Source organism: Shewanella woodyi ATCC 51908, assembly GCF_000019525.1.
Taxonomy (GTDB): Bacteria; Pseudomonadota; Gammaproteobacteria; order Enterobacterales; family Shewanellaceae; genus Shewanella; species Shewanella woodyi.
The window spans coordinates 2768234-3690979 of sequence record NC_010506.1; the positions used below are offsets into that span (position 1 = coordinate 2768234).

Annotated in this window: 744 protein-coding genes, 46 tRNA genes, 3 rRNA genes, 8 pseudogenes, 1 riboswitch and 1 other annotated feature (2 of these 803 only partly in view); of the genes and pseudogenes, 354 read left to right on the forward strand and 447 right to left on the reverse strand. The window is 43.1% G+C overall.

The window, feature by feature from the left end; genetic code table 11:
• From exaC to pedF, 4 genes are all read right to left on the reverse strand, one after another.
• A protein-coding gene (gene exaC, locus SWOO_RS11550) for an acetaldehyde dehydrogenase ExaC (protein WP_012324878.1) crosses the window boundary here: on the reverse strand, positions 1 to 510 show its start. It extends 1011 nt beyond the left edge of the window; the window shows 510 of its 1521 coding nt (coding positions 1-510); its start codon is at positions 508 to 510; its stop codon lies off the left edge, out of view.
• A 303-nt stretch (positions 511 to 813) separates the two neighbouring features.
• A complete protein-coding gene (locus tag SWOO_RS11555) occupies positions 814 to 2580 on the reverse strand; it encodes a PQQ-dependent methanol/ethanol family dehydrogenase (protein WP_012324879.1) in 1767 nt (588 codons plus the stop codon).
• A 227-nt stretch (positions 2581 to 2807) separates the two neighbouring features.
• The gene (locus tag SWOO_RS11560; protein ID WP_012324880.1) at positions 2808 to 3707 is read right to left on the reverse strand and encodes a substrate-binding periplasmic protein; all 900 of its coding nucleotides are present in this window, start codon (positions 3705 to 3707) and stop codon (positions 2808 to 2810) included.
• A complete protein-coding gene (gene pedF / locus SWOO_RS11565) occupies positions 3694 to 4137 on the reverse strand; it encodes a cytochrome c-550 PedF (protein ID WP_041418123.1) in 444 nt (147 codons plus the stop codon). The genes SWOO_RS11560 and pedF overlap by 14 nt, the downstream gene beginning before the upstream one ends.
• A 269-nt stretch (positions 4138 to 4406) precedes the next feature.
• Between pedF and SWOO_RS11570 the strand changes: the two genes are divergently transcribed.
• From SWOO_RS11570 to pip, 5 genes are read left to right on the forward strand one after another with little or no spacing between them, the layout of a single operon-like run.
• Positions 4407 to 5609 carry an ABC transporter substrate-binding protein gene (locus SWOO_RS11570; protein WP_012324882.1) on the forward strand — a complete coding sequence of 401 codons (1203 nt, stop codon included), beginning with the start codon at positions 4407 to 4409 and terminating at the stop codon, positions 5607 to 5609.
• The gene (locus SWOO_RS11575) at positions 5606 to 6586 is read left to right on the forward strand and encodes a PQQ-dependent catabolism-associated beta-propeller protein (protein ID WP_012324883.1); all 981 of its coding nucleotides are present in this window, start codon (positions 5606 to 5608) and stop codon (positions 6584 to 6586) included. The genes SWOO_RS11570 and SWOO_RS11575 overlap by 4 nt, the downstream gene beginning before the upstream one ends.
• Positions 6583 to 7311 (forward strand): ATP-binding cassette domain-containing protein, encoded by a 729-nt coding sequence (locus SWOO_RS11580; protein WP_041417613.1) that lies wholly within the window; start codon positions 6583 to 6585, stop codon positions 7309 to 7311. Before SWOO_RS11575 ends, SWOO_RS11580 begins: the two co-directional genes overlap by 4 nt.
• 2 nt (positions 7312 to 7313) lie before the next feature.
• Complete coding sequence (locus tag SWOO_RS11585) at positions 7314 to 8096, forward strand: ABC transporter permease (RefSeq protein WP_012324885.1); 783 nt, start codon at positions 7314 to 7316, stop codon at positions 8094 to 8096.
• A 1-nt stretch (position 8097) separates the two neighbouring features.
• Positions 8098 to 9105, forward strand: coding sequence for a prolyl aminopeptidase (pip, locus tag SWOO_RS11590; RefSeq protein ID WP_012324886.1), 1008 nt, complete (start codon positions 8098 to 8100; stop codon positions 9103 to 9105).
• Positions 9106 to 9218: 113 nt separating this feature from the next.
• Here the strand turns inward: pip and SWOO_RS11595 are convergent, their stop codons facing one another.
• From SWOO_RS11595 to yfbR, 3 genes are all read right to left on the reverse strand, one after another.
• Positions 9219 to 12266, reverse strand: coding sequence for a TonB-dependent receptor domain-containing protein (locus SWOO_RS11595; protein WP_012324887.1), 3048 nt, complete (start codon positions 12264 to 12266; stop codon positions 9219 to 9221).
• Positions 12267 to 12766: 500 nt separating this feature from the next.
• Complete coding sequence (locus SWOO_RS11600; RefSeq protein WP_012324888.1) at positions 12767 to 14101, reverse strand: anti-phage deoxyguanosine triphosphatase; 1335 nt, start codon at positions 14099 to 14101, stop codon at positions 12767 to 12769.
• A gap of 79 nt (positions 14102 to 14180) precedes the next feature.
• Positions 14181 to 14768, reverse strand: a complete 588-nt coding sequence (gene yfbR, locus SWOO_RS11605; RefSeq protein ID WP_012324889.1) for a 5'-deoxynucleotidase — start codon at positions 14766 to 14768, stop codon at positions 14181 to 14183.
• A gap of 273 nt (positions 14769 to 15041) precedes the next feature.
• Between yfbR and SWOO_RS11610 the strand changes: the two genes are divergently transcribed.
• Complete coding sequence (locus tag SWOO_RS11610; protein ID WP_012324890.1) at positions 15042 to 15752, forward strand: flagellar brake domain-containing protein; 711 nt, start codon at positions 15042 to 15044, stop codon at positions 15750 to 15752.
• A 75-nt stretch (positions 15753 to 15827) separates the two neighbouring features.
• Here SWOO_RS11610 and SWOO_RS11615 read toward each other — a convergent pair whose 3' ends face one another.
• From SWOO_RS11615 to SWOO_RS11645, 7 genes are all read right to left on the reverse strand, one after another.
• The gene (locus SWOO_RS11615; protein ID WP_012324891.1) at positions 15828 to 17039 is read right to left on the reverse strand and encodes a pyridoxal phosphate-dependent aminotransferase; all 1212 of its coding nucleotides are present in this window, start codon (positions 17037 to 17039) and stop codon (positions 15828 to 15830) included.
• Positions 17040 to 17342: 303 nt separating this feature from the next.
• Positions 17343 to 17903 (reverse strand): elongation factor P, encoded by a 561-nt coding sequence (gene efp / locus SWOO_RS11620; RefSeq protein WP_012324892.1) that lies wholly within the window; start codon positions 17901 to 17903, stop codon positions 17343 to 17345.
• A gap of 44 nt (positions 17904 to 17947) precedes the next feature.
• Positions 17948 to 19126, reverse strand: a complete 1179-nt coding sequence (gene earP / locus SWOO_RS11625; RefSeq protein ID WP_012324893.1) for an elongation factor P maturation arginine rhamnosyltransferase EarP — start codon at positions 19124 to 19126, stop codon at positions 17948 to 17950.
• Between the two features lie 265 nt (positions 19127 to 19391).
• Positions 19392 to 19919: a flavodoxin FldA gene (fldA, locus tag SWOO_RS11630; protein WP_012324894.1), complete on the reverse strand. Its 528-nt coding sequence runs from the start codon at positions 19917 to 19919 to the stop codon at positions 19392 to 19394.
• Between the two features lie 49 nt (positions 19920 to 19968).
• Positions 19969 to 20241, reverse strand: a complete 273-nt coding sequence (gene ybfE / locus SWOO_RS11635; RefSeq protein WP_012324895.1) for a LexA regulated protein — start codon at positions 20239 to 20241, stop codon at positions 19969 to 19971.
• Positions 20242 to 20252: 11 nt separating this feature from the next.
• The gene (locus tag SWOO_RS11640; protein ID WP_012324896.1) at positions 20253 to 20474 is read right to left on the reverse strand and encodes a DUF2788 domain-containing protein; all 222 of its coding nucleotides are present in this window, start codon (positions 20472 to 20474) and stop codon (positions 20253 to 20255) included.
• Between the two features lie 253 nt (positions 20475 to 20727).
• Positions 20728 to 21507, reverse strand: a complete 780-nt coding sequence (locus SWOO_RS11645) for an alpha/beta fold hydrolase (RefSeq protein WP_012324897.1) — start codon at positions 21505 to 21507, stop codon at positions 20728 to 20730.
• 294 nt (positions 21508 to 21801) lie between these two features.
• Between SWOO_RS11645 and seqA the strand changes: the two genes are divergently transcribed.
• Positions 21802 to 22341 (forward strand): replication initiation negative regulator SeqA, encoded by a 540-nt coding sequence (gene seqA / locus SWOO_RS11650; RefSeq protein ID WP_012324898.1) that lies wholly within the window; start codon positions 21802 to 21804, stop codon positions 22339 to 22341.
• A gap of 62 nt (positions 22342 to 22403) precedes the next feature.
• Positions 22404 to 24056, forward strand: a complete 1653-nt coding sequence (gene pgm, locus SWOO_RS11655) for a phosphoglucomutase (alpha-D-glucose-1,6-bisphosphate-dependent) (RefSeq protein ID WP_012324899.1) — start codon at positions 22404 to 22406, stop codon at positions 24054 to 24056.
• Positions 24057 to 24132: 76 nt separating this feature from the next.
• Here pgm and msrA read toward each other — a convergent pair whose 3' ends face one another.
• Positions 24133 to 24612: a peptide-methionine (S)-S-oxide reductase MsrA gene (gene msrA / locus SWOO_RS11660; protein ID WP_012324900.1), complete on the reverse strand. Its 480-nt coding sequence runs from the start codon at positions 24610 to 24612 to the stop codon at positions 24133 to 24135.
• A 279-nt stretch (positions 24613 to 24891) separates the two neighbouring features.
• Here msrA and astE point away from each other — a divergent pair, with 279 nt between their 5' ends.
• The 8 genes from astE to SWOO_RS11700 all read left to right on the forward strand — a co-directional run bounded on the left by astE (position 24892) and on the right by SWOO_RS11700 (position 34905).
• Positions 24892 to 25929: a succinylglutamate desuccinylase gene (astE, locus tag SWOO_RS11665; RefSeq protein WP_012324901.1), complete on the forward strand. Its 1038-nt coding sequence runs from the start codon at positions 24892 to 24894 to the stop codon at positions 25927 to 25929.
• Between the two features lie 224 nt (positions 25930 to 26153).
• Positions 26154 to 27332, forward strand: a complete 1179-nt coding sequence (locus SWOO_RS11670; RefSeq protein WP_012324902.1) for a thiamine pyrophosphate-dependent dehydrogenase E1 component subunit alpha — start codon at positions 26154 to 26156, stop codon at positions 27330 to 27332.
• A gap of 3 nt (positions 27333 to 27335) precedes the next feature.
• Entirely contained in the window at positions 27336 to 28313 is a 978-nt protein-coding gene (locus SWOO_RS11675; protein WP_012324903.1) for an alpha-ketoacid dehydrogenase subunit beta, read from the forward strand.
• Between the two features lie 10 nt (positions 28314 to 28323).
• The gene (locus SWOO_RS11680; protein ID WP_012324904.1) at positions 28324 to 29904 is read left to right on the forward strand and encodes a dihydrolipoyllysine-residue acetyltransferase; all 1581 of its coding nucleotides are present in this window, start codon (positions 28324 to 28326) and stop codon (positions 29902 to 29904) included.
• Between the two features lie 146 nt (positions 29905 to 30050).
• Positions 30051 to 31118: a quinolinate synthase NadA gene (nadA, locus tag SWOO_RS11685; RefSeq protein WP_012324905.1), complete on the forward strand. Its 1068-nt coding sequence runs from the start codon at positions 30051 to 30053 to the stop codon at positions 31116 to 31118.
• A 158-nt stretch (positions 31119 to 31276) separates the two neighbouring features.
• Entirely contained in the window at positions 31277 to 33271 is a 1995-nt protein-coding gene (locus tag SWOO_RS11690) for a methyl-accepting chemotaxis protein (RefSeq protein ID WP_012324906.1), read from the forward strand.
• A gap of 253 nt (positions 33272 to 33524) precedes the next feature.
• Positions 33525 to 34046, forward strand: coding sequence for a hypothetical protein (locus SWOO_RS11695; protein ID WP_012324907.1), 522 nt, complete (start codon positions 33525 to 33527; stop codon positions 34044 to 34046).
• Between the two features lie 13 nt (positions 34047 to 34059).
• The gene (locus SWOO_RS11700; protein ID WP_012324908.1) at positions 34060 to 34905 is read left to right on the forward strand and encodes a tetratricopeptide repeat protein; all 846 of its coding nucleotides are present in this window, start codon (positions 34060 to 34062) and stop codon (positions 34903 to 34905) included.
• A 350-nt stretch (positions 34906 to 35255) separates the two neighbouring features.
• Here SWOO_RS11700 and SWOO_RS11705 read toward each other — a convergent pair whose 3' ends face one another.
• The 4 genes from SWOO_RS11705 to SWOO_RS11720 form a co-directional block, all read right to left on the reverse strand.
• The gene (locus SWOO_RS11705) at positions 35256 to 36158 is read right to left on the reverse strand and encodes an alpha/beta fold hydrolase (protein ID WP_012324909.1); all 903 of its coding nucleotides are present in this window, start codon (positions 36156 to 36158) and stop codon (positions 35256 to 35258) included.
• A gap of 176 nt (positions 36159 to 36334) precedes the next feature.
• A complete protein-coding gene (locus tag SWOO_RS11710; protein WP_012324910.1) occupies positions 36335 to 37819 on the reverse strand; it encodes a PhoPQ-activated protein PqaA family protein in 1485 nt (494 codons plus the stop codon).
• Positions 37820 to 37992: 173 nt separating this feature from the next.
• Positions 37993 to 39195: a TonB-dependent receptor gene (locus SWOO_RS11715; protein ID WP_041417615.1), complete on the reverse strand. Its 1203-nt coding sequence runs from the start codon at positions 39193 to 39195 to the stop codon at positions 37993 to 37995.
• A 15-nt stretch (positions 39196 to 39210) separates the two neighbouring features.
• On the reverse strand, positions 39211 to 40335 hold the full coding sequence (locus tag SWOO_RS11720; RefSeq protein ID WP_041417616.1) for a TonB-dependent receptor: 1125 nt from the start codon (positions 40333 to 40335) through the stop codon (positions 39211 to 39213).
• Positions 40336 to 40454: 119 nt separating this feature from the next.
• On the opposite strand from SWOO_RS11720, the gene SWOO_RS25955 reads away from it, so the two are divergent.
• Positions 40455 to 40580 (forward strand): helix-turn-helix domain-containing protein, encoded by a 126-nt coding sequence (locus SWOO_RS25955; protein WP_195742887.1) that lies wholly within the window; start codon positions 40455 to 40457, stop codon positions 40578 to 40580.
• Here the strand turns inward: SWOO_RS25955 and SWOO_RS11725 are convergent.
• Positions 40577 to 41533, reverse strand: coding sequence for an IS110-like element ISShwo3 family transposase (locus SWOO_RS11725; RefSeq protein WP_012323036.1), 957 nt, complete (start codon positions 41531 to 41533; stop codon positions 40577 to 40579). The two genes, SWOO_RS25955 and SWOO_RS11725, sit on opposite strands and share 4 nt — an antisense overlap.
• A 237-nt stretch (positions 41534 to 41770) precedes the next feature.
• On the opposite strand from SWOO_RS11725, the gene SWOO_RS11730 reads away from it, so the two are divergent.
• Positions 41771 to 42583 carry a LysR family transcriptional regulator gene (locus tag SWOO_RS11730; RefSeq protein ID WP_041417617.1) on the forward strand — a complete coding sequence of 271 codons (813 nt, stop codon included), beginning with the start codon at positions 41771 to 41773 and terminating at the stop codon, positions 42581 to 42583.
• Between the two features lie 176 nt (positions 42584 to 42759).
• Here SWOO_RS11730 and SWOO_RS11735 read toward each other — a convergent pair.
• Both SWOO_RS11735 and cls read right to left on the reverse strand, forming a co-directional pair.
• Positions 42760 to 42850: transfer RNA gene (locus SWOO_RS11735), tRNA-Ser, on the reverse strand.
• Between the two features lie 240 nt (positions 42851 to 43090).
• Positions 43091 to 44548: a cardiolipin synthase gene (gene cls / locus SWOO_RS11740; RefSeq protein WP_012324911.1), complete on the reverse strand. Its 1458-nt coding sequence runs from the start codon at positions 44546 to 44548 to the stop codon at positions 43091 to 43093.
• A 181-nt stretch (positions 44549 to 44729) separates the two neighbouring features.
• Here cls and SWOO_RS11745 point away from each other — a divergent pair, with 181 nt between their 5' ends.
• From SWOO_RS11745 to SWOO_RS11775, 7 genes are all read left to right on the forward strand, one after another.
• Complete coding sequence (locus tag SWOO_RS11745) at positions 44730 to 45587, forward strand: endonuclease/exonuclease/phosphatase family protein (RefSeq protein ID WP_012324912.1); 858 nt, start codon at positions 44730 to 44732, stop codon at positions 45585 to 45587.
• 59 nt (positions 45588 to 45646) lie between these two features.
• The gene (locus tag SWOO_RS11750; protein WP_012324913.1) at positions 45647 to 47584 is read left to right on the forward strand and encodes a RecQ family ATP-dependent DNA helicase; all 1938 of its coding nucleotides are present in this window, start codon (positions 45647 to 45649) and stop codon (positions 47582 to 47584) included.
• A gap of 120 nt (positions 47585 to 47704) precedes the next feature.
• Positions 47705 to 49480, forward strand: coding sequence for a DUF885 domain-containing protein (locus SWOO_RS11755; protein ID WP_012324914.1), 1776 nt, complete (start codon positions 47705 to 47707; stop codon positions 49478 to 49480).
• 209 nt (positions 49481 to 49689) lie between these two features.
• Positions 49690 to 50370 (forward strand): response regulator transcription factor, encoded by a 681-nt coding sequence (locus SWOO_RS11760; RefSeq protein ID WP_012324915.1) that lies wholly within the window; start codon positions 49690 to 49692, stop codon positions 50368 to 50370.
• Positions 50371 to 50513: 143 nt separating this feature from the next.
• Positions 50514 to 51641 carry a M14 family metallopeptidase gene (locus SWOO_RS11765; protein WP_012324916.1) on the forward strand — a complete coding sequence of 376 codons (1128 nt, stop codon included), beginning with the start codon at positions 50514 to 50516 and terminating at the stop codon, positions 51639 to 51641.
• Between the two features lie 72 nt (positions 51642 to 51713).
• Positions 51714 to 52031 (forward strand): hypothetical protein, encoded by a 318-nt coding sequence (locus SWOO_RS11770; protein WP_012324917.1) that lies wholly within the window; start codon positions 51714 to 51716, stop codon positions 52029 to 52031.
• On the forward strand, positions 52028 to 52312 hold the full coding sequence (locus SWOO_RS11775) for a YeaC family protein (RefSeq protein WP_012324918.1): 285 nt from the start codon (positions 52028 to 52030) through the stop codon (positions 52310 to 52312). The genes SWOO_RS11770 and SWOO_RS11775 overlap by 4 nt, the downstream gene beginning before the upstream one ends.
• A 68-nt stretch (positions 52313 to 52380) precedes the next feature.
• On the opposite strand, the gene ansA is transcribed toward SWOO_RS11775, so the two are convergent.
• On the reverse strand, positions 52381 to 53394 hold the full coding sequence (ansA, locus tag SWOO_RS11780; protein ID WP_012324919.1) for an asparaginase: 1014 nt from the start codon (positions 53392 to 53394) through the stop codon (positions 52381 to 52383).
• Positions 53395 to 53578: 184 nt separating this feature from the next.
• Positions 53579 to 55420, reverse strand: coding sequence for a signal peptide peptidase SppA (gene sppA / locus SWOO_RS11785; RefSeq protein WP_012324920.1), 1842 nt, complete (start codon positions 55418 to 55420; stop codon positions 53579 to 53581).
• A gap of 166 nt (positions 55421 to 55586) precedes the next feature.
• Here sppA and SWOO_RS11790 point away from each other — a divergent pair, with 166 nt between their 5' ends.
• Complete coding sequence (locus SWOO_RS11790; RefSeq protein ID WP_012324921.1) at positions 55587 to 57602, forward strand: NADPH-dependent 2,4-dienoyl-CoA reductase; 2016 nt, start codon at positions 55587 to 55589, stop codon at positions 57600 to 57602.
• Between the two features lie 132 nt (positions 57603 to 57734).
• On the opposite strand, the gene yfaE is transcribed toward SWOO_RS11790, so the two are convergent.
• The 5 genes from yfaE to ubiG form a co-directional block, all read right to left on the reverse strand.
• Positions 57735 to 58133: a class I ribonucleotide reductase maintenance protein YfaE gene (gene yfaE, locus SWOO_RS11795; protein WP_041417619.1), complete on the reverse strand. Its 399-nt coding sequence runs from the start codon at positions 58131 to 58133 to the stop codon at positions 57735 to 57737.
• Positions 58102 to 59232: a class Ia ribonucleoside-diphosphate reductase subunit beta gene (gene nrdB, locus SWOO_RS11800; protein ID WP_012324923.1), complete on the reverse strand. Its 1131-nt coding sequence runs from the start codon at positions 59230 to 59232 to the stop codon at positions 58102 to 58104. The genes yfaE and nrdB overlap by 32 nt, the downstream gene beginning before the upstream one ends.
• Positions 59233 to 59320: 88 nt before the next feature.
• Entirely contained in the window at positions 59321 to 61609 is a 2289-nt protein-coding gene (gene nrdA / locus SWOO_RS11805) for a class 1a ribonucleoside-diphosphate reductase subunit alpha (RefSeq protein WP_012324924.1), read from the reverse strand.
• Positions 61610 to 62033: 424 nt separating this feature from the next.
• On the reverse strand, positions 62034 to 62726 hold the full coding sequence (locus tag SWOO_RS11810) for an HAD family hydrolase (protein WP_012324925.1): 693 nt from the start codon (positions 62724 to 62726) through the stop codon (positions 62034 to 62036).
• Complete coding sequence (ubiG, locus tag SWOO_RS11815) at positions 62726 to 63439, reverse strand: bifunctional 2-polyprenyl-6-hydroxyphenol methylase/3-demethylubiquinol 3-O-methyltransferase UbiG (protein WP_041418124.1); 714 nt, start codon at positions 63437 to 63439, stop codon at positions 62726 to 62728. The genes SWOO_RS11810 and ubiG overlap by 1 nt, the downstream gene beginning before the upstream one ends.
• Before the next feature lie 309 nt (positions 63440 to 63748).
• Here ubiG and gyrA point away from each other — a divergent pair, with 309 nt between their 5' ends.
• Positions 63749 to 66466 (forward strand): DNA gyrase subunit A, encoded by a 2718-nt coding sequence (gyrA, locus tag SWOO_RS11820; RefSeq protein ID WP_012324927.1) that lies wholly within the window; start codon positions 63749 to 63751, stop codon positions 66464 to 66466.
• 229 nt (positions 66467 to 66695) lie between these two features.
• The gene (gene serC, locus SWOO_RS11825) at positions 66696 to 67790 is read left to right on the forward strand and encodes a 3-phosphoserine/phosphohydroxythreonine transaminase (protein ID WP_012324928.1); all 1095 of its coding nucleotides are present in this window, start codon (positions 66696 to 66698) and stop codon (positions 67788 to 67790) included.
• A 52-nt stretch (positions 67791 to 67842) separates the two neighbouring features.
• Here the strand turns inward: serC and SWOO_RS11830 are convergent, their stop codons facing one another.
• Positions 67843 to 69048, reverse strand: coding sequence for an amino acid aminotransferase (locus SWOO_RS11830; RefSeq protein ID WP_012324929.1), 1206 nt, complete (start codon positions 69046 to 69048; stop codon positions 67843 to 67845).
• Positions 69049 to 69504: 456 nt separating this feature from the next.
• Here SWOO_RS11830 and aroA point away from each other — a divergent pair, with 456 nt between their 5' ends.
• The 8 genes from aroA (at position 69505) to SWOO_RS11870 (ending at position 77028) form a co-directional block, all read left to right on the forward strand.
• Positions 69505 to 70785 (forward strand): 3-phosphoshikimate 1-carboxyvinyltransferase, encoded by a 1281-nt coding sequence (gene aroA, locus SWOO_RS11835; RefSeq protein ID WP_012324930.1) that lies wholly within the window; start codon positions 69505 to 69507, stop codon positions 70783 to 70785.
• A 502-nt stretch (positions 70786 to 71287) separates the two neighbouring features.
• Positions 71288 to 71980, forward strand: coding sequence for a (d)CMP kinase (cmk, locus tag SWOO_RS11840; RefSeq protein WP_012324931.1), 693 nt, complete (start codon positions 71288 to 71290; stop codon positions 71978 to 71980).
• A 102-nt stretch (positions 71981 to 72082) separates the two neighbouring features.
• Entirely contained in the window at positions 72083 to 73750 is a 1668-nt protein-coding gene (gene rpsA, locus SWOO_RS11845) for a 30S ribosomal protein S1 (RefSeq protein ID WP_012324932.1), read from the forward strand.
• 72 nt (positions 73751 to 73822) lie between these two features.
• Positions 73823 to 74110, forward strand: a complete 288-nt coding sequence (gene ihfB / locus SWOO_RS11850; RefSeq protein ID WP_012324933.1) for an integration host factor subunit beta — start codon at positions 73823 to 73825, stop codon at positions 74108 to 74110.
• Between the two features lie 122 nt (positions 74111 to 74232).
• On the forward strand, positions 74233 to 74523 hold the full coding sequence (locus tag SWOO_RS11855) for a LapA family protein (RefSeq protein WP_012324934.1): 291 nt from the start codon (positions 74233 to 74235) through the stop codon (positions 74521 to 74523).
• Between the two features lies 1 nt (position 74524).
• Entirely contained in the window at positions 74525 to 75685 is a 1161-nt protein-coding gene (gene lapB, locus SWOO_RS11860) for a lipopolysaccharide assembly protein LapB (protein ID WP_012324935.1), read from the forward strand.
• 96 nt (positions 75686 to 75781) lie between these two features.
• Complete coding sequence (gene pyrF, locus SWOO_RS11865; protein WP_012324936.1) at positions 75782 to 76483, forward strand: orotidine-5'-phosphate decarboxylase; 702 nt, start codon at positions 75782 to 75784, stop codon at positions 76481 to 76483.
• Positions 76484 to 76485: 2 nt separating this feature from the next.
• The gene (locus SWOO_RS11870) at positions 76486 to 77028 is read left to right on the forward strand and encodes a DUF2058 domain-containing protein (protein ID WP_012324937.1); all 543 of its coding nucleotides are present in this window, start codon (positions 76486 to 76488) and stop codon (positions 77026 to 77028) included.
• 71 nt (positions 77029 to 77099) lie between these two features.
• Here SWOO_RS11870 and SWOO_RS11875 read toward each other — a convergent pair whose 3' ends face one another.
• From SWOO_RS11875 to SWOO_RS11890, 4 genes are all read right to left on the reverse strand, one after another.
• Positions 77100 to 77438 (reverse strand): hypothetical protein, encoded by a 339-nt coding sequence (locus tag SWOO_RS11875; protein WP_012324938.1) that lies wholly within the window; start codon positions 77436 to 77438, stop codon positions 77100 to 77102.
• A gap of 16 nt (positions 77439 to 77454) precedes the next feature.
• Complete coding sequence (locus SWOO_RS11880; RefSeq protein ID WP_012324939.1) at positions 77455 to 79599, reverse strand: lipoxygenase family protein; 2145 nt, start codon at positions 79597 to 79599, stop codon at positions 77455 to 77457.
• 115 nt (positions 79600 to 79714) lie between these two features.
• Positions 79715 to 81070: a DUF1329 domain-containing protein gene (locus tag SWOO_RS11885; protein WP_012324940.1), complete on the reverse strand. Its 1356-nt coding sequence runs from the start codon at positions 81068 to 81070 to the stop codon at positions 79715 to 79717.
• Positions 81071 to 81093: 23 nt separating this feature from the next.
• A complete protein-coding gene (locus SWOO_RS11890; RefSeq protein ID WP_012324941.1) occupies positions 81094 to 82914 on the reverse strand; it encodes a DUF1302 domain-containing protein in 1821 nt (606 codons plus the stop codon).
• 437 nt (positions 82915 to 83351) lie between these two features.
• Between SWOO_RS11890 and SWOO_RS11895 the strand changes: the two genes are divergently transcribed.
• The 3 genes from SWOO_RS11895 to SWOO_RS11905 all read left to right on the forward strand — a co-directional run bounded on the left by SWOO_RS11895 (position 83352) and on the right by SWOO_RS11905 (position 88069).
• Positions 83352 to 84395, forward strand: coding sequence for an AraC family transcriptional regulator (locus tag SWOO_RS11895; protein ID WP_012324942.1), 1044 nt, complete (start codon positions 83352 to 83354; stop codon positions 84393 to 84395).
• Positions 84396 to 84623: 228 nt separating this feature from the next.
• On the forward strand, positions 84624 to 86195 hold the full coding sequence (locus SWOO_RS11900) for an AMP-binding protein (protein ID WP_012324943.1): 1572 nt from the start codon (positions 84624 to 84626) through the stop codon (positions 86193 to 86195).
• A 116-nt stretch (positions 86196 to 86311) separates the two neighbouring features.
• Positions 86312 to 88069, forward strand: coding sequence for an acyl-CoA dehydrogenase (locus SWOO_RS11905; RefSeq protein WP_012324944.1), 1758 nt, complete (start codon positions 86312 to 86314; stop codon positions 88067 to 88069).
• Between the two features lie 103 nt (positions 88070 to 88172).
• Here the strand turns inward: SWOO_RS11905 and dacB are convergent, their stop codons facing one another.
• Complete coding sequence (gene dacB / locus SWOO_RS11910) at positions 88173 to 89618, reverse strand: D-alanyl-D-alanine carboxypeptidase/D-alanyl-D-alanine endopeptidase (protein WP_012324945.1); 1446 nt, start codon at positions 89616 to 89618, stop codon at positions 88173 to 88175.
• Between the two features lie 112 nt (positions 89619 to 89730).
• Entirely contained in the window at positions 89731 to 89901 is a 171-nt protein-coding gene (locus SWOO_RS25960) for a hypothetical protein (protein WP_012324946.1), read from the reverse strand.
• A gap of 237 nt (positions 89902 to 90138) precedes the next feature.
• Between SWOO_RS25960 and SWOO_RS11915 the strand changes: the two genes are divergently transcribed.
• Complete coding sequence (locus tag SWOO_RS11915) at positions 90139 to 90471, forward strand: DUF1904 family protein (protein ID WP_012324947.1); 333 nt, start codon at positions 90139 to 90141, stop codon at positions 90469 to 90471.
• Positions 90472 to 90481: 10 nt separating this feature from the next.
• Positions 90482 to 91795: a CDP-diacylglycerol--serine O-phosphatidyltransferase gene (gene pssA, locus SWOO_RS11920; protein ID WP_012324948.1), complete on the forward strand. Its 1314-nt coding sequence runs from the start codon at positions 90482 to 90484 to the stop codon at positions 91793 to 91795.
• 502 nt (positions 91796 to 92297) lie between these two features.
• On the opposite strand, the gene emrD is transcribed toward pssA, so the two are convergent.
• Positions 92298 to 93524, reverse strand: coding sequence for a multidrug efflux MFS transporter EmrD (gene emrD, locus SWOO_RS11930; protein WP_012324950.1), 1227 nt, complete (start codon positions 93522 to 93524; stop codon positions 92298 to 92300).
• A gap of 407 nt (positions 93525 to 93931) precedes the next feature.
• Between emrD and SWOO_RS11935 the strand changes: the two genes are divergently transcribed.
• The 3 genes from SWOO_RS11935 (at position 93932) to SWOO_RS11950 (ending at position 97569) form a co-directional block, all read left to right on the forward strand.
• Positions 93932 to 94681 carry a tRNA-uridine aminocarboxypropyltransferase gene (locus SWOO_RS11935; RefSeq protein WP_012324951.1) on the forward strand — a complete coding sequence of 250 codons (750 nt, stop codon included), beginning with the start codon at positions 93932 to 93934 and terminating at the stop codon, positions 94679 to 94681.
• A gap of 518 nt (positions 94682 to 95199) precedes the next feature.
• Complete coding sequence (locus SWOO_RS11945; RefSeq protein WP_012324953.1) at positions 95200 to 97212, forward strand: hybrid sensor histidine kinase/response regulator; 2013 nt, start codon at positions 95200 to 95202, stop codon at positions 97210 to 97212.
• A gap of 114 nt (positions 97213 to 97326) precedes the next feature.
• Positions 97327 to 97569, forward strand: coding sequence for a hypothetical protein (locus SWOO_RS11950; protein ID WP_012324954.1), 243 nt, complete (start codon positions 97327 to 97329; stop codon positions 97567 to 97569).
• 445 nt (positions 97570 to 98014) lie between these two features.
• On the opposite strand, the gene SWOO_RS11955 is transcribed toward SWOO_RS11950, so the two are convergent.
• From SWOO_RS11955 to hmgA, 3 genes are all read right to left on the reverse strand, one after another.
• The gene (locus tag SWOO_RS11955) at positions 98015 to 99991 is read right to left on the reverse strand and encodes a 2Fe-2S iron-sulfur cluster-binding protein (RefSeq protein ID WP_012324955.1); all 1977 of its coding nucleotides are present in this window, start codon (positions 99989 to 99991) and stop codon (positions 98015 to 98017) included.
• Positions 99988 to 100728: a hypothetical protein gene (locus SWOO_RS11960; RefSeq protein ID WP_012324956.1), complete on the reverse strand. Its 741-nt coding sequence runs from the start codon at positions 100726 to 100728 to the stop codon at positions 99988 to 99990. Before SWOO_RS11960 ends, SWOO_RS11955 begins: the two co-directional genes overlap by 4 nt.
• Before the next feature lie 404 nt (positions 100729 to 101132).
• On the reverse strand, positions 101133 to 102425 hold the full coding sequence (gene hmgA, locus SWOO_RS11965; RefSeq protein ID WP_012324957.1) for a homogentisate 1,2-dioxygenase: 1293 nt from the start codon (positions 102423 to 102425) through the stop codon (positions 101133 to 101135).
• Between the two features lie 207 nt (positions 102426 to 102632).
• Here hmgA and SWOO_RS11970 point away from each other — a divergent pair, with 207 nt between their 5' ends.
• The 3 genes from SWOO_RS11970 to SWOO_RS11980 all read left to right on the forward strand — a co-directional run bounded on the left by SWOO_RS11970 (position 102633) and on the right by SWOO_RS11980 (position 106111).
• Positions 102633 to 103127, forward strand: coding sequence for a MarR family winged helix-turn-helix transcriptional regulator (locus SWOO_RS11970; RefSeq protein WP_012324958.1), 495 nt, complete (start codon positions 102633 to 102635; stop codon positions 103125 to 103127).
• Between the two features lie 360 nt (positions 103128 to 103487).
• Positions 103488 to 105431 (forward strand): polymorphic toxin type 15 domain-containing protein, encoded by a 1944-nt coding sequence (locus tag SWOO_RS26265; protein WP_229377348.1) that lies wholly within the window; start codon positions 103488 to 103490, stop codon positions 105429 to 105431.
• 14 nt (positions 105432 to 105445) lie between these two features.
• Entirely contained in the window at positions 105446 to 106111 is a 666-nt protein-coding gene (locus SWOO_RS11980; RefSeq protein WP_012324960.1) for a GAD-like domain-containing protein, read from the forward strand.
• 622 nt (positions 106112 to 106733) lie between these two features.
• Here the strand turns inward: SWOO_RS11980 and SWOO_RS11985 are convergent.
• Genes SWOO_RS11985 through SWOO_RS12000 form a run of 4 tightly spaced genes read right to left on the reverse strand, consistent with a single transcriptional unit; the run spans position 106734 to position 109184 of the window.
• A complete protein-coding gene (locus SWOO_RS11985) occupies positions 106734 to 107120 on the reverse strand; it encodes a DoxX-like family protein (protein ID WP_012324961.1) in 387 nt (128 codons plus the stop codon).
• Position 107121: 1 nt separating this feature from the next.
• The gene (locus tag SWOO_RS11990; protein WP_012324962.1) at positions 107122 to 107529 is read right to left on the reverse strand and encodes a DoxX-like family protein; all 408 of its coding nucleotides are present in this window, start codon (positions 107527 to 107529) and stop codon (positions 107122 to 107124) included.
• 18 nt (positions 107530 to 107547) lie between these two features.
• Positions 107548 to 108021, reverse strand: coding sequence for a DUF2269 family protein (locus SWOO_RS11995; RefSeq protein ID WP_012324963.1), 474 nt, complete (start codon positions 108019 to 108021; stop codon positions 107548 to 107550).
• A gap of 32 nt (positions 108022 to 108053) precedes the next feature.
• Positions 108054 to 109184, reverse strand: coding sequence for a saccharopine dehydrogenase family protein (locus SWOO_RS12000; RefSeq protein ID WP_012324964.1), 1131 nt, complete (start codon positions 109182 to 109184; stop codon positions 108054 to 108056).
• 1334 nt (positions 109185 to 110518) lie between these two features.
• On the opposite strand from SWOO_RS12000, the gene SWOO_RS12005 reads away from it, so the two are divergent.
• From SWOO_RS12005 to SWOO_RS12020, 4 genes are all read left to right on the forward strand, one after another.
• Positions 110519 to 111634, forward strand: coding sequence for a TauD/TfdA family dioxygenase (locus tag SWOO_RS12005; RefSeq protein WP_012324965.1), 1116 nt, complete (start codon positions 110519 to 110521; stop codon positions 111632 to 111634).
• The gene (gene ltaE, locus SWOO_RS12010) at positions 111622 to 112635 is read left to right on the forward strand and encodes a low-specificity L-threonine aldolase (protein WP_012324966.1); all 1014 of its coding nucleotides are present in this window, start codon (positions 111622 to 111624) and stop codon (positions 112633 to 112635) included. The genes SWOO_RS12005 and ltaE overlap by 13 nt, the downstream gene beginning before the upstream one ends.
• A 13-nt stretch (positions 112636 to 112648) precedes the next feature.
• Positions 112649 to 113992: an APC family permease gene (locus SWOO_RS12015; protein ID WP_012324967.1), complete on the forward strand. Its 1344-nt coding sequence runs from the start codon at positions 112649 to 112651 to the stop codon at positions 113990 to 113992.
• A gap of 277 nt (positions 113993 to 114269) precedes the next feature.
• Positions 114270 to 115175: a YeeE/YedE thiosulfate transporter family protein gene (locus tag SWOO_RS12020; RefSeq protein ID WP_012324968.1), complete on the forward strand. Its 906-nt coding sequence runs from the start codon at positions 114270 to 114272 to the stop codon at positions 115173 to 115175.
• A gap of 72 nt (positions 115176 to 115247) precedes the next feature.
• Here SWOO_RS12020 and SWOO_RS12025 read toward each other — a convergent pair whose 3' ends face one another.
• From SWOO_RS12025 to SWOO_RS12080, 12 genes are all read right to left on the reverse strand, one after another.
• The gene (locus SWOO_RS12025; protein WP_012324969.1) at positions 115248 to 116174 is read right to left on the reverse strand and encodes a glycosyl hydrolase family 18 protein; all 927 of its coding nucleotides are present in this window, start codon (positions 116172 to 116174) and stop codon (positions 115248 to 115250) included.
• A gap of 82 nt (positions 116175 to 116256) precedes the next feature.
• Positions 116257 to 116934 carry an EAL domain-containing protein gene (locus SWOO_RS12030; protein WP_012324970.1) on the reverse strand — a complete coding sequence of 226 codons (678 nt, stop codon included), beginning with the start codon at positions 116932 to 116934 and terminating at the stop codon, positions 116257 to 116259.
• Between the two features lie 140 nt (positions 116935 to 117074).
• Positions 117075 to 117428, reverse strand: a complete 354-nt coding sequence (locus SWOO_RS12035; protein ID WP_012324971.1) for a hypothetical protein — start codon at positions 117426 to 117428, stop codon at positions 117075 to 117077.
• 38 nt (positions 117429 to 117466) lie between these two features.
• The gene (locus SWOO_RS12040) at positions 117467 to 117814 is read right to left on the reverse strand and encodes a hypothetical protein (RefSeq protein WP_012324972.1); all 348 of its coding nucleotides are present in this window, start codon (positions 117812 to 117814) and stop codon (positions 117467 to 117469) included.
• Between the two features lie 104 nt (positions 117815 to 117918).
• Positions 117919 to 118539, reverse strand: a complete 621-nt coding sequence (locus tag SWOO_RS12045) for a hypothetical protein (protein WP_012324973.1) — start codon at positions 118537 to 118539, stop codon at positions 117919 to 117921.
• A 48-nt stretch (positions 118540 to 118587) separates the two neighbouring features.
• Positions 118588 to 119208 (reverse strand): hypothetical protein, encoded by a 621-nt coding sequence (locus SWOO_RS12050; protein ID WP_012324974.1) that lies wholly within the window; start codon positions 119206 to 119208, stop codon positions 118588 to 118590.
• Between the two features lie 54 nt (positions 119209 to 119262).
• Positions 119263 to 119772: a hypothetical protein gene (locus tag SWOO_RS12055; RefSeq protein WP_012324975.1), complete on the reverse strand. Its 510-nt coding sequence runs from the start codon at positions 119770 to 119772 to the stop codon at positions 119263 to 119265.
• 245 nt (positions 119773 to 120017) lie between these two features.
• Entirely contained in the window at positions 120018 to 120638 is a 621-nt protein-coding gene (locus tag SWOO_RS12060; RefSeq protein WP_012324976.1) for a hypothetical protein, read from the reverse strand.
• A 13-nt stretch (positions 120639 to 120651) separates the two neighbouring features.
• Complete coding sequence (locus tag SWOO_RS12065; RefSeq protein WP_012324977.1) at positions 120652 to 121272, reverse strand: hypothetical protein; 621 nt, start codon at positions 121270 to 121272, stop codon at positions 120652 to 120654.
• Positions 121273 to 121347: 75 nt separating this feature from the next.
• On the reverse strand, positions 121348 to 121923 hold the full coding sequence (locus SWOO_RS12070) for a sigma-70 family RNA polymerase sigma factor (RefSeq protein ID WP_195742888.1): 576 nt from the start codon (positions 121921 to 121923) through the stop codon (positions 121348 to 121350).
• Positions 121924 to 122022: 99 nt separating this feature from the next.
• Positions 122023 to 122607, reverse strand: coding sequence for a helix-turn-helix transcriptional regulator (locus SWOO_RS12075; RefSeq protein ID WP_195742889.1), 585 nt, complete (start codon positions 122605 to 122607; stop codon positions 122023 to 122025).
• A gap of 431 nt (positions 122608 to 123038) precedes the next feature.
• Positions 123039 to 124319 (reverse strand): S8 family serine peptidase, encoded by a 1281-nt coding sequence (locus SWOO_RS12080; RefSeq protein WP_012324980.1) that lies wholly within the window; start codon positions 124317 to 124319, stop codon positions 123039 to 123041.
• A gap of 617 nt (positions 124320 to 124936) precedes the next feature.
• Here SWOO_RS12080 and SWOO_RS12085 point away from each other — a divergent pair.
• Positions 124937 to 125998 carry a PepSY-associated TM helix domain-containing protein gene (locus SWOO_RS12085; RefSeq protein ID WP_012324981.1) on the forward strand — a complete coding sequence of 354 codons (1062 nt, stop codon included), beginning with the start codon at positions 124937 to 124939 and terminating at the stop codon, positions 125996 to 125998.
• Between the two features lie 234 nt (positions 125999 to 126232).
• Here SWOO_RS12085 and SWOO_RS12090 read toward each other — a convergent pair whose 3' ends face one another.
• Both SWOO_RS12090 and SWOO_RS12095 read right to left on the reverse strand, forming a co-directional pair.
• Entirely contained in the window at positions 126233 to 126976 is a 744-nt protein-coding gene (locus SWOO_RS12090; protein WP_012324982.1) for a nuclear transport factor 2 family protein, read from the reverse strand.
• Between the two features lie 356 nt (positions 126977 to 127332).
• A complete protein-coding gene (locus tag SWOO_RS12095) occupies positions 127333 to 128205 on the reverse strand; it encodes an AraC family transcriptional regulator (protein ID WP_012324983.1) in 873 nt (290 codons plus the stop codon).
• A 297-nt stretch (positions 128206 to 128502) separates the two neighbouring features.
• Here SWOO_RS12095 and SWOO_RS12100 point away from each other — a divergent pair, with 297 nt between their 5' ends.
• Both SWOO_RS12100 and SWOO_RS12105 read left to right on the forward strand, forming a co-directional pair.
• On the forward strand, positions 128503 to 131544 hold the full coding sequence (locus SWOO_RS12100) for a DUF3857 domain-containing transglutaminase family protein (RefSeq protein ID WP_041417625.1): 3042 nt from the start codon (positions 128503 to 128505) through the stop codon (positions 131542 to 131544).
• Between the two features lie 277 nt (positions 131545 to 131821).
• On the forward strand, positions 131822 to 133066 hold the full coding sequence (locus tag SWOO_RS12105; protein ID WP_012324985.1) for an HD domain-containing phosphohydrolase: 1245 nt from the start codon (positions 131822 to 131824) through the stop codon (positions 133064 to 133066).
• Positions 133067 to 133120: 54 nt separating this feature from the next.
• On the opposite strand, the gene SWOO_RS12110 is transcribed toward SWOO_RS12105, so the two are convergent.
• Entirely contained in the window at positions 133121 to 134209 is a 1089-nt protein-coding gene (locus SWOO_RS12110; protein WP_012324986.1) for a linear amide C-N hydrolase, read from the reverse strand.
• A gap of 387 nt (positions 134210 to 134596) precedes the next feature.
• On the opposite strand from SWOO_RS12110, the gene SWOO_RS12115 reads away from it, so the two are divergent.
• Entirely contained in the window at positions 134597 to 134944 is a 348-nt protein-coding gene (locus SWOO_RS12115) for a YciI family protein (protein ID WP_012324987.1), read from the forward strand.
• Entirely contained in the window at positions 134941 to 136200 is a 1260-nt protein-coding gene (locus SWOO_RS12120; RefSeq protein WP_041417626.1) for an RNA polymerase sigma factor, read from the forward strand. Before SWOO_RS12115 ends, SWOO_RS12120 begins: the two co-directional genes overlap by 4 nt.
• Positions 136201 to 136263: 63 nt before the next feature.
• Here SWOO_RS12120 and SWOO_RS12125 read toward each other — a convergent pair whose 3' ends face one another.
• The 4 genes from SWOO_RS12125 to SWOO_RS12140 all read right to left on the reverse strand — a co-directional run bounded on the left by SWOO_RS12125 (position 136264) and on the right by SWOO_RS12140 (position 141631).
• Complete coding sequence (locus SWOO_RS12125; RefSeq protein WP_049774316.1) at positions 136264 to 137577, reverse strand: Xaa-Pro dipeptidase; 1314 nt, start codon at positions 137575 to 137577, stop codon at positions 136264 to 136266.
• Positions 137578 to 137762: 185 nt separating this feature from the next.
• Entirely contained in the window at positions 137763 to 137984 is a 222-nt protein-coding gene (locus SWOO_RS12130; protein ID WP_012324990.1) for an EF-hand domain-containing protein, read from the reverse strand.
• Positions 137985 to 138174: 190 nt separating this feature from the next.
• Positions 138175 to 139785, reverse strand: a complete 1611-nt coding sequence (locus SWOO_RS12135; protein ID WP_012324991.1) for an ABC-F family ATPase — start codon at positions 139783 to 139785, stop codon at positions 138175 to 138177.
• Positions 139786 to 139978: 193 nt separating this feature from the next.
• Positions 139979 to 141631: a hypothetical protein gene (locus tag SWOO_RS12140; RefSeq protein WP_012324992.1), complete on the reverse strand. Its 1653-nt coding sequence runs from the start codon at positions 141629 to 141631 to the stop codon at positions 139979 to 139981.
• 191 nt (positions 141632 to 141822) lie between these two features.
• Between SWOO_RS12140 and SWOO_RS12145 the strand changes: the two genes are divergently transcribed.
• The 3 genes from SWOO_RS12145 to SWOO_RS12155 all read left to right on the forward strand — a co-directional run bounded on the left by SWOO_RS12145 (position 141823) and on the right by SWOO_RS12155 (position 145796).
• A complete protein-coding gene (locus SWOO_RS12145) occupies positions 141823 to 142305 on the forward strand; it encodes a VF530 family protein (RefSeq protein WP_012324993.1) in 483 nt (160 codons plus the stop codon).
• Positions 142306 to 143034: 729 nt separating this feature from the next.
• Positions 143035 to 144921 carry a S8 family peptidase gene (locus SWOO_RS12150; RefSeq protein WP_012324994.1) on the forward strand — a complete coding sequence of 629 codons (1887 nt, stop codon included), beginning with the start codon at positions 143035 to 143037 and terminating at the stop codon, positions 144919 to 144921.
• Between the two features lie 293 nt (positions 144922 to 145214).
• A complete protein-coding gene (locus SWOO_RS12155; protein ID WP_012324995.1) occupies positions 145215 to 145796 on the forward strand; it encodes a GNAT family N-acetyltransferase in 582 nt (193 codons plus the stop codon).
• Here the strand turns inward: SWOO_RS12155 and SWOO_RS25520 are convergent, their stop codons facing one another.
• The 5 genes from SWOO_RS25520 to SWOO_RS12180 all read right to left on the reverse strand — a co-directional run bounded on the left by SWOO_RS25520 (position 145797) and on the right by SWOO_RS12180 (position 150440).
• Positions 145797 to 147311, reverse strand: a complete 1515-nt coding sequence (locus tag SWOO_RS25520) for a sensor histidine kinase (RefSeq protein ID WP_012324996.1) — start codon at positions 147309 to 147311, stop codon at positions 145797 to 145799. It abuts the gene before it with no gap.
• Between the two features lie 5 nt (positions 147312 to 147316).
• Positions 147317 to 147991: a c-type cytochrome gene (locus tag SWOO_RS25525; protein ID WP_012324997.1), complete on the reverse strand. Its 675-nt coding sequence runs from the start codon at positions 147989 to 147991 to the stop codon at positions 147317 to 147319.
• Complete coding sequence (locus tag SWOO_RS12170) at positions 147978 to 148307, reverse strand: cupredoxin domain-containing protein (protein ID WP_012324998.1); 330 nt, start codon at positions 148305 to 148307, stop codon at positions 147978 to 147980. The genes SWOO_RS25525 and SWOO_RS12170 overlap by 14 nt, the downstream gene beginning before the upstream one ends.
• A 12-nt stretch (positions 148308 to 148319) precedes the next feature.
• Positions 148320 to 149360: a cytochrome-c peroxidase gene (locus SWOO_RS12175; RefSeq protein ID WP_012324999.1), complete on the reverse strand. Its 1041-nt coding sequence runs from the start codon at positions 149358 to 149360 to the stop codon at positions 148320 to 148322.
• 141 nt (positions 149361 to 149501) lie between these two features.
• Positions 149502 to 150440, reverse strand: coding sequence for a hypothetical protein (locus SWOO_RS12180; RefSeq protein WP_012325000.1), 939 nt, complete (start codon positions 150438 to 150440; stop codon positions 149502 to 149504).
• A gap of 241 nt (positions 150441 to 150681) precedes the next feature.
• Here SWOO_RS12180 and SWOO_RS12185 point away from each other — a divergent pair, with 241 nt between their 5' ends.
• Positions 150682 to 151398, forward strand: a complete 717-nt coding sequence (locus SWOO_RS12185) for an RluA family pseudouridine synthase (RefSeq protein ID WP_012325001.1) — start codon at positions 150682 to 150684, stop codon at positions 151396 to 151398.
• Between the two features lie 321 nt (positions 151399 to 151719).
• Complete coding sequence (locus SWOO_RS12190) at positions 151720 to 154299, forward strand: M1 family metallopeptidase (protein ID WP_012325002.1); 2580 nt, start codon at positions 151720 to 151722, stop codon at positions 154297 to 154299.
• A gap of 226 nt (positions 154300 to 154525) precedes the next feature.
• On the opposite strand, the gene SWOO_RS12195 is transcribed toward SWOO_RS12190, so the two are convergent.
• Positions 154526 to 155581, reverse strand: coding sequence for a tyrosine-type recombinase/integrase (locus SWOO_RS12195; RefSeq protein ID WP_229377394.1), 1056 nt, complete (start codon positions 155579 to 155581; stop codon positions 154526 to 154528).
• A gap of 639 nt (positions 155582 to 156220) precedes the next feature.
• Between SWOO_RS12195 and SWOO_RS12200 the strand changes: the two genes are divergently transcribed.
• Positions 156221 to 156724 (forward strand): hypothetical protein, encoded by a 504-nt coding sequence (locus tag SWOO_RS12200; RefSeq protein ID WP_012325004.1) that lies wholly within the window; start codon positions 156221 to 156223, stop codon positions 156722 to 156724.
• Between the two features lie 239 nt (positions 156725 to 156963).
• Here the strand turns inward: SWOO_RS12200 and SWOO_RS12205 are convergent, their stop codons facing one another.
• Positions 156964 to 157971, reverse strand: a complete 1008-nt coding sequence (locus SWOO_RS12205; protein WP_012325005.1) for an oxidoreductase family protein — start codon at positions 157969 to 157971, stop codon at positions 156964 to 156966.
• 116 nt (positions 157972 to 158087) lie between these two features.
• On the opposite strand from SWOO_RS12205, the gene SWOO_RS12210 reads away from it, so the two are divergent.
• Positions 158088 to 158438: a hypothetical protein gene (locus SWOO_RS12210; protein WP_012325006.1), complete on the forward strand. Its 351-nt coding sequence runs from the start codon at positions 158088 to 158090 to the stop codon at positions 158436 to 158438.
• Positions 158439 to 158482: 44 nt separating this feature from the next.
• Positions 158483 to 159178: an SDR family oxidoreductase gene (locus tag SWOO_RS12215; RefSeq protein WP_012325007.1), complete on the forward strand. Its 696-nt coding sequence runs from the start codon at positions 158483 to 158485 to the stop codon at positions 159176 to 159178.
• A 25-nt stretch (positions 159179 to 159203) separates the two neighbouring features.
• Here the strand turns inward: SWOO_RS12215 and SWOO_RS12220 are convergent, their stop codons facing one another.
• Positions 159204 to 160265, reverse strand: a complete 1062-nt coding sequence (locus SWOO_RS12220; protein ID WP_012325008.1) for a hypothetical protein — start codon at positions 160263 to 160265, stop codon at positions 159204 to 159206.
• Between the two features lie 153 nt (positions 160266 to 160418).
• Here SWOO_RS12220 and SWOO_RS12225 point away from each other — a divergent pair, with 153 nt between their 5' ends.
• Together SWOO_RS12225 and SWOO_RS12230 are read left to right on the forward strand one after the other, a co-directional pair.
• Positions 160419 to 160973 (forward strand): GNAT family N-acetyltransferase, encoded by a 555-nt coding sequence (locus SWOO_RS12225; RefSeq protein WP_012325009.1) that lies wholly within the window; start codon positions 160419 to 160421, stop codon positions 160971 to 160973.
• Between the two features lie 45 nt (positions 160974 to 161018).
• Positions 161019 to 162359 (forward strand): NAD(P)/FAD-dependent oxidoreductase, encoded by a 1341-nt coding sequence (locus tag SWOO_RS12230; RefSeq protein WP_012325010.1) that lies wholly within the window; start codon positions 161019 to 161021, stop codon positions 162357 to 162359.
• Here the strand turns inward: SWOO_RS12230 and SWOO_RS12235 are convergent.
• Positions 162356 to 163477: an ABC transporter substrate-binding protein gene (locus SWOO_RS12235; RefSeq protein WP_012325011.1), complete on the reverse strand. Its 1122-nt coding sequence runs from the start codon at positions 163475 to 163477 to the stop codon at positions 162356 to 162358. The two genes, SWOO_RS12230 and SWOO_RS12235, sit on opposite strands and share 4 nt — an antisense overlap.
• A 170-nt stretch (positions 163478 to 163647) precedes the next feature.
• On the opposite strand from SWOO_RS12235, the gene SWOO_RS12240 reads away from it, so the two are divergent.
• A complete protein-coding gene (locus SWOO_RS12240; protein ID WP_012325012.1) occupies positions 163648 to 163923 on the forward strand; it encodes a hypothetical protein in 276 nt (91 codons plus the stop codon).
• A 168-nt stretch (positions 163924 to 164091) separates the two neighbouring features.
• On the forward strand, positions 164092 to 164481 hold the full coding sequence (locus tag SWOO_RS12245; RefSeq protein ID WP_012325013.1) for a glycine zipper family protein: 390 nt from the start codon (positions 164092 to 164094) through the stop codon (positions 164479 to 164481).
• A gap of 75 nt (positions 164482 to 164556) precedes the next feature.
• Here the strand turns inward: SWOO_RS12245 and gap are convergent, their stop codons facing one another.
• Together gap and SWOO_RS12255 are read right to left on the reverse strand one after the other, a co-directional pair.
• Positions 164557 to 165567 (reverse strand): type I glyceraldehyde-3-phosphate dehydrogenase, encoded by a 1011-nt coding sequence (gene gap / locus SWOO_RS12250; RefSeq protein ID WP_012325014.1) that lies wholly within the window; start codon positions 165565 to 165567, stop codon positions 164557 to 164559.
• Positions 165568 to 165797: 230 nt separating this feature from the next.
• Complete coding sequence (locus SWOO_RS12255) at positions 165798 to 166634, reverse strand: DUF2989 domain-containing protein (protein WP_012325015.1); 837 nt, start codon at positions 166632 to 166634, stop codon at positions 165798 to 165800.
• A gap of 202 nt (positions 166635 to 166836) precedes the next feature.
• Between SWOO_RS12255 and SWOO_RS12260 the strand changes: the two genes are divergently transcribed.
• The 5 genes from SWOO_RS12260 to SWOO_RS12280 all read left to right on the forward strand — a co-directional run bounded on the left by SWOO_RS12260 (position 166837) and on the right by SWOO_RS12280 (position 170791).
• Positions 166837 to 168273 (forward strand): glyceraldehyde-3-phosphate dehydrogenase, encoded by a 1437-nt coding sequence (locus tag SWOO_RS12260; RefSeq protein ID WP_012325016.1) that lies wholly within the window; start codon positions 166837 to 166839, stop codon positions 168271 to 168273.
• A gap of 294 nt (positions 168274 to 168567) precedes the next feature.
• A tRNA-Gly gene (locus SWOO_RS12265) sits at positions 168568 to 168643 on the forward strand.
• 47 nt (positions 168644 to 168690) lie between these two features.
• Positions 168691 to 168764, forward strand: a tRNA-Cys gene (locus SWOO_RS12270).
• Between the two features lie 93 nt (positions 168765 to 168857).
• A tRNA-Leu gene (locus SWOO_RS12275) sits at positions 168858 to 168943 on the forward strand.
• A gap of 1263 nt (positions 168944 to 170206) precedes the next feature.
• Positions 170207 to 170791 carry a TetR/AcrR family transcriptional regulator gene (locus tag SWOO_RS12280; RefSeq protein WP_012325017.1) on the forward strand — a complete coding sequence of 195 codons (585 nt, stop codon included), beginning with the start codon at positions 170207 to 170209 and terminating at the stop codon, positions 170789 to 170791.
• A 69-nt stretch (positions 170792 to 170860) separates the two neighbouring features.
• Here SWOO_RS12280 and SWOO_RS12285 read toward each other — a convergent pair whose 3' ends face one another.
• The 3 genes from SWOO_RS12285 to SWOO_RS12295 are packed head-to-tail and all read right to left on the reverse strand — an operon-like array spanning position 170861 to position 174851.
• Complete coding sequence (locus SWOO_RS12285) at positions 170861 to 172087, reverse strand: glutathione S-transferase family protein (protein WP_012325018.1); 1227 nt, start codon at positions 172085 to 172087, stop codon at positions 170861 to 170863.
• Between the two features lie 27 nt (positions 172088 to 172114).
• The gene (locus SWOO_RS12290; RefSeq protein ID WP_012325019.1) at positions 172115 to 172948 is read right to left on the reverse strand and encodes a type 1 glutamine amidotransferase domain-containing protein; all 834 of its coding nucleotides are present in this window, start codon (positions 172946 to 172948) and stop codon (positions 172115 to 172117) included.
• A 52-nt stretch (positions 172949 to 173000) separates the two neighbouring features.
• Positions 173001 to 174851, reverse strand: a complete 1851-nt coding sequence (locus SWOO_RS12295; protein WP_229377351.1) for an arylsulfatase — start codon at positions 174849 to 174851, stop codon at positions 173001 to 173003.
• Positions 174852 to 175082: 231 nt separating this feature from the next.
• On the opposite strand from SWOO_RS12295, the gene SWOO_RS12300 reads away from it, so the two are divergent.
• The 8 genes and pseudogenes from SWOO_RS12300 (at position 175083) to SWOO_RS12330 (ending at position 183810) form a co-directional block, all read left to right on the forward strand.
• The gene (locus tag SWOO_RS12300) at positions 175083 to 176318 is read left to right on the forward strand and encodes an OmpP1/FadL family transporter (protein WP_041417629.1); all 1236 of its coding nucleotides are present in this window, start codon (positions 175083 to 175085) and stop codon (positions 176316 to 176318) included.
• 99 nt (positions 176319 to 176417) lie between these two features.
• Positions 176418 to 177254, forward strand: a complete 837-nt coding sequence (locus SWOO_RS12305; protein ID WP_012325022.1) for an SDR family NAD(P)-dependent oxidoreductase — start codon at positions 176418 to 176420, stop codon at positions 177252 to 177254.
• 91 nt (positions 177255 to 177345) lie between these two features.
• Positions 177346 to 177774: a DUF1330 domain-containing protein gene (locus SWOO_RS12310; protein WP_012325023.1), complete on the forward strand. Its 429-nt coding sequence runs from the start codon at positions 177346 to 177348 to the stop codon at positions 177772 to 177774.
• A 105-nt stretch (positions 177775 to 177879) separates the two neighbouring features.
• Positions 177880 to 178404 (forward strand): DUF1330 domain-containing protein, encoded by a 525-nt coding sequence (locus SWOO_RS12315; RefSeq protein WP_012325024.1) that lies wholly within the window; start codon positions 177880 to 177882, stop codon positions 178402 to 178404.
• Positions 178405 to 178433: 29 nt separating this feature from the next.
• Positions 178434 to 182333: a molybdopterin-dependent oxidoreductase gene (locus SWOO_RS25530; protein WP_012325025.1), complete on the forward strand. Its 3900-nt coding sequence runs from the start codon at positions 178434 to 178436 to the stop codon at positions 182331 to 182333.
• Positions 182334 to 182441: 108 nt separating this feature from the next.
• Positions 182442 to 182624 (forward strand): annotated as a pseudogene (locus SWOO_RS26365) (glutathione S-transferase N-terminal domain-containing protein); the annotation flags it as partial.
• Between the two features lie 246 nt (positions 182625 to 182870).
• A complete protein-coding gene (locus SWOO_RS26370; RefSeq protein ID WP_267864811.1) occupies positions 182871 to 183503 on the forward strand; it encodes a glutathione binding-like protein in 633 nt (210 codons plus the stop codon).
• A 28-nt stretch (positions 183504 to 183531) separates the two neighbouring features.
• Positions 183532 to 183810, forward strand: a complete 279-nt coding sequence (locus SWOO_RS12330) for a hypothetical protein (protein ID WP_012325027.1) — start codon at positions 183532 to 183534, stop codon at positions 183808 to 183810.
• 642 nt (positions 183811 to 184452) lie between these two features.
• Here SWOO_RS12330 and SWOO_RS12335 read toward each other — a convergent pair.
• Positions 184453 to 186099, reverse strand: coding sequence for a sulfatase (locus SWOO_RS12335; protein WP_012325028.1), 1647 nt, complete (start codon positions 186097 to 186099; stop codon positions 184453 to 184455).
• A 167-nt stretch (positions 186100 to 186266) separates the two neighbouring features.
• Between SWOO_RS12335 and SWOO_RS12340 the strand changes: the two genes are divergently transcribed.
• The 3 genes from SWOO_RS12340 to SWOO_RS12350 all read left to right on the forward strand — a co-directional run bounded on the left by SWOO_RS12340 (position 186267) and on the right by SWOO_RS12350 (position 190230).
• Positions 186267 to 187931, forward strand: a complete 1665-nt coding sequence (locus SWOO_RS12340) for an AMP-binding protein (RefSeq protein ID WP_012325029.1) — start codon at positions 186267 to 186269, stop codon at positions 187929 to 187931.
• Positions 187932 to 187981: 50 nt separating this feature from the next.
• Positions 187982 to 188410, forward strand: a complete 429-nt coding sequence (locus SWOO_RS12345; protein WP_012325030.1) for a DUF2147 domain-containing protein — start codon at positions 187982 to 187984, stop codon at positions 188408 to 188410.
• 626 nt (positions 188411 to 189036) lie between these two features.
• A complete protein-coding gene (locus SWOO_RS12350) occupies positions 189037 to 190230 on the forward strand; it encodes an amino acid aminotransferase (RefSeq protein WP_012325031.1) in 1194 nt (397 codons plus the stop codon).
• Between the two features lie 46 nt (positions 190231 to 190276).
• On the opposite strand, the gene yvcK is transcribed toward SWOO_RS12350, so the two are convergent.
• Positions 190277 to 191179, reverse strand: a complete 903-nt coding sequence (yvcK, locus tag SWOO_RS12355; protein ID WP_012325032.1) for a uridine diphosphate-N-acetylglucosamine-binding protein YvcK — start codon at positions 191177 to 191179, stop codon at positions 190277 to 190279.
• A 157-nt stretch (positions 191180 to 191336) separates the two neighbouring features.
• On the opposite strand from yvcK, the gene SWOO_RS12360 reads away from it, so the two are divergent.
• A complete protein-coding gene (locus tag SWOO_RS12360; RefSeq protein ID WP_012325033.1) occupies positions 191337 to 192164 on the forward strand; it encodes a glucosaminidase domain-containing protein in 828 nt (275 codons plus the stop codon).
• The gene (locus SWOO_RS12365; protein ID WP_012325034.1) at positions 192142 to 192765 is read left to right on the forward strand and encodes a DUF2987 domain-containing protein; all 624 of its coding nucleotides are present in this window, start codon (positions 192142 to 192144) and stop codon (positions 192763 to 192765) included. The genes SWOO_RS12360 and SWOO_RS12365 overlap by 23 nt, the downstream gene beginning before the upstream one ends.
• A gap of 55 nt (positions 192766 to 192820) precedes the next feature.
• On the opposite strand, the gene ttcA is transcribed toward SWOO_RS12365, so the two are convergent.
• The 11 genes from ttcA to ccoN all read right to left on the reverse strand — a co-directional run bounded on the left by ttcA (position 192821) and on the right by ccoN (position 203014).
• Positions 192821 to 193780, reverse strand: a complete 960-nt coding sequence (gene ttcA / locus SWOO_RS12370; protein WP_012325035.1) for a tRNA 2-thiocytidine(32) synthetase TtcA — start codon at positions 193778 to 193780, stop codon at positions 192821 to 192823.
• A gap of 71 nt (positions 193781 to 193851) precedes the next feature.
• A complete protein-coding gene (uspE, locus tag SWOO_RS12375) occupies positions 193852 to 194784 on the reverse strand; it encodes a universal stress protein UspE (protein WP_012325036.1) in 933 nt (310 codons plus the stop codon).
• Positions 194785 to 195064: 280 nt separating this feature from the next.
• A complete protein-coding gene (gene etrA, locus SWOO_RS12380; RefSeq protein ID WP_012325037.1) occupies positions 195065 to 195814 on the reverse strand; it encodes an electron transport transcriptional regulator EtrA in 750 nt (249 codons plus the stop codon).
• A 55-nt stretch (positions 195815 to 195869) separates the two neighbouring features.
• Complete coding sequence (locus SWOO_RS12385) at positions 195870 to 196562, reverse strand: sulfite exporter TauE/SafE family protein (RefSeq protein ID WP_012325038.1); 693 nt, start codon at positions 196560 to 196562, stop codon at positions 195870 to 195872.
• Positions 196559 to 196753 (reverse strand): cbb3-type cytochrome oxidase assembly protein CcoS, encoded by a 195-nt coding sequence (gene ccoS, locus SWOO_RS12390; protein WP_012325039.1) that lies wholly within the window; start codon positions 196751 to 196753, stop codon positions 196559 to 196561. Before ccoS ends, SWOO_RS12385 begins: the two co-directional genes overlap by 4 nt.
• Positions 196750 to 199128, reverse strand: coding sequence for a heavy metal translocating P-type ATPase (locus SWOO_RS12395; protein WP_012325040.1), 2379 nt, complete (start codon positions 199126 to 199128; stop codon positions 196750 to 196752). The genes ccoS and SWOO_RS12395 overlap by 4 nt, the downstream gene beginning before the upstream one ends.
• A 72-nt stretch (positions 199129 to 199200) precedes the next feature.
• Positions 199201 to 199680: a FixH family protein gene (locus SWOO_RS12400; RefSeq protein ID WP_012325041.1), complete on the reverse strand. Its 480-nt coding sequence runs from the start codon at positions 199678 to 199680 to the stop codon at positions 199201 to 199203.
• 110 nt (positions 199681 to 199790) lie between these two features.
• Positions 199791 to 200759, reverse strand: coding sequence for a cytochrome-c oxidase, cbb3-type subunit III (ccoP, locus tag SWOO_RS12405; RefSeq protein WP_041418139.1), 969 nt, complete (start codon positions 200757 to 200759; stop codon positions 199791 to 199793).
• A gap of 8 nt (positions 200760 to 200767) precedes the next feature.
• Positions 200768 to 200935 (reverse strand): CcoQ/FixQ family Cbb3-type cytochrome c oxidase assembly chaperone, encoded by a 168-nt coding sequence (locus tag SWOO_RS12410; protein ID WP_012325043.1) that lies wholly within the window; start codon positions 200933 to 200935, stop codon positions 200768 to 200770.
• A gap of 15 nt (positions 200936 to 200950) precedes the next feature.
• Positions 200951 to 201577: a cytochrome-c oxidase, cbb3-type subunit II gene (ccoO, locus tag SWOO_RS12415; RefSeq protein ID WP_012325044.1), complete on the reverse strand. Its 627-nt coding sequence runs from the start codon at positions 201575 to 201577 to the stop codon at positions 200951 to 200953.
• A gap of 12 nt (positions 201578 to 201589) precedes the next feature.
• Entirely contained in the window at positions 201590 to 203014 is a 1425-nt protein-coding gene (ccoN, locus tag SWOO_RS12420) for a cytochrome-c oxidase, cbb3-type subunit I (protein ID WP_012325045.1), read from the reverse strand.
• 262 nt (positions 203015 to 203276) lie between these two features.
• On the opposite strand from ccoN, the gene SWOO_RS12425 reads away from it, so the two are divergent.
• Positions 203277 to 203741: a hypothetical protein gene (locus SWOO_RS12425; protein ID WP_012325046.1), complete on the forward strand. Its 465-nt coding sequence runs from the start codon at positions 203277 to 203279 to the stop codon at positions 203739 to 203741.
• Positions 203742 to 203823: 82 nt separating this feature from the next.
• Here the strand turns inward: SWOO_RS12425 and SWOO_RS12430 are convergent, their stop codons facing one another.
• Entirely contained in the window at positions 203824 to 205389 is a 1566-nt protein-coding gene (locus tag SWOO_RS12430; RefSeq protein WP_012325047.1) for a response regulator, read from the reverse strand.
• 291 nt (positions 205390 to 205680) lie between these two features.
• Here SWOO_RS12430 and SWOO_RS26510 point away from each other — a divergent pair, with 291 nt between their 5' ends.
• The 4 genes from SWOO_RS26510 to gapS4b all read left to right on the forward strand — a co-directional run bounded on the left by SWOO_RS26510 (position 205681) and on the right by gapS4b (position 210140).
• Positions 205681 to 205833, forward strand: coding sequence for a hypothetical protein (locus SWOO_RS26510; protein ID WP_157581890.1), 153 nt, complete (start codon positions 205681 to 205683; stop codon positions 205831 to 205833).
• Between the two features lie 224 nt (positions 205834 to 206057).
• On the forward strand, positions 206058 to 207350 hold the full coding sequence (locus SWOO_RS12435; RefSeq protein ID WP_012325049.1) for a tyrosine-type recombinase/integrase: 1293 nt from the start codon (positions 206058 to 206060) through the stop codon (positions 207348 to 207350).
• A gap of 725 nt (positions 207351 to 208075) precedes the next feature.
• Positions 208076 to 209032 carry a GapS4a family protein gene (gapS4a, locus tag SWOO_RS12440; RefSeq protein WP_012325050.1) on the forward strand — a complete coding sequence of 319 codons (957 nt, stop codon included), beginning with the start codon at positions 208076 to 208078 and terminating at the stop codon, positions 209030 to 209032.
• Positions 209025 to 210140 (forward strand): GapS4b family protein, encoded by a 1116-nt coding sequence (gene gapS4b, locus SWOO_RS12445; RefSeq protein ID WP_041417630.1) that lies wholly within the window; start codon positions 209025 to 209027, stop codon positions 210138 to 210140. Before gapS4a ends, gapS4b begins: the two co-directional genes overlap by 8 nt.
• Before the next feature lie 1934 nt (positions 210141 to 212074).
• Here gapS4b and SWOO_RS12450 read toward each other — a convergent pair.
• The 3 genes from SWOO_RS12450 to SWOO_RS12460 all read right to left on the reverse strand — a co-directional run bounded on the left by SWOO_RS12450 (position 212075) and on the right by SWOO_RS12460 (position 214729).
• Entirely contained in the window at positions 212075 to 212899 is an 825-nt protein-coding gene (locus SWOO_RS12450; protein ID WP_012325052.1) for an SIR2 family NAD-dependent protein deacylase, read from the reverse strand.
• Positions 212886 to 213776 (reverse strand): protein-ADP-ribose hydrolase, encoded by an 891-nt coding sequence (locus SWOO_RS12455; protein WP_012325053.1) that lies wholly within the window; start codon positions 213774 to 213776, stop codon positions 212886 to 212888. Before SWOO_RS12455 ends, SWOO_RS12450 begins: the two co-directional genes overlap by 14 nt.
• A gap of 122 nt (positions 213777 to 213898) precedes the next feature.
• The gene (locus SWOO_RS12460; RefSeq protein WP_012325054.1) at positions 213899 to 214729 is read right to left on the reverse strand and encodes a nuclear transport factor 2 family protein; all 831 of its coding nucleotides are present in this window, start codon (positions 214727 to 214729) and stop codon (positions 213899 to 213901) included.
• Between the two features lie 232 nt (positions 214730 to 214961).
• Between SWOO_RS12460 and SWOO_RS12465 the strand changes: the two genes are divergently transcribed.
• Positions 214962 to 215840: a LysR family transcriptional regulator gene (locus SWOO_RS12465; protein ID WP_012325055.1), complete on the forward strand. Its 879-nt coding sequence runs from the start codon at positions 214962 to 214964 to the stop codon at positions 215838 to 215840.
• An 85-nt stretch (positions 215841 to 215925) separates the two neighbouring features.
• On the opposite strand, the gene SWOO_RS12470 is transcribed toward SWOO_RS12465, so the two are convergent.
• The 3 genes from SWOO_RS12470 to SWOO_RS12480 all read right to left on the reverse strand — a co-directional run bounded on the left by SWOO_RS12470 (position 215926) and on the right by SWOO_RS12480 (position 219588).
• On the reverse strand, positions 215926 to 217059 hold the full coding sequence (locus tag SWOO_RS12470; RefSeq protein WP_012325056.1) for a Kelch repeat-containing protein: 1134 nt from the start codon (positions 217057 to 217059) through the stop codon (positions 215926 to 215928).
• Between the two features lie 188 nt (positions 217060 to 217247).
• On the reverse strand, positions 217248 to 218069 hold the full coding sequence (locus SWOO_RS12475; RefSeq protein ID WP_012325057.1) for a LytR/AlgR family response regulator transcription factor: 822 nt from the start codon (positions 218067 to 218069) through the stop codon (positions 217248 to 217250).
• A gap of 40 nt (positions 218070 to 218109) precedes the next feature.
• Positions 218110 to 219588 carry an alkaline phosphatase D family protein gene (locus SWOO_RS12480; protein ID WP_012325058.1) on the reverse strand — a complete coding sequence of 493 codons (1479 nt, stop codon included), beginning with the start codon at positions 219586 to 219588 and terminating at the stop codon, positions 218110 to 218112.
• Between the two features lie 129 nt (positions 219589 to 219717).
• Here SWOO_RS12480 and SWOO_RS12485 point away from each other — a divergent pair, with 129 nt between their 5' ends.
• Positions 219718 to 220065: a TraR/DksA family transcriptional regulator gene (locus tag SWOO_RS12485; protein WP_012325059.1), complete on the forward strand. Its 348-nt coding sequence runs from the start codon at positions 219718 to 219720 to the stop codon at positions 220063 to 220065.
• A gap of 44 nt (positions 220066 to 220109) precedes the next feature.
• On the opposite strand, the gene SWOO_RS12490 is transcribed toward SWOO_RS12485, so the two are convergent.
• The 6 genes from SWOO_RS12490 to egtB form a co-directional block, all read right to left on the reverse strand.
• The gene (locus SWOO_RS12490) at positions 220110 to 220988 is read right to left on the reverse strand and encodes a PhzF family phenazine biosynthesis protein (protein ID WP_012325060.1); all 879 of its coding nucleotides are present in this window, start codon (positions 220986 to 220988) and stop codon (positions 220110 to 220112) included.
• Positions 220989 to 221047: 59 nt separating this feature from the next.
• Positions 221048 to 221494, reverse strand: coding sequence for a peptide-methionine (R)-S-oxide reductase MsrB (msrB, locus tag SWOO_RS12495; protein ID WP_012325061.1), 447 nt, complete (start codon positions 221492 to 221494; stop codon positions 221048 to 221050).
• A 59-nt stretch (positions 221495 to 221553) separates the two neighbouring features.
• Entirely contained in the window at positions 221554 to 221838 is a 285-nt protein-coding gene (locus SWOO_RS12500) for a DUF427 domain-containing protein (RefSeq protein WP_012325062.1), read from the reverse strand.
• 28 nt (positions 221839 to 221866) lie between these two features.
• Complete coding sequence (locus tag SWOO_RS12505) at positions 221867 to 223276, reverse strand: mercuric reductase (RefSeq protein ID WP_012325063.1); 1410 nt, start codon at positions 223274 to 223276, stop codon at positions 221867 to 221869.
• Between the two features lie 67 nt (positions 223277 to 223343).
• Positions 223344 to 224333, reverse strand: coding sequence for an L-histidine N(alpha)-methyltransferase (locus tag SWOO_RS12510; RefSeq protein ID WP_012325064.1), 990 nt, complete (start codon positions 224331 to 224333; stop codon positions 223344 to 223346).
• On the reverse strand, positions 224324 to 225607 hold the full coding sequence (gene egtB, locus SWOO_RS12515) for an ergothioneine biosynthesis protein EgtB (RefSeq protein WP_012325065.1): 1284 nt from the start codon (positions 225605 to 225607) through the stop codon (positions 224324 to 224326). Before egtB ends, SWOO_RS12510 begins: the two co-directional genes overlap by 10 nt.
• 1080 nt (positions 225608 to 226687) lie before the next feature.
• On the opposite strand from egtB, the gene SWOO_RS12525 reads away from it, so the two are divergent.
• Entirely contained in the window at positions 226688 to 226942 is a 255-nt protein-coding gene (locus SWOO_RS12525; RefSeq protein WP_012325066.1) for a hypothetical protein, read from the forward strand.
• A gap of 178 nt (positions 226943 to 227120) precedes the next feature.
• Here SWOO_RS12525 and SWOO_RS12530 read toward each other — a convergent pair whose 3' ends face one another.
• The 4 genes from SWOO_RS12530 to SWOO_RS12545 form a co-directional block, all read right to left on the reverse strand.
• On the reverse strand, positions 227121 to 227651 hold the full coding sequence (locus SWOO_RS12530; protein ID WP_012325067.1) for a peroxiredoxin-like family protein: 531 nt from the start codon (positions 227649 to 227651) through the stop codon (positions 227121 to 227123).
• An 82-nt stretch (positions 227652 to 227733) separates the two neighbouring features.
• On the reverse strand, positions 227734 to 228897 hold the full coding sequence (locus tag SWOO_RS12535) for a questin oxidase family protein (RefSeq protein ID WP_012325068.1): 1164 nt from the start codon (positions 228895 to 228897) through the stop codon (positions 227734 to 227736).
• 46 nt (positions 228898 to 228943) lie between these two features.
• Entirely contained in the window at positions 228944 to 229912 is a 969-nt protein-coding gene (locus SWOO_RS12540; protein ID WP_012325069.1) for a glutathione S-transferase family protein, read from the reverse strand.
• Positions 229913 to 229923: 11 nt separating this feature from the next.
• Positions 229924 to 230910: a glutathione S-transferase family protein gene (locus SWOO_RS12545; protein WP_012325070.1), complete on the reverse strand. Its 987-nt coding sequence runs from the start codon at positions 230908 to 230910 to the stop codon at positions 229924 to 229926.
• Between the two features lie 143 nt (positions 230911 to 231053).
• Here SWOO_RS12545 and SWOO_RS12550 point away from each other — a divergent pair, with 143 nt between their 5' ends.
• The 3 genes from SWOO_RS12550 to SWOO_RS12560 all read left to right on the forward strand — a co-directional run bounded on the left by SWOO_RS12550 (position 231054) and on the right by SWOO_RS12560 (position 233124).
• Positions 231054 to 231956, forward strand: a complete 903-nt coding sequence (locus SWOO_RS12550; RefSeq protein ID WP_012325071.1) for a LysR family transcriptional regulator — start codon at positions 231054 to 231056, stop codon at positions 231954 to 231956.
• A 132-nt stretch (positions 231957 to 232088) separates the two neighbouring features.
• The gene (locus SWOO_RS12555) at positions 232089 to 232379 is read left to right on the forward strand and encodes a putative quinol monooxygenase (RefSeq protein ID WP_012325072.1); all 291 of its coding nucleotides are present in this window, start codon (positions 232089 to 232091) and stop codon (positions 232377 to 232379) included.
• An 88-nt stretch (positions 232380 to 232467) separates the two neighbouring features.
• Positions 232468 to 233124, forward strand: coding sequence for an NAD(P)H-dependent oxidoreductase (locus tag SWOO_RS12560; protein WP_012325073.1), 657 nt, complete (start codon positions 232468 to 232470; stop codon positions 233122 to 233124).
• 87 nt (positions 233125 to 233211) lie between these two features.
• Here SWOO_RS12560 and SWOO_RS12565 read toward each other — a convergent pair whose 3' ends face one another.
• From SWOO_RS12565 to SWOO_RS12585, 5 genes are all read right to left on the reverse strand, one after another.
• Entirely contained in the window at positions 233212 to 233850 is a 639-nt protein-coding gene (locus SWOO_RS12565; RefSeq protein WP_012325074.1) for a hypothetical protein, read from the reverse strand.
• Positions 233851 to 233868: 18 nt separating this feature from the next.
• Entirely contained in the window at positions 233869 to 234468 is a 600-nt protein-coding gene (locus SWOO_RS12570; protein ID WP_012325075.1) for a DUF2971 domain-containing protein, read from the reverse strand.
• Between the two features lie 45 nt (positions 234469 to 234513).
• The gene (locus tag SWOO_RS12575; protein WP_012325076.1) at positions 234514 to 235398 is read right to left on the reverse strand and encodes a peptidoglycan-binding domain-containing protein; all 885 of its coding nucleotides are present in this window, start codon (positions 235396 to 235398) and stop codon (positions 234514 to 234516) included.
• A gap of 317 nt (positions 235399 to 235715) precedes the next feature.
• Positions 235716 to 236366: a protein disulfide-isomerase gene (locus tag SWOO_RS12580; protein WP_012325077.1), complete on the reverse strand. Its 651-nt coding sequence runs from the start codon at positions 236364 to 236366 to the stop codon at positions 235716 to 235718.
• 195 nt (positions 236367 to 236561) lie between these two features.
• A complete protein-coding gene (locus SWOO_RS12585) occupies positions 236562 to 237209 on the reverse strand; it encodes a LysE family translocator (protein WP_012325078.1) in 648 nt (215 codons plus the stop codon).
• A gap of 522 nt (positions 237210 to 237731) precedes the next feature.
• On the opposite strand from SWOO_RS12585, the gene SWOO_RS12590 reads away from it, so the two are divergent.
• The 4 genes from SWOO_RS12590 to SWOO_RS12605 all read left to right on the forward strand — a co-directional run bounded on the left by SWOO_RS12590 (position 237732) and on the right by SWOO_RS12605 (position 242933).
• Complete coding sequence (locus SWOO_RS12590; RefSeq protein ID WP_012325079.1) at positions 237732 to 238967, forward strand: DUF3103 family protein; 1236 nt, start codon at positions 237732 to 237734, stop codon at positions 238965 to 238967.
• A gap of 228 nt (positions 238968 to 239195) precedes the next feature.
• Positions 239196 to 239648, forward strand: a complete 453-nt coding sequence (parS, locus tag SWOO_RS12595) for a type II RES/Xre toxin-antitoxin system antitoxin (protein ID WP_012325080.1) — start codon at positions 239196 to 239198, stop codon at positions 239646 to 239648.
• Positions 239645 to 240115 (forward strand): RES family NAD+ phosphorylase, encoded by a 471-nt coding sequence (locus tag SWOO_RS12600; RefSeq protein ID WP_012325081.1) that lies wholly within the window; start codon positions 239645 to 239647, stop codon positions 240113 to 240115. Before parS ends, SWOO_RS12600 begins: the two co-directional genes overlap by 4 nt.
• 367 nt (positions 240116 to 240482) lie before the next feature.
• Positions 240483 to 242933, forward strand: coding sequence for a Lon protease family protein (locus SWOO_RS12605; RefSeq protein ID WP_012325082.1), 2451 nt, complete (start codon positions 240483 to 240485; stop codon positions 242931 to 242933).
• 86 nt (positions 242934 to 243019) lie between these two features.
• Here SWOO_RS12605 and SWOO_RS12610 read toward each other — a convergent pair whose 3' ends face one another.
• Complete coding sequence (locus SWOO_RS12610) at positions 243020 to 243940, reverse strand: manganese-dependent inorganic pyrophosphatase (protein WP_012325083.1); 921 nt, start codon at positions 243938 to 243940, stop codon at positions 243020 to 243022.
• Between the two features lie 191 nt (positions 243941 to 244131).
• On the opposite strand from SWOO_RS12610, the gene SWOO_RS12615 reads away from it, so the two are divergent.
• Positions 244132 to 244560, forward strand: a complete 429-nt coding sequence (locus SWOO_RS12615) for a LexA family protein (protein ID WP_012325084.1) — start codon at positions 244132 to 244134, stop codon at positions 244558 to 244560.
• A gap of 43 nt (positions 244561 to 244603) precedes the next feature.
• A complete protein-coding gene (locus SWOO_RS12620; protein ID WP_012325085.1) occupies positions 244604 to 245857 on the forward strand; it encodes a Y-family DNA polymerase in 1254 nt (417 codons plus the stop codon).
• A gap of 52 nt (positions 245858 to 245909) precedes the next feature.
• On the opposite strand, the gene SWOO_RS12625 is transcribed toward SWOO_RS12620, so the two are convergent.
• Positions 245910 to 246284 carry a hypothetical protein gene (locus SWOO_RS12625; protein ID WP_012325086.1) on the reverse strand — a complete coding sequence of 125 codons (375 nt, stop codon included), beginning with the start codon at positions 246282 to 246284 and terminating at the stop codon, positions 245910 to 245912.
• A 418-nt stretch (positions 246285 to 246702) separates the two neighbouring features.
• Here SWOO_RS12625 and SWOO_RS12630 point away from each other — a divergent pair, with 418 nt between their 5' ends.
• Positions 246703 to 247896, forward strand: coding sequence for an efflux RND transporter periplasmic adaptor subunit (locus tag SWOO_RS12630; RefSeq protein ID WP_012325087.1), 1194 nt, complete (start codon positions 246703 to 246705; stop codon positions 247894 to 247896).
• Positions 247897 to 247899: 3 nt separating this feature from the next.
• Positions 247900 to 251121 carry an efflux RND transporter permease subunit gene (locus SWOO_RS12635; protein ID WP_012325088.1) on the forward strand — a complete coding sequence of 1074 codons (3222 nt, stop codon included), beginning with the start codon at positions 247900 to 247902 and terminating at the stop codon, positions 251119 to 251121.
• Between the two features lie 142 nt (positions 251122 to 251263).
• On the opposite strand, the gene SWOO_RS12640 is transcribed toward SWOO_RS12635, so the two are convergent.
• The 3 genes from SWOO_RS12640 to punC all read right to left on the reverse strand — a co-directional run bounded on the left by SWOO_RS12640 (position 251264) and on the right by punC (position 253983).
• Positions 251264 to 252112: an META domain-containing protein gene (locus tag SWOO_RS12640; RefSeq protein WP_012325089.1), complete on the reverse strand. Its 849-nt coding sequence runs from the start codon at positions 252110 to 252112 to the stop codon at positions 251264 to 251266.
• Positions 252113 to 252495: 383 nt separating this feature from the next.
• Positions 252496 to 252586, reverse strand: a tRNA-Ser gene (locus SWOO_RS12645).
• A gap of 125 nt (positions 252587 to 252711) precedes the next feature.
• Positions 252712 to 253983, reverse strand: coding sequence for a purine nucleoside transporter PunC (gene punC, locus SWOO_RS12650; RefSeq protein WP_041417634.1), 1272 nt, complete (start codon positions 253981 to 253983; stop codon positions 252712 to 252714).
• Between the two features lie 115 nt (positions 253984 to 254098).
• Between punC and punR the strand changes: the two genes are divergently transcribed.
• The 6 genes from punR to SWOO_RS12680 all read left to right on the forward strand — a co-directional run bounded on the left by punR (position 254099) and on the right by SWOO_RS12680 (position 257609).
• The gene (gene punR, locus SWOO_RS12655; protein WP_012325091.1) at positions 254099 to 255001 is read left to right on the forward strand and encodes a DNA-binding transcriptional activator PunR; all 903 of its coding nucleotides are present in this window, start codon (positions 254099 to 254101) and stop codon (positions 254999 to 255001) included.
• 364 nt (positions 255002 to 255365) lie between these two features.
• Positions 255366 to 256025, forward strand: coding sequence for a Bax inhibitor-1/YccA family protein (locus SWOO_RS12660; protein ID WP_012325092.1), 660 nt, complete (start codon positions 255366 to 255368; stop codon positions 256023 to 256025).
• Between the two features lie 144 nt (positions 256026 to 256169).
• A complete protein-coding gene (gene tusD, locus SWOO_RS12665; RefSeq protein WP_012325093.1) occupies positions 256170 to 256559 on the forward strand; it encodes a sulfurtransferase complex subunit TusD in 390 nt (129 codons plus the stop codon).
• 68 nt (positions 256560 to 256627) lie between these two features.
• Positions 256628 to 256984 carry a sulfurtransferase complex subunit TusC gene (tusC, locus tag SWOO_RS12670; RefSeq protein WP_012325094.1) on the forward strand — a complete coding sequence of 119 codons (357 nt, stop codon included), beginning with the start codon at positions 256628 to 256630 and terminating at the stop codon, positions 256982 to 256984.
• Complete coding sequence (tusB, locus tag SWOO_RS12675; protein ID WP_012325095.1) at positions 256984 to 257265, forward strand: sulfurtransferase complex subunit TusB; 282 nt, start codon at positions 256984 to 256986, stop codon at positions 257263 to 257265. The genes tusC and tusB overlap by 1 nt, the downstream gene beginning before the upstream one ends.
• Positions 257262 to 257609, forward strand: a complete 348-nt coding sequence (locus SWOO_RS12680; protein ID WP_012325096.1) for a TusE/DsrC/DsvC family sulfur relay protein — start codon at positions 257262 to 257264, stop codon at positions 257607 to 257609. The genes tusB and SWOO_RS12680 overlap by 4 nt, the downstream gene beginning before the upstream one ends.
• Before the next feature lie 359 nt (positions 257610 to 257968).
• Here the strand turns inward: SWOO_RS12680 and serS are convergent, their stop codons facing one another.
• From serS to lrp, 6 genes are all read right to left on the reverse strand, one after another.
• A complete protein-coding gene (serS, locus tag SWOO_RS12690) occupies positions 257969 to 259255 on the reverse strand; it encodes a serine--tRNA ligase (RefSeq protein ID WP_012325098.1) in 1287 nt (428 codons plus the stop codon).
• Positions 259256 to 259273: 18 nt separating this feature from the next.
• The gene (gene crcB, locus SWOO_RS12695) at positions 259274 to 259648 is read right to left on the reverse strand and encodes a fluoride efflux transporter CrcB (protein ID WP_012325099.1); all 375 of its coding nucleotides are present in this window, start codon (positions 259646 to 259648) and stop codon (positions 259274 to 259276) included.
• A complete protein-coding gene (locus SWOO_RS12700; protein WP_012325100.1) occupies positions 259641 to 260972 on the reverse strand; it encodes a replication-associated recombination protein A in 1332 nt (443 codons plus the stop codon). The genes crcB and SWOO_RS12700 overlap by 8 nt, the downstream gene beginning before the upstream one ends.
• A 9-nt stretch (positions 260973 to 260981) precedes the next feature.
• The gene (gene lolA / locus SWOO_RS12705; protein ID WP_012325101.1) at positions 260982 to 261608 is read right to left on the reverse strand and encodes an outer membrane lipoprotein chaperone LolA; all 627 of its coding nucleotides are present in this window, start codon (positions 261606 to 261608) and stop codon (positions 260982 to 260984) included.
• 97 nt (positions 261609 to 261705) lie between these two features.
• The gene (locus SWOO_RS12710; RefSeq protein ID WP_041417636.1) at positions 261706 to 264246 is read right to left on the reverse strand and encodes a DNA translocase FtsK; all 2541 of its coding nucleotides are present in this window, start codon (positions 264244 to 264246) and stop codon (positions 261706 to 261708) included.
• Between the two features lie 202 nt (positions 264247 to 264448).
• A complete protein-coding gene (gene lrp, locus SWOO_RS12715) occupies positions 264449 to 264952 on the reverse strand; it encodes a leucine-responsive transcriptional regulator Lrp (protein ID WP_012325103.1) in 504 nt (167 codons plus the stop codon).
• Between the two features lie 180 nt (positions 264953 to 265132).
• Between lrp and ald the strand changes: the two genes are divergently transcribed.
• Both ald and trxB read left to right on the forward strand, forming a co-directional pair.
• Positions 265133 to 266248, forward strand: coding sequence for an alanine dehydrogenase (gene ald / locus SWOO_RS12720; RefSeq protein ID WP_012325104.1), 1116 nt, complete (start codon positions 265133 to 265135; stop codon positions 266246 to 266248).
• Positions 266249 to 266394: 146 nt separating this feature from the next.
• A complete protein-coding gene (trxB, locus tag SWOO_RS12725) occupies positions 266395 to 267351 on the forward strand; it encodes a thioredoxin-disulfide reductase (protein WP_012325105.1) in 957 nt (318 codons plus the stop codon).
• A 71-nt stretch (positions 267352 to 267422) separates the two neighbouring features.
• On the opposite strand, the gene SWOO_RS12730 is transcribed toward trxB, so the two are convergent.
• From SWOO_RS12730 to thrS, 5 genes are all read right to left on the reverse strand, one after another.
• A complete protein-coding gene (locus tag SWOO_RS12730) occupies positions 267423 to 267983 on the reverse strand; it encodes an NnrU family protein (protein WP_012325106.1) in 561 nt (186 codons plus the stop codon).
• Between the two features lie 156 nt (positions 267984 to 268139).
• Positions 268140 to 268499: a 50S ribosomal protein L20 gene (rplT, locus tag SWOO_RS12735; protein ID WP_012325107.1), complete on the reverse strand. Its 360-nt coding sequence runs from the start codon at positions 268497 to 268499 to the stop codon at positions 268140 to 268142.
• Between the two features lie 18 nt (positions 268500 to 268517).
• Positions 268518 to 268712 (reverse strand): 50S ribosomal protein L35, encoded by a 195-nt coding sequence (gene rpmI / locus SWOO_RS12740; protein WP_011496149.1) that lies wholly within the window; start codon positions 268710 to 268712, stop codon positions 268518 to 268520.
• An 85-nt stretch (positions 268713 to 268797) separates the two neighbouring features.
• Positions 268798 to 269340, reverse strand: a complete 543-nt coding sequence (infC, locus tag SWOO_RS12745) for a translation initiation factor IF-3 (protein ID WP_012325108.1) — start codon at positions 269338 to 269340, stop codon at positions 268798 to 268800.
• Positions 269341 to 269343: 3 nt separating this feature from the next.
• Positions 269344 to 271272, reverse strand: a complete 1929-nt coding sequence (thrS, locus tag SWOO_RS12750) for a threonine--tRNA ligase (protein WP_012325109.1) — start codon at positions 271270 to 271272, stop codon at positions 269344 to 269346.
• Positions 271273 to 271558: 286 nt separating this feature from the next.
• On the opposite strand from thrS, the gene SWOO_RS12755 reads away from it, so the two are divergent.
• Together SWOO_RS12755 and SWOO_RS25975 are read left to right on the forward strand one after the other, a co-directional pair.
• Positions 271559 to 271870, forward strand: a complete 312-nt coding sequence (locus SWOO_RS12755; protein WP_041417638.1) for a hypothetical protein — start codon at positions 271559 to 271561, stop codon at positions 271868 to 271870.
• A gap of 145 nt (positions 271871 to 272015) precedes the next feature.
• The gene (locus tag SWOO_RS25975; RefSeq protein WP_012325111.1) at positions 272016 to 272216 is read left to right on the forward strand and encodes a CPXCG motif-containing cysteine-rich protein; all 201 of its coding nucleotides are present in this window, start codon (positions 272016 to 272018) and stop codon (positions 272214 to 272216) included.
• A gap of 98 nt (positions 272217 to 272314) precedes the next feature.
• Here the strand turns inward: SWOO_RS25975 and SWOO_RS12760 are convergent.
• The 10 genes from SWOO_RS12760 to SWOO_RS12805 form a co-directional block, all read right to left on the reverse strand.
• Positions 272315 to 272391, reverse strand: a tRNA-Val gene (locus tag SWOO_RS12760).
• 152 nt (positions 272392 to 272543) lie between these two features.
• Positions 272544 to 272620 (reverse strand) — tRNA-Met (locus SWOO_RS12765).
• Positions 272621 to 272665: 45 nt separating this feature from the next.
• Positions 272666 to 272742, reverse strand: a tRNA-Met gene (locus SWOO_RS12770).
• A gap of 192 nt (positions 272743 to 272934) precedes the next feature.
• A tRNA-Met gene (locus tag SWOO_RS12775) sits at positions 272935 to 273011 on the reverse strand.
• Positions 273012 to 273205: 194 nt separating this feature from the next.
• Positions 273206 to 273282: transfer RNA gene (locus SWOO_RS12780), tRNA-Met, on the reverse strand.
• 194 nt (positions 273283 to 273476) lie between these two features.
• A tRNA-Met gene (locus tag SWOO_RS12785) sits at positions 273477 to 273553 on the reverse strand.
• A gap of 192 nt (positions 273554 to 273745) precedes the next feature.
• Positions 273746 to 273822 (reverse strand) — tRNA-Val (locus SWOO_RS12790).
• Between the two features lie 2 nt (positions 273823 to 273824).
• Positions 273825 to 273901: transfer RNA gene (locus SWOO_RS12795), tRNA-Met, on the reverse strand.
• 45 nt (positions 273902 to 273946) lie between these two features.
• Positions 273947 to 274023, reverse strand: a tRNA-Val gene (locus SWOO_RS12800).
• A 302-nt stretch (positions 274024 to 274325) separates the two neighbouring features.
• Entirely contained in the window at positions 274326 to 275702 is a 1377-nt protein-coding gene (locus SWOO_RS12805) for an MATE family efflux transporter (protein ID WP_012325112.1), read from the reverse strand.
• A 31-nt stretch (positions 275703 to 275733) separates the two neighbouring features.
• On the opposite strand from SWOO_RS12805, the gene SWOO_RS12810 reads away from it, so the two are divergent.
• Positions 275734 to 276348, forward strand: a complete 615-nt coding sequence (locus SWOO_RS12810; protein ID WP_012325113.1) for a riboflavin synthase — start codon at positions 275734 to 275736, stop codon at positions 276346 to 276348.
• A 70-nt stretch (positions 276349 to 276418) separates the two neighbouring features.
• Here the strand turns inward: SWOO_RS12810 and prpF are convergent, their stop codons facing one another.
• The 5 genes from prpF to SWOO_RS12835 all read right to left on the reverse strand — a co-directional run bounded on the left by prpF (position 276419) and on the right by SWOO_RS12835 (position 283330).
• Positions 276419 to 277636, reverse strand: coding sequence for a 2-methylaconitate cis-trans isomerase PrpF (prpF, locus tag SWOO_RS12815; protein WP_012325114.1), 1218 nt, complete (start codon positions 277634 to 277636; stop codon positions 276419 to 276421).
• Positions 277637 to 277727: 91 nt separating this feature from the next.
• On the reverse strand, positions 277728 to 280337 hold the full coding sequence (acnD, locus tag SWOO_RS12820) for a Fe/S-dependent 2-methylisocitrate dehydratase AcnD (RefSeq protein ID WP_012325115.1): 2610 nt from the start codon (positions 280335 to 280337) through the stop codon (positions 277728 to 277730).
• A gap of 173 nt (positions 280338 to 280510) precedes the next feature.
• A complete protein-coding gene (prpC, locus tag SWOO_RS12825) occupies positions 280511 to 281635 on the reverse strand; it encodes a bifunctional 2-methylcitrate synthase/citrate synthase (protein ID WP_012325116.1) in 1125 nt (374 codons plus the stop codon).
• A gap of 105 nt (positions 281636 to 281740) precedes the next feature.
• Positions 281741 to 282619 carry a methylisocitrate lyase gene (gene prpB, locus SWOO_RS12830; protein ID WP_012325117.1) on the reverse strand — a complete coding sequence of 293 codons (879 nt, stop codon included), beginning with the start codon at positions 282617 to 282619 and terminating at the stop codon, positions 281741 to 281743.
• A gap of 48 nt (positions 282620 to 282667) precedes the next feature.
• On the reverse strand, positions 282668 to 283330 hold the full coding sequence (locus SWOO_RS12835) for a GntR family transcriptional regulator (protein WP_012325118.1): 663 nt from the start codon (positions 283328 to 283330) through the stop codon (positions 282668 to 282670).
• Between the two features lie 179 nt (positions 283331 to 283509).
• Here SWOO_RS12835 and SWOO_RS12840 point away from each other — a divergent pair, with 179 nt between their 5' ends.
• On the forward strand, positions 283510 to 284361 hold the full coding sequence (locus SWOO_RS12840) for a hypothetical protein (protein ID WP_012325119.1): 852 nt from the start codon (positions 283510 to 283512) through the stop codon (positions 284359 to 284361).
• Between the two features lie 343 nt (positions 284362 to 284704).
• Here the strand turns inward: SWOO_RS12840 and SWOO_RS12845 are convergent, their stop codons facing one another.
• The 27 genes from SWOO_RS12845 to tssB form a co-directional block, all read right to left on the reverse strand.
• Complete coding sequence (locus SWOO_RS12845; protein ID WP_012325121.1) at positions 284705 to 285406, reverse strand: DUF1266 domain-containing protein; 702 nt, start codon at positions 285404 to 285406, stop codon at positions 284705 to 284707.
• Positions 285399 to 287435, reverse strand: coding sequence for a J domain-containing protein (locus tag SWOO_RS12850; protein WP_012325122.1), 2037 nt, complete (start codon positions 287433 to 287435; stop codon positions 285399 to 285401). Before SWOO_RS12850 ends, SWOO_RS12845 begins: the two co-directional genes overlap by 8 nt.
• A 2-nt stretch (positions 287436 to 287437) precedes the next feature.
• Positions 287438 to 289135 carry an Hsp70 family protein gene (locus SWOO_RS12855; RefSeq protein WP_012325123.1) on the reverse strand — a complete coding sequence of 566 codons (1698 nt, stop codon included), beginning with the start codon at positions 289133 to 289135 and terminating at the stop codon, positions 287438 to 287440.
• Positions 289136 to 289169: 34 nt separating this feature from the next.
• Positions 289170 to 289724, reverse strand: coding sequence for a DUF4274 domain-containing protein (locus SWOO_RS12860; protein WP_012325124.1), 555 nt, complete (start codon positions 289722 to 289724; stop codon positions 289170 to 289172).
• A 123-nt stretch (positions 289725 to 289847) separates the two neighbouring features.
• Positions 289848 to 290639, reverse strand: coding sequence for a hypothetical protein (locus SWOO_RS12865; protein ID WP_012325125.1), 792 nt, complete (start codon positions 290637 to 290639; stop codon positions 289848 to 289850).
• Between the two features lie 8 nt (positions 290640 to 290647).
• Positions 290648 to 295747, reverse strand: coding sequence for an RHS repeat-associated core domain-containing protein (locus SWOO_RS12870; RefSeq protein ID WP_012325126.1), 5100 nt, complete (start codon positions 295745 to 295747; stop codon positions 290648 to 290650).
• Positions 295744 to 296670, reverse strand: a complete 927-nt coding sequence (locus SWOO_RS12875; RefSeq protein WP_012325127.1) for a DUF4123 domain-containing protein — start codon at positions 296668 to 296670, stop codon at positions 295744 to 295746. Before SWOO_RS12875 ends, SWOO_RS12870 begins: the two co-directional genes overlap by 4 nt.
• Positions 296667 to 297686 carry a DUF4123 domain-containing protein gene (locus tag SWOO_RS12880; protein WP_012325128.1) on the reverse strand — a complete coding sequence of 340 codons (1020 nt, stop codon included), beginning with the start codon at positions 297684 to 297686 and terminating at the stop codon, positions 296667 to 296669. The genes SWOO_RS12875 and SWOO_RS12880 overlap by 4 nt, the downstream gene beginning before the upstream one ends.
• 77 nt (positions 297687 to 297763) lie before the next feature.
• Positions 297764 to 298474, reverse strand: coding sequence for an ankyrin repeat domain-containing protein (locus tag SWOO_RS12885; RefSeq protein ID WP_041418149.1), 711 nt, complete (start codon positions 298472 to 298474; stop codon positions 297764 to 297766).
• A 95-nt stretch (positions 298475 to 298569) separates the two neighbouring features.
• A complete protein-coding gene (locus SWOO_RS12890) occupies positions 298570 to 299955 on the reverse strand; it encodes a PAAR domain-containing protein (protein ID WP_012325130.1) in 1386 nt (461 codons plus the stop codon).
• Positions 299956 to 299964: 9 nt separating this feature from the next.
• Entirely contained in the window at positions 299965 to 302013 is a 2049-nt protein-coding gene (locus SWOO_RS12895; RefSeq protein ID WP_012325131.1) for a type VI secretion system Vgr family protein, read from the reverse strand.
• Positions 302014 to 302284: 271 nt separating this feature from the next.
• Complete coding sequence (locus SWOO_RS12900) at positions 302285 to 302803, reverse strand: Hcp family type VI secretion system effector (RefSeq protein ID WP_012325132.1); 519 nt, start codon at positions 302801 to 302803, stop codon at positions 302285 to 302287.
• Between the two features lie 219 nt (positions 302804 to 303022).
• A complete protein-coding gene (locus SWOO_RS12905; RefSeq protein ID WP_012325133.1) occupies positions 303023 to 304228 on the reverse strand; it encodes a type VI secretion system ImpA family N-terminal domain-containing protein in 1206 nt (401 codons plus the stop codon).
• Positions 304229 to 304299: 71 nt separating this feature from the next.
• Entirely contained in the window at positions 304300 to 307863 is a 3564-nt protein-coding gene (tssM, locus tag SWOO_RS12910) for a type VI secretion system membrane subunit TssM (protein ID WP_012325134.1), read from the reverse strand.
• Between the two features lie 17 nt (positions 307864 to 307880).
• A complete protein-coding gene (tssA, locus tag SWOO_RS12915; RefSeq protein ID WP_012325135.1) occupies positions 307881 to 309284 on the reverse strand; it encodes a type VI secretion system protein TssA in 1404 nt (467 codons plus the stop codon).
• A gap of 4 nt (positions 309285 to 309288) precedes the next feature.
• Positions 309289 to 309891, reverse strand: a complete 603-nt coding sequence (gene vasI, locus SWOO_RS12920) for a type VI secretion system-associated protein VasI (protein ID WP_195742796.1) — start codon at positions 309889 to 309891, stop codon at positions 309289 to 309291.
• 38 nt (positions 309892 to 309929) lie between these two features.
• Positions 309930 to 311483, reverse strand: a complete 1554-nt coding sequence (locus SWOO_RS12925) for a sigma-54 interaction domain-containing protein (RefSeq protein WP_012325137.1) — start codon at positions 311481 to 311483, stop codon at positions 309930 to 309932.
• Complete coding sequence (tssH, locus tag SWOO_RS12930) at positions 311483 to 314074, reverse strand: type VI secretion system ATPase TssH (protein ID WP_012325138.1); 2592 nt, start codon at positions 314072 to 314074, stop codon at positions 311483 to 311485. Before tssH ends, SWOO_RS12925 begins: the two co-directional genes overlap by 1 nt.
• Before the next feature lie 9 nt (positions 314075 to 314083).
• The gene (gene icmH / locus SWOO_RS12935; RefSeq protein WP_012325139.1) at positions 314084 to 314869 is read right to left on the reverse strand and encodes a type IVB secretion system protein IcmH/DotU; all 786 of its coding nucleotides are present in this window, start codon (positions 314867 to 314869) and stop codon (positions 314084 to 314086) included.
• Between the two features lie 2 nt (positions 314870 to 314871).
• Entirely contained in the window at positions 314872 to 316206 is a 1335-nt protein-coding gene (gene tssK / locus SWOO_RS12940; RefSeq protein ID WP_012325140.1) for a type VI secretion system baseplate subunit TssK, read from the reverse strand.
• Positions 316207 to 316208: 2 nt separating this feature from the next.
• Positions 316209 to 316739, reverse strand: coding sequence for a type VI secretion system lipoprotein TssJ (tssJ, locus tag SWOO_RS12945; RefSeq protein ID WP_012325141.1), 531 nt, complete (start codon positions 316737 to 316739; stop codon positions 316209 to 316211).
• Positions 316739 to 318070, reverse strand: a complete 1332-nt coding sequence (gene tagH / locus SWOO_RS12950; RefSeq protein WP_041417639.1) for a type VI secretion system-associated FHA domain protein TagH — start codon at positions 318068 to 318070, stop codon at positions 316739 to 316741. Before tagH ends, tssJ begins: the two co-directional genes overlap by 1 nt.
• An 11-nt stretch (positions 318071 to 318081) precedes the next feature.
• Positions 318082 to 319089, reverse strand: coding sequence for a type VI secretion system baseplate subunit TssG (gene tssG, locus SWOO_RS12955; protein ID WP_012325143.1), 1008 nt, complete (start codon positions 319087 to 319089; stop codon positions 318082 to 318084).
• The gene (gene tssF, locus SWOO_RS12960; RefSeq protein ID WP_012325144.1) at positions 319053 to 320819 is read right to left on the reverse strand and encodes a type VI secretion system baseplate subunit TssF; all 1767 of its coding nucleotides are present in this window, start codon (positions 320817 to 320819) and stop codon (positions 319053 to 319055) included. Before tssF ends, tssG begins: the two co-directional genes overlap by 37 nt.
• 2 nt (positions 320820 to 320821) lie before the next feature.
• Positions 320822 to 321247: a type VI secretion system baseplate subunit TssE gene (gene tssE, locus SWOO_RS12965; RefSeq protein WP_012325145.1), complete on the reverse strand. Its 426-nt coding sequence runs from the start codon at positions 321245 to 321247 to the stop codon at positions 320822 to 320824.
• Positions 321248 to 321253: 6 nt separating this feature from the next.
• The gene (gene tssC / locus SWOO_RS12970; protein ID WP_012325146.1) at positions 321254 to 322729 is read right to left on the reverse strand and encodes a type VI secretion system contractile sheath large subunit; all 1476 of its coding nucleotides are present in this window, start codon (positions 322727 to 322729) and stop codon (positions 321254 to 321256) included.
• A gap of 89 nt (positions 322730 to 322818) precedes the next feature.
• Positions 322819 to 323307: a type VI secretion system contractile sheath small subunit gene (gene tssB, locus SWOO_RS12975; RefSeq protein WP_012325147.1), complete on the reverse strand. Its 489-nt coding sequence runs from the start codon at positions 323305 to 323307 to the stop codon at positions 322819 to 322821.
• An 837-nt stretch (positions 323308 to 324144) separates the two neighbouring features.
• Between tssB and SWOO_RS12980 the strand changes: the two genes are divergently transcribed.
• A complete protein-coding gene (locus tag SWOO_RS12980) occupies positions 324145 to 326835 on the forward strand; it encodes a bifunctional acetate--CoA ligase family protein/GNAT family N-acetyltransferase (protein ID WP_012325148.1) in 2691 nt (896 codons plus the stop codon).
• A 69-nt stretch (positions 326836 to 326904) separates the two neighbouring features.
• On the opposite strand, the gene SWOO_RS12985 is transcribed toward SWOO_RS12980, so the two are convergent.
• From SWOO_RS12985 to dmeF, 4 genes are all read right to left on the reverse strand, one after another.
• Complete coding sequence (locus SWOO_RS12985; RefSeq protein ID WP_012325149.1) at positions 326905 to 327948, reverse strand: GGDEF domain-containing protein; 1044 nt, start codon at positions 327946 to 327948, stop codon at positions 326905 to 326907.
• Between the two features lie 179 nt (positions 327949 to 328127).
• Entirely contained in the window at positions 328128 to 329762 is a 1635-nt protein-coding gene (locus tag SWOO_RS12990; RefSeq protein ID WP_012325150.1) for a phosphoethanolamine transferase, read from the reverse strand.
• A 681-nt stretch (positions 329763 to 330443) separates the two neighbouring features.
• Positions 330444 to 330863 (reverse strand): MarR family winged helix-turn-helix transcriptional regulator, encoded by a 420-nt coding sequence (locus SWOO_RS12995; protein ID WP_012325151.1) that lies wholly within the window; start codon positions 330861 to 330863, stop codon positions 330444 to 330446.
• A gap of 12 nt (positions 330864 to 330875) precedes the next feature.
• Positions 330876 to 331868 (reverse strand): CDF family Co(II)/Ni(II) efflux transporter DmeF, encoded by a 993-nt coding sequence (gene dmeF, locus SWOO_RS13000; RefSeq protein ID WP_012325152.1) that lies wholly within the window; start codon positions 331866 to 331868, stop codon positions 330876 to 330878.
• A gap of 200 nt (positions 331869 to 332068) precedes the next feature.
• On the opposite strand from dmeF, the gene eco reads away from it, so the two are divergent.
• Positions 332069 to 332641 (forward strand): serine protease inhibitor ecotin, encoded by a 573-nt coding sequence (gene eco / locus SWOO_RS13005; RefSeq protein WP_012325153.1) that lies wholly within the window; start codon positions 332069 to 332071, stop codon positions 332639 to 332641.
• 72 nt (positions 332642 to 332713) lie between these two features.
• On the opposite strand, the gene SWOO_RS13010 is transcribed toward eco, so the two are convergent.
• From SWOO_RS13010 to zwf, 4 genes are read right to left on the reverse strand one after another with little or no spacing between them, the layout of a single operon-like run.
• Complete coding sequence (locus SWOO_RS13010) at positions 332714 to 333355, reverse strand: bifunctional 4-hydroxy-2-oxoglutarate aldolase/2-dehydro-3-deoxy-phosphogluconate aldolase (RefSeq protein ID WP_012325154.1); 642 nt, start codon at positions 333353 to 333355, stop codon at positions 332714 to 332716.
• Between the two features lie 17 nt (positions 333356 to 333372).
• Positions 333373 to 335199: a phosphogluconate dehydratase gene (gene edd / locus SWOO_RS13015; RefSeq protein WP_012325155.1), complete on the reverse strand. Its 1827-nt coding sequence runs from the start codon at positions 335197 to 335199 to the stop codon at positions 333373 to 333375.
• Between the two features lie 9 nt (positions 335200 to 335208).
• Positions 335209 to 335907, reverse strand: a complete 699-nt coding sequence (pgl, locus tag SWOO_RS13020) for a 6-phosphogluconolactonase (protein ID WP_041418152.1) — start codon at positions 335905 to 335907, stop codon at positions 335209 to 335211.
• A 12-nt stretch (positions 335908 to 335919) separates the two neighbouring features.
• Positions 335920 to 337392, reverse strand: coding sequence for a glucose-6-phosphate dehydrogenase (gene zwf, locus SWOO_RS13025; protein ID WP_012325157.1), 1473 nt, complete (start codon positions 337390 to 337392; stop codon positions 335920 to 335922).
• A 308-nt stretch (positions 337393 to 337700) separates the two neighbouring features.
• Here zwf and SWOO_RS13030 point away from each other — a divergent pair, with 308 nt between their 5' ends.
• Entirely contained in the window at positions 337701 to 338555 is an 855-nt protein-coding gene (locus tag SWOO_RS13030; protein WP_012325158.1) for a MurR/RpiR family transcriptional regulator, read from the forward strand.
• Between the two features lie 184 nt (positions 338556 to 338739).
• Positions 338740 to 340179, forward strand: a complete 1440-nt coding sequence (gene pyk / locus SWOO_RS13035) for a pyruvate kinase (RefSeq protein ID WP_012325159.1) — start codon at positions 338740 to 338742, stop codon at positions 340177 to 340179.
• A 122-nt stretch (positions 340180 to 340301) separates the two neighbouring features.
• On the opposite strand, the gene SWOO_RS13040 is transcribed toward pyk, so the two are convergent.
• Together SWOO_RS13040 and SWOO_RS13045 are read right to left on the reverse strand one after the other, a co-directional pair.
• On the reverse strand, positions 340302 to 342578 hold the full coding sequence (locus SWOO_RS13040; protein ID WP_012325160.1) for an acyl-CoA dehydrogenase: 2277 nt from the start codon (positions 342576 to 342578) through the stop codon (positions 340302 to 340304).
• Between the two features lie 23 nt (positions 342579 to 342601).
• Positions 342602 to 343237, reverse strand: a complete 636-nt coding sequence (locus SWOO_RS13045; RefSeq protein ID WP_012325161.1) for a TetR/AcrR family transcriptional regulator — start codon at positions 343235 to 343237, stop codon at positions 342602 to 342604.
• 195 nt (positions 343238 to 343432) lie between these two features.
• On the opposite strand from SWOO_RS13045, the gene SWOO_RS13050 reads away from it, so the two are divergent.
• The 3 genes from SWOO_RS13050 (at position 343433) to SWOO_RS25980 (ending at position 346616) form a co-directional block, all read left to right on the forward strand.
• Complete coding sequence (locus SWOO_RS13050) at positions 343433 to 345271, forward strand: M2 family metallopeptidase (RefSeq protein WP_012325162.1); 1839 nt, start codon at positions 343433 to 343435, stop codon at positions 345269 to 345271.
• 303 nt (positions 345272 to 345574) lie between these two features.
• Positions 345575 to 346144 carry a YybH family protein gene (locus SWOO_RS13055; protein WP_012325163.1) on the forward strand — a complete coding sequence of 190 codons (570 nt, stop codon included), beginning with the start codon at positions 345575 to 345577 and terminating at the stop codon, positions 346142 to 346144.
• Positions 346134 to 346616, forward strand: a complete 483-nt coding sequence (locus tag SWOO_RS25980) for a YchJ family protein (RefSeq protein ID WP_012325164.1) — start codon at positions 346134 to 346136, stop codon at positions 346614 to 346616. The genes SWOO_RS13055 and SWOO_RS25980 overlap by 11 nt, the downstream gene beginning before the upstream one ends.
• A gap of 24 nt (positions 346617 to 346640) precedes the next feature.
• Here SWOO_RS25980 and SWOO_RS13065 read toward each other — a convergent pair whose 3' ends face one another.
• The 3 genes from SWOO_RS13065 to SWOO_RS13075 form a co-directional block, all read right to left on the reverse strand.
• Positions 346641 to 348809: a sensor domain-containing phosphodiesterase gene (locus tag SWOO_RS13065; RefSeq protein WP_012325165.1), complete on the reverse strand. Its 2169-nt coding sequence runs from the start codon at positions 348807 to 348809 to the stop codon at positions 346641 to 346643.
• A gap of 155 nt (positions 348810 to 348964) precedes the next feature.
• Entirely contained in the window at positions 348965 to 349252 is a 288-nt protein-coding gene (locus SWOO_RS13070) for a DUF406 family protein (RefSeq protein WP_012325166.1), read from the reverse strand.
• Between the two features lie 108 nt (positions 349253 to 349360).
• A complete protein-coding gene (locus tag SWOO_RS13075; protein ID WP_012325167.1) occupies positions 349361 to 349852 on the reverse strand; it encodes a VC2046/SO_2500 family protein in 492 nt (163 codons plus the stop codon).
• Positions 349853 to 349977: 125 nt separating this feature from the next.
• On the opposite strand from SWOO_RS13075, the gene SWOO_RS13080 reads away from it, so the two are divergent.
• The 5 genes from SWOO_RS13080 (at position 349978) to SWOO_RS13100 (ending at position 351727) form a co-directional block, all read left to right on the forward strand.
• Positions 349978 to 350062, forward strand: a tRNA-Tyr gene (locus tag SWOO_RS13080).
• A gap of 39 nt (positions 350063 to 350101) precedes the next feature.
• A tRNA-Tyr gene (locus tag SWOO_RS13085) sits at positions 350102 to 350186 on the forward strand.
• 62 nt (positions 350187 to 350248) lie between these two features.
• A tRNA-Tyr gene (locus SWOO_RS13090) sits at positions 350249 to 350333 on the forward strand.
• A 61-nt stretch (positions 350334 to 350394) separates the two neighbouring features.
• Positions 350395 to 350479 (forward strand) — tRNA-Tyr (locus SWOO_RS13095).
• A 186-nt stretch (positions 350480 to 350665) separates the two neighbouring features.
• On the forward strand, positions 350666 to 351727 hold the full coding sequence (locus SWOO_RS13100; protein WP_012325168.1) for a PLP-dependent cysteine synthase family protein: 1062 nt from the start codon (positions 350666 to 350668) through the stop codon (positions 351725 to 351727).
• Between the two features lie 11 nt (positions 351728 to 351738).
• On the opposite strand, the gene queE is transcribed toward SWOO_RS13100, so the two are convergent.
• Positions 351739 to 352407, reverse strand: a complete 669-nt coding sequence (queE, locus tag SWOO_RS13105; protein WP_012325169.1) for a 7-carboxy-7-deazaguanine synthase QueE — start codon at positions 352405 to 352407, stop codon at positions 351739 to 351741.
• A gap of 221 nt (positions 352408 to 352628) precedes the next feature.
• Here queE and queC point away from each other — a divergent pair, with 221 nt between their 5' ends.
• Entirely contained in the window at positions 352629 to 353330 is a 702-nt protein-coding gene (gene queC, locus SWOO_RS13110) for a 7-cyano-7-deazaguanine synthase QueC (protein ID WP_012325170.1), read from the forward strand.
• On the forward strand, positions 353318 to 353926 hold the full coding sequence (rrtA, locus tag SWOO_RS13115; protein WP_012325171.1) for a rhombosortase: 609 nt from the start codon (positions 353318 to 353320) through the stop codon (positions 353924 to 353926). The genes queC and rrtA overlap by 13 nt, the downstream gene beginning before the upstream one ends.
• A gap of 20 nt (positions 353927 to 353946) precedes the next feature.
• Here rrtA and uvrB read toward each other — a convergent pair whose 3' ends face one another.
• Positions 353947 to 355962 carry an excinuclease ABC subunit UvrB gene (gene uvrB, locus SWOO_RS13120; protein ID WP_012325172.1) on the reverse strand — a complete coding sequence of 672 codons (2016 nt, stop codon included), beginning with the start codon at positions 355960 to 355962 and terminating at the stop codon, positions 353947 to 353949.
• A gap of 985 nt (positions 355963 to 356947) precedes the next feature.
• On the opposite strand from uvrB, the gene SWOO_RS13125 reads away from it, so the two are divergent.
• From SWOO_RS13125 to gloA, 18 genes are all read left to right on the forward strand, one after another.
• Positions 356948 to 357023: transfer RNA gene (locus SWOO_RS13125), tRNA-Asn, on the forward strand.
• Between the two features lie 53 nt (positions 357024 to 357076).
• Positions 357077 to 357152: transfer RNA gene (locus tag SWOO_RS13130), tRNA-Asn, on the forward strand.
• A gap of 32 nt (positions 357153 to 357184) precedes the next feature.
• Positions 357185 to 357260 (forward strand) — tRNA-Asn (locus SWOO_RS13135).
• 26 nt (positions 357261 to 357286) lie between these two features.
• A tRNA-Asn gene (locus tag SWOO_RS13140) sits at positions 357287 to 357362 on the forward strand.
• 27 nt (positions 357363 to 357389) lie between these two features.
• Positions 357390 to 357465, forward strand: a tRNA-Asn gene (locus tag SWOO_RS13145).
• Between the two features lie 27 nt (positions 357466 to 357492).
• A tRNA-Asn gene (locus tag SWOO_RS13150) sits at positions 357493 to 357568 on the forward strand.
• A 27-nt stretch (positions 357569 to 357595) separates the two neighbouring features.
• Positions 357596 to 357671, forward strand: a tRNA-Asn gene (locus SWOO_RS13155).
• Positions 357672 to 357698: 27 nt separating this feature from the next.
• A tRNA-Asn gene (locus tag SWOO_RS13160) sits at positions 357699 to 357774 on the forward strand.
• 26 nt (positions 357775 to 357800) lie between these two features.
• Positions 357801 to 357876 (forward strand) — tRNA-Asn (locus SWOO_RS13165).
• A gap of 175 nt (positions 357877 to 358051) precedes the next feature.
• The gene (locus SWOO_RS13170) at positions 358052 to 359956 is read left to right on the forward strand and encodes an EAL domain-containing protein (RefSeq protein WP_012325173.1); all 1905 of its coding nucleotides are present in this window, start codon (positions 358052 to 358054) and stop codon (positions 359954 to 359956) included.
• A gap of 110 nt (positions 359957 to 360066) precedes the next feature.
• Positions 360067 to 360645: an electron transport complex subunit RsxA gene (rsxA, locus tag SWOO_RS13175; protein WP_012325174.1), complete on the forward strand. Its 579-nt coding sequence runs from the start codon at positions 360067 to 360069 to the stop codon at positions 360643 to 360645.
• A gap of 2 nt (positions 360646 to 360647) precedes the next feature.
• Positions 360648 to 361217: an electron transport complex subunit RsxB gene (gene rsxB, locus SWOO_RS13180; protein WP_012325175.1), complete on the forward strand. Its 570-nt coding sequence runs from the start codon at positions 360648 to 360650 to the stop codon at positions 361215 to 361217.
• On the forward strand, positions 361211 to 363565 hold the full coding sequence (gene rsxC / locus SWOO_RS13185; protein WP_012325176.1) for an electron transport complex subunit RsxC: 2355 nt from the start codon (positions 361211 to 361213) through the stop codon (positions 363563 to 363565). The genes rsxB and rsxC overlap by 7 nt, the downstream gene beginning before the upstream one ends.
• Positions 363566 to 363568: 3 nt before the next feature.
• On the forward strand, positions 363569 to 364621 hold the full coding sequence (gene rsxD, locus SWOO_RS13190) for an electron transport complex subunit RsxD (RefSeq protein ID WP_012325177.1): 1053 nt from the start codon (positions 363569 to 363571) through the stop codon (positions 364619 to 364621).
• A gap of 29 nt (positions 364622 to 364650) precedes the next feature.
• Complete coding sequence (gene rsxG, locus SWOO_RS13195) at positions 364651 to 365277, forward strand: electron transport complex subunit RsxG (protein WP_012325178.1); 627 nt, start codon at positions 364651 to 364653, stop codon at positions 365275 to 365277.
• A complete protein-coding gene (locus tag SWOO_RS13200) occupies positions 365274 to 365972 on the forward strand; it encodes an electron transport complex subunit E (protein ID WP_012325179.1) in 699 nt (232 codons plus the stop codon). The genes rsxG and SWOO_RS13200 overlap by 4 nt, the downstream gene beginning before the upstream one ends.
• Positions 365973 to 366025: 53 nt before the next feature.
• Positions 366026 to 366664 (forward strand): endonuclease III, encoded by a 639-nt coding sequence (gene nth, locus SWOO_RS13205; protein WP_012325180.1) that lies wholly within the window; start codon positions 366026 to 366028, stop codon positions 366662 to 366664.
• Positions 366665 to 366963: 299 nt separating this feature from the next.
• Complete coding sequence (gloA, locus tag SWOO_RS13210; RefSeq protein ID WP_012325181.1) at positions 366964 to 367374, forward strand: lactoylglutathione lyase; 411 nt, start codon at positions 366964 to 366966, stop codon at positions 367372 to 367374.
• A 72-nt stretch (positions 367375 to 367446) separates the two neighbouring features.
• Here gloA and tnpA (SWOO_RS13215) read toward each other — a convergent pair whose 3' ends face one another.
• From tnpA (SWOO_RS13215) to SWOO_RS13240, 6 genes are all read right to left on the reverse strand, one after another.
• The gene (tnpA, locus tag SWOO_RS13215) at positions 367447 to 367881 is read right to left on the reverse strand and encodes an IS200/IS605-like element ISShwo2 family transposase (protein WP_012323117.1); all 435 of its coding nucleotides are present in this window, start codon (positions 367879 to 367881) and stop codon (positions 367447 to 367449) included.
• Positions 367882 to 368048: 167 nt separating this feature from the next.
• On the reverse strand, positions 368049 to 370580 hold the full coding sequence (locus SWOO_RS13220; RefSeq protein ID WP_012325182.1) for a TonB-dependent receptor: 2532 nt from the start codon (positions 370578 to 370580) through the stop codon (positions 368049 to 368051).
• Between the two features lie 669 nt (positions 370581 to 371249).
• Positions 371250 to 371669, reverse strand: a complete 420-nt coding sequence (locus SWOO_RS13225) for a DUF4402 domain-containing protein (RefSeq protein ID WP_012325183.1) — start codon at positions 371667 to 371669, stop codon at positions 371250 to 371252.
• Between the two features lie 60 nt (positions 371670 to 371729).
• Entirely contained in the window at positions 371730 to 374792 is a 3063-nt protein-coding gene (locus SWOO_RS13230; protein ID WP_012325184.1) for a hypothetical protein, read from the reverse strand.
• A gap of 65 nt (positions 374793 to 374857) precedes the next feature.
• Entirely contained in the window at positions 374858 to 375649 is a 792-nt protein-coding gene (locus SWOO_RS13235) for a fimbrial biogenesis chaperone (RefSeq protein WP_012325185.1), read from the reverse strand.
• 130 nt (positions 375650 to 375779) lie between these two features.
• Positions 375780 to 376250: a hypothetical protein gene (locus SWOO_RS13240; RefSeq protein WP_012325186.1), complete on the reverse strand. Its 471-nt coding sequence runs from the start codon at positions 376248 to 376250 to the stop codon at positions 375780 to 375782.
• 488 nt (positions 376251 to 376738) lie between these two features.
• Between SWOO_RS13240 and SWOO_RS13245 the strand changes: the two genes are divergently transcribed.
• A complete protein-coding gene (locus SWOO_RS13245) occupies positions 376739 to 377338 on the forward strand; it encodes a hypothetical protein (protein WP_012325187.1) in 600 nt (199 codons plus the stop codon).
• A gap of 44 nt (positions 377339 to 377382) precedes the next feature.
• Here SWOO_RS13245 and ruvB read toward each other — a convergent pair whose 3' ends face one another.
• From ruvB to SWOO_RS13275, 6 genes are all read right to left on the reverse strand, one after another.
• Positions 377383 to 378399: a Holliday junction branch migration DNA helicase RuvB gene (gene ruvB / locus SWOO_RS13250; RefSeq protein ID WP_012325188.1), complete on the reverse strand. Its 1017-nt coding sequence runs from the start codon at positions 378397 to 378399 to the stop codon at positions 377383 to 377385.
• An 18-nt stretch (positions 378400 to 378417) separates the two neighbouring features.
• Positions 378418 to 379035, reverse strand: a complete 618-nt coding sequence (ruvA, locus tag SWOO_RS13255; RefSeq protein ID WP_012325189.1) for a Holliday junction branch migration protein RuvA — start codon at positions 379033 to 379035, stop codon at positions 378418 to 378420.
• The gene (ruvC, locus tag SWOO_RS13260) at positions 379032 to 379553 is read right to left on the reverse strand and encodes a crossover junction endodeoxyribonuclease RuvC (protein ID WP_012325190.1); all 522 of its coding nucleotides are present in this window, start codon (positions 379551 to 379553) and stop codon (positions 379032 to 379034) included. The genes ruvA and ruvC overlap by 4 nt, the downstream gene beginning before the upstream one ends.
• Positions 379554 to 379556: 3 nt before the next feature.
• On the reverse strand, positions 379557 to 380303 hold the full coding sequence (locus SWOO_RS13265; protein ID WP_012325191.1) for a YebC/PmpR family DNA-binding transcriptional regulator: 747 nt from the start codon (positions 380301 to 380303) through the stop codon (positions 379557 to 379559).
• 82 nt (positions 380304 to 380385) lie between these two features.
• Complete coding sequence (gene aspS / locus SWOO_RS13270; protein WP_012325192.1) at positions 380386 to 382173, reverse strand: aspartate--tRNA ligase; 1788 nt, start codon at positions 382171 to 382173, stop codon at positions 380386 to 380388.
• A 171-nt stretch (positions 382174 to 382344) separates the two neighbouring features.
• Positions 382345 to 385140, reverse strand: coding sequence for a transporter substrate-binding domain-containing protein (locus SWOO_RS13275; protein WP_012325193.1), 2796 nt, complete (start codon positions 385138 to 385140; stop codon positions 382345 to 382347).
• A 149-nt stretch (positions 385141 to 385289) separates the two neighbouring features.
• Here SWOO_RS13275 and cmoA point away from each other — a divergent pair, with 149 nt between their 5' ends.
• From cmoA to SWOO_RS13315, 8 genes are all read left to right on the forward strand, one after another.
• Entirely contained in the window at positions 385290 to 386021 is a 732-nt protein-coding gene (gene cmoA, locus SWOO_RS13280) for a carboxy-S-adenosyl-L-methionine synthase CmoA (protein WP_012325194.1), read from the forward strand.
• 91 nt (positions 386022 to 386112) lie between these two features.
• Positions 386113 to 387105 (forward strand): tRNA 5-methoxyuridine(34)/uridine 5-oxyacetic acid(34) synthase CmoB, encoded by a 993-nt coding sequence (gene cmoB / locus SWOO_RS13285; protein WP_012325195.1) that lies wholly within the window; start codon positions 386113 to 386115, stop codon positions 387103 to 387105.
• Between the two features lie 96 nt (positions 387106 to 387201).
• Entirely contained in the window at positions 387202 to 387948 is a 747-nt protein-coding gene (locus SWOO_RS13290) for an ATP-dependent zinc protease family protein (protein WP_012325196.1), read from the forward strand.
• Between the two features lie 10 nt (positions 387949 to 387958).
• Positions 387959 to 389473 (forward strand): UUP1 family membrane protein, encoded by a 1515-nt coding sequence (locus SWOO_RS13295; RefSeq protein WP_012325197.1) that lies wholly within the window; start codon positions 387959 to 387961, stop codon positions 389471 to 389473.
• Positions 389473 to 390435, forward strand: a complete 963-nt coding sequence (locus SWOO_RS13300; protein WP_012325198.1) for an alpha-L-glutamate ligase-like protein — start codon at positions 389473 to 389475, stop codon at positions 390433 to 390435. Before SWOO_RS13295 ends, SWOO_RS13300 begins: the two co-directional genes overlap by 1 nt.
• Positions 390398 to 392131, forward strand: a complete 1734-nt coding sequence (locus SWOO_RS13305; RefSeq protein ID WP_012325199.1) for a transcriptional regulator — start codon at positions 390398 to 390400, stop codon at positions 392129 to 392131. Before SWOO_RS13300 ends, SWOO_RS13305 begins: the two co-directional genes overlap by 38 nt.
• Complete coding sequence (locus SWOO_RS13310; protein WP_012325200.1) at positions 392085 to 393185, forward strand: DUF3541 domain-containing protein; 1101 nt, start codon at positions 392085 to 392087, stop codon at positions 393183 to 393185. Before SWOO_RS13305 ends, SWOO_RS13310 begins: the two co-directional genes overlap by 47 nt.
• A 69-nt stretch (positions 393186 to 393254) precedes the next feature.
• Positions 393255 to 394154 (forward strand): LysR family transcriptional regulator, encoded by a 900-nt coding sequence (locus tag SWOO_RS13315; RefSeq protein WP_012325201.1) that lies wholly within the window; start codon positions 393255 to 393257, stop codon positions 394152 to 394154.
• Here the strand turns inward: SWOO_RS13315 and SWOO_RS25540 are convergent.
• From SWOO_RS25540 to SWOO_RS13360, 9 genes are all read right to left on the reverse strand, one after another.
• A complete protein-coding gene (locus tag SWOO_RS25540) occupies positions 394151 to 395458 on the reverse strand; it encodes a putative metalloprotease CJM1_0395 family protein (RefSeq protein WP_012325202.1) in 1308 nt (435 codons plus the stop codon). The genes SWOO_RS13315 and SWOO_RS25540 overlap by 4 nt on opposite strands.
• A gap of 5 nt (positions 395459 to 395463) precedes the next feature.
• The gene (locus SWOO_RS13325; protein WP_012325203.1) at positions 395464 to 395736 is read right to left on the reverse strand and encodes a flagellar basal body rod C-terminal domain-containing protein; all 273 of its coding nucleotides are present in this window, start codon (positions 395734 to 395736) and stop codon (positions 395464 to 395466) included.
• 154 nt (positions 395737 to 395890) lie between these two features.
• Positions 395891 to 397000: a 2-iminoacetate synthase ThiH gene (thiH, locus tag SWOO_RS13330; RefSeq protein WP_012325204.1), complete on the reverse strand. Its 1110-nt coding sequence runs from the start codon at positions 396998 to 397000 to the stop codon at positions 395891 to 395893.
• 36 nt (positions 397001 to 397036) lie between these two features.
• Positions 397037 to 397804, reverse strand: coding sequence for a thiazole synthase (locus tag SWOO_RS13335; protein ID WP_012325205.1), 768 nt, complete (start codon positions 397802 to 397804; stop codon positions 397037 to 397039).
• 1 nt (position 397805) lies between these two features.
• Positions 397806 to 398015, reverse strand: a complete 210-nt coding sequence (gene thiS, locus SWOO_RS13340) for a sulfur carrier protein ThiS (RefSeq protein ID WP_012325206.1) — start codon at positions 398013 to 398015, stop codon at positions 397806 to 397808.
• Positions 398015 to 398809 (reverse strand): HesA/MoeB/ThiF family protein, encoded by a 795-nt coding sequence (locus tag SWOO_RS13345; protein ID WP_012325207.1) that lies wholly within the window; start codon positions 398807 to 398809, stop codon positions 398015 to 398017. Before SWOO_RS13345 ends, thiS begins: the two co-directional genes overlap by 1 nt.
• The gene (thiE, locus tag SWOO_RS13350) at positions 398796 to 400403 is read right to left on the reverse strand and encodes a thiamine phosphate synthase (protein WP_012325208.1); all 1608 of its coding nucleotides are present in this window, start codon (positions 400401 to 400403) and stop codon (positions 398796 to 398798) included. The genes SWOO_RS13345 and thiE overlap by 14 nt, the downstream gene beginning before the upstream one ends.
• Positions 400404 to 400406: 3 nt before the next feature.
• Positions 400407 to 402365 carry a phosphomethylpyrimidine synthase ThiC gene (gene thiC / locus SWOO_RS13355; RefSeq protein WP_012325209.1) on the reverse strand — a complete coding sequence of 653 codons (1959 nt, stop codon included), beginning with the start codon at positions 402363 to 402365 and terminating at the stop codon, positions 400407 to 400409.
• Positions 402366 to 402508: 143 nt separating this feature from the next.
• A riboswitch (TPP riboswitch) is annotated at positions 402509 to 402607 on the reverse strand.
• Between the two features lie 174 nt (positions 402608 to 402781).
• A complete protein-coding gene (locus SWOO_RS13360; protein ID WP_012325210.1) occupies positions 402782 to 403843 on the reverse strand; it encodes a hypothetical protein in 1062 nt (353 codons plus the stop codon).
• A 310-nt stretch (positions 403844 to 404153) separates the two neighbouring features.
• Between SWOO_RS13360 and trhA the strand changes: the two genes are divergently transcribed.
• Positions 404154 to 404834, forward strand: a complete 681-nt coding sequence (gene trhA, locus SWOO_RS13370) for a PAQR family membrane homeostasis protein TrhA (RefSeq protein WP_012325211.1) — start codon at positions 404154 to 404156, stop codon at positions 404832 to 404834.
• A 7-nt stretch (positions 404835 to 404841) separates the two neighbouring features.
• On the opposite strand, the gene SWOO_RS13375 is transcribed toward trhA, so the two are convergent.
• Complete coding sequence (locus tag SWOO_RS13375; protein ID WP_012325212.1) at positions 404842 to 405348, reverse strand: DTW domain-containing protein; 507 nt, start codon at positions 405346 to 405348, stop codon at positions 404842 to 404844.
• A gap of 119 nt (positions 405349 to 405467) precedes the next feature.
• On the opposite strand from SWOO_RS13375, the gene SWOO_RS13380 reads away from it, so the two are divergent.
• A complete protein-coding gene (locus tag SWOO_RS13380) occupies positions 405468 to 406841 on the forward strand; it encodes a HAMP domain-containing sensor histidine kinase (RefSeq protein WP_012325213.1) in 1374 nt (457 codons plus the stop codon).
• A gap of 85 nt (positions 406842 to 406926) precedes the next feature.
• On the opposite strand, the gene def is transcribed toward SWOO_RS13380, so the two are convergent.
• Complete coding sequence (gene def / locus SWOO_RS13385) at positions 406927 to 407418, reverse strand: peptide deformylase (protein ID WP_012325214.1); 492 nt, start codon at positions 407416 to 407418, stop codon at positions 406927 to 406929.
• Between the two features lie 210 nt (positions 407419 to 407628).
• Between def and SWOO_RS13390 the strand changes: the two genes are divergently transcribed.
• Positions 407629 to 409356 carry an MFS transporter gene (locus SWOO_RS13390; RefSeq protein ID WP_012325215.1) on the forward strand — a complete coding sequence of 576 codons (1728 nt, stop codon included), beginning with the start codon at positions 407629 to 407631 and terminating at the stop codon, positions 409354 to 409356.
• 69 nt (positions 409357 to 409425) lie between these two features.
• Here SWOO_RS13390 and SWOO_RS13395 read toward each other — a convergent pair whose 3' ends face one another.
• Entirely contained in the window at positions 409426 to 410115 is a 690-nt protein-coding gene (locus SWOO_RS13395; protein WP_012325216.1) for a hypothetical protein, read from the reverse strand.
• Positions 410116 to 410384: 269 nt separating this feature from the next.
• Here SWOO_RS13395 and SWOO_RS13400 point away from each other — a divergent pair, with 269 nt between their 5' ends.
• On the forward strand, positions 410385 to 410738 hold the full coding sequence (locus tag SWOO_RS13400) for an MGMT family protein (protein WP_012325217.1): 354 nt from the start codon (positions 410385 to 410387) through the stop codon (positions 410736 to 410738).
• A gap of 158 nt (positions 410739 to 410896) precedes the next feature.
• On the forward strand, positions 410897 to 411664 hold the full coding sequence (locus SWOO_RS13405) for a DUF3108 domain-containing protein (RefSeq protein WP_012325218.1): 768 nt from the start codon (positions 410897 to 410899) through the stop codon (positions 411662 to 411664).
• A 75-nt stretch (positions 411665 to 411739) separates the two neighbouring features.
• On the opposite strand, the gene SWOO_RS13410 is transcribed toward SWOO_RS13405, so the two are convergent.
• Together SWOO_RS13410 and SWOO_RS13415 are read right to left on the reverse strand one after the other, a co-directional pair.
• Positions 411740 to 413107: a hypothetical protein gene (locus tag SWOO_RS13410; RefSeq protein WP_041417644.1), complete on the reverse strand. Its 1368-nt coding sequence runs from the start codon at positions 413105 to 413107 to the stop codon at positions 411740 to 411742.
• A 672-nt stretch (positions 413108 to 413779) separates the two neighbouring features.
• The gene (locus tag SWOO_RS13415) at positions 413780 to 414550 is read right to left on the reverse strand and encodes a class II glutamine amidotransferase (protein ID WP_012325220.1); all 771 of its coding nucleotides are present in this window, start codon (positions 414548 to 414550) and stop codon (positions 413780 to 413782) included.
• A 241-nt stretch (positions 414551 to 414791) separates the two neighbouring features.
• Between SWOO_RS13415 and fadE the strand changes: the two genes are divergently transcribed.
• Positions 414792 to 417239, forward strand: coding sequence for an acyl-CoA dehydrogenase FadE (gene fadE, locus SWOO_RS13420; protein ID WP_012325221.1), 2448 nt, complete (start codon positions 414792 to 414794; stop codon positions 417237 to 417239).
• Between the two features lie 58 nt (positions 417240 to 417297).
• On the opposite strand, the gene SWOO_RS13425 is transcribed toward fadE, so the two are convergent.
• The 5 genes from SWOO_RS13425 to dnaQ form a co-directional block, all read right to left on the reverse strand.
• Positions 417298 to 419211, reverse strand: coding sequence for a cation:proton antiporter (locus tag SWOO_RS13425; protein WP_012325222.1), 1914 nt, complete (start codon positions 419209 to 419211; stop codon positions 417298 to 417300).
• 376 nt (positions 419212 to 419587) lie between these two features.
• Positions 419588 to 419664 (reverse strand) — tRNA-Asp (locus tag SWOO_RS13430).
• A 174-nt stretch (positions 419665 to 419838) separates the two neighbouring features.
• Positions 419839 to 419915 (reverse strand) — tRNA-Asp (locus SWOO_RS13435).
• Positions 419916 to 420079: 164 nt separating this feature from the next.
• On the reverse strand, positions 420080 to 421396 hold the full coding sequence (locus SWOO_RS13440; RefSeq protein ID WP_012325223.1) for a TIGR03503 family protein: 1317 nt from the start codon (positions 421394 to 421396) through the stop codon (positions 420080 to 420082).
• Between the two features lie 10 nt (positions 421397 to 421406).
• Positions 421407 to 422135, reverse strand: coding sequence for a DNA polymerase III subunit epsilon (gene dnaQ, locus SWOO_RS13445; RefSeq protein WP_012325224.1), 729 nt, complete (start codon positions 422133 to 422135; stop codon positions 421407 to 421409).
• Between the two features lie 67 nt (positions 422136 to 422202).
• Here dnaQ and rnhA point away from each other — a divergent pair, with 67 nt between their 5' ends.
• Positions 422203 to 422688: a ribonuclease HI gene (rnhA, locus tag SWOO_RS13450; protein WP_012325225.1), complete on the forward strand. Its 486-nt coding sequence runs from the start codon at positions 422203 to 422205 to the stop codon at positions 422686 to 422688.
• On the opposite strand, the gene SWOO_RS13455 is transcribed toward rnhA, so the two are convergent.
• Both SWOO_RS13455 and SWOO_RS13460 read right to left on the reverse strand, forming a co-directional pair.
• Positions 422685 to 423584, reverse strand: a complete 900-nt coding sequence (locus SWOO_RS13455; RefSeq protein ID WP_012325226.1) for a LysR substrate-binding domain-containing protein — start codon at positions 423582 to 423584, stop codon at positions 422685 to 422687. The genes rnhA and SWOO_RS13455 overlap by 4 nt on opposite strands.
• A gap of 49 nt (positions 423585 to 423633) precedes the next feature.
• Positions 423634 to 424380 (reverse strand): class I SAM-dependent methyltransferase, encoded by a 747-nt coding sequence (locus tag SWOO_RS13460; RefSeq protein WP_012325227.1) that lies wholly within the window; start codon positions 424378 to 424380, stop codon positions 423634 to 423636.
• A 228-nt stretch (positions 424381 to 424608) separates the two neighbouring features.
• Here SWOO_RS13460 and gloB point away from each other — a divergent pair, with 228 nt between their 5' ends.
• Both gloB and SWOO_RS13470 read left to right on the forward strand, forming a co-directional pair.
• Positions 424609 to 425400 carry a hydroxyacylglutathione hydrolase gene (gene gloB, locus SWOO_RS13465; RefSeq protein ID WP_012325228.1) on the forward strand — a complete coding sequence of 264 codons (792 nt, stop codon included), beginning with the start codon at positions 424609 to 424611 and terminating at the stop codon, positions 425398 to 425400.
• An 89-nt stretch (positions 425401 to 425489) separates the two neighbouring features.
• Positions 425490 to 427043 carry a LysM peptidoglycan-binding domain-containing protein gene (locus SWOO_RS13470; RefSeq protein ID WP_012325229.1) on the forward strand — a complete coding sequence of 518 codons (1554 nt, stop codon included), beginning with the start codon at positions 425490 to 425492 and terminating at the stop codon, positions 427041 to 427043.
• 69 nt (positions 427044 to 427112) lie between these two features.
• Here the strand turns inward: SWOO_RS13470 and SWOO_RS13475 are convergent, their stop codons facing one another.
• The 3 genes from SWOO_RS13475 to SWOO_RS13485 are packed head-to-tail and all read right to left on the reverse strand — an operon-like array spanning position 427113 to position 430047.
• On the reverse strand, positions 427113 to 427703 hold the full coding sequence (locus SWOO_RS13475) for a BsuPI-related putative proteinase inhibitor (RefSeq protein WP_012325230.1): 591 nt from the start codon (positions 427701 to 427703) through the stop codon (positions 427113 to 427115).
• Entirely contained in the window at positions 427703 to 429523 is a 1821-nt protein-coding gene (locus SWOO_RS13480) for an AsmA family protein (RefSeq protein ID WP_012325231.1), read from the reverse strand. Before SWOO_RS13480 ends, SWOO_RS13475 begins: the two co-directional genes overlap by 1 nt.
• A gap of 29 nt (positions 429524 to 429552) precedes the next feature.
• The gene (locus SWOO_RS13485; RefSeq protein WP_012325232.1) at positions 429553 to 430047 is read right to left on the reverse strand and encodes a putative 4-hydroxy-4-methyl-2-oxoglutarate aldolase; all 495 of its coding nucleotides are present in this window, start codon (positions 430045 to 430047) and stop codon (positions 429553 to 429555) included.
• Between the two features lie 211 nt (positions 430048 to 430258).
• On the opposite strand from SWOO_RS13485, the gene SWOO_RS13490 reads away from it, so the two are divergent.
• Positions 430259 to 430582, forward strand: coding sequence for a hypothetical protein (locus tag SWOO_RS13490; RefSeq protein WP_012325233.1), 324 nt, complete (start codon positions 430259 to 430261; stop codon positions 430580 to 430582).
• 45 nt (positions 430583 to 430627) lie between these two features.
• Here SWOO_RS13490 and SWOO_RS13495 read toward each other — a convergent pair whose 3' ends face one another.
• The 3 genes from SWOO_RS13495 to msrP form a co-directional block, all read right to left on the reverse strand.
• Complete coding sequence (locus SWOO_RS13495) at positions 430628 to 432274, reverse strand: methyl-accepting chemotaxis protein (protein ID WP_012325234.1); 1647 nt, start codon at positions 432272 to 432274, stop codon at positions 430628 to 430630.
• A 212-nt stretch (positions 432275 to 432486) separates the two neighbouring features.
• Positions 432487 to 433128 carry a protein-methionine-sulfoxide reductase heme-binding subunit MsrQ gene (msrQ, locus tag SWOO_RS13500; protein WP_012325235.1) on the reverse strand — a complete coding sequence of 214 codons (642 nt, stop codon included), beginning with the start codon at positions 433126 to 433128 and terminating at the stop codon, positions 432487 to 432489.
• 58 nt (positions 433129 to 433186) lie between these two features.
• Positions 433187 to 434203, reverse strand: coding sequence for a protein-methionine-sulfoxide reductase catalytic subunit MsrP (msrP, locus tag SWOO_RS13505; RefSeq protein WP_012325236.1), 1017 nt, complete (start codon positions 434201 to 434203; stop codon positions 433187 to 433189).
• Positions 434204 to 434476: 273 nt separating this feature from the next.
• Between msrP and rmuC the strand changes: the two genes are divergently transcribed.
• The 10 genes from rmuC to SWOO_RS13555 all read left to right on the forward strand — a co-directional run bounded on the left by rmuC (position 434477) and on the right by SWOO_RS13555 (position 447710).
• Positions 434477 to 435973 carry a DNA recombination protein RmuC gene (rmuC, locus tag SWOO_RS13510; protein ID WP_012325237.1) on the forward strand — a complete coding sequence of 499 codons (1497 nt, stop codon included), beginning with the start codon at positions 434477 to 434479 and terminating at the stop codon, positions 435971 to 435973.
• Between the two features lie 49 nt (positions 435974 to 436022).
• Positions 436023 to 437975, forward strand: a complete 1953-nt coding sequence (locus SWOO_RS13515; protein WP_012325238.1) for a transglycosylase SLT domain-containing protein — start codon at positions 436023 to 436025, stop codon at positions 437973 to 437975.
• A 190-nt stretch (positions 437976 to 438165) separates the two neighbouring features.
• Positions 438166 to 438894: an EAL domain-containing protein gene (locus SWOO_RS13520; RefSeq protein WP_012325239.1), complete on the forward strand. Its 729-nt coding sequence runs from the start codon at positions 438166 to 438168 to the stop codon at positions 438892 to 438894.
• Positions 438895 to 438991: 97 nt separating this feature from the next.
• Entirely contained in the window at positions 438992 to 439903 is a 912-nt protein-coding gene (locus SWOO_RS13525) for an AAA family ATPase (RefSeq protein WP_012325240.1), read from the forward strand.
• Positions 439904 to 439921: 18 nt separating this feature from the next.
• On the forward strand, positions 439922 to 440911 hold the full coding sequence (locus SWOO_RS13530; RefSeq protein WP_012325241.1) for a DUF58 domain-containing protein: 990 nt from the start codon (positions 439922 to 439924) through the stop codon (positions 440909 to 440911).
• Positions 440908 to 442911: a transglutaminase TgpA family protein gene (locus SWOO_RS13535; protein WP_012325242.1), complete on the forward strand. Its 2004-nt coding sequence runs from the start codon at positions 440908 to 440910 to the stop codon at positions 442909 to 442911. The genes SWOO_RS13530 and SWOO_RS13535 overlap by 4 nt, the downstream gene beginning before the upstream one ends.
• A gap of 316 nt (positions 442912 to 443227) precedes the next feature.
• The gene (locus SWOO_RS13540) at positions 443228 to 444703 is read left to right on the forward strand and encodes a NarK family nitrate/nitrite MFS transporter (protein WP_012325243.1); all 1476 of its coding nucleotides are present in this window, start codon (positions 443228 to 443230) and stop codon (positions 444701 to 444703) included.
• Positions 444704 to 444778: 75 nt separating this feature from the next.
• Positions 444779 to 446509, forward strand: coding sequence for a bifunctional protein-serine/threonine kinase/phosphatase (locus SWOO_RS13545; protein WP_012325244.1), 1731 nt, complete (start codon positions 444779 to 444781; stop codon positions 446507 to 446509).
• Between the two features lie 199 nt (positions 446510 to 446708).
• Positions 446709 to 447104: a hypothetical protein gene (locus SWOO_RS13550; RefSeq protein WP_012325245.1), complete on the forward strand. Its 396-nt coding sequence runs from the start codon at positions 446709 to 446711 to the stop codon at positions 447102 to 447104.
• 126 nt (positions 447105 to 447230) lie between these two features.
• Positions 447231 to 447710, forward strand: a complete 480-nt coding sequence (locus tag SWOO_RS13555; protein WP_229377236.1) for an HPP family protein — start codon at positions 447231 to 447233, stop codon at positions 447708 to 447710.
• Between the two features lie 69 nt (positions 447711 to 447779).
• On the opposite strand, the gene SWOO_RS13560 is transcribed toward SWOO_RS13555, so the two are convergent.
• The 6 genes from SWOO_RS13560 to SWOO_RS13585 all read right to left on the reverse strand — a co-directional run bounded on the left by SWOO_RS13560 (position 447780) and on the right by SWOO_RS13585 (position 457347).
• Positions 447780 to 448592 (reverse strand): peptidylprolyl isomerase, encoded by an 813-nt coding sequence (locus SWOO_RS13560; RefSeq protein ID WP_012325247.1) that lies wholly within the window; start codon positions 448590 to 448592, stop codon positions 447780 to 447782.
• A 247-nt stretch (positions 448593 to 448839) separates the two neighbouring features.
• Entirely contained in the window at positions 448840 to 449517 is a 678-nt protein-coding gene (gene narI, locus SWOO_RS13565) for a respiratory nitrate reductase subunit gamma (protein WP_012325248.1), read from the reverse strand.
• Between the two features lie 9 nt (positions 449518 to 449526).
• Positions 449527 to 450258: a nitrate reductase molybdenum cofactor assembly chaperone gene (gene narJ / locus SWOO_RS13570; RefSeq protein WP_012325249.1), complete on the reverse strand. Its 732-nt coding sequence runs from the start codon at positions 450256 to 450258 to the stop codon at positions 449527 to 449529.
• 2 nt (positions 450259 to 450260) lie between these two features.
• Positions 450261 to 451799: a nitrate reductase subunit beta gene (gene narH, locus SWOO_RS13575; protein WP_012325250.1), complete on the reverse strand. Its 1539-nt coding sequence runs from the start codon at positions 451797 to 451799 to the stop codon at positions 450261 to 450263.
• A 12-nt stretch (positions 451800 to 451811) separates the two neighbouring features.
• Positions 451812 to 455576 (reverse strand): nitrate reductase subunit alpha, encoded by a 3765-nt coding sequence (locus SWOO_RS13580; protein WP_041417646.1) that lies wholly within the window; start codon positions 455574 to 455576, stop codon positions 451812 to 451814.
• Between the two features lie 166 nt (positions 455577 to 455742).
• The gene (locus SWOO_RS13585; protein WP_012325252.1) at positions 455743 to 457347 is read right to left on the reverse strand and encodes an MFS transporter; all 1605 of its coding nucleotides are present in this window, start codon (positions 457345 to 457347) and stop codon (positions 455743 to 455745) included.
• A gap of 375 nt (positions 457348 to 457722) precedes the next feature.
• On the opposite strand from SWOO_RS13585, the gene SWOO_RS13590 reads away from it, so the two are divergent.
• The 4 genes from SWOO_RS13590 to SWOO_RS13605 are packed head-to-tail and all read left to right on the forward strand — an operon-like array spanning position 457723 to position 461405.
• A complete protein-coding gene (locus SWOO_RS13590) occupies positions 457723 to 459474 on the forward strand; it encodes a histidine kinase (protein ID WP_012325253.1) in 1752 nt (583 codons plus the stop codon).
• A gap of 30 nt (positions 459475 to 459504) precedes the next feature.
• Positions 459505 to 460146 carry a two-component system response regulator NarL gene (narL, locus tag SWOO_RS13595; RefSeq protein WP_012325254.1) on the forward strand — a complete coding sequence of 214 codons (642 nt, stop codon included), beginning with the start codon at positions 459505 to 459507 and terminating at the stop codon, positions 460144 to 460146.
• A 56-nt stretch (positions 460147 to 460202) separates the two neighbouring features.
• Positions 460203 to 460808 carry a DUF998 domain-containing protein gene (locus SWOO_RS13600; RefSeq protein ID WP_012325255.1) on the forward strand — a complete coding sequence of 202 codons (606 nt, stop codon included), beginning with the start codon at positions 460203 to 460205 and terminating at the stop codon, positions 460806 to 460808.
• A gap of 12 nt (positions 460809 to 460820) precedes the next feature.
• The gene (locus SWOO_RS13605) at positions 460821 to 461405 is read left to right on the forward strand and encodes a hypothetical protein (RefSeq protein ID WP_012325256.1); all 585 of its coding nucleotides are present in this window, start codon (positions 460821 to 460823) and stop codon (positions 461403 to 461405) included.
• A gap of 27 nt (positions 461406 to 461432) precedes the next feature.
• On the opposite strand, the gene SWOO_RS13610 is transcribed toward SWOO_RS13605, so the two are convergent.
• The gene (locus SWOO_RS13610; RefSeq protein ID WP_012325257.1) at positions 461433 to 462707 is read right to left on the reverse strand and encodes an MFS transporter; all 1275 of its coding nucleotides are present in this window, start codon (positions 462705 to 462707) and stop codon (positions 461433 to 461435) included.
• A gap of 330 nt (positions 462708 to 463037) precedes the next feature.
• Between SWOO_RS13610 and recC the strand changes: the two genes are divergently transcribed.
• Genes recC through SWOO_RS13630 form a run of 4 tightly spaced genes read left to right on the forward strand, consistent with a single transcriptional unit; the run spans position 463038 to position 472992 of the window.
• Positions 463038 to 466610, forward strand: coding sequence for an exodeoxyribonuclease V subunit gamma (recC, locus tag SWOO_RS13615; RefSeq protein ID WP_012325258.1), 3573 nt, complete (start codon positions 463038 to 463040; stop codon positions 466608 to 466610).
• Positions 466610 to 470299 (forward strand): exodeoxyribonuclease V subunit beta, encoded by a 3690-nt coding sequence (recB, locus tag SWOO_RS13620; RefSeq protein ID WP_012325259.1) that lies wholly within the window; start codon positions 466610 to 466612, stop codon positions 470297 to 470299. The genes recC and recB overlap by 1 nt, the downstream gene beginning before the upstream one ends.
• Positions 470296 to 472344, forward strand: coding sequence for an exodeoxyribonuclease V subunit alpha (gene recD / locus SWOO_RS13625; RefSeq protein WP_012325260.1), 2049 nt, complete (start codon positions 470296 to 470298; stop codon positions 472342 to 472344). The genes recB and recD overlap by 4 nt, the downstream gene beginning before the upstream one ends.
• Before the next feature lie 18 nt (positions 472345 to 472362).
• Positions 472363 to 472992: a DsbA family protein gene (locus SWOO_RS13630; protein ID WP_012325261.1), complete on the forward strand. Its 630-nt coding sequence runs from the start codon at positions 472363 to 472365 to the stop codon at positions 472990 to 472992.
• A 79-nt stretch (positions 472993 to 473071) separates the two neighbouring features.
• On the opposite strand, the gene SWOO_RS13635 is transcribed toward SWOO_RS13630, so the two are convergent.
• Positions 473072 to 474031: an integron integrase gene (locus SWOO_RS13635; protein WP_012325262.1), complete on the reverse strand. Its 960-nt coding sequence runs from the start codon at positions 474029 to 474031 to the stop codon at positions 473072 to 473074.
• Between the two features lie 108 nt (positions 474032 to 474139).
• On the opposite strand from SWOO_RS13635, the gene SWOO_RS13640 reads away from it, so the two are divergent.
• The 7 genes and pseudogenes from SWOO_RS13640 to SWOO_RS26565 form a co-directional block, all read left to right on the forward strand.
• On the forward strand, positions 474140 to 475363 hold the full coding sequence (locus SWOO_RS13640) for an ISL3-like element ISShwo4 family transposase (protein WP_012325263.1): 1224 nt from the start codon (positions 474140 to 474142) through the stop codon (positions 475361 to 475363).
• Between the two features lie 336 nt (positions 475364 to 475699).
• Positions 475700 to 476032 (forward strand): immunity protein Imm33 domain-containing protein, encoded by a 333-nt coding sequence (locus SWOO_RS13645; protein WP_012325264.1) that lies wholly within the window; start codon positions 475700 to 475702, stop codon positions 476030 to 476032.
• Between the two features lie 97 nt (positions 476033 to 476129).
• Positions 476130 to 476633, forward strand: coding sequence for a hypothetical protein (locus SWOO_RS13650; protein ID WP_012325265.1), 504 nt, complete (start codon positions 476130 to 476132; stop codon positions 476631 to 476633).
• Between the two features lie 136 nt (positions 476634 to 476769).
• A complete protein-coding gene (locus tag SWOO_RS13655) occupies positions 476770 to 478053 on the forward strand; it encodes a hypothetical protein (RefSeq protein ID WP_012325266.1) in 1284 nt (427 codons plus the stop codon).
• A gap of 93 nt (positions 478054 to 478146) precedes the next feature.
• Entirely contained in the window at positions 478147 to 478755 is a 609-nt protein-coding gene (locus SWOO_RS25545) for an ion channel (RefSeq protein ID WP_012325267.1), read from the forward strand.
• A gap of 202 nt (positions 478756 to 478957) precedes the next feature.
• Positions 478958 to 479422: a GNAT family N-acetyltransferase gene (locus tag SWOO_RS13665; RefSeq protein WP_012325268.1), complete on the forward strand. Its 465-nt coding sequence runs from the start codon at positions 478958 to 478960 to the stop codon at positions 479420 to 479422.
• 262 nt (positions 479423 to 479684) lie between these two features.
• Positions 479685 to 479831, forward strand: a pseudogene (locus SWOO_RS26565) (transposase); the annotation flags it as partial.
• Positions 479832 to 480102: 271 nt separating this feature from the next.
• On the opposite strand, the gene SWOO_RS13675 reads toward SWOO_RS26565, so the two are convergent.
• Complete coding sequence (locus SWOO_RS13675; RefSeq protein WP_012325269.1) at positions 480103 to 481083, reverse strand: transposase; 981 nt, start codon at positions 481081 to 481083, stop codon at positions 480103 to 480105.
• A gap of 638 nt (positions 481084 to 481721) precedes the next feature.
• Here SWOO_RS13675 and SWOO_RS13680 point away from each other — a divergent pair.
• On the forward strand, positions 481722 to 482084 hold the full coding sequence (locus SWOO_RS13680) for a hypothetical protein (protein WP_012325270.1): 363 nt from the start codon (positions 481722 to 481724) through the stop codon (positions 482082 to 482084).
• A 494-nt stretch (positions 482085 to 482578) separates the two neighbouring features.
• On the forward strand, positions 482579 to 483016 hold the full coding sequence (locus SWOO_RS13685; protein WP_012325272.1) for an acyltransferase: 438 nt from the start codon (positions 482579 to 482581) through the stop codon (positions 483014 to 483016).
• Positions 483017 to 483100: 84 nt separating this feature from the next.
• Here the strand turns inward: SWOO_RS13685 and SWOO_RS13690 are convergent, their stop codons facing one another.
• Positions 483101 to 484267, reverse strand: coding sequence for an MFS transporter (locus SWOO_RS13690; RefSeq protein ID WP_012325273.1), 1167 nt, complete (start codon positions 484265 to 484267; stop codon positions 483101 to 483103).
• A 170-nt stretch (positions 484268 to 484437) separates the two neighbouring features.
• On the opposite strand from SWOO_RS13690, the gene SWOO_RS13695 reads away from it, so the two are divergent.
• Complete coding sequence (locus tag SWOO_RS13695; protein WP_012325274.1) at positions 484438 to 486156, forward strand: IucA/IucC family protein; 1719 nt, start codon at positions 484438 to 484440, stop codon at positions 486154 to 486156.
• Positions 486157 to 486325: 169 nt separating this feature from the next.
• Here the strand turns inward: SWOO_RS13695 and SWOO_RS13700 are convergent, their stop codons facing one another.
• A complete protein-coding gene (locus SWOO_RS13700) occupies positions 486326 to 486892 on the reverse strand; it encodes a hypothetical protein (protein ID WP_012325275.1) in 567 nt (188 codons plus the stop codon).
• 590 nt (positions 486893 to 487482) lie between these two features.
• On the opposite strand from SWOO_RS13700, the gene SWOO_RS13705 reads away from it, so the two are divergent.
• Complete coding sequence (locus SWOO_RS13705) at positions 487483 to 488436, forward strand: glycoside hydrolase family 16 protein (protein WP_012325276.1); 954 nt, start codon at positions 487483 to 487485, stop codon at positions 488434 to 488436.
• Between the two features lie 32 nt (positions 488437 to 488468).
• Here SWOO_RS13705 and SWOO_RS13710 read toward each other — a convergent pair whose 3' ends face one another.
• Entirely contained in the window at positions 488469 to 490094 is a 1626-nt protein-coding gene (locus tag SWOO_RS13710) for a winged helix-turn-helix domain-containing protein (RefSeq protein ID WP_012325277.1), read from the reverse strand.
• 191 nt (positions 490095 to 490285) lie between these two features.
• Here SWOO_RS13710 and SWOO_RS13715 point away from each other — a divergent pair, with 191 nt between their 5' ends.
• The 3 genes from SWOO_RS13715 to SWOO_RS13725 all read left to right on the forward strand — a co-directional run bounded on the left by SWOO_RS13715 (position 490286) and on the right by SWOO_RS13725 (position 495636).
• A complete protein-coding gene (locus tag SWOO_RS13715; protein ID WP_012325278.1) occupies positions 490286 to 492631 on the forward strand; it encodes a TonB-dependent receptor in 2346 nt (781 codons plus the stop codon).
• A gap of 218 nt (positions 492632 to 492849) precedes the next feature.
• Positions 492850 to 493401, forward strand: a complete 552-nt coding sequence (locus SWOO_RS13720) for a hypothetical protein (protein ID WP_012325279.1) — start codon at positions 492850 to 492852, stop codon at positions 493399 to 493401.
• A gap of 147 nt (positions 493402 to 493548) precedes the next feature.
• Entirely contained in the window at positions 493549 to 495636 is a 2088-nt protein-coding gene (locus tag SWOO_RS13725; protein ID WP_012325280.1) for a tetratricopeptide repeat protein, read from the forward strand.
• Positions 495637 to 495736: 100 nt separating this feature from the next.
• On the opposite strand, the gene SWOO_RS13730 is transcribed toward SWOO_RS13725, so the two are convergent.
• From SWOO_RS13730 to SWOO_RS13765, 7 genes and pseudogenes are all read right to left on the reverse strand, one after another.
• Positions 495737 to 496213, reverse strand: coding sequence for a hypothetical protein (locus SWOO_RS13730; protein WP_012325281.1), 477 nt, complete (start codon positions 496211 to 496213; stop codon positions 495737 to 495739).
• 199 nt (positions 496214 to 496412) lie between these two features.
• Positions 496413 to 498608, reverse strand: coding sequence for a S8 family peptidase (locus SWOO_RS25550; RefSeq protein ID WP_012325282.1), 2196 nt, complete (start codon positions 498606 to 498608; stop codon positions 496413 to 496415).
• Positions 498609 to 498916: 308 nt separating this feature from the next.
• A pseudogene (locus SWOO_RS13740) lies at positions 498917 to 499519 on the reverse strand (LysE/ArgO family amino acid transporter).
• A 108-nt stretch (positions 499520 to 499627) separates the two neighbouring features.
• Positions 499628 to 500272 (reverse strand): hypothetical protein, encoded by a 645-nt coding sequence (locus SWOO_RS13745; protein WP_012325285.1) that lies wholly within the window; start codon positions 500270 to 500272, stop codon positions 499628 to 499630.
• A gap of 37 nt (positions 500273 to 500309) precedes the next feature.
• Complete coding sequence (locus SWOO_RS13750; protein ID WP_012325286.1) at positions 500310 to 501017, reverse strand: HupE/UreJ family protein; 708 nt, start codon at positions 501015 to 501017, stop codon at positions 500310 to 500312.
• A 108-nt stretch (positions 501018 to 501125) separates the two neighbouring features.
• Complete coding sequence (locus SWOO_RS13755; protein WP_012325287.1) at positions 501126 to 501539, reverse strand: hypothetical protein; 414 nt, start codon at positions 501537 to 501539, stop codon at positions 501126 to 501128.
• 196 nt (positions 501540 to 501735) lie between these two features.
• On the reverse strand, positions 501736 to 502140 hold the full coding sequence (locus tag SWOO_RS13765; RefSeq protein ID WP_012325288.1) for a DUF1801 domain-containing protein: 405 nt from the start codon (positions 502138 to 502140) through the stop codon (positions 501736 to 501738).
• A gap of 264 nt (positions 502141 to 502404) precedes the next feature.
• Between SWOO_RS13765 and SWOO_RS13770 the strand changes: the two genes are divergently transcribed.
• Entirely contained in the window at positions 502405 to 504354 is a 1950-nt protein-coding gene (locus SWOO_RS13770) for a thiamine pyrophosphate-dependent enzyme (RefSeq protein WP_012325289.1), read from the forward strand.
• Between the two features lie 242 nt (positions 504355 to 504596).
• Entirely contained in the window at positions 504597 to 505604 is a 1008-nt protein-coding gene (locus SWOO_RS13775) for a D-alanine--D-alanine ligase (protein ID WP_041418165.1), read from the forward strand.
• 40 nt (positions 505605 to 505644) lie between these two features.
• On the opposite strand, the gene SWOO_RS13780 is transcribed toward SWOO_RS13775, so the two are convergent.
• A complete protein-coding gene (locus SWOO_RS13780; RefSeq protein ID WP_012325291.1) occupies positions 505645 to 506850 on the reverse strand; it encodes a NupC/NupG family nucleoside CNT transporter in 1206 nt (401 codons plus the stop codon).
• Between the two features lie 216 nt (positions 506851 to 507066).
• Positions 507067 to 508008, reverse strand: a complete 942-nt coding sequence (locus SWOO_RS13785) for a LysR family transcriptional regulator (protein ID WP_041418166.1) — start codon at positions 508006 to 508008, stop codon at positions 507067 to 507069.
• Positions 508009 to 508218: 210 nt separating this feature from the next.
• On the opposite strand from SWOO_RS13785, the gene SWOO_RS13790 reads away from it, so the two are divergent.
• The gene (locus SWOO_RS13790) at positions 508219 to 509163 is read left to right on the forward strand and encodes a LysR family transcriptional regulator (protein ID WP_012325293.1); all 945 of its coding nucleotides are present in this window, start codon (positions 508219 to 508221) and stop codon (positions 509161 to 509163) included.
• An 87-nt stretch (positions 509164 to 509250) separates the two neighbouring features.
• On the opposite strand, the gene SWOO_RS13795 is transcribed toward SWOO_RS13790, so the two are convergent.
• From SWOO_RS13795 to SWOO_RS13835, 9 genes are all read right to left on the reverse strand, one after another.
• Entirely contained in the window at positions 509251 to 509850 is a 600-nt protein-coding gene (locus SWOO_RS13795; RefSeq protein WP_012325294.1) for a cytochrome c3 family protein, read from the reverse strand.
• A gap of 8 nt (positions 509851 to 509858) precedes the next feature.
• On the reverse strand, positions 509859 to 510353 hold the full coding sequence (locus SWOO_RS13800) for a nitrate reductase cytochrome c-type subunit (protein ID WP_012325295.1): 495 nt from the start codon (positions 510351 to 510353) through the stop codon (positions 509859 to 509861).
• A gap of 11 nt (positions 510354 to 510364) precedes the next feature.
• A complete protein-coding gene (napA, locus tag SWOO_RS13805; protein WP_041418167.1) occupies positions 510365 to 512854 on the reverse strand; it encodes a nitrate reductase catalytic subunit NapA in 2490 nt (829 codons plus the stop codon).
• Positions 512855 to 512856: 2 nt separating this feature from the next.
• The gene (locus SWOO_RS13810; protein ID WP_012325297.1) at positions 512857 to 513114 is read right to left on the reverse strand and encodes a chaperone NapD; all 258 of its coding nucleotides are present in this window, start codon (positions 513112 to 513114) and stop codon (positions 512857 to 512859) included.
• A gap of 43 nt (positions 513115 to 513157) precedes the next feature.
• Positions 513158 to 513316 (reverse strand): periplasmic nitrate reductase, NapE protein, encoded by a 159-nt coding sequence (locus SWOO_RS13815; protein WP_012325298.1) that lies wholly within the window; start codon positions 513314 to 513316, stop codon positions 513158 to 513160.
• 527 nt (positions 513317 to 513843) lie between these two features.
• Positions 513844 to 517719, reverse strand: a complete 3876-nt coding sequence (hrpA, locus tag SWOO_RS13820) for an ATP-dependent RNA helicase HrpA (protein ID WP_012325299.1) — start codon at positions 517717 to 517719, stop codon at positions 513844 to 513846.
• 110 nt (positions 517720 to 517829) lie between these two features.
• Positions 517830 to 518945: a GGDEF domain-containing protein gene (locus tag SWOO_RS25555; RefSeq protein WP_012325300.1), complete on the reverse strand. Its 1116-nt coding sequence runs from the start codon at positions 518943 to 518945 to the stop codon at positions 517830 to 517832.
• A gap of 107 nt (positions 518946 to 519052) precedes the next feature.
• Entirely contained in the window at positions 519053 to 519469 is a 417-nt protein-coding gene (locus tag SWOO_RS13830; RefSeq protein ID WP_012325301.1) for a CBS domain-containing protein, read from the reverse strand.
• A 151-nt stretch (positions 519470 to 519620) separates the two neighbouring features.
• Entirely contained in the window at positions 519621 to 520667 is a 1047-nt protein-coding gene (locus SWOO_RS13835) for an isoaspartyl peptidase/L-asparaginase family protein (protein WP_041417655.1), read from the reverse strand.
• A 134-nt stretch (positions 520668 to 520801) separates the two neighbouring features.
• Between SWOO_RS13835 and SWOO_RS13840 the strand changes: the two genes are divergently transcribed.
• Both SWOO_RS13840 and tamB read left to right on the forward strand, forming a co-directional pair.
• Positions 520802 to 522655, forward strand: coding sequence for an autotransporter assembly complex protein TamA (locus SWOO_RS13840; RefSeq protein ID WP_012325303.1), 1854 nt, complete (start codon positions 520802 to 520804; stop codon positions 522653 to 522655).
• Entirely contained in the window at positions 522652 to 526524 is a 3873-nt protein-coding gene (gene tamB / locus SWOO_RS13845) for an autotransporter assembly complex protein TamB (protein WP_012325304.1), read from the forward strand. The genes SWOO_RS13840 and tamB overlap by 4 nt, the downstream gene beginning before the upstream one ends.
• Positions 526525 to 526685: 161 nt before the next feature.
• On the opposite strand, the gene fadR is transcribed toward tamB, so the two are convergent.
• Positions 526686 to 527435 (reverse strand): fatty acid metabolism transcriptional regulator FadR, encoded by a 750-nt coding sequence (fadR, locus tag SWOO_RS13850; RefSeq protein WP_012325305.1) that lies wholly within the window; start codon positions 527433 to 527435, stop codon positions 526686 to 526688.
• A gap of 311 nt (positions 527436 to 527746) precedes the next feature.
• Between fadR and nhaB the strand changes: the two genes are divergently transcribed.
• Both nhaB and dsbB read left to right on the forward strand, forming a co-directional pair.
• Positions 527747 to 529333, forward strand: coding sequence for a sodium/proton antiporter NhaB (gene nhaB, locus SWOO_RS13855; RefSeq protein ID WP_012325306.1), 1587 nt, complete (start codon positions 527747 to 527749; stop codon positions 529331 to 529333).
• Between the two features lie 104 nt (positions 529334 to 529437).
• Positions 529438 to 529947: a disulfide bond formation protein DsbB gene (gene dsbB, locus SWOO_RS13860; RefSeq protein ID WP_012325307.1), complete on the forward strand. Its 510-nt coding sequence runs from the start codon at positions 529438 to 529440 to the stop codon at positions 529945 to 529947.
• Between the two features lie 94 nt (positions 529948 to 530041).
• On the opposite strand, the gene tnpA (SWOO_RS13865) is transcribed toward dsbB, so the two are convergent.
• Positions 530042 to 530476, reverse strand: a complete 435-nt coding sequence (gene tnpA, locus SWOO_RS13865) for an IS200/IS605-like element ISShwo2 family transposase (RefSeq protein WP_012323117.1) — start codon at positions 530474 to 530476, stop codon at positions 530042 to 530044.
• Between the two features lie 177 nt (positions 530477 to 530653).
• Positions 530654 to 531406: a Nif3-like dinuclear metal center hexameric protein gene (locus tag SWOO_RS13870; RefSeq protein WP_012325308.1), complete on the reverse strand. Its 753-nt coding sequence runs from the start codon at positions 531404 to 531406 to the stop codon at positions 530654 to 530656.
• A gap of 236 nt (positions 531407 to 531642) precedes the next feature.
• Here SWOO_RS13870 and SWOO_RS13875 point away from each other — a divergent pair, with 236 nt between their 5' ends.
• Entirely contained in the window at positions 531643 to 531993 is a 351-nt protein-coding gene (locus SWOO_RS13875; protein ID WP_012325309.1) for a hypothetical protein, read from the forward strand.
• A gap of 48 nt (positions 531994 to 532041) precedes the next feature.
• On the opposite strand, the gene SWOO_RS13880 is transcribed toward SWOO_RS13875, so the two are convergent.
• The gene (locus SWOO_RS13880) at positions 532042 to 532518 is read right to left on the reverse strand and encodes an outer membrane lipoprotein (protein WP_041418170.1); all 477 of its coding nucleotides are present in this window, start codon (positions 532516 to 532518) and stop codon (positions 532042 to 532044) included.
• A 55-nt stretch (positions 532519 to 532573) separates the two neighbouring features.
• Between SWOO_RS13880 and aat the strand changes: the two genes are divergently transcribed.
• The 3 genes from aat to infA all read left to right on the forward strand — a co-directional run bounded on the left by aat (position 532574) and on the right by infA (position 534340).
• Entirely contained in the window at positions 532574 to 533284 is a 711-nt protein-coding gene (aat, locus tag SWOO_RS13885; protein ID WP_012325311.1) for a leucyl/phenylalanyl-tRNA--protein transferase, read from the forward strand.
• The gene (locus tag SWOO_RS13890; RefSeq protein ID WP_012325312.1) at positions 533274 to 533984 is read left to right on the forward strand and encodes an arginyltransferase; all 711 of its coding nucleotides are present in this window, start codon (positions 533274 to 533276) and stop codon (positions 533982 to 533984) included. Before aat ends, SWOO_RS13890 begins: the two co-directional genes overlap by 11 nt.
• 137 nt (positions 533985 to 534121) lie before the next feature.
• A complete protein-coding gene (gene infA, locus SWOO_RS13895) occupies positions 534122 to 534340 on the forward strand; it encodes a translation initiation factor IF-1 (protein WP_011865366.1) in 219 nt (72 codons plus the stop codon).
• A gap of 115 nt (positions 534341 to 534455) precedes the next feature.
• Here the strand turns inward: infA and clpA are convergent, their stop codons facing one another.
• On the reverse strand, positions 534456 to 536714 hold the full coding sequence (gene clpA, locus SWOO_RS13900) for an ATP-dependent Clp protease ATP-binding subunit ClpA (protein WP_012325313.1): 2259 nt from the start codon (positions 536712 to 536714) through the stop codon (positions 534456 to 534458).
• A gap of 36 nt (positions 536715 to 536750) precedes the next feature.
• The gene (gene clpS, locus SWOO_RS13905) at positions 536751 to 537059 is read right to left on the reverse strand and encodes an ATP-dependent Clp protease adapter ClpS (protein ID WP_012325314.1); all 309 of its coding nucleotides are present in this window, start codon (positions 537057 to 537059) and stop codon (positions 536751 to 536753) included.
• A gap of 249 nt (positions 537060 to 537308) precedes the next feature.
• Between clpS and cspD the strand changes: the two genes are divergently transcribed.
• Entirely contained in the window at positions 537309 to 537515 is a 207-nt protein-coding gene (gene cspD / locus SWOO_RS13910; RefSeq protein ID WP_012142231.1) for a cold shock domain-containing protein CspD, read from the forward strand.
• Between the two features lie 112 nt (positions 537516 to 537627).
• Here the strand turns inward: cspD and SWOO_RS13915 are convergent, their stop codons facing one another.
• Positions 537628 to 539850: an NADP-dependent isocitrate dehydrogenase gene (locus tag SWOO_RS13915; protein ID WP_012325315.1), complete on the reverse strand. Its 2223-nt coding sequence runs from the start codon at positions 539848 to 539850 to the stop codon at positions 537628 to 537630.
• Positions 539851 to 540262: 412 nt separating this feature from the next.
• Between SWOO_RS13915 and SWOO_RS13920 the strand changes: the two genes are divergently transcribed.
• The 6 genes from SWOO_RS13920 (at position 540263) to SWOO_RS13945 (ending at position 545978) form a co-directional block, all read left to right on the forward strand.
• A complete protein-coding gene (locus SWOO_RS13920; RefSeq protein ID WP_012325316.1) occupies positions 540263 to 540970 on the forward strand; it encodes an rRNA large subunit pseudouridine synthase E in 708 nt (235 codons plus the stop codon).
• 13 nt (positions 540971 to 540983) lie between these two features.
• Positions 540984 to 541460 carry an NUDIX hydrolase gene (locus SWOO_RS13925; RefSeq protein WP_012325317.1) on the forward strand — a complete coding sequence of 159 codons (477 nt, stop codon included), beginning with the start codon at positions 540984 to 540986 and terminating at the stop codon, positions 541458 to 541460.
• A 145-nt stretch (positions 541461 to 541605) separates the two neighbouring features.
• On the forward strand, positions 541606 to 542739 hold the full coding sequence (gene mnmA, locus SWOO_RS13930; RefSeq protein ID WP_012325318.1) for a tRNA 2-thiouridine(34) synthase MnmA: 1134 nt from the start codon (positions 541606 to 541608) through the stop codon (positions 542737 to 542739).
• A 3-nt stretch (positions 542740 to 542742) separates the two neighbouring features.
• Complete coding sequence (gene hflD / locus SWOO_RS13935; protein WP_012325319.1) at positions 542743 to 543357, forward strand: high frequency lysogenization protein HflD; 615 nt, start codon at positions 542743 to 542745, stop codon at positions 543355 to 543357.
• A 28-nt stretch (positions 543358 to 543385) separates the two neighbouring features.
• Positions 543386 to 544756 (forward strand): adenylosuccinate lyase, encoded by a 1371-nt coding sequence (purB, locus tag SWOO_RS13940; RefSeq protein WP_012325320.1) that lies wholly within the window; start codon positions 543386 to 543388, stop codon positions 544754 to 544756.
• A 97-nt stretch (positions 544757 to 544853) separates the two neighbouring features.
• Positions 544854 to 545978: a ribosomal protein uL16 3-hydroxylase gene (locus SWOO_RS13945; protein WP_012325321.1), complete on the forward strand. Its 1125-nt coding sequence runs from the start codon at positions 544854 to 544856 to the stop codon at positions 545976 to 545978.
• Positions 545979 to 546073: 95 nt separating this feature from the next.
• Here SWOO_RS13945 and SWOO_RS13950 read toward each other — a convergent pair whose 3' ends face one another.
• Positions 546074 to 546517 carry a DUF4826 family protein gene (locus SWOO_RS13950; RefSeq protein ID WP_012325322.1) on the reverse strand — a complete coding sequence of 148 codons (444 nt, stop codon included), beginning with the start codon at positions 546515 to 546517 and terminating at the stop codon, positions 546074 to 546076.
• A gap of 260 nt (positions 546518 to 546777) precedes the next feature.
• On the opposite strand from SWOO_RS13950, the gene SWOO_RS13955 reads away from it, so the two are divergent.
• Positions 546778 to 547809, forward strand: coding sequence for a Leu/Phe/Val dehydrogenase (locus SWOO_RS13955; protein ID WP_012325323.1), 1032 nt, complete (start codon positions 546778 to 546780; stop codon positions 547807 to 547809).
• 211 nt (positions 547810 to 548020) lie between these two features.
• Entirely contained in the window at positions 548021 to 548365 is a 345-nt protein-coding gene (locus tag SWOO_RS13960) for a hypothetical protein (RefSeq protein ID WP_012325324.1), read from the forward strand.
• A gap of 168 nt (positions 548366 to 548533) precedes the next feature.
• On the opposite strand, the gene SWOO_RS13965 is transcribed toward SWOO_RS13960, so the two are convergent.
• From SWOO_RS13965 to ppsA, 4 genes are all read right to left on the reverse strand, one after another.
• On the reverse strand, positions 548534 to 548962 hold the full coding sequence (locus SWOO_RS13965; RefSeq protein ID WP_041417658.1) for a MarR family winged helix-turn-helix transcriptional regulator: 429 nt from the start codon (positions 548960 to 548962) through the stop codon (positions 548534 to 548536).
• 115 nt (positions 548963 to 549077) lie between these two features.
• On the reverse strand, positions 549078 to 549521 hold the full coding sequence (locus tag SWOO_RS13970) for a DUF1285 domain-containing protein (protein WP_012325326.1): 444 nt from the start codon (positions 549519 to 549521) through the stop codon (positions 549078 to 549080).
• Between the two features lie 52 nt (positions 549522 to 549573).
• Positions 549574 to 552645, reverse strand: a complete 3072-nt coding sequence (gene ydiJ / locus SWOO_RS13975; RefSeq protein WP_012325327.1) for a D-2-hydroxyglutarate dehydrogenase YdiJ — start codon at positions 552643 to 552645, stop codon at positions 549574 to 549576.
• A gap of 106 nt (positions 552646 to 552751) precedes the next feature.
• Positions 552752 to 555121 carry a phosphoenolpyruvate synthase gene (gene ppsA, locus SWOO_RS13980; RefSeq protein ID WP_012325328.1) on the reverse strand — a complete coding sequence of 790 codons (2370 nt, stop codon included), beginning with the start codon at positions 555119 to 555121 and terminating at the stop codon, positions 552752 to 552754.
• Positions 555122 to 555247: 126 nt separating this feature from the next.
• On the opposite strand from ppsA, the gene ppsR reads away from it, so the two are divergent.
• Positions 555248 to 556060 carry a posphoenolpyruvate synthetase regulatory kinase/phosphorylase PpsR gene (gene ppsR / locus SWOO_RS13985; RefSeq protein WP_012325329.1) on the forward strand — a complete coding sequence of 271 codons (813 nt, stop codon included), beginning with the start codon at positions 555248 to 555250 and terminating at the stop codon, positions 556058 to 556060.
• Positions 556061 to 556574: 514 nt separating this feature from the next.
• Positions 556575 to 557639: a 3-deoxy-7-phosphoheptulonate synthase gene (locus tag SWOO_RS13995; protein ID WP_012325330.1), complete on the forward strand. Its 1065-nt coding sequence runs from the start codon at positions 556575 to 556577 to the stop codon at positions 557637 to 557639.
• An 87-nt stretch (positions 557640 to 557726) separates the two neighbouring features.
• Here the strand turns inward: SWOO_RS13995 and SWOO_RS14000 are convergent, their stop codons facing one another.
• Together SWOO_RS14000 and SWOO_RS14005 are read right to left on the reverse strand one after the other, a co-directional pair.
• A complete protein-coding gene (locus SWOO_RS14000; protein ID WP_229377237.1) occupies positions 557727 to 558908 on the reverse strand; it encodes a lytic polysaccharide monooxygenase in 1182 nt (393 codons plus the stop codon).
• 140 nt (positions 558909 to 559048) lie between these two features.
• On the reverse strand, positions 559049 to 562438 hold the full coding sequence (locus tag SWOO_RS14005; protein ID WP_012325332.1) for a chitinase C-terminal domain-containing protein: 3390 nt from the start codon (positions 562436 to 562438) through the stop codon (positions 559049 to 559051).
• Between the two features lie 409 nt (positions 562439 to 562847).
• Between SWOO_RS14005 and SWOO_RS14010 the strand changes: the two genes are divergently transcribed.
• The gene (locus tag SWOO_RS14010; protein WP_012325333.1) at positions 562848 to 563276 is read left to right on the forward strand and encodes an acyl-CoA thioesterase; all 429 of its coding nucleotides are present in this window, start codon (positions 562848 to 562850) and stop codon (positions 563274 to 563276) included.
• A gap of 220 nt (positions 563277 to 563496) precedes the next feature.
• Entirely contained in the window at positions 563497 to 564156 is a 660-nt protein-coding gene (locus tag SWOO_RS14015) for a response regulator transcription factor (RefSeq protein WP_012325334.1), read from the forward strand.
• Between the two features lie 58 nt (positions 564157 to 564214).
• On the opposite strand, the gene SWOO_RS14020 is transcribed toward SWOO_RS14015, so the two are convergent.
• From SWOO_RS14020 to SWOO_RS14030, 3 genes are all read right to left on the reverse strand, one after another.
• On the reverse strand, positions 564215 to 565504 hold the full coding sequence (locus SWOO_RS14020; protein ID WP_012325335.1) for an NAD(P)/FAD-dependent oxidoreductase: 1290 nt from the start codon (positions 565502 to 565504) through the stop codon (positions 564215 to 564217).
• Between the two features lie 237 nt (positions 565505 to 565741).
• Positions 565742 to 566353: a fumarylacetoacetate hydrolase family protein gene (locus tag SWOO_RS14025; protein ID WP_012325336.1), complete on the reverse strand. Its 612-nt coding sequence runs from the start codon at positions 566351 to 566353 to the stop codon at positions 565742 to 565744.
• Positions 566354 to 566385: 32 nt separating this feature from the next.
• A complete protein-coding gene (locus tag SWOO_RS14030) occupies positions 566386 to 569808 on the reverse strand; it encodes a hybrid sensor histidine kinase/response regulator (protein WP_012325337.1) in 3423 nt (1140 codons plus the stop codon).
• A gap of 176 nt (positions 569809 to 569984) precedes the next feature.
• On the opposite strand from SWOO_RS14030, the gene acs reads away from it, so the two are divergent.
• The 3 genes from acs (at position 569985) to SWOO_RS14045 (ending at position 574133) form a co-directional block, all read left to right on the forward strand.
• Positions 569985 to 571937 carry an acetate--CoA ligase gene (acs, locus tag SWOO_RS14035; RefSeq protein ID WP_012325338.1) on the forward strand — a complete coding sequence of 651 codons (1953 nt, stop codon included), beginning with the start codon at positions 569985 to 569987 and terminating at the stop codon, positions 571935 to 571937.
• A gap of 121 nt (positions 571938 to 572058) precedes the next feature.
• Complete coding sequence (locus SWOO_RS14040; RefSeq protein ID WP_012325339.1) at positions 572059 to 573801, forward strand: DEAD/DEAH box helicase; 1743 nt, start codon at positions 572059 to 572061, stop codon at positions 573799 to 573801.
• Positions 573802 to 573863: 62 nt separating this feature from the next.
• Positions 573864 to 574133: a GrxA family glutaredoxin gene (locus SWOO_RS14045; protein ID WP_012325340.1), complete on the forward strand. Its 270-nt coding sequence runs from the start codon at positions 573864 to 573866 to the stop codon at positions 574131 to 574133.
• A gap of 92 nt (positions 574134 to 574225) precedes the next feature.
• Here SWOO_RS14045 and SWOO_RS14050 read toward each other — a convergent pair whose 3' ends face one another.
• The 24 genes from SWOO_RS14050 to SWOO_RS14145 form a co-directional block, all read right to left on the reverse strand.
• Positions 574226 to 575365, reverse strand: coding sequence for a DcaP family trimeric outer membrane transporter (locus SWOO_RS14050; RefSeq protein ID WP_012325341.1), 1140 nt, complete (start codon positions 575363 to 575365; stop codon positions 574226 to 574228).
• Positions 575366 to 575787: 422 nt separating this feature from the next.
• Positions 575788 to 575863, reverse strand: a tRNA-Lys gene (locus SWOO_RS14055).
• Between the two features lie 42 nt (positions 575864 to 575905).
• A tRNA-Lys gene (locus SWOO_RS14060) sits at positions 575906 to 575981 on the reverse strand.
• Positions 575982 to 576024: 43 nt separating this feature from the next.
• A tRNA-Ile gene (locus SWOO_RS25990) sits at positions 576025 to 576114 on the reverse strand.
• A 42-nt stretch (positions 576115 to 576156) separates the two neighbouring features.
• Positions 576157 to 576232 (reverse strand) — tRNA-Lys (locus tag SWOO_RS14065).
• A gap of 43 nt (positions 576233 to 576275) precedes the next feature.
• A tRNA-Lys gene (locus tag SWOO_RS25995) sits at positions 576276 to 576365 on the reverse strand.
• Between the two features lie 43 nt (positions 576366 to 576408).
• Positions 576409 to 576484: transfer RNA gene (locus SWOO_RS14070), tRNA-Lys, on the reverse strand.
• Positions 576485 to 576527: 43 nt separating this feature from the next.
• Positions 576528 to 576617, reverse strand: a tRNA-Lys gene (locus SWOO_RS26000).
• 41 nt (positions 576618 to 576658) lie between these two features.
• Positions 576659 to 576734, reverse strand: a tRNA-Lys gene (locus SWOO_RS14075).
• Positions 576735 to 576777: 43 nt separating this feature from the next.
• Positions 576778 to 576867 (reverse strand) — tRNA-Lys (locus tag SWOO_RS26005).
• A 43-nt stretch (positions 576868 to 576910) separates the two neighbouring features.
• Positions 576911 to 576986: transfer RNA gene (locus SWOO_RS14080), tRNA-Lys, on the reverse strand.
• A gap of 43 nt (positions 576987 to 577029) precedes the next feature.
• Positions 577030 to 577105: transfer RNA gene (locus SWOO_RS14085), tRNA-Lys, on the reverse strand.
• A 42-nt stretch (positions 577106 to 577147) separates the two neighbouring features.
• Positions 577148 to 577223 (reverse strand) — tRNA-Lys (locus SWOO_RS14090).
• Positions 577224 to 577266: 43 nt separating this feature from the next.
• A tRNA-Lys gene (locus tag SWOO_RS14095) sits at positions 577267 to 577342 on the reverse strand.
• Between the two features lie 186 nt (positions 577343 to 577528).
• On the reverse strand, positions 577529 to 578257 hold the full coding sequence (gene ybgF / locus SWOO_RS14100; RefSeq protein WP_041417661.1) for a tol-pal system protein YbgF: 729 nt from the start codon (positions 578255 to 578257) through the stop codon (positions 577529 to 577531).
• 35 nt (positions 578258 to 578292) lie between these two features.
• The gene (gene pal, locus SWOO_RS14105) at positions 578293 to 578829 is read right to left on the reverse strand and encodes a peptidoglycan-associated lipoprotein Pal (protein ID WP_012325343.1); all 537 of its coding nucleotides are present in this window, start codon (positions 578827 to 578829) and stop codon (positions 578293 to 578295) included.
• 35 nt (positions 578830 to 578864) lie between these two features.
• Positions 578865 to 580193: a Tol-Pal system beta propeller repeat protein TolB gene (tolB, locus tag SWOO_RS14110; RefSeq protein ID WP_012325344.1), complete on the reverse strand. Its 1329-nt coding sequence runs from the start codon at positions 580191 to 580193 to the stop codon at positions 578865 to 578867.
• A gap of 11 nt (positions 580194 to 580204) precedes the next feature.
• The gene (gene tolA, locus SWOO_RS14115; RefSeq protein ID WP_041417663.1) at positions 580205 to 581140 is read right to left on the reverse strand and encodes a cell envelope integrity protein TolA; all 936 of its coding nucleotides are present in this window, start codon (positions 581138 to 581140) and stop codon (positions 580205 to 580207) included.
• A gap of 3 nt (positions 581141 to 581143) precedes the next feature.
• Positions 581144 to 581578, reverse strand: coding sequence for a protein TolR (gene tolR / locus SWOO_RS14120; protein WP_041418172.1), 435 nt, complete (start codon positions 581576 to 581578; stop codon positions 581144 to 581146).
• 2 nt (positions 581579 to 581580) lie between these two features.
• The gene (gene tolQ, locus SWOO_RS14125; RefSeq protein WP_012325347.1) at positions 581581 to 582270 is read right to left on the reverse strand and encodes a protein TolQ; all 690 of its coding nucleotides are present in this window, start codon (positions 582268 to 582270) and stop codon (positions 581581 to 581583) included.
• The gene (ybgC, locus tag SWOO_RS14130; RefSeq protein ID WP_012325348.1) at positions 582260 to 582658 is read right to left on the reverse strand and encodes a tol-pal system-associated acyl-CoA thioesterase; all 399 of its coding nucleotides are present in this window, start codon (positions 582656 to 582658) and stop codon (positions 582260 to 582262) included. The genes tolQ and ybgC overlap by 11 nt, the downstream gene beginning before the upstream one ends.
• Before the next feature lie 169 nt (positions 582659 to 582827).
• The gene (locus SWOO_RS14135) at positions 582828 to 584909 is read right to left on the reverse strand and encodes a prolyl oligopeptidase family serine peptidase (RefSeq protein ID WP_407636071.1); all 2082 of its coding nucleotides are present in this window, start codon (positions 584907 to 584909) and stop codon (positions 582828 to 582830) included.
• Between the two features lie 657 nt (positions 584910 to 585566).
• A complete protein-coding gene (gene tnpA / locus SWOO_RS14140; protein ID WP_012323117.1) occupies positions 585567 to 586001 on the reverse strand; it encodes an IS200/IS605-like element ISShwo2 family transposase in 435 nt (144 codons plus the stop codon).
• Between the two features lie 174 nt (positions 586002 to 586175).
• Positions 586176 to 587045 carry a flagellar protein MotY gene (locus SWOO_RS14145; RefSeq protein ID WP_012325350.1) on the reverse strand — a complete coding sequence of 290 codons (870 nt, stop codon included), beginning with the start codon at positions 587043 to 587045 and terminating at the stop codon, positions 586176 to 586178.
• 141 nt (positions 587046 to 587186) lie between these two features.
• On the opposite strand from SWOO_RS14145, the gene rnt reads away from it, so the two are divergent.
• A complete protein-coding gene (gene rnt, locus SWOO_RS14150; protein WP_041417664.1) occupies positions 587187 to 587849 on the forward strand; it encodes a ribonuclease T in 663 nt (220 codons plus the stop codon).
• An 84-nt stretch (positions 587850 to 587933) separates the two neighbouring features.
• Here the strand turns inward: rnt and SWOO_RS14155 are convergent, their stop codons facing one another.
• Entirely contained in the window at positions 587934 to 588947 is a 1014-nt protein-coding gene (locus tag SWOO_RS14155) for a DUF3137 domain-containing protein (RefSeq protein ID WP_012325352.1), read from the reverse strand.
• Between the two features lie 115 nt (positions 588948 to 589062).
• Complete coding sequence (locus SWOO_RS14160; protein ID WP_012325353.1) at positions 589063 to 589668, reverse strand: peroxiredoxin C; 606 nt, start codon at positions 589666 to 589668, stop codon at positions 589063 to 589065.
• A gap of 302 nt (positions 589669 to 589970) precedes the next feature.
• On the opposite strand from SWOO_RS14160, the gene SWOO_RS14165 reads away from it, so the two are divergent.
• Positions 589971 to 591290, forward strand: coding sequence for a Na+/H+ antiporter family protein (locus tag SWOO_RS14165; RefSeq protein WP_012325354.1), 1320 nt, complete (start codon positions 589971 to 589973; stop codon positions 591288 to 591290).
• Positions 591291 to 591359: 69 nt separating this feature from the next.
• Here SWOO_RS14165 and upp read toward each other — a convergent pair whose 3' ends face one another.
• The gene (gene upp, locus SWOO_RS14170) at positions 591360 to 591986 is read right to left on the reverse strand and encodes a uracil phosphoribosyltransferase (protein WP_012325355.1); all 627 of its coding nucleotides are present in this window, start codon (positions 591984 to 591986) and stop codon (positions 591360 to 591362) included.
• 213 nt (positions 591987 to 592199) lie between these two features.
• On the opposite strand from upp, the gene purM reads away from it, so the two are divergent.
• From purM to SWOO_RS14190, 4 genes are all read left to right on the forward strand, one after another.
• Positions 592200 to 593237: a phosphoribosylformylglycinamidine cyclo-ligase gene (gene purM, locus SWOO_RS14175; RefSeq protein ID WP_012325356.1), complete on the forward strand. Its 1038-nt coding sequence runs from the start codon at positions 592200 to 592202 to the stop codon at positions 593235 to 593237.
• On the forward strand, positions 593237 to 593881 hold the full coding sequence (gene purN / locus SWOO_RS14180) for a phosphoribosylglycinamide formyltransferase (protein ID WP_012325357.1): 645 nt from the start codon (positions 593237 to 593239) through the stop codon (positions 593879 to 593881). The genes purM and purN overlap by 1 nt, the downstream gene beginning before the upstream one ends.
• A gap of 218 nt (positions 593882 to 594099) precedes the next feature.
• Positions 594100 to 594846: an HAD-IIA family hydrolase gene (locus tag SWOO_RS14185; protein WP_012325358.1), complete on the forward strand. Its 747-nt coding sequence runs from the start codon at positions 594100 to 594102 to the stop codon at positions 594844 to 594846.
• A 175-nt stretch (positions 594847 to 595021) separates the two neighbouring features.
• The gene (locus SWOO_RS14190; RefSeq protein ID WP_012325359.1) at positions 595022 to 596692 is read left to right on the forward strand and encodes a M28 family metallopeptidase; all 1671 of its coding nucleotides are present in this window, start codon (positions 595022 to 595024) and stop codon (positions 596690 to 596692) included.
• A 117-nt stretch (positions 596693 to 596809) separates the two neighbouring features.
• Here the strand turns inward: SWOO_RS14190 and SWOO_RS14195 are convergent, their stop codons facing one another.
• Positions 596810 to 598714: a tetratricopeptide repeat-containing diguanylate cyclase gene (locus tag SWOO_RS14195; RefSeq protein WP_229377238.1), complete on the reverse strand. Its 1905-nt coding sequence runs from the start codon at positions 598712 to 598714 to the stop codon at positions 596810 to 596812.
• Positions 598715 to 599221: 507 nt separating this feature from the next.
• Between SWOO_RS14195 and asnB the strand changes: the two genes are divergently transcribed.
• Positions 599222 to 600895, forward strand: coding sequence for an asparagine synthase B (asnB, locus tag SWOO_RS14200; protein ID WP_012325361.1), 1674 nt, complete (start codon positions 599222 to 599224; stop codon positions 600893 to 600895).
• A gap of 90 nt (positions 600896 to 600985) precedes the next feature.
• Here asnB and SWOO_RS14205 read toward each other — a convergent pair whose 3' ends face one another.
• The 5 genes from SWOO_RS14205 to SWOO_RS14225 all read right to left on the reverse strand — a co-directional run bounded on the left by SWOO_RS14205 (position 600986) and on the right by SWOO_RS14225 (position 605692).
• A complete protein-coding gene (locus tag SWOO_RS14205) occupies positions 600986 to 602899 on the reverse strand; it encodes an EAL domain-containing protein (protein WP_012325362.1) in 1914 nt (637 codons plus the stop codon).
• Between the two features lie 2 nt (positions 602900 to 602901).
• Positions 602902 to 603450, reverse strand: coding sequence for a heme NO-binding domain-containing protein (locus SWOO_RS14210; protein ID WP_012325363.1), 549 nt, complete (start codon positions 603448 to 603450; stop codon positions 602902 to 602904).
• Between the two features lie 460 nt (positions 603451 to 603910).
• Complete coding sequence (gene tnpA / locus SWOO_RS14215; RefSeq protein WP_012325364.1) at positions 603911 to 604345, reverse strand: IS200/IS605-like element ISShwo2 family transposase; 435 nt, start codon at positions 604343 to 604345, stop codon at positions 603911 to 603913.
• A 155-nt stretch (positions 604346 to 604500) separates the two neighbouring features.
• The gene (locus SWOO_RS14220) at positions 604501 to 605205 is read right to left on the reverse strand and encodes a hypothetical protein (RefSeq protein ID WP_012325365.1); all 705 of its coding nucleotides are present in this window, start codon (positions 605203 to 605205) and stop codon (positions 604501 to 604503) included.
• A gap of 106 nt (positions 605206 to 605311) precedes the next feature.
• A complete protein-coding gene (locus SWOO_RS14225) occupies positions 605312 to 605692 on the reverse strand; it encodes a GNAT family N-acetyltransferase (RefSeq protein WP_012325366.1) in 381 nt (126 codons plus the stop codon).
• Between the two features lie 356 nt (positions 605693 to 606048).
• On the opposite strand from SWOO_RS14225, the gene SWOO_RS14230 reads away from it, so the two are divergent.
• On the forward strand, positions 606049 to 606435 hold the full coding sequence (locus tag SWOO_RS14230) for a VOC family protein (protein ID WP_012325367.1): 387 nt from the start codon (positions 606049 to 606051) through the stop codon (positions 606433 to 606435).
• Positions 606436 to 606444: 9 nt separating this feature from the next.
• On the opposite strand, the gene SWOO_RS14235 is transcribed toward SWOO_RS14230, so the two are convergent.
• The gene (locus SWOO_RS14235; RefSeq protein WP_012325368.1) at positions 606445 to 607464 is read right to left on the reverse strand and encodes a 2Fe-2S iron-sulfur cluster-binding protein; all 1020 of its coding nucleotides are present in this window, start codon (positions 607462 to 607464) and stop codon (positions 606445 to 606447) included.
• 149 nt (positions 607465 to 607613) lie between these two features.
• Between SWOO_RS14235 and SWOO_RS14240 the strand changes: the two genes are divergently transcribed.
• On the forward strand, positions 607614 to 610688 hold the full coding sequence (locus tag SWOO_RS14240) for a DUF748 domain-containing protein (RefSeq protein ID WP_012325369.1): 3075 nt from the start codon (positions 607614 to 607616) through the stop codon (positions 610686 to 610688).
• Positions 610689 to 610766: 78 nt separating this feature from the next.
• Positions 610767 to 611123 carry a glutathione S-transferase N-terminal domain-containing protein gene (locus SWOO_RS14245; protein ID WP_012325370.1) on the forward strand — a complete coding sequence of 119 codons (357 nt, stop codon included), beginning with the start codon at positions 610767 to 610769 and terminating at the stop codon, positions 611121 to 611123.
• Positions 611124 to 611179: 56 nt separating this feature from the next.
• Here the strand turns inward: SWOO_RS14245 and SWOO_RS14250 are convergent, their stop codons facing one another.
• From SWOO_RS14250 to SWOO_RS14265, 4 genes are all read right to left on the reverse strand, one after another.
• A complete protein-coding gene (locus SWOO_RS14250; RefSeq protein WP_012325371.1) occupies positions 611180 to 611584 on the reverse strand; it encodes a CBS domain-containing protein in 405 nt (134 codons plus the stop codon).
• Positions 611581 to 611931 carry a P-II family nitrogen regulator gene (locus SWOO_RS14255; RefSeq protein WP_012325372.1) on the reverse strand — a complete coding sequence of 117 codons (351 nt, stop codon included), beginning with the start codon at positions 611929 to 611931 and terminating at the stop codon, positions 611581 to 611583. The genes SWOO_RS14250 and SWOO_RS14255 overlap by 4 nt, the downstream gene beginning before the upstream one ends.
• An 80-nt stretch (positions 611932 to 612011) precedes the next feature.
• Positions 612012 to 612803 carry a DUF1538 domain-containing protein gene (locus SWOO_RS14260; RefSeq protein ID WP_012325373.1) on the reverse strand — a complete coding sequence of 264 codons (792 nt, stop codon included), beginning with the start codon at positions 612801 to 612803 and terminating at the stop codon, positions 612012 to 612014.
• A complete protein-coding gene (locus SWOO_RS14265) occupies positions 612803 to 613537 on the reverse strand; it encodes a DUF1538 domain-containing protein (RefSeq protein ID WP_012325374.1) in 735 nt (244 codons plus the stop codon). The genes SWOO_RS14260 and SWOO_RS14265 overlap by 1 nt, the downstream gene beginning before the upstream one ends.
• 403 nt (positions 613538 to 613940) lie before the next feature.
• Between SWOO_RS14265 and SWOO_RS14270 the strand changes: the two genes are divergently transcribed.
• Positions 613941 to 614384, forward strand: a complete 444-nt coding sequence (locus SWOO_RS14270) for a hypothetical protein (RefSeq protein WP_041417666.1) — start codon at positions 613941 to 613943, stop codon at positions 614382 to 614384.
• A 123-nt stretch (positions 614385 to 614507) separates the two neighbouring features.
• On the forward strand, positions 614508 to 614738 hold the full coding sequence (locus tag SWOO_RS14275; RefSeq protein WP_012325376.1) for a DUF2986 domain-containing protein: 231 nt from the start codon (positions 614508 to 614510) through the stop codon (positions 614736 to 614738).
• A gap of 65 nt (positions 614739 to 614803) precedes the next feature.
• On the opposite strand, the gene SWOO_RS14280 is transcribed toward SWOO_RS14275, so the two are convergent.
• Together SWOO_RS14280 and SWOO_RS14285 are read right to left on the reverse strand one after the other, a co-directional pair.
• Positions 614804 to 616315 carry an MATE family efflux transporter gene (locus tag SWOO_RS14280; protein ID WP_012325377.1) on the reverse strand — a complete coding sequence of 504 codons (1512 nt, stop codon included), beginning with the start codon at positions 616313 to 616315 and terminating at the stop codon, positions 614804 to 614806.
• Between the two features lie 35 nt (positions 616316 to 616350).
• Positions 616351 to 617190, reverse strand: coding sequence for an ion transporter (locus SWOO_RS14285; protein ID WP_012325378.1), 840 nt, complete (start codon positions 617188 to 617190; stop codon positions 616351 to 616353).
• 211 nt (positions 617191 to 617401) lie between these two features.
• On the opposite strand from SWOO_RS14285, the gene SWOO_RS14290 reads away from it, so the two are divergent.
• A complete protein-coding gene (locus SWOO_RS14290) occupies positions 617402 to 617881 on the forward strand; it encodes a L,D-transpeptidase family protein (RefSeq protein ID WP_049774471.1) in 480 nt (159 codons plus the stop codon).
• Positions 617882 to 617949: 68 nt separating this feature from the next.
• Positions 617950 to 618522 carry a VOC family protein gene (locus SWOO_RS14295; protein ID WP_012325380.1) on the forward strand — a complete coding sequence of 191 codons (573 nt, stop codon included), beginning with the start codon at positions 617950 to 617952 and terminating at the stop codon, positions 618520 to 618522.
• Between the two features lie 65 nt (positions 618523 to 618587).
• On the opposite strand, the gene SWOO_RS14300 is transcribed toward SWOO_RS14295, so the two are convergent.
• Genes SWOO_RS14300 through SWOO_RS14360 form a run of 13 tightly spaced genes read right to left on the reverse strand, consistent with a single transcriptional unit; the run spans position 618588 to position 628979 of the window.
• The gene (locus tag SWOO_RS14300) at positions 618588 to 619124 is read right to left on the reverse strand and encodes a DUF3833 domain-containing protein (protein WP_012325381.1); all 537 of its coding nucleotides are present in this window, start codon (positions 619122 to 619124) and stop codon (positions 618588 to 618590) included.
• Positions 619121 to 619633, reverse strand: a complete 513-nt coding sequence (locus SWOO_RS14305; protein WP_041417667.1) for a chalcone isomerase family protein — start codon at positions 619631 to 619633, stop codon at positions 619121 to 619123. Before SWOO_RS14305 ends, SWOO_RS14300 begins: the two co-directional genes overlap by 4 nt.
• Positions 619630 to 620142 carry a DUF2878 domain-containing protein gene (locus tag SWOO_RS14310; protein ID WP_012325383.1) on the reverse strand — a complete coding sequence of 171 codons (513 nt, stop codon included), beginning with the start codon at positions 620140 to 620142 and terminating at the stop codon, positions 619630 to 619632. Before SWOO_RS14310 ends, SWOO_RS14305 begins: the two co-directional genes overlap by 4 nt.
• Entirely contained in the window at positions 620120 to 621382 is a 1263-nt protein-coding gene (locus tag SWOO_RS14315; protein WP_012325384.1) for an SAM-dependent methyltransferase, read from the reverse strand. Before SWOO_RS14315 ends, SWOO_RS14310 begins: the two co-directional genes overlap by 23 nt.
• 40 nt (positions 621383 to 621422) lie before the next feature.
• The gene (locus SWOO_RS14320; RefSeq protein ID WP_012325385.1) at positions 621423 to 622142 is read right to left on the reverse strand and encodes a DUF1365 domain-containing protein; all 720 of its coding nucleotides are present in this window, start codon (positions 622140 to 622142) and stop codon (positions 621423 to 621425) included.
• Entirely contained in the window at positions 622139 to 623392 is a 1254-nt protein-coding gene (locus SWOO_RS14325; RefSeq protein WP_012325386.1) for an NAD(P)/FAD-dependent oxidoreductase, read from the reverse strand. Before SWOO_RS14325 ends, SWOO_RS14320 begins: the two co-directional genes overlap by 4 nt.
• Before the next feature lie 6 nt (positions 623393 to 623398).
• Entirely contained in the window at positions 623399 to 624115 is a 717-nt protein-coding gene (locus SWOO_RS14330; protein WP_012325387.1) for an SDR family NAD(P)-dependent oxidoreductase, read from the reverse strand.
• Positions 624112 to 624543 carry a nuclear transport factor 2 family protein gene (locus SWOO_RS14335; protein WP_012325388.1) on the reverse strand — a complete coding sequence of 144 codons (432 nt, stop codon included), beginning with the start codon at positions 624541 to 624543 and terminating at the stop codon, positions 624112 to 624114. Before SWOO_RS14335 ends, SWOO_RS14330 begins: the two co-directional genes overlap by 4 nt.
• Before the next feature lie 27 nt (positions 624544 to 624570).
• Entirely contained in the window at positions 624571 to 625980 is a 1410-nt protein-coding gene (gene phrB / locus SWOO_RS14340; protein WP_012325389.1) for a deoxyribodipyrimidine photo-lyase, read from the reverse strand.
• Positions 625980 to 626927, reverse strand: coding sequence for a YbgA family protein (locus SWOO_RS14345; protein WP_407636072.1), 948 nt, complete (start codon positions 626925 to 626927; stop codon positions 625980 to 625982). Before SWOO_RS14345 ends, phrB begins: the two co-directional genes overlap by 1 nt.
• Before the next feature lie 9 nt (positions 626928 to 626936).
• The gene (locus tag SWOO_RS14350; RefSeq protein ID WP_012325391.1) at positions 626937 to 627677 is read right to left on the reverse strand and encodes a ChrR family anti-sigma-E factor; all 741 of its coding nucleotides are present in this window, start codon (positions 627675 to 627677) and stop codon (positions 626937 to 626939) included.
• Positions 627670 to 628320, reverse strand: a complete 651-nt coding sequence (locus tag SWOO_RS14355; protein ID WP_012325392.1) for a sigma-70 family RNA polymerase sigma factor — start codon at positions 628318 to 628320, stop codon at positions 627670 to 627672. The genes SWOO_RS14350 and SWOO_RS14355 overlap by 8 nt, the downstream gene beginning before the upstream one ends.
• A 35-nt stretch (positions 628321 to 628355) precedes the next feature.
• Entirely contained in the window at positions 628356 to 628979 is a 624-nt protein-coding gene (locus SWOO_RS14360; protein ID WP_012325393.1) for an LON peptidase substrate-binding domain-containing protein, read from the reverse strand.
• A 663-nt stretch (positions 628980 to 629642) separates the two neighbouring features.
• Here SWOO_RS14360 and SWOO_RS14365 point away from each other — a divergent pair.
• Positions 629643 to 629954, forward strand: a complete 312-nt coding sequence (locus SWOO_RS14365; protein WP_012325394.1) for a hypothetical protein — start codon at positions 629643 to 629645, stop codon at positions 629952 to 629954.
• Between the two features lie 158 nt (positions 629955 to 630112).
• On the opposite strand, the gene SWOO_RS14370 is transcribed toward SWOO_RS14365, so the two are convergent.
• From SWOO_RS14370 to yejK, 3 genes are all read right to left on the reverse strand, one after another.
• A complete protein-coding gene (locus SWOO_RS14370) occupies positions 630113 to 630922 on the reverse strand; it encodes a M23 family metallopeptidase (protein ID WP_041418176.1) in 810 nt (269 codons plus the stop codon).
• A 79-nt stretch (positions 630923 to 631001) separates the two neighbouring features.
• Positions 631002 to 631883, reverse strand: coding sequence for a 6-carboxytetrahydropterin synthase (locus SWOO_RS14375; protein ID WP_012325396.1), 882 nt, complete (start codon positions 631881 to 631883; stop codon positions 631002 to 631004).
• Between the two features lie 247 nt (positions 631884 to 632130).
• Positions 632131 to 633162 carry a nucleoid-associated protein YejK gene (gene yejK / locus SWOO_RS14380; RefSeq protein WP_012325397.1) on the reverse strand — a complete coding sequence of 344 codons (1032 nt, stop codon included), beginning with the start codon at positions 633160 to 633162 and terminating at the stop codon, positions 632131 to 632133.
• A gap of 379 nt (positions 633163 to 633541) precedes the next feature.
• On the opposite strand from yejK, the gene SWOO_RS14385 reads away from it, so the two are divergent.
• The 4 genes from SWOO_RS14385 (at position 633542) to SWOO_RS14405 (ending at position 638742) form a co-directional block, all read left to right on the forward strand.
• Positions 633542 to 633757 carry a YejL family protein gene (locus SWOO_RS14385; protein WP_012325398.1) on the forward strand — a complete coding sequence of 72 codons (216 nt, stop codon included), beginning with the start codon at positions 633542 to 633544 and terminating at the stop codon, positions 633755 to 633757.
• Between the two features lie 84 nt (positions 633758 to 633841).
• Entirely contained in the window at positions 633842 to 635629 is a 1788-nt protein-coding gene (locus SWOO_RS14390) for a DUF3413 domain-containing protein (RefSeq protein ID WP_012325399.1), read from the forward strand.
• 446 nt (positions 635630 to 636075) lie between these two features.
• Positions 636076 to 636152: transfer RNA gene (locus tag SWOO_RS14395), tRNA-Pro, on the forward strand.
• Between the two features lie 409 nt (positions 636153 to 636561).
• Positions 636562 to 638742, forward strand: a complete 2181-nt coding sequence (locus tag SWOO_RS14405; RefSeq protein ID WP_012325400.1) for a sensor domain-containing diguanylate cyclase — start codon at positions 636562 to 636564, stop codon at positions 638740 to 638742.
• Here SWOO_RS14405 and SWOO_RS14410 read toward each other — a convergent pair.
• A complete protein-coding gene (locus tag SWOO_RS14410) occupies positions 638739 to 640205 on the reverse strand; it encodes an alpha/beta hydrolase (protein ID WP_012325401.1) in 1467 nt (488 codons plus the stop codon). The two genes, SWOO_RS14405 and SWOO_RS14410, sit on opposite strands and share 4 nt — an antisense overlap.
• 111 nt (positions 640206 to 640316) lie before the next feature.
• On the opposite strand from SWOO_RS14410, the gene SWOO_RS14415 reads away from it, so the two are divergent.
• Positions 640317 to 640823, forward strand: a complete 507-nt coding sequence (locus tag SWOO_RS14415; protein WP_012325402.1) for a DUF6942 family protein — start codon at positions 640317 to 640319, stop codon at positions 640821 to 640823.
• A gap of 115 nt (positions 640824 to 640938) precedes the next feature.
• Here the strand turns inward: SWOO_RS14415 and nadE are convergent, their stop codons facing one another.
• The 4 genes and pseudogenes from nadE to SWOO_RS14435 form a co-directional block, all read right to left on the reverse strand.
• On the reverse strand, positions 640939 to 641769 hold the full coding sequence (nadE, locus tag SWOO_RS14420) for an ammonia-dependent NAD(+) synthetase (RefSeq protein ID WP_012325403.1): 831 nt from the start codon (positions 641767 to 641769) through the stop codon (positions 640939 to 640941).
• Between the two features lie 220 nt (positions 641770 to 641989).
• A pseudogene (tnpA, locus tag SWOO_RS14425) lies at positions 641990 to 642424 on the reverse strand (IS200/IS605-like element ISShwo2 family transposase).
• 233 nt (positions 642425 to 642657) lie between these two features.
• Positions 642658 to 643710 carry a porin gene (locus tag SWOO_RS14430; RefSeq protein WP_012325404.1) on the reverse strand — a complete coding sequence of 351 codons (1053 nt, stop codon included), beginning with the start codon at positions 643708 to 643710 and terminating at the stop codon, positions 642658 to 642660.
• 32 nt (positions 643711 to 643742) lie between these two features.
• On the reverse strand, positions 643743 to 645896 hold the full coding sequence (locus SWOO_RS14435) for a CHASE3 domain-containing protein (protein ID WP_012325405.1): 2154 nt from the start codon (positions 645894 to 645896) through the stop codon (positions 643743 to 643745).
• 401 nt (positions 645897 to 646297) lie between these two features.
• On the opposite strand from SWOO_RS14435, the gene SWOO_RS14440 reads away from it, so the two are divergent.
• Positions 646298 to 647125, forward strand: a complete 828-nt coding sequence (locus SWOO_RS14440) for an AraC family transcriptional regulator (protein ID WP_012325406.1) — start codon at positions 646298 to 646300, stop codon at positions 647123 to 647125.
• Positions 647126 to 647266: 141 nt separating this feature from the next.
• Positions 647267 to 647911: a LysE family translocator gene (locus tag SWOO_RS14445; RefSeq protein WP_012325407.1), complete on the forward strand. Its 645-nt coding sequence runs from the start codon at positions 647267 to 647269 to the stop codon at positions 647909 to 647911.
• A 75-nt stretch (positions 647912 to 647986) separates the two neighbouring features.
• Here the strand turns inward: SWOO_RS14445 and SWOO_RS14450 are convergent, their stop codons facing one another.
• Positions 647987 to 649339: a sigma-54-dependent transcriptional regulator gene (locus SWOO_RS14450; protein ID WP_012325408.1), complete on the reverse strand. Its 1353-nt coding sequence runs from the start codon at positions 649337 to 649339 to the stop codon at positions 647987 to 647989.
• Positions 649339 to 650949, reverse strand: coding sequence for a sensor histidine kinase (locus SWOO_RS14455; RefSeq protein ID WP_012325409.1), 1611 nt, complete (start codon positions 650947 to 650949; stop codon positions 649339 to 649341). Before SWOO_RS14455 ends, SWOO_RS14450 begins: the two co-directional genes overlap by 1 nt.
• Positions 650950 to 651273: 324 nt before the next feature.
• On the opposite strand from SWOO_RS14455, the gene SWOO_RS14460 reads away from it, so the two are divergent.
• On the forward strand, positions 651274 to 651999 hold the full coding sequence (locus SWOO_RS14460; RefSeq protein ID WP_012325410.1) for a hypothetical protein: 726 nt from the start codon (positions 651274 to 651276) through the stop codon (positions 651997 to 651999).
• 115 nt (positions 652000 to 652114) lie between these two features.
• Positions 652115 to 652453 carry a hypothetical protein gene (locus SWOO_RS14465; protein WP_012325411.1) on the forward strand — a complete coding sequence of 113 codons (339 nt, stop codon included), beginning with the start codon at positions 652115 to 652117 and terminating at the stop codon, positions 652451 to 652453.
• A 55-nt stretch (positions 652454 to 652508) separates the two neighbouring features.
• Here SWOO_RS14465 and SWOO_RS14470 read toward each other — a convergent pair whose 3' ends face one another.
• The 3 genes from SWOO_RS14470 to SWOO_RS14480 are packed head-to-tail and all read right to left on the reverse strand — an operon-like array spanning position 652509 to position 655542.
• Positions 652509 to 654014, reverse strand: a complete 1506-nt coding sequence (locus SWOO_RS14470) for a PhnE/PtxC family ABC transporter permease (protein WP_012325412.1) — start codon at positions 654012 to 654014, stop codon at positions 652509 to 652511.
• Positions 654007 to 654684 (reverse strand): ATP-binding cassette domain-containing protein, encoded by a 678-nt coding sequence (locus SWOO_RS14475; RefSeq protein ID WP_012325413.1) that lies wholly within the window; start codon positions 654682 to 654684, stop codon positions 654007 to 654009. Before SWOO_RS14475 ends, SWOO_RS14470 begins: the two co-directional genes overlap by 8 nt.
• A 3-nt stretch (positions 654685 to 654687) precedes the next feature.
• The gene (locus SWOO_RS14480) at positions 654688 to 655542 is read right to left on the reverse strand and encodes a putative selenate ABC transporter substrate-binding protein (protein WP_012325414.1); all 855 of its coding nucleotides are present in this window, start codon (positions 655540 to 655542) and stop codon (positions 654688 to 654690) included.
• A gap of 237 nt (positions 655543 to 655779) precedes the next feature.
• Between SWOO_RS14480 and SWOO_RS14485 the strand changes: the two genes are divergently transcribed.
• Positions 655780 to 656454 (forward strand): response regulator, encoded by a 675-nt coding sequence (locus SWOO_RS14485; protein WP_012325415.1) that lies wholly within the window; start codon positions 655780 to 655782, stop codon positions 656452 to 656454.
• Entirely contained in the window at positions 656445 to 657794 is a 1350-nt protein-coding gene (locus SWOO_RS14490; RefSeq protein ID WP_012325416.1) for an ATP-binding protein, read from the forward strand. Before SWOO_RS14485 ends, SWOO_RS14490 begins: the two co-directional genes overlap by 10 nt.
• A 68-nt stretch (positions 657795 to 657862) precedes the next feature.
• On the opposite strand, the gene SWOO_RS14495 is transcribed toward SWOO_RS14490, so the two are convergent.
• Complete coding sequence (locus SWOO_RS14495; protein ID WP_012325417.1) at positions 657863 to 658555, reverse strand: 2OG-Fe(II) oxygenase; 693 nt, start codon at positions 658553 to 658555, stop codon at positions 657863 to 657865.
• A gap of 152 nt (positions 658556 to 658707) precedes the next feature.
• On the opposite strand from SWOO_RS14495, the gene SWOO_RS14500 reads away from it, so the two are divergent.
• Both SWOO_RS14500 and SWOO_RS14505 read left to right on the forward strand, forming a co-directional pair.
• Entirely contained in the window at positions 658708 to 659967 is a 1260-nt protein-coding gene (locus tag SWOO_RS14500; protein WP_012325418.1) for an HD-GYP domain-containing protein, read from the forward strand.
• Between the two features lie 107 nt (positions 659968 to 660074).
• A complete protein-coding gene (locus tag SWOO_RS14505; RefSeq protein ID WP_012325419.1) occupies positions 660075 to 660389 on the forward strand; it encodes a DUF3135 domain-containing protein in 315 nt (104 codons plus the stop codon).
• Between the two features lie 10 nt (positions 660390 to 660399).
• On the opposite strand, the gene corA is transcribed toward SWOO_RS14505, so the two are convergent.
• Together corA and SWOO_RS14515 are read right to left on the reverse strand one after the other, a co-directional pair.
• Positions 660400 to 661347, reverse strand: coding sequence for a magnesium/cobalt transporter CorA (gene corA / locus SWOO_RS14510; RefSeq protein WP_012325420.1), 948 nt, complete (start codon positions 661345 to 661347; stop codon positions 660400 to 660402).
• A gap of 119 nt (positions 661348 to 661466) precedes the next feature.
• Positions 661467 to 661832: a hypothetical protein gene (locus SWOO_RS14515; protein WP_012325421.1), complete on the reverse strand. Its 366-nt coding sequence runs from the start codon at positions 661830 to 661832 to the stop codon at positions 661467 to 661469.
• 238 nt (positions 661833 to 662070) lie between these two features.
• On the opposite strand from SWOO_RS14515, the gene SWOO_RS14520 reads away from it, so the two are divergent.
• From SWOO_RS14520 to SWOO_RS25560, 4 genes are all read left to right on the forward strand, one after another.
• A complete protein-coding gene (locus SWOO_RS14520) occupies positions 662071 to 662751 on the forward strand; it encodes a YccT family protein (RefSeq protein ID WP_012325422.1) in 681 nt (226 codons plus the stop codon).
• A gap of 223 nt (positions 662752 to 662974) precedes the next feature.
• Positions 662975 to 664006, forward strand: coding sequence for a patatin-like phospholipase family protein (locus tag SWOO_RS14525; RefSeq protein ID WP_012325423.1), 1032 nt, complete (start codon positions 662975 to 662977; stop codon positions 664004 to 664006).
• A gap of 222 nt (positions 664007 to 664228) precedes the next feature.
• Positions 664229 to 664990 (forward strand): hypothetical protein, encoded by a 762-nt coding sequence (locus SWOO_RS14530; RefSeq protein WP_012325424.1) that lies wholly within the window; start codon positions 664229 to 664231, stop codon positions 664988 to 664990.
• Between the two features lie 263 nt (positions 664991 to 665253).
• Complete coding sequence (locus tag SWOO_RS25560; RefSeq protein WP_012325425.1) at positions 665254 to 667362, forward strand: methyl-accepting chemotaxis protein; 2109 nt, start codon at positions 665254 to 665256, stop codon at positions 667360 to 667362.
• Positions 667363 to 667940: 578 nt separating this feature from the next.
• Here SWOO_RS25560 and SWOO_RS14540 read toward each other — a convergent pair.
• From SWOO_RS14540 to gmhB, 7 genes are all read right to left on the reverse strand, one after another.
• Positions 667941 to 668017: transfer RNA gene (locus SWOO_RS14540), tRNA-Asp, on the reverse strand.
• 95 nt (positions 668018 to 668112) lie between these two features.
• A 5S ribosomal RNA gene (rrf, locus tag SWOO_RS14545) occupies positions 668113 to 668228 on the reverse strand.
• A 300-nt stretch (positions 668229 to 668528) separates the two neighbouring features.
• Positions 668529 to 671423, reverse strand: a 23S ribosomal RNA gene (locus SWOO_RS14550).
• A 478-nt stretch (positions 671424 to 671901) separates the two neighbouring features.
• Positions 671902 to 671977, reverse strand: a tRNA-Ala gene (locus SWOO_RS14555).
• Between the two features lie 152 nt (positions 671978 to 672129).
• Positions 672130 to 672206, reverse strand: a tRNA-Ile gene (locus SWOO_RS14560).
• A gap of 202 nt (positions 672207 to 672408) precedes the next feature.
• Positions 672409 to 673951, reverse strand: a 16S ribosomal RNA gene (locus SWOO_RS14565).
• Together the 16S, 23S and 5S rRNA genes with 3 tRNA genes alongside form the textbook arrangement of a ribosomal RNA operon.
• A 690-nt stretch (positions 673952 to 674641) precedes the next feature.
• Complete coding sequence (gene gmhB, locus SWOO_RS14570; protein WP_012325426.1) at positions 674642 to 675193, reverse strand: D-glycero-beta-D-manno-heptose 1,7-bisphosphate 7-phosphatase; 552 nt, start codon at positions 675191 to 675193, stop codon at positions 674642 to 674644.
• A gap of 194 nt (positions 675194 to 675387) precedes the next feature.
• On the opposite strand from gmhB, the gene SWOO_RS14575 reads away from it, so the two are divergent.
• Entirely contained in the window at positions 675388 to 676713 is a 1326-nt protein-coding gene (locus SWOO_RS14575) for an aminopeptidase P N-terminal domain-containing protein (RefSeq protein ID WP_012325427.1), read from the forward strand.
• Between the two features lie 148 nt (positions 676714 to 676861).
• Here SWOO_RS14575 and SWOO_RS14580 read toward each other — a convergent pair whose 3' ends face one another.
• The 5 genes from SWOO_RS14580 to SWOO_RS14600 all read right to left on the reverse strand — a co-directional run bounded on the left by SWOO_RS14580 (position 676862) and on the right by SWOO_RS14600 (position 680958).
• The gene (locus SWOO_RS14580; RefSeq protein ID WP_012325428.1) at positions 676862 to 677215 is read right to left on the reverse strand and encodes a hypothetical protein; all 354 of its coding nucleotides are present in this window, start codon (positions 677213 to 677215) and stop codon (positions 676862 to 676864) included.
• Positions 677216 to 677292: 77 nt separating this feature from the next.
• Positions 677293 to 677751, reverse strand: a complete 459-nt coding sequence (locus SWOO_RS14585) for a nuclear transport factor 2 family protein (RefSeq protein WP_012325429.1) — start codon at positions 677749 to 677751, stop codon at positions 677293 to 677295.
• 83 nt (positions 677752 to 677834) lie between these two features.
• A complete protein-coding gene (locus tag SWOO_RS14590; protein ID WP_012325430.1) occupies positions 677835 to 678143 on the reverse strand; it encodes a GNAT family N-acetyltransferase in 309 nt (102 codons plus the stop codon).
• A gap of 423 nt (positions 678144 to 678566) precedes the next feature.
• Positions 678567 to 679865 carry an NAD(P)/FAD-dependent oxidoreductase gene (locus SWOO_RS14595; protein ID WP_012325431.1) on the reverse strand — a complete coding sequence of 433 codons (1299 nt, stop codon included), beginning with the start codon at positions 679863 to 679865 and terminating at the stop codon, positions 678567 to 678569.
• Between the two features lie 52 nt (positions 679866 to 679917).
• A complete protein-coding gene (locus SWOO_RS14600; protein WP_012325432.1) occupies positions 679918 to 680958 on the reverse strand; it encodes a proline racemase family protein in 1041 nt (346 codons plus the stop codon).
• Between the two features lie 189 nt (positions 680959 to 681147).
• Between SWOO_RS14600 and dapA the strand changes: the two genes are divergently transcribed.
• The 5 genes from dapA to SWOO_RS14625 all read left to right on the forward strand — a co-directional run bounded on the left by dapA (position 681148) and on the right by SWOO_RS14625 (position 686746).
• Positions 681148 to 682062, forward strand: coding sequence for a 4-hydroxy-tetrahydrodipicolinate synthase (gene dapA / locus SWOO_RS14605; protein WP_012325433.1), 915 nt, complete (start codon positions 681148 to 681150; stop codon positions 682060 to 682062).
• A gap of 121 nt (positions 682063 to 682183) precedes the next feature.
• Positions 682184 to 683185 carry a 4-hydroxyproline epimerase gene (locus tag SWOO_RS14610; protein WP_012325434.1) on the forward strand — a complete coding sequence of 334 codons (1002 nt, stop codon included), beginning with the start codon at positions 682184 to 682186 and terminating at the stop codon, positions 683183 to 683185.
• A gap of 50 nt (positions 683186 to 683235) precedes the next feature.
• The gene (locus tag SWOO_RS14615; RefSeq protein ID WP_012325435.1) at positions 683236 to 684801 is read left to right on the forward strand and encodes an aldehyde dehydrogenase (NADP(+)); all 1566 of its coding nucleotides are present in this window, start codon (positions 683236 to 683238) and stop codon (positions 684799 to 684801) included.
• Between the two features lie 115 nt (positions 684802 to 684916).
• Positions 684917 to 685588, forward strand: a complete 672-nt coding sequence (locus SWOO_RS14620; RefSeq protein WP_012325436.1) for a GntR family transcriptional regulator — start codon at positions 684917 to 684919, stop codon at positions 685586 to 685588.
• A gap of 93 nt (positions 685589 to 685681) precedes the next feature.
• Positions 685682 to 686746 (forward strand): ketoacyl-ACP synthase III, encoded by a 1065-nt coding sequence (locus SWOO_RS14625; RefSeq protein WP_012325437.1) that lies wholly within the window; start codon positions 685682 to 685684, stop codon positions 686744 to 686746.
• A 51-nt stretch (positions 686747 to 686797) separates the two neighbouring features.
• On the opposite strand, the gene SWOO_RS14630 is transcribed toward SWOO_RS14625, so the two are convergent.
• The 6 genes from SWOO_RS14630 to SWOO_RS14655 all read right to left on the reverse strand — a co-directional run bounded on the left by SWOO_RS14630 (position 686798) and on the right by SWOO_RS14655 (position 693510).
• Entirely contained in the window at positions 686798 to 687505 is a 708-nt protein-coding gene (locus tag SWOO_RS14630; RefSeq protein ID WP_195742798.1) for a ceramidase domain-containing protein, read from the reverse strand.
• 229 nt (positions 687506 to 687734) lie between these two features.
• Entirely contained in the window at positions 687735 to 688937 is a 1203-nt protein-coding gene (locus SWOO_RS25565) for a GGDEF domain-containing protein (RefSeq protein WP_012325439.1), read from the reverse strand.
• A gap of 124 nt (positions 688938 to 689061) precedes the next feature.
• Entirely contained in the window at positions 689062 to 689241 is a 180-nt protein-coding gene (locus SWOO_RS14640) for a hypothetical protein (RefSeq protein WP_012325440.1), read from the reverse strand.
• Between the two features lie 351 nt (positions 689242 to 689592).
• Positions 689593 to 690993, reverse strand: coding sequence for a Re/Si-specific NAD(P)(+) transhydrogenase subunit beta (pntB, locus tag SWOO_RS14645; RefSeq protein WP_012325441.1), 1401 nt, complete (start codon positions 690991 to 690993; stop codon positions 689593 to 689595).
• A gap of 14 nt (positions 690994 to 691007) precedes the next feature.
• The gene (locus SWOO_RS14650) at positions 691008 to 692552 is read right to left on the reverse strand and encodes a Re/Si-specific NAD(P)(+) transhydrogenase subunit alpha (protein ID WP_012325442.1); all 1545 of its coding nucleotides are present in this window, start codon (positions 692550 to 692552) and stop codon (positions 691008 to 691010) included.
• 373 nt (positions 692553 to 692925) lie between these two features.
• On the reverse strand, positions 692926 to 693510 hold the full coding sequence (locus SWOO_RS14655) for a hypothetical protein (RefSeq protein WP_012325443.1): 585 nt from the start codon (positions 693508 to 693510) through the stop codon (positions 692926 to 692928).
• A gap of 362 nt (positions 693511 to 693872) precedes the next feature.
• Between SWOO_RS14655 and SWOO_RS14660 the strand changes: the two genes are divergently transcribed.
• Positions 693873 to 695603 (forward strand): ATP-binding protein, encoded by a 1731-nt coding sequence (locus SWOO_RS14660; RefSeq protein WP_012325444.1) that lies wholly within the window; start codon positions 693873 to 693875, stop codon positions 695601 to 695603.
• Between the two features lie 28 nt (positions 695604 to 695631).
• Here SWOO_RS14660 and SWOO_RS14665 read toward each other — a convergent pair whose 3' ends face one another.
• The 6 genes from SWOO_RS14665 to SWOO_RS14690 form a co-directional block, all read right to left on the reverse strand.
• Positions 695632 to 696309 carry an exonuclease domain-containing protein gene (locus tag SWOO_RS14665; RefSeq protein WP_041418181.1) on the reverse strand — a complete coding sequence of 226 codons (678 nt, stop codon included), beginning with the start codon at positions 696307 to 696309 and terminating at the stop codon, positions 695632 to 695634.
• Positions 696310 to 696313: 4 nt separating this feature from the next.
• Positions 696314 to 698161: a DUF294 nucleotidyltransferase-like domain-containing protein gene (locus tag SWOO_RS14670; RefSeq protein ID WP_012325446.1), complete on the reverse strand. Its 1848-nt coding sequence runs from the start codon at positions 698159 to 698161 to the stop codon at positions 696314 to 696316.
• A 176-nt stretch (positions 698162 to 698337) separates the two neighbouring features.
• Positions 698338 to 700131 (reverse strand): amidohydrolase, encoded by a 1794-nt coding sequence (locus tag SWOO_RS14675; RefSeq protein WP_012325447.1) that lies wholly within the window; start codon positions 700129 to 700131, stop codon positions 698338 to 698340.
• Between the two features lie 77 nt (positions 700132 to 700208).
• Positions 700209 to 700568, reverse strand: coding sequence for a hypothetical protein (locus SWOO_RS14680; RefSeq protein ID WP_012325448.1), 360 nt, complete (start codon positions 700566 to 700568; stop codon positions 700209 to 700211).
• A gap of 166 nt (positions 700569 to 700734) precedes the next feature.
• On the reverse strand, positions 700735 to 702453 hold the full coding sequence (locus tag SWOO_RS14685; protein ID WP_012325449.1) for a sodium:solute symporter family protein: 1719 nt from the start codon (positions 702451 to 702453) through the stop codon (positions 700735 to 700737).
• A 27-nt stretch (positions 702454 to 702480) separates the two neighbouring features.
• Complete coding sequence (locus SWOO_RS14690) at positions 702481 to 702747, reverse strand: DUF4212 domain-containing protein (RefSeq protein WP_012325450.1); 267 nt, start codon at positions 702745 to 702747, stop codon at positions 702481 to 702483.
• 824 nt (positions 702748 to 703571) lie between these two features.
• On the opposite strand from SWOO_RS14690, the gene SWOO_RS14700 reads away from it, so the two are divergent.
• Positions 703572 to 705488, forward strand: coding sequence for a hypothetical protein (locus SWOO_RS14700; RefSeq protein WP_012325452.1), 1917 nt, complete (start codon positions 703572 to 703574; stop codon positions 705486 to 705488).
• A 68-nt stretch (positions 705489 to 705556) separates the two neighbouring features.
• Here SWOO_RS14700 and SWOO_RS14705 read toward each other — a convergent pair whose 3' ends face one another.
• The 8 genes from SWOO_RS14705 to SWOO_RS14740 all read right to left on the reverse strand — a co-directional run bounded on the left by SWOO_RS14705 (position 705557) and on the right by SWOO_RS14740 (position 716715).
• Positions 705557 to 706183: a thiol:disulfide interchange protein DsbA/DsbL gene (locus tag SWOO_RS14705; RefSeq protein WP_012325453.1), complete on the reverse strand. Its 627-nt coding sequence runs from the start codon at positions 706181 to 706183 to the stop codon at positions 705557 to 705559.
• Between the two features lie 34 nt (positions 706184 to 706217).
• Positions 706218 to 707033 (reverse strand): SDR family oxidoreductase, encoded by an 816-nt coding sequence (locus SWOO_RS14710; protein ID WP_012325454.1) that lies wholly within the window; start codon positions 707031 to 707033, stop codon positions 706218 to 706220.
• A gap of 88 nt (positions 707034 to 707121) precedes the next feature.
• Positions 707122 to 708336 carry an HD-GYP domain-containing protein gene (locus tag SWOO_RS14715; RefSeq protein WP_012325455.1) on the reverse strand — a complete coding sequence of 405 codons (1215 nt, stop codon included), beginning with the start codon at positions 708334 to 708336 and terminating at the stop codon, positions 707122 to 707124.
• 639 nt (positions 708337 to 708975) lie between these two features.
• Positions 708976 to 709443: a DUF2919 domain-containing protein gene (locus tag SWOO_RS14720; RefSeq protein ID WP_012325456.1), complete on the reverse strand. Its 468-nt coding sequence runs from the start codon at positions 709441 to 709443 to the stop codon at positions 708976 to 708978.
• Between the two features lie 123 nt (positions 709444 to 709566).
• The gene (locus SWOO_RS14725; protein WP_012325457.1) at positions 709567 to 710061 is read right to left on the reverse strand and encodes a DUF1842 domain-containing protein; all 495 of its coding nucleotides are present in this window, start codon (positions 710059 to 710061) and stop codon (positions 709567 to 709569) included.
• Between the two features lie 201 nt (positions 710062 to 710262).
• The gene (gene ligA / locus SWOO_RS14730; RefSeq protein WP_012325458.1) at positions 710263 to 712275 is read right to left on the reverse strand and encodes an NAD-dependent DNA ligase LigA; all 2013 of its coding nucleotides are present in this window, start codon (positions 712273 to 712275) and stop codon (positions 710263 to 710265) included.
• 75 nt (positions 712276 to 712350) lie between these two features.
• A complete protein-coding gene (gene zipA, locus SWOO_RS14735) occupies positions 712351 to 713286 on the reverse strand; it encodes a cell division protein ZipA (protein ID WP_012325459.1) in 936 nt (311 codons plus the stop codon).
• Positions 713287 to 713313: 27 nt separating this feature from the next.
• Positions 713314 to 716715, reverse strand: coding sequence for a chromosome segregation protein SMC (locus tag SWOO_RS14740; RefSeq protein ID WP_012325460.1), 3402 nt, complete (start codon positions 716713 to 716715; stop codon positions 713314 to 713316).
• A 216-nt stretch (positions 716716 to 716931) separates the two neighbouring features.
• On the opposite strand from SWOO_RS14740, the gene cysZ reads away from it, so the two are divergent.
• The 4 genes from cysZ (at position 716932) to SWOO_RS14760 (ending at position 720355) form a co-directional block, all read left to right on the forward strand.
• Positions 716932 to 717705: a sulfate transporter CysZ gene (cysZ, locus tag SWOO_RS14745; RefSeq protein WP_012325461.1), complete on the forward strand. Its 774-nt coding sequence runs from the start codon at positions 716932 to 716934 to the stop codon at positions 717703 to 717705.
• A 190-nt stretch (positions 717706 to 717895) separates the two neighbouring features.
• Complete coding sequence (locus tag SWOO_RS14750; RefSeq protein ID WP_012325462.1) at positions 717896 to 718528, forward strand: GyrI-like domain-containing protein; 633 nt, start codon at positions 717896 to 717898, stop codon at positions 718526 to 718528.
• Positions 718529 to 718637: 109 nt separating this feature from the next.
• Entirely contained in the window at positions 718638 to 719402 is a 765-nt protein-coding gene (locus SWOO_RS14755; RefSeq protein WP_012325463.1) for a nuclear transport factor 2 family protein, read from the forward strand.
• Positions 719403 to 719437: 35 nt separating this feature from the next.
• Positions 719438 to 720355 carry an MBL fold metallo-hydrolase gene (locus tag SWOO_RS14760; RefSeq protein WP_012325464.1) on the forward strand — a complete coding sequence of 306 codons (918 nt, stop codon included), beginning with the start codon at positions 719438 to 719440 and terminating at the stop codon, positions 720353 to 720355.
• A gap of 7 nt (positions 720356 to 720362) precedes the next feature.
• Here SWOO_RS14760 and SWOO_RS14765 read toward each other — a convergent pair whose 3' ends face one another.
• From SWOO_RS14765 to SWOO_RS14775, 3 genes are all read right to left on the reverse strand, one after another.
• Entirely contained in the window at positions 720363 to 722249 is a 1887-nt protein-coding gene (locus tag SWOO_RS14765; RefSeq protein ID WP_041417679.1) for a tetratricopeptide repeat protein, read from the reverse strand.
• Between the two features lie 232 nt (positions 722250 to 722481).
• Positions 722482 to 723729 (reverse strand): response regulator, encoded by a 1248-nt coding sequence (locus tag SWOO_RS14770; RefSeq protein WP_012325466.1) that lies wholly within the window; start codon positions 723727 to 723729, stop codon positions 722482 to 722484.
• Positions 723730 to 723828: 99 nt separating this feature from the next.
• On the reverse strand, positions 723829 to 724956 hold the full coding sequence (locus SWOO_RS14775; RefSeq protein ID WP_012325467.1) for an RDD family protein: 1128 nt from the start codon (positions 724954 to 724956) through the stop codon (positions 723829 to 723831).
• A gap of 287 nt (positions 724957 to 725243) precedes the next feature.
• Between SWOO_RS14775 and cysK the strand changes: the two genes are divergently transcribed.
• Positions 725244 to 726212, forward strand: coding sequence for a cysteine synthase A (gene cysK / locus SWOO_RS14780; RefSeq protein ID WP_012325468.1), 969 nt, complete (start codon positions 725244 to 725246; stop codon positions 726210 to 726212).
• Between the two features lie 87 nt (positions 726213 to 726299).
• Here the strand turns inward: cysK and SWOO_RS14785 are convergent, their stop codons facing one another.
• A complete protein-coding gene (locus SWOO_RS14785) occupies positions 726300 to 726977 on the reverse strand; it encodes a TetR/AcrR family transcriptional regulator (RefSeq protein ID WP_012325469.1) in 678 nt (225 codons plus the stop codon).
• Positions 726978 to 727501: 524 nt separating this feature from the next.
• Here SWOO_RS14785 and SWOO_RS14790 point away from each other — a divergent pair.
• The 17 genes from SWOO_RS14790 to SWOO_RS14870 all read left to right on the forward strand — a co-directional run bounded on the left by SWOO_RS14790 (position 727502) and on the right by SWOO_RS14870 (position 748591).
• Positions 727502 to 727933, forward strand: coding sequence for a CBS domain-containing protein (locus tag SWOO_RS14790; RefSeq protein WP_012325470.1), 432 nt, complete (start codon positions 727502 to 727504; stop codon positions 727931 to 727933).
• Between the two features lie 210 nt (positions 727934 to 728143).
• Positions 728144 to 728512 carry an NADH-quinone oxidoreductase subunit A gene (locus SWOO_RS14795; protein WP_012325471.1) on the forward strand — a complete coding sequence of 123 codons (369 nt, stop codon included), beginning with the start codon at positions 728144 to 728146 and terminating at the stop codon, positions 728510 to 728512.
• A gap of 53 nt (positions 728513 to 728565) precedes the next feature.
• Positions 728566 to 729156: an NADH-quinone oxidoreductase subunit B gene (locus SWOO_RS14800; RefSeq protein WP_220387991.1), complete on the forward strand. Its 591-nt coding sequence runs from the start codon at positions 728566 to 728568 to the stop codon at positions 729154 to 729156.
• A 2-nt stretch (positions 729157 to 729158) separates the two neighbouring features.
• Positions 729159 to 730955, forward strand: a complete 1797-nt coding sequence (gene nuoC / locus SWOO_RS14805) for an NADH-quinone oxidoreductase subunit C/D (protein ID WP_012325473.1) — start codon at positions 729159 to 729161, stop codon at positions 730953 to 730955.
• Between the two features lie 8 nt (positions 730956 to 730963).
• Positions 730964 to 731503 carry an NADH-quinone oxidoreductase subunit NuoE gene (gene nuoE, locus SWOO_RS14810; protein WP_012325474.1) on the forward strand — a complete coding sequence of 180 codons (540 nt, stop codon included), beginning with the start codon at positions 730964 to 730966 and terminating at the stop codon, positions 731501 to 731503.
• On the forward strand, positions 731503 to 732867 hold the full coding sequence (gene nuoF, locus SWOO_RS14815; protein ID WP_012325475.1) for an NADH-quinone oxidoreductase subunit NuoF: 1365 nt from the start codon (positions 731503 to 731505) through the stop codon (positions 732865 to 732867). Before nuoE ends, nuoF begins: the two co-directional genes overlap by 1 nt.
• Positions 732854 to 735697: an NADH-quinone oxidoreductase subunit NuoG gene (gene nuoG / locus SWOO_RS14820; RefSeq protein WP_012325476.1), complete on the forward strand. Its 2844-nt coding sequence runs from the start codon at positions 732854 to 732856 to the stop codon at positions 735695 to 735697. The genes nuoF and nuoG overlap by 14 nt, the downstream gene beginning before the upstream one ends.
• Positions 735694 to 736647 carry an NADH-quinone oxidoreductase subunit NuoH gene (gene nuoH / locus SWOO_RS14825; RefSeq protein ID WP_012325477.1) on the forward strand — a complete coding sequence of 318 codons (954 nt, stop codon included), beginning with the start codon at positions 735694 to 735696 and terminating at the stop codon, positions 736645 to 736647. Before nuoG ends, nuoH begins: the two co-directional genes overlap by 4 nt.
• A gap of 12 nt (positions 736648 to 736659) precedes the next feature.
• Positions 736660 to 737175, forward strand: a complete 516-nt coding sequence (nuoI, locus tag SWOO_RS14830; protein ID WP_012325478.1) for an NADH-quinone oxidoreductase subunit NuoI — start codon at positions 736660 to 736662, stop codon at positions 737173 to 737175.
• 45 nt (positions 737176 to 737220) lie between these two features.
• Entirely contained in the window at positions 737221 to 737838 is a 618-nt protein-coding gene (locus SWOO_RS14835) for an NADH-quinone oxidoreductase subunit J family protein (RefSeq protein ID WP_012325479.1), read from the forward strand.
• On the forward strand, positions 737835 to 738137 hold the full coding sequence (gene nuoK / locus SWOO_RS14840) for an NADH-quinone oxidoreductase subunit NuoK (RefSeq protein ID WP_012325480.1): 303 nt from the start codon (positions 737835 to 737837) through the stop codon (positions 738135 to 738137). Before SWOO_RS14835 ends, nuoK begins: the two co-directional genes overlap by 4 nt.
• Before the next feature lies 1 nt (position 738138).
• Entirely contained in the window at positions 738139 to 740007 is a 1869-nt protein-coding gene (gene nuoL, locus SWOO_RS14845; protein WP_012325481.1) for an NADH-quinone oxidoreductase subunit L, read from the forward strand.
• Positions 740004 to 741617 carry a complex I subunit 4 family protein gene (locus SWOO_RS14850; RefSeq protein ID WP_012325482.1) on the forward strand — a complete coding sequence of 538 codons (1614 nt, stop codon included), beginning with the start codon at positions 740004 to 740006 and terminating at the stop codon, positions 741615 to 741617. The genes nuoL and SWOO_RS14850 overlap by 4 nt, the downstream gene beginning before the upstream one ends.
• Positions 741614 to 743035 carry an NADH-quinone oxidoreductase subunit N gene (locus SWOO_RS14855; protein ID WP_012325483.1) on the forward strand — a complete coding sequence of 474 codons (1422 nt, stop codon included), beginning with the start codon at positions 741614 to 741616 and terminating at the stop codon, positions 743033 to 743035. Before SWOO_RS14850 ends, SWOO_RS14855 begins: the two co-directional genes overlap by 4 nt.
• Positions 743036 to 743177: 142 nt before the next feature.
• Complete coding sequence (locus SWOO_RS14860) at positions 743178 to 744260, forward strand: methyltransferase (protein ID WP_012325484.1); 1083 nt, start codon at positions 743178 to 743180, stop codon at positions 744258 to 744260.
• A 130-nt stretch (positions 744261 to 744390) separates the two neighbouring features.
• A complete protein-coding gene (locus tag SWOO_RS14865; protein WP_012325485.1) occupies positions 744391 to 745359 on the forward strand; it encodes a TDT family transporter in 969 nt (322 codons plus the stop codon).
• Positions 745360 to 745900: 541 nt separating this feature from the next.
• Complete coding sequence (locus SWOO_RS14870; RefSeq protein ID WP_012325486.1) at positions 745901 to 748591, forward strand: TonB-dependent receptor; 2691 nt, start codon at positions 745901 to 745903, stop codon at positions 748589 to 748591.
• Positions 748592 to 748664: 73 nt separating this feature from the next.
• Here SWOO_RS14870 and yfcC read toward each other — a convergent pair whose 3' ends face one another.
• From yfcC to SWOO_RS14885, 3 genes are all read right to left on the reverse strand, one after another.
• Positions 748665 to 750206, reverse strand: coding sequence for a putative basic amino acid antiporter YfcC (yfcC, locus tag SWOO_RS14875; protein ID WP_012325487.1), 1542 nt, complete (start codon positions 750204 to 750206; stop codon positions 748665 to 748667).
• Positions 750207 to 750384: 178 nt separating this feature from the next.
• Positions 750385 to 751830, reverse strand: a complete 1446-nt coding sequence (gene panF / locus SWOO_RS14880) for a sodium/pantothenate symporter (RefSeq protein WP_012325488.1) — start codon at positions 751828 to 751830, stop codon at positions 750385 to 750387.
• Positions 751823 to 752026: a DUF997 family protein gene (locus tag SWOO_RS14885; protein WP_012325489.1), complete on the reverse strand. Its 204-nt coding sequence runs from the start codon at positions 752024 to 752026 to the stop codon at positions 751823 to 751825. The genes panF and SWOO_RS14885 overlap by 8 nt, the downstream gene beginning before the upstream one ends.
• 474 nt (positions 752027 to 752500) lie before the next feature.
• Between SWOO_RS14885 and SWOO_RS14890 the strand changes: the two genes are divergently transcribed.
• Positions 752501 to 753406, forward strand: coding sequence for a LysR family transcriptional regulator (locus SWOO_RS14890; protein WP_012325490.1), 906 nt, complete (start codon positions 752501 to 752503; stop codon positions 753404 to 753406).
• A 107-nt stretch (positions 753407 to 753513) separates the two neighbouring features.
• On the opposite strand, the gene focA is transcribed toward SWOO_RS14890, so the two are convergent.
• Entirely contained in the window at positions 753514 to 754998 is a 1485-nt protein-coding gene (gene focA / locus SWOO_RS14895) for a formate transporter FocA (protein ID WP_012325491.1), read from the reverse strand.
• A gap of 924 nt (positions 754999 to 755922) precedes the next feature.
• Here focA and SWOO_RS14905 point away from each other — a divergent pair.
• The 3 genes from SWOO_RS14905 (at position 755923) to pflA (ending at position 761249) form a co-directional block, all read left to right on the forward strand.
• On the forward strand, positions 755923 to 757455 hold the full coding sequence (locus SWOO_RS14905) for a DUF3360 family protein (protein ID WP_012325493.1): 1533 nt from the start codon (positions 755923 to 755925) through the stop codon (positions 757453 to 757455).
• Positions 757456 to 758027: 572 nt separating this feature from the next.
• Complete coding sequence (pflB, locus tag SWOO_RS14910) at positions 758028 to 760310, forward strand: formate C-acetyltransferase (RefSeq protein WP_012325494.1); 2283 nt, start codon at positions 758028 to 758030, stop codon at positions 760308 to 760310.
• A gap of 198 nt (positions 760311 to 760508) precedes the next feature.
• The gene (gene pflA / locus SWOO_RS14915) at positions 760509 to 761249 is read left to right on the forward strand and encodes a pyruvate formate lyase 1-activating protein (protein ID WP_012325495.1); all 741 of its coding nucleotides are present in this window, start codon (positions 760509 to 760511) and stop codon (positions 761247 to 761249) included.
• Between the two features lie 34 nt (positions 761250 to 761283).
• Here pflA and yfbV read toward each other — a convergent pair whose 3' ends face one another.
• Positions 761284 to 761727, reverse strand: coding sequence for a terminus macrodomain insulation protein YfbV (gene yfbV / locus SWOO_RS14920; protein WP_041417684.1), 444 nt, complete (start codon positions 761725 to 761727; stop codon positions 761284 to 761286).
• A 194-nt stretch (positions 761728 to 761921) separates the two neighbouring features.
• Here yfbV and ackA point away from each other — a divergent pair, with 194 nt between their 5' ends.
• The 4 genes from ackA to SWOO_RS14940 all read left to right on the forward strand — a co-directional run bounded on the left by ackA (position 761922) and on the right by SWOO_RS14940 (position 767306).
• Entirely contained in the window at positions 761922 to 763118 is a 1197-nt protein-coding gene (gene ackA, locus SWOO_RS14925; RefSeq protein ID WP_012325497.1) for an acetate kinase, read from the forward strand.
• Between the two features lie 115 nt (positions 763119 to 763233).
• Positions 763234 to 765375: a phosphate acetyltransferase gene (gene pta, locus SWOO_RS14930; protein ID WP_012325498.1), complete on the forward strand. Its 2142-nt coding sequence runs from the start codon at positions 763234 to 763236 to the stop codon at positions 765373 to 765375.
• A 342-nt stretch (positions 765376 to 765717) separates the two neighbouring features.
• The gene (locus SWOO_RS14935) at positions 765718 to 766149 is read left to right on the forward strand and encodes a nuclear transport factor 2 family protein (protein WP_041417685.1); all 432 of its coding nucleotides are present in this window, start codon (positions 765718 to 765720) and stop codon (positions 766147 to 766149) included.
• A 905-nt stretch (positions 766150 to 767054) separates the two neighbouring features.
• Complete coding sequence (locus SWOO_RS14940) at positions 767055 to 767306, forward strand: hypothetical protein (protein ID WP_374700130.1); 252 nt, start codon at positions 767055 to 767057, stop codon at positions 767304 to 767306.
• A gap of 92 nt (positions 767307 to 767398) precedes the next feature.
• Here SWOO_RS14940 and SWOO_RS14945 read toward each other — a convergent pair whose 3' ends face one another.
• Both SWOO_RS14945 and SWOO_RS14950 read right to left on the reverse strand, forming a co-directional pair.
• Positions 767399 to 768307: a class I SAM-dependent methyltransferase gene (locus tag SWOO_RS14945; protein WP_012325501.1), complete on the reverse strand. Its 909-nt coding sequence runs from the start codon at positions 768305 to 768307 to the stop codon at positions 767399 to 767401.
• Between the two features lie 60 nt (positions 768308 to 768367).
• Positions 768368 to 769552: an AI-2E family transporter gene (locus SWOO_RS14950; RefSeq protein WP_012325502.1), complete on the reverse strand. Its 1185-nt coding sequence runs from the start codon at positions 769550 to 769552 to the stop codon at positions 768368 to 768370.
• Between the two features lie 76 nt (positions 769553 to 769628).
• Here SWOO_RS14950 and folX point away from each other — a divergent pair, with 76 nt between their 5' ends.
• The 4 genes and pseudogenes from folX (at position 769629) to SWOO_RS14960 (ending at position 771574) form a co-directional block, all read left to right on the forward strand.
• Positions 769629 to 770000, forward strand: a complete 372-nt coding sequence (folX, locus tag SWOO_RS14955) for a dihydroneopterin triphosphate 2'-epimerase (protein ID WP_012325503.1) — start codon at positions 769629 to 769631, stop codon at positions 769998 to 770000.
• A gap of 71 nt (positions 770001 to 770071) precedes the next feature.
• Positions 770072 to 770263 (forward strand): annotated as a pseudogene (locus SWOO_RS26010) (dihydroneopterin aldolase); the annotation flags it as partial.
• 73 nt (positions 770264 to 770336) lie between these two features.
• A pseudogene (locus tag SWOO_RS26015) lies at positions 770337 to 770528 on the forward strand (dihydroneopterin aldolase); the annotation flags it as partial.
• A 122-nt stretch (positions 770529 to 770650) separates the two neighbouring features.
• A complete protein-coding gene (locus SWOO_RS14960; RefSeq protein WP_012325504.1) occupies positions 770651 to 771574 on the forward strand; it encodes a TIGR01777 family oxidoreductase in 924 nt (307 codons plus the stop codon).
• 57 nt (positions 771575 to 771631) lie between these two features.
• Here the strand turns inward: SWOO_RS14960 and SWOO_RS14965 are convergent, their stop codons facing one another.
• Positions 771632 to 774097 (reverse strand): ABC transporter permease, encoded by a 2466-nt coding sequence (locus SWOO_RS14965; RefSeq protein ID WP_012325505.1) that lies wholly within the window; start codon positions 774095 to 774097, stop codon positions 771632 to 771634.
• Complete coding sequence (locus SWOO_RS14970) at positions 774097 to 774837, reverse strand: ABC transporter ATP-binding protein (protein WP_012325506.1); 741 nt, start codon at positions 774835 to 774837, stop codon at positions 774097 to 774099. The genes SWOO_RS14965 and SWOO_RS14970 overlap by 1 nt, the downstream gene beginning before the upstream one ends.
• Before the next feature lie 43 nt (positions 774838 to 774880).
• On the opposite strand from SWOO_RS14970, the gene SWOO_RS14975 reads away from it, so the two are divergent.
• From SWOO_RS14975 to SWOO_RS14990, 4 genes are all read left to right on the forward strand, one after another.
• Positions 774881 to 775453, forward strand: a complete 573-nt coding sequence (locus SWOO_RS14975) for an arylesterase (RefSeq protein ID WP_012325507.1) — start codon at positions 774881 to 774883, stop codon at positions 775451 to 775453.
• A gap of 100 nt (positions 775454 to 775553) precedes the next feature.
• Positions 775554 to 776672, forward strand: coding sequence for a DUF481 domain-containing protein (locus SWOO_RS14980; RefSeq protein WP_041417687.1), 1119 nt, complete (start codon positions 775554 to 775556; stop codon positions 776670 to 776672).
• 306 nt (positions 776673 to 776978) lie between these two features.
• Positions 776979 to 779621 carry a parallel beta-helix domain-containing protein gene (locus SWOO_RS14985; RefSeq protein WP_012325509.1) on the forward strand — a complete coding sequence of 881 codons (2643 nt, stop codon included), beginning with the start codon at positions 776979 to 776981 and terminating at the stop codon, positions 779619 to 779621.
• A gap of 78 nt (positions 779622 to 779699) precedes the next feature.
• Positions 779700 to 780881, forward strand: a complete 1182-nt coding sequence (locus tag SWOO_RS14990; protein WP_012325510.1) for an SO2930 family diheme c-type cytochrome — start codon at positions 779700 to 779702, stop codon at positions 780879 to 780881.
• Between the two features lie 49 nt (positions 780882 to 780930).
• Here the strand turns inward: SWOO_RS14990 and SWOO_RS14995 are convergent, their stop codons facing one another.
• The 3 genes from SWOO_RS14995 to SWOO_RS15005 all read right to left on the reverse strand — a co-directional run bounded on the left by SWOO_RS14995 (position 780931) and on the right by SWOO_RS15005 (position 785807).
• Positions 780931 to 781956, reverse strand: a complete 1026-nt coding sequence (locus tag SWOO_RS14995) for an AraC family transcriptional regulator (RefSeq protein ID WP_012325511.1) — start codon at positions 781954 to 781956, stop codon at positions 780931 to 780933.
• Positions 781957 to 782097: 141 nt separating this feature from the next.
• Positions 782098 to 783129 (reverse strand): protease SohB, encoded by a 1032-nt coding sequence (gene sohB / locus SWOO_RS15000; protein WP_012325512.1) that lies wholly within the window; start codon positions 783127 to 783129, stop codon positions 782098 to 782100.
• A gap of 206 nt (positions 783130 to 783335) precedes the next feature.
• Positions 783336 to 785807, reverse strand: coding sequence for a VolA/Pla-1 family phospholipase (locus tag SWOO_RS15005; RefSeq protein ID WP_012325513.1), 2472 nt, complete (start codon positions 785805 to 785807; stop codon positions 783336 to 783338).
• Positions 785808 to 786070: 263 nt separating this feature from the next.
• Here SWOO_RS15005 and SWOO_RS15010 point away from each other — a divergent pair, with 263 nt between their 5' ends.
• Positions 786071 to 786808, forward strand: a complete 738-nt coding sequence (locus SWOO_RS15010; RefSeq protein ID WP_012325514.1) for a YciK family oxidoreductase — start codon at positions 786071 to 786073, stop codon at positions 786806 to 786808.
• A 62-nt stretch (positions 786809 to 786870) separates the two neighbouring features.
• On the opposite strand, the gene SWOO_RS15015 is transcribed toward SWOO_RS15010, so the two are convergent.
• From SWOO_RS15015 to rnm, 6 genes are all read right to left on the reverse strand, one after another.
• On the reverse strand, positions 786871 to 787782 hold the full coding sequence (locus tag SWOO_RS15015) for a hypothetical protein (protein ID WP_012325515.1): 912 nt from the start codon (positions 787780 to 787782) through the stop codon (positions 786871 to 786873).
• A 138-nt stretch (positions 787783 to 787920) separates the two neighbouring features.
• Positions 787921 to 788784, reverse strand: a complete 864-nt coding sequence (rluB, locus tag SWOO_RS15020; protein ID WP_012325516.1) for a 23S rRNA pseudouridine(2605) synthase RluB — start codon at positions 788782 to 788784, stop codon at positions 787921 to 787923.
• Positions 788777 to 789385, reverse strand: a complete 609-nt coding sequence (gene scpB, locus SWOO_RS15025) for an SMC-Scp complex subunit ScpB (RefSeq protein ID WP_229377409.1) — start codon at positions 789383 to 789385, stop codon at positions 788777 to 788779. The genes rluB and scpB overlap by 8 nt, the downstream gene beginning before the upstream one ends.
• 72 nt (positions 789386 to 789457) lie before the next feature.
• Positions 789458 to 790246: a segregation and condensation protein A gene (locus SWOO_RS15030; protein ID WP_012325518.1), complete on the reverse strand. Its 789-nt coding sequence runs from the start codon at positions 790244 to 790246 to the stop codon at positions 789458 to 789460.
• Between the two features lie 115 nt (positions 790247 to 790361).
• Positions 790362 to 790982 (reverse strand): L-threonylcarbamoyladenylate synthase, encoded by a 621-nt coding sequence (locus tag SWOO_RS15035; RefSeq protein ID WP_041418191.1) that lies wholly within the window; start codon positions 790980 to 790982, stop codon positions 790362 to 790364.
• Positions 790983 to 791056: 74 nt separating this feature from the next.
• The gene (gene rnm, locus SWOO_RS15040) at positions 791057 to 791920 is read right to left on the reverse strand and encodes an RNase RNM (RefSeq protein WP_012325520.1); all 864 of its coding nucleotides are present in this window, start codon (positions 791918 to 791920) and stop codon (positions 791057 to 791059) included.
• A gap of 267 nt (positions 791921 to 792187) precedes the next feature.
• Positions 792188 to 792296 (forward strand) — a sequence feature (Trp leader region).
• Positions 792297 to 792367: 71 nt separating this feature from the next.
• On the opposite strand from rnm, the gene SWOO_RS15045 reads away from it, so the two are divergent.
• The 6 genes from SWOO_RS15045 (at position 792368) to trpA (ending at position 799161) form a co-directional block, all read left to right on the forward strand.
• A complete protein-coding gene (locus tag SWOO_RS15045) occupies positions 792368 to 793927 on the forward strand; it encodes an anthranilate synthase component 1 (RefSeq protein ID WP_012325521.1) in 1560 nt (519 codons plus the stop codon).
• Complete coding sequence (locus SWOO_RS15050) at positions 793924 to 794529, forward strand: aminodeoxychorismate/anthranilate synthase component II (protein WP_012325522.1); 606 nt, start codon at positions 793924 to 793926, stop codon at positions 794527 to 794529. The genes SWOO_RS15045 and SWOO_RS15050 overlap by 4 nt, the downstream gene beginning before the upstream one ends.
• On the forward strand, positions 794526 to 795581 hold the full coding sequence (gene trpD / locus SWOO_RS15055; protein WP_012325523.1) for an anthranilate phosphoribosyltransferase: 1056 nt from the start codon (positions 794526 to 794528) through the stop codon (positions 795579 to 795581). The genes SWOO_RS15050 and trpD overlap by 4 nt, the downstream gene beginning before the upstream one ends.
• Before the next feature lies 1 nt (position 795582).
• The gene (gene trpCF / locus SWOO_RS15060; protein ID WP_049774350.1) at positions 795583 to 797028 is read left to right on the forward strand and encodes a bifunctional indole-3-glycerol-phosphate synthase TrpC/phosphoribosylanthranilate isomerase TrpF; all 1446 of its coding nucleotides are present in this window, start codon (positions 795583 to 795585) and stop codon (positions 797026 to 797028) included.
• Positions 797029 to 797126: 98 nt separating this feature from the next.
• The gene (trpB, locus tag SWOO_RS15065; protein ID WP_012325525.1) at positions 797127 to 798350 is read left to right on the forward strand and encodes a tryptophan synthase subunit beta; all 1224 of its coding nucleotides are present in this window, start codon (positions 797127 to 797129) and stop codon (positions 798348 to 798350) included.
• Positions 798343 to 799161, forward strand: coding sequence for a tryptophan synthase subunit alpha (gene trpA, locus SWOO_RS15070; RefSeq protein WP_012325526.1), 819 nt, complete (start codon positions 798343 to 798345; stop codon positions 799159 to 799161). The genes trpB and trpA overlap by 8 nt, the downstream gene beginning before the upstream one ends.
• A 70-nt stretch (positions 799162 to 799231) precedes the next feature.
• Here the strand turns inward: trpA and SWOO_RS15075 are convergent, their stop codons facing one another.
• The gene (locus SWOO_RS15075) at positions 799232 to 800404 is read right to left on the reverse strand and encodes an HD-GYP domain-containing protein (protein WP_012325527.1); all 1173 of its coding nucleotides are present in this window, start codon (positions 800402 to 800404) and stop codon (positions 799232 to 799234) included.
• Positions 800405 to 801074: 670 nt separating this feature from the next.
• Between SWOO_RS15075 and SWOO_RS15080 the strand changes: the two genes are divergently transcribed.
• The 4 genes from SWOO_RS15080 to SWOO_RS15095 all read left to right on the forward strand — a co-directional run bounded on the left by SWOO_RS15080 (position 801075) and on the right by SWOO_RS15095 (position 810221).
• Positions 801075 to 803252 (forward strand): lipoxygenase family protein, encoded by a 2178-nt coding sequence (locus tag SWOO_RS15080; protein WP_012325528.1) that lies wholly within the window; start codon positions 801075 to 801077, stop codon positions 803250 to 803252.
• Positions 803253 to 803503: 251 nt separating this feature from the next.
• Positions 803504 to 805375, forward strand: a complete 1872-nt coding sequence (locus SWOO_RS15085) for a sensor domain-containing diguanylate cyclase (RefSeq protein WP_012325529.1) — start codon at positions 803504 to 803506, stop codon at positions 805373 to 805375.
• Between the two features lie 583 nt (positions 805376 to 805958).
• The gene (locus SWOO_RS15090) at positions 805959 to 808538 is read left to right on the forward strand and encodes a TonB-dependent receptor (RefSeq protein ID WP_012325530.1); all 2580 of its coding nucleotides are present in this window, start codon (positions 805959 to 805961) and stop codon (positions 808536 to 808538) included.
• 378 nt (positions 808539 to 808916) lie between these two features.
• The gene (locus SWOO_RS15095; RefSeq protein ID WP_229377239.1) at positions 808917 to 810221 is read left to right on the forward strand and encodes a TonB family protein; all 1305 of its coding nucleotides are present in this window, start codon (positions 808917 to 808919) and stop codon (positions 810219 to 810221) included.
• A gap of 36 nt (positions 810222 to 810257) precedes the next feature.
• Here the strand turns inward: SWOO_RS15095 and SWOO_RS15100 are convergent, their stop codons facing one another.
• Positions 810258 to 812393: a winged helix-turn-helix domain-containing protein gene (locus tag SWOO_RS15100; protein WP_012325532.1), complete on the reverse strand. Its 2136-nt coding sequence runs from the start codon at positions 812391 to 812393 to the stop codon at positions 810258 to 810260.
• A gap of 278 nt (positions 812394 to 812671) precedes the next feature.
• Here SWOO_RS15100 and SWOO_RS15105 point away from each other — a divergent pair, with 278 nt between their 5' ends.
• From SWOO_RS15105 to xthA, 4 genes are all read left to right on the forward strand, one after another.
• Complete coding sequence (locus SWOO_RS15105; protein WP_012325533.1) at positions 812672 to 815299, forward strand: TonB-dependent receptor; 2628 nt, start codon at positions 812672 to 812674, stop codon at positions 815297 to 815299.
• Positions 815300 to 815403: 104 nt separating this feature from the next.
• Entirely contained in the window at positions 815404 to 815952 is a 549-nt protein-coding gene (locus SWOO_RS15110; RefSeq protein ID WP_012325534.1) for a septation protein A, read from the forward strand.
• A gap of 97 nt (positions 815953 to 816049) precedes the next feature.
• The gene (locus SWOO_RS15115) at positions 816050 to 816349 is read left to right on the forward strand and encodes a YciI family protein (RefSeq protein WP_012325535.1); all 300 of its coding nucleotides are present in this window, start codon (positions 816050 to 816052) and stop codon (positions 816347 to 816349) included.
• A 9-nt stretch (positions 816350 to 816358) separates the two neighbouring features.
• Positions 816359 to 817165: an exodeoxyribonuclease III gene (xthA, locus tag SWOO_RS15120; RefSeq protein ID WP_012325536.1), complete on the forward strand. Its 807-nt coding sequence runs from the start codon at positions 816359 to 816361 to the stop codon at positions 817163 to 817165.
• Between the two features lie 134 nt (positions 817166 to 817299).
• Here xthA and SWOO_RS15125 read toward each other — a convergent pair whose 3' ends face one another.
• Positions 817300 to 818187 (reverse strand): Imm49 family immunity protein, encoded by an 888-nt coding sequence (locus SWOO_RS15125; protein WP_012325537.1) that lies wholly within the window; start codon positions 818185 to 818187, stop codon positions 817300 to 817302.
• Between the two features lie 243 nt (positions 818188 to 818430).
• Here SWOO_RS15125 and SWOO_RS15130 point away from each other — a divergent pair, with 243 nt between their 5' ends.
• The 8 genes from SWOO_RS15130 to SWOO_RS15165 all read left to right on the forward strand — a co-directional run bounded on the left by SWOO_RS15130 (position 818431) and on the right by SWOO_RS15165 (position 826384).
• Positions 818431 to 818958 carry a twin-arginine translocation signal domain-containing protein gene (locus SWOO_RS15130; RefSeq protein ID WP_012325538.1) on the forward strand — a complete coding sequence of 176 codons (528 nt, stop codon included), beginning with the start codon at positions 818431 to 818433 and terminating at the stop codon, positions 818956 to 818958.
• A 23-nt stretch (positions 818959 to 818981) separates the two neighbouring features.
• Positions 818982 to 820565: a GMC family oxidoreductase gene (locus SWOO_RS15135; RefSeq protein ID WP_012325539.1), complete on the forward strand. Its 1584-nt coding sequence runs from the start codon at positions 818982 to 818984 to the stop codon at positions 820563 to 820565.
• Positions 820566 to 820672: 107 nt separating this feature from the next.
• Entirely contained in the window at positions 820673 to 821662 is a 990-nt protein-coding gene (locus SWOO_RS15140) for a thiamine pyrophosphate-dependent dehydrogenase E1 component subunit alpha (RefSeq protein WP_012325540.1), read from the forward strand.
• A 25-nt stretch (positions 821663 to 821687) separates the two neighbouring features.
• A complete protein-coding gene (locus SWOO_RS15145; RefSeq protein WP_012325541.1) occupies positions 821688 to 822701 on the forward strand; it encodes an alpha-ketoacid dehydrogenase subunit beta in 1014 nt (337 codons plus the stop codon).
• A gap of 2 nt (positions 822702 to 822703) precedes the next feature.
• Entirely contained in the window at positions 822704 to 822940 is a 237-nt protein-coding gene (locus SWOO_RS15150; protein ID WP_012325542.1) for a biotin/lipoyl-containing protein, read from the forward strand.
• Positions 822941 to 823627: a 2-oxo acid dehydrogenase subunit E2 gene (locus SWOO_RS15155; RefSeq protein ID WP_012325543.1), complete on the forward strand. Its 687-nt coding sequence runs from the start codon at positions 822941 to 822943 to the stop codon at positions 823625 to 823627.
• The gene (locus SWOO_RS15160) at positions 823620 to 824330 is read left to right on the forward strand and encodes a lipoate--protein ligase family protein (RefSeq protein WP_195742799.1); all 711 of its coding nucleotides are present in this window, start codon (positions 823620 to 823622) and stop codon (positions 824328 to 824330) included. The genes SWOO_RS15155 and SWOO_RS15160 overlap by 8 nt, the downstream gene beginning before the upstream one ends.
• A gap of 101 nt (positions 824331 to 824431) precedes the next feature.
• Entirely contained in the window at positions 824432 to 826384 is a 1953-nt protein-coding gene (locus SWOO_RS15165; protein ID WP_012325545.1) for a sigma-54-dependent Fis family transcriptional regulator, read from the forward strand.
• A gap of 172 nt (positions 826385 to 826556) precedes the next feature.
• Here the strand turns inward: SWOO_RS15165 and SWOO_RS15170 are convergent, their stop codons facing one another.
• The 4 genes from SWOO_RS15170 to SWOO_RS15185 form a co-directional block, all read right to left on the reverse strand.
• Positions 826557 to 827756, reverse strand: coding sequence for a porin (locus SWOO_RS15170; RefSeq protein WP_012325546.1), 1200 nt, complete (start codon positions 827754 to 827756; stop codon positions 826557 to 826559).
• A 391-nt stretch (positions 827757 to 828147) separates the two neighbouring features.
• Complete coding sequence (locus SWOO_RS15175) at positions 828148 to 829392, reverse strand: HupE/UreJ family protein (protein ID WP_012325547.1); 1245 nt, start codon at positions 829390 to 829392, stop codon at positions 828148 to 828150.
• Positions 829393 to 829552: 160 nt separating this feature from the next.
• Positions 829553 to 830125 carry a VOC family protein gene (locus tag SWOO_RS15180; protein ID WP_012325548.1) on the reverse strand — a complete coding sequence of 191 codons (573 nt, stop codon included), beginning with the start codon at positions 830123 to 830125 and terminating at the stop codon, positions 829553 to 829555.
• Positions 830126 to 830376: 251 nt separating this feature from the next.
• Complete coding sequence (locus SWOO_RS15185; RefSeq protein WP_012325549.1) at positions 830377 to 832446, reverse strand: alpha/beta hydrolase family protein; 2070 nt, start codon at positions 832444 to 832446, stop codon at positions 830377 to 830379.
• Between the two features lie 323 nt (positions 832447 to 832769).
• Between SWOO_RS15185 and SWOO_RS15190 the strand changes: the two genes are divergently transcribed.
• A complete protein-coding gene (locus SWOO_RS15190) occupies positions 832770 to 834491 on the forward strand; it encodes an AMP-binding protein (protein WP_012325550.1) in 1722 nt (573 codons plus the stop codon).
• A 9-nt stretch (positions 834492 to 834500) separates the two neighbouring features.
• Here SWOO_RS15190 and SWOO_RS15195 read toward each other — a convergent pair whose 3' ends face one another.
• Positions 834501 to 835580: an AraC family transcriptional regulator gene (locus SWOO_RS15195; protein ID WP_012325551.1), complete on the reverse strand. Its 1080-nt coding sequence runs from the start codon at positions 835578 to 835580 to the stop codon at positions 834501 to 834503.
• Between the two features lie 117 nt (positions 835581 to 835697).
• On the opposite strand from SWOO_RS15195, the gene SWOO_RS15200 reads away from it, so the two are divergent.
• Positions 835698 to 837716, forward strand: a complete 2019-nt coding sequence (locus SWOO_RS15200; RefSeq protein WP_012325552.1) for an NADPH-dependent 2,4-dienoyl-CoA reductase — start codon at positions 835698 to 835700, stop codon at positions 837714 to 837716.
• 49 nt (positions 837717 to 837765) lie between these two features.
• Here the strand turns inward: SWOO_RS15200 and SWOO_RS15205 are convergent, their stop codons facing one another.
• The 9 genes from SWOO_RS15205 to SWOO_RS15245 form a co-directional block, all read right to left on the reverse strand.
• Entirely contained in the window at positions 837766 to 838992 is a 1227-nt protein-coding gene (locus SWOO_RS15205; RefSeq protein WP_012325553.1) for a hypothetical protein, read from the reverse strand.
• An 86-nt stretch (positions 838993 to 839078) separates the two neighbouring features.
• The gene (locus SWOO_RS15210) at positions 839079 to 841415 is read right to left on the reverse strand and encodes a bifunctional diguanylate cyclase/phosphodiesterase (RefSeq protein WP_012325554.1); all 2337 of its coding nucleotides are present in this window, start codon (positions 841413 to 841415) and stop codon (positions 839079 to 839081) included.
• Positions 841415 to 842086, reverse strand: coding sequence for a cupredoxin domain-containing protein (locus SWOO_RS15215; RefSeq protein ID WP_012325555.1), 672 nt, complete (start codon positions 842084 to 842086; stop codon positions 841415 to 841417). Before SWOO_RS15215 ends, SWOO_RS15210 begins: the two co-directional genes overlap by 1 nt.
• A 475-nt stretch (positions 842087 to 842561) precedes the next feature.
• Positions 842562 to 844010: a methyl-accepting chemotaxis protein gene (locus SWOO_RS15220; RefSeq protein ID WP_012325556.1), complete on the reverse strand. Its 1449-nt coding sequence runs from the start codon at positions 844008 to 844010 to the stop codon at positions 842562 to 842564.
• A 97-nt stretch (positions 844011 to 844107) separates the two neighbouring features.
• A complete protein-coding gene (locus SWOO_RS15225) occupies positions 844108 to 844620 on the reverse strand; it encodes a DUF1097 domain-containing protein (RefSeq protein WP_012325557.1) in 513 nt (170 codons plus the stop codon).
• A 330-nt stretch (positions 844621 to 844950) separates the two neighbouring features.
• Positions 844951 to 847200: a xanthine dehydrogenase family protein molybdopterin-binding subunit gene (locus tag SWOO_RS15230; RefSeq protein ID WP_012325558.1), complete on the reverse strand. Its 2250-nt coding sequence runs from the start codon at positions 847198 to 847200 to the stop codon at positions 844951 to 844953.
• Complete coding sequence (locus SWOO_RS15235; RefSeq protein WP_012325559.1) at positions 847197 to 847670, reverse strand: (2Fe-2S)-binding protein; 474 nt, start codon at positions 847668 to 847670, stop codon at positions 847197 to 847199. The genes SWOO_RS15230 and SWOO_RS15235 overlap by 4 nt, the downstream gene beginning before the upstream one ends.
• A 27-nt stretch (positions 847671 to 847697) precedes the next feature.
• Positions 847698 to 848318, reverse strand: a complete 621-nt coding sequence (locus SWOO_RS15240; protein ID WP_012325560.1) for a nucleotidyltransferase family protein — start codon at positions 848316 to 848318, stop codon at positions 847698 to 847700.
• Positions 848315 to 849340, reverse strand: coding sequence for an XdhC family protein (locus SWOO_RS15245; protein WP_012325561.1), 1026 nt, complete (start codon positions 849338 to 849340; stop codon positions 848315 to 848317). Before SWOO_RS15245 ends, SWOO_RS15240 begins: the two co-directional genes overlap by 4 nt.
• 302 nt (positions 849341 to 849642) lie before the next feature.
• Between SWOO_RS15245 and SWOO_RS25570 the strand changes: the two genes are divergently transcribed.
• Entirely contained in the window at positions 849643 to 851949 is a 2307-nt protein-coding gene (locus tag SWOO_RS25570; protein WP_049774353.1) for a M14 family zinc carboxypeptidase, read from the forward strand.
• A 67-nt stretch (positions 851950 to 852016) separates the two neighbouring features.
• On the opposite strand, the gene SWOO_RS15255 is transcribed toward SWOO_RS25570, so the two are convergent.
• Positions 852017 to 852661 carry an MBL fold metallo-hydrolase gene (locus SWOO_RS15255; protein WP_012325563.1) on the reverse strand — a complete coding sequence of 215 codons (645 nt, stop codon included), beginning with the start codon at positions 852659 to 852661 and terminating at the stop codon, positions 852017 to 852019.
• Positions 852662 to 852852: 191 nt separating this feature from the next.
• Between SWOO_RS15255 and SWOO_RS15260 the strand changes: the two genes are divergently transcribed.
• Positions 852853 to 854148 (forward strand): alpha/beta fold hydrolase, encoded by a 1296-nt coding sequence (locus tag SWOO_RS15260; protein WP_012325564.1) that lies wholly within the window; start codon positions 852853 to 852855, stop codon positions 854146 to 854148.
• 64 nt (positions 854149 to 854212) lie between these two features.
• Here SWOO_RS15260 and SWOO_RS26020 read toward each other — a convergent pair whose 3' ends face one another.
• Entirely contained in the window at positions 854213 to 854557 is a 345-nt protein-coding gene (locus SWOO_RS26020; RefSeq protein WP_012325565.1) for a hypothetical protein, read from the reverse strand.
• 122 nt (positions 854558 to 854679) lie between these two features.
• A complete protein-coding gene (locus SWOO_RS15265; RefSeq protein WP_157582050.1) occupies positions 854680 to 854964 on the reverse strand; it encodes a hypothetical protein in 285 nt (94 codons plus the stop codon).
• A gap of 1259 nt (positions 854965 to 856223) precedes the next feature.
• On the opposite strand from SWOO_RS15265, the pseudogene SWOO_RS15270 reads away from it, so the two are divergent.
• Positions 856224 to 856439: pseudogene (locus tag SWOO_RS15270) on the forward strand (IS110 family transposase); the annotation flags it as partial.
• A 224-nt stretch (positions 856440 to 856663) separates the two neighbouring features.
• On the opposite strand, the gene SWOO_RS15275 reads toward SWOO_RS15270, so the two are convergent.
• Positions 856664 to 857641, reverse strand: a complete 978-nt coding sequence (locus tag SWOO_RS15275) for a hypothetical protein (protein WP_012325567.1) — start codon at positions 857639 to 857641, stop codon at positions 856664 to 856666.
• 409 nt (positions 857642 to 858050) lie between these two features.
• Between SWOO_RS15275 and SWOO_RS15280 the strand changes: the two genes are divergently transcribed.
• Complete coding sequence (locus SWOO_RS15280) at positions 858051 to 860864, forward strand: DEAD/DEAH box helicase (protein ID WP_012325568.1); 2814 nt, start codon at positions 858051 to 858053, stop codon at positions 860862 to 860864.
• 8 nt (positions 860865 to 860872) lie between these two features.
• Here the strand turns inward: SWOO_RS15280 and SWOO_RS26375 are convergent, their stop codons facing one another.
• On the reverse strand, positions 860873 to 860998 hold the full coding sequence (locus SWOO_RS26375) for a hypothetical protein (protein ID WP_267864798.1): 126 nt from the start codon (positions 860996 to 860998) through the stop codon (positions 860873 to 860875).
• A gap of 160 nt (positions 860999 to 861158) precedes the next feature.
• Positions 861159 to 861896, reverse strand: coding sequence for a hypothetical protein (locus SWOO_RS15285; RefSeq protein ID WP_229377240.1), 738 nt, complete (start codon positions 861894 to 861896; stop codon positions 861159 to 861161).
• Positions 861897 to 862250: 354 nt separating this feature from the next.
• On the opposite strand from SWOO_RS15285, the pseudogene SWOO_RS26275 reads away from it, so the two are divergent.
• The 4 genes and pseudogenes from SWOO_RS26275 to SWOO_RS15300 all read left to right on the forward strand — a co-directional run.
• Positions 862251 to 862443, forward strand: a pseudogene (locus SWOO_RS26275) (integrase); the annotation flags it as partial.
• A gap of 183 nt (positions 862444 to 862626) precedes the next feature.
• The gene (locus SWOO_RS15290; protein ID WP_012325570.1) at positions 862627 to 863094 is read left to right on the forward strand and encodes a DUF1643 domain-containing protein; all 468 of its coding nucleotides are present in this window, start codon (positions 862627 to 862629) and stop codon (positions 863092 to 863094) included.
• Between the two features lie 94 nt (positions 863095 to 863188).
• A complete protein-coding gene (locus SWOO_RS15295) occupies positions 863189 to 863452 on the forward strand; it encodes a hypothetical protein (protein ID WP_012325571.1) in 264 nt (87 codons plus the stop codon).
• A 330-nt stretch (positions 863453 to 863782) separates the two neighbouring features.
• Complete coding sequence (locus tag SWOO_RS15300) at positions 863783 to 864055, forward strand: hypothetical protein (RefSeq protein ID WP_012325572.1); 273 nt, start codon at positions 863783 to 863785, stop codon at positions 864053 to 864055.
• Between the two features lie 703 nt (positions 864056 to 864758).
• Here the strand turns inward: SWOO_RS15300 and SWOO_RS15305 are convergent.
• Positions 864759 to 865679 (reverse strand): LysR family transcriptional regulator, encoded by a 921-nt coding sequence (locus SWOO_RS15305; RefSeq protein WP_012325573.1) that lies wholly within the window; start codon positions 865677 to 865679, stop codon positions 864759 to 864761.
• 120 nt (positions 865680 to 865799) lie between these two features.
• Here SWOO_RS15305 and SWOO_RS15310 point away from each other — a divergent pair, with 120 nt between their 5' ends.
• Together SWOO_RS15310 and hchA are read left to right on the forward strand one after the other, a co-directional pair.
• Positions 865800 to 866741: an NADP-dependent oxidoreductase gene (locus SWOO_RS15310; protein WP_012325574.1), complete on the forward strand. Its 942-nt coding sequence runs from the start codon at positions 865800 to 865802 to the stop codon at positions 866739 to 866741.
• 18 nt (positions 866742 to 866759) lie between these two features.
• Entirely contained in the window at positions 866760 to 867632 is an 873-nt protein-coding gene (gene hchA / locus SWOO_RS15315) for a glyoxalase III HchA (RefSeq protein WP_012325575.1), read from the forward strand.
• Between the two features lie 186 nt (positions 867633 to 867818).
• On the opposite strand, the gene SWOO_RS15320 is transcribed toward hchA, so the two are convergent.
• From SWOO_RS15320 to SWOO_RS15330, 3 genes are all read right to left on the reverse strand, one after another.
• On the reverse strand, positions 867819 to 868238 hold the full coding sequence (locus SWOO_RS15320) for a hypothetical protein (protein ID WP_041417691.1): 420 nt from the start codon (positions 868236 to 868238) through the stop codon (positions 867819 to 867821).
• A 59-nt stretch (positions 868239 to 868297) separates the two neighbouring features.
• Positions 868298 to 869107, reverse strand: a complete 810-nt coding sequence (locus SWOO_RS15325) for a RecX family transcriptional regulator (protein WP_012325577.1) — start codon at positions 869105 to 869107, stop codon at positions 868298 to 868300.
• Positions 869108 to 869174: 67 nt separating this feature from the next.
• Positions 869175 to 870167: an AraC family transcriptional regulator gene (locus SWOO_RS15330; RefSeq protein WP_012325578.1), complete on the reverse strand. Its 993-nt coding sequence runs from the start codon at positions 870165 to 870167 to the stop codon at positions 869175 to 869177.
• A gap of 337 nt (positions 870168 to 870504) precedes the next feature.
• Here SWOO_RS15330 and SWOO_RS15335 point away from each other — a divergent pair, with 337 nt between their 5' ends.
• Positions 870505 to 871581, forward strand: coding sequence for a DUF4331 family protein (locus SWOO_RS15335; protein ID WP_012325579.1), 1077 nt, complete (start codon positions 870505 to 870507; stop codon positions 871579 to 871581).
• Between the two features lie 60 nt (positions 871582 to 871641).
• Here SWOO_RS15335 and SWOO_RS15340 read toward each other — a convergent pair whose 3' ends face one another.
• Both SWOO_RS15340 and SWOO_RS15345 read right to left on the reverse strand, forming a co-directional pair.
• Positions 871642 to 871977, reverse strand: coding sequence for a hypothetical protein (locus tag SWOO_RS15340; protein ID WP_012325580.1), 336 nt, complete (start codon positions 871975 to 871977; stop codon positions 871642 to 871644).
• Positions 871978 to 872252: 275 nt separating this feature from the next.
• Positions 872253 to 872798 (reverse strand): lactoylglutathione lyase family protein, encoded by a 546-nt coding sequence (locus tag SWOO_RS15345; RefSeq protein WP_012325581.1) that lies wholly within the window; start codon positions 872796 to 872798, stop codon positions 872253 to 872255.
• A 134-nt stretch (positions 872799 to 872932) separates the two neighbouring features.
• Here SWOO_RS15345 and SWOO_RS15350 point away from each other — a divergent pair, with 134 nt between their 5' ends.
• Positions 872933 to 873829 (forward strand): LysR family transcriptional regulator, encoded by an 897-nt coding sequence (locus SWOO_RS15350; RefSeq protein ID WP_012325582.1) that lies wholly within the window; start codon positions 872933 to 872935, stop codon positions 873827 to 873829.
• Positions 873830 to 873878: 49 nt separating this feature from the next.
• Here the strand turns inward: SWOO_RS15350 and SWOO_RS15355 are convergent, their stop codons facing one another.
• Positions 873879 to 875879 (reverse strand): DNA topoisomerase III, encoded by a 2001-nt coding sequence (locus SWOO_RS15355; RefSeq protein WP_012325583.1) that lies wholly within the window; start codon positions 875877 to 875879, stop codon positions 873879 to 873881.
• 159 nt (positions 875880 to 876038) lie between these two features.
• Here SWOO_RS15355 and SWOO_RS15360 point away from each other — a divergent pair, with 159 nt between their 5' ends.
• The gene (locus SWOO_RS15360) at positions 876039 to 876305 is read left to right on the forward strand and encodes a hypothetical protein (protein WP_012325584.1); all 267 of its coding nucleotides are present in this window, start codon (positions 876039 to 876041) and stop codon (positions 876303 to 876305) included.
• Positions 876306 to 876478: 173 nt separating this feature from the next.
• Here the strand turns inward: SWOO_RS15360 and SWOO_RS15365 are convergent, their stop codons facing one another.
• Positions 876479 to 877588, reverse strand: coding sequence for an HD-GYP domain-containing protein (locus SWOO_RS15365; protein ID WP_012325585.1), 1110 nt, complete (start codon positions 877586 to 877588; stop codon positions 876479 to 876481).
• A 261-nt stretch (positions 877589 to 877849) separates the two neighbouring features.
• On the opposite strand from SWOO_RS15365, the gene SWOO_RS15370 reads away from it, so the two are divergent.
• Positions 877850 to 881872: a hybrid sensor histidine kinase/response regulator gene (locus tag SWOO_RS15370; protein ID WP_012325586.1), complete on the forward strand. Its 4023-nt coding sequence runs from the start codon at positions 877850 to 877852 to the stop codon at positions 881870 to 881872.
• 81 nt (positions 881873 to 881953) lie between these two features.
• On the opposite strand, the gene purF is transcribed toward SWOO_RS15370, so the two are convergent.
• From purF to SWOO_RS15415, 9 genes are all read right to left on the reverse strand, one after another.
• Entirely contained in the window at positions 881954 to 883468 is a 1515-nt protein-coding gene (gene purF, locus SWOO_RS15375) for an amidophosphoribosyltransferase (protein WP_012325587.1), read from the reverse strand.
• A 102-nt stretch (positions 883469 to 883570) separates the two neighbouring features.
• Positions 883571 to 884059, reverse strand: coding sequence for a CvpA family protein (locus SWOO_RS15380; protein WP_012325588.1), 489 nt, complete (start codon positions 884057 to 884059; stop codon positions 883571 to 883573).
• A 128-nt stretch (positions 884060 to 884187) separates the two neighbouring features.
• Positions 884188 to 884793 (reverse strand): SPOR domain-containing protein, encoded by a 606-nt coding sequence (locus SWOO_RS15385; protein ID WP_012325589.1) that lies wholly within the window; start codon positions 884791 to 884793, stop codon positions 884188 to 884190.
• 28 nt (positions 884794 to 884821) lie between these two features.
• Positions 884822 to 886087 (reverse strand): bifunctional tetrahydrofolate synthase/dihydrofolate synthase, encoded by a 1266-nt coding sequence (gene folC, locus SWOO_RS15390; protein WP_012325590.1) that lies wholly within the window; start codon positions 886085 to 886087, stop codon positions 884822 to 884824.
• 64 nt (positions 886088 to 886151) lie between these two features.
• Positions 886152 to 886937 (reverse strand): tRNA pseudouridine(38-40) synthase TruA, encoded by a 786-nt coding sequence (truA, locus tag SWOO_RS15395; RefSeq protein WP_012325591.1) that lies wholly within the window; start codon positions 886935 to 886937, stop codon positions 886152 to 886154.
• 334 nt (positions 886938 to 887271) lie between these two features.
• Positions 887272 to 890679, reverse strand: coding sequence for a FimV/HubP family polar landmark protein (locus tag SWOO_RS15400; RefSeq protein ID WP_012325592.1), 3408 nt, complete (start codon positions 890677 to 890679; stop codon positions 887272 to 887274).
• A 190-nt stretch (positions 890680 to 890869) separates the two neighbouring features.
• Positions 890870 to 891886 (reverse strand): aspartate-semialdehyde dehydrogenase, encoded by a 1017-nt coding sequence (locus tag SWOO_RS15405; protein WP_012325593.1) that lies wholly within the window; start codon positions 891884 to 891886, stop codon positions 890870 to 890872.
• Positions 891887 to 891888: 2 nt separating this feature from the next.
• Positions 891889 to 893052: a 4-phosphoerythronate dehydrogenase gene (locus tag SWOO_RS15410; protein WP_012325594.1), complete on the reverse strand. Its 1164-nt coding sequence runs from the start codon at positions 893050 to 893052 to the stop codon at positions 891889 to 891891.
• 59 nt (positions 893053 to 893111) lie between these two features.
• Positions 893112 to 893549, reverse strand: coding sequence for a DUF3069 domain-containing protein (locus SWOO_RS15415; protein WP_012325595.1), 438 nt, complete (start codon positions 893547 to 893549; stop codon positions 893112 to 893114).
• A 348-nt stretch (positions 893550 to 893897) separates the two neighbouring features.
• Here SWOO_RS15415 and SWOO_RS15420 point away from each other — a divergent pair, with 348 nt between their 5' ends.
• Positions 893898 to 895784, forward strand: coding sequence for a tetratricopeptide repeat-containing diguanylate cyclase (locus tag SWOO_RS15420; RefSeq protein WP_012325596.1), 1887 nt, complete (start codon positions 893898 to 893900; stop codon positions 895782 to 895784).
• Positions 895785 to 895803: 19 nt separating this feature from the next.
• Here SWOO_RS15420 and SWOO_RS15425 read toward each other — a convergent pair whose 3' ends face one another.
• Complete coding sequence (locus SWOO_RS15425) at positions 895804 to 896595, reverse strand: substrate-binding periplasmic protein (protein WP_012325597.1); 792 nt, start codon at positions 896593 to 896595, stop codon at positions 895804 to 895806.
• Positions 896596 to 896813: 218 nt separating this feature from the next.
• On the opposite strand from SWOO_RS15425, the gene queG reads away from it, so the two are divergent.
• On the forward strand, positions 896814 to 898010 hold the full coding sequence (gene queG / locus SWOO_RS15430) for a tRNA epoxyqueuosine(34) reductase QueG (RefSeq protein ID WP_012325598.1): 1197 nt from the start codon (positions 896814 to 896816) through the stop codon (positions 898008 to 898010).
• Positions 898011 to 898054: 44 nt separating this feature from the next.
• Here the strand turns inward: queG and SWOO_RS15435 are convergent, their stop codons facing one another.
• Positions 898055 to 898264, reverse strand: a complete 210-nt coding sequence (locus SWOO_RS15435) for a dodecin (RefSeq protein ID WP_012325599.1) — start codon at positions 898262 to 898264, stop codon at positions 898055 to 898057.
• 701 nt (positions 898265 to 898965) lie between these two features.
• Here SWOO_RS15435 and SWOO_RS15440 point away from each other — a divergent pair.
• From SWOO_RS15440 to SWOO_RS15455, 4 genes are all read left to right on the forward strand, one after another.
• On the forward strand, positions 898966 to 901083 hold the full coding sequence (locus SWOO_RS15440; RefSeq protein WP_012325600.1) for a TonB-dependent receptor: 2118 nt from the start codon (positions 898966 to 898968) through the stop codon (positions 901081 to 901083).
• Between the two features lie 8 nt (positions 901084 to 901091).
• Positions 901092 to 902327: an exo-alpha-sialidase gene (locus tag SWOO_RS15445; protein WP_195742800.1), complete on the forward strand. Its 1236-nt coding sequence runs from the start codon at positions 901092 to 901094 to the stop codon at positions 902325 to 902327.
• Positions 902324 to 902803, forward strand: coding sequence for a TlpA family protein disulfide reductase (locus SWOO_RS15450; RefSeq protein WP_012325602.1), 480 nt, complete (start codon positions 902324 to 902326; stop codon positions 902801 to 902803). The genes SWOO_RS15445 and SWOO_RS15450 overlap by 4 nt, the downstream gene beginning before the upstream one ends.
• Before the next feature lie 129 nt (positions 902804 to 902932).
• Positions 902933 to 904480: a leucyl aminopeptidase gene (locus tag SWOO_RS15455; RefSeq protein ID WP_012325603.1), complete on the forward strand. Its 1548-nt coding sequence runs from the start codon at positions 902933 to 902935 to the stop codon at positions 904478 to 904480.
• A gap of 363 nt (positions 904481 to 904843) precedes the next feature.
• Here the strand turns inward: SWOO_RS15455 and SWOO_RS15460 are convergent, their stop codons facing one another.
• Positions 904844 to 905599: a helix-turn-helix transcriptional regulator gene (locus SWOO_RS15460; protein ID WP_229377241.1), complete on the reverse strand. Its 756-nt coding sequence runs from the start codon at positions 905597 to 905599 to the stop codon at positions 904844 to 904846.
• A gap of 382 nt (positions 905600 to 905981) precedes the next feature.
• Here SWOO_RS15460 and SWOO_RS15465 point away from each other — a divergent pair, with 382 nt between their 5' ends.
• Positions 905982 to 906659 (forward strand): acyl-homoserine-lactone synthase, encoded by a 678-nt coding sequence (locus SWOO_RS15465; protein WP_012325605.1) that lies wholly within the window; start codon positions 905982 to 905984, stop codon positions 906657 to 906659.
• Between the two features lie 44 nt (positions 906660 to 906703).
• On the opposite strand, the gene SWOO_RS15470 is transcribed toward SWOO_RS15465, so the two are convergent.
• The 7 genes from SWOO_RS15470 to SWOO_RS15505 form a co-directional block, all read right to left on the reverse strand.
• Entirely contained in the window at positions 906704 to 908389 is a 1686-nt protein-coding gene (locus SWOO_RS15470) for a GMC family oxidoreductase (RefSeq protein ID WP_012325606.1), read from the reverse strand.
• Positions 908390 to 908407: 18 nt separating this feature from the next.
• On the reverse strand, positions 908408 to 909043 hold the full coding sequence (locus SWOO_RS15475) for a gluconate 2-dehydrogenase subunit 3 family protein (RefSeq protein ID WP_012325607.1): 636 nt from the start codon (positions 909041 to 909043) through the stop codon (positions 908408 to 908410).
• Positions 909037 to 909627, reverse strand: coding sequence for a peroxiredoxin family protein (locus SWOO_RS15480; protein WP_012325608.1), 591 nt, complete (start codon positions 909625 to 909627; stop codon positions 909037 to 909039). The genes SWOO_RS15475 and SWOO_RS15480 overlap by 7 nt, the downstream gene beginning before the upstream one ends.
• Before the next feature lie 783 nt (positions 909628 to 910410).
• A complete protein-coding gene (locus tag SWOO_RS15490) occupies positions 910411 to 910944 on the reverse strand; it encodes a protein disulfide oxidoreductase (protein WP_012325610.1) in 534 nt (177 codons plus the stop codon).
• A gap of 1 nt (position 910945) precedes the next feature.
• On the reverse strand, positions 910946 to 911737 hold the full coding sequence (locus SWOO_RS15495) for a DsbA family protein (protein WP_012325611.1): 792 nt from the start codon (positions 911735 to 911737) through the stop codon (positions 910946 to 910948).
• 140 nt (positions 911738 to 911877) lie between these two features.
• Positions 911878 to 913929 (reverse strand): protein-disulfide reductase DsbD family protein, encoded by a 2052-nt coding sequence (locus tag SWOO_RS15500; RefSeq protein ID WP_012325612.1) that lies wholly within the window; start codon positions 913927 to 913929, stop codon positions 911878 to 911880.
• A gap of 177 nt (positions 913930 to 914106) precedes the next feature.
• Positions 914107 to 914499 carry a hypothetical protein gene (locus SWOO_RS15505; protein ID WP_012325613.1) on the reverse strand — a complete coding sequence of 131 codons (393 nt, stop codon included), beginning with the start codon at positions 914497 to 914499 and terminating at the stop codon, positions 914107 to 914109.
• Between the two features lie 360 nt (positions 914500 to 914859).
• Between SWOO_RS15505 and SWOO_RS15510 the strand changes: the two genes are divergently transcribed.
• Entirely contained in the window at positions 914860 to 916410 is a 1551-nt protein-coding gene (locus SWOO_RS15510) for a glutamate synthase-related protein (protein WP_012325614.1), read from the forward strand.
• Positions 916411 to 916503: 93 nt separating this feature from the next.
• On the opposite strand, the gene fabB is transcribed toward SWOO_RS15510, so the two are convergent.
• A complete protein-coding gene (gene fabB / locus SWOO_RS15515) occupies positions 916504 to 917715 on the reverse strand; it encodes a beta-ketoacyl-ACP synthase I (RefSeq protein ID WP_012325615.1) in 1212 nt (403 codons plus the stop codon).
• 171 nt (positions 917716 to 917886) lie between these two features.
• Here fabB and mnmC point away from each other — a divergent pair, with 171 nt between their 5' ends.
• Positions 917887 to 919917 carry an FAD-dependent 5-carboxymethylaminomethyl-2-thiouridine(34) oxidoreductase MnmC gene (mnmC, locus tag SWOO_RS15520; RefSeq protein WP_229377242.1) on the forward strand — a complete coding sequence of 677 codons (2031 nt, stop codon included), beginning with the start codon at positions 917887 to 917889 and terminating at the stop codon, positions 919915 to 919917.
• A gap of 28 nt (positions 919918 to 919945) precedes the next feature.
• Here the strand turns inward: mnmC and SWOO_RS15525 are convergent, their stop codons facing one another.
• Positions 919946 to 921208, reverse strand: coding sequence for a sensor histidine kinase (locus SWOO_RS15525; protein ID WP_012325617.1), 1263 nt, complete (start codon positions 921206 to 921208; stop codon positions 919946 to 919948).
• Positions 921209 to 921242: 34 nt separating this feature from the next.
• Complete coding sequence (locus SWOO_RS15530; RefSeq protein WP_012325618.1) at positions 921243 to 921911, reverse strand: response regulator transcription factor; 669 nt, start codon at positions 921909 to 921911, stop codon at positions 921243 to 921245.
• Between the two features lie 92 nt (positions 921912 to 922003).
• On the opposite strand from SWOO_RS15530, the gene SWOO_RS15535 reads away from it, so the two are divergent.
• Positions 922004 to 922746, forward strand: partial view of a DUF5666 domain-containing protein gene (locus SWOO_RS15535; RefSeq protein ID WP_012325619.1) — the 5' portion only. It continues 571 nt past the right edge of the window; 743 of the gene's 1314 nt are visible here — the first part of the coding sequence; the start codon lies at positions 922004 to 922006; the stop codon falls past the right edge of the window.

A 922746-nucleotide genomic window follows, 5' to 3' on the forward strand; every position in this document is an offset into this window, starting at 1 on the left:
CATCAGTAGTGGGAAGTTCCAGGGGATAATCTGACCGACAACCCCTAGTGGCTCATGGAAGTGGTAAGCTACTGTGTCTTTGTCTATCTCTGACAGGGTGCCTTCTTGAGCACGGATACATCCTGCATAGTAGCGGAAATGATCTGAGCTTAATGGCAGATCTGCAGCTAAGGTTTCACGTACGGCTTTACCGTTATCCCACGTCTCAGCGACGGCCAAAGCCTCTAGATTTTCATCGATGCGATCGGCAATCTTTAATAAGATGTTTGAGCGCTCTTGTACTGAGGTGTTGCCCCATGCTTCTTTAGCGCTGTGAGCAGCATCTAATGCAAGCTCAATATCTTGTGCGCATGAGCGAGGTATTTTACAAAACTCTTCACCGGTAACTGGGGTCGTATTGCTAAAATAGACGCCTTTTACTGGCGGTACCCACTTACCACCGATAAAGTTTTCATATTGCGCTTTAAAAGAAACTATTGAATTGTCGCTACCCGGATATGCATAAATCATATTTCACCTCGAATCTAGACCTGCCAGAGTTTGCCTCTTTTCCATGGTCTTGTTTTTGTTTGCTCTGGGGTAATCCAAAGCTTCTTGATGATTCATAGTAGTCCTGCGCTGCAAGACAAAACATGATCCCTTGGCACAAAAAAACTCATACTTTAGAAGGAAGTTAGTATGATGAAATGTTAAAAAGCCATGATTTATAGCGATAAAACCTGACATACATTAAGGGCATTGGGCATTGATGCAAAAATAGAAAGGGCTGTCAGTGACAGCCCTTTTACAGGTATGACTTGCTATGGACAGCTTTTAGCTTTTAGGTAGCTTAAAGGTCCAGACACTACCGCCTTGATTTAGATGCTTAATACGCTTGGCCACATCGCCTCCCCAAAGAGGTACTGCGCCGCCCCAACCTGAGAGGACTGAAACATACTGCTCACCATCCATGTCCCAGGTAACAGGAGATCCAACGATGCCAGAACCAGTATTGAACTTGTATTTAAGCTCACCTGTCTTGGCATTAAAAGCCAGCAGATATCCTTCAGGGTTACCCATAAAGACGAGGTTACCAGCTGTAGTTAGTACACCTCCCCAAAGAGGGGAGTAGTTTTTGTAACGCCAGACCTCTTTACCTGTTTTAGGATCTATCGCTTTAAGTACACCAATATAGTCATCATTAATCGCTTTAATCGTAAAGCCAGCACCTAAATAGGCAGCGCCTTTTTTATAGGCGGTTGGTTCATTCCAGATGTCCATCTCCCACTCATTTGAGGGGACATAGAAGAGCTCTGTATCTTGGCTATAGGCCATCGGCATCCAGTTTTTTCCTCCTAGGAAGGAGGGAGCTGCAACAACGGTTTTACCCTGTTTACCATCCGCTGAATCCATAGGATTACCCGGGCGATTGGCATCAACAAAAATAGGTCGGCCGTTTTCATCTAAGCCTGAAGCCCATGAGATCTTATCGGAGAAAGGGAAGCCGCGGATAAAGTCGCCATTTTCACGGTTGAGTACGTAGAAAAAGCCATTACGGTCGGCGGTTGCTGCCGCTTTAATGGTTTTACCTTTCTCTTTGTAATCAAATGGGATCAGCTCATTGACTCCATCATAATCCCAGCCATCATGTGGCGTGGTCTGAAAATGCCAGACAATCTTTCCTGTGTCGGGATCGATAGCTAAGCGTGACGCTGAGAAGTAGTTGTCACCTGGACGCAGGTGTGAGTTCCATGGCGCAGGGTTACCTGTACCGAAGAAGAGGAGATCCACATCGGCATCATAAGTTCCTCCAAGCCATGGCGCTGCGCCGCCAGATTTCCACAGATCCCCAGGCCAAGTTTGACCGGGTTTGCCTCCGGAGATCCCATTATCGACCTTTTTGCCATTTTTCCAGATATAGCCCATATGGCCTTCGACCGTAGGGCGCTCCCATACGATTTGACCATTTTTAGCATCATAGGCTCTGACTTTACCGACTATGCCGAACTCACCACCAGAGACACCGGTTATAATCTTGCCTTTGACGACAATTGGTGCTGCAGTGATTGAGTAGCCGGCTTTGTAGTCTTCAACTTTCTTCTTCCATACGACTTTGCCAGTATCTTTATTTAGTGCAACGAGCTTAGCGTCTAAGGTGCCAAAAATTACAAGGTCATCATAGAGGGCTACACCACGGTTGATCACATCACAGCAGGGCATGATCCCATCGGGTAATCTAGCGTCATATTGCCACAACTCTTCGCCTGTTCTGGCGTCGATGGCGTATACACGCGAATAGGAGCCAGTAATATACATGACGCCATCTTTGATCATTGGCTGTGATTCTTGACCACGTTGTTTCTCGCCCCCTAAGGAGAAAGCCCAAGCGGGTCGCATCTCTTTAACTGTACTGGTATTAATCTTAGTAAGAGGGCTATATCTTTGACCTTGTAGTCCCATTCCATAAGAGACAACATCATCTGTTGTCATCTGGTCGTTAGCGATATCCTTATTGGTTACATTAGCACTCGCAGTACCACAGAGTGCTAATGTAATACAAAGAGATAATGATAACTTATTATTTTTGCGTGTTTTTATCATTGTATTTCCTCACGGGATCGTGTCCAGTTAACCTTAGGTGTAGCGTGTTATATATTGTTAGCAATTTGGCAAAGCCGTAATCTTGCCTTAATCACTAACTAGTTCAGCTATCCTACGGAAGCTCTGAAACGAGCAGTTTGTGGTAGCTTGGTTATACAGCGTAAAACGTATCTATCTGCTCGCCTATTGCACCCCATAGGGATTTGTATCATCACTTAGTAGGACAACTAAGGATGAGTTTTAGCCGGAAGGTAGAGCTCAGGAGTTTGGTAGATAGCGTGATACTTGGAAAATATCTTCTCCATCTCACCTTGCTTGATCATGCTTTCAACGATATCGCCAATGGCATAGCCTAGCTGCCTGTATTGACTCTTGATAGCCATGCCAATATCCCACTGTTGCCGCCCCATCATAGGAAAAGCATTTTGCGCTAATGGGTATTTTGTGGTGTCAATCTCCTGCTGAAAATGGCTTATTTGGCTTCTAAGTCCCATGGCGGCATCCACTTCGCCTTGTCGCATTGCATCGATAGCTAAGGGGATGGATGAGAAGTGCTTGGCTCGCTCACGCATTCGACCACCAAAGGCTGATGTCAGATAAAATTGGGGGATTGAGTCAACTTCGACACCGATATCATGGTATTGAAACACGGCAATGGTGGAGACGGATTCTATCTGTGTTGAGTTATAGATGATCTGCCACGATTCAGTATGGTAGGGGGCAAACATATGTACCTGTTCATGGACAAGCTCACCGATATCATCACGCATCAAGGAGTAGGCTTTGTCATAGGGGACTCGCAGCATTAGATCGGCAACACTTCGTTTTAGAAAGTGGCCTTTCCAGAGGTTGTTTCTTAAATCATCCTCTACATTCTCATCGGCTGTCATCCACCTTAGGCGTAGCTCAAGTCCCAACTCCTTAGCTATTTGATGAGCGAGATCAATATCGATCCCGTAAGCTGCGTCATCAATTTGATAGGAGAAGGGGGCAAAATCACGATAGACAGCCACAGTGATGTATTGGCTCTCTATAATGTCATCAAATGATCTAGCTACTAAGCTCGGGGCTGTGAGTACGCAAGTGAGTAGGCAAAGTCCCAGAGCCAGTGAGTTAATTCTCTTCACTGACAGACTCTAACCAGGTCCGGATAGCCCAAAGCGCTTCTTGAGTAAGATGCTCTGTCATCTTGGGCATGTAGACAGCGCCATTACGTACTGCGCCATTTTGAACTCGATATCCGTACCATTCATCGCCATCGAGATCGGGAGCCAGTTGTCTAAGATCTGGTGCTATTCCGCCAGAGATCCCCTCTAAGCCATGACAACGTGCGCAGTTTTGGTTATAGGCCGAGGCTCCGATCCGCAAAATATCACTCTGTTTATCGCTATTTTGATCTCGGTATGGGTTCTCCTCTAGCCACTCTTCACCAAGTTGTGGCAGCGATGTTGTATCAATGGATTGTGGCGTAACAGGTCCATGGGCGGAAACATTGAAAGCGCCGACAATAAATATACTTGCCAATAGGAACTTTCTTTTTACGCTAACTATTTTCATCTCAAATCCACCTTTATCATCGTAATTTCTGATTTCATGCATAAATACTAACCAGCAAATATGCCATTCCGAATTACACTTTGGCCTAATTCGTTCTCCTCCTTTAGTAGGAGAAATGATAGCGAAAACCTGTTGTTGCCAATAAAATTAATATTTTACAGTTGGTTACATTGTTGTGGCTTTGTTGCGTCCAGGTTTTGTAGTTCGAGGTTTCTTCTATATGCTGGTTAACAAGAGATAATTTTGGGAATAGGGCTGGAGAGGTAAGGGTGAGAAAAACCAATATCAGATTGAAGTGCTGCTGTTTTTTATCACTCTTTTATCTATCCCCATTACTGGCGGCGAGTGATAACAGTGTTATTGAGATAAACATTAACTATTTAAAGCTGAATCAAGCTAAGTCTCCGGCGCTTTCAAATGTGATTGATATGGCGCGCGATAGCGGAGAACGAGGCGCTGAGCTGGCGGTTAATGACTCAAATACCACAGGTAAGTTTCTTAAACAGAATTTTGAACTGAACTATGTAGAGTTTGATTCAGCCAAAGTCCTATTGGCACACTTTTCCGCTGAGGTTAACGCTGGTCAGTCATATTTTATTTTAGATGTGCCTGCTGAGCTTTTGAGCAAAGCAGATGAATGGGCTGAAGATAAGCAGTTACTGATCTTTAATGTCAATGAGACATCGGATCTTCTCAGAGAGAAACAGTGTTTAAGCTCAACCCTTCACACCGTTCCTAGTGATGCAATGAGATCCGATGCCATCGCTCAATGGTTACTCAGCCGACGTTTTAACAAGGTGTTGCTGGTTAGCGGTAAAAATAAGCAAGATATGGCACTAAATAATTCTTTTAAACGTGCAGCTAAACGCTTTGGCATCAAGATATTGGATGAGAAACAGTGGCGTTTTGATACTGATTTAAGGCGAAGTGCGCAGCAGGAGGTACCATTGTTTACCCAAACTCGTGATGATTATGATGTGGTCTATGTGGCTGATAGAACCAAAGACTTTGCCGAATACCTTCCCTTTAATACCTATTTACCACGCCCTGTTGTGGGCTCCGCTGGTTTAGAAGCTTTATCCTGGCATTTCACCATAGAGCAGTGGGGGGCCGCCCAGTTACAAAATCGCTTTAATGCGCTGGCTGAGCGCAACATGAATGAGCTCGATTTTAGTGCCTACCTTGCGGTGAGAAGTATTGCCGAGGCGGTCCATCAACAAAAAACAGCAAGCCCCATAAAGATTATTAACTACATAAAGTCAGATGATTTTCAGTTGGCTGCCTATAAAGGCAGAAAGCTTAGCTACCGCCACTGGAGCGGTCAATTGAGGATGCCTATAGCCCTTGTTCAGCCCCATGGTGTGGTTTCGCTCTCTCCCCAAGCTGGGGTACTTCATCCAGTGACCGAGCTTGATACCTTAGGGTTTGATCGTCAGGAGTCGCAATGTGCTGGTCAAAAGGAGTCAATATGAAGCTAGCAATTATAGCTAATCCACTCGTTGGGATAAGTTGTCTGTTCGCACTTTCGTTACCTGCCGCAGAGCTGGCTTATGTCACCAATGAGAAAGATGATGATATCTCTGTGATTGATTTAGCTAGCCAAAAAGTGATTAAACGTATTCCCGTAGGTCAAAGACCGAGAGGAATAATCTTTAATCATGATAAATCTCTAGCTTATATCTGCGCCAGTGATTCAGATACGATTCAGATCTTAGATCTCGCCACAGAGGAGGTGATTGGCGAGCTTCCCTCTGGTGAAGATCCTGAGACCATTGCGCTGCACCCTGACGGGAAAACTATCTACACCTCCAATGAGGATGATGCGCTACTAACCGTTATCGATATTGCAACTCGTACAGTAAAGACTCAAATAGATGTGGGGGTTGAGCCAGAAGGGTTAGCAGTCAGTCCTGATGGCAAAATTGTCGTGGTTACCTCTGAAACCACCAATATGGTTCATTGGATCAATACCGAAACCTATGAGAATTTCGATAATACCTTAGTGGCTGCGCGCCCAAGATCTGCCATGTTTACTCAAGACAATAAACATCTTTGGGTTAGCTCTGAAATTGGTGGTGAACTGGTGGTGATTGATGTTGCTACAAGGAAGATTGTAAAAACATTCACGTTTGAGGTTAATGGGATCCACAGCGATAGGGTGCAGCCAGTGGGAATTGAGCTGAGCAGAGATGGCCGTTACGCCTTTGTGGCATTGGGTCCTGCAAATCATCTGGCTGTGATAGACAGAAAAACCTTAACTATTGAAAAATACCTGTTGGTAGGAAGGCGGGTATGGCAACTTGCCTTTAACCAAGATCAAAGTTTACTTCTGACGACTAATGGCGTTAGCGGAGATGTCTCTGTAGTCGATGTAGAAAACCTGAAAGTAACCAAATCTATCAAGGTGGGGCGTTATCCATGGGGAGTGATGATTAAGGAGGTTCAATGAGTATCGTGGTGAGAGATCTCTCCTACGGATATGGCAATAAAGAGGTGCTTAAACAGCTAAATTTCTCTTTAGGTACTGGCTTTAATCTACTACTGGGTCCTAACGGAGCTGGAAAGAGTACACTTTTTTCGCTGCTAACTGGCTTGTTTAATCGAGGGCAGGGTGAGATTGAGCTTTGTGGGCTAGATTTAGTTCAGCACAGAAGGGCGGCACTGTCGAAACTTGGCGTGGTGTTTCAACAGAGCACGTTAGATCTCGATCTGAGCGTGAAACAGAATTTGATCTATCAAGGATCGCTGCACGGACTCTCGGCAATGGATTCCCTCAACCGTGTTACACCAATCCTTGAAAAACTGGAGCTATCACAGAGACTGAACGAGCGTGTCAGAGTGTTGAATGGCGGCCACAAACGACGGTTAGAGATCGCCCGAGCCTTGATGCATCGACCTAAAGTGATTCTGCTCGATGAGCCCACCGTTGGTTTAGATACAGACAGTCGACTACTGATTATTGAACACGTTAGACGATTAGCGAAAGAGATGGATATCTGTGTTTTGTGGGCGACACACTTAATGGATGAAGCTAATAGCGATGATGAACTTCTGCTGCTGGACAGAGGTCAAATATGCGCTGCAGGGCAATGTCAGAAGCTTTATACAAAGCATGGAGTTAACGATCTGTTTGAGCTATATCGGAAGTTGACTCAGCAAGTGGAGTTAATGTGAATATGATGCCCTATTACTACTGCTTAGTTGGCATCATTAAGCGTGAATTTCTACGTTTTGTACAGCAGCGCACCCGCTTACTAAGTGCGCTTATTCGTCCCTTACTTTGGCTAGTCGTGTTTGCGGCAGGTTTTCGGGCGGCCTTAGGGGTATCGATAATGGAACCCTATGGCACCTATATCACTTATCAGCAATATATCACCCCTGGACTGTGTTGCATGATTGTCCTGTTTAATGGCATGCAGAGCTCACTCTCTATGGTGTATGACAGAGAGATGGGGAGCATGAAGCTTTTATTGATCAGTCCGCTGCCAAGACCATTTTTATTGCTTTGTAAGCTGATAGCCACCGCGATATTGTCACTGATTCAGGTCTGTATCTTCCTATTGATAGCTCAGTTTGTGGATGTCGATACCCCTGTTTGGGGTTATGTTACTGCGATACCGGCTATCTTTTTAATTGCGTTTTTTCTCGGGGCGCTGGGTTTACTACTTTCAAACTTAATCAAACAGTTAGAGAATTTTGCTGGTGTAATGAACTTTGTCATTTTCCCTATGTTCTTTCTTTCAAGCGCGCTGTATCCATTGTGGAAGATGAAAGAAGCAAGTCTTTGGTTATATTGGATTTGTAACTATAATCCATTTAGTTATTGTGTTGAGTTATTAAGGTTCGCGCTTTATCAAGAGTTAAATATTAGCGCTTTTTTAGTGGTTTTTCTGGCCACGATTCTAGTTTCGGTATTGGCTATGTTTAACTTCGCACCTAAGCGTACTTTCAGAGGGTAAGATGCGATTACTGTATCCAGATATTGAGCCTTATGCAGATCACCTGCTCTCTATGCCTGCCAAAAAAGGGGAGGTGGTACACCAGCTTTATGTGGAGGAGTGTGGTAATCCAGAGGGAGTGCCTATTGTTTTCCTCCACGGTGGCCCAGGTTCTGGCTGCCGGGCTTCACATCGGTGTTATTTTAACCCAGAACTTTACCGGATCATCTTGCTCGATCAACGTGGGTGTGGACGTTCAAAGCCCTACGCTTGCCTTGAAAACAACAACACAGACTATTTAATTGATGATCTGGAGCAGATAAGAGATAGGCTTAATATCGATAAGTGGGTGGTGTTTGGTGGCTCCTGGGGAGCAACGTTAGCCTTAGTTTATGCAGAACATTACCCAGAGCGTGTTCTGGCGATGATTCTACGTGGCGTGTTTTTAGGCCGGCAGCAAGACATTGACTGGGTGTATAGCGACGGTGGCGCCGCTAACGTGTTTCCAGAGGCTTGGAAACAGCTTATGTCAGTGTTAACAGATGATGAGCAACTTATGCCACTAAAGAGCTTGTATGCCTTACTTGTTGGTACTGATTATATTCGCCGCTCACAGGTGTTGCAGGCGTTTAACCAGTGGGAGCAACAGATAGTGACCCTAAGAGAGGAGAGTTTTAGCTTAACTGAAGTACTTGCTGAAACCCTCCCAGAAGTGATGATTAGCGAGCCCTACGAAGGCGCCGCAGCTATTATTCAGCTCTACTACAGCCTGAAACTGTGCTTTATTGAACATAAACCTATATTGTCCAGTATTGATAAAATAAGACAAATTCCTACTTATATCGTTCATGGCCGCTATGACATGGTGTGTCCTCTCAGACAAGCTTGGACGCTGTCAAAAGCTTGGCCAGAAGCGCGTCTGACTGTATTGCCTTTAGCTGGGCACTCAGCAGGAGAGGCGAGTATGGTCGATGCGCTGGTGGAGTTAACGGATAGTGTTGGCAGTGATTTGAGTGCAAACTCGCTTTAATTGGTATGTATTAAAAGACTGGTTTAGCAAACAAAAAGCGCGACTCAATGTGAGACGCGCTTTTTCTATTTGCTAGTGTTTAATTTACTAAAACTATCTAATACATGAAGAAGTTAGAACTTAAACTCTGCGCCTGCATAAGCGAAGCGACCTTTACCACCACCATAGTTGCTGTCGAAATTACCTCTTCCGCCAATAGCCATGAATGGACCTCTGTCATCGAAGATGTTATTCACACCACCGAAGAAGCGAAGCTCGCCATCATTAGCTAGATCTAACGTATAGGATACTGACAGATTGTGGGTGATGTATGAAGGTAAGTTATAGAATGAGTCATCTAATGCCTCTGGCTCCAGTACGCACTTATCACTTCCATCTGCACAGTATTCATTATTTTTGGTGATTGCTTTCTCCCAATCATCGTATACTGAACGGCTTGCAACAACAGCACTCTTAAAGCGTGTGCTCCAACGAACTCGCCAAGCATCGTCGTAGTACCATGAAAGTGATGCAGTTACCTTATCTTCAAAGATATCTTGTGAAAGATCCCCTTCATAATTAGTTGTTGCTGGGCCTTCAGGGCTTTGCACTGTTTGCTCGTAACCAATGACATGTGTCCAATCAGCTTTAAACTTCAATGAGCCATATTTATCGAGTTCATACCTGTACTCTGCGGCGAAATCAAAACCATTAGTTTTGATCTCATCAACATTATAAACACGTTGATTAACAGTAGTTATTTGCCCCTCTGCATCACGTTGAATATCATTACAGAAATTATTATCGTCACCAAAATCAAGTGAAGAGTTATAGCAGTAATCAATAATATCTTCATTCGAGAAAGAAGATATCGCATCGCTTATCGTGATGTCGTAATAGTCAACTGCAATACGTAATCCCTCGGCAAACTCAGGTGCTAATGTGATACCTAGAGTGTAAGTATCTGCTGTTTCCTCTTTTAGCTCTGAGTTACCAACATTAGGGGAGTAACCGTTATTATCATCTTCGAACTCACTGCCATCCGCGATAACCGCAGCTATACCAGGCTCTAAGCGACAGTTGTCATGGCCTGCATCGGTAGAAGTCAATGTTGTGCCTTCACAGATATCATCGAAACTATCATAGTCGCCACGCGGAGGTGATAGTAGTTCAGTAATACTTGGTGCGCGCTGAGCTCTTGCCCAGTTAGCACGTATTGCATAACCTTCGACTGGTTGCCAAGTCACCCCTGTTTTATAGCTCTGAATTAGTCCCGTACCAGACCAGCTATAATCGGCTAGACGTGCCGATACTTCTGCTGTCAGGCTCTTAGCTCCTGCTACATCTTTAAGTAGTGGAAAGGCTGCTTCACCAAACACCTCATAAACGCTGACATCGCCAGAGAAAGTCGGTACATAGTTGAATGAAACGCCACCTAATGGCACATTCGTATCCACACTTTGTTCATCTTTGCGATATTCAAAACCGAAAGCTGAAGCAACTGGCCCTGCTGGCATCTCAAAAAGGTCACCAGCAATATAACCAAGTACAGTTGTTTGTTGTACATCTGTCGAAATGGTGGGGGTTGCGCGTATATAATCGGCTGCTTCGGGTGTGATAGAACCTTCGCCAAACAGATTAATAGGCACACAACCTGCAGCACGAGCATCGGCATCAGCGCACTGTATTGTGCCGTCATCGAGCTTTTCTGCGTTTAAAGCATGAGTAAGATTTGCTATGTATAGCTCATTATAACGGGTCTGCTCTTGGGTAAATTTACCATAGCCAACTGATAGGTCCCAGTCCCAGTTTCCATCAAATATTGTACCTTGAAGCCCAGCCCATGAACGAATGGTTTTACGGGTATTATCATTGATGATATTGCCAACTTCATCGAAACCTCTATCCCACTTTACGCCCTTACTGCTAGCTTGATCGTAGATCTCTTGTGGCATATAAGGGTTATTTTTCGGGATTCGTCCAGCTCCAATCTGGCTGCTTTCCCCTGTTACAGGGTCAATAACAACGATGCCATCGAACTCATCTTCGCTTTCAGGTGATTTTTGGTTAATAGAGCGGTTTTCACTGTACTGAACTTGAAAATAGCTTTGGATGTCGTCAGTTAGCTCAAAGTCAACTTTAATTGCAGCCGAGATAGCTTCATCTGGGACTTTTAACATCACAAACTGATTGAAGTCACGACCATATTTCTCTTCATGCCAGTCATCTCGTAGACCGTTTTCATCGTACCAAAAACCAGAGTCCGGCTTATAACTACTTTTTTCATCAAACACACCACCTGCAATGGAGTCACTTAGATTACGCCAATCTGCTTGTGTCATGTCTCTCATACAAGTTCCCTTGCTTGAGGTGTTATCTTCACTGTACATGGCATTGCACATCTCTGCCGTATTGTATCGCCAAGATTCTTGCTGTTGCGCACGGTCACGATCCCAATAAGATAGACCATATTGTTTATCGTAAGTTGAGCTAAAGAAGAGATAGCCACGATCATCAGCAAATTCAGTACCATAATCTAAGTCTAAGGTGAACTCTTTAGCACCGCCCTCTGTACTCTCGCCGCCACGAGCTTTAAAAGAGAAGCCCTCTTTATCTTGCTGAGTGATGATATTTACTACACCTGCAATAGCATCTGAGCCATAAGCTGCTGATGCGCCACCTGTAATGACTTCGACTCTTTCAACCATACCTGAAGGGATAGTTGATAGGCTGACATAGTTACCTGAGTAACTATTAGACACGACTCGTCGTCCATCAATTAAGGTTAATGTCCGGTTGGTTCCTAGCTCACGAAGATCAATTGTAGATAGGCCGGTATTTTGTACACTGGATTGTGAGTTACTGTTACTGCTACCTTCTGATATTTGAGGAAGCTCCTCAACTAAAATCTCTGCCAGAGAGCCTAAACCTGTATCTTCGATGTCATCTCTGCCTAACACTGCTAGAGGTGTTGTTATACTAAAACTATCTCGACGCAGACGTGAACCTGTTACAGTAATTTTTTCTTGAATCTCTGGCTCTTTTCCCTGTTCATCTGCAGTGGCTTCAAGTTTGGGTTTTGCAATCTCTGTGTCATCGGCAGCATATACTTGTGGCGCTAAGCTTAATGCGCCCCCCATGATGGCGGTTTGTATTGCTATGGTGATCAGCTTTTTATTCATCTCTCCATCCTTATATTTTTTGTTATCTGTTTTTCTGCCAACTGTGTCTCTGTTCAATGCTTATGGACAATTTATTCAGTATGGTCATTAATCCCCGGTATAAACAAAACACTCAACTCTGTAAGATTGAACAGATTAGTTGTAGGACATAACATCTAAACAAGTTTGTTATGCAAACATCTATTGGGTGTAACAGCATGCTAACAATTAGGTCTGGCTAGTCAAATTCGACAAAATGCATAAGTCACTGATAAATAAGGTGTAGATATTAAATAGATGTAAAAATGAGGTAAAACCGAGCAGGTTGAGAGGGAGTGTAAATCATAGTCACTAAAACAGTTTATTAACTTTTTCGGCAGTGGATATTTATCTCTGAATAAAATTTGGTCGCTGAATAGTAAATATACTCTCCCAGTTAAAACGATAAACTGAGAGAGTTAGATGATTATTTAGTCACCTCTATTGAATGATTAGACAGGTTTTCTGTTAACTAAGCTTATTTAGAGTTCATGACTGAGCTCAATCATGGAGCCAAGTTTGGGACTGAATAGTTGCTGATGTAGTCTTGCTGCGAACTCATCTGTCATGCCTGAGATATAGTCGGCAATGACTCTATGGCAGTTTAGCCCTTTGTTGTGGCTTTCTCGCCACCTTTCTTGAGTATGGGTTGGTAATAGGCGTTCAGGATCCGACTCAAATGCCTCAAAAAGCTCCATTACTGTTTGTTGCCCTTTGTACTCTAACATCTGAATTTCAGGCTTTCTGATGACGAATTTATAGACAAATTGTTTTAATACCTCTAAAGCAGAATCAAACTCATCATCTAGTGCGGCATTGAAACGTAAGAGAGGTTCAGTAAACGCTAAATCCTCTTTAAGATCTATGGCGGTAACGAAGCCATTGACTAAGGTACCAATGGCATCTTTTCTCTGGTGATGATGGTGAGAGAAAAGTTTATCTCCTATGGTGGCAAACTCCTCGCGTATCCAACTATCTTTACTATTTTTTAAGGTTTCTGTCACATCGCTGTGCCATTGAAAGCTGCTCACAATTCCCATCACAATGGCATCCTCAAGATCGTGGACTGCGTAAGCGATGTCGTCGGCCAGTTCCATAATGGAGCAATCTAAGGATTTATATCGCGTACGCTTGTGCTTACCTGTTGCTGCTGTATGGGTTTGTAAAAATCGCTCTCTGTCGGAGTCAATTAAGGGAGCCAGTACCCAGTCCAAAATAGCTTTATCATCATCAAAAACACCTTTGACTGGTGGCCAGTCTGCGGGTTTTAGTTGACGGATGTTATTAACCTCTGCCTGTTGGCTATTGTGGTGGAGTGATGAGTAGAGTCCTGGGTACTTAAGTACTCCAAGCAGCGTTCGACGGCAGAGGTTCATGCCAAAACACTCTGTGTAGGGCTCAAGTCCGGTAAGTATTCTAAAGGTCTGCCCGTTCCCTTCGAAGCCACCATGATTGCGCATCATATAGTTTAATGCGACCTCACCACCGTGTCCGAAGGGAGGGTGGCCTATATCGTGTGCCAAGCAGAGGGATTCAATTAGGCTCATTGAGTCAAACAGCGGTAGATGTTGTGGTTGCTTTAATTTGAGTTGAGCTCGAATACCTGTACCAATCTGAGATACTTCAAGGGAGTGAGTAAGCCGAGTACGGTAGAAGTCATTCATTCCGACACCTAAGACCTGAGTCTTAGCCTGTAATCTTCTAAACGCCGCCGAGTGCAGTATTCGAGCACGATCTCTTTGAAAGGGGCTGCGATGATCATTACGCCTTTTTTTATCTTCATTAAGACGTCTTTCATGCCATGGGGATGCGATCATGCTTCTCCTTACTCACTATGAATGATTGACCTTTGCTATATGGCTAAGGTTATTGAACTGCAAGTTTATGATAAATTTATTAAAGTAACTTATTGATATCATCTAAGCTTAGTTTGAAACTAGGCACATAGCAGTCGACAAAATATTTAACTGCAGGATCAGGGTTCTTATCTAATGATTCAATTAAACGTTTTCTTGCAGTATTAAATTCATTATTGCCTGCTCTAAGTTCTTCGAGACATTTCAGGAAGGCGCAGATAGTATCGGCAGATTTTACCAACAACTTATATTCGCTATCGGCATGTTCGCTTGACAGGAGTGGTTGGTACTCCTGCTGGAATTCTTCGGGAACCATCTCGAGGAGTCTATGCTCAGCAATTGCTTCAATCTTTTTGTATTCAGCCTCAATCTCTTTATTAAAATATTTCACCGGCGTGGGTAGGTCACCAGTTAAAATCTCGCTGGCATCATGAAAGATTGCTACGGTTGCAGCTCTGTCAGGACTTAGCTTGGTTCCAAATTTTTGATTGCTAATTATTGCTAGCGCATGGGCTACCATAGCGACTTGTAGCGAATGCTCCTGGACATTTTCACTACGAACGTTATACATAAGTGGCCAGCGTTGAATTAATTTCATTCTTGCAAGATGGGCGAATAGATGACTCATAGTGGGCAACTCTATTGAAACAAACTTGTGGCGTTACATTAGCATAGGGTATCCCATATAGAGCAAGTATTAATTGCAGAGTTAGTAAAATGCAGTGACAGATATATCTGTAAGTTTGATTATTGAGCTTTATAGTTTGTCGAACTTGATAGTTGCTTACTGGCACAGCTTCTGCTTACTGTCTAAAATTTAAATGAAGTTAACTTTCTCATTAGCATCGATAAACTCAATCGCTACCGAGAAAAATTAGGTTCACTCTTTCAGGAATTGTCAATGGAGAAGATTGTGATACATTCGCCAACATATGAGTTTAGTCTTTTGGACCATATGTCCTGCAACACTGAGGTGAATATCCAGATCTTGGAACCAGATCAGGTGCTTCGTCTTCACTCGCGTTTTATCGGTGTTGATCCCAAACGTATGATAATTCTTGAGTTAGGGGGCGATGCTCAATGGCAGAAGGCGCAGAATTTTCTATTTATTGGCCAGGAAGTTATTGTTCGAATTATCAGGAGTAATGAGCCTAAGGCTAATGTACTAGCCTTTAAAAGTAAGATCCAGAGGGTGGAGAGGAATCTTGGGTACTGGCTCTTAATAGATTACCCAGAAGAGCTGCAGAAAGTTGCATTGAGACATCAGTCTCGGCTTCCCATTAGCCTTAGCTCTGCAATCGTTCCTGCAAAAGATAAAGAAAACAGTCAAAAGGATAAGCCACTAGCCTTGGGGGCATTAAAGGATATCTCTATAAAAGGAGGGGCTTTTATCAGCTCAGGGCTTAATATTATTTTGTGTGAGGAGTCTTACCTGTTGAAGGTTGAATTGTCATCACAACTGGACACTGAACTTGTGCCAATTACCATTAAGAATATTTTGCCTATCGAGCATGATGATGAAGCATTTCAGTACGGTTTTACAATCAACTGCTCTCAGGCTAAAGCTGAGTCTATCGTGCATAAACTGCTTATGTGCCATCTGTTGAAGTAGTTTATAGAAGATTAAAAAGCGACCTGCTTAGCTGCTGAGGTCGCTTTTTTGAAGAGTATAGAGTAGTAATTGATATTACTGTCTGTAACCATCCATAAAGTCACCAAATTCGGTGAGTGCTTTTTCAAGATCTTCTTTATGAGGCAGGAAGACCACTCGTAGATGATCCGGTTCTGGCCAATTAAAGGCGGTGCCATGAACCAAGAGTATTTTTTTCTCTTTGAGTAGATCCAGAACTAAACGTTCATCATCACGTATATTAAAGCGCTTATCTAACTTTGGAAACGCATACATGGCCCCCTTAGGGCATTTAACGCTGATCCCAGGGATAGAGTTGAGCAATTCAACACAGGTGTCACGTTGGACTTTCAAACGTCCCTCATTGATCACTAGCTCATTGATACTCTGATATCCACCCAGTGCAGTTTGAATGGCATGTTGATTTGGCACGTTAGCGCATAAACGCATTGATGCTAACATTTCTAAGCCTTCAATGTAGCTCTTAGCCGCTTTAAGGTTTCCTGACAACATCATCCAACCGACACGAAAACCAGCTGCGCGGTAAGATTTTGATAAGCCATTAAAGGTGACCGTTAAGATATCATCAGAGAGACTGGCTGCTGGCACATGCTGTGCTTCGTCATATAATATTTTGTCGTAGATCTCATCGGCAAATAGGATAAGGTGATGCTCTCTACAGATCTCGATCGCCTCAAGGAGCAGCTCTCTTGAGTAAACAGCTCCTGTGGGGTTATTGGGGTTAATCAGTACAAGAGCACGGGTTCTTGGAGTGATTTTAGCTCGAATATCATCTAGATCGGGAAACCAATCGGCTTCTTCATCACAACGGTAATGTTGTGCTTTACCGCCAGAAAGATTAACGGCTGCGGTCCATAGTGGGTAATCGGGTGAGGGGATCAGTACCTCATCGTCTGTATTGAGCAGCCCTTGCATCGCCATGACAATCAGCTCAGATACGCCATTGCCAATATAGACATCTTCAATATCAACTCCGAAGATACCTTGAGATTGATAATGCTGCACTATGGCCTTACGGGCAGAGAATAATCCTTTTGATTCACAATAGCCCTGAGCACTAGGTAAATTGAGGATAACATCACGTACAATCTCCTCTGGCGCTTCAAAACCGAAAGGTGCAGGGTTACCAATATTGAGTTTTAGGATACGGTGGCCTTCATCTTCAAGGCGACGTGCTTCCTTGTGCACTGGGCCTCGGATGTCATAACAGACTGAATCTAATTTATTTGATTTGATAATTGGACGCATCCACAACCTCTAAAATGCTAAGTCGGTTCAAGGTAAAATTCCAGCCGCACTTAGGTATTACTTATGTAGAGGGACAATAGCTAATTATGGTGTAATTGAGAAGTGCTTTACTGTGTTTATTACTGATTAATCCGACAATATCTTTAGATTATCTCTCTATAACTTAGCTATCAATAAAAGCTTTGTGGTTAAATATGCTTTTTTGCGGTTATTTTGCGGGTTTATGTTCTGATTCGGTGTGGGCTAGGGTATAAAAAAGCCAGTGGTGTCCACTGGCTTTTAAACTGAATTTAATTAAATTCTTTAAACACGCTTTTTGAATTCACCGGTGCGAGTATCGATCTCAATCATATCACCGGTTTTAACGAAATCTGCAACGCTCAGAGTCGCACCACCAGAAACTGTGGCTGGCTTCATCACTTTACCAGAAGTATCACCGCGAGCAGATGGCTCCGTGTAAGTCACTTCACGAACGATAGTGGTAGGTAGTTCAACAGAGATAGCTTTACCTTCGTAGAAAGTTACCTGACAAACCTCTTCCATGCCGTCGACGATATATGCCGATGCATCACCTAGGTTACCTGCTTCTACATCGTATTGGTTGTACTCTGCATCCATAAATACATACATAGGATCAGCGAAGTATGAGTAAGTACAATCAAGACGTTCCAGAATGATATCATCCATCTTGTCTTCACCTTTAAAGGTGGTTTCAGTACTTGAATCAAGTAATACGTTCTTTAGCTTCATTTTTACAATAGCAGCGTTACGGCCAGAACGAGTTGTTTCAGTTTTTTGTACAACCCATGGGCTGCCATCTAACATGATCACGTTACCTGGACGGATTTCATGAGCAGTTTTCATTACACTATTTCCTATTTTTGGACTTTCTGTTTTAGAGCAGCATCTTAGCTATTTTTGACGAATTGAACCAGTCGAGAAGCAAGATCTGCGTCATTTAATGCGTTAACAGGCCATTCTCGTGCATGTTGCAGTAACGGTCTATTAACTGAATCTAGGTGTTGCCACTGGGTTTTAACCCTGTTTTGTGCCCCTTGGTTAAAGGCTAAATTTAATGCTGACCAGTACTCGGCAATTTTAGGAGCAAGATTATCGCAGTAAACTTGCATAAAAGCTTCTAATTTTACGAGATGGTAATCATCTTCTTGAGGATATATGTGCCAAATGAAAGGTCTAGCAGCCCATTGGGCCCTTAAAAATGAATCTTCGCCTCTGACAATATTAACATCACAGCTCCAGAGTAACTTATCAAACCCCTGTTGGTCTGTCATAGGTAAGATATGAATGGTTAGCTGCTTGTACTCATAGCGCTGTCCTGGTTGTATTAATTCGTATTGGATAGGGAGCAGATGAGATAGGCTATGTAAACTACGCCCTTTAGGGATAAGCAGGTGCACTTTTTTTTGCGCGTGTTGCCATAACTCACACAGCGCTGCTAATGCTTCAGTCTCATAACTGAATACACTGATGCACTGATCATCCTTATCGATACCTTGGAGTCCTAAATGCTCAAATAGCGCCAGCTTGTTTTTGGGTGTTGCTTGCCACTGCTCACGCTCGGTAAACAGTGACTTTTCGCAGATAAGTCCACCTGTTTTATCGGTAAAGCCAGGGAAAAAGAAAAACTTTTTCAAACCACTTTTTTGTAATGAGGGAAGGGCATGACAGCCATCGACCCAAGCTTCTGCGCTGAGGTATTCCAGATTTAACCATAACGGTGGTGTTGCTTTAGTGTCCTTTTTCAGGGCTATCAAGGACTCAGTTACCTCCAAGGGAAGTTCACAGGCAAAGGCTTCAATGATGACACTACCAGGGTCGAAAGTGATATCTAAAGGCGAACTCCACCTAAGTATATCAACACCGCAAAATTGTTGGCTGGTCAGTGATGGATCAAGTTCAGGTAAAATATGGGAAAAACTATGTAGATCATCAACCCAGAGTTTTATCTTAAGCTCGTATTCATGGGCCAGCTGTTTAGCTAAGCGCCAGGTAACACCAATGTCACCGTAATTGTCGACGACAGCGCAGAAGATATCCCAATGTTTATTGTCAGTTTCAGTGCTCATTAACGTCCAGTGCTTTATCTATTGGCTAAATACTAAATTAACATAAGTGCTCTGACCTCCATGGTCTAAAGCGTTCCATACGCTTATAGACATTCCCCATTTCCCTATGGGTCACTGGAGGAAATGTCTTCAAGATGTCTGGAGCATCTAAGACCTGACACAAAGTAAATTTATATCCATCCATGGTAAATTTACATAAGTGTTCCAGACACAAAAAAGCGGCATTAAGCCGCTTTTTTGTGATTATCCGTGCTTCTAAAGAAGATTAATCTTCAAGTTCAGCTAGGCACATCTCTTCATGGATCTGTTTAACCCAAGCGTCAACACGCTCTTCAGTTAGCTCTGGTTGACGATCTTCATCAATACCTAAGCCCACAAAGTGCTTGTCATCCACAAGGCCTTTAGATGCTTCGAAATCATAGCCTTCAGTTGGCCAATGACCGATAACAATACCGCCACGGGCTTCAACTATCTCATTAACCATGCCCATAGCATCAAGGAAGTACTCGGCGTAGTCTTCTTGATCGCCGCAACCAAAAATGGCGACGAGCTTATCTTCAAAGTTGATCTGTTCAAGCTCAGGGAAAAAGTCATCCCAGTCACACTGAGCTTCACCGTAATACCAGGTAGGGATACCAAAAAGAAGAAGGTCATACTCTTGTATCTGTTCTTTTGTACTCTTCGCGATGTCTTTAACATCGATCATCTTTTTGCCCAGTTTTTTCTGGATCATCTTGGCGACGGCTTCAGTATTACCTGTATCGCTACCGAAAAAAAGACCTACAGTTGCCATTGTCTTTCCTATATCTAATTAGCAGTGTTTGTTATCGTTATCAGAAGGGTTAAGAGTTAACCTGATTCTGCAATATCAATTCGATTAATTGGCTTCGACTAATTTTACTGGCCAAAGCCTTTTCATTCAAGGCGTCATACAAATCTTGTGACACCTTTAACTCTATTCGTTTTAATCCGTTAGCTTTATCACGTTGGATCTGATTTCGCTTATTGACCTTTAATTGCTGGTCTCTAGGTAGCGGATTACTTCTAGGACGACCACGTCGTTTCTCTGTTGCGAACAGATCAATTGTGGTTCTGTCTGATGTTTCTTTAGCCATTTAATCAATGTTTAACCAATGCCTGAGCCTTCCCAGAACATCTGTATTAATCCCTTTGCAATAAACCCGGCACAGCCGAGAAATAACACAAGCCAAACGATGTTACGGCCAAATTTAGGGACATTGCCCTGTTTTAGCACATCTCGTATGGCCATACCGATAAAGAAAAAGATCGCTGCGAAAAATAGGTTTAGACCTAACGCTTCGATCTGTTCCATATACTGAGATAACATCTGCGCTCCTCAGGCCAAAAAGTGTCGAGGTATATAGTGCGAGAGCTAATGCTGGGTTCTGCCCTATATGCCGAGATAACATTTCAAGCATCTTTAGGCTCAAAAAGTATCGTGATTTATAGTTGGGGAGCTTTATGCTCAGTGCCACCTACATACTCAGAGATAACAATTCAAGCTTCTTCTGGCTTAAAAGAGGCGCGAATATATCATAGATGACACGTGTCTGCTATATCCTAAAATGTCTAAAACTTGATTATTTACTTTCATGTTTTTGAATGAACTCAGACACGATCCGATTGAAAATGACGGGTTTTTGAGCGTGTAGCCAGTGACCAGCTCCCTCAATCGTTTTAGCTTGTACGTTCGGAAATTGGGCCATTATGGCTGCTCTATGCGAAGCGGTAACATAGTCAGAGTCACCGCCACGTATAAATAAGCTAGGACCTGTGTAACGCTCTTTTGCCGGAATAGTGTTGTTGTACCAAGCGATCATATCAGGGTAACAATCGAGCAAGCCTGACAGGTTCATCTTCCACTTAAAGCTCGTTTCATCACGGGTGAGATTTTTTAGTAGGAACTGCGCTGTTCCTGCATCGATCCCCGATGCAGTCAGAGAGTTAAGTGCTTGAGCGCGACTTTCAAGTTGGCTTAGGTCAACATTTTGCAATGCATCAAATACATCACTGTGTCGGTTTTGGTAGCTGACAGGGGCAATATCGGCAGCGATTAAACTGGCGATCCTATCTGGATATGAAAGTGCTGTAGCCATGGCAATTTTCCCGCCCATGGAGTGACCGACAAGGTGTGCTTTCTCTATTGAAAGCTCATCCATCAACTCTATCATGGCCTTAGCTAATGCTGGGTAATTCATCGTAGGCCAATGGGGACTCAGGCCATGATTTGGCACATCAACACGAATAACCTGATTGTGCGACTCTAGGCTATTACTTAAGTTTTTTAAGTTGTCTAAATTGCCAAATAGGCCGTGGATTAAGATCACTGCGGGACCTTGACCTGTTGAGGTGTAGTTCATGTAAACCTATTAAAGCGTAAGGAGGTCAGATATTGTGCCTCATCTCAGTCATTGACATCAAGATTGAAAGTCGTCAGCTCTCTTTACTGTTTTGATTTTAGACAAACAGTGTCTTTTCTTCTATCTAATGAGCAAGTATTTCAAAATTGAGAGAAAGGGTCTTTATTATAAGGCTAAAGATGGCATACACTTGTGAAACGATCGGATGACAATAAAAATGATCGAATTACTATTTCTTTCCATAAAGTGAGTTTATGGTTTGGGGCAAACATTTCTAGTAAGGAAGATGAACGCATGAAATATATAGAGGTTGATGAAGAGTTATATCGCCTTATTGCCAGTAAGACTGAAAGGATCGGCGAGAGTGCTTCTGAAATCTTACGTCGACTCCTTGGTTTGGAAGTGGAAGCATCGGCAACGCAAGAGAAAGATGAGCCCGAGGTGATTAGCCAACCCGGTTTAGAAGAGACGGCAGATGTTGAAGATAAGCCAAGATTTATCGACCTTCATTCAAGCATCAATAAAGAGGAGTTAGCGGCGGCAAAAGGTGCCGTTGGACGTTTCCTGTTTATCCTTGAAGCTGTCTATTTGGCTTCGCCTGAGCAGTTTGCACAAGTACTTAAGATTAAAGGTCGTGACAGACTCTATTTTGCCACATCAAAACAATCTCTGTTAAAAGCCAGTAAATCAGCAAATCCAAAAGAGATTGGCCAAAGTGGTTACTGGGTAACGACAAATAATAACACCGCTAAAAAGCGTACGATTTTGACAGAAGTTTTGCACCAATACGGCACTGTAGAGGCGCAAATTGAGTCAATCACTCGCAATATTTAAGCGGTAATTAGATACAGCAAGATTTAGAGTGTTATTTTTTAGTTGAGAGAAAGGGGACAGTGTTGGCCATTCATGAACGTGCAGGGCAGGTAGCTTTACAAAAGGATTTGGTGAATATTCCAAAGTTGATGAGTCACTATTATCGGTTAACGCCAGATAGCAAGATAGACACTCAAAAAGTCACTTTTGGTACATCAGGGCACAGAGGCTGCGCCTTATCGCGAAGTTTTAATGAGCAACACATTCTTGCAATCGTGCAAGCCGTTGTCGATTACCGTTCAGGTGCAGGGATCACAGGAGCCCTTTATCTAGGCATAGACACACACGCGTTATCTCAAGCTGCATTTATTACGGCGATTGAAGTACTGGTGGCTAATCATGTGCAGGTCATTGTTCATAAAGATGATGGCTTTACACCGACCCCTGTTGTCTCCCATGGGATCATTACGGCTAATAAGCACAGTGAAATACTTGCTGATGGGTTAATTATTACACCATCACACAATCCACCACAAGATGGCGGTATTAAGTATAACCCCCCTCATGGTGGTCCAGCAGAGGGTGAGATCACCCAGTGGATTGAAGATAGAGCCAATCATTATCTTGCACAGAATTTAGCAGGGGTTAATCGCCTTGATTACACCCAATCTATGCAGAGTCATTTAGTTCAAGAGGTGGATTTAATCGCACCTTATGTTGATGATCTAATTAATGTTATTGATATGGATTCCATCAAGAAAGCAAAAGTGAGATTGGGCGTTGATCCACTTGGAGGCTCAGGGATCCATTATTGGGCAGAAATCGCTAAACGCTACGACCTTGACATTACGTTAGTGAACAAGAGTATTGATCCAAGTTTTGGATTTATGCCGCTGGATAAAGATGGCAAGATCCGCATGGATTGCTCATCTCCCTACGCGATGTCTGTTTTATTAAAGCACAAAGACAATTTTGACCTATGTGTAGGTAATGATCCTGACTACGATCGCCATGGCATCGTTTGCCCAGGCTCTGGCCTAATGAATCCAAATCACTTCTTAGCGGTGGCCATTGACTATCTGGTAACCCATAGACCTCAGTGGTCTAAATCCTTAGTGATTGGTAAAACGTTAGTTTCTAGTGCCATGATAGATAAGGTGTGTGAACAACATCAACGTGTGATGAGTGAAGTTCCTGTTGGGTTTAAGTGGTTTGTTGATGGTTTAGCGCAGTCGACCTTTGCTTTTGGTGGCGAAGAGAGTGCTGGTGCGGCTTTTTTACGACGTGATGGCACCACTTGGTGTACCGATAAAGATGGCTTTATTTTAGCCTTACTGGCCGCAGAAATGTTGGCAGTCACCGGTAAAACACCTGCAGAGCGTTATGATGAGCTGGTTGAACTTCATGGTGAGAGCTTTTATACCCGCGTAGATAGCCCTGTTACAGCCGAGAAAAAAGCCAAGTTTGCCAAGATTATTGCAGAAAATGTGGATACTAAGGTATTAGGTGACACTAGGTTAGCAGGTGAAGCGATCACAAGCGTACTGACAAAGGCGCCAGGTAATCAAGCCAAAATTGGCGGCATTAAAGTTGTGACTAACAATGCTTGGTTTGCTGCTAGACCATCAGGTACAGAAGCCCTATTTAAGATATATGGCGAAAGCTTTGTTAGCCAAAAGCATCTTGATGAGGTGATTGCTCAAGCACAAGCCATGATAGAGACGATGTTAAGTTAATAACCATATCGGTTTACATATTTTATCGAGCCCCTGTATTGTTACAGGGGCTTTTTGTTGGAGAATACATAAAAGCTTAATAGGCGATATGGCAGCTAGGAAGTTCATTTTTCTCTAGATAATTCTGATGGTACTCTTCAGCTCGGTGAAAAGTGAGCAGGGGAACTATCTCTGTCACGATATGGCGGGCACCCCATTTACCACTTCGTGCTAATGATAATTTAGAAAGCTCAGCTGCAGCTTTTTGCGCTTTGTCGTGGAAGAAAATCGTACTTCGATATTGGCTACCTATGTCTCCACCTTGTCGATTTAGACTGGTGGGATTATGATTTTTCCAGAAAACATCCAAAATATCTTCAAAAGTCACCTGCAACTCATCAAATTCGACTTGAACTACCTCTGCGTGGCCAGTTTCTCCTGTTTTTACCTCTTCATAACAGTTTGTAGAGTCTTTACCGCCCATATAGCCACATGTTGCTTTGAGCACACCTGGGACTTGTTTAAAAAAATGCTCGACGCCCCAGAAACATCCTGCTCCAAATGTTGCTACTGCCATAAATACCTCTTTAATGCCTAAAGTTTAATGATGTCTAACAACTAGCCTTGGCCGTTTAGCCGTCCGGATGTCTTTATTCTGTTTTACTCATAGACAAAATGCAAACAGTAAATGGAAAAAAGGTAAATTTTTTGGAATATGCTAGCTTTGAAATGCTGATAAATGGCTGATGTGGGAGTAAAATGTTACTATGCTAAATCCGAGTTTTCATAACAAAAAAGGATCTTGCTTAAATAGCCCTTTGTTGCGGTGTTTATGTAGGACAATAAGGAGTACCTCGTGTTACAAGCACTAAAAGAGTCTAAAGACTTTTTACAACTTACACTCGCCCAACCACAACATTTCGATGAAACATTCACATTTATGCTTGGCTCTCATACTCAAGTGGAAGTATGGGATACTGGAGTTATTGTGTTTGAACCTAAGGTCGCTCGGGGGAAAGACATTGTACTCTCATGTGCTGTACACGGTAATGAAACCGCGCCTATAGAGTTATGTAACGGACTGATAAAGTCACTGCTTGAAGAGAGGTTAATTGCGGAGCAAAGGGTACTTTTTCTTTTTGGTAATCCGCCAGCCATCATCAATGGCACCCGCTTTATTGATGAAAACCTTAATCGCCTGTTTAACGGAGCTCACTCTGTGGGTGAAGGGTTAGTTAACCCTGAACGTATTAGAGCAAAGAAACTTGAGTTTTACGTTGATAAGTTTTTTAGTTCATCAAAAGATAACAGCCATAAAATTCATTACGATCTTCACACCGCTATCCGTGGTTCTAAACACGAAAAATTCGCTATCTACCCATACAGACCAGGTCGTAAGTACAGTGGTGAGCAGATCATGTTTCTTGAAGCATGCGGTATCGATACTGTGTTATTTCATCATGAGCCCACCACAACATTTAGCTACTTTTCATCCCTTAATTATCAAGCCGATGCATTTACCATTGAGTTAGGCAAAGTGCTTCCAATGGGTCAAAATGATATGACGCGCTTTATCGCGCTCAACGAGATGCTTAGCCGCTTAATCGGCAATAAGTCCTTAGAACTGCCAGATTTTAATGCTAAAACGGTGAATCTGTATCAAGTGTGTCGAGCAATTAATAAAGGCTTTGATGATTTTGAGTTTACTTTCGCCAATGATGTAGAAAATTTTACCTCATTCCCTAAGGGCTATATTTTAGCCAAAGAGGGCGGGGAGAACATCAAGGTTGAACATGAGGTTGAAGCCATCGTCTTCCCTAATGCCAAGGTACCAGTGGGCCAACGAACGGTTTTATGTTTAAAGCCTGCCTCTACTGAGAATATAGACGGTTAAGTATTTGCTTTAACGATTAAGATTAACGGTGCCTGCTGTGGGTTTGCTCTTGAATGTAAAGCTAAACATACGGGCAGGCCCACCGTTAGTTTTTGCTAAGATAGAATGAATGGTTGATAGGTAGTTTACGTTAACGTAATGTTCTGCAACGCGTATAACAAGAATTAACTCTTCTCATGGGAAGAGGACTCAATAACAAAGCACTCAGCTGATAAGAGAATAGTATGAGCAACGCAACAAGCCAGAATGAAACTGTCCATCGTGTCAGTTTTCTCGATAGGGATTCAGTAAACATTCCTATTTTAAAAATCTTGCAAGCCGATGGTACCGTGTATGAAAACGCGGTATTACCAGCTATTGATGAAGCCCTAGCACATAAGATTTACGATACTTGTGTATTTACTCGGGTATTAGATGAGCGCATGTTGGGCGCACAGCGTCAGGGCCGGATCAGCTTCTATATGACCTGTACAGGTGAAGAAGCCTCTATTATCGGCAGTGCAGCATCACTTGATAATGATGATGTTATCTTAGCGCAATATCGTGAACATGCGGCGCTGAGATACCGTGGGTTTACCACTGAGCAGTTTATGAATCAGCTGTTCAGTAATGAGAAGGATTTGGGTAAAGGCAGACAGATGCCGATCCATTACGGCTCTTCTGAGCTGAACTACCAAACTATCTCATCACCACTTGCGACCCAGATCCCCCAAGCAACTGGCGTAGGTTATAGCCTAAAGATGCAGGGAAAGCGTAATATTGCGATCTGCTACTTTGGAGAGGGTGCCGCATCTGAAGGTGATTTTCATGCTGGTCTAAATATGGCCGCAGTGCTTAAATCTCCGACTATTTTCTTTTGCCGTAATAATGGTTATGCGATCTCAACACCAACCAGTGAGCAGTTTATGGGTAACGGTATTGCAAGTCGTGGCCCTGGTTATGGTATGCACACGATACGTGTTGACGGTAATGACATGCTTGCCGTACTTGCTGCAACTCAACAGGCGAGAGCCTATGCTGTTGAAAACAATGCGCCAGTACTTATAGAAGCCATGACTTATCGACTCGGTGCACACTCATCTTCGGACGACCCTTCAGGGTATCGCTCAAAAGATGAGGAAGCTAAATGGCAACAACACGATCCAGTTAAACGTTTTAAGCTATGGATGATCAACAAAGGTTGGTTAACCGAGAAACAAGACTCTGAGTTGTTTGAAAAATACCGTAGCGAAGTGCTAGCTGAGGTGAAGGTGGCAGAGAAGCTTCCTATGTCTAGTGTTGATACCTTGATTGAAGATGTTTACGACACGCCAACGCCGCGATTAAAGCAGCAGCTAGAGACGCTGAAAACACATATTAAAAAGTACCCGAAATCATATCCAAATAGCGAAGGGAGTGTATAAGCCGTGGCCGAAATTAACATGTTACAAGCCATCAATGATGCACTCTCTATGGCGATGGAAACCGATGACAAGACGATACTCTTCGGTGAAGATGTAGGCCATTTCGGTGGCGTATTCAGAGCGACTTCTGGTTTACAAGATAAATATGGTCGTGATCGTTGTTTCAATACCCCATTAACTGAACAGGGTATCGCTGGATTTGCTAATGGTTTGGCCTCAAACGGCATGACCGCAATTGCTGAGATCCAGTTTGCTGATTATATCTTTCCAGCGATAGACCAAATTGTGAATGAAACCGCCAAATTTAGATACCGTAGTGGTAATGAGTTTAATGTCGGCGGTGTCACTTTCAGAACGCCCTATGGCGGCGGCATTGCAGGTGGGCATTACCACTCGCAATCTCCAGAAGCGTATTTTACTCAAACAGCCGGCCTTAAGGTTGTGGTTCCGCGTAATGCTTATCAAGCTAAAGGGCTGTTGCTGGCATCGATCCGTGATAAAAACCCAGTTATCTTCTTTGAGCCTAAGCGTCTGTATCGTGCCAATATTGGTGAAGTCCCTGATGGGGATTATGAGATTGAGTTAGGTAAGGCTGAAGTTGTCCGTGAAGGTAAGGATATCACCTTACTTGCTTGGGGCGCTCAGATGGAGATCATAGAAAAAGCTGCCGATATGGCTGCAAAAGAGGGGATCTCCTGTGAAATCCTTGATCTTCGTACTTTAGCACCTTGGGATGTTGAAACAGTGGCTACATCAGTCAAAAAGACAGGGCGTCTGCTGATAAACCATGAAGCACCATTAACGGGTGGCTTCGCCGGTGAAATTGCCGCAACGATTCAAGAGGAGTGTTTCCTATATCTTGAATCTCCAATCAGCCGGGTCTGTGGGTTAGATACTCCTTATCCTTTAATTCATGAAAAAGAGTATATGCCTGATGCGCTCAAGACATTTGAAGCCATTAAAGCATCGGTAACATTTTAGGAGCTTGGCGATGATTAAAGAGTTTATTCTGCCTGATATTGGAGAGGGTGTCGTCGAGTGTGAGCTTGTCGAATGGTTAGTCAGCGAAGGGGATGTTGTTGTTGAAGATCAGCCCATTGCCGATGTGATGACCGATAAGGCTTTGGTGCAAATTCCGGCACCTCATGCTGGTGTGATTAAAAAACTTCATTACGCTAAAGGTGAGATAGCAAAAGTTCATGCACCTTTATACTCTGTTGATATTTCAGGGGAACTTACATCTTCTGATATCGCTGAGACCCAAGCTTTTGAATCAAAAAGTGAGATTGATAAGCAAGAGGTTGTAACCTCAGTTGAAAATACTTCATCACTAAGCTCTGTTCAAATAGAGGAGTTTCTTTTACCTGATATTGGCGAAGGAATTGTTGAGTGTGAACTGGTCGAGTGGCTGGTGAAAGAGGGCGATCTTGTTGTTGAAGATCAACCCATTGCCGATGTAATGACAGATAAAGCTTTAGTTCAGATCCCTGCCATCAAAACAGGAAAGATTGCTAAGTTACACTACCGAAAAGGCCAACTGGCTAAAGTCCACGAGCCTCTATTTTCGGTAGAAGTGGCAGTAGAAGCTGGTGTTGAAGCAGCTGTTATCTCTGAGGCTGAAGTGGTTAACGAGCCAGTTGTTTCTCAAGAGCTAGTCGCTCAAGGAAAAGCACTTGCCAGTCCAGCTGTTAGGCGTCTAGCTCGCAGTTTAGGTATCGATATTGCCAGTGTTTCCGGTACAGGTAAAAATGGTCGTGTGTATAAAGAAGATGTTAGTCGTCATCAGTCTGGTGCGGCAGTGACAACTTCTCAAGCTCAGAGTGAAATGATATCAGCGCCTCAAGCACTTCAACATACCGCTAGTTTGCAGGATCGTGTTGAGCCTATTCGTGGTGTTCAGGCCGTTATGGCTAAGATGATGACCGAGTCAGTGACCACAATCCCACACTTTACCTATTGTGAAGAGATAGATCTCACTGAACTAGTTAAGCTTAGAGAGAGTATGAAGAAAAAATACTCAACAGATGAGCTTAAACTCACTATGATGCCATTTTTCATGAAGTCGATGTCACTGGCATTAAAGCAGTTCCCAGTGATCAACAGTCGCGTAAATGAAGATTGCACTGAGCTGACTTATCTTGCGCAGCATAATATCGGCATGGCAGTAGACTCAAAAGTGGGGCTATTGGTGCCTAATGTTAAAGGGGTACAGGATAAATCTATTTTAGAGATCGCAGCTGAGATTACGCGTCTGACAACCGCAGCCCGAAGTGGCCGTGTTAGCCCTGACGATCTAAAAGGTGGCAGTGTTTCTATCTCAAATATCGGTGCATTAGGCGGAACGGTAGCGACACCTATCATCAATAAGCCTGAGGTTGCCATCGTCGCGCTAGGTAAGCTGCAAGAGCTACCAAGGTTTAATGAAAAGGGTGAAGTGGAAGCTAGGAAGATCATGCAGGTTAGCTGGTCTGGCGATCATCGAGTGATTGATGGCGGAACCATTGCCCGTTTTTGCAATCTCTGGAAGTGCTATCTAGAGGAGCCCCAGGAGATGTTATTGGCTATGCAGTAACAGATAAAGTTAGTGATAAAAAGAGCGCTTCGGCGCTCTTTTTATATTAAAAATTGATTTTTTTCTGTCGCATCCTGAATAGAGGTTAATTTTTCGGTCATATTTACGTATAATCCCGCTAATAAGAATTTCGTCCTGGTTGTAAAATGAGTCAGTTAGCCCCAAAAGTTGAACCAATTCAATACCCTTTTCCACCAAAACCACTTCCTTTATCTGAACATGAAAAGTCAGAATACAAGGCAAAGATCAAACAACTCCTGATAGACAGAGACGCAGTTTTAGTGGCTCACTACTACACAGATCCTGAGATCCAGGCGTTAGCGGAAGAGACGGGTGGTTGTGTTTCTGATTCACTTGAAATGGCGCGATTTGGTCGTGATCATCCAGCGAAAACCTTAATTGTTGCTGGCGTTAAATTTATGGGGGAGACCTCTAAAATTTTAAGTCCAGAGAAAACAGTATTGATGCCAACACTCGAGGCGACCTGTTCATTGGACATTGGTTGCCCAATTGAAACCTTTAGCGAGTTTTGCGATGCGCACCCAGATCATACTGTTGTTGTGTACGCCAATACTTCAGCTGCTGTTAAAGCGCGTGCCGATTGGGTGGTAACCTCAAGTATTGCCCTTGAGATTGTTGAGCACTTAGACAGTGAAGATAAGAAAATTATCTGGGGCCCAGATCGTCATCTGGGTAGCTATATTGCTAAAGAGACTGGCGCTGAAATGCTAATGTGGCAGGGAGAGTGCATTGTTCATGATGAGTTTAAAGCAAATGCATTGCGAGAGCTTAAAATACAGCACCCTGATGCCGCTATTTTGGTTCACCCTGAGTCTCCAGCTAGCGTGGTTGAACTTGCAGATGCAGTGGGCTCAACAAGTCAGCTTATTAAAGCTGCTCAAACCATGGAAAATGACACCTTTATCGTGGCTACAGATAAGGGGATCTTCTATAAGATGCAGCAGGCGGCACCAGGAAAAACATTAATTGAGGCACCAACCGGTGGTAATGGGGCAACGTGTCGAAGTTGTGCTCACTGTCCTTGGATGGCGATGAATGGTTTACAAGCGATTGAAGCTTCATTAACGGCTAAAGATACCCAAGAACATGAAATTTTCGTCGATGATGAGTTGCGAAAGGGGGCTTTGATACCGCTTGATCGTATGTTGAATTTTGCCCAAACACTAAACATGAAAGTGAAGGGTAATGCCTAGTTATTGAACGTGCTTGCTGTGATTTTAAGCTGTAAAAATTGATCTAGATTAAAAAGCCCTCAAAATGAGGGCTTTTTACTATTTTATTTACTTTATTTAACGGGAATGGGCTAAACTAATAACCTTAAAAAACATGTTGGAATACAAGGACGTTACTTATGAACTTTCGTTGGGTTGGAAATTTAACAATCACTAACAAACTGCTCTTAGTTATTCTCCCCCCTATCTTAGGATGTATCGTTTTTGGTTGTGCCATTGTTTATAATCAGTACCGCCTCTCAACAGGTTTAGAGCAAGTAAAAGTGCTAAGTGAACTAGCTGTCGTCAATAGCGATCTGGTTCATGAATTGCAAAAAGAGCGGGGCATGAGCGCAGGGTTTATAGGATCGAGAGGCCAAGCTTTTGCGAATACATTGCCAGCTCAAAGAGCAGCAACAGATAAACAGTTGAACAGTTTTAAGCATTTTGTCTCTAACACCTCCCTACCTGAATCATTTTCGAGTCAACTAAGTCAATTAAATCGCGATCTCTCACAGCTTAACTCGATGCGTAAAAGTATTGATAGTTTAACCGTGTCAGTAAAAGAGGAGGTGGCTTTTTATTCCCAGCTCAATAAAGGTTTACTTGGGATAGTGGATCATACAGCAAAAGAGGGTGACAGCCAGGCTATCGCTATTCAGGCGGCTTCTTTTAGCGCTTATCTGCAGATGAAAGAGCGTGCAGGTATTGAGCGCGCGGTACTGAGCTCGACGTTTGGTAATCGTGAGTTTAAACCTGGTATGTTTTTGAAGTTTGCCACTTTAGTGTCTGAACAGCACAGCTATGAGGAGCGATTTCTTGCATTGGCCACACCAGAGGTTCAAGAGCAGTTTCGACAATTAACTCAAACGCGAGCAGTAAAGGATGTACACACCCTACGTGAGCTAGCGTTCAGTGGTAATGCCGATGAACTGAGTGCTCAAAGTGCTGAGCAGTGGTTTGCCAAATCTTCTGCTCGAATTGAGCTCGTTAGGCAGTTTGAAAAGTCACTATCTAAGTCTCTGATCTCACAAACAGATCAGCAACTGAGTGGTTCTACATCGCTTATGTATAGCATCATAGTGCTGATGCTGCTGACAGGTTCCTTAGTCCTCTATATCTCAGTCACTGTCGCTAGATACATGCATACCCGATTACATTACCTTCATGATAGCGTTACAAAAGCCCAGAAGAACTTTGATTTAAACATACGAATTGGAGGGAATACGAATGATGAACTGGGTCAGTTAGGTAACGCGTTCAATCAAATGATGAGTGATTTTGAGAAGGTGATCCACCGCGTTAGAACCAACACTGATAGCCTGCTTAAAGCTTCTGAAAAGATGGAGTCTTGCGCTAATGTGATGCAAAGAGATGTGGCTATTGGCCATAGTGAGACTGAACAAGTAGCCTCTGCAATGACAGAGATGAGCTGTACAGTACAGGAGATAGCACTTAATGCTGTCAAAGCTTCTGAAGCTTCGACAGCTGCCAATATAGAAGCCAAAGAGGGCAATATTGAAGTTGATAAAACGGCTGAAAGTATCCACGAGTTAGCTGAAGAGATTGGTGATGCTTCTAAAGCGATCAATGAGTTGGATAATGATATTCAAGGCATTGTCAGTGTTCTTGGGGTGATTAGCGGTATTGCTGAGCAGACAAATCTTCTAGCGCTTAATGCAGCCATTGAAGCTGCACGAGCGGGTGAGATGGGAAGAGGATTTGCCGTGGTCGCCGATGAAGTAAGAAGTCTTGCTCAACGTGCCCAAACCTCAACAGAGGATATTCGAGATATGACAGAGCGGCTTGAGAAAGGGGCGGCAATTGCTGTACTTGCCATGGAAAAAGGCAAGGCAAAGGCGGAGCTGAGCGTTAAGGAGTCAGAGAAAGCAGGGCAGGATCTGGATAAAATTGTAGCTGAAGTCGGTATTATCGATGCGATGAACGAGCAGATTGCCGCGGCGACTCATGAACAATCAGCAGTATCGGAAGAGGTAAATCGTAACGCTCTTAAGATAAGTGAGATTTATCAAAATACTCAAGCTATTGCCGATGAGCTCAGTGCCCTTAACGAAGGCTTGTTAGCCGATGCGAATATGATGTCTCAAGAGGTCAGTAAATTTAAAATTAGCTAAGTTATCCCGTCATAGATCTACCAACAAGCCCTGCATAAAAGCGGGGCTTTTTGTTAGCGCAGTATTACTATCCTTTGTAACTACTCCTTTACTCCTAAATTAACCAGTTTTTCTTTATTCGTTAAGCAGACTCTGGTAATAGCTGATTATTACAGCCCAAACATAAGGATATGGATTAATGTTCTAGATTTAATTATATATTTCAATATATTGATTATAAACAGTTAATGGCATTAGGGAAGCAGGAGTCATTATGGATAATTTAGATGTGGTTGCAATACTTGGAACCGGTGCAACTGGTTTCTCATTTTTAATGTTATTCATCGGATATAAACTGACATCCGATGTACAAAATAAGATTTTAGACACCAGCCTTTTAGACTTTGAGCCTGAAAAACTTAAAATTTGGGAGGAGATGGCAGGCAAGCAACTTAATAATACACGGATCTTTTTAGGGTTTACCCTGCTTTTTTTAATGGCAGGTCTCGCCATTTTAATACATCGACCTGAAGCCGAAGTTGTATTGAGCTTGACTCCGGTAGAGGCAGAACATCCTACCATTCTCTATATTCAAAATAGAAAAATCACCTTAGATGAAAATGGCAAAGGTTTAATAGTCTTAAAAGATGAGCATGCATTGAATATTGATAATTCAACCGTTTTTTCAAAGCTTTCAAAGCTTGAGGCAAAGTTATCGGCCAGCACTACATCTGAAAATGCCTTAATCCAGCAACTATCAGATAATACTAATGATTCAGGTTTCGGTGACTTTTAACCAGGAGAGCAGCATGGTCAGCTTAATCAAGCATTATGGTTACCTCGTGTTACCGATCCTTTTTTCTGTTCCATTGTTTGGGATAGCAGAAACAATGGAACTTAAGGATGTAAAAGCACTCATCGAAGAGGGAAGGAGCTTAGAAGTCGTTAATACTTTAAAAGAGAGGCTAAATGAAACATCTGAACCGAAAAAGAGAGCAGAGCTACAAGGTGCAATAGGTTGGACCTTAGTACAAGCCAAAGAGTACGAGGAAGCAAATAAGTATTTAGAAAGCTCTTTAGTCGGTGCGACTGATGGCGGCTATACACATATTAAGTTAAGAGCCAATAATAATTTGGGGATCTTACATTATCTGCAAAATGATTTTGAAGTTTCACGGAGTTATTTCAATCAAGAGATAGCCAGTAATAGTAAGACCGCAAAGATATACCTTAGGTTATTAGACATCAAAGAGAGGGAGTATTTGGGGAAGGAAGCCCTGTTATCTGGTGTTGGGAAAAGACAGAGCAAACAGTTTCAAGAGGCGATAAATGAGTATGAGGTATCATTAGAACACCAACCTAATAACCCTAAAACACTCGAGTTTAAGGGTTATGCAGAATTTAGGTTAGGGAACCTAGAGGAAGCTTATCATACGCTTGAGCAAGCAAAGCATGCCGATCCCAAACGCAAGTTTACCCATCTGAACTTGCTAAAAGTAAGCTGCGCACTTAAATCCTTACAAAAGGTACTGCAGGTGATTAATGGATCAGAGCTAGAACAGGAAGTGTTTATCGATTGGGCCGAGCGGGATCTTGAACTTCAAAGGGTTTGTGATGGAAATGAGGCCTTTACAGACTTTATTCAAGCTAAGTAGCGCTGAATATCTGATAGGCTTGTGAGTTCATTCAACGCAGAAGTAGGCAGCCAAAGCCCTTACAGGCGAGCTTTAGCAATTCAGATACTGCGTTAACGAGCTTAACCGTAGAAAAACAATGCTCTTCACTCGTTGCAAACCATAGGGTCTTGTATGTTCCTGACATACATAAGACATTTCCTCCACTGACCCATAGGGATATGGGAAATGTCTTTAAAGCGTGTGGAACGCTTAAGACCCTAGTCAGATGTGGTGAATGTCATTAATGCACGACTATATAGTCTATTTTGTTCCATACAAAATAAGACATTTCTTCCTTTCCATGGAAAGTTCCAAAAGATCTCTTCAAACTATTGTAGGCCTTTAGCAAATATCAATACTGCTCGAGCTATGTCTGTAGGGGCTTCAGGCAGTAAGGCGTGGCCAGTATTTTCTATTATCTCAACACTTAGCTGATCACCAAGTTGTACCTTTAGCAAGTCTGCAGCATCTTTGATTGGGGCGATAGTGTCCCTTTCCGCTTGCAGAATCATCATAGGCAAGCCACCAGCCTGCTGCCAGAGTTTGTCAGCGGTATGCTCCACTGCAGAGACCTGAAGCAGAGCTGTTTGCAGATACCAGCCTCGCAACCAATAGTCCGGCACCTCATTGTCTTCAGCAAAGAATGCATAGCGAATAGCCTCTTCACGGTGGGATGCAGTCAGATACGGCGTGATTGAATTACGTAACGCCTGCCTGGCCTTTGGCTCTACCTCGCGCTGACCACCTGCGGCAATTAACACAACGCCTTTTGCAATATCGGGATACTTGCTTGCTGTCGCGCGCATTACCCTATTGCCAAAAGCATGACCGATTAATAAAACCGTCTCAGCATTTCCAGTTTCTGCGATGTCGTGATGGACAATCTGTGCGACGTCATCAGCTAGTCTATACAGGCTGATCGGCTTTTCAAGCAGCTCACTACCTCCAATACCTGGCGCTTCAACGGCAAGGGTACGGTACCCCGCTTTGTTTAGGCTTAAAACCAGTTCATTAAAGTCACTTGCTTCACGCCCAAGACTTGCAACAAGCGTTATACGCGGCCCAGTACCAGATACGTGCCATGCCATACGATTGCCATTGGCCAAAATCATAGACTGGGTTTCACCTACGGGGGTTCTTGCTTCAAGCATGGCAAAGGGATACAGCAATCCTAGATAAACGACCAAGCCAATAGAGAGTACGGACACGGTTAGCAGTAATTGTTTTTTCATTATTTAACCTTTACTAGAGGTGCGTTATTAACTGGTGAACCAGAAATGACCCGAAACACTGTAACGGCTTCTGTTTTGGGATTGCTAATGGTTCGAAATATCAGGCAGGGATACAACGGGCATGGACTTTAGCCCGCAATATCATTCAGGTTTGAAATTAAACCTGGATTTATCTATTAGTTCGCTCGGTTTATCTCTACCAAAGAACTTAAGTAGCCGATACCACCTTTATCATGGAAGTCTTCAACCTCAACATAGTAAGCTAGGTTTTTACCGTCAATTTTTTCAAGCTGTGACTGAAATTTACCATTGACCATTTTCATGGCTTTAAATTCCCATTTAGCTTCGCGCCAGTCTAATGAGCGGTTAACGGAGTAGTACAAGCGGACATGCTTCAAGGTATTTGAAGATGCAACATCTGCAATCACATTGACTTTCGCCCCTTCGACTTGTGATTCAACTTCGACTGTAGGCAGTTTGCGGTCATAAAATACATGAGCTAGCCAAGTGCGCCATGAATGTAAGTGTTTCTTTGAAACCCATGAATGACGTAGGTTATCTACATATAAAAACGCTTTGTCGCCTTTAAGCTCACTCATCATACCGTTGGGTGCACCTAGTCCAAAGAACTCATCATTGGTACCCAGAGCGACAAAATAAGGTGTGTTAATCTTTTTCTTCCAGAGATAAGGGTCAAAAGCCATGGTAGCCAAGTTCCCCGCAGGTCCATTCATTTTTGCTAAGAGCTTATCAGCTGGTTGAAATGCCGGCCCGTCTCTTTCAACAGCAGGACCACCAACATCAGTGCCAAACGATTCAAACTTTCTCATAATGTCGTAAAGCACATTACCGCCGTAATAACAGGTTGCCATAACACCGGCTAAGCGATCATCACCAGCTCCTAAGGCGATTGACGAGGCAAAACCACGTTTAGAGCAGCCCATAATGACGGCCTTTTTTGCTGCTATCCCTTCAATCGACTCAAGCAAGGTAATGGCTTTTAAATAACTTGTGGCAATAGGCGCATAACCAATCCAGCTCAAATCAAATGTGTCTATCGCCATTTGTAAGCCATAACCCATCAAATTACTTTCGTCCTTATCAAAAATTAACGTGGCAGGGTTTGGAAATATCATGATCGGTGTATGCAAGTCTATCGCGGTTACTTCAGCGTATTCGGCCTCAGTATTTAATTCGGTACCCGGTATTTTTTGACGGTCAAAAAGGTGACGTAAGTGTTCAGGCACGACATTAGATTCTACAAGCTGATTTTGATGACCCCCTGCTGTACTCTCTGTTTCATGTTGACCTTTGAAAGCACGATTGGTGGCAATGATGCCGACATTCCCCTCACCTTGGTAATTAGCAGGAACATAGATAGTTGCAGGGTGCCTCCAAGTAGAGCCGTGCCATTTCTGACTGGTAAAAGAGAGCTTAATGACTCTGACCTTCTCGCCGGGACGTGACTGACTATCAACTATTTTATCTTGCTTGATCTCCACATCTAACGTGGATTGGTCCTTGATTTCATCCAAGTCAAAATAACTGGCTGGGCCAATAAAGCGGTATGAAAGATAGTCCTTTATTGCTCCACGAGATAGAAAGAGAGTGAGCGTTACGCAGATAAGGAAAACTACAATGCTAAGAAGTGCTTTTTTCATTCTATGGCTCTTTTTTTAGTTGATACGAAATAGTCGTCATGTGATTAGTTAATCTCAATAAAGTGTCTGAGTCGACTTTAACAGCGGGTTTAGTTTTGCTCACAAACCCCCTTAAATGATAGAAAAAATGGGGTACTAAGTACCCCTAACGCCCAAGTGATGAACGAAAAAACTTATTCAAAGTGGTAGCTAGCGCGAAGACCAAAGGTCCTTGGTGTTCCCATGACACATCGAATAAGTGTGCCACCATTGCTTACCGTACCAAACTGATCACCAAAAGGTTGGTTAAAGGTATTTTGGCAATAAGATTCATTAGTCACATTTTCAGCATAAAGTTGCACACTCCAATCCTCATTGCTGCCTAAAAGCCCAAGTCTGATATTGGTTAAAGCAAAAGCTTCTTGAATATCCTGAGGATTATTATTTGTCGTTGAGCCAACATTAGCATCATCTTGCCAATTTGATTCAATACGTGCATACCAACCTAAATTCGCACTTGAAAACGTATCCGCATATTCAGCAAAGGCACTCAATTGATTTTTAGGGGAACGATTATTCGGTGTTCCTGTTAAATCTTGTGGACCGGGTATACCCGGGAGGTTGGTTGCGTCTTTGTAATCAAGAAATGCTGAGTCTAAATAAGCATATGAAGCTCTCAAGGTTAATTCATCGGTGGGATAAACGTTCATTTCGAGCTCTAACCCTTGCTGCCTTAATTTACCAACATTACTGGTAATAAAGTTTAAGCCTTTAAAAGAGCGGTCTTGAAAGTTATCTATTTCGGTTCGGTACAATGTAGCATTAGTTGTCATGACCCCTTCAAATAAGGTAGATCTTGCCCCAATTTCATAATTAATTACTTCTTCTGAGTCTATTGTTCGCTCATCGGCCGTCAGTCCGCCTTGTGTCATAACAGAATTAAAGCCACCCGATTTGAAACCAGTTGAAACGGTTGCAAACATCATTAAGTCTTGGTCAAACTGGTATTTACTGTTTAATAACCAAGTCACTTGTGAGTCATCAAAGCTAAGCTGATGATCTTCTGCTCCTGCTAAAAGAGCGCCAGCGACAAGGTTTGTTGGTGCGACCAGCATATCAGCACTTTTACTATCGTCGGTGTATCGAATACCTGCAGTAATATCTAGTTTATCATTCAAGTGCCAAGTACCTTGGTAGAAAGCCGCCAAGGATTCTGTTGTTTGTGAGAAAGCTGCAGGGGTTGCATTTTCTTGCGGCATTGCTAAACAAGCAGTGATTGTCGCTTGGATAAGAGCGGGTGGCATTCCAGCAAGCGATGCGCCAACGCCAACAGGACAGAAAGCCGCACCTAAATGAAAGGTTTGATCAATGCTATAACTCTCTTTGCTAAAATACACACCGGTAATGTAGTCTTATGTTTCACCAATTGGCGAAATAAACTGTAACTCTTGGCTAAATGAACGGCTAGAATAATCTGATTGTCTGGCGGCTAAATCAAGTGGTAGCCTTGTTATATCACCTTCGAGGGTATTGTTACTCCAATCTCTATATGAAGTTATTGATTTAATAGAATAATATGTAAGCAGGTTGTTCCAATTCATTTCCAACATGGTGCCCCACTGGGAACTTTCCATATTATCGTCATGGACTTGATTAACAACCCCATCTATCCCCGATAAATCAGGCACAGCACCTAAGTAATTGAGCACTTGAAGCCTTTCTGGTGTTGCTGATTCAGGTAAAACTTCTATCGGTGACCCTGTACCGTTAAGTTTTTGATAATCAAATTTTACTAAGGCATTAAAATCATCTGACGCTTGATAAAGGAAAGATAATCTTGCTAGGCTACTGTCATTCTCACCTAACTTGTCGTTACCATCGTATAAGTTTTCTCCGAAACCGTCATCAGCGCTATAGTTTAAGTTAGCTCGCACGGCTAAATTATTGGTTAAGCTAGCATTGGCCGTAATAGCGGTATCTAGTGCGCCAAAGTTACCTACGCCCATGGAGATATCAGTATAATTTTCACCAAGCTCTGGGGATTTACTTCGTATATTCACCACACCGATCGAAGCATTACGACCGAACAATGTCCCTTGCGGGCCACGTAATACTTCAACCATTTCAATATCTGTAAATGAGCCCAGTAAAGCACCTGGTCTTGGCATATATACACCATCAATGTACGTGGCGACACTTGGCTCTAAAGCGGCGTTAGAAGAGGTGCCAACACCACGAATACCGATAGTCTGGCTAACTTGCATACTTGATTTTGATACATATAAATTAGGGGTAAACGCGCTAAGGTCAGCCACCTCTTCGATACCTGATTTAACCATGTCTTCACCACTGAAGGCGACTACAGAAATAGGCACTTCTTGAATAGATTGTGCACGTTTCGTTGCCATAACAGAAATTACTTCAATTTCTGAGTTATTGACGGTTTCATCTTCTGTTTTTTCTTGTGCGATAACTGGCGAAAAAGAAGCAGCCATAGCTAATGAGGTTACCGCAAAAATTGGTTTGATTTTATGCATTATTATTATTTTCTCCAATCAGAATGATTAATAATCATCAACATAGCCTCTTTTCATGATGACATATAATGAGTTATATTGAACTATCTATGCATAATACGAATATCTGAGAACGCCCTATGCTAACCGTAAAACAACTACAACATGTTATTGCGATTAAAAAAGCGGGTTCTATTCAGGCTGCGACGGAATTGGCCTGTATCAGCCAATCAGCGTTAACAAGAGACTATGGCGTCAATAGCTAAATTTGAGCTTTTGGCGCTTCCCACATAACACCATCTCTTAGCATCGAGTTTAACGTTACAACCATCTTCCTGATACAGGCAATTATCGCCACTTTTTTCGGTTTTCCAGCAGCGACTAATCGCTGATAAGTTTGTTTGAAAACTGGGTTAGACTGAATTGCAGACATCATAGCCATGTATAAAACTGTTCTGACTTGATGCCTTCCTCCTTGAATTTTTCTTTGGCCTTTGAAACGGCCACTTTCCTTATTCATTGGTGCAACACCAACCAGTGAACTTGCTTCTTTGTTATTGATATATCCGAGTTCAGGGAGATTACTAATAATAGAAGCTGCGGCTATTTTACCTATCCCTTTCATGCTTTGTAGAATGATGTTTTTGGCTTGATAGTCAGGGCATGACTCGATGAGTTTAATGATTTTAGCTTCAATCTTTTCTATCTGATTTTTAAAGGCTGTTAAGATAGGTTTTATTGTCATTGCTAGGTCTTTAGGCAGAATTTGAAGGCGGTTTTTCTCCATAGTTTGCATTGCCAAAATTTGGTTACGCCTTGAAACCAAATCGCTCATAGCCTGCATGATGCTGGGCTTTAAAGTAGATAGCTTAGGTTTAATTGCTTCACCATAATGAGCGATAAGTTTAGCGTCTAATTTGTCTGTTTTTGCGCGTTGACCAATCGCGCCAGCAAAACGTTTTATGTGTATAGGGTTGGCGATAACGAAGGGTAGATTGGCTTCAGCACAGGCCATGATAAATGGCATTTCTAGGCGACCTGTCGCTTCAATAACAATACGTTTTGGTGTGTATTGTTTAATGCTGTTTACCGCATCCTTAATCCCTTTCTCATCGTTTTTAACGGTGAAAAAGATATCGAGTGGCCGAATATAAATGTCGAGCTGAAACTTGCCAGTATCGACACCTACGCTAATGTTTTGATTAGTTTTTGAATTCATAATAAGCTAACTCTTGCTTGCAAATGCGGGTTCGAGACCCAGTAGACTATTCGAGTGTTTTGCTTGGAGTCCTTTGTCGCGTTCTTTCTTGTTATCGGTCTCTCAATAGAGGAGCCATCGCTCAATCGAACTACGACAAGGAAAGCTTTAGTTGCAGCTAAAGCCTGGGTCTCACATTACCCGAAACAGGGAAGTATTTGTAAATTAGGTGAGTTTATTATCCATACAAGAAGCCTAATGAATTTAGAGGACAGCTTAGGGGTTGTACTATTTGAACGGTACAAAACTGGGGTAATACCGACACCATTTTGCAACTCAATCATTGAACAGTGCCAGCAAGTTCTGTACGAATTAGATGACATTAAGCACAATGCCAATATTTATAGGGGATTAGAAGAAGGGGAGTTAAAAATAGGGGTCGGTAGAGCTAGCACAGGTCTGATTTGCCAGAATATTCTGCCAAAATTTGTTGCGGCTTACCCTAAAGTACAAGTTTCAATTATTGAAGGAACCCCTGAAGAACTTACTCTACGATTACAACAACGCGAATTCGATTTTATCATTGCGGGTTTTGGTAGTTACGCCAATGTTGAGCAGATAAAAGTTTCTCGACTAAAATCGATTTCCTTGTCAATTATTGTGAATAACGAACATCCTGTTAATAAACTACCAACTGTTACTTGGCAGGATTTGCTTCCTTACCCAATTATCGGTGCAACGAAGCTTTCTACCTCTAATCCCTTGTATAAGTTGTTTGAAAAGCTCACTAATAAAACCCCTTCACTACCATCGGTCATGTGCTCCGACTATCAAGCATTGAAAAATATAGTGTTAAGTTCGAATGCTTGGCTTATAGCGCCAACACCAATCTTTGAACGAGAAATAAAAGAGAAGCAATTAACTAGAATTGAACTATCAGTCAAAGAAATGGAAATAGATTTATCTGTCATTGAACTGAGTAAAAGGCAGCGATCCCCCATGTCTGAGAAGTTTATCAGTTTATGTGAGGGATTCTTTTGCAACGAAAACCACAATGAAGTAAACAACTAAAAGTTTTTACATAAATGGGGCGTTACCCAAGGTGCTTTTTTGGTGAGAGTGTGGTGGTTAGACTCTTTACGTTAAGGAGGGAGAGCAAAATTGATAGGCTACAAACTCATTAACCACTCTTAGCTATTGCTGAAACGAAAAAGGCCTAACATCTCTGCTAGGCCTTAATCTAAATATGGCGGTGAGTTAGGGATTCGAACCCTAGATGGGCTATAAACCCATACACACTTTCCAGGCGTGCTCCTTCAGCCACTCAGACAACTCACCAATTTTATCACTATTATTACGTGTTAGTTTCACGTTAAAACTGCTTTATCTCTATATAACATAGAGATAAGTTTGGAAATCGCTAACAAATCATTAAACTATGCTGACTGGCTTTCCCTGTTAACGGAGCCGTACTTTACGCAAAAGCCTGAAGATGGTCAAGCGATAAAACTGACATTTCAATCGTTTGCGTATTAGATAGTCAAATAGCGTTTATTTAAAACGCTTTAGCAGTGTATTTTACAAGAGGGGGCTAAACATATAGAAAAACTGCTCAATGATCCTCTTATAAACGGGTCTTTTACGCCACCTTTCATGTTCGAGCTGTGTCGAGTCATCTATATAGCTCTGTTGAAGTTGACTTAGCTTCTGAGTAAAAGCCAGATCGTCTACCGCCAAAGTGACTTCGTTATTTAGCCATAGACTGCGCATATCTAGGTTAACAGTGCCTATCAGACAGTGGTTTTGATCGATAACAACTGATTTAGTGTGTAAGAGTCCACCTTTAAAGCGGTAGATCTTAACCCCTGCACTGAGCAGTTCACCGAAGAAGGAGCGGCTGGCCCATTTAACCATGGTTGAGTCATTTCTCTCTGGAATGATGAGCTCGACAATGACGCCGCGCTGAGCTGCTGATGTTAATGCAAACATGAGATTTTCACTGGGAACAAAGTAGGGGGTCGTGATAACGATTTTTGATTTTGCCTGATAGATACTTAGTAGCAACACCTGATGAATAATCTCTGAGGGCATCCCAGGTCCCGAAGGGATCACCTGCAGCATATCAATAGGGTGATCAGCATTTAACTTGATGCACTCTGGGGCTTCTGGCAGCTGCCTGTGATTGGTTTCGACTTCCCAGTCCCAGCTATTAATCGTGTTGAGCACAGGCACGTTCGAGCCTGTAATTCGCACCATCACATCGACCCACTGTCCAACATGGGCATTTTGTTTGAAAAAGGCTGGATCGACCAAGTTCATTGAGCCTGTATAGCCTATTTGATTATCAATGATGACAATTTTACGGTGCATCCTAAGGTCTAAACGTCTGAAGAACATTCTAAGCGGGGATACAACCAGAGCCTCTGTCACCTCTATACCACTTTGTTTAAACTGTTTTGGCCAATGGCTCTTAAAGAACTGCCGACTTCCTGCTGCGTCCAGTAATAGCTTAATCTCAACGCCTCGCTTTGCCGCATCAATCAAGGCTTGTGCTACTTTGTCAGCTAAACCGCCAGGGTGCCAGATATAAAATTCGAGATTAATTGAGCTTTGAGCTCCCTCGATATCAGCGATTAACGAATGTAAGATCTGTTGTGGACTGGATTGAAGTTCCAGTTGATTATTGCCTAAAGAGGGGATCCCTAACCTTTGTTCACACAACGAACTAATGGAGTGGCCATACTCGGTTAACTCTTTAGGTCGGTATTGGCGAAATTGGTAGAGATCAGCGAACCATTTCCTGTAGGGGGCATACATCAATTTAGCTCTATTTTCTCGAGCTTTTCCCCAGTTCTGTTCCCCAATAAGTAGGTAACCTAATACGCCAAAGAAAGGCACGAAATAGATAACCATCATCCACGCCAACGATACGCCAATGCTGCGGCGTTTGATAATAACTCTAATCACCACACCAGCGGCAATTAACCAGTATGCAAATAAACCCACTAAGGTTAAAATTTGATAAAAATCTTCCATATTCTCTGCTTGAGGTTAGTATTTAAACCACGATGAAATTAAGCGTCTAGTGTGCATTGTTTTTCGATATTAATACAGGTAGATATTGTCACTAGACTTGAACTAATTCAGCATGGCTAATGCTTTGTTATATTGCTAGCGCAATAAGCTCAGTCTAAAGTTATATAAATGGGTAACTATATTGAAATTAAGTGTTAAAACGATACTTGCCTTAGTCATGGGTTTGTCATTTAGCGCCGTGACTTATGTTTATGTTGTTAATGAGGCGAATGGAGAGAGTCAGATCATGAACAGTGCAAGTTTACCCTTGTTTCTATCCCAATGTGTTGAGAAGTCTGTGAGTACTCCATTAGATCTGGAGGGAAGGCTCAACGTGGCGGTTTGGAATCTCTATAAACAGCAAAAATCTGGCTGGGACTCTGTGTTAACTGAACTTGTATCTAGTAACGAGCTCGTGTTGTTGCAAGAGGCTAAGTTATCAAAGAACTTAGCTCAATTTATAATAAACAATAGCCAGCAGGTATTGATGGCCAAAGCCTTTAAGGTTTTCAAAACACCAATCGGCGTGATGAACTTGGCCAATGTGCAAGCAGAGTCTGCTTGTGCTTATCATGCAACTGAGCCTTGGATCCGCTTTGCCAAATCTGCGTTGGTTTCACAATACCTATTATCCAATGGCGAAAACTTGATGGTAGTGAATCTGCATGGGATCAATTTTGATTGGCGCTTAAAAGCTTATCGTTCTCAATTTGCACTGTTAGCTGAGCAAATAAGTGTACACACGGGTCCAGTAATCATGGCTGGTGACTTTAATACATGGCGACAAGGCCGCTTAGATGTGGTTGGCGAGTTTGCGACAAAATTAGGATTACAAGAAGCAAGCTATGAGACAGATAACCGTAACCGCGTATTTGGTAAGGCACTGGATCACCTTTATTATCGAGGTCTTAAGTTACAAAAGGCTCACTCCAATACGACTGAGGCCTCAGATCATAATCCGATACAAGCAAGCTTTACCTTGATTGAAAAGCGTGTTTAACCCTGTATCAACTCTCTTAATATCATTATCCATTGTCGCCATTTAAGGTAGGTTTATTCATGCAGCAGTTATTGCAATCCCATTTCGGTTTCAGTGAGTTTAGACCCGGTCAAGAACAGGTCGTTCGTGCCATACTCGATGGCCATAGCGCTGCCGCTATATTTCCAACGGGTTCGGGTAAATCACTCTGCTATCAACTGCCCGCCCTGTGTTTACCTCATTTGACCATCGTTGTGTCGCCACTGCTTGCCTTGATACAAGATCAGATAAGCTTTCTCAATAGCAAAGGTATCGCTGCAGCGAGTATCGATTCGACCCAAAGTCGAGAGGAAACCAATGAGGTGATGGCAGGTGTTAGAGCTGGTGTGATAAAGATCTTAATGATCTCTGTTGAGCGGCTCAATAACGAACGCTTTAGACAGTTTATTGCCGGAGTACCCATTTCGCTATTAGTGGTCGATGAAGCCCACTGTATCTCTGAGTGGGGACATAACTTTCGTCCAGATTACCTAAAGTTGCCCAGTTATCAGCAAGCATTGAACATCCCGCAAACCTTACTGTTAACAGCCACGGCAACCTCCAAAGTCATAGAGGATATGGGAAGTAAGTTTGGCATTAAACCTGAGCATATCACCTTAACGGGTTTCTACCGACCTAACTTACACTTAGGAGTTAAAGGACTGAGCAGTACAGATAAACTTGATTATCTCTCCACTTGGTTACAAACACGGCAGTTAAGCTCTGGGATCATCTATGTCACGCTGCAGCAGACTGCCGAGAAGGTTGCTGAGCAACTAAAAGCAAGAGGTATATCGGCAAAAGCCTATCATGCAGGCATGACATCTGAGGTGCGTCATGCTATTCAGCATCAGTTTATGTCAGGAGAGCAGGGCATTATTGTCGCTACAATCGCCTTTGGTATGGGGATAGATAAAAGCGATATTCGTTTTGTGGTGCATTATGATCTGCCAAAATCTATTGAAAACTACGCACAGGAGATTGGTAGGGCTGGGCGTGACGGTGGAGACTCTGAGTGTTTGGTGCTGGCCAACGGGGATAATCTCAGTACATTAGAGAACTTTGTCTATGGAGACACCCCAGAACCGTCAGGGATTGGGATAGTCCTTAATGAGATAAAAAAAGCTGCTTTTGAGCATAGGAGCTCGCAATTACCTCAATGGGAGCTGGTGTTAAATAGTCTCTCTAATCAATCCAATATTCGCCCGTTATCCCTTAAAACCTTGCTGGTGTATCTGGAGCTTCTTAATGTCATCAAGCCTACCTATAGCTACTTTGCCGAGTATAAATTTAAGTTTCTTCTTCCTGAAGCAGAAGTGATTGAGTATTTTACCGCTGAGAGACGAGACTTTATTCGCGCTATTTTTACCACTGCGGACAGGGCAAAAATTTGGTCGAGTGTGAACTTTGATTCACTGAATCAAACTTATGCCAGCGACAGACAAAGAGTTTTAAAAGCGATCAATTACCTTGATGAAAAAGGGATGATTGAGTTGCAATCAAAGCAGATGACTCAGGTTTATCAGATTGTTAATAGTGAGTTTGAACTCAAGGAGCTAACTGCGAAATTATCTAAGCGCTTTTTAAACAAAGAAGCCAGTGAAGTGGCGAGGATCAATCATCTGGTTGAGCTGTTTACTTCGCCAAACTGCTTGAGTCGCCAACTTGCTCATTATTTTTCAGATGATCAAATGACACAAGATTGTGGTGTCTGCACCGCTTGTCGTGGCGAGCGGGCAATACTTCCTCCACCTCCTTACTTAACACCGCTTGAAGAGCATGACTTTAACCAAGTTTGCGCTGATGTTGTCGCTAAGCTTGGTACTGCATGTACACCTGTTTTGGTGGCACGCTTCCTTTGTGGGCTCACTACCCCCTTGTTTACCAAGTTAAAGCTTAGATCTGCTAAAGGCTATGCTCAGTTTGAGCGATACCGATTTTCTGATGTAAAGCTATGGGTAACCCAAGGGCTAAAATAGATGTAACGCTATGTTTCTGACTCGCTGCAGATGCTGAAAAATTTTATAAGACGTGGTTAACTAGGCCGCGAAAAAGAATCAAAACTAATAAAAAATAAAAACAATGAACTGGAATTAGATATGAAAAAAGCAACATTATCACTGGTGGTTGGATTAGCGCTTACGGGGTTGACTGGGTGCCAGACTCAGGAAAGTACTCAGCAAACAGATGTAAAAAGTGTGACTCAACAGCAGATGAGCTTTAACCAATTTTCTCAACAGTTTGTGAGTGACTTCTGGAAAGAGTCTCCCACGTGGGCGCTCTACAGTGGATATCACAAGTATGATGGTATCTTAAAGATCCCAAATAAAGAGAATCGTCAGGCATCGATACTCTTTAATGAACAACAACTGGCAAAATTGGCCCAGTTTGATACAGATAAACTCTCTGCAAACGAGCTCATAGATTACCGTTTAATTGAGAATTTGCTTAAGCGTAACCTATGGGAGATCACGACCTTTAAGTCTTGGCAGTGGAATCCAAGCGCTTACAATGTCGCCGGTGGTTTTGCACAGCTGATTAATGAGGACTTTGCCCCATTTGATGCCCGTCTTCGTTCAGTCTTGGCACGTATGGAAAATGTTCCAGCCTTTTATGAAGCAGCGCGCCACAATATCCATAATCCAACCTTAGAGCATACTCAATTAGCTCAGATGCAAAATCAGGGAGCTTTCTCGGTGTTCTCTGAAGATCTATTAGATAGCGCCAAAAACTCAGGGCTAACAACTGCAGAGAAAAAACTGTTTGAACAGCGGTTTAATGCATCAACAAAAGCGATAAAAGCTCACATTGACTGGTTAGCAGCGCTGGCGGCAAAACTTGAAAAAGAGGGCGCGCGTAGTTTCAGAATTGGTGAAGAGCGCTATGAAGAGAAGTTTGCTTTCGATATTCAAGCGGGCATGAGTGGTAAAGCTCTCTATGAGAAAGCCTTAGCAGATAAGCTGCGTGTGCAAACTGAGATGGCTAAAATCACCACTCAACTTTGGTCGAAATACTTCGATACTCCACAGCCAAAAGATCAGAATAAAGCAACCCGTCAACTGATAGATAAACTTTCTGCCAAACATGTTAAACGCGAAGATTTTGTCGATGAGGTGAGAGCCCAAATACCTGAGTTGGTTAAGTTCGTTAATGAGAAAAACTTGGTCACACTTAACCCTGAGAAACCATTGGTCGTACGGGAAACTCCGGCTTATATGCGAGGCTTTGCTGGTGCATCAATCAGTGCGCCAGGACCTTATGAGAAGTCGAGTAACACTTACTACAATGTAACTCCCCTCGATGCCATGGATGCGGAGTCTGCTGAAAGTTACCTTCGTGAGTACAATCACTGGATCTTACAAGTGCTTAATATCCATGAAGCCATTCCTGGGCACTACACGCAGCTCGTTTACTCAAATGAATCACCGAGCATGATCAAGAGCTTGTTTGGTAATGGCGCTATGATTGAAGGCTGGGCAGTCTATACAGAACGTATGATGCTTGAAGAGGGCTACGGTGATTTTGAGCCTGAAATGTGGTTAATGTATTACAAGTGGAACCTGAGAGTTATTGCCAATACGCTACTTGATTACAGCATTCAGGTTAAAGGGATGACTGAAGAGCAAGCGTTAGACCTGATGGTGAATGAAGCGTTTCAACAACAGGCAGAAGCTGAAGGCAAGTGGCGTAGAGCAACATTGAGCCAAGTTCAGCTTACTAGCTACTATTCAGGCTATCGTGAGATCTATGATTTCAGAGAGGAGTTGAAGGGGATTGAAGGTGATAATTTTGATCTTAAAACTTTCCACGAGCAGTTCCTAAGCTATGGCAGCGCGCCGGTTAAGTATGTACGTCAACTTATGTTAGAGAAGTAATGTTGAGCCATATCTTCTGACACTTTGTCAGTCACTTTCACTAAAGCCAGACTCGTTCTGGCTTTTTTATCTCTGATTTTTATGTTTGTTACAGACAACTAGACGATCTAACTAACAAAATTAATATTTATAATGAAAAATAACTAGTAGATCACATTTGAATATAGTAATGTTGTTGATAATTGTTCGCATTTGCATTAAAGGTTGAGATGAGCAAAGTACTCTTAGTTGATGATGATCTGGTTTTTAGGGAGCTATTAGAGCAAGCGCTTGCTGAAGAGGGTTATCGTGTTATCTGCGCTGAAGATGGAGTCGCTGCACTCTCTATATTGGAAATAGAGAGCCCAGATATCATATTGCTAGACATTATGATGCCAAAACTAGATGGCTTTGGTTTATTAGCTGCTCGTAAGGAGCAGATCCCTGTGATTATCATCTCTGCCATCGATTGTGAGAGTGATAGGATTAAAGGTTACGAGTTAGGTGCTGATGATTTCCTCAGTAAACCTTTTAGTGTAAAGGAGTTACTTGTACGTATGGCTGCACTACAACGTCGAGTGGATCTGGTTCGTTCTGAGCGAATCTGCTCTATTGAACAGATTAAAGATGAAGTCGAGTTTGATGATCTGCAATATTGTGTTTCTATCGCATCTAAAAGGGTGTTGTTGACTCAAACTGAATTTAAGCTATTTAAGTATCTGTTTGAACGGAAAGGAGAGGTCATTACTAAGCAGGAGCTTCAGCGAAGTGTGCTGCAAAAAGAGCTGGGGAAGTTTGATCGTAACTTAGATATGCATATCAGTAATACCCGCAGAAAGCTTGCCAATACAGAGCTGCCTAAAACCTTAATTAATACCGTTAGAGGGCAAGGGTACAGTTTCGCTACCTAATGGTAACGAGATACCGATAAACCGTGAAGATTACTGTATATTTTTTACTTTTCAAGCTGCTCTATGGCGTTTTTTCGTTTATCCTATAGCGTATCAGATAGGCCGTGTTAGCCTGTCTTAATTGATAACATAAAGGAAACGTTATGCGGATCAGCGCCAATTTTGATGGTGGAAATATTGAAGTCATCAATCAAGATAATATTAAAGATGTGCAACTGGCTATTCGTCCCGATGTTGGTGACGAGTTTTATCAGTGGTTCAATTTTCGTTTAGAAGGCGAAGTAGGAAGCCAGTACCTACTTAATATTATGAATGCTGGTTCAGCTTCATACCCTAAAGGTTGGGAAAATTACCAAGCCGTAGCGACCTATGACAGGCAGCAGTGGTTTCGCCTTCCAACTGAGTACAAAGATGGTAAATTAACCATTCAAGTTGACCTTGATTGTGACTCAATCCAAATAGCTTATTTCGCTCCCTACAGTTATGAACGCCACCAAGATCTTCTCGCTTCAGTCCAAGTCCACCCATTAGTCAGTCTCGAGCACTTAGGTTTAACCTTAGATGGCCGAGATATGACACTGGTGAAAGTGGGTGATGGTGATGAATCTAAAGCAAATATCTGGATCACAGCGCGTCAACATCCAGGTGAGACGATGGCTGAGTGGTTAGTCGAAGGCTTCTTTAACAGCTTGCTCGATAGTGACAACGTCAATGCTCAGGCGCTACTAGACAAAGCAAATTTCTATATTGTTCCTAATATGAATCCAGACGGAAGTGCACGTGGTCATTTGAGAACCAATGCACTGGGTGTTAATTTAAATCGTGAATGGCAGACCCCTTCGCTTGAGAAGAGTCCAGAGGTCTTCTACGTCACCAATAAGATGAAAGAGACTGGCGTGGATCTCTTCTATGATGTCCACGGTGACGAAGGTTTACCTTATGTCTTTCTTGCTGGCTGTGAAGGCGTACCTTCACATGATGAGCGCATGGCCAAACTGCAGCAAAAGTTTGTTGACGCACTAACACTGGTCAGTGCCGATTTCCAGTCTGAGTTTGGTTATGATAAAGATGAGCCAGGCAAAGCAAACCTAACGGTTGCCTCTAACTGGGTCGCTGAAACATTTACCTGCCTCTCTAATACTCTTGAGATGCCGTTTAAAGATAATGACAATATGCCAGATCCTATGTCAGGCTGGTCTCCAGAGCGCTCTATCTATCTAGGTGAGGCATCTTTAATCGCAATGTTAGCGGTAGTGAATAACTTACGATAATAACGGTGTGTGACTAACTTAGGCTAGTTTTGAACTAGTGTGGATTAGTCACACAGCTTTTGAGGTAATACGATGGCATTGATTGAATGTCCTAGCTGTAATAAACGGATCTCAAGTAAGGCGACAGAGTGCCAGCATTGTGGAAGTCAGCTATCTGGAGATAATCAGGTACTAAGCAAAATCAGCCATATTAAACGCTCAGCGCAACTTGTGAACCAAGGCCTACTATCCATGTCTCTGTTTATCGCAGGTGTCGTGGTATGGTTTTGGGGAGGGGAGCCAGCTGAAGGGTTACGTTCCTATATTGGTGGCGCTTGTTTTGTACTTGGCTTCGTTGGTTACCTAGTTACCCGATTACAGATAGTGTTACATGAACGGAAGAAAGTATGAGTGATGAGATAAATAAGGTCATCGATGAGATGCCCCAAGAGGTTTATGAGCGCCTAAGAACAGGTGTAGAGCTAGGTAAATGGGAAGATGGCACGCGTTTATCTGATGCCCAGCGTGAGTCAACTATGCAACTGGTGATGCTCTATCAGGCCAGAAGACTTAATCAAACTGATCATTTCACCATTAGTCGTGAAGGCACCATAAACGAACTCTCTAAAGCTGAGCTAAAAAAGCAGTTCAAGGGTGAGAGTATCGCCGAGTTTAAAGAGAAAGAGTTATAAATTTGTCTTATTAAGCGCATCGAGCAGCACTATGGCTGCTCATTTACGCAACAGTTATGTGAGTCCTTTTAATCTTCGCTTAGCTCACCAACCAAGTTTTGCTGCATAGCGGTGCGAATTTCATTGGGGGTTAGAGAGGTCGACAGCAGGTAGTGCAGTTTTGCCAGTGCAGCTTCTGTAGTCATATCCGAGCCACTTATCACCCCAGCCGCTTCTAAAGCATGTCCAGTGGCATAACCTTTCATGTTCACTTTCCCCTGCAAACATTGCGTCAAGTTGACGAGAATAATACCTCGAGCCGATGCTTCAGAAAGTACCTTTAGTAAGCTGGTATTTTGAGGAGCATTACCCACACCATAGGTTAGGATGATTAGGGCCTTCACGGGTTGCTGAAGTAAGTTCCTAATGACGTCGGTGGTGATCCCAGGGTACAGGGTGACAACACCAATTGGCTGTGGGCTGATGGTTGCAACCTCCAACTTTTTACTGTCATCGGTTGCGATCTTACCGGCTTTGACTCGGATCTTAATCCCCGCCTCAAGAAGCAGTGGGAAATTTGGTGATGCAAAAGCGCCGAAACCGTCAGCATGTGCCTTAGTGGTTCTATTGCCTCTAAACAGCTTATTGTTAAAGAAGAGACACACCTCTGCTATAGGATAGTTTGCGGCAATGTACAGGGAGTTAAGCAGGTTGGTTTGTCCGTCCGATCGTAGTTGTCCTAATGGGATCTGTGAGCCAGTAACGATGACGGGTTTTGATAGGCCTTGCAGCATAAAGGAGAGGGCTGATGCGGTAAACGCCATGGTATCTGTGCCATGTAGGATCACAAAGCCATCATATTTATCATAGTTAGCTTTGATATCGTTAGCGAGTCGCTGCCAATCGGTCGGAGCCATATCAGAGGAGTCCATTAACGGACTGTATTCATGTATGACAAAGTCCGGCATATCATCATAGTAAAACTCAGGCATGGATTTCACACAGTTTGTAAGAAAACCAGCAACGGGGGCAAACCCTTGAGCTGTTTTTTGCATGCCTATGGTGCCGCCTGTGTAGGCAACGTAGATTGTACGCTTTGTCATGATGAACTTCTATTGGCCACTAATGGGCAGCAGTATACTTGCTTGAAGCCTTCAGCCCAATGCTATTGAGCCATTTAAACTCATAATTGTTACGATCAGCATAAAAAAAGCCCGCTGAGCGGAAGCTCTGCGGGCTTAGTCAATTAATCCAGTGGATTATCGTGGCAATAAAAAGTACTCGACGCTAGAAGTTACAGGTATCGCAGTACAGATACATGCCTTTAGGATCATCAAAGGATCTAAATTCATCAATGGCGCTAGACCATTGAGACAGTAGCTGCTCAATCACAGAACTATGACTCATAGATTCAGGCAAATAGGCTGACGCTGAAGCGAACATCTCTTGAATAAACTGCTCTTGAGGCGTGAGATCTTGCTCAATTATTTCACTGTCAAAGTCATCGAGTTCTGCCATCTGAGCAGCTTTAGCGACGGCTTGTTTTAGATCGCCTAACTCATCAACTAAGCCAAGGCTAAGTGCCTTTCTTCCTGACCAGACACGACCTTGAGCTATGCTATCCACATCATCTAAGCTCATATCACGCTCGTTGGCCACAAGAGAGATAAAATCATGATAACCACGCTCAACGTGACGTTGGATCACATCTTTGATACCTGGGGTTAATCCTTTCGCCACTGAGATGCCAGCCCATTCAGAGGTTGCTACACCGTCAGTGTGGATCCCTATACTTGATAGCGAATCTTCAAAAGTGGTGATCATACCAAAGATGCCGATTGAACCTGTGAGTGTTGTTGGTGTGGCGTAGATGTAATCTGCGCTGGCTGAGATCCAATATCCACCCGACGCTGCGTAACTGCCCATACTGACGACAACGGGTTTGCCTGCAGTTTTCAGTGCAAGTACCTCTTGACGGATCTGCTCGGAAGCAAAGGCGCTTCCGCCTGGACTATCGACTCGTAACACAACGGCTTTTACTTGATCATCAAAGCGCGCCTTTCTAAGGAGTTCTGAGGTACTTTCACCGCCAATATTACCAGCAGGCTGGTTGCCGTTGAGTATGGTACCTTTGGCAACAATGATACCGACAGTATCATTGGTATAAAGAAGAGGGTGCTTAGCGGTGAGACTTAAGTAGTCATGAAAGCCTATCTGTTTGAAATTATCGCCATCTCTTGCCTGTCCAACCAAGTCTAACATCTTAAGCCTGAAGCTTTCTGACGTTGCGAGTTCATCGACCCAGTTCATATTCAGTGCCATTTCAGCAGACTGACCTTCAGCTTTATCAAGCTCTGCGAGGTAGCGTTCAGAGTTGAGTACAAGGTCGTCACCTGCAATATTACGATTATCGGCAACAACGCCTTGATAACTGCTCCAGATATCATTCAACAGCGCAAGGTTGGCTTCTTTTGCTGCGGGAGACATATCATCACGAATGTAGGGTTCAACAGCCGATTTAAAGGTACCGACTCGGAAGATGTGCGCCTTCACTTTAAGCTTCTCAAGTGCTGACTTATAATACTGGCGATAACGGCTCAAGCCCTCTAGTTCAACACCGCCCTGTGGGTTGAGGTAGATGGTATCGGCAAAGCTGGCGAGAAAATATTGATTTTGGCCATAGCTATTAGCTTGTGCAATAACAGGTTTGCCCGATTCTTTAAACTGGATTAAGGCATCGCCAATAGATTGCAGCTTGCTTATTCCTGTCCATCTTAAATGCCCCATATCTAACACGATGGAAGAGATGCGAGTGTCATGAGCGGCGTTGTCGATCACATTAAGCACATCGGCAAGTAATATCTCGCCTTGGCCGTCGTTGTTTTTGCCGCTTTTCATCGCCTCTTCAAATGGGTCTACTTGTCTTTTTTGCTCAACAATAGAACCTGAAAGGTTGAGTACTAATGCTGACCCAGTTTCAATATTCACACTATCATCTATATTCATAGCAACAATCAGCGCCAACAGGAAACCGAAAAAGATCACATTTAAAATCAGTTTCCGTGTACCGTTAATTGTCTTCCATAAAAGAACAAATATTCTTTTTATTAATGAGGGTTTATCGGACATTATCCAATCCTTTATTACGTCAATGAGACTATGCTAACTGAAATTTCCGATTTAGGGAAAAATCAATTGTAAAGGAATCTGTTGCTTTACAATTGAACAACTAGTTGAGCTTAGCTATAACAAGATGTATGCTGGTTTAAATCAGTTGTTTTAAAAGGATGTTTGAATGTCGTTTCCGCATTTATTAGAACCCTTAGATCTTGGCTTTACTCAATTAAAGAACCGTGTGCTTATGGGCTCCATGCACACAGGCCTAGAGGAAGAAAAGGGCGGCTTTGAGAAACTGGCACAGTTTTATAAAGAGCGTGCTATTGGTGGTGTTAGCTTAATTGTCACAGGTGGGATCTCGCCCAATTTACGCGGACGTTTGGCACCTAATGCTTGTCAGCTTAGTTTTCCATGGCAAGTTGGGAAACATCAAATTGTTACTAAGGCGGTTCATGAAGCGGGTGGCAAGATCTGCATGCAACTTTTGCATGCTGGACGCTATGGCTATCACCCATTCTCTCAAGCGCCTAGCAAGATAAAGTCTCCTATCACGCCTTTCACCCCCTCTGCGATGTCTGCAAGACAGGTGCGTGGCACCATTAAGGATTACGCTACCTCAGCGGCCTTATCCCAAAAGGCTGGATATGATGGTGTTGAGGTGATGGGCTCTGAAGGTTACCTGATTAACCAGTTTGTTTCTGCCCGTACCAATGTCCGAGATGATGAGTGGGGAGGGAGTTTCGAAAATCGGATTAAATTCCCACTGGAGATAGTCCGCAGTATTAGAAAGCGTGTCGGCGATAACTTTATTATCATCTTTAGACTCTCGATGTTAGATCTGGTTGACAATGGTTCGACTTGGGATGAAGTGGTGGAGCTGGCTAAACTGTTAGAGCAAGCGGGGGTCACCATTATCAATACCGGCATTGGCTGGCACGAAGCGAGAGTGCCTACTATTGCAACCAGTGTACCAAGGGGCGGATTTGCTTGGGTAACCGAGCGACTCAAAAAAGAGATGAATATCCCGCTTGTGGCAACCAACAGAATCAATACGCCTGAGATTGCTGAACATATCATTGAGTCAGGCCAAGCGGATATGGTGTCAATGGCTCGCCCATTCTTAGCCGACCCCGACTTTGTTAACAAGGCTGAGGCAAATACCCCAGAGCTTATCAACACCTGTATTGGTTGTAATCAGGCTTGTTTAGACCATACCTTCTCACTAAAACGTGCGACCTGCCTAGTGAACCCTAGAGCCTGTTACGAGACTGAGATCAACTTCATTCCAACGACGAACAAGAAACGTATTGCTGTGATGGGCGCAGGCCCTGCAGGAATGGCGTTTTCTGTCTATGCTGCAAGCCGGGGCCACGAAGTGGTGCTGTTCGAAGCTAAGTCAGAGGTGGGTGGTCAGTTTAATCTTGCTCGTAAGATCCCGGGTAAAGAGGAGTTCGATGAAACCATACGTTACTTTATCAATCAGATGAAGCTGCACAAGGTTGAGTTGCGTTTAAATACTCGACTCGACGCCTCTGTGATCAGGGATGAGCAGTTTGATGAGATTGTTATGTCATCGGGTGTTGTGCCAAGAAAAATAGATCTTCCTGGTTTCGATAACCCGAAAGTAGTGGACTACCAACAGGTGCTTAACCGTGAAGTGGCATTAGGTGAACGTGTTGCATTAATCGGCGCTGGCGGTATTGGTTTTGATATGGCCCACTATCTCTGCGAGCCTGAGTCGACAACACTGCAACCTGATAAATGGTTAAAGCAGTGGGGTATCGATAAGGAGTACGCAGAGCGAGGCGGTTTGACTAGTCCCCAAGAGGCGAGTGAGCACCGTGATATCTATCTGCTGCAACGTAAAACCAGCAAGATGGGTAAAGGATTAGGTAAAACCACAGGTTGGATCCATAGACTGGTGTTAAAGAAGCATCAGGTTAAGATGAAGACTGGCGTCAGTTATCAAAAGTTCGACGAGCAGGGCTTGCACATCAGTGTGGGTGAACAAGATGAGATCTTGGCGGTGGATAATGTCGTGCTTTGCGCCGGACAGGAGTCGAATCGTACTTTGCAAGAGGAGATGCAAGCAACAGGTTTACCTGTACATCTTATCGGCGGCGTTGACGTTGCAGCTGAGCTCGATGCCAAGCGTGCGATTCGTCAAGGGGCTGAGTTAGCGATTAAGCTTTAAGCCTAAGACTAAATTTAAACTTGGTCGCAAATGCTATTTTAGATAATACAAAAAAGGACCGATTATTCATCGCTCCTTTTTTATTGACTTCATTAATCTAAAGTTTGATTAAAGAGGTTTTAGAGAAAAAGCTTAACGATTATCAGTGCAAACCGTTTGAGTCTCTTTTATCTGCTCTTGTGGGATTAACTTAGCATTTTCTTCGCGTTTAGGTGTAAGGGTTACACCTTGAGTTGGCAGCTCCAGATCGAGATCTGAATTTGGCGTACAGCAACAGGGAAGGCACTCATCCTTTTCAAGATGAACCAGTGGTTCAGTATGATAAGTCACACCGCCACTGATTATCTTAGTTTTACAAGCGCCACAATACCCATTACGGCACTCGGAAAACAGTTTAACTTTTTTTTGCTCCAATGCCATCAAGAGGCTAGTGTGCTGCTGGGTAAATAGCAGCACAGGTTGGCCTTGCAAGCTGACGATAGGGGCTTTTTTAAAGTTACTAAAGTTCAAAGTCTTCAAACTCACTCTCATCGATTGATGAGTCAATTTGTCCAACCAAATAGGATGATACTTCCACTTCCTGCGGCGCTACCTGTACCGAATCACTCTCTAACCAGGTTTTCATCCAAGGAAGAGGATTGGTTATCTGCGCGTAAGGTAGATCTAAGTTGACTGACTTCATGCGCTCGTTAGTGATGTACTCAACATATTGGCATAAGATCTGTTCATTAAGGCCTATCATAGAGCCATCTTTAAACAGGTATCTTGCCCACTCTTTCTCCTGCTCAGCGGCTTTAACAAAGATGTCGTAAGCTTGCTGCTCACACTCTTTCGCTATTTCACCCATCTCAGGATCATCTTTGCCCGCTTGCATCAGCTTGATGATGTGTTGAGTGCTGTTGAGGTGCAGGGCTTCATCACGTGCAATTAGGCGAATGATTTTCGCGTTACCTTCCATCACTTTACGCTCTGCGAATGCAAAAGAGCAGGCGAAACTGACGTAGAAACGGATCGCTTCGAGCACATTGACTGACATCATGCAGAGATAGAGGGCTTTTTTGATCTCACGTTTAGTGACAATAAGCTCTCGACCGTCAATCATATGGGTGCCTTCGCCTAATAGGTGGAAAGCTTGGGTGAGCTTGATAAGCGTATCGTAGTACTCTGCAATGTCACTTGCGCGCTTTAAAATCTCTTCATTTTCAACAATATCATCAAATACAATCGATGGATCATTAACGATATTACGAATAATGTGAGTGTAAGAGCGTGAATGAATAGTCTCTGAAAATGACCAAGTTTCAATCCAGGTTTCTAACTCTGGCAAGGAGACTAGGGGCAGAAAAGCAACATTTGGCGAGCGACCCTGAATTGAATCCAGCAGTGTCTGGTATTTCAGGTTAGAGATAAAGATATGCTTCTCATGATCTGGAAGGGCGGCATAATCGATCTTATCTTTACTGACATCAACCTCTTCAGGGCGCCAGAAAAAAGAGAGTTGTTTCTCAATTAGCTTTTCAAATACTTCATATTTTTGTACATCGTAACGTGCCACGTTGACCGATTGTCCTAAAAACATAGGTTCCAAACGAGCATCATTAGGGGTTTGACAAAAAGTAGAATAGGCCATGGTTTCTTCCAGAATACAGGGGCTTCATGCCCCTATTAAAAATTAATAACACACTCAGTGCCAACGCACTGAGTCTTGATACACCTTGTTAGATCTTACACGCGCCGCCAGCACAGTCATCGTCTTCTTTCTCAACGCTGACCATATCATCGTGTTTATCTGACGCGCCATCGCGTGTGTTGTGATAGTAGAGTGTTTTCACGCCAAGTTTGTAGGCATTTAACAGATCTTTCAGCAGTACCTGCATTGGCACTTTCTGATTATCAAAACGAGATGGATCATAGTTTGTGTTAGCGGAAATGGCCTGATCGACAAACTTCTGCATTAGACCAACGAGTTGTAAATAACCGTCGTTATTTGGCATCTGCCAAAGTAACTCATAGCTGTACTGGTACTTCTCAAAATCAGGAACAACCTGCTTAAGTTGACCATCTTTGCTCGACTTCACGCTGATAAGTCCACGTGGTGGCTCGATACCATTGGTTGCATTGGAGATCTGTGAGGATGTCTCAGATGGCATCAATGCTGAAAGGGTAGAGTTACGCAGGCCGTGAGTCACGATATCCTGACGCAGTGTCTCCCAATCCATGTGCAGTGGCTCATCACAAATATTGTCCAGAGCACGTTTATAGGTATCGATAGGCAATACGCCCTTCGAATAGGTTGTCTCATGGAATGCTGGACATGCACCTTGCTCTTTAGCCAAGTTCATCGAGGCTTTCAATAGGTAATATTGAATCGCTTCAAATGTCTTATGGGTGATGTTGTTTGCTGAGCCATCAGAGTAACGCACTCCCTCTTTAGCCAAATAATTAGCAAAGTTAATCACACCTATACCCAGAGTTCGACGATTCATTGACGACTTTTGAGCTGCGATCAGCGGGTAATCTTGATAATCCAATAGGTTGTCAAGGGCACGAACCGCAAGATCTGCTAGTGGTTCAAGCTCTGCAAGGTTCTTGATCGCCCCAAGGTTAAGAGCCGATAGAGTACAAAGTGCAATCTCACCGTTTGGATCATTCACATTATCCAGAGGCTTAGTTGGCAGTGCGATCTCAAGACATAAGTTAGACTGTCTGATTGGTGCAACTTTACTATCAAATGGACTGTGAGTGTTACAGTGATCGACGTTCTGTACATAGATACGGCCAGTAGAGGCACGCTCTTGCATCATCAAACCAAAGAGTTCAGAGGCCTTAACTTGCTTTTTACGAATACTGTCATCTGCTTCATATTGTAGGTAAAGACGATCGAACTCATCTTGGTCTTCAAAGAAAGCATCATAAAGGCCCGGTACATCCGATGGACTAAATAGGCTGATCACGCCGCCTTGAATGAGACGTTGATACATTAGCTTGTTGATCTGTACGCCGTAATCTAAGTGACGAATACGGTTATCTTCAACCCCTCGGTTGTTTTTAAGTACTAACAGAGACTCGACTTCAAGATGCCAAATCGGGTAGAAGAGAGTTGCAGCTCCTCCACGTACGCCACCTTGCGAGCAAGACTTTACCGCAGTTTGGAAGTACTTAAAGAAGGGCAGACAGCCAGTATGGAAAGCTTCACCACCACGGATTGGGCTACCTAAGGCGCGAATACGCCCTGCATTGACACCGATCCCAGCACGCTGACTGACATACTTCACGATAGAAGATGAGGTCGCGTTAATGGAGTCTAGGCTATCACCACACTCAATTAATACACATGAGCTAAATTGACGCGTAGGCGTACGAACGCCAGCCATAATGGGCGTTGGTAGTGATATTTTAAAGGTTGAAACCGCATCATAGAAACGCTTGATATAGTCAAGACGAGTCTCTTGAGGGTATTTAGCAAATAGACAAGCCGCGACCAAAATATAGAGGAACTGTGCACTCTCATATATTTCATGGGTAACGCGGTTTTGAACCAGATATTTTCCCTCTAACTGCTTTACAGCGGCATAGGAGAAGTCCATATCACGCCAGTGATCGATATAACCATCTAATATATCTAACTCTTCACGGGTATAGTCTTGCAGAATATGGGTATCATATTTACCCATTTCAACGAGTTTAACTACGTGATCATAAAGCTTAGGTGGCTCAAACTGGCCAAACGCTTTTTTACGCAGGTGGAAGATAGCTAAACGAGCCGAAAGAAACTGGTAATCAGGTGACTCTGGAGAGATAAGATCGGCTGCGGCTTTAATAATGGTCTCATGAATAGCTTCTGTCGGTATGCCATCAAAAAACTGTAAGTGAGAGCGAAGTTCAACTTCTGATACCGATACATTTTTTAGGTCTTTGGCTGCCCATGTGATCACACGGTGTATTTTATCGAGATCGATGATTTCGCGTTCGCCACTACGTTTGGTGACTTTCAGATTGCTATTCATTAAAGAAAGGTCCTGGTATTTATATGTGTGTAGGTGACTGTGAGTAGTCGGCCTTAAGATTCCATGTAACAAACAAATAGAGCATCGAAAATAGGATAATTTTCATCTAAAAAAATAGAAGGTCTCTAGTGTCTCTGACTGTTACTTACACACTATATATGGTGTCTTAAAATTTATAAGGTACAAGATAGTGAGGTTCTTGGAATTTTGCAAGTCTGATTTTGGCTTAGTTTGTGGGGGAATCTTGTGGATAAGTTGAGGATAAAAAAAAGGGTGAGCGAAGGCTTACCTTTAAAGACCATTTTTAGTGGCTTTGAGAGGGGTTGGTTTAATTTTGAGCGGCAAGATGTCGTGACAAATTTGGCTGGATCAAATGGTGATCTTTTGGATCTTAGACTCAAAAAATCACCTAGAGAAAAATAGATTAGCTGGATAATTGTGCCAGAAGCTCAACCACATCTTGTGGAGAATGAAAAGTAAAATTACTTGGCCAGTTTTGCGGTGTTGCATCTGAGCCTATGTATCCCCACATGGCAATGCCACCTAGCATTCCTGCATTGTCAGCCGCGAGCAGATCTCGCTCTGCATCTCCTAAGTAGAGGATCTGCTCTGCAGGGCAATCTATCTGCTGCGCTGCGAGTAACATGGGTGCTATATGAGGTTTAGAGAAGAGAGTGCTATCACCGCTGACAACCGTTCCCATTGAAATCGAAAGCCCTAATACATCAAGAAGTGGGCGAGTAAAACGAGCGGGTTTATTGGTGACTATGCCATAGGGAATGGCGTGTTCATCAAGGTAAGCAAGTAATGCAGAGATCCCATCAAACAGTTGGCTATGCTGACCATTTATCTGGGTATAATGGCGCAGTAGCCCCTGCTGTAGCTCAAACTGCTTATCTTCATTAAGATGAGGTTGAGCAGCCTTTACAAGTGCTAAACTGCCATCGGAAGCGACTTGGCGCATCTTATCCAAACTGACTTGGGGGCAGTTGAACTGGGCTAAACTCAGGTTCAAAGCAGCAACAAGATCCGGGGCGGTATCCACTAAGGTACCGTCGAGATCAAAAAGCACGGCTTTGATAGAGGAACCGCTTTTCTCTTGTGACTGACTGGCCATTAACTTTCGCTCTTCTTCGTCGCTATCATATAGTTTACGTCGACATTTTTTGTGTAGCTAAAGGTATCAGTTAATGGGTTAAAGGTAATACCGGTTGCGTCTTCACAAAATAGCTCAGCATGTTCAGCAAGGGAGATAAGCTCCGATGGCTTGATAAACTTTTTGTGATCATGAGTGCCGATTGGCAGCATCTTAAGGATATATTCTGCGCCCAGTATCGTTTCGACATAGGCTCGCAGATTACGGTTAATCGTTGAGAAAAACACATAACCGCCAGGTTTCACCATATCTGCACAGGCTTGTATAACAGAGCGAGGGCTAGGTACATGCTCTAACATCTCCATACAGGTGATGACATCATAACTCTCTCTATGACTTTCTCTGTGCGACTCGGCAGTATCTTGTATATAGTTTATCTCAACGCCCACCTCTAATGCATGTAATCTGGCAACATCCAATGGTTCAGCGCCCATATCGAGTCCATCAACCTTAGCACCGATACGTGCCATGCTCTCTGATAAGATCCCACCGCCACAGCCGACATCAAGGACACGCTTGCCAAACACACCACCACAAGTTTGATCGATATAGTTCAAACGCAGTGGATTAAGTCTGTGCAGCGGCTTAAATTCACCCTCAGGATCCCACCAAGTTGCTGCCATCTTTTCAAATTTCGCTATTTCACTTGGATCAACATTTATCTCTTTCTGCATATCTTGCTGCACGCTATCACCTATAAAGGCATGGGTTATTGTGGCCATTATACCCATAGGTAGTAATAAACAAAGGCCAATAGTGGGTGAATTGAGTGATATTTTAACCAATTGATTGAATAGCGAACATTGTTTGATTCTGGTCAACTAATTTGTAGATTAATACTTATTTAGGGGGAATGATAAATAGGGTCTGGCGACAAAAAATAACTGTGTTAGAATGCCAAATCACGTTTTCAGGCTCGATGATTTCAGCTTTCCATTTCGGATGTTGAGTTGTCGGCTAAATTTCAAGGGATCGAGCAGTTTATGACTGATCTGGCTTCATCTATAACTCCAATTAATATTGAAGACGAATTAAAGAATTCATATCTAGATTACGCGATGAGCGTGATCGTAGGCCGAGCATTACCAGATGTTCGTGATGGCTTAAAGCCAGTACACCGTCGCGTTTTATTTGCGATGAGTGAGCTTAAAAACGATTGGAATAAACCTTATAAAAAGTCGGCTCGTGTTGTCGGCGACGTTATCGGTAAATATCACCCACATGGTGATACTGCTGTTTACGATACTATCGTACGTTTAGCGCAGCCTTTCTCTATGCGCTACACGCTTATCGACGGTCAAGGTAACTTTGGTTCTGTCGATGGTGACGCTGCAGCTGCGATGCGTTATACCGAAATTCGTATGGATAAGGTGGCTCACCAGCTACTCGCCGATCTCGAGAAAGAGACGGTCGATTATGTACCTAACTATGATGGTACAGAGTTTATTCCAGCTGTTTTACCAACACGTATCCCAACCTTATTAGTTAATGGTTCTTCAGGGATCGCGGTTGGTATGGCAACGAACATTCCGCCACATAACTTAAACGAAGTGGTTTCGGGCTGTTTAGCACTGATTGAAAACCCAGATTTAACCATTAATGAGTTAATGGAATACATTCCAGGTCCTGACTTCCCAACGGCTGGTATTATCAATGGCCGTAAAGGGATCATCGATGCATATCATACTGGACGTGGCCGCGCAGTAATGCGTGCTAAAGCGGAAGTGGAGATTGAAGACAATGGTCGCGAGCGTATTATTGTCCATGAGATCCCATACCAGGTAAACAAGGCGCGTCTGATTGAAAAGATCGCTGAGTTAGTTAAAGATAAAAAGATTGAAGGTATCAGCGGCTTACGTGACGAATCTGATAAAGATGGTATGCGTATTGTTGTTGAGATTAAGCGCGGTGAAGTGGGTGAGGTTGTACTTAACAATCTATACGCCCAAACACAGATGCAGAGCTCTTTTGGTATCAACATGGTGGCATTGACCAATGGTCAGCCTAAGTTGTTCAACCTTAAAGAGATGCTTGAGTGCTTTATTCTTCACCGTCGTGAAGTGGTCACTCGTCGTACTGTTTTCGAGCTACGTAAAGCCCGTGAACGTGCGCATATCCTTGAGTCGCTTGCGATTGCATTGGCAAACATTGATCCAATTATCGCCCTGATCAAAGCATCACCAACGCCAGCTGAAGCAAAAGTTAAGCTTGTTGCTGAAGGTTGGGAGCTGGGCAATGTACAAAGCATGCTTGAAAAAGCGGGTGATGATGCTGCACGTCCTGAGTGGTTAGAGCCAGAGTACGGGATCCGTGATGGTCGTTACTACTTAACTGAGCAGCAAGCACAAGCCATTTTGGATCTACGTCTGCACAAGCTAACAGGCTTAGAGCATGAGAAGATCTTAAAAGAGTATGAAGAGCTACTTGAGATCATTGCAGCCCTGCTATACATACTTCGCAGCTCTGTGCGTTTGATGGAAGTTATCACCGAAGAGCTACAAGAAGTGCTTGAAAACTTTGGTGATGAACGTCGTACTGTTATTAATGCGAACGAAGTTGATATGAGTCTTGAAGACTTAATTAACGAAGAAGATGTGGTTGTAACACTTTCTCACCTTGGCTATGCCAAGTATCAAGCGCTAACTGATTACCAAGCCCAACGTCGTGGCGGTAAGGGTAAAGCGGCGACAAAAGTGAAAGACGAAGATTTCGTTGAGAAACTATTGGTTGCCAATACTCACGATACGATTTTGTGTTTCTCTGATTTTGGTAAGATGTACTGGCTGAAAGTTTACCAGTTACCATTAGCTAGCCGTACAGCTCGTGGTCGCCCAATTGTAAATATTCTGCCACTGTCTGAAGGCGAGCGTATTACGGCAATCTTGCCAGTACGTGAATATGCAGAAGATAAGTACATCATCATGGCGACCTCTCACGGTACCGTGAAGAAGACTGCATTGACGGCATACAGCAACCCACGTGCAAACGGCATCATTGCAGTTAACCTGAAAGATGGCGATCAGCTCATTGGTGTTGATATTACCGATGGTAGCAATGACATCATGTTGTTCTCTAATGAAGGTAAAGTCGTTAGATTTAACGAGAAAGCCCGTAACTCTGAGACTGGTGAAGTCAAATTAGATCCTGAAACAGGTGAAGAGATGATCGCACTACGTGCCATGGGCCGTACTGCTACAGGTGTACGTGGTATCAAGCTAGAAGATGGTCAGCAAGTTGTTTCACTGATTGTGCCTAAAGGCGAAGGTGATATCTTAACTGTGACTGAGAACGGATTTGGTAAGCGTACTGACTTAGCTGAATACCCAGCTAAGAGCCGTGGTACTAAAGGCGTGGTTTCTATCAAGGTCAGTGAGCGTAATGGCGCAGTGGTTGGCGCTGTTCAAGTTGGCGAAAATGATGAGATCATGTTGATCAGTAACAAGGGAACCTTGGTACGTACACCTGCAACAGGAGTATCAAGCATTGGTCGTAACACTCAAGGTGTAACGATAATCCGCACCGCTGAAGATGAGAAAGTAGTTGGTCTTCAACGTATCGATGAGATCCAGGAGCCGGCTCCTGAACTTGACGAAGAGGGTAACCCAATCATTCCAGCTGTGGCAGATGAAGCTGTAGAAGCAACACCTGAAGGTGAAGCTCCTAACGCAGATGATGCACCAGAAGCAGAACCTGCAGAATAACTATTTCATGCGTTAAGGAATAGATTAACGGGCGTCCAAATGGACGCCCGTTTTGTTTCTCTCTTATCAATTTGTGATGTTCGATAAAAAGTATTGAGTTATTTGAAAATAATCTAGGTAACTTAATAAGCCCTATGACAATATGCTTGTATCGAGATTATCAAATATCAATCAGTATCGATAAGTGAGCAAACCATTATATTGTTCGATAAGCCTGAAGGAGAAAGAAGTGAGCGCGACATACAATTTTTGTGCAGGTCCTGCGATGTTACCCCAAGCTGTAATGGAAAAGGCTCAGAGTGAGCTGCTTGATTGGAATGGACTAGGAACCTCGGTGATGGAGATAAGTCACCGTAGTAAAGAGTTTATAGCCTTAACTGAACAAGCTGAAATTGATTTGCGTGAATTGATGTCAATCCCATCTAACTACCATGTTTTGTTTATGCATGGGGGAGGACGGGGCCAGTTTTCTGCTGTTGTGAATAATTTTTTAGGCAACAATGGAAAGGCGCTCTATTTGGTTGATGGCAGCTGGTCATCGGCTGCAGTCGATGAGGCAAAAAAGCTTGCTGGTGAAACACAGATAGATACGCTCAATATCGTTGAAAAAGATGGCGCTACAAGCCGAGTATCTATTCCTAATCTAAAAGAGCTAGATCAAGATTATCGCTATCTGCATTACTGTCCAAATGAGACTGTTGATGGTATCGAAATTTTTGAAGAGTTAGATTCGCCTTGGCCGATTGTGGCGGATATGTCCTCAAATATTATGTCTCGTGAGATAGATGTGAGTCGTTACGGTTTAATCTACGCCGGTGCACAAAAGAACATTGGCCCGTCTGGGTTAAGTATCGTTATCGTTAAAGATGAACTGTTACAACTGCCGCAACTGCCGCAATCCTCAATCATGGATTATCGTTTAGGTGTTAAACATGGCTCCATGTATAACACGCCTCCAACTTTCGCTTGGTATCTTGCCGCAGAAGTCTTTAAATGGCTAAAATCCTCTGGCGGTGTGGGTGAGGTTCAGAAAGCTAATGAGCGCAAAGCAGGCACTCTGTATCAGTTTATCGATAGCTGTGATTTTTATGAAAATAGAGTCGCTGTGGAGAATCGCTCGGTAATGAATGTGACCTTTTATCTTAAAGATGAAGCGCTTAATGATGAGTTTATCAAGCAAGCCAAAGCGGTCGGTCTTGTAGCATTAAAAGGTCATCGAAGTGTAGGTGGCATGCGGGCGAGTATCTATAATGCGATGCCGCTTGAAGGGGTTGAAAAGCTCGTTGAGTTTATGACTGATTTTGCTAACAAGAATAGAGCTTAAAAGTTGAAAAAGTTCCTAGGATCTGGTCCTAGGAACTTATCATCGCAAACTTCTAGAGTATTTTTGCTATCGACTCCGCTAAGTGGTCAACATTTCCAGTGCCGATCCCTGCGATACTAATACGACTGGAGTCAACCATATAGATCCCATAATCTTGCTGAAGCTGAGCAACCTGCTGTGGATTTACCCCAAGGAAAGAGAACATCCCTTTCTGCTGGGCAATAAAGTCGAAATTGTCCGTGACACCTTTCTCTTTTAGCTTGTTAACTAACATGGCACGATTACCATTGATGCGATCTCGCATTACCGTTAACTCATCTAACCACTCTTGCTTAAGTTCCTGTGAGCCGAGGATAGTTTCTACAATCGCTGCGCCATGTGCTGGCGGCATAGAGTATATGCAACGAACAACATAGAGTAGTACTGAGAAGGCGATATTCACCGAGGCTGTATCTTTACCTATGATTGAGCAGGCACCAATTCGCTCACGGTAGAGGCCGAAGTTTTTAGAGCATGAACTGCACAAAATCATATTATTGACTGTCGCTGCCATCTTACGTACACCATAAGCATCTTCATCAACACCATCTCCAAAGCCTTGATAAGCCATATCGATAAGAGGAGTAAAGCCTTGCTCTTTCGTTAGATCAATAATCTGATCCCACTGCTCTTTGGTCAAATCCATTCCGCTAGGGTTATGACAGCAAGCATGCAGCAGAACAACATCATCTGGGCCCACATTCGATAGCGCTGCCTTCATCTCATCGAATTTCAGGCTTTTTGTATCGTAGTCATAATAGGGGTAGGTTTTAACGGTGACACCAGCAGCTTCAAATAAACCAGTGTGGTTCGCCCATGTTGGATCGCTAACCCAAATGACCGCTTCACCACTTTTAGTACTGCTACTCGCTCGCTTGATAAAGTCTGCCGCAACACGAAGTGAACCAGTACCACCAGGAGTAGACACTGTGCGGACTCGGTTAGCCAATAATGCTGGGTTATCATTGCCGAACGCGAGTTGACTTAACAAGGTGTTAAAGTCAGCAGAACCAGTAGGGCCAATGTAAACTTTGGTTTCCTCGGTATCAATACGATATTGCTCAGCTTTTTTAACGCAGGTTAAAATTGGGGTGTGGCCTAATTCATCTTTATACACGCCAACACCCAAGTCGACCTTATTAGCTCGGGGATCTTCACGGTACTTATTCATTAACCCTAAGATGGGATCTGCAGGCATAGCAGTGAGTGTGTCGAACATAGCTTAATTACCCTTATTCTCGTTTTTATGGCTAGCGTAGCCTTAGACTGATTGGTCTTTATCCATAACTTTAGAGTAACTTAAATCCTTGCAAGAGTAATAGCTGTTCGGCTCAAATGATAAAACTATTTTACTGGCATGTTTTTCTTCCACTTAACTTGGCAAGTTTGCTTTTAAATTCAATAAACAGAAATTTACAGCGGTAAAATTGAAGATTTTTTAGTGGAATTGGCCCCTTTGAAAGAAAAACAGCCATAAAGGCCATAAAAGCATAAAAAAGTGTTGAATAGTGACGCTCAATCAGTAAATTTAATACTACGAAGTTCAAACACCGGTTAAGCAGAACACCATTTTGTCGTGATGGTGCTTGTGTATCAATATTTGCAATCTGTTTACCATGAACATCTATCGTTAATCTGTGGGTTGTTTGTCCCGCAATAATAAAGAAGTTATTTAATGAAGCAGCTACGTCTCGAGACCATCAACAAAGTACAGGGTACGGTTAATATTCCTGGATCTAAGAGTATCTCCAATCGCGCACTCCTCCTTGCAACCTTAGCCAAGGGCACCACGACACTAACTAACTTATTAGATTCAGATGACATACGTTATATGCTGGCATCGCTGAAACAACTGGGTGTGAATTACCGTTTGTCAGAGGACAAAACGGTGTGCGAACTCGATGGATTGGGTGCACCAATCAACTCAAACGTGGCACAAACACTATTTCTAGGAAATGCTGGAACGGCGATGCGTCCCTTATGCGCAGCGCTAACCCTAGGTGAGGGGGAGTTTATATTAACAGGTGAGCCTCGTATGGAGGAGCGTCCTATTGGCGATCTTGTTGATGCCTTACGCCAACTAGGCGCTGAGGTGACCTACCTTAAGAGTGAAGGGTTTCCACCATTGACCATCAATGCAACGGGGTTGAATGCCGGCGACGTTGAAATAGCAGGGGATCTATCTAGTCAGTTTCTCACTGCACTGTTAATGGTGTCACCACTGGCTAAAGGTGATGTGAACATTAAGATAAAAGGTGAGCTAGTCTCAAAACCGTATATCGACATTACACTCGCGTTGATGGCTCAGTTTGGCGTTAAAGTGATTAATCATGATTATGAGCGTTTTGAGATAAAATCAGGCCAAAGCTACGTTTCTCCAGGTAAAGTATTAGTTGAAGGTGATGCATCATCGGCATCATACTTTCTTGCTGCTGGCGCGATTAAAGGCGGTGAAGTTAAAGTGACTGGTGTTGGACGCCTGAGTATTCAAGGTGATGTCAAGTTTGCCGATGTACTCGAAAAGATGGGGGCAGAAATTGAGTGGGGCGATGATTACATCATATCCCGTGTAGCTAAACTCAACGCGGTCGACTTGGATATGAACCACATTCCCGACGCTGCCATGACTATTGCTACTGCAGCACTTTTTGCAACCGGCACCACCCATATTCGCAATATCTACAACTGGCGCATTAAAGAGACTGACAGACTTGCTGCCATGGCTACTGAACTTCGAAAAGTAGGGGCGATAGTCGATGAGGGACATGATTACATTAGTGTAACACCACCGACTAAACCTCATACTGCCAATATTGATACTTATAACGATCACAGAATGGCCATGTGTTTCTCTATGCTAGCCTTTGCTGATTGCGGTATCACAATTAACGATCCTGACTGCACCTCAAAGACGTTTCCTGATTACTTTGAACAGTTTGCAGCACTAGCCTGTTAACTGCACAGTTCAAAGTCTTGCATAACACTCTATCCTGTTTCAGGCTAATAGCAATTAGCCTGAAACTTTTTACCTCTCCTGTTTTCTAATCTATACCAATCAGTATAAAGATTTGATCGCTCAGCGAGAGTTTAGCGGTGCAGAGTCAAGGCAACGAGTGCTGAGCATAGTGATTCTACGGTTAAGCTCGTTAACGCAGAATCAGCACTGCTAAAACTCGCCTGTAAGGAGTGTTTTTGGCTGTCTACTTCTGCGTTGAATGAATTCACAAGGGAACAACCATTTTATCATCAATTCGCCTTGAATTAGTTTGCCAAAAGACACTCTGAGTAGATCAACTTCTTATACTGATTGGTATTAATCATAAATACTTGCCGCTTTCTGTTATCAGATAGTTTATAATACGCGCGCTCATTTTCTCGGTTATGCGAATGTAACCGAATTTAGGTGGCTAACTCATTTAAAAATCTTAGGGAAGACAGATTTTACTGTGGAGAAATTTATGTCAGAACGGGCTCCTGTTGTCACTATTGACGGCCCTAGCGGTGCTGGGAAGGGTACTATCAGCCAGCTACTAGCCGAGCGTTTAGGCTGGAAATTATTAGACAGTGGTGCGATATACCGTGTCTTAGCTTTAGCTGCAATTCATCATAATGTAGAGCTGGACAATGAAGATTCTCTTACCTTACTCGCCGCACACCTGGATGTGCAGTTTATTACGGGTAACGGTAGCAAAGGTATTAAGGTCGTACTAGAAGGTGAAGATGTCTCTAATGATATCCGCAGCCAAGAGTGTTCAAATGCTGCGTCAAAAGTCGCGGCATTCCCGAGAGTAAGAGAAGCATTATTGCGTCGCCAACGTGCATTTAGTGAGGCACCAGGTTTGATTGCCGATGGTCGTGATATGGGGACCGTTGTATTCTCTAAAGCGCCAGTGAAACTTTATTTAACTGCATCGGCTGAAGAAAGGGCTCAAAGACGCTATAATCAGTTGCAGGACAAGGGCTTCGATGTTAATATCGATCAGCTTTTGACTGAGATAAAAGAGCGTGATGACCGCGATATGAACCGCAGCGTTGCTCCTTTGGTTCCTGCCGAGGATGCATTGGTTATCGATACCTCTCAAATCGGGATAGAAGAAGTGCTTAATATTGCATTAGCGCACATAGAAACTAATTTATCTGGCGTGAGCTAATTTCGGCTGACGCTATACTATTCGTAACATGGAAGATACGAATTATTTTACTGACTCCACGTCCAGGATGGTCCGTGGTTTATTAAAGAAAGTAACTTAAACATGACTGAATCTTTTGCTGATCTATTTGAACAATCCCTTAATGAACTTGAGTTCCGTCCTGGTTCTATCGTAACTGGTGTCGTTGTACGCATCGAAAACGGTACTGTACTAGTTGACGCTGGTCTTAAGTCAGAGAGCCCAATCCCAGCTGAGCAGTTCAAAAATGCTCAAGGCGAACTAGAAATCGCTGTTGGTGATTCTGTTGACGTAGCGCTTGACTCTGTTGAAGATGGCTTCGGTGAGACTCAACTGTCTCGCGAAAAAGCTAAGCGTCACGAAGCTTGGATCGTTCTAGAAAAAGCGTACGAAGATGCTGAAACTGTAATCGGTGTCATCAATGGTAAGGTTAAAGGCGGTTTCACTGTTGAATTAAACGGTATCCGTGCATTCCTACCTGGTTCTCTAGTTGACGTTCGCCCAGTTCGCGATACTGCTCACCTAGAAAACAAAGATCTAGAATTCAAAGTTATCAAGTTAGACCAGAAGCGCAACAACGTTGTTGTTTCTCGTCGTGCTGTTATCGAATCTGAAAGCAGTGCAGAGCGTGATGCTCTTCTTGAGAACCTACAAGAAGGTCAATCAGTTAAAGGTATCGTTAAGAACCTTACTGACTACGGTGCATTCGTAGACCTAGGTGGCGTTGACGGTCTTCTACATATCACAGATATGGCTTGGAAGCGCGTTAAGCACCCATCTGAAATCGTAAATGTTGGTGATGAAATCAACGTTAAAGTTCTTAAGTACGATCGTGAGCGCACTCGTGTTTCACTAGGTCTTAAGCAACTTGGCGAAGATCCATGGTTAGAAATCAGCAAGCGTTACCCAGAAAGCACTAAGCTTACTGGTCGCGTAACTAACCTAACTGACTACGGTTGTTTCGTTGAAATCGAAGAAGGCGTTGAAGGTCTTGTTCACGTTTCTGAAATGGATTGGACTAACAAGAACATCCACCCATCTAAGGTTGTTAACCTAGGTGATGAAGTTGAAGTTCTAGTTCTTGACATCGATGAAGAGCGTCGTCGTATCTCTCTTGGTCTTAAGCAGTGTAAAGTTAACCCATGGGATGACTTCGCAGATCGTTTCGCTAAAGGCGACAAGGTTACTGGTAAGATCAAGTCAATCACTGACTTCGGTATCTTCATCGGTCTAGACGGCGGCATCGACGGTCTAGTTCACCTTTCTGACATCTCTTGGAACGGTACTGGCGAAGAAGCTGTTGCTGAATACAAGAAGGGCGACGAGATCAACGCAGTTGTTCTTTCTGTTGACCCAGAGCGCGAGCGTATCAGCCTAGGCGTTAAGCAAACTGAAGACGATCCGTTCAATGCTTATCTTGCAGATAAGAAGAAAGGTGCTATTGTAAATGGTACAGTGACTGCAGTAGACGCTAAAGGCGTTACTATTGAACTAGCTGAAACTGTTGAAGGTTACCTACGTGTATCTGATATCTCTCGCGAGCGTATCGAAGATGCATCTACAGTTTACTCTGTAGGCGACGCTGTTGAATCTAAGTTCATGGGTGTTGACCGTAAGAACCGTACAATTAGCCTGTCTATCAAAGCGAAAGACGAAGCTGATGAAAAAGAAGCTATGGCTAGCTTGAACAAGCAAGAAGATGACGTAATGAGCTCAGCTATGGCTGAAGCATTCAAAGCGGCTCGTAAGTAATTCGCCTGAAGTACTGAGGTGCTTGCACCTCAGTTAGGTGACTGTGTTGGGCTTGATAATAGAGGGTATAGGATGACCAAATCCGAACTGATCGAAAAACTCGCCATGAGGCAGTCGCAGCTGTCGGCTAAAGAAGTGGAAAGTGCAATTAAAGAGATGTTAGAGCAGATGGCTCAAACATTAGAAGGCGGTGATCGCATAGAGATCCGTGGCTTTGGTAGCTTTTCTCTCCATTTCCGTGCACCGCGTACTGGCCGTAATCCAAAAACTGGAACCTCAGTTGAACTGGATGGCAAATATGTACCGCACTTTAAGCCAGGTAAAGAACTGCGCGAACGTGTCGATGCGATAAACGTTTAATCAGCATAGTTTCAAAAGCCTCCGAATGGAGGCTTTTTTATGCCTATAATTCAGTAATCTCTAGCTAGTTGAGTCAAATTCTTAGATAATCATATGATATCAATGGATGTGTGGAGCGAAACGTGAAGTCTTTTATCATTACAGTGTTAGTGGCACTGTTTTTCTTTCTGGCTCTCATATTCGGTGCTCGTAATGAGCAGGTGGTGACAATTAGCTATTTCATCGCTCAGGGAGAGTTCAGATTACCTATTGTGTTGGCTGTTGTTTTTCTTGCCGGATTCCTTATTAGCTGGATCTTTGCTATGTACCACATTGCAAAGCTTAAACTTGCACTTCGTACGCTGAATAAAAAAAATCAGCAGCTTGAGAGCCAAACAAGCGATACCACTTCAGTGCAGGAAGTAGACGCCTAATATGCTAGAAATACTGTTTCTGTTACTTCCCATTGCCGCAGGTTACGGTTGGTACATGGGGCGTCGAAGTGTCAGACATAAGCAGAGTAGTGATCGTAAAAAGTTAAGTCGGGATTATTTTACTGGTCTAAATTTCCTTCTTTCCAATGAGTCTGATAAAGCGGTTGATCTCTTTATCTCTATGCTCGATGTCGATGATGACACCATAGATACCCACCTTTCCCTTGGCTCCTTGTTCAGAAAACGTGGTGAAGTCGATCGCTCCATCCGCATTCATCAAAACCTGATAGCAAGACCTAGCCTTGGCAATGAGCAACGTGATATTGCCATGATGGAGCTAGGCAAGGATTATCAAGCCGCTGGCTTTTATGATCGTGCTGAGGAGATATTTCTTAATCTGGTCAAACAGGAAGATCACAGTGAGGTGGCTGAAGAGCATCTGATTGATATCTACCAGATAACGAAAGATTGGCAGAAGGCGATCAACATCATTAAAACGCTTAAACGCAAGCGTCAGCAGTGTTTTAAGCACAACACTGCACATTTTTACTGTGAACTCGCCGATGAGGAAACTGAGAGTAGTGAACAAGTAAAATTACTACAATCAGCCATTAAATTGGACTCAAATTGTGCTAGGGCGCTTCTTACCCTCGCCAGGCAATATCTGGAGTTAGGTGAATTTGCCAAATGTATTGAGATGCTCACGAAGCTTATCGATGCTGATATTGACCTAGTTCCTGATGCATTATCTACCGCGAAACAGGCCTTTATTAAAAAAGGAGATCAAGTAGGTTACTGCGAATATCTCCGCCTTGCGCTTTCTGAGGGAGCTGGCGCTAGTGTGGCGGTCAATCTAGCCCACAACTTAATTGAGCAGGGCGAACACAAAGAAGCTGAGAAACTAATTTTAGATGGCTTGTATCGTAATCCGACGATGAAAAGCTTTCAGCACTTAATGCAGATGCATGTACAGCAAGCTGAAGAGGGGCAAGCGAAAACGAGTTTAACCATGTTAGAGAAGCTGGTTGAACAGCAGATTAAGTATCGACCTGGTTACCGGTGCAGTGAATGCGGCTTTCCCTCCCACAGCCTGTATTGGCATTGTCCCTCTTGTAAACACTGGGGCAGTATTAAGCGCATTCGTGGATTAGATGGTGAGTGATTCTAATCAATTACACCGTTTTAAAATATAGAGAAATACTGGGTTTAATGGGCCCACGCAATAAGTAAAATATACCGCAAAGCAAATGGAGAGATAATGAGTAACAAACCAATTTTAGTCGCCTTAGATTTTGATGATAAAAACGCTGCTTTGCAATTAGTCGATAAGCTCGATCCAAACATGTGTCGCTTAAAAGTGGGCAAAGAGATGTTTACTCTTTTTGGGCCACAACTGGTCAAAGACATTCACAGTCGTGGCTTCGATCTCTTTCTTGATCTAAAATTTCATGATATTCCAAACACAGTAGCGAAAGCCGTTTCATCGGCAGCTGAGTTAGGTGTTTGGATGACAAATATTCATGCTAGTGGTGGTCTTGCCATGATGGAAGCGGCTAAAAAAGCACTCGTTCCATACGGTGACGATGCGCCATTGCTTATTGCTGTTACTGTGCTGACTTCGATGAGTGATGAGGATCTTAAGCTGATCGGGATTGATGTGCCAGCTTTTGAGCATGTTCAACGACTTGCTAAATTAACGCAAAAAGCCGGCCTCGACGGTGTGGTATGTTCAGCACATGAAGCTGAGATATTAAAAGCCTCTTTGGGTGATTCATTTAAGTTAGTCACACCGGGTATACGTCCAGTTGGCGCAGATAAGGGTGATCAGCACAGAATTATGACACCGCCTCAAGCGATTGCAGCAGGCTCTGATTACTTAGTCATTGGGCGACCTATTACAAAAGCTGCTGATCCACTTGCAGCGCTAACGGCAATTCATCAATCGATTCAAGTGAGTTAACGATGGCAAATCCATTTCAAGAGCAGCTCCTTAAAGCTGGGCTGGTCAGTAAACAGAAAGTACAAAAAGCTAAAACGCAGAAAAGACGTGACCGTAAGGCTAAAGTTGATGATGGCTCAGCAGAGCTAAAACAGCAGATAGCTGAGCAGAAGCAAGCACAAGCAGCTAAAGATAAAGCGTTAAATGAACAGCGTTTTGAAGCAGCATCCGAGAAAGGCTTGGTTCGTGGTTTAGTGACAGAGTTTAAACGTTTAGCGATTAAGACACCTCAAAACGCAGAAGTTAAGTTTAACTACACGTTTGAGAATAAGATTTTTTCTCTGTATGTCGATGATAAATTGCAAAGCCAACTACTCAATGGTCAGCTTGGTATTGTCCGTCATGAACAGAGCAGTTATTTAGTTCCTCATAAGTTAGCCGAACGAGTTAATTTACTGGTGCCTGAGTGGTGCGGTTATCTGTGGGTTCAGGATGATACAAGCCAAGTGGTCGAAGAGGATGATCCATATGCTGATTATGTGATCCCTGATGATCTAATGTGGTAAAGCTTTTCCTCATTTAAGATTAACGAAAAAGGATATTCATTGCTGAATATCCTTTTTCTTTTTAGCCCGTTCTAGGCTAACAGCGAAGCATGAAGACTGCGTATAAATAGTTTAACTAAACGATACTCGCCGTTTGCTTTTGCAAACTCCTTTTTATAGTTTAGATCGCCATTGAGTGCGACAAACTCCTGTGCAAACTCAATGATATTCTCCTGCTCAACGTTTTTTGAGCGCTTCGTATGTTTCGTTAGCACCTGAACGATAAACTCAACCGATGCCTCTCTCTCTGATTTCAGAACTTCAGATTGTGTTGCCATCCCAATTGCAATATTAGGGGTAACAGCGGCCATTGCGGTAACAGATAAACTTGACTTGATAACGCTGCGTCTTCCGACTTTTTTATTCAACATTATGGCTCTCCTAGTATTAGTTCCAAGGGCTGACAGTGATACTTGACGGCATCATCAGCTCATATCCCCATCGTCTCTGTCTATTCTTCTCTTCAATCCCTGTATTGAGATTTTTTAATCGAGTTTGGAAACGACTCAGGTGTTGGTATACATCTGGATCGTGCATAAACTGCCCCTTTGGGTACTTTCCTAATGAACGATGCCACTTATTAGGAAGATCAACAAAGATCCGCGAGAAGACGAAAAGCCCCATACCAGCATTCAACGGAGGACAGACATTTAACCAGTCTTGCTGTGATTTGACTTCATCATTGCGCGGGGTTCTGTCCGAGTAATAACCCAATGACCCCAGCTTAATAAAGGAGGGAAAACGGTCTAGAGCGTGATTAACTGACATCCAATAGATTAGGCGAGTAACCGTATCGACTAATGTGTCGAATAACAGAATTTGCGAGGGGAAACCATTCACACCAGCTTCATTGACTGTTTCCTGACAGAAATTTTGCAACTCGATATCTTCAGCCACGTCACTGTCATTAGCATAATAGAGTGACAGGTAACTCTCTACCCAATCGTGAATGATAGGGTACATGCCGTTATCATCATGGATGGGAAAATCTGATATGGCATCAAACTCACTATGCTGGTTACGCTCTACTGGTGTCGAGTCAGTGATAAAGTGGTATTCACTAGCACGCCTTAAGGTACTTTCTACAAAAGCTTCACTTGTAAACCCGGATAAACGCTCAATTGCACCGGTTAATAAGCCATCGTAGCCGTTACCATACTCGCCATCTTGTAATGGGAACTGAACATCACTGAATACACCAATATGATTATTCATGATAAGCGACATAAAATGAGTTTCAAGCAGAGCCGTTAATGGATGCTGTTTGGGAATGGTACGATAAAATGCAATAGGAATCGGTCCCAGGTAGATATGGGTAGAGAGGTGGTCGACAACCGAGGCCATAGAGTGTGCGGTTGTAAGCGTACTCTTAGCCATCTGCCATGACCAGTAATCATTGTTTGGTGTTAGGATTTGCGATAAAGGCCTTGCAGGATTTTGGATATTGAGAAACTTCCACCAGAACCACTCGCCGAAATCAGCAGGTTGATCTTGGGTTGACTGTATGGCGATAGTTTTCAACGCTCCCCCTGATTTTGGAACAGCGAACAAACCGATTGAGGCATGAAGTCGAGCGCCGTAGGCCTCAGTGGGTCTTGAGTTAACAAACTCATCGTGAAACTCACCATAATTGACAATAAACACGCGCCCCTCATTCATGGCCGTGTCTAAATCGTCGTTTGCAAATGCCGGCGTGCTTCTAAAGTGTGTATTTGTGACTGGGAAATTGCTTAGGTGCTGAGTATAAGGTTTTAAGCGAGAGTAAGGGGAAGCTGGGGAGAGTTGCAGCCAACCCATGAGATCGTCATCGAAGATATCACTGTCATAGGCTTGTTTGGGGTATCTTTGCTGATTATCTGGAAAGAAGTTTAGCTCCTCAATGTTGATCGCTTTTCGTTGAGGGAAGAGGGTTAAAATGGGATCAATGATCTCCAGTTTAAAACTGTCAGGATCGTTATCGGTAAAGTTCTGTACAACAATGTTCAGCAAATCGGCAAAGTTAAGTAAAATTGTTGGATTTAGTATAAATGCCCATAGGTGTTTAGCTACATACTCAGGTACCGCTTCAAATATGTCGGTGCCATCATCGCCAGGATCTGTGTCGTTGACGCCAAAGTCATCCTCTTGAGCTCGAGTATCTCGCTCCTCTTGTGTGCCTCTGAGCACCCAATGAGTGTTATTAGTTACATCTTCTGAGAGTATATTGCCATGGACGACCGCACCATTAACTCGGCTGGCATCAAACCAGTTGTTCTCTTTTGCTGTGGCAAGTTCTGCCTCACGCTCTAATTGATTTGACTGCTCCGCGTTTTGATAAAGGCTTGGATAAGGGTACTCTGGAAGTTCGCGGTGAGTTGCTCCAAGACCAATAGGCCAAGGTTTTGAGATTGAGAGCATATGGGGGAGTTCAAACGTTCGGGTTCCCACAGAGGAGAGTTGCCTGTTTTCAAGTTGTTCCTTAAAATTGTCCAGCTCTCTCTTTACGCTCTGATAGCTTTGTGTTCTCCGTTTACCTCTTATTTTTATGCTCATAGTGTCATCCTTCGCAGCAGCGAGTTTAATGTCAAAGCAGGACAGTCACGACCAAGATACTCAAGGTTGCTTATTTAGCTTGGTAATTGTGACTGTCCGATGGGTTTAGTTGGGTTTAGCGGCCTACACGTCTTAGTGCCGCTGAGGTAAAGTCCTTTCTTGTTGCCTTACCTCCCCATTTGATAAAGCTAGGCTCTTCATTACTGAGACCTGTCACTAGGTAACGACCTGAATCGAGATCGTGGAGTGTTTCAGCCACCATCCATGGGGTGTCTACATCGTAGAACTGAATGTTGTGGGCTTCTGACACTTTCCACAGTTCACCGCGATTATCGAAATGGTCAATCACAGATGCTCCCCATGAATCTTCATCGATATACAGGGTTCGCTTTGAGTAGATGTGGCGAGAGCCTGACTTGATATTGGCCTCAACAACCCATACTCGATGGAGCTCATAGCGAAGGTAGTCGGGGTTAAGGTGGCCGGCACCAATCAGCTCATCATACTCCAGTTCAGTGTTGAGAAGTGGGTAGGCGTTATAGGGAATATAGATCTCCTTTTTGCCTTTTAATGTCCACTCATAACGATCTGGTGAGCCATTGTACATATCATAATTATCAGTGGTTCTTAGGCCATCGGTACCTGCACCGGGTCCATCGTATGCCACATTGGGTGCACGTCTTACACGGCGTTGGCCTGAGTTATAAACCCAAGCGCGCCTGGCTTCTTCAAATTGATCTATGGTTTCATGTATAAGCAGAGCTGTACCGGTTAATCTCGCAGGCGCAGTGATCCGCTGCAGGTAGTAAAACAGGACATTCTTATCTTTATCGGCGTCACGTCCACCCTCTAAGTACTCTGGCCAAACTAATCGGTCGGTGATCTTAACGGGTACAAACGCACCACCAGATTGAACTGGAATGGCAGTTGCTACACGTACAGCAGAGCCACCTCTGAAACGAGTGATATGATTCCAGACTACTTCCAGCCCATTATTTGGGATGGGAAAGGGGATTGTGGTATCAAAATCCACAAGCCCATAGCCACTCTCAATCAATGATGCACTTTGGGCATTTTGCTCAATGAGGGGGTAGATAGAGTCTGGATAAGCAACCGTTCTATGAGTTTTATACACTGGCATCCGGTAGTCAGGGTACTTCTTGAACATGGCTATTTGACCTTGGGTCAGATTATCCTGATAGTCAGCCATATTCTTAGCGGTAATGGTAAATAGCGGCTTTTCATCGGCAAAAGGGTTCACTGGCCTTCCAAAGTCGGGGCTTTTGGGCATATTTTGGCTGTTTAGTCCGCCAGTCCAAGCTGGAATGGTTCCCGCTTCATTCGCGGCCATCTCTGCGCCTAATGGAGTGAGTTCTTTACCTATTTTGCTCGCCTCTTCGGGAGTCACTTTGGCTGTTACGTTCAGACTCACTAAGGTAAGCAGAGCTGGTATGAGTGTGAGATATTTCATCTTATATTCTCTTATCCAATTAATTAGTAGGAGATATCTAGGCTAAGAGCTAAGAAATCTTTATCTTGTAGTGTGTTATGGCTACCACCGGAAAAGGATTTGTAGCTTAAAGTTGTGGCGTATTTTTGAAGGTATGAGGCTTCTAATGCTATGCCTATTGCTCGGCTTCCTTCATTGAACTGCTGCCCTGGTGCTGGTGAGTTGCCATCAACGTCATGTGACCAAGACAGTGTTGGTTTAAAAGAGATCCCAGCGACTAAATCAGGGTATTCCCATACGGCATTTAAGCGATAACCCCATGCGGTGTCAGTGGTAAAACCTTCATCCTGACAATCTGAGCCTATGGCGCCTGCGGCCACTAAATTAGTACAGTTTATTCCATTGCCGAGATCGAAATTGGCTAAACCAAAAACAGTGTTACGGCCATACCTTTGGTTTGAGTCCTCCACACCGTCGGTATGAACAAAGCCTATCTCGCCTATCAGAGATAACCTTGATGCCCCCATAAACTGTTCAATAAACTGAATACCGGTTAACTGAATTTGAGTCACATCAAACTCATCGTAACCTTTGGCCACACCGCCTTTCTCTGTTGCTAGCACTCGCGGTGTATAACGAAAAATGGGTGATTCACTGAGTACGCCATTGAGGATCTCTGCACCATTAATCTGTACCGGAGAGTCTGGCTTGTATGAGATCTCACCTGATACGGCAACGCCTTTTATATTGGTGGCGAAACTTGCCCCAAAAAATTGTAGATCTTCTGGGAACTCAACCTGATAAGCAGGGTTCAGTGCTGAAATGCTTCCACCAGTAGGATCCAATGAGCTCGGAATAAATACATCCGTGACACCAGGGATCGTTGTAGTAGCACTACGTACGGCGTTAATCATGGGAACACGGGAGTGGATATTGAGGTAATAAAGCCCAAACTCTGTGTCATTAAGGGCTTCGGAGTAGTATTTTAGAGATAAACCGTATTGACCTATGTCATCGGGTTCCACATCATCTCTGCGTTTTGCATAGAAGCCTCCCTCAAGTGCTGCTCGGTCATTAACACTAATGGTGACAGCATTACAGCCGTCGGCAACAAAGTCGCCACTTGAAAACAAGGTTCCACAACCATCAATCTGAGTCTTCTCCCACTCAAATTGGTAGAAGGCTTCTACAGAGAGTGATTCAGTGACCCCAAGAGACGCGTAAAACATGCCAACAGGCAGGTAAGCTTCTTTTAATGTCGCTCCAGGTCGGCGAAATGCACTGACATCAAAAGGGTTTACAGAATTGATCCCTCCCTGAATAAAGGTACTTTCGCCCCAACTAATCACCTGTCGACCTAATCTAAGATCTAAGGGCATTTCGCCAATCTCTGTTTGTGTAAACAGATAAGCATCGAGTAGGGTGATCCCTGAGAACTTGGCGTTATCAGCGAAGCCATCATCACTCAATGGTGTATTGGGTATGTAGCCGTTTACTGAGTTACCATGTGGACGATCACCATCAGACAACTCAGTGTCATACCAGTATTTTATGCGAACAAATGCCCCGAAGTTATCCCGTGTAAGCAGGAATTCGTTTGTCCCTTTGATTATTTGAGAGTAGGTATCATGTTTCTCAAAGTTTAGGTTGCCATCATCTGTGGTCATGGTGGCGCCTGTTCCACCATTTTGATTGCCAATAAATGTAGGATCTTGCCCCGTCATTCTCCAGCTGGCACCCAGTGAGAGCTGCGAATTGATCTGTAATGCTATATCTTTATCTTCACCAAAATAGAAATCGGCTGAGTAAACCGGATGACAAAACATGCTGGCAAAAGCGATTAGTACAGGTTTTTTTAATTTCATTTCTAGTACCTTGTTATTATTTTTACCTTTTCAACATACGAGCTTTTTAGTCAAAAAAAATATCAATCCGCGCCAAGTTCTTATCATTCAATCAGTCGTTTGTTTTTAACAAATGACTCAAAATGTTTTTTTCTTAATATTTAGAGTTAGCTAGAGATTGTTTGCTGAAAATTGCAATTCAAATAGCTGTTTGGACACAAATGTTAACGGCTTGTAGTTAGTTGTGGCGTGTGGCATCTTGAGTAAAGGAGCTCATCATCTACCCCACAATATGGGCGGTGTTGCTGGCTTTATATGAAGATCAATGACTGATCTGGTGGCTACGGCTTTGTGCTAGTTGAGGTCAAGATAGGGAAGTAACTCACTTCGGTTATTTAATCTTTTCAACTTGAAGCCACTATCTAAGTTCATAATAAACTGATGAAAGAAGGCTGATTTTGGCAGACTACTACTCAACATTAAGTGGATGGATAATACCTTTTTCAAGAGCAATGGATGCCTGTGATATCGATGTCGACAAGGCATTTTCTGTTTGTGGAATTGATGCTAGTGCGGTGAAAGATCCTGAAGCGAGAATAGGCACGCAAAGGTTCGTCGAACTTTTGGATTACTGCAACGATCTTAGGGAGGTTAATGACTTCTCTATTCAAGTGGGCCAATATTTTCATCCTGGAATGTTTCATGCGCTAGGCTACGCTATGATGACATCCAATACACTCAAAGATGCCTTAGCCCGAATTGTCACCTATAAGAGAGTGGTATCTAACGCCTGCACGCTGGATCTTGATGAAACCCAAGAGCATTTAGTGCTTAAAATGATGGTGAGTACATTCGAGACTACAGGTCGAAAAGTCCTAAGCCGAGAAGCCACTGAAACATTTTTGGCCATTGTGGTGCAATTTACCAGAGAGTTGTTAGGAGTTAACTTTCATCCTAAAAGAGTGATTATTGGTTATGAGCAACCACAACATGGCACCAAGTACTTAAATCAGTTTTTTGAGTGTGATGTTGAATTTGGCGATGGTGATTCCTATTTATACTTTGAAAAAGTTCATGCTGAAGAGTATCTCTGTGTCGCAAACCCTATGATCAATGGCATACATGAAAAGATGTTGACGGACTTTCTAAGCCGTATCGACAGGCATGATCTGACCTACGTGATCAAAAATAAAATTTATGAGATCTTACCCTTAGGAGCACCGTCTCAACAGGAGATAGCAGATAAGCTGGGGATGAGCTTGCGCAACCTGCAGCGCAAATTACAGGAGCAGGACACATGCTATAAAACCATTTTAGAGGACACACGCAAATCATTAACTCTAGATTACATTAAGCAAGCACATCTGAGCTTAAGTGAAATTGGTTATCTGGTTGGCTTCTCCAGTGTCGGTAATTTTAATCGTGCATTTAAACGTTGGACCAACTTAACACCTGGAGAGTACAGAAGAGGCTATATCTCCGACGGAAATATTCGTAACTAGTTAGTTTAAAATAATTAACTCTATTTCACTCCCTCCTATTTAACAATCTTGTTTATCAAAATATGACAAGCATTTGGCGCGTTTAGCGTATCAATTCCACCTTTAGTTTAGCAAACTGGTGTTTCCTACTTTTTCATCCCCTGTTTATTTGGTTGAGCATTAAAACAACTAAACTTTGTCGCCATTAAACAGATTATTTACGCCTCAGTCTTGGGCAAAGGAAACAGAATGAGTCAGTTATTCAACAGTAAGATTGAAGATTTAGCCAGCCTGATTGAGTCAAGTATGAGTAAGTATGGTAAAGCACCTGCCTTTGAGTGTTTTGGTCAAACCCTCACTTTTGAAGAGTTGGAACGTCTATCTGGTGCGTTAGGTGCATGGCTTCAGCATAGTTCCGGACTCGTTGCCGGTGACAGAATTATTATACAACTGCCTAATATTAACCAATTCCCCATTGCAGTATTTGCAGCGCTACGTGCTGGACTCGTGGTGGTCAATACCAACCCACTTTATACCCCGCGTGAGATGCTACATCAGTTTACTAATTCAGGCGCTAAGGGGATCATTATCCTGCAAGACCTTCTGGGTAAGCTGTCTGAAGTGATAGAGAGCACAGAGATTGGTACTGTTATAGTCACCCACCCGTTAGATCTCATCTCAAAGAAACTTGCTTCACCAGAATGGGGAGTAGGGATGATGGATGCGATCGCGCTTGGGGAAACCTATGAGCTTAAGCCTCGATTTAACAAAAATTTAGATGATACTTGCGTTATCCAGTACACAGGCGGTACTACAGGGCTATCCAAAGGGGCTTGCTTAACTCATCGAAGCATTTTAAGTAATGTAGGGCAGTTCTTTGAGCGTATAGATGAAAAACTTGAAGAGCAAAAAGAGATCTTTGTTTGTCCCTTACCCCTTTATCATATCTACGCTTTTGTGGTGAATATGATCATGTTATTTAGTAAGGGAAACCTAAATTTACTTATCCCTAATCCTAGGGATCTCGATGCCTTAGTGAAGAGCATTGGGGAGCATAAGATCACTGGATTTAGTGGCATTAACACCTTATTTGTCGGTCTATGCCAGCATCCAGGATTTAAAGGATTAGATTTTAGCTCACTAAAGATGACTTTTTCTGGGGGATCGGCGCTGTCAATGCATGCGGCTCAAACCTGGCAAAATCTCACAGGCTGCACGGTAAGTGAAGGTTATGGTCTCACAGAAGCTTCACCGGTTGTTTGCATGAATGAACCTGGCAATGAACAGCTTGCCTCTGTGGGGAGACCCTTAATCGGTACGCAGGTGGAAATTTGGGATGAGCACGATAGGGTGTTGCCTATTGGTGAGCAGGGTCAGATTGTCGTTAGGGGACCTCAGATCATGAAAGGATATTGGCTGTTACCCGATGAGACTAACAAAGCGATGGCAAAAGATGGCTTTTATCGCACTGGCGATGTGGGTGAGATCAGGCCAAACGGCTGTATTAAAATTGTGGATCGTCTAACCGATATGATCATTGTTTCAGGCTTCAATGTTTACCCTAATGAGGTGGAGGAGGTGTTAGTCAGTCATCCTAGCATCAACGAAGCGGCTGTCGTTGGTGAACCCGATAGTAAGTCTGGGGAGCGAGTTTGTGCTTATGTTACTGTTTTAGACAAAAGTATAGAGATGAAAACCCTGCTTGATTACTGCCGTGAGATGCTAACCGCCTACAAAATTCCTAAGCGCATTATCTTTATGGAGTCATTGCCAAAAACAACCGTTGGTAAAATTCTACGCCGAGAACTGAGGCAAACTTAAATAGCGGAACAGTTTATTCTGTTTTTGTTAGCAAAAATGTAAAAAATACTTCCTTTTATCCCATTTTTTGGTGTAGATTAAAACAACTGTTTTAATCTTACGTTTGAGAAATAATAATGAATCCTTACCAAGCTCCGCTAGCTGAAATGAAATTCCTATTAGAGAAGGTTTTTGACGCCCCTCAAACATGGGCGTCACTACCTGAAATCGCTGAAAATGTCGATCTGGATACAGCTGTTGCGATCATGGATGAAGCAGACAAAATAAGTCGTGAGCTTATTCATCCTATTAACCGTAGCGGTGATGAGCAAGGGGTTACACATCAAGATGCTAAGGTGATCACACCGGATGGCTTTAAAGAGGTCTATAGCCAGTATGCTGAAGGCGGCTGGGTTGGCTTCTGTGGTGATCCTGAGTTTGGCGGCATGGGAATGCCTAAGATGCTGGGGGTTTTAGTTGATGAGATGGCCTATAGCGCCTGTAACTCTTTTACCCTCTATGGCTCATTAACTGCTGGGGCTGCATTATGCATCAATGCCCACGGAAGTGATGCGTTAAAAGAGAAATACTTGCCTATGATGTACAGCGGTGAGTGGGCTGGGGCTATGGATATGACTGAGCCTCAAGCGGGCTCAGATCTTCGTAATATCCGCACTAAGGCAACGCCAAATGATGATGGTAGCTATAGCATTACAGGCAGCAAAATTTTCATTACTGGTGGCGATCATGATCTCACTGAGAACGTTATCCACCTTGTTTTAGCAAAACTTCCCGATACTAGTGGGATCTCACTCTTCCTAGTGCCTAAGATTAAAGTTGATGATGAGGGCAATCTAGGTGAAGCCAACGGCGTAACAGTTGGTTCAATTGAGCACAAGATGGGACTTAAGGCTTCTGCAACTTGTGTCATGAACTATGATGGTGCCCAAGGTTACCTAATTGGTAAGCCTAACCGCGGACTGGTTTGTATGTTTACCATGATGAACTACGAACGTCTGGCTATCGGTATTCAAGGGTTAGGAACGTCGCAAGCAGCGTATCAGATGGCCTCTGACTACGCCAAAGAGCGTGTTCAAGGAGTGGCGGCTGGTGGCTCACCAACAGGAGCGACTAGTGATCCTATCTTGGTTCATGGTGATGTACGTCGTATGCTACTAAATATTCGCGTATTAACCGAAGCGGGGCGTGCTCTGTCTGTATTGACTGGCCAGCAACTTGATATTGCTAAGTATGGTGACGGAGAAGCGCAGGCTAAAGCAAATCGTTACGTTGGTTTACTGACGCCTGTGTCAAAAGCTTTCTTAAGTGATCGTGGCTTAGATGCAGCCGTTACAGCGCAGCAAGTTTTTGGTGGTCATGGTTATATCCGTGAGACCGGCATAGAGCAACTGGTACGAGACACTCGTATTGCACAGATTTATGAAGGTACAAACGGTATTCAGGCTATCGATTTCCTTGGACGTAAAGTCACCGGAGATAACCTAGCCGCGTTAACTGAGTTTGTGGCTGAGTGCAGTGAAAAGCTCGCTTCGTTATCCCAAGTTGATGAAAACCAAAAGGCCAAGGTACAAGCCCTATTTGATGAACTCATTGAGGTGGCTCAACTGGTAAACGATAAAAAACTATCTAACCCTGCAATTATCAATGCTTGCGCAGTGGATTTCCTCGATGCATTTGGTCATGTGGTTTATGGTTATTTCTGGCTCTTGATGTCAGATGCTGCGTCGGCTGACGTTGACAGTGATTTTGCATCACAAAAGCGTTATCTAAGCGATTTCTATATTACTAAGATGCTACCTAGAGCTAAATACCATTTAACTCAGGTGCGTGAAGGCGAGAGTGCCATCATGGATATTCCAGAAGCATTTTTTTAAATATTAAGATGCTGCTGACATCACCTCTATTGCTATCTATCCGTAGGCAATAGACATAAATGTTCCAGACATAAAGGCGAACCTAGGTTCGCCTTTATGTATATTAGTGGGAAAGGGAGCTGGTTACCTTACTCGGTTCATAATCCAGCAGAGTTTGTAAAAATAGGGCACTGAAGGGGGCGATTTGCTCCTTCTTCTCTAGCGGACTCTGACCATTTTCTAATACCACAAATAAAGTATCATCGAAGTAGGGCTTCTTAATAAACCCCGCCAAATTATCCACCCCCTGCATAGAGCCAGTTTTGGCGTAAACATAATTCACTAAAGGTTTTCGGTTAAAATATGACTTGTATTGCAAGGTGCCACTAACTCCTGACAAAGGTAAGGAGTCAAGTAAGCCCATAAAACGTTTATCTGTGTATATAAGTCCTAATACTTGGCTTAACTGCTTAGCGCTAAGCAGGTTGTAACGAGATAAACCTGAACCATCAACAATTTGCGCATGGGTAAGGTCTACACCTGCTTGGGTCAGGATCTCACGCATAGCTCGGCTGCCATTTTTAAAACTGCCTGCACTCTTATAGTATGACTGCCCGATCTGTTTTAACAGACTATCAGCTATTAGGTTGTCTGATTTCAGTAACATGGTTTCAAGCAGCTGAGGAAGCGTTTGAGAGCTGTGTTTAGCGATGATGTTTGCATAATTTGGACTCACATTGCTGAGTTTTACACTCCCTGTGAGTTTGATTTTACTACTGGCAATAATCTGCTTTAGGGTATCGCTTGCAAAGAGGGCTGGATCTGATATCGCTACAGCCAGTTTGATGTTTTTGCTACCAGGGTAGCAACCACTGAGCTGAAACTGATTATTGGCCAAGCGTTTCAGTTCAAGATCGCAAAAAGTCTCCTGCTTATTTTTGTCAAAAATGGCTGAATTATAAAATTTAACTGGCAGGTAACTGGCAAAGCTGAGTTGGCTCTTGTTACTGGCAAGCATAGGCTTAAGTTGACCATGAACGCAGTTTTGATTGATCACAAACTGAGACACTGGCGCAGCAAAACAGATCCCTAAATCATCCCATACCCAACCAGGGGCTTGAAGCTGTTCATTACTGTCACCCACTAGGTACAGATCGCCGTTAATTTTACTGACACCAAGATCTTCAAGTTGTTTGAATAGACCGCGAAGATCTTGGGTGGTCAATGTAGGGTCGCCACTGAATGTGAGGAAAAGATCGCCAGTGACTTTCCCATCCCTGATTGGGTAGCGAGAGTAGAGCTCTGTGTTAAATGTAAAGTCATCACCAAGTTGCGCAGTAGCAGCAACTGCAGTGAGTAATTTTTGTGTACTGGCGGGTAACAGTAAAGTATCGGCATTTTCCTCAAATACCACCTGATCTGTCACTAGATTCTTGGCATAAAGCGCAGTGTGTGAGTGGGGCGGTTTAATCAGGCTTAGTAAATTACTGAAATACCCCTCAGCTAATGTGGGGGATGAGATAAAACAGGTGAGCAGGGCTGCTCGCGTAAGGTGTCGAATAACGCACATAATTGACTAACTCAGAATGCATGGCTCATTTGGACTGCTATTCTGGCACAAAGTCTTAAGGTTTAAAAAGCACAGCCCCTAGTTTTATCTCCATATAGATAATATAGAGAAGTTAATCGTTTGAGTTATCTTTCTCCATCAGTCGGTAGAGACGTAAAGTGACAAAGCTAACCAAGCCAATAAACAGTGGGAGAATAAATAAGCCTAGTTCTGCTTTAAAATGGAAAATCCCCCAAGCTGCGAGAAGGGTAATAGCGAGTGTCATTAAGATTTTTAAGTTCATAGCGGTTATTTACCCCATTAAGAGGCGTTCAAAACAGACAATAATGCCAGTTTATCTGATGCCACTCTTCATTGCCGTGATAATGCTCAAAAGCAGATGTTTTTATTAACCTGGTTATTTATTGCTCGAAAATAGTACGAAAGTTAAGATGTTAGGGCTGGTTATGGTAGAAAAAACTTGCTGTAATGGCTTTAAATCGGTAATTTCTACCCCTTATGATTCATTAAAAGGATCGACATGCCTCATATTCGTCTACGCGGGCTGCCTGAAGCAGCGGTCATTGACCTAAGTCGCACCTTACTCCATGACCTCGCTAAGATCTGCAATGTGAACCAACAAGCGTTCACATTAGACTGGGTTTCGAGTGTCAGTTATCGTGACGGCATGAGGGAGCTGAGTACAACACAAGTTGAAGTACTCTGGTTTCCCAAAGATCCAAACACTCACCAAATGGTTGAAAGTGCTATCCGTGAAGCGATAAAGATCGTTTATCCGGAACTACAAAATCTGTCTGTGATCTTTATTGCATTAGACCCCAGCACTTACTTCCGTAATGGCGAGCATTTTTAAGGAGATGGCCTTGCTGGATAAGCTTGGTGGAATACCGCTACAACCTGAGTCAATAAGATGGTTGTTAACCCCTAAATGCCTAAAGGCTGAGTTGCTGACATCGATAGCTAAAGCCAAACAGGCTATCTATATTTCAGCACTCTATTTAGAAGATGATGAAGCGGGGCGTGAGATTTTATCCGCCTTGATGAAAGCAAAAGCTGAAAACCCGGCATTAGATGTTAAAGTCTTAGTCGATTTTCATCGCGCTCGTCGTGGACTCATTGGTCACAAAGGTGACAGTGGAAACTACCTTATGTACCGTAAGGTGATTGCTGAAGCCGAACACCCAATCGAGATCTTAGGCGTGCCAGTGAAGTCTCGTGAATTTATGGGCGTACTACACCTAAAAGGCTTTGTTATCGATGACACTGTTATCTACAGTGGTGCTAGCCTAAATAATATCTACCTACATCAGAATGAAAAATACCGTTTTGATCGTTACCATGTTATCGAGTCAGCAGAGCTTGCGCGCTCTATGCGTCAGATGGTGCAAACATACTTGGTCGAAGATGTGGCTGTTTGTTCATTGACTCAGAAAAAAGACTGCGAGCAGCTTCCTGATAAAATCGATATCCGTAGCCTTAAGACTCGTTTGAGTAAAGCGCATTACGAGTTTGAACAGACGCGTATCGGCAACCGTATCACCCCTGTTGTGGGGCTTGGACGTAAGAAAAACAAGCTTAATAAGTTAGTTGTCGATCTCGTGGCACAATCTAAAGAGTCTCTGTTTATCTGTACTCCCTATTTTAATCCACCCTATATCTTAGCCAGAGCACTTGCGAAACACCTTCGTGATGGTAAGCGTATTGATATCGTTGTCGGAGATAAAACCGCTAACGACTTCTATATTCCCCCTGAGGAAGATTTCTCGACCATTGGGGCTTTGCCCTATATGTATGAGCAATCACTGCGTAAATTTGCTAAGAGACAGCAGTGGGCGATTGAAAATGGCCAACTGAATATTCATCTGTGGAAAGATGGGATCAACAGCTATCACCTCAAAGGGATGAGTGCTGACAGCAGGCGTCATCTGCTCACCGGCAGTAACTTAAACCCGAGAGCTTGGTCGTTAGATCTTGAAAACGGTTTACTGCTTCATGATGAAACTGGCTGTTGGCAGGAGCAGTTTGAGACTGAACAGAGTCATATTCTGCAGCACACAGATCGTCTATATCACTATAGTCAGATTGATACTTTAAATAGTTATCCAGCACCTGTACGTAAAATAATGACGCGTATTCGCCGTTTAAAAGCGGACTTCCTGTTAAGACGAATTCTCTAGTCTGCTTGGTATCAATTCCAAGTCAATTATTGAAAAAATGCGAGGATTATCCTCGCTTTTTTATGTCTGGAACATTTATAGATTTTTATTTTTTAAAGAGTTGCCCATGGATGGTTAGCGATAATCGTTATGTATATCTCTTGATGTTAATCGTAGTGCAGAGACAAAAGCTATCCACCACAGAGGGTGAGCATAACGGTAGTTATAAGCTCGCGAACGAGAGATACGAGGTCGAACTGGCACTTAGAAAGGGATATCGTTACAGAGATCACGGAGAAAAGCCAAAAGAGTGGATCCCGGAACAAGTCCGGGATGACGGCAGTGGCAAATGCTCCATTTTGCATGTGTTTGCTCTTTCTTTTACCGTCAGTGAAGCGTTCCCGTAGCCATAGGCTATTCAGTGAGCGAAGCGTGCTGTAGTCGCTCGCGAGGTTCACCTCTGCTTTTCCTCGCAGTAAGCTTGCGAACGCTCTCGCAGGGCAAAGCCCGTCCTTCTTCGCTTTTATAACACTGCAACATCGGTTTTATCCAGATCCGTGCCGGACTTGGCAGCGTTTAATGCCAGTACAACCAAGACCACCATGACAGCGCACAGAGCGCCGACACTGAACTGTCCGTGCATGGGGACCAAAGACATCATTAGCGCGGCAATGCCCGCACCAAAGTTCTGTAAGCCACCAAGTAGCGCACCAGCAACACCAGCATGCCTTGGGAAAGGTTCCAATGCGGCAGAGGTTAATACTGGAAACAGGATCCCCGCACCAGTAAAAAAGAGAACAGAGCCAACAAGTAGGCTCCAACCTATTACTAGGTTTGATAACCCAGGGATCAACAAAAATAGTGCACCAGCGCCAAGTAGGGCAACACTGTGATACATGCCTTTACTATTGTCACTTAACTTACCCGCATAATAAGCACCAGCAAGGTAACCAGGAATAGGCGCGACAAAGTAGCAGCTTACCCAAAATGGCGAGAGTTGCAGCACTTGGCCATAGAGTACTCCAGCAACAGCTTCAAAGGCTGCAATGCCTGCAAAGGTGGCAACCAGGCACACAAGGTAGTTTTTAAATTTCCTGTTAGCCAATACAAAGCGATAAGAGTGTGTAACAGGTTCAGGCTTGCGCTGATCAGCAGGAAGGGATTCTTTAAACCTTGTGATGATCAATAGCAGTACAAAAAGACCAAATAGCGCTAAAAAGCTATATACCGACTGCCAGCCAAAATAGTGGGTCATTAAGCTGCCTGCAAACGGGGCAATAAGCGGTGAAAACACCACGGCCATAGACACAAAGCTGTTGAATTTGACCAGTGGCTCACCAAAGTAGTGATCCCTTGGAATACTGCGACATAGCGCACCAGCACTCGCTGTACCCGCGCCCTGCAAGAGCGTAGCGGCGATTAAAAGCTGATAACTGTTTGCAATACTCGCAATAAACGCACCTATAACAAAGAGCGTGATCCCAAATATTAGTACAGGCTTACGTCCAAGTCTGTCTGACGCTGGGCCATAGATAAACTGTAATAAGCCATAAGAGAGTAGGTAACATGCCATAATTGCTTGCAGCTGACCCGCGTCAATGCTGAAGCTGTTTGCAATGTCGGGCAATGCAGGTACAAAGATGGTTTGAGCCATCTGTCCGCATGCCACTATGATAACGATTAGAAATATGAGTGAAGAGAAGCCTTGGTGTTGTGCGCTAAGGTTCGACTTCTTCTGTAAGTCGCTCATGTCGTCTCCGAAACTATAAAATATGAGGTTATGTAAGAAGCGCGCATCATACTCATATAAATTGCAATTACAAATTTTAAGCTGCTTATTTAAATGAAATTATTGTCTATCTTTTGATAAGTTTTTTAAGGGTGTAAACAGCGTAAATCTATACTTACGATATGTATTGTAGATGTTGAGTTATAATCTAGGTGGTAACATATTTTTTTGACGAAGATCTCATGTTTCATTACCTTGAGCGACAAATTTAATCAATGGCTCAATTTCAGTTTATTTTGATATTTTTTGATGCCGTGAGTTACATATCCCCTAAAGCAAGCTTTACCCCAACTCAACATGCCTGTTAAAATCGATAAATTAACGCTATCAAATATTTTAATGGCAAAGTAGCTACAGAAGTAAATAGTATGAGTGTCGAACTACACGCAATCCACAAACTTTATCAATATCGAAAAGCTATATCCTCTAGACCCTATGGTGCACGTGGGAAAAATCTTGTTCGATGTGAACTTTGTTTACTAGCAAAAGTGTATTGCACTTGTGAATCTCGTCGACAGCTAGTTTCAAATAACGCCTTTTTATTGATAATGTACGATGATGAAGTATTAAAGCCGAGTAATAGTGGAAGGCTTATTGCGGATCTCATCCCAGATACTCACGCCTACATTTGGTCACGCACCTATGCTAATCGTAAAATGATGGCTCTGATTGAAGATCCCAATTATCAGCCTTTTATCATCTTTCCTGGCGAATACGCGAATGAAGAGCAGCAGGTACTCTCTAAGGTCGAGCCGTCAAGTTTGCCAAGGGGCAAGAAACCCCTGTTTATTTTACTCGATGGTAGCTGGCGAGAAGCAATAAGGATGTTTCGTAAGAGCCCCTATCTACATCACCTTCCAATGCTCTCCTTTACTCCAGATACAGTTGCCAAGTATGGATTACGTAAAGGTAGCCGTGACTTTCAGCTCGGTACCGCAGAGGTGGCTGCTCTTGCACTAGGGGCTGCTGGAGAGCCTGATAATGCGGCATCTTTAAATAGATGGTTCGAACTTTTTATCGAATCATCTATCTTTAGCCGTAGTCGTAAAAGTACGCACGATTTGACTCCGTTAACTAAGTTAAGAGAAGCTTTTTTGACCTCGCTTGACAGTGAGTAAGAGGGCACTTTTTGATACTTAACCCCTGTTGTTAGAGGTAATTAGTTACCTAGTCAGTTTATGCCTCCAACTACTGAAGGGGGTTAAGTACTGCTTTTTCTAAGTTAGTGCTCAGCAGTCAACAGAGGCACTCCTAAATTTTTGCAATTGATCTATTCATTGATTTTTTGATTAGAACAATGACGCCCCACCACAAAACTGCTCTTTTACCTCACCGAGTCCCATTAAAAGATAGAGCAAACCTACTATTTAGGTTAATTGCCAAGCCCAACATCATGCTGAAAATGATAGGAAAAGGTTGTTAAAAATTCTACAGGGTGAGGTAATTTTGCTCAATGAAGCGGTCACTTGTGTAAATTCGGCTGATAAAGAAGCGATAGCAGGGCTAAGCCATAGACTTAAGGGAATTTGCTGTTACCTTGTGATACAAATTGAGACTATTTTTTGCTATCCAGATAGCAAGTTTGAACTTATGTTAATTGTTCAGGTTTTACAAAATCAAATTGTGGTTGTTCTAGATGAAGTTTAAGCCTTACTCTATTTGTTATCTTATCGTCGGTCTGACGGTTACCTTTTGTATCGATTGGTTGTTTTGGAGCCACTCTCAAAGAGAGTTCGCTGAGTTCCATGATGAAAAGTCAGCAGCATCGGCCATGTCTGCCCATGATATGTTGATGCAGCACAAGATCATAACCAGATCAATTCACTCCTTCTTCAGTGCTTCTATGCTGGTCACTAAAAAGGAGTTTACCGAATTTACTCATGAACTCCTTAAGATAAAGTCTGCGATTGCATTTACTATCGGGGAGGATAACAAGCTGGCTTTTATATCCAATCCTGAGTTTGAGGATGAGATTAAACAAGGCAGGTTTACTGTTAACGGTAAGGATGAGTTAACCTTTGAGCTGGCTGGGTACTCCTCTTTTCTGATGCCGATCGACCAGGCCAAGCAACGTTATATGGTGTACATCATATCCCACGGGCAAGTATTGGAGAGGCTAAATAGTGAGGAGGATATCTGCATCGCTTTTATGGTTACAGGTAAACTACTTAGTAACCATTATTGCCAAATGCAGCTTTCAGATATCCAACGAACACTGTTTTATTATCAAAGTGAGGAGCAATATCATGGCTCGGAGTTCGGCGGCGAAGATTTCACCTTAACAACCTGGTATTCAGCTCCAATAGATGAGATCAACGAGATACTGTTGATCATTTTTCTCTTTTCCGTGACTGGAGTTGGCTTTTCAATTCTTTTGTATCTTAAAGTAGAGCAGCGAAATATGCTCTATAAGATGAGAATCGAGACAGATTCGAAAGTGGCCGTATTATCAGCGATAAATCACGAGATCCGTACGCCCATCAACGCAGTGTTGGGTTATAGCCATATGCTTAAAAACGCTGACTGCTGTGCTCCTCAAGGTGATATGACGATCAATAAGATTATCTGGTCGGCGAACTTATTACATAGTGTCGCTGAAAACACGCTAAATTTTAGTAAGGCAAGTGCAGACAAGTTAATGTTAGAAAACCAAGCAACAGATCTAGCACAGTTTATTAATAATATTAAAGAGTACTATATTGCATTTAGTGAGACTGGAGATAAAAAGCTTAATCTCTTCATTGATAAGCCACTTCCACCAAGCATCGCTATTGACAGTACCAAGCTTTATCAGTTGATCACTAACATCATCAACAACGCGTTTAAATACAGCACTGGTAAGCAAGTTAACTGCCACATTGCGCTTAAACGCTACCAAAACTCTCCCTTTTTAAGAGTGGCTATTAGGGATTTTGGTAAAGGGATGTCTAAAGCCTCAATGGAAGCGCTATCTCGACCTTTTACAGCTGGTTTCCCTAACAGTGCAGCACAACAGTCCGGCATTGGAATTGGCCTCTACACCTGTAAGCAGGTGATTGAGAAAGTCGGAGGAAAAATTGCCATACGTAGTCGTAAAGGGCAGGGAACCTTAGTGATAATTCGCTTTCCTTTCGAGTATATGAGTTCGGATATAAAAGCCTCGATGCTCGATGGTGTCATTGGGGGTAAAGCAGCGAAAGCAGACCAAGTGCCTGCCTTAGCCAACCTTACTTCTTCAAGTATGGGGGAGAGGGCACAGGAGCTAGAACGTAGCAGTGCTCTTTATCAACTAAAGCCTATATTACTGGTTGATGACAACCTGTTCAATTTAGAGGTGTGTAGGTCTATGTTGGAGAAGCAGGGTTTCAGTGTGACAACTCGCCGTGATGCTGCATCGACTATCGAGCATATCAAGAATACAACGCCAGAAATTGTCTTGATGGATTATCGCCTCGAAGAGACTAATGGTTTAGCGCTTATTGATGAACTGATGGAGCTGCAAACTGATGGGGCTACTCAAGAGAGGATAAAAACAACTCACTACTTTATTCTTTCAGCGAACGAGAAATCAGAGATCCCTTTCAGTGAAGAGTATCCCGATGTGTTCTTTATGCAAAAGCCTCTAAATATTGATGTGTTTATTCAGCAATTGGATAAGATTTATGCTTGATTGATAGACTAGCACCGATAAAGCTTTGCGTATTGATAAAGCTTTCCCTATATTGAATAGATAGCAGGTCATTTTTTTATCAATACTGATCTGCTTGTTTCAAAGGAACACGCCATGATAGCACTGATTAAATATCATCAAAAAGCAGTTGTGTTAGCCATAGTGTTAACCTTAGTATTCGGTATGATTTTGGCTATTGTATCTTCAGCTTCTTATCTCCAGGCCAACAATCAATTTGTTGTCTCTACAGCAAGTCAACAGCTCACTTTCAACCGCTATCAAGCGGGATTTGTTTGTCGAGAACGAGGTTGGGAGTTCTGCACTGGTTGGTCATACTCCACCAGCCGCCTGGCATAAAACATCTCCCTGTCTAACTCCGTGGTAAAACCTCTTTTGATCTTCACCGTTAAACCCAAGACAAAAACTATCCACCACAGAGGGTGATCATAGCGGTAGTTATAAGCTCGCGAACGAGAGATACGAGGTCGAACTGGCACTTAGATAGGGATATCGTTACAGAGATCTCAGAGAAAATCAAAATATAGAGAAAAGAATGGATCCCGGAACAAGCCCGGCATGACGGCAGTGGGAATAATTCGTTTGTAGTGGCTCTAGCTCTTAACCTAGCTTCTAGCAGTGAGCCTGCGAACGTCCTAGCAGGACAGAGTCCGACCTTCTCAGCTTCTGACCGTGAGCGGAGCGCTCCTGTAGCCAGAGGCTATTCCGTTAGCGTAGCGTTCTGTAGTCGTTTTACCACGTTCGCCTTAGCTCTTAACCTCGCAGGGCAAAGCCCGACCTTCTTTTAAACAAATGAGTCAAATGCGATCGCGCTCTCTTTTACCCCACGGGCTTTGAGTTGTTCAATAGTGGTTGTCATCATTGATGCTGGGCCGCAGAGGTAAAACTCAACATTAGCCAGTCCATCAGCTTGTTTGGATATCTCATCTAATTGAGCCGCTAATCTGTCTTGAACATAGCCTTGTGTAGGTGCCGAATTATCTCTTGATTGGTCAGCACCATCATGGTTTGTAATACTGCTGCTGGCAGGTTCACTGCCATTGAATAAACGAGTGGGTCTTGATAATACTGGGTAATAGAAAAAGTGTGTATGCTCAAGGGCCAGTGCCGTGAACCTCTGCTGATAGATAAGATCTGCTTCATTACGCGCGCCAAAGAAGAGATGAATAGGGCGGGTACTTTTAAGCTTAACAATCTGCTCCTCAATTAATGATTTTAATGGCGCCATACCAGAGCCTGCACCTATCATCACCATGCTTCTTTCGCTTATTGGCTGAGCCGAGAACTCCTCAAATGGTCCTGCGGCTTCAACCCTGTCTCCAGGCTGTAAATTACAGATGTAGTGGGAGCCAACACCTGGATTAATAACCTGTGAGGTCGCAAATTTTGGTGCCTGCTGTAGTTTAATGGTGAAATGCAGCTCTTTTTCAGCGTTAGGCAAAGCGTTATCGCTGTTTGCCAGTGAATAGTTACGACTGCAGGAGTCATGGGTAAATTGATGACTCTCTATCTCTTTCCAATGTGCGCTCAAAGACTCTGGTAGCGCTACTGGTAAGCTGTGACTGCTAGCTGCAGGAATAAAGAAGCGCATAAAGGCGCCAGCTTTAAACGTGATAGGTTTACCTGAAACGGTTTTAAATCTGAGCTCTTTGATAAAAGGGCTGATAAACTCACTGCTAATCAGCTCTAGCTGATGCTTTTCGGCTTGTGTGATATAAAGCAGACTTAAGCTGTCAATCTCATCACTTGTGTGCTGACAAGCCAGCCGATAACCTAAAGCCAGCTCATCTTGAGTAAATTGCTGATTGTCACAAGCGGTAACTTTAGCCTCGGGTTTGAGTTTTACTCGGCAACGTCCACAACTTCCACCACCGCCACAACTTGAAGGCAGTGCGATATTCTGGTGTATCAAACCGTCGAGCAAGTTTTCATGGGCAGGAATTGAAACATGGCGTAATTGCTGGCCGTCAATGTCGATGACCTGAATCGTGTTGTTCTGCTTTTTGATTAAACACTTTGGCAGTAACTGGGTTAGCGAATATTGCCCATTTAGCCCCAGTTCTATGGTCCAGATAAAACCTGTAAAAGCGAAAAACAGGGTGAAGATGGCAAATACAATAATCTGCACATTATTAAAACTGCCCTCATTAGCGTAATCCATAAAGTGGAGCATAAAGGCGATATCGACGATACGCTTATCATCATTACTGTGGCCGATTATGCGGCCAGAGCCCGCATCGATATAGACGCTGGTATTTATCTCATCATCAAAATTGACACGCCAGAGGGTGTTCTTCTCTTTTAATCTGTCATCAAACGGAGGTGATACCTGAGTGGTTGAGGTGATGATGCCGGGGCCGTTATAGGAGTTAACGGCCAATGCTTTTGCCATCGTTTTATCAATAAATACCTGTTTTCCCGTTATAGCATCCACCAATGAATAGTGGTTGATAAAGTAGGGATAGAGCGCTTTATCATGGGTTAGCAAATAGTAAGGTTTATCAAGAAGCGACACTTGCGATAAGGATACAGCAGGCTTAAAGCTGTTTAATAGTGTTGCAGGCTCTATCTGGGCTGGCTTCTCTGTGCCACCTGCGATCACGGCTGCCGATTTGGCTAAATATTGCGTACCACGTGCCTTTTGACTGTCCATCAGGTTGAAGTAGAGCCCTGTGCCAATCCAGAGGAGAAGCTGAATACCAACCAATAATGATAACCACTTGTGCAGGAACTTTATCTTCCCCATTACACTGCTATTCATGAACTCACTCCCTCGTTGTGACTTGAGGAGACTTGAGCCGTCGGTTTTACTGTGTCATTTTTAAAAACTTGGTAATAGGTGAGTATCAATCCGAATAAACTAGCAAGTAGGGCAAAGCAGACAAACCAAAATAGTAACCAGTTACTGGGATCTTCCTCCTCATAATCCATCACATGCAGGCTAAACATTAGATCAAAAGTACGCCAAAACTCGTGGCGTTTTGTCACGACTTTGCCACTAAGTGCAGAGATATAGAGTGAAGGGCTGCCAAAATCATCATAATTAACACGCCACGCAGGAAGATGACGACCACTTAACTCAAAAGGAGGATTTTCTGTGATAAGTTCAATGAGCGCGATATTGCCCATGCCTGTATATTCATGTTGTGCAATCGCTAGTGCCGACTCTTTAGGTAGCGGAGAGAGCATGGCTCCCGTGCTAGCATTTAACATATGTAGTTGATCGCCTTGTTTGAAACGATAAACCGGTTTATCGATTAACATGCCGAGCTCAAGCTGCTCAGCTTTTGGATAGGCTTGGGTTAACTGGGCTAAGGAGTAATGAACATCGTCAGGAGCGATTTTTGTTTGATGGTTATGAACAAGGGTATCGCCATGGATATAGTCAATATCAATGATCACCATATAAGCACCAGATACCGTCCAGATCACGAATTGAACACCGAGAAAGAGCATCAAGTATCGATGATATTTACGACTTATTTTTAATAAGTTCATTATTATTCCTGTAGCTTGTTCTTTGTTGAGCGTTTTTTTGTAACATCTTTACGATGAAAATTTTTGTCTCAAACAGTGAAAAGTGTCAGAAAATCTATATCCCCTACAGATTTAACCCATTTTAATTGTTGTTTTGATGTGATATTCCTATCAAATATATAGATGTAAAAACTTAGTGGGCGCTATGACACTAGACTAAGTAACCTGGCTAAGCTACCCAATTAAGTTACAGCAAATGATAATATACAAACAGTCAAAAAAAGCAGTAATAGAAATGCTCTGCTTTTCCTCGCAGTGAGCCTGCGAACGCTCTCGCAGGCACGAAGTGCCGTCCTAGCAGGGCGAAGCCCGCCTTTCTCAGCTCTTAACCTAGCAGCGAAGCCCGCCTTAGAATCTTCTCCGCTCTAACCCTTAAACTTCTTTTCAATCCCTTTCCAGCAGGCTGAATAGTTTGGCTGACGCTCAGTCCCCTCTAGCGCATACTTCGTCGGTGAGATGATGTAGCGTGACTCAAACATAAAGGCCAGGGTGTTTTCATAACGTTGTGGCGCCAATTCAGCGTTGGACGCTTTTTCAAAGACCTCAGCTTCAGGCCCATGAGGAGACATGCAGTTGTGAAGACTAGAACCGCCAGGTACAAACCCGTGCTCTTTAGCGTCATAGACCCCCTCAATCAAGCCCATAAACTCACTCATGATATTTCTGTGGTAGTAAGGCGGTCTGAAGGTGTTCTCTGCCACCATCCAACGTGGTGGGAAGACAACAAAATCAATATTAGCTACACCAGGCGTGCCTGATGGTGAGGTGAGTACGGTGAAAATAGAGGGATCGGGATGATCGAAACTAACTGTGTTGATCACATTAAAGCGTGCAAGATCGTATTTATAGGGCGCGCTATTACCAGTCCAAGCCACCACATCAAAAGGAGAGTGGCCAATATCACATCTGAACAGGTTGCCATTAAACTTGGCGACTAACTCAAAATCTCCCTCTTTATCCTCAAAAGCTGCAACTGGGTATTGGAAATCTCTGTCGTTAGCATATCCGTTCGCGCCAACTGGGCCGCGCTCGGCCAATACATATGAGTGGCCGTAGTTCTCACAGATATAACCACGAGCTGTCTCTGTTAACAGTTCTACAGAGAACTTAATACCGCGAGGAATAACCGCTATTTCACCCGCTTCAATGGCTAACTTACCACATTCAGTATGTAGCACTATTTTGCCATCTTGAGGAACAAACAACATCTCGCCGTCGGCATTATAAAAATAACGCCCCTCCATGGAGCTATTGGCAACGTAGATATGAATACCTATCCCAGTTTGACCATTAGCACTACCATTGGCAGCCATAGTGACTAAGCCGTCGATAAAATCAGTTTTGGTTTCAGGGATTGCTACCGGATCCCAACGTAACATGGTCGGTGGAGTGATAACCTCAGTGATAGGGGCTGTACGAACTAGGCCATTGTCTATTGCTTCATACTCACCTTGAACCACTGATGGACGAATGCGATAAAACCAGTTGCGGCGGTTATCACTACGCGGAGCGGTAAAGGCCGTGACATTAAACTGCTCGGCATAGAGATCATACTTTACCTTTTGAGGACTAAATTGTCCCTTAGGAAGTGCGCCGGGAAGGGCCTCTGTTTCAAATTCGTTGCCGAAGCCTGTCATGTACTCGAGATCTAATGCCATCGTTATTCGTCCATTCTTGTATTAGCAGATAAAACAATTTACTCTCACGTGAGACTAGTTTCAATCCCAAAGGGGCAAATAGTCGATTGGAAATGGGTTTAATCAGCGCAGAAAAAGATGAAAAATGCAGCAAGAGTGTAAACCTGGCTGTTTTAAGCTTATCTGCAGAGATTGCCGTAACTACTGGTATTGACCTCAGGGATCCCTATGTCACAAGCTAAACTGGCTCAAACTTCGATTTCATTAAACCAGTTTTTACCCTATAGACTGGTCAATTTAGCTCAAAAGGTCAGTGTAAACTTTGCCGAGGTGTACCAGTCAGAGTTTAACCTCACCACACCTGAATGGAGAATATTAGTCCACTTAGCCGAGCAGACACTTTGTGATAAAAGTGATGGGTCTGTTAGACAGCAATCAACAGGTATTAGCGCCAAAGAGTTAACAGAATTGGCATCGATGGATAAATCCACCGTCTCCCGCGCCGTCAAGCTTATGCTCGACAAGGGCTACATCACTAAGCAAGTCCATATAGCCGACAAGCGCGCTTTTACACTCACCCTTACCACAGCAGGCTTTGCTCTATATCAAACCATCGCCCCCAAAGCACTTGCATGGGAGGAGAGTCTTCTCAAGGCGTTAGATAAACAGGAATACCAAGCACTAATGCAGATTTTAGATAAACTCGATAGCAAACTGAGTTGATAACCGAGTTCCATCTTCACCGTCAAACCCAAGATAAAAGCTATGCACCACAGAAGGCCACGGAGCAAACCACAAATCTTCTGGGCCATTTATTGCTCGCTGGGCAACTTATTGCTCAACTCTGGGCCAGATCTTGCCCAGCATCTTCATAAAGATAAACAAAACACAGATAAACACTGAAAATTCCGTGTTGGTGCGCTTTTTGCTCTAAGCCATAGTTCAAAAGCCATAAATCATAAGATTTAGGTCCAAATACCTCGTTCTCAATTATGCCGTAACAGGAAGTCACGCAGAATGTCGATACGATTAGCCTCAGTTGATTCTCTAATGATTCAGGATGCTACACACATAGAATCCGACTTGTCAGTCTTAACAGATAGCGACTGGCAATCGATCACCCCCTCAGGCCGAAGCCCTGAAAGAGTCAAAAGTGAACTTGAGCAGGGCACATATGTGGTACTCAGAGATTCACCAGCCTCTCCTGTATTCTCTATGGAGCAAGGGATTCCACTGGCAAGCTCAGCGTTTGCCGGCGGGATTAGTGCGCAGACAGTTTCTCAGCTTACCAATCGTTTTCAATCTGCAGGCCGTGTAGGAGCAGCCGCTCCAAACAATGGCAACCTAGATCCTGCACCACCGCTTGACTATATTGCTGATACTTCTCAAGTCAAAGAGGCTAAAGAGGAGTCAAAACCTGCGCTGATTAGCGATAACTTTGGCAAGGCTCCACCTAAGCTTGAACTTCAGCTTTGTTACGATGACAGCGAAAAAACCTACGCCAGCGATGTGCCCTACAGTGTGATTTTTAGCGATCCTGGGAAAACTGTTATTAAAGGTGTGCTTAACGACCAAGGCTGGGCCATGGTCGAAGGCGGACCTAATTATCCCGCCAAAGTTATATTTGGTGATGAAGCAGAAAAAGCCGCCGCTGAATTAGCATTAAAAGACCAATATAAGCAACTTGATCAAGCACTCAATGACACAGCTAAGCAGGTAGTTGATCATCTACTGGCAGCAAAAGAGAAAGCCAAGCAAACTCAGCTTATTGAGGTAACTGAATCCTTTAAACTTGCCGTCGACAACAAGATTGCAGCGTTAAATGCCGAAAGTGAAGCTTTTGATAACCTCTCTTACCTTTCTCAAACATGGGAAATTGCCAAGGCAACAAAAGAGGGGGCATCAAACGGGTTTACTGAATATATCCCCGACTTAGGTGATTTTGGTGCATTGATGGATGCCGCCGATATAGATATCACCATGCTGATAGAGGCCATTAGCACAGGCAACATAGATACACTCGAGGCTAAATTACAGCAATGGAAGGACAGAGGTGGCCAAGGGCTCAATGAAGCTCGTAAAACCATGGAAACTCTCATACTGCTTCTAAGCGATCCAACGAGTCGCGAAATGTTAGCCAGTGTACCCAAACGAATCATTGCAGCACTACCAGAAGATCAAGTCGCCGAGTTAACCGCCTACCAAACAACCCAGTTGGGAATGGACACAGCAGTTGTTGGGGGTGGCGCCGCTGTAGGTACTTTAGCCGGCGGCGTCGGCGGCCCTGTTGCAGCAGGTATGTTATTTGCCGCCACCACAGCCCGTAAAGGCGGTAAAGCTTTAGAAGGCACGATCAATATCGTCGCTGATATTTCTAAATCTCTGAAAAAAATCAATAATCAGCATGACATTGTGCCCTACAAGAAAGACAATGAACTATCGCTGAGCAAAGGGCAACCAACAAGGAAAGATAAGGATGTTCAGAAGGTAAAACCTGTTGTCGCACCCAGACATAATGTAGCTTGCTTCAAAAAGAACAAAAAAGGTGATGCTGAAGAGTATGATAGACAGTTAAAAGGCCAACAAAATGGCCTAAATGATATGACAGTCCAGCAATACCTTGATAACCGTAAAGCATATAATGCTATTGGTCGCAAAGGGACTGGGGCTGCTCAAAAAGAAGCAAGGGAAAAGTTTAGAGATAAATTAATTTCTGAATATAAAAATGATCTTATTGATAGTGGTGAGTATTTCGGACAAGAAGCCGTGGAGAAAGCAACTAATTTAGCTATGAAAGAGATGAAGACCCTTAATGCACTTCATAACCCTGATATGATTGCTGGTGGCAAAGATGAAGTATTTGATTTGGGGAACTCTAGTGTGAACCAATCTATAGGTTCTCAATGGAAATCTAAGGGTACCGAAAAGTCAAGTCGTGTTGCGCTAATGGACATTGAGGCAGAAAAAGCACTAGCAGAGTCTGGGCCAAATACTAAGATGAATGTCGACCTGCATAGATGTAAATAGAAAGGTGTAAATAGATGAATAAGTTTTTTGATAACTTTTATAATTTCGCAGGCTTTGGTCCAGCTGTTAAATCTAAACAGCCAACGGCTGAAGAGCTTGAGTTCTTTGAAGATAAATTACCTAATCGCCTATTAGAATATTGGCAAGAATATGGTTTTTGCGGTTGGGGAGAAGGCCTTATTTGGGTTGTGAATCCTGCAGATTATGCTGATATATTAATGACTTGGTTAAGCGATACTCCCTTTGAAAATGCTGATAACTACTATGTCATTGCTCGTAGTGCATTTGGAGAGTTAATTGTTTGGGGGGAGAAAACGGGTCAAAGCATAGATATTAATGTAAATTTTGGAATGATTTTCCCAACGGATAACACTGAAAAATTAAAGAAAAGGGGGGAAGAGCGCTCTATCGAACTATTCTTTGCTAGTATGTCCAAAGATTCATTGGATAAAAAAGATCTCGATGAAAACCCACTTTTCGAACGTGCTATGGCCAAGCTTGGTCCATTAGAAGCTGATGAGATGTATGGTTTTGTGCCTGCACTTGCTATCGGTGGTGCACCTAAGCTCGAAAATCTTCAGAAAGTGAAAGTATTAGAGCACCTGACATTTCTAGCAGACTTAGGCGAAAAGACTGTAATGGCCGATATCGTTGCCATGTCTAATGCACTGCATAAATAATTCGTTTTCATCTAGTCAATTTTGCCAAAGTAGAGGATAGAAATCTCAAAGTTGGTTAAAAGTTAAGAGTAGGGGGATTACCTCTTACTCTCATAAAAACAAAAGCTACTCACCACGACGAATATGGTGAAACCATATGGTATGAGCGAGAGCTAGGGATAGCGAACTGGCTGTTAAAGATGGATATTATTTTCGGAGAAAATCAAAAGATCTAATCTAACTCTTAATCTTTACCTCCGTGGTCTCAACAACATCCTTGTTTAATAGCTAGTTCGCCAATCCTTGGCTCTCGCTCATAAGCTTATGGCTTCACCATATTCGCTGTAGCGAAGCGCTCCGTGGTAGAACTTTTTTGATCTACATTGTTAAACCCAAGATAAAAGCTACTCACCACAGAGGGTGAGCATAACGGTAGTTATAAGCTCCCGGCCTTCGCCAAGATGACGAAAGGGCTAAATCCTGAAATATATTTTTGTAGTTACTTGCTGGCTATACTCAATTTTAAGAACAAGCTTGCTTACTTAACAGTGGTAAGTGAGCCGTTTCTATCTATCTCTATCTCTATCTCTATCTCTATCTTAGCTTGTTAGCCGTCATCCCGGGCTTGTTCCGGGATCCAGCTTTACTTTTCTAGTAAGCGACTCTCTCTTTTAATTTCATTAAGCAAAATAAAGCTAAGGGCAATCAAGGGGAGGTTAGTGGTGACAGGATTGAAAGCTTCAATTAGCAAATGAGGTTGCATGAAGGTAACGAAACATAGTAGCGATGAAAGCGCGATAATATTGAGTAAAATGATTCTTTTAGAACGGTAGTAAATGAAGAATAGGATCCCAAATGCGATCTCAATAATACCAGTAAGCTTTATCACTAGGTATGAGAGTTCGTTCGATAGTCCTAAACTAGTTGTCATCACCATTTCTAAAGGTGCAATCTGTACAAGTTTCGGGAATATTCCATGATATAACCAACTAAATGAGATGATTACCCTAGCAACTTGTATCGATGGCATTTTAGACCCCATTAATCTTGTTTTCATTGTCAGACGTTGAGTTAAGACAGCTTAGATAGACATAACCAATCAAAACAACGATAGGAATATTTTTGGTTACTGGTCCAAATGGATGTAACCAAAACCCTATGTCGATAAAGGTCAGCAGTAAGGTATAGGTGACTATGACTGTTACTTGAGCAATGCAGCACAATTTACGTTTAAAGGGAATCAATAACCATATACCAATTAAAATGTCTAAAAAACCGCCAGAATAGATTGCAACATCGGCAAAGGAACCAGAGATATTAGCTTCAGTTAATATCTGATAACCAATTTCAGGTGAAAAAAACAGAGAAGTTAACCCCGTAAAAATCCATAAAAAGGCGAGTGAATAGATAGCGGCTTTTAGCAGCAAAGGTTGTGTCATTAGATTAAACCAGTTGTTTTAAGTGACGGGAAATGGCTTAAAAACCATTAACCAGAAGATGCCCAAAATAGCAATAAATGCAGGAATGCCTAGTAGTGTCCATATTTTCATGAGCGATTTAAACTCGGAGGTAACCTGATTTAATTCGACTGATATTTTTGCCAATTCGCGAAGCTGGTATTGGATTTTCAGAACAGGCAACCAGCATAATCCAATAAAAGAAAATAAGCCGAACACCCAATAAAACCAGGCTGATGAATAAGAGTACCCAAGCATATTCATTAATAGTATCCCAGTTACTATTTGGGTAATGACTGCAGGAGTCGTAAAAAACCAGTCGCCTAAGATAACGTGTTTAGTTGTAATATAGATCGCTTGCGGGTTGTTAGAACGATTAGCCATGAACATAAAAAAAGCGATGCCTGTCCCCGTGCCAGTGACAACTACCGCGGCAATAATATGAATGTATTTAACGACTAAGTAATATTCCACTGTGTCTCCAAGACTTGCATATTAAGGTTTTCTCAGCATGTTTTATCTTCAAAAAAGATATTCAATGCATCAAAGTATGAGTTAAATTCAGTGAGTTTAAGTAAACCTAGGCATGGCTTGGCTCCAGTAAATTGTGCGGGATCAAGCTTCTCTTCACACAAAAGTTTCCTTGCTAAGATAATGGTTGAAAGTGTGGGAATATGGGGGCCATTTCCTTGCGGGGCGTATAAAGTCCATTTTATCTGTTTTGCGCCCTGATTATTGTCTACACCGTTAATGGAAACTTGCATTGCCCCTTCGTCGCTACCTAGGGAGATAAATAGGTTGCTGGTACTCATGATTATTTTAGATAATGGTGCCCAGTTTGTTACTAAACCTATTTTTGCTAAATATGCCATCCCCACCATAGTTAGGTGCAATAGTGGTATCTCCAATCCAGCCTGAAAGCTAACTTGTTTAGATACACGATAACGATGAGGGAACAATTCTAAATCAGGTACATCTACATTTGCTAAATGCCGCTTTCCCACAAATAGACCAAAATCATTTACCTTTGAATCCATCCAACCATAGGCACCTTGCCATCGGCCATCTTTAAACACTTTTATTGCATGCCCCGTGTAAGACAGTATCCCTTCAATAGTTGCTAAACCCCGTTCAGCTTTATTTCCTGGAGCAATAGAAAGTTCAATTGAGTTAATAAGATTAAATTGCTTCTCGTAATGGTCGACAACTGCAGAAGATAAGCCGGGTACTGAGCTAGCGCCGCTAACAACCAGTAACTCCCTCTCTTTGGCTTGGGCATTTAACTCAGAAATATCACAAACAAATCGCCGATCATCGGCTAAGTCAATATAATGAGCACCACAGTCTAAACATGCTTTAGGTACGCGGTGATCTTGAGCTTGAAAAGGCCCACTGGTATGAATAACAAGGTAGGGTGAAATCTTAGCTAATTGATCTTTAAAGTGTTGAGAAAATATATCAATCACCAAAGGCTTGAGATCAGCGGCGGCACCTGGTTTAAGTTTTTCAATTAAGCTTAAAGCCTTATCGGAACTCCGACCGGCAATCATCACAGTGATCCCATCTATATCAGCAAGGTTTTCAACGATCCTTTTACCAAAGTTCCCGTAACCTCCTAGAACAACAACTTTTCTCACAAATATAGTCCTTTAGTCAGCACTTGATCCCATAAATATCGATGCCTAAGTAGTTCATCATTATAAGCATACTTTGTATACCATCGACAGTTAGTTTAACGACGGCTTAACTCAGCTATCAAATAGGGTTATGCATTCACCGTGGTAAAACTTTTTTGATGTTTATCGTGAAAGAAAAGCTATTTACCACGTAGGGTGAGCATAACGGTAGTTATAAGCTCGCGAACGAGAAATACGAGGTCGAACTGGCACTTAGATAGGGATATCGTTACGGAGAACACGGAGGTCTTGGAGAAAATCAAAATATAAAGCAAACAATGGACCCTGGCACAAGTCCGGGATGACGGCAGTGGGAGTAATTCGTTTGTAGTGGCTTTTTCCGTTAATCTTAGCTCTTAACCTCGAAGCGAAGCGCCCTAGAAGTGAGCTTGCGAACGCTCTCGCAGGATGGATCCTGTCCTTCTCAGCCTTTTACCGTCAGTGAAGCGTTCCCGTAGCCACAGGCTATTCAGTGAGCGAAGCGTGCTGTAGTCGCTAGCGACGTTCATCTTAGCTTTTCCTCGCAGTGAGCTTGCGAACGCTCTCGCAGGTACGAAGTACCGTCTTAGACTCTTCTTTGCCCATAACCTCGCAGGACAGAGTCCGATCTTCTACGTTTTGACCGTCAGCGTAGTGTTCCCGTAGCCATAGGCTATTCCGTTAGCGAAGCGTTCTGTAGTCGCTAGCGACGTTCATCTCTGCTTTTACTCGCAGTGAGCCCGCGAACGTTCTCGCAGGGCAAAGCCCGTCCTTTACCTGTACACAAGGCTGTCGGTAACGCTATCTATTTTGTGAAACCTCATCAGCGGTTTTTCTAATCTTTCTAATCTTTTTGACAAAAATCCTGTATCAATTTGTGTCTTTTAGACTTTTAAAGCGTCTTTAAAAGAGGGCGGTGTTTATGGCTCTTTGGTCGAATAAATCTCATTTGATGCCCCTAACGGAAGAGTGTGTTGATGAGAGCCACTGTGACAAGATAATCACAACTTAAGTTAACATAGTTGAAACAACTTGCATCTAGATCACCTATATACCTTCACTGTATGTGGGCGTGTACATGGCTTGATTGTTGCAATTTGTTGGTGATATGGTGGTTAATTGTTATTTATTTGCAGTGTTAACTGTTGTCTAGATATCAATCGGTATAAGCAAGTGAGCTACCCAGAGTTTTCGCGCATCCGATGCGGTGTAACGTTAAACCTAGTTCAGCTATGTTCCTCACTCATCAAAAGCGCTAAATTCTCGCTGAGCGATCACATCTTTATACTGATTGGTATAACTTAAGGACCTATTTTATGTTTATTCACCGATGTGAGCGTGTAGGTGAAAGTCTTTCGATTCAATTTTCTAATAATAATGAAGCAAACTTCAGTCTGTTTTGGTTAAGAGATCACAGTACCGATCCGTCCAGCCTTAACCCCAGTACATTACAACGAGATGTTGAAACCTTTTCCTTACCCGCTGTTCCAGGGCTAAAACAGTTCCAAGTGATTAATAACGGAGCTCAACTACAGATCCAGTGGTTGGACGGCGATCGAGTCAGCGAGTTTGATGCACATTTCCTTTTTAATATGGCCTGTACGCCAGTTGATGAACCACCATATCAGTTGTGGGCAAGCGAGTTACAAGAGCAAGTTCCAGATTTTGATTTTGAACAGGTAACGGCTAACGACGCTGCTTTTTTGCCTGTATTAGAAAGTATGGAGCAGTATGGTTTAGTGACATTTTCTGGCATGCCGTCAAATATGGAAGCGACTAAAAAGTTGCTCAATCAAGTCGGGTATATCCGAGATACCGTATTTGGCAGTTTATGGGACTTTTCAAATAACGGCGCTCATAGTGACAGTGCCTATACCAGTGTTGGCATAGGGCTACACACTGATAGCACCTATACAATTGACCCGCCAGGCTTGCAGTTATTGCATTGTTTGGCTTTTGATGGAGAAGGGGCTTTTAATCAATTTGCCGATGGTTTTAAAGTTGCTCAAACCATTAAGAGTGAAGATCCTGCCGCTTATGAGACGCTAAAAAGAATTAAGGTACCTGCACACTATATTGAACCTGGTATTCAATTAAGAGGCCAGCATGAGGTTGTGCGGGAAGATATTAATGGCCTGTTTGAACAGATTTGTTTTAACAACTTTGATCGCAGCCCATTTATGTTAAGTACAAGTGAGCAAAAGGCTTTTTATCATGCTTATGGTCTGTTTCAACGTTTAATTAATGACCCAAAATTTCAGGTGAGCTTTCAATTGCAACCAGGGCGAGCTGTCTGGTTTGATAATTGGCGTGTTCTACATGCGCGCAGCGCTTTTAGCGGTTTTCGTCATCTTGCTGGCGGCTACACGAATCGAGAAGATTACATCAGCAAAAAGTTAACCTTAAGAGGGAAAACACCATGGCAGGAGTGATCGATTTACGCAGCGATACAGTCACCCAGCCCTGTCAAGTCATGCGTACCTTAATGGTCGAAGCTCAAACGGGTGATGATGTTTATGGTGAAGACCCTAGCGTTAAACAGCTTGAATCTTTTGCAGCTGAGTTACTCAATAAACAAGCCGCGGTATTTTGTCCCTCAGGGACCCAAAGTAATTTGATGGGGCTACTGTCTCATTGTGGCCGAGGTGATGAGTTCATTGTTGGCAGCGCCGCACACACCTATCTATATGAAGGCGGCGGTGCAGCGGTATTAGGGAGTATCCAGCCCCAACCATTAAACCTGCAAAGTGATGCAACGATGGACCTATCGGAGCTGGAAAGTGCCATTAAGCCTAAGGACGTTCACTATGCCAGGACCAAGTTGATATGCTTGGAAAATACTCATGGTGGCGTCCCGTTGCCTGACGGTTACACTCAAGCCGTTAACGCAATAGCCCAGCGCCATAAGCTGGGGATGCATTTAGATGGTGCTAGATTATTTAATGCCGTTGTTGCAGGTAATACAAGTGCTGCAGCATTAACCGCTGATTTTGACAGTGTTTCAATCTGTTTATCAAAAGGCTTAGGCGCCCCTGTTGGCTCGTTACTGGTTGGCTCAAATGAGTTCATCGATGAAGCGAGGCATTGGCGCAAGATGTTAGGTGGCGGTATGCGTCAAGCTGGCATTATCGCTGCGGCAGGTTTATATGCCTTACAAAACAATATAAATCGCTTAAGTGATGATCACCGCCGAGCAAGCGAATTAGCAAGTGCGCTGGGGCAAATCGATGGGGTTAGTATCCCGCTAGGTCAGGCCCACACCAACATGTTGTATGTGAGCGTTAGCCAAGCGATGAGACAACGCCTTGCTGAGCATGAAGCCAATTACAATATATTGCTGCCTTCTGGGGAGCAGATGCGTTTGGTCACTCACTTAAATATTAATGATGATGACCTAAAAGCCATTATTGAATTATTTCAACAAGCGGCTTAACGCTAGGGCATCTATGACACAGAACATCACTTCACACCCACAAGATCACAGAGTCATGGGGTTTTGGCGCGTTTGGGCGCTTGCAGTAGGATGCGCTATTGGCTCCGGGATCTTTATGATGCCGACGTTATTAGCCCCTTATGGCATGTTAGGCTTGGGTAGCTGGCTAGTTGCAGGCGCTGGTACTGTGCTGATTGCACTGACATTCGCAAGGTTAGCAACCAGAATGCCTAAAACAGGTGGTTTGTATATTTACGCTGACTCAGGTTTAGGCTCTATGGCCGGATTTATTGTCGGCTGGTGCTATTGGATCTCCTGTTTAACCGCTGTAGCGAGTGTTGCCATTGCTTTTATCAGTTATCTGTCATCTTATGTGCCGATACTGGCGGAGCATAATCAAGCTGGGTTAATTGCATGTTTAGGCTTAGTTTGGCTGATTATCGGTTTAAATATTCGTTCAATTAAGGGCAGCAGCATATTTCAAGTGATCACGACCATTTTAAAGATCGTGCCCTTGTTAGTACTTGCAGTCTTAGGCTTAGTTAATATGCAGCCGGAAATGCTACCTGAGTACAATCCGACGGAGTTATCGCCAATTGCTGCTATATCTGCAGCGACTATGTTGGTGATGTGGTCATTTTTAGGGATAGAGTCCGCTACTGTTCCAGCTGGAAATGTGATCAAACCTGAAAAGACAATTCCAAGAGCGATTATTGCTTCAGTGCTGACTATCTTAGTCTTGTACATATTGGTGAGTTTAGCGGTGAACCTCACAGTGCCTGCAAATGAACTGAAAAACTCAACTGCGCCATTTAAGCTAGCTGCAGAACGGTTAATGGGACCAGTAGGCGCATTAGTGGTAACACTTGGCGCTTTACTGTCGACACTGGGGTCGTTAAATGCCAATACCTTAATGTGTGGACAGATGCCGATGGCCATCGCAACAAATGGGCTATTTCCCAAGCAATTTAAACGTTTATCTAAAAATGGTACGCCAGTATTTGGTTTGCTTGTGTCGGGCGCTATTGTCTCTGTTTTATTGGTAATGAATTACACCAAAGGTTTAATCGGTGCCTTCACTTTTTTAGTGATGATGGCAACATTAGCAACCTTGATGGCTTACACCTTGTGTGCCATTGCTGAGTTTTACTTTTTAAAACAGGATAAACCATCGGCTGCGCGAAACCGTGCTATCGTCCTTGGTATCGGCACCTTTGTGTATAGTTTGTTTTGTATTTTGGGAGCAGGGCAGGAAATTGTATTTTACTCTTTCTTACTTATTTTATTAGGTTTGCCAGTCTATGCATTACAAAGAAAACCAGAGACTAACATGAGTGAAGAGCTCTTCACCGACTAGTTGAACCTAGTAAATTGTAATAGCAAAATTGTATATTCACGGTCAATCTACCGCTCAAGGTATTACGCTAATCAGTTATGCTTTGAGCGCTTTTCATCATACATATTCTCATTGGTACCAAGCATCAAAGGCTAGCTGATTATTCTAGACTTTAACCACCTAGGTGGTATTAACACTTTATTTACCTCTAAATATATAGTATTTCTATCCACCTAAGTCTTTTGATTTAGTTTGTTAACTAACTTCTGTTCAGTAAGCTAGGGGAAGATGCCACTCTATGACTTTATTTTTTATCTCCATTGTACTTATTGCAGCACTTGGCTATCTAGCTCAATCAATAGGCTTGTGTATGGTGCGGGGGGTGAATCAAGCTGCCGACGGTAAACCTATGTTTCTGTTGGCGATACTCTTTAGTGGTGTTCTTTCCTGGATATCTATTCTTGTTGGCTACTACTTTGATATTCAAACTCCCTTTATCTCCTATGAGTTTTCACTTTGGGCGCTTTTTGGTGGCTTTCTTTTTGGATTTGGTGCGGCTGTAAATAACGGCTGTGGTGTTTCGACAATTAGCCGGTTGGCCCGAGGTCATCTGGCGATGTTGCTAACTGTAGGAGGTTGGTTAGCTGGCTGGGTACTGCTTACTAAATTGGCGCCGAATATCAATTTGGTCATATTCAACCTCTCACCGATATGGCACAACAGCATGTTGGCTTTGCTCTCTGTGATGATTCTATTTCTACTCTTTTCTATGAGTTCGTACAACCGTAAAGTATGGGTGAGTATGTTGTTGATTGGTTTAATGGCGAGCATCGTATTTTTAACGGAGCAACACTGGACACCCAGTGCACTGTTAAAAGATATTAGCCAATCTGTATGGTCGGAAGGTAAGGGGCTGTGGCCCACAACTGAGCGTTTTATATTAATTGCGGCTTTAGTTACAGGAATGCTTGTTGCGGCGCTTAAAGCCCGAACATTTCAGTTACTGCCAGTAAACTGTAGTCAGTGCATAAAACATCTAAGTGCGGGTGTGTTGATGGGCGTGGGGGCGGCGATTGCCAGTGGCGGAAACGATACTCAGCTTCTGCTCGCTCTGCCATCTTTCTCTCCGGCAGGTGTGAGCACTGTATTCTCTATGCTTGTTGGGATCTATCTAGGTAGAAAGCTTGTGGTATTAATGAAGTAAAAAGCAGATAGCAGTAATAACCTCTTGCAAGGCTATTACGCTATTTGTTCGTTCTGCTTATTGCAAGATTATCTAGACCACTTTGCTTGCGACTTTAGCCGCAAAGTAACCAGCTGGTGCATTTTGGGCTTCAAAATAGGGAGGATAGGATGAGGGCTGAGCATCGCAATTTAGACTCCAGCTCATTAGCCCACCAAACTGTGTCGAGTCAATCCCATACTCTCCAAGTTGAATGCTTTTTACGTTTGAGAGGACCTCTACAGGAATCGCCTCAAAATTGACTGTATCCCACAGGTTTGACTGTGTGGGCGCAGCCCCTGCGTTGCTTGGTATACCTATCACTATTTTGCTCGTACTTAATATCTCACCATCTTTTTGTAAGCTGTTGTAGGCCGCTGAGATGATGTTTGCTGAAGATTCTGAAACGAGTACATTTTTGTCACTCGGTAGCGGGTAGCTAAAGTAAGTTCCTGAGTTATAGGCTTGTACCAATATCGCATCAAAGTGAATCTGACTATAAAGAGGCTTTAGGCTTGCTCCACCTGGAATATTCAGAGTAGGTTGATCGGGTGTTCCAGCTAAAATAGGCGCTATGGTGAGCAAGTAGTTGTCGGCTAGTTGTAGACTGAGTTCGGCTGTAAAACTTGAGAGCGTATCGATATCAATGCTTGGATCTTCTAAATCAAGATCAATACCGTCAAGCTGCTCGCTTTTAAGCCCGCTTAATAGATTAGTTATCGTTTGCGACGTCAGTGACAATGTACCGCCAGCACCACCAACTGAGATAAGGTTTAAGGTATCTGGAGCTTCAAGTTGGCGAACTTCCTTTACCGCCCGCTGCAATTGAGGTGGTAGCTCACCATTAGCGTCTGTAAAACCAAATATAATAACGTTGTAGCTTTGTATCTGCTCCTTGGTAATGGCTGACATTGAACCGATTGCTGTAGTATCGATATACCCAACCATCGCAGTCCTAGGCCATTGCTTTATTTGTGACATATTCATCTCCTTTGAATTTTTGATGTGAGTTAACACAATAGTTGTGTGGCTGGTGAGTGGTTATTACTTAAGATTACACTTTCTAAAGATCAAGCCGTTGTGGCTGACCAAATAGATAGCCTTGAAAATAATCAACTTTGTCTAAAGTGAGTCTTTTATAAGTTTTTTCACTTTCGATCCCCTCTGCAATAACCTGAGTATTGATTTGGTGGCAGAAATCGATAAGGTGCTTAAAAGCTGGGTTGAGCTGTTCTTGCTCTGAATATGTGATGACCATTTTGCTATCTAGCTTAATAAAGTCAGGCCTTATATCGAATACTCGTTGAAAGTTTGAGTGTTCAACACCAAAATCGTCGATTGCAAATTGATAGCCAAGTGCCCTAAAGAGCAAGATCCTCTCCTGAAGCATGGCTGTGTTTTGATAAAGCATCTCATTTTCAGTGATCTCTATAATGACATCATCGACTTTAGAGTCTGATCTATAGAACTGATTGAGAAAGGTAAGTGCGCCATCGGATAATAGCTGGTCAAGGGTTAGGTTGATAAAAAGGCTTTCACCTTTCTGTCTAATCTTATGATAATTATCGAGGGAGGATATTACGCTTAATATCTCAAAACAAAATTCGGTATAGAGTTCAGGATATCGATTAAAAGTATCTAGGGAGATACCGTTAAACTCCCGTAGTAGCACTTCATAGCCAAAAACAGTACCGCTGGCTGTCATAATTGGCATTTTTACAAATTGATTATTTTTATCCATAAAAATATCTTATTTAATTAAAAAGTGAATTGTAGGTTATGAATGGTAATGCGGCTTGGCACTGTATATAGTAAGCAGAGTTATACGATAAAATGTATTAGCTAAAGTACACCTTAAATACCTTCAGCTAATACTTCCTGTTACGCAGTTAGGTAGATGTGAAAGTTAAACATTAAGTTAGTTCTATCGATCAATGTAACGTTAATACTGTCAGGGTGAGCGTGATCAGTACCTCTGAAGCCAAAGGACCAATTAACACCATTTTCAAGTCCTGGATGCGTTTGACACCAAACTCTTAAGTCGTCTACCTCATCAACTCTCATCCTGTCACCAGCAAAACCGCTATTAAATCGTGTATTAACAATCTGACATTGAATGGTAACGTTCCCGTCATCTGCTGTATTGCAGACTATATCCCCTTGAGCACTTATACAGTATTGACCGTATGATGCCATAATGCATTGCTGAACTGATTGCCTTGTTAAAGTTGCCATGATTAATATCCTTTTTGTATTTAATTGAGTTGCTTAAGTTATTGCATGCAGGTTGTAGGGAAGGTCGGTTGCTGACCTACTTTTGTGAATACATGGCAAATATCGCCATCCCAGATACGAACTGTAATATGAGGGTTATTAGCGTTGGCAGGCATAAAGCCACCACCGTGAGGGCCTTGCCTAATCGTGCACTGATTATCAATGTAGGCTTGACGAAGATCTGCGTTGCTAGAGTTAAGGATTCTGTTTTTCCAAGTGTTATATTGGTTAGCAGTGATTGGAGTACCGCCTTGTTGGATATTAATATCACAGCTGTTAGCAAGAGATTCGGGAGTAATGGAGAGCATTATGGGCAATAGGGCGCTTAGATAGATTGACTTTTTCATTTGATGTTCCTGAACTAGAGTAGATAGTAGAATTAGATAACCAGATAAGATTGAGACCTATAAAATAGGTCTCAACTAATTAGCTAGATGGTACAGAGGGGGGGTTACTGCTGACTTTCTATTTTAAAACTATAACCATCTTCAGCATTGCCGTTGAGTGAGACAGTGGCTTTAGTTACGCCCTCTAAATCTTGCTCAAAAAAGCTATCACTATTGAGGACTGCAGAGTTTAGCAACTGGCTCTCTTGGATCTCAGACGCGACGCCCCAGTAAAGCTTTGGTTTGAGTACAAAAGTGGCTTTTTGGTTATATCCAATGATGTTCTTTGCCAGCATCAGCTTGCCATCTTTGTAGAGCTGAGCACTGATCCCGTTCGGTACATTGACATTGTTATTGACTTCAATGGACTTGGTATCAGATGCATTGCCGTTGGCTGCCAATACAACACCCGTGTCATCTTTATCAACGGTGTATCGCTTACCGATGGTTGATGATAGGACTTGAGTCGTGTTTTGCCCATCCATCCAGGTTGCGCCAACACTGGTTTCGATAGGGAAGTTAAATGTGCTTGAAGAAGATCTTCCGATATCAGGGATGACTCTCCAGGCGACTCCCTCTTTTAACGCATCGAAAGTAGGCGTTTCATTTTTGGTAAAAACAAAAATACTTGGTAGATCTTTGTTCATTGATTTATTGATATAGGTAATTTCGATATTAGATGACATATATAATCCTTATTTAGTCATGATTGATGAGTATGCTGTAAGCTTTATTTACTCTTGGTTTTCAATTTTGAAGTTGTAACCGCTTTCTGCGTTACCATTTAAGGAAACCGTTACTTTGGTTACGCCCTCAAGATCTTGTTCAAAGAACTTGTCTGTATTTAACACGGCAGAGTTAAGTAGTTGGCTCTCCTGTATCTCTGAGGCCACTCCCCAATACAGTCTAGGTTTTAAAACAAAGGTTGCTTTTTGACCAAAACCAACAATGTTCTTTGTCATCATCAGCTTGCCATCTTTGTATAGCTCAGCACTTATGCCATTGGGCACGTTGACATCATTATTAACGTCAATTGATTTAGTGTCTGAGGCATTACCGTTTGCTGCTAACACCACGCCGGTATCATCTTTGCTAACCGTATAGCGTTTACCGATTGTTGAGTCTAAAACCTGGGTCTTGTTTTGGCCGCCTTGCCAAGTCGCTCCGACACTGGTTTCAATGGGAAAGTTAAATTGACTCGAAGACGCTCGGCCAATATCTGGAATAACTCTCCAAGCGACTCCCTCTTTTAATGCATCAAAAGTTGGAGTTTCATTTTTAGTGAATACAAAGATAGTGGGTAGATCTTTATTCATGGATTTATTGATATAAGTGATTTCTACATTTGAAGACATATGTCCTCCTTTTTAGTGAGTAAGTGTGGGTGATGCTTGTTACTGGTGATCGCGTTAACTGGCAGGTTTCTCTTTTGATGCACTCTCCTTTGTTGTGGCTGAAGTGAGTTTTGCATCAAACAGTTTTCCCTCATTAAAGAGTCCCAGTGCGGTTACGACTTGAGCAATACCTGTGGTGGCATTACTGTCTAACGGATAACTTTTTGTGGTTGAAACAGACATTGCCACGCCAGTTTCACTGTTATCAGCAGAGACGGTGTCAACGACTGTGACTTCCAGTTCCATTGCGACAGCTTGTGGAACAGTTAATGTCGACAGATCATCGGCAACGGTGAGGGAGATTGCAGTTTCAGAATCCCCTGATTGTGGCTTAATACTGGACTCAATTGAGATAACGCTATCTTTCAATTTCGACTTTTCAGCATTTTTAGCAATCTCATTTAGCTGCTTTTGGATTCCTGATTGAAGGCTATTTTCCGATCCAAGTGCATTAATTAATGCAGATTTAAAACTGTCCTCATCTTTTACTGAATAGCTAGAAGCCATGACAATTTGACTACTCATACTTGTTTTCCTTTGGTTGGTGGGTGGGTGAATTGAAGGTGAGCTGTTAATCAGCACTGCACCTAGAAGCTCTACTTTTTTTTTAGCAAAAGAGTGTTCTTTTTTGAGAGAGCAGAGCGGTTTGAACTGATGCTCAGGTTTCCGTTTGCTAACTTTCTGTAAATCCAAATACCTTCTTGCGGAATTAATCGGGTTAGTTCGTCATTCCTAAGACCTTTAATTTCAAAGTAAGCCATAGTAAATACTTATTTCTGATATTCTGTTTGGAAGAAAAAGCCATCTTTTGCATTACCGTTGAGGGAGACTAGTGCATCTGATATTCCATCTAGATCGAGCTCAAAAAAACTGTTTGAGTTTAATACTGCAGATTTAGAACTTAATCCCTTACCCTCATCAATTTCTGATGCAATCCCCCAATAGAGTTTGTTACTGGGTTTAAATACTGCGCTTTGGCCATAACCAACGCTTTTCTTTCCCATAATGATCTTGTTATCATTAAATAGTTGCGCTAGTACGCCATCATTAACCTTAATGTTATTGATTAGTTCTATTTCTTCTGTTGAATTCGTATTCCCAATATTTTGTAAAATAATACCAGTGTTATTACTTGTGACTTGATATTTCTTACCTAGCTGGGCTGCAAGAAGACTCGTTACATTTTCCCCATTATCCCACCCAGCTCTTATTGAATAGTTAGCGTTATACTTAAAGGAAGATTGAGAACCACGTCCAATATTTTTTAACACTCGCCAAGCAATACCATCAGTTACCATATTAAATGTGGAAATATTGTTCTCAGCAGTAATAATAATGCTGGGAAGGTTTTTATTTGTAGAGTTGTTGATGAACTTAATGTGAGTGGTCATTACATTTCCTTAGTTACTCTTGTTCTTCAATGAAAAAGGAATATCCCTCTTTTGCATTGCCTGTTAATACCACCTTTGCCGCAGATACATTTTCTAGGTTTTGTTCAAAGAATGAATCTGAATCTAAAACAGCTGAACTAATAGCGTGAGAAGTTTGTATCTCTGATGCTATTCCCCAATATAATTTGGGCTTTAATTTAAAGGATGCTTTCTGACCATAGGCAACAATTTTTTTAGAAATAAGTACCTTGTCATTTTTACTTAGGTAGGCGCTAACACCATTTTGAACTTTTATTTCGTTTGTTAACTCTATCTCATCGCCTTTTACAGCATTACCATTCTCAATCAATACGATACCTGAGCTTTTTTCAGTGACCGTGTAGCGTTTTCCTGGTAAACAAGTGAGCGATTTTGTCTGGTTACTGCCTTGCTCCCAAGTAGCGAAAATCTCTGTTTTTACCGGGTAGGTAAATGTGCTCATGGAGTCTTGCCCTATTGACTCTATGACTTTCCATGCTATTCCATTTTGTAATGCATTAAAGGAGGGGAGCTCATTTGCCGAGAATATAAATATCTTTGGCATATCTTTATTAAGTGAACGATTGATATAGGTAATCTTTGTATCACAAAGCATGTCATTACTCCTTTTATTTGTTCATGTTAATTGTTGGTTTGTTATATAAACGTTTTAAAGTGGGTTTCGTTCCATTTATATTTTGTTTAATGTTAATTTAATCTTTTCTCTTGAGCGGTGGATACGTTGTCTGACTTGGTGTGCAGGAATACCGTACTCATGACTTATCTCTTTGTAGTTTTTATCATTAAAGAAAAAGTCAAAAGTAATTGTTTTGTTTTTATCATTAAGTCTGTTTATTACTTCTTTTACTACTTTAATAGAATTCATTTCTGCCTTATTGTTGAAAGGTTCATCAATAAGGTTACTATTATTATTCAAAACATCTTCAACGTTATTTTTTATAGACTTAAATCTTCGGATTTGGTCGAAGTGTATGTTTCTGGCAAGCAGGGTTAACCACCCTTGTATATTGGAACTTGGATTAGCTGTCTTGAAGTTATCATAAGCTTTAAGCATTGTGTCTGCGACAACATCCTCAGCATCCCAATGGTTTAGCATTAACTTGAATCTACAGTATTTGTAAAGATGCTCTGATATTGAAGGCCAACAGAAGAAGTAGTCATCAGGCCTTTTCTGTAGTTCATGCATTTGTGTTATTTTTTCAGGAGAATTGATTACGCAGGTAGGGCCGTTAACTTTATTCATCATACATTCCTTGTATAGTGGGGATAATGATAGAATCTATCAGTTATCCCTCTCGTTTCTTTTGATTAAATAATATGAGTATTTGAGTTAAAAACCTTTTATCTATGCATGAATTTCTTTGCTAGATGCATTAATACTATTATTTGCTCTATATTCTCTTGGTGATTGATTAAATGCCCGCCTAAATGCAGTTGAAAAGTTATTTGAGTCAGGGTAACCAACACTTTCCGAAACTTGCAAAATTGTTAGTGAGGTATTTTTTAGCAGGTTAGCGGCATATTGCATCCTTTCTTTTCGTATCCAAGAAAAGACGGTCATACCATAGGTTTGATTAAATGCTGATGAGAGTTTGTTCCTATTGGTTCCAATCTCTTTAGTGAGAGTGTTCAAGCTTATCTCATTTGCTATATGGCTCTTGAGGTATTCAGCAGTTCTGATTGCTAACATCTCATTTGCAGAGACTTTATGCTCCTTTGCATCAGTGACACTTTCAACGTGATGTATTGCATTACGGATCCTATAGAGCAACTCCTCCTTTATTATTGGAATGCTTATATAGTCTCGAATCCCTGAGGAAAATAATCTCTGTTTCTCTGTTGATGCTATATCTTCAATAGCAAGGATTGGGGGAGGGGTTATACCGACTCCATGAAAGGTAGTAGATATAGCTTTTAATATGGATAACACTGTCCGTAAGTTCTTATTCATTACATCGATGATTAATAGCTTCGTTTCTGGGAATTGCTTTATGTTGTCAGGAGGGAAAATGCTAGTGATATGGACATTATAGCCATTATCTTTTAACAACTTATGTATTGGAAACTTCCTCTCTTCTGCTATATCAACTAATGATAATGTTTTGTTGCTGTTTTTTTATGTTTAACATCTCTATTCTCTCACTGTGTTAGTCAGGGGGGATTCAAAACTGGTTATTTTTTTATAGTAAATTACCATGTTAAATATCGGTGGAATATTACAGGCTATTACAGTGAAGATGAGTCATTGGTGACAGGTCAGTAGAGGGGTAAATAGTAAAGAAATAAAGAAAAGGCTTAGCAAAACGCTAAACCTTCTTAGTGGTGATGCGATATTAGAGTGCCACTTTAATACTTACAGCTTTAAAGGTTCGAAGCATCTAAAAAGTCTTCAGAGTGCGGATCGCCTGTTGTGTTACTGAAGTTATTAGTACTTTCAGCAGACTGTAGTAACTGTGCACGGGTATTTTCAAATGCAGTACCGTTCGCTTGCTGTGGGTTTGAAGCTAAGAATAGGGCCGCAGCGCCTGCAACATGAGGAGAGGCCATTGAAGTTCCGCTCATTGTTGTAGTACCGCCGCCAGCTCTGAGTGACAAGACACTGCCCCCAGGCGCAGCGATGGCCACAGGTGCTGAGTTGTTTGTTGTCCAGCTAGCACTTTGAGCACCCCAGTTAGAGAAGCTATTCCAGTCATCTCCCTCTTTGGCTGAGCTGACAGTGATCACTGTGTCAGAGTATCCTGCAGGCGTGTAGTTTGCCGCGTTATCGCTGTCATTACCCGCAGCAACCACAACCACGACACCAGCATTACGTGCGTTACAGATAGCTTCATGGTAAGAGTCATTACCTGTAAAGCCGCTATTGGTACAGCTACCAGTTACATTGCCGCTACCACCAATAGACATGTTAACGACAGCCGCTTCACCACGCGCTTGTACCTCAGAGGTTACCCAGTCAAGTGCAGCAATAGTGCTTGAGTTCGGGCATGAACCACGGCTTGAACAGATTTTTGCGGCATGTAAAGTCACTTGTGAAGCCATACCGACAACGTCGATATCATTATTTAGTGCGCCGATGGTGCCACCAACATGGGTGCCGTGACCATGATCGTCATCCCAAGGGTGACTGCAGCTTCTGCCTTTACACTGCTCAAATGCCATGCTGTTACTGATGTTAGCAGCTAAATCAGGGTGATCTGAATCTAAACCGGTATCGAGAACATAGACATGTACGCCAGCACCTTCATTTGAGTTAGCGTCAGCTCCAGTACGTGCAATGCCCCAAGGCATGGTTTGAGCCGCAGGTGGATTGCCTCCACCAGGTTTACCTTTATTAATTGTCTTAATGCCATCGAACTCAATAGATGCAACATTTGGGTTATTTCGTAGTGCATCTAATCGGCCTTGAGTTACTGATGCTGAAAAACCAAAAAAGGCACTACCATAAGCGTATTTTACTGCACCGACACCCATGCCTGCGGCTAAGTTCTTCGCATTACTCTTATTTGCTTGATGACCTGAAATTGCTAAATCAGAGTTTAATTTTACAATCACATCTAATTTACCATCTGAGTTGCCTGCTACAACTGAGCTACTACCTAAAATCAACATGCTTGCTGCGAGATATTTCATTTTAAATTTCATAAACCAGCCTACTTATTATTAGTATTAAATTATTATTTTTAAGGTAAACAGAATTAATCTGCTTTGTTACTCACACAAAATAGCTGTTCGTTAACCATTTTGTAACACGATAAATAACCTGCCTTATTTTTGAATGTTTATCAATAGCACTAATTGTCATTTTTAGAACGCGATGTTTCGGGCTTATTCATTTAGATTTTAGGTCTAGTTAAAGAGTGAGTTAGGAAGTAGATATAGCTTCGCACACAGCTAGTTACATTGATTGCTTTGGTATGGATATCGCAAAATAATAGTCTAATAATTACCTCGTAAAAAGTTAAGTGTAAAAATATCTTTGCGACATGATTTTGGTTAATTGGTATAACCAGAAAATGAAATGATTATAAATTTTAGGAAGTTTTAGGTACTATTTTCTGATTTAAAAAGAAAGCAAGGAAAACTCCATAGTAGAGCTTTTACTATTTTATGGGAGGTATGTTAAAAGTTGAGGTGTTATAAGTCATTAAGTAGCTGGCAATGACAAGCCAATCATTACTTTGTAAATTCCTTTTTGAGTATTGAATTCGCTTTCGGTGCTGATAACCTTGCGCCATTAAGAGCTAACAATAACAATCGAAATGATAAAGATTTTAAAAACACTGCATAACTGGATTGGCTTCATTATCAGTCTGGTTATGCTAATTGTACTAACAACGGGGATCTACTTAGGCAGCGTTGATCTGTTAAAACGTTTAGATGATAAAAATCAGCAGTACCAAGTTTTAACCCATGAGCGTAAAGCTGAGATTGCCAGTCAGGTATTGGCCAGTTATCCAGAGGTGAGTGGGGTTAAATTGCCGACTGAGATGTTACCCTATGTTGAGGCCTATACACGCCAAAAATCCATTTATTTAACCTCTGAACTTGATGAGATCGCGACTCAAGTAAAAGACAAAGATTCACTGCAAAGTTGGATGTTTTGGTTCCATCGTAATTTCCAACTCAGTGATCCGGGTAAGCACGTCAACGCAGTGAGTGCCATTTTGGCCACTGTGATTATGTTTATTGGTCTTTATCTATGGTGGCTAATTCGTAAAGGGTTTAGGTGGAAGCAAACGCTACCTAAAAACGGTAAGAACAGTGCGTTAATCAAGAGCCATATTCAGTTAGGGTTGCTCTTCTCAATTCCACTATTAGTGATGTCTATTAGCGGTGCTTATATCACTTATGGTTCGTGGGGAGACTCAACGCTTGATGATAACCGTGAAAAACCTGTACTCGCTCAGGCTGATAACTGGCAAGCGCAAATTCTAGCAGCGCAGTCTTTATGGCCAAACTCTGAGTTGGTTTCAGTCTCCAAACCTCGCAAAGCTGAGGCAACAGGCTATATCTACTCTTTGAGCTTTAATGGCGATAACCTATTAGGTTTGTTGCAAACCGATACGATAAAAATTGATCTAAATACAGGCCGATTAGAGTCTGCGCAGACCTTCAGTGATAAAGGCTTAGCCTATCAGTTAAAGTACAGTGCCCGCTTTTTACATGATGGCGCTAGAATGCCAACTTGGTACCTGCTTTTACTGATCATTAGCTCAATTGTTGGCACGTTAATGGTGGGATTTGTGTTAGTGACTTTTACTCGTAAGGAGATAGTTGGGCGCATAAAAGCTAAGGCTGCCGTCCGTTTGCAGAATGCATAATCAGATAGTTGAGAGGTTCCATTGTTGTGAGTGGAATTCAGGATCCTACACAGCAGTGTTCGATTCAGTCTGAATATCGCTTAATGGAGCATATGTTCATATTGTGCATCTATGAGCTATAAACCTAGTTTATAGCTCATAGAGCAACCAAGAATGGTCTTATATGTATCACTTATGACAGAAAGTTTTACAGCACTTATCTTGGTTCGTTCCATAGATTATCATATTGAAGTATTAAAACTTTCCTGAGTTATTCCATTGCTCTGGCGAAAGGATTTTTTCCTGAACATCCCAGTGCTCAACAATCATGCTGTCTTTTAATCTAAAGATATCAAAAAAGGCCCAATCTTCACCACTAACCAGAGTGTGACTGAAAGTTACAACGAAATTACCCTGACCAATCAAGTGATGTAATTTGACGTAGCGTGAATTTTTTTCGCACTTTTTTGTTTCAAAGTGCTTAATAACTCCTACTAATCCATCGCCAACTTTTGGGTTATGTTGGTCATATTGTTTGCTAGAAATATACTTTGTCGCTTTGTCAAATTTACGACCTAGCAAAACATCATCGAAGAATGCTTGTACGATGGTTTTGTTTTCATCTGTTTTATCTAAATCTTCAACTTCTGTGGGGCCATCGACCATAGTACGGCCTGAGAGTGTTTTCTCCTCAAAAGCAGCTATCACATCCCAATGTTCGATCATTCGGTCATTGTCATCGGTATCAAATAAATCGGCAGTAACCCATTTAGCTTCACCATCGTTAAGACTCTGGTAGACATGTACGAATACATATTGACCATCTTCAATTGCTCGAACTACCTGAATGTCTCGTTTAGGATTTCGCTCTAGAAAGGGAGCAAAGAACTCCATAAAGCCCTCTTTACCATCTCCTACGCCAGTCGAGTGTTGTGTGTAACGCTCGCCAGTGTACTTATCGAGTGCCTCAATCATATTTCCATCTCGAATACCTTCCAAGTATAAGCCTTTTGCATTAGCTATTTTCTACTTTTAGTCATGATGAATTCTCCATTAATAAGTTTTTCGGCTTAAAATAACTTGTAGGGTTTATCGCTATGTCTAAAAAATAATGACGATAATACAGTGCGTTATTTTCAAGTTTAAACTGGCGAAGCAATGCATATATGTGAATTAGAAACCAGTATTGGTTAACAGATGCATGGTGATAGGTGGTTAATTAGGTTGTGTATTTTCAACACCCAAGCCTTCTTACTAGCTCTTATGATGTATAGATATTGTAATTATGGACAATGAGAGTTTAAAGGTTAGCTTGTTAAAGTTTTACTTAATAATGGTAAATGTTCTAAATTGAATTATTTTGAAATGAACTCTTTAAACTCTTTGGGGGTTTGCCCTGTGCGTTTTTTAAAAAACTTAGTAAAATTTGTTGCTTCATCAAAACCTAAAGCAATTGCGCTTTGACTTATATTATTGTCATTAGATAACAATCGTTTAGCATGTAAAATGAGAGTATCGTCAATAAACAGTTTAAGAGATTTATTCGTGTATTGTTTTACCACTGAGTTTACTTGGTGATATGAAACCCCAAGTAGTGCGATATAGTCATTTGCAGTTTTAGTATGCATGATATTCTGGTCTAATATTTTTTGCAGTCGAACAAATAACTCTTTTGACTGCTTCTTAGTGGTGCTGTCAGATTTTACTAAGAGACAGTGTACTTTTAGGAGCAGGGTTCTCAACAGTGTTTGTAAAACCTTTTGTTGAGTTGCATAACTGGATAATGCATATTCTTCTGAGATGAACCGAATTAAAGATTTAAACGATTCAAACTGTGCTTGCTCTGATACTGATATTACTTGGTTATATAGAATTGGGTTAAAGGGGTAGTCATAAGATAAGGTATTGAATTCAACTTGATTTTTATATAGGAAATTATCTGTAAATAGAATAGCAAAACCTTCACAGCTACGATACTTCTGCCAAGCATGTGCTTGGTTTTTACCAATAAAGATAATGCTACCTTTGCTGATATCATGAGCATTGAAATCAATAAAATGCTCTCCCTGTCCCTCTACGATGAATATTACAATATAAAATTGTAATATTTTTGAACGAGTTAAGAATGATGGGGCCTTTCTTGAATACAATTCCTCTAATGATAAAATTTCAAATCCAATGAGATTTAACTCTTTTTTAAAAGATAATTTAGGTGTTTTTTTATTCATAAATATTCAACATAAACAAGTTGTTGGGGCATGGCTTATGCTACCAGTAATCTTCTCGGAGCCGTTAATCAGCAATATTGAAGCTCCTTTCATTCGTTAACATCACTATTTAGAGCAATTCATACCATCCTGGACAAGCTAAAACCACCAAATGTGGCCATAAGTTACTTTAATGTAACATCAGTTTTCAGATAGTATGATGTTATATAGCGAATGAATAAATTCGTTTTTCAACATCAAAGGATTCTGATCTTGTCTATGTCACTCTTCAACTATATTCTTTTTTTTAGAAAACGAATGTCACCAGTTTGTCAGCTAGCTGGTTGTGTTAAATTTGCGTTTTTGCTACTTCTATTCCCGCAAATGGCATTCGCTGCAGCGCAATATACTGTCGAAATCAAACCCGCTCCCGTTTGGGTACAGCAGGTACAGACCTCAAAACCAGACACCATCCCTGTAGATGATATTGAGTCAGGCAACTACTATTTACTGGTGGATAATCAATTAAAGATTGATGAAACCAGTTCTAAGGTAAGGTTTAACCGTATACAGCAGTTAGTGGTCAATCAAAGAGGATTAGAGCATAACTCCCAGATAGAAGTGGATTTCGACCCCTTGTATGAATCTTTGGTGTTTCACTCTCTTGCTATTATTCGTGACGATCAAACCATAGATAAACTTGCTAGTAGTGATATTTCAGTATTAAAACAGGAGGGACGAATTGAACAAGGTCTCTATGATGGCCGGTTAACCGCTAATATCATTTTGGCTGATCTGCGTGTTGGTGATGTTATTGATTATAGCTACTCAGTTATTGGTGCTAACCCAATTTATCAGGGCATATTCTCCTACCGTCGTACTCTGCAATGGTCTGTGCCACTTTATGCACAGAGTGTAAGAGTTTTGTGGGGTAAGACAAAACCTCTGTATGTGGATGTCAGAAATGCGCCAAATACTGTATCACACAAGGATATCACCTTAGATAACAAGCCTTACGTTGAATACGCTATTTCACGCTCGAATAGCCCAATATTGATAACTGAAAGCAATACACCGACTTGGTATAACCCGTTCGTTACTGTGTATTTCTCAGAGATTAATCACTGGGGTAGAGTAGTTGATTGGGCTCAGCCCTTGTATCATCAACCCGAGATAAATGCTAACAATGTTCAAGAGGTCATTAATGAGATTAAACTCAAAACCTCGGTGCCCAATCAGCAAGTCATGTTGGCACTTAACTATGTTCAAGATCAGATCCGCTACTTAGGCCTTGAGATGGGCATTAACTCGCACCAGCCGTCCAAAGCTGAAGATACTCTAGAGCGGCGTTATGGAGACTGTAAAGACAAGGTCGTCTTGTTCATCGCGCTGCTTAAAGGCATGGATATTGATGCATACCCAGTATTAGTCGATACCGAAGAGGGCCTAGATCTGCCTTTACAACCTGTGTCGATAAACGCTTTCAATCATGTTATCGCTAAAGTTCAAGTATTGGGTATGACTTATTGGCTAGATCCAACCATGAATTATCAAAGAGGGCCTTTGAGTGCTATTTACCAAGCAGATTATGATTACGGTTTAGTGATTAAGCCCGGTGTCAGTGAACTAGCAGAGATTAAGATCCATGATCCACAATCTATGTTGGTCAAAACAGAAATCTATGATCTAAGTGCAGGTAAGGATGGTGAGTCAAAACTAACAGCTAAGAACCAGTACCTTGGAGATAGAGCACAGAATTTACGTTACCAACTCGAAGATATCGGTTTTAAAGCACTGCAGTCCCTTTATGAAGATTATTATCGGGAGCTTTTTTCCGATATAAAGTTAATCGATAAAGTTATCATTAGTGATGACAAGCAAACCGGCGTGCTCTACACGCAACAAGACTATGTTATTCAACAAGCGTGGCAACCAGAAGGCGATAATTTTGACATTGGGTTTACCAGCCACTCGATAAGAAATGCACTAAATAAACCGAGTAAAGCTGAGCGCAGCTCACCTTATTGGATAAGTTTTCCAAATAAGATCGACCACACTATAGAGATAAAGGTATCGAACGGTAATTGGACTTTTCCTAGTGAATCATTAGTGGAGGATAACCCATACTTCTCCTATGAGTACTCTGTAAACTTTAATGATGACGCTAAATTGCTCACCCTTAAGTTTAATTACCGCTCGAAAGCAGGAGCTATCCCTGAGATGAACATAGGGGACTATATTGCTGCTATTGAAAAGATAGAGGAGTCACTTTACTACTCTATCATCACTTATGGAGATGGCGCGTCTACGGCAAATGAAGCAAGTGACTCAGGAGCTGCAGTTAACGAAGGCCTGAGTACTCAGGATGAGTTGATTTTATTCGCTGTACTGCTGTATATCTTAGGTGTGATCTATGCCATTGCAACCTGGCGAATCGATTCGAGTAGTCGACTTGAGTATTGTGATGAAGTGTATTATCCGGTATCCCGACGAAAGATGCTCATCTTATCTTTGGCAACTGGTGGGATTTATACCAGTTATTGGATCTATAGAAACTGGAAGTATGTAAAACAGACTGAGCAGTTGGGCATTATGCCAATCGCTAGGGGAATATTTAGTGCCTTTTGGTATTACCCCTTATTCAGTCACTTAGTTGCTGACAGTAAAGCACGGTTTGCTAAAAATACCATCATGCCCATGGGTATAGGAGTTGTCGCAGCGATACTATTTTTTATTGCAAACTACAGCTATAACACAGATAACTGGTATCTAGTCGGGATGCTTGCCTCTCCAATCCTTCTGTTTCCGATGCTTAGTTATATTATTGGGCTTAATGGCAGAGACTCTCACGCTTATATTGCAAACTCTAAGTGGAAAGCACGCCACAGTGTCATTTCCCTGCTTTTTCTCCCTTGGATATTTTTTGCTGTCGGCAAAGATTTAGCAATTTTGCCATCTGGAAAGGTCTTAATGGGTGAGCAACTATTCCAACGTAATATCGATTTTATGAATGACAACAATATCGTTAAAGATAATGAAGATATTTTGATGTTCTATAGTGATGGACTCATCAGTTATGAAGATGATGGTAATGGGTTTACTCGCTCTAGCGTTTTTTCCTATTGGAATGAGGAGGGCGAGCTTAATATCAAAACCGCAGACTTTGTCGATGTAAAAAACCTTAAAGTTGAATATGGCAATGATACGGATGAACAAACGGTGATCACAGTAGAGTTAAATGATGAGAGTCAATTTTTACTGATCATCTCCACCTTAGACAAGCTAGATCAAGACTTCTATCAAAGGTTAAGGAAGAATTGGTATCAGACGAATAAGCTTGCAGACAATAAAGAGAGTTAAACTCTTTCATAGAGTGTTGGAGCTGTCATGGCTCCATTTATTCGAATACTTTTTGGGTTAAGTCAAGAATAGGTGAGTCCATTGCGTCTGCTTACGTTGCGACTCTGTTCTAACTTAATGCGCTCCCTAGTCAGTGCTACTGATAATTAAAGCCGAAGCAGTAAAAAATGTCGTTTGATACAAAAAACGCCTAATGCACTCAAAAGGGCATAAGTAACGGCTTGGTATATACTTAATCAATAGTAATATCAGGTGTTCTGAAAGTGAGGCGTGTAACATGGCTGATTTGAACAGCACTTTGCAAGAGAGTAGCAATAACCAAGTTGATATCGAAGTAATGGGCGATTTTTTTGATGACTTTAAAGCCGCACATCAAACCTGTGATTCTGTATTAATTGAGCTTGAAGATGACCCTGAAAATGACAGCTTGTTGAACTCCCTATTTAGATCGATTCACACCATCAAGGGCAATCTGATTTATGTTGGCTTAAAAGATTTAACCCCGTTAATTCAGAGCTTAGAAGATCTTTTGGATGCAATTCGCAAAAAATCTATCGCCTATGACAGCCTGCTCTGCGATGTGATTTTGCTGACATTGGATAGAACTGAAAGCATGGTGCTGTCGAGAATGGATCCTGATTCAGAGGATTTAGTTTTTATGTTATCTGACTCTGATATCGACAACTTGTGTGTCAATATTAGCTGTATAGTCGATGTTCCCCCTGAAAATAGAATCGAATATATCAGAGCTTGCTTGTTTGTTTTAGATCCTGACTCTCACCTTGAAGCCAATGATCAATTCAGTAGTTCTACGGATAAAGTGATACCTAATACTGGGAGTGAAGAGTTACTCAATAGTAGAGAACTAAAGATAAATACCGATTATTTAATAAGCAATGAGTCAGTAAAACATAAAGAGTTTGATGATGTACTAAAAAAATACGGTGTCGAAATTGATGAAGATATATATTTCTTCAAAAACCTTAGTACCCCTCTAGAGAGCCGATCGTTTTATTGGAAAGGTCGCACACTGCGTTTACTGATCTTATCCCTTGCAATGAATAAGTGCTCTGGTGACAGGGTAAACTCTTCTCAACTCGCTGTCGCGGTTATGATGCACGATTTGGGTATGTCATTTCTTTCCCGCTCCTCGCTGACTAATACTGGCGCATTTAGTGAAACTGAAATAGTTGCTCTACATCGTCACCCTGGTACCAGCTCCCTTTTGTTGAGCGAGTTTGAAAATTGGGGTGAAGCTGCACAGATTGTTTTGCAGCACCATGAGCAGGTAGATGGTGCTGGTTACCCAAATCACCTTACTGGTGACAAAATCTGCGATGGTGCCAAAATCATCGCTATCGCTGATACTTTTGATGCAAGGTCCCACGAAAGGGCACATCACACTTTATTAAAAAGGCCTCTAGTTCGCACTATGAATGAGATAAATAACTTCTCCGGTACCCAGTTTGATCCCTACTGGGTTGAGATATTTAATCAAGTAGTGGGGGAGAGTAAAGGTTAAGAGTTTGCTTTTCGCACCATAGATGTTTAATGCGAAAAGCATTACTTATGAACTTTAGTGGATCACATCTTCAAATGTAAACTTACCATCATCTAGCTGGCGTTTTATCTCTTTATCGCCACTAAAATCAAGTTTATTGAGATCGACACGTTTAATACGACTGTCATTCATCGTTTTATAAAAAAGATATCCATTGGTTTGATCAATCACAGAGGTCCACTGGGTTGCACTGGGTAAATTCGGAATGTGCGCCTTATATTGTGGACTAAATTCGCTGCCAATAGGGATATCGAAATTATTCAGAATATGAAATGCCTGCGAAACAGCTTGATCTGAATTGGACATCTCAGGTGCAGAGTTGACGTAGAATGCCGCGCGCACGAACCGAGAGGGAGGTGAGATATCTCCTGGTAAGCCAATAAAGCTTGAACCAACACCAAAGGAGAAAGCATCAACACCATTGATTTTTTGAGGAGCACTGCTTCCTGGCTGAAGATGAATATAGTTATTAAGGTTTGTTACTTGCCATGGGTAGTCTGGCGAGTTGGTAAGAACCTTGGCACTGTTTTTATGAATGTGGACCTCTCCTTTATTCATGATTTCAACCACAATTGCATTGCCCTGTTTATCGGCTACTCGCCAATGGGCTGTCGGTGAGGGCTGTCCTTTCTCATCAATAAATACAGTGACAAGCTTGATGCTTTCAAGCGCCTTCGTTACCTCATCCACAGTTTTAAATTGGGTTAACATCCAACGAACAAAATCCATATCGACAATATTGTTGTCTACTTTTTTAGGATCAAAATCAGCCAAAGAGCCGTAACCCTTAAAGTAAAATAGTCCTGCACTTAAACCTTTCTCGTTTATCCCTTCAGCGATATAACGATCATCACTGACTGATATCCCAGTAAAACCATATCGACTTTTCCAGCTTAACCCCGTTTGTTGATCTGGCATGGTCGAGGTGTAGCGATAGTCTCGCGGAGAGATAATGAGCTTACTGTTAAGGTCGCTGTGGCCCCACTCAATAGTACGAGCTTGAATGTAATCATGGTTCGTTGAAGTAAGTGATATACCAGTACAAGCACTGGCTTGGGGGAGTGAGATAGAGGTTAGTAAGATGGCAATCAGTGTTTTTTTCATGTTCAGTATCCATAAAATGGGATCAATAACCAGCGACCACTTTACTCCCAAACATTACCTCTGTCTCTATGCTTTACTTAAGTCAATCACAGTAATTTGTGTTGTTAAGATCTGTCACCATCCCTTACAGCCGAGGCTTATTTAAGATCACAGAAGTCGGCAGATATACGACTGGATTATCTTGCACTATTGGCTTAGCTTTGATTTAAGCATCATTTATATGGATAGTTTTGGGTCTATCTATACTCTTTTTGGCAAAATTCAGAATTATTTCTATTTAAGTGTCCAACAATGCAATGCTCATGCGTTATAGAGGTATCGATTTAAAAATAGTTGAGTGCCAAAGTCGATAACACTTTATATCTTCTCAAAAATTAAGGAAATACTATGTCTAAACAGTTTCTCTGTATCCAACGCAGCCAGTCTGGTCCCTGTGAGTCTGCACCTTCACCATCTCCGTCACAAATGGAGGCGATGTATGCCAAATTTAATGCTTGGAAAGAAAAATATAGTGAACATATTGTCGATATGGGGGGGAAACTCAATGCTGATGGTAAAGTCGTTAAGCAAGACAGTGCCCATGATGGTCCATTTATTGAGTCTAAAGAGATTATAGGAGGCTTTATGATAGTCTCTGCCGACAGCTTAGAGTTTGCTACAGAGATAGTGCAAGCAAGTCCCGGTGTCGCAATGCCAGGCTCTAGTGTTGAAATAAGAGAGATACATAAACCTTGATTAACAACGAGCTGGTTGATCACCTGTTTCGTCATGAGTATGGAAAGTTGGTCTCACTACTGTCGCATCGAGTTGGGATGCGACATATTGAGATGATCGAAGATGCCGTGCAGTTTGCGTTAACCACGGCATTGGATAACTGGATAAGAGAGCAAATACCTAAAAACCCCAGTGCATGGCTTTTCAGGGTTGCGAGTAATAAGCTCGTTAGCGAATTGAGAAGTGAGACTAGGCATAATGAGTTGTTGCAAGATAACCTTGAACAGCTGAGTAGAAGGGCGGCAGAACCATCACAGTTTCATCTACCTAATGAACTTGAAGATGAGATGTTACGTATGCTGTTTATCTGTTGCGATCATAAAGTTCCAATCGAGTCACAGCTGATTTTTGCACTGAAATCATTATGCGGATTTAGCATAAGTGAAATAGCTATTCGGTTATTTTCAAGTGAAGCGAATATTTATAAACGTTTGAGCCGAGCACGTAATACACTTAAAAAGATTTCTCCTCCATCTTTTGAGTTATCAAATAGTGACTACATAAAGCGCTTACCTTCAGTAACCCGCATACTCTACCTGATGTTTACTGAGGGGCACCTGTCCTCTAATGTTGATTTTGCAATTCGAAAAGATCTTTGTGAAGAAGCGATACGGCTAACTCTGATCTTAGTTAATCACTCTGTTGGAGATAATCCTGAGTGCCATGCATTACTCTCTTTAATGTTCCTCAATCTATCGAGAATGAGTGCCAGAGAGGATATGTCTGGCGCTTTACTTCTATTAGAAGAGCAGAACAGGGAACTATGGGACAGGGGTTGTATTGAACATGGTCTCTACTGGTTAGCAAAATCAGCTGATGGGCAGCATTTCTCTCGCTATCATGCTGAAGCTGGCGTCGCTGCAGAGCACTGTCTAGCTTCCTCTTATAAGAAAACCAATTGGGAGCGAATCGTTGATTGTTACCTGTTACTCGAGCAATCTGCGCCCTCGGCCCTTCATCAGTTAAATCGCGCAATAGCCATAGCAGAGTGGAAGGGACCACAGGCTGGATTAGAGGTTTTACAAGCTAACACTCCACCAAGTTGGCTAGCCTCAAATTATCTATGGAGTGCTGTACTTGCAGATCTGCACCTTAGGGCTCGTGAGTATCAGTTGGGTGAGTACTATAGCATCGAAGCGATTCATTCTGCTCCAAGTCAACAGATTTGTGATCTCCTCAAGCGAAGGTTTGCTAAGAGTCGTGGGGAAGGGCAGTAAATAGACCAAAATGCCAGTCGAGATGACTGGCATTGTTGGTGTTGGTGTTAATGCTAATTGATACTACTGCTGTTTATAGACTTGACCATCTTTCATCACAAAGGTGACGTTTTCCATTAAACTGATATTTTTTAGCGGATCACCATCGACTGCGATGATATCAGCCATAAACCCTGGTTTTATCTGACCCAAATTATCTTGTTTAAGGAGGGCAGCACTATTGATCGTTGCCGCTTGAAGAGCTTGAATGGGGGTCATACCAAAGGTGACCATACGAGAGAACTGCTTGCCATTGTCACCATGGGGATAGATAGCAGCATCTGAACCAAACACCATGTTAGCTCCCGCTTTAACCGCTTGTCTAAAGCTCTCTCTCTGGGCTTTAGAGACCTGTTTCTCTTTATTGATATTCTCCTCAGGAACGCCATTTTCAGCGCCAAAAGCAAGGGTATACTCGGTATTGTAGATATCACAAGAGAGATAGGTACCAGCCTTGATGGCCATTTTGATCGCTTCTTTATCCATAAAGCTGCAGTGTTCAATACTGTCTATTCCAGCTTTTATCGATGCTTTTATTCCACTGGTGCCGTGAGCGTGAGCTGCAATAGTTAAACCACGCATATGCGCCTCATCAACTGCCGCCTTTATCTCCTCATAGGTGAGTTGCTGCACGCCTACTTTAGTACCTTTGGAAAAGACACCGCCAGTTGCACAGACCTTAATGGCATTGGCGCCATATTTTATGTTTTCACGCACTTTAGCTCTAACAGCCCAAGGTCCATCGGCGACACCACCAGCGATCGATAACTTCTCAGGGGCTGAGAAGTTATCGTCACAGTGACCACCTGTGATACTGATTGGATTGCCGACAGCCCAAACTCTTGGACCAGGAATTTCACCGGCATTGATACCATCACGAGTCGCGATAACCGTATAGCCTGATGCGCCGAGATCGCGAACTGTAGTAAAACCTGCTAATAATGTTAGCTTGGCATTTTTAACCGCTTTAACTGTTTGTCGAGGAATCGAGTAGTTTTGTGCAGCCAAGAAGTCATCTTCAGCATCGCCTGCAAGGTGCACGTGCATATCCATGACACCTGGGACTAAAGTTTTACCACTAAGGTCAATGATTTTATAAGCAGTTCTGTCGGTGAGTTTATCTTGTTCTGTGACTTTAATTATCTTATTTCCACTTACAACAATCACCACATCTTTGACAGTTTTTCCTTTAACTACATCAATATACCCATCGGCAATCAATAAGGTATCTTGTGCAAAAAGCGGCATGTGAATACCTAAGCTGAGTAATGCAGTGATAGCCAATCTCTTAGGGAACCGTTTGATGATGATCTTTCTTATTTTCTCAGTGGTTTTCATACTCGCTTCCATATTTATACAGTCCACACTTCATTGTTTGAGATTATCATACGCTAACAGGTTAGATTTTTGTTATCTAAGTTAAAGGTAGAATGAAGAGATTATCAATTTTGAAGAGTGTAGGTGAAATACTGAAGCTATCCGAGCTTGAAAAGCTCGGAGTGGGGGATATAGCTGGGAAGTATTCAGTTACGGTTATTAAACCAATCTGAGAACTCCTTAAAATCAATACGGCCATTGCCGTCTGTGTCGATGGCATCGAAGCCGATAGGGTCGCTCTCCCCAGGTGCTAAAGCATCAAGCGCAACGAGTAAGCGGTTAAATTCTGACAACTCAATAGTGCCATCGCTGTCGGTATCGAAATGGGTAAAATTGTCTTGTAGCTCTTCAATGCTTATCTGTGTCATAACACTTCCTTAGTTTTGATAATGGTTATGTCCCATTTAGGGAAAACTGCTGTTTTCTCTTTATACAATAGTAATGGAGACACTTGTTTACCGTTTCAAGGCTAGTGTGATAAGAAAGTGGTTGTGACTAAAATAAAAAGGCCAAAGTACTCGCTCTTTAAGAATGAGTGACTTTGGCCTTAGGCTGCAGTTAAGCGACTTTTTTTGCTTCCGCTTCAGCCTTGCTTGCTAGATACTCGTCGAAAGTACCGTGGAAGTTCACCAGTTGCTTATCTTTAACATCGATAATGTGCGTTGCAAGAGATGACACAAATTCGCGGTCGTGACTGACAAACAGTAGGGTGCCTTCAAACAGCTTCAGCGCATTGTTCAAGGCTTCAATGGCTTCCATATCCATGTGGTTAGTTGGTTCATCCATCACTAATACATTGATATCTTGCATCATTAGTTTGCCAAACAGTAGGCGGTTTTTCTCTCCACCTGAGCAGTTACGTGCTTTTTTGTTGGCGTCATCCTCTGTAAAGAGTAGACGACCTAACATACCACGAACCATAAGATCGTTATGCTTAGGTGTGCGCCACTGTGACATCCAGTCAAAGAGGGTGAGGTCGTTATCGAAATCTTTGCTGCTGTCCTGTGGACAGTAACCGATAGCGGCATTCTCTGACCATTTAATCACTCCTTGTGTGTTAGACAGTTCATTAACTAAACAGCGAAGTAGAGTTGTTTTGCCCACACCGTTCTCGCCAATGACAGCCAGTTTAGCACCTGCTTCGAGGATGAGGTTACCGCTTTCAAATAGCAGTCCATCTTCAAAACCATGACCAAGTTCTTCGATAACAAGCGCCTGACGGTGCAGCTTTTTACTTTCATCAAAGCGCAGTGATGGTGTCATACGGCTAGTTGACTTAACCTCATCTAGGCTTATCTTCTCAAGTTTCTTAGCCCGTGAGCTTGCCTGTTTTGCTTTTGATGCATTAGCCCCAAAACGGTTAACAAAGTCCTGTAACTCAGCCATTTCGGCACTTTTCTTGGCATTACCTGCCAATAACTGTTCCTGAATAAGACCCGACGCTTCTAGGAAATACTCGTAGTTGCCTGGGTAGATACGCAGCTCACCGTAATCGATATCTGCCATATGGGTACAGACAGAATTAAGGAAGTGTCTGTCGTGCGAGATGATTATCATGGTGCATTTACGTTGATTAAGCTCCTCCTCTAACCAAGATATGGTATGAATATCCAGGTTGTTGGTTGGCTCATCGAGTAACAGAATATCAGGGTTTGCGAACAGAGCCTGCGCCAGTAGAACCCTAAGTTTCCAACCTGGTGCAACTTGCTGCATCAAGCCGAAATGAAACTCCTCCTCAATACCTGCATCGAGTAAAATCTCACCGGCGCGACTCTCGGCACTGTAACCGTCCATCTCAGCAAAGATACTTTCAAGTTCAGCGACTTTCATGCCGTCCTCTTCGGTCATCTCTGGTAGTGAATAGATTCGCTCACGCTCCTGCTTTACCTTCCAAAGTTCAGCATCGCCCATGATCACAGTATCGATAACGCTGTATTGTTCAAATGCGAACTGATCTTGACTCAAGGTACCGACCTTTAAGCCTGGAGTGATCGAGACATTACCTGAACTTGGCGCAAGGGCACCACTGAGGATCTTCATAAAGGTGGACTTGCCACAACCGTTTGCACCGATTAAACCGTAGCGGTTGCCGTGACCAAATTTAGCTGAAATGTTTTCAAACAGAGGCTCAGCACCAAACTGCATTGTGATGTTCGCGGTAGAGATCAAAGAGGTATTCCCAGGTAAAGTTAAGCAGGTTAATTATTGACTTAAGCTCGAATAAAGAGAGTGATGCCAAATAAGACGTGCAAATTTGCGTAATTAATCAGGTCGCGGATTATACAGATCAACTAGCGGGTATGTCGAGCCTTGACTGACGATTAATACATGCCGCCCATCAATATGGGCGGCATGGCATACGTTAATTTGATGCGATGGCTTTACTTGCTACCCAATGTGAGTGAGACACAAGCAAGTTTGTCTGTAATGGTGTGAGTTTTATGACGCCACTATTTTCCATAAAGGTGTCATAGTGAGGGAAGTTATCAAGGCCATGGGGATCCCAATCGTCTTGATCTTGCTCTTTAAGGTGCTCCTTTAATCTCTTATCTTTGAGGGCATTTTCGAATTCTTGGGAACGCTGGTTATAAATCCAAGTGATCTCAACTTCTTGATCAGCTTTAACCCCGAACTTATGATTTTCTATCGTGGTTAACTTTTGAGTCGCAAACAGGGCCTGCTTTGCTGGATTGCCATTAGCCTTGCTGTCTACTTTCTCTGCCAATAACTCGATCAATTCCAACAGTGGCGCTTCTCCGCCTTTAAATACCAAGTTATCGGAAAACTTAGACAGTCTGTGCCAATTTCTGAGGGGAACAAACAGGGCTTTAACTGAGCGATTGAGATCTGTTTTGTCAATTTTCTTACTTGCAGCTCTATCGGGTTTAGACAACTTCTTATCAGGCATAAAGGCTTTCTTGGTATTGATAAATACAAAGATACGTTTAACGCCACGGGCCAGCAATGGCATGATACCTAAGTTTTCACTGTGCCCACCATCTGAGTGACTATACTCCTCACCCAAACGCTCGGTTCCTTCTGCTGTGTGTATCGGGATATGATTAAACTCAGGGAAACCTAAAGATTTTAAGCCTAGAAACTCAGTAACCTCTTGTGGCGCTGCGCCAGTGCTGGCCATAATATCTGCCAATGAAAATGCACGTTCATTGGTAAAGTCGAGTCCTTTTTTTGGGGCACGCTTAACACTGAAAATGGTTTTACCCCCTTGAGTCACTATCTTATAGGGGCCAATACAGTCATAACCATAGGAGTCGATATAACCGCCGCCAAAGTTATCATCAGCACTGAACCAGTCATCATCAAGAAAGTGTTGTTTGATGCCGCTGTACAAAGGTGTGTACTCCACTGGATAACTTTGATTGAAGTTAACTCCATCTGGGCTTTGTAGTGTCGCACCTACAATGAGAAAAGGGGAGTCTTCCCTTGAGGTAACAAAATCTTCAGGTGTGAGTGTTTGAGGGTTAATGGCACAAGCACTCTCAACTGAGGCATTATCAAAACTAAAGCTCTGATCTGCGCTATCTAACTTAAATGGTTTTAAAAACACTTGGCTTAATACATGGGCAAAGCTCTCATCACCATAGCCTTTAAAACCTGCTTTAATGAGTCGGCCAACAACGGCTGAGTGAGTGATACTGTATTGCAGGCTGTGCATAGGTGCCGGTGACTCAATTTTTTCTAAGGTGATATCTTCAGGTGGTAAGATTTCACCCCAAAATCGCTCAAGTTGCATTTCACTGATAAAGGTATAGGGGATAGCTGCCCACGCCCCACCAGATACGCTTGAGATATACTTAACTTTGTTGATTAGACCGGAGTCATGGAGTGCTTTAAGTTGGCCTAATGTGCAACAAGCACTGCGCGTGCCTCCACCAGAGAAGGTGATACCTACCTCTTTATTTTTGCTCCGAGTAATAAAGCTCGCTAACGTCGTTTCAGGGTAGGGGCTTGTGTTGGTCATCCTGTAGGTGACCGCTTTTAGTTGTTTGGTCATAGCTGATTCCTTAGCTGATTATCCAAAACTGATTAACCAACCACCTAAACCAGTCCTTAAGGCGGTTAGTAGGTAGACATTACATGACTGAGACAACAAACCCAAATCTGCATATTCAAATCTTATTGATGTAAGTTCAAAGCGGCTTAGTATAAAATGCATTTTACACTCCAGCTTCCAATACCTATCTCATGATTGAAGAGCAAAAGAATAATCCACTGCACGGACTTAAACTCGAAGTAATGCTTACTGAACTAGTCGATTTTTATGACTGGAAGATCTTATATGCAGCCTTACGGTTAGAGTGCTTTAACATCAACCCTTCACATGAAGCTTGCCTTAAGTTTCTAAAAAAAACGGAGTGGGCACGTGAACGAGTTGAAAGCTTTTATCTTTATCGTTTTAAGCGTATGCCAAAGGGAAGTAGTGCGCAGTTTGAACTTAAGCCGCGGGAAAGAGGTTTTGCCGATGGTATTGTGCCACGTAAACCAGAAACATTAACGATAGAGCTTATTGAGCAAATGCGTGCTAAAGCGACTGCCGATTATGAAGCGATGAAAGCAAACAAGAGCAAAGGTTATGGCAAGAAGGTTTATGATGGGGCGTATAAAACCCGAACTAACGATAATCGACCTAAGCCTTCCCAAGATCCTAAAAACCCTTGGGGTAAGTAAAACTAACGTGTTTTACAGTCTATATTGACTCATTCATTATCCTGCAATAAAGCAATTTTTATTGCAGGATAATTTTACTCAAGGGTTTTATTCCACATTCCTATTACTTCTTTAATAGTGCTACCATCACGGTTAATTTTTTTCCCATTTATGACAGATTTAATAACCACCAGAAGTGATGATATAAGCAAGAAACTACCAACATGACTTTGTCATAATGTGTTTTAATTTGTCCCACCGTTATACTCATAAGTAATATTGACTACTTGATCACAGTCAATACATACATATATTATTCCCTTACTGAATATTGATATAACAAACTATTTACTTGCTCATTGATCATATAAAACATCAAGTTTAATACTTAAGTTTTACAGGTTACGCCAAATAATTTACATGTAAATTATATTTTTTGATTATAAAACTTGTATTAAATCACTATGTATTACTTTGTGCTGAAATATTAATTCATCTAATTACAAGTAGTTACATGAATTATTTTATAGTTATATTTTCCCCTTCAAAAAAATGACAGTGGTAGAAATATTGACATATTAGGTAAGCATTTCGGTTATTTTACTAAAGTAATAAAGTGTTATTTGTAAATATGATTTTACACTTTGATAACGCGGCAGGTTTTATTTGTTCTCTTCTTGTTCACAATGATTAAATAATGCTCTAGGTTAATTGTGCCTTAAGGCAAAATTATAATAAATGGAGTAACACATGCATAAGAAACAATTGATAGCAGTAGCGATTGCTGCAGTAATTTCATCAAGTGCTGTAAATGCTGATGCTTATCAAGCTCAAATGATTGAGGTCGAACAATCACGAGCTATTAAAGATAATTATATCGTCGTATTTAATACCCCTAGCGTTTTAAACTTATCCGATAGTTTGTCTGTGGAGAGTTTTGCTATTCAGCAAGGTAATTCATTAGAGAATCGGTATAACGTAAATGTAAAAAGAAACTTTGGTAATTCACTTAATGGTGTTTTGGTGCAAGCGAATAAAGAGCAGTTAAAAGCATTGCAACAAGATCCAAATGTGAAATACATAGAGCAAGATCAAATCATGTCTATTAACCCTATGGTCGATATTGCCGGTGATCAAAGTGGTGCAACTTGGGGTTTAGATAGAGTCGATCAGCGAGATCTACCGTTAAATAGTAATTACCATTATGATTTTGATGGCAGCGGAGTGACCGCATATGTTGTCGATACAGGTGTATTAAACACCCATAATGAGTTTGGTGGCCGAGCGTCAAGTGGCTATGACTTTGTTGACAATGATAATGATGCAACTGACTGTAACGGACATGGTACCCATGTTGCTGGCACTATAGGTGGTTCAACATATGGTGTGGCAAAGAATGTGAACGTGGTTGGCGTTCGAGTGTTAGGTTGTTCAGGCTCAGGTAGTAACTCTGGCGTGATTGCGGGTATTAACTGGGTTAAGAATAATGCTCAAGGTCCTTCGGTTGCTAATATGAGTTTAGGTGGTGGTGCATCACAGGCTACCGATGATGCCGTTAATTCAGCTGTGGCCGCTGGGATCACCTTTGTGGTTGCTGCGGGTAACGATAACAGCAACGCTTGTAACTACTCGCCTGCAAGAGCTGCAGATGCAATCACTGTCGGTTCAACGACAAGTAGTGATTCACGTTCAAGTTTTTCTAACTATGGTAGTTGTTTAGATATCTATGCACCAGGTTCTAGTATCAAGTCAGCTTGGTACAATTCAAACTCAGCGACCAATACCATTAGTGGAACGTCAATGGCATCGCCTCATGTCGCAGGTGTTGCAGCACTTTACCTTGATGAGTCTCCAAGTTCGACGCCAACTCAAATTGAATCTTTGCTCTCATCACGCTCATCAAGTGGCAAGATATCTGATGCAAGATCGGGTTCACCAAATAAGCTTGTTTACTCGCTTGCTGGCGATGGTGGCGGGTGTGGTAACGATTGTCCAGGTGGCGACACTGAGCTGACCAACAATCAAGGAGTAACAGTTAATGGTGGAACAGGTTCTGAGACCATGTTCTTCATTGATGTTCCAGCGGGAGCGACCAGCCTTTCTGTCAACCTTGCCGGTGGCTCAGGTGATGCAGATATCTATGTTCAGCAGGGAACTCAACCAACACAAACTCAATATCAATGTCGTCCATACAAGAACGGTAACAATGAGTCTTGTGATTTCTCGGCTCCAGCAGCGGGTAAATGGTATGTCATGGTTCGTGGTTACTCTAGCTATAGCAACGCAACACTCACTGCAAGCTTCTCAACTGGTGGAGGCGGATGTACAAGTGGCGCTTGTTTAGAAAATGGCGTACCTGAGACTAACCTCAGTGGAGCAAGGCTTTCTGAGACGTTTTACACCATAGATGTTCCGGCTAACTCTCAGCTTACTGTGACCACTAGCGGTGGTAGTGGTGATGCTGATCTTTATGTTAAAGCGGGTAGTGCGCCTACGACTGGCAGTTATGATTGTCGCCCTTATCGAAATGGCAACAATGAGACTTGTTCAATCAATGTATCTCAAGCAGGCACCTACCATGTGATGTTAAGAGGTTATTCGGCGTATAGCGGATTGCAGCTGACTGCAAGCTACTAAATATTCTCGATCTCCCTATAAGCAGAGCCTATGGCTCTGCTTTTTTATATTTTAACTGACTAATTATTCTTGATTATTCATTTTGGTTAAAAATATCTCGGGGTTATACTTTTCAATATGAATAAACCCTGCATATTCAGTGAATACATTTCTCAACACTAATCATAAGCGTTTGTTTAGCTACTTATGATGACAATTATATTGCTGGTGGACAGATAGCCTTATTCATTTAGTATAAAAGACTCATCTTTAGCCTGAAGCTTCAGGTTTATCTTAAATGACTTGGATAACTCATGAATATCTCAGATTCGGCAAGACTCACCTATGACTTTATGACCGCTAATGATGCACAGCTTCTCTTTGAACTTGATCAAGACAGTGAAGTGATGCGCCATATCAATGGGGGAGAACTGACTTCGATGCAAGAGATCAGAGAAATTTTTATTCCTCGACTCGAAAGTTATGCTGATATCTCTAAGGGCTGGGGGATGTGGAAAGTCTCTATCAAGCCGAACAGTAATAGTGCAGAGCAGTTATCTGCGTCTGAGCAATTTCTTGGTTGGATCTTAGTCAGGCCACTGGAGTTTTTCAGTGAGTCACCACAATGGAATAATCTGGAATTAGGTTGGCGATTTAAGCAATTAGCCTGGGGGAAAGGTATCGCTACTGAAGCTGCACAAGCAGTGATGGAGGTGGTAACGAATTCTGAGCATGTTCAGTATATTTCAGCTATCGCACTTGAGGAGAACATCAGCTCTATTAAAATTATGGAAAAACTTGGGATGAAATTTCTTAAAAAAGCGATGCATCACGATCCTTTAGGCGATTGTGAACTGGTGTATTATCAAAAAGAGATTAAGCCACAAATAAGCTAGCTAGATATTGTCAGGAAACTCTATGACGAATTGCATCTGATTGTTTTCATTATACAGGCATTCAATTTTGCCATTAAGTGAGTGCCTAACTAAGTTGTACACAATGGTGAGCCCTAAACCATTTCGACCTTCGCCTCTTTTGGTTGTATAAAAGGGCTCAAATGCTTTATCTATGTCAGCTTTGTTTATCCCTTTACCCGAGTCCCAATAGCGTATCTTGACCCTATTGTCACTTTTAGTGACCTCAATATTCACTTCAACGGGTTCATCCAATATTTTGTCATAGCCATGTTGTAGTGAGTTCATCACTAGGTTCATGATGATCTCGTTGAGCACACCAATAACGAGCTTCACTTGAAGTGTATCTGAGCAATTTACCTTGATGTTACTATGAGTCTCTTTAAAGTGCGTTCTGGTATAGAGTACCGTCTCATCAATATATTGCTTAATATAAAATAGCTCAGGTTCTTCAGATGTTTGTTGAGTAGAGATCTTTTTGAAATACTGGATCAGTTCAGAGCATTTATTCAGATTTGATAAAATAAGCGCCATACTCTCTTTGTTAACTTCGATATACTCTTGGCAATCTGTTTCATCTATCAGCCCCTCAAGAAACCTTTTTTCAAAGATAGAGGTAGAATCAATGAGAAATGATCCCGATGTAATACAGACTCCAATAGGGGTATTGAGCTCATGAGATATGCCTGAGACTAATCCACCTAAAGATGCCATCTTCTCCGATTCAATAAGTTGGCTTTGGGTTATCTTCAACTGTTCTAACGTATTTTCTATCTCATTGTAGGAGCGCTCTAGCTGTTCCGTTCTCGATTTCACCTTATGCTCTAGTTGGTGATTTAGTTTATTTAACGCCATTTTCGTCTTTTGTAAGTTAGCATTGGCGACGATTAATAATATGACGGCAAGGGCGATAATGATGCTAAAAATTAAAAGAATAGTTATCTCTGAATTTTTATAGTCATTGAATAATAGATTCAACTCCTTCCTATCTTGTATGATAATTTTATTTAGATCTTCACCTATGAGAGCAGTGATAGGGGCGATATCATCGATGATTTTTAGGGCTTCTTGATCTCGATTTGATTTGGCTAAGCCAATAATCTTCATTCTAAAAGGTTTTATTTCATTTAAGTTTCTAGAAAGTGTATTGACGGTTTGGTTGTTGGGTAACTCAAGTTGTAGTTGTTGTAATGACTCATCTAATAGAGCTGTTGCGCGAATAGAAGCGACTGATGACTTTCTGATCTGCTTTTTTTCATCTGCGATAACCAGCTTTATAAGCTCAGACTCCATATTTAACACTGAATTGTGGGCTTGGAAAATCACCCGAGTTCGTAATTCAGAGATGGTGAAGAGTGTTTCAAACTCCTGCTTAAGTTTAAGAAGAGAGTAGGTAGTAAAAGCGCCGATAACAATAAAAGATAGAAGGGTAATACTTGAAGCTAAAACAACTTTGTTCTTAAAGGTAAACAGGTAAATTCCTTTGAGAAGTTGCATTATGGCTAATCTTTTAGGGTATCGATAAAGTCCACAACCGCGTTCACTTCGTTGTCAGTCATAAAATCTCCCCAAGGGGGCATTTTAGGAGAGCGACCAACCTCTTGTCCTCCAAGTTTGATAATAAGCCCCATTTGGTGGGGTGTTAAAATGCTTTTTGTTAAATCAGCTGGTGGTGGATTTTTTATGATCCTTGCCATACGTCCATCTCCGAGACCTAGCTTTCCATGACATAGGGCACATCGAGTCTCAAATATGACCCTGCCATCTCTAACCGTTTTATCCAGTTTTCTGGTGTGTTTTTCGAGCATAATTAACGCATTTTCTGTATCCGACCTTAAATAGCTCACAAAGTCAGCCAAGTCTGATATCTGCTCCTCAGTTAGCTCACTCTCCCATGGAGGCATATATTCATTTACGGTGTCGATGAGTACACCTTTGCTGATAACTTTAACCAAAGCGGTTTTGTCGGTTGCTTTAGGCGATTCAAATAGACTGGTTTGAGGATATCCCTTAAGCCTCATGGGAATATAACCATCCCCCATCCCTTTATTTCCATGGCAAAGTACGCACCTGTCAGAGTATATCTCAGCCCCACTGTCTAAGTTTTTAGCTTCAATGGTCATCGATGAGGTCAATAATAGGTAAGCTATTAATATAAATACGTTACTTATTTTCACTTTTCTTTACCTCAATCAATAGAAACATTTTTGAATGGATGGCACATTCGACTTCAATGACGCCAGGAGTATCAAAAACAACTGACCGACTCTCATCCTTTGGGTAGGAGCCAAGATCGAAGAACTGCTCATCTGATAAGCTAAAAATGTTGTGAAAAAAGGGATCTTCATTCAAAAAGTGAACAGTATCTCCTACATTGATTGATATCTTATCTTCGCTAAATGATTTGTTTTTTTGTGATACCACATACTCTTCAGCCAGACTTATGTGTGACGTCATGCTTAAAAGTAGAATAGGTAGAGTTATTCGTCTCATTACTATCTCCGATTATTGAGGCAGTTTAGGTAGTTGTATAGGTTCGTGTGGGCTTGTGAGTGCATTTAGAAAAGCAACAATAGCGCTGATCTCATCTTCTGAGAGTTGATTCGCTTTGAAATTAGGGGATAGATTCGTTTTAACTACACCACCGTCACTGTAGTGCTTAACGACTTGGGTTAATGTTGCAGCAGAGCCGTCATGAAAGAAGGGGGCAGAGAGTGCGACATCTCTTAAAGTTGGCGTTTTAAAGGCGCCCTTCATTAAGTTCAGTGGCCTTTGCTTGTATCGACCTAGATCGGGGTGTTTATCACCAAATGAAGCCAGCCCTATGTTATGAAATCCATCATCAGTAAAGTTGGGCGCACTGTGACAGACAGAGCAGTTGCCTTTTTGTGGATTAATGAACAGTTTAAACCCTTCAATCTCAACTCTTGTTAGTGCATTTTTATCTCCTTTCACCCAAGCATCGAAGTTTGAACTGTCACTGATCACTGTGCGCTCAAAACTGGCTATCGCCTTTGCCATAGTTTGTTTACTAATGGCTTCATCAGGAAAGGCAAGGCTAAATGCTTCAACATAGCCTTCAATACTTTGCAAAAGTGCTATTTTTTCATCGAGATTTGCATGCATCTCAAGTTGTGCCTCCATAGGAGCTAGAGCTTGCTCTTCAAGGGTACGTAGTCGGCCATCCCACATCTGCAGATGATTGTAGGCAACATTGATAATCGGTGGGGTTGCGCGTGTTAATTTTTGGCTTCTATATCCTAATGCCACACTTTGGCTATCAGACCAAGCTAACATGGGGTTATGGCAAGTTGCACAGGACATGTTACTGTCACCACTCAATCTTGGGTCAAAAAAGAGCATTTTTCCGAGTGCTATTTTCTCACTTGTTTGTGGGTTATCTGCGGGTGTCGGAACAGGAGAGGGAAGCAGCCAGTACTGTAAGCTTTGATGGCCAGGGACAAAAACATGATCAGAATACTCTACTTCAATGGCATCTAAAGTAGATGAGAGGAGTAGGCCTAAACAAGCAATGGCTGTTTTCATGGGATCCCCTGTATTTATCAATAAATAATCACCGAGTATTCTTGAGTATAGGTCAGATGATAAAGTTGATCAGGGAGATGAAAGGCTATTGTATCTAAATACTTACTCAAGTTGTCTAAAGCAACAATTTATCCCGTAGATTCAAGGCTGTTCCTGCTCAAGTGTCCTTTGTATTTTACTAACAATATGAAATACAAGGCTGGGGCTAACACCTTGTCGATCGATGTTTGTGATTGGTACTTTTATTTTCTGTTGGTAGGCAAGGTAGGTGAGTTGCGCGTTGAGTGTCATAGCAAGGTCTAGTACATCAGAAGGTTCAATCTCTCTTTCTATCTTTGATGCCGTTATCTCCATACTCAGCAAACCAAAATTTGACTCAGTGTACCTTTTTAGCATTTTTAACGTTTTCACGAGATGGGCAAATACATCCGTTGGAGTTTTATATTGGGGTATATCTTCAGCAATTGCACTAGCTTGAGTTGCAGACGGTTTTTCAAATAATAACTGACTTAAAACATAGCAATGATCGACGACCTTAATCACGTCTTGGGGCTGAATTTTATCTTGATTTAATATAGACAAAAGCCGATTGTTTCTTAGTATCTTATTATATACTTGGGTAGGCGATGATTGTACCTTCGGGATATTCTCTTTAAATTCAACTATTGAAAGCGTATTTTGTGTGGCTTGAATCGATTTTAGAGCCTCATTTAACACTCGATAAACATGAAGTGGTTGATTGCGATATACATGGATGGCGAAACTTCGTCCAAGTTTTTTGTTTGTATGGTTAAGGCTAAGTTTTTTGGCACTAAAATTCAGAGATTTAGCAAGAAAAAAAACCTCCCTAGGCTGAGCATTTTCAACCGAATAAGCAGGGGGAGTTTGGGTCTTTGTAAAACGTGTTCCTTCAGGATCAAATGTCAAAAGCTGCTGCTCAATCACCCTTGCTCTAACATATACATCACTCGGGCTAATATCATCTGCGGAGAGGGTTATATTCGACTCAACCTCTGCATTTGCAATAGGCCAGATTGAGAGTAACAAGAGTACAAACAACACTCGTTTTATAATCTGCATATATTTCCTACGTTGAAGGATACAATGTTAATATTTTCGAGTTCCTTTATACCTATCTATATAATAACTGATGAAAATAGATGTTTAGATCATTATAGTACAGCAACAAAAAGCCATTCGTTTAAAATACCTTCTATAGAAAATTATCAATGTTAACGAGTGATAGAGCTGAAGCTTTACACTATTTTCGACAGTGATTTTTCTATATGATTAAGCCCTTAAAGTCACTATAAGCTTACCTATGCAACCACAAGCAGATCCCTTTATCGTCCCTCTATGTCTAGATGAGATCCAGATACTTTTTGAAGATGAGCATATCTTGGTGATCAATAAGCCTAGTGGTTTGCTGAGTCTATCGGGTAAGCACCCGTTAAATATTGATTCTGTTCACCATCGTTTAGCTAAGATCTATCCCGGGTGCACCCTGATACACCGACTAGACTTTGGTACCTCAGGTATTATGGTTTTGGCTAGGAATAAGGTGATTAACGCATTACTATGTAAGCAGTTTAGCGAGCGTCGAGTCAGCAAGCGTTACACAGCATTACTACAGGGAACTGTAGAGAACGACTCAGGAATCGTGGATATTGGCATAGCAAAGGATACGGAAAACTTTCCATTAATGAGACTGTGTAATCGGACAGGCAAACCAGCAAAATCTCAATATGAAGTGTTATCAAGGTTCACTCAAACTGCACAAGATAGCTTCTATGTAGATGATCACAGGGCAGGGGAAAGAGCTGTTTCACTGGTTGAGTTTGAGCCAATAACTGGGCGAACTCATCAACTTAGACTCCATAGCAAACACTTAGGCCATCCTATATTGGGCTGTGACCTCTATGCCACCGACGAAGCATTTTTTATGACCAGTCGTCTAATGTTACATGCATCTCTACTTACTTTTGAGCATCCCGTTAGCACTAAAACGATGACAATAAAGTGTAACAGGCCATTTTAATCTTCAAATAGAACAGGGGAACAGAAACATGATAATTAACAATTAAACCTTTAATTATCAAATGTTTGATACATACTCTTATTTACTTCACTTTCTAGTTCTGAATAGCAAGGCTGCCAACGATAGACAATCAAGAGTAAATAGCCCCAAAGACTATAGCAATGGTTATGTGTGACTTGTTAAAATCATCCGCGACTTGTTAAGCAAACACACTTGTATTCCAAATTATTTCTGGGCTCAATTGTCTAACCAGATGGTGTGCTCTTGGCTGTTTAACATTAAAAATGTTCAATAAAAGAATAAAAGAATAAAGGAATAGATATGTATCGAGTTATGGCCACAAGCCTAATCACAGCAGCATTACTTAGCTGTAGCCAACTGCATGCAGAGCAGTTTGTGCTCAATAAACACGCGAAACCTATTTCTCAGGCGGTAAGTTTAGTCCTAGATCCCCATAAAGATGATTTTTCAGGCAGTACAAATATACAAATACAAGTACTTAAAAAAACTAAAATAATCCAGATAAACGGTGTTGATTACACGACAAAAAACATTAAATTAACAGGCGATAGCCACTGTGATATGTCCGCTAAGATGTTAGATACCGGCATCGTCAATCTTATTTGTGATACAGACATTTACCCTGGTGATTATCAGCTACGTCTCGATTTTACCGCACCTTATAATCGTCAATCAGTGGGTCTATACAAAACCATTGATGCCGGCGTGCCTTACCTTTTTACGCAATTTGAGATGAGTGATGCTCGTAGAAGTTTTCCGGTTTTCGACGAACCAGAATATAAAATCCCATTCCAGATTAGCATAACAGCGCCATATGATGAGAAAGTTTACAGCAATACTCCCTTGGTTAGCACTAAGATTAATGGGAGCCAAAAAACTCATCATTTTGCGCAGACTAAGCCATTATCTTCTTATTTAATCGCTTACGCTGTGGGTAAGTTTGAGTCCATTCCTGTTGAAGGGATGAAGATCCCCGGTAATGTGATCACCACACAAGGAAAAGTAGAGCTTGCAAAGTATGCCGTTAAAGAGATGCCTGCCATTTTAGCGCGTTTAGAGAACTACTTTGGTGTTGATTACCCTTATCAGAAGCTAGACTCTGTTGCTTTACCTGAATTTCCTTTCGGTGCTATGGAAAATGCAGGGCTTGTCACTTACCGTGAAGATATCCTGCTTCTAGACGAAGCTGTGGCAAATCAAAATACTAAACGTTCATCTATATCTGTTATCGCCCATGAGCTGGCACACCAATGGTATGGTAACCTTGTTACCATGAAATGGTGGAACGATCTTTGGTTAAATGAAGCATTTGCAAGTTGGATGGCCGCTAAAGTTACTCACGAGTTACACCCTGAGTTTGAGTCGCATTTAAACCTATCTAAAAACAGAGTCATGAGTATGGATGCGCGACTCTCTACTAAACCGATCCGTAAGCCTATTAACACTGAAGCCGATATTATGGACGGGTTGGGCTTAGCTTATAGCAAAGGATCTGCAGTACTATCTATGGTTGAGAACTGGATTGGTGAGGAGGATTTTAAACAAGGGATCCGTCAATATATTAAAGATCATGCTTTTAAAAATACCAGTGCAGATGATCTTTGGAATGCCTTATCTAAGGCTTCAGGTAAAGATGTTGCTCAAGTACTAAGTACATTTATAGAACAAGCATCATACCCGCTTATTATGGTCAAGGTCAGTGGTAATAACTTGAATCTTTCTCAGGAACGTTTTGTATTTGCTGGCAGTCAAGCATCAAGCCAGGAGTGGGTAGTACCTGTCTCAATCAAATATGGGAAAGGGGATAAACAGATCACTGAAACAGTACTACTTGATAGTAAAAACAAACAGATAAAGCTTCAATTTACTCCAGATTGGGTATATCCAGATGCGGATGGAATGGGTTACTACCGATGGTTATTAGGTGATAAGCAACTAAATAACTTACTAAAAAACGCAAAAAATGTGCTCACCGACAGGGAGCGTAAAGCGTTAATATCTTCAGCAGACGCACTACTTGCAGGCGGATTCATTACAGCCGGTGAGTTACTCTCCATTCTTGGTGAATTTGTTGACGATGCACATCCGCAGGTTGTTTCATCAGCATTAAGTTACCTGCAGATCCAGAAAGCTACTTTTGTTGATCAATCAAACGAAGCTAATTGGGCTAAGTTTATTAGCACAAAAGCTCGCAGTGCGATTAATAAATATGGCGAAGTGGCAATTGAAGGAGAGAGCATAGCAATCAGCAAGTTGCGTCCTAGTCTTATCTCAATTTTAGCCTTTGAAGGTAAGAACAAAACGATTATCGCAGCAGCCAAAAAAGCCAGTCTAGATTACCTTGATGGTAGTAAGTCATTTGATGCTTATCTCATTGGAACTCAATTACAAATAGCTGTGTATTATGGAGATAATGAATTAATACAAAAGTTTAAAACAGTCTTTGAAACGACTAAGAATCCACAAAAGAGAACACAATTAATGTATGCACTGGGATTTGTTGCCGAAGAGAAGCAGCAAAAACAGATACTGGATTATAGTTTAACAAACAAGTTAAACTCTCCTGATCTTGGCTATATTATGTATGGTCAGAGCTATACTCAAGCAAGAAAAGAGATTTTTAGAACTTGGTTATATAACAACTATGCTGCAGTAAAAAATAAGTTACCTCCATTTTCCGTTGCAAAACTGCCGAACTATGCAGGCGATGGTTGTGATTTAGTCGCACTCGATAAAACCAACCTATTCTTTCAACCAAAACTTAAAGATTCTCCCGAGTTTACACGCAGCTTGGCCAAGTTGAATGAGAAGGTAAAAAACTGTGTACAGTTGAAAAATCGAGAACAGGCGAGTGTTGATCAGTACTTGCAGAAACATTAGCTTTTTATAGCTGGTTAATGATTAGCAATATAAGCGAAGCTGATCAAGCTTCGCTTTTTTCTTCTACAATTGTTTTATTTTTAATCATTTAGATTATTCGCTATCTTCTACTTGTGTGACCAAGGTAAAAAGAATTTAAACCAAGATATAATGGTTGCACCATTTTATCGGGATGAAAATGAATCAAATATTTTCTCAGTAAAAGGGCAATAGTTTTTAGACAAAGCTAGTCTTTTGGTTTGAGATAATGCTTGAGCGAACGTGGATCTGTATGACCAGTTCTTGCCATAATATAGAGGTGATCTTTATCATTTTCATGAAGCTGAGTTACGCAGCCACTTCGTAAACTATGAGCACCATAAAATTCGTGGCTAAGTCCCGCTTTAGTGCAGTATTTTCTGATCATCTGGTAAATATCATCTCCACGAAGAAATCCGGAGTTTCTCTTTTTACTCTCTATACCTTGAGTTGCAACACTATAATCTCTCACCTGCCTGCCGTCTCTGGTTAGCGATCTAAACAGATGTCCATCTTGAATTTTTGAAACAGTTAACCAATGTTTAACGGCATCAAAAGCAGCAAAAGGCTCAGATTGAGGAAGATTCTTCCACTCTCTTTGTCCCTGTTGATTGCTCTTGGAGTAGGGGAGTCTAACTTTTAACTTATCCCTTAAAAAACTCAAATGATTCACCCGAATGTCTGCCAATTCTGAACGACGAAATCCACCTTGAAACCCTAATTGAATAATTGCTTTATCTCGTGCTCTCGTGATCGCATGTGGCTGCAGTTCAATCACATTGAGTAACATCTCAAGCTCATCATACATAATAGGTTGTTGATCGTAATCAGATACTGTTCGCTGTTTATTTCGACTTAAGCCACGCATCACTCTGATGACAAGCGGGTGTTCTGTTGGAGAATGATATCCAGCTTGAATATGAAAATAACGAATAGCAGCTAAGCGACTAGTTAAGGTTTGCCGAGAAAGTTGTGCTCCACTTCGTGATTGGATCAACTCTTTTTGATAACCAATAAATGAGATAACTGTTCTGGGATCTGCTGGTAAGGTATTTAACCTATGCTCGCTACAATAATTTGAAAATAGCGAAAAACTGGAGGTGTAGGCTCTACGTGTATTTGCAGAGATCTCGTACTCGGTTTCACTCGCAGCACTTTTGTAATCGTCTAAGATTGAGAGCGGCAGCTCCCGCTCCTCATAAAACTGCTTTTCTTCTGTATTAGCCGGCCGACTTAACAGGGAACCTGTTTGAAAGGGGGTCATTTTATTCATGCATGATACAAACTTATCCGCCTAAAAAACAAACGGTAAAGAGATGGCTCCCTAAAATATTAGTGGTAATCACCTTAAATTATACCTTTAATTACTTAATACCTACCAGTGATAATCGTCATTATCACTGGTAGAGTATCGATTAAATAAAAAAACAACAAATTGATACTTTAAAGAGCAGTAATGATAAGCATGCTTTTCTGGATAAACTCTCAATTAGGCTTTTCCATTAATTAGGCCAGTATTAGATATAAACAAACTAATATACCCGGTCATCATTATCGGTATATAAAATGAACAGCCAGAATGTATATAACTTTTATTTTCTGTTGATGGATATATATCTGTCTATTTATCGGGCTACTCAGATTCTGTTCTGATGTATTCCCATGCTGGTAAATATTTACTTTAAATCTATGGTTACACCATTTTATATGGTAAGTGAGAATGGAGAGTCGATAGAACATCAAGATATTATTCAGCTTTTCTATACTGAATATTTAGCTGAGACAGATGACAATTAAATGGTTGCACCATAATATAGGTTTAAGTAATATTGAAGCTATAGAGTCAGATAGGAAATAGGGTTATGAATTATGATCCTATCAATTAACATATAGCGAGAACATAATGGATCATAAGCAAGCGTGGATATATCAAGGTGATGCACCTAAAGCAGGAAGAAAGCTTTTACTGTTGGAGCCAAATGAGTTGACCATCGCTTTACCACTTATATTTCGTTTAGTTCATCCTGAGGAGGTAATGAAAAAAACAGAATGGTTTTTAAGTAGTATTGCTGAAGATGATGCAAACAGGAATTTAAAATATATTGCCCTGATACCATTACTCCAAAAAGTCACCCAGTTAAGAAAAAATTCAGAGCCGTTATTAGCTTCACTAAAGGAGCTTAATAACAACCTAAATGAGTATTTTAGCGATCATGGTTGGCGTATGGTTCGTAAAGAGTTATCTCAGATAAAGAAGCGGCAGAAAAAATCTCACATCGAGTTGAGTAAAGATATTATTGCTAAGCTAAAGATCTATATGGAAGATGAGAAGTTTGAAAGTTTCGATCAAGCTATTGATAACTTAATCGCTGAAGCAAAATTTAAAAATACAGAAAGGGAAGAGTAGTCATAACTCGTCAACTGACTATCAATTTCAAATAAAAAAGAGAGCTATGATCCTGCAAAACTGTGTTAGTTAACACTTGTGGCGTAAGGCCTGTTTGCGTTCATCTGATAACTCTCTTCTAAATCTAGTTTAGCTTACTATCACACGGCTCGTTACTTGGTTGTGTAACAATTCTGGAAAAATTCAGTGTTAAAACTTAGCTGTAACGCCTATTCAATAAGAAAAGCTGCAAGTTTGAACTAGTTAACTAAACTGATCCCTCTTTGTGTTATCGCTGAGCTAAAATCATTTATTTTATGATGTTCAGGAGACCAACCTAACAGAAAGCGTTGAAAGTCCGCCCAAGCCACAAAAAAGAGAGGGCGCCACTCTTCAATAATTTCACAGGAGTCAAGTCTACTTTGAAGAGCAGCGCTAAGCTGTGAAAAATAGTACTCCAACAGTTCTTCGTAACTTTCTTGGCAATCATGTTCACTTAAACAACTTCCCATAAAATACACTAAGTCTTTCATGCCGCAGCCCGCCCCAACATACTGAAAATCAACAGCCGCAACCTTGCTAAGATCAGCTGAAAAACAGAAGTTAGCAACTTTTGCATCTCCATGGATTATCGTCTTAAATCGGCAGCGATTAAGTTTGTCATCCAATTTATATGCTGCAGATTTTACATTTGACTCTTGCATGGCATGATACTCATTCTGACGAGTCGCTAAATACCAGTAGGAGCCTGTAGCCCATAGACCTTTAGGCCAACTAGCTAGATGATTATCTTGAAGGTTATTGGCATGAAAAATGGCTAACCATTTTATACAAACCTTACTTTCATCAACAGATAGATGCTGTTTACGCACACTAAAGCCAGAAGCGTCAAGATCGCTTAACAGTATGATGCTCGATTCATGTCTTGGGTGATCAATAGCAAAGGATTTTACCCCAAAACAGTGTGGAACCTGGCTAGCTCTACTTAAAGTTGAGGCATAGTCTTGATACCAATTTGCTTCTACTTGGTATGATTTTATCTTCCTCAGATGAGAAACATCTCCCTGCCAGCCCTTTGGGTGCGTAGGAACGTTAGGTGGTACAATTGATTTTACTATGATGTTTTTAGCACCATCTTGCACCATTACTTGGTATCTTGAGATCTCACCATAACCGCTCCAGAGCGTCTGAATTTTCTCTAACTTAATGACTTTGCTACAGGAAAACTGTTCTTGTATGTACTCAATAATTTCTGATTGGGTATTCAATGCCGGAGCCTACCTTTATAATCTTTAAGCCTGTAAACAAAGGCTGCTTTTAGGTTATTTTTTGTTAAAACAGGTTATAATTATGATCAAACCTGAGTAATGAGTTAATACAATAGATGTCAACTGAGTTACCAAAAGAGAAAAAACTGACCGTTTTATGCAGAGTTGAACCTGGTTGCCTTGGGCCTGATGGCTTAGATCATATTGAATCTTTTTGCCGCTTTTCTCACCAAGAACTAAAAAAAATCGACTCCGATTTTATCAAATGGTTACCTCTTCCACGTTACGATAAGTCCTTAGCTGAGATGGAATACTCTGTTGACAGTAAGCTGCTATCTCGTGATAAAGCCTCTCAATATTTAGCTCATTTTAAATGTGAACTAGATGAATTTGAAGAACATTTTCATGATAAGCTTTCAACTCTAATTAATGAGTTTCTGGCGAATAATAAGGCCAAGCAAAATTAAGCGAATTGTTTTTCGCCAATTAACGCTAACTGAAGGATAGTGTAATGCAAAAACACCTTTTGATCACAGGTGCAAATCGTGGCATAGGACTAACACTGGTAGAGCAATATTTGAAAGATGGTTGGGCAGTCAATGCGTGTTGTCGTCAGCCTGAAAAAGCCGATGAGTTAATACAATTACAAGCCAAGTACGAGTCATTAACACTCTCAAAACTCGATGTTACTGATTATCATGCAGTTAAACTGTTAGCTGACTCTCTTGCCGATATTCCCATCGATCTTTTGATCAATAACGCGGGTTACTATGGTCCGAAAGGGGTAAGTTTTGGCGACACCGATGTCGAAGAGTGGCGCAGAGTGATAGAGATAAATACCATTGCGCCTTTAAAAATAGCCGAAGCTTTTTTACCTCATTTAACACAGGCACAAGATGCAGCTTATGTGGCCATCTCGTCTAAAATGGGAAGCATGTCAGATAATAGCAGCGGCGGAGCCTATATCTACCGTTCATCGAAAGCAGCGTTAAACAGTGTTGTAAAGAGCCTTTCGCTAGACCTTAAATCATACGGCGTTAAGGTTGTTGCGCTACATCCTGGCTGGGTTAGAACAGAGATGGGTGGCCCAAATGGACTCATAGATACCAATGAGTCAGCAGCGGGTTTAAAGCAAGTGATCAGTGAGTTAAGCAGTACTGATAACGGTGGCTTTTTTGATTATCTAGGTAATAAGATCCCTTGGTGATCCAGGCTTATGAGCAGTGAGCCTCCTAGTTCACTGCTGGAAATGCGGGAGATATGCATTTTTTTACCACAAAACTGTAACCATAATCAGCTTCAAGGTCCTCTTTTATCTCTAAGATCTCATAATCATTGAGCTCCACCACGTTGGTATCTTGTTCCATTTCACACCGTGATTTCGTATCAGACTCTAGATGAAAAGCGAATATAGCGATAAGATTACGCACTACTTTTTCATAGTCAGAACGTACATTTTCATATAGTTCTTCATTTGATTTTTTAGTCTCTTCTGAAGAAAGAGATAAACCAATGGACAAGTTATCACTCATTGAGCTCAATTCGACGGGTAATCCCTCTGTTTGATTAAAAGATTCTATTAATTGATTGTGAACATTTTCAGCAACAGCAACAGCAACTGCATCACTCTCTTCGGTAAAGGCGACTTCATCACTGAGTTCATTATCTAAATTAACGAGTAAGACTAAATGATAAAGAACAATTGAAGCTAATATCACACGTACTAGCATGGTTGAAAACCGAAAATGGTTATGGTTGGTTAACCTAAGCCCTTTAACCCCAAAAGGTTTCAGCATAAGTAAAAAGACAAGATAAATGGGAACAGCAATTTGGAGTAAGAGTATCGCCAATGCCGTCATTGCAATTACCCAAGCCGGTAGATAAAGCAAAATGGCAAAATTATGTGTATATGAGAAGTGAGTAGTTGAAACGCCTACAACTTCATTAACAACAGAGGCCGCTCCGGCTATTGCAAAGTTTGCGATTACGGCATAAAAAAGCAACAACACAGCTTTACCTGACAAGCTATGCCAGACACGTTCGAACAGTGGCCAAAACTCTAACGTCAGTGCCACTACGGTAATAATGACCACTAATCCAAGGTAATCAGGTGACATTAATAGCAATAGCGCAAACAGATAGAGTTTCTGAGCAAGTGTTAACCGTTTAAGTAAACTTACCATTTTTTGATAGTAGCTGCGCAGTGACAGGAAGCTACCAAGCAATAGATTGATTGGCGAATTGATTATTTTTTGAAAACGGACACCAGTCTCCTCTTTAGGGAGTTGCTCCATTGGCTTATTCCTTCAATTAACACAAAGCTCAAATGGTAACGTGTTATTAACATATGCTCCATCTATTTTATGGTTAAGGTGTTAAAGTGGATTAACAAATCACTATACATCTATCTCTATTTTGTTTAGCTTAATCAAAAAAAGGACAAAGTGATGATAGAAGCATTAGCCCCAGAACATTTTGAAGATGTAATAGCCTTAGGCAATAAAGTCCATGGCGATGGCTACCTTGATCTCCAATTAATGCAATCCCTTTACAAAAAAGGAATAAAGAATGAGATAAATGCCAATTTTGTGGCTCTTCTCAATAATGAATTAGTTGGTTTTAGATTGACCTATGCACCTGGTAATTGGCAGCCCGACAATTGGTGCTTACCTGATGCATGGGGAGTGGAACCCGATAAAGTCTGCTATTTTAAATGTAATACCGTTGCAAAGGAGCATAGAGGCGTTGGCATTGGCGGAAAGCTTTTACAAGCATCAATTGCTGCAACAAAATATCAAGGCGCAAAAGCGGGTATAAGTCATCTCTGGAAAGATAGTCCTAATAATTCTGCGGTTAACTACTTTACCAAAGCAGGGGGGGTATTGATTAAAGAGTACCCTAATAGATGGAATGATACGAAAGAGCACCCCGATTATATCTGCATATTATGTGGATCTGAGTGTCACTGCACAGCTTGTGAGATGATCTTAATCTTTAAGTAATTGTCCCCATCTAAACATGATAAGCCAAACATAAAGCCCATAGAGATGACCTTAAAACAATACGATCCTTTAATATCTACAACCCCCGCATCACAAAACTGGCCAAACTCCTATTGGGCAAGTACCGTTCAAGCGCAGCAAGAGTCCCCATCCCTTCAGAGAAATATCCAGACAGATGTTGTCGTGATAGGTGGTGGTTATACAGGGCTACTAACCGCTTATTATCTTGCCGAAGAGTTTAATATCGATGTATGTGTAGTAGAGGCGAATGCTGTTGGGTTTGGTGCCAGTGGACGCAATGCAGGCTTCGTATTAAAGGGCTCAGGTCGTCTAGGTTACACTCAAATAGCAAAAAAGTGGGATCTCGATGTCGCAAAGGGCATCTATCAGGAGTTTAGTGAAGCGGTAGAGCGTGTCGACTCATTAATAACTTCGAACCAAATAGCCTGTGACCCCCAAGAAAAGGGGTACTTAAAAGTTGCTCATAATCCAAAAGCGATGAAGCAGCTTACACTCGCTTCTAATTTCATTACTACTGAGTTAGGTGGGCAAGCTGAACTACTTTCACTAGAGCAGCTAACTGAAAATTACATGCATAACCACCAAGCCTATGGCGCCTTAAGGTTAGATGATGGGTTTGGTATTAACCCGTTAAAGTTAGTTCTAGGTTACAAGTCGTTAGTTCAAAATACTAAAGTATCTATTTTTGAAAATACCTGTATTCATCACTGGTTTGAAGAGGGGGGGAAGCATAGATTAGTCACATCGGGTGGCGAGATCACAGCCAATAGAGTTATCTGCGCCGGTAACGCATACACACCAAAAACATTTAACCGTCGTGTTGATGATAAGTACCTACCTATCTTAAGTAATGTCATTGTTACAGAGCCACTGACGGATGCCGAATTACAAGAAGCGGGACTCAAAACCCACCAAGTCACTATGGATACCCGCTTACTTAAATATTATTACCGCCTATTACCCGATAACCGATTACTTTTGGGAGGACGAGGAGCCATTACAGGTAAAGATGCACAGGATCCCATTTATGCACAAAGATTAAAGTATGCGCTCGCCCAATGTTTTCCTGTTCTTGCCAACAAAGCTATCGATTATAACTGGACTGGCTGGATAGCGGCTGCTATAGATGATATGCCCCACGTTTATCAAAAAGGTGGAGTGGGCTACAGCTTAGGTTATTGTGGCTCAGGAGTCTCTTTTAGTGCGCAAGCTGCCTACCGATTGGCTCAAACCTTAGTAGGTATCAAAACACCCGATCTGCCACTCTACCGTCAACCCTTACCCCCATTTCCATTTGCACGAATGAGACGAGTAGGACAGTGGGGTTATTATCATTATGCTTGGATGAGAGACAAGTATGGTTAAGGTTGTCTCTGCTCTTTAGCCCTTTCAAGCATCTTTTTCATTAATCCATAGCTTCTTTGATCATAGGGGGGGACAAACATGTTTTCATTTAATATTTTATCGGGATCCCCCAAAATAGTGTTAACTGGGACTGTTTTAGAGGCTGGCACCATGGAGAGCTCATTTGATATACGGTTTTGAACCTCTTTACCGATAAAGTAATTGGCGAAAATCTCTGCTGCCTCGAGCTTCCTACCTGATAACCCTTTTACAAAATTTATCGTATCAAGCCAAGCCATATGACCCTCTTCAAAATCGATAAGCTCCCAATTCCCACCTCTCATATTTTCCGCATGTATCTCTGGCCCCCAACTACTGACAATCAATAACTCATCATTAAACGTTGGTGCATCAGTCCAGAAGCTGCCTGCGGCATCATATAGTGCTGTTAGTTGAGTTTGAAAAGCCCCATCTGGTGCAGATTTAACCATGACGCCACTTCTGTTTTCTTTTTGAAACTCTTCATAAAGATAGAAGGGGGACTCGCCTTGGCTCATTAATGTCAGGCCTATGTTGTACCACTCTTGGGCGCCATTCAACGAGAATTTATGCCTCCACTCTGGCTGCCATAACGCTTTTACTGAGTAGGGCCTAAGGGACACAGGAACTCTGTCATTATCGATATAGAACCCATAAATCCCCCCGCCCCATGGTATATAAAGCGGCAGTCCATCTCTATCTATCCCCATTTTTAACCTGGCTAAGTTTGGATAGAGGTGCTGATAATTAGTCAATCTGGGAGAGTCTATATTGACAGGTTGCAGTAGCTTAGCCGTTTGCTCCTTTTTCATCTTAATAAAAAAGAGGGTTAAGAAAGTGATGTCGCACTCTTTGCCTCTGATCAAGTTATACATCTGCTCAGCCCCCTCAGCATAAGGAGAGATCACTTCAACGCGATAATCATAACCTTGTTCAAGTAGTAACTGGTTAACATGAGAGAGGTCGCTGTCGGTTACATACCCCTCCCAAGTTAACACTCTTAACACTTGAGCTTCACTACTTTGATCAGAGATAGAGAAAGGACTAACTAGAAGAGAGCTAATAGCGATAATTAAGGAGAAACCAATATACTTTTTCATCTGCTTTTACACCGGCCAGTTCTATAAAAGAAGAACTTAAGCTCAATTTAGTGATAAGAACTGCACATACAAAGTTTAGCCTAACTCTTCATGCTCTGTAATATAGATAGAAACGTGCTAAATCTTCCGTCCCTTGCTATTCTTAACAGCTGCTTAAAAAGGGGGAAGTAATGAAATCAAATCTGGATAAAATGCTTGCTAGCCATAACAAGCTTGTTCACTCAGAAGGGGTTAAGATCGTTTCTCATACCCAACGAGAAGTTGAAGAGTGGGTTCAACATACTGTGATGATTGAAGGGTGTGATGCGCCTTTTAAATTTAGACGCCCTAAAAAATTCAAGTGCTTAAAAGGAAACAGGGTAAATATGACCTATTACCCTGAACAAGAAAAAGTGGCAGGTTTCGAAATAGAAGTCATGAAAGTCGTCAGAATCAAACGTTTCTAACAGCATATAGAATAACTCATGGATGAGTTTGCTCTAGTGATTTTGTCAATCTCAGTGACCGTTTTAGCCACATTAAGCCTTCATTCAGCTATCATTTAGTAACATTATTTTATTCCTTAAGTGACCTAGTCATTTGAAAGTGCATTATTTATAGCGATAGGAACTAAGATGAAAAAGACAATGTTACTCATTGGACTAATACTTATGAACACCTCTGTGTCGGCTAAGATCATTGTTGATAAATCTGGGGTAGATGAGAAAGATTATATCTACGATCTTCACCAGTGTACTGAATATTCACAGCAAGTTGAGAAACAAGCTGCAGATGGTGGAGTTGTCTCTGGTGCAGCAAAAGGAGCCGCTCTGGGAGCCGCAGCAGGTGCTATTTCTGGAGGTTCAGGCTCTGACGGTGCGAAAACAGGCGCCGCTGTTGGTGTAGTAGGGGGCTTTCTTGGGAAGAGTCGTAGTAAACGACAGAATCAACAAAGTTATGAGCAGGAGCAAACCTTAATTATTAAGAACTGCATGACAAACCGAGGCTATGTTGTATTAAATTAAAGCGCTGGCATGTTATAACAAAATAATAGGTACAAAAAAGCCAACCATTAAGGTTGGCTTTTTAATGACTTAAAATTACTTAGCAGTCATTAGTGCAACAGCGTTATCGAGCATACGATTACTGAAGCCCCACTCATTGTCATACCAAGCCATTACTTTAACTAAACGACCATTAACGCGTGTTTGAGTCGCATCAAAGTTTGATGAGAATGGGTTATGGTTAAAGTCAATAGAGACCAAAGGCTCCTTGTTAACCGCTAACACTTCATTCATTGGAGAAAGTGACGCTGCACTTTCAATGATGGCATTAACCTCTTCTACGGTCGTATCACGCGCTGCAATAAAAGATAGATCAACCAGTGACACGTTCACAGTAGGAACACGAACAGCTAAACCATCAAACTTACCAGCAAGTTCCGGAACAACAAGACCAACAGCAGCTGCTGCGCCAGTCTTAGTTGGGATCATCGACATTGCAGCAGCACGAGCACGACGAAGATCTGTATGGTAAACATCAGATAGACGCTGATCATTTGTGTACGCGTGAATCGTTGTCATTAAGCCAGATTCAATACCAATCTCATCATTTAGTGGCTTAGCGAATGGTGCAAGGCAGTTAGTGGTACATGAAGCATTAGAGATCACTGTCATATCAGCAGTAATTTCGTTGTTGTTCACACCGTAGACTACGGTTGCGTCCACATTCTTACCAGGGGCTGAGATAAGTACTTTCTTGGCACCTGCAGTGAGGTGTGGTTGTACTGCTTCCTTAGAAGTGAAAATACCAGTACATTCAAAGACCACATCAACATTTAGCTCTGCCCAAGGAAGTTTAGCTGGGTCTCTTTCAGAGAATGTGAGGATTTTGTCATCATTAACATAGATAGCTTCTGCATCATGATCGACTTTAGCGTTAAAACGGCCATGAACAGAATCATACTTAGTCAAGTGTGCATTGATCGAAGCATCACCTAGATCATTAAGAGCAACAATCTGGATTGGGTAATCCTTTTCGCTTTCATAAAGTGCACGTAAAACGTTTCTACCGATACGGCCATAACCGTTAATTGCTACGCGGATAGTCATCTGATATCCCTCTGGTGAATGTAAAAAAATTATCTGGTAGTAAAATTACCAAACTGACAGCCACCGTCAAGTAATATCCGTTTTATCGCCCAATTTTCAGTAACAATTTCGGCATTTCTTTTACAACGATCATATTTTTTACAAAAATAGGCTGTGTTTTGGTAAATAATTTTCCTATTGGCAGATTTTTTGCCACCGAAGAGCAGGGCGGAAAATTAACTATCTAACGCCTACTCCTTCTCTAAGATACGCCTAATTTTGCTGGAATGATAACTTCCCGATTGAAGTGAATCGACTAACTCCTCTGCATGCTCATCAAGAAATATCTTAAGCTCTGAATCACCATTGATTAGCATCAACATGCTTTTTTCAGAAACTTGATTCTCACTCATCAAGATATTGGCTCTTGAGAGAAGGTAGGTCATCTCCAAGTCATTGAGCTTTTGATAGGTGTTGGCTAAGCCCAATAACCATTCTGGGTTAAAGTTCTCCTCATTACTCTTATTAAATACTGCCAAGTATACTTGTCGCGCTTTAGCAGGGTCATATTTTTGATAATAGGAAGCTATCCCAGCCAAAATCTCAATGTCATCGATAAGGTTAAGTCGCTCTGCACGAAGTATCTTAGCTTGTGCCACCTGATCATTAAAACGGGTCCAGTGATAATAAACTAAGTAAGGGTCATTACTCTCTTTAGTGGAAACTTGAAGCTCAGCCAGACTCTGTGCACTTAATCCAAACGCTCGAGTTCTATCATTGGTTCTTTCTGGATGTAGGATGTGTTGCACACCAGAGGCAAGCTCAATGCACTTATTGTACTTCTCTAGATGTATCAGATGATGATAAAGATCTTTACCTGGAGGGGATTGTTCGTGTTTTAACCTGAGACGACTCTTCAGTAGGTCTGATTTCTCATACCGACACCAACTATCTTTATGCAAATCGGCACAAAGTTCAGGATTATTTTTACAAATAGTGTTGTTATTCCCGACATTATCACAGCCTAAAAGTGCCGAAAAAACGATAATGCTAAAAAATGATGTAAATATTACGACACTTCTACTCAAAACAGGCTCCAACTCGTACTTTATGCTAATAAAATTACAATGTTACATTAAATATCTTGCTGGCTTGAGAGCCTGCTTTTCATTACAATAGCGCCGACCATAAAGGGTTTTACCCGATTATAATTAGAGTATTGGTCTTTTTTTTTTGTTACTCAATCATTTCTGCTAAATAAAGTGGAATAATGAGATAAAGGATCTGTAAATGAGCGCTGATAAACACCTACAAAGCTGGCAAGAACGTTTCGAAATGGCAGAGGCGATGCAACCTCTTCTAGGAAAATTATATCGCAATCAGGGTGTCGAAGTCGTTTTATACGGTAAGCCACTCCTTAATGCTTCTACCATAGAGATCATCAAATCTCATCGCTTAGTACGTAAGCATGTTGGTTATAAACTAAGACTGCGTGAAAGTTTCCCGTTTGTTGAAGCCCTAAGTAAATTAGCGGTAAAACAGTGTAAAGTGGATATTGGTAAGCTAGCGATCAAATACTGGCGTGAAAATGACGATGCAAGCGGTATTGAAGCTTACATGAGTCAAGAGCTTGCTACCGCCATTGATCATGATGATCAAGAGAAGCCAAGAGATGTTGTGCTTTATGGCTTCGGTCGAATTGGTCGCTTACTCGCACGTCTATTGATTGAAAGAACCGGTGTGAGTAACAAACTTCGCTTACGTGCCATAGTACTACGTGGTGGCCGCAAAGGTGATCTAGAGAAGCGTGCAAGCTTATTACGCAGAGACTCAGTTCACGGTCCATTCAACGGCTCTGTTGAAGTCGATGAAGAGAACAACGCTATTATCGCTAACGGTACCTACATTCAGGTTATCTATGCGAACTCACCAGATGCGATAGATTACACAAGTTTCGATATCAATGATGCACTAGTGGTTGATAACACAGGTATCTGGAAAGATGAAGATGGACTCGGTCTGCATCTGAAATCTAAAGGCGCAACAAAAGTTCTGCTAACGGCTCCTGCTAAAGGCAGCATCAAAAACATCGTTTACGGTGTTAACGAATCAGATATTTTAGCCGAAGATACCATTGTATCGGCAGCCAGTTGTACTACCAATGCCATCACGCCAGTTCTTAAAGCGATCAACGATAAGTATGGCATTGAAAATGGTCACGTTGAAACGATTCACTCCTATACTAATGACCAGAACTTAATCGATAACTACCACAGTGCAGATCGCCGTGGACGCAGTGCACCACTTAATATGGTTATCACTGAAACTGGCGCTGCCAAAGCAGTATCAAAAGCACTACCTGTGCTTGAAGGTAAGTTAACTGGTAACGCTATTCGCGTTCCTACGCCAAACGTCTCTATGGCTATTATCAGCTTGAACTTAAATGGTGAAACCAATAAAGAGGAGATCAACGATTACCTGCGTAATATCGCACTTAACTCAGATCTTCAGAACCAAGTTGATTTTACTGAATCAACTGAAATTGTTTCATCTGATCTTGTCGGCTCGCGTTACGCAGGCGTTGTTGATTCTCAAGCAACCATTGCTGACGGCAAGCGTACAATTTTATATGTATGGTATGACAATGAGTTTGGCTACAGCTGTCAGGTTGTTGGTGTGATGCAGAAGATGCTTGGTCTTAATTACCAATCACTGCCTCATGGCTAAGCTTTCATAATAAAGCCCTAAATGTGTAAACACATTTCAGGATAAGACAGTAGAATGAAATAAGCCCCACGCTTAACGGTATGGGGCTTTTTTATATCGACAAACAGGAACTGATATAATTTTTTGTACAAAAAATATGGCTTTGGGCTAATTTAACAACAGTCAGCTTGAAAACCCATTTTTATCTGATTTACATGATTGACTCTACGGCTCAGATCGGTAGAATGCCATTCCGCAGTCAGGGGAAAGCTTGTTAATCAAACCTAACCTGGTTCTAAAGTAAGATGTAAAAGTGCGACATTAGCTCAGTTGGTAGAGCGATACCTTGCCAAGGTATAGGTCATCGGTTCGAACCCGATATGTCGCTCCAATCTTACAAAGATTTGCTAATTTATCTTTAAAGAAGATAGAAATATTGGCGCGATGGCAGAATGGCTATGCTGCGGATTGCAAATCCGTCGATCTCGGTTCGACTCCGGGTCGCGCCTCCATATTGAGATATTGATGAGTTTGGTTGAGTAATTTTTACTATAACCAAGCAGTATTAACTACCGATAATACGTATCGTCAAAATCAACGAGTTTGCCCGAGTGGTGGAATCGGTAGACACAAGGGATTTAAAATCCCTCGCTGAATAAGCGTGCCGGTTCAAGTCCGGCCTCGGGTACCATCATTAAGATGACATTGAAGCCTCGACATTAGTTGGGGCTTTCTTGTATCTAAAGCTAAATCCCTCGCTACTTTTAATAAGACGCGACCAGTTCAAGTCCGGCCTCGGGACTATCATTAAGATGACATTGAAGCCTCGACATTAGTTGGGGCTTTCTTGTATCTAAAGCTAAATCCCTCGCTACTCTTAATAAGACGCGACCGGTTCAAGTCCGGCCTCGGGTACCATCATTAAGATGACATTGAAGCCTCGACATTAGTTGGGGCTTTCTTGTATCTAAGGCTAAATCCCTCGCTACTCTTAATAAGACGCGACCGGTTCAAGTCCGGCCTCGGGTACCATCATTAAGATGACATTGAAGCCTCGACATTAGTTGGGGCTTTCTTGTATCTAAAGCTAAATCCCTCGCTACTCTTAATAAGACGCGACCGGTTCAAGTCAGGATTCGGGTACCATCTCTTTATTCTTCCTAACTCCTAGACTCTCCATTTGGTTGTTTTAGATCAGCTTAAATCTAATGATATCAGTCCGGTATGACGGATTTTACTCCTGAAACCTCCTCTAGGCTTCATTGACGGTATATTTCCAAATTCCTTTGACTGATACCGTATACCCCTCGTAACAAGAGGCAATGAGTAAATCTAGAAATACTCAGGAAAGCCTAAAAACCTTTGAAATAATTGCTCGGGCGTCAGTTAGCTCATTATGAGAAGAATAAAATTCGCGCTGCGTATAATCATGCTGAATATTTAGATGAGCGTCGCGAAATGATGCAGTGATAATCGAACAAAATTGATCAGTTGAAAACTTATTTCTTATCAAACACTAATAAATGCGCTTAGAGAGTTACCCTTGTGGAAGAGTATATTAAGACAGCTGTCGGGCACTACATAAGCCTAGTTCAGTTTAGTCGTAAAAGTGCCATAAGTAGACATTACCATCGCGCTACTCCTGCAACAGAAAACACACCAAAGCGCCCTTACATAATAGGTCAATTGCTTCTGGGGGGTAGCCCAAAATACTGGTGACACATGACCAGTTATAGAAGTCAAAGCCATGTTCTTTCCTGGAAAAGAAAAGTAAAAAATCGGTAGTAAGCTTCAGACCATACCCGTGATAAATACTTTACTTGATCAAGTGTGACGACTCTGGAAGATCATTTTATGCTTAGCTCAGAGGCTACAAAATTGGCATATTGTGTGCCAATATGTGCTTGCTACGTGTATACTGACTGTATCGAATCGAAATTAAATAACAGAGAATATGACAATCAAAGATAAAGTCGATGGCAGGCTGAAGCGCAGTGAGGCGAATCGTCAGTTAATTATTGATGCCATGATTAATTTGGTGAATCGGGGTAATTACATGCCTACCGCTCAACAGGTGGCTGATACCTCTGGTGTGTCTATCCGTACGGTGTTTCGCCATTTCACTGAAATGGAATTACTATATCGGGAAATAGACGATGTGGTTAAACCATTATATATTTCTTATTTTAAGCAAGACTTTAAGGGTGATTTACAAACTCGAATTAAACGATTAGCCAATGCGGTTGTTAATGGTTTTTCTGGTGGCTACCATTTATCGAAAGTCACAACCGTTTTAAAGTGGCGATCACCCGTTCTTCAAGCCACCTATGATTACAATCAAAAAATGTTACGGCTTTATGTTCTCTCTATGCTGCCTGAATTGAAAAAGTGCGATAGTGTCACTACGGAGTTAGTAGTTGGTATGGCCTCCTTTGCCTTTTTTGAGCGATTGCATATGGATCAAGGATTATCTCTGGCGGTATGTAAAAAGCTGATTATTGCTCATTTATCGTCTGTGTTTGAAGCTGAGCTCAAATAATATCTATTTATTAGATTCCTTTTGTTTAGAAAGAAGCGCTACGTCTTCTTTCTAAACTCGCTCTAAAGCCTACACCACCTTCTTTTGCTGTTGTTTTTCCTTTAAATGCTTTATGCGTGCGTCGGGAATGCCATCTTTAACGAAGGGTGGAGAGAAGCCATCGTACAAGCCATTATGCAATACACCATCTTCCAATAATCCCGGTAAGATGCCGGTCTCTAGCAAAATGCCATCGATTTTGGTTTTAGTATCATTCGTTAACGCCCGATATCTCAATTGGGTTTGCTCAAATGCCCACGCTTTATAATGACTGGCGCCAAAGGTTGTCTTAATACCGTAAACGCTTGCCTCAAAATGTTTTTCTCGTAGCACTGATGCTTTAGCAGTTGCTCTTCCCAATGGGATATAGGTTTGTGATACAAACTTAAGCAATTCGAGTAAAGAGGGGGGGAGGTCTGTTTCACTATCTATCCATTCACCCAATTCCGTTTGCCCAACGCAGCCTCGGGTATCTCCTAGCTCTTGAATGGTAAAGAGCCAGTTACACACTCGAGGGGCGTTAGTTTCTAAAATATGATTTGATTGTGGATCGTTATAAAGGTGAATCATTAATGGCCCGTAAAAAGCAAAGTCGGCCATGGATGGACGATTCCCCAATAAAAACTGAGATTCTTCCAGGCGCGCATCTAAAATGCACAAGAGATCTAAAACCTGTTGATCTAGATTCTGTCTTTGTTTATCCCCTTCTAAACCTAACAGCGAGTCGTTCTTTTTTTGTCGCGCTTGGATAACAGGAGCCAGACTTTTAATATCCAACTTAGGCACACCATAGGCGAAGTTTCTGGAAATTTTATGGGAGGCCGTTTGTATATTGAGGTTATTTCCCCAGCGGGTGTGCATTTGCAAACGTTGCAAATATTCGTCTGCAAAATCCTCTAACAGCCACATTAAAAATGAAAGCAACGGGCTATTTGGAATAGCCGCAGGCTGGGGATATTGCTTTTCTAAGTACTCAAGTATGGGAGTGGAGTCTTGCATGATTTGATCATCAGGGGTGATCAGAACAGGTACAATAGACTGGCCAACATTATTAATGGCCCACGATATATCCATTTGATTGGCATGCACGCGTTTGTAAGGGATGCCCTTATAGTTCATATAGGTCATGACTTTATGACTATAAGGGGACATTTGCGTTTGAAAAATTCGATAATGATCCTCTTGCTCAGAGAGCAAAACTTTGCTTTTTTCGTGCAAATCCTTTTCTATCAAAGTTGTATTATTTTGCTCTTGCATGAAGACCTCTATCAGCCAGTATATTTATTATTTTTTCTGCGCCAGTTTTTCTAAAATACGATGAGCGGTTTCATAGCCACTGTTTTGATTTTGACCAGTGATGATATTGCCATCAACAACCACATGAGTAGCCATCATGTCTCTGAACGCAGTATTTGCTTCATAGATGGCACCGGCTTTACGGAGCTCAGTTTCAGGATGCTTAGGCGTAATGTCTATGCCTAGCTGTTTAATCTGAAGATCTGTTACGCCAGTAGCTCTTCGACCTTCGATCAATGAAGACCCATCTTTATCCTTTGCATTAACAAGCCCTAATACACCGTGACAAATAGCACCCAGTAAAGTGTCATTAGTATTTGCCTTGGTGATGATGCTGGCCAATGCTTCTGATTGCGCAAAGTCATATGCAGCTCCCCAACCACCAGCCATGAAGATCACATCATATTTAGCTGGATCAATGTCTTTAATGGGGATGGAGTTTGTCATTTTAGCCATTGCCACAGAGTCTTCTTTAAAACGCAGGTCATCTTCAGTCGCAAGAGGCCAGCCCATGGAGCGAGGTTCAACCGGGATTTCACCACCTTTAATGGAGGCAATATCTACATCCATGCCTGTATCTTGGAAAGCGTAGTAGGGGACAGTCATTTCAGATCCAAATACACCGGTGGCTTTACCTGTATCACCTAATGTTCCGTGACTGGTAGTGACGATTAATGCGCGTTTACCAGGCAAGTCGTAAGCTGGAATATCGTAATGAGGATGAAGGCCCAATAGGGTTAAAAATTTGGGTAAGCCGAGATAAATAACCAATATGAAAACCGGTAAGCCAATTAGTAGGTACTTAGGCCAATGCTTCTTCATGTTTTTCTCTCTCTTCTAATATGTTGTAATTCTGGGGGGGTGATATAGGTGTTTAAGCGCGTCGTCTAAGACGCTTAATGCCGTAAACAATGCCGGCGATCAATAAAACTAATCCCAACAGTTTGGGCCAGTTATCTGCCGGCCATTTTTTTACGCTATTAATAACGAGTTGACGCATGAGGTTTTCACCAACTTTTAATTCTATGATGCCAACTCGCTTCGAATAGGATTGGTATTCATTTAGCATCTCTTGAAAGGTAACCGTGTTCTGTGCAACAAGATTGGTTGTTTCACCTGGATCAAGGGATAAGTCATATAAGTGCCATTGTTCGTCACCATAAGGCTTTTTAACACGAACGATTTTCCATTTGCCTTTGTACAGAGCAGAATTTCCACTGGCCTCAAAGCCATAACTGTCTTGTCCCCAAACGTCTTGCCGTTCACCCGTCAGCATAGGGTGTAGACTCCGGCCATAAAATTCGTCGGGACTGTACTGTACATTTGCGTACTGCAGTAAAGTAGGGACTAGATCGGAAACATGGGCTCGGCCAGATAAGATGCCTGTATCGGTGACACCTGGTCCAGAGATCATAAGTGGAACGCGTTGTCCGCCTTCTGAACTGTTAAATTTGTAGCGATTTAATGGCGCAGCTGAGACAGATGCCCATTCTGGACCGATGGCGGCAAGGCTACCTGGTTGACCCAGATTTTCGTAGTCTAAGTCCCAGTTTTCAGTTTTCATCCAGAATTTAGCTGCTGCTACATGAATGGGTTTAGCGGCCCCGGTTTGCAGACCAACTGTACTCGAATCAGCGCCATTGTCAGAAGTCACGATCACAATGGTACTTTCCATCATGCCTTTGCTTTCCAGATGTTTGAATAAACGGCCAATATGGTAATCAGCGGCTTCTGTCATGCCGGCATTAACCTGCATCATGCGCGCCCAATAGGCTTTTTCTTGATCATTCAATTCATCCCACTCTCGGTGGCTTTCATGGACATCTGCCAGCTTTGTGGACTCTGGAACAAGGCCTAGCTCAATGGCCTTCGGAAGGCGTTCTTTGCGCATTTCATCCCAGCCGCGATCAAATACACCGTTGTATTTATCTGTGTACTCTTTGGGTACTTGTACTGGAATATGAACTGCTTGTAGAGACAGGAATCCAAAGAATGGTTTGTTTGGGGTTGCTTCATCAACGTAGCTAATCATTTTGTTTACTAGGTCGCGGGACGAATAAAAATCGTCTGGCAAGGAAACTGGTTCACCGTCTTCAAACCATGATACGGTTTTATAAAGAGGCATGTAGGGTGCTTCGCGGTAGTTACTTGCACCCGTTGCATCTAATACGTAAGAGCGATCAAAACCAAATTTATGTGGTAGGTTCTTTCCAGTTCTGCCTATGCCCCATTTCCCTGAAACAAAGGTTTGGTAGCCCACTTCTTTTAGTCGGCCAGCAAGTGTTTTTTGACCCTCTTTCCACTCCATGCTGTAACTAGGGTGAGATTCCATCTCGGGGGACAGTACTTCAACAAGGGTCGACATACCGACATGGTGACTATCTTGCCCAGTCATGAGCATGGCACGGCTTGGGCCACACATGGATGCGGTATGAAAGCTGGAAAATTGCGCTCCTTTTTCGGCAATGGTGTCGATGTTAGGGGTCTTTGCATCACTGCCGTAGGCCCCTAGACCCATAAAGCCGATGTCGTCAAAAACAACCAAGAGAATGTTTGGGCGTGTTTCTTTTGCTTCTGTCATTTCAGCTAGTGCATAGCTCGAAAGCAAGGTTGTAAGCAGGAGAGTGATTAATCTTAGCTTCATCAGACCTTCTCGTTGATTGATTTCAATAAAAAGCAATCCCTTAAGGCGCACATACAAAACAGCTGTGCTGCCGTAAGTCATCCATTACTTGGTATTTAATTGCAGTGATATTTGTAATTTTAATGTAATGTATTGGCAGTGAGTGTGTCAATACATGCTTATTAATCTTTATCCACTTGCGTTATTGGGATAATCAAGAGGATGTTTAGACATGCTGAATTATGTGACACATATTGTGCCATAATTATATTGACATAATATATGTCATTACATAATGTATGTTACACAACCTTAAAACAACAGGAGAGCGATGTGTCTTTAGTCCAAAGTAAAAAATTAATATTAGGTGCTTTAGGTGCTTTAGTTGCTGCTGTGCCGAGTGTCGGTTTAGCTAGCGGGTTTGATCGTGGTGTTGTACCTCCAGACTTTTTGTATGAAAAAGATGATATTGTCCAAGTGTCTCTTGCTGTTGTTAAGCCTGACGTAAGGGGCAAGATTGTTGCGTCACCAAAAGCGACTTTAGAGGCACAAGCCTCCTTTTTGCAGGGTCAAGCTGCAGCAAATCCAGGCAATTTGGCGTTACAGCAGCAAGCCGCTCAAGTGACGTATCTAGCGAGTAAGGCTCCTGCAGTTGGGCAAGAAACAGGTAATTTGCCTGGGGACTATGAGCGTAAGGGTATTTCTCTGAAGAAAACGATTAATGATGATTTCACTATTGGCTTACAAGTGACTCAGCCGGCTGGACTCGATATTGCTTATCCTGACGAAATATTTGGTGTGTATGTAGAGACTGAAATAACTTCCTTGGATCTGCTTTTGAAGTATCAAGTTAACGACGTATTTAGTGTTTTTGGTGGTCCGCGTATTCAACAAAACTCTAGCGGCGGATTTGCTAATGATTTGAATGGTGAGTTCCACTACCAGGGGACGACCGAAGTTGGCTATATGGTTGGAGCTGGGTATAAAAACCCTGACCTTCATACACAAGTACTCGTTAGTTATACCTCAGACATCAAGCACACGATGGATGCGACTCCGATTTCTGGAAGTGGGCCGGTTGCTGATGGTGTAATCGCTACGGATTACGAAGGTGAGGTTTATATAAATACGCCGGACCATTTTCAAGTTGCAATTAAGCAGCCACTAAGTGATAAATCCGCGCTTATTGCTTCTTACCGAAAATCTGGTTGGTCCCAAGCAAACATAGAAACTAATCTGGCTGGCTTTGAGTCGCTTACAGATTTTAAAGATGTTGAAGCATATACCTTGGGCTATGGCCGCAAACTGACAGAAGAAGTGGCTTTGTTTGCCACGTTACTTCATCAAACGGGTGAGGCGAATGTATTTGGCCCGGTGAACAATCGAACCGGGGCAGCACTAATTGCGCAGTTTAAAGTCGATAGATTTAAGGTTGAAACAGGCGTTACTTATTTTGATTTAGAGGACGCAGAAACAACTATCCCGATGGGGGCCGCAGGCGATGTTGTCACGAAGTTTGAGGGTAATTCTGCGTTAGCCTATACCTTCCGTTTGGGCTATTACTTTTAGCGTCTTAATTGCCTGACTGGGCCGCCACTAATTAGCTAGACACCATGCACTGGCAGCTGTCAGGCCTTTTTTTGGGTTTACAGAATTTATGGAAGTTATATGAAGTTGTCGAACGCTAAAGGTAAGCTCGCTGTTATAACGGGTGGTTCAAGTGGCTTGGGCTATGCCATTGCCAAAGAGCTAGCCAGCAAGGGGTTCGATTTACTGTTGGTCGCTAGAAATGAGGCGCAGTTAAAAGAAGCCTCCAGCAAGTTAATTGCCGACTCGGGTGTCAAGGTACACACAACTAGCGTGGATGTAAGCAAGGAAGAAGACGTACTTTCTCTAAAAGAGACTGTTAGGTCGTTGGCTCCATGCGCAGATATCATTGTTAATAGTGCAGGTATCGTCAGTGGTGGTTTCCTAGTGGATACCCCGCTAGCAGAATGGGATCGTTTGTATAATGTGAATGTGCGCGGTCTTGTCTCTGTTCTTAAGAGCTTGTTGCCAGATATGATCGAACAGGGCGGCAGTGATGGGCAAGAGAGGCATATCGTGAATATCGCCTCAGCTGCGGCTTATACTGCAACAGGCGGAATGTCAGCTTACGGTTCTACCAAGGCCGGTGTATTGGCGTTAAGTGAGAGCCTTGCTCATGAGGTTGCGCCGAGTCATGTTGGTGTAACAACGGTTTGCCCTGAGTTTGTTAAAACGCCGATTGGTAGCAAAGTAATGCTATTTGGTCGTATGGATAATGCGCGTTCAAAAAGAATCATAGAGAAAATGTTTGATCGCAGCACCATCACAACGGATGAGTTAGCGGTAAAAGTGCTTAAGGCCATTACTTCAGGCAAGCTCGTCGTTCCTGCCGGTAAGCAAGCGACTATTGCGTATCATTTCAAGCGAGTAATGCCTGTACGCTTCTTCAAGATGATTGACAAAGCGCTTAGATTTTAACACTTAGAGTATGGTCAATTCTCTGATGCTTATAGGTCTGTTGCTCAGAGTTCTTAAAAATATATAAATATATTTAGATAGAGGTAATAACGTGAAAACAATATCTCCCAGTCAGAAAAGTTTTGCCGAATTAATATCAGGCAAAGTGGATGATGAGCCAATTGTGATGGTGAATCTGCTGAAATTTAAAGACCAAGCTGATTACACGAAATTAGCTAGCAGTCACCCAGACCACGCTTTGACAATAACGGGTAAAGAAGCCTATGCGATTTATGGCGAAGCTGTTACGCCTATGGTTGAGGAAGTAGGTGGACAGATCTTATGGCAAGGGAATACACGCTTCACATTTATCGCCCCTGATGAAGAAACCTGGGACGAAGTGGTGTTGGTTCAATATCCGTCACGAGCAGCATTTTTGAAGATGGTGACGTCCGGCGCCTATCAGAAAATTGTTCATCATAGAGATCTGTCTTTGGATGATTCACGCCTGATTGAGACTCAGCCAACGAATATAGGCTGATTTAAAACTGTATTGCAAACAATATCGGCATAAATTGACATAAAGCATGCCTTTACTATTAAAGTATTTTCATGGGCTAACCATGATTAGCAAGGAACTAATTAAATGAAAACGGTCATGCCAAGTGAAAAATCAGTTGATGAACTTGTTAATAGTGAAGTTGATGGCAAACCCATCGTCATGGTTAATTTATTAAAGTATAGAGATGAGGCTGATTATTCTCATCTGGATGCTAGCCACCGCGACTATGGCAAAAAGTTAACCGGTGAAGAAGCTTACTCTGAGTATGGCAAAGCCGTTGTTAAATTAGTTTGGAGCGTGGGTGGACAAATATTATGGTCCGGACGTCCGCGCCTATCACTTGTTAGCCCAGATGAAGAGTCTTGGGATTCGATTGCTCTGGTTCAGTATCCATCCCGCAAAGCCTTCATTGAAATGGTGGCATCGGATGAATATCAAGCAGCGGTTCACCACAGGACAGCCGCCTTAGAAGACTCGCGTTTAATTGAAACGCAAGCGGTAAAACTACCAAAATTAATTCTTATGGCATTAAGAGCATTTGTAAGATTTAAATCACTTTTTAAGTTTAACAAACAAGAAATTAACTATCGAAATTTAAAGAACCTGTAATAATATCTCAGTATGAGTGGAGTAATAAAATGGCTTATGTAGTAACTGGGGCGTGTATAGGTGATAAACATACCAGTTGTGTTGATGTGTGTCCGGTGAATGCTTTTCGCGAAGGCGAAGAGATGTTGTATATCGATCCGGATGAATGCATTAGTTGTAATGCCTGTTTAACGGAGTGCCCCTCATTAGCCATTTTTCCTGAAGCGTCAGTTCCAGAAGATCAATTGCAGTATATAAACATTAATGCCATTGAATCCAAAAAGCACCCAGTCATTACAGAACGAATTAATAAGCAGCCAGTTAAAGAAACGGATGTTTTTCAGTCCAATAAACGATTTGCAGTAATCGGCTCAGGGCCATCAGGTTTTTTTGCCAGTGAAGCGCTACTAAAACAATACCCGGGCGGCAATATCGATATCATTGAAAAGCTGCCAGTGCCTTTTGGTCTAGTGCGATTCGGTGTGGCACCAGATCACCCCAAAATAAAATCCGTATCTAAAAACTTTACTAACCTAATGAAAGACCAGCCGTCTCTTAAATTTTTTGGCAATGTCGAGGTGGGTAAAGATCTAGATCGTGATTATTTATTGAATAGCTATGATGCCGTTATCTATACCACGGGTGGGTCAAGTAGCAAAACATTGAACATTCCTGGTAACGAGTTATCGGGAGTCTATGGTTCAGCGGAATTTGTCGGTTGGTATAATGGCCATCCTGAGCAAAAGACCTTAGCACCTAACCTGAATAGCTCAGTATTATCCATCATCGGAATGGGCAATGTTGCGCTGGATATTGCGCGTACTGTTTGTCTGCCTCACGATGAATTACATCGTACAGATGTTGCGCAGCATGCGCTCGATGATTTCTTAACGAGTGACATAACACACGTAAATATCATTGCCCGTAAGGGGCCAGCTCAAGCTGCGTTTACGCCTAAAGAGCTACAGCAATTAATCGATCACCCTGATATTAATATTGAAGTTGATGAGAATGAGCTGGTTTTAGATGACGCTATGGAAGCCTCGCTTTCTTTGCCAGAGAATTCAGAGGCAAATGAAAATATTCAATTATTGCGCAGTATTGCTACACGTGAATCAAATGGAAGTAAAACCATACGCTTCATGTTTAACCGCAACCCAGAAGAACTTAAAGGTCAGGACGGAGCGGTTACTCACCTGAAACTAGGTGTTAATCAGGTTTCATTGGACGGTGATGATCGCTTACAGGTTAACGCTACTGGTGAGACTGAATGGCTAGAAACCGGCGTTGTAGTCACCGCTACAGGCTATAAAGGAACGGCCATTAAGGGCTTAGCGTTTGATGACTCAAAAGGTGTGATTTCAAATGTAGATGGGCAAGCGAAATTAAGCAATGGGCAGCTGTCTGACAAAGAGTTTGTTGCGGGTTGGATAAAGCGTGGTGCCAGTGGCGTCATTGGTACCAATAAATCATGTGCAGTTGGCACAGTGAATCAACTTGTTTCGATATTAGATCAAACAGATAGCATATCTGAGCAAGCGTCATTACCACCTCTAAAGAAATACTTAAGCGAGAAAGGCGTTAATTATTTTAGTGTCTCCGATTGGGCTGGACTCGATGCATATGAAATTCAGCATGGTGAACGACTAGGGCGGACGAGACAGAAACTGGTCGATCTAGCAGATATGGAGCAGGTTAAAAAAGACAATGCTAATTTAATCGCCAAAGCGACGCCCGAATACGACGAACCGATCGTCAAAGAATTCGATGCAAGTAAGCCAGTTAAAAAGCATCACCGTACTTGTACTTTGTGCGAAGCCATGTGCGGGATTGTGGTTGAGTATCAAGGGGAAAAAATTGTCTCCATCTCTGGGGATGAGAAAGATCAGCATAGCTTTGGACATATTTGTCCGAAAGGTTATGCCCTGCAGGATTTACACAACGACCCTGATCGAATAAAAACGCCCAAAAAGCGCATTGGTGATCAATGGGTCGACATGGATTGGGATGAAGCCTTAGAAGAAGTTGCCCAGCGATTAGTGGCTACCCAAGAAAAATATGGTAACGATTCGGTAGCAGGATATTGGGGAAATCCATCTTCACACAATATTGAATGTAACCTGACGGTTGGCCCGTTTCGTAAAGCCCTTAAATCAAAGAACTATTACTCTGCCTCGAGCCTTGATCAAATGCCTCACCAGTTAACGTCTTATTTGATGTATGGGCATGGTATGAGCTTTACTATTCCGGATATTGATCGTACCGATTATATGTTAATGCTTGGCGCCAATCCGGCCGCCTCTAACGGTAGCTTAATGACGGCAGGTGATGTACTGGCCCGTTTAGAAAAAATCAAAGAGCGTGGTGGCAAGCTGGTGTTGGTAGATCCACGCAGGTCCGAAACCGCGTTATACGCCAGTGAGCATCAATTTATTAAGCCCGGTAGCGATGCTCTGTTTTTGGTAGGCTTAATCAAGGTCATCTTTGATAAAGGTTTGACGAACATCGATTCAAGATTGCCAATTAACGGTGATATCGAAGCCCTCGAGTCACTCTTTGAATTCTTCTCGATGGAAACCATTTCGGAGTTGACCTGTATTCCCATAACTAAAATTGAACGTATCGCCACTGAATTTGCGACCGCAGAGAAGGCGGTTTGTTATGGACGAATGGGTATTTCTGTTCAAGAGTTTGGTGCATTAAATCATTGGTTAATTCAAATATTGAACATTATCACCGGGAGTTTAGATACTGAAGGTGGCATGATGTTCACCACCCCGGCTATTGATTTGACTGACTTAGGAGGCCGTGGCAGCTTTAACATGTATCGCAGCCGTGTTCGGAACTTACCTGAAGTCAATAAAGAGTTTCCAACAGCCACTATGGCTGATGAAATGCTGACACCAGGAGAGGGGCAAATTAAGGCATTTGTGGTGACTGCGGGTAACCCTGTTATATCCAGCCCTAATGGCGTTCGATTAGAAAATGCGTTAGCCAATTTAGATTTTATGGTTGCCGTTGATTTCTATATTAATGAAACCACCAAACATGCAGATATCATTCTTCCCCCAAGCGGCCCGTTTGAGCATGCATTGTATGATCTTATCTTCACCAATTTTGCCGTTAGAAATGTAAGTCGATTCTCTGAAGCGTTATTCGAAAAGAAAAGCTATATGCGCTCTGAGTTCTCCATCTTTAACACCCTAACTCATCGTATTGAAGAGCTAAAATCCAGTAAGAAAGGACCTATAGATCGGGTTAAATTAAAAGCTAAGCATAAGATTCAAGCGCTCATGACGGTAGAACGAGCTATCGATTTGATGATTAGAAATGGTCGCTACGGGCATGGCATGAAGAGCTATATCACTGGCGGTGGCTTAACCTTAAAAAAACTTAAAACACATCAACACGGCCTGGACTTGGGGCCGCTTGAACCGAGATTGCCAGGAAAGTTATTTACTAAAGACAAGAAAATCAATCTGATACCTGAGGTGATGGCTGAGGATTTGATACGTCTTAACCAATATGTTGAAAGAGAATCCACAAAGGCTGGGACGTTAACGCTGATTAGCCGACGTGATTTAAGAACCAATAACTCGTGGATGCATAACAGTCAGCGCTTGGTCAAAGGCCAAAATCGCTGTGATTTATTTGTTCATCCTGAAACAGCCAATGAATACGGCATTAAAACTGACGAACAGGTTCACATCACCAGTGCGGTGGGTGCGTTAAAAGTCACCGTAGCCATTACCGACGAGATTATGCCTAACGTGGTGAGCCTGCCCCATGGCTGGGGCCACCATAGAAAAGGTATGAAAATGTCAGTGGCTCAGTCCAGTCCCGGTGTGAGTGTGAATGACATAACAGATCATAATTTTGTTGATGAACTGTCTGGAAATGCCGCCCTAAATGGCGTGCCAGTGAGTATCCAGAAAATATTTAATCAATAAGTCTCTGGTTAGCTTTCTCAAGATTAAAGACTAAAGAAGTAATTGGTATCGGTGAATATAATGAAGCACGATTATAAGTACTATGGCTGGTAAAAATCATATTTTGCGGGTAAGACTCGTGGTTATTTGAATTTCAAGGGGGTTGATTATGTTAACAAAGAAATCAATCTCTTCGAATTTCTAGCAACTATTCCTAAAAATACCGGTAGAAAGGCGATGCCCGCACTCAAGTGCAAAGATGGCGGATGGTTGTGTGATACGCCGTTAATCATGGAAGAATTGGAAAAACGCCATCCACAGCCAAGCATTGAGATTCATACATCCATTCAAAGGTTTGTAGCCGAATTATTCCAGAACTGGATGGATGATGTAGGCATTCCAATCGCCTTACATTCCCGTTGGTCCTATCCAGAGAATTATGAAAAGCTAAATCGCGAAGAAGCTGGTAAGAATCTACTTCCCTTCATGCCAAAATTTATTCGTAATAAAGTAGCGGATAAAGCATTATCTGATGCCATGTCAGAAAAGCTACCGAATATGGGTGTAACGCCAGATCAAATACCCTTACTTGAAAAATGGGCGACTCATATTCTGGGTTTATTAGACGTTCACTTGTCTCAGTACGACTATTTATTAGGTGGTCGTCCCACTGTTGCTGACTATGCATTACTCGGACTAATGCAAGGCCATCTCAATCGTGATCCGTGGCCTAAACGTGAGTGGATTGATCTACGTCCACATTTGCAAAAGTGGGTGGAAAAAACCCATAGTGGTGCCCCAGCAAAAGGGGATCTGTTGGCTGATGATCAGATTCCTGACACGCTTATGCCGATCGTTAGAATCATCTTTGATGAATATATGCCATTAATGGACCTAACGGTAAAACAAATCAGATTGTTGATTAATGAAGAGGGATTACTACCCGGGGATGAACTACCTAGATCAACGGAACGGTTCCTGTTTAAAATGGGAGATGGGCAGTTTAAACGCGCATCATTTACCTACTCGGTATGGCGTATGCAGAGGCTACAAAAAATCGTATCCGCATTTTCTAAAGAAGAACAAAATCGTTTAGCTGCCTGGCTTTTAGAACAAGGCCAATACAACTTTTTGGATTTGGACTTTGGTCCAAACTTAAAACCACAGGGACTAACAGCAGCATTGGCTTGATGTGTATCGAGTATTAATAGGAGAGCTCATGGAGCAAGCAAATATACGATTAAATAAACCCCTCCTCGCCATCACATTGGGTGTATGGCTTTACTCCATTGCAGCTTTGTTGCTGCCAGAGAGTATTGCTTATTCATCTGTGTTTCAAGGCGTGTTTATCTTTCTAATGGTAGCTCATGCGGTTGAATGTATTATTTATCGTAGAATCCTGAAAAAACCTCTGGAGTATTTGTGGGTTATGGTTTGCGGAGTCGTGTTTATTAGAGCTAAACAGAAATATTTATTTAAGAAGAAAAAGTTAGCTTAATAGATCTTAGAGGCTTAAGTTATATGAATCCCAATCATTATGGTTGGGATTTTTTGTATGGGCTAATTGTTCAAGGTGAGGCATGAGCACGGCGAGTACCGAAAGTTATACCCTCTATAAAATGGATATATCTTATTTCTCAGGGAAGATAGAGGCCTATGTTTGCGAATGGGCGCTTGTCTAGTACAGCCATGTTGCTTTGACAGTGCTTGCAGAGGGCGCAGTATGGCCCGTTGCGTTGGCACCTTTATCTACAGGTAAGTTCTCGGAGCATCCGCTCGTTAAACCAAATATCCAGCTTGCGAGCAACGCATATTTTAAAATTTTCATATTTAATCTGTAGCCGTTTTAGTAGTTTTAACTGTGTTGGCAAATTACGCTTTAAACTTCTTTTTTAAATACTTCGGGCAGCCAAGAAACTGTTAAATTCTTCATTACCCCAAAGTAGCCAGTAATGACTTGCGATATAAATTTCAGCGTCGGCAAATCTTACTCGCGCTTCTTCAATAGGGATTGCTTATTGTAGGGAGCTAGCGATTGCTATTCTCACTCTAAGTTTCACTCATTTGACTATGTGTATCTTTATACGTCTTAACTGACATAAATCAGATCACGAACCGATACAACTAACACGCATACAGCTTAGTTATTCCAGATGACATAAGTATCGCCTTCTGTCATACGTTCGCCTAAATGTTTATCAATAGTGATTGGCGCGGCAATAGTGGATTCACCAATGACATCCACTGCATTGGCAAAATGCGCATCTATGAGTTTTGTTAGTTCAGCTAACTTCGCAGACTCTGAATCAGCTAAGTTCTTTTGCTCAGTCGGGTCGACATTTAAGTTGTGCAAAAACGTTTGGCCAGATTTTGGATTTTGTTGAAGTTTCCAGCCTTTGCTTTGTACCACACGGTAGTCTCCCGTAAACCAGAACATGGCATTTTGGGGGCGTTCTAGTTCAGGCTGACCTTGCCAAAGAGGTGCGATGTCGACACCATCAATTTCTCGATCTTGGGGTAAGTCCGCATTTGCCATGTTAATAATGGTCGGCATTAAATCGATATGATTAACCGGCTCTTCAATGACAGTACTTTCATCAATAACGTTTGGCCAAGTCACAGAAAAAGGAACTCGAATACCGCCTTCAAAGAAGGTGTTTTTCCAACCGCGGTAGGGTTTGTTTAGATCATTGATGGCTACGTAATCAGCACCGCCATTATCACTACTTAAGATCACAATGGTATTGTCTGCAATGCCTTGTTTTTCAAGCTTGGCCATAACACGCTCTACAGAACGATCAATTGAGCGGAGCATGGCGGCATATACTCGTTTATTATGTGGCTGAATGTCGCCAACTGCCTCGTAGTCAGCACGTTTTGCTTGTACCGGGTTATGTGGCCCCCAATGCGCTAAGTACAAAAAGAAGGGGCGGTTAGCATTGGCTTCGATGGCTTTCTCCGCCTCTTCAGTAAAGTAATCTGTTAGGTAACCGTTCGGTTTAAATATTTCGCCACCATTCCAGTTAACGGAATACCTCATTGTCGCCCAGATGAAGCGATCTAAACCGGAAGATTCTACAGGCGCATTAACAGATTCTGGGTGATCAACAGGTAAATATAAGCCTGAATCCATCATCAAGCTCTCATCAAACCCTTGTGCATTTGGCATCATTTCAGGACTACGGCCAAGGTGCCATTTGCCGATGTGCATGGTGTGATAGCCAGATTCTTTTAATATCTCTGGAATTAAAATCTCTGAGCCAGGAAGTCCTCGATTATCGTAAGTAGGGTTAGTGGCGTCTGCTTCTGCAGAGTAACTCATCTCAGGGCGACCATTGTCTTCATTATTCTCAATTGCTGCAATGATACGACTCATGCCATCCGGAATCGGGGTAGTATCGTAACCAGTGCGAGTGGCATCTCTTCCCGTTAGCAGGGCCGCACGAGAAGGGGCGCAGTTTGCGTGCCCCGAGTAGCCGTTAGTAAACAAGGCGCCTTTGGCTGCTAACTTATCGATATTCGGGGTCTCAATCATACCTCCACCAAAAGTCGATACGTCATTGATGCCCATGTCGTCAGCAAGGATTAAGACAATGTTTGGCAGATCCGTCTTAGTGCTGTCTTTTTGTTCTGGTCCTTTTTGCCAATTAATTTCTTGATTCTCAGCTACAGGTTTCTTGCTTTTCTTAGAGGCAAGAGTGACTAAAACATCGAATCTAAATGTCCACAGTAACGCAGCACTTAATACAATAAGAGCAACGGAATAAAGCGCTATTTTTTTCCACATGGTATCAATCTCTATTTGGTTTCAGGCCCATATACAACGAAAACGGAGCAACTTGAATTACCATACATATTGACACAACATATGACAATATGTAAGGCTAAATATTAACCAAAAAAGCGAAGTTATAAGATCAATCAATGATTAGTGCTTGGAAAAGGTAATTGATTATGGAGAAAGTCTGGTTAAAACACTATCCAGAAGGTGTACCTGAGCAGATAGACGTAAGTAAATACGAGAATGTGCTAGAAATCTTCGAAAGAAGTGTCAGTCAATACGCTGAAAATAATGCGTATATTAGCATGCATACGCGAATGACTTATGCTGAATTAGATAGAAAAACTCGGGATTTTGCCGCTTTTCTTCAACATGATCTTGGCATGAAAAGAGGGGAGCGATTCGCGATTATGCTTCCTAATGTACTGCAATACCCTGTTGCCGTATTTGGGGCTATTCGAGCAGGTTTGGTTGTTGTAAACGTAAATCCTTTGTATACGCCAAAAGAGCTGAAACATCAGTTAAATGATTCTGAAGCCACGGGGATACTCGTTGTCGAAAACTTTGCTAGTGTGCTATCCAAGGTAATTGACGACACATCTGTCAATCATGTTATTACGACACAAATTGGTGATTTACTAGATGGTATGAAGAGCGTGCTAATCAATACAATGATTAAGCGCGTTAAAAAAATGGTACCTGAGTTTTCTCTACCGCACGCCATTAAATTCAATGCAGCGCTCAAACGCGGTAAGAAACTACCGCTGAATACCGTTTCTCCTCAAGCTAGTGACCTGTTGATGCTGCAATATACAGGTGGAACGACTGGCGTTGCAAAAGGGGCTATGCTGAGTCACCGTAACGTCGTGGCTAACATGCTTCAACAGATTGCCATGGTGGAACCTTTCATTGAGAAAGGTAACGAGATGATTGTAACCGCCTTGCCCCTCTATCACATATTCGCTTTCAGCTGTAACTGTTTAGGATTTATGGCAAAAGGCGGCACCAATCTTCTGATTGCAAATCCGAGGGATCCCAAGCTATTTGCAAAGACAATCAGTAAGTATCCGGTCACGTTCTTTGCTGGTGTAAATACCTTGTTTGTTAGCCTAATGGAAGAACCCGAGTTTCATAAGATTGACTTCAGTACTTGGAAGCTGACATTTGCCGGTGGTATGGCGACGCAGAGGCCAGTCGCTGAAAGGTGGCAAAAAATGACTAACGGCCCCTTGTTAGAGGGGTATGGATTGACGGAGTGTTCACCTGCTGTTTCAACCAACCCGTTTAACATCAAATCCTTTAACGGATCGATTGGTGTGCCAATGTGTAATACCGAGGTGAAGATCCTTGATGAAGACGGCAACGAATTGGGCGTTGGCGAACCCGGTGAGATGTGGGTTAGAGGTCCTCAGGTGATGGAAGGCTATTACAATCGCGCTGAAGCAACCAATGAAGTAATCAAGGATGGGTGGTTGGCGACCGGAGACGTTGCGAAAGTTGACGACGATGGATTCATTTATATCGTAGATCGGAAAAAAGACATGATTTTAGTGTCTGGTTTTAACGTATTTCCTAATGAGATTGAAGAAGTTGTTGCCATGATTGATTCTGTATTAGAGGTAGCGGCAATAGGCGTACCGTGTGAAAAAATGGGCGAGAAAGTGAAGCTTTTTCTCGTAACCAATGATGGAAAGCTAGACAGAGATGAAGTTATGGACCACTGTCGGAAGCATTTGACAGCCTATAAGCTCCCGCGTGAATTTGAGCTGAGGGATGAATTGCCTAAAACCCCTGTAGGTAAAATTCTACGTAAAGAATTAAGGGTTCAATCGACATAAACCACGCTTTTTAAGCGTTATTTTACGAATAATTATTTAAAGGTTTTTCAATGAGATATATCGCTTTAATTCTGATGTCATTATTTAGTTTCTTAAGTTTCGCAAGCAGAGATGCTCTTGATGTTGCAGGCGTATGGGAAACTCAGCATAAAGGTACATATGTCAGCATTACGACTAATGCGCTAGGTCACCCTGTGACCGGGAAAATACTTTTTTCGGATAAAGAACGAGCAACTATTGGTACACAGGTGTTGAGTAACTTCCAGAAAGACGGAAGAAAGTGGTCCGTCACACTCTATTCGATAGAGCGTGATAAAGACTATGAAGGCCAGATTTATCGAAAGGGTGACATCTTAAATATTGATGTTTCGGTCTTTTTTATCAGCAAGCACATAGAGTGGACAGAGAAATCGAAGGCCGATGTTGAGCAAGCCCGTTTTGAGGCTTCAAATAATCGAAGTAGTAAACTGCCAGAATGAACCATATAACTAGAGCGTGATGTTGTTACGACGTTCAAGAGCGCTATGCTAATATGATGCTTTATTTAAGATGTCTATTCATCAGTGTGTTGCTTACGTGGAACTTCGTTGCGTCTGGTACCGAAGCAGCGTTTGCTGCCGATGAAAAGACTGTTGCGCGTTATTGTCAGAATTAGCAAAAAACATTGCCGGTATTGATGACGGCACATTGATTTGTAACACCCATAATACCTATATAAAACAATTGATTACGACATGCACAGGTGTCCGCCCCAACCATCATTAAGATGACGTTGAAGCCTCGACATTAGTCGGGGCTTTTTTGTATCTAAAGCTAAATCCCTCGCTACTCTTACATAAGACGCGACCAGTTCAGGTCCGGCCTCGGGTACTATCATTAAGATGACAATAGCTCACCAATTTATTTAACGATAAGCTGTTTTAATTATTCTCATAAAAGAGGTAGCTCTAATGAGATTTATCGAAAAATTATCAAGAAAATTGGATGTAATCCCAATTAACAACTATTTTTTCTACTAGTACTAAAACTCTCTACCTCTTGCTGTCTGACAATGGTATAAAGAGTCCCGAAATCCCCTACATTCAAATACTTTAGGAAAGCAGTCATGATATTTACCCAGGTTGAACTTGCACCAGCTGATCCCATTTTAGGTCTTACGGATGCATTTAAAGCTGATAAAAGAACAGGAAAAGTAAACCTAGGCGTGGGGATCTATAAAAATGAGGCGGGACTGACTCCCATTTTAGCCTCTGTGAAGCAAGCTGAAGCCAAATTACTCGCATCGGAAGAGAGTAAAAGCTATTTAGGTATTGAAGGTGTTCAGGCATACAATGATGCTGTACAGAGTCTCCTTTTCGGTGCAGGCCATCAAGTAGTTAAAGACAAAAGAGCATTAACGGCACAAGCTCCTGGCGGCACAGGGTCACTACGTGTTGCTGCAGAGTTCCTTGCCCGCAATACCAAATCTAAAACTATTTGGGTTAGTAACCCAACTTGGGCCAACCACAAGAATATATTTCAATCAGCTTCTCTTGAGATTAAAGAGTACCGTTATTACAAGGCAGAAACTCACGATAAAGACTTCGATGCCATGGTTGAAGATCTCTCATCTGCTCAAGCAGGCGATCTCGTGTTACTCCATGGATGTTGTCATAACCCAACGGGCATTGATTTAACTCAGGCTCAATGGAAAACCATCGCTCAATTATGCTTAAAACAAGAGTTAGTTCCTCTGTTTGATTTTGCTTACCAAGGCTTTGGTGACGGCGTTGATGAAGATGCAAATGGCTTAAGAGTTGTCGCTGATACCGTACCAGAACTTATCATCGCTAACTCTTTCTCTAAAAACTTTGGCCTCTACAATGAGCGTATTGGTGCCGTCACTCTAGTTGGCGATTCCCAAGAGTCTGTCGTTAAAGCATTTAGCCAAGTTAAGAGTACTATTCGCGGCAACTACTCAAACCCGCCAGCCCATGGTGCGTTAATCGTTAGTACCATTTTAGGCGATGCAGAGTTGAAGGCTCTATGGGAGAGAGAGTTAAAAGAGATGCGTGAGCGTATCGCAAAAATGCGCACTCTGTTTGTTGAAACATTAAAGAGTGAAGGGGTCACACAGGATTTTAGCTTTATCTCAAGGCAGAATGGTATGTTTAGCTTCTCTGGTCTCACTAAAGAGCAGGTCGCTCAGCTAAAAGATGAACACGGCGTCTATATTGTCGGCTCTGGACGCATCAGCGTTGCAGGCATGACAAAAGAGAACATGCCTGTGATCTGTAAGGCTATCGCTAGCGTGCTTTAATTGTAAAGAAAGTATTTAAAAAGGACAGCTTAGCTGTCCTTTTTAGTTAATTGGTTATCGTGTCAGACACGATACTGGCAAGGGCTTGTGCCAATGCCTTCCTATCATGTAGGCCTTTGTGGTGTTTACTCACCAAGGGGCGATAGAGGATATTACCACTTTGGTAGCTCACCTCTGAGTGACTTAATATCCTATCTATGATCTTGACTCCTAACACCTGATGACACCAATCAACTCTTTGGGTTAAAGAGAAATCAGCAGAGGAGGAGGGTTCACGGGTAAGATTATCAATTAAGATCACCTCAGCATTCGATTCTGCCAATGCTGCAGCAAATTTTGGCAGAAGCAGTGGTGGCATAATGCTGGTCAAAAAGCTACCAGGGCCTAATATCACCAGATCTGCCTCTCGCACCGCATCACAAGCTTCACAGGTCGCTGCTACTGCCGGCTCTAACGACAATGCCATAGGGTGTTCTGACATCTCATCGACACTGGTCTCACCAAATATTTTATTACCGCACGCCTGGATGGCTACCAGATGTGTTGGCTCCTCAGACATAGGAATAACGCGAGTTTCAATATTGAGAAACTGGCGTACGATATTCACTGCTTCAAGTGGTCTGACACATAACTCATCTAAAGCAAGCAACATGAGATTACCCAGATTGTGGCCCGACAGATCACTCTCACCAGCAAAACGGTATTCGAACAACAAGGAACCAATAGAGGGCGTACTTGCTAATTGGGATAAACAGTTACGTAGGTCGCCCCAAGCGATACAATCTTGCTGCTGTCTAAGCCTGCCTGTGGAGCCACCATTATCTGTTGTTGCAACGATACCTGTGAGCTTAGGGCCAAGAAATGAGAGTGTTGACAGCACTCTGCCTAAGCCGTGGCCACCACCAATGGCAACCACTTTGTCGAATCTATTTAGCGCATTATATTGCATTCGGGTCGTTCCTTCCTGAATACCCAGATAATTAACCAACTGGGATTATACCTTAGAATCCCATGATTAACTGATGTTTTATCACAGAGCCAAGTGACTTGGGTCTATCTGAGATATAGCATATAATCTCAGGCGATAATTCATATTTGAGACACGAATGAAAACAGGAAGAGTTGGGAAGTTAACAGTATCGGTAAGCATTGTTATCTTAGCCTTTATTGTATTAAAGCTTAATTTTATTGATTCAGAAGAGAAACAGATCGATCAATTAGGAGCCATAATAGAAAACCAGCAGCATCTGAGTTTAATCCCTGATTTTGCTTCTATTCCTCTTGTCACAGACAAGAAACAAGCATTTTTCGATTACCTACGTCCTTGGGTTCGACTTCAAAATGGCATAATTCAAGATGAACGTTTGTTTTTACAGCGCTCATTGCAGCACCTTAATGATGGTCTAGCGCTCACAAATGCTGAATACTATCGAATTGAGGAGATAGCCAATAAGTATCAATACTCTTCGCGTGCTTATAACACGGAAACACTTAAAGAGTTGTTAGTAAGAACAGATATCATCCCTGAGTCTATGGTGCTAATTCAAGCTGCCAATGAGACAGGTTGGGGAAGTTCACGCTTCGCCAGAGAGGGACTTAACTTCTTTGGTCAGTGGTGCTTCAAAAAAGGTTGTGGTTTGGTACCTCAATCTCGCACTGCAGGAATGTCCCATGAGGTTGCTGTTTTCAAATCAGTAGAAGACTCTGTGGCTTCCTATATGCGCAACCTGAACTCCAATGCCGCTTACTCTCTTTTACGCTCAATTCGCGCCGATATGCGCGCACAAGATAAAGAACCCACAGCAGATGAACTTGTTTATGGGCTAGTAAATTACTCTGAACGTCAGGAAGCTTATATTGATGAGCTTTTAGAGATGTTACGTCATAACCAGCAGTACTTGGTAGGAAATAATGAAGAAAAGCCTTCTGTTTAGTTGTTTAATCGTTGCCTGTAGTTCAGTGCAAGCGGCCCCAATATCATTAGAGTATCAAGGTTTTTATCAAAGATTAAAGCAGGTCAATAAGGGTCACTATCCACTTGTTGAGCTTGCCTTTTTTGTACCAGGCAAAGATAAGTGTCATATAGAAAGCGGTACAATATCAACAGAGAAAGAGTCATTTCCCTTAACGATAACTAAAGATCAACGCCTATTCCTTCCATTTGATGATAAATTAAAATCAGATAGGGCATTGATTAACTTAAATATTAAAGGGCAGGCTGAAAACTGCAATATCTCTATGCAAGTACGAGCTAAGCAAACAAAGCTTAATTACGCTCAAAGCGAACTTCTTGAGATACAAGCGCAGATGGATGCGCTGCTCGATGAGATGCAGGGATTTCCTATGCGCCATTTCAGCTCTGACATTGCCGGCATCAACTTTGTTTTCGAACCCGACAGTAAAGTATCAGTGAAAATTGATGGCGTAGAGCAGTTAGTGACTGGCAGTTTACAGCTAAGTCGTGAACAAATAAGCCAACTAAAAGCGCTTGAACTGGCATCAAAACCTAAGGTGATCAGCCCAAGAACTTTATAGCAATTAATAAAAACCAGCGAAAGCTGGTTTTTTTATGATTAATCTTGCCATTTGATTAAGGCGTATAAGTACTCACGATATTAATTTTGTGCTCAGGATTAACGCGTTTCGCCTTGCTTGCTGCGTCAAGATCGATATGACCGTTATTTGAAACATCAACAAAATCAAACGCGGGAAGATCAGACTCAGCCACTTCCCCTTTTAGCGGTGCATTCGCATCGCGAGTCAGTGAGATAAAATCAAACTGCTCTCTATCTACACCTTGAGAAGGTGAGGTATTTTGCATTGCGGTAAAGATAGACTCGATGCGACCAGGATGTTCAACATCCCACTGATTGAGCATCTCTTTCACCGAAGCACGTTTTAGGTTTTCCTGAGAACCGCATAGATTACACGGAATAATAGGGAAGCCCTTAAGCTCTGCATATTCGGCAATATCTTTTTCGCGAGCGTACGCCAGAGGACGGATCACCATATTGGCACCATCATCGGAAAGTAGCTTAGGTGGCATCGCCTTCTGCTTTCCAGCAAAAAACATATTCAGGAACAAGGTCTCAATAATATCGTCTCTGTGGTGTCCCAGTGCAATCTTAGTTGCACCAATTTTTTGTGCGAAACCATAAAGGGTTCCACGACGAAGACGTGAACACAAAGAGCAGGTCTTTTGACCTTCAGGGATCTTATCTCTGACAATAGAGTAGGTGTCTTTCTCTAAGATATGATAAGCCACCCCTAAACTATCTAGGTAGGCTGGCAAAACATGCTCTGGAAAACCAGGTTGTTTCTGATCTAAATTTACCGCAACAATCTCAAACTTAATGGGCGCACGTTGTTGAAGGTCTAATAGAATATCAAGCATGGCGTAACTATCTTTACCACCGGAAAGGCAGCACATTATCCGATCGCCTTCTTCAACCATGTTGTAATCGGAGATGGCTTTACCGACTTCGCTTCTGATTTTTTTCTGAAGCTTTTTCATTCGGGTAACTTGTTGAGCAGATAGATCGACAGACATAAAAAAACGCGCCTAGTAACACTTGAATTACGGGCGCGTAGTATATATTAAAATTTTTCGGTTACAAAGTATCAGCTCTCATCTAATGGCGATTTATAGCCATCAGGTTTGATGGCAAGAAGGTCGCAATTGATGCTATCGATAACATGTTCAGCCGTATTACCGATTAATGCAGCTGAAAAGCCAGTTCGTCCTACCGTGCCTAAGATAACTAGCTCAGCATCGAGCTTTTTAGCCACATCTGGGATCACATCTTCAGGTAACCCCTCTTTAACGTGACAATTATCAGTACTTATTCCTAAGGTGAGGGCAAGTTCGCAAACTCTCTCCTCATGCTGCATACGTATCGTTTCACTGTAAGTGTGAGCATCAAAATCTGGCAGTTCAATGGCTAAATTCACTGGTGTTCCAGGGTAGCCATTAACAAGATGAACCTGAGCGTCGAATTTCTTAGCGAGATCTTTTGCATGTTCAACAATCTTGCTGTTTAGGCTGATATGATCTTCATCTTCTGAGCCCACATTGATGGCACATAAGATCTTACCCGCAACTGGCCAGTCATGCTCTTTCACCAGTAAAACAGGGACAGGGGACTTACGCATCAAGTGCCAATCGGTAGGCGTAAAGATAACCGACTTTAACTTGTCGTGTTCATGTGTCCCTTTAACAATCAGATCAAACTCACTGGAGATGGCATGCTGAATAATGCTCTCAAACGGACGATTGTGCCAGATCACTTCACTTTCGATTGTCACTTCAGAGGTGGAGTAGTGCTCGACAACCTCATCGATCCAAGCTTGGCGCTGGGCAATAACACCTTGGCGCATCGCTTCACGCTCCTGACCAGATAAGATGGATGTCATCTCATAGGAGAAATCAAAAATAGAGAGAAATACTGTTATGCTAGCTTGATTTCGGGTAGCAAGCTCAACAGCCCTTGCAAGAGCTGGTTGAGTATCACTGGTTGGATCGACAACAACTAACAGCTTTTTATATTCCTTCATATCTTACCCCTTTCTCATTCGATACCTTAATAATGAGCTACATAGCATAAAAGACATTGCTTTAGATCAAATGTACTCACGTTTCCATAGCTTGTTATAGCATTTTTTTTTGCTAAGTTACTTATCTATTTAGTATTAATCTGTAATTTTTTATATAGAAAATCAAATGAGGTGAGGGGATTTGTTAGATGATGAGAGATAAGAGCAATAAAAAAGCGTCAATACAAAGTACTGACGCTTAGATATTCAAACAAACCGAAATTGGACGTTAGGAAAGAGCTTAACGAGCGATGGCGCTGTTACCGGCAAGTTTATTTAACGCATCGAAATTAACGATGGTAATGTACTTCCCCTTAACTTCGATTAGCTCAGCTTTTTGAAAGCGACCTAATAGTCGGCTAATAGTTTCTACGGTTAGCCCTAAATAGTTGCCGATATCGCCACGAGTCATGGTTAACCTAAACTCTTTTGGTGAAAATCCTCGGCTGCCAAAACGAGTAGCTAAATTACTGATAAATGCTGCTAATCTCTCTTCCGCATTCTTCTTACTTAGCAGAAGAATCATCTCCTGGTCGCTTTGGATCTCGTTACTCATCAATCGCATGATCTGCTGTCTGAGTTTAGGCATAGTGCCGCTGAGATCATCTAGAGTAGAGAAGGGGATCTCACACACCATTGAGGTTTCTAATGCTTGAGCAAAACTTTTATGTTCTTGGGCATGAATACCATCAAAACCAATCACATCACCGGCGAGATGAAAACCTGTGATCTGCTCATCACCCTGTTCGGTGATTGTAAAACTTTTTATGGTACCTGAGCGAATAGCAAAAAGAGACTTTAATGTATCGCCTGACTTAAAGATCTGCTCACCTTTTTGAATAGGCTTCTTTCTTTCAATGATTTCGTCAAGACGATCAAGTTCAGTAGCATTTAAGGTAAAAGGGATACATAAGGTCCCCATACTGCAATCATGACAATGAATAGCACATCCTGGAACAGCTGCACGACGACTTTTATTGTTGTCTGTCATAGTCTCTCTCAAATTTATCTATTACGCATATGTTAAACTAATTTAATAAGCTGAGCTAGTTTAGCTGCGCAATTGCAATGTACAAAGTTTGTAAACCAAATAGGACTAATATTAAGCCGCTAACCACTCTCACAGCTCTTTTCTGTACCCATTGTCCTAACATATTTGCTGCTGCGCCCGCACTCAGTAGTGCAGGCAGTGTTCCTAGCCCAAATGCCAACATAATCAAGGCGCCTTGCTGGGCCGAATGTGAGGCAACAGCCCAAGTTAATGTGCTATAAACCAGACCACAGGGAAGCCAACCCCATAAGACTCCGCCAACAAACGCTTGGCGCAGTGTTCTAATGGGCACAACACGATTAGCTAAAGGGGATAAAAAACGCCAGATAAACTTACCTAGCCGCTCTATCTGCACTACACCAGACCATATTTGGGCAATATACAAACCGGTAATGATCATCATCACACCGGCTATGACTCTTAAGGTGATGAGGTAAAGATCGATATCAAATAACATACCCAATGCACTCGCGGAGCCACCTACTAATGCACCCGCAAGCGAGTAACTTAAGATACGGCCTAAGTTATAGGTCAATAGAAACTTTAACTTAGAGGCAAGCAGGTTTTGTCCCGGTGTTGTGGCAAGTTGAGATGAAAATGCACCGACTAGGCCACCACACATACCAATGCAGTGACCAGCGCCCATTAAACCAACAAGAAAGGCGCCTGTGATGTTGTAATCAATCAAGATGGAGTCTCTGTTTTATCATCCACCTTTTTGTTATTAGTAGGCGTTGACTCATCCTCATCAAAAAGAATAGAGACGCTCTGCCTATCAAGATCGTCAAACTGCTCTGACTTTACTGCCCAGAAGAAGATCCCGATAGCGATGATCACAAATAACATGGCAATGGGGATTAACACATAGATAATACTCATAAACGAACCCTTAAGAGTCTTAGACTGTTAGCTACAACAATGAGAGAACTGGCTGACATTCCTAGGGCAGCGATATAAGGTAATACGTGACCGGTCACGGCCAGTGGGATTATAAACAGGTTGTAGCCAAGCGCCCAATACAAATTTTGTTTAATGACTCTATTGGTCAACTTAGCAACATCAACAGCATCATTAAATCGTGAAAGCTGATCGCCAAGTAAAATAAGATCGGCGCTGTTTTTAGTAATTGCCGAGCCACTACCCATAGCGACCGAGAGATTAGCCCCAGCCAGCACAGGCGCATCATTAATACCATCACCAAACATGACCACAGAGCGCTTAGTTTGTAACTTTTGCACAAGGGAGAGTTTATCACTTGGTTTTAAACCTTTATAAACCTCATCAATTCCCACTCGACGGGCAATCTCATCCACATGAATTGAGCTATCTCCACTGGCAATGGTTAACTTGTAGCCATTACTCTTAAGCGTCTTGACCGTATCAACCGCATCCTCTCTAATGGCATCTACAAGCGTGAATTTTGCCAGTAATAGCCCCTCTTGAGTCAGGTAAACTGATTGAGATAGATCGTTATCCACGCCAACAAACTCAGCACTGCCAATCTGATACTTAACCCCGCCAATAACGCCGCTTAAACCTCCACCAACAGTACTTTGCTGCTCGGTGGCTTGTATCTCACTGCGTCTAAAGGGTTCAAATGCCCTGGCTATGGGATGCAATGAAGCACTCTCTAATGCAGCTGCAATAGATAAAACCTCTCGCTTAATAGCTTGATTATAGAGGGTCACATCCTCAACGGTGAGCGTGCCACAGGTGAGGGTGCCCGTCTTATCAAAAACGACCTGCTCGATATTGGTCAACTTTTCAAATACGCCTGGCTTACGAGCGATAACACCAATACGGGTAAAAATACCGGTAGCGCATGTGACTGCGGTTGGGGTAGCAAGGGCTAGAGCACAAGGGCAAGTTGCGACTAATACGGCTAGCGTGACCCAAAATGCATCTTCTGGCCAGTAGATACGCCAGACGATGTAAGTCATCAGCGCAATCGCCAGTATGGTCCAGGTAAAGTAGTTTGAGATGGTATCAACATACAGGGCAACTTTAGGCTTATTATTCGATGCCGCTTCCTGTAAACGGATAATCTCAGCAACTAACTGATCTTGTCCAATGGCAGTTACCTCGACCTTAACAGGATGATCCACGTTAATGGTTCCAGCAAACACCTCTTGGTTCAATGCTTTCAATACCGGCATCTGCTCGCCAGTTAACATGGCTTCATTAACGCAGGTTTCTCCCTCTAAGATCACGCCATCAGCCGCGATCACTTCACCTGGCTTAACCAAGATAACATCACCAATCTTCAGGCGCTTTGCCGGCACCTCTTCAGGCCCTGCCTCAGTGACTAACTGGGCCGTTATTGGAATAAGTTTATGCAGGTTACTTGAGCTTACTGACGCCTTCTGCCGAGCATTTTGCTCAAAATAACGGCCCAGTAGAAGAAAGAAGGTGAACATGCTGACGGATTCAAAATAGACTTCACCGGTTCCATTGACAGTTGCGATACAACTGGCGACATAGGCGCCCAGTATGGCGATGGAAACAGAGACGTCCATATTAAGCCGTCCGCTAAACATGGAGCGTATGGCGCTAAAATAGAAAGGTTGGGCCGAATAGAAAACCACTGGCGCGGCGAAAATCATACTCACCCAGCGAAAGTAGTCACGATACTCAATATCCAGATCGGTAAAGAAATCAGCATACAGGGCAAGCGCAAACATCATCACCTGCATCGTCGCAAAACCAGCAAGACCAAGCCTTAATAGAAACTTACGACTACTCTCTTTGCTCTGCTTCTCCTGCTCATCAACTTGATAGGGGGCCGCCTGATAACCAATCTGACTAATGTGATTTAAGATGTCACTGAGCTTAATCTGATCCGTTAACCAACTGACCTGTGCTCTCTCGGTTGTCGTATTAACCACAATAGATTGGATGCCGGCAATATGTTTCAGCTTGTGCTCAATTAACCAAGCACAGGCAGCGCACGTGATCCCATCAATAGAGAGCGAAACCGTTGAGATATCACTTTTGCTATAGACAAAGTCCTGCTGAATTTCAGGTAGGTCAAAGGCTGAAAAGGTGCTTAATTCATCGGGAACAAGTGCGGTTTGTTTACTGCCAGGCTCAGTGCGGAATTTATAGTAGTTTGTTAACCCAGCATCGATAATTGCCTGAGAAACAGCTTGGCAACCTGGGCAACACATTAGCTCATCGCTATCATTGATACGTGTTGTAAATTGAGACCCTGTCTGAACGGGCTCGCCACAATGGAAACAATCACAGTGCTTCATAGTTGATCTAGTTTAACCTGTATTATACAGCAAGCAAGAGAGCGGGCAGGGCCGCTCTAGAGGTGATACCAGTTAGTTTAACCAATACTCAGTGTCATCGGCAATTTGCAGACGCTTTTGAATGCGCCAGCTTTGATCGTACCCTTCTAATCTAACCTCCCAAGCACCTGTAATAGGCTTATCCAAAGAGACACGGTACGCCTTATCGCCACTGGCCGTTACAACCAGCTTAAAGTCACGACTCTCTATTGTTGGGTGGTAGAACTCAACTTTCAGTGCAGCTAAATACTCCTCACCACCGTGTTGAATAATAGTTAGCTCATTATCGTCAACCTGAAGTTCAAACTGCATACCAAGTTGCTTGGCATACTTGATCTTCTTCAGATCCATATTAATACGCTTACCATCTTTATAATAATCTTCTGAAACGAGCGCATCTTTATTATCAATGGCGATGAAGAGTAGGTTGATACTCGCCACCACAGCACATAGCGGCAAGATAATTAGGAACCAAGGCCAGAACTGCTTATACCAGGCTTGAGGTTGTTTCATGTTAAATACCTATGAGAAAAATTGCGACTATCTTAACGTTAAAAGTGTGATTTAGCACCCTAAAAAAAAGGCCTCGATACGATCGAGGCCTTCCTGTTACTTAGATGTAACTACTTGTTTGACAAGCTATAAACATAAGCTGTGATTACGTGAACTTTCTCTTCACCTAACACATCTTTCCAAGCAGGCATCACGCCACTACGACCATTAATAATCGACTGTTCGATAGCGCCACGGCTACCACCATACAACCAAACATTATTAGTCAGGTTAGGGGCACCCATAAACTTATTACCAGTTGCATCCATACCATGACAGGCAAAACAGCCTTTCATAAAGGAAGCTTGACCCTGTGCAGCAAGCGCTTCATCGTGATCACGACCCGCAAGTTTAGTGACATATTCAGCTAAACCTTTAACTTCGCTATCTTCGATTGGTAGTCCGCCCTTAGGAGGCATCATACCGTGACGGCCATTAAGGATAGAGGTCTTAATCGTGGCAAGTTCACCACCATATAACCAGTCATTATCAGTCAGGTTAGGGAAGCCTTTACTGCCACGTGCATCACTACCGTGACACTGTGAACAGTTTTGTAGGAACAGACGTCCACCCACCTTTAGGGCTTCTTCGTTCTTAACTAGCTCCTCAAGTGGAGTTTCAGCATACGCCTTGAAGATAGGGCCAAACTTCTCATCGGCGCGCTTAACTTCTTGATCATACTGAACCCAACGACCCTCTTTAGCGGCAAGTTCAATTGCTGCTACTGAGTCTGCCTTAATACCATTTTCAGTACCGATACTCTGGTTTGAACTCGACCAGCCAAGAAGGCCTTTGTAGTTACCAAGACCTGGGTAGAGGGCAAGATAAACCACACCAAAAACGATAGTGATGTAGAACATATAACTCCACCATTTCGGTAGTGGGTTATTTAGCTCTTCGATACCATCGAAGCTGTGGCCCATTGATTCGCCTTCTTCAACACCAGTGGTGTTTTTAGAGACGAGTTTTAATAGGATGAAACACCCTGCGATTACCACAATAGTGAGTACAGATATCCATATACTCCAAAAGTCAGTCATCAATGCCATCACTTATGTTCTCCTGAACCCTTGTTAAGTTCATCTTCTGAAAAAACAAGGTTAGCCGCTTCGTCAAACTGATCTTTACGACAAGAGCTGTAAGCCCATGCAAATATACCGATAAAGGTAAACATCACGACAATAGTAATAATGCCTTGTATTGTTCCGTAATCCATATAATTGCCTCCTAATTATTTCAGTGCATGCCCTAAGGACTGCAGATAGGCGATGAGTGCTTCCATCTCAGTTTTACCTTCAACGGCTTTCTGAGCACCCGCAATCTCTTCATCGGTATAAAGGTCTTGGCCTTTGTTTCCACCTTTATGAAGACTACGTAGAATTTCCATCTTCTGGCCTGTTAACTTGCCATCAAGCTTGTTTTCAGCCAACCAAGGGAAACCAGGCATATTTGATTGTGGTACCACTGCACGTGGGTCAATCAAATGAACTTCATGCCATTTATCACTGTAGCGACCGCCAACACGGGCAAGATCAGGACCTGTACGCTTAGAGCCCCACTGGAATGGGTGATCCCATACAGACTCACCAGCAACAGAGTAGTGACCATAGCGCTCAGTTTCTGCACGTAGTGGACGGATCATCTGGCTGTGACAGTTATAACAACCTTCACGGATATAGATATCACGACCTTCAGTTTGCAAGGCTGTATATGGAATCAATCCATCCACAGGCTCAGTGGTGTCTTTTTGAAAAAGCAGAGGAGTGATCTGCACTAAACCACCAAAACTAATGGCGATCACAGTAAAGATACCCAGAAGACCGATGTTTTTCTCGACTAACTCATGATTAAATTTCATCAAATCTACCCCTTATGCTTCTGCTAATGCAGGCAAAGACTCTTTAGGTGCTTTAACTGTCTTGAACACGTTATATGCCATGATCAACATACCGGTTACGAAGAAGCAGCCACCAAGGAATCGTACAAAGTAGAATGGGTATGAAGCTTCGATACTCTCAACAAAGCTATAAGTCAATGTACCGTCAGAGTTAACTGCACGCCACATCAGACCTTGCATCACACCAGAGATCCACATAGAAACGATATATAGAACAGTACCGATAGTTGCCAGCCAGAAATGGACATTAACCAAATTTGAGCTGTACATACGACCGTGTCCATATAGAACCGGGATAAGGTGGTAAAGAGAACCAATAGACACCATAGCAACCCAACCTAGCGCACCAGAGTGAACGTGACCAACCGTCCAATCAGTATAGTGAGATAGTGCGTTTACTGTCTTGATTGCCATCATTGGGCCTTCGAAGGTAGACATACCGTAGAAAGACAATGAAACAACAAGGAAACGTAATACAGGGTCAGTTCTTAGTTTATGCCAAGCACCAGAAAGGGTCATGATACCGTTAATCATACCACCCCAAGAAGGAGCGAATAGGATTAGAGACATCACCATACCAAGTGACTGGGTCCAATCTGGAAGTGCTGTGTAGTGAAGGTGGTGAGGACCAGCCCAAATATACAAAGCAATCAATGCCCAGAAGTGAACAATAGAGAGACGGTAAGAGTAAACAGGACGGCCCGCTTGCTTAGGAACAAAGTAGTACATCATACCTAAGAAACCAGCAGTAAGCAGGAAGCCTACAGCGTTATGTCCGTACCACCACTGCACCATAGCATCAACTGCACCAGCATATAGAGAGTAAGACTTCCATAGGCTAACAGGTACAGCCATAGAGTTAACTATGTGCAATACAGCAACAGTGATAATGAAGGCACCAAAGAACCAATTCGCTACATAAATATGGGATGTAGTACGCTTGATTATCGTGCCGAAGAAGACTACAGCGTAACATACCCAAACTAAGGTAATTGCGATATCAATTGGCCACTCTAGCTCAGCGTATTCTTTACCACTTGTAATACCAAGAGGCAGAGTGATCACTGCAGACAGAATGATGGCTTGCCAACCCCAGAAGGTAAATGCGGCTATTTTAGGTGCAAATAACTTGGTTTGACAGGTACGTTGAACGATGTAGTAGGATGTTGCGAAAAGTGCTGAAGTACCAAACGCGAAAATCACGGCATTTGTATGCAGAGGTCTAAGACGACTGTAAGTTAACCATGGAGTATCGAAGTTTAGTTGTGGCCAGATTAACTGAGCCGCGATCAATACACCGACTGACATACCAATAATTCCCCACAAAACGGTCGTGAGTGCAAATTGGCGAACAACGGTGTAATTGTAATCAGCGCCTTGAGGCTGGGAATGGTTCATTTTATTGCTTCCACTGCTTATTACTTATACTTATAGTGAGTAAACTAAAACTTTACCCGTGAAAAATGACATAACTATGCATTCCCTACGGAACACATGGGGGCATGTCAATGTGTTGCCCTGCAATTTTGTGATATTTGCAAGGTAAAGCAATGATACTTGAGCTATGTCAAAAAAGATAGGAATTGAGGTGTGTTAAAAGTTGATCTAGATCAAGCTACTACATAGAATGTAAAGACTTTACCACTAAAGGTTAATATTTGTGCTACCTGTTAAGTTTTTGTCTCAATTAAGGCTCTACTTTCCACTACTTATCATCTTAAGTCTCATGGGTTGCTCTAAAGAAAAGTCTCCTGAAACAAGCGGCTTTGTACAGGATGATACACTTTGCCAATTCCATTTGGGTTATTGTGACAAAAATGTTGCCGACATCAACTTACAACTCTTAATCACTCCCTTTGATACCCCAAGTGAAAAGCCACTGAATATCAGTATTATCAGCTCTAAGGAGATTGATGATCTTAAGGTTAAAATAGAGGGGAGGGATATGTTTATGGGGGTTATCCCTGTAAATATGAACAAAGCTGGTGAAAACATATATAAAGGGGAGCTAATATACGGTTCTTGTAGTAGTGATTATATGGTTTGGCGAGCGTTTGTTAGTTTTACGCTAAAAGGAGAGGCAAAAGTAGCCATCTTTGACTTTTTAGCAGATAACCAAGTCTAAAGAGACGTAATGACGAAAGAGTAAAGTTAGAGAGTGAGCCGAGGAGGGGAATTGACTCACTCTCTAGAGAAAGCAGTAATAATTAATCGTGTAACTTCTCTTTTAACATGTTAAAGACCTCAATATTTTCAATAAACAGATCCAACAACACAGGGTCGAAGTGGCTACCAGAGCCCTCTTTCATCGCTTTCATCACCTCCTCTAATGGCCATGCCGGCTTATAGCAGCGTGCATGTGAAAGCGCATCAAATACATCGGCAATGGCGACAATTCTCGCAAAAATGTGTATATCCTCTCCCTTTAAACCCGAAGGGTAGCCCGAGCCATCAAACTTCTCGTGATGCTGAAGTGAGATGATGCTTGCAGCCTTTAAGATAGGCCGTTCAGATCTCGCTAAAATATCATGACCAACTTGAGGGTGCTGGCGCATAACGCTCCATTCGGCAGCATCTAACTTCCCAGGCTTTAACAAAATCGAATCTGGTGTAGCAATCTTACCGATGTCATGCATGGGAGATGCGTGCTTAATCAACTCGGCATCCTGTACATCAAGACCAGCAATGAGCGCAAGCTTAAAGCAGTAAGCAGCCATACGTTTAACATGGTTTGCCGCCTCTTTAGAGCGACTCTCTACCACATCCCCCAGTCGCAGAATAAGCTCCGACTGAGTATCTTCTAACTCCTTATTGAGCAGCAGGTTTTCAAATGCAACGCCGACATTGATGGCAAAGATATCAATCAGTTTCTTATCGAGATCATCAATACTATTGATCCCACCCATATACATAAGGTTCACCCAGCCACTCTTAGCGGGGAAATAGCCAACGAAGCAGTCTTTCTCATAGATACAGTTTTTCTCTTTCAACGCCTGCAGCAGCTTCTCTTTAATATTCTCGGGGATCTCTTTGTCATGATGGCTTGAATATTGGCCAGTTCCTGCGAGAACTCTAAGTTTATTTGCGCTGACCTGCTCACTCATAGCATCGACAGAGCTGCAGGAGAAAAGAAGGGTTTCACTATCGAAATTAAGTAGGGTAGCAACTTGGGTTAATAAGCCGTCAGCAAAGTTATGTAGGGTTCTCAACTCGAACAAACCTGAGGTGGCTTGAACCACTCTTTCAAGCCCTTTACGATGCCTGATCTGGCTCTCTTTAGCTTCCTCTATCTGCATAATATCGCGGTAGGATCTTAATGCGGAGTAAACACTGGTAACGAGTTTTCGCGAATCAAGCTCAGCCTTGGCTTTATAATCATTAATATCATAATTAACAATTACATCCTCTTCTGGCGCTTGACCTGGTTGGCCAGTTCGTAAGATTAAGCGGATTGCCTTATTAACATGATCTTCCCTTATCCACCTAACCAGCTCTAAACCTGCGTGATCACTCTCCATCACTACATCAACGAATGCCATCGCGATATTCTTCTCTTTGAGTAAGATCTGTTTCGCTTCTTCACCGCTATATGCATTGATAAATTCCAATGTACGGTTATCGAGTTTAAATCTTGATAGCGCGAGTTTGGTGACAGTATGGACATCAGGTTCATCATCAACGATAAGGATCTTCCATGCAGGCCCGGAATTGGCCTGTGGCGCCTTTTTTTTACCAGAAAAGAGTGGGCTCTTCTTTGCTATATCGATCAGCATTAGACAACCTCAACAATGTTAAAAAGTTTTATCCCTGTTCATTGAGTGTAGAACAATGTCAAGGACAGTGGAAAATAGTCAAAAAAAAAAGGAGTAAGTGAGACGGCAAGCTCAAAGTGGTTTACACGTAGTTGATAACCATTCTCATTTAAGTGTAATATCTGGTTAACGCTACTCTACAAGGTAATACCATGCGCACTTCCCATGTTAATCTGTCAATTTCAGCCGATAAACTCGCCAAATTAATCCACTCTGGTGAGCTATGTGCAGCTGATTTTCGGTGTTTAGATCATGAATCTAAGCAAACTGTATGGCAGCTATGTCTATTGTGTTGCAGTAAAAGAGTCGGTTGTCTTAACCCGTGCTCTACACCTTGCAGCCAATCGACCAACTTTGTCACTCAGCCCGATTCAAATACAAGTATTGAACAAGTTGACGAAATAACAAGTTCTGGTAACAAAATCACCAACATAATTTAATTTTCGCGGCGTGATAAGCCGAATATTCTTAACGAATAAGGCGGTAAAATCCCCATGGGCGTTAGGATAAATCAAATCCGCACAACTTCATGACATATGACGATTTACGCGTTAAGATCAATAAGTTAATTTTCTCAAAGAGATGTGAAGCATCAAAAGTGTGTTTCCTACCTTTATAATAGAGCGCCTATGTTAATGCCCCCAGTGTTACCCCTATTTGAATCTTCAATCCATATTCATGAGGGGAATACCTATATCAACCAATACATTACTCAAATCAGTATCAACCAAGTCGATGATGCGGGGCTGCTCTATGAGCATGCAACTGAACTCCTTTATGAGCAGAAGAGTAACGAAAATAGCTATAAAGCTTATCGAAGTGAATTAACGACCTTCTTTCATTGGTGTTTTGATGTCGCCAAACTTTCACCAGCAAAGCTCACGAGGAGAGAGATATCTCGCTATCTTGATTATTGCGAGAACCCGCCCAAAGCGTTAATAGGCTACTTTAATGTCGCCCAGTTTAAGCTTGATAAAGCCAGCGGAGACAGGATGCCGAATCCAGCTTGGCGACCCTTTGTTGGTAAAAAGAAGCTGGGCAAAGAGCAGGACTATACGCTCAGTGAAAACGCCTTAAAAACCAAAGTCGCGATTCTCTCCTCCTTTTATAGCTACTTAATGAGCGAGGACTTTTGTGAACGTAATCCAGCACAAGCTTGGATGAATCACAGCCGCTTCTCATCAAAGAAGAAGTACCAGATAAAAGATGAAGAGGGCAGTATGCTCTCGTTTACTGAGCTGCAATGGTCATATGTGATCTCAACCGTCGAGCACCTGGCAAAAGAGCAACCTGAGCTTCATCAGCGCAGCTTGTTTCTAATTAAGCTTATCTATTTCTGCTACCTGAGAATTTCAGAAGTCAGTGCAAGGGCGGGTTACACACCTGTGATGGAGCAGTTCAGACAAAACAGCCAAACGGGGATCTGGAGCTTCTATATTCCACAAAGCAAAGGTGGCAAGCAGCGCTCCGTCGCAATATCAAAGGGGCTATTAGCAGGGCTAGTTGAGTACAGACGATTTCTGAAGCTTCCAGATTTCCCGGTTATTGGCGAAAATCACCCACTGTTTATACGCCATCGTGCAGCTGGTAGGGGCAGGGAAGTTGGCACACTTAACGCAAACCTAGGCATACGCCAAATTCGTGAAGAGATAGATAAGATCATCGAAAATGCAGCTAAAAGCATCGAAAATGATGGATTATTCGAAGATGCGTATCAGATGAGAAAGTTAACCGCGCATAATATTAGGCACACAGGGATCACCCACGACATCAATATTAATGGGCGGCCACTGTCACACGTACAAGCAGACGCCGGCCATGAGAGTATCGATACCACCTCACAATATCTGCATACTTCACAAATTGAGCGCCATCACAGCGCCCAGAACAAACCATTAGATCACTTACACGGTATCGAATAAAAGTACCGTTTAAGCGTTATCCCCATGGCGCGTTAAGAGTGTTTTGTTTCCGATGGTAAAGAGGCGTTTGAATTTTGGTCTCGCTGCGGATTCCCTTGGTGTAATGCGGCCCTAGTAGTCAAAAGAAAAAGCCGAAGAAACAGCCGATGTGACCATCCCAAGTAAAGCGCCTTATTGGTGGGGGCAGCTCATAAGGAAAGGTCGTGCCCGTGGCCTATCTCCCATTTTTGCACTTACACAGCGCCCAGCAGAGTCTGATAAAACAGCGATCGGTAACGCCACACTCTCTAACAAAAAGTTGAACAGGAAGCCAAATAGAAAATAACACAGAAAAAGAATGCGCATAGATGACCGTAAAATTAACGGAAAATAGTTAGGTAAACTGCTAAGTGGCCAAAATGAAGAATTAGTAGGGTTAAAACCTCTGGATTATGTAGAAAGAAACGATATTACGGGGGATATTAAAAAGCGTAACTTGAATAGAAACCAACCTAAATTTTATAGAATAAATTTGAATTTCATAGATATTACGCACAGTTACTTGATATCGATATTGAGCAAGAGTGTATTAGACAGTAGGATGCATGTTATCCAAGTTAGACTGCACACACTTTATAAGGCTAGAAATGATGTGGTGGGCAACACTGATCGGTGTTCGTTGCACATTAACATAATGTCTTAATCAACGTTTAAGCGTGCTTTAAATATATTTTATGGAGTTAGGTATGGCTGGTGAACGTTCAAAAAGTATAGGCGAAATTGGTGAAAGCATCGCTGAAAACTTTTTTAGTAAAATTGGCTGGGGATCACCTCAAAAAGGTGTATATTACCCGTGTTACAATAAGAAAAACCATGCACTAAAAGCCTCTGTTGGTGGAGAAAAACATCAGCATGGTATCGATTTCCAAGTGTCGTATAAATCAACTTTAGAATCTGAAACTTTAAATAACTTATTAATTTCTGTTAAACATAGTAAAGATAGACAGTATCCAAAGTCTGCAACTAAAGAATTTAAAGGGTACATTAGTGATCTGGTCGATTCTATGCAATGCTTTAAGCGATCACCACATTATCGTGATATATCATCAAGTCATGCAGGATGTAGAACAATAAATGATATACCTGTTCTTTTCTTTATCTCAAGTAAAGACAATGAACACTACGACTTCACAAGTCATTTACAAAACTCGAGATTCATGAATGATTACGATGATGTAAAAGAGCTATATATCATTGACAACAGGAAGGTTTCATTCATATTAAATGTTTTGAATTATATAGAAAGTCATTATCCAGATTATGAATGGTACTTTTTCCACCCTTCAACAGGTATGAACATTGGTGACATCAACATTCGCCAGCATAGCAAACAAATGCAGATTGAATTTCTTACTAGTCCTTTTATACCTTTTGTTTTGAAAAAGAAGATCGGTGATCATGAAACATGTAAGTTTTTCTTAGCATCCATTGACAGTTTCACTCAAGATAATTTTTCAAAGCTAGTTACATATTGTAGAAATAATACAAGTGATAACATCAGTGATGTAGAGATATCAATGCACGATTATTTTCTCGATGACAACTTAGGAGATACAAGGAAAGTGCTTAGTGCTCATGATATAGAGTTAGATGTTAAAGTTTCAAATTATAACCCTAGTTTTAGGAGTCTAGCTAATGAGTAATGTATTTTTTATCCCTACAGGTGATTATCTAAGACAATTCATTGGGAACTCAATGGTAAAACCTTCTGACATTAAAGATATATTAAAAAAAAGAGGGGTGTATTCATCTTCTAATGAGAAAAAAACACTGGGACCAATATTGGTTAAAAGCGGAATATCTCCTGAAGAATTTGAATCGTTAAAGGAATCCATTCAAACAAAAGAAGAAAACCCAAAGGTTCAAAGCCGAAAACTAAAATGGGAAAGTGATGATAGTCTAATAGAAGCTATTCCTCACAATTTTGACTTTTCAAATTTAGTAGATGATCCTTTTGGGGTTCTTTCTATTGATAATGCGCCAGTGTTTACAGTTGCAGGGGATGGTACTAACACTAACCACTTAATAGCTGAAGTCACATTAAAACGAAATGATAAAACAAAGAATTTTGGTGATGATGTTACTTATCACCAATGCTCGATAGAGCTTCGAATTGATGATGATAAAAATGTGAGTTTGAATGTTTTAACAAAGCATTCTTCAAAAGAAACCTTAAATTTAGTCAATAAAGTTACTAGGCGTATACACAATCATTTGAAAGATAACGGCTATGTAAGTAATGAACCAATTGAAAAAATATTATTCGGAAATTTCACTAATGAAAATCGAATAGATTTCCTTGTCGCAATGGCAAAATCAAATGAAAAATATCTGTATTACAAAGATATGAAAAAAGTACATATGTCTCCAGATGAGGATGTGAAAGGAGTAGTCCCTACAGAGATAGAGCTTTTCGAAAAAAAAGTAAATGACCTTATGTTCAAAGGAAAAAACCTAGATTCAAGTGTTTACTTGAAAAAAAATGCACTTAAAAAGCATATTAAACTGTGTAGTGTTACTTCAAGATATGAGCTTGATGATAATGAGCATCAAGGTAGTTGCTTAGTTCGAATTCACTTTCCTGAATTTGATGATGATAGTGAATTACTTATGGAAGTAGAGAATTTAAATATACAAAAAAAACTACCTGCAGAATTAAAGTCAGATATAAAACTACAAATACTAAAGTTTTTAGAAACTAAAAAAATGACCTTGTACACTAAGTACTCAAAAAAGCAATCTAACCCGTAGCAATTCTTACTGACATAAAAATAGACTTAGGCTTTAAAACTGAACTCTACTATTCTAAGAAAAGTCCAAACCGTACCCGTTAACGGGTACGGTTTTTTTATGCCTGTTATTTACTCAATCTTGGCCACGTAAACCTTTAGCCCAGCTCTATATCAGAGCGAAAGAATCACCTTGTCGTCGTGTCATAGGATAGGGCGGGTTAACGTTGTAAAAGATGCCAATCCCAACGTGCAAGGTGCGCTTTATAATCAAGGTGTTAGCGGCAATGATCTACATTTTCCGAAGATGCGCAGGGGGCACACGAATATAGTCTCCAAACAAGTCACACCGATTGGCCAGCTCTGGTCAGAGATTAAAATGAGGTTAGGGGACTTGTCACTGTAGAGATGAGCGACTTAATTATCCAAACACACTATTAGATGATCACTGTCAATTCAGCGAGGAAACGGGCGAGTCCTCAAAGCTCAGCTATCGAGCCTCGATAGGTAAGCCAATAAACAGAAGCAGATTAACTAAGATAGATTTAGAACGGTTAGAACTATTTGAACAGCTTGGATCTACTGTGTCAGCCATACTCTTATGGCGATTCACATTGTCAGCACTCGGCAATGATAAAGCTCATCCTCATCCATGAAATTGATAAGCGTGTGACATGAATAGATTTTAAAACCAGATAGTTAGCATAAATTAACCCGCTAAGTTTTAGTTGGGTTAATGCCGATAAGTATCATTATCGGCAATTGGGGTAAGATTTTATCACTCTCTTTTTAACTCCTTATGAGGCTATCATGCAGGGCTATTTATGTAGGGTTAAAGTGATTCGAAAGCGTTATAACGTACTAATCATACTCATCTGAAACTAGCGATAATTACATATCAGTGTTGTTAACCATGGTAATACTCAGTGGCTTACAAGCATTTTAGTTGGTTCTTAGTGAGCTTGTTAATCAGCTTTAGTGCTTTGCAAGCCTAACTTATGCTCAATTGAAAGCTTACTTGTCCATGAGCAAATACCCGTTAGCTTTGGCAATATCGCGGTTATCGACATTAACAAAAAGTAGGAACAAGGAGTAAACCGTTAAAGTCGCTCTAGACGTTCTAGCAGTATATCCAGCAATACTTTGAGTAGAAATGTTTATCAGTAGCAATGTTCCAGGCATAAACCGGCTAACTATAATCAGTTAGGGTTTAGAGGAAAAACATAGATACTCCAATAATCCTCCTTAATTCAACGCGTTGCTACGTGCATGCTTTAAAACTTCTTGGGGTATTGGCGCTCAGATTTCACGTAGCGCACGATAAGAGTCGCATATTTTTGAGTGAAAAGTCGCATTTGCTGAACGTATCGCTCAATGTTTACTTTAAACTCGCAAGCCAGTATCAATTTTGAGTAAAGGCTAGATAAAGTCGTTTAACTAACATGTCTGGTTATTCAGGCAAGGTTTGCCAAAACCGATCTGCTGTTATTGGCACTGCGCGGTTATCATTTGCTAGAAAGCTTTCATTCTAACGAGTAAAGATAAACAGAATCTGTTTGCAGCCATGAAAGCCAAGTAAGAGAATTGATATCAACTGACGTCACACAGATAGTAATTGTGAGCGGCAAGCTAAAGCAGTAAGCATGATTACAGTGCTTATGAGGATCATGTATAAGTAGTTATAAAAGCTTGTGTAAGAACCTAAGTGATAGTATTTAAATCAATCAATTGAGATAGGCAACACAGCATACTCTCGTCATATATAGAAACACACAGATATGCGTACAATGTATATTATGTTAAATAAGATTCGTGTGAGTAAGGCAATCAATATTGAAGCTTCTGGATTGTCTTCTGTCTTCTGTTTGTGTTTTCTATAAACTTGTTGTCATTACCAGCTCTAGTTCGCGACGGCTACATGAATGAACTTACTCACCATAGCCAATTTGTTTAAGCTCAGCCGGAAATCATTTTCGAAAGCGCTTCATCCGCTGTCATTTGAAGAGAAATTGTTCCTACTGGTCCATCAGCGTGTTCTTTGCTGATCCGAATTAACCTTGCATCTGGTAACTGCTTAGCGATGTTCTCTAACGGTAAACGGATAACACCTGGCGTATTAAACCCTGCACCAATCTCCACAATTGCCATTTTGCGATTGAGATTATCATTGAGCCAGTTACTAATGGCATCTGCTTGAGTCTCATATGGCTTCTCAATGAACCAACTACCTCCACGTACATTCATAAAAACTGGACCGCCGCAATTAGGACAAACCGGCAATGTACTTCTATTCTCTACATACTGGGTTTCAGGGTTGATATAAGGCAGCATAGATGCAACTGACTCACGACCATCCCACACAAGATCTGTGCAAGGCGTCATACACTGAAAGCGTTCATAATCGCCTTGGGGTGTGTAGATATTTGCAGTATCAAACCCATTTTTATGAAAATAACGATCGACATTCGAAGTGATGACAAAGCTGTCACGCTCGTCGACTAAGCTGAGTAAATCTTGATAAACCTGTGTCTGCTGCGAATGATAAACATGGTTAAGGCCAGTAGCGAGATAACCCCACTTCAAAGCTTCATCATCAAATGGATAACCCATAAGCTGATATTGAAAACGAAAGCCATATTGCAACATCCCAGGAAAACGTTCAGCAAAGGCCTTTTGATCAGTGTAATCAAGCCCTGCTGAGGCAGACAGACCCGCACCAGCCCCAATAAAAACTACCTCTGCATCGGCTAAAGCCTCTCTTGCATGCTCAAATGGCTCCATGTTGCCACTCCCCTATTGCCCTATGGTATATCTCAGTTGCGTTGTCGCCGAAGGTATTAAAGACGAGATGATCGAGCTTATCAGGGTTTACCAAAAACCAATTCGCAACGGCCTGTAATGCAACATTTGCAGCCTTCTCCGCAGGATAGCCAAATACACCGGTTGAGATCCCACACACTGCGACAGACTGTGCCCCCGCTTCAGCGGCAAGTGACAAGCAGGCGTCGTAACAAGAGGCTAATTCATCAATTTGGCGTGGTGAAGGAACCGCTCCATGTTGGATAATTGGCCCTACGGTGTGTAAAACAAACTTGGACGGTAAATTGTAAGCTCTGGTTATCTTTGCAGAACCTGTTGTTTCATCACTCCCTTGTAGTTGCATCAGTTGGTTACAATCTTCACGAAGCTGAGGACCTGCTGCACAGTTAATAGCATTATCGATGCAACTATGGAACGGCTGAAAACATCCTAGCATCTGAGCGTTAGCCGCATTCGTCACCGCATCAATTTTTAATCTGGTGATATCGCCATTCCAAATGCTAATTTTACTTGCAGCTGGATAGCCACCCGTTAGACGCTCTAGAGTTGAGGCGTCAGTAACTGTTTTTTCTACCTGCTCCTTTTGAAGAATACTATCCACACAGAGGACAAGTTCCGGTGGAAGTTGACCGGGAGATCTAACAGTTAATGCAGCTTGTAGCCACCCTCTTTTCTCTTTAACAGCATGGGGAACAGGATAACGCGTAACAAATGAGGCGGACATAGGATCAGCAGCAATCACATTAATGGCTTGTTGCAGTGGATCCACAACGTCCCTTTCCGCTTTAGAAAAAGCGCTAAACAACTGGATATCGTCAGCATAGTCATTAAGTTTCATGAACTCTCCTTTCAAATACTTTATGTGGCCTCTAGCTATACGCACCATAACAAAGCAGCGACGCGTTAACATCGCAGCTCACAGTCAGTTGAAATCAGTCAGAAAGCTATATAAAAAAGTATTTAAAATTTACCGCTGTCATTTGCAGATTTTTCAGAGATGGTTTGTATCACATCCCAATGCTCAACAATCTTGCCACCATCGACGCGAAACAGATCATAAAAAGCCACATGGTCGCCAGAAAACTCACCTTCAGAGGCCGTAAAAACAAAATTGCCCTCAGCAATAATCATATGAGTATCGCTATAAGTCATGGATAAACCCGCATCAGCCATCGCTTTAATTGCTTCGCCTAAGCCATCTAGACCATCGGCAACACCGCTATTGTGCTGCAAATATGTTTCTGTGGAGACGTAATCAGTGATTTTATCCGGTGCCTTTCCATGCAAAACGTCATAAACAAAACTGGTCACCACAGCTTTATTCTCTGCTGTTTTGTCGAGATCAGTCACTACCGTGGTGCCGTCAAACTGAGTGCGACCCGATGGATTTGGCGCTGTTACTGGTGTCAGATTATCCCAATGCTCAGCCACTTTACCGTCTTCAATGCGAAAGACATCAAATGCAGCAAGATGATCGCCACCAAAAACTTTAGCGTTTTTGTATTCGTTATGGGCAACTACCATATTACCTTCAGAGATCAAACGGTGTGTTGTCGCACTAATTCCACTCTCTTTCAGTGTCGGGATCAAATCGATAAGTACAGCTGCACCATTAGGCACAGCCTGATTATGTTGAATAAGATCTGGCGCCATGGTTGCTGCTGCCTGCACTTTATCGAAATCTTTAAACAGTGATGCCATTTCAGCCACTGCGACTCCTTTTGGTGTGTCAGCAAGAACCGCAGCGCTTGCGATGACTGCACTTGCAGCAGCAATGATACTTTTCTTCATAGGGTTTTCTCCTGATCCATTTTAAATTTATGATGCATCGGTTTAGTAGATAAGTGTGACAAGCGTGAAAAATAACCAATTAACAGACTTGGTCGCTGGTATTACTGATACAGATTCAATCAGTTGACTATCACTTTAGTGGCCATGTTGCATATTGATAACTATCATAAGCCACAAGTGATGATGTGATAATATGGTGTATTTATAATTAATAGTTTGATAAATTAGAATAATGTATAAGCACCTACAAAGTATCGCAACATTTATCGCTGTCGCTGAGGCGGGCGCATTTAACAAAGCCGCCGATGCACTCGGTGTACAAGCATCTGTTGTCAGTCACCATGTGTCTAAACTAGAAGAACATCTAGGGACGACACTTATCTACCGAACCACACGTAAGGTGTCGCTGTCAGAACATGGCCGAATTCTTTTTGAAGCCTCAAAGAAATGGTTGGATGGCACTTCCCAAGCAGTTGATCAGATAATGGATGCGCAAGATGAAGCCATAGGTGCGTTAAACGTATCTCTGCCGGCATTTGTCCCTGAGCCAGAAGTGGAAAATGCGATCTTAAATTTCATTGAACTTCACCCCCATGTCTCCATCACATTGAACTATTCAGATACCTTGGTTGACTTAGTAGAGGACAATTTTGATTTATGTATTCGGCTAGGCAATCCACCCGACTCCAGTTTTATTGCCAGAAAGCTAGCTCAAACCCAACATATATTGGTCGCCTCTCCCAACTTTATTAGTCGCCACGGGATGCCCCAAGAACCGTTACAGCTTACCAAACTCCCCTATGTATCGATGGACGGCCTTGGGGATACATTGACTCTTACGCGTAGCAAGCAAAAGGTCGAGGTTCATAATACAATCTGTCAGATTAATACCAATAACATCTACGGTGCTAAAGCGGCTGCCGAAAATAGTCTTGGTATAGGTAACTTGCCGGTGGCGCTTTGTGAAAAAGCGATTGCAGAGGGCAAGCTTGTTCATATCTTGCCAAATTGGAAACTATCGTCATTTCCACTTATCGCCATCTGGCCAGATGCCTCTCGCCGCCACACCCTAGCCAAAAGGTTAGTGAATCACATTATTAATGCACTCTAGCTAGTTAGAGAATCCAATCTACCTAGAGCACGGCTAAAGTCACAGCTAGAGAAAGTAATAAGCGCCCTTCTCTTATCGATCAGTATTAACGCTCCTCAATTAACCAGGTTTCCTTTAATGGCTGAATTCGTTCATCATAGCCCCCAACAGCAAGCACTTCTCCCGATGGCAATAAAGATGTTGAATTGAACATCAGTGGTTTAGATAACTCATCACCAGTTTCAACAAACTTAAAGGAGTCTGGTTCAAACCGTTCATTTTTTACTGCGCCGCCAGCCACCAGTACGGCTCCTGATGGCAGTAACACCAGTGAATGGCGAATTTTAAACCTTGGCCAGTGCATTGTTGGCCCCGAAGTAAATTTGCCTGTATCAGGATCATAAAGCTCGCTACTTGTATAACGGCCACGAAAATCTTGCTTATTTGAACCACCCACAATCAGAACTCTTCCATCTGCCAGCAGTATTCCGCCATGTTTGTGCCGCGGTATTGTCATCTCTCCTGTGGGAGTGAACTTACCTGTATCAGGATCATATATCTCGGCAGAGCGCAGAATATCCCCCCTTGCACTGTGACCGCCTGTGACTAAGACCCTTCCATCAACAAGGGCGACGGCGACATGTGCACCACGATTCGCGTTCATTTTGCCAGACAGAGAGAAGGTTAATCTGACAGGATCAAACAGCTCGCTACTATTTAATCCAAAACCAGGTCTAGGCTCGCCACCTGTGATAAGTATTTGGCCATCTTTGAGTGGAGTAACAACTGGGCCGATCCGCGCAACAGACATATCTTCTATTGCAGTGAATGCATTCGTTTTTACATCATATATCTCTGCACTTCGGCTTATCCCCTTCCCCGTCCAACCTCCCACGATAAGCACTCTACCGTCATTGAGTAAGATACTTGCGTGGCTGACCCTAGGTTCAAGCATATCGCCAGCAGGTGAGAACTTCCTGTGAGAGGAGTCGAATAATTCAGTTGAGCGATGAATACCTTCACAGCCTCGTTGAGCACAACCTCCTGACACAAATACCTTACCGTTTTTAAGACCTGTAGCTTGGTGTGCGGCTCTTTCTACCGACATTTGAATCGTTTGAACTTTTCCCTGCTGCATGTTTTCAGCAGCAATTGCGCAGCCTTGTCTCACTATTAACGTAAACAACATCAAGCAGCTTACCAACGTCATTAGCTGCATGGGTTTTATTGAATATTTCATATTGGCACTCCTCAATAGCCTTGAAACAGGATGTAGCCCATAGCGCTCATTGGTGTCGCAGACTGCTAGCAATCTGCAGCTAGACTCAGATCAAGAGATAGCTATAGGTGTAAGGTTTCATCAATATTTAGTTCAAAGTCTGATCTGTTTAGGGGGAAGTCAAAGCCAAATAATCTGAAACGATGAGTTTATTGTGTAAGCTGAGGAGTGGGTTCGAAGCATTTTTTGAAATCATTGACGTAATTTCTGCTTAAGCGGATTTCAGCGCCATCTTCAAGTAGCAGATCGTAATCACCATTTAAGCGTGATTTATAGGAGAGCACATGTTCTATATTGACGATACTTGATTTGTGAACCCTAACGAAACGAGGATCTAACTTACCTCCTATGGATTTTAAGGTTTCAGAATGTAGATGTTGTTTGTTCTCTACTTGAATCGCGATATAGGGCGTTGCAGCTTTAATATAAGAGATGTCACTCAGTTTAATTCGAGTGTTATTTTTCCCATTGCTAACGCTGAGGTATTGAGACGGAATCTTGTGCTTTTTTAATTGAGTTTTTTTATTTTTAGCCCCTAAATAGTTGAGCAAAAACAGATACACACCATAAACCAGCACGATCTTAACTAGGTCGTTAGATAATGTAAAAGTCAGTACTTTGACAAAACCATAGCTTTGCTCACGAAAAATAGTAGATAGGCACCATATGATTAGCGGCACTAAGAGTAAATGAACAAGTGTGGCTACCAACACCACTAACCCCATTTGAAATGGCGTGGTTATCCGTCGCTGTTGAAACACAGATTTAATCAGTAAAAGAATAGGCGGGAAGAGAAACCACAAGGTTTTAAACAGTAGAGACTCAGAAAAGAAGAAGGGATAACCCCCTCTTTTGGAGTGCAGGTAGTCTTGAAAGGTGGCAAGGGTGACTATCGCTATCAAAACGAGTAGAAAAAAGCCTAAAAGCTTATTTCCAAGGGATGGCTTGAAAATAAGCGTTAGTTTATTCATCACCACCCTATGCCTCCTGAGACTGCTAGTTTACAGCGCGTTATTGCAGCGGATAGGAAGGTTTATCTTTGCCTTCACAGATCCAGTTAATCCATAGCTTGCTGTCACTGCCTTCGAGCAGGGTCACGAAGTTTCGGTTACGGATATATTTGTTAGAGCCGTGAGGTTTTATCATATTGGCTGTGACTAAGCGGGTCTCATCAAGGTATTCCATCTCATCGTTGGTCACGGCTAATATGCCTAGCCACTGAATGTAGGTCGGCGCAGGATGCACGATACCAGATGAGATCACCTGATGGATGCTGTTTGTCGAGCCGCCGCGCTCGTCACGAATGATCCCCAAACCGCCTAAGTGGACATCACCGGATAACATCACTGTTTTGCCTTGACGCCTGTTGGCATTGTCGAGCAATCTCATGATTAGTTTGAGCCGCTCGCCTTCATGCTCTTTTGCTCGCCAGTGATCTTTTAGATCGTCCGTAAGTTCCTCCTCCCAAGGGGTCGCATCGAGTGCGCTCTCGGCGAAGGAGAAATCACGATATACCACAGGTACAGCGCTTAGGATCAATAGATCACCATCGGTGCACTGCGTATCTAGCGCTGTGAGTACATCTTTCCAGTGATCATGACACATCACCTCAGTGATAGATCGCTCAGAGCGGTTATCTAAGGTAAGGATATTAAAGTGCCTAAACTTCACGAAACTACTAAAGTGCGTGCTGTGTGCTTGATCACAAAGCAGTGTCTTATTCAAATCACCTCTTACCTGTAGCAAGGAGAACAGCTTTTTAGCACTGGTAAAGATCGCTTTGTAGACATCACATCTCTGTATATCGGCAGGGAAACTGCCCCAACCATCTATGATGTCATGATCATCCCACATCATTATCGATGGAATAGATGAGAGCATTTTGGCCATGGCAGGTTTATTCCAACGGTCGAGGTAGAGGTCGACATAAAATCGCTCTAACTGATCTATCATTCTCTTGCTCGGCGTATATTTAATCTTCTGTTTACGGGATCCCTCATTCCACGCTTTTAAGGTTGGCACAGTGCTCCAGATGGAGTCAGCATAAACCTGATCGCCTCCCATCAAGAGTAGTGAAAATGGCGCTTCTTGATGCTGCTCTGCCATCTCATCCCACAAACGATAGGGGTTATCGGTTGATGCCATGAGTTTATAATCGGAGAAGCCATTGCATGAGGCGTAGCCAATTTTAGGCGGCTCATGCTCTGCTGGTACATAGAAGCTCCACTGGGATTCACCTCGTGCATCGTTCACGCTCTGCCCGTTTGATTTAATGGAGTATGTGATATCTCTTGCATTACCAAGGGGGGTATTCAGTTCCGCTCGCCACACAGTACCGGCGCCCATTTCACCGATTTTAACGGCTAGTGTGGTGCCGGTTGGTGAGTTAACTTCGGGAGTTGTCATCTTACTGTCTGTCACAAAAATGATGGTGTAGAGGGTGTTAGACTCCAAGCCTAAAATGGGTCCCAAAAGTAGTTTATTTGCCATGATAAAAATCCTTTTCGCCTTATCAATTACAATCCATATCTAAGATATTTTATATCTATGCTATCGTCGGTATAACCTACTCTTCACGGGGTAATTAATCAATCTCAGGAAAAAAGATGGAGTTAATTGATGGCAATTAACACTAGCGCAGAGCTTTCGGATGAACAGTTAGCCTTTCTTCAAAAGCTCCTCAACGATGAACTTAGGAAGGTCAATGGTAATATTGATCAGCTAGAGGCGCAGACAGAGGCAACGTCTAAATGCTCCCACTTAGACGCAGTCGACTTGGCAAGCCAGATAGCAGCTCAAAGGGCGGCACATTCGGTGTTAGAGTCGCAGCGGCAACAGCTGAGTGAGATTGAACGTGCAATGGCTCGGTTAAAGGTGGGGACTTATGGCTTATGTGAGCAAACAGGCGAGCCCATCGGGTTCGAGCGGTTAGCAGTTCTACCTTGGGCTAGACATACAGTGACTTAACTAAAACTCTAAAGCCCTTATTCAAAGTAGAGATACGCCATCAGTCAGTACTGTTCACACTGCCCGCTTAATCGAATATGACTGTCTCTATACTCACTTAACAAGCTACCGCTTGAGGATGACATCTGCTGCCAATGCTGAGTCTGTGCGCCGTACTTATCATGCACCAGTGAAGTTAGGTACTGTTGAATTGAGCCTGTGACATAATCTTCATCACGGCCGTGCCAAGGCACAAAATATCTGAGCTTGCCGCTGCTGGTTTCACTATCCCAATTAAATGCACAAAAACCGTGTATATCGAGGCTGGAAAGCTGCTCAATTTTACTCCCTAACCAAGTGGTGTCTGCCAGTGTTTCAGTATCATTAAGTTGCAGTAGATAGATGCCAGAGGTGCAATCGACATACAAGTGCCCTGCCTCTTCAAGCCCGTCTATAATGGCTTTAGTGCTGAAATGAGTCACCTCGACAGGATGAAAACTTGGGATCGATAAGTAACAACTCGCGGTATTGGGCTCTTCAATAGAGGGGTTGGTAGAGATAGCGGCTGAGTCTCCACTAGAGTCTGCGATTAGTGTGCGGTGAGTGGTATGCAGCGATACTTGAGTGACGGTCTCAGCCTTTAACATATGCCAAGCAAGCGCATAGGCGCCACTACCACAGAACTGGATCTCTCCTGCGATATTACGCCATTTTACATAGGCATTACCCGGCGACTCGATATAGACAAAACCATGATCGAAACCATCACTCACGTTACTGTTTGCTGCTGCAAACTCTGCGCGTGCTTTCGAGGAGTAGAGATGAATATATTGCAAACTGCCGGGCAAGGTTTTACGACTATTATCGTCAGAACTGCAAAAGGTGCGAATTTTAACGGTGCGATCAGCATCAAACATGTTAGCGCTAATTTGACTAATGCTCATTTCAAGCCCTTACTACTATGATGGCTGACTAATATTAGTATAGTCGTTTAACTATCTACTTAACGCTCTTCAACTTGATCTAGGTAATCCCCATAACCTTCTGCGGTCATATCGTCACGATGGACAAAGCGCAGAGAAGCTGAGTTGATGCAGTAACGTAAACCACCACGATCGGCTGGGCCATCGGGAAAAACATGACCTAAATGGCTGTCACCGTGAGTTGAACGAACCTCAGTTCGAGTCATACCATGGGTATTATCACGTAGTTCACTAACATGGTTATTCTCAATCGGCTTGGTAAAGCTCGGCCAGCCGCAACCTGACTCATATTTATCTGATGAGGCAAATAAAGGCTCTCCCGATACCAGATCCACATAGATCCCCGGCTCTTTATTATTTAGCAGCTCACCAGTGCCTGGACGCTCTGTGCCATTTTCTTGTGTCACTCTATACTGCTCTTCAGTTAGGGCTGCCACTGCTGCTGCGGATTTCTCATAACTCTTCATCATCTACCTCTTTTGATTTGAGATTAACTGCTAAACACCTATCTTGACATAGGGGAACTTCAAGATGCTTCTACATCAACACCACGCCAAAAAGCGATGTAGTTTTCTATCTCTTTTGCTGCATCTAATGTTTCGGGATAACACCAAGCTGCAGCTTGATTAATTTTACCATCGACAACCACTGAATAGTATTGTGCGTGGCCTTTCCATGGGCAGTGGCTTGTAAAATCACTTGGCGTAAAATAGTCACTGTTAATAGAATCAGGAGGGAAATAATGATTCCCCTCAACCACTATCGTCTTATCAGATCGCGCTATCACAGCGCCGTTCCAGCTTGCCTTCATGAGTTTATCCTCACAGTTTAATAACCCGTCATTTTAGTTGGGTTAAATCATCTAATGCCCAAGGGAGCAACTCTCCAACCGTTGGGTGTGGGAATACCGCTCGGCGAAAGGTTTTATAGGAGGCCTTACTCTGCATAAAGGGAGCAAAGACACCAATGATCTCATCACCGCCAGTACCAAATACAGTTGCCCCTAAAATCTCCTCACTCTCTGCATCAACAAAGATTTTCACCACACCTTTGGTTTCCTGCTTCTCTTTGGCCCGAGAGATTCGACTCATTGGCAGTGTTGCCATCAGTACAGACCGTGAAGATTGACGCGCCTCTTTTTCACTAATCCCAACTCGCGCCAGCGGTGGGTCGATAAACATAGAGTAAGTGGTATCACGCATTGAAAGTGTACGATCCAATTCAGGCGCCTCATCATTCAGGCCCATTAAACGGCTATAGTGATCCCAAAATATCTCACCATCATTGACCGAGGTATGGGTAAATGCGCCTTTCCCATTGACATCGCCCACCCCGTAGATATGGGGATGATTGGTTTGAACCGTTTGATTGACCTTTATAAATCCGCGATTATCGGTGTCTATCCCAGCCGCAGCTAAATTTAGACTGTCACTGTTCGGTACACGGCCAATGGCAAACAGGGTATGCGAAGCGGCTAAGGTTTTCGGCTCGCCAGCCTGTGTGTAGTGAATATTGATTTTATCTACGCCTTCACCTTTTGAGACCGACTCTATTTGACTGTTGTAGATAATCTCAACACCTTCGGAGACTAAAATATCTTCGGCGATCTCACCAATATCATCATCTTCTCTTGCTAGCAGGGCGGTGCCACGTTCAAAAATAGTGACCTTACTGCCAAATCGACGAAAAATCTGTGAAAATTCCAGCCCGATATAACCGCCACCAACGATAGCAAGATGATGAGGCAGCTCACTTAGGTTAAGTAACTTCTCATTATCGAGCCACTCAATGATGTCAATACCTGGAAGCTCTGGCTCAACAGGACGGGCTCCCACGTGGATAACGATATGTTCAGCACTTATGGTATCTTCATTAACTTTAACGCTTTTATCGTCAACAAATTCAGCGCGCCCTTTAAACACTGTGCAGTGTTGATGATTTGTCAGAAACTGCTCAATACCTGAGGTCGCATTGCCTCGATTACGCTTTTGCGGCGCCATGATCTTCTCAAAATCTATCTGTAAATTATCGACGCTGAAACCAAAATTATCCCCTCGGCCCGCCTGAAAAATAGCCCTTGCTGCGGCAACTAAGGTTTTAGTTGGCGTACAGCCAGTATTAACACAAGTTCCACCAAAATTACCGGACTCTATCACGGCAACTTTCTTACCTGCGGCCAATAGTCGAGGAACAATACTCATGGTGGCTTGGCCTGTACCAATCCAGATAAGATCAAAGTGCTTTGACATATCAACTCCTTGCAGATAAATGGTTAATTAAATGAAATTTGGTGCAACACTGAGTAACATCTTAGGCCTATTTCTTCACCTGCCAGAGTGAATCCATAAAATATTCCTTAGGATCGGTAAAGTGTTCAAGGGGCGTAAAACCACTCTTCTGGCAGATGTACTCAATATCACTCTTTAAAAACTTAAAGGAAAACTCAAGGTGTATTGGCTCAAAAGCTTCAAAATGAAAAGAACGTTTAAGCTCTGAGATATAGACATCCTGCGTTTCAGTGGCCAGCACATAGCTCTCCATGGCCCCTAAAATCGGGCTGTAGACCCCAAAGTGCTGAAACTTTTCAATATCAAAATTGCCACCTAACTCTCTATTGATGCGTGTGAGTAAGTTAAGGTTAAATGCCTTGGTTAGCTCACTTGAGTCGTTATAGGCGGCGGTCAACACGCCGACATCTTTTTTCAGATCGAAACCAAGTAATGCAAAATCACCAGCGTTGAGACTCATCCAAAGCCGTCTTAAAAAACCTTGGTTTTGCACTCGGTCAAAATTGCCTATGTTTGAGCCTAAAAAGAGCACTAGCTGTTTGTTACTCGACTTTTTCCGTACCAGACGTAAACCATCAAAGTATTCTGCAACCACGCCGTGTACGGTCAAATTCGGGTGTGATGCGATATTATCCTGCAACAAGATCATCGCTTGTTCAGAGATATCTATCGGGTAGAAGTTAACTTTACACCCAGCATTGAGAAAGCCATCGAGAATAAGCTTGCTCTTATGACAATCACCCGCCCCCAACTCTATGATGTCAATCTCCTCTTCGCCAATCACCTTAGGGATATCGTTTTTTATCGCATCAAGAATTTCAAACTCTGTACGCGTTGGGTAATAATCGACATGTTGGGTGATCTGCTGAAAAATCTCACTACCGGCATCATCATAAAAATATTTGGCTGAGAGCTTTTTAGGTTTGGCACATAAGCCCGTCAGTACATCAATGGCAAACTGCTCTTTTTGCGCCTCTTCATCGAACAAGCCTTCATCAATTAGCTTTGTTATCTCCATTCAATATCCTTACTCAATCGGATCCCAGAAAACATCCACCTCTGGTGAGGTTGGTAAAAGTTGCGGTAAGTGTGGCGGTAGTGTCCTGGTGGCGTTGCGACACAACCGCCCTTTAACACAAACTGATTACACATAAATTTGCCGTTGTACTCCGCTAGCACACCTTGATAGGGCTTAAAGCCGGGATAAGCTGAATATTGACTACGGGTCCAACACCACACCTGCCCCACATCAGCACTTGTATCGTTAGGATGACAAGCTGTCTTTGTAAGACCGTACTCAGCCGTACTTTGTTGCAGGTAGATCTCAAACTCCTGTTCTGTAGGCAAACGGCACCCCTTCCAACTGGCAAAAGCATCAGCTTCAAAGTAACTGATATGTGTGACAGGGGCGTTAAGGTCTAACGCATGTTTACCATTTAGTGTGAACTCATACCAAACGCCATCTTCCTGTAGCCAGTACAGCGGATGTTTTATCCGGTTTTCAGTGACCCAATCCCAGCCCTGACTTAGCCAATATTTGGCGATACGATAACCTTGAGCTTCAATAAATTCGAGATATTCACCATTAGAGACAGTGTGCTTGGCCATAGCGAAAGGATAGATATAGGTTTTGTGCCGCGGAGATTCATTATCATAAGCAAAGCCACTGCCACTGTGGCCTAACTGATATACTCCCTCATCAAAATCTGTCCAGAGTTCACCCGTTGCAGGAACCGCTTTGAGTAGTTGAGTATCATCGTAGGTCACTGTGATAGGATTCACGCCAAGAATGTACTTAATATCCATATAGAGCAGTTCTTGATGTTGCTGCTCATGGTGCAAACCTATCTCAAGTATCTCAGCGACTTCTGATGCCATTTCAGCATCACTCTCTTTACCTTGCAGGCATTCACTCGATAGAAACAGGCGCATATGATGATCGACGTAACTACGGTACGCCAACACCTCATCCACCGTAGGCCTTGATAGATTACCGCGCTCGCCCTGTATCCAGTGTTCACCCGCCGACTTATAGTAGGAGTTAAACAGCACACGATATTGCTCATTCCAACGTTCATACTCTGGCATAAAACGAACTAGAATGAGTTCTTCAAAAAACCAAGTCGTATGACCTAGATGCCATTTAGGTGGGCTCACCTCTGCGCTGGGTTGTACGGCATGATCTTCTATCGTCAATGGCTGACAAATATCTGTGGTATCGTTGCGAACGCAGAGGTAGCAATCTAACAGCGTAGTGACTTCAGAAAACACCTTTGTTTCAGTTGAAAGCATAATCTTCCTCGGTTTTAGACAGGCTTAATCTAGATCGCACGTATGCTTCTGATTAATAGCCTATTAAAACTACTACTAGCTCAAAGGTTAATCAATAAGAAATAACTAATTAATGCTCAAACGGTTTACTTCACATGCATATGTTTGGATTATTTCTCTAGAGAGGTGACTTGCTGAAATGATTTGTTATCTTTTTGCTATAACAAACTTAACGTTGCCTCTTTTGTCATGAGTATCAGTACAAATGCTTAAAAGTAGCTCATTGGAAAAACCTGAATACACATTCCCAATGTATATTTCTTAGCCCTTTCAATCCATCCTTGCCGACCCTGCTTCAACAATTTCATCTGATGCCCCCTTGAAAAGTTAAGTTCAGGATCATTTACATCATTATTAACATAAACAACTTCAAATCCTGAGTTCTGTAACAAACCTTCCATTTTTGAATCAAAATCAAAGTTATACACCTAGCAAAAGTGCGAAGCTAATTCAAATGACTTTACTCTGTTGTAATACTGGCTACTAATTGACAAGCTACCAGAGATAGAGCAAGAAATATCGAGTAAAGCTATCCAACTGTCGTCACCCATTAAAGTATTTAAACGCTGTATAGAACCTTTAGGATTAGATAAGTAAGATGAAAGTGTAGATTCCCCATATGCCACTAATTTTTTCAAAAGCTAAATAATCAACATCCAATAAATCATGACATAGAAAATCTTCATTACTGCTTTTATTCGGCACACAAAAATCTATGCATACTTGGTTAACGTCGATTCCATCCACATTATTCACCTTGTGCAATAGCAAATGGGATACATTCCCCACCGACTACCCAAGATCTAAAAAAGTCATCTTGAGTTAGATTCACTAGCCACCATCATTTAGTAACTTAAAAAAGTACTTATTATTGAACCATAAAAAAAGTATATACATTTTTTCAACACATCATTAGAATCTGAAAAGTTATATACAGGATGTAACAGGCTTTCGGTTTATATAACTTATTTAACATAACTAATTTAGGCTGTCCCTAAGTAGTTATAAAACCATAGTATTTATTAAAGGAAGAAATAAATCATGAGTAAACTTATCAAGAAAGTAGCAATTGCCACATTAGTAACTACAGGTGCTTTAAGTGCCGCTTTCACTGCCTATGCTGGAAAACAGGATAAATGGATTCTAGAATACGTTTACATGTCAGGCTCAACTGTTGTTGGTGAGCAGGTAATTAATCAATGTACTGGTTCAGTGTTTAATTCTGGTCAAGTGACAAGTAATAAAGTACTAGTCGCTAGCGAGCCCTGTAGTTACGACGATTCAAACAACAGATAGTGGTAACTTTATCAACATAAGCAATCTGTTATTAATGTGATTAGCCTTAATTTAAAGGCTAATCACACTCTGCTTATAAACTTCTTTATACAAAGTTAAGTAGTATGAACAGCTCCAAAAATTATCATACTTATCAACATCGAAATTGGCGTTTAATCTTGATAAGCAAAGTTTTAACCTAGGAATAAGTACCACGGATCGGGTAATTATTTTCAGGATTTCTAATAAATCCAAGTCCAGAAAGCAACGCACCTAACTCAGGACGGACAAATGGCCCATTGGAAATATCTATCACCTGAGCCAGCCCCTTTTCATTGACTACGAATAGACCTGGCTCTGCAAATGGATGATCTGTTTCCTGAGCCGAGCGAGGGTTAGAGATATACAATCCAAGCTGCTGCATCTGAGCAACCGTGAGCCCATAAGCTATCGGATAACTCACATCTAGTTGCTCAATGTGAGTCCTTGCCTGCTCTAGACTATCAGCAGAGACAGCAATAATATCGACACCAAGTTTAAGAAACTCAAGTTTGAGTTTTTCAACTTCATTAAGGTAACGAGTGCACAAGGGACAATGTTTACCGCGATACACTATTACCATCTGCCAATCAGCGCCATTTTGGGGCTTACCTAGGGTTACTTTTCCATCATTTATTGATAGCAACTCAATAGAGGGAAAAGAAGCGCCTGCTATAAGTTTTGTGGTCATTGTTTACTCCTTTATTTTTCTTAAGCCAAAAAAGTTCCAGTTAAAAATGGGGACTCTCTTGGCTCAGGTGTTTTGCTCTGTATTACTCATACTCAGCTAAAACTTGACTAGCGACAATACGATAGATCTCATGATCTTCTAAATTTTGCGCCAGCCACTTACACGAAAATACCATCTTGATCTCATGAACCTCATCAATCTTAACCGCTGTTTTAGCAAGACTGTTCCAGTCTGGTAGCAGATCTGCAGCTGAATAAACGCCAGAGAAGGTAAGCTTAGGTGCGCCTTTCTCCAGATAGAGGCCCGTTAGCCAGATCCAATACCTTTGCCACAACTTTACTGCCAATTTACGATCGCTATTTTGTAACGATAATGTCAGATCCACTAACGCTTGAGCCGAGGTGACGGCGTGCAACGTAGTCAGAGCAGGTTCATAGAGATACAGTGCAGCGGCTGCTTTACAGATCTCTGCTATCTGGCAAGAAAAGTTTGCTTCAGTGATCGAAAAGCCTTGATTAAGAGCCAGCTGATGCACAGTACTAGAGCCACATAGTGTTTCACTAACGGGTAAACTCGCCCCTGAAGTTGACAGCTTGACCTCTCCACTCTCAACTTTAAGGGCGGCTCTGCCCCAGGATGTAAGTAGCGCATCCTGACCATCACTAACATCACTAACATCACTAACATCAATACTCGAGGCTTCATCTGTTTTCATCGAGCCCAGCTCGCCGTAAAGGTCTTGATAGCGAATGGCAAAATAGGCCAATGCATCGGCTATCAGGGCATCATCGCCCTGCATCCTGGCGAAACTTAATTTGATTAAAGGATGAAACAAGCCCATCGGCAGTGAATCAGCCATGATATTAAGTGCGTGATGTATAAATCGCTCAGCGCCTAGATTAGTGAGCCCCTCTAAAAAAACCCGTTTAAATTCAATTAAAAACTCAGCTTTCCCTAAATAATCTGGCCAATTATTCAGGGTAACTGAATCGGTATCTCTTAGCCCCAGATCTTCAATCAAGCTTCTATACCTTGATGCTGGCCAGTGACTTTTAAATCGTTTGATATCAGTATCACTGCCTCCAAGTGCTGCTAAGCTCATGATCGTCATAGGAAAGTGATTCGCCATTCCACTTCGTGTTACCCCTCCTAGATTTGGGTGATAGCGACCATCTTGTCGCATCTCGTGATTAACAAAAGCAGTTAATTCTGCTGATGATTGAATGCTATTATTGATATTTCTCATAACTGCCTCTTTATCTGTTAGCTAGTCTCTAGCTAGGTAAAAGTGTCTAAAATGTCGATGACATCCCCACAGGCACGATACCGTGAGGGTTTCTTAATGGGCTTTTTGAGTGATAGCCTTTACGATACACATCCAGATCTATGGTGTGTGCCACGCCAGGATACTCAACTAGCCTTGTTAGATAACGGGAGAGATTTGGATAATCCCGTATCGCCTTTATATTGCATTTAAATGCGCTGTAATAACCCACATCAAAGCGCACTAGCGTCGGCAACAGTCGCCAATCCGCTTCAGTCACTTGCTCTCCTAAGAGGTATGGACCCTGTGCTAATCGCTGCTCCAATGTCTCTAAAGCCATAAAGACCTTAGTGACAGCTTCATCATAGGCTTGCTGCTCACGAGCAAAACCCGCTTGATAGACGCCATTGTTGAGATTGCTGTAGATAAACTCGTTAAGCTCATCAATCTGCACTGCTAATGGCGCTGGATAGTAATCCTCCTTGTTGTTGGTAATTTGATTAAACGATTGATTAAACATCCGAATAATCTCAGAAGACTCAGTGCTAACAATGCTCTTTTGCTGCTTATCCCACAAAACAGGCACTGTGACCCTGCCTGTATAGTCTGGCGCCGCTAAACTGTAGAGTGAGTGCATATTCTCCAAGTGATACAACTCATCGCTAAAGCGTCCTGAACCATCAAACACCCAGCCTTGATCGCTCCTAAGTGGTTTTACAAGTGAGCAGCTGATCACCTCCTCTAAGCCTTTTATGCTGCGATAGATAAGTGTCCTGTGGGCCCAAGGACAGTTTAAAGCTGCAAACAGGTGGTAACGTCCAGCCTCGGCTTTAAACCCACCAATTCCACTTGGCCCCGCACTGCCATCTTTTGTGATCCAGTTTCGAAATTTGGCGCTGCCACGCTCAAAACGTCCTTGGTTTTCTTGGTATTGCTGCTTCTCAAATGCCTCTACTTGAGGATCGGTAAACCACTTCCCCTCTATTAACTTTCCCATACCTTTCAGCCCTATTTTTCTGAGAGTTTCTCTCTGTGATGTTCTGTGGTGAAATCCACTAACGGCCCTTTTGGCACAATTCGTGTCGGGTTTATCGATTCATGACTTCCGTAGTAATGCGCCTTGATGTAGGGGATATCAACAGTGTTGGCAATACCTGGTTGCTGATAGAGATCCCTCAAATATCCCCACAAATTGGGGTAATCGACAATGCGCTTTTTATTACACTTAAAGTGGCCCACATACACAGGATCGAAGCGAACTAAGGTAGTAAAAAGCCGCCAATCTGCTTCTGTGATCTCATCACCTATCAGGTATCTTTGACTCTCTAGTCTGCTCTCTAAGGTATCTAGCGCAGTGAAGACTTCATCGACCGCATCGTCATAAGCGTGTTGTGTTGTGGCAAATCCCGCTCGATAAACACCATTGTTGATATTGGGATAGATATAATCGTTCATCTGATCTATCTCCCTGATCAGGCTCTCGGGAGCAAAATCTAGCGCAGTTGCACCAACCTCATCAAAGGCCGAATTAAACATACGGATGATCTCCGCCGACTCATTACTGACAATAGTGTGAGTGTGCTTGTCCCATAAAATGGGCACCGTCACTCTACCTGTATAGTTAGGATCCGCCTCTGTATAGAGCTGATGGGCATACTTGGCTCCTAATATCGGATCGGGCACCACGCCTTCACCAGGTTCAAAACTCCAGCCTTCCTCGCCCATAAACGCATTCACAACTGACATGGAGATCATCTTATCCAGCCCCTTCAGTGTGCGGTAGATAATGGTGCGATGAGCCCAAGGACAGGCCAGAGACACATAAAGATGGTAACGATCCGCCTCCGCCTTAAAGCCACCGATACCAGAAGGTCCCGCTGAGCCATCTTTGGTGATCCAGTTTCTAAAACTCGATGCTTTACGTTCAAACTTGCCACCGGTAGATTGAGTGTCATACCAAGTGTCCTGCCATTTACCCTCTACTAATAATCCCATCTTCAACTCCCAGTTAATGTGTTGTTATGCAGATTAACCACTCCCCTATAATGAATAAACAGTAAATATGTGCACAGATTGTTCGCGGTATGAGAACAAACTTGCTAGTCTACTGAGAAACTATAAGTAGGAATGGATGAGCTATGGGTCAGTTAGAAAATATGCAGATCTTTATCAAGGTCGTTGAGACCGGTGGGATCACTAAGGCTGCAGAGCAGCTCAACCTCGCTAAGTCGGCAGTCAGTAAGCGGCTATCAGAGATAGAGAAGCAGCTAAGCGTCAAGCTCATTAACCGTACAACCCGTAAATCTAGCCTCACTGAAGCGGGTAATGCCTACTACCAGAAATGTAAATTGATCTTAGAGGAGGTCGACGATCTTAATTGTCAAATATCCTCTGTTCAACAGAGTTTAAATGGTGCCTTGAAGCTTGCGGTGCCTCTCTCATTTGGTGTCGTACATTTAGTCAAAGCGTTAGAGCTATTTGCAAAGCAGCATCCTAGTTTGCAGATGGATCTCGATTTTTCAGACCGCTATATCGATCTCGTCGAAGAGGGGTTTGATCTTGCCATTCGTATCGGTACCTTAGCTGACTCAAGTATGCACGCTCGCGCCATCGCGCCTATCAGTCACATTTTGTGCGCTAGCCCTGAATATTTAGCGCTCAACGGCAGTCCCTCAACGCCTGAGCAGTTAAAAAGTCACTCACTGCTACGCTACTCACGAATGCCGCTCGCAGGCATCGAGCTTACCGATAAAGACAATAAAAAGTTCACCGTGCCAATGGAGAGTCACTGTATCGCCAACAACGGAGACTTTTTAAAAGCCATGGCGGTTTCAGGTCATGGGATCGCTTTTCTACCTCGCTTTATCGTTTGGCAAGAGCTTGCTAACGGGACACTTGAATCTGTGATGCAAAATTACCAACTAGCTCAAATGAAAGCTTATGCTGTATACCCGCAAAACCGTTACCTGCCCAAGAAGGTACGTATGTTAATTGACTTTTTAAGTGAGCATTTTGGCGAAACCCCTTATTGGGAGAAGTAGCCTTAATTATTATCAATATTTTTTTGATAAAGATTCTTTTATTAGCCTATTTTTAATTAACTACATTAGACCTAAACTCTCTGCATCGACGACAAAGAGTGTGCGCTCTCACCCATTATTGAGGATGAAACAATGGCAAACTTAACCATTCAGGCAAACATCATCGCAAAACCTGGCAAGATTCAACAGGTGAAAACTGCCCTGCTTAAGCTCATTGAACTCACTCGCGCTGAAGCGGGTTGCGTCAATTACGACCTTCATCAAGATAATGAAAACCCTGCTCATTTTATGTTCTATGAAAACTGGACATCAAGAGAGTTATGGCAACAGCATATGAGCAGTGCACATATAGAGACCTATATCGCTGAAACACAAGATTGTGTTGAGCAATTTACTCTCAGTGAGATGACCCAGATAGCTTAAATCAACAGACAATAGTACAACCAATGAAGTATGAAAGAGCTGTCAAAGAGATAGCTCATCATAGAAATGATAAATGAATGGAAAAGTTATGACTCACCCTATTATTAAAGACCTTAACCAGCGCCACACAGCAAAAAAGTACGATGCTTCAAAGCGTATCTCACAGAGCGTTCTTGAGATTATCTATGAGGCGATGCGCCTATCAGCTTCATCTATCAACTCTCAGCCATGGAAGTTTATCGTGATTGAAAGTGTTGAGGCCAAGCAGCGAATGCATGAAACGTTCGCAAATAAATATCAGTTTAATCAACCTCATATTAAAGCGGCCTCTCACATCATACTGTTTGCCCATAACCCGAGTTATACTCGTAATGATTATGCCAATGTGGTCGATAAAGGGATTGAGGATGGACGTACTAAACCACAAGATCGAGAGCAAGCATTTGGCGGTTATGCTTTTGCCGAGCTAAATACTGACGCTAACGGTAACAACGCTGCATGGACAAAATCCCAGACCTACTTAGCACTAGGTAACACCATGCATGTATTGGCTCGTTTGGGCATTGATTCAACCCCAATGGAGGGCGTTGACAGTGAGCTAATTGGTGAGATATTTAAAGCAGAGCTAGATGGCTTTGTGTGTGAAGTCGCCCTCGCAGCTGGCTACCATCACTCAGAGGAGGATTACAATGCTGCACTGCCAAAATCCCGCTTAGCGATGCAAGATGTGCTCACAGTGATCTAACACCTTTATGCTGATTGGGTTACAGCCACATAAAAAATAGCTCCTTAATGGAGCTATTTTTTTGTTAACAGCTGACACTGATTGGTATTAGCTCGCCTGCTTAACCGTCTTGGCCATCACACTGTTATAGACCTTCATTATCTTGTTGATTGAGTCTGAGCCACCAGCTAAAACTGCACCGGTAAAGATAATATCGATAATTAAGAAGAGCGCAGCTTGATATCCCTCAAGATTTGCCTGCTCAACATTAACAATCGTGCCTATAATTCTGATCCCAATAAAGGCGATCATCATTCCCATTCCAAGACCCAACCACTGGGAGATAAACCGTGAACCCGCTCTGTATTCGGCTCTCTCTTTCTCTATCTCCTCAAGACTTGTCGATAAACTCTTGTATTGGGAAGACTCTTCAGCAGCAAGCTTATCTGGCTGTGATTGAAGATATTTCTCCACTGCGAGCATTCTTATCGCAATCTCTCTGTCTAGTTCATCGGCGCCCGCACTTCTCCATGCTGAGAGAAACACTTCAATGGCCCTTTCAACAAAGAGTGATAAGAAGATCAATGTACCTAAGAGTGATGCAGCCTTTTCAACGGGATCTTCTATCTTCAAACTGATAGGCTGAACTTTCCAAGCCACAAACGAGATGACCAGCACCACAAGGACTCCCCATAAACGGCTGTACTTTGTCTCTCTCTTTGCTTCCTTTTTTTCACTGCTCATCATATTCATCCATTATTGTTGTTATATCTCATATTCATCCAACTCACCTGTTTCAATGTCTGTACGCACTAATTGGCGAATGGTAATTCCAGGGCAAAACTTTTTCGCAATAGCAGTGAGTAACTCACTCTGTCTTGATTCGGTATTAATACCAAATACCAACTCCTTTACTTTTACAGCTACAAAGGGCGAACCTTGAGCAAAGACTCGATGTTCTCTCTCATGGGACCACAGTTTCAACTTTTTCGTGAGTATGGCTTTTGCGATATCGCCCCCCTCCTCTTTATCCAGTTTTAGATCGTCCACATAAGTAACAGGTTCAATAGAGACACCTTGATCTAATACTTCCACACCCACAGCAAAACCTTTATGACCCTCGCAGTAATAAGACCACATCAACATATTGACAGCGGTTTCGCTCAAGGAGAGAATTTTAAATTCAGACTTTCGCCCACGGATCCTTGATATCTCCTCTTTAGACAACATCCCTTTGGAATAGATATAACGCCCCTCCATAGGATCGTTAAGAGACTTAAAATCTGCCGCAAACAGACGCTGGTTAATAAATATATCCAGTGCAAATTCTAGGTTTTCAAAACCGCGGTATTTATACAGTCTCATATCGAACTCCTTATCTATTCCCATAAGATAAAGTAAAACGTTGGATTAATTCCACTTATCTCCAAAAATATAGTGTCGATATTGCCATACAGGTGTCAAATTTAGGGTCTGTTCACGGTAGACTTTTAAGAGTTCATTACCAAACGTTGACTTCCCCTTTTCCAACCCCTCCTCATATTGAAAGTGCCACCACTCAGCACCTAACCAGCTTCCACCCTTAAAAAAAGAGCGCCGAGCACGGATCCGCTCAAACCCCTCCTCTTTAAACAGGGATGTCAGATCAACAAACCGACCAGTCACTAACTTTCCTCTCTGTCTAGAATCATAAGTGATCGCTTCTATATCCATCTGCTCCCCCTCCTCGGCTCGGGCATACACACGCCATAACCTATCGCCATCAGAGGAGATGATAAAGGGATCGGTTTTGGTTTTTTTCATTCCGCTGCCGACAAAGAGATCTAACGCTCGACCTGTGTAATGAAAAGAGGTCGCGCTGCGTGATGGATTAACTTCGGCATTAAGCGCGCGTCGAGCACCAGAACTCGTCAACAAGCCCCCCGCTTGCTTCACTTTCTCATAGACGCGAAGGTAAGCCTTTGCAGCATCTTCACGCAGATAAAATCGGTTATAGCCGTCTTGATAAGGATCTGCTGCAACCCGTTGCCAACTCATTAGTCTATCTGATTCTACTGAGGGTTGGTTTTGTTCATCTAGCTGCACCACAGCCGCTTTTTTTAACGCATTCCAAGTGATAGTTCCAACAACACCATCGGCATATAAACCCTGTTGTTCCTGAAATTGTAAAACGGCATCCTCCGTTTTATCTCCAAATTCACCATCAATTGGTCCAGGGCTTAGATGGAGTACTGTGAGTAACTCCTGAAGGCTTTTCACCTCCTCTCCACTGCTCTTGATTCTTAAATTCATCATAAACTTCCTTTTATGTGACAAAAGATCCTGATCATTCATCGAGCGACTCATAGGCAGGTAAACAAATTTAATCGGTAAAAATTCCAACTACCGATATTTTGTAAGGCAGCCCCTGAGATGGTCAATTATTATACTAATAAAGTGTCGTGATCAAGACAGGTAGAATCAGGTTTAGGCTAGGTTCCAGACTTTAGGGATAGTAATATTCATCTAGAACAAGCTCTCACGAGCAATATCAAAAGGCAGTGAATAACAAAAAGCCAGAGTTTTGAACTCTGGCTTTGAAGTGACTTTAAACTAAATATTGACAAGCTAATTTAAAGTGCAGACAGCTCTTTTTTAACCGCTTCAACCACACCTAAAGGCGCGCCTAGATGTTGTGAGTGATCGATAAAGATCCCCTGCTCATCGGCTATCATCAGCAATACCGGAAACGCATTGGTTTCAATCATTGTCTGAATCTCTGCAATATCAGCAAGCACAAATTCAGCATCGCTACTCAGTTCATCCTTAAATACCTTATTCGATGGCGACAACTTAAACTGCTCAACAATATCGTTAAAGTCATGCTTAGAATCTAAAGGATTGCCCTCGACAAAATGAGCCTTCTGTAGTGCATTCAGTACAGGTAGAAGCTTCTTAGGTTGCTTACTCTGCATCCAAGCCATCAAGTTTGCCGTTTTAACTGCATTTTTAGGGCTATTAACATAACGAATATGCTCCCTGCCAAACTTAACACCACTTAGCTTTAATACTGAATCAACTTGCTCCTGACCCGCAGCATCACTGCCATTAAAATGGGCACAATGCAGCAAGTGGAGATTCATATCTGGAAACGCTTCACTTAGCGCATTGACCAAAGGCGTAGTTGCGTAGCTCCAAGGGCAGTGAGAATCATAAATAAAATAAAGGTCTAGGGATGAAGTCTCAGGAGTCACAAACTCCTGGGTAGATAGCTCGGTGGTCATTCGGTTACATCTTGTCAAAAATTAATAGCGAATATTTTAGTTATTTTACGCCTAACATACAAACCCAATTGCACCTTATCCCTACGGGGATCAATATCGAAAGCATGTAAATCGACAGTGGTCAAAACCACCAGCAAAGAACGAATTCATAATAAAAGGGAGCCTTAGAGATGGCTCCCTTACTTTCTCTTCGAGCTAGAGTTTAGCGGTAGCGAGTTTAGCCCCAAAACCTAGAAAAAGACTGCCTGCAGCATAGTTCATCCACTTGGCGGTTTTTGCATTGGTGAGAAATACCTTAAACTGCTCAGCCAGTAAAATAACCACTAGAAACCAAGCAGAAACCACAATGGCCTGGGTTACCCCCAATAACATACTGTCAGCCAACACGGTTTGAGGTGAAACAAATTGCGGGAATATCGACAGATAGAAAAGTACGATTTTAGGGTTAAGCATATTGGTTAGAAAACCCTTAATAAAGTTCCCCATAAGCCCTTCCCTTGCTTGCGACTTACCTGCTGCCTCAGTTTTCATAGTAGGGAGAGTGAGCATTTTGGTTTTCAAACCTGCACGTATATTTGTTATCCCCAGCCACAGCAGATAACCGACTCCAAGCCATTTAAACAAGGTAAAGGCAAAAGTAGATTGGCTCAATAACAAGCTCAAGCCCTGTGCAGAGATAAAAGCATGGACAACAAAGCCAATGCTGACGCCTGCTATATTACTAAATGCCTGCATACGACTTTTAGTCAATGCAGTAAAGAGCACGAGTAAGGCGTTAGGCCCAGGAATAATAGCAATGAGGAAAACGATCCCCGCGAACAATATAATGGTATCTATATTCATAACAGTTCCATTAGAAGTTAGTTAATACCTCTCGATATCAACATCTTCAAAATAACTTATGCAACACCTATCACTCACCAGTTAGATGATAACTGACGTTTCGTCATAGGAATAAACTTGTGTTGTGCAACTAACCTAGCTTAACGATGAAACCATAAGTGTGGACTTATCGAATACAATCCAAAGTAACGTTAGTTCACCTATCAGAGTTAACTGCGCGGAGGGCAGCGATTGGCTCTAATACAAGTGATGCATTGAGTCATGGAGAACCTTAATTTAAGTAGTATGAATATAGGCAGGTTAACTAAGTCTCGCTATCAGAGCAAGCTCGCTCTTGCCCACCTTAGTGATTTACTCCTTTTTCCCTCCTTTAAAACGCAACCGACAGCATATTCACCCTCTTATTGATAATAAATATCATTTACATGCTTTTCTAAGTGTGTTCTTATGAAGTCGGACCAGACAAAAGCAAACATAAAACAGTTCAATACTGTCCATAAAAGATTTTTATAAGGAAATGATATGAAAAACCTTTCTTTAAGCTTGCTAATGTTAACGGTGCCCTTATTCACTGCCACATCTTACTCTGTAAATGCTCAACCGCTTGGCCTAAGTGGCTCATCTGAGCTCCAGCAGATAAACCAAGGCTATAGCGTAGCGGAGGCAAAACGCGAAATAGCCATTGAACTCAGCCGACAATACACGCAAATAGCACCTGTACTTCAGTCCAACATTAACCAATATTCGTTAACCATGGATGCAGATCAAGTGTTTACGCAGAGTAAGATTGACGCCCAAACGTTACATCAGGCAGAGGTTAAGATCCGCACAGCTAAAGGTCTTTCAATCAATACCAAAAGTAATACACCTAGCTCTGGTTATCGAACCAGCGATATCGACAACAACCTTGTACAGTTTCGTCTTGCTGATGTCAGTATGTTAGAGGCTTGGCAACAGGGAGAGTCGCCACTCTTTGCATTCGAGCCCGATGGGGATGATAAACAGTGGGTAAATATTGAAGCCTATGATATCGATGGCAACATTCATCTTCTCGATGTTTACCAGCTGCCTCAAAGGCCCGTTGTTGTGATTGCCCTCGATAAACAATCGGTGATCAGTGAAGGTTTAGCAGTTATGCGCAAGACTTTTGCCGCAGGCACAGGGCCAAGCAAAGCTGAATCATTAACACTTAGGCATCGTCAATCCAAATCATTATCCACCAGCTCAGAGGATCAAGCGATCTCAACCACGGTTCTCAAACGAATAAGCCTTCAGGACGATCAGGAGCCTTGGATCTCAGGTAAGGCTGAAATATACGCGATTGTGACTGGAGTGAATCCTAGCCGTGATGAACCAGTGCTTGATATCATTGAGATGCCCTATCTGGATTATTCAGACACGCAATATTACCCTAATCAGATAATGATACATTGGGAACGCTACCGCTGGGCTGCGGCCGATCTTGTGTTAATGGAGCATGATGACGGCACAAACTACAAGGAGCTAGCCTCAGCGCTTCTGCTTGCTGCAGAGCAGATCTTAAAAGCCATTCCCGATCCTGAAGTACAAGGCTTTGCGATTATAGCTACCATCACCAATGGTATTCTGGCCGCAATGCCCGATGCTTGGTTTACCAATGATGATGACTATGTAGATGTGTACTACACGCTACAAGAGGGGGAAACCTACACCAACCATTCAGGTGCAGGCGGAAATGCCAATGCCCACTTCGCCCCGCTAACGATTCAACCAAGATAGTGGTTTATTAATCTTACCTTTATCTAAGGGCTCACCCTCAATTGAATGAGCCCTTTCGCTATTAACAAAGCCCTTCCCACTAAATTGACTATGTTCTGGTCATTAAGTATCACTTTTTTATCAAATGATATATACTAAATCTATCAAATGATATTTCCGTTAAGCGTTAATTATCTGGATAAGTTTGCCTTTATGTTAATAAGGGCGCTATCAGTGAGGGCTATAGCAATGACAACAATGAATGTGTTTACCCCTACCAGCTCAGCAAAAAAGGTGATGAGTTTCTGGCAATTAGTCGGGGTTCCAGCCCGCGGCGCCAGTTTATACACAGCTTTGCACAATGGGCTTCCTTTTGAAGTTTACGCTAAGCTGGCTAAAGTATCTGGATTGGAAAAGTCTGAACTCGCTAATGCCACAGTTATCGCCAGCGCAACACTGCAGCGTCGGGCTAAAGCGGGAAAATTCAATAAAGATGAGAGCGATCGTCTATACCGATTTGCTGAAGTTTATAAATCCGCTTTGGATCTATTTGAAGGCAATAATCATGATGCCTCCAACTGGCTTAAAAGTCCGGTACGTGGTCTCGGTAACAAACGTCCTATTGAGATGCTGTCTACCTCTGCAGAAACTGAAGCGGTATTAAACCTAATAGGCCGATTAGAACACGGTGTATTTGCGTGATAACCGGCTACCGGATCGTTAAAAAAAAATGGGCAAGCAATGCCTTTGACGGTGAAGGAGCTAGGCTTTATGGCGGACGCTGGAATAGCCGCGGCCAATCCTGTGTGTACCTAGCAGGCTCTGAATCTCTGGCGATTCTGGAAGTATTAGTCCACCTGGAAAATGCCCAACAAATAAATCAATATGCTCTGTTTTCTGTCACCTTAAGCGAGGAGGATATCCTCTTACTCGAAACTCAGGCTCTACCGGAGAACTGGCAGGAAGACCCTGCACCATCTGAAACCGCAGAACTAGGAGATGAGTGGCTTTGTAGCCAAAGCAGTCTCGCGCTCTGTGTCCCTTCCAGTATCGTAGCGAGAGAGAATAACTATCTGCTAAATATCAACCACCCTCACTTCCATCAGTTATTAAGCAGTATGGTTGAACTAGAGTTCTCTATGGACAGCCGATTACTCTCTAGAATGTAACGATAGATTAAGCAGTAAGAGCTTCTCTCTTTAAAATGAGTGTCGAGTCATTATCAATCACTCCGACTCTTATAGCTCACGTTAATAGATACAGACATTATTCCTATTACGGTTTTTAGCTTCATAAAGCGCTGTATCGGCTTCATGGATCAAATTACTCAGCACTTCTGAAAAAACAGCCCTCTAAACAATCAAAACCAGACTCAAAACTCTCTATATTTTCATTTTTACCTCATCTACTGTTTATAAAGTAAGCAATCACACTCTAAATGTGAATAAATTGGTTAACAATTGAAATAAACTACTGAAATTTAAAATCTTCATGCCTACACTGAAAACATCAAGAGTCATATACGAGGTTCTCCCTATGTCTAAACTCCCGATTAGTTCTCCTCTTAGCAGTGACCAGCTTTACCGTCAATCCACTCTCAATAACCTTGCGCCTGAATGTAAGTCAACAAAACACCTAACGCCACTCGATGAAATTGTGGGTCAAGAGCGTGCCCAGCAGGCTGTTGAGTTTGCCATGTCAATGAAAGACAAGGGCTACAACATCTATGCAATTGGCCGTAATGGCTTAGGGAAGCGCACTATGGTAATGCGCTATCTCAATCGTCATGAGCCGAATGGTCATGGCCATACGCTTTACGATTGGTGCTATGTCAATAACTTCGATGAAGCGCGTACGCCCAAAGTGCTTAAAGTGCCCGCAGGTATGGGCACTAGTTTAAAGAAAGATGTAGAAAAGCTTATGGTGCGTCTGGTTAAAGCCTTGCCTCTAGCCTTTGACAATGAAATGTACTACTCACGAGCCGAGAAACTTAAAAGTCTATTGGCCGGAAAACAGGAAGCGGCACTACAAGGACTCACTACTGAAGCTAAAGAATCTAATGTGAGTTTAACCATCACTCCTCAGGGCAGTTATGAACTTGTGGCGATGAATGGCGAAGAGCCCTATACCGAAGAGAGTTTTGCTGCGCTCACCCCCAAGGAGCAAAATCAGCTTGAGACTAATATCACTGAACTTGAGTCAAAGCTTAGAGTGATTGTCAGACAGTTCACTGTTTGGGAGGAGGAGTACACAGATAAGCAGCAAAAGCAGGATGAAGTTGTTGCTCAAGATGTGTTATCACACTTAACCGACGAGCTAAAAGAGAAATATAGCGACCAAGCGTCAATCAAAAGCTACCTTGCCAATATGCACACGGATATCTTAGATAACTTAGATCTCTTTCTGGAGGACAACGAAGAGCAACTAGCCCTCTCCTACGCCTCCTTAGCTAAGAAGATGCCCCGCCGCTATCAGATCAATGTATTGATCCATCAAGATGAAGGCAAGATGCCGATCGTCATCGAAGAGACGCCTAACTACCACAGCATCTTTGGTTATATAGAGAATGCGACCTTTAAGGGCACCATATTTTCTGACTTCTCACTGATCCGTCCTGGCAGCCTGCATAAGGCCAATGGCGGTGTCTTAATGATAGATGCGGCTAAGGTACTGGAGCAGCCCTATGTATGGGATGGCCTAAAACGTGCGCTGCGCTCACGCAAGCTAAGCCTTAGTTCTCTAGAGCGTGAAGTGACACTCTCTGGCACTATCTCTCTCGATCCTGAAGCAATCCCCTTAGACGTGAAGATAATCCTATTTGGGGATTATCAGACCTATCAACTACTGCAACACTATGATCCTGAGTTCGGAGAGCTCTTTAGGGTTACTGCAGACTTTGAGGACGAGATGCCAAGAACCGATAAATCTGAAGCTCAATATGCCCAGTTTATCTCCAGTATCGTTCACGATAATAAGATGCTGCACTGCGACAGAAATGCCATAAAGCGGATTATCGAGTTTAGTTCACGCCAAGCTGATCACCAAAATAAGTTGTCTCTCCACTCGGCTGACATTGCAAACTTGCTGCGGGAGTCTAACTACTGCGCCCGTGCAGCCAATGCCAATATGATCCGAGTCGGTCATGTTGAACAGGCACTACATAATCATGAGCTTAGGGTTTGTCGCCTCAAAGACAACGTCATGCAGAGCTTTGTTAACGGAACAACGCTGATAAGTACCCAAGATAATGTGGTAGGACAGGTCAATGCTCTCTCGGTGATCAGCACATCCAATCATCAATTTGGTGCACCTAACCGCATTACAGCAACCACAGCATTTGGCGAAGGCAAAGTATTTGATATTGAACGCAAGGTCGATTTAGGTGGCAGCATACACTCAAAAGGAGTGATGATCCTCTCAGCGTATCTGGCATCAATTCTGGGGAAAACAGCAAAGATCCCACTCACAACCCATATCACTTTTGAGCAGTCCTATGGTGGCGTAGATGGCGATAGCGCTAGTATGGCAGAGCTTTGTGCCATTATCTCCGCTTTCTCTGAACTGCCTATTAGGCAAGATATCGCCATTACAGGCTCAATGAATCAGTTTGGTGAAGCTCAGCCTATTGGTGGTGTAAACGAGAAGATAGAGGGTTTCTTCGATGTCTGTGTGATTAAGGGGCGCACTTCCACTCAAGGAGTGATCATTCCGCAATCAAATGTGCAGAACCTGATGTTACGCAGTGATATTGTCGATGCGGTCAAGAAGGGACAATTTAATATCTGGGCCATTGAGCATGTTACCCAAGCTATTGAGATCTTAACAGGATATAGCGCAGGTCTCGCCAATTTACATAGCGGCGTCAATGGCACTACGACTATGGGTCAGCTTGAGCACCCCAGCGATTCCATTTTTGGACTGGCCCAATCTCGCTTAAACCTACTTAGGCTTGATAAGCCTTCACAGCCTGAAGAGTGTAAACATTAGAGGGTTAATTGCAAAAAGTATAAGATCAAAAAAGCCGAAACAGTGATGTTTCGGCTTTTCATTCATTAACTAAGCAGGTTTATGCTTTAAGCTAATGCTTCCTGCAATTGAGGAACGATCTGCTTCTTACGGCTTAATACACCGTCGAGCCAAACTCTGTCATTCTCACATGCTTTACCGTAAGCGCGTTCGATTAAGTTTGAATCATCACTCACCACAAGTAGTTCAGAGCCCTCTTTCATGATATCGGTCAGCAATAAAATCACGCTGTGACGCTCACCTTCTGCTTTCAATGCCGCAATATCGGCTTCAAGCTCAGCTTTAATATCGTCAAACACAGATAGGTCAATGACTTCAAGTTGGCCAATACCGATCTTATTGCCGTTCATATTGAAGTCTTTAAAATCACGCATAACCAGATCACGTGCTGGTGTACCTTCAACGGCAGATTTCACCTTGAACATCTCCATGCCAACAGCTTTGAAATCTTCAATTCCAGCTATCTCAGCCAGTGCTTCAACACACTTAATATCAGCAGTTGTGCAGGTTGGAGATTTGAAGATAACCGTATCGCTTAAGATGGCACACATCATGATACCAGCGATATCTTGTGGGATCTCTACATTGTGGAAATCATACATCATCTTAATAATGGTATTACTGCAACCTACAGGACGGATCCAGCACTCGAGCGGTGTGGATGTAGTCAGGTCGCCTAATTTATGATGGTCGACAATACCAACAATCGTTGCTTCAGCAATATCGTCCGGAGCCTGAGTTAGCTCAGAGTGATCGACGATATAAACCTCTTCACCAGCATAGCTTGTTTTAAACTCTGGTGCTTCAAAACCAAACTTCTCTAAAATAAACGCTGTTTCAGGTGACAACTCACCTAAACGAGCCGCGATCGCAGCTTCACCGATCTGATTTTTCAGGTAAGCAAGTGCAATTGCACCACAAATTGAATCTGAATCTGGGATCTTATGGCCCACAACATAAACTGACATTGATAACTCTCCTATTATTCAGCTTTATTCTACCAAATTCATTTGGTTTGAAAACGATTAACTGTAAAGAACTGCGCAATGTCGCATCTTACCGCTTGATTAATCCCTAATTCCTGAAAAAGATTGCCAGTGTAAAGATTACTGCTAAACTAATACTGTATAAAAACACAGTTCACGGTAAATTATCACCTATGAAACTTATCACCATCTCTGCCAGCGCAGGTATTACAGGTTTCGAAAGCCCAGCAGCAGACTATAAACAACTTGAATTAAGTTTAGATGAATTGCTAGTTGAGCACCCTAGCGCCACCTTTCTCGCTCGGGCTAACGGAAGCTCAATGCAAGGTGTTGGAATATTTGATGGAGATATTCTGATTGTTGACAGGCATGTCACCGTCACCAACCAGGACATCATTGTTGCAAACTATAATGGCTCTTTTGTCTGCAAAATAATTGATACCAAAAGAAAGTTACTACTCTCAGCTAACGAAGAACATCAAGTTGTCACCATACATGAATATGATCAGTTTTCTGTAGAGGGAGTTGTGATCCGCTCAATACGCTGTCACAGAGCAAGTCCACTGTTTACTGGTGGAGGCTCTAACCGATGCCACTTATGATGAATTTTTTTAACCCCGCCCATATACTGAAACAGAGATAACCATGTTTGCACTCGTCGATGCCAACTCCTTTTATTGCAGTGCTGAGCAAGTTTTCAGGCCAGAGTGGAGAGGACGTCCCATTATTGTGCTTTCCAATAATGACGGTTGCATCGTTGCAGCTAATCGTCAAGCCGTTGAGTCCGGGATCCCCAAGTTTGAACCTTACTTTAAGATAAAAGCTCAATGTGAACGCTTAGGGGTTATTGCACTGAGCTCAAACTACGAGCTCTATGGCTCCCTCTCGGTCAGGTTAATGGAGGTGATTGGACGATTTGCTCCAGAGCAACATATCTACAGCATAGATGAGTCCTTTCTCTCTTTTGAGCGTAGCTACCCCGCTATTCCCTGTTTAATAGAACATGGACATAAGATCAGACGCGCAGTTTGGAAGGAGACTCGCTTGCCTGTTAGCGTTGGGATTGGCTCCACCTTAACCTTGGCAAAAGCCGCTAATCATGCTGCTAAAAAACAGGAGGGATACCAAGGTGTCTGCGTAATGGATAACCCATTCCAACAAAAAGAGATCCTACTTAAGATGCTCCCTTCAGATGTATGGGGGATCGGACGACGTCTGGCTAAACAGCTTGATATGATGGGAGTAAAAAATGCCTATGAGCTATCACAGATGGCACCTAGCCTAGTGAAAAAGCAGTTTAATACAGAGGTTGAGCGTACCGTTCGCGAGCTTAACGGGGAGATCTGTAAAGGTTGGGATCAAGTCAGAGCTGATAAACAGCAGATCTTCTCCACTCGAAGTGTAGGAAACAGGATCACCGATCTTAACGCTTTGCAGCAAGCCCTAAGCACACATATTGGCATCGCCACCAGCAATGCAAGAGCCCAAGGCTCTTTGTGCTCAGTATTACTCGTTTTTGCCTCCAGCTCCCCTTTTGACTCTAAACCATCAAGCTTTAAACACACACAGCGTTTCGCCTATCCCACCAATGACACAGGGGAACTCACACGAGTAGCCAACCAAGTGGCTGCAGAAAAGTTTCGCTCAGGTGTACGCTACTATAAAATTGGCGTGGGTTTAATCGACCTCGTCAATGAGAAGCATCTGCAGCAAGACCTCTTTGCACCAACTGTCGATCCCGCTTTAATGAAAGTCTATGACAGCCTAAACCTAAAATATGGCCCAGACTCTCTCTTTATGGCCGCACAAGGAAGCTCTCCTACATGGGGCATGAAACGGCAATATCTGACTCCCCAATACACCACATGCTGGAACGATCTGCCTAAAGTTCAATGTTAGTTAAAAGCTCAGTGCTAAACCGACTCTTTCTTATGCCCATGGTCGAAATAGATTACTTTTTGCGGCTACCTGGCAGTGCTTTTGGCATGGCATTACAGCAATGAGGATCATGTTCATCGTTATCTTTGATGTTTTGATCGACAAATTTGTAATACCCCTCTTTAATTTTGGTCCATAATCCCTGTGAAGTATCCGCGCCATGGGCTTGCAACAAGGCCTCTATACCATCGAGATCGCAATGCGTCGCATCGTAGGCCATATTAATCGTCGCCGTTGATGCATCAAAAGAGACACTCTCAACCCCTACTAGAGTATCGATCTCTAAGATAATCGCCTCTCTGTTATCTTCTGTCACCCCCTCCAACTTGAGGTTTCGTCTTACTAAATTTATCTCTTTAACGCCGGGCCTATGGTCTAAATCATTCATATATCGTCCTTAAGCGAGAACTGCTAATAACGGTTCGAATACTTAACCCTTACTCTAATTAACCTTGACTGGGTATAGTCATCATGCCAGTTTCTGATAACACAAAAAATACCAAACAAGCTCAATTCAGGCTCAGATTGATACAGATCAATAACATAAGCCTTTTCGCTTAATAATCTACATCCCATGCAATCATTGACATAACAGATTAAATAGCCACTCTTTTAAGCACTCTCCTAGTCAAAAATATAAACGACACATAAATTTACACAATACGGATGTAACATTCCCCCACATCAATTAACATGTGAGCGTCGGAAGTTATTTATCCACCTAATAGAATAGGCAACCTAAGTCATTCAAATAATTTAGATTGTCGTAAAACAAAAAATACAGGCTTCAACAAGAGGAAGTGTTTGTGGCTACAAAAAAACAGATTATTTTGCCTATTGCCGTTATCTCAATAGGGATTGGAAGTTTCTTAGCAATTTCAGCATTGAAAAAGCCGCCAGAAGAGAAAGAAGCAGTAGACAACACCCCACTCGTTGCCGTAAAGCAGGTAAAGCTTGAGCCAATGACGTTTAAGGTAAACTCATACGGCGTTGTAAATGCAAAGTATGAAACAGAATTAGTCTCTCAGGTAAATGGGGAGATTGTCTTTCTATCTGATACCTTTGTTCGCGGTGGATTTGTCAAAAAAGGCGATATCCTTGCCAGAATAGACTCTAGTGATTATGACGCAGATCTCATTGATGCTGAAGCAAAACTTGCGTCGGCTCGCGCCACATTAGTCCAAGAGAAAGCGTTTGGTAAAGTCGCCGAAGAGGAGTGGAAACGCATTAAAGATGGCGTGCCTACTGAGTTGAGTTTACGTAAACCACAACTTGCTCAAGAGCTTGCCAAGCTAAACTCCTCTGAAGCAGGTCTTAAGCGCGCAAAACGTAATGTAGAGCGAACCATCATCAAAGCCCCTTACGATGCACTCATTGAGAGCCGTAATATTGGCTTAGGCTCTTACGTAAGCATGGGAACAAAACTTGGAAAAGTGTTAAGCACCCATAAAGCAGAGATCCGTTTACCTCTGGCAGATAAAGAGATCCAATATCTGGTAAATAAAGGCAAAGATGCCGATGTGACTTTAGTTGCCAATCTCGGTGGCAGCAAACAGGAGTGGGCAGGAAAGATAGTTCGAAGCGAAGGCGTTATAGACAGTCGCAGTCGTATGACCTACTTAGTTGCCGAAGTCATTGACCCATACGGTTTACAGTCCGATAAGAGTGAGCTCAGATATGGTACCTATGTAACAGCTAATATTTCTGGTACTGATGCTGGTGATGTCGTCGTTATGCCAAGACACTTAGTCATCAATGGCCAGATAGCCATACTCGATGACGATAAAAAGCTTCGCTATAAAGATGTCAACGTGATCCGTCAATCTGGCGCAGAGGTCGTGATATCAGATGGCTTGACTCAAAACATGGAGGTGATCATCTCTGCGTTGGATTATCCTGTCGAAGGGATGAAGCTAGCCTTACCTGAAGATAAGTTACTACAGCAAAATAGTGAAGGTGAAGAGTCTGATACTCAACTTGCCATGGAAGAGAAGGAGTAATCCATGACAGTAACCAACAAAAAAGGCACGACTCCACCCTCTCATGAAGATACAGAAAGAGGGATCATTGCCTGGTTTGCCAGAAACAGTGTCGCCGCCAACCTACTCATGATCATCATCATTCTTGGTGGATTACTGACAGCTGACACCATACGTAAACAGTTTTTCCCCCAAGTTGAAATAAACTGGGTTGAGTTTAATGCTTTCTATCCCGGCGCAGCGCCTCAGGAGGTCGAAGAGGGGATCACCATTAAGGTTGAAGAAGCACTGGAGAGTGTTCAAGGCCTAAAACGTGTGATCACTTATTCAAATCGTAACTCGGCCAGTGGTTATTTTCGAATTGAGGATTCATACGATCCACAAGTCGTTCTCGATGAGATTAAATCTGAAATTGATTCAATCTCAAGCTTTCCTGATGGCATGGAGAGACCAAAGGTTGAGCGCATAAAACTCCGTCAAGAGGTACTCTATATGAGTCTTTACGGGGATATGACACATAGACAGCTAAAAGAGTTAGGTGAAAACATTCATGATGAGTTAATGCAACTCCCCTTAGTGAATATCACTGAGTTCTATAGCGGGCTTGGCTATGAAATCGCCATAGAGGTAAGTAAAGACAGATTAAGAGAGTTTGGCTTAAGTTTTAACGACGTAGCAAATGCGGTGCGTGGATTTTCAAGAAACATGTCAGCTGGCCAGATCCGCGCCGAGAATGGCTACATTAACCTCAGGGTACAAAACCAAGCTTACGTGGGCTATGAGTTTGAAAATCTGCCACTCATTACTTTAGATGACGGTACAACGGTATTACTTGGAGATATTGCCACGGTTATTGATGGCTTCGAAGAGGGAATACAGCACTCTAAATTCAACGGTAAAAACTCTGTCACCTTCTTTATCGGTGCAGCTAACGATCAAAGCATGACCGATGTTGCCGATGTGGTAAAAAAATATGTTACCGAAAAGCAAGAGGTTTTACCTGAAGGCCTTAAACTAGAAACCTGGGTTGATATGACCTACTACCTAGAGGGTCGCTTAGATCTCATGCTCGACAGTATGAAATCGGGCGCAGTCTTAGTCTTTTTGATGCTTGCCCTCTTCCTACGCGTTAGGCTCGCATTCTGGGTCATGATGGGACTACCAGTCTGTTTCCTTGGTACCTTGCTCTTTATGCCAATGGGAATGATAGACGTAACCGTTAATGTCATCAGTCTCTTCGCCTTTATTTTGGTATTAGGTATTGTCGTCGATGATGCCATTGTAATGGGAGAGAGCGCCCATGATGAGTGTGAGCGCAGTGGTCAAAGCTTAGAGAGTGTCATACGAGGCGTAAAGCGTGTTGCTATGCCTGCAACCTTTGGTGTATTTACCACCATTGCAGCTTTCTTGCCTATCACACTTGGTGAAGGTCCCTCCTCTGCGTTCGGACAAGCGATTGGCTATGTTGTCATATTATGTCTCATCTTCTCTTTAGTGGAGTCAAAACTTATTTTGCCTGCTCACTTGGCGAGAATGAAACAGAAAAAAGTAGTACAACCTGGCTCTCGCAATCCTTTAGATTGGTTGAGAATCGGTGTCAATTACATCCAAGGTAAGATTGATAGAGGCTTACAGCATTTTATTAAAGAGGTTTACCGCCCAGCACTTACTATTGCTGTAAAGTATCGCTACGCCATTATCATGCTGTTTATTAGCTTCATTTTAATCTGCGCAGGCCTCTATACAGGTGGGATGATCCGTTATGTCGGTCAACCTAAGATCCCCCATGACTTCCCGCGCGTCAGCTTCGAGATGAACGTAGATGCTTCAGAGAAAGCAACACTCTCAGCAGCTTTAGCTATCGAGAAAGCAATTTATGACGTGGATAAGCGCTTAGAGGAGAAATATGGGCAAGGCATGGTCTCTGATATGCAGGTTGATCTCAGGGGGCGTACCTCAGCCGAAGTGATGACTAAGCTGGTGGATCCTGAAATAAGACCATTAGATACCTTTGAGCTTGCCGAACTTTGGCGACAAGCGATGCCGCTGATCCCAGGGATGAAATCCTTCGATGTACAGGATAACCTGTTCGGTGGAGGCCGAGATGATGGCGACATCAGCTTCCGTCTTGAAGGAAAGGATGAAGCACAACTGGTTGCCGCAGCCAAGGAGCTCAAGGCCAAACTCAATACCCTTAAAGGCGTCGGAGATGTCAACGATAGCCGACAATCTAGCGCTAAAGAGGTGCAATTTGAGCTAAAACCGCAAGCTTATGGACTCGGTTTAACCTTAGCCAACATCGCATCTCAAGTAGGCAACAGCTTCTACGGACTTGAAGCCCAGCGTATATTGCGAAATGGTGAAGAGATTAAAGTCATGCTTCGCTACCCAGAGGAGCAGCGTAACTCGATTGCTCAGGTCTCTGAAGTGATGATTTTAACTCCTCAAGGCGCCGAAGTACCTCTATCGGAAGTTGCCGAGATTAAAGTCACTCAAGGTGTGAATGGGATACGCCGTGAGAATGGTAACCGTACCATTAATGTTTGGGCTTCGGTCGATGCCGATCAAGCAGAGCCCTTCAAACTGGCTGAAGAGATCCGCGATAACTTTATGCCAGAGTTACTTAAAAAGTACCCTAGGGTTAAGAGTGAAGTCTCCGGTAATATCCAAGAGCAGATGGACAGTGCTAAAACACAGCTAAGGGATTTTATTATCTCTCTACTGATCATTTACAGCTTACTGGCTATTCCACTTAAATCTTACTCACAGCCCTTTATGATAATGGCAGTCATCCCATTCGGTGTAATAGGTTCCGTATTGGGTCATATGATCATGGGGATCGACTTAAGCGCCCTATCACTATTTGGCATCATCGCAGCTGCAGGTGTCGTGGTGAACGATTCACTGGTGATGGTTGATTACATCAATAAATCCAGAGAAGCGGGCATAGAGATGAAGCGAGCTGTACTGGAGGCGGGCTGTCGACGCTTCAGGGCCATCATGCTCACCTCTTTAACCACCTTTATCGGTCTGATGCCTATCATGACTGAGACCAGTATGCAGGCGAAAATGGTGATCCCAATGGCTACCTCCCTCGCCTTTGGTGTCCTGTTTGCCACAGTGGTGACCTTAATGTTGATACCTTGCCTATATCTTGCCATTGAAGATATTAAAAAGCTGGTTGGCAGTAAGTCACGAGTGAGTATTGAGGGTAACCTAGATATGCAGCCTGAGCCGATAAAATAATCTAATAGCTATTAGCCAAAAGTAAAATGCCGCTCTGTTTAACAGAAGCGGCATTTTTTATAGGGATGGAACTGTTTTCAAAGCTATATGGATTGTTTAAATTTAAACAACATATGATACCCGGTCACTTAAAATTTGAACCCTACTCCATGTCGCGGGATTCAAACCTTGCTACAACCTTCCCCATGTTATTCTTAACGATTAGGATCTCACCTTGAACTTGATAACTTGCAAAGCTTTCCAGTGCAGTAAGAAACGCCATCTCTTGCTCCATCCCTTTGGCACACATTTTACGCGTACCAGCTACAGGTCCCATGGTCAGCTTTCCCTCTTGGGTTTGAAAACTTCCCATAAAGTTATTGCAGCCAGAGAAACCGTTAACCGCATTTTTGTCACTATTAAATTGAATAAAAAGCGCGTTATCTCCCTCACCCATAGCAACTGGACTCTCGGCTAAGCTCATTAATTCCCAATGGGTAAGACTAAACTCAGCATTAGCGTTAACATCTGCTGCTTTGTCTCGTACCACACGATCCAATTTTATCTCAATAGGCGATGCTTGATTTTGAGCAAAGGGGTCGATATGGGTTGTCGATGTAAACACTAAGCTGTCTTCAGCTTTAATTGTCGCACGTAAACTGTATCTATGTTTATCTAAAATATTGCTTGAATCATACCCAATGCTCACTGTATAGGGAGGCGCACCAAGCTCAGTTACTGTCTGGCTTGCAATAAGCTCTGAAGCCGCATCGGCTTTTGAAACATCCTCAAGCACCACCTCAAGCACCGCATTAGGCGGCAACATTCTACGATCTAAATAGATCACGTTCACATCCAGTGATTTCATCACGCTGGCCTTTTCTGTAAGCTGCTTATCGGCTATTGAGCCATCTTGATTTGGAGTAACCGTTTTACTATCGCAAGCTTGCAATGCAAAAGCAGATATAAGAACTGAAGAGAGTAAGGCAAGTTTTTTCAATTTAAACTGCATAGGAAAATCCTTTTAGTAACAAGGTCAGGACAAGCACTTGTCATCCTGACAAAAATGGCAGATTGAACCAGTTCAGCGTTTATGACAAGAAAAACTCACTCAATCATGTCAGATTTAACAAAGATACTCTCTTCGAAAGTTAAAAATCCAACATAAGTAACAATAAGTTATAAATCCCCCTCATTAAAATGAATTGCACCTTCGGCATCTCTCTTCTAAATGGAGCACAAATAACAAATAGTAAAAAACCTAACGCTTTTATTAGGACTTCATCTAAATATGGCGGAGGGATAGCTGATTTAAACAATAGGAACCCTAGGGTTCAGCTACTGCCTCGAAACGAAAAAGCCCCAAGTATCTCTACTTGGGGCTTCATCTAAATATGGCGGAGGGATAGGGATTTGAACCCTAGATGGGCTATAAACCCATGCCGGTTTTCAAGACCGGTGCATTCGACCACTCTGCCATCCCTCCGAACGCCGCGAATAATATAGCTACCCGCTTTCTATGTAAAGTCCTAATCTGTACTTTTAATAAAAAAACATTTAACTGACTATTTCACCGACTATTGACTGGCTAAATGAAGATAAATCCAGCGCTTAATCACGATTAAGCTTATCTTGCTCTAGAGCAATACGAGCTGGATCTGGCGTAGTAAAGTGATTTTTAACCTCACTCCAAGAGCTATTAACTCTTAACTTATACCCAACTAACACTAAGATTGCACAAGATAAGATCCCCCAACCAATTGCAACTTCGCCCGATGCAGCCCATAAAGCCACTAAGCTTGATGCACCAAAAGCGATACTCATCTGCAAGAAGTTCTGTAGGCCAGCAGCTTTAGCGGCATTCTTAGTAAATTCCTGCAGTGCACAGTTCACCACAATTGGGTAAATAGCGCCATTCGCGGCAGCCAGTATCGAAAACGCCGTTAATAGAGGCAGAATACTGTCAGCTTTAAAGACCAGTGAACTCAATACAATTGAAAGCACACATAAGCCAAAACAAACCAGCATAATGGTGAGCGTTTTCTCTGCGCCAACTTTACGGATCAAGATCTTACTGGCGTAACCACCAACAATGAACATGATAGTCTGCGGAATAAAACTCAACCCTATCTCTTTAGCCGCAAAACCATGCTGCTCCATCACTATCGGCCATACAGTCAGGTAAGCAAAAAAGGCTCCTGAACATGCACCAAATATGATCACATTACCAAGATACTTAGGATTCTTTAACAGGCCCAAATATGAGATAGGTGCAACTGCAACATCATCGCTATGAGCCGCTTTCTCTTTAGGCACAAAAGCCAGTGTAAGTAGCATTAAGGCCACAGCTAAAACAGTTAACAGTAAGAAGATACTTTGCCAGCTACTGATATCGAGAATAAATGCACCTAACAGAGGAGCCAATGCAGGAGAAAGCGCAACCAAAGGCATAATGTTAGAGAATACATTTTGAGCTTTGATTGAATCGTACTTCTCAATCACGATAGCTTGCCAGATCACACCAGCACTACATGCACCTAACGCTTGGAAGAAGCGAGCAATATTGAAAGAAAGTACTGTTTCACTTGATGCAAGAGCGAAGCTGGCAACAGCAAAGATAACTAAACCCAATAACAGAGAGTTACGTTTACCAATTCGCTGAACCAGAGGCCCATAAAGAAGTTGTCCAATAGCTAAACCTGCCAAGAAGCAAGTCAATGAACTGGCTACTTGGGCTGGGCTTGCCTGCATTGTATCCTCAATCGCTTTAAAAGCAGGAAGATACATATCGGTGGCAATAAAACCTAACATACTCAACAAGGCTAAGTAGCTAAGAAATAGAAAGTACTTGGTATTTTCGAGAGAATTCATATAAATTTCGATATTGTAAAAGTGAATAATAGCTAAGGCTGCGCAGTCTAAAGACTTGCTAAATCCTTGTGAAGCGTTTATTTTTGACCTTAGCCTTCAAAATTTCTCATAGCAAGGAACTGCTGGTATGCTTTCTGAACAATCACTACAACTTATCGACATGGTCGCTCGTGTTGGTAGTTTCACCGCCGCAGCCAATAAACTTCACAAGGTCCCTTCTGCTGTCAGTTATGCAGTAAAACAGGTTGAAGATGAACTTGGCTCCACATTATTTGAACGCCACCACCGAAGTGTTAGTCTGACCCCTGCGGGAGAATATTTCGTCAAACAAGCTCGTGTTATTTTGACCAACATGGAATCGATGAAAGATGATACCAAGCGCGTTGCCAATGGTTGGCAGCCAACGCTCTCAATAGCACTGGATAATATCGTCAGAGCCGATAAGATAAGTGTGCTCATTGCTGACTTCTATCGACACTTTACCAATGTTGAGTTGATCATCCGTATTGAGGTATTTAATGGTGTCTGGGAATCCATTGCCAATGGGCGCAGCGATATTGCTATTGGGGCGACCACAGCCATACCTGTCGGTGGTGATTACCATTTCCGTGATATGGGAGAGATTGAGTGGGCTTTCCTGATCAGTAAGCGACACCCCCTTGCAGAGATAGATAGACCATTAACAGACGATGAGTTACGACAATATCCCTCTATCTGTCTTGAAGACACCTCCCGAGAGATCCCCAAACGTATGACCTGGTTACTTGAGAATCAACGTCGCTTAGTGGTTCCCGATTGGATCAGGGCCATCAACTGTTTCCGAGAAGGCTTAGGGATCGGCTATATGCCGATGCACTTTGCAGAGCCCTTTATCCGCTCCGGTGCCCTGCTATCTAAGGAGCTTGAACGGCCTAAAGCACCAAGTCCTTGCTGCTTGGCATGGAATGGCGCCAATATGTCCCCAGCTATGGCCTGGGTCTTGGACTATTTGGGAGACAGTGAAAAGTTACATAATGACTGGTTTCTTTAAGTCATTACCAACAATTAATATTGGACAAAGGCTCAAGCTAGGAAGAATAAAGTGCATTAAACTTTGTGCATAAAACTAAATTCGCCTATGCCAGTGTTATTGCGCTGGCGTATGATGAAAGAAACGGTAATATTACGACTCATATTTAAGGTTCAGTTAATATTGGAGATAAAGAGCCTGTTTTAGGTACTGAAAAGCGCTTTGTGGCTTTCCCCCTCAGACTCGCTACTGTATGATTCAATAACTTACTGTAATAGATACGCGGTAATTAGGCTGACGTCTCGACTTGCGGAACTCTTTTGAGTGAAGCGAATCGAAGTAATATGATAAGAACATCTGCTAAAAAGGGTCACTGGAGATCGATATGACACAACAGACACTGTATTCAACCAGCGCTTCCACAATGGAAGTGAATAAGCTTCTTAAAAATACCTATATGCTACTTTCGCTAACACTCGCTTTCTCAGCGGTTTGTGCCGGCTTAGCAATGGCATTGCAAATTGGTCCTCTTCTGTCTATCGGTATGTCTCTGGGTAGCTTAGTTGTCCTGTTCGTGACATTAAGAAAAGCTGAAAGTGCTGCAGGACTTTTTTGGGTCTTTGCCTTTACGGGGATGCAGGGCGCTTCATTAGGCTATATCCTTAACCATTACGCAGGTATGGCTAACGGCCCACAGCTTATCATGCAGGCGCTTGGCCTGACTTCTGTAGTCTTTGTGACTCTATCTGCATACGCAATTACAACTAAGAAAGACTTCTCATTTATGAGGGGCTTCCTAATGGCTGGTATTGTTATCGCTATCGTTGCAGGTATTGCGAACATCTTTATCGGTAGTGGTGTCGTATTTATGGCACTTAACGCAGGTATTGCACTGCTAATGACAGGCTTCATCTTGTATGACACGAGCCGTATTGTGAATGGTGGTGAGACCAATTACATTCGTGCAACTATCTCTTTATACCTAGACTTCCTAAACCTATTCATCGCACTATTGCACCTGATGGGTATCGGCGGTGATGATTAATCACAGGCTGTTAAATACGGATTATTGAACTTCATTTGCCTAAGGGTAAATAAACATTTCTCAGTCTGTATTTTACGTTAGAATAGCTCCTTAAAGGGGCTATTTTTTTGTCCTGTTTTTCATTTTTAACAGCAGTGTTTATACATGAGCAAATTCATCATTCAAGTTAACGGCCCGGTCTATGGCAGTTCTGCCAGTTACAGTGCCTACCAATTTACCCAAGCAGCATTGGCAGCTGGTCATGAGATCAACTGTGTGTTTTTCTATCAAGATGGTGTGCTCAATACCAGCTCATTAAACAGTCCTGCATCCGATGAGTTTGATCTGACTAGAGCCTGGATTTCACTTAATCAAAAATACAGTGTCAGATTAGTCAACTGTGTATCAGCTGCTCTAAGGCGTGGTGTGATATCGAAAACCGAAGCCGATGAGTCTAAGCTCCCCCACTGGAATATGCAGAGCCCCTTTGAGATGGGTGGCCTTGGTGAGCTAGTAGTCGGGATTGAGAAAACAGACAGACTGGTAAGCTTCTAAACAGCTCGTCTAAAAAGTAATAACTGCTTAAATGCAGTATGAGTAAAAATTGAATTAAGAAACTGGATATGAAAAAGTTAACTATCATATTTCGCCGTGCACCACACGGCAGCCCCCATGGCAGGGAGGCATTAGATCTCGCACTATTAAGTGCAAGCTTTGAGCAAGAGGTGTCGCTGATCTTTGCCGATGAAGGGGTCTTGAATCTAGTTAAAACACAGCAGCCTGAACTTGTCGGTGCAAAAGATTTTATTGCAACCTTTGGTGCCCTCCCCCTTTATGATATCGATACCATACTGGCATGCGAAGCCTCATTACAGGAATACGGCTTAGCTAACGCAGAGCTAACCATAGCACCTAGCATAGTGGCCCCATCAACTATTCGCGAGCAACTAGCCAGTGCGGATGAGGTTTTAGTATTCTAATGATTTTACACAAGATACAGACATCGCCAGCTCAAGATAATGCATTATCGACTTGCCTACGCTATATAGATAAACAAGACACTCTCTTGTTGTCTGGCAATGCCGTTAATGCACTTTTACTGACTTGTTGGCAAGAGAAGCTTTCTCAAATAACAGTGTTAGTGTTAAAGGAAGATATAGAAGCGAGAGGTCTGAATGAACGGCTTAACCAATATTCCTCAATTAGCTACGAGCAATTTGTTCAAGAAACATTACGTCATGAAAAGGTGATCAGCTGGTGACAGACACAATTAATAGCATCGAATACAATCAAACCCAGATAGAGACAGATCATCAAGGTTACCTGAAAAATGTGGATGATTGGAATGAAGGTATTGCAGAGGTAATCGCTGCAAAAGAGGAGATCCAATTAACAGAGGCACATTGGGAGGTCATCCATTTTGTGCGTGACTTTTACCTTGAATTTAAGACCAGTCCAGCCATTAGAGTACTCGTGAAGGCGATAGGTTTAAAGCTTGGCGCAGACAAAGGGAATTCAAAGTACCTATACACCCTTTTCCCTGTGGGGCCTGCCAAACAAGCGACAAAAATAGCTGGCCTTCCTAAACCTGCTAAGTGTATATAAAAAAACCTCAACCAGATTAATGGTTGAGGTTTTTAAAGCAGTTCAGACAAGCGAACCTATAAAAGACTTTAAAACTGATAGGTATCAGGTCTAGCATATGTAATGAGCGTCAAAACGCATCAAAACAGATACTAACCCATGACATTTTTAAAAACCAATATTGCGGCCTCGCCAAATGTAGCAAACATAATCGCGCCGAATAAGCAGATCACAGCAACATAGGTAAGCCACTGAAAGTAGCGCCTTCCAGCATCCATAATGCGTATCCCCTAAAATGATTCTCACATAGATCGACGACATTAACTTATTTAATCGTTTTGTCTGTTAAGCGTCGATCTACTAACTACTTACGGATTGGTTTAACCAATCTTCTCTAATCCACCCATGTATGGGCGAAGAACCTCTGGTACTGTAATTGATCCATCTTCATTCTGATAGTTTTCAAGCACAGCAACTAAAGTACGTCCAACAGCCAAACCTGAGCCATTTAAGGTATGCAGTAAAGCTGGTTTCTTAGCATCAGCAGCTTTATAACGCGCTTGCATACGGCGAGCCTGGAAGTCCTGCATATTACTGCAAGATGAGATCTCTCTGTATGTATTTTGCGCTGGCAACCACACTTCAATATCGAAAGTTTTACTTGAACCAAAACCCATATCACCGGTACATAGAATAACGGTGCGGTATGGCAGACCAAGTTTCTCAAGTACCTTTTCGGCGTGGCCAGTTAACGCATCTAGCGCCGCCATTGAATCTTCAGGCTTCACTAGCTGGACAAGCTCAACCTTATCAAATTGATGTTGGCGAATAAGACCGCGAGTATCACGACCGTAGGATCCCGCTTCACTTCTGAAGCAAGGCGTATGAGCGGTGAGCTTAACAGGCAGCTCAGCTTCATCTATGATGGTATCACGAGCGATATTAGTCAGCGGCACCTCAGCTGTCGGAATAAGGCTCAGTCCCTGCCCCTCTTCAGTTGCAGGTTTAGTGTGGAAAAGGTCTTCACCAAATTTTGGTAGTTGACCTGTTCCCATCAAGCTATCTTCGTTGACTAATAAAGGAACATAAGTTTCAGTATAACCATGCTCTGTCGTGTGCAGATCTAGCATAAATTGGGCTAATGCTCTGTGCATACGCGCAATTTGGCCTTTCATGATAATGAAACGAGAACCCGTGATCTTAACTGCTGACTTAAAGTCTAAGCCGCCTAAAGTTTCACCAAGTTCAACATGGTCTTTAACCTCAAAGCCGTACTCTTTAATTGTGCCCCAGCGGCGAACTTCAACATTCTCGCTCTCATCTTTGCCGATTGGTGCAGATGCATCAGGTAGATTAGGTACGCTCAGTGCAATTGCGTTTAGCTCTTCTAGAAGCTCAGCAAGCTCTGCTTTCTTAGAATCAAGTTGCGAGCCAAGGTCACCAACTTGAGCCATAATAGGCGCAACATCCTCACCTTTTGCTTTTGCTTGTCCAATAGATTTAGAGATGGCATTACGGGAAGCCTGTAGCTCTTCGGTAGCCACCTGAAGTGACTTACGCTTTTCCTCTAACTTACTCAGACGCTCTACATCCAGAATAAAACCACGGGTGGCTAGGCTTTCCGCCGTTGCCTCTAATTCATTACGCAAAAATTTTGGATCTAACATGTTTTATATTCTTAATAGTTAAATGCGAGAAAAAACCAACTGCTGTCCCAAGTAGACCATGAATATACACAGACATAGGTTCAGAGCGATATTTAAAAATGCCTTTAACCAAGCTCCACTTTGTATCAATAACAAGGTTTCATTGGAAAAAGTTGAAAACGTTGTAAGTGCACCTAATAGACCAACACCCACTAAAGCTTTTATTTCAGGACTAACTTCACTCACCTGACCTAAAGCGTAAATCACACCCATCAAAAACGAGCCTATGATATTGACTAATAGTGTACCAAAAGGAAATGCTGAGCCAAATAGCTGTACCATGAAAATTGAGATCAGATAACGAAAAACAGCCCCAATAGATCCCCCGAGTGCAACAAATAGAATATTATTCATACCGTTTTATCTCACTATCATTATCAAGCTGGGTCAATTGCTCTAATTTCGATTTAATTCGTTTCTCAAAGCCATGTTCCGTCGGATAATAAAAACGGCTTCCAGCGAGTCTTTCAGGAAAGTAACACTCTCCACTGGCATAGGAGTTTGGTTCATCATGAGCATATCGATACCCTTCACCAAAGCCGATATCCTTCATCAATTGAGTCGGTGCATTTCTCAAGTGTTCGGGTACCGCATCTTGGCCAGTTTCACGGGCTAGCTGGCGAGCTGCTTTAAAAGCGGTATACACGGCATTGCTTTTAGGGGCACTGGCAAGGTAGATAATGGCCTGTGCAATTGCGCGCTCTCCTTCAGAAGGCCCAACACGATGAAAACACTCCCATGCATTGATAGCAACAGTCATGGCCACAGGGTCGGCATTACCAATATCCTCTGAAGCGATAGCCAATAAACGACGCGCAATATAGAGAGGATCGCAGCCCCCCTCTAACATACGACAAAACCAATAGAGCGCCGCATCAGGTGCTGAGCCTCTAATGGACTTGTGTACGGCAGAGATCAGATCGTAATATTGATCGCCATTTTTATCGAAACCAGCTAACTGCTGACCAGCGACTTCGACAATCATCTCCTCAGTGAAACTTTCACCATCGGCCACCATATCGCTCATTAATTCAATTAAATTAAGTGCTTTACGGGCATCACCATCACACACATTGGCCAGTTTATTCGCAACAGCATCGGGAATAGTCAGCTTTCTTTTACCCAATCCTCGTTCAACATCCAACAGTGCTTGATTAACAATCAGCACAATCTCATCGTTGGTTAATTTCTTGATAAGGTAAACGCGAGCCCTTGAAAGCAGTGCATTATTGATCTCAAATGAGGGATTCTCTGTGGTCGCGCCGATAAAGATGACGGTGCCGTCTTCGATAAAAGGCAAAAAAGCATCCTGCTGGCTTTTATTGAACCTATGCACCTCATCCACAAACAATAAGGTGCGCTGCCCTCGAGATTCAGCCACATTCTTTGCATGCTCAATGGCGGTACGTATCTCTTTGACGCCAGATGTGACTGCAGAGATACGCTCAACATGTGCATTGGCATAGTTCGCGACTAATTCAGCTAAGGTTGTTTTCCCCGTTCCTGGAGGCCCCCAAAACATCATTGAGTGAGCACGTCCAGCTTCAAGTGCTTTACGAAGTGGCTTTCCTTCACCTAACAGGTGAGACTGGCCGATATACTGAGACAGCTCCTCGGGCCGCATGCGTGCGGCGAGTGGTCTAAAATCTGGGGCAAAATCGAAACTAAAACTGGACACTAAGGCCTCTTAATTGATCGCATTGAGACGTTGGTCATCGATATCAACATCATCTGGGACGGTAAATTTGAACATAGCACGCTCAGCATCATCAATGGCTGTTTGCTCAGAGAGTGTAAACTGGCTGACATTGCCCTGCTGATCTTGCAATACCATCTCGGTCAATGTCTTGTCATCAAAACAGACCTTAACAGACTCAACTCCTGCATCGATACTTTTAGGCTTAATATTGAAACAGCCATTATCACTGGTTACCGAGTATTGAGACCAGGTCTCCTCATCTCTGTGAACTAAAAGTGCAATTGGAGAAGCACTGATCGCTTGATTGAGGTCCATCACAGAGACCTCCTCCGCAAAGGGGTTATAGATCCATACATCAGTACCATCTGCAACAATCAAAGATTCATCTGGCGCAGTGAGATGCCAGTAAAATTGATTCGGATAAGCCAATGCAAAGATGCCGCTTCCTTTCTGGATCTGTTTGTTATTGATGTCTGTAACCGTTTGCTCAAACTTAGCTTTAAGTGTGGCTATTTCGGTCAATTTTGCTTTTAACACTGATGACTCATCAGCAAAAGCCATATGAGGAGTCAATAGCGGCAAGCTTAGCATCAGCGCGGTTAAAGTTTTTCTCATCTTAATTCCTTCATCGAATTCTTTTCAAAGGGGATTGCCCCAAACTATCTAGTCCCACAAATATCAAAAGCCAGCGGCTGTTGTTTTGAGGCTATCATTAATAAATTTTAGGTGGCGGTGGCGCGAGCACCTCACGGTTACCGTTATGTCCTTGTGAACTCACCACACCTTGTGATTCCATCTGCTCAATAATTCGGGCTGCGCGGTTATAACCTATTTTAAATTTACGCTGTACGCTGGAGATTGAGCCGCGGCGTGTTTCAGTGACAAAAGCAACCGCTTCATCATAAAGAGCATCGGTATCATCCTCAGATTCACTGGCCTCTCCCGGCAACAGCACCTGCTCTCCTTCGGTCGAGCCTTGTAAAATTTCATCAATATATTGAGGTTTACCACGGCGGTGCCAATCAGCAACAACCGCATGCACTTCATGATCGTCAATAAAGGCACCATGAACACGATTTGGCACTGATGTTCCAGGTGGCAGATAAAGCATATCACCCATACCCAATAAGGTTTCTGCACCTTGTTGATCTAAAATGGTACGGGAATCGATACGACTCGATACCTGAAACGCCATACGCGTTGGAATGTTGGCTTTAATTAAGCCTGTGATCACATCAACAGAAGGACGCTGAGTTGCGAGAATAAGATGAATACCTGCAGCTCGAGCCTTTTGTGCGATACGTGCGATGAGTTCTTCAACCTTCTTACCTACAATCATCATCATATCGGCGAACTCATCGACGATAACCACAATAGAAGGTAGCTTATCTAACTCAGGCGCTTCTGGCTCCATGCTATCAGATGATTTCCAAAGCGGATCAAAAATAGGCTGACCAGACTCCTTCGCCTCTTTTATCTTGGCGTTGTAGCCTTTAAGGTTTCTCACACCCAGTGCCGACATAAGCTTATATCGACGCTCCATCTCACCAACACACCAGCGCAATGAATTAGCCGCCTCTTTCATGTCGGTAACAACTTCACACAGAAGATGCGGGATCCCTTCATAAACTGAAAGCTCGAGCATCTTTGGGTCAATCATAATAAAGCGCACATCATCGGGGCCTGATTTATAGAGCAGACTGGTGATCATCACATTGACCCCAACAGACTTACCCGATCCTGTTGTACCCGCAACCAGGAGGTGCGGCATCTTTCCGAGATCCACCACAACAGGCTGACCTGCAATATCTTGGCCCAGTACCATGCTTAAATGAGATTTACTCTCTGAGAAGGCTTCACTGTCTAACACATCTCTCATGAACACCGTTTCGCGGAACTTGTTTGGCAGCTCAAGGCCCACATAAGCCTTACCAGGGATCACCTCAACGACTCGTACACTTTCAGCAAGCAAAGAGCGGGCTAAATCTTTTGATAAATTCGTGATTTTTGATGCTTTTACCCCTGGCGCTAATTCAAGCTCAAAGCGAGTGACCACGGGACCTGGGAAAACACCCATGACTTTAGCAACAATATTAAAATCAGCCAGCTTAACTTCAACAAGCGCCGCGACCTGATCTAGCTCTTCACGACTAATAGGGTTATCTTGTCTGTTAGGGACATCAAGTAACGAGATACAAGGCAGAGGAGTAATAGGCAGCTTCGCCTCCTCTTCCTCTTGTCCTGGCAGTATTACAATCCCATCAACAATCTTTGCTTCTTCGACTTTCTGACGCTGAGCCGCGGTGACAGCTCCTGTCGATGTTCTGGTATCAAAATCAATCTCTTCATGCTCTGTATTATCAATTGACAATGATGGCTCAAGCTCAGGCATATCAGCTGGGGCTGAACTATTTTCACTCTCTTGATGATCAAACTTTGGTTCTGTTCTTGGTTCGACGCGCCCCTCATCTTTAGGTTCTTTACGCATGGCGTCAAGCAAGTTAAACCTAGAGCTGGGCTTTTCTGGCTCCTCGAACTCCTCTTCATTATCGACATCACCTTCTCGATGCTGATTACGCTTTTCTTTAAATTTATCAAACACAGACATAAAGCCGCGAGTATCTTCTGTCTCTTCAGCTCGACTGTCAAAACGAGCAGGCAGACCTCGCAGAGCATTAAAGAGGTAAATAGTGTAATAACCAGTTAAATCCACTATTGTGAGCCAACTAATGCCCGTTAGCAGTGTAAAGCCTGCCCCTACGAAGCAAAGTAGCAGTAAAGTAGTACCTAACTTATTGAAATAAGGCAACATTGCATCTCTGATCACATCACCAGAGACACCACCGGCCGAGAACTCATAGATATCATTGGCATTCATACTGGCCAGCGCCGCTAAACTAAATACCATAAGCAGGAAGCCTATTAGACGTAGTCCAACTGAAAAGTAATCAATTTCCAACAACTTATGTGTGCGTTTAAACAGTAACCACCCTGTTAGTGCCATAATGATAGGAATGAGATAAGCGGTATAACCAAAAAAATAGAACAACACATCCGCACACCAAGCACCGACGGCTCCGGTGAGGTTTAAGATCTCACCTTCGAAATTTGACTGACTCCAACCTGGGTCTGAAGAATGAAAGCTACTTAAGGCTAGGAGTACGTAAGTTGCTAACATGCAACATATAATGAGGCCTCCTTCCAGAAGGCGCTGCACGCCAGTGAGCGTTTTGACACTATTTCCCTTAGACAAATGAAAACCCATAAAAAAGATAAAGACAGGTAAAGGTAAGATATCAAAATTATGGTGAATTTGCAGCGGTTAAACCTATCTAAAGGCAATAAGATGAATCTAAATTAATGTAAACGATGATTTTATCGCCATTCGAAAGATCATATGGCGGAATAAGAAAAGGAGCCATAGTTGGCTCCTTTGTCATTACTACCTTTAAATCCTAAGATTCAGCGGTAATATTTATTGCAACTTTATTAGTTTGCTTGACCTCTTCCATCACCACGTAGGTACGTGTGTCAGAAACAGATGGCAACTTAAGTAAAGTTTCACCTAATAAACGTCGGTATGCAGACATGTCTGATACACGCGTCTTCAACAGATAGTCAAAATCGCCTGAAACTAGATGACACTCTTGAATGTCGTCAAGTAACTGTACGGCACGATTGAACTTATCAAACACTTCCGAACTATCACGATTGAGCGTAATTTCAACGAATACGAGTAAAGAAGCACCCAAAAAATGGGGGTTTACTAATGCCGTATATCCGTTGATATACCCCTGCTTTTCGAGTCTTTTAACTCTCTCTAAGCAAGGAGTGGGACTAAGCCCTACACGTTTCGATAGCTCCACATTGGAAATGCGACCATCCATCTGCAGTTCATTAAGTATGTTTCGATCTATGCGATCTAAGTCTTTTATTGGACTCTTTTTATTATTAACCATATTATTAACCTTGCTTTATCACTAAAACAACATTTATCACTACGTATGTCGAAAGTTCAGCAGCATAAACTGCCGAACTGATACTATACTAGATTTCCCTGAACTAATCACGTTCAGGTCACGACAAAATCACAATTATTCCCATATATAATGGGTTTTTATGCAATTTGAGGCTCGAAGATGATAATTGGTGTACCTAAAGAAATCAAAAACCACGAGTATCGCGTTGGAATGGTCCCATCAAGCGTACGTGAATTAACCATTAAAGGTCATAAGGTCTTTATTGAAACTAATGCTGGTTCAGGAATTGGTTTTACAGATCAAGATTATATCGACGTTGGCGCATCTATTTTAGCCACTGCAGCTGAAGTGTTTGCAACAGCAGATATGATAGTTAAAGTTAAAGAGCCACAAGCTGTTGAACGTGCGATGTTACGTGAAGATCAGCTGCTATTTACCTACCTTCACCTTGCTCCTGACCTCCCTCAAACTGAAGACTTAGTCAAAAGTGGATCAGTTTGTATCGCTTATGAAACCGTCACCGATGACCGCGGTACATTACCACTTCTTGCTCCTATGTCAGAAGTTGCTGGCCGTATGTCTATTCAAGCTGGCGCCATGGCGCTTGAAAAGTCTATGGGCGGTCGCGGTATGCTACTTGGTGGTGTTCCTGGGGTTGAACCAGCTAAAGTCGTCATCATCGGCGGCGGCATGGTGGGAACCAATGCCGCGCAGATGGCTGTTGGTCTAGGTGCTGACGTTGTCATTTTAGATCGTAGCATCGACGCACTGCGCCGTTTGAATGCTCAGTTCGACAATAAGGTTAAAGCTATCTACTCTACTGCTGATGCTATTGAGAAGCATGTGTTAGAAGCTGATCTTGTGATCGGTGGCGTCCTAGTACCTGGTGCTGCAGCGCCAAAACTAGTGACTAAAGAGCACATTAAGAGCATGAAGCCTGGCTCTGCAATTGTTGATGTTGCTATTGACCAAGGTGGCTGTATCGAAACCTCTCATGCAACTACACACCAAGATCCAACCTATATTGTTGATGATGTAGTCCACTACTGTGTTGCTAACATGCCTGGCGCTGTTGCACGCACGTCAACATTTGCACTAAACAATGCAACACTTCCTTATATCATCAAACTTGCAGATCTTGGTTACAGAGATGCCCTTTTGAATGATAAACACCTATTAAACGGTCTTAATGTTATGCATGGTAAGATCACGTGCCTTGAAGTTGCAGAAGCGCTTAACTTTGAGTTCGTAGACCCAAAAATTTTACTTAGCTAAACTATTTTAGCCAAGTAAAAATTCAGGGAGCCATCGGCTCCCTTTTTTCGATTAGAACAATCTAAAAGAATAAGTAGAGAGGCCTTTACCCGCTGGCGTAAATTCCCTACAATCCCTGCAATTCGCTATAAGGTACGGAGATAATAATGAGTCAAGCTAGACACTGTGAACTACTAATATTGGGCTCAGGCCCAGCAGGCTATACGGCAGCGGTATACGCAGCTCGTGCTAATCTAAAACCTGTTTTGATCACAGGCATTCAGCAAGGTGGTCAATTGACCACAACAACTGAAGTTGAAAACTGGCCAGGTGATGCTGAAGACTTAACCGGTCCAGCATTAATGGAGCGTATGCAGAAGCACGCGGAGAAGTTTGAAACTGAAATTATTTTCGATCACATCAATGAAGTCGATCTTCAGGTTCGCCCTTTTAAACTTAAGGGTGATAACGGTGAGTTCACCTGTGATGCTTTAATCATCTCAACAGGCGCTTCAGCCATGTACCTTGGTCTTGACTCTGAAGAGGAGTTTAAAGGTAAAGGGGTTTCAGCTTGTGCAACTTGTGATGGTTTCTTCTACCGTAATCAAAAAGTAGCCGTCATTGGCGGTGGTAACACAGCGGTTGAAGAAGCACTTTACTTAAGTAACATCGCTTCTGAAGTTCATTTGATACATCGTCGTGATTCTTTCCGTAGCGAAAAAATCTTAACTAAACGTCTTATGGACAAGGTTGCCAATGGCAATATCACTCTTCACTTAGACAACACCTTAGATGAAGTTGTTGGTGATCAAATGGGTGTTACTGGTCTTAAGATGAAAAGCACTAAAGATGGTGCGATTAAAGATCTTGAGGTTATGGGAGTATTTGTGGCTATCGGTCATAAACCAAACACCCAGATGTTTGAAGGCCAGTTAGAGATGAACAATGGCTATATTAAGGTGCAAAGCGGCCTTGATGGCAACGCAACCCAAGCAAGCATTGAAGGTGTTTTTGCTGCTGGTGATGTGATGGATCAACACTACCGTCAAGCCATTACCTCTGCCGGTACTGGTTGTATGGCAGCATTAGATGCTGAGCGTTACTTAGATGCTAAAAACAGCTAAACCATAGGCTAAAGAATTAATTTTACTAGCAGGCTTTTAGGCCTGCTTTTTTTACCTCTATTTACTAGAAGTTAGACTATAGCCACACCAGAAAGATATGGATGGATCAGGGCTAAAATCACAAATATAACTCCCCCCACCAATAGCACTTTTATCTCATTGCGCCATGAAACAGGCTCAGGTTTAGACCAAGCCCCCTCTCTTTTGTTGATAAAATAGATCTGCCAGAGTGACCATAGACACATACCACCAAATAAGATGAGTGAGCGACTATCACCATTTAATATCAAATGGGCGATTGACCAAACTAATACACTGGTCAGTTGGGGATGCCTAATGACTCTTTTGATATTCGTTTTCTGTTTTGCAGCAGCAAATAACATTGATGCGATCAACATCAAAACCACAGCAATTGGTTTTGTGCTTTGAGGGAGTGTGTAGACAAACTCAATCGGCGCCGCTCTCCAACCAAAAACAATCAAACAAAGTGATGAGATGATTAAAATAGAAAAAGAGAGCATGTAACCTTTATCGCTAGTTTTCGCTATCCAACTCTGCTTTAAAGAAGGTGTGGCAGAGGGAATAAAGTGCACAAGTGACCACAGTAACAAACCTACCAGTAACATCCACATAGGCGCTCCAAGTAAAATATGATGGTGATAACATGCAGGCTAAATCAGTTTAATGTCAACAAAAAGTGATGTGAACAATCGGTAGCTATGGATAAAACCAGGAAAGGAAACTAAAAAAGGGACCCGAAGGTCCCTTTCTAAAGCAGATTCAACTAATTACTTAGCTAAAGCTTCTTTTGCTTTCTCAACTAAAGTTGTAAATACAACTTTATCAAAAACAGCGATGTCAGCCAGGATCTTACGATCGATTTCAATAGAGGCTTTTTTCAAACCATTAATGAAACGGCTGTAAGACAGACCATTTTGACGAGAAGCCGCATTGATACGTGCAATCCAAAGTTGACGGAATTGACGTTTCTTCTGACGACGGTCACGGTAAGCATATTGACCAGCTTTAGTTACAGCCTGAACTGCAACGCGGTAAGTACGTGAGCGAGCTCCGTAATAACCTTTGGCTAATTTAAGTACTTTCTTGTGACGAGCACGAGCGGTTACACCACGCTTAACTCTAGGCATTGTTCATTGCTCCTTTAATTAAGCGTATGGTAGTTGACGTGCAATTGCTGGCACATCAGACTTAGCTACTAAACATTTTGCACGTAAGTGACGTTTACGCTTAGTGCTCTTCTTGGTCAAAATGTGACGTAAATGGGCTTGCTTACGCTTGAAACCATTGGCGGTTTTCTTAAAACGCTTCGCTACACCCTTGTCTGTTTTCATTTTAGGCATTGCTAAAACTCCGCATTGGGACATTAATAAAACGCAAGGCGAGCAGAGACCTTAACAGACCCCTGCTACTTTTTGGTTGGCCTTACTATTTCTTTTTCGGCGCGAGTACCATCACAGCTTGGCGACCTTCCATTTTCGGGAAGGACTCAACTACTGCTATCTCAGCCAAATCATCTTTAATACGATTCAAAAGATTCATACCAAGACTTTGGTGAGCCATCTCACGACCACGGAAACGCAGCGTAACTTTCGCTTTGTCGCCGTCATCTAGAAAACGATTCAGGTTGCGTAGTTTTACCTGATAATCGTTTTCATCTGTACCGGGACGGAATTTTATTTCCTTCACCTGTACAATTTTCTGCTTCTTCTTTTGTTCTTTTTGAGATTTTGCTTTATCAAAAAGAAACTTTCCGTAGTCCATTATACGGCAAACCGGCGGCTCAGCGTTAGGACTAATTTCAACAAGATCCACACCGGCTTCATCAGCTAGTTCTTGTGCTTCTCTGATTGTCATTAACCCTAGAGGCTCACCATCTAAACCATTTAGACGTACTTCTGAAATTCCGGTGATGAGTTCGTTAATTCTGTTCGGGGCCGCCTGGCGCCCTGCTGTTTTTTTGATCTTTATGACCTATTCCTCCAACAAATTGAGACTACGGAGCGAAATTTGTTCTTTTATCTTAGATGCAAATTCAGAAATTTGAATCTTACCTAAGTCAACACCATCTCTGGTTCGCACCGCAACTTCCTTATTTTCCATCTCTTGATCACCTACGACCAATAAATAAGGTACACGCCTTAGTGTGTGTTCGCGTATCTTAAAGCCTATCTTCTCATTCCTCAAGTCTTTAGAGGCACGAATACCGTTTTCTTTTAAAATATTTACGACTTCGTCGACATAATCGGACTGTTTGTCGGTAATATTCATCACAACGGCTTGCATAGGCGCTAACCAAGTAGGGAATTTACCCGCATACTCTTCGATTAGAATGCCTAAGAAACGCTCTAATGAGCCTAATATTGCACGGTGGATCATCACTGGAGTTTGGCGACTATTGTCTTCAGCAACATAAGTTGCACCAAGACGTCCTGGTAGTGCGTAATCTAGCTGAACCGTACCACACTGCCATGCACGATCTAGACAGTCATGGAGTGTAAATTCAATTTTAGGACCATAGAAAGCACCTTCACCAGGTAAGATTTCATAGGCGATATCATTCGCTGTTAGCGCTTGTTTAAGTGCTTCTTCCGCGCGATCCCACATATCATCGTCACCGATGCGTTTTTCTGGACGTGTAGAGAGCTTAACCACGATATCTTTGAAGCCAAAGGTCTCATAAGTATCGTAAACCATCTTAATACAAGCACTCACCTCTTGCTGAACTTGATCTTCAGTACAGAAAACATGGGCATCATCTTGAGTAAAGCCGCGAACACGCATTAAGCCGTGTAATGAACCCGATGGCTCATTGCGGTGACAACAACCAAACTCAGCCATACGAAGTGGCAGATCACGGTAAGACTTCAAACCTTGATTGAAGATCTGCACATGACCTGGGCAGTTCATCGGCTTAATCGCATATTCACGATTTTCAGAGTTAGTTGTGAACATCGCCTCTGAGTATTTATCCCAATGTCCAGAGCGTTCCCAAAGTACGCGATCCATCATTAACGGACCTTTCACTTCTTGGTAGGTGTATTGACCTAGCTTTTGACGAATAAACTTCTCAAGTTCAAGGAACAGGCTCCAACCATCGTTATGCCAGAACACCATACCAGGTGCTTCCTCTTGCATATGATAAAGGTCAAGCTGTTTACCTATCTTACGATGATCGCGTTTTGCCGCTTCTTCTAAACGATTAAGATGGACTTTAAGTGCTTTCTTATCTGCCCAAGCAGTACCATAAACACGTTGAAGCATCTTGTTGTCAGAGTTACCGCGCCAATAGGCACCAGCAACACTCATTAACTTAAAGTGTTGGCAAAACTTCATGTTTGGAACATGAGGACCCCGGCACATATCAACATACTCTTCATGGTGATATAGCGCTGGTTGATCGTCTTTACTGATATTTTCATCCAAGATTTCCATCTTGTATGTTTCACCACGTGCTTCAAACGTATCACGGGCGACTTGCCAGCTACCTACTCGCTTTTCAACTATATAGTTAGTCTTAGCAAGTTGTACCATGCGCTTCTCCAGCGCATCGATATCTTCCTGGGTCAGCTTGTGGTCAAGATCGATATCATAATAGAAGCCATTATCGATTACTGGACCAATTGCCATTTTCGCTTCCGGCCATAACTGCTTGAATGCATGGCCTAATAGATGAGCACATGAGTGACGAAGGATCTCAACACCCTCTTCATCTTTTGCTGTGATGATAGATAACTCTGAATCTGTGTCTATGATATCGCAAGCATCTTTCAGCTCGCCATTAACTCGACCGGCAATACACGCTTTCGCGAGGCCAGGTCCGATATCAGCAGCAACATCTAAAGTAGAAACAGGGGTAGCAAACTCACGTTTGCTTCCATCAGGAAGTGTAATAACAGGCATGAAAATTCCTTATCCAGTGGTGACCCCTACGTAGGGCCACTTGCTAATTAAATAATAAAATGAAAAGCACTTATGGGATAAGCCATTACAAGAGTCTTATACACCTTAAGCACAAGAGCGTAATTCTACGAGATCACGGCAGTCCTACGCAAGAGGTTACCAAGATTTATGGTATAGAAAAGTATCACAACCTGCTTTTGCTAATGTCATGATTTTAAAATTTTATTGTCATGTTTCTTTAATATCAAATCTCTACTCTATCCAGAAAATAACTAAGGAGGTAAAAATGATCAATTTAATACTGCTTACAAGCGCTCTACTTCAGCTTCCAAGCAATACGCTTGTTAGCAATGATGTTACAAAAACGACTTTAGAAACTGTGCATACGAAAGCCTTCATAGAAACATGGGAGCCTCAGGAACACTCTGTTAGCTTAGATAATATAGAACAACGGCTATCAATGGAGATAATGGCTAACCTTGATGGCGAATTTGAGTTGGTGTTGGCAAAAATTGATGATGAATTAACCAGTCAGGTTGAGTTGTCAATTGAAACACATTCCACCATGGAAAAACTCACCCAACAAAATGCTAAATAAGCACTTCTAGTACCGTTTTATGAAAGTAAATAAAGCTTCTTTCTGTCACCTATACTGATACATAAAGGTAATACCTCTCTACTGGTAATACTTGCTCTATAGGCGCATAGTAGAGGTCTTGTTTGTAAGAAGTGAGGTAATAGCGATGAAGTTTACCACTCAAACAATCAGTTGTCCCCATTGCGGCCACCATCAACACATTGATGTGGATGGGACTTCTGGAGATCAAGATTACTATGATGACTGCAGGATCTGTTGTAATCCAATACACCTTAGGATTCACTTGGATGAAGCCCGACACACCTTAGAGTTGTATGTGGACGCAGGTGATGAACAGATCTACTAGATGTTGGTAAATAACAGGCACAAAAAAACCAGCTTTAGCTGGCCTACTTAACTTTAATGATAAAGTTTATTCTAACTGATAACTCTTTAGAAGAGAATTGGTACAACCGAGTGGATTCGAACCACCGACCCCTACCATGTCAAGGTAGTGCTCTAACCAACTGAGCTACGGTTGTATTGGTTGCGGGAGCTGGATTGCTCTTTACAAAATCTTTGGCAACGACCTTCGCCATGTTTTTATAAGAGTTGAGTCCGAGTTGTTTTCACACTGCTCCATTCCGCGACTGTTTTACTGCTAATAACTGTTTTGATTCTGTTATAAAAGAATTGGTTGCGGGAGCCGGATTTGAACCAACGACCTTCGGGTTATGAGCCCGACGAGCTACCAAACTGCTCCATCCCGCGACTGTTTTACTGCTAATAACTGTTTTAATTCTGTTATAAAAGAATTGGTTGCGGGAGCCGGATTTGAACCAACGACCTTCGGGTTATGAGCCCGACGAGCTACCAAACTGCTCCATCCCGCGTTCGATAACGCTATAAGTTATTTTGATTCTACTTACAAAGAATTGGCTGCGGGAGCCGGATTACTCTTTACATAAGCTTGGCAACGACCTTCGCCATGTTTTTATAAGAGTTGAGTCCGAGTAGTTTTCACACTGCTCCATCCCGCGACTGTTTTACTGCTAATAACTGTTTTGATTCTGTTATAAAAGAATTGGTTGCGGGAGCCGGATTTGAACCAACGACCTTCGGGTTATGAGCCCGACGAGCTACCAAACTGCTCCATCCCGCGACTGTTTTACTGCTAATAACTGTTTTGATTCTGTTATAAAAGAATTGGTTGCGGGAGCCGGATTACTCTTTACAAAATCTTGGCAACGACCTTCGCCATGTTTTTATAAGAGTTGAGTCCGAGTAGTTTTCAAACTGCTCCATCCCGCGACTGTTTTACTGCTAATAACTGTTTTGATTCTGTTATAAAAGAATTGGTTGCGGGAGCCGGATTTGAACCAACGACCTTCGGGTTATGAGCCCGACGAGCTACCAAACTGCTCCATCCCGCGACTGTTTTACTGCTAATAACTGTTTTGATTCTGTTATAAAAGAATTGGTTGCGGGAGCCGGATTACTCTTTACAAAAGCTTGGCAACGACCTTCGCCATGTTTTTATAAGAGTAGAGTCCGAGTAGTTTTCACACTGCTCCATCCCGCGACTGTTTTACTGCTAATAACTGTTTTAATTCTGTTATAAAAGAATTGGTTGCGGGAGCCGGATTTGAACCAACGACCTTCGGGTTATGAGCCCGACGAGCTACCAAACTGCTCCATCCCGCGTCCGATAACGCTATAAGTTATTTTGATTCTACTTACAAAGAATTGGCTGCGGGAGCCGGATTACTCTTTACAGAAGCTTGGCAACGACCTTCGCCATGTTTTTATAAGAGTTGAGTCCGAGTAGTTTTCACACTGCTCCATCCCGCGACTGTTTTACTGCTAATAACTGTTTTGATTCTGTTATAAAAGAATTGGTACAACCGAGTGGATTCGAACCACCGACCCCTACCATGTCAAGGTAGTGCTCTAACCAACTGAGCTACGGTTGTATTGGTTGCGGGAGCCGGATTTGAACCAACGACCTTCGGGTTATGAGCCCGACGAGCTACCAAACTGCTCCATCCCGCGACTGTTTTACTGCTAATAACTGTTTTGATTCTGTTATAAAAGAATTGGTACAACCGAGTGGATTCGAACCACCGACCCCTACCATGTCAAGGTAGTGCTCTAACCAACTGAGCTACGGTTGTATTGGTTGCGGGAGCTGGATTACTCTTTACAAAAGCTTGGCAACGACCTTCGCCATGTTTTTATAAGAGTTGAGTCCGAGTAGCTTTTACACTGCTCAATCCCACGACTGTGTTACTAACTGTCCTTTCGGCTATTGCCTTGGAACGAGCGCTATAATACGGGATACAGTTTTTGTTGCAAGTAAAAATGTCATATTTAAGTTTAAGTGTTGCTTTGCTGCTCAACTTGCTCTTTTATAGTGCATATTACGTAAAAAGAAGCCAATTTGGCTTCTTTTTACGATTTAAAATACACAATTTAACTACGCATCTGAGGCATCTACAATTGCCTCTTTAAAGAAACCTCGCTTTTGAATATAACGTAACCTTAAAGCAAACAGCACTGCCGCAGTTGTTAAGCCAGCGATTAATCCTATCCAGAAACCATGAGCCCCCATAGCTGGCACGATAAGATCTGTTCTTGCTAGTATATAGCCTAGCAACATGCCAACAGCCCAATAGGAGAACAAAGTGATATAAAAAGCACTTCTTGTGTCCTTATATCCTCTTAACGCCCCGGCCGCGACAACTTGCACCGAATCAGATAATTGATAAAGAGCAGCAAGAAACATTAAGCTTCCTGCTAGTGTCACCACTTCTGGGTTATCGTTATATAGATAAGCAATTTCAGTTCTAAACAGAACAGTAATGACCGCAGTCACCATAGCTAGTGTAAAGGAGATACCTAAACCTAATTTGGCAATCAAAGCCGATATCTCAGTTTTATCTTGCCCTAAGTAATATCCCACGCGAATCGATACCGCAATGCCGATAGACAAAGGCAACATAAATACAATAGATGAGAAATTCAAAGCAATTTGATGGCCCGCAACCACATTAGCACCTAAGGGAGCTAACAGTAGTGCAATAACAGCAAACAGACTCACTTCAAAAAAGAGTGCCATTGCGATGGGAAAACCATGTTTAGTCATATCCCATATTGTAGAGAGATGAGGTTTATGAAATGACTTAAAAGGCGCTAACTCTGCAAACTTTTTATGTAGCTGCATATACACAATCATGGCAACAAACATGGCCCAAAAAACTAATGCAGTCGCTAGACCACAACCAGCTCCTCCCATAGCGGGCATACCAAAATGGCCATAGATAAATATATAGTTAGCAGGAATATTCACAGCAAGTCCTACAAAACCTATTATCATGGTCGGTAAGGTATAAGAGATACCCTCGCTGCATCCTCTTAATACTTGATAAAGAACAAAAGCAGGTACGCCCCAAGCAAACCCCTCTAGGTAGCCGATACTCAAACGGGCCAATTCAGGTTCCAACTCCATCATGGTGAAGATGTTTTCTGCAAAACTAAGAAACAGGATCACACCTAGGCTACCAATTATGGCAATATAACCTGCTTGAAAAGCAAGTGGTTGAATAGCCTTTTGGTTATTAGCCCCATGGTGATGAGCAAATACCGGTGTAAATGCAAGCAGTAAGCCTTGCACAAACAGTAGCGCAGGTAACCACAAGCTGGTTCCGATAGCGACTGCCGCCATATCTACCGCGCTCACTCGCCCCGCCATGACGGTATCAATAAATCCCATCATGGTTTGAGTAACTTGTGCAATAAGAACGGGAAGTGCAAGCTGCACTAAACGTTTGGCCTGAAAGCCGTAATGATTCATTAAAATGCCTTTAATTCTGACGAGAGAAAATATGTTTACAGGTATAGTTCAAGCCACGTGCGAAGTGGTTGCGATAAATAAGAAAGATGGCTTAAATACGCTAGAGATCGCTATGAAATCCGATTTACGTGAAGGGCTCATAACAGGCGCAAGTGTTGCTAACAACGGTGTCTGTTTAACGGTTACACGAATTGCTGATGATAGGGTGTTTTTCGATGTAATGGAAGAGACCTTGAGTGTGACTAACCTCTCAAATTTACAACTTGGTTCTAAGGTTAATATTGAACGCTCATTGACCTTTGGCAGTGAAATTGGTGGCCACATTCTTTCCGGACATATACATACTCAAGCAAGAGTTCTAGAAGTGAGCCATACCGAGGCTCATTTTGATATAAAACTCGAAGTCGATCCTAAGTGGATGAACTACATTCTTTATAAAGGTTTCGTAGGCGTTAATGGTTGTAGTTTAACAGTTGGTGAAGTCACAGAGACTAGCTTTATGCTGCATCTTATTCCAGAAACCTTGAAACTCACAAACCTTGATATCATCAAAGCTGGTGAGACATTAAATATCGAGATAGACAGTCAAACCCAAGCCATTGTCGACACCGTTGAGCGTGTACTTGCCAAAAGAGCTAATATATAAAGTATTAACAGGTAAAATTTAAAAGGCCGACTCCTGTAATAGAAGTCGGCCTTTAACTTAAGCTTTTTACCTAACTAAGCGTATCACCAGGCACCCTCACCCGTCCTTCCATTAATACGCGTGCGCTTCTACTCATGACGGCCTTAGTTACGCGCCACTCATTATCAATACATCTAGCCTCAGCTCCCACACGCAATGTACCTGATGGATGGCCGAAATGAACAGACTCACGTTCGCCACCACCAGCTGCAATATTCACTAGCGTGCCGGGGATCGCGGCCGCAGTTCCAATGGCAACAGCCGCAGTGCCCATCATGGCATGATGCAGTTTCCCCATCGATAGCGCCCTAACATTTAAGTCTATCTCAGTCGATAGAACCCTTTTGCCACTTGAAGAGATGTAATCACAAGCCTTGCCAACGATGGCCACCTTAGGTGTATGTTGCCTGCTTGCCGCTTCATCAATATGGCTAATAAGCCCCATTTTAACGGCGCCATGAGCTCGGATTGTTTCAAAGCGCTTAAGGACCTCGGCATCACTATTAATGTCATCTTGAAGCTCTGCACCGGTATAACCAAGATCGCTTGCATTGATAAAGATCGTCGGGATCCCAGCGTTGATCATTGTCGCTTTAACATTACCTGATGCAATAACATCGGTAGGTAGGGCTAACTCATCCACTAGGTTCCCCGTTGGAAACATGGAGCCATCACCATCGGCGGGGTCCATAAATTCAACCTGCACTTCGGCAGCTGGAAAAGTGACGCCATCGAGCTCAAAGTCACCGGTTTCCTGCACTTCACCATCCGTAATGGGAACATGAGCAATAATGGTTTTACTGATATTTGCTTGCCAAATTCGCACCACAGCGATGCCATTATCGGGAACTCGACTAGCATCAACTAAGCCACTGCTAATAGCAAATGAACCGACAGCCGCAGACAGATTACCGCAGTTACCACTCCAGTCAACGAAAGGCTTATCAATGCCAACCTGTCCAAACAAGTAGTCAACATCATGATCTTGCTGACGACTTTTAGAGATAATGACTGTTTTACTTGTACTTGAGGTCGCCCCTCCCATACCGTCAGTTTGCTTCCCGTAAGGATCTGGGCTGCCGATCACTCTCAGTAGTAGTGCATCACGGGCCTTACCCGCAATTTTAGCCTGCGCTGGCAGGTCCTCAAGATTAAAGAAGACTCCTTTACTTGTGCCACCACGCATATAGGTCGCAGGTACTTTTATCTGAGGAGAAAATACAGTCTTACCTTTCTCATCCTGAAGCATAAATATCACCCTTTAATGAAGAGTGGCGCAATAGTGCGCCACGATAAATACCTAATGATTAACAATCAAGTCGTCAAGCAGACAAATGAGCTTAGGCCGCAGATGAAGATTCAAGGAAGTCTTGAGCAAAACGCTGCAAAATACCGCCAGCTTCATAAATAGAGACCTCCTCTGCGGTATCTAAGCGACACTTAACTGGAACCTCGACGGACTCGCCGTTTTTACGGTTGATAATAAGCGTTAACCTTGCACCAGGAGTTCGATCTCCAACCACATCATAGGTCTCTGTACCATCGATTTGATACGTATGGCGGTTTTCGCCATTGGTGAACTCAAGGGGTAACACGCCCATTCCCACTAAATTAGTTCGATGAATACGCTCAAACCCTTCGGCCACAATCACTTCAACGCCAGCAAGACGAACACCTTTAGCGGCCCAGTCGCGGCTTGAGCCTTGACCATAATCAGCACCAGCAATGATGATCAGTGGCTGTTTACGATCCATGTAAGTTTCAATCGCCTCCCACATGCGTGAGACTTCACCCTCAGGCTCAATACGAGCTAATGATCCCTGCTTAATTTCAGTCTCTCCATTTTTGCCCAATGTCGTGACCATCTCATTAAAGAGTTTAGGATTAGCAAAAGTGGCCCGCTGTGCAGTCAAGTGATCACCGCGGTGAGTTGCGTAGGAGTTAAAGTCCACCTCAGGTAGACCCATCTTATCTAAATACGCACCAGCAGCACTGTCGAGCATGATCGCATTTGAAGGAGACAAGTGGTCTGTTGTGATGTTATCACCCAGTACTGCTAAGGGACGCATCCCTTTCATACTTCTCTCACCTGCCAGTGCTCCTTCCCAATAGGGAGGACGACGAATATAGGTACTCTGTGGTCGCCAATCATACTGCGGATCATTGTTTGCTCCATACTCTACTTTAATGTCGAACATAGGCTCATACACTTTACGGAACTGTTCTGGTTTTACGCTCGCCTTGACGACCGCATCAATCTCTTCATCCGATGGCCAGATATCTTTAAGTGTGATCTCATTACCTTGAGAGTCTGTGCCTAAGCTGTCTCTCTCAATGTCGAAGCGTATGGTCCCTGCAATGGCGTAGGCCACCACTAACGGTGGTGAAGCCAAGAACGCTTGTTTAGCGTAGGGATGAATACGGCCATCGAAATTACGATTACCAGAAAGCACTGCTGTGGCGTAAAGATCTCTGTCGATTACCTCCTGTTGGATAACAGGGTCAAGCGCCCCACTCATGCCATTACAAGTGGTGCAGGCAAAACCAACGATACCAAAACCAAGACTTTCGAGCTCAGGTAACAGCTTGGCATCTTCAAGGTAGAGTTGTACCGCTTTGGATCCTGGTGCTAAAGAGGTTTTAACCCAAGGCTTACGCGTTAAACCTTTGGCATTCGCGTTACGCGCAAGCAGACCGGCTGCTATCACATTTCGAGGGTTTGAGGTGTTGGTACAGCTAGTAATGGCTGCAATGATACAAGCGCCGTCGGGCATTAAGCCCTCTTCGTTCTCTACCACACCTGCGATACCACTCTTAGCAAGCTCATTGGTAGCAACACGGCGGTGCGGGTTTGAAGGTCCCGCAATATTACGGCCAATCGATGATAAATCAAACTTGAGCACCCGCTCATACTCAGCATTTTTAAGGCTATCAGCCCATAACCCATTGGCTTTAGCATAGGTTTCAACCAGTTTTACTTGAGCATCATCTCGACCAGTCAACTTAAGGTAGTCTATGGTTTTATCATCGATGTAGAACATGGCGGCTGTAGCGCCAAACTCAGGCGTCATATTTGAGATAGTCGCTCGGTCTCCAAGTGTAAGCGCGAAAGCGCCTTCACCGAAGAATTCAAGATAGGTAGACACCACCTTCTCGCTGCGTAAAAACTCTGTGATAGCCAGTACGATATCGGTTGCAGTGATCCCACTTTGACGCTTACCCACCAGCTCAACACCGACGATATCAGGAAGACGCATATACGAGGGACGGCCAAGCATGACACTCTCAGCTTCAAGTCCACCGACTCCAATTGCTATCACACCTAATGCATCCACATGGGGAGTATGACTGTCTGTTCCTACCAAGGTGTCTGGAAAAGCCACGCCATCGCGAGCTTGAATCACAGGTGACATCTTCTCAAGATTTATCTGATGCATAATGCCGTTACCCGGCTGGATCACATCGATATTCTTAAATGCTGTTTTGGTCCAGTTGATAAAATGAAATCTATCGTCATTACGTCTGTCTTCAATGGCGCGGTTCTTATCGAACGCGTCCTTCTCAAAACCTGCATGCTCTACCGCTAATGAGTGATCCACAATCAGCTGTGTCGGTACAACAGGATTTACCTTGGAAGGGTCGCCACCTTTATCAGCAATGGCATCGCGCAATCCAGCAAGATCCACCAGCGCTGTCTGACCTAAAATGTCATGGCAAACAACACGTGCTGGATACCAAGGGAAATCCAGATCACGTTGACGGTTAATAATCTGTTTTAATGAATCTGTTAATTTTGTAGGCTCACAGCGGCGAACGAGGTTTTCAGCATATACACGGGAGGTATACGGCAGCTTATCATAGGCACCAGGGCTGATAGCCTCAACGGCGGCACGAGTGTCGAAGTAATCGAGATCGGTATCCGGTAAAGATTTACGGTAACTTGTATTCATAAGATATCCCCAGCTCACATACTGGTTTAATGCTGTTTATCGGCCAAATATCGATAGTTAGATGAAATTATTTGATAGATAAAAAGTCTTTATTATTAGTTGATAAATAGAAATTCAATCCTTATGGGGTTAGAAATTTCTAACCCCATCAAAAAATATGATAACTATTACTACTATCTTTCAGCGATAGGCTTAACCATTCTTGGCTCAGATCCTGTGTAATCCGCACTTGGACGAATAATACGGTTATTAGAGCGCTGCTCCATCACATGAGCGGCCCACCCCGTAAGACGCGAGCAGACAAATATAGGCGTGAACAACTTAGTAGGAATGCCCATAAAATGATAAGCCGATGCGTGAAAGAAATCAGCATTACAAAATAGCTTCTTGGTGTCCCACATAAACTCTTCACAGGCAACAGAGATATCGTATAACGACGTATCACCATTTTCCTGAGCCAGTTTTTCAGACCACGCCTTAATGATCACATTACGTGGATCTGAGGTACGGTAAATCGCATGACCAAAGCCCATGATCTTCTCTTTACGCTCAAGCATACCGGCCATCTGCGTCTTGGCATCTGCTGGGGAGCTAAACTTCTGGATCATATCCATTGCCGCTTCATTTGCGCCGCCATGCAGAGGGCCACGAAGTGTACCGATAGCACCTGTGATACACGAGAACATGTCAGACAGAGTCGAAGCACACACACGAGCAGTAAAGGTTGAAGCATTAAACTCATGCTCAGCGTAGAGGATCAGCGACACATCCATTACGCGTCTGTGTTGCTCTGAAGGCGTTTTGCCATTTAACAGGTGTAGGAAGTGGCCACCGAGTGAATCTTCATCTGTGACACAGTTAATCTCAACTCCATCATGAGAAAACTTGTACCAATAGCACATGATTGCAGGGAAAGCGGCAAGTAGGCGGTTAGCGGCTTGGTTTTGTTCACTAAAGTCATTTTCAGGTTCTAAATTACCGAGAAATGAGCAACCAGTACGCATCACATCCATTGGATGAGCATCGGCAGGGATACGTTGTAATACCTCTTTTAATGCCTGAGGTAGGTCGCGCATCGCCATTAACTCTGTTTTATAGGCATCAAGCTGTGCTCGATTAGGTAACTCACCATTAAACAGTAGGTATGCCACCTCTTCAAAAGTCGCATTGTCAGCTAAGTCGGCCACATCATAGCCGCAATAAGTTAATCCAGAACCTGACTTACCTACAGTACAAAGCGATGTTTCTCCAGCACTTTGACCACGAAGACCTGCACCACTGAGTTTCTTGTCTACCATAACTTGCTCCTATTCCTTTTCATTATCGACCTATGCATTGATCACTCTCTTGGGTCACCTTCTATAGATGCATAGGCTGTAGGGTATTTATTAAATTTTAAATAATTACAGATTCTTACCTTCAGCAAAAAGACTATCTAATTTCTGCTCATAGTCGTGGTAACCAAGGTAATTATAGAGATCCATGCGAGTTTGCATCGAATCAACTACCGCTTTTTGGTCACCATTTTCAAGTATCGATGTATAGACCATCTCAGCAGCTTTATTCATCGCCCTGAATGCACTTAACGGGTAGAGCACCATGTCTGCGCCCCACTCGCCTAACTCTGCTTTGTTCCACAGCTCAGTTTGGCCGAACTCGGTAATGTTAGCCAAGATAGGCACATCTAACGCTTCTGAAAATGCGCGGTAGTGCTCCTCGGTTTTAACCGCTTCGGCAAAGATCCCGTCTGCGCCTGCAGCCACATAGGCTTTAGCACGTTCAATGGCAGCCTCGATCCCCTCTTGAGCGAATGAATCGGTACGAGCCATGATAAAGAAGTCAGGATCGGTACGGGCATCAACAGCCGCCTTGATACGATCTACCATCTCCTCTGTAGAGACGATCTCTTTATTCGGGCGATGACCACAGCGTTTTTGAGCAACCTGATCTTCCATATGAACAGCAGCTGCACCAGCTTTCTCCATATCACGAATAGTCTTGGCAATATTGAATGCCCCGCCCCAACCCGTATCAATATCCACCATCAGAGGAAGATCGCAAGCTGAGGTGATGCGCTGAACATCAACAATCACATCGTTAAGTGATGTCATACCAAGATCTGGCAATCCATAGGATGCATTAGCGACGCCACCACCTGATAGGTAGATAGCCTGATGCCCAATCTGTTTTGCCATCATTGCGCTGTAAGCATTGATGGTACCGACTATCTGCAGTGGCTTGTTATCTGCTAATGCCTGACGAAATTTTTTCCCTGCACTCATCTTTCAAATCCTCTTTTTATCTCAACGATTACGCTTAATTTTGTTCTATTAACTTTGCTCTAATTTGGTTTCGACATTTCTCTGTGAATACATGATATGACGACGCATCAGCATCTCTGCGAGCTCCTCATCACGATTCGATATAGCTTGTACTATATGTCGGTGCTCATCAAAGGCGGTGGTGATCCTAGGCCCTGACATCCCTAGCTGCACTCGGTACATACGCACAAGATGATAAATACCATCAATCAACATGGTGATAAGGTGTCTGTTTTTACTGCCTAGAATAATTCGATAGTGGAAGTCGACGTCGCCAGCTTCCTGGTAATAAGACTCGCCAGTTTTGACTTTTTGAAAGTGGGTATTAAGTAAAGCGTTAAGGTCATCTATCTCTTGGGAAGTCATATTCTTAGCAGCTAAGCGCGCTGCCATCCCCTCTAAGGATTCACGAACCTGATACAGTTCAATCAGTCCCTCAGGTGTTAATGCCACCACACGAGCACCCACATTGGCTTTGCGCTCAACAAGGTTGCAGGACTCCAGACGATTAATCGCTTCACGTATAATCGCACGACTGACACTGTATTTTGTCGACAACTCAGTCTCACTGAGTTTTGAACCAGCTAACACAACACCTTCAACAATATCTTTGCGTAACTGAAAAAAGGTCTTATCAGCTGCTGTTACTGCTGTTTCATCAAAAAATGTCATAGTAGCTAACATTCACATTACATAATAGATTGTCGACAATATAGCCAAGTTATAAGTAAAGGTCAATTAAACAGCCTTAAATTGTCGACAATCAATTAAGCGTTTAAATAGGAAGGGACTAGTAGAGAAGAGTTGTTTGGGTATAATGGCCAGCTAAGTGACTCCAGTTAAAGGCTAGCATGCAGACAGTCAGTTCAAACGAACTATTATCCACACTAAGTAAAGTGACCATTATAGGCAATGCAAACGGAAAGTTAGATATCCCATCAAGTGGTGCCACCTTTATTTTTAACGGTACCAAGCCTGATAATAACCAAAGTGGAAAAGCCGAAACCCTGATTAATATCTCCAATGGCCCATTTGCTGGCTCAACCTGCCCTTTTGTTATCTCTGGCTCATTAGATGAACATGATAGCGAATCCCTCACGCTTCAACTTATCGAGATCGCGCAATCATTAGAGAAAGAGCTTAACTGTTGGCCATCAACTGGACTAGTGACCATAGTTCTGATGAGTAGGCTCTCTACACAGATAGAGGTAAAGCGTATGTCGCTACTACCAAGTCTTAAACGTGAAATGGAGATGCCAATAGAGGAGCACTTACCCTGCATGGTTCACAACTGGCTTGGTGAGCGCCGCATTGCCTTAGCCATATCGGTGCCTAATCTTAGCTGGCCGGAATTACAGTTAACTCAACCTTTATCCAAAGAAGCATTAGATAATCAAATCGAGCTAACAGACTATAATCGATGCCCCTTTGAACTGCTCACTCAGGTTCATCGACATGCACACAATGAGCTTACGTCATCAGCGGACATGCTCAATATATTAAGTTACCTATCTACAACTCATATTGAGCTTTGGTTACAACATTCAACTCAAGAGAAGCTATTGAGCTGTGAGCTGATGTTCTTTAACCAAACACCGGAGCAAACGGCTTCCTTTTGGTATTTAGTTGATAACCAAGCATCACAATACTTAGATGATATTCGTCATCGACTCGCCTATTGTCAGCAAGTGTTCAATGAATAGTAGGAAAAGAGCGAAAAAATATAGGTGCTAGCTAACTTCCACTATCTAGCACCGTTTCTCTCCCACAACGTAAAAATCAGATACACGCCCGCCAAAGGAAGCAGAGGAAGAATAGTTAACAGTAAAGCAAGAGGAATAGAGTCAACATAATAACGGATGAGGCACAGAATAATTATCACCAACACCGGGTGTGTATAAAATAAGCCTCGAATCGTCCTTGCATAAATGCTCTTGCTAACCTCAGCCCCTGGCAAACTTGCCAGCATCAACCCGAACCAAGTTATACAACCAAATAAAGTAGCAATGCCACATGCAATCTTAAGAAATAGTTCCAAGTATTAGCTCACCCAGTGCCATTGCAGTTTTCAGTTAAGTCCAAATTCCACTCTAGCGTATTCCAAGGACTTTTAGGATCACCAGTCAGCCTTCTAACTACGTCCATCTCATCCTTAGCAAAGGACTCAGTAGCATCATTACGCCAAAATTGGCGACCTGCAATATAACTTAATGCGAAGCTATGCCAACTGTCGTAAGATTGTTGAACCCTTAGAGAAATTTGCTTAATTTTTTCCCAACACTCATCCTCAGAAAACAGACCTAATGAAGCTCCCCAACGACAGATAGACACATAGCGACCATCATCCCACGCACCAATTCCGCCAATATTAAGTGTATGTCGATAATTTCTCACCAGTTGTAAACAGCTCTGCCTATCGACATTATGGGAATGAGCGTCAATATAGGCATCAATGGCGCTTTCAGATAACGTGTTGAGGTGATCTTGCATCTGCATATAGGAGCGGTTATGGCCCTCCTCACGTAACCATTTCAGCATATTGAGGTACTCTTCTCGTGTTTCAATACCCCAATCACGCATCATCATATGTTTTAAATCTTTGATATCCTCATCGCTCGTACCGTGGTGATGTAGCACATCGTGTCGTAACTCATTCATCTCGGTTAGCAACGCACTGACAGCTAACCCCCATAGCTTTACCGATGACAAGTTATCAGGGTTATAACCACTCTGCTCTGAGCTATTCATGAGTATCGCTCCTTTGATTGCTCATCTTTTCAATCTCTAATTTATAATCAGCCACAGTTTCAAGGGCTCCATCAGCATTCAAAAAGGCGCTCATTGCCAATTCAGCATTATCTAAATCCGAAACTTCACATGCTAACTTCAACCACTCTAAAGCCGATGTTCGAAACCCTGTATTATAATCAACAGCCGACTTAAAAAATGCCATCGCCTCTTTATATAACCCTAAATGACGATGGCAAACTCCTTGACGATATAAAGCACCAGAGAAGTTAGGCGCAGCTTGTAGCACCTTGTTTAAATCACCCGCTGCAGCTTTATAGCTTTGAGCTGAAATGAGCAATATCGAACGAATGGAATAGTAGATCCAAGGTCTATCATCCAAAGCAATTGCACGGTTAATGCTATTTAGCGCCTCCTCTTGCATCTCCAAATAACGCTGAGCATCCGCCAATAAAGCAAATACTCTGGCGCTATCTGGCGTTAGCATACAGGCCTTTTTGAGTAGAGACAGTGCTTCTTCATACTCTTTATGCTCAATGTAAAAGTCTGCTAATTGAACTAAAGAGTCATACCCATTAGTGCCCTCATCTTCAGCCTTCATTAACGCTGTCATATAAGCGACTTCTGCTTTTTCAGCCTGTTTTGTCGCCTCATATGCCAAACCTAACATATGGTGAAGCTCACTATTTCGATAATTAAACACTTGCTCAATATCAGAGACAAATAACCACCTGAACAATACAGAAAAAATGCTACCTTTGACTAAACGAGAGGTATTTTCAAATATAGGTTTAGTTTTATCAATAATCCCCTCAAGAAACTCAATGCATTCAGTGTATGCACCAATTTCTAAATACCCCTCAGCGATCTGTTTATGGGCTTTGGCACTATTTGGCTGCTCAACAAGTAGATCAAAGCTATGCTTAATCAATTTCTGGTTTATCTGAATTAATTGAATACGTGCTTCTACATCAAAAGGCACTTGCAACAAGGCTTGCTCATACAAACACTTCGCAGAAAAAAGATCATTAAGTTCTAAATAACAGCCAGCCAAGCCCTTTAATGCTATACCATGACTTTCATCTAGGGCTAAAACTGCTTTGTAGCTATGTGCAGCTTCACTAAACCGCTTCTGTCTATAGTCTATATTGCCTTTGTTTAAGTAACCCTCCACCCTATTAGGATGTTCTACCACTAACTTCTTGCAGTAAGCTGATGCTTGTGAAGGGCTTTGTAGGTTTTGATAATAGAGAAATAATAAGCGATCTAATTCAAAGTCTTGTACACAGAACTTATTAAGCTCGGTGATCAACTCATCACCATTTCCTTGTTTATTAAGCACCAGATACTCTAAATGCTCTCGCTTTGACAGGTATGACTCAACATCATTTATCAGGCTTGGATCAGAAAAGTCGACACCTTGGTAACTTAAGCTCCATTTAGCACGGCTAAATCGGTCAAATACGCTATCGATGAACTCTTCACTAAATTCACGTTTCAATGCAAGGTAATTGTCATACCAAGAGAAGCGTTTCTCTAGATAGTTGAAGATATTTTCAGGAATAAAAGGATAGTGGCCAATAAAGTTAAAAAGCCAAAATGCAGTGTTCTGTTTAACCTCGATGTTCCATTGCTCACCCCCGTCAAGTGCTAGCTTCCATAGTGACAGTTGTACTCTCGAATCAAAATGACCATAGAGTTCAATAATCTTTCTCTGCAACTGCTCAAAAATCCTTTTGGACTCATCAAAATCTAGCTCATTAACAGTGATAGGCTCCTGCTGAGGCTCATCTTGCTCCATTGATTTTTCAACTGTTGGGGTTAAATCTATCTCCTGAGATGAGATAAATACTTCACCTACAGAGAGACACTTTGCTTGCGCTAATGCATCTTCTAACGCAGCTCTTAAGGTTTTGAAGCCTTCAGGATCATCTTCTGGATGGTGTAATCTTAACTGTTTTGCATAAGCCCGTTTAATTAACATCTTATCGACAGTAGGCGAGATCCCAATACGTTCCCAACAGCTCATCGTTAAATCCTTTTAAGTTCAATTTGAGAAAACTCATCATTTATCCTAACTAATGCCCGTTTGATCTCTTTAGGGTTTTGCTCATTGACTAACCTCTCAAATTGCAAAAGTCGCTCACTAATTAGCTCTCGAGTCTCTCCTAATGATTGTTCAAATAAACGCTCACCTCTGGCTATAAGCATGCGATTGTCGAGTTTGTCCCTAGGGTGGATTTTAAGTGTTTCTAGCTCAAGTAAACGCGCTCTAACCTCCGTATCAGAAAGATGGCAGTCATCGTTTTTTATCACTAAATTTTCTCGTTTCCCCGTTGATTGAACGCAAGTATCCACAGCTAAAATACCATTAATGTCATAGGTATAACGGACAGTAACCAGTTGTTCACCTGTGGGAGCGGGTTCGAGATCAATAATAAGCTCTCCAAGCTTAATGTTATCCCGTACCAAACGGCTCTCTCCTTGATAGATACACAAGCACATGCTTGGTTGATTATCAAAGCAAGTTGAAAAAACCTCTTCTCTACTCACAGGGATCACCGTATTACGTTCAATAATCGGCGTATAAAAGCCTGCTTCATATTGCTGATCTCTTGTCGTTCTCACCGTTTCAACTCCTAATGAATAGGGGCACACATCGGTAAGCACCACATCAGATAACGTAGCATCGCGCGCCTTGAGTCCTGCTTGTACTGCGGCGCCAAGGGCTACAACCTCATCAGGATTATGGTGACTTGTGGGCAATCGACCAAACATCTTGGCCACTAGTGAGCGAACCATAGGCATACGCGTTGCGCCGCCAACAAGAATGATCTCTTTAAGATCGGAAGGAGACATTGCAGCATCGTTTAATGCACGTTCAATGGGTTGGCGAATGCAGTTTATTAACGGTGCTGATAGTTGTTCAAATTCATCACGGTTTAAACACCAAGATAGCTCTCTATGATTTAGCTCAATCTCAAAACTGGCTTGATTGTTATTCGTTAACGCACGCTTGAGCTGCTCTATCTTCCACCTAAGCTTACTTCTCTCTTTTAATGCCAACACATCAAGCTGGTGAGTTTGAATAAATGATTCCAACATCAAATCTACAAAGTCTTCACCACCCAATGCATTATGGCCAGCGGTAGCATTGACCTCCATAATTCCCGCAATTAGGCTCAAAACAGAGACATCGAATGTCCCGCCACCTAAATCAAAGATAAGAAAGCTGCACTCCTCATCTTGACGGTGTAATCCATAACTAAGCGCAGCTGCGGTAGGCTCATTAATTAATCTTTCAACCTTTAGACCCGCTAACTCCCCCGCTACCTGCGTGGCTCTTCTCTGTTGATCGCTAAAATAGGCAGGAACACTTATAACGGCTTCTGCAATAGGTTGTCCCAAAAAGACTTCAGCATCCGTCTTAAGTTCACGCAACACAAAAGATGAGAGAACTTCTGGACGGAACAGAGTCTCGCTACCAAAATCATAAATTTTATCGGAGCCCATATAACGCTTAAAAATTGCCGCTGTTTTATGGGGGTGAGTAATAAGTCGCTCTTTGGCAACTGCACCGACTAAGACTTGATTGTTATCATCTAAGCCAACAACCGAGGGCGTTAAATTATCGCCAAATGCATTGGGGATGATGACCGCTTTCTCACCATCCCAATAGGACACCAAACTGTTTGTTGATCCTAGATCTATGCCTATAATTAATGACATATTCCCCTCCGTGGGATGTATTATCTAAAAAACACTATAGGTAAGTATCAATATGCATAGTGCTGTATTGACAGAATAATTCACCAGGTATTAAGTACCCACGTTGTAAACAATCATCCAATGTTGGAACATAACATTCATCATAAGGGTCGAATGCGATTTTATATGAGTTGAATTGCTTGGTTTTAAATCTCAAAACTAACTCTTGAAAAAATAGCTTCTCTTGCTCATTTGGGAAACGTGGATGATGGCCTAATTGTTCATAACCGGCCCCCTTCCAAAATAGAAGCAATGCAGTACCTGCATCACATAATGGATGGTCTATAAAAGCATATAAGCTTTTAATACAGTTATTATCCCAGTTATAGTTATCTGCGACAGCATGGATCTCCTCAATGCTTTGAAGCTCCTCAATTGTAATTACTTCACATTCAGAAATAGGAAACTGCTTAGCCATATACATGACAGAATCGTAATCCTTACCCTTTTCAGCTACAGCTTCCCTCCAAACATCCTTGCTTGGTATACACCCACATTCAAAACATATACTTGCTCGTTTTCCTTGCTCTTTTGTCAGCTTTTTGGCCATCAATTTACTTCCTTTTAAAATAGCTATATAAATAAAAGCTAACCGTTAATTATCAAGTGAACTTTAAATTGACAAAATAAGATACAACTTAATGATAAATAACAATAAACCACTAAGACGATTTTAAACTTCTAGCTTCTTACCATTAACAAAGCAGTTAGGTAACTCAGTTCTCAATAAAGCCAATTCTTTTTGCGTTGCGGCGGTAGTTAAATACTTTAGTTTTTTTAATTTCTTTAGCTTATTAACGGTTGAACTATCTTTTATCAACTTAGATTCACTTAAATTTAAAATAACAACATTACTACTGTCATTAAGAGAATCTAGGTTTTTCAAATTAGAATTCCCACCAACAGAGAGATATAAAACACTATCTAATCGTCTCAAAAAACTGAAATCCAACAATTTATTACACTTGTATAGATCCACATATTTCAAATTATTTTCAGTTGGTACATAAAGTTCTGTCAATTTAGGTGAATTCATCACAACCAACCCCTCTAACAGTCTATTTATTGATAACCGCTCAAGCTTTCTACACCTGAGTATTTCAAGCTTTGCAGGTTTCTCACCTAACAGAATGAAATCAAATTCTACACTTTTATCGTCATCAATAATCAAACTGTCTTTTAATAAGTGCTCGCTTCTTTTTTTTAATAAATCTTGGACACTGTTTTCCTGCTCCAAGCTAATATTAAAGGCTCCTTCTGTAAAATATTTATCTCGAAGTAACATTATTAATGATGAATAATCTTTCTCTGATAAAACTTGTTCATAAAACAACTTTTCAATATCTTTAATCTTTTCAATTGTGGGAGCAGAATTCACCCACTTTATAGAATGAGGATCTTCATTAATTGCTTCCAAAGTTGTTTGCCGACTTTTTATATACGTTCTAAACATTTGAATATCCATAAGCACTCTTAATTAAAATAGGGGTTTGTGAAATCGATATTACCATTGCCATCAGTATATGTACTCCATTTGTCTGCAGAAACCGAACGCCAACCAGAAGTTTTATTGGGAAGTGGAACCCCTTCAGAGTCAAGGCCTATTTGTTTCTGCTCAAAAAAACGTCTCACTCGACGAGCACCTTGCTCTGTTCTTCCTGGTGCATTGACTTGAGTAAACGTAACTTCTCTTCCCGGTGGTAATCGGCCATCTCTAATGTGATCAGCCATTCTGGAATTAAAATTATTTGTTGAACCAGTATATTGATTACCTCTATTATCTCTAAAGCTATAAGTACCAGCACCTTCTGGTGCGTCTACAGCACTGTTAATTTGGTGAGTCTGCGGAGCTTCTGCAGTCGGGCAAGCTGCTAACCCAAACGGATCAACCCATTCCATGGGGTTATGTACATAGGCTTGGGTTCTTAGTCCACCCGCCATGCCTATGGGATCTGGGCTTAAGTATTGGCAAGTTTCAGGGTCATAATATCTGTGACGGTTGTAATACAGACCTGTTTCGGAATCAAACACTTGACCTTGATACCTAAGGTCACAGTTTACGGGATCATTTGCCGCATCTTCAAGGTACTTTTTATGCTTACTTTTTGCTTGGACACTGAGACGCCACTTATGGTGCTCACCCCATAAGCTTTGCTCACCACGCCACTCTATGTCACCGTTTTCTGTGCAGAGTTCTCGCGGTGTGCCGGCCTGATCTGTCACTATATAGTGCAGCTCTGAGGCTAAGTTATCTGCTGTTTCCTGTGAATTTTGACCATGATTTTGAGTTAATTGAGCGAGTGGCCTAAAACTATTTGGCTCATAGACCCACTGTGTGGTGTGAGCCAGCGTGCCATCGGCATAGCACTTTTGCTGTTCAACAAGATTATTGCCGTCCCACAGATAACGAAACTGTGAGGGGGTATTTCGCAGCTCTTGCTCCTTAGTGCTCTGTTTTATCTTAGCAATACGGCGACCGAAAGGATCGTATTGGTAGTGCCAGCAATCTCCATTGGCAAGACGCACTTGAATGAGTTGGTCTTCCTCATCCCATTGGTAGAAGGTAGTTTGCGGCCTAAAGCCGGCTTTTCTGGTGCATTTCTCAACCGCTCGACCATTAGCATCATAACGGTAGGTATGATCTCCAACGGTCTCAACTCGGCCTGCTTGTTGATACTTAAGTGCTTTTTCAACTCGCTTTTGTACAAAATCAATCACATTACCGTTATCGGCAGATAACACTTGGCTCGATTGCGTCAGGTTTTGCTCACTGTCGTAGCTAAATGCCTGTGTTTGTTGTGCTTGCCCTGTCTGCGCTGTGCCTTTTGCAGCCCCTTTTACAGTCCCATTTTCAACCCCAGGGGCATATTGCTTATGCTGAGTAATTTGACCTACTGAGTTATGCTCAAACTCACTGAGACCCCAGTGGCTGTCATCAATCTGGCTGATCTGATTTAATGCGTTATATTGATAACTGCGCTGAAGATGCTGATAACGACTGTCACCTTTGCCCCTTGCTGTAGCTTGATGTACGTTATTAAACGGCTCGCTCCCTTCACCCATCAATGACTCAGCATGATGAGCTGAAGGAATAAGTTGCTGATTTAACAGTAATCCATCTGGTCCATGTTGCTGAGCTAAATGAAAACCTAATCCATTGCTGCGCTTAGTTTCTTGACCTAATTGATTATGGGAAAACGCTAACGGATGATAAGCGCCTATCTGCAGACCTTTCAGTTGACCTAGCTGCCAATTAAACTCAATCGCATCAGCTGCTGGATGGTAAGATTCTCCTTCGGTGTTCTCACGTTCGATTCGGCTTCGTAGGCCAGTATTTGTATACTGACTACTAACACGATGGCCATTTAATTGCTCAGTTATGCGCCTTCCTAGTTCATCGTACTCAAACTCGATAAGCGCATGGTCATTTTCAGCCTTGAGAAGCTGTGAGGCCTCATCATATTCAAAATAGGTATTACCAGTTATTCGTGCATCTAGATCGCGGCTCTGTTTTTGAGTTAATCGACCAACAGCATCATAAAAATAGTGCAGGCTTGTACCATCGGCAGCTGTTTTACTGCTAATACGACCTGCACCTTCATAGGTAAATTTGGTGATCCGACCGTCGTAGTGACGCTCCTCAATAATTTGGCCACTGGTATTGTAGTGATAACACCACTCTTGTTGCTGACTGTTAATCACACCTTCAAATTGACACTCTCCATTATAACGATATTGCGTCTTAGCACCTTGGGGATCGAGACTGGCCAACATCTTATCGAAGGCGCCATACTCATAGTGGAATTGATGGCCTAGTGCGTCGGTAAAGCGGGTAACATTGCCCTCAATGTCATAGTCATAAACACTTTGAGTACCATCCTCATGGGTGATCGCTCTTGGATAAGGCAAACTCCCCTGATAGTGCCACCGCTGTACTCGTTTTCGCTCTGCTGCCACCCCTTCACCGACAGAGGCCTCAGATGACACACGAGTTTGAGTCGATAAACGCCCCAAGACGTCATAATCTAGCATCAGCTTCTCACCAAGAGGCGGAAGGATCTCGGTTAATTGACCAGAATCATTATATTGATAACCTGTCTGTGCTCCTTCGGGCGAAATCACCCAAGCCACTTGACCTAAACTGGTATATTGATAAAACCACTGCTGATTAAGTGGGTCCGACATACAAGTTAAATTACCTTGGACGTCATACTCATACTTCCAAGTAGCTCCAAGGGGGTTAATATGCCCAATCAATCGGCCGTTATCGTCATACTGATAGGATGTCACACTCCCATCGGCTGCAATAACCTGCTCTACCTGCCCCCACGCATCGTAGCTAAACTCGGTTCGCTCCCCTAAGGCATTGCTTTGAGCTACTAGCTGATTATCAAGCCACTCATTGTGTATTTCATCACCATTAGGAAAGATGATCCGCACGATATTATTACGCTCATCGTGGTAATACTGTTGAATCCCATCAATAGCACTCTTGTAATAAACGATGCGATTAGCATCATCAAAACGTATTTGATCGCTAAAGCGGCCTTCGGCGCCTCTCGATGCAATAGCACGTCCCTTGTCATCATAATCATGCTCAACCCAGGTCTGACTTAAATCAGACCAGCGCAGCAGATACCCCTCTTCACTGTATTGATAATCAAAACTGCAACCGGGCGCCGCACGACAACTGAGCATCTGTCCATGCCTATCGTACTCATAACGGGCTAGTGTCTGGATTGGATTAAGCTCACTATCAAGTAACGTGAGCTTGCTGATGCGGTGGTGATGACAATCCACCTGAATTTGCTGACCATCGGCTAACACAATCTGCTTTAATGTGCCGCGATCATAGAGAAAGTGATTACTGTTGCCCTTACCATCACTTATTTTAGTGAGCAGCAAGGTCGTGCCCATTGCATGATCAAAGCAGTATATAAGGCCACTCACATGGCGCATCACCAACTGCTTATTCTGTCGTGTTAAACGCCATTCAGGCAGATGAGCAGCAAGGCTCTCCTCCCCCTCTTTTGGCAAAAGATAGACCGCTTGAGTGTATTGCTCATCGGTGAAAGTCGCCTGTTTTCCTTCAAGCTCAAGGCTCATATCCCAAATACTTCGCCAACGCGAGCCTAATAAACCAGGTAGCATCAAGCCTGCAGAGTGATAAAAACGTTTTTGGATTAAAGGGAGGCGACCGTTAAGAGTAAAATCGGTGCGCCAATCGACAACATAGCCGGTTGCCATATCAATAGGGCAGCCTTTAGTGCACACCCCCTCCTTACTTGATACTCCTCCATTTTTCTTACCCACTTCAGCCTTAGCGCCAGCATTATCTACCTCACCGCTATTTTTGCCCGCATTGGCCTGCACTTTTGGTTTTTTGCTTGCTTTAGGCCTAGGTGTTCCACTGACTTTAGTAACGATTTTACCAATAAACTCTGAGACCTTAGTGCAGATCCAACTAATCATCTCATCTATCTTTTTAGACAGCTTCATCATGACGTCGATTAAGGATTCAAATGCCCCCTTCATCAAACGAATTATCCAGCTGGATTTAGCCGCATTCGCTATAGTACGTCTTAATCCATCGATGATCTTATTGAGCAGGGCAATGGCATCTTTTCCCTTCTCTCTTATGCTCTTCTCGAAGGTCGAAAGAAACTTGACTAAGTTGCCATTTGATAAGCCTCTTAGTGTCTTTATAGCAAACTGAATCGACTTTGAATCAGATTTTTTCATCGCTTTGATAATGGCATTACCAGATTTTTTAAGGGCATCACCTAAGCCTGGAATAAAGCCTATAACTGCTAAGCTACCCGCAGCCCAATGCCAAGGATCACTTCGATTTTCCTCATATCGATAAGTTTGCCAGCCCCAATCACCTAAGTCATAAATATCAACCGCTTGGCCCACAACAGGGATAAAACCAACTGCCACTTGGCAAAAAAGCAGTACTGCACTGTTATCGCCCGCTTTACTGACAACCTCTGCAGGCAGACTGGTGTGAATTTTGTTGATCGCAATTTTTAATGATTTACTGCCATCATTAATCTGATCGTTAAGCTCCCAAAACCGTTTGTAGGCAGGTTCATATTCATCGGCAACATCCATAAAAAAACTGGTGTCATCGACATCAACTTCATTGTCTGAACTGTCGCTGGCGTCATACTCTAAGTACCCCTTATTACGCAGTAAGGTAAACAGAGTAAAATACTCTCCAGCCAGTGCTGCATATTCAGGATTATCTTGTATTACAGGGTTATTAATGACCGTTTTGGGCGGTTCGAAATCATCACTCCCCTCATCAAGAAGCATATCGAAACCACCACAGCCCATATCTTTAATAAGACATAAACCTTTTTTATCTGTCTTGCCTTGGATCTCTTTGTTATTACTGTCGGTAAGAATAAAAGGCGCTTCAGGGACAGGCTTACCATCGTCATAGTGGTAATGGAGCAGAGCGGTACAGCCACACTCAGTGCATCCACCTGATACGACATTATCGGTAGAAAAGTTTTGTTCAGCCGCTTGCTCACTAGATATCAACTCTGCCTTACGATCGTTACTCATACTGAAACTTCCTTATCCAGTTCATTTAAGGCAGCTTGATAGAGCTTTTCCATCTTAGTTTTTGTGCCCTCTTGTTTCGCCTTTAACACTTTTTTTGCCCACTCTTGGCTAACAAATGTTTGGCCAAAAATGAGCGATAAACTTAAAAACTTCACCGTGTCCTGTCGATTACTAAAACCTTGATCATTCGCCACTTTTGTCTGCTGTTCAACAAAGCTGTGTAGACGCTCTTTAGGCCAGCTTAAGGTCTCTTTATGGTGAGTTTTCAGATGATCTTTATAGGCAGCAAACTGATCGCCTTGCTCCATATGCTCAAGGGCATGCCATTGCTGCTCACTTAACTGCTGAGGTGTGCGTTGAGGGATCTCTGATTTTTGCTTCACTAAACGAGTCATGGCGCTTAAGGTTTCTCCCTCAAGTGAGACAAATTGAGCAATGGGGCCAAAAATGGCCGATACTTCATCGTTACTGCTGGCCTGCATCAAGGTCGACAGTACTTTCCAATCGCTTAAGCGTAATAGCCTTGATTCTCCGTTTTGACTCTCTAACCAGGTCCACTCCCTTAGGTGGCTCAATAGCTCTGTTAGCTGTTGGGCTGGCGTATAGGCATTCATATACCACTCAAGTTGAATGCCTACTCCCCAATGTGCTTGATGGCATACCTTCTCTTTAAGCATCGGCCAGTTATCTTCGGTCACATTGATAAGGTAGGGCGAGATAGAAGCGTGTATTCGACCCGTTTCATCCCAATAAAGGCGAGAGTACTCTAGCGAGAAGCCATTGATATTTTCAGCCAGTGAAGGAACCTCATCATTGATGGCTGACTCAGCGAGAATAAAGCAGCCACCTTCAGCAATTGTGCTTAACCACATCTCAGAATCAATGTCTGCTATCTGCACGTTAGAATGCTTTTTCTCAGTCATGCCGCATCACTTCCTTGTTCTACACCCGCGAGCCACAATGCCTGTTTAGCTCGAAAAATCTCATCATAAATGGGTGGATTAAGTTGGTTAAACATCTGAATACTTGTTCGAAGGTCATGCTTAAGCATCAGCGCTTTAAATGCCTCCTTTTCAAAGTAATCATGTTCTAAAACAAACCGGTACACAGCGAATGTTTCAAATGAAAATTCACTCTCATCGGGGTAACTCTCTTTTGCTACTTCGATGCTGTTTAAGAAAAGCCAACTAAGTTGGTCAATATTGAGTTCAAAGGAGAAGTACTGTGAAAGCCGCAAAAAGATATCGTTAACCATACGATGGCGGCGTTGGCTTCTGCTAAGCAGCTCATACTGACTATCACTGAGCCTATAGGGATTATCACGACTAAATATCACTTCAGTTGCCGCCGCAGTACCAGCAGGCTTTGATAAGAGTGAGAAGCGAACCTCCCCCTTTCCATCACTTTGAGCAACTTGCTCTTCATCAGGCACTGACTCACAAGGCAGGTAGAACTGTGTGTTAGCGCCCAAGAAATCGAGCTGCTCTTGTGAAGATAAGCTGGGCCAGAGCATTGCAAGCACAACAGGGGAATAACAAGCTAGAAGCTCTTGCTCACCGTTAGGGTAAATCGCGGATATCCTTTGGTGCCAAAAGTGACGTAACTCAGTCAACGAACATTGGCTTTCAAGCAAAATACAGGCTTTATTGAATAAGCTTGTCTGCTCAAGTAACCAATAATAGAGGGTTTCACCAGCCCCTCCCTCCTCTATAACCACTATCAGAGGGGAGGCAGACATTAGCGCTTCATAGGAAGACTCTTGAAAAAGATAGCACCATAACTGTCTTGCCTTAGGCTGAAAGCTGGACCAAAAAGTCCAAAAATCATCATAATGATTGGGATCAACAAGCAGAAATACTTGCCTATTTGAACCTTCACTTAAGATCTTAAAGAGATCGTATTGCTTAGAATGCTCAGCAAGACTGCGGTTATCACTCATGACTGCAGCCTCCTAGCCGCCATTAAAATCCTTGCCACCCTCACGGGTGGATACTGCCTAACCTTTACGAGAGCTGTTTAATTGGCTGGCCTACCGTTTTTCTCCCACATGGCTCGCACCTCTTGTGGCGTTGGTGGCGGAAATTTAACCCCTTGATCAATAAGGTGCTGCTTAATTTTCATCACCCAAGGGTAGTTGAAACTATCTGGCGCAATAATCCCATCTTCAATAGGTTCATATACGCTCCACGCTAGATCTGAGCCAGTATCGTCGTAAATATAGGGATCTGCGCCTTTAAGTAGGAAGAAATAGGCAAACTCATACTTCATGATATAAGTAGGATACAGAGCACTATTGCTACCACTTCTGTCCTTCAGGTTCACGTCAGCGCCATACTCCAATAAGGTGTTGATGTTGTCCCAGTTCTCGCCTCCAATGGCATCAAACATAGCAGGCATGCCATCACTATCGATAGAATTGGGGTTACCTCCCGCTTCAAGCAGCATTTCTAGCCACTCAGGAGCATAATCACGCGCAACTAATGTGACCGCATTATCACCATCTCCGTCGGAAAAATTTGGATCTGCGCCTAAATCCAAAGCACGTTGTGTGGCCTTTAAATCATTAGTTTGGGTGATCAACCAGAGTAGCGGCGTGATCTCCTCATTACCCAATATATTGAGTTCTACTCCCTCAGCAATAAGCTGTTTTGCGGTGCTGATATCATCAGCTTGAATGCTCTTTAACAGCTGCACCATATTTGGTTCAAAAAACAGTTCTGCTTTCATATTTGTGTCTTCCCTCGCAATGGCAGAAAAATAGCAAGCCGAAAAAAGGCCCAATAGTAGAGATAACCCAAGGGTAAATGTTCGTTTAAATCTCATTATTGTCCCCAGTGGTATTGCGTCAATGTAGTAATATCTTGTTTTTTCTGCGCCTCGATCCCCGCAATCACTTGATCCATACCATGACGGGTAACTGGGTTACCACCTTCGATACTTTTAAGTTCTCGCATATTACCCGGAGCTTCTGGCGCGGCGCCGCTATTGAGAATCGCAGCCCCTAATATCCCACCGATTGCCGTGCCCACTGTGCCACCTAAAGCACTGCCAACACCCGCTAATAATGGGGCAACCACACCTCTATTACTCTGTAGTAGAGTCAGCACTTCACCATCAACGGACTGGCTTTGTATCAACCCCTTAATTTTTTCCATCTTTAACCCTCCCTGACGGCTAACAGTATTCTCGTGTAAACCGGCCGAGTTAAAGCTATAACCCTTAATTCCTGTCACACCGACCGCACTCGCTGCTAAGCCTCCACCTAAAGAGTGGCCTACAATTTCAACCTCTTTACCTAGAGAGCGTTTAACTTGCCGCGCTAAATGCATCGCCTGATCATACTGCTTTGTCTGTTTACCAATACCTTGAGCACCATTAGTTTTCCAGTCTTTTTTCCCAGTAACACCATTATTGGTACCTCGGTAGGTCAGCATGGTGGCATCATTTATTTCTGATTTAAATATGGCAGCACCAAATCCAGATTTTTTACTCATTACCACTGCATTTTCTAACCCGGGAATTGTTTTAGTATCAAGTACTTCAAGCCCAACAGGTGCTTCAGGTAGTGGGTATTTTGCAGGATCCCGTCGGTTCTCATCGACTCTATAGACATACTGCGCCGCTTCAGCACGTAAAATACTGTCATTATTAAAATCTAACCTTTCACTGGCCGCTTTAATTTTAGGGTCACTTTCATTTGCTGTGGAGCTTGCCAACTTTTTACGTGCCTGATAGCGCGCTTTTCTCTGCTTCACCGTTGTAACGACAGAATCCGCGGTGATGAACTGATTAGCAGGCTCTCCCCATTTGATGGCCGCTAAAATCGGCATGGGCGCCATCGCTAACAGCGGCGTGTTATCTTTAACTGCATTTTCACCACATTTATGCGTCGGCGATTTATAGGGGGTATCACCTATAAGTACATCGCCACTGCCTGCTGCAACTGAGCCGCCACAACCCACAGCATCACCAACACGAGCAGCAGGTTTACCATTGATAGAAACATTAGATGACCCCGCAGAGATACTGCGACCATGGATACCGTGGGGCATATTTGGACAGGGGCAAGCATGCAGCAATACCGTGTCACCTTTACGCGCAGCGGGCTTGCCGTTAATGCTAACATCACCACTGCCTGCGATAATAGGCGTTGCAGGCATACAACCATGGCCTGCACAACTATCCCCTAATCGAGCTGCTTTTGGCATAACGCTTCCTTAACGCCTATCAGCAGTTTCTGGGATTGAAGGTTTAGCGGGCTCTTCTGGTTTCACCGCTTTAGGCGCTGTCCCTGTTCCAGGGGATCCGCCCTCATTTATCTTCACTTTACTGCCAGAGATAGTCACACCACCGCTATCAATCTTAATAAAGCCACCGGGACCTTTAATAGTGAGTTCATCACCAGCTTCGAGGACGATTTTACTTGCTTTAAGATAGCTCTCGTTATCGACTTTGATCTGTTGATTGGCGCCAATTATCTTCTCTTCCGAGGCTGCAATACTCGTCTGGCTAGCACCATCAATTTGAGTAATGATGCCCCCGCCAATATAACGCTTAACCATACCTACCACTCGGTGAATAAGGTTACGTCCAACAAGGACTTGATGATCCCGCCCAACTTGAGCTATCTCATCTTGTCCTATTGTTGTATGGCGGTGCTGCTTAACCAGTTCAAATTTGTCATGTTCAACAGTCAGATGCTGATCGTAGCCAATCTCCTCTCTATGAATATTGTTAATCACCATATCCATATCTTTCTGTCCATGAACATAGATCTGCTCACGACTGGCCTCATCTTCAAAACGCAGTTCATTAAACCCTTCGGCTTTATGACTCTGGGTTTTAATCACGGTTCGGGTTTTATGATTAGGCAAGATATAGGGGGTTACATTGGTGGTGTGATAGGCTCTACCTGTAATAATTGGCTGATCGGGATCGCCCTCTAAGAAGCTAACAATCACTTCATGACCAATACGTGGCACAGCCATCATGCCATATTGCCCCCCAGCCCAACCTTGACTGACTCGAACCCAGCAGCTGGAGTGCTCGTTACTCTCTCCATATCTGTCCCATGGGAACTGGACTTTTACTCGGCCAAACTCATCACAAAATATCTCTTCATTTTTGGGGCCAACCACAATGGCAATTTGTGGACCTGTAACCAAAGGCTTACTGTTTGGCTCAGCCTGCCAAGGGTTATTACCTGGGATTGCATGAAATTGATTACTGTAACGTGTGGGCTTTTGTGTGTTTGCCTCTTCAGCTGCCGCCCCCTGCTCACCAGTGTGTTCAATCGACGTTAATATCCAGTCACGATTAAGCGCTCGGTCATTATGTTCAATGAGATCGAACTTAAAACCTGGGATAGCCTGCAAAATATTACTCTGCCCTGTGGCAACTTGAGCATCACGGCGCAGATATTCTTGACGAACTTGTGTAATAGGAACCCCAGCAGCATCATCTTTATAGCGACCAGGGTAATCAAAATGCTCATAGTCAGGCTTTTGAAACTTGAGCTCTTGGCCCTTACTGCTTTGCAGAAAACTATATTGAGGCTTCTTAAAGCTGTAATCTTTTAAGCTGATATTAGCGGGCTTAATTTGGTGTTGGTAACTAAATTGATTAACAAAGGTGTTTTCGGCAACTCCACCACTGAGCACGTTATAGGGAAATGGGCTTTTTAAGCCACTCAATTTACTTGTGCTGTCACAGAAGATAAGTGTGTGAACATCTTGAGTATGCTCAAAATAGTAAAACAGCCCCACTTCCGCAGCTAAACGGCTGATAAACTCGAAATCCGTTTCACTGTATTGAACACAATACTCACGTACTTCAGATTCAAATCGTGCATCACAGCTAAAGGCGTAATCACTTATCCCCATCTCATTTAGCAGGGTTGAGATGATGACAAGTACATTTTGCTGCTGGAATATTCGACTATTCTTTCTTAATTTCAGGCGTGATAAAGCGGGAACGATAGTGACATTGTATTGAGTATGATGATGACCACTGTCACCTTTACTGAACTGACTGACGATGCCATGAACATGTCGCTCAACACTCTCCCCTTGCGACCAGCTCATTAAACCGGTTTGATCAACAATCGCCTCAGGGGTCAGATTATCGAGCCGACTCAGCAGAGTGAGCTTAACTTCAAAAGGACTCGATAAGCTTTCAATAAAATTGAAATCAAGCACGTCAAAGCTATCATCAGCTAAGCTTTGCGCTTTAAAATGAAACCGCAATCCGGAGCCTAAAAGCGCCATACCAATATCCTTATCTAAATGGGGCAACCTCATTATTCCAATGAGATTAAAAATCAAAGGCTAAAACATTCAAAACTCATGCATTCAACATTCATTTAAAAGAATGCGCTAACCTATGATCTTTACTGATTAAACTGTCATGAAAAAATATGAAGCATAACCGTGCCAATTAAGCCTTCTATGTAAACGGGAGCACCTAAGTGCCCCGCTTATTCACCTTAAGCACCGCTTACTTAACGTAAACCAGTGCTTATCAGTTTTACGACCGATTTTATGCTTCGATCGGCTTACGCCAGTCATCAGAACCAGAAGTACCAGCAACGGTATGATCCCAGTCGATTTTACGGTAAGCCATAGACACAGTAACCAGCTGAGTAAAATCAGATTTATTAGGATCTTGACAGTGCGGCATCTGACATTGAATATCGATGATCGTCGCGCCCTCTAACTTAGTACTGAAGTAATGCTCCTGCTTACCTTCAACTGAAGTGCGGTACCACTTGAGTTCAACTTCAGTGATCTTCTCACCTGAAGCTAAAGAGTTGTACATCAATGGCACTGCTTTGTTTAGCGCAACGGTAAACTTAAATGGTTTGTGCACACGCTGGCCAGATGGTTGTCCAGATTGAGGGTCTGTCGGCACAGTCACGATATGATCAAACTCTTGAACCAGCATCTCATCTTCATGGCCTTCGACAAAAATGTCACCGACAGAATCAGCAGTAAACGCGCCCGCAGTGATATCGCCCTGAGTCTGTCCTTTGATTGAGATATAACATGGTGTTGGCATGGATAATTCCTTTTAAATAAGTAGTGGATTAGAATTGGTTTAGTGATAAACCTAATGTCTATATAGCGAGTATCGTGCCAACTTTTAAGTCATTGATATAACAGGCCATTGCTATATCTAGTTGTAGGCTGGGCAATAAATGGCCCAGTGTTGAGCAAGATATGGCCCAGCGAGCAATAAATGGCCCAGCTGGACTTTTAGTAGAAATATTTAAAGAAATTATCTCTCCCCATCTTGAGATATAACGTCACTGCTAGGCTGAGAACTTAGCTCTAGTTGCAGTGTACCAGACTCATCAGACTGTTGATTGTGGAGCTGTTGGGCAAGCAAGGTTCTTTTTATCAACAAAGCCTTTAACTGGCTATTCAACTGATTAAGTTCAACTTCTGCCCTGGCATACTCCTTGTCCTCTAACAGATCCCCAATGTAATAAGTTCGTCCTAAAATAGGTGATAAGCTGCTGGCATATTGGGCAATAGAGAGGGTTTCTTGCTTCATTTTATTGCTACTTTCTGGCAAAGCCTGTGAAAGCTGGCTTAAATTAGCCATGATGGTTCTTGCGTTAGCAAACCTTTGATAATTTTTATCTAACTCAACCAGTAAGCTCACTTGTTCAGGATAGATAGAAACTAAAGGCTCGCCCTGTGGCAAGCTAAATGCCCTATCAATACGCTGCGCAATCGATGACTCAGGGGCGACCTTTTCTTCTGGTGCTTGATACAGCCATAACGGTAATTTTCCACTCACCTCTTGATGGTAAAGTACAGCCAGATAACCGCTTAGCAGACTACAAATAACAATTAAGCTACTCAGAGCCCATAAGGGCCAACGTCTAGCTTTTACCTTAACCGGTACTGTATTTGAAGCTGAGCTGGGCAACACACTCACTTTATTGGTTTCAAGTAGATCGATCTTTTCGAAAATGAGATACCCCAACACATCTAGATTAGGTACCTGTTGAGGCTGCTTTTGAGTGATCAACTCAAATAACTTCTGACAAGCATGTTCACAGCGATACCAGTCACGTACATTCGATGATGTGACCGCCATCTTCTTTATTTCTGGAGTCACCTTAGTCACAGCCCAGTTGATGATCTCAGATACTTTTTCACTGGGGAGTTGAGCTAACTCCGTGGAGAAGGAAACGACCGACAGCATCAAATCTAAGCCTGAGGCAAGACCTGACACCCCTCGTGTTTTCGATGCAGCCGTAACGAAGTATGCAGAGGTTAATAGGTCGGCCCCCAATCCCGATGAAATTTGCAGGGCGAGTTGATACACCTTCTCCCAGTCGGTTCCACCGCTCAGTGGGTTGTTACGTCGATTGATCTCGACTCTCATTTGTTGATAAGCAGCGCTATTCCTAAGCTCTGTTAATTCAGATGCAAGATTAAAGCAGTCCAGTTTACGACTCGTGTTGTCCATTTAAGTATCACCAACAACGTATAGTGTTGTTTTTATTTACGTAAAAACAGGGGAAGATCCCCTGTCATCAATTAATACAAGGTTTTTGGGATCTCAAAACTACTCAGTAGTTTGCTGGTAAATGGATTCACATTATCTCGCGTACGTAGGCGGTAGGTGACATCACCTTTATCGACTTCGAACTGGTAATCGATACTGGTTGAACTACTACCGGACATTCTTGCACTATCTAATAAGCGGAAAAATGCCCAAGGCCCTTCGAACACAATCGAGCGTGGTGACGCATTTGACTCACTTGGCACCAAGGTTAATTTACTGACTGTAGAGTCACGTAACGTATTTGGCCACACCAGATCGATACCTCGTTTAGGGCCATGAGTGTACTCCACATACTGACCATCAATATTCATCACACTTCGACGTTTATTTGGACTCATCTGCAGCGCCTCTAACGAGAACTCCACATCCAAGTTTCCTTTCGGATTAAAGAAGGCTTTCTGGATCTGTTGTGCCTGCTTAAGCGATTGAAGTACCTCGCGGCGTACTAGATTGGAATCTCCTTTACTAAATTGGTTTAGTGCATCAAAGTTCTCTTCAAGAAACATCTTCATCTGATCGTTATAAAAACGACTTAACGTGCCTTCGGGACCAAAAAAGCTTTGAAAGTCATCGATAGATACCTGCTTTGTCGATGCGGGATTAAACGGATAACGCGAAGCTAGGTTTTGTTGATAATCCTGATACACCTCGTTATACCAACGCACCTCTAAGTGCTTAATGGCACTTTGTAGTACCACTTTCCAGCTTTCACTTGCTAGTTTGCCAACCATGGTATCCATAGGTTTTGGCAAACTGGTTGAGATCCTTTCCAGCGCATAAATAGGATCGGCATCATTAAGTGTCAGACGCTCCTGAGCCGCTTTAAGCGCCGCTTTACCAACATCGGGGGCATCTTGAATAGACTTAAGATAAGCATGTAAACGCACGACAGACTCCATCACCTCATCCAAATAGACAGGTTGAGTTCCATCAGTCTTAGTCAGTTGGTTTAAATCTGTAAAATCACCATCAATCTTGGCCGCTATCTGATATTGAGGCGTCTCAATAATCTCCGCCATAGCACTGGCATCATCTGGCATCGATGGGAATAGCTCAGTATTTCTGGTCAAATTGTCTAAAATGCGATTCACAGGACGATTGCTAATGGCAAAATTATCAATCACTAATACCCCGTGATTAATGTCTGTAAAATCCTTTAATTCAAAGTCGTTTAGCGCCTTTCGCCAAGATGACTGATAATCTAACGTGTATTGGTTAATGATCTTATTACGCAAACTTATCTTATCTGCATCACTAAAATCCGTTGACTCAGATTGACCAAGTACCCAGCTATCAATCAAGGCCAGATCGGCAATGGAATCAGACTGCGGGATAAAGTAACGCTCGAAACCTTGTTTACTCAATAAACGAGGGATCTTCATCGCATTTGGCGCATTTTCATCACTCACTCTTTGCTCAAACACCAACTCGTAAGCGGGACCTGTTGCAACCTTAAGGTCGAGTGCACTACCCAGTTGTGAAGAGGCTGATTGCTTAAGCTGGCGATAAACCCGCTGCTCTATGGGTAGACTGCTTAATTCTCTTTGAGTTTTTGCTATCAAGCGGTCATAGGGTCGTAACTTATTTTCCGCTTCCACAGCCCCATCGTCTCGCATCGCTTGAAGGTCGGTATGTTGCAGTGCGTACTCAAGGTGCTCCATCAACTGAGTTTGCAAAACCCTGTCACCTTCATAGGATGTTTGCCATGCTTGGGTGAAATAGGCTTTCACAAAATCATCATGACGTCCGCTTTTGTCCACCATCATTCGAAACACTCTGAGCATAGCCAGCTTCTCATTGCTATTGGTCGGTGCATCAGACATATCTGTTGCCACCTGCTTTAGCAGTGCAGGCAAATAACGGTAAGAGAGCAGCTTTAAATAGGTCTCTTCAACTTTTGGACCTATGGTATGGCCCTGATACAGCCCAAAGTCAGAGATTAACTTAGGTTTTTCACGGAAAAAACCAAACTCTAACGTAGCCGTACGTATGGTATTTAACGGCGGAATAATACTCTTACCGAGTTGATCAAAGCTTGTTTGATCGTTGAGCTCATTAAACTCAGTCACCTTATCCAGTACAGCATCGGCTTGCTGGCTGTTTTGTAAGTAGTAGCGATGCCAAGTGCCCACCAGCAGTACAGAAGCGATAGAGCAAGCAACAAAGGAGAGCAACATAAGCCGCCTTTTCTGCTTTGCGACTTTAAAATTATCAGAGGCTAAACCTGCCTCAGGGTAGATGATCTTCTGAAACAGAGTATGAATAAAATATGGCGTTGAATTATCGCTTTTTTGTGCACTATTTATCGATTCTCTAAGTCCATAGCGACGAGAAGCACTATCGACATAAGCATTAGTCGGCACCCCTTGCTGATACACAGAGGTAAAATAGACGCCTCGCACCAGTGCAGAGGTCGAGAACTGATCGCTTGCCAGTGCATCTGCAAAAAACTCCTGAAGAACTTGATGAGCACCAGCGACTTGCCTAACAAAACTGTAGATGGCTGCCCGCTCCTCTTTATCACGACATTGAAGTAGCGCGCGTGGAAGATGGGCATTAATACGGCTGATAAAGTCGGTATAATCTTCATTGAACTCTTCAAGCCAACTATCAAGATCATTGACTGAGTTTAGTGAAAAGGTGAATCCCATGATCTCATCACGCTCAGCCTGATTGTAGTGACGGAAAAATGGTTCAAATCCCAACAAAAGATCAAGCTTAGTCAAGGTGATATAGACAGGAAGACGAGTCGATAGGGTTTCCATCAACTCACGTAAACGCGCACGCATTAGGTGGGCATAAGCTTTACGATCAGATGTCGGCGCACTCACCATATTTGCCATATCTAGTGCCAGAACAACCCCATTTAATGGACGACGGCTACGTGTTTTATCTAGCCACTCGACAAAATGCATCCAAAGCCGCTTGCTCATCTCACCGTTGTTGCTTCCCTCTTCCGTTCTTTGGGTCAATAGCTCTCCATCGGGATCGATCAATACCGCATCATCACTGATCCACCAATCAAATGAGTAAGGATTCTCGGTTTTCTTACCCGATGCCCTCATCACAGAGGAGAAGACAAACTTTTGACCAGAACGGTTAATCAAACTGGTTTTACCCGCATTTTCTACCCCTAGTACTAGATACCAAGGAAGCGCATAGAGATAGTTTCGTGTGTTAAGGCTCTCCTTAAGCCCCAACATCACATCATTAAGTTCAACCTCCTGACGCTCTACCATGCCAATGATGGGATCGTCTTTTAACTGCTGTGACTTCTCATTATCGACATTGTATTGCTTTAGCTTTCGCCATTGGAACCAACCCCAAATGGTAAAACAGGACAAGGAGAAGATAACAGTAGCGATCAGTCTTGAGTTAACACTCGACAGAGGCTTACTTTCATCAATCACAAGCCAAGGGCCTGCCCACCAGATCCCCACATTGATCAAAACAAAAATGGCAACTAACAAAATAGGCAAAGCCGATTTGAGTTCCGGTAATAGCTTAATAAAGAAAGATTTGAGCTTAGACCACATATACTTATTCCCTGTACTTAATCCAAATTTGCTTTTTGTTTTAATCGAGCCATCAAGGTTGGCTCCCAATCAGCTAAGACCATATGACTTGCTTGTTGATACAAGACTTGATAATCCACCGTTGCCATCGCTGACAATTGATGACTCTGTTTTAGATCTGCACCCAGCAGACGTAGATAAAATGCATCTCTAGGCTCTGATGCTTGCTGTAGATGTTCATTCAAACTGGCAAAAGCGACCGATAAGCCACCCGAATCTGCCAGCTCAACCACCTCAGCCCTTTTTTGCTCAACTCCCTGCCCGTTCCCTTCAAAACTGTTGCGTCCGTAACCTTCATCTAACCAAGTTCGAGTCTCGGCATTGGCAAAAGGAATGCCGCCTTTAAATGACATCATGAGTAGCTTAGGCAGACGTTCAACAAAGGCCGCAGTGTCTTCATGTATCGCCTTAGCCCACTCTAGCTGCCCAAGCGCCATGGCAATTTGGGCACTTAAGTGGTGTCCATCTAACCAAAAAGGGCTTAACGTCAGGCTCAACTCAACGCGCCTAAGCAGCGCCATATCCGCCCCTTTCTCTAGCTGACTTTGATACTCACTGACCCTATCGGCTGCAATCGGCATCAAACTGGTTTCACCAGCAGCATTGGCATTTTCTGGCACACCGCTCACTGATGACCAAGTAGCAAATCGACGGATCCGCAAGCTTAGTCCTGTCCCAGTTTCAAACTCAGAGATAAAATCAGCCACTTTAAGCAAGGTTTGTTTGGTCGCTTTATCATTGCTCGAGTCTATCTCTAACTTAGGCGCACTTCTGCTTACCGCCTCCTCAGCAGGTTCACTGACCGCGTTCGACTTGGTTGCCGATACTCTGTTTTCATTTTGCTCTAACTGTCTGGTTAGTCTTGTTGCTAATGAGGAGAGCACCTCCGTAGGCAGCTCCAACTTCTCAGCCGAGTCGAGTAAGCTGGACAAGCGCTTAAGCAGCAACTCTTTACTTTGTGGCTCACAAAATTGTGTATCGATACTTTCCCCAGACTTTACCGTTCGCTGAACAATCTGAGAGAAATATTTGCGCCTAGGTAGTACGCCCCTATCCCCTGGTGCAGGGTAGCAAGTCAGCCAATACTCCTTCATGAAGATATCTAAAACACCAAGGGATAAACTAAATCGCTCAAGGCTGGCTTGGTATTGAAGGCATTGCATCAAATAGATGATGAGCTTTAGATCTTTAGTGCGAGTCTCCAATAATGAGACCACAGCGGTTTCCACCTCTCCCCACTGAACCTCTGCATGAGAAAGAGATCCAACCTTCATCAATTGACCTTCGACAAAATCAAACAAAACATCGTCAAAAAGTCTTTCACCGACAGGATTATCTCCAGCAATGGGTTTCGCTATCTTTTCAATATATTGATGTGTCATATAGTTACCAGCGGCATGCTTTCTGTAGCGGCTTAATGGCTTGCTTTAAACCCGTTGCGTCAAACTGCAAGTCATTGAAGTTCGCATTATCAGAGCTGAGCGTGAACTCTTGAGCTAAAAGCATCTTCTTCATCAGGTGAATAGCTGGAATACCGCGTCCCGATCTAAACACTAAACCCGAGTTATCACTGACCCATAACTCACCTTGAGAGCTTGGCTTGTTCACCGCCACATATATCGATCCTTGCGCGATCTCTTCAGATACCACCAGCTCAACACGGCTGATCTCATCAATGCAACTCAGCATAAGAATAGGCCTTGGAGGAAGTGCCCCTATGGCCGTTGCTGTCAGCCACACATTGTTAGGATTATCCTCTTGTTGCCCTAATAAAAAGTGCGTTTCGTCTTGTCGATTAGCTTCACTAGCCTCCGCCCTAACCCACTCAACAACGCGGGCTTGCTCGCTACCTTGAGTATCATCAACAGTGATAGGCGTCATAAAAGCTTGGTCAAAGCAGTAAAGTCGCTCCAACTTACTTTTAATCTGCACACAAGCTTTCGGATCGCTCAATTGCTGGGGCGCTGCATAACAACTTGCTGCTGTCATTAGCAATCCAAACAGGATCCATCCATTACCCTGTGACATTATTCATTTATCTCCAGCTTTAAACATTTATGAGAAAACGTTCTTTTAGGTAGACCTAAACTCATTGCAGCTTTAGTTCGGTCCCCCTTAAATCGATTGATTCGAGTGCGGATAACGTTACGTTCAAACTGTGCAACTGCCTCTTTCAAATCTCCAATATCTGCATATTCATGACCTTCAAGCTCACTACCACTTGAGGACTCACAGCTTGGCTCCTCAAACGTGGGCAGATCGCTAACATCAATCTCCCCCTGATGAGCCGTAAGTGCGCAGGCATACTCAACAACATTCCTAAGCTCTCGTACATTGCCTGGGTAGTGGTAGGTCGTTAACTTTGATAAAGCTTCATAACGAATACCTGTGATCTGTGCTTGATGATGACGATTAAAACGTCCAATAAAGTGGCGGATAAGTTGCGGCAGATCGCTAAGCCTTGACTTAAGCACTGGCACAGTGACGGGAAACTGATTTAAGCGATAGTAAAGATCACGCCTAAACTCTCCAGCATTCACCCTCTCTTTTAAGTTCACATGAGTCGCGGCAACTAAGCGAAAATCTGAGTGAAGTTCTGTTGACCCACCGACGGCGCGGAAATGACCAGACTCAAGCACCCGCAGCAACTTAGATTGCAAACTCAGTGGCATATCCCCTATCTCATCGAGAAAAAGCGTCCCCTTGGCAGCTTGGGCGATCAAGCCTACTTTCTTGCTATTCGCCCCAGAAAAGGCGCCTTTCTCATAACCAAAGAGCTCAGATTCAAGCAGGTTTTCAGGAATAGCCGCACAGTTGATGGCGATAAATGGTGCCTTATGACGAGAGGAGTAATCATGAACCGCTTTGGCCACTAACTCTTTGCCGGTGCCCGTCTCTCCCTGTACAAGCACAGATAACACAGTACCGGCACCACGTAAGATATCTTTACGAAGTTTGTCCATCTCACTTGACTCACCCACCAGCTCACTAGACAAACGAGTAAGGTTGGTTTGCAGTGTCATCTCATCACGTATCTCCGCGATCGAGTCCGTCAATTGACAGGCTTGGCCAGTTTGATCGGCAACTGAGGTTAACCACTGCCAGTGACGTATAAAGACCTCACTATATTGCTGCCAATCCTGCCGTTGAAGCAGGCTACGACTTGAGTCGAGAGCAAAACAGAGCACGCCTAACAGTTGGCCGTTTTGCTTTAACGGATAGAGAAACAAACTGTGATCTTTTTCAATACCAGAGATAAAAGCTGCAAACTGAGGGTTATCATGCCAATAGGCCAAACTGTAATAGTCCAGCACCATGGGCTTTGCAGTTTGCAGTACATGAGCAAATGGGTGCTGAAAGTCGGTGACGTTCCAGCTCACTTGCCCATCCACCTTCAGCAGACCTGTTGATGTCGGTTTTACCGGCTGCAGATAGCGCCCATCGACAGAGGGGGTTAGCAAGAGAGAGTCAAATAGACCTAACTCATCCTCTAAAGTCTGCAGAAACTGCTCAATCAAATCATCCACCAACTTACACTCAAGTAAGGTCGATGTTTGCTGTAGCCATTGCGCCGTGCTCACTAACTCACCTCTCCGACAAACTCACCATCAACACAACTTAATCGAATGGTTTGCACAGGCTCTTTATCTGCTAATTTATTAAGCAGAGCCAATGCAATAGGAGGTAACATCTGACCATCGATGATCGCCTCTAACATACGCGCACCATTTTCAGTACGGGTTGTCCGTCTGATGATCTCATCGGTAAGTGCTTGATCGCAGCTCACCTGTGCTTTATATCTAAGCTCAAGTCGTTGGGTCAGCGCGGCTAACTTGGCAGCAATAATTTCACGCAGCACGTTTTCACCAAGTGGTAGATAGGGCACAACCTCCATACGAGCAAGCAGAGCAGGTTTAAAAAATGCCGAAAGCTCAGGATAGAGACTGTTCTCAATCAGCTCTGGCGTTTGTGCATTATCAACGATGGTTTGATAGCCTAAGTTGGAGGTCAAAAAGAAGAGAATATTCTGACAATCGATAAGACGCCCCTCACCATCGGCAAGCTCCCCTTTATCGAATGCTTGATAGAAAAGGTTCAACACATCGGGGTGCGCCTTCTCAACTTCATCGAGCAGTACAATGGAGTAAGGCATTTTACGAATGGATTCAGTTAATACACCTCCTTCACCAAAGCCAACGTATCCTGGAGGTGAGCCAATTAATCGAGATACCGTGTGCTTCTCTTGGTATTCGGACATATTGATTGTCGTTAGAAACTGCTTACCGCCATAGAGCTGCTCAGCAATTTGAATCACGGTCTCGGTTTTACCCACACCACTTGGACCAACGAGCAAAAATGCACCTTTGGGACGACCAGCTTTACGCAGATCGGCTCTTGCTGTCAGCATATTTTGATGCAGACGAGAGATGGCGATATCTTGTCCTTTTAATGACTCTCCAAGCAGCTGAGGCAGATGGGTGATTTTATGCAGCTCATCGCTGTTCATCTGCTCAACTGGCACACCGGTCCAATCAGCAATCACAGCCGCAATTTGCTGTTCATCCACCTGGGGAATAACTAAACGATTCTTGGCACTAAGTAACTCAAGTTGCTCCTCAACGTCATTGAGTTCAATACACAACTCTTGGGGCACATCATCAGCGTCACCTGCTAATATCGCGCCTCTCAGCTCGATGATTTTAGAGACTAGCTCCTGCTGCTGCCTCCAAGTCGACTCTAATGATTCATGCTCTGACATTGCATCCGTCACTCGTTCTCTTAATAGCTCAAGATGCTCCTCATCAATACTCTGGCCTATGGTTCTCTGTCTCAATAACAGTGAGATCTCCACTTCTGTCTGATGAATAATGCCTTGCAGCTCTGCAAGATATCGAGGTGGAGAGGTAAGATTAATGGCAATGCGCGCACATGCAGTATCGAGCACATCGATGGCTTTATCTGGCAGTTGTCGCCCAGAAAGGTAACGACTTGATAGATGCGCCGCAGCTTTCAGCGCGCAATCTTGGATCAACACTTTATGTTCAGACTCGTACACACCATGTAGACCACGCAGTATCACAACCGCTTGTTCGGCGCTAGGTTCATCCAATTTTACCAACTGAAAACGGCGAGTGAGCGCGGGATCTTTTTCAAAATATTTCTTGTACTCTTTCCACGTCGTTGCACCAATTGTACGTAACTCACCCCGTGCTAAGGCAGGTTTTAGCAAGTTGGCGGCATCGCCTCCCCCCTCTTGATTGCCAGCGCCGATTAAGGTGTGTGCTTCATCGATAAAAAGAATAATGGGAATGGCTGAGTTTTTAACTTCATCAATCACCCCTTTTAAACGCTTTTCAAACTCCCCTTTCACCGAAGCTCCAGCTTGAAGTAAGCCTAAATCCAGCGACAGCAGTTGCACTCCTTTTAAGGAATCAGGCACATTACCAGCAACAATACGCAAAGCCAGTCCCTCTACCACAGCGCTTTTACCCACACCGGCATCACCGACAACGATAGGGTTGTTTTTACGGCGGCGACATAGAATATCAATCATCAGGTTGATCTCATCGTCACGGCACAGCACTGGGTCTAACTCGCCATCCTCTGCAAATTGAGTAAAGTTAGTGGTGAATTTATCTAATGCACTGTTGGCACTATCTTGCACAGGCTGACGGCCAGTAGAGGCTTCGCGCGCTTTCGATTCTGAAGAGCTAGCTGTTAATCTTGCGAAATTTTTACGCCATGATTCTCGGTTAATATCAGCGAAGAAATTAACAAGCTCAAAAGGGAGGTAACGGCTCGATTGCATTAATGCGGCGAGGAAAAGGCTACCGGATCTCAGCTCAGCCTCTTGTAATTCAGTGGTGGACAGCAACCAAGCATCTTGCAGTAACTCAACTAAAAGTGGAGAAAATGATGGGTAGGTATCTAAGGTATCCCCAGTTGGTAAACTATTACCTAAAAGTGTTTTTAGCTCACTAATGTCACACTCAGCGTGCTTAAGTAGTACTCTCACATCGGACAGTGGATTTTCTAACAAGCTATACAGCAGATGAGATAGGGTTATCTCCTCATTCTGCCTCGCGATACACAAAGAAGCCGCCTCTTCCATAGCAAGCTTGCTGATTGGATTTAACTTAGTAATAAGCGTACTTAATTCAATACGGATCATAAAACGTCCTTAATTTAAGATCTGAAACAGTTGGTCCAACACACCTGCTGATTTATTGGCTAGCGACACCGAGTAGAAGATAAAGATCACCGCTAGCATCACAAAAAAACCAGCAAATATGGTCCAGATGGGCATCTGCCTGCCAATTTGAAACTTGGTATTAACCACATGATCAGTTGCATTGGATAGCAGCTCCGGCTCTTCATCCCTAAGGTGCCTTAAGGTTTCATAGAGACGATTCACGATTTTGTCGAACTCTTCACGGCCGTTAACCACCACCTTATAGCGCCCTTCAAATCCTAAGCAGAGGCAAAGATAGATAAACTCGAGCAGCTCGCGGTAGCTTGCAGGTTCAGTCTCTAGCCGCTGGAGAATGCTAAACACTTTCTCACCGCCCCAGGTTTCATTATGAAAACGGGTCAGCAGTGAATGCTCAGCCCAGACACTGTCGGCTCCCCAAGGAGTATTCATCACCGCTTCATCGATAAATGAGCAGAGCACGTAGCGATACGCTAAGATAATCGCCCGACCAAAGCCTGACTCAGTCAGTTCAGCTTCGATGGCCATAATGTCGTCAACCGTATTGTGATAGAGCTTTTGCACATCATCTAACACAGCTAACTTTCGCACTCTAAAGACCATCCCCATAAGTGGGGTTGCAGCATCAATAAGTTGATTAATATTGTCGCCACGTAATTGAAACCAATACTCTTTGTCGGCGTCTATGTTTCTCACTTCATCAAACAAAACATCATCGAGTTGTTGCTCTGTCAGAGGCTGTTTTTGTGGTTTCATTTCTAGCTCCTTATCGCCCAGAACTGCAACTCGAGCTCAGGAAACTCACCAGCAACATGGAAGGCAAATCCAGTTGAGTGTTGTAACATCTCCCAAGATGGGCTTGTCCTATCAAGTTGGAAATAGGTGTAACCTGCGTGATATGGCAACTGTCTTGGCGCCACGGGTAGCGGAGTTAAACCGACACCAGGAAGTTGCAACGAGATCAACTCGCGGATCTTCTCAACGGAAGCGATCTTAGTTTGTTGAATAAAGAGCTTTTTCAGCTCCTCTAAAGGCAACTTAGCGCGAACAGCTAAGATGAAATCAGCCTCTTTGATCAAATCAGGATCTTGTACTGGCGCAACCATCAATCCGTACTTACGTTTCTGTAACTGTAAGGACACGGCTTTAGGCTCAAGGACGATACTTAATGACTGACGTAGCATATTCATCAATTGGCCAAAGGAGGTGATCGGCATATCATGATCGTAAGGTTTAAATATTGGCGCAATTCGACTGTCATCGGTAAAGGAGAATAGCTCTCCACAAATGCTCACCAATGTCTGATACAGTTGCTCTGGATGCAGGCTTTTCAGTTGTGAGAGGTGTTGCAGTACAGGTTGCATGCGATTTAATGCTTGTAACAGCATAAAATCTGACACATCAGCGACGCCACCTTGACTTGGCGAGCCTATTCTAACCGCTATATTTTTAGCTCTTTCTCTCATCATCCCTGCCATCTCACCAATGAATCGATGCAGAAACGGCACACCCAGCACATTGTAATGACAAGGAATAAAGTTAGGATCCAGAACCACACTACCATCTGGACGTTTTTCTAAGATTTTAGCTATCGCCACTGAGGAGTAGGCACTGCGATCCTCTTTTTCAAACATCAGCTTCATCTGTACAGGGCTGACATCTATGGTAGAAAAATCCCCCTGCTCACTATGAATGTCTCGCACCTCATGGCGATGAGTCACAAAGCGGGTATTACCCGATGAGGTACTCTCCGTCACTTCAGTTATCGAATCACTGCGTAGTGACAGTGCCAGATACACTATCTGGTTGGCCAATGAGCCATCAACAACTTCCAGTGCACTAGGCAGAACGTCCTCTTGGGGAATATTAAATACTGTTCCATCTGGCATCACGCCTTTAGCTCGTTGAATCGCAATACGACCAAACCCGAGGTACTCAGGGTTTAGCTCGAGCTGTGATATACCGTAGAGGTAGCTGTTGACCGAGGTCATACGCTCATCGGTGACATACTCAAAATAACGTTGCTGCTGCTGAAAATGTTGTGGCTTGATGAATAAACCTTCAGCCCAAATTACTCTATTTCTTGACGACATGTTTATTCCACTTTATCCAGAATGACTTCCTGTTCTTTAAATAAGATCAAAATGTGGTACTCCCTACCAATCGATTTGATCTTTATTACCTTTTTCCATTGTGAAACTTCTGGATCACCAAAATGAGCCATGACCCCTATATAGCGTGTGTCCTCATCGACCTCGAACGGCTCGATAAACTTGAACTGTCCCGGCAACATAGTGAAATCACTGTGGTCGATATAATTTGACCCCAGTGCATCCTCAAAGTCAGCCGTTAGCGAGTCATAATCCGCGGCGAGCAACTTAGAGTCATCTTCTAACTCAAAAAGTTGAAACTCGATAGGGGTTGAATCCCCATTAGGGTTTTGGTTCACATCCTGTTGAGCCACTATGCTGTAAGTGAGTTGTGTCGGTAGATCTTTAGGTTCTCCAACAGGAATTGAGGGGTCCCAGATCACCGCCCCAACCTTTTTCGTCCCCTCCCACACAGAACCACACGCAGTCAGCTGTCCCATCAAGAGAATGAGAAATGCAAGACGCAGGGTTTTCATCAAAAATCCTTTTGAAGTTCACGTAATTTACGGTCGTAGGCTTGCTCAAACACCTCCCAAAACAGTTTTTCAAACCCTTTCTGACGATTAGATGTCAACTCTTCGTAATACTGCTCGTACATAGACCAAGCCCATTTATCGCCTGTATCTAGATTAAGATCGCTGGACTTACGATATTGCGCAAAACGCTTTAATAATTTAGCGGGAGAAAATGCCCCTAAGATGTAATCTAACGCTTCTGTGATAGCCGACTGAACAGCCTCATTATGATGTTCAATAGACTTAAGGCTCTCCGCAATGGCGGCGGCCGATGAGAGATGAACTGGACTTCTATCATGAGCAAACAGCGTTTTCACCGTGTCCTCATAACCTAGCCCTAATCTCAGTGGGTTATCTTCAATAGGTTGAAGATTCTTATTCATTAACTCATAGCGGCTATGATTTGCTGTGTGGTGCAATGAGAGTAGCCCTGTAATGGCAGATTTTAGCGCGGCGCCAAGATCCACTGATAGATCTTGCATCTGTTCACTATTTTGCGATGAGCCAATTTGCACCCCCAAACCTCTAAATAACGGGCCAGTGGTAATATGTTCCCCTAATTGCTCGCCTTGTTTATCAAGCCCTGCGTGTAGTTCAGATTCCAACAAGTCTAAGGTATTTTCGTCCATGGTAAATCCATCCAATTCAGTATGTTTCTTCAATGCAATCGCGGAATCTTGTGTATATTCCGAATCAGCTTGCATGGTTATCTCTCTGTCACTTATCGATATGTCTGTATCGATTAAGTCAATATCATCAAGTTTCTTCTCTTTCCTGGAGTCAAAACTCAATATGTTTTCCCCGCTGCGATTCTGTAATGCATCTAGCGCCAACATAGGATCGTCAATAGAAGTGTCATCACTATGTTCAGCTACCTGTGAAACAGGCTCTTTCATTAGGCCCGGCAGGTCATTTTCACTGAACATCTCAGAAAAACGCTTAGTCATACTTGCGGTAGGATCTGAGCTTAACCCCAATGAGATCCTAACTTTATAGGGTCCAATTTTTATCTCATCATTCTCATTTAAACTGGCAAATCGACCCAGACCGATAGGCAAAGAGGAGTTATTAACGAACACCTCACCACAGAGATCTTCTAGGCAGAACTGATCGTCAACCCACATGATCCGGCAGTGTTGAGGTTTCACTCCTCCACTTCTGTCCTTCAAACGCCAATCTGCATTAATATCGCAGCCTAAGACCCCGCCTTGCTGAGTGAAATTAACAAAAGGCATTAGCCCTGATTCCAACATCTGAGAATTTACGATATTGAGAGATATTGTTTTATCCAAGCTTCACCTCTTTACTGCCTTATTTGTATTAACACATGCTGCTTTTCAATCTCAGCTTGCCCCAAAAAGGAAGACCAACCTAACTGACCGCCTTTCTCCTCCCCTAACCTAAGCAAGGGAACCTCATCCGTTTTTAGCGTCAATTCAAAATCAAACGCCATCTGCTCTCGAAGGATCACTTCCATCACTTTACACAGGGGCATAAACTCCTTTCCTGAAGGAAGAAAATCCTGAAATCGGTGAAGCGATAAATCTTTAATACAGAGCACAAATTTCCCAGTGATATCACCGACCTTTTCGCCTAATACCGTATCGACTCCCAACTGAGAGTTAAATTTTCCTAATTGGCACCTTTGAGGCTCAGGGATCTCAACATGCCTAAACTCCCACTCTCTAATTGATACATTTTCCAGATCGAAACAGTGAGCAACGATACCAGCTACAGCCTGTGGTGAACGACTTCTGCCAGCCAACATGCCTGCATAGGCCAACATCTTGCACCAGTTAATTGGTGTCTCACCTCGTACGTCTTCATTTGCCAAGCCCACAAGCGCAAACACTTGTGATGAGAAGTTATCGACGGCGTTATCTTGAAAACGTATGTAATAACGATATTTACGCCAAGCTCTGTAAAACAGGGCGATTAATCTGTTATTAAAAAAATCTAAAAAATCTCGTTTTATATTGCTATCGTCATGAAGCAACTCCTCCAGCATGTAGCTGGGCAGTGGTGATTGCGCACCATTTAAGCCAAGAAAAGTCGTTTCAATCTGCACCCTCTCCTTTGGATGACGCTCAATTCTTGTTACATCACTTGCTGGAAAACCTAAACTGGGATTAGCAGAGAAAAACATATTCCCTAGGCTTTCCCACTCCTGTCCCTCAGGATTATTGCCATCTAATTTATGAATCAATTCAACTAATTGAAAAAAATTATAGGAGCTAATCTCATCAGGAATAATTAGCTCATCACCGCCATCGATTAAATCAGTGGCTGTTGACCTATCTGAATATCCCATGTGTACCTTTCTTGATTAGCTGCATTAATCACTACTAACTGGTGAAATGAGTTGATGCTGGCGTAGAGTGCAAAAAATCGGCTAAGTACAGTGGCAAATAGATATAGATCGCCTTCAGAACCAAAGTACTTTTGATCAAGCACGATTTCGGACATCAAGCCGCGCACTGGCATACCACGTAATATTCGCTCTGTCGGCTTTGACTCAATACTCACTATCCCATCAAGCCTTTTCTGCGTGATCCGCTCAGCTTGTCTGTCAATCAAAGATTTAAAATCATAGGCTCGAATAATCGAGCACAAGGCATCTTTAGATAGCAATGAAAGGTAGTTCAATGACAAATTAGAGATTAAGGTCCATAGCATGCTGCCATCGAGAACAGGACGAAGGGATGCATTTGGTTCTGTAATATTCTTAAAGGTGGCAAAATTAGGTGAGCTGTCGGTAGCAACGCAGATATCACCTTTGCCTAATTTGGTCGGTAGCTGACGATTCGTGCAAGTTAAACTAATCGACACCGCTTCACTGACATCAAAGCTTTGAGTCTCATCGCCTCTGACAAAAGAGATAAAGTGGTCGAAGCCATCTTCACGAATACTCTCTTTTACTCTTAAACGGTAATAAAGTGCCACACGCTCACGAGCCCGCTCAATCTCATGCTGGAAGCTTTCAAAGGGGGTATAGACACGCTCTTCACCACGAAAACGTCCAGCGTCTGAATCGACCCAACCTTGCACTTTATCGACACTAAATATCTCAAAATGTGATGGTTTTCGACTCGATGGTGCAATGGGATACTCTATTTTTTTACCAGTAAGATCGATCGGATCTGCATCATGTGAAAAAAGGTTGAGTACAGGAACACAATAGAGCTGAAAAGACTCATCCTTAATCAATACATCTGCTGGTAATGTGCGAGAAAACATTAACTTAATGGAGAAGTTACCGGTTAAATCACTGGGTAAGCATTTATAAATATTACAGATATCAAAGAACATAAATGCATCAGAAAATGAGAGATACTCCTGTAAAATACGATACCCTTCATAGACATTTTGAGGGTAAGGTAAAATGCCATCACCACTGGCAAACCCCACACATTTAAAACTGGATTTAGGCAGCGAGTAATGCCGCTCACCGACATGGATCTCAATCCCTTCAAGATAGTGATTGAGCCAGAGGTAAAGCATCTGCGCACTGTAATCTTGTCCACCTAAGTAAAACCTTAGATCATCAAGCCCAATATCATTGAGTGAAAGATCGCTTAAGTTGTTCAGGTGAATATCAACAATAGAGGCTTCTCTAGAGTGAAATGAGCCGATGTGATCCACCACTAAGGGATAGACATTAACCTCTCTGCAGGTTGTGAAATGACACACTTCACCATCGACAGGGGTTGCATCTAACATGCAGCCCTTCTCAATTGTCTGCTTATGACTAATACCACGTTCTATAGGAGAGAAGCGCACAATACTGGTACTAGGTACTGGCCTAAGATAGTTAGGCCACAACATATTGATCATTGAGTGAGTTAACTCAGGGAACTCATCGTCAATTTTTTCACGTAATCTACCGGTTAGAAAAGCAAACCCCTCTAACAAACGCTCCACATCTGGATCGGTATTGTTGCCATGTAGGTAGCGAGCCAATTGTGGATGAAGATCTGAGAACTGCTTCCCCTGCTCTCTGAGGAAAGACAATTCATCCCTGAAATATTTGTCTTGAGACACTGCTAACTTACCCTATACGTTCGGTTACTATCCAAAAAGAGATCTATTTCGATCTTTTCCTGAGCCGTTTTAACGTTAATTTTTCCGTGGATATGAAATCGCAAACTGAATGGACAACTAGTATCGTGCAAAACACGAATATCTAAATGAGTGAGTCGCGGTTCGAAACGCTCAATGCATGTCTTTATGCCTGCTTTGATCCTAACGCCTAAATCAAAGCTTCCTGAATTGGCGTCATTAAAATCAAACAATCCAAGTTCAGGACAACTTTGAGACTCTCCGACCCGCGTATTTAGCAGGCCAGAGATATTGCGTTTAATCGAAGCGATGACATATTCAATGGATTCAGATCCATTTGAAGCGTGCTCATTTTCATCACCTAAGCGTTGAAAAAAGCTCACTCCAAAAGTGTCGTCATGATTAAACAACTCGACTTACTCCTGGTCTAGACGTCCAACCAAAGAGAGTTCGAAGTTAGCTCCCATGTATTTGAAGTGCGGTCGAACCGCCATCGAGACCTGATACCATCCTGGATCGCCCTGTACATCCATCACTTCGACTTTAGCTGCACGTAGTGGTCTACGGCTTCTGACATCTGCTGGTGGATTTTCCTGATCAGCGACAAACTGTTTAATCCAACTATTGAGCTCTCGCTCAAGATCTTGACGCTCTTTCCATGAACCGATCTGCTCACGCTGCAATACCTTAATGTAGTGAGCTAGACGATTGATAATCATCATGTAAGGGATCTGAGTGCCTAACTTGTAGTTGGTCTCAGCCTCCTTGCCCTCTTTGGTATTCGGAAACACTTTTGGCTTTTGGATTGAGTTAGCTGAGAAAAACGCTGCATTGTCGCTACCTTTGCGCATGGTAAGGCTAATAAAACCTTCGTCAGCAAGTTCAAACTCTTTGCGATCGGTGATGAGTACTTCTGTCGGAATTTTTGACTGCAGTGCCCCCATCGATTCAAAGACATGAACAGGAAGATCGTCAACGGCGCCACCGCTTTGTGGGCCAATAATATTTGGGCACCAGCGGTACTTAGCGAAGCTTTCGGTCAATCGTGTTGCTAAAGCAAATGCTGTGTTACCCCAAAGGTAATCTTCGTGGCTTGCATGAACACTTTCACGATAGTTAAATGAACCAATTGGGTTATCAATAGGATCATAGGGAACACGCAGTAGGAATCTAGGCGCTGTTAGCCCCAAGTACCTTGCATCTTCAGACTCTCTTAATGAGCGCCACTTAGTGTATTTAGGGCTTTCAAATGTTGATTTTAGATCTTTTAAATTCGGTAACTCTTCAAACGAATCAATACCAAAAAACTCAGGGCCAACGGAGGATAAGAAAGGTGCATGAGCCATCGCGCCAACCGCTGAGACATACTGCAACAGCTTCATATCTTGAGAAGATGGCGTAAAGGCATAATTACCCACAATAGCCCCTATCGGCTCACCACCAAACTGACCATAACCCGAAGAGTATACGTGCTTGTAAAGACCCGATTGAACCGTTTCCGGTGCAAACTCAAAATCGTCAAGTAACTCACTTTTTGTTACATGGAGAACTTCAATCTTTATATTTTCTCTAAAGTCAGTTCTATCAACTAATAACTTTAAATTTCTCCACGATGACTCCATCTGTTGAACAGATTCATCATGAAGAATTTGATCCATCTGACTACTAATCTTTTTATCTAACTCGACCAGCATTTTATCAACAAGCGCTTTATTGATAGGCTCGCTGTTAGATTCTGTTTCAAGAATATTGCTGATAAAGGCAGCGACCCCTTTTTTAGCAACATCATAGCCTTCATCGATAGGTGTTATCTTGGTTTGAGCCAAAATCTCATCTAGAAGATTACCATTTAATACCTGACTACTTTCCTGCGCTGTTTCCATTGATTCCATGAAATTATATTCCTTAAATGAACCTTCAAAATTAGTGGGTACACTGTCCACGTCATTCTTCCATATTCAATGAGACCTGTACTTTCGTACTAGTTATCTAGAGTTTGAAGTTCTGCTAAAAGTTGTTCACGAGAATCCTCGGTCTCAATCAATTCCTGCAGCTTGGTTCTAAATGATGGGATATTACCTAATGGGCCTTTTAAAGCGACAAGGGCTTCTCTTAGCTCAATGAGTTTGTTTATTTCAGGGACTTGTGTAGCGATGGCATCAGGAGAGAAATCTTTCATGGAACTGAAGTTTAATTCTACATTTAACTCGTCAGATTCATTGTCAGTTAATTTATTCGCAACCGTTGTATTAACAGATAGGCCGCTTTCTTTCATTATTGATTCGAAGTTTGTTTTATTTACAGATACTGATTGTCTTTCTTCAAGCTGTGTATCTTCTGCGTGACCTTTAAAATCACCCACAATCAACATCTTGAGTGGAAGTTCCATTTCCGCCTGTTGATCACCTGTAGAGGGAACATATTTAATATTAATACGTTCTTTAGGCGCAACTGTGCCATCTTTTGCCATTTTAATATCTCCATATACGGCTTATAGGGAATACCCTATTCCAATTTAAATTAGGCTATAGCCTAAATGTAATAAGTTATCTTGTTATCAACTTTAAACTTAGTACATCGCCCTGACCTACAAGACAGTACAAAATACCAATTAAGTAGATCATAAAAGTCATTTTATCCAGAGAAATGATAAAGGCAAGTGAAAAAATATTGACGGCCGCACAGAAATGTTAAAAGTAAGTAAACAAACCAAATTAGTAGTAAAGTATTATATCTTTATATTTCTCGCACTATTTTAGTTAACAAAAACCCAACAAAAAACAGAGGCAGAGTTAACTCTATAATTTTCACCCTTATTAAAACCGTCTCAAAATCGAGACTTCATAATAGTCAATACACTTAAACGTAAATTAGCGATATAAATTAAACAGCAAAAAAGAGTAAGTCTAAAGAATGATGCTACTTTAAATTAATAAGCTTATTCACTTATGACTTTTATATATTTCACATTTAAAAAAGAACAAATAATTTACAAATTATGTTTGCTACTAATTGTAACGGAATCAGTTTTGTCCTGATAAATCGTTTACAGATTAAAATACTAATCACTTTATATTATATTTCAATCATAACTGTTCATTAATTAACCTTCAATACGCAATCAATCTGTTCAAAAGTATTAATAAGATTATTTTTCAAAGGTCATTTAATATACAGCCCATTGCTAATCAATAATCACCCTCTAAAAGTGTAAAGAACTCTTTTCCACCTTTAAAATTGACTAAGCCGTTAAGTTTTTTGATGTTTTAGGGTAGACTCAAGAGATAACCGTATAGAGAGAACGTCTATGAGCCAGCGAACACTTCATACCCTTTTCAAACCTAAGTCCATCGCAATTATTGGAGCTTCTAATACTGAAAAGCGTGCGGGCAATGTAGTGATAAAGAACCTGCTTGCGGGGGGCTTCTCTGGACCAATCATGCCTGTTACCCCTAAATATGAAGCAGTAATGGGGGTATTGGCTTACCCCAATATTGAAGCACTGCCATTAATTCCCGATCTTGCCATTATCTGTACAGCAGCATTTCGCGTACCTGCAATAGCGGAGACCTTGGCACAATTTGGCTGTAAAGTGGCGATCATTATGGCTTCAGGTATGGCCGATCAAAATAATGAAGATGGACAGAGCTTATTAGAGGAGACAAAACAGAACGCTCAACGTTATGGGATGCGCATTTTGGGTCCAAACAGCTTAGGTATGATGTTACCTAACCTAGGACTTAATGCCAGCTTAGCCCATACCAGCGCCCTACCAGGCAAAATTGCTTTCGTATCTCAATCTGCTGCAATCTGCACCACAGTGCTAGATTGGGCAAACAATAAAGGAATTGGCTTCTCCTCCTTTATCTCTTTAGGTGATGCGACCGATATCGATTTCGATGAATTGCTCGACTACCTTGGACGAGATTCTCGCACAAGCGCCATCTTACTCTATGTTGACTCCATCAATAAAAAGCGCCACTTTCTTTCTGCAGCAAGAGCAGCGGCAAGAAACAAACCTATTTTAGTGATCAAATCTGGCCGAAGTTTTGAAGGCTCTAATGCAGCCAAGTTACACACAGGGGGGTTAACGGGAAATGACGCCGTTTATGAAGCCGCTTTTCGGCGGGCAGGTATGTTGCGGGTCAATGATCTAATTGAACTTTTTGCCGCTGTAGAGACTTTAGCTCACTCATCTCCCCTACTGGGTGAGCGATTAGCCATTGTCAGTAATGGCGGCGGCCCTGCAGTCTTAGCCTTAGATCAGTTGATCTTGGGAGGCGGGAAAAGTACCGCACTGGATATCGATACTTTTAAACAGTTAGATGAACTACTTCCCTCTACCTGGTCAAGACAAAATCCAGTGGATATCGGTGGCGACTCAGACGCCAAGCGCTATACACAAACCGTTAAAATTATGATGGATAGTGGGACAGCTGATGCCATTTTGGTGCTGCACTCCCCCTCTGCACTCGGTGATAGTGTAGAGATAGCAAGCTCCCTCGCAGAGATGATCTCAACCCATCCTAAACGCAACAAAGTTAACGTTCTTACAAACTGGAGCGGTGAGGACTCAGCTTATTTGGCCCGAAAGCACTTTAATAAAGCTGGGATCCCGACCTATAGAACACCAGAGGGTGCTGTAGGTGCCTTTATGCACATGGTAGAGTATCGTCGTAACCAAAAACTACTTCAAGAAGTCCCAGAGTCTATCCCCGAAAATATACCTACAGATGTCGAGCTAGCAAGAACGCTACTCACTCAAGCTTATGATGCAGGCAAACGCATTCTTGAAACCCATGAGTCGAAAGATATTCTCTCAGCTTATGGATTAAAAACCATCGACACCTATGTTGCGGAGACCCCAGAAGACGCTGTAAAAATAGCTAACACGATTGGCTATCCTGTCGCCATTAAGGTGCAATCACCAGACATTCATCATAAGTCTGATGTACATGGCGTTATGCTAAATTTAAGCAGTCAAGATGAGGTTTGCCTCGCAGCGAAAGCGATTAAAACGCGGGTACATGATATCAACCCTGATGCAGAGATTGAGGGATTAATCGTCCAAAAAATGGCTCTGACAGCCGGTGCACAGGAGATACGAGTTGCGGTTATCGACGATCCCGTTTTCGGTCCAGCAATTTTATTGGGAGAAGGAGGCTCTGAATGGGATCCTGCCAGAGATGCTGTTGTTGCACTACCGCCATTAAATATGACCTTAGCCCGTTATATGGTGATTCAGGCACTCAAGACACAGAAGTTAAAAGATAGGCACCTGCCATTAGGCCTAGACATGAACGCCTTGTGTGTCATGCTGACACAGATCTCACACTTAGTCATCGACTGCCCTGAAATTGCTCGTCTAGATCTTAATCCAGTACTGTGCGCAGGTGAAAATATCACCCTGCTTGATGTGAATATTCAACTGCATCAAGTGCAGATAGATAACGCTTCAAGACTTGCTATCTCCCCTTACCCAAAAGAGCTAGAACAGAAAACCACATTGAAAAATGGTCGTGATGTGATGTTAAGGCCCATCTTGCCTGAAGATGAACCTAAACACCTTATTTTCGACAACTCACTCTCCGATGAAGACAGATATAAACGCTATTTTGGTGTTAGGTCTAAAATGACTCACGAGGAGATGGCGGTATTAACCCAGATAGATTACGCACGGGAGATGGCATTTATCGCCATTGGTAAGGACGAAAACGGAGAAGACCTGACCTTAGGTGCTATCAGAGCATCTATCGACCCCGACAACACCGAAGCTGAATTTGCGATGGCTGTACGAAGCGATCATCAGGGACAAGGTTTAGGTCGATTATTGCTTGAAAAGCTCATCAGTTACTATCGATCTAACGATACACAAATGTTGACAGGATTTACCATGTTTGAAAACCGCAGCATGGCAAACCTAGCTAAAAGCTTGGGCTTCACTGTTACTTTTGATATGGAGGAGCACCTAATCAAGATGGATATGCAGCTGAAGTAACACCTGCCTTTGGGGTTTTAACAGTCTTTAACAGTCGCCGTTAAAACCCTACCTCCTAGCAGATCTCAACTAAGATTCAGCCAACTCACTACAGATACAGTTACGGCCAGAGGATTTCGCTCGGTAAAGTGCCTCATCGGCTCTAATAAAATAGCTTTCTCTGTCATCAGAATTATGCAAGGTAGAAACACCAACAGAAACCGTAATTGAACCAAGGGAGTGTTTATCCTCCTTGCCAATGCTGAGTTTTTGATTTGCTATTTTCTGGCGCACGAGTTCTGCCACCGTTAAAGCATCATTTAACTCAGTATTAGGCAGTAAGACAACAAACTCTTCTCCACCATATCTGGCAACGAAATCCGTTCCCTTGACTGTTTTCTTAAGAGCTAAAGCGACATAGGCGAGCACCTTGTCACCAATTAAATGCCCATGGGTATCATTAAAAAGTTTAAAATGATCAATATCGACCACAAGCAAACAGCTTGCGCTGTGATCTTGCTTGTAATGTATCATGTGCGATTCTATCTCTTTTTCAAACGCACGGCGGTTAAAGAGAGAAGTTAACTGATCCGTTTGCGCCACAATACTCAGGTTTTCCATCTCAGACTTTAGCGAGCTCACCTCTTCGTTCATGGTATTGAGACTTGCCTCCATCTGCTTATTGTCACTAATGACACTTCCCATTTCATCGGCTAATGTATTTACCAACTTCAATAAAACATCGGCATCAACAGTTTGTTTGAGCTCTTGATGAAACTCACTTAATGTCTCAGTTAGGTTTGCAGTACCACTACTCATCTGAGTGACTTTTTCCAGTAGGTTATTGATCACCAATTGTGTCTCTACATGGACATTTTCTATCACTTCAGGAGATTGCTCTAAAATATAATTTTTTACCAGCTCACTGTTTATCTCGGCCGTAAAAGTCACACCTTTTGAGATATATTCATCAATGGTACGATTTAAGTCTAAATTCACCCCCAAAAAATACTCATACCAAACTGAGTAGTTATCTGGAGTAACAGGAATATCCAGTTCAGACATTTTGGGTACAGCATGCCTAAGAATTTTTGCAGAGACCTCAATATCAGAAAGATGTTTAGCTAAGTTCATGCTTCACCGCCATGGATTATTATTGTGTTTTCAATGGTTAAATGCCACATCTCTATAATATCTGTCTTCAAATGAAAGATCATTCATCATTGACGCCTGCTCATGAATAAGTATGAGATTTAACCATTCTATAACAATAACCAAATAAAATATCGTTGCCATCCATTTTTTTGAAGTTTTTAACTAGCTTTTAACCTACAAGAATTAAAAAGGTCAAGTTTCTTATCATAAACAGATGTTTTCACGTTCATTATCCCCAAAAGGGAGTCAAAAAGGTTATCGTGTGAGAAGCCACCTTTTTTAGCTTTCTCTCCTAGGCAGACTTGATCCAATCTATTTTCAGTTACAAACGAAGGTGAAAACCAGGTAAGCATTGGGATCTTTATCTGCTCATCTGGCGCCACAACATAAGGAGAGCCATGCAGATATAGTCCCTTCTCCCCCAATGACTCGCCATGATCTGACATATATATCATGCCAGTATTAAACTTTTCACTTTCAGCTTTTAGCTTGTCTATTACCCGACTGATAATGTAATCCGTATAGAGAATAGTATTGTCGTAGGTGTTCATTAATGCTTCATCGCTACAGTTTTGTATATCACTGCGAGGGCAATCTGGTACAAACCTTTTATGCTCTTGTGGGTACCTGAGGTAATAAGTCGGGCCGTGGGAACCCATGATATGCAATACGATTAAAGTATCACGATGTTCTATCTTGGTAAGCTCCTTATCTAATTGATCTAGAAGAACTTGATCATAACAGGAATGGCCATCACATAACTCAGGGGAGCTGTCTTGTTTAATAGTAATATTAGCGATTCTGTCGCAGACACCTTTACAGCCGCTATCATTATCAAGCCATATTTGCTGAATATCGGCATGGTCAAGCACATCGAGCACGCCATCTTGCGCTTGGGCTCTTCTGGCATCATAATTCTCACGCTTCATATTTGAAAACATACAGGGAACTGAGACCGCCGTTGCTGTTCCACATGATGTCATGTTGTTAAATGCGGTAACGCCATGCTTCTTGGTATGGGAGTTAGTCGGTTTATCATAGCCATAATATTCATAGTTCTTAGCTCTCGCAGTTTCACCAACCACAAGCACCATAAGGTTAGGCTTGCCGGTAGTGTTAGTGTGTATGTTTACAGCATCTAAGCCTTGCTGCTTATAATCTAGCGGAGTTTGAAAATAATGTTGATTTGTATATTTTGCTATTGAAGCAATGACATAGGTCGGAACGATAAAGCGTTTAAGCTCATCATTGTTTCGACCAAAAGCAACATAACTCTGATAATAAAAGAAGCCTATTACCCCAACACCTATCAACATTAGCAACATAAAACCCAGTTTATGGATCGCCTCTTTCATAGCGGGTTTATATGCAATTTTTACCTTCAAGATCAGAAAAGCGGGTATTAAACCTGTTAGAACAAAATTGAACACTGATGAGAAGTTGATGTAGGTAAAAGCTTCTGCTTGATTTGTCTGCAGTGTGTTCTCAATCATACCGGTATCAAATACGACCCCATATTGCAACGCCGCAAAGAACACACTCGATGAAAGTAGCGTCATCGAGATAAAAATGGGTTTCAATAGGTATTTAACGCTGAAAAGTGAAAAGATAAAGCTCAGTACAAAAGTCAGAAAAAGGGGAATACTGGCGATAAAAAACGGATCGACTTCAGCTTGCTTCTCCACTCCCTTCTGAACAATATGGAAGAAAGGGACATTAAAGATGCACACATAGAATATGGCAATAGTCAGGGTAAATTGGTTTATGGTAAGTATTTTAATACGAGCTAGCACTTCATTCACTCACAAACTGTTGATAAACAAGTAAGATATACAAGCAAAACATCTAAGGTTAGATGAATGCGCACCATAATAGCAACGTGACATAAAGTCATCAATTCATCTTTTAACACTTATTAAGCATAGCAACAAAGGCACGCTCACCCCCTTACACTTCCGCAACAAATATTACCAATATGACTGTGGATATGAGATGTTTCGCTCTAGTTCATTGCTATGACATTGAAAAAAGTGGGGAGTTCAGTGAGGTCATGATTAATAGTTTTATCCATAACCTTAACCCAGAATATAGAAATTGTTCCTATGGAGGGGTTATACCAATCAGTATAAAGATTTGATCGCTCAGCGAGAGTTTAGCGGTCCTGAGGCAAGGTCTTTAATTGCTCCTCGGTAACTGCTCCTGCGTTACTCTACCTCCTGAATCCATTCAGTCGTGCATTAATGACATTCACCACATCCATGTGGTTTGCAACGAGTGAAGAGCATCGTTATTCTACGGTTTAGCTCGTTAACGCAGTATAAGAACTGCTAAAACTCGCCTGTAAGGAGTGTTTTTGGCTGCCTACTTCTGCGTTGAATGAACTCACAAGGGAACAACCATTCTATCATTCATTCGCCTTGAATTAGTTTGCCAAAAGACACTCTGAGTAGATCAACTTCTTATACTGATTGGTATTAAAACTCAGCGTTAACACGTTCAAGAAAATTGAGTAGCAGCTCTCTCTCTTCTTGGGTAAATTTAACGGTTAGCTCACTAGTGAGTTGATGATGTAGTTCATCATGCTCCTCAAACATCTCCCGCCCTTTCTCTGTCAGCTCGACGAGTATTGAGCGTTTGTCTAACTCATTAGGTTTTCTGATCACTAGACCAGACTTAACCATTTTATCTATCTGTACTGTCAATGTGCCTGTCGTAACGCCAATTTTGTCAGCAAGCTCTTTCATCCTCATGGGGCCATTACCCCCTAAAATCTCAACCGTATGAACTTGAGGTAATGAAACTTCCTTCCCTTTAACCACGGCTTGCTCCCAGGATGAGAGTTTTTCATAAAACTCAACCATGGCATGGTTGAGTTTATCTTCAGTTGACTTCATTGCAATAACTCTTCATATGTGGGCTGTTGATGATAAGCATTCTGCCTGACGGCAAGTATTCAGTTCAATGGTCAAATGACTAACTTGAGTAAAATCGCTAAGTTTTGCTTTAAAATACTCCACATCTTTTGGGTTGTGGCTCACGATAGATATAGCTGCAGCGTAATGATCAGCGCTAACTTTCCAAATATGCAGATCGGCAACTTGGTGATCACTCTCCGCTTCAATCAACTCAGTTATCTTAAGCCGATAGCGATCTTCGATACTCCGATCCAATAATATTGGTGAAGTTTGACCTAAAAGTTGCCACGCCCAACGAGTAATAATGATAGAGCCAACAACTCCCATTAGGGGATCTAACCAGGTTAAGCCATACCACTTACCAAACAGTAGAGCAACAATTGCCAAAATAGAGGTCAAAGCATCTGCAAGAACATGCATATAAGCAGCACGTAGATTGTGATCATGACCTTCATGCTCATGCTCATGCTCATGCTCATGCTCATGCTCATTATGATGGTGACCATGAGCATGGCTATGTCCATGGTGATCTTTTAACAGTACAGCACTAATAAGGTTGACTGTTAAACCGATAATGGCGACAAATATCGCCTCACTAAATTGGATCTGGTGAGGGCTAAAAAACCTAACAACAGATTCTACCAACATAATTAACGCAACCATACCAAGTGCAATAGCACTGGTGAATCCACCTAAAACACTCACCTTGCCAGTACCAAATGAAAAGTCAGGGTTGTCAGCATGCTTTCTCGCGTAATAGTAAGCAAAAAGTGTGATCATAAAAGCAGCGGCGTGGGTTCCCATGTGCCAACCATCAGCCAGTAGCGCCATGGAGCCATATATTGTACCAGCGGTGATCTCAACAATCATTGTGATCACAGTCAGATAGAGAACATAGCGCGTATTGCGCTCTCCATCATGATTGAGATGTGCGAATTGGTGCGGATGTTGCCATGGTGCTATTGAATGCTGCTTCTCAGTCATATCTAACTTACTCTATATTCCTGTACATGGGATTTATCACTTTTTGATTAAGAAATAGATACTTTGATAATCAAACTAAAATCATTCTAATATAGTTTGACTATCAAAGTATATTTAATTTAAAAATAATTAACCCTTTTCTGTATCCGATGCGTTTATAGAGTTAAATTACATTTTATATAAGTCCATACGGAGACATTATGACAACACCTAGCATCAGTTTTTCGGCTAAACGTATTATCACAGCATCAGCATTGGCACTCTCAATGCTCTCATTCAATGCATTGGCAACTAGCCCTGCCCACCCAAGTGGACTCAATCAAAACATGATCACCTCAACGGCTTTCGACTCTACGAACTATCTAGCCGAAAAGAAAACTGAGATGTTTCCCGTGCCAAGTGAAGGTATGGAGCAGCATATTTTAACCTTACTACCCCTAGATAACGAAAGTGACTATATGGTCGAGATACAGATAGGGAAAACACAATTAGTAGATTGCAACAAGCATGGTTTATCTGGTGAGCTTACAGAGAACACTGTCAAAGGTTGGGGTTATAACTACTATCAAGTAGATAGCATTAACCCAGGACCGAGCACCATGATGGCTTGCTTTGACAAGGCCAAAACCGAAGCCTTCTTATCTATCCCTGGCTCTTTAAAAGTTAACTATGACAGTCGCTTACCTAAGGTATTCTACTTACCAAAAGGAAGTGAGCTTAGGTACCGGATCTGGCGTGTTGAGAGCGAGTTCAATGTCTCTAAAATAAAGTAAATTAAATTTTCATACCCAACAAAAAAGGCTACCAGATGGTAGCCTTTTCTTATAAGACGAGTTCCAATTAAATTAGATCCCGCTGATCGCTTCTTTACAAAGCTGAGTGATACGCGACCAATCTCCCTGCTCCATCGCATCAGTAGGCGCTATCCAACTTCCACCAATACAATCAACGTTTTTAAGTGCTAAATAATCTTTATAGCTGCTTGGGGTTATACCACCAGTAGGGCAGAAACGGATATCAGCAAGTGGACCAGAAAAAGCCTTAAGTGCGTTCACACCACCAGATGCCTCAGCTGGGAAAAACTTAAAGTTGGTGTAACCAAGCGACATACCTGTCATCACTTCAGAGATACTAGCAACACCAGGAATTAATGGCACAGTACCTTCCATCGCCGCCTTCAATAAGCTTGGAGTTGCACCAGGCGTAATGACAAACTGTGCTCCTGCATCAACCGCTTGCTGTAGCTGTTCTTCATTTAAGATGGTGCCAGCACCAACCAATGCATCAGGCACCTCTTCGGCAATCTTAGTGATCGCTTCTAAGGCGCAAGGTGTACGTAACGTAACTTCTAATACGCTTATTCCACCAGCCACTAACGCTTTAGCCAATGGTACAGCGTCTTCAATCTTGTTGATCACCATTACAGGAACAATCGGGCTACGATTAAAAATATCTTGTGGTTGTAATGACCAGTTATTCTTAGACATTGCGGTATTTTTCCTAATTAATAGTTTTCATCAATGGCACTGGTGCAACGAGCGCCAGTTTCCGGACTACTTAAATTTGAACGTAATGCACCAAATAGCTCTCGGCCCATTCCATAGCTTGTACTGCGAAGGTCGACCTTTTCAGGCTCTCTCGCTGCAATTTCTGGCTCAGAAACTAGCAGTGTTAGTTCACCCGTTTTAGCATCAACTCTGATCATATCGCCATTTTGAACCTTAGCGATTAATCCACCATCTAACGCTTCTGGCGTGAGGTGGATTGCCGCAGGTACCTTGCCCGATGCACCAGACATACGGCCATCAGTAAGTAGTGCGACTTTAAAGCCGCGATCTTGCAGCGTGCCTAAAATCGGTGTGAGTTTATGCAGCTCAGGCATACCAACGGCTTTAGGGCCTTGACCCTTTACCACTACAACACAATCTTTATCTAACTCACCCGCTTTAAAGATGGCATCAAGCTTATTTTGATCGTCAATCACAACAGCTGGCGCTTCAACGATACGATGCTGTTCCTGTACCGCAGAGACTTTAATCACTGCTCGGCCAAGGTTACCTTTCAGTAGCTTAAGGCCACCGTTTGCTTGGAAAGGCTCACTGACTTTAGTTAACACTTCAGCATCTAAACTATCGACTTGGCCATCTACCCAAGTAAGCTCACCATCAATAAGACGAGGCTCTTGGGTGTATTTACGTAAACCGTAACCTGCAACGGTATTCACATCTTCATGTAAAAGACCTGCATCAAGCAGCTCTCGTACTAAAAATGCCATGCCACCAGCAGCGTGGAAATGGTTGATATCTGCATGGCCATTTGGATAAACACGTGCAATTAATGGCACTGCATCCGATAGCTCAGAGAAATCATCCCAGTTAACAATGATGCCAGCAGCGCGAGCCGCAGCCACGATATGCATGGTTAAGTTAGTAGAGCCACCTGTCGCTAACAATGCAACGATGCCGTTCACGATAGACTTTTCATTGACCACTTCACCAATAGGCGTGTATTGAGTACCCATTTGTGTCAAACGGCACACCTGCTTAGCGGCAGTTTTATTGAGCTCCTCACGCAGTGGGTCGTCAGGATTAACAAATGATGATCCTGGCAGTTGCAGACCCATCACCTCTAGCATTAACTGATTACTGTTAGCCGTGCCATAGAAGGTACATGTACCAGCACTGTGATAAGAGGCAGACTCAGCTTCGAGTAACGCATTGCGATCAACCTTCCCTTGAGCGAACTGCTGACGTATACGCGCCTTCTCTTTATTTGGGATCCCTGATTTCATAGGGCCGGCTGGTACAAATAACATTGGTAGATGACCAAAGCTCAATGCACCGATCAACAGACCTGGTACAATCTTGTCGCAAATACCCAGTAGTAAAGCACCATCAAACATATTGTGAGAGAGACCAACGGCTGTAGACATGGCAATAACTTCACGGCTTAGCAAGCTAAGCTCCATGCCAGGTTGACCTTGGGTCACACCATCACACATAGCAGGGACACCTGCAGCGACTTGTGCAACACTGCCTACGTCATTACATGCTTTTTTAAGCAAGTCAGGGTAAGTTTCATAGGGTTGGTGCGCCGAAAGCATGTCATTAAACGCGGTAACAATGCCGATATTGGCCTTAGTTAACGCCTTGATTGACTGCTTCTCATCGGGTTTACAAGCTGCAAAACCATGGGCTAGATTACCGCAACTCAGAGAACTACGGTGAACGCCACTGTTCTTGGCCTCATCAAGAGCCGCGAGGTATTGAGCTCTGGACGCTTGACTTCGAGCTATGATTCTATCTGTTACTGTCTGGACTACTGAGTGCATAATTTCTCCTTAAGCGCTCCAATAAACGTCGACAGGTGTCTTATGTTGATCTAAGACAGCTCTGATCGGCATGCTATTAGCATCTTGGCTTTCGAGCGCTTGACGATAAACAGCTAACTTTTGTTCACCGACAATGTGTAAATAAATTTGGCGACTGGCTAAGATCGCTGTTTTTGACAGCGAAAGTCGTGGATTTGGTGCAGCACCTGGATTCACGGCGATACAAAGTTTATCCGTTGAGAGTGCTTGTTCAATCTCTTTTGAGCAGGGGAACCAAGAACAAGTATGGCCATCATTGCCCATACCTAACACCACGACATCGAAAGGACGTGGAAAGTGCGACAACTGCTCAATCGCCATGTCACAACCCTCTTCAGGCGTTGAGAACATGTTCTTTAAGCCACGGAACTTGGCATTGGCTGCTTTGTTTTGTAGAAGATGAGCTCTAACAAGTTTCTCATTAGAATCATCAGAGTCTCCATCCACCCAACGCTCATCCGCTAGGGTGATATACACATCGCTCCACTCAATCGGCTTATTACTGAGAAGTTGAAATAGTTTCAATGGCGTAGAGCCACCAGAGACAATTAAGCTTGCCTTTCCGCGGGAGTCAACAGCCTCTTGAAGTTGCTTTGCAATGCGCTCAGCAAGCTGATTTTCTAACGCTTCTTTGTTATCAAATGATTTGAATACACTTTCTTTAATCATCATCTCAATCCTTTACTCGTCCCAAGAACGGCCATCTTTGGCTATCAAAGCAACTGATGCTACCGGTCCCCAGCTACCCGCTGGATAAGGTTTAGGCTTCTCGTTACTCTCTTCCCAAGATTGAATAATTCCATCAACCCAGGTCCAAGCCTGCTCGACCTCATCACGACGAACAAATAGCGCCTGATTGCCTAACATTGCCTCAAGCAGCAAACGCTCATAAGCATCTGCAATACGCTCATTTTTAAAGGTATCGGTAAAGCTTAAATCCAGCTTGGTGGTTTGAAGACGCTGCTTCTGCTCAAGGCCTGGTACCTTGTTCATCATCTGGATCTCAACACCTTCATGGGGCTGGAGACGAATAGTCAACTTATTTGGTGGCAAGTTACGGTAGTTAGAACGGTAGAGATTATGGGGTGGATTTTTAAAATACACCACAATCTCAGAGCTCTTAGTTGGCATGCGTTTACCACTTCGAAGATAGAAAGGTACGCCCGCCCAACGCCAGTTGTCGATATCGACACGCAGAGCAACAAAAGTTTCTGCATTTGATTGGGTATTTGCGCCCTCCTCTTCCAAGTAACCTGGAACTGGCGAACCTTTTAAGAATCCTGAAGAGTACTGCCCTCGCACGGTATTCTCATAGATGTTATCGAGATTAATTGGGCGAAGTGACTTAAGCACTTTCACCTTTTCATCACGAATGCTGTCAGCATCAAGGTTAACTGGAGGATCCATCGCAACAAGTGTTAATACTTGCAAAAGGTGGTTCTGGATCATGTCTCTCATCTGACCCGCTTTATCGAAATAGCCCCAACGACCTTCGATACCAACCTCTTCAGCAACGGTGATCTGTACATGATCTATGGTTCTGTTATCCCACTTAGAGGCAAACAGAGAGTTGGCAAAACGCAGAGCGATAAGGTTTTGTACCGTTTCTTTACCTAAATAGTGGTCGATTCGGTAGACCTGATCCTCATTATAAAACGCAGCAACTTGATCGTTGATCACTTTCGATGAAGCGAGATCTGAGCCAATAGGCTTTTCAAGTACAACGCGGGAATCAGATTGAATAAGGTTTTGTTCGTGAAGACAGCGACAGATATCACCGAAGATGGCAGGCGGAGTGGCGAAATAACTGACCATCACGCGTTTGTGTGGTTCTAACAGTTCATGAAAAGCCTGATAACCTTCTGACTCTGTAAAGTTCGTGCCGATGTAGTGACAACGAGTTAGGAAGCGGGCTAGAGTCTCTTCACAGAGTTCCTCTTTTACAAAGCCTCTTAACGCTTTGACAACTAACTCATTAAACTCTTCATGGGTAAAAGCATCTTTAGCAACGCCGATCACTTTCGTATCTTCGTTAAGCAAACCAGCCTTATCCAATTGGTATAAAGAAGGCAGTAATTTGCGACGAGCCAAGTCACCTTTAGTTCCAAACAATACAAAATCACAAGCTTTGGCTTCTGGTGTTGTTATGCCCATAGCTTCTTAATCTCCTTTCATCGCTGTGTCCCATCGAATCGATGAGAATTCACATGTTTGTTGTAATATAACAACAGAATTTATGAATTGCATCAAAATTCTGCAAAAAGACGACACTTACTGAACTAGGCATTTCTATGAATTATCTGATATGCTTTTTGTGATTAAATTACTATATATAGTAGAAAGTTTTATCAGTTCATTAATTATAATTCGTCGTACAGGTCAAGTTTCTACCTTTTAGAAACTTTCGAAACCGACAAAAAAGAAAAAATATAATTACATTACTTTCGAGTGGATATACGCATATGAATACCCTAGAAAAGGTTCAAAAAAGCCTTACACATTTTAGTAAATCAGAGCGAAAAGTAGCAGAGGTTATATTAGCCTCCCCTCAAACCGCGATCCACTCTAGTATCGCAACACTGGCTAAAATGGCTGATGTGAGTGAGCCTACTGTAAATCGTTTCTGCCGCCGCTTAGACACTAAAGGTTTTCCTGACTTTAAACTTCACTTAGCCCAAAGCTTAGCGAACGGTACACCCTATGTTAGTCGGCATGTAGAGGAGGATGACAGTCCTGACTCATACACAACAAAAATCTTTGAATCATCAATGGCTTCCCTTGATACTGCAAGGCAAAGCATAGACACAGCAGCCATTAACAAGGCCGTTGATATCTTGACTCAAGCCAAAAAGATCTCCTTTTTTGGCCTAGGCGCATCGGCTTCTGTGGCCCATGACGCTCAAAATAAATTCTTCCGTTTTAACGTGCCTGTTATCTGTTTTGATGACGTTTTGATGCAACGTATGAGTTGTATCAATAGCGGAGAAGGTGATGTCATTGTACTCATTTCGCACACTGGACGCACTAAATCTATGATAGATATTGCCCGAATAGCCCGTGAAAACGGCGCGGCAGTCATAGGTATTACGGCCCGTTACTCCCCCTTGTCAACTGAGTGTACTCTGCCGGTGACAATGGAAGTACCTGAAGATACAGATATGTACCTCCCCATGGCCTCACGTTTAGCACAATTGGTGGTCGTTGATGTCCTAGCAACAGGTTTCACTCTACGCCGTGGACCACGTTTTAGAGAAAGTTTAAAACGTGTAAAAGAGGTTTTAAAAGAGTCTAGGATCGACAAAGATTCAGTACTGTAACTCAATTTCCTTCCCAAAGTGGCAGTACGACTTTCTTATTACTGCCACAATTCTTGCCTAATTTAGCTTAACTTCACATATTTTATATCTTGCGCTAGATCATTTTGTTTGTAATTTTCCTACAAAACCACAAATTCTCTGTTAATATAGTGTCAGATTTTTTTTAAACTTACCGGAGTATCCCATGTTCCGCAGAACCAAAATCGTAACAACTCTAGGCCCAGCAACTGACCGCGATGACAATTTACGTCGTATTATCAAAGCTGGCGCAAATGTCGTTCGTCTTAACTTCTCTCACGGTTCACCTGAAGATCACCTAAAACGTGCTACTGATGCACGCAATATAGCAAAAGAGCTAGGTGTTCATGTTGCTATTCTTGGCGATCTTCAAGGTCCAAAGATCCGCGTATCAACTTTCAAAGACAACAAAAAGGTGCAGCTAGACTTAGGTAATAGCTTCATCTTGGATGCTGATCTTGAAAAAGGTGAAGGCGACGAGCATCAAGTTGGTATCGACTACAAAGAACTTCCAAATGATGTCAACATCGGCGATATCCTGATGCTTGATGATGGTCGCGTTCAACTACGTGTTGAAAAAGTAGAAGGCAATAAGGTTCACACCACAGTCACAGTTGCGGGTCCTTTATCTAATAATAAAGGGATCAACAAGCAAGGCGGTGGTTTATCAGCAGCAGCGCTTACTGAAAAAGACAAGCGTGACATTGTCACCGCCGCTGAGATTCAAGTTGACTACCTTGCCGTCTCTTTCCCTCGCAGTGGTGCAGATCTTAATTATGCTCGCTCATTGGCACAGGCTGCAGGTAGTAATGCACTGATTGTCTCTAAAGTTGAACGCGCTGAAGCTGTGGCAACTGATGAAGCGATGGATGATGTTATCCTGGCTTCTGATGTGGTAATGGTTGCACGTGGTGACTTAGGTGTTGAGATTGGCGATCCAGCGTTAGTCGCTGTACAGAAGAAGTTAATCAGCCGCTCTCGTCAACTAAACAAGAGTGTGATCACTGCAACTCAAATGATGGAGTCGATGATCACTAGCCCTATGCCAACCCGCGCAGAAGTGATGGATGTGGCGAATGCGGTTCTTGATGGAACTGATGCGGTTATGCTTTCAGCTGAAACAGCTGCTGGTGACTTCCCTGAAGAGACAGTAAAAGCGATGTCGAACGTCTGTCTTGGTGCTGAAGCTCACCCAAGTGTGCAAGTATCAAAGCACAGACTCGATGAGAGCTTTGACTCAGTTGAAGAGACAATCGCCTTATCGACTATGTATGCAGCCAACCACCTTAAAGGTATCAAAGCTATTGTGGCACTCACTGAGTCTGGTGCTACAGCACAGTTAATGTCTCGTATTAGTTCAGCTCTGCCTATCTTTGCTCTATCACGCCATGAAGTGACATTGGCAAAGATGGCACTGTACCGTGGTGTTAAGCCAGTTCACTTTGATTCAACCACTGTAAGCGCAGATGATATCGCACGTAAAGCATTAGAAACTCTTGCAGAATCTGGTGATTTGAAAAGCGGCGATATGGTTCTGATGACTAAAGGTGATTCAATGGAGACTATCGGTGGCACCAATACTTGTAAAGTATTGATCGTCGCATAATCTTTATCTAGTGATGATAAAAGGTTCGCCGCGGCGAACCTTTTTTATGCCTAACAGTTTGCAGAGAAACAAAAAAGGACGCTACGGCGTCCTTTTTTCATTTAGCTTTTTCAATTTAGCAACTACAAGCTTTTAAAATCATCAACATTAATTGCCGCAAGACGCAGTTCATCGGCTTTAAGCAATGAGTTGAGCTCATCTTGAGTGATAATGGACTGCTCTGCTGCTAAGGCAAATAACTCAAGGCCAGCTAACTTCTTCGGCAATGTGCCATCACGCTGAGCCACTTTTATCTTTTTATAGATGTTACGGCACTCATATTGCGCCAAAAATGCCGCTTCAACTTCCGCAATACCACCTTTATCCTGTTCAAAATCAGGACAGAGGAAGGTTAAACGGTCACGAGCAGGCCCAGGTTGCATCATCCCCTTAACAAGCTCAGTGGTCATCTTGTCACTCGGTCCATTGAAATGGTTACCTAACGGGAAGATCAATGCTCTCATCATCCAGGCAACAGGACGATTAGGGAAGTTACGTAGCGCCCCTTGAAGTGCATTAGCTGCATTTTGCAAACGAGTCATCATCACATAACGTACCGCGGGCAGATCATCATGTTGACGACCATTATCTTCGAACATCTTTAATGTAGCCGATGCTAGATATAGCTCACTCAATACGTCACCCATACGCGCTGAAAGCATCTCTTTTCGCTTAAGATCGCCTCCCATGATCAACATCGAGAGATCGGTCATCAAAGCCAAAGCCGATGATAGTCGAGTCATATCGCGGTAGTACTGCTGAGTTTCACCACTAACAGGAGACTGGTTAAAGCGACTTCCAGTTAAAGCGCTAAAGAGTGAGCTAAACGCATTTCTTGCTCCATAACCAAGGTGACCAAGCAGCAAGGAGTCAAAACGTTCCAAAGCTGCACAAGTATCCTCCATCGCAGCCGTTTCCATCTCAGCGAGCACATAAGGGTGACAACGTGTTGCACCTTGACCAAAGATCATCAAGCTGCGAGTTAGAATGTTAGCTCCCTCGACAGTAATAGAGATGGGGTTCGCCATATAGGGCTGACCTAAATAGTTCTTAGGGCCGAGTTGGATCCCCTTACCCGACTGAATATCCATTGCATCATTAAGCACATCACGACTCATCTCAGTCATGTGGTATTTGGCAATAGCAGTCACTACAGAGGGTTTAACCTTAAGATCGATCCCCGTAGTTGTTAGGCGTCTTGCAGCCTCCAACTGATAGGTATTGGCGATGATCCGAGCAAGGGCCTCCTGAACACCTTCAAAATGACCGATAGATAGGCCAAATTGGTGACGGACATAACTGTATGCCGTTGTTGTCTTAGTCGCAGTGTGACCCGATGCGGTTGAAAGTGCAGGCAGTGAGATACCACGCCCCGCCGAGAGACACTCAACTAGCATACGCCAGCCACGTCCTGCATACTGAGGCCCACCAATGATCCAATCAAGAGGAATAAACACATCCTTACCTTGAGTTGTACCATTCATAAAGGCCATGTTTAATGGATTGTGTCTCTGTCCAATGACCACTCCTTCATGATCTGTTGGGATAAGCGCACAGGTAATTCCGAGCTCCTTCTTATCCCCTAACAGTCCATCTGGATCTTCCATCTGAAATGCCAGACCCAATACCGTTGAAACTGGGGCTAACGTGATATAACGCTTATCCCAGTTCAACCTTAATCCCAATACCTCTTCACCTTCAAATGTCTCTCTACAGACAACACCGGTATCGGGAATTGCGCCTGCATCACTGCCCGCTTCAGGACCTGTCAGAGCGAAACAAGGCACTGCTTCACCAGATGCCAGTTTTGGTAACCAATATTCACGTTGCTCTTTGGTACCATAATGTGTCAGTAATTCACCTGGTCCTAGAGAGTTGGGAACCATAACAGTCACAGCCGCACTAACACTTCGGCTAGCGAGCTTGGCAACTATCGTCGAGCTAGCGTATGCAGAGAAGGCCTTACCGCCATACTCTTTTGGTATTATAAGGGCAAAGAACCCCTCTTTTTTAAAGTAATCCCATAGCTCTGGTGGCAAATCTTTGCGGTTTTGTACAATATCAAAATCATCAATTAAAGTGAGAGCTGTCATCACTTGATTTTCAATAAAATCCTGCTCCTCAGCAGTTAGTTTAGGTTTACCGTAGCTATGCAGAGTATCCCAATTGGGTTTACCTCTAAACAACTCACCTTCCCACCACACATCACCCGCTTCCATCGCTTCTTTTTCAGTATCTGAAAGCGGAGGAAGTACCTTTTTAAAAAACGAAAAAATTGGACGCGTAATAAATTGCATCCTAATACTTTTGACACCAAACAGCACAATAACAACCAGTAGTGCAAGTATAAATAGAGTCATGGATTTACCTTTTAAAAAACACCTTAATTAACCGGTACTGAAACCCCGGCAGAGAGATAGGGAATAACTTTTCGAATAACGGCTTCTATGTCATTATGTTCGTTAAAATCTGCCGCTGCAATCTCTGTTAACGCATCGGCCGATGCCATAGTGAAAACCACAGTACCTAAGGTGAAGTGTAAGCGCCAAAACATCTCTGCAGGTGGGATATGAGGAGCACTATCTGCTACAGCTTTAACAAACTGAGTCAAATGTTCACCATAATGAGTGGTAATAAACCACCTCAGATGCCCTTGACTCTCGATATACCCGCGGCCAAGAAGCTGTAGAAATGTACTAGTACCTTCCGCTCTTAATTGATTTAAGTCCAGTAATGGTTCCACAAGGGATGAGAAAATATCATTTAACGATGCCCCCTCTTCTGAACTTTGTAATGTCACAATTCTTGCCGATGCTACAGGCATAAATACGTCAAGATAACGAGCCAAAACGGCTCTGATCAACTCTTTTTTAGAGCCAAAGTGATAATTGACTGAGGCAAGATTCACCTCAGCCTTACTGGTTATCAAACGCAATGAGGTCTCTGAAAAGCCTCGTTCTGCAAATAATTTTTCCGCTGCATCCAGTATTCTTGTTTTTGTATCGGATCGATTTGCCATTCCGTTGCCTTCCTAACTCTATTTAAAACACTCGTTTAAATTAAACATTGACACCCTTCTTGTCAAACTAAATTACTGTCAATTTATCTCCACACTAGTAAATATGGCTATAAACGGCTTTTACTATCTGCAGTTATTAAAAACTGTGCATTGAGTTAGAATACTCAACACAAAAATAACAAGGGATATGAATTCATGAAACTTTCCACTGCAAGACTTTCAAAGATCTCGCTGCTGGTCGGCTTAACATTAGCCGCCACAGCTTGTCAAAAAGTGCAGTCTGACGAAACAGTATCAGCACAAACCAGCGTTGCAGAAGCCGAGCAATTTATAACACAATCCGAACAAGCCTTGAGCGAACTCTCTATCGAAGTTAATCGTTCAGAGTGGATCTACAGCAACTTTATTACGGAAGATACCGCTGCCTTATCAGCTTCAGTTGGAGAGAAATACACCGCGACGACTGTGAAGCTTGCCACAGTTGCTGCAAACTACACTCAACTTCCTCTCAGTGCCGATAATTTACGTAAGCTCAACATTCTACGCAGCGCACTAGTCCTGCCAGCACCTTTAGATCCAAAGAAAAATGCTGAACTTGCCAGCATCAGTTCAGAACTCAATGGACTCTATGGTAAAGGAAAGTACTGTTTTGACGATGGTCGCTGCCTAACACAACCTGAACTGTCAGCCATTATGGGAGAATCCCAAGACCCTGCACTTTTATTAGAGGTGTGGAAAGGATGGCGTGATATAGCCAAACCTATGCGTCCTCTGTTTAAGAGAGAAGTTGAACTTGCCAATGAAGGAGCACGGGATCTAGGCTATGCCGATCTTTCAGAGCTATGGCGTAGCCAATACGATATGGAGCCTGATGAGTTCTCTAATGAACTGGACAGACTCTGGGGACAAGTGAAACCACTGTACGATTCACTTCACTGTTATGTCAGAGGTGAGCTAAATGAGAAGTACGGTGATGATGTAGTATCAAAACAGGGACCTATTCCTGCTCATCTACTGGGCAATATGTGGGCCCAAAGTTGGGGCAATATCTACAACCAAGTTGCACCAGAAGATGCAGATCCCGGTTATGATGTCACCGAGCTGCTTGCACAGCATGGTTATGATGAGATCAAGATGGTGAAACAAGCTGAAAGCTTTTTCAGCTCACTGGGTTTTGAGCCACTTCCAGATACCTTCTGGGAACGCTCTTTATTTGTCCAACCTAAAGACAGAGATGTTGTGTGTCATGCATCAGCCTGGGCTCTGGACGACAAAGATGATATCCGCATCAAGATGTGTATCCAGAAAACGGCAGAGGACTTCACTGTTATTCATCATGAGCTAGGGCATAACTATTATCAAAGAGCCTATAAGAACCAGCCATTTATTTTCAAAAACAGCGCAAATGATGGTTTCCATGAAGCCATAGGTGACACTGTTGCCCTCTCTATCACACCCAATTACTTAAAACAGATTGGTCTGTTGGATGAGGTGCCTGATGCCTCTAAAGACATTGGTCTGTTACTCAAACAAGCACTCGACAAGGTCGCCTTCATGCCATTTGGCTTAATGATAGATCAATGGCGATGGAAAGTGTTTAGTGGTGAAATAACTCCAGAGCAATACAACCAGGCTTGGTGGGAGTTAAGGGAGAAGTATCAAGGGGTGAAGTCACCAATCAGTCGTGATGAAAAAGATTTTGATCCTGGAGCTAAATACCATGTACCAGGAAATGTCCCCTATACACGCTACTTCTTAGCTCATATCTTACAGTTCCAGTTCCACAAAGCTTTGTGTGACATCGCTGGCGATAAGGGCCCTGTACACCGTTGTAGTATCTACGGCAATAAAGACGCGGGCACTAAGCTAAATACCATGCTTGAGATGGGACAAAGTCAACCTTGGCCAGAAGCCTTAGCCGTTGTGACAGGCAGTAAAGAGATGGACGCCAATGCAGTACTTGATTACTTTGCACCATTACAAACTTGGTTAAATGAGCAAAATAGCCAAGCCAATAGACAATGTGGTTGGTAAGTAAAAGTATCAATTTGTGTTTATGCGGGTAAATGTTCACAGATAAACCCAATCGTAAACAAAAGCTAAAATGCTAAGCTAATGGTTGCTTAGCATTTTTTTATCTTTTAAAAGTAAAGTTTACTCGATAAGTAAAACACTTAGTCACAATATAGCCATAAGCCCCCACTATAGATAAGGGCTGTAAGGCCGTTTAAATCAGCGAGTTTTTCAACATAGACACACTTTGTTAATAACTAAAACTTTAGTTCATATAGTCCATCTATTATAGTGACATCAGTAACCATTGATTTGAACGCATTAATGACTTTTATTAAATACACAGCAACTTGTACTATTTTCCTTCTCCTGCAACTGTCTTCAGCCTCGGCAAATTCAGATGATAATGCTGCCTTAAATCAATTTTACACTCAGTTTACTCAAGCTTTTGAAACGTTAGATGCTCAAAAAGTAAAAAACATCTATGCAGAAGACGCCTGTTACATTCCTGAAAATCAAAGTAAAGCTATCACCATGGGGCGAGATAACATTATTGAGCTCTACAATAAGTTTTTTGGCAAGATCAAACATAAAGAAGCACGGATCGAAGTGGACTTCAGAGTTCTAGATAGACAGGTAGAAGCTAATAATGCAACAGACATTGGTTATTACCTCATCCGTTTTCATCCACCATTAGATGCAGAAGAGCCCGTCAGTGAATTTGCAGGTAAATTTGTCACAGTCTCTAAAAAGAAAAAAGATGGGAAGTGGTATCTCACCGTTGATACCAATAATCGTTCAGAACCCTCTTTTTACTACGATGCAAAACCCACTCCAAACCTGTATTATGGGCACCAGTTCACCCCATTAACTACAGCAAAGAATGACGACTGAAACAGAAACTTTATGCCCATGCGGTCAAAATGACCGCGAACACCCTCACCTCTACACAGATTGTTGCGCCCCCTACCACCAAAATATCAAAACGGCAGGCACACCTGAAAAATTAATGAGAAGCCGTTATGCCGCCTTTGTACTCGGTGAATACGACTATTTAATTCAAACTCATCACCGCGATTACTTAGGTGATCTTACTGTAGAAGTATTAGCCGAACATACACCACAATGGCTCTCTCTGCAGGTGCTATCAACTCAAACTAAGGGGGATATGGGTGAAGTTTGCTTCCAAGCTTGGTACCGTGATGGCAACAACATTGATGCGATTCATGAATGTTCCCAGTTTGTACAGGAAGCAAACAGATGGTTTTATACTCAGGGGACACAAAAGCCAGCAATTTATCCAAAGAGAAACGATACTTGTCTATGTAATAGTGGCAGAAAATACAAGCAATGCTGCCTAAAATGAAACCAAAGTGGTTCTCATTGAGTTTTAACAGCTATTTAAAAAACTATCTTTCTCTAAGAATTGGCTAAATTCAGATTCTCTAAGCGCTGGACTATAGAGGAACCCTTGGGCTTGATGACAATGATGATCTGCTAAGAAAAGCTCCTGCTCCTTAGTCTCTACCCCCTCAGCTGTTAATGAAATATTTAGCGCAGATGCCATGGCAATAATAGCACTAACAATTTCCTGACTTTCATGGCTAACTGATAGGTCAGAGATAAAGGAGCGGTCAATCTTAAGTTTACTGATTGGAAACTGCTTAAGGTAACGCATCGAACTGTAACCCGTACCAAAATCATCAATGGCTAAACCTACGCCAAGCTCTGTGAGCTCTTTACATAGATTGGTCGCATATTTAATATCTTCCATCAACTCTGTTTCGGTGATCTCCAAAATTAAGCTGCCTGGCTTTAAACGATAACGTGTGATCAAGGCCCACACTTGGTCATATAAGTTGCCACTGAAAAACTGCCTAGCGGCAACATTGACGTGCATCGAAAGGTTAATATTATGATGCTGCCATAGATTCAACTGCTTGCAAGCAGCCTCAAGCACCCAAGCACCGATAGCATTGATATGCCCCGTTTGCTCGGCTATATCAATAAAAGCACCTGGATACAGCACTCCTTTTTTGGGATGGTGCCATCGAATAAGCGCTTCAGCCCCAATGTAGGCTCTTTTTTGCAGATCTTTTAGAGGTTGATAGTAGAGTTCAAACTCTCTTCCCCTCAGAGCTGTTTGTAAATCTCGCTCAATCTCCGCATTCGCTTTAAAGGTATTCAGCAACGAGTTATTAAATACCTGTATCGCGTCACCCTGCTTCTTTTTCGCATATTGAAGCGCAATATCAGCGCAAGCTAGCGGTAGAAACTTAGCCTCAATGCCAGCAATTTCTACAATGGCAAGTGCAGGTTTGGGTTCAATCTGCTCACGGCCAATCGAGACTGGCAAAGTGATCTGGCGATATAACCTTGAAGTGGCGTATTCAAGATCCTCCAAATTCATCTCAGGCAAAATAATAGCAAACTCATCACTGCCGACTCTGGCAAGTAACTCAGTGTGATTAACCTTACCGAAATGCCGTAGCCTTCTAGCTATCTCAATAAGCAGTAGATCGCCACTCTCATGACCATAAGTGTCATTAAAACGCTTAAAACCACGCAGATCGATGAGCAGCAGGTAACCTTTCCTAACTTTCTCAAGCTCTTTAGTAAAATAGGTTCGGTTATATAAATCAGTTAAACGACAGCGCCAAGCTAGCTTTTCAAGCTCAATTTTATGCTTGTGCTCTTCACTGCAATCCTCAGCATTAAGCAGTGCAAAACAGTTCCCTCTGTCGGTAATAAACTGTTTAACAGAGTATCGGATCCAACTTTGAGAGCCATCTTGCTTAACGATTTTGTTTTCGCCTTTAACCACACTACCAAGTTTTACTTGGGTAAGTGCAACTCTGGTCTCATCCGGGTGTTGGCTAACAAAACTCAGCTCCTGTAGCGAGCTTCCTATCACACTGGATTTGGGTTTTCCTGTAATGGTCTCGTGCGCTTGATTAACATATTCAACTACTTCTGTTTTCAGATTGATCAGCATAGTGACTTGATCTGAATGCTCAGCAGCATTCAATAGCAGCGTAAGCTTCTCCTCTTTATCGTAAGCATCACGCGTGGCGAGTGTCAGTGCTAATTGGTCTGCAACTTGAGAAGCTATCTGTATTTCGCTATCAGACCAATGGGAAAACGCCATTCTCTCGAGAAACAACACCCCTTCCAGATGACCATTGATCCGAATCGCAATATCTAACGTCGACCTAACACCATTAGATGTAAAATAATTAGATGAGAGCTCACAGAGTCTGGAGTCATTGCGGGTATCAAAAGCATCGATAAGGCGCTTTGTCCTTAACTCTGCAATATATTTTGGGCATAAGTCTGGGGCTGGACGTAGAAATTCAGCAGGTGAAATATGGCCGTAATTAGCCACAGGCAAGATGGTATTATTCTCACAAGAGATGATTGCCACACCCACATGAGTCACTAATAGCTGCTGACAGAGTAATTCAGCAGCCAGTTTAGCCGTGCTGTGAAAATCACCCATCTGTTTAGCTTCAGAGTTAACAATCAACTCTAATAAGTGCTGATACTTACGCTTCGTCACTTAGCTCCCTAAAAAGAGTAAGCTTTTATCCGCTTACTCAATGTTCCATTTAACTGATCGTATATGCCAATTTTTGAAACTAGATAGTATTAAAATAATAATGAGCTAGTCAGACTACATGACCAAGTAGCAGATTTGCAACATACTAGTGAATTTTAAATACCATTTTCTAGCTGAAATATCATTTTCTCAGCACTGTAAGCAAAATGGATAACTAAACTTGTCAGATCACTATCGGTCTTTATCTCGCTTTCAACACCATCAAATCGACTTTTTGCCTTAAGTGCGACAGCTTCAGCTTCCACTTTTGCATCAACGCCAGTAAACGAGATACTAAGCTGCGTATCATGCTCATCAATCACAGCTCCGATATCGGCATAACTGCCACAATCATTACAGGTATCGTTCACTAAAGCTGATTGGGATTCTTGAATATTTTTCATTGTTTATAACTCATCAATTCACGTCCGCCTATTATACGCTAATCACCTATTGCCTTGGCATTAATAAGCAAAAGGTAAATCACAAATTGACAAGATAGTGAGATAAAATCAGGCCAGTGTTCGACTCATCTGTCTCTGCTGGGCTAATTGATCAACAAAATGGGTATCTAAGGCGTGGTAAAGTTCAGATTTAGCACTGTGATTAAACTTTTGCCGAGTCAGTAGATCGCAATTAGTCAGCACTCTCTGCATCTGCGCCGACTTATCCCCTCTTATAACAAGTGCCTCGGGCTTCAATGCTTGCATAAGTTGAAATGCTCTTACCCCACCATGAGAGAAAGCAGAGCTGTTATCAATGGGAGAGTCCTGTATCGTCAAGTCATTAATTAACGCTTGCGCTTCTGGCAGCTCAAATTTTTTACGCAAAGCAAGCTCAGGCTCAAGAGCCCCATCATCGAGCTGAAACTGAGCCATATCCCGAGCATCACAAGAGAGTAGTGCCAATAAAAGGGCAAACTCTCCACGCCTATCATGATCAATAGCATGATTAAGGCGTGTCCCAAGTTGGGACTCATTGATTAAAACAGCACTTGGTCGCATAAAAAAACATCACTAAAACAGCTCGTTGATAGTTAATCGACCGCTTAATACATAACTTTAGATATTTTTTAAATTATGGCCTTTACACATACACAGTTTGTGTCTACTATTGCCGCCGCAAGTGAGGAGGGGTTCCCGAGTGGCCAAAGGGATCAGACTGTAAATCTGACGGCTCAGCCTTCGAAGGTTCGAATCCTTCTCCCTCCACCATTTGCATAATTGGTAAAAATGACAATAAAGATTATTCGTGGAGGGGTTCCCGAGTGGCCAAAGGGATCAGACTGTAAATCTGACGGCTCAGCCTTCGAAGGTTCGAATCCTTCTCCCTCCACCATCTTTACTCTTTTGCGTCATGGTTATTAAGTGTTAAAGCGGTACTGTAAAATAAGTTGAAATGGAGGGGTTCCCGAGTGGCCAAAGGGATCAGACTGTAAATCTGACGGCTCAGCCTTCGAAGGTTCGAATCCTTCTCCCTCCACCATCTCTTATTTACGCTACAAAGCTATAACGATTTAATACCACCAATATTGATAGAAACATGTGGAGGGGTTCCCGAGTGGCCAAAGGGATCAGACTGTAAATCTGACGGCTCAGCCTTCGAAGGTTCGAATCCTTCTCCCTCCACCACTTCTATCTAAACTCCTCTCGGTTTTCCCAATACGAATCCAAATTAGTTAGTCTTTAACGATATCAAGCCAAACCTATTCTCCCTTCGTCACATTTAATTCATCAGAGTAAAGTTTCCACTTTGACTTCCTACCTAAACTCATATTGATTACTATCAAGGTAACTCCATCTAGGTATAGGGCAAATATGACAAACTCATGGGTTAACACAGCAGTCGAGAAGATCGAATCAGACTACCAGCGTAGTGCCGATACTCATTTAATTAAACTCGATATTCCTCAACTAACGGGGATCGATATCTACTTAAAAGATGAGAGTACCCACCCAACAGGTAGTTTGAAGCACAGGCTTGCTCGTTCGCTATTTCTCTATGGACTCTGTAACGGGTGGATCAAGGAAGGCACGACAATCATCGAGTCTTCTTCCGGTAGTACCGCCGTATCTGAAGCTTATTTTGCCCGCATGCTTGGTTTGCCCTTTATTGCTGTTATGCCTAAGAGTACCGCTAAGAGAAAAATTCAACAGATAGAGTTTTATGGTGGGACTTGCCATTTCGTTAATCACTCCAGCGAGATCTATGCAGCATCAGAGCAGTTAGCCACGCAACTAAATGGCCATTATATGGATCAATTTACCTATGCAGAGCGAGCAACGGATTGGCGTGGAAATAATAATATTGCCAATTCAATTTTCGAACAGATGACACTTGAGCCCCACCCTATCCCCAAGTGGATTGTCATGAGTCCAGGAACAGGAGGAACATCGGCAACGATCGGTCGCTATATTCGTTATCAGCAACTCGACACACAACTTTGTGTGGTTGACCCTGAACACTCAGTATTTTATGACTACTTCACAACCGGTGATAAAAGCTTAACTTCGTGCCATGGAAGCAAAATAGAGGGGATAGGAAGACCAAGAGCAGAGCCCTCTTTCATTCCGGGTGTCATTGATCATATGGAGAAAATACCAGATGCTGCTTCAGTGGCAACCATCTACTGGCTTGAGAAATTAATCGGTAGAAAAGCAGGCCCTTCAACTGGCACCAACTTGTATGGCGCTCTTAATATCGCATGTGACATGCTAGCAAAAGGTCAACAGGGCTCTATCGTTACCCTTTTGTGTGACTCAGGGGAGCGATACCTAGACAGCTATTACAACCCTGATTGGGTTAACGATAACATTGGAGAACTTACAGAGTATGAGGCTAAATTGGCTCAATTTAACCTCACAGCTAGCTTAAACTGATAAAGACCAGATTAATCGATATCTAAATATTTATGGGTCTGTATTGAGAGGCGCCAGTTTCGCTCGATACAGACACGCATCGCTAGCTCCGTCGCTCTGGTTTTCTGACTAATGGGCTGCAAACAGATTGTTTTACCTTTTAGATCAACCCCATTTAGCAACTCATCAAGATCATCAATGTGAGACGCTGTCGCTACCGGGTGTTTAATCTCATTAGCACGCTTTAATGCTTGTGGCAGTACTGCAAGTCCCGCTTTCATCTTTAACTTAGGTGAAACGGTTACCCAGGTTTTCTCTGAGCAGTGAACCTCAAATGTGCCACTGGTTTCAATCTGAGTTGAATAACCTGCATCATTGAACTCTTCAGTCATGGCCGTTAGGTCATGTAAACAAGGCTCTCCCCCTGTAATTACAACATGGGATGCCGTAAACTCTTTTTGTTTTAAAAAGCTAATTAATTCTGATGTCGTTAACTCTGACCAGCGACCGATAGTACCATCAACCTGGATCACCATCTCAGGTTGAACCTTGTTCACATCAAGTAATTCCCAAGTATGTTTAGTATCACACCAGCTGCACCCTACTGGGCACCCCTGAAGACGTACAAAAATAGCGGGCACTCCAGTGTAAAAACCTTCGCCTTGAATCGTCTCAAATACTTCATTAACCGGATACTTCATGTTTAACCTCAAAAAGATTGGTCGGCATTTATAGTTGATTTTCCCTTTACAGGCAAGCCCAATATATACAATCTCCATTTGCTCTAACGTACTCAGAACCAGATATACTAGCTTTTGAGTAATTAGACCCTACTCATTTGATTCACTTTTTTGCGTTTATCATTTGCAAGCTTACCTCTGTCCGTTAAAATGAACGCTGTTTATTTCAATCAGTGATCATTATGTCAAAAGCGGTATCCAAGGCAGTTGTCGTATTCAGCGGCGGCCAAGACTCAACCACTTGTCTTATTCAAGCTCTTACTCAGTATGATGAAGTTCATGGGATCACATTTGATTACGGTCAACGTCATCGCCAAGAGATAGAAGTTGCCGAGACTTTAGGTCAACAACTTGGACTAAAGAGCCACAAGACTCTTGATGTGTCCATGCTCAATGAGCTCGCCATCTCTGCACTGACAAGAGATTCGATTCAGGTCTCTAATGAGTTAATGGATAACGGCTTACCCAACACCTTCGTCCCTGGCCGTAATATTCTCTTTTTAACCCTTGCGGGTATTTTTGCTTATCAACTGGGCGCCGATACTGTGATAACCGGAGTCTGTGAAACTGACTTTTCTGGTTACCCCGATTGTCGCAACGATTTTGTTAAAGCGATGCAGTCAGCACTTGAACAAGGTATGGATAGAAAGCTCACACTATCAACTCCATTGATGTGGCTAAATAAAGCAGAAACCTGGGCACTTGCTGATAAATACCACAGTCTTGATTTAGTCAGAGATGAAACGCTGACCTGTTATAACGGCATTGTTGGTACTGGTTGTGGCACCTGCCCCGCTTGTCTACTTAGACAGAAAGGCTTAGATGACTACTGCAACAATAAAGAGCAGGTACAACAAGAGCTGAACACTAAGTGTCAAAGTTAACATCGCTTTTCGGTAAAAGCTTTCCAGTATTGGTGCTCTTTACACTCTGTGCTATTGGCTTTTATTACGCGGGTTTTGATAATGAGCTGGCATATAGACGCAGCGAAATAACGGCGGGAGAGTATTGGCGTCTTTTTAGCGGCAATCTGCTCCACACTAATGGCTGGCACCTTATGATGAACTTAGCTGGCCTTTGGGTGATCATCTTATTACATCAACAGTACTACCGCTCATTAGGCTTCGCGCTGATCTTCATCTTACTGTGTTGGTTACAGGGAATAGGCTTATACCTCTTCTATCCAGGCTTGCTTGGTTACGTAGGCTTAAGCGGTATGTTGCACGGCTTATTCGCCTATGGCGCACTCAAAGATATCAGTGTCGGTATGCGATCAGGTTACCTGTTACTGATCGGTGTTATAGTCAAAGTCGCTTATGAACAGTGGTTTGGTGCAAGTGAGCAGGTAACTGAGATGATCGGTGCACGAGTCGCGACAGAAGCTCATTTGATCGGGGTTGTCACTGGCATATTACTTTTTGCTGTAGTCGCGATTTACCAAAAGTATTTTACAAACAAACCAAAGGAAAAAGCGGAGTAAAACTCCGCTTCAAATCTTCTTTACGCTTTAATCAACTCATCATGAAGACGCCTGACCTGATCTCGAACTGCGGCTGCTTGCTCAAACTCCAGGTTTTTAGCATGTTCATGCATCTTTTTCTCTAACGTATCGATCTGATGGCTAATGCTCGCCACATCATTCACTTTGTAGTCGCCTTTGGATTCGGCAATATCTCTTATCGAAGCAAGATCATTTTGCACATACTCTTTCTCACCCACATCCATCACGTCGGTGATCTTCTTAGAAACGCCTTTTGGTACTAAACCATTATCGAGATTGAACTGATGTTGCAACTTACGCCTACGTTCAGTTTCACCCATCGCTTTTGCCATCGAATCTGTGATCTTATCGGCGTAAAGAATAACTTTACCATTCATATTACGAGCCGCACGACCTATGGTCTGTATTAATGAGCGCTCTGAACGTAAAAAACCCTCTTTATCCGCATCAAGAATACAGACTAACGAGACCTCAGGCAGATCAAGTCCCTCTCTAAGCAAGTTAATACCAACAAGTACATCAAAAACACCTAATCTGAGATCGCGGATGATCTCCACTCGCTCGACAGTATCGATATCTGAGTGTAGATACCTTACTTTAACCCCATGCTCATCTAAGTATTCAGTGAGATCCTCTGACATGCGCTTAGTTAAGGTCGTCACCAACACACGCTCTTGAACCTTAACTCTCTTCCTAACCTCAGATAATAGATCATCAACCTGAATCGCCACGGGACGGACTTCAAGCTCAGGGTCTAGCAAACCAGTCGGCCTAATCACCTGTTCAGCAATCTCACCATCACTCTTCTCTATCTCATAATTTGCTGGCGTAGCAGAGACAAAGATAGTTTGGGGCATCAGACTTTCAAACTCTTCAAATTTAAGGGGTCTATTGTCCAACGCAGAGGGCAAGCGAAAACCATACTCAACCAAGTTCATCTTTCTGGAGCGATCACCTTTATACATAGCCCCAATTTGTGGCACGGTCACATGGGACTCATCAATGATAAGCAAACCGTCATCAGGTAGATAATCAAGCAGAGTTGGCGGCCCAGCTCCCTCTTCACGCCCAGAGAGGTATCTTGAGTAGTTTTCGATGCCAGAGCAGTAACCAAGCTCTACCATCATCTCAATATCATATTGTACCCGCTCGGTGATCCGCTGCTCCTCAATCAATTTGTTGTTATCGAGTAGTTGCTTCTTCCGCTCCCTAAGCTCCTCTTTAATCTCTTCGCTGGCCGCTAATATTTTCTCTCTTGGGGTTACGTAGTGGCTCTTAGGGTAAACAGTCGTGCGTGCGATCCGCTGCAAAATATGACCAGTTAAAGGGTCAAATAAGCTTAACCTTTCAATCTCATCATCAAACAGCTCAACACGGATCGCATTGCTATCTGAGTCAGCAGCGAAAATATCAATCACTTCCCCTCTAACACGGTAAGTGCCTCGTTTGAGTTCAATATCATTACGGGTATATTGCAGCTCACTAAGCCGATGTAATATATCCCTCTGACCCATAGTATCGCCCTGCCTTAGGTGCAATAACATCTTCATATATGAGTCTGGGTCGCCTAGACCATAGATAGCTGACACTGAAGCTATCAGCACAACATCTTTTCTCTCTAACAAAGCTTTAGTCGCTGACAGACGCATCTGCTCAATATGGGCATTGACCGATGCATCTTTCTCAATAAAGGTATTCGTGGAAGGAACGTACGCTTCAGGCTGGTAATAGTCATAGTAGGAGACAAAGTACTCGACCGCGTTATGGGGGAAAAACTCCTTCATCTCCCCATAAAGCTGTGCCGCCAAGGTTTTATTAGGCGCCATGATAATCGTGGGCCTAGACATCTCCTTTATCACATTAGCAATAGTGAATGTTTTACCCGACCCGGTCACACCCAACAGAGTTTGACAGGCTAAACCAGACTCAATGCCATCTACTAGTTTCTTAATCGCTTTAGGCTGATCGCCAGCGGGTACATATTGTGATTCAAGTTGAAAAGATGATTCTGCCACTAACGACTCTTCCTAGGTGATTGTGCTTATATTCTAATCCTGTAATGACTAAATACCAGTGGAATCTCAACCTAGTGTCAATAAATTTTTCGATATCAAATGACACATACACGATTAATCGATCTAGCCGCTCTTTAACAAGACCCATAGCGTAAAGATAGATATGAAATTTTAGAACAGAGGAAAAATAGTTATGTTTTGTCCATGAAAACGCCTAAAACCTGAATAATATGGCAAACTAATGCACAAGTTCGCACATTTAAACCGTTACATTTTAACAACAGATGCAAACATTAAAAAATTTAGCCCTTGATTTTAACAACTAGTTGTTTATTAAAACAATAAAATATTACCAATTAAAATGTGCATTTTAACCTCAAGCCGCTATTCTCAAGGCTTTGAAACACTTTTTCGGGCTTAACCCACAGGCTTATCCACAGATTTAGTGGATAACTCAAGCTACCCCTTATAGCACGGGACTTTAACCCCTATTCTCTAATCCAGCACTTAAAAATAGAAACGGTGTAATTTTGCTACATTTGGATGTCGAGAAGAATATTTTTTGCAAATCCTCTATCTCTAAAAATTGCATATGACTCATTAATTGACTATATAGGGTCAGTAAAACGCTGTCCTAAATAGCCTCCTCACACATATACTCAAAAGATCGAGTTATCCTCGCAATTCTCTGCTATATAACAGGAAGCAAAGATATTGCAGTCACGAAACAAGCTGATACTCAGCCACAACCAAGCCCAAATAAAAAACTTGATCATTGAATACCGACTAAGCGTGTGATTTATTACAGTTATATAAAACTTAAAAGTGGCCAGTCTCGCTTCATAACGATGGAATCTACGCCATGATGGGCGTTTGATGAGCACTTAACTACTTAAATACACTTTTTTTTGTCCGTCGAGTTGACTCATCATGAAGAGCGATTTAATATGCGCTCCGTCTTCAACGATGAATAGCTTTATTCGATTCCCCTGTAGTTCAGTTGGTAGAACGGCGGACTGTTAATCCGTATGTCACTGGTTCAAGTCCAGTCTGGGGAGCCAAAGTTATTTAAGATTAAAGGCAGATAGGTGTTAACCTAGTATATAAAGTCAAATCCCCTGTAGTTCAGTTGGTAGAACGGCGGACTGTTAATCCGTATGTCACTGGTTCGAGTCCAGTCTGGGGAGCCAAGCTTTATAGACAAAGTAAAAATTAAATCGATTCCCCTGTAGTTCAGTTGGTAGAACGGCGGACTGTTAATCCGTATGTCACTGGTTCGAGTCCAGTCTGGGGAGCCAATTTAAATAGTAAAAGTTAAAGCGATTCCCCTGTAGTTCAGTTGGTAGAACGGCGGACTGTTAATCCGTATGTCACTGGTTCAAGTCCAGTCTGGGGAGCCAATTTAAGATAGTAAAAGTTAAAGCGATTCCCCTGTAGTTCAGTTGGTAGAACGGCGGACTGTTAATCCGTATGTCACTGGTTCAAGTCCAGTCTGGGGAGCCAATTTAAGATAGTAAAAGATAAATCGATTCCCCTGTAGTTCAGTTGGTAGAACGGCGGACTGTTAATCCGTATGTCACTGGTTCAAGTCCAGTCTGGGGAGCCAATTTAAGATAGTAAAAGATAAATCGATTCCCCTGTAGTTCAGTTGGTAGAACGGCGGACTGTTAATCCGTATGTCACTGGTTCAAGTCCAGTCTGGGGAGCCAATTTAAGATAGTAAAAGATAAATCGATTCCCCTGTAGTTCAGTTGGTAGAACGGCGGACTGTTAATCCGTATGTCACTGGTTCAAGTCCAGTCTGGGGAGCCAATTTAAGATAGTAAAAGTAAATCAATTCCCCTGTAGTTCAGTTGGTAGAACGGCGGACTGTTAATCCGTATGTCACTGGTTCAAGTCCAGTCTGGGGAGCCACTATCCCTTCTTATTAAGACCACATCATCAAACAAAGTTTCCTGTTAATTTAGCAAAAGCCAATAAACATAACGCTTTAAAATTCCGCTTTGGTCACTTTTCCGATAGAATAACTCTCAGAATTAACTAAAATTATAACATCGTCGACTACTGTAGTTATACGAATGGGTTCTTTATGAGCGTTTCAAAACTTTTTCATAGTTTTCTTTTTTTACTTTTTACAGGGCTGACTCTCCTTGTTTACGTCGAGCTAACCCAGCAATTAACAGAAAAAGCGGATCAACGGCTATCTGATTTTCAATCTTATATGAATTTACCCCGCACTTGGCCAAGTGACGGTCCGCAACTCTACTCACAGATAGAGTCCCAGGCCAAACTGCAATTTTTTCAATTCATTCATTCTACAGACAGCAGTGCAAACTTAACCAAAGGTGAGCTCAACTTCGTATCAGATCACCCTTTATCTCCCTTATTTCAACAAGAGCTACCTGATACTCGGACACTAGAAGATGGTAGGCTGCAGCTAAAACTCGCAACCGATGATTTAACCCTCAATGCACTCACCCAATTCCAACAATTTTGTGCATTCATCTGGGCTATCTATCTGACCATAACCGTCGTCTTTGTTCTATTGATGATGAAAAATAAACGTACCATCATTTATGCAAGCAGTTACGTCAATGATCTATCCAGTCATAAGTACAATGCATTAGAAAGCTCTAAACTAAAGGCTGAGTTTAAGCCATTAGCCAGTGCATTAGAGCATTGTCGTAGTGAATTGAAAAAAAGAGATGAAGAGTTTGCAAAAGAACATGAGCGACTTAATAAAGCCGCTTTTGAAGATCAGATAACAGGGTTTGCAACCCGTACACGCTTTACACAGAAGTTAGAGTCTTTATCTGCGGAAGGAAAAAGCCAAATTGGTTTAATGGCGTTAATTAAAGCTTCTGAGTTAGGTATCATTAATGACAGTTTAGGCAGATCCGCTGGAGATGAATATCTAGCAAAAATTGCCAACTGTATTCGCCACTCGATGACAAAATACCCAAATTCAGATTGCTACAGAATTTCAACTGCAGACTTTGCTGTCTTCATTCCAGGCCTAGTCATTAAAGATGGACTCCCCTTTGTCGAAAACTTGAAAGCACAGTTTGACGAATACCAGCAAACAATCAACAACGAATCGATAGCCCATACTGGATTGGTTCCCTATGAACATGATAGTGAACCAGGCAAGCTTCTGTCACAAGGTGATACCGCTGTCAGTATCGCTCAAACTTTGGGGCCTAATTGTTTTTACCTTCACGAAAAAGGTAAAAATGATGATCTCTATGGAGACACAAAATGGAAAGAGTCTATCGGGGACCTTATTAATAGACGGGCGATAAAATTTTACCAGCAGGCGATATTACCCTGCCGAAAAGATGCCAAGATCTACAATGAGCTATTTTCCAGATTCTATAACAGTGAGGGGAAATTTTTACCCACTGCAACCGTGATAGCCATGGCGGAACGTCATGATATGGTCGTCGATCTCGACAAACTTATTGTTATCACAACACTAAAGATGTTAATTGAAAACCCTGCATTAACAGGCTCCTACGGCATAAATATTAGCTCCTCATCAATAATGCAGGAAACCTTTATTGCCTGGCTTAAAGCGCTGTTAGTCAAGCAACGGCATATTGCTGCCAGACTTGTTTTTGAGGTCAATGAATCAGGTATGCAAACTAATCTGGTGGCCAGCTACAAGTTCGTGCAAACCATTCATAGCGTTGGCGCAAAAGTGTCTGTTGAACATTTCGGCATGGGCTTTACCTCATTCAAGTTCTTTAAACAGGTCCGACCCGACTTTATTAAACTCGACGGCACTTATTCAAACAACATAGATACAGACACCAATAATCAATTTTTTGTTAAGATGATTATCAATATCGCACGTAGATTAAACATCCAAGTGATCTCCACTAGTGTCGAACGTCAGGAGGAGAAGTTTGTACTGGAAAAGTTACTGGTTGATGGGCTACAAGGTTACTATGTAGCCGAGCCTCAAGCCCTTCAAAACAAAGCAATATCCTAAAATAGACTAGAAGTTGAGCGCTTTGTGCAAAACCTTGTATTCTATGTGTTGTTAATAGGCTCATAAAAGCCGATAATAACAGGTATAACTGTTATAAATAATGAATTGAGATGAGTGAATATCTCCTATTATTGGTAAGCACTGTGCTTGTCAATAATTTTGTATTAGTAAAATTCCTTGGTCTTTGCCCTTTTATGGGGGTATCCAGCAAGCTTGAGTCAGCCATCGGCATGTCTATGGCCACGACTTTTGTTCTCACTTTAGCCTCAATCTTGAGCTATCTGGTAAACCAATACCTGCTTTTACCCTTTGAACTCGGTTACCTAAGAACAATGAGCTTCATTTTGGTGATCGCCGTCGTCGTTCAATTTACAGAGATGGTCGTACAGAAAACCAGTGCTTCTCTGTACCGCGCATTAGGTATCTACCTACCTTTGATCACCACTAACTGTGCTGTATTAGGTGTTGCACTGCTTAATATCAATGAAAAACATGGTTTTGTTGAGTCTGCCATTTATGGTTTTGGCGCTGCAGTCGGTTTCTCTCTTGTTCTTATTTTATTTTCAGCCATGCGCGAACGACTGGCTGCTGCCGATGTTCCCCTTCCGTTTAAAGGCGGCGCAATCGCAATGATCACAGCAGGACTCATGTCTCTGGCATTTATGGGCTTTACTGGGTTGGTTAATTAACTATGTCAGGTATTTTAATTGCGATCGTTTTATTGACGATCTTAGCCCTATTCTTTGGTGTCTTACTGGGCTTTGCGGCAGAAAAATTCAAAGTTGAAGGTGATCCACTTGTCGACCAACTTGAAGCCCTCTTACCGCAAACACAATGTGGCCAATGCGGCTACCCAGGTTGCAGACCCTACGCAGAAGCGATCGCTGGCGGAGAAAAGGTCAATAAATGCCCTCCAGGCGGCACAGCAACCATGGAAAAGCTCGCCGATATGGCAGGTGTAGAGCCTGAGCCTCTGACGGTAAGTGAAGAGGTTCAAGTCAAAAAAGTGGCCTACATTCGCGAAGATGAATGTATAGGTTGCACTAAGTGTATCCAAGCTTGCCCTGTTGATGCCATTTTAGGCACAGGCAAACAGATGCACACAGTGATCACTGATTACTGCACTGGTTGCGATTTATGTGTTGCCCCCTGCCCAGTCGATTGCATCGATATGCTACCTATTACACCAACAGTTAAAAACTGGGATTGGAAATTAAACGCCATCCCAGTACAGATGCTTGAAGAGGACACCAAGTGCTAACTTTATTGGAACAGATTGATAAAGGGACACTTTGGCGCGCCATTGGTGGTATTCATCCACCTGAGCAAAAAGTGCTCTCAAACACCACAAACATAGCATCTTTACCTATTGCTGATGAGTATGTGATCCCCATACCTCAAGTGGGTGATAATGCGACATTGTCGGTCTCTGTCGGTGATTATGTGACTAAAGGTGAAGTATTAACCAATGGCAGCCATTTTGGCTACCTGCCAGTTCATGCCCCCACATCTGGCCATATTAGCCATATTGAGCAACGCCCAAGTAACCACGCATCTGGCCTGCCAGTACTTAGTTGTGTAATAAAGCCTGATGGACTAGACACCTTAAGTGATAAGGTTCACCCTAAGCTTGCACTTACTGATATTGAGCACTTATCGAACCAAGAGATATTGAGTAAGATACAACAAGCGGGTATCGCGGGCTTAGGTGGAGCAGCTTTCCCAAGTCATATTAAGCTCAACCCAGCCAGTGATATCGAGTTACTGATCATTAATGCGATAGAGTGTGAGCCTTATATCACCTCTGATGACATGATAATGAGAGAGCAAAGCGATGCCATAATGCAAGGTATCGCTATTGTCCATAGGCTGTTAAAGCCTAAACGACTTATCATCGCTATAGAAGATAATAAACCTCAAGCCATCTCGATAATGCAGCAAGCCTTAAGCCGCAGCGTATTGCCAGAGGATGGAGTTAGGATCACAACCCTACCAACCCTCTACCCCTCTGGTGGTGAGAAACAGCTTATTCAGATCTTAACTGGACAGGAGGTGCCTTCTGGCGCCATTCCTGCTCAGCTCGGTATTTTAGTTCAAAATGTCGCCACCTGTTACGCAATTCAAGATGCCGTTTTGCGAAACTACCCTCTCATTGAACGCGTGGTGACCATTACAGGCAATAATGTGGCTAAACCTGGCAACTATTGGCTTCCAATTGGTACTCCTATCTCTCACCTTCTGTCTCAAACTGATTTTAAAGGCTTGGATACGGACAAGGTGATCATCGGTGGCCCTATGATGGGTTATGCACTTTACAATGATAGCGCCCCTACACTTAAAGGCACTAACTGTATCCTGCTGCCTAATGCTAATGAGATGGCCCCAGAGCAGAAGGAACTCCCCTGTATTCGTTGTGGTGAATGTGCCGTAGTCTGCCCAGCTCAACTTTTACCTCAACAACTCTTCTGGCATTCAAAAGCACAAGAGTATGATAAAGCGGTGAGTTATAACCTCAATGACTGTATTGAATGCGGCTGCTGTAGCTATGTTTGTCCAAGTAATATTCCTTTAGTCGAGTATTACCGCGTCGCCAAGTCTGCGGTCAAAAATGAAATTGAAGAGAAGAAGCAAGCAGAGCTAGCTAAACAGAGGTTTGAGCTACGCACACAGCGCCTTGAAGATGAGAAGCTCGCCCGTGAAGCTAAGCAAAAAGAGGCTGCTGATAGACGTAAAGCCAATATGTCTGGCACGGATAAAGATGCCGTCGCTCAGGCTATGGCCAGAATTAAAGCCAAAAAAGAGGCTGAAGCAAACAGTGAAGTGACAACCTCAGCACCAGCAGATAAACGCGATGCTGTCGCAGCTGCAGTTGCACGAGCAAAAGCGAAAAAAGCAGCTCAAACATCCACTGAGAAGCTTGAATCCTCAACAACAGAGGAACCAGTCGACGATAAAAAAGCCAAGGTAGCGGCAGCAGTCGCCCGGGCTAAAGGCAAAAAAGCAGCACTTAAATCGGCAGATGCTAGTACTATTGAGCCAAAAACCGATATAGCAACATCAGAGCCAGCAATCGATGCGCCTGTTATCGATGTCGATGACAAAAAAGCCAAGATAGCAGCTGCTGTGGCCCGTGCTAAAGCCAAGAAAGCAGCACTTAAGGCAGCTGATGCAAGTGCTACTGAGCCGCAAAGTGATTCAGAAACATCAGAGGTAATACCGGATACTTCAGTAGCTCAAATCGATGACAAAAAAGCCAAGATAGCGGCTGCTGTTGCCCGTGCAAAAGCAAAAAAAGCAGCGCTTAAAGCAGCAGATACAAGCATTAAGCACCAAAATGATGCCGAAGCATCAGAGTCTGTACCCGATACTCCAGTTGTAGAAGTCGACGACAAGAAAGCAAAAATTGCAGCTGCTGTAGCTAAAGCTAAGGCCAAGAAAGCGGCACTTAACGCTATTGATCCGCAAAACGATTCAGCAACTTCAGAGCCTGCAACCGATGCCCCAATAGCTGATGTTGATGACAAAAAGGCCAAGATAGCCGCTGCTGTGGCAAAAGCAAAGGCTAATAAATTAGCCAAGCAAGCAAAATTAGATAATGGGAAGGACTAACTGATGGCATTTAAAATTGCCTCTTCGCCTCACTTGAGCCGAAACTTTCAAACCAGCACGTTAATGCAACGCGTAATACTCTGTACGCTTCCAGGTGTGGCCACCCAATGTTATTTCTTTGGCTGGGGCGTATTGATACAGGTAGCGCTAGCTATCACTGTAGCCCTAATCAGTGAAGCCATTGTACTTCAACTGAGAAAGCGTCCAGTAACGGACACATTAAAAGATAACAGCGCCCTGCTTACCGCATTGCTTTTAGGCATAGCTATCCCGCCACTTGCTCCTTGGTGGTTGACTGTCATGGGTGTGCTTTTCGCTATAGTGATCGTAAAACATCTCTATGGAGGGCTTGGACATAACATTTTCAACCCTGCGATGGCAGGATATGTGATGCTACTTATCTCATTCCCTGTTCAGATGACGAGCTGGGTTGCGCCAATGATGTTGGCCAGCCAACCAGTTGATCTATTAGGTTCGTTGCAACTGATATTTCTTAACCCTTCAGCCAGTGAGATAGAAGCCTATAAATTGGGCTTTGACGGCGTTGCTATGGCGACCCCGCTTGATACCATCAAGACAGATCTTTCCATGGGACTCACTAGCATAGAGAGCCTAACCAAATCCATCTTCAATGACGGCTTTGGCGTAGGTTGGTTCTGGGTCAACATGGCTTACTTGGCAGGTGGTTTGGCGATGATAAAGCTTAACCTCATACGTTGGCATATTCCCGTGGGAGTACTGGCAAGTTTGTTTATCTGTGCCAGTGTAGGATACCTGCTCAACCCAGATACGCATGTTGGCCCCTTGCTTCACCTCTTCAGTGGTGCAACTATGTTGGCGGCCTTCTTTATTGCAACCGATCCCGTCACTGCTGCAACCAGTGTTAGGGGACGTTTGCTATTTGGCGCATTAATAGGGGTTCTCGTTTACGTGATCCGAACCTATGGTGGCTATCCAGACGCATTTGCATTCGCTATCTTATTAGCCAATCTTTGTGCACCGTTTATCGATCACTACATTAAGCCCCGAACCTATGGTCACAGATCAAGAAGTTAAGCAAACCGGAGTATAACGTGAAAAAATCTATGTTAAGAAACGGTTTGATATTAGCGATATTTGCATTTTTCTGTACAGCACTTGTCGCTTTGGTCGATAGACAAACCTTCGATAAGATCAAAGAGCAGCAACAGCTAGAGCTTAAACGTGTATTGCACCAAATTATTCCAGATACGCTCCATGATAATGAACTCATTGAGCACTGCATCTTAATACACGATGAAGAGGTATTAGGTATTGATAGCCCACTGCCCTCCTATATCGCCAGTATGAAAGAGGTACCTGTCGCGATCGCCATGGAAACTGTAGCACCAGATGGCTACAGCGGTAATATACGGCTAATTATAGGCATTAGCACTGAAGGTGAAGTTCTCGGTGTCAGAACCCTCTCTCATGCTGAGACTCCAGGACTAGGCGATAAGATAGAACTGAGAAAGTCCGATTGGGTACTCGGTTTTAATGGTATGTTCCTATTGTCTGAAGATGATGCTCGATGGAACGTTAAGAAAGATGGCGGAGAGATTGACCAATTTACCGGTGCAACCATTACCCCAAGAGCTTATGTTAAGGCCATTAAACGTGCACTCGTCTATTTTAATGCTAATAAAGATAGATTATTAGCCAGACCGGCTAATTGCGAGGTTAACTATCAATGAATGAATATAAACAGATAGCATTACAGGGCCTTTGGAAGAATAATCCAGGACTTGTGCAACTGCTCGGGCTTTGCCCTCTGCTCGCAGTAACTGCAACCTTGACCAATGCTTTGGGTTTAGGCTTAGCCACTATGCTGGTATTGATTGGCTCAAATGTTCTCGTGTCATTAGTGAAGAGCCTTGTTCCAAAAGAGATCCGTATCCCGATCTTTGTCATGATCATCGCAGCCTTAGTAACATGCGTACAGCTGCTGGTTAATGCTTACGCTTATGGATTATATCTCTCTTTGGGGATATTCCTGCCTTTGATTGTGACCAACTGTGTGATTATAGGTAGAGCTGAAGCCTTTGCTTCACGCAATTCAGTTGTAAAATCTGCTTTTGACGGTTTTATGATGGGCCTAGGTTTTTTACTCGTACTATCAGTATTGGGCGCAAGCCGTGAAATATTAAGTCAAGGTACACTATTTGCGGGGGCTGATCTTCTGCTTGGTGATTGGGCTGCTGACCTCACTATCCATTTTTGGCAGTTAGATACCAGCTTCTTATTAGCCATGTTGCCGCCAGGCGCTTTTATTGCCATGGGCTTTTTAATTGCTTTCAAAAATATTATCGATAAGAAGTTGGCCGACAGAGCACCGACACCCGATACCGTAGAAGTTGTTACCCGTGCCCGCGTCACTAAAGTAAGTTAATCAGTGGTAGTCAAACCTAAAAAGAACAATTAGAAAATGAGCGACTAAAAGAGATGAATAAAGAGAAACGACAAGCGATCTTATCGATCCTCAGAGAAAATAACCCTCACCCTGAAACTGAGCTAAATTTTTCGAGCCCCTTTGAGCTACTTGTCGCTGTGACTCTGTCAGCTCAGGCTACCGATGTTAGCGTTAACAAAGCAACAGATAAGCTCTTTCCCATCGCAAATACTGCCCAATCTATCTACGCGTTAGGGGTTGATGGACTCAAAGAGTATATAAAGACCATTGGCTTATACAATAATAAAGCAATTAATGTCATCAAGGCATGTGAGATATTAATCGAGAAGTATAATGGTGAAGTACCTGAAGATCGTGAGGCATTAGAGTCCCTTCCTGGTGTTGGTCGTAAAACCGCAAATGTTGTACTAAACACAGCTTTTGGCTGGCCAACTATCGCTATTGATACCCATATTTTTCGTGTCGCCAACCGCACAAAATTTGCCATGGGGAAAAATGTCGATCAGGTTGAAGAGAAGATGTTAAAAGTCGTTCCTGCGGAGTTTAAGGTTGATGTACACCACTGGTTTATTCTCCATGGCCGCTATACCTGCGTTGCCCGCAAACCTCGTTGTGGCAGCTGTCTAATCGAAGAGCTGTGCGAGTTTAAAGAGAAGGTCTATCCTGAGTGATGATAACACAATTGCTATAGCTTACATTTCCATAAAAAAAGCCGCAATGCGGCTTTTTTTATGACTCTATTAATATAAACAGACAAAGAAGATAGAGAGGAATGCACCGATAATTGCGGTTGTCGCCAAAGCCATTTTTAATTCTATGTTCATGTTAAACTCCAAAATTACATTTAAGCTATTATCGGAATTTATGAAGCGACTTCAAACTCTTGTCTATTAAAACTGTGAAGTTAAGCAAGCTTAATGATATATTCCAGCCTACTCTCTCCCCCAACTTTTACACTTAAGAGGCAAGCATGTCACAACTGCTCCATACCATGATCCGCGTCACCAACCTTGAAGCCAGCATTGAATTCTATACACAGGTGTTGGGCATGAAACTGCTGCGGAAATCTGAAAACAGTGAATACAGATACACCTTAGCATTTGTCGGCTTCAGTGATGAAGCAAGCGGCAGTGCCGTTATCGAACTTACCTATAACTGGGATACTGACAGCTATGATCACGGTAATGCTTTTGGTCACCTAGCAATTGGTGAAGAGGATATTTACGCTCGCTGTAAAGCCATAGAGGCTGCCGGAGGCAAGATAATCAGAGCACCAGGGCCTGTCGCAGGTGGAAGCACTGAGATTGCATTTGTTGAAGATCCTGATGGCTACAAAATTGAATTTATTCAAATGAGTTCAGCGCAGAAAGGATTAGGCTAGTACCAATCAAAGTAAAGAATCCACCTTCTGAAGAAGGTGGCTTTGTATTAGCCCCCTAAAAGGGGGCGTTATCTACTTCAAATCTAATTGCGGCTGCTCCTGTTTTTCAACCTTTTCTTGATGCCTTACATATCTTCGAATCACTTCCTCATTAATCCCCACTGTGTCAACAAAGTAACCTCTTTGCCAAAAGTGATTTCCCCATAGCTTATTTTTCCGAAGATACGGATACTTGCTAAACATTTTCAAAGCAATTTTACCTTTTAAAGCACCCATCAACTTTGAAATCGATAGCTTCGGAGGAACTTTGATAACCAGATGTACATGGTCTATTTGTACATTCAACTCTACAACCACACACCCTAACTGCTCACTATAGACATGAATACATCGGTAAACATCTTTTCCTAACTTATTCTTTAAAATCCTAAACCTATACTTAGGTGTCCAAACTATGTGATATTGACATCGCCAATACACATGCGATGCTTTCTCATATCTACTCATGTTTTTTATCCTCTATTACTTCGCTAAAAGTTAGAGTTCAATTAACATGAGTAGATATTCAGGCAAAGCCTAATTGATGATAACCACCTACTGAAGTAGGTGGTTTAGGGCTGAAAACAAAAAAGCGCCTTTCGGCGCTTTTTATTTAAGTCGATAGCCTTAGCTATTTAGAACTTCATTGTTACACCAGCAAAGTATGTACGACCAATAACGTCATAAACTTCTGGTACTGTTCCACCGTCACTACCGTTAGATACTTTTGATGGATCTTCATCAGTAAAGTTCTTAACACCAGCGCTTAACATCCAGTCATCGTTGATGAAGTATGTAGCTGACAGGTTGTGGTACAGAACTGAATCTACAGTATCACCTGTCGCTAAATCATCCATTTCACCGATATAACGGTTGAAGTACATAACGCTCCAATCGTCTTGGCCAGCTTTAATGCTGAAGTTGTTACGAACTTCTGCATATGCACCGAAGTTACCATCGATTGTGCCAGTGTACTCTTTACCGTCTTGCTCGAAATTCAACAAGTAGGTGGTATCGTTGCTTACAACCCAATCAAGGTTTAATGCTTCAAAGTTGTAGGCTAAGTTAAAGTCAACACCGCTTGTATCTTGGAAACCAACGTTAGTTAGTGAGTTAGTCAAGTTAGACAAATCACCGTCTGCACCAATATTAAAGGTTTCACATGCTGATGCATCTCCCCCATAACAAGCATCGATACCAGCTTGTGTGTCGAGACGCGTAATGGCGTTTTCAACTTTAAAGCGCCAGTAGTCAACAGTTAACGATAGACCGTCAACATAGCTTGGCGAGTAAACTAAACCAGCAGTATAAGACTCTGACTCTTCAGGCTTAAGATCTTCATCTGAAGTACGGTTGACTAAGATCTGTGGGTCTTTCTCGTTACCCCATGGATCAACCAAGTAGTCGTAAGAACCTGAGTTACCACCGTATAGTTCACTAACGCTTGGTGCACGGAAGCCTGTAGCCGCTACTGTACGGAGCATTAAGTCATCAGTTGCTTCATAAGTAAGACCAATCTTCCAAGTAGATGCATTACCAAATGTTGAGTAGTCATCAAAACGTAGTGCGAATTCACCGGTTAGTTTATCAGTAAACGGCACGCTCACTTCTTGGAATACCGAGATAACATTGTAACTACCATCTGTTGGATCTTGCTGCGCTGCAGTACTTTCACCCGCTACAACAATTGGATCTGGATTGTAGTATCCGCTCTCGTAGCGATACTCAGCACCGATAGCGAATGCAACGGCACCTGCATCTAGGTCAAACAGTTCACCGTTAAGGCCTGCTGAGAATACATGCTGCTCGTTACCACCGTCAGCTTCTTCATCATAAGAAACACTATTGAGTACATCTTGATCAGTCATTGGCTTGCCAGTTAACCAAGGATCTTGGTCAGCATAGATAGCATCGGCCATCAAGTTAGCGTTAATAGAGTTCTCTACGCCAGTTTTTGCTTTGTTATTACCGTAAGTGTACGAAGCATCCCAGTTCATACCTGTATTGATATCTAACGAACCTTCAAGGCCTGCAGAGATACGCCATGTATCAGTGTCCTGATTATAAATACGTGGACCCACGTCATTCATACGTTTTCTGTAGTTAACCTGACCGTTCTTGTCTGGGCTAATGCCTGCATCAATCATATCTTGATCAAGCTCTAGGCAAGTCATAGGGTCATCACCAGGGGCACAAACATCTAGCATGATGTTGGCAGGCTGTGGTGCTAGCTGCTGGTTTGACTTACGCTTGGTATATAGAATGTCACCGGTCATTACGATGTCATCACCTAGCTCTTGAGTCATGTTAGCAAATAGGCTGTAACGCTTGCTTGGTGTCTGGTAGAAGCTGTCTTGTGTAAAGTCGTAGCCTTCTGAGCGGTCTACCCAGTTACCATTTTCATCTTTCACTTTACCGCCCAAAGAGCCGTTTGGAATAAATGAACTATTACCTGGATCTGTCCAGTCGCGATCAGACTGAATTACACCTTTACGCTCTGAATATGCGGCACCAAATGTGTAGTTTCCGGTATCTGTGTTAAAGCCATAAAGGGCGCTGATCTCACCATTTTCGCCATCGCTCTTATCGGTCATGCCACCTTGAACGTCAACTTGGAAACCTTCGAAGTCTTTCTTAGTGATAATGTTTACTACACCAGCAATAGCGTCTGAGCCATAAACAGCTGATGCGCCATCTTTTAAGATTTCAACACGTGCAATCATTGCTACAGGGATAGAGTTAAGGTCAACAGAGCTGTTTGCACCTGAACCTGAGTTCACCATACGGCGGCCATTTAGCAATACAAGTGTACGCTGTGAGCCCATTCCGCGAAGGTCTACTTGAGCTACACCGTCTGCGCCGTTGTTAGTGCTTGAACCTACTGCTTTACCGCCCATAGATGTTTGAGCTTGTAGCAATTCGTCAACGGTAGTAAAACCTTCGGCACGAATTTCGTCAGCACCAATTACGGTTACTGGCGATGCAGTTTCCATGTCTTGGCGCTGGATGCGGGAGCCTGTAACTGCAATGCGTTCAACGTCTGCACCCGCTTCTTCTGCAAAAGCAGTATTTGATACTGTAAATGTAGTACTTGATACTGATGCAATTAAACCTAGTTTAATTGCTGTCGCTAATTTATTACGTGAATGCTGTGATGTTCTTATCATTAAGGTTTACTCCCTCACTTGTTTATTATTATTGCGCCTTTTCTTGTTTCGAAAATGAATAATTATGGCGTTGCATTCGATACTGAAGTTTCACCTTAATACAGTCAATCAGCTATTTTATTAACGACTGATACAGCAAAGTTAAATAAAATAAGCTAATAGGTAAACAGGACAAATAGACAATGGTTTGCGCGCTATAAAACATCGAAATTGGTAGTGTTTGGCGCTAATATTCACTAAAAAAGTAGGGATTAACTTCGAGAGAGCGTTAACACTAGCGTAACCTTCGAAAATACAAATTTTGTGACACAGGTCACAGAACTAGCTATAACCATGCTCATTCAGGCTCAATTTCATGGGTAGAATTTAAAGAGTTCAACAGAACATCTGTAGTTTTTTAACGCTGTACAGCAAATATTCAGCTATATACTTGCTAGTAAGATAGGAATTAAAGAATATTTAACACCTAACCATAGTTACATATAGATACAAGTTATTTGCGTAAGTTATACGGATTTTGTATTGCAACAAATAATCAATATATACTCATCACCGATATATTAATAATAGAGTTAAGCCAGATTAAATTATATGCACAAGGTAGGATGTTATTTTATTTGTTATCCGCGTAAAATCTGAACTACATATTTTAAATTATAGAAATATTGCTCAAAAATAGTTCACTTCAACCGTATATGTAATTTGATGTTGTCCCTTCTCCATGGCTCTTTTTATCATCAACTCACCACCTACATTAAACTCAAACTCATCCTTGGTTAACTGGTAATTTTGCTCTGATGTCTCATTCTCAAGTAGGGGAGTAAAATCGATATCTTGAGAATCCGCAGAGTAGACTCGGATCTGAACATCGGCATTCCCTGCACTATTGATACGAAACATTCCAAGTGTCGATGGCGACTGGATACAGGCATCTCCAGTACGTGAGCCTAGTGTCATTCGACAGGATACATTAGCCTGATTTAAAATATCACCAAAATGGACCGACTTGGTTTCAGTGATCTGCAAAGGATCTATTAAGTTAAAACCAACTTGACCAACTAAACTGACAAATAGCACGGCACTTAGCATATGCTTGACCAATCACATTGAGTTTCAATCAATTATAGTCAGAAATGATAATAAAACAGGCTAATGGATCACGTTTCCCTCTCCGGTAAGCGCTATTACGCCTAAATCAAGGTACTCACCTGGCTTTAGGTCCACATTGTCGTGAAACTTATCTCCAACAATGAGCTTATAGCGGCCAGGCAGAATACGTTCAAAAATAAAAACACCATCAAACTCAACCCTGACTGCATATTCATTTTCAGCTGTATGACTTTGCAGTTTAATTGGCACTCCCTTTGCCACAGAGCCAGATGTTGTAAACAACTGCCCCTCCATCTCAGCGGTATATAGAATAGGAAATGGTACTTTCTCAATGTGCCCAGGATGCGGTTTAACACTAATCACACTTGCTAGCGGAATAAGGAAGGGATCTGGCAGGCTGGCCTCATTCAGTTTTAGTCGTTGAGCTTGGGTAGTTTGCAGGTGAGTAATAAGCAACTCACCATTGTTATCCGTCTTCTCCCCGCCTCTGCTATGGCCTGAAAATGACAGTCCCCTAACTGGGAGCTCCCCATCATCTAGCTCACCATTTGCATTATCATCCTGAAATGCTTTTATAATAATGGCCCCAGTATTTAAATAACTCGCACTGTCTTGTAGCAATAGGCCTGAGCTGGGTTGCCACAAAAAGGAGCTGCTCCATTTTAGTTGTGCAAACCAGTCTCCATCAGAAAAATTTTCTAAAACTAATCGAAGCGAGCTTTGATCAAAAAGGTATGAGATGGAATTTCTTATACTGTGAGCATTCTGCTCTTGAGCCTGATAACTCATCTCAACTTGGTAGTTAACATCATCACTTAACGCGGTATTCGCATTAACGACCCATTGGTTAAGCTCAAGCTCAGGTAAAATATCAATATCGAGATAACTTCGAAGATACCAACTAAATAGCTTTCCAGAGATTGCAATGCGATCGTTCACAAGCTCTTGCGATCCATTGGACTGCCAACGTATGTTATTGCTGTATGAGAGGCGGTTAAACTGACCAGCTAGTTGAGCATTTATCTGAATAAAATCATCAATCTGCATATACTCTTTCCAATTAGCTGATAACGCTAAGCTAAGTGAAGAGTCTTCAATATTGGTGTTAAGACTAAGGTTAGCCTCCTGTACTAACTCAGTTTGAGCACTTTCCCAAGAGTTAAAATTGTCAAAAAACTGCCAATCTGCATTCCAATCAAAATTATCACTGCTCCCTTGCAGAGCAGCTCCTAAGGCATAACCGTCTCCACTATGAGCTAAATTGAGCTGAAAAAGGTTCTCCCCACCGAGTAAATTCATGCTCAATTTAGGAAGAAACTGCCAATCTCCGTCAGCGCGCTCCTGATTGATGAGGGACAAGCCTGCGGTGATATTTTCTGTTACTGCCCAGTTAGTATGCAAATAGTACTGCTTCAGGTGATCTTGATCTCTGACCATGGCACCTGCACTGACTCCTACACTTCCCTGTTCAAGTACTGACTGATCCAACACTTTACTAAATGATTCACTGCGACTCTCGCCACTGGGTCCGAAGAACCTTAACTGATATTGGTTTGTTCCTATATAGTAAGGCACCTCTGTAAAACGGTATCTTGCATCAACTCCCACCCGCTGAATCGCGATTAGGCTATTGTTTCTATAGAGTTCCACATCCCAATCAGGTTCAATTTCTCCTTCAATCACAATATGCCTAAAGTCATTTGTATAGCCATCACCAGCCGTAATAATGACGCCTAAGCCTGAACTGGACTCTGACACTAATGGCAAGGAGTGAGAGTCAACACTGCCGACTCGGTAATGTTTTACCCATTGATCGCTTAAAAATTTTTCAATATAGCCGTTGATATATTTTCCAGAATCAGACCAGGAATAACCCAGATAAGCATTATGTCCACCAAGATCACTTCGCCCCTGTATAAAGCCCTCATCACTCGTTCTCTTTACATCACCTAATTGCTGAGAGACGATCCCAAGATCAATATGCCCAGCGAGATCGCCGATATTGGCATTAAGGCTTTCTACAACCATAATCTGTTGTGATGCAAGCTTTTTCTGCTCCGCTTCAAACGCTTTAAACTTTTGTTCTCTTGCTAAGAGTTGTGAAAGAGGAATATCGTTGGAAGCTTGTATCGTAAACCTTTGCCTTGAAGCATCGAAACGAATATTCAAACCAAACATATGCTCTATCAGCCCTTTATCTAAATAAAGATCCCAGTCATCAAAGAAAACCTCTCCATCAGGAAACCCGCATGCTCCTTTATTATTCCAATAACTTAGTAGACCATTGCTCAGCTCTATTTTTCGTTCAGGAGATATAAACCAACCTGATAACGATAGGGACTCGGAATCAAGTTGTACTGGCAGCAAGAGCAGTTCTGCAAGTAGTTGAATAGGCAAATATTGGACGCCACCTTGCTGGTAAGCAAACATCTCATCACTTAATACCTGATCGCCATACTTCAGCTGACTGATAATAAAAAGTTCATCTGAAGTTGGTGAGCTTTCATAAGCGTAATACACTGTGTGCCCACACTCAGAGCTATTTACTCTCGTTGTAAAAATATTGGTGTCACTTGCTAATTTTTTTTTGGGCAGTAACCTTTGCTCTTTTACCAATATAGGTTCTTTTATAGTGGCTTGTAGTGGGATCTTCTCCCCTTGAATCATCTTCACCTGCTGTTGAGAAGAGCTGGGACTAGATAGCTCAGCATTAGGGTTAAGATTTACTGGCCTCATTGACCTGTTGCCCGTCGTTTTTTGCTCTAAACGGCGCCGCTCAGAGACGAACACCTCGACCTCATCAGAAGCAACGACTACTTGCTCCTTGCTATATTTAAACTCTTTCTCAAACAATGCATCGCTTAAAGATTGAGTTGAGTCAGTAGCATCGGCAACTCTTTCAAACCCTTTTAGACTCCGACCCTTAGCTTTATTGTTCTGTAAAATATTTTGATCAGTACCTTGCTTAGTATCACCTTTAGTATATTGGTTAGCTTCTAGTTCTTCCCGTTCAATGCTGGTAGTAGGATAAGGAGACACCTCTTCTAAATAGAGATAGATAAAGAAGAGTAAAAGTAATGTGATAGAAAGTAGAAAAAGCATAGGCCATGATGACTTATGCTTTGACACTATATGATGTGATTCGTCTTTAGACACAAATAGAATTTTTAAAGAACGATTCGAGTCTCAACTACTTTTGCATCGGATAAGCTCTCACTCTCCCGATAACGCACAATGAGTTCACGACCTCTCTCAACTGGCTTAGATAACTCAATAGCAAAGGTGCGCGCTGTTAACTCTGTGTATACAGCTGCATTTTTATAACTACCTACGTTTTCTAACTCCTGACCACTTGATACCAAAAATAGTTCAATATCGCCATAACTACTTCTTAGCCCTTCACGCACTAGAGTAACCTCAACACTGGATTGAGTTTTCCTATCTAAATCAGCATCGATAAAGACTTCAGATGAGAGAGCGCCAAGCCTTAAGATCACTGGAATAGAGATCCGCATATAAGCTGTTACCGATAAACTCAAGGTATTGCTGGTATTTTTTTGTTCATTATCGATAGCTGTTGGTGCTAATGGGATCTGATGAAAGACAATATAACTTCGGTACTCACCTTCTGGGGTACCTTTAGGTAACCTTAAAGCCATCCTGACTCTCGTCCCCTCCTCAGGGGCCAAACTCACGCGCCTAGGAGAGTAACGAACAAATTTAGCTAAAGAGGTAGATGAGTTTTCCAAAGAGACATAATCCCCTGTTGGAAGTAACTTTTTATCTTCAAAGTAGATATTATATCTGGCGTCTTGCTTGCCTTTGTTAACTAACGAAAATACAGCACTACGCTGCGCTTTATTATCTAACTCTACACGAGTTGGCGTCACAAGAAGGTTGGCATAAGCCGCAGAACTAAAAAGTGAAGCTATAAAATAGCTCAAAAAAAATTTTTTCATTATTATCGCCCAGCTAATTTATATGAGACTGAATCTCAATATTTATTATTGGTTAGCTTGTACTACGAGCATGGTCTCTTTTTAACCGCTAAATATTTAAAGAGATACTTAGCGGTTTATACAGGTACTTTTAGTACGTTACATCGACAGTATAAGTCAGGTTTTTAGCACCTGCTGTCGCACTTGCCGCAACGATATCTAAACTACCACCTACTTTTAACACAGCACTATTGCCAGTGACTGTTAATGTGTTACTTGACACACTGGGAGTAAAAGTTACACCAGGAACACTGGCTGAATCGGCCGCAGAAAGGGCAATATTGACCGTTGTGTTATCAGCAGCGATGGTAAACTCACCAGATAAAGCGGCATTACCACCAGCAACACAAGCTGTACCTGAAGTGTTATCTGCATAGCCTAAAGTACAGTTACCGTCAGCAAGAATACTCACATCACCAAACTCCATCACAGCAGTTTCAGTGACAGAAATTGGGTAAACCAGATTGAAATTTGCCGTACCTGTCGCTTGAGCAGCGTCAGCTTGAGCTGAGATAAAAAAAGTAGACGCAATCAGAGTAGAAAGTAGAATATTATTCTTCATTATTTAAATCCCAAATATTTTTATATTATTTTGTACCCTATGCCTAAAATAATTTTCACTGTTGTAAATAGCTCAAATTAAAAGCACAAGCTAATGTAAAAATGCTAGTTAAGCTAGCACCTTAAGAGCATAAGATATCAAACAAGAAACATTTTGCAACATCTTCGTTACAATCTTAGAAAAATAATATAATATAGCCGAAGACTCAAACAAATAATGAACTCAAATCGTAACCATATTTGGCGAACAAAACAAAACCACAATATTTACAATGAGATAAAAAATATTATTTCTCCGAAGTATATTTATGGATAACATTATTTTACCCATAAATATATTATGGATATATTTAACTCGTATTTTATAGGCAATTTGTTTTGAGAGAGTATCACAATGACAAATTGTATATTAAATAAAATGTATTCATGTATTACCACAAGCTATTTAGTTTAGCCTCATATAAGACCACAATAAAATAATGGAATAACATGTATAAATCCCTATTTACATACCGAGATAAAAATACTCCTAAAAAAGAAGTTCAGCGGTTTGTAGTTGTATATTTTTCACCCAAGTTAAATCTGACTAAAATTGCTCACAGAGCAGTCAAAGCAGTCTATAAAACACGAGTTAGCAAACTCATTACCCTATTGATAATTAGCTTCCCATTTCATGCTACTGCCGCTATCACGATTACAGAGATACAACCTCTTAAGTATCCCAGTGCTATAAAAAATAGCAGTAAGAGTTCAATTGTTGTCGTTAACTGGAAAGGAAAACTGGGGAAAGCGACGAATACTACCCTACTTGATAATGACTACCATCAGGGTCGATACCTTATTACCTCTGATAGTACAGCCCCAATATCCATCGATTTTTTCCAGTTGGCTAATGAATACAAGATTAATTTGAAGAGTTTACGCGTCAGATACAAAAATCAGACATTGAAGTCATTTCCTGCAAGCGGATTAGCGAGCCCTGGTTTAGAGGGTGAGTATATTGATATTGGTGCTAAGGTTGTGGCGGGAAAAAATGCAACTCCAGGTATGAAGTCGCCTCAATACATCCTACGAATTGAAGAGCAGTGAGCCTTAGGCAAGCTCCCTGCTCTGCAAATACCATTAATTAATCACTATTTTTCTGGTTGAATGATATCAAAATGCCGATAGGCACGATCGGTAGCAATCCTTCCCCTTGGTGTTCGTTGAATAAAGCCCTGCTGGATCAAAAAAGGCTCTAAAACATCTTCAATCGTTTCACGCTCTTCACCAATCGCAGCAGCCAGATTATCTAAGCCTACTGGTCCACCCATAAATTTATCTATGATGGCAAGAAGGAGTTTACGATCCATATAATCAAACCCTTCTGAATCAATATCAAGCATATCCAAAGCAAGTTCGGCAACCTGCTTGGTTATCTCTCCATCATGTTTTACCTCAGCAAAGTCACGTACACGTCTTAATAAACGGTTAGCGATCCTTGGAGTACCACGTGAACGCCTTGCTAACTCAATGGCACCAGCTTCATCAATAGGTAGCTCAAGTACATTTGCTGAACGGGTCACAATTGAACTCAAGTCTTTGACATTGTAAAACTCTAATCGCAGTGGGATCCCAAATCTTGCTCTTAATGGGGACGTTAACGCCCCAGCTCGCGTTGTTGCGCCAATTAACGTAAATGGAGGCAGATCTAATTTTATTGAACGTGCAGCAGGACCTTCACCTATCATAATATCAAGCTGATAATCCTCCATGGCAGGATAGAGGATCTCTTCAACCACAGAACTCAGACGGTGTATTTCATCAATAAACAGCACATCGCCAGGTTCGAGGTTAGTCAGCAAGGCTGCCAAATCCCCTGCTTTTTCCAGTACAGGACCGGAGGTTGATTTTATATTAACCCCCATCTCATTAGCTACAATCATGGCCAAGGTAGTTTTACCTAAACCTGGCGGACCATAAATCAGCATATGATCAAGCGCTTCATCACGGTTTTGAGCCGCTTGAATAAATATTTTTAATTGAGCACGGCTGTCATCTTGACCAGTATACTCATCAAGCATCTTAGGGCGCATCGCCCTATCAATCTGCTCATCACGCTCCTCTATGCCTTGAGGCTCAGCGTGAATTAAACGATCTGCTTCTATCATCTCTATCTCTATTGATAATTATAACATTGACTTAAGTGACGACTTAATCAAGTCTTCAGAGCTCATGCCCTCTTTGAATGCCGCAGAAACAGCCTTGCTCGCTTGCGCCGGTTTATAGCCTAACGATAACAGTGCAGCAATAGCATCCTCTTCGGCGGTATTAACCACAGGCGCAGGTGTATAGTTGCTTTTAAGCATAAACTCACGTTCACTGCCCGCCGAGGTCTCCAGTAAGCTTTTAAGCTTATCACGCATCTCAACCAATAACCTTTCTGCGGTTTTCTTCCCAACACCAGGCAATTTTACTAAGGTCGCAATATCATCTCGCTCAACACAAGCGACAAACTCACCCGCCGTCATCCCTGATAAAATAGTCAAGCCTAATTTGGGGCCAACACCATTGGTTTTTATCAACAGACGAAAGAGTGCTCTCTCCTGCTTAGTGATAAAGCCGTATAACAGTTGTGCATCTTCACGCACCACAAAATGGGTATATATCTGTGCTTCCTGATTGAGATCTGGTAGCTCATAAAAACTGGTCAGTGGCATCTGAACTTCATATCCTAAACCAGCCACTTCAAGCAATATCTCTGGTGCTTGTTTCTCAACAAGCACACCGCGTAAACGACCTATCATCTATAACGTCCATATGTTCGGGTATTAGCTCTTCCCCCCAAAGAGACAAGGCTCTGGCTCGTGTGAAAATGGCAGATGGCGACGCCTAATGCATCAGCAGCATCGGCTTGTGGAGCCGCGGGGAGTTTCAGGATCTGTTGAACCATGTGTTGTACTTGCGTTTTTTCAGCCTTTCCTGTTCCAACAACAGCACTTTTTATCTGGGTTGCAGAATACTCTGCAACAGGAAGATCGGCATTCGTCGCGGCAACAATTGCAGCGCCGCGTGCTTGGCCTAATTTAAGTGCTGAGTCGGCATTTTTGGCTAAAAAGACTCGCTCTATGGCGAAAAAATTGGGTTGATATTGACGGATAATCTCAGAAACGCCATCAAAAATCTGCTTTAGTCGATAAGGAAAATCATCGGAAGCGGTACGAATACAACCACTTCCTAAATAGATTTGGCTTCGACCATTACACTGGATCACACCATAGCCTGTGATCCTTGAACCGGGATCGATACCAAGAATTATTGCCATATTTTATTCTAACGATTCCATGATCTCATCTGAGATCTCTGCATTATGATAAACCTCTTGAACATCATCATGATCTTCAAGATTATCAATCAACCGCATAAATTTAGGTGCAGTACTGGCATCAAGATCGGCTTTAGTCGACGGGATCATGGTCACTTCAGCATTGACGGATTCAAACCCTGCACTATCGAGTGCATCTTTAACACCACCAAAGTCTTCTGGTGTAGTAAAGACATCAATTGAACCATCATCATGGGTCACGACATCATCAGCTCCCGCTTCAAGCGCGGCGTCCATAATAGTATCTTCATCAATCCCTTCACCGTAAGAGATCACTCCACGCTTATCAAAAAGGTATGAGACTGAACCATCTGTCCCTAAATTGCCGCCTGACTTACTAAAAGCATTACGAACGCCGGAAACCGTGCGGTTTTTATTATCTGTCATGGTCTCAACCATCACAGCAGTGCCACCAGGTCCATAACCTTCATACATGATGGTTTCAAGTACTTGACCATCAAGTTCACCAGCGCCACGCTTAATTGCACGCTCAACCGTGTCACGGGTCATATTGTTAGATAAGGCTTTATCGATCGCTGCGCGCAGGCGTGGATTGGCATCAGCATCTGAACCGCCTTCACGAGCGGCAACAGTTAGCTCACGAATAAATTTGGTAAACAACTTGCCACGTTTTGCATCTTGAGCGGCTTTACGGTGTTTGATGTTGGCCCATTTACTATGACCTGCCATACTTCATTCCCCTTATCGAAACTGTCTCTAATTCTAGCTAAAATACGCTTAAAAAAGCCGAGATAAACTCGGCTTTTTTGCTTTATGCTTGCTCTTCTTTACTCTCTTGGTTTTCGATAACCTCAATACCAAGTTCAATGAGTTGTGCGGGATTTGCAAACCCCGGCGCATTGGTAAGCGGACACGCTGCTGTGGTGGTCTTAGGAAATGCCATCACATCACGAATAGAGCTTGCCCCAGTCATCAACATGATGATGCGATCTAACCCGAAAGCAAGTCCCGCATGAGGAGGCGTACCATAACGTAGCGCTTCAAGTAGGAAACCAAACTTCTCATTTGCTTCCTCCTCTTCGATACCTAAGATACGAAATACTGCCGATTGCATCTCACTATTGTGAATACGCACAGAACCACCACCTAGCTCACAGCCATTTAGGACCATGTCATAAGCATCAGAGATAGCAGCAGTTGGATCCGCTTCAAGTTGCTCAGGGCTGATGCCTGTTGGCGCAGTGAACGGGTGATGCATTGCATGTAAGCCGCCATCAGATGTTCTTTCAAACATAGGGAAATCAACAACCCAAAGTGGTTTCCACTCGCCTTGTAGTAAGTCAAAGTCTTCGCCAGCTTTAAGACGAAGTGCGCCCATAGCTTCTGCAACTATGTTCGCTTTATCTGCGCCAAATAGGATTAGATCGCCTGTTTGTGCGCCAGTACGATCAAGTAACGCTTTAACCACGTCTTCGCTTAGGAACTTTAGTACTGGAGACTGAATGCCTTCCATGCCTTGGTCAAGATCATTAACCTTCATCCAAGCCAGACCTTTGGCACCGTAAATAGTCACATACTTAGCGTATTCATCTAACTGCTTACGTGACAGTTTAGCGCCACCAGGAATGCTTAGTACTGCAACGCGACCTTCTGGATCGTTTGCAGGGCCATTAAATACTGCAAACTCAACCTCTTTAACGATATCTGCGATATCAATCAGCTCTAGCGGGTTACGTAAATCAGGCTTGTCTGAGCCAAAACGACGCATCGCTTCTGCAAAAGTCATCTTAGGGAATTCGCCTAAGTCGACATTTAATAGGTCATTAAAGAGACCGCGAACCATCTCTTCAGTTTTAGCCATCACTTGCTCAGATGACATAAATGAAGTTTCGATATCTATCTGAGTAAATTCAGGTTGACGGTCAGCACGTAAGTCTTCATCACGGAAACACTTAACAATCTGATAGTAACGATCAAAGCCTGACATCATCAACAACTGCTTAAAGAGTTGTGGTGACTGTGGCAACGCAAAAAATTGACCTTTATATGTGCGGCTAGGCACTAGATAGTCACGGGCACCTTCAGGTGTCGCCTTAGTCAAAATAGGGGTTTCGATATCTAGGAAGCCACTGTCATCAAGGAAACGACGAACTGCACTGGTCACTTTAGAGCGAAATACAATACGATCAGCCATCTCAGGGCGGCGTAGATCTAAATAACGGTATTTTAATCTTTGCTCTTCAGTGTTGTGCTGATTCTTATCCATGTTAATCGGCAAAGGCGCTGAGCTGTTTAGAATAGTTAAGCCTTTACCTAAGATCTCAATCCCACCGGTACGCATATCCTGATTAACTTGACTATCTGGACGCGCACGAACTAAACCGGTTACCTGAACACAAAATTCACTGCGTAGTGTACTTGCGACATCGAACACCTCAGGTAAGTCAGGATCATAAACAACCTGAACTATGCCTTCTCTATCACGTAGATCAAGAAAAACAACCCCGCCTAAATCACGACTACGGTTTACCCAACCTACTAAGGTTACTTCTTGTCCAACGTGAGACTTATTAACGTCTCCACAATATTGACTGCGCATCTAACTCTTTCCTTTATCCGCAAACCGATGGCTGAGGAATATTCTAAACAACACAAAAGCGGCATTATAGTTAAATATTGCCGATTAAAAAACAACTTCACCGTTAGTCGGCTAAGTATCACTCAATTGTTTGACTAAACACACTCACAGGATGCATTTATTGCACTATTATCATGATGATTTATAACAATTTCCACCACTTTTTTTCGCCCTAGACATTAATTCATCCGCGGTTTTCAATAACTCGACAGCCACATCACCATCAGCTGGGTACATGGCAATACCAATATTGGTGATCACATTCACATCAATCTGTTCAATTTCGAAAGATTTTGAAAGGTTACTGATGATGGTTTCAGCAACCTGACACACAATATCTAAGTCTTTAGTGCGATTTAAAATCACCACAAACTCATCACTGGAAAAGCGTGCCACGGTATCTGAGCGACGCACCGATTGCCTTAACCCTTGAGCCAACTTTTTCATCAGCTGATCGCCCACCTGATGGCCTAATTCGGTATTAACAGATTTTACTCCGCTAAAATCTATAAATAGCACAGCAAACATACCAAGCTCGCGAGCATGGAGTAAAATCGCCTGTTCTAGCCTATCATCCAACAGTGAACGATTCGGCAGAAGAGTTAAGGTATCATAATTTGTCAGGTGCAAAAGCTTCTCTTCTAGCTCTTTTCGCTTTTTTACCTCTTTAGAGAGTAAAAATTTCACGAAGATAAAGAGAGTGACAAAAATTATCAGGAAAACACAGATAATCATACACGCCCAATAACCTACTCTTGAAGGCTCAGCAGCGGTTTTTGACACCCAATTTCGGTAGATGTCTTGACGCATTGGTTGATTAACACCGCTCAATACCTGATTAATCAAGGGCACTAGTCTTGCTCTATCTGGGTGAACTCCAAAATGACTATGCTGTTCAGAGAAATCGGCCAAAACCGACATTTTCAGCTGGTTAACCTGCTGAAGCTTCAATTGAGCGGCCATATTAATGACTTTTTCAATAAAGGCATCAGCGAGACCATCAGAGACAGCTTTCAATCCCGCTTCAGTATCTGCAACTAACACTAACTCTATGCCATATTCGGACCCTAACAGCTCGTTGATCAGCTGGTAACCCTCAACAATTGCCACCCTTTGACCCGATAACTGTTGAATATTAAAGACAGATTCTTTATCAATTCCCGTCGCTAAGGCCCACGGCGATGGCCAATAAGGTTCACTGAATAGTAGCTGCCTTGAGCGGTCTTGAGTTTTAGCTACACTCCCTGCAAGTTCGACCTCACCTTTGAGTAGTGCAGAGATCAAGCTCTGCCAATTTGGATACTCAACGGCTTCAACTTCGATTGCTAATTTATCTTGTAAGAGCTCTACAAGTTCGCTGTTTACACCAGAAAAAATGCCAGCTTGATTAGTAAATTCCATCGGTTTCCAGTTAGCCAGATAACCGACCTTCAAAGGGGGCATATTCGCAAGATACGCCTTATCCTGCTCAGATATTTCAAGTAGATGTACCTTATCGGTATAGATCCGATTGTTACTGTCTAATACCCATTTTTGCTCTATTTCTGCAAACTCTTCTTGGCTGATTAATGCAAACCCCTGCTTAATCCGCTTTGATAGTCCACTGTTTCCTACTTGGGAGAGAACAAAGATATCGGTATTAAACTCTAAGTCCATAAACTGATAGAAATCAGGCCCAACCCCCTTTTGAACTAAGTAGTGCTGAGTCCATGCAGAAGAAGCAACAAAGCTTGAAATGTTCCCTGCTTGAGCAGCTTCTATCATGGCATCGACAGAGTCATACAGTTTCAATTCGGCTTCTGGAAATGTCTGCTTTAATTTATCTAAGTAAGGCGCTGTAGGTACCGCACCTATACGGGTGTGGTTTATCGCTGACAAGGTATCAATAGGCGCACCGACACTAAATAAACGGCTTTTCACTTGATACAGAAGCTGCAACCTTTGTAAACCAGTATTAAGGGCATCACTTTCGGGATAACCAATATGAACATCTGCTTTACCTTTGCGGACAAAATCCAGTGAACTATTCATATCACCAGTGGCGTAGCTGACTGGGATCCCAGTTTTCTCAGACCATAAATCCCAGATATCAACATATAAACCATGTGGTCTGCCATCAACACCTAAATTGACATAAGGTTCGATATTTAACGTTGCTGCAATTCTTACTCCCTCTTGCTCCTGAGCAATGCCTAGCCAGTGCGCCTCAATCTCTCTAATACGCGCGTTATCTAGCAGAGAAAAACCTGAATTGATCTTAGCTAATAGTTGAGTCTCTCCATGTTTAACCGCGGGACTTAACCCCACCTGTTTTATCAGTAAACGACTCCTATTAGGAAATAGCTCTGCAATCTGACGACTGGTCTTACTGCTTTTTATCTGCCCTTCCATCCCAGCAAATACCAACACTTCACCAATAAGCGCAGCCTGTAACAACGCATTGCGGTTTTTGTAATACTTAAATGTCAGCTTCGGTGAAAGTGCCAATAACGAAGCCTCATGGGAAGAGCCTGAGACTATGCCCACATGATAAGGCTGAAGCTCTTCTATGTTGTGCTTTTTATTTAGCGTCTTATGCAGATACAGATGAGTATTAACTGTTGAAATTGGCGTTGCAAAATCGAAGCGTTGCAGACGCTTATCTGTTACTGCCATGCCAATATGTACACTGGCTTGACCTGAGTCGAGCTGTTCAAGCCCCTCTTTCCAATGCCGGGCAACGAAGACGACTTCCTCACCGACTTGCTGTGACCACGCTCTCCATAGATCAACCAGTAAGCCTTCGGACTCTCCCGTCTCTCCAATAAACTGGTAAGGGTAACTGTCGGCGCCCATCACAATGACTAGTGGCTTTTTATCATTAGCGGCGAGTACAGATGTGAATAAAAGAAAAAAGAAAACGCTCAAACATCTAATAAATAATTTCAAATCCAATTCCCGAAAGGTCACAAAACTGTAAATGCGATGTTGCTTTTACGCTATTAGACAAAATTTTATGGAAAATTTCCAGTAGCAGACTTGCTGCTAACAGCTATGTTTCGTTAGAATGACACGTTGAATTTACACATTTAAATCGAATGAACTCTTCTCAAGATACTATCTACGCACAAGCATGTGAAAACATTAGTGACTTTCAGTTCGACGAAAAAGTCGCTGGTGTGTTTAATGACATGATCCGTCGCTCCGTACCAGGTTACGGTCAAATCATTCAAACACTTGGGGAACTGGCCCATAAATATGTTACGCCAGACAGCCATGTCTACGACTTAGGTTGTTCACTCGGCGCAGCAACATTAAGCATTCGTCGCAAAATAGGTTCACGTAACTGTACCATCATTGCCGTCGATAATAGCCAGTCAATGATTGAGCGTTGTCAGGAAAATTTGGGGGCTTATGTCAGTGACACCCCTGTTGATCTTGTCTGTGGCGACATACGAGATATCAAGATTGAGAATGCTTCTATGGTCGTGCTTAACTTTACCATGCAGTTTTTAGCACCTAACGACAGAGATGCATTAGTCAATAAGATATACAAAGGCTTAAAACCTGGCGGTATTCTAGTACTATCTGAGAAGTTAAACTTTGAGGACAGTTCAGTCCAAAGTCTACTTGATGATCTTCACCTCGACTTTAAAAGAGCCAATGGTTACAGTGAATTAGAAATAAGTCAAAAGCGTAGTTCACTAGAGCATGTCATGAAACCAGATACCTTAGCGCAACACGAAATGCGATTAAAAGCCCAAGGCTTTACCCACTTCAACTTGTGGTTTCAATGCTTCAACTTTGCCTCTATGGTTGCAATCAAGTGATACCTGTTCACCCATTAATACAAGGAGAGCCAACTAAGCTCTCCTTAACATCTATGCTTTATTCTCATACTCCTTTAAAAGGTGGCATTAAGTGATCAGTTTTAGCTCATTTTATAAAAAAATTGCGGATTCGAGCCTTCAACATTGGCTTGAAACACTGCCTGCTATCTTAGGCCAGTGGCAACGTGAACATAAACACGGCACCTTGCCTAAATGGGAGAAAGTACTAAACAAACTCCATTACCCTAATCCTGACACATTAGAACTAAAAGACTCAGTAACCATAGGCAGCGGTCAGCAACTCACCTCTGGGGAGCAGCAGAAGCTGGAAAACTTGCTGAGAATTTTTCAACCTTGGCGCAAAGGGCCTTTCTCGGTTCATGGTATTAACATAGATACAGAGTGGCGTTCAGACTGGAAGTGGGAGCGTATTCTTCCTCACCTTTCCCCTCTTAACAATCGAACCGTATTAGATGTAGGGTGTGGTAGTGGTTATCACATGTGGCGCATGTTAGGAGAAGGGGCGAATCATGTTGTCGGCATTGACCCATCAACCCTATTTCTTTGCCAATTTGAAGCCATTAAACGTTTAGCGGGTGAAGAGCAGCCCATCCACCTCTTACCCTTAGGCATAGAAGAATTGCCACCGTTAGATGCTTTTGACACCGTATTCTCTATGGGTGTTTTGTATCACAGACGTTCTCCCATTGATCATTTGTTACAACTTAGGGATCAATTGCGAACAGGTGGTGAACTGGTTTTAGAAACATTAGTTATCGACGGTGACGAAAATACGGTTCTGGTGCCAGAAGATAGATATGGCAAAATGAATAATGTATGGTTTCTTCCCTCTGCTGCGGCATTGGCACTTTGGCTAAAGAAAGCTGACTTTGTAGATATTAGATGCGTTGATATCGATGTGACATCACTTGCAGAGCAAAGAAGCACTGATTGGATGCCAAATGAGTCGCTGGTCGACTACCTTGATCCAAGCAATATTGATCTGACAGTAGAGGGGTACCCTGCGCCTAAACGTGCAACGTTTATCGCAACTAAAAATCAACCCAATAAAGATCTGATCTAACAAGCTAGCTTATCCACTTTGGCTAGAGTCAAAGTGATAAATATGGCTAAAGAAGTTATTTTTACAGAACAAATACATAAGTAAATGGGAAGCACTATGTTTAAACAGATAATCTGTATTGCGATAGCAGCGGGACTAACCGGTTGTGCAGCGACATCTCAGGAAAACGCAAACTTACCTAAACCAGTAGATGTTACTGTGTTAGACACAAGTTTAGCGCGACAACAAGCAGATTTGATTCAGATCATGGATGACAGTAACACCGCTCAATCAGCTGCAATTTCAGGACTATCAAAACAGATTGTCTCTTTAGAGAAGAAGCTTTCAACACTTAAACTATCACCTGAAGAAAAAGTTGTCCCAGTCGCGCTCGATTGTCCTCCCTCACCTCTAGCCGGTAAGTTTCTTCTTGGTGCTATTGAAAATGTCTTTGTTGAGGAGGTAAAAGCCAGTTTCAATACTCGTATTGATACTGGTGCAGAGTCATCATCCCTTGATGCCCGTAACATCATTCTATTTGAACGTGATGGAAAGCAATGGGTTAGATTTGATGTATTTACATTAGGCGAAGATGCACCAGCACAAACCTTTGAATCAAAAGTAGAACGCTTTGTCAGAATTAAGCAAGATTCAGATGAAAAAACCGATCGCCGACCTGTTATTCACGCGCATCTGAAGATTGGCCAATACTCGGCTGAGACGGATCTTAACTTAGTCGATCGCAGTCACTTAGATTTCCCGCTTCTACTCGGTCGTAAATTTATGCAAGATATCGCTGTCGTTGATGTAGGACAGACCTATATTCATGGCAAAAAGAAGCCAGCTGTAGAATCAGCTAAATAGGAATTTGTAAATGCACTCTAAAAAACCTTTTTACATACTGGTTGCCCTGCTATTTATATCAGGCATAGCCGCAAGTGTATTTCGCGGTATCGAGCATAATGTCCCTTTCCTACCTGGCAAACAGGTCCAAAGCTGGGCTGTCGATGCTAAAGTTAGCTTTCAAGGTATAGGTGAGCCTGCAGAGGTCTCCTTCTCTCTTCCTAACGATCCTGCATTTGAAGTGCTTGTTGAGAATGCATCTTCACCTGGATATGGCCTGACAATAAGCCAAGATAACCAGGACCAAGAACGCCGCGCACTTTGGTCTGTACGCTCGGCAACTGGACTGCAAAACCTTTACTACAAAGTCACACTGATCCCAACAGGGACAACACAAGTGATAGCAGAGCAGGAGCCTACTGCACCTAAAGACTTCATCTGGCCAGCAACAGAGAAAGATGCAGCTGAGCAGGTGATTAGTAAAGTTTGGGCTAAAAGTGCGACTAACTTAACCTTTGCCCAACAACTCAATAAGGCATTAAATGCTGCGGAAAGAACTCAAAACGTAGAGCTGCTATTAAGCAGCAATACCCCAACAAAGCTCTTCCTGCATATGCTTCACAGTAAAGGGGTTCCAGCGCAGGAGGTCAGTGGCTTATACCTTGAAGATCAGCGCCGTAGACAACAATTAAGTAGCTTTGTTGAAGTTTACAATGATGGTGAGTGGATACTGTTCGATCCATCAAACGGTACTCAAGGCCGAAAAGACAACTTACTACTTTGGGATCGCTCAGGGAAATCAACCTTAGATGTTACCGGCGGCGTTAACTCACAAGTTAACTTCTCCATGCTACAAGACACACGCTCAGCCCTTGCCACCTCTTTGGATGTCATGAAAAATCAAGGAGCATTAGATTTCTCCTTGTATCAACTTCCACTTGAAGAGCAAAGCCTATTTAAAGGGATATTATTGATCCCTATTGGCGTGCTTATGGTCGTTTTTCTACGTGTTATCGTTGGACTTAAAACCTCTGGCACTTTCATGCCAGTGCTTATTGCCCTCGCATTTATTCAAACAACACTGCTCACAGGTTTAATTGGTTTCATTCTTATCGTAGCCTGTGGCTTGATGATCCGCTCCTACTTGTCACAGCTCAACTTACTGCTTATTTCACGAATATCGGCAGTGATCATTGTTGTTATAGGCATCATAGGCATATTTACTCTCCTGTCCTACAAGTTTGGTTTGAGCGAAGGCTTAACCATCACCTTCTTCCCGATGATAATCTTAGCTTGGACCATTGAGAGAATGTCTATCTTGTGGGAGGAGGAAGGTCCTAAAGAGGTACTTTTACAAGGCGGAGGAAGCTTATTTGTCGCAACACTAGCCTATCTGGCCATGAGCGCAACTTGGGTTCAGCACTGGGTGTTTAACTTCCTTGGTATTCATCTTGTGATATTGGCGATTGTCTTACTGATGGGACAGTATACAGGTTACCGTTTACTCGAACTTAGACGCTTTAAGCCATTGGCAGGGGATAAGTAATGAGATTCGAATTTGCCATGCCTTCTTCGCTGCACAAGAGTGGCGTCTTGGGCATGAACAAGCGCAATATTGACTATATTGGTCGTTATAATCCGCGTAAGTTTTATAAGCGTGTCGATGATAAACTCACCACAAAACAGCTAGCGATAGCCAATGATATTGCCGTCCCTGCACTCATTGGTGTTGTACGTGAACAACATGAGATTGAAGAGATCCCAGCTATGGTCGAGGGCGAATCAGGGTTTGTTATCAAACCTTCGAAGGGCTCTGGCGGTAAAGGGATCTTGGTAATCACTAAAGTCGAAGGTGATCGCTACTTTAAGCCTAATGGCCAGGAGGTCACACACAGTGAAATCTATCGCCATGTATCCAACATCTTAAGTGGCCTATTCTCGCTTGGTGGTGCCCCAGATGTAGGTATCGTCGAGGGCTTGATCCAATTCGATCCTGTATTCGATGGATACTCCTATGAAGGTGTACCGGATATCAGATTAATCGTCTACAAGGGCTTCCCTGTTATGGGGATGCTAAGACTTTCGACAGCAGCATCTGACGGTAAAGCGAACTTACACCAGGGCGCGGTTGGTGTTGGTGTCGATATTGGTACAGGTAAAGGGCTACATGCGGTGCAATTTGACACTCCAGTTGATCTGCACCCTGATACCAATAAAAAATTAACCGACATTCAGGTACCTCAGTGGGATTTTTTACTTAATACCGCCTCAAAAGCCTATGAGATGTGCGAAATGGGTTATCTGGGCACAGATATGGTACTTGATAAAGTGAAAGGGCCACTTCTGCTTGAGCTTAACGCCAGACCAGGACTCGCCATTCAGATCGCAAATGGAAGGGGAATTCTTCCCTATCTAAATCATGTCGATTCGTTAGGCAACCATAATATGACAGTAAGTAAACGTGTTGAATATGCTAAAAAGCATTTTAGCCATAACGCTGAAAGTTAGTTTTTTACTAACAGTTACAACGGCGGCTCAGGCCGCCGTTTCACCACTGCCCATACTCATAGATCAGTGTCTACAACTCCCCTCACCTGCAAAACAGCTCTCTCAATCTGACACTGAGCGACATACACAACAAAATACGCGCACCCAGAGTCATCAGTTAGAGCTAACTTTACTGAGCTTGTTTAACATTAAAGACCGCCTAGCCTATTACAAAACTTTCCCACTCAAGCCTCTATACAAAGAGGGGCTGCTCCAGTGCCAGCTCCGTCTTTCGGATATGGTTGATGACACCCTTAACCTGCCTCAGATCCATCAACTTGCCTCCTCCTTACTAAAAAGTGGTGATCCAGAGTTAAGCCAACTGGGCATACGAGTCAAAAGATTAATTAACGAAAATAAAGCGCAAACCTTTAAGTCTCAACTCTATACTGCATTGGCCAGCATCAGGCAGGGGCTGAGAAGTAAAGATCTGACCTTAACGTTTTCCGGCACATCATGCCAGCTTCCCGTTAATAGTCTTGAAGTAAATAGCACTCAGGATAACTTTCATCAATCTATTGCTTCCTACTTACTTGAGCAGGATGACAAATCTTGTCAAAAACTTGTCTGGCAGGCATACCAAGGACGAGCGAAAGATAAAAGCACTCCGGCGTTAACCCGTATTGCCAACCTCAAGCATCGTGAAGCAATAAAAGCCGGATTTAAAGACCATAGCTCCCATGCATTATCAAACCAGTTTCTCTCCTCAACAGAACTGGTGGGAGCTTTTCTCGATATAGAAACAGCCTTATTCAATACTCCACCGTGGGAGATAGGACAGAGATTAGCTGCTGCAGATAAGACGCTAGTCAAACAAGTCAGCTCAGCAACCTTTATTCAACAGATCTATGGTAAAGCCAAAAAACTTGGATTTAAATTTGAGGTAGTAACCGAGCATATTCATCGCATATGGCATCAAAATAGACTGTTAGGAGAGATCTATCTCAATACAAGCAAGCGCGCAGGCGTTTACAGGTTAAGAGCTCCCATTCTGGGGTTTCAGTTTGCCCAGATACAGCTCAATATGAAGCCAGAGCTCTCAAGCTTACGTGATAAACAACAGCTCGTGTCGGCAATGGCCACAGCAATATCCGAGCTCTCTAGTAGTAGTCATTACTATCTCGTCAACACCTTAGGTGAGACCTCTGACAGCTATCTTTTAGGCCAACTCTGGTTAACTGAGTTTCTCTCTGAAGACATACTGGAAGTTAAACAACCTGGAAGCAGAGAGGAGATAGCCAGTAAATATTCCACACAACTAAAAGTATTTCGCGCCAAAGTGGCTTTAAATTTTTATCAGAACAAGGACACGAAAACTTACCACGATCTCGCAGCTGAATTTAGTCATGCCTTTGGTCAAACTTGGTCAGAAACAGATAGTTACCCCTATAGCTTCTTTGCGCTTGCAGATCTCGGTCCACTCTATTATCAGGATATTTGGCAAGAAGCATTAGCCGATTTAATATTCCAAAGCACTAAGGGCTGTATAAACCAACAAAAAGTATTGGCGCAGTTGTTGATCAATGAAGATTCACTCAGCCTTAGCCAAGTCTTAACCACCTTGCTAGGTGAGCCTGTTGATCCCATTTCACTCATTAAAAGGATAGAAGATGTCTCCTACTCTAAAGACAAGTCTGCTCTCTCTTGCACTCTTTAGTATCACAGCAATCACGCCAGCCATTGCCGCTAAGAGTGATCTAGAACTAGATACCCCTACTCACCAACAGGTTTATGATGGCATAAAAAGTAATCTTGAAGATCACCTTTATCAGCTACCTCCCAGAGTCCAAGGGCATTATGGGATTAGACAATACCGAATGACTGGCAATGATATTTATGCGAACGCAGCCCTTGTTGATCTCTATGCAGTAACAGAGTCTCAAGCCTTCTACGCATGCCAACTAGATAAACCTGGCTTCATTGATACAGAAGCTAAGAAAGCGATATCAGTGCTCGGTAAAGGACCGAGAGCCAAAGCACGTAAAAAAGCCCTTAAACCATTTCCAGAGTTTCTTTTTTATACCGATGTATTGTTGCGCTTCTCTAGCCGTATCGATGAGTTTGGATTAACTGGCCCCTGTAATGACAAGCTTATCTCAACGCTGAAGAAAGCTAACCTAGAACAGGGATTAACCGATAAGGCGATGATCAAATCATGGGCAGCCCAACTAATTAACTATGTATATTGGGCAAAGCAGCTCGGAGTTGGGGATTACCTTTCATCTTATAAACAAGCATTTATTGAAGTTTACCCCAATGAGAACGATCATAAATTAAGTAAAAAGCAGTTTAGAAACAAACTCTATGGCATGACACACTTTATTTTTGCTGCCAGTGAGTATTACCAACACCAAGTCGATGCCAAAGAGTTTGACTGGATATTGAAATACTTTGAAAACAACATCGAGCGGATACTTAAAGATGCAACTGACGATATTATCGCTGAAGTAGGGATAAGTTTTCATCTAGCTGGGCTATCAGATAACAAAGTGGTATCACTTACACAAAACCACATTATCAATGCCTATGATCCTAAAGAGCAGTTTATTTTATCCCCGATGGGAAATCCAGATATGGCAATGGGTGAGCATAGAAACGTGTTAGCCATGATGTTACTTGACTGGCCAAAGGAGCTTCATCAAGGTCCCTACTTCCATAAAATTAAAGCGACGAAGAAATACCTCCCTAAGCTCGTCGAGATAAAACAATAGTTTTAACCCCGTTGGCTTGAGCAGTGCTCAAGCCAACGGGCAATGTTATCGACCACAATGGGATCGAACATGGACAGAGCAAAATCAACCCTTGAACAATGGCGGATCCTTCAAGCTGTAGTCGATCATAGCGGCTACTCTCAAGCTGCCAAACAACTAAATAAAAGCCAATCCTCCTTGAATCATGCGGTTGCAAAACTGCAAGATCAGCTTGGTGTACAACTACTTGAAGTCAAAGGACGAAAAGCCTACTTAACGGCTCAGGGAGAGGTACTGCTGAGACGCTCTAGGCACATCACAAACTCTGTTAATGAGCTTGAACAACTGGCAAATAATTTAGAGAAAGGTTGGGAGCCAAACCTGACAATCGCCAGAGAGATTATCTACCCCATGCCCACACTTGTTAACGCATTAAAACGATTCCAACCAGATAGCCGAGGTACAAGAGTCACGATTTTAGATTCAGTGATCAATGGGACTCAAGAGTTAATCCGCGACGGTGAGGTAGATATAGCAATATGTGGCGGAGTGCCACCAAAGGGGTTTATTGCAGAACCCTTGTGCCACATAAACTTCTTACTGGTGTGTCACCCCAATCACCCACTGTGCTCTGAAACAGTTATTGAAGATGATCTTATCTTGGCTCAACATCTACAGATAGTCATTAAGGACACAGGTCAATCCATTAGCACTGAAGCAGGCTGGTTAAAAGCGGAGCAAAGATGGACTGTATCAAATTTTCATGAAGCGATAGAGATCCTTGAACAAAATATTGGTTTTTGTTGGGTACCTGAATATCTGGTTTGTAACTTAATCCAAGCGGGTAGACTTAAGAAGTTACGCTTAAAAGGAAACACCCACAAAAAAGCGCTATTGCACTTGGTGATCCCAAATCGCGATCTACAGGGACCAGCAAGTGAACATTTGGAGTCGCTAATTTTAAGAGAACATAAGAAAGATATTGATTAAACAGAAAAACTTAAAGAGCTAGCGACACTGGATCTGGGCTCATAGCGCTCTGAAACAGTCTCTGTTAAATAGTGATGGGAGTCCGTCTCCAAAGTCATTGATTGGGCACTGAGCTGACTATTTATCTTATCAACTGAGTCAGACACAGGATTAACCTCATCAAGCTGAGGCTTAGTAATGGCGCCAGTTTCATCCACATCACCAGCCGTTGTAAACTTAGGAGGGTCAAAAATAGGGGTCTGATCAATACTCGATTGTGCACCAAGCAGTGGAGCCATCTCCTCAATAGAGGGCGCGTCGTTAACTCTTTGCTCCGCCAACTCAGCTCTAGCTTGATTTAACTTTCTCATCGCCTCTGCTGCCACTCGAATATCAGCCATAGAGGGATCGGTTGGTGCCATCGCAGCAGCGTACACTTGCCTCATCTTGTTGATTGTCGCTAAAGGGTTACCTGGCACAGTAGAGATATCAATTGAGACCTCTCCGTCGACAGCATAACGTCTACCATCACTGCCCTGCTCATAACTTAGCTGTGGACTCTGAGCATGTACGCCACCTACAGTTGCATGCGCTTGTTCATGAGAGCGAACCTCCGCATCTCTCTTCGCTAGTTCAGCTAAGATCTTTTGCTCTAATACTAACGCTTTGGCACTGCTCTCTTCTGAAGCTTTATCTTCCTCTTGTGTTGATTCAAAAGGATTAAAAACTGGTTTACTTCCTTCATCAATATGTTCAGGTCTTTCCTGACTAGGTTCGAGTGAAGGCTTGGATGCTGACTCTTGCCCTGAAAATACAGGAGATGCATCTGCACCAGTTACAGGGCTAAAACTTGTATCAGGTTCAAGTTGGGGCTCCTTAACACCTGTTATCTGGCTAGCGGGTAGTTCACCGCCCTGTTGTAATGCAGAGCTACTTATATTTGTACTTGTACTCACCAAACCATTAATAGATAAGGCACCTTGAGTTAAACTAAAGCTGCTAGGGGGTAAAGAGGAACTTACGGGTGGCAATTCCGCGGTTAAGGTCGACTCAGCTCCTAACTCTGCTCCTATTTGAACACTTAAATCCGCTGCTGTATTGGCATTAAGTGAAGCATTATTAACTTCAACAGTCGGTGGTGCATGGTTTGAAGATAAAGTGCCTTTTAGGGTTGGCTTAGTCGATAACGAGCTTGGGGATGTAGAGTTTGGCGATACCGTTACAGTCGAAACAGATGTCGAGTAGGATATTCCAGACAAGCGCTTTGTGGGCGAAAGGTTATCACTTCCCCCCGACAAAGCAGATGAAACATTAACGCCTAGCATGGAAACTAGACCTCAATATTAATAATTGTACCCAAAGTTTCTGATGAGGTTTCTAGCACTTCAGCAGCGGCTTCACCTTGATTTTGTGCCTCAACGGCTGACACTAACGCTTCTGTTTTATCTACATTTTCAACGGGTCTAGCTTCTTGCGTCTCTGCACTTTGGGTCGGTTGAGCAGGTGGTGTTGGAGAGGCAACATCAACTGTGGCTTGTGTTAAACCAGTCTGCGCACTCTGCAACCCGACTTGACCGGATGAAAAACTGGGTGGTATTTGCATAGCTTTGGCTCCAAGTCAGCTTCAAATAAATATTAAAATCAGCTCTAACATTAAGCTCTGAGGCATTGCAGCCTCAAGGTTAATTATTGACCACCCCAACTAAAAAGTACAGTGTTAACGCTGTTTTTATGCCTGTCCATAGCTATAACACTTGCTATACCCAAGCTGATTCCCAGTCTTTCCAAACAGGATTAAACCCCCTATCTCTCATTGCCACGCAAACTTCAACAGGTGTACGCTCATCACTTATCTCAAACTGATCAAGCTGAGTATCAGGCAATAAGTAGCCACCGGGCTGTGTTGAACTGCCTGCGCTTAACTGAGTCACCCCTAAACCGAACAAATTATTACGTAACTCAGCCGACTCTCTAGTCGATAGACTGATCTCAAGCTGATGATTAAAGAGTCGAAATGCGCAAATTAGTTGTACCAACCCTCTATCAGTTAGCTCTACTTTAGGTGATATCCCCCCTGTGCAGGGGCGTAATCTCGGTAACGATACACTGTAGCGGCTTCGCCAAAAATGAGACTCAAGATAAGTTAAATGGTGGCCCAATAACAGTGCATCCAAACGCCAGTCATCTAAACCAAGCAGTACACCTAAACCAATTTTATCGACACCTGCTCTAGCCACCCTTTCAGGAGTCTCGAGACGATACTCAAAATTTTGTTTATTTCCTCGTGTGTGGTGCTCGGCATAGGTTTGCGGGTTGTAAGTTTCCTGATAGATCATCACGGCATCGAGCCCAAGTCCTGCCAACTGGGAATATTCAGCCTCTTTGAGTGGTTGAACCTCCATCGCCACATAACTGAACTGACTTTTAACGCTTGGCAGAACTGAGCTAAAGTAATCAATGCCAACTTTAGTTTCATGTTCACCTGAAACCAGCAATATTGAGTCATAATCCATCGCTTTTACCACTCGCATCTCAGCATTTAACTCATCTAGACTCAAGGTCTTACGCTTAATGCGATTGCTCATGCTAAAGCCACAATAATCACACTCATTCGCACACAGGTTAGAGAGGTATAGCGGCAAATACATACCAATATTCGCCCCAAAACGTTGGCGAGTGAGACGTGCGGAGGTTTGCGCCATCTGTTCCAGATAAGGCTCTGCAGCTGGAGATAAAAGCGCCAGTAGGCTCTCTAAGGAACCTTCCGGATGCTGCAACGCCTGCTCAACATCTTTCCCCGTGCATGAGTAAAGTTTTAGAGATAACTTTTCACGTGATAGCCCTTGTAAATAACTAAGAAAGCTCATTTAAATGCCGTCGTTAATTTAAAGAATACTTGAGGCTTACTGATCATTTAAAAACCCCGTTAGTGGACTGGTATTGATAGCCTGCTGACTCACCTGCCCCAGCCCTGCAAGGTATGCAGCCCTGCCAGTCTGCACAGCCTGAGCGAAGCATTGCCCCATGGCTATTGGGTCGGCGCTACTTGCTATCGCTGTATTGACCAACACTGCATCAGCACCTAACTCCATCGCTCTGAGCGCTTGAGACGGTGCACCGATCCCCGCATCAACAATCACAGGAACATTCGCCTGCTCGATGATGATCTTAAGAAATGGCTCAGTAGCTAGCCCCTGATTAGAGCCAATAGGGCTCCCCAGAGGCATCACAGCCGCACACCCAACCTCCTCTAAACGTCGACACAACACAGGGTCGGCATGAATATAGGGCAGAACCACATACCCCTTTTCGCATAACTCCCTCGCCGCCTCTAATGTTTCAATAGGATCAGGCATTAAATATTTAGGATCAGGGTGTATCTCTAACTTAATCCAATTGGTATTAAGCACTTCTCGAGCAAGTTCAGCGACAAATATCGCCTCTTTTGCGTTTCTTGCGCCGGCAGTATTGGGCAAAAGCTTAACGCCACTATGTAAAAGAGGCGATAAGATATCATCACTGCCAGTTTTAAGATCTAGCCTTTTCATCGCCATGGTGACCAGTTCAGACTCAGAACCTCTAATCGCCGCTAACATCGTCTTAGAGGATGAAAACTTTCCCGTGCCTGTAAACAATCTTGAATGAAACTCATGTTCCGCTATTTTCAACATATTAGCCTCCTGCTACTACAGAGAAGATCTCTATTTTATCGCCTTCTTTACAGCATCTCTCCTGCCAAGCTGCTCTCGGAACGAGCACTGAGTTACACACCAGAGCCACAGATTTAATCTTTACCCCTTGACCATCAACGAGCGCCTTAAAACTTTGGCTACTTGAGATTGTTAAGGGCTCATCGTTTATATAGATATTCACGCTTTCCATCAGTTTTCCTCTAAGCAACGAGCGTTATACTGCCGCGTCTGAATATGGTTTCGACACACGGGACAAGCAGGGTCTTGACTAAGCTGTGCTTCATACCAAGAAAACTTGAGCCCATCAAATCTAAGCAGCTTCCCAAATGGCTTGCCCACTCCCAGCAGAATATTCATCGCCATAAGGCTCTGCATAGAAGCTAGCGTCCCTACCATAGGACCCAGTACTCCTGCTGTGCTGCAGTTTTGAGTGACTTGTGTGTCATGGGGAAACAGGCAGTGATAACAACCCGCCTCAGACGCTCTTTGCATATCAACCGCAAAGAGAAAACCACTGAAATGGCTTACGGATGCCGTGACCAATGGCGTATGAGTCTCAATGCAGGCTTGGTTTACAGTGTGCCGCGTTGGCAAGTTATCACTGCAATCGAGCACTAGGTTGACCCCTTCTATGTATCTGTTGATATTCTTAGTTGATAACCGCTGCGTGATGCTTTGAACCTCACATGTCGGCTTCCTTTGCATCAACTTCAAACTCGCGCATTTAGATTTATACTCACCGATATCATCATCATCAAAGAGAAGTTGTCTTGGCAAGTTGGAAACTTCAACCCGATCATCGTCAGCTAAAATAAGCTTTCCCACACCACAAGCTGCTAAATACTGAGCCGCAAGCTGACCTAAACCACCAACACCAACCAGTAACACCTTGGCACTTTTAAGAGCAAGCTGACCATGCTCACCCACTTCAGGTAACAAGACCTGTCTCGAGTAGCGCATAAAATCACTGTCACACAGTGGCATTACACACCTCCCACTTTTGAGCAAGCATCCTAAATGCACCAGCTGGATCTCCAGCTTGAGTGATCGCCCTCACCACAGCAATGTCATGAACTCTCGTGTGCTTTACCGCTTCAAGTTTCGACTCATCAATGCCACCTATGGCGACCAAAGGGTAATGAGAGCCTAGCAGCTCAACATATCGACTGAGTTTATTAAGACCCTGAGGTTTAGATGGCATCACCTTTGTAGTAGTCGGAAATATATGTCCTAGAGCGATATATGATGGAGCAATCTGATGAGCAAGTAGCAGTTCAAAATAACTATGACTCGACACACCTAACGCGATACCCGCACTCGCTATCTTGGTCAAATCTGCCGTGTAAAGATCTTCCTGCCCAAGGTGTACTCCATAAGCCCCATGCTTAAGTGCAAGTTGCCAATGATCGTTGATAAACAGCTTGGCTTTATAATCTCGACCTAACTGAATCGCCGAGCAGATCTGCTGTTCAATATCATCAGCCAATCCCTCTTTTATCCTGAGCTGAATGGTTTTAGCCCCCGTTTCAAGTAAGGAGTGTAATAACCTCAAATCAGCAACAACAGGGTAAAGACCCAAGCGCTCAACAATTGGCTTAAATTTGATTCTATCTGGCAGCGATGGGCCGGAGTCCAATGCAGAGATACTTGGGTAGAGTGTCAGATCTGATGGCCAAGAAGTACGAGCGAGCGTTCCAGCCCCACTTCCTGGTTGAAAACTCGCTGCGATCCCAGCTGTAACATAGGCTTTTGCTACCACGATCGCATCATGAAGCACATAACCTTGTCCCATCACACTGGCAATAGCTGAGCTTAAAGTGCAACCACTGCCATGGGTATTGTCACTGTTTATACGTGGACCAGATAGCAGAAAGGTTCTTCCTTGATGAAAAATAGAGCTTCCTTTCGCCTCTCTACAGACAAAAATATCTTGAGCACAATCCCTAAGCCAAGTAGGTCCGAGATCGCCTCCTTTTGCTAATACATGGCAGTTAAGTTGCTCTGATAATTGCTCAGCCGCCAATACACAATCAGCTTGATCGACTAAAAATGACTCTGCTTCACTCATTGCAGGATCAGGCTTAGCCTTTATCTCCACCAGCGCGGCTAGCTCGGTAATATTGGGCGTAATTAAGGTGAGTAAATTTTTAAATGGCGAAAAATCTAAACTTGAATTTAGATTATCGCCACAGGTAGCAAACATCACAGGGTCGAGGATCACACTAACCTCAACACCTGCTTGCTTACAGTACTCGGCTAACGTTTCCCTTAGCCAGCTCGCTAACATCAAAACCTGACTTTGATTTGCCAACAGCCCAATTTTTATCGCAACAGGTGGCAGATCATGTAGCAAGGTATCAAGCTGTGACTGAAACATTTGAGGGGAAACAGCCTCAACCAAATTAACGGCCACAGAAGATTGCGCAGTAACACAGGAGATGACACTACAAGAATGACATCCTAGATCGTTCATGGTTAATAAATCAGCTTGTATGCCTGCCCCGCCACCACTATCGGAGCCTGCAATCGTCCACACTACAGGCCTATTAACTGAAGAACTCAGTGTTGAGTTTGCCATCGATTAAGCCTCTGCGTCCGCGAGTTCTTCATCAACGACAGCCGTTTCATGGTAAAGCTCTGCGCCTTTAGCCTTGAACTCTGCAGACATTTGCGCCATTCCAGTTTCTATTTCTGAGGCACTTTTAGCCTGATAACTGGCATGAGATTGCAGCTCAACCTCTTGAGATGCGGCGTAATCACGTACCTCTTGGCTAATCTTCATAGAGCAGAATTTAGGCCCACACATGGAGCAGAAGTGAGCCACTTTTGCCGACTCTTGAGGCAGAGACTCATCGTGATAAGCGCGAGCTGTCTCAGGGTCGAGTCCTAAGTTATATTGATCTTCCCAGCGGAACTCAAACCTTGCCTTAGAGAGCGCGTTGTCACGGATCTGTGCCGTTGGATGCCCTTTAGCCACATCACCAGCATGAGCGGCAATTTTGTATGCGATAAGCCCTTGCTTAACATCTTCTTTATTGGGCAGACCAAGGTGTTCTTTGGGGGTAACATAACAGAGCATGGCGCAGCCGTACCATGCGATCATTGCCGCACCGATCCCCGATGTAAAATGATCATAGCCAGGCGCGATATCGGTGGTTTGTGGCCCTAAAGTGTAAAACGGCGCCTCATCACAGAGTGCTAGCTGCTTATCCATGTTCTCCTTGATTAAGTTCATCGGGATATGGCCAGGGCCTTCGATAATGGTTTGAACATCATACTCCCACGCTATTTTAACCAGCTCTCCTAAGGTCTCTAACTCACTAAACTGAGCCTCATCGTTGGCATCTGCGATAGAGCCTGGACGCATGCCATCACCCAATGAAAGCGAGACATCGTAGGCGGCGCACAGTTCACAGATCTCTGTGAAGTGTTCATAAAGGAAGTTTTCACTATGATGAGACAAACACCACTTAGCCATGATCGAGCCACCACGAGACACAATACCTGTCACCCGTTTTGCCGTCATGGGTACATAGCGAAGTAGAACCCCTGCGTGAATCGTAAAGTAATCAACGCCTTGCTCTGCCTGCTCAACCAAGGTATCTCTAAACACCTCCCAGCTAAGATCTTCAGCAACACCATTGACCTTCTCTAATGCTTGATAGATGGGTACGGTTCCTATCGGCACTGGAGAGTTACGTATTATCCACTCACGGGTTTCATGAATGTAGCGGCCAGTGGAGAGATCCATCACGGTATCTGCGCCCCAGCGGGTTGACCAAACCAGTTTCTCAACCTCCTCCTCAATGGATGAAGTCACGGCAGAGTTTCCGATATTGGCATTCACCTTTACCAAGAAGTTACGGCCAATGATCATAGGCTCAGCTTCAGGATGATTGATGTTCAAAGGAATAATTGCACGACCGCGGGCCACTTCTTGACGCACAAACTCAGGGGTGATCACTTGCTCGATAGAGGCACCAAAGCTTTCTCCTTTGGCTTTTTGCCTTAAAACTGGATCGGTGATCCCAGCCTGCTCCATATTTTCACGGATGGCGATGTACTCCATCTCAGGAGTGATAATTCCATTCCTTGCATAGTGGAGTTGAGTCACACGCTTGCCTGATTGAGCTCTGCGTGGAGGAAGCAGTGAATCAAACCTGAGATGATCCAAGCCATCATCAGCTAAACGTTGCTGGGTAAAGCCTGAGCTAACACCAGCAAGTTGCTCTGTGTCAGCTCGCTCCTCAATCCAGCTTTGTCTAAATTTATTCAAGCCTGCGCGTACATTTATCTCTGCATCAGGATCCGAATATGGCCCTGCACAATCATAAACTTTTAAAGGTGGGTTAGACTCAAGAATGGGATCGGCTTCGGTGCCGCCGACTAAAGTATCGGATTGCAAAATTTGACGCATACCAACACGCAGGTCTTCGCGACTCCCAGTCAGATAAACCTTCTCTGAATTAGGGTGTTGAAGTGGTGTTAAAGTATCAATAAATTGTTGAGCTTGAGCTCGGGTTTGACGACGATTTGACATAAGCAATCTCACTTAAAAAAAGAAATGAAGTTGCTTGCCAGGAGATGTTGAATAGCAGGTACATCAACAAAAAATGAAGATGCATCAGATAAAATAATAGATCGAATGATGATTTAATGGCTCATATCACATTCGAATTAATTGTTTTTATCATGCTTGTTTCCTTCGCGGGTATTAACCCGATCAGGTTCAACGGATCCCGAATTAACGGTCTCAGCCTTTAGGCACTCCGACAAGATGCCAAAGAGTATAAACGTAAAACTGTTAGCTAAACAAGCCAATAAAACCAAACAAAATGATTCATCGGTGAAAACTTTTAATCAAAACTAACCTATTGATAAAAATTAATTAAAATATATAAATTCAGAATTGAATTTAACTCTATACATTTAGAGTGAAAATATTTCATAAAAAGATTAGCGTTTTATTCCCATCTTTTCTGCCTGCTTGGCAATCGCTTTTTGCAGATCTGACACCAATGACTTCCCATCACATCGAAATGGATAACCTAAATTCTCTGCATGGGGGTTAAGTGGGTTTGGAGTTTTAACTATCCGGTAACAGGTAGAACCTTGTTTGACGATTCGATTGGGATCCAACTCACTGTCTAAGGTTTTTGTCTCTTCCCAAATATTATGCTCAGGAAGTGACAAGATGATCATATCGCCATCCATCTCACTTAACGAACGTTTTCTGGTGTATCTATCTGACTGCGATATCACAAGCTCATCAAGCGCTTGCTCTCTCTGGCGCTGAAAATAGCTGCGGGTTGATTGACTTAAACTTCCCGCGGGTTTCGCACTTACCATGTCGTTACTATTATCAGTCTCTTTACCTGCGACAACATCTAGTTGCTTATTCTGTTGTGCTTTAACGCTAACCTCCTCCTGATCTTTGCTGATTTGAGGGAGGTCACTCTCTTTGACTAGAGATTTATCTAGTGGATCAGGGCTAACATTTTCGTTCTCTTTCACGGTATCTTTAATAGTCTCCACAACCTCTTTTATCACTTTAGGTTCAATTTTAGGCTCATAATAGATATAGGCGTTCAGTTTAGGCGCTTGATGCTCGGGAAGCTTTAACGTCTGTGGTTGCCAAACATGATGCAACATACCAATCAACACAAAATGGCCAATAAAAACGAGGAGTAATACAAGAGTTAGTTGTCTATAGTGGGGCATAAATTGAGAGGCCTGTAGCTGACCAATCTCTGTATCCCTAACACTTATACCACTAGTACTAAAGCTAGTAGCTGAAGATTGCTCCTCTTCAGAACTTGCCCCCACTAGTCTGTCATCGATTAAGTGAAACAACTCATCCTCAGTTGAACCTTGACGTTTAGCTGTAAAAGGCAACAGATGAGTCTCATCTACAGAGTTCAAATCACTCTTAATTGAGTTCTTCGTTAAGTTCTTGATGATGTCATCTTGGGGAGTTTGGTCGTTTACCAAGTGTTTATTGTGTTGATTACTTTCCATCTCTTGTTATATCAATTCCATTTATATCAAGGCGATTTATATCGAGCTTATTGACACCTATCTCAACCCGATAAACAGTGAACATATCTCTATACCAATTGCTATTAAGATAAAGATATGGATATAAAGTTCCTTCAACCTTGAATTGAATAATTTTCCTTTGCTTAGTCAACTCACATAAAAAGGATAAAGGTGAAAACTTCATTCATATAAATAAAAATAAGCTTACACGTGTACGCTCAATGCTAGTGTTAGCTAGTTATTGCTGTTAGACTCGTTAAAAAGGTCTAACCAGAAGTTGATTTACTCTATGTCATCACAGGAAATATGCCATCAAGCCCCTGCTGAGCAAGTGCTTAATTCAAGTGGCTATACGCTTCATGAAGAGCTAGCAAACAGCGTCAGCCATGCCCTAGGGATTATCGCAGGTATCATTGGGCTTATTTTCTCTGTTATCAAAGGACAAGACACGCTAACTTCTGTGCAGATGCTAGGTGTTGTGATCTACTGTAGCAGTATTATTTTACTCTTTTCTTGCTCGACGGCATACCACAGCGTCTCAAACCCAAAGTGGAAACATAGGCTGAAAATAGCCGATCATTGCGCTATCTATTTCCTTATTGCTGGAACCTATACACCATTAATGTTAATCGCACTTAAAGGTGAGCAAGCCACTGTTATTTTAATTGCGATCTGGTCTTTGGCTGTGGCGGGAGTGTTATTTAAAACCCTGTTTATTCATCGTTTTAAAAAATTCAGTGTGATGCTTTACCTCGCCATGGGTTGGCTATGCGTCACCGTAATGAGTGATATGATAGCGGCAATGTCGCCATTAGGGTTTCAACTTCTATTAGCTGGCGGTCTTTTTTACAGCCTAGGGGTGGTGTTTTATGTGGGTAAACGGATCCCCTATAATCATGCTATTTGGCATCTATTTGTACTCGCGGGCGCCATCAGTCACTTCCTCTGTGTCTACCTCACCTTGCTTTAAAGCTGTATTATCTTTGATTTAATGCGATATAGGCAGCTTCCAACTCCAATGCTTCTTCAGTCATCTTGGCTGAATGACACAGTTGGATAATACACTCTAAGGTGCATAATCCTCCAGGGATCTGATTGCGCCTCAAGTTAAACTGAGAGTCTCCTCCCTGTGTTAATGCATATTTGCTCGCAGTGGCAAGATAGGGACTCTGCCTTATCATCTTTCTCGCCTCTTGCCAGGTTGCATCTAAAATAATGATAGTTTCAGGTATCTCATTCAAATACAGGCTTAACTCCTCCATTGGGGTTTGAAGCATTGAATCACCGGTCTCTTTGGACAAAACAGGTTTTGGAAAAAGCACTGCCGCCTTGTTACTAGATAGTAGATGTACTATCCCATCATCCGCTTCAACTCTTGACCAGATCACGCGTGAGCACCAGTGTGGAAATAACTCTAGCGCTTTGCCCCCTGTATTGGTTAAACGCGTAACCTCTCTCTCATGGGTTAACAAAATAACCTTCATCTATCTAGGTCCAACATTAAATATATTCCTCTTCGCACTCTCTACTAGCAGATAAGCTATGACCCAGTTATAATTGCGAACAATTATCATTACATGGCGCTTTAAGTAAGCCATCTACTATGCTTCTACCAATATCAGGCCTTTTTTCACATCTGCAGTTTAAATTATTCAGCTATTTTGCCATCTCACTTTTAGCTATTTTACTGATAGCAACCGCCATTGAAAGCTTGGTATTAAATAAATTGCTCACTTTACCTTCAACCACACAGGAGCAGCTCACAGAACTTGCCAGTGAAGCAAAAGTTTTTATTAGAAACAGCGATATAGAGGGGTTAACTCAATGGGAAAAACAGCAGGTATTCACGCTTTTTATTCTCAATAACGATCTTCAAGCGCTCACTAAGCGAGAGATGCATCCTCATTTTGTTTTTAAGCTTAAGTATTTAAAGCAGCTTAAACAACCGATGGGGGATCGTGTTCAAAAGCCCTTAATCGCTGTTCCTTTGGGTAAGCACCTTATCAATAATAAAAGGCAAGAGTTAACGTTAGTGGTGCAGCTCAATGCTGCACTTCATCCAGCACAACAGCTAAGTAGTAGCTTATGGGTAATCCGCACACTTGTCGGTTTTGCTGTACTCGTGATGTTTAGCTCCATCCTAAGCAAATACTTAATCACTCCGCTCACACACCTGCAAGCTGGCACACAAGCATTAGCAAGTGGAGATCTTAATACCCGTATTGCTCAGCACTTCTCCACCAAAGAGCCTGAGTTTTATAAGTTAGCCACAGAGTTTGACCATATGGCTGAGCAAGTTCAGCAGTCGATGCTTAACCAACAAAGATTATTAAGGGATGTTTCACATGAGCTGCGTACCCCGTTAGCTAGACAAGAGCTGGCACTTCACCTTTTAAGCAAACAACTTAATGACTCACATCTTACTCTGTTACATAGACTTGAACATGAAAATGCAGAGATGTCAGCATTGATCAATACCATGCTTAACTTCAGTCGACTTAACAACGCTTATATTGATCTCAACATACAAGCAGTTCCAATCAATGAGATCCGCAGTAGATCACTTAACGATATTGAATTCGAGGCGAAAGCGGGACAAACCATTATCTGGCACTCTCAGCCAGACACTGTCACTCTGATCACTGATGTAGGCCTATTGACTCGTGCCATAGACAACGTACTCAGAAATGCACTTAAGTATGCGGGAGAGTGCTGCACCATAGAAGTGAGCTACATTAAGAGCCCTAACGGCGTTGTTCTTACCATTATGGATGATGGCCCAGGGATTGAGCACTCAGAGTTAGAGACCGTATTTAACCCTTTCACTCGTATGGATGATGCAAGGCATTCAAGTCAAGGGGGTTATGGCTTAGGATTAGCGATAGTAAAACAGAGCATGAAACTGTTAGGAGGCGAAGCTGTTGCCGAAAATGTAGATAAAGGCGGCTTAAAAATTAGTTTACATCTTCCCAGTTAGCGGTTAACGGTTAACGCGGCTCATATCGTTAAAAAGCCCATTACCTAAAGATAATGGGCTTTTTAATTGAAATACACAGCTTACTTTAAGCGTATTTGCTCACTTTTCTGAGTGCTATTTGTTGCTTTAACTTAGAAAGGTGATCGGTAAACACGACGCCATTGAGATGATCCATCTCATGTTGAAGCACTATCGCTAAAAAGGTATCAGTTTCAATTTCAAAAGGTGTTCCCTCTCTATCAAGGGCTGTCACTTTCACCTTCTCATTTCTGGCCACTTTAGCTCGGTAACCTGGGATCGATAAACATCCCTCTTCACCGACAAACTCGCCTTCTGCAGCGACTATCTCAGGATTGATCAAGACTTGAGGTTGATCTCTTTCAGGTGACAGATCGATAACCAATATCGCATGTTCACTGCCAACTTGTGTTGCAGCTAAACCAATTCCATCATCGGTGTGGTACATGGTTTCTAATAGATCATCAATAAAACCCTGCACCGCGCTGATATCAGTTACCGGTTTAGCTTTTCTTTTTAATCGTTCATCAGGGATGGTGAGAATATCGAGTACAGCCATTTAGATCACATTTCAGAGAAAAATTTGGCGTCATTATGACTTATTTTTTTCTAAAGGCAACTTTAACAATAGATTGTTCTAATCGAAATATTCAATTTCATAGGCTTGCAACGTGCATTTTTATCGATAAATAACAGGCTTTCTCGCTTGTATTACCCTTTTGTTATCGCTAGCATAACAAAATGTATAAAATATACGAAAATAATAAAAATGACTAAAGTTGCACGAACTCCGTTACCAAAGACCTTTTTTGTAGCAAATACCATGGAGATTTTTGAGCGTTTGGCTTGGTATGGCTTCTTTACCCTGTCATCACTCTATATGACCTCGCCAATACTTCAGGGAGGACTAGGGTTTAGTGAGCAGGAACGAGGCCTATTACAAGGGATGATCCCCTTCTTCCTCTACCTGGTCCCGGTACTTACTGGCGCACTGGCCGATAGATATGGATACCGGAAAATGTTCCTACTTGCATACGCCATCATGAGTCCCTGCTACTTCTTACTTGGTCAGGTTGACTCTTTTGCAGGTTTCTTTATTGCCTTTATGGGAGTTGCATTAGGTGCAGCCTGTTTTAAACCCGTGGTAACAGGCACTGTGGCTAGAACAACAGATGAAACCAATCGAGGCCTAGGTTTCGGCATTTTTTATATGATGGTCAATATCGGTGGCTTTCTTGGTCCGTTTATCGCCGGATATGTGCGTGCGATCAGTTGGGATTGGGTCTTTATTATGTCCTCATTCTGGATCGCCGTGAACTTCATCCCTGCCCTACTTTTTTATCAAGAGCCAACAGATCAAGCTAAGCAAAAGGGAAAACCACTAAAAGCTGTGTTATCTGATATTCAAGAGGTACTCGGAAATCTACGATTTGCTATCCTCTTTTTTGGTTCATTAGTGATCTTAATGGCTTATGGAGCTAAGTGGCTAACAGGCAATGAAACACTGCTCATCTACCTTGGCTGGTTTGTGGGCCACTATCTCTGGGATCTAAGTGCCAACACGCAGAAAAATAGACCTTGGTACAGACAGAAAATCACTGTAGGAAACAAACCCTTCGTCATCTATCTTTTGATCTTATCCGGCTTCTGGATGGTCTATCAGCAAATATTTATCACCTTACCTATCTATATTCGCGACTTTGTCGATACATCAGATCTCGTCGCGATATTGGCGCAATATCCACAGCTGCTGAAGTTTTTTGCCCACGTCGAGTTAAATGCGCTGCAAACAGAGTTATTAAGGCTATCCCAGGCTGTTTCTAATGGAGAGATTAATGTAAAACACGCCTACTTCGAACTGGTTCACCTAAAGGTAATGGTACCTATAAATGAATTAGCTCAAGGTCTCACCAGCATTTCTATCGATCCCGCTAAAGCCAGCGAATTGGCCCAAAGCTGGGGCAATCAGCATAGACAGGTCAACCCAGAATACTTAATTGGGCTTAACTTCCTCTCTATCGTTCTGCTGCAGATCATTGTTAGCCGTTTCATCGAACGTTTTCAAGCATTGCCAGTACTTGTGGGGGGAACTGTGATCTTGGCTCTTGGAACGGCCCTAGGCGGGATTGCTCACGGCATGATCATGGGCGGCATCATGGTTTTGACCTCCATCCTCGTATTCTCCATTGGTGAGATGGTCGCATCACCGAAAAGTCAGGAATATGTCGCCAGTTTTGCCCCACAAGATAAGAAAGCCATGTTTATGGGTTACTACTTCGTATCATCGGCTATCGGCTTTCTACTTGCCGGCCCGCTCTCGGGTTATCTCTACTCTGAAGTTGCAAAGCAGGCAGGTCGACCAGATCTAATGTGGTTTATCATTGGAGGATTTGGGCTTCTCACCGCCATTGGACTAGTACTTTTCAATAAGTTCAGTGCCAGCAAGCTCGTAGAGCAGCAGATAACTCAATCACCTGTTGAGGAAGCAAGGGTATAGAATGATTCTAAAGGGCGCATGTCGCTTAATCCCATGCGCCTAAACTTCTGTTGTGAACTAAATACTCAATTAAAACTGAGACTGCAGTGCAAATACCCATTGAGTATCTTCATGCTCAATCTCATCAATACGATGAGCTTCATAGCGATACCTCACCTCCCATGACCATTGCTCGCTTAAGCGATAACCCAGTGACAACCAAGCTTCGCTCTCAAAGCGCTCACGACCATCAATGGCTGCACTCGCTTGAGTAGTCAGTTGATTATACCATCGGTCGCTCCAAGGCTTGAGTACAGAGAAGCTGGCATTTGCCGCAAAGCTGTTACTGCTTGAGTGCTCATCAATACTAAGATAATTTGCAGCAAGCTCAGTAAAGACCAATGTCTCATACCAACCGACATATTCACTTATAACCCCGAATTGATACTGATAGTGGCTCAGACGACCTATCTCAGTGTCTGTTTTACCATGATTAACCTTGGCACTGATATTTAAACGATTGCCAGAAGATACTGGCGCATACAGATAAGATAGTGTCCATTTATCTCCTCCCATATTGGTATGTAACTCGATCTTTTGTGACTCTCCCCCTAATCGTCCACCCACCTTAAACACATCAGCATCAAAGCCAATACCTAGGGATGTTTTTAGATTAAGCGGATCCGCTATATGACGGTTTAGCTGAGCCTGAGCGGAGAGAGAAACAGTGGAGAGAAGAGCGGCCATTAATGGCAGAGTCACTCGAATAAGGTTTGGCATTGGTCACACCGTGAAAAAATCCTATTATCACGTTTAAAATATACAGCATCAACGATTTTTACCATATATTACAATGAAGTAACCTATAAATCACAGCTCACCAATGATTCAAATGAATGTATCAACTTCAAGCGTTTATGTAGCATATAGCTAGTCACCCCCCCAATATCTGGTTATGATAAAAACATGAGTAAGTGAGTAAGGTATCTGTTTTAGAGACTACCTATTTATGAGAAACAATTTAAGAAGTACCTATTTAGAAAGTGCCTATGTCAAAACAAGTAACTGTTAGCCCAATCGAAAAAATTTGGTTTATCGTTAACCTCATCCCTAAAGGTTATGTGTGCTCATATGGAAAAGTCGCTGATTTGGCAGGTCTTCCAGGCAGAGCACGATATGTCTCTACAGCATTGAAACGTGCACCAAAAGAGATGACATTGCCTTGGCACAGAGTAGTTAACAGCCAAGGAAAGATCTCTTTTGAGAGCAATACCCAGGCCTACCAAAACCAGATGGAGCGATTAAGACTTGATGGGGTTGAAGTGAACCGAGGCAAGATTTTATTGTCTCAATATGAGTGGAAACCAGATCTTGCTACGCTTATGTTCGAGATCCCTTTTTAATCGCCCTCCTCAACAAACTTGCTATAAGGCAGTTAGAAGAGCAAGATTAATAAACCTGTTGTCACTCAAATTAATCTGTCATCCATGCACCTCTTACGACTGTAACGAGCAAAACGCAGTAAAGTACACATTAAATAACAGAGTCGAGGAGATCGCTTTTGTCTGTAAGTAAACGTCTAATCGTCGCAGCACATCTTCTAAGCGCCAGCTTCACCCTTGCGGCTGCCCCAACACCTTTAACACCACAAACGGCTGAGTATCAAGTTAATTATGGCAACATCGAACTTGGTAAAGCCCGCTATCAGCTTCCTGTCGCCGAAGACAATGTCTATCAATATCGTTTTGACAGCGATGTAAGCCTACTTGTCCTTTCTGACAGGAGGAATGTGCGCAGTGAATTTACCTTAGATGGTGATCAACTCACGCCTATGCGTTATACCCATAACCGTAAAGGTACTGGTCCAAGTTTTCAGGAGCAAACCGCCTTCGCCAAGGGGCAGTCAGTAGTTCACAGTCGCTATAAAGATGAGCGAGCTAAACTCCCCTACACAGAAGTGTTATATGATCCCCTCATGGCGCAACTTCAATTCCGACTCGATATGGTTAAAGGAAAAAAAGAGCTCCACTACGCCATGGTAAAAGAGGGGGAAATAGATGAATATGATTTCCGCGTTGTCGGCAAAGAGCGCATGAACATTGACAGTGGCAGCTACGAAACCATCAAGATTGAAGTGGTAAGAGACAGCAAAAAACGTCAAACATTTTTCTGGATGGCACCGGATCTAGCCTATCTTCCTGTACGTCTTACTCACTTTGAAAAGGGCAGCAAACAGTTAGATATTAAACTATTAAGCTATCGATTCTCCGAACCACAACAAGACCTCACATCTGTATCTTCTAAGCCACAGCCCACAACACATCCATAAAAACAGCTAGCACTATCATAAATGCATGAGCGACGGCACAAAAATGTTGTCGCTCATGGGCAATGCATACCAACTCTATTGAAAAGCAGTCAACCTATACCCCCATTGTTCACTTGCATCGGGTGTTAAAACAAGTGTGTAGTCCAAGTTATCTTTTAACTCTAAAGTCTGTCGGTGTAATAGATTTAACGTACCATCAGTTTTCTTCTCAACTAAAGTGACTGTGTACTTATCCCTTGGTAGGGTTAAAGACTTCGTTTTGAGAAAGTTCCACTTTTTTATGAAGTGTTTAGCTGTTTCGACAGTTTCATTATTCCTAACAAAATATACTTCCAACCCATTTTTATCAGTCGCTAAATTCACTAATTTAGCTTGATATTCGTAGCTTCTCGGAGTCAAATTATGTTCAATAACAGATGCTTTAAGTTTCTTCTCTTTAGTAGGGTAAAATAAGATAGTCTTTGAATCACTTTGATTATAAGTGACTAATAAGTTGTCTAATAATTGTTCGCCAGTAACCGGGTCACTAACGCTTACATCATAATCGCCAAACTTTGTAGGAGTAAAAGCTGAAACTTGCCATCTAGTTACATCTTGTTTCTTCTCTTCACCATCTTTTCCTTTAAGCATGACTTGCAACTGTGCGCTATGCTCAAAGCCGTCATAAACCCTAAACTGAACGCTTTCGTTGATATCTGGATATGAACTAACAGTTTTTGACGATGAAACAACATCTAACTTCACACCATACTTAGATTGTCCAAAACCAGGCCTTATCATTAATTTGTATGTAGTCTGTAACTTTAAATCTATCTCCTTAGTCGTAAATATTGGCTCGTTACCTCCCGCTTTAGCGAGATAAACAACATACTTACCATTGACTAAAATCTCCGGTGAGGAAACCCCGAGATATTTGAGTTTTCCAAGATACTTTGCAGAGGAAAATCCATCTTCTTTTTTACCCACATAAATATCGAAATCTTGTACACCTTGGCTAACATGGGCTGCAATAACCTGCATTTTGGTTATCTTTTTCTCTTTATTTTCTTCATTCTCTTTAATTAACTTATCTTGACTATATTTTAGATCTAGAAAGCCACTGTCAGCATACTTCCCCGTTAAAACAAAGAGGTGATATGATTGAGCCTCAAAGTCTATATCCTTTTGATGAAATTTAACCTCCTTGTTTTTAGCATCGGTACCTACAATAGTAAGTTTATTACTCCCTGTAGTAACAGCAACTCTTGAATTGGCGTACCCAAAATTTACTTTTGAATACTTTTTCTTAGTTAATGAAAGATAGGTACTCGTACTATCAGGAGAGGCATTATAATACTGGATATAAGTAACATCAGGTTTAGACTCATCATTATCACTCCCCCCACAAGAAATTAGACACAAAGACAGAAAAAACAATAGCGTAAAGTTTTTTATTTTTTTCATTTTCAACTCTTTCATTTTTATCAAATAGATCTTATTGTTAAAATTACAATATCAAATATTGTAAATAAGAAAATAAATAGAGTAGCTTAAACTTCAGCAAAGCTATTAACCTACTTTAATAATTTAAAGTTATGAGTGCCAACGAGAGTAATTTTTTGGCCAAAACCCCACCTAACATGAGTTAAACCTAACTAACCAAATCATAAGATACAAGGTTTCTTATTCAGTACAACATACTGATATCATGTAATAACAATGAGTTACAACAGCATGAATCTGTATTTACCTATTTAATCAAATATTTGTAATTTTTAATTTAAATTTAAAATATCATTTAAGAAAGTAGTTATTTAACAGGATTCTCAATGGGGACTGTATTTATAAAGACAATATAAGAACTATTTCAAACTTGCGTTTACAATGAACTTTAACACATATCAACTTTATAATACGCCATACGTTTACATCTTACAATTCAGAAAGAAATAATAATTATTATGCATCATCCATTAATAAACAATGATGACTATAATAGATAGTATAAAGTTAACATTGAAAAGGCTTCCTAAATATTTATACTTTAAAAAGCCCTTTAGAAAAAATTTCTAATAAAGAAAACTAATCACACTTAGCGACTCATTTTCCACTCCTAATGGTAAGAGGTAAATCGATTTAAACCTTCTCTCCCTTACAGAAAAGCTCCCAATCGCCAGCACCCAATATATTCCACTCTTCATTATTGGTTAACGGTCGTGTTGCAATCACAGTGACGATATCATTTGGCGTGGTCTCTTTTTTAAAATCGATAACCACATCAGTATCGATAAGTTTTGCCTGACCAAACGGTGCCTTTCTGGTGATATAACAGAGGTTATTGCTGCAATAACTCATCAGGTGGTCGCCGTCACTTAAGATCATATTGAACACACCAAGGGCTCGGATCTCGTCCGCTAAACCTGCAATAAAAGTAAATACGGGTTTAAGCTCTTTAGGCTCCTGTTCACCAAACTTCTTTACGACCTCCTCTAAAATCCAACAAAATGCCTGCTCGCTATCGGTATCTCCCACTGGTTGAAAACGAGACACGATGAATTTATCTTCATAGTCAGAAAGCTGCCCATTGTGAGCATAGGTCCAGTAGCGCCCCCAAAGCTCACGGGTAAAAGGATGGGTGTTCTCTAGAGAAACACAACCTCGATTGGCTTGTCTAATATGACTCACAACCACTTCACTTTTAATCGGGTAGGATTGGATCAACTTTGCAATATGAGATTCGCTACTAGGACAGGCGTCTTTAAACGTTCGACTACCTTTACCTTCATAGAAAGTGATCCCCCAACCATCAACATGGGGCCCTGTGACACCGCCTCTTTGCGCTAAGCCGGTAAAACTGAATACAATATCTGTCGGCACATTTGCGCTCATTGCCAGTAGTTCACACATCAAATTAACCTATTTTATTTTTACTTCCTTTTTGTATTCTAACTATTTGAAGCAGAAAGTGGAATCTTGTACAAAAACAAAATATTTAAACGTTTGTTTTAAATAATGCTTGTATTAAATAACACATAGGTTTAAATTTTATGCGACACAGGTCTGACCACAACCTATAATTGTGATATCGATCAATATAAATAATTGGCTAACAGCCAATCGATAGGCCGCCTTATTAAGGAGAATAACAGTGACTACCCTACTTTGGACTCTTGCGATGCTTTTTGTGTTAGGTGCTTTAACCTACCTCAGAGTATCTCTGCTTACATCTAGTTTCATCGCCGCAATCGTCCTGACGATCGGAACAGCAGCTGAAGCTGTTAGTCCCTTAACTTGGATTATCTTTTTAGTTATCGCGTTGCCACTTAACATCAGCTCATTTCGTAAAAACTTCCTCACTAAGCCGATGCTCAAGATGTATCGTGGCATCATGCCTGAGATGTCATCGACCGAAAAGGAAGCCATCGAAGCGGGGACAACTTGGTGGGATGCCGACATTTTTGCAGGCAAACCTGACTGGCAAAAGCTGCATAACTATCCAGCAGCGCGCTTAACAGCTGAAGAGCAAGCATTCCTTGACGGACCAGTCGAAGAGGTCTGTAAGATGCTTAATCAACATCAAGTATCCCATGAACTGGGAGATCTACCGCAGGAGATCTGGCAGTATCTAAAAGATCACGGCTTCTTTGCCATGATCATTAAAAAGAAATATGGCGGACTTGAATATTCAGCCTATGCTCAATCTCGCGTATTACAGAAGCTTGCGGGCGTTAGCAGCGAGCTTGCATCAACTGTCGGTGTTCCTAACTCTTTAGGCCCTGGAGAGCTACTGCAACATTACGGTACTCCAGCCCAACAAGACCACTATCTCCCTAGACTAGCAAAAGGTTTAGAGGTTCCCTGTTTTGCACTCACAAGCCCAGAAGCGGGCTCAGATGCAGGCGCTATTCCTGACTTTGGTATCGTGTGTAAAGGCCAGTGGGAAGGCGAAGAGGTGCTAGGGATGAAACTGACCTGGAACAAGCGTTATATCACGCTTGCGCCTGTTGCAACAGTGCTTGGCCTTGCATTCAAGCTACAAGATCCCGATAAGCTGTTGGGTGATAAAGAGGAGCTGGGGATCACCTGTGCCCTAATACCAACTGATATTGATGGGGTTGAAACCGGTCGTCGTCACTTCCCTCTTAACTGTATGTTCCAAAATGGCCCCACACGAGGCAATGAGGTATTCGTACCGCTAAGCTTTATCATAGGTGGACCAGAAATGGCTGGCCAAGGCTGGCGTATGCTGGTTGAGTGTTTATCTGTTGGACGCGGCATCACCTTACCGTCAAACTCTGCAGGTGGAATTAAAACAGCCGCAGTGGCTACCGGCGCTTACGCACGTATTCGTCGTCAATTTAAGCTCCCTATCGGCAAGCTTGAAGGCATCGAAGAGCCTATGGCAAGAATTGGTGGTAATGCTTACCTAATGGAAGCGGTCACCAGTTTAACGACCACGGGTATCGATCTGGGTGAAAAACCTTCAGTTATCTCAGCTATCGTTAAATTCCATCTTACCGACAGAATGCAAAAATGTGTTATCGATGCCATGGACATCCACGGCGGCAAAGGCGTTTGTCTTGGCCCGAATAACTACTTAGGTAGAGGCTATCAGGCTGCACCTATTGCTATTACAGTTGAAGGCGCGAATATTCTGACCCGCTCGATGATCATCTATGGCCAAGGTGCTATCCGCTGTCATCCATATGTACTTGCAGAGATGGAATCAGCATTCGATACTGATGCAGAGAAAGGATTAAACGATTTTGATGCTGCGATATTCGGTCATATTGGATTCACCGCCAGTAACCTAGTGCGCAGCTTCTGGTTAGGGCTTACCTCTAGCCGTTTCTCTAACGCCCCATACTCAGATAAAACAAAGCGTTATTATCAACACATGAATCGCTTTAGTGCCAATCTAGCACTGCTATCAGACTTAGCAATGGCGACTCTGGGTGGAGATCTCAAACGAAAAGAGCGTATCTCGGCTCGATTAGGTGATCTACTAAGTCAGCTATACCTCTCATCTGCCACGCTAAAACGTTATCAAGATGAAGGCCGTCAAACAGAGGATCTTGCTCTAGTACAATGGGCTGTTGAAGATTCATTGTACAAGTTACAAGACTCGTTAGATGACTTACTCGATAACTTCCCTATGGGCTTAGGCCGCGTGCTTCGCGTTATTATGTTCCCGTTTGGTCGCCCTCTTAAGCGTCCAAGTGACATACTAGATCATAAAGTGGCTAAGATAATGCAAACTCCTTGTGCTAGCCGAGACCGACTAGCAAAAGGTCAGTTCTTAACCGCATGTGAAAACAACCCTGTCGGTATTCAAGAGCAAACCTTTAAAGACATTATTGCTTGTGAGCCTCTACACGATAAAGTGTGTAAAGCAGCGGGCAAACGCCTTCCCTTTATCTGGTTAGATAAAGTAGCAGCAGAAGGTAAGGCGCTTGGGATTTTAAGTGAAGATGAGATAAGCTTACTTGAACGTACAGAGATTGGGCGCATGAAATCAATTAACGTTGATGATTTTGACCCTGATGAACTTAAAGCCATGGTTGTCGCAAAAACTAAGCATGAACAAGCAGCGTAACGTTTTAAGTTGTTAATAAAAAAGGAGGCTAACGCCTCCTTTTTTATACTTGTTACTTCTACGTCTCTTTACTTATCATCTTCGACTCTTCAGACTCACTCTGCTCAGAATCTTCATTAGCTAAAGTTGCCTGCTCAGCAACAAGAGTGCGCTCTTTCTCTATCTTCTCATCTTGTGCCTTCGCTAACTCTTGGGACTCTACAGGAAGTAAACTAATCAGCTCTATACCACTGTTAAGTTCACTATCAGAGGCTGTAAATATCTTAACCTTGCCCTCTTCAAGATAGATCAAAGGCATCGCGCACTCACCATATCTCTCTCTAAAGTCTTTAAAGCTAAAGTTCTCAGTGATGTTCGTGCTCTTTATCAAAGCCCCCTTCGCCATTAAACTTGCAAGCTTTGCGTAAGTCACCGACTCACCAAATAAGCAAAGGCTCTTCTGGTAAGACTCAGATAACCGATGGCGAGCACTGGCCTCTTCATTGTGTGTCAAACCATAGACTTTATTGCTACCAAAAAGATCTTGATAGTGAAAACTCACCAGTGGGTTAAGTTGACGGTAGGGGGAGATCACCAGTAATCGACCTATTCCCTTCATATCGAGAAAGTTAGCCGCATGTTCTGAGGTTGGGTTACCAAAATAGACTGGCAAATTGTCCATTCTTGCCAAACGAATATTATCCCAGTTGTTATCTGCCAAAGTCACAGTAACATTTTTAGACTTAAGCACTTTCGCCAGCTCACGTGAGAAGCTCGCTGCGCCAAAGATCAATAAACCTTGAGCCTTACCAGCATTAACCTCTAGAAAACGCGCCCAAGGACCAGCAGTTAAGCTCTGAATTACCACAGTGCCTATAATGATGAGAAACACTAAAGGGACAATTAATCCAGCACCTTCAACACCTAAGCTTTCAAGCTTAATAGCAAATAAAGATGAAACCGCCGCCGCAACAATTCCTCGAGGCGCCATCCAACTTAAAAACCACTTATCAGCACGGCTTAGTGAGGTTCTCATTCCGCAACACCAGACACTCAGAGGTCTAGCGATGAACATCACAACCCCTAACACTGCAATGCCCTCCCAACCTAAGCTCAGCAATGCATCAGAATCAAGTCGGGCCGCTAACAGAATGAATAGAGCTGAGATCAGCAACACCGTGAGGGTTTCCTTAAACTCGATGATATCCGAGATATCCACATCACGCATATTAGCCAAAAATATCCCCATCACAGTCACCGTTAACAGACCTGACTCCTCCTGGGCTAAATTTGACGCAACAAAAACCCCTAACATGATGGTTAACACAGCGGTATTTTTAAGATAGTGAGGCAGTAGGTTATTTCTGAGAATATAGCCAACAAAGAAGCCACTGGCAGCACCAACACCCAATCCAACACCCAACATATAACCAAGCGCGTGCAGCACATGTGCCGTAGGATCCGCTACCACCGCAATATATTCAAACACAAGTACGGCTAACAGCGCACCGATAGGATCTATAACTATCCCCTCCCACCTAAGAATGCTGGCCAGTTCAGATTTTGGCTTAATGCTGCGCAACATAGGAACGATAACAGTTGGCCCCGTCACCACCACCAAAGCACCGAATAGCATCGCCATTTCCCAGCTAAATCCAAGTAGAAGATGGGTGGCAACACCGATACATGCCCAAGTGATCAAGGTTCCGATGGAGACAAGATTAGTCACCATACGACCATGATCTTTTATCTCTTTAAAATTAAGCGTTAATGCTCCCTCAAATAGAATCACCGCCACACCTAATGAGATTATAGGAAACAGAAGATCCCCGAATATCTCATCGGGTTTAAGAAAGCCAAAACCGGGTCCAATAATGAGACCACATAGCAAAAGAGGAAGAATTGCAGGGAGTCTTAATTTCCAACCAATCCATTGACACAGCAAAGATAAAACGCCCAATAAACCTAGCATCGCAGTGATCTGCTCAACCATAAAATTGTCCTTAATATTTCTCAATGTCTAACTGCAGTTTTGAGTATATGCCACTATGGCGTATTCCGTAGTTCGCATCACCTCAAGCATTTGATGACAAATAATGACATACTTAGCATATTAATCTAATTAAAAGCATATATTAACTCAAAGATACTGAGAAATATGGCTTTTCCACAAATTAAAAGCTAAAAATATTATGACTTACTAAGACAAAAAAGCCCTCATCTTTCGACAAGGGCTTCATTGTGTTCGCTTAACGCGAGTGGGGATTTGAGTTGTCATAATAAAGTCCTAAATGTGTAAACACATTTCAGGACAAGACACAGAAACGAAAAAAGCCTCTACATTGCTGTAGAGGCTTTCATCTTTATGCTGGCGGAGCGGACGGGACTCGAACCCGCGACCCCCGGCGTGACAGGCCGGTATTCTAACCAACTGAACTACCGCTCCAAAATCTTCTGTTTTTATCTCTAGTAACGGGACTCGAACCCGCGACCAAGGGCATGACAGGCCGCCCTTCTTTGCAAATAGCCCTAACCAACTGACTACGGCTCCTAAACTTATCGCTTTACAGCTGTTTAATGGTTATGTCACTAACAATTAAACTAAATTTAGTAACTTGATTGGCGGAGCGGACGGGACTCGAACCCGCGACCCCCGGCGTGACAGGCCGGTATTCTAACCAACTGAACTACCGCTCCACATCAAGTTGCGAAGAATCATACGGATGAGAGCAGCTCCCGTCAACAGAAATTTTTCGCCTTATTACTGTTCAGTCAAAAAAGCAGCAACCGGAAGGAAATTGCTGCTTTTATTCATGAAAAATCAACCTGTGCTGACTAAGCCACTAGAAGATGACAGTCCGTTAATTAGGCGGATCTTCTGGCATTGTCAGATCTATCTCATCTAAAGCAGTACTGACATCTTGCTCCTTCTCTTTCTCTTGGTCTAAACGAAGCTGAGTCGCAGCAAGTGCCTCTTTTAAGTTTCGGCGTTTGCGCCAGATTAACAGAGCTAAACTGCCAAAGATTAACAAACAGACATTGACGGTAATGATCCAGAATATCGCTTGATCTTTTGCCTTCTCCTCCTCAATAGCTGCTTTTTTCGCAGCCACTGCAGCCAACTCTTCAGCTGTAGGAGGTGGCTTAGGCGGCTCTATCAAATTAAAAAAGCGCTCAGGTAAAGCAAGCACAACCTCCCTCCCCGATACCGTTGTACTCACTGCGCTGCCTTTAATCCGGTAACTACCATAATCAGTCACTTCCGGTAGGATAAGCTCAGTTTCACTTTCGGTAAGCCCATTGATAATCAGTGGTAACTGCAGACCAGCTGGCCCAACTAACTCAAGATCGAGATGAGTTTCACTGAGTTGAAGTTGCTCAGAGTCAGCCTCAATAAGTAACTTCCAACGCTCTTTTAAAGGTTCGGCAGGTTCAATAACTTCTATATCGACAGGAGATGGAGATAGTTCAAACTCATAGCTCGCCTCTCGACTAAACACATTATTCTTGGCTATCACCTCTAAATAATAACTTCCCCAAGGTTGATTAAAGGTGATGTCTCCAGTAAAAGTACCGTCATCTGGACGTTCATCCAGATCTTCACCATTATCTTTATATGAGCCAACAACTCGGGTACCCGCAGCAAAATTCTCTTCACCTGCCTGCTGAGCACTGCTAAACCTAACGGTCCAGTTAACCAAATAGTCTAAACCTGGCATCCTAAGCATTTTACTGTCAGCAAGAAGGTGTGAAGTAACCTTTAGACGCTCCCCTTGAAAAAGAGGCTGTGGAAACTCCTCTACCCAGATATTTAACTCTGAGACTTTCTTAATACTTGAACCTTTGACCACACGTCCAATTAACTGCCAAGGACCTGGAAGAGGGTTTTTAATGGTGATAATGTCACCGCTTAGCCCCTCTGCCCACTGTACATTTTCAGGGTGACGTTCGGCGTACCACTTACTGCCATCGGGCAAGACGATGACAACAGGGCCGCTACCAAACTGGCGTTGTACAATTAATGTCATGCTGTCGACCATATGATCGATACGAAAGCGATTTCTTAATTCACTTGCACGCTCAGAAGGCACTATATCAGCCGATACAATAGCGCTAGATTGTAAGCAAACGACAGCAATTAACCCGAGTATAAGCTCCCGGAATCTTAGAAATGTCATAAAGTGACGTCTATCCTCGCCAAATACATTGTCCTGATTTTGCAACCAAATTTAATCTTTCTTCATGCATAGCTAATTCATCGGCCGTAGCCGTGATCACTTTAAGTTTATTACGACTTTGACTTAAACGCCTGATCCCACCACTTTCACTCCCCTCTTTCTCACTTGAAAGATTAAACTTGGTTTGCCCACCTGTCATCATCAGGTAAACGTCAGCTAATATCTCCGCATCGAGTAAAGCGCCGTGAAGATCACGACGTGAATTGTCAATGCCATAACGCTTACACAGAGCATCTAGGTTATTTTTCTGACCGGGATGCAGAAACTTAGCGATCTCCAGGGTATCCAGAATGGGGCAGATGTCGGCAGTCTTAGGCCCAACAGGTTGAAGAAGAGAGAACTCATGATCCATAAAGCTAACATCGAAGTTAGCGTTATGAGCCACAATCTCTGCACCATCAATAAATTCGATAAAACTTTGGGCTACCTCGGCGAACTTTGGCTTATGGGCAACAAATTCGTTGGTAATACCGTGGACCTCTATCGCTTCTTCATCAATGATCTGCTGAGGGTTAATATATTCATGATAATGACGCCCAGTAAGGCGTCGATTAATCACCTCGACACAACCAATCTCAATGATGCGGTGTCCCAAAAAGATGGCACCGGCTCCTTGGTTCATACCTGTGGTTTCGGTATCGAGAATGATCTGGCGTTTTGAACTTGATACGATATTCATAAGATTAATAGCACTTCATATGTTTTTGGGTATACTCGCCCAATGATTTGACTATGGTAACAACTTGATGTCTGTACTGAAACAACTCTCTATCTTTACCGATGGTTCCTGTTTGGGAAACCCAGGACCTGGCGGTTATGGCGTCGTAATGAAATACAAGGCACACACTAAAGAGCTTTCCGATGGTTTTGCATTAACGACCAACAATCGTATGGAGTTACTCGCCCCTATTATTGCATTAGAAGCCCTAAAAGTACCCTGTAAAATTATACTCACCAGCGATAGTCAGTATATGCGCCAAGGGATCACTCAATGGATCCACGGTTGGAAAAAGAAAAACTGGATAACCTCCACCAAACAACCAGTAAAAAATGTCGACCTGTGGAAACGCTTAGATGCAGCAACTCAGTCCCATGAGATTGACTGGCACTGGGTAAAAGGCCACGCTGGTCATGTTGAAAACGAGCGCTGCGATACCTTAGCTAGAGTCGCCGCAGAAGCTAAGCCTACACAGGAAGATCTGGGCTACCAGCCCTCCGTCTCAAGTAGCTAAACCGGTTCCACATTTAACAGCGTTGTACAGAAGCCGACAAACCGATCACAAAGTGGTGTCGACTTACGGCTTTTATGGTGAATACGATAAAACTGCCGCTCCAAAAAGAGCCCTTCAACCTCTATTATCGCTAACTCTTTACGGCTGACCTCTTTCTCTAAGGTCAGCTCAGATAATACCGCTAAGCCTGCTCCCTGTTTTACCGCTTGCTTGATTGCATCAGGTGTTCTAAAAACAAACTTCTCCACCGGCTGCATATCTAACGCATTTGCAGCATTAATAAAGTAATCTCGGGTACCAGAGCCCTCCTCTCGCATCACCCATGGTTGCCCTCTTAGTGCCTGCGGGGTGACATGTTGACCTGCTAGAGGATGAGCTGGATGACAAAAAACGAGCAAACGGTCTTTATGCCAAGCCTCAACTTTAATACGACTATCTAAACATTGACCTTCAATAAAACCTATCTCACTTCTGAACTCTAAGACAGATTTAATCACAGCTTGAGTATTATCAATATCAAGATCCACTTGCGCCTGAGTATATTGCTGACAAAAGGCCACGGCACTTTTCGCTAACATAAAGTTACCAATGGTGGAGCTGGCACTGACATTGAGCGTGCCGCTGTACTCCGCTTCGGGAGATGAAAAAAGGTGTTCTATCTGATCAAACTTCTGCAAAGCTTCTGTTGCTAAAGGCAGCAGTAAACTCCCCTGTGAGTTCAAACTTAATCGATTGCCCACTCTTTCAAATAGACGGGCATCAAGCTGTTTTTCCAATTCAGCCAGTGCCATCGAGGTTGCTGGTGCTGATAGATTAACCATTTCAGCCGCTCTAGCTACCTGACCACTTCGGGCTACCGCCTCGAAAATAGTCAGCTGTTTCAATGTAATTCGCATGATGTTAGATCTATGATGTGAAAATTAATCGAGACTCCAAACACTTGAGTTAGGAGTTATCAGTTTTATGTTTTTGATTAAAGTGTTCGCTTCGACCCGCTGTGGGCGCCGTAGTCCATTGAGTTTGTCTCACTTTCCTTTTTTCATGAATAGGGGTCAAAGGCGACTCAAGTTTTCTCGCCACAATCAAGTACAAGCTGCCACTACTTGGAAGCCAAGCTTGTAATGCATCTTGCCATATACTCTCACTCTTAATATCACTTAGCAGATGGTGATAGAGAAAACGCTCATCAGATATCACCTGATAGCCTAATAACCCCAACCAATCCTTTACCCTAGAGGGCATAAAAAAGCGGCCATTCCAAGGTTGTTGTTGCTGATATTTAGGCAGTAATTTACCAATAAATGCAGGACTTAAAGGGTTAAAACCTATGATAAAAAGATAGCCACCAGATATCAGTACCCTGTCTGTTTCACGAAGTAGCTTATAGGGATCGGGTTCAAACTCCAAAAGCATATTCATCACGACTGCATCGATCACACTATTTTGGATGGGTAACGCAGTAAACTCTGCGCGAATCGAGGCTCCCTTACCATCGAACAACGAAAAGCGGCGGCCAATAGGCAGGTCAGGCATATCGAGTTCTGCACTGAGCGCCCCAAGATTAAGCATATGATAACCAAACACCTTAGGCCACCAAGGCGTCAATATGTGCTCTATTAGGCTTTTAATCTGATCACCACTGGGAAGTTGTGACCACAGTTGCGGCGATAAAGGTTGAGCATTGTCCGGCACAGCTTACTCCCTAGCAAATTAACATATGATAACAAGATTCATATTACTCAAGTTTGTAATGTCTCACACCTTGCTTGAACTGTATTTTAACAGCCATTTCGAGACATTAATTTGAAGCAGCGCTAAACAAGTCATAACGTTAAAAAGTAATATGATAATCTATCACTTAATTTAGATACGTTATCACAACACTCTCCTCTTCGGATGGAATTTTAATTGGAAATAGATATGCCTAGTGAAACTGATTTAACCATCACCCCCATTCAAGCATTTAATGATAACTACATATGGGTTATCTCTAAATCTAGCTCACCTTTGGTTTATGTGGTCGATCCCGGTGATGCTAATGTTGTTATACATTACCTTGAAACGAACCAGCTCACACTAGCAGGAATATTGATAACACATCACCATAGTGATCATACAGGCGGCATTAAGTCACTGATAGAGTACAGTGCAACTGACCTTGAAATATACGGACCATCGAGTGAGAACATTGCAGATATTAATAATCCCATTTCGACTCAACCCCATATCAAGCTGCAAGCATTAGAGTTAACCGCAAGGGTTTATCAATTACCCGGTCACACCCTTGGGCATATTGCCTACCACATTCAAGATGAACTGTTTTGTGGTGATACGCTATTTAGTGGAGGATGTGGTCGTTTATTTGAAGGAACAGCAAGTCAGCTACACCACTCCCTAGAGTTGCTGGCATCGCTAGAACAACACACTCGCGTATACTGTGCCCATGAATACACCTTATCAAACCTTAAGTTTGCTATTCGGGTCGAGCCCAATAACAGCCAATTAGCGCACTACTATCAAGATTGCCAAACTTTACGAGCTAACAAAAAGATAACCTTACCCTCAACGATTAAAACCGAAAAAGAGATAAACCCTTTTTTACGTTGTCACATCCATGAAATTGTTAATGCAGTTAATCAACATTTCAATCAAAAACCTGTTGATACTGTTACAACTTTTGGGCTTCTTAGGCAATGGAAAGACAAGGCTTAAGAAATAAATTACAATAATGCGCTAATAAGTCCCCTTTTTCAGCTATACACCAAAAAGTAGAGGGACTACATTGAGGAATTAATTGTTAAATGCGCATACAAGTATTTGTAATAGCGGGGGGAATTGCCCTGCTATCTGGTTGTCAGTCTTTCAATCAAACGACAAGAGACACCACAGAACAAGCTCAGCCACTGGTTCAACAAGCTGCATTATTGCCCCCAGCTATCGAAAAAGCACCGATTGAGGAGGCCATCGAGATCAGCGATGTTTGGCAACGGATACGTTTAGGACTAAGCCTTCCTGTTCCCGATCAAAAGCTGGTTAATCAATATCGCGATTGGTATATCAAACACCCACAGCACCTAGAGCGGGTATCACAAAGAGCCGAGCCCTTTCTTTATCTCATTGTTGAAGAGATAGAGAAACGGGATCTACCCATTGAGTTAGCCTTACTTCCAATTGTCGAGAGCGCCTTTGACCCCTTTGCATACTCCCATGGTGCAGCTTCGGGTTTATGGCAATTTACCGCCCCTATGGCCAAACATTTCGGACTAGAGATGAACTGGTGGTATGACGGACGCCGTGATGTGCCCGCTGCCACCATTGCAGCTTTGGATATGCTCGAATACCTCTATAAAAAAACACACGGTAATTGGCTCTACGCAACCGCTGCCTATAACACAGGAGAGGGCCGCGTTCTCAATGCCGTCAAGCGCAATAAAAGACAGGGTAAAGCCACTGACTTCTGGTCTTTGGACCTGCCAAGAGAGACGGAGCGTTATGTACCTCAAATGTTGGCTTTGGCAGAGGTCATAAAAAATGCAGATAAATATGGCATTAAACTTATGCCAATTAAAAACCAACCTCAGATCCAAGTTGTGGATATTGGTGGTCAGATAGATCTCGCATTAGCTGCAGGGATGGCCGGTATGACCACCTCTGAACTGCATAAGCTTAACCCTGGCTATAATCAATGGGCAACAGCCCCTGATGGACCACATAAGCTTGTGCTTCCAGTCGATAAAGCAAAAGAGTTTAACCTTGCATTGGCTGAAACAAATCCAGATGAGCGATTAAACTGGGAAAGGTATCAAATAAAATCCGGTGACAGTTTAGGCGTGATAGCGAAAAGATACCACACTACAGTCCCAGCTCTACGAGCGGTTAATGATATAAAGGGCAATACTATTGTTATAGGTAAGCATCTGCTGATCCCTGTAGCCGCTAAATCACCTGAGCAGTACGCTTATTCGGCAAACCAAAGGTTACTGGCTAAGCAAAAAGGAAAATCTGGCAATAAAGTTAGCTATACCGTCCAAGCAGGTGATTCATTTTGGAAAATAGCCAAGGCACATAAAGTGTCAGTATCTCAGCTGACAAGCTGGAACAATATGGCTCCAAAAGATGGATTGAGAATTGGTAAAAAACTGACTATCTGGACTGGTGGAAAACAGAAAACCTCCTCAATCACCCGCACTGTTAACTACACAGTAAGAAACGGTGATTCCTTAGCTCGTATTGCGACTAAGTTTAAGGTGAGTGTGAACGATCTTGTTCGTTGGAATGCACTAGAAAAAAGCAAATATATCCAGCCAGGTCAGAAACTCAAACTCTTTGTCGATATGAGTAAAGTTCGAGCCTAATACCTATTTTAGAACGAAAAAAAGCCAGTGGATGTCAATGACAAACACTGGCTTTTTTATGCCGATAACTTAATTCAAAATGTCGTTAAGTGACAAGCTAATATCGCCCATCGCCAACTCTTTTGACTCTATCGCCTGGCCCGCATAGATGGCCTTAATGGTATAGCCTTTCCCCTTTAGCTGACTCATCACGGTTTGGGGGATCTTAAATTTAACCGTCATCTCTTTCCCAGATGGGATCACGGTATCTCTAATGGCTTGAGTAAACATCATCTCATTCGACCATGCCCAAACTTTGTCTCCCATAGGATCTAGAAGTTGCAGATCTGCTGTCATCCCTGAGCGATATTGAATTGGCACACCATAAGGTTGATTATTAAGTATCTTAAGTGAAACCAATAAGCCATTATCGAGAGTAGCATCAAGTTCGCCAGTTAAGAGGCCTTTGGTCATCTTCCCCTCCGCGTGTTGTTTTTGTAACTTTGTAATATCCACGTCATCTTTTGCTAAAACAACAACCTTAACCTTTTGCTCTTTAGGCATATCAGCCTCCACAGGCTGAGTTTTAGCAACCGAATCCAGCTTATTATCAAGATTACTTTGAGAACAAGCGGTCAAACTAACAATAGCAAGGGATGCTAACAACATATGATTATTCATTAAAAGCCCCCTAACTTCTTCAAGATACTGTCTTTCACTTTATCTTTGACCTTATCGGTCTCCTGCTTCAACTTAGCATCAAACAAAGCTTCAGTGTCTAATGCAAATTTAGGCTCAGAGAATGTACCAGTGATAGCAAATGGTATCTCTATACCATGAAGCGCATCGCGATCGCCTCCTCCTTGCCCTTCAAGCGAGCCAACAACAGAGGTAGTTAGAGAGTAATCTAATGCCTCACTGACAATATTCGCGGTTCCAGCGCCTGCAAGTCGTATGAGGGGAGAAGCCATCAATAGATCAGGATTAGAGACGACGCCATTAACTACGTTGAATGAACCAGTTAAACTAGTAAAGTCGGTTTTTTGTTCCGCAGTCGCTGAACTGGAAAGATCGCCACTGAGTTTCGCCTTAGCATCGCGGATCATCTGAGGAATATTGACCCCATAAAGTGCACCATCAGCAATCTCAAACTTACCGTTCGCGGCTAAGTTTTTCTTTATATTATCAACAACTAAACTTCTCCCTTTACCTTTAACATTAAAGTTAGCGGTACCAGCTATAAGATCAATTTCAGCAGCATCTTTCATTAAATCAAGAATTTGCACGCCTTTCACAGATTTATCGAAGCTATAGCTAGCTATTTTTTGACGTCCATCGAGCTGTGCACTTGCTGATAACTTACCTTGATAAAGGTCGGCAGTTAACTGGCTCATGTTCAAAACACCATTGTTTAGCTTAGTCTTCATCACCCAGTTACTCGTCAGCATATTGGCCGCTTTTATCGACTTTACCGTCATAGCGAGATCAAAGTTGACTAACTTAAGCGCAGAGAGATCAGGCTCCTTATTTGAGCTAGCTTGCGGTGAGTTCGATTTCTCTTCAGTCGCTTTATCAGCTGGCATAAAAGTGTCTAAATTGATATCACCAAGATCCAATTGACCATGTATATTAGGCACTTTACTACCATAAGCGACTTTCACCTCACCAGAGCCTTTAATATCTGCCACTGCAAGTTCATCTAGGCTCACTTCAAGTAATTTCTTATCCAAGAGTAGTTGGATCTGTGCAAGTAACTGAGTATCTAGTTTTTGATTAGGGATCCCCTCGCCTATAACTGAGCTCTCAATTTTCAGATCTTTTAATTCAACAGCCTGCATCGACGGAGCAATCTTAATCATTCCCTCACCTTGGCTGGTCAAAGTCATATCAGGTAGTTCAGCTGTTAACTCATAGGCAAGTGGCGCAAATTTACCTAAACTAAATTCACCTAATGTTAGTTTATCCATGGTGAAAACTTGCTCAGTTCCCGCAATCGCATCAGTCATTGTGATTGTCGTGTTGGTAATTGCAATACCACCAATATCCAAGCTAGCAAGTTGAGCTCCACCAGCTTTTGTATCTGTGTCTGCCGCTTTAGTTTGGGAGGCACCACCATCTAAGCCGTCAAAACTCGTTTGTCCATCTTTGCGAGTCTCTAGATTGACCGTTAGGCCATCAAGATTTAATTGGGCAATCTCAACCTCTTTACTAAATAGTGGCATTAACGCGACTTCAGCCACCACATTATTCACTTTCAACATCGAGGCAGCATCAAAGCCAGTTGGGTTTGAAAGTGATATCTGAGATAACTCAATCCCTATAGAGGGGAAAAAAGTCCAACTAAGATCATTTTCAATAACCAGATCACGCCCAGTCTTCTCTTTTACAGCGTCGACCAATTCAGGTTTAAAATCGTTTGGATCGAAAATAAGCGTTAGATACGCAATAAGAGAGGTAAAAAGGAGCAAAAACACGATAAAAAACCATTTCAAAATTTTCATAACAGGTTCCGTCTGAATTAATTACTTGATTAAAGTATGACTGATAGATCGAGCTTCTCATCCGAAATAGCCACACCATTATCATCTGAATATACCATCATACCTGGCACAATTATAATGTTTGAGACATTAAGTTCGGGGTTTATCTCTCCAACATCCAGTTTCTCAGTCTTAATAGGGTTAGCTCCCAAGGCTTTGATACCAATATCTAATTGACTCAAAACACCCACATCTCTCACACACCCGTTAATGATAATCCCCTCCCAGCCATTTTCAACAGCATTCATGGCAATCATGTCACCAAGTAAAGCTCTATTAAGTGAAGCACCACCATCAACAAATAGCACTTTCCCCTTACCATCCGTACTTAGGATCTGCTTTACTTTCGAGTTGTCTTCAAAACATTTGACTGTGGCAATCTCCCCCCAGAATATTTTCCTCTCCCCATACTGTTTAAAGTTAATAGATAATAATGAAAGTTCATTTGGATAATTATCATAAAGATCGGGTAAAAGGTCGTACATATTAATCTCCTAAATCCATTTAACAAACTTGCTCTTCACTCCATCATACAACAAAAAGAAAGATCTTCTTGGTTGACATGCTTTAATACAAATTTATTTACCAATAACAATATGAACCTCTTTAAGTAGCTTGCTTAAAAGTCTATAATCATACATTGGTCGATTCAGGCCTTTGAACAAACCGTAACATCTCATTAAAAAGTGATTAATAATGAATAACAATTTTGATTTACAAAGTGCAATAGCAGCATTAGATGAGTATGGATATGACAAGAAGCAGTCCAGTGATCTAACTCAAGCTCGTAATAAACAACAGATGAGCAAATATATTGAGTCGCTAGATTATAACCTTCGACGTTTATTAATATTACAAGAAACCGTTAATGAACTTGTTGCTAAGAAGAAGCACTTAATTGCACAACAAGAGAATATTCAAACTTACAAAACTAAAGTTATTAACTTATCTAGACAGTTTAATATCTCTTATGATGAAGTCTTACAAATAATGCAAGAGCAAACAAACCAAGTACGCTAAATTTTTGAGTCTTCACTTAGTGTTCACATCATTTAAAATCTCAATTTAGACTTTAAAGTTTGAAACTAACCCATTCAATTCGGAAGAACCTTGCAATATCTGCTCGCTGGTTTGCCCAATTTGAACACTCTTGTGTTGATTGTCTAATGAAATATCATTGATACGTGTAACATTCATGTTGAGCTCTGCAATCACTGAGCTTTGCTCTTCAGTTGCGGTAGCTATCTGCACATTCATATCTGATATTTGTCCAATAGAGGCTTTAATCATCTCCAGTGCGTCAACAACCTGCTTAGTCTCATCAACCGTTTGACTTGAACAGTTTTTAGCCCTGTCCACAGAATCATTAACACAGATAATGGCCTCACGTATCGCATCAATAATGCCATTAATCTCTTGAGTTGATTCCTGTGTCTTACTGGCTAAACTTCTAACTTCATCGGCAACAACAGCAAAACCACGCCCAGCCTCACCAGCTCTTGCAGCCTCAATCGCCGCATTTAGTGCAAGTAGGTTAGTCTGCTCTGCTATCCCAACTATGACATCAAGGATTTGACCTATTTTTCCTGAGCTGACTCTCAGCCCTTCAGCACCACTGGAGGTCACCTCTAACTCTTTGGACAACTCGTTTATTTTATTTACTGCACTATCGACCACCATAGTAGTCTTATTGGCTTCCGCGTCGGCGCCCGATGCACTTTCAGCCGCATTTTTTGCATTCAACGCTACCTCTGTCGCAACCATTGACATCTCATTGATTGCTGTCGCAACACTTTCAGTTTCTGTCTGCATATTTGCCGTCACCGTATTGGCTTCGCTAGATATGGTAGAAAGTCCAGAAGCTAACTGCTGACTATGGGTCACGGAGCTCAAAACAGACTCAACAACAGCCTGTATCTTAATCACGAACACATTAAAGTTTGTTGCTACCTCTTTAAGCTCATCATTACCTGACTCCTCTAACCTTAAGGTCAAATCCCCCTCGCCCTTAGAGATATTTTCCAGCGCTAAAATCGTCTGTCTTAAAGGTTTGGAGATACTTTGGGAGATAATCAGTAGAATTAAGATAACTGGTAACCAAACCAAGGCTCCAATTAACAGATATTGCCAGGCAAAAATGGCTTGCTGTGCTTTTATATCATCAACATATATTCCAGTCCCAACAATCCAGCCCCAAGGTTTGAATCTTTTGACAACGCTCATTTTCGGACTTGGCTCGGTGGCATCGGGACGATTCCACATATACTCAACTCGGGTAGACTCACTCTGCTCAGTCCCCGTGACCATTAACTGAAAGAGTTGAACTCCATTGGGATCTTTCATACCCAGCACATTTGTTCCCACAAGCTTTTTAGCAAATGCATGCTGAACCATGATCCCTTGAGTATCTATTGTCCAGTAATACTCTTTACCCGCATAGCGCAATGCATCTAAAGCGATGATTGCCGCCTCCTTCGCTTCACTTTCCGTCATAAGACCATTTTGAGCACTTTGATAATACCTCTCAACGACCTTTACGCCCACATCCGCCAATGAACTTAACTTGCCCTCTTTCTCTTTAAACAACAAGTTATCGATATTATTCAACGCAAATAGAAACATTAACAAGGTCGCTACGATAGACAAGACTAGCATCAATAAAAGACGCTTAGATATTTTTATCTTTCTAAACAGTTGATTAATCGAATCCATAGTTCAACCTTCAGCTCTGATTGCTTGTTAATAACCCTACATTAATGATGGGCAAAATTCGCTATTTGTCAAAACAACTTACTGTTTAAATTAGCCTACAATAGTCATTTTTACTGAACAGAGAAACTTCACTTCCAATAAGCACGATTTCTTAAAATATCCTCAAGCCAGCAAAAAGAGCTAATGATTAAAATAAGAGTTTCAAATCTCAATTAGCTTGAGGTAAAACTACCTAGTTTATTTTTTAATCGCAAACAAAATACTGAAAATTGTTTAGGGAGTGGCGACCTTATCAAAAGCAGTAAGCTAGTCAGAACAATATAGATCCCAGGCTCTATCACTTCAGATTTTACAGACCAGTAAAAATGAATTGGAACAAGCATTGCCAAAAGGTATACAAGGTTATGTAACTGCTGCCAACGTTTTCCCATCTTCCGTCTCAAAGCTTTAAACGAAGTAATAGATAATAAAAACAAAATAATATATGAAATTGCCCCGACTAATATATATGGCCTTTTTACTACCTCTTCAAATAGTAATGACCATGCAAATAATAGATCTAAACTAATAAATGCAAAAATGTGCAAATTTGCATAAGCAAATACATAAAGTCCAATGACTCGACGAGTCTGGATCAAGACACCTTGCTTAAACTTTCGTGCTATTGGTGAGATACATAAAAGTATAACTAAAGTATTTAACGCTCCTATGCCTGTATAGTGGATGATATATTGAACAGGATCACCACCCGCTTTATCCGTGAGAATTAATAGGATTAAATAAGCGACAGGTAAAATGGCCAATAGGTGAATAGCCAGCTTTAACCAAAATAGATGCTTCATTGTTAAGCGCATTTATCACTCCAAAACGAGGAGAAGCTTGCTTTGAGCGACAAAGCAAGCTAAGTGAGTATTAATAGTTTCTTCTTAAATCTAAATCTCGATAAAGATCTGCGACCTGTTCTTGATAACCATTAAATGGACGAGTTTTAATTCGTGTTGCAGAGAATAAACCTCCTTCACCAATTCGTCTTTCAGTTGCTTGAGACCAACGCGGATGATCAACATCGGGATTAACATTGGCATAAAAACCATACTCTTGTGGAGCAAGTTGATTCCAACTTGTTGGTGGACGCTTATCCATGACTCGGATCCGAACTAAAGATTTAATGCTTTTAAAGCCATATTTCCAAGGAACCACTAATCTAATGGGCGCCCCATTTTGAGGTGGTAAGCTTTTTCCATATAAACCGACTGCTAAGAAAGATAGATCATTCATCGCTTCAGCTAAGGTTAAACCTTCAACATAGGGATAATGGATCCCCCCTCCCATTAAACGGCTTTTCTGTCCAGGCATCTGATCCGGATCAAACAGAGTCTCAAAAGCAACATATTTTGCTCTGCTGTTAACTCCCGCTTTTTTTAGCAATGCAGCCAAAGGAAAACCCACCCAAGGAACAACCATAGACCAGGCCTCGACACAGCGTAAACGGTAAGTGCGTTCTTCCAGCGCCATCATCTTGGTGAGATCTTCAAAGCCTAATGTTATGGGGTTATCAACCTCGCCATCGATCACCAGAGACCAAGGATCCACCTTAAACCCCTGTGCATTTTCCACGGGATCAGACTTACTCGTACCAAATTCGTAAAAGTTATTATGGGTCGAAACCTTTGAAAATGGGGTTTTAGCCTCACTCGACTCAAAACCTTTATTGACAGTAAATGCCAACGGGCTAGTAATAAAAGGTGTACTGGGTTGGCTCTTACCGAACAGGTCAAAAATACCAGCCTGCACCTGCCCAGGAATACTCGCTCCTATAGCCCCCAAACCTAAGGCTTTGATTATATTTCGTCTATCATTAAACACAGATTCAGGGGTGATATCTGAACTCTTAACTGTGTCCCAAGATGGTCTTTTTATAAAATGCATTGAATACCCCTTCTAGTTTTTATGAAAAGACCGTTTGAACAACAAATCAATTTCAAATTAGTTGACGCTTAAACTAATAACTCAAGTATTGCAGAAACTATCCTGCCTTTAATTATAGCTCCCAACAACACTCATTTATTAGTAATAAACAGCTCCTTTACATAACACAATAACAACATACGATTAAGAGTTATTCATTTACGCTCATCCGACTTGAAGAAGCTGTGCCGAAATGCGAATCTTAACCCTCTTTCTGACCAAGGCCATCTTTCCATGCCCATAGATATTACTCTTACAGCTCCCCAAATTGCCGCACTTATCGCAATCGCTTTCCTCTCACTTTTAATTGGTGCGCTATTAAACCAAAAGCTGACCCGACGCCGCTGGGAGCTATCTAAAGAACACCTGAACAATATCCATCAACAGGAGATAGAGCAGTATCAGCAAGACCTACAACATAAAGAATCCATTTTGTGTGAAAAAGAGCAGCAACAGGAACAGCTGCAATTCAAGCTTGAACAGCAATTATCCGCCTTAGGAAAGGCACAAGCAGATGCTGAGCGCTGCAGTGGTTTAGAACTTCAGCTCAAAGAAAATCAGCGTAAACTGATGGAAGCCCAGCTTGCATTATCTAAATCTAACGCCATGCAGCAAACCCTTAGGGTCAAATTTGAAGCAGAGCAGCAAGCGCTAGAAGATAAACTCGCGCTGCTAGAAAGTGCTGAAGTGAGGTTAAATACCCAGTTTGAAAACCTTGCGAACAAAATATTTGAGGAGCGCTCGGAAAAGTTCCAGCATCAAAACACAAATCAACTCGACTCAGTACTTGCCCCCTTTAAGCAACAACTCGAGGGCTTTAGAAAGCAGGTCAACGAATCCTATACCAATGAACAATCACAACGAAGTGCATTTAACCACCAACTTGAGTCATTAAAAGCACTCAATCTGCAGATGAGCCGTGATGCCGTTAACCTAACCAATGCATTAAAAGGCGATAATAAACAACAAGGGAACTGGGGAGAGGTCATTTTAGAGCGTGTTTTACAGGAGAGTGGCCTGCGAGAGGGACACGAATACGATACGCAAACCGACCTTAAAAACGATGACGGCAAACGCTTTAAGCCCGATGTGATTGTTCATCTGCCTGAAAATAAAGATGTGGTTATTGATGCCAAAATGTCCCTAGTCGCCTACGAGCGTTACTTTAACAGTGATGAGGAAGATGTGCGAAAACAGGCTCTTAAAGAGCATGTAATTTCGGTTCGTGGCCATATAAAAGGTTTAAGTAACAAGGATTACCAAAAGCTCCACGGACTAACCAGTCTTGACTATGTACTCATGTTTATTCCTCTAGAGCCTGCATTCCTTCTAGCGCTTGAGCACGACCCAAGTTTAGTTAACTATGCATTAGAGCAAAATATCATGATCGTCAGTCCGACAAACTTGCTCGTAGCACTGAGAACAATCAATAATATCTGGCGTTATGAATACCAAAACCAAAACGCACAGCAGATCGCCAAGCAAGCAGGCAAGATATACGATAAACTTTGTGGCTATATCGAAGACATGGAAAAGTTAGGTAGGGCCATTGAGGGAGCCGAAAAAAGCTACTCAAATGCCATGAATAAGCTTTCCAGCGGTAAAGGAAACTTAATCAAGCAGGCACATCAGATGCAGCAACTAGGTGTTGATACCAGTAAAAAAATTGATCAACGTATGCTAGACCAAGCCCTATCTGACTATCAATTAGATGACAAGCCGTTGAACTAATACACTCGCTTGACCGTCAAAGAATATGGATATTTTAAGGAAGATGTAGATGCGGTTAATTAACACTTTCAAGCAGGTTTTATCTAATGCGTTGCGTTTACCAGCGCTACAATCTGCGATTTTATGTTTAGCGGTCATAAATTTAGCTCACAGCGCACCACTTACCCAGGAGCAGCAAACTTACCTTGATGCACGTAAGGCATTAGATAAACGTCAAACCGAAACCTACACCCGTTTAAGGGCAAAACTCGATGATTACCCCCTAAATGTCTATCTCGATTTTCATGCCGATATCAATAGCATCTTAACCCTTAAAGGCAAACAGGCCGAGCAATCCATCAAGCAGTTTAAGGATACCCCTCTTTATAATACTGCCAGATACCGCTACCTCAATCGCGCCGGCGCTCAAAAGCGCTGGAGTGACTTTTTAGTCGTCAGTCCAACCTCACCTAAAAGCGTTACCTTACAATGTTATTTCTATCGTGCTCAGCTCTCACAAGGCGATAAAGCAGCTGCATACAAGGGCGCAAAGTCACTTTGGTTATATGGAAAATCACGGCCTAAAGAGTGTGACCCACTGTTTAAAGCCTGGGGAAAGACTGGCGAGATCACCCAAGAGTTAATCTGGTCACGTATGTTATTAAGCTTTAATGCGAATCAATATGGCTTATTAACTTATCTATCACGTAAGATCACGACTCAGAAAAAAGCCGCCAAAAGGCTGCTGAGCGTCTATAAAGATCCCAGAAGTCTACGCCATACTCGCACCTTCTCATCATCGGCAAAGATCTATGCAGATATTGTCGATGCTGGCCTGCGTAAGTTGGCGAGAAAAGATCTAAAGCAAGCAGTAAAATTGTACGCCAGTTACCAAAAAGCCGATAGATTCAGTGATTATCAGGGTAGAAAACTGAGCCGTTACTTGGTTAGACGAGCCGTGATCCGTCAAGATGATGGATTAAAGAGCTTTGTCGATACCATGCTGCCTCTGCTAGATAGTGATGATCTGGTTGAACTCAGACTCAGATGGGCCATTCGTGAAAATGATCAGCAAGCTATAAGCAGCTACTTACCTCAGCTTAGTGCGCAAAAACAGGCTAAATCAAGGTGGCAATATTGGCTAGCCAGAGATGCGGACAGAAAAGGCAATCTTGATCCGGCAAATCTAGAAAACCTAAGCCAACAGCGCAACTTCTACGGCTTTTCAGCAGCCGATAAATTGGACTCAGAGTATCAGTTGCAAGATACCTTATCTGTCAGTGACCCCACACATCATCAAGAACTCAACCTTGATAAAGGGCTCGCGAGAGTGATTGAACTCCTTGCGCTGGATAAAAATATTGATGCCAGAGCTGAATGGGTACTAATGCTCGGCAGGCATGACAAAGCCATGCAGAAAGAGTACGCAGTGTTAGCATTAAAAAACCAGTGGCACTCTTTGGGCGTACAAGCCAGTATTCAAGGGAAGTTGTGGAACGATATGACAATCCGTTTTCCCTATGCAGCAGACAGTGAGTTTATTAAAGCCAGCAAGCGATATAAGGTCGATATCGATGAGATAAGAGCTATCGCCAGACGAGAGAGCGCTTTTTATCCTTACGCTACCTCAGGTGTTGGTGCTCGAGGCCTGATGCAGCTAATGCCAGCAACAGCAAAAGAGACAGCAAAGAGGTATAAACTCAAGTACAAAGGAACACGAAGCTTGTATCACCCAGATACAAATATCCCCCTTGGCAGTGCCTATTACTCTTCACTGCTCAAGCAGTTTAACAATAATCGAGTGCTTGCGACCGCAGCCTATAACGCAGGTCCACACAGAGTAAAACGTTGGCTTAAAAAGTCCGATGGTCAATTAGATGTTATCGCGTTTATCGAGTCACTTCCCTTCACCGAAACTCGTGAATATGTGCAAGCAGTATTAAGTTACCGGGTGATCTATCAGATTAAGCAAAACAAAATTCCTGAACTGTTTTCAGCTGAAGAGCTCAATTACAAATACTGACTACTGACTACTGACTACTGACTATCACAATCTCACGATAGGCTAATGAATGGAAAATGATCCCTTTCATTGGCCTAACTTCTAATAATTGTTGAAAAATATAGCTATCAGACCCTATTAAGGTAAAAGTTTTAGATTCTTAAACTAGAATGTGAATAATAATGATTTCGTTTAAGAGTATCTCATATTTATGATCCCACTCGATAGACTCTACTTAAGTGCTGAATACCAGCCTCTGATAGACAGTAAGAGCTTAAATGTTTTTGGGTATGAAGCGCTGTCACGCTTTCATGATGATCACGGCAACAGCACACCACCTAATATTGTCTTTGAGCAACTCCATAAAGAAGAGCAGCTACTTTCTGTCATTGAGTACAAGGCTAAAGCATTCCAGATCCGTCATTCCAATTTAGCCCATCCCCTCTTTATCAACCTAGATCCCCATGCGGCTGAACATAACTTTGATGAGCTACTCCTATTACTTACATCTCGTGAAGAGATCACAGTTGAGCTGATTGAAAACACTTGCATTAACGATGCAAGGCTATCGAGTAAATTACTATCTCAGCTTAAAGCGAAACAGATTAAAGTCGCACTCGATGACATAGGCGCACCACACTCAATGATCTCTCTTGATCTTTTAAGTCAGGTCAATACGCTTAAGTTTGATATCGACTGGTTTAATAAAACATCACAAAATGAACTTAATCTGATAAAAGCCCTGATTCAGTTTGCAAAAAACAGCAATAAGTTAACTGTTTTGGAAGGGATAGAAACAGAGGAGCAACTGGAGCTTGCCCGTCGACTGCAGATAGATCTCGTTCAGGGCTTTCTATTCAAAGAACAATTCGTCAAAACTCCGACTTCTGTCAAATTAATCCCGCAATTATCAGCAGAAAAGGAGGAGATAAAGGGATGAAAGAAGATAAATTAAACTAAACTGGATCCTAGTTAAACTTTGGCTCATAGTAGATTTATCAGACAGTTAATAAATGATAACCGCTGTAAGGAATCAGATGACACAGCAAAATCTATCCCAGATCATCAAACAACTCGAAATCGTACTCTTGGGCAAGCCCGATCAGATAAAACTGGCCCTTACCTGCATTCTGGCAAAAGGGCACCTGCTTATTGAAGATCTCCCAGGAATGGGAAAAACCAGCCTCTCTCACGGTATCGCGCAAACGCTAGGGCTAAGCTATCAAAGGGTTCAATTCACCAGTGATATGCTACCGGCTGACATTTTAGGTGTCTCCATATTCGACAGCGAACAATCACAATTTGTTTTCCACCCAGGGCCCATTTTCAAGCAGATGATCTTAGCCGATGAGATTAACCGTGCAAGCCCAAAAACCCAAAGTGCGCTTCTTGAAGCCATGGCAGAGCATCAGATCACCGTTGATGGAGTAACTCACCCGCTGCCTAACCCCTTCTTTGTTATCGCAACTCAAAACCCAAGTGAGCAATCAGGGACCTTTCCCCTGCCTGAATCACAACTCGATCGCTTTATGATGAGGCTCTCCATTGGATACCCCTCTGCAGATGCAGAACTTGAGATGCTGAAGAATCACGTACAATCGCCACAGAGCACAACTCTGCCTCAATGTATCACCCAACTTGAACTGATTGAGCTGCAGCAGATGGTAGACAAAGTCAGTGCTTCCGACGCCCTACTTGGCTATATACTGGCGCTAATTGATGCATCACGAGTCCAAAAAGAGGGCTTTGGCCTTTCGCCAAGAGCCAGTAAAGCGCTACTGCAAGCAGCCAAAGCTTGGGCTTTCATTCAAGGTCGAACTTATCTGGTTCCCGAAGATGTCCAAGCGGTATTTTCATCGGTTGCAGAGCACAGGATCCGCAGTAGCAGCCAACAACAAGGTGAAGCGATATCGCAGAAGATCCTCAGTAGTATCAATCCTATACTTTAATTTTATTTCATTGACATTATGGTAAGTAATCGCAGAAAACCGGGAAAGATAAAGCAGTGGTTTAACCAATGGCTAAACAGTCGACTTCCTGCTGCGACGAAAGTGACCTTGGCCCATAGAAGTGTCTTTATTCTACCTTCAGGATTTGGACTCTTATGGCTAACTTTAGTCTTGTTGCTTTTCCTTTTTGGCACCAACTATCAAAACAACTTAGTCATAGGGCTAAGCCTACTGCTACTAAGCGTCTTTAATACCTGCATCATCTACAGCTACCGAAACTTGGCAGGCATGACTATCTCCTCAACCTTGTCCCCTCAAGCCTATGCTGGAGACACTTTGGTTTTTCCAGTTCGTTTATACGCCAATCAAACTCAATATGAAGTCCTACTCAATTACCCAAACAATCAAATTAAGGTCATTAAAAAAGTCACCAATGAAGCCAGTACTTCACTTATCCCCTTTATCAATGAACGTAGGGGAAGAGTATCGCCAGGAAGACTTAAAATTGAATCCCGCTACCCACTTGGATTATGCAAGGCTTGGTCACATGTTGATCTAGACAATGAACACATTGTCTATGCAACGCCATTAGAGGCGAATGAGCAACTCTCTCACATTGACAGTGAGCAAGATTATGTTGCCGATAACCAAGGTGGCCATATCCCTGGCGTGGATGAATTTAAAGGCTTAAGACAACATATCCCAGGTGAGTCTCTTAAACAGGTGGCTTGGAAGCAGCTCGCTCAAGGCAGAGGAATGTTAACCAAGGAGTTTCAACAACCACAGGGAGAGCCACAATGGCTGTCGTTAACCGACTTTTCTCCGGCCTCTCTCGAGAATAGATTGAGCCAATTGACACACTCAGTAGATAGGTTAAGTGAGAAGGGACAGATCTTCGGTCTACAACTTGGGGAGAGAACCATCCAACCTGCAGATGGGGAAGCTCACAGGATAAGTTGCCTTCAAGCACTTGCACTGGTACCAGCCCAACCTGAGACACCAACATGAGCAATGAGCACAGCGAGATCATATCTCGGCACAGCTTGTTATGGTTGCTACTGGCAAATGTAGCAATACTGGTTCCTCTGTATGAGAAACTCACCCCATGGACAATGGCCATATGCGGGATCTGTCTACTATGGCGACTGGGCATATTTATCGGTAAAGTCGCCAAACCGCCACGCTATTTAGTCACCTTCTTAGCCTTAGGCTCAGCCATCACCCTCGCTTTAATTATCAGTAGCATAGGTTTATTGAACGGGCTAATCAATCTACTTGTTTTAGGCTATGCGCTGAAATACATAGAGATGAGGAAAAGACGAGATGTGAGAACGGTTGTCTTGGTAGGCTATTTTCTTATTGCCCTTACCTTTATCAATCAGCAATCCATCATCTACACGTTAATCTTGGGTCTTGTTACCACCATCAACACTTGTGTGCTGGTTAGTCTGTACCATGAGGGCAATAAGCTAAAAGAAACGGCTTTAATGGGAAGTAAACTTATCATACAAAGCCTACCTCTGGCCGCCCTACTTTTTATTGTGCTCCCTAAACTCCCTCCCCTGTGGATGGTGCCACAAAACGGCTCCGCAACAACCGGGTTATCAGATGAAGTCAGTTTTGGGGATATTGAGAAGCTCACTCGTTCAGCAGCTCTGGCATTTCGCGCCGAGTTTGATAGGTCTCCTCCCGCCAATCATCTTCTGTATTGGCGTGCGCTGGTTATGGAAGATTATGATGGCAAAATTTGGACTCAACATAAGAGTATCAAACATATAGAAAAAGATGTTCAATTTACCGTTTCAGGCAGAGTTCGTCCTTCAGGAAATCCCACCAATTATAGCGTTATCGCAGAGCCTAGCTATCAAAACTGGTTATATGGACTCGATGTCGCCTTTAGTGATGACAGTAACATCAGTAATCTGCCCGATTACCGCCTCTATGCAAAACGCTCTGTTGATCAGCAATACCGCTACCGAGTTCAATCCTACCTCAAATCCCCTATGAGTCCAGTTCTTGACAATAAGGTTAAGCGGATAAACCTTTCACTACCAGAAGCAAGCAACTTGAAAACCCAGGCCTTTGCTAATCAATTGCTGTTGAAGTACCCAGATCCGCTTCAGAGACTAAATGCACTAATGAACTACTTCAACCAGGAGGATTACTTTTACACCCTCTCACCTCCTCGAGTCGGACCACAACAGATTGACGATTTTCTTTTTGAAAACAAAGCTGGTTTTTGTGTTCATTACGCCAGTGCTTTTACCTTTATAGCCAGAAAAACTGGCATTCCTGCCAGACTCGTCACAGGCTATCAGGGCGGAGAGTGGAACCAGCAGGCAGGCTACCTGAGTGTTTATCAGTATATGGCTCACGCTTGGACGGAGGTTTGGCTAGAGGGTAAAGGCTGGGTTAGGTTTGATCCTACCGCGATGATCGCACCTCAGCGTGTATTAGAGGGGTTCGATGCCATCTTTGAACCTGAATCAAGTTATCTGTTGGACAGCCCCTTTAGTCCATTAAGGTTAAGAGAGTTTCCTCTACTTAATAAACTAAGACTCTCTTTAGCCAGCATGGATTACTACTGGAGCGTTTGGGTGCTCGGTTTCGATGCCAATAAACAGCAACGTGTGCTTCAAAAGCTGCTAGGAGGGGTGACTAAACAGAAGATGTCCCTGTTTATGTTGATAGCAATATCACTCATCGGTCTCACCATTGCTTATAGTGCTGGTCTACTCACCTTTCGTAAACGTGGCGAGCAATACGCAACAAAATACACACAGATATGCAACAAGCTAAATAATAAAGGCCTAGAGAGAAGGCTAGATGAAGGGCCGCTTGATTATGGTAAAAGGGTTGAATTAGCCATGCCCGCTCTTGCTAATGAGTTTGCACTCTTCACCCAATATTACATTGCACTAAAATACCAACCTCTTACCAAACAGGGTCAAAAAAAGATTTCTAAACTGTTTTTACGTCTCTTTAAACAGATCAGGAAAAAACTTTAAATCCAGATACAGAGCAGGTTTCAAGGTTACACAAACTACCTATCATGAGGTATACCTAAAGAGGTAATAAATGAAGCCGTGTGTCATTTTCTCCGCAAAAAAACCATTTCTCTTTTCAATACCGTCCAAAAATTAAGATGATCTAGATCAAAGTAGCCCCATATTCAGCCGTAAGTTAACGGTAAAAAACCTACCTAGGTCAAAAAAACTGACCATTTTTGATACAAGTCAATAAAGAGTTCCCGCCATAAGAGCACACTAAGCGAATTCACAAATCACCTATATTTTCGCAACATCAGATGTTGGAGCTAATAAAATGTCAAACGAAGGAAAAATGAATCTGCTCAATTTTGCAGATCCAAAAATAAAAATGCTTCATGTAACATGGTTCGCTTTTTTCTTGTCTTTTGTCGTCTGGTTTAGTCACGCCCCCTTGATGGTATTTATTAAAGAAGCGTTTGACCTAACGAGCGCGCAGGTAAAAGCCTTACTCATCTTAAACGTTGCGCTTACCATACCTGCTCGCATTGTGATCGGGATCTTAGTTGATAAATATGGCCCCAGAATTATTTACAGTAGTTTGCTTATCATCTCTTCATTTATCTGTCTCGGCTTTGCTATGGCCCAAAGCTTTGAGCAACTAGCCCTATTCAGGTTTCTCTTAGGCTTTGTGGGCGCAGGCTTCGTGATTGGAATTCGACTCGTTGGTGAGTGGTTCCCAGCAAAACAGGTCGGCATTGCCGAAGGGATCTATGGCGGCTGGGGAAACTTCGGCTCTGCCGCTGCGGCAATGTCACTGCCAACGTTAGCTTATGCATTTGGTGGTGATGATGGATGGCGCTACGCCTTAGCGTGCACTGGGATTTTAGCGGGTCTATACGGCATATTCTTCTACATTGCAGCCCGAAATACGCCAAAAGGCTCCACCTACTTTAAGCCAAAAAAGTCTGGTGGTTTGGAGGTCACAAGTTGGAAAGACTTCTACTTTTATCTGTTTATGAATATCCCCATGTATATCGCCCTCGCCGTGCTGGCTTGGAAATTATCACCTACAGGGGTGAACCTGTTTACCACTGAAACCATGTACATCATGTGGTTGTCACTCTTAGTGTTATTTTTTATTCAGGTTAACTCTATCTGGCGAGTCAATAAGGAGAACCTGACCCATGGCGTTCCTAACATTGAGAAGTATGAGTTTAAACAAGTTGCTATTCTCGATGTCGCCTACTTTGTTACCTTCGGCTCAGAGCTTGCGGTAGTCTCCATGCTACCTCTGTTTTTCTTAGAAACATTTGACGGGCTAGATCCAGTAAAAGCAGGTTTATTGGCCTCAGGCTTTGCCTTTATGAACTTGGTCGCTCGCCCTACTGGTGGCTGGTTTAGTGATAAGTTTGGACGACGTAAGAGCTTGATGATCTTAGTCGGTGGCTTAGCAGCTGGTTATGCCATACTCAGTCAAGTCGATGGCAGCTGGTTTATCCCCCTTGCGGTCATGGCAACCATGGTCTGCTCCTTTTTCGTTCAAGCAGGCGAAGGTGCTGTTTTTGCCATAGTGCCACTGGTCAAGCGTCGCATGACAGGCCAGATTGCTGGTATGGCAGGTGCCTACGGCAATGTTGGTGCGGTAACCTACCTAACGGTTTTATCTTTTGTGGATTACAGCACCTTCTTCTTGGTCATATCAGGCTCAGCTCTGTTTATCTTTATTGCAACTATGTTCCTCAATGAACCTAAGGGACATATGGCAGAGGTGAACGAAGATGGCACGGTAGAACTTATTGATGTGAATTAATTTAAGCAGCTTGCCAGCTTTTTAGTTGAGCTGATAATGTGTTTACTCTTTGCCTAAACTAAAAATGAGCAAAATATGCAAATAACCAACGGCTTACATATTGATCTTGCCAGCCATACTCAACAAGGCCTAAAAGAGATAAATGAGGATGCTGTTGGTTTTTTTGTGCCCAATGAGACAAGGCTGCTCGACAATAAAGGCGTCTTGCTAGCCGTTGCCGATGGTGTCAGTAGCGCAGAGGCTGGCAAAGATGCCAGCGCCACCGCCGTGACACGCTTTATCAATGACTACTACCCTACACCTGAGACTTGGTCGGTTAAACACGCTGGTCAAAAGCTACTATCGAGCATCAATATCACCCTCTTTAAACGCAGCCACGAGTTTGCCAATGAGGAGAAAGGTTACCTAACCACCTTTACTGGCATGGTAATAAAATCTAGAACCTGCCACTTCTTCCATGTGGGTGACAGCCGTGCTTATCTGCTGCGAGAAGGAGAGTTAACCCAACTGACCCGAGATCATGTTGCCAGTATTGGTACAGGCAGAACCTTTCTCGCCCGCGCTGTCGGCATGGATAACTGTCTGCAGATAGATTATGGCTCTGTCGATCTCGAAACTGGGGACATACTATTAGCCACATCTGATGGCATACATGACTTTGTTGATGAAGCCACTTTAGTCGAGGTACTCTCTTGTCAGCTTACAGAGCAGGAGAAGATAGATAAACTTGCAACACTTGCCTTAGACGGTGGCAGTGACGATAACATCAGCGGCGTCATTGCTCATATCACTGGCTTGCCGAATGAAAGCCTTAATGACTACAACACAAAACTCACACGCCTTCCCTTTCCTCCTCCTCTCGATCCCGGCGTGATGCTCGATGGCTATCAGGTTATAGAGGAGCTGTTTGCCAGTAGTCGTAGCCAACTCTACCTGGTCGAAGATAGCGAAACTGGAACAAGAGTCGTCATGAAAACCCCCTCTGTCACCTTTGAGGAGGACACAGGGTATATCGATAGATTTATTCAAGAGGAGTGGATAGGAAAACGAATACACAGTGAGTACGTCGTTAAGATCATTGAGCAGAAACGCCCCAGAACCTGTCTCTACTATTTAATGGAGTATGTCCATGGTGTTTCTTTGGATAAGTGGATGAAACTAAATCACTTTCCTAAACCTAAAATTGCCATATCCATTATCGAAAAGGTCGCAAAAGGATTAAGTGAGTTCCATAAGATGGAGACCATCCATCAAGACTTAAAACCTGCCAATATACTCATTAATCAAGATAATGAGATAAAAATTGTCGATTTTGGTTCCGTTTTTGTTGCCGGCGTCGCTGAGATTTTTGTACCACTGGATCATGAAGGCGTCCTTGGCACAGCCACTTACTCAGATCCTAAGTATCTACTGGGAAAAAACACGGGAATACAGGGAGATCTCTACGCCCTAGCGACCATCTGTTACGAACTTTTTTGTGGAAAACTCCCCTATGGCGACAAGATAGAGGAGTGCCAAACGGCCTTCGAGTATGACCGACTTCGTTATATCTCAGCCAGTGACGTGAACCCCATTATCCCCATCTGGTTTGATAGAACGCTCCAACGAGGAGTCGCCTTCGACTTAGAGGAGCGCTATGAAGTTATCGATGATTTCTTAACGGATTTAAGAAACCCAAACCCTATTTTTTTAAGGGACGATCCTAAGGCTAAAAAGAATAAGAGTCAGGTTCTATTTTGGCAGCTTCTCTCAGGATTTTGGATATTAATGCTGATCTTGGTGATTGCCATGTTTAAACAAGGCTAATAATAACGAATTTAAATATCATAACAGTTAAAAAGTTAATTTATCTAGCTTTAACCCTGTTTCGATCAATAAACAAGCCTATCTGTTGACTATAATAAACAGAGACATCAAGGATGATATATTCATATATATAATAAGTGGTAGTCATTAATTATATTTTAGGCCTTACATAATAAACAAAAGTAACAGTGAGTATTTCATGATTAAAATGTTTAAAGAGTTATTACAGATGACATCCGAACAATCGGCTCCTCAACGCCTACTTTTTTTATTTGCAGATGCAGAAGCAACAAACCCTAAAAAAAGTAAGCAACATCAAAGGGGCACCATCTCTCCTGTTATGTGTGTCGATAAACTCCCCTCAGAGTTGAGCTCTTTTGATGCATTAGTCAAAGAAGCAGATTCAATCGCAAAACAGTGGAACTTTGTCTTTGTGGCCAGTTTAAGTGGTGATAATGGTGTTGCCCCAACAACGCAGGAGGCAGAACCATTTTTAAACAAGATGGCAAATGATATTGAGACAGGAAATGGAGTCGGCCGTTATGTCATTTTTGACAGAGATGAAAATCCAATACAGTTAGAGTCCCATGGATAAAAGGCCATACATATCAGTCATTAACTTGTAAACCTATGTTTTTTAGCTCTATTCTGTTTCTAATAAAGACAGCTATGCTGATATTTTAAACAGATAATAACTTATCCGCTTATGCCAATGAAATCAATGTCGAACAGGGAAGTTTTCGCCTCCATCATAGGTGCTTTTTTTGCGACCTTGTGCGCCTCATTTTTCAGTAATAGTATTCTTGAAGCCGATAATATGCCGATGATCTTAGCCTCCACAGGTGCATCAGCTATGCTAATTTTCGGTATACCTCACAGTCCAGTCTCCCAACCTTGGCCTTTAGTAGGCGGCCACCTTATTTCTGCCTTTATCGGGATCAGTGCCTATTCTCTTATTCCAAATCCAATACTGGCCTCATCCGTTGCCATCGGTGTTGCCATGCTACTGATGCATAGCACTGGCTGTATGCACCCACCAGGAGGAGCAACCGTAGTCACGGCTGTGATTGGCGGCGCTAACGTCCATGAACTGGGTTACTACTTTATTATTATCCCAGTTTTTTTTAATGCCATCATTTTACTCTCTATCGCCATGGCAGTCGCAACCTTCAGGGAGAAAAACCCATTTGTCATTGATTAATCAAACAGTTATTTATTGCCCACAAAAAGGAGAGCAATTTGCTCTCCTTAACAGCACAATATTCACTTATCACACATGCACATTATCCTCAGAAAACTTAACCTCTACGCCTTGAATATCTGCCTTTTGCACTAAGCCATGAATATAGGCCTGAATGGCCAAATGAGAAGCGCGATGAACTAGATAACCTCGTACCTTATCCTGCACCAAAGAGTAATCTAGTGCCTTCCCCTCCACTTTTCGCGCAACATTAACCACATGCAAACCATATCGAGACTCAAGCGGCTTTTCTGCCAGTCCTTCTGGTAACATCATCAACTGGCGCTCAAACTCTGGCACGGTTTGACCATTGCTTATCTGACCAAGAGAGCCTCCAGTCTCTTTCGAAGGGCATACCGAGTGATGTTTAGCTAATTCTCCAAACAGTTTAAGATCGTTTTTTAAGGTCGAAATAATGTCCATTGCATCACTCTTAGCATCATCTCTTGCATCCAGATCGTCATTGGCAGCCGCCAACAAGATATGATCAACCTCCATCAAGGGCGCAGTAGTAAACTTATCTCGATTATTCTTAAAGTAACGCAAACAATCATCTTCATCTGGATCATCGTATTTAACTTGAGTCTGCAGCAAGAGTTGAACTCCAGCCTCTTCACTCTCCCCCGAGACATCTATCCCCTCCTTTACCGCTTGCTCCAGTAATAACTGCTGAATAACTAAGGCCTGTCCAGCCCGTTGAACGACGACATCAAACTCTCCGTGGGGGTGATACTGAAGCTCATTTGCGAGCTGCGTCTCCTCTATCAAAACTCCATTAACAGAGATAACGGGCAACCTCTCTTTTGACGGGGTTGTTGACGGATTTGTTCCACATAAACTCATAATTAAGACTCTTTTGGCAATTGCTGATTAAATAGAACACTGCATATAAAAACCAATAACTTTATATAGGGCCATCGATTAACAGCGACAACATTTAAAAACTAAAATAAGAGTGAACAACGATTTATTACTTAAATTTTCATCCCCAATAAATATTCATCAGGCAATCCAATATAGAGAGTCAAATAGAGATAAGTAAAACATCTACCTATCCCTATTAATTTAAAACGTAGCACTCACTCTGTAATTAACGCTGACGAACCACTTGGTAGCTTCTAGCAAAATATTTAACTGGCACACTGATAACATGAACTAAACGAGTAAACGGAAAGATCATAATCAAGGTTAATCCAACCAAAATATGCAGCTTATAGATAAAGTTCACCGATTCAATCGCCTCAGCAGCCTGTACACCTTGTAAAGTTGCAATACTTTGTGTCCAGGTCGCCAGCAAGATCATCACAGAGCCGTCCAGATGCCCCATAGAGACAACAACTGTCAAGAGGCCTAACACTAGTTGAATCAAGAGCATAAATAACACCACAATGTCAGATCGTCTCGAAGTGGCCCTCACTCTTGGGTTATTCAGGCGACGCTTTATCAGCATCACTAACCCGACTAAACAGACAATGCCAAAGAAACCACCACTGACCATAGCCAACAACTGCTTATCGGGACTTGAGATAAAGTGATGATAGATAGACTCTGGGGTAAGCAAGCCGACAAAGTGTCCCCCGAGAATAAATATAATCCCTATATGGAACAGATTACTCGCTAGGCGAAATCCCTTTTGATCCAGTAGCTGACTCGAATCCGCTTTCCAGCTGTATGGCTCACGATCATAGCGTATCCAACAACCAATAAAGAACACCGACAGGGCAATAAAGGGATAGATCCCAAACAGAAAAAAATTGAAATTTGACATGATTATCTCCTACAATCCAGACACTTGCGCAGCATCTGCCTCGTGCCACTTGATGGGTACCTGATGAACCGTATTAGGATCCAAAGCGTTTTGTGAGTGTTGCATGCCCGCACTGGGGCACTGACCAACAGCGGGATCATCGAAACGGATCTCCCTGTCTTCCCACTCCTTATCTATCGCTTCAACGGTGTCATCACGCACCTCTTTGCTCACCGCTTGTGCAATCTCCTCGCGCTCAACCTCAACACCAGACACCTCAATAAGCGTGTCTAGCAGCACCTTGTAATAGCAGTCACGCTCTTTAAGTCGCTCTGAGAGCATGGTTAATATATGACTGATATCCCCCAGCCACTCCTGAATAAACTCAGAAGGTTGCTGGCTGAGAAACTCAAGATAGAGCGGGATATAGTCAGGTAACTGAGAGGAGTCGACCTCAAAACCATGGGTTTTATACACATTCATCAAATCCACCATGGCTTGACCGCGATCCCGTGATTCACCGTGTACATGTTCAAATAGCAGCAGCGAAAGTGCTCTGCCCCTATCAAACAGCAGATCATAGCTCTCCTGGGCATCAAAGAGATCTCGCTGAGTAAGCTCACAGATAAAGCCGGTAAGTTCAGCTCGGGTTTTAGCACTAATACCCGACTGCTCCACACCAGATATCAGCTCCTCTTTAGCATCAAAAAGCGCCAGTGTTGGATAGTCCAACAGATGTGAAATAACCTTAAGTAGCAGCATAATTAATCCCCTACCTGTACAGTTTTAATCACATTACGCTTGGATATCTTTTTGCCACCAAACAGGTTTACACCATTTTTTCCATCGCTGCAGCCATTGCCAAAGGTGAAACCACAGCCACTCTTCTCACCGTAAGCTTCTGGGACGTTCATCTCACGGTGACCACTTGGGATCACATACCTGTCTTCATAGTTGGCGATAGCAAGATAACGGTACATCTCATCAGCTTGTTTCTTGGTCAGTCCCGCCTGCTCAAGTACCTCAAGATCTTCGACGCCCTCGACATTCTCAGCACGTTTATAGGCGCGCATCGCTAACATACGTTCTAGGGCACGAATAACTGGCTCCTCATCCCCTGCTGTCAGCAGATTGGCCAGATACTTAACAGGAATACGAAGAGAGCGAACATCAGGGATCACACCCGCTTTACCTAAGGTGCCGCTCTCAACTGCACTCTGAATTGGACTAAGAGCTGGGATATACCAGACCATAGGTAAGGTGCGATACTCAGGATGTAGCGGTAGCGCTAGCTTCCAGTCCATCGCCATCTTATACACTGGCGATTTCTGGGCTGACTCAATCACAGAATCTGCGATACCATCTTTGCGCGCTTGGGCGATAACAGCTGGGTCGAACGGGTCAAGGAACACCTCAAGTTGCTTCTCATAAAGATCTTTTTCCGATGCAGTCGATGCCACCTCTTTGATCTTATCTGCGTCATAAAGGAGTACGCCGAGATAGCGAATACGGCCCACACAGGTTTCAGAGCAGACCGTCGGCATACCCGCTTCGATTCGGGGATAGCAGAAGATGCACTTCTCTGATTTGCCTGACTTCCAGTTGTAGTAAATCTTCTTATAGGGGCAACCACTGATGCACATGCGCCAGCCACGACACTTCTCCTGGTCTATCAGTACAATGCCATCCTCTTCGCGTTTATAGATAGCGCCAGATGGACAGGAAGCCACACAAGCAGGGTTAAGACAGTGCTCACAAAGTCGTGGCAGATACATCATGAAGGTATTTTCAAACTCGCCATACATCTCTTTTTGCATGTTGTCGAAGTTCTTATCCTTACTGCGCTTTTCAAACTCAGTGCCTAAGATCTCCTCCCAGTTTGGCCCCCACTCAATCTTCTCCATACGTTTGCCAGAGATAACCGAGCGCGGACGTGCGGTAGGTTGATGCTCTACAATAGGTGCGGTATGCAGGTGCTGATAATCGAAATCAAACGGCTCATAATAATCATCGATCTCAGGCATGTTTGGATTAGCAAAAATATTGGCTAATACCCGATATTTACCACCAATCTTTGGCTGGATCTCACCGTTTGGTCGTCTCTCCCAACCCCCATTCCACTTATCTTGATTTTCCCACTCTTTGGGATAACCGATCCCAGGCTTGGTCTCTACATTGTTGAACCAGGCGTACTCAACCCCCTCACGTGAGGTCCAGACATTTTTACAGGTAATTGAACATGTATGGCACCCGATACACTTATCAAGGTTTAACACCATACCGATTTGAGAACGTATTTTCATGATCGGCTCCTCTTAAGCTTCATCTGGGTTAGTGGGTAAAGGACGTGGTAGATCATCGCTATCGGACCCTTCTAGCCAGTCGACCTTGTCCATTTTTCTGACCACAACAAACTCATCACGGTTACAACCCACAGTGCCGTAATAGTTGAAGCCCCAAGACTGTTGAGCATAACCACCAATCATATGCGTCGGTTTCATCACCACTCGGGTCACTGAGTTATGGTGACCACCTCGAGTGCCCGTCATCTCACTGCCCGGCACATTCACGATTCGCTCCTGTGCGTGATACATCATCACCATGCCTTGATTTACACGTTGTGAAACTACCGCACGACATGCGATAGCACCGTTGGCATTGAACACCTCGATCCAGTCGTTATCTTCGATACCAGCATCTTTGGCATCTATCTCACTCATCCAGATTATTGGACCGCCACGTGACAAAGTCAGCATCAAGAGATTATCTGAATAGGTACTGTGAATACCCCACTTCTGATGTGGCGTGATCCAGTTAAGTACCACCTCTTTATTGCCGTTTGATTTAGTGCCTTTAACCAGATCCACGGTTTTCGTATTGATAGGAGGTCGATAGGAGACAAACTGCTCACCAAAGGCCTGCATCCACTTATGATCTTGATAGAACTGCTGACGCCCTGTGATGGTTCGCCACGGGATCTGCTCATGGACATTGGTGTAACCTGCGGTGTAACTTACGTGCTCATCCTCTAGCCCTGACCAGGTTGGTGATGAGATGATCTTACGAGGTTGAGCCTGAACATCGCGAAAACGTATCTTCTCCTCCTGCTTAGGCTTAGCCAGATGGGTATGATCAAGTCCGGTAAACTCACTCAATGCCGCCCAGGCTTTTACCGCCACGGCTCCGTTTGTCTCAGGTGCCAGTGTGAGAATGGTTTCCGCTGCATCAATTGCCGTTTCAATGATAGGACGTCCCTCACTAATCCCCTCATCGGTATTGCGGTGGTTAAGATCTCCGAGCAGCAAGATCTCATCATCAGTATTCCAGTTAATCCCTTTACCACCATTACCTAGCTTGTCTAATGCAGGGCCAAAGGAGGTGAACTTCTTATAGGTATTTGGGTAATCACGCTCGACCACCACCATGTTAGGGGCGGTTAAACCAGGAATAAGCTCACACTCACCTTTTTTCCAATCTTTAACATCAAAGGGCTGAGCCAATTCGCCAGGGGTATCATGTAACATCGGCACGGTGACTAAATCCGTCTCCTTGCCTAAATGCCCGACACTGACCTCAGAGAACGCTTTGGCTATCCCCTTATAGATCTCAAAGTCAGACTTGGCTTCCCAAGCGGGGTCGACCGCAGTCGATAACGGATGGATAAAGGGGTGCATGTCCGATGTATTCAAATCATCTTTTTCATACCAACAAGCGGTCGGCAGAATGATGTCTGAGAACATACAGGTAGAGGACATACGAAAATCCAGTGTTGTCACCAGATCTAACTTACCAGTAGCTCCCTCATCGACCCACTCCACCTCTTCAGGCTTAAATCCTCCTCGTTTACCTAAATCATCATTCATTACGCCATTTTTAGCGCCCAATAGGTACTTGAGCATATATTCATGACCTTTACCTGAAGAGCCGAGCAGATTAGAGCGCCAGATAAACATGTTTCGAGGGAAGTTTTCTGGAGAGTCTGGCGCTTCAGAAGCAAACTTCAACTCACCTGATTTTAACTGCTGAACCGCATAATCTTTGGGGTCCATTCCCGCTTCTTTAGCTTGCTTAGCCAGATGTAGCGGATTCATATTCAGTTGTGGGGCGGAAGGCAACCAGCCCATACGCTCAGCTTTAATGTTGTAATCAAGCATATGCTCTGAAAACTCAGACTTGTCAGCCAAGGGCGATAACACCTCATGGATACTGACCTTCTCATGGCGCCATTGCGAAGAGTGGTTGTAGAAGAAGGAGGTACCGTTCATCTGACGTGGCGGACGTGACCAGTCCAAACCAAATGCCAATGGCTGCCAACCTGTTTGCGGACGCAGCTTTTCCTGTCCAACATAGTGAGACCAACCGCCACCAGATTGACCCACACAGCCACACATCATCACCATGTTAATAAGGCCACGGTAGTTCATGTCCATGTGATACCAGTGATTCATGGCTGCGCCGACGATGATCATCGCCTTACCCTTTGTCTTATCTGCAGTATCAGCAAACTCACGGGCAACTTTAATCACCTTGTCACGAGAAACTCCAGTGATCTTCTCCTGCCAAGCTGGCGTACCGGGAATATCCTGATCGTAACTGCTGGCCACACCGCCACCACCCAATCCACGATCAAGACCATAGTTGGCCATCATCAAATCATAAACGGTGGCAACAGTTAACTCTTCACCGTTTGCGGCCATCACTTTACGACTTGGAACATTTCTCACCTGAACATCATCATGCTCACAGGAGACCCAATGTTTATTAGTGTCATCAGCCGCAAAGTGCGGGAAAGAGACCGCTGAGACATCACCACCAATCAGCGATAACTGGAGTTTTGTCTCCTTGCCCTCTTTACCTTCCCGCTCCTTGATGTTCCACTTGCCCTTCTCCCCCCAGCGATAACCGATAGAGCCAGTTGGCGAGACAAATTCATCTGAGTTTTCATCGATACCGATAGTTTTCCACTCAGGGTTATTTTCTTGACCTAAGTTTTCGCCTAAATCTGATGCACGCAAAAATCGCGTTGATTTAAGCGAGTTGTCATCATGCTTCTCAAGAACCACCAGCATAGGAAAGTCAGTGTACTGACGCACATAGTTGGTGAAGTACTCACTCGGATTATCCAAGTGAAACTCTCTTAAGATCACGTGGCCAAAAGCCATGCCTAAGGCTGCATCAGATCCCTGCTTAGGATTAAGCCACTCATCGGTCAGCTTAGAAACCTCAGCATAATCAGGGGTAATTGAAACCGTTTTAGCCCCTTTATAACGCACCTCAGTAAAGAAATGAGCATCGGGAGTACGGGTTTGAGGCACGTTCGAGCCCCAAGCGATAATGTAGTTGGAGTTATACCAATCGGCAGACTCTGGCACATCGGTCTGCTCACCCCATGTCATAGGTGATGATGGCGGCAAGTCACAATACCAATCATAGAAACTTAAACACACACCACCGATAAGAGAAAGATAACGAGCACCAGCAGCATATGAGACCATAGACATAGCAGGAATTGGCGAGAAACCAATAACGCGATCTGGACCAAATGTCTTTGTGGTATAGACGTTGGCTGCTGCAATAATTTCATTAACTTCATCCCAGCTAGAGCGAACGAATCCCCCCATGCCGCGCTTTGACTTGTATGAATCAGCTTTCGCCTTATCCTCTACAATCGATGCCCAAGCATTGACAGGATCTTGGTTTGCTCTTGCTTGGCGCCATAACTTCAATAAAGGTTTACGAACCTTAGGATACTTTAGACGGTTAGCACTGTAGAGATACCAAGAGTAGCTGGCGCCGCGAGGACAGCCGCGGGGCTCATGGTTTGGTAGATCTGGACGGGTTCTCGGGTAATCTGTTTGCTGGGTTTCCCAGGTAACAAGTCCATTTTTAACGTAGATCTTCCATGAGCAGGAACCAGTACAGTTCACTCCATGAGTAGAGCGCACTACCTTGTCGTGTTGCCAGCGTTGGCGATAACTGTTTTCCCACTCACGACTCTCATTGGTGGTTTCACCGTGACCATCGCTAAACTCGCCCGTTTTCTTCTTTAAGAACTGTAAGCGATCAAGAAAATTACTCATCTTTTTACTCCATTGACCTAAGACAACAACCAAAATCATCTAATAGCTCGGCTGCCTGTCAGCAATTTTTTATTATGTAAATGTTGCTCAACCCAGAGTGAACGTTCCAAGCGCCTCACCCGGAATTAACGCTTGTTGCGCTAACAAAAAGCGCAACACTGAGTGATTAAGGATTGTGGTGCTCAGCTCCTGGTCTTAGATAAAACCACCAGTTAATGGCGATACACAGTGCGTAGAAGATGGCAAAGCCGTAGAGAGCATTCTCAGGTGTGGTTAACTTAATCTGCTCACCCAAAACCTTAGGAATAATGAATGCGCCATAAGCGGCTACAGCTGATGTCCAACCTAAAACGGGGCCAGCCTGCTCTTTATCAAACACCATAGAGATGGTTCTAAATGTTGAACCGTTACCGATCCCAGTCGCGGCAAACAAGATAAGGAACAACACTAGGAAAGGAACAAAATACTCTTGCGGTGTCGGCGATGCGTAAGCGGCCTGCATAAAGTAAGCAACACCAATGGCACTGGCTACCATGACAACTGCGCAGATCTGGGTCACTTTTGCGCCGCCCATCTTGTCTGCTATCCAGCCACCAACTGGGCGAATAAGCGCACCAATAAAGGGCCCCATCCAGGCGTACATCAATGCACTCGGTCCATTAGGATTGGCGATATCATGGTTCATCACACCGTCGACCATCACATGCTGATAACCAAATATCACTTTTATCGACAAACCAAAGCCTGCAGCAAAACCGATAAATGAGCCGAAAGTCATGGTGTAGATGATGCTCATCACCCAAGTATGTTTATTATTAAAAATCTTATATTGACGAGAGAGGTTCTCGTTAACTTGACCTGGGATCAGTTTTAGAAGAAAAACCGTCAGCGCAATGACTATCGGCAGGACTATCCATTTACTCACCCCAAAGCCTGAGCCGCCAACATTTTCCGGTAGCATCAACCAGAGGCCAAAAATAGAGGTCACAAATCCAATCGCTAACATGCCTGATATAATGCCAAATGATCCCATCGGGCTTGGCAACTCAGGCGTCACATGAGATGCCTTAATGTTGTTCATCCCCATCCAGCCGACGATAGCCAATGGAATTAAAAACAGTAACCAGATATAGCCTGCATTATGGATCCAAGCATCAGAGCCTGCGGGGATTTTTCCTATTAAGGTCCCTGATGTGTTAACCAGCTCCATCGGCTCACCGCCAAAGATCCCAAAGGTCATAAACAGTGGCACTAAGATCTGCATAGTAGTAACACCAAAGTTACCCAGCCCTGCATTTAACCCTAGAGCTAAGCCCTGCTGTTTCTTAGGAAAAAAGAAACTAATATTGGACATAGAGGAAGCGAAATTACCGCCGCCGAAACCAGATAATAAAGCTAAGATCTGAAACACCCACAGCGGCGTATTTTTATCTTGTAGGGCGATACCCGCCCCGATTGCAGGGATCATCAAAAGCGCCGTGGTAAACACTATGGTGTTACGGCCGCCACAAAGACGAATAAAGAAGCTACTGGGAATACGTAAGGTTGCGCCGGTCAATCCCGCAACCGCCATCAGAGTGAAAAGCTCAGACTTCGCAAACGGAAAGCCAAGGTTGAGCATTTGAATCGTAATGATCCCCCAATATAGCCACACGGCGAAACCACATAACAAACTTGGAATAGAGATCCAAAGATTACGATTAGCAATCTTCTTCCCTTCACTATCCCAAAACTTGGGATCTTCTACGTCCCATTTTTTGATATCAGACATTTCGTTCTCCAACTGAACACCAGAGTATTTGATTAAAATCTGCCTTAGAGGCGATTTACCATCGGTATTGAATCTGTCGACCTTTAGCAACTTGTTAACAGATATTTAAATTTATTCTGGTGAGGAAAATATCATCAGAGAAGAAATGTCAGTTGATCCAGATCATGTTTAGGTCAGCAAATTTGCAGCAGATCACAGCAAACTACTACTAAAGCACTAGTTAAGGATATTTTGTAATGCATTGTTTTAAAACAAATAAATTTACTTTCAACATCAACTATAAAATAAAATACTTTTCCAAAACTATTAAGTAGTAGTAACAAAAACAAAACATTTGGCTGGTATTTATCGAGGATTAATGGTGAAGTTGGTCATATGATAAGACAGCAATTTAACGATAAGATTGGCTCTATTGACGATCAATTAAGTAGCTCCTCTCTGGTTGCCAGAGCGGGACAATTTATGGCGGTGATCATCACCTTGGGCCTTATCAGTATGATCTCCTCCATCCTAGTCACTGAGAGTCTCAGTGGTGATGCCGAGCAGATAAATCAGGCTGGTGCCCTGCGTATGCAAGCAATACGTGTATCCAGAGCTAATTTGCTAGTTCAAGATGACTCTAAGCCCCTTGTCACCAAAGAGATGCAGATTTTTGAGGACAAACTTTCTCAGCTTTTTTTCGGTGGCATTACCAGTACAATCGACAACCCACAAATACTGGCCCAACATAAAAAGATTGTCGCCCTTTGGCAAAGTATAAAAGCCAATATTGAATCGAGTACAGCTGAAGATTTTGATCAATTTACCTTAGTCATCGACAAGCTTGTCAGTCTGCTCCAGATGGAGTCTGAGAAAAAATTAACCCTACTCAGATTGATTCAGGGGATCACCCTGCTCTCAACTCTCATTGTCACCTCCTTCGTATTGGTTCGTCTCAACCGCACCGTGATCTCCCCCCTAAAACAGCTAGTGCGCGTCGCTTCTGAAGCGGGTAAGGGAAATTTCGACACTCGCGTCGACTACATTGCAGATAATGAGCTGGGCGTACTCTCCCGTACAATTCACAGAATGTCGAAGCAGTTAAAAACCACCTATCAAGAGTTTGAAGATCGTGTGGCCCAAAAGACCCAAGAGTTAACCCAAAGTAATCAATCTCTTGAAGTGCTCTATCTCGCCGCCAGAAGCCTATCCAATAGTGAATATCATCAAATCGATCAGGAGATAATTCAAGAACTTGAACAGGTACTTGAGTTTGGAAAAGTGTCAATTGTGCTTAGCGAAACCAGCATCAATGAACTCATCATCTATAAAGCCAACACTAATATCATAGATCATAAAAACAGAGAGATTCATCAATTCGTACTGGAAAAACAGGGCCACTTTTTCGGCGATATTGTCTGGCAGATCCCAAAAGATAAAAACCCTGAAGCATGGCAGCGACAGTTACTTCAAGCCATGGCAGATATTGTGGCGACCTCTATTGATCTTGAGCGAAAAAAGAACAGTGAAAATCGACTACTCATTGCCGAAGAGCGTGCAGTGATAGCAAGAGAGCTCCATGACTCACTGGCTCAGTCACTCTCATTTTTAAAAGTGCAGATGAGCTTGTTAACCCGAAAAATGCAAAAAGGACTGCCCGAAGAGCAAGTAAACGAAACCATAGATGATATCAAGCAGGGGCTTAATAACGCCTACTTACAACTCAGAGAGTTACTCACCACCTTTAGACTTAAACTCGATGATCCATCACTGGAAAATGCCCTGCAAGGCACTGTGGCAGAGTTTATTGAAAAGTGCCAACATGACATTGAACTCAAATTTGAACTTCCACAAAACTACCTGTCAGCCAGCCAAGAGGTGCATGTGCTACAGATCATTCGAGAAAGTCTCTCCAATGTTCATCGACATGCACAGGCGACAGCAGCAGGTGTTCGACTATTTAAGGACAATAACAAGATACATATCGATATTTGGGATAATGGTAAAGGGATCTCGGATAATCTTGAGCAGCAGGGCCACTTTGGCTTAGGGATCATGAGGGAGCGGGCAAAGTCACTTAATGCACAATTACATGTGCAAGCAAACTCCCCCACAGGTACTCAGATCACACTTGAATTCATCCATTAATCCACCTGCAACAAAATGATGAGGAGCACTATGACAAGAGCACAAATACTACTGGTTGATGATCACCCTACCCTCAGGCAAGGACTAGCTCAACTTATCTCACTTGAAGATAACCTAGATGTCATCGCCCAAGCAGGCTCAGGAGATGAAGCCATCAGCCTCGCCATTAAACACGCACCGGATCTGATTTTACTGGATCTGAATATGAAGGGCTTAAGTGGCATCGACACCTTAATTGCACTAAAACGTGCAGAGATAGACAGCAAAATCGTCATCTTCACCGTATCCGACAGTGAGAGCGACGTGCTTCAAGCTATCAAGTTCAACACTGACGGTTACCTGCTAAAAGATTCCGAACCCGAAGAGCTTATCGAGAAAATCAATCTGGCGATTCAAGGGGAGTTTGTGATCAGCGCTCCACTTACCAAAATTTTAGCCAGATCTCTCAGGCCCGAAAGTAAAGCCTCCTCTCCCCTTGAAAACCTGACTCAGAGAGAGCTGCAGAACCTAAAGTTAATCGCCTCAGGTAAGAGCAATAAAGATATCGCCAACACCTTAGGGATTGCAGAAACTACAGTAAAAGTACACGTGAAAAACCTGCTGAAAAAATTAGGCTTAAAGAGTCGCGTCGAAGCAGCTGTATGGGCGGTAGAGCATAAGATTGGCCACTAAAAAGCCATCTAATGAAAGAATATTTATAGCTTTAATCTACCAAAAGGAGTTCATTGGTGTTTGAAACTTTTTCAATCTATTCAGGGTTAATTGCCACAACCTGGATCACTATCGGGGTATATATCGCAAGCCAGTTTTATGCTGGCTATGATCATTCTAGACAGTTTTGCAGTGAGCTAGGCGCAACCGGCAGTCCCACAGAGAAGTTATCTCCGCTTATTAATAATTACCCTTTAGGCGCTTTATTTTGTTTGTTTGGCTGGTATTTGGCACAGATGACAAATGTTTCAATCTTAGTCAATATTACTGGTTGGTTAGTCATAATTCATGGTGTGGGCACTTGGGTTGCTGGCTATTTTCCAATGGATGCAGACCCATTCACTAAAAACCCAACATTTAATTGTAAGGTACACTCGTGGGCTGGATTTATTATGTTGCTGTCACTGGTTATCGCCCCCATCTTGATCGCTATCAGCCCAACTAGCAGCGCAGTCCCGCTTGCCTTTCGCCTATTCTCGATGGTATCTGTTATAGGGGCTGTTTATTACCTCTTAGCAATGGCTAAAGCGGTGAAAGCACAAGCCAATGCAGGCATCTATCAACGCATCTCCTATGGCTTTCAGTTAATATGGTTAAGCGTGTTTTCACTCGTTTTGGCTTAGTGGCTACTAAGTATGATTAAAAAAGAGAAACTCGAAGTAGAATATAAATTATATAGGAGTATAAATTTCAATATGGATGATAGTAAATGGTACAAAAAACCAGAAATGATCGTTGCGTTTTCAGCACTATTCATTAGTGTTGTGACCACAATAGTTGGAATATATTCAGCATACGTTGATAGATCTTATGCAAGAGCTTCAGTTTGGCCAAGAATAGAGATCGCGAGAAGCTATAATGAGCAATCGTTTGAGCTTTGGGTTACAAACTCAGGCACAGGCCCAGCAATAATTAAACATGCAGAGGTAACATTTAAGGATAGCGTTATTCATCAATGGAAAGACTTAGGTAATATCCCAAATTTCATTCAGTCCCATTTAAGTAGCCGTATTTTACCTTCACAGCAAAAAATAAAACCTATAATGTTTAATTATAAAAAGAGAGCAGAAATTGATAGCATCTTGAGAATGGATGATTACCTTACAATAAATATCTGTTACTGCTCTATTTATAATGAGTGCTGGGAAACAGACAGAAACAATAGACTAACAGAGGTCGAGCGTTGTGAAATCAACGAAGAGGATAGGTTTTTACAATAAATATATTCAAAATGGCGGCGCTCAGAATCAATCCTGCTCTAAAAAGTTATTGGCGATCGCATCACGAAGCAACTTTTGATGCCGCTCAGCCCTTAACGCTAAGTACATCACCACCATACATGCCGCTAATACGCCATAGAGCAACATAAAGCAGGCACTGTATACACCAATAATATCCACAGCAAAACCGAATAGGATTGGCAGAGTACAGCCCCCCAAAGCGCCAATTGCAGCCACTATTCCTCCGACACTGCCCATATGATGTGGGTAGTGATCGTAGATAGTTTTATACACGCTTGCTCGTCCAAAACCTTGGGCGATACCAATCACAAAAATAAGCAAGGTAAACAGCCACACATTGACCTCAAACGAAACCTCAACGTTTTTCTCCACCCCATGGATAATCATAGTGGTTGGCGGATAACTCAAGAAGAACAGGCACACCATACAGATCCAAAATGCAGTCCAGTTAACCGCCTTGGCACCGTAAGTATCGGCAAACCATCCACCAACCGCCCTTATCATGCTGGAACTAGTCACAAAAAGTAGCGTTAACGCCATGGACTGGGTCAAAGACAGGCCATAGGCGGATACATAATAATGAGGTAACCAGAGGATCAACGCGAGGAAACTGCCAAACACAAAGTAGTAATAGAGACCAAATCGCCACACCTGCAGATCTTTCAAAGGTGCAAGGTGAAAAGCCAGATCATGGCTGTCTCTCTGCTTTCGGTAGTAGCGGTTAACCTCAGGAGCAAAAAGTCTAAAAAGAATCGCCATAAAGATCATGCCGATCCCATAGGCGTACCCAATCTGCTGCCAGCCAAAGGTATCGACAATAATGGGAACCAACACCAGTGTGATAGCAGCCCCCGCGTTTCCTGCGCCAAATACCCCTAGCGCAAACCCTTGGCGTTTAGTCTCAAACCAATCGGTCACATAACGGATCCCTATGGTAAATGAAACGCCAGTTAAGCCCAGCACAAAACCTATCCAGATATAGCCTGAATAAGTTTCAATTTGTGGCAGATAAAACAGGGGGGGCACCGCCAGCAACATCTGCCAGAAAAATAGGTTCCGACAGGAAAACTTCTCAGCAAGAAATCCTATGGGTACCCGAAAGATAGCCCCTGTAAAAATGGGCGCTGCCAATAGAAACCCGAATTCAGTTGCACTTAGCGCTAATCGCTCTTTAAGCTCGATGCCGATTATAGAGTACAAGGTCCAGACAGAGAAACAGGCAGCAAATGCCAGCGTAGCTAAAGTTAAGGCTAAATAAGCGCGGCGCTGTTGATTATCCATAAAGATCCTAAAATTGAATACTGTGTTTAATGCCTGATTGAAAAACACGCAACAATTACATAATAATTAACTTCACTTAAAAACCAACCAGATTTATTAACATAAGCAGGTTTTGATGTCCTACATCAATTTTTAGCAAACAAACCCAGGATAAAAAGTACCAACTGCGTATTGCTTTGATATTGTCCGAACGCCCTCTATTGAGCCCAAATACCAAGAGATTAGGTAGACTTACTAAGTTAAACACATAGAATGGATAGCTAATACCAATCAGTATAAGTTGACACGCTAACTCACCAAGATACTGATTCAATTTCCTTAGGAATATTCATGCTCTATCTTGTTCAATCGAATCGAATGGAAGCCCTTTCTGCTCAACTGGCGCAGGAGTTACAAACCCCCATTCCCGGTATGCCATTACTGATGCCGGAGCAGATATTGGTACAGAGCCCAGGGATGTCCACTTGGTTAAGGCTTGAGATCGCCAGCAAGAACAAGATAGCTGCCGCATTGGAGTTTCCTCTGCCTTCGAGCTTTATTTGGCAACTTTGCCACATTTTACTGCCCGATGTACCTAAGGAAAACGCCTTCACCAAACCTTCGATGACCTGGAAATTGATGGAGTTGCTACCCGAGCTGCTCGATATTGAAGAGTTTGCTCCCCTTAAAAACTATCTCAATCCCAACCTAAACTCAGTTTCTGAGCAGAGCTCTGATAATGAGCTAGATGAGAGGCCTGAAGAGCCACTCAAGCTGTTTCAGCTTTGCGGCCAGATAGCGGATATCTTCGATCAATACTTGGTATATCGCCCCGACTGGATAGCTGCTTGGGAGGCCAGCGAGCCCACATTACCACCAAAAGGTGAAAAACTCGCGCCAGCTCAAGCTTGGCAACCTATATTGTGGCGCGCGCTTATCAAGTTTAATAACGAGCGATTGAACAAGAGCCGCTACCACAGAGCCAACCTACACCAATCTCTGTTTGATGCCCTTGATGATCCCAACACCTCCCTTGAAGGCTTACCAAGACGCTTATTCGTATTTGGGATCTCCTCCATGGCGCCACAAACCTTAGATGTGCTCTATCATCTGGCCAAGCGCATCGATGTGATCATGTTGAATTTAAGTCCCTGTCAACACTACTGGGGCGATATTATCGATCCACGCCTGCGTGCTCGTATGGCGCTGGAGTACGCCAATAAACATAAACTCGAAGCCCAGTGGGAAGATAAACTTGAAGTGGGTAATCCCCTGCTTGCCAATAATGGCAAGATGGGACGTGAACTGCTGGATCTGATTTTAGAACTCCCCGAGGAGCACACCAACTTTAACTTCGAATGTTATCAAGACCCAGGGGTTAAAAACCTACTTCAAGGTGTACAGCGAGACATTCTTGAGCTTGAAACCAGAGGCAGAAGCTTAGGCCCTGATGCCTCACTGTATCTAACCCTCGATGGACGCCGTCCACTGACAATCGATGATGACTCGCTGACGTTAAGAAGCTGTCATAGTCCACTACGAGAGATTGAAACTCTGCACGATCATCTGCTGGAGATGCTCTCACGGGAACCTGTCGATCCCAATGATCCTTTGCTTGCCAAAGATATCGTTATCATGCTGCCAGATGTAGCAGCCTACGCCCCCTATATCGACGCTGTTTTCTCGGCCAAACAGGGCGCTCACTATATCCCCTACGCCATTGCCGACCGAGGTGCAGCGCAGGAATCACCGCTGATCAACAGCTTTCTTAATATCCTCGCCATCAACCAGAGCCGCTTCGCCCTCACTGACATCTTAGGGATTTTAGAGGTACCTGCAGTACTCAGGCGATTCGAGCTCGATGATGATGACTTGATGATGATACGCCAGTGGCTAGAGCAAGCTGGCGTGCGTTGGGGACGAGATGAAACCAGCAGAGCGGCACAGTCTCTGCCAGCATTCGATAAAAACTCCTGGGCATTTGGCATTAAACGTCTCATTTTAGGCTACGCATTTAGCGATGATGCGCCGCTCTATCACGACACCTTAACCGTTATGGGGATCGAGGGGCAGTCGGCTCAAGCATTAGGCAAGCTACTCAACTTCATCGAAGCCTTAGATGAATACCGTCTACAACTTGGCCAAACATGTGAAATTGAAGTGCGTATGGCCCAGCTCAATCAGCTACTGGATGATTTTTATGAGGTGGATGATGAAGAGCGCATGCAGCTACAAGCTATACGTGAAGCGATCAGCAAATTAAAAACTGAGCTGTCTGATGCAGGTCAAATCACGCCGCTAAACACGCAAGTACTGCAAAACTGGTTTAACAGCACCCTGAGTGAGTCTCGTGTCGGCCAACGATATCTGGCCGGTAGCGTTAACTTCTGCACCTTAATGCCGATGCGATCCATTCCTTTTAAGGTGGTGTGTTTAGTTGGCATGAACGATGGTATCTATCCTAGGGTTCAGCACCCAGTAGGCTTTGATCTGGTGGCGCAGTTTGGCCCACGCAAAGGCGACCGTTCACGCCGTTTAGATGACAGATACCTATTTTTAGAAGCGATACTCTCAGCCCGTGAGCAACTTTATATCAGCTATATTGGCCACAGTGAGCGCGATAACTCCGAGCGGATCCCCTCAATGCTGGTCTCTGAACTGGTTGAGTATTGCCAGCTCTGTTACCTGCCAGAGACATTCAACAAACTCGACTCGAGTGATGCTGAAACCGTTATCAAGGTGATCCCTGCTATTGAAAAGGCAGTTCACCAGCAGTTGTTAATTGAGCAGCCACTGCAACCTTTCGATGAGCGCCTTTATGTAAGTCCGGCCTCAGAGATTGACGGCGCAATTCAACTCAAACAGAGCTACTCGGCCCAGTGGTGCCCGACCAAAGCTGCAGGCCAATCAGCAGATGGTCTCGAACGTACTCCACGGTTTATTGATAATGGGGTTACTATCACCCAAGCTACAGAACTGGCCGACAGTCTAGATAGCCAGGAGCTAGAGATCTCGGCGCTTATCCGTTTTTTCAGAAATCCAGCCCAATACTTTTTCAATCGCACTCTTAAGGTCGACTTGGGGCTTAATATTCAAGCTGACGATAACGATGAGCCCTTTAATCTCAATGCCTTAGAGCGTTATAAGCTACAAGCTAATCTACTCGATAACGCGATTGAGCAAAAACTGGAAGCCCCAGACGAAACGCTATTACAGCGACTCAAAGCCGGTGGTGAGCTGCCACTCGCCCCCTTTGACGACCTACTTCTGGGCAATTATCTGCACGACATTAAGCCCTTAATTGGCCGCGCTCTATATCTGCAGGGAGAGAATCAAAAATCACTGGATATCGACCTTGCCTTTACTGCCCAAGATGGCCTCAATGAAGCCATCACACTGGTCGGACGCATTGACGACCTCTGTGCTAAGGGCTTAGTGAACTACCGACCCGGTACCGCCAACGGCCGTGATTTAATTCGCGTCTACCTAAGGCATTTGTGTATCTGCGCCATGGGAGAGAATAAACAGCATACCAGCTATCTACTGGATATCGGCCACTTCCATGCATTTCACGGCGTCACCCCAGAGCAAGCACGGGCGCAGCTAAGCCTTTGGTTAAGTCTGTTTCAATCAGGACAACTGCATCCATTAATGTTTATGCCCAGAACCGCCCTCGCCTACGTTGAAGCCGAAGGGGAACATGCAGATAAACTTATCGAGGCTCAAAGTCAGTGGATAGATGAGCAGAGTCAATTAGGTGAAGGGTTTGAGCCTCACTATCAGCGGCTCTTTAGTTTTCCTGAAGACTTTACAGAAGTACAATTTGGACTCACTGCCATGACGCTCCTCTCTCCCATGCTCAGCCTTTATCACAAAGACAGGCTGAGTGAACTCACTGCTTTTGTCGAAGGGGGAGCACAGTAATGACGAGTAATAATACAGTGAATCAGACAGGCTCTGTCCCGTTAAACACCCTCACCTTGCCCTTTGGTGGCAGTCGTTTGATTGAGGCCAGTGCTGGTACAGGCAAAACCTTCACCATCGCAGGGCTTTATGTGCGCCTTTTGCTCGGTCACGAGATCCCAACGCCACTGACCTGCGAGCAGATATTAGTGGTCACTTTTACCAATGCGGCAACGGGCGAGCTTAGGGATCGTATTCGCCGCAAGATACAGCTGGCCTACCGCTGCTTTATCGGTTTAGATACCGGTGATGAGTTGATTGAGTCTCTCTATCGACTCACTCCTGAATCTGAGCGCCCACTGGCACTAAAGCGACTCGACTTGGCGCTTAAATCTTTAGATGAAGCCTCTATCTTTACCATTCACGGTTTCTGTCAGCGGATCTTGGCCGACATGGCTTTTGAGTCCTCCCTGCTGTTTGAGTCAGAATTTACCTTAGATGACAGCGAGTTTTTGCACCATGCGGTGCGTGATTTCTGGCGTGAGCAGTGCTATCCGCTGCCTATCTATCTTGCTGAGATCATACAGAAGAAATTTAGCGACCCTGACGCCCTATCTAAGCAGCTCAGGCCGCTACTTGGCGCGAGTCAGGCCACAGCCCAGCCGACACCTCAGCCCTTTGAGAAACTGCAGCAGACCTTAACTCAAAGCTTAAGTCGTCTGAAACTTATCTGGCCACGTGAGCGTGAAAATATCGAAGCTTTACTCCATGCACTCCCATTAAATGGTGTTCGATTTGGTAAGAAGCCCGATGGTTACCCTAAACTTGCCGTTATGCTCGATGCCATGGACAACTGGTGCAAGTTCAGTGACAGTCTGCCACCTATGAAGGTGATGGAGTCTCTGTCACTGAGTGAGCTTAAGCTCAATAAGGGTGGTGAAATACCAACACCTGAGCAAGCCCCTGTGCTGGATCATATCGAGCGTTTATGCTCGCTTATTAACGACTTTATCCCAAGTTTTCTCTATTGTGCCAGAGAGGGGATCTCACGCCGATTTATCCAACAAAAATCTGAGCGTAACCTGTTAACCCCAGATGATCTACTGACTACCTTAGAGCAAGCACTGCGCCCCAATGAGCACGGCGAGTCCACCTTGGCTAACACAGCTCAATTGGCCGCAACCATTGCCAAACGTTTTCCAGTGGCACTGATTGATGAGTTTCAAGATACCGATCCACTGCAATTCGCAATCTTTAGCCGCATCTACCAGATGCAAGCTAACATTCCAGCAAAGGCAGGTGCAGGTAACTTAAGCCTGTTGATGATTGGCGATCCGAAACAGGCTATCTATGCTTTTAGGGGCGCGGATATTCACACTTATATTCAGGCCAGAACACAAACTCAAGATCACTATAATCTCGATACCAACTATCGCTCTAGCCGCAATATGATTGTGGGTGTTAACGCCCTGTTTGAGAATCGAGACGATCCCTTTATCAGCCAAGCGATCCCGTTTGAGCCTGTGCACCCCTCACCTTTTGCCGATAAAAAGGTGTTTATCGAAAGTGGAGGCGATGATTCAGCGCTCAAAATTAAACTGCTTAGTGAAGATCCTGAAAAGGGGTTGAATAAAACCACCGCCAGAAAACGCTTAGCGGAAGATGCCGCCGCTGAGATCTGCAGGCTGCTCACACAATCACAAGCTGGCGAATGCAGCATTAGCGGTCAACCACTAAAAGCCAAAGATATTGCCGTACTGGTGCGTGACAGAAATGAAGCAGCTGTGATTAAGCAGTCTTTGTCAGACAGGCAGATTGGCGCCGTATTTTTAAGTCGTGACAGCGTATTTAACACCTTAGAAGCCCGCGAAATGGCCTTGGTGCTTCACGCCCTTGCGACGCCAAAAGATGAGCGAGCACTGAGATCGGCTTTAGCCACTTCACTGCTTGGCTTTGATGCGCTATCGATCCACAGTTTTAACCAAGATGAGATGGTCAGACAGACCCTGCTTGAACAGTTTGATGAGCTACATAAGAACTGGTTAAGGCGTGGAGTCATGCCAGCACTGCTGAATCTGGCTAACGAAACTAAACTGATTGAGCGCCTACTTCAAGATGAAGATGGCGAACGACGGTTAACAGATTTCAGGCACTTGGCCGAGTTATTGCAACAAAAAGCCACAGAGCTTGATGGTATTAGCGCGCTGGTGAACTGGTATGAGCAAGCGCTCATCGAAAATAATGCCAATGAAGAAGCACAACTAAGACTCGAAAGTGAGCAGAACCTAGTTCAAATCGTCACCATACATAAGAGTAAGGGACTCGAGTATCCGGTCTGTTTTATCCCCTTTGTTAGCTTAGCCAGAGACAACCGTCGCAAGCCTGCGCCAATGCTTTACCATGAAAATAACAAGTTAGTGTGGGATATCGCGCAAAGTGATGAGGGCTGGGAGCGGCATAAACGTGAAAACTTAGCCGAAGATCTGCGCCTACTCTATGTCGCCATGACCCGACCTGTGTATCAATGTTATCTCTATGTGGCTAACCACAGTCGCTTTACCAAAAAAGCGGGGATCACCAGCCAGCTCCATGAAACTGGTATTGGTTACCTACTGGGCATTGAAGATAAAGCCTGCGAGTTTTCGCGTATTCAATCTCAGGCGCAAAAGCTGATGGAGCAAGCCATTAGCGTCATACAGATGGGCGATGACGCCTCAACTCAACCTCTGGATAATATTTCAGATATTGAGCTCAAATTAGCCCCTAAAGAGCTCAAACGAAAGCTATACACACCTTGGCGTGTGGGCAGTTACTCTGGGCTGGTGAAAGATCTGCCCCATGAACATATTGCCCCTGGCGCCGATGATGAAGCTTTTCCAGAGCTTGAAATCATTCAAGATGAGGTCGACCCAACTCCCTCTAGATTCACGTTTGAACGTGGCGCCAATGCTGGTAGCTTTATGCACTTAGTACTGGAATTGATTGATTTTCCCCAAGCTGAAACTGAATTGCCCATTCACCTGCCGATCGCCATGGAAAAGTATGGCATAGATGAGAGCTGGTATGAGGTACTAAACATTTGGTATCGAGATCTTCTAGCATCGCCATTGGTTGCAGATGGCTCGCTAAAACTGGCTCAATTAGCTCACGCGCAAAAGTTGGTGGAGATGGAGTTTTACCTGCCAATTAATCAACTGATCGCAGTTAAGCTTAATACTTTACTCGAAACCCATGGTTACAGCGCAGGTTTGAACTTTGAATCCCTAAAGGGGATGCTCAAAGGTTTTATCGATCTCACTTTCGAGCACCAAGGTCAGTTCTACATTGCCGATTACAAATCTAACCATTTGGGTGATGATGTTAGCCATTATGGCTTTGATGCCATGAAAGGGGCTATCCGTAGCCATAGATACGATCTGCAGTACATCATCTATACCTTAGCGCTGCATCGGTATCTGCGATTGAGAATGCCAAATTATAATTACGATCAACATATCGGCGGCAGTTTTTACCTTTTCCTGCGGGGTATGTCTACCGCAGCACCACTATCAGGTGTTTTCTATGACAAACCGCCTAGAGCACTTATCGAATCCCTCGATACACTGTTCGATATAGATCTAAATGAGCCTAAGGAGCAGATCATAGCAACAGCTCAATCAACCCAGACAGCACAGCCTTCACAGACAGATCAGATGGAGCTTAAGCTATGATCCAATCCACACAGCCCATTAAAGATCTGCTTAAAGTCTGGGAAGTTGAGCGTTTAATCACGCCACTAGACAGACACTTTGCACTGGAGCTCGCACTCGTTCACCAACAACAGCTTACCGCTCTAGATAAGTCGCATAGCAGTGATAACTCATGCACACAAAGCTTGTACAAAGAGGACTCCTACAGCGAACTCTTTTTACTGACCTGCGCCCTGCTCAGCAAACAACTATCACAACAACACACCTGTTTGCCCATCAAACAGATAGTGCTAGATAACCCTATGGTGGAGCAAGTCTCTAACTGTCAGATCACCTGTAGCCATGATGAGTTAACCTCGCTTTTAGCGCAGTTTGCTTGTATCGGCTTGGTCAGCCCAGAGTCACAGGTAGAACAAGTCGCGGCGGCTGCAACCCCGATAGTATTAGATTGCGGCGATCTCTACCTGCAACGCTATTATCAATTTGAGACCCAAGTCAGCGACACGCTCATTCAACTATCAAAAGAGCCAGGCTCTCAAGTTTCACCAGCCACAAAAGCAAGCTTAGACATCCTCTTTCCTGCACCTGATGATGTCACTGTATTTGACTGGCAAAAAATCGCTACCGCCACGGCATTTAGCAAAAAGCTGGCAGTTATCACCGGCGGCCCTGGAACAGGTAAAACCACAACCGTCACTAAACTGCTATTTTTGCTAACCCAAGAATCGCCAATGACCATTAGACTGGTCGCGCCAACAGGTAAAGCAGCCGCAAGGTTAAGTGAATCTATTAAGGCGTCCAAGCAGCGCTTGAAGCTGGAGCTGGCTCCCTACGCACACCAGATTAATCTCGATAGCTTAACTCGAGTCCCCGAAGAGGCCTCTACCCTACACAGATTGTTAGGGGTTATCCCCAATTCACACAAATTTCGCCACCATAAGGACAACCCGCTCAGGCTAGATCTGCTGGTTGTCGATGAGGCCTCTATGGTCGATCTGCCCATGATGCATAAGGTGTTATCGGCACTGCCAAGCCACGCCAGACTGATACTGCTTGGCGATCAAGACCAGCTTGCATCGGTCGAGGCTGGCGCCGTACTTGCTGATATCTGTGCGGGCTTAAAAGCCCGAAGTGATGCACAAAGCAAGTGGCAGATGCGCTATTCAGCAGGTTATGCACAAACACTGTCAACATTGACCAGCTTTGATCTCAGCCTCTTTACCAGTGAATCACCAAAAATTGGTGATAGTCTCTGCATGTTGATGCACAGCCACAGATTTAAAGGCGATGCAGGCATTGGCCAACTGGCCGCTGCGGTCAATAACTCCGATAAAGCAGGTATCATGCAGGTTTGGCAGAGGGGTTATGAGGAGCTACTCTGGATTGAGCATCAAAAGACACAGTCAGGCAACACAGGTTTAGATCAACTGCTCTCCCTCGCCGTGTCTCATTACAAACGCTACCTTGAACTGGCCAAAGATAATACTGCCACAGCCACCGATATCATCGACTCCTATAACGAGTTTCGCATTTTATGCGCCATGCGCGCTGGTGAATATGGCGTCGATGGCATCAACTTAAGTGTCACTAATGCACTAAAACAGGCAAAACTCATCACCACTGATGTCGAGTTTTACCAAGGCCGCCCAGTAATAATCCAAAGTAACGACTATAACTTAGGCCTGTTTAATGGTGATATTGGCTTGATACTACTAGATAATGAAAAGTCTGCGCAGAACGGATCGGTACCAAGGCTGATGGCCCACTTTATCCAAGCAGATGGTAGCATCTTAAAAGTCCTCCCAGCCCGTCTACCCAGCCACGATACCTGTTTTGCCATGACAGTACACAAGAGCCAAGGTAGTGAATTTGCCAACGTAGGCTTAGTCCTGCCATTGTGGCCCAGCCTTGCTCAAAAGCAGCTGTTAACCAAAGAACTCGTATACACAGCCATCACCCGAGCCAAGCAACACTTCACATGCCTAGGCTCACAAACCGTCTTCGAGCACGCCAGTCTGCAAGCCACACAGCGCTCATCAGGACTTGCTAGGCGTTTGTGGCTATAGAGATAGGGTATTAAGCAGATGACATCAAAAATGAATAGCAAGCCAAAGCTCTATTACATCTACGATCCTATGTGCAGCTGGTGTTGGGGCTATGCTCCAACCTGGCATAAACTAAAAAACGCGCTAGAGGAGTCAGGAATCACCGTCAAATATAAACTCGGCGGTTTAGCACCAGACAGTGACGAGCCTATGCCAGAAGAGATGCAGGTTTTTCTTGAACAGACTTGGCACAAAATCAGTGCTCAACTCGGCACAGTATTTAACTACGATTTTTGGCAACAGTGCCAGCCAAGACGTTCAACCTACCCCGCTTGTCGCGCTGCACTAATAGCCCGAGAGCACAACCTCGAACAAGCGATGCTTCAAGGTATTCAAACCGCCTATTATCTTGAAGCCAAGAACCCGTCAGATCTTGAAACCTTAACCGACATAGCGATTTCAATTGGTTTAGGCAGTACCGAATTTATTAAACAGATGCACAATGAGAAGCTCAATCAAAAGCTAATGAGTGAGATAGCCAGCACGCGCCAGCTTCCCATTCAAGGATTCCCCTCATTAGTGCTTGTGCATGATAACCAAGTTAGGCCAATACAAGTTGATTACCAGAACTGGCAAGCTAGTTATCAGGATATAATCAATGATGTGTAGTCATGTTCATTCTACAGTTTGGTATTTATTTTTTCATATACTTAGCCCTTGTTCGTTCGCTACGAATATTCTACCGTTGTTATAAATTGTCTAGAGGACTTATCACACCAGTATGATGCCCGCCAATAACATGAGTGTATATTTGGGTAGTCTTGACATCACTATGACCTAATAGTTCTTGAATAGTACGAATATCATGACCTTTAAGTAATAATGATGTAGCAAATGAATGACGAAAAGTGTGCGCAGTAACGCGCTTATTGGTATTACTCTTGGTAGTCGCTTTTCTCAATTCTCTTGAAAATGCAGTAGGATGAATATGATGTCGGCACGTATATTCATCGCTTGGATGTATACAGCGGCGACTCGCAGGGAAGATATACTGCCAGTGAAATTTAGCGGCACTGCTACGATACTTTTTGATAAGAGATATGGGCAAAGAAGCTAAACCAAAACCTTCAACAAGATCCCTATCATGTATCTTTTTAACATGTGACATTTGTAATGTTAACTCATCGACCAAGCCATTAGGTAGCATACAAACTCGATCTTTTTGCCCTTTTCCTTGGTAGACAAAGATAGACTTCGTGCTTAAATCAATATCTTTTATTCTGAGTCTTAATGCCTCTTTTAGCCTTAATCCCGCTCCAAATAGTATAGAACCGATTAGATGATGATAATTTGATAAGAAACTGATAATCAGTTTTGCTTCATCGCTAGAAAGTACCTGTGGTATCCGTTGCGGAGTTTTTGCATAGGGAAATTGCAGCTCTTTAGTCTCTATTTTCAATACGTGGCGACAAGCAAATATAATCGCGCACAAAGCTTGTTTCTGAGTGCTAGCCGACACTTTGCATTGTACAGCTAAAAAACACAGAAAATGTTCAATCAAAGCTGGCGTAATATCATCACCATGACGAATATTGCAATGTCTTATAAAGTATCGATTCCAATAAAGATAAGACTTTTCTGTTTGATAGCTATAATGACGTACCCTTATCTCAGCACGTATAGCCTCAATGTATGTTGCTTGCCCCATAGTAGCGCCCTCCCGAATACTGTATTTATATGGCTCTTCGTCGAAAGTGGTGGAAGACGTAACTTTTAATATAAACTCCTCAATACAATTCCACTTTTTACCACCGTCATGAGCGATACGCTTTTATACCAAAAGGTATTAGGTTTAGAAGTCCCTTGGTTAGTCTCTAATGTTCAACTTGATGAAGAACTTCAACGTATTACCGTTGTTGTGGACTATGTTCATAACGGTGATCTCGTTTGTCCTGTCTGCCAGCAAGCTGGCCGACATTATGATTCTCGTCCTCGAACTTGGCGTCATTTAGATACTTGTCAATTTGAAACCCTAATCCACTCAAAAGTGCCTCGAGTTCACTGCCCTGAACATGGCTATCAGACACTACAAGTCCCTTGGGCACATGAAAGTAGTCGGTACACTGAATTGCTAGAAATGAGGGTACTGAAGATGCTAGCAATGAGTACGTTAAATGCTGTGAGTAAATTCTTTAAACTCAGTTGGGGAGCCATTGACCGAATAATGGAACGAGCGGTCGCGAGAGGGCTCGCACATCGTACAACTTACTCAACTGAAGCATTGTTAATTGATGAAACAGCGATTAAAAAAGGGCGTGACTATGTCACTGTTCTATCCAACTCTCAAGGCCAAGTATTAGCCGTTGCAGATGGTCGTTCTAAGGCCAGTTTTAACGCTTGCTTTGAGCAATTACCTTCATACACGACTTCGCTAACCAAGACCATCTGTATGGACATGAGCCCTGCTTATATTTCAGCAGCAAAAGCAGCATTTCCTGACGCTGAAAAGCGGATTGCATTTGACCATTTCCATATTGCTAAATTACTGACTGAAGCTGTCAATGCCATACGAAGAGATGAAATATACAGGCTGTCTCCCTCAATGAGACAAGAGGCTCATCGCACACGTTTCTTTTGGCTTAAACGAAGGCACAACTTACCTGCCCATAGCCAAGAGAGACTTAATAAATTAGTGCCTTCATTAATGGATACAGCCCTTGCTTGGTACTTTAAAGAGCAAGCTCGTGACATTTGGTATAGCAACAGCGTTCGGGGCACTAAACAGAGATGGCTAGAATGGATAGCTTTAATTAAGGCAACTAATATCAAGCCTTTAATGTCCGTAGCTGAAACAGTTGAGTCTAAATTATGGGGCATACTTAATGCGATGCGTTTTGGTGTTTCAAATGGTCTAGCAGAAGCTATCAATAGTCAAATAAGGCTGCTGAGAGTAAAAGCCATGGGGTATAGAAATACAGAGCGATTTAAGCGAGCAATACTGTTCCACTTTGGGAAGTTGGATATGGAGTTCCACCATTAACAGCGAAGAGCCATTTATACAGTTATAACTGATATCGAGATAACTTGCCTAAAAAAGATGCACAAAATGGGGGGGTGACGCATCGATAACTCAAGTAAATATTTTTATTCTATTTAATATCAAAGTATTGAGAGAGTGCCAAAAGTGTTATGCGGACCTCATAAACACCCACGCATCTTTTTATCGGGTAATTTATGGTATGTTTTCTAACTTCTACTAAAAGTAATCCATTTACAACAGTGAGTTACCAGTGTTAAGTTAACAAAAAACAACCAAGCAGACTAGAACATTATCCTGCTGCTAATCAATAAGCTGTTACATGTCCTAAGGAATATCGTGGTTAGTCAAAAGGAAGTATGCGAAAAATTTAAGGCCGACTTTATACCTTGCTCTGATGTAGAGAAGCTTGGCCTTGCTATAGAGACAATAGGTAAACTTCCAATAAATGGTCTGCGTCATAAAGCGGAAAATGGAACATGTGGCTGGTATATTTGGTGCGGTGAAGAACTGAGCCAAGAAACTGATTTTTTTAAACCGCTGCACGTGAGCCATATAAAAGAATACTTACCTGAAATAGAGCAGTATTTAGCATTGCCCCCAGGGTATAGATTTTTAATCGCTGATGATTATGAGGATGTATGGCATGACTCATCGCTCACCAACATGTAACAAGTGCATGTTGCATCAGCCACTGCGTGGCTTGGACGGTTTTTCCGCTCGTGCCTCGCTACAAAACCGCCGCAAATACAGGCGTTAGTGTCCTTAAATGAAGAGTTTAGATTTCGCTTTTTTGTGCTCATTTATAAGAGCTAAGCATTACGCACCAGAGGAAAACCCATATCGTTTGGCGTTAAAGCAGTTAAATTTTCCTTTGGCATTTTTTCTTTGTTTCGTTACATGGCTTACTTTGATGCAGCTAGGACTTATGGACAAAGTAAATAGTTATTGGCCACAAAAGTATGTAGAACCAAGTAAATTCAACTTTTTTTCACCTGTTACATTCATTCTTATCCCTTTATGGTATGGGGTTTATAGATTTACAAAGACGTATTTTTTAAGGGAATCTAAACAAAAAGAAATTAGAGCGTATTTCAAAGTGAAAAGTATTGAACAGGTTCCAAAATTTATTAACGTGTTTTGGTTTCTATATTTGTTTTCATCACCTGTTGTGATCTTTTCTAAAGATCCAATTATTATTGGGAGTGTTTTTGCTATTGTGGCATTAATGGAAATATTTGTTCGGTATAATTACGGAACCTCAGAACACTAACAAATCAATAATGGAAAGGACGCAAAACGCATGGCTTGCGCTCCTTCGTCGCTAAGTTTAGCCATGCATTTATGCGCCCCATATTGAGGCGTTAGGTGTCCCTGAGTTCAGACATCAAATTTAGAGGTAGTAGAAATTGAAGGAAGAAAATATTCCTAACTGGTGGAAGCAAGCAATAGCTATTGAGTATTTACCTTGTAGAGATTATTTAAAAGGTGATCGCTTATCACAATTTGACTTTAGCTTGGTAACGAAAGAACAGCTTGAGGAAGCGATTAACAAATACAAGATTGTTTCTTATGGTACGGTTATACATAATGTTGACCCTAGAACTTTTCAGCAGAAGAGAATGCTAGGGTTACTAGGTGGTGTAACCAAGCCTATTGTTGAGGGGGATTCTGCAGCAATAATTCCAAACGGTATTGTTTCAAAAATTCATTTTCCCAACCTTGTAAATCCTATTGACGTTTGTGATCCACTTGAAACATTTAACTCACATATACAAGTTTTAGACGAGGGAATACTATATCAATGGGAAATAGCTAGGTTTGAAGGTGTCAAAGATAGGCACTATGGTCGCTGGGTTTCTGACTATGTTGATCTATCTGCATTCGATGAAGACCACGATGAATTTCAAGAGCTATGTTTTCTCAAACAGCAAACAAAAAACAATCCCGAAGAATATGTTGAAAGAGCTAGGTGCTACATAGAAAAAATTCAGTCTTTAAGGTTGGGCGTATTTAAGCAATTACTAGAGATACATAATGAGTTTAAAATGTCTGATCGTACCAGTAAAAAGAAGGTAGTAGATTATCCGCCACCATTGCTTTCCCACTTTGAGACAATGAAAATTGAAGATGGTGAGATATCAACAAAAGCTTCTATGGCACCGATATTCTATCGCTCCGCTCTTAAGCACAGATTGCAAGCTAAGAAGCTTCAAAGCCCTAATGAAAAATATTCGATACATATTTTGGATGAAATACATCAAGAGAGAGCAGAGGCTATTATTATGGCAGCAGCTTGTCTTGAAGCAGTAGTAAATGAAGTCGGAGATACTAAACACAAAGAAATATGGAGTGGCGTTGAAAAGTTATCTCTCAATGAAAAATACAAGACAGTTTTTTATTTGAGCGGAAAACCCGATGACTTCGACATATCAAAATCTCCATTTCAATTCCTAAACAAGTTGATATCTGTAAGGAATGAAATGATCCATTTCAAACCAGGATATAAGAGAGTAAAAGTCTTAAATGGTAAATCAACTTCAAGACTAGATACGCTGTTAGATATAGAGTTAATTGATAAATTACCCATGATTTTATGTGACTCAATTAATGCGTTATATAAAGTGGCTGATTCACCATTGCCAGAGTGGCTATCAGATAAACCAGGTTGGAAATTGAGCGAAGACACCTAACAAGTAAATCCAGGTGACGCCTACGGCGCACCTGATTTAGGCGTTAGCTGTTCAATGTGGCAGTGTACTATTTTATAAACAACGGAAGTAAACATGGATTTTTTGGAGTTAACAGCACAACAGAAATACAAGCTTAGAGGCTTATTAATGATGGCGATAACAGCCACACTACAATGGTCAAATTTTGGTTTGTTTTATCTTCTAAATTATTTAACGCCATATAAACCTGCTCTGACACTTGGATTAACAGTTAGTATACTTTTCTCCCTTTATGCTCTTTTTCAAACTGCTAGTAAGGCTGAAGCTCTTTCAAAGTACAAATATGATACGAATCAAGCTATTATGCTTTCCTGCTTGATCATATTTAATATGCTTCTCATTTATGCTTTTTATTATAGTTTTTACTCTATTAAAGCCCCAGATGGACTGCCAACTCAGGATTTCAAGGATTGCCTTTATTTCAGTATTGTTACTTTTACTACACTAGGCTACGGTGACTTTTTACCTAGCCCTGAAGTGCGCTTAGTAGCTGCTACGCAATCAGTTGTAGGGTACTTATGCTTAGGTATGATTACTTCAATGTTTTTTCTCATTGTTAGGCGAGGACAGCAGCAGTTCGAGCAATCAATCGAGAAGCAAATAAACGAACAAAAAGCCATAAAGCAATCTAAAACAAAGAAGAAACGCGGTAAAAACAAGTAATTGTAAATCCACAGCTAACAAAACGTTTAAGAGTGATTCCAAACGCGTGCCGGTTTCGCTTCGCTCACCATTATGGCACACGGTTGTCACACCTTAACATGGCGTTGGCATCAGTACGAGGTTCACTCTAGGATATGGTTATTCTCTCGAAATCTAAGAAGCGATAGTATGATAGGCGAAGTCCAATAATCATGGAGAACTCATGATGAATATAGTTAAAGTAGACGACAGTAATGCTCATGTTTACGCCAATCTTTACCAAGGCTATGGAGCAGAGTTTTCTAGAATTATTGATGATAAGCCAAATGAAAATGGTTTGTTTGAGATCTATCCTCAGTTAACAGGTTCTGTAACTGGTTACTTGCTTTATATAGACGGCACTCCTGCTGCACTAACGGCGATAGATGAGAAATCTCCAAAGGCGTATGAAATTTGCGATTTTTATGTATTACCCTGTTTTCGTAAAAACAAAGTAGGGAAGCGTTTTATTTCAAGTTTGTTTGAGCGACTTGGAGGCTCATGGGAAATTAAGCAAGTGGCAGGGGCGGAACATGCCATCAGTTTTTGGCGAGACGTTGTAGGTGATTATACCTCAGGGCACTATGTTGAAGATGTATATGAAGACCATAAGTGGGGTACAGTAACAAGGCAGTGCTTCTCACACTAAAAAATGCCTAACATCTGTTTAAGAGTGATTCGCAACGCTTGGCATTTTTGCTATGTGTTGCATTTTGTGTTTAAGGTGGTTTGTGGGAGCTTCTGTATTGCGTTGCTCACACCTTAACAGGGCGTTGAGGCTGTAGAATTATTCATTTTATAGAGCTATTGCTAGATTCAAGTAACTAGTTCTCTGCTGCTTGCTTTTTGTGCTTGAACACCCCTTCTTGCTGTGATCTAATAGATATTATTCCACATTTGGTAAATTTATTATGGCCAACTATAAGCCAGATTTATCCTGCCAAAGTAAATTCATCCCTATCAACTTTTCAGCGCAAATCCTTCCAGGAACATTTGAATATGCACTAAGTTACATTGTCGAAAATAAACTCGACCTAACCCCATTTGATGCGTGGTATTGATATTATTAAGACACCCATTTTAATTCTAACGATATTATTAAGACACCCATTTTAATTCTAACAAGAAATCAATCCTCTTTTGCTTAGCTAGAATAAAACTCTCTTTATTCCCTTAAGCCAAAAGCTTCACTGAGTGCTCAGAGAAATTGATTAAAAAGAGGGAATATAGGTCAAATTACTGAAGAGTAGGCAACAAGAACATCAAGCTGATAACCTGATTGGTAAAGCGTACTATTTTATCTAAAACAAGTGAGATATGTTGTAGTAGCTAACTGCTGTCTAGCCACCGATGACAATTTGCAGCGCCTTGCCTGCGCTTTTTCTCTTGATGTTCACAAAAGACATCTAACTCTTGAAGTGTTCCAACTGCTCCTTTAAATAAATCGCCAAAGTCAGTCGTGAGTTTCAACCAGTTCTCTTGAGGAATATTGAGTCTATCGAGTATCCGCTGTGAAGCTTGGCTAATGGCACCACGTTTATCCTCTCTAATAATACGCCCTGTATCATCAACGAGTTGTAGGTAATCTTTAGCGCTGAACATGAGTCCTTTTGGCATCTCCTTGCGCTCATTACCCACAAATGGCAGTAACGATGTTGGCTGCTCGCCATCTAATGCCGCTTCTATACGTCGCTGTATACTGGTGAAGTTTGAGCGTTCTGGAGTTGTCGCCATCTTAGCTCTGATGGGGTTAAGGTCAACATAGGCCATGCAAGCCAATATGGCCGCATCATCAAGCAGAGCTTGAGATTTAAATCGTCCCTCCCAAAACCGCCCCGTGCACTTGTCTTCTTTGTTCGCCATACGTGCAATTGGCTCATTTAAGCATCTCATAAACCAAGAAATATCGCATAACCGACTTCGATATTGCGCGATAGAGTGCTTTAAACTATTAACTTCAAAGCTTTCTATCACTTCACCTTTAGCAAACTTTTGAGTGATATCAGTGCCTTTAAACAAGTTATGCCAATGTTCAACCACCTCTCTATCACTCCAAGCGTTAGCTTCATAGATATCGACTCTCAACACCAAGTGTAAGTGATTGGACATTACCGCATAGGCCGCTATATCAATAGCAAAGACCGCTGCTAATTTCAGTAACTGAGATTCAACCCAATCACGTCTGTGGTCATAGTTCTTACCAGTAAGCGCATCATCGCCAAATAGAAATGCCCTTCTCGTGACACGACTACAGCAATGATACATAGGTGTATCTTCTAAACTAATTTGACTTCTTCTTGGACGGGGCATAACCACCTCTCATTTCAGCTCATAAGTAAAGTTTAGTAAGAGGTATCAAAATGTGCTATTAATTGTGGGTGGCTCTATAAATCTGCCGATAAGTAAAGTTTAGTAAGAGGTATCAAAATGTGCTATTAATTGTGGGTGGCTCTATAAATCTGCCGGCTCTATAAATCTGCCGCTCTATAAATCTGCCTACGCCTCATATGATGTTCTTGTTCATCAGCTCGCAAATTTGCTAGCGGCTTCCTCCAGACCAATACTCGCGGATAAGCCCTTGCCATTCGCTAGTAGTTAACGTTTAATAACAGTATATTATTTAAACGGTGACCTTCCTACAGAGGACTTTCACCTCATTAGTTCATGCCCATGCTGGGCGTACACAAGTTGCTCAAGAAAGGACGCAAAAAGCTTGGCTTGCGCTCATTTTTCGCTAATTATAGCCAAGCGTTTTGCGCCTCTTAGCAAGGCGTTGAGGCTGTAGAATAACTAAATTAGTCAAAACGACTAATTTTTTGAGCTCCTGTATCGCGCTGTAGACCGTTAACTCTATATAGGTAATGCATTTGTTACCCCTATTTTGTTGGGTAATTCATAAAAAACGAGTAATTCTACAGTCTCGTTAGGTAACCAAGGAAGGAAATATTGTGGATAGTTTTAAATTTAGCCCTAAAAGCAAAAAAGTTTTGATGCTACTAGTTATATTAGCTCTTACTCCATTTGCACCTGAATTACTCTTGTTTATGGATGTTGCTGGTGTAGAAGTAGCCTTTACATGCCTCCTCATTATGATTAAGCCCATGAAACTTTGGATTGAGTGCCAGATAGTTAAAATTAAAGAGTTCAGCCGTATGATGATCCTTGCTGTAAAGCAGCACCCAGTAAGTGATGCACGAGTGTTTGCAGGTCATTATTTTGCATTTTCTTTAACATTCGTAATAACAAGCTCACTATTTGTGTCAAGTTCAATATGGTTGCCGATTTTAGTCATGGGTAGGTATATAGCGTAAGGATACCTAACACGCTGCTAAATCCAGATTCACCAAGGCAGTCACGCCATATGCTGAGCAAATCGCTTGCCAGGACAGGTCACTCATTAGCGGGGTGTAATGTGTTCCCCTTTAAAGTAAGTTAATGGATTTGGGTCATGGAAGAGCAATACGAATGTGAAAACTGCGGTCGCTTTGAAGTATCTTGGGTATTGCCACTAACCAAGCGAAATATACTTCTAATGTTTATTCATTTAATGTCTTTTATTCTTTCATTAGTTTTATTTTTAACTGCACCAATATCGTGGCTTATTTTTATTTTTTGGTTAACTTTTTCATTCTTCTTCCGTAAGTTATACAAAGCAGGAAAAAGATGCTTTGCTTGTGGGCACCTAAACACATAACAAGGCAAATAAAGCGGGACTGCTTACTGCTTGCTCGGTTCCTCTTTGTTTAGCATTTTAGTAAACATTTATGAGCCTATTTATTAATGACGTTAGAGATACAAGGTCAGCATGCATAAAACGATCACACTATCAGAGTACGTAAAAAAGCGTAATGGTGTCGCTCTTGGTGCATCAGGTTCAATGACAAATATGCTCAAACGTTCGCTAGGTGCAAGTTCGTTTTATCTGTTTTGGCAGCATTGGAACCCAATATGGGGTTATTATCTTTCTCGCAAGGTAATGAAGCCATTAAGCCAACTATTTCCTATCTGGCTAGCAATTATCATGACTTTTGCAGTCAGTGGCGCATTGCACGATTTGGCGATAACTCTAGTAAAGTGGAAGTTAACCACCTTCTTTACCCCCTGGTTTTCCTTAATGGGCTTTATCGTTTTGGCAACAAAGAGGCTTGGTATTTCATACCGTGAACATCACTGGTTAATTCGGGCATCAATAAACAGTTCACTCATCGCAATATGCTTAGTGATAACTCGCCAGTATGCCTAAAAAATTGATTTTTGTCTCCATCGGTCCCCTACTCTATTTAGCACTAAGGCCAATTGGTGTAAGCCCGCAAAATAACGCTAAAACCTAATAGGTTTTAATTTGCTCAGGCTCATTCGTTAGCAAGTGTAGACGGCTTGCACAAAAAAGAAGTGCAATGGAAAAAGCCGCGATTAGAAAAGTGAGCGTCCACTGTTGATGTAAAAATAGGGAGGCTCCACCTGTGCCAATGATATGTCCAGTGGTATGGGCTCGCGTTAAGTATCCACTGAGTTTGGCTTGTTTTACTGTGTTCTCTTCACTTGCTAACAAACGAGCGGTGTACCATGCGGGTAAACCTGAAATCGCAAATATAAGCCCGAGTAATGATAACCCTAACCCCCACCAAAACTCGCCAAACACTAAAAGTGTGGTACTGCCGCACATCAATGCAAACAGTAATATCGGGAGAAATAGTTCAGGACGCCGTTGACTTAGAAGTGGAATAACTCGCACTTGATAAAGGATAAGAAGAACGCTTGTCGCCAACATTAAAGAGGCATACATATCAGAGCCTTGCTCTCCACGATACCCCTTCAAGTTTAAGAACTCCAACGCATAAAACTGAAACACAGCTACGATTGCCGTAGTCATGATGGCAGAGGCATAAATGAAATATTGACGATCTCTAATAGTCACTAACTCTTGTTCAGTGCCTAAGGGAGTTTGAACAAACTCAATGTCAAAACGGCTGAATAATACCGGTAGGATCATCACCACTGGGAGCAGCAGTAAATATTCAAAGGAAACTGGAAGAAATAAAAGACTCGGGCCAATTAATCGCCCCAAAGTTAAGGCACTGCTTAAACGAGATAATGCTGCAGATGTCGCATCATTGTTTGCAGCCAACAGCATTTGTGCCATAGGAAGAAATGCACAGCTAAATGCACCGACCAAAATTCGACAAACACCTATTTGCCAGATATGTGGGCTTTCACTGTAAAAAGTGGCAACAAATAACAAGTTAGCACTAATAAAACCTAAAGCTGCTATATGTAATGTACGAGTAACGCCCAACTTTTTTGCAACACTTCCCCAACGACTCGCCCCAAACCAATAGCTCACTAGATTCAAATTAACCGCAAGAACTAATACACCTAAAGATGGTGAATTTGGAGTCTGCTCACTCCATGTCATTAAGGTCGGAATAGCTGCAACGACCAGCGTTTGGTTAATACCCAGAGATATCAATGCCAAGAACAAGGCATACTTCATGGTAAACCGCACCTTTTAAATAAGAATGATAATCATTGCCATTATGATTACTGCTAATGTAACATCGTGTCAACAGTATTGCTAAATTAGTTTATTTTTATGAAACAAAAATCACCTACTGTTGTTTTTGTTACTTTTTTTAACTTAATTGATCGGATAACGGGCTTTACATGATAAACAGTGAAGATTGGCAAAAGATAAACACTTCTCTATGCGCAAAAATTATTTCAGAGCTTCACTACGAGGAGCGACTTTATCCCACTGATAAAGGGGATTACTGGCAATTAAATACCCCACACAGAAACTGGGAGTTTAAAGCCAAAGTGACGGTTTGGGGAATGCTTGAGATTGAGCCCTACTCCATGACGTGCTCCGACAATCTGGCACCGCAAGCGTGCCAATTATTATTGGATACACAAGAGATGCTAAAAATCTCTGACATTAACCTTGCAAACCTTTTAGAAGAGATTCAGCAAACGCTATATAGCGATACAGTTCGGCTATCTAAGCTCCAAGGAGTGACAGCTTCAGATCTAGTCACTATGGATGAAACAGAGCGCCAACGTTATATTGATGCACACCCTAAAGCTATTGCAAACAAAGGCCGACTAGGTTGGGGAGAAGCATCGCTAAAAAACTACTCTCCTGAGTCAGGAAGCTCCTTTCAGCTTCATTGGTTAGCCATTGATAAGTCATACTGCAAGTCAGGGATCAGTGAAGAGATTAATTACCTTCAAATACTCAATAATGTTTTAGGGGAGTCTGAAGTGCGCTCTCTAACCAGTAAATTAGGAGAAGACTCCGATAAGTATTGGTTGGTCGCGGTTCATCCATGGCAGTATCAACGTTTTTTAACCGGACAATATGCAAGTCTGTTTGCAAATAAAACCATTGTAGACCTTGGTGAGCTAGGATCTGCTTGGTATGCACAGCAGTCAATTCGAACATTAAGCTCAGCATCGCAAGAGGTAAGGTTTGATGCAAAAACTGCACTCAGTATTTTAAATACATCTTGCTATCGTGGGATCCCTGGAAAGTTTATCGTTCAAGGACCAAAGTTATCAGCTTGGCTAAAACAACTAGCCAATGAGGACTCGACATTAAGAGCTTGCGGCTTGCATGTTCAGCAAGAAATTGCTGGTTTCTACTGCCCGCACCCTTACCAATCTCAGATAGAGCAAGGTCCTTATCGATATCAAGAGATGCTAGGGTGTATTTGGCGAGAACGTGCCGAGCACGTATTAAGCGTAAACCAACGACCGATAACAATGGCGGCGCTAATGCAAACCGATTTACATGGAGATCCGCTCATTGGCGCTTTGATAAAAAAATCGACTATTGATATCGAACCTTGGCTAGAAAAGTTGTTTTTCCATGTTGTCATACCTGTTTATCATCTAATGTGCCAATACGGAGTTGGACTTGTGGCGCATGGTCAAAACATTACTCTTGTGTTAGAGAATCACCAACCTGTCGGTTGCATTATCAAAGACTTTCACGGCGATCTAAGAATTGTTGATCAAGACTTTGCAGAACTAGACTCTCTCCCTGCTGAGATAAGAGACGCACTAACTCGGCTCCCTGCAAACTACTTGATTCATGATCTATTGACTGGTCATTTTGTCACGGTACTGCGATTTATTTCGCCTAAAATTGCCGCTTTGGGACTAAGCGAAATACAATTTTATCGATTACTTAAACAGGTCATTAACACTTATCAAGCACAGCACCCTCAACTGTCAGATAGATTCACGCAATTTAACCTGCTTACGCCCGATATCGATAAAGTTTGCATCAATCGCGTTCGTTTTAAAATTGGTTACGGTGACAGTGACGAGCGACCTCTACCAGAAATAGGAAAGCCAATCAAAAATCCATTAATGCAGTAACTTCCCAACTCTTTAGCATTAAAAATCAGCCACGTTTACACAAATAGAATCGAGATTAACCTAGAGAGCTGAAAAGGAAACCATCAACACTAGTTAAGTATTGATGGTTTCCTTTTCAAACCACTTACATCATTAAAGTTGCAGTGGAGCGATGAAATCTAAGAGTAAGTTAAAATAAAGTTGGTACACCAAGGTAGGTAATGACTAGGCGGTTTTGATATTCATTCTTGTAACTCCAGCGTGAAATATCATAGATGGCTTGCTGATAACGCCCTTGGATAAACAGGGTATCGCCCTCTTCTAGATGCATCACGCCATTGACCGCTGCAATACCTGGGATCGCGCAACCAAAATTAGGAATTTCAGCAAAAGTAACTGGGCCTAGTGAAGCATTACCGCCTGGTGGGGTTGCATTTGGAATAGAGATCCCGATACGCAACAGGTAACGACTACCGCATTTGAGCTGCGCATAACGAGCATCAACATTATATAAACCTGTTGCTGGCGCGGTAAATATATGTGAATTGGTATCAAACGAAGTATTAAAATTGATAGTAGCCGTATTGTATTCAACCACTTTTATCTTGCCATTATTGGCTTCAGTTAGTTCACTACCTGATATGTGAGCATCCACCACCACTTGGTGATTCGGGATCCAAGTTGCCTGTGCTGACGAGGCAACAAATAATGCCAAACCAGCAGTAAAAAGTGCCACAAGTACATTTAGTTTTTTCATTTATTATTATTCCCCATTACCAGTTCATTATTTCGAACGTGGTTAATTTTATAGGTGGTTAAGTCAGATAACATAATATTTAAGCGTCAATATTCTGACACAAACAGAAATGTTTGTGAACAATAATCACACAAAGAAAACAAGGAAAAGGCCAAACCCGTTAACAAATCAGCATTACAAAACTCTAATTATCACTGTAAAACATAGGCTTATAATGTGGCTATTACTGTGTGATAAATTTGCTAAATTCATAGTAAATTAACAATACTTTATACAATTAACATAAAAAGTGGATCAAGCCAGAGTGTCTTCTAGCAAATTTGATTCAAGGTCAATGGGTGAATCATGCTTATTCCCTTATGAGTTTATCAACACAGAATTTGGCAGCTAAAATTCACCTTATCAGGCGAATTTAGCATAGGAGAGGCAATGATTTCCATATCGACAAGTAACAACATAAGTAATTGATAGTTTGTAAATTTAATATTTTTTAATAATGAATATTAGGATTTTAATAAGCTTTAATTGGACTCATCCAGTTACTCCCCGTATTTACTAGTAGTGAGATAACACAACAAGGAAGAGAAACCATGTCGAGTCAATTGTTACCACAGTTTAAAGCACCTATTCTAGCCCAACCTTTCTCAGCGATTGTCAAAGCATCTGTCGCTGTATGTATGTTAAGTAGTAGTGTCACCTATGCCAGCGAACAGATAATGTTCGATGATTTTAATTACATAAATTTAGCGCAAGCAGAAGAGAATGGCTGGATGGCCCGCACAGAAACAGGTCACCCGGGGATAAAGGGAGCAACTTGGTGGTCAGAGGGAGTTAGCTTTCACCCCGACCCATTAAATTATAGTAATCAAGTAATGCGAATAAGCTCCAAAACAGATGGTACTCCAGCAAACACTCGTCAAACTCAAGTGTGCCATAAGCGAAAATACCATGAGGGAACCTATGCAGCTCGAGTATATTTTAATGATAAACCCCAATATGGGCCCGATGGTGATGGTATTGTTGAAACCTTCTACGCTATTAGCCCATTAGCATCACCACTGGATCCTGCTTACAGTGAGATGGATTTTGAGTATCTTGCTAATGGAGGTTGGGGTGAAGGTGACCATGCTCTCTTTGCCACCTCCTGGGAAACTTTTCAACTTAAACCTTGGACCCCAGTCAACGCCTATGATGCGACGCGCAATAGCTTGCAAGGCTGGAACACTTTAGTGCTGCAAGTGAGTGACAATAAGCTGCGCTACTTCATCAACGGTGAACTCTTTGCAGAGCATGGCAGTGAGGTCTATCCCGAGGTTGCCATGTCGATAAACTTTAACCTTTGGTTTATTCCTGAACAAACAGTGCAACACCCTGAAATGCGCCAATACTTTCAAGATATTGATTGGGTCTACTTTTCAAAAGACACGGTACTTAATACTCAGCAGGTAACAAAAAAAGTTGCAGTATTACGTGAAAATAAGGTGGCACAAAGAGACACAGTACCGGATTGGTCACCGAAACATGAAGATTACTGTAGCTTGTAATACTAATCAGTATAGAAGAGCTCTTTTAGCGATTAATTGACAGTATAGACAGGTTTATGCTCAAACCAAGCATTGACCCGTGTAATGAGATGGGGGTTGTCATTGTGCTCTGCAACCTCCATCGCTTGGCGGGCCCAACGTTTAGCCAATAATTCATTGTGCTGTCTACGGGCAAGCTCTGCCTTAGCCAGTAAAACCCAGATCTGATTAGCCGGAGCATCATTTGTCTCAGCAATATTCAATGCATGAGCAAGGTACCTTTGGCTTTCATCCTCCTCTTTCTGCTCAGCTGCAACCTTGGCAAGTTCAATAAGAGCGGCTGTTTGTCCATAGCTGCCATGAAACTCTTGATGGTACTCTAATGCCAAGTTAAGTAATCGACTTGCTTCGCTGTAGCGACCTTGTAAGCGTTTGATCTTTCCAAGCTCCTCATAGGAGTAAGCAATAAACAGCTTATCGACGACTTTACGAGCCAGTTGCTGAGCTTGATTAATATGCTGCTCTGCACTTAGCAACTCTTGCTCTCTATCGGAACTCACTGGCCAATTAATTTTTAAGTACCCTACCATCAAATAGGCCCGCAACGCTTCACGATTATCACTGACCTTTTCCGCTTCAATAATATTTTGCTGTAACAGCGAAAATGCACTGCCTAACTCGTTTGTATTGGCATAACTTGCCGCTAAATAGCGTCTTGCTGCTAATAGTTCAGGCTCAATGTTTAACGCTGTCATCAAGAGAGGGATCGCACTGGCGTAATCCTGTTTCAGGTAATGCTCAACGCCAGTAACGAAAGCTTCATTACTAAAGTCACTGTGATAATTGACTCTTCTGTTCGGTTGAAACTCGCCATAACGAGTGGCGATCCGCTCAACGAGTTTGTCATAAGCTCCTGTTACTGAACTTGCTAACTCCACTCCCCTTTCAACTCCGTGGGGAAAAAATAGCGTGTAATGTAGTTGAAAATCCTGAGGGAATCCTGTTAATCGAGTCTGTACTATTAATTCAGCCCCCACCTTTTGTCTCAAGGGAACAATCTCCCCTTCACTAAGCATAAGCGTACTGCTCTGTGAAAGTCGCTCAAAGCCATAAAGCAGGTGATCGCTATCGATCACAGTTAATGAACTTTGTTTTGATAATGCTTGAGTGAGATAGTCCATTCCCTGTAGCGGCACCCATTGATGCTGGTTATCAGGCATGGCATTTTCAACAGGTAAAAAGGCAACACTTAAATTAGCTTTATCTAAGAGTTGATAACGCCAAGCCAATATGCAGATAAAAATGATAGAAAAAACAACACTAACCCATGACAGGTATTTCACAACTCTTGATTGTTTAAACAGGAACAGTGAGTTTAAGCGAGTTAACGGCGTAGTGTCAGCAACCCAGCAGTAACCTTGGCGAGGATAAGTTTTGATCACCTCTGCTCCCAGCAGATCACGGATCTCTTTAATTGATTGTACTAATACTTGCTCTTGCACCACCACATCGTGCCAGATCGTATCGAGCAAACTTTGCTTTGTTACCACCTCTTGGTCGTGTTCAATCAGGTAAGCGAGAACCTGTAAGGTCTTAGCTCGAACAGAGTGCTTCACACCTAGTTTAATCACATATCCTAGCTTAAGATCTATCTCTATATCATTGAGTAAATAGCGCATAAAGTTTTTGTTTTAATTATAGTTTTTATAACACCTTTTAACAGTGTGCCGTAATCTCACCTATGAGGCAATAACTAACCAAATCGCTATCCTCCTAAAGTAGGAGGTAAATCCACATAAGCATCAATAGAAGGAGTATTAGCCTCTGTTATAGGCTAGCTAAAGAAGCTCAAAATATAAAAGAGGAACTTTTGATAAAACAATCATTTGGAATAATAAGTGGAACCAGCGGTCTGATTTATACTCTCAGCCTTCCATTACTATTCACTGCAACGGATGCAGCAGCAGACGACTCACACTCACCAGAAGTGATCACCGTTCTCGGTCAAGCCATTGATCATGAAACACTAACTTATCCTGGCGCCCAGCAACATGCGGATATGGAGCAGATTGAGCGAAGCCTAGATACCAACATCGGTCACTTTCTTAGAGACAAGTTTGCAGGCGTCAGTGTTAATGATGTACAAAATAATCCTTTTCAGATGGATCTGCAGTATCGTGGTTTTACCCTTTCACCTCTGCTCGGCTTACCCCAAGGCATGTCGGTCTATGTCAATGGCGTACGCTTTAATGAGCCTTTCGGCGATACCATCAACTGGGAGTTAATCCCACTATCAGCACTCAATCAAGTTAGCCTCTACTCAGGTTCAAACCCGCTTTTTGGACAAAATACCCTAGGCGGTGCCTTAGTACTGGATCTCAAAGATGGCTTTACATTCCAAGGCACTTCGCTAGAGCTCAGAGGTGGGAGCCATGGCATGGATCAACAAACCCTAGAGACTGGTGGCAATAATGGTGAGCTGGGTTATTACGCAACTATCAGTCGTTATCAAGAAGACGGTTGGCGTCAATTTTCCCCCACCGAAGTAACACAGTTTCTTGGCCGGCTCAGTTGGAAAGCCTCCGATAGATCCCGCTGGGATCTACTCACCGCTTTCAGCCAGAGTGATCTTATCGGTAATGGCGCCGTTCCCTTCGACTTAATGGCCTTAGAGGGCAGAGATGCGGTATATACTCACCCTGATAAGACAGAGACTGATCACAGCTTCGCTTCTCTATCGGGTAACCTCAAACTCAACGATAATATGGCCGTTGATCTGAACCTCTACTACCGTAACGGTCAAACCGACTCACTCAACGGAGATGACAGTGACTTTGAGGAGTGTATGTACTTGGGTGAAGAGACCCTTTGTGATGAGGATGATGCGCCAGTTCAATTTCTCAATCAAGACGGTACTGCATACCTAGGAAGTTTAGAGGAGCTAGGCTTAGATGCAGACTCAATCGACGGGCTTAATAACACCTCAAAGACAGATCAACAAGCGATGGGAGCGGCCGCCCAGTTGACAATTGACTCGCAACTCAGCCAGATGAGTGTGCAGTGGCTCTTGGGAGCGGGTATCGATTATGCTGATATTGATTTCCAATCAGATACAGAGTTTGCAGAACTGCTCAATGATACTGCCAGCTCTCCCCGTGCAACCAAGGCCATCGGCTTGTTTGATGCTGACTCGGTGGTCAGGCTCGACAGTAAGCGCCGTCACTATTACGCTTTTATGGCCGCCAGTTTACAGTTACGGGAGGATTTAACCCTAAATTCTGCACTTAGATATGACGCAACCAATGTCCATATGACAGATTTAGCGCCAGGTGATGATGGCAAAACCTTAGATGGCGATCATGATTTCAGTAATCTTAGCCCCTCCGTTGGTATTCACTGGACATCAAGTGCCGAAACTGCACTGTTTGCTTCTTACGGTCGCTCTGGCAGAGCACCTACTCCGGTAGAACTAAGCTGCGCTGACCCTGAAGCCCCCTGTAAACTCCCCAATGGTTTTGTATCCGATCCACCATTAGAGCAGGTGATCACAGATACATTTGAGATAGGTGCAGAGTACAGCAGTAATGGCCTTTCATTGGGACTAACCCTGTTCCATGCCCGAAATCAGGATGACATCATCTTTCAACAGGCATCGGGACTTCCATCAGAGGGCTTCTTCGACAATGTAGGCGATACTCAACGTCAAGGAGGGGAGGTTTTCTATAAACAGCAGTGGCAAGATTGGCAGTTGGCTTTCTCTTACAGCTACCTAGATGCCACCTTCCAGTCTGATTATATCTCGTTCAGCCCCAATAACCCTTTGGGTGGAGATAGGCTGGTCACCTCAGGGGATGCGATACCAGGTCTGCCTAAACATAATGCGAAAGCAGGTCTTGAGTGGTATATCGGCGATCTAACCCTAGGCAGTGATATAAAGTATCAAAGCGGCCAGTTTTATCGGGGCGATGAAGCCAATGAAAATGAGATGATATCGGGTTTTACCTTGGTCGATCTCAATGCGATATATCAGATTAACGATCATATCTCTGTCTATGCCCGCATCGACAATCTGTTTGATACTGAATATGAAACCTTTGGCGCCTACGGTGAGTCCGATGAAGTGCTCGATAATATCTACCCCGGATTTGACGATGCCAGATTCGTAGGGCCCGGCGCCCCAAGAACCTATATCGGTGGGGTTAAGGTTAAGTTTTGATACAGAGACTAATATCATAATCTTCATATTTAAGATGAGTGAGTTAACTCATCACCTACCTCAATACTTAAGTTAATCATTTGGGTAAAAGTCGGGAGAAGTTAACTCCTCCCCACCTTTGCCCTGCCAATTTCTGGTCTTAACTCTTTAAGAATTACATAGTTGTTCTGTGTTCAACACTTTCGAATTATGAATCAACTAACGAAGAGATTAGCACCATGAATATAAAAACTAGAAAATCACCAAAATATATTAAAGCCGCCACAGCATTAGCCGTTTTAACCTGCTTAGGGATCAGCAGTATCGCTCAAGCAGTGCCTTGGTGTCACAGAGGGACGATAGTTCAAATTGCTGACGTCACGTGGAATCAAGCACAGATCATGGCTAACTTTACTGGCAGCATTCCAGGTGGCGTAGCTGACACAGAGGTCTACACCACTTACCACTCAACCAACAATTACGCGAATACATTTGCAGGCGGTGGCGGTGGATTTGGTGGTTTCAGTGTACCTGGCTCAGGTCAAGTGAGGGTTATTCATTACGCCCCTTACACCTTGACCAATATGGTCGGTCCTGGTTACTACTACACCAGCCAAGGGGTTAAATTTAAACTGGATAAATGCTACACCATTCCGCCATTAATGGAGCATAAAGAAGTTGCTAGATTTGAGCCCACTAATCCAGAAACAGGCATTGAAGTGGTTCCCTATGAGAAGTTAGAAGCCATGCAAGAGTATTGGCGTCTGAGTGAAGAACAAGAGAGAAAGTAACCCCATAATAAATAGGCCCTTAGGGGCCTTTTTATCTATCTAGTTATTCTTTACTAATATAAAAATACAAATTTAATGTTAAATTGAGATAATTCTACTTTCCATGATAGGTTTAGCTACATAAGTAAATGTAAACCGTGGTGGAAGATGTTAGATAAACAAAAAGTTCATTGGTTATTGTTGCTACTCTTTTTTGGACATACCAGTATCTTAGCAAGCGATATTGATACTTGTTTTAAATCTAAAGGTGATAAAGTTGAGCAGATAGCCGCATGTGAAAATAGCCTTTCCCCTCTGAAAAAAAATCACTCTGATTATTTAGATCTACAGTTACAACTACTGATCTTGTATACCTCTCAAGGATCATACTCTCTCGCAAATCAAACCGATATGGCGATATCAGCCCTTAACTTAACGAATTACTCTCTTGATAAGCAGTTCAAATATCTGCGACACCGAGGCATATTAAAATATCGACAAGGACTCTATCCTCAAGCTCTATTGATATTTGAACAAGCTTATCAACTGGCAAAAACAGATAAGCAAACTTTATTAGAGGCGAAAGCACTGAGTGATATCGGTACCGCCAATATGGCCATGGCAAATCATAAAGAGGCAATTTCAGCTTTTCATCAAAGTCTACTATTAAAACAGCAACTTGCCTCTCAAAGAAGTATCGCTATCACATTAAATAATCTAGGCTCAGTCTACCTTAAAATGGAGGACTGGCCGCAAGCTGAACGCTATTACTCACAAGCGTTAACTATCTATATCAATGAGGGAAATAAAGCGAGTGAAGCCCACAGTTTAGAGAATATTGCCGTAGTTCAGATGAAGCAGGGGAAATATAAACAGGCATCCCAAGGATTTAAACAATCACTCAATTTCTTTATTGAAATAAAACAAGAGGTCGCTCAACTCAGGTTGCATATTAACTTGGCAGAGCTAAACCTTCTTCAGCAGCAATTAGCAAAAGCCGAAGAGCATCTTGATCTAGCACAAAAAATAGAATCTAAGCTTGGAAATAATGCTTTAACACTTCCACTGCAACTCAACTTAGGAAAACTATTCATTCAACAAGGGCTCTATCAACAAGCGGAATCAATATTAAAAACGGGTTTAGCACTTTCGTTAGAAAACAGAGATAGTCGGATCACAACACGCTTTTATCAGGCATTAATTGATAATGCAGTTAAATTTCTCCGTTGGGAGCAAGCTTTTATTTTTGAAACCAAGTTAAAAGAGCACCAACTTAAAGGGTTTCAGCTTAAATTTGACGAGTCATTAGCTAACACTCGAGTACAATTTGAGTATGAACGCCAACAACAAGCCATAGAGCTACTGGATAAAAAAAGTAAGATAAGTGATCTACTCATTCAAAGTAGAAATACACAGATACTGGTTTTAATATTGTTAATTATCATCATGGCCGCAGCCATGTACGCCCTCTATTATCGACAGAAACAGCATAGAATCGCAGAGCAGAAAAAACTTGAGTCACAGATTAATTGGCACAGGAGAAGAGTAAAGCAGCTAGGGGTATCTCATTCGGCATTAAAAGCGGCATTTGGTCAGCTTCCACAAGCCCTTTTAGTGGTGGGCAATAGTGAAGAGATAGTCTATATCAATCAAAGTGGCTGTGAACTGCTTAAACAAGATGAAGCTCAGCTTGTGGGGCAACGTCTGGAAAACATCTTTCCTCGTACAACATTAAACTTTTGGGAGCAGTGGGACAGTGATTCAGAGCTGGAAAACGCCTTAGTCACCGATGTTAGGCTCAACTCACAAGATCCAGAACAAGTATTGGATATCTGGCTAACTAACATCTCACGAGGCGAACCCATTGCTGTGATCAATATGGTTAAACATGGCGAGTCAACGGCGCAAAAGCCGATAAACTCTCTCCTTACCGAGCAAGACTTTCAACACAAACTTGTAGATCTGATGTTCTACTGCGTTGAATTTTGGGAGACCACCACACAATCAACACGTATTGAACTGGCGGAAAAGAGTGGGATCTGGCGTGTATCAATAGATGATGGCAGATTAAGAACGCGCTCTCTTGACCGCTATCTTTCGGTGCAACAGCTACCTAAAAAACCTAGGTGGAGAGAGGTGCTGAGAACAGCGCACTATGTTATTGCAGAGTGTAAGCTAGATACAGAGCAGGAGAACACCATCAACTTAAAGCTCACTGCGCTCAACCAACATCTGCACACCAAAGCCCTGTTATAGTAGCTGTTGTAGCAGATATAAAAAGCGCCCTGCTCTAAAAGCAGGGCTAATGCCTTAGTCTAGTTACTCTACCCTGTCACTCTTTGACATTGAACGAAAACTACTTGGCAAGTAATTTACGCTCTCGCCTTTCAGTCTCCATATCACAAAGACCGCAGGCAAATTGTACTCCCTGTACAATTGAGTACACCTCATGATGATTTTTATCACTATTCTTTAAGCTTTCAGGCCCATAAAAGATCGGTCGAACCGTTCCTCCATCTCCCTCACGGCTGTCATCTCTTAACTCATACGCGATAGAGTTGCACAGATGATCGGTTGCCGCTCTTGTTAATCCATACTCATCATCAAACTGGCCACAACTTTTAGTGCCTACCTCACTACCAAAACTTGGGCATTCATCTTCAGCAAAGCGCCCAAAACGAGCCAAATGCAAAGGAGTTAATTTAAACTCACCCAGTATTACAACATTTCCATTTTGACACCACTGACCCTCTATAGGCTCTTCGTGGGCTAATACCGCGGCAGGTAACATCATATTTGTGGCAACTAGCAGTGCCATAATACTCTTTTTCATATTTCCATTCCCTTGATAATAAGTCGGTCTTTATTTTGATACCAAGCTAATCCTTTCAGCATTGAAAAGTAATCAAAACAGAGGGTAAAAACAGGGCGAAGTTATCTATAGGTAACAACTTAAACCTGTAAAACAATCGCTTATAAAAAAGCTGAGAGTACTTCACGTGCTCTCAGCCTAACGTAAAACCTCAAATTAATTAGTCTGCGTAATAGAAGTTTCCTCCCCAGATAAAGGGGCTTGAACCATTTGGCGCTGTCGCGATAAAGCAGTTAGCACCATCATAAACACTGTTTGATGGGCAAGATGCCACTCCCGTTGGCGTGGTATAGAAGTTACCTGCATAGATAAAGGCTGTTGTCCCCGCGGGCGCTGATGCAATATAGCAGTTAGCTGAATCATCACTACCAATAGAGCAAGCATTATATTCAGAGTAGAAATTATTGGCGTAGATAAAACCTGTCGCAGGCTTAGTCATCACATAACAGTTAGCACCATCAAAGCTTCCAATTGGGCACACATTACCTGGCAGTGGTGTGGTATAAAAGTTCCCGCCCCACTCGAAAGCCGTTGTTCCGCCTGCAGCTGAAGCGATATAGCAGTTTGCAGAATCATCACTGCCGACTGAGCAAGCATCATATTGATGATAAAAGTTATTGGCGTAGATAAAGCCTGTTGAAGGTTTAGTCATCACGTAGCAGTTTGCGCCGTCGTAACTGCCCAGAGGACAATCTGTAAAGCTTGGCTCAACATAATATTTACCTGACCAGATAAATGCATTATGTCCACTTGGAACGGGAGTTACATAACAATTCTGGCTATCAAACCAAGGGGTAATAACACTGCCATCATGGGCAATCACAGGATCGGTACAGGGCTGCTTCCAAAAGGCTAATAGATCTGGCGAACCACTACCTATGCTAGAAAGCACTCCAGATGTAGCATCGCCTATCACCTGTGACATGATATCTGCAGGTGTCGCAGCTGGATTTTGAGCTAAAAGAAGCGCCGCAATACCTGTGACATGGGGCGCGGACATTGAGGTGCCGCTGATGGTATTAGTGGCCGTATTCGAGCCTATCCAGGCTGAGGTGATATCAGAACCTGGTGCAAAAATATCCACACAGCTCCCTTTATTGGAAAAAGATGAGCGCTTATCTTGATCAGTGGTAGAGCCTACGGTTATCGCATCATTCACTCTGGCCGGAGAGAAACCACAAGCGTTAGCATTACTGTTTCCCGCTGAAACCACGTAAGTGACCCCTGAGTTAATTGAGGTTTGAACGGCGCTATCTATAGCCGTACTCCCCCCTCCCCCTAAACTCATGTTTGCGACACCTGTTCCACCAGCATTCGCCGTTACCCAGTTCACACCCGCCACTATGGTGGCCGTTGTCGAGCTTCCGGTACAGCCAAATACACGTACTGGGTGGACCGTTGCTCCCTTAGCTAAACCATGGCGCGTTCCTAACGTGGTACCCGCCACATGGGTACCATGACCGATACAATCTGTATTTGGGCTACCACCGACAAAACTCGCTCCTGTGCCCACTCGACCAGAAAAATCAAGATGGGAGGCACGAAGACCTGAGTCAATCACATAAACATCCACGCCGGCACCGTTTTCCTGGTAGGTAAATCGGCTATCTAGGTTAAGTGGTCTCTCGTCGATTCGATCCATCCCCCAAGAAGGTACCGGGTTTTGGATCGTATGAAGATGCACGAGATTATCTCGCTGGATATCGATCACCATAGACTCATTTTCTAAACGGGCTAAGCCCTCTTTATCTATCACGCCTGAGAACCCATGAAATACAGAGTCATAAAGATAATCTAACCTACCGTTGACGCTGCTAGTTAATTCACTGGCAACATTGGCCAACTCTTTAGTATCGATACGCCTATCTAACTGAATTAGATAGCGATTAGGAATTAAAGGTGAGCTAATACAAAAGGTAAATGCGCCCTCAGCAAGCTCAGTCTCCAAACAGGCTTCCCATTGGTATTTTGCCCGCTGAAGTTGCTGGTTAATCTCTGATAGCATCACTCCATCCGCCGTCAGCTCTGACTGGAAACGCCCAATGTCTCTGGCCTCTCCATCATCTAATGCAACGGTCATTTTTGATGGGTGCAGGCGTCCTTCACGCTGAAGCAGTTCCATTACCTCCTCTTGTGATAACGCTTTGCCTGATAACACTCCTCGGTGGGCAGAGCTTTCCCCTAGCCAGTTATCGTCAAGGGAGAGTTTAAACATCTTAAGCTCAGCCTCAGGCCTCTGCTCCTCACTCACCTTGAAGTTAGATGATACCGCTCCTTTGCTTTCATCTGCGAGAGTTGGGTTACTTGCGACCATGGCTAAAGTTGAAGCCAAAAGATAATAAGATTTAAGTTTCATCGTCTGTCATTCCTTTTGTAGTTTGATGAAGGCCAAAGACAAACTCAGGATTGCCTCTGGCCACAAAAGAGATAACAAACTTAGATTTTTTTTACCGCTAACTTCATGGGCAAAATAGGAAATCGCCAGACAATTTCGGGAGAGATAAAAATATAAAAACAATTAATCAATAGCTTACAAAAACTCAAACTAACAGGTACTTTTCGTGCTTGAATCTGTTACAACAGGCGACTTTAGGTATAGCAGCTCATGTAATGAACAGTGACAGGCTTCATACTCCCTATCTTTTTCACAGCTCAAACGTAAAACTAACCAAGGAGTAGGCTTGCGGCAATAGCAAACATGATAAATGCGATCACAAACTCCAATACTTTCCATGAAACAGGCTTCTTAAAGATAGGAATAAGTATCCTAGCGCCATAACCTAGTGAGAAAAAGAACACAAAAGAGCCTGAAACAGCCCCTAGAGTAAACCACTCTTTAGTCCCCTCATATTGGGTGGAGATAGAGCCAAGTAGAACCACAGTATCCAGATAAACATGGGGGTTAAGTCAGGTAAATGCTAAGCAAACAAGTACCGTTTTCAACAAACTTGCCGGCAACTCACCTTCAGCATCTAACTGATGAGAGGTTTTAAAAGCGCTATAGAGACTTTTTAGCCCATAAACCAGCAAAAAAACGGCTCCCGCATAACGAGAGATCACCTCAATCAGCGGAAACTCGCTGACAATAACGCCAAACCCAGCAACCCCAAATGAGATTAATATCGCATCGGATAGCGCACAGATAAAACAGACCGCAAATACATGGTGTTTCTTTAGCCCCTGCTTTAACACAAATGCATTTTGAGCGCCTATGGCTAATATGAGTGACAAACCCAATGTAAAGCCAGCTATGTATGAAGAAAACATCTAAAAACCTTTTTCTTATATGTCAGTGATTCAAGCTACGTGAACTGTTACGTTCAAGGGCAGCCAAACTGGTAACCTAGCCCCCCTTAGTTTGCACTTAGCTTCCACTTAGCCTTTAATCTGATAATCGCCCTTAGTCGACAGCGTCACAGTGATCACCGAATCGGTTTGGTTTTTCCAGTACCAGCCATGGGAGCCGGCAAAAGGCGTGGTCAATGAGCCCTTCATCTTATCCGATGTGGTGATTGAAAAACTCTCAAAGTAACCCGTTTTATCCCCTTTAGGCTCGCCATGAAAATCAAAGTAAAGTGGCTCTCCATCTGTGCTCCACTCATACTCCAAGTGTGTATGTGCGTCCATCAGCAATTTATACTCAAGTCCTTTTCCTGCTGGAATATCGATATTAACCAGATCGCTTCTAACGCCTGGAGTTTGTCGTCTCTGAGCTATTTGCTCCAACGATGGCGCATCAGCCACAGCTTGAAAACCGGTCTCACTAACAGGGAGTGTAGCCTTAGGGTCACTACTGCCACTAACCTTCTCACTCTCAAGCAAACCATTTTGCGACAGTTGAGTAAGCCCTAGTGATTTGCCTAGACCTGTCGGGTCGATATTATACTCGGCAGGCAAAATGGCGATAAGCAGAACAACTGCGGCAATCATAGATGCGGCAATACTGGCTTTAACTAGCGTCGCGGTTGAGTGAACTGGGATCTCAACACTGATCTCATTGCTATTTTTTTGATTTGTCATTATTTTTCCTGATCTTTATCTGAACGTTCACAAAACGTTAGCTAGTAAAATAACCCGTCAATTGAAAGCCGACTAACATCAAGCCGCCACTCATCAACAGGGTATTTGTCGCAGTTGAAAACTGAAAGTAACTTCTATGTCTTCGCCAAAAACTCATCAAAATGAGCACGGCGCCTAAGACTAAGAACTGGCCAATTTCGACGCCTAAATTAAACGCCAAAATATTGGGCACTAGACCATCTTGCGGCAGCTTAAACTCCTGAATTTTTGTCGCTAAGCCAAAACCATGAAACAAGCCAAAAATCATCACCGCAACTTTAGTATTGGGTTGAAAGCCAAATACTCGCTTAAACCCTCCCAAGTTATCAAAGCCTTTATAGACAATTGAAAAGCCGATAATGGCATCGATAAGATAGGGGTTCACCTCAATATCGTTGAGCACGCCAAACAGTAAGGTGATGCTATGACCTAAGGTAAATAGACTCACATAGAGCAAGACATCTTTACCTCTAAAGAGGAAAAAAATCACTCCGACTAAAAACAACAGATGATCGTAACCCGTCACCATGTGCTTGGCGCCAATATAGATAAAGGGCAAGATTGAGATCCCTTCATTAAGGATTAAAAACTGTTTAGTTGCCTCATCCACCCCGTGGGCCGATAACGTAAATGACACTGACAACCCCAATATTGCCAGCAATAATCCCATCAACATCTTTAAGGTGTTAGCCAAAATCTGGCTCATTAGACACACTCCATTCGTTTAATGTATATCAGTAAAACAGAGATAAGCACACCATAGCAGTAAGCCAACAAACCTTTGTTTTACATAACTAACTGTCTAGCTTTAGAACTAGAAAAGAGAATAAAAAGATGAATAGAATGGAGGTGGAAGTGGCGGCGCGTAACCTATGTTTAAATAAGTGAGATCATCATGACTCAAGGTGCCATACAGAAAAAAGCAGCATGTTAATTGAGACTCGACAGGAGGATGAGATGGCATATGTGAATGGTTGGCATGTTCATGGTCACCCACAGCAGACTCCACTTCGCCGTCAAACAGGATAACTGACTCTGTGTATTCGCTCAGGGATGGTCCATGATGATGGCCTTGAGTAGCACTGCTTCCGTGAAGGTGATGATGGCTAACAGCTGGGCCTATGGGATGATAGCTATGTGGATATTGTACCGAAAACGCCTCACCTAACGTTAATACCTGACATAAAAACACCACCAGTAAAATCACCAGTGTCATGTTTGAATGCACTCTCCTCCCTGCCTTCCTGGCGACGCCTATCGAAAGTGGTTCGGTAAATCTTGGTAAGTCAGTTTTAGAGTTTAACAGTGATAGCCTCAATCAATTATTTACATTAGCAAAAGCTGCTAAAGTCATAGCATTTAATCAGATCTACACAAAAAGTCCAGCAAGTCGAAAATGAGTATTACAACCACAGCCAAGTAGATTAAGCACCCAATAACGGTAAGGTTTTAAGCCTGTGATAATTAAGTGCCAAGAGTAAACAGTGGCGTAACTTTTCTTTGGGTAGCGATTTATCAAGAGGTAACACTATTGCCCTATTTCCCTGAAAAATAAACGTATCGGAATATAACTCACGAAATGTATCCACCAACTTAGTATTACAGATAAAGAAAATATGGATCTCATCAGGATCTTTAGCGCTCCAATCCATACGTATGGTACTGCCGTTTTTCACTAGATAACTAGGTTGACCCCATTTTAAGGTCTCCTCTAGCTCCCCCAACCGCTCTTGCTCGAAAATATCGAGTATCCACTGCCGAATTAATAACAAAATGACTTTTACATTTTCTGGATACTGCTGAAACTTATCCTCAACACCCTGCTCCATCTTCTCCCCCATATTTAGGCGTTAACGCCGAACACCAAAATAATACATTAAACCTAAAAGCAGCAACAGATAAGCACAAACAACCAGAGTATTGACAGAGAGCGTTATTTACAACATCTTAATTCCTATCAGTGTCAGATAATAAGCCGACAGCTCGTTCCCTTGCGATCGGACTGGGAGCATATAACTCATCTAAATGAGTAACGAGATTTACTGCAACCCCAACTAGAATAATACCAATATAACGGATCTAAGGGACGTGAAATGACTAGAAAAAGAGTGTGGTACAAAGTTCTTGAGAATAAGAATGAGCTTCTAGAAGGCCGTGTAATGTCAGTCACAGCTGGACATCAAGTCCTCTGTTTAAGCCATTTTGAGGGAAAGTATTCCGCCTTAGATAACCGTTGTCCCCATCAAGGTGGCCCACTGGGTGAAGGCTCGATAGAGAAAGGGTTACTTCGTTGTCCTTGGCATGGTTGGGAGTTTCACCCCTGCTCTGGTATACCGCCAGGCGGTTTTAACGATGGTATTCAAACTTTTGAAGTCAAAGTTGAAGGTGACAACATCCTTGTCGCCATCGAAGAGGAGGAGGAACATCAAGCCACCATCTCAGATGTGATGGTGGAAACCATGGTCAACTGGGGCGTTAACCGAGTATTTGGCATGGTTGGTCACTCAAACCTCGGCATGGCCGATGCTCTCAGGCGTCAAGAGGAGCAAGGTAATCTTAAATTTATTGGCATACGCCATGAAGGTGCCGCCTCATTTGCCGCCTCAGCTTATGGTAAGTTAACTGGAAAACCCGCCGCCTGTTTCGCCATTGCAGGGCCAGGCTCTACCAATATGTTTACAGGACTTTGGGATGCTAAAGTTGACCGAGCGCCCATATTGGCATTAACAGGCCAAGTGGCGACTCAAGTGGTCGGTACGGGTAACTTTCAAGAGGTTGATCTGATTAATGCGTTTAACTCTGTGGCCGAGTTCAACCATAGGGTCGAGCATAAGAGTAAACACAGTGAACTGATGAGCTTGGCTATCAAAACCGCCATCATTAAGCGCGATGTCTCCCACCTCACCTTCCCTGATGAAGTACAAGAGTTACCCCTTGAGAACAATGAGCGCGCACAGACCGATGAGGAGCGGATCACCTCCTTTACCATAGCGCCACCTCAAGAGAGCGTTGATAAAGCGCTCAACATGCTCAATCAATCGGCCAAACCAGCTATTATCGTCGGCCACGGGGCCAGATTTCACATGAAGGAGATCCTCGACTTTGCTGAGAAGTTGAACTGCCCAGTGATGACCACTTTTAAAGCCAAAGGTCAGATCTCAGATAGCCATCCATTAGGTTGTGGTGTATTAGGACGAAGCGGAACACCTATCGCATCATGGTTTATGAATGAAGCCGATCTACTACTGGTTATTGGTGCCTCGTTTTCAAACCACAGCGGGATCACACCTAAAAAGCCCACTATACAGATAGATTTCGATCCTCTTGCGTTAAGCAAGTTCCACAAAATTGATGCTGCTGTCTGGGGTGAGATATCGGTTACAGTGAAAATTCTAGCCGCAAAAATGACCAGTTTCGACAATAAAATTAATCGAATAGAGGATATCAAGAAACGCAGTGATATTTGGGCGGCAGAGAAAGCTAAACGCCTCACCGAAGACCGAGGTAAAGGGATCAGCTCCATATCTGTCTTCGATGCACTATCAAAACTCACACCAGAGAATGCCGTTGTGTGTGTCGATGTAGGTAACAACGCCTATTCACTGGGTCGATATTTTGAAAGTAAGCAACAAACATTTCTGATGTCAGGCTATCTCGGCTCTATCGGCTTCGCCTTTCCTGCAGCCATGGGCGCATGGGCAGCGGTTGGTAGTCAAAGACCCATTATCGCGGTCGCTGGTGACGGCGGTTTCTGTCAATATTTAGCAGAGCTAACTACAGCGGTAAAATACAAAATGCCTATTAAGGCGATTATCTTAAACAACAGTGAACTTGGCAAAATATCCAAGGAGCAGAGAGCCGGAGAGTTCGATGTCTGGGCCACAGATTTAGTTAATCCTAACTTCTCACAATACGCTAACTCCTGTGGCGCTCTGGGCATACGTGTCACAGAAAATGAAGCCCTTGAGGAGGCCATGAAGACTGTGATGTCTCACGACGGTCCTGCACTGCTTGAGATAATCACAGATGTTGGTTTAATCTAATCCGATAGATAGCTCTCAGTGAACCTCTATCTAAAAGGGGTTCACTTCCTCCTCTTACAAGCGATCAACTCTCAATGGCAATTTAAAGCAAGAGTGGCTCATCACACACCAGTGACTTTATGAAGATATATTCACCACTTAAACCAAAACTGGATTAACATCACGTTAGAATGGTTGCAAAAAATGGCGATTACGCCATAGTGAGCCAGCAACTGAATATTATCTCTGGAGACCAAGAGAACATGAGCCAAATTAACCTACTCTTATTGTGCGGCGGTGGTGGAGACGAGCATGCGATTTCGCTTATGTCTGCAGACTTCCTCGAAACCTCATTGGCTAAAGAGCCTGAGATAAATCTATTAAGAGTAGAACTGGACGGTCAGGGACACTACCGAACCCAAGATGGCAGAAGCTGTGAGCTCACCAACCGCAAAGAGATCCGTTTTGCTGCTGAGGAGCAAGCGCCCTGGCCCGTCGATTATGTGATCCCCTGTATTCACGGCTTCCCTGGTGAAACTGGTGATATTCAATCTTATTTCGACTTAATCAAACTACCCTTCTTTGGTTGTGACTCTGAATCAAGTAGTAACTGCTTCAATAAGGTGACAGCAAAGATGTGGTTCAGTGCCCTTGGAGTGCCGAATACTCCCTACATCTTCCTCAATGAGTTGAATCAAGAGTCTATCGCACAAACTAAACAAGCACTGGAAAACTGGGGCTCAATCTTTATTAAGGCTGCATCACAGGGTTCATCTGTTGGTTGTTACCGAGTCGACAGCCAAGATGAACTTGTCTCAAGTTTAGAGCAAGCATTCAGCTTCTCTCCCTATGTTATTGTTGAAAAAACCATTAACGCCCGAGAGCTCGAAGTCGCAGCTTATGAGTTAAATGGTGAGATAGTGGCAACCAAACCTGGTGAGATCATCTGCGCTAGTAACACCTTCTACAGTTTCGATGAGAAATACGCTGCTAACAGCAAAGCTGAAACTAAAGTAGAGGCGGATGTCAGTGAAGAGGTAGCCCAGCAGATCCAGGCCTATGCCATTAAAGTGTTTAAAGGGATGAAGTTGAGCCATCTTTCACGTATAGACTTCTTTTTAACAGAAGATAATGAAATTTTACTCAATGAGATCAATACCTTTCCTGGGCTAACGCCTATCTCAATGTTCCCTAAGATGCTGCAAAATCATGGTGATGACTTTACCCATTACCTCTACTCGAACATAAAGTCACAGCTCGTATCAGCGTAGAGCTAGATAAGAAAAGCCAGAGTTCCTCTGGCTTTACCCACTAAATTGACAGGATCACACTGGCAATAGCCGCGCTCATTAGGTTTGCAAAGACCCCAGCCGCAATAGCTCTAAAGCCATGTTTAGCAATAAACTCTCGACGCTCAGGCACGATGCTACCGAGACCACCAATCAGTACGGCCATTGTGCCGATATTCGCAAAACCACAAAGTGCAAAGGTGATCACAGCTTTAGAGTGAGCACTTAATTGATCTTCAATACTCATCAAATTAATAAACGCGACAAACTCATTCACAACAATTTTCTGACCAATCAAAGAGCCCGCAGTAATAGCCTCACTCCGTGGGATCCCTAATAGCCATGCCATAGGTGAAAGCATATAGCCTAAAATAAGCTCAAAACTCAGCTCATAACCAAACCAAGCACCAACAGAACCTAACATGCCATTAAGCAGTGCTATTACACTGACAAATGCCAATAGAGTCGCACCAATGGCAACGGCAATACGCAGGCCTGACATAGCGCCATCAGCTAACGCCTCAATGACATTTGTTGCTCTAGGCAGTTCAACAGAGGTGATCTCATCGGCTTGATGGCTATCTTTAGAAGGTGGCATCAAGATTTTGGCCATCAGAAGTCCTGCTGGCGCGGACATGAAAGCGGCAGCGATAAGGTAGCTCAATTCAACCCCAAGGGATGCATAACCCACTAAGGTTCCACCAGCAACTGATGCTAAGCCACAACACATAACGGCAAAGAACTGTGAATCACTCATTCCTTTGAGGTATGGTTTAATCACTAATGGCGCTTCCACCATGCCAACAAAGATATTCGCCGTGGCGGATAGTGACTCAGCGCGGCCAGTCCCTAGCAGACGTTGAAGTCCACCACCAATAAAATTGATCACCATCGGCATGAAACCGATATGGTAAAGCGCCGAGATCATGGCTGAGAAAAAGATAATAATTCCCAATACATTAATGGCAAAAACAAAACCTAACTTACCACTGGCAAGATCGCCAAATAGGAAGTTGATCCCCACATTACCATACTCAATCACACCCGATACCACTCCTGTTACCGCTTCAAGAGCTGATTTGCCCGCAGGGATATAGAGGACTAACAGCGCAAAGAATATCTGTAAACCTAAGGCTAAAAACACTGTGCGGTAGGGAATGCTCTTTCTGTCTACGGACAGCAACCAAGCGAAAAGTAAAATACTAACAATACCTAATAAGGCGGTCATAACGGGCCTATTTCTATCAAACAAAGGGAGAAGCCGCGCATTGTAGGCAGAAAAGGTTGAAGCGCAAGTTGGGTTAGTTAAGGAGTTGTGAGATATAACGATTAAAACATAAACAGTGAAATAAGCTGTTGTTAAATTAGCGATTTAATCATAAGAGATAAAGATTATTTCCCCTTGGAAATAATCTTTTATTATCAGGAAAAAATCACTCCCCCGTTAACGGTGTTTTAGCCAAGGCTTTAAGTCGCGGTCCCAATAAGCGGGTTGACCAAAATGGCTACGAAGAAACTCTATAATGACTCTGAACTTAGCAGGAAGGTGTTTACGTTTAGGGTAAACCGCATAAACAGGCAATTTCTGCTCAGTCTGCCACTTTGGCAATAGTGGGATCAATTTCCCCTGCTGAAATTCGTCGGTAAGCAGATAAGTAGCAAGATGCCCTATTCCATGACCAGAGATCACTCTGTCCCGAACCGCTTCGGAGAGATCGATACGAAAATTACCATTGACCTGCACATCAACGACCTCATCTCCCTGAGTAAACGTCCAGTTATCATAGCTGCGGCTCTTACTATGGTAGATAACACAGTTATGCTCAACCAGATCTTGCGGATGCTCAGGAACGCCATGACTCAGCAGATATTCTGGGGATGCGACTAATACAAAACCAGTATGCGCGAGTCGCTGGGCAACATAGCCATCATGGATCTTCTCCTGATTAGTTATCCAGATATCTAAGGATTCCTTCACCATATCGGTTGCATGATCAAACAGAGTTAACTCAAATATGAGTTCAGGATACTCTTGCTGAAGCAGTTCCAGCGCAGGAATAATATGCAAGGTACCAAAAGATTGTGGTAAACCGAGTTTAACAGTGCCGGAAATATCGTCTCTGGCATCGAGCATATTGGCACCAGCATCATGCATCAGATCGAACATCTGCTCACAATACAGAGCGAAGCGTTTGCCAGCATCGGTAAAGGTTAAGGTTCGCGTGGTTCGCTGCACAAGCTGCAAGTTAAGCTCAGCTTCGAGCGCACCAAGCTGCTTACTCACATAGGAGGTTGATGTGTTTAACTGCTTAGCGGCTAAGGTAAAGCTGCCTGTCATCACCAGCGTATGGAAAACAATCATTTGACTGGCACGATGTTGTATCACAGAGATGGACTCCCAGCATAAAAAAACCATTCTACCACCTAGCTTAGCCATCAATAATGTGATCTCCTAAATTAGATCACATTATTGCTAAAAAGAGTTAAATCAACAGCCATTGTGCAGGACTCTTGCTATCAAACCCGCAGCACCTTACTATCAGCAGCAAAAGAGAGGCCCCTTGGTGGCTGAGTTTAATTTAAGGAGCCTTATACCTTGAAAAACTTTGATTTTAACTTGCTTACTGTACTCGAAGTTCTGCTTGAAGAGAAAAGTGTCACCTCAGCAGCGGCGCGTTTGCACTTAAGCCAGTCAGCCGTCAGTAAACAGCTAGCCAGATTACGAGACACCTTCGATGATAAGCTGTTTGAACGTACATCACATGGATTAAGGCCCACACCTAAAGCATTAGCATTGGCCCCAGAGTTGCGTCAGGTACTCAATCAAGTCTCCCAACTTACCCGTCCCAGTGATTTTGAACCTGAGCTGAGTCAGAGAAAGTTCCGTATCCATATGGTAGAGACCGCTTACTCGCTCACTTATCCCTATTTTATGCCGGAGCTACTGCAGCAAGCCCCAAAAATTAAATTAGATAGCCAAACCTGGCACCATAACAGTATGGAGATGCTACTGCGTTGTGAGGTCGATTTAGGGATTGCATGCCGAGAATGGGATAATCGATCGCTAATGCATATCAAGAATATACCCGATGAGTTGGAGTATGTTGAGCTACTTCGAGATCACCCAATCTGCTTAGTGAGTAATCATCACCCACTGCTCAAGGAGCCATGGAACTTAGACACATTTTTAAAATATCGCCACCTGCAGGTCACCTTTGGCGGCATCGAACACTGGCTTTTGGATGATGTACTGAAGTTATCTCATCTTGACCGTGATATCGCAGTGAATATGAGTGACTTTACTAGTGCAATGCAGCTGTGTGAGCAGAGTGAATTGCTTCTGTGCTGTCCGGCAAAATATGCATCTCAGATGAGCCAGAATTACGCCCTCACCACATTAACCGTACCAACAGATCTAATCCCAGGTGCTTACGTACTATTTTGGCATAAACACTTTAACTTCGATCTTAGTCATTCCTGGTTAAGGGAGTTGATAGCTACTCGCACAATTGCCTATCATCAGGCCAATCTATTGAGTTAGCCCATTAAGTTAATCTATTGAGTTAACCCATTAAAAAAGCCAACAGCATGCTGTTGGCTTTTTAGTCTGTGATACCGAGCAACTGTTTTAGAAGCCAGGTACACCTTTCATGTCAGGAAGGTGATGTGCAATCCCCTTGTGACAATCGATACAGGTCTTTTCACCACTTGCCAGCGATGTTGAGTGCATCTTAGCTGCACGGCTCGACTGACGAGTAAAGTCCATGTAGTCGAAGTTATGACAATTTCGGCACTCAAGGGAGTCATTGGCTTTCAATCGTGCCCACTCATGTTCAGCGAGCTCTCGACGCTTAGCCTCAAACTTATCACGGGTATTAATGGTACCAAATATCTTACCCCACACCTCTTTCGATGCTTGCATCTTACGAGCAATCTTATCGGTCCAGTTATGTGGTACGTGACAATCTGGGCAAGTCGCTCTTACACCACTTCGGTTAGTGAAATGGATAGTTGTTTTGAGCTCCTCATAAACATTATTTTCCATCTCATGACAACCGATACAGAAAGCTTCTTGGTTGGTCACTTCAAGGGCGGTGTTAAATCCCCCCCAGAAGATCACACCAGCGACGAAGCCACCTAAGGTCAGAAATCCTAAGCTGTAATGCACACTTGGCTTTCTGAGCACCGTCCAACCCGTTTTCAGGATAGAGAGTAGTTTAGCTATCATATCTGCTCCTAGTGCTTAGCTTTCTTAGTAGAGTCAGCTTCAATCAAATGATCCATATCAACAAAGTCATTTTCAACCAACAACTTAGCTTCAAGCTGCGGGACGTGACACTGGGTACAGAAATAACGGCGTGGTGACAAGGTCGCCAAGAAGTTATTCTCTCTGTCCATATAGTGAGTCACACTCACCATAGGCGCTTGAGAATCTGTGGTTTGTTTACGATCATGACATGCCATGCACTTGTTTACCTTCAGATCCACTTGGTAACCATCAATTTTATGAGGGATCACCGGTGGCTGCATCGGGTAGTTTCTTGACTGTTTAACGTCAGTATTGCTCACCTTCTGCATTGCAGGCGGTGTAGGTTCAACATCCAAGGGAGCTTCACGAAGCGTCGCGATCTTCACATCAGAGACAGCATCGGCTGCCGCCGCAGAGCCTGTGAAGATAGCAAATGAGCAACTCATTAAAGCGGCGATAGAGACTAATTTTACTGTTTTCATGGTATGGCTCCTTACGCTTTAACGATTTTAACGGCACATTTCTTAAAGTCGGTCTGCTTTGACAATGGATCTGTCGCATCAAGGGTAACTTTATTAATGAGCTGGCTCGCATCGAACCAAGGAACGAACACTAGGCCAACAGGTGGCTTATTACGACCACGGGTCTCGACTCTTGTCTTAATCTCACCACGGCGAGAGATAACCTTAACCTCATCACCGCGTCGCAACCCACGCTTTTTAGCATCATCTGGATGCATAAAGCAGACTGCGTCAGGGAAGGCTTTATACAGCTCAGGAACACGTTGGGTCATAGAGCCTGAATGCCAATGCTCAAGTACCCGGCCCGTAGATAACCAGATATCGTACTCTTCATCTGGAGACTCAGGCGGTGCTTCATAGGGTAGAGCGAAGATCACAGCACGGCCATCTGGCTTACCGTAGAATTCAAAGCCTTTCCCTGGTTTCACGTAAGGATCAGAACCCTCACGGAAACGCCACTTAGTCTCTTTACCATTAACCACAGGCCAACGCAGACCGTGAACCTCATGATAAGTTTCAAATGGAGCAAGGTCATGGGCATGACCACGGCCAAAAGTGGCATACTCTTCAAACAAGCCTTTTTGAACATAATAGCCAAAGTGCTGAGCTTCTTCGTTCATAAACTTAGGGTCGGTTTGCTCAAGCGGGAACTTATCTACATTGCCATTTTGATAAAGCACTTCAAATAGTGTTTTACCTTTAAATTCAGGGTTAGCCGCTAATACATCTTTTGGCCACACTTCATCGGTAGTAAAACGTTTAGAGAACTCCATCAACTGCCACAGATCAGAACGAGACTCACCTGGTGCTTTCACCATCTGATGCCAGAACTGTGTACGGCGCTCAGCATTACCATAAGCTCCCTCTTTTTCCACCCACATGGCTGTCGGTAAAATAAGATCCGCAGCTTGTGTGGTGACAGTTGGGTAAGCATCGGATACAACGATGAAGTTTTCAGGGTTACGGTAACCAGGTAGTCCCTCTTCATTGATGTTAGGACCCGCCTGCATATTGTTGTTCACCTGCACCCAGTAAGCGTTGATATCACCATCTTTTAGGCGGCGATTCTGCTCAACAGCGTGGTAACCAGGCTTTGGTGGAATAACGCCTTCTGGAATTTTCCAAATCTTCTCTGCAATCGCTCTATGTTTAGGATTTGCAACAACCATATCGGCAGGTAGACGGTGTGAGAAAGTACCCACTTCACGTGCGGTACCACACGCTGAAGGCTGACCCGTTAATGAGAACGGGCTGTTACCTGGCGTCGAGATCTTACCAGTTAACAGGTGAATGTTATAAATGAGGTTATTACACCACACACCACGCGTATGTTGATTGACACCCATGGTCCAGAAAGAGGTCACTTTAGTATCAGGATCAGCATACATCTTAGCAAGCTCAATCAACTTATCTTCAGGCACACCTGAGAGTTTGCTGACAGACTCAACATCATAGTCAGCAACGAACTTCTTAAATGCTTCAAAATCAATTGGCGTAGATTTACCCGCCGTCTTAACATTCTTAGCTTTCATCTGTAGTGGGTGTGTAGGACGAAGGCCGTAACCTATGTCTGTTTCCCCCTGACGGAAATTGATGTGCTTGTTAACGAAATCCCAATTTACCGCGTCATTTTGAATGATGTAGTTGGCGATAAAGTTAAGCATTGCCAGATCGGTATTTGGTGTAAAAATCATCCCTAGATCAGCCAGATCAAAGGATCTATGTTCATAGGTAGACAAAACAGCAACATTGACATGTGGTGCACTTAAACGGCGGTCTGTCACTCGACTCCAGAGGATCGGGTGCATCTCAGCCATGTTAGAGCCCCACAGCACAAAAGCATCAGCCGCTTCCATATCATCATAACAGCCCATCGGCTCATCGATACCAAAGGTACGCATAAAGCCACCTACTGCTGATGCCATACAGTGGCGAGCATTAGGGTCGATATTATTTGAAGCAAAACCAGCCTTCATTAATTTAGAGGCCGCATAGCCTTCCCACACTGTCCATTGGCCCGAACCAAACATGCCGATGGCAGTCGGTCCCTTCTCTTTAATGGTTTTTTTCCACTTTTGAGCCATAGTGTCGAATGCCGTATCCCAAGAGATGGGGGTAAACTCACCATTCTTGTCATACTTGCCATCTGTCATACGCAACATTGGCGTTTGAAGACGGTCACGTCCGTACATGATTTTGGATAGGAAATAGCCTTTAATGCAGTTTAGGCCCTTATTCACTTCACTCTCTGCATCACCATGTGTTGCAACGACTTTACCGTCACGAGTTGCCACAATAACCGAACAACCAGTACCACAAAAACGACAGGGTGCCTTATTCCATTCAAGTTTCGTTTCAGCCGAGCTGGTAATTAGGTTGCTTGCAGTAGCAGGCAAAGCTAATCCAGCAACGCTTGCAGCGGTTATCGCTGCATTGGCTTTCATAAACTCACGTCTGTTCATCTTCATTTTTCGCCCTCTTCAAGCACTTCACTTTGGTGATACACCATGGCAGCTGATAACACACCAGGAATGGCATTAATGGTTTCAATATCTGTCATCAATGATTTCTGAGAGTCACCTTCAAGTACAACAACCAGCTTCACCTCGTTGTTGACCGACAGTTCAGCATTATTCATCTCAATAATGCGCTCTCTTACGGCTGTCATATGATCAGGTTGAACCTGTAGTACCAGGCTTGTTACGTGAAGTTCATTGCTCATTAAATATCACTCATTTTTATTGTTTATTTGAACTTTTGATTTTCTATCCAGCACCCGGTGGACCAGCAATGATTTGAGTAAACCAGATGGCAAAACCTAACCCGGAAACCAAAATGACTGATAGTAAAGGAGCAAGAAAAACGGTAAGAAAGATAAAGACTTTTAACTCTACACTTTTCTCTTCTGAAGCAGTGGAACTCATAAGTCCTCCAACGTGGGGTTAATAACCCGGCACATGGTGAGTTATATAGATCAAACTCATTATTTGACGGTTAATTTCTTGTGTATTGATCAAGCTGTTAACTTATTTAAAATAGTAACGTTTATAAGAGCTCAAGCTGTATACCTCTAACTTGGTAAAGCCGATACAGTTTGATCTCTGTCACCATTTCGACACAAAACACTACATAGATCAACAAATGCACCTTCATATCTTAGCTTAAAAATCAAACATCCAAGTAATATCTATGATCTAAGACAAGTTTTATCGAATTTACCAGCAGTAAGGCTCCCTAACAAAAAGTTAAGCGACTGTAAATATACAGCTAAATGGTTAGTTATCGCTGAACCACACCTGTACAAAAAAGCATCAAATAAGTGTTAGAGATGAAATATAGGCTTCAATAAGTGACAGATGAGATGAATAAAGGGACGAGTAATAAAAAAGCGCAGACCAAGCTGCGCTTTAAACAATATATGAACCTAATACCGAACAGTAATTAGATAAAGTTAACTCTCTTTAATACGGTTCAATATCCGTTTTTCTGAGATAGGGTATGCAGTGCCTAACACTTGGGCAAAACAGGAGACTCGATACTCCTCTATCATCCATCTCGCATCTAGCAGGGCTTCAGGTATTGCAGCTGAACGTGGTACCTTGCCCAGTTGCTCCTCAAGTGCATTTTGAACATTATTGATGCTATGCATATGCAAACGATCTCGGTTTGGATCGATAGGCAATTTATCCAAACGGTTGTCCACCGCTTTTAGGTAACGGGCCATATCAGCCAGCCTTCGCCAACCACAACCTTCAACAAAGCCCTTATAAACCAGCTTATCCAATTGGGTCTGAATATCACTCATGGCAAAGGCGATATCTAAACTTATCTTGCCCTTGAGTCGCTTCTTTATCTTCTGATACAGGGTTAAAATCTCTTCAACCTTGAGTGCTAATTTTGCAGCAGTTGGATTAAGCTCCTGCCTAACCCACTCTTTGGCGACTTCAAAGTCAGCTTCATTGCGCACATTCAATGCCTTTTCATCCAACAGTTGCTGAACCGCAGCAGCAAGTATGTCATCAATTAAGATCTGCACCTGACCAAATGGATTAAAGTACATCGCAAGTTTAGCCTTGTTAGGCAAAGTCTTTTGAAGGTGCTTAACCGGTGATGGCATATTGATCAGCAGCAGACGTTGCAAGCCATTACGATGGGAGCGAAGCGCTTCATTTTCATCATCAAATAATTTGATCGAAACACTCTCTTTATCGTCAACCAACGCAGGAAATGCCTTAACCTCGAAGTTACCTTTCTTTTGTTGGAACTGGCTTGGCAGGTTACCGAAGGACCACTGGGTTAATTCAGATTTTTCGATACCAGAATCAGCCACTTTACGGATAGCTTGGGAAACTTGCCCCTGTAAACTTGCTTTTAACACCTCAATGTCACGGCCTTGAGCAACTAACTTCCCCTTGTCACCTTCTACTTTAAAGTTCATCAGAAGATGTTTAGTAAGCTGGCTCTGATCGAAATCCTCTGGATTAACCCGAGTTCCACTCATGCGCAGAAGCTGTTTACACATGGCTTCAACTAAACTCATCTCAAACGGCTTCATCGCTTGTAAACAAGCTTTGGCGTAATCGGGCGCAGGGACAAAGTTACGTCTGATAGATTTAGGCAAGGATTTGATAAGTGCAATGCATTTCTCCTCCCTAAGACCTGGTACCTGCCAGTCAAAATCCACATCCTCTATCTGATTTAATAGGGCTACAGGCACATGGATGGCAACACCATCATCGTCAGCAGAGGGTTCAAAATGGTAGCTGACCGATAGCTTTAGGTTCCCTTGATGCCAAAAATCGGGGAAATCCAAAGCTGAGATATGTGAATCTCCGCGCTGCATCAACTGTTCACGTTCAAAATCCAGCAGATCTGGATTCTGTTTACGCTCACGCTTCCACCAGCTAAAGAACTTAGGCGCGTTGTAGATACCTTCAGGTATTTTAGGCTCATAGAAGTCCACCAACGCCTGCTCATCGACTAAGATGTCACGGCGACGAGACTTATGCTCTAATGCTTCAACTTCCTGCAATAAGTTGCGATTTTTAATAAAGAACGACTCATTTGTCCGCAACTCCCCTTCTGCAAGGGCACTGCGAATAAATATCTCGCGCGCTTCAACAGGGTTAACGGGGCCATATTGGGTTTTACGTCTGTTGACTATCATCAAGCCATATAGCAATTGATTTTCTAACGCAACGACACTGCCCTGCTTTGCTTCAAAGTGAGGTTCTAGGTAGTTTTTCTTGATCAAATGGCCCGCTAAAGGCTCAATCCACTCAGGCTGAATTTTGGCGCAGCAACGGGCAAACAGACGGGATGTCTCAGTAAGCTCCGCCGCCATAATCCACTTAGGCCCTTTCTTGGCCAAAGGGGAACCTGGAAACACAAAGAACTTTCGATTACGAGCACCTAAATACTCATTGTCTTTATCTTTAAAACCAACATGACTTAAAAGCCCTGTCAGCAGTGATTTATGCAGCAGTTCATAATCGGCAGGCTCACTGTTAAGACGCCATTTTAGATCATGCACAGCCTGCTTTAACTGAGTATAAAGGTCTTGCCACTCTCGCACTCTCAAGTAGGCAAGAAACTCCTTCTTACACTGTTTTCTAAACTGACTGGATGAGTGCTGTTTCTGCAGTGACTTGATGTGATCCCACAGATTCACATAGGAGACAAAATCTGAATCTTTATCACTGTGCTTCTTGTGAGCTTCATCGCTGGCTTGCTTCTTATCCATTGGGCGCTCACGGGGATCTTGGATAGAAAGGGCCGAGGTAATGACGAGTGCTTCATGCAAACAGCCATTTTGATTTGCCTGAATAACCATACGTGCTAAGCGAGGATCCACTGGGATCGTGGCCAATTGGCGTCCCAAGCCGGTTAACGCCAAACGTCCTTTACTCTTAGTCACAGCCTCAAGCTCCTCAAGCAGGAGAGTGCCATCTTGAATATAGCGCTGATCTGGTGGCTGAATAAAAGGGAAAGAGCCAATATCACCTAAACCAATCGATAGCATCTTCAAGATAACTGACGCTAAATTAGTACGTAAAATCTCAGGATCGGTAAATTCAGGGCGATTAATAAAATCATCTTCCCCATAGAGACGTATACAGATCCCGGGCGCAACACGGCCACATCGACCCTGTCTTTGATTCGCACTAGCTTGAGAGATAGGCTCAATCGGCAGACGTTGCACCTTAGTTCGATAACTATATCGACTGATACGCGCTGTACCTGGATCGATAACATAACGTATCCCAGGGACAGTTAACGACGTTTCTGCGACATTGGTGGCTAACACTATTCGGCGGCCAACGTGGCTCTTAAACACCTTTGACTGTTCTCCATAGGAGAGGCGCGCATAGAGAGGTAAAATTTCAGTGTCACGGTATTGACGTCGATTAAGCTGGTCGGCAACGTCGCGGATCTCTCGCTCACCGTTCATAAAAATAAGAATGTCCCCAGGACCCTCTTTAGTCAGCTCATCAACCGCTTCAAAAATCCCCTCGGTGAGGTCAAGATCTTCATCGCTATCGCGCACTAAGGGGCGAAAACGAGTCTCAACCGGATAGGTTCGACCGGACACCTCGATAATAGGTGCATCACCAAAATGCTGTGAAAACTTATCAAGATCGATTGTCGCTGAGGTGATAATCACCTTAAGATCGGGACGACGCTTCAGGACACTTTTAAGATAACCTAAAATAAAGTCGATATTTAGACTTCGTTCGTGGGCTTCATCGATAATGATGGTGTCGTATTGATCTAGAAACTTATCATTTGACAGCTCAGCCAACAAAATACCGTCAGTCATTAACTTGATGTAGGAATCATTATTAATGGCGTCAGCAAATCTTACTTTAAAACCAACGGCTTCACCTAAAGGGCTATTAAGTTCATCAGCAACACGGGTGGCAACACTTCTTGCTGCGAGTCGTCGAGGCTGAGTATGACCAATAAGGCCACGGCAGCCTAAACCTAGTTCGAGACAGATTTTTGGTAACTGAGTGGTTTTACCCGATCCCGTTTCCCCAGCGATGATCACCACCTGATTACCCGCAATGGCGCGGGCTATCTCTTCGCGTTTTTGCGAAATTGGCAGACCTTCAGGATAACTGATCTCAGGGCGAGCTTGACGGCGCTTCTCTACCTTCTCAAATGCTTCAACGGCTTGTGACTCAAGCTTTTCAAGATTTGCACGCTTCTTATCAGAATCGACCTCTTTATTTAGCCTATAGAGACGACGCTTAATTCTGGAGGCATCTGCTTGATAGCAAAGATTAAGGTAAGCGTTTGATAGAGGATGTTGTTGCGAACTCAAGACCAGATCCCACTTCTAAAATCAAAAAAGCGATCCTAACAAGGAACGGGCACTAATGGTATGGAAAATTAACCTAGAGGTAAAAATGAGAACAGATGAAACTCAGTGGCTCAAGAGTAGACAACGTAACAGTTTCGCCCAGCAAGTTTAGCATCAGAGAGTGCCTTATCAACCTGCTTTAAAAAAATATTGGCACTCATCCCTTGCTCCCACACTGTGATCCCCTGCGACAGCGTCGTCCACCCACTTAAGGGGGAGTCTGGATGCAATATTTTAGCCTCTTTGAGTTTTGTTTGTACTTTTTTAGCAATTCTAACCGCCGACTCTAATCCTGTGTCCGGTAGCAATATCGCAAACTCTTCACCACCGTATCTGGCAAGCATATCATCGGGCCGTTGAATGCAGCCCTGTATAAGGTTAGCAATATCAATTAAGCACAGATCTCCAGCTTGATGGCCTACACTCTGGTTATAACGTTTAAAATGATCCACATCCAATAAGATCATGCTCAAAGGCTTACCACACCGTTTAGCCCGCTTAATCTCAATATTGAGCCTGTCATCGAGATATTTGCGATTATTGATCCCAGTCAGGCCATCTCGCATAGCTAGATTCTCTAACTTTGACAGCAGTAATGTATTCTCATGTTGGCTAGCTAATCCATCGTAAAAATGTTGGGCGAACGAAACTCGACAACAATTTAGCACAAAGCTTACGATCAGGTAGCTCCCAAGAAACATCAAGATATCTTCATTTCGAATATAGAGGTGCATGGTAACCATGGACAAGCAGATAAATAGTAAGCCACTGTAGAAAAATCGGCTATTGGGATAGAAACAGGTCAGTAGGGAGATCAACAAGGTAAAAGCAATAAAATCGACATATGGCCAAAACTCATCACCAACCGCAATTAAACCCAGCATTAGCAGTAGCCAAGCAAATAAGATAAAAAACAGATTGATGTAAGCCAGTTTTAGATCGTCATAGTTAAACTTTTTGATGGCGATGCGAAGATAGGAAATAACAAAAACGGCGCCACTCACACCAAAGACTATCTGCAGGTAATCCCTGTTGGCATTGGTGTCGACCTTCAATAGGCTAATAACGGCGATAAAGAGAAAGAAGATACATGAAAAGTGCACAAACCAGCCAAATCCCTTCACTATTTCAGCGTTGGATTGTACAATTAATGCTTCATTAAGACGTATCACTTCTCTTTGTTTCATAGAAGAAAAGCTTAGTCCAAGAGTGTCAGAAGTAAAGTGAGCTTAGCCTAATGACAAGCATTTAAAGTGCCAAATTCACTTTCATCTTCTGAAAAGAGATCCCTTATTTATACTGGCGCCAGATAACACTGCTGCATATAGATATTGATCGCATTAAGCACATTGGTGCGGTTAATCGTCCCAACAACCTTCCCCTCTTCGACCACAGGGTAAACCTTAGGTTTAGGTCCAAGCATCTGCTCAGCCAGTTTTAGGATACTGTCTTCAGGCGAAACCCACAGTACGTCACTTCGCATGCAGTCACTCACCGTTGCCACAAGGTCACAGTGGTAACTACTCTTAAGCATTACAGACATACAATCTTGCTGAGAGAGAAAGCCGATTAAGTGCCCGGTATCATCCACCACTGGCGCTCCAAGCTTATTTCTGTCTAATAGCGCATCAACAGCAGTCGCTAAGTTCATATCTGCGGTGAGTAGTACTGGTTGACGATCCATATGTTCGGTAATTTTTATAGAATCCATGATCTTCCCCTATGAAAATAATAAACCCAGTCTACCTAACCTATTCAATATATGAACACAAAACAACCGATAGCTCTAATCTAAATTACCGCAAGCCTCAGACTCAAAAGTATAAAGGTAAAAAACTGGATAACTTACAAATATTTAATACCTACTTATCTCGCCAAATCATCACTTGTACAGGTTCGCCATTTTTACGGGTCGCACGGTACATCCCCTCAGTATTAAACGGCGTAGCAATATTGCCCCTTTGATCAAGTGCAATCACACCACCCGTGCCACCAGCGGTAATAAGACGCTGGTTAATCACTTCATCGGCGGCTTGGATAATAGACTTTTGCTGATACTTGACCTTAGCGCAGATATCTCCCGCCACATGATAGCGAATAAAATACTCACCATGACCAGTGGCTGATACAGCGCACACACCATTTTCTGCGTAGGTACCAGCGCCTATCACAGGCGAATCACCGATACGGCCAAAACGTTTGGCCGTCATCCCCCCTGTCGAGGTGCCAGCGGCCAGATTGCCACTTTGATCTAAGGCTACCGCGCCAACAGTACCGAATTTATAATCCAGATCCAGATAATCACGTCCCATCAAGTGGTTAGCGGCTTGGTAATCTTTTGCCGTCTCAGCAGTTTTTATCTTCTCTTTGGCATCGATAAGTTGATTATAACGCTTGTCAGTATCAAAGTGAGCCACAGGAACTAACTGGAACCCTTGCGTGAGTGCGAACTCCTCAGCCCCAGCACCAGATAACATGACATGAGGCGACTTATTCATCACCGCATCGGCCAAATTGATCGGGTTTTTAATATGTTTAACCCCAGCAACCGCGCCCGCATTCATGGTCTTACCATCCATAATGGAAGCATCCATCTCATGTTGACCATCGAAGGTATACACAGCGCCAACACCAGCATTGAAGAGTGGACTGTCCTCGAGCACATTAATTGCAGCCTTAATGGCCACAAGACTATCTCCACCCTTTTCTAATATGCTGTAACCAGCATTGACAGCTTGTGAAAGCTTGTCCCGATAAGCTTGCTCCTGCTCTGGCGTCAAGCTAGCCTTTGAGATGGTGCCCGCTCCACCATGTATCGCAATAGAGAAAGGCTTTTCATCGGCAACAACTTGAGTTGATGACGATAAAATAGCCAACAGTAGGCCAGTAATTTTAATCTTGTGATCCATTAGCGTGTCCATTATTTTTATTTGCACTCTTTGTAACCATTTATAGACTTAATTACAATCATCAACTTGCCTGCATTCAATAATCTAGCGACAATGGTCACAGCATTTCAGTTACTGATTAGAGTTACCTCTTTTTGCATATACGTACATTAGCATCATGGCCATTTAGCCTTATCTTAATCATCAGTTTACTGTGCCCTCTCTCAGCACAGGCAGAAGATTGGCTTAAATTAGACATTAGTGGCGTTTCAGGGGAATTAGATAGAAATATCAAAGCTCACTTAGGCCAATTACCAAACTCAAACGTGCAGCGGCGTGCCTTTATCTTTAACGCAGAGGATAACACCTCGGCCGCACTTCACTCCCTCGGTTACTACCATGGCAAAGTGGAACAGAAAGTATTATCACCCAAGAAGGGAGCCTGGACATTAAGCCTTATTGTAACGCCTGGGGCTCCCACATTAATCGAATGGGTAGATATTGATCTCGATGGAGAGATCCTCAATGACCCTATCATTAGCGATTGGCTCAATGGACTGAGCATTAAGCCGGGTGATACCCTTAATCACGGTGTTTATGAACAGGTAAAATCTCAGCTTGTCACGCTGGCACTCGCCCGTGGTTACTTTGATGGTAAATACATAAAATCGGCTATCACAATCAATCGCGATCTCAACACCGCTCGTATCACGCTCCACTATGACTCTGGTCAACGTTACCGTATCGGTACGGTCAACTTCGAGGGACAGACACTCAATGATGATCTGATGAATGGTTTAGTGCCGTTCAAGACTGACAGTCCATACAGTACAGCAAACCTTGGAGCACTAAATAGAGAGCTGCTGAACACTGGGTACTTCTCCAACATTAAAGTGCTCCCTCAGGTGGATAAAGCAGTCGACTTGAATGTTCCGATTAAAGTTGAGCTCTCTCCCAGACCAAGCCACTCAATAGAGCTCGGTTTAGGTGTCGATATCGGTAACACCACAGAGAAGGAGTTCGAACCTAGAGTCAGAGTCACCTGGCGAACCCCGCAGATAAACCGTTACGGACATTCTCAGGAGACCAGCTTAGAGTGGGCTCCCGATAAACCTAAATTTTTAAGCACCTACACCATACCGCTTACTCACCCTCTCAATGATCAATTAAAAATAAGAGTGGGGATGTTAAGGGATAAATACGGTGTCACTCAGGTCTTTGACCCTGAAGATAACACCTTTAGGAATACTGGGGAGCTTGAGGGTAATAAACGTCTATTCGGGATCATTCGCCAACAAAAACTAGAGAGCCAATGGTTATTTAGCTACTCAGTTGAGGCGATCCGTGAGTATTACACTCAATCTGAAATCGACTACGATCCCACCTTTGTCCTGTTTGGCAGTAGCATCTCCAAGACCATACGAGGAGACAGCAGTTTAGATCCTAAATCAGGTTTCTTTCAGCACTACAGCATTGAATATGCCGATCCGTCATTAGGCTCTACGGTGCGCCTTGCTCGGCTCCAAACTAAATATAAGTGGATCGATACTTTCTTCGAAAAACACAGAATCGTATCTAGACTCGATTTAGGAGTCAATTTGGCAGCTGATGAAGATCTGCCATTTATCCCCCCTTCACTGCGCTACTTTGCCGGTGGCGATCAGAGTATCCGTGGTTATAGTTATCAAGAGCTAGGGCCCTATTTTGAATACACCAGCAGTGACGATAAGCTAATAAGGCAGGTGATCGGTGGACGCTACCTAATGGTAGGCAGTCTAGAGTATCAGTATTATCTGACTCCATCTTGGCGTGTGGCAACTTTTGTCGATGCAGGTAATGCCTTCGATGTGGATCAAATTGATCCTATTATCTCTGTTGGTGGAGGTATTCACTGGATCACCCCTATCGGTCCCATCAAGCTTGATGTCGGTGTCGGCCTTAAAGGGACTGAAACTGACACAGTTTCACGCCCATGGCGTATCCACTTAACCATGGGGTCAGAGTTATGAGCCAGACTCCAGAGCAGTTAGCAAAAGTAGTTAGCCAAGAGCCGTTACCAGCCCAAGCCTCAACAGAACACAAAGCAGGAGTGTTAACTCACTGCTGGCGAAGCTTTAAGGGGCTATGTAGGCTCCTCATTTACCTTCCGCTTGGCTTGTTAATCTTAATCGCCATCTTAATTGGTACCGATTTCGGCAGCAGGATCACGGTATTTCTGGCAGATGCATTCGTCCCCGACCTCAACATCACCTATGTGAGCGGCACCATCAATAATCGCCTGGAGGTGAAAGATACTCACTGGGGAATGGACGGTATTACCGTCGATGTAAATTCGCTACAACTGACATGGCTGCCCATGTGTCTATTGAGAAAACAGCTATGTGTTGATGAGCTTGTTGCATCAAATATTCAGGTCGAAATTGACACTGATAAACTTGCACAAAGTGACCCCACAGACACTCCCTCCCCTAACAACCTCCAAACCGAGGATGAAGATAATGTGGAGATCCAACTTCCTTTTGGGATCGATCTTCAACATGCCTCACTAGCAGGAGTTAAGGTTAGAGTCGATGACATGCAGTTTAATGCCGAGAACCTACAAACACAGGCTCAATGGCAACAAACGGGAATAAGAGTTAACCAGCTTAATAGTCAAGGTCTACTAGTCTCTATCCCCTTGGAGAGCAAAGACACAGAGGTTTCCACAGTAGAGCAAGAGGAGAGCGAATGGGCCATGGCTCATCTACCGGAAGTGTTTATGCCAATTCCGGTATTTGTTTCCGATGCCAAGTTCACTGACAGCTTACTTAAACTGGGACAACGACAGGACAAGTTCAAACAGATAAATCTACAAGCCAGCTATCACAGTTTTCTCGTTCATGTTGAGCTGCTTGAGGTTGAACACACCTATGGTAACGCGAGTCTGGCAGGTGAAATCTCCCTTAAAGCAGACTACCCAATGGCACTCTCTGCTGTACTTGATGCTCAGCACATCGCTGAATTGCCAGAGCTCAAAGCCCAAAAGCTCACGATAAATGCAGAAGGTGGCTTTGATAAACTCAATATTACGGCAACAGGCTCCGGCCACATTGATCTGTCGCTCGATGGCGATATTGCACTTTCATCGCCAACACTGCCCTACCACCTGAAACTTAAGAGTGAGCGATTAACTTGGCCACTCGATAATCCCCTCTATATAGGTGAATCGATTAACTTATCGAGCCAAGGCAATCTGAGTCATCAGTCAATCACGCTCACAAGCCTTATCAATACGCCCTATCAGCCTCAACTAGATATCGATACTGCGTTTGAACATACAGCTCAGCAAATAGAGATAGCCCACCTTAATGCCAAAGGGAGTATTGGTGAACTTATCGCTTCAGGCAGTGCCAGCTATGGAGATAAAATTGGCTGGGACGCTGATATTAAGCTCAATCAATTTAAGATGGAGCAGTTGGTTTTGGAGCTGGAAAAACCACTACCAGCAAGCTCTATCAGTGGTCAGCTGCATACTCAAGGCACATTGGACAGTAAGCAGTGGCAGGTAGGGATAGCCCAATCAGATCTGCACGGTGAAATACAAGGTTACCCATTCGAGCTCCTAGGCGATGTCACCATCAATAGTAAGTTAAGTCTCAGTGCAAACAGCCTAACACTTAATGCTCTGCAATCGGCTTTACATCTCTCAGGTGCGGTAAAAGATACCTGGGCCGTCAATGCCTTGCTAGATATTCCTGATCTAGGCCTTTGGCATCAGGATGCTTCAGGAAGTATTAAATCAAACATTAAGGTTTCTGGACAGAGCAGTCACCCGCAAATAGGGATCATTGCTGATGCATTAGATCTGCAATTTGACCAGTTCGAGCTTGAACATGCTCAAATCAAAGGCAACTATCGACCGCTCGATACCCATGAGTTTGCGCTCTCAATGAACGCCAAAAAACTCACTTGGGATGATATCGATATCGACTCGGTCACCTTAGGGGCAAAAGGTAATGAAAGGGAGCAAAAACTAGGCTTACAAAGTTTCGGAGAGTTACAAGTTGACTCAAAAATCTATTCACGTTTCGACTCTAAAACAGAGAAACTGACCGCAGAGATAAATACCTTTAGTGTTAACTCCATAATGGGTCCTTGGTCGCTTGAATCTCCCTTCGACATCACGTGGCAAAACCGTGAACAATCGGGCCTAGTACAACCCTTTTGCTGGCAACATAAAGAGGGCAACTTATGCCTTAATGATCCCGCAGAACTCGGGGTTAAAGGCGACGCCAATATTAGCTTCAGCGGTGACTTAGGCTCTGTACTTACCCCCTTCCTACCCGATAATTTCGCCTGGGAAGCGCCAGCTAAACTCAACACACAACTTGCGTGGCAAGCAAAAGGTAAACCCACAGGTTTATTGACCCTTAACTTTGACCCAGGACATATCAGTCTTAACAGCAATAATCGTCAATTAGATATAGGCTACAAACTGTTAAACCTACAAGCAGCTCTTGATGAGAAAAAACTGTCGACTCAAGTCAGCTTTGACTCCCATGATATTGCCAGTTTAGAGGGGCAACTTGATATTAATGTGACCCCTGACAGAACACTTTCAGGTTACACAAAACTGCATCAAATCAACCTAGAAGCTTTATCGGAGTTTATGCCGCAACTTGAGCGTCTCGCGGGCAAGATCTCCAGTGAACTCACCATAGGTGGCACCTTGAGCAAACCCGATATTTCTGGCGAGATAGCACTAAAACAAGGCGAGCTACTTATCACAGCTAACCCTACGCAACTTGAAGATATCGACCTCTCCCTTAAACTCTCAGGACAGAAAGCTAATGTTGATGGGAACTGGCTTATGGGGGACGGTAAGGCGACACTCGATGGTGTTATCGATTGGGGTGGGGATGAACTAAATGGTGATATCTCATTTGACGGTAACAACCTGGCGATAATTCAACCGCCTCTAGCCTTACTCAATGTATCACCCAATCTAAAAATACAGTTTAAGAAACAGAGCTTAGATATTCAGGGGGGTATCGATATTCCTTCAGGAAATATCAAGGTAGTTCAGCTCCCTGAGGGCGGCGTAGCTGAATCCAGCGATGTGGTATTTGAAGACAGCATCTCCTCAGGCGAAAAGGAGCAGACACCGTTAGCCATCACCTCAAATATTCAGATTAATGTGGCTGATAAGCTCAAAATTGATGGTATGGGCTTAAGAGGAAAACTCACAGGTACACTGGATCTGAAACAGGAAGCGTTTAGGCCAGCTCAGCTCTACGGTGACATTCGAGTCGTCGACGGTAACTACAAATTTATGGGGCAAACATTAGAAATAAAAGCCGGTGAAGTGCAGTTTATCGGCCCACTCTCTATTCCAAATCTAAATATTGAGGCGGTCAGAGAGATCAAAGAGGAGGACGTGGTTGCCGGGGTTAGGATCACAGGAACTCCAATAAAACCGATCGTAACGCTATTCTCATCGCCAACCAAAGAGCAAGCTGAGATCCTCTCCTACATCATCAAAGGAACTGGTTTTCACAGCAATGACAGCGATCAAAATAGCAGTCTAATGATGGGCGCAGCACTAACTTTAAGTAATCAATTGGGCGGCGGAGCAGTGAATAATATCGGTAACTCAGCAACAACGCTTATTGAGAAGATGGGCTTTTCAAACGTGCAGCTTGATGCCAATGATGATGGTCGAGTGGCGATCAGTGGATTTATCGGTGAAGACTTAATGGTTAAATACGGTGTTGGTGTGTTTAATCCTGGTTATGAGGTGACAGTAAGGTATTACCTACTATCACAACTCTATCTCGAGACAGTATCTGGTACCGTTGAACAATCTCTGGATATCTACTACAACTTCGATATTGACTAAGGCAAACAGATATAAGCAAATTTACTGCCATCCTTGGCAAATCTGCACAGATGTTCTGACCGCCAAGGATGGTGGAAATGCCAATAAATGAAGGGAGCATTTATGGCCAGACATAAAAAAAACCGCTTAGAAGCGGTTTTTCTTTCAATCACTAATTGGGATCAATCAGTCAGTTGAGCCTGACTACTCTTAAATCTTTGCCATACCTTGCCACTATTAATACCATAGCTGCGCATCAATGCTGGTATCGCATTATGGTTTTTCTCTTCAGCAAGCTGTTGCAGCGCTTCATAAAACTCATAGGCCAGCTCACGGGCTTTATCAATAGCAAAATAATCTTGACCAACACGACTATAAAGACCTTTAAAGCCATTCAAAATCAACACATAAAGTGGATTTCCAGAGTTATAGGCTAAAGTGTGGTGTAACTGGTAGTCGAACTCTACATAAGCTTTAGGATCGTTATCAAGCTGGGTGATCTCTTTTAACGCCTCTAACACTTTTTCAGGATTATGACGTACTGCGCCTTTAAAATAGATAGCACTGATATTGGTTCGGGCAGAAAGCAACTGCTCTAATAAAACAGGCTCACCAGCAGGATTTAAATCTGCAATCGTCTCCAGTACATTTAACCCTGAGGTTTCCCAAATGTCGTTCACTTTAGTGGGTTTACCGTGTTGAATCGTCAACCAACCGTCACGCGCTAAACGCTGTAGCACTTCACGTAGTGTGGTTCGCGTCACGCCTATCAGCTCAGATAACTCTCTCTCAGCCGGTAATATTGAACCTGGCGGAAACTTCTCCTCCCAGATAGAACGGACAATATACTTCTCAGCAAAACTCGCAGGTCCCTTGGCTTCGATAATATCTTTGTTTTTTGCCACGGTCGGAGCTTTTTGGACTATCGTCATCAGGGTCGTTTTCCAAATTTGATTCACATTATGTTATCCACTGATCATACCAGAGAGAGGATAAATGGAAACCTTTCTAGATCAAAACAGGTTAAGATCAAAGATTAAACTCTCAAAACACCGGAAAATAAGACGCAATTCATTCATGGAGAGAATTTTTTCCTGCTGAATTCGACAATTTAAGATTTTTTTAAGGTATTAGATGTTAGTAGGCTATTAAACACTAGCCTCTTTAGGCTAGACTTGTCCGGCTTAAAAAATGGTGGTCTCAAACTACTAACCATAATATCTATCAATTTTGAGAGGGTGACATGCCTGTGACTATGAGTCAGGCGTTTATTGATAACTTCTTAGGTAATTCGCCTAAGTGGTTCAAAATCGCAATTTTATCATTTTTAATCATTAATCCGATTGTGTTTTATATCAATCCGTTTGTAGCGGGATGGTTATTGGTCATTGAATTTATTTTCACTTTGGCCATGGCATTAAAATGCTACCCACTCCAACCTGGCGGACTACTTGCTATTCAAGCAGTAGCGATAGGCATGACCTCCCCCAGCCAAGTTTTCCATGAAATAGAAGCAAACTTAGAAGTATTGTTACTATTAGTCTTCATGGTTGCTGGTATCTACTTTATGAAGCAGCTACTTCTGTTTGGCTTCACTAAGATGATCACCAAAGTAAGGTCTAAAATAGTTGTTTCCTTGATGTTCTGTACTGCTTCAGCATTTCTATCGGCTTTCCTAGATGCATTAACGGTTATAGCTGTGATTATCGCCGTCGCAGTTGGTTTCTACTCTATCTACCATAAGGTGGCATCGGGTAAAACTTTCAATGACGATCACGACCACACTTCTGATGGACAAAAACAATTATGCGAAGAGGAGCTAGAAGCATTTCGTGGCTTCCTGCGTAACCTACTGATGCATGCTGGTGTCGGTACCGCATTAGGCGGTGTATGCACTATGGTCGGTGAGCCACAAAACTTGATCATTGCTGCGCAAGCTAATTGGCAGTTTGCCGAATTTGCAATACGCATGTCCCCTGTAACAGTCCCTGTGTTCTTTGCCGGTATTTTTACCTGTTTCCTTGTGGAGAAATTTAAAATATTTGGCTATGGGCTACAGCTACCAGAAGCCGTACACAAGATTTTATCTGACTATGAAGCTCATGAAGATGCTAGACGCACCAATCATGACAAGATGAAGCTGGTTGTACAGGCATTTATCGGAATTTGGTTGATTGTAGGTTTAGCCCTTCACTTAGCATCTGTAGGTCTTATCGGTCTGTCCGTTATTATCCTAGCAACAGCTTTTAATGGTGTAACCAATGAACATGCGCTGGGTAAGGCATTTGAAGAAGCGCTACCTTTTACTGCATTGTTAGCCGTTTTCTTTGCGGTTGTTGCCGTGATTATCGATCAGCAACTGTTTGCTCCTGTGATCCAATGGGCTCTGAGCTATGAAGGTAACACTCAATTAGTGATCTTCTATATCGCCAATGGCTTGCTCTCTATGGTCAGCGACAACGTATTTGTTGGCACTGTCTACATCAATGAAGTTAAAGCTGCACTCCTGTCTGGTCAAATCACTCGTGATCAGTTTGACCTGTTGGCTGTAGCCATTAACACAGGGACTAACTTGCCTTCAGTAGCTACCCCTAATGGTCAAGCCGCCTTCCTGTTCTTGTTAACCTCAGCCATCGCTCCGCTTATTCGCCTCTCCTATGGGCGTATGGTGTGGATGGCACTGCCATACACTATCGTACTCTCTATCGTTGGTGTGCTTGCAATTGAGCTTGGTGGATTAGAACAGATGACACAGTACTTTTACGATAATCAGATTATTACCCATCACTCGATAAAAGATGTGGTTGAATCTGCAGTGTCTTCACACTAACGTCGAGAGTAAATTCAGTGTAAACTGAACTTTATCAGGTTAGAAAAGTCTTAAAAACGCCCTCATAGGGCGTTTTTTATTAATGAATTAGGGAGAATTTAGTCTTGAACCCAGTCACTCAATTTGCACAATCTCGTCTTGCTTGGCTTATTTTGGCCGGTACCGCTCTGGGCCTTGAACTGTGTGCACTCTTCTTTCAATACGTGATGAAGCTCGATCCCTGTGTGATGTGTATCTATCAACGTCTCGCGATATTTGGAATTTTGGCTGCAGGCTTAATCGGCATTATAGGGCATAAAAATCGTTTTATGCGTCTGATAGCCATTTTAGGCTGGTCAGTCAGTGCCGCATGGGGATTAAAGTTGGCACTTGAGTTAGTTGATATGCAGACTAATCCATCCCCTTTCTCTACCTGTTCATTCCTACCCGAGTTTCCGACTTGGATGCCACTTCATGAATGGATCCCATCACTGTTTATGCCTACCGGTATGTGCAATGATATCCCTTGGGAGATGTTTGGGATCACTATGGGTCAATGGATGATAGGCGCGTTTACGGCATATTTAATCGCACTGGCTGTTTTTGCCATTCCAGCATTAAGCAAAACCCGTTAAGATTCGAACATCTGATACTGATTGGTATTAACAGTAAAGAATCCACCTTCTGAAGAAGGTGGCTTTGTATTAGCCCCCTAAAAGGGGGCGTTATCTACTTCAAATCTAATTGCGGCTGCTCCTGTTTTTCAACCTTTTCTTGATGCCTTACATATCTTCGAATCACTTCCTCATTAATCCCCACTGTGTCAACAAAGTAACCTCTTTGCCAAAAGTGATTTCCCCATAGCTTATTTTTCCGAAGATACGGATACTTGCTAAACATTTTCAAAGCAATTTTACCTTTTAAAGCACCCATCAACTTTGAAATCGATAGCTTCGGAGGAACTTTGATAACCAGATGTACATGGTCTATTTGTACATTCAACTCTACAACCACACACCCTAACTGCTCACTATAGACATGAATACATCGGTAAACATCTTTTCCTAACTTATTCTTTAAAATCCTAAACCTATACTTAGGTGTCCAAACTATGTGATATTGACATCGCCAATACACATGCGATGCTTTCTCATATCTACTCATGTTTTTTATCCTCTATTACTTCGCTAAAAGTTAGAGTTCAATTAACATGAGTAGATATTCAGGCAAAGCCTAATTGATGATAACCACCTACTGAAGTAGGTGGTTTAGGGCTGAAAATAAAAAACGCCCAATTGGGCGTTTTTATTGTGTCGATAACGCTATCTATATAGCCAGAATCTATACCGGATTATCGATATCGACAAAGTGATGGGTTAAACCAAACTCACTAGCTAAATGCTCACCTAATGCCTGAATACCATAACGCTCAGTCGCATGATGTCCTGCTGCAAAATAATGAACACCCAGTTCAATAGCACTGTGATAGGTTCGCTCGGATACCTCACCGCTGATAAAGGCATCGACACCTAGCTCAGAGGCAATATCGATGTAATCTTGTGCCCCTCCACTGCACCAGGCTAATGTTTGGATCTCACCCTCTTCATCACCAATATGCAGTGCTTCACGATTTAACACTTGCGCTAATCTCGCAGAGAAAGCTTTAGCACTCATCGGCTTATCAAGTCTGCCCTGCCACACTAACCCTTGTGCAACCCCTTCAAGCGATTCTGCACCAGTAATATCGAGTCTACGGGCAAGTTCTGCATTATTGCCTAACTTAGGGTGTCCATCTAGCGGAAGGTGGTAACCATATAGATTAATATCTTGACTTAATAGAGCCTTAATTCTTCTCTGCTTCATGCCTGTTATCACTTGTGGCTCACCTTTCCAGAAAAAGCCATGGTGAACTAAGATAGCATCGGCATTTAACTCAATGGCCTTATCGATCAATGCCTGACATGCGCTCACACCTGTCACTATTGTTGCAATCTGCTCACGACCTTCAACCTGTAATCCATTTGGTGCGTAATCTTTATATTTGGCGACTTGTAAAAATTCACTAAGATACTGACTTAACTCTGAACGTGTCATGAAGCGACCCTTTAGTATTTTGGTGGCAGTGTAACCCATCAAGCAATATTTTTTAACTATACTGATCACATGTAGTGCTAATCAAAGCCTTGCACAATTTAACGATATTAGTCCCAATATGGTCATAAAATCGATAAAAACAGCAGATTTACAGTGAAAATTGGACTTTTTACCAGTTTCACCTATAAAATCCCCCCAAACCTTCGAGTAAACATTAAAAAAAATAGGTTATAACTATGTCAAAACTGACCAAAGAAGAGGTGATCAGCGCGTTAGAGTCTGCCCTTGCAACGAAACAAGGTAGTGCTGTAACGATTGAGCAGAAAGGCAGCTGGTACAAAATCGATGGCGGTAAGTCACTTCGCTTTAGCGAACTGGAAGCTATGCTTGCCGAACTATCCGGTGATACGCCAGCTCCAAAAGCGGTAGAAAAAAAAGCTGCACCAGCCGCGAAACCTAAAGCTGCCGCTAAAAAAGCACCAGTAGCTAAGAAAGCCGCTCCAGCCAGTAATAAAGGTGGCAAGACACCTAAAGAGCTATGGCGTGAAAAATTGGCCGGAAAAGGTCAACTGCCTCGCGGTTTCTAATGAGTAATTAGAAAACTAAAAGGAGCCTTTCGGCTCCTTTTTTATTGTTTACATCGCAATGTCTACTCTAACACTGCCCTGAAGGTAGACCACCCTGACCTCATCTCCGGCATTAAAGATCATACCCGGATCCAAGTCTTGTATGATCATCACCTGCTTACCGTCTTCTTGCTTAATCATCAATTCGACCAAACTTAGCTCCTGATAATAGCTGTTGTCACCGTATCGATTACCAACACCTGCACCAATTAATGCACCAAGAACAGTTGCCACATCTTGACCACTACCGCCACCAAATTGATGACCAACCACGCCACCAATTAGAGCTCCACCAAACGTTTTCCACCCTTGGTTTCGATCTTCAACAAGCTGCTTTTGAGTAATATTCCTCACCGATACAACACTGCCATATTGCACTTGCTCTACAGCGACTGCTTGATTTCGTTTATATCCAGCTTCAATTGGGCTAATTACACCAATAAACAGGCAAACGATAGCTAAGCAGGTGATCCAAGGTTTCAACATAATCATTTTTCCGCTAACTTATAATAAAGTCGAATTAAGATAATCTTACTCAATTGTGAACTCACTGTCTTATTTAAATCATGAACTCGAGCAGTTCCCCTCACCGGAATTTGCGCTCACCGATCCCAATGGTCTTCTTGCCGTAGGTGGAGACTTGCAACCTAAGCGATTGCTGAATGCCTATTATGAAGGGATATTTCCTTGGTTTAATATCGATGATCCTATTCTTTGGTGGTCACCGGATCCAAGAGCCGTTTTTGTACCCGGGAACATGAAAACCAGTCGCTCACTGCTTAAGCACCTTAAAAAGCAACCTTGGCGTTACAGCATCAACCATGCTTTTTCTCAAGTCATTGAAGGTTGTGCAGCCCCAAGAAGTTCACAAGATGGAACCTGGATAACTCCAGAGATCCAAGATGCCTACCTTAAACTCCATGAACTGGGTAAAGCCCACTCTATCGAAGTCTGGCACCAAGATGAACTAATTGGAGGTTTGTATGGTTTAGCCACTGGACAGGTTTTTTGTGGTGAGTCCATGTTCCACACACAAACAAACGCCTCTAAAGCTGCTATGCTTTTGTTACACCAGCACTTATTGAAACAAGGTTTTAAACTAATCGACGCTCAGGTAATGAATCCACATCTCGCGTCATTAGGGGCTACAGCATTGAGAAGAAAAGACTTCATAAACCTACTTAAACGTTTTAGAGATTTACCCGTAGCAGCAGATGCTTGGGCCAGATCCGAGGTATCACTTGAGCTTTAAATCACACCCTATCGCCGTTGGCGTAACACAAGCCTTTACCTGTAGCTACCTTGAAGATGAATTAGAGCAACTCCTTGTCTTGCAAGAAGAAACCATTAACCTGGAGTTGTTTGAACAATTATTAGCCTTAGGCTTTAGACGCAGTGGCGGCACAATATACAAGCCACAATGCCCTAGTTGTAACGCTTGTATGCCGATTAGGATCCCAGCAAAAGAGTTCATGCCCTCAAGGCGTCAGAAACGGACATTAAAAAACAATAAAGATATTGTCTGGAAAGTTATCGATAAACAGCAGGAGTATCATTACACACTCTATGAGCGCTATATCAATGAGCGGCATCAAGACGGCCCTATGTATCCCGCCTCTAGAGAGCAGTATGAGCATTTTATTAACTCAGGCTGGATTGAGCCTAGCTTTATCGAGCTTTGGCACGAACAAAGGCTAATTGGCGTTGCAGTCACAGACGTAATGCCCAATAGTCTCTCCGCTATCTACAGCTTCTTCTGTCCCAATGAGCACAAACGCTCATTAGGATCACTACTCATTCTTATTCAGTGTCGGCTTGCCAAACTCATGGATAAAGATTTTGCCTACCTTGGTTATCAAATCGACGAATCGAGAAAGATGAACTACAAACGAAGCTACCTACCCTATCAGATATTAACGCCAAGCGGATGGAAGCAAATAGCTGATGAATAACTGATATTTCAGTTTATGGATAATTTTCAATCAAAAATGAAATATCACTCTTACGACTACATTCCCTTTACAGCAAGGGGAATTTACGGCATGATATGCCCGATTTAATACTTGAAGGCTAACAGGATAACTGATTAATGGCGAAAGAAGACAACATTGAGATGCAAGGCACGATCCTTGAAACCTTGCCGAACACAATGTTTCGTGTAGAGCTAGAGAATGGTCACGTTGTGATCGCACACATCTCAGGTAAAATGCGTAAAAACTACATTCGAATTCTGACCGGTGACAAAGTTACGGTTCAGCTGACCCCTTACGATTTGAGCAAAGGTCGCATCGTCTTCCGTTCACGCTAAGTTAGCTAGTACAGATTTTAAAAGCCGGCTGTGCCGGTTTTTTTACTTTTTAATAAAGTATCGAATTAAAAAAGGCTGCAATCGCAGCCTTTTTTTATATCTAAAACTAAATGGATCAGTGACTTACTTTTTCAAGCGACTCAACAGAGATAGTTATCTCATCTTTGCTTATATCCACATGAGCCACGCCACCTTTCTCAAGCTTACCGAATAAGATCTCATCAGCCAATGGACGTTTAATCAACTCAGTGACCACACGTGACATCGGTCTCGCCCCCATCGCTTTATCGTAACCTTTTTCAGCCAGCAAGGTTCTCGCCTCATCGCTGACATCCAAGGTCACCCCTTTCTCATCAAGCTGAGCTTGCAGTTCAACGAGGAACTTATCGACCACTTTAGCAATAACGGTAAGATCAAGGTGATTAAACCAGATGATCTCATCCAGACGGTTTCTAAATTCTGGTGAGAATACCTTATTGATTTCAGACAGGGCGTCTTGGCTATGATCTTGCTGTTTAAAGCCGATAGACTTTCTTACCGTCTCCTGTACACCAGCATTTGTCGTCATAACCAAGGTCACATGCCTAAAATCGGCTTTGCGTCCATTGTTATCGGTTAAGATACCGTGATCCATCACCTGCAGAAGTAAGTTGTATACATCTGGATGTGCTTTCTCAATCTCATCCAATAACACAACACAATGAGGATTCTTAATCACGGCGTCAGTTAATAAGCCGCCTTGATCATACCCAACATAGCCAGGTGGCGCACCAATCAGGCGAGAAACCGTATGACTCTCCATATACTCAGACATATCAAAACGTACTAAGTTGAGGCCGAGGCATTTAGCCAACTGACTGGTGACCTCAGTTTTACCCACCCCAGTTGGACCTGCAAATAGAAAGCTACCAACAGGTTTATGCTCGCCACTTAAGCCACTACGAGATAAGCGAATAGCTGAGCTAAGGCTCTCTATCGCTTTATCTTGCCCAAACACAACCATCTTAAGGTTACGGTCAAGGTTTTTGAGCATATCCTTGTCAGTCGCCGATACGGACTTCTCAGGAATACGAGCCATCTTAGCGATAATCGCTTCAATCTCATTCTGACCGATGGTCTTCTTACGCTTGCTCGCAGGCTGCATCGCCATGCGTGCGCCGGCTTCATCGATAACATCGATTGCCTTATCGGGCAGATGACGATCGTTGATGTGCTTGTCTGATAAACGGGCTGCAATGCTCAAGGCGGCCATGGTGTATCTTACGCCATGGTGCTCCTCATATTTAGATTTAAGTCCCTGTAGGATCTTAGTGGTCTCAGCAACTGAAGGCTCATTAATATCCACTTTCTGAAAACGTCTAGCCAGTGCTCTATCTTTCTCAAAAATACTTTGATATTCCTGGAAAGTTGTTGAGCCCATACACCTTAATTTGCCGCCAGACAGTAACGGCTTAAGCAGGTTAGATGCATCCATCACCCCACCGGAAGCCGCACCAGCACCGATGATGGTGTGGATCTCATCAATAAATAAAATCGCATGTTCATCGCTTTCAAGCTCTTTAAGCAAACTTTTAAAGCGTTTTTCAAAATCACCGCGATACTTGGTTCCTGCTAACAAAGCACCGAGATCAAGTGAGTAAACCGTTGCCGTACTCATCACCTCTGGCACTTCATTTTTAACTATTCGGTACGCTAATCCCTCGGCAATGGCTGTTTTACCCACCCCAGCTTCACCGACTAATAATGGATTATTCTTTCTTCTTCTACATAAGATCTGAATCGAGCGCTCAATCTCATCACTACGACCAATCAGAGGATCAATACTTCCCTGCATCGCCAATTCATTGAGGTTAGACGCAAACTGAGACAGTTTACTCTTCTCCTCTTCACCCTCGGTTTGATCTTCTATTCGCTCCTGTTGAGAGCTGTGCTCTATCTCATCTTTTGACACACCATGAGAGATAAAATTCACCACATCTAAGCGGGTAACTTCACCATTACGCAACAGATATACCGCTTGTGACTCCTGCTCGCTAAAGATAGCGACCAAAACATTTGCCCCAGTAACTTCGTTACGACCTGAGGACTGAACATGAAAAACCGCTCTTTGCAAAACTCGCTGAAAACCTAATGTTGGCTGAGTTTCCCTCTCATCTTCTGGATCAGCAATAATTGGCGTTGTTTGCTGAATAAAATTAGATACATCCTCTCTCAATTTATCAAGATTTGCTCCGCAAGCCACTAGGGCTTCTTGAGCAGCTGGATTATCTATTAAGGCGAGCAGCAGGTGTTCCACCGTCATATATTCATGACGTGCATCTCTGGCTTGCTGAAATGCCAGATTTAAGGTGACTTCAAGATCTTTATTTAGCATAAGCACCCCCTAAATTTACAACTAAAATAACCCAATTCAGGCTTTCTCTAATGAACACAGTAACGGATGTTGGTTTTGTCTTGCAAATTGATTTACTTGTGCAACCTTAGTTTCTGCAATTCCAAAGGGAAAAATTCCACAAATTCCTTTTCCCTGATGATGGATTGCAAGCATGATATCTGTGGCTTGCTCCTCGGTTTTTTTGAAAAAGAGCTGTAACACCTCAATCACAAAGTCCATCGGAGTATAATCATCATTGTTTAAAATCACCTTGTACATCGAAGGCGGCATGACTTCCGATTCGACACGCTCTTCAACGTGTTCAATATTTCCTGCTTTACCCATGGTTCAATATTAGCCTCTAGTCATCACTTGTACCAATTAAAGAGATTATTCAGTAAAAACTCTTCCTCTACAATCTTCTATCAAGTTCATCAATTGATACAAATTTTACACACAAATGTTGACTTTTTGCTAAAATACTCTTGACATACAAACTCACTGCTTTCATTCTGTTCAACAGGCGGTGAATTGTCCCCGCTTATTTAGTTTTACTATCTTACTGGCAAGTAGACAACAGAAGGAAGTGGAAGTATGGCAAACGGAACTGTTAAATGGTTCAACAACGCCAAAGGATTCGGGTTTATCTGCCCTGAAGCTGGTGGTGAAGACGTTTTTGCACACTATTCTACCATTGAAATGGAAGGCTATCGAACGCTAAAAGCAGGCCAACCAGTCCAATTTGAAGTGGAAGCGGGTCCTAAAGGTATGCACGCGTCAGCTATTTCGCCAACCAATTAGTTTTGGCGATGTAAAAAGTAAAAAAAGGCAGGGTTTTCCCTGCCTTTTTTATTTCTCACAAAAAATAGTTCACAATTAATGCGAAGAGGGATCCCTCTTCGCAGTGACCAACTTATGCAGTAAACAATCCATTTAATGTCGCACTTGGACGCATCTCAGTTGACGCTTTAGCAGCATCTAAACGGTAATAGCCACCAAGATCTGCTGCTGCACCTTGCGCAGAGTTCAGCTCATCAACAATCTTAGCTTCATTGTTAGTCAAAGATTCTGCCAGTGAAGCAAAGTGCGCTTTAAGCTCCGCATCTTGAGTCTGCTTAGCGACTTCCTGAGCCCAGTACATAGCAAGATAGAAATGACTGCCACGATTATCCAGTTGACCAACGCGACGTGAAGGCGACTTGTTTTGATCTAGGAACTGACCGATAGCGGCGTCCAATGTATCTGCTAGCACCTGAGCTTTAGGATTATTGGTCGTTTGGCTTAGGTGCTCAAGAGACGCTGCTAATGCCAAAAACTCACCTAGTGAATCCCAACGCAAGTGACCCTCTTTTTCAACTTGCTGAACATGCTTAGGTGCACTACCACCAGCACCAGTTTCAAATAATCCACCGCCATTCATTAGCGGTACGATAGAGAGCATTTTAGCACTCGTACCAAGCTCTAAAATTGGGAACAGATCTGTTAGGTAATCACGCAATACGTTACCAGTGACAGAGATAGTGTCGAGCCCATCTTTAGTACGTGCCAAGGTAAAACGTGTCGCTTCAACCGGAGACATAATACGGATATCTAGCCCTTCAGTATCATGCTCAGGAAGATATTGATTAACCTTTTTAATGATCTCTGCATCATGACTACGGTTTACATCTAACCAGAATACCGCTGGTGTTGAAGATAGGCGTGAACGCTTAACTGCAAGTTTAACCCAGTCACGGATAGGTGCATCTTTTACCTGACACATTCTCCAGATATCACCAGCTTCAACGTCATGGGAAAGAAGCACTTCTCCTTGACCATTAACCACCTTAACGGTACCTGCTGCTGGGATCTCAAATGTTTTATCGTGGCTACCGTACTCTTCCGCCTTTTGGGCCATCAAACCAACGTTTGGTACACTACCCATGGTCGTTGGATTAAATGCGCCATGCTCTTTACAAAAAGAGATAGTCTCTTGATAAACACCCGCGTAACAACGATCAGGGATCATCGCTTTGGTATCTTTTGGCTGACCATCCACGCCCCACATCATGCCTGATGTACGAATTGCGGCAGGCATTGAAGCATCAATAATCACATCACTTGGTACGTGTAAATTAGTGATCCCCTTATCTGAATCAACCATCGCAAGCTCAGGACGGCTTTCATATATAGCAGCAATGTCCGCTTCAATCGCGGCTTTTTGCTCAGCTGGAAGTTGAGCTATCTTGGCGTAAACATCACCAACACCGTTATTAACATCGACACCTAGCTCTTCAAATAACTCTCCATGCTTTGCAAACAGTTCTTTATAATAAACTTTAACCGCATGACCGAACAAAATTGGATCGGAGACCTTCATCATGGTGGCTTTTAAGTGAAGTGAAAGCAGCACACCTTGGTTTTTTGCCTCATCAATCTCACGCTCAAAGTAGCTGATAAGCGCTTTTTTACTCATCACAGCAGCATCAACTACCTCACCAGCTAATAATCCCAACGACGACTTCAGGATCTGCTCAGTACCGTCAGCCTTAGCCAGCACTATGTTGACCTGTTGATCGGCCTCTAAGGTTAAGGACTTTTCACTGCCGTAAAAATCACCTTCACTCATATGTGCAACGTGGCTTTTAGAGTCTGTGCTCCATGCACCCATTGAATGAGGATTTTTCTGTGCATATTTCTTTACAGAACCTGGTGCACGACGATCTGAGTTACCTTCACGAAGAACTGGGTTTACTGCGCTTCCTTTGATCTTATCAAAACGCGCTTTTATTTCACGCTCTGCATCATTTGCAGGCTCATCTGGATATGAAGGAATATCGTAGCCTTTGTTTTGTAATTCTAAAATACACGCTTTGAGTTGAGGAATAGAGGCACTGATATTCGGTAGCTTAATGATATTCGCTTCAGGCTTACCAGCTAGAACACCCAGCTCAGCAAGGGCATCACCTATTTTCTGACTGTCTGATAGTTTCTCAGGAAAGTTTGCAATAACTCGACCCGAAAGAGAGATATCACGGGTTTCTACATTCACGCCTGCCGCTTGAGTAAAAGTTTTAATGATAGGCAGTAAAGATAGGGTGGCGAGTGCCGGTGCTTCATCTGTTTCAGTATAGATAATGGTTGAATTGTCGGTCATTTTTCGTCCTACATTATTGTAAAATAGAGAATTTAAAATATTTTATTTTTACACTGCTTATTTTATAAACTGCAGTTGGATCTGTGCTTTTAATTAGCACTTTTATTGAGGTCTTGGTCATGCCCAGACCCGATAATCTTGTTATACCCAATTTAGGTATCAGAGGCATTGAAGAAAGGATAAGGTGCCTTATTGAGTGGGGCTATTCCCCACAAAATAGACACAGTCTAAACCTTCATATCACGTAATGCCGCTTAAGCTGAACTTCTCAAAATACTGTGACAACTTGGCTTAGATCACACTTTTGTCGCGCACATCATAAAACATTCTTCGCAATATTCAAATTCCACTAATGGCGAATGCAAAGTACACTGTAAACATTAAGTCATTTTCTGACAGAAGATAAGTTAGCGTGAGTCACACAATTAAACAAAAGTCTCAATCAAAAAGAGCGACCACAACCTCCAAAAGAGGCGATCAGAAGCGAGCTTCTTGGTTTAACAAAAATCAGCCAAAATCTAAAGCTCCTCAAATGCGTACTGGTAAAGGCAAAACTGTTGAACCTGTTATCGTTCTTTTTAATAAGCCCTTTGACGTGCTGTGCCAGTTTACCGATGAACAGGGACGTCAAACATTAAAAGACTTTATCCCTATTCCCGGCGTATATGCAGCAGGAAGACTCGACAGGGACAGTGAAGGACTGTTACTGCTTACCAATGACGGTAAACTTCAATCTAAACTCACTGAGCCTAAAAAAAAGACATTCAAAACCTATTGGGCGCAAGTTGAAGGCGCACCAGATGAAGCTCAATTAGATCTGTTACGTAAGGGCGTCGAACTAAAAGATGGCATGACGCTACCTGCAAAAATCAGCATCATGTCGCAACCTACTGTTTGGGAACGTGTTCCACCGATCCGAGAGCGTAAAGCTATCCCAACCACTTGGTTAGAGATCCAGATCTGTGAAGGGCGTAACCGTCAAGTAAGAAGAATGACTGCCCATATCGGTTTTCCAACGCTCAGACTCATTCGCTATAAAATAGGTCAATGGAGTCTTGATGATCTCAGTCCAGGTCAATACCAGAGTATTGATATGAAAAATAAAGCCGTATGTCAGTAATAAGGAGCACACCATGAAGCCAAGGTACAGACCCAATGTGACTGTAGCTTGTATTGTGCAGTGTCAAGATAAGTATCTTATGGTTGAGGAGCTCATCGATGGGCAAACTCGTTACAATCAGCCCGCAGGACACTTAGAGAAAGGTGAATCAATCACTCAAGCTTGCGAGCGAGAGGTATTTGAGGAAACAGGGATCAAGCTTAAAGTTCAGGAGCTAGTTGGGATCTATCAATTCAATCCTGATGACACGCTAGCCTTTCTTAGGTTTACCTTCTTTGCTCAACTTTCAAGCTGTGTAAATGCTACGCCTCAAGATACAGATATTCAAGCTGCACACTGGTTAACTTTTGATGAAATTCAGGCGCTAGCGGCTAAATTAAGAAGCCCATTAGTACTCACCAGTCTCGATGACGCCAGAAATAAAACACACTATCCGCTAGAACTGCTCAATAGCCAGTATCTCAGGTTAGCTCCAAGCCAGAATGCGTGATAGAATACGCCCCCGAAAATATAGCTTCTTTTTTAGATGACTTCTACATGACTGACCTAGCCTCACATGGGTTTAACTCAAGGCTAAATATCACGACTCATCTCTCTTTCAAGCTATCTAGGTATATTCAACGGTTTTAGGAACTATGGCGATAATCGAACCAACTGCGGCATTAATCGAACCCACTGCTAATAAAAAAGTCATTGTCGGCATGTCCGGCGGTGTTGACTCATCAGTTTCGGCTTACTTGTTACTTAAACAGGGCTATCAAGTCGAAGGTCTTTTCATGAAAAACTGGGAAGAAGATGACACCGATGAATATTGTGCTGCTGCAGATGACCTTAAAGACGCGCAAGCGGTATGCGATAAGCTGGGCATAAAACTGCACACAGTAAACTTTGCCTCTGAATATTGGGACAATGTTTTCGAATACTTTCTAGCAGAGTACAAGGCAGGCAGAACGCCAAATCCAGATATTATCTGTAATAAAGAGATAAAATTTAAGGCATTTCTTGAGTTTGCAGATGATATTTTAGACGCTGACTACATCGCCATGGGGCACTATGTTCGCCGTAGTGATGACAGCGGTCAAAGCCAGATGCTACGAGGTATCGACGGCAATAAAGATCAAAGCTATTTTCTCTATACACTGAGCCATGAGCAAGTTTCCCGCTCACTATTTCCTGTCGGTGAGCTTGAAAAAAGTGAAGTCAGGGAGATTGCCAAAGAGATGGGACTTATCACCCATGATAAAAAAGATAGTACTGGGATCTGTTTTATCGGTGAGCGTAAGTTCACTGACTTCCTCAGCACCTTCCTGCCTGCACAGCCTGGTAATATTGAGACTGCTGAAGGTGAAGTCATTGGAACCCATCAAGGCTTGATGTATCACACCCTTGGACAGCGTAAAGGTCTAGGGATCGGTGGAATGAAAAACAGTAACGATGATCCTTGGTATGTGGTTGATAAAGAGATGGACCGCAATGTATTAGTTGTGGGTCAAGGTGGTAACCACCCTCGCCTTATGTCGACGGGTTTTTATGCTGACCAACTTCACTGGGTTGACCGTATTGGTCCTGACAATGGCGCAAAAATTACAGTTAAGACTCGTTACCGTCAAAGAGACGTAGCCTGCAGCTTACATTACGATGGCGAAGACAGGGTAAAAGTACTCTTTGATGAACCTGTTGCAGCAGTGACACCAGGCCAATCAGCCGTTTTTTATGATGCCGAAGTATGCTTAGGCGGCGGTATCATCGATTCACTAATCAGAGAATAAGACGTGAGCGAGCTTTTAGATGAACGCACGATGGCATTTGCAGGGATCTTACAGGCTATTGGCCAGGTTCAGCATATTGCCAGACACGGTAATTCAGACAATGACAGTCTAGCGGCGAGTCTGAATACTGTACTAGTTACCAATCCAGACTCCACCTCAGATGTATACGCTGATAAGACAGCATTGAACAAAGGCTATCAGCTTATCGTCAATCAGCTTGGTGATAGTAAAGATAAAGATGTTGAGATCACCCGCTACTTAGTTGGGATCTTAGCCCTTGAACGTAAGTTATCTCGCGGTAATGCCATGGGTCTCTTAGCGGAAAGGATCAATCAGGTTCACCGCCAACTGCATCACTTTAGCATCACAGATGAACAAGTGATCGCAAACTTTGCAGGGATCTACAGTGATGTGATCAGCACACTTGGTCCTAAAATTCAGATATCAGGTAATCCTGAGTTTCTGAAACAGAATCAGGTTCAAGAAAAAATTCGAGCATTACTGTTATCGGCCATGCGCAGTGCAGTTTTGTGGCGTCAACTAGGTGGCAAGCGTAGACATCTAGTCTTCGCCAGAAAGTCCATTCTAGATATTGCTAATAAAAGTCTTACCCTATAATAAGTTAAGTTCATTAAGGAGCTTCATAATGGAACTATCCGCACTAACTGCTATCTCTCCTGTAGACGGTCGTTATGGTAGTAAAACCGCCTCATTGAGAGGGATCTTCAGCGAGTACGGCCTGACCAAGTACCGTGTTCAAGTCGAAATTAACTGGTTAAAGCTACTCTCTAGCTGCCCAGAGATTGAGGAAGTTCCTCCATTTAGCGAAACCGCTTTGGCGCTACTTGATAGCATTAAAGATAACTTTAATGAAGCTGATGCCCTGCGTATTAAAACCATTGAAGCAACAACAAACCATGATGTTAAAGCCGTTGAATACTTCATCAAGGAGCAGATAGCAGATAATGCCGAGCTTGTTGCCATCGATGAGTTTGTTCACTTTGCCTGTACTTCAGAAGATATTAATAACCTTTCTCATGGTTTAATGCTTCTTGAAGCCCGTGAGCAGGTGCTTGTTCCATACTGTCAACAGATAGTCGATGCGATTAAAGGCCTAGCAAGAGAGCACCGCTCAGTGCCATTAATGTCACGTACTCACGGACAACCAGCATCTCCATCGACTTTAGGTAAAGAGATGGCGAACGTTGCCATTCGTCTTGAGCGTCAACTTAAGCAGATCGAAAGTGTTGAAGTGATGGGTAAAATCAATGGTGCTGTTGGTAACTACAACGCGCACCTATCAGCATACCCAGAGGTTGATTGGCACGCCGTTTCTGAGCGTTTTGTCACTAGCCTTGGCCTTAACTGGAACCCATACACAACTCAAATCGAACCACACGATTATATTGCTGAGTTGTTTGATGCCGTAGCCCGTTTCAACACTATCTTGATCGACTTTGATCGTGATATCTGGGGTTATATCGCATTGGGTCACTTCAAGCAGAAGACTATTGCTGGTGAGATCGGTTCTTCAACCATGCCTCATAAAGTTAACCCTATCGACTTTGAAAATTCAGAAGGTAACTTAGGCATCGCTAACGCGCTAATGCAACACTTAGCGGCTAAACTTCCTGTTTCACGCTGGCAGCGTGACTTGACTGACTCTACAGTGCTACGTAACTTAGGTGTTGGTATGGCTCATGCTTTGATTGCATACCAATCAACCCTAAAAGGGATCAGCAAGCTTGAAGTAAACGAAGAGCAACTTCGTGCAGAATTAGACAAAAACTGGGAAGTATTGGCTGAACCTGTACAAACCGTAATGCGCCGTTACGGCATCGAAAAGCCATATGAAAAACTCAAAGAGTTAACACGTGGTAAGCGTATCGATGGTGAGCAGCTAGCTCAGTTTATCGACGGCTTAGCGCTACCTCAAGAGGTTAAAGTTGAGCTTAAGAAGATGACGCCGGCTAACTACATCGGTCGTGCAGAATCTTTTGTAGACGAAATGAAGTGATCTGCATTTAGATTAATGCACTAATAGTATCGATAAAAAGCGGTAAGCTAACACTTACCGCTTTTTTTATAGATAAACACATAACCGAATTAAGTATATGTATAAACTAAATCTGAATGTGGCTGAGTTTTTAACTCAATACTGGCAAAAGAAGCCCCTTGTCATTAAAGGAGCCTTTACTGGCTTTATCGACCCAATTGGTGCCGATGAGCTTGCAGGGCTTGCATGCGAAGAGGAGATTTCATCTCGAATCGTGCTAACAAAAGAGCGCGACTGGGAGATCATTCAAGGTCCTATCGAAGATTATAATCAGTTTGGTGAAAAGAACTGGCAATTACTGGTTCAAGCCGTGAACCACTGGTACCCAGATACGGCTCCGCTTATTGATGCTTTTAGGTTTATTCCCGACTGGCGCTTTGATGATCTCATGGTCTCCTTCGCCACTCAAGGTGGCGGAGTCGGTCCCCATATCGACAACTATGATGTCTTTCTGCTTCAAGGTGAAGGCACTAGACGCTGGCGAGTTGGTGCTAAAGGGGATTATACGCCGAGGGGCGGCGATACCAATACCGCACTGATTGACGATTTTGAGCCCATTATTGATGTGGTTCTCGAAGCTGGGGATATGCTTTATATACCGCCAGGATATCCCCATTGCGCAGAAACCCTCACTACCGCATTAAGTTACTCTATTGGATTTCGAGCCCCAAGCCAGCAGGAGCTATTTAGTAGTATTGCCGACCACCTGCTTGATACCAATACTGGCTTAAAACGCTTTACTTCATCGAGTGAACCCACATCGGCGTCAACAGTCCCCTTTGAGCATCAACAAGGGATGTTAAACCAGATAAATGAGCTGTTTAGTCAGCCTGAGTTTTACCAAACAGCGTTAGGACAACTGCTAAGCCAGAATCGATTTGAGCTTGATTTATCGACTCCCGATACCCCCTACAATCTTGACGATTTGATGCATGCCCTGTCTGAAGGTGCTGAAGTCCACAGAGTGGGTGGTTTAAAGGTGCTACAACTCGAAGGTGACAGCAATAGACTCTTTATTAATGGAGAGGTGTTTAGCTGCGAGCAACTCGAGCAGAGTGATATTACAAAGTTAGCTGACAGATTTGCTCTCGATAACCAGCAAGCAACAGCCCTGTGTCAATCAAGTAAAATTAAAGAGCTCATTTTAGCGTTACTGAATAGAGGCTACTATTACTTAGCCTAATACCTATCAATATATGAGCATTAAACTAAAATGGCACCTATATTAGGTGCCATTTTTATCTGCTACTTGTTTAAAACAGTAGAGGTTTTACCTGACTAGCCCCACAGTTTTTCATCACCTTGGATCTGATAAAGGCTCTCAGCACGGGAAACCAAAAGTTGAGCAAACTTAGCTTGAGTTGGATCTTGAGTTGCCCCTGATTTAATCAGGTTTTCCGCCTTCATCTGCCACATCATCGAAAAGTGACGCAGCGCATCACGAGCCGTTTCTGCAACCTTAACATCAACATAATCACTGGGGAGATCACCAGACATAACCCAAAAAGTTTGCTTAGTGGGTTGCTTAGATTCCATCTTCCAAACCGCGACATAAGGGGCTAAATAGCGGCTATCATCAGCAATCACTTTACTTGGTATCACGCCCTTTTCAGCCAGAAATCGATTCGCTTTTTGAAAGTGCTCTCTAATCCACTCCTGCCTCAAAGCTTCTTGTTGCTCTGCATTTAACTCTGGCGCCTGAGTGTCTACTTGTTCAGTCATATCTGCATCCTATCTTATTGTTATATGTAAACCTGTAACCGCTTTCCCAAAAATAACGTGACTGAATCGTGATAAACACCACTCAGATTGACGTTAACGTAAAGTGGAAAGCAAAATTGCCACACAGATCACAATTAATCCAAACCTTTACTTTGTTGAGAGTATCCCTAAATGCTATCGTTCTGCAATAATTTTAATAAGGCACCGAATAAACTCTTTATTAAGTGCTTGTGTTTAAATCCCTAGGGGAGAACCGTTACGTGGCTGTATTCAATCATATCTCTTTTGACGAACATGAACAGGTCGTTTTTTGTCAAGATAAGGAGAGCGGCTTAAGAGCCATCGTTGCTGTCCATAATACTAATTTAGGCCCAGCTGTTGGCGGCTGTAGAATGTGGAATTACGAGTCTGACGATGAGGCACTCAACGATGTGCTTCGTTTATCACGCGGTATGACATATAAAAATGCCCTTGCAGGTTTGGAGATGGGGGGCGGAAAGTCTGTCATTATTGCTGATCCAAAGACCCAAGACAGAGAAGCTCTATTTCGCGCCTTTGGCCGCTGCATTGATGGATTAGGTGGTAAGTATTATTCAGCTGAAGATGTGGGTGTGTCGACTGCCGACATTATGATCGCTCACGAAGAAACTCCTTATATGGCTGGACTTGAAGGAAAAAGTGGCGATCCTTCACCTTTTACCGCTTTAGGTACCTACTTAGGGATCAAGGCTGCCGTTAAGCATCAACGTGGTATTGATAGCCTTAAAGGGCTTAAGATTTCCGTTCAAGGTGTTGGCCATGTAGGTTACTACTTATGCCGTCACCTGCATCAAGAAGGCGCTGAACTTATCGTTACCGATATCAACCAATCCTCTTTGGATAGGGTTGCGACAGAGTTTGGTGCGACCGTTGTGGCTCCTCAAGATATCTACCATCAGGATGTCGATATTTATGCACCGTGTGCCCTGGGCGCGACGATTAATGACACCACAATTCCGCTGCTTAAGGCTACTATCGTTGCTGGATGTGCAAACAACCAGTTGGCAGAAGCCAGACATGGTGAGAAGCTAAAAGAGCTTGGCGTCTTGTACGCTCCTGATTATGTCATTAATGCGGGTGGGATCATTAATGTCTCGTTTGAGAAAGATTACGACGCGACATTAGCAACTCAAAAAGTTGAAGAGATCTATAACACGCTGACACGTATTTTTGTGCAGGCAGATAAGCAAGATCGCACCACGTCATCGGTTGCCGATGATCTTGCTCGCGCCATCATTGAAGCCGCTAAATAGTGACTTAATTTTGTAAAAATATGACCGAATGATCATAAAACAACCAAGGGGTGGAATATCAATTCTATCCCTTTTTTTTATGCCAAAATTTATTTTCGCAAGCCTACCAAAGAGATAGTTAAACAGCACAGAAAATTAATCATTATGAACTGGATATTGTCATATTTGTCTGCTTGACTTAGAGGCTCGTTACCTCGCTTAGGAAAACAATATGGTTACTTTCAAGTATGATCTCAATCAAGATATTGTTGAACTTCAAGCAAGCAATTGGTGTGGGCTTGAACAGGTATACATTAACGGGAAACGAGTCTCGAGAAAATTAAACTTTGGACAACACAGTGAACATGAAGTTAAACTTCATGATGGAAATCCTTGTAAATTTCAACTACTTATTGACCCATCGTCTGAGCAGATGGTATGCAGGATCTACAGGAAAAACAATCTTGTTGCCAGTATAAAGCAGGGTAAGGAGAACCTGAGTCAGAGCAGAAGGTCACTGCAAAACTGGGCAATATTCTTCACACTCTCTAGCTTATTGTTATTACTGTTAAATTAAAAAAGGGCAGGACTACCAAGCCTGCCCTATCCTTTTTAGCCTGATGACTCACACAGGCATTTCCATTAAATAACTCTCCCTCTATAAACTAATACCACATCGGATAACCACAACTGTGTAAGCAATAAAGGGATAAACAAAAACTACGATCTAACAAGTTGAAAACAATTAGGCTTGGTCTGGGGGAAAGCGGTTAATTTTATTGAGTAGGCTCACAAACGCGAGACGCTCATCCATTGATAAGTTCTCTAAAAAATGTTCGTTGACTCGCTCTGCTTCAACAATAAGATCTTGCTCTAACGCTTTGCCTGAGTCTGTGAGGAGTATTTGGAAAGCCCGACGATTATCGGCTTCTTGATGACGAGTAACAAGCCCCTGAGTCTGCAGCTGGTCCAAAATACGTGTCATCGTATAGTTGGCTACATCACAACGTTTAGAGAGTTCAGTCTGAGTGATCCCCTCCTCTTGCCACAGGGCAAAAAGAACCGGCCACAACTTAATATCCAACTGGTAACGTTTAAGCTTTTGATCCAATGCATTTTGCAGATCAACATTCAAATGAGAAACCAGATAGCCTAAACTTTCTGACTGTTTCAAGCAGCACCTCCACAATATGAGCACCTGATTTAATATTACCACTTAGTTGGCAAGAAACTAGCGATAGCGGAAACAAATTCACATTTAAAGTATAATGCATTGTTTTTAAAATAGATTAATTATCTACTAATATATACTCATTAATAAAACGGTAGTAGCATGCACGCCCTAGTTTGGCAGTGTTCTCTCTTTCAAGTGTGAGCGTGATCTCTTCATCCTTGATATCAAAATCTTGAATTCCTGAGATTTTATGCACAATACCCAGTGAGGTCACGACATCCATCCCCGCCTCATTGCATCGCTGGTAATCCACAATAACCAAGGGGTGATCAACCACTTCAACTTTGAGTTTCTCAGCAGGAGTAATAAGAAAGTATTCACCGTCAACTTGATAAAGAATGGACGAGAACAGGCGCGCAAATTTACTGGGTAATGGTTCCTCAAGATAGAACCAATCCCCTTTACCATCTATCTTAAACAATACTGCTTGAGTGCACAGCTCTGTCTCTTTTGTCAGTTGAGTCAGAGTTTGCTCTGCGCAGATACGCTTATCACTCATACTACCTCCATGAGGCCAGAATAAACTTGCCTCATCACCGGTTGAGATTGAATTATATTAAGCTAAGCAGCGCTTCAAGAGGGTGTTTAGGCTTAAAGCCACCGAAACGTTTAACCTGACTACGACAGGAGTAACCTGAAACTAATATCTGCTCTTGAGGTAACTCCTTTAATGCCTGCTCCCAAGACATACTGAAGAGTTCGCGGGAACGTTGCTGATTCTCCAATTCATGACCATAAGTTCCCGCCATACCGCAGCAGCCCATATTGGCCGTTTTAAGCTCTGCACCAAAGTGTGCAAATATCAACTGCCACTCTTTTGCTGTATTAGGTTTAGCCGTTGACTCTGTACAGTGGCTAAACCAGGTGAACTCTGGCTTTAATTCTGGCTTTAACTCAGAGCTTGGCCTACTGACACTGTGAGACTTTATCGCCTCTAGTAACCACTCGTTTGCAAGCTTTACTTCAAAATCACCGCACTCATCACCAAGTACTTCTCGGTATTCATCACGATAACAGAGCACCATAGCAGGATCGACGCCTACCATAGGGATGTTAAGTTTATGCACCTGAGCTAAAAAATCTGCCGACGACTTGGCCGTTTTAGCAAATTTATCTAAGAAACCTTTAATGTGAATAGGCTTTCCATTTGGCTTAAATGGAAGCAGAACAGGTTTTAAGCCCATTTTTTCAATCAGCTTAATAAAACGGTAAACCGTTCCTGCCTCGTAATAACTGTTAAATGGATCTTGCACTACCAACACATATTCACAGCGTTCATCGTCAGGGATTGCAGCTAACGCTTCAAGATCGTATCCCCTGCTACCATGGCCATCCAGACGCTGTTTAAGGGTTGGTACCGACAATGCTGGTGCATCAACATACCCCAGTGCTCGTTTTATCACCCACTGGCTAACAGGGTTCTGAGAAACGGCATTCGTTAGCTTTGGCATACTGGCCATGACTGGAAGCGCATCTTCTATGCCCGCAACCAAGTAATCCTTTGTTGGACGCAGATACCTCTGATAGTAGATATTAAAAAACTGAGCCCTGAACTTAGGCACATCGACCTTAACCGGACATTGAGATGAACATGCCTTACAGGCTAGGCAGCCCTTTAGCGATTCCATCACTTCATGGGAGTAGTCGTATTCACTCTCTATCTTTAAACTATTTTGTGCTCTTTGAAGCAGTCCTAATGGTTTTGCTTTGGCTAAAGCATCAAGATCTACCCCTTCACTCTCAAGTAGGCGAAGCCATTCACGCATTAAACCCGCTCGGCCTTTCGGTGACTGTACTCTGTCACCAGTCACTTTAAATGAGGGACACATGGGCGAATAATGGCTGTAGTTAAAACATAAACCATTGCCGTTACAGTTCATCACATCAGGGAAAGCATCACGGGTCTTAATTGGGATCTGTCTGTCAAAGCTACCACGCTTAGCACTGTCAACATTGTAGATAAGCGCACCCGCACCTTTAGGAGCAACAAGCTTACCTGGATTGAGCTTGTTATGGGGGTCGAAAAGGCCTTTTACCTCCTCAAGTAAACCATAGAGCTCATCACCAAAAACAGCAGGGCCGTATTCACCACGTACCCCTTTACCATGCTCTCCCCACATTAAGCCGCCATACTTGAGGGTCAAGTCAGCAACCTGATCCGACACAGTCTTAAGCAGTCTTTCATCATTGATATCACACATATCCAGTGCAGGCCTAACGTGTAAAACACCTGCATCGACATGGCCAAACATGCCATATTGCAACTGATGGCTATCAAGTAGCGCTCTAAACTCCATAATGAAATCGGCGAGCTTTTCTGGTGGTACGGCAGTGTCCTCAGCAAATGCCAGTGGCTTACGTCTCCCTTTTGTTGCGCCAAGCAGGCCTACCGCTTTTTTTCGCATCGCATAGATCATATTAATGCTGGGTTTATCGCTGGTAACCTGATACCCAAGTAATCCACCAGCAGAGGCGTTTATCTGTTGCTCAAGAACAGATTCAAGTTCAGCAACTTTGGCTTCAACCTCCTCTTTATCTCCAGCAAACTCAACCATATTGAGACCGTCGATAACACTACCAGGCACCTCTTTTATCAAATCTGAAACCGAATGCCAGATAATGTCTTGCTGGGCAAGGTTGAGCACTTTAGAGTCGACCGTTTCAACTACCGTCGCTTTAGCTTTGACTAAGTCTGGCGCGTGCCTCAATGCCGACTCAAACGAGTCATACTTGATATTGACCATCATGCGCACACTTGGCAGTGGTGTGATATTAAGCTTAGCTTCGGTGATAACCGCAAGGGTTCCCTCAGATCCTGTTAAGATCCGAGATAGATTGAACTCACTGAGCTCATCATTCCACACATTTTTCAGATCATAACCTGTCAGAAAGCGGTTTAATTTAGGAAAGCGAGCTTCAATTTCAGCGCGGTTATTACGACAAATTGAAGCTACCTCTTCGGTTAACTTTTGCCCCAAAGCATTCTGCGTAACATCGTCTATACGAGCCAATTCATCATTAGAGACAGTGGTGGTCTCAAGTACGCTGCCATCATAAAGCACACTCGATAACCCAAGCACATGATCTGATGTTTTCCCATACACTAAGGAGCCAGCACCAGATGCATCGGTATTAACCATGCCACCTATGGTGGCTCGATTGGATGTAGAGAGATCTGGACTAAAGAAGAAACCATGAGGGCGCAGCGCATCATTAAGTGCATCTTTCACCACACCAGCCTGAACCTTGACCCAGCCCTCCTCAGCATTGATTTCAACCACTTTATTAAGGTAACGCGACAAGTCTAAAATTAATCCGTGGGTAAGTGATTGGCCATTGGTTCCCGTGCCGCCACCTCTGGCACTAAACACCACTTTATCAAACTCACTTTTTGCCGCTAATGTCAGAGCAATGCTGACATCTTGTTGATTTTTAGGGTAGATAACCGCTTGTGGTAAAAACTGATAGACCGAATTATCCGTGGCTTGGGCTAAACGAGCACTATAACGTTTATCAATATCACCACTGAACTCACTCTGGGCTAACGCACCAAGAAAGGAGAGGTATACAGGTTCAAGCGTTTGTTCATGGGATAATTTAGGCAAGCTCACGTTCGGCGACATATTAGTTTCTATCTATATTTTTTTATTAGTTGGCTAAACAGTATAAACAAAAAAAAAGCCGCTCAATAGCGGCTTTTGTGATTAGCTTATTCTATTTTAAGAATAATTAAGCGTGCTCTTTACCTAGGTACAACCAAGTATCGATAACGGTATCTGGGTTTAGTGACACAGTATCAATCCCCTGCTCAACCAACCAAGCCGCAAAATCTGCATGATCTGAAGGACCTTGACCACAAATACCAACGTAAGCGCCCTTAGCTTTAGCCGCTTTAATTGCCATTGCTAACAATGCCTTCACTGCATCGTTACGCTCATCAAATAGATGGCTGATGATACCTGAGTCACGATCTAGACCTAATGTCAGCTGAGTCAAATCGTTTGAGCCGATAGAGAAGCCATCGAAATGCTCTAAGAACTGATCAGCTAACAGGGCGTTAGATGGAAGCTCACACATCATGATGACACGAAGTCCATCTTTACCACGCTCAAGACCTTGCTCTTTCAGCAGCTCGATCACCTGTGATGCTTCACTGACTGTACGAACAAATGGGATCATAATCTCAACGTTCTTTAAGCCCATCTCATTACGAACACGTTTAATCGCTTCACACTCAAGTGCAAAACAATCACGGAAGGACTCAGAGATATAACGGCTAGCACCACGGAAGCCCAACATTGGGTTCTCTTCCTCTGGCTCATACCTATCGCCACCCACCAAGTTAGCGTATTCGTTTGACTTAAAATCAGACATACGAACAATCACTTTCTTTGGATGGAAAGCTGAAGCTATCGTCGCAATCCCTTCAACCAAACGCGCAACATAATACTCAACAGGAGAATCGTAACCTGCAATCATCTCATTTATTTCAGCCTGTAGCGCAGCATCTTGTTGGTTAAATTCAAGAAGAGCTTTAGGGTGAATACCGATCATGCGGTTAATGATAAACTCAAGACGCGCTAGACCAACACCTTCATTAGGAAGACGAGCAAAATCGAATGCTCTGTCAGGGTTACCCACGTTCATCATTATCTTCATCGGCAACTCAGGCATTGAATCGACACGAGAGCGAACAACATCAAACTCTTGAACACCTTCGTAGATAAAGCCAGTATCACCTTCGGCACAAGAAACAGTCACTTCCTGACCGTTCTTAATACGCTCAGTCACATCACCACAACCTACAACAGCTGGAACCCCAAGCTCACGAGCGATAATCGCTGCATGACAAGTACGTCCGCCACGGTTGGTGACAATCGCGCTAGCGCGCTTCATAATTGGCTCCCAATCTGGATCAGTCATGTCAGTAACAAGAACATCACCGTCTTGGATCTGGTCCATATCATCGATTGAAGACAGCACTTTAGCAACACCGCTACCTATCTTATGACCGATTGCGCGGCCTTCACAGATAACATCGCTCTTAGTCTGTAGATGATAACGTTCAATCAACTGCACATCTTCACGAGAACGGACTGTCTCTGGACGAGCTTGAACGATATAAAGCTTGCCATCATTACCATCTTTAGCCCACTCGATATCCATTGGACGACCGTAGTGTTTCTCGATGATCATAGCCTGCTTAGCCAACTCCATCACTTCATCGTCATTCACTGAGAATTGGCGACGTAGATCGGCTGGTACATCTTCAATCTTAACCTGTTTGCCATGTTCAAGATCATCTGAATAAACCATCTGTATCAACTTGCTACCAATATTACGGCGTACAACCGCTTTATTGCCTGCAGTTAAGCTTGGCTTATGCACATAAAATTCATCTGGGTTAACTGCACCTTGAACAACCATTTCGCCTAGACCAAATGAAGAGGTAATAAATACCACATCATTGTTACCAGACTCAGTGTCCATGGTGAACATAACACCAGAAGCGGCGGTATCAGAGCGAACCATACGCTGAACACCGGCAGATAAGGCAACACCTTTATGGTCATAACCTTGGTGAACACGGTATGAAATAGCTCTGTCGTTAAACAAAGAAGCAAAAACATGCTTAATTGCGACCAAAACAGAATCATAACCTTTAACGTTCAGGAATGTTTCTTGTTGGCCAGCGAATGATGCATCAGGCATATCTTCAGCAGTCGCAGAGGAGCGAACCGCAAATGAGGCATCTTTAGTTTCAGAGGAGAGCTTATCGTATGAATCACGAACAACTTGCTCAAATTCGCTATGGAATGGGGTATCGATCACCCATTGTCTGATCTGTGCACCGGCTGTAGCGAGTGCGTTCACGTCATCTACATCTAAAACATCTAGAGTGTCGTATATCTTCTGGTTAAGTCCACTTTGTTCAAGAAACTCATTGAACGCGTGAGAGGTGGTTGCAAAACCGCCAGGCACTTGAACACCTGCGTTAGATAAATTGCTAATCATCTCTCCAAGAGAAGCGTTTTTACCGCCTACCTTGTTGACGTCACCCATGCTTAATTCTTGATACCAGAGTACATATTGTTGCACAGTTCTATCTCCGCAAGTTTATTTCAGTGTGGCCCCTTCACAGGAGGGCAGCGGCATTTTACACTCCAGCACAACGCACGTAAATCTATAATTTTATTTGTAATTTTATTACTACAAGAGGTCAAAATGTTACGTAAAGTATTTTATATCTCAGACGGGACAGCGATCACAGCAGAGGTGTTTGGACATGCGGTTTTGTCTCAGTTTCCTGTTGAGTTTGAAGCACTTACTATTCCATTTGTTGAGACAGAATCTAAAGCAAATGAAGTAAAGGCTCAAATCAATGATTGTTTTATTACAACAGGTGAGCGCCCTTTAGTCTTCCACTCCATCGTTAAAGCGGAGATCAGAGACATCATCTATAGCAGTGAAGGCCTTGATTACGACTTTTTGAACACTTTTGTGGCACCACTAGAGCAACAATTAGGTATTTCTGCGACTCCGGTCGTTCATCGTACTCATGGAAACATGAATGAGAGCTATGAAGCGCGTATCGATGCAATAAATTATGCGATGGATAACGATGATGGACAGACCTTAAAACATATCGATAAGGCCGATTTAGTACTACTTGGTGTCTCTCGTTGTGGCAAAACACCAAGTAGTCTCTACCTTTCGATGCAGTTTGGTATAAAAGCCGCTAATTATCCTTTTGTCGAAGATGACATGGATAACCTTAAGCTACCCGATGCATTAAAAAAGAATAAGAGCAAACTATTCGGTCTAACTATCGATCCCGTGCGTCTGCATGAGATACGTCAAAGTCGAATGGAGAACAGCCGATACTCATCATTAAGGCAGTGTCGTATCGAGGTGAAAGAGGTCGAAATGATGTACAAGCGCGAAAGGATCCCTTTTGTTAATACGACCAACCACTCTGTTGAGGAGATCGCCACAAAAATTTTGGCAATGACAGGACTCGAACGCCATATGTTCTAATACCAATCAGTATAAAGATTTGCTCGCTCAGCGAGAGTTTAGCGGTCCTGAGGCAAGGTCTTTAATTGCTCCTGCATTAATGACATTCACCACATCCATGTGGCTTGCAACGAGTGAAGAGCATAGTTGTTCTACGGTTAAGCTCGTTAACGCAGTATCAGAACCGCTAAAACTCGCTTGTAAGGAGTGTTTTTGGCTGCCTACTTCTGCGTTGAATGAACTCACAAGGGAACAAACATTCTATCATCCATTCGCCTTGAATTAGTTTGCCAAAGAACACTCTGAGTAGATCAACTTCTTATACTGATTGGTATAAACACTGCCTATATAAGATGCAATATTGGCTCAGCCATTCGACCGATATAGGCAGAACAGTCCCTTTTTGGCAATTAATATGCACGGTGCACCATAAATACTCCAATTTTTCCCGAGTTAGGCACTGTGCATCCTGTCACGATTCGTTATAATCCGATGCAATCAGGCAAAATGCCCATACGAACGCTCGGTATAATGAATGACCATTAAAACAGATGAACTACGCACCACTTTATTATGTAAAGCTATCTCTCCTGCTAAGTTAGCCTCTGAGTTTCCGTTAACACAAGATGCTGCCGATTACTTAGTACAGCAACGCCGTGAAGTAGAAGCCATTTTAAAAGGCGATGATCAACGACTATTAGTGATCATCGGCCCATGCTCAATCCATGACACGACAGCTGCAATAGATTATGCAAAGCGTCTTGCTGCACTGCATCAAGAGTTAAAGGATGATCTATGCATTTTAATGCGTGTTTACTTTGAGAAGCCTAGAACGACTGTCGGCTGGAAAGGTTTAATTTCAGATCCGGATCTCGATGGCAGCTTTAATGCCAACAAAGGCTTACGTTTAGCACGTCAATTATTACAAGAGATCACTGAACTTAAACTGCCTATCGCCACTGAATTTCTCGATATGGTGAACGGTCAATATATTGCTGACCTCATCACTTGGGGCGCAGTGGGAGCCCGTACTACTGAGAGCCAGATCCACCGCGAAATGGCATCGGCCCTCTCCTGCCCTGTCGGTTTTAAGAATGGTACCGATGGCAATATTAATATCGCTATCGATGCGGTGCGCGCAGCTAAAGAGCCACATATTTTCTACTCACCAGATAAAGATGGCGCCATGGCAGTGTATCGCACCAGCGGTAACCCTTATGGCCACATCATTCTACGTGGCGGTAAACAGCCAAATTACCATGCAGAAGATATCAATGCGGCAGCAGAGCAGTTAAGTGATGTTGGGGTTTCTCATCGTATGGTCGTGGATTTCAGCCACGGTAATAGTCAGAAGAAACACGCTCAGCAGTTGAATGTAGCCGATAGTATTATGGAGCAGATGCGCCAAGGTTCAACCGCTATCGCAGGTATTATGGCTGAAAGTTTTATTGAGGAGGGCAACCAAAAAGTCGTTACTGGTGAGCCTCTTGTCTATGGTAAGAGCATCACTGATGCCTGTCTGCATTGGGAAGACTCTGAAACACTACTTCGTGCACTGGCAAAAGCATCAAGAGACAGGATTAACTTGCTTAACAAGTAATACCAATCAGTATAATTTTATATTTAAAAAAGGCTTCCCAGTGTCAACTGTGAAGCCTTTTTCTATACCATTAGAATGTACAACCAACTAGAGGCAAGGACCTAAATTTTTCCACACGCCCCATTCACCTGAGCTTGATGGCACATCCCCTTTCGTCCACCACTGTGCTTGGTAACGAATAGAGTCATAGACGACCTCTCCACCTGTGTTATAAACAGTAGCCACATCCCATGGCATTAACTGACAACTCGGTGGCTCACTGATGGTTTTCACATCGAGCCTAAAGGTGATACCTAACTGTTTACTCCAGACTTTATTTAGCGCTAAGTCATCAGAGTAAACCAGCTCACCACCGGCTCCCTTAACACCAACCTGCACTAATTCACCATGTTGTGACATCACAGACTCGGCTAGCTGACGAGCCCACAACTCTGTCTGTAAGTTAGCCGCTGTCACCTGCAACTTATCAAACACTAGCTCATCACCTTGTGCACTAAAGAGACGAAACCAGACCTCATCCCCCTTATTAGCGGTTAACCCATTAGCAATATATTGCTCTAATACTACCCACTCCTGAGGCTGAGAATCATTAATGATGTTGATGTCACTGCAGTTGTAAAAACCTTCACCAGCAGCATCTTCACGCTGCCAACGGGTATACAGAGTTGCGGGCCCTACTCTACCCAAAGGAAGAGAGATCATTATCTGGTATACCTTTTTCCCATTGACCTCACTGACTCCAACATTGCCTACCTGAGTTATTAGCTCCAGCTTCTCCCAGCTGAGCACCTCATTTGCAACATCAAAGGTCTCATCAGACAGATAAAACTCCCAGAAACTCGGGTTATGGGGCGTGTGAGCATCAAATATAATGGAGACTTGTCCATTGTTATCAGGAGTTACATCTGTTCGTTGCCAATGCATAGAAGGCGTATCCATACCGGACTTTTCACTATCTCCACCCGCGCACAATTGACCGTTTGGGATCGCCTGTTTTACTGCTGCGAGATTATGATAATCAACCACATTTTCAGAAAATTCATTGTTTTGAACCAACTGCTTAGTTCCAGTCTCTAAAAAGGCCGCCCTACAAGCCAAGTTAGGGATTGCGGAGCCATCATCTGGCCACCAATAGCCGCCATCATCAACACAGAACTGTTGACGAGCTTTTGGTGAATCCATATAGCCGTGGGCATGCAACTCTTGAGTTAACACGCTACTAATAAGCAAGACACCAAGTAGAGAGGATAAACATGTTATCTGTTTCATAAATTTCTCGATGTTAATAAAATTAGAGAAGCTCATCAGAAAATGAGCTCTCATTGAATAGGAAGATACCTCTTGCAATAAGAGGCAAAAATCTTGAAAGCGACATATTCAGCACGTGCCGCTCTCTTATCTAGATAGGATTAATCGATGTTGCAGACAAAATCCCAATCACCACTTGCAGCACTCGGTTTGGCATTCGTCCACCAAAGTGCAACAAATACTGCAGCTTCATCTTTCATCCTATCTCCACCAATAGCGTGACTTGGGTTACCGGCCCAGTCAGTTTGAGGAAAGTTAGGGTATGCAGGAATAGTTGCCGGATTCACATTGGCAGCACTGCACAGATCTGATGTTGGTGGTGTTGTGTCTCCACAACCAGGCGCTGTTGGATCAAGCTCACATTCATCTGGCACAGTGTCACCAACTTGACCAAAGTCATAGGTCACCCCATCAAATGTAACAGTGAAGTTCGACGGCATGGATACAGGCAGGTAATACTTAATCGTGCCACCAAAGTCGGCACCTGGTGCAATGGATTTGTAACTTGGCAGAGTAAACTGCACACGATGGAAGTCATTTTCTAAGCCTCCTACGTTACCAGCTCCCACATTTGACCCATCAGATATAACAGTCAAATTCATACCAGATTGGTCACTAATTTGAGACGAGGTAGAGGTTGAAATATCAAACTCAAATACAGCGCCACCAGGGATAGTGCTTTGGCTGTTGTTGGTGATAGTCAAAGTTGGCGTAATTGGGTAGTTACTGTCACCCACTTTATAGCCTGATAAGCTCGCACTCATCGCTATGGTATTAGCCAAGGCTGGAGAGTTACTCACCTTATTGCCATATGGCGTTGCAGCAGCAAATTTGTCGTAGGCAATGGTTGTCATTGTCTCACCGATAAAGTACTCACCTTGACCACCGTTACGCTCTGGATACCAATCAAAATCACCAGCAAGTTCCCAGAACATCACACCACCGATCCCTTTGTCTACGACATACTGAACCTTAGCGTTCATCGCTTGCTCATCTTCAGTAGACAAGTAGACCTTTTTGGCAGGGTTCCAAAGCCATGATGATTGAGCCACATTATCGTAATGACGCTCATAGATTCCCGTCAGTTGATCGGCAGGATCGTTCACAGGATCGAGTCCATAAACGGGCAGATAGCTACCAGCAATCCCCTGCTCTAAATTCTTCGCATGCCACATAGGGTTAGAGCCGGCAAACATCTCATTACCCGCTTTATCAAGATCATGCCAAAGGTTGTCTATTCCCTGTGCACCATAGCCACAGTTGTTATCACCTTCACCCGTTCCATCTGGGCAAGTTGCTTGATCTGGCAGTGCAGCTTTACCCCACAGACCATTAACACCGCCTGTGACTCCCTGCCAACCGCGAGTATAGTAAGGCAAACCTATGTTGATACGCCCAGCAGGCATGGCGCCACGGAAGTAGTGGTAAGCCCAGTCAGTATTTAAGTAACCTATCCCGCCATATTGCGCGGTTGAGTACACATCCCAAAATGCCAATTCGGCATCTTCACCAGTATCGAAAAGCGCAGCATTGTGGCCTACAAAATCATTCCAAGCACCATGAAGGTCATAACTCATGATGTTAACGTAATCGAGAAAGCGTGACATTTGATACGCTTCCATACCACGCAACAAGTAACCAGAAGCTGGCGCCGCAACAGTTAACATGTAATGTTTACCATCTTGCTTACTGGCAATATCCAACTTCTCCCGCAATGTTTTCATCAGCAAATCATATTGGGCAAACAAGGTAGCCCTTAGGGGATCTGCAATAGCAAAATCATCAGGGTTACCCGACTTAGCCATAGAGGTTGCGTATTCATAATCGATATCTGCACCATCGAAGCCATAGGTCCGTAAGAAATCCACCACAGAATCTGCAAAAGTGTTTATCCCAGCCTGCGTCTTGGTCATCTCGTAGAAGCCACCACTAGCAACTCTCACGCCATTCTCATCAAAATACCCGCCAGTCTCAGCCCAACCACCAATGGAGATGAGCGTTTTCACTTGAGGGTGTAGCTTCTTGTATTTATTAAGTAGATTAAAGTGGCCCTGATAACTGTATTCAGGATCCATCTCAGCACCCGCAACACCCGACCATGTCATGCCTGTTGCAGGATTATCGACGCTGTTTGGATTGCCGACAGAGACTTTATTGTCACTATTAACATGAGCAAAGGCGTAGTTGATGTGAGTGATCTTATCCCATGGAATATCATTTACCAGATAGCTGGGTTGACCATTAGTGCCATTTCGCCAAGAGGTAAAGTAACCAATCACACGTCGTGCATGATCAGCTCCCATCTTCTCGCGACCCTGCTCATCATAAATATCACAATAAACTGAGTCCCCCTCTAAACCATCTGGACGACAAACTTCATGGCTAGTGGGTCTGTCACCGACATAACCCATTACGGCAGATGAGAACGTATTTGCACCTAAGTTATCTGTCGCCTGCGCTGTAATGGAGAGATCGCCAGCCTCTATTCCAGTGTAGAGTGCCGTAAACGGTGCTACTGTATCGGTTTCAATAAGTAGACCATTTGCGTAAAAACTCACACTTACCACCTCACCATCAACATCTTGGGCATCAGCACTAATAGTGAGTTCACCATTGATAGGTAAAGAAAAGTTGGCATTTGGTGCAGATAGAACAACACTGGGTAACTGGTTAGCTGCGCTTACATTGATATTTACCAACTCAGAGACAGCGCTGTCATTTTGTAGATCAAAAGCACGAGTTTGTAATGTATGACCCCCTTCCGATGAGGCTGTCCAGTTGAACTCATAAGGAGAAGTAAGATCTGTGCCTGAAACCACGCCATCTACAAGCAATTCAAGCTTAGCGATGCTATCACCCACATCTGGATCGGAAGCCGTTGCAGAGATTACAAGATCATCACCATAGGTGACAACGCTGTCATTTGTAGGCGAAATAATCGAAGTGACAGGAAGTTGATTTTGCCCATTAATAACAGTAACTGTTACGCTCTGCTCTGTGCTGGCACCGTCATTGTCGGTAGCGGTTAGTGTCAGAACCACACTACCTTGCTCTTGAGCAATCCAAGGGGAAGTAACCACAGCTCCATTAGCCGTCCACACCTGAGAAGTTAAAGTTCCATCACTGTCAGTCACCTCAGCATCAAGAATAACGGAATCATTTAAAAGCACGCGTGCATCGGCTAAAGGAGAGAGAATATTAACCACAGGGGGTTGATTTGATATGCCATCACATTGACCTAAGGTTTCCCAAACTCCCCATTGTCCAGCCTCAGATGGAGACTCATTTGTTGTCCACCACTTATTCTGATAAAGGCCATTTGATTGTGTGACTTGTGTCGTTGTGGCGTATACGGTATCAGCTGACCAAGGTGCGACCCCTTGGCAATCGACAGCGTAAGCCTGATTAATCACCCCTTGACTCATCAAGGCCGTGCTTATTAACAGAGCTAAGCGGTGACGCCTGCTCAAATATGCAGTTTTGTTACTCATGGTATTATTCCTATTATTATTTAGTTTTACCGAACAACCTAAATATAGAGACAACTCACTCACAACATAACCACAGAGGCAACAGCATCGGTTATATTAATCTACACATAAAACAAGAGCTTGGTTATTATTTTATTATATTAATACTGACCTAGCTTATAACACTTTTAAATTTAACCTTATTTATCAACAATTAATGATCACCCTGTATTTTACTAATTATTCAAAAATATTAATTTTAAACTCAGATAGAGCTTACTAATTATTGTTTTTCCTCACACATAAGAATATTAAATTAGCAGCAATCTATTATTCAGACGCATTATTAATCACCTTATCAAGTATTCCTTTAAAGCCACAAAATGATATAATTTGGGGCTGTTTAAACCGCATAACCTTAGGTTGCCGTATGCCATTGACTCACCCCCCTGAAACTCGCTCAGATGCCATGAATAAACGAGTTCAAAACTCTGAAGCAAGAGTGATAAAAGCCATTTTTCCCTCTATTACTAACCACCACAACACACTATTTGGTGGTGAGGCACTGTCTTGGATGGATGAAACAGCTTTTATCGCAGCAACTCGATTCTGTCGTAAGCCTTTAGTCACTGTCAGTTCAGACAGAATCGACTTTAAAAAAGCGATCCCTGCTGGAAGCTTGGCCGAGATCATCGCCAACGTCATACACGTAGGTAACACCTCCCTTAAGGTTGAGGTGAATATTTTTGTTGAGGATATGTATCAAGATGTGCGTGAACATGCCATCAGAGGTGTATTCACTTTTGTTGCTGTAGATGAAAACCGAAAGGCCACTAAAGTCTGGACAGACAATTTATAATAAACCGCAGTTGCTAAACGACTGCGTACTTTGTCTTTATCTGGTCAACCACCACACTTTTGGTGGTTGTTTTTTAGTCATTAATTATTAGACTTAAGTCTAACAAACCGAATTTAAACACAATTTTTTCTCTAATAACCAATAAACCAATAGGATCGAATGTCATTTTTCTGTTACATTGGCTTAATCTTCACGAGCAACTAACACAACTATAAAAGCCATGAAGCTAGAAAATTTAAATATAATCATCGCAGATGATCACCCGTTATTTCGCAATGCACTTCGTCAGGCGCTGAGCGGCCCATTTGCAGATACTCATTGGTTTGAGGCTGATAGTGCAGAAGCGCTTCAAACTCTGCTTGAAAAATCTGATGTTGAATACGATCTTGTCTTACTGGATCTTCAGATGCCAGGCTCACACGGCTACTCAACATTAATTCACCTACGCACCCACTACCCGGAGCTGCCTGTTGTCGTCATTTCGGCCCACGAAGACAACATCACCATAAGCCGAGCGGTACACTACGGCAGTGCTGGTTTTATTCCTAAATCTTCATCCATGGACTCTCTTGCTGAAGCCTTAACCTCTGTACTCTATGGAGATATTTGGTTACCACAAGATGTAGAGCTACAAGACATTGAGGAGGATGCGACGGCGCTGATAGCCAGTAAGTTATCGGATCTCACTCCACAGCAATACAAGGTGCTGCAGATGTTTGCCGAAGGACTGCTTAATAAACAGATCGCTTATGACTTAGGTGTGTCAGAAGCCACCATCAAGGCTCATGCCACCGCAATATTTCGTAAACTCGGTGTACGAAATCGAACTCAGGCCGTGATATCACTGCAACAGCTTGAGATGGAAAAAGTCGAACTGTAAATATCAAACACCAGTTTCCATTAAAAAGCCGATCATCTGATCGGCTTTTTATTTCAAGTTAACGGAAGTTTTCCATCATACGATAATAGAGCATGCCTAATGCCATCCCTTGATTACCTAACCACTCACCCACCGGTAAGCGTATATGTTTCATACCAGCAAAAAGATCAAACTCAGTCAGCTCCCCAATGATGGCATTGGCCATGATCTCTCCCATAATGTGACTCGTGGCGACTCCATGTCCCGAGTAACCTTGGCAATAAAAAACATTTTTGGATACCTTACCTAACTGTGGAATTCTGTTTACCACAATCCCAGCCATACCTGTCCATTCAAACTCAATTTCAACACCTTTCAAGCGAGGAAAAGTACGCTCGATACCAGGGCGTAACTCTTTAGCCAGATCTTTAGAATCACGACCTGAGTAGTTAGTTCCTCCGCCAAACATAAGCCTATGATCAGCCGTCATTCGAAAATAATCCAACACAAAACGACTGTCATATACAGCAATATCATGGGGATTAATCGCCTGCGCTATTTCTGGTGTGAGATTCACTGTTGCGCAGTTGCCCAGTGAGGCGGGAAATAACATACCAGCTAAACGCTTTCTCGCCAGTTTATGGTAGGCATTACCCGCTAACAAAACACTATTGGCCGTTATCGAGCCATGTGCCGTAGTCACAACTGGCAAGGTACCATCTGTAATATCGATAACAGGAGAGTTTTCGAAAATTAGCGCTCCATGATACTCAGCTGCTCTAGCTTCACCAATACACAGATTGACTGAATGCAGGTGCATATTACGCTTGTTGAGCAAACCACCATGATAAAGTGGTGTTTCCAGATATTGGGGAATATCTTTCTTAGAGAGCAAAGAGACCTCATCACCCATGCCTCGTTTTACAGCCTCATCATAAGTTGCTTGCATCTCAGCCATATGAGCAGGTTTATAAGCGGTATGCAGATGACCAAACTTAAGATCACACTCAATGTTATATTTCTCAACACGAGATTTAATGATCTCATGACCACGCCAACGCAGATCCCACACAAACTTTTCAGCCTCACAGCCTAACCTGTTGCTTAACTGCTTGGTCATAGCTTGATCACCAGACAAACTGCCTGTTACCTGACCGCCATTTCGTCCCGTCGCTCCCCAGCCAATTTTATTCGCTTCCACAATAGCGACCTTATAACCTCGCTCAGCAAGCTCAACTGCACTAGCAACGCCTGTAAAGCCACCGCCAACAATCACCACATCAACCCGATGCTCGCCCTCCAATCTAGGATATTGAGTCTCATCATTAATCGTCGCATTATAATATGAGTTACACCTTGGCTCTGGCATGCAAGCTCTCCGTTTGTTAAAACAAATCTTGTGTTTTATATTTTTTACACTGTTGATTCGAGTATATAGAACGAATTATATTCGTCAATCCTATTGCTCTGTTATTTCAAATAAGAAATTATGCTGGGTGAGAGAGAAGCGAGGTGTATCTTACAAGTAGAGTAATAAGTAATTTATATTTTACAAAATAGCCTTAAAAAGAGATCTGAAAGCGGGCCAGGCTAATGACCCACTCCCTTACTTAGCTTTCCATGCTGCCTTAGTCAATTCAACCTCTTCGTCAAATAGAGTTAACTCGAAGCGATCACCTAGATGGATCTCGCCGACACCTTTTGGAGTCCCCGTCATCACAATATCACCATCCTCTAAGCGCATAAATGAGCTTATTTCAGTCAAAATTCGCTCAGGAGAGTTCATCATCAACTTAATATGACCACTCTGGGCTAAGTTACCATTGATAGTTAATTTAAAATTGAGCTCACTACTTATCTTCTCGATATAAACGAAAGATGAAAATAACCCAGAGCCGTCAAACGCTTTTGCTCTCTCCCAAGGTAAACCTTTGGCTTTCAACTCGCTCTGCAGTGCTCGTTTGGTCAAGTCCAATCCGAGCCCGACAGCACTAAACCTGCCATTCTCATATAAAAAGCTAAGTTCAGCCTCATAGTGCAACGCTTCTTGATGAAAACTGGTTAACTCTGTTGAAATGGCTGAATTTGGTTTAACAAATAACAGAAGCTCATCAGGGACCTCATTGTTTAACTCACGAATATGCTCCACATAATTTCGTCCTACACAGATAATTTTGGAAGGGCTAAAATTTTTACCATCGACACACACTGTATTCACAACAACTCCTGCTTCTAAAAACCTAAATGACACTACTTAACTAAACTCGAAATCAACGCCCTCAATGCTGCAGGTTTAACCATCTTGGCCATGTAGTGATACCCTTGACTATGCACATCATCAATCAAACGTTTACTGGTGTTAGCTGTGATCAATATGCCAGGGAGATGACTTCCATACAGAGCACGTATACCGTTGAGGGCATCGACGCCATTTTGCCCGTCGTCTAGGTGGTAATCCGCCAAGACAATATCAGGAGCAACACCTTTAAGGCCAAGTTTAATACGCGCATCAGCCAGATCTTTAGCGCTAATAACCTCACACTTCCAGCGACTAAGCAAGCTTTCCAATCCGGCTAAAATAGCTTCTTCATTATCGATACAGAGTACTTTAACGCCAGCTAAAGGTTGCAACAGGCTTGGGATCTTCTTAGGTTGCGGCTCACTGATAGCTTTACCTAGTGGCACCCGAATCGAGAATACTGAGCCCCGACCTAACACAGATGAAACATCTATTTTATGATTTAAGACTCGGCTTATTCTGTCGGCAATCGCTAGGCCTAACCCTAAACCACTCACGCTGTTGCTGGTAGGATTATCGAGTCGTTTAAACTCTTTAAAGATCTCTTTAGTCTCGGCTTCATCTATACCGCAACCGGTATCAAGCACTTGGATCTCGAGCTCATCTCCTCTATGCCTACAACCAAATAGCACCTTACTCCCTCTGGCATATCGATAAGCATTGGTGAGAAAGTTCTGTAACACCCGCCTCAATAGATTGAGATCTGAATTGATACTGGTACTAGAGGAGACCATTTTGAATTTAATCTGATTATCATTAGCCATGGCTGCAAACTCGACTCCCAGTCCATCGATCAACTCAGAGACGGAAAAATCACGACGGTTAACCTCAATCATTCCAGAGTCTAGTTTGGAGATATCAAGCAGATCGGTAAGCAGCTCCCCCGCTATTTTAAGTGAGCTATTGACATGAGACAGGGTCGTTCTGCCCTCTTGATCTAAGTTAGGGTATTGAGACAAGGAAGCGGTAAACAGCCGCGCCGCATTTAACGGTTGCATCAAATCATGACCCACAGCGGCAAGAAACTTACTCTTAGACGCGTTTGCCATCTCCTCTTGAGCTTTAGCCTCAAGTAGTTGACTGTTTAGCATCGCCAACTCGTAAGTCCGCTCCTTTACTCTAGCCTCTAACGTGTCATTCATCTCTTGGAGCGCTTTAGCATGCTCCCGATACTGAGTAATGTCGGTAAAGGTCATCACAAAGCCACCACCAGGCATAGGGTTACCCTGAATTTTGATCACCTTGCCATCTTTGCGTCTGCGCTCAGAGACATGGGCAGTCCCATCACGCATGTGCTGAACCCGTGTATTGACCTTCTCTTCAATGTCGCCTTCACCACAAAAGCCTCTGCTGGCATTAAAGCGCACCACATCGCTTATCGGCATCCCCTCCTGTAAAAACGAAGCTGGATATTGATACAATTCAGCATATTTATAGTTCCAAGCCACCAGATTAAGGTCTTTATCGACCACACTCATCCCCTCATAAGCGTGTTCAATCGCCCCTCTGAGCATATCTTGACTTAAAATAATTTTGGATGACGCTTCATCGACTAAACTAAACACCTCATCGAGGGCGAGATCTCGTCCTTGCTGCACTGAATCCATGACCAATGAAGCACTAGAGCCACCGAGGACACCCGCTAACATATGCTCGGTATGGGCAATCAACTCTGGAGGCGCGGATTTATGCCAACTATCACTCTTTACCGCCTCCTCAGAAAAGCGAGAAAAACTCTCATAGGCACGCGTTGGACTGACAAATCGGCTGGCTAAGATCAATAGATCTTGCTGAGAAACGGCAGCAGCTTTACGCGTACTATTGCTTTTCAAATTTCCGGGTGAAACAAACTCACTGGCCTGTATCCGCTCAACAACACCGGCTCTAAACCAGATTGAGCCCAACATATAGCAGGCACAGTTTGCCAGCAGTGCCGTTAAAATATCGCGAACATTAGGGTTGATCGAGTCCAATAAGCCAAAATCATTATTAAAGACACCTGATACATCGCTGGCACCTTTTAGCAAGATATAACACCAAAGCCCAAAACCAACGATAAGGCCCATTAAGACCCCCGAACGATTACCATGCTTCCAATACATACCACCAATCAGAGCTGGTGCTAACTGGGCAAAGGCGCCAAAGGAGAGCATACCAAGACCCGACAGAGAGTCGCTGTCGATAAATGACAGGTAACTAAAGTAACCTAATCCTAAAATGATAATGATAGAGAGTCGTCGTGCATTAAGTAGAAACTGAGAGAATTGACTGAAATTTTTCTGCCTGATTTTGCCAGTTCTCAGCATCATAGGAACCAACCACTCATTACTGACCATGACACTAATGGTTACCACCGCCACAATCACCATCCCCGTCGCAGCAGACAAGGTCCCAAGCAGAGCGATCACCGCAACTATAGGCTGATCGAGTGCCAAAGGCATATTGATGACATAGGTATCGGCTGCAACGCTATCGCCTAAAATCAGCTTACCAGCCAAAGCTAAAGGGGCGACAAACAATCCAAAAAGCAGCAGATAAAGAGGAAATAACCAACGCGCTTTAAGCAAGGTCTTTTCGTTACTACACTCCACCATCATGACGTGAAACTGTCGTGGCATACATAAAAACGCCGCCATCCCAACTAAAAGTTGTGGCATCAAGGCGCTAATACTTAACTCAGGGGCGCTGATAAGATTTTTTTGCTCAGCTTGTTGCCAGATATCACCAAAACCATCGAAATAACCAAAACTTATTACTATGCCTACAATCAAAAAGGCTGCGAGTTTAACAAGGGACTCAAACGCGATCGCCAGCATCATCCCTGGGTTATGCTCCGTAGCATCAAGCTTGCGAGTACCAAACAAGATGGCAAACATAGCCAAAATGGCTGTGATAATAAGCGAGACCTTAGCTCCATCGAAAGGTGAGTCTTCAGGCTGGAATAAATTAAGACTAAATACCATCGCTTTAAGCTGCAAAGCGATATAGGGCATGATACCAAACAGTGCAATAAGAGTGACGATAGCAGCAAGAAGCTGTGACTTGCCATATCGCGCAGCGATAAAATCCGCAACGGAGGTGATGTTATGGGCCTTAGAGACCAGCACCATCTTACGTAGTAACCCAAAACCAAAGGTAAAAATAAGAATAGGTCCGACAAAAATAGGCAGGAATGACCAAAGATCTTGAGCCGATTGCCCCACTGTCCCTAAAAAGCTCCATGATGAGCAGTAAACAGCCAAACTGAGGCCGTACACCCACACTTGAATTCGCTTAGTAAATTGACTGAACCAGCGTTCAGCCCCCCAAGCTAAGAGAAACAGCAAAAAGACATAAAGGACGGCAATCACGCCTACGAAAATGGTTAAGTTCATAAAGCTCTCATTTTTTCCTCTATTGTGCGTTAATTATCTGATTAAATCTAGTTCACTAACACCTCTCAACGCCCTAAAAACAAAGGAGATTATTACACTAGACCAAGGTCTAATAGTGCTATAAGGTTATATGACTCCATACTTGAGCCACGCATTATTAGATTAAGGGAAGCCCAATGAGCACGCAGTCTCTCTACAAAGTTTCAAGCGAAATCGCTGAAAACGCACATGTAAATGAAGAACAGTATAAAAAGATGTACCAAGAGTCGATTGTGAATCCTGAAGGTTTCTGGAGAGAGCACGGTCAACGTATTGATTGGATTAAGCCATATACCAAGATTAAAAAGACCTCGTTCGACGATCATAATCTGTCGATTAACTGGTTTTATGACGGCACGTTAAACGCGTCAGCCAACTGCTTAGATCGCCACCTTGAAAAAAGTGCTGATAAAGTCGCTATCATCTGGGAAGGCGATGATGCAAAAGATCAACGAACGATTACTTATGGTGAGCTTCACAAAGATGTTTGTAAGTTTGCCAACGCACTACGTAGCCAAGGCGTAAGACGTGGTGATGTTGTTACAGTTTATATGCCTATGGTTCCTGAAGCGGCCGTGGTGATGCTTGCCTGTGCTCGCATCGGTGCTGTCCACTCAGTGGTATTTGGTGGTTTCTCACCTGACTCTATCGCCTCACGCGTGATTGATGGAAAATCAAAAGTCGTTATTACAGCCGATGAAGGTGTGCGTGCTGGCCGTATCATTCCTCTAAAAGCCAATATCGATGAAGCCTTATCTCATCCTGATGTTGATTGCGTCGAAAAAGTTATCGTTTATGAGCGCACTGGCGGCGATGTAAACTGGGTAGAAGGTCGCGACATCAAGTGGAATGCGTTAATGGATACCGCCTCTGAGCACTGTGAAGCTGAGGAGATGGGCGCGGAAGATCCGCTTTTCCTACTCTACACCTCTGGCTCAACAGGCAATCCAAAGGGCGTTTTGCATACTACCGGTGGCTACATGGTTTATGCAGCAATGACCCATGAATATGTCTTTGATTACAAAGATGGTGAGGTTTACTGGTGTACCGCGGATGTCGGTTGGATCACTGGCCACTCCTATATGGTGTATGGTCCATTGGCAAATGGAGCAACAATCCTTATTCATGAAGGCGTACCTAATTACCCTACCCCATCTCGCCTTGGTGAAATGGTTGATCGCCACAAAGTGAACATTCTCTACACTGCACCAACATTAATTCGTGCCCTTATGGCGGAAGGCAAGGAGCAGTTTGCTGACTTTGACGGCAGTTCTCTGCGTATTATGGGTTCCGTTGGTGAGCCAATAAATCCAGAGGCATGGCGCTGGTATAACGAAGTCATCGGCCATGAGCAGTGCCCTATTGTCGATACTTGGTGGCAAACAGAAACGGGCGGTATCTTAATTAGCCCACTCCCTGGTGCTACTGACACAAAACCTGGCTCAGCGACTCGTCCTTTCTTCGGCGTGCAACCTGCGCTTGTCGATAACATGGGTAACATCATCGAAGGCGCCACTGAAGGTAACTTGGTGATGCTTGATTCATGGCCTGGACAGATGAGAACCGTGTTTGGCGATCATGAGCGTTTTGCACTAACTTACTTCAAGACATTCCGCGGCATGTACTTCACCGGTGATGGCGCAAGACGTGATGAAGATGGCTACTACTGGATCACGGGTCGTGTTGATGACGTCATTAACGTTTCAGGTCACAGACTTGGAACTGCTGAAGTTGAAAGCGCATTAGTATCTCATGAGAGCGTCGCTGAAGCGGCTGTGGTTGGCTATCCTCATGATATTAAGGGCCAAGGTATCTATGCCTATGTCACCTTAACCAAGGGAACGACAGAGACTGAGGAGTTACGTCAAGATCTCCGAAAGTGGGTACGTAAAGAGATTGGTGCTTTAGCAACGCCAGATCTTATCCAGTGGGCGGGTGGTCTACCAAAAACTCGCTCTGGAAAAATTATGCGCCGCTTCCTACGTAAGATAGCTGCCAATGAAGTGACTAACTTAGGCGATTCATCGACACTGGCAGATCCTGCTGTTATCGATACACTAATTGAATCTCGCTTAAACCGTAGCGAGTAATTAACACGTACAAACTGCTTAAGACTCTCCCTAGCCCCTCTAACGAGGGGCTTTTTTTTCTTCACCAAGTTCCCCTCACTTGTTATTCTTCATTTTAAAACACTAACGTGATTAAATTTTTGTGCAATTAAGAGACTACCAACAGCAAGCTGTAGATGCCGCAGTAAAACATTTCAGATCCAGTAGTGACTCCGCGGTACTGGTGCTTCCTACGGGAGCAGGTAAAAGTATTGTCATTGCCGAACTTGCCCGAATCGCCAACGGCCGCGTGCTGGTACTCACCCATGTAAAAGAGTTAGTTGCTCAAAATGCTGAGAAAGTCGGGATATTGACCACAGCAGCAAGTATCTACTCCGCAGGACTTAAACAAAAATCAACCAAAAACAAAACAGTGGTAGCAAGTATTCAATCAGCTGTTAGAGCACCAGAGCAGTTTAATGAGCCTTTCTCTTTAGTGATCATCGATGAGTGCCACAGGGTCACTTCTGAGGAAACAAGCCAATATCAGAAGCTATTAAGCCATCTTAAACAAAAGAATTCCAAAATAAAGCTACTCGGGCTCACTGCAACACCCTACCGTTTAGATCTTGGCTGGATCTATCACCAGCACTACCACGGCAAGATGGGCAATCCAGATAAACCTGTATTTCAGCAGTGTATATTTGAGCTCCCTATGCGGCCCCTAATTAAACGTGGTTATCTAAGCGTCCCTAAGATGTTTGATGGACTCTCTGTTCAATATGACTTTAGTGCGTTACAGCAATCTGTAAACGGTGATTATCAAGAGAAAGAGGTTAATGATCTACTTAGTCATTGCGGACGCGCAACCACAGCGATTATTAAGCAACTTATTGAGATAGGCTCAGGTAGACAAGGGGTCATCATCTTCGCAGCCACAGTGCGCCATGCTGAAGAGATTATGAAGCGATTATGTGATGAGAAGGCTGCACTTATCACCGCAAAGACCAGTACAGAAGATAGAGATAACATCATCACCTCATTTAAGGCTCGTGAGATCAAATATCTGGTAAATGTTGCCGTACTCACCACAGGCTTCGATGCTCCTCACGTGGATCTGATCGCCATCTTAAGGCCCACAGCATCAGTGAGCCTATTTCAGCAGATGGTGGGCCGAGGACTTAGGATCTGTGAAGGTAAAGATGAGTGCCTAGTCATCGACTATGCCGCCAATGGTTACGATCTTTACTTCCCTGAAGTCGGTCAACATAAACCCAATAGCAAGAGTGTCCCAGTTCAGGTGCACTGCCCTGTATGTAATTTTGCCAATATATTCTGGGGATTAGTAGATAATGATGGTGATATCATCGAACACTTTGGTCGGCGATGCCAAGCATTGATTCAGCGAGATGGAGATAAAGCCCAGTGTGACTTTCGTTTCCGTTCTAAATCTTGCCCTAATTGTGGTGAAGAAAATGATATTGCGGCCAAAATTTGTCATCACTGCGACTCAATGTTAATTGACCCCGACAAACGACTTAAAGAGGTATTACAGCAGAAACATCACCACCTGTTTAAATGCCAAACAATGCTCTTTGTGAAAGATGGCGAGCGACTAAAGGTTCAATATATTGATCAAGATGGTAATGACTATTGTCGTTACTTCAACTTTAAAACAGAGGGCCAACGACGAGCCTTCTATGCGGTATTTGTCATATCTCACACTCGAACTCCGGGATTAAAGCATCAACAATACAAAAGTGCAGAGCAAGTTATTCAAGCCAGAGACAAGTTTAGAATGCCAGATCTTCTGTTATTAAAGAAAGACAAAAAAGGTTGGGATTTAGTTGAAACCTTTTTTGATTACCGTGGGCGTTATCAAACTGAGAATAAGTTTATTCAATAGGGAATATGCAAGCTTAATACTCTTATGGTATAAAGTATCGAATCAATTTTTCAGGAGTCACTATGTTTGTTGTAATTTTTGGCCGTCCAGGCTGTCCGTACTGTGTTAGAGCTGTTCAACTGTCAGAGCAACTTACCGAAGCCCGCAGTGACTTTAAATTTAAATATGTTGATATTCATGCAGAGGGGATCTCAAAGGCCGACTTAGAGAAGACTGTAGGTAAGCCTGTTGAAACCGTACCTCAAATTTTTGTTGATAAAGAACATGTTGGTGGATGTACTGAGTTTGAACAGTACGTCAGAGATAATCAGTTATTAGCGACAGCAGTTTAATTATACTGTTAATCTGCAAAGCAATAAAAAAGGAGGCTAACGCCTCCTTTTTTATTGCTTCAGCTCACTCAAAGCATTGAGCGAACTAACATTTAAAGTACATATTTCACTGAGAAAATCACTCTATTTAGCTCACCTTTATCACCACTCTCTTTGGTGTTTTCGGCATACATATACTCAACACCCACAGTCATCGGCTTAATTGGTGAGTAGAGTAAGTTCACATACCCAGAGTAGGACTCCTTGTTTACGCCAAGCCCTGTTAGTGATTCAGTGTTATCAGCTTTAAAACCTGAAAGAGTAAAGCTTGAGCGCCACTTATCATTCCACCAGTGACGGTAAGATGCAAAACCGCCATATGAACTAATGGTTTCAATATCACCATTGTTATCAATCACACCTGCATTGGCATAGTTAAGAGCCATATAGCGACCCATACCGTCACCCACAGTTGCTGAGACTTTAAAATCATCATCACCTACGGGGACTACACCAGTAAAGCTGACACCGTAACCTAAGGTTTGTGCATCCAAGCCATCTTTCTCTATATTAAGCTGCCTAGCTAAACCTGCAACGGTAAACTTAGCACCGCCCTCAGTTTTGAAGTTGTAGCGTGCCACGAAGTCAGGCACCATTCCGCTACCGCTAGTGATCCTTCCACCACCGCCATTTGGCGTTAAAGTAGTTTCAGGGTTCTCAACTGCAAACTGGAATCCGCCATTGGTGTATCTCACCATGCTTTGACGAACGAATGGTGTTCCCTCAGCTGCACCAACAAAATCTAAATTTTCAGGTAGTGCACCAGGGTTTTGAAAAGTTGTCCAAGTTTGACCTACCGTCCAGTTGTCAAAACTCACAATTGCATGTCGAATACGCGGTGAGTAACTATTTGAAACACGTTCATTACCGTCAGCATGTGTCATGAAATCAAGCTCAATAAAACCACTTAACTTATGGCCACCTAAATCTGTTGAAGTTTTAAAATTAAATCGAGATTCACGTGCTTGAAAGTCAACGACCTGCTCACCGTTTCCCTCTACACCGTATATGGTGCCAGGTACATAAAACTGTCTGGATAAACTTCCTGAATCAGGTGCCCCGTTACTATAATCACTAAACATGACATCAGCTTTTACATAACCGCCAAATTTAAACTCTGTATCACCAGCAGCGGCAGAACTTGCAGCCAACATCGTCGCCATTGCTATAAGGCTTAACTTTGCTTGTTTCATCTCACTCTCCCGAATATTTATTTTTATATCACCATTAAATATGAAGGAGTTAACATGCGAACAACATTAGCAATACGTCTATCAGACAAAAGTATAACAGTGGTAACTAATTAAAAAGGGAGGCTTTAGTAAAGCATTAGGCTAGCTCATATTTTGAGCCGCTGCGAATACACTTGAGAATAGAAAAGTATGAGATTTAAGAGTAACAAACTATCATCCTAATTGATGAGTGGAGTTTGAATTCATGAGCTTATTGAAATAATAATAGAGGGGATATAAGACTAAAAAGAAGTGGTGAGTCGTGAAGGATTCGAACCTTCTACCAATGTGGTAGTTAAGAGTAAGCCAACTGCGCTTTTACAAAAAAGCATCGACTGAGCTATTAATGACTACCTCCTTTATCTTTTATCACTTAAAGGAAGTGGTGGGTCGTGAAGGATTCGAACCTTCGACCAATTGGTTAAAAGCCAACTGCTCTACCGACTGAGCTAACGACCCATCTGGTATTGCTTCTACTTCTTTAACCACTAATAGATAAAGTGGTGGGTCGTGAAGGATTCGAACCTTCGACCAATTGGTTAAAAGCCAACTGCTCTACCGACTGAGCTAACGACCCATCGAGTATTACTTTCTACTTGTTTAGCCACTAATAGATAAAGTGGTGGTTCGTGAAGGTTCTAACCATTCGACTGATTGGTTATAAGCCAACTGCCCTATCCTTCATAAAGAATCGACTGAGCTAACGACCCATCTAGTATTACTTTCTACTTGTTTAACCACTGGCAGAAAAGTGGTGGGTCGTGAAGGATTCGAACCTTCGACCAATTGGTTAAAAGCCAACTGCTCTACCGACTGAGCTAACGACCCATCGAGTGTTACTTCCTACTTGTTTAACCACTAATAGATAAAGTGGTGGTTCGTTAAGGTTCTAACCATTCGACTGATTGGTTAAAAGCCAACTGCCCTATCCTTCATAAAGAATCGACTGAGCTAACGACCCATCTAGTATTGCTTTCTACTTCTTTAACCACTAATAGATAAAGTGGTGGGTCGTGAAGGATTCGAACCTTCGACCAATTGGTTAAAAGCCAACTGCTCTACCGACTGAGCTAACGACCCATCGAGTATTACTTTCTACTTGTTTAACCACTAATAGATAAAGTGGTGGTTCGTGAAGGTTCTAACCATTCGACTGATTGGTTAAAAGCCAACTGCCCTATCCTTCATAAAGAATCGACTGAGCTAACGACCCATCAGGTATTGCTTCTACTTCTTTAACCACTGGCAGAAAAGTGGTGGGTCGTGAAGGATTCGAACCTTCGACCAATTGGTTAAAAGCCAACTGCTCTACCGACTGAGCTAACGACCCATCGAGTATTACTTTCTACTTGTTTAGCCACTAATAGATAAAGTGGTGGTTCGTGAAGGTTCTAACCATTCGACTGATTGGTTAAAAGCCAACTGCCCTATCCTTCATAAAGAATCGACTGAGCTAACGACCCATCGAGTATAACTTTCTACTTGTTTAACCACTAATAGATAAAGTGGTGGGTCGTGAAGGATTCGAACCTTCGACCAATTGGTTAAAAGCCAACTGCTCTACCGACTGAGCTAACGACCCATCGAGTATTACTTTCTACTTGTTTAGCCACTAATAGATAAAGTGGTGGGTCGTGAAGGATTCGAACCTTCGACCAATTGGTTAAAAGCCAACTGCTCTACCGACTGAGCTAACGACCCATCTAGTATTGCTTTCTACTTGTTTAACCACTGGCAGAAAAGTGGTGGGTCGTGAAGGATTCGAACCTTCGACCAATTGGTTAAAAGCCAACTGCTCTACCGACTGAGCTAACGACCCATCGAGTATTACTTTCTACTTGTTTAGCCACTAATAGATAAAGTGGTGGGTCGTGAAGGATTCGAACCTTCGACCAATTGGTTAAAAGCCAACTGCTCTACCGACTGAGCTAACGACCCATCTTTGCTTCTAAAAGCAATGCTCTAGCATGTTTCCTAAGAAGCTTAGCTAGCGCCTCAAGCGACTGTGCCGCTCTGAGGGCGCCTATAATACCTTTTTCATCTTCTCATGCAAGTGCATTTTATCTATTTCTTGCTGTTTGAATGAAAAACAGACTAGGAGTATGTTTTTCGTTTCAAATCAGATTAAAGAGCATTCAACTGCTGCTGAGCAATCCTTGCAGCAGCACTATTAGCGTACTCTTTTAGCACTCTTTGATAATATGATTTCGCAGATGATGGAACTCCCGTCTTCTCAGCGATCATTCCTAGTTTAACTAAACTGTCTCCACGCTTATTAGACTCTTTGAAGCGATCCACTACTGTACTGAACGCTTCTTTAGCTGATGTAAACTCACCTTTATTATATAAAAGCTGGCCTAACCAATAGTTTGCATTAGCCGAATAAGTTGAATTTGGGTAATTCTTAGTAAACGCACTAAAAGCAGGAATCGCCTCATCATATCTTTTTTGTTTAAGAACTAGATTAAGTGCTTGCTCATAGCTTGCTGTTTCACTCAAGGTCGATGAAGAGCCTGAACTCGAAACAGATGCAGAGGATGCTACCGGAGTTTGAACCAACTTCGTCGACAAATTCGCAATATCATCATAAAGCTGACGCTGGCGTTGCAACATCTGCTCTATCTGATAGTTTTGTTGCTCAGTTAAACCTCTAAGATCCAAAACTTCTTGTTGTAAAGTGTCAAGGCGTTGCTGCGTCTGAAATTCAGATTGCTGCTTGGCTTTTAATATCCTTTCTAAACGTGCAACTCTCTCATCGGTTGAACCACTACTAATATCTGCAACCGGGGCTGGTGCAGCAGTTGCTGCACCGATACTGAGAAGAATTGCCGCACTCAATACGGCATTTTTCATCATCAATCTTTACCTACACTCTTAACTTAAAATGATTAGTAAACCAGTACGGCTCTACGGTTAACAGCAAAACCATCGTCAGTACGTGACATATCCAATGGCTTCTCTTCACCATAACTCACGATGCTCATCTGGCTAGGCAGTACACCCATTCCCTGTAGGTACTTAGCCACAGCTTTAGCACGTCTCTCACCAAGAGCAATGTTGTACTCAGGTGTTCCACGCTCATCGGCATGACCTTCAATCATCACTCGAACATTTGGATGTTCAATAAGGTATTCACCATGTGCTTGTAAGACTTCAGCAAACTGTGCTGATACAGAGCTACGGTCAAAATCAAAATAGATAATATGCTCTTTTCTTAACTCTTGGTATTTTAAACGTTGCTGTTCTTGAGGCGTCAGCACAGGTGCAACTCCACCTGTCTCTACACCACCAGTAGTCAGTTCACTTCCAGAACTTGAGTTTGAGCTAGTCGCATCAGTTTCTGAGTCAGAAGTCGAGCTACAAGCACTGATGGCCATCATCGGAATTGCAACCAACATTGCTTTAAACAGCTTATTGAGATCCATTATTAAGTCCTTAATTTTCTTTATCGTTAAAATAGTTATAGAAATGGTGACCAAGAGGGAGACTTAACTTCCCCCTGACCTGCTGGCAGTCTGGCCTTAAAACGTCCATCCGTTGAAACTGCTGCTAAAACCTGCTTTCCTTGATAAGTCGTCCCGTAGATAACCATAGTGCCATTTGGTGCGACACTTGGCGACTCATCGAGACGGGTAGATGTTAATACCTGCACAAAACGTGTTTCGAGATCCATACGGGCAATATTAAACTTACCATTAGTACGATTAACAAATATCATACTGCGGCCATCGGGTGAGATTGAACCACCTAAGTTCCACTCCCCTTCAAATGTCATTCTCTGAACTTTTCCAGATGCTAATGTCACCTTGTAAATTTGTGGGCGTCCGCCGCGTTCAGAGGTAAAGATAAGCGACTTGCCATCTGGAAACCATGACGCTTCAGTATCAATAGCATAATGATTAGTGACACGCTTCAATGCTTTGGTATCAATATCGACAACATAGATCTCAGGCTGACCATCTCTTGATAGAGTCAGAGCCAACTTTTTCCCATCTGGAGAAAAAACAGGTGCCCCATTAATACCATCATAACTGGTGATTTTAGCGCGAGCTTGTGTATAAATATTCTGCACAAAAACTTCCGCTTTTTTGTTCTCAAAACTAACATAAGCCAATTTACTTCCATCTGGAGACCAAGAAGGCGACATTAATGGCTCAGGAGAGCGAAGCAACATCTTTTCATTGTGGCCATCATAATCAGAGATCATTAGATGATAAGGCGATTTTTCACCATGCTTAACCACTACATAGGCAATACGAGTTAAGAAAGCACCACGAATACCGGTCAGCTTCTCATAAACAATATCACTGATCCTATGACCATATTGACGAAACTGCTCAGCGCTGATAACCACTTCACTGCTATCAATAAGGTACTCACTGCTTGATTGTGGGCCATTGCCCGCTTGCATTTGAGCTTTAACTAAATCCACCAGTTCAAAATTAACTAAAAATTGATCAGGTCCCATAGGTTTAACTGAGCCCATGACCACTGCCTCAGCAGCAACATTGGACCACTCTTTAGCCACAAACTGTGACACCTTGGCGATATTACGTTGGGGTAAACCAAGCTCATCTATCGGGTTAAATGTACCACTGCGTGCCAAGTCAGACATCACAACATCGGAAATCTGCTGCGGCGCAGGTCCTTGTCCCTGCCAAACAAAAGGGATAACAGCGATAGGACGCGCAGCATCAACCCCTTCAGTGATCACAATATCTAATGCAGCCCTAGCTGGCATACTCATTACAACCAGCCCTAGCAAGAGCCATTTCCCCAAAGTCTTCATAGGACTCCTTTTTAATTAAATTTAGGCCTGTAGATTATATTTAATTCTTTCAATTTGTCATAAACATCAGGTTCACTAGATACGGGTAATCGCTGAACCTTTTGTATTGCAGATTGAGTTGCGCGACACAAAACAGGATCTCCCTCCACAATTCGGCTAGATGTAACAAACCCATCTTTAGCAAGTCTTACCCAAACCGTGCAGCTCTTTCCACGCATGGACTCTTCTTGTTGAACATTTCGAGATATCGTAGCTACGATCATACTGGTATAGCGACTTACCTCCGAAGTAACTTGTTTATTTCGGGTCTGTGAGAGTGACGCTTGTTCAGCTGCCAACGCATCTTGCATCATCTGCTCTTGCTGCCTGCGAGCTTCCTCTTCAGCCTTACGTTTACGCTCAGCCTCTGCTTTGCGCTTACGCTCCTCCTCAGCCTTTTTAGCAGCAGCTTCTTCAGCTTTGCGTTTTTCTGCCGCTTTTCTTGCCGCTTCTTCAGAGGCTTTACGCTCCTTCTCTTTCTGCTTACGATCAGCTTCCGCTTTTGCCGCTTTCTCTTTCTCTTGCTTCTGTTTTAACTGTGCAGCCTTCGCAGCGTCAGCGGCATTTTTAGTTTCAACCTCTTTCTGTTTACGCTCTTGCTCAAGTTGCTTAATTCGAGCTTGCTCGCGCTCACGCTCTTTTCGTGCTTCACGTACCTGTCTATTTGCCTCATCTTGCCTGGCTTTCTCTTTACGCTCAGCTTCTTTTTTTTCAGCTTTTAAACGCTCAACATGTTGCGCAACCTTACTTTGATCGACAACAACCGCCTGAACAGCGGGGGCACTGGCTTGAACCTGAGGCTTAGGTTTTTCTGAAAAGTCGACACCCATGGCGACAATAACTATCACGCCAATATGAATGCCAGCTGAAATAATTAAAGGAATTGTAATATCCGATCTCATCGCCACCAATTACTCCTCAGGTGAATCAGTCATCAAACCAACAGAAGGAACACCCGCGCCTTGCAATGTCACCATCAGTTGGATAACTTTCTCATAGGCGATACTTCTGTCAGCTTTTACAACCACAGGACGTTCAGGTTCTAACTGAACAATGGCCCCAACTCGTATCGCGATCTCTTCAAGATCTAATGTTTCACGTGAACTTGAACTGCCCACATCAAGAAAGTAATCACCATCAGCATCAATAGACGCCACCACTGGTGGTTTACTGTCTGCGGCTAATGCTTCTGATGAAGCTTGTGGAAGATCAACCTTGACCCCTTGCGTTACAATAGGTGCCGTTACCATAAAGATAATAAGCAGTACCAACATAACGTCGATATAGGGTACAACATTGATCTCAGCAACCGGACGCCGGCGTTTTCGCTGATAACCCTGTTGCATCATTATGCTTCATCCTTTTCGCTGTAGGCTTGGCGGTGTAAAATACTTGAGAACTCCTCCATAAAGTTCGCATATGACATCTCAATCTTATCCACTTGCGTCGAAAAGCGGTTATAGGCGATAACGGCAGGAATAGCTGCAAATAGACCCATTGCTGTCGCAATTAACGCCTCAGCAATACCGGGGGCAACCATAGCTAACGTTGCATTTTCTACAGCACCTAAGGCGATAAATGAGTTCATGATCCCCCATACCGTCCCAAACAGACCAATATAAGGGCTTGTCGAGCCGATTGTAGCCAACAGAGGTAGATGAGTTTCTAATTTTTCCATCTCTCTAGAGAGTGAAACGCGCATCGCTCGGTAACTGCCATCCATAACAGCCTCAGGAACCTTATTATTCAACTTACTGAGTCTGGCATACTCTTTAAAACCTGAGTGAAATAGTGCTTCTAATCCCGCGTTACTATCTTGTCTTGCCGATAACTCTTTATAGAGTTTATTCAGATCTACACCTGACCAAAACTTATCTTCGAATTTAAGCGAGCTCTGTCTCGCCGCAGTCAATAACCGGCGACGCTGAATTATCACAGCCCATGAAACCACTGAGAGAGCCAACAACGTCAGCATGACAAACTTAACTAATAAACTGGCCTGTAAAAATAATCCAATAAATGAAATATCAGCTTCCACTTTTTAACTCCTGAACAATATTTTGGGGAATAGCTCTTGGTTTCATACGTGATAAGGTAATGCAAGCCACGTTAATCTTGCCTTCACAATACACGACACCTTGTTGATCAACTAAGCGTTGCTGGAATGTTAGCGACGCCCTCTTCATCTCTATGACAAGCGTTTCTACAAAAAGGTCCTGTTCAAAACGAGCTGCACGGCAAAAGTCGAGTTCAGCGCGTTTGACAACAAATGCAATATCTTCTGCTAATAGCACAGTCTGCTTAACGCCAATCGCCTTCAACCACTCAGTGCGGGCACGTTCAAAAAAATTAAGATAATTTGAATGATAAACGACGCCACCAGCATCGGTATCTTCGTAATAGACAGAAATGGGCCAACGAAACATAGAATTCAGGTGCCAATCATTGAGATAAAAGAGGCCTACTATACCTAGAGAGAGTGCAATTGTGAATGCTTGCCAGCATCATGGGAACACTATTAAACATAAATATTTGTTCATAAAAAAGAGGCGCTAATGCGCCTCTCTACAATCAATTAAACTTTTCACTTTAAGATTAATTAATTTTTGCAGGGATAGCTAAACCAAAGCTTTCAAACAAAAAGGTATAAATATCGGCAAATTCATCAATCTTCATTGAAGTTGGCTTACCAGCTCCATGTCCAGCTTTTGATTCTATTCGCATAATAATGGGCTCTTCACCCTGCTGCTTCTCTTGCATCATGGCACCAAATTTAAAGCTATGCAGTGGCACAACGCGATCATCGTGATCTGCTGTCATTACCATAGTGGCCGGGTATTCACGTGCAGTGACATTATGGTAGGGCGAGTATGCTAACAGTGCAGGAAACTGCTCAGCCACATCCGCACTGCCGTATTCACTGGCCCAAGCCCATCCGATGGTGAACTTATGGAATCGCAACATGTCCAGTACACCAACAGCAGGCAGCACAGCTGCAAACAGTTCAGGTCTCTGAGTCAAAACCGCCCCCATAAGCAAGCCACCATTACTACGACCATAAGCACCAAGCTTACTGGTATTAGTATAGTTTTCACTAATTAGGTACTCTGCAGCCGCGTAATAATCATCAAACACATTTTGCTTCTTATCTAACATTCCTGCCTGATGCCAGCTCTCTCCGTATTCAGCTCCACCTCTTAGGTTTGGTACCGCATAGATGCCACCAAGATCCATCCAAGCGATATTAGCAGGGCTAAACTTAGGCGTTAACGAGATAGCAAAACCACCATAGGCATAAAGAAGTGTCGGATTAGCACCATCTTTCTTTAATCCTTTTTTATAAGAGAGCATCATAGGTACGCGCGTACCATCTTTACTCTTATAAAATACCTGTTCAGATACATAATCATCTGGATTAAAAGAGATCTTCGGCTCTACAAACAAGCTTGATTCACCTGTTTTAAAATCAAATTTATAGGTAGTTTTAGGTTGAATATAGCTATTAAAGACGTAGTAAAAATAGTCTTTGCTGCGCTTACCATAGGGACCAGCAACTTTGCCTTTACCAGGAAGTGCAACATCTTGTCTCAAATCACCATTCATGCTGAAAATAGATAGCTTTCCAAGCACGTCGTGAAGGTAACTCACGACTAGATGGTCATTAACAATGGCAATACTGCTAATAGGATCCTTACTCTCAGGAATGATGGTTTTCCAGTTTTGTTTATCACTGTTATTGACATCGACAGCGATCACCCTACCGTTAGGTGCATCCAGATCAGTTTTAAAGTAAAAAACGGACTTATCATTCCCTAAGAAAAGATACTCAGCTTCCAAGTCAATAATCAATTCAACTACATCTGAATCTTGTTCTAGTGACTTGTAGAAGAAGCGGTTACGACTATCAGTACCTTGTGAGATAGACAGTAGAAGGTAATCTCCTTTCTCTGACACTCCAATACCAAAACCCCAATCCTTATTTTGTGGACGTTCATACACTAAAACATCCTGACTCTGCTCAGTTCCTATCTTGTGATAATAAACTTTCTGATTAAAGTTCACATCAGCAAGTAAATTTCCGCCAGCAGGTGCGTCATAACGTGCGTAGAAAACACCTTCATTATTATGATCCCAAACGGCACTAGAGAACTTAATCCACTTAAGCTCATCTTTTAATTTAGCGCCAGTTTCAACATCAACAAACTGCCATTGCTGCCAATCAGAACCGGAATTTGATGTGCCGTAGGCTAATGTCTTGCCGTCACCACTCACTGAGACACTTGATAGTGCAACCGTACCATCTGTTGATAAAGTATTTGGGTCTAAAACAACCTTCTCTGTACCCTGCTCATTTTTTACAAATAGAACAGATTGCGCCTGCAAACCATCATTACGGTAAAAAAAGGTATTATCTCCGTGCTCAAATGGCGCAGAGATTTTCTCATAGTTCCACAGCTGCGTAATTCGTTCGACAACTGCACTCTTATTTTTAATGCCCGATAAATATTCTTGTCCTGATAACTGCTGCGCCTTAACCCACTTTTTGGTCTCTTTAGACTCGACTTCTAAGAAACGATATGGATCAGCAACTTCCACACCGTGAATTGTCTCAACGGTATTCCCAGCCAACGCTACAGAAGAGGAGTCCTCTTTTACAGTTTGTGTTTGGCAACCCATCACTAATGCAGTAAACCCTGCCACTAACAGGTGCTGCTTAGCCAATATAGATTTCAATTCCATCCTTCCACCCTACTGCCATTGTAAACATTTAGTTATATTTATTATTTAGAGGTAAACCCCTGTACTTAATTGATCTTTTCGCAGCTACTATACAATCAAATAAAAACATGGCAATAAAAGAAAGTAAAAGCCCACACAAGGAGACACTGGCTAAGATTAATATATCTGTAACATAACAAAGCATCACATTATGCAAAAAATCTGCTTACTCAAGCACAAAGAGCCACTACAAGTGAATTACCCAACCTAGATCACACTATTGATGATTAGATAAACTAATGAATAAAGGCAATTTTTCTCGCTTGCCGACAGCGCCGGCTATGCCTACAATTCGTCTCGTTTTCAGGAAGTGTCTGCTAGGCAGATATGGAAACAAGAACTCTTAATTCCCGTGTCTAACACGTGAGTTTAATCCCTGGTTCTTAAGCTTGACTTCCTTCCTTCAATTTGTTGATTGCAATTTATTTTTTGCGGCCCGCTTAAGGAATTAAGCGGGCTTTTTTTATCTAAATTTCCAGTATTTCTCTTTTCCAGTAAAGAATCCACCTTCTGAAGAAGGTGGCTTTGTATTAGCCCCCTAAAAGGGGGCGTTATCTACTTCAAATCTAATTGCGGCTGCTCCTGTTTTTCAACCTTTTCTTGATGCCTTACATATCTTCGAATCACTTCCTCATTAATCCCCACTGTGTCAACAAAGTAACCTCTTTGCCAAAAGTGATTTCCCCATAGCTTATTTTTCCGAAGATACGGATACTTGCTAAACATTTTCAAAGCAATTTTACCTTTTAAAGCACCCATCAACTTTGAAATCGATAGCTTCGGAGGAACTTTGATAACCAGATGTACATGGTCTATTTGTACATTCAACTCTACAACCACACACCCTAACTGCTCACTATAGACATGAATACATCGGTAAACATCTTTTCCTAACTTATTCTTTAAAATCCTAAACCTATACTTAGGTGTCCAAACTATGTGATATTGACATCGCCAATACACATGCGATGCTTTCTCATATCTACTCATGTTTTTTATCCTCTATTACTTCGCTAAAAGTTAGAGTTCAATTAACATGAGTAGATATTCAGGCAAAGCCTAATTGATGATAACCACCTACTGAAGTAGGTGGTTTAGGGCTGAAAACAAAAAGCCCCACATAAATGCAGGGCTCATCGACACTTAGCAATGTATTAAGTCTAGCTACATAGGCTTAGTTATCCGAATGACAACACGTCTGTTTCTTGCTCGCTCATCGATAGTCGCATTTGACGCCACATGGTGCCGCTCACCATGTCCAACTGTGTGGATCCGCTCCTGAGTTATGCCTGCTGAGATAAAGAACTCTTTCACCGAGTCAGCTCGCTCTTCAGATATCTTCTGATTGATAGAGCGTCCGCCATAACTGTCGGTATAGGCATCAATAAGTACCAGTTCAACCTCTGGATCATAGGAGAGATACTCCTGGACTTTGGCTATCTGCGCCTTTGCGTATCGCGTCAGCTCTTTGCCTCCAAACTCATAAGTCAGCACAGTAAAGGCGATATCATCGAAGCTATATGGTAGTAGGCTCGCTAAACAGGACTTAAACTCACTGTATTTACGATTAAAGTTAACTGCCGATAAGCCCACAGCAATTTTATTACTTTGATTATACCAGTCAGCGTAATAGAAGGTTGGCTGCATACCCTGTTCAAGCTCAGATAACATCGACCAAGCTGCATTGCGGGGAACTTCACCGCTAAAGTATTTTTGATAAGTCAGCTCTGTGATCTCTTTAGAGATAACACCGGGCCTCCATGCTGGCGCAAGGCTCATCAATTTAGCTTGAGTCACCTGATCTGGTTTCACCCACATATCTAAACTGAAGTTGAGATTATGATCTTTACCCGCAGTGCTGGTGAATACTGCTTTTCCGTATGCAGGAATATCATGCTCAAGACGACACATTATCGGCGTGTTGCCACTTAACTTCCACTCAGACTGATCCAAAGAGGCAACATAGTGGCGTAATTCCGCACTCCCAGTCAGAGGCAGAAATAACGTTAACGCCAGTAATACTCTTAGCCACATACAAAGTACTCTTATTTATTCTATTACTTTAAGCTATCGGCACACTTTTACATACCTTTAGCTTATAAAGTAACCATTCAAACATGACAGCACTAACCTCTTATCGCATAATAGCGACCTGCTAACTATTTGGATATGTTAATGAGCGATATTTGCGACGCCAATAAATTAAGTCACCGTTTTCGAGGCTACTTCCCCGTTGTCATAGATGTTGAAACAGCGGGCTTCAATGCCCAAACAGATGCGTTGCTAGAGATCGCAGTCACCATGCTCAAAATGGATGATGAAGGTATCCTAAGTTTAGACAAAACTTTGCATTTTCACATTGAACCTTTCGAAGGTGCTAACCTTGAACCAGAAGCTCTGGCTTTTACAGGGATAGATCCAACTAACCCTTTACGCGGCGCTGTCAGTGAAAAAGAAGCATTTCTTGAGATCTTTAAAGAGGTCAAAAAGGCTCAAAAGGCAGCCGGTTGCCATCGAAGCATTATTGTTGCCCATAATGCAGCTTTTGATCATGGTTTTGTCTCCCAGGCCATTGAGCGATGTGCGCTAAAGCGAACCCCTTTCCACCCTTTTGCCACCTTTGATACCGCAGCCCTCTCTGGACTAGCCTTAGGTCATACTGTTCTAGCGAAAGCTTGTGCTATTGCAGGGATCCCCTTTGATAACAGCGAGGCGCATTCAGCACTTTATGACACAGAGCGTACAGCTGAACTATTCTGTTTGATTGTAAACCGCTGGAAAGCATTAGGTGGATGGCCAATAGCCATAGATGAGGAGAGTAAAGAGGAGCAGGAGTAGCTGGGTTAATCAACCAGATATCAACAGATTTAGACAAAGTCTTAATGTGGCAAAAAACCTCTTTTGCCACATTTTCAAACTATATTACAGTCCTGTCTTTGCGTCTAAATTCAGTGCATCGATAAAAGAAAATATTTCAGTTAACTCTTTAAAAAGCTGCTCAATATCCCCTCTAAAGCTTAATGGCTTACTAATATCTAACTGAGGCTCAAAGTAATTATGTTTACTCGACAGCTTAATAAGAAGTTTCTGATCATTAAAGGAAGCCTCAAGCCCTGCTCGATAAAATTGAGCCAAAGAGAGAAAACGTTCCATGGCCGCAGTATTTAATAGATATCTTGCTTCGACTTGGTCACTGCTGTAAACCTCAAAATGTTGTTCAAAAGCAACATCTTCAAGTTTGACTCGTGAAAGTTTGCTCATGAAGTCTGTTAAACGATTAGCAAAAAAGCCTTTATCTTGACTAATCACCGTCGTTCCAGAGAAACGTTTAGGGATAGAAAACTCAACTAATATGCCATCAAAAATGGTTTTATATTGCTTTTTATTGTCTTTGTATCCGTCAGATTCCTCTAACACAACTTCGCGAAGCACAAAGGGCACATCTTTATATGTCCCTTTAAAACTATCGTCGAAATGGCTTCGATCATAATCGGGTAAAATACCATAACTTTTATAAGTATCCAGCTCAGGTAGCTGGGAAGGGTTTAGCTCAAAACTCTTACCAAAATATCCAATTACAATAGGGTAAATATCACGGAAGATGTTACCCCTTAATTTAGAGGCTTCACCATTGGCCCATATATTAATAATAGCAACACAGACCATGACAAAAATGGCCGCCACTAAACCAGTAAAGAACAATCCACCATCATCTAATATGGCTAGAGCATAAAAACAAAATGCAAATGAAGCAAAAAAAATGGCCATGCCTAAATAGGTCAGAGGTTGACTCACCTTCCTCCGTTTAGTCTGCTTTGCCACTGCAGAGAGCCGCTCTAACTCATAGCTTTGACACTTAGGCGCAATATATTTTTTATAATAGTCAGTAAAGGGAAGTTTATCCTCTTCAGGGATAGTAAACTCCATTGGGTTCATGTTCGTTCCTTGTTTAATATCAAATGAGACCGCTTATAATACTAAATCAAAAAACAGAAACAAAAAAGCTGCGATAAACGCAGCTTTTAGTGATCACAGCTAATGAATCTATAATTTATAGAGTATCAGCATTATCATTTAGGTAAGAAGCAACACCTTCTGGGCTCGCGTCCATACCTTTATCGCCTTTTTCCCAACCTGCTGGGCAAACATCACCGTGCTCTTCATGGAATTGAAGCGCATCGATCATACGTAGCATCTCATCAACATTACGGCCTAGTGGAAGATCGTTCACAACTTGGTGACGAACTTGACCTTCTTTGTCGATAAGGAAAGAACCACGGAAAGCAACACCAGCTTCTGGATGCTCAACATCGTACGCTTTACAGATCTCATGCTTAACATCAGCAACAAGTGTGTACTGAACTGGACCAATTCCGCCTTCAGCAACAGGCGTGTTACGCCATGCATTGTGAGTGAACTGTGAATCGATAGAAACACCAATCACTTCAACGCCACGCTTCTTGAACTCTTCGATACGGTGATCGAAAGCAATCAGCTCAGATGGGCATACGAAAGTAAAATCAAGTGGATAGAAAAAAACTACCGTTGGCTTACCTTTAATAGCTTCAGCTAGGTTAAAGCTATCAACGATTTCGCCGTTACCCAGAACAGCTGCAGCAGTGAAGTCAGGTGCCGGACGGCCTACTAATACGCTCATTTTATATCTCCATCTATGGATTGAAAAATCGTTTTTGTTTTAAATCTTATCGCATTATAGGCACAGTTTATTCCTGCACAAGTCAATAACACACCTTTTCACGAATATTCCTGTTTACGGTGCTTTTGTAGCCTTAATAACCTTTAATTTAGTGCTGTTATTTACACTTTTTACCTACATATCCCCACAGCCAGTTAACAAGTAATGGATTTAGGAAGAAAAAAGGCCTCTTTACTGGACAAGGCTACGTTAGCTAAGCAAAAATAACCGCCAATCTAACGAGTACAAAAGAAAATATAGATATGAACGCTGTCGTTATCGCAGTATGCCTGATGCTAGGCCTTAGTTTAGCTAGGGTTAATGTCGTCGTCGCACTCACCATCTCTGCATTAGTTGCAGGACTTATTGGTGGCTTAGATCTTCATCAAACGGTTGAAGCCTTTAACACAGGTCTTGGTGGAGGTGCACAGATTGCCTTAAGCTATGCCCTGCTCGGCGCTTTTGCGGTCGCATTGTCGCATTCAGGTCTTACGACCCTCATTTCAAGTAAGGTCATCAGTTTATTAGGCAAAGAACAAAATAGTACTAACAACAAACGAGTTCGTTGGGTATTACTATTGGCGATCCTATCAATGGCAATTGCCTCACAGAATATTTTACCTATTCATATTGCCTTTATCCCTATTCTAATCCCTCCGCTTTTACATGTAATGTCTAAGCTAAAAATGGATCGTCGTTTAGTTGCCTGTGTTCTCACCTTCGGACTTGTGACCACTTATATGGTGTTACCTGTCGGATTTGGTGGCATTTTTCTTTACGATATTTTACTCACAAACCTAAATAGTAACAACCTACTCGCAATAAGAGAGCAAGTTGCTCCCGCGATGATGATCCCCGCTTTGGGTATGTTTGCAGGCTTATTGGTCGCTATATTTATCAGCTACCGTAAACCTCGAGAATATAAAGAACAGCTCATTTTGGCAACGGAGCCTGAAGAAGGGGTTAAGCCACGTAATATAGCCATTGCGCTTATCGCTGTTATCGCCACCTTAATGGTTCAACTCTACACAGGTTCAATGATTTTCGGTGCACTGGTCGGCTTCATCGTATTCAGCTTCTCCGGCGCACTTAAGCATGTAGCCGATCAAGATATTTTCAACCAAGGTGTGCGTATGATGGCCAATATCGGTTTTATCATGATCTCGGCAGCAGGCTTTGCAGCTGTGATCAAGGAAACTGGCGATGTTGCTAGCTTGGTGGAAGTAATGAACACAGCCATTGGTGATAATAAGGCCTTAGCCGCCTTCTTAATGTTACTTGTCGGTTTGCTTATCACCATGGGGATCGGTTCATCATTTTCGACCATCCCTATTATTGCCGCTATTTATGTTCCTTTGGCGATGAGTTTTGGCTTCTCTGTTGAAGCAACGATTGCCTTAGTTGGTACTGCAGCCGCACTAGGCGATGCAGGTTCTCCTGCATCAGAGTCAACCTTAGGTCCTACTGCGGGTCTTAATGCCGATGGGCAACACGACCATATGAAAGACAGTGTTATCCCGACCTTTATCCACTACAACATCCCGTTATTAGTGTTTGGATGGATTGCCGCTATGGTACTTTAATTAACAAACCTAAAAATAGGACACAAAAAAGGAGCCAATTGGCTCCTTTTTTCTCGTTAAAAATAACGATTATTTAGTACCGAAAATCTTATCACCTGCATCACCAAGGCCAGGAAGAATATAACCTTGATCATTTAGGCAATCATCAATAGAAGCGGTATAAAGCTCAATATCTGGGTGTGCTTTCTCAAGGGCAGCAACACCTTCTGGTGCGGCCACTAGCACGAGTGCTTTAATTGAAGTGCAACCACGCTCTTTTAACAGGTCGATAGTTGAAATCATTGAGCCACCTGTTGCCAACATAGGGTCAACGACGAGTGCGATACGAGAAGGCATATCACTGGCTAGCTTTTCAAAATAGGGAACAGGCTCAAGTGTCTCTTCATCACGGTACATACCGACAACTGAGATACGTGCACTTGGAATATGCTCAAGAACGCCATCCATCATGCCAAGACCGGCACGAAGAATTGGGACAACTGTTACTTTCTTACCTTTGATCTGCTCAACTTCAACAGGACCGTTCCAACCTTCAATGGTCACAGCTTCAGTTTCAAAATCAGCGGTTGCTTCATAAGTTAAAAGACTACCCACCTCTGCTGCTAGTTCACGAAAACGTTTAGTGCTGATATCACCTTCACGCATTAACCCGATTTTATGACGAACTAAAGGATGCTTAACTTCGACAACTTTCATCTTCTTCTCCTGATTTTTGGCATTTCAACAAGCAAATTCAGAAGATTTTAGTTTATTTGTCCGCAATGGAAAACATAAAGTTTTAAAAACCCAATAAATCGTGACCTATATCAGCTCTTATATCTGCAAACTCCCCCTTTCGAGTGATGACACAAGCTGTTAGAATGGCGCCGCATAAAATCCAATAACTATTCTGTACCCGAGAGGATCTTCGTGAGCACTCCTACCCAGCTGAGCTATAAAGATGCAGGTGTTGATATCGACGCCGGAAATGCACTTGTTGATAATATTAAGACTGCAGTGAAACGTACCCACCGTCCAGAAGTTATGGGCAACCTAGGTGGATTTGGTGCTCTATGTGAGCTGCCAACTAAGTACAAACACCCAGTTCTGGTTTCTGGCACCGATGGTGTTGGTACTAAGTTAAGATTGGCCATTGACTATAAAAAGCATGACACAGTAGGTATCGACCTTGTTGCCATGTGTTCTAACGATCTTATTGTCTCTGGTGCTGAGCCACTTTTCTTCCTCGATTACTATGCCACTGGCAAGTTAGATGTCGATGCTGCGACAGCTGTCGTTAAGGGCATTGCCGAGGGGTGTGTGCAATCAGGCTGTGCATTAATCGGTGGTGAAACTGCTGAAATGCCAGGCATGTATGAAGGCGATGACTACGACTTGGCTGGTTTCTGTGTTGGCGTCGTTGAAAAAGAAGAGATTATCGATGGCACTAAGGTTGTTGCTGGTGACTCTCTTATCGCACTAGGGGCGAGCGGTCCACACTCAAACGGTTTCTCTTTGATCCGTAAAGTACTGGAAGTCAGTGGCGCCAACCCAGAGCAGGAACTTGAAGGTAAGGCATTAATTGACCACCTACTTGAGCCTACAAAAATTTATGTTAAGTCGCTACTTAAGCTACTAGAACAAACTGAAGTCCATGCAATGGCGCACATCACAGGCGGTGGATTCTGGGAGAATATCCCACGTGTTCTTCCTGATGATTGTAAAGCGGTTATCCAAGGTGACTCATGGCAGTGGCCATCGATCTTCAACTGGTTAATGGAAAACGGCAACATCGCAGAATTTGAAATGTACCGCACATTTAACTGTGGCGTAGGTATGGTTGTTGCCTTACCAAGCGACAAAGTTGAAGCTGCACTGACACTGCTTAATGCTGAAGGTGAGAAAGCCTGGTTAATCGGTGAAATTGCTAAACGTGATGATAGCGAAGAGCAAGTGGAGATCCTGTAATGTCTGTTAGCTGTCGCGTATTAGTCTTGATCTCAGGTAATGGCAGTAATCTACAAGCTATTATCGATGGATGTGATGATAATCTTCAGGCCGAAGTAATAGGTGTTATCAGTAATAAACCTGACGCTTATGGCTTGATCCGTGCACATCAAAGTGAGATCGATACCAGTTGTGTGATTGCTCATAAAGGTGAAACTCGTGTCGAATATGATGCTAGGTTAAAAGTTGCCATCGATAGATACCAACCAGACCTTATCGTATTGGCAGGCTTTATGCGCATTCTAAGCGACGAGTTTGTACAAGGCTTTGAAGGCAAGATGATCAACATTCACCCTTCGCTCTTACCTAAGTACACAGGACTGCATACTCATCAGCGTGCGATTGATGCAAAAGATGAAGAGCATGGCGTAAGCGTTCACTTTGTCACCCCTGAGCTCGATTCAGGCCCAGTCATTCTTCAAGCTAAAGTACCTGTGTATGAAGAGGATACTGCAGATACTCTTGCACTTCGTGTCCACGAGCAAGAGCATGCTATCTACCCGCTTGTCGTCAAATGGTACAGCCAAAACAGGCTGGCAATGACAAACGGTAAAGCGGTACTCGATGGTGTAGAGCTTGATGCTGCAGGTTACGCCATAGATTAAATTACAATCTAGCGCTTCAAATCTTTTGAATAAAAAAGGCTAAGAGGGAACTCTTAGCCTTTTTATTGCTTCCAAATCATATTGCCCATAAGTTTTATACCAGTCAGCCCTTGTGCTCTCGCCAAAATTGGTTTTATATAAAGTACCCTCAAAAATTAAATAAACAGTACGTTTTCATAGTCATTTCCCCATACTGAACCGCAAAATGAGAGCCATGAATGAAAAATATTATTTGCGACATCGACGGCGTTTTACTGCATAACAACCAGCTTATTCCCGGTAGTGACAAATTTATTCACCGCGTGCTTGAACAAGGTAATCCTTTGGTTGTGCTCACCAATTATCCAGTACAGACGGGAAAGGATCTGCAAAATAGACTCGGGGCTGCAGGTATAAAGATCCCAGAAGAGTGCTTCTACACCTCTGCCATGGCCACCGCTGACTTCTTAAAACACCAAACGGGCAGTAAAGCCTATGTCATTGGTGAAGGTGCCCTCACCCATGAGCTCTATAAAGCAGGCTTTACCATCACAGATATCAATCCCGACTTTGTTATCGTCGGAGAGACCCGCTCCTATAACTGGGAGATGATCCACAAGGCGGCTAAATTTGTTGCCGAAGGTGCACGATTTATCGCCACAAATCCGGATACTCATGGCCCCTCCCACAGCCCAGCTTGTGGTGCACTGTGTGCTCCAATTGAACGTATTAGTGGTCGATTACCATTTTATGTTGGAAAGCCTAGCTCCTGGATCATACGTTCAGCACTAAATCACATTGATGGTCACTCAGATAACACCATTATTATCGGTGATAATATGAAAACGGATATTTTAGCGGGGTTTCAGGCAGGTCTAGAGACAGTATTGGTCACAAGCGGTGTTAGTCAACTTAACGATGTGGAGCTTGAACCATTCAGACCGAACCATATCTTCCCCTGCGCCGGTGACATTGACGTTGTCTAAACAGCCCACCCATTGCAATATTAAGAAACATATTTATCTCAATTAAACCTTCTGACCCACTTGTCAAAGTGGGTCATTTGCATTCATTATGCACTTTGCTTATAACAATATACCCAATCACTCAAACTTTACCTTTGGTAAAAGTAAGCCAATAACAAGAATAATAGGATCTCCCATGCGTTCACTGCTTTCAGTGTCGACCATTGCACTGCTTAGTGCTTGTAGCCAACAAGCACCTGAGACCTCACACAATCAATCGCAAACTCAATCACAGCAAACTCACACTCAAGTAGAGTTTAATGAAGCACGTTTTAGAGAGGATATAAAGATCCTCTCTTCCGATAAGTTTGAGGGTCGAGCCCCCACCACTCAAGGTGAAAAGCTTACCTTGGATTACCTGACATCCGCTTTCAAAGAGATGGGATTACAGGGTGCGAATAAGGGCGACTTTTTGCAAGCAGTACCGATGGTAAGTTACACCGCTGCAGAGGATCAAAGCATCAACTTGGCAGGTAACAAGCTCACTCACCGTAAAGATGTGGTATTAGGTAGCCGTCACGATAACGGTGGCGTCAATATTAAACATGCCCCCTTAGTCTTTGTCGGCTATGGGATTTCAGCACCAGAGTATGATTGGAATGACTACCAAGACATTGATATGACGGGGAAGATTGCCGTGGTCTTAGTTAACGATCCTGGCTTTGCAAAACCTGCATCAGGACTGTTTAACGGTAAAGCCATGACCTACTACGGTCGCTGGGATTACAAGTTTAAAGAGGCCAGTGATCGCGGTGCTTTAGGGGCTATCATCATTCATGATACTGCACCTGCTTCCTATCCTTGGTCCGTGGTCGAAAATAGCTGGACAGGTGCCCAGCAAGACTTAGTTCAAAGCAAGGAGGAGCAAGCAAAGCGGGTACAAGTTGAAGGCTGGATAACCTTAGATGCAGCAACAGAACTCTTTGCCAAATCAGGTCAATCCCTGCCTAAACTGATGAAGCAAGCCGCTAACGGCCCACTCAATTTGCCTTTAGAGCAACAGGCAGACATTCAATTTGCTAACCAAGCCGAGTACGCCAATAGCTACAATGTAGTCGCCACCCTACCTGGTAAAAAAGTGCCCGATGAGCATATTCTTTTCTCCGCTCATTGGGATCATATCGGCGTTGATACAAATAAAGATGGCGATCAAATCTATAATGGCGCCCTAGACAACGCATCCGGCACCGCAGGTATTTTAGAGATTGCGCGTCAATTCGCTCAACAAGCTAGAGATGGCCAAGCATCAGAACGCTCAATCACATTTATCGCCACAACAGGTGAGGAGCAAGGATTACTGGGATCACGTTACTACGCAGCTAATCCACTTTATCCAATCGATAAATCCGTTGCCGTGTTCAACCTAGACAGCACCAATATCTATGGCAGAACCAGTGATTACACTATCGTGGGTAAAGGAAAATCTGAACTTGAAGAGTACCTTATAGAAGCACTTGAGCCATTACAACGTACCGCTAGAGCGGAAAAACATCCTGAGTCTGGTGGTTTTTTCCGCTCAGATCACTTCAGTTTTGCACAAAAAGGGATCCCTGCGGTATTCGCTGGTGGCGGAAGCCAACCTGTGGATGAGGCCACCAGCCAATATAAAGATAAGATGAAGCAGATGATGAAAGGGTGTTACCACAACACCTGTGATGAATACCGTGAGGATTGGGATCTCAGCGGTGCACTTGAGGATATCTCAATCTATTACAATGCCGCACATTCACTAGCTAACAGCGATGATTGGCCCGGTTATTATCAAGGCACAGAGTTCCACTCGCTCCGCGCAGCAAAATCTGAATAAAGTCTAAGCCATGCTTAAAGTGCTGCTTTACCTATCATCTTTGATAGCAGCGATATATCCATAAAAGTGCCAGGAGAGATTCTCTTGGCACTCCACTATCAGTCAGTTGTTCAAAAATTAATTTTTAGCCATAATGACGCAATTACGTCCAAGGCCTTTGGCTTGATACAGTGCTTTATCAGCATGCTCCAGGGCGCTGTGCCATTCAAGTGTTAGCTCTTTGGCGTCTAGAGGCTGGCTTATACCAATAGAAACAGTAATAGGAATAGTCAGTTTATCCATCACTAGTGGTTTATTGCATACAGCTAAACGTATACGTTCAAACTTAGCCAATAGCTCTTCTGAGCCGATAGACGTGTAATTTTGCGGCCAACAAAGCAAGATAACAAACTCCTCACCTCCCCAACGAACAACGAGATCGCTATCGCGAATATTTGCGTGCAGTGCTTTACTTATCTGTATTAGCACTTCATCCCCCATATCATGGCCATAAGTGTCATTAACAGCCTTGAAATGGTCGATATCGACAATGGCGATACAAGCCTGTGATGCCTGCCTCTGCGACAGTTGCGTAAGTTGATTTAAATAATCAAGAAAGTACCTTCGGTTATATAAGCCAGTCAAACTATCGATATGGGATTGCTTGTAAAGCTCATCATTTGAATCCTGCAAACTCTTGTTATGACTTTCAAGCCAATAGCGCTTTTTAACCAAAATAAAAATTAAAAATACCCCGACAAGGATTAGAAAAAACATCAACTTCTCACGGGTTCCCTGCTCTGCTAACTTAGCGGTCTGTAATGCATTTTCAGCCTCCAACAGTGCTAACTGTTGTTGGCGATATTTATCTTTATACTGCTCGCTTAAATTAAAAATCATCTTTGCTCGTCTATCAAACAGCAAAGCTTTATCTTCTATATTCGCCTGACGTTGATAAATTAAGGCTGTTTGAAAATCACCTTGCGCTTCAAAAGCAAGAGAATATAAAGCATAAACATCGGCCAAATTGGCCTGACTCTCCATCTCCTTATACAAGCTGTGACTCAAGTTCAACACCTCTATGGCTTCTTTATGCTGCCCTAAATGGTGCAAAGCCTTCGCCAGTAACCGATTACAATCACTATAAATAACAGGATAACTCTCAACCTGAGCATTGTTGAGGCATTGCTCGGCAAAGGTAATTGCACGTGGATATTGCTTGATCGAAATATAATAGTGAGCCCAAGCTAAAAGGTTGTTGAGCTTTATCCGTATATCTCCGGTGCGCTCACTGTACTTTTGTGCATTAATCAAATAGGGTTCACTCTCCTCTACCCTACCTAGCTGCTCTAAGATAAATGCCGCATTATTGTTAAAGGCCGTATACTGCTCATTACTGCCACCATACTTTTCAAGATGTTGTAGTGCATCATAATTTGACTCCCACGCCTTATCCCACTCCTCAAGATCTAAGTAAATAATTGAAATATTAGATAACACCTTGCTGACATAGGGATCTTCAGGATCAATCATAAAGATCTCAAGTGCACTCAAGTAGAGCTCAAGTGCGAGGTAATATTGATCCTGGAAATAATATAAGGCGGCTTTGGTGTTATATGACCTTGCCGTTAAATGATGAAACTGAACCGATTTCGATAAGCGGATTGCTCGCTCTACTAGATTAAGTCCATTATCGAAATTACCCTCTTTAGCCGCAAATGTTGCAAGCCACATATAGGCTTCAGCTTCCAACCAAGTCTGTTGCAGCTCTTTTCCAATCGAAAGCATACTCTCTATCGCTTGCTTGGCCTTTTTAGGTTGTCCACGGGATATCTCAATATCATGTAAGATACGAAAGTATGCGAATGCGTAATAGGGAGATTGTTGAAATTGCTCTGCCAAGATATATTGATTGAGTTTTTGCAGTTTAATTTTCGAATCGATATCTTGACTATCAAGGAGTTGCAATATTTTTTTGCCATTACTCAGTGTGGCAATATTAACAAAAGGAGTAAACTCCGTACTTTGAGCTATCAATGGCATTTGCCAAGCCCATATTATCAGAAGATATACAACTAACTTACCATTACGCATAGATGACTTCTTCAAAAATGAGAGATTAAAAATTCTTATCTCATGCAGCTACCAATCAGTTATAACCAGTTGTTTAAGTTTACAAAAATCAACAGGCAACCATAACAAATTTACACTTTATCCGTAATCTCTATCAGGTCAAATTTTTTACTATAAAAGTTTGAACTGTGTAACTATCAACTGCTTAATTAATACCTTTTCGACACTTGGTCAAAAAAATACAGCTGATTACGAATACCACAATGGATAGGCTAAAATGCGCACCCAAAGTAAAGATAATTCAACAATCAGACATGAAATACATAAACATTAAAAACAGACACATCAAAAAAATGAATTATCAATTAAAAAATAGCTAAAAAACGGATATTTCAATAAAAACAGATTTGGTATTCATGGGATTTAGTGGCACAGTAATACTCAATTAAGCGTTACACTTTTTTGCGGAGCAAGCCTATGTGTTCAATTTTCGCCATTTTAGATATTAAATCCGACTCAAGCCCACTGCGCCAAGTTGCTCTGGAGATGTCTAAGCTAATGCGCCATCGCGGTCCAGACTGGTCTGGAATTTACAGCTGCGACAGAGCAATCCTTGCCCATGAACGTTTAGCTATCGTAGACATAGAACATGGTGCCCAACCTCTGCTAAGTGAAGATGAGAGCATCATACTGGCGGTCAATGGTGAGATTTATAACCACAAGGATCTCAAGGCTGAACTCGGCGATAAATACAGCTATCAAACCAACTCTGATTGTGAAGTTATCTTAGCTTTATACCAAGAGTACGGTACTGAATTTCTAGACAAGCTAAACGGGATTTTTGCATTCGTTCTCTATGATAAAAATAAAGATAGCTACCTGATTGGTCGTGATCATATGGGGATCATCCCACTTTACTCAGGTCTTGATACTGAGGGGAACTTCTATATTGCTTCTGAGATGAAAGCCTTGATGCCCGTTTGTAAAACCATTGAAGAGTTCAAACCTGGTCACTACATTAGCAGCAGCGAAGGTGAGTCTGGCGTCTATACTCACTATTACCAACGCGATTGGAAAGAGTTCGACGCAGTAAAAGATAACCCTGCCAGTGTCGATGAGCTAAGAGAAGCACTGGAAGCGTCAGTTAAACGTCAACTAATGTCCGATGTACCCTATGGTGTACTACTCTCTGGCGGATTGGACTCTTCGGTTATCTCTGCGATCACTCAGACATTTGCAAAACGTCGTATCGAAGATGATGATGAAAGCGGCGCTTGGTGGCCACAGCTTCACTCCTTTGCTGTTGGCCTTGAAGGCGCACCAGATCTTATCGCAGCACAAAAGGTAGCCGATGCAATAGGCACCATCCACCATGAGATCACTTTTACCTTCCAAGATGGCATCGATGCCATCAAAGATGTGATTTATCACCTTGAAACCTATGACGTAACGACTATTCGTGCAGCCACACCTATGTACCTAATGGCAAGAAAGATTAAGGCCATGGGCATAAAAATGGTGCTATCTGGAGAGGGAGCCGATGAGCTATTTGGCGGCTACCTCTATTTCCATAAAGCACCAAATGCACAAGCGTTTCACGAAGAGCTGGTCCGAAAACTCGATAAGTTACATCTGTTCGATTGCCTTCGCGCCAATAAGGCGATGGCCGCCTGGGGATTAGAAGCCCGTGTTCCTTTTCTCGACAAAGAGTTTATGGATGTTGCGATGCGCATTAACCCTGAAGCTAAGATGTCTAAAGATGGCAAGATTGAGAAACATATTCTGCGCCAAGCGTTTGAGCATAAGTTGCCTCAAGAGGTTGCATGGCGTCAGAAAGAGCAGTTCAGTGATGGAGTTGGCTACTCTTGGATAGATGGCTTGAAAGACTTAGCTGCTGATAAAGTTGACGATCTCAAACTCGCCAATGCCAAGTTCAGGTTCCCCTACAACACGCCAGAGACAAAGGAAGCTTACTATTATCGCTGCTTTTTTGAGGAACACTTCCCACTCGCCAGTGCAGCAGAGACAGTGCCTGGCGGAAAATCGGTAGCGTGCTCGACTCCAGAAGCACTCGCTTGGGATGAAAGTCTGCAGGGCATTATTGACCCATCGGGCCGCGCAGTTCAATCTGTTCATGAGAGTGCCTATTAAATAATCACTCAATAATAAGCAGTGATGATCTTAATCCTAGAGGGCTAGATTATCGCTGCTTGTTGAGTTTAAGAATCATAGTGAATGCGATTATTTAGCGGGTAAAGAGATACAGCGCTGCATATGCAGGAAATCAATAACACTTAGAGGCTTGAAAAAATAGCTACCTTGAGCAAAATCACAATGATGATCTTGCAGGAAAACCAATTGACTATTGGTTTCAACCCCCTCCGCAATCACCTTAATCTCAAGCGAATGAGCAAGCTCGATAATCGTCGACGCTATGTTTCTATGGGATGGGTCAATGTCTAATTCGGCAATAAAGGAACAATCAAGTTTAATCACATCAATCGGGAGCTGCTGTAGATATTTAAAACTTGAATAACCAGTACCAAAATCATCCAGACTAATTGTGATCCCCATATCATGGAGCTCAATCACCGTTTTTTTCGCCACCTCCATATTGAGTAAAAATACCACTTCAGTGATCTCAATCGTGATAAACGATGACATTTTGGGGTAAACACTTAAGATCTCTTTTAAATCTTCCATGAAACTTTGTGATAGGAAGTGCGATGGAGAGATGTTTATTGTCAATTTTTGTAATCGTTTTGCTGCCATCATTCGGTCAATCTGCTTAGCCACCAGTTCAATAGAGAGCTTGCCTAACCGAGTAATTAACCCACTATCCTCAGCTATCGAAATGAACTTTTCAGGAAGCAGTACCCCTTTATTTGTGTGCTTCCAACGGATCAAGGCTTCAGCAAAGGTCACTTCACCATTTGACAGATCGATGATAGGTTGAAAGTGCATAAAAAACTCGTTTTCAGTGATCGCTTCACACAGTTCAGAGCTTAGTTCTGTTCGCTCCATATTTTTATTAATATGCTCCTGCTCACAAAACTGAAAGCCACTGCCCATGTGTTTCTCCCCCTTAGCTTTATACATAGCGAGATCGGCATTAACCATCAACTCATCACGTGTCATGCCGTACTCAGGGTAGAGTGCGATACCCATGCTTATTTTCGGGATAATTAAATTTTTCTGGTAATAGAAAGGTCTGGAGATGATTTCGAGTACTTGCTCACATTTTGTCACCACAGCTTGGCGATTAGCTATATTAGTTAACACAATAGAGAACTCATCTCCCCCCAACCTGGCAACGATGTCGCTCTCGCTGATATTCAACTTAAATTGATTAGCAATATGTTGCAGCAGATGATCACCAGCGCTGTGACCTAAAGTATCATTGACCTGTTTAAAGTCATTAAGATCAATCAAAATAACCGCTAGATGGCTCTGTTCTTTATCGGCAAGAGAGAGTGCAATATCCAGCTTTTGATTGTATAAAACACGATTCGGCACCATAGTCAGATGATCATAATGAGCCATCTTCTCAACCAACTTGGAGTTCTCAACTCGCTCGTCGATGTCACTGAAAGAACCTGCAATACGAACTACTTCGCCCTTGTCGTTCCATACCGCTTGGCCGACAATCCAAAACCATTTATAGCGCCCTTCACTGGTCAGCACCCGGCATTCAAAATCAAAAGCTTTGCCATTTCTAAAGTGATTTTTCAATACATGGAGTAGTGGCTTTTTGTCTTCATTATGGATAAAAGAGAGGTTTTTAAAACCAAATAGCAACTCCTCCCTGCTGTAGCCAAATAGTGCGATTAAACGATCACTAAAATACCAAGCATCCTCGTCAATATTCCTTTCCCAGACGCCAGCACTGGTCGCCCGCATGGCCAACTGAAACCTCTCCTTAGCATTCTTATGCGCTAAGCTCTCAAGCTCTGCATTAGTCTTGGCAATCTCAAGTTCACTAGTACGGGTTTTAACCATCTGATCAAGTTGCTCATTGATCTGCTGTAATTTCTGATTGGTGTTCCATAACTCCTTACTTTTTTCATTAAGGATCTGCTCCGCTTGCTGCCGAGCACGCTTCTCTCTGTCTATTCTTCGCAGAAAAACTTGTTCTCTGTCCTCAAGTGCACTCATAACTAACGAGGCGCTCGTGTAATATTAAAAATAACGTCGGTCTCGGAATCTTGAGTTTCCGGTGTCCGGCTAATAGTAAAGTCCTCTTTAAAATACTCTGCACAGCCATCGAGCAAGCCTTCAGCAAACGATGCAAATGGCCTTTTAGATTGATAATGCAGTCTAATGTCATTATCGCCTAAACGATCACAGGTAAATTTGGGTAATTCGGCTTGAGGATAAAGCTTATAAACCTCCACATGAATAAAGCTGTCTATTTTAGAAAGCAGATCGAAAGAGTCTTTCATCTCATTAGCAATTTCAGGGTGCCCCTCAATCAACTCCACAAACAGTTTTTTGCCAAATAACCTAACAAGCTCTGTCACAGGTACCGATGAAACCTCACTGAGCTTAACCACTAACTGAAGTAACTCTTGGTGATCATAACTGCCAACAGATGTATATATCCCTTCACTTTGTAACTCACATGACTCAAGTAAAGTATCTAAGGTTTCATATCCGAACTCATCTTCAATCAACTCCATTAACCCTGTGAAAACCATGCCCATCATAACATTAGCCCCTGTTTTAATAAGTAAAACACCTCTTTAATAGGCAAGGAGTACAACCAACATCCAACCCTTAACCCAAAAAAAATCGCAAGAGAGGTACAATATATAAAAAGTATAGTCGCTAAGTAGGTTATCGCTTACTCAGATAAGCGAGTGACGATAAAGTGAAGTTTACATATCCCAGTAGATAACTAGGTGGATTTAATAGATAAGATAAGAGGTAAATTGATGTTAAAGGAGGACAGTAAGGCCTTTAACCCTACTTTACTCGTTGCGATTTGGAGCGGTAAAATGAAAGCGTCGTCCTAGATATGAAAGACGAGTTTAGAGGTAATCCCACCAAACTGCTTTACCTTCCCAAGCGACGCCTCCAATGAGTTTCATTTTATACCAAGATAAGTAAAGAATCCACCTTCTGAAGAAGGTGGCTTTGTATTAGCCCCCTAAAAGGGGGCGTTATCTACTTCAAATCTAATTGCGGCTGCTCCTGTTTTTCAACCTTTTCTTGATGCTTTACATATCTTCGAATCACTTCCTCATTAATCCCCACTGTGTCAACAAAGTAACCTCTTTGCCAAAAGTGATTTCCCCATAGCTTATTTTTCCGAAGATACGGATACTTGCTAAACATTTTCAAAGCAATTTTACCTTTTAAAGCACCCATCAACTTTGAAATCGATAGCTTCGGAGGAACTTTGATAACCAGATGTACATGGTCTATTTGTACATTCAACTCTACAACCACACACCCTAACTGCTCACTATAGACATGAATACATCGGTAAACATCTTTTCCTAACTTATTCTTTAAAATCCTAAACCTATACTTAGGTGTCCAAACTATGTGATATTGACATCGCCAATACACATGCGATGCTTTCTCATATCTACTCATGTTTTTTATCCTCTATTACTTCGCTAAAAGTTAGAGTTCAATTAACATGAGTAGATATTCAGGCAAAGCCTAATTGATGATAACCACCTACTGAAGTAGGTGGTTTAGGGCTGAAAACAAAAAAGGAGCCTATACTCCTTTTTAGGCACTTAACATTAAATATTTAACATGGCTGCAATTAAACCAATCACACCACCAAATACCCCGCCCCACACCACTAACCAACCTAAGTGTTCACGGATCATCTCTTGAATAATGTCCTTCACCAATTCAGGCGTGAGCTCATCTAATCTTTGTGTGACTATTTCATTGACTTTAGTACGCATATCGTCAAGAACATCGGGGCGTTCAAGCTCACTCTTAACCAAGTTAATAAAATCTTCACTCTGTGATATATCCACTAAAGAGAGCTTCATCTTTTCAATAAAAGGTTCTCTTAATGGCGTAATCGCCTCACTACCACCAAACATGGCCAACATACCGCCTAATGAGGATTGCTCAACAGTGGTTACCAGCGCATCAAACGCCGGGGCCAGATCGATCTTTTCAATAACAGGTTGCAGGTTAATATGCGACTCAACACCTTCAGCTGATAAAAAGCGATCAATATTCTCATCGGTAAAAAACTGCTTCATCATTAAGTTAGCGATCCCAGTCTTAAACTCTTCGAAGCGTGTCGGGATCACACCTGAGCCATACAAGCCAGGTATTTTCTCAAACAGCATATGTACTGCTAACCAGTTAGTCACTGCACCTGAGAGGGCAAATAAGCCAACACTAAAAATGATCGGCTGTGCCAACAGATACCCAGATACGACCAAAATGGCCGCTATAAGATTAGTAATAACGCTCTTATTCAATCTCTTACTCCAACATTAAAAACTGAAAACAGCGCATGATATCATAAGGATCTCATCTTTCATCAATACTGGAGGAGGAGGAGAAAGAGAATAAGTAAAGAGGATATTAAATAAGCAGGAAGCCTTCGCCTTCGATGTTATCACGTCTTACGGCAACCACCTGAGCTTCATCGGCCAACTCTTTTGCTTTAGCCACTAAAGCTGTCGCGATCCCACTTCCTCGATAATCTTCAAGCACAAAAAGATCATCAAAATACCATAGAGGTTTAAGTAAAATTGTTGAATATGAAGGAAATAACTGAATAAAACCGACAGGAACATCGGATTTAAATGCTAAAAAGATCACTGAATCATTCTCAAAAAGCCTAGCTTGGATGAAGGCTTTGCAATCCTTAAGATTACTCTCCCTCCCCAAACACATGCGATACTCATCAAATAGAGTGGCTAGTGCGTTCAGGTCATCATCTATTGCTATTCTTATGTACATTTTCATTCCTTGAAATCAATTTTCCGTTTTAGCAACGATTATAAAGTTCAAACAGTTATAGGAGGGATAGTAACAACTTTTCTATGAGTTACAAAACCTTAACTTAGATTTATTTTTACTATCATCAAAATAAATCTATCAAGGATGCTATTTTAATTCTTCAAAGCTGGACTACACTTTAACTCAGGCAGAGGCCATCAACATCGAACTTAAGTCTAAAAACAACCCAGTATTAGATTGGAGTCAATGAAAGGCCTAAGAGCTCAGATTGAAATCACAACTCCGCTGAGCTGTAACGAAAGCATTTACCGTAACGCTATAGCCCATTCACACTATTTGTCGTTAAGGAGATAGATATGCAGTCACCATATAGTACCCCAGGAGCTTTAGGCTGGCATGAATTAACCTCTAACTCTTGTGAGGATGCATTTGGCTTCTATGGCAAAGTTTTTGGCTGGACATTTAAAACCATGCAGATGTCTCATGGCCCTTACCATATAATTGAAAATGAAGGTGTCGGCATAGGGGGAATCGCACCAAACCCCTGTCCGCAGCAGGAGAGTCATTGGACGGGATATATCACGGTCGATGATGTTGATGAAGTTGCAATAAAAGCAAAGTCTTTAGGTGGAGAACTGCTCTATGGACCTGAAGACATTCCTGAAGTGGGTAGGCTTTGTTGGATAAAAGATCCCCAAGGCGCCATCATTGCAGCAATTACCTATGAAAAAACAGATGATTGAGAATGCGTACTAGTTACCATCACGGGGAACCTTTCTCAGATCTTTATATTCATAAGAGAGCGCATGTATCCTATCAAGCGGCGTTCCATTTAAGAAAACAAGCTCCTGTCCTTTATTAACAAAGTTAGGCTCTCCACAAAGAAATACACGTTGTGGGGAGTCAGACAGTGTCTGGCTATCAAACTGATGAAAGCTCATCGCCACCTCAAATGGATCCCCTGTCTGTACCCTTGTCGAGCTCTTACCGCTTCCCATCTGCTCCACACAAGCTAGATAGGTCATATTTCGGTGCTCTAACATTAGCTTTAATAACTTACTATGGTGATAAAGATCCGCTTCATTCTTAGCCCCGTGGTAGAGGTAGATCTCCCCTTTGTGCCCTTGGGAAAGCGCATCTCTTATTATTCCGTAAACAGGTCCAAGTCCCGTTCCGGTACCAATTAATATCAAGGTGTCATTTTTATACTCGCTCCTATAGCAACAATCCCCCCAAGGGCCTTGAATAAGCAAGCTTTCACCGACACTGGCATGATTAAATAACCAATCACTGAACTGACCATTGTACTTTCTGCGAATATGCAGCTCTATCAGTTTGGAGTCAGGGTCGTTGGTTATGGAATAACTACGGGTCAGACCATCAAAACGACGCAAGTTAATATATTGACCCGCACTGTGACTCACCTCTTCGCTGGGTTCAACGAGGATCTTAACCACAGAGTCAGAGAGGTATTGCTTCTCATGTATATGGGCTGTAATAAACAAATTTTGTACTAAAATGGATTTAAGCTTAAGGTCCTGTGTCGGTTTACATTGGCATGCGCAGATATACGCATCGGATTTAAGCTCACTGGTCAGCCCTCTTTGGGCGCCAGAGGGAATATCTCCACCGGTATGCTGTACCAAACAGGTTTTACACGCCCCTTTCCTACATGAGTAGTTCAAAGAGTGACCTTGGCGGATCAGCGCATCGAGAACGGTTTCGCCCTCCAGAGATTCAACACTTTGTTCATCAAAATAAAATCGAGTCATTTTCACTTCACCCAACCAAATGATTTGTTACATATATTTGCAGAAACAGAGAAAAAGACGAGTCTATCTAGTTGATAATGAGTGTTTATATTCTATCAAGTTAGGTAAAATACTCTCTCTTTAAATATCTCTATACGATAAAGGTAAGTATGTCTGCTAAACCCAAAAAAGCGATAAATTTAAAACAAATCTATCGTCAACTCCCCCGTTACCAAAAACTTTTAGTTCTGGTATTAGCACTCTACTTATCATTCGTTACCTTGCTTGGCCTACTTATCCCTTCGATAGCCGAGCAGCAGCTTCCTATTCAGCTAAGCGAGACATTAAAACGACCCGTTAGCTTAAAAGATGTTTCAATCAACCCCTTTAATCTTCATGTATCACTCACAGAGCTGCACATTTTCGAAGAGGACAACACCAAGTTTACTGGCTTTGCTGCACTCAATTTCGAACTAAGCTTTTGGCACTCACTGATAAATGGCGCCATAAGCATCAAAGATGTGACATTAACAGGCCCTTACCTGCTCGCTGAACGTTTAAGCCAGACTGAGGGGGCTGAATTTAACTTCTCTGATATCATCACTGAGATGACTAACACCACAACAAGCGCACCCAGCGAAGAGAATCCCGCAACACTTCCCCATATCATGGTGGAGAGATTAGCGATTGTCAGTGGAAACCTTAACTTTATAGATACCCTTACTGATAGCCAGTTAAGTTACCCAGATATTAACCTTGATATCAAGGGGTTCGATACATTAACTGAGATAAGTAACCAACAAAATGCCGCCAATAGGTTTTCAATTCGTTTACAGGGTAAAAATGGTGGTGAGATAGCCACTCAAGGCCAACTTCAGCTCTCCCCCCTAAATATCACGGGATCACTACAGCTTAAGGAGATAGCTTTACCTGAGTTTTGGTCATTTATCTCAGAAGAGTTTCAGGCTCACTTAGACACAGGCAAGTTTAATTTCAGCACAGATTTTGCCCTGTCAATGAGTGAGACTTCGGTTGAGCAGCCACTAATCCTGACAACAAGTCAGGGACAGTTTGCACTAAAAGATATCCTATTTACTCATGAAAATCGTCCACTTATCTCTCTGCCACTTTTTGCAGCAGAAAATATCGCACTAAATCTAAGTCAGCAGCAACTGCAGATCTCACGGCTCTATAGTGAGAAATTGACTTTAGATGGTCATGTCTCTGCTGCAGGTCTAGACCTTGTGCCACTGTTTATGCCTAATTTTATCTCGACTAAGACAAAAGAGCCTGGCGACACACAAGCTGCAGAGGTAAACACTGAAACATCTACACCTTTACCGAAGTTAGCTGTCATCGATGAGCCTAGCGTCGAAACGGCGTCTACTTGGTCCGCGATAATTGACAAAGTCGAACTCAAAGAGTTCGATATCAAGGTAACAGAAAACCTTGCGTCAGATAACACTCAATGGCAGGTTTCTCCCCTAAACCTCACAACAGGTAAGATCTATTCTGACCTTAGATCTCCGGTGCAATATCAACTAGATTTAGCCATTAATAGCGCAGGACAGTTCAATGCTAGTGGGGAGTTAAATCTCAAACTGCAACGTATAGAGAGTAAAATATCTCTTGAAGATTTCTCACTTCCCCAGCTTCAGGCTTATCTCTCTCCTTACCTCAACATACAGTTAGAGCAAGGTAGGTTAGATGCACATGGCGTTGTTAAAGCCAGCTCTATCGATGATCTAGTCTTCAGTGGTGATGCGGCGATTAATGATCTATTCGTCAAAGATACGATACAAAACAAAGCGCTATTAAAATGGCAATCTATGACTCTCAGTCAGCTGAGTTTAAATCAAAGTAAACACCTCTTATCCATCGATGCGATAGATTTTGTCAAACCTTACAGTCGACTCATCATTGCAGAGGATAAATCCACTAATATTGGCGGATTGGTAATTGCTCAGGCTAGCGATGAAGCAAATCAAGAGAGGCTAGCGAAGTCAAAGCAAGATAAGCTGAAAATTCTGATTGGAAAGCTTGGGTTTACTCAAGGCTCGACCTTCTTCGCCGATAATTCACTCACTCCCAACTTTGCAGCCAGTATTGAACAACTAGAGGGGCAAGTGAGTCAGTTATCTTCAACATCAACATCACCTGCTAAAGTTGATATCAAAGGAAAAATTGATAAATATGCGCCTGTTACACTCAAAGGAGAGATAAACCCACTACTTGAGATGCCCTATCTGGATCTTGCCCTAAAATTTGCAAATGTCGAATTAACCTCTGTCAATCCCTACTCAGGCACCTACGCAGGCTACTATATCGATAAAGGTCAGCTTTCTTTAGATCTAAACTACCAGTTAGAGGAGAACAAACTGCAAGGCAGCAACCATATGGTGGTCGACCAACTGACCTTAGGAGAGCGAAGTGACAGTAGTTTAGCCACTAGCCTGCCTGTCACCCTTGCGATTGCACTACTACAAGACAGACACGGTGTTATCGACCTTGGTCTTGATGTCTCAGGCGATCTGGACTCGCCAGAGTTCAGTTTCGGTGGCATTATTTTGACCGCATTTACCAATGTGATCACTAAAGCCGTAACCGCCCCCTTTAGCCTGCTTTCTGGGATCTTTGGCGACAGTGACGCGTTAGATAGTATCGCCTTTGGCTCCGGTTTAGCCAAGATTAGCGACAGCGAAGCTGACAAACTTGAAACCTTAACCAAAGCACTAACAGAACGTCCTAAGCTGACCTTAAGTGTTGAAGGTGCCATTGACCCAATTGCAGATAGCCAAGAGCTTAAAATGCATATGCTCACTCAAAAATTGGCTCAAATCGGAAAAATTACTCCCGATGTCATGCCACGTAAACTGTCAGCAAGCCAGTTTCCAACTCAAGGCCCTCTATCAGATGCGCTTATCTCCCTCTATGAGAGTGAAGTTGGCAGTAAAGCTGATGAGATAAAAGCACAGATAATGGCAAAAAATGAACAAGATGAAACTCAATTAAGTGATGAAGAGCTCAATATCCAATGGCATATCGCCCTGTATAATTTAGTCTTGAATCATCAAGAGGTCGATGAGCTTATGTTAGGGGATCTAGCCACCGAACGAGCCCTTGCGGTCAAGGCACACTTAGTGGATATCAATAAATTGGAACCATCACGGATATTCCTTCTCGATAGCCGCATTGATACTAATCAAGGTGCTCAGGAAGCAATATTAACCTTAGGGGCAGAGTGATCCCAACAACATGAGTATTTAATCTTAAGCTTGCATGGGTTACACTCTGGCCGATTTCGATTCTATCAGAGGTAACCCATGTTTATTGTTCGTTGGTTTTTAGGTCGCATTATCTTACTGCTCAACTTTATCTTCACACCGAAGAAGCGTAAACGTCCTCAGGATGAGCAAACCATGATAGATGCAGCGACTGAGCAGTTAGCCCTATATCAATATAAAGCCTGTCCCTTTTGCGTAAAAGTACGTCGTGCAATGCGTAGACAAAGCTTAAACATTGCAACCTTAGATGCAAAACAAGATCCTCATAAAAGCACCTTAGTCAGCGAGGGTGGACAAGCAAAGGTCCCCTGCCTTCGTATCGAAGAGAATGGAGAGATACGTTGGATGTATGAGTCTTCAGATATCATCAACTATCTGGATAAACGATTCGCGTAATAGACAAAACTAAAAAGCGACCCATACAGGTCGCTTTTGTTTTTAAGCTAATAATTTTATAGCCCCGCCATCATACCTTTAAGCACCAGATCTTGGTAACTCACTAAACCTAAAATCTCACCATTTTCAACCACTGGTGCCTTAGAGATCCCAAAGCGTTCAAACAAACGCGCACAGTAACGTACATCCATCTCAGCATTCACTGAAAAAACGGGTTTTAGCATGATCTCATAGATATTGACCCGCTCAGGAGCCTTATCTTTTGCCAAAACTTGCTTAGCAATATCACTCATCAACACAATACCAAACTCATCATTTTCATGGCGTTTATTAACAAACAGAACTTTTACATCCTGCTCAATAGCATGTTTGACAGCATCAGCGACGGTATGAAGACCATCGACCATGACATACTTGTTTGTCATCACATCTGAGTTTCGAACGACTTTACGCTGACTCATATCTGGTCCTCAATATCTTTGCTTATCTCTCTCACTTGATGGGCAACGCCCACAGCGTCTTCAACATCTATCTGTATCGCAATCCCCTGTCCGGGATTAGTGTCAAACTCGCCGACACGATTAATGGTTTCGAGTATCACACGACTCTTATGCTCCTCCACCAAAAAGAGCACCACATCTCGTTGTACATCCAATGTGAGTCCCATAAAGGTTTTCTTCTTCTCCAACCCCTCACCTCTAGCATGATTGATAACGGTTGCCCCTGTCGCCCCCGCTTCTCTCGCCGCATCAAGGATACGGTTAGTGGTACTATCATCGATAAAGGCAATAATGAGTTTAAAACGCATCTTTAACTCCCAATAATCTCTTTTATTAACTATTCAGTTGTTTGCAAATCAACGCTGCTTAAATCCGATTATCAATCAGACTAAGGCGTATTGTTTTGCTCCTTCACTGAGCGTCTTTTATCTAAGAGTTCAACAATTTGTGCATAGCCCATCACACTTATCATAGGAAAGAGGCTCGCAAATGCAATCAAACCAAACCCATCGATTAACGGATTACGCCCCTCTACGTTTGTTGCTAAACCTAAACCCAGCGCAGCAACGAGAGGCACTGTAACTGTTGATGTCGTCACGCCACCTGAATCATAGGCCAGTGGAATGATCATTTTGGGGGCATAAAAGGTCTGGATAACCACTATGATATAGCCCGCCATAATGTAGTAGTGAATAGGGTCTCCAACCACAATCCTAAAACAGCCCAAAGCTATGCCAAAGGAGACCCCTATCGCGACAGAGATCCGCAGCCCTTGAACCCCAATAGCCCCCGCTGAGACCTCATTGGCCTTTATTGCCACAGCGATTAATGACGGTTCAGCTATCGTAGTACTAAAGCCTATTGCAGCCGCAAATATATATACCCACAGATAATCCTGCCAAATTATCGCTTCATCCGGTCCTAAGTTGGGGTGGATGAACTCGACGCTAGTTAACTGCTCAGCCATGGTTTCGCCAATGGGAAAAAGTGCCAATTCAAGCCCCACTAGAAATAGGGTTAAGCCGACAATTACATAGAAAAAACCCAGCACGACTTTATGCCAGTTTGCAATAGGACGTTTTAATACACCAAGCTGAAAGCCAAACAAAATTACCGCAATTGGGATCACATCTCTGGCGGTCAATAGCAAGGTGTCCAGTAAGCCTTTAAGCATCTCCATCAAAACACCACCATGCCGTAGATAAGTACAAAGATCATTGGCGTCAAACTCGCAAATGCGATCAAGCCAAACCCATCTAACATCGGGTTCCTCCCCTTAATCACACTGGCGAGCCCCACCCCTAGAGCAGTCACTAAAGGCACGGTAATGGTTGAGGTGGTCACCCCTCCAGAGTCATAGGCGACTCCAATAATACTTTCAGGTGCAAAGCCAGTCAGTACCATGACGGTAACGTAACCGCCTATAATCAGGTAATGAATTGGCCAACCTTTTAAGATACGCACCACACCAAGCAAAATAGCTAAGCCAACTGAGATAGCGACTGTAAGCCTCAACCCCATCGCATAACTGTCCATCGACGCTTTATCTTCATTAATTGCCCCCGCCTCTGCCGCCACTTGTGCCGCTTCATTTGCAACAGCTGTCAAGGCAGGTTCAGCCAGTGTTGTGCCAAACCCCAAGGAAAATGAGAACAGGACTAACCAGAAAACGCTCCCCTTACGGGCAAGAGCTTGCGCCAAGGACTCACCAATGGGAAACAGCCCCATCTCCAGTCCAAAAACAAAAAAGGTCAACCCAAAGACAATAAACACAAGGCCTATCATGATAGAGAACAGATCAGTGGGGGCTTGTTGCAGAATAAAAATTTCAAAGAAGCTCACCACCAAAATGATGGGAACAAGATCCTTAAAACTTGACAGCAAAGATTGCAGCAGTTTGAAAATAGCGGCCATTAACACTCCATGTGGCTGTTTAACTTAGATAAAACTTAAGTAAGCAAATCTAAATTAAGCTAAAAGTCATCGAGCAAAACCTAAGGTAAATATGGCGTTAAAGCCTGTATTTCAGGTCCTACCTTCCTCTGAATATGACTCATTTCAGTGTGCCATTTGAGTCGTAAATAGCAAGAATTAACCAGTACGATTTGCCTATTACTTGAGCGAAATCAAGTTTATCCCCTTCAATTCAAGTTAGGAGGGTTAAAGGTAAAAGATTGTCAGTATGATGCAAACTTGTTGAAAATTGAGTTATGCTGCATAAAGTTAATTGAGACTGATGGTGGGACACGGACTGTACATTCCCTGCAATAGCAACCTCAGTCAAACAGATGTCGACACTAAAATAATAAGAACAGATATGCTTAATAATAAAATTGCCCTTATGCTTTCACTTACTCTGCTCACGGCTTGTGCGAGTAAAAAAACCGATCCTGAGGATTTTAAGCTCAGCGTCAAAGACAGGTTTAGTACCAATATAAAGGGTGACGGTATTAAGCTATTTACCTACAAGGCCCAGCTTGCCAACCTTGCAGAACCTGATTTTCCTTTACCTCATAATGAACGAATTGAGCAGGTAAAGAGGAAGAGCCGAGCACAATCTGGTAAACGTTATAAGCAACCCGACCTCAGCGATTGGACTCAACAGATAGAGCTAGGCCTCTCTAAAACCTTAGCCATGACAGGTTACTGCCGAGAGGGATTTATGGAGCTAAGTCGTATTATTGAGGTAGGCAGAGCTGAGATCCGTGGTGAGTGTAATGAAGGAGCAACAGAAGCCGATAAGCAAAAATTCTCCTCATAATAATGTAGCCGCGCATATTTGTGGCTTGATGGAGCAGATTAAGTTAAAATCCGCTCCCGGATTTACAATCCAGCCACAGAAGCTAAGCTGGCTGGAGAGATAGCAGCATATTGGTAGAGAGCTATGAACAAAAAACAGAAAATGATCAAACTTACGGCTAAACGTGCCAAGGCCCGTAAAAATAAGCATACAGCTCCTACAATCAAAAAATATGTCTCTAAAGGCGATCGCGCAAAAGCCCTAGCTCAAGAGCAGGCAGAAGCTGCACTATCAGGTAAGCAAACTGCTGAAGAGGTGCAAAGCACTACAGAAGCAGAGCAAGAGCAGCAAACTGATACGCCTGAAACAAACTAGAAGATCCCATTACAAATAAAAAAGGGAGCTTAGTAGCTCCCATTTTTATGCGTGTCACTGAGGCGTCAACTGGCTTTATCACCTGTCGGCTTTATAAACTCTCTCACTTCGCTCCCAGCTTCTGCATCTTGCTCCTCTGTTATCTGCGCCATCAGCGCACATGAGGACGATAATGCATTAGTACTACTCGGGCTTAACTCGGTATCAAACTCATCTTGCTCATCACTCACAGTGGATGCGAGCTCTTTCGATGCATCAGCTCTTACCTTGTCCACTAATCGAAAAGCAGTATAAACACCTAATATTGCGAAAATTATCGCCCCGATAACTTGCCCCACCAACACACCATAAACCCCTCCCCACTGAGCGCCAAAATAGACAAATGGGATAGTACCTATGGTCGCTTTACCCACATTAAAAAAGGTGGAGTACTTTGCTTTACCTAGATTATTAAAAGAGGCATTAGCCACAAATAACGCACCAGAAAAAACAAAGAAAACGGCAATATAAGTACAAAAGAACCGAATAATTTCCGCACTGTCTCCCTGCATATCAAATACAGAGATAATCTGATCCTGTAACAGCATTAAGATCAAAGAGACGCCAACAACGTACATGGCACAAAACTGCAGGGCTTTGGTTAAGCTCTCTCTCACTCGATCAAATTCATGAGCACCATAATTCTGTCCTACAATAGGGCCAACGGCTCCCGATAAAGCGAATATCATTCCAAAGCAGACAGGAACTAAACGCCCTAATACCGCCCAGCCAGCAACATAGCCATCACCAAAATCTGCAATCGCTCGGGTCACTACAGCATTACCTATGGGCGTGGCGATATTGGTTAGCATGGCCGGCGCTGCAATTGCGAAAATAGCGCTAAGATCTGTCTTAAAACTCCCAAAATCAAACTGCCCAAACAGTTTGTGCTTGACGATAACACCGCGCGCAGCGATAAACAGCACCCCCGCCCTAGCCAAGACAGAAGCAACCGCCGCCCCCTCTATCCCCATCCCCAATGCAAAGATAAAGATGGGATCAAACACCAAATTGATCCCTCCACCACCAAGCGTTGACATCATAGAGAGCTTGGCATCTCCCACAGCTCGAAGTGCAGCGCCCAGTGCCATAGCAAGGCAGATAAGTGGCAGTGAGGGCACTAAGATATAGAGATAGCCAGCAGCAAGCTCTGCGGTATGTCCTGTCGCTCCAACTAAAGAGAGCAATTCTGGAATAAAATAGGTCACCACAGCCGAGACTAACAGTGACATCAAGAGTGTCACAACGGCGCAATTGAGTAGTAAGCGCTTAGCTGCCTCCATCTGTTTGGCACCGATAGCACGGGATACCAGTGCACCAAGTGCTATGGATAAACCAATACCTATGGAGGTGGTAAAGAAAGAGATAGTTCCGGCATAACCGACCGCAGCAGCAAGCTCCTGCTCACCGAGTAAGCTCAAGAAGAAAATATCGATTAAATCGACCACAAATAGCGCGGATATCCCCACCGCTGAAGTCGAACTCATCACTAAGATGTGACGCATTATCGAACCTTGAACAAATTTAGCTGTAGTCATCTCTATCCTTGAACTTATATTATTAATATTTGGTGCTATATTTCCGCTTCCAACTCACTACCGCAATGATCGCAGTAGCAGGCATCACTCTCATGACCTGTTTTAAGACAGTTACTACAGCGACGAAGATCTTTACTTTTTCCCATCTCTTGGGAGATCTCTGCCGTTAAAATACCTGTCGGGATCGCAATAATCGAATAGCCAAGCAGCATGGTAAATGCAGCGATGGCTTGACCTAGGTTAGTACCAGGAGTGATATCGCCATACCCCACCGTGGTGATGGTCACTATGGTCCAATAGATAGACTTAGGGATTGAAGTAAACCCATTTCCAGGCCCTTCAACCACATACATTATTGCACTGAGCACCATCACGATCAGACTGACAGAGAAAAAGAAAATAAACACTTTGCGACCAGACTGTAACATAGCTCTGAGCAATACATTGCCTTCACTAAGATATCGTAACAATTTCAGCACTCGGAAGATCCTGAACAACCTCAGAATACGAATGACTAACGTAAAGTTTGCTCCAGGGAAGAGCAGTGCCAGATAACTCGGCAAAATAGAGAGCAGATCGACAACCCCATAGAAACTCCTCACATATTGCACTGGTTGAGCAGAGCAGTAGAGTCTCAACAGATACTCGATGGTAAAAACAATGGTAAAAAACCACTCTAATACACTAATTAGTTGGCCATACTGGCTATTTATCGAGGCAACAGTATCGAGAAATACTAAGGTCACACTCAAAATAATGCAGATGATTAAACTGATATCGAAATAGCGACCGAGTCTCGTATCTGTACCAAATATCACTCTTCTTAACTTAAGCTTTATCGTGTCTTCTTGATTTATTTGCGTATCTTGTTCCATGAAACCTATTCCCCACCATTGGAATCAAGTATTTTGCCACTATTAACCCATAATACCAATGGCAGCACCTGTGACAGAAAATTCGATTTAAGCAGCACACTTAGGTTACTATACTAAAATACGTTAATTCGATTATTGAGCTTCACAATACATGTACAGAACTCTTTTACTGCTCACCTCTCTATTTTTACTCTGTGCTCTACAACCAAGCATGGCTGCCAGCTCAAAACAGCACTCCCCCGATAGTTCATCAACCTCAAGCTTAGGAAAAGTAGATCTTGTCGTTGTAACAAAGTCAGAAGCAAAAATGGTGTTAATGCGTAACGGAAAAGTGATGCGTCAATACCGGATCGCCATGGGCGATAGACCCAAAGGCCACAAGCTTAAAGAGGGAGATCAGCGCACTCCAGAAGGCCGTTATATCTTAGATTACAAAAAGTCCGATAGTGCTTATTACCGCGCAATCCATATCTCATACCCCAATGATGAGGATAAGCTCAGAGCCAAAGCTCTGGGCATTAGCCCTGGGGGACAGATCATGATCCATGGGCAAAACCCCAACTCATCTCTGACACCTGAAGAAGCGCAGAAATTTAACTGGACCGATGGCTGTATCGCCATCACTAATCGACAGATGGATGAGTTATGGGGCTCAATTGAACCTGGTACTCCCATTGAGATCTGGCCTTAGTCAAAAACAATAAGTATCCAAACACTCAGAAAAACCAATCAATACACTGGAAATGAAAGAACTCATTAATGAATAACTCTCTTACTCTTGCTGATTTACATAGCAGTTGGCCTGACTTTACTCACAACATTAATCTCTTTTTAGAGGAGCTAGGCTTAGACCAATTAAGCCTTGAATGTGATCATGCAGCACTCAGGGTAAATAGCACTTCAGTTGCCGATGAGCTCAGTAACGCACTGTGCAACGATGGAGTGGTGATCTCAAACAATATGATTAATGGTCGCCCAATACTCATTATCGAGCTCAATACACCACTGCAACTAACTAACCTCACCATTGACTGTATTGAACTCCCCTATCCTGGGAGTAAACAGTACCCTATCGAAGGTTGGGAACATATCGAATTAGTATTGCCATGTCAGGCGAATAACTGTGAGCAATTAACCCAAGCGTTAGTTGAAAGAGTGCCCCATTTAGCCGATGTGATTGATAATAAAACGGAGACAAAGGTTAAATTAAGCTCACCATCAGGGGAGTATGAACGCCTTGCCAATCCAACCATCGCCTTTAAAAAGGGCAATATCTGCATCAAGGTTCACCCCCACGGCATTAAAGAGGTGATTGCTTCAGAGCAATCATAAGCTCGGAGTAGAGACACAAAAAAGGTGAGCCAACGGCTCACCTTTATCGACAGTTCAACACTGACTTACTCTATTTTCTCGATATAAAGGATCACTTCCCCAACCTTAAAACCAAACTTTGTCATCTCAGTTTTATTGAATAGACGCTGCTCATCAAACAGAAACATCCAATCATCAAGTGTTACTTGCAAACTCTCTCCATCTACCTCTATCTGCAGATCATATTGCCAAAAGAGTGCAGAGCCTCGAGTTTCCCCATACGCCCTACCTACCACGTCACCAGCTTCACCAACATAGAGACTCTCCCCCTCTTTAGTCAGCTGCCAAACCCGAGTAGAACTCTCGCCATCATCAAACTCAAACCACTCTTTAATCTCACCCTTATCTCCCTGCCAATTAGCATCAATATCGGCTTTAAAGCGGCGCAGCAACTTACCTGAACGATCTAGTACTATTCCGTAAGCCACTAGCTTGCCATTGAAAAACTCATTCAAATGAAGCTCTGGAGTGGTTTCCTTATAATCCTCTAAGCTAGGCGTACTACAAGCGGCCAGACACAGAGCAAACACTGTCAATAGATACCTTTTAAACAATATACTCACTCTACGTTCCCCATTAACTTCGCCCTTAATTTAGGCTTTGTGGTCTTCTCTGATAGCCAGATATCTAAAAATGCTCTGCCAAACTGATTATCATCTACCTGTCCCAGCCTTTTGACCGTTTGACCCTCTTGCCCCGAATAAAACGTACTCTCACCGTCTTTACTAACATAAATAATCAGCTCATCACCTTTGCTGATATCCGGCCAGATAGTGGGTAACTCTGCAGTCCACTGATTTATTAGCGCCTGATTGATCCCAAGGTGGAGCCATTGATCTTTTGTCGCATCAATTAAATCATCGCTATCAATATCTCTGTAGTACTCTATCTTCAATGCTTTGGGAAACGACTCCTCTTGGTAAGGAAGTGATTCAACATAAAGCTCTGCTCGATAGATGGTCCAAAAAAGATAATCCATCTCGCCTTCACCAGATTTAATCAGTTGAGGAAATGGTGAAGCACTAACACTCAATGAAAATATCGATAAAACAAGATACAGTATTTTCATCATGCCCCCTTTTTATCCAGTGCAAAATCAAGTCTCAAGTGCCGATACCCAATCACTAATGAGGGTAATAGGCCTGCCCAAACTGCGGCTAAAATCAGTAACCCATTAAGCTCAGCCACTCCCCACTCTAGTGCACCAAGCTCTGCACCCAATCGATAGCTTAGTGGACCAGCAATCGCGCCGATTAGTGCACTAAGAACAAGTGGCATAGCCATCAACCACTTTAGACTGTGGTTGAAACTGATAATAAACATGACCCAAATCAGTATTAACCAAAGTGGGAAGACCTCAGCAGAGGTATGAAATACCCCTAAATCTATCAACACTTTATCTACTGCCACACCGATTGGCAGTAAAATAAGCAGCCGAATATCTTCTTTTACAGTTGGCGATAATAAGAGGTGCAGTAAAAAAATGGCTATCAAATAGGGCCACGCTGTATCGGTGTATATTGCCGATACAAACCAAGTCGCCTGAAACAAAACAAGATTAATAAGCCAAAATCGTTTCATTTTTATAACCTATATGCTCAGGCTTTCGAGCCACGACATGATGAGTACTGATCACTCGTTCAAGAAAAGCCCCTTCACAATAAGCAAAATAAAATAACCACAAGCGCTTAAACTCTTCGTCATAGCCTGTTGAGGCAAGATAATGCCACTCCTGCTCGAACCTCTCTCTCCAATCATTCAATGTTCTGGCATAGTGAACACCAATATCATCCATTGCATCAATCACCATATCCGTATCACTGGCTATATGATGCGCCATGATATTAACTGAGGGTAAACAACCACCAGGAAAGATGTATTTCTGAATAAAATCAACACTACAGCGATATTTATCATAACGTTGATCAGCGATAGTAATCGCTTGGATCAACATCTTGCCATCAGGCTTTAACAAACCACTACAGATACTAAAGAAGCCTTTTAGATACTCATGCCCTACCGCTTCTATCATCTCTATTGACACAAGTTTGCTGTATTGCCCTTCAAGCTTGCGATAGTCAGACTTAAGCAAGGTTATCTGCTCACTCAGACCCAGAACCTCTATTCGGCGTTTAGCATAGAGATATTGTTCATCGGATATCGTAGTAGTCGTTACTTTGCAGCCGTAATGAGTAGCTGCATGTATTGCCAAACCGCCCCAACCTGTCCCTATTTCAATAAGATGATCTGATGGATTCAGTTCCAATTTCTGGCATATCTCATCCATTTTATTGAGTTGAGCACTGTCTAAATCCTGAGCTTTGTCACTGTAAATGGCACAAGAGTAGAGCATTTCAGGGTCAAGAAAGTGCTTATATAGATCATTGCCGATATCATAGTGAGCAAGAATATTTTGCTTTGAGCCCTTCTCAGTATTGGCATTTTGAAAGCGTAGAAACTGATTCTTTAATTTACTCAACCACTGAGTCTTACTATCTAACTCATCCAGTTGAGACTGATTTCTTGCCATTATCTGAATCAAGGTGGTTAAGTTACTGCAGGTCCACTGCTGAGCAATGTAGCTTTCAGCGCCGCCGATACTCCCATTTTGAATAAGAGCACGGTAAAACTCACTGTCTAATACCACTATTTTACTTTTCAGCTCTGAGTGAATATCGCCAAACCCCAAAGTACAACCCGCTTCATCAATCTCAACATAGCCACCTTGAAGTCGAGATAGTACCTTATGCAGTAGCAGTCGATACCGGTCAATTAACCAAGAGGACTTAACTAGGGATATCTGTTTTTGCGTACTTTCCATTGTTAACCTCGATAGTACATTCAATATGTTAAAGTGTGACTTACCCTTCAGGGTGAGCAATAAAAGGAACTTTTTTCAAAAACAGTTTTAACGCTTGCCAATAGATCCCGAATACAATATTGACACTCATAACAGGCAGGCTTAACCAAGTTTTAAACAGGTGACGTCGGCTAATCTCCCGCTTATTCAACGCCAAACTGGCTTCAAACTGCTTGCCCTCTTTATGATTTTCAATCCGTACAAACGCTTTATCTGAAGGCGGAATAACTCGCCAGTGATAACGCATATCCATCTCCATAAACGGCGACACATGAAATGCTTTATCAATCACCATATCCCCTTTCATATCAATAAGGTAGTAATGGCATTGGTTCCAAGGAGTATTACTCACTTCAGCAAGCATATACTGACAAACATCGTTTTTGTCGTAACAAAAGTAAAAGTTTATGGGGCTAAAATAGATACCGAAACAGCGACACTGAACTAGCATCAATACTCGACCATCTATCGGTTTACCGCCTAACTGTTCAACTTTATTAGCAATACGTTCTTTAAGCTCTCCTGGTTCACTTTGGAGGTAATCTTTTTCACGAAAACGGATAGGGTTAAACCAATTTAGCCCTAAGATATAACTTTGATGAAATACCTGTTCCTGCTCATCAATATCGATAGCCATCATGTAGATAGAGTAAGTGAATTCATGTTCAAACGTTCCCTGCCTACGGTGATACACCAGCCCTTGGTAGATGCCACTTTTCATAAAGTAAGTCCAAAACGTTCAGTCACGTCTACCGCACTGTGAACGCCGTCTTCATGGAAACCGTTATACCAATATGCACCAACAAAATGGGTATTATGCTTACCGCAGATCTCTCTTCTTCGCTTTTGAGCGTTAACCGTATTGCTGTCTAGCACCGGATGATCATATTCAAAGCGTCTAAGAATCTTCTCTGGGTTAATGTAAGCGGTTTGATTTAAGGTCACACAAAATGCACTTTTCGATTCAATTCCCTGCAATATATTCATGTTGTAGGTCACATTAGCTAAAGAGTCTTTTTGACCATCAAGCATATAGTTCCAGCTTGCCCATGCCAGCTTTCGTTTAGGCAATAAAGACTCATCGGTGTGCAGTACTACTTCATTACTCTGATAAGGTATCCCTGATAACACCTGAGTCTCTTTCTCAGATGGGTCCATCAGTAGTGACAGTGCTTGATCTGAATGACAGCTAAAAATCACTTCATCAAACACCTCCACTCGCCCGTCATTAAAATAGAGCTGTACCCGCTCCTCTTTACGAGTCACTCCAATGAGGTTAGCGTTAAGCACAACTGGCTGCGTTAACTGCTCAGTTAACTTGTCGACATAGGAGCGAGAACCGCTAGGCACCACATACCATTGGGGTCTATCGACAATATTTAGCAAGCCATGGTGATAAAAAAATTGAATAAAGAAGGAAAGCTCGAAGGTCTGCATCTTTGCCAAACTTGTTGACCAAATTGCCGCCCCCATTGGTAAGATGTAGTGCTGGCTAAAAGTGGTGGAAAATTGCTGTTCAGCTAAGAACTCACCGAGTGTAAGTCCTTGTGGAATAGAGTCTGATTCATGCAGTGCCCTGCAACGATTATTGAATTTGATGATATCGGCAATTAATCGCCAGAATCTAGGTCTGAAGATGTTTCGGCGCTGGGCAAATAGTGAGTTGATACCATGGCCGTTATACTCAAAACCTGTGCTTCTGTCATGCACACTAAAGCTCATCTCAGTCTCTTGTCTTTCAACACCTAAACGGCGTAACAGCTTATTAAAACGCGGATAAGTTCTATCATTAAATACGATAAAACCAGTATCTATGGCGTAGTTTTTACCACTATGCTCTATATCGACGGTCGCGGTGTGCCCACCAACATAATCATTCTTTTCAAATACAGTGATTTTATGGCTTTTATCTAAAAGGTAAGCACTGGTTAGTCCCGATATTCCAGAACCAATAACGGCAATATTTTTCATCAGACACTACATCCTTATGGCGAGTCGACGCCAAACACTAAAAGGTAAACAAGCCAATAGTTTCATTAAGAAGGTAAAACTGGAGGGGAAATCGATATGATGCTTACCTTTAGCTAAGCCCTTAGCGATGCAAATAGCAGCCTGCTGACTGGTTACCTGCATCGGCATGGGAAAGTCATTTTTTGCCGTTAAAGGGGTACTCACAAATCCGGGGCGAACAATACTCACTTCAAGACCATGTTGTGCTAAATCTATGCTCAGAGACTCTCCAAGGTAAGATAGTGCAGCCTTAGATGCACCGTAAGCCTCAGCCCTAGGCAGAGCTAACAGTTCGGCACTTGAGCTAACAAACACAACTCTCCCCCCTTTTTTCATATGTTTAAGCCAAGCCTTAAGACCATAAGCCACTGAGATAAGATTCGTTTGAATAATGGTTTCAAAACTTTCAGCATCAAAATCCATCGCGTTGTCGATATAACGGCAATCCCCAGCATTAAAGACAAGCATATCTAACGCAGGCAAATCAGAAGAGATCTGCTCAACTTGCTTTTTATCTGTAAGATCGAACGCTAAGGTTTGTATCGTTTGAGCAGATGATGCAACCTCCATTAACCGATTCTGATCGCGACCACACGCCAATACTTGCCAACCTAACTGGTCATAATGTTGCGCTAGGGCTTTACCTATCCCAGAGGAGGCGCCTGTTATCATCACAGTTCTCATCTGACAGCCCGCCTTTTGATAGCTTTAACCGCTTTACCTAGCAGCGGAATATGTTCATATAGCATAGAACCGACATCGAGATAATCCCGGTGCATAACAACTTTATTATCTCGCTCCACCAGATGAGAGTGTCCTTCAACCACAATCTTCTCACCGCTATTTAGCTTTGAGTGACAAAAGGTCATGGTCCAATAAATAGCAGCTTGGTTTTCACAAGAGAAAACCGTGTCTATATGAAAAGTACATTCATCAATATTGGTATAAAGCGAGTCGAAATAGCTCATCAATTCGTCAATTCCATCCACACGGTGCAGTGGATCACTAAACTCGATTTCTCTATGGTATATCTGATGAAGAGAGGTTAAGTTGTTGACCCCTAACTCGCTGTAAACAGAAATAAAATTTTGAAGCCATAAGGCATGAACCATAATTTAACCTTTGTAATACTTAACGTATTACCCCTTATAAAATGCGATAGCCCTCAATCTAGCGGCTTTATGCTCTACTACTGGAGGCCAGTAAGTATCTGATACCCCGTGCTTCGCCATATAGTCATGGGGGAAATGAATATATTTTGTAGGTATATCATTAAGCTCTGGTAGATACTTACGAATGAAGTCACCATTTGGATCAAACTTTTGGCTTTGAAGTATTGGATTAAAAACCCGAAAATAGGGTTGAGCATCACAGCCAGTACTTGCAGCCCATTGCCAACCACCATTATTGGCAGAGTGATCGCCATCGATGAGATGCGACATAAAAAACTGTTCACCCTGTCGCCAGTCCACCAAAAGATGTTTAGTTAAAAAACTCGCAACGACCATGCGCAATCGATTATGCATCCAGCCTGTTCTAACAAGCTGCCTCATAGCGGCGTCCACCAGCGGGTAACCAGTCTCACCTTTGCTCCAGGCATCAAACTCTGCTTGCGTACCCGGCCACTGGGTTTTTGCATACTTTTCAAGAAAAGAAGTTTGTTTAGATAGTCTAGGGTAATGAAACAGCAGGTGCTTATAAAAATCACGCCAAATCAATTCATTAAGCCAACAAAATGCAGGGTGGTTATCATCTTCAATTAACTGAGGGTAGCGTGCCAAAAGCTGTTGATATAGGGTCCTTGGACTCAATGCGCCAATCGCCAAATAGGGAGATAAACCAGATGTACCTTTGATGGCAGGAAAATCCCTCCTTTCTTTATAGTCACACACTTTTGCACTAAAAAAATGCGGGATGACCTTCTCCATTACCTCATCCGCCAATGGCCAAGAAGTAGATAATGATGAAGAGTTTATTAAGGAGGATGACGAATTCAACTCCCCTATTAAATCACGAGCGGGGGGTGACAGAGGCTTACTTAAACCCTGAGGCCTACCGATGCACTCAACTCCAAACTCCCGTACATGTTTAAGCCAGGCTTTTTTAAAAGGGGTAAACACCTTAAACATCTCGCCGGATTGATTGAGCACTCTTCCCCTTGGAGCGATAACATCACAATCATAAAACTCAATATCTAAGCCACTTGAAAGTAGTGATCTATCTCTTTGCTGCTCATTAAATTCAGGTTCTGAATTAGCAAGTACACGGTGGATATGATGTTCACGACAAAAACGAATTAACAGCTCACTTTGCGCGCTAAAATCTGTTGACGTTAGGTGAACAAGCTTAACTCCAAGCTCAAAAAGCTGCTGCTCCAGTTGTAGTAGATGCCTGCGGATAAAATCTAGCTTAATCGGCGCTTCGTGGTGCAAGTCCCACTGCTGCGGGGTTGAAATAAACAGAGCATAGCGGCAGCCATTTGCCACCGCATCCATTAAAGCAGGGTTATCAAAGCATCTTAGATCCCTGCGGATCCAAAGTAATACCATTAATAGCCATACCTTAGCCTTAGCTCCTTAGGATGAGGATTAAGGTACGCCTGCTGCTTTAGATATTCGTTGGGAAATTCCAGTAAATAATGCTTAATTAAGGTCAATGGCACTAAGAGTGGTGTCAGCCCCAGCCTGTAAGCATCAATCTGCTCAGTTAACTCCTGACGTTTTGCGTGATCAAGCTGCTTTTTAAAGTAACCTTGCAGATGATGTAATGTGTTAGTGTGGCTCTTACGTGATGCCTTGTTTTTAAGTGCCTCCATCAAACCTGCGATATACTGGTTAGCTAACTCATCAAGGGCTAAATCACTACTTCCAAGTAGCGTCCCTAGCTGACGATAACTCTCAATATGGTGGCTCATCACTAGGTACTTTTGCTCACTATGAAACTGAATAAGCTTGTGCTTTGTTATGCCACTGGCGGCTAAATCTAGCCACTTTTGATAAGTAAACACGCGTGTCATGAAGTTTTCACGGATCACTGCATCATTGAGTCTGCCATTTTCCTCTGCAGGTAACAGAGGATTAGCCTTCATTACCTCACGAGCAAACAAACCGACGCCATTGGACTCAGAACCTTTACCATGATGGTGATGGACCTTAACTCGCTCCATACCGCAACTTGGACTTTTAGCACAAAATATAAAACCACTCAGATGGCTTATCTGCTCTCCAACTTGCTTACCATATGCCGTTAATTTTTCGGTTACATCTCCACTGCCATCAGGGCGAGATACAGTGATAATGTTATCTTTTATTATCTGGCGGATTGTGGGCCGCGGAATGGGCAGTCCAATAGCAACCTCTGGACAGAATGCTTTAAAGTTAGCAAATTCTGACAATGCTTCGGTACAAAATTGTGAGCGTTTATGGCCTGAGTCATAACGTACATTTTCCCCCATGACGCATGCGCTGATCCCAATATTGAGTTTTTTATCCATCATCATCTCCCACTAATAGATGAACTGACCAATAGGGTTAAGTAACTGACTGACCCCTTTGGTAAAGTGAATCGCGTCATTTGAAACAGTGAGGCACACGCAACCTGTTTTAGTCACTGGTTGGTGAGTGTGCTCAGCATCAAGCCAAATAAAGTCTCCCGCTTGATAAACCCCCATCTCATCTTCAAAGCTGCCCTGCAGTAACAAAGTCACTTCAAACCCTTTATGAGTATGGGTCGGGACACTGCCTCCTTTATCGATATGCAGCAGGCTGGTTCTTAAGTCGCCATCTTCAATATTCAAACGAGAGCGAGAAAGTTTGCCCAAGCCCTGAAACGGTTTTATCTCAATGTTTCTTAACGCCCTTGGCACTTTAAATTTAGCACCAGAAACCTCAATTTCTTTATCTATAATGGCCGCCAAATCCACAGTTTCTGCACTGTGCTCAACCTCGGTAATGGACGTTATCGCATCCAACATAGACAATTCACTGCCACTGAGTGATGCTTCAATGTCAGAATCCATTAACTCTTCGCAAAGCCTCTCCACTTGTGGCCCTAAGCCTGACTGTGTAGCTGAGGTTGAACTTTCACCAAAACAAGCATTCGCAGCTTGTTCTGTCAGGAGTTCAACCTGCTTTTGGCACTCAGGACACATCTCAATATGGCTAGCAATCACGACTGAAAGCGAAGCAGGCAAAGATCCTTCAACAAATGAGGACAGAAGCGGCCCTTTAGGATGTAATTTAATCATGTGACTCTCCTACCTGCTCTTTTAACTTAGCAAGGGCTAACCTTAATCTGGACTTAACAGTACCAATTGGAATATTGAGCTGTTTAGCAAGTTGCTCTTGAGATAATTCTTGAAAATATACCCCTTTGACGACTAACTTTTGAGCTTCTGGTAACTGATCAACATAATCAGCTATCTGCCTGTCCATCAAATGATCAGAGAACTCTTCACTGGTGCTATACTCTTCGGCTTCAATTGGCCAGATATCGTCGCCAAGTAACAGCTCATTCTTAACCTTAATTTTTCGCAACATATCGAAAGCGGCATTTCTCATGATGCTATAAACCCATGTGGTTGCAGCGCCCTTATTAGGGTCAAAAAGGGACGCTTTGTTCCATACACGTGATAGCGTCTCCTGCACCAGCTCTGCCGCCATGGCGTCCGTGTTGAGCTGCTTAATGCCAAAGCGCTTAATCTTGGGGGCAAAAAAAGTAAAAATAGCAGTAAATGCACGTTTATCGCGCTTAGTGGCAACTAGCACTATCCAAGCACTTAGCTCAGTAGGAACCTGCTCTTGTGTTTGTTTAGAGATGATATTATTGACCTCGACAATGTGTCGGATCCCCTCGACTTTCTGCATATTGGTGTACTCATTTTCCAGCACTATATGCACCTATACGTAACCCAAACCGAAAAGGATCAACTGTTTTTGACTGTACCTTGAATTAAAGTATGTAAAAAACCTTCTATTTGGTCAAAGCTATAATCAAATATAAATTTTTCCTTTTCATTCAATGATAAAGGTAACACCTCAATAAACCTTGCACAAACCCAATTAGCGTCATAAAAATGAGTTTTCTTATAGAGTTCTCGCAAACTGATATGAGACTTAAAAATCTCACGAAGAGACTCAACTAATTCGCGTGTTTCAGCACTAATTTCACGAAAACCCCAATGCTGTATAGGAGTTAATGCCGCTGTGAGTAACCCACAAGCATCTCGCTCTACAGTGTTAAGTTTGACCATAGTTAATGCTTGAATATCGATTAACAAAATGCTGCCTTCCCCTAAATTGAAATCAATAATTTTTACCCACACTCCCCAATTAGAGCTGGAGTATGGAGAATCCTTTTTATGCAAGCAGACTACAAAGCCCTCACCTTCAATAGCGACTTTTATCATAGAGAGGTATTTGGGTTCGAATATCTTTAGCCGTTGAATTCCACCAGGTAATATTGCCAATGGCAGAGGCATTACAGGCAAACGCTTTGCAAAAAAATTAGTTCTTATATCATCCACATTCACAACCAGATAGTCTTTCATTGAACTAAAATACGGTTTGAATGCCTATTTGGATCAATTAACTTTTGCACTCAGATAAAAAGTTCTACATTCGCCTTCTAGCGAAGAGGTTAATTTGATTAAGTTCAGTTCGATTTAGCGATTAGATTGATTTGAAGCTAATTTTGATTAGAAACTGACTCGAAAATGAGATTAAAGAGCATTTGTTTGGTAAACGTTGAGAGTTGATTAACAGGAAACATAAATGCTCATCGCAATGAATTTTCGTTACTGAAGACACAGAGGAGAAATCTTCCCTGGATGCTAAAGAACAATCAAAAGTGTAATCGAATCGTTACGAAAAAGCGCGCAACAGCAACACATAACTCTAAGTTTTGACAACTTACCAATACAATAAGCTACTCGGGTTGGGGAAGATATTAAATTTCATTAGCCGCAAACATTCAGCTCTAATCAAAGCCAAACTATTAATATCCTTTTAATATTTTCATTAACGACAATTACCTTGCTATCTTTTTATGCTCACCGGATATGAAAACGGATCCTTATTTGATAAAAAGAGAAACTCTTTCATCAAAAATAATTACTTACTTCACCACCTGTGTATCATTTTGTAACCCACTCTTTTTTTATTTTTATAAGCTGAGAAAATATTAGACTAAATTTATATTCATTGAGTTCAATATGAAAAAGCTATCATTAGTCTGCTGCCTGCTATTTCTCACTGCTTGCAGCGCCAATAACGTTAATAAAAATAATGATACATACAACAATACAGATCTTGATAGTTTAGTTCTTCCCTCCCATTACACATCTCCTTGTTTCCGTAAAAATAAGAAAATATATAATGAATTTTCGACTTTATTAGGAAGACTAGAGATAGGCGAGTTAAGTCAGAGTGATGCTGCAAGTAAAATGGTTGTTTTGTGCCCCCATCAACCAGAGATGATTATCTGGCTAACAAATACATTCGCTAAACCGCCTGCTTATCTTTAGGTCAAATACTTAAGAGACATTTACTACACTAATTAGTCTCAAATAATTAGTTCAACGAGCAGATTGCGTTCAAAAATCATTCAACGGGTTCAAGCTGGAAAGCTAGCCTTAGAAATCTAAAATAGCTAGCCTCTGCTTTGAAGTTGAGCTCTCAACATCTACTTTTTATTAAGCACACTCGCCATGGATGGCACTATGGTTACGGGATCTAATCGCATCTGATACCAGTTGACCCGCCAATCAAGATGAGGACCAGTTACTCGTCCTGTGGCACCGACTTCTGCGATGGGTTGCCCCTGCTTTATCGCCTCGCCCTCTGTGACATACAGTTTGCTTAAGTGAAGAAAACTAGAGCTGACACCATAGCCATGGTCGAGAATAACCGTGCCACCTGAGTAGAACATATCCGCTACTGATAAACTGATAATGCCATCGGCGGGAGCGACCACAACGGTTCCTGTTTTAGCAGCAACATCGACGCCATAATGAGGATTTCCAGGTTTGCCGTTATAGACACGTTGACTGCCATATACGCCAGAAATTCTACCTGTGAGAGGCCAGATAAAATCTTGAGTAAAAGCATTTTGCTCTGAAAATTGTGCACGGGCGGCTTTGACCTGCTTACTGTCTTTTCTAGAGCGCTCCACCGCTTTAGGATCTGGTTTCATGATCTTTTTACTGATCCCATTTACCCTATCAATCTTGTACTCTTTTTCACTAATAGTAAGTGGCATTATTTGAGTTAAACCATCAGGATAAACCAGTTTTAGCTCTTGATTGAGTTCAGCTTCACGGCCAAAGCCGAAAGCAAAATCACCTTTTGGGGTAACTTTAACCGCTTCCCCATTGAGTGAAACTTTTGTTCCCGGTTCAACCTGAGCACGAATTAACGCCCCCTGCTCCATCTTACCCACCAGCTCAACTTGAGCTGATGCATGGCTTGATATCAGTAAACTACTTATCACCATGCAGCAGAACACAGCAGAAGACAAAACAGATGGGGTGCTAATATATTTCAAACTCATCTCCAATAGTGAATATCAAGCTCTATGCTTGATGACCTTTAACCGATATCGCGCCTTTACCTACACCTTCGTAGGCGATGACTTTAAACTGACTGTGAGGTGACTTTTCAACTAATGTATTGGCTACAAACTCAGCCAACAGCTCGACCGTTGTATCGTGGGGAATAATCTCACACATGGGTTTAGGCATCGCCAGTTGAAAATCACCTTGTGGGGCTTGATAGTGAAAGCCAAAATGAGTGTCATCACTCACCTTCGCCTGAGGTGAAAGCGTTAACTCATCAATCTTAACCACATCTTCTACAGTGCCAAGGTAGATATCTTTCCAACGTTCAGCCCAATATTCATCCCATTTTGGTGCCGAGATCCCATTCTCAAAAATATTTATCGGGCTACGGTGACCATGGGCGATACGCTGACAGTTTCCATCATGCTTCTTCAAACCGTGGGAGTAATGATAAAAAGGCGTCTCATGAAGCTCATTTCTGAGGGTTAACGCAATGCCATCAACGTTATCGGGTAACACCTCTTTTAAGGCTTTTTGCAAAAAGGTATTCACACTTTCAAAATCGATAAGCTCACTAGGAATAAGCGCAAAAGCTTGCTCAGGGCAGGCCAGATGTATATCCCCTTTAAGGCTATTAAAATCCATCCATACTCTGTCGCCCTGCTGTTGCCAGCGAACTTCGCTGCAAGCTGTAGGGATCAGCAATCGGTGATCGGCGACATTATCAATGGTGTCTTTAATTGTGCGCTTCACTTTTGAGAAGTCGAGCACCATATTTTGTTCATCTAAACCGCCATCGAGTAATACATCGACAATCCAGCTCTCTCCCACCATGCCACGAATGGGACACAGATAAGAAAAGTCAATCACGGTTAAATCTCTAACAAAAAGTTGCATTTACTCTCCTAGGTAGAAAAACAGTCTACCTGTTAATACGTCCACTCGGCGATGGCCAAAGAACTAAAATATGCTAAGTTGATGAAGAGAAAATCATCGACTCATTTGGTGCAAGTTTACATGGGGTCAAGCCGTTTTTCGAGTCGTTTACTTAGGTAATTATCGCCCTTGTAGAGATATCCAGCAAAAAGTCATTTTCTAAGTACAAAAAAAGCGCCAAACGGCGCTTTTTCAAACCAGTATCAATTTACTGGCCACCCTTTAATCGGCGATCTAATTGATCTTTCAGATTCGCTGGCACGCCCTTAATCATGATGGTGTCAGAAATAGGATCATACATCACTCTCTCCCCTAAGTGTGCACCATCAAAGCTTAAGGTAACTCCACCACCTGTACCGGAGAACTTTTTCAGTTGTCTCAAGGTTGGCTTGTCACCCGGAAACTCATCTTCAAGTTCATACTCACCACCGCGGGCAAAGTCATAGAAAGACTCCATACCAGAATCGGCCAGCTCATCGGCGAGATCTTTAATCTCAATATCAGCCCCAACTTCACAGCGCTCAGTACAGTAATCAAACACTTTTTCACGGCACTGCTGACGCTCATCTTTAGTCAGTTCACTACTTGAGACAAAATCCTCAACAGCATTCATCAGTTGCTTATTTTGTGCCTTAGTATTAACCCCTTCAACACATCCCATAAAGTCGAGGAAAAAATCTGCGACTTTACGTCCAGCGCGACCACGAATAAAGGAGATATATTTACGCGAATCGCTATCTGCCTGCCATTCAGTCAGATCGATTCTTGCAGCAAGCTGCACATCTTTCAAATCTAAGTGAGTATTTTGTGACAGCTCCATATCATCCAAAACCGTCATCGATGACTTAGCATTTAACAAAGAGACATAGAGATAATCGCTGGTCATATGGGTATAACATGAAAGCAGCAAGAATCCACCTTGGCTAAAATCATATTTAGACAGCTCCTCTTGCAACAACTTACCCGCCAAACCTGAAAACTCAACAAACCCCAGTTCACCGTTTCGATACTCGCTTAACGCCTGTTCAAACTTAGGGTTTGCTTCGCCATCTTCACCATGAGTACCGAAGTGACCAAAACCTTTACCCGCCTTAGTGGTATAAGTCTGGTGAAGCTCCTCTAACATGGCTTCGACAGCTTCACTATTTAACAGGGGTTGTGGACGCAATCGGCAACTAAGCTGACCTTCACGATCCTGAGAGATGGCGTGGATAATTGCTTGCTCAACGTTAATACTCATAAGCCTCGATATCGATAATAACATTTAACAGCGATGATGATTTCACTGCTAATTTAAGTGGGATGGTTAGGAGATTAAATCTAACCTGAATAATTAGGGTATATTGCCCCAATCATTACGATGCGGCAAGTGAGAAACGTCTCCTTTAACGATTAAATCGGCCATTTTGAACGATGGGGAAAGCACAAAATTCTAAGCCACCAAGCTTAACTGAAGTGGCAAATAGCCAAGGCAAGTTTTAGCTTTACTCTAATACGGTTAACTTATACTCACAAAAGAGGTAAATCACGATACTTTAACCTAGTAAGTATATCGTGATTCCAACGAATTTCGGTTATCATATGCAGTTAATCAAGTTTAGAGTGAAATACTTTTTAATATGGCAATCCAATCCAAATACTCAAATACACAAGTTGAATCCATTATCGCAGAGCTAAGCGCTGTGCTAGATAAGCATCAAGCCCCTACTGACCTCAGATTAATGGTGCTAGGCAACTGCGTTACAGACCTTTTAGCACGCAAGGTTCCAGCCGAAGCACGTGCTAGCGTTGCAGAACAATTCTCGAAAGCACTTGCACAATCGGTGAAAGGTTAATACCTTCAACTTAGATTGCGTAAGAGAGACTGAACCACAAACAAACTTAAGATACATCAGTAGCTAATCAGTAAGCGGAGCCACATGGTCGAGCGTAAAAAAGAGATGGGCCGCGATCGCGTATCGCGCTTAATAAGTTGGGGGCATTGGTTTGCCTTCTTCAACGGCTTTCTTGCCATGATCGTGGGTTTTCGCTATCTAGATACCGTAGGTTACCCTGAGTCATGGCTGGGCTGGGGCTATCTGGCCATCAGCACTATCGGCCACTTCAGCTTTTTATCCTTTATCGTCTATCTGGTACTGGTTTTCCCTGTTACCTTACTTCTGCCCTATTCAAAGATATTACGGGGCTACGCTGCATCTATTGCAACGTTAAGTCTGTGCATCTTGCTATATGACACCATTATTTATGACGATTATGGCCTCCACCTTAGCCCCTTTGTTTTTGATTTAGCGTGGGCTGATCTTAACGCTCTTCTACGTGGAACCTCCTATATTGTGACCCCTATAGGGATCATAGTGCTTGAGCTAACAGCGGCTAACTTCCTATGGAAACGCATCGAGAAGATACATAAGGTTAAATGTGGTAATAAGGTCGTTGCTTTTGTTGGGCTCTGTTTTGTCAGTAGCCACCTCATTCATATCTGGGCTGATGCAGCGTCAGTGACAGACATCACTCGCTTAGACGATGCCTACCCCCTCTCTTACCCTGCTACAGCTCGCTCATTTATGGAGAGCCATGGCATCGATGGGGATAAAAATAATAAACGTCACTCTGATCTACGAAGCAATATCAGCTACCCAATCACCCCCATGCAATGCGTGAATGAGGAGCCAAAGAACAATATTCTCTTAATTACAGTAGATAGTTTAAGGGCCGACATGCTTGATGAAAGCACTATGCCCTTCCTTAGCCAGTACGCCAAAGAGAACCAAGATTTTCATCAACACCTAAGTGGCGGCACGCAGTTTTCCAGTGGCATGTTCTCTATTATGTATGGGCTGCAGGGAAGTTACATCAACGATGGTACCTTAGATCACACTGAGCCACTTTTAATCCAAGAGCTGAATCGACAAGGTTATCAAACCGCTCTGTTTGCTACTGACGATCTGGTATTTAAACCTAACGCCATCTTCAAAGGGCTAGAGCAACACATCTCTGCAGTTGACAATAGCCATGCCATGGCAGATAAAGCTTCAATTGCGAGTTTTGAAAAGTGGCGTACTCAAACAAGTTCACCTTGGTTTGGGCTTATCAACCTGCGCTCCCCAGAGAGCTATGACACACCGATTGGATTTTTAGGCATAGAAACCGTTCGCCCTAAAAAGACACTCACATCGGCTGAGCGAGTGCTATTTAACCAATACCGTCAATCACTGAACTTTATTGATAACGAACTGAAAAACGTGATCCAAGCTTTGCCTCAGGAGACCTTAGTCATAATCACAGGTGTCAGTGGAAAGTTATTTACAAGCAACCCCAATGAAGCACGTAGCAATATGTCTCCTGACAATGTTCATGTGCCTTTGATCATACATTGGCCAGGCAAAGTTCCTCCAAAAGATATCAAGTATCGAACTAGCCATTATGGAATTGCACCAACGCTATTAAGCCAGGTACTTGGTTGCACAAACGCACCTACAGATTACAGTGCCGGTCGTAGCCTACTTCAACCTGATAGCGAGTCTTGGGTCTATGTGGGTGATAACCTTATTTTTGGGATCTATCAGAACTCAGAGATCACAGTGATCGACCGCCATGGAAAATATCGCATTTATGATGAAAATTATGAACGCAGGTTGCGTAAAAAGATGAGCGCACCGGAGTTAATTGAAGTGATGCGCGAAGGACGCCGCCTCTACAATCAATGATATGCTCTCTATCCTAGTCTATGTTTCGAGTGAAATTAGCCCAGAGCCTCATACCAATCAGTATAAAGATTTGATCGCTCAGCGAGAGTTTAGCGGTCCTGAGGCAAGACAACGAGTGAAGAGCATAGTTGTTCTACGGTCAAGCTCGTTAACACAGCATCAGGACCGCTAAAACTCGCCTGTAAGGAGTGTTTTTGGCTGCCTACTTCTGCGTTGAATGAACTCACAAGGGAACAACCATTATCTCATCCATTCGCCTTGAATTAGTTTGCCAAAACACACTCTGAGTAGATCAACTTCATATACTGATTGGTATTAGCCACAAAGCACTGAAAGCTTACAAACTAAGCAGTTGATACAAAGGGACAACTAAGAGCTTGCACAAGCAGCAGTGAGTTGATAAAGTTCTGCTTCGTTCGATGGGGCTTAGCTTCAGGAACAAACATCGGGATATGGCCTAGTCCGGTAAGGCGCTTGTCTGGGGGACAAGAGATCGCAGGTTCAAATCCTGCTATCCCGACCAAATATTGAAAAGCCGCTAATCGAAAGATTGGCGGCTTTTTGCTATAAATGTTCTACTGTTTTGGAGTAGATGCCTCCCTTGCGCAAGGGTGGCCAAATATCAACTATGACGCTGCAAAACCTTGCTACTTTGTACTTCAAAAAATAATTCTTATTACTTTTCTTACTGACGTTTCTGTAAAAAAGCTAACGAATCACTTAAGTTTTTCATCCAAGCAAGGTATAACAATACAACAGAGAAAGATTTACAAAAGCGTAACAGGTAGCTTTAGCAGAGAAAACTCTGCGCCTAAGAAGCTAAACGGTGTAGAAATCATTTGTTTACAATAATTGCAGTTCATTTTTGACTGCTCTCATTTTTAAGCGTTAGCATCTATAGTTAGCATAACAAGAAATAATAAAAAGGCTATATGCTCAAAGTATCCCAGCAACACCTAAAACTCTCTGCCTTACTCGGTTTAATAGGATTACTTATTAATCTTTATCCTATTCCCCTGTTTGGTAATGTTCAATTGGTGTTGGGCAACCTTTTTTTTGTGATTGTCGCAATTTTATTAGGGCCTTGGTATGCCCTTCTTTGTGCTGCGATCTCCTCCATTGGCCTCATTGTTTCTTGGTCAAGCATTCATGTATTCCTCTTTTTCTGTGCTGAAGCAATGTGGCTCGGATTTACCAGAAGAAAAGATATCTATGCTCTCTATGCCGACATAGGTTTCTGGCTCATTATAGGTATGCCACTCTTTTATCTTTATGCCACCAACTTCTCAGAACTTCCACAAAGCCACCTCTCGTTTATCACTTTAAAGCAGGGGATAAATGGCTTTATCTGCGCCGCACTCGGCTCATTAGCTGTTACTGTATTTTCAGGTTTTTGGTACCTTAAAAATAAGGTGCGGGATAAGAAGAGACGAACTTTCCATGCCCAATTAACCTATAGCTTTACATTGGTACTGACCATCTCTTTGCTCAGTTCTGCTCTAGTGTTTAATCATCAAGTCATTTTGAAGCAGCAAGAGAGTCTGAATCAAAACTTACATGACTCAGCGGTTCATTTAGGCCAAGCAACTGAAGTGTTTCTCGATACCCATAAAAAAGCGATCAGTAATGCCTCGCAATGGCTTAGCCTTTCCCAAACAGATATTTCTGGCTGGCAAGAAAGACTAACCAAACTACATGAAAGCTATTCAGATTTTATCAGCATGATAGTCACCGACAGTGATGCACGGATCATTGCAGCAACTCCTCTTGAGCTTCTAGGTTCAGAAAAGGTTAAAAATAAAAGCTTTTCCGTTAAAGACAGGCACTATTTCCAAGAAGCATTTTATAAACAACAAACCTTCGTTTCTCCAGCCTTTTGGGGCAGGGGCTTTGGAACCGATCCCATAGTCGCCATCAGCGCTCCCATCTACAATGGCAGTGACTCAGTGCAAGCAGCTGGGATAATTGAGGGTTCTCTGAACTTAACAAGCTTTGTTGATATTGAGCAGAAAAACCTCGTATATGAAATGCAGTCAATGATTTTAATTGATGAAAATGAACGTATTATCTACGCTTCAAAATCTTTAGCGCTACCCGTTTTATCAAAATTTGAGTCAGTAGAGAGTGGAAAAGATTACAAAACATCTCTGCAACTGATTAACCTTTATAATCTTAATAACCCAAACCCTGAGTTTGTGTACACAAACTATCAGCTCAACAACGGCTGGAAGTTGTATATAGTTAAACCTTTCTCTCCTCTGTTAAAGCTGCTAGAAACTCAATATTTAACAACTTTTACCGTACTGCTTCTCTCCTTGATTATCACCGTTATAGTGACACGAGTGATAAGCACCAGATTAACAGATCCCTTAACCATGATTGCCAACAAGTTTGGCGATAAGGGACACAAAAATGCGGCAGCCTACCATATCGATGAGGAGTCGCCTCAAGAGTTTTTAACGTTATATCAAAGCATTAAGAAAAGTAAGCAGGAGTTGATAAGTTATCAATTAGAGCTTGAAGAGAAAGTTGCTATCCGAACATTCGAGCTGGAGAAGGCCAATAAGAAACTGCAATCGCTAGCGGAGAAAGATGACTTAACGGGATTATTTAACCGCAGAAGCGCTGAAAGTCGATTTAAAACCACACATAACCTCTGCCTAAGAAGTGATGAAGTGATGGTCATTGCCATACTCGATATCGATAACTTTAAAGCCATCAATGATACTTTCGGCCACCAAGGTGGTGATCAATGCCTAAGAGCCATAGCCAAAAGCATGAAGCTCTTTTTTAAACGTGATAGTGACGTTATTTCCCGCTATGGTGGTGAAGAGTTTTTACTTATCTTACCGATGACAAATCCAGATATGGTTGAAGATCACCTGAATGAGTTCAGGTTGCAGATCAAAAGACTTGTGATCAATCCCCCTAATGAAGAAACCGAGATCATGATGACAGTCAGTATTGGGGCTATCGTGGCGAATGCAAACTACAGTAAGTTACTCGAAGATTGGTTTAGACAAGCGGATTTGAACCTATATCAGGCTAAAAACCAAGGCAGAGATAAAGTCATAGTGACTAAACCTCCAGCCCCCTCTGACTTCAACATTTAATCTAGATTTTGTTTATCAATAAACCGATCCATTTTATCCAATAAATAGGGAAAAAATGGATTCCACTTTTGCCTCAACATCTCATCGGCTTGCACCCCTAATACTCCTCTCTCTCCTCTGGAAGATGTGGCCCCTATTTGAACGCGATCGATGTAGTTAACCCCTTCAGGGCCATATAAACTATCTTCAATAGGAAATGGGATGGCAACATGTGATAGAGAATAAACATTAGCGGGCCACTCTTGAGCAATCAAATTAATATTGCTATCACCATTTGGATAACGGGTTCTTGCTTGTACCTGTCGTCTCAAAGCCCCCTGCCCACTTCTATTTTCAACAAGCGTATATTTAAAGTGTAATGGCAACCTCTCAATGAGATGCTCAAAATAATCCAAAGGATCGTTAAGTATCAATCCCATATTGACTTCGGTTCGATTAATATCAAATATCACCAACTCATGACCATTTTCAGGGAGCTTTTGATAAAAATCAGTCACAACGGCCCCAGTAGAGACCGTGTCATCCACTAATGATTGAAAGGTCAGTGAAGTTTCGAGGCTTAGTAACGCCTCTGAAGATAATTGGCTTAACAGCCATTGATTACGCATAGCAAGCTGATAAACCACGTCACCCGCATTGACAGCAAACGAGTTATATTTAAACGGATCGTACTCAGTTTGAAGGCTATTCCAACTTAACTTCTCTAAGCCTAATAGCTCCCCAAGCCAAGCTTGCCACTTTGCTCCAGCGGCCACTGGGGATAGCCCTATCGCTGGAGAGAGAAAAATCATGCCAGAGTAATCTGTAGATTGCCCCTTCATAAGCCGTTCAAGTTCATGATTTAAACCCAATGCAGCTCCTGTTGAAAAACCAACTAAGTACAAGGGCTTCCCCTTTAATACCTTTTGCATATGCTCTGTCGCTAATGACACCGCCGATGCTATATCTTGCCACTCGATATCGATAAGTCCTGAAGGTATCGTTCCATGCCCTGGTAGTCTGAGAGCTAATACATGTGCTTTTCCTTTAAAATGTTTAGCAAGATGGGAAGTTGCATAGGGAGAGTCTGACATTCCATGAAGAAGTAGCACACCAAAATCCGCATCAGCTTGCGGCCATTCATAACTTCTGTTCCAGTCCGTACGCCATTTTTGGGGATCTGATAAGCTTCCACGAACATAACGGTTAATCACAGAGTCAAAAGAGTGAGGAGTACGTCCATAAATCCTCTCTTCGACTTCATCAAAAATCACCTGTTCTAACGCCATGAGCTGCGAAAAATTATCGAACTCTAATGACCTTTTATAGGCTGACTTCAGCTCAGTTTTATGCCAAACATCGAGATCCGCTCTAGAAGTTAAATACCAAATGCTGCCACATAACAGTGCAATGACAACCCCTAATGATGCATAAAACAGTGCCATCAATAGGTGCTTGGTTGAACCAATGACTAAGGTTTTCATTACTCTCCTGAGACTAACAACATAGGAAAAACTTAATGGACATTAACTTACACGCTTTAACCGAGTAAAATCTAGCAATCCTCTCCTTTAAGTCACAACTCTGGTTATATAATGCACTTATCAGACACAATAGACACTAAAGTCATCAGTTTAGGGGCTCATAATCCGACATACTGCTTTTATCTTCCAACTCCTCCAGTATTCCCTAAAGAGTGGAGCTTGGCTCAGGATGATGCGATTTCAGTGCTAATTGAACACAATGGAAATCACTGGCGAAAAATATTAACTATTATGGCAAAAATCTGCGCACCTAGTGAAGATTGGAAACATTATCGAGATACACATCTGCTCAAGCACAATGAAATAATCTTGATTGGTGCTGACACACTATTACAAACGAATATCCCTCAACAAAAATTATGGCATTTCCTTGTGGGGTCAGTGGTTTCACAGCAGCTTTCAATAGAAACTCAAGACCTCTCTTTTATTGAGGTAAACCACAACTCAAAGCTGGTTTATGATAACCAATCATTACTCATTACCCCCTACTTAGATTATCGGCAATTCCCAAATCAACTGATTGCAGAAACAAGGGCGCTGATAGCAAGCAAGAGCTAGGAGCTAACTAAAAAGCACCCATTAAAAAGGCGCTTTCGCGCCTTATATACCCAAGCCACCTCAAAATGATGAATTCTGCATCTTGAAGTTGTTTGGGTATAGTAATAAAAAATGTTTAATCATATATTGTCGGTATCGCTTCTCGTTTATGCTGAGTCGCTTTGTATATCCCAATCAATCTATCTTCAACATAGGAATCGACAGCTTTCCCTTCCAGAAAATCGTCAATCTGTTCATAGGTTAACCCGAGTGCGACCTCATCCTCCAATTGAGGTTTATCCTCTTCCAGATCTGCAGTAGGCGCTTTTTCAACAAGTACGGCTGGAGCGCCTAAATATGCTGCTAGCTGACGAACCTGCCGCTTATTTAAACCAAAAAGAGGAGCAAGATCACAAGCTCCATCACCCCATTTGGTATAAAAGCCGGTAATATTCTCGGCACTATGATCCGTACCAACCACTAAGCCTCCAGTTAGCCCAGCGATTTCATACTGAGCTATCATGCGCATTCTCGCTTTGACATTACCCTTCACAAAATCGAGTTTCGTACTGTCGCAGACTTCAATTCCCGCTGAGGTTAAGCCTGATAATGTCTCTTGATGCACTCCACTAACGCCATCATGAATATTCACAGTGACCAGTTTTGAGGGAGAAATAAATTGACATGCTAGTTGAGCCTCATCTTCATCTTTTTGAACATGATAAGGTAGACGAACAGCAATGAACTGGTAAAGCTCAGAGCTGGTCTCTTCATTAAGCTGCTCAACGGCAAGTTGACATAGCTTTCCAGCAAGTGATGAGTCAACTCCACCACTGATCCCAAGCACTAATGTTTGTGTATGTGACTCTTTTAACTTTAACTTTATAAATGCAATCCGTCTCTCAACTTCATAACTTGCCTCAATTGCAGGCTGCACTTTCATTTCACGTAAAATCTGTCCTTTCACAAGCTGTGCTCCAAAATGTGTTCCATATTACAGTCGATAATTATGGGCTAAATTAAGCTGAATACCAATCCCATCACGGGCCAAATTTATGTTAATTTTCCTTTTAACATATTCAAAATACCAGTTCCTTTTGCTATCTACAGAGCATAAGAGAAGCAAGTAAAGAATCCACCTTCTGAAGAAGGTGGCTTTGTATTAGCCCCCTAAAAGGGGGCGTTGTCTACTTCAAATCTAATTGCGGCTGCTCCTGTTTTTCAACCTTTTCTTGATGCCTTACATATCTTCGAATCACTTCCTCATTAATCCCCACTGTGTCAACAAAGTAACCTCTTTGCCAAAAGTGATTTCCCCATAGCTTATTTTTCCGAAGATACGGATACTTGCTAAACATTTTCAAAGCAATTTTACCTTTTAAAGCACCCATCAACTTTGAAATCGATAGCTTCGGAGGAACTTTGATAACCAGATGTACATGGTCTATTTGTACATTCAACTCTACAACCACACACCCTAACTGCTCACTATAGACATGAATACATCAGTAAACATCTTTTCCTAACTTATTCTTTAAAATCCTAAACCTATACTTAGGTGTCCAAACTATGTGATATTGACATCGCCAATACACATGCGATGCTTTCTCATATCTACTCATGTTTTTTATCCTCTATTACTTCGCTAAAAGTTAGAGTTCAATTAACATGAGTAGATATTCAGGCAAAGCCTAATTGATGATAACCACCTACTGAAGTAGGTGGTTTAGGGCTGAAAATAAAATGCCAGCAATCAATGCTGGCATTCTACTCACTTTCAACAAAGTGATCCCTGTGTTAATAAACAAGCTTTTTCACTAGGTGTTTCCGCCTGTCATAAACACTGAACTTCCAATTATTTAACGACCGCATGAGAAAATGAGTAAACAATACCAAGTGAGATAGCGTGAGGGTCATTGCCCATTAAAGGCACCACCTTATCTCCATGGCCTTTACCATTCACACTAAAGTTAACATTATCGTCATTATCCATATTCGCATACGCAATGTAGAGGGTTGTTTGAGTATCAAATTGATAATCGTAACCGACGGCTATCTGAGTTGCATCACTTGCATCTCCTTCACCAGAGCTAACGGCAAATTGCGCTTTGATTTTACCCTTGTCCCCCACCTCCATGCTGCCACCAAGGGAGAAACTATCTCTATCATTCCCAGGTGAACCACCGATATCCATCTCACTTTGATAACCACCACCTACGCTAAAGCGTCCAAAGTGGTAACCTAAGGTTACTGCAGCTGCAGTATGGTCTTTATCAACCATCTCCCCTTGGCCGATACTTGTGTACATGACACCTAACTTTAAATCATCTCTAACATAGTTCCCCTTCAAGAGGTAATAATCAGAGTCATCAACCCCCTCCTCTGGAACATAAGTCACAGCAGCATCAAAACCAGAAAAGTCAGGAGTTTTATAATAGACCACATTATCGGAACGTCCCGGTATACCACTGGCTTCCCAGAGGTTCCCCAGATCGCCAACCTGATCGGCAAACAGATTATAATCATTGGCATATTGATCTAAAAATGGCATGTGGCCGGCTAAAGCAGTACCAAATTTGCCTTCAATACCTAAAAACGAAGGACGGCCTTTGGTAAATATCTGCCCAGAAGACTCAGCACCACCATTACCATCATTTCCTCCTTGAGCTGTAAGGTCGACACCAGTTTCATATTGAAAAATAATTTTCAGATCTGAGTTTATCTGATGGTCGCCATTAAAGCCTAAACGGGATGAGTTACTTGCAACATAGATACTGCTATCTTGTCCATCATCAACACTATCAACCGAGAGATGACCTTGACCGTAGATATTAAGTTCGATCGCCTGTGCCGGTGAACACAAACAAGTGATACAAGCTGCTAGGAGCGTTATTTGTCTATTCATCATTCAATTTCCATTATTTATTATATATAGAGACTTTATGCATTACGCAGTTTGAAACGTGACAACATGCTTTGTAGCTGTTCAGCTTGTTGAGATAATTGCACCGCAGCAGCCGCACTTTGCTGCGCTGTCTCATTGTTCTGTTGAGTTACGCCATCTATCTCTACCACTCCTTGATTTATCGTTTCTGCACCAATTGCTTGCTCATTACTTGCCGTTGCTATCTCAGCAACAAGCTCAGATGTCTTACTCACCGTATCGAAAATGCTCCTCAAACTCTCGGCTGTTTCATTGGCAATGGCGCTGCCCTTCTCTGTTTTAACCACAGAGCCTGCAATCAGCTTCGATGTCTCTTCGGCTGCTGTTGTACTTCTAGCCGCTAAACTACGCACCTCATCGGCTACCACGGCAAATCCACGTCCTTGCTCACCAGCTCGTGCAGCCTCAATTGCAGCATTGAGTGCTAACAGATTGGTTTGAGCTGCAATCTCATCAATGGTGCTAATAAATCCTGAGATACTTTTACTCGCCTCTGACATTTCAGACATGGCAACCACCATCCCCTCCATCTTCTTGCTTCCCTCTTGTGCAGCAGTCTGAGCTTGACCTGCAAGTACACTCGCCTGATTCGCATTTTGTGCATTAGTATTTATCTGAGTACTTAACTCATTAAGAGAACTTGCGATATTGTCCAAACTTCCTGACTGCCTAGAAGCGCCATCTGAAAGTGCAGAACTGCTACTCGATACACTAGAGCTGCCCTGGGATATTTCATCACTTGCTGTTTGTGTTTGACCTAATACGTCATTGAGATTTTCTGTCATTGATCTAAGGGCAATACCTAAGGCGTCACGCTCTGAAGCCAACTTCACATGCTGATCGAGCTCCCCTTGGGCAATTCGCTCAGCCAAACTCACTTTCTCATTGAGAGATCCCATCATGCTCTTCATCTCAGCAAAAATACCTTTATCCACTCCGCTACTCTGCAGATTCATCGACAGATCACCCTCGGCAACCTTTTTAGCAATACCAGCAATATAGGTGGGCTCTCCACCAAGAAGCTCCATCACATGTCTGGTTAGCCATAAGGCGATACCTATGCCAATAATAATGGCGAACAAGGTGCCAAAGATGGTTAAGTTAATGACTAAAGACTCAGTACTGGCCAAGGAGTCCTTGCGAGCTCCCATCAAGCTACCCTCTCTATCCTTAAATGTTTTTATCTGCTCCCTAAATTTATCGAAATAGACCTTACCCTTTGCTTGGCCAACAAGATCCGCCATATCATCCATGTTCTTTGCATCACCGATTTCATGCCTCAAGGCTATCTGTTTCTCTACAACTTCTGTTATCCAACTATCTATGGTCTGCTTGCTCTCCTGTAAAAGGGTTACTTGAGCTGGATTATCAGAAACAGTCTGCGACAACTCATCGACCAATTTATAGAACTGAGACCTTCCACTAATATAAGGAGCGAGAAACTCCTCCCTACCAGCAAGTAAAAAGCCTCTCATGCCGGTCTCCATATCAACAGCTGCCGCAACAATAGACTGCGCAGCGCTAATAACCTTATAAGTGTGCTCAACCCACTGAGTTAACTGTCTCAACTCATAAATATCCTGAGTGCGGCTGGCTCTTGCTTGCCGCTCAACCATCAACACACGTTCACGTTCAATAAATGTGGCGAGCTGCTCTCTAAACCTGTCGAAATACTGCTTCCCTTTGGCAAGCTTTATCTCGTCAGCCATATCATTCATTGTTTTTGAGTCGCCAATCTCACTTCTCAAGGCGATGACAGGCTCGGTAACTTGGGTCTGCCAGTCACCTATCGTCACTGAGATATCATTTAGCAAGGAGACTTGAGCAGGGTTATCTGACACGGTTTTTTGAAGATCTTTCAGTAACGCATTAAAGGTCTCACGACCATTGTTATAGGGCTCTAAAAAGTCCGGTTTCCCCGCAAGCAGATATCCCCTCATCCCCGTTTCCATATCAACAGCAGCCGCTTCAATTTTTGAAGCTTGGTCTAATACATCATGGGTATGGTTTACCCAGTCGAAATTAGTTGAAAGTGACTTAACGCTGATAAAAACAACAACTGTAATAAGCAGCATCAAGCCCAGTATCAAACCATATCCCGATAATATTTTTGTCCTAAACTTCATGTTACTGAACATTTTGCTATCCATTGTGCACCTCTAGTCATTCATCAATGCCCACTTAGTCTGCTTAGCCTGCTTAATATGCTGCTAAAGGGTCATTTCATTTCATGGGCATATAAGAAAAGGAATAGGGATAATCTATTCACATTAGTGATTTAAGTATTGTCTGGAATTTCATCTATAGATGAATTTTTTTATACCTTTTTAAGCTAAGGAGTGGTGAGCATATAGCGATGCGTAACAAAGAATTAACATTTAGAGCCTAATGGGTATAAGAGTTGTCAAGGTAAATATAAGTAAAAAGTGATATACCAAGGGGGGGGATTTATAGAAAAGTGACGAATGACTTTGATTGCAATTTTTTACTAGCAAGCTCTTTCTATCTATGACTAGAATAAGCGCAGTTATAGCGAGGCTTTGAAACCCAAATGATGACACCAGAACATATTGAATATTGGCACAACCCTGTATTACCTGAGATAGAGTTAAGCCGCGCCAAGTTAACGCAATTTGAGTTTCAAAAACATATTCATCTTGATTATCATGTTGGCGTCGTCTCCCATGGTTGCCAACAATATTGCCATAAAGGTAATACATATCTACTCACACCAGGCTCTATCTCAACATTAAATCCAGATGAAACTCATAATGGTCAAAGTAGAAACGCTGAGGGCTATGAAGCTCACGTGCTCTCAATCCCTGCACACTATGTAAAACAGGTAAGTGACGAGTTAAACCAAGGAGAGCTATTTTTTAACTCGCCTCTTATCGACACTCCTCGCCTTCAATTTGCATTTCTTCAACTTCATCAGATGTTAACCTCTACCCAGCAATTCAGTAGCTTAGAGATTGAAACCAGTATGATGGCATTTACAACGGAGCTATTTTCAAAACACAGTGAACTGCAGCCAGTTAAACAGAACATAACCACAGGACTATCCCATCAACAAATCTGTCAAATCCGTGAACTATTTCATGATGATTTAAGCCATACGTTCCAGCTAGAAACCTTAGCCGTTAAATTTAACTTGAGTAAATTTCAATTCTTGAGAGCCTTTAAGAAAACGGTAGGCATGACTCCCCACGCTTACCTGAAAAGAGTACGGTTGGAGCATGCTAAGAAGGCCATCATCAATGGAGGAGCTCTATCCGATATCGCCAATCAAGTTGGTTTTTTCGATCAAAGCCACCTTAATAAAGCATTCAAGCATGCCTATTTAATTACCCCTGCCCATTTTCAACGTCGCGTACTTTAAGCATGGTAAAAGGTTTAATTGCAATTTTATACTATCTCAGTCAGATCCAAGTAGTGCATTATATAATCCATTAGCATAAGCCATTAACGCAGATAAGTTTCATGCCCATTGAGCCTGCTCATTAACCTTAGGATATATCTGATGGATCTCTCTTTACTTATCTCACTGGCGATTATTCATAGTCTCGCCCTAGCAAGCCCAGGGCCTGACTTTGCATTAGTGGTCAAAATGGCGAGCCAAGAGAGTCGTACTACAGCACTCGCTGCTGCTTTCGGTATCTCATTTGCCATTCTATTTCACACTTTATTAAGCCTAACGGGCGTTAGTCTAATAATTAAAAGCTCAGAGAGTCTGTTCTTTATCGTGCAACTCTTTGGCGCAGGATATTTAGCTTGGATAGGGTTAACAGCGCTTAAAGAGACAAAGCACCATTGGAAAACACAAGAGAGTGTGATAGCTCTTGAAGAAAAACCGATGAATTTAACGCCAACAACAGGGTTCAAGCAGGGCTTTTATACTAACCTGCTAAACCCTAAAGCTATGGTGTTTTTTATCACACTGTTCTCAGCCATGATCACCCCTGAAGTCAACTTAGCCACTAAGGTTGCTGCTGCAGGGATCATACTTATATTGTCGATAGCTTGGTTTAGCGCTATCGCCTTGGTGTTATCTAAACCTGTTATTCAACAAAAGATTAAAAAAATGACCCCGATAATCAACCTACTCACGGGAATACTCTTTCTCACTGTGGCTATTGCGATCATATCTGGTCTTTTTAAGCACTAACTCAACTAACTCAACTAATGCAACTAATGCTGTGAGCATCAGACTAGAGCACAGTAAACCCGCCGCTTTAACGAACTAGACTAACTGATATTTTTCCAATCGGTAGAGAAATGCTTTATAGCTCAGGCCTAGAAACTTAGCCGCCTTAGTACGATTTCCTTGATGCTTGCTCATCGCTTGCTCAAGGCAGTTTTTCTCAAACGACTCCCACTCAATACCTGTTTCAGGCAAGGTAAACTGGGTCGTGTTAATGGTTTTAGGCTGGCAGCTTAACTCTTCAACCATCTCCTGTTCATCACCTAACAGGACAAAGCGTTCAATGCGATTAGCCAACTCCCTGACATTTCCAGGCCAAGAGTAATCCAGTAACTGCTTCATCGTATCGCCAGTGAGACTTAATGGCGGCAGATTATATTGACCCGCATGCAGCTTTAAGAAGTGATCCACCAGCCTTCCAATATCCTCTTGCCTCTCTCTCAAGGGGGGCATATGTATCGGTACAACATTAAGGCGATAATAGAGATCCTCTCGAAAACGTCCTTCTGAAACTTCATGTTGCAGATCTCTGTGAGTCGCAGCTATCACTCTCACATCAAGTTTTATCTCACCATTCTGGCCTAAGCGGCTGATCACCCCCTCCTGTAAAAAACGCAGCAAGTTGGTTTGCAATAGTAAAGGCAGTTCACCAATTTCGTCGAGAAAGATAGTGCCGCCATCTGCAGCTTCTAGTTTGCCAATCTTCAACGTCGTTGCGCCGGTAAATGCTCCCTTCTCTGCGCCAAAAAGTTCAGCTTCGGCAAGGTTTTCAGGAATTGCACCACAGTTAATGGCAACAAAGGGCTTATTCTTACGATCTGATAGCTGATAAAGTGCCCTAGCAGCCAACTCTTTCCCGGTGCCGCTCTCACCACCAATTAACACTGTGGCATCTGTTGCACTGACACGTTGGACTCGCGTATACACTTTTTGCATGCAGGGGGCTTTACCAACTAACCCCACCAGCTCCTGTTGTTGAGATAATTGAGAGGTAAGACTGCGATTTTGCCGTTTCAACACAAGGGATTTGGCCACTTTATCGATAGCTAATAACAAAGATTGCCTCTGATAAGGTTTAGCCAGATAATCATCAGCCCCCGCTTGCATTGCATCTACAGCATGGGTAATAGTCCCGTAGGCTGTAGCGATAATAAATCCCATATCGGGCTGTTCTCGGCGCACATAATTAAGCAGATCCATCCCTGTTAACTGACCAAGTTTCCAATCAGAAAACACCAGATCCGGCAGCTCCGATTTAATGGATAAAATAGCCTCCTCAACACTCTCAGCACCCTTGGTTTGATACCCATTTGCAGCCAACATTTTTGTTATTAAACTTCGCTGATCCGGCTCATCTTCAACCACAAGGATTTTAAGTTTCTGCTCTAGCATTATTCTTCATCACCTCTTTTATTATTGTTATCTGTACGAGCAAAACTTATCGTCACAACAGTGCCCCCACCAGGATTATCAGCAAACATAAGCTCTCCACCATAATGCCCATTAAGCAGTCGCTCTGCGATATATGCTCCCATTCCCGTTCCTTCGGTTTTAGTCGTCACATGAGGCTGACAAATGCGCTCTCTTACTTCAGGTAAAATTCCACAGCCCGTGTCTTTAACTATGACATGATAAGCACGGCTCGTTTCATCTAACGACACACTGACCTCTCCATCGTCAGGAGTAGCCTCTACCGCATTAATAATCACGCCATGCAATATGCTTCTTAGCTCAGACTCGGCCCCCGGCACGTTATAGTGTTTGTCACTTTCACTAAAACTGATTTTAGGTCTAGAGCCTGTAATTGAAAGCTCTAACAAGATATCGTGAATAATCGCCTGTAACGGTACAGAGGTTGAGCGGTCAACTTCATTACTCGAAAGCGTAAGCAGTGATTGAATACTCTTATCCATCATGGCAATTTTATGCTGGATCTTCTTAAGCTGTTGAGCCGCCTCTGCCGAATTGTCAGCCTGAATAGCACTTTCAGAAAGCAGGCCTATCGTATGCAGAGGATTACGTAAGCTATGCGCTATCCCTCGTGTTACCTCTCCAAGTTCAGCTAATTGCTCCTGCTGGGCCATGCGGCTCTCTTTCTCACTCAGCTTCTCCAACTTACGGCTCATTTTATTAAAGCCAGTTAATATCGCTTTAAGCTCTTTAACCCCTTTCTCCTCAACTTGGAAGCCTAAATCTCCCTCCCCCAGTTTCTGATGCCCCTTTGCCAATTTAGTCAAAGGTGAGCTGATATAGTGACTCAACAAGTAAGCCATAAGAAGAGCCCCAAAAGAGGTCAGTAAGATCAGAGCTAACATCGACTCACTAAAGCGTTCAAGTTGATCGTTAGTACCATGACTTGGCACGCGAATATCATGAGAATACTGCAGATCAAAATCCCCAAATACGGGAGGAGCTGGCGGCTCAACAATCACCACATTGCCATCTTTCAACCAAGAGCCAGCATCAATCTCAATCTGACTGACAGCTTGATGTAATCGCTCGCGGTATGCCATTGCAGCTTCTCTGCGCGCCTCTGCAATATTTATCCTTTGCTCCCTGCTCATATCACGTTCATGTCGAGCCATCTCTTTTAAATGCAGCTTAAGCTCTTTCTCTTTCTCGCTTAATAGCGCTTGGAACGCCTCACGCTCTTTCTGATCCAGCTCACCATATTCTGGCTTATCCAATAAGGCGATCTCTTCGGCCAGCTGATCAACCTCTCGCGTCATCTCCTCTATATCGTGCTTAAAATCGACTTCCGCCTCTTCAATGTCGACAATCGTTTCCTGTATCTCGACTTCATCAAGACCTAAAATAAACTCCTGCTCGCTGCCCACATTATCTATCAGCACCTTTACAAGGTTTTGAGATAGCGCTTTGGAACTTTCACTCAGCTCATTTTGAAGCTCCCCTTTATAATATTGAGAGATCAAAAGCTGGCTCAAACCTAGCAAGATGATCAAGGCACCAAACAGTAAAAACAGGTAGCGTTTTATCGACATTCAAACCTCAGAATAGATATCCATTTAACTTAAACCAATCAAGAAGCGTACCAAAACCCACTCGATACATTTCAAAGGGTTAACAGCCTAGACGTTAGCATATTTTTAACAAAAATCCCCAAATGGGAAAACTTATTACTGATATCAGGCCTATTCATCAATATCCCCTATCAAATTCCCCTCCTCATCCTTGATAAATAAGAGTTTATAAGGTTGGCACACTCTTCGCTAATAACCCATTAGTTAAATAGATTGCTCATCAAAAGGTTTATTAACTAAAACCATTGGCTATTGAAAACACCAAACTTAATAAAAGGAAGAACCATGAAACTAGATAAACTGGCTACTCTACTCGCTTGCACAACTCTGCTTACCTTTAGCATTAACGCTGCACCGACTCACGTTCGCCATATGGAATCAAACGGCAATGAAACCGTTATGGAGATCGCGCAAGACGAAAACGAATTAACTCATATTTCTGTTAAGCAGGGTGATGATAAACATGAATTTACCTTTACCGCAGATGAACTTAGCGATCCATCTGCAATTAAGGAAAAGCTCTCCGCACTTCCTGAAAAAACCAGTAGAAAGCTCACAAGAGTCTTAACTAAAATGACCGTACTGGATCAAGATAAGTTTAAATTACTTCATAACAAAGAGATGGATATAAAAACGAAAGAGAAATTGGCTGCCATAGCTAGAAAAATGGAGGGCAAAGAGGTTGAGATGGAGTTTATTGCCAGAAAACTTGAAGCTAAAGCAGCAGAGCTCGAAGCCCATGCTTTGGAACTTGAGAGCCTTCATGAGCTCAAAGAAGGTGAGTATGAGATCATCATAGATACGTTCGAGAACAGTATCGCAGAGGTGATGTCCAGTCTCGGTGAGATCGAGGTTGATATCGATTTTGATCATGAAAGCGGCCACACAAGCCGTTTCGTTATCATTGACGATCATCAAGGTATTAACCATACCCAACATTTAATCCGAATGATTAAAAACAGTGAACTAACAGAGGAGCAGAAGCAGGCTATCAAAGATGCCCTTGAGTAATTCATGCCAATCAATTGTCAATCATTGAAATTAAAAACTGTGAACAAGCCGATAGAATGCACCTTAAGAGATATCGTATCCTACGGCTAATATAACTCACACAGATGGATCCTTTATGTGGTGGCGAGTCACAATTATCACCTTAGCTTACCTACTTTTAGGGGCACATTTCTTACGCTATGGACAGGAGCTTATCTGTCTAGCTTACGCCAGTGCTCCTTTAGTTCTTTTCATCAAGCGAGTGGAGTTGACTCGCCTACTGCAAATTGTATTGGCCATTAGCGCGGTTTTAGTTTGGGGAGTCAGTAGTTATGATTATGTACAGATGCGGATCGCCATGGATGCACCTTGGTATCGATTAAGCATCATCATGTCATCGGTCACTGTATTTACCCTTTTAGCATCACTGTGCTGCAGTGGTGTTATTGCAAAACGCACTAAAATAAGCCATTAACCCCATCAATACCGGTATCACTCATCACAGTATGAGTGATATCGAGTTACCTCTTCTACCTACAAGCTAGGGCTGTTTGCGTATTCTGCCTCAATAGGTGTCGACTTATCATATCCACCAATATGTTCAATAAAGCAGTACAAGCCATTAAGAGCAAAGCGGTGCTATAACGGATCTCAGAAAAGCCGCTGTCGATATAAAACCCTAAAGTGGCCACACCTAGCATGCCAAAAATGGCTGTCTCTCTTAATATCACCTCAAAGCGATAAAAAAGCAGCCCCATCAAATTAGGGTATATTTTAGGCAAAATATCATAACAATAACCGTCGAGACGACCATTATAGGCAGAGGAGTTCACCACATTGTCTGATTGTTTTATGGTTAAAAAAGCAATCAAGGCACCATTGTGAAGCGCCAGAGCCAACATGGCTGGCAACATAGAGGGGCCAAGGAGCAACATAAAAATAAACGCAAAAATATACTCAGGGATCGATCTTAATATCAGCAGTAATAACTTTATTACTACAGAGATAAATTTGCCCGTTAAGCGTTTAAATGCAAAAGCCGATAGGATAACAGAGACGAGATGTGACATGGCCAGCGCACTCAATGCCAGCAATAAAGTCACCAGCATGCCAGGGATCGCTTGCTCAAAGAGCACTCTTTTTCCCCAACTGATTAACTCATTAACTCGACTTAAATCCAGTTGAGATAAACCCGTTAGTCCCTGCAGCGCTGGCGGTAGGATATCTTGGCTCAAAAAACGCCAGATCAAACTTGCATCAATTGAAGGCATGCTCGGTAGCGTTAACAGAGCCAGCACTAAATAGATAATAATCAACCTAGGTCGGCACCAAAATCTAATACTGCCTATCAAGGCAATAAACAGGATTAATAGTGCAGCTCCCTCATGATAATGCCCCTGCCTAAATGCCGTCTCCAGATAAAAACCTAACGTCGGCATTCCAATAAAACCAAGAACGGCACTGCTTCTTAACGCACACTCAAATCGATACCTGATATAAGCTAATATGGGTACCATCACATGACTAATTTTTCCGTAGAAATAACGACTAATTCTATCGGTTCTAGCCGGCAATGTTTCCACTGTAGACTGCGGAGATTGCAGGAGAATATCAAAAAATACCCGCGCAAAGGTTGCACCATAGGGCAGTGCAATTGCGAGGATCCCAGTCAATGGTGATAAACCAAAAATTTGCAAAAATATCAGTGCCCAAAAGATCTCATGGATTGAGCGGATCACCGCACACCCAGCAGCAATAAACCGGTTTGAATAGAGTAACGCCAGTGGCGCTCCCCATATCAATCCCCCTAAGACCCCTAACAGTGCAAAACTGATGGTTTGCCACAGTGCCTCAAGCAGATATTCCGTAGCAAAGAAGTCAGGCGTGATAAACCCCTGTATCATTCGCTGCAGCTCACTCCAAGGATCGAGAGAGATAATTTCAGTATCAGAAAAAAAGAAACAGATGAGTGCCACAGCCCACAGAGTAAGAGTGACTTTCTGCCAGTGACCCACAAACGAAATGGATTTAGGCATTACTGACAAGAGGTAAGATTTCTGGAGAGTAGAAGTTATCGATCACTTCAGGGGTCAATGCATCTTGAGTGATATCGAGACACAGCTTGCCATCTCGCAAACCAAGAATACGATCAAAGTGCCTTAATGCCTCTGACTTATCATGTAGAGCAATAATACAAGTTGAATGACCTGCAAGCACCATGGTTAACAACTGCTCAGCCATCAATGGATCCAGCGCAGAAAAAGGCTCATCACCGATAAAAGTAGCTTGCTGCTGATATAGGGCCCTAGCAAGCGCGACCCTCTGCCTTTGTCCACCTGAGAGCTTGGATAACACTTTACTCATAGGTACATCCAGAGATAACTGGTGGCACAAAGCTTCAACCTCAGCTAGAGGCGTACTGAAAGGGGCGATCAAATTAATCAGATTATAGCTCCAGTGATGGCGAGAAAGCGCCCCCATATAAACATTATGATAGGTACTTAATCCGTCAACCAAGCCCTGCTTCTGGGAGCAGAACGCAGCACTCTCTTTTAATAGCAAATAGAGATGAGAAAGAAGCGTTGACTTACCAGAGCCAGATGGACCAATTATTGCCACCTTTTCCCCTGACGCTATAGACAAAGAAAGCTGGCGAATAGCCAGCTTGTCTGCATACTTTAACGTTAAATTATCGATATTAACCATGGGCTAATCGATTAGCCCTATCGCTTTAGCGACCTTCTCAATAGGCTCATAATCTAAGTTATCTGCGGGTACAAAAGATTTTCGTGGGAAACTGGCCAATAGCTCAGGATCGTCCATATCCAGTAACGCCTGAGTTAAGCGCTGCTTAAATCCATCTCCAAATGCGCTATCAACCCCTTCCCTAACCGTCCATTGGTAATCAGGATAAGTAGGGCTTTGCCAGATAACCTTCACTTTATTCACATCAACAGTGCCGTTTTCTACCGCGGTTTCCCAAACCTTATAATTTAGGGCTCCCACTTGATAAGCACCCGACTCGACTTGGGTAATGGTACGACTGTGATCGCCTGAGAAACCTATGCGCTTAAACACATCTTTTGCTTTCTTACCTAAGTTTCTTTCAATAAAAAACTCTGGCATCAATCGACCCGATGTAGAACCCTTTGAACCAAAGGTAAAAGTCACCCCATTTAAGTTAGGAAAATTGTCAGACGGGATGATCTGCGCTGAATTATTGGCAATAAAATAACTTTGAAAAAACTGATCTTCATTTCCCTGGGCTATCGCTTCAGAACCAGGCACCAGTCGACGAGCTTGAACACCAGATAACCCGCCAAACCATGCGAGTTGTACCTGATTGTTTCTAAAAGCTGTCACCGCTGCAGAGTAAGATTTTACCGGTACATACTTCACCTCAACACCTAGCTCTTTTTCAAGGTAGACGGCGACCTTCTCAAAACGTGTGCGAAGTTGGCTTTCATTTTCATCTGGAATGGCGGTAAAAGTGAAAACGGCCGCAAATACACTCGAAGATATCGAACTTAATGCCACCAAAGCAGCCATTTTGAACAGCCCCATGAAATGTTTCCTTTTGGTAAAAAATTTGCGGCATTTTAACGAATCTAAGGTTACATAACTAGTAGTATCTCAGATAAAACCATGCTCAACGCAGCTTATCTAACTCTCCTAGCGCAATAAGTCAGCTCAGGTTAAGTTAACTTCAAGTAAAATAATGCAATAGATCAATATGACGCAGTTGGCACATCAATGATATGTGGGTAAACTGAGCCAAAGAATGATAAAGGTAGAAAAAACATGAGAATTTTGGTTGTTGAAGATGACCCAATCCTTTCCCATCACCTCAAGGTACAATTAAGTGAGTTAGGTAATCAGGTTCAAGTCGCATTAACGGCTAAAGAGGGATTTTATCAAGCAACCAACTACCCCATCGATGTCGCAATCGTCGACTTAGGCCTACCGGATCAAGATGGGATCAGTTTAATTCAAAGTTTGCGGGATAACGGCCTAAAAGCACCGGTACTTATCTTAACAGCTAGAGTCAACTGGCAAGATAAAGTTGAAGGCCTCAATGCTGGTGCCGATGACTACTTAGTTAAGCCTTTTCAAAAAGAGGAGTTGGTGGCCAGGCTCGATGCCTTGGTCAGACGCAGTGCCGGTTTCGTAAAACCTGTGATCACCAGTGGCCCACTGAATTTAGACTTAGCTGCTAAACAGGTCACCATGCATGAAGAGGTGATGGAGGTGACCGCATTTGAATATCAAATTCTAGAATACCTGATGCGTCATTGCCATGAAGTGGTTGCTAAACAGAGACTATTAGATGTTGTTTATGCCGACAAAGAGGGCGATCCCAATACTATTGAGGTGATGGTTTCACGGCTAAGAAAGAAACTGACCAGTGGCGGACTGGATAACCCTATCGCAACCATACGTGGCCAAGGCTACAAGTTTAACCTGCCATGCAGTTAAAATTTAAGCCTAAGAAACGTCTGCTCACACGGATGTTTCTCACCTCCCTGTCTATTATCGCCTTAGTGGGCTTCGGGTTAGCTTGGATGATCAATATTCTCCATGCCCAAAATAGCTATAATGAAGAAACGGCCCAGTTAATCGCTGAGATCCCTAAGGTTGCCGCAGAGCTTAAAGAGCATGATCTTATTCCAGAGACAAGTGAATGGCTTGATGAAAACAACACCCCAGAGCGTTACGTCATCGCCAGTTGTGATGCTGACTTCAGGCAAGTATGGACCTCATCATTAGCTGTCGACAAAGGCTTATTTGATACCTGCGAACGTTTTAATGAGATCCGCAATGACTCCCCCCCCTATTATCTCAACTTAGCCGATGAAAAAGGCTATTTTATCTACCTTTTAGCCGTGGAAATTGCAGGTAATAAGTACAACTTGCTGGTGATGAAAGATGCAGAAAATCTAGAAGCTGAACTCGATAAATTCAGCCGTCTCACCTATATCAGATTAGCCATGGTACTTGCCCTAGCCCTTGTTTTATTGATCAGTGCTGGCTATTGGGGAATGCGTCCTTTGGTGCGTATGCGATCTGAGCTTGAGAGCGTCAATAATGGCAAATCCAAGAGCCTATCTCAGGATTACCCCGTTGAACTTGAAGGTGTTACCCAAGCCTTAAACCAACTTTTGGTTCAGTCAAGCGCTCAGCAAGACAGATATCAAAATGCAATGAATGACTTGGCCCACAGTCTAAAAACCCGACTTGCCGCTGTACATGCCATCACAGATGACATCAATCTAGATAAACACAGTGCCAGCGAGAAGATTATGGAGCAGGTCAGCCAGATGGACCTATTGGTTAAATACCAGTTAAAACGTGCCATGTTAGGCAGAAAAGGATTAAAGCAGGAACAGACCTTAGTCGCGCCTCTTGTTAATCAACTGTCACAGATGTTGTTTAAAGTCTATCGAGACAAGCAAGTGATGTTTGAGGCCCATATTCCCATAGAACATGTGTTTCCTGGCGATAAAGGCGATCTGATGGAGCTATGCGGAAATCTGATGGAAAATGCGTTTAAACTCTGTATCAGCCAAGTTAGAGTGAGCGCCAGCTACAACGATCATGGCGAGTTCTTGCTGGTCGTAGAGGATGATGGACAGGGCGTCGACGATAGTATTAAGCAGAAGATCATCCAGCGTGGTGTCAGAGCCGACACGCAAAAAGCAGGACAAGGCATAGGTCTAGCAGTTTGCCATGAAATTGTGACTAGCTATGGTGGAAAATTGGAAATTGAAGACTCAGATCTTGAAGGTGCCAAGTTTATCATCACCATTCCGATCTAATTGATCAGTAAAGGCTTTAACCAAATAAGGTTAAAGCCTTTACTCTATATCACTGAGCAAACACACCCTTATACTGCTTGGTATAACTGCTCTGCACGATTAAACATCACCCAAGATGTAGCAATGTATTTATCGCCACTGATAGGCATATTACCGCGATGGGAATGAGTAAAACCAGCAGGTGCTATCACCATGGTTCCCTTTTTCGGTTTTAACTTCCTCTCTTGATAGAAAAACTCTGTCTCGCCGCCCTCCTCAACATCATTGAGGTAAAACATATAGAGAACCACTCTATGTAGTGCTTCATTATGGCCTGCTTGAGGGAACTGCTCAGAATGCCAATGGGGATAACCTCCCAGAGACTTAGGGTACTTCTGCACATTAATGGTGCCACTACGATACAGATATTTCACTAGCGCCTCAGCTCTAGGCTCCCCCAGTGTTTGATAATTATCAGGTACCAATGTAACCCCTTGGCCTTTTTCATCCGCCACTTGCACCGAAACAGCCCCCATAAGTGCCATCGCATATTTATTGAAATAGCTCGTGGAGTGCTTAAGTGTATATGAGAGAAGCTCATTTCTTAATGGAAACAGATCTTCAAAACTATCAAGAGTCAGATCACGACTAACCTTCTTGGTTAAATCTACGCCGTTACCAGTACGTCCATCGACCACCCCTTGATGCTTTTCAAAGGTTTCAATTAATCGATCACACAGATCTTCAGGAATTGCATTAGGGTAAACTTCTATAAAATCCATTACAGGCTACTTTTCATTCTGATAATCTCAAATATGCTTGCATATACGTTAACCAGTTGTAAAGTAGCTAAGCAAAGATAAATTATTGCTGTAACAAAACACTGGTTTCTGGAATAATCTCAAGTAGTAGCAGTATAAATCCTAGAAAAAAAATGAAAAAAAGCGTCAAGGTATCAGTAGAAGAACTGCAGATAGGTAACTTTGTAAAACTACCTGTATCATGGAAAGATCACCCTTTTCTTTTTAGCAGTTTTAAACTTAAACAAGATGCGCAGATAGAGCTTATCAAACGTTTAGGCATTAGCCATGTTTTCATCGATATTGAACGTTCTGAAGTCCAGCTAGATACCGAGCAACCAGTACAAGCTCCTACACCTCCTAAGGCCGCTAATGATCTCGACTCTCTCGCTGAAGAGATGAGCCAGTATAAAAATGAGCGCATAGACGTACACCAGAAAATGCGGCGTCAGTTAAGAAAAACGGAGCAAGAGTTTGATCGCTCAGTATCAAAGATGCGCAGCGTAGTCTCTAAGCTTAGAAGCCGACCACTTAATGCAGTCAATGACGCCAAAGAGTTAATCCATGATATGAGTGAGCAGTTGCTCAACTCGGATAATTTGGTACTTCACTTAATGGGAGATGCAAAAGATGATGAGGGGATTTACTATCACTCACTAAACGTTGCTATTTTATCAATGCTAATGGCAAAAGAGTTAGGTTGGTCACGCACAGATATTGAGCTGGTTGGCATTGGTTCACTGTTTCACGATACTGGCAAGCTGAAAGTGCCAGCAAGTATTCTGAAAAAGAAAACACCGCTTACACCTCCAGAAAAAAACTTCTTCAAACAGCATCCAGTAATGGGGGAGAAGATACTACAGCTTGCAGAAAACTTCCCATCAGAAGCGATACCAATCATTCTTAACCATCATGAACACTTAGATGGCTCAGGCTTTCCTAGAGGCTTAAAGGAGGCAAGTTTGGATAAGCTCTCCCAACTTGTAGCAGTCATTAATACCTATGATATGCTCTGCCACCCTGACGCTCACTCCAAGCCTAGAACCCCTTATGCTGCATTAGGCTATATGTTTAAACACTTCAAAACGAAGTTAAATCAGCAGTACACTGGAAGTCTAATAAAAATGTTGGGGATCTATCCACCAGGCAGCATAGTCGAACTTTCGTCTGGCCAATTTGCCATGGTCATGGCCGTAAACCTAAATAAGCTTCTTTTTCCACGGATCTTAGCCTATGACGCTATGATCCCCAAAGAGCAAGCTCCCATCGTCGATCTGGAAACTGAAGGGCTAACTATTGTACGCTGTATCCCTCACTCAGCCTTGCCTGAAAAGGTTTACAAGTATTTAAATCCAAGAGAAAGAGTCAGTTACTTTTTCGGCCAAAACAGTTAGCCGATTTTCAGGATTATAGCTCCCCCAACAGATTGTCTTTCATTTCTTGCTCTATAGCGATCTCTTCACTAATTTTAGAGTATCACTTTCTATTGGCGGGAGAGGATATGACGCAGCTACCCAACTTCGACAGCTTAAAATGGTTAGCAGAAAATAACCCTGAAGAGCTAGAGCGATTACAAAAAAAGCTCTGCAAAGAAGCGATTGATCACTGCCCCGAATCCAATAAGGAGCAGCTTATCTCAATGCATTTTCATCTGGAGCAACAGATGTCTCGCTGTAGCAATCCATTTCATCGCTGCTATCTAGCCATCAGCATTATGAATGATAAATTTATTGCTCTTAACGATATAATCAATAATCCTCAGGAGTTCAGAGAACAAAATGCCAAGGTGTTAACTCTGCCGCCTAAAAAACTATAGCCAGTCCAAACTATAGCCAACCCTTTCGTTTAAAGAACAGGTAAGTACTTGCTGCACTACCTATCATCATCAAAACTGCCATAGGGTAACCAAATTGCCACTCTAGCTCAGGCATATTCACAAAGTTCATCCCGTAGGCGCTGGCTATCACTGTGGGAGGAAGAAAGATCACTGCTGCAACCGAGAAAATTTTAATAATTTTATTCTGCTGTAATCCACTAAAGCCCATCGCTGCATCTAGCAAAAAGTTTAACTTGTCAAAAATAAACTGACTATGCGGCATCAAAGATTCAATATCAGACAGCATCTCGCGCAGATCTTTAAAATCCTCATCGGTCAATTGACCACGATAATAACGCTGCATATAACGTAATGACCTTTGCGTATCAAGTAGGCTCAAACGTATTTTACCGTTAGAGTCCTCTTGTAAGGTGATCAATTTAAAGACTTTATCCAGCTCATCGTTATCAAAAACCTGCTCACTAACGCCGTCTACTACAGAATAAATATCTTCAATTAAATCTGACAGGTAATCGACCTTCAAATTAAAAAGTTCTAAAAATAAGCCCTGGGGAGTTTCAACCTCAATACGCCCTAACCTTAGGTAGTTACGTAGTAAACGAATTAAGCCGACATCATCTTCTCTGATCGTTAACAGAAAATCTTTTCGCAAATTAAAAGAGACGTTTACACCACGAACATACTGACCGACTCGCTGAGGAAACAGGGAGTTAATGTGTAAACCATCATTGTTTTGGTAAAAGCGAGCCGAAGCCTCAATCTCATTGATATCCTCTTCATCAGGCACCTCTTCAACTGAGTACTTACTTAGCCACTCTCGCTCTTCATCGGTTGGCTTAAAAAGGTCTAACCAAAGTGTACCTGGCGGTACCTTATCTTGAGTATCTAGCTCATTTATAGTTAGTTTTCTATTGATATAAATATAAGCTGTTATCATAGCTCCTCCTGAAAAAACACTTTGCCAAAACATCCGCAAGCAGAGCGCAGGGTTAAAGTGAAAACATTTTACCTGATATAAAACGATTGAAAAGATCTACCTATAACTACAGGTTCAGCTCACTCTTGAATTGATTTCGCAATAATAACACGCTCTTGATTTGATAAGCGTATGCTCAATCCATCAAGTGTTGTGATCTCATTGGCTAAAATATCTTTCTTTCTTACTTGATAGGTTTCTGAACTCTCCTCAAGTGGCGATACTATTGTCACACTCACCACTTGATTCCCATCTTGCCAATTCCAATACCAGTAACCGCCACTTGCCAATAACGAGGTCGCAATCAAGCCATAAACCAGATACCTAAACATCATCTGTTGACCAAGTTTACTTGTACCTTGACTCTTTACACTGGCAGGCGGTTTACGTAGATAAAACAGGGCTCCTACGATGATAAGTGCAGTGATGAGAATTTTAGTGAGCACATCTCTCTCCAAGAGAAAAAACAGATAAGAAGTATACCCCCTATCTAATGATAAAACTGTTATAAATATCTAAACATAACAAAGCAAAGCCGAGGTTCCCTAAGGCTCGTTTCATTTAATTCAATAACAAAACAAGTGAATCAAATAGAAAACAGATCTCTTATCCGCTAAATAGTGATATAAATGCACCTAGCCATGCCTCTGGGTATAAACTTAGCTTCTACACTAGGATTTTTCGATGAAACACCCTCTTCTCACGCTCGCCCTTACTGGGATCATTCCTCTCATATTTATCGCTCCTGCATTCGCTGGCAATCACTTAACACTCCCCAAGTCCGCAGAACTATTAGTTGTTAATGGTGCTGAAATCTCAAAATCATCACAAGTTTCCCTTGAAAATGGTACCAATCAAATTGTGTTTAAATACCACACAAAATATAGATCCCAAGGACAAGATAAACGATTTAGCTCTGAAGCAATTGTCTTAAGTTTTACCGCAGAAGATAAAGCACTTACTTTAGTCTTACCCTCACTAAGATCTAGCAGTCAAAGTGATAAATTTAACCTAAACCCTCAAGTCACAATCGAAGACATTCAAGGGGATGCACTGCCTATTCAAACAGGAGTACTTCGTAAAGAGGGGATCCAGCTTGGACGAAACTATAGTGAAGAGGTGCTGAACTACAATCAAACAGATGCTCCTGCCGCCCTAAAGGAGTTAGCGCCCACCAGTGTCGTTATCTCAATCCCTCCTACGAGTCCTCAACTAGAATTAGAGGTCTTAAAAGATAAGGCTCCTGAGTTAAAAGATCAGAAAAATATCAGTAGAATGCTTGATTTTTGGTATAGCCAAGCAGATGAAACAACTCGTAATTCGTTTAAAGAAAAAATCAATAGAGCTGACACAGAAACACATTAATCAGCATCTATATACCCATATGTAAACACTAGATGCTCACTTATCCTAGTTATCATCTAGTGTCTTTCCCTACAATTTATACCTGTAAAATTACAAACATGATTTAGCAAACACTTATAGAGTTTATCTATTTGAGTGATTGAATTTATCAATTATACAAGCTTAGTTTACTGCTATAGATTGAACCTATTCCATTGGGGGAATACGTTAATCGGGTCAAACTATGCCATCCATACCATTTAATCCAATTCAGTCACAAAACCTATCCACTTATGGAAATAAGCAGTCACTTTCACTACCGTTAGCGCAAACAGCACTCGTTGCAGAGGGAGGTGGACAAAGAGGCATATTCACAGCTGGGATCTTGGATGCTTGGCTAGAAAATGATTTTAACCCTTTTCAACTGTTAATTGGCACCTCAGCTGGAGCACAAAACTTATCAAGCTTTATCACCCGTCAGCTCGGGTTTGCACAGACATCGATCTCAAACCTGTCACGATCTCCACAATTTTTTAATATTAGCCGCTCGTTAACGGGAAAGAACACGGTGGATCTAGATTGGTATTTCAATCAAGTTGGCACTCTAGAACAAACGGATAAGATCAAACAGCCACACAAGTTAAATACTCAATGCGGTGTAAAAAAATTAGCGCAGCGGCAGCTGCTTATCTCAACAACCAACATCTCCAATTATCAAGCGAACTTCTTCAGTCCTAGCCAAGAGAACTGGCTTACTCTACTGAAAGCCTCAAGTGCACTCCCCTTTCTCTACCGAAAAGGGGTCAAACTTGATGATACTTACCATGTTGACGGAGGACTATCTGCGCCGCTTCCCGTCGAGGAAGCTTATAAACGTGGGGCACGCAAGATAGTAGTCTTAAGAACTCTCCCTAAAGAGTACGCGGCGCACACTCCATGGGTAAACCGCCTAAAGTCATGGATATGCTCATCAAATCAATGCCCAAAGGCTATCGATTACTTTGTGCACCATGAGCACGCTTATTGGGAGTCATTAAAGTTTATCGAATCACCACCTACGGGAGTGGAAGTGATCCAGATATTTCCAGAACAAGGGTTAAAGAGCAAAATCTTGGGCAGTCGAGAGTCAGACCTAGAGCAAGACTACCAATTAGGAAAGCTCGCAGGTACAAGGTTTATAGAGCAGCACTCACAAACACTTTTAACCTTCCCCTCCTCAGCAAGCTTGGAAAGCTATAAACAACACAGAGCAGAGACAACAAGACGCTACTGCTAACATTTGCTCAATATCACTAAAGATAGATAAATACCAAAGCGCTAAAAGTCACTTGGCAATAGGAATAAACTGGCAATGGCTCTTTGACTTTATACTTTGACTTTATACTTTGATGATAACAAACTTTGAAATGGTAACGCATCTTGACTAAGTTTACTTCAATAGCTTACGTGATGAACAACAGTGATAGCTTTCATCGTAAGCTTCTTGAGAGGAGACTATATGAATAACTCTGCACTGCTTTTACTCCTAATTTGCTTTACAACACTAGCAGAAGCCAGCTCAACCATAGATGATCCTCATAGTACTAACCCACCTCAAGGCAACCCTGGAAAAATAGTTGATTACGTTGCTTCTCTTGAATGGGATTCCAATTACATATCTGAGGGCAGAAATAATTTAGACAAAGGAGGAATATTTTGGAGCAGTATCATCTCCCATCATGAAAATCTAACTCTGTATGCCATAGCAGGCCGCGCTGATAGCATGCAGTATAGCGAGTGGAATTTAGGTTTTGAATATACGGTTTCTCTTAAGGCTAATCTAGAGATGAACTTAGGTTACCAAAATATTCAATCTTATGGTGACGAACGATTTAGCGACAATGAACTATTCAGCTCCCTTACTTATGCAGGTATCGAATGGCTTACACCGTCACTCAATTACGTCTATTCCCTCGAGGCCAGAGGCTACTTCATTGAAGCTGCCCTGCACAGTTCCTGGCATGTATCAGACGCTCTAACAGTAACCCCGTATATAGCTCAAGCTTTTGACTTTAAATATGTCACTGAAGAACACAATGGAAAAAATCATTTTCAATTTGGTATAGAGGTTGAGTATCAATACAATCAAAACCTTGTCTTGTCTGGACATATCAGCCATACATTAGCACAAGAAGATATCAAGCTAGAAGCCGATTTAGGTACGTTAGAATCGAGTTTAGATCACTCTTTCTCGGGTATAACCTTAACCTGGCTTTTTTAGCTAGGGTTCCAACGCATTAATCTAAAAACACTTAGTCATACCAAAAGGTTCACGACTGCCCTCTTCCTCCCACACAGCACTTTTAAAATTTAAAGAATAAAAACAGCATATTAATATATCAACCAAGCTTATTTGAATAATTTTAACCCAAAATCTGGTTAGGTTAAAAAATACAAGCTAAATTTAAAATGTTTCATTTTTTTCAGAAGTTAATAATTAGCTGAAGCCAATATCAAATTCTACCCATCCATAAAGAGAGCTCTATGTTACAAACAATAAGAAGTAAGCTTATTTCTGGTATCGTACTTTTACTTGTTCTACTTTCAATAACAGCTGGTACAGGATTATTTTATGTTTTCAAGCTCGATCTCAGCATCAAAACGCTCAGTGAAGATGTAACACCAACGATAGAAAATACGGATGATATGATCGCTTCACTTTGGGAACGAGGAAAAGTAGCAAACGAGATAATGGCCTCTGAGAGTATGGAAGAAATCGAACTTCTTCACGAGCAATTTCCTCCTCTCAATCAGGTATTTGACGAATCTTATGAAGCACTTAAAAATTTGCTTGATAGCGATGAAGTGAAAATAGTATCAATGGCTGTATCAGCTAATGAGTCTTTGATAAAAAATACTGAGCTGATGTATAACGCTCACTTCGCCGAACTTGAAGAGGAGGAGAAAGCTAAAAGGTTACTCGATGATTTTGACAACATTGGTGGGCAATTGATCACTGCACTGGATGAATTTGCCACTGAAAATGAAGCTGAAATGGCAAAAGCGGAAGATAGAGGGGATTACCTAGCCAATCAGGCTAATGCAACAGCACGTGATGTAAATGACATATTAGGGGAGTTATTTGAACGCGACTACCCCGTGGTTGAAGCTGCATTAAAACTGCAAAGATATATCATTGAAATGCAAGATACGGCTGGAGAGTACCTAGCAGAGGAGGATGCAGCAAATCTAACTGAAATCAGAAAGAATTTCGATATACTTGTCGAACAGGTTTTCTCACTAATAGTGATCTTAGAAACCCTTGCAGAAACCGCAGAGGATAAACAAGATACAGTTGATCTAAAAAACAATTTTGTTAAATGGCAATCACTCGCCTTAAAAGATGAACTACTTTTTGATACCTACCGAGATCAGTTAGAACAGGAAGTCGCAGCAGATAGATATACAGAAGACCTCGAATCATTCATTACTCTTGCTGATACTCACCTTGAGAAACTTGCTGAATCAGCTGATAACATCGCAGATAGTGCCGATGAAAAAGCAGCTGTAGCAGTACGAACAGCAGTAACAATGGTGGCAACAATCTGGGTCTTTGCGCTGGTTTTTGGCGTAATGATCACCTTCGTACTAATTCGAGCAATCATTAAACCTGTTGATGCCCTCCTCTCACGCTTAAACGACATCGCCAAAGGAGATGGAGATTTAACTCAACGTGTAGATGAAAGTGGTAATGATGAAATTGCAGCTCTAGGTAAAGCATTTAATGGTTTTGTTGAAAAGATCCAGACTATGATCTCTCAAATCTCCAAGGCCTCAGAGGAACTAAACGACTCCATTGGTTCTATTTCTGAGCTCTCTAACCGCCTAAGTGATCGCGTAGAGGTGCAAAGCCAAGAAGTTGAATCCGTTGTGGGGTCGATATTTAAAGTTAATGATGCAGCAGACAGCATCTCCTCTAATACGCAAAAATGTTCTGAAGCATCACGCTCAGCCAGTGAAGATGGAAAATCAGCAACTCAGGTTGTTCAACAAGCAATAAATTCAGTTCAGGGGCTAGCAAAAGATATCGATCTTAGCTCCACAGTGATCGATCAGTTAAATTCCGAAGTTGCTAAAATCGTAACAGTGCTCAGTGTGATACGTGATATTGCAGAACAGACCAATCTACTAGCGCTAAATGCAGCAATTGAAGCTGCGCGTGCTGGAGAACAGGGACGCGGCTTTGCCGTCGTTGCAGATGAAGTTCGCACACTAGCATCTAGAACTCAGAATAGTACTAACGAAATAAAAGGGATGATTGATAGCCTTAAAAAAGGAGCAGATGATGCCGTTGATTCAATGCAACGCTCCAAGCTCGGTGGAGACAGCACAGTTAATTATGCTCAAAACGCTGGAGATGCACTTGCAAGGATATCCGAAGCCGTTAATAACGTTAATGAGATGAATGAACAAATAGCCATAGCTGCAGAGCAACAACGTAGTATCGTAAACTCTGCAAATACTAGCGCACAAAATGTACAAGAAGTTGTAGAGGAAAGCCGTATCTCTGCACGTGAGAACCTAGAATATACAAATAATATGAGGGAATCTCTAAGCAAATTAAGCGCGTTAGTCGGACAGTTTAAGGTTTAAAACCTGTCAGCTTTACATCATAGAGGAATGTAGAGACACACTCAAAGCTCATAGTATTAGCAAAACTGGAGCCAACGAGGTCTTGTAAAAGGTCTCGATAATGAAATCGATAAATTTCAGATACAAAAAAGCCCTAACACTCTTTGTTTATAAGAGTTGCTAGGGCTTATCGTAATGTTAGTGGGCGAGTGTGGTGAGCCACAAGCATACGAGCGCGAAGCTTTAGCGTAGCTGGGGCGGCCTAGTTCTTTAAAAAAACCGCAACGCCATAACGAAAAAGCCTCTGCATTCTTGTAATAAGAAGTGCAGAGGCTTTCGTCTTTGTGTTGGCGGAGCGGACGGGACTCGAACCCGTGTGCCTTCAGCACGTGAGGCAGGCCGACTATCTCTAATAAAAAGCCCTAATATCTCCATGGATGGAGTGTATGCTAAAAATTGTCTGGAACAATTTTAGTCCAACTGAACTATCGTTCCTTTAGCAAAGCGCTTATATAACCCACTCAGCTATTTTGTAATCATTTTGCCGAAAAACAGACACGAAAAAGCCCTAACATTGCTGTTAGGGCTTATCGTAATGTTGGCGGAGCGGACGGGACTCGAACCCGCGACCCCCGGCGTGACAGGCCGGTATTCTAACCAACTGAACTACCGCTCCTTTAGCAAAGTGCTTACGCATGATGCTAAATGCTTTTTAAGTCGCTAACTTGTCAGGGCTAGGAGACTCGATTTTCAATGAAAATCTAAATAGGCGCCTGGAAATGACCTACTCTCACATGGGGAGACCCCACACTACCATCGGCGCGATTGCGTTTCACTTCTGAGTTCGAGATGGGATCAGGTGGGACCACAATGCTATTGTTTCCAGACTAATTCTTTACTTTTTAATCGCTTGCTACTGACTGTCTTGACGGCCTTACTCGGCACTGCGCTTCTCATGTACTGGAGTACACTGTGATGCTCGTTTTGTCGTAGCGTTGTCAATCTCAGCCATTAGCTGCGCTGACTTCAATAAATATTTAGAAAGCTTTAAATAATTGGGTTAAGTACATGGATGTACTATATGTCATAAATGCAGGAGCATTTTATGACCAACTTAAATCAAGTTCGTATTCTTTTGTGCTTATGAAGTAATCACACTAGCTACTCATAAAACCCATCTGGGTTGTATGGTTAAGCCTCACGAGTCATTAGTATCAGTTAGCTCAACGCCTCACAACGCTTACACACCTGACCTATCAACGTCCTAGTCTCGAACGGCTCTTTAGAGGAATTTAATTCCTAGGGATGACTCATCTTAGGACTCGCTTCCCGCTTAGATGCTTTCAGCGGTTATCGATTCCGAACGTAGCTACCGGGCAATGCTATTGGCATAACAACCCGAACACCAGCGGTTCGTCCACTCCGGTCCTCTCGTACTAGGAGCAGCTTCCTTCAATCATCCAACGCCCACGGCAGATAGGGACCGAACTGTCTCACGACGTTCTGAACCCAGCTCGCGTACCACTTTAAATGGCGAACAGCCATACCCTTGGGACCGACTTCAGCCCCAGGATGTGATGAGCCGACATCGAGGTGCCAAACACCGCCGTCGATATGAACTCTTGGGCGGTATCAGCCTGTTATCCCCGGCGTACCTTTTATCCGTTGAGCGATGGCCCTTCCATTCAGAACCACCGGATCACTATGACCTACTTTCGTACCTGCTCGACGTGTATGTCTCGCAGTTAAGCTGGCTTATGCCATTGCACTAACCGTACGATGTCCGACCGTACTTAGCCAACCTTCGTGCTCCTCCGTTACTCTTTGGGAGGAGACCGCCCCAGTCAAACTACCCACCAGGCACTGTCCTCAACCCCGATTCAGGGGCCAGAGTTAGAACATCAAAGCTACAAGGGTGGTATTTCAAGGTCGACTCCACAAGAACTAGCGTTCCTGCTTCAAAGTCTCCCACCTATCCTACACATGTAGGTTCAATGTTCAGTGCCAAGCTATAGTAAAGGTGCACGGGGTCTTTCCGTCTAGCCGCGGGTATACGGCATCTTCACCGCAATTTCAACTTCACTGAGTCTCGGCTGGAGACAGCGTGGCCATCATTACGCCATTCGTGCAGGTCGGAACTTACCCGACAAGGAATTTCGCTACCTTAGGACCGTTATAGTTACGGCCGCCGTTTACCGGGGCTTCGATCATGAGCTTCTCCGAAGATAACCCAATCAATTAACCTTCCGGCACCGGGCAGGCGTCATACCGTATACTTCCTCTTGCGAGTTTGCACAGTACTGTGTTTTTGATAAACAGTTGCAGCCACCTGGTATCTGCGACTCCCAACAGCTTAGAGAGCAAGTCTCATCACCGTCGGGAGCGTACCTTCTCCCGAAGTTACGGTACCATTTTGCCTAGTTCCTTCAGCCGAGTTCTCTCAAGCGCCTTGGTATTCTCTACCCAACCACCTGTGTCGGTTTGGGGTACGATTCCTGCTAACCTGAAGCTTAGAAGATTTTCCTGGAAGCATGGCATCAACTACTTCAGTCCCTTAGGACCTCGTCATCAACTCTCAGCCTAATGTTCACCCGGATTTGCCTAAGTGAACAGCCTACAGCCTTAAACGCGGACAACCAACGCCGCGCTAGCCTAGCCTTCTCCGTCTCTCCATCGCAGTTAGCAGAAGTACGGGAATATTAACCCGTTTCCCATCGACTACGCCTTTCGGCCTCGCCTTAGGGGTCGACTCACCCTGCCCTGATTAACATTGGACAGGAACCCTTGGTCTTTCGGCGAGGGAGTTTTTCACTCCCTTTATCGTTACTCATGTCAGCATTCGCACTTCTGATACCTCCAGTGTGGGTTACCCCTTCACCTTCAACGGCTTACAGAACGCTCCTCTACCGCTTGCACCCAAAGGTGCAAACCCGTAGCTTCGGTGTATTGCTTAGCCCCGTTAAATCTTCCGCGCAGGCCGACTCGACTAGTGAGCTATTACGCTTTCTTTAAATGATGGCTGCTTCTAAGCCAACATCCTAGCTGTCTAAGCCTTCCCACATCGTTTCCCACTTAGCAATAACTTTGGGACCTTAGCTGACGGTCTGGGTTGTTTCCCTTTTCACGACGGACGTTAGCACCCGCCGTGTGTCTCCCGAGTAGTACTCATTGGTATTCGGAGTTTGCAAAGGGTTGGTAAGTCGGGATGACCCCCTAGCCTTAACAGTGCTCTACCCCCAATGGTATTCGCTCGAGGCGCTACCTAAATAGCTTTCGAGGAGAACCAGATATCTCCCGGTTTGATTGGCCTTTCACCCCCATCCACAAGTCATCCGCTCATTTTTCAACATAAGTCGGTTCGGTCCTCCAATTGATGTTACTCAATCTTCAACCTGCCCATGGATAGATCACCGGGTTTCGGGTCTACACCTTGCAACTAAACGCGCAGTTAACACTCGGTTTCCCTACGGCTCCGCTATTCGCTTAACCTCGCTACAAAATGTAAGTCGCTGACCCATTATACAAAAGGTACGCAGTCACGGTCTCAAGAACCGCTCCCACTGCTTGTACGTATACGGTTTCAGGTTCTATTTCACTCCCCTCACAGGGGTTCTTTTCGCCTTTCCCTCACGGTACTGGTTCACTATCGGTCAGTCAGGAGTATTTAGCCTTGGAGGATGGTCCCCCCATGTTCAGACAAGATGTCACGTGTCCCGTCCTACTCGTTTTCACGTAAAGTTAGTTTTCATGTACGGGGCTATCACCCTGTGCCGCTGAGCTTTCCAGCTCATTCCACTAACACCCTCTACGCTTAAGGGCTAATCCCCGTTCGCTCGCCGCTACTAGGGGAATCTCGGTTGATTTCTTTTCCTCCGGGTACTTAGATGTTTCAGTTCCCCGGGTTTGCCTCATTAACCTATGTATTCAGTTAATGATACTTACTTATGTAAGTGGGTTTCCCCATTCGGACATCGTTAGCTCAAATGCTTGTTACTAGCTCGCCAACGCTTTTCGCAAGTTACTACGTCCTTCATCGCCTCTGACTGCCAAGGCATCCACCGTATACGCTTAGTCACTTAACCATACAACCCACATGGATCTTTTTCCGCTTGCCACTCATCTTGTTATGCTACATTGCGAGCTTCATTCGTCGGTCATGTAGTGAACTACACTCCCTCCTCATTCAACTCACGGCTTTGCCTAACAAGCGATTGGCTGCGCTAACAGACTCACTGTTCAAACGGGTAAGTTTGAACGAGATGTATCGCAACTAATGGTGTTTACTTTCGCCAAAAGAATACTCATGAACTCATTACCCTAATGGTAAATCGTTCGGCACTTGATTTAAGTGTTTGAGAACTCAATTATTTATTTCGCATTAATCGTTAAATTAATACTATCAGCTTTCCAAATTTTTAAAGAGCGGGCTTAAAAAAGCCAAAGATAAAGTCTTAGTTTATCTTTGGCATCTCTATCCATGAGCATGTATATGGTGGAGTAATATGAGTGGGATAGAACCGCTGTTTAGCGTATTCCCTATCAAACAATCCAACAAGTAAATGGTGGAGCTATGCGGGATCGAACCGCAGACCTCCTGCGTGCAAGGCAGGCGCTCTCCCAGCTGAGCTATAGCCCCATTTACATGCAGTTGAGAATATATAACGTGACCAAATCGAGTAAGCCAAGACTTAAAAGATTTGGCGAAGCCAATTCGAGTGAGACAAGGCTTGTAGTTAGGACGTTTAGCCTGCTAAACGACGAACTACATAACGCAGTATCACGAAGAATTGGTGGGTCAGAGTGGACTTGAACCACCGACCTCACCCTTATCAGGGGTGCGCTCTAACCAGCTGAGCTACAGACCCATTTATACTTGTTTCTTCACTCAATCACTGCGTTGCTTTTCATCGTTCAGTCGTCGTGTAGTAAACTACACGTCCTTCCTCACTCTTCAAGCGTCTTGTGCTAGAGCGAATTAACGTCGTCTAAATAGACACGTATATTTCTCTTTCTTTCTATCAAGTAATCTGTGTGAACACTCAACAAACATTAAGTTAGTCGTATAGGTAAGGAGGTGATCCAGCCCCAGGTTCCCCTAGGGCTACCTTGTTACGACTTCACCCCAGTCATGAACCACACCGTGGTAAACGCCCTCCCGAAGGTTAAGCTATCTACTTCTGGTGCAGCCCACTCCCATGGTGTGACGGGCGGTGTGTACAAGGCCCGGGAACGTATTCACCGTGGCATTCTGATCCACGATTACTAGCGATTCCGACTTCATGGAGTCGAGTTGCAGACTCCAATCCGGACTACGACCGGCTTTCTGGGATTAGCTCCACCTCGCGGCTTCGCAACCCTCTGTACCGACCATTGTAGCACGTGTGTAGCCCTACTCGTAAGGGCCATGATGACTTGACGTCGTCCCCACCTTCCTCCGGTTTATCACCGGCAGTCTCCCTAAAGTTCCCGACATAACTCGCTGGCAAATAAGGATAAGGGTTGCGCTCGTTGCGGGACTTAACCCAACATTTCACAACACGAGCTGACGACAGCCATGCAGCACCTGTCTCACAGTTCCCGAAGGCACCAATCCATCTCTGGAAAGTTCTGTGGATGTCAAGAGTAGGTAAGGTTCTTCGCGTTGCATCGAATTAAACCACATGCTCCACCGCTTGTGCGGGCCCCCGTCAATTCATTTGAGTTTTAACCTTGCGGCCGTACTCCCCAGGCGGTCTACTTAATGCGTTAGCTTGGGAGCCCAGTAACTAAGTTACCAAACTCCGAGTAGACATCGTTTACGGCGTGGACTACCAGGGTATCTAATCCTGTTTGCTCCCCACGCTTTCGTACCTGAGCGTCAGTCTTTGTCCAGGGGGCCGCCTTCGCCACCGGTATTCCTTCAGATCTCTACGCATTTCACCGCTACACCTGAAATTCTACCCCCCTCTACAAGACTCTAGTTTGCCAGTTCCAAATGCAATTCCCAGGTTGAGCCCGGGGCTTTCACATCTGGCTTAACAAACCGCCTGCGTACGCTTTACGCCCAGTAATTCCGATTAACGCTTGCACCCCTCGTATTACCGCGGCTGCTGGCACGAAGTTAGCCGGTGCTTCTTCTGCGAGTAACGTCACAGCTAACGGTTATTAACCGCTAACCTTTCCTCCTCGCTGAAAGTGCTTTACAACCCGAAGGCCTTCTTCACACACGCGGCATGGCTGCATCAGGCTTTCGCCCATTGTGCAATATTCCCCACTGCTGCCTCCCGTAGGAGTCTGGGCCGTGTCTCAGTCCCAGTGTGGCTGATCATCCTCTCAGAACAGCTAGGGATCGTCGCCTAGGTGAGCCATTACCTCACCTACTAGCTAATCCCACCTAGACTCATCTAATCGCGAAAGGCCCGAAGGTCCCCTCCTTTCCCCCGTAGGGCGTATGCGGTATTAGCAGTCGTTTCCAACTGTTATCCCCCACGACTAGGCAGATATCTAGGCATTACTCACCCGTCCGCCGCTCGACAGCAAAGTAGCAAGCTACTTTCTGTTTCCGCTCGACTTGCATGTGTTAGGCCTGCCGCCAGCGTTCAATCTGAGCCATGATCAAACTCTTCAATTAAAGTTTTTTGTTCTCATCCGATTAAGAATGAAGAACGGCTCAATGAATTATACTGTTTATATAGTGAACCGAACTAAGTTCGATTCTATGAACACTCATTCATCGAGTAATATTTTTGATTGCTTACATCCCGAAGGACAAGAAAGCAATTTCGAATAACTCAACACCTGTGAGTGTCCACACAGATTACTTGATAATTTTTTAAAGAACTACGTTCAGCGCTCAAGGCTGCTAAAGAACGTTAGCACCAATCTTTCAGATGCTGCCGTTGACGCTAGGTCGTTGGCTTGAGGAGGCGTATTCTACACTCTCCGTGGTTGGCGTCAAGCGCTTATTTTAAGAAGTTTTTCAAGCGATGATTTCTTAAACAGAAGAGATAAATACTCTTATATGTAAGCCACATCTACAAACCACTTAAACCGCTTTCTACCTGATGAATACGTTTCACTGTTTCATCACACTGTGGCCGGTGCTTTAGGCTGGAAGCCTGCTGTCCCGTCTCAGTGGTTGCGCATTATAGGTATAAGGATTTTGAACACAAGCGTTTATTTTAAGATTTAATTCAAGCGCACGTTTTACAGTCAAAACGTGTAAATATCGAACCAAACTGGCTTATTACAGCAACAAAAAAGCACCAAGTGTTAATTGGTGCTTTAAATAAGGTAAGAGTGGATACCTCTTACAAAGCTTTTATAAACTCTTTAAATATCCAGGGACATCGGCAATTGAATCAAGAACGACACTCGCTTCAGCAACCGCTTCATCTGTCACCTCTTTGCCTGTGCGCACCAGAATTCTTATTGGGATCCCCGCAGCTTTAGCTGCCAGCATATCATCACGCTTATCACCCACCATGACCGACTGAGTCAAATCCAACTTTAAAAACTCAGCTGCTGACAACATCATTCCAGGCTTAGGTTTGCGGCAATCACACTCTTGCTTATATTCACCTATGCCTTTTTCAGCATGATGAGGGCAATAATAGATACCATCAAGCTCGATACCTTTATCTACAAAGTTCCAATCCATCCACTCCGTTAGGGAATGAAATTGGTCTTCACTATATAAGCCACGCGCAATACCAGACTGGTTTGTCACAACCGCCAGCTTAAACCCCATCTCTTTTAGTGAGCGGCAAGCATCAAATACGCCTTCAACGTACTCAAAATCATCGACCATATGAACATAGCCATGATCAATATTGATAACCCCATCTCTATCTAAAAAAACTGCTCGACTCACGAGTTTAACTCCATATAAATATCTGTGGACATTATCCCATCCATTTCCATAAATTGCACCGCTATTCTTATGGGTTTTCTACGCCATGATTGCCACGGATAAAATATACAAATATAGTAACCACATTCAAATAATCCATCAGCCACGATCTCAGCTAACTTTTGCTGAGCCTGTCGATGATATGAGTATTTTTTATGATTAGCACAATGTATCAAAACCGTAGAACAAGACTATTTAATGCACTTCCCAATAAAAGCTTTGTCATTATTAGCGGATACCAACAAAAAGTAAGAAGCAAAAATATAAAGTACCATTTCAGGCAGGATAATGACTTCTTATACTTAACAGGTTTTAACGAACCAGATGCTGTCGCACTATTATACTGTGATGAAAGTAAGGATACAGGATATTCGTATACCTTACTTTGCCGGCCTAAAGATGAAGCCCAAGAGGTGAGTTTTGGCGCACGTGCAGGTGTACTCGGTGCCCTTAGTCAGTATGGGGCTGATGATGCTTTTGATATTGCAGAGCTTGAACAAGTTCTACTCTCTAAATTAACCGATCACGCGAACTTATTTATCAGTGATGAACTCGGCCGCTTCTCAAGCCAAGTTATTGGCTGGTTAAATCATCAAAGACTGAACTGTAGTTTTGATACCATCAAGCAGCACCGCACACTCACACCGTTAGCAAAAGTGCTCCACCCAATGAGAGTCATTAAGAGTAGTCATGAAATTGATAAGATAAAAGCTGCAGTACACGCTTCCACTGCTGGGCATATCGCGGTTATGCGGGCCTGTAAGCCTGGTGTGAATGAAGGGCTGCTCTCAGCAAGCTTCAATTTTGCAATCTCTCAATATGGCTGCAGCGAGGTTGCTTACCCAAATATTGTCGCTTCAGGTAACAATGCCTGCTGCTTACATTATGAAGAAAACTGCTGCAACTTGGCCGACGGTCAGATGTTACTGATTGACGCAGGTGGAGAGCTTGAGCACTACGCCTCTGATATCACCCGCACCTACCCAGTTAATGGTAAGTTCAACGAAGCTCAAAGGGACATCTATCAGTTGGTATTAAACGCATTAGATGCCGCCATAGATAAAGTTAAGCCAGGCGCCAACTGGAACAGCCTCTATGAAACCTGCATGGAAGTCATGGCTAAAGGCCTATTAGAGTTGGGTTTACTCAGCGGTAATATTGATGACATCATGAAAGATGAAAGTTATAAGCGATTCACGGTGCATAAAACCGGTCACTGGTTAGGGATGGATGTCCACGATGTTGGGCCATACCACGATGAAAATGGACAATGGCGCAAGCTTGAATCTGGAATGGTATTTACCATAGAGCCAGGGATCTACATTCCACTTTCAGCAACTGACATACCAGAAAAGTATCGCGGTATGGGGATCAGAATAGAGGACGACATTCTTGTGACACAAAATGGCTTTGAAAACCTCTCTGCGGGCGTGCCACGAACAATCGGTGAGATCGAGTCAATCATGTCACCAATTGACTGACTTACTGTATAACAAGGGGGATAGCTCAAAAAACAAAAGACATGGCTGTCCTATCTTTTCCTTCGATGCTAAGAGATGGCCCTTTTTTTGGGGAAAGTGTGGGAAGCGCCAAAAGATCAAAATTAACTATTAACGCCATAGTCTCTTGTTAAGTGTTTTTTACCCAACCAATGCTAAGTAAATATCTATTACCTTTTACAATTTTTGAAACTTGGTGTTCGCTTACATCAGGGCGAAATAGTTTAATCCGTTTTGTTTCGTAGATTGGATTAGCACAAATAAACTCACCGCCTTCAACTGCATTTTTTATTACTATATTTAATCGATAATGCTTGCCTGATACAACTTTATCCGTATGTGGAGATATTTCACTTCCTTCAGGGAATTTGAGCAGATAAGTATCAAATTTTATAGGCCAAATTGCTCCACAAAGCAGCATTTTATCGTAACCCGATTTTTGCCTGCCTCGCTCCCAACGGAGTAATTTACTCAGGAAAGACATACAGACTCACGAAACACCTAACGTATTTGCCCCAGCGACCGAAGGGCGCGAGTTAAGTGATTCGTTATACCTTGCCATTACTCTGAATACTTCCTTATTACAGACACTTTGCCGTCCTCAATTTCCAATACTTCCATTGTTTCGTAATTTTGGTGGATTACTTCTTTTGTTTGAGGATGTATACCACTGCTTTGGGTTGAGTACGTGATGACAACAACATTGTAAGCAGGAACAATTTGGTTAAGTGTAGCGGAATAAGCTGTATGAGCCCCAAGATAAAATGCCATACCTTCACGCATATTACTTTTACCTGATGGAAGGCGAGAATCATCACTTGCATAAGGCAAATGCTGATGCCCTACGTCCTCTTTTAGAAAAGACAGATAATTTTCTACATCTTTCGTAGTTGCCTCTGGGACTTGCGTAGCTTGCCAAGCCTGAAAGTAAGATTTCCCAAATTCTTTTAAATCCACTTCTTCTGCGTAGGCAGAAAAGGCAGCAATAAAGCATGAGATAAGCAATATCAATTTTTTCAAAACAACCTCCAATGTTTAACTGGGTATAACGCCAGAGAGTTTGAGTCCAGAGTGTACCCCGAAGGGGTGTTTACGCGCGAAGTTCATTTTCTTGTTAGCTGTTTTCTTAAGTAGTGGCGACGATGTGTTCCGTAATAACCGTCCAATTCACCGACCACCTCATAACCTTGCTTTAGATAGAAATTTAATGCTTGGAAGCTGAAAGTATCTAGAGATGAAGCCTTGCAACCTTTCGAAATAGCTTCATTCTCTGCTTCGGATAATATCTTTGCACCGTAATCCTTGTTGCGGTGGGCTTCATCTACCCACAAAAACTCTACATGAAGCCAACCACCAAAAATCTTACCGGTTAAGCCAGCTATAACTTGCCCCGCATCATCACGCAGATACACAGATAGGGGCGCCAATCTTTATCTACAAACTTAGCATTATATGCTCTTGTTCCTTCAATGATTCTTTCGTCATCTTTAGATTTAGGAGTATTGGTTATTTCTATATCCATTGGCATCCCTTTACAGCTAACAGTATATTAGGCAGAATTCCGAATAAGAACAGTCAGCCAAATTATTTTATGTTGACAAAGTAACCTATGTTCATTTCGTATTCAATAGCTTACAGCGATAAAGCAGCATACTTTGTGAACAACTCTAGTGTTGAAAGCCAGAATTTAGTTATTTGTGATTTATTTCGCACAACTAAAAAATAAAGTTCATTTAAAATAGATGCTTAATTAGAATAAGCTAAATTTTCCCTTCCTTCTTTCCTCCCAAAAAAGAAAATGTAATCAGCCTTCATTCGAAGGCTGAGCAAAGCGTTTATCTAAACCTTTCAACCCGATAATCACTCAAATCAATGTCAGGTTGTTCACCTGACATCTGTTGAGCCAAGAGCTTAGCGGTTATCGCCGACCAGGTCAGTCCTAAATGCTGGTGTCCAAATGAGAAAAACACATTCTTATGATTTGAGCTGCTTCCCAATACAGGTAAGCTATCGGGCAGCGAGGGCCTAAATCCCATCCAGCGCTCACCATCGCTCACTTTGGCATCAGCAAATAGGCTTGGCAGTAGGGCCTTGCCATGGGGGAATAGACAGTCAGCGCGAGACTCATTCAACGGTGCTTGTAAGCCACCAAATTCCACGGTTCCAGCCAGTCGCGTTCCCTCTGTCATCGGGGTGATAATGAATTTACGATTATAGGAGGCAACAGGACGTGACAAACTGCTTTTTTGGGGCATCATCAAATGGTAGCCCCGCTCTGCTTCCAGCGGCACTTTATGGCCTAGCTGTTTCACAAGCGGCTTAGACCAAGCTCCTGATGCTATAACTATCTTATCAGTATTGGCTATATAGCCTGATGATAGAGCCAAGTTGATGCCTGTTTCACCACCACCTACCGGCTCAATTTTACCGAGTTCACCGGTACTCAACTCTCCCCCTAAGGCGATAAATTTTTGTGAAAAAGCTTGGCATAATTGATAAGGATCATTTGTATGTCCAACATGAGTAAAAAAGAGTCCATGGGTCACCGACTGGCTTAAGCTAGGCTCCAGCGCCCTCACCTCTTCCCCCGTCAGTAACTTAACTTCAACCCCTGCATCACGGTAGTGGGTAAACTCCTTGTCAACCTCATCAATAGCCGTTCCTTCAAACACCAAAAGACTACCATTTAATAAAAGCAGCTCCTCACAGTTGCAAAAACTAGTCAGCTCCTCCATCGCAGTAATAGAGGCTTGATTGAGCCGCTTAATGCCTTGTCCGTTGTGCAGCCTTTTACTGGGCAACATATTAATGAGAAATCGGCAAAACCAAGGCAAAGCTTTGAAAAAATATGCAGGCCGGATACGAAATGGCCCTAATGGATCGAGCAACATGCCAGGCAGTTTAGGCAGTAAACTAGGATCAGCCAGTGGAAACACTTGCTCTGTGGCAAAATGGCCAGCGTTTCCCTGTGATGCACCAGCCCCAACTCCCTCTTTATCGATGATCTCGACCTGAAACCCTGCTCTTTGCAACTCAATTCCTGTTGCCAGTCCAACAATTCCAGCACCAATAACCGTTACCTTTATGGCTTTTTTGTTGCTCTGTTTATGTTCTCGATGATTAATCTTTGTCATGACGCTCTCATATTATTCACTCAGCCCTGTCATTGGGGATCAAACTTCAGGTTTAACGTAAAATAAAGCCATCTTGGAATTGATCATCTGGATCGACAATAAATTGATGCTGACCAGTGATATAGGAGCGACCTGACACCTGTGGGATAATCGCCTTTTTGCCATGAAAATCTTGCTCTCTTAATGCACTCACCGTCATTTTTCCGTCGACAATACTCTCTATCACCAGAGGCTGGTTTAACCCGATTTCACCTTTGGCGTATAACAGCGCCGCTCTTGCAGCAACGCCTGTTCCTGTGGGAGATCTATCCACCTCTCCATCAGCAAAAATACACACATGGCGGGAGTGCGCAGCTTTCTCTGTGACCTCCTTTGAGATAAAAATAGTGCCATAGAGAAAGCTAAGATCACTCTCTAATGGGTGAACAAGAGGATGACTATCCATGACAGCGTGTTTAATACGTCTCCCTAGGTCGATTAGTTGGGCGACATTTTCTCTACCACAACTGAGCCCCAGAGCATCAGCATCTATGTAGGCATAATACGCGCCACCAAAGCCAATATCATAGTTAACTTCACCTAAGCCCTCGACCATAACACTGCAGTTAATTGCTTCCGCCCAAGAGTCGACATTTTCAAAACTGGCCTGAACTCTCCCCTCTTCATCAAGTGATGCCGTGGCTGTGATAAGTCCTGCTGGTGCATCGATTTTTATCACTCTTGGTTCACAGCCTAATAAAATCGTGTTGGTTTCACACATCACTTTCACCAAAGCTAAAATACCGTGACCACACATACTGCTATACCCTTCATTATGTAGAAACAGCACGCCGAAATCGGCCTCTTTAGATACAGGGCGAGTGATCAATGCTCCATACATATCGGCATGCCCTCTTGGCTCATGCATCAACAGAGTGCGGTATCTGTCTAAATGTTGGGCCACATACTCCTTCATCTCCAATATGGTCTCGCCTAAGATCTCTGGGTAACCAGAGATGATGATCCTAAGTGGCTCACCCTCAGTGTGAGCATCGAGTGTTATGAATTGTTGACGATTTCCCACGACTTCTAATGGCAGCTTGTTTAGCTTCATGGCGCACTCCTTTCTTATTCTTTGTATGCAATATATAGTATTTGGCAACAGTAGGGATAAATTTCAACCAAAAGAGGCTTTTCTTTTCAGTAATATTGTATACAATATACATAAGTTTTAAAGCAAATCCAAAAATCAATGGAATTAACCCCGGTTATATCGGTATAAAAAGTAAAAGAGGTAGTTAAGATGAAAGTAAATTGGCAAGGTGTGTTCCCAGCAATCTCAACCCAGTTCAACGATGATGGTTCGATTAACTATGAATCGAATGCCCGTATGCTGGAAGACCTTATTAATGATGGGATCGATGGCATCATCGCACTCGGTACCATAGGAGAAAACGCCTCTTTAAGCCCAACTGAGAAACGTGAGTTTATTAAACACACAGTAGAAACTGTTAAAGGCCGTATTCTCGTTTTATCCGGTTGTACCGAAAACACAGCTGAGCAAGCCGCCAAGTATGCACAAGATGTGGCAGAGCTCGGTGTTGATGGTTTGATGTTACTGCCCGCTATGGTATATCGCGGTACCGACCGTGAAGTGGTAGCCCACTACCAACACGTTGCTCGTGCGACTAAGCTTCCCATCATGATCTACAACAACCCTGTCAGCTACGGCGTTGATATCAACTTAGAGATGACGGCTATTCTTGCTCAAGAGGAGAATATTGTCGCGATTAAAGAGTCCACCACAGATACCCGTCGCCTAACAGAGCTACAATCTCAATTTGGCGATCGCTTTAACATTCTATGTGGTGTCGATGACATCGCACTCGAAAGCATCTTCTTAGGCGCTACGGGTTGGATATCTGGCCTTACCAATGTATTCCCACGTGAGTCTGTCACCCTATTTAAGCTGGCACGTGCTGGTCGTATTGAAGAAGCACGCGAAATCTACCGTTGGTTTATGCCGCTGTTACGTCTCGATACTATTCCCACTTTGGTTCAATGCATCAAACTGGCTGAACAGATCGTTGGCCGCGGCAGCGAAAATGTTCGTATGCCACGCATGAGCTTAATCGGTGACGAACGTGCTTATGTAGAGAGTGTCATTAAAGAGGCGATGGAGACACGAATCGATCTCAATAAATACAACCTAGATTAAGCATCGAAAAGAGAGCTCAACAGCTAGCCCATTGATAAAAACAGACACTCTCCACACATCGAGATAAACAGTAACAAAACCTTAGCTCTCGATGTAAAGGAGAAGATGGAGTAAAGCATAGATGTTAAAAGGCACCTTCTTTTGCGTCGATGCTCATACCTGCGGCAATCCGGTTCGTTTGGTCACCAGTGGCCACCCGGACCTTAAGGGCTGCACCATGAGCGAGAAACGCCAGGATTTTCTCAATCACTATGATTGGATCCGTAAAGCCCTGATGTTTGAACCCAGAGGCCACGATATGATGTCGGGGGCTTTTTTATACCCTCCCTGTAGTGATAACGCCGACGCGTCGATTCTTTTTATAGAAACCAGTGGCTGCCTGCCCATGTGTGGTCATGGGACTATCGGAACCGTCACCGCTGCAATTGAGTCTGGGCTGCTAACGGCCAAAAAACCTGGGAAACTGGTAATAGATGTACCAGCAGGTCAGATAAACATTGATTTTCAACAAACTGGAGACAAGGTCGACTGGGTAAAAATCTACAACGTGCCCGCTTACCTTGCCCATAGTGATGTTATTCTCGATATACCTGAATTAGGCCCATTAAAGGTCGACGTGTCATATGGTGGAAACTACTACGTCATCGTCGAACCTCAAACCAACTACCCAGGCTTAAGGCATTGGTCTGCCGCCGACATCTTGCGCTGGAGCCCAATGATAAGGCAGATAGCTCACGAACAATTAAGCTGTATACATCCAGATGACCCAACGGTATCAGGAGTTTCACATGTATTGTGGACAGGCGATACCATCAGCGAAGGATCTGACGGTGCCAATGCAGTATTTTACGGTGATAAAGCTATCGACCGTTCACCTTGCGGGACAGGAACAAGTGCTCGGTTAGCGCAACTTTACACTAAAGGGCAGCTCAAGGTTGGCGATCAATATACCCACGAGAGCATTATTGGTAGCCAATTTATTGGCCGCATTGAGTCAGCCACTCAAGTTGGCACTCACCCCGCCATTATGCCAAGTATTCAAGGTTGGGCGCGCATTACAGGTAAAAACACCATCACAGTCGATGATAGCGATCCCTACGCGTTTGGTTTTCAAGTGATTTAGCCCTTCACAGTTTATCACTTATTAATTGACAGCATTATTCAGGAAATATTATGACAAAAACAATGAAAACTCAGGTTTCAGGCAAACACTATATCCAAGGGGAATGGGCAGGCGAAGCGGCTTCTTTCTCCAGCTTCAATCCAGTGGATAACACCCCGCTTGATTGGCAATTTGCTAACGCAACAAACCAAGATATTACTGCGGCGGCAAAAGCGGCGAAACACGCATTTACTCAGTACCGCTCCACCACGCCTGCGCAGCGCGCCGCATTTTTAGAGGCCATCGCTGATGCGATACAAGCTGATATAGAGGTCATCACAGCCACCGCTCATCTCGAAACAGGGCTTCCCATGGCTAGGCTTCAAGGAGAAACAGGCAGAACCTGTGGGCAACTGAGATTATTTGCCAGCACACTTCGTGCCCCACTCGATCCTAAGTTAGTGGATTTAGCGAACCCAGAGCGTACGCCGCTCCCAAAAGCTGATACTCGACTCGGCGTACTTCCCCTTGGCCCTGTCGCCGTCTTTGGTGCCTCTAATTTTCCACTAGCATTTTCAACGGCTGGCGGCGACACCGCCTCAGCGTTAGCTGCAGGTTGCAGCGTTATCGTTAAAGGCCACCCAGCCCATGCCGCTACCAGTGAGCTAGTGACTCGCGCAATTGAAACCGCAAGTAAACGCTGTAATATGCCTGCTGGCGTATTTAGTCTAATCCAAGGCAACACACCACAAGTGTCGACCCAGCTGGTTAATCAGAGTGAGATTAAAGCTGTTGGCTTTACCGGCTCCCTTAGAGTTGGACGCATACTTGCCGACTTATGTGCAGCAAGAGCTGAGCCTATTCCATTTTATGGCGAGCTAGGCTCAACCAATCCTCAATTTCTATTGCCACAACTCTTGTCAGAGCAAGCAGAACAATTGGCCAGTACTCAAGTTCAGTCGATGTTGATGGGACATGGGCAGTTCTGTACCAGTCCAGGGATCATTGTTGCTCAAACCGGTGAAGCGCTAAACCGTTATATCGCAACCATGACAGAAGATATCTCTACTCTACCGGCTGCAGCAATGCTGACACCCGGTATCGCATCCACTTATCAAGCACAAGTCGATGCACTACTTAAAGACACACAGGTTAATTTAATTGCCCAAGGACAAGCAGCCAGCGCGAGCCATCAAACTCGTCCAACGGCAATTAGAGTCTCTGCCAGCACATACTTAGCATCTAAAGAGCTACAACAAGAGGTGTTTGGACCTTGTGCAATACTCGTAGAGTGTGACACTCAGGAGCAGATGCTTCAGATTGCAGAGGAGTTAGAGGGGCAATTAACCGCCACCATCCATGGAAGCGAAACCGAACTGACAAAACAGCGCGATCTCATTGAAGCGGTGGCTTACCATGTTGGCAGGCTTATCTTCAATCAAATGCCAACGGGTGTAGAGGTGTGTCATTCGATGAATCATGGCGGTCCCTACCCTGCAAGTACAGACAGTCGCAGCACCTCGGTGGGCAGTCAGGCCATGAAGCGATTTGAACGCCCAATCTGTTATCAAAATATGCCAGAATCAATTTTACCCGATGAATTAAAACTAACCGACCCTAAAGTGATGACATTTTAAATCGATTAGAATAATAAAATTAAATAAAGGGAAGATAGTTTCCCTTTATTTATATTGGCAATAACGGTAATCTTAGAAGGATAAAATAGAATAACGAATAGTCAAAACCAAATTTATGAGCCGATCAACACCTATTATCCATAAAACTCGCACTCAAGTCGTTGTAGAAGTGCTTAGAGAAAAAATTCTTTCTGGTGATATCGCTGCTGGTGAACCGCTACGTCAAAGTGCATTAGCTGAAGAGCTAAATGTCAGTCGTATTCCTGTAAGAGAAGCCTTACTTCAGTTAGAAGCTGAAGGTTTGGTGAAGTTTGAAGCCCATAAGGGCGCAACAGCCACTGAACTATCAGTTGAACAAGTTACCGAACTGTTCGAACTCAGGGCAATGATCGAAACCGATCTATTAGCTAAAGCCATACCTAATTTGCAAGATGAAGATTTTCTTCAAGCTGAAAAAGTATTAGGTGAGTTAGAGTCAGCTTTTAAGCAAGAGGATGCCGTAGCCACATGGAGTGAGCTTAATACACGCTTCCACACATGCTTATACTCTCCAGCAAACCGTCCACATACTTTAGAAGTCGTGCATGGTTTAAACACCAATTGTGACCGCTATATCCGTCTACAATTATTACTGGCTGGCGGGATCCCTCGCGCCGAACAAGATCACCGTGATCTGCTCAGTTTCTGTAAAAATCAACAGACTGACAAAGCCGTTGAACTTCTTCGTGCCCATATTCTGCATGCCGCTGACGCAATACGCGACCTTGTCGCCCAACAAGTGGTATAGATCACAGTTGAAACACGGGCGACTTGTTAAGCTAAACTAATGTTTGATAAGGCAGAGCCAAGGTTCTGCCTTTTTTATTTGAGAGAAAACCAGATGCAGTACGCCACGATTACCGGTTGGGGAAAATGTGTTCCACCAGCAACCCTAACAAACCATGACCTTTCTACTTTCATCGAGACTTCGGACGAGTGGATTAAACCACGTACAGGCATCAGTCAGCGTCACATCAGCCACGTAAACACCTCTGAGCTTGCCTCTGTGGCAGCAAAGCGTGCGCTAGCAGCAGCAGGCATCGAAGGCAGTGACTTAGATATGATCATCTTAGCAACAGCCAGTCCTGATACACTGATCCCAAATATCGCCTCTACAGTACAAGCCAATGTAGGCGCAACCTGTGCAGCTTTTGATATTAATGCAGCCTGCAGTGGTTTCCTTTACGGCTTAGGCCTAGGCAGCTCACAAATTAAAAGCGGACAGTGCAAAAAAGTATTGGTGATTGGCGCTGAACGTCTCTCATTTTACTTAGATTGGTCACGTAGAGAAACTGCAGTTCTCTTTGGTGATGGTGCAGGCGCTGTAGTACTTGAAGCAACGGATGAGCCTATCGGTGTGCTGGGTTATGAGCTTAATAATGATCCTGCTGGCCGTGATATTCTAAAAGCGGGCTTCGGTACTGCTATGGACAGGTTCAGCGCTGCTTCTCTGGATTTCTATATCGAATTTAACGGTCAAGAGATCTTTAAGCGTGCTATCGCTGGCATGGGTAAATTGAGTACTAAGGTGCTTGAAAAATGTGAATTCAGTAAAGATGACGTTGACTGGGTGATCCCTCATCAAGCCAACGAGCGTATTATTGATACACTGATTAGCCGCATGAAAATCCCGAAAGAGAAAGCAATTGTGAACATTGCTAACTATGGCAATACCTCGGCGGCCACCATCCCTATCGCCATCTGTGATGCCCTTGAACAGGGTAAGATACAGCCAGGCCAAACAATTCTATCCTGCGCTTTTGGTGCTGGACTCACCTCTGCAGCTGCATTGATCAAATGGGGAGACAGAGTCACACCGATTAATGAAAGTGATGCTGAGCTCCCTCCTTGTGATCAGACGGGAATAGAGTTGGTCAGCAAAGCCGTTAAGCACTTTTGTGGTTAATCCTTAGCTAAGATATTGATAAACACCAGCCATCGCGCTGGTGTTTTTATATCAAGCCTTCTTTTTACGCTGACTTTTACCCCGTGACGCTCTTGCGATGACAACTCTATTTCTTAACATGCAGAGTATAAAATAGCAGCCACTTGCCGCTAATAGGTGTTTAACTGTGTGCCCGCTTATCAACTCTCCTGTGGCCAGAAAGATATTGAGATCATAAACCTCTGCAATTTTGGCAAGAACATAGCAAGCAAAAGCCAAGAATAGTAACTTGTGATGGGAGTAGATCCGAGGAAACAGTAACAAAATAATAGGCAGCGTTAACAGAGGCACGAGCTGCACCCAGTAATAGAACCTGAGATCATCAGTCCAATGCCAATAGGAGACTGATAAGATCCCAATGAACAGAGCTGGAAGTAATATCATTTCACTGAGCTTGCTTGACACATACTCACCTATCAAGGCGACAAAAAGTCCCATAAAACCAAATGTCATGGGTAAACGATCCCAGACTAGCGAGTTATTACTGGGTGACCAGTGATAATAAGATGAACCTGCAAATACTAATAAAATCCCTATGAACAGTAGTGTCCAACCGTTTAACACACGCCATTGATAGATGGACATCGTTTGATAAAGTCCTAAAACACCGATAATAAGAAAAGGAATATTAGACAATACATTCATAAAATTAGGCAGATAAATGAGGTCTCTTTGGTCGGCAAATTCATGGTAAACAGATGGTTGTGGAATAGGTTCCAAACTAAAAATCCATAGTAAGGGGACGAATACAATAGCAAGCAACAGAGCATGTCGCCAATTGAAACACCCCATTACAACAAGATTATTCTGATTCAGCCTATTCACTACACGACTCCGCCCCATCTAACAGCCTGCTTACGCAAACGAGAAAAGGAGTTAACGAATTTTCTTTCCTTTAATTTTAGTTCAGGTTAGTGACGATGAAGCACAAAGCTCAGTCTAAATTGATTTAGTGTTTCTTCTGGTTATACATATGGGTGTCAGCATTATGAAGTAAGTCTCTCAAGCTACTGCCATCATTGGGGAAAATAGAAACACCTATACTGGCCCTCAGCTCAAGCAGCTGACCTTCTATCAATATATCTTCATTTAACACACCGCGAATGACATCAATTAGGTCGACTCTCACTACATCTAGATTGTAATTTTCAAGCACAACCACAAACTCATCACCGCCAAACCTAGCAACAAGATCCGTATGTCGTATCTTAGTTTTAACCCTGTTGGCAGCTTCGATTAACACCTTATCGCCCACCTCATGACCGAAACGATCATTGATAGTTTTAAAGTTATTAAGATCGATATAGAGCAGTGCCATGGATTGTTTTTGCTCTTTAGCTCGTTCAAGAGAGTTCTCGGCACTCTCTTCAAAAAGGTGGCGATTAGCCACCTTCGTCAGATTATCGTACAGCGCCATCTCCTGTAGTTTCTGTCTAGTCAGTACATGTTCAGCCACCTCAGCCTGCAGCCTTAAATTAACAGTGATTGAATGTATCTCGTTTTTAGAGATCTTAAACCCTTTCGATATGAACATAAGTGAGCCAGATATCAGTACTAAAATCATCAGATAACCAAAGGTACTTGGAAAAATAACGAAGTAAAACATAACAGGGATTAACATACTGAAATTAAATAAGATGTAATAAGTCGGTATCACAGAGTACTGAAAAATAGCCACCGCAATGGAGGCGAGGTAGATACAGAGAAGAAAAAGCACACTGGCTTCTTCGATAGGCTTAGGTAGCAGAAAAACGGCGACGCCATATAAGACTCCTATAACACAACCTAAAGTGACTCTAGAGATCAGTAAGTTTGCCAACAATTCGCCTTCTAGTTTATGTTTATCAACGTATCTAGAGATTAAATAGACACATGTGGCAACCACAGCGGTACATGCAAATAGAAGTTGGATCTGTCCAATCATCGCACCGTAGTAATAGAGAATAACTGAGATAAGACTCGCACCAAAAATCAAGCCAAGCATATTGGAGATGGAGTAACTAAAAAAGCGATGAACTCGCTCTAAGTAGTTCAACTCCCGCTCAGGATCTTTGGGGTAGCGCAGAGATAAAAGGTTGATATAGGTCACTTTGCCATAACCCTTAGCCAACAAACTATATGAATCTACAAAGTTTAGTAAAGCTAACCTCATAATGCCATTGCAAGCAAAAGCATCTATGACGAAACGAATTAATGATGAGAGCAGCTAAATTATGAGTGGATTATCAAGCCTGTTAAGGGTTAACAGGCCAGAGATAAATAGTTAAGCGAAAAGCTTAGTTATAACCTCTTATATAGATTGAGGTCACCTCGTCACTATTAAATGCTTCACAAAGCGAGCTATAGAGTTGCGTATTAGGTTTTCTCACCACAGGAGCAAAATCATCAAACTGTTCAATTTGATCATTAAGGTGGTTGTTTTGATCGTTTCTCAATCTAACTTTAGTGCTTTCCATAATCACGCCTCTGCTATTTAATCAGTTAACCCGTAAAACTGTCATAGGTTACATAAGGCCATAAAATTCAAACACAGTAACTATCGAATACCAATCTAGATCATGAGCTTAATGGCTAATATGAAACTAACTTTATTTAACAATACTCAATGCTTATATTAAATACAAAACATTAAAACTTAAGGTTGAGCTGCATCAAACATAATTAGTTAGCTAATAGGTTATATCACTCCAACTCATTATTTAACTCAAGCTCTGTACTCGCCGAACAAATACTACAGTACGAAAAAAAGGTGAAAAAAATGCCAGTCATCACTGACTGGCATTGTTATTTTTTGCTAACAGATCAAATTAGATGCTAGCTAAAATCTTAGAAACACTCTCTTTGGCATCACCAAATAGCATCTCTGTATTCTCTTTAAAGAAGAGTGGGTTTTGCACACCGGCATAACCTGTTGCCATTGAACGCTTAAATACCACCACGTTTTCAGCATTCCACACTTCAAGTACTGGCATACCAGAGATAGGGCTACCTGGCTCTTTCGCAGCAGGGTTAACCGTATCGTTAGCTCCAATCACCAGCACCACATCGGTATCGGCGAAATCCTCATTGATCTCGTCCATCTCCATGACGATATCGTAAGGCAGTTTTGCTTCAGCCAAAAGTACGTTCATGTGACCAGGTAGACGCCCCGCGACAGGATGGATAGCAAATCGTACATTCACGCCGCGTTGACGAAGTTTCTGAGTGATCTCAGCAACTGGATACTGAGCCTGAGCAACCGCCATGCCATAACCTGGTGCGATGATAACGTTACGTGCATTCTTCAACATCTCTGCGACGTCATCAGCCTGTACTTCGCGATGCTCACCTTGCTCAGCATCACCAGCAGCCATAGTGCCACCTTCGCTACCAAAACCACCTAAGATCACAGAGATAAATGAGCGGTTCATCGCCTTACACATGATGTAAGAGAGAATAGCACCAGAGCTACCTACCAGTGCACCTGTGATGATCAACAGGTCATTGCCTAGCATGAATCCTGCCGCAGCTGCTGCCCAACCTGAGTAAGAGTTAAGCATAGAGACAACCACTGGCATATCCGCACCACCAATCGCCGATACTAGGTTATAACCAAACACAAAGGCGATGAAGGTCATGATAACTAATGCAGTGATAGCATCAGTCTGCATGTAGTAGATACCCAGTATCACAGAGACAACGATCATCCCTAGGTTCAACCAATGCGCGCCAGGAAGTGACTTAGGTGCGCTCTTCACTAACCCTCTGAGTTTAGCGAATGCCACCACAGAGCCAGTAAAGGTCACCGCACCGATAAAGATCCCTAAAAAGACCTCGACATCGTGAATGGTTTTAGCAACAGGATCTATCTGGCCTGTTACTGCATCCATTAAGGAGCCATGATCTAACGTGCTTGAGAAACCAACCAAAACCGCAGCCATCCCCACAAAACTGTGAAGAATCGCCACCAGCTCAGGCATCTCTGTCATCTCAACTTTCAGTGCTAAACGCACACCAATTGCAGCACCAATGGCCATCGCACCGGTAACAATCCAGCTGTTACCTTCGATTTGAGTACTGGCAAGGGTTGCAATAACCGCAATCACCATACCGATAATACCCAAGATATTACCGCGCTGAGCGGTTTCCTGCTTACTTAAGCCTGCAAGACTGAAGATAAACAGGACTGCAGCAACAAGATAAGCTGCACTTAATAATCCTATAGACATGTTCGTCAATCCCCTTAGTCTTTACGGAACATTTTCAGCATACGCTGAGTGACGGTGAAACCACCGGCAATGTTAATGGAAGCGATAAGTATCGCGATACCGGATAAGATGAGTACCGCCGTACTGTCGCTATTCATCTGTACTAAAGCACCCACAACAATGATGCCACTGATCGCGTTAGTCACACTCATCAAAGGAGTATGAAGGGAGTGACTCACATTCCAAACCACGTAATAACCAACAACACAGGAAAGCACAAAGACACTAAAGTGCTGCAGGAAGTCCGCTGGCGCAGAGTTAGCAATTAGGCCAAATAAACCTGCCGCTACCACAGCTAAGACTGGTTTTATCCAAGGGTTCTTTTTCTTCTCAACAACTTCAGCTACCGCCTCTTCCGCTTTGGCTTGAGGCTGGGCGCTAACCTGGATAACTGGAGGTGGGAAAGTGATCTCACCATCTTTAACCGCAGCCACACCGCGAACAACTTCATCGTCGAAATCAATCACAAAGTTGCCATCTTTCTCTGGCACCATCAGCTTAAGCAGGTTCACTAAGTTCGTACCGTATAGCTGACTTGCTTGTGTCGGTAAACGGCGCGACAGTTCGGTATAACCGATAATAGTCACATCGTTAACCACAGCCACTTCTCCGGGTACGGTCAGTTCACAGTTACCGCCATTAGCCGCCGCCAAATCGACAATGACACTACCAGGCTTCATTAAGCCAACCATATCTTCAAGGATAAGCTTAGGTGCAGGTTTACCGGGGATTAGCGCTGTGGTGATAATGATATCAACCTCTTTAGCCTGTTCGCGGAACAGTGCCATCTCAGCTTCGATAAACTCTTTACTCATGACTTTGGCATAACCATCACCAGAGCCAGACTCCTCTTCGAAATCAACTTCTAAGAACTCGGCGCCCATAGAGTTAATCTGCTCTTTCACTTCTGGACGGGTATCAAAGGCGCGAACGATAGCTCCTAAACTCCCCGCAGCTCCCAAGGCAGAAAGACCTGCAACACCTGCACCAATGATTAAGACTTTCGCCGGTGGCACTTTACCCGCAGCGGTGATCTGTCCAGTAAAGAAGCGACCAAAGTGATTTGCTGCTTCGATAACGGCGCGGTAACCATCTACGTTAGCTAATGAGCTACGAGCATCGAGAGATTGTGCACGTGAAATACGCGGCACCATATCCATGGCAAGTAGGTTGATCCCCTTCGCCTTAAACTTTTCTAACAACTCAGGATTTTGGGCTGGCCATACAAAGCTTGCCACTGTCGCACCGGCTTTCAATAGATCGGCTTCATCAACGCCGGTATCTACATCGATAGTAGGCGCATTGACTTTCAATATGAGATCCGCTTGAAACGCTTCTTCGAGGCTAACGATATCAGCACCCGCTTCTTGATACGCTTCATCTTTAAAATTTGCTGCCTCGCCGGCACCGCGTTGCACCACAACACTGAAACCTAATTTCTTAAGCTGAACAACAGTGGCTGGTGTCGCGGCTACCCGGCTCTCCTGGTTAAGGATCTCCCTTGGTATTCCGATTTGCATAATGTTTTCCTGGTGTCGATAGTGATGTTCTCTACTGCGATTAACACGAGATTAGACTCGGCAATGCACTAGGTAATTTTTTATAGTGTGTTATGACATAGCAATAGATAGGGTCATTGCCGCCATCAATATTCAATCAGGCGCGTCATAAACCATACCAACAATACCAAGATATTTGGGTGATGGGTCAATAATTTTCAATAATTGAGCTTAAGGTCAATTATTTTCAGGGAGATGTTTGCTAGTGGTAGGCTGTCAATCTCATTATGCTATTAGTTATTTACAATTGTTATCAGATTCATCTACATAGATGAGGAATATCTAGCCTCAATAATAGATGAAGTTCTTTACTCAGCTGGTATACAAATCGATACTAGATATCCAACTTAGCTTCATCCCAATAGAGACTCTGGTTAAAGTAACCAGCTAGACGTTGATTAAGATCATTAAAGCTAGATAGCGACTCCTCTTTACCGCTTAAACAGGACCAAACAAAACGGTGACAGTTATTATCGAAAAGGTCGTACTCCCGGTAGGTGTAAATAGCCTGCTGAGCCTTTTCTAACATGGCAGGCTCCACAAGAACTTGATGATCGTGACTGCAAGCCACAAAAATTTTGCTCCCTGTACGTCCCGCCAAAAAGCGTTTAGTTGATACCGCTCTCACTAAACCACTACCATGTAACTCAATTAACGTGTGTTCATCTAGCCATATCCCAGTGTGCTCAATCAAACCATAAACAAAACAGCAGATAATTGAACCAGGTTGTGGTTGCACTTTCTTGTGCCCTGCTTGCCACACACTAGGTGCCAGTGGAAGGTGATCCCCCTCTTTAAAGGTTTTAGGGGCTATCCCTTTGCGCCGCTTTAGCTCTAATTGATGACGCTTCTCTCGTTCATCGGCTAGCAGCACTGCACCAATTGCTGCGCCTCCAAGCCAAAGTAAGGGTAATGGCATAAGTCTGCTCCGAGTCTGAATACGATAAACTCACAACTAAGGTAGTCACTATTAATACCAATCTAGAAAATATTCTTTAAGAATGAAACAGCACAAATGTAACTAAATCTATGGTTCCATAAATGATATTGAGCATGCCTCTTAAATTGATTGCCAGCAAAACAAAATATTAATCTTCATCTTATTGGAAAAAATTGCCAAAACTTTAACTCTCCACTAGCTTTAAATGTATGTTTCTAAAGTTTTAATTTTTTATGGGCTGTGATAATGACATCATATTATGTTGTTTTTATAAGTTCACAATTAGCGATAAAACATTCATCTACAAGATAAAATTAGCAAGATAGGAAAGCTGTTGGTTTATGAGTGATAAAGAGGCTGACTTAATCAAGACCATTGCTGTACTTACCCGAAAAGCGCAGCGAGAGCGTAGTGCTAGGTTAGAAGCGGAGAAACTGCTCAACCAGAAAAGTCGTGAACTCTATTTTGCTAAGCAGGAGGTTGAAGCTTCACTCTTTTCAATACAAGAGAAATCCGACCAAGACACAGCATTGATAGGACTTAAAAGTAACTTAGAGTCAATTCTACTTGAATTTAATCAAAACTTTCTCCAGCAACCTCTTTCAAATGATCTCCTACAAAGCCTGATGGACACATTAGCGAAACTAAAACATGTTGAGTCTAGTCAGCTTGTGTTTAAAAATGAGCAAAAAACCAGTCATCAAGCCAACTTTTCAGCAGGCACATTTACTCAATGGGCGCCCCATAACAAAGGGCAAACAACAGACTCTGAATATCCTCAGCGACAACTTATCGTCAAAATAGGGGAAAACCAGCACACTCTAGGCTCACTGTATATCAATTTATCCGTACCAAACAATTGGTTATCGACGATTGAAAAGCAGCTATTTCTCTTCTCCAACATGATTTCAGCCGCTTACCAAAGACAGGTATTACTGGATAAAACATTGGCGCAGAAAACTCGAGCAGAACAATCTGAGCGCTCAACCAAAGACTTTGTAGCCATGATCAATCATGAGCTAAGAACCCCACTAAATGGCTTGCTGGGAAATACAGAGCTGATGATTGAAACACGGCTAAGCGATTACCAAGAAAAGCTTATCAAGAATATGGTTCAATCGGGAGAACTACTCAAAGTCATCATTAATGATCTTTTAGATATCAGTAAGATAAATGCAGGTATGTTGGAGTTAAACGAGGTGGCTTTTTCAACACTGGAACTCACTAACGCCATTCAAAATACCTTTGCTCCTCAAGCTGCTGAAAAAGGGTTAGCTTTTGACTTTGAGATCGATCCCAAGACACCTGAAAACCTCTCAGGAGATCCAGACAGAATTAAGCAAATTTTTGTCAACCTAATTGGTAACGCAATCAAGTTTACCGACAAAGGTAAGATTTCAATCAAGATTGACTGGCATGAATCCTCATTTAGATTTGTCATTTCTGACACTGGATGTGGGATCCCCAAAGAACATCTCGCCAACCTATTTGATCCTTTTACTCAAGTAAACAACCGCAGTAACCGCCTTTATGAAGGCACCGGATTAGGCTTAACTATATGTAAACTGCTCGTCAATGAGATGCTTGGTCAGATAGCACTTGAAAGCCAACCCGATAAGGGCAGCAGTTTTACCGTCACCCTACCGCTAGCTGTCACACAAGCCCAACAAATCAGTCAGCCAGCTGAATTTAATTACACAGATTTCGACTCATTAACGGTATTAGTCGTCGAAGATAGCCATATCAACCAGACATTGATAAAGATGATGCTAGCCAAATTTAATATCCCGCCATTTGTGGTAGATAATGGTCAGGAAGCGATCGATTTTTTAAGCGACACTGAAGTCGACATCGTTTTTATGGATTGCAGAATGCCCGTTGTCGATGGGTTTCAGGCTACAAGAGAGCTGCGCAAACAAAATTACACGAATCCCATCATCGCTCTCACCGCAGGAACAACCTCAACCGAGATAGAGCAATGTAAGCAGTGTGGAATGGATGATATTGTATGTAAACCCTATAAGATTGCCGATCTTAAGGCGATATTAATGAAATGGAATCCATTGAATTAATCAACTCGCCAGTTTAAATTATGTCGACTTAAGCCAGTAACTCTGTCAGTTTTACACTTTCGCCTTGGCCTATGGCACTGATCTGAGCCAGCAAAAGCTCACCACAGGCTATGGCGTCAATCAAGGCATTATGAGCCGCATAAACAGGCAAACCGTATCGCGCTCTACTTGCTCCAAGTCGCAAAGCCCCCTCCTTGAGCACTTCATGCTGACGCATTAATCTACGCTTCTCTATCGCTAAGGTGTCGATAGCCATCAAGGTCACTCTCTGGCGAAAATGTGTTGATAGCCCTTTTTGTAAAAACGCCAAATCTAAGGGAGAGTGATGAGCCACCAGCATCTGTCCTTGGCATCGTTCTAAAAACCAGGTCATCGCCTCCTCTGGAGATACCGCGCTATTAAGGTGGTGATCTAAAATACCGTGGATTGTGGCACTCTGACCGACACTACCCTCTATTTTCACCAATTTATGCTCAGCTTTTGACAGTATAAGTCTGCCCTTTTCGATCGGAACGATACCAATACTTAAGATCTGATCAAACTGGGCATCGAGCCCTGTCATCTCAAGGTCGATAGCCAACAAGGGGGCACGCTCAACGTCGAGTTCCAGTAGGGATTGCTGTCCGTGGTAATAGGTCTTAAGAGCTTGATCCTCAGCCCGAAAGGCGCGCCAACAGAGTTTACTTTTTAAAAGGTAGCGAGACAGCAAATCAGAAGCTCCGAGTAAATTTCAGCTTTATACCAGACTGAGCATCGTGAACCACCTTGAAAGCATCCCTCAATTGATGCCTAACTAAAGAGGAGAGGTGTTTAGGTTGCAAGTAGTTAGAGATGGGCATAGCGTGAGTATGTTGATAGCCCTGATTAGAGAGGCGCATATGGGCGATAAACTCATGGGCATCGGCAAGATTAAGTGCATCTTTGCGGTTAATAATATCTTTCTCCATTAACACTCGGATCCGTTTTGCCGTATTCACCTCTTTAATCCCTGCCGACAGGGCATAGACACGTGCAATGTCATTAATTAGCGCATTACCTTTATGTTTAAGATCAATCCCCTTTACTTCAGAGCCGTCACGCTCGAGCACGAACTTCTTAAAAAAACCTAAAGGTGGCGACTCGACCAGTGAGTTATTTGTCATACCAGCCAGAAAAATATCATTATCTTTGGTCTCTGCTAACACCTTGTCTTGCAGACTATCGAACAGGGAAGTGGGACCAAACACCGAGCGCATATCAAAGAAGATACTGGCATGCATTAAGGCTTTTGGTTCAGGTGTATTAACCCAACTAGCGAATCGGCTTTGCCACTGTGAGAGGCTTAAACGCCACTTGGGGTTTTGCGCCATAATATCGCCGGGACAAAAGATATAACCACACTTATCTAAGCCGCTACAAACAGCTTTTGTTAATGCCTCAAAATAGCCTGATGCGGCCTCATCAGGCTCATGGGCAAGCAGTAATCCGTTATCTTGATCTGAACAAGCAGCCTGATCTTGTCGCCCCTGGGATCCAAAGGCCAGCCAGCAAAAAGCCATCGGTGCTTCACCGAGCAGCTTTTGATTTAATATGATCAATCTACGAGTCAAGGCATCGGTGACAGAGGTCAGTACCCGACCAATCTCCTCAGCTCTGGCATCGGCACTGATTAAGTTTTGTAGGAGCAGTGGGATCTGTTTACTCACAGAGATAAGGCTATCTAAGCTATTTTGGCGCTCTATTTCGCCAATCAAGAGCAAAGGTTGCGAACTTTGCCCACGCAGAATATCGGTACTGGTCAAAACGCCAACCGCTCTCTCATCATCGACAATGGGCAGATGATGAATACCATGTTCACTCATCAAGAGCATAGCCTCAAAGACTAAAGCATTAGAGCTGAGCACTTTTGGCTGAGTGGTCATGGCTTGATGCACAGGCAAACTGCCATCTTGTCCCTCTGCTAACACGCGATTTCGCAGATCTCTGTCGGTTAAAATTCCACACAGTTTATGGTTATCAATCACCAGTACAGAGGACACTCTAGCCTCACGCATCTTCTTCGCCGCATCACTGACTGAGGCGTTTATATCGATGATAAGAGGGTTATTCGACATCAAGGAGCTGACTCTGCTAGTCGTGGTTAACTCTTTCGCTTTAAACCTAGCTTGATGACGGAGACGTTTGGCGAAAGCACGGTTAAAGAAGCGATCAAATTGCCGACTCTCAACACGCAGATAATCGAAGGTATCGGGGTCCAGATGATAGACCAAGCCATCTTCTAAAATGCGCACCCGGTTACTGACCTTTTCACCAGACAGGAGTGAAGGGAAACCAAAATAATCCCCCTCTCCCAATCGATCAAGTAGCTCCCCATCATCATTTCTCACCTCAAAAGCACCACTGCGAACAATGTATAGCTGAGGATCTGTTTCATCCAAAGGAACAAAGGCAGATGCTTTGCTGTAATAGCCAACACTTAAACTTTTACAACATCGATCCAGTGTCGAATTAGACAGAGTATCGAAGGGGACAAGTCCCTGTATAAAATCTGTAATCGGTTGAAGCTCACTTGCATCCATAGATCGACTGCCACAATTCTAGATTATAAAACTATACCTAATGCAACCTAATGCAGATATTCGACTAATGGCGTAAGAGAGGTTCACCTTAGAATTTAAGGAGTGTGGAAGAGAAAATATTAGAGCCTAATAGTGTTCATTTAACCCTATTAGGCTCCTAGATGAAACAGGTCTTGTTATTGCTTTAGATTGCTCACTTTATTGACTAAGGTTTCACCATGAAAAACCGTGCCTAAAATAGCAATATCTTTGATATCCATAGGTTCTACCTTTAGTGGATTTTCCTTTAATATTGTGAAATTAGCGGTTTTCCCCTCCTCAATAGTACCAATGCTTTTCTCAAGGTTTAATGTTCTCGCAGCCGTCGAGGTGATCGCTTTCATCGCAGTATAGGCATCAATTCGCTGCTCTTGAGAAAGCAGGCTATTATTAGCCGTCACTCGATTAACGGCAGTCCAAGCTAAAGTCAGTGGTTCAACCGGAGCCATGGCAAAGTCAGAGTGGAATGAAACAGGCACTCCTCTGTCTGTTAACGATTTAACCCGAACCAGCGACCCTGCTCGCTCAGCCCCTAAGCCATCGGTTGCATATTTATCAGCTAACGCCCAAAGATAGAAAGGATTAACTGACGCCTCAATCCCCAAACCTGCAATCTCATCGGCCTGTTTATCTGTAAAATACCCCATGTGATGCAAGGTGAGGCGGTGATCCTTTTTAGGGTTACGCTGTTGATCTTCTGAGTTGTAATCGAGCACCTGCTGAATACCAAGATCGCCATTAGAGTGAACATGGATCTTATAATCATTTTGCCAATATAAACTCAACTGCTCTTTAAACAGGGTCAGTGGTGTCATCCACTCCCCCTGGTGGCCATCGGCGTAACCCTCTTTCATCTGCATCAAAAGAGAGTAGATAGCACCATCGGCAAATAACTTAACCTGCTTAGGAAGGAACTTGATATTGTCTGTATTGTACTGCTCTGGCAGATTTTCCATCACTTCCATGGCTTTATGATTATCATTTCCCGCCATGGCGTACAGCTGAGTACCGTTAGGGATCAGGTAAACATCATAAGGTGGCTTTTTGTCCATCTCCTGCTTCAGCAGGTCATACTCCATCTTAAAATCTGAGCTGGGAAAGCCTGGCTCAGCGATAGTCGTAATGCCATTTTTACGGATAAGTTGGGTCATCTTAGCCAAACCCGTTTTATATGACTGCGGATCAACCAGAATATGGCTAATCTTAGGCACTAAAGCTAACCAGCCTCCCTCATAAAAATGTCCACCTTTCCAATCTACTTGAGGGTTGCCACTAAACTCACTCTCTTTAATACCAAACATCTCAATGGCTTTATCGTTAAGAAAAATCTCATGAAATGATCGATGAATAACCGCAACGGGCTTATCAGGTGAAAGCTTATTGAGCGTTTCACGGTTTAACTCGCCGTGCCAAAGCTGGTGATAACCCCATACGAAGAACATCTTGTCAGATTTAGCATTATCTTTAATCGACTGCGATAAACGCTTAATGTAAGCCTCTGGGGTTTGCACACCTTTTTTCACACCATCTGGAAGCACCCAGTCATGAGGCGCTATCACTTCATTCGGTAACATCAACGCAGCAATTGAGGGGTGAAGATGGGGCTCAATAAAACCAGGCATTAGAGTATTACCCTTTAGATCGTATAGCTCAGCCTTACCCTCAAAGCGTTTAAATGCCTCGGCTTGGCTGCCGGTAAATACAATTCTTCCTTCACGTTCAACAACAGCTTCGACATACTCGGGCTTATCACCCACCATGGTCAGGATATCGCCACCAAAGAAGAGAGTTTGCTGTAACTGGTAAGGTTTGGGAGCTATATCTTGCTTAATAACGCCAGCTTGAGGGATGTTTGGCAAAGCTTTCGGTTCATCCTGACTGCAGGCACTCAGTGCGGCAACGAGGGCGATGGTTCCAATAATTCTAAACATACGTGTCGTCCTTTACGTGATTAAAGCTCAGAGTGGAGCTAGATAGGTAACAGAGTTAATCAATAAAATAAAGCAGATCACTCTGCTAACCAGTTATTTATCGCTTTACGCTTCTCTCGTTTGATATCACGGCGAACCTTGTCACTAATCTCATCTCTTGGATCTAACCCATCTTTTATTTTCTCTACTTTCTTTGCAGCTTTGCGCTCAGCCTTACTCAACTGATGTTTAGTGTAACTACCATCGGCCAACTCCTCTGCGCTTCTTCTCGCCTTTTTTAACTTATGCTCAGTACGGCGAAGCTCACCTTTATACTCAGCTTTAGTCTCCTTAATATCCCGATTCAAGCGCACCGCATCTTTAAGTAAATTTTGCGCAAACAGATTAGGAGAGATAAGGGCGGTAGAGAGCCCAGCCAAGAGTACATACTTTTTCATATTATTAAGCCTCAAAAATTAAAGGCAGAATTATCTTAGGTTACTTTTGATCAATAAATCCCCTTGCGCTCATTATGATCATAAGCTGGACAAATGAATCTTGAATAACTGACAACAAAAAAGAGCGCCTAAGCGCTCTTTTTACTCTGTAACTAAGGTCACATCGTTAGTGGTCGTGTGCTTCGCCAGACCCTTTAGGGAAACGAATTGACTCAACCATCTCAACAACATCAGCAGGAACAGCAGCAGTCACTTTACTCACACCGAAGGCGACAGCAAAGTTCACAAACATACCTAACATACCGATACCTTCAGGAGAGATACCCATAAACCAGTGATCTGCATTGTTAATCTCAGGGTTAACAAACTTAAAGAACACAATATAAGAGGCAGTGAACAGTAGGCCAATGACCATACCAGCAATCGCCCCCTCTTTGTTTATGGTTTTAGAGAAGATCCCCATGATAATAGCAGGGAACAGTGACGATGCAGCTAAACCAAAGGCTATCGCTACCACCGCAGCTACAAAGCCTGGTGGATTAATTCCGAAGTAACCTGCCATCACAATACCGAGTGCCGCAGCGATTCGAGCAAACATCAACTCTTTCTTATCTGAGATATCCGGCATAAAGTTTTTCTTCAACAGATCATGAGAGACCGAAGTTGAGATAACGAGCAGCAGACCAGCAGAAGTTGATAACGCCGCCGCTAAGCCACCAGCTGCTACCAGTGCGATAACCCAAGCTGGTAAGTTAGCAATTTCAGGTGTTGCCAAAACCATGATATCACGGTCAATCTTCATCTCATTTTCAGCGCCTTTAGCATAGTAGATCTTGCCATCAGCATTTTTATCATCCCATGTAATAAGCCCAGTCTTCTCCCAGTTCTTAATCCACTCAGGCGCAGTTTCATAAGCAACACCCGTTGATTCTGGACCATTAATAGTTTCAATCATGTTTACACGAGAGAAAGCTGAAAGAGCAGGAACAGTGGTGTACATGATAGCGATGAACACAAGTGCCCAACCCGCTGATACACGTGCATCTTTTACTTTAGGTACAGTGAAGAAACGTACAATAACGTGAGGCAGACCAGCAGTACCAAACATCAAGGCACCAGTGATAAAGAACACATCAATCATGCTCTTAGAGCCTTCGGTATACTGCGCAAAGCCGAGTTCAGCCGATAAGCCATCTAACTTATCCAATAAGTAGACTCCGGTACCATTCCCCGCAGCATCAATAAGCTCAGCACCAAAGCCGATTTGTGGCAATACATGGCCTGTCATCATCACAGAGATAAAGATAGCTGGCACCATGAAAGCGAAGATAAGCACACAATACTGTGCAACCTGAGTGTATGTAATGCCTTTCATTCCACCGAGTACAGCGTAGAAGAAGACCACGGCCATACCAATATATACACCGGTTTCAACATCAACTTCGAGGAAGCGTGAGAATACCACGCCCACACCACGCATCTGACCCGCGATGTAGGTAAAGCAGATAAAGATGGCACACACAACGGCAACGGTACGTGCTGCTTGTGAGTAGTAACGGTCACCAATAAAGTCAGGTACCGTAAACTTACCAAACTTACGTAGGTAAGGTGCCATGCAAAGCGCTAGCAGAACATAACCTCCCGTCCAACCCATCAGGTATACAGAGCCATCATATCCGACAAACGAAACGATACCAGCAAGTGAGATAAATGACGCTGCAGACATCCAATCGGCCGCTGTTGCCATACCATTCATCACAGGATGGACACCGCCACCTGCAACATAAAATTCTTTTGTCGATCCGGCTCTGGACCAGATCGCAATTCCAATATAGAGGGCAAACGTTGCGCCCACGATTAAATACGTTAGAGTTTGTACATCCATCTCACCGCTCCTTATCTAGGTTAAATGTTAGTCTTCGTGAACATTGTATTTTTTGTCTAATGCATTCGCCTTAGCGACATAGACAAAAATCAGCGCCACAAACACGTACATTGCACCTTGCTGTGCAAACCAGAACCCTAATTTGAAGCCCATGAAATGGAACTCATTGAGCACATCTACCAATAAAATACCGCAGCCAAAAGAAACAGCTGCCCAAATGGCTAATAAGCCAAGCACTAAACGTAAGTTCTCACGCCAGTAACCTTCCGCTTTGTCGTTGCTTTCAAAACTCATAGCGACTCCTCTGTGATGATTTTTATATTTAAGTCTCAGTTAATTTATCAAGCAACAAGACAACAACAATCGCGACCTTAGTCTAACGCACACGGTAACTTTCGTATGACGCCAAAACATTATTAATATATAACAACAGCTTACACATTTACGTACACGTAAAGCCATTAGTCTTTGAACGGTAAACGTTAGACTAAGGTAGGAGATAGATCGTAAAGATTAATGACATCAGCACCTACTTTCGGCGTGAGAGCCACTAAATGAAAGGGCTGGCGACTAAGGTGATAGAAAGAGTAATTACTCATACTCTGGGTAGATAATGATAATCCAGTAGAAACTTTTATCCCTCTATTGATTCCGTCTTCATTAAAGAGAAAACAAAAAAATAGAGTAAAAGCTTATTACAAACGGAGACTTGCTGCACTAGATCAAACTATTAATCATATAAAAAGAGACGCTTAGATTCGATAATAATAAAAGTCCACTCACCACAAAATCTACAGTATTAAAGGTTTCATGGTACATATTCACCGTTATTAATAGGAGTGATGCTAAATTGAAATTCATAGCAATCGCTACAAATGATGCTTTATCAGTGATAAAAACTATAAAATGACGAAAAAAAGGCAATAAGCTAAGATGAATTATCTTCTTATTACTTTTTGTTCTAACCGACATTTTAGATAAAACCAACAATAAATTTAAATATCAGCAAGTTAAGATTATTGATAGAAAATAATATTTTTCGCTTTTTCATCTTCATCTATGCTAGGTTATTTGTCATACAAATACTATTATAAAAACCTTGTATGGAGAAAGATTGTATGAGAAAAACAACAAGCGTGCTGGCCCTTATTGGCGCTTCATTAGCAGGACAAGCCTTTGCCTGCTCAACACCCAATACATGTAGTGCAGGTAGCAATGCAACCTACTGTAAAATTAACGTAAAGGATTGGGGGGTACTAGCATCAAACACTGATAACAGTGCCTGTATGAAAGGCGCCACAGACTTTGCCATTCAACAATCAACAGCTAAAGATGTTGATCTCGTATTTGGTAGCGGTAGTTTTAATTTTGCAGCCCCTGTGACGGTTAGTGCAAAAAGCAAACACTCAAGCAAAAACTACAGTTTCAATAACTCCCGCATTGCCATCGCCAATAAAACCTCCAGTAAATACCTACAGATCAGAGGAGGAGGTACAAATAACACCACCATAAAATTCGTTGGATTTAATCAGAATATTAACGGTAACACCACTGGACTTAACGGCATTAGCTTTTTTAATAGTAATAATGTTCGAATCAATAACCTCTCACTGACCCATGACAAATACCCATTTACCCAAGGAAAACTTGAAGCGAGCTCTATCACTTCTAAAAGCGATTCAACGGCAATAATTCAATTAGATACTGGTTATAGTGCACCAGAGCAGTTTATCCGTGATAGTACGGACAAAAGTTATATCGTCACTTTTAATGGTGATACTACCTTTGAGAAAGTACCGTCAGACATGAAGTTCACCGCCTCCCGCCATCTGGATGGGAATCGTTATGAGTTATCAGGTATAAGCAAGACAGATTCGACCTATCTATATAATAACCACAGAACCAATAGTAACCTAAAAGTAGCCCTTTCACCTAAAGTGGGTGGCGAAACCCTCTATTTCTTTAATACCAGTAATGTAACAGCGAAGAACTTGGAGATATCAAACGCCCCAGCAGTAGCTGTTCGTGGTCAAAACGGCGGCAGTAATATTACCCTAGATAACGTTAATTACCGCCGTAAAAAGATTAACAGTGGCGATGTAAACCCACTGATGGCAGGTACAGCGGGAGGTTATATCTTCCAAGCCATTCGCGGAGGGTTGAAAATTATAAATTCAACGATAGATCATAATGCCGACGATTCTTTAGGCTTGTTTGCGCGAGGCACAGACCTAACATCAGTTTCAGGTGATACAGCGACGATAAATGAGAAAAAGGGACAATTTATCAGTAGCGGTGACATAGTGGACATCTATGATAAAACAGACTCTCGTAAGAAAGACAAAGGGTTAAAAGTAACGAACATCACTAGCTTGAGTGACGGCAATATCAAAATCACCTTTAATAAGAGCATCAATAACTCTGTAGCTGGCGACTATATTGGCAGCCGTAGTGCAACTATTGGTACCAGCAGTAACCCTTTTGAAGTGAAAAATAATGTTTTGCAACATAACAAGGGACGAGCTATTCGCTCCAACGCATCATTCGGAAAAATTTCAGGCAATACTGTGCGCCGCAATGGCAACTCAGGGATCTGGATGGGTGGTGATGCTGAACATAATTCACAATGCAGCCAATCCGTTACGATCTCAAATAATACAGCTGTACAGCAGCTTCACGGCCCAGCAATTTTGGTTTATAACGCAATCAAAAACAATGCCAGCACACTAAAGTGCAATAAAAACCTGACCATAACCAATAATACAATTAATGAGCAGGCACAAAATGCACCAGCGATATTTATCGATAATACCAATACAGCCACAATAGAAGATAACAACTATCGCTCAGAGTTCAGTGGCAGTAGCGTTATTAAGAAAGTGGTTTATGAGAGATTACGCACCTCAGGCATCACATCAGGTCAACGTAATAATACGGTCGTCCTCTCTAACTACGCCAAAAATTTAACTGTCTCTGGCAACTCAACTGCCAGTGGTAAAGGAAACTCTTACTCAAGCACAAGTAATACTCGCTAATAACCTTTAAACCAATCCCCTAAACAAAAACCGCAACCAAGAGCTTGGTTGCGGTTTTTAGTAAGTGACTAAGGTTTATCCTCAAGCCCAGAGAGATAGGTCACCAGTTCGGCGAGTTCCTCTGCGGTTCTGTGTTTTGATGAGATAAGGTATTTTCCGTTTACCAGTAACGAAGGCACACCACGTATTCCGGCAAGTTGCGCCTGGGCATCATAATTAGAGATAGCTAAGCTTGCATCGGCAGAGCTCATGGCTTTATCCACATCCTCACGCTTAACTCCTTGCTTAACAAAATACTCGACCAGTTGCTCCTTGCGAGTAAATGCGCCCTCTTTCTCATGGATCCGCTTGAAAATATTGCCATGAAGTTGAGAGGCCATCTTAAACTTTTCAGCTAAATAATATGCCTCTTGGCTCAAAATCCAACTGGTTCGGCCCGCACCAATAGGCGTTCTGGCAAATTCAACTTTGCCCTTTAGCAAAGCCTCAGTCTCCTCAAAAAGAGGATCTTGGCGGTAGCAGTGAGGACAGTTATAGGAGAAAAACTCCCTGACGACTGGAGTGCTGGACTCTGGGATCCCAGAGACTTGGGTATAATCGACTCCCTCCACGTAAGGGTTAGCATCAACATTCATCGACAATAGAGCTGTAAAAAGAAGTAGCAATGCCATTAAGGGGTTTGTAATTAATCTCATCTTATCTCCATTAATATGACAATCTAAAAAACACTTAAAGCGTAAAACAGATCTTCATCGGATCTTGATGTTGATACTCAAATCCCAGCTCAGTTGAGATTTTACTTCCATCAATAACCTTACCTGCTTGCGCGATATCACCAAACTCAGGCTCAACTAAAGAGAGTGACCGCGCCATTTGAGTATAAAACTCTTTTCGAGTCGGATGCTCTGGGGCACAGAGGTTATAGGTATCGGAAACCTTATCACTCGATAACACACAAGTAACTGCTGCTACACAATCATCGAGATGTACAATATTCACTGGAGAGTCAGCGCCAGCAAGCTCAGTTTTCCCCGCTAAGAATCGCCCAGGGTGCCTTGCCGGCCCCACAAGCCCTGCAAAACGTATCACGCAGGCATTGCTAGCCTGATTAAAGAGCGACTCCGCCTGCAGTAACACCTCACTGGCCTCAGAGTGTGCTTGTGCATCTTGCTCTGTTACGAGTTTTCCACATGAGGGGTACACGCCAGTAGTGCTGATAAAGATAAGCTTTTGGTATTGGTGAGCTGCAATAAGGCGCTTTAACTGCTCTAAGCGTCTAATATAAGCGCCGGGGGACTTTCGAATTGATGGGGGGATATTAATGATTATCGCATCAGTGTGTAACTTAACATTGAGATGAGCCTGATTATCATTGCTGTTATCCAGATCTAAGACAAACCCACTGATATTGTCTAGCTCAAGGGCCAACGCATCTTCGGCGCTTCTTTTGCTACCACTGACAACAAAACCCTGGTTCACTAACTCTTTTGCCAGTGGCAAACCAAACCAACCACAACCTACAATACTTACTGTGTTAATCTTCAAGGCCAACTCGATACAGCTACAATTTGAGACATCATAGCGAATGCAGTATTAGGATACTAGTAGGCAAGGACTGCAATCTAAAATTGAGCTAGCTCTCTGGTGCACTGTTGAAATAGAAGCTAATTCCCATCTCAGGTTGCAATGATTTCATCGCGCCCTCAGACAGCTCTTCAACCTTCAACACCTTCTCAACAGTCACCTTTTCCTGAATTAAGAAACGTAAGTTTGACTCACTGCCATCGGCTTCACAGGCCCACACTTGCGGTTGCTTAACCTCCTTGGTCGTCATCATCACCTTGCCAACACTCATATCAGAGAGTTGAACTATGGTGCCCGGAGGGTAGATCCCTAAGATCTTCACTAAACTGGAGATGAGTGCTTCATCATGCTTCCCTGCTCGCTTTTTAAACAGGTAACCTAAAGCCACCTGGGGAGAGCGAACACTCTCGGCCCATAATTGCCTATCAAAATCATTTGCCAAACTGACAATTTGGGTCGGAAGTGGGATTTTCTTGCCCTTCAAACCATCTGGGTAACCGGAACCATCGATAAACTCATGATGATGAAGAATAATATTGAGTACAGCTTCAGGAAAAAGCCCAGACTTGCTCATCATGTCATAGCCAAAATTAGGGTGCATCTTCATAAAGTTGGCCTCATGATCTGTGAGCGCCCCCCGCTTACGACGTATAGTATCCGGCACCTTTAGCTTACCAATATCATGATATAAACAACCTAAAGCGATATCCCTCATATCAGACATATTTAAATTCATCGTTTTCGCTATCATCAAGGCGACAACAGCAACGGAGATCCCATGTTGAGTAATACTGCTGTCGGACTCCCCAGCACTAACAAGAGCAAGTTCAGGAAGCTCAACTTCAGACATATGCTCCAGCATCTCCTCAACAATTGCTGCTGAGCTACGATAGGCCCCTTCAGGATCGCTGCCAGTTTTACTAAACGCTGTGCGGGTATCGTTAACACTTTTGATGAACCTTTGCTGGCTGAGTCTTAAGGACTTGCGCACCTCCATATTAATGTCAACTTCCGAGGTTTGCTGTTCAACCTCCACTTCCTCACTATCATTACTGCTCTCCTCCTCTTCAGGGAGAAGCTCATGACCAGATAGCAAGATCACATAGGGAACCCCTAAGCTTTTAATCAACTCAATCTGCACCTCCTCTTTAATCTGGACACGATTAAACAGAAACGGGTGATTCTTCCATGACAATGGCAGTTTTATTGTGAGTCCAATCTGTAACTTAGCTAAGGGTAAATGTACCTGTTCGGCTCTAGCCAACCCGTTAAACTCCCTATCAATAAACAAGTTAGACTGATAAACACTCGGTAAATGAGTGTACTTTCAGTACCTGACACTGACTTAAGTATAATACTCTAAATAAAAACCTACTTAACTTAATGAGATAACTATAGAACATTGAGAAATTTGTAATAAATTAAATTCAAACTATTTATGATTAACTAGTTGTTTATAAATTTAACCAGTAAGAACCTGACAAGGTATTACATTCCAACACAAAAACAACACCGTTAAGATAAAAACAGCATATACAACCCCTTACCACCCTGCAAGCAAGTTATATCAATGAAGTTAAGTGGATGAACTGAAGAGGTATATTTAGATTAACAACAGAAAGGATATTGTATACAATATAGATTGATGTTATAGTTCTTCTGTTCTTAAAGGTGACTAAGAGACCCCATTTGGTCACCTTAAAGAGTGTTGCTGTCAATTGTCCTTTTTGTTGAAGATATCAAGACTTTATCGATTGATTTAACAAGGTATTTGTAAGATTTAGGATCGTGACAAGGTGTTGTGACCTCACGTCTCTATTACGTTAAGTAAAGATCCTTTAGCGCTGCTTTTTAGCAGCGCTATTTTTTCAAAATGAAATACTAACTAAGCACTAAGTAGAGCTCACTCCTCTCTCTTCCAATCAGAAAAGTAGTGACTTAAGCGTTTAGATTTAAATAGATAGATAAAACTCCAAAAAAGAATTAATCCATCCAATCCCATGCTCCAACTGTATAAATAGTGTGAGTTAATGCTTCTTTCGATCAGCAAGCCACCATCCACCAGCAACAACAGAAGTAACACCCACCTAAACTGGTTAAACAAGGGTCTTACCCAAACTGGCGAACGTTTGCGCTCTGCGATGATAAAACCATAAAGTAGCAGTGCCCCCGCACCTGCCGCCAATGCCATCATGAAATCAGCTTTTTGTGGGTAAAAGAGTGCGACTAAAGCTGCACGATCACTTGCTTGAGTTAACGAAGCGATAAAAATGCACCAACCTCTAGCAAGAAATATTAAGATGAAATACAGATATATTGGTGGCTTTATATGGCCATTATCATCAAGCCAAGTGATATTGCTAAAATTCACGAACTTACCTTACTCAGTCTCTTTATATCCATATGGTGACTAATCAGGTAAATTCAATCCTTGCTAAACAAATAGCCCTAGGCAAAATTAACCAAGGGCTACAAAAGATGCTCCACTAACTTACTACTGCATAGAAACTTTTGGCTTATTAGCAGTGGTAAATGTGGTTAACGCATCTAGGTTCTGTTGGGTCTCGTCATTTGACACGACAACTTGAGCCGCCTCAATTTCATACCACTCACCTTCGTAAAGATATGAGAAATTAGCCACACCAGACTGCCAATCCTCACCAAGCGACATGCGCAGTGTTGCATTTTTATGCTCAACTGGATGCCCACCAATAAGAATAGATGAGAAGTCAAAGCCATCGGCAACAACTAAAATATTGCACGAATTCATAGTACACATATAGGACCATTCACCAGAGAATTGTGAGATCACATTCACAGGTGGATTGGTCGATTGAAAAACATGACCGACGCCATTCACTGTCTTATCGACAGTATTGACCACTAGCTCCAACCTAAGCTGCGTTGCGCCCAATAAAGGATGTCCGGCAACTGAAGGTGAGATCACATAGGAAACGCGAAATAGTCCAACCTGATTTTCTTTACTCATGGGAAATTCCTTTTATGTCTAATTAGATAAGAGTGAAACTTGTCCCTTAAACAGCTAGAGACAAGCAGCACTAAAACTAGCCAAAAAGGTTAGATATACGTATTACGCGATATTACAAAGGAAAGTGCAGTGAAGGATTAATAGGAGAGAAACGAGAAAAGAGAGTCTGGATACCGCACTATTGCGGTATCCAGAGAGGTATTATTCGCTATCGGAGAGTAGCTGTAAAAGCGCCTCTTCATCGATAACCTTTACTCCTAAGTCCTGAGCTTTTGTCAGCTTAGAGCCAGCGGCTTCGCCAGCCACTAGACAGTCGGTATTTTTTGAGACGCTACCTGCAACTTTAGCACCAAGCGCCTGAAGTCTTGCCTTAGCATCGTTCCTATTTAACTGAGTTAATGTACCTGTTAACACCCAGGTTTGTCCCTTAAGCGAAAGCGATTCTTCAGCGACCTCTTCAATCTCAGGCCAATTAACACCCGCTTCAATTAACTTATCAACCACTTCAAGGTTATGAGGTTGAGCAAAGAAGTGTGTTAGGTGTTGAGCTACAATAGTGCCCACGTCATCGACCTTAATAAAGCTCTCGGCATCCGCCGCTTTAAGCTTATCTAAAGTCTTAAAATAGTTGGCCAAGTTAGCTGCAGTCGCCTCCCCCACTTCTCTAATTCCTAATCCATACAAGAAACGGCTAAACGTGGTGGTCTTAGCTACTTCAATGGCCGCCACTAAATTGGTGGCCGACTTCATCCCCATACGATCTAACATGGTGATCGCTGACGCTGTTAACTTAAACAGATCTGCTGGGCTTTCAACCAGCTCCTTGTCAATTAACTGTTCAACCACCTTATCACCCATGCCATCAATATCTAACGCTTTGCGAGAAGCGAAATGTTTAATCGCTTCTTTACGCTGCGCCTCACAGAACAGACCGCCAGTACAACGTGCAACCGCCTCACCTTCAACACGTTCAACCATGCTGTTACACACAGGGCAAGTGTCAGGAAACTCAATTTCACGGGCGTCATCGGGACGTTTATCAGCAACAATGGCAACAATTTGTGGGATAACATCACCCGCGCGGCGCACGATAACGGTATCCCCCACTTTCACCCCAAGCCTAGCTATCTCATCGGCATTATGTAAGGTGGCATTTGATACCGTCACACCACCCACAAACACTGGTTTTAGTCTCGCTACAGGGGTTACAGCGCCAGTGCGTCCGACCTGAAAATCGACGCCTTCGAGCAGTGTAACCTCCTCTTGGGCAGGAAACTTAAATGCTGTAGCCCATCTTGGCGCTTTAGCCACAAAACCTAACTGACCTTGATGCTCAATACTATCGACCTTGATCACCACACCATCAATCTCATAATCGAGGGAGTCACGGCGAGTCATGATATCGGTATAGTAAGCCACCACAGAGCTAACATCACCGCACTGTTTTACCTCGGCGCTAACAGGGAATCCCCAAGCTCTAAGCTGCATTAACTGATCATAGTGGGTGTCAGCCAACGCCCATGTTTCAGGCTCAACCACTCCAAGCGCATAGGCGTAAAATCCTAAAGCTCGGCTAGCAGTAATTTTACTGTCTAGCTGCCTCAAGCTACCTGCTGCCGCATTTCTTGGGTTAACAAACAGCTTTTCACCTTTAGCTCTCGCTCTATCATTGAGGGCATCGAAGGCTTTTTTAGGCATGATAACCTCTCCTCTTACCTCAAGTAGAGGTGGGAAATTATCACCGCGTAACTTAAGCGGTATAGAGAGAATTGTGCGCACATTTTCGCTGATATCTTCACCAGTGGTACCATCGCCACGGGTCGCAGCACGTTCATATACGCCATCTCGATAGAGTATGCTTACCGCCAATCCATCGAGCTTAGGCTCACAACAAAATGTTGGTGCTTCACTGGTTTTATCACTGATGCGTTTATAAAAAGCCTCAAACTCCTCCTCACTAAACACATTGTCTAAACTGAGCATAGGTTTAAGGTGAGTTATCTGATCAAACTTAGCCAGCGCCATTCCGCCTACTCTCTGTGTTGGAGAGGTAGGTAGACACAAATGGGGATTCTCCCCTTCAAGCTGCTTTAAGCGGTTGATTAAACGGTCATATTCAGCATCAGGAACACTGGGTGAATCCTCAACATAGTAGCTGTGATTATGCTCATTGATTGTCTCAGTTAGTTGTTTGATCTCTTCTATCGCGTGCATTTTATATTTCCAGTGAAACGTGAAAAAGGCCGCAAGGCGGCCTTTCTAATTTAATTTTTTACAGGTAAGTATTGATTAATCAAGCTGAGCACGAATACGCTGCAGATAAAGCTGTTTGGTGCTTTCACTCCAATCTTCTCGTCCGCCGTCGAGTAATCGACCACCAACATCATCGGCAAGTTGGTGAGCTGAATTCAACATGATTGAGAAGTTCATCAATGGATCGCCATGGCAAGGCAAGGTCATAAATAGCACCACACCCTCAGTGGTAAATTGCTCCATGTTATCCAGATTAAAGACACCAGGCTTAACCATATTGGCCAATGAGAATAGCACCTTACCAGTACCTGCATTATCTTCATGGCGATGGAAAATATCCATATCACCAAACTTAAAGTTTAATGATAATAAACAAGGCAGTAGTTCTGCACCATTTAGCTCTTCACCTTCATTAGCCACCACGTGTAAAACCAAGACATCTTTAGGCTCACCTAACGGCTCTTCAGCTTTCACCTCTGGCTCAGGAGTCGGCTCAACCACACTCTCTTGCTCTACAGTCTCAAACAGCGAGCTTTGGCTATCTTGTCCTAAACCTAACTCCATCTGAACTTCATCATCTTTAGCGTTAGCCCCCATAGAGAGGACTGGCTCTTGGCGTTGACGAGCAGCGCGTTGCACAGGCTCATCACTCAAAGCAAAGGCTTGCTCATGACGCGAATCTTCTACATCGCGACTAGGCGCGGCCGTAAAAGCGGGCTCTTGAACCGGCTTATCTTCTTTTTCTTGCCTGTCTGTAGCCGGCACCTCTTTTCTTACTCTTACTTCACCAATGCCGTCGGCATCAAACCCTTGCGAGTCCCTTACCGACGCTTGATCTTTATAAAAGCCTGACATAGGGCTCTCTTTTAACGATTTAGGTTGCTGCTTCCTGATGGACCAAAAACCATGCACAAGTACCGCGATAATTGCAATCGCACCTAATACAAACAATACCAGTTGCAAATTTTCCATTGGTTACCCTGTCTTTCCTATAAATTGTTATACAGCGTCGGCCATCGCCACCGCTTCTTCAATATCTACCGCAACTATACGTGAAACTCCCGGCTCATGCATAGTGACACCTATCAGCTGATCCGCCAACTCCATGGTGATCTTATTATGACTGATATAGATAAACTGCACGCTTTGTGACATCTCTTTGACCAAGCGACAAAAACGCTCGACATTGGCATCATCTAAAGGCGCATCAACTTCATCTAGCATACAAAAAGGCGCTGGATTCAGTCTAAAAATCGCAAACACCAATGATAAAGCGGTTAACGCTTTTTCTCCACCAGAAAGAAGGTGGATTGTACTATTCTTTTTACCTGGCGGCCTTGCCATGATGGTCACACCGGTCTCAAGCAGATCATCGTGGGTTAATGCTAAATGTGCGCTACCACCACCAAAGACTTTTGGGAAAAGTAAACCTAAATCTTTGTTTACTTTATCGAATGTATCTTTAAAGCGAGTCTTTGTCTCCCTATCAATCTTACGGATCGCCTCCTCTAGACTGGTCAAGGCCTTCGTCAGATCGGCATCTTGGCTATCTAAATAAGATTTACGTTCACTCTGCTGCTCAAACTCCTCAATCGCAGCTAAGTTAATCGCACCCAGATGGACAATTCTCGCTCTGATCCGCTCAAGCTCTCGTTGTCTTGCAGCTAAGGTGATATTCATATCCATCGCTGACTGCACCAGCTCAACCTCAATCTGCTGCTCTTTTAACTGCATGGATTGACTATCGGCCTGACCTTTTATTCCCTCTCGACGTAACTTTAACGTGCTGATAGATTGAGTCAAGCGTTCTATCTTTCCAAGCTGTTGTTTTTTCTTTAATCCTGCGCTATCGCTCGCTTCCTGCACTTGTGCTTGCTGCTGTCGCAATTGCGCTAACTCATCTTGCTTAACCTGTTGCTGCGTCAATGCTTCATTTAACTGTTTAGTTAATGCACTGAGCTGACCATCACCTTGGCTGTCTTGCTCAACCAGTTGATGCTCTAACGCGAGTTTAGCCAGCTTAAGCTCATCTATACGCTCTTTTTGCTGGAAAACCGCTTGCTCCTTTAGGGCTATTTTAGTCTTTAAAGACTGAATACTACTACCAGCACCGCTCTGTTGCTGCTTAAGGTCATCAATCTGACTTCTTAGCGTGCGCACTTGAGTCTGGTGAGCTTGATGCTCACCATCAAGTACAGCTAACGCTGCGCTCGCCTCTTTATACAAGGCTTCATCTTGACTCAAGGTGTCAAGCAATAAACGCTCCTCGCCCTGAGTCTGCTCGATATCAAGCTGCAGCTGCTGAGATTCTTCCTCTAACTTTGCAAAAGTGACTTTCTGCTCTGCGGCTCTTTGCTTAGAAGCGGCTAATTGAGAGCTCAGCCCAGCCATGGAGAGTTTAAGCTGCTGTGATCGAACATGCCCGAGTTTCAACTCCTGTGTCAAGGACTCCAGCAGTGCCGCCTGCTGATGGCTACTTTGATTAACCTCTTTTAACAGAATCTCTGACTCAGCAATACTCGCTTCCAGCGCCTTCTGCTCACGCTTTAGCTGAACAAGCGATGACGAATCCGTCCCTTTTTTGATACAGAAACCTCTCCCGAGCAGGTAACCATCGGCTGTGACGATACGGTGATCTTCCGCTAATGACTCAAGCTGCTGTTTGGCTAACGCTAACGACTCAACCCAGTAAACATTAGCAAGCCAAGGGGACAGGTTGGCATCTGCTGTAACCCCATGCCAATTTTGTTGTTCAAATAGCGCAAACCCCGCTTCACTACTCTCTTGTGAAGCTGGTACTTTTAACAGGCCATCAAACAGTAACTCAACGGCCTTTTCCCAACCTGGCTGTACATCGAGTACCTGCCACAAAGCTTGCTCTTGCGTATCGGTTTCATCGGGAAGCAATTTAGATACTAGGGAGAAGCGGCCACGCTCCTCGGCTAAAGATTGACTTAACGCTTCCTGTTTAGCTTTTAACTTAACTTGAGCCTGATTGGCTATATCGAACTGTTCATCTAGCTCATCAATCAGCTCCTGCTGAATGCTTGACTCCTCACTCAACTGCTCAAGCTCTTCGGATTGACGCTGTTCGGAGTCATTGGCCTGAGTGGCCAGCTCCTCGAGCTGCTGCTTCACCTTAATCTGCTGCTGTAACTTGTGTTCTAGCTTTGATTGCTGATTGGTTAACTTACCTCGGCTCATCTCCTGCTCAAGCCGATAAGTAGAGACCAGCTCTTTTTGATGGCTCAAAGCTTGAGACTGAGTTTCACCTTGAGACTCTTTCTCCGTCAGCTGTAACTTGAACGCTTCAACTTGATCACTCAAGCTATCAAAAGTCGGTGTTTTATCCGCAAGATCACTGGAGAGTTTGGCCGCAAGCGCTTCATCTGCTTTAAGCTGTTCAAGCTGAGTTGCAACTTTCGCCACAATATCTTCGATACGTTTATCAATATGAGCATCTTGCTGCTGTCTGTGTTTTAAATCTTGCTCAAGCTTTGCGATTTGAGTCCCTGAAAGATAAAAATCTTCAACCCGCTTCTGCTCCTGCCCATCAAGCTCAACCAACTGAATCTTCAGCTGAGTTAAACTCAATTCGGTACTCTCCTTTAGCGCAAGAAATTCAGCCAGATCCACCTCTAGCAGATTAATCTCATTGGTTAACTTCTCCATTTGAAGCGTTAACTCACTAAAGCGACTAACGGAAAGCTCAGCATCTAGCTTACGCTCAGATTGCTTTAACTCTCGATACTGCTTTGCCGCCGATGCTTGCTCGGCCAGTTTATCTAACTGCCGACTCAGCTCGGTGCGGATATCAGCGAGTCGCTCTAAGTTTTCACGGGTGTGACGGATACGATTTTCCGTTTCACGGCGACGCTCCTTATACCTGGATATCCCCGCCGCTTCTTCGATAAAGACACGCAGCTCTTGAGGTTTAGACTCAATCAGTCTAGAGATGGTCCCCTGCTCAATAATCGCGTAACTACGTGGACCAAGGCCTGTCCCCATAAAGAGATCTGTAATGTCTTTGCGGCGACACTTTTGACCATTTAGAAAGTAGCTTGAATCACCATCACGACTGACTTGGCGTTTAACAGCGATCTCTTGATAGCTGGCATATTCACCCGAAAGTCTCCCATCTTGGTTTTCAAATAACAGCTCTACACTGGCCACGGAAACCGGTCGTCTGGCGGTGGAGCCATTAAAAATAACATCCGCCATCGAATCACCACGCAGGTGTTTAGCAGAGCTTTCGCCTAATACCCAACGTACGGCGTCGATAATATTGGACTTGCCACAGCCATTAGGGCCGATAACGGCAGTCAGGGGGTTGAGAAATGGGATCTTAGTTGGATCGACAAACGACTTAAATCCAGCAAGTTTTATCTGTTTGAGTCTCATGGTGCCAGTTAGGTCGTTTTCAGCTAATTTAAAAATAGTCGCAAATTAGCGGAACAGAGCTTTTTGAGTATTGATTTTCTGAGGGCTACTTTACCAAAGCGAGCAGTATTTTGTAACGTTTTTATTGTACTTGGGTCTATTTACTGCTTGTCATCACCATCTGACTGGAACACAATCCATTTAAGCATTTTCCTAATTAATTATTGTGTCGACTTTATGAACCAAACTGCTGAAAGACCCAAAAAAAGTGGCGTTAACTATTTTCTTGATGGCTTTAGCTTGATCAAAACCAAAGGGCTAAGAAGCTTTGTGTTTATCCCGCTGATGATAAACTTAGTGCTATTCGCAAGTGTGATCTACTTCGCCATCGGCCAGCTCGAACAGATGTTTAACTGGATATCTTCTCAACTGCCCGATTACTTAAGTTGGCTAAACTTCCTCTTGTGGCCACTAGCAGTGCTCACATTGCTGGTTGTGCTCTCTTTTCTATTCAGCTCAGTGATGAACTGGTTAGCCGCGCCCTTTAATGGTTTATTAGCCGAGAAGGTTGAGCAACACCTTACGGGAAAAGATCTCAATACTGGTACCACAGTCGACCTGGTCAAAGATCTTCCACGTATCTTAGGTAGAGAGTGGAAAAAACTTAAATATTACCTGCCAAGAGCAATTATCTGCTTGATCTTATTCTGGATCCCATTTATCGGACAAACCTTTGCACCGATAATCTGGTTTATGTTCAGTGCCTGGATGATGGCGATTCAATATTGTGATTACCCATTCGATAATCATAAGGTTCCCTTCGACGATATGAAGTTTGCCCTTAATCAAACCAAAGGTAGCAGTTTTAGTTTCGGCGCTGCCGTTACCCTGTTTTCGATGATCCCTATCGTCAACTTTATTGTGATGCCAGTCGCCATTTGTGGTGCAACATCCATGTGGGTAGACAAGTATCGTGAAGCCTATAAACACCCAGAGATTGCGCCAGAGTAACCTCTCAGTTCGCCGTACTAAGGGGGCGTAACAAAGCCCCCTGTTGATTCAGTATCTGATTAAACCGCCAGTTCAATTTCTCCATCATCTCTCAATCTTGCAAGATAACCAACTAGTACTAACTCCTTACTTACTCACTGCTTGCGCAGTGTTATTGTACTCGACATGATAGATAACTGAAGGAGAGTCCATGTCAGATAAATATGAGTGGCGAAAAAAGGAAAAGAGTCTCTATATTCCCAAAAATAAGCCGGAGTTGCTTGAAGTTCCCTCGTTAAACTTCATCACTCTATCAGGCGAAGGTAGCCCTGAGGATGAGATATTTACACAGTATATCGGCACTCTTTACTCTTTGGCTTATACGATAAAGATGCATCCTAAAACGATGACGACAAAACCAAATGGCTATTTCGATTTCACTGTCTACCCGTTAGAGGGTATTTGGGATATCAATGACCAAGCTAAAGCACACTTCTTAGGCACAATAGATAAAAAAGATTTGGTCTATCAGCTAATGATCCGCCAGCCTAAATTTGTCGACACGAACCTCTATGAAGAGATGCTCAACCTTGCCAAGAGTAAGCGAGATAACCCGCTATTAGAGCAGGTAAAGTTTACAACAATTACAGATGGGAGATGTATTCAAATGCTGCACTTGGGCCCATTTGAGAATGAGTCTCAGACCTTCGAGGAGATGGAATCCTTCGCACAAGCTCAAGGCCTGACACGTCGCTCTAAGGTGCACCGAGAGATATACCTTAGCGATCCTCGTAAAGTCGCCCCAGAAAAGCTGAAAACAGTATTAAGGTTTCAAGTGGTTTAACCATCATTGAAATAGAGCAGCAAAAGCTGTAGGTTAAATTTGTTTAGCAAAAGCTTATATAGATAGATTGTTGCCTGAATAGATAAACTCAAGGTGAGATGGAGCCTCTATGACCTCAAGACGAAAACAGCTTATCCATGCCCTGCTCAAAGGAATAGAAACTGGCGATCCTGAATCAGTAAAGGTCGTCAATCAAAGCCAATATATTCAACATAATCCCCAAACTCACGAAGGTGACGAAGGGTTAGCAGCCCTGTTTAAGAGACTTTCCAAAACCTCTCCCCGAGTCAACATAGTACGGATCTTTGCAGACGCTGATTTTGTATTTGCTCATACAGAGTATGACTTTAGTAGCCAAAGAGTTGGATTTGAGATGTTCAGGTTTGAGGGAGATCAAACCGTAGAGCATTGGGATAATATTCAAAGCCGCCAAGGGCCCAACTCTGCAGGCCACAGTATGGTTGATGGTATTGCAGAGGTATCAGATCTTGATAAAACCGAATCAAATCGTGAACTTGTACAATCTTTCGTTAATGAAGTCCTCATTAGTCGACAACTGAATAAGTTGTCTCACTACATAGATATTGACCACTATATCGAGCATAACCCTAAGCTCAGCAGCCTGTCATCGGTTCACGTAGCTTTGTCTGAGTCCGATATAGATGACAGGTTTTCAATTCAGTATGACAAATCACACCGAATATTGGCTGAGGGAAACTTTGTATTATCAGCCTGTGAAGGTTACTACCAAGGTCAACATAGCTCCTTTTATGATCTATTTAGGCTAGAGAGCGGAAAAATTATTGAACATTGGGACACCAGAGAAACTATCCACCCAAAATCAGAATGGAAGAACAATAACGGTAAGTTCTAATACACGATAGCAGTATCACTTTGGAGAGAATAAAGATGGCAAATAAAACGAGTCTATTTCTAGTTTTAACGGCGATGATGCTCCAGTTCACCTTCAGTTATCAGGTTACAGCTCAAGAGCAAGTGTCAAAAGTGGTTGATGACGTATACCGTTATGGGGATCCTAATTTAGGCTACTTCTCCATGTTTATCATCACCAATGATGGCGTCATTGTGATAGATCCCATGAACACTACTCACTCTCAAGGCCTATTAAAGGCGATCCAAAAAATCACAAAACAGCCGATTCGCTACCTTTTGCACAGCCATAACCATTGGGATCACGCTAAAGGAGGCCAGATTTTTCGGGAGCAAGGCGCCAAAATAGCTGCCCATAAAGAAGCCGCTCAATGGATGCAAAAGAACCCCCATGGGGATTTAGTCATGCCCGATGAGATATGGAGCGGCAAACGCAAAGAGATTGAACTCGGCGACAAAAAAATTGAACTGCACTATTTGGGTATTAATCATGGTTTAGGCATGACCGCGTTTCTGCTCCCCAAAGAGAAAGTAGCCTATATCGCAGATATTGTAACGCCAAAGCGCATGCCCTTTTCAATCGCTGATTTTAATATTAAGGAGCTGATGAGGACGCTCGATGAGCTTGAACAGCTGGATTTTACCAAGGCAGTCTTTTCACACTCTTATGCTAAGGAGGCCGTTGGAGGAAAATCAGATTTAGCCGATACCAAAACTTTTTTTATCGATCTACAGCAGGCTATCTTTGCAGAGTTTAAAAAGGGCACCACGTTTTATCAGATGCCAAATACCCTTAAGTTGCCACAATATCAACAGTGGGCTTTCTATAATGAGTGGCTCCCCATCAACACTTGGAACATGATGTTTCAAGTAGAGATGGGATCTTTTCCTTGGCGAGTTGAATCAAACTCTATCGAAGAAAAATCCAAACAGTAAACAATCACTATTTGGGGCGACTCTGTAGTTGTTTCAACTTTTTAAGGATTAAGCCCGGTTGAGTTGCAACCATGCCGCCATGGGTTAAATACCGTAACGCCTGCTCATGTTTGCCAAGTTTGATATAAGTTTCAGCAATGGCGATATAGGAGCGAGTATGACTTGGCTCAATCTCCAAAGCCCGCTTAAAGTGGACAATGGCTTGCATACTAGGCCTCTCTTTATTCGCCAAGTAACCTAAGTAGTACCAAGCAATCGCGAGATTGTGCCGCTGAGATATCGCCTTTTGAAAACGCTTCTCAGCTTTTTTGTAGTTTGAGTTATTAAGCTGCAGTAATCCGTCATTAAAATTAAGATCAGCAGAGTTTGGCTGTTGCATCAGCGCCTGTTTAAACAGACTTTCTGCCAGCTCTGCCTTCCCCTGAGTTAGCATCGCGACTGCAGATAACTGCAGAGCTTTAGGGTTAGCCTTCTCAATTTCAAGTGCCCTATTCAAAGTTTTCTCGGCGTCTTGAAAGCGTTTTAAATTAATCTGAGCATTGGCTAAAACTAGCCAAGGAGTGATCTCTTTGAACTCAGATTTCAATAGATTCGCCTGTAACTTATCCACCATGCTAGGAGAGGTGAAACTTTGTAGTACCGATACCGCTTTATAGATCTCACCTTCGGCGTGTTTGGGAGATAGGCTGGGTAACAAAAAATCAAGCGCATTGATTTTCGGTGGGACTTTATCCATAGGAGCGAGTCGCTCTCTGGCTGAAGCACTTTTTACTTGAATGCGGTGATCAGTCATCACCGCATGAACCACGTCTTGAGCACGCCTTTTAGGCATATGGCAGCCAGTACAATCTTTACTGTTTTTAATATCGTCAGAAACAATTGCTTGATGTGGAGTGTGACAACTTTTACAGACAGCGGAGAAATGCTCAACTCTCTCCTCTTGGGTTACTTTTTTGTGGGGATTATGGCAGCTAATACACGTTAGCTTGCCCTCACTTTTTAAGTAACAGGGGCTTTGTAGGAAGCGATAACCTTGATGGTTAATCTCAAATCGCTCACTTTTTGGCAACTCAGCATCCACGACATCAACATGTAAGAGATAATCATTGATAAACTCACCAGGGCGAAATGAGTAGATAGGTCGCTCGAAACGGCGCTGACCAACGATAGCGCCAGATGGGAGCAGATGACACTGCAAGCATACCGAGTCTCGCTGACGGTTGGAGAGTTTAGCAGGGTTTGTTATCGCGCTGCGGATATCAGTTAAAGGCTCTACATCTAATGCCGTTTGAATATGCTTAGCACCTGGACCGTGACAGCGCTGGCAACCTGTGCCATGGGGTAAGTTTTTAGGAAAAAGATTTGGTTTCCAAGCAATATCGCTGCCCTGCTCTACCTGAGGATATGCGTTATGGCAAAACATACACTCACGGTTCACCTCTCTTAACACTCCTGAGTGATCTTTTTCCTCAAATCCTGGATGCATCTGCCACTCGCCAGTTTCAGAGTACCAATCAATTGGAAGCAGATAGAGCTGGCCATTTTCAGTTTGATACAGATAGCTGCGCACCTTATTACCTGAGCCTAAAAACCAATCCACTCTCTGTTCAAACAGGTTAATCACCTTACCATCAGCATCTTTTTGATAACGCTTGAAGATGATTTCGCTATCCGTTTTTCGCATCTGATAATAACGCTGACTCGCGCTATGGTACAAAGGCTCAGCATTATAGTTCGCAAGCGCATGCTCCACTTTTGCGGGAAAGAACGAGTTTGCCATTCCCACTTCTTGATAAGATTGATATAGCTCGTTATGGCAAACAGCGCACGCCTTGCTGTCAACGTAGCCTGCCGCGGCTCCGGTAGTGACCTCAAAGCCAAGAGGAGCTTGCAATGTTCCAACAGAATAAACGGGGAGACAGATTAAACATAGACACGCAAGGAGAAGCTGTTTGAGGAAAAAATTGTCCATAAGGTGATATTATTTTTATTATATTGATTGCACTAAACAGAGCTTGGCAAGCTCCCTTCAAACAGTTCTGTACAATGGTTAAACCGTGAGCCACTGAGATACTTCTTCCTAAATCACTCAATAGCCCCTATTTAATAACAGTTCACGAAGTCGTTTACTCATTCCCTTCAATACAGACTAAGTTTCTGCCCAACTCTTTTGCATCATAAAGCGCCTTGTCAGCACGTTGTAATAAGTTATCTAAGCTCTCGTCACTAAGCCCTGCAATACCAGTACTGACAGTCACATTGATCGGCCCCTGGGAGGTTTGGATTGCCTCAACCTCAAGTTGAGCACGAAACTTATCCATTAAAGAGAAGACCTTATCCTCATTCAAACCTCTAAATGCAACGGTGAACTCTTCACCACCAAAACGTGCAACAGTAAAGTGTTGACCAAAGAAGTGCTTCAATCTAGCAGCAAACTCAACCAGCACTTCATCACCAATATCATGACCATAGGTATCGTTCACTTTTTTGAAAAAGTCGATATCAAGCAAAGCAAGGGTTAAGCTGGTTTTTTTCTGCTCAATCTGTTGCAGCTGCTCTTCAAACAGATTAAAGAAATAACGACGATTATAAACACCGGTAAGATAATCTAGATTTGCCTGCTCCCAGAGTTTTCTGATCATATCTAAAGAGTCTAGGGTGTTAAGCACCCGACAATGAAACTCCTCATGAACAAAAGGCTTCTGTAGGAAATCGTTAGCACCATTTTTAATAAAGCGAGCCGAAAGACTCTCATCATCATCACTTGAGAGACCTATAATCGCCAGCTCTTCACGGGTAAAGCTCTCTCTGACCTTTAGAATCAAACCAAAACCATCTAAACCCGGCATATTGTAGTCAGTGATTAACAAGGTAATATCGGGCTGAGACTTTAATATCTCTAGTGCCGATAAGCCGTCATCAGCCTCAATCACCTGAAAAAGTTGTTGCTCAAGTAAACTTCTAACAAACTTTCGACTCACCATCGAGTCGTCGGCGACCAACACTTTAACCTTCTCATTACGCTTAAGTCGTGTAACGAGTCTAACCACATACTCATAGCTAAAACGGTTCTCTTTTAAAATATAATCAACGATGCCCAGTTGAAGCAGACGTTTTCTCTGCTGGCCATCTAAGCTACCAGTCAATACTATACAAGGTGTCTGATGACCCTGAACAAGTTTAACGATCTCTCCCTCTTGCGCATCCGGCAGATTAAGATCAGTAATAGCCACAAAGTACTTATACTGGGTTAGAAGTAATCTGGCTGTGGCCATATCTTCAGCAAAATCGACGTCGCAGCCCAATTCCTGTGCGATAAGGTGTTGTAAAATACGAGACACAACCCTGCTGTCCTCGACGACTAATATTCGCAACTTACTCTCCTAATACTTCAAATCGCAAAGTAATTAACTCCATACCCACCTCGACCTTAATTCACCACTTTCTTGATGTCGATAGTAAATTTCTATGAATTAATCTCCCTGACGTTCAGGTAAAACTATCTGTGTATTCAATCTATTCAGATCGATGACTACCGTCGCTGAGATCTTATCTTGAATCGCTTGTCTATTTGCATCCCAATAGATCTGTAAAAATCCCAACAACCCTGTTGCAAAACCAGCACCGTAGCCACCATAACGGCCAAAAGCATCCCAGAGGGATAACCCAGTTCCATCGAGTTGAACCACCCTAATGCGGAGCAGTTTTTTACCCAATGTCTGACCATCAAACCAAGCGGTAAACACGGTAAAATAAAACGCTGCCCAACCAAATCCTAAGCCCAGATCATTGAGCATTCCCTTTGCCCACGAAAGTAGACTGTATTTATCGCCCTCGTCCACCTCCTCAAACTCTTCTTTATCAAGCTCTAAGAGCTGATCTTCAAGTTTACTTGGCGTCGGAGAATGGCGCTCTTTGATAGGCATTGATGGTGCTATGGTTTCTGCAGCATCAGGATTTAAGCTTGGTAATGGCTCGATACTCTTATCACTATCAAAGGGAGCAAGCGCTATATCAACTCTTGCCAATAACGCTTTTTGTTCATCTGCTGAAAGAGGAAGCTCCTCAATAGCGCCACTTAATACCGCTCTCTTCTCCGCATAAGTTAAACTTGATGTTATAACAGCGGGAAGTAGCTCGGCCAGTTCGCTTTCTGCACAAGTAATATCGCTACACTGGCTGAAACTAACCAGCTTAGGCGCGTAATCAAGTATCTCTCCTAACACTTGAAAGGAGCTTAGCTCAGCGCTTTCAGCCTTATCTCCCTGCTCTTGTGAGGGGGTATTTGAGGAAGAAGTGGTAATGAGGTTGTCAAAAGCAACGACGAGCAACATGACAAGCATGAGTGAGTAGAGTCCCCACTTGAAGAATTTCCCCAATTGGCGACTTTTTTTCTGAATAGCCAAGGTTAAGCCAACAAGCAAAATAAATACCCAACCTGCCTGCTCAGCTAAAACAGCCACCAGCAAACCATCAATGATCATGGCTCCACCCCGTTTTAATGGGCTCGCAAGGGGGCTATAAAGAAGTTCAGGTGCGATCTCAAAGGCGAAAGGAGTCACCATAGCTTTAGAGTCGACAGTGGGATTTTCCCTAATCATATCAAGTCACTTTCTTATTATTTTTAATTATTGTTATCCACTTCAAAGCCAAGCGTTTACACCTTGGCTGAAATTAAACTATATTCAATCACTAAACTCTTGAGATAGAGGAGTTTTAATTATTTGCAGCAATAGATTAACACTTTTACTACGAAAACAATTTAGGTTTTATTAATAAGAACTAATACATTAATAACCAAATGGAATAAAGAAGAACAAACAATCACTTCTAATGCCGTCAAAGGTCATTATCATTTAAGTACTATATTGTTAGGAGCAAGCGACCCATGAGCAAAATTTTCGAAGACAATTCACATACTATCGGTAACACCCCTCTTGTTCGTCTTAAGCGCGTGAGCCCAGGTAATGTATTAGCAAAAGTTGAAGCTAGAAACCCAAGCTTCAGTGTAAAATGTCGTATCGGCGCCAACATGATTTGGGATGCTGAGAAAAAAGGGACATTAACTCAAGATAAAGAGTTGATTGAGCCAACATCTGGTAACACAGGTATTGCCCTCGCTTATGTGGCTGCAGCCCGTGGTTACAAGCTTACTTTGACCATGCCAAATACAATGAGCTTAGAGCGTCGTAAACTGCTCAAGGCCCTAGGTGCTAATTTAGTGCTTACCGAAGGCGCTAAAGGCATGAAAGGTGCCATTGATAAAGCGGAAGAGATCCGTCAATCAGCACCTGAGAAGTATGTTCTTTTACAGCAGTTTGATAACCCAGCTAACCCTGAGATCCATGAGAAAACGACTGGACCTGAGATCTGGAATGATACCGATGGTGAAGTCGATGTTGTTGTCGCTGGTGTCGGTACCGGTGGAACCATTACAGGTGTCAGCCGCTACATAAAGAATGCGCAGGGTAAAGCCATTACTTCTGTGGCTGTTGAGCCAGTTGACTCACCAGTTATTCAGCAGACTATTTCAGGTGTTGAAGTTAAACCTGGCCCTCATAAGATCCAAGGTATTGGTGCAGGCTTTATTCCTGGTAACTTAGATCTTGAGATGATTGACCGCGTCGAAGCTGTCTCTAATGAAGAGTCAATTGAGATGGCTCAGCGTCTAATGAAGGAGGAGGGAATCTTAGTTGGGATCTCTTCAGGAGCCGCAGTTGTTGCAGCTAACCGCATTGCAGCTCTGCCAGAGTTTAAAGATAAGAATATCGTGGTTATCTTACCTTCTGCTGCCGAGCGCTACCTGTCATCTATCCTGTTCCAAGGTGAATTTGGTGACGCAGAAAATATTCAGTAAACATCTGTCTCTATAAGGCAAAAAAACCAGGCTTAGCCTGGTTTTTTATTGCCTCAGGAGCGCTAACCTCTCGCTGAGCGGTCAAACCTATATACTGATTGATAACTCCCTGTGACCTATGATTTTTCGAACGCTAGCGTTAACGATAGATTCAAACTGGGCTTTATCTTCATCGATATTGCCCCTCATCACATATTGATACTCAAGCAGCTTAATCAATCCCAGCACCTGATAGGCATCGGCTAGACAAGTATCAGACTCTAGTTTTTGAAAAAAAAGCGTTATTGTTGCTAAAAATGAATCATCTAAGGTTTTGATAGCCCCTGCCAGTTGACGATTTCGCAGCGCTTCCTCGTGAAAAGCCATCTCTAATATCCTATCGTCACTGTGCTTGACCTGTTCACGAATATGCTCGCAGATAAACTGGGTTAAATATTTCACTAGATGCTCATCATCACGACTCTTTCCATCCTCACCGAGAAAATTTATCAACTCAAAGCTGCGGGCTTCCAAGGCCTTGTTCATCCATAATGTCTTCTCGGCAAAATAAGTTAAAGAGTCACTGATCAAGACTTTAATATCCTTGAAGTAATAGGTCGTTGACGCTAAAGGGACTCCCGCCTCTTTGGCCACTGCTCTATGCCTTACACCACGTATTCCCTCTTTGACAATGAGCCTAAGCGTTGCCTCAAGAATAGTCACCCTTCTTGCTTCTCCGTCACTTCGGCTTGTCTGGCGACCAATGTAGCTCAATGGGTGGCTCATAACTCTTCCTTTAACCTCTTCACAATAACAGCCTATAGATTCAACTTGCGCACATCTTAGGTAAAAACCTTGTCTGTTTTCACCTAATACCATTTAGTATAAAGATGTAGTCACTCAGCGAGAACTTAGCGCTTCTGAGACAAGGAAGCGAGTGAAGGGCATAGTTGCTCTACGCTCAAGCTCGATGACGTAGTATTCAGAAGCGCTAAGACTCGCCTTTTAGGAGCGTTTTAGGCTGCCTACTTCTTCGTTGAATAACTTCCCAAGGGAGCAACCATTACTTCAGTTATCCGCCTTGAACTAGTTTGCCTAAAACAGCTCTGAGCTGACTACTTTCTTATACTAATTGGTATAAGACTTTCATACCAAGCTAGTCATAGATAATTTCTCTATTTCTTCAACAAAAAAAATTTTTCAGACTAACCTTATAAATAGTGGAATAAAAATCAACCAAAGAGTTCATCCACTCATCAGTAAGCTCACTATGGCAGACAAGACTACCTAGTTGCAATTAAGGGGTTAAAATGGAATCGATTAAAATATCCAGCTACATGAATAGAAGGCCGGTAACCTTTACTGTTGATATGCATATTGCTGAAGCGGTTGAGATATTTCTTCGCGCAAAGCAGATTGGCGGACCAGTAATAGACGAAAACAATTACGTTGTGGGTTTCCTCTCTGAACAGGACTGTTTAATCAAGATGCTTGAAGCCACCTACCTAAATGAAAGTCATTATGTCGTGGGCGATCTCATGCATGATAAACCCCTCACTGTTCGTCCAGATGGCTCTGTCTTAGATCTGGCTCAGCAGATGACCCACGCAAAACCCAAAATTTATCCCATCATAGATGAATCCAACAAACTCATTGGTGTTATCACCCGCTCAGATGTTTTAAAGGCGATTGATGATCAGTTAAAAGCCATGTACCAAGATGGGCACTCGCGTCTGGTTTAATCATGACAAGGGGTTAACTCGTTTCCTCTCGCTATTTGAAGGCTTTATAACATCATATTAGGAGGATTTGGCGATGCTTTTAACATTTAAATCCTGCTTTAAACTTGATCATTGTTCATAAATCAGGCAGCTTGCACATTACTGTTTATAATTTAACCAGCAAAAAACAAGCTAATAAAATATAAGAAACAAAGAATAAGGCGCTAGGTTATGGTATCTGCGAGTTTTATTTTTTACTCTTTCGCTATCATCATTGTCACTTTGACAATGCTGCTCGTCTCCCATGCGCTCAATCCCAGAGGTCAAAAAAGGAAAAATAGCTACCCCTATGAATCAGGTATTGTGCCCGTGGGGGATACTAACATCCGCTGGAACGTTAACTACTTCTTAATTGCTATCTCCTTTGTCATCTTCGATATCGAAGCCGTTTACCTCTACCTATGGTCCCTTGTCGTACTTGAGACCAGTTGGCCTGGATTAACCACCGCCGGACTTTTCATTTTAGCTCTGTTTATTGCTTTGATATACGAGATTAAACAGGGTGCGTTCAATTGGGGTAAAAGACAACAAGGGGAGTAGCCATGCGCTGGCAACTAAGTAAACCTGAGATCATTCCAACCTCAACTCAAACCATGCAGGAAGTCGTTGAGAAAAACCTACTAGTTACTCGACTCGAAGATTTAGTGGCTTGGGGTAGAAGCAACTCTCTCTGGCCTTTTAATTTTGGGCTCTCCTGCTGTTACGTTGAGATGGCCACCTCCTTTACTAGCCGTCACGATATCGCCAGATTCGGCTCTGAGGTGATACGCGCCACTCCCAGAGAGGCTGACTTAATCGTGATATCTGGAACGGTTTTTCTTAAGATGGCACCCGTCATTAAGCATCTCTATGATCAGATGTTAGAACCTAAATGGGTGATCTGCATGGGATCCTGCGCTAATTCAGGCGGCATGTATGATGTCTATAGTGTGGTGCAAGGTGCCGACCGCTTTCTTCCTATCGACCTTTATGTTCCTGGCTGCCCTCCCAGACCCGAAGCCTTAATGTACGGGCTGACATTGCTTCAAGAGGCCATTAAGGATGGTGCCCCCCGCCAAGCAAGGCCACTCAATCGCACTATTACCCCCGAAGAGATACAAGCATTTGCCTGTCGCAATATGCGTGATGAAAAACATGAGCAGAGGATCAAAGCCGATAAGCTCACACCGCCTGATGAGGTGTAAGCATGAGCATATTCACTCAGGAGGTATCGGCAATAAACGGTCAATCTGGCAACATAAAACAGATGTTAACTCTGGAGATGTTACCTGAACTTAAAAGTTTATTAAGCGACTCAGTAGAGCAGCAAATATGCATCGACGGCATACTCACACTCTGGATAGATAAGACACAGTTAATCCCGGCACTTAGATTGCTTAAAACCTTGCCCCAGCCCTTTGATCTTTTACTTGATCTCTTCGGCGTCGATGAACGATTAAGACTAGATAAAGACAAGTTACCCGCACAAGATTTCACCTTAGTGTATCAACTCTGCTCAATTAACCGTAATCAAGATATCAGGCTCAAAGTCGCACTGGCAAACGACCAAGCTGAGATCCCTAGCATTACCGCGTTCTGGCCATCGGCTAACTGGTATGAGCGTGAAGCTTGGGATATGTTTGGTATCATCTTTAGTGATCATCCCAACCTCTATCGACTGCTGCTTCCTCCCACGTTTAAGGGTCACCCGCTACGTAAAGAGTTCCCTTGTCGAGCTACTGAAACTGAAGCCTTTAGCTTAGACGATGAACGTCTGGCCATTGAGCAGGAAGCGCTCAAATTCGATCCCAAACGCTGGGGAATGGAGCAGAGTAATAAAGACAATGACTATCTGTTTTTAAATTTAGGACCTAACCATCCCAGTGTTCATGGGGTTTTTCGCATCGCCCTGCAACTCGATGGCGAACATATCATCAATTCGGTGCCTGATATTGGCTACCATCATAGGGGGGCTGAAAAAATAGCAGAGCGCCAGACATGGCATGGCTTTATTCCCTACACAGATAGAATCGACTACCTAGGGGGAGTGATGAATAACTTTCCCTATATCTTGGCTATCGAACAGTTAGCCAATATACAAGTCTCCGAGCGGGTCAAATGTATCCGAGTCATGCTGGCTGAGTGTTTTAGGATCTTAAGCCACATGTTGTTTTTTGGCACCTTTGCTCAAGATGTTGGTCAACTCTCTCCCATTTTCTACCTGTTTATCGACAGAGAAAAGCTGTTCGGGATCATCGAGGCGATAACGGGAGCACGTATGCACCCAAGCTGGTTCAGAATTGGTGGGCTTGCTCAAGACCTTCCCAAAGGCTGGGACACCATGATGCAGGAGTTTGTCGATGAGTTCCCCAAAAAACTCGACGAGTATGAAGTGATGGTGATGCAAAACAGCATACTAAAGCGGCGCTCAATTGGTATTGGTCAATACAACACCCAAGAAGCCTTAGATTGGAATATCACCGGCGCAGGTTTACGTGCCACGGGTCTAGAGTGGGATCTACGTAAAGCCCGCCCCTATTCTGGCTATGAAAATTATGATTTTGAGGTTCCTACTGGACACAAAGGTGATGCCTACGACAGGTGCCAACTTAGGGTTGAGGAGATGAGACAGAGTGTCAAGATTATCCAGCAATGCATCAACAACATGCCCGAGGGCGAAGTCAAAGCCGATCACCCATTAACCACGCCTCCAAGCCAACGTAGCAAGCATGATATCGAAACCTTAATTCAGCATTTTCTCAATGTCAGTTGGGGACCGGTTATGCCAAAAGGTGAATCCTGCTTCGCGGTTGAAGCAACCAAAGGGGTTAACGCCTACACCATTATCAGTGATGGCAGCAATACCAGTTATCGCACTCGTATTCGTACCCCCTCTTTTGCTCACTTACAGATGATACCTAAAATGGCAAAAGGCTTAATGGTGGCAGATCTCATTGTGATCTTGGCCAGTATCGATTTTGTGATGGCTGATGTGGATAGGTAGGAGAGATTATGGCAACTAGAGAGCAACAAACCATCCCTGTCTCTGTCGTTGACACCGCAGAGATCTCGTTGAGCTCAAAAGAGCAACAGGGTATCGATGAGTTAATCTCCCACTCGCCACAACTTGCGGGGATCACGATTGATGCACTCAAGTTGATACAGGCTGAGCGTGGCTGGGTAAGTGATGCTAGTTTGCATGCCCTCTCGCTCTACACTCAGATCCCAGTTGCCGATCTTGACAGTGTTGCCACCTTCTACAACCTTATTTTTCGGCAGCCAGTCGGTAAAGTGGTGTTGCATCCCTGTGACGGGATCAGCTGCGACTTAATGGGGGGGGAGCATATTCGTCAATGCCTGAAGCAGCAACTAAACATCACGGCAGGGGAAACCACAACTGACAATCGTTTTACCCTGATCCCACTGCCCTGTTTAGGCGCCTGTGATAAGGCCCCAGTGATGATAGCCAACAAACAACTCTTCGAAAATATGACAACAGATGAGCTTCCTAAATTACTCAGCACACTCAGTACATTTGGCGAGGTGAGCTGATGAACCAAACCTTACCCCATAACCCGCTAACTCGCTTTATCACAGATAATGAGAATTGCTGGTCAATTGAGCAATATCAAAACCACGGTGGCTACCAAGGTTTTCGTAAGTCTTTAACCCAGAGTCAAGAACAACTCCTTGATACTTTAAAGGAGTCTAACCTTAGAGGCCGTGGCGGAGCCGGCTTCCCCACAGGGCTAAAATGGAGTTTTGTGCCTCGAGGCGATGACGCTCCCTCCCCCCGTTATCTCATCGTTAATGCCGATGAAATGGAGCCAGGTACCTTTAAAGACCGAATGCTTATGGAGAAAACCCCTCACCAGATCATTGAAGGCTTGCTGATCGGTGCACAGACTTTAGGGGCATCTATTGGGTATGTCTTTCTTCGTGGGGATTATTATCTAGCAGAGGAGCGCATGACTAAAGCACTTCAAGAGTGCAGAGATGCCAACCTATTAGGGAAAAATATACTGGGAAGCGGATTAGATTTTGATATTCACCTCCACACCAGCGCAGGGCGCTATATCTGCGGGGAGGAGACCGCCTTAATCAACTCCATGGAGGGGAAACGCGCCAACCCTAGGGCTAAACCTCCCTTTCCGCAAGTAGCGGGCCTATGGGGAAAGCCCACCATAGTCAACAATGTTGAGACCTTCTGTAATTTGCCCCATATCATCAATTTCGGCCCCATATGGTTTAAAGAGCTGGGCCTTAACGATGATGCGGGAACTAAAATATTTGGTGTTAGTGGCAGAGTGAAACGACCAGGTCTTTGGGAGTTACCAATGGGCACACCGATCAGGGAGATAATAGAGCAACACGCAGGTGGCATGTGTGATGGATACACACTTAAAGGCTTCCTCCCCGGTGGCGGCTCCACTGACTTTTTAGTGACAGAGCATCTGGACATTCCAATGGATTACGACACCATTGGCAAACAGGGTAGCCGAATGGGAACAGGTACCATCATCATATTGGATGACAGATACTGCCCAGTGGCTATGGTGCTCAACCTTATTAAATTCTTTGCTCAAGAGTCCTGCGGTTGGTGTACTCCTTGTCGTGACGGCTTGCCTTGGGCTCAGGTCTTACTTGAGAAAATTGAGCGTGGAGAGGGGGAGCCAGAGGATATCACTCAACTTGAAGAGCTATGCCGCTTTGCCGCCCCTGGCAATACATTTTGTGCATTAGCCCCAGGAGCTGTCGAGCCCCTACAGAGCGCGCTGAAATACTTTAGAGAAGATTTCGAAGCTCACATTAGCCAAGCTTGCTGCCCTTTTCATGATAAAAAAAGACAAGGTATTGATGAGATAGGCACTCCTTGTATCAAAGGTTCTGGGGGTGACAAATATGAGCAGCTCTAATCAATCACTCTTACCAGAGAACACTGACAACTTAATCTCCCTTACAATAGATAATCAAAGCTATAGCGTAGAGAAGAGACAGAATTTACTGCAGGCCTGCCTCTCCCTTGGTTTAGATCTGCCCTACTTTTGCTGGCATCCAGCCATGGGCTCAGTCGGTTCTTGCAGGCAATGCGCCGTCACTCAATATCAAAACAGTGAAGATACCCGAGGCCGCTTGGTCATGTCATGCATGACGCCGTTAACTGAAGGTATGATCATCTCTCTTAAAGATGACAAATCACAGCAGTTTAGGGAAACCAACATTGAAGCGATCATGACCAACCACCCCCATGATTGCCCAGTTTGTGAAGAGGGAGGAAACTGTCACCTTCAAGATATGACCTTGATGGGTAAGCACATTAATCGACGATATTCAGGGAAAAAGCGCACCCATCTTAATCAGTTTTTAGGCCCGCTACTCAACCATGAGATGAACCGCTGCATCGGCTGCTACCGCTGCGTTCGCTTCTACCGTGATTACTGTGGCGATAAAGATCTCAATGTGTTTGGCTCTAAAAGCCACCTCTATTTTGGCCGAGCAGAGTCAGGCGTATTACAGAGTCACTTCTCGGGAAACCTTGCACAAGTCTGCCCCACAGGCGTATTTACCGATAAGCCATTCTCACACCACTACAGTCGTAAATGGGATCTACAAACAGCCCCCGCCATCTGCCCCCACTGCAGCCTTGGTTGCAATATAAATTTAGGCCAACGTAGCGGCAGCATTAGAAGGATAACAAACCGTCACCATGACGAGGTAAATGGCCACTTTCTCTGTAACACTGGCTTATTTGGTTATGAACATATCAATCATAATGAGCGACTTGAGTGGCCACTTAAACGTAATAATGAACATAAAACTACCGATAAATTAACGCCAGAACAGGCTCAAACACTATTGACAGAGTATTGTGATACTCCAAATGAAAACTGCATCGCAGTGGGCTCTGTACGCACCCATATTGAGAATAATGCAGCGCTGCTTAGACTAGTTGGCCAGCAGCAGTTTTACTTAGGTATCGATGATAACCATGCTCAGTTATTAAATAAGCTGTGTAGTGCCTACCAAGAAACCTCACTAAGCCCAATATCCTTAGCGGAAGTAGAGCGATGTGATGCTGCACTGATCATTAATGAAGATATCACCCACACGGCACCAAGACTTGCTTTAAGTCTAAGGCAGATGAGTCGAAATGCAGGGCTTAAAAAAGCGGCCAAGTTAGGGATCAAATATTGGCAAGATGATGCAGTGCGCAACATAACCCAAACCACACTCTCACCGATACATATACTGGAGAGTCATAGGAGTGAACTTAGCGACATAGCAACTCAAAGCATAGTATTAACTTCCGATGAGCAGACATTGCTACTTCAAGAGATCGCCTCACTGTTAACAGCGCACCTGAACTCACAAGCTGAGCAACCCGTATCCAGCGAGGCGAAGGCAATAGTTAATGACTTGATAGCAGCTGAGTATCCACTAGTGATAACTGGCGTACAACACCGTGATTTGAAGCTACTCTCCTTGAGTATTGAGATAGCCGACACCCTAAAACGGCTAAAGCAAAACACTGGCTTTTATGCCGTTACTCAAGCGGGAAATGATCTTCATCTCGGTATGATTGCTACGAACTCCGACCAACAAAACAGAAGCCAGGGGCTAGACTCACTCCTTAAGCGGCTAAATAGTGGCACAGTCGAAACATTAATCATATTGGAAACAGATCTCTACCGTTACTTAGACAAGTTCCAGCTCGATGATGCACTCAACCAAGTCAAACAGATAGTCGTCATCGACCAGTTACTGACTAGAACTGCCGCTATGGCCGACCTTATTCTCCCCGCAACCTCTTTTGCAGAGTCCTACGGCTGTTACTTAAGCTCAGAGGGTCGACTACAGTTCTCGTTCGCGACTATGGCGCCTATCGAGGAGAGATTAGCCCCATGGCAGTGGTTATCGACTCAAATAGGCACACCCAGCTATAGCGAACTGGTCTTATGGGTATCCGAGCGATTCCCACAGCTAAAAGCCATTGAAACCTTTGCTGAATTAACCAGATTTAATGAGTTATCCCCTTTTAGGGTCGCCAGACAAGCTGTTAGATCCAGTTCTCGAACCGCCATTGATGCTGTTGAACATGTCAAAGAGGAGCAGCCTCCTATAGATTTAAATGGCCCCTTTACTCACTCAATGGAGGGAGTAGCAGGATTTAGACAAACACTGGTGCAACCTATTTCAGTTTTACCTGCAGATCAGTGGTCACCTAAGTGGAACTCAGATCAAGCTGGAAGTCGTGTTGGTGTTAATCACACGAGGGAGCAGAGCAGTAGTACCACCTCCCCATGGACTCAAGGAGTGCGGATCTTCTCACCTAAGTCGCAACCCAAAGACTTAGGCTATCAGCAAACTCACTCCTCGGTGCGATTAGATAGTGAACAGGTTAGGTTAACTCCCAGTGCTAACCTTTACGCCGATTTTGAATTAGCCAGTTACTCAAAAGCGCTTGCCTCATTGGCCCCACAAAAGCTTGCCCGCATACATCCTGAGACAGCAAGAAAATGGCAACTAGAAGAGAGTCAGCAAATTAGACTGCGCTCAGATAGATCTCAAGTAGCGCTTGAGTGCCTATTCGACTCAAACCAAGCAAAGAACACTATTTCGATTCCAACATGCGACTTTAGACAGCTTGGAACTTGGGCAAGATTAACGCCACTCCCTGCACAAAAACGATCAGAGACGTCAACGCAAGAGCGTGTTCAGCCTCTATCAAATGAGGAGGAGAGATGATTGAACTTAGCGCGTTACTAACCCCACTCATCATTCTTATTGTTCTGCTCCTTGCCGCAGCTTGGTCAACCTGGCTTGAGCGCCGTTTATTAGGCATTTGGCAAGACAGATTAGGGCCTAACCGAGTCGGCCCTTTTGGTCTACTCCAAGTGATTGCCGACATGATAAAGATCTTCACAAAAGAGGATTGGATCCCGCCTTTTGCAGACAAAGCGCTATTTGTTATTGCGCCTATGATCTTAATGATAATGACGCTGCTGGGCTTCGCGATTATCCCCTTCTCGCCAGATATTCAGATAGTTGAATTTGATAACGCCCTGCTATTTGTATTGGCACTAAGCTCCCTATCTGTATACAGCATTATGTTGGCAGGGTTTTCATCAAACAGTAAATATGCACTTTTAGGGGCAATGCGAACCGCAGCGCAGATGCTCTCCTATGAAGTATTTATGGGGCTAGCCTTAATGGGCGTCGTGGTTATCGCTGGTAGCTTCAGTCTCAATGAGATAGTGGCGGCACAAAGTGAGTACTGGTTTATTCTCAGTCAGCCATTAGGATTTTTACTCTTTCTCTTTGCTGGCGTGGCTGAAAGTCATCGCGCTCCTTTTGATCTTCCCGAAGCAGAAACAGAAATTGTAGCTGGTTTCCATACCGAATACGCCAGCATGAAGTTTGGTATGTTTTTTATTGGTGAGTACCTAGGTGTCATCTTTATTTCCGCGCTTATCACCACACTCTACTTTGGAGGCTGGCAGGGACCAATACTCCCACCAGTTATCTGGTTTACGCTTAAGACGGCTCTCTTTGTGATGTTTTTCATTTTACTGCGCGCAGCAATACCTAGACCTAGGTACGATCAACTGATGAGTTTTGGCTGGTCAATTTTACTCCCACTGGCACTGTTAAACCTGCTGCTCACCGCAGTATGGCAATTAACTTTAGGTTTTTAAAAGGAGCGTGGCATGTTAAGTCAAATCAGAACACTCATCACAATCCTAAAGCACACTTTTACTCGTGCGGACACTGTCGAGTACCCAGAGCAGAAACCCTACCTTTCACCTCGTTACCGTGGCCGTATCGTCTTAACCCGAGACCCCGATGGTGAGGAGCGCTGCGTTGCCTGTAACCTTTGCTCAGTCGCTTGCCCTGTTGATTGTATCTCTGTGGTCAAAACCGAGAAGGAGGATGGGCGTTGGGAAGCAGAAAGCTTCACCATCAACTTTTCACGCTGCATCATGTGTGGATTTTGTGAAGAGGCCTGCCCTACCCACGCCATTCAGTTAACACCGGATGTGGAGATGGCTGAATATGACAGACAAAATCTGGTGTTTGAAAAAGAGCACCTGCTTATCTCAGGTCCCGGAAAATACCATGATTACAACTTCTATAAAGTCAGTGGTAAAGCGATTAATGGAAAGGGGAAAGGTGAGGCGCACAATGAGCAGTCTCCCATCAATGTTAGGAGCTTATTACCATGAAGGTTAAAAGCAGTTTTTCCTCAACATCAGCAAAGGGGCAGGATTATGATTGAGATAATCTTTATTACTACAGCTATCGTCTGTGTCATCTCAGCTTTATTAACCGTCACAGCCCATAACGCAGTGCATGCTTTGCTCTATCTGGTCACTATGATGATCGCCATCGCACTTATTTTCTTCCTATTTGGCTCTCCCTTTGCTGCGGCGCTGCAGATCATCGTTTATGCAGGCGCCGTCATGGTATTGTTTGTTTTTGTCACCATGATGCTGCATCAAGGCGAGCAAAGTATCATAGATGAGAAGACACTATTTAGCCTCAAAACTGCCAAGGGCCCTCTTTTACTGGCTGTAATACTGGTCATTGAGCTATTACTGATCGGCATAACACCGTTAGATAATTCCCCTTCACTGACCCCTTTAAATACGGTTAACAGTGAAAGCCAGCAACTTTCAACGAGCAGCAAAACGCCCTCACTCACCTCAGTAAAATCACTCGCGAAACAGTTATATGGTCCCTATAAACTGCTGGTCATCATCGCTGCAATGTTACTGCTCTCCTCCCTAATTGCAGCCATACATATTGCGAGAAAGAGTTCTAGGCTTACCGAAAACTCGCCTGTGAATGGGGACTCAGAGTCTAAAGCGTCGGAGGCAGCCCCATGATAGATACCACTTGGGTCATAATATTAAGCTTCTTGCTCTTCGCCATAGGTACTTTTGGCCTGCTAAGCAGGAGGAACCTGCTTTTTATCTTGCTTTCATTGGAGATCATGTTGAACGGCATCATCTTACTGTTTATAGCGGCATCAAACCTTCACGGAAATAATGACGGCCAGATAATGTACCTATTGGTACTCACTTTAGCCGCATCAGAGGTCGCTGTGGGTCTGGCTTTAGTCGTACAAATCTACAAACAACAACAAAACCTCGATGTCGACACTCTGACTAAGTTGCGAGGCTAATATGGACATATTGCTTAGCTTAATCCCACTACTACCACTGCTTAGCGCCTGCTTACTGCTTTTCTGGCAACCTAAAGTTGCGACGACACAAGTCATCGGGGTGGGCTCGGTGAGCTTGGCAGCACTATTAGCTGTAAGCCTTAATATAGCACTCTGGGACCAGACACAATTTGTGCTGCAGACTTCATTGGGTCAATGGCTGACCATCGATAAGCTTTCATTGAGCTTTACTCTCTATCTCGACCCTCTCTCTCTGGTGATGATCACCATCATCACTTGTATCGGCGCGCTGATACACCTTTACTCGGCCAGCTACATGAAAGAGGACGCGGATATTTGTCGCTTCTTTGTTTATCTAAATCTATTTGTGTCAGCCATGTTATTTCTGGTGCTCGCCGACAACCTGATCTTGCTTTATCTGGGCTGGGAGGGCGTGGGATTATGCAGTTACCTGCTTATCGGTTTTTGGTATCGAGAGGTTAAAAACAGTCAGGCGGCAAACAAAGCATTTATCATCACCCGTATTGGTGATACCGCCATGCTTATCGGCATCATCTTAATTTTTTACCAATTCGACACCCTGAATATTCAACAGATACAGGCACACTCTCAGCAACTTTTACAAAACAGTGAACTTTTAACAAAAGGAGCTGTAGGGCTCACTAGCCTGTGCTGTTTACTTCTTTTTGCTGGGGCCGCAGGTAAGTCTGCCCAAGTACCGCTTCACTCTTGGCTGCCCGATGCGATGGCGGGCCCAACACCTGTCAGCGCCTTAATCCACGCAGCAACCATGGTCACCGCTGGAATATACTTAGTGGCCAGAAATATCGAACTCTTTAGTTTAGCTCCTGATGTACTTCATTTTATTGCTATTGTCGGTGTTATTACTCTAATTTTAGGTGCAACTTCAGCACTGGCTCAAACTGATCTTAAACGCATACTCGCCTATTCCACCATCAGCCAGCTGGGTTACATGTTCCTCGCACTTGGCGTTGGTTCAGCCTCTGCGGCCGTTTTTCATCTCATGACCCACGCCTTCTTTAAAGCCCTACTTTTTCTTAGTGCCGGTGCTCTTATCTACTGCATGCACCATGAAAAAAATATCTTTAAGATGGGAGGACTAAGAAAATCTCAACCCTTATTGGCGCTCTCCTTCGGCATTGGGTGTGCTGCGCTTGCTTCGCTTCCCATGACCTCAGGTTTCTTTAGTAAGGAACTTATCCTGGAGCGGACGCTGTTTGCTCAACAGCCTATACTCTGGTGGGGGGGCGTTGTTGGTGCATTTTTTACGGCGCTGTATAGTGCCAAGCTATTTTTTGTCATCTTTTTTGGTAAGTTAAGCAGGCCAAGTACCCATAATACTCCCCGAGCGATGGCAGCAGTCCTCATAGCATTAATGTTACTGTCACTCATAGGAGGTATACAGCCTCAAGGCGTATTTGCCCACTTTGCAGCTCTTGAACAATCACTGATAACAGCTCCCCCTCTTAGCGCACTAGAACACTGGCTACCCATTTTTTTGCCCGTACTAACCGTCATTTTAGCTTGGTTTCTGTTTATTAAAGGCATGTTCACGCCTAATAGTCAGCCGAGTCAACCCTCAGTAGGCGCTAAGCAGCAACTACAGCGCTTTTTACATTCAGGCTGGGCTTTCGATAGTCTTTATCACCTTATATTAGTTAAGCCTTTCAGACTCATCAGTGCATATAACCGCAGAGATATTGTCGATCAGCTTTATCGGCAACTTGAGCGTTTAAGCTCGCTCCTCTATCGGCAACTTAACCGCTTTCAAACAGGGCAACTACGGCACTATAGCGCCAGCTTAGTGATTTTTTGCGTCTTGGCCATCGCTTGGGGGCTAACACAATGATGCTACTTACTTTAGTGATATTGCCACTTATTGGTGGTTTTTTAGCATGTTGGAGCCAACGTGTGCATCAAGATGCCCCTAAGTGGATAGCCGCTATCTGCACACTCGTCACGTTAGCCTTCCTAATCTCCATTAAGCTGGCCAGTAACATAGAAGACTTGGAATTGTGGTTAGTTGATGAGCCGAGGGCTTGGATCCCTAGGCTCAATATCACCGCACACCTTGCTATGGATGGACTGAGTTTTGTCTTACTACTTTTGACTCTGTTGATGGGACTTGTGGGTTTATCATCTGCTTGGAGCGAGATTAATCAACATAGGGGCTTCTTTTATGGCAACTACCTATGGACTTTAGCTGGGATTATTGGTGTCTTCTTGGCGATGGATCTGCTGCTGTTCTTCGTCTTCTGGGAGGTGATGTTGGTTCCCATGTACTTTCTTATCGCTATTTGGGGAAATGAAAACCGTCGTTACGCTGCCTTAAAGTTTTTCCTCTTTACTCAGGCTGGCGGCCTATTGATGTTATTGAGTATTATCGCGCTGACTGTCATACATTATCAGCAGACTGGCATACTAAGCTTCGATTATCAGGTGTTAGTTCAATCTCCCATCCAATCAGAGTTAGCTAAATGGATCTGCTTGGGCTTTATTATCGCTTTTATTGTCAAGCTACCTGCTTTTCCTTTCCATACCTGGTTGCCCGATGCCCATACTCAGGCTCCCACTCCTGCCAGTATTATTTTAGCTGCGGTGCTTCTCAAAACTGGTGGCTATGGATTGCTTAGGTTTGTGCTGCCTCTATTTCCAGAATCCGCACAATTTTGGGCTCCTCTGATGATGGCACTAGCAGGTGTGAGTATTATCTACGGCGCCATCATGGCCTTCTCACAGACAGATCTTAAACGCTTAGTGGCCTACTCCAGTGTCAGCCATATGGGTTTTGTATTATTGGGTTGTTTTAGTTTCAACTTTTATGCGCTTCAAGGCGCGGTTATGCAGATGTTGGCTCACGGACTGAGTACATCCGCTCTGTTTATGTTAGTTGGACTGATACAACATAGATTCCACACTCGCGATCTCAACCATCTCGGTGGACTCTGGCACACCTTGCCTAAACTATCAGCCATGGGACTCTTTTTTGGTGTAGCTTCTTTGGGGATGCCGGGAATGGGGAATTTCATAGCAGAGTTACTGGTGCTTTTAGGCACCTTTAAGCAGGCGCCAATATTCGCAATAGTGGCTAGCTCTGGCTTGATATTAGCAGCGGTTTACTCACTACGCATGATCCAAAAAAGCTTCTTCGGTATGAACTTAAAGCTTGAGACTAGTTTGAGTGATGAAAAATCAAGTGATAACAGCTCAAGAGACGGCATCGATAACAGCTCGGCAGATTTAGGAGCAAAACACCATAGTGATGCTCACACACGCTATGTCACAGACCTTAGTGTTAAAGAGGGCTTAACCCTGATGTTGATGTGCTTAGGTCTGATAGTAATGGGGTTACATCCACAACCCATTTTCACATTAGTGAATAGCTCGCTGATGGAGATACTCTCGCTTATTCAGTCCCCTTTACAGCCTGAAAGCCCACTATTTGAGGTCCAGTTATGAGCCTTCATTACCTCCCAGCGATAATCATTAGCATTGCAATATTGGTTTTACTGCTTGTCATCGCCCTAAAACGCAACCACCAATTAGCATTTTACATTACTGGCACAGGGCTTTGCATAGCCTGTGTGAGTCAATGCTCTCTTTTAAGCGCTTCTCATTTTTCTGACGAGCTATTTACCTTCTCTTCAATGAGTGGAGTACTCAGTGTTCTACTGCTAGGCATACTGATCTTTCTCTGGTTACAACTACACACTTGGCTCGAAAAACACGAGGCTAACCACAAGGAGGAGTTTTACCTTCTACTCTTGCTTGCCAGCTTAGGCGCATTGGGCATGATAGTGAGTGAGCACTTTGCCAGCTTCTTTTTAACCTTAGAGCTGATGAGCCTCTCCTTTGTTGGACTTATTGCTTACTCACATAGTCAGCTAAGCAGTCAAGAAGCGGGAGTTAAGTACCTCATACTGTCAGCGGTAGCCTCAGCCTTTATGTTAATGGGTATCGCCATTGTCTACCTGCAAACAGGCAACCTCTCATTCCAATATCTTGCAGATAATGTAAACAACACAAACCCATCCTCTATGTTATTCACAGCGGGGCTCATCTTTATTTTGATAGGACTCCTCTTTAAGCTCTCTCTCGTTCCCTGTCATCTATGGGTTGCCGATATTTTCGAAGGTGCACCGCTCCCCACCACAGCTCTTTTATCTACCGTGTCCAAATTGGCTTCATTTGTCGTACTTTGGAAGCTCTTTCATTTGGGTAATTGGCAAGAAAACCAGATAGTCTTGACTCTTATTGGTGTGGTAGCTGTGGCCTCAATGTTAATTGGGAATCTACTGGCCCTGCTCCAAAATAGTATCTTACGTATTTTAGCATTCTCCTCTATCTCTCATTTTGGCTACCTGCTTATTCTACTGTTTTTGTTTAACCATAATGCAGATCTTTTAGATAACCCCACCTTTCCACTCGAAGCACTACTCTTCTACCTCAGTGCTTACCTCATCACCTTAACAGGGGCTTTCTCAATCTTAATGAAACTAGAGGGGGGAAAATCACTCGAAGCGTTAACAGGACTTTTCTGGAGCAAGCCACTGCATGCAGCTAGCCTCAGTATCGTTATGCTTTCGCTGGCGGGGATCCCTTTAACGCTCGGTTTTATGGGTAAGTTTTATCTGGTGACCGCCAGTGTCTCTTATCAGGTTACTTGGCCACTTCCCTTTTTAGTTATCGCGAGTGTTATTGGGCTGTTCTTTTATCTTAGAGTTATTATGGTGATGTTATCAGCAACACAATCCCCTCATAGCAGCCCTTCAACTTCTGGAGAGGTCGCCAGTCTTTGGTTCATTATCCTACTCATCATGGGCCTAGGAACATTCCCCGCACTGTTTGCAGACACAATTAAAAGTGTTGTTGGTTAATAACCTATCACTTCAATTAAAATAAGAGCCTAGCACTCCTGATATCTGTTCAATTGTCCTATGCATTGATCAAATCCCTACTCAAACTCAAGTTGATCATGATAAGGTCTCCCTATCTTGAAAAATGAGAACAATAATATCTATGGCTTTTTACCAATCTCCCATGAAGATCAGCGCTTTCGACGCAAAATTTGAAGCACAAAAAATCGCATTCGCTCCCATCAGCTTCCAGGTTGCCCGTTGTCTACTTAAATTCGGCATTTTAGAACAGATAGATACCTCAGCAGAGCAAGGTTGCTCCTTAGATGATATTGAGAAAAAGACCGAACTGTCACAATACGCAATTAGTGTTCTTATCGATATGGGACTTAGCATGGGTCTGCTTTGGCAGAAAGAGGATAGGTATCTCCTCGATAAAATTGGCCATTTCTTAGTTGAGGACGATATGGCAAAGGTCAATCTCAACTTTGTTCATGACGTTTGCTATCAAGGCATGTTTGAACTTGAAGCTTCATTAGTCGAAGGTAAGCCAAAAGGACTTAAAGTATTCGGTGATTGGAACACTATCTACCCTACCCTCAGCGAACTACCCGACCAGGTAAAAAAGAGCTGGTTTGAGTTCGATCATTACTATTCAGACCATGCCTTTGGCCAGCTTCTTCCCTTAATTTTCCAAGCTAAACCAGCACACATTGTCGACGTAGGTGGTAACACAGGCAAATGGGCATTAGCTTGTACGGCTTATGATAGCAATGTCAAAGTCACCATCATGGATCTTCCTGGGCAATTAAAGGTCGCCCTAAAAAATGCCGAAGAGAAAGGCGTCGCCGATAGAGTATCAGGCTTTCAATGCGATCTGCTCAAAGAGTCTCAGGAGTTCTGTCCAAATGGTGATCTCTACTGGATGAGTCAATTTCTTGATTGTTTCTCAAAAGAGCAAATTCTGAGTATTCTAACTCGCACAGCCCAAAGCATGAGTGCCAATAGTGAGCTCTGTATTTTGGAGACCTACTGGGACAGACAACCTTTTGAAGCGGGAGCCTATTGTGTTAACGCAACCTCTATCTATTTCACGGCGATGGCAAACGGTGACAGCCGTATGTATCACTCAAAAGAGATGCTAACGCTAATTTCACAGGCTGGCCTCTATGTGGATGAGGATATCGATGAGATAGGTTTAGGTCACACCCTCTTAAGGTGCAAACGAAAACCAACGCAGCTCTAGCCAATTTTATAACGCTCTACCATTAGCCATAGATTAAGTTTAATTTAATCTATGGCTAATTAAAATCAAATTTTCTTACCACTTCTATTCTCCTACTATCTATTCATAGATTACTTACCGGAAAATAGAGATGAAATCTTCATTCAAAAAAATCTCACATCATGCATCGAAATTACCAAGCCCTATGGCTGGGCTGGCACTGGCGATTGCCAGCTTGGGCTGGGCATGGGAAAACATGCTACCAGGTATGCATGGGCGCGGTCAGTTAATCAGCGCCACTGTTGCAGCAATCATGTTAATGACATTGGTGATTAAATTCGTCCTTCATCCAACTATCTTAAAGCAGGAACTTTCACACCCAGTGGTTGGCAGCGTGATCCCAACCTTTGCCATGGGCCTAATGGTCGTCTCTAATGCACTGGGGCTCTACCTACCAAGGCTTGGACTCTCTCTATGGCTTGCATCAATAGCCATACATTTAGTCTTCTTAGCTATGTTCATCTATTTTCGAGCTATCGATTTTAAACTCGAACATATGGTGCCAAGCTGGTTTGTACCACCCATTGGGATCATAGTTGCCGCGGTAACCTTCCCAGGAGTTCAGTACCAATGGCTGGCAAACGCGACACTTAACTTTGGCATGACTTGCTACCTCATTATGCTCCCAATCATGTTATATCGTTTGATTTTTTGTGCACCGATAGCCGAGGCTGCAAAACCAACCATAGCGATAATGGCTGCACCAGCAAGTCTATCACTGGCTGGATATTTAACCGTAACTAGCCAGCCTTCATTGGTGATCGTTGCACTCCTGCTTAGCATAGCGTTATTGATGACTAGCGTTATCTATTTAGCCTTCTTTCATCTTTTAAGGTTGCCATTCTCACCTGGCTACGCTGCTTTCACCTTTCCTATGGTAATAGGTGCCACAGCACTATTTAAAGCAGCTCACTGGCTAAGTCACTCCTTTGGCGAAAGTCAGTTTACCGATATGATTGCACATGCTGCGCAACTAGAGTTGTTCATCTCAACAGCTGTTGTGCTGTATGTCGCATATCGCTACCTTTCTCACTACAGGTCAAATATTCTACCCGCCTAAGAAATATTGAAACTAAAGGACAATGAGCTAAACATTAAAATAGCTTTTTACAACACATTAAATTTAACATTTTAAATATAATGTAAGTTAAACACTCCATTAATCGGTCAAATTAAATACAGTTAAGCATTCGGTAAAATAAGCTCACACTTACTCATAAAGAATACAATGTTAATTTTAACTTAAATGATAAAAAACTAAAAATATATTATTACCAAAGTGTTAACTAAAAACATTTATTTAACCAAAAACTTCTCCTTTACAGAGTGAAATAACGCCTCGATTCTCATAACGCACTGATAAAAACTATAAAAACTACCCTCTTGTTAATGACCTGTATGAAAAACTGTTGCAAAAAATGGCACTTAGCTCAGTTTGAGTAACAACTTAAAGCTGATTGCACCTGTTATCAGTATGTGTTTATATCCAGACTTGGACACTGGTAGTTAACAAAACAAAAACTATTTAAGCTGTCTAAAAACAAGAAACAAACAATTAAAACTAATAATAATACTTAAAGTTATATCAGGGAGATAATAATATGTTGTCTAATTCAGTAATAGCTAAAGCTATTCGGTTTTCATTAATCAGTGGCGCAGCAACTGCAGCACTGACTGCACCAGCAGTTTTTGCAGCAACAGATGATGAAAAAGTAGAAAGAATTGAAGTTACAGGTTCACGTATTAAGCGTACCGATATGGAAACTGCAACTCCAGTAACCGTATTAAGCGCTGATGATATGGCAAAACAAGGTTTTACAAACATTCAAGATGCACTAGAAAGCCTAACTTCCACAACAAGTGCAATGACGACTCAATCAGTACACGGCTTCACTCCAGCAGCCTCATCAATCAGTCTTCGCGGTGCAGGTCCAAGTCGAACTCTGACACTGATTAATGGTAAGCGTCTTAACCAATACCCAAAACCTGCAAATGGCACCGATAACTTCGTTGATACAGCTAACCTTCCAATGGAAGCTGTACAACGCATTGAAATTCTACAGACTGGTGGCTCAGCCGTTTATGGTGCAGATGCTGTCGGTGGTGTTATCAACATCATCTTGAAAAAAGACTTTGAAGGTATTGCTCTTAAATACCGCCACGGTGACACTTTTGAAGGTGGTGGAGCAAGTGATCGTATAGCACTTTCTGTTGGTGCATCATCAGATCGTGGTAACGTATCAAGCTTTATTGAGTTTACTGACAATCAACAATTAAAAGCGACTGATCGTGAAAACTTTGGTCTTCATACCGATAAAGTACCTCACAGTGAGTTTTCTCAATATAGCTCATACGGTGCGCGTATAGCTGGCGGCTCAGGTGCTCGCGCATTAACCGATGCAGAGTGTACAGCGGGTGGATTCTTCTGGGATGCAGCGCGTAATTTATGTGGTTATGACCGTTCAAAATGGCGCGACCTTCAACCAGAAAGCACACGTTTTATCAGCTCTACAAACTTTAACTACGAGCTGTCAGATGACATTAGCTTTGTGGGTCGTCTAGATTTTGCAGAAGCAAAATCAACTACCCGTATTGAGCCAATGGCAATCAATGACTACAACATTAAGGTTGATGGTAACAGCCTAACAGTCAGCAATGGTGACCTGAGCAAAACATTTGCAGACAAAACGACAGCACTCGGTGGTGACTTTGCTAACGCAACAGACGGTGACTACTACTACGTTCGTCGTCTACACGAATTCAGCAACCGTATGGGTGAAACTAAAACTCGTAATTACTTCTTCACCGCAGGCCTTGAAGGTGTAGTTTTTGAAGATTACAACTGGGACGCCTCTGTAAACTATGGGCGTACCAATGTAGATGTTTTCCGTGGTGGCTATGCAACAGTTGCAGGTATGTTTGATTACATCACTGCAGGTGACAACGGTAACTCTCTACTAAAAAACATGACTGCTGATGATGTTGAAGCAGCATCTTACTCCCCTTTTGAGAAAGCACAATCAACTCAAAAGAATGTTCAGGCTAATATTACAGGTAGCGCTTTCGAGATGCCTGAAGGCGATGCTCTATTCGCTTTCGGTGCAGAGTATACAGAGCAAGATTACCAAACAGAGTCAGACTCTGAGTCAGCTAAAGGCAACATCCTGACAACTGGTGGTTCATCAGGTGCAGGTGATCGCTCTTTCTGGGCGACTTATGCAGAGCTAAGTATTCCAGTTTTGGATGTGCTAACTGTCGATGCTGCAGTTCGCTATGATAGATACAGTGACTTCGGTGGTAACTTATCGCCACAGATTGCAATCGAGTACCGCCCTCTTGAGGAACTGCTTGTTCGTGGTTCTGTCAGCAGTGTATTCCGCGCGCCAGATATGCATCGTGTATACGGTGATGCAACTAATGGTTTCAACCAAGTTATTGACTTCAAACAGTGTCAAGCTATGGGTGGTACGCCTGGTCAGCCTCACTCAGATACAAAAATCAACGAGATCTGTAATGAACTGCATATCACCACTAAAACGGGTGCAAATAAAGATCTAGAAGCAGAAACAGGTTACACAGCAAGTATAGGTGCGGTATGGGGAGGAGAGTCTCTCAATGCATCATTAGATTTGTGGGAGTGGAAGCTTGATGACATGGTCAGTGACATCAGTGCAAGTAAAGCCGCGCGTGAATATGAGCAATATGAAAATATGCTGACACGTGATGCCGATGGTACCATTACTCATATTGATGCTGTTGCTCAAAACCTAGCCTTCCAAAAAGTTCGTGGTATCGACTTATCCGCAGGTTATAACTGGGATCTTAACAATCTAGGTGAGCTTAAACTTAACTTCAAGGGTACATATATTCTGTTATCTGAAGGTCAGCTTGCTCCAACAGACCCTGTTGAAGATGACATAGATAATGGTGGACTGCCTCAATACCGTGCAAACCTAGTACTTGGTTGGTTTATCGATGATTTTGAAACAACTTTAGGTGCTTATCACACTGCTCGCATGCATGGCATGCAGTACAAGTCATTCAAAGAGTCAGCTGAAAATGCTGGTACTGAGTTCGACGAAAGTGCACACGAAGTTGCTTCACAAACTAAGTGGAATCTGACAGCTGGTTACACCATCACTGACGATATTAAAGTTAAGGCTGGTGTCGTTAACCTATTTGATGCTGGACCAAACTTTGATCCAACAGCAACATCATGGCCACATTACCAGCGCTCAATCTACAACGCACGCGGTCGTGAATGGTTCCTAGAAGGTGAAGTGAAGTTCTAAGACTCCTTCACTTAATATGATTGAAAGAAAAACGGCACCTAAGGTGCCGTTTTTTTTTCTTATCTATAGTGGATTAACTAAACCCTAAATAGTGCGCACTAACTACGATCACACTGGATACAACAAACAGCGCCAGCATAAAACGCCAGATAAATTTGAGCCAGTCTCCCCAGTCCACGCGGCACACGCCTAATGTCGCCATTAATGACGCCGATGTCGGCACAATTGCATTACTAAAACCATCTCCGAGCTGAAATGCAAGTACAGACACTTGGCGAGTTACACCGACCATATCAGCAAGCGGCGCCATTAATGGCATAGTCAACGCAGCCTGTCCTGAACCTGAGGTCACAAAGAAATTAAATACCGATTGGAAAATCAGCATAAACCATGCTGAAAGGGCATTAGGAAGCTGACCGATAAGCTCCCCTGCACTATTGAGTATGGAGTTAAGCACGCTCGGCTCACTGGGTCCACCATTGCCAAGCAGTATTAAAATACCCGATGCACAGCCAACTAAAATACAGGGCTCAAGCATATTGGCTGCACCTTGCTTAAAACTTGTCGCCACATCATTAACTGTCATCCCATTGAGCTTAAAAATCACACCTATGATGCCAATCACAACCCCCATAGTGAAAAATTGACTGGCGATCTCAGGAATAAACCAAGCTTGAGATACCACGCCCCAGATCACCCAAGCTATCGTCGCAATAATGGTGACGAGCACGAGAATATCACCTAAATTAAACCGGCTCTCTAAGCTAGCTTTACTCTGATTTTCTCGAAAATAGGCATCACTGTGGTAACTAAAGGAATGCTGCGGCTTGAGCTTAACCTTATTGGCGTAACGCATGGTAAAGATAAGCCCCATTAGCGTGAACCCAAACCAGATCATCACTCTCACACCTGCGCCAGATAAAACAGGGATCCCAGCAATCCCCTGTGCAATCGCGACGCTAAAGGGGTTCATCCAAGAACTAGCAAAGCCTATCTGAGTCGCAACGTAGGTCACCATAACCGTCGTGATCCCATCATATCCCAGCCGTATCATTAACGGGCAGATGATAATGGCGAAAGCAATCGCCTCCTCTCCCATACCAAAAACGGCGCCACCAAGTGAAAACAGCACAAAGATAACTGGAATAAAAAGTGATTCATTTCCCCGTGTTCTGTCGATCAGCTTCAAGATACCATTGTCTATGGTCCCCGTAGCCATCACTACACCAAAGGATCCACCTATCACTAACATAAACATGATAACGCCGATAGCACTGCCCCACTTGGAGCCTGACACTAAGCCTTCAAAAGCAAAGTTAAAAAAACCAGCACCACCATGGCCTTCAAATAAACCAACCGGTGCTAACTTAGGCTCTCCATTATCATCAAGCGCATAGGCAAATGAGCTAGGGTCAATGACACTGCGACTCTTCTCTACACCATCAGCAAGGTAGGTCACCTCTTGGGTTTGAAATGAGCCGGTAGGAATAAAATAGGTGAGCATTGCTGCCACGACGGCAACAAAAAAAATGATAACTAAGGTATCTGGCATCTGCCAGCGACTAACACTCCCTAAGGAGCTATCATGGGAAGGAGTTGTTACTGTTCTGTCCATACTGAGACCATTCTAATTATTATATGGCCGCAAATATAAACTAATTCCGTAGGAGTGTGTAGATTATAGCAATAAGTATAAAAAATTAACGATAATTATGAGTGAGTTAAATAAGCTGAGGTCCATTCATTATCTGTTTAAGCAGAGATCACGATAAACCTCACCTTCTCTATTCTATTTAAGATTCACCGTCCAATGCCTTAACATTCGCCTGAGGGCTGAGAGCGTGGATCAGTAACATAACCAACAAAGAGATGGTTAAAGCGGGAACTATCGGGTGGATCTTCCACACAAGTGGAGCGTTAAGCTGGAAAACAAGATAGCTTATCAACCCTGCTCCCATGGCACCAAATGCGCTATTCCCACTGATGTTTTTCCAAAACACCCCTGCAATAATGGGCCATAGAAATACAGCCTGCAGCGCCCCAAACGCGGCTAAATTGATCCACACTATCATCTCTGGTGGCTCAATCGCCCAATAGGTCGCCAATACCGTTATTAGCAACATGGCAACTCGCGTTAGCTTAATCTGCCTAGTGGCGCTCAATCTCGGATACTGTTTCATCACACCATCTCGAATTAAGCTTACAGCAGATTGAAGCAGCATAGAGTCTACCGAAGACATTACAGCTGCAATGGGCGCAGCAAGCAGCACACCAGCCCAAAATGGATGAAACAAGCCAGAGATCAATCTAGGCATTATCTCATCTGGCACTGTTAACTCAGGATAAAGTGCTCGGCCAAATACACCGCACAAGTGTGGCAGCAAGGTCATCAAAAAGCAGATTATCGTCCCCCACACCATACCACGCATCAAAGAGCGACTATCTTTAACCGCTAACAAGCGCACCAAAGTATGGGGAAGCCCCATGGTACCAAAACAGATCAATACCCAAAATGAGAGCATCATAGGCCAACCGAGATAGTCATTCACTCCATGAGGGCTTAGCATCTGCGGTGAATATGCCGTCACTTTCTCCATCAACTCAGGCAGCGTCCCCTGAGACAAAATTGAGCCAAAGAGTAAAATTAATCCGGCAAGCATCACCCCCCCTTGAAGGACATCGGTTAACACCACCGCCCTAAAGCCACCAGTTAAGGTATAACCCAGCACCGTTAGCACAAATAGGCCTAACCCTATCTCATAACTTATACCGCTCACGCCAGAAAATAAGCGAGCTCCACCAATAAATTGCACCGCTATCATGGCAATAAACCCCATAACTAAGCTCACAATAGCCAAGCTGCTTAACCATGGATGTTGGTAGCGACTGTCGAGCCACTCGATTAAAGTTGTATGCTCTGCACTACGCATTGCTAAAAACTTAGGACCTAACACCCCTAAGGTTAATATGGCCACAGGCACCTGTATCAAGGCTAACCACACCCAACCAAGCCCCATTTGATATGCCGCGCCTGGCCCACCAATAAAGGAGCTTGCGCTGGTATAAGTCGCCACCAAGGTTAGGGCTAGCATCGGGCCATTAAGGAAGAATCCACCGATGAAAAAACGCTTAGCTTTATCTTGATGTAGTTGGCCAACATCGGCTTGACGACTACTCCACCATCGAGTGATAACCAAACTTAGTACCAAGTAGATAAGTACAGGGATTAGATTAGTCATCAGCATTTCCCTGTAAAAAGCCCACTAAAAAAATAAGAGACGAAATCAATGCGACAGGCGCAACAATACAGGAGAACCAAAACCAAACTGGCATCCCGAACCAAAGCCAAGTCTCATCAATAAGCACGGGACCTGCACACCACAAGACAAAATAAACCGCGGTTAGGATTAGTGCTGTTTTAGAGAGTGAAAACATAATCAAACATGGGAAGTAAAATCAGACGGCAGATTTTATACCTAAACATCACCAACTGACTAGCGATTAACTCACACTCAGGCCAAGGCTGAATAATGAGGCCTTGAGTTTGTTAGTAAAAAGTAACTCAAATCGCTCTAACACTTTCTAATAAACAGAAATAAGCAGCTAAATAAGTAAAGTGCTTTAACATCCAAATTAGATGAAAAAGAGCACAATACTGATTTTATATCTTCGATACGTACCAAAACTCAATTTTGTAACCTACAGATTATTTTGATAAAAAGCTTAAAATAAACTGAATACCACCCTCATCTACCTAAAAAGGGTGAGGCTCATCTAACTTCTACTACGTCACCGCTAACTCTGCTTGTTAAGCCCTTTTACACACACTAAAATCACAACTCTGCATCCATCAATTTAATTGATAGTTTCAATGGTCGTTTTTTTCATATAGGGAAGTCACAGGTAGAGATGAAGTACTCACTCAAACAGATCACCGTTTTTGACGCCGTAGCCAGCCTAGAGAGTGTCAGCGCTGCAGCAAGAAAATTATCTATGACCCAGTCGGCCGTTAGTATGTCACTGGGTCAATTAGAAAATTTGTTGGGGCGACCACTTTTTATTCGCCAGGGGAACCGGTTAACATTAAGCCACTGGGGTAACTGGTTACGTCCTAAAGCCAGACGCTTGCTACAAGATGCTCAACATATCGAATTAGGCCTTCACGAACAACATCTTATCAGTGGTCGGTTCCGTTTATGCTCCAGCCAAACAGCTGCTGAACATCTGATCCCTGAACTTATCAGCAGAATTGATACTGATTTTCCTGAGTTAAGGATCGATCTTATGGTAGAAAATACCGAAAATGTGATCGATGGACTGCTTAACTATGAGTTTGATCTTGGCATCATCGAAGGTCGTAATGACGACAGTCGCTTGCATCAGGAGCGTTGGATTGACGATCATCTTGTAGTCTTCTCCTCACCACATCACCCCTATGCCAAGTATGAAAGTGCCAGCTTATCTCAACTTGAACAAGCCAAATGGGTATTGCGGGAGCAAGGTGCTGGAACAAGACGAATTTTCGAAGGCGCTATTCACGGCATTATCGAGAAACTCAATGTATGGAAAGAGTATGAGCAGGTATCAGTACTAAAATCTTTGGTTAAAAATGGCCAATATATCAGTAGCCTGCCATATCTAGATGTAGAGAAAGAGGTCGCCAATGGTGAACTGGTAATTCTACCCACACCGCAACTCAATATGCAGCGTCACCTTTCATTTATCTGGCGTGCAGATTCAGGAGAGAACCCTCTGCGCGACTGCATTATCACAGAGGCCAGACGGTTGAGCCGTAACCGCCTACTTAAAAGGTAACCGTAAGTAACGAGAAGATATCGGTTGGGATTTCTAAATCAATAATTGATAAGTTTTGAAATCGTTCCAAACAAGAACGGAGCTAATAATAGCTCCGTCTCTTTACCTTATACCTTGTAGATATCACATACCTTTCTGGCTATCGCCTCACGAGTGATAACACCGCGCAATAAACCTTTCTCTACGACAGGAAAAACACTCGGTTTATTAGCTGAAGCACAACGTAACCTCTCTTCATAGCTTTTGAAGGTGTTGCCCGTTAAAATCCCACTTTCATTCACAGGGAACAGCTTGTTACGGTCCACCACCATCAACTCTATCAACTCGGCAACCGAATCCTGTGGTGATAGGGTCATCACCTCTTTTTGCATCAAATCAGCCACCTTATAAGAGACGCCTCTGGCAAACTCTTCAGACCATAAACTGCGCAACAAGTCTTGCTGAGAGATAAATCCAAGTAGGTGCTGATTTTCATCAAGCACTGGTGCGCTACGACAGTCATTATCGGTCAGTAATGCAAGACCTGCATAGACCGACTGCTCTGAAGAGATGGTTAACGGGCTAGTATCCATTAGATCTTGCACACATAGTTTTTGAATTGTTTTTGGCATTTTATTCGATACTCCTGAAGTCGAAATTGAGTGTATTTGAGCTGAGGTCTCTAACTGTGGTACGCAAAGAGCAAGTGGGGTTTTAATCTTTTGAGCTGACTTTTCAATGAGCCAGTAACCTAAACCGACAAATACGCCTCCGCCAACTATGTTGCCTAAGGTCACTGGGATGAGGTTGTTAACAATAAAATGACTCATTGTCAGATCGGTAAATTGTGCGGCATCGATACCAAGACTGATAAAAAACTCAGGTTGGGCAAATTGTGAAATAGCGATCCCTAACGGCACCATAAACAGGTTTGCAATACTGTGCTCAAAACCACTACTGACAAACATGGCAACAGGTAGCATAAGTAGCACAGCTTTGGTCAGCGCATCTTTACTCGAAAAGGTCATCCACACGCCCAAACACACCAGCATGTTACACAAGATCCCAAGTACAAAGGCCTGCAACCAAGTATGATGAAGTTTATGTTGCGCTATCTGTAGTGCGTTTAGACCCCATTGACCACCATCAAGATCATACATACGAGCCGACATGATCAGAAAAAGCATAATCAAAGCACCTAACAGATTGCCTACATAGACCCGCCCCCAACATTTGATGAGCTCGCGACCTGTCACTAACTTTTGAGCCCAAGCAACGCTGCTTAGCACTGTGCTGGTAAAGAGCTCACCACCACAGATAACAACTAACATCAAGCCTAAGCTAAATGCTAAGCCACCCGCCAAACGCATTAAGCCCCATGCACTTCCATCGTTGCCTGTGGTGACTGTGATGTAGAAAACAAAAGCCAACGCAATAAAGGCACCAGCAAACGCCGCTAAACCAAAAGATTGCCAAGCTGATTTAACCACTTTACTTTTGCCATAGTGCTCTGCTTGTTGGTATAAGCTCACTGGCGCGGTCTGAGTCACCTCCTCGCTATTTTGCATCACTCTCGCTAAGGTCAGTCCACTAACCTTTTGATTAGACGTCATTTGTAAATCTCCCTTGGGTGACGTCGAAACCAATTACTCTTCATTCATATATCTCCGCTTATCTATCTGCTTGTTATTTTGTACAAACAAGATAGCCAGAAATTTAGAGCAATAAAATTTGATATTCGTTATCACCAGCATCAATATAATTGATAAGAGAAAGATGATGTTTCAGTATGTTAAAATAATAGAGAAAAGATGAATCAATATAAGATGCTGTTTTAATTCTATTTTTATTTTTACAGTTTAAACCTGGCAATAACTCTCTGTTCAGCGAAAGTATTGTTCCGAGAATAAGCCTCAGCCTTATGAGTGTTAATAATTCCAGTTTTACATCGATATAAGTAAGTTTGATGCAGAAATCACGACCGTACATAAGCCTAAAGCTCCAAACCCCCATAGCTAATGAGAAGGTCGTCAAAGCCAACATCCGTGACATTGATCACAGTTTCACTCAACCCCACAGGCACAATGATCACACAATCAACTACAGGTCGAGCCAAGCCGCTTAATTGGCAGTGAGGAGATCTACCGCCCAAATGCCACAAAAAACGTGACAAGCCAGCTACGCAATTAATATGCCGACCCCATGTTTATTTAGGGATCCCTGTATAAGTTGTTAACTGGATCTCAAATAGCTTAATCACCTGATTCAAGAATATTGATACTTAATGAAGATAGCTCATCTCTGTGTTAATATTTATGAGGTAAATTGGTCTTACCAATTAAACCGGAATTGTAAGGGAAGACAACTGCATACCAACCAGAGCCAGCTCCATGCTCTGCCACATCATGCAGGTAAATTAACTCTGTAATTATAGTGCAGCTAATCGAGCGCCTAATACATGGGTCAATACTCAAGGATCATTAAAGTTGTCATCGCAATAGATGAATCACTATGTTCTTCTCGGAGAATGAGAAATTATGTCAGAAACAGTGAAAAACGAACAAATCGAAGACTCAACGAAATCCTATCGAGAGCTTCACCGCCCTGCATCTGAGTTTGAAACTCGCGAAGAGTATTTAGACCATGAGCTAAAAATCATGAAGCCTAAGCGCTGGGGCTTAAACCTACCTGGCCGCGATTTCCGATTTGAATGGGAAGACCTTGTACCCGCTATCGCAGGTACCATTGGTATTACCGTAATGTACTCAGCTGTTATGGCGGCATGGGCTGCTGGTCTGACAGAGAGATGGGATCATATCAATCTTGGGGCTGACTTTGCGATTCAAGTTGTCCGCGTCGAGATGCTGATCCCTGCACTACTTTTCTGCATTATCAGCTCAGGCTTTATCAACCCTAAAGCAAACTTAGCGGGTAACCACGGCCCTATGATCCCACTTATCGGTGCAATCGCACTGGCAGGGGCTCACCCATTAGCATTGGCTATCTTACTGGGTCTGTTTGGACTCATGCTCAGCTACTTTAAGGGAGGCTCTAAACTCGTTAACCTCACCAGTAGTGGCGTTGCCGGTGGCTTGCTGGTCTTCTTAGGCTTTATGGGTGCTAAGAGTCAGATCACTTCACTCTTTGATTGGGCTGGTAGCTTACAATCAAAGCACCAACTGGATTATAGCTTAGGTTATGTCGCCTTCTTTATCCTGTTAGCAAACGTGATCCTCTACGCTTACTTGGCAAAAGTGGGTAAACGTTGGTTAGCGATCCCACTGTGTTCAATCGCCGCTATTGCGTTGGCTTTTGGCTTAGGTGCCGGATTGGATCTGCAGTTTATCACTGAGCCAGGTATCCCGAATCTAAACCCTGTTTACTGGTGGGGTTCAACTGAACATGGCTGGCAGTTAGGTTTACCTAACATGCAACACTTTATCGCCTCTCTTCCATTTGCAATCTTGGCCGTTGCCATGTGGTCTCCAGACTTCTTGGGACACCGTATTTTCCAGGAGTTGAACTACCCTAAAGGCACTGACAAGGTACTGATGGATGTTGATGACACTATGACCACCTGTTCACTACGTCAAATCGTAGGTACAGCAGTCGGTGGCGGTAACATCACTTCATCTTGGGGTACTTATATGATCCCTGCAGCGATCGCTAAACGCCCAATTCCAGCAGGTGCGATCTTGCTCGGTATCATGTGTATTGCAGTGGCCATTATTGGTTATCCAATGGATGTCACTGTATGGCGACCTGTTATGTCAATCGCACTGCTTGTTGGTGTGTTCTTGCCACTACTTGAAGCAGGTATGCAGATGGTAAAAGACACTCAAAACAGTCAAGCGGCGGGGATCTGTATTTTTGCCTCTTTCGTTGCCAACCCTGTTTTAGCATGGGCATTAACTATGTTCTTGGACAACAACGGACTTATCGGTGATAAAGAGCGTGCAAAAACTCTCTCCGTCACTGACCGTTTAGTCATTCCAGGCCTTGCTTTTGTTATCTGTTTAGCCGCTATGTTAGCAGTAGGCATGATCACAGGGATCCCAGCGCTTCTATAACAGGAGTGTTAATGGCGGGAGGGGTTTTCCCGCCATTAAAAACACCTAAGATTAATATCAGTTTTAGTGATGACGATAAACTCACAAGATAGAGAGATAATTCTCGATTAAGACTGTGGCAAACACGCGACAGCAGCTTGCTATCAAGTTTTAGCAGATATGTTAACTGCTGCAACATGGGCGACTTGTCATTGCTGGTTTAACTGACATTAGTGCTAGGTGCAAACATTATTTTAGTTAAAAACTGATGCATGGATAACAGTTTTTGAATTAATAGACCAAAAGCTCAGGTATTAAGATGCAGGCTATCTCTGCTTATGTTAATATAACTATGGTTAATTGGTCTTACCAATTTTCTGATAACCGATATTCATTAAGAACGGATCATTTTCATATCGGTATCAGATCGACAGATTCACTCCGAGGCTAACACCTCGGAAACCAGTTTCCTCCTCCAGAGAATACTGTGAGGAAGCTTTTTAAGACTTAGCTATTGGTATATCGGTCCCTTGCTTTCTAAAGCCAACGTCGATAACCAATAACATCTATCTCAACCAAAAGGTATTTGTACGATGACCGAAAAAACTGAACAGTTTGCAAACGCATGGGAAGGCTTTACTTCTGGCGACTGGAAAACTGAAGTCAACGTTCGTGACTTTATCCAAGCTAACTACACTCCTTACGAGGGTGATGAATCTTTCCTAGCTGGCGCAACATCTGCTACTACTCAGCTTTGGGACAAAGTAATGGTAGGGATCAAACAGGAAAACGCGACTCACGCACCTGTTGATTTCGATACCGAAAAAGTCTCAACAATCACTTCACACGAAGCTGGCTACATCGAGCAAGAGCTTGAAACCATTGTAGGTCTACAGACTGAAGCACCACTTAAACGTGCAATGTTGCCTAATGGCGGCATCCGTATGGTCGAAGGTTCTTGTAAAGCCTATGGCCGTGAGCTAAACGCAGACGTTAAATACGTTTACTCTGAGCTACGTAAGACTCACAACCAAGGTGTGTTCGACATCTACACCCCAGAAATAATGGGTTGCCGTAAGTCAGGTATCCTAACAGGTTTACCTGATGCATACGGTCGTGGTCGTATCATCGGTGATTACCGTCGTATCGCGCTTTACGGTATCGACTACCTAATGGCCGACAAGTTTGCTCAGTTTGGTTCACTTCAAGCAGGTTTTGAAGCTGGTGAAGACCTCTCTTACACTATGCAACTTCGTGAAGAGATCGCAGAGCAACACCGTGCACTTGGTCAAATGAAGAAGATGGCTGCAAGCTACGGTTTCGACATCTCTCTACCAGCTACCAATGCAAAAGAAGCAATTCAGTGGACCTACTTCGGCTACCTAGCTGCAGTTAAGAGCCAAAATGGCGCGGCGATGTCTCTTGGTCGTACTTCAAGCTTCCTTGATATCTTCATCGAGCGCGACATCAAAAATGGCGTGATCACTGAAGAGCAAGCTCAAGAGATGGTTGACCATTTTGTCATGAAGCTTCGTATGGTTCGTTTCTTACGTACACCTGAATACGATGAGCTATTCTCTGGTGACCCAATCTGGGCTACAGAGTCTATCGCAGGTATGGGTCTAGATGGCCGTACTTTAGTGACTAAGTCTAGCTTCCGTTTCTTGCACACCCTATACAACATGGGTCCAAGTCCAGAGCCAAACATCACTGTACTATGGTCTGAAAAACTACCTTTAGACTTCAAGAAGTACTGTGCAAAAGTCTCTATCGACACTAGCTCAATCCAGTACGAAAACGACGATCTAATGCGTCCTGACTTCGAGTCTGATGACTATGCTATCGCTTGTTGTGTAAGCCCAATGGTTGTGGGTAAGCACATGCAGTTCTTCGGCGCACGCGCTAACTTAGCTAAAACTATGCTTTATGCCATCAACGGCGGTGTAGATGAGAAACTTAAGACTCAAATTGGTCCTAAGTTCGATGCTATCACATCTGAAGTTCTAGATTTTGATGACGTTATGGGCCGCTTGGATAACATGATGGATTGGTTAGCAGTACAATATGTGACTGCACTTAACTCTATCCACTTCATGCACGACAAGTACTCTTATGAAGCAGCCTTGATGGCACTTCATGACCGTGACGTACGTCGTACTATGGCTTGTGGTATTGCGGGTCTTTCAATCGCAGCTGACTCACTTTCAGCAATTAAGTTTGCACAAGTTAAGCCAGTTCGTGACGAAAATGGCATCGCTGTTGATTTCAAAATCGAGGGTGATTACCCTAAATTTGGTAACAACGACCCACGTGTTGACGATCTAGCAACTGAGCTTGTAGAGCGCTTTATGGCTAAGATCCGTAACATGAAGATGTACCGTAACGCTATCCCAACTCAGTCAATTCTTACTATCACTTCTAACGTTGTGTACGGTAAGAAAACCGGTACGACTCCAGACGGTCGTCCAGCTGGTGCACCATTTGCTCCGGGCGCAAACCCAATGCATGGTCGTGACGAGAAAGGCGCTGTTGCATCATTAACTTCTGTTGCTAAGCTCCCATTTGCACACGCTCAAGACGGTATCTCTTATACCTTCTCTATCGTGCCAAATGCGCTAGGTAAAGATGAAGATGGCCGTCGTGCTAACTTAGCAGCACTGATGGATGGTTACTTCGCTCACAGTGATACTCGCGAAGGTGGTCAACACCTAAACGTTAACGTGATGAATCGTGAAATGCTTGAAGATGCTGTGGTTAACCCAGAGAAATATCCTCAACTTACGATCCGTGTATCTGGTTATGCAGTTCGCTTCAATGCACTGACTCCAGAGCAGCAGCAAGACGTTATCACTCGTACCTTCACTAAAGGTATGTAATCACCATTATCTTTGATAGATAAAGGTAAATAACGGCGATAACTTGGCTGCACCTCTTGTGCAGCCGATACCCAAACTGTTCTCGATGCGAATTAAGCATTATGTAACAGTTTGGGTATATTTATTTAAAACTTAAGATTGTGGCTTGAAAGCTAAAGTTGCAATATTAAGAATTCAGCGTATACATATGGAGTCACAATGGCAGTAACTGGTCGGATCCACTCATTGGAATCCTTTGGCACCGTAGATGGTCCAGGCATAAGGTTTATCACTTTTATGCAGGGCTGCTTAATGCGTTGTCAGTACTGTCACAATCGCGATACTTGGGATCTTCACGGCGGAAAAGATATTGAAGTTGAAGAGCTAATGTCGCAGATAATCAGCTACCGCCCTTTTCTTGAATCCAGCGGTGGTGGAGTGACAGCCAGTGGTGGTGAAGCTATTTTACAAGCGGAATTCGTTTCAGCTCTTTTTGAAGCTTGTAAGAAAGAAGGCATTCACACTTGTCTCGATACCAATGGTTTTGTCAGAAAATATACCCCAATTATCGATGAGCTCCTCGACAATACTGATTTAGTTTTACTGGATATAAAACATATTGACGACCAACGTCATATCGACCTCACTAAGGTCAGTAACCACCGCACTTTACAGTTTGCAGAGCACCTGCATAAGCGCCAGCAAAAAACTTGGATACGCTATGTGGTAGTGGGTGGATACACAGATGATATCGATTCAGCGAAAAAACTGGCCGACTTCCTGAAACCTATGACTAACGTAGAAAAAGTCGAGCTGCTTCCCTACCACGAGCTAGGTAAACATAAATGGGAAGCGATGGGAGAGGAGTATGAGCTTAATGATATCTCCCCTCCTTCTGGTGAAACGATGGAACAGATTAAGAAAGTCTTTGTAGATGCAGGCTTAAACGCCATCTATTAAGCAGTTTGAGATAGAGCAGTATTGAACGAGGAAATTAAAGCTCTTCCCAATACTGCTCATCTAGACGTTCGAATGCCGCTTTAAGAATAAGCGCCATATCGAAATAACACGCTTTAGGTCCTAGTGGGCGGCAACTGATCCCCATGGCGATCATTTTAGTGGTCAACTTATCGCACCACTCAAGCAAAGTTAAAGGTAGCGGATGGCGTGAGCGCCAACCCAACCACAGTAAGCCCTGAATAGGCAAGCTAATAAAAAACAACCCCAATGTTATGGCTTGAGGAAGAAATTCCCAACCATGGATATACAGCTGACTCGCTGCAGCCAGTAGTGCCAAGATTGGCATAACAGGCAAAGCGATCTGAGTCGCGCGAATAACGCGATACTCAGGAAAATAGAAACTGAGTTGTCTGACCATAGGCCAAGTTTTCATATATTGACGACCTTGACCCAATGTTTTGAGAACTTGAATGCGCAAAGGTTACACCGATTGAATGGGATACTGCTTTTACAATAGCACACGCAATGATAGAGCCCCAAGGCATTTGCGCGCTAAATGAGTAGTTCCTTCGCTCTGAACTCAGAGCACTTCTAGCGGCTTCGGTATTTTTACCAATGAAGTCATTATTGTTCAGTGACAAACGTTCACTACATTGTAAAAAGGTTTTAAAGATGTCAAATAAACTGGTATTGGTACTTAACTGCGGTAGCTCGTCATTAAAATTTGCGATTATCGACGCCCTTACAGGTGATGACCAGATCTCAGGTCTTGCTGAGTGTTTTGGCCTTGAAGACGCTAAGATTAAATGGAAAGTTAATGGTGTTAAGCATGACGCTAGCTTAGGTGCCTTCTCATCTCACCGTGAAGCGGTTGAGTTTATTGTTAAAGATGTTCTTGGTGCGCACCCAGAGATCGCATCTCAGATCCAAGCTATCGGACACCGTGTTGTTCACGGCGGCGAGAAGTTCACCCAATCTGTGATCATCGATGAAAGCGTAGTCCAAGGTATTGAAGATTGTGCAGCCCTAGCTCCACTTCACAACCCGGCTCACCTGATCGGTATTCGTGCCGCTCAAGCTTCATTCCCGCAGCTTCCGCAAGTTGCTGTATTTGATACTGCTTTCCATCAGACTATGCCTGAAAAAGCCTTCATCTACGCACTTCCATACAAGCTATACCGTGAAAACAGCATCCGTCGTTACGGCATGCACGGCACCAGCCACCTATTCATTAGCCGTGAAGCGGCTAAAGCTATGGGTAAGAACATTGAAGATAGCAACATCATCTGTGCTCACCTAGGTAACGGCGCATCAGTAACTGCAATTAAAGGCGGTAAGAGTGTTGATACCTCTATGGGTATGACACCGCTTGAAGGTTTGGTAATGGGTACTCGTTGTGGCGATATCGACCCATCAATCATTCACCACCTAGTTGACCGTTTAGGTTACACCTTAGATGAAGTCAACAACCTGATGAACAAGCAAAGTGGTCTGTTAGGTATTTCTGAGCTAACTAACGATTGCCGTGGTATCGAAGAGGGTTACAGCGAAGGCCATAAAGGCGCAACGTTAGCACTTGAGATCTTCTGCTACCGCTTAGCTAAATACATCGCTTCTTACACTGTACCGTTAGGACGTTTAGATGCAGTTGTATTTACCGGTGGTATCGGTGAAAACTCTGACCTTATCCGCGCTAAAGTACTTAACTTGCTTGAGATCTTCAACTTTGAAGTTGATGATGAGCGCAACAAGGCAGCTCGCTTTGGTAACCAAGGTCAGATCACAACTGATAACGGCACTATCGCTATGGTTATCCCAACAAATGAAGAGTGGGTTATCGCAGAAGATGCAGTACGCCTTCTGAAGTAACACATTGGCCTGAAATCGCTAAGCGGTTTCAGGCCAAAACTCATTATTTTTGAGTTGCACCATACAGTTCGGCGTAGTATTACTACGCCAGTCTAAGCTTCAAACAGAGGTTTTTATGTCTCGCAATATTATGCTAATCCCTATCGGCACAGGTGTCGGTCTCACATCCATCAGTTTAGGACTCGTTCGAGCTTTTGAGCATCACGGTGTTAAAGTTCGCTTTTTCAAACCGATTGCCCAGCAGCGTCCACAAGACAGCGGACCCGAGCGTTCAACGACTATCTTAAGTAAGTCGCCAACTGTTAACCCGCTTGAGCCTTTCGATATGGATCATGCAGAGGGACTTATTCGTGGCGATAAGACTGACGTCTTGATGGAGCAGATCATTGCTCGCGTAACGGAGAGCACTGACGACACTGAAACTCTCGTGGTTGAAGGCTTAGTTCAAACAAGAAACCACCCGTTCTCAAGCGATATCAACTATGCTATCGCAAAATCTCTCGATGCTGACATCATCTTTGTTGCCACGCCAGGTAATGAAAGTGCTACAGCCTTGATGAACCGTTTAGAGATCGCCCATAACAAATGGGGCGGTGTTAAGAACAAGCGTATTATCGGCGCCATGATCAATAAAATTGGTGCACCTGTTGATAACGAAGGTCGTGCACGTCCTGATCTATCTGAAGTGTTCGACCATGCAGATGTTCAGCGCCCTGACGCTGCCAGCATGTTCCAACTTCCAGGTAAGAGTTCACTGCGTATTTTAGGTAGTGTGCCTTATAACTTAGACCTTGTTGCACCTCGCGCATCGGATCTTGCTAAGCACTTAAGTGCAAAGATCATTAATGCTGGTGAGATGAACACTCGTCGTCTACGTAAAGTGACCTTCTGTGCTCGTAGTATTCCTAACATGGTTACTCACATTAAGACTGACTCACTGTTAGTTACCTCAGGCGATCGCTCTGATGTGATCGTATCAGCCTGTCTTGCAGCGATGAACGGCGTAAAAGTCGGTGCACTACTGCTAACCGGTAGTTATGAGCCAGAGCCAGAGATCATGGCATTGTGTGAGCAAGCATTCGAAACCGGTCTACCAGTATTCCTAATCGATACGAATACTTGGCAGACATCGCTAAACATTCAACGTTTCGACCATGAAGTCCCTGTTGATGACGCAGTGCGCATCGAAGAGGTTCAAGAGTATGTTGCTAGCCATATCGACCAAAACTGGATTGAAACGGCAACTAAAAACTCTCCTCGTGAGCACAGACTCTCTCCTCCTGCATTTAGATACAAACTGACTGAGCTTGCCCGTGCTGCCCGTAAAACAGTTGTACTGCCTGAAGGTCATGACTCACGTACTATCGAAGCTGCAAGCATCTGTGCTGAACGTGGCATCGCCAAGTGTGTACTTCTTGGTAATCGTGAAGAGATCGAACGTATCGCTGCACAACAAGGTGTCACTTTAGGTGAAGGCGTTGAGATTGTTGAGCCTGATACTGCACGTGAGCGTTATATCGAGCCTATGCTTGATCTACGTCGTCACAAAGGCCTAACTGAAGTCGTAGCCCGTGAACAACTCGGTGACAACATGGTACTAGGGACCATGATGCTAGCTCAAAATGAAGTCGACGGTATTGTCTCTGGTGCGGTAAACACCACAGCTAACACCATTCGCCCACCATTACAGTTGATTAAAACGGCCCCAGGTTCAAGTTTAGTCTCGTCAATCTTCTTTATGTTGATGCCAGATCAAGTACTGATCTACGGTGACTGTGCAATTAACCCTGATCCAAATGCCGATCAACTTGCCGATATCGCTATCCAGTCCGCAGATTCAGCCGCGGCATTTGGTATCGAGCCACGGGTTGCAATGATCAGTTACTCTACCGGTAGTTCAGGTACTGGCTCTGATGTTGATAAGGTACGTGAAGCAACGCGTATCGCTAAAGAGAAGCGTCCAGATCTGATCATCGATGGTCCATTGCAGTATGATGCTGCGGTTATGCCAAATGTTGCTCAATCTAAAGCCCCTAACAGTCCTGTAGCTGGTCAAGCAACGGTATTTGTATTCCCAGACCTAAATACTGGTAATACGACATACAAAGCAGTACAGAGAAGTGCAGACCTAATCAGTATTGGCCCAATGCTTCAAGGTATGCGTAAGCCAGTTAACGACCTATCACGTGGCGCATTGGTTGACGATATCGTTTACACCATCGCATTAACGGCAATTCAGGCTTCACAAGCTGAGTAATTATTTCGTATGAAAATGCAAAAAGCCTGTCAATGACAGGCTTTTTTTATACTTAAAAACTGTATTTTGCTGTACAGAAACTGAATAAATATATTAACAGCAAGGATGCGTCACTTTTTAACCAGCAAAATAAGCGTAAAAAAATTAAAGACTTATAAGTTATGCATCTAGTCTTCAACATACTTGTCCACAGATTTTGTGGATAACCATTAAAGCTTATCCTTTCAGATATGACTGATTTTCAAATTTGAGTCAAGTATTAAAATTTTGAAACAGAAAGCCTACTTGCGAAGCTCCCCTTAAATAGCGATACTTAATCCAAATCCACTCTGTATCAAGTATATGAGAATAATAGCGATATTTTTTTTGTTTTTTCTAATGGGCTGTGAGCCAGAAGTATCAGATAAAGGTCCAGCTCTCACTCCTGAACAGGTTTCAGTCGGTTTTTTTAACGCTATCTATAACGATAAAGATATTAAGAAAGCCCAAGAGTATGTTAACGAGCCAATGAAAGAGGTCATTGCTCATTACCATATCGCCTCTGCAGTTCAGCGCCATATGCTCAACCTTTCAATGACTGATGTTAAGCTTGAGATTGCTGAAATTGATATCGATTTTTTCCGCAAATTTACCGATGATGTCACCGTCATAGTGAAGATGCACGGATTGAAAGGTGGCAGCCGTTGGATTGATGATCGAACCATCAGACTTCAAAAAAATGGTGGGCGGTGGGAGATTGTTGAGATACTCCCAGAAAAAGGAAACCTTAACTAATACCAACCGGTATAAGAAAGTGATCTACTCAGAGTTTTTTTGGCAAGCTAATTCAAGGCGAATGAATGACAGAATGGTTATTCCCTTGTGAGTTCATTCAACACAGAAGTAGGCAGCCAAAAACGCTCCTTGCAGGCGAGTTTTAGCGCATCTGATGCGGTGTTAACGAGCTTAAACGTAGAATAACTATGTTCCTCACCCGTTGCAAACCACATGGTCTTGTATGTTCCTGACATACATAAGACATTTCCTCCATCCCTGGAGGTCAGATGTGGTGAATGTCATTAATGCACGACTATATGGATATAGGAGATAGGGCGGAGCAGGATGCCAGAGCCGAGGAGCAATTAAGGACCTTGCCTCAGTAGCGCTAAACTCTCGCTGAACTATCACACCTTTATACCGATTGGTATAACCTTTCAGACAAAAAAATAGCAACCCTTAGGTTGCTATTTTTACAGCTTGTAAATTGAAGGATTGTTCCTTAATCCAAAAACGCTTCTTCATCCATCTCTACCGGTAAAGATTCAATCACTTCATCTTGTACTTGGTAATATGCGCCTTCGTATTCTTGAACTTCCATAACAACTCCGAATCACTGTTTGTAGGGTCTGAGGCATGTCATTACTTTGATGACATTTTGCCTAAAAGTAAGAGGTCGATGTTCAATCTGCTTCTTAAGGTAAATTATATCAGCCAAAAGCACGGAGTTACAGAATACTTTCACTTTAGTTTCAAAAAACAGCTTAAAACTTGAAAAAAAAGCTAATTACCGTCAAAAATAGTATCTTCAGCTGAAAGTCTTTCAGTTTTTAATAATTTTAAGTGATAAAGAGCTAACCTTTACAGCCAAATGATCTAGGCATCGGCTTGCCAACTGCTATCAATAAAGGATACCTATAAAAATGGGTCATTCTAAAGAGGTAGTAGTTATGAATGCACTGGTTGAATTTGAAGCTGGAAAATTAGCAGATCTGTTCGATGAAGGGGACTCTCTAAATATACACATGTTCATGGATATGATGAAGATGCCCTATGACGTTCAGGATAAACTGTTTTTTGAGATCTCATCACTCGAGAGTCTAGACAGGTCCAAAATTGAGATGATTATCGAATCACACGGTCACTCAATTTTAAATGAGCGCTTAGGATATTAAAGAGATTCTTTCCCAAGACTATGCCAACAATAACTTCATCGCCTACAAGCTAAACTTTAGACGATGAAGTTAACACTTTATATTGATTGGTATTACACCCGCCTATAACGCAATACTTTCAAGGCTTTGTTGAGGTCGACATCTAAAAAAACTGGTGGATTTTCAAGTTGCTCAACAAACTCAAGTGAAGGACTATACTCCTTCACCTGCTCCATCAAGAACTCAATTCCAAGCTCTGGAGCATTTAAGCACAGGAGGACTTCACCATCAGGTGTTAAGAGCTCTGGCAAGCGTTTTAGTAAGCGGGAGTAGTCTTTCGTCGCCACAAAGCTACCGCGCTGGTTACTTGGTGGATCGGCAATGATCATCTCATAAGGCCCAAGTTTAGTCAGTTTTCCCCAGGACTTAAAAATATCATGACCAAAAAAACGAGCTCCAGAGTCGAAACCATTGAGTAGATGATTCTGTTTACCGATAGACAAAGCCCCCTTACTCATATCGATATTAACGACACTGTCAGCTCCCCCTTGCAATGCAGCCACAGAGAAAGCACAGGTATAAGCAAACAGGTTCAACACCTTCTTATCTTGTGCCTGCTCCCGCACCCACTGCCTACCATTCTTCATATCTAAAAACAGGCCATGATTCTGACCTCTTAAGAGGTGAACATGAAACTTAGCGCCATTCTCACACACAGTATGCTGCTCGGGCACCGAACCTGCGATAAGATCGGTATGAGTTTGGCCACCACTGCGATACTGATAAACCAGATTCATTGGTTCATCGCCACGCTGAGCCGCCCAAAACTGAGTTAAGCCCTGAGTCGCAGCCGCCAACTCATCTTCTGCTAAAGGTTTAAAGCTAGTCAGTAAAAGTACCGGTGGAAACCAATCTAAACACAGGTGCTCCATACCAGGATAAACACCACCGCGGCCATGGAAAAGTCGATTAACCTCATCGGTTAACGTGGCCTTACTCAATTCATCAAAAAATAACTGCATTCAATTCACTTTAATTTTTACTTAAAACTATTATTTCTACTTCACACTAGTAGTTACGTATTATTTAGCCGCTTCTGAAGAGTCATCCTCATCAGGCCGCCCACTTTCAGCTTTCAACTCGGGCTTAACCTCTTGCTCGAGGGCAGGTTTAAGTTCTGTCTCAGTTTCTGACTTGAGATCTGGGTTAAGCTCTAACTTTGAGATAGGCTTTAACTCATCCACATCATCAGCCAATAAGATAGCCAGCCAACTGCCACCTTTACTCGATTCCAGTGCTATTTTAACAATCATGGTCAAGGGCACAGAGAGCAACATACCCACAGAGCCCAATAACCAGCCCCAGAAGATCAATGACAAAAATACGACTAAGGTAGAGAGCCCTAAGCCTCGCCCCATATATTTAGGTTCAATGACGTTACCCATCACTGTATTTGTGCCCAAATAAAGTAATCCAGTTGCGCCTGCTGCCGCTGGGCCAAGTTGAATAAAAGCGAGTAATACAGCTGGAATAGCGGCGATAATCGAACCAATATTTGGAATGTAGTTAAACAGGAAAGCGACCACCCCCCATAACAGCGCATAATCGACACCTATAATTGCCAGCCCCACCCCAACAATCACACCGGTACCTATGCTGACTAACGTTTTAATCACCATATACTGGTTAACAGATTGGAGAAATTTATCAATTTGCTGCATTCTCATGTCTGGATCATCCAGGGCAAAGTGCAGCTTTTTCGGCAAGGTTTCCGACTCAAATAACATAAAGACCACGGTTAAGATGATCAAAAACAGATTAGCCATCACGCTGCCCACACCTGACAACATATTCGTCGTCATTGAAAGTGCCACACCGGGGTCAAAGTAGGCCAATACCTGCTCTTTGGTAATGATGATATTAAATGTACGTAACTTTTCTATCACCCAGCCAAATTGATCAACCAGTTGATCTCGATATTGAGGAAGCTGACTGGAAAACTCATTAATCGAGCTACCGACAACTTGTGCAAGCCATAGACCCATCATCACGATAAAGACCATCAGGAATAGGACGGCTAACGCTCTGGGAACACGTAGCTTAGTGAGCCAACCGATCACAGGATTACAGATCACAGCGATAAAAGCGGATAAAACAAAGGGAACCACAATGGGGCTTGCAGCCTTTATGCCTGCCAAAATCACCACGATAAAGGCCATAATGGCGAAGCCTTTATAGGCAACTGATTGGGTATCAATTCTTGGCATTTAAATAAAATCCTTCTAGATTAACTAATACATTGATAGGCTTAGTAGCAACAACAACATAGAGCTAGTAATAATTATGAAACCAGAAATTGCGGTAATTCGTATTAAAAATCTACGTCTACGTACATTCATCGGCATTAAAGATGATGAAACTCAGAACAAGCAAGATGTCTTAATCAATGCTGAGATCCACTACTGCGCCGAAAAAGCACGAAACAGCGATAATATGGATGACGCACTGAATTATCGCACGATAACTAAAAAAATCATCGCATTAGTTGAACATAACCGATTTTTCTTACTTGAGCACCTTACAGGACAAGTACTCGATATCACCCGTGAACATGACTGGGTTGACTTCGCTAAAGTTGAAATCGATAAGCCCCACGCCCTTCGCTTTGCCGACTCTGTCTCAATGGAGCTAAGCTACCACAAAAACAGTGACTAATTTTTGCCAGTAATGGGCAAAACAGTCGACCTAGACCTAACATGGCTGCAATGAATTATCGGCAGCCATGAACTAAAAAAATCATCGCATTAGTTGAACATAACCGATTTTTCTTACTTGAGCACCTTACAGGACAAGTACTCGATATCACCAGTGAGCATGACTGGGTCGATTTTGCTAAAGTTGAAATCGATAAGCCCCACGCCCTTCGTTTTGCCGACTCTGTCTCAATGGAGCTTAGCTACCACAAAAATAGTGACTAATTTTTGCTAGCAACTGACAACACACAGTCGAACTAGACCTAACATGGCTGCAATGAATTATCGGCAGCCATGAACTAAAAAAATCATCGCATTAGTTGAACATAACCGATTTTTCTTACTTGAGCACCTTACAGGACAAGTACTCGATATCACCAGTGAGCATGACTGGGTCGATTTTGCTAAAGTTGAAATCGATAAGCCCCACGCCCTTCGTTTTGCCGACTCTGTCTCAATGGAGCTAAGCTATCACAAAAACAGTGACTAATTTTTGCCAGTAATGGGCAAAAACAGTCAAACTAGACCTAACATGGCTGCAATGAATTATCGGCAGCCATGATCCTTTTTGCTATTCTGAGAGTATATTTATATTTAAGCTGATGAGATATTATGAAAATATTGATCACCGGAGCCAGTGGCTTTGTCGGGCATCAAGTCGTCAGAGCCTTAGGAGATGAACATCAACTCTATCTACTTTCACGCCATCCGGCTAAAGCAAGAGAACGTCTTGGCACAGAGCATCACTATCTAGCGAGTTTAGACGACTTGGCCAATCTCGATGGATTTGATGTTGTCATTAATCTGGCTGGCGAACCTATCGCAGACAAACGATGGAGCAGTTCTCAAAAAGAGAAGATATGTCACAGTCGCTGGCATCTTACAATGCGTTTAACTCAGCTCATAGAGCAAAGCCAAACCCCGCCATCAGTATTGATTAACGCATCAGCTATCGGCGTTTATGGCAATCAAGAAGAGCAGCCTGTCGATGAAACTTTCATGCTCCGCCAAACAGGTGAGGCGCCACTTCCCTTTCCTCAAGCTGTGTGCCAAAAATGGGAAACGTTAGCGCTAAATGCTTCATCCCAGCAAACTAGAGTATGCGTTATCCGTATAGGTTTAGTCCTGGGACTCTGTGGTGGTGCACTACCTAAGATGCTACCAGCATTTAAATTAGGATTAGGTGGGCCTATCGCTTCAGGCAAACAGGGAATGAGCTGGATACATCAAGATGATCTAGTCGCCTTGATTCTCTTTCTAATGAAAAGTGACACATGTAGCGGCGTATTTAATGCAACAGCGCCTCACCCTGTCAGTAATTTATCCTTCTCTAAAACCTTAGCCGATACCTTGTCACGGCCAGCATTTATCCCCATGCCCGCATTTGTACTTAATACTTTGCTAGGTGAAATGGCGCAGCTATTAACTCAAGGACAATATGTGCTACCCACAAGGCTTATAGAAGCAGGCTATAGGTTTAAGTTCCCACAGCTCAACTATGCCCTTACAGATATATTGGCCAAAAAAAGTTATTAGATAAAAAAGAGCGATACCCGTAGATATCGCCCTTTATCTATTACACTGTGCACATCACTATGTGGGTGATTTTAACAGTTCACTACAGGACTTACTTAACAGCTGACGACAGCGCCACACACCTAAGAGCGCCACAATAAGTGCACCGCACACAGGTGCTATTCCCCACCAAGGCCAGTGCATATACACGTTAAGCTCAAACACCTGAGTTTTCAGCAGGTAAAGGGTAAACTCAGCCACTATCACAGCAAGAAGTCCTGCAATGGCACCCAGCAAAGCAAACTCTAGCCCGGTCGCCATTCTAAGTAGCCAACCAGAAGCACCAAAGGTCCTTAATACCGCCAACTCTCTTTGACGTGTCGCCATGCCTGCCTCGGTCTGAGCTATCATCACCAAGCTGCTTGCAAGGATCACCAACACAAGTACTAATGTAAGTGAAAGTGATACCTGATCTATGATTTGACGAAGCTGCTTGATCATATTTCCCACATCAATAATCGAGACTGTAGGAAACTGTTTAATGATCTGCAATACCACATCTGAGCGTCCCTCATCCAGATAGAAACTGGCCATCGAAGTATGTGCAAATGAGGAGAGTGAGCTTTTAGTAAAGATCATAAAAAAGTTAGGTTGCAGCGTCTCCCAATGCACCTCCCTGATACTGGTCACATTCACAGTCAAGTTTTGGTTATCAATCACATAAGTAAGGCTATCACCCAGTTTTATCCCTAATCGCTCAGCAACACCTGACTCAACAGACACATCATTATCATTAACGTTAAACTCCCCCTCGAGTAATTCATTGTTTTCAGGTAACTCTTCACGCCAAGTCAGATTCAACTCACGTGAGATCCCACGTCTGCCCTCAACGCCCTCTTTTTCCTGCTCAGCGGAGATCAACTTTTCACCATTGATCTCGATTAGACGCCCCCGAATAACTGGATAGATATCGGTGGTTTTCACGGTGTTTTGTGCAAGAAACTCGCCCAATGGCTCAGACTCATCCGGCGCAATGTTCACCAGAAAATAATTAGGCGCATTTTCAGGTAGCTGATTTTGCCATTCACTCAGTAGATCTTGGCGAAGAGCCAAAATTGTCAGCAGCAAGACCAAGGCGCTACTAAATCCCACCAGCTGTATAGCATTTTGCTTGGCTCGTCGCCTTAAGCCCGCTAAAGCCAGTTGCAGTGGATTGGTGGTTTTCATGCCGATACTGTGTCCAGCACGGATCATGGCAAAGCCAAGCACACTTAACAGCAGACCCAATAACAATACACCAGCCACTACCGTCAAGGTTAACGGTAAGCTCTTAGAGTAGAGATAGCCTAGGACAGCCATGGCTAATAGACTTAAAATAAGGTGCAGCCACATCCCCAGCTGTAAGCCTTCTAACTGACGCTGTAATACACGCAAAGGTGGGATAGAGAGAAGCCTCATTAACGGGTAAGCCGAAAACATAAAGGCGCTAATAAAACCTGTGGCAAGCCCAAGCAGTATGGGCCTCAATAATGGCGGTGAGTAAGCCGCGATCTCCGCTGGTAAGAAAGCCGTTATCGCCCCATCTAAGGCAAATCCCCCAATAAGTCCTAACACCACCCCGAAAAAGGTCACTAACAGCAGATGCACACCAAACAAGATACGGATCTGTTTTGCAGACGCACCAAAGGTTTTTAACATGGCAACCACATCATAGTGGCGCTGACAGTATCGCTGAGCCGCGATACCGATAGCGGCACATGCAAGCGCGATCCCGAGTAAACTGGCCAATAACAGAAAACGCTCTGCACGTTTTACGGCGTCGGCGATGGGTGAGTCGCCAGATTGCACATCCACCCAGCGTTGAGAGCTGTTAAGCAGCGGTTTTGCATAGGTTTCAAACTCAGCTAATTGTTCAGCTTCGCCTGCAAATTGCGCAAGATAGGTCACGCGGCTACCCGGCTGAATAACCCCTGTACTTGCCACATCCTCTATCCTCATCAATACAACAGGTGAAGAGGCAAAGGGGTTAAAACCTGCATCGGGTAAACGCGCTATCTCAGCGCTTAGACTAAACTCTTGATTACCCAGTTCAAGCCTTTTAGGGTAACCCAATAACCCACCAAGACGGGTTTCAAACCACAGGTGCCCTGCTCTAGGCAGTTCTGAGTACTCTCCCCCCTCTTTCTTATTAAGCTCTATCTTGCCCTTTAAAGGGTATCCCTCCTCAACTGCGCGAACGGTAACAAGTTGGAACTTATCCTGCGCAAACACCATAGAGTTAAACTGCATACTGGAAACATGGCGCAGCCCAAGCTCATCGGCCTTAGCTAAAATAGACTCATCTATCTTGACAGGAGAGTTAATAATTCGGTCAGCGGCAATAAATTTAGATGCCTGCCCATTAATCGCTATCTGTAAACGCTCACTGACCCTAGCCAAACCTGTTACCGATAACACAGCGAGTGTTATCGCTAATACAATTAGTAGCAGTTGCCCCTGCAACAGTTCCCGTTTAAACAGCCTCCAAGCCAGTTGTATCTCCATTAGCTCACTCCCACACTATGCAGACTAACTGGTTTATGAGCCCTCTTTTGAGTCTCCATCTCAGAGTCTTCGCTCAGTTCACCACTGTTCATCAGTAGTTGCCGCTCACAACGTTTAGCTAATGCAAGATCGTGGGTAACCAGCACTAATGTTGTGTCACTTTCTCGATTAAGCTCAAACAGCATATCGGCAACTTTCTGGCTATTGGCTGCGTCCAGATTTCCAGTCGGTTCATCGGCAAACAGCACTTTAGGTTCACAAATAAAGGCCCTTGCAATGGCCACTCTTTGCTGTTCACCGCCGGAGAGTTGATTTGGGAAGTGAGTCAGTCGGTGACTTAGCCCCACCCTTTCTAACATGGACTGCGCTTTCTCCTTCGCATTATTAATGCCAGCAAGCTCAGCAGGCAACATGACATTCTCTAACGCATTGAGGGTATCAACCAACATAAAGGATTGAAAAATAAAGCTGACCTTCTGTTTTCTCAGTGCAGCTTTCTTCTCTTCATTCAATGAGTGTAACGCCACACCATCGAGTATGATCTCACCGCTGCTTGGTGAATCAAGGGCGGCGAGTAATCCAAGTAAGGTTGACTTACCCGAGCCCGATGGACCGAGTATCGCAATACTCTGTCCCTGCTTGACATCCATATTAATGCCGTTGAGGATAGTAAGCTCTCCCTCTTGGGTAGCCACTGATTTAACGAGAGCCTTTACTGTGATTGCACTGATTTCTGACATAAAATTCTTCTCTACCTCGATGCTTAAACGTTCACTTAGCCTAATGAGCTTAGCGGCCATTCTATCTTGTTCTCAAGTGATTGCTGCACCTATATTAATCCTAGGTGATAGCCTAAGTGCAAGTTATGGAGTCGATGAAGATCAAGGTTGGGTTAACTTAATGCGCAAGAAGATGCCACAACATGAGATAGTCAACGGCTCTGTCAGTGGTGAAACAACTGCGGGAGGATTGCGTAGACTCCCCGCCCTGCTTGACTCCGTAAAGCCTGAGCTGGTTCTGGTTGAACTCGGTGGTAACGATGGACTAAGAGGATTTACCCCACAACAACTGAAAGAAAATCTTACAAAAATAATTACCTTAACCAAGGCTCAAGGGAGTCAACTACTCCTTTCAGAGATAATGGTTCCGCCAAATTACGGTCCACGATATGCCAAGATGTTCAATCAGGTCTATGCAGACTTAGCCGCAGAGCACCAAATAACCCTAATGCCATTTTTTATGACAAAAATAGCCATCAATCCAGACTTTATGCAAAGAGACGGTATTCACCCCAATGCATCGGCGCAAAATGATATCGCCGAGTTTGTCGTACCTTGGATTGAAAAAGCATTATAGATCCCATTATGACTTAAAACTTTGACTCAGCGTTTGTTTGAAAGGCGGATCTTCTGTAAAATTTTCGCCCTTTCAAATATCAGTCATTAGGGGAAGGCTTTTGAAAAGTCGTTTCAACAACATCACTATCGTTTCCAGTATATTAGCGATATGCTCACCTTTAGTTTTTGCACCTGTTGCATCCGCAACTTCACCAATGAAACCTGCGGATCAGCAGATGGTTCCAGCACAACTTTATCCACCAGCAGATAGTGCATTTGATTGGGTTCAGTTGACCTCATTTGAACTCTTAAAAGGGGAAATAAAGACCCTTTATGATGACAAGCTTGAGTTTGAAAGTGATGAACTTGATACCCTGTATATCGACTGGGAAGATATCAAGGTTTTACAAAGTAATGGCCTAGTCAGCGTCGGCTTTACCGATCTCAGCACCAAGACCGGAAAGTTACTGGTTAAAGATGGCAAAACCTATATTGGCGGCGAAGAGTTTGACCGCACTAAGATAATGACTATCATTGCTGGCGAGCAGACAGAAGCAAACTACTGGTCTAGCAAGATATCGCTAGGTGCTAACCTACGCTCAGGTAATACCAAACAGCTTGATTACAGCGCAATTGCCAATACTCAGCGCCGCACTACCGAATCTAGATATAATCTTGATTACTTAGGAAACTACTCTAAGACTGAGGGTGAGAACAATATCAATAATCATCGTATCAATACTTACTTTGATTGGTATTTGTCTAAACAGTTTTACTTAAGACCTGTGTTTGCCGAAGTTTACATGGATCCAATTAAGAACATCCAATACAAAACAACACTCGGCTTTGGTGTGGGTTACGACATCATTGACAGCTCGAAAACAGAGTGGAGTATCAGTGGCGGTCCAGCTTACAACTACACCAAGTTTGATAATGTTGCACCAGGCGAGAAAGAGGATGAGGGCAGCGCCGCACTTGTGGTCGAGACTTACTTTGATACAGAGATTACCAGTGATATCGACTTCAACACTCTGTATCGACTCCAATATGGCAGTGAAACATCTGGTGGCTACACACACCATGCGGTAGCAGGTTTCTCCATTGAGTTAACCGACATGTTTGATCTTGATCTCTCTTTTGTTTGGGATCATACCAATAAACCACAACCAGACTCAGATAACACCATACCTAAGCAAAATGATTACCAATTTATCATCGGCTTCGGTATCGATATCTAATACGTTTTAGCTAGTTTTATAAGGCCGCAATGCGGCCTTTCATATCATTTATCATCCTCACTCCACGTCTACTCATTATTGCTTTTTCTGCGAAATATTTTCTATCAGCTCACCTTAATCCAACTCCGTTTACTTCCATGTCTTTCATATTGTTTTTAAAAGAAAAATCAAACCAAGTTCGTTTAATTTTTTAAAAACACAATTTGATACAGGCTTGTTAATCAGTTGTTGGCCAGATTTCACATTGCATATATGGTACGTCAGTGCAATCTAGGAAAGGAATAATAAAAATAAGCTGGAGACGCTATGTTTAACAAGAAACCATCATGGTTACTGCCCTCTCTTGTGGCCAGTGCCGTCGCGCTAAGTCTAAGTGGATGTTCATCGGATGATGATGACCCAGTTGTAGAGGATAAGCCTGCGGTATTACCTATCCCCGACCCCACACCTAGCTTCCCCGAGGGAGCTATCATGATTGAAGATGGGGAAAACCTGACTATCCGAATTCAGGAAGCCTTGATTAACGCCCAGAGCAATGACGTTATCGTGCTGCCTAAGGGTAATTTCAAGATAGCCTCGACCTTACTGTTTGATGGTGATGTCGACGGTGATGGCTCAATGGCAAAAAATATCACCATTATGGGATATGGCATGGAGGAGACAGTTTTAGACTTCTCTGAATCCCTAACCGGTGATGGTATCTTCGTACAAAATGCAGTGAACGTTATCATTCAAGATCTCTCTGTGAATGAAGCTAAAAATAACGGTATTAAACTTAAGAACACAAACGGGATTATCCTAAGACGTCTGGCGACAGTTTGGGAAGGTGAGCTCGATGAAAACAATGGCGCCTACGGCCTCTACCCTGTTGAATGTGAAAATATCCTGATTGAAGACACCTATGTTCGAGGCAGCGCCGATGCGGGTATTTACGTCGGCCAGTCTGAGTATATTGTGGTTCGCCGCAATATCGCCAAAGAGAACGTGGCAGGTATTGAGATTGAAAACTCAAAATATGCTGATGTTTATGATAACGAAGCCGTAGGAAATACTGGTGGTATCTTAGTTTTTGATCTGCCGATTAATAACCACAGGTATGGCTCAAGCGTACGTATTTTCAATAATAAGGTATACGACAATAACACCAAGAACTTCGCCAATGCCTCTGCCAATCCAGCAGGTGTCCATATCGTTCCACCAGGAACGGGCATGATCATCCTCTCTACCGATGATGTAGAGATCTTTAATAACGAAATTACCAACCACGACACCATGGGCGTTGCGATCACTAGCTTCTTTATCGCAGAACCTGATATGAATGCATTTGTTGCTAACTATGGACAAGCCGATCAACCCATAGAAGATGGCTGGAGACCAACACCACGCAATATCTATCTCCATGACAATGTGATCACCGGCTTTGGTAAAAAACCCAATGGTTATCTTATTGACGATATTATCAAAGCCTATGTACTTACCCATGGTCAGTTCCCTGGCGTTCTGTATGACGGTTTAGGGGAGATGTTGTCCAATAACGGCACTGCAGCGTATCTGGGCCTACAGGAGCAGCCCTTTGCCGAAGATGGCAGTGACAATATCTGTGCGACTAATAATGGCGATGTTTCATTTGGTCGACTCTACGCCAACGATAATACCGATCTTAGTATCCCCGATGTTCTATTTGAGCCGACACAAGAAGAAATTATGAAATGTGCTCAGCTCAGTTTACCCGTCCACACTGTCACCTTTGGTGATGAGATTTTCGGTTGTGGCGTCGATGACGATGTAGCGGGTTGTGATGGCGGTAACTTAGTCGGTGGCGGTGGCACCATAGGTGAAGGAGAAGGCGGACTGGTAGGAGATGGAGATCTGGCCCTGTGTGAAACAACAGGCGATCAGGTCAATTGGGATGCGCTTTTAGGAGCTAACTGCCCAAACTTGTCAGATTATAATCTCTTTGCCGATAATTCAGACCCATCAACTGGCGCCAACTCTGGTGGCTTACCCTATGACATGAATACTCAACTGTTCACTGATTATGCAAGTAAATACCGTTTTGTATTTGTACCAGAAGGAAAAGTGGCAAGTTACTCAGCCCAAGAAAGCATGGATTTCCCAGTTGGTACAGTGATAAGCAAAGCCTTCGCTCTGCCTGCTAATACTAATGAACGCGGTCTAGACAAAGAAGATCTGGTTGAAACTCGCTTATTGATCCGTCGTGAAACCGGTTGGTCAGCTCTACCCTATATCTACAATGCAGAGAAAAGTGACGCCGTGTTAGCAAAAGCGGGGGCGATTCAAGGTAAGCAGGTGGTCCATAATGGGGAAACGCTCGATTTTGATTATGTCGTACCGAGTATGAATCAATGTAAGCAGTGTCACCAGTTCAAGGCAGCGCCTGATAGCCCAGCGATTTTTGTTCCTATAGGGCCTAAAGCACGTTACCTAAACAAAGACTATGCCTATGCTGACGGCACCATGAATCAGCTCATGAAGTGGCAAGCTGCAGGTATATTAGAGGGGGTACCCGATGTGACAAGCATTGATACCGTTCCTACATTTGCTGACGGTGACGAAGCGGATTTAACCTCGCTCTCAGACCAGCTGCTAATGGAAACCGCTAAAGGTTACTTAGATATTAACTGCGCACATTGCCATCGTCCTGAAGGTAACGCTTCAAACACTGGGCTTACACTGGAGTACTGGAGACCCTATGCTGATGGGTTTGCACACGGAACCTGTAAATCGCCAGTGGCCTACGGTGGTGGAGAGCTTAGTTATGATGTAGTGCCCTCAGCTCCTGAGCGCTCTATCCTTCACTTCAGAATGGATACTAATGAACCAGGCGATCGCATGCCTGAGATTGGGCGTAGCTTAACCCATGGTGAGGGTGTTGAGCTTATCCATGAGTGGATAAGACGTCTACCTTTAGCCAGCTGTTCACAGTAATAGCTCGTAGATAGAAAAAGATAAGGCCGGTTCATTCCGGCCTTTTTTCTCTTACCTGAGCCACAATATAGGTGAAGTATGCGCTTATTAGCCCAATTAATATTTCTGCTCCTTTTTACCTCGGCATGCGGGGGTGGCGATGGCGACAGCCAAGTCGCAGAAACCCCCACCTCCCCCAGTACAGAAACACCTGAGGTAACCCCAGCTCCCAGCTCATTGTGTGAACAAACCACCACCTCAGTTAACTGGGAAGCGTTGATGAGTGAGGATTGCGACACTCTTTCTCAATATGGATTGTTTATCGATCCTATCAGCCCAACATCGGAGCCAGTCTCTCCCGGTCTTGCCTATGAGCTCTCCACTCAACTTTTTACAAACTACGCCAACAAACACAGGTTTATATTTATACCTGAAGGGAAAAAAGCAAACTATCACCCAACCGATGCTTTTCAATTCCCAGTGGGCACCGTGCTAACTAAAACCTTCTCCATGCCCTATGACACCCAAGTCAAAGGGGCTGAAAATGAGATAAAGATAGAAACACGACTGCTGATCCACAGAGAGAGTGGCTGGACGACTCTCCCCTACCTTTGGCAAGAAGGCAAGGCAAAACTCACCCTTGGCGGTGCGGATATTCCTCATACATTAAACCATCAAGGAGAGGTCGCTCAGTTCGACTATCACGTCCCTAGCCGTGCAGAATGTAAACTTTGTCACCAGATAAACCGTGATGGCGAGAGTAAAATCGCACCTATTGGACTAAAAGCACACCTATTAAACACAGAGATTAACTACCAAGGTCAAACCGTCAACCAACTCCAGCTTTGGGCAGATAGGGAGCTACTCGAATCCCTACCCAACAGCACTGAAATCGCCTCAGCACCATCACTGTTTGACAAAAATGCCGACTTGACCCAAAGAGTGAAAGGATATCTCGATATCAACTGTGCTCATTGTCATAGAGCGGAAGGGTTTGCGAGCATTTCAGGCCTTAGACTTGGCTTTCATATCGATCACACCAGCTACCAATATGGCGTATGTAAACAATCTCCTGGCTGGGACGGGGGAGCTAAAGGCCTCTCTTTTGACTTGATCCCAGGGGATGGTGAACACTCGATTTTACTCTACAGACAAGAGCTGAATAACCCGAAAGACAGAATGCCTCCCATTGGCAGGAGCTTAGTGCATCAAGAAGCTGTCATACTGATTAAACAGTGGATTGACTCCCTTCCCCCAAGTTTAGGTAACTGCCAAAGTTAGTCTGTCCAAGTGGCTGAAAAGCCACTTCTCACACGGTCGCTACTTGTTCTCATTTAGCCTTCTCGTTAAGCCTCAAGAAATGACCAGGTGGATGACCTAGCCAATGTTTAAAACTTTGCCGAAAATGACTGACATCGCCAAATCCCATCACCTCGGCAATGTCCTCAACCTTATGCTCTTCTGACAAGATAAGACCGATGGCGGCTTGAGATCGAACCTGATCGACCAACTTCTGATAACTACTACCCGCCAGAGATATCTTACGCCTCAAGGTTCTTGAACTGATATTTTGTATTTCGGCCATCTGCTCCATATTGGGGCAATCAGGAAAAGAGCTCCTTAGTTGATCTAACAGGTGTTCAATATAGGAAGGTTGCTGATTTGAAACCGTATTAATCAGGTTTTTGTCAAAATCATAGGTCACAGGTAGCGAAAGATATTTATGCTCTATCGACCACTCATTAAACTCTGAAGCAAACTGCACATCAGCGCCGGTCACTGAAGCTAAAAAACTCGCATCGCGCTCCTCTTCAGCTAATGATATTCGCCCAAAGCGGATAGTTTGACCGGCTAACCCACAACCTATTTTGACTAAACCACACACACTATGTTGAAACTGACAGGAGTAACGCTCTCTATTAATTCTTCCGGTATTAAGCCAACGTATACGAAGCTCGCCATCTTCATTAGTCACTAAAGTATCGGTAAAGCTTCCTACCCGCTCGGGATGAGAGAGCACGAACTGCAGACATTCGCCTATGGTTTTGCATTGATTGAAAAAAGTCAGTAGAAAATCCAGATCTTTCACCAGATACTGACTGCCCACTTTGGCACCTATCTCAGGGTCTTGGGTATATTGCTGTAGAAACTCCATCGCAAAGTCGGCCTGCCAAACATAGATGAGTTGTAGGTGCTCTAATTCAGAGATTCCAAGCCCTATCTGCGAGCATAATTTATCAACGACCTCATCACCATAATGTACCTTAAGGTAGTTAAGCAGGTTTCGTAGTTGATAAGCAGGATATGATTGATCACCAACCAACATATTCCTCTTGTAACTTTGGACGTACTTCATCTGGAGTCTCTTTTTTATTCTTACCTATTTTGTATATTATTCAGCAAAGATTTAACAGTACTTTCTGACAAACTCAGCAATGAGTCAAAAAAAAGCCTGCAAAATGCAGGCTTTATATCAATCGGTATCAAGATGTGGCATCTAGGTCAGTGGCTGGTTTTTCTCAGCCATTTTATTAAAGACTGAGCTCACAGACAAAGAAGCCGCATGAGCAAGCTTATCGGCAAACTTCTTCTTAAGCTGATACTTGACTCTTATCACTGTTCGCTCTTTGGCTAAGTTCATCACCACATCATCACTGGTAGCGATGGCATCAATTAAGCCAAGCTCAATCGCTTGCTGCCCATACCAATGCTCACCGGTGGCGACTTTCGCAAGCTCAAGCTCAGGACGGTATTGAGAGATAAAGCCTTTAAATAACTCATGGGTCTCCTCAAGCTCCTGCTGGAACTTCTCACGCCCTTCATCTGTGTTCTCACCAAATACGGTCAAGGTGCGCTTAAAATCACCTGCCGTGTGTTGCTCATAATCAATATCATGTTTTTTCAGCAGTTTATTGAAGTTTGGTACTTGTGCTACCACCCCAATAGAGCCAACAATAGCAAAGGGAGCCGCATACACTTTATTAGCAACACAGGCCATCATGTAACCGCCACTGGCTGCTACTTTATCCACACAGATTGTAAGATGAATATTAGCCTGACGAAGACGGTCTAGTTGACTCGAGGCTAAGCCATAACCATGAACCATACCGCCGCCACTCTCTACATTCACAATGGCTTCATCACCAGGTTCTGCAATTGCGATAATGGCACTGATCTCTTCACGCAGCGATGAAACCTCATTGGCGTCTATGCTACCTTTAAAATCAACCACAAAGACTCTTGGCTCAGAGACAGGTTCTTTCTGCTCTTTAAGCGCCTTCTCTTTGGCCTTCTCATCGGCTTTAAGCTGCTTCTCGTAAGCTTTAAACTGCTGTTTAGTGTACAGCTCCTCTTTAAGATCGTGTTGCAACTCCTTCAACTCTTCAGAGATATTGGTCAGCCTTAGCTCACCTTTACCGCCTTTTTGCTTAACAGCAGACGCTAAAATAACAATCACAACCGCAATAATCGATAACACGACCGTGATCGCTTTAGCAAAAAACATCCCATACTCGTACAAAAATTCCAAAATATGCTCCTGCAAATCGATCTGATACCCATAGGTATAAATTCAATCTAAAAATTGAGGCTTATTCTAACAGCCAAGAGGCTAATAACAAAAGTAACAATAGATGAGTTAACCATAAAAAAACCCAGCATTTGCTGGGTTTTTAAACAAGTTTACAGTTCACTCAGATCTAAATTTATAACTCAAAGCAAACATATCTTCGGGAGTTAAGGACACTCTTGAAGAACCTCGTCATCAGAAACAATAATACTCGCACTTCCTTTACTTGCGGTAAGGGCATAGCTAGCAACTTGTGTCTGCATCTCAGTTGTTGCATCTGCAGAGCCTTCAACACCATCAGGGCTCACAATTGAGCTGTGGTGACCTTTAGAGAATCGAACAGCTCCTGAAGCACCCGTTGTTGTCGTGTCTACACAGGCCAAGCCTAAATTAGCGATTAACGGCTCAGTACCAGAGACTGGGAAGTTCTCAACTCTATTAGGCAACACCTGATCTGGTAGATGCATGTCACCGTCTCCAACCACTTCAATCAAGTGTATCGGAAGCTCAGTCGCTTTAAGTGCAGCGGCATGGTTAATCGGATCGGCACTATCCACAGCAGTTTGTACAGCAAAAGCAAAGCTAGGCAAGAAGTTAGCATAAACAGTTTGTACCAGAGCCGCATACTCAGTAGAGCCTGGCTCATAACCCGCAGTATTCGCTTCATCGACTAATGCTTGGAAAGTATCGCTCGCCGTCACATTGGCAAATAGTAATGGACCGAATGTCGCAGAGCCGATAAAGGTCCCAGCAAATCCACCGCTTGGGGCAACTAGTGATGCCGCATTCAGTTTATAAACATAACTTAAATCAAGTCCCGACTCTGGGTGAGTCACACCAGTACTCGCGTAAGTGGAGAAGTTAGTCCCTACAATGGCCCCTAAACTTAGCCCTTGTGCGCTGATACTATTAATATCAAACATCTGTGGATACTGAGCTTGTGCAAGTGCCCCAGCAAGACCAGTTAATGACGCGCGTAGTGCTAAATGATCGTTAGTCGCCTGACGGAAATTATCACGGACACTCAGTGTGCTTTCAATGTTAATAAATACTAAAGGATTACCATTTGCAAACGCATCAGGAGTCCCCACAACACTACCAAAACTTGGATCAGTTGCAGATACTTCATACACGCCATCACTGTTAGCATCGTAAGAGCGAGAACCATGCAATGGCATATCAATGGCGATAGTTGCCACTCCTAATGCAGCATAAGAGCCAGCATAAGCAAGAGACATCTCTTTACCGCCACCTAATCCATGCATAGCAATGGTGGTTGGCCAACCTGCAGTAGGTGGTGTGAAATCCAGCCCCTGACTAGCACTAAACTGTGCAACTCGCTCAGCATCAGGCATAGAGATGAGAACAGGAACAACCTCTTGCCCTGTAGGTTGTGGAATAGGGTTAAATTTGGTCAAGTGCTTTGCTTTATCAGCAGCAGTTCCATCATCCAGTAACCAAGTTTTCCCCGCTAATAATGCAGGATTAGCTAATGCAGCTGCAGGGTCAATATTGTAAGCCGCAGCTTGCATTCCAAAGTTTGTTTGGCTTAACGTCCCCGCCTGAAGTGCAAGCAGTACAGATACCGGGCTATCGCCCAATGCTTTCCATGAGCCACTAATACCTGAACACTTTGTCGAATCACAAGCACCAAAGGTGGGGATAGTCAGCTCAGCAGTATAAACATCCGCTAAACTCGACACCGCATATGCAACGCCATCAGCAGGAGTCAAACCTGCCGCTTGCGCAACCGTGATCCCTAGAGGGTGAGGCTGCGGAAGGGAGATTGAAGGTGCAAACGGGTTACCTGGAGTTGGATCTAACATCAGTAGCTTAGTCGTCTCATAGACATCGGCAACCGATTGAGTAGTAAACAGTCCTGAATAGGTGATCGACTCAGCATCGACGCCGTGAGCTGCAGCCATGCCTTTCTCATAACTGTTAACTATCTCTTGCAACAGCTTCTGATCGTCAGTTTCCAAAGTCTCAGTTTCAAAATCAAGCTTTAGCAGACCATAGCTTGTCGATGGCGCTATGCTGCGTTTTTCTGAGTCCATAATAAGGTTAGTGGTCGCGTAGATGTAAGATTGATTTGGCTTAAGTGGTTTAAGCGGAATAATAGCAATCGTATTACCTGAACCTGTTGATATAAAGTCAACGCCATACTGAAGTTCTTCACCGACTTTACACGCTGTTACTGAAGTTGCAGCCTGACACTCAGGGTCGCTTGAAAGTGCACCACCCACGGTTGCTTCAAACATTCTCACCGCGCCGGGTTGTGACACAGAGGTAACATCTAATGACAACACAGAACCATCATGATCACTTGCAGGCTCTACTGTAATTGAGATTGGGGATGTTGTAGACCAACCATCTAACGCACCTAGTGCCATTGTAGGATCGGTATAATCACTGCTTCCGTCAGCTGCCTCACCTGGCAGATTAAGTGTACCGTCACTGGTACCACTAAAAAGAAGATCATTTGGCAGAGGTACCACGCCATTTGCAGGATCAAAAGCCAAATGTGACACAGGGATTAGAGGCTCTACCTTATCTTTAATTTCTTCAACACTATCCTCACTACATCCCGTCAGCCCAAGCGCAGATGCAATTGCAACACCCAAAAAGAGTCTTTTCATCTTTCTTCCCCAAATCTTGTTGTAATAATTTTTGTTTTCCCCAAAAAATTTGGTCACAATAGGCAATCATATGTGGCCAAATAGGACTTTTATAGGTCCCTACCTTAGTTCAAGTTAACGCAAATATATTGACTTAGCTACAATTTTGTCACAAAAACTCATGAATATGCGAACAATAATTAATCATTTGTTTTAAACACACGTTCATCACATCAGTGACTCTAGAGGTGGCGGGCTTTTCCGCCGATAGGAAATATTGACCCATGTTGGAATATCAAGCAGCAAAAGATCTACTTATTAACAAAACAATCCTAGTCACAGGCGCTGGGGACGGCATTGGCCGTGCAGCTGCCATCAGTTTTGCCAAACACGGTGCAACCGTTATCTTACTGGGAAAGACAGTAAAGAAATTGGAAGCTGTCTATGATGTTATTGAACAAGCTGGTTACCCAAAACCTGCCATCGTACCGCTGGATCTTAAGGGAGCAACAGAGCAGAATTATATCGATATGGCTGAAACCATAGAGCAGCAGTTTGGTCACTTAGATGGACTGCTACACAATGCGAGCATGTTGGGTGTACTAGGCCCGTTTGAACATATCTCTATGGATTCGGTAAAAGAGGTTATGCAGGTAAACGTGATTGCAGAAGTGATGATGACAAAAGCCCTACTTCCTGTGATGAAGAAAGCGCCGCAAGCTTCATTGGTGTTCACCTCTAGCAGCGTTGGTCGTCAAGGCAAAGCATTCTGGGGAGAGTATGCAATCTCTAAATTTGCCACCGAAGGCATGATGCAGGCTATCGCCCATGAATATGACGGTTCAAATGTACGTGCAAATAGTATTAATCCAGGCGCTACCCGTACGGGTATGCGTGCTAATGCCTACCCTGCAGAAAACCCACAATCTATCAAGGCTCCAGAGGAGATAATGGCAACTTATCTCTACCTAATGGGCAATGACTCTCTCGAGGTTAATGGCCAGCAGCTTAACGCTCAATAATCCAAAATAGACAAGATGCAAAAAGGGACCTGAGGTCCCTTTTCTATTCATCACTTTATGTATTAAATATCTACCTCTGCGAAGTAGATGGCTGTTTTCCCTTCATGTGATGAGTAGTAACTAACCTTTAAACTTCCCCTATCGAGTACCACGCCAGCATAACTGTTGTCACCGCCAGAAGGTAAACTAAGTAATTCATTCACCTCCCCTGTCACGCTGTTTATCTCGGCAATACTGGTGCGGATCTTATTATCATAGAGGCGCACAACGCCGTAATGATGTCCTTGATAATAAAAGCTAACTGGCCCACCGATCCGCTTATCCAGCTCTTTCCATCTCCAGTACTGATAGGGAGGTTTAGAAAATCCTAAAAGCGCCGTCTCCTCAGGCCCCCAAACAGGATCTCGTCTCAATAAGCAGTGAGCGCAGTTATTCTCATCAAAAAATAGACCTGACTCATTCACATACCCTTGCTTATTAAACTTTTTAAATACGCGGGTAAAACTGTGACCGTCTGGGCTTCTGTATAAACTTGCGTATCCCTTAGGTTTGGGGAAATAGGAGATCCCCCACAGTACGCCTTTATGCTCCACAAGTCGCCAAAGCCAGTCATTCGGTTTTGCGACTTCAATGGGATCTGACCAAGTGAGACCCTCTTGACTTCGCCAAAGATAGGACTGCCTCTCCTGCTTAACCCTTGAGATAAAACTGCCTAAACCAAGCAGTAAAAGCTCACCTTTGTATGAGATTAATTTACCGTCGCGAAGATCTGCATGACTCATCTGCATTAAAACGACAGACTCCCAGCTTTTCCCCTCATCGGCAGAACGAATTACCCTCAGTGCGCCATCATCAGAAACATGGGCAGTCGCTTCACGAAAAACGCAGTAAAGGTGATCACCAAAGCGCACCATATCGGTAAAGGCATTATGATCTGCCCTGTCCCATATCTTATCAACTGAGATTAATTTCATCAAAAAGCCTGCTCCATAGTATTAATCTATTTATAGCACGCTATCGAGTGAATGTTATCTCCACTAAACTCTAGGTACAAAAAAGGCCGCTAATGCGGCCTTTTACTCTGACTGATATCAGTCCTTTAAGCTGTTCAATTAACGCTGACGGGTATTTTTAGCAGCATTCACTTTATGCTTATTAACCGCACGTTTAATTTTAGCGCTTTTAACTTTCGCACGGGCAACACTGTGTTTATCTGTACCTAACAGTGTACGATTCTCAATCGCTAAACCGGCGGTTTGACGCAAATAGTTCACCTGCTCAAGTTCAAGTTCAACCCAGCCACCACGTGGCAAAGATTTTGGTAATTCAATCATACCGTAACGAATACGGATAAGACGGCTCACCTGAACCTCTTGAGATTCCCACAAACGACGAACTTCACGATTACGTCCTTCAGCAAGTGACACATGCCACCACTTGTTCATCCCCTCACCACCGGCAGCTTTAACTTTATCAAAATGGGCTGGGCCATCTTCTAAAGTCACCCCAGTACGAAGGCGCTGAATACAAGCATCGGTCACTTCACCGAAAGTACGCACCGCATATTCACGTTCAACTTCATTTGAAGGGTGCATTAAGCGGTTAGCCAGCTCACCATCCGATGTAAACAGCAGTAAACCAGAGGTGTTGATATCCAGACGACCAACTGCAACCCAACGTGAATCACGGGTCTTAGGTAAACGGTCGAAAACCGTTGGACGACCTTCAGGATCTTTGCGACTACAGATCTCGCCCTCCGGTTTGTGATAAGCGATCACACGGCAAACTAAATCCTCTTCAGACTTAATTGACACCGCACGTCCGTCGATTCTGATCTTAACATCCGCTTCGACGCGATCACCTAGATTTGCGATCTCACCATCTATACTAATTCGACCTGCAGCAATCCATGCCTCCATCTCACGACGGGAGCCATGGCCTGCACGGGCCAAGACTTTCTGCAATTTTTCACTCATTAGTAGACTCTTCTCTATTTTGTGTTTCTGTAGGCTCAGTTTCATCTGCCAAGTGCTCAATATTCACCGTTTCATCTTCCGATACAGGAACATTTGAGGACTCTGCATTTGAAAACAGTGCCGCTAGTGACTCAGGATCTGACAACGGAGGGAGATCCGCTAACGTATCTAAGCCAAAGTAAGCTAAAAATTCTGCTGTAGTACCATAAAGCGCCGGTCTTCCCGGTACCTCTTTATGCCCTACCGCTCTGATCCAATGTCTATCGGACAGGGTTTTAATGGTATGGCTGCTCACTGCCACACCACGTACAAATTCAATATCACCTCGGGTAACAGGTTGACGATATGCAATAACCGCTAAGGTTTCTAACGTCGCTCTCGAATATTTTGGGGCTTTCTCTTGCCACATACACTGAAGATACGGACTTAAGGCTTCTACTGTTTGAAAGCGATAACCACCGGCAACAGCAACCAACTCAACCCCTCGCCCTTGGTAATCTTCCTGTAACTCTTCAATCGCTAATTTAACTTTAGCCCTTGATACATTGAAGTTTACCAGTACCGTCTCCCTTAAACCTTTTATTGTCACCGTTTTTCCCATCACAAACAGGGCGGCTTCAATAAGCTGTTTAAGCTGATCTGGATTAATCTGTAATAATTTACTCTTTGACAATCAATAAGCCTTAACATGTATGGTTGAAAATGGCTCAGCTTGTATCAACTCCACTAAAAGCTCTTTGACCAGCTCCATTAAGGCCAGAAAACTTACCACCACTCCGCTGCGCCCCTCTTTGACATCAAACAGTGCTTCAAACGGCAGATAATCTTCACCATCTAGCAGGGCAAGGATCTGAGTCATTCGCTCACGCGTCGACAACACCTCTCGCTTTACATGGTGATCTTCAGTTGCTTCGACTCGCTGAAGTACAGAAGCAAAGGCTCTCGCCATATCCGCTAATGAAACACTAGGTGGCAATAACACAGGTTTAATATCCGGTGCAGGTGCTGCTTTGGCCTGAAAAATATCCCGCTCTAGCCGAGGAAGCGAATCTAACTCCTGCTGCGCCAGCTTAATCACCTCATAGGCTTTCAGTTGACGAATTAATTGAGCACGAGGATCTTCTTCATCTTCAACTTCACTCTTAGGACGCGGCAGTAATAACCGAGACTTAATCTCAGCCAATGTCGCAGCCATCACTAAATAATCAGCAGCAAGCTCAACTCGCGCACCTTGTAACAACTCAATATACTCTAAATATTGCTCTGTCACAGGCCAGATAGGTAGCTCTACCACATCTAATTTCTGTTTACGGATCAAATATAAAAGAAGATCCAAAGGACCTTCAAAAGACTCGAGAAAAACTTCTAACGCTTCTGGCGGTATAAAAAGATCAGCCGGAAAATTCTTAACTGGCTCGCCTCTAACAATGGCAAGAGGTAAACTTTTTTGAGTCCCCTGCATCCACTGTCCTCAGCTTAAGTATCAAAGGTTTTAAAGCCAGAGCAGCTAGTTTAGCCACTCAAAGCCGTAAAGAAAGCGCGCGATTATACCCTGTTCATTTAACAATTCACAGAGTTTAAACAAAGGAACTAATATCTCCTGCACCCTCACGTATAATCTCAATATCTCCCTCAGAGAGATCAATCACAGTCGTTGGCTTTTCACCTAAATATCCGCCATGGATAATCACGTCCACCTGATGCTCTAAAATATCACGAATATGCTCGGGGTCTGACTCGGTAAACTCCTCTCCTGGCAGAATAAGACTGGTAGACATCAATGGCTCATCAAGCGCCTCTAACAGTGCTAAAGCGATCACATTATCTGGCACCCTAATTCCAATCGTCTTCTTCTTGGGGTTTTGCAGACGTTTTGGGACCTCTTTACTTGCCTTGAAAATAAAGGTGTAGGGACCTGGCGTGTTATGTTTAAGCACTCGGTACGCCTGATTATCCACTTTGGCGTAGGTAGACAACTCTGATTGATCACGGCACATCAAAGAGAAGTTATGATCATTATCTATCTGACGTATTCGGGCAATTCGGCTCATGGCATCTTTCTCACCCAATAAACAACCTAATGCGTAACCCGAATCGGTTGGGTAGACAATGACACCACCATTTTTAATTGCGTTCACCGCTTGGTTGATCAAACGGGCTTGTGGATTTTCTTCATGTACGTAAAAAAACTGACTCATCTCGATTCCATCCATCACCATCTGGCTTGCTCTGCCGATGGGAAATTATTAATAACTTACGTTGAAAACGCGCTTTAAGCACTCGCGGCCGGCCAACTGTCCATCTGCCACACCCAATTAACTCCCGGCGGTTGGTACATGCTTTTACCTAGCTCAGTCCAACTTCCTGGAAAATGAAAATCACTGCCCAAAGAAGCCGCTAACTCATTTTGTAAACTTAAGGCGATTAGCTGACTTCTCGTCTCCACGGTCTGCTGACTGACCACAACTTCCATTGCATCACCCGCGGACTCTTTAAACTCTCGTACCAATCGCTTAACCCATTTAGTCGATAATTTATAGCCATGTGGATGGGCTAAAACAGCAATTCCACCAGCTTTATGGATAACTTCAATGGCTGTTGCCATATCTGACCAGTTATTGGGTACATAGCCAGTCTTACCTCGTGCTAAGTATTTTTTAAATACATTAGCCATGCTGGTCGCATAGCCTTTATCAGCAAGCCAGCGAGCATAATGACCACGACTTAATGCAGCATCACCAGCCATCGATTTAGCACCTTCATAGGCGCCTTCAATCCCTGCTTTTGCTAGCCTCTCACCTATCTCTTTTGCTCTTAATTCACGTAGATTACGTTGATTGATTAAGAAGGCGTCGAACTCACCATCTTCGGGATCAATGTTCAAGGCCACAATATGAATATCATGGTTATGCCAACGGGTTGAGACCTCGACACCGTTAATTAATCTCAACGGCGTTGCATGACTATTATTATAGGCATGAGCCTCAGCTAAACCAGCTGTTGTATCATGATCGGTAATAGCAAACATCTCTACCCCATTACCAATCGCTCTCTCTACTAACTCTGAGGGGGTCAACATGCCATCTGAGGCAGTTGTGTGGCTATGTAGATCAGCCAATAAAGTTTCTTCTGTCATAGGCTTATTCTACTTGAGTTTATGAGCAAAAGGGGAATTAACATTGCTTTCATCAATCAAGTTACTCAAATTTCATTACAAATCTAAGATATAAACTTAAAATATTACCAATTTGGCAAATTATAAAAGATTCAATTGACATCCTTCACCCGCAAATGTTTTTATATAGCCACTGGATGCCAAAGGGGCTCCACTCTTTTTACATGACTGTTTTTTTCACCTGTTAACTTAAGGGTTCTAATGAACATTTTTTCTCAAGCACAAAACATCAATTGGTGGTGGCACTTCCCTAACTAGCGGGTGGTGTGAAACTCTGTGCTCATGTAAAAGAGACAAGATTCAACAATAAGCCCGCATAGATTGCGGGCTTTTTTGTACTTTAATTTTAGCTTGACCTCCATCACGCTCTGTAACCGATAAAAAGACGATAAGAAAGCGAGACATTAGATGAAACTAGCTCACGTGACGACAAGTAAGGAGAGGATCACCTATCATGCCGACCCTCTTGGCTTATATCAGCAACTTACCCAAGATGCGCCACATACCATGTTGCTCGAATCGGCGGAGATTGACAGCAAGGATCACCTCAAGAGTATTGTGATGACCCATGGCGCTATGATGATTCGTTGTGATGGCTACCAACTCACCTTTACCGCACTAACCGATAACGGCTACAGGTTACTAAAACCGATACAGGGCTTTTTTGCAGATGCTCATAGCGAGCTTAAAGAGGGTGTTCTTACTCTCATTTTAGTTAAAGAGAGTGAGATGTTAGATGAGGATGCCAGACTAAAATCAAGCTCCCCTCTCGACGGATTGCGGGCCTTAGTTAAAGAGATAGGTTTTGGCGAAACGCCAGTATTTGAAGATCTCTTTTTAGGCGGAGTGCTCGCCTATGACCTTATCGATACAGTCGAGCCGCTTCCCGAAGTACCTCAAGGTGAAAACACCTGCCCCGATTACCTGTTTTATCTTGCCGAAACCTTAATTCTTATCGATCATCAACAGCAACATGCTGACATCGTCTCCCATCTCTTTAGCACTGATGAAATAGCAGCATCACCTAAACAGAAAGAGCAGCTAGCCCAAAGAGTGCAAAATCTACAATCTATAGCAGAGCAAACAGCTCCAATTGCTCCTTTGGTTACCATCGATGCCGAGACTCAGGTCAACATCAGTGACGATACCTTTAAACAGACAGTCCAAGATCTAAAGTCTCATATTATTGCCGGTGATATTTTTCAAGTTGTCCCCTCTCGTAGCTTTAGCCTTCCCTGTCCAAACACCTTAGGGGCTTACCGAGCCTTAAGATTAACCAACCCCAGCCCCTACATGTTCTATTTCAGAGGTGAGGACTTCACCCTTTTTGGTGCCTCTCCTGAAAGCGCACTGAAATATGAAGCCCACACTAATCAAGTTGAGATATACCCCATTGCAGGTACACGCAAACGAGGCAAAACAGTCGATGGCAGCATTGATTTCGATCTTGACAGCCGCATTGAACTTGAGCTGAGGTTAGACAAAAAAGAGTTATCAGAGCACTTAATGCTGGTTGATCTAGCCCGTAATGATGTTGCCCGGATCAGCCAAAGTGGGACACGAAAAGTCGCAGAGCTATTAAAAGTGGACCGATACTCACATGTCATGCATCTGGTCAGTCGCGTAACAGGTCAGCTTCGTGATGATCTCGATGCCCTGCACGCTTATCAAGCTTGCATGAATATGGGTACATTAACAGGTGCTCCAAAAGTCAGTGCAGCCCAGCTCATTCGAGGTGCAGAACAGAGCCGCCGAGGCAGTTACGGTGGAGCTGTCGGCTACCTTAACGGTTTAGGTGATATGGATACCTGTATTGTCATTCGCTCCGCCTTTGTTAAGGACGGCACCGCGTACATTCAAGCTGGCGCGGGCGTTGTGTTTGACTCAGACCCGCAAGCAGAAGCCGATGAAACCAGACAAAAAGCACAAGCTGTAATATCAGCTATCAAGATGGGAGGTGGACTATGAAGCTCTATCTACTCGATAATTTCGACTCGTTTACCTATAACCTAGTCGATCAGTTCAGAAGCTTAGGCTATGAAGTTGTGATCTACCGTAATGATCTTGATGCCAAGTTTATTGCCGATAAGTTGCTTAATGAGCCAAGTAACGCTGCATTGGTTCTCTCACCAGGACCAGGTGCCCCCCATGAAGCGGGTTGTCTAATGGCGTTAATTGCTCTTCTTGCTGGCAAAGTACCTATGCTGGGGATATGTCTAGGGCATCAAGCTATGATTGAGCACTACGGCGGAAAAGTTGAGCGGGCAGCTCAAGTGGTTCACGGTAAAGCCAGCCCCACGTTTCATCAACAAAAAGGCATATTTAGCCATCTGCCCTCACCTCTTCCCGTTGCTCGTTATCACAGTCTCGTCGCCACACAGGTGCCTGACTGTTTAGATGTGATTGCAACCACAGAGGCGATGCCGATGGCCATCTCCCATAAAAGCCATAAAGCGATTGGATTTCAATTTCATCCTGAGTCCATTCTCACCACATTAGGTAGCCAACTGCTTACCCAAACTTTAAACGAATTAACCGGTATGAACAGCACTCAGGGAGCCAATACATGAGCCAAACCGAACAGCCTACTGAACTGCAACCAATATTAGACAAGCTCTACTCAGGTCAGTCAGCAACTCGATTGGAAGCCAAACAGCTGTTCAGCAGCATCATCGCAGGTGAGATGAGTGAGACCGCGATGGCGGGCATGTTGGTCGCCATGAAGATGCGCGGTGAGAGCATAGATGAAATATCTGGCGCCGCCGACGCCCTTCGCACCGCAGCGAAAGCCTTTCCTGCGCCTTGCGAAGCAACCCGAACAAAAGGCGTTGTTGATATCGTAGGCACAGGTGGTGATGGCCACAACACGATTAATATCTCTACCACGGCTGCTTTTGTCGCCGCGGCGTCCGGTGCTAATGTCGCAAAACATGGTAATCGCAGTGTCTCAAGCAAATCTGGCTCTTCGGATCTATTAGCACAGTTTGGTATCGATCTCACCATGGCACCAGAAACTGCGCGGGATTGCTTAGATGAACTCGGGCTCTGCTTTCTGTTTGCCCCTCACTATCATGGCGGCGTTCGCCATGCAGTGCCTGTTCGTCAAGCATTGAAAACCCGCACTCTGTTTAACGTACTCGGACCGCTGATTAACCCATCACACCCCGACTTTATCCTTCTTGGTGTCTATAGTCCTGAGCTCGTTAAACCTATTGCTGAAGTATTAAAAGCCTTGGGGATGAAACGTGCCATGGTAGTCCATGGAAGTGGGCTCGATGAGGTTGCTATACATGGCGACACCTTAGTCTGTGAGCTCAATAACGCAGAGATAACCCAATACACCTTAACACCTGAGCAGTTAGGACTCCCCCAAAGTAAACTCACAGATTTAGAGGGTGGAACACCTGAGGAGAATGCCCAGTACACCCGCGCAATCTTACAAGGAAAAGGCCAAGCAGCCCACCAGCACGCCGTTGCGGCGAATGCCGGTTGCGCCCTCTACATCTCAGGGGTTTCCGATAGCGTAGAATCGGGCACTCAACTGGCATTAGAAACTATCGCCAGCGGCAGAGCTTATCAACTACTTCAGCAGCTCGCCAGCGCAAGCAGTGCAACTAACTAATATGTCAGGAGTTACAGTGAATCAAGCAGCCACAAATAGTGCCAGTAATGTACTGACTAAGATAGTCGACACGAAAGCCGCCCATATCGCGGCCCTTAAAATTCGTTTTCCAGAAGCTAAACTAACGCCTAAAGTCTCAGACCGAAGCTTATTTGACGCCTTAAAAGCCCCTAATGCTGGTTTTATCTTCGAATGTAAGAAAGCCAGCCCTTCCAAGGGATTAATTCGCGAACATTTTGATGTTGAAGCAATAGCCGATATCTATCATCACTATGCGGCTGGCATTTCGGTATTGACTGATGAGCAGTTTTTTCAAGGGGACATGGATTACATTCCCAAAGTGCGCGCTCGCGTTAAGCAGCCGATACTCTGCAAAGACTTTTTCGTCGACAGCTATCAGGTAAAATTGGCCGCTCATCAAGGCGCCGATGCTATCTTGTTGATGCTGTCAGTACTCAATGATGAGCAATACCGCACGCTGGCGACTGAAGCTGAAAAGTACAACTTAGATATGCTAACTGAGGTCAGTAATGAAGCCGAACTCAAGCGCGCCATAGATCTCAATGCTGCGATTATAGGTATCAACAACCGAAACCTGCGTGATCTATCCACTGATCTGGGCACCACGCAGGAGCTCGCTCCCCACATCCCAGCCGATCGCGTGGTGATCAGCGAGTCCGGTATCTACAATCAAGCTCAAGTACGTCGATTAAGCCCTCTTGTCGATGGCTTTCTTGTTGGCAGCTCACTAATGGCAGAAGCCGATCTGGATCTGGCTTGTCGCACCCTTACTTTAGGCCATAACAAGGTATGCGGCCTAACTTGTAGTGACGATATTCTTGCTGTAGCGAAGGCGGGTGCCGTTTATGCGGGCCTTATCTTCTACCCTAAATCGCCACGTTCAGTGAGCCGAGAACAAGCCCAAACCTTAGTCAAGCAGCACAGAGAAACTGGGCCTAACATCAAGTTCGTTGGCGTCTTTGTCAACGAAGAGCCCAAGGCGATAGCCGAAACAGCCAAAGACCTTGATCTCTTTGCCGTTCAACTTCATGGCAGCGAGTCTGAATATGAGATAGAGCAAGTACGTCAGGCTTTAAAAGAACTCGCTTGCCCTGCGGTGATCTGGAAAGCCGTTGCAGTGGATGCCGATAAGGCGCAGCAGACAATTCAAGTCCCCGCCAATGTTGATCGCGTGCTATTTGACAGCAAAAGTAAGCAAACTGGTGAAATACAATTTGGTGGCACTGGCATCGCCTTTAATTGGCAACAGTCATTACCGAATAAACCAGCTTCGATGCTGGCGGGTGGGTTAAGCCCTGAACTTGCCTCAAGTGCAAGCAAGCAGGGATTTTATGGCTTAGATTTTAACTCAGGTTTAGAAAGCGCACCTGGCGTAAAAGATCATACAAAGATAAACGCTGCATTTAGCGCACTAAGAGAATATTAACGAGTACTAACGACTCATACACTTTTTTGACTTATGCCCGCCACTATCTCGTTCACGTGAGTGGCACCTAAAAAGGCAGCTCTATTTAAGGATATAAAATGACTAAGCTCGACCCCTATTTCGGCGAATATGGCGGCATGTATGTGCCTCAAATTTTAATGCCAGCACTCAAGCAACTTGAAACAGCATTTGTTGAAGCTCAGGAAGATGAAGCATTTAAAACTGAATTTAACGATCTGCTAAAAAATTACGCTGGCCGTCCTACAGCGCTCACCTTAACTCGTAATTTAAGTCCTAACCCTTTAGTGAAAATTTACCTAAAGCGTGAAGATCTCCTTCATGGTGGCGCTCACAAAACAAACCAAGTATTAGGTCAAGCTCTGCTTGCAAAGCGTATGGGTAAGAAAGAGATCATCGCCGAAACTGGTGCTGGTCAACATGGAGTTGCAACCGCTCTTGCTTGTGCGCTTCTTGACTTAAAATGTAAGGTTTACATGGGCGCAAAAGATGTTGAGCGCCAATCGCCTAATGTGTTCAGAATGAAGCTGATGGGTGCTGAAGTGATCCCAGTAACATCAGGCTCCTCCACCCTAAAAGATGCCTGTAATGAGGCGATGCGCGACTGGTCAGGTAGCTATGATAAGGCCCATTATCTACTGGGAACCGCAGCAGGACCACACCCTTTCCCGACGATTGTTCGCGAATTTCAGAGAATGATTGGTGCTGAAACGAAGAAGCAGATTCTAGAGCGCGAGGGTCGTCTACCTGATGCGGTTATCGCCTGCGTCGGCGGTGGTTCTAATGCCATCGGCATGTTTGCCGACTTTATTGATGAAGAGTCTGTCAAATTAATTGGTGTTGAACCTGCAGGTTTAGGTATTGATACCCCAATGCACGGCGCGCCACTTAAGCATGGTAAAACCGGAATATTCTTCGGTATGAAAGCCCCATTGATGCAAGATAGGGAGGGACAAATTGAGGAGTCCTACTCAATCTCAGCAGGCCTCGACTTCCCATCAGTGGGTCCACAACATGCCCATTTGGCTGCCACAGGCCGTGCAACCTATGAGTCGGCCACCGATGATGAAGCATTAGAAGCGTTCCAGCTACTAGCACGAAGTGAGGGGATCATCCCTGCATTAGAGTCTGCCCATGCACTCGCTTACGCCGTCAAAATGGCAAAAGCCGCAACACAGGAGACCATATTGGTGGTGAACTTATCGGGTCGAGGCGATAAAGATATCTTTACCGTTGCTGATATTTTAGAGGAGCGCGAGAGGTCACAAACGGGCCAGCAAAAAGAGGAGAGTGGCAATGACTGAATCTAAACAAGCAGGCCGTTATCAGGCAGCCTTTGCCAAACTTGAGGCAAAAAACCAGGGGGCATTTGTTCCTTTTGTCACCTTAGGCGACCCTAGCCCCGAAATATCTTTAAAAATTATCGACTGTTTAGTTGAAAATGGCGCCGATGCGTTAGAGTTAGGCTTTCCTTTCTCAGACCCATTAGCCGATGGCCCGGTTATTCAAGGAGCCAACCTACGCTCTCTTGCTGCTGGCACCACACCAAGTCAATGCTTTGAGATGCTCAGTACAATTCGCGCTAAGTACCCAGAGTTACCCATAGGGTTGCTTCTGTACGCAAACTTGGTCTATGCCAATGGTATCGAAAATTTTTATGCGAAAGCTCAAGCGGCAGGTGTTGATTCAGTGTTGATTGCCGATGTACCTGTTGAAGAGGCTGAACCTTTCATCACGTCAGCTAAAGCCCATGGAGTGGCACCAATCTTTATCGCTCCGCCCAACGCAGACAGTGACACATTAAAGCTGGTCAGTGAAAAAGGTGAAGGATATACCTACCTTCTCTCCCGTGCAGGAGTGACGGGCACAGAGTCTAAAGCTGGTATGCCGATTGACGATATTCTCGCTAGGCTAAAGGAGTTTAACGCAGCCCCGCCCTTGCTTGGGTTCGGTATTGCCGAGCCCGCTCAAGTGAGAGAAGCGATTCAAGCTGGCGCAGCTGGCGCCATATCAGGCTCTGCGGTGGTAAAAATCATCGAAGCAAACAAAGATAATGAAACAGAGCTTCTCACTAAGTTAGGTGAATTTACCCGTAATATGAAGGCTGCTACTTAGCTTAATAGATACAAAAATAGCGCCCTTTGGCGCTATTTTTGTTTAAGAAGCATGAACAATTAATGTTTCATCACCCTTCGCGAGCTAAGTACTCGATGATCTGCTCCATATTAAGATCGAACTCATCGGCTCTTACGCACTTAACAATATGCTCAGTCTCCATCGAGGCCAAATCAATATTTTGTGCCATCTCAAACTGTTTTGGATCTAGCCGGTAGAAGGCTTTAACTTTTGGGCGAACTGGGTTTTTTTTATTGTGACTCTCAACGATAGCTAAGCGGTTTGAATCAAGCTGAACAATAGCCCCAACAGGGTAAACCCCTAGGCACTGAATGAAATTATCAACTAAATCAGCATCGAGTTGATTCTCTTTGGCTAGCGCCCTTAAGATACTGAAAGCCTTAACTTGTGAGTAGCCTTTTTTATAACAACGGCTAGATGTCAATGCATCAAAGATGTCGCAGATAGAGATCATACGTCCATAGATAGAGATCTCATTACTCTTCAGTCCGTTAGGATAGCCCTCACCATTAAGCTTTTCATGATGCTGAGCTGCAACTTCCAAACTTAATGCACTGACGCCCGGCGTTTTTTTGATCGTATTAATAGAGTGAGTGGCATGACTTTTCATGATGTTGAACTCATTATCAGTCAACTTTCCAGGCTTATTAAGAATAGCATCAGGTACCATGATCTTACCCACATCGTGCAGAAAAGCCCCAATGGCTAACTGACTGACAATCTCTCTCTCCAACTTCATATGAAAAGCAAACATGGTGATCAACACAGATACTGCAACGGAGTGTTCTAGAAGATATTCATCTTTATGTCGTATATTAAGCACGCAAGAGAGCGCGTCTGGATTGTTAAAAATGATCTCTATAGATTCATCGGTCACCTTACTAACCGAGTTTAGATCCAATGAAAATCCATTTTTTGCCGCATGAAATAACTTTTTCTGAATATTTTTCGACTCATCAAAAATTTGCCTGGCTTTCTCAACCTGCTGAGTAAAAGAGGGAGCAGTGCTTTCAATCACCAGCGATAGAGCAGACAAAGGCTCATCTCTTGTCTTACTGGTATCAATAAGGACGCGCAAAACCCCTTTACTTCTTAAATTCTCAATAACGCCTTCACTCTCTAACCAACTGGCCTTGGTTAAGTGAAATTTTCCTTTCGGATAGGTAATGTCCAGAACATACATGCCAACACGAACATTTGAAATATCTTGTTCGACGATCATAAATTGAAACCCTATTTCCTAAAGCAGAACCTCCGACTCTCGATACGAAAAATGATTCGAGGCGTTAAGTTCAAAGTATGGTTCACAAAGCAATCAAAGACCAGCACCCTCCCTAGTAAAGCTCCTGAAGCTAATATACCGACACAAAACAGCAGCATATTAACACAAGAATAAAATGCCGATACTAATATTGATCAAAGTTAGGTGCTATACACACTTCATTGAACAATAAACTGTCATGGTTTTTAATCTCTATTTAAACGGCAAGATCACCTTTGTTCTATATCACAGCAGAAAATAATGAAAAATATCAGCTGCAATAAAATAAAGTTCAACTTGATAGCTGTAGATATTAAGTCACCAACAAACACTAAGGTCAAAAAACAACCAAAAAATTACTTTTTCTTACATTTAGAATAACTCTCTTTTCATTGGCGAATAAACAGACACAAACCCCAATCTGCAGAGCCAGTTAATATAAAGAGCTGACACATACCTTTATATAAAACTCATCGACTTAACAAAAAACAGAGAAAGTAAGAGCATTTATTATGTACATAGAAAATGACTAGCCGAGTCAATTATTACTATGCATTATGAATAAAACAAAAACACAAGCATCTGTTTATCTAAGAATTTTATCCAGTAACAACTCAACAAAGGGACGCGCATGAGAGATAACTCATTACAACCATCATTACCGCAATTCAACTCTGAACAAGATAAAATAAAAAGAAAATTTGATATTTCAATTTCAAAAACAGATTACAACTACATGTTCAGCTATTTAGAACCTATTCCTATTGCAGCAAGCGTACCTAAAAGCGAAGAGTTTAATCCAAACTACGAGTATAAGGTTTTACAAGTTTTTCTTCCCTTAGCTGAGAACTTTAAATCTGTCATCATCAGCCTAGTAGAAAAAGAACTTTTTGATGATCTGCCTAATAACATGCGCGCTTCAATCGAAGCAGTTGAGGTTGCACATCACAAGTTAAAAGCAGCAATGAGCGAAGGCTCAATAAAAAAGTACATTCATGAAGTAGAATATTTAAACGAATTAATTCATGCCTTGGCCGAAGTACCTAAAGAACTAGAGTCAGCTATTCAAGGAGTGGCCAGATTACCAAAAGATCTCATTAAAATGGTCAAAGGTCTGGATGAGGTTTTTAAGGAATTTCTAAAGGAGGGTTTCACTGCATTTCTAAAAAACAGCATGTACGACATGCTTGCTACCGATGATGATCGAGACTACCTAGCGGCAACAAGCACACAGGACTACCTCGATCTATTTAAAACACTTCCTTCTCCTGAATTACTCAGCATAAAAAGACAGAGCTGGATGCCCCGAGATGATGAGCAGGAGATCTGGCAGCAAGATTGGTATTTCGGTTATATGCAGATAGCGGGATTTAACACCACCAACCTCAAAGGGGTTCAACTTAGCAATAGCCACTCCCCTGAGATCATCGTATTGGCAGATCTGTTGAAAAAGATGCCGATAACCGACACAGTGTTTCAACAAGTCATAGGTAACAATGAGCTCACCCTCTCTCAAGCCGCCGATCAGGGGTTATTGTACGTCTGTGACTACGCTATGATGGAAGGCCTAAAAGGCAGTGAACTTCACGAGAAGCAACGTTACCCCCATGCACCTATTGCCCTGTTTTTCTGGAACAAGATCCCACCTGCCGGTTACCCATCTACTGGAGCAATGCAACCGGTTTGTGTCCAACTAGCTCAAAAGTTTGACGAAGAGTTAGCGCCCATCTACACCCCAAATGATTGCATGAATAATCAAGATCCACTCGGAGTGAAGTGGCAAATAGCCAAAGCCTTTGTGCAAAATGCCAGTGCTATCCAACATGAAACCGTTGCTCATTTAGGAGCTTGCCATTTAACAATTGAACCTATGATAGTGGCAGCGAACCGTCAACTAGCACAGTCGCATCCCTTGATGATACTGCTTAAACCTCACTTCAGATTCACACTCCCAATAAATGATGGAGCAATTCATAGCTTAATTGTACCAGGCGGAGTTGTGGCTTCGGTGCTATCCACCAGCCATGAGAGCAGTGCAAAACTGATTGTAGATGCCCATGAAAAGTGGCGCTTTGATCAGCAGTTTCCTGACACTCTTTTTAAACATAGAGGCGTATGTGAGCAATCACTGCCTAGCTTCCCCTTTAGGGAAGATACTTTAGACCTGTGGGAGTCTATTCAGGATTTTGTAGAGCAATATCTTGCTCTGTATTACACAGGAGACTCACTGCTGGAAAGAGATAGGAAGGTTACTGAAGATTACGAGCTGCAAAACTGGATCAATGAGATGGTTAATAGCCGATGTGCCTCAATTAAAGGGATGCAAGGGCTGGTGAAAACAGATAACAGTGAGCAGGCCTATCAAATTCAAGATTTTAACTATCTGGTCAAGGCTGTCTCTTTAATTATCTACACAGCTAGCGCTCAACATGCATCGGTTAATTATGCACAGTGGCCATTGATGAGTTATCTTCCAAGCGTATCAGGTACCCTCTATGCCAAAGCACCAACTCGCTCAGAGGAGTTAACAATGGAGAGTTATCTCAAATATCTGCCTCCTTTAGATGTCGCTCTTTATCAAGCCACATTTGGCTACCTGTTGAGTAATGTTCAGTACGATAAATTAGGCCATTATAGTGACGATCCGAGAAAGTCCTATTTTGAAGACCCTCAAGTCTCCCCACTCGTTACAGAGTTTCAGATGAAGCTAAATCAGATTGAGCTCACTATTCATCAACGTAATAAAAGCAGACCATTTCCCTACCCTTTCCAATTACCTTCTATGGTGCCCAATAGCATAAGCATCTAACTCAAAGAGTTCATGCGAAAGGTTAATCTCAAATCGGTGCCAGTAAAAATATTTACTATCACCGATTTTTAAAATAACAACAGATAACATCAAAGTTAATGATTTGTAAGATATTTGTACTTACTAATGGAGGTAAATCCTTTAAACTAGCTCGATACGATTAAAATAGATCCGAAACTTTAAAGCTCAATAGAATATTAGCCAATTCTCTTTTTGGCGATGTCGTTGAACTGGGTTTCAAGGAGAGAAACTTGCGTCTAATTTCCATTAATTCACGGCAGATATCAAAGCGTGTATTATTGACAGGCATCATGTTTTTTCTCTATGGCCTTCTATATACATCAACTCTTCATGCCGCCTCACCGGACGCAATAGACATATCGACACATCATCAGGGGCAAACAACTGGGGACAATTACTACTACCTCGTTGATAAAAGTAATGCTCTGTCACTGAGTGATGTTATCGCAAATTCAAGCTGGACAAAATCTGAGCCTAATATCACCAACCGGGGCTTTACCTCCGCCAGCTCTTGGATGAAGTTCACCCTAAAAAACAGTAGCCAAACTAACTTCAATATTATCTTAGAGTATGTTGAAGCTTCTGTAGGCAGCATAGATGTCTACCATAGAAGACTAGGTTCTGATGAGGAGTTCACCCACGCTAACTTTACTTTTTCAGCACCTGTCGAAGCACGAGAAGTCAGTTTTTATCGTCCAGCTTTTGAACTTAGCCTGCCCTATCTCGAATCCCATGAGGTCTATGTCAGAATTTTCCCTGGTGATGAGTTCCCTATGCATAGCTTTACTGCCATGAGGATATGGGATCAAGCCAGCTTCTATCTTGCAACGCATATCGAGCTGACCTTCCTCGTTATTTTATTATGCACTGAACTCTTTATGGGCTTTGCCACCCTACTAGTCTTCTTTATCTCACGGGATAAGATGTTCCTCTACTACTCAATTTTTGCTTTCTCAATCGCCTCTCTTTTTGCTTCTCTAAGTGGTGTTTGGGGCTACTTTTTCGCCCGAGAAAGCTACCAACTCTGGATGGTTGTACTTCAGATAAGCTTAAGTCAGATAGCGGCAATCTGGTTTGTCAGATGTTTTCTGAATATTCGCCAGATCTCAAAAATGATAGACAACGCCCTGTTAGTGGCAATTGCGGTCTCAATAGCTGGCGTCATAATTAACCTATCAGGCTACCCTTATTACCCAAGATTGATCATCGATAACATTGCATTTCTCTATATTTTATTGGTGCCAATCGGCCTATTTGCATGGAAAAAGGATGTTCCCCACGCAGGTCTTTTCACCTTTAGTTGGGCTGTATTCATCTTAGGCATGCTCACCGCCTCTTTGCGATTAAGAGGCTACTTAATCGACTCCTTCTGGTTGCAGTGGCTCATCTATCTAGGTGGCTTTATTGAAGCATTTCTGTTGACGACCATCATGGTACTCAGATTAAGGGATATGCAGCACGCAAAATTAAAGATAGAGCTAACACACAGACAACACTTAGAAAACTACGCTAACGAACTCTCTCAGCAGGTTAAGCTGCAAACAAAGCAGCTACTCGAAGCAAAAGAGAAAGCGGAAACCGAGGCTAGAGTTGATATCTTAACCGGGCTAACTAACCGCCGAGCTTTTATCGAATCAGCCCATGGCTTTTTAGCAAGGGCCAACCGCCAGCCAGAAACTCACCTTTACCTGTTGATGATAGATATTGACCATTTCAAGAAGATAAACGACACCTACGGCCACTCGGCAGGTGATGCGGCGCTTGTTGCGGTCGCCAACTCCCTATCAGAAACCATACGCACGATCGATGTTGTCTCTAGATTAGGGGGAGAGGAGTTTGCAGCCTTAATGGAAAATAAAGATCCTCAAGGTGCAATCAACCTCTCTGAAAGGTTACGTAAAGCGATCGAGGAGCTTGTGATTGAGCATGAGGGACAACAGATAAAGCTAACCACCTCTATTGGAATCGCAAAATGGGGGCCCATGGACAACTTAGATACCTTAATGAATCAGGCTGATCGTGCTCTGTATCAAGCAAAAGAGTCTGGCCGAAATTGTGTCAACTCTAGCTGTTTTGAGCATCATCAGCTTAGACTTGTCTAAAGCAGGCAAATTTAGCTTTAGCTAAGCGGTCTAAATGTTAATAAGCTTGATGCTCTACAGCTAAAGCAAAGTCCCACCACACTACTTTCAATCCCTAGTTGCTGATAAAACATCAAACGAGTGTTAGTTGTACAAGCACTCAATCAACCAAACTTCCCTAAAAACCAAACCCACAAGAATTAATACCAATCAATAACCGTGAAAATGGGGAGTTCGTTTTAACTCAACGTTTAAACAACAAAATATTTTTATCATTAAATATCAATAAATTGATTAAGTATAAACTCGATTTCACAACTTTTCACTTCGATTCAAGACTCTTCAATCCAAGTTTACTTATATGAAGTTGAAACATTAAATACACGTTTCAAACATAACAATAACAAAGATAAAAACAGTGATTGATTGTGTGAAATCAAAGTGGTTTTTAGTCCTAACAACCTTACTAGGACAAAATAATTTCAGACATAAAATCCAGTTCAATATGACCTCTCACAAGTATGAATTCGGTGATTCATTCAAAGTGATGAACCGATAAATCAGATGTAAATATGAGAAAAATTATAAGAACATGGAGCAGATAATGAAGATCCACAAGAGAAGCTTACTAGATTCAGCAATTAAGCATGCACTATTTGTTGGCGCAGTATCGATGCCAATGCTCAGTTTTGCGGCTGAACAAAGTGAAACGACACCAAGCCTTGATACCGATGAAGTAGAAACGATCCAAGTTCGCGGGATCCGAGGCAGTGTGATCAAATCACTTAACACTAAACGCTATTCTAATTCAGTTGTCGATGCGGTGACCTCAGAAGATATTGGGAAATTTCCCGATCAAAATGTTGCCGAATCACTTCAACGTGTCACAGGTGTTTCCATCACACGTAACTTTGGTGAAGGTGAACGTGTCAGCATACGCGGAACAACAGAGAGTCAAAACAGAACTTTATTAAATGGACAAGCTGTTGGCTCTGCGGATTGGTGGACTAACTCTCCCGCTAACCGTGGTTTTAACTACACCATGCTCCCCTCCGAAATCGTATCTGGTTTAGAGGTTTATAAGTCGCCAGAAGCGGATATCGACGAAGGCTCAATTGGTGGTACTGTCATTGTCAGAACCCGCAAACCACTAGAGCTCGAGTCCAATAAATTTGCAGGCTCCGCATTAGCGCAATACAGTGAAATATCTGGTGAAACCGACCCTCAGCTTTCAGGTATGTACAGCTGGAAAAACTATGATGAAACCTTCGGGGCACTTATCTCTGTGGTTCGTCAAGAGCGTAACCTAAGACGCGATGGGATTGAATCATGGAGTTGGACCGACAGAGATATCACTCTCGAAGATGGTACAGTATATAAAGATGTCTACAGCCCAGGGGGCGGTGGCTCGGCTATGTTCCAGCAAGAGCGTGTCCGTACGGGTATCAATCTCAGCCTGCAATATCGCCCAACGTCGAACTTAGACATGACATTTAATGCATTAGATTCGACCCTCCAAGCTGATAATGAAAACCAAAACTTCCTCTGGTTACCTGGTTACGGTGACTCTCAATACACCTCTGTCGATCTCATCGAGCATCCAGAAGTGGGAACCATGCTCACCGGCGGCACCATAGGGTTGTCACCTACAGGTGATAATATCTTAGATGAAACTAAGGTCAGAAACTCTAAACTTAAAACCAAGTCCTATGATTTTAAAATCGATCATATTGGCGATCTCTGGAGCTCAAGTGTCCATTTAGGCTACACCGAAGGCACAGGTGGCTCTCAAGCAGACCGAAGCGTTGGTTGGGGCGGTAACTATGTACACAGTTTCGACGCCTCCTCTGCACGAGATGTTAAAACCCACTATGGTGCCAACCCTGCCGATGGCAGTAAATGGGATCTTAACTTCCTGCGCTATGATAGAAATGACGCCAAAGATGACGAGTTCTATATTCAAGCCGACTTTGAACGAGATATCGATCTGGCTATCTTTAGCAAAATAAAGTTTGGTGCAAAATATCGCGATCACTCCCGTTTCAACACGAAACAAACCACGGATAACCGTACAGATCTTGGATGGAACCTTGCAGATTACTCCCTGCCTATGCCATCAGACTTCCTTGAACATCAAGGTTCAAGCGGCACCTTAAAAGACTACGCCATTACAGATTCTGACAAGGTACGTAGCGAAGGCGATGCACTAGGTTGGAACTATCGAACCTTAGAGGCAAGTACCTTCGACATAGGTGAGAAAATCTACGCCGCTTACGTTAAAGCCGATATCGATGTGGAATACCTTCGAGGCAATATAGGTGTGCGTATCGTGCAAACCAACCAGTCTTCCTCAGCGTTTGTCGGTGAAGAGGGACAAGGAGTTTGGACAACAACAGATAAAGATTACTTGGAAATTCTGCCAAGCCTAAACTTAGCCGTTGACCTTGATGACGATGTTATCTTAAGAATGAGTGCATCGCGCGTCATGTCGCGTCCAAATTATGTGGATATGACCTCATCAACCTCCTATAACCTAGAAACCCAAACGGGTACAGGCGGTAACCCAGATATCGACCCATATCTAGCGACTCAGTTTGACCTTGGTGTTGAGTGGTACTTCAATGAAGCGGGTATCTTCTCTGCCATGTTATTTCACAAAGATATCCAATCCTTTATTGAACAAAAAGGCAATCTAGAGATCCATGAAAACACTGAGATCTTAGTCAATCGCCCCATTAATGGAAACGGCGGAACCATCATGGGGCTAGAGCTAGGCTATCAGCAGGAGTTATTTGAGAACTTTGGTATCTCAGCAAACTACACCTTTGTTGATGGTGAAGCAAAAGACGGTGAAGGCAATGATGTCACTATACCTGGTAACTCAGAGCATACAGTGAACTTAAGCTCATATTATGAAAATGAGGACTTCAGTGGCCGGATCTCATACAACTACCGCACAGGCTACGACACAGGTTTAGGATGGCCAGGTTACATCGATGACTACGGTCAACTCGATGCCAACATTAGCTATCAAGTTACTGACAATATCACCATTGTGCTTGAAGCCATTAACTTAACAGACGAACAAACATTCAGCTATCAACAAGAGGGGGTAGACCAAGCACTAACCGGCCTCTACGCAGATGGCAGACGATTTGTCACAGGAGTACGTTTTAATTTCTAGTTGCGACTTTTATCCTCCTTAGTTGTTTCAAGGGGGAATCTCTCCCCAAGGAATGGACCTCCCTTTCCATCTCCTTGGTTACACGAGTTTTAGGGTCATGTCTAAAACTCGTGGTTTTTTTTCTAAGCTAACCATTAAACCTAGAAAACCTCTCGTTTTGCTAAAAATTAATCAAGCATTCACTAATTAAACACAGTAGAATAGTAAACAGAAAGCAACTATTTTGTTAAGGTTCTTAGAGCTATAACAGTAATTAACAGGTCCAAACCTCAATGGCACCAACGAATAGCCGATAACCTTACGACGATGATGAAATTTTACCTTTCAATTATCATTTTTTTATCGCTGGTATTCTCCTCAAACTCCAGAGCGGACTTGTTGTCGGCAACACTTGAGTACAATAAAGGTAACTATCTCTCCTCCTATCAAGAGTTCCACCGACTGGCCCAACTGGGTAACCGTGATGCCATCTTTAACATAGGCGTAATGTACCTTCATGGCCAAGGGGTCGAAAAAAACCTAACCTCAGCTCACTCCTGGTTTCTACTTGCTGCAGACTTTGGTGTCGACGAAGCACGCTCTGCAGCTAGATTGATTGAGGTAGAGGTCGATGACCAAGAGGGACTTGATAGAGATTACCAGCTATTAAATCAAAAATTTAGCTACACTATATTCAGTCGTGATCTGCAACCCATCTTCAGTCCCATTCAATATAATGATGATAAACAGCCTAAGCGAACCTATACCTTAGATGCGAAATATCCCCAAGAGGCCTATGAGCAAGGTCAAGAGGGCTGGGTCTGGCTAGATTTTGATATTGACCAATCAGGAGCTGTCAAAGATGTTGAGATTTTAGACTCCTTCCCCGACAACACCTTTAACCGTGCCATCTATAACGCAGTTCGCCGCTGGCGCTACGAGCCCTATATGGTTAATGGCAAGGCTCAAATTTACCGTAACCGTTCACTCATCTATCACTTCACCACATTTAAAGGCAAGCGCTACCAAGAGAGCTTTGCCAGTCAAAAGCGTGAATACCAGAAGAAAATTAACCAGTTAATTGACAGTGCAGAACAAGGCAATGCCATTGTACAGTACTATATTGCTAATTGGATGATAGCCGATGAGCACAATGCGACACGCCTGCTCAAGTTTCATTGGAGTGATGACAATGCAGGCTCTCAACTCCTGCTCTCCTCTGCCAGTAATGGTTACTCCAACTCACAATATCGTTTAGGTTCCAGTCTATTACGTGGGGAATATACACAAGCAAGTCGCCAAAAAGGATTAAATTGGATCTTGCTTGCGGCTCAAGGGGGATTTATTCATGCTCAATATCGACTGGCTAGAGAACTTTTAGATAGGCAGCATGTAGAGTTTGATCAGGAAAAGTCCCAGCGATGGATGAAAGCTGCCGCCGACAATGGTCACTTCAGAGCTATCCGAGATCTGGTCAATCAAGGTATTGATGCTAAAGATTTTACCAGCTCTCTGCACTACCTTAAATTAGGTTTGAAACAGGATGACTCTCACCCAGATCTTCTCTTGGCTCAAGCAAAAATCTTTAAGCATCAAGGGCAACACGCTCTGGCGGTAAAAAAAGCACAACAAGCCTTAAAGGAGGCAAAAGATAGAGGCTGGTACACACAAGAGATCAGTCAATACCTTCAAAGCTTAAACTAATCCTGTCTTTAACATCGTTTATTTTCTTTTTCAGCTTTATTTATCTAGCTCCATCTTCCTCTGTAGCAGGATATCTGTTTCAACATTTTCAACTTTAGAGTAAACCACCCGTTTGCCATCATCCGATGCACTAACACTTAAGGTCAAAGCAAAATCCTGCTCATGGTTACCAATATGACTTATCAAGCGGTTATGGTTAGTATCAAATTCATAATAATAGAGCTTAAGTAACAAGCCTTGCCTCACCACATAATAGATCCCCTGCTCTGTGATAGCTGGACGATACAAGCTTAAGGAGGGCTGAAGATCATAAAGCCCAAGCTCTGGAGCAAGTTTAAGTGACAAGAAATCAGCAATGCGAGCCGAATAATTGATAAAAGAGGGGTTGAGATTTTTCATCGACACATCCTGCAACTTCCCCTTCTCTTGGCCTGTCTCCTCCACTGGTGTTGATGTCCCTAGCTGAAGATCATACATCCAGGGCTGCCACTCGCCTTCATCCAATGCAGAGAAATGGATACGTTTACCATCTGCTGACCACACCACAGCATCAAGCTGTTCATAACCAGAAACAATTGGCACCATATGTCGACTAAAGGTATTAATTAAGTAGAGTTTATCTTCTGTGTCACCTAAGAGGATATTCTCTCCATTTGGTGACCATAATAGGTAATCAGGCTTGATGTTTTCTGCAAGATTTGTGAGTAAGCTGGCCGCTTTTTTATGTTTATGCTTTAACCAGATCTCAACATGACTCAGCCCATCGGCAGCGCCACGCTGAAAGGAGACAAACGCCATCTGATCTCCCTCTTTTGACATGGTAGGTAATATATCTGTGCGAGCTGATGAGGAGACCTGTCGGCTTTTCACCTCACCACTGTTCGATTGATGATGAAGGTCGATATTATACAGGTTCACATTAACCTGCCCTTCAGAGTAAGCCAGTTGCTGGGTCACTCGATTCACGTCGATATCGGGAATAAAGCCTATCGGATCATGCACCACTTCGCTTTCACCATCGAGTGACATTAAGCGTAAGCTATTATTACCTAGCCAAAAGCTTTCATTAACGTTATGCCACTTAAGCCCCCAGTAATCTTGCTCACTGCGATCAATGACTTCACTGGTCAAATTAGCAAGGTCAACTAATCTGAGTTCAAACCACTTTTGGCGTTTTTCAACCAACAACATCAACAAGCTCTCTTTATCAATATCCATCAGCAGAGGAGAGAACTCTGGGAGATCTCGCTGCTGAACTATCTGAGGCGAGTCATCATTTGACAGACTGATCTTAGTCAATATGGCTTGATTATCTCGCCACCTGCGGCGATACAGAGTGTCACTAGATACCCAATGCATCTTTTGCCTGCTATAGCCTGGTTCACAATCTCCCAAGTGCCTATCTGGACTCAATCGCCAGGTCTCTACTGGGGTAGAGACTGACATAATGCGGATATCACAACTGAGGGGATCATGACGATAATAGATAAGCCACTGACTATCTGGAGACCATTCAGGAGCTTCTTCGCTGTACCCTGTACTTTTAATCGAATGGATAGTCTCTGTTTGTGAGTCATAGACAACCAGATCCATCTGACTGCGATTGTCTGAGATCTGACTAAAGGCCAGATAGCGTCCATCGGGAGAGTAACGCAAAAATCCCTCTGGACCAGGAACAGAGGTCAACCGAGTTTCATATTCATAGGTGGGCAGTGATAGGCTAGGTTTAGTCAACTGAAATAGACCGAACATCAATACCATGCCTAAGGCGATACCAATCAAAGCCGTCGTCGGTTTTGAGGTACGTTTAACCACGCTTAACCCTTCAAGACTCTCAGGCTCCTTAACCTCTTCAATCGTCGCAATTAGCTGATAGCCGACCCTAGGGACTGTGCGAATAAACCTAGGAGTACCTTTATCATCTTGAAGGGATTTTCTTAGCTGAGTAATGGCTTGAGAGACAGAGTTGTCACTGACAATAGTGTCATGCCATATCTCATCCATAATCAAATTACGTGATACAGCTTCACCGTGGTGTTTAATCAGTAATTTAAGCAGGGCAAGCTGCCTGGCCTCAATCTCGAGCCATTCTCCATCAATCAAGAGTTTAAGTGCGACAAAATCGACCTCAATCTCATTGACCATTACTTTACTGGAACAACTTAACGACATTTAAGCACTAAAAGCATGTTAACTATTGGTTAATTACAATAACACAGAGTAGTATGTAAGCGTGCATATTCTAAGTCGCTGTATTAGCTATATCAATAATAAATATAACAGCCTGGTGCATGCACAACTAAGAGAGGTTAAAGGGAAAACCATCTCTTAGGGAAGAATAATTAAATATAACTATAAATATTAATTAATTAGCTCACGATTACAGGGTGCCTTAGACCGGTTTTATCCCAGTTAAGCAGTGGCTAAAATTGTAGTATCAGGATATTACTATGAGCATCTCATCTCTGCGCTATCTACTCCCTGTGTTGTTACTCCCTGTAACAACTCAAATCACTTATGCCAATCAAGCAGGCTCTGAACATAGCGATGCTGACACGCTTGAGAAGATTCAGATCCGCGGGATCCGAGGCAGTGTGATCAAGTCAATCAACACCAAACGCACCAGTGTCTCAGTGGTCGATGCCATCACGGCAGAAGATATTGGTAAGTTCCCCGACAAGAACGTAGCCGAATCTTTGCAGCGTATTACAGGTGTCTCACTGACACGAGTTCAGGGAGAGGGGGAAAGAGTCGGTGTTAGAGGAACTGCGCCTAGCCAGAACCAAACCTACATCAATGGCCAGAATATCGCATCGGCAGATTGGTGGATCTCCTCCCAGCCTAACCGAGGGTTTAACTACACTATGTTGCCCTCGGAGATTGTCAGCTCACTTGAGGTGAATAAAGCCCCCGAAGCTGATCATGATGAAGGCTCCTTAGGTGGCTCCATTAATATCAAAACTCGCAAACCGCTGGAAACAGAAAACCATATGTTTGTGGGTACGGCTCAGATGCAATACAGCGAAAGCTCTGAAGAGCTCGATCCTCAGCTATCACTGCTCTATAACTGGATTAATGAGGATGATAACTTCGGTGCACTTATCTCACTCATTCGCCATGAGAGACACCTAAGGCGCGATGGGCTCGAATCTTGGGGCTGGGCAGAGCGCAACTTTAATATAGATCAACAAGGCCGTTTATCTCAAACCCAACAAGAGAGCGCCGATCTACAAGATATTTGGAGCCCTGGAGGCGGCGGAAGCGCGTTATTTGAACAACACAGAGTACGCTCAAGTGCCATGTTATCTCTTCAATATCAGCCAGATCTGGACTGGAATATCGAATTTGAAACCCTCTACTCTCAACTCGACGCCAACAACAGCAATCAGAACTTCCTTTGGCAGCCCAGTACGGTTTACGGCAGAGGTGGAAAGATTAGTGACTACCAGATCCAAGATAACACTTTAACCTCAGCCACCTACAGCCAAGTTCCCACAGATAACCCCAGTGGCATCCCCTTCAGCACAGCGATGGAAGCGATTTGGCGCGAATCAAAAATCGACACTAGCATCTATCACCTACTCGTTGAGCATGAGTTCGATTACTGGAAAAGCCAATATCAGATTGGCTATACCCGTGCCAGTGGTGGCACCAGTGGTGACTTCACCTCTCAGTGGTCAGCCAATACTGATTTTACCGTTAACACTCAAACAGCAAGAGATATTCAAACTCAATATACCACCTCACCACTACAGGGGGATGCTTGGGCCATCAGTGAAGTGAGGCAAGACTCACACAACTCAGTTGATGATGAGCTGTTTGCTCAGATAGATTTTGAGCATCAACTCGACAGAGAGTTTATCGACTCCATAAAATTTGGTGTTAAATACAAGCGTCATACTCGGGACTTTATTCGTTACCGCTCCCGCAATGGTGGCTATCAAGGCCTTGCTGGCGACTTAGGTTGGACACTTGCAGACTTTCCCGCCAACTTCCCCGATAACTACCTAGAGGGAGTAGGCTCACTAAATACGCTAAAACGCTATGCTTATGCAGATACAGGGGCGTTAAACTCAGCTTATAACGACCTCAACTTTATCCGCACAGAGGAGAAACCAAGTAGCTTCGATATCAAGGAAAACAGCTACGCTGGCTACACTAAGGTTAATTTTTCAGGTGATAGCTACCGAGGTAACTTAGGTGTGCGTGTGGTTCATACCCAGCAAACGGCCTCAGCCTACCAACAAGTTCCCTCCGATGATGCTGATAATCTGGAGTATCTCTGGAGCACTTCAGATAAAAGCTATACAGATATTCTCCCTAGCATCAATATCGCCATGGACTGGCGAGAAGATCTCGTCTTTAGGGTCGCTGCATCGAAAGTGATGTCGAGGCCTGAGTACCACCATTTAATGCCATCGACTAACTATAATGTGACTCAAGCTCAAGGCGCAGGCGGAAACCCAGATCTGGATCCCTTCAGAGCCACCAAGTTTGATATCGCTCTTGAGTGGTATTTCGATGAAGCAGCCCTACTCTCAATTGCCCTCTTCCACAAAGATGTCAAATCCTTCATCGATATCAAACGTTATGAGGAGGAGTATGAAAATATTGAGATGATCATCAACCGTCCCATCAATGGTAGCGGTGGCACCATTAGAGGCGCCGAGCTCAGCTGGCAGCAGGAGATCATCTATGGAGTCGGCATTATCGCTAACTACACCTACATCGATGGGGAGCGTAAAGATTCTGAAACCGGCGAACATATCAAGATCCCCGGCCACTCAGATCATAGTGCTAACTTAACCAGTTACTTTGAAAATGACTGGCTGAGCACTCGTCTCTCCTACAACTACAGAACAGACTTCGCCACGGGCATAGGTGAGGAGGTAAGCGATGATATTGGCCAGCTCGATCTCAACCTCTCATTTATGCTGACGGAGCAACTCTCTCTGGTTTTTGAGGGGATTAATCTCACCGATGAGATTATTTACACCTATGAGAGGAACCAATATGCCCCCGTAGGTATCTACAGAAACGGAAGACGTTTTTATGCTGGCGCAAGATTCTCTTTTTAAGAGCGAGTAATACCGATCAGTATTAAGGCCGATAGCTAGTTCTTTTGCGGTCTTTACTGGCATGTTACACTCACTTTTTAAAAATCTTATTTAGATAGAGATCTATGAAACAACTGCTCGATTTTCTCCCCTTAGTGATCTTTTTTGCTGTCTATAAAATGTATGATATTTACATTGCCAGTGGTGCCCTTATCGCGGCGACGGCCCTGCAGCTGATAGTGACATACGCTCTGTATAAGAAAATTGAAAAGATGCACCTGATCACTTTTGTCATGGTCACCTTTTTTGGCACACTCACCCTGATTTTCCATGACGATGCATTCATAAAATGGAAAGTAACAGTGGTTTACGCTCTATTCGCCATTGCACTAGCTGTCAGTCAACTACTCAATAAACCAATACTTAAGAGTATGTTAGGTAAAGAGCTAGTGGTTGCTGATAAGATTTGGGCTCATGTTACTTGGTACTGGGTTAGCTTTTTCGTTGCCTGCGGCCTAGTCAACATCTATGTTGCCTTCAGCTTGTCACAAGAGACCTGGGTTAACTTTAAGGTTTTTGGTTTAACCGCCCTAACCTTGATCAATACAGTCATCACTGTGGTCTACCTCTTTAAAAATATGCCTGAAGAACATAAAAAAGAGCTGAATAAATAACAGCAAACACTTCCAATACTCACCCCTTATGGCCTAGCCCTAGCTGGGGCCATAAATCGAAATAAAGCTTTACTTTCAATGTAAAAAGGAATTCACCATGTGGTATATGATCTCCTCCCAAGATGTTGAGAATAGTTTAGAAAAGCGCCTTGCTGCTCGTCCAGAACACTTAGCTCGACTGCAAGAGCTGTCAGATGAAGGTCGCTTGCTGATCGCAGGTCCACACCCAGCCATCGACAATGAAAATCCAGGAGAAGCGGGCTTTACAGGCTCACTCGTGGTTGCCGACTTCAACTCCCTTAGCGAGGCTCAGGCTTGGGCCGATGTCGATCCTTATATCGCCGCAGGTGTTTATGAAAATGTCATCGTTAAGCCCTTTAAACGCGTACTGCCCTAGGAACTCACTATGAAAATTGTCTCATTTAATATCAACGGCATTCGCGCCAGATTGCATCAACTCCAGGCCCTTATCGATAGCCACCAGCCTGACATTATCGGTCTGCAGGAAACCAAGGCCCATGATGATGTATTCCCAGTGGCAGATGTGGAAGCCATGGGTTACAAGGTCCACTATCACGGTGGCAAAGCACACTATGGTGTCGCTATGCTATCTAAACTTGAGCCAGTTAAGGTACAAAAAGGTTTCCCCACTGACGGTGAAGATGCGCAGCGTCGCATGATCATGGGGACATTTACCCAAGAAAATGGCCGCCCATTAACGGTACTCAATGGTTACTTCCCTCAAGGTGAAAATATCAGCCATGAGACCAAGTACCCAGCTAAGCGTCAGTTCTATAAAGATCTAATGATCTATTTAAACGAGCACCATAGCGCAGATGAAGATATTGCCGTGATTGGTGACATCAATATTTCACCGATAGATCTCGACATCGGCATCGGTGAGCCAAATGCGAAACGCTGGCTTAAGACAGGTAAATGTAGCTTCCAGCCAGAAGAGCGTGAGTGGCTAAAAACACTGATGGACTGGGGACTGCTCGATACGTTCCGCGAACTGCACCCAGAGCGCGTTGATCGTTATTCTTGGTTTGATTATCGCAGTAAAGGGTTTGATGATAATCGCGGTCTACGTATTGACGTAGTATTGGCAACCAAATCACTCGCTGATCGCCTAGTCGAATCCGATGTGGATTACGATCTACGCGGCATTGAAAAGCCCTCAGATCACGCACCAATCTGGAGCAGTTTTAAGTAGATAAACTTTGCTTACGTAGTCGACATAAACCCCATGATTGAAGCTTTCAATCATGGGGTTTTCTTATTGCAACACTGGCTAGCGTTACCACATAAAAAATAGAACCGCGTAGAAAGCGGCTAAACTGATTTACATTACTTCACAGGCAACGAGCCATCTGTAACATCGACTCGACGACTCAATTCAGTCACTGGTGACAAAGATTCATAATTATTAGTAAAGGGTTGGAACAGTTCAAAATCCGCAGAGAAATCATATTCCTCTTCATACTCAGCTAGCGGCGTAACAGGTAACCACTCCATTGGCAGATAAGGGCTATCAACTTGCACTTGATAACCAGCTCGCCAAGCTATTTTTGCGTAGATAAAACCAAACATAGACATCAAATGTTCTGTTAACCCAAGAGCACCATCAAAGTTACGAATTTTTGCTTTTGTTACTGTTAATGTGTGCAGCGCCTGCTCCATTGCTGACACATCACCTTTAGCCAAAGCAAGATAAAACTCTTGATCTATTTGATATTTGGCCATCTTCTTTCCTGGTGGATGAGCCAAAATATACTCAGCACGTTCGCCAAGTAGCTCCCACTTGCTCTGCATAGCCAAGATCGCCTGAAATGCATGATACTCAGGGCAACCGACACGGTTTCTTACCGCTTTGCCACCCGTTACACGATATAGTGGCGAGATAAATTGGCTTTGCCAATTAATTAACGGCTCATAGTCACTCACTAATGCCATAAAATGACAAAAAGCGCCCTGCCATTCACCACTCGCACCTTGGTAGTACATCCTTTCTAGCTTTGCTGCTGTATAGGCATGTTGACGTAACTGCAGTAGATCACCATCTTGAAACCACGATAGTAAAGACTTGGCAGAACTGTAATCGCTCAATGTCAACAAGCATCCTTGCTTTGAGCCTGTATTGGTCTCAATTGCGTGTACGGCTTGACCAATAAAGTGACTAGAACACCCTATACCTTTTAACCGCTCTAGTCCTATTTCAGGGCATATTTTTGCCATAATCTTTAGTACCTTTATAAGCCTATCTCACTGGTCTGCTAACAAAGAGTATCTTGTACTCTTGTCCATTGCATCTAATTAATAGCAACAAATAACTGTTAATAAAACTCACCATGAAACACTTGTCTCAATATCCTAGCAAAACAAATAAACAGAACACCTAATATATTGTATTTATTCAAATTTATCTTATTGGCATGCTTGTTGTAATCATGGGTAAACCTTAATAAAAAGGAGAAAACCATGAGCAATAATGACCACTCTACATCTAGGCGTAAGTTTCTCAAAAACACAGGGATAGGTGTTGCAGGGACAATCGTAGCCTCCACTTTATCAGTGACGGGTTCTGTAGCAGAAGAAGCTAACAATATTAGCCTGCCGGACTCACCACACGTAAGTAAAACCTTGTTGAAAATGGCCAAGGACATCTATCCCCACGAGATGATCCAGAACAAATATTATCAAAAAATTGTCGATGATTTGGCCAAACAGCAAAAGAGGTTAATCGATGAAGGCGTTGCAATGCTTGATGAACAGAGCATTGCAAAATTGGGCTCCCCCTTCTTACAGGTCAATTACGAACCCGATAGAGTTCGCTTGTTACGTTCAATTGAAGAGACCACTTTCTTCATCAAAGTCCGTACAGCATTGATGTTTGGACTATATGACAACCCTGAACTCTTCCCTCTGTTTGGCTATCAAGGTTCATCAGTAGAAAAAGGCGGTTACCTCAACCGAGGGTTAAACGATCTTGATTGGTTAAGCGAATAATCTCACTTACAGAGGAAATAGACATGACAAATATAGCAAAATTTGCACTCGATGATGACAGTCTGGTCGTCATTATAGGCTCTGGAGCTGGCGGGGGTACTGTCGCTAACGAGTTAGCTCAAAAAGGCATAAGTTCGGTTGTTTTAGAAGCGGGTAAACGCTTTACGCTCGAAGATCTAAAAAACAATGAATGGGAGATGTTTATGAAGCTGTCATGGCTTGATAAGCGCATCTCAGCTGGAGGTTGGCACCATTCAAAAAACCACACTAACTTACCCGCCTGGATCGTTAAAGGTGTCGGCGGTTCCTCTATCCACTGGGCCGGTGTTTCTCTTCGTTTTAAGCCACATGAATTCAAAATGAAAAGTACCAACGGCAATATCGAAGGAGCAAATGTCGCCGATTGGCCAGTGACATATGAAGAGGTAGCTCCCTACTACGTAAAAGCCGAACACAAGATGGGCGTAACAGGTAAAGCAACTGATACACCTGATTTACCTGAAAGCAGCCACACAAAACTGCACCGTATCGCAGCCGAGCGCACAGGGATGACTTTTACCAATGCACCGATGGCCATCAATTCAGTGCCTAATGATGGTCGACCTGCCTGTCAGCAAATCGGCTTTTGTATGCAAGGTTGTCGTATTGGCGCCAAGTGGTCAACCATGTACACCGAGCTCCCCAAAGCTGAAGCAACAGGTTTATGTGAAATACGACCTAACTGCATGGTGTTAAAGATTGAGCACGATGAGAGTGGTAAGGCTACAGGTGTGCTTTATGTCGATAAAGACGGTAATAAGAAACTGCAAAAAGCGCGAATTGTCTGTGTTGCTGCCAACTCAATTGAATCACCAAGGCTACTGTTAAATTCAGCCTCACAGATGTTCCCCGATGGGTTAGCTAACTCATCAGGACAAGTGGGTAGAAACTACATGGGCCACGTTACTGGTGGTGTTTATGGTGTTTTTCCTGAGCCCGTTAATATGCATCGCGGCACATCAGTGCCAAGCTTAATCACCAGCGAGCAAGCGAATAAGCCTGAACGGGGTTTTGTCGCGGGATATACCCTGGAAGTGTTATCTCTCGGCTTAGGTTTCTTATCTGCCTTTTTGAAGCCTGGCACTAGTGGTTGGGGAAGAGAGATAGCTGAAGCCCTTGAGAACTACCAAAATATGGCCGGTGTATGGATTTGTGGAGAAGACCTTCCCGTAGAAACGAATCGAATCACACTGCACCCAACCGAAAAAGATCAGCATGGCCTTCCCGTCCCTGTCATCACAAAAACAGATCACAATAACGATGTAGTGATGCGCAATCATGCATATTCGCAGATGGCAAAGCTCTATAAATCTGTCGGCGCAACCAAGGTACACAACTTACCCGCTTATCCGAGTAGCCACAATATGGGAACGAACCGTATGAGTGAACACCCCTCCGATGGCGTCGTCAATAAATGGGGACAAGCACATGATGTTCCAAACCTGTTTATCTCTGATGGCAGTCAATTTGTCACCAGTGCCGCCGTTAACCCCACCCTCACGATTGTCGCGCTCGCCATTAGGCAAGCAGATCATATTGCAGGACTAATGAAAAGCGGCCAAGTGTAGTCAGTTTGTCTTTGTGGCGTTTGTGGATTCTTATCAATCTATTGCTTACCTGATTGTTTAACTTGGGTATTTACCATAAACGCCACTTTTTTATTCAGGAGAGAACAATGTTACCAACAAATGAACAACGTCGATGGATGTATCGAAATATGCTCATCAGCCGTTATATGGAAGAACGAATCGAAACCATCTATATGGAAGGAAAAAAACCCATCTTCAATATGGCCAACGGCCCTATTCCTGGAGAGATGCACCTTTCTAATGGTCAAGAGCCTTGTGCAGTAGGTGTATGTTGCCATTTAGGTACTGAGGATATCGTAACAGCAACCCATAGACCCCACCATATTGCGATTGCTAAGGGAGTCGATCTCAAAAAAATGATGGCCGAAATTTTTGGTAAAAAAACAGGATTAAGTGGTGGGCGTGGTGGCCATATGCACCTGTTTGATAAAGACGTTAACTTTGCTTGTTCTGGCATTATTGCCCAAGGTATGGGGCCCGCAGTAGGCGCGGCATTATCACGTAAACTACAACGAAAATCTGGTATTGCTATTGCCTATATTGGCGAAGGAGCCGCAAATCAGGGAGCATTTCACGAAACACTCAACTTAGCTTCTGTGTGGAAATTACCCGTCATCTTTATTATCGAAGATAACGATTGGGGGATCTCGGTGGCCAAATCAACATCCACATCAGTGAGCAAAAATAGCGACAGAGCCGCAGCCTATGGAATGCCAGGTATCTTTATAAAAGACAACTGTCCTGACCAAATATTTAGTGCGACAGCTGCTGCCGTTGAGCAGGCTCGATGCGGCGATGGCCCCACTCTAATCGAAATAAAAACCTCACGCTTAGCTGGCCACTTTATGGGGGATGCTGAAGATTATCGACCAAAAGGGGAAAAAGAAAACTTGCTTAAAAATGACCCTATCCCTACGTATCGACAAGCTCTGCTCGATGAAGATGTCATCACAATCGAAGAAGATAGCGCGCTTGTTCAAGAAACCCAGCAACTGATCGAGGATGCCATCACTTTTGCTAGAGAAAGTGACGAGCCCGCACCTGAAGAAGCATTAGAGCACGTATTCGCTCACTAGTATTCATCAACAGAAGGCCTAAACAATGTCTGCAACGAATAAATTAACCATTGCACGCGCAATGGCAGAATCCCTAGCTCAGGAGATGAGAACCGACCCTAATGTCTTCATCATGGGGGAAGATATTGCCCAACTCGGCGGTGTCTTTGGTAATACACGAGGGCTGTATACTGAGTTTGGAGAAGAGCGCATCCGTGACACGCCCATTTCAGAAACGGCCTTTATTGGCGCCGGTGTGGGCGCAGCAATGGACGGCATGCGTCCTGTCGTCGAATTAATGTTTGTGGATTTTTTTGGCGTCTGCTTTGACGCCATATATAACTTAATGGCGAAGAATATCTACTTCTCTGGCGGCCACTCAAACGTTCCTATGGTGATCATGGCTTCTACTGGCGGTGGTTACTCTGATGGCGGCCAGCACTCCCAATGTCTTTACGCTACCTTTGCACACCTACCGGGGATGAAAGTCATCGCCCCCAGTAATGCCTATGATGCTAAAGGGCTTTTAACCGCAGCAATACGCGACAATAGCCCGGTTATCTATCTGTTCCACAAAGGCCTACAAGGCATGGGTTGGTTAGGCACAGAGCCTGCTGCCATTAACCAAGTACCAGAAGAAAACTATCAGTTAGAAATTGGCAAAGCTAAAACTGTCATCTCTGGTACTGATATCACCATTGTAAGTATTGGTATGGGGGTTCATCACGCGTTAAAAGCCGCACATGAATTACAAAAAGATGATATCAGTATCGAGGTCATCGATCTGTGCTCATTGGTCCCATTAGATCGCCAACATATTATCGAGTCGGTAAACAAAACGGGCAGGCTGATTGTCGTCGATGAGGATTACCACAGTTATGGCATGAGTGGCGAGATTTTCGCGTCTGTCATTGAACATGACCACACCATTTTCAAAACCCCGCCTCAACGAATCACATACCCAGATATCCCTATTCCATTTAGTCGACCAATGGAGCAATGGGCCCTGCCCTCAACCGAAAAGATTATTCACGCTTGTTTAACGATGAAGGAGAAATAAAGATGGCACAGGCAATAATTGTACCCGATGATTTATGGGAAGACGATGATGCAGAGGGCGTTATCACCGCTTGGCTAATTGATGACAGTAGTGAGGTTCAGTCAGGGCAACTTGTTGCAGATGTGATGGTTGAAAAGATTCAATATGAAATACACTCTCCTTTCTCAGGCAAAATATCCATCATCAGTCACGAGGAAGAGGTTGTCACTAAAGGATGTACGATAGCGGAGGTGTCTTAAGTGGAAAATACACTAAGTAACTTAGTGCACCTCAAGGGCGTCAGAGGTGCGATAGCCAAAAAGATGATACATAGCTTACACAATAGTGCTCAATTAAGCTTCCATGCAGAGGCCAATATTTCACCACTACTGAATTGTAAGCGACAACTCTCTGAACAGGGCAACAATGTCTCCTTACAAGATATGCTGCATTTAGTCATCATTGCCACATTAGGCCGTCACATGCACCTGAATGGGAAATTGGAAAATAATACAATAACCTATGATCCAGACATTCATCTGTCCTTTGCAGTGAGCTTAGAAGATAACTTATTAGTGACGCCAACTATTTTTTCAGCTCAACATCTCACCATCACTGAGTTGCAACAATTAAGGCATGAGGCAACCAAGAAAGCACAACAAAACGAGCTAAAACCCAAAGACTATACTGGTGGTAGCATTACCATCACGAATTTGGGTTTATCTAGGGTGAAATATTTCACCCCAATCTTAAACACTCCCCAAATCGCTATTTTAGGTTTGGGGGCAACCACTGAAAGCTACAAACTCAATGCAAAAGGTGAATTAGAGGCGACAAAATTAATGGGACTCTCCTTAACGGTTGATCACAGAGCCATTGATGGGGTTCCTGCAGCCAATTTTTTGTCTGATTTATGCACCAATATTGAAGAGATTGAATGTGAATAAATCAATATTCATGGATCCAGTAACAGCACTTTCATGGGAGAAGAACGCACTTGAACGAATAAAAGTAGACGGTCAATATCGTCTACTGGTTTGGGAACCAGAAACAAGTGTCATGGTGTTACCAACAGGTCCTCGTTGGAAAATGCCACCTGAAAGTACCAAGCAGATGAACAAATTCGGATGGCAGGTTCAATACCGACAAACAGGCGGCTCCCCAGTACCGCAAACATCTGGGGTTATCAATTTAAGCATGGTTTATCCGTGGCCAAAAGATAATCCCTTATCAATGTCCGGTAGCTATCAGCTACTCATCGACATATTAACTCAATGGTTAGGCCATTACTGTATACAGGGAGAAACCGGCGAGGTCGAAGGCGCTTATTGTAATGGCGCCTATAACTTCGTGGTCAAAGAGCAAAAACTTATCGGGACAGCCCAACGCATCTCATCAAATACCAACCAACAATATTTTGTTTTAGCTCATGCCTTTATTTTATTCGATGCGGGTATTCCACAACTGATAAAGGCAGTAAATCATTGTTATCAGTCACTCAATCTAACAGAGGTTTTCGATACCTCAGCGATGACATCGCTCACTCTACTTGACCCACAACTCAAGGGAAAAAAAGCGGCGCTCATAGAAAACCTTGAATCTACAACACACGCAATACTCAAGGCGCATAGCCAACAACAAAACGCGTAAAACTAGACTGGGATAGTGATATATGCTAATCCTAGCTAAATTAACAATTATCTAACAGAAGACATATGGAAGTGAATAAAATATAAAGTTAAGGTTTGGACATGAGAAATTCAGTGATAGACCAGCACATCTCAAACGTATACAGCTCTATTGAAAACAAGGGTATAGAGAAGAATGTCGTTATTAATTCCTGGAAACGATGTATTGAAACCTTCAAGCTTGACCCTCTGAGTCGCCAGCCTTCCCGCGTATTAACCCATTCCGAGCTACAGAATCATACCTATCCTATTGAAGAATTTATCACTACCGCACGGGAGGGGATGAAAACGCTTTATGCACAAGTACAAGCACTCGACTATGTGGTATTACTTTGTGATAGAAAAGGAGTCACTGTCGATTATATTGGTAATGATAGACTGAACAAAGAACTTAGAAACTCAGGGCTTTACCTAGGTGCAGACTGGAATGAAAGGCATGCAGGAACCTGCGCAGTAGGAACATTAATCAACGAACATGAGCCGATGACGATACATCAACAAGATCATTTTGACATTGTGAACACAACATTAACTTGCTCTGCTTCGCCAATTTTAGATCACGATGGTCAGTTACTGGCTGTATTAGATGTGTCTGCACTGCACTCGCCAAAAGAGAAAAGTAGCCAACATTTACTGCTAAAGTTAGTGCAAATGCATGCTAGATTTATCGAGTCAGCACATTTCCTTAATTACTATCGCGAACACACCATTTTAAAGTTTGATTTCAATGTCTGTACGTTATCAACTAATTGCCCTAACCTAATCGCATTAGATAACCACAACGTCATTGTTGGTGCCAATCAAAATGCACGAAAAATCATGGCACGTGAACTTGGCATTAAAGATATCACCTCTCAACTGTTAACTGGATTTGAATTTACTTCACTGTTTGAACTAAGTAAAAGCAAAAACACCGCTTCATTTGACTACTATTTATTTATATCTAGAAATACGGGACTTTCATTTTTCTGTGACATTCAAACACCTAAAACAAAGAGTAAAAGGCTGTTTAATCCAGTACAAAATACCACTCATGAGCCTGTAAATATCGTAGCAGAGATAGATAAGCTTGCAGGTCATGACCCTTCCATGTCTAAAGTCAAACAGCTGGCCAACAAATTTGCTCCCACAGACATTAATATTTTAATTAGAGGAGAAACCGGCACAGGTAAAGAAGTACTTGCTAAAGCCATTCATGACAGCAGTAAACGCAGTGATGGGCCTTTTATTGCCGTGAACTGCGCAGCTTTACCTGATAGTTTGATTGAAAGCGAGCTGTTTGGTTATAAATCAGGCAGTTTCACAGGTGCAAACAGTAAAGGTAAATCAGGGCTTATTCTCGCGGCAGATCAAGGCACACTTTTCTTGGATGAAATCGGCGATATGCCCTCCTCCTTACAAACTAGGCTGCTGAGGGTTTTGGCCGAAAAAGAGGTCACTCCTGTAGGCTCAGACAAACCCATCAAGGTCAATTTTCGGCTCATCAGTGCCACTCATCAAGAAGTTGCACCACAAAATGCGCCGAATAAAAACGATTTTAGAGCAGATTTATACCACCGCCTTAATGGCGCAACCATCAACTTGCCGCCACTGCGTGACCGACAGGATATCTATTATCTTATCTCCAAGTTGATAGGCAAAGAATCAAATGTGAACTTGTCTAAATCCAGTTTAGAGGTGCTCACTGAGTACGCTTGGCCGGGCAACATTCGCGAGTTAAAGAATGTGATTAACTATGCCTGCACCCTGTGTGATGGAAAAGGGATACGATCAGAACATTTACCTGATTACGTCTTTATCCGTGATCCATTTATCGTTAACAAACACAGTCACTCTCCTATAAGGCATCTCGAAACGTTATCCGAAGAGGGACAAGAGTTGTTACTAACGCTGAGAAATAATAATTGGAATGCGACGGCTTCAGCCAAAAAACTCAACATTGGACGAGCTACACTGTATAGAAAAATGAAAAAATTCAACATTATATCTCCCAACAATACTGACCTAACTTACTAGCATTCACATTATCACAATAACGAGAAATACATTCTAATGGGTAAAATACTCAACTCTATCCCATCGCAGTTCTATCTTTATGGTCTAAACAGGGACACAAAGATAGAACAGATCGACTTTTAGTTGTTTTTAATCATCTCTATGAATATCCATAACATCTATCAGAGCCAAACTAGAAGTACCACAGCACACCGCTACTGACAGTATTGGCTTCAGAATCACTAAAACCTGTTTGAGACGTCGTGTGGGATGTATATTCCAAAGTAAACTGCAGACCTTTAGATATATCACGCACATAAACAATGGAGTGCGATTGATTCTTTGCGCCCTCTATATCCGTATTCTCAGTCACGCCATACTGTACAGACAACTGATTATCACCAAATTTATACCCCATATTGGCAAGAAAACCTTGAGTCTCCACAGCATTACCTAACTTATCCGTAGCTCCAACAAACATAACCCCATCTCCAAGCCCATCGCCCTTAAAGCCTGAAAGGTTTGCGGTAAAACCATCCCAAACCCACTTAGCACCTAACTCATAACCTGTTGCAGTAATTTCTCGCCCAGTATTGCCCGACAACTGCGCTTTTTGCGTCACAAAAGAGGTCCAAAGCTTACTCCCCCCTTCAATGTCATAGCTCATTGACCCTTGCAACATAGGAGTATCAAGGACGTTGTATATTGGGCCACCAATTGAGATTGGATCAGGCTGAATATCCACAGGCTGAAAAACTCCAATACTCGCTTTAAAGCCATTGATTACCGGAGTCGAATACGTGATTTGAGGCTGAAATGACATATAAGTATAGCCAGTTGCTACAGCACCAAATGTGGTATTCAGAGCACCAGCAGCTTCAGCATGGGTTCCTACACCTGGGATAGTGATATCAGAAAACGTCGCATGGTATTGAAATAGAGCCGCATCTCGCCCCACCACTAATTTTCCGAAATCGCCAGAAATGCTGAGTGAAATATTGCGTATATCCCCCACATTTTCACTTCCAGCGATACGCCCACCAAATTTTGATGGATTAGATGTACCTGGAGCAAAACCAAAATGTCCTTTTAAGTCCAGATCGTTTTCAGTTTTGTATGAGGCGACAAAATTAATCCACCCAGGTAAAAAACCATTTTGAACCGATGCAGTATCTTTATTATCAACCGCATATTCACATGCCGAAAATGTACTCCACTGACTTGAGTCTGGAGCGACATCACAATCAGTTTGCGTGTAAAATCCACCGACGATACCATTAATATCCATGGAGAAATCACCTTCACTATATCCAATTGCATGTGCAACATTCGTTAAGCAAGCCATAGACACTAAAATAGAAAACCTTATGGAATAAAGTAATTTGTTGTTCATATAAATCCCTATTAGTTTGTTTTATTTTAAACGCATAATTATTTGCGCAATGTCATATCGCACAATCCATGCCAATAAAACAAACAAATGCACTCGCAATGAAATAAACAAAAACAACACTTGATTTCAATGCGTTACCAAACGTTAATGACTCGTATAAAAAACAAAACAAGAAACAAATATAATTCAAAACAGAAATAAGCATGAGATAATCTAAAGTGAAACAACTGTCTCAATGCGTTACATCTATGAATTTAATTAATAGAATAAGTCTCGGATGAGGTTTTATTTATAATGCTAAAATTAACAAGCAGGCTATTTTAATTTATGGTTAACATGATTAAGTAAGGAGTACTGGTTTACACTCGACAAATATTGAACTCTAGAACATTCATACTAGAGTAGGAATTAACACCATTGCCCTTTGGTATATCCAGACTAAGGAGATCATGATACTGATCACCGCGACTCCTTTTCGCCACTGTTTTAGCCACCGAAACTCTAGCCATTCAATGAGTGCAAATATCAAAATAAGTCCCCCATAGAGTAATACCTGTCCAGCCTCAATACCTAAGTTAAAACCTAACAAAGAGTGCAGATCGAAACCTTGGTTTTGAACAAAAACTTTATTCATCAAAAAAGAGAAGCCAAAACCATGAATTAAACCAATGAAAAATGACACAAACCAATGGCCGACATCACTGCGCTTAACTAAATTAATGGTAGCCATATACAGAATCGTCATTGCTATTGCCAGTTCAATCATAGGGATAAACCAGGTTCCCTCTAAAGTGCTAATTGTCGCTCCCAGAGTCAGTGTGATCATATGGCCTAAGGTAAAACCTGTTACATTTTTAAAAAAAAGCATCATTGTTGAACAGGATAATGTCATCAATACAATAAACAACATATGGTCCAAGCCAGTGAAAATATGTTCTATTCCCATCGTAAAAAAATCGATGAATGAAGAGCTTGAATGATTCAGTAAAACCCCCTCACTCAATGTACCAGGTATTGTTTTAACACCGATGTTCACCGACTTTGGGTATGTGATCACGTTAACTAGCCAGTCGGTAGCCTTGAACTTTTCCCCAGCGGTACTCACCAAAAAGATATCCTCTGAAAAATCTGCACCACTAAAGGTCACCGAAAAATCAATCACAGCATCAAACAGCTCAAGTGGATTATGTGGAAACATCTCTCCAGACATGGCTAGATAGGCATTATCTAGGTTGTTGAATACAGGTCGGTCATGAAAGTTATGAATTTTTATTTTACCAACTTTATATTCAAGCCTCCTTCCTTCAGCAGTCTTTAAATAAAATTCTTTCATGATGATTTTTTTAAATTGTGGAAGCTGCTCACGTATATCCACTTCATATAAATAATATAAAGCCTTTGTTCCATTCTTTTCTATTTTTGTAAAAGGAATAGGTTGCTGTTTATCAATACCAGCCCAGTTAGAAGGAAGTAATATTAAAGGTGCTGGAGTTCGAATATGTATAATAATTAAATCATTATTATTTATTGGCTCAACAATGATATTGCGAGTAATTGCTTCGCCAAAATGAGCAAAAGCTGACAAAGGCATAATAAACAAACTGATTAATAGCATTGTCTTTTTAACACTAAGCATAGAATAATACCTTGCTGTACTGCTTGATGGCTTATTTAACGAAGTTAGTGACCCCTTAACATGCTCAACCTACAGAGCAATAACAGACTAATCTCAATGGGCTTAATTATTGTTATTGTATTAGTCTTACCCATTGAGATTAAACTAGTGGATATAACCGCTAGTCACGAGGATCCCATAAACGACGGTTCGTTGCTTTTTCGTATCCTTGACCATCAGGGTAGCTAACAAGCTCTAACTGTTGACCCCAAGGAGCCATAAAGTAAACCCAAGTTAAGCCTTCCATTCCCGTGTCGGTAAATGTATGTGGTTCGCCGAGAATTTTAATATCTTTCTCTTTTAAATACGCTACCGCGTCATCCATATCTGTGACATAAAATGCGATATGATTACCACCAAAATCGCTGTTTTTAACATACTTCTTGTTTTGATCTGGCGAGGTGTATTCAAAAATTTCAAAGTTAGTCCCGTTTTCGCAACGAACCATATGAGCAACTTTTATCACCGCTTTTTTATTCACATTCAGGTTATCAACCATCCAGTTATCATTAAAAGGTCCAAATGGCCCAATAGAAAAATAGGATTCACATCCCATCACATCCACAAAAAAGTCCACCGCTTCCTGCATATTCGGCACAGTAAAACCAAAATGCTGAACCCCCTTCATACCTGGAATAGCTGAGTTTGCACTCACACTGATTAACAGCGTAAAAACTAATAATACGTATTTCATTTTATTTCCTTAACGTTTGTGAATGTTATAATTCAACGATAAGAAAGCAATAAAAATGCCACACACCTAAGTAACTATTTTAAAAGAGTAAACCTTATCCACAGTAAGAAGTAATACACTCATATTTAAATATTGATACAGGTGTCTCACTCACTATAAGCTGGAAATAAATCGATAGAAACTGTGGTTCTAAAACAAAAAAACGCCTGATAAATATCAGGCGTTTTAGATAGTCCTTAGACAAGCGAGGATTAATCCTCTTTGTTTATCGCCTCTAATTTAGCTTTATGATCTAGCTCGTGAGCTGGCATCTCTTTATTGTCGCTCTTGAGGTAGTGATCCATCCAGCGCATCAGACGCAGATGATAGTCATACTGAGCCGCCGCTTTGCGGTTACCATGGCCTTCGCCTGGGTAGTAAACTAAACGTACATCTTTACCTTGCACTTTCATGTAGCGATAAAGCTCCATTGATTGTGCTGGATGAACACGTGGGTCATCTTTACCATGCATAATCAGCAGTGGCGTCTCAGACTGACCAGCCCAGTAAATGGGGCTGCGCTCCAGGTACCACTGCCACTTATCCCATGGGTAAGAGCGGGCGTGCACAAGATGCATCTCATTAGAGATATCGGTAGTACCAAACTTAGATAACTGGTTGGTCACACCAACAAACATCACGCTAGCAGCGAAGTGTTTAGTCAGTTTTGTTGCGGCCCAAGCGGAAGCGTAACCACCGTATGAACCACCAGTAATACCAACTTTCTTGCTATCGACTAAGCCCATATCAACTAAGTGATCTTTAAACTCGACCAAGTCATCAAACTCTTTACCAGCATAATCGTTCTGGCCTAGCTTTGAGTAATCAACGCCCTTACCTGTACTACCACGGTAGTTAGGGTAGAAAACAGCATAGCCTTGAGTTGCACCTAGCTGACCTGGACGAGAGTAGTTGGTTAACCAACCATCTTTGTCATGGCTTTCAGGGCCACCGTGGACGGACATGATGAGCGGATAGCGCTGACCTTTTTTATAATCCAGTGGATAGATAAGCACACCACCTATCTCGACACCATCTTTGGCTTTAAAAGAGATAGACTCCTGCTTTGCAAAGCGTTTGTCATCTAACCAAGGGTTAGAGTTGCTGACCTTAGTCGCTTTATGCTTGTTGCCGCGCAGCAGATAAACTTCATTTGGATGTTTAGCTGTATTAGCCCGTAAAGCGACAGTTTTATCAGAGTCAGAGATACTTAGCTGCGAAGCGATAAACTTGCCCGCTTTGACCACCTCTTTGTATTTATTGCTACCTGGCTTGATTAAGCCAACTACTGAATCAGTGTTGATATTGGTGATAAAGTAGAGTTCATTCTTACCCTTTTTCCACTCAAAATCACTCACATGACCTAAATGATTTGGTAACCACTCAGAAACCTTACCTGTCTTAGTCTCCGCGAGGAATAGACGACCCGCTGCGGGGTCATGCTTGTCTTCAGCCCCAAGAATCGCGACATATTGACCATCATGGGAAAACTCAGCATCACCCAGTTTTCCTTCTGTGATAAAAGAGGTCACCACCTTTTGGTCCGCAGTATTAACGATATGCCACTGGGACTTCATGTATTTATCATCAATCAAGGCGGTAGGCTGAGTTTTGACTAACATCTGCTCACCATCTGCTGACCACTGCACATCAGAGACATAATCTTCGATGTTCCAGGCAACTGGCGTAAGCGGCTTATCACTAACGGCAAGATCAACCACAAATAGTTGCTTGTTGGTTAAGTCCTCTTCATAAACCTCTGCCATAAAGCCAAGTTTTTTAAGCTCTTTAACACTCTTATCTTTAGCAGGCTTAGCGATAACGGCTATCTGCTTACCATCATGGCTCAGGGCATAGCTGGCAACATCAGTCCCTTTAAGCTCAAAGGTTTTCTGCGCTTGACCACCACTAAATGGGATCTGATACAGGGCAGTAAACTTGTCTTCACCCATTTTAGCGAGGAAGTAGATCACACTGCCATCGGCCGACCACTGAATATTGTTAACCGTGACTTGCCCTGTGATGTATGGGCGCTCAACACCTTTATCATCAACAAGGTAAAGCTCAGCCCAGTGTAGGCCATTTTCCTCTTTATATAGCTCACGGGGAACATAACGGGTAAAGGCAACATTATCACCAGATGGGCTCACTTGTGCCTGAGCTACCTGTTGCAGACCCACAATCTCTTCAGCAGTTAATATATCGCTTGAATGCGCGGTAAAACTTAACAGACCTAGAGATAATGCCAGTGCGTGTTTAACAGTACTTAACTGTTTCTTCATAGTGTCTATAGACTCCACTTTGTTAACTATCTTGTTATTGTTATCTTCTTTTCTGCAGCATTATAGATTTGTTGAAGGCAAAACAAAAACAAATACTATCTTAAGTTTACTTATAAAGGGTGACTCTGAACTGAGCCTGAAAAAGATCCATTCTCTTGAAAAATGTCACTACCCAATGTTCGTTTAGGATACTAGTTTGTCATGATTGGTCACTTCTCATTGTTCACTATTTGAGTGATAGTCGTGGGTAATAGAGACTTTTTACGGCAAGCATCCCACGCTATCGCCTTAATCGAGTCAAAAAATAAGAATAAGAGGGATTTATGGACGCATCTTTTTGGGATGGTAAACGCGCATCCGGATTGGCAGATCAGATAGACTTTACCCAATACGACTCTGTCATTCAGGCGATAGAGGAAGCCTTTGTCACCTATGCAGATAGGCCAGCCTTTACCAGCTTAGGCCACACCTTAAGTTTTCGTCAGATAGATGAATACAGTGCAGCTTTCGCCCATTACCTGCAAAACCATACCTCATTGCTCCCTGGCGATGCCATCGCTATTCAGATGCTCAATACGCTTCAATATCCCATTGCTGTATACGGTGCATTAAGAGCGGGGCTACGTATCGTAAACACTAACCCTCTCTACACCGAACGTGAGATGATCCATCAATTTAACGACTCTGGTGCTAAAGCGCTGTTGTGCATGGATCTGTTTGCCAAGTCAGTAGAAAATATTCAAGCTGAAACCAATTTAGAGCTAATTTTAACCGCTAGCCTTGCAGATATGCTTCCCAGTGTGAAACGCGTACTTATCAACTCCACCGTAAAACATATCAAAAAGATGGTTCCTAAATACCATCTACCTCAAGCCGTTTCGTTCAGAAAAGTGCTCAAACAATCTTTAGGTAAAAGCTTTACCCCAGCTCATCTCAGCCAGCCTGATGACACCATAGTATTGCAATACACAGGCGGAACAACGGGCGTTGCCAAAAGCGCTGAACTCACCAATGCCAATATCATCGCTAACATGTTGCAATCGGGCTCAGTGACAATGCAACAAGATGAACATGGCCAGCAGTTAATGGGAGATGACAAGCAATCCATCATGGTCGCGCCTCTGCCCCTTTACCATATCTACTCTTTTACCGTGCATTTAATGGCATTTTTCAGACTCGGAGAGCACAGCGTACTTATCGCCAACCCTAGAGATACGGAAACCTTCATTAAAGCGATGAAGCCATTTAAAATCACAGGTTTGATGGGACTCAACACCCTATTTGTCTCTCTGATGGAGAGCCCAAGCTTTAAGCAGCTCGATTTTAGTGAGATGGTGTTCACCCTATCTGGCGGTACAGCTTTGATGGATGACACCGCAGAGCGATGGAAAGAGATGACAGGGGTTGGGATCTCTGAAGCCTACGGCTTAACCGAATGCTCTCCAGCCGTCTGCATGAACCCCTTTAATGGTTTGGAGCGTCAAGGCACTGTGGGTCAAGCAGTGGCAGGAACTAGCCTCAAATGCATCAATGCCATTGGTGATGAAGTGCCCGTCGGCGAGCGCGGTGAGCTTTGCGTCAAGGGCCCTCAGGTGATGAAAGGTTACTGGAATCGCCCTAAAGCGACGCGGGAATCCTTTACCCCGGATGGTGACTGGCTACTGACTGGGGATATCGCCATTATCGATGAAGATGGCTATGTCAGTATTGTCGATCGCGTCAAAGATATGATCATTGTCTCAGGCTTTAATGTATTTCCCAATGAGATAGAGGGGGTGGTGGCTACACATCCAGATGTACTTAACTGCGCCGCTATCGGGGTACCAGATCCTAAACAGGGCGAGGTAATAAAACTCTATGTGGTCACTCAAGACAATGTCACATTGAGCCCTGAAGAGCTTAAAGCCTTTTGTAAAGAGCGACTTACTGCCTATAAAATTCCGCGTATCTATGAATTTAGAAAGGAGCTTCCTATGTCACCGGTTGGCAAAATTTTACGTCGTCAACTTAAGGACGACATAATACAAGAGCAGAAGATAGCTTAATCTCGAACGCTACTGTTTACTTTTAGAGGTTCTGAAGCGCCCTGGCGCTTCTCCCGTCCAACGTTTAAAGGCACGTTGAAAGGCGGTGGGTGAGCCAAAGCCCAGCAGATAGGCTATCTCTCCAAGGGTCAGGGCTGTATCACGAACATAGCTGATAGAGAGAGTTCGCCTTGTCTCATTGAGCGTCTGCTGAAAGCTTCCCCCCTCCTCCACCAGCTTGCGCCTAACGGTCCAAGGGGCCATATTTAGCTGCTCAGAGACCTGCTCTAAAGTCGGTGTCGTTCCATCAAGAAGCGGACCTATTACACGGCTGACTTTCTCATGAAAGCTTAAGCCTAAACGCACCTTCTCAAGCTCAGCATCTGCGCTTCGCCTTAGTAGCTCAAAGGTCGGTGCACTGCGATTTAGACAAGCCCAATCTAACGCTTGTGCCTTAATCACCAAATAGTTGTTTGATTGATTAAAGGCGACGTTACAATTGAAATACTCACTATATTTATCCGCATACTCTGGAGCTGGAAATTCGAAACAGACCTTCTCGATCGCACCTTCATGGCCAGTAAGGTTTTTAATCACTTGATACCAACCTGATAATACTGAGTCCACCACAAAATGATTAAACTCGTTATAGGGGTTGATTGAGTAGAACATCAGTACGCCCTGACCATCTTCAATACCATATTCACGGCACAGCTCACGGCTTTTCCCCATCTCCATTCCAAAGGCATGATTAACATAAAAGGCCGACTGGCCTCGAGAGTTATACTTATTAAGCAGCTCATAGGTCGCAAGCTGTTCACACGCTTGCTTGAGATCTTGTGATGAGAGTGCCAACAAGCCTGCCACCCCTAAGTTAGTTGCCGTCGTCACCTCTCCCATCACGAGTCCTAGCCAAGGTGCTTGTGACTTTTCAATACAGTCATGGCCTAAACGCATAAATTTAGGGATGGTCACTCTCGCATCGGGTGATGATAAGCCTTTATGATCAATGGAGTATTTATCTAAAATATCATCAGGATTGATGCCCAAATGCAACATAGCTTTAATCACAATTTCAATGTACGAGACAGAGATATCACCGAGTTTCACAATACACCACCATGCAAATTATAATCATTAATTTGTTAATCTTGGTCATTGGCTAATCCTATCATTCGCTCTATCTTTAACCAAGAATTTAGACAAAATAATAATAGGTATCGAACAATGAGCAATCCATACCCACATTTAATGGCCCCGCTTGATCTCGGGTTTCGCACCATAAAAAATCGTAGCTTGATGGGCTCGATGCACACAAACCTAGAGGAAGCGCCCGGCGGCTTCGAGCGTATGGCGGCTTATTACGCGCAGCGCGCCGCAGGTGGAATAGGCATTATCGTGACAGGTGGTTTTGCCCCTAACATTGAAGGTGGCGGTATGCCTAATGCCACCATGATTGCCACTGATGAAGATATCGAAAAGCACAAGATTATCACTCAAGCGGTTCATAAAGAGGGAGGCGCTATCTGCCTGCAGATCTTACATACCGGCCGCTACGCTTATCATCCACACCTAGTGAGCTGCTCACCACTTCAAGCCCCCATCAACCAGTTTGTCCCCAAAGAACTTGATGAAGCTGGGATTGAAAAACAGATCCAAGATTTCGTCAACTGCGCGCTTAACTCACAAGCGGCGGGATATGACGGTGTGGAGATCATGGGATCTGAGGGTTATTTCATTAACCAATTTATCTGTAAGCGCACCAACCACAGAAACGATCGTTGGGGTGGCAGTTACCAAAACCGAATTCGACTCGCCCTTGAGATAGTTCGCCGCACCCGAGAAGCGGTCGGCAAAGAATTTATCATTATTTACCGCCTATCTATGCTGGATTTAGTCGAAGATGGCAGCACTTGGCAGGAGGTTGTTGAGCTTGCTAAAGGTATTGAAGCAGTGGGCGCCACCATTATCAATACTGGCATTGGCTGGCATGAAGCTAGGGTTCCCACCATCGCCACCAGTGTGCCGCGCGGCGCCTTTGTTGAGGTCACCAAACGGATGAAGCAGGAGGTGAGCATCCCTCTATGCACCACAAACCGTATCAATACCCCAGAGCTTGCTGAAGATATTCTTGCCCAGGGCAATGCCGATATCATCTCCATGGCCAGACCTATGTTGGCCGACCCCGACTTTATTAACAAAGCGGCGGCAGGAAAAGCCGATGAGATCAACACCTGCATAGGCTGTAATCAAGCCTGCTTAGATCATATCTTCCAGATGAAGCTGGTTTCATGTTTAGTTAACCCACAAGCTTGTCATGAGACTAAGCTTATTATCCTGCCAGCGAGTGAAGCTAAAAATATTGCCGTCGTTGGCGCAGGACCTGCTGGACTTGCAGCAGCGACAACGGCAGCTAAACGCGGCCATAAAGTCACCCTATTTGAAGCAGACGATAAAGTGGGTGGCCAGTTTAATATCGCCAGACAGGTACCGGGTAAGGAGGAGTTCTCTGAAACCATTCGCTACTTTAGTAAGCAGATTGAACTAACGGGCGTAACACTTAAGCTCAACACAAAAGCGACAAAAGAGGATTTGAGTCATTTCGACGAAGTCCTACTTGCAACTGGCATCACTCCAAGACAGCTCAACATTCCTGGCATTGATAACCCTAAGGTGATGACCTACATCGATGTACTTAAACATAAGAAGCCTGTCGGTAAACGTGTCGCCATTATTGGTGCAGGCGGTATTGGTTTCGATGTGGGTGAATACCTTTCCCATCAGGGACCATCCACTAGCTTAGATAAGGACGCCTATATGAAAGAGTGGGGAGTCGATCTCAACGTCTCAACTCCAGGTGGTCTAACCCAGCCCCAAAGTGAACCTTCGCCGCGCCAGGTATTCCTGCTACAGCGTAAAACGTCTAAAGTTGGAGCTGGATTAGGTAAAAGTACCGGTTGGATCCACCGTACAGTATTGAAAAATAAGGGCGTTAAGATGCTTAAAGGCGTGCAGTACACTCAAATTGATGAGCAAGGTCTGCACATTGAGGTAGAGGGCAAAGCCCAGTTACTTGAAGTAGACAATATCATCATCTGCGCAGGTCAGGACTCCCACAGAGCGCTGCAAGCGGGATTGGAAGCTGACAATGTCAAGGTCACCTTAATCGGTGGTGCTGATATCGCATCCGAACTTGATGCTAAACGTGCAATCAAACAAGGTACTATCGTCGCAGCAGCGCTATAACACCAATTAGTATAACCATTTGATTATATTGAATTAAATGAGCCGTTAGCTAAAAATAGTAACGGCTCGCTAACTGCCACTGCTGCTCAATTAATCGCTTATCATAACCTTGGGCTGTACGCGCCGGACGCGTTGAGTCGATGCGATTATATTCAGCCTGAAGAAACCAACCTTTATGCCACTGATAGCCATAGGAGAGAGTGGCGGCATTTCCATGCTCGCTATTATCATCATCTGGAGTTAGATCATTGTCGGTAACGCTAAACTCTTCAAACCTCAGAGAGAGCCGATGCTTCTGCCATTTACGACTCAATAAAATGAAACCACTATCATAGTCATTATCGACAATATTTATCCCGGAAGGTGCTCTCATCAAGGTGTCACCTTTTAGATATTGAGTAATCAATTCAATACGATAAGGTAAGCGCCACTTAGCTCCTAGGTGAGTAAACCGTGTTAGCCAAGTATATTGCCCCTCTTTTACCACGCGAGTATCACCGTCGTTATCATAGTATCCAAGCTCCACTCTACCCTGTCCCTGCATACGCCATTGAGTCTTAAGGTGGTAGCCGATGTTATTGTCCAGTTCTAAGAAGGGGTCTGACGCCCTTGCCTGCTCCGTTAATGAGCCCGCATTCAAACTAGGAAGCTCACTCAATGGAAGCTTTTCTTGCAGCAGAGTCTGACGAGAACTGTTTGTCCAGCCGTGCCAAGATAACATGGCACCAGTCGTATCATTACTCTGAAACATTTCAGCGGTTAGTTTAAAATCATGGGGAGAGCCGCTAAATTTGCCTAGCTGCTCTATACTCAACTGGCCACCAACATGGCGAACCTCCTCACCAATCCAGCTATTGATACCAGAATAGGTGAGCGTGTAGGGTGACGACCAAGCCGTCGCAATATTCTCCAAAGAGATACTCGGGTATAACAGCCCAAACCTCCCTGACAATCTCAGTCCATTATCCCAAGGTAACCCTTTATACTTAAAATAAGCTTCGGTAAAACCAATATTATCTCTCACGCCATCCCAATAGGCATTTGCCACCACATGAGCAGAAAAAGGGTTTTCCCAATCCAGATGATAGCTAAGACCTGCTTGGACTAATGATAACTGTCCGTTAGGATTAAAACGAAACTTACCCAATCCACCATCGACATATGATGTGATGCTATCTGTGTGACTCACTCTTATGTCCACCACACCTGAAACTTGGTGCTCTGCCGCCATTAAGTTTGATGAGACTAACATTAACATCCATGGCCAATATTTCATCGCTTCCCCTTTTCATTGGGCATATGCTTGCCCTTATACACCGGCTGATAAAATGAGCTTCATCCCTAGCAGAACCAACATGGATCTTAATAGGGTGAACTAACCAACCAATCGGTAATTTTGTCCGCATCTAAAGGTCTAGATAGATAGAATCCCTGCCCCAATTCACACCCTCGCTCTATAAGCCAGTTTAATGCTCCCTCATCCTCTATGCCTTCGGCCACCACACTTAAACCTAAGTTATGAGCCAGTTGTAACGTCGAATTCACGATAATGCGATCGTCTTGATTCACCATTAAATTTTGCACAAATGATTTATCTATTTTCAGTTCATCCACAGGTAACTGTTTTAACTGAGCCAAAGATGAATACCCTGTACCGTAATCATCAATCGATAGTTTAAGACCACTTTTTTTCAGTACTGTCAGCTGTTTTATTGCATTTTCAGGATCAGATACCACGGCATCTTCGGTGATCTCTAAAGTGAGTACATCTATTGGCACGCCTTTATGGGTAACAAGATCCAACACATATTGGCAGAAACCTTCATCCTTCAAGTTTTCAGCTGAAATATTAATCGCGATACATAGCTCTATATCCTGAGACTTCCACTTAAGATACTGCTCGAGAGACTCATTGATGACCCAATGGGTTAGCGCATTCATCTGCCCCATCTGCTCAGCAATCGGAATAAACAGATCTGGCGGGATCATGCCTCTATCTGGATGCTGCCAACGCACCAGTGCCTCGACATGAGTCACCTTCTTTAGTTTAAGATCTAACTTGGGCTGGTAGAAAAGCACCAGCTCTCCATTATCAATGGCGGATTTCAACTCATTAATCAGCTGCAAACGCTCCAATGTATTTCCATCGATCTGTTGAGTGTAGATCTGTTGATCCAATCGATTTTTCTTTGCATGTTGCAGGGCGGTATCCGCTTGACGCAATAAAGTCTCTAAATCGCTTGGGTAGTGAACAAAACTGATCCCGATAGAGAGTTGAAGATGTAGAGAGATCTCTTGATAGCGATACTCTGCTTCAATGCTCTTTTGCAGCTCACTCATCAAGCCCCTTAGCTCTTTTGGAGAGATAGCTTTAAACGCTAAGGCAAACTCGTCTCCCGTCATATGGCAAACAAGGTCAATATTATCGAAAGATGACAATCGCTTGCCGATCTCTTTTATCACTTCATCTCCCACCACATGGCCTAAAGTACCGTTAACCTCGGTCATACGCTTAATGTCAATTAAACAGATGGCAACAGCTGATTTATTGTTAAACCAAGAGGAGGTCACACGCTTTAGCTCATTCTTATTGGCGAGCTTAGTCAAAGGATCATGGTATGCCTGAAACGCAATTTCACTCTCACGACTCAATATCGCCTGCTGCATCACAGTGAACTCCTCGGCTAACAGCTGCATCTCGATACTGTTTCCCACCTGAACTTTGGAGTTGTAGTTCCCCTTAGCGATATACCTTGCCTGCTCAATCAAGAGTTTAATGGGTTTTGTCACACCACTAGAGATAAAAAAAGCCAACAATAGAGAGATTGGCAACATCAATAAAATTAAACCTAACTGCTGTAACCACTGCTTTTGGAATGACTCAAGTACATCGTACCGAGTCTGGAACATAAAGGCGTGTACCTGCTTTTCGTCGACAACGCCGAGCGGCTCATGCCAAAGCACGTAATCTTCATTAACCAATCCATTAGCAATAAAATCGGAAACAGCGACATTGTCAGCAGAATTTAACGCTTCGCCTGACAAACCAAAAAACTGATTATCTGCCCCACCCTGCGTTGCAACAAATCCCGCATTTAATCCTGTGTGTAACTGCAAAGATTTTGCTAATGCATCATCAATAATAAAGCCAAACCCCACCCAACCAATAACATTACCCGCACCACTGGTTAAGGGTGCGAATTTAATCTGATAGATATTCTCTCCCAATGAATAGAGCGGGTTAGTATTTTCAAGTCCTGCGTCTAGGGGATAACGAAATGCTTGACCCTGTTCAGGTCCGACTTTGACCTTGCCCAAATCCTGCACGTCAGTGTTAAGCACCAACTCACCTATGATGGTTCCATGCCTATCCACAGCGATAGCCAGATCGGCGTTAATTCGTTTTCTATGGTTATTCAAAGCCACCAGAAAGCTGCGGCTATCGTTATCAATAAAAATATCCTTAAGACCGAAATCTTTCGCCGCGGTTTCGGCAAAAGCAGAAAGATAGTAGTAACGTTTACCATAATCAGACTTAAACACTAGCTCGGCTACAGAGAGCTGATTACTCAGTTGCTGCTGCTCAAGCCGTTTATTGGCAAAAAAAGTGATTGAAAATGAGATAGCTTGAACCGCTATCAACAAGATAACGAAGAAGCCAAAGATGCGGGTTTGTATTCGATTGAATATCCCTGTCATTAGTAACCTTCTAGAAAATCAAAGTCATCGAGACTTTTTTGCTCCGGAATATCAGCCATGGGCACATCAATGGTGACGATGATAGGTGTAGAGGAGGAAGTGGTGACAGTCTGCATCAAGGTGTTATTTTCAACTTGCAGCTGAGGATGCCACACCATTAACTCATATTCAGCATTGGGTACCCCATCAAATTCAACCTCTCCACTCTCATCTGCGATAGCAAAATAGGGGGTGTCGACCACCAGCAAGTGCCCACTCATCCAATCATGAATATTACAGCCCATGGAGATGTGGCCCTCTTGCTCAAAACGTAAGGTTTTAGTTGAGTTGTCTTTTCTCAACTTAAAAGAAAAACGTTTTGGCCCTGCGGCAGAGTAGATATGATGAGTAATATCATCGTCATTAACAAATTGTAATTCATACCCTTTTTGCATGACGGTAATATAGGGAGTGAACTGTTTATCTTTTTGATGTATCTCTAGAGGGGGAGTAACTTTGTTGCCAACGGTATGCTGTTGGCTATTTTTAGCTTCAAGGTACACAACCAAATCTGGCATAGGCTCACCAGATGAATCAACCAGCCTAACTTTTTCTGCATTAGCCGCAAAACTCCACCCCAATGGCACTAAAAATAATCCAGAACATAACACTCTTGCCCATCTATAACTCACATCAACCTCGTTTCAATGACAAAAAGAAATATGAAAGGGGATGCAGTCACTTTTATCCTCTCGACAATAGGAACTGAATATAAAGAGAAAAATTTCATGAAAGAGAATAATACCAATCAGTATAAGAAGTTGATCTACTCAGAGTGTCTTTTGGCAAACTAATTCAAGATGAATGGATGATGGAATGGTTGTTCCCTTGTGAGTTCATTCAACGCAGAAGTAGGCAGCCAAAAACACTCCTTACAGGCGAGTTTTAGCGATTCTGATACTGCGTTAACGAGCTTAACCGTAGAATAACTATGCTCTTCACTCGTTGCCTTGCCTCAGAAGCGCTAAACTCTCGCTGAGCGATCAAACCTTTATACTGATTGGTATAATATCCCCTGATAATCATGACTCATCTTTATCCCTACTTAAGAATAGGCAAAAAAAAAGCAAAACCAAGGTTTTGCTTTTCAGTTTCCAACAGAAAAAATTAACTCAAGGTGTATTGAGTCAATATCTTATCCAGCTCAATAGAGGAGTTACTCAAATTTGCAGCCAGTGTGACCGAGCGTTGAGCTGTGTCTTTAATAATTTGAGACTGATCTCTAATATCATTAAGTTGAGTGGCAATATCACGGGCCGACACACTTTGCTCCTCAGCTGAGGCAGCAATCTGCGAGCTCATATCAAACACACCCGCAGTCGAACCTGCCATGGAATCTACATCTTCCCCTACAGAGACAATCGCATTGCGTCCCTGATCCGCTTGCTCAACAATACTCTCTGTCACTTTAGACAAGGTCGAGCTGCCCTTCTGCAATCCCTCAATCATGGATTGAATTTCAACGGTTGCAGCTTGAGTTCTACCCGCTAAGGTTCTCACCTCGTCGGCAACAACCGCAAAGCCTCTGCCCTGCTCTCCGGCCCGCGCCGCTTCAATAGCCGCGTTCAGTGCCAGAAGGTTTGTCTGCTCAGAGATCCCATTAATAGTCGTGACCACAGCGCCAATTTCAGAAGCACTGTTTGACAATTGTGACACTGAACTTGACGCTGTATCTATCTCACTCACTAAAGTTGAAATACGAGTAACCGCCTCTGCAATACGTTGTTTACTCGACTGTGCTTGCTGGGTATTTGCCTGTGTTTGCTCAGAGGTGTTTGCTGCATTATGAGACACCTCCTCAATAGCCGCAGTCATCTGATCCATCGCCACCGCAACACTGTCTAAAAACTGATGCTGGCAACCGATAAGATCTTCACTCTGTTTAGCTTGTTGATCAAACTCATCGGCAGCTTGAGCCAGTGTTGCCGCATTGTGGCCTATGGCCGTCACCATCTCACTCATATTATCGGCACTGCGATCTATCTCAGTGGCGATCATACTGAAATCATCCTTACCGAAGAAGTTTAATCTCTGGGTCAGATCCCCATCCGCTAAACGCTTAATCGCGACATACATATCCCATAAGCCACCACCTAAAGAGGTTGAGGTCCAGTAACTGAGCTGGAATAGAGGAAGTAAACCTATTAAGGCAACCCACAGCATCATCTTGGCATCACTTAACGCTTGCGCCTCCCAAGATTTAACATCCGTCGTTAACTGCAGATATTGACGGCCTATAGGCGCCGATACGGTGACTCTGTTTCCCTGACGATTATCGACACTAGTATGATTGAGTTGCAAGCCTTGAGATGAGGCAAAACTTGCTAAGTCATCCCCAGAGAGTCCCTGTGACTTCACCACATTAGCAAAGGTATCAACAACTGCCTGAGCTCGTTCTTGAGAGCTGTGTTCAACCTGCCCCTGCACTTTATTAAGGTTAACCAAGGCGATACTTGTGGTGATCAAGGATACCAAGATACACAGCAGCCAAAACTTTCCATTCAAGCTCAACTTAATCATTAAGGCATCTATTTTTCTAAACTGGATCTGCTTCATAATTCCTACAACCTCTTTGTTCACAGCAGAAAAACCGACTGCTGCGCCCCATTATTTTTGTTATTCGAGTATAAAAACTAATTAACCCTGCTCTGTCTCACGAACTTGTGTGATTAGGCGAGCTTATTGCTGCTCCATTTCCCTGAAGCCTTTTGTGCCATTTTAACTTCAATGCCACCAACACTGAGGTGAGCTCTGACATGCTATAGCCTAAAAGTGAACCTATAATTAATGCAGGCAAGATTTTACCAATCTCCCCCCCCATTGCGAAAGTGATACAGCAACCAATAAAGGCGCCAGGTATGAAAGCCAGCTTACTGTAGCTAGCCTGGAGACACATGGCTGCGGTCACCACGCCAGTCAGCAGATAACCCACCATAGGGGTTTCAAAATAACTACTGCCGCTTATAACCAACCAAGCCCAAAAAACACCAGATAAGTTTGTCGCCCAAGAGATAATAACCCCTTGAAAGTTAAGTTTTCCTAGTGCGAAGTAAGTGCTACAACTTAGAAACCCGATCCAGGTGATCAGGTGAAAGATATCTGCGACGCCCGCCCAGACAGCCGCAAGTAGACCCGCCGATATGGCGACTTGCCAACGATGTTCCATGTATGACCCCTCAGTACATTGGAATAATTTTGAAAGACAAATTACTCCATTTTTAATAACAAAAATAGGATCAATGCCATAAACTCGAGATTAACTGCGGTTTTATTGCCCTTTATTTGATCTTTAGTCAGTCTTATGTAGTAAAAAAACCAACAAAACACGATTTGATGCCATCGCAATCAAATGACTTAGTAACAAATTTGAAGCAATAATGCCGAAATGGAGCGTTAAGAAAGTAAAAAGGCCTCCCCTTAGGAAGACCAGTTAAGACAAGTTAATTGAGCAACCTCAAATGCAGGGTTTAGCATCTTGACGTTGCTTAGGCTTAAATTAAACCGTCAGATGTTTACTCACAGGAAGCTCCCTTATCCGAATCCCAGAGGCGGCAAAGATGGCATTGGTCAGACTTGGCGCAACCGGCGGCACTCCAGGCTCCCCCACTCCACCAGGTGGAGCATCAGATGGGATAACTGTCACGTCAATATCAGGACATTGGGTCATTCTCAGCAGAGGGTAATCATGAAAGTTTGATTGCACAACCTTGCCATGCTTAAAACTTATCTCCCCCATCATGGCCAGACTCAAGCCAAACATTATTGCCCCTTCGGTTTGTGATTTAACCCTGTCAGGGTTAACCACAGTCCCAGCATCAATGGCAGCAACGGCTCGTAGCACCTTAAGCTTGTTATCTTTATCCACCTCTACCAGCAAGGCAACAGCCACAAAGGCGGCAAAACTGCGATGTACAGCAAATCCCCAAGCTTGATTCACTTTAGGTTGCTCGCCTTTTCTCATCCCAAGTTCAACCGCCGCAATCACCCCATGGTATCGAGCAATATCAACAGGGTGACGAGCCAGCTCCTCACCGTAATTACCATACTTAAACCCTTGGTCAACAAAGGCCTCTTGCCGCTCAGGGCCTAACAAGTCACGCCACATCTGTGTAATAGGCTTATTGGCTTTTACGGCCAACTCATCGACAAAACTACCAATGCCGAATCCATGCTGAATATTACACACAGAGCGCATCCAACCGATTCGAGTATGTGCTTTTGCCTCCACAGTTTCACAGCGCAGGCTCTTTACTGCCAGAGGAACATCAACAAAGCCTAAGTCTACTTCCCAAGGCGCTGGGTAGTCAGCCCCTTCAGCAAAGGTCGAACCTATGCTGGGAAAACCCGTTCGTTGCAACATCGCCTGTGGCATCTTATCATCGCCCAATCTTGCTTGATACAGCTGAGCACTAATGGCATGCAGATAACCATTTTGGATCTCATCCTCACGGCTCCAGCATACTTTTACAGGGACTTTTAGTTGTTGAGATAACAGCGCGGCTTCAACGCAGTAATCCGGCTTGGATTTACGTCCAAAGCCGCCACCAAGCAAGGTCACATTGACCTTAATCTGCTCCTCTTTTAGACCAAGAAAACCAGCCACATTCTGCGCTGCACTTTGAGGAGTCTGGGTTGATGCCCAAAGCTCACAACCTGAATCGGTGACATTTGCGGTGGCCACCGGCGGCTCCATCGGCGCATGAGCCAAATAGGGAACGGTATAGATAGCCTTAACCGTGTTCTGTTTAGGCCAATCACTGCTCTGCTCCCCCTGCTGCCTCACCAGCTTGCCAGGAGCTTGGACTCTCTCAACCAACTGCTTTAGAAAAGCCTGAGAGTCATGGCTATCATTGTTGGAGTCACTCCAGGAAATAATTAGCGCTTTTCGTCCTTCAATAGCGCTCCAAGAGTTACTCGCAATAACAGCAACGCCGCCAAGAGGTTGGAAAGCTGGTGCACCTTTAGGAACAGGTAAACGAACAACATCGATCACTCCGGCAACCTTACGTGCTTGGCTGTCATCTAAGGTTTTCACCTTACTCCCATAAACAGGTGGACGAACAATACTGGCATAACGCATCCCCTCAAGCTGGACATCAAAGCCATATTTAGCCTCTCCATTAAGGATCCCATCCATATCAACAATCTTATGGGGCTTACCAATATGAGTGAAATCCTGAGGTGACTTTAAAACAAGCGTATCTACCTTAGGGAGCTCATATTTGGAAGCGGCGCTGGCTAATTCACCAAAACTTACCATCCTTCCCGATTGAGTGTGGATAACCAAATTATTGGCCGTACTGAGCTCAGATATCGGCACTTGCCACTTATCGGCAGCCGCTTGCTCAAGCATAGTGCGAGCCATGGCGCCCATCTCACGCATCTTATCAAAGCCTTTACGGATACTACGTGAGCCATCTGTGTTTTGACTGCCATAGCGTTTATCGGCTAAACCTTGAACGACAACGACCTTATTCCAATCAGCCCCTAGTTCATCGGCTAAAACCTGTGGGATCCCAGTGCGGATCCCCTGACCCATCTCAGAGCGGTGGCAAGTTAGGTACACCTTGTCATCCTCACCAATGGCGATGAAAAGGTTCAACCTTGACTCCTCTCCTTGGGCCATGACCATTGGGCTCCAGCTCAAGCCCGTTGCGCCTAAAGCTAACCCACCACCTGTGGCTCCAAACAGTTTAAGTACATCTCGGCGACTGAAGTTTTGTACCGCAGAAAAGGATGGATTCATAACTCTGCCTCCATCTTAGAGGACTCTGCAGCACTTAAAATGGCTGACTTAATCCGGTTATAAGTGCCGCACCTGCAGATATTACCTGACATGGCATCATCTATTTCTGTCTCACTAGGCCTCTGCTTCTTACTTAACAGCGCTGCGGCAGACATCAACTGCCCCGACTGACAGTAGCCACATTGAGGCACATTATGCTCTGACCATGCACGACGTAATTTATCGGCCTCTAAGCCCTCAATGGTGGTGACACTCTTGCCCTGAACCTGCTTTAGGTTGGTTAAACAAGCTCTGGCAGGCTCGCCATCAATATGGATTGTACAAGCCCCACACAGACCTGCACCACAGCCATACTTAGTACCTGTCATCCCTAACATATCTCGAACAGCCCAAAGAATGGGCATATTAGGATCGGCATCTAATGTAAACTGTTTGCCATTAATATTCAGTTTCAGCTCATTGTCTGACATCACTCACTCCATGCTTAAGATGGGAAATTAATTATTATGGTTTTCTCTACTTACAGATCTCACATCCAGCCAATCTGCGAGTTCAATTCGCGTATCAATATCTTTTTGTGCACTGCTCATCTCAACAGTTTGTAACCTTCCAACTTGCTTAAGCATCTGCAGTATCGGCTTTGCTCCGCGATCGCCCTTTAATGCCGCTAACTTATCGAAATCATCGCGATAAAATAGCGCAGGCGCCGAGAGTTGCTCATCAAAGGTGGCACACACAGGAGCCCCGCCTCGAGCTCTATACAGGCTTAAGTAGTCACTTTCAGTGATTGCAACCTGATCCGCCAAGCTTATCAATAGCGAGTCAGCCTCCGTCTTAACGCCATGATTCACTGCGCAGCGAATAGAGCTGGATAAGCCTGTTTTAAACTCAGAATTAATAAGATATTTAGCGCCCGCTGGTAATAGAGGTAAAAGTTGCTCTTGATGTCCACCTAAGATAACTAACAGCTCCGCCCCCACTTTATTAGCCACGCCCCAGAGTTTACTGTAGCTATCTTCAAGTATGCTTGTCCCTTCTCTATCAATCACTTGTGCCAGCTTAGCGCCATTAAAACGACGGCTTCTGCCAGCGGCGAGCAAGACAATCAAACTCTTCAAACCATCACCTTATCTAAGGGGATCTGTCTAGCACCGTGAAGAACACCATGACACTGAGCCAAGATACTCAAAGCCACCGACTCCGGCAGCTCGCCTCCCAAAGCAAACCCTGCTGGCGCTGAGAAGACACAATTAAAATCACTTTTACTTAGCCCCGCTTTTTGCAGCACACGCTCTCTTCGATGAGCAGGCCCCAATAGCGCCACATAACTTAAGTGCTCACAACTATCCATCTTATGCACCATTGACAGCGCTTTAGCATCCAGTTCAAGGTTGTGCTGCATAATAATGACGGCATCTAAATGGGACTCAAAATGTTCAGGAAGCATGTCGGCCGATTGCTTAAAAATTCTCGCACCGGGGAAATCATGGTTTCTCGCGTAGCTTGTTCGCTCATCAATCAAGTCCACCTGCCAACCTAAGCTTAAGGCCATCGCAACTACTGGCTGAGCATCTAAACCTCCGCCGAAAATCGCCAGCCGATAGCGGGAGCGCAAAGGTATAATCAGCTCAGCTTGTCCAGTCCGTAAAATGCCTGCACGTTTAAAATCATCCACCGGAAAGTTCACCTCATCATAGGCGTTAATGCTTGCCGTCACATTGGCAAGAGCGGTGTCTCTATGGGGTAAAGTAATTTGGTAGAAAAACTGACCGCCATGATAAAGACGCTCAGACAACTGGTGGAAATTCAGGTAATGGTTTTCTCGTTTTAGGGGGACAAGCATGATATCGACGATACCGCCGCACCCTAATTGATAGCTGGCATCGGATTCATCGCTGGCATCATACTGCACCAACACAGCCTCCTGCTTCTCTAGTGACATCTGAGCATGACGACGAAGATCCGCTTCTAAACAGCCACCACTGAGTAGTCCAATAGAGCGTCCAAGGGGGTGGAACAACATCATGGCTCCTGCTTTACGGTATGCTGAACCTGTGACTTTAGTGATCACCGCCAGCACCCATTCATCATGTGGAGCCGTCTGCCAGTGGGAGAGAATATCCTCTATATGATGGGACATGTCCGTATATCTCATTTTTATACAACATAAAACTAAGCTACCAAACGTCACCTCAATTACAAGCAAGAATCCATTACAAAAGGTTTCTGTGATGAGTTGTCATACCTTTGACCTACTCTCTTTACCTTAATCAGTATGTAAAACCCCTTACAAAAGGCGATATATGTTGCTAGTTTGTACAGGTTACACAGTGAAATAGTCTAGTTTCCGCCAAGTGGTAAACAAGATTGGAGACTTTCGACTATTTGTACAGATAACAGTTTACAGGTAACTGTTTACCGATAAAGATGGCAGAAATAACAATGAAAACAGCAGAAAGCATCGCACGATTAACCAAGGGAATAACACTGAGTAGACTCACCAAAAGCCTCATTATCTCTGGCCTTATCTTTAGCTCTCTCGCTCAATCACAGGCTCAGGCAATAGATGACAGTCAGCAGACCTATAAAGTCACCTTTCCCGATGAACAGACTTTCCTAAAGGCGAACATCAGCCTTCACAATGAGAAGATAAAAACCGATCCAACCCAGCGAGCAATTTGGGTGCCCTTATCCAGTGATGAGCTGAGCAGACTAAAACCTTTTGCCACCAGCATGGCTAAAGTTGACGATCCCGCCAGCCTATATCCACAAAAAATCGCTTCCCAGAGCAATCTCCTATCAGGGATCCCAGGTTATAGCTGTTACCCAACAGTTGAGGAGACTCAAACAGATATCGAGCAGCTCGTGAGCCAAAACCCAAACTTTGCCACCATAGAGGACATTGGAGACTCATGGCAAAAACAGGCGGGCAATGGCGGCTATGATCTCAACCTGTTAAAGCTCACCAATAGCCAAGTGACAGGTGATAAGCCAAAACTTTTTATCCACGCCGCCATGCACGCAAGAGAATACGCAACTTCACCTTTGGTATTGCAGTTTGCTAAGGATCTGCTTAGTGAACGTGATACTGATGCTGATAGCCAGTGGCTGCTGGATAGACACGAGATCCACCTTTTACTGCATATGAATCCAGATGGGCGTAAGAAAGCAGAAACCGGGTTATCCTGGCGCAAAAACGCCAATCAAAACTACTGTGGCAGTAACCCTAATGCGATAGGAACCGATCTTAACCGTAATTTTAGTTGGGGTTGGAATACGGTTGAGCAAGGCTCAAGCGGCAATGAATGTAGCAATATCTTCCGTGGTCCAAGTGCAGGTTCAGAGCCAGAAACCCAAGCGGTAGAAGCCTATGTAAGAGCACTATTTGGTGATCACCGAGGGCCAAACCGCACCGATGCCGCGCCTGATACCACCCAAGGCCTACATATCGATGTCCACTCCTACAGTGAGCTCGTACTATGGCCCTGGGGCGGCACAAACGCGCTAGCCCCCAATGGCGCAGCGATGCGAACACTTGGTAGAAAACTCGCTCGTTTTAACGGCTATATGCCGATGCAAAGTGTTGGACTTTATCCAACAGATGGCACCAGTGACAACCTAAGCTATGGCGAGCTAGGCATTCCCCACATGACCTTCGAGTTAGGTACTGATTTTTTCCAAAGTTGCAGCAGCTATAATGACAAGGTACTACCTGATAACCTTAAGGCATTAAAGTACGCAGCAAAAATCGTCGAAGCGCCGTATCTGATCCCATCGGGGCCTGATATTACCGAGATCAGCAGCGTTGGTCAGCCTCTCAATGCCATAGCGCAGAACTATCGAGTCACCCTTAAGGTTACCGCATCCGATGACAGGTTCAGCAGACGAGGCGGCACAGAAGCCACTCAAGATATTGCTGAGATTGCCCTCTATATTGATGATGCCCCTTGGGATGGCGGACAAGCAACCTTATTAACTGCAACGGATGGTTCTTTTGATGAGAAAACTGAGCAAGGTGAGCTGCAGCTCAACGCCAATGATTTAAGCTTAGGTCAGCACACCCTCTACCTAAAAGCCAAAGATACCAGTGGTCAATGGGGTGCACTTTCAGCCCAGTTCATTCAGGTTATTGCACCACAAGCAAACCAAGCGCCACAAGCAAACTTTAGCTTCCAATGTGATGAATTCACTTGTCAATTTGATGCAAGTAGCAGTGCCGATCCTGAAGGTGATAGCCTAAGTTACGCCTGGCAGTTAGGGACAGGCACAAGTAGAGAGGCTCAACCCAGTTATCAGTTTTCCAGCAGTGAACTGACCGATAATAAAGTTGAAGTAACATTAACAGTCAGCGACCCTCAAGGTCTAAGCCATAGCCAAACTCAACATTTAACCTTAAGTGCCAACCAAGCTCCGAAAGCCAGCTTTACCGCCAGTTGCACACACTTAGTCTGTCAAATCGATGCAAGTGCCAGCTCAGATCCCGACGCAGATACACTCAGTTATCAGTGGCAGCTAGGTGATGGAAACAGCAGTGATAAACTGCAACTCACACATAGCTATACCCAAGCCGGAACCTATAACATAGTACTTACGGTCAGTGATGGTAAAACAGATAACAGCTCAGAGAAAAGTGTCACAGTAACGGTAGCCCCAACTCCCGAACCCAGTGAAAACGGTAGCTCAGGAGGTGCAATAGGATTATTCAGCTTATTACTGCTGGCACTTGGGATAAGACGACAAACGAGATAAAGATTAGAGGTTTAGATTTGGATTTAGGCGGGAGGAGCTATCCCCTCCCACTAAAATTAAGTGAAAACTAGCCGAAGAGCTGATCCGCCACAAATGGGTTCTGATCTCGCTCAGAGCCAAAGGTCGAGATAGGTCCATGGCCAGGAATAAACTCCACATCCCTACCCAGTGGCCATAGCTTTTTAGTGATCGATAAGATTAAATCATCGTGGTTCGATTGTGGAAAATCGGTTCTGCCAACGGAGCCATGAAACAACACATCTCCCACCCAAGCGGTTTTCGCTTTCTCACAGAAAAACACCACATGCCCAGGTGTATGGCCAGGGCAATGTAATACTTGGAGTGTTAAATTGCCGATAGTGACACTGTCTCCATCCTCTAAATATTGTGTTGAGGTGAAGGGCTCGCAGGCCTTTAAACCAAAATGCTGACTCTGTTCAACTAAGTTATCCAGCCAGAAAATATCAGCTTTATGTGGTCCAATAATCGGAATATTTAGTTGCTCAGAAAGCTGTTTAGCGCCACCGACATGATCAATATGACCATGAGTCAAAAAGACTTTCTCTAAAGAGACACCCAGTTTTTTGACTTCACTCAAAATACGGTCAATATCACCACCGGGGTCGATCACAGCGGCTTTCATGGTCTCGTCACACCACACAAGACTGCAGTTTTGCTGAAACGGGGTGACTGGAATGATCTGATACTTCATTAGTAGGCCTACATTCAATGGCTGAATTTCATTTTTATTAACCTAAGAGATTACGACAACTCAGAGGAATACTCTAATAACTCTTGCTAAAAATTCACACTAACTTGATCTCAACAGCTAAAAAGGCATTTGGAGCTAGCATTTTTTTTGTATACAATCTAATCATAAAACGTTAGCCCCTTAGGACCACCATGAAACCTGAACTCTCCCTCGCCGGTTTGTCAGCGCGCAAACACACCTTCACCTTGCCACTCAACTATGATGATCCACAAGGTAAAAAGATCCAAGTGTTTGCCAGAGAGCTACTCTCAAATGACATAGACACAGACTCAAACGAACGCCCCTTTCTCGTCTTCTTTCAAGGAGGTCCAGGTTTTAGCGCTGTCAGGCCAGCAGATAACAGTGGCTGGATAAAGCGTGCCTTAACAGAGTTCAGAGTACTACTGTTAGATCAACGTGGTACAGGGCTTTCAACCCCTGTCAGCTATTTAAGTTTGGCTCACTTTAACTCAGAACTACAAGCCGAGTACTTATCGCATTTTAGAGCCGATAACATTATACGTGATGCAGAAGCCATACGTGAACAGCTCTGTCCAGGGCAAAAATGGAGCATTCTCGGTCAAAGCTTCGGCGGATTTTGTGTCCTGAAATACCTCAATGATGCCCCTGAGGGGGTTAAAGAGGCATATATCACCGGAGGAATTCCTTCTCTGACCCGTTCAGCCGATGAGGTATATCAAGCCACATACCAAAGAGTACTGGCAAAAAATCGCGATTTCTTCACCCGTTTTAGTGATGCCCAAGAGCTAGTCACTCAGATAGCCGAACACCTCACACACCATGAAGTACGCATCGCGACTGGTGAGCGGCTAACCGTCGAGATGTTGCAGTTGCTGGGGATTAATATCGGTATGGAGCAAGGTCCAGAGTCTGTTTATTACCTGCTGGAACATGCACTGATAGAGACAGATTTAGGCACCCATGTAAACCCGTTGTTCCTCGCTCACTTCTGTCATTTATTAGACTTTAACACTAACCCTATTTTTGCCCTGCTCCATGAGAGCATCTACTGCCAACGCAGTGCATCAAATTGGTCAGCGCAGCGAGTTCGCGCTCAATATGATGAGTTTAACTACGAGTTTGGCAAACCTTTCCTCTTCACTGGAGAGATGGTCTATCCGTGGTTTTTTGAGCAGTTCACTAACTTAAAACCCCTAAAACACGCAGCTAACCTATTAGCCACTAACAGTGATTGGCCAACGCTTTATAACCTAGACACCTTAGCCAACAACCAAGTCCCGGTAGCCGCTGCTATCTACAGCGAAGATATGTTTGTCGAAATGAGCTACAGCCTAGAAACCGCCAAGCAGGTCGGGAACCTCAAATACTGGTTAACTTCAGAGTATGAACACAACGGTATCCGCATGGATGGCGAGCATATTCTCGATAAGCTAATAGCGCTTAATCGGGGTGAACAGTTGCGTTAATCTGTTCATACAACAAGATGTTTGAACTTGTGCTGCTCTTATTAATCAGCTTATTACATTTTACTTAAGTAAGAGCAACGTTGCGATCACATACAGGGCAAATTGAGTGGGTACAGAATCCACGCACCTCAGATTTGCATCTTGGGCATATACCAGCATCAGCAGCAGAAGAAAGCCAATTTTCACCATCTTGCGGCATTCCTATAAATGAGAAGGTGGGGTCGCCCACTACATCTTCGCCCTCGATATCATAACAAGTCGAAGCTAACAAATATCGTCTTGTAACCCGTTCACGACTCCCATCTCGATTTAGGTATCTTTTCTCTTCTGAAAGCGCCTGAACCACAGAAAGAAGCTCACATTCGCTACAACTCTTCAAAAATTTGATTACTTCTTCTTTGCTCGTCATAGTTCGAACCCTAGAGCGATATAACGCCCATATTAAGCGGACTAAAATTGTTTGCCAAACTTGTTGAGGAACGAAACATGGCAAACTGTTTTAGTTGATATTCACCCGTTTAAATTGCCTTGTTATACGGTTTTAGCAAGGAACTCTCGAATATCGGTTATCGATATACTTTTACCGTTTATGGTAGCCACTCCTTTTAACGGGAACAGTATTAACTCAAGGTCATTTTCTCTATTAGGGTAACGAGCCAGTATGATAGTAATTGAATCAGTAGAGCTAAATACAGACTTTAAATCCCAAACTCCCCCAGTGAGATCCAATACGGTATTATTTGATTTAGTATCAATTAAAACGGGGGCGTCAATCCAATGAGACATTTTAATTTCATGCGGAACACTCTTCAGCATAAATTTTCCATCGAGAAAGTATTGCTCATCATTCATAAAAATTACCGTATAACATTTTAATATACGACTTGCGTGTTTTTCCAAGCCACGTAGAGAAAGCGTGCACAGTAAAACTCTTAAAAGTTCATTAATAACAGCTTATCAAACATTTACGCTTAAGATTGCATCCAATACACACTCGGACAAAACTTAGTCGCACACTTTCATCTTACTGAATTTACACCTATTTTTATTCTCACTCAATAGCAACCCGTGAACTGATTGCACATGATTTGGAGGTTAACCGAACAAAACCAATAATACTGTATAAAAGTGCAAACACTGATGAACTTAGAGGTTGCCGCTAAACGGAATCTTTATCTTTCAGACAGATGAGAAAAAGTATTACAAAGAAGTCAGTGCTGCATAGGACAATTTACTGGAGATAACACATAAAGGGGCAAAAATCAGTTACGACCCCCTCCCAAGTAAAGCCAAATCGAAGAGGAACATTAACAGGTGTAGATGCGGCAGTGACCGTCCGTGACATGGACGTCACGGCCGAGACTATAGGGATATACTCGTGTCGTGTCACTGAAGTAGCTGCACATAAGCCTGCGGCAAGCAATAAATGGTAATGAAGGTGAGACCATCAAACAAACTACCAAATATCAAACCTGCCAGAAGCTAAACAAGAAAATGTATTCAGTCTTCATTCGAAGGTTAGCCAACTTTGGGGCAAAAATCAGTTACAAAACCTTCCCAAGCAAGTCAAAATCGAAGAGGCAAATTATCAGGTATAGATGCGGCTACGAGTTTTGGCTGCATGGCCAGAAATGTTCCCTACATTTTCCGGCATTTCCCACATCCTTGTGGGTCAGATGCTGCCGTAAAGCCCACAGGGCAGAAAATGTTCCAGACATTTGTCTGCATTTCCTACTATCCGTGTAGGTCAGACGTGCTAGTGGCGTCTCGTAGAAGTATCTATACATAAGGTCGTTCTTTCACATCCATGTCATCACGACATTCGTGCATCCATGCACAGCACCTGCTGTAGGCAATTAGTGCTAATGAAGGTACGACCTTCAAACACATCCCCCAATACCAATCCAGCCAGAATTTAACACTAAGCAAATGTAATCAATCTCCATTCAAAGATAGTCCACCACGGAGGACACAGAGGAACACGGAGAAGTGCAAAAAAAATAAATCTAGCCAGCCATTATTAATCAATAACATAGCGGTGTGGAATTTACGCAACTAACTATGCCTGTCCTCATTTATTTGCAATGCAAACTATGGAGAAAAACCGCCTTCAAATTCTGCCTAAAGACCTAGCAATGACAATAAAACCTATCTTAACAGCCTTTAAAAATCAGATAGAAAAGATTGAAGCTAAAATCATTAAACTCATCGAGTCATGCCCTGACTATCAAGCCAAAAACATCATTCTACAAAGCATGAAAGGGATAGGTAAAATAGCCGCAGCTTCTATAGCGTAAATCTAGCCAGCCATTATTAATCAATAACATAACGGCTCTACTGTCGATGTTCAATATTCTTACGACACAAAAGCTTCTCTAACTCTATGAAGTAGATTCTTAAGCTGATATATGACTGAAAATAGTGATTTTAGTGCTGGAATGATGAATTTTAAATGTGGAGAGTTCAGCCATGCTATTTGCCATGGACTCTTAGCTGCTGAGGTTATTTAAATAGATTAATCAGCTTGAAAGTGCTGACAGCTTTTTGAGAAATGCCGTCGACGTTTTTGAAGATGCTCACAATAGCGTGTTAACGATTGTGTTTCTCCTACAGGGCCGTGAAACAGTTTGCCAAACTCTGAGGTCAATTTTATCCAGTTGTCTGATGAAATATTCAATCTTGTCAGTATCTTTGTGCAATTTTTAGATATTGAGCCGCGCTTATCATCACGGATAACTCTACCCGTTTCATCAACTAACTCTAGGTAATCCTTCAGTGTGAAGTTTATTCCCTTGGGCTGATTGAGCCGCTCATCTCCAATAAAGGGGAGTAATTGAGTGGGTTGCTCACCTTTCAACGCAGCATTAACCCTAAGTTGTATACTCGTGTGGTCTGAATTCTCAAGTGTATCAACTATTTTGGCTCTAATCGGATTGAGTTCGACATAAGCCATGCAAGCTAGTACAGCGGCTTCATCAAGCAGGGCTTGGCTTTTAAAGCGACCTTCCCAGAAATGACCTGTGCAATTATCTTCGATATTGGCTTTTCTGGCTATCGGCTCATTAAGACATCGCATAAACCAACTAATATCGCACAAGCGTGAGCGGTAAGTGGCAATAAGGTGTTTTAATTTAGCCACTTGCTGCTCTTCTATCACTTCACCCTTAGCAAACTTTTGTGTGATTTCAGTACCATTAAACAGCTTATGCCACTGCTCAACTACCGTTCTATCTGACCATCTATTCACTGTTTCAATGTCAATATAAAGCACAACATGTAGATGATTGCTCATCACGGCATATGCAGCAACATCAATTGCAAACACACCCGCTAATTTCAGTAACTGGGATTCGACCCAATCACGCCTGTGGTCATAGTTTTTACCTGTGAATTTATCATCCCCCAGCAGCATGGCACGTCTAGTCACTCTGGAGCAGCAATGGTACCAAGGCGTGTCTTCAAGACTGATCTGGGTTCTTCTGGGACGAGGCATGGTTAACTCCTACTGGTTACCGATAACTAAAGCTTAGTAGGAGGTGTGGAATTTACGCAATTAACTATGCCTGTCCTCATTTATTTGTTGAGGAACTACAACACTCACTCGAGACTATTTACGATACATGGTTCTACAATGATCCAGTAAAACAAGCCTATCGTTCATTTAATATTTATTTTCGCAACTATGTCAATCAGTTAGACCTACCCAACAATCATTGATTCACATATGACTTAGACAGCACCATGGAAGGATATGGCTCAGATGAGTTTGTTGAATATAACCTTTACAACTCACTGCTTCAATATGGTTTCAATGAGTCAAGTGTTGGCTTAACTCGTTATCTAGCTTATTAGCTCTGATTGCTGTCAAAGCCATTATTATAGAATTAGTATAGGACCTACAAATGCAACGAAGAAAATTGCTTCCTATTAGGGGAAGTCATGTAAAAAGAATAGGCGAACAAGATCCAAATAGAACAGGGATCATTGTGGATAATTACCCAGAAACATCATCGGTAAAAGTACATTGGGTTCATGATAAGACAGAGTCTGTTCAAACTGTCGATGCTCTAGTAAATGGATTTAGGTTAGGTACTGGTGTTATCGCTCCCACCACTTCAGATGGCAGGAAGTTAGGCGAAGGCCAACTGACCCAATACCGAAAGATTGCTGGACAAGAACTTTTACTCGTTGAGTTTCATGAAAGCAATGAAAAACGCTGGCTCCCTTACCAATTATTAAGCCAGGCAAAAGACGTAAAACACGAATTAGTCACCTTAAAACACTCTGCTGCAGAGAAAGTAAGGTTAAAGACGTTAGCTCACGCCATTACTATTTGGAATGAAAATACTGGTGCGCTTTCAAATTTAAATATCGATCCACTGCCCCACCAAATTCACCTCGTTCATCATATTCTAAATTCTGGCAATTTAAATTGGCTAATCGCTGACGATGTTGGTCTTGGTAAAACAGTTGAAACCATCTTATTAATGAGTGCATTGCAGCACCGAAAACAACTAAAAAGTGTTTTACTCATTACCCCAGCTGGACTAACTCAACAGTGGCAAGAGGAAATTATTGAAAAGGCGCCTAACTTACCGCGCTTTAATGTTTATGGCACAGATTTTCCGACCAAACATGAACACCATTGGTTTAAAAATGACTTTGTTGTTGCATCTATGGACCGTTTGAAAAACAAAGACCACCTAAATATTTTACTTGATAGTCGTCAATATGACTTAATCATTGTCGATGAAGCGCATCGCCTATCTCGACGCCAATATGGCTACAAACTCGATAGCTCGGAAAGGTTTGAATTAGTTGCCGAGTTACGTAAACAAAATCAAAATGGCAATTTAATCCTCCTTACTGCGACCCCACATCAAGGTATGCAAGACAAGTTTATTGCGCTCCTTGAGCTACTTAGACCTGAACGAAAGAGTGATCTTTTAAAAATAGATGTTAACCCTGAAGTTTTGAGTGAATTTGTATTTCGTAACTATAAGGCCGACGTAACGGATCTTGATGGTAACTTTGTATTCCACGGTAAAACCACTCGGTCAGTTCAAGTTCAAACGAATGAGCAGGCAATTGAATTTGATAGCTCACTAAGAAAATATCTAAAGCGCGGGTACTCTGCTTCCAAGGCTCTTGGGAGAGAAGGAAATGCTATTGGCTTTGTTATGACTGTGTATCGTAAGCTTGCTGCTTCAAGTGTGGCAGCAATCCATAAAGCACTACTTAACCGCTTAGATCGACTCCAAAACCAACTATCCTCATTGGATTCTGTTGATATTGATGAAGATAGCCCTTTTCAAGGTGAACAAGAGGAGTCATTGGCACAAAAATCTTCTGAAAAAGAATTTTTTAGTGGTGAAATTGGCTTACTAAAAGAGTTGATTATTGATGCAACTAACTTACTTGAGCATGACAATAAGTCTAAACAGTTTATCGATACTATTATCACAAAAATCTTAAAGAATAATCCGAAGGAAAAGGTACTAATATTTACAGAGTATCGCTCTACACAACAATATTTAGCTAAAACCCTACAACAGAAAATAGGCGCTGATAGCGTCAATTTAATTTATGGTGGAATGAAGCTAGATGAACGAAAACAACAAATTTATGACTTTGAAAATACAGGTCAATTCTTAATATCAACAGAAGCTGGCGGTGAAGGTATTAACCTACAAGAGCATTGCCATATCATGATCAACTATGACTTACCATGGAACCCTATGAGGTTGGTTCAAAGAGTTGGCCGTCTATATCGCTACGGACAACTGAAGCGAGTTGTAGTATTTAATATTAACTCGTCAGACTCATTGGATGAAAAAGTACTCGAAACTATGTATGGGCGTGTTGAGGCGGTAGTAAAAGACTTAGCTCAAGTTCAGTCTTCAGAGTTTAACGATGCACTAATGGATGACATTTTAGGCGAAGTATCTAGCTTAATTGATATCGAATCTATTCTAGAAAACGCCCAATCAGAAGCCATTGAACGAACAAACCAAAGGATCAATGAAGCGGTAGAAAAAGCCAAAGAGTCGGCCGAACTTCAGCGTGATCTTTTCCAACATGCGATCAATTCAAATGATGTCCGCAATGACAACCCGATAAATATTAACAAACAACATGTTGCTGCTTTCATATCTGGGATCTGTGAATTACTTGATATTGAAATTATGAGTAAGCTACACAACGATGAAGTATGGCAATTAAGAATACCGCCCAATGTGATGGAACTGCTACAAACGAAAAGAAGCAGACACGATATTAGCTTTGATAGAAAAATTGCGTCAACCAGAGCTAATACCCAATATATTGATGTTGACTCTTATTTGATGAAGTTATTTTTATCACACGCTATGAATTATAACTTTAAAGGCAAAGCTGCGCACTTACACGCAGAACAACTTGCTGCAAGCGCATTTATGGCGTGTATCTTAACCTGGCAAAACAGTGTGGGAATTAGAAAGCGGCAAGATTTTACGATTTTGAGTATGGAAAATGGGGAAATCGTAGAGAATACGGAGGAAATATTAAACTGGTTACTTCTCCCCGCGAATGACGCAGAAAATAAGCCACACTCTATTGATAAGAGACGACTTTTTCAATTAACCCAAGCTTTTGCTGAAAAAAAATTAGCGGTTAACATTAACCTGCATACTTTTCCAGAGAAAGTGCACTGGGTAAGCGCTGCAGTAATCAATTAGTTTATCTTTCAAGAGAGGTCGGCTAAGTGCAATAACTGGTAGAGCTTATCTAATGTGGTACAGCTAAGCTCTATCATCAACTTACAGACGCCAACTTTGACAAAATAAAACATATCTAGTTGCCAATAGTTCACTATTGAATAACCTATCTATTATTACTGGAGGACAGGGAAGCCTCAAGTCAGTGCACAGTGAATGAACCAAAGTGTTCAATTGCTTCCACAACTGTAACTATTAAAATAATAGCTCTGCCGGGGAAAGACACATTGCGTGTCTTTTGTCGTTATACCTAAACTACGAGTAAAAAATGTTGGTCAGCTCATCACACAACACCGTTCGGTGGACTATCCGAGCCTTAAGTAGTTCTGCATCCTCGTGGCTTAGCAACACCTGCCGCGTCTTTTTTTCAAACCTTGTTGGCATTTCCTCATATAGTTGGTTATGCAGCCTCTTTATGTCATTGAAGATTTGCTGTGACTGCGAGAACAGCATGACCTTGCTGTAATAGCAATGCTTGAGGCCGTACAGCCACTTTAGGAGGATGGTTTGCCTAGCGGCCTTAGTCTTAAATGAATGCTCAATTTCAATCGCTGCAATGGTGCCATCAGACTCTAACGCTATACCGTCGACATTGCGCACATCATTAGATTTAAATAGCCGCTTAAACTCAGGCTCAGTAACAAAGGAATACCAATAGGGTTTAGCTATATTATCTTTCGTTCGGTTATGAACGCCCTTTAGCAGAACGTACTGCATCATAAGGTCGTGCATAATGGTGTTTTGGTTAACTCGTAAGCTTGGCTCTCCAGCGCGAAAGTAGACCGCAATTGATAACAACTCTTCTGCGTATTTCGCCCCTGCATAGTCGAGCACATAAACGCGTCCATCGATAGAACGGTGAGTGATTACAAGACTCAGTAATTTCTCGCTGACAAGTTTGTTCAAATGCTCTAATGCCAGCCGGTGTGGAATGCCATAAAGCCAGCTGATAATCGTTGGAGATGTAAGGCCAAAACGCGTCACAATTTTCATTGTTAAGACTCGCCTATCTTTACCAATCTGATTGTTACTTATTCCTGGTTGATAGTCCATTGGCATAGAGATATAGGGTTGTATAACCGCCCTGCCTCACCCGCTATTTCAGGAGCTATTTCACCCGCGATTTAGCCGTTGAATTATATGGTTTTGCTCATTCATCTTGATATCCGTTGTTTTGTTGAACATGGTTATCAAGAGGTAGAACCTTAAAATACAAACAATGCCTGTTTAAGCAAAAAAGTACTGATTTTTATTCCGAGATGCTTATTTCCCCCTCTCGGGATGAAAATAGCGATAGGTATCGCTATCAAGCCAAGCTTTGCCTGATGGATGAATCACTTCGTGGCTGAAACTGGCCTTGATAAACTAAATATGAAACACATTCACTAAGTCGCACAAAGTTTATTTGATCTATACCAAAACTAGGAACTTACGATCTACTCAGTTACTTCTGGGTCATGCTAAGCTCGAAAGCACGATTGAATACCTTGGTGTAGAGATTGAAGATGCACTAAGAATTTCAGAGAGTTGTGAGACATAAGGAATCGCTATGCAATGCCCTGAATGTGAGAATCTTTTGGTTGGGATTGGATTGAAGATGAACGCATCTAGCCAAATGAAACCTTTGAATGCCCAAGTTGTGGGGTGATGCTGCGTTACACCACCGATGAAGGCACCTATTACGGCGCTCAGCATAAAACCGTTGAAGTGGTGGATGATTAAAATGAAAAAATCAGCAGTATTATCAGATTGCCGACAGTATCGCTATGAACTGTGGCGTGTTTGGGACGAATCGAAACCCTATACGGTGTTCATTGGACTCAATCCGTCTACAGCAGATGAAACAGAGGATGACCCAACAATTAGACGCTGTATTAACTTTGCCAAAAGTTGGGGATATGGTGGACTTTGTATGGTCAACCTTTTCGCTTTTCGTGCTACACAGCCGGAAGATATGAAGCGAGCTAGTGACCCTATTGGTAGCCAAAACGATTCAACCTTACTACGACTGGCTGAAAATGCTGGAGTGATAGTTGCCGCTTGGGGTAATGATGGTGTCTTCATGGAACGCTCCAGCAAGGTGAGAACAATGCTCCCTACAATCTCAGCTTTAAAGGTAAATAAATCTGGTGAACCTGCACATCCGCTTTACTTAAAATCATCATTAACGCCTGTTGCGTTTGTAGATTAAAGATTGCTCTCTATATCACGATATTAGAGTTTGATCATCAAGGTGCATTTACATGCTTAAAATGCACTAATTATTTGTAAAATAGGAGTTATACATGGGAGCTGGAGGTCGTCGAGATCCAAGCGAGTACACGTCTATTATTTGTGAAGTTTTTTATGACGCATCAAGACGTAAGAATGGTGTTAGACCTGTGGTTGGCCAGCCTTTTCCTAATGATATGAAGGTCGAATGTGCCAAAGCTATTCGTGCTCTGCCGCTAGGTACTCAAATTAAGTTGTCAGTCGTTGAAACCGAGAAGGAAGGCAGCAGACCATTCCTCTATAGCAGCTATAAATGGGCTTATGACATTATCAAATAATCAGCCGTAGCAATAGACTACTGTTTAATTAATTGTGATAGTCGAGACGTCTGACTGAATATTACTTTATGGAAGGTTACAGCGATGACTTCCCAAGTACGATGGAAGCTATAATATGAGCGATTTGGAAACCAGACATTTCTTTGACGGTGACAAGCAAAAATCAGTATGTTTACCTCGTGACTTCTAGCCTAGTCTTCAAGAACTAGCGAATGAGACAGCTAAATCTGAAAATTGGTTAGGAGGTACCGAAACCGATTGGGATAATCTGAATATTTGGCTCTTAGGGGAAATTCGTTCATGGATGGATTCTACCAATGATTCAACTAGGTGGGTTACATCACGAAGCCCCGAGCTGTATCAGTCATATATCAAACAAGAATATCTAGCAGAATTATTGAACCTTTTAATAATGAATTCGGTGAAGCAGAAAAAGCCCTCAGAAAAATCGGCTCTAACCTATGGTTTAGTGGTTTACCGAAAGATTTACAGGATTATCTGGTTTCTAATACGGTTGAATGCTTTGATACTTGGGACATGTCGATGGAGCAAGCCGCAACACAGGTTATTTCTGCTTTCGAAGCAATGAACTCACGTGAATGATTGCCTAGGCTATAACTAACGCAAAATGTTTAAAGCGCTTTTGTCCCAGAGCGACTTAGGCTCCAATCTAAAAGCTCATTTTTACCGTATAAATATCTACGACTTCACATGAGCTGTATTTGGGCAAATTCTACTGATTGAAAACGCAAATTTGATAGACCAAAACAATAATGGGGCAAAAGTAAGTTACGAACCCCTACCAAGTAAAGCAAAATCGAAGAGACAAATGAACAGGTGTAGATGCGGCTGCGAGCTTCGGCTTCAGGGCGAAGTTTCACTTTGTGGAACTCTTTGAGCGAGAGGTAAGGATGCCCAACTGGCAGTTTAACAGGGAAGTTATTGGAAGTCGCAGAGCGCCCAGGGATGGGTTTACAGCGTACCGAGAGATTACTTGCACATAAGCACGCTGCAAGCGATAGATCACAATGAAGGGCAGACCTTCAAAAACTCACCCAATAACAAAAATTCAAATGAACCAACTCAAAAAATGTAATTAGTCTTCATTCGAAGGTAAAACAGCTTTTCCCCACGGAGGACACAGAGACCACGGAGAAGTGCAAAACAAAGTACAACATCACAAGCCAAATCGAAGCGATAGATAACAATGAAGGTACAACCTTCAAACACAACACCAATTATCAAACCAGCCAGAAGCTAAACAAGAAAATGTAATCAGCCTTCATTCGAAGGCTAACCCATTTTGTTATTCACCTCGCAGTAAATTTGGCATCTCCTTCAATAAAAAATCAACCAAAGCTTTGGTTTTTGCAGGTAAAAGCTCTCTTCTTGGGTAAACAATGTATATAGGTAGATTTCCTATGGATTGATATTCTGGTAATACGGGTATCAAGGCTCCCTCCTCCATAGTGTCACCAAGTAAGCTTTTATCAGTCAGTAATACTCCAGCATGTTCAAGTGCAGCAGATATCAACACACCTGGATCGTTGATACTCAAAGGCCCAGAGACAACTACAGTCTCCTCCCCCCTCTGTTCACTGAAAAACGTCCAAGAGTTCATTGCCAATTTTTTGTTTCGATAAAACAAACAACGATGGTGTAATAGATCCGAAGGTGTTTTTAACGCTGGAGCACCTGTTAAATATTCAGGAGTTGCACAAAGCACACCTGACAAATCACCAAGCTTACGAGCGATCAAGCTTGAATCGGGCAAGTAACCAACTCGAATAGAAACATCTATGTTTTCCGCTACCATGTCGATAAATCGATCTTCTAACTGCAGATTCACATTAACTTTAGGATAGAGCGAAAGAAATCGGGTCAACAAAGGAACAAGATGAACCCGCCCCTGTGCACTAGCACATGAAATATTCAGATCCCCTGCGACTATCGATTGAGAATCTTCACTGATGTGTTCAATGGTTTGAAGTGCCAACTCTACTTTATGTGCCTCTTTAAGCACTTGACGACCCACCTCGGTCAATGCAATTTTACGAGTCGTTCGATTAAATAATCTTGAACCGATTTTTTTCTCTAACGCTGCTAGCTGTTTGCTGACTGAAGAGCGGCTCATCCCTAATAACTGCGCAGCAGCAGTTAAACTTCCCTGTCTATTTATATGAGAAAAAAGAACCAATCCCTGCATGTTTTCGTTTACAAGTGCCATAAGCCTACAAATTGATTCCATAATGGAAACAATATAGTGCGTATTTGATCTCTAATCAAGCTACACAGAGAGGTGTACCATTGCCTTAATTTATTCACCTAAGAGATTACGAGAGAGTTTATGAGTCCATTAATGAAAGCAGTACAGATCAATGAGTTTGGTGACCACAGCGTACTCCTGCTGAATGATGTTGTCATACCCACACCTAATGAAAATGAAGTCTTGATTAAAGTAAAATCCGCAGCTGTGAACCCTGTGGATTGGAAGATTCGTGAGGGTTATTTACAGCCACTGCTAAACCATTCATTACCATTAACCTTAGGTTGGGACGTATCGGGTGAAGTTGTTGCCATTGGTAAAAATGTAACTAATCTCAAAGTCGGAGATGCGGTATACAGCCGTCCTGATATCGCCAAAAATGGCAGCTATGCCGAATATCAAACAGTCGTAGCCGAAGAAGCAGCACTTAAACCTAGCTCATTCACTTGGCAAGAAGCAGCAGGTGTCCCTTTGGCTGCATTGACTGCTTGGCAATCACTCTATGGACTCGCAAAATTAGAATCTGGTGATCGGGTACTAATACACGCAGGTTCTGGGGCTGTTGGGCAATTTGCAATTCAATTGGCCAAACTGCGTGGTGCATATGTTTACACAACGACATCATCCAAAAATACCGAACTGGTAATGGGCTTAGGCGCAGATCAATCCATTGATTATCATCAGGACGACTTCTCGCAATTAAAAGATATTGATGTAGTATTTGATACCATTGGTGGCGAAACCCAAGCTAAAAGCTGGAAAACATTGAAGAAAGGCGGACGCTTAGTGTCTATTACTGAAACGCCAGATGACGCAATTGCGGCTAAATATGATATCTCAGCATTTTTTTGCTTTGTACAGCCCAATGGTGAACAGCTTAAAAAGCTGGCTGAACTTGCCGATGCTGGTCAGCTGACAGTCACTATCGACAGTGAATTCTCCTTGAGCCAAGTTGCAGAAGCTCACAAGCGTAGCGAGACTGGCCGCGCACAAGGGAAAATCATCATTAACGTTTCAGCATAAAGAGTAAGGACCATTAATATGTTAAAAAAGCTATTTGGCATTGCCCCCACATTAGAGTTAGACGGGTCTTATTCCCCCTCTAAACTTGCTTTAAAATTAGCAACCTCTGATAAAACGGATTTTGAAAATGTCACCTATTCAAAGTATCAGGGTAGTAAAACAAAAATATTAGCGATCTTTACCGAACAGAAAAATATGACCATGCACAATGGTAAATTATTCTCGACTGGAAACCATCCTGTAGAAGCGTTAGTGCCAATGCTACATCTTAAGAATGCTGGTTTTGAATTTGAAATAGTAACGCCAACGGGCAAGCCAGTTGTTTTTGAGATGTGGGCATTCCCAGAAAAAGATGAGCACGTAAAAGCTTTTTATAACAAGTACAAATCAAATTTTGAGCAACCTAAAAGCTTGGATGAGGTAGTAAAGAATGTGATTGATACGCCTTCAATAAAAACGGTAACGGCTTCTTATGCCGCTGTATTTGTTCCTGGTGGACATGGTGCGATGTTAGGAATTCCTGAAGATATTAATGTTGGAAAAGTCTTAAACTGGGCCCATGAAAATGATCTTTTTACTGTCACTCTCTGCCATGGGCCTGCCTCTTTATTAGCGACCACACTTGATGGTCAACGCTTCCTTTACCAAGGGTATAAGATGGCTGTATTCCCTGACTCTGTCGATAAGATGACGCCTAAGGTGGGTTATTTACCAGGGCAAATGACTTGGGGATTAAGTGAAAAAATACAGAGTTTAGGTGTTAATATTGTCAATAAAAAATCGGACAATACTGTCTGTTTGGATAGAAAGTTGATCACTGGTGCAAGCCCTTTAGCCTCTGATGCATTAGGCAAACTCGCAGCTGAAACCTTGTTAAAAGAGCTACAGTAATGCTGGCTAAATAAGTACTAAATCTGCAAAAAGTTATTCAACAACTTATACCAACAACACTATGAGTATGGAGCCTCTCTTCACGGGTATCAAACCGCGACGAAGTGCTCCTTATATTCATATACAGCTTTTTAAAATCTAGTTAAAAACCAAACAAAAATAGATAAGAAACTGATTTAAAATACCTTACCCGTCAATGATTTTGCTTCTATAAAATAATATATAGAACAGCAGAGAAATAGATATCGCAACCAGATTTTGCCAAGGCGCAGGAGGAACACCAAAATTTTGGTGAACATAAGACGAAAACACAAGGTAATACATCATTCGTGTTATTGAGATAGTAAACACTGACAGTGAAATAATTAAGTAAGCAGATCTCATGGTCAATATCGATGATTTACATCCGACTAAGCTGGCGATATAGAACATCAAAAACGCCAAAGGTGACACTGTCACCATGAGTATAATCCCTGAATATTTACCAAAAGTGTAGCCATCGTGAGCGTTTGTTCCTGCATTAATAAAAGACATTGAAAAAACAGCAATAATGACAGCGAAAATGAACAGTAAATGAAAAGATATTGATTTAATTCTCTCAGCCATAAAATTCTTAATACTCAATAAAGCAGAAGCTATCATCAGTCTGAATGTTGAGAAGCCAACTACTCATCATCTAGTTTCATCGCCTCTTTAATCTCATCACTGGCAAAACCTTTACGGGAAAGGTAAGCATAAGCTTTGGATTTCTCTTTATAGTCCGACAGATCATAGCGTTTTTTAGCCAGCTCATCTTTGCAGCTCTGATAGAGATCCACGTCCCCCGCTAGCGTTAATTGATACAGAGTCTCTTCAAAATCACTCACATCGATCAGTCGCTGCTTTAGCTCCTGCAGTATCAGTGTTTCACCTTTACCTTTATTGGCGAGTTTGATGATCTCTGCAGCCAGATCAGCTTTATCGGCCTTTATGGCTAATTTACTGCGCAAAGTTTCACGCTGTGGGTGCTGAGATAATGCGTGGTCTATCTCGACTCGAGAGAAGCCTTTCGAGGTCATCTGCGTATAAACTTTCTCCTTGTTGGTGCCGTGAAAGTTATCAAAGCGGCTTAAAAGCCGAGATGTAGCCATCTCAAACCCATCAATATTTTGCTCGTCCATCACTTGCTCTATCGCGGCATCGACCTCATTTGCCGGAATACCGCGCAGTGTTAACTTACGCCTTATGGCCCCTACCCCGAGTTCATGACTAAAGGAAAGCTCACAGTAGCGCAGGGCAAAATCAAAGTTACTTTTCAGGTAACCACTTTCGATTAGCTTAGCGAGTACAGTCTCAATCCACTCTTGATTGTCTGTTTTACGTTCAAGCTTGATGCGGATCTCATTGATGGTGAAATCTTGCTGACTAAGATGCCAATAAGCACTATTAAAAACATTATCGATAGTTTTGGCTTGGCGTAGTGGTGGGCGCAGCATAACAAATTGATCTTAAGTTAAAAGTACACAAATGAGTGTAACAGATCCTCTCGCAGTTGAGTATGCACTAGGACTCAGGCTGTGTTTCTCCCTTAGCGACTTTACCTGGGCTTATGCCCACGATTTTCTTAAAGGCTTTTCCAAATGACGCTTCAGATTTATAGCCCACCTGTTCGGCAATACTAAGCATAGAGAGTTCCCCCTCAACAAGCAGTCCATAGGCAATATGCATGCGCCACTGACTCAGATAAGCCAGTGGTGTCATGCCAACGATAGATTGAAAGCGATTAGCAAATGAGGTGCGCGACATAGAGACTGCACGGCCTAAGGACTCTACCGTCCAAGCTTTACTTGGCTCTTGATGGATCAGGATCAATGCACGACTGAGCTTGTCATCGCCTAAGGCCTGGAAGTAACCAGGTGTATTTCGCTGATGCCTCATATGCCAACGCAGTAGCTGGATCACCAATACTTCTGTGAGGCGATCAACGACCACGGCATTACCAGGCTGGAGTGAGCGAGATTCGTAGGCAAGGGTTTTGATTAGGTGATTGAGCCAAGCAAGTTCAGGCTCCTCCTCCGTTTTGATATGTAACATAGACGGCATATCACGCAATAGAGGCAAACTGATATCGGTTTGATACTGAAAGTAGCCGCACAAGAGTGTCACTACACTCTGTCCATCAGAAAATGGACTGCTGTTCGACCTTATCTTCTCTAGCACTTCGCCTCCCGACATGAGCTGGCTACCAGGCTGCTCACTAATTTGATGGGGGGAGCCTGTGGGAAACGCAATAATATCACCGGTCGACAAAAAAACAGGGCTGGTTAGTTCCTCAGTCATCAACCAAGCACTACCACGGATCACCACATGAAAGGTACCGCATTCGGCCTGAGGCTCATCGATCCCCCAAGGAGAGGAGAACTCGGCGCAATAATAACTGCTTGCGTATAACCGTATCATACGCAGTACATCGGAAAGTACATCCAGATACGGCTTATCTTCAAGGGTGAGATCTCTCGCACCATTAAGTTCGAGATCACGATTAGCCATGTTCATGTTAATACGCCCCTCAATATGAGATACAGAATGTACGATCTGACATAAAAGATACCCAATGCATCATGGATAGTCCGAAAAATATCCCAAATAATGTACTTTATTATTGCTTACACCATAAAGGACTCATCTTGAATTAGCCACACAAAATATGCTTTGCGCCAGCCAGCATCACAACTTAAAGGTCTGCCCAACACAAAGCGGCAGCACAGACTACGGAAATAGATAAACAAGAGCAGACAAATGTGTTTAATATAACCCTGATAGCCAGTTATTGATTTCGCTGTTCAGTAGCATGTAAGGGAGATAATTTTCACAACTCAATAAGGAATATGACATGTCCACTTATATCAACAGATTAAAAATAGGATTAATAACCAGTACATTAGTTTTACTGACTGGCATAGTCTTTCAGATGACACCCGCCTTTGCTAGCCACCATTTCGAAAGCGAACTATCAATCAAATATCCGCAATTTGATTTGACTGATATGTTTGTCTTTGAATCCGAAAAGAGTGGTTATACCGCCTTTATGATGAACATCAACCCAACAACCGGTAAAGACGGCAGTGCCGCTTTTGGTGAAAATGGCGTATATAACTTTCATATCGCCAGTGATAAGGCATTTAAAAAATCTGGAATGACAGTTACAGCCTATCTGGATAAAGGCAAGCTAGTTTTCGGCATGGCCGATGGTGCTAATCAAGCGGTGGGAACCAAAGGCAAAGAGTTTGGTAGTGTGAGCGTAGGTAAAGAAGCGACGTTTAGCAACGGCATACGGGTCTGGTCTGGCGCTGCACATGACACCTTTGTCGGTAACTCTGAAGGTATTATTGGCTTTATGACTCAGCTCCTTGGTAAAGGCCAACTGGCACTGTCTTCTTTTGATAAAGGCGTCGATCTGTTTAAAGATTTTCAGAGCAGCGTCATTCTTGTTGAGATCCCCAATAAGATGCTGCCTAAGCAGATCTATGTTTATGCCAGTACAGCTATGTACAATGTGGATCAGTGGGTACAGGTAAACAGACTCGCTCACCCTCTAATGACACATATGTTTATGGTCAATAATAAGATGGAGATAGCTGAGCACACTCAGCATCGCCCAGACTCAGACTCAACTCGGGCGTATGCAGTTTCTGGCACAGTGTTACGCGCAGTGACGCTCGATAATAAGCTGCCAAACCCGGTTGCCTACGCTGACTCTGTTGCAGCAAAACTGCTCCCCGATATGATCCCATACAGTGTGGGAACAGAAGCGGCTTACACATTCGAGAAAATCAATGGTCGTAAACCCAGTGATGATGCAATGGATGCAGCACTCAGTATCTTTGTCGGTAGAAAGGTTACCGACAATGCTAATACCTTTAATCGTCACCCAGCTCAGTTTCCCTATGTGAAGCCGGTTAAGAAGTAAAAACTTGACCAAAGATCCATAAGAAGAAACACAAAAGCCTTCATTCGAAGGCTTTTTTCACTATTTTATAAAGTGACTCTCGCGAGCATATTTCAGCGCTGCATCACACAACTTCATACTCTGCTCTTTATCTGCGGCTTGGAACTGAGCAACATACAGATCTAAATTCGCCGATGTTTCTGGAGTCATAATCATCTCATCGATACCAGCTTCTCTATGTGCTGACATAGATCGATTGACTATAGTTCCCTCAACCACCATCTCATTTTCACTGTAAAATGTACTGCACATCATTAAACTTGCCATTCCAATAGCGTCATCAGTTTCTAACGTCTCAGCCATTGCTGAACCTGCAAATACACAACTGACTAGACCTGCTAAGAATATTTTTTTCATCCAAATTTCACCCTTTATCTTTCCATCATACTGATGCTTAATTGACTGATATTTAAGCTCATCTCTATTTTTATATAAGCTGTCATAACGCCTTGTCGCAGATTATCACGACCGATAAACATGGGAATGTTAGCCTGCGCAACTTAATGAATAATCAGTGAGTTTTTGAGTTCTACATCACTGAAAATATCAAGGTTTAACTCAAAAATTTGATGAAGATAAACAAGTTCAGAGCAAGAATACAGATTAATAGCCTTCACTAACCACCAAATCCATTAACCTGAATAAGCTCCGCTACTGTAGTGCAGTTCATAACTGTGGCTGTAAATTTCAAGTATATTGCCGAAAGGATCTTCCATATAGATCATACGGTAGGGCTTTTCACCAGGATAGTAATAACGTGGCGCTTTCATGCGCTTTTTCCCACCAGCCGCGACTATCTTTTCCGCTAGCGCTTCTACATTAGGGTCCTGTACACAGAAGTGAAAAATTCCAGTCTTCCAATATTCAAAGTTATCCTCAGGGTTTTGTTGATTTTTAAACTCAAATAACTCCACACCTATTCTGTCACCAGTCGAAAGATGAGCAATGCGAAAACGCTCCCAACCTGCACCAAAGACATCGGTACACATCTCTCCGATGGCACTGTTATCCTCTATCACCTCAGAGGGCGCCATAATCACGTACCAACCTAGTACCTCTGTATAAAACTTCACTGCCGCTTCTAAATCCGGCACAGAGATCCCGATATGAGAAAACGACCTTGGATAGGCGGTTTGTGGTTGTGTTTCAAATACGGGGGTTTGGGAATTCATTGACATACTTACCTCTCAATCACATTGGACTAAAAACGCTTTGGTTGAGATATAAAGTACCCACAATAGATAAGAATTAGAAATTATCAATTATTCTCATTATAATAACCATCAGTTATCAACTTTCTATTTAACTACCTATGTTGAACTTAAACTGGCTGCATACTTTCAAAACCTTAATTGAGGTGGGGCACTTTACTCATACAGCTGAAAAGCTATACATGACTCAGCCAGGAGTGAGTCAACATATCAAGAAACTCGAGCAAGCTTGTGGACACTCGCTGATCAAACGTGAAAAGAAAAGTTTTGAGATCACAGAGCAGGGGCAACGAGTCTATGACTACGCTGTTCAAGTCGCTTTGACTCAAGCCAAGCTTCTCGATAGCCTGCATTTTGATGACCCATATGCAGGCACTTGCAAACTGTCATGCTCAGGAGCATTAGCGCTTCAGCTTTACCCTGCATTACTCACTCTGCAAATTAACTATCCTGAGTTAGTAACGCACCTTGAAGCAGCTCCTAACGATAAGATACTTAACGATATTCAAAATGGTAAAGTCGATATTGGTCTGGTCACTCAAGCTCCCAGTGCGAATGGATTTCATGTGGAGAGAATAGGCACAGAGCCTCTTTGTTTAATTTTACCTTTACGCTATAAAGATAAGGTGTTGACTGCGGCCTCACTGCAAGAGTGCGGTTTAGTTAAACACCCAGATGCTGAACATTATCTATCACTCTATTTCGACCTGTGTGGCAACTCTGAACTCTCAAAACTCAACATCGATGAAATAAAAACCGTCAGCTATGTTAATCAACTCAACCAAATTTTGCTGCCGATCTCACTAGGCATAGGCTGTACTGTACTCCCTCAAAGTGTGCTTTCGAACTCTAGCTACCGTGATAAGCTCTATATTTCCCCCCCTAAACAAGCTGTAAATGAATCACTATTTTTGGTGCATAAACGAAACCGACAGCTAGCACGTCGTCACCAAACCATTAAAAACAAAATTCTGGAGCAACTAAAGGCCAATGATTAAAATCTAGCAACCAAAGAATAAGCCGACAGAAATGAGACAAAGTAAGAACCTAGCTGACCTTTGTCGCTCTTCTGCCACTGGGTTTAGCAGCACTCTTGGTTGTTTTCTTTCTACTGTATGCCCTTTTTTTAAAGTTTGATTTAGGGGCCTTAATACCTTGTAACGAGGTAGGCAGTTGCGCACCAGCCTGGGTGATAAGTTGGGCAAGTGAATCCACCAGTGGTGACATAAAGTTGATGTACTTGGCTTCCTTACGACTAATAGCATCTAAGTTACTTTCCCAAAGTGCAGTCATATCTGGCGTAGTTGCACTCATTGGCAGGCTATTAATCAGCCCCTTTCCGACGTCGGTTGCAACAATGGATTTACCACTTCTGCTTAGGTAATTTCGCTTAAACAGCAACTCAATAATTCCCGCCCGTGTAGCCTCGGTACCTAGACCGTCGGTGTCTTTTAAAATCTTGCGGATCTCAGGGTCGGTAACATAGCGATTTATCCCTGTCATAGCACCAAGTAAAGTCGCATCGGTAAAATGCTTGGGAGCTTGAGTCTGCTTCTCAATGAGCTCACCTTGACCCGAGTGAAGAGCTTGACCTTTTTTAAGCTGAGGTAACTTTTGTAAAGCGTCTAAGTCATCATCACTACTGTCGCCAACAGCGCTCCCCTTCTCCTCCAGTTTTTCCCCCTTTTTAGCGAAAAGCTGTTTCCATCCTAGGGATTTATCTTGCTTAGCCTTGGTTTTGAACTTACCTCCCGCAATCTCCACCTCAACCAAGGTTTCATGGTATTGGTAGGGGCTGTAAAACTGCGCTAGATACTGGCGAGCAAGCTGCAGATATATCTGCCTCTCTCTTGGCGTTAATCCAGCTAAATTTGCCGTTTTCTCTGTGGGAATAATGGCGTGATGGGCATCAACTTTCTTATCGTTCCACGCCTTGGACTTAATTTTAGAATCAGGCTGTTCAGGCCCTATCACTAACTCGCTTGCGCCACTCAGCACAGCTTTAATCACTGAAGGTGCCATCGAGAACTGCTCAATAGGTAGATAACGACTATCGGATCTGGGATAGGTGATCAGTTTATATTTCTCATAGAGTGCCTGACAAGTATCTAATACCTCCTTAGCACTCATGCCAAAACGCTTAGCGGCATCTATCTGCAAGGATGAAAGATTATAAGGAAGTGGCTGATTCTGTTTCTTGTCTTTACTGTCTAGACCCACCACACAAGCTGGCTGCTCAGTGATCCTGCCAACGACATTTTGCGCTAAGCCTTTTGAAAGCACTCTCCCCTCTTCGTCCATATAGGCTTGGCATGCTTCGCTGGGCTGCCATTTCGCTTTAAAATGTTCATTATGCTCAGTACTAAGATTGGCTAACACCTCAAAGAATGGTTTAGAGACAAAATTAGCGATCTCCTCATCTCGGCGAACCACTAAGCCAAGTAATGGGGTCTGTACACGGCCCACTGACAGTACACCTTGATAACCAACTTTGCGTCCCTGAATCGTATATGCCCGAGTCATATTTAGCCCGTATAACCAATCAGCCCGTGAGCGGGCTAAAGCAGAGGTGGATAGAGGAATGAACTCACGATTACTGCGCATCTGTCCTAAGGCTCGCTTTACCGCTTGTGGGTTAAGATCGCTTATCAACAAACGTTTTGTTTGATGTAATTTATCCCCTTTAACGCCAAAATGAGCGATCACCTCATCGACCAGAAGTTGTCCCTCTCTATCAGGATCTCCGGCATTAACAAGTTGTGAGGCCTGCTTAATTAATCCTTTTAAAATAGTTAGTTGTGAGCGAGTTTTCGGCTTAGCTTTCATTTTCCAGCTATCTGGAACAATTGGCAGGTGTTCAAACTTCCACGATTTGAACTCAGGGTCATAGGCATCAGGCTCGGCTTGCTCAAGAAGGTGGCCAATACACCAAGAAACACAATCTCCATTGCCAGCAATAATGTGCCCGTCACCTTTTTTATGGGGTTTAGGCAACACGTCGGCAATCGCCCGACCAAGGGAGGGTTTCTCTGCGATATAGAGGATCATAAATAAAATACCGAACACTGTATAAATTACCAGTAACTTTAGCTTAAAGTCTATCTAGCTGCAATGATGAAAGAATTTAATGTAAATTCAATTGAGAATAATTCTCATTTAAACAATAATCGAGTTCAAGATATTCTCTGACTAACGAAAGGACACCTGATGATTGCAACCACTCCCGCCTCTGGTAGTAGTCTGAATAACCTACTTCTCTATCATTTTCTGCTTGTTACTGCCATTGCCCTGCTTATTTTACCTTTTGTAACCGACAACAAAATTTTTGAGTTAATGTTATTGCTGACCATGCAGATAGCATTAACCTGTATCAGTACTTTAATCGGCTTAAGTATGAAACATAGGCTTAACCGCAATGCGGTGACTTTTCTGTTCGCTATCTGGATGCTGGTGTGGTGTGTACATGTCAATTAGCCATGTATCGGGGATTTAAAATAAAGAACCAGCTAATCGAAGTGATCGGCTCTAAGTTAATGTTACTATAAATATTACTGATCCTGTCATTAGCAAATTTAGAGTAAAAACAGATAAACGAAAGAATACTGTTCATCGAACTAAGTCAAAATAGAGCCCAACTTATGCCCTGTTTAATTTTCATCTCTGTATTTAGATGCAACCTCATAAAAATCATCTTCAACTTCGAGGAAAGCCTCAATTAATTCAGGATCAAAATGGTTGCCCTTCCCCTCCTTAATAATATCTAATGCGGTTTCATGGGTCATCGCATCTTTATACACCCGCTTACTAATAAGTGCGTCGTACACATCGGCTATCGCCATCATACGGGCACTCAAGGGAATAGCCTCTCCAACTAAACCATCTGGATAACCTGAACCATCCCATTTTTCATGGTGATAGTGAGCGATATCCTTGGCGATATGCAAGAACGTATCAGATTGATCCATGTGTTTCTCTGCTGTATCTAACGATTTAAACCCTAAATAAGCATGGGTTTTCATCGTATCAAACTCCTCTTTAGTCAGCTTACCTGGCTTTAATAAGATACTGTCCGATATCCCCACTTTTCCAATGTCATGTAGAGGCGCTGAGGTAAAAAGCTGTTCAATATAAGCGGGAGTTAACATCTCACGATAGTGCTCTTTATGACTAAGCTGAGTCGCAAGTAACTTCATATAGATCTGAGTTCGCTTAATATGAAACCCTGTCTCAGGATCTCGGGTCTCCGCCAAATTTGCCATGGCAGTAATTGTCACATTTTGAATATTCACCACCTCCTGAGTTCGACGCTTCACTTCATTCTCTAACAAGATGTTTTGATTTTTTAAATAATCTTTTGAAGCTTTTATCTCTAGGTGAGTCTTTACCCGCGCTAATAACAGAGGAGGACTGATAGGTTTACTTAGATAATCAGCAGCACCAAGATCAAAACCCATGGTCTCATCATCAATGCTCGTTTTCGCTGTAAGAAAAATAATAGGAATGTCACAGATTTCATCATCAGCCTTCACTCTGCGACAAACTTCATAGCCATCCATCTCAGGCATCATCACATCCAGAAGAATAATGTCTATGCCTCCTTTATTAATGATGTTTAGTGCTATCACACCATTAACGGCAGCTTTGACATGATAGTTATCCTTTAGTAGTTCATGAAGAAGACTAAGGTTATCTGGCGTATCATCGACAATTAAGACCGTTTTTTTATCTTTTACAAAAGTATCCCTGCTCGATTCCATTTCAGTTCCACAAGACAATTAAATAAGCCTATTTAAATTATAGGTCTAAAATAAATATTGTACCGAAAAAAAGTGTTCGTCTTTTCGTATTCATCACTCACTTTAAACATGAAGAAAAGAGTGTGTAATTCGATTATTGAAAAGAAACATGGCAAGAGTTGCCCAAATAATATTGCTAGAACTAAGCTATAAAGCAAACACAAAAAATCACCTATTTTAATTGGCTAGGTAGATAAAAATAGTAAACAGGAGAACAAGCAGATGCCTTTGACGAAAGCCCATCTAAGCTACACATCTAAGGCCTTACTTTTACTTATGTTGGTAAGCTTGGTCATCTGCATCACGCTCTCAATTTATAACCAAAGCAGCAAGCAACAGCTCATCGATAGCTACAATCGTTTAAGTACGACTAATGAGTTGATCCATAAGCTAAGGTTAAGCACAGATCAACAAACAAAATTCGCTAAGCTTTATGTGTTAACTGGAAATGACCGATGGTACTCGCTTTTTGAACAGATTATGGCGACACGTAATGGCACCGCAACCCTTCCAGAAGGCACCTCTCTGACCTACTGGGAAAAAATATTAGACCCTGAGTTTGAACTCATTGAATTAGAAAATATTGCTTCTAATGATAGCTTTCCCATCATAGACAAAATGAGCAAAATGGGCACACGTGACTACGAATTAACTCAGCTTAGTCTTGCACTGCAAAAAGCCAATGAGTTAGCTGCTGATGAGCGCCGAGCCCTTAAACGTTTAATCGATAACCCAAATGCCAGCTCCTATGTGATGACACAGCTTTTAGGCGTTCAATATCTTAGCGATAGCTCTAAAGTCATGACAACCATAGGCCTTGCTAGCCGAGCATTGAACGAGCGAGCCCAAGAGGAGCTGACACACACGATAAATAAAGGTTCTGTTATCTTCTCCATGCAGATCCTGAGTTTAATAATATTTGTGAGCAGCATCCTCTGTTTCTTTGTATTGCAGTGGCGCCTTTATATCCACCCTCTCAAAAATATGCAAAAAACAGTAATAAGCCACGTTGCAGACAATAACTTTAACTTTGTGCTTGATGAAAAAACTAAAGGAGAGATGGGCGAGTTTAACAAAGCCTTAAATCATGTCCTTAGAAATGTTGCAGGACAGCTACAACGTAACTCCCTTCTAAAAGACTTTAGTGTCGTTCTCAGAGGAAAGGAGAATACAGAATCTTTAGGTAAGGAGGTAAACCAGTTCTTAATCTCCAAACTAAACCTGCCTTTAATCGGTATATACGTATTAGACGATAATACGTTAGAACGAGTTGCTGGAATTGGCTATAGCGCCGATGCTCCCTTGTCATACACACATAATGACTCAACCCATAAAAGTATCCTGTACGGCCAAAAATATCGCCGCTTTAAGAACCTTAAGGACAAGTATTCTATTAGTCTAAATGGCAGCAGTTTATCTCTAGCTGAAATGCACTACTTTCCCCTTGTCGTTAATCAGTCTCCAGTAGGCTTATTAGAGATAGGCACTCTAACACCACTCGATGACACGGTTGAACATTGGGTAAAAGATGTCATTGATGATTTAGCTATCGGGGTACAGCTAACTCGAAACCTTGAGTTGCAAAAGAAAACTGAGCTAAAGGTCGTCGAACAGCTAGAGCTAAACCGTCAGATCTTAGATGCTATTCCTAACCCTATGTATTACCGTAATGTTGATAGTGAATATATTGGTGTTAATGAAAGCTTTACCTCATTCTTTGGCCTATTTGAAGCAGATATTATCGGCTCGACTCCCAAAGATATCTTTGAAGCTGAAACAGCTCAACAGTTTGAGGATTCTGAGGCTAAGCTCCTCGAAAATATTGGCTCATTAGATTACGAAGCACGCCTAGTGAATGCTGATGGTATTCAAAGAGATGTTATGGTTTATGAAGCCACCTTCTTCTCCACCAAAGGGGATCCAAATGGCGTGGTAGGTCTACTCTTGGATGTCACCGAGCGTAAACAGATGGAAGTTGAGCTGAGAAAAGCAAAAGAAGCAGCCGATGAAGTTAGTAAAGCTAAAGGCGACTTCCTTGCCAATATGAGTCACGAGATCCGAACCCCAATGAATGCCATTATCGGTATGTCCCACCTAGCCCTAAATGCTGACCTTAATCCCAAACAGAGAGGCTATGTCAGTAAAATAGATATGGCAGCTAAATCCCTACTTGGGATCATCAATGATATTTTAGACTTCTCTAAAATGGAGGCTGGCAAGTTAGTCACAGAGGACGTTGACTTCAGGTTAGATGAAGTACTTGATAATTTGACTAATATCATCGCAGTCAAGGCCGAAGAGAAAGGGTTAGAATTTCTATTTGATATAGACCCCCATATTCCCCTCGCTTTAGTGGGTGATCCTCTACGTATCGGTCAGGTATTGATCAACCTATGTGGTAATGCCATTAAATTTACCGACTCTGGAGAAGTGGTTGTCGGAGTAAAACTGCTTAACAAGAGTGAAGATGGACTGAATCTTCAATTCAATGTACGTGATTCAGGCATAGGCTTATCACAGGAGCAGCAAGACAAGCTCTTTAAGTCCTTCTCTCAGGCAGATGCCTCGATTACGCGTAAATATGGCGGCACAGGATTGGGACTGACCATCTCAAAACGCTTAGTAGAGATTATGGGAGGCAAAATCTGGGTTACCAGCGATGAAGGACAAGGTTCAACTTTCTCCTTCACCTTAAATTGTGGATTACAAGATGCAAAAATGAAGAACAACTTCATGCCTATTGAAAACCTAATAGGTAAACCTGTTCTGATTGTGGACGATAATGATGTCGCAAGAGAGATACTTGTTAATCTATTAACCATGATGAAGTTCTCTCCATCGGCCGTGAGCAATGGTCAAGAAGCAATTTCAGCAATAGAGTCCGAAAATATTAATCCTTATGAACTGATATTTATGGATTGGAACATGCCAGGGATTAATGGGATAGAAGCGATTAAGAAAATAAAAGCGCTGAACTTAATCAAACAACCAAAGATAATTTTAGTCACCGCCTATGGCCGTGAAGTTGGGATGACAGAGGATATTGAACATCTGCTCGATGGCATTATCATCAAGCCAGTCAATCCCTCTATCCTTTTTGACTCAGTTGTGGGTGCATACGGTATAGAGGGTCTAGGGGTAAAAGATAACAGCAAAAACTCTAACTCAAATGAAATAGAGTTAGATTTAACAGGTAAATCTCTACTTCTGGTTGAGGATAACGAAACAAACCAAGAGGTAGCAATGGGGATGATGGAGCCATTTAATGTCGATATCACAGTCGCAAATAATGGTCAGGAAGCACTAGATAAATTAGAAGAAAAAGAGTTTCAACTGGTATTGATGGATATGCAGATGCCAGTAATGGATGGCATAACCGCAACAATAAATATCCGTAAGAATGATAAATACAATGACCTTCCTATCGTTGCGATGACCGCCAATGCCATGGAAAGCGATGTCCAAAACTGTAAACAAGCGGGCATGAATGATCATATTGGTAAGCCCATTGACTTTACAATTCTCAAAGAGAAACTCAGAAAATATATCCTAGATGCAGATGAGGAGCTGCCCCCCTCGCCTCTTCCTGATCAACCTACTGAGGTAGAAGTTAAGGTAGAGAATATAGAGCTTTCTGAGCCAACTAAAGAAGCTGAACTCATCATAGAGGAGATGCCAGGTGTCGATACAGTGTTAGGTATCTCTCGGATCGGCGGTAATGAAACAAAGTATTGGGAAATTTTAGAGCGATTTATTAACTCTCAGATAGAAGCCATGATCAATCTAAAACAAGCCATTATCATTAAAGACATCGAAACTGCCACTCGTACAGCCCACTCCCTGCGAGGAGCCGCATCAAACCTTGCAGCATTAACTCTCTGTGATATGGCGAAGGAGATGGAGGACTCTCTCAATAATAATGTTTACCCAGAAGAGATAAAAATAGACATGGTTATCGAGCACCTGCAAACACTTAGCGCCTATATAAAAGCTAAACCATCAAAACAGGAAGGTGCAATGGTAGAGCAAGATGAAGTTGAGCCCCTTAATGACCAACTCCCATTAGATACCCTGCTCACTATGATAGACAATTATGACACTCAAGCACTAGAGGAGATACAGAGAGTCAAACAAACCCTAATTAGTCACCAAGTCGATTACGGCGCAATAGAGAAAGCCATTGAAAACTTTGATTTTGATAAAGCTAAAGCGCTGACTGAAAAGTTAACGGGAACCAATAGCTAGAAATGAAAAACCGACCTGTGAAGGTCGGTTTTCTTAATGCTGTGACATCAAGCCAGTTAGTTTAGCTCAATATTGACCCAGTTATGGGTGACACACATTATGCAGCTCAAGGTTAGTCCCGATATCTTTGCTTCGATTCGCTTTAGCATCATCATTACGTAACTTTGTAATATGGTCCAGATAAGCCTGATCCACATCGTTAGTAATATAGTTACCATCAAAAACAGAAGTTTCGAAACGTTTAATCTCAGGGTTTTCCATACGAACGGCTTCTGCAAGATCTTCCAAATCTTGGAAGATCATCCCATCGGCGCCAATCATCTTACTGATCTCATCAACATCTCTACCGTGGGCTATCAGCTCACTTGCCGTTGGCATATCGATACCATAAACATTAGGGAAGCGGATTTCTGGTGCTGCAGAAGCAAAATACACTTTCTTAGCGCCTGCTTCACGAGCCATCTCAATAATCTGCTCAGATGTTGTACCACGTACCACAGAATCATCCACAAGCAGTACATTTTTGCCTTTAAACTCAACACCAATAGCATTAAGTTTACGACGTACTGACTTCTTACGCTCCTGTTGACCAGGCATAATAAAGGTGCGGCCAATATAGCGATTTTTCACAAAACCTTGGCGGTATGGAAGCTCCAGATGACGTGCAATCTCAAGTGCTGTATCACAAGAGGTTTCTGGAATAGGAATAACCACATCAATATCATGGTCCTCCCACTCTCGCTTAATCTTCTCACCTAATTTAGCCCCCATGTTAACACGGCTGCCATAGACAGAAACCTTATCGATAGTGGAATCTGGACGGGCAAAATAGACAAACTCAAACAAGCAAGGAGCATAACTTGGCGTGTGTGCACACTGTTGAGTATAGAGCTCACCATCAAGGGTAATGTATACCGCTTCACCAGGTGCAACATCACGCATCAGCTCAAAACCAACAGCATCCAGCGCAACACTCTCTGAGGCAATCATATATTCAGTGCCGAGTTCAGTCTCCTGTTTACCCAACACCAATGGACGGATCCCGAAAGGATCACGAAATGCCACTAACCCTTGACCAATAATAAGAGCGGTTACCGCATATGCACCACGTGTCAATGAGTGCACTTTAGCAACAGCATCAAACACCTCTTCAGAGCTTAAACTCTCATTCTTGCACTGCTGTAACTCATCGGCGAGCAAGTTTAATAAAACTTCTGAGTCAGATGTCGTATTAACATGACGGCGTCGCTTAAGTAAAAGCTCGTGCAATTCGACTGTATTGGTCAAGTTACCGTTATGGGCAAGCGAGATCCCAAATGGCGAGTTAACATAGAAAGGCTGAGCTTCCGATGCACTCGAACTTCCAGCCGTAGGGTAACGTACATGCCCTATACCCGTTTTACCCTGTAGACGCTGCATATGTTTAGCTTCAAACACGTCTTTTACCAGACCATTGGCTTTGCGCAATCTAAACGCATTACCATCTACAGTCACGATACCAGCAGCATCTTGACCGCGATGCTGGAGTACAGTTAATGCATCATAAATTGGTTGATTAACCGAAGTTCGACCAACTATTCCGACAATACCACACATGGGTAAGCTTCCTCATTGTAAGATGTTCTGATAATTATAATCTTTAGCCACACCAAGCCGATTAAATCGGTACTTGAAGTGGCATGTAATGCTTATTGCATTTTATATTTTAGGTACAAAGCTTGAAGTGTTTTCCAAGTAATCAAAAAACCACTGGATAACAACACCGAATTCAGGGACAAGTTTAGAACTCTGCCACCAATCCGTATTGGGCGCGCCCGTGAACGCATCCATAAAAAAGAGTAAAGCACTGACAATCAGTGCGCCTCTTAAGGCGCCAAAACATAGACCTAGGACTCTATCTGTCCCAGAAAGGCCCGTTTTCTCGACCAATTGACCAATAAGATAGTTTACCAAGGCGCCAAGAATTAATGTCGCAATAAAAAGAATAGCAATAGCAACGCCATTACGTAGCATTTCATCTTGCATCTGGGTGAGATAAACGGAGAGATCTTGATAAAACTGACTCGCAACAAAAAAAGCTGCAAACCAGACCACAAGTGACATGGCTTCTTTAGCAAAGCCTCGAAGCAAACTGATAAGAGTCGATACTCCTATAACAGCGAAAATGGCGTAATCAATCCAAACCATTGAAAAAGTAATCCAGCAAAGGAGTTAAGACGGCGGGATTTTACCAGAGACTGAAAACATTCTCACCTTAATGATGCAAAAGATTGTTTCAATCTCTGACCACAGTTTTCTGGTTAAGCGCTTTACGCTTAAGAAGCGGTTGGAACGTAGCTCACGATACGGCCTGACAACTTAGTGATTTTTTTAATGTCAGCACTTTGGGCTTGCAGCTTGGCCTTTGACACATTAGGGCCAACAAACACCTTTGTTAACTGACCATCGACTGGCTTTTCCGGTAAAGTATAAGCAGTAAAGCCTTTTTCTCTCAACTGCTTAACAAGTCCATTGACGTTAGAGGCATTTTTAAAACTGCCCAGCTGTAAAGTATAAGCTGATGCCGCGGGCTTGTTAGGTTGAGTCGTGGCCACTTCAACGGGTTTACTCTCAACCACGGCTTTATTGGCCACCTCAGTTGAAGGCTGTTGAGCCAACGCCTCTTTTTCCTCAATCTCTTGCACTAATTGATCTAACTCGTCGGCAGCAGGCTCAAAGGCCTGCTCTTTTTCACTCAGGTCGACAGTTTTAAACTCTTGATCTGGTAATTCAAGTGCTTCCACTTCCGGACGCAAGGGGATCTCTGCAAACTGCTCAGCCTGATGCTCCTTTTTACCATCGAGAATATCGGGTAAAAAAATCACTCCCAATGCAACAAGAACAATAACTCCGACCAAACGATTCTGAAAATGACTAGACAATGTATCTCCCTAAAAATCCATTCAATGCTTAACAGTTTAGTGACAAGGCTTTAAATTCGGCCACGGTATAAAAAGAACCAAACACGATAACGGCATCATCAGGAGTAAGTAAAGCACTAAGCTCACTCCATGCAACTCCCAGACTAGCATAATGTGAAGAGGAGCCTGTAGCGCTTAATGCCGCCTGCAGCTGTTTAGGATCCGCACTTCTGTCTGTCTCCAGTGCTGTGAAGACCCAGTAGTCGACCTGCTCTTCCAGCACCTTGATAACCTCACTCGTGTCTTTATCTTTTAACATGCCACACAACGCAAATAAACGCTTAGATTTAAAACGTTTAAGCTGTGTAGCCAGATAGCGGGCAGCGTGAGGGTTATGCGCGACATCTAATATCACTAATGGTTGCTGAGAAACGACCTCTAGCCGTCCCTCTAAACGAGCAGACCCTAGGGCTTTTTTGATTATCTCAGTACAGATGTCAGGCCAGCCTAACTCAATGACAGCAAGTGCTGTTGCAGCATTAGGCAGTGGCAGTTGAGGCAGAGGCAACCCTGATATTGAGCGACGAACTCCACTAAAATCCCAAACTTCACTACTATTTTTACTCACATGATAGCTAAACTGCTCATTTACGCGGTAGAGCTCAGCCCCTTTACGCTTGACCACCTCGAATAAGCTGGCAGGAACATCAGGCTCACCGACTACCGCGGGTTTACCGCCCCTGAAGACACCCGCTTTCTCTGCCGCAACTGAGTCCCGCGTATCCCCGAGGTACTCTTGATGATCAAGGTCGATAGAGGTGACAACCGCAATATCGGAATCGATAATATTTGTTGCATCTAACCTCCCGCCTAAGCCTACTTCAAGCAAGATAATATCTAACTTATCAGCTTTAAAAAGATAGAGGCCCGTGAGTGTTGCAAACTCAAAAAAACTTAAAGAGATATCCTCTCTAGCAACATTTATAGCTGCAAAAGCCTCAATTAGACGACTATCTGATGCATCCTCACCATTGATCCGCACGCGTTCATTGTATTTCAGAATATGAGGAGAGCTGTATACACCAAGCGTGTACCCTGCCTGTATCAAAATCTGCTCAAGCATGGCGCAGGTGGTACCTTTACCATTAGTCCCAGCAACGGTGACAACCTTTGTCGCACCTAAATCTCGCAAACCAAGACGATCGGCAACCGTCGAGACGCGCGCTAACCCCATATCAATCTCTATAGGGTGTATTGCAAGCAAGTAATCTAACCATAGCGTTAAACTGGCATCTGTAGCTGGAGCTTTAGGCATAATTTATCGTTCTTAATTAATGATAACACCACACAGTGGAGCGAATTGAGCAATATAATTTAGATTAATCCAGCATAAACAGAGGACCTAAAGCCAACTTAGGTAACTGAAAATGCTCAGGGTAAGTGACATCGACCATATACAAACCGTTAGGTTTTGCCGTTGGTGCAGCCTTACTCCTGTCTTTTAGTGCCAGCAGCTCAGGGATCCACTCATGACTTTGATGACCTAAACCAATCTCAATCAAGGAGCCAACAATATTTCTAACCATATGATGTAAAAATGCATTGGCTTTAATATCGACACAGATATACATCCCCTGACGAGTTACATTCACCTCATGAACATTGCGATTAGGCGACTTGGACTGACAGTGAAGCGCCCTGAAACTAGTAAAGTCATGTTCACCCACAAAGTGTTGCGCCGCTTCATGCATCTTGTTCTCATCAAGGTGAGTTCTATAGTGGCTGACCCCAGAGCGTAATATCCCTGGGCGAAGCTGATAGTTATAGATCATATAGCGATAGCGACGCGCTGTAGCAGAAAAACGAGCATGAAAATCCTCATCGACCACTTTAGCCCATCGCACAGCAATATCGTCAGGTAAGCTGACATTGACACCTAAAGTCCAAGCAGACTCTTTACGTATCGCATCTGTGTCGAAATGAACAACTTGGCCAGTTGCATGAACACCAGTGTCCGTCCTACCAGCACAATGAACACTAATCGGTTCATTAGCCACTTTGGAAAGTGCTCTCTCTAATTGAGCTTGAACTGAATCAACCTCAACTTGACGCTGCCAGCCAAAATACTTACTGCCATCATATTCGATACCTAACGCTACTCGCATACAACCTCTTAACCCTTTCTAGCCACTGCTTAACCATTGAGCTTAAAAGCAGCAGTATTGCTCAAATCTATTTAGGGGCGGGATTCTAACATAATGAAATACCGATCTCATATACCCAGACTACTTGGAAATGCAGGATTCAGTGGATTTGTGCAAGCCCACTTCGTTGTAGCATTCACTAAAAAGGGAGTAACCATTCCTACGCAAATGCGTCTAGAATTGAACTCGCGCAACGCCTCTGAAACGAGCATTCTTAGGTAGTTTGGGTATATGTATAAAATAGATAAAGAAATGGCGCCAACTGGCGCCATTTATCAGTAAACAAGTATCCGACTTAGCCGAGGGTTTTGATTAAGCCTTGAGCTTCCTCTTGTTGCCTCTCATTACCATCTAACTGCACCTCTTTAAGCAAGGCCATGGCACTGTCATTATCGTCAATCTCGATATAAGCTCTAGCAAGATCTAATTTGGCGTTAACTGAGTTCTCCTCATCATCAACATCTACCATAGAAGCATTACCCATTAAGCTATCAAGCTCTCCCATATCGACATCGAGCTCTTTATATTGATCAACCTCATCACTCTCTTCGTCAGCTTCATTTAACAATCGATCAATGTCGATGAAACCGTTATCTTTTTGAAATGTGGTCAGATCATGTTCATCAACATGACTCGCCGATGATTCAGACTGCTCCTGAGCATCTAACGCCGCTAAAGCTTCATCAACGGTTATTTTTCCTTCGTCAGCAAGTGAGAGATCAAAGTCGTCATCACTTTGCTCTTCAATAACATCTGGATGCTCCCCACCCTCAGCAGGCTGTGATTCGTTAGCATCATCGGTTAATGCACCATCCCACTCAAGGCTATTATCACTTTTAGACTTATTGCTCTTTAGGTCACCAAAGAAGTTATCCTCTTTAGAAGCGGGCTTCTCCTCTACTGATTTTAGATCCGCCAATAGTGCATCAAGGGCTTCATCCTTTTGAGGCTCAACTTGCTCCTCTACCTGCACATCTTCACTCTGCAGTGGCTCAGCAGGCTCATCGAAACCATCGAGTAGAGAGTCCAGGTCAGCATCATCTATGGTATCTTCAGCTTCAACTTCACTCTTTTGAGCAGCCAACTCCTCACCTAAATCGGCTTCTTCGGCTAACTCAGGCAGTTCTGTTGCCTCTACGCTTTCTGTACTCTCAAGGTTTTCAGTGCTCTTCGGCTCATCAACTGATTCGGTTAGCTCGGCAGCAATCTCTTCACCTAAATCAGCTTCTTCGGTTAGTTCAGGCGTTTCAACACTTTCACTATTCTCGGCATTTTCAGGCTCATCAAAGCCTGCCAGCAGTGAGTCCAGATCCGCATCATCGGCCTGCTCATCAACAGATTCGGTTAGCTCGGCAGCAATCTCTGCGCTTAAATCAGCTTCTTCGGTTAATTCAGGCGCTTCAACACTTTCACTATTCTCGGCATTTTCAGGCTCATAAAAGCCTGCAAGCAGTGAGTCCAGATCCGCATCAACGGCCTGCTCATCAACAGATTCGGTTAGCTCGGCAGCAATCTCTGCACTTAAATCAGCTTCTTCGGTTAATTCAGGCGCTTCAGTTGCTTCAGCACTTTCACTATTCTCGGCATTTTCCGGCTCATCAAAACCTGCAAGCAGTGAGTCCAGATCGGCTTCATCGGCCTGCTCATCAACAGATTCAGTTAACTCAGCGGCAATCTCTGCGCTTAGGTCTGCTTCCTCTGTTAGTTCGGGAGCTTCAGTTGCTTCAGCACTTTCACTATTCTCAGCATTTTCGGGCTCATCAAAGCCTGCAAGCAGTGAATCAAGATCGGCTTCATCGGCCTGCTCATCAACAGATTCGGTTAGCTCGGCAGCAATCTCTGCGCTTAAATCAGCTTCTTCGGTTAATTCAGGCGCTTCAGTTGCTTCAGCACTTTCACTATTCTCAGCATTTTCGGGCTCATCAAAGCCTGCAAGCAGTGAATCAAGATCGGCTTCATCAACTGGCTCATCTTCTGTATCTGCAGCCAATTGGGCTGCTATCTCTTCACTCAGCTCAGCTTCTTCAGGTGTTTCATCGCCTTGGGGTTCATCAAATCCTGCTAATAAGGAGTCCAGATCAGCTTCATCAACCTGCTCATTATCGGCCTCTGCCGCTAGCTCTGCAGCTATCGCCTCATTAAGATCTTCACCACTTTCTTCACCTTGGCTCTCCTCAGCGGGTAGATCAAACTCTTCAAGAAGTGAGTCAAGATCGGCTTCTTCACTCTTAACTTCAGGCTCAGCTTCCGTTTCACCTATCCCCTCAAGCAGGGCATCTAAGTCCTCTTCCTGTTCAGCCGATTCAGGCTCTGAGGCTGTTTCTGTTTCATTGATATCGGTAAGCAATGAATCCAGATCAGCTTCGGCAGCATCAGGCGTCTCCTCTTTCTCATCGACTCCGAAGTCTTCAAGAAGCGAGTCTAAATCCTCTTCCCCTTCACCATCTTGTTCTCCCATAGCTTCAGCCCAAAGCTCATCAAGAGACTGGCCTTCATCTTCCACATCAAGGTCGCTCTCCCCTTCAGTTTCAGTCTCACCTGGATCAACAAACATCTCATTCGCCATATCCATCTGTTCTGAGTCAACTTCCATCTCAACTTCTGGTTGCAACTCGCTAGAATCGACATTCATTAAGGAGTCAAGAGAGTCTTCATCCTCCTCGGTATCAAGATGGACAGCCATATCATCAGAAGTTTCACTCTCACTCACAGCCTCTTCTGCGCTTGGTGCCGGAGCCGATTCAGCCTCACCTTCTACACTCTTCTCTTCACTCTCCTGCTGCTCACCTTCATTTCGACGACGCTTTAAGAATAACCAAAGTAAAATTAGGAAGATAAATGCAGGAAGCGCAGCACCAAGAATAAGAGCTACGGGATTGCTCATCAGCTCTTTCCACTTAATCTCATCCTCTTGAGGAGCTGGTAGCTCCATCTCAGCCAACCTCTCTTTCAGTGCTTCAACATCTGCAGTCAAAGATTCATTTTTTAATCGGCTTGCTTGAAGTTGCTCCTGTAAAACAGCAACCTCTTCATTGAGAAGATCCACTTTCCCAGTCAAGGCTTCGATATCACTGCTACTAAGACTGAGCTCATCCTGAGCTCTCACTAGTTCATCTGCCAATTGCAGGTTTTTATCTTCGGATGCATCTAACTTGGCTTGCAGATCACTGTTTTGCACAGCGTCATTGACGCTTTTTGGGCTCTCGCTTACAGGCTCTTTAACAGAAGCCGACTCTGGCTGTTCAGTTTTTATTGGCTCAGCGACAGGAGTGCTCGGCTTTTGAGCTGCAACAGGTTTGGCGGTGATCTTTTTCCAACCAGCATCATTTCGCTCCGCACGCTGCTTGGCCATGCTCTTAGGAATCGCTAACATCACCTCTTTTGAGGGGATAAGCAGTATCATCCCTTTCTCTAAACTGTTGTAATTTGAGTTGGTAAAGGCGTGTGGATTGGCATCATAAATAGCCCCCATCACCTGATAAATGCTAACACTAGCATCAGGCTGCATCTTCTGAGCTATACTCCAAAATGTGTCAGAAGAGCGAGTAGGACCATATTGCCTAGTGGTTTCTCTAACCTCACCATCTGGACCCGTAATCTTTAAAGGTTCAGCTGCAGATACAGTCTGTTCAATGGAGCTGGTAACTAGGACGAGTAATATTGAGGCAATCAAACCGACTAGATACGGAGTGCGAAAGTTCATTCATTCTTCCCTTTCAAGCGTAGCGGGCAGCTCACAGGAGCATAGCTTTAGGCAATTGTATTTATTGAGATTACTATAAACCAGAAATCAATGGTCTGCTACTGTTCACAATTCAAAAACAAGTGCAAATATAAAAAAAGCCCGCATATTGCAGGCTTTTTCAACAAAACAGGCATAAATCAGCCTAGAACTAGTAATAATCTCTTATTAATACTTCGGCTATCTGTATGCTATTAAGCGCAGCACCTTTTCTAATATTATCAGAGACAACCCACAGGTTAATGCCATTTTCATGTGAGATGTCTTTACGTACACGTCCCACATAAACTGGATCACACCCAGCAGCATCGGTCACCACGGTTGGATACTCTTCATCTGATTCAAACAGTTCAACACCCGGCGCATCTCGCAACACAGACTTAACATCTTCGGCGTCAACTGGTTGCAGAGTCTCTAAATGTATCGCTTCTGAATGACCATGGAAAACAGGAACACGAACAGCAGTTGGGTTAACAACTATGCTTTCATCGCCGAAGATTTTCTGGGTTTCCCAGACCATCTTCATCTCCTCTTTCGTATAACCATTATCCATAAACTTGTCGATATGAGGCAGCGCATTAAAGGCTATCTGCTTAGGATAAGCCTTTGGTTCAATGGGTAAGCCCTGAAGCAACTTGGCACACTGACTCGCCAACTCTTCTATTGCTTGCTTACCTGAGCCTGAAACAGACTGGTAAGTCGCCACATTGATACGTGAGATCCCAAATGCATCATATATCGGCTTAAGGGCCACCAACATCTGAATCGTAGAGCAGTTCGGGTTAGCGATAATATTTCGATTACGGAAATCGGCAATAGCTTGAGGGTTCACTTCAGGAACTACAAGCGGTACATCGATGTCATATCTAAAATGAGAGGTGTTGTCGATAACAACACAACCATGCTCTGCAGCAATCGGTGCCCATTTAGCCGAGACATCGCCACCAGCAGAGAAAAAGCCTATCTGAGCCTGAGACCAGTCAAACTTATCGACATCAAGAATTTCTACCTGTTTACCGTGGAAGCTTACCGTATTACCAGCACTACGACTGCTGGCAAGAGGGAATAAATTCGCAACGGGAAAATTGCGCTCTTCGAGGATCTCAATCATAGTTTGACCCACAGCACCCGTAGCACCTAATACGACAACATTAAATTCTTGCGACATAATTACCGACCGACTCCTGAATATCCTAAATTAAGCAACCAATCTACCTCAGATTGACCCGTAGTTGCTAGCGTTAACGCGCTAAATTCACGTCTATGCTTGTGATTTTTTCTCATAAGGTCAAACCCATTGTTATTAGAGGAATTAACAGGGGCTTTTTTTGATGGATCTTCAAGCAAAGTAGCTCTAAATAACGCATCATCATCACGAAGGTCATAAACAAAGCGACTAAGCTGTAATAGCGCTTTTTCAGAAGGCTCCTTGGTCAGTGTCAGCTGCTCGGTCCAAAAAGAGGGTAAAAGTGCCAGCATCTCTTTCTCCTCCTTTTTACCCAACACCTGCATCAACTTCTGATAAAGCATATAGGTGCCCCGCGCTTTTCCCTCTAAGCTATAACCTGCAATATGGGGCGTAGCAAACTCCACATAGGGGATCAGTTCACGCATCGGATTCGGTTCCCCCTCCCATACATCAAGCACCACTTTAATATCTGCTCTTTGCTGTTTAACGTTTATCAAAGCACGGTTATCTACCACCTCGCCCCGACAGCAGTTCAATAACCAAGTGTCAGCATTAAGGCTATTTAGTCTACTCTCGTCAAACAGATACCAAGTTTTATGTTCACCACTCTTAGTGATAGGCACATGTAGGCTGATAACGTTTGCGCGAGTGATAAGCTCATCTAACGAAACAAAATTGCGAGGATCGCTTTTTTCAATCAAGGGATCATGTAATAGCACTTCAACGCCGTAAGCTTGTAAACATCTGGCCACCGCACTCCCAGTATTACCAGCACCGACAATCCCCACCACTTTGTCTTTCAGGCTTGTTCCAAATCGATTGGCCAACTCCAACATGGCGATAAAGGCAAACTCGCCTACCGCCGTTGCATTGCAGCCAGGGGCATTTGAAAAGGAGATCTGACGCTGAGTCAGATACTCAGTATCGATATGATCAGTCCCTATTGTTGCACTACCCACAAAGGTTAACTGACTATTCTTTGATAGTAATGATGCATCGACTTGGGTCACCGAGCGTACCAGCAATACATCAGCATCTTTTACCATTTCAGCTGTTAGGCTACGGCCATTTACCGTTTCAATGATCCCTAAGTCCCCAAACAGCTCTTGTACATAAGGCATGTTTTCATCGGCTATGATTTTCATTTTGTTCTCAAAAAGTCAGTGAATAATAGGGTATCTCTACTCTAACAGCTTGAAATAGGTTACTTACCATCAACCACAGCACGAATGCTATTAAGCAGTGCTCTATTCGTGCGCGCTTTCTTTAATTTCTTTGAACTCTCTTTTAATGACTCATCGGAGATACGAGTAAAAATACCACTGTATTCATTTTCCGCTATCGCATCATCGGTATCAGCAGCCTCTGAGATATCTTGAGCAACACGGCTTAGTTGTAGCCAGGCATTAGCGATATAAAATCCATGGAAGTCTTCCTGAGGTAGCAGAGCTTTTGCACTATTTGGCAAAGCTTCCCACCCCTTGATGAACTTCTCATCACTGTCTTCTAATAACTCATTACATAGATTGGCATAGGCCTCAAAAAGATTCTGTGGGATCTGATCCATTGGAATAACAAGATTACACACGTTTAATGATACTTGCTCAACGCGTGCTTTATATTCTGGGGTTATCTCTATCATGGTTTACTCGATATGGTTTCAAAAAATAGGAGTCGAGTCGTTTACACAAATCGTGACTCAACTTAAAAATGCCACTAACACTAAGCCACGGTTTCTGTTCACCACTCTAAAGTTAATATTGATGGTTTATCTTGGCTCAGCTAAAGCGTGCATTTATACCTGTACCTCTCTCTAAATGCAAAGAAACAAACAGGTATACAAGTGGCTAGATGTCGGTACAATACAATTTAACATTCGATTACATGCAGTGATAAGGCACACTAATATTCAACCGATAGTTTACGGATGGTTAAAACTAACAACTATGCTTAAGTTGCAAAAGAATATTAACTCATAGGGTAATGAACCGTGATCAATAGAACAGGCCTTTTACTATTAAGCTTTTGTTTATTAATCCTTTTAACCACCATTTCGGTCGTAAAAGCTGATGATTACAACACTATTGAGAAGGTGCTAACTGAATTAGAGAGTGGGACAACCATCCCTCAAACTGAATTAATCGAAAAGATAACCTACCTAAAGAACCAATTATCCGAACGAGATAGCAGCTATTATCTTAGGCTTCAAGCTATTATCTGCTGGAACTATGATGTTGACGACCCAAAACAGAGAGCGCTTGCCATCAGTTTTGCCAACAAGCAACTCAATAATCCTTTTATTCAACAATCACCTGAACATCATCTGGATATTCAACTCTGTAAAGCCTGGTTTAATCAAATAGATGGCAAGGTTACACAAGCATTAAAAGAGTATGATGAGATCATTCAACGAGCCTATCAGATAGAGTCACTGAAGCTTATCGCCGATGGACGTAGCATTCGCGGCGCCATGTACTCATTTCAAGGAAACTTCTCTCTCGCTCTTGAAGATCTTATCACTGCACAGCATCTTTATGACAACTTAGGCCTTAACCACTGGAGTCAAATAAACCTGTCAGATCTCGCCACCAGCTACCGACGTTTCGGTGATCCCCAAACCGCGATAAAATACTATAAACAGCTTGAAGCTAGGTTCATTAAACTCAATGATATGGACGCAGCCACAGCCATGATCACTGAGATGGCCATCGCTTACGAAGAGTTGGGGGAATATAATAAGGCGATAGAATACTATCAAAAATCCTATGAGTACTGGCAAAAACAGGGAGACATTTTTAGCGCATCGACTATCGCGGTTAACATCTCAGGAAGCTTAATTAAACTCAACAGAATAACTGAGGCTCAAGAATATTTATCTCAAGCCAGTCCCCACATAACCTCAAAAGATGAAGCCTTCTACAGTTTTATGAAGCTTTTTGAGGCTGAAATTAGCTTAATAGATGAGAAACCAAGTGAAGCACTCAACGCACTCTTAGAAGCAAAGTCAGCTTTTAATAGAGTAAAAAACAAACGAGGTTTAGCCCAGTTATCACAGATTGAAAGTCAAGTTTATACCTCACTAGGCGACTGGCCAAAAGCGCTTCAGGCATTACAAAGATATGTGCAACTGCACAATGAACTTGACGCAAAAATGCAATCAAATCGCACGACAGAGATGCGAACACGTTTTAATACCGAACAGATTGAGACTGAAAATAAACAACTTATCGAATTACAAAAAGCGAGAGAGCTTGAACTACACATTCTTGAGCAAAATCGATACCTTCAATTTACTGTGATTATACTGGCCGTTATCGTGATCCTTTTTGTCTCACTCTTTGCTATCAAACAGGTACAAAAGTCTAAATTATTAGCGGTACTGGCATTAACCGACCACCTGACTAAGCTCCCAAACCGTAGACAAACTTATTCAGAAGCAGAGAAACACTTTTCAAATAATAACAGTAAGTTATCCCTGATACTGTTTGATGCGGATCACTTTAAGAAGATCAATGATAATTTTGGTCATGAGATTGGAGATAAAGTACTGTTTGAACTGGCCAATATCAGTAATCTAATGATGAGAAGAGCCGATCTTGTCGGACGAGTCGGTGGCGAAGAGTTTCTTATTATTTTGCCCGACACTTCGCTTGAACAGGCCATAAAAATCGCTAATAGGTTAGTGGAGTCGATCGCAAAAACTGATCTTTCACATTTGTCTCCCACATTGTCTATATCAGTCAGTGCGGGAGTGGCGGAAAAAGAGCAAGATGCCTCCTTCACTGAGCTACTTAATCGGGCAGATACAGCACTTTACCAAGCAAAAACCAACGGCAGAAATCGCGCTGTCTTTAATACTCAACAAACGGATCAGTAAACCACACCCCAACTTAAACTCACTCTACTCGCCTGATAAGCTCAACTCTTTCTGGAACCGGTAAGTCGCCAAACCACTTATAATAGAGGCGTTTGAATTTACCTGAAGCTTTATAGTACGCCAGCGCACTTTGCCACTGCTTAATCACCTCTAATTCAGTCCCTTTTGAAAAAGCAAGATACAGCTCTATCTCCGAGAGGACAAAAACAGGTTTAACCGAATCGATATTAGCGCCAATTTTGGTTAGTAAGCTTGCTACTGCAATATCAGCCTGACACCAAAACCTTACTCGCCCCTTAATCAACTGTTTAGCTGACTGGTGAGGGAAGCTTGATACCAAAAGCTGTGTTAGCCCTAACTCTTTTAACATCTCTAAACCGATAGCACTTCGATAGGTACCTATGCTGCCCGCATGGTTTAACTCTTCAAGACTGTTAATTTCAATATGATCATTGGCTTTTGCATAGAGTGAAATTTTACTGGTAATAATAGGCCCAACAAAATCAAAGTTTTTACGTCGTTCTTCATCGACAGAGGTAGCAAACAACACCACATTTGGCAAAGAGTTAGCAATCGATAAAGCTCTCGCCCAAGGTAGCACCTCAATCTCCAGTTCAGTCCCCATAATCCGCTGTAACTCATTGACAAGTTCAACAGCAAAACCAGAAGCAATGCCTGCATCATCGTAAGAAACAGGAGCCCATGGCTCAGTCAGCAGACGTAACTCAACACTTTCATCGGCAATCGATTGACATATCAATAGAAGGGATAAAAAAATAGAAAAAAATCCGCTTTTAAAACAACGACCCATAATACCTCTTCTACAACAAAATTGAGACCACAAACGGAGACGTCAGCACCCAATACCAGTAATTAATAAAACAGTTCACCCGTAACTGATAACCCAAAACATAAACAAAACGACGGTTTAATTAAATATCTCTCTAGTCAATTTCTCAGGCGCTACGCTTAGATAACAGAACAATACCTGTTATTATACTGAGGTACTCCTTAAACCTTACGCTACCTATGCCCAACTCTGTGTTAACTCAATCAAGTTTTGACTCTCTCACATCAAGCCAACTTTCCCAACTGGTAATAAGTATTAAACATTGGGGAAAAGAGCTTGGCTTCGCTCAAATAGGTATTTGTGATACTGATTTAACTATAGAGGAGCCTAAACTACAGCAGTGGCTAGATAAGGGCTATCACGGAGAGATGGGGTATATGGAGAGCCATGGCATGATGCGCGCTCGCCCCCATGAGCTACATCCAGGTACAATACGTGTTATATCCGCCCGCATGGACTATCTCCCACCAGAAGCTGGATTTGCGACAAATTTACGCGATCCTAATCTTGCCTACATCTCCCGTTACGCCGGTGGGCGAGACTACCATAAGCTCATTCGAAATAGGCTCAAAAAGTTAGGGTTAATGATAGAGGAAGAGCTTACTCGCTTAGGCGTAGGTAAGCCTAACTTTCGCCCTTTTGTTGACTCTGCGCCCATCCTTGAACGACCACTCGCTGACAAGGCAGGCCTTGGCTGGACCGGTAAGCATAGCCTGTTACTCAATCAAGATGCTGGCAGTTGGTTCTTCTTAGGAGAGCTACTTATTGACTTACCACTTCCGGTCGACATTCCTGTCAGTGAAGGATGTAACACCTGCGTTGCATGCATTAAATCTTGCCCAACAAACGCCATTGTCGAACCCTATATCGTCGATGGCAGACGCTGTATCTCCTACCTAACCATAGAGTTGCAAGGCGCAATCCCCGAAGAGTTCCGCCCTCTTATCGGTAATCGCATCTATGGCTGTGATGATTGTCAGTTAGTCTGTCCAGTCAACAGCAAGTCACCATTGACATTAGAAACAGATTTTCACACCAGAGATCCACTCAAACAACCTGAGTTACTCACACTCTTTAATTGGAGTGAAGCCGAGTTTTTGAAAATCACAGAGGGCAGTCCAATACGTCGTATCGGTCATAAACGCTGGCTGAGAAATATCGCTGTAGCACTGGGGAATGCACCATTTTCACAAACAATTATTGATACTCTCGAACTCAAAAAGCAAACGGAGGAACTTGATGAGATGGTCGCTGAACATATTGACTGGGCATTAAAGCAGCAGAGATTTAAACAAGGTGGAGAAGTGCCAACAGTAAACCGTAAGACACAGCGGGTGATACGCAGTGTCGAAAAAGGTCTGCCCAGAGATGCATAAAAGCGAGTCCCTAGCCTTAGGAACTCGTGGCTCATAGCTAAGCGCTAACTCTCCTCTAGCGTAAAGCCGACTTTAATCGTCACCTGCCAGTGCGCAACGACTCCAGCCTCTAAATGCCCCCGGGTCTCCACCACTTCGAACCAGCGCAGATGTTTTAATGTTTGCCCTGCCGTATTAATCGCTTCCTTTATCGCATCATCTGAACTGATAGGCGATGAACCCACTAACTCAATAATTTTATAGGTATGACTCATAATGCACTCCTAATGATGGCTATCTAGACGCTAGGCCTAAGTATAAACAGTATGAATATTGGCAAACCAAATGTGGTACATTTTTCATACTATCTAAAACTGAAAAATTTTCCATCATTAATGAGTCTCCGTCAGTACACATCCACAGACTTACTCTCTACCAAAATTACCTGAACAACATTAAGAGCTGCTCCAACTGGTTTCTCACAAGGCTCTTGGCTAAGCGCCCTACTCGCCCTTGTAAGCTCGACAACAACATATATTGACCCACTCGGTTAGCGCCTAGCTTCTCGCTCATGAACTTGAAACGACACTTCATTCACCGTCTCACTTAAATATCTGCACATTGAGGCGCTCCTGTAGGGTAAAGCCCAATCGACGAGATTTTAGCAACTAAAAATTAACATGTGCGACATTTTGTCACATGGCGAGTTTGGCAAAATATTTTAGGATAACAACAAGGTCAGGAATAAAAAATAGCTCTTTTGTTATGGGCCAATAGATATTTCTCAAGTGCCCGCTCAATTGCCCCTTTGTAAGCTCGTGTACTAAAGACAGCCACTGTTAATTTCACACTAAAAAACCAATGTCTTAATGACTAGAAAAACAAAAAACCTAAATAAATCAAAAGATTGACTTGTGGCATACAAAGTGCTTTTACCTAGCACGACTTAAACCACATCATCCCACTAAGAGGTAATATGAGTAAGCAGAAACTGATCGAATTCACACTTGTAACTGGATTAATGGCACCTTTCGCAGCAATAGGTAGCGAGGGCCCCGCTGAACGAGTTTCCACTGAGCATGCCAAGGATAACCTTGAACGCATCACAGTCACCGCGTCACGTCAGCGTACTTTAGATACGGATCTGGCCATGTCACTACAAGGAGTCAGCACAGAAGAGTTAGCCTTAGACAGTGGACAGCATGTCGCCGAATCACTAAACAGTATTTCAGGGGTGCTAATTGACCAACTCTCTGGCGGTCAAGGCCATAAAGCAGCAATTAGAATGCCCATGAATACCAGCGGTTATTACTTGTATTTACAAGATAATATTCCGCTTCAGTCTCCAGCCTTCTTTAACCATAATGCCCTTTGGTGGTCCAGTTTTAATTCAAACATTGCCACAATGGAGGTCTTAAAAGGAGCTGGCACCGCCTTATATGGCTCAGGAGCCGTCGCGGCAACGGTAAATATCTTGTCTAAGGAGGTGGCTGGATCAGATCAAACAGACATGGGATTGATACTAGGACAAGATGATTACGCTAAGGTGCAATTCAGTCACAGCAGTATACTCTCTGGTACTCAAGGCATTCGCGTGTCAGCTTCATACCTAACCAATGACGGTTGGCGAGATCACACTGGATCAGAACGGGCTGAATTAACACTCAGGCATGAATTAGAGCTCGAAAACAATGAACGCTTAGTCACCTCTTTAGTGATTTCAGACCTCGAACAGGAGATGGCGGGAAATTTAACTCAAGCCTTGTATGACAATGATAAAACAAACTCGGGATTATCAGATGAGGTACTAGCCAGCGATCCATTACGCAAAACCAAATATATGCGACTGTCTAGCCATTGGGATAAAACCACCGACAGTAGTTACTTTTCCCTCATTCCATATTATCGATACCGTACTAACGATTACACCGCAACGTGGAACAAAAACATGCCCAAAGTGGAGTCAGAGGTACACACTTTAGGCTTACTGGCACTAGCAAATTTTGAGCATGATGGCGACAGTGACACCAGTGTTGGCTTAGATATCGAATTGACTGAAGGGGATCAACTCTCCTATCAGCCCCTAGACTATACCAGCACAGGTTACAGGGCTGATACCTTCATTAAAGGGGAGAGATTTTATGATGACACCACTCAATACTTGAGTCTTTCTCCCTATATTCAGCACAAGCGGGAGTTAACAGAAAACCTCGATTTAACCTTAGGCGCCAGATATGACTATGGTCAATATGATTTTAATAACCACTTAGGTGTTTATGGTGACATTGGCCATGGGAAGCGCAGTGTTGAAGACAGAACAGATAACTTTAACCATATTAGTCCTAAGGCAAGTTTAAACTATCATTTGAGTCAAGATAGCAGCCTCTATCTACGCTACGCCAACAGTTTCCGCTTACCAACAGCCAGTAGTCTGTATCATTTGACCATCAAAGATGATGGCAATGCCGAAGCGGTCGATCCTGAGATTTCAGATACCTATGAACTTGGGTTTAAAGCCAATTGGCAGTCAATATCCCTCGACACAGCTGTTTATTATATGGATGTAGACGACGGTATTGTGCGGGCTTATAACGATGCAGGCCAGCGCTATTTAACCAATGCAGCCCGTGTTATTCATCAAGGAGTTGAAGTCTCTGTGGCCTGGAAGATTAATGAACAGCTAAATCTCAGTACAGCTTACAGCAGATCTCACCATGAATTTGATCAACATGAAGCATACTCAGGTAATGAAATGGCGGCTGCACCAGAGCATATCGCTAACGTGCGATTACGTTATAAGCCCGAGTTTATACAGGGCTTAACTAGCATGCTAGAGATCCAATCCGTAGGAGAATACTGGTTAGACGATGCGAACAGTCAAGATGATGAGGGAATCGATCGTATTGAAGATGGCTACACCATCGCCAATATCAAAGCCCTTTATCAATTCTCTAAGCAGCTATCTTTCAATGCCAGAGTACTGAATATCACCGATGAGGAGTATGCACAGGAAGCCTCATACCGATACAACAAAACATTTTACTCTCCAGGCGCACCTAGAACCGCCTACATTGGCGTAAACTATCAATGGTAAAACTCCCCATGATTAAAGTTAATCACTTAATAGTATTGCTAATTATCTGCATCCCCTTGAAGTTCACCGACGTTAAAGCAGCTCATGAACATCACAAGATGCAATCTCAAACGGACGGTAGGATCACGTGTACTCAGCAAGAGATAAACTGCGCTAAGACGGTGACTTCATCATTCGCCCCCAATGGTGATTTGTGGCGTTTGTGGGCTCACAAAGACAGCATGTACTTTCAAACTTCCCAGAATAAGGGCGTCACATTTTCCAGTATAAGACGAGTTCCGATCCCTAAAGAGAGCATATCGGCACGTAATGAAAACCGTCCCAAAATCGCCTTTGACCAGTATCAAGGGGTATATCTATCATGGGCGATGCCAAAAGCCAAAAAATACACCGCAGATGTACGTTTTTCCTATTCCAAGGATTACGGAGCCAGCTTTAGCAGACCCGTAACCGTCAATAACGACAAGCTTGAAATCGGCCATAGTTTTAATGAGATGCAAGTTACCGCTGAAGGTGAGATCACCTTAGTGTGGCTTGATTCACGTTTAGCCCACCAAGCTAGAGCACAGGGAGAGCAAACTAATGGCTCATCCTTGTACCTTGGCAGGGCGAACTACCGCAAGCAGCAACTAACTTTCTCTAATCGACCATTAGCCAACAACACTTGCGTATGTTGTCGTATTGCTATGGATATCAATAAACTTGGGGAAACCGTAATTCTATGGCGGCATATTTATAACGATAATATTCGCGAATTTGCATTACTGACCCTTGAGCAAGATGAAAAAACTCAACATCCCCCGTACCAAATCAGTCATGATCGCTGGCAAATTGATGGTTGCCCACATCAAGGTGGCGGGCTCAGTATTGATAGCAGCAACCGCTACCATATGGTGTGGTTTAACCAAGGAGAACTAGGGAAAGGGATTTTTTATGCATCAAGCCTAGATCAGGGCCAATCTTTAACCAAACCTGTGAGTATTGGCCAACAGTCGGCCCAAGCCGCGCATCCCCATGTCAATACGCTTGGCAGTAGGGTCGACATAGTCTGGACCCAATTCAATGGCACAGAACACCAACTCTGGCATCAATACTCCGATAACAATGGTCAATCATTTAGCCAAGCACGCTTATTAACCACAGCATCAGCAGGCGCTGACCGACCATTTATTATCACCAATAACAACATCAGCTTTGTTTCTTGGCATCGATTGAAACAAGGCCACTGGATACAAGCATTATGAAGCGATTACAACAACGAGTACTGCTGTTATTTTTCTGCGCCATTTTTAGCACACATTATGCTCATGCCACTTCATTGGCTCTCAATAAATCGCAACTTGCCAGCATTAAACAGCAAAACATGGGCAAGCGTTGGTTAATGCTATTGTGGTCTGTCGACTGCCCGCCCTGCTTTAAGGAACTGACAACAGTTCAGCAATTAAAACAGAAATACCCTCAGATCAACGTGGTACTGGTCAATACCGATGCCAATGATGAAGCCATAGTTGAGCACCTTGAGATCATACAAGAGTATCAACTCACTGATTTAACCAACTTTCATTTTGCAGTGGATCAAGGAGATCAAAGTCGCTTTCTTATCGACCCACACTGGTATGGCGAGTTACCTCGAAGTTATTTTGTGACCAACAATGGTGAGTTCCACGGCAAAAGTGGCGTTATTAGCCAATCTATTTTGGCCCGTTGGTTAATAGAGTAGGTTATGGCGGGGTTAATAACGGTTAATACTGGACTGTTTCCTCATAGGGTTAAGTTTCGGCTAATTTCAATTTTGTAAACTAGTCATGAATAACACGATAACCGGCTCAACTTTCAACTAGAGGATATTATGATAACTAAAAAAACTCTTCTTCCTACTACCCTAACCGCTTCAATCAGTATTGCACTATTTAGTGGTTTTTCAGCACAAGCAGAAACCTTTAAATTTGTGGATCACAATAAGAGTCAAGATGCTGAAACACTCATTGTATTTCAAGCTGGTGAGCAGCGCTCTCATGATTTAACCCGACTCGATAAATTATCAAACCAACAGATTTCAGCCGCCTTAGCACTCGATGGCTTTACAGGTGAAAAGAGTGAAATTGTTGAGATATTAATGCCCAATGGTATTGAAGCTAAACGTCTTGTGGTGATGGGATTAGGTAGCACAGAGAAGATGAGCGCAGGTCAAGTCAACCACATTGGCGCATCAGTAACGGCTCACTTAAGCCAGTATTCAACAAATAACATCAAGATTTTAACTGCAGGGATTGAGGATTCAAACAGCAATGCCAGTTTCGCTTCAGAGCTTGCACATGGCATCAACCTACGCGCCTATCAATTTGATAAATATCTATCTAAAAAGAAACCTGCCGACAAAAACTACACCATCACCGTGACAGATCCCGATAAAGCAGAAGCGAATTACCAGCAGCTATCTGCCATTGAACAAGGCGTATTTTTAGCCCGAGATCTTACCTCTGAAGTACCTACAGAGATGAACCCAGTACACTTTGCCACGGCAGCTAAAGAGCTTAATAAACTTGGCGTAAAAGTTACAGTGTTAGAGCCTAAGAAGATTAAACAACTTGGAATGGGCGCACTGCACGCCGTCGGCCGAGGTTCACAAGAGGGTGCCCGCCTCGTGATAGCTCACTGGCAGGGCAATGATGACTCACCAATTGCGCTTGTTGGTAAAGGGATCACCTTTGATTCAGGTGGATACAACATCAAGGCAACAGGAGACTCCATCTCACGGATGAAGTCTGACATGGCCGGTGCTGCTGCGGTTCTTGGCACAGTTAAAGCCATGGCGGTTCAAAAAGCCGATGTCAATGTAGTCGCCATCATGGCAATGGCTGCAAACATGGTGTCTGAAACGGCTTTTGCCCCAGGAGATGTGGTGGTGACAGCCGAAGGGTTAAGCGTTGAAGTACTTAATACCGACGCCGAAGGTCGACTCGTTTTGGCCGATGCCCTCTGGTATGCCCGTGAATTTTATCAACCTGAGGTGATGATCGATGTGGCGACCTTAACTGGTTCAAAAGTTCGAGCCTTAGGTAAACGTTATACCGGCTTATTTAGCGATGACGATACTCTGGTCAATGAACTGACAATGTCAGGACTGGCGGTTGATGAGAAAGTATGGCGCTTGCCTTTAGCCTATGATGATCTGCTCAAGAGTCCAATTGCCGATCTTAAAAATGCTGGCTATGGAGGACCTGGAGCTACAACTGCAGCGGTATTCCTACAGCAATTTGCAGGTGATACTAAATGGGCTCATCTAGATATTGCAGGCAGTGCACTGGCCGCAAAAGATAAAGGTGTAACACCGGCTGGAGGTACTGGACACGGTGTTCGTTTACTTAGCCATTGGATAATAAGTCAAGAGAAATAATATCAATTGATATAATGCTGCAATCCCTCTACAACAGGTAATATGTTGCAGTCTGAAATGTAATTTAGATGATATTTTAAACGAAAAAAAACCCGCTCTAGAAGGTTGAGCGGGTAAAGAGTAGTGTTAAAGAATAACTTATTTAGAGGATGAGTAATCACTATATAACCCATTAATTTTTTTACGATGACAAAATCAGTAACAAAATAACAAGTCAGAAATCAATCAACTCTAAATTAATTCACTATCTGTATATCTAGGGATAGATAAACAAATATACTACTGAGCAATTATCCAGCAGAGCATATACAAAAATAACTGTTCCATTAGACAGGTAAGTTATTTAAACAAGATCAATACTAATTAAATCAGCCCTAATCTAATAGCACAAACAATCGCCTGAGCTCTATTCTGCACATTTAATTTTTTATAAATATTCTTCAAATGAAATTTTACAGTTCTTTCTGTGATTGAGCAGATCATGCCTATTTCCCATGAAGACTTACCTTCAGATGACCACGCCAGTATCTCACTCTCCCTTCCGGTCAACTTCTCGGCAGGAAGTATTAAGCGTTTCATTGCCTGTGCTGAAACAGCATTAATTAACTCTAAGCTTGCCAGCTGCTCAGGGTTTAAAGAGCAGCCGCACACAGATGTGATAGTCAACTCTTTATATATCTGCCGAGTTGAAAAAGATCCTATGCTCGCTCCCTCTTTTAACCCCATCTCTTGTGCCCGTTCAAGAAAGTTAAACTGAACCTCTGACAGAGTGATCATCGAAGGCACTGATGCCCAATTAAAAGATCGTCTGAAGGATGCAGAGCAGCTCACAACGGGGTCAATATACTGAAACTTTTTCTTCTGGTATATATTATCCCACTCCACACTTTTACTCTCAAAACCAAAACCTGAACTGACAACCCTTTCAATGGTGATTGTATGATCAGGACGAAGAATAAGGTTGATTAACGCAACCCCATCGACCTCTAACAAATTCTGTAATGCTTTAACGCATAGCATCATCTCATCAGAAGATGAGGATGAGCTAAACATATGGTACACATCAGAAACCTGTTTAATATTTAGAAAGTGCTCGCTATCTTCTTGCAATCTCATCATTCATCACTCTTCAATTGAATATTTTGCATACTAGGTCACTGCGATTACAAAATATAAAACACCAATTAAAGTACCACCCTGACGATAGAGCTCTCTATCGATACCTGCCAATGGCATAAATTAATACCAAATAAGCTAAGATGTAAAGTAAACAGAATATAGTTTCCTTTAACTAATTAGTTATAGACTAAAAATAACACCATTAAGCCAGATAAAACACAATTTAGCAGAGAATAAATACCTATACATAATTTAATTAGCCTTAATATTTGTAGGGTAATTAATAAATCAATATCAAAGCTCACTGTCCGATCGGACAGTACCCTAACATTTACGATGAGGGTGTAATCGTTCTAAATAGTGATCACAGATTAATTAAGCTATGCAGGAATTGAATCAAACTGACTCAACACAATTTAACAAAAGTAATAACCTCCCCTCTCAAGTAGATACATCCTCACATTACCAAATCACACACAATCCAACGACTCAACAGATGGACAAGTTGCACCAGTTACGCGCTGAAGTGTTTTGTCGTGAGCTAGCCTGGGTTGGAAGCCCAGAAGATAAAAGGGAGTATGATAATTTTGATAATACAACCACACATTTAGGCCTCTTTGTTCGTGGCCAAGCGACAGGATATTTAAGAATTCATCATCATAATAGCCCTTGGATGATCAACACTATCTTCAATCAACTACTGCCAGACGGCGCACCGACACCTCAAGAAGCTAACGCCTGTGAAGTGTCTCGATTACTGATTGAATCCTCTCACAGAGGTAAAACAAAGGTTAATAATTATCCACCGATCCACTTGCTCCTCTCATATTTGCAAAACTACTGCAGCAGCAAAAATATAAGGTATGTCTACATGGTAGTGACACCAGCCACTAGAGTCGTCTTTGCGAAAATAGGTTTTAAGTCAACACCATTATATCAAGCTGTTAAAATGAAAGATGGCTGTTATGCCATGGCCGCAATATTAGATTTTGATCAGATAGATACCTTAATTCCATCGAAAGACGCACCAAAAATCGAGCCGTTATTCTTTACAGGCTAATCAGCTCTACACCGAGCAAGCTGGCAACTTAACAGATAAATAAACTAGCCCTTAGCAAAGCGCTCTACAATACTATCAGCGACCCGAAAGGCATTCGCATAAATGGTAAAAGTAGGTGTTACCGAGCCACCATTTGGCATAAAGCTGCCATCTGTCACATAGAGATTATCGCAATCATGTACCCGACAGTTTCTGTCTAGCACCGAGGTTGTAGGGTCGTCACCAAAACGGCATCCCCCCGCGACTAAATTAGAGGTTGGCTGAGTAAACACATTGCCCCATGCTTCGTGCGCCCCCATGGCTTTCATCACCTCGATCCCGCGATCAACCAAGTATTGCGCTACCCTCTCATCATGGGGATGAAAACCTGCCCGCACCTTAGCCACACTCTGGCCCCACCTGTCCTTTTCATCGGGATCTAGGCTCACATAGCACTCATCATTGGTCAGCCAATCGCAAAAAACCTCAAACTTAAAGTCTTTAGATTGAGTAAAATGTGACTTTATCCTCTGTTTAAGTGGTGTGCCCCACAACAGGTTTTCTCCCTGCCATTTGAGGCTTGACACCTCGGAGGTAGGAGACGGTGGATCGAACACAAAATCCAGTGTGCCCCCTTTAATCGGCTTATCAGATACACTTTCATCATCAATCTCGTACCAGTCTTGCAAAGCACGATTGAAAAATGGCCCTCGTGTTTTAAGCTGTTTCGCTTCAAAGGATTTTAACTTATCAAGCTCGAACACACCGTGGCCTGTGCCACCGGCACAGCAATGTAGATTCTTGCCCACTTGGCCGTGATTATTCCCAATACCATCAGGGTGCTTCTTCCCTCGACTACTTAACAACAAGCGTGAACTTTCGATGGCGTAGCAAGCCACCACAAAAATGTTTGCAGTCACTCGAACACTCTTATCATTGTCAGTAAGGTCAAAGTAATCCACCGAGTTGACCTTACCTGAGTCATCGGTATTGAGCCTGTATACCTTAGCCTGAGTGACTATTTCACAGTTTCCAGTTTTAGTCGCTGTATCTAACAAGGCAGCTCGCGAACTCGCCTTGGCCCCAGAATGACAACCATAGCTACCGCAATACCCTGAATACTCGCAGCTAAGCCGACCATTAAAGGGCTGAGACAGAATGCCACGCGCCATTGGGAGAGGGTGTAACTTTAAGCCTTTACAAGCGCTATCGAATCGTTGTGCAACCGGATGTTCAGCCGTTGGGGGAAAGGGGAAGTCCTTACTCGAGCGAGGCTCTAAATGTGGATGTTCAACCACTTTGCCCGATACGCCAACAAGCTGCTCTACTTTTGTGTAATAGGGCTCCAGTTCATCGTAACTGATTGGCCAGTCAACGGTATTTGCTCCCTCAATATTGCCATATTCAGAAACTAACCTAAAATCTTGAGGTTTAAGACGGTGAAAATACGCACTCATAAAGTTAGAGGCGCCGCCGACAATATTCCCTCCCCAAAACTGTGACGTGGTATCTGATGACCAGCTCCCATCACCATTAGGCTCCTCAAGGGTATGTCGCTCATCCTTAAACTGAGAACGAAATACACTATGGCGACCTAGCTGCTCATCCTTGAAGAAATCTGTCTCTTTAAACCACCTGCCCTTTTCGAGTACACCAACCTTGTACCCAGCTTTCGCAAGCTCATAAGCAATGGGACCTGCGCCCGCACCGCTACCAATAATACAGATATCAAACTTTCTACTCTGCTTCATATAATCTCACCAGTATTATCAATTAAAGTCTAGGTAGGTTTTTCCCTTCACAGGCCGAGGGAAGCCAGGCTGGTGCTCCAACCACTGCCAACCTATCCCATCGGGATTACCCCCATAAATAGGATCTAACGTGAGAGATTCAAGCAAGTAATAGAGCAGCAGAGAAAGCCAGTTCTCCCCAGCCCGACTCTTAGCTATCTGTTTAAGCACTGTATCTTGCTCTTTAGTACTGAGCTTAATAAAGCTCGCGCCATGGGTGGATTTGGCTAACTCCTCTAGCCAGCCTACTCCCTGTAAAATGAACTCTTTATCACCATCAGCTTGGTTTTCAGGATCTTCCAATGCCCATCTCAGGTATTGAAAGCTGTTTAATTGCTCTGATGAAGGACCATCTCCGTCATCGGGAAATAGCTGCAATTGCACCGCTTTAACAACTGTAACCGCCAGAGGAGTGAATTCAGTACCCCCTCCCACTCTCGACTCACTCTCCTGTGCTTGTAAGATGGTGGGTTTAGCGCCTATCAGCCCAAGTAAAACAGCAGCGGCGCCAGTTTGTCTTAAAAAGGCCCGCCGGTTAAGTCCCGACTCATAAGCAGTAACAAAAGTGGGTTTATTTGAGCCTCTTTCCAACTTAGCTTTGGCCGTTTTTAACATGCCGTCTCCTTATGACTTCCCTGTGTATGCTCCTGACAAGTGACCCCAAACGTCCTGTGATCACGTGCTGGCTTGATGGTATTCCACAAATCAAGATTGGCCGCTAAGGTGTGGGCGATCCCATCAATCTGTTTAATCACGCCATTAATATCAATTAAAAAGCCTGTTGGTGTACCGATCACACCATATCGGCGCGTGATATCTGCGTCGAAGTCAAAGGCAATAGCATAGTTTGGATTAAATCGTGCTTTAAATTGCTCTATCTCACCTAATGTGTCACTCCAACTAGTATTGATAGCCAGTAACTCAACCTGCTCACCAAGTTCAGACTGGATCTCAACCAGCTTAGGCACCTTTTTCATACAGTGGCCACACCAAGTATTCCAAAAAATCAGATAAACAGACTTCTCACCTCTAAAATCACTGAGGTTAAACTGGCTACCATCAATACGAGATAGGGAGAAATCTGGTGCTAACGTCTCCACAGTTAAAGGCTCTGCATTCACCGTCAACAAGCCAGAGATGGTCATCATGCCAATCAAGATTAACCCTTGAATATGCAGTTGTTGGACTCTTTTTAGCATAAAAATCCCCTTGTTCACTCAACCCTAAAGCCGTTAATCTGATGGCTCGACTCAACTCTTAATTTAGCAGACCGACCTCGTCACTAAAAACATTCATCTGAAATCCATTTCTCACCTTAAACTTGATTTAGAACAAGTTTTATCCCTACTTTCTATATTTCTGCCCTATCTTTAATGATTTTAAAGGCCAAAGAAAATATCGATATCCCCATAAAACTAACAGTAATAATCCATACCTTTGACTGTTTTTCATGGAACTAAAATCGGTTAACCTAATCCAATTAACTGTAAGCACAAACGTTAAAACATTAATAGCAATCAGTAAAAATTTTGGCTCTAACACTATGGTAAAAAAGCTCGGACTCACTTTTTGTTTCATCATCATATTAAGTGCCATCGCTTACCACTTTTTAACGCCCAAGATCACCTTAAGTAATGACTCCGCAAAAAGCTATGCAGCGCTTAATTTTACCCTACCTAGCAGTCAAATAAGCTTCTCTCCTATCCCCTCCCAGAGCCGTCAGTCGATCTACTTTTCACCGCAAAAAAATCGGGACTTATCACCTACCAGCTTGTCTCAAATAAAGGCGGTATCGTGGCGCAAGGGCAACTTAACTACCAGGCATCAGATAAGCTAAGCTCAGAGCTCGGCAACACCTTAACTTTTACTATAGGTAAAGATTACAGAGTCAGTTTTCAGCAGTAATAACAAGCAAGTAACAAAAAGGCTGATACCATAAGTATCAGCCTTCAACCGTCAGTTTTACTCTATTAACGCATCACCTAATTCAACAGCATTCGCCACCACATGCCGGGCAAACTGGTGAAACCTGTGGTGTAATGAATTAACTCTCCATCTTTAAACACCATCAAGGTTGGCGTGAGCTGCACTGACCAATCCCGTGCGATCTCATTATTATTGTCATTAATAGTCTCAAACTCATAGCCTTTATGGGATAAGTATTGGGACATTTTATCATCGGAACCAGAGTTCATTGCGATGCTTACCACAGGGTAGATGTTTGCCATGGTATCAACCGCTGGACTGACAAAGTTACATACTGGGCACCAAGTTCCCCAGAAATACACAAGCACCGCCTGATCTTGACTCATCGCCTTGATATCAATATCACTGCCAGTGAGGCTCACTCCCTTGATATCAGGCAAGTTATCCCTAGGGATATCTCTCCCACGCCAGATATCCATCACTGCCGTGATAACAATCGCAAAGAGGATAAACAGGGCCAGTTGCTTACCCCATCCCCAAAGCTTTGACAGCAAGCCCACCCCAGCCGTATTCAATTTCTCTAGCTTCATATTACTCCTGTGCCTCTATCGCCTCTTCAAGTTGCTCTTTAAGCACCTCATAAGTGACCAAGCCTGGTATCACTTTATCCCCAAAAATCATCGCAGGAGTGCCTCTAAGGCCAAGGGCCATCATCAAGTTAACATTATCTTTCACCTGCTGATTAACGGTTTTATCTGTATTATTCAGCCATATCTCAGTGCCGGTTAGCTTGGCGACTTTAGCGATTGATTCAGAATCAAGCTTACGTGGGCTAGACATCAATACCTCTTTTAACTTTAGGTATTTGCTAGGCTCATTAAGCCAAACCGTTTGCGCTAAAGCGACAGCCTCTTCAGATGCTTCTCCCTGCAGTGGGACCATCTTGATAATGATCTTTAATTGAGGAAATTCCTTAACTAGCTTATCCAGTGATGGCTCCAATTTTTTACAGTAAGGGCAGTTAAAATCGGTAAAGTAAACCATAGTAATTTCAGGATCTGACGCACCTTTCCAGGGATCTGTTTTGGTCTCAAACAGGGCCTGTTTGTGACTGTTCAAGGCGCTCTGCCTGGCGGCATCAGCCCCCTGCTGCTCACGGGTTTGCAGTGCAATAATCGCCTCTTTTAACAGCTCAGGATCATTGATTAAGGCATCTTTAATAATTGCTTTGACATCCGCTTGCTGCTGCGCAGTTAAGCTCTCAAGCTCAGCGTGAGCTAAGTTTACCCAAGAGATCTGAACTAGACTAATCAGCAACGCAGTTGCGATAGCTGATATCATTTTTATCTTATATTTACTCACTGTTTTATTTGAAAATAACATCTTAATATTTCCTAATCTGGTGGCCTCAATTACCACAAACATTAATCAAGGCCAAAATATTTTCTTTGATGGCACCAAGCATCAAACTCAATAAACATGTGAGAGCACTACCGATAAAGCACACTCACACCCAATAATCACTATGTGCCAGACGCTCTTTCGATAGCAGCTACGACCTCTTTAGCAGATAAGATAACGGGCAGCTCTATCCCCTTAGGAGCCTTGGGGCCATACACCACGTTAAAGGGTACTCCAAAACGATTGTGACTCTGTAAGTAGTCAGTAATTTCAGCAGAAGGCGTAGTCCAGTCACCTTTCATGGTCACAATGTTATCTTGCTTGAGTAAGCTATAGACAGGGTCTTGCAGCACCACACCAACCTTATTAGCCTTACAGGTGATGCACCAGTCGGCCGTAACGTCAACAAAAACCGTTTTCCCCTCTGCAACCTGCTTGGCAATTAACTCTTCATTTAGCGCTGTCCAGTGAAGATCGGTTGGCAAAGGCCTTGCCCAGTTTTCAGAGGTCATAAACGCAGCAACCACAACGAGTATCAACCCAATGCTAAAAGTTGCAATCAGCGCTGGTAAGCCATATTTTTTTGCCATGATAAACATAAAGATAAAGATCAGAGCAGCGCCAAGACCCCATAGGTAAGTAGCAGAGATAAAACTGGTTAACAGACTAATTAACCACAAACTTGTGATTAACAGCATTCCAGAGAAGAGCAGTTTAACAATATTCATCCAGCGGCCAGGCTTGGGAAAATACCTTGCTACCTGAGGGAATGCTGCAACAAGAAGCCAAGGCAACGCCATTCCCAAGGCAAGTGCAGTGAAAATAACCACTAACCCAGCAACTGGAGCTCCAAATGCGAATGCCACAGCAGTTCCTAAGAAAGGAGCGCTACATGGAGTTGCAAGCAAGGTAGCAAACATCCCCTGCAGGAAATGACCACGGTTATCATTACCGCCTGTTGTGGCAAGCTTAGTTTGAAAACTTGACGGTAGATTAATCTCAAATGCTCCAAGCATGTTCAGTGCAAATATTGAGGTCACCAGCGCCATAAAGCCGATAAACCAAGGATTTTGGAACTGCACGCCCCAGCCTATTGCCTGCCCGGTGAATTTAAGCACTAAAATGAAGCCTGCCAATAACCAAAATGACACTAATATCCCTAAAGCAGAAGCGAGAAACTGTTGACGGATCTGTCTGCGTTCAAGGTTAGGAGTGGCAACAATAGCGCTGAGTTTCATGCCTAAGACAGGTAAAACACAAGGCATTACATTCAAAATAAGGCCACCAAGCAGGGCAAACAACATCATAGTCCAAATGGAGCTGGAGCTCCCCACTATGAGTGTTTCCACTACTGGCGCAGAATACTCAAGTGCACGTTGAGCATCCACTACAGTAATATTAAGTGCTTTGCCTAACAGCTCTGGCTCACCTAGCCAGCTCTCGCCATTGAATGTTGCCACCCATTGTTGACTTCCATTATCACCTTCAACTCGGTTTAGGCTACCAAGCTTAAACACAGTGTCAGGTTCGCCATCAATCATTATCTCAGGTCGTTGCCACTGAGAGTCCTTTAACACTATCTGTAATTGCGATTTAGCACTGTCCCAACCAAGATCAATGAAAGAAGCTGACTCATCTTCATCGAGTTTCACTGGCACTTTAGAGACTGCCTTGTTGTAGGCAAACATGGCTTCGGGATCAGACTTTAACGTGTCAAAATTGAAATCTAATTCAATCTGATAATCGGTTAGCACACAGATAGTTGTACAAGAAGACAGCCTAACTTTACCGTTAAGATGAGTATCAGCATTAACATCATCTAAGGTAAGAAACAGAGGAAAAACCACATCCCCCTTGTAGCCTAAGGTTTGTAAACCCAGTAGTGAAAACTGCTCAGGAACGGGCCATGACCAATCAACATGGTTCAAATTACTAGAATCATCCCACTTTATGCTTGGTGCGATCCCCCCCTCTCCTGGACTGCGCCAGTAAGTTTTCCAATCATCCTCAAGTTTAACCTCAAGCACTGCAGGTAAGGTTTTTGAGACAGGATCGAACTCCCCCGTCAGCATAAATCGAATCTTTACTGGTGGATGGTTAGGGTTTTCTATCCAACCTGTGCTCTGAGCAAACACTGAGGAGGATAGTAAAAGTAACCAGAAACCAAATATCATTTTTAAATATTTCAACGCCTTCTCCGATATCCATTCTGTAACGAGAACACAGAACAGACTCAATATATTCACGAATCTCAGTAGATAATAAATGAATAATTAATAGAGTTACCTCATTTATCGAATAAACAATAAATAAGAGATCATAAAGTTATAATTAATGAGAAAAGTCCGTGTTTATTCCTGAAAACGGCAGAGCTGTAGATGTATCCGCCGAGGCTTTCCTTGTGGACGTAATACTGGAAAGAGATGAGCATCTCTAGGTAAGACACAAATTAAGGCTAATACAAATAGAAGTGCAAGTGAGACAACTGGACTTTCAGTATCGCAGCACAAACGCATCGACTTTTCTGATAGCTCACAAGTTTTAAACTCAAAATGGCTCAGATCTGAGCCTACCTCTGAGGTGCTACCCGACAAGAAGACTTCCGAATTAACAGGCGCATTATGATGTCCATGATTGATCAAACGCTCAATTACGCCACTGTTTTGAGTTAAACAAAACAGTGTCAGCACAGTAAACACAATGACTGACCAACTTCTTGCTTTTCCTGATTGTTTGGCAAACATCTTAGTTAAAAAGCCCCTAATGGCTAGATATAAATCGCATTTTAACGACTCTCGAGAGCATAAACACTGAGAGCGATAGTGATAAGACCGAGTAACGCAGAAAATAGTTCACTAAAAACAATTTATTTTCTCAAACGCTAGCCTCCCCAGAAGAGCAAACAGGGATTGCACATTTTTCGCTCTTGCCCTAGGTTAAAGAGTGTAAATAAAACAATAACACTATAAATTGAAGTGGTTTGGGTAGATACGCCAACAACACACCTTACATAGCCAGATCTCACTCTGTAACAGTAAAGGTGCTAGACAATCGTACTGTTCACCCCCTCCCACTTACAAACCGAACGCAACGCTGGAGCAGGTATGAGCAAACCTATTATTGCAGATAATAAACCAAAGAAAGTCGAATTGAACAAGGGCGAGGAGTATTACTTTTGCGCCTGTGGAAAATCTCAAAGTCAGCCATTTTGTGACGGTTCCCATGCTGGCACCTCGTTTAAGCCTAAAGCATTTACCGCGGAGCAAGATGGCGAAGCCTTTTTATGTGCCTGTAAACACACGGCCAATGCTCCTTTTTGTGATGGCAGCCACAAACAGTTCACCGCGAGCCAAATCGGCAGTGAAGGACCGGGAATAACGAACGCAGCAGACAGCAATAGCTCTCCAGCAGCTAAAGCAACCATTGAAGAACCCACAGTTGAGTTTATTCATCAGTTAGCACGAGATGGTCTGTCAAAGCTTGGACATCACGGCCCTATGACCTCTATGGGTGTACCTAGACATTTACTTCCTCACTGGGATGATCTACAGATCATGACGGCCCAGATGGCCACTAAGCCTTTGCTCGAAGACCAAGCCGTTTCAACCGAACTGATTATCGGCCCTCAGGCACGTAAACCATTGAAGCTAAAGATCCCACTCTTCGTCTCAGACATGAGTTTTGGTGCACTCTCAGAAGAAGCCAAAACAGCCCTCTCCATAGGCGCAGAGCTTGCTGGAACAGGAATATGTTCAGGTGAAGGGGGAATGCTCCCTGAGGAGCAAGCTGCTAACTCACGCTATTTTTATGAATTAGCCAGTGCGCAATTTGGCTATAAAGAGGAGTTAATGCACTCCATTCAAGCCTTTCACTTTAAAGGGGGGCAAGGGGCAAAAACAGGCACCGGTGGTCACCTGCCAGGCGTCAAGAACAAGGGAAAAATCTCGCAAGTACGTGGAATACCTGAAGGACAATCAGCAATCTCGCCACCCACCTTTGCCAATTTAAGCTCAAGCAGCGACTTTAAGCGTTTCGCTGACCGTGTCCGTGAAGTGAGTGGTGGCGTTCCCATCGGCTTTAAGCTCAGTGCCAACCATATTGAGCGTGATATTCAGTTTGCCCTCGATGCCAGCGCAGATTACATCATCCTCGATGGCCGCGGTGGTGGAACGGGAGCTGCACCTGAGATGTTCCGCGATCATATCAGCGTCCCCACCATTCCCGCATTAGCTCGAGCTCGCCGATATTTAGATGAGCAAGGTGCAAGTGGGCGTGTAACCTTAATTGTCACTGGTGGATTACGTGTCCCAATGGACTTTGTCAAAGCAATGGCCCTTGGCGCGGATGGCGTTGCTATCTCTAACAGTGCAATGCAGTCAATTGGTTGTGTCGCTGCCCGCATGTGTAACACCAACAACTGCCCTGCTGGCATTGCGACTCAAAAAGCGGATCTGCGTCAACGTCTCAATGTAGAGAAGTCATCACAACAGTTGGCTAACTTCTTCAACGCTTCTGTGGAGTTGATGCAGGTGATGGCTCGCGCTTGCGGTCATCATAGCCTGAGTGACTTTAACAGGGACGATCTCGCTACATGGCACAGAGAGATGGCTCACCTAAGCGGTGTGCAATACGCAGGGCTAACGCCATTAAAGTAAAGGCTTTCACCATTTAACGAAAAAGGGAGCCTAAGCTCCCTTTTTATTACATTAGCGATGTAATACTAAAACCTTCATATAGAAAGCTAAAGCTTACTTGTATTTGCTCATGACTAAAGTAGCATTCGTACCACCGAAACCAAAACTGTTACTCATCACAGTGTTAAGTTCCATTTCACGGTACTCTGTCACCACTGGCATACCAGCAGCTTTCTCATCTAAGTTATCGATGTTGATGCTTGGTGCGATGAAGTTATTCTCCATCATGATCAAGCTGTAGATAGCCTCGTGAGCACCAGCGGCACCCAATGCATGACCAGTCAAAGACTTAGTTGATGCGATAGCAGGTAGATTCTCGCCGAAAGTTTCACGTAACGCTTCAAGCTCACGCATATCACCAACAGGCGTCGATGTACCGTGTGTATTGATATAATCAACCGGCGTATTCACATCGGCAAGTGCCATCTGCATACAACGCACTGCACCTTCACCTGATGGAGCCACCATGTCATAACCATCAGAAGATGCGCCATAACCGACGACTTCAGCATAAATTTTAGCGCCACGAGCTAACGCATGCTCTAACTCCTCAACTACGACAATACCGCCGCCACCAGAGATAACAAAACCATCACGGTCTGCATCATAGGTACGAGAAGCTTTTTCTGGTGTATCGTTATATTTAGTCGACAGTGCCCCCATGGCGTCAAAGCCCATGGTCAAAGTCCAGTCGACCTCTTCAGAGCCACCAGCAAAGACCATATCTTGCTTACCCATCTGAATAAGTTCAACCGCGTGGCCGATACAGTGTGCACTGGTTGCACAAGCAGAACTGATTGAGTAGTTCATGCCTTTGATTTTAAATGGTGTCGCCAGACACGCACTAGATGTACTCGACATAATACGAGGTACTATGTAAGGTCCAACGCGCTTCACGCCCTTCTCACGAAGCGTGTCTGCAGCTTGAACTTGGTTAGCAGAAGATGCACCACCGGTACCAGCGATGATCCCAACGCGAGGATCTGAATACTGCTCTTCAGTTAGCCCAGCATCTTCAATGGCTTCAGCCATCGCGATATACGCATAAGCAGCAGCATTACCCATAAAGCGAAGTGCTTTACGATCTATGTGCTCTTTAGGGTCTAATTTGATATCGCCCCAAACATGGCTGCGGAGTTTCATCTCTTCAAATTGATCTGAGTGAGTTATACCACTACGGCCAGCTTTTAGTGACTCAGTGACTTCTTGCTTGTTATTACCAATACTTGATACGACGCCAAGTCCGGTGATCACGACTCTTTTCATTATTTACTATCCATTTTGTACATTCTGTACATCTAGTACCAATTTGCTGGGGCTATAATATCGCTTTTGCCCTAATTAAGTGGTCAGCTTTCCATAAACATAGGTAAAATAATGCCTAATATGCGACGCAGAGTAAATTCATTGGCCCAAGAATGTGAGAAAAATACCCAAATGAACCAAGAAACAGCTAATTTCAGCGAATTTTACCGTTTATTGTCCAACATAGCTGTAGGAAAACAGAGCCTAACCTTTGGTCAATTGGGCCTTGGCTCTGTCGAGCAGCTTTTAGCCGTTCACTCTTGGCTATCATCCGCTCCCACTTCTGTGCGTATTAAACTTAAGGTATTCGAAGCCCAACTCGATACTCTGCCTCTATTTATCTCACAACTTAGCAGCTACACACCTCCTAGTTCGAAGCAAGGTTCATTTATTCAAACACTGACAGAGGCAGATCCTATCGAAATATTAGGCTGTCAAAGGTTAATATTTGATGATGGCCGATTTGTTATCGATCTCTACCTAAACTCCCCAATCGCCTCACTTAAGAGTATGCGGCTGCCAACTTGTGATGGTTCAGATGATGACAAAAGCCCCCTTTTCGACCTCTGGACCATCAGCCAAACTAACTCAAACAGAGTGGAAAGTGGTATGGAGCAAGAGATAAGTCAGGCTTTGTTATGGCAGGTGGCAAAGGTAAGCCAAGATAGTGCACCAGTTTATAACTTCAACCTTAAACAAGGTAAAGAGATTCGCCAACTGTGCCAAAAAACAGGTTTTTCACTTATCTCATACAGATCTCAAAATGAAGAGATGACACCAAAACTCACTTCGGACTTAAGTAGCTTAGATACTCAGATCTGTCTGCAGGAGCGAAAAGCCCTTAGGCATGCACAAGCTCAAGATTCACTCTATACACCAGTGGGTCAAGCAAGCAGTGAAACAGATTCAGAGTCGGATACTTTTGCCATTATTGGAGGCGGCGTAGCCAGCGCGCACCTAGCCCTCTCTTTAGCACAGCGCAATAAAACCGTGCGCCTTTTTTGCAACGACTCATCACTGGCTCAACAAGCTTCAGGGAACAAACAGGGCGCGGTTTATCCTCTACTCACCCCAGATAATGGCCACTTAAGCCATTATTATCAGCAAGGTTACCTCTTCAGTCGTCGAAGACTGCAATCATTAATTAAGGATGGGTTTAAGGTGGGCTACGATTTTTGCGGCGTACTGCAAACTGGTTTTGATCAACGTAGCAGCGCACGGTTGGAAAAGATAATCACGGCGCAGCCCTGGAATAAGCAGATAGCCCATGGCGTTGATCGTCATGAGTCGAGTAACCTCGCAGGCATAGATATCGATAAGGCGGGCATATTTTATCCTCTTGGTGGCTGGATATGCCCCCATGAGTTTACTCAAGCAGCTTTTGATAAAGCGTCTCAGCTTAGTGATGTGAGTGCCCATTTTAATACCGATATTAAGCGGATCGAGCAAAGAGAGGGAAAGTGGTACCTGCATAAAACCACTGTGAATACAGGAGGTGAGCAGACATTTGGTCCATTTAACACCTTAATTCTCGCCAACGGTCAGGGGCTGAATCAATTTAATCAAAGCAAACAACTGGCCGCTACAGGCTTCAGAGGTCAAGTGAGCCATATTCCTGCTCGAAATGAACTACTGAAACTGAATACAGTGCTCTGCTCCCATGGTTACCTTACTCCTCAAAATGACGGCGTTCACTGCACAGGCGCTAGCTATATAAAAAACCCTGAACACCTCGACTACAGCCCAAGCGAACAGGCCGAGAACCTTGAGAAAGTGAAGCAAAGTTACCTAGGAAAAGCCTGGACTGAAGATGTTGATATTAGCGATCATAGCGCCAGAGTCGGCGTAAGAATGGTGACCCGAGATCATGCACCTATGATGGGATGCGCCCCAGATTTTGATGTCATATCGTTAAACTACCAAAACCACCAGCATACTAAAGAGAGCATCAAATATTGGAGAGAAACACCTGCACCAATCCATCAAGGCCTATTTATTTTAGGTGGACTTGGCTCTCGTGGGATAACCTCTGGTCCCCTTGCGGCAGAAGCGTTAGCAGCGCAGCTTTGCGGTGAGATAATCCCACTCGATAACGCGACACTGGAACTGCTTAACCCTAATCGGATGTGGATGCGTAAACTCATCAAGGGCAAAGCCCTTTAACTCCTTCTATGTAAACTCGTTTTATCGATTAAAACGAGTTTACATTTTCTGTTGATGAAAAGTTTACGACTGCAATATACTTCTCTGGGGTATTTTCATGTTCAAATTGCCAAACCATCCGCTCGCAAATTCGCTCAACAATCACTAAGCCGCAGCCATAGCCTTCGTTATACAGATCATGACCATCGTGGCGATTACATATTCTAAGCTCAGTCCCCGTTAGCTCAATATCGATATCACCGACACTGTAACTAAAAGCATTCTTAATCAAATTATTAATGATCACGGCGATAAAGCTCTCAGGCGCATGGGCCTTGCTAGGCTCACTGACCCTGAGTTTATATCCGGCATCATTCTTAGCAAACAGCAGTGCCAGCTCATCTATCTGCTTAGTCAATATCAGCTCCAGCGAATGAGTCGCCATATACCTTGGCTCAATGGCAGCCCTCCCTAAGAGCAAAAATGTCTCGGTGAGTAACTCCATCTCATCACTGGCGCGCTCTAAACGTGCAATAGCCTTAGTAGCCACATGGGGAAGCTCAGGGACTTTTTGCAGTAACTCAGTCGAGCCTTTGATCACCATAATTGGCGTTCTTAACTCATGGGAAGCAAAACGGCTAAACTCCTTCTCACGCTTGAAAAAGTTACTGATATTAATCTTACTTTCGAGCAGCGTACTCTCAATCTCTCGGGTTTCACGAAACTTAGTTTCAACACTGAATAACGCATTACCTGGTGGCATTTGACTGACTTTTTCCTGAATTTTAGCGAGTGGCTTCGACAAGGTTCTGACAAAATAGAGGCCATAGAGCAACATAGCTAAGGTTAAAAAACCTCCTAAAAATAGCGTAAGAAAATGAAGGTCGGCCTCATAGTTATCCAAGTAATCATCGGCATCATCTTGAAAGACGATATACATTAAGCCTCTTCCTGATGGATGTTTACTCACAATAAAATGTTTATCTTCAGTGCCAATTAAGTGCTCAAAAAAACCTAACTGAGTATATTGAGTCAGCCAAACTGGTAACTCCTCTTCACTCCAATAGGTGGAAAATTCCGATGGATTGGGTAGCGGCGTAGCAAAACCCAACCTATCAAAATCTCTTGTATATTGACTGGCCTCGGTATCGAGCCAATGATGAAGACTCAAAACTTCAAGCCTGTCTTCAGCAAAGTAGATAAGTGACCAAAACAGACTAAAAATAAGCAAGGTCATCAAACCAAAACTCCAGCGAATTTTCCAATAAAAACTGGGGTAATGACTGTGGTCAGCTACTGTGATCTTATCCATCTTTCTCTCACTATTGATGCCGCTCTATAAAGATTTACGCTTTAATCCTGTAACCTTTTCCATGCAAGGTTTCCAAACACGACTCGCTAAAGCCTTTATCCAGCGCAGTTCTTAATCCATAAACATGACTTCTAAGCGAATCACTATCGGGTGACTCGTCTCCCCACAGTGCTTGTATTATCTCTTTTCTACTGACTATCCCAGGGGCATTTTTAACGAGTAGCTTTAAGATCTTAAGTTGCGTGCGGCTGAGTTTAACTGGCAAACCATCTCTGCTGACTTTATCGGTGCTGATATCAATCACAATATCGGCATAACTAAGCTGACCAACATCACGTCTAGGCCCGCGATTATTCAATGCCTGAAGTCGCAAACTCAGCTCCTGCATAGCAAAGGGCTTCAACAGATAATCATCTCCACCCGCTTTAAATGCGGCAACTTTATCTTCTAGGTGATCTTTAGCGGTAAGAAATAGAATTGGCGTTGGACAAAACAGCTCCTGACGCAGCTTTTTGACTGTCGAGATACCATCGAGCTTTGGCATCATAATATCCATGATAATCACATCATAATGGTTATCACTAATAAGTTTGATCGCACTCTCTCCATGATAAGCGCAATCTATAGCGACACCTTCAAGCTCTAAATAATCGGCAATCGTTTCAGAGACGTTATGGTTATCTTCAACAATTAAAACTTTCATGAAATTCACGTTTTCCTTCACGATCTCTTCACACCTATCTCGATATTATGCTCAGCATATCCTCAACCTCAATTAATTAAGGTATGACAAGCATGAAATCTGCAAATGCAAAAAATCTATTATTGGCGAGCATTCTCGCGACATTCGTTGTCGGTTGTGGCGGCGGTAGCAGTGATAGCGGTAGTACAACACCTGAGATCCCTGTAGCGCCAACAACACCAGCAAAAATTTTTGGATCGGTTGAAGCAGTTTCTACCACCAACCAAACAATCACAGTCAATGGCTACACACTGCAAACCGCAGGCACACCGATTAACTATGAAGACAACATTCTTGAACTTGCAGATCTAACTCCTGGCGTTCAAGTTGAAGTGGAAACTTTAAAAGGTAAAGCAATCGATATCGAACTAAATCCAGCTATTGCTGGTGTTGTGTCTGAAGTTCAGGGGAATAAGTTAGTGGTTAACGGTACCACCTTTACATTCTCAGCACTTAACAGCGATATCCAAGTGGGTAGCTGGGTGATGATCTCAGCCCTGCAGCAAAACGATGGTACTTGGTCTGTATCTTCAGTCAACCAAGCTCCTGTACTCACTCATGCTGAAATAGAAGGTCGTATTTCACTGCTTGATACAACAGCGAGCAAGTTTAACATCGGTTCAATGCAAGTTGAATACAGTAATGCCACTATTGAATATGGTGACATACTGAAAAATGGCCAGTGGGTTGAGGTTGATGGCAATTTTGAGAACAGTCACTTCGTTGCAGCTAAGATAGATGTTGAAAATGATACTGATTATGACGGTGTTGAGATTGAAGGCACTATCACTTGGGT

Bases quoted from the DNA above. Each gene is read 5' to 3' on its own strand.
- SWOO_RS11555 (WP_012324879.1), bottom strand. From the start codon at position 2,580: ATGATAAAAACACGCAAAAATAATAAGTTATCATTATCTCTTTGTATT.
- pedF (WP_041418123.1), bottom strand. From the start codon at position 4,137: ATGAAAATAGTTAGCGTAAAAAGAAAGTTCCTATTGGCAAGTATATTT.
- SWOO_RS11575 (WP_012324883.1), top strand. From the start codon at position 5,606: ATGAAGCTAGCAATTATAGCTAATCCACTCGTTGGGATAAGTTGTCTG.
- SWOO_RS11580 (WP_041417613.1), top strand. From the start codon at position 6,583: ATGAGTATCGTGGTGAGAGATCTCTCCTACGGATATGGCAATAAAGAG.
- SWOO_RS11585 (WP_012324885.1), top strand. From the start codon at position 7,314: ATGATGCCCTATTACTACTGCTTAGTTGGCATCATTAAGCGTGAATTT.
- pip (WP_012324886.1), top strand. From the start codon at position 8,098: ATGCGATTACTGTATCCAGATATTGAGCCTTATGCAGATCACCTGCTC.
- SWOO_RS11595 (WP_012324887.1), bottom strand. From the start codon at position 12,266: ATGAATAAAAAGCTGATCACCATAGCAATACAAACCGCCATCATGGGG.
- SWOO_RS11600 (WP_012324888.1), bottom strand. From the start codon at position 14,101: ATGATCGCATCCCCATGGCATGAAAGACGTCTTAATGAAGATAAAAAA.
- yfbR (WP_012324889.1), bottom strand. From the start codon at position 14,768: ATGAGTCATCTATTCGCCCATCTTGCAAGAATGAAATTAATTCAACGC.
- SWOO_RS11610 (WP_012324890.1), top strand. From the start codon at position 15,042: ATGGAGAAGATTGTGATACATTCGCCAACATATGAGTTTAGTCTTTTG.
- SWOO_RS11615 (WP_012324891.1), bottom strand. From the start codon at position 17,039: ATGCGTCCAATTATCAAATCAAATAAATTAGATTCAGTCTGTTATGAC.
- efp (WP_012324892.1), bottom strand. From the start codon at position 17,903: ATGAAAACTGCTCATGAAATCCGTCCAGGTAACGTGATCATGTTAGAT.
- earP (WP_012324893.1), bottom strand. From the start codon at position 19,126: ATGAGCACTGAAACTGACAATAAACATTGGGATATCTTCTGCGCTGTC.
- fldA (WP_012324894.1), bottom strand. From the start codon at position 19,919: ATGGCAACTGTAGGTCTTTTTTTCGGTAGCGATACAGGTAATACTGAA.
- ybfE (WP_012324895.1), bottom strand. From the start codon at position 20,241: ATGGCTAAAGAAACATCAGACAGAACCACAATTGATCTGTTCGCAACA.
- SWOO_RS11640 (WP_012324896.1), bottom strand. From the start codon at position 20,474: ATGTTATCTCAGTATATGGAACAGATCGAAGCGTTAGGTCTAAACCTA.
- SWOO_RS11645 (WP_012324897.1), bottom strand. From the start codon at position 21,507: ATGAACTACACCTCAACAGGTCAAGGTCCCGCAGTGATCTTAATCCAC.
- seqA (WP_012324898.1), top strand. From the start codon at position 21,802: ATGAAATATATAGAGGTTGATGAAGAGTTATATCGCCTTATTGCCAGT.
- msrA (WP_012324900.1), bottom strand. From the start codon at position 24,612: ATGGCAGTAGCAACATTTGGAGCAGGATGTTTCTGGGGCGTCGAGCAT.
- SWOO_RS11670 (WP_012324902.1), top strand. From the start codon at position 26,154: ATGAGCAACGCAACAAGCCAGAATGAAACTGTCCATCGTGTCAGTTTT.
- SWOO_RS11680 (WP_012324904.1), top strand. From the start codon at position 28,324: ATGATTAAAGAGTTTATTCTGCCTGATATTGGAGAGGGTGTCGTCGAG.
- nadA (WP_012324905.1), top strand. From the start codon at position 30,051: ATGAGTCAGTTAGCCCCAAAAGTTGAACCAATTCAATACCCTTTTCCA.
- SWOO_RS11690 (WP_012324906.1), top strand. From the start codon at position 31,277: ATGAACTTTCGTTGGGTTGGAAATTTAACAATCACTAACAAACTGCTC.
- SWOO_RS11695 (WP_012324907.1), top strand. From the start codon at position 33,525: ATGGATAATTTAGATGTGGTTGCAATACTTGGAACCGGTGCAACTGGT.
- SWOO_RS11700 (WP_012324908.1), top strand. From the start codon at position 34,060: ATGGTCAGCTTAATCAAGCATTATGGTTACCTCGTGTTACCGATCCTT.
- SWOO_RS11705 (WP_012324909.1), bottom strand. From the start codon at position 36,158: ATGAAAAAACAATTACTGCTAACCGTGTCCGTACTCTCTATTGGCTTG.
- SWOO_RS11710 (WP_012324910.1), bottom strand. From the start codon at position 37,819: ATGAAAAAAGCACTTCTTAGCATTGTAGTTTTCCTTATCTGCGTAACG.
- SWOO_RS11720 (WP_041417616.1), bottom strand. From the start codon at position 40,335: ATGCATAAAATCAAACCAATTTTTGCGGTAACCTCATTAGCTATGGCT.
- SWOO_RS25955 (WP_195742887.1), top strand. From the start codon at position 40,455: ATGCTAACCGTAAAACAACTACAACATGTTATTGCGATTAAAAAAGCG.
- SWOO_RS11725 (WP_012323036.1), bottom strand. From the start codon at position 41,533: ATGAATTCAAAAACTAATCAAAACATTAGCGTAGGTGTCGATACTGGC.
- SWOO_RS11730 (WP_041417617.1), top strand. From the start codon at position 41,771: ATGAATTTAGAGGACAGCTTAGGGGTTGTACTATTTGAACGGTACAAA.
- cls (WP_012324911.1), bottom strand. From the start codon at position 44,548: ATGGAAGATTTTTATCAAATTTTAACCTTAGTGGGTTTATTTGCATAC.
- SWOO_RS11750 (WP_012324913.1), top strand. From the start codon at position 45,647: ATGCAGCAGTTATTGCAATCCCATTTCGGTTTCAGTGAGTTTAGACCC.
- SWOO_RS11755 (WP_012324914.1), top strand. From the start codon at position 47,705: ATGAAAAAAGCAACATTATCACTGGTGGTTGGATTAGCGCTTACGGGG.
- SWOO_RS11760 (WP_012324915.1), top strand. From the start codon at position 49,690: ATGAGCAAAGTACTCTTAGTTGATGATGATCTGGTTTTTAGGGAGCTA.
- SWOO_RS11765 (WP_012324916.1), top strand. From the start codon at position 50,514: ATGCGGATCAGCGCCAATTTTGATGGTGGAAATATTGAAGTCATCAAT.
- SWOO_RS11770 (WP_012324917.1), top strand. From the start codon at position 51,714: ATGGCATTGATTGAATGTCCTAGCTGTAATAAACGGATCTCAAGTAAG.
- SWOO_RS11775 (WP_012324918.1), top strand. From the start codon at position 52,028: ATGAGTGATGAGATAAATAAGGTCATCGATGAGATGCCCCAAGAGGTT.
- ansA (WP_012324919.1), bottom strand. From the start codon at position 53,394: ATGACAAAGCGTACAATCTACGTTGCCTACACAGGCGGCACCATAGGC.
- sppA (WP_012324920.1), bottom strand. From the start codon at position 55,420: ATGTCCGATAAACCCTCATTAATAAAAAGAATATTTGTTCTTTTATGG.
- SWOO_RS11790 (WP_012324921.1), top strand. From the start codon at position 55,587: ATGTCGTTTCCGCATTTATTAGAACCCTTAGATCTTGGCTTTACTCAA.
- yfaE (WP_041417619.1), bottom strand. From the start codon at position 58,133: ATGAGAGTGAGTTTGAAGACTTTGAACTTTAGTAACTTTAAAAAAGCC.
- nrdB (WP_012324923.1), bottom strand. From the start codon at position 59,232: ATGGCCTATTCTACTTTTTGTCAAACCCCTAATGATGCTCGTTTGGAA.
- nrdA (WP_012324924.1), bottom strand. From the start codon at position 61,609: ATGAATAGCAATCTGAAAGTCACCAAACGTAGTGGCGAACGCGAAATC.
- SWOO_RS11810 (WP_012324925.1), bottom strand. From the start codon at position 62,726: ATGGCCAGTCAGTCACAAGAGAAAAGCGGTTCCTCTATCAAAGCCGTG.
- ubiG (WP_041418124.1), bottom strand. From the start codon at position 63,439: ATGCAGAAAGAGATAAATGTTGATCCAAGTGAAATAGCGAAATTTGAA.
- gyrA (WP_012324927.1), top strand. From the start codon at position 63,749: ATGACTGATCTGGCTTCATCTATAACTCCAATTAATATTGAAGACGAA.
- SWOO_RS11830 (WP_012324929.1), bottom strand. From the start codon at position 69,048: ATGTTCGACACACTCACTGCTATGCCTGCAGATCCCATCTTAGGGTTA.
- aroA (WP_012324930.1), top strand. From the start codon at position 69,505: ATGAAGCAGCTACGTCTCGAGACCATCAACAAAGTACAGGGTACGGTT.
- cmk (WP_012324931.1), top strand. From the start codon at position 71,288: ATGTCAGAACGGGCTCCTGTTGTCACTATTGACGGCCCTAGCGGTGCT.
- rpsA (WP_012324932.1), top strand. From the start codon at position 72,083: ATGACTGAATCTTTTGCTGATCTATTTGAACAATCCCTTAATGAACTT.
- ihfB (WP_012324933.1), top strand. From the start codon at position 73,823: ATGACCAAATCCGAACTGATCGAAAAACTCGCCATGAGGCAGTCGCAG.
- lapB (WP_012324935.1), top strand. From the start codon at position 74,525: ATGCTAGAAATACTGTTTCTGTTACTTCCCATTGCCGCAGGTTACGGT.
- pyrF (WP_012324936.1), top strand. From the start codon at position 75,782: ATGAGTAACAAACCAATTTTAGTCGCCTTAGATTTTGATGATAAAAAC.
- SWOO_RS11870 (WP_012324937.1), top strand. From the start codon at position 76,486: ATGGCAAATCCATTTCAAGAGCAGCTCCTTAAAGCTGGGCTGGTCAGT.
- SWOO_RS11875 (WP_012324938.1), bottom strand. From the start codon at position 77,438: ATGTTGAATAAAAAAGTCGGAAGACGCAGCGTTATCAAGTCAAGTTTA.
- SWOO_RS11880 (WP_012324939.1), bottom strand. From the start codon at position 79,599: ATGAGCATAAAAATAAGAGGTAAACGGAGAACACAAAGCTATCAGAGC.
- SWOO_RS11885 (WP_012324940.1), bottom strand. From the start codon at position 81,070: ATGAAATATCTCACACTCATACCAGCTCTGCTTACCTTAGTGAGTCTG.
- SWOO_RS11890 (WP_012324941.1), bottom strand. From the start codon at position 82,914: ATGAAATTAAAAAAACCTGTACTAATCGCTTTTGCCAGCATGTTTTGT.
- SWOO_RS11900 (WP_012324943.1), top strand. From the start codon at position 84,624: ATGAGTCAGTTATTCAACAGTAAGATTGAAGATTTAGCCAGCCTGATT.
- SWOO_RS11905 (WP_012324944.1), top strand. From the start codon at position 86,312: ATGAATCCTTACCAAGCTCCGCTAGCTGAAATGAAATTCCTATTAGAG.
- dacB (WP_012324945.1), bottom strand. From the start codon at position 89,618: ATGTGCGTTATTCGACACCTTACGCGAGCAGCCCTGCTCACCTGTTTT.
- SWOO_RS25960 (WP_012324946.1), bottom strand. From the start codon at position 89,901: ATGAACTTAAAAATCTTAATGACACTCGCTATTACCCTTCTCGCAGCT.
- SWOO_RS11915 (WP_012324947.1), top strand. From the start codon at position 90,139: ATGCCTCATATTCGTCTACGCGGGCTGCCTGAAGCAGCGGTCATTGAC.
- emrD (WP_012324950.1), bottom strand. From the start codon at position 93,524: ATGAGCGACTTACAGAAGAAGTCGAACCTTAGCGCACAACACCAAGGC.
- SWOO_RS11935 (WP_012324951.1), top strand. From the start codon at position 93,932: ATGAGTGTCGAACTACACGCAATCCACAAACTTTATCAATATCGAAAA.
- SWOO_RS11945 (WP_012324953.1), top strand. From the start codon at position 95,200: ATGAAGTTTAAGCCTTACTCTATTTGTTATCTTATCGTCGGTCTGACG.
- SWOO_RS11950 (WP_012324954.1), top strand. From the start codon at position 97,327: ATGATAGCACTGATTAAATATCATCAAAAAGCAGTTGTGTTAGCCATA.
- SWOO_RS11955 (WP_012324955.1), bottom strand. From the start codon at position 99,991: ATGAATAGCAGTGTAATGGGGAAGATAAAGTTCCTGCACAAGTGGTTA.
- SWOO_RS11960 (WP_012324956.1), bottom strand. From the start codon at position 100,728: ATGAACTTATTAAAAATAAGTCGTAAATATCATCGATACTTGATGCTC.
- hmgA (WP_012324957.1), bottom strand. From the start codon at position 102,425: ATGGCATTAGATCTCGAGTACATGACAGGCTTCGGCAACGAATTTGAA.
- SWOO_RS11970 (WP_012324958.1), top strand. From the start codon at position 102,633: ATGTCACAAGCTAAACTGGCTCAAACTTCGATTTCATTAAACCAGTTT.
- SWOO_RS11980 (WP_012324960.1), top strand. From the start codon at position 105,446: ATGAATAAGTTTTTTGATAACTTTTATAATTTCGCAGGCTTTGGTCCA.
- SWOO_RS11985 (WP_012324961.1), bottom strand. From the start codon at position 107,120: ATGCCATCGATACAAGTTGCTAGGGTAATCATCTCATTTAGTTGGTTA.
- SWOO_RS11990 (WP_012324962.1), bottom strand. From the start codon at position 107,529: ATGACACAACCTTTGCTGCTAAAAGCCGCTATCTATTCACTCGCCTTT.
- SWOO_RS12005 (WP_012324965.1), top strand. From the start codon at position 110,519: ATGTTTATTCACCGATGTGAGCGTGTAGGTGAAAGTCTTTCGATTCAA.
- ltaE (WP_012324966.1), top strand. From the start codon at position 111,622: ATGGCAGGAGTGATCGATTTACGCAGCGATACAGTCACCCAGCCCTGT.
- SWOO_RS12015 (WP_012324967.1), top strand. From the start codon at position 112,649: ATGACACAGAACATCACTTCACACCCACAAGATCACAGAGTCATGGGG.
- SWOO_RS12020 (WP_012324968.1), top strand. From the start codon at position 114,270: ATGACTTTATTTTTTATCTCCATTGTACTTATTGCAGCACTTGGCTAT.
- SWOO_RS12025 (WP_012324969.1), bottom strand. From the start codon at position 116,174: ATGTCACAAATAAAGCAATGGCCTAGGACTGCGATGGTTGGGTATATC.
- SWOO_RS12030 (WP_012324970.1), bottom strand. From the start codon at position 116,934: ATGGATAAAAATAATCAATTTGTAAAAATGCCAATTATGACAGCCAGC.
- SWOO_RS12035 (WP_012324971.1), bottom strand. From the start codon at position 117,428: ATGGCAACTTTAACAAGGCAATCAGTTCAGCAATGCATTATGGCATCA.
- SWOO_RS12040 (WP_012324972.1), bottom strand. From the start codon at position 117,814: ATGAAAAAGTCAATCTATCTAAGCGCCCTATTGCCCATAATGCTCTCC.
- SWOO_RS12045 (WP_012324973.1), bottom strand. From the start codon at position 118,539: ATGTCATCTAATATCGAAATTACCTATATCAATAAATCAATGAACAAA.
- SWOO_RS12050 (WP_012324974.1), bottom strand. From the start codon at position 119,208: ATGTCTTCAAATGTAGAAATCACTTATATCAATAAATCCATGAATAAA.
- SWOO_RS12055 (WP_012324975.1), bottom strand. From the start codon at position 119,772: ATGAGTAGTCAAATTGTCATGGCTTCTAGCTATTCAGTAAAAGATGAG.
- SWOO_RS12060 (WP_012324976.1), bottom strand. From the start codon at position 120,638: ATGACCACTCACATTAAGTTCATCAACAACTCTACAAATAAAAACCTT.
- SWOO_RS12065 (WP_012324977.1), bottom strand. From the start codon at position 121,272: ATGCTTTGTGATACAAAGATTACCTATATCAATCGTTCACTTAATAAA.
- SWOO_RS12070 (WP_195742888.1), bottom strand. From the start codon at position 121,923: ATGATGAATAAAGTTAACGGCCCTACCTGCGTAATCAATTCTCCTGAA.
- SWOO_RS12080 (WP_012324980.1), bottom strand. From the start codon at position 124,319: ATGAAATTTAAAATGAAATATCTCGCAGCAAGCATGTTGATTTTAGGT.
- SWOO_RS12085 (WP_012324981.1), top strand. From the start codon at position 124,937: ATGATAAAGATTTTAAAAACACTGCATAACTGGATTGGCTTCATTATC.
- SWOO_RS12095 (WP_012324983.1), bottom strand. From the start codon at position 128,205: ATGAATAAAAAAACACCTAAATTATCTTTTAAAAAAGAGTTAAATCTC.
- SWOO_RS12100 (WP_041417625.1), top strand. From the start codon at position 128,503: ATGTCACCAGTTTGTCAGCTAGCTGGTTGTGTTAAATTTGCGTTTTTG.
- SWOO_RS12105 (WP_012324985.1), top strand. From the start codon at position 131,822: ATGGCTGATTTGAACAGCACTTTGCAAGAGAGTAGCAATAACCAAGTT.
- SWOO_RS12110 (WP_012324986.1), bottom strand. From the start codon at position 134,209: ATGAAAAAAACACTGATTGCCATCTTACTAACCTCTATCTCACTCCCC.
- SWOO_RS12115 (WP_012324987.1), top strand. From the start codon at position 134,597: ATGTCTAAACAGTTTCTCTGTATCCAACGCAGCCAGTCTGGTCCCTGT.
- SWOO_RS12125 (WP_049774316.1), bottom strand. From the start codon at position 137,577: ATGAAAACCACTGAGAAAATAAGAAAGATCATCATCAAACGGTTCCCT.
- SWOO_RS12130 (WP_012324990.1), bottom strand. From the start codon at position 137,984: ATGACACAGATAAGCATTGAAGAGCTACAAGACAATTTTACCCATTTC.
- SWOO_RS12140 (WP_012324992.1), bottom strand. From the start codon at position 141,631: ATGACCAAACAACTAAAAGCGGTCACCTACAGGATGACCAACACAAGC.
- SWOO_RS12145 (WP_012324993.1), top strand. From the start codon at position 141,823: ATGATTGAAGAGCAAAAGAATAATCCACTGCACGGACTTAAACTCGAA.
- SWOO_RS12150 (WP_012324994.1), top strand. From the start codon at position 143,035: ATGCATAAGAAACAATTGATAGCAGTAGCGATTGCTGCAGTAATTTCA.
- SWOO_RS12155 (WP_012324995.1), top strand. From the start codon at position 145,215: ATGAATATCTCAGATTCGGCAAGACTCACCTATGACTTTATGACCGCT.
- SWOO_RS25520 (WP_012324996.1), bottom strand. From the start codon at position 147,311: ATGCAACTTCTCAAAGGAATTTACCTGTTTACCTTTAAGAACAAAGTT.
- SWOO_RS12170 (WP_012324998.1), bottom strand. From the start codon at position 148,307: ATGAGACGAATAACTCTACCTATTCTACTTTTAAGCATGACGTCACAC.
- SWOO_RS12175 (WP_012324999.1), bottom strand. From the start codon at position 149,360: ATGAAAACAGCCATTGCTTGTTTAGGCCTACTCCTCTCATCTACTTTA.
- SWOO_RS12180 (WP_012325000.1), bottom strand. From the start codon at position 150,440: ATGCAGATTATAAAACGAGTGTTGTTTGTACTCTTGTTACTCTCAATC.
- SWOO_RS12185 (WP_012325001.1), top strand. From the start codon at position 150,682: ATGCAACCACAAGCAGATCCCTTTATCGTCCCTCTATGTCTAGATGAG.
- SWOO_RS12190 (WP_012325002.1), top strand. From the start codon at position 151,720: ATGTATCGAGTTATGGCCACAAGCCTAATCACAGCAGCATTACTTAGC.
- SWOO_RS12195 (WP_229377394.1), bottom strand. From the start codon at position 155,581: ATGACCCCCTTTCAAACAGGTTCCCTGTTAAGTCGGCCGGCTAATACA.
- SWOO_RS12200 (WP_012325004.1), top strand. From the start codon at position 156,221: ATGGATCATAAGCAAGCGTGGATATATCAAGGTGATGCACCTAAAGCA.
- SWOO_RS12210 (WP_012325006.1), top strand. From the start codon at position 158,088: ATGTCAACTGAGTTACCAAAAGAGAAAAAACTGACCGTTTTATGCAGA.
- SWOO_RS12215 (WP_012325007.1), top strand. From the start codon at position 158,483: ATGCAAAAACACCTTTTGATCACAGGTGCAAATCGTGGCATAGGACTA.
- SWOO_RS12220 (WP_012325008.1), bottom strand. From the start codon at position 160,265: ATGGAGCAACTCCCTAAAGAGGAGACTGGTGTCCGTTTTCAAAAAATA.
- SWOO_RS12225 (WP_012325009.1), top strand. From the start codon at position 160,419: ATGATAGAAGCATTAGCCCCAGAACATTTTGAAGATGTAATAGCCTTA.
- SWOO_RS12230 (WP_012325010.1), top strand. From the start codon at position 161,019: ATGACCTTAAAACAATACGATCCTTTAATATCTACAACCCCCGCATCA.
- SWOO_RS12235 (WP_012325011.1), bottom strand. From the start codon at position 163,477: ATGAAAAAGTATATTGGTTTCTCCTTAATTATCGCTATTAGCTCTCTT.
- SWOO_RS12240 (WP_012325012.1), top strand. From the start codon at position 163,648: ATGAAATCAAATCTGGATAAAATGCTTGCTAGCCATAACAAGCTTGTT.
- SWOO_RS12245 (WP_012325013.1), top strand. From the start codon at position 164,092: ATGAAAAAGACAATGTTACTCATTGGACTAATACTTATGAACACCTCT.
- gap (WP_012325014.1), bottom strand. From the start codon at position 165,567: ATGACTATCCGCGTAGCAATTAACGGTTATGGCCGTATCGGTAGAAAC.
- SWOO_RS12260 (WP_012325016.1), top strand. From the start codon at position 166,837: ATGAGCGCTGATAAACACCTACAAAGCTGGCAAGAACGTTTCGAAATG.
- SWOO_RS12280 (WP_012325017.1), top strand. From the start codon at position 170,207: ATGACAATCAAAGATAAAGTCGATGGCAGGCTGAAGCGCAGTGAGGCG.
- SWOO_RS12285 (WP_012325018.1), bottom strand. From the start codon at position 172,087: ATGCAAGAGCAAAATAATACAACTTTGATAGAAAAGGATTTGCACGAA.
- SWOO_RS12290 (WP_012325019.1), bottom strand. From the start codon at position 172,948: ATGAAGAAGCATTGGCCTAAGTACCTACTAATTGGCTTACCGGTTTTC.
- SWOO_RS12295 (WP_229377351.1), bottom strand. From the start codon at position 174,851: ATGACTTACGGCAGCACAGCTGTTTTGTATGTGCGCCTTAAGGGATTG.
- SWOO_RS12305 (WP_012325022.1), top strand. From the start codon at position 176,418: ATGAAGTTGTCGAACGCTAAAGGTAAGCTCGCTGTTATAACGGGTGGT.
- SWOO_RS12315 (WP_012325024.1), top strand. From the start codon at position 177,880: ATGAAAACGGTCATGCCAAGTGAAAAATCAGTTGATGAACTTGTTAAT.
- SWOO_RS25530 (WP_012325025.1), top strand. From the start codon at position 178,434: ATGGCTTATGTAGTAACTGGGGCGTGTATAGGTGATAAACATACCAGT.
- SWOO_RS26370 (WP_267864811.1), top strand. From the start codon at position 182,871: ATGGGTGTAACGCCAGATCAAATACCCTTACTTGAAAAATGGGCGACT.
- SWOO_RS12330 (WP_012325027.1), top strand. From the start codon at position 183,532: ATGGAGCAAGCAAATATACGATTAAATAAACCCCTCCTCGCCATCACA.
- SWOO_RS12335 (WP_012325028.1), bottom strand. From the start codon at position 186,099: ATGTGGAAAAAAATAGCGCTTTATTCCGTTGCTCTTATTGTATTAAGT.
- SWOO_RS12340 (WP_012325029.1), top strand. From the start codon at position 186,267: ATGGAGAAAGTCTGGTTAAAACACTATCCAGAAGGTGTACCTGAGCAG.
- SWOO_RS12345 (WP_012325030.1), top strand. From the start codon at position 187,982: ATGAGATATATCGCTTTAATTCTGATGTCATTATTTAGTTTCTTAAGT.
- SWOO_RS12350 (WP_012325031.1), top strand. From the start codon at position 189,037: ATGATATTTACCCAGGTTGAACTTGCACCAGCTGATCCCATTTTAGGT.
- yvcK (WP_012325032.1), bottom strand. From the start codon at position 191,179: ATGCAATATAATGCGCTAAATAGATTCGACAAAGTGGTTGCCATTGGT.
- SWOO_RS12360 (WP_012325033.1), top strand. From the start codon at position 191,337: ATGAAAACAGGAAGAGTTGGGAAGTTAACAGTATCGGTAAGCATTGTT.
- SWOO_RS12365 (WP_012325034.1), top strand. From the start codon at position 192,142: ATGAAGAAAAGCCTTCTGTTTAGTTGTTTAATCGTTGCCTGTAGTTCA.
- ttcA (WP_012325035.1), bottom strand. From the start codon at position 193,780: ATGTCTGTCGATCTATCTGCTCAACAAGTTACCCGAATGAAAAAGCTT.
- uspE (WP_012325036.1), bottom strand. From the start codon at position 194,784: ATGAAGGAATATAAAAAGCTGTTAGTTGTTGTCGATCCAACCAGTGAT.
- etrA (WP_012325037.1), bottom strand. From the start codon at position 195,814: ATGACAGACAACAATAAAAGTCGTCGTGCAGCTGTTCCAGGATGTGCT.
- ccoS (WP_012325039.1), bottom strand. From the start codon at position 196,753: ATGAGTATTATCTATGTGTTAATCCCCATTGCCATGTTATTTGTGATC.
- SWOO_RS12395 (WP_012325040.1), bottom strand. From the start codon at position 199,128: ATGAAGCACTGTGATTGTTTCCATTGTGGCGAGCCCGTTCAGACAGGG.
- SWOO_RS12400 (WP_012325041.1), bottom strand. From the start codon at position 199,680: ATGAAACAACCTCAAGCCTGGTATAAGCAGTTCTGGCCTTGGTTCCTA.
- ccoP (WP_041418139.1), bottom strand. From the start codon at position 200,759: ATGACTGACTTTTGGAGTATATGGATATCTGTACTCACTATTGTGGTA.
- SWOO_RS12410 (WP_012325043.1), bottom strand. From the start codon at position 200,935: ATGGATTACGGAACAATACAAGGCATTATTACTATTGTCGTGATGTTT.
- ccoO (WP_012325044.1), bottom strand. From the start codon at position 201,577: ATGAAATTTAATCATGAGTTAGTCGAGAAAAACATCGGTCTTCTGGGT.
- ccoN (WP_012325045.1), bottom strand. From the start codon at position 203,014: ATGAACCATTCCCAGCCTCAAGGCGCTGATTACAATTACACCGTTGTT.
- SWOO_RS12430 (WP_012325047.1), bottom strand. From the start codon at position 205,389: ATGCTGATCGATATAGCAAAGAAGAGCCCACTCTTTTCTGGTAAAAAA.
- SWOO_RS26510 (WP_157581890.1), top strand. From the start codon at position 205,681: ATGAATCTAAGCAAACTGTATGGCAGCTATGTCTATTGTGTTGCAGTA.
- SWOO_RS12435 (WP_012325049.1), top strand. From the start codon at position 206,058: ATGTTAATGCCCCCAGTGTTACCCCTATTTGAATCTTCAATCCATATT.
- gapS4a (WP_012325050.1), top strand. From the start codon at position 208,076: ATGGCTGGTGAACGTTCAAAAAGTATAGGCGAAATTGGTGAAAGCATC.
- gapS4b (WP_041417630.1), top strand. From the start codon at position 209,025: ATGAGTAATGTATTTTTTATCCCTACAGGTGATTATCTAAGACAATTC.
- SWOO_RS12450 (WP_012325052.1), bottom strand. From the start codon at position 212,899: ATGGAGCCATTTGAGCATGCAAGAGAGGCTTTAGCCGATGCAGAGGTA.
- SWOO_RS12455 (WP_012325053.1), bottom strand. From the start codon at position 213,776: ATGAAACTTAATGACTATGCTGACGATATCCAGTTGTTTAGCGCTTTT.
- SWOO_RS12460 (WP_012325054.1), bottom strand. From the start codon at position 214,729: ATGAAGAAAAGTATCATTGCTGCTGCAAGTGCAGTCATCGCAAGCGCT.
- SWOO_RS12465 (WP_012325055.1), top strand. From the start codon at position 214,962: ATGTATAAGCACCTACAAAGTATCGCAACATTTATCGCTGTCGCTGAG.
- SWOO_RS12470 (WP_012325056.1), bottom strand. From the start codon at position 217,059: ATGAAATATTCAATAAAACCCATGCAGCTAATGACGTTGGTAAGCTGC.
- SWOO_RS12475 (WP_012325057.1), bottom strand. From the start codon at position 218,069: ATGAATAAACTAACGCTTATTTTCAAGCCATCCCTTGGAAATAAGCTT.
- SWOO_RS12480 (WP_012325058.1), bottom strand. From the start codon at position 219,588: ATGGCAAATAAACTACTTTTGGGACCCATTTTAGGCTTGGAGTCTAAC.
- SWOO_RS12485 (WP_012325059.1), top strand. From the start codon at position 219,718: ATGGCAATTAACACTAGCGCAGAGCTTTCGGATGAACAGTTAGCCTTT.
- SWOO_RS12490 (WP_012325060.1), bottom strand. From the start codon at position 220,988: ATGAGCATTAGTCAAATTAGCGCTAACATGTTTGATGCTGATCGCACC.
- msrB (WP_012325061.1), bottom strand. From the start codon at position 221,494: ATGAAGAGTTATGAGAAATCCGCAGCAGCAGTGGCAGCCCTAACTGAA.
- SWOO_RS12500 (WP_012325062.1), bottom strand. From the start codon at position 221,838: ATGAAGGCAAGCTGGAACGGCGCTGTGATAGCGCGATCTGATAAGACG.
- SWOO_RS12505 (WP_012325063.1), bottom strand. From the start codon at position 223,276: ATGTCAAAGCACTTTGATCTTATCTGGATTGGTACAGGCCAAGCCACC.
- SWOO_RS12510 (WP_012325064.1), bottom strand. From the start codon at position 224,333: ATGGAGATAACAAAGCTAATTGATGAAGGCTTGTTCGATGAAGAGGCG.
- egtB (WP_012325065.1), bottom strand. From the start codon at position 225,607: ATGCTTTCAACTGAAACAAAGGTGTTTTCTGAAGTCACTACGCTGTTA.
- SWOO_RS12525 (WP_012325066.1), top strand. From the start codon at position 226,688: ATGAGTAAACTTATCAAGAAAGTAGCAATTGCCACATTAGTAACTACA.
- SWOO_RS12530 (WP_012325067.1), bottom strand. From the start codon at position 227,651: ATGACCACAAAACTTATAGCAGGCGCTTCTTTTCCCTCTATTGAGTTG.
- SWOO_RS12535 (WP_012325068.1), bottom strand. From the start codon at position 228,897: ATGAGAAATATCAATAATAGCATTCAATCATCAGCAGAATTAACTGCT.
- SWOO_RS12540 (WP_012325069.1), bottom strand. From the start codon at position 229,912: ATGGGAAAGTTAATAGAGGGGAAGTGGTTTACCGATCCTCAAGTAGAG.
- SWOO_RS12545 (WP_012325070.1), bottom strand. From the start codon at position 230,910: ATGGGATTATTAGTAGAGGGTAAATGGCAGGACACTTGGTATGACACT.
- SWOO_RS12550 (WP_012325071.1), top strand. From the start codon at position 231,054: ATGGGTCAGTTAGAAAATATGCAGATCTTTATCAAGGTCGTTGAGACC.
- SWOO_RS12555 (WP_012325072.1), top strand. From the start codon at position 232,089: ATGGCAAACTTAACCATTCAGGCAAACATCATCGCAAAACCTGGCAAG.
- SWOO_RS12560 (WP_012325073.1), top strand. From the start codon at position 232,468: ATGACTCACCCTATTATTAAAGACCTTAACCAGCGCCACACAGCAAAA.
- SWOO_RS12565 (WP_012325074.1), bottom strand. From the start codon at position 233,850: ATGATGAGCAGTGAAAAAAAGGAAGCAAAGAGAGAGACAAAGTACAGC.
- SWOO_RS12570 (WP_012325075.1), bottom strand. From the start codon at position 234,468: ATGAGACTGTATAAATACCGCGGTTTTGAAAACCTAGAATTTGCACTG.
- SWOO_RS12575 (WP_012325076.1), bottom strand. From the start codon at position 235,398: ATGATGAATTTAAGAATCAAGAGCAGTGGAGAGGAGGTGAAAAGCCTT.
- SWOO_RS12580 (WP_012325077.1), bottom strand. From the start codon at position 236,366: ATGACCACCGAGCTATCTACCCAGGAGTTTGTGACTCCTGAGACTTCA.
- SWOO_RS12585 (WP_012325078.1), bottom strand. From the start codon at position 237,209: ATGAATATAGATACCATTATATTGTTCGCGGGGATCGTTTTCCTCATT.
- SWOO_RS12590 (WP_012325079.1), top strand. From the start codon at position 237,732: ATGAAAAACCTTTCTTTAAGCTTGCTAATGTTAACGGTGCCCTTATTC.
- parS (WP_012325080.1), top strand. From the start codon at position 239,196: ATGACAACAATGAATGTGTTTACCCCTACCAGCTCAGCAAAAAAGGTG.
- SWOO_RS12605 (WP_012325082.1), top strand. From the start codon at position 240,483: ATGTCTAAACTCCCGATTAGTTCTCCTCTTAGCAGTGACCAGCTTTAC.
- SWOO_RS12610 (WP_012325083.1), bottom strand. From the start codon at position 243,940: ATGTCAGTTTATGTTGTGGGCCATAAGATCCCAGATTCAGATTCAATT.
- SWOO_RS12615 (WP_012325084.1), top strand. From the start codon at position 244,132: ATGAAACTTATCACCATCTCTGCCAGCGCAGGTATTACAGGTTTCGAA.
- SWOO_RS12620 (WP_012325085.1), top strand. From the start codon at position 244,604: ATGTTTGCACTCGTCGATGCCAACTCCTTTTATTGCAGTGCTGAGCAA.
- SWOO_RS12625 (WP_012325086.1), bottom strand. From the start codon at position 246,284: ATGAATGATTTAGACCATAGGCCCGGCGTTAAAGAGATAAATTTAGTA.
- SWOO_RS12635 (WP_012325088.1), top strand. From the start codon at position 247,900: ATGACAGTAACCAACAAAAAAGGCACGACTCCACCCTCTCATGAAGAT.
- SWOO_RS12640 (WP_012325089.1), bottom strand. From the start codon at position 252,112: ATGCAGTTTAAATTGAAAAAACTTGCCTTACTCTCTTCAGTTCTTATA.
- punR (WP_012325091.1), top strand. From the start codon at position 254,099: ATGCTTTCTGAACAATCACTACAACTTATCGACATGGTCGCTCGTGTT.
- SWOO_RS12660 (WP_012325092.1), top strand. From the start codon at position 255,366: ATGACACAACAGACACTGTATTCAACCAGCGCTTCCACAATGGAAGTG.
- tusD (WP_012325093.1), top strand. From the start codon at position 256,170: ATGAGCAAATTCATCATTCAAGTTAACGGCCCGGTCTATGGCAGTTCT.
- tusC (WP_012325094.1), top strand. From the start codon at position 256,628: ATGAAAAAGTTAACTATCATATTTCGCCGTGCACCACACGGCAGCCCC.
- tusB (WP_012325095.1), top strand. From the start codon at position 256,984: ATGATTTTACACAAGATACAGACATCGCCAGCTCAAGATAATGCATTA.
- serS (WP_012325098.1), bottom strand. From the start codon at position 259,255: ATGTTAGATCCAAAATTTTTGCGTAATGAATTAGAGGCAACGGCGGAA.
- crcB (WP_012325099.1), bottom strand. From the start codon at position 259,648: ATGAATAATATTCTATTTGTTGCACTCGGGGGATCTATTGGGGCTGTT.
- lolA (WP_012325101.1), bottom strand. From the start codon at position 261,608: ATGAGAAAAACTTTAACCGCGCTGATGCTAAGCTTGCCGCTATTGACT.
- lrp (WP_012325103.1), bottom strand. From the start codon at position 264,952: ATGGTTAATAATAAAAAGAGTCCAATAAAAGACTTAGATCGCATAGAT.
- ald (WP_012325104.1), top strand. From the start codon at position 265,133: ATGATAATTGGTGTACCTAAAGAAATCAAAAACCACGAGTATCGCGTT.
- trxB (WP_012325105.1), top strand. From the start codon at position 266,395: ATGAGTCAAGCTAGACACTGTGAACTACTAATATTGGGCTCAGGCCCA.
- SWOO_RS12730 (WP_012325106.1), bottom strand. From the start codon at position 267,983: ATGTGGATGTTACTGGTAGGTTTGTTACTGTGGTCACTTGTGCACTTT.
- rplT (WP_012325107.1), bottom strand. From the start codon at position 268,499: ATGCCTAGAGTTAAGCGTGGTGTAACCGCTCGTGCTCGTCACAAGAAA.
- rpmI (WP_011496149.1), bottom strand. From the start codon at position 268,712: ATGCCTAAAATGAAAACAGACAAGGGTGTAGCGAAGCGTTTTAAGAAA.
- thrS (WP_012325109.1), bottom strand. From the start codon at position 271,272: ATGCCTGTTATTACACTTCCTGATGGAAGCAAACGTGAGTTTGCTACC.
- SWOO_RS12755 (WP_041417638.1), top strand. From the start codon at position 271,559: ATGATCAATTTAATACTGCTTACAAGCGCTCTACTTCAGCTTCCAAGC.
- SWOO_RS25975 (WP_012325111.1), top strand. From the start codon at position 272,016: ATGAAGTTTACCACTCAAACAATCAGTTGTCCCCATTGCGGCCACCAT.
- SWOO_RS12805 (WP_012325112.1), bottom strand. From the start codon at position 275,702: ATGAATCATTACGGCTTTCAGGCCAAACGTTTAGTGCAGCTTGCACTT.
- SWOO_RS12810 (WP_012325113.1), top strand. From the start codon at position 275,734: ATGTTTACAGGTATAGTTCAAGCCACGTGCGAAGTGGTTGCGATAAAT.
- prpF (WP_012325114.1), bottom strand. From the start codon at position 277,636: ATGCTTCAGGATGAGAAAGGTAAGACTGTATTTTCTCCTCAGATAAAA.
- acnD (WP_012325115.1), bottom strand. From the start codon at position 280,337: ATGAATACAAGTTACCGTAAATCTTTACCGGATACCGATCTCGATTAC.
- prpC (WP_012325116.1), bottom strand. From the start codon at position 281,635: ATGGTAGACAAGAAACTCAGTGGTGCAGGTCTTCGTGGTCAAAGTGCT.
- prpB (WP_012325117.1), bottom strand. From the start codon at position 282,619: ATGAGTGCAGGGAAAAAATTTCGTCAGGCATTAGCAGATAACAAGCCA.
- SWOO_RS12835 (WP_012325118.1), bottom strand. From the start codon at position 283,330: ATGACATTTTTTGATGAAACAGCAGTAACAGCAGCTGATAAGACCTTT.
- SWOO_RS12840 (WP_012325119.1), top strand. From the start codon at position 283,510: ATGCAGACAGTCAGTTCAAACGAACTATTATCCACACTAAGTAAAGTG.
- SWOO_RS12845 (WP_012325121.1), bottom strand. From the start codon at position 285,406: ATGAATAGCTCAGAGCAGAGTGGTTATAACCCTGATAACTTGTCATCG.
- SWOO_RS12850 (WP_012325122.1), bottom strand. From the start codon at position 287,435: ATGAGCTGTTGGGAACGTATTGGGATCTCGCCTACTGTCGATAAGATG.
- SWOO_RS12855 (WP_012325123.1), bottom strand. From the start codon at position 289,135: ATGTCATTAATTATAGGCATAGATCTAGGATCAACAAACAGTTTGGTG.
- SWOO_RS12860 (WP_012325124.1), bottom strand. From the start codon at position 289,724: ATGGCCAAAAAGCTGACAAAAGAGCAAGGAAAACGAGCAAGTATATGT.
- SWOO_RS12865 (WP_012325125.1), bottom strand. From the start codon at position 290,639: ATGGATATTCAAATGTTTAGAACGTATATAAAAAGTCGGCAAACAACT.
- SWOO_RS12870 (WP_012325126.1), bottom strand. From the start codon at position 295,747: ATGAGTAACGATCGTAAGGCAGAGTTGATATCTAGTGAGCAAGCGGCT.
- SWOO_RS12875 (WP_012325127.1), bottom strand. From the start codon at position 296,670: ATGACTGAGAAAAAGCATTCTAACGTGCAGATAGCAGACATTGATTCT.
- SWOO_RS12880 (WP_012325128.1), bottom strand. From the start codon at position 297,686: ATGAGTGATAACCGCAGTCTTGCTGAGCATTCTAAGCAATACGATCTC.
- SWOO_RS12885 (WP_041418149.1), bottom strand. From the start codon at position 298,474: ATGAAAGCAGAACTGTTTTTTGAACCAAATATGGTGCAGCTGTTAAAG.
- SWOO_RS12890 (WP_012325130.1), bottom strand. From the start codon at position 299,955: ATGCCAAAAGCAGCTCGATTAGGGGATAGTTGTGCAGGCCATGGTTGT.
- SWOO_RS12895 (WP_012325131.1), bottom strand. From the start codon at position 302,013: ATGGCGCTTTTAGGCTCCGGATTGCGGTTTCATTTTAAAGCGCAAAGC.
- SWOO_RS12900 (WP_012325132.1), bottom strand. From the start codon at position 302,803: ATGCCAACACCATGTTATATCTCAATCAAAGGACAGACTCAGGGCGAT.
- SWOO_RS12905 (WP_012325133.1), bottom strand. From the start codon at position 304,228: ATGGACAACACGAGTCGTAAACTGGACTGCTTTAATCTTGCATCTGAA.
- tssM (WP_012325134.1), bottom strand. From the start codon at position 307,863: ATGTGGTCTAAGCTCAAATCTTTCTTTATTAAGCTATTACCGGAACTC.
- tssA (WP_012325135.1), bottom strand. From the start codon at position 309,284: ATGACACATCAATATATTGAAAAGATAGCGAAACCCATTGCTGGAGAT.
- vasI (WP_195742796.1), bottom strand. From the start codon at position 309,891: ATGACAGCAGCAAGTTGTTATGCAGCGCCCCAGCAATTGAGCGATCCG.
- tssH (WP_012325138.1), bottom strand. From the start codon at position 314,074: ATGATCCGTATTGAATTAAGTACGCTTATTACTAAGTTAAATCCAATC.
- icmH (WP_012325139.1), bottom strand. From the start codon at position 314,869: ATGAAACCACAAAAACAGCCTCTGACAGAGCAACAACTCGATGATGTT.
- tssK (WP_012325140.1), bottom strand. From the start codon at position 316,206: ATGTCGTCAAGAAATAGAGTAATTTGGGCTGAAGGTTTATTCATCAAG.
- tssJ (WP_012325141.1), bottom strand. From the start codon at position 316,739: ATGAAAACCCTGCGTCTTGCATTTCTCATTCTCTTGATGGGACAGCTG.
- tssG (WP_012325143.1), bottom strand. From the start codon at position 319,089: ATGGGATATTCAGATAGGTCAACAGCCACTGATTTAATCGATGGCGGT.
- tssC (WP_012325146.1), bottom strand. From the start codon at position 322,729: ATGGAATCAATGGAAACAGCGCAGGAAAGTAGTCAGGTATTAAATGGT.
- tssB (WP_012325147.1), bottom strand. From the start codon at position 323,307: ATGGCAAAAGATGGCACAGTTGCGCCTAAAGAACGTATTAATATTAAA.
- SWOO_RS12980 (WP_012325148.1), top strand. From the start codon at position 324,145: ATGAGCCAGCGAACACTTCATACCCTTTTCAAACCTAAGTCCATCGCA.
- SWOO_RS12985 (WP_012325149.1), bottom strand. From the start codon at position 327,948: ATGAACTTAGCTAAACATCTTTCTGATATTGAGGTCTCTGCAAAAATT.
- SWOO_RS12995 (WP_012325151.1), bottom strand. From the start codon at position 330,863: ATGAAGTCAACTGAAGATAAACTCAACCATGCCATGGTTGAGTTTTAT.
- dmeF (WP_012325152.1), bottom strand. From the start codon at position 331,868: ATGACTGAGAAGCAGCATTCAATAGCACCATGGCAACATCCGCACCAA.
- eco (WP_012325153.1), top strand. From the start codon at position 332,069: ATGACAACACCTAGCATCAGTTTTTCGGCTAAACGTATTATCACAGCA.
- SWOO_RS13010 (WP_012325154.1), bottom strand. From the start codon at position 333,355: ATGTCTAAGAATAACTGGTCATTACAACCACAAGATATTTTTAATCGT.
- edd (WP_012325155.1), bottom strand. From the start codon at position 335,199: ATGCACTCAGTAGTCCAGACAGTAACAGATAGAATCATAGCTCGAAGT.
- pgl (WP_041418152.1), bottom strand. From the start codon at position 335,907: ATGATTAAAGAAAGTGTATTCAAATCATTTGATAACAAAGAAGCGTTA.
- zwf (WP_012325157.1), bottom strand. From the start codon at position 337,392: ATGGGCATAACAACACCAGAAGCCAAAGCTTGTGATTTTGTATTGTTT.
- SWOO_RS13030 (WP_012325158.1), top strand. From the start codon at position 337,701: ATGAATACCCTAGAAAAGGTTCAAAAAAGCCTTACACATTTTAGTAAA.
- pyk (WP_012325159.1), top strand. From the start codon at position 338,740: ATGTTCCGCAGAACCAAAATCGTAACAACTCTAGGCCCAGCAACTGAC.
- SWOO_RS13040 (WP_012325160.1), bottom strand. From the start codon at position 342,578: ATGACTCTATTTATACTTGCACTACTGGTTGTTATTGTGCTGTTTGGT.
- SWOO_RS13045 (WP_012325161.1), bottom strand. From the start codon at position 343,237: ATGGCAAATCGATCCGATACAAAAACAAGAATACTGGATGCAGCGGAA.
- SWOO_RS13050 (WP_012325162.1), top strand. From the start codon at position 343,433: ATGAAACTTTCCACTGCAAGACTTTCAAAGATCTCGCTGCTGGTCGGC.
- SWOO_RS13055 (WP_012325163.1), top strand. From the start codon at position 345,575: ATGACTTTTATTAAATACACAGCAACTTGTACTATTTTCCTTCTCCTG.
- SWOO_RS25980 (WP_012325164.1), top strand. From the start codon at position 346,134: ATGACGACTGAAACAGAAACTTTATGCCCATGCGGTCAAAATGACCGC.
- SWOO_RS13070 (WP_012325166.1), bottom strand. From the start codon at position 349,252: ATGAAAAATATTCAAGAATCCCAATCAGCTTTAGTGAACGATACCTGT.
- SWOO_RS13075 (WP_012325167.1), bottom strand. From the start codon at position 349,852: ATGCGACCAAGTGCTGTTTTAATCAATGAGTCCCAACTTGGGACACGC.
- SWOO_RS13100 (WP_012325168.1), top strand. From the start codon at position 350,666: ATGACAAACTCATGGGTTAACACAGCAGTCGAGAAGATCGAATCAGAC.
- queE (WP_012325169.1), bottom strand. From the start codon at position 352,407: ATGAAGTATCCGGTTAATGAAGTATTTGAGACGATTCAAGGCGAAGGT.
- queC (WP_012325170.1), top strand. From the start codon at position 352,629: ATGTCAAAAGCGGTATCCAAGGCAGTTGTCGTATTCAGCGGCGGCCAA.
- SWOO_RS13170 (WP_012325173.1), top strand. From the start codon at position 358,052: ATGAGCGTTTCAAAACTTTTTCATAGTTTTCTTTTTTTACTTTTTACA.
- rsxA (WP_012325174.1), top strand. From the start codon at position 360,067: ATGAGTGAATATCTCCTATTATTGGTAAGCACTGTGCTTGTCAATAAT.
- rsxB (WP_012325175.1), top strand. From the start codon at position 360,648: ATGTCAGGTATTTTAATTGCGATCGTTTTATTGACGATCTTAGCCCTA.
- rsxD (WP_012325177.1), top strand. From the start codon at position 363,569: ATGGCATTTAAAATTGCCTCTTCGCCTCACTTGAGCCGAAACTTTCAA.
- rsxG (WP_012325178.1), top strand. From the start codon at position 364,651: ATGTTAAGAAACGGTTTGATATTAGCGATATTTGCATTTTTCTGTACA.
- SWOO_RS13200 (WP_012325179.1), top strand. From the start codon at position 365,274: ATGAATGAATATAAACAGATAGCATTACAGGGCCTTTGGAAGAATAAT.
- nth (WP_012325180.1), top strand. From the start codon at position 366,026: ATGAATAAAGAGAAACGACAAGCGATCTTATCGATCCTCAGAGAAAAT.
- gloA (WP_012325181.1), top strand. From the start codon at position 366,964: ATGTCACAACTGCTCCATACCATGATCCGCGTCACCAACCTTGAAGCC.
- tnpA (WP_012323117.1), bottom strand. From the start codon at position 367,881: ATGAGTAGATATGAGAAAGCATCGCATGTGTATTGGCGATGTCAATAT.
- SWOO_RS13220 (WP_012325182.1), bottom strand. From the start codon at position 370,580: ATGATAAGAACATCACAGCATTCACGTAATAAATTAGCGACAGCAATT.
- SWOO_RS13225 (WP_012325183.1), bottom strand. From the start codon at position 371,669: ATGCTAAGTGCCGTGCTATTTGTCAGTTTAGTTGGTCAAGTTGGTTTT.
- SWOO_RS13230 (WP_012325184.1), bottom strand. From the start codon at position 374,792: ATGCTTTTTCTACTTTCTATCACATTACTTTTACTCTTCTTTATCTAT.
- SWOO_RS13235 (WP_012325185.1), bottom strand. From the start codon at position 375,649: ATGAAAAAATTTTTTTTGAGCTATTTTATAGCTTCACTTTTTAGTTCT.
- SWOO_RS13240 (WP_012325186.1), bottom strand. From the start codon at position 376,250: ATGAAGAATAATATTCTACTTTCTACTCTGATTGCGTCTACTTTTTTT.
- SWOO_RS13245 (WP_012325187.1), top strand. From the start codon at position 376,739: ATGTATAAATCCCTATTTACATACCGAGATAAAAATACTCCTAAAAAA.
- ruvB (WP_012325188.1), bottom strand. From the start codon at position 378,399: ATGATAGAAGCAGATCGTTTAATTCACGCTGAGCCTCAAGGCATAGAG.
- ruvA (WP_012325189.1), bottom strand. From the start codon at position 379,035: ATGATAGGTCGTTTACGCGGTGTGCTTGTTGAGAAACAAGCACCAGAG.
- ruvC (WP_012325190.1), bottom strand. From the start codon at position 379,553: ATGGCAATAATTCTTGGTATCGATCCCGGTTCAAGGATCACAGGCTAT.
- SWOO_RS13265 (WP_012325191.1), bottom strand. From the start codon at position 380,303: ATGGCAGGTCATAGTAAATGGGCCAACATCAAACACCGTAAAGCCGCT.
- aspS (WP_012325192.1), bottom strand. From the start codon at position 382,173: ATGCGCAGTCAATATTGTGGAGACGTTAATAAGTCTCACGTTGGACAA.
- cmoA (WP_012325194.1), top strand. From the start codon at position 385,290: ATGAACTCTTCTCAAGATACTATCTACGCACAAGCATGTGAAAACATT.
- SWOO_RS13290 (WP_012325196.1), top strand. From the start codon at position 387,202: ATGTTTAAACAGATAATCTGTATTGCGATAGCAGCGGGACTAACCGGT.
- SWOO_RS13295 (WP_012325197.1), top strand. From the start codon at position 387,959: ATGCACTCTAAAAAACCTTTTTACATACTGGTTGCCCTGCTATTTATA.
- SWOO_RS13300 (WP_012325198.1), top strand. From the start codon at position 389,473: ATGAGATTCGAATTTGCCATGCCTTCTTCGCTGCACAAGAGTGGCGTC.
- SWOO_RS13305 (WP_012325199.1), top strand. From the start codon at position 390,398: ATGCTAAAAAGCATTTTAGCCATAACGCTGAAAGTTAGTTTTTTACTA.
- SWOO_RS13310 (WP_012325200.1), top strand. From the start codon at position 392,085: ATGTCTCCTACTCTAAAGACAAGTCTGCTCTCTCTTGCACTCTTTAGT.
- SWOO_RS13315 (WP_012325201.1), top strand. From the start codon at position 393,255: ATGGACAGAGCAAAATCAACCCTTGAACAATGGCGGATCCTTCAAGCT.
- SWOO_RS25540 (WP_012325202.1), bottom strand. From the start codon at position 395,458: ATGCTAGGCGTTAATGTTTCATCTGCTTTGTCGGGGGGAAGTGATAAC.
- SWOO_RS13325 (WP_012325203.1), bottom strand. From the start codon at position 395,736: ATGCAAATACCACCCAGTTTTTCATCCGGTCAAGTCGGGTTGCAGAGT.
- thiH (WP_012325204.1), bottom strand. From the start codon at position 397,000: ATGAGCTTTCTTAGTTATTTACAAGGGCTATCACGTGAAAAGTTATCT.
- SWOO_RS13335 (WP_012325205.1), bottom strand. From the start codon at position 397,804: ATGTTGAAAATAGCGGAACATGAGTTTCATTCAAGATTGTTTACAGGC.
- thiS (WP_012325206.1), bottom strand. From the start codon at position 398,015: ATGGAAAGCGTGAATATCTATATAAACGATGAGCCCTTAACAATCTCA.
- SWOO_RS13345 (WP_012325207.1), bottom strand. From the start codon at position 398,809: ATGCCACTGTGTGACAGTGATTTTATGCGCTACTCGAGACAGGTCTTG.
- thiE (WP_012325208.1), bottom strand. From the start codon at position 400,403: ATGGCAAACTCAACACTGAGTTCTTCAGTTAATAGGCCTGTAGTGTGG.
- thiC (WP_012325209.1), bottom strand. From the start codon at position 402,365: ATGTCAAATCGTCGTCAAACCCGAGCTCAAGCTCAACAATTTATTGAT.
- SWOO_RS13360 (WP_012325210.1), bottom strand. From the start codon at position 403,843: ATGGAAAGTAATCAACACAATAAACACTTGGTAAACGACCAAACTCCC.
- trhA (WP_012325211.1), top strand. From the start codon at position 404,154: ATGTCATCACAGGAAATATGCCATCAAGCCCCTGCTGAGCAAGTGCTT.
- SWOO_RS13375 (WP_012325212.1), bottom strand. From the start codon at position 405,348: ATGAAGGTTATTTTGTTAACCCATGAGAGAGAGGTTACGCGTTTAACC.
- SWOO_RS13380 (WP_012325213.1), top strand. From the start codon at position 405,468: ATGCTTCTACCAATATCAGGCCTTTTTTCACATCTGCAGTTTAAATTA.
- def (WP_012325214.1), bottom strand. From the start codon at position 407,418: ATGGCTGTACTCGATATTCTCACCATCCCTGATGAACGATTAAAAAGA.
- SWOO_RS13390 (WP_012325215.1), top strand. From the start codon at position 407,629: ATGACTAAAGTTGCACGAACTCCGTTACCAAAGACCTTTTTTGTAGCA.
- SWOO_RS13395 (WP_012325216.1), bottom strand. From the start codon at position 410,115: ATGCCAAACCTTATTCGAGTGACTCTGCCATTAATGGCCGCTCTTCTC.
- SWOO_RS13400 (WP_012325217.1), top strand. From the start codon at position 410,385: ATGTCAAAACAAGTAACTGTTAGCCCAATCGAAAAAATTTGGTTTATC.
- SWOO_RS13410 (WP_041417644.1), bottom strand. From the start codon at position 413,107: ATGAAAAAAATAAAAAACTTTACGCTATTGTTTTTTCTGTCTTTGTGT.
- SWOO_RS13415 (WP_012325220.1), bottom strand. From the start codon at position 414,550: ATGTGTGAACTACTGGCAATGAGCGCAAATGTGCCGACAGATATTGTA.
- SWOO_RS13425 (WP_012325222.1), bottom strand. From the start codon at position 419,211: ATGGTTGAGCAGATCACTGCGATGCTAGGTTTATTGGGCGTTTTATCT.
- SWOO_RS13440 (WP_012325223.1), bottom strand. From the start codon at position 421,396: ATGACATTTCTAAGATTCCGGGAGCTTATACTCGGGTTAATTGCTGTC.
- dnaQ (WP_012325224.1), bottom strand. From the start codon at position 422,135: ATGAATATCGTATCAAGTTCAAAACGCCAGATCATTCTCGATACCGAA.
- rnhA (WP_012325225.1), top strand. From the start codon at position 422,203: ATGTCTGTACTGAAACAACTCTCTATCTTTACCGATGGTTCCTGTTTG.
- SWOO_RS13455 (WP_012325226.1), bottom strand. From the start codon at position 423,584: ATGCGAATTACATTGAAACAGCTGACTATTTTCGAGGCGGTAGCCCGA.
- gloB (WP_012325228.1), top strand. From the start codon at position 424,609: ATGCCTAGTGAAACTGATTTAACCATCACCCCCATTCAAGCATTTAAT.
- SWOO_RS13470 (WP_012325229.1), top strand. From the start codon at position 425,490: ATGCGCATACAAGTATTTGTAATAGCGGGGGGAATTGCCCTGCTATCT.
- SWOO_RS13475 (WP_012325230.1), bottom strand. From the start codon at position 427,703: ATGAATAATCATATGTTGTTAGCATCCCTTGCTATTGTTAGTTTGACC.
- SWOO_RS13480 (WP_012325231.1), bottom strand. From the start codon at position 429,523: ATGAAAATTTTGAAATGGTTTTTTATCGTGTTTTTGCTCCTTTTTACC.
- SWOO_RS13485 (WP_012325232.1), bottom strand. From the start codon at position 430,047: ATGTACGACCTTTTACCCGATCTTTATGATAATTATCCAAATGAACTT.
- SWOO_RS13490 (WP_012325233.1), top strand. From the start codon at position 430,259: ATGAATAACAATTTTGATTTACAAAGTGCAATAGCAGCATTAGATGAG.
- SWOO_RS13495 (WP_012325234.1), bottom strand. From the start codon at position 432,274: ATGGATTCGATTAATCAACTGTTTAGAAAGATAAAAATATCTAAGCGT.
- msrQ (WP_012325235.1), bottom strand. From the start codon at position 433,128: ATGCGCTTAACAATGAAGCATCTATTTTGGTTAAAGCTGGCTATTCAC.
- msrP (WP_012325236.1), bottom strand. From the start codon at position 434,203: ATGCATTTTATAAAAAGACCATCTTGGGACACAGTTAAGAGTTCAGAT.
- rmuC (WP_012325237.1), top strand. From the start codon at position 434,477: ATGCCCATAGATATTACTCTTACAGCTCCCCAAATTGCCGCACTTATC.
- SWOO_RS13515 (WP_012325238.1), top strand. From the start codon at position 436,023: ATGCGGTTAATTAACACTTTCAAGCAGGTTTTATCTAATGCGTTGCGT.
- SWOO_RS13520 (WP_012325239.1), top strand. From the start codon at position 438,166: ATGATCCCACTCGATAGACTCTACTTAAGTGCTGAATACCAGCCTCTG.
- SWOO_RS13525 (WP_012325240.1), top strand. From the start codon at position 438,992: ATGACACAGCAAAATCTATCCCAGATCATCAAACAACTCGAAATCGTA.
- SWOO_RS13530 (WP_012325241.1), top strand. From the start codon at position 439,922: ATGGTAAGTAATCGCAGAAAACCGGGAAAGATAAAGCAGTGGTTTAAC.
- SWOO_RS13535 (WP_012325242.1), top strand. From the start codon at position 440,908: ATGAGCAATGAGCACAGCGAGATCATATCTCGGCACAGCTTGTTATGG.
- SWOO_RS13540 (WP_012325243.1), top strand. From the start codon at position 443,228: ATGTCAAACGAAGGAAAAATGAATCTGCTCAATTTTGCAGATCCAAAA.
- SWOO_RS13545 (WP_012325244.1), top strand. From the start codon at position 444,779: ATGCAAATAACCAACGGCTTACATATTGATCTTGCCAGCCATACTCAA.
- SWOO_RS13550 (WP_012325245.1), top strand. From the start codon at position 446,709: ATGATTAAAATGTTTAAAGAGTTATTACAGATGACATCCGAACAATCG.
- SWOO_RS13555 (WP_229377236.1), top strand. From the start codon at position 447,231: ATGTCGAACAGGGAAGTTTTCGCCTCCATCATAGGTGCTTTTTTTGCG.
- SWOO_RS13560 (WP_012325247.1), bottom strand. From the start codon at position 448,592: ATGAGTTTATGTGGAACAAATCCGTCAACAACCCCGTCAAAAGAGAGG.
- narI (WP_012325248.1), bottom strand. From the start codon at position 449,517: ATGTCAAATTTCAATTTTTTTCTGTTTGGGATCTATCCCTTTATTGCC.
- narJ (WP_012325249.1), bottom strand. From the start codon at position 450,258: ATGCTGCTACTTAAGGTTATTTCACATCTGTTGGACTATCCAACACTG.
- narH (WP_012325250.1), bottom strand. From the start codon at position 451,799: ATGAAAATACGTTCTCAAATCGGTATGGTGTTAAACCTTGATAAGTGT.
- SWOO_RS13580 (WP_041417646.1), bottom strand. From the start codon at position 455,576: ATGAGTAATTTTCTTGATCGCTTACAGTTCTTAAAGAAGAAAACGGGC.
- SWOO_RS13585 (WP_012325252.1), bottom strand. From the start codon at position 457,347: ATGTCTGATATCAAAAAATGGGACGTAGAAGATCCCAAGTTTTGGGAT.
- SWOO_RS13590 (WP_012325253.1), top strand. From the start codon at position 457,723: ATGATAAGACAGCAATTTAACGATAAGATTGGCTCTATTGACGATCAA.
- narL (WP_012325254.1), top strand. From the start codon at position 459,505: ATGACAAGAGCACAAATACTACTGGTTGATGATCACCCTACCCTCAGG.
- SWOO_RS13605 (WP_012325256.1), top strand. From the start codon at position 460,821: ATGATTAAAAAAGAGAAACTCGAAGTAGAATATAAATTATATAGGAGT.
- SWOO_RS13610 (WP_012325257.1), bottom strand. From the start codon at position 462,707: ATGGATAATCAACAGCGCCGCGCTTATTTAGCCTTAACTTTAGCTACG.
- recC (WP_012325258.1), top strand. From the start codon at position 463,038: ATGCTCTATCTTGTTCAATCGAATCGAATGGAAGCCCTTTCTGCTCAA.
- recB (WP_012325259.1), top strand. From the start codon at position 466,610: ATGACGAGTAATAATACAGTGAATCAGACAGGCTCTGTCCCGTTAAAC.
- recD (WP_012325260.1), top strand. From the start codon at position 470,296: ATGATCCAATCCACACAGCCCATTAAAGATCTGCTTAAAGTCTGGGAA.
- SWOO_RS13630 (WP_012325261.1), top strand. From the start codon at position 472,363: ATGACATCAAAAATGAATAGCAAGCCAAAGCTCTATTACATCTACGAT.
- SWOO_RS13635 (WP_012325262.1), bottom strand. From the start codon at position 474,031: ATGGGGCAAGCAACATACATTGAGGCTATACGTGCTGAGATAAGGGTA.
- SWOO_RS13640 (WP_012325263.1), top strand. From the start codon at position 474,140: ATGAGCGATACGCTTTTATACCAAAAGGTATTAGGTTTAGAAGTCCCT.
- SWOO_RS13650 (WP_012325265.1), top strand. From the start codon at position 476,130: ATGAAGAGTTTAGATTTCGCTTTTTTGTGCTCATTTATAAGAGCTAAG.
- SWOO_RS25545 (WP_012325267.1), top strand. From the start codon at position 478,147: ATGGATTTTTTGGAGTTAACAGCACAACAGAAATACAAGCTTAGAGGC.
- SWOO_RS13665 (WP_012325268.1), top strand. From the start codon at position 478,958: ATGATGAATATAGTTAAAGTAGACGACAGTAATGCTCATGTTTACGCC.
- SWOO_RS13675 (WP_012325269.1), bottom strand. From the start codon at position 481,083: ATGCCCCGTCCAAGAAGAAGTCAAATTAGTTTAGAAGATACACCTATG.
- SWOO_RS13685 (WP_012325272.1), top strand. From the start codon at position 482,579: ATGCATAAAACGATCACACTATCAGAGTACGTAAAAAAGCGTAATGGT.
- SWOO_RS13690 (WP_012325273.1), bottom strand. From the start codon at position 484,267: ATGAAGTATGCCTTGTTCTTGGCATTGATATCTCTGGGTATTAACCAA.
- SWOO_RS13695 (WP_012325274.1), top strand. From the start codon at position 484,438: ATGATAAACAGTGAAGATTGGCAAAAGATAAACACTTCTCTATGCGCA.
- SWOO_RS13700 (WP_012325275.1), bottom strand. From the start codon at position 486,892: ATGAAAAAACTAAATGTACTTGTGGCACTTTTTACTGCTGGTTTGGCA.
- SWOO_RS13705 (WP_012325276.1), top strand. From the start codon at position 487,483: ATGTCGAGTCAATTGTTACCACAGTTTAAAGCACCTATTCTAGCCCAA.
- SWOO_RS13710 (WP_012325277.1), bottom strand. From the start codon at position 490,094: ATGCGCTATTTACTCAATGATATAGAGATAGATCTTAAGCTAGGATAT.
- SWOO_RS13720 (WP_012325279.1), top strand. From the start codon at position 492,850: ATGAATATAAAAACTAGAAAATCACCAAAATATATTAAAGCCGCCACA.
- SWOO_RS13725 (WP_012325280.1), top strand. From the start codon at position 493,549: ATGTTAGATAAACAAAAAGTTCATTGGTTATTGTTGCTACTCTTTTTT.
- SWOO_RS13730 (WP_012325281.1), bottom strand. From the start codon at position 496,213: ATGAAAAAGAGTATTATGGCACTGCTAGTTGCCACAAATATGATGTTA.
- SWOO_RS25550 (WP_012325282.1), bottom strand. From the start codon at position 498,608: ATGAAACTTAAATCTTATTATCTTTTGGCTTCAACTTTAGCCATGGTC.
- SWOO_RS13745 (WP_012325285.1), bottom strand. From the start codon at position 500,272: ATGACAAATCAAAAAAATAGCAATGAGATCAGTGTTGAGATCCCAGTT.
- SWOO_RS13750 (WP_012325286.1), bottom strand. From the start codon at position 501,017: ATGAGCCAGATTTTGGCTAACACCTTAAAGATGTTGATGGGATTATTG.
- SWOO_RS13765 (WP_012325288.1), bottom strand. From the start codon at position 502,140: ATGGAGCAGGGTGTTGAGGATAAGTTTCAGCAGTATCCAGAAAATGTA.
- SWOO_RS13770 (WP_012325289.1), top strand. From the start codon at position 502,405: ATGACTAGAAAAAGAGTGTGGTACAAAGTTCTTGAGAATAAGAATGAG.
- SWOO_RS13775 (WP_041418165.1), top strand. From the start codon at position 504,597: ATGAGCCAAATTAACCTACTCTTATTGTGCGGCGGTGGTGGAGACGAG.
- SWOO_RS13780 (WP_012325291.1), bottom strand. From the start codon at position 506,850: ATGACCGCCTTATTAGGTATTGTTAGTATTTTACTTTTCGCTTGGTTG.
- SWOO_RS13795 (WP_012325294.1), bottom strand. From the start codon at position 509,850: ATGATAGCTAAACTACTCTCTATCCTGAAAACGGGTTGGACGGTGCTC.
- SWOO_RS13800 (WP_012325295.1), bottom strand. From the start codon at position 510,353: ATGAAAACAGTAAAATTAGTCTCTATCGCCGCTTTAATGAGTTGCTCA.
- napA (WP_041418167.1), bottom strand. From the start codon at position 512,854: ATGAACAGACGTGAGTTTATGAAAGCCAATGCAGCGATAACCGCTGCA.
- SWOO_RS13810 (WP_012325297.1), bottom strand. From the start codon at position 513,114: ATGAGCAATGAACTTCACGTAACAAGCCTGGTACTACAGGTTCAACCT.
- SWOO_RS13815 (WP_012325298.1), bottom strand. From the start codon at position 513,316: ATGAGTTCCACTGCTTCAGAAGAGAAAAGTGTAGAGTTAAAAGTCTTT.
- SWOO_RS25555 (WP_012325300.1), bottom strand. From the start codon at position 518,945: ATGAAACAAAGAGAAGTGATACGTCTTAATGAAGCATTAATTGTACAA.
- SWOO_RS13830 (WP_012325301.1), bottom strand. From the start codon at position 519,469: ATGGATTCTATAAAAATTACCGAACATATGGATCGTCAACCAGTACTA.
- SWOO_RS13835 (WP_041417655.1), bottom strand. From the start codon at position 520,667: ATGGATCACAAGATTAAAATTACTGGCCTACTGTTGGCTATTTTATCG.
- tamB (WP_012325304.1), top strand. From the start codon at position 522,652: ATGAGCCAGACTCCAGAGCAGTTAGCAAAAGTAGTTAGCCAAGAGCCG.
- fadR (WP_012325305.1), bottom strand. From the start codon at position 527,435: ATGACGATAGTCCAAAAAGCTCCGACCGTGGCAAAAAACAAAGATATT.
- nhaB (WP_012325306.1), top strand. From the start codon at position 527,747: ATGCCTGTGACTATGAGTCAGGCGTTTATTGATAACTTCTTAGGTAAT.
- tnpA (WP_012323117.1), bottom strand. From the start codon at position 530,476: ATGAGTAGATATGAGAAAGCATCGCATGTGTATTGGCGATGTCAATAT.
- SWOO_RS13870 (WP_012325308.1), bottom strand. From the start codon at position 531,406: ATGACACGTTCAGAGTTAAGTCAGTATCTTAGTGAATTTTTACAAGTC.
- SWOO_RS13875 (WP_012325309.1), top strand. From the start codon at position 531,643: ATGTCAAAACTGACCAAAGAAGAGGTGATCAGCGCGTTAGAGTCTGCC.
- SWOO_RS13880 (WP_041418170.1), bottom strand. From the start codon at position 532,518: ATGTTGAAACCTTGGATCACCTGCTTAGCTATCGTTTGCCTGTTTATT.
- infA (WP_011865366.1), top strand. From the start codon at position 534,122: ATGGCGAAAGAAGACAACATTGAGATGCAAGGCACGATCCTTGAAACC.
- clpA (WP_012325313.1), bottom strand. From the start codon at position 536,714: ATGCTAAATAAAGATCTTGAAGTCACCTTAAATCTGGCATTTCAGCAA.
- clpS (WP_012325314.1), bottom strand. From the start codon at position 537,059: ATGGGTAAAGCAGGAAATATTGAACACGTTGAAGAGCGTGTCGAATCG.
- cspD (WP_012142231.1), top strand. From the start codon at position 537,309: ATGGCAAACGGAACTGTTAAATGGTTCAACAACGCCAAAGGATTCGGG.
- SWOO_RS13915 (WP_012325315.1), bottom strand. From the start codon at position 539,850: ATGACCGACAATTCAACCATTATCTATACTGAAACAGATGAAGCACCG.
- SWOO_RS13925 (WP_012325317.1), top strand. From the start codon at position 540,984: ATGAAGCCAAGGTACAGACCCAATGTGACTGTAGCTTGTATTGTGCAG.
- mnmA (WP_012325318.1), top strand. From the start codon at position 541,606: ATGGCGATAATCGAACCAACTGCGGCATTAATCGAACCCACTGCTAAT.
- purB (WP_012325320.1), top strand. From the start codon at position 543,386: ATGGAACTATCCGCACTAACTGCTATCTCTCCTGTAGACGGTCGTTAT.
- SWOO_RS13945 (WP_012325321.1), top strand. From the start codon at position 544,854: ATGTATAAACTAAATCTGAATGTGGCTGAGTTTTTAACTCAATACTGG.
- SWOO_RS13950 (WP_012325322.1), bottom strand. From the start codon at position 546,517: ATGACTGAACAAGTAGACACTCAGGCGCCAGAGTTAAATGCAGAGCAA.
- SWOO_RS13960 (WP_012325324.1), top strand. From the start codon at position 548,021: ATGGTTACTTTCAAGTATGATCTCAATCAAGATATTGTTGAACTTCAA.
- SWOO_RS13970 (WP_012325326.1), bottom strand. From the start codon at position 549,521: ATGAGTGATAAGCGTATCTGCGCAGAGCAAACTCTGACTCAACTGACA.
- ydiJ (WP_012325327.1), bottom strand. From the start codon at position 552,645: ATGTCGCCGAACGTGAGCTTGCCTAAATTATCCCATGAACAAACGCTT.
- ppsR (WP_012325329.1), top strand. From the start codon at position 555,248: ATGTTACGTAAAGTATTTTATATCTCAGACGGGACAGCGATCACAGCA.
- SWOO_RS13995 (WP_012325330.1), top strand. From the start codon at position 556,575: ATGACCATTAAAACAGATGAACTACGCACCACTTTATTATGTAAAGCT.
- SWOO_RS14000 (WP_229377237.1), bottom strand. From the start codon at position 558,908: ATGAAACAGATAACATGTTTATCCTCTCTACTTGGTGTCTTGCTTATT.
- SWOO_RS14005 (WP_012325332.1), bottom strand. From the start codon at position 562,438: ATGAGTAACAAAACTGCATATTTGAGCAGGCGTCACCGCTTAGCTCTG.
- SWOO_RS14010 (WP_012325333.1), top strand. From the start codon at position 562,848: ATGCCATTGACTCACCCCCCTGAAACTCGCTCAGATGCCATGAATAAA.
- SWOO_RS14015 (WP_012325334.1), top strand. From the start codon at position 563,497: ATGAAGCTAGAAAATTTAAATATAATCATCGCAGATGATCACCCGTTA.
- SWOO_RS14020 (WP_012325335.1), bottom strand. From the start codon at position 565,504: ATGCCAGAGCCAAGGTGTAACTCATATTATAATGCGACGATTAATGAT.
- SWOO_RS14030 (WP_012325337.1), bottom strand. From the start codon at position 569,808: ATGAACTTAACCATTTTCGTAGGCGTGATTGCCGTCCTTTATGTCTTT.
- acs (WP_012325338.1), top strand. From the start codon at position 569,985: ATGAGCACGCAGTCTCTCTACAAAGTTTCAAGCGAAATCGCTGAAAAC.
- SWOO_RS14045 (WP_012325340.1), top strand. From the start codon at position 573,864: ATGTTTGTTGTAATTTTTGGCCGTCCAGGCTGTCCGTACTGTGTTAGA.
- SWOO_RS14050 (WP_012325341.1), bottom strand. From the start codon at position 575,365: ATGAAACAAGCAAAGTTAAGCCTTATAGCAATGGCGACGATGTTGGCT.
- ybgF (WP_041417661.1), bottom strand. From the start codon at position 578,257: ATGAAAAATGCCGTATTGAGTGCGGCAATTCTTCTCAGTATCGGTGCA.
- pal (WP_012325343.1), bottom strand. From the start codon at position 578,829: ATGGATCTCAATAAGCTGTTTAAAGCAATGTTGGTTGCAATTCCGATG.
- tolB (WP_012325344.1), bottom strand. From the start codon at position 580,193: ATGAAGACTTTGGGGAAATGGCTCTTGCTAGGGCTGGTTGTAATGAGT.
- tolR (WP_041418172.1), bottom strand. From the start codon at position 581,578: ATGCAACAGGGTTATCAGCGAAAACGCCGGCGTCCGGTTGCTGAGATC.
- ybgC (WP_012325348.1), bottom strand. From the start codon at position 582,658: ATGTTTCGTTGGCCCATTTCTGTCTATTACGAAGATACCGATGCTGGT.
- SWOO_RS14135 (WP_407636071.1), bottom strand. From the start codon at position 584,909: ATGGGTTGCCAAACACAAACTGTAAAAGAGGACTCCTCTTCTGTAGCG.
- tnpA (WP_012323117.1), bottom strand. From the start codon at position 586,001: ATGAGTAGATATGAGAAAGCATCGCATGTGTATTGGCGATGTCAATAT.
- SWOO_RS14145 (WP_012325350.1), bottom strand. From the start codon at position 587,045: ATGTGGCTAAGAGTATTACTGGCGTTAACGTTATTTCTGCCTCTGACT.
- rnt (WP_041417664.1), top strand. From the start codon at position 587,187: ATGAGCGATATTTGCGACGCCAATAAATTAAGTCACCGTTTTCGAGGC.
- SWOO_RS14155 (WP_012325352.1), bottom strand. From the start codon at position 588,947: ATGAACCCAATGGAGTTTACTATCCCTGAAGAGGATAAACTTCCCTTT.
- SWOO_RS14160 (WP_012325353.1), bottom strand. From the start codon at position 589,668: ATGAGCGTATTAGTAGGCCGTCCGGCACCTGACTTCACTGCTGCAGCT.
- SWOO_RS14165 (WP_012325354.1), top strand. From the start codon at position 589,971: ATGAACGCTGTCGTTATCGCAGTATGCCTGATGCTAGGCCTTAGTTTA.
- upp (WP_012325355.1), bottom strand. From the start codon at position 591,986: ATGAAAGTTGTCGAAGTTAAGCATCCTTTAGTTCGTCATAAAATCGGG.
- purN (WP_012325357.1), top strand. From the start codon at position 593,237: ATGTCTGTTAGCTGTCGCGTATTAGTCTTGATCTCAGGTAATGGCAGT.
- SWOO_RS14185 (WP_012325358.1), top strand. From the start codon at position 594,100: ATGAAAAATATTATTTGCGACATCGACGGCGTTTTACTGCATAACAAC.
- SWOO_RS14190 (WP_012325359.1), top strand. From the start codon at position 595,022: ATGCGTTCACTGCTTTCAGTGTCGACCATTGCACTGCTTAGTGCTTGT.
- SWOO_RS14195 (WP_229377238.1), bottom strand. From the start codon at position 598,714: ATGCCATTGATAGCTCAAAGTACGGAGTTTACTCCTTTTGTTAATATT.
- asnB (WP_012325361.1), top strand. From the start codon at position 599,222: ATGTGTTCAATTTTCGCCATTTTAGATATTAAATCCGACTCAAGCCCA.
- SWOO_RS14205 (WP_012325362.1), bottom strand. From the start codon at position 602,899: ATGAGTGCACTTGAGGACAGAGAACAAGTTTTTCTGCGAAGAATAGAC.
- SWOO_RS14210 (WP_012325363.1), bottom strand. From the start codon at position 603,450: ATGATGGGCATGGTTTTCACAGGGTTAATGGAGTTGATTGAAGATGAG.
- tnpA (WP_012325364.1), bottom strand. From the start codon at position 604,345: ATGAGTAGATATGAGAAAGCATCGCATGTGTATTGGCGATGTCAATAT.
- SWOO_RS14225 (WP_012325366.1), bottom strand. From the start codon at position 605,692: ATGTACATAAGAATAGCAATAGATGATGACCTGAACGCACTAGCCACT.
- SWOO_RS14230 (WP_012325367.1), top strand. From the start codon at position 606,049: ATGCAGTCACCATATAGTACCCCAGGAGCTTTAGGCTGGCATGAATTA.
- SWOO_RS14235 (WP_012325368.1), bottom strand. From the start codon at position 607,464: ATGACTCGATTTTATTTTGATGAACAAAGTGTTGAATCTCTGGAGGGC.
- SWOO_RS14240 (WP_012325369.1), top strand. From the start codon at position 607,614: ATGTCTGCTAAACCCAAAAAAGCGATAAATTTAAAACAAATCTATCGT.
- SWOO_RS14245 (WP_012325370.1), top strand. From the start codon at position 610,767: ATGTTTATTGTTCGTTGGTTTTTAGGTCGCATTATCTTACTGCTCAAC.
- SWOO_RS14250 (WP_012325371.1), bottom strand. From the start codon at position 611,584: ATGAGTCAGCGTAAAGTCGTTCGAAACTCAGATGTGATGACAAACAAG.
- SWOO_RS14255 (WP_012325372.1), bottom strand. From the start codon at position 611,931: ATGCGTTTTAAACTCATTATTGCCTTTATCGATGATAGTACCACTAAC.
- SWOO_RS14260 (WP_012325373.1), bottom strand. From the start codon at position 612,803: ATGGAGATGCTTAAAGGCTTACTGGACACCTTGCTATTGACCGCCAGA.
- SWOO_RS14265 (WP_012325374.1), bottom strand. From the start codon at position 613,537: ATGGCCGCTATTTTCAAACTGCTGCAATCTTTGCTGTCAAGTTTTAAG.
- SWOO_RS14270 (WP_041417666.1), top strand. From the start codon at position 613,941: ATGCTTAATAATAAAATTGCCCTTATGCTTTCACTTACTCTGCTCACG.
- SWOO_RS14275 (WP_012325376.1), top strand. From the start codon at position 614,508: ATGAACAAAAAACAGAAAATGATCAAACTTACGGCTAAACGTGCCAAG.
- SWOO_RS14280 (WP_012325377.1), bottom strand. From the start codon at position 616,315: ATGACTACAGCTAAATTTGTTCAAGGTTCGATAATGCGTCACATCTTA.
- SWOO_RS14285 (WP_012325378.1), bottom strand. From the start codon at position 617,190: ATGGAACAAGATACGCAAATAAATCAAGAAGACACGATAAAGCTTAAG.
- SWOO_RS14290 (WP_049774471.1), top strand. From the start codon at position 617,402: ATGGCTGCCAGCTCAAAACAGCACTCCCCCGATAGTTCATCAACCTCA.
- SWOO_RS14295 (WP_012325380.1), top strand. From the start codon at position 617,950: ATGAATAACTCTCTTACTCTTGCTGATTTACATAGCAGTTGGCCTGAC.
- SWOO_RS14305 (WP_041417667.1), bottom strand. From the start codon at position 619,633: ATGATGAAAATACTGTATCTTGTTTTATCGATATTTTCATTGAGTGTT.
- SWOO_RS14310 (WP_012325383.1), bottom strand. From the start codon at position 620,142: ATGAAACGATTTTGGCTTATTAATCTTGTTTTGTTTCAGGCGACTTGG.
- SWOO_RS14315 (WP_012325384.1), bottom strand. From the start codon at position 621,382: ATGGAAAGTACGCAAAAACAGATATCCCTAGTTAAGTCCTCTTGGTTA.
- SWOO_RS14320 (WP_012325385.1), bottom strand. From the start codon at position 622,142: ATGAAAAGTGGCATCTACCAAGGGCTGGTGTATCACCGTAGGCAGGGA.
- SWOO_RS14325 (WP_012325386.1), bottom strand. From the start codon at position 623,392: ATGAAAAATATTGCCGTTATTGGTTCTGGAATATCGGGACTAACCAGT.
- SWOO_RS14330 (WP_012325387.1), bottom strand. From the start codon at position 624,115: ATGAGAACTGTGATGATAACAGGCGCCTCCTCTGGGATAGGTAAAGCC.
- SWOO_RS14335 (WP_012325388.1), bottom strand. From the start codon at position 624,543: ATGGTTCATGCCTTATGGCTTCAAAATTTTATTTCTGTTTACAGCGAG.
- phrB (WP_012325389.1), bottom strand. From the start codon at position 625,980: ATGGTATTACTTTGGATCCGCAGGGATCTAAGATGCTTTGATAACCCT.
- SWOO_RS14345 (WP_407636072.1), bottom strand. From the start codon at position 626,927: ATGATGGATAAAAAACTCAATATTGGGATCAGCGCATGCGTCATGGGG.
- SWOO_RS14350 (WP_012325391.1), bottom strand. From the start codon at position 627,677: ATGATTAAATTACATCCTAAAGGGCCGCTTCTGTCCTCATTTGTTGAA.
- SWOO_RS14360 (WP_012325393.1), bottom strand. From the start codon at position 628,979: ATGAAAGACTATCTGGTTGTGAATGTGGATGATATAAGAACTAATTTT.
- SWOO_RS14365 (WP_012325394.1), top strand. From the start codon at position 629,643: ATGAAAAAGCTATCATTAGTCTGCTGCCTGCTATTTCTCACTGCTTGC.
- SWOO_RS14370 (WP_041418176.1), bottom strand. From the start codon at position 630,922: ATGGTGATAAGTAGTTTACTGATATCAAGCCATGCATCAGCTCAAGTT.
- SWOO_RS14375 (WP_012325396.1), bottom strand. From the start codon at position 631,883: ATGCAACTTTTTGTTAGAGATTTAACCGTGATTGACTTTTCTTATCTG.
- yejK (WP_012325397.1), bottom strand. From the start codon at position 633,162: ATGAGTATTAACGTTGAGCAAGCAATTATCCACGCCATCTCTCAGGAT.
- SWOO_RS14385 (WP_012325398.1), top strand. From the start codon at position 633,542: ATGGCAATCCAATCCAAATACTCAAATACACAAGTTGAATCCATTATC.
- SWOO_RS14390 (WP_012325399.1), top strand. From the start codon at position 633,842: ATGGTCGAGCGTAAAAAAGAGATGGGCCGCGATCGCGTATCGCGCTTA.
- SWOO_RS14405 (WP_012325400.1), top strand. From the start codon at position 636,562: ATGCTCAAAGTATCCCAGCAACACCTAAAACTCTCTGCCTTACTCGGT.
- SWOO_RS14410 (WP_012325401.1), bottom strand. From the start codon at position 640,205: ATGAAAACCTTAGTCATTGGTTCAACCAAGCACCTATTGATGGCACTG.
- SWOO_RS14415 (WP_012325402.1), top strand. From the start codon at position 640,317: ATGCACTTATCAGACACAATAGACACTAAAGTCATCAGTTTAGGGGCT.
- SWOO_RS14430 (WP_012325404.1), bottom strand. From the start codon at position 643,710: ATGATGAATAGACAAATAACGCTCCTAGCAGCTTGTATCACTTGTTTG.
- SWOO_RS14435 (WP_012325405.1), bottom strand. From the start codon at position 645,896: ATGGATAGCAAAATGTTCAGTAACATGAAGTTTAGGACAAAAATATTA.
- SWOO_RS14440 (WP_012325406.1), top strand. From the start codon at position 646,298: ATGATGACACCAGAACATATTGAATATTGGCACAACCCTGTATTACCT.
- SWOO_RS14445 (WP_012325407.1), top strand. From the start codon at position 647,267: ATGGATCTCTCTTTACTTATCTCACTGGCGATTATTCATAGTCTCGCC.
- SWOO_RS14450 (WP_012325408.1), bottom strand. From the start codon at position 649,339: ATGCTAGAGCAGAAACTTAAAATCCTTGTGGTTGAAGATGAGCCGGAT.
- SWOO_RS14455 (WP_012325409.1), bottom strand. From the start codon at position 650,949: ATGTCGATAAAACGCTACCTGTTTTTACTGTTTGGTGCCTTGATCATC.
- SWOO_RS14460 (WP_012325410.1), top strand. From the start codon at position 651,274: ATGAAACTAGATAAACTGGCTACTCTACTCGCTTGCACAACTCTGCTT.
- SWOO_RS14465 (WP_012325411.1), top strand. From the start codon at position 652,115: ATGTGGTGGCGAGTCACAATTATCACCTTAGCTTACCTACTTTTAGGG.
- SWOO_RS14470 (WP_012325412.1), bottom strand. From the start codon at position 654,014: ATGCCTAAATCCATTTCGTTTGTGGGTCACTGGCAGAAAGTCACTCTT.
- SWOO_RS14475 (WP_012325413.1), bottom strand. From the start codon at position 654,684: ATGGTTAATATCGATAATTTAACGTTAAAGTATGCAGACAAGCTGGCT.
- SWOO_RS14480 (WP_012325414.1), bottom strand. From the start codon at position 655,542: ATGGGGCTGTTCAAAATGGCTGCTTTGGTGGCATTAAGTTCGATATCT.
- SWOO_RS14485 (WP_012325415.1), top strand. From the start codon at position 655,780: ATGAGAATTTTGGTTGTTGAAGATGACCCAATCCTTTCCCATCACCTC.
- SWOO_RS14490 (WP_012325416.1), top strand. From the start codon at position 656,445: ATGCAGTTAAAATTTAAGCCTAAGAAACGTCTGCTCACACGGATGTTT.
- SWOO_RS14495 (WP_012325417.1), bottom strand. From the start codon at position 658,555: ATGGATTTTATAGAAGTTTACCCTAATGCAATTCCTGAAGATCTGTGT.
- SWOO_RS14500 (WP_012325418.1), top strand. From the start codon at position 658,708: ATGAAAAAAAGCGTCAAGGTATCAGTAGAAGAACTGCAGATAGGTAAC.
- SWOO_RS14505 (WP_012325419.1), top strand. From the start codon at position 660,075: ATGACGCAGCTACCCAACTTCGACAGCTTAAAATGGTTAGCAGAAAAT.
- corA (WP_012325420.1), bottom strand. From the start codon at position 661,347: ATGATAACAGCTTATATTTATATCAATAGAAAACTAACTATAAATGAG.
- SWOO_RS14520 (WP_012325422.1), top strand. From the start codon at position 662,071: ATGAAACACCCTCTTCTCACGCTCGCCCTTACTGGGATCATTCCTCTC.
- SWOO_RS14525 (WP_012325423.1), top strand. From the start codon at position 662,975: ATGCCATCCATACCATTTAATCCAATTCAGTCACAAAACCTATCCACT.
- SWOO_RS14530 (WP_012325424.1), top strand. From the start codon at position 664,229: ATGAATAACTCTGCACTGCTTTTACTCCTAATTTGCTTTACAACACTA.
- SWOO_RS25560 (WP_012325425.1), top strand. From the start codon at position 665,254: ATGTTACAAACAATAAGAAGTAAGCTTATTTCTGGTATCGTACTTTTA.
- SWOO_RS14575 (WP_012325427.1), top strand. From the start codon at position 675,388: ATGATTAGCACAATGTATCAAAACCGTAGAACAAGACTATTTAATGCA.
- SWOO_RS14580 (WP_012325428.1), bottom strand. From the start codon at position 677,215: ATGTCTTTCCTGAGTAAATTACTCCGTTGGGAGCGAGGCAGGCAAAAA.
- SWOO_RS14595 (WP_012325431.1), bottom strand. From the start codon at position 679,865: ATGACAAAGATTAATCATCGAGAACATAAACAGAGCAACAAAAAAGCC.
- SWOO_RS14600 (WP_012325432.1), bottom strand. From the start codon at position 680,958: ATGAAGCTAAACAAGCTGCCATTAGAAGTCGTGGGAAATCGTCAACAA.
- dapA (WP_012325433.1), top strand. From the start codon at position 681,148: ATGAAAGTAAATTGGCAAGGTGTGTTCCCAGCAATCTCAACCCAGTTC.
- SWOO_RS14610 (WP_012325434.1), top strand. From the start codon at position 682,184: ATGTTAAAAGGCACCTTCTTTTGCGTCGATGCTCATACCTGCGGCAAT.
- SWOO_RS14615 (WP_012325435.1), top strand. From the start codon at position 683,236: ATGACAAAAACAATGAAAACTCAGGTTTCAGGCAAACACTATATCCAA.
- SWOO_RS14620 (WP_012325436.1), top strand. From the start codon at position 684,917: ATGAGCCGATCAACACCTATTATCCATAAAACTCGCACTCAAGTCGTT.
- SWOO_RS14625 (WP_012325437.1), top strand. From the start codon at position 685,682: ATGCAGTACGCCACGATTACCGGTTGGGGAAAATGTGTTCCACCAGCA.
- SWOO_RS25565 (WP_012325439.1), bottom strand. From the start codon at position 688,937: ATGAGGTTAGCTTTACTAAACTTTGTAGATTCATATAGTTTGTTGGCT.
- SWOO_RS14640 (WP_012325440.1), bottom strand. From the start codon at position 689,241: ATGGAAAGCACTAAAGTTAGATTGAGAAACGATCAAAACAACCACCTT.
- pntB (WP_012325441.1), bottom strand. From the start codon at position 690,993: ATGTCTATAGGATTATTAAGTGCAGCTTATCTTGTTGCTGCAGTCCTG.
- SWOO_RS14650 (WP_012325442.1), bottom strand. From the start codon at position 692,552: ATGCAAATCGGAATACCAAGGGAGATCCTTAACCAGGAGAGCCGGGTA.
- SWOO_RS14655 (WP_012325443.1), bottom strand. From the start codon at position 693,510: ATGCCATTACCCTTACTTTGGCTTGGAGGCGCAGCAATTGGTGCAGTG.
- SWOO_RS14660 (WP_012325444.1), top strand. From the start codon at position 693,873: ATGAGTGATAAAGAGGCTGACTTAATCAAGACCATTGCTGTACTTACC.
- SWOO_RS14670 (WP_012325446.1), bottom strand. From the start codon at position 698,161: ATGGATGCAAGTGAGCTTCAACCGATTACAGATTTTATACAGGGACTT.
- SWOO_RS14675 (WP_012325447.1), bottom strand. From the start codon at position 700,131: ATGTTTAGAATTATTGGAACCATCGCCCTCGTTGCCGCACTGAGTGCC.
- SWOO_RS14680 (WP_012325448.1), bottom strand. From the start codon at position 700,568: ATGAAAAAGTATGTACTCTTGGCTGGGCTCTCTACCGCCCTTATCTCT.
- SWOO_RS14685 (WP_012325449.1), bottom strand. From the start codon at position 702,453: ATGGATGTACAAACTCTAACGTATTTAATCGTGGGCGCAACGTTTGCC.
- SWOO_RS14690 (WP_012325450.1), bottom strand. From the start codon at position 702,747: ATGAGTTTTGAAAGCAACGACAAAGCGGAAGGTTACTGGCGTGAGAAC.
- SWOO_RS14700 (WP_012325452.1), top strand. From the start codon at position 703,572: ATGAGAAAAACAACAAGCGTGCTGGCCCTTATTGGCGCTTCATTAGCA.
- SWOO_RS14705 (WP_012325453.1), bottom strand. From the start codon at position 706,183: ATGAGATTAATTACAAACCCCTTAATGGCATTGCTACTTCTTTTTACA.
- SWOO_RS14725 (WP_012325457.1), bottom strand. From the start codon at position 710,061: ATGAGTAAAGAAAATCAGGTTGGACTATTTCGCGTTTCCTATGTGATC.
- ligA (WP_012325458.1), bottom strand. From the start codon at position 712,275: ATGCACGCGATAGAAGAGATCAAACAACTAACTGAGACAATCAATGAG.
- zipA (WP_012325459.1), bottom strand. From the start codon at position 713,286: ATGGAAAATTTGCAACTGGTATTGTTTGTATTAGGTGCGATTGCAATT.
- SWOO_RS14740 (WP_012325460.1), bottom strand. From the start codon at position 716,715: ATGAGACTCAAACAGATAAAACTTGCTGGATTTAAGTCGTTTGTCGAT.
- cysZ (WP_012325461.1), top strand. From the start codon at position 716,932: ATGAACCAAACTGCTGAAAGACCCAAAAAAAGTGGCGTTAACTATTTT.
- SWOO_RS14750 (WP_012325462.1), top strand. From the start codon at position 717,896: ATGTCAGATAAATATGAGTGGCGAAAAAAGGAAAAGAGTCTCTATATT.
- SWOO_RS14755 (WP_012325463.1), top strand. From the start codon at position 718,638: ATGACCTCAAGACGAAAACAGCTTATCCATGCCCTGCTCAAAGGAATA.
- SWOO_RS14760 (WP_012325464.1), top strand. From the start codon at position 719,438: ATGGCAAATAAAACGAGTCTATTTCTAGTTTTAACGGCGATGATGCTC.
- SWOO_RS14775 (WP_012325467.1), bottom strand. From the start codon at position 724,956: ATGATTAGGGAAAATCCCACTGTCGACTCTAAAGCTATGGTGACTCCT.
- cysK (WP_012325468.1), top strand. From the start codon at position 725,244: ATGAGCAAAATTTTCGAAGACAATTCACATACTATCGGTAACACCCCT.
- SWOO_RS14785 (WP_012325469.1), bottom strand. From the start codon at position 726,977: ATGAGCCACCCATTGAGCTACATTGGTCGCCAGACAAGCCGAAGTGAC.
- SWOO_RS14790 (WP_012325470.1), top strand. From the start codon at position 727,502: ATGGAATCGATTAAAATATCCAGCTACATGAATAGAAGGCCGGTAACC.
- SWOO_RS14795 (WP_012325471.1), top strand. From the start codon at position 728,144: ATGGTATCTGCGAGTTTTATTTTTTACTCTTTCGCTATCATCATTGTC.
- SWOO_RS14800 (WP_220387991.1), top strand. From the start codon at position 728,566: ATGCAGGAAGTCGTTGAGAAAAACCTACTAGTTACTCGACTCGAAGAT.
- nuoC (WP_012325473.1), top strand. From the start codon at position 729,159: ATGAGCATATTCACTCAGGAGGTATCGGCAATAAACGGTCAATCTGGC.
- nuoE (WP_012325474.1), top strand. From the start codon at position 730,964: ATGGCAACTAGAGAGCAACAAACCATCCCTGTCTCTGTCGTTGACACC.
- nuoF (WP_012325475.1), top strand. From the start codon at position 731,503: ATGAACCAAACCTTACCCCATAACCCGCTAACTCGCTTTATCACAGAT.
- nuoG (WP_012325476.1), top strand. From the start codon at position 732,854: ATGAGCAGCTCTAATCAATCACTCTTACCAGAGAACACTGACAACTTA.
- nuoH (WP_012325477.1), top strand. From the start codon at position 735,694: ATGATTGAACTTAGCGCGTTACTAACCCCACTCATCATTCTTATTGTT.
- nuoI (WP_012325478.1), top strand. From the start codon at position 736,660: ATGTTAAGTCAAATCAGAACACTCATCACAATCCTAAAGCACACTTTT.
- SWOO_RS14835 (WP_012325479.1), top strand. From the start codon at position 737,221: ATGATTGAGATAATCTTTATTACTACAGCTATCGTCTGTGTCATCTCA.
- nuoK (WP_012325480.1), top strand. From the start codon at position 737,835: ATGATAGATACCACTTGGGTCATAATATTAAGCTTCTTGCTCTTCGCC.
- nuoL (WP_012325481.1), top strand. From the start codon at position 738,139: ATGGACATATTGCTTAGCTTAATCCCACTACTACCACTGCTTAGCGCC.
- SWOO_RS14850 (WP_012325482.1), top strand. From the start codon at position 740,004: ATGATGCTACTTACTTTAGTGATATTGCCACTTATTGGTGGTTTTTTA.
- SWOO_RS14855 (WP_012325483.1), top strand. From the start codon at position 741,614: ATGAGCCTTCATTACCTCCCAGCGATAATCATTAGCATTGCAATATTG.
- SWOO_RS14860 (WP_012325484.1), top strand. From the start codon at position 743,178: ATGGCTTTTTACCAATCTCCCATGAAGATCAGCGCTTTCGACGCAAAA.
- SWOO_RS14865 (WP_012325485.1), top strand. From the start codon at position 744,391: ATGAAATCTTCATTCAAAAAAATCTCACATCATGCATCGAAATTACCA.
- SWOO_RS14870 (WP_012325486.1), top strand. From the start codon at position 745,901: ATGTTGTCTAATTCAGTAATAGCTAAAGCTATTCGGTTTTCATTAATC.
- yfcC (WP_012325487.1), bottom strand. From the start codon at position 750,206: ATGGACAGAACAGTAACAACTCCTTCCCATGATAGCTCCTTAGGGAGT.
- panF (WP_012325488.1), bottom strand. From the start codon at position 751,830: ATGACTAATCTAATCCCTGTACTTATCTACTTGGTACTAAGTTTGGTT.
- SWOO_RS14885 (WP_012325489.1), bottom strand. From the start codon at position 752,026: ATGTTTTCACTCTCTAAAACAGCACTAATCCTAACCGCGGTTTATTTT.
- SWOO_RS14890 (WP_012325490.1), top strand. From the start codon at position 752,501: ATGAAGTACTCACTCAAACAGATCACCGTTTTTGACGCCGTAGCCAGC.
- focA (WP_012325491.1), bottom strand. From the start codon at position 754,998: ATGACGTCTAATCAAAAGGTTAGTGGACTGACCTTAGCGAGAGTGATG.
- SWOO_RS14905 (WP_012325493.1), top strand. From the start codon at position 755,923: ATGTCAGAAACAGTGAAAAACGAACAAATCGAAGACTCAACGAAATCC.
- pflB (WP_012325494.1), top strand. From the start codon at position 758,028: ATGACCGAAAAAACTGAACAGTTTGCAAACGCATGGGAAGGCTTTACT.
- pflA (WP_012325495.1), top strand. From the start codon at position 760,509: ATGGCAGTAACTGGTCGGATCCACTCATTGGAATCCTTTGGCACCGTA.
- ackA (WP_012325497.1), top strand. From the start codon at position 761,922: ATGTCAAATAAACTGGTATTGGTACTTAACTGCGGTAGCTCGTCATTA.
- pta (WP_012325498.1), top strand. From the start codon at position 763,234: ATGTCTCGCAATATTATGCTAATCCCTATCGGCACAGGTGTCGGTCTC.
- SWOO_RS14935 (WP_041417685.1), top strand. From the start codon at position 765,718: ATGAGAATAATAGCGATATTTTTTTTGTTTTTTCTAATGGGCTGTGAG.
- SWOO_RS14940 (WP_374700130.1), top strand. From the start codon at position 767,055: ATGGGTCATTCTAAAGAGGTAGTAGTTATGAATGCACTGGTTGAATTT.
- SWOO_RS14945 (WP_012325501.1), bottom strand. From the start codon at position 768,307: ATGCAGTTATTTTTTGATGAATTGAGTAAGGCCACGTTAACCGATGAG.
- SWOO_RS14950 (WP_012325502.1), bottom strand. From the start codon at position 769,552: ATGCCAAGAATTGATACCCAATCAGTTGCCTATAAAGGCTTCGCCATT.
- folX (WP_012325503.1), top strand. From the start codon at position 769,629: ATGAAACCAGAAATTGCGGTAATTCGTATTAAAAATCTACGTCTACGT.
- SWOO_RS14960 (WP_012325504.1), top strand. From the start codon at position 770,651: ATGAAAATATTGATCACCGGAGCCAGTGGCTTTGTCGGGCATCAAGTC.
- SWOO_RS14965 (WP_012325505.1), bottom strand. From the start codon at position 774,097: ATGGAGATACAACTGGCTTGGAGGCTGTTTAAACGGGAACTGTTGCAG.
- SWOO_RS14970 (WP_012325506.1), bottom strand. From the start codon at position 774,837: ATGTCAGAAATCAGTGCAATCACAGTAAAGGCTCTCGTTAAATCAGTG.
- SWOO_RS14975 (WP_012325507.1), top strand. From the start codon at position 774,881: ATGAGCTTAGCGGCCATTCTATCTTGTTCTCAAGTGATTGCTGCACCT.
- SWOO_RS14985 (WP_012325509.1), top strand. From the start codon at position 776,979: ATGTTTAACAAGAAACCATCATGGTTACTGCCCTCTCTTGTGGCCAGT.
- SWOO_RS14990 (WP_012325510.1), top strand. From the start codon at position 779,700: ATGCGCTTATTAGCCCAATTAATATTTCTGCTCCTTTTTACCTCGGCA.
- SWOO_RS14995 (WP_012325511.1), bottom strand. From the start codon at position 781,956: ATGAAGTACGTCCAAAGTTACAAGAGGAATATGTTGGTTGGTGATCAA.
- SWOO_RS15005 (WP_012325513.1), bottom strand. From the start codon at position 785,807: ATGAAAAGACTCTTTTTGGGTGTTGCAATTGCATCTGCGCTTGGGCTG.
- SWOO_RS15010 (WP_012325514.1), top strand. From the start codon at position 786,071: ATGTTGGAATATCAAGCAGCAAAAGATCTACTTATTAACAAAACAATC.
- SWOO_RS15015 (WP_012325515.1), bottom strand. From the start codon at position 787,782: ATGAAATTAATCTCAGTTGATAAGATATGGGACAGGGCAGATCATAAT.
- rluB (WP_012325516.1), bottom strand. From the start codon at position 788,784: ATGAGTGAAAAATTGCAGAAAGTCTTGGCCCGTGCAGGCCATGGCTCC.
- scpB (WP_229377409.1), bottom strand. From the start codon at position 789,385: ATGGGAAAAACGGTGACAATAAAAGGTTTAAGGGAGACGGTACTGGTA.
- SWOO_RS15030 (WP_012325518.1), bottom strand. From the start codon at position 790,246: ATGCAGGGGACTCAAAAAAGTTTACCTCTTGCCATTGTTAGAGGCGAG.
- SWOO_RS15035 (WP_041418191.1), bottom strand. From the start codon at position 790,982: ATGAGTCAGTTTTTTTACGTACATGAAGAAAATCCACAAGCCCGTTTG.
- rnm (WP_012325520.1), bottom strand. From the start codon at position 791,920: ATGACAGAAGAAACTTTATTGGCTGATCTACATAGCCACACAACTGCC.
- SWOO_RS15045 (WP_012325521.1), top strand. From the start codon at position 792,368: ATGAAACTAGCTCACGTGACGACAAGTAAGGAGAGGATCACCTATCAT.
- SWOO_RS15050 (WP_012325522.1), top strand. From the start codon at position 793,924: ATGAAGCTCTATCTACTCGATAATTTCGACTCGTTTACCTATAACCTA.
- trpD (WP_012325523.1), top strand. From the start codon at position 794,526: ATGAGCCAAACCGAACAGCCTACTGAACTGCAACCAATATTAGACAAG.
- trpCF (WP_049774350.1), top strand. From the start codon at position 795,583: ATGTCAGGAGTTACAGTGAATCAAGCAGCCACAAATAGTGCCAGTAAT.
- trpB (WP_012325525.1), top strand. From the start codon at position 797,127: ATGACTAAGCTCGACCCCTATTTCGGCGAATATGGCGGCATGTATGTG.
- trpA (WP_012325526.1), top strand. From the start codon at position 798,343: ATGACTGAATCTAAACAAGCAGGCCGTTATCAGGCAGCCTTTGCCAAA.
- SWOO_RS15075 (WP_012325527.1), bottom strand. From the start codon at position 800,404: ATGATCGTCGAACAAGATATTTCAAATGTTCGTGTTGGCATGTATGTT.
- SWOO_RS15080 (WP_012325528.1), top strand. From the start codon at position 801,075: ATGAGAGATAACTCATTACAACCATCATTACCGCAATTCAACTCTGAA.
- SWOO_RS15090 (WP_012325530.1), top strand. From the start codon at position 805,959: ATGAAGATCCACAAGAGAAGCTTACTAGATTCAGCAATTAAGCATGCA.
- SWOO_RS15100 (WP_012325532.1), bottom strand. From the start codon at position 812,393: ATGTCGTTAAGTTGTTCCAGTAAAGTAATGGTCAATGAGATTGAGGTC.
- SWOO_RS15105 (WP_012325533.1), top strand. From the start codon at position 812,672: ATGAGCATCTCATCTCTGCGCTATCTACTCCCTGTGTTGTTACTCCCT.
- SWOO_RS15110 (WP_012325534.1), top strand. From the start codon at position 815,404: ATGAAACAACTGCTCGATTTTCTCCCCTTAGTGATCTTTTTTGCTGTC.
- SWOO_RS15115 (WP_012325535.1), top strand. From the start codon at position 816,050: ATGTGGTATATGATCTCCTCCCAAGATGTTGAGAATAGTTTAGAAAAG.
- xthA (WP_012325536.1), top strand. From the start codon at position 816,359: ATGAAAATTGTCTCATTTAATATCAACGGCATTCGCGCCAGATTGCAT.
- SWOO_RS15125 (WP_012325537.1), bottom strand. From the start codon at position 818,187: ATGGCAAAAATATGCCCTGAAATAGGACTAGAGCGGTTAAAAGGTATA.
- SWOO_RS15130 (WP_012325538.1), top strand. From the start codon at position 818,431: ATGAGCAATAATGACCACTCTACATCTAGGCGTAAGTTTCTCAAAAAC.
- SWOO_RS15135 (WP_012325539.1), top strand. From the start codon at position 818,982: ATGACAAATATAGCAAAATTTGCACTCGATGATGACAGTCTGGTCGTC.
- SWOO_RS15140 (WP_012325540.1), top strand. From the start codon at position 820,673: ATGTTACCAACAAATGAACAACGTCGATGGATGTATCGAAATATGCTC.
- SWOO_RS15145 (WP_012325541.1), top strand. From the start codon at position 821,688: ATGTCTGCAACGAATAAATTAACCATTGCACGCGCAATGGCAGAATCC.
- SWOO_RS15150 (WP_012325542.1), top strand. From the start codon at position 822,704: ATGGCACAGGCAATAATTGTACCCGATGATTTATGGGAAGACGATGAT.
- SWOO_RS15165 (WP_012325545.1), top strand. From the start codon at position 824,432: ATGAGAAATTCAGTGATAGACCAGCACATCTCAAACGTATACAGCTCT.
- SWOO_RS15170 (WP_012325546.1), bottom strand. From the start codon at position 827,756: ATGAACAACAAATTACTTTATTCCATAAGGTTTTCTATTTTAGTGTCT.
- SWOO_RS15175 (WP_012325547.1), bottom strand. From the start codon at position 829,392: ATGCTTAGTGTTAAAAAGACAATGCTATTAATCAGTTTGTTTATTATG.
- SWOO_RS15180 (WP_012325548.1), bottom strand. From the start codon at position 830,125: ATGAAATACGTATTATTAGTTTTTACGCTGTTAATCAGTGTGAGTGCA.
- SWOO_RS15185 (WP_012325549.1), bottom strand. From the start codon at position 832,446: ATGAAGAAACAGTTAAGTACTGTTAAACACGCACTGGCATTATCTCTA.
- SWOO_RS15190 (WP_012325550.1), top strand. From the start codon at position 832,770: ATGGACGCATCTTTTTGGGATGGTAAACGCGCATCCGGATTGGCAGAT.
- SWOO_RS15200 (WP_012325552.1), top strand. From the start codon at position 835,698: ATGAGCAATCCATACCCACATTTAATGGCCCCGCTTGATCTCGGGTTT.
- SWOO_RS15205 (WP_012325553.1), bottom strand. From the start codon at position 838,992: ATGAAATATTGGCCATGGATGTTAATGTTAGTCTCATCAAACTTAATG.
- SWOO_RS15210 (WP_012325554.1), bottom strand. From the start codon at position 841,415: ATGACAGGGATATTCAATCGAATACAAACCCGCATCTTTGGCTTCTTC.
- SWOO_RS15220 (WP_012325556.1), bottom strand. From the start codon at position 844,010: ATGAAGCAGATCCAGTTTAGAAAAATAGATGCCTTAATGATTAAGTTG.
- SWOO_RS15225 (WP_012325557.1), bottom strand. From the start codon at position 844,620: ATGGAACATCGTTGGCAAGTCGCCATATCGGCGGGTCTACTTGCGGCT.
- SWOO_RS15230 (WP_012325558.1), bottom strand. From the start codon at position 847,200: ATGAATCCATCCTTTTCTGCGGTACAAAACTTCAGTCGCCGAGATGTA.
- SWOO_RS15235 (WP_012325559.1), bottom strand. From the start codon at position 847,670: ATGTCAGACAATGAGCTGAAACTGAATATTAATGGCAAACAGTTTACA.
- SWOO_RS15245 (WP_012325561.1), bottom strand. From the start codon at position 849,340: ATGTCCCATCATATAGAGGATATTCTCTCCCACTGGCAGACGGCTCCA.
- SWOO_RS25570 (WP_049774353.1), top strand. From the start codon at position 849,643: ATGAAAACAGCAGAAAGCATCGCACGATTAACCAAGGGAATAACACTG.
- SWOO_RS15255 (WP_012325563.1), bottom strand. From the start codon at position 852,661: ATGAAGTATCAGATCATTCCAGTCACCCCGTTTCAGCAAAACTGCAGT.
- SWOO_RS15260 (WP_012325564.1), top strand. From the start codon at position 852,853: ATGAAACCTGAACTCTCCCTCGCCGGTTTGTCAGCGCGCAAACACACC.
- SWOO_RS26020 (WP_012325565.1), bottom strand. From the start codon at position 854,557: ATGACGAGCAAAGAAGAAGTAATCAAATTTTTGAAGAGTTGTAGCGAA.
- SWOO_RS15265 (WP_157582050.1), bottom strand. From the start codon at position 854,964: ATGCTGAAGAGTGTTCCGCATGAAATTAAAATGTCTCATTGGATTGAC.
- SWOO_RS15275 (WP_012325567.1), bottom strand. From the start codon at position 857,641: ATGCCTCGTCCCAGAAGAACCCAGATCAGTCTTGAAGACACGCCTTGG.
- SWOO_RS15280 (WP_012325568.1), top strand. From the start codon at position 858,051: ATGCAACGAAGAAAATTGCTTCCTATTAGGGGAAGTCATGTAAAAAGA.
- SWOO_RS15285 (WP_229377240.1), bottom strand. From the start codon at position 861,896: ATGAAAATTGTGACGCGTTTTGGCCTTACATCTCCAACGATTATCAGC.
- SWOO_RS15290 (WP_012325570.1), top strand. From the start codon at position 862,627: ATGAAAAAATCAGCAGTATTATCAGATTGCCGACAGTATCGCTATGAA.
- SWOO_RS15295 (WP_012325571.1), top strand. From the start codon at position 863,189: ATGGGAGCTGGAGGTCGTCGAGATCCAAGCGAGTACACGTCTATTATT.
- SWOO_RS15305 (WP_012325573.1), bottom strand. From the start codon at position 865,679: ATGGCACTTGTAAACGAAAACATGCAGGGATTGGTTCTTTTTTCTCAT.
- SWOO_RS15310 (WP_012325574.1), top strand. From the start codon at position 865,800: ATGAGTCCATTAATGAAAGCAGTACAGATCAATGAGTTTGGTGACCAC.
- hchA (WP_012325575.1), top strand. From the start codon at position 866,760: ATGTTAAAAAAGCTATTTGGCATTGCCCCCACATTAGAGTTAGACGGG.
- SWOO_RS15320 (WP_041417691.1), bottom strand. From the start codon at position 868,238: ATGGCTGAGAGAATTAAATCAATATCTTTTCATTTACTGTTCATTTTC.
- SWOO_RS15325 (WP_012325577.1), bottom strand. From the start codon at position 869,107: ATGCTGCGCCCACCACTACGCCAAGCCAAAACTATCGATAATGTTTTT.
- SWOO_RS15330 (WP_012325578.1), bottom strand. From the start codon at position 870,167: ATGAACATGGCTAATCGTGATCTCGAACTTAATGGTGCGAGAGATCTC.
- SWOO_RS15335 (WP_012325579.1), top strand. From the start codon at position 870,505: ATGTCCACTTATATCAACAGATTAAAAATAGGATTAATAACCAGTACA.
- SWOO_RS15340 (WP_012325580.1), bottom strand. From the start codon at position 871,977: ATGAAAAAAATATTCTTAGCAGGTCTAGTCAGTTGTGTATTTGCAGGT.
- SWOO_RS15345 (WP_012325581.1), bottom strand. From the start codon at position 872,798: ATGTCAATGAATTCCCAAACCCCCGTATTTGAAACACAACCACAAACC.
- SWOO_RS15350 (WP_012325582.1), top strand. From the start codon at position 872,933: ATGTTGAACTTAAACTGGCTGCATACTTTCAAAACCTTAATTGAGGTG.
- SWOO_RS15355 (WP_012325583.1), bottom strand. From the start codon at position 875,879: ATGATCCTCTATATCGCAGAGAAACCCTCCCTTGGTCGGGCGATTGCC.
- SWOO_RS15360 (WP_012325584.1), top strand. From the start codon at position 876,039: ATGATTGCAACCACTCCCGCCTCTGGTAGTAGTCTGAATAACCTACTT.
- SWOO_RS15365 (WP_012325585.1), bottom strand. From the start codon at position 877,588: ATGGAATCGAGCAGGGATACTTTTGTAAAAGATAAAAAAACGGTCTTA.
- SWOO_RS15370 (WP_012325586.1), top strand. From the start codon at position 877,850: ATGCCTTTGACGAAAGCCCATCTAAGCTACACATCTAAGGCCTTACTT.
- purF (WP_012325587.1), bottom strand. From the start codon at position 883,468: ATGTGTGGTATTGTCGGAATAGTTGGTCGAACTTCGGTTAATCAACCA.
- SWOO_RS15380 (WP_012325588.1), bottom strand. From the start codon at position 884,059: ATGGTTTGGATTGATTACGCCATTTTCGCTGTTATAGGAGTATCGACT.
- folC (WP_012325590.1), bottom strand. From the start codon at position 886,087: ATGCCTAAAGCTCCAGCTACAGATGCCAGTTTAACGCTATGGTTAGAT.
- truA (WP_012325591.1), bottom strand. From the start codon at position 886,937: ATGCGAGTAGCGTTAGGTATCGAATATGATGGCAGTAAGTATTTTGGC.
- SWOO_RS15400 (WP_012325592.1), bottom strand. From the start codon at position 890,679: ATGAACTTTCGCACTCCGTATCTAGTCGGTTTGATTGCCTCAATATTA.
- SWOO_RS15405 (WP_012325593.1), bottom strand. From the start codon at position 891,886: ATGTCGCAAGAATTTAATGTTGTCGTATTAGGTGCTACGGGTGCTGTG.
- SWOO_RS15410 (WP_012325594.1), bottom strand. From the start codon at position 893,052: ATGAAAATCATAGCCGATGAAAACATGCCTTATGTACAAGAGCTGTTT.
- SWOO_RS15415 (WP_012325595.1), bottom strand. From the start codon at position 893,549: ATGATAGAGATAACCCCAGAATATAAAGCACGCGTTGAGCAAGTATCA.
- SWOO_RS15425 (WP_012325597.1), bottom strand. From the start codon at position 896,595: ATGGGTCGTTGTTTTAAAAGCGGATTTTTTTCTATTTTTTTATCCCTT.
- queG (WP_012325598.1), top strand. From the start codon at position 896,814: ATGCCCAACTCTGTGTTAACTCAATCAAGTTTTGACTCTCTCACATCA.
- SWOO_RS15435 (WP_012325599.1), bottom strand. From the start codon at position 898,264: ATGAGTCATACCTATAAAATTATTGAGTTAGTGGGTTCATCGCCTATC.
- SWOO_RS15440 (WP_012325600.1), top strand. From the start codon at position 898,966: ATGAGTAAGCAGAAACTGATCGAATTCACACTTGTAACTGGATTAATG.
- SWOO_RS15445 (WP_195742800.1), top strand. From the start codon at position 901,092: ATGATTAAAGTTAATCACTTAATAGTATTGCTAATTATCTGCATCCCC.
- SWOO_RS15450 (WP_012325602.1), top strand. From the start codon at position 902,324: ATGAAGCGATTACAACAACGAGTACTGCTGTTATTTTTCTGCGCCATT.
- SWOO_RS15455 (WP_012325603.1), top strand. From the start codon at position 902,933: ATGATAACTAAAAAAACTCTTCTTCCTACTACCCTAACCGCTTCAATC.
- SWOO_RS15460 (WP_229377241.1), bottom strand. From the start codon at position 905,599: ATGATGAGATTGCAAGAAGATAGCGAGCACTTTCTAAATATTAAACAG.
- SWOO_RS15465 (WP_012325605.1), top strand. From the start codon at position 905,982: ATGCAGGAATTGAATCAAACTGACTCAACACAATTTAACAAAAGTAAT.
- SWOO_RS15470 (WP_012325606.1), bottom strand. From the start codon at position 908,389: ATGAAGCAGAGTAGAAAGTTTGATATCTGTATTATTGGTAGCGGTGCG.
- SWOO_RS15475 (WP_012325607.1), bottom strand. From the start codon at position 909,043: ATGTTAAAAACGGCCAAAGCTAAGTTGGAAAGAGGCTCAAATAAACCC.
- SWOO_RS15480 (WP_012325608.1), bottom strand. From the start codon at position 909,627: ATGCTAAAAAGAGTCCAACAACTGCATATTCAAGGGTTAATCTTGATT.
- SWOO_RS15490 (WP_012325610.1), bottom strand. From the start codon at position 910,944: ATGAAGCTAGAGAAATTGAATACGGCTGGGGTGGGCTTGCTGTCAAAG.
- SWOO_RS15495 (WP_012325611.1), bottom strand. From the start codon at position 911,737: ATGTTATTTTCAAATAAAACAGTGAGTAAATATAAGATAAAAATGATA.
- SWOO_RS15500 (WP_012325612.1), bottom strand. From the start codon at position 913,929: ATGATATTTGGTTTCTGGTTACTTTTACTATCCTCCTCAGTGTTTGCT.
- SWOO_RS15505 (WP_012325613.1), bottom strand. From the start codon at position 914,499: ATGTTTGCCAAACAATCAGGAAAAGCAAGAAGTTGGTCAGTCATTGTG.
- SWOO_RS15510 (WP_012325614.1), top strand. From the start codon at position 914,860: ATGAGCAAACCTATTATTGCAGATAATAAACCAAAGAAAGTCGAATTG.
- fabB (WP_012325615.1), bottom strand. From the start codon at position 917,715: ATGAAAAGAGTCGTGATCACCGGACTTGGCGTCGTATCAAGTATTGGT.
- mnmC (WP_229377242.1), top strand. From the start codon at position 917,887: ATGAACCAAGAAACAGCTAATTTCAGCGAATTTTACCGTTTATTGTCC.
- SWOO_RS15525 (WP_012325617.1), bottom strand. From the start codon at position 921,208: ATGGATAAGATCACAGTAGCTGACCACAGTCATTACCCCAGTTTTTAT.
- SWOO_RS15530 (WP_012325618.1), bottom strand. From the start codon at position 921,911: ATGAAAGTTTTAATTGTTGAAGATAACCATAACGTCTCTGAAACGATT.